851 protein-coding genes, 14 tRNA genes, 1 other RNA gene, 6 pseudogenes, 1 CRISPR repeat array and 4 riboswitches (2 of these 877 cut by a window edge) are annotated in these 917715 nt (G+C 67.6%); of the genes and pseudogenes, 473 read left to right on the top strand and 399 right to left on the bottom strand.

The features are described 5' to 3' along the window. From IGS68_RS16605 to IGS68_RS16540, 14 genes are all read left to right on the top strand, one after another. Positions 1-444 carry the 3' portion of an urease accessory protein UreD gene (locus IGS68_RS16605; protein ID WP_201071359.1) on the top strand. Its footprint begins 453 nt before the window's first position, so the window shows 444 of its 897 coding nt (coding positions 454-897); its start codon lies off the left edge, out of view; its stop codon occupies positions 442-444. Positions 445-491: 47 nt separating this feature from the next. Next, complete coding sequence (locus IGS68_RS16600) at positions 492-794, top strand: urease subunit gamma (protein WP_158045833.1); 303 nt, start codon at positions 492-494, stop codon at positions 792-794. Positions 795-805: 11 nt separating this feature from the next. Continuing rightward, on the top strand, positions 806-1111 hold the full coding sequence (locus IGS68_RS16595; RefSeq protein ID WP_201071357.1) for an urease subunit beta: 306 nt from the start codon (positions 806-808) through the stop codon (positions 1109-1111). Positions 1112-1161: 50 nt separating this feature from the next. Beyond that, positions 1162-2871, top strand: coding sequence for an urease subunit alpha (gene ureC / locus IGS68_RS16590; RefSeq protein ID WP_201071346.1), 1710 nt, complete (start codon positions 1162-1164; stop codon positions 2869-2871). 23 nt (positions 2872-2894) lie between these two features. Continuing rightward, positions 2895-3341 carry an urease accessory protein UreE gene (gene ureE, locus IGS68_RS16585; RefSeq protein WP_201071343.1) on the top strand — a complete coding sequence of 149 codons (447 nt, stop codon included), beginning with the start codon at positions 2895-2897 and terminating at the stop codon, positions 3339-3341. Then, positions 3331-4065 (top strand): urease accessory protein UreF, encoded by a 735-nt coding sequence (locus tag IGS68_RS16580; protein ID WP_247880926.1) that lies wholly within the window; start codon positions 3331-3333, stop codon positions 4063-4065. The genes ureE and IGS68_RS16580 overlap by 11 nt, the downstream gene beginning before the upstream one ends. A gap of 68 nt (positions 4066-4133) precedes the next feature. Then, positions 4134-4760, top strand: coding sequence for an urease accessory protein UreG (gene ureG / locus IGS68_RS16575; protein WP_371821913.1), 627 nt, complete (start codon positions 4134-4136; stop codon positions 4758-4760). An 86-nt stretch (positions 4761-4846) separates the two neighbouring features. Then, positions 4847-5227, top strand: coding sequence for a YgaP-like transmembrane domain (locus IGS68_RS16570; RefSeq protein ID WP_247880925.1), 381 nt, complete (start codon positions 4847-4849; stop codon positions 5225-5227). 303 nt (positions 5228-5530) lie between these two features. After that, positions 5531-6289, top strand: a complete 759-nt coding sequence (locus IGS68_RS16565) for an ABC transporter ATP-binding protein (RefSeq protein ID WP_201071335.1) — start codon at positions 5531-5533, stop codon at positions 6287-6289. Continuing rightward, positions 6282-7004, top strand: coding sequence for an ABC transporter ATP-binding protein (locus IGS68_RS16560; RefSeq protein WP_201071332.1), 723 nt, complete (start codon positions 6282-6284; stop codon positions 7002-7004). The genes IGS68_RS16565 and IGS68_RS16560 overlap by 8 nt, the downstream gene beginning before the upstream one ends. An 87-nt stretch (positions 7005-7091) precedes the next feature. Then, entirely contained in the window at positions 7092-8309 is a 1218-nt protein-coding gene (locus IGS68_RS16555; protein ID WP_201071329.1) for an ABC transporter substrate-binding protein, read from the top strand. A 38-nt stretch (positions 8310-8347) separates the two neighbouring features. Continuing rightward, positions 8348-9235: a branched-chain amino acid ABC transporter permease gene (locus IGS68_RS16550; protein WP_201071326.1), complete on the top strand. Its 888-nt coding sequence runs from the start codon at positions 8348-8350 to the stop codon at positions 9233-9235. A 3-nt stretch (positions 9236-9238) separates the two neighbouring features. Next, positions 9239-10234: a branched-chain amino acid ABC transporter permease gene (locus IGS68_RS16545; protein WP_201071323.1), complete on the top strand. Its 996-nt coding sequence runs from the start codon at positions 9239-9241 to the stop codon at positions 10232-10234. 386 nt (positions 10235-10620) lie between these two features. Continuing rightward, positions 10621-11292: a phasin family protein gene (locus tag IGS68_RS16540; protein WP_201071320.1), complete on the top strand. Its 672-nt coding sequence runs from the start codon at positions 10621-10623 to the stop codon at positions 11290-11292. Between the two features lie 78 nt (positions 11293-11370). On the opposite strand, the gene IGS68_RS16535 is transcribed toward IGS68_RS16540, so the two are convergent. Next, positions 11371-12213 carry a 23S rRNA (adenine(2030)-N(6))-methyltransferase RlmJ gene (locus IGS68_RS16535; RefSeq protein ID WP_201071317.1) on the bottom strand — a complete coding sequence of 281 codons (843 nt, stop codon included), beginning with the start codon at positions 12211-12213 and terminating at the stop codon, positions 11371-11373. Between the two features lie 78 nt (positions 12214-12291). Beyond that, the gene (locus tag IGS68_RS16530) at positions 12292-12906 is read right to left on the bottom strand and encodes a transglycosylase SLT domain-containing protein (protein WP_201071314.1); all 615 of its coding nucleotides are present in this window, start codon (positions 12904-12906) and stop codon (positions 12292-12294) included. 367 nt (positions 12907-13273) lie between these two features. On the opposite strand from IGS68_RS16530, the gene IGS68_RS16525 reads away from it, so the two are divergent. Beyond that, complete coding sequence (locus IGS68_RS16525) at positions 13274-14635, top strand: tetratricopeptide repeat protein (RefSeq protein WP_201071288.1); 1362 nt, start codon at positions 13274-13276, stop codon at positions 14633-14635. Here IGS68_RS16525 and IGS68_RS16520 read toward each other — a convergent pair. The 5 genes from IGS68_RS16520 to IGS68_RS16500 form a co-directional block, all read right to left on the bottom strand. Continuing rightward, entirely contained in the window at positions 14632-16110 is a 1479-nt protein-coding gene (locus IGS68_RS16520; RefSeq protein ID WP_201071285.1) for an alkaline phosphatase D family protein, read from the bottom strand. The two genes, IGS68_RS16525 and IGS68_RS16520, sit on opposite strands and share 4 nt — an antisense overlap. Positions 16111-16222: 112 nt before the next feature. After that, on the bottom strand, positions 16223-16456 hold the full coding sequence (locus IGS68_RS16515) for an anti-sigma factor family protein (RefSeq protein WP_201071281.1): 234 nt from the start codon (positions 16454-16456) through the stop codon (positions 16223-16225). A 330-nt stretch (positions 16457-16786) separates the two neighbouring features. Next, complete coding sequence (locus IGS68_RS16510; protein ID WP_201071278.1) at positions 16787-17260, bottom strand: sigma-70 family RNA polymerase sigma factor; 474 nt, start codon at positions 17258-17260, stop codon at positions 16787-16789. Positions 17261-17719: 459 nt separating this feature from the next. Then, positions 17720-19204, bottom strand: coding sequence for a RimK family protein (locus tag IGS68_RS16505; RefSeq protein ID WP_201071276.1), 1485 nt, complete (start codon positions 19202-19204; stop codon positions 17720-17722). Further along, entirely contained in the window at positions 19205-20344 is a 1140-nt protein-coding gene (locus tag IGS68_RS16500; protein WP_247880924.1) for a GNAT family N-acetyltransferase/peptidase C39 family protein, read from the bottom strand. 311 nt (positions 20345-20655) lie between these two features. Here IGS68_RS16500 and IGS68_RS16495 point away from each other — a divergent pair, with 311 nt between their 5' ends. The 3 genes from IGS68_RS16495 to IGS68_RS16485 all read left to right on the top strand — a co-directional run bounded on the left by IGS68_RS16495 (position 20656) and on the right by IGS68_RS16485 (position 26596). Next, complete coding sequence (locus IGS68_RS16495) at positions 20656-23133, top strand: glycogen/starch/alpha-glucan phosphorylase (protein ID WP_201071272.1); 2478 nt, start codon at positions 20656-20658, stop codon at positions 23131-23133. Positions 23134-23524: 391 nt separating this feature from the next. Next, positions 23525-24937 (top strand): DEAD/DEAH box helicase, encoded by a 1413-nt coding sequence (locus IGS68_RS16490; protein ID WP_201071270.1) that lies wholly within the window; start codon positions 23525-23527, stop codon positions 24935-24937. A gap of 45 nt (positions 24938-24982) precedes the next feature. Next, positions 24983-26596: a peptide chain release factor 3 gene (locus IGS68_RS16485; RefSeq protein ID WP_201071269.1), complete on the top strand. Its 1614-nt coding sequence runs from the start codon at positions 24983-24985 to the stop codon at positions 26594-26596. Positions 26597-26911: 315 nt separating this feature from the next. Here IGS68_RS16485 and ltrA read toward each other — a convergent pair whose 3' ends face one another. The 5 genes from ltrA to IGS68_RS16460 all read right to left on the bottom strand — a co-directional run bounded on the left by ltrA (position 26912) and on the right by IGS68_RS16460 (position 37207). Then, positions 26912-28159, bottom strand: coding sequence for a group II intron reverse transcriptase/maturase (gene ltrA, locus IGS68_RS16480; RefSeq protein WP_201071267.1), 1248 nt, complete (start codon positions 28157-28159; stop codon positions 26912-26914). Positions 28160-29058: 899 nt separating this feature from the next. Next, positions 29059-30216 (bottom strand): GGDEF domain-containing protein, encoded by a 1158-nt coding sequence (locus IGS68_RS16475; protein WP_247880923.1) that lies wholly within the window; start codon positions 30214-30216, stop codon positions 29059-29061. A gap of 119 nt (positions 30217-30335) precedes the next feature. Beyond that, positions 30336-31295, bottom strand: coding sequence for a transglutaminase family protein (locus IGS68_RS16470; protein WP_201071265.1), 960 nt, complete (start codon positions 31293-31295; stop codon positions 30336-30338). Then, the gene (locus IGS68_RS16465; protein ID WP_247880922.1) at positions 31273-33882 is read right to left on the bottom strand and encodes a circularly permuted type 2 ATP-grasp protein; all 2610 of its coding nucleotides are present in this window, start codon (positions 33880-33882) and stop codon (positions 31273-31275) included. The genes IGS68_RS16470 and IGS68_RS16465 overlap by 23 nt, the downstream gene beginning before the upstream one ends. After that, positions 33875-37207: a transglutaminase family protein gene (locus IGS68_RS16460; RefSeq protein WP_201071260.1), complete on the bottom strand. Its 3333-nt coding sequence runs from the start codon at positions 37205-37207 to the stop codon at positions 33875-33877. Before IGS68_RS16460 ends, IGS68_RS16465 begins: the two co-directional genes overlap by 8 nt. A 353-nt stretch (positions 37208-37560) precedes the next feature. Here IGS68_RS16460 and IGS68_RS16455 point away from each other — a divergent pair, with 353 nt between their 5' ends. The 3 genes from IGS68_RS16455 (at position 37561) to IGS68_RS16445 (ending at position 38880) form a co-directional block, all read left to right on the top strand. Beyond that, positions 37561-38052 carry a transposase gene (locus IGS68_RS16455; protein ID WP_201071257.1) on the top strand — a complete coding sequence of 164 codons (492 nt, stop codon included), beginning with the start codon at positions 37561-37563 and terminating at the stop codon, positions 38050-38052. Continuing rightward, complete coding sequence (locus tag IGS68_RS16450; RefSeq protein ID WP_201081402.1) at positions 38049-38504, top strand: IS1595 family transposase; 456 nt, start codon at positions 38049-38051, stop codon at positions 38502-38504. Before IGS68_RS16455 ends, IGS68_RS16450 begins: the two co-directional genes overlap by 4 nt. A 79-nt stretch (positions 38505-38583) precedes the next feature. Further along, positions 38584-38880: a hypothetical protein gene (locus tag IGS68_RS16445; RefSeq protein WP_201071255.1), complete on the top strand. Its 297-nt coding sequence runs from the start codon at positions 38584-38586 to the stop codon at positions 38878-38880. Positions 38881-39022: 142 nt separating this feature from the next. Here IGS68_RS16445 and IGS68_RS16440 read toward each other — a convergent pair whose 3' ends face one another. Next, the gene (locus IGS68_RS16440) at positions 39023-39322 is read right to left on the bottom strand and encodes a GIY-YIG nuclease family protein (RefSeq protein WP_247880921.1); all 300 of its coding nucleotides are present in this window, start codon (positions 39320-39322) and stop codon (positions 39023-39025) included. A gap of 186 nt (positions 39323-39508) precedes the next feature. Here IGS68_RS16440 and adh point away from each other — a divergent pair, with 186 nt between their 5' ends. From adh to IGS68_RS16425, 3 genes are all read left to right on the top strand, one after another. Further along, the gene (adh, locus tag IGS68_RS16435; protein WP_201071251.1) at positions 39509-41029 is read left to right on the top strand and encodes an aldehyde dehydrogenase; all 1521 of its coding nucleotides are present in this window, start codon (positions 39509-39511) and stop codon (positions 41027-41029) included. A 111-nt stretch (positions 41030-41140) separates the two neighbouring features. After that, positions 41141-41524, top strand: coding sequence for a DUF779 domain-containing protein (locus tag IGS68_RS16430; protein WP_201071248.1), 384 nt, complete (start codon positions 41141-41143; stop codon positions 41522-41524). A 123-nt stretch (positions 41525-41647) separates the two neighbouring features. Then, positions 41648-42697: a metal-dependent hydrolase gene (locus IGS68_RS16425; protein WP_201071246.1), complete on the top strand. Its 1050-nt coding sequence runs from the start codon at positions 41648-41650 to the stop codon at positions 42695-42697. 9 nt (positions 42698-42706) lie between these two features. Here IGS68_RS16425 and IGS68_RS16420 read toward each other — a convergent pair whose 3' ends face one another. The 3 genes from IGS68_RS16420 to hrpB form a co-directional block, all read right to left on the bottom strand. Further along, complete coding sequence (locus IGS68_RS16420) at positions 42707-43777, bottom strand: methyl-accepting chemotaxis protein (RefSeq protein ID WP_201071243.1); 1071 nt, start codon at positions 43775-43777, stop codon at positions 42707-42709. Between the two features lie 99 nt (positions 43778-43876). Further along, on the bottom strand, positions 43877-45061 hold the full coding sequence (locus IGS68_RS16415) for a BaiN/RdsA family NAD(P)/FAD-dependent oxidoreductase (protein ID WP_201071241.1): 1185 nt from the start codon (positions 45059-45061) through the stop codon (positions 43877-43879). A gap of 32 nt (positions 45062-45093) precedes the next feature. Continuing rightward, positions 45094-47616 (bottom strand): ATP-dependent helicase HrpB, encoded by a 2523-nt coding sequence (hrpB, locus tag IGS68_RS16410; protein WP_201071238.1) that lies wholly within the window; start codon positions 47614-47616, stop codon positions 45094-45096. A 368-nt stretch (positions 47617-47984) separates the two neighbouring features. On the opposite strand from hrpB, the gene IGS68_RS16405 reads away from it, so the two are divergent. Both IGS68_RS16405 and IGS68_RS16400 read left to right on the top strand, forming a co-directional pair. After that, positions 47985-48629 carry a putative metalloprotease CJM1_0395 family protein gene (locus IGS68_RS16405; RefSeq protein ID WP_247880919.1) on the top strand — a complete coding sequence of 215 codons (645 nt, stop codon included), beginning with the start codon at positions 47985-47987 and terminating at the stop codon, positions 48627-48629. A gap of 76 nt (positions 48630-48705) precedes the next feature. Next, the gene (locus IGS68_RS16400) at positions 48706-49941 is read left to right on the top strand and encodes an ArsB/NhaD family transporter (RefSeq protein WP_201071236.1); all 1236 of its coding nucleotides are present in this window, start codon (positions 48706-48708) and stop codon (positions 49939-49941) included. A gap of 570 nt (positions 49942-50511) precedes the next feature. Here IGS68_RS16400 and IGS68_RS16395 read toward each other — a convergent pair. Both IGS68_RS16395 and IGS68_RS16390 read right to left on the bottom strand, forming a co-directional pair. Next, positions 50512-51633 carry a CobW family GTP-binding protein gene (locus IGS68_RS16395; RefSeq protein ID WP_247880917.1) on the bottom strand — a complete coding sequence of 374 codons (1122 nt, stop codon included), beginning with the start codon at positions 51631-51633 and terminating at the stop codon, positions 50512-50514. Further along, positions 51630-52160, bottom strand: coding sequence for a Fur family transcriptional regulator (locus tag IGS68_RS16390; RefSeq protein ID WP_201081395.1), 531 nt, complete (start codon positions 52158-52160; stop codon positions 51630-51632). The genes IGS68_RS16395 and IGS68_RS16390 overlap by 4 nt, the downstream gene beginning before the upstream one ends. Positions 52161-52609: 449 nt before the next feature. Here IGS68_RS16390 and IGS68_RS16385 point away from each other — a divergent pair, with 449 nt between their 5' ends. After that, positions 52610-53302: a terminase small subunit gene (locus tag IGS68_RS16385; RefSeq protein ID WP_201071234.1), complete on the top strand. Its 693-nt coding sequence runs from the start codon at positions 52610-52612 to the stop codon at positions 53300-53302. Positions 53303-53385: 83 nt separating this feature from the next. Here IGS68_RS16385 and IGS68_RS16380 read toward each other — a convergent pair whose 3' ends face one another. Next, a complete protein-coding gene (locus IGS68_RS16380) occupies positions 53386-55401 on the bottom strand; it encodes a PhoX family protein (RefSeq protein ID WP_201071232.1) in 2016 nt (671 codons plus the stop codon). A 256-nt stretch (positions 55402-55657) separates the two neighbouring features. Between IGS68_RS16380 and IGS68_RS16375 the strand changes: the two genes are divergently transcribed. The 3 genes from IGS68_RS16375 (at position 55658) to IGS68_RS16365 (ending at position 59770) form a co-directional block, all read left to right on the top strand. After that, entirely contained in the window at positions 55658-56386 is a 729-nt protein-coding gene (locus tag IGS68_RS16375; protein WP_201071229.1) for an SDR family NAD(P)-dependent oxidoreductase, read from the top strand. Between the two features lie 234 nt (positions 56387-56620). Next, complete coding sequence (locus IGS68_RS16370) at positions 56621-57916, top strand: DEAD/DEAH box helicase (RefSeq protein ID WP_247880916.1); 1296 nt, start codon at positions 56621-56623, stop codon at positions 57914-57916. A gap of 96 nt (positions 57917-58012) precedes the next feature. Continuing rightward, complete coding sequence (locus IGS68_RS16365) at positions 58013-59770, top strand: potassium/proton antiporter (RefSeq protein WP_247880913.1); 1758 nt, start codon at positions 58013-58015, stop codon at positions 59768-59770. A 7-nt stretch (positions 59771-59777) separates the two neighbouring features. On the opposite strand, the gene IGS68_RS35585 is transcribed toward IGS68_RS16365, so the two are convergent. From IGS68_RS35585 to IGS68_RS16350, 3 genes are all read right to left on the bottom strand, one after another. Continuing rightward, positions 59778-60782, bottom strand: coding sequence for an SGNH/GDSL hydrolase family protein (locus tag IGS68_RS35585; protein WP_247880911.1), 1005 nt, complete (start codon positions 60780-60782; stop codon positions 59778-59780). A 148-nt stretch (positions 60783-60930) separates the two neighbouring features. Next, positions 60931-61563 carry a DedA family protein gene (locus IGS68_RS16355; RefSeq protein ID WP_201071223.1) on the bottom strand — a complete coding sequence of 211 codons (633 nt, stop codon included), beginning with the start codon at positions 61561-61563 and terminating at the stop codon, positions 60931-60933. A gap of 84 nt (positions 61564-61647) precedes the next feature. Then, entirely contained in the window at positions 61648-63534 is a 1887-nt protein-coding gene (locus IGS68_RS16350) for a potassium/proton antiporter (RefSeq protein ID WP_201071220.1), read from the bottom strand. Between the two features lie 409 nt (positions 63535-63943). Between IGS68_RS16350 and IGS68_RS16345 the strand changes: the two genes are divergently transcribed. Next, positions 63944-65068 (top strand): porin, encoded by a 1125-nt coding sequence (locus IGS68_RS16345; RefSeq protein WP_201071216.1) that lies wholly within the window; start codon positions 63944-63946, stop codon positions 65066-65068. 98 nt (positions 65069-65166) lie between these two features. On the opposite strand, the gene IGS68_RS16340 is transcribed toward IGS68_RS16345, so the two are convergent. Further along, positions 65167-65634 carry an RT0821/Lpp0805 family surface protein gene (locus tag IGS68_RS16340; RefSeq protein ID WP_201071213.1) on the bottom strand — a complete coding sequence of 156 codons (468 nt, stop codon included), beginning with the start codon at positions 65632-65634 and terminating at the stop codon, positions 65167-65169. A gap of 181 nt (positions 65635-65815) precedes the next feature. Between IGS68_RS16340 and IGS68_RS16335 the strand changes: the two genes are divergently transcribed. Beyond that, entirely contained in the window at positions 65816-66097 is a 282-nt protein-coding gene (locus IGS68_RS16335) for a hypothetical protein (protein ID WP_201071210.1), read from the top strand. Positions 66098-66112: 15 nt separating this feature from the next. Here the strand turns inward: IGS68_RS16335 and IGS68_RS16330 are convergent, their stop codons facing one another. The 3 genes from IGS68_RS16330 to IGS68_RS16320 all read right to left on the bottom strand — a co-directional run bounded on the left by IGS68_RS16330 (position 66113) and on the right by IGS68_RS16320 (position 69616). Further along, the gene (locus tag IGS68_RS16330) at positions 66113-67309 is read right to left on the bottom strand and encodes an acetate/propionate family kinase (protein ID WP_201071208.1); all 1197 of its coding nucleotides are present in this window, start codon (positions 67307-67309) and stop codon (positions 66113-66115) included. Continuing rightward, positions 67306-68727: a bifunctional enoyl-CoA hydratase/phosphate acetyltransferase gene (locus IGS68_RS16325; protein ID WP_201071206.1), complete on the bottom strand. Its 1422-nt coding sequence runs from the start codon at positions 68725-68727 to the stop codon at positions 67306-67308. The genes IGS68_RS16330 and IGS68_RS16325 overlap by 4 nt, the downstream gene beginning before the upstream one ends. A 253-nt stretch (positions 68728-68980) precedes the next feature. Then, the gene (locus IGS68_RS16320; RefSeq protein WP_201071204.1) at positions 68981-69616 is read right to left on the bottom strand and encodes a LuxR C-terminal-related transcriptional regulator; all 636 of its coding nucleotides are present in this window, start codon (positions 69614-69616) and stop codon (positions 68981-68983) included. 357 nt (positions 69617-69973) lie between these two features. On the opposite strand from IGS68_RS16320, the gene IGS68_RS16315 reads away from it, so the two are divergent. From IGS68_RS16315 to IGS68_RS16290, 6 genes are all read left to right on the top strand, one after another. After that, positions 69974-70723, top strand: a complete 750-nt coding sequence (locus tag IGS68_RS16315) for a substrate-binding periplasmic protein (protein WP_201071202.1) — start codon at positions 69974-69976, stop codon at positions 70721-70723. Between the two features lie 49 nt (positions 70724-70772). Next, the gene (locus IGS68_RS16310; RefSeq protein ID WP_201071200.1) at positions 70773-72362 is read left to right on the top strand and encodes a methyl-accepting chemotaxis protein; all 1590 of its coding nucleotides are present in this window, start codon (positions 70773-70775) and stop codon (positions 72360-72362) included. 132 nt (positions 72363-72494) lie between these two features. Continuing rightward, complete coding sequence (locus IGS68_RS16305; RefSeq protein WP_201071199.1) at positions 72495-73757, top strand: MFS transporter; 1263 nt, start codon at positions 72495-72497, stop codon at positions 73755-73757. Positions 73758-73993: 236 nt separating this feature from the next. Next, positions 73994-74491 carry a response regulator gene (locus tag IGS68_RS16300; RefSeq protein WP_201071196.1) on the top strand — a complete coding sequence of 166 codons (498 nt, stop codon included), beginning with the start codon at positions 73994-73996 and terminating at the stop codon, positions 74489-74491. An 83-nt stretch (positions 74492-74574) separates the two neighbouring features. Continuing rightward, positions 74575-77235, top strand: coding sequence for an ATP-binding protein (locus tag IGS68_RS16295; RefSeq protein WP_201071193.1), 2661 nt, complete (start codon positions 74575-74577; stop codon positions 77233-77235). Positions 77236-77409: 174 nt separating this feature from the next. After that, a complete protein-coding gene (locus IGS68_RS16290; RefSeq protein ID WP_201071190.1) occupies positions 77410-77811 on the top strand; it encodes a DUF2934 domain-containing protein in 402 nt (133 codons plus the stop codon). A 2-nt stretch (positions 77812-77813) separates the two neighbouring features. On the opposite strand, the gene IGS68_RS16285 is transcribed toward IGS68_RS16290, so the two are convergent. From IGS68_RS16285 to IGS68_RS16275, 3 genes are all read right to left on the bottom strand, one after another. After that, positions 77814-78029: a hypothetical protein gene (locus IGS68_RS16285; RefSeq protein ID WP_201071188.1), complete on the bottom strand. Its 216-nt coding sequence runs from the start codon at positions 78027-78029 to the stop codon at positions 77814-77816. Positions 78030-78170: 141 nt separating this feature from the next. Further along, positions 78171-79961, bottom strand: a complete 1791-nt coding sequence (locus IGS68_RS16280) for a monovalent cation:proton antiporter-2 (CPA2) family protein (RefSeq protein WP_201071185.1) — start codon at positions 79959-79961, stop codon at positions 78171-78173. 36 nt (positions 79962-79997) lie between these two features. Beyond that, positions 79998-80696, bottom strand: coding sequence for a Crp/Fnr family transcriptional regulator (locus IGS68_RS16275; RefSeq protein WP_247880910.1), 699 nt, complete (start codon positions 80694-80696; stop codon positions 79998-80000). 264 nt (positions 80697-80960) lie between these two features. Between IGS68_RS16275 and IGS68_RS16270 the strand changes: the two genes are divergently transcribed. After that, positions 80961-81713 carry a DUF502 domain-containing protein gene (locus IGS68_RS16270; protein WP_371821786.1) on the top strand — a complete coding sequence of 251 codons (753 nt, stop codon included), beginning with the start codon at positions 80961-80963 and terminating at the stop codon, positions 81711-81713. Between the two features lie 150 nt (positions 81714-81863). Beyond that, positions 81864-83735, top strand: coding sequence for a chloride channel protein (locus tag IGS68_RS16265; protein WP_201071178.1), 1872 nt, complete (start codon positions 81864-81866; stop codon positions 83733-83735). Positions 83736-83741: 6 nt separating this feature from the next. Here IGS68_RS16265 and recG read toward each other — a convergent pair whose 3' ends face one another. Beyond that, positions 83742-85823: an ATP-dependent DNA helicase RecG gene (gene recG, locus IGS68_RS16260; RefSeq protein WP_201071176.1), complete on the bottom strand. Its 2082-nt coding sequence runs from the start codon at positions 85821-85823 to the stop codon at positions 83742-83744. A gap of 114 nt (positions 85824-85937) precedes the next feature. Here recG and IGS68_RS16255 point away from each other — a divergent pair, with 114 nt between their 5' ends. Further along, a complete protein-coding gene (locus IGS68_RS16255) occupies positions 85938-86777 on the top strand; it encodes a GNAT family N-acetyltransferase (protein ID WP_247880908.1) in 840 nt (279 codons plus the stop codon). Positions 86778-86783: 6 nt separating this feature from the next. Here IGS68_RS16255 and IGS68_RS16250 read toward each other — a convergent pair whose 3' ends face one another. From IGS68_RS16250 to IGS68_RS16235, 4 genes are read right to left on the bottom strand one after another with little or no spacing between them, the layout of a single operon-like run. Beyond that, positions 86784-87641 carry an ABC transporter permease gene (locus tag IGS68_RS16250; protein ID WP_201071174.1) on the bottom strand — a complete coding sequence of 286 codons (858 nt, stop codon included), beginning with the start codon at positions 87639-87641 and terminating at the stop codon, positions 86784-86786. Between the two features lie 3 nt (positions 87642-87644). Next, complete coding sequence (locus tag IGS68_RS16245; protein ID WP_247880905.1) at positions 87645-88568, bottom strand: ABC transporter permease; 924 nt, start codon at positions 88566-88568, stop codon at positions 87645-87647. Further along, the gene (locus tag IGS68_RS16240; protein WP_201071172.1) at positions 88565-89875 is read right to left on the bottom strand and encodes an ABC transporter substrate-binding protein; all 1311 of its coding nucleotides are present in this window, start codon (positions 89873-89875) and stop codon (positions 88565-88567) included. Before IGS68_RS16240 ends, IGS68_RS16245 begins: the two co-directional genes overlap by 4 nt. Positions 89876-89930: 55 nt before the next feature. Next, positions 89931-90938, bottom strand: a complete 1008-nt coding sequence (locus tag IGS68_RS16235) for an ABC transporter ATP-binding protein (protein ID WP_201071170.1) — start codon at positions 90936-90938, stop codon at positions 89931-89933. 178 nt (positions 90939-91116) lie between these two features. On the opposite strand from IGS68_RS16235, the gene IGS68_RS16230 reads away from it, so the two are divergent. After that, positions 91117-91746 carry a phosphorylase family protein gene (locus IGS68_RS16230; protein ID WP_201071167.1) on the top strand — a complete coding sequence of 210 codons (630 nt, stop codon included), beginning with the start codon at positions 91117-91119 and terminating at the stop codon, positions 91744-91746. Positions 91747-91902: 156 nt separating this feature from the next. On the opposite strand, the gene IGS68_RS16225 is transcribed toward IGS68_RS16230, so the two are convergent. Both IGS68_RS16225 and IGS68_RS16220 read right to left on the bottom strand, forming a co-directional pair. Then, positions 91903-92685 (bottom strand): DUF3108 domain-containing protein, encoded by a 783-nt coding sequence (locus tag IGS68_RS16225; protein ID WP_201071164.1) that lies wholly within the window; start codon positions 92683-92685, stop codon positions 91903-91905. Positions 92686-92766: 81 nt separating this feature from the next. Further along, positions 92767-94932, bottom strand: a complete 2166-nt coding sequence (locus IGS68_RS16220; protein ID WP_201071161.1) for an RNA degradosome polyphosphate kinase — start codon at positions 94930-94932, stop codon at positions 92767-92769. Positions 94933-95133: 201 nt separating this feature from the next. On the opposite strand from IGS68_RS16220, the gene IGS68_RS16215 reads away from it, so the two are divergent. The 3 genes from IGS68_RS16215 (at position 95134) to IGS68_RS16205 (ending at position 98498) form a co-directional block, all read left to right on the top strand. After that, on the top strand, positions 95134-95607 hold the full coding sequence (locus IGS68_RS16215; protein ID WP_201071158.1) for a CreA family protein: 474 nt from the start codon (positions 95134-95136) through the stop codon (positions 95605-95607). Between the two features lie 73 nt (positions 95608-95680). Further along, a complete protein-coding gene (gene dusA / locus IGS68_RS16210; RefSeq protein WP_247881383.1) occupies positions 95681-96643 on the top strand; it encodes a tRNA dihydrouridine(20/20a) synthase DusA in 963 nt (320 codons plus the stop codon). A gap of 250 nt (positions 96644-96893) precedes the next feature. Next, on the top strand, positions 96894-98498 hold the full coding sequence (locus IGS68_RS16205) for a sigma-70 family RNA polymerase sigma factor (protein ID WP_201071151.1): 1605 nt from the start codon (positions 96894-96896) through the stop codon (positions 98496-98498). A gap of 81 nt (positions 98499-98579) precedes the next feature. Here IGS68_RS16205 and IGS68_RS16200 read toward each other — a convergent pair whose 3' ends face one another. The 9 genes from IGS68_RS16200 to tatA all read right to left on the bottom strand — a co-directional run bounded on the left by IGS68_RS16200 (position 98580) and on the right by tatA (position 107526). Next, complete coding sequence (locus IGS68_RS16200; protein WP_201071148.1) at positions 98580-99506, bottom strand: dihydrodipicolinate synthase family protein; 927 nt, start codon at positions 99504-99506, stop codon at positions 98580-98582. A gap of 48 nt (positions 99507-99554) precedes the next feature. Further along, positions 99555-99716 carry a hypothetical protein gene (locus tag IGS68_RS16195; RefSeq protein WP_201071146.1) on the bottom strand — a complete coding sequence of 54 codons (162 nt, stop codon included), beginning with the start codon at positions 99714-99716 and terminating at the stop codon, positions 99555-99557. A gap of 52 nt (positions 99717-99768) precedes the next feature. Next, positions 99769-100518 carry a ZIP family metal transporter gene (locus tag IGS68_RS16190; protein ID WP_247880904.1) on the bottom strand — a complete coding sequence of 250 codons (750 nt, stop codon included), beginning with the start codon at positions 100516-100518 and terminating at the stop codon, positions 99769-99771. A gap of 10 nt (positions 100519-100528) precedes the next feature. Beyond that, positions 100529-103309, bottom strand: a complete 2781-nt coding sequence (locus tag IGS68_RS16185) for a sensor histidine kinase (protein ID WP_201071144.1) — start codon at positions 103307-103309, stop codon at positions 100529-100531. Then, entirely contained in the window at positions 103309-103557 is a 249-nt protein-coding gene (locus tag IGS68_RS16180; RefSeq protein ID WP_201071142.1) for a hypothetical protein, read from the bottom strand. The genes IGS68_RS16185 and IGS68_RS16180 overlap by 1 nt, the downstream gene beginning before the upstream one ends. Next, positions 103554-105638, bottom strand: a complete 2085-nt coding sequence (locus IGS68_RS16175; protein ID WP_247880902.1) for a 3'-5' exonuclease — start codon at positions 105636-105638, stop codon at positions 103554-103556. Before IGS68_RS16175 ends, IGS68_RS16180 begins: the two co-directional genes overlap by 4 nt. A 42-nt stretch (positions 105639-105680) precedes the next feature. After that, a complete protein-coding gene (locus tag IGS68_RS16170; RefSeq protein WP_201071140.1) occupies positions 105681-106049 on the bottom strand; it encodes a response regulator transcription factor in 369 nt (122 codons plus the stop codon). 132 nt (positions 106050-106181) lie between these two features. Continuing rightward, positions 106182-107132 carry an SPOR domain-containing protein gene (locus tag IGS68_RS35995; protein ID WP_201071139.1) on the bottom strand — a complete coding sequence of 317 codons (951 nt, stop codon included), beginning with the start codon at positions 107130-107132 and terminating at the stop codon, positions 106182-106184. Positions 107133-107313: 181 nt separating this feature from the next. Beyond that, positions 107314-107526 carry a twin-arginine translocase TatA/TatE family subunit gene (tatA, locus tag IGS68_RS16160; protein ID WP_201071136.1) on the bottom strand — a complete coding sequence of 71 codons (213 nt, stop codon included), beginning with the start codon at positions 107524-107526 and terminating at the stop codon, positions 107314-107316. Between the two features lie 287 nt (positions 107527-107813). Between tatA and IGS68_RS16155 the strand changes: the two genes are divergently transcribed. Beyond that, complete coding sequence (locus tag IGS68_RS16155; protein WP_201071133.1) at positions 107814-109595, top strand: SLC13 family permease; 1782 nt, start codon at positions 107814-107816, stop codon at positions 109593-109595. Between the two features lie 14 nt (positions 109596-109609). Here the strand turns inward: IGS68_RS16155 and IGS68_RS16150 are convergent, their stop codons facing one another. From IGS68_RS16150 to glpD, 6 genes are all read right to left on the bottom strand, one after another. Continuing rightward, the gene (locus IGS68_RS16150; protein WP_201071130.1) at positions 109610-109789 is read right to left on the bottom strand and encodes a hypothetical protein; all 180 of its coding nucleotides are present in this window, start codon (positions 109787-109789) and stop codon (positions 109610-109612) included. Between the two features lie 150 nt (positions 109790-109939). After that, positions 109940-110719 carry an ATP-binding cassette domain-containing protein gene (locus IGS68_RS16145; protein ID WP_201071127.1) on the bottom strand — a complete coding sequence of 260 codons (780 nt, stop codon included), beginning with the start codon at positions 110717-110719 and terminating at the stop codon, positions 109940-109942. A gap of 13 nt (positions 110720-110732) precedes the next feature. Further along, positions 110733-111965 (bottom strand): sugar ABC transporter permease, encoded by a 1233-nt coding sequence (locus IGS68_RS16140; RefSeq protein WP_201071124.1) that lies wholly within the window; start codon positions 111963-111965, stop codon positions 110733-110735. An 88-nt stretch (positions 111966-112053) separates the two neighbouring features. After that, positions 112054-113100 carry a D-xylose ABC transporter substrate-binding protein gene (gene xylF / locus IGS68_RS16135; protein WP_247880900.1) on the bottom strand — a complete coding sequence of 349 codons (1047 nt, stop codon included), beginning with the start codon at positions 113098-113100 and terminating at the stop codon, positions 112054-112056. Positions 113101-113349: 249 nt separating this feature from the next. Continuing rightward, a complete protein-coding gene (locus IGS68_RS16130) occupies positions 113350-113874 on the bottom strand; it encodes a peptidylprolyl isomerase (protein ID WP_228435479.1) in 525 nt (174 codons plus the stop codon). 122 nt (positions 113875-113996) lie between these two features. Continuing rightward, positions 113997-115538: a glycerol-3-phosphate dehydrogenase gene (glpD, locus tag IGS68_RS16125; RefSeq protein WP_247880898.1), complete on the bottom strand. Its 1542-nt coding sequence runs from the start codon at positions 115536-115538 to the stop codon at positions 113997-113999. 157 nt (positions 115539-115695) lie between these two features. On the opposite strand from glpD, the gene IGS68_RS16120 reads away from it, so the two are divergent. The 5 genes from IGS68_RS16120 (at position 115696) to IGS68_RS16100 (ending at position 119952) form a co-directional block, all read left to right on the top strand. Continuing rightward, positions 115696-117552 (top strand): intermembrane phospholipid transport YdbH family protein, encoded by a 1857-nt coding sequence (locus IGS68_RS16120; protein ID WP_201071103.1) that lies wholly within the window; start codon positions 115696-115698, stop codon positions 117550-117552. Continuing rightward, positions 117549-117830, top strand: coding sequence for a YnbE family lipoprotein (locus tag IGS68_RS16115; protein WP_201071100.1), 282 nt, complete (start codon positions 117549-117551; stop codon positions 117828-117830). Before IGS68_RS16120 ends, IGS68_RS16115 begins: the two co-directional genes overlap by 4 nt. After that, positions 117830-118165, top strand: a complete 336-nt coding sequence (locus IGS68_RS16110; protein WP_201071097.1) for a YdbL family probable chaperone protein — start codon at positions 117830-117832, stop codon at positions 118163-118165. The genes IGS68_RS16115 and IGS68_RS16110 overlap by 1 nt, the downstream gene beginning before the upstream one ends. Positions 118166-118296: 131 nt before the next feature. Then, a complete protein-coding gene (locus tag IGS68_RS16105; RefSeq protein WP_201071094.1) occupies positions 118297-119136 on the top strand; it encodes a hypothetical protein in 840 nt (279 codons plus the stop codon). Positions 119137-119433: 297 nt separating this feature from the next. After that, positions 119434-119952 carry a gamma carbonic anhydrase family protein gene (locus IGS68_RS16100; RefSeq protein ID WP_201071091.1) on the top strand — a complete coding sequence of 173 codons (519 nt, stop codon included), beginning with the start codon at positions 119434-119436 and terminating at the stop codon, positions 119950-119952. A 63-nt stretch (positions 119953-120015) separates the two neighbouring features. Here IGS68_RS16100 and IGS68_RS16095 read toward each other — a convergent pair whose 3' ends face one another. Beyond that, the gene (locus IGS68_RS16095; RefSeq protein WP_201071089.1) at positions 120016-121830 is read right to left on the bottom strand and encodes a PHA/PHB synthase family protein; all 1815 of its coding nucleotides are present in this window, start codon (positions 121828-121830) and stop codon (positions 120016-120018) included. A gap of 261 nt (positions 121831-122091) precedes the next feature. On the opposite strand from IGS68_RS16095, the gene IGS68_RS16090 reads away from it, so the two are divergent. From IGS68_RS16090 to IGS68_RS16050, 9 genes are all read left to right on the top strand, one after another. Next, positions 122092-122544 (top strand): hypothetical protein, encoded by a 453-nt coding sequence (locus tag IGS68_RS16090; protein WP_201071087.1) that lies wholly within the window; start codon positions 122092-122094, stop codon positions 122542-122544. A 174-nt stretch (positions 122545-122718) separates the two neighbouring features. Beyond that, positions 122719-123969: an LL-diaminopimelate aminotransferase gene (locus IGS68_RS16085; RefSeq protein ID WP_201071085.1), complete on the top strand. Its 1251-nt coding sequence runs from the start codon at positions 122719-122721 to the stop codon at positions 123967-123969. Continuing rightward, positions 123966-125258, top strand: a complete 1293-nt coding sequence (locus IGS68_RS16080) for a homoserine dehydrogenase (RefSeq protein ID WP_201071083.1) — start codon at positions 123966-123968, stop codon at positions 125256-125258. Before IGS68_RS16085 ends, IGS68_RS16080 begins: the two co-directional genes overlap by 4 nt. A gap of 118 nt (positions 125259-125376) precedes the next feature. Further along, positions 125377-126345, top strand: coding sequence for a class II fructose-bisphosphatase (gene glpX / locus IGS68_RS16075; RefSeq protein WP_201081379.1), 969 nt, complete (start codon positions 125377-125379; stop codon positions 126343-126345). Then, positions 126342-128129 carry a single-stranded-DNA-specific exonuclease RecJ gene (gene recJ, locus IGS68_RS16070; protein ID WP_201071081.1) on the top strand — a complete coding sequence of 596 codons (1788 nt, stop codon included), beginning with the start codon at positions 126342-126344 and terminating at the stop codon, positions 128127-128129. The genes glpX and recJ overlap by 4 nt, the downstream gene beginning before the upstream one ends. 108 nt (positions 128130-128237) lie before the next feature. Continuing rightward, positions 128238-128313, top strand: a tRNA-Glu gene (locus tag IGS68_RS16065). Positions 128314-128555: 242 nt separating this feature from the next. Continuing rightward, positions 128556-128852 carry a nucleotidyltransferase family protein gene (locus IGS68_RS16060; protein ID WP_201071077.1) on the top strand — a complete coding sequence of 99 codons (297 nt, stop codon included), beginning with the start codon at positions 128556-128558 and terminating at the stop codon, positions 128850-128852. 40 nt (positions 128853-128892) lie between these two features. Next, complete coding sequence (locus tag IGS68_RS16055; protein ID WP_201071074.1) at positions 128893-129225, top strand: HepT-like ribonuclease domain-containing protein; 333 nt, start codon at positions 128893-128895, stop codon at positions 129223-129225. A gap of 315 nt (positions 129226-129540) precedes the next feature. Continuing rightward, positions 129541-130410, top strand: a complete 870-nt coding sequence (locus tag IGS68_RS16050) for a hypothetical protein (RefSeq protein WP_201071071.1) — start codon at positions 129541-129543, stop codon at positions 130408-130410. Between the two features lie 70 nt (positions 130411-130480). Here IGS68_RS16050 and gcvA read toward each other — a convergent pair whose 3' ends face one another. Then, positions 130481-131428, bottom strand: a complete 948-nt coding sequence (gene gcvA, locus IGS68_RS16045) for a transcriptional regulator GcvA (RefSeq protein ID WP_201071068.1) — start codon at positions 131426-131428, stop codon at positions 130481-130483. Positions 131429-131630: 202 nt separating this feature from the next. Between gcvA and IGS68_RS16040 the strand changes: the two genes are divergently transcribed. From IGS68_RS16040 to tkt (IGS68_RS16000), 9 genes are all read left to right on the top strand, one after another. Next, positions 131631-132380 carry an SDR family NAD(P)-dependent oxidoreductase gene (locus IGS68_RS16040; RefSeq protein WP_201071065.1) on the top strand — a complete coding sequence of 250 codons (750 nt, stop codon included), beginning with the start codon at positions 131631-131633 and terminating at the stop codon, positions 132378-132380. Between the two features lie 72 nt (positions 132381-132452). Continuing rightward, positions 132453-133298 (top strand): transketolase, encoded by an 846-nt coding sequence (locus tag IGS68_RS16035; RefSeq protein ID WP_201071063.1) that lies wholly within the window; start codon positions 132453-132455, stop codon positions 133296-133298. Next, positions 133295-134311 carry a transketolase family protein gene (locus IGS68_RS16030; RefSeq protein WP_247880895.1) on the top strand — a complete coding sequence of 339 codons (1017 nt, stop codon included), beginning with the start codon at positions 133295-133297 and terminating at the stop codon, positions 134309-134311. The genes IGS68_RS16035 and IGS68_RS16030 overlap by 4 nt, the downstream gene beginning before the upstream one ends. Before the next feature lie 72 nt (positions 134312-134383). Then, the gene (locus IGS68_RS16025; RefSeq protein WP_201071059.1) at positions 134384-135367 is read left to right on the top strand and encodes a TRAP transporter substrate-binding protein; all 984 of its coding nucleotides are present in this window, start codon (positions 134384-134386) and stop codon (positions 135365-135367) included. Next, positions 135367-135927: a TRAP transporter small permease gene (locus IGS68_RS16020; RefSeq protein WP_201071055.1), complete on the top strand. Its 561-nt coding sequence runs from the start codon at positions 135367-135369 to the stop codon at positions 135925-135927. Before IGS68_RS16025 ends, IGS68_RS16020 begins: the two co-directional genes overlap by 1 nt. Continuing rightward, complete coding sequence (locus IGS68_RS16015; RefSeq protein ID WP_201071052.1) at positions 135924-137183, top strand: TRAP transporter large permease; 1260 nt, start codon at positions 135924-135926, stop codon at positions 137181-137183. Before IGS68_RS16020 ends, IGS68_RS16015 begins: the two co-directional genes overlap by 4 nt. A 106-nt stretch (positions 137184-137289) precedes the next feature. Continuing rightward, a complete protein-coding gene (locus IGS68_RS16010) occupies positions 137290-138177 on the top strand; it encodes an NAD(P)-dependent oxidoreductase (RefSeq protein WP_201071050.1) in 888 nt (295 codons plus the stop codon). Between the two features lie 37 nt (positions 138178-138214). Beyond that, positions 138215-139174 carry a D-2-hydroxyacid dehydrogenase gene (locus IGS68_RS16005; RefSeq protein WP_201071048.1) on the top strand — a complete coding sequence of 320 codons (960 nt, stop codon included), beginning with the start codon at positions 138215-138217 and terminating at the stop codon, positions 139172-139174. A 19-nt stretch (positions 139175-139193) separates the two neighbouring features. Further along, entirely contained in the window at positions 139194-141173 is a 1980-nt protein-coding gene (gene tkt, locus IGS68_RS16000; protein ID WP_201071046.1) for a transketolase, read from the top strand. A gap of 63 nt (positions 141174-141236) precedes the next feature. On the opposite strand, the gene IGS68_RS15995 is transcribed toward tkt (IGS68_RS16000), so the two are convergent. After that, on the bottom strand, positions 141237-141644 hold the full coding sequence (locus tag IGS68_RS15995) for a hypothetical protein (RefSeq protein WP_201071044.1): 408 nt from the start codon (positions 141642-141644) through the stop codon (positions 141237-141239). A gap of 236 nt (positions 141645-141880) precedes the next feature. On the opposite strand from IGS68_RS15995, the gene IGS68_RS15990 reads away from it, so the two are divergent. The 8 genes from IGS68_RS15990 to IGS68_RS15955 all read left to right on the top strand — a co-directional run bounded on the left by IGS68_RS15990 (position 141881) and on the right by IGS68_RS15955 (position 147016). Beyond that, positions 141881-142396: a sigma-70 family RNA polymerase sigma factor gene (locus tag IGS68_RS15990; protein ID WP_201071042.1), complete on the top strand. Its 516-nt coding sequence runs from the start codon at positions 141881-141883 to the stop codon at positions 142394-142396. Then, positions 142393-143199, top strand: a complete 807-nt coding sequence (locus tag IGS68_RS15985) for an anti-sigma factor family protein (protein WP_201071040.1) — start codon at positions 142393-142395, stop codon at positions 143197-143199. The genes IGS68_RS15990 and IGS68_RS15985 overlap by 4 nt, the downstream gene beginning before the upstream one ends. Before the next feature lie 100 nt (positions 143200-143299). Beyond that, positions 143300-143797, top strand: a complete 498-nt coding sequence (locus IGS68_RS15980; RefSeq protein WP_201071037.1) for a hypothetical protein — start codon at positions 143300-143302, stop codon at positions 143795-143797. 144 nt (positions 143798-143941) lie between these two features. Further along, positions 143942-144331 carry a hypothetical protein gene (locus IGS68_RS15975; protein WP_201071034.1) on the top strand — a complete coding sequence of 130 codons (390 nt, stop codon included), beginning with the start codon at positions 143942-143944 and terminating at the stop codon, positions 144329-144331. 60 nt (positions 144332-144391) lie between these two features. Continuing rightward, positions 144392-144793: an SPW repeat protein gene (locus IGS68_RS15970; RefSeq protein ID WP_201071032.1), complete on the top strand. Its 402-nt coding sequence runs from the start codon at positions 144392-144394 to the stop codon at positions 144791-144793. Positions 144794-144899: 106 nt separating this feature from the next. Continuing rightward, positions 144900-145880 (top strand): DUF2333 family protein, encoded by a 981-nt coding sequence (locus IGS68_RS15965; protein ID WP_201071030.1) that lies wholly within the window; start codon positions 144900-144902, stop codon positions 145878-145880. Further along, the gene (locus IGS68_RS15960) at positions 145877-146560 is read left to right on the top strand and encodes a YqhA family protein (RefSeq protein WP_201071029.1); all 684 of its coding nucleotides are present in this window, start codon (positions 145877-145879) and stop codon (positions 146558-146560) included. The genes IGS68_RS15965 and IGS68_RS15960 overlap by 4 nt, the downstream gene beginning before the upstream one ends. 105 nt (positions 146561-146665) lie before the next feature. Then, complete coding sequence (locus IGS68_RS15955; RefSeq protein WP_201071027.1) at positions 146666-147016, top strand: ATPase inhibitor subunit zeta; 351 nt, start codon at positions 146666-146668, stop codon at positions 147014-147016. 55 nt (positions 147017-147071) lie between these two features. On the opposite strand, the gene IGS68_RS15950 is transcribed toward IGS68_RS15955, so the two are convergent. The 10 genes from IGS68_RS15950 to IGS68_RS15905 all read right to left on the bottom strand — a co-directional run bounded on the left by IGS68_RS15950 (position 147072) and on the right by IGS68_RS15905 (position 157963). Beyond that, positions 147072-148373, bottom strand: coding sequence for a M20 family metallopeptidase (locus IGS68_RS15950; protein ID WP_201071014.1), 1302 nt, complete (start codon positions 148371-148373; stop codon positions 147072-147074). A gap of 18 nt (positions 148374-148391) precedes the next feature. Then, positions 148392-149327 (bottom strand): DMT family transporter, encoded by a 936-nt coding sequence (locus IGS68_RS15945; RefSeq protein ID WP_201071000.1) that lies wholly within the window; start codon positions 149325-149327, stop codon positions 148392-148394. A 5-nt stretch (positions 149328-149332) separates the two neighbouring features. Continuing rightward, positions 149333-149656, bottom strand: a complete 324-nt coding sequence (locus IGS68_RS15940) for a cupin domain-containing protein (protein ID WP_201070998.1) — start codon at positions 149654-149656, stop codon at positions 149333-149335. Between the two features lie 16 nt (positions 149657-149672). Beyond that, positions 149673-150737, bottom strand: coding sequence for a histone deacetylase family protein (locus IGS68_RS15935; RefSeq protein WP_201070996.1), 1065 nt, complete (start codon positions 150735-150737; stop codon positions 149673-149675). Positions 150738-150799: 62 nt separating this feature from the next. Continuing rightward, positions 150800-151798, bottom strand: a complete 999-nt coding sequence (locus IGS68_RS15930) for a ketopantoate reductase family protein (protein ID WP_201070994.1) — start codon at positions 151796-151798, stop codon at positions 150800-150802. Further along, on the bottom strand, positions 151795-153486 hold the full coding sequence (locus tag IGS68_RS15925; RefSeq protein ID WP_371821785.1) for an ABC transporter ATP-binding protein: 1692 nt from the start codon (positions 153484-153486) through the stop codon (positions 151795-151797). The genes IGS68_RS15930 and IGS68_RS15925 overlap by 4 nt, the downstream gene beginning before the upstream one ends. After that, the gene (locus IGS68_RS15920) at positions 153483-154325 is read right to left on the bottom strand and encodes an ABC transporter permease (RefSeq protein ID WP_201070992.1); all 843 of its coding nucleotides are present in this window, start codon (positions 154323-154325) and stop codon (positions 153483-153485) included. Before IGS68_RS15920 ends, IGS68_RS15925 begins: the two co-directional genes overlap by 4 nt. A gap of 1 nt (position 154326) precedes the next feature. Further along, positions 154327-155304, bottom strand: a complete 978-nt coding sequence (locus IGS68_RS15915; RefSeq protein ID WP_201070990.1) for an ABC transporter permease — start codon at positions 155302-155304, stop codon at positions 154327-154329. A gap of 202 nt (positions 155305-155506) precedes the next feature. Then, positions 155507-157132 (bottom strand): ABC transporter substrate-binding protein, encoded by a 1626-nt coding sequence (locus tag IGS68_RS15910; protein ID WP_201070988.1) that lies wholly within the window; start codon positions 157130-157132, stop codon positions 155507-155509. A 78-nt stretch (positions 157133-157210) separates the two neighbouring features. Continuing rightward, positions 157211-157963: a class II aldolase/adducin family protein gene (locus IGS68_RS15905; protein WP_201070985.1), complete on the bottom strand. Its 753-nt coding sequence runs from the start codon at positions 157961-157963 to the stop codon at positions 157211-157213. Positions 157964-158224: 261 nt separating this feature from the next. On the opposite strand from IGS68_RS15905, the gene IGS68_RS15900 reads away from it, so the two are divergent. Then, entirely contained in the window at positions 158225-159184 is a 960-nt protein-coding gene (locus IGS68_RS15900) for a LysR family transcriptional regulator (protein WP_201070982.1), read from the top strand. 16 nt (positions 159185-159200) lie between these two features. Here IGS68_RS15900 and IGS68_RS15895 read toward each other — a convergent pair whose 3' ends face one another. The 15 genes from IGS68_RS15895 to IGS68_RS15825 all read right to left on the bottom strand — a co-directional run bounded on the left by IGS68_RS15895 (position 159201) and on the right by IGS68_RS15825 (position 174035). Further along, positions 159201-159536, bottom strand: a complete 336-nt coding sequence (locus IGS68_RS15895) for a c-type cytochrome (RefSeq protein WP_201070979.1) — start codon at positions 159534-159536, stop codon at positions 159201-159203. Between the two features lie 127 nt (positions 159537-159663). Next, positions 159664-160932 carry an amidase gene (locus IGS68_RS15890; protein ID WP_201070974.1) on the bottom strand — a complete coding sequence of 423 codons (1269 nt, stop codon included), beginning with the start codon at positions 160930-160932 and terminating at the stop codon, positions 159664-159666. A gap of 34 nt (positions 160933-160966) precedes the next feature. After that, complete coding sequence (locus tag IGS68_RS15885; RefSeq protein ID WP_201070971.1) at positions 160967-161932, bottom strand: ABC transporter substrate-binding protein; 966 nt, start codon at positions 161930-161932, stop codon at positions 160967-160969. A 49-nt stretch (positions 161933-161981) separates the two neighbouring features. Next, entirely contained in the window at positions 161982-162845 is an 864-nt protein-coding gene (locus IGS68_RS15880) for an ABC transporter permease (RefSeq protein WP_201070968.1), read from the bottom strand. A gap of 40 nt (positions 162846-162885) precedes the next feature. Continuing rightward, a complete protein-coding gene (locus tag IGS68_RS15875) occupies positions 162886-163659 on the bottom strand; it encodes an ABC transporter ATP-binding protein (RefSeq protein ID WP_201070965.1) in 774 nt (257 codons plus the stop codon). A gap of 322 nt (positions 163660-163981) precedes the next feature. Further along, the gene (locus IGS68_RS15870; protein WP_201070963.1) at positions 163982-164395 is read right to left on the bottom strand and encodes a DUF3830 family protein; all 414 of its coding nucleotides are present in this window, start codon (positions 164393-164395) and stop codon (positions 163982-163984) included. Between the two features lie 18 nt (positions 164396-164413). Next, on the bottom strand, positions 164414-165373 hold the full coding sequence (locus IGS68_RS15865; protein ID WP_201070960.1) for an acetamidase/formamidase family protein: 960 nt from the start codon (positions 165371-165373) through the stop codon (positions 164414-164416). Between the two features lie 4 nt (positions 165374-165377). Further along, the gene (atzD, locus tag IGS68_RS15860; protein ID WP_201070957.1) at positions 165378-166487 is read right to left on the bottom strand and encodes a cyanuric acid amidohydrolase; all 1110 of its coding nucleotides are present in this window, start codon (positions 166485-166487) and stop codon (positions 165378-165380) included. 32 nt (positions 166488-166519) lie between these two features. Continuing rightward, positions 166520-167965, bottom strand: coding sequence for an amidohydrolase family protein (locus IGS68_RS15855; RefSeq protein WP_201070953.1), 1446 nt, complete (start codon positions 167963-167965; stop codon positions 166520-166522). 8 nt (positions 167966-167973) lie between these two features. After that, a complete protein-coding gene (locus IGS68_RS15850) occupies positions 167974-169026 on the bottom strand; it encodes an ABC transporter substrate-binding protein (RefSeq protein ID WP_201070946.1) in 1053 nt (350 codons plus the stop codon). Positions 169027-169053: 27 nt separating this feature from the next. Further along, positions 169054-169827 carry an ABC transporter permease gene (locus IGS68_RS15845; protein WP_201070943.1) on the bottom strand — a complete coding sequence of 258 codons (774 nt, stop codon included), beginning with the start codon at positions 169825-169827 and terminating at the stop codon, positions 169054-169056. Beyond that, entirely contained in the window at positions 169824-170699 is an 876-nt protein-coding gene (locus IGS68_RS15840) for an ABC transporter ATP-binding protein (RefSeq protein ID WP_201070939.1), read from the bottom strand. The genes IGS68_RS15845 and IGS68_RS15840 overlap by 4 nt, the downstream gene beginning before the upstream one ends. 20 nt (positions 170700-170719) lie before the next feature. Next, positions 170720-172168, bottom strand: coding sequence for an allantoinase AllB (allB, locus tag IGS68_RS15835; protein ID WP_201070937.1), 1449 nt, complete (start codon positions 172166-172168; stop codon positions 170720-170722). Between the two features lie 17 nt (positions 172169-172185). Further along, positions 172186-172977 (bottom strand): SDR family NAD(P)-dependent oxidoreductase, encoded by a 792-nt coding sequence (locus IGS68_RS15830; protein ID WP_201070935.1) that lies wholly within the window; start codon positions 172975-172977, stop codon positions 172186-172188. 14 nt (positions 172978-172991) lie between these two features. Then, positions 172992-174035: an ABC transporter substrate-binding protein gene (locus IGS68_RS15825; RefSeq protein ID WP_201070932.1), complete on the bottom strand. Its 1044-nt coding sequence runs from the start codon at positions 174033-174035 to the stop codon at positions 172992-172994. Positions 174036-174188: 153 nt separating this feature from the next. Here IGS68_RS15825 and IGS68_RS15820 point away from each other — a divergent pair, with 153 nt between their 5' ends. Continuing rightward, the gene (locus tag IGS68_RS15820) at positions 174189-175097 is read left to right on the top strand and encodes a LysR family transcriptional regulator (RefSeq protein ID WP_201070930.1); all 909 of its coding nucleotides are present in this window, start codon (positions 174189-174191) and stop codon (positions 175095-175097) included. A 33-nt stretch (positions 175098-175130) separates the two neighbouring features. On the opposite strand, the gene IGS68_RS15815 is transcribed toward IGS68_RS15820, so the two are convergent. Continuing rightward, a complete protein-coding gene (locus IGS68_RS15815; protein ID WP_201070927.1) occupies positions 175131-176213 on the bottom strand; it encodes an alpha/beta fold hydrolase in 1083 nt (360 codons plus the stop codon). 346 nt (positions 176214-176559) lie between these two features. Next, the gene (katG, locus tag IGS68_RS15810) at positions 176560-178761 is read right to left on the bottom strand and encodes a catalase/peroxidase HPI (protein WP_201070924.1); all 2202 of its coding nucleotides are present in this window, start codon (positions 178759-178761) and stop codon (positions 176560-176562) included. A gap of 1007 nt (positions 178762-179768) precedes the next feature. On the opposite strand from katG, the gene IGS68_RS15805 reads away from it, so the two are divergent. Further along, positions 179769-180503, top strand: coding sequence for a hypothetical protein (locus tag IGS68_RS15805; RefSeq protein WP_201070921.1), 735 nt, complete (start codon positions 179769-179771; stop codon positions 180501-180503). A 486-nt stretch (positions 180504-180989) separates the two neighbouring features. On the opposite strand, the gene IGS68_RS15800 is transcribed toward IGS68_RS15805, so the two are convergent. Next, on the bottom strand, positions 180990-183200 hold the full coding sequence (locus tag IGS68_RS15800; protein ID WP_201070918.1) for a DEAD/DEAH box helicase: 2211 nt from the start codon (positions 183198-183200) through the stop codon (positions 180990-180992). A gap of 136 nt (positions 183201-183336) precedes the next feature. Here IGS68_RS15800 and tnpA (IGS68_RS15795) point away from each other — a divergent pair, with 136 nt between their 5' ends. Continuing rightward, positions 183337-183747 carry an IS66-like element accessory protein TnpA gene (gene tnpA / locus IGS68_RS15795; RefSeq protein WP_201070912.1) on the top strand — a complete coding sequence of 137 codons (411 nt, stop codon included), beginning with the start codon at positions 183337-183339 and terminating at the stop codon, positions 183745-183747. A 91-nt stretch (positions 183748-183838) separates the two neighbouring features. On the opposite strand, the gene IGS68_RS15790 is transcribed toward tnpA (IGS68_RS15795), so the two are convergent. Genes IGS68_RS15790 through tnpA (IGS68_RS15775) form a run of 4 tightly spaced genes read right to left on the bottom strand, consistent with a single transcriptional unit; the run spans position 183839 to position 186785 of the window. Further along, positions 183839-184408 (bottom strand): YecA/YgfB family protein, encoded by a 570-nt coding sequence (locus IGS68_RS15790; RefSeq protein ID WP_247880890.1) that lies wholly within the window; start codon positions 184406-184408, stop codon positions 183839-183841. Beyond that, a complete protein-coding gene (gene tnpC, locus IGS68_RS15785; RefSeq protein ID WP_201070909.1) occupies positions 184405-185973 on the bottom strand; it encodes an IS66 family transposase in 1569 nt (522 codons plus the stop codon). The genes IGS68_RS15790 and tnpC (IGS68_RS15785) overlap by 4 nt, the downstream gene beginning before the upstream one ends. 51 nt (positions 185974-186024) lie before the next feature. Continuing rightward, positions 186025-186378: an IS66 family insertion sequence element accessory protein TnpB gene (gene tnpB, locus IGS68_RS15780; protein WP_201070915.1), complete on the bottom strand. Its 354-nt coding sequence runs from the start codon at positions 186376-186378 to the stop codon at positions 186025-186027. After that, the gene (gene tnpA, locus IGS68_RS15775) at positions 186375-186785 is read right to left on the bottom strand and encodes an IS66-like element accessory protein TnpA (protein WP_201070912.1); all 411 of its coding nucleotides are present in this window, start codon (positions 186783-186785) and stop codon (positions 186375-186377) included. The genes tnpB (IGS68_RS15780) and tnpA (IGS68_RS15775) overlap by 4 nt, the downstream gene beginning before the upstream one ends. A 163-nt stretch (positions 186786-186948) precedes the next feature. Between tnpA (IGS68_RS15775) and tnpB (IGS68_RS15770) the strand changes: the two genes are divergently transcribed. Genes tnpB (IGS68_RS15770) through IGS68_RS15755 form a run of 4 tightly spaced genes read left to right on the top strand, consistent with a single transcriptional unit; the run spans position 186949 to position 189997 of the window. Next, the gene (tnpB, locus tag IGS68_RS15770; RefSeq protein WP_247880891.1) at positions 186949-187215 is read left to right on the top strand and encodes an IS66 family insertion sequence element accessory protein TnpB; all 267 of its coding nucleotides are present in this window, start codon (positions 186949-186951) and stop codon (positions 187213-187215) included. 51 nt (positions 187216-187266) lie between these two features. After that, positions 187267-188835, top strand: coding sequence for an IS66 family transposase (gene tnpC, locus IGS68_RS15765; RefSeq protein WP_201070909.1), 1569 nt, complete (start codon positions 187267-187269; stop codon positions 188833-188835). After that, positions 188832-189401, top strand: a complete 570-nt coding sequence (locus IGS68_RS15760; protein ID WP_247880890.1) for a YecA/YgfB family protein — start codon at positions 188832-188834, stop codon at positions 189399-189401. Before tnpC (IGS68_RS15765) ends, IGS68_RS15760 begins: the two co-directional genes overlap by 4 nt. Then, positions 189398-189997: a hypothetical protein gene (locus tag IGS68_RS15755; RefSeq protein WP_201070901.1), complete on the top strand. Its 600-nt coding sequence runs from the start codon at positions 189398-189400 to the stop codon at positions 189995-189997. The genes IGS68_RS15760 and IGS68_RS15755 overlap by 4 nt, the downstream gene beginning before the upstream one ends. 70 nt (positions 189998-190067) lie before the next feature. On the opposite strand, the gene IGS68_RS15750 is transcribed toward IGS68_RS15755, so the two are convergent. Both IGS68_RS15750 and IGS68_RS15745 read right to left on the bottom strand, forming a co-directional pair. Then, positions 190068-190781, bottom strand: coding sequence for a hypothetical protein (locus IGS68_RS15750; protein ID WP_201070898.1), 714 nt, complete (start codon positions 190779-190781; stop codon positions 190068-190070). 483 nt (positions 190782-191264) lie between these two features. Continuing rightward, the gene (locus tag IGS68_RS15745; protein WP_201070895.1) at positions 191265-192464 is read right to left on the bottom strand and encodes an IS256 family transposase; all 1200 of its coding nucleotides are present in this window, start codon (positions 192462-192464) and stop codon (positions 191265-191267) included. A 977-nt stretch (positions 192465-193441) separates the two neighbouring features. Between IGS68_RS15745 and IGS68_RS15740 the strand changes: the two genes are divergently transcribed. From IGS68_RS15740 to IGS68_RS15730, 3 genes are all read left to right on the top strand, one after another. Next, complete coding sequence (locus IGS68_RS15740; RefSeq protein ID WP_201070892.1) at positions 193442-195295, top strand: NERD domain-containing protein; 1854 nt, start codon at positions 193442-193444, stop codon at positions 195293-195295. Positions 195296-195346: 51 nt separating this feature from the next. Beyond that, positions 195347-196951 (top strand): ISL3 family transposase, encoded by a 1605-nt coding sequence (locus tag IGS68_RS15735; protein ID WP_201070890.1) that lies wholly within the window; start codon positions 195347-195349, stop codon positions 196949-196951. 235 nt (positions 196952-197186) lie between these two features. Beyond that, positions 197187-198254, top strand: a complete 1068-nt coding sequence (locus tag IGS68_RS15730; RefSeq protein ID WP_201070887.1) for a competence protein CoiA family protein — start codon at positions 197187-197189, stop codon at positions 198252-198254. Here IGS68_RS15730 and IGS68_RS15725 read toward each other — a convergent pair. Then, complete coding sequence (locus IGS68_RS15725) at positions 198251-198496, bottom strand: hypothetical protein (RefSeq protein ID WP_201070885.1); 246 nt, start codon at positions 198494-198496, stop codon at positions 198251-198253. The two genes, IGS68_RS15730 and IGS68_RS15725, sit on opposite strands and share 4 nt — an antisense overlap. Positions 198497-198880: 384 nt before the next feature. Here IGS68_RS15725 and IGS68_RS15720 point away from each other — a divergent pair, with 384 nt between their 5' ends. Next, positions 198881-200086 (top strand): hypothetical protein, encoded by a 1206-nt coding sequence (locus IGS68_RS15720; protein WP_201070882.1) that lies wholly within the window; start codon positions 198881-198883, stop codon positions 200084-200086. 25 nt (positions 200087-200111) lie between these two features. On the opposite strand, the gene IGS68_RS15715 is transcribed toward IGS68_RS15720, so the two are convergent. After that, positions 200112-200774 (bottom strand): recombinase family protein, encoded by a 663-nt coding sequence (locus IGS68_RS15715; RefSeq protein ID WP_201070879.1) that lies wholly within the window; start codon positions 200772-200774, stop codon positions 200112-200114. A 119-nt stretch (positions 200775-200893) separates the two neighbouring features. On the opposite strand from IGS68_RS15715, the gene IGS68_RS15710 reads away from it, so the two are divergent. Further along, positions 200894-202759, top strand: a complete 1866-nt coding sequence (locus IGS68_RS15710) for an inositol monophosphatase family protein (protein WP_201070875.1) — start codon at positions 200894-200896, stop codon at positions 202757-202759. A gap of 356 nt (positions 202760-203115) precedes the next feature. After that, on the top strand, positions 203116-204396 hold the full coding sequence (locus IGS68_RS15705; protein ID WP_201070872.1) for a superinfection immunity protein: 1281 nt from the start codon (positions 203116-203118) through the stop codon (positions 204394-204396). A gap of 69 nt (positions 204397-204465) precedes the next feature. Here the strand turns inward: IGS68_RS15705 and IGS68_RS15700 are convergent, their stop codons facing one another. Then, positions 204466-205113: an HNH endonuclease gene (locus tag IGS68_RS15700; protein ID WP_201070869.1), complete on the bottom strand. Its 648-nt coding sequence runs from the start codon at positions 205111-205113 to the stop codon at positions 204466-204468. Positions 205114-205150: 37 nt separating this feature from the next. After that, entirely contained in the window at positions 205151-206116 is a 966-nt protein-coding gene (locus IGS68_RS15695) for a complex I NDUFA9 subunit family protein (protein ID WP_201070852.1), read from the bottom strand. A 228-nt stretch (positions 206117-206344) separates the two neighbouring features. Between IGS68_RS15695 and IGS68_RS15690 the strand changes: the two genes are divergently transcribed. Together IGS68_RS15690 and IGS68_RS15685 are read left to right on the top strand one after the other, a co-directional pair. After that, the gene (locus IGS68_RS15690; protein ID WP_201070849.1) at positions 206345-206614 is read left to right on the top strand and encodes a BrnT family toxin; all 270 of its coding nucleotides are present in this window, start codon (positions 206345-206347) and stop codon (positions 206612-206614) included. Further along, complete coding sequence (locus tag IGS68_RS15685) at positions 206598-206837, top strand: BrnA antitoxin family protein (RefSeq protein ID WP_247880888.1); 240 nt, start codon at positions 206598-206600, stop codon at positions 206835-206837. The genes IGS68_RS15690 and IGS68_RS15685 overlap by 17 nt, the downstream gene beginning before the upstream one ends. A 125-nt stretch (positions 206838-206962) precedes the next feature. Here IGS68_RS15685 and IGS68_RS15680 read toward each other — a convergent pair whose 3' ends face one another. From IGS68_RS15680 to IGS68_RS15670, 3 genes are all read right to left on the bottom strand, one after another. After that, entirely contained in the window at positions 206963-208114 is a 1152-nt protein-coding gene (locus IGS68_RS15680; RefSeq protein ID WP_201070833.1) for a DJ-1/PfpI family protein, read from the bottom strand. 25 nt (positions 208115-208139) lie between these two features. Continuing rightward, entirely contained in the window at positions 208140-208562 is a 423-nt protein-coding gene (locus tag IGS68_RS15675; RefSeq protein WP_201070830.1) for a VOC family protein, read from the bottom strand. Between the two features lie 369 nt (positions 208563-208931). Next, the gene (locus IGS68_RS15670) at positions 208932-209273 is read right to left on the bottom strand and encodes a calcium-binding protein (protein ID WP_201070827.1); all 342 of its coding nucleotides are present in this window, start codon (positions 209271-209273) and stop codon (positions 208932-208934) included. Between the two features lie 126 nt (positions 209274-209399). On the opposite strand from IGS68_RS15670, the gene IGS68_RS15665 reads away from it, so the two are divergent. Then, positions 209400-209723, top strand: a complete 324-nt coding sequence (locus IGS68_RS15665) for a hypothetical protein (RefSeq protein ID WP_201070825.1) — start codon at positions 209400-209402, stop codon at positions 209721-209723. A 419-nt stretch (positions 209724-210142) separates the two neighbouring features. On the opposite strand, the gene IGS68_RS15660 is transcribed toward IGS68_RS15665, so the two are convergent. Continuing rightward, positions 210143-210499: a type II toxin-antitoxin system PemK/MazF family toxin gene (locus tag IGS68_RS15660; RefSeq protein WP_158044883.1), complete on the bottom strand. Its 357-nt coding sequence runs from the start codon at positions 210497-210499 to the stop codon at positions 210143-210145. A gap of 482 nt (positions 210500-210981) precedes the next feature. Next, positions 210982-211839, bottom strand: coding sequence for a non-homologous end-joining DNA ligase (ligD, locus tag IGS68_RS15655; protein WP_201070823.1), 858 nt, complete (start codon positions 211837-211839; stop codon positions 210982-210984). Between the two features lie 104 nt (positions 211840-211943). On the opposite strand from ligD, the gene IGS68_RS15650 reads away from it, so the two are divergent. Both IGS68_RS15650 and IGS68_RS15640 read left to right on the top strand, forming a co-directional pair. Further along, entirely contained in the window at positions 211944-212525 is a 582-nt protein-coding gene (locus IGS68_RS15650; RefSeq protein WP_201070821.1) for a Uma2 family endonuclease, read from the top strand. A gap of 378 nt (positions 212526-212903) precedes the next feature. Continuing rightward, a pseudogene (locus IGS68_RS15640) lies at positions 212904-213224 on the top strand (DDE-type integrase/transposase/recombinase); the annotation flags it as partial. 178 nt (positions 213225-213402) lie between these two features. On the opposite strand, the gene IGS68_RS15635 reads toward IGS68_RS15640, so the two are convergent. Continuing rightward, entirely contained in the window at positions 213403-215328 is a 1926-nt protein-coding gene (locus IGS68_RS15635) for a DUF7017 domain-containing protein (RefSeq protein ID WP_201070815.1), read from the bottom strand. Continuing rightward, positions 215328-218105, bottom strand: coding sequence for a DEAD/DEAH box helicase (locus IGS68_RS15630; RefSeq protein WP_201070812.1), 2778 nt, complete (start codon positions 218103-218105; stop codon positions 215328-215330). Before IGS68_RS15630 ends, IGS68_RS15635 begins: the two co-directional genes overlap by 1 nt. 327 nt (positions 218106-218432) lie before the next feature. Between IGS68_RS15630 and IGS68_RS35990 the strand changes: the two genes are divergently transcribed. Then, positions 218433-218615, top strand: coding sequence for an IS6 family transposase (locus tag IGS68_RS35990; protein ID WP_201070809.1), 183 nt, complete (start codon positions 218433-218435; stop codon positions 218613-218615). A 117-nt stretch (positions 218616-218732) separates the two neighbouring features. On the opposite strand, the pseudogene IGS68_RS36460 reads toward IGS68_RS35990, so the two are convergent. The 3 genes and pseudogenes from IGS68_RS36460 to mnmA all read right to left on the bottom strand — a co-directional run. Then, positions 218733-219147: pseudogene (locus IGS68_RS36460) on the bottom strand (ISAzo13 family transposase); the annotation flags it as partial. 232 nt (positions 219148-219379) lie between these two features. Next, positions 219380-219456 (bottom strand) — tRNA-Met (locus tag IGS68_RS15615). A 469-nt stretch (positions 219457-219925) separates the two neighbouring features. After that, positions 219926-221017, bottom strand: a complete 1092-nt coding sequence (gene mnmA, locus IGS68_RS15610) for a tRNA 2-thiouridine(34) synthase MnmA (RefSeq protein ID WP_247881381.1) — start codon at positions 221015-221017, stop codon at positions 219926-219928. A gap of 464 nt (positions 221018-221481) precedes the next feature. On the opposite strand from mnmA, the gene IGS68_RS15605 reads away from it, so the two are divergent. The 4 genes from IGS68_RS15605 (at position 221482) to IGS68_RS15590 (ending at position 226155) form a co-directional block, all read left to right on the top strand. After that, positions 221482-222984 (top strand): UbiA family prenyltransferase, encoded by a 1503-nt coding sequence (locus tag IGS68_RS15605; protein WP_201070801.1) that lies wholly within the window; start codon positions 221482-221484, stop codon positions 222982-222984. 61 nt (positions 222985-223045) lie between these two features. After that, positions 223046-224026 (top strand): lysylphosphatidylglycerol synthase transmembrane domain-containing protein, encoded by a 981-nt coding sequence (locus tag IGS68_RS15600; RefSeq protein ID WP_201070798.1) that lies wholly within the window; start codon positions 223046-223048, stop codon positions 224024-224026. Positions 224027-224038: 12 nt separating this feature from the next. Further along, positions 224039-225403 (top strand): FAD-binding oxidoreductase, encoded by a 1365-nt coding sequence (locus tag IGS68_RS15595; RefSeq protein ID WP_201070796.1) that lies wholly within the window; start codon positions 224039-224041, stop codon positions 225401-225403. Next, on the top strand, positions 225400-226155 hold the full coding sequence (locus tag IGS68_RS15590) for an SDR family NAD(P)-dependent oxidoreductase (protein WP_201070793.1): 756 nt from the start codon (positions 225400-225402) through the stop codon (positions 226153-226155). Before IGS68_RS15595 ends, IGS68_RS15590 begins: the two co-directional genes overlap by 4 nt. Positions 226156-226258: 103 nt before the next feature. Here IGS68_RS15590 and IGS68_RS15585 read toward each other — a convergent pair whose 3' ends face one another. Together IGS68_RS15585 and IGS68_RS15580 are read right to left on the bottom strand one after the other, a co-directional pair. Continuing rightward, entirely contained in the window at positions 226259-227086 is an 828-nt protein-coding gene (locus IGS68_RS15585; protein WP_201070790.1) for an FkbM family methyltransferase, read from the bottom strand. A gap of 7 nt (positions 227087-227093) precedes the next feature. Next, positions 227094-231860 (bottom strand): translocation/assembly module TamB domain-containing protein, encoded by a 4767-nt coding sequence (locus IGS68_RS15580; protein WP_201070787.1) that lies wholly within the window; start codon positions 231858-231860, stop codon positions 227094-227096. Between the two features lie 195 nt (positions 231861-232055). On the opposite strand from IGS68_RS15580, the gene IGS68_RS15575 reads away from it, so the two are divergent. Further along, the gene (locus tag IGS68_RS15575) at positions 232056-232919 is read left to right on the top strand and encodes an SGNH/GDSL hydrolase family protein (RefSeq protein ID WP_201070777.1); all 864 of its coding nucleotides are present in this window, start codon (positions 232056-232058) and stop codon (positions 232917-232919) included. Between the two features lie 6 nt (positions 232920-232925). Continuing rightward, positions 232926-234008 carry an AI-2E family transporter gene (locus IGS68_RS15570; protein ID WP_201070775.1) on the top strand — a complete coding sequence of 361 codons (1083 nt, stop codon included), beginning with the start codon at positions 232926-232928 and terminating at the stop codon, positions 234006-234008. A gap of 9 nt (positions 234009-234017) precedes the next feature. Here IGS68_RS15570 and IGS68_RS15565 read toward each other — a convergent pair whose 3' ends face one another. Further along, entirely contained in the window at positions 234018-234887 is an 870-nt protein-coding gene (locus tag IGS68_RS15565; protein ID WP_201070773.1) for an SH3 domain-containing protein, read from the bottom strand. Positions 234888-235030: 143 nt separating this feature from the next. On the opposite strand from IGS68_RS15565, the gene IGS68_RS15560 reads away from it, so the two are divergent. Then, positions 235031-236038: a S1C family serine protease gene (locus tag IGS68_RS15560; protein WP_201070769.1), complete on the top strand. Its 1008-nt coding sequence runs from the start codon at positions 235031-235033 to the stop codon at positions 236036-236038. Between the two features lie 25 nt (positions 236039-236063). Here the strand turns inward: IGS68_RS15560 and IGS68_RS15555 are convergent, their stop codons facing one another. Beyond that, complete coding sequence (locus tag IGS68_RS15555) at positions 236064-236648, bottom strand: hypothetical protein (protein ID WP_201070766.1); 585 nt, start codon at positions 236646-236648, stop codon at positions 236064-236066. Continuing rightward, on the bottom strand, positions 236645-236986 hold the full coding sequence (locus tag IGS68_RS15550; protein ID WP_206379339.1) for a hypothetical protein: 342 nt from the start codon (positions 236984-236986) through the stop codon (positions 236645-236647). The genes IGS68_RS15555 and IGS68_RS15550 overlap by 4 nt, the downstream gene beginning before the upstream one ends. 101 nt (positions 236987-237087) lie before the next feature. Between IGS68_RS15550 and IGS68_RS15545 the strand changes: the two genes are divergently transcribed. Then, entirely contained in the window at positions 237088-237912 is an 825-nt protein-coding gene (locus IGS68_RS15545; RefSeq protein WP_201070760.1) for an aldo/keto reductase, read from the top strand. 333 nt (positions 237913-238245) lie between these two features. Here the strand turns inward: IGS68_RS15545 and IGS68_RS15540 are convergent, their stop codons facing one another. Together IGS68_RS15540 and egtB are read right to left on the bottom strand one after the other, a co-directional pair. Next, positions 238246-238686 (bottom strand): nuclear transport factor 2 family protein, encoded by a 441-nt coding sequence (locus IGS68_RS15540; protein WP_201070757.1) that lies wholly within the window; start codon positions 238684-238686, stop codon positions 238246-238248. A gap of 47 nt (positions 238687-238733) precedes the next feature. Beyond that, positions 238734-240035, bottom strand: coding sequence for an ergothioneine biosynthesis protein EgtB (gene egtB, locus IGS68_RS15535; RefSeq protein WP_247880887.1), 1302 nt, complete (start codon positions 240033-240035; stop codon positions 238734-238736). A 327-nt stretch (positions 240036-240362) separates the two neighbouring features. On the opposite strand from egtB, the gene IGS68_RS15530 reads away from it, so the two are divergent. Then, positions 240363-240542 (top strand): hypothetical protein, encoded by a 180-nt coding sequence (locus IGS68_RS15530; RefSeq protein ID WP_201070754.1) that lies wholly within the window; start codon positions 240363-240365, stop codon positions 240540-240542. Positions 240543-240601: 59 nt separating this feature from the next. Here IGS68_RS15530 and IGS68_RS15525 read toward each other — a convergent pair whose 3' ends face one another. The 8 genes from IGS68_RS15525 to IGS68_RS15490 form a co-directional block, all read right to left on the bottom strand. Continuing rightward, positions 240602-241708 carry a ParA family protein gene (locus IGS68_RS15525; RefSeq protein WP_201070751.1) on the bottom strand — a complete coding sequence of 369 codons (1107 nt, stop codon included), beginning with the start codon at positions 241706-241708 and terminating at the stop codon, positions 240602-240604. Between the two features lie 138 nt (positions 241709-241846). Further along, positions 241847-242263 carry a hypothetical protein gene (locus IGS68_RS15520; protein WP_201070750.1) on the bottom strand — a complete coding sequence of 139 codons (417 nt, stop codon included), beginning with the start codon at positions 242261-242263 and terminating at the stop codon, positions 241847-241849. 18 nt (positions 242264-242281) lie between these two features. After that, positions 242282-243301, bottom strand: coding sequence for a hypothetical protein (locus IGS68_RS15515; RefSeq protein WP_201070747.1), 1020 nt, complete (start codon positions 243299-243301; stop codon positions 242282-242284). 1 nt (position 243302) lies between these two features. Next, complete coding sequence (locus IGS68_RS15510; protein WP_201070745.1) at positions 243303-243704, bottom strand: TerB family tellurite resistance protein; 402 nt, start codon at positions 243702-243704, stop codon at positions 243303-243305. A gap of 22 nt (positions 243705-243726) precedes the next feature. Next, positions 243727-244086, bottom strand: a complete 360-nt coding sequence (locus IGS68_RS15505; protein ID WP_201070743.1) for a YkgJ family cysteine cluster protein — start codon at positions 244084-244086, stop codon at positions 243727-243729. A 483-nt stretch (positions 244087-244569) separates the two neighbouring features. Continuing rightward, positions 244570-245373, bottom strand: a complete 804-nt coding sequence (locus IGS68_RS15500) for an ABC transporter permease (protein WP_201070741.1) — start codon at positions 245371-245373, stop codon at positions 244570-244572. Then, positions 245370-246107 (bottom strand): ABC transporter ATP-binding protein, encoded by a 738-nt coding sequence (locus tag IGS68_RS15495; RefSeq protein ID WP_201070740.1) that lies wholly within the window; start codon positions 246105-246107, stop codon positions 245370-245372. The genes IGS68_RS15500 and IGS68_RS15495 overlap by 4 nt, the downstream gene beginning before the upstream one ends. Before the next feature lie 54 nt (positions 246108-246161). Next, positions 246162-247133 (bottom strand): YVTN family beta-propeller repeat protein, encoded by a 972-nt coding sequence (locus IGS68_RS15490; protein WP_201070738.1) that lies wholly within the window; start codon positions 247131-247133, stop codon positions 246162-246164. Between the two features lie 244 nt (positions 247134-247377). Between IGS68_RS15490 and pedF the strand changes: the two genes are divergently transcribed. The 6 genes from pedF to IGS68_RS15460 all read left to right on the top strand — a co-directional run bounded on the left by pedF (position 247378) and on the right by IGS68_RS15460 (position 253382). Continuing rightward, positions 247378-247809 (top strand): cytochrome c-550 PedF, encoded by a 432-nt coding sequence (pedF, locus tag IGS68_RS15485; RefSeq protein WP_201070736.1) that lies wholly within the window; start codon positions 247378-247380, stop codon positions 247807-247809. An 8-nt stretch (positions 247810-247817) separates the two neighbouring features. Continuing rightward, positions 247818-248675: a substrate-binding periplasmic protein gene (locus IGS68_RS15480; protein WP_201070733.1), complete on the top strand. Its 858-nt coding sequence runs from the start codon at positions 247818-247820 to the stop codon at positions 248673-248675. Between the two features lie 75 nt (positions 248676-248750). Continuing rightward, positions 248751-249560 (top strand): quinoprotein dehydrogenase-associated SoxYZ-like carrier, encoded by an 810-nt coding sequence (locus IGS68_RS15475; RefSeq protein ID WP_247880885.1) that lies wholly within the window; start codon positions 248751-248753, stop codon positions 249558-249560. After that, positions 249557-250501 (top strand): quinoprotein relay system zinc metallohydrolase 1, encoded by a 945-nt coding sequence (locus IGS68_RS15470; protein WP_201070728.1) that lies wholly within the window; start codon positions 249557-249559, stop codon positions 250499-250501. The genes IGS68_RS15475 and IGS68_RS15470 overlap by 4 nt, the downstream gene beginning before the upstream one ends. 263 nt (positions 250502-250764) lie before the next feature. After that, positions 250765-252537: a methanol/ethanol family PQQ-dependent dehydrogenase gene (locus tag IGS68_RS15465; RefSeq protein WP_201070725.1), complete on the top strand. Its 1773-nt coding sequence runs from the start codon at positions 250765-250767 to the stop codon at positions 252535-252537. Positions 252538-252716: 179 nt separating this feature from the next. Continuing rightward, positions 252717-253382 (top strand): response regulator transcription factor, encoded by a 666-nt coding sequence (locus IGS68_RS15460; RefSeq protein WP_201070722.1) that lies wholly within the window; start codon positions 252717-252719, stop codon positions 253380-253382. 152 nt (positions 253383-253534) lie between these two features. Here IGS68_RS15460 and IGS68_RS15455 read toward each other — a convergent pair whose 3' ends face one another. From IGS68_RS15455 to IGS68_RS15445, 3 genes are all read right to left on the bottom strand, one after another. Beyond that, positions 253535-254245, bottom strand: coding sequence for a type IIL restriction-modification enzyme MmeI (locus tag IGS68_RS15455; protein ID WP_201070719.1), 711 nt, complete (start codon positions 254243-254245; stop codon positions 253535-253537). Positions 254246-254446: 201 nt separating this feature from the next. Continuing rightward, the gene (locus IGS68_RS15450) at positions 254447-255619 is read right to left on the bottom strand and encodes a hypothetical protein (RefSeq protein ID WP_201070716.1); all 1173 of its coding nucleotides are present in this window, start codon (positions 255617-255619) and stop codon (positions 254447-254449) included. Positions 255620-255680: 61 nt separating this feature from the next. After that, positions 255681-256613, bottom strand: a complete 933-nt coding sequence (locus tag IGS68_RS15445; protein WP_201070714.1) for a LysR family transcriptional regulator — start codon at positions 256611-256613, stop codon at positions 255681-255683. Positions 256614-256779: 166 nt separating this feature from the next. Here IGS68_RS15445 and IGS68_RS15440 point away from each other — a divergent pair, with 166 nt between their 5' ends. Continuing rightward, positions 256780-257232 (top strand): DoxX family protein, encoded by a 453-nt coding sequence (locus tag IGS68_RS15440; RefSeq protein ID WP_201070711.1) that lies wholly within the window; start codon positions 256780-256782, stop codon positions 257230-257232. A 90-nt stretch (positions 257233-257322) separates the two neighbouring features. Here IGS68_RS15440 and gap read toward each other — a convergent pair whose 3' ends face one another. After that, positions 257323-258330 carry a type I glyceraldehyde-3-phosphate dehydrogenase gene (gene gap, locus IGS68_RS15435; protein ID WP_201070708.1) on the bottom strand — a complete coding sequence of 336 codons (1008 nt, stop codon included), beginning with the start codon at positions 258328-258330 and terminating at the stop codon, positions 257323-257325. A gap of 45 nt (positions 258331-258375) precedes the next feature. Then, positions 258376-260391: a transketolase gene (gene tkt, locus IGS68_RS15430; RefSeq protein WP_201070697.1), complete on the bottom strand. Its 2016-nt coding sequence runs from the start codon at positions 260389-260391 to the stop codon at positions 258376-258378. A 270-nt stretch (positions 260392-260661) separates the two neighbouring features. On the opposite strand from tkt (IGS68_RS15430), the gene IGS68_RS15425 reads away from it, so the two are divergent. The 5 genes from IGS68_RS15425 to IGS68_RS15405 all read left to right on the top strand — a co-directional run bounded on the left by IGS68_RS15425 (position 260662) and on the right by IGS68_RS15405 (position 262866). After that, positions 260662-260886, top strand: a complete 225-nt coding sequence (locus tag IGS68_RS15425) for a hypothetical protein (protein WP_201070695.1) — start codon at positions 260662-260664, stop codon at positions 260884-260886. A gap of 6 nt (positions 260887-260892) precedes the next feature. Beyond that, complete coding sequence (locus IGS68_RS15420; RefSeq protein ID WP_201070691.1) at positions 260893-261249, top strand: cell division protein ZapA; 357 nt, start codon at positions 260893-260895, stop codon at positions 261247-261249. A 13-nt stretch (positions 261250-261262) separates the two neighbouring features. Further along, a non-coding RNA gene (gene ssrS / locus IGS68_RS15415) (6S RNA) lies at positions 261263-261423 on the top strand. Positions 261424-261444: 21 nt separating this feature from the next. Continuing rightward, positions 261445-262038 carry a 5-formyltetrahydrofolate cyclo-ligase gene (locus IGS68_RS15410; RefSeq protein ID WP_201070689.1) on the top strand — a complete coding sequence of 198 codons (594 nt, stop codon included), beginning with the start codon at positions 261445-261447 and terminating at the stop codon, positions 262036-262038. A gap of 12 nt (positions 262039-262050) precedes the next feature. Next, positions 262051-262866, top strand: a complete 816-nt coding sequence (locus tag IGS68_RS15405) for a TIGR00282 family metallophosphoesterase (RefSeq protein ID WP_201070688.1) — start codon at positions 262051-262053, stop codon at positions 262864-262866. Between the two features lie 87 nt (positions 262867-262953). On the opposite strand, the gene IGS68_RS15400 is transcribed toward IGS68_RS15405, so the two are convergent. Beyond that, positions 262954-263193 carry a BrnA antitoxin family protein gene (locus IGS68_RS15400; protein WP_247880883.1) on the bottom strand — a complete coding sequence of 80 codons (240 nt, stop codon included), beginning with the start codon at positions 263191-263193 and terminating at the stop codon, positions 262954-262956. Positions 263194-263212: 19 nt separating this feature from the next. Further along, positions 263213-263509, bottom strand: a complete 297-nt coding sequence (locus tag IGS68_RS15395; protein ID WP_201070676.1) for a BrnT family toxin — start codon at positions 263507-263509, stop codon at positions 263213-263215. A gap of 492 nt (positions 263510-264001) precedes the next feature. On the opposite strand from IGS68_RS15395, the gene IGS68_RS15390 reads away from it, so the two are divergent. From IGS68_RS15390 to thiD, 16 genes are all read left to right on the top strand, one after another. Further along, positions 264002-264751: a YebC/PmpR family DNA-binding transcriptional regulator gene (locus IGS68_RS15390; RefSeq protein ID WP_201070673.1), complete on the top strand. Its 750-nt coding sequence runs from the start codon at positions 264002-264004 to the stop codon at positions 264749-264751. Then, the gene (ruvC, locus tag IGS68_RS15385; RefSeq protein WP_201070670.1) at positions 264751-265293 is read left to right on the top strand and encodes a crossover junction endodeoxyribonuclease RuvC; all 543 of its coding nucleotides are present in this window, start codon (positions 264751-264753) and stop codon (positions 265291-265293) included. Before IGS68_RS15390 ends, ruvC begins: the two co-directional genes overlap by 1 nt. After that, a complete protein-coding gene (gene ruvA / locus IGS68_RS15380) occupies positions 265290-265901 on the top strand; it encodes a Holliday junction branch migration protein RuvA (RefSeq protein WP_201070667.1) in 612 nt (203 codons plus the stop codon). Before ruvC ends, ruvA begins: the two co-directional genes overlap by 4 nt. After that, entirely contained in the window at positions 265901-266959 is a 1059-nt protein-coding gene (ruvB, locus tag IGS68_RS15375) for a Holliday junction branch migration DNA helicase RuvB (protein ID WP_201081367.1), read from the top strand. Before ruvA ends, ruvB begins: the two co-directional genes overlap by 1 nt. Beyond that, the gene (ybgC, locus tag IGS68_RS15370) at positions 266952-267428 is read left to right on the top strand and encodes a tol-pal system-associated acyl-CoA thioesterase (protein WP_247880881.1); all 477 of its coding nucleotides are present in this window, start codon (positions 266952-266954) and stop codon (positions 267426-267428) included. Before ruvB ends, ybgC begins: the two co-directional genes overlap by 8 nt. Before the next feature lie 17 nt (positions 267429-267445). Continuing rightward, on the top strand, positions 267446-268165 hold the full coding sequence (gene tolQ / locus IGS68_RS15365; RefSeq protein ID WP_201070664.1) for a protein TolQ: 720 nt from the start codon (positions 267446-267448) through the stop codon (positions 268163-268165). Positions 268166-268168: 3 nt separating this feature from the next. Continuing rightward, complete coding sequence (locus IGS68_RS15360; protein ID WP_158044973.1) at positions 268169-268621, top strand: ExbD/TolR family protein; 453 nt, start codon at positions 268169-268171, stop codon at positions 268619-268621. 3 nt (positions 268622-268624) lie between these two features. Next, positions 268625-269812, top strand: a complete 1188-nt coding sequence (locus IGS68_RS15355) for a hypothetical protein (protein WP_201070661.1) — start codon at positions 268625-268627, stop codon at positions 269810-269812. Positions 269813-269932: 120 nt separating this feature from the next. Beyond that, positions 269933-271285: a Tol-Pal system beta propeller repeat protein TolB gene (gene tolB / locus IGS68_RS15350; RefSeq protein ID WP_201070658.1), complete on the top strand. Its 1353-nt coding sequence runs from the start codon at positions 269933-269935 to the stop codon at positions 271283-271285. A gap of 163 nt (positions 271286-271448) precedes the next feature. Beyond that, entirely contained in the window at positions 271449-271943 is a 495-nt protein-coding gene (gene pal / locus IGS68_RS15345) for a peptidoglycan-associated lipoprotein Pal (RefSeq protein ID WP_201070655.1), read from the top strand. Positions 271944-272280: 337 nt separating this feature from the next. Continuing rightward, entirely contained in the window at positions 272281-273165 is an 885-nt protein-coding gene (gene ybgF, locus IGS68_RS15340) for a tol-pal system protein YbgF (protein WP_201070652.1), read from the top strand. A 7-nt stretch (positions 273166-273172) separates the two neighbouring features. Further along, the gene (tilS, locus tag IGS68_RS15335; protein WP_201070638.1) at positions 273173-274483 is read left to right on the top strand and encodes a tRNA lysidine(34) synthetase TilS; all 1311 of its coding nucleotides are present in this window, start codon (positions 273173-273175) and stop codon (positions 274481-274483) included. Positions 274484-274600: 117 nt separating this feature from the next. Continuing rightward, entirely contained in the window at positions 274601-276535 is a 1935-nt protein-coding gene (gene ftsH / locus IGS68_RS15330; protein ID WP_201070630.1) for an ATP-dependent zinc metalloprotease FtsH, read from the top strand. A gap of 93 nt (positions 276536-276628) precedes the next feature. Then, positions 276629-277711, top strand: coding sequence for a dihydropteroate synthase (gene folP, locus IGS68_RS15325; RefSeq protein WP_247880878.1), 1083 nt, complete (start codon positions 276629-276631; stop codon positions 277709-277711). A 61-nt stretch (positions 277712-277772) separates the two neighbouring features. Beyond that, a complete protein-coding gene (gene glmM / locus IGS68_RS15320) occupies positions 277773-279146 on the top strand; it encodes a phosphoglucosamine mutase (protein WP_201070615.1) in 1374 nt (457 codons plus the stop codon). Beyond that, positions 279143-279943, top strand: coding sequence for a bifunctional hydroxymethylpyrimidine kinase/phosphomethylpyrimidine kinase (thiD, locus tag IGS68_RS15315; protein WP_201070611.1), 801 nt, complete (start codon positions 279143-279145; stop codon positions 279941-279943). Before glmM ends, thiD begins: the two co-directional genes overlap by 4 nt. Positions 279944-280267: 324 nt before the next feature. Here thiD and ehuR read toward each other — a convergent pair whose 3' ends face one another. Next, entirely contained in the window at positions 280268-281674 is a 1407-nt protein-coding gene (gene ehuR / locus IGS68_RS15310) for a MocR-like ectoine utilization transcription factor EhuR (RefSeq protein WP_201070610.1), read from the bottom strand. Positions 281675-281768: 94 nt separating this feature from the next. Between ehuR and IGS68_RS15305 the strand changes: the two genes are divergently transcribed. The 8 genes from IGS68_RS15305 (at position 281769) to serA (IGS68_RS15270) (ending at position 288933) form a co-directional block, all read left to right on the top strand. Next, positions 281769-282017, top strand: coding sequence for a DUF1127 domain-containing protein (locus tag IGS68_RS15305; RefSeq protein WP_247880876.1), 249 nt, complete (start codon positions 281769-281771; stop codon positions 282015-282017). Next, positions 282005-282451, top strand: a complete 447-nt coding sequence (locus tag IGS68_RS15300; RefSeq protein ID WP_247880875.1) for a GNAT family N-acetyltransferase — start codon at positions 282005-282007, stop codon at positions 282449-282451. Before IGS68_RS15305 ends, IGS68_RS15300 begins: the two co-directional genes overlap by 13 nt. Positions 282452-282470: 19 nt before the next feature. Then, a complete protein-coding gene (locus IGS68_RS15295) occupies positions 282471-283271 on the top strand; it encodes a PhzF family phenazine biosynthesis protein (protein WP_201070608.1) in 801 nt (266 codons plus the stop codon). Further along, positions 283268-283723, top strand: coding sequence for a GNAT family N-acetyltransferase (locus IGS68_RS15290; RefSeq protein WP_201070605.1), 456 nt, complete (start codon positions 283268-283270; stop codon positions 283721-283723). Before IGS68_RS15295 ends, IGS68_RS15290 begins: the two co-directional genes overlap by 4 nt. 53 nt (positions 283724-283776) lie before the next feature. After that, the gene (locus IGS68_RS15285) at positions 283777-284232 is read left to right on the top strand and encodes a MaoC family dehydratase (protein ID WP_371821779.1); all 456 of its coding nucleotides are present in this window, start codon (positions 283777-283779) and stop codon (positions 284230-284232) included. A 65-nt stretch (positions 284233-284297) separates the two neighbouring features. Beyond that, positions 284298-286019: a hypothetical protein gene (locus IGS68_RS15280; RefSeq protein WP_201070603.1), complete on the top strand. Its 1722-nt coding sequence runs from the start codon at positions 284298-284300 to the stop codon at positions 286017-286019. Positions 286020-286171: 152 nt separating this feature from the next. Beyond that, entirely contained in the window at positions 286172-287335 is a 1164-nt protein-coding gene (locus IGS68_RS15275) for a phosphoserine transaminase (protein WP_201070601.1), read from the top strand. Between the two features lie 20 nt (positions 287336-287355). Continuing rightward, positions 287356-288933, top strand: a complete 1578-nt coding sequence (serA, locus tag IGS68_RS15270) for a phosphoglycerate dehydrogenase (RefSeq protein ID WP_201070599.1) — start codon at positions 287356-287358, stop codon at positions 288931-288933. 74 nt (positions 288934-289007) lie between these two features. Here serA (IGS68_RS15270) and IGS68_RS15265 read toward each other — a convergent pair whose 3' ends face one another. Together IGS68_RS15265 and IGS68_RS15260 are read right to left on the bottom strand one after the other, a co-directional pair. Then, positions 289008-290135, bottom strand: coding sequence for a zinc-dependent alcohol dehydrogenase family protein (locus IGS68_RS15265; protein WP_201070596.1), 1128 nt, complete (start codon positions 290133-290135; stop codon positions 289008-289010). 71 nt (positions 290136-290206) lie between these two features. Further along, a complete protein-coding gene (locus IGS68_RS15260; protein WP_201070593.1) occupies positions 290207-291280 on the bottom strand; it encodes an alpha/beta hydrolase family protein in 1074 nt (357 codons plus the stop codon). A 356-nt stretch (positions 291281-291636) separates the two neighbouring features. Between IGS68_RS15260 and IGS68_RS15255 the strand changes: the two genes are divergently transcribed. Next, positions 291637-293856: an O-linked N-acetylglucosamine transferase, SPINDLY family protein gene (locus IGS68_RS15255; RefSeq protein WP_201070590.1), complete on the top strand. Its 2220-nt coding sequence runs from the start codon at positions 291637-291639 to the stop codon at positions 293854-293856. Here the strand turns inward: IGS68_RS15255 and IGS68_RS15250 are convergent. From IGS68_RS15250 to exbB, 3 genes are read right to left on the bottom strand one after another with little or no spacing between them, the layout of a single operon-like run. Next, complete coding sequence (locus IGS68_RS15250; protein ID WP_201070588.1) at positions 293848-294672, bottom strand: energy transducer TonB family protein; 825 nt, start codon at positions 294670-294672, stop codon at positions 293848-293850. The two genes, IGS68_RS15255 and IGS68_RS15250, sit on opposite strands and share 9 nt — an antisense overlap. Continuing rightward, the gene (gene exbD, locus IGS68_RS15245; RefSeq protein ID WP_201070586.1) at positions 294669-295115 is read right to left on the bottom strand and encodes a TonB system transport protein ExbD; all 447 of its coding nucleotides are present in this window, start codon (positions 295113-295115) and stop codon (positions 294669-294671) included. Before exbD ends, IGS68_RS15250 begins: the two co-directional genes overlap by 4 nt. Before the next feature lie 4 nt (positions 295116-295119). Then, positions 295120-296079, bottom strand: a complete 960-nt coding sequence (gene exbB / locus IGS68_RS15240; protein ID WP_247880874.1) for a tonB-system energizer ExbB — start codon at positions 296077-296079, stop codon at positions 295120-295122. 250 nt (positions 296080-296329) lie between these two features. On the opposite strand from exbB, the gene bfr (IGS68_RS15235) reads away from it, so the two are divergent. Both bfr (IGS68_RS15235) and IGS68_RS15230 read left to right on the top strand, forming a co-directional pair. After that, positions 296330-296806: a bacterioferritin gene (gene bfr, locus IGS68_RS15235; RefSeq protein WP_201070584.1), complete on the top strand. Its 477-nt coding sequence runs from the start codon at positions 296330-296332 to the stop codon at positions 296804-296806. Next, positions 296803-297042: a hypothetical protein gene (locus IGS68_RS15230; protein ID WP_201070575.1), complete on the top strand. Its 240-nt coding sequence runs from the start codon at positions 296803-296805 to the stop codon at positions 297040-297042. The genes bfr (IGS68_RS15235) and IGS68_RS15230 overlap by 4 nt, the downstream gene beginning before the upstream one ends. Before the next feature lie 143 nt (positions 297043-297185). Here IGS68_RS15230 and tnpC (IGS68_RS15225) read toward each other — a convergent pair whose 3' ends face one another. The 9 genes from tnpC (IGS68_RS15225) to IGS68_RS15185 all read right to left on the bottom strand — a co-directional run bounded on the left by tnpC (IGS68_RS15225) (position 297186) and on the right by IGS68_RS15185 (position 308795). Next, positions 297186-298544, bottom strand: coding sequence for an IS66 family transposase (gene tnpC / locus IGS68_RS15225; RefSeq protein WP_201070572.1), 1359 nt, complete (start codon positions 298542-298544; stop codon positions 297186-297188). Between the two features lie 178 nt (positions 298545-298722). After that, on the bottom strand, positions 298723-299349 hold the full coding sequence (gene eda / locus IGS68_RS15220) for a bifunctional 4-hydroxy-2-oxoglutarate aldolase/2-dehydro-3-deoxy-phosphogluconate aldolase (RefSeq protein WP_201070557.1): 627 nt from the start codon (positions 299347-299349) through the stop codon (positions 298723-298725). Between the two features lie 11 nt (positions 299350-299360). Then, positions 299361-301187, bottom strand: coding sequence for a phosphogluconate dehydratase (gene edd / locus IGS68_RS15215; protein ID WP_201070555.1), 1827 nt, complete (start codon positions 301185-301187; stop codon positions 299361-299363). 17 nt (positions 301188-301204) lie between these two features. Continuing rightward, positions 301205-302704, bottom strand: a complete 1500-nt coding sequence (gene zwf / locus IGS68_RS15210) for a glucose-6-phosphate dehydrogenase (protein WP_201070552.1) — start codon at positions 302702-302704, stop codon at positions 301205-301207. Between the two features lie 39 nt (positions 302705-302743). After that, complete coding sequence (locus tag IGS68_RS15205; protein ID WP_201070549.1) at positions 302744-303703, bottom strand: PfkB family carbohydrate kinase; 960 nt, start codon at positions 303701-303703, stop codon at positions 302744-302746. A 123-nt stretch (positions 303704-303826) separates the two neighbouring features. Next, positions 303827-304774: an ABC transporter substrate-binding protein gene (locus IGS68_RS15200; RefSeq protein WP_201070547.1), complete on the bottom strand. Its 948-nt coding sequence runs from the start codon at positions 304772-304774 to the stop codon at positions 303827-303829. 64 nt (positions 304775-304838) lie between these two features. Then, positions 304839-305855: an ABC transporter permease subunit gene (locus IGS68_RS15195; RefSeq protein WP_228435369.1), complete on the bottom strand. Its 1017-nt coding sequence runs from the start codon at positions 305853-305855 to the stop codon at positions 304839-304841. Positions 305856-305904: 49 nt separating this feature from the next. Beyond that, entirely contained in the window at positions 305905-307479 is a 1575-nt protein-coding gene (locus tag IGS68_RS15190; RefSeq protein ID WP_247880868.1) for a sugar ABC transporter ATP-binding protein, read from the bottom strand. 62 nt (positions 307480-307541) lie between these two features. Then, positions 307542-308795 (bottom strand): ROK family transcriptional regulator, encoded by a 1254-nt coding sequence (locus tag IGS68_RS15185; protein WP_201070545.1) that lies wholly within the window; start codon positions 308793-308795, stop codon positions 307542-307544. A 267-nt stretch (positions 308796-309062) separates the two neighbouring features. On the opposite strand from IGS68_RS15185, the gene IGS68_RS15180 reads away from it, so the two are divergent. The 4 genes from IGS68_RS15180 (at position 309063) to IGS68_RS15165 (ending at position 313677) form a co-directional block, all read left to right on the top strand. After that, positions 309063-311234 (top strand): DUF3141 domain-containing protein, encoded by a 2172-nt coding sequence (locus IGS68_RS15180; protein WP_201070543.1) that lies wholly within the window; start codon positions 309063-309065, stop codon positions 311232-311234. Between the two features lie 92 nt (positions 311235-311326). Then, complete coding sequence (locus tag IGS68_RS15175) at positions 311327-311842, top strand: c-type cytochrome (RefSeq protein ID WP_201070542.1); 516 nt, start codon at positions 311327-311329, stop codon at positions 311840-311842. A 2-nt stretch (positions 311843-311844) separates the two neighbouring features. Next, positions 311845-312717, top strand: coding sequence for a cytochrome c (locus tag IGS68_RS15170; protein ID WP_247880867.1), 873 nt, complete (start codon positions 311845-311847; stop codon positions 312715-312717). Between the two features lie 249 nt (positions 312718-312966). Beyond that, entirely contained in the window at positions 312967-313677 is a 711-nt protein-coding gene (locus tag IGS68_RS15165) for a metallophosphoesterase family protein (protein WP_201070541.1), read from the top strand. A 370-nt stretch (positions 313678-314047) separates the two neighbouring features. On the opposite strand, the gene IGS68_RS15160 is transcribed toward IGS68_RS15165, so the two are convergent. Beyond that, positions 314048-315310, bottom strand: a complete 1263-nt coding sequence (locus tag IGS68_RS15160) for an IS110 family RNA-guided transposase (protein WP_201070323.1) — start codon at positions 315308-315310, stop codon at positions 314048-314050. Between the two features lie 230 nt (positions 315311-315540). Here IGS68_RS15160 and IGS68_RS15155 point away from each other — a divergent pair, with 230 nt between their 5' ends. Both IGS68_RS15155 and IGS68_RS15150 read left to right on the top strand, forming a co-directional pair. Then, a complete protein-coding gene (locus tag IGS68_RS15155) occupies positions 315541-317601 on the top strand; it encodes a PAS-domain containing protein (protein WP_201070537.1) in 2061 nt (686 codons plus the stop codon). After that, on the top strand, positions 317598-319232 hold the full coding sequence (locus IGS68_RS15150) for a DUF3369 domain-containing protein (RefSeq protein ID WP_201070529.1): 1635 nt from the start codon (positions 317598-317600) through the stop codon (positions 319230-319232). The genes IGS68_RS15155 and IGS68_RS15150 overlap by 4 nt, the downstream gene beginning before the upstream one ends. Before the next feature lie 64 nt (positions 319233-319296). Here the strand turns inward: IGS68_RS15150 and IGS68_RS15145 are convergent, their stop codons facing one another. Next, the gene (locus tag IGS68_RS15145; protein WP_201070526.1) at positions 319297-320505 is read right to left on the bottom strand and encodes an EAL domain-containing protein; all 1209 of its coding nucleotides are present in this window, start codon (positions 320503-320505) and stop codon (positions 319297-319299) included. Between the two features lie 294 nt (positions 320506-320799). On the opposite strand from IGS68_RS15145, the gene IGS68_RS15140 reads away from it, so the two are divergent. From IGS68_RS15140 to IGS68_RS15100, 9 genes are all read left to right on the top strand, one after another. Further along, positions 320800-321024 carry a hypothetical protein gene (locus IGS68_RS15140; protein ID WP_201070515.1) on the top strand — a complete coding sequence of 75 codons (225 nt, stop codon included), beginning with the start codon at positions 320800-320802 and terminating at the stop codon, positions 321022-321024. A gap of 193 nt (positions 321025-321217) precedes the next feature. Next, positions 321218-322129 (top strand): hypothetical protein, encoded by a 912-nt coding sequence (locus IGS68_RS15135; RefSeq protein ID WP_201070513.1) that lies wholly within the window; start codon positions 321218-321220, stop codon positions 322127-322129. Positions 322130-322195: 66 nt separating this feature from the next. Beyond that, positions 322196-322314, top strand: a riboswitch (TPP riboswitch). Positions 322315-322384: 70 nt separating this feature from the next. Next, positions 322385-324190 (top strand): phosphomethylpyrimidine synthase ThiC, encoded by a 1806-nt coding sequence (thiC, locus tag IGS68_RS15130; protein WP_201070511.1) that lies wholly within the window; start codon positions 322385-322387, stop codon positions 324188-324190. A 75-nt stretch (positions 324191-324265) separates the two neighbouring features. Continuing rightward, positions 324266-325012 carry a terminase small subunit gene (locus tag IGS68_RS15125; RefSeq protein ID WP_201070509.1) on the top strand — a complete coding sequence of 249 codons (747 nt, stop codon included), beginning with the start codon at positions 324266-324268 and terminating at the stop codon, positions 325010-325012. A 68-nt stretch (positions 325013-325080) separates the two neighbouring features. Then, positions 325081-325308: riboswitch (cobalamin riboswitch) on the top strand. A gap of 39 nt (positions 325309-325347) precedes the next feature. Continuing rightward, positions 325348-325896 (top strand): bifunctional adenosylcobinamide kinase/adenosylcobinamide-phosphate guanylyltransferase, encoded by a 549-nt coding sequence (cobU, locus tag IGS68_RS15120; RefSeq protein ID WP_371821778.1) that lies wholly within the window; start codon positions 325348-325350, stop codon positions 325894-325896. Positions 325897-325905: 9 nt separating this feature from the next. Continuing rightward, positions 325906-326937 (top strand): cobalamin biosynthesis protein CobW, encoded by a 1032-nt coding sequence (cobW, locus tag IGS68_RS15115; RefSeq protein ID WP_201070507.1) that lies wholly within the window; start codon positions 325906-325908, stop codon positions 326935-326937. Positions 326938-326943: 6 nt separating this feature from the next. Next, positions 326944-330684 (top strand): cobaltochelatase subunit CobN, encoded by a 3741-nt coding sequence (gene cobN / locus IGS68_RS15110; RefSeq protein WP_201070504.1) that lies wholly within the window; start codon positions 326944-326946, stop codon positions 330682-330684. Continuing rightward, the gene (gene cobO / locus IGS68_RS15105) at positions 330681-331304 is read left to right on the top strand and encodes a cob(I)yrinic acid a,c-diamide adenosyltransferase (RefSeq protein WP_247880865.1); all 624 of its coding nucleotides are present in this window, start codon (positions 330681-330683) and stop codon (positions 331302-331304) included. The genes cobN and cobO overlap by 4 nt, the downstream gene beginning before the upstream one ends. A 2-nt stretch (positions 331305-331306) precedes the next feature. Further along, positions 331307-332770: a cobyric acid synthase gene (locus IGS68_RS15100; RefSeq protein WP_201070501.1), complete on the top strand. Its 1464-nt coding sequence runs from the start codon at positions 331307-331309 to the stop codon at positions 332768-332770. 31 nt (positions 332771-332801) lie between these two features. Here the strand turns inward: IGS68_RS15100 and cbiB are convergent, their stop codons facing one another. The 3 genes from cbiB to cobA are packed head-to-tail and all read right to left on the bottom strand — an operon-like array spanning position 332802 to position 335903. Further along, entirely contained in the window at positions 332802-333776 is a 975-nt protein-coding gene (gene cbiB / locus IGS68_RS15095; protein ID WP_201070499.1) for an adenosylcobinamide-phosphate synthase CbiB, read from the bottom strand. Continuing rightward, positions 333773-335074, bottom strand: coding sequence for a cobyrinate a,c-diamide synthase (locus tag IGS68_RS15090; protein ID WP_247880863.1), 1302 nt, complete (start codon positions 335072-335074; stop codon positions 333773-333775). The genes cbiB and IGS68_RS15090 overlap by 4 nt, the downstream gene beginning before the upstream one ends. Before the next feature lie 4 nt (positions 335075-335078). After that, positions 335079-335903 carry a uroporphyrinogen-III C-methyltransferase gene (gene cobA / locus IGS68_RS15085; RefSeq protein ID WP_201070496.1) on the bottom strand — a complete coding sequence of 275 codons (825 nt, stop codon included), beginning with the start codon at positions 335901-335903 and terminating at the stop codon, positions 335079-335081. Between the two features lie 35 nt (positions 335904-335938). Here cobA and IGS68_RS36320 point away from each other — a divergent pair, with 35 nt between their 5' ends. Next, complete coding sequence (locus IGS68_RS36320; RefSeq protein WP_371821777.1) at positions 335939-337807, top strand: cobalt-precorrin-5B (C(1))-methyltransferase; 1869 nt, start codon at positions 335939-335941, stop codon at positions 337805-337807. On the opposite strand, the gene cobM is transcribed toward IGS68_RS36320, so the two are convergent. Genes cobM through IGS68_RS15045 form a run of 6 tightly spaced genes read right to left on the bottom strand, consistent with a single transcriptional unit; the run spans position 337756 to position 344010 of the window. Next, on the bottom strand, positions 337756-338523 hold the full coding sequence (gene cobM, locus IGS68_RS15070) for a precorrin-4 C(11)-methyltransferase (protein ID WP_201070493.1): 768 nt from the start codon (positions 338521-338523) through the stop codon (positions 337756-337758). The genes IGS68_RS36320 and cobM overlap by 52 nt on opposite strands. Then, positions 338520-340322: a precorrin-3B C(17)-methyltransferase gene (gene cobJ / locus IGS68_RS15065; protein WP_201070490.1), complete on the bottom strand. Its 1803-nt coding sequence runs from the start codon at positions 340320-340322 to the stop codon at positions 338520-338522. Before cobJ ends, cobM begins: the two co-directional genes overlap by 4 nt. Then, on the bottom strand, positions 340319-341023 hold the full coding sequence (locus tag IGS68_RS15060; protein WP_201070475.1) for a precorrin-2 C(20)-methyltransferase: 705 nt from the start codon (positions 341021-341023) through the stop codon (positions 340319-340321). The genes cobJ and IGS68_RS15060 overlap by 4 nt, the downstream gene beginning before the upstream one ends. After that, a complete protein-coding gene (gene cbiE / locus IGS68_RS15055; RefSeq protein ID WP_201070472.1) occupies positions 341020-342225 on the bottom strand; it encodes a precorrin-6y C5,15-methyltransferase (decarboxylating) subunit CbiE in 1206 nt (401 codons plus the stop codon). Before cbiE ends, IGS68_RS15060 begins: the two co-directional genes overlap by 4 nt. Further along, complete coding sequence (locus IGS68_RS15050; RefSeq protein ID WP_201070469.1) at positions 342222-342848, bottom strand: precorrin-8X methylmutase; 627 nt, start codon at positions 342846-342848, stop codon at positions 342222-342224. Before IGS68_RS15050 ends, cbiE begins: the two co-directional genes overlap by 4 nt. A 7-nt stretch (positions 342849-342855) precedes the next feature. Next, positions 342856-344010 (bottom strand): sirohydrochlorin chelatase, encoded by a 1155-nt coding sequence (locus IGS68_RS15045; protein WP_247880861.1) that lies wholly within the window; start codon positions 344008-344010, stop codon positions 342856-342858. A 38-nt stretch (positions 344011-344048) separates the two neighbouring features. Continuing rightward, positions 344049-344279: riboswitch (cobalamin riboswitch) on the bottom strand. On the opposite strand from IGS68_RS15045, the gene cobD reads away from it, so the two are divergent. The 7 genes from cobD (at position 344263) to IGS68_RS15010 (ending at position 349147) form a co-directional block, all read left to right on the top strand. Further along, positions 344263-345330, top strand: coding sequence for a threonine-phosphate decarboxylase CobD (gene cobD, locus IGS68_RS15040; RefSeq protein WP_371821776.1), 1068 nt, complete (start codon positions 344263-344265; stop codon positions 345328-345330). Its footprint overlaps the riboswitch before it by 17 nt. A 20-nt stretch (positions 345331-345350) precedes the next feature. Then, positions 345351-345968 (top strand): 5,6-dimethylbenzimidazole synthase, encoded by a 618-nt coding sequence (gene bluB / locus IGS68_RS15035; protein ID WP_371821775.1) that lies wholly within the window; start codon positions 345351-345353, stop codon positions 345966-345968. A 63-nt stretch (positions 345969-346031) separates the two neighbouring features. Beyond that, a riboswitch (cobalamin riboswitch) is annotated at positions 346032-346255 on the top strand. A gap of 120 nt (positions 346256-346375) precedes the next feature. Continuing rightward, a complete protein-coding gene (locus tag IGS68_RS15030) occupies positions 346376-347047 on the top strand; it encodes an energy-coupling factor ABC transporter permease (RefSeq protein ID WP_201070439.1) in 672 nt (223 codons plus the stop codon). After that, positions 347044-347349, top strand: coding sequence for an energy-coupling factor ABC transporter substrate-binding protein (locus tag IGS68_RS15025; RefSeq protein WP_201070436.1), 306 nt, complete (start codon positions 347044-347046; stop codon positions 347347-347349). The genes IGS68_RS15030 and IGS68_RS15025 overlap by 4 nt, the downstream gene beginning before the upstream one ends. Beyond that, entirely contained in the window at positions 347336-348085 is a 750-nt protein-coding gene (cbiQ, locus tag IGS68_RS15020) for a cobalt ECF transporter T component CbiQ (RefSeq protein WP_201070433.1), read from the top strand. Before IGS68_RS15025 ends, cbiQ begins: the two co-directional genes overlap by 14 nt. Continuing rightward, on the top strand, positions 348085-348891 hold the full coding sequence (locus IGS68_RS15015; protein ID WP_247880860.1) for an energy-coupling factor ABC transporter ATP-binding protein: 807 nt from the start codon (positions 348085-348087) through the stop codon (positions 348889-348891). The genes cbiQ and IGS68_RS15015 overlap by 1 nt, the downstream gene beginning before the upstream one ends. 46 nt (positions 348892-348937) lie before the next feature. Beyond that, positions 348938-349147 carry a DNA gyrase inhibitor YacG gene (locus IGS68_RS15010; protein ID WP_201070404.1) on the top strand — a complete coding sequence of 70 codons (210 nt, stop codon included), beginning with the start codon at positions 348938-348940 and terminating at the stop codon, positions 349145-349147. A 168-nt stretch (positions 349148-349315) separates the two neighbouring features. Here the strand turns inward: IGS68_RS15010 and IGS68_RS15005 are convergent, their stop codons facing one another. Further along, the gene (locus IGS68_RS15005; RefSeq protein ID WP_201070394.1) at positions 349316-350491 is read right to left on the bottom strand and encodes an ROK family transcriptional regulator; all 1176 of its coding nucleotides are present in this window, start codon (positions 350489-350491) and stop codon (positions 349316-349318) included. Between the two features lie 268 nt (positions 350492-350759). On the opposite strand from IGS68_RS15005, the gene IGS68_RS15000 reads away from it, so the two are divergent. The 4 genes from IGS68_RS15000 to amaB are packed head-to-tail and all read left to right on the top strand — an operon-like array spanning position 350760 to position 355879. After that, positions 350760-351833, top strand: a complete 1074-nt coding sequence (locus IGS68_RS15000; protein WP_201070383.1) for a sugar phosphate isomerase/epimerase family protein — start codon at positions 350760-350762, stop codon at positions 351831-351833. Next, the gene (locus IGS68_RS14995; RefSeq protein WP_201070379.1) at positions 351830-353014 is read left to right on the top strand and encodes a Gfo/Idh/MocA family protein; all 1185 of its coding nucleotides are present in this window, start codon (positions 351830-351832) and stop codon (positions 353012-353014) included. Before IGS68_RS15000 ends, IGS68_RS14995 begins: the two co-directional genes overlap by 4 nt. A gap of 18 nt (positions 353015-353032) precedes the next feature. Next, on the top strand, positions 353033-354343 hold the full coding sequence (gene xylA / locus IGS68_RS14990; RefSeq protein WP_201070376.1) for a xylose isomerase: 1311 nt from the start codon (positions 353033-353035) through the stop codon (positions 354341-354343). 39 nt (positions 354344-354382) lie between these two features. Next, a complete protein-coding gene (gene amaB / locus IGS68_RS14985; protein ID WP_201070373.1) occupies positions 354383-355879 on the top strand; it encodes an L-piperidine-6-carboxylate dehydrogenase in 1497 nt (498 codons plus the stop codon). 23 nt (positions 355880-355902) lie between these two features. Here the strand turns inward: amaB and IGS68_RS14980 are convergent, their stop codons facing one another. The 10 genes from IGS68_RS14980 to IGS68_RS14935 form a co-directional block, all read right to left on the bottom strand. Further along, on the bottom strand, positions 355903-357066 hold the full coding sequence (locus tag IGS68_RS14980; protein WP_247880859.1) for a ribonuclease E/G: 1164 nt from the start codon (positions 357064-357066) through the stop codon (positions 355903-355905). Then, positions 357063-357677: a Maf family protein gene (locus IGS68_RS14975; RefSeq protein ID WP_201070367.1), complete on the bottom strand. Its 615-nt coding sequence runs from the start codon at positions 357675-357677 to the stop codon at positions 357063-357065. Before IGS68_RS14975 ends, IGS68_RS14980 begins: the two co-directional genes overlap by 4 nt. A 34-nt stretch (positions 357678-357711) precedes the next feature. Further along, entirely contained in the window at positions 357712-357930 is a 219-nt protein-coding gene (infA, locus tag IGS68_RS14970) for a translation initiation factor IF-1 (protein ID WP_037452069.1), read from the bottom strand. Between the two features lie 266 nt (positions 357931-358196). Continuing rightward, on the bottom strand, positions 358197-358976 hold the full coding sequence (locus IGS68_RS14965) for a succinate dehydrogenase iron-sulfur subunit (RefSeq protein WP_158045036.1): 780 nt from the start codon (positions 358974-358976) through the stop codon (positions 358197-358199). Between the two features lie 92 nt (positions 358977-359068). Continuing rightward, positions 359069-360859, bottom strand: a complete 1791-nt coding sequence (gene sdhA, locus IGS68_RS14960) for a succinate dehydrogenase flavoprotein subunit (protein WP_201070364.1) — start codon at positions 360857-360859, stop codon at positions 359069-359071. Between the two features lie 7 nt (positions 360860-360866). Further along, positions 360867-361268: a succinate dehydrogenase, hydrophobic membrane anchor protein gene (gene sdhD / locus IGS68_RS14955; RefSeq protein WP_201070361.1), complete on the bottom strand. Its 402-nt coding sequence runs from the start codon at positions 361266-361268 to the stop codon at positions 360867-360869. 9 nt (positions 361269-361277) lie between these two features. After that, on the bottom strand, positions 361278-361664 hold the full coding sequence (gene sdhC / locus IGS68_RS14950) for a succinate dehydrogenase, cytochrome b556 subunit (RefSeq protein WP_201070357.1): 387 nt from the start codon (positions 361662-361664) through the stop codon (positions 361278-361280). A 609-nt stretch (positions 361665-362273) separates the two neighbouring features. Continuing rightward, positions 362274-362465, bottom strand: a complete 192-nt coding sequence (locus tag IGS68_RS14945) for a hypothetical protein (RefSeq protein WP_201070354.1) — start codon at positions 362463-362465, stop codon at positions 362274-362276. A 285-nt stretch (positions 362466-362750) separates the two neighbouring features. Beyond that, the gene (locus IGS68_RS14940) at positions 362751-364307 is read right to left on the bottom strand and encodes a DHA2 family efflux MFS transporter permease subunit (protein WP_201070351.1); all 1557 of its coding nucleotides are present in this window, start codon (positions 364305-364307) and stop codon (positions 362751-362753) included. Then, positions 364307-365401 carry an HlyD family secretion protein gene (locus tag IGS68_RS14935; protein WP_371821773.1) on the bottom strand — a complete coding sequence of 365 codons (1095 nt, stop codon included), beginning with the start codon at positions 365399-365401 and terminating at the stop codon, positions 364307-364309. The genes IGS68_RS14940 and IGS68_RS14935 overlap by 1 nt, the downstream gene beginning before the upstream one ends. Positions 365402-365578: 177 nt before the next feature. Here IGS68_RS14935 and IGS68_RS14930 point away from each other — a divergent pair, with 177 nt between their 5' ends. Continuing rightward, positions 365579-366232 carry a TetR/AcrR family transcriptional regulator gene (locus IGS68_RS14930; RefSeq protein WP_201070348.1) on the top strand — a complete coding sequence of 218 codons (654 nt, stop codon included), beginning with the start codon at positions 365579-365581 and terminating at the stop codon, positions 366230-366232. A gap of 203 nt (positions 366233-366435) precedes the next feature. Continuing rightward, positions 366436-367593 (top strand): MFS transporter, encoded by a 1158-nt coding sequence (locus tag IGS68_RS14925; protein ID WP_247880858.1) that lies wholly within the window; start codon positions 366436-366438, stop codon positions 367591-367593. 137 nt (positions 367594-367730) lie between these two features. Here IGS68_RS14925 and IGS68_RS14920 read toward each other — a convergent pair whose 3' ends face one another. Beyond that, positions 367731-367898, bottom strand: a complete 168-nt coding sequence (locus IGS68_RS14920) for a YdcH family protein (RefSeq protein ID WP_158045044.1) — start codon at positions 367896-367898, stop codon at positions 367731-367733. Positions 367899-368210: 312 nt separating this feature from the next. Beyond that, positions 368211-368286 (bottom strand) — tRNA-Phe (locus IGS68_RS14915). 169 nt (positions 368287-368455) lie between these two features. Here IGS68_RS14915 and IGS68_RS14910 point away from each other — a divergent pair. Together IGS68_RS14910 and IGS68_RS14905 are read left to right on the top strand one after the other, a co-directional pair. Further along, positions 368456-368680 carry a hypothetical protein gene (locus IGS68_RS14910; RefSeq protein WP_201070343.1) on the top strand — a complete coding sequence of 75 codons (225 nt, stop codon included), beginning with the start codon at positions 368456-368458 and terminating at the stop codon, positions 368678-368680. Between the two features lie 131 nt (positions 368681-368811). Next, positions 368812-370011 carry an IS256 family transposase gene (locus IGS68_RS14905; RefSeq protein ID WP_201070340.1) on the top strand — a complete coding sequence of 400 codons (1200 nt, stop codon included), beginning with the start codon at positions 368812-368814 and terminating at the stop codon, positions 370009-370011. Between the two features lie 118 nt (positions 370012-370129). Here IGS68_RS14905 and IGS68_RS14900 read toward each other — a convergent pair whose 3' ends face one another. Continuing rightward, positions 370130-370291 (bottom strand): gluzincin family metallopeptidase, encoded by a 162-nt coding sequence (locus tag IGS68_RS14900; protein ID WP_201070338.1) that lies wholly within the window; start codon positions 370289-370291, stop codon positions 370130-370132. A 203-nt stretch (positions 370292-370494) separates the two neighbouring features. Between IGS68_RS14900 and IGS68_RS14895 the strand changes: the two genes are divergently transcribed. Continuing rightward, positions 370495-370962: a hypothetical protein gene (locus IGS68_RS14895; RefSeq protein WP_201070335.1), complete on the top strand. Its 468-nt coding sequence runs from the start codon at positions 370495-370497 to the stop codon at positions 370960-370962. A 5-nt stretch (positions 370963-370967) separates the two neighbouring features. Here IGS68_RS14895 and IGS68_RS14890 read toward each other — a convergent pair. Continuing rightward, positions 370968-371043: transfer RNA gene (locus IGS68_RS14890), tRNA-Phe, on the bottom strand. 284 nt (positions 371044-371327) lie between these two features. Here IGS68_RS14890 and IGS68_RS14885 point away from each other — a divergent pair. Then, a complete protein-coding gene (locus tag IGS68_RS14885; protein WP_201070332.1) occupies positions 371328-371510 on the top strand; it encodes a hypothetical protein in 183 nt (60 codons plus the stop codon). A gap of 66 nt (positions 371511-371576) precedes the next feature. On the opposite strand, the gene tldD is transcribed toward IGS68_RS14885, so the two are convergent. The 3 genes from tldD to IGS68_RS14870 all read right to left on the bottom strand — a co-directional run bounded on the left by tldD (position 371577) and on the right by IGS68_RS14870 (position 376319). After that, complete coding sequence (gene tldD / locus IGS68_RS14880; RefSeq protein WP_201070329.1) at positions 371577-373013, bottom strand: metalloprotease TldD; 1437 nt, start codon at positions 373011-373013, stop codon at positions 371577-371579. A gap of 135 nt (positions 373014-373148) precedes the next feature. Further along, on the bottom strand, positions 373149-374744 hold the full coding sequence (locus IGS68_RS14875; protein ID WP_201070326.1) for a lysine--tRNA ligase: 1596 nt from the start codon (positions 374742-374744) through the stop codon (positions 373149-373151). A 312-nt stretch (positions 374745-375056) separates the two neighbouring features. After that, positions 375057-376319, bottom strand: coding sequence for an IS110 family RNA-guided transposase (locus tag IGS68_RS14870; protein WP_201070323.1), 1263 nt, complete (start codon positions 376317-376319; stop codon positions 375057-375059). A 288-nt stretch (positions 376320-376607) separates the two neighbouring features. Between IGS68_RS14870 and IGS68_RS14865 the strand changes: the two genes are divergently transcribed. After that, complete coding sequence (locus tag IGS68_RS14865; RefSeq protein ID WP_371821772.1) at positions 376608-377315, top strand: ABC transporter permease; 708 nt, start codon at positions 376608-376610, stop codon at positions 377313-377315. A 209-nt stretch (positions 377316-377524) separates the two neighbouring features. Here IGS68_RS14865 and IGS68_RS14860 read toward each other — a convergent pair whose 3' ends face one another. From IGS68_RS14860 to IGS68_RS14850, 3 genes are all read right to left on the bottom strand, one after another. Continuing rightward, positions 377525-377809, bottom strand: a complete 285-nt coding sequence (locus tag IGS68_RS14860; RefSeq protein ID WP_201070318.1) for a hypothetical protein — start codon at positions 377807-377809, stop codon at positions 377525-377527. A gap of 125 nt (positions 377810-377934) precedes the next feature. Beyond that, positions 377935-379308: an ATP-binding protein gene (locus IGS68_RS14855; RefSeq protein WP_201070315.1), complete on the bottom strand. Its 1374-nt coding sequence runs from the start codon at positions 379306-379308 to the stop codon at positions 377935-377937. 1 nt (position 379309) lies between these two features. Beyond that, on the bottom strand, positions 379310-380044 hold the full coding sequence (locus tag IGS68_RS14850; protein WP_201070313.1) for a response regulator: 735 nt from the start codon (positions 380042-380044) through the stop codon (positions 379310-379312). A gap of 188 nt (positions 380045-380232) precedes the next feature. On the opposite strand from IGS68_RS14850, the gene IGS68_RS14845 reads away from it, so the two are divergent. From IGS68_RS14845 to IGS68_RS14830, 4 genes are all read left to right on the top strand, one after another. After that, positions 380233-380784 carry a Spy/CpxP family protein refolding chaperone gene (locus tag IGS68_RS14845; RefSeq protein WP_201070310.1) on the top strand — a complete coding sequence of 184 codons (552 nt, stop codon included), beginning with the start codon at positions 380233-380235 and terminating at the stop codon, positions 380782-380784. A gap of 101 nt (positions 380785-380885) precedes the next feature. Further along, positions 380886-381458 (top strand): septation protein A, encoded by a 573-nt coding sequence (locus tag IGS68_RS14840; RefSeq protein ID WP_201070307.1) that lies wholly within the window; start codon positions 380886-380888, stop codon positions 381456-381458. Beyond that, positions 381455-382387, top strand: a complete 933-nt coding sequence (locus IGS68_RS14835) for a heme-dependent oxidative N-demethylase family protein (RefSeq protein WP_247880856.1) — start codon at positions 381455-381457, stop codon at positions 382385-382387. Before IGS68_RS14840 ends, IGS68_RS14835 begins: the two co-directional genes overlap by 4 nt. A gap of 268 nt (positions 382388-382655) precedes the next feature. Continuing rightward, positions 382656-383738, top strand: coding sequence for a CAP domain-containing protein (locus IGS68_RS14830; protein WP_201070299.1), 1083 nt, complete (start codon positions 382656-382658; stop codon positions 383736-383738). A 95-nt stretch (positions 383739-383833) separates the two neighbouring features. Here the strand turns inward: IGS68_RS14830 and ahcY are convergent, their stop codons facing one another. After that, complete coding sequence (gene ahcY / locus IGS68_RS14825) at positions 383834-385138, bottom strand: adenosylhomocysteinase (RefSeq protein ID WP_201070296.1); 1305 nt, start codon at positions 385136-385138, stop codon at positions 383834-383836. A gap of 348 nt (positions 385139-385486) precedes the next feature. Between ahcY and IGS68_RS14820 the strand changes: the two genes are divergently transcribed. Further along, entirely contained in the window at positions 385487-385738 is a 252-nt protein-coding gene (locus IGS68_RS14820) for a hypothetical protein (protein WP_201070294.1), read from the top strand. Between the two features lie 21 nt (positions 385739-385759). Here IGS68_RS14820 and ptsP read toward each other — a convergent pair whose 3' ends face one another. The 6 genes from ptsP to IGS68_RS14790 all read right to left on the bottom strand — a co-directional run bounded on the left by ptsP (position 385760) and on the right by IGS68_RS14790 (position 390175). Continuing rightward, positions 385760-387589 carry a phosphoenolpyruvate--protein phosphotransferase gene (gene ptsP / locus IGS68_RS14815; RefSeq protein WP_201070292.1) on the bottom strand — a complete coding sequence of 610 codons (1830 nt, stop codon included), beginning with the start codon at positions 387587-387589 and terminating at the stop codon, positions 385760-385762. Then, on the bottom strand, positions 387579-387890 hold the full coding sequence (locus IGS68_RS14810) for an HPr family phosphocarrier protein (protein WP_201070288.1): 312 nt from the start codon (positions 387888-387890) through the stop codon (positions 387579-387581). The genes ptsP and IGS68_RS14810 overlap by 11 nt, the downstream gene beginning before the upstream one ends. 16 nt (positions 387891-387906) lie before the next feature. Next, positions 387907-388308, bottom strand: a complete 402-nt coding sequence (locus IGS68_RS14805; RefSeq protein ID WP_201070286.1) for a PTS sugar transporter subunit IIA — start codon at positions 388306-388308, stop codon at positions 387907-387909. A 50-nt stretch (positions 388309-388358) separates the two neighbouring features. Beyond that, a complete protein-coding gene (gene rapZ, locus IGS68_RS14800) occupies positions 388359-389312 on the bottom strand; it encodes an RNase adapter RapZ (RefSeq protein WP_201070284.1) in 954 nt (317 codons plus the stop codon). Continuing rightward, positions 389309-389752 carry an HPr kinase/phosphorylase gene (locus tag IGS68_RS14795; RefSeq protein WP_371821771.1) on the bottom strand — a complete coding sequence of 148 codons (444 nt, stop codon included), beginning with the start codon at positions 389750-389752 and terminating at the stop codon, positions 389309-389311. The genes rapZ and IGS68_RS14795 overlap by 4 nt, the downstream gene beginning before the upstream one ends. A 159-nt stretch (positions 389753-389911) precedes the next feature. Further along, positions 389912-390175 carry an usg protein gene (locus tag IGS68_RS14790; RefSeq protein ID WP_201070279.1) on the bottom strand — a complete coding sequence of 88 codons (264 nt, stop codon included), beginning with the start codon at positions 390173-390175 and terminating at the stop codon, positions 389912-389914. A gap of 334 nt (positions 390176-390509) precedes the next feature. Between IGS68_RS14790 and groES the strand changes: the two genes are divergently transcribed. The 4 genes from groES to IGS68_RS14770 all read left to right on the top strand — a co-directional run bounded on the left by groES (position 390510) and on the right by IGS68_RS14770 (position 394108). Beyond that, positions 390510-390827, top strand: coding sequence for a co-chaperone GroES (gene groES, locus IGS68_RS14785; protein ID WP_201070266.1), 318 nt, complete (start codon positions 390510-390512; stop codon positions 390825-390827). Positions 390828-390891: 64 nt separating this feature from the next. Next, the gene (groL, locus tag IGS68_RS14780; protein ID WP_201070263.1) at positions 390892-392529 is read left to right on the top strand and encodes a chaperonin GroEL; all 1638 of its coding nucleotides are present in this window, start codon (positions 390892-390894) and stop codon (positions 392527-392529) included. Positions 392530-392705: 176 nt separating this feature from the next. Next, the gene (gene epmA / locus IGS68_RS14775; RefSeq protein WP_201070260.1) at positions 392706-393752 is read left to right on the top strand and encodes an EF-P lysine aminoacylase EpmA; all 1047 of its coding nucleotides are present in this window, start codon (positions 392706-392708) and stop codon (positions 393750-393752) included. Positions 393753-393757: 5 nt separating this feature from the next. Continuing rightward, positions 393758-394108 (top strand): hypothetical protein, encoded by a 351-nt coding sequence (locus tag IGS68_RS14770; RefSeq protein WP_201070257.1) that lies wholly within the window; start codon positions 393758-393760, stop codon positions 394106-394108. Here the strand turns inward: IGS68_RS14770 and IGS68_RS14765 are convergent. Next, the gene (locus IGS68_RS14765; RefSeq protein ID WP_201070254.1) at positions 394056-394940 is read right to left on the bottom strand and encodes a DMT family transporter; all 885 of its coding nucleotides are present in this window, start codon (positions 394938-394940) and stop codon (positions 394056-394058) included. The genes IGS68_RS14770 and IGS68_RS14765 overlap by 53 nt on opposite strands. Positions 394941-395054: 114 nt before the next feature. Further along, on the bottom strand, positions 395055-396152 hold the full coding sequence (locus tag IGS68_RS14760; protein WP_201070251.1) for a DNA topoisomerase IB: 1098 nt from the start codon (positions 396150-396152) through the stop codon (positions 395055-395057). A 170-nt stretch (positions 396153-396322) separates the two neighbouring features. Between IGS68_RS14760 and glgX (IGS68_RS14755) the strand changes: the two genes are divergently transcribed. The 4 genes from glgX (IGS68_RS14755) to IGS68_RS14740 all read left to right on the top strand — a co-directional run bounded on the left by glgX (IGS68_RS14755) (position 396323) and on the right by IGS68_RS14740 (position 402230). Next, positions 396323-398689 (top strand): glycogen debranching protein GlgX, encoded by a 2367-nt coding sequence (gene glgX / locus IGS68_RS14755; RefSeq protein ID WP_201070248.1) that lies wholly within the window; start codon positions 396323-396325, stop codon positions 398687-398689. Further along, a complete protein-coding gene (locus tag IGS68_RS14750) occupies positions 398686-400101 on the top strand; it encodes a sensor histidine kinase (RefSeq protein WP_201070243.1) in 1416 nt (471 codons plus the stop codon). The genes glgX (IGS68_RS14755) and IGS68_RS14750 overlap by 4 nt, the downstream gene beginning before the upstream one ends. 67 nt (positions 400102-400168) lie before the next feature. Next, positions 400169-400660, top strand: a complete 492-nt coding sequence (locus tag IGS68_RS14745; RefSeq protein WP_201070241.1) for a hypothetical protein — start codon at positions 400169-400171, stop codon at positions 400658-400660. A gap of 115 nt (positions 400661-400775) precedes the next feature. After that, positions 400776-402230, top strand: coding sequence for a TrkH family potassium uptake protein (locus tag IGS68_RS14740; RefSeq protein ID WP_201070239.1), 1455 nt, complete (start codon positions 400776-400778; stop codon positions 402228-402230). A gap of 7 nt (positions 402231-402237) precedes the next feature. Here the strand turns inward: IGS68_RS14740 and IGS68_RS14735 are convergent, their stop codons facing one another. From IGS68_RS14735 to IGS68_RS14720, 5 genes are all read right to left on the bottom strand, one after another. Then, positions 402238-403596: a hypothetical protein gene (locus IGS68_RS14735; protein ID WP_201070237.1), complete on the bottom strand. Its 1359-nt coding sequence runs from the start codon at positions 403594-403596 to the stop codon at positions 402238-402240. Continuing rightward, positions 403593-404699, bottom strand: coding sequence for a hypothetical protein (locus IGS68_RS14730; protein ID WP_201070236.1), 1107 nt, complete (start codon positions 404697-404699; stop codon positions 403593-403595). Before IGS68_RS14730 ends, IGS68_RS14735 begins: the two co-directional genes overlap by 4 nt. A gap of 73 nt (positions 404700-404772) precedes the next feature. Next, positions 404773-405426, bottom strand: a complete 654-nt coding sequence (locus IGS68_RS35570; protein WP_247880854.1) for a glutamine amidotransferase-related protein — start codon at positions 405424-405426, stop codon at positions 404773-404775. 117 nt (positions 405427-405543) lie between these two features. Further along, positions 405544-407016 carry an anthranilate synthase component I gene (locus tag IGS68_RS14725; protein WP_247880852.1) on the bottom strand — a complete coding sequence of 491 codons (1473 nt, stop codon included), beginning with the start codon at positions 407014-407016 and terminating at the stop codon, positions 405544-405546. A 287-nt stretch (positions 407017-407303) separates the two neighbouring features. Next, the gene (locus IGS68_RS14720; RefSeq protein ID WP_201070234.1) at positions 407304-408788 is read right to left on the bottom strand and encodes a helix-turn-helix domain-containing protein; all 1485 of its coding nucleotides are present in this window, start codon (positions 408786-408788) and stop codon (positions 407304-407306) included. A 250-nt stretch (positions 408789-409038) separates the two neighbouring features. Between IGS68_RS14720 and IGS68_RS14715 the strand changes: the two genes are divergently transcribed. The 5 genes from IGS68_RS14715 (at position 409039) to IGS68_RS14695 (ending at position 415936) form a co-directional block, all read left to right on the top strand. Next, the gene (locus tag IGS68_RS14715) at positions 409039-410571 is read left to right on the top strand and encodes an acyl-CoA carboxylase subunit beta (RefSeq protein WP_201070232.1); all 1533 of its coding nucleotides are present in this window, start codon (positions 409039-409041) and stop codon (positions 410569-410571) included. 13 nt (positions 410572-410584) lie between these two features. After that, positions 410585-412570: an acetyl-CoA carboxylase biotin carboxylase subunit gene (locus IGS68_RS14710; protein ID WP_201070228.1), complete on the top strand. Its 1986-nt coding sequence runs from the start codon at positions 410585-410587 to the stop codon at positions 412568-412570. A 25-nt stretch (positions 412571-412595) separates the two neighbouring features. Continuing rightward, positions 412596-413186, top strand: coding sequence for a biotin transporter BioY (locus IGS68_RS14705; RefSeq protein ID WP_201070225.1), 591 nt, complete (start codon positions 412596-412598; stop codon positions 413184-413186). 141 nt (positions 413187-413327) lie between these two features. Continuing rightward, positions 413328-415463, top strand: a complete 2136-nt coding sequence (scpA, locus tag IGS68_RS14700; RefSeq protein WP_201070222.1) for a methylmalonyl-CoA mutase — start codon at positions 413328-413330, stop codon at positions 415461-415463. 113 nt (positions 415464-415576) lie between these two features. Beyond that, positions 415577-415936, top strand: coding sequence for a NifB/NifX family molybdenum-iron cluster-binding protein (locus tag IGS68_RS14695; RefSeq protein WP_201070208.1), 360 nt, complete (start codon positions 415577-415579; stop codon positions 415934-415936). Positions 415937-415946: 10 nt separating this feature from the next. Here IGS68_RS14695 and IGS68_RS14690 read toward each other — a convergent pair whose 3' ends face one another. Continuing rightward, entirely contained in the window at positions 415947-416744 is a 798-nt protein-coding gene (locus IGS68_RS14690) for a PhyR family response regulator anti-anti-sigma factor (protein ID WP_247880850.1), read from the bottom strand. A 406-nt stretch (positions 416745-417150) separates the two neighbouring features. Here IGS68_RS14690 and IGS68_RS14685 point away from each other — a divergent pair, with 406 nt between their 5' ends. After that, positions 417151-417813 carry a cytochrome b/b6 domain-containing protein gene (locus tag IGS68_RS14685; protein ID WP_201070202.1) on the top strand — a complete coding sequence of 221 codons (663 nt, stop codon included), beginning with the start codon at positions 417151-417153 and terminating at the stop codon, positions 417811-417813. A 51-nt stretch (positions 417814-417864) separates the two neighbouring features. Here the strand turns inward: IGS68_RS14685 and IGS68_RS14680 are convergent, their stop codons facing one another. Then, positions 417865-418080, bottom strand: coding sequence for a c-type cytochrome (locus IGS68_RS14680; protein ID WP_201070200.1), 216 nt, complete (start codon positions 418078-418080; stop codon positions 417865-417867). Positions 418081-418571: 491 nt separating this feature from the next. On the opposite strand from IGS68_RS14680, the gene IGS68_RS14675 reads away from it, so the two are divergent. The 6 genes from IGS68_RS14675 to IGS68_RS14650 all read left to right on the top strand — a co-directional run bounded on the left by IGS68_RS14675 (position 418572) and on the right by IGS68_RS14650 (position 425605). Further along, the gene (locus tag IGS68_RS14675; protein WP_201070198.1) at positions 418572-419750 is read left to right on the top strand and encodes a glycosyltransferase family 4 protein; all 1179 of its coding nucleotides are present in this window, start codon (positions 418572-418574) and stop codon (positions 419748-419750) included. A 231-nt stretch (positions 419751-419981) separates the two neighbouring features. After that, positions 419982-420224, top strand: coding sequence for a DUF4170 domain-containing protein (locus tag IGS68_RS14670; protein ID WP_201070195.1), 243 nt, complete (start codon positions 419982-419984; stop codon positions 420222-420224). A gap of 551 nt (positions 420225-420775) precedes the next feature. After that, a complete protein-coding gene (locus IGS68_RS14665; RefSeq protein WP_201070193.1) occupies positions 420776-421306 on the top strand; it encodes a hypothetical protein in 531 nt (176 codons plus the stop codon). 64 nt (positions 421307-421370) lie between these two features. Then, positions 421371-423056 (top strand): AMP-binding protein, encoded by a 1686-nt coding sequence (locus tag IGS68_RS14660; RefSeq protein WP_201070191.1) that lies wholly within the window; start codon positions 421371-421373, stop codon positions 423054-423056. Between the two features lie 147 nt (positions 423057-423203). Further along, a complete protein-coding gene (locus IGS68_RS14655; RefSeq protein ID WP_201070188.1) occupies positions 423204-424007 on the top strand; it encodes a response regulator in 804 nt (267 codons plus the stop codon). Further along, entirely contained in the window at positions 424004-425605 is a 1602-nt protein-coding gene (locus IGS68_RS14650; protein ID WP_201070185.1) for a response regulator, read from the top strand. Before IGS68_RS14655 ends, IGS68_RS14650 begins: the two co-directional genes overlap by 4 nt. 74 nt (positions 425606-425679) lie before the next feature. Here the strand turns inward: IGS68_RS14650 and IGS68_RS14645 are convergent, their stop codons facing one another. Next, on the bottom strand, positions 425680-426579 hold the full coding sequence (locus IGS68_RS14645; RefSeq protein ID WP_247880848.1) for a ChbG/HpnK family deacetylase: 900 nt from the start codon (positions 426577-426579) through the stop codon (positions 425680-425682). Between the two features lie 170 nt (positions 426580-426749). On the opposite strand from IGS68_RS14645, the gene IGS68_RS14640 reads away from it, so the two are divergent. Both IGS68_RS14640 and IGS68_RS14635 read left to right on the top strand, forming a co-directional pair. After that, the gene (locus IGS68_RS14640) at positions 426750-427679 is read left to right on the top strand and encodes an exopolyphosphatase (protein WP_201070182.1); all 930 of its coding nucleotides are present in this window, start codon (positions 426750-426752) and stop codon (positions 427677-427679) included. An 87-nt stretch (positions 427680-427766) separates the two neighbouring features. Further along, on the top strand, positions 427767-429158 hold the full coding sequence (locus IGS68_RS14635; RefSeq protein WP_201070180.1) for a sensor histidine kinase: 1392 nt from the start codon (positions 427767-427769) through the stop codon (positions 429156-429158). A 69-nt stretch (positions 429159-429227) separates the two neighbouring features. On the opposite strand, the gene IGS68_RS14630 is transcribed toward IGS68_RS14635, so the two are convergent. Beyond that, positions 429228-429887: a class I SAM-dependent methyltransferase gene (locus IGS68_RS14630; protein ID WP_201070177.1), complete on the bottom strand. Its 660-nt coding sequence runs from the start codon at positions 429885-429887 to the stop codon at positions 429228-429230. Positions 429888-430007: 120 nt separating this feature from the next. Next, positions 430008-430178: a hypothetical protein gene (locus IGS68_RS14625; RefSeq protein WP_201070174.1), complete on the bottom strand. Its 171-nt coding sequence runs from the start codon at positions 430176-430178 to the stop codon at positions 430008-430010. A gap of 171 nt (positions 430179-430349) precedes the next feature. On the opposite strand from IGS68_RS14625, the gene IGS68_RS14620 reads away from it, so the two are divergent. After that, positions 430350-430541, top strand: a complete 192-nt coding sequence (locus IGS68_RS14620) for a hypothetical protein (RefSeq protein WP_201070171.1) — start codon at positions 430350-430352, stop codon at positions 430539-430541. Positions 430542-430601: 60 nt separating this feature from the next. On the opposite strand, the gene IGS68_RS14615 is transcribed toward IGS68_RS14620, so the two are convergent. The 3 genes from IGS68_RS14615 to IGS68_RS14605 are packed head-to-tail and all read right to left on the bottom strand — an operon-like array spanning position 430602 to position 434295. Next, positions 430602-431624 (bottom strand): threonine ammonia-lyase, encoded by a 1023-nt coding sequence (locus IGS68_RS14615; protein WP_201070168.1) that lies wholly within the window; start codon positions 431622-431624, stop codon positions 430602-430604. A gap of 36 nt (positions 431625-431660) precedes the next feature. Further along, entirely contained in the window at positions 431661-432344 is a 684-nt protein-coding gene (locus IGS68_RS14610) for a haloacid dehalogenase type II (RefSeq protein WP_201070165.1), read from the bottom strand. 4 nt (positions 432345-432348) lie between these two features. Beyond that, on the bottom strand, positions 432349-434295 hold the full coding sequence (locus tag IGS68_RS14605) for a lytic transglycosylase domain-containing protein (protein WP_247880846.1): 1947 nt from the start codon (positions 434293-434295) through the stop codon (positions 432349-432351). Positions 434296-434394: 99 nt separating this feature from the next. Here IGS68_RS14605 and dapA point away from each other — a divergent pair, with 99 nt between their 5' ends. From dapA to IGS68_RS14590, 3 genes are all read left to right on the top strand, one after another. Further along, complete coding sequence (gene dapA / locus IGS68_RS14600) at positions 434395-435270, top strand: 4-hydroxy-tetrahydrodipicolinate synthase (RefSeq protein ID WP_201070159.1); 876 nt, start codon at positions 434395-434397, stop codon at positions 435268-435270. A 64-nt stretch (positions 435271-435334) separates the two neighbouring features. After that, entirely contained in the window at positions 435335-435823 is a 489-nt protein-coding gene (gene smpB / locus IGS68_RS14595; protein ID WP_201070157.1) for an SsrA-binding protein SmpB, read from the top strand. 58 nt (positions 435824-435881) lie between these two features. Continuing rightward, positions 435882-437051 carry a zinc-dependent alcohol dehydrogenase gene (locus tag IGS68_RS14590; RefSeq protein WP_201070149.1) on the top strand — a complete coding sequence of 390 codons (1170 nt, stop codon included), beginning with the start codon at positions 435882-435884 and terminating at the stop codon, positions 437049-437051. A 114-nt stretch (positions 437052-437165) separates the two neighbouring features. Here IGS68_RS14590 and IGS68_RS14585 read toward each other — a convergent pair whose 3' ends face one another. Further along, complete coding sequence (locus IGS68_RS14585) at positions 437166-437750, bottom strand: LabA-like NYN domain-containing protein (protein WP_158048089.1); 585 nt, start codon at positions 437748-437750, stop codon at positions 437166-437168. A 160-nt stretch (positions 437751-437910) separates the two neighbouring features. On the opposite strand from IGS68_RS14585, the gene folK reads away from it, so the two are divergent. The 9 genes from folK (at position 437911) to era (ending at position 445604) form a co-directional block, all read left to right on the top strand. Beyond that, positions 437911-438405 (top strand): 2-amino-4-hydroxy-6-hydroxymethyldihydropteridine diphosphokinase, encoded by a 495-nt coding sequence (folK, locus tag IGS68_RS14580; RefSeq protein ID WP_201070146.1) that lies wholly within the window; start codon positions 437911-437913, stop codon positions 438403-438405. A gap of 74 nt (positions 438406-438479) precedes the next feature. Further along, positions 438480-438944 (top strand): DNA-directed RNA polymerase subunit omega, encoded by a 465-nt coding sequence (gene rpoZ / locus IGS68_RS14575; protein ID WP_201070143.1) that lies wholly within the window; start codon positions 438480-438482, stop codon positions 438942-438944. A gap of 101 nt (positions 438945-439045) precedes the next feature. After that, positions 439046-441214 carry a RelA/SpoT family protein gene (locus IGS68_RS14570; RefSeq protein WP_201070140.1) on the top strand — a complete coding sequence of 723 codons (2169 nt, stop codon included), beginning with the start codon at positions 439046-439048 and terminating at the stop codon, positions 441212-441214. Positions 441215-441335: 121 nt separating this feature from the next. Beyond that, entirely contained in the window at positions 441336-441893 is a 558-nt protein-coding gene (locus IGS68_RS14565) for a DUF2062 domain-containing protein (protein ID WP_201070136.1), read from the top strand. After that, positions 441890-442648, top strand: a complete 759-nt coding sequence (locus IGS68_RS14560; RefSeq protein WP_201070133.1) for a pyridoxine 5'-phosphate synthase — start codon at positions 441890-441892, stop codon at positions 442646-442648. The genes IGS68_RS14565 and IGS68_RS14560 overlap by 4 nt, the downstream gene beginning before the upstream one ends. Positions 442649-442652: 4 nt before the next feature. Beyond that, complete coding sequence (gene acpS / locus IGS68_RS14555; protein WP_201070130.1) at positions 442653-443090, top strand: holo-ACP synthase; 438 nt, start codon at positions 442653-442655, stop codon at positions 443088-443090. 70 nt (positions 443091-443160) lie between these two features. Further along, positions 443161-443901, top strand: a complete 741-nt coding sequence (lepB, locus tag IGS68_RS14550; protein ID WP_247880844.1) for a signal peptidase I — start codon at positions 443161-443163, stop codon at positions 443899-443901. Positions 443902-443911: 10 nt separating this feature from the next. Next, positions 443912-444673 carry a ribonuclease III gene (gene rnc / locus IGS68_RS14545; protein ID WP_201070117.1) on the top strand — a complete coding sequence of 254 codons (762 nt, stop codon included), beginning with the start codon at positions 443912-443914 and terminating at the stop codon, positions 444671-444673. After that, positions 444666-445604: a GTPase Era gene (gene era / locus IGS68_RS14540; protein WP_201070115.1), complete on the top strand. Its 939-nt coding sequence runs from the start codon at positions 444666-444668 to the stop codon at positions 445602-445604. Before rnc ends, era begins: the two co-directional genes overlap by 8 nt. On the opposite strand, the gene IGS68_RS14535 is transcribed toward era, so the two are convergent. After that, the gene (locus tag IGS68_RS14535) at positions 445592-446443 is read right to left on the bottom strand and encodes an amidohydrolase family protein (protein ID WP_201070102.1); all 852 of its coding nucleotides are present in this window, start codon (positions 446441-446443) and stop codon (positions 445592-445594) included. The two genes, era and IGS68_RS14535, sit on opposite strands and share 13 nt — an antisense overlap. 313 nt (positions 446444-446756) lie before the next feature. Here IGS68_RS14535 and IGS68_RS14530 point away from each other — a divergent pair, with 313 nt between their 5' ends. Next, positions 446757-446978, top strand: a complete 222-nt coding sequence (locus tag IGS68_RS14530; protein ID WP_201070099.1) for a hypothetical protein — start codon at positions 446757-446759, stop codon at positions 446976-446978. 48 nt (positions 446979-447026) lie between these two features. Here the strand turns inward: IGS68_RS14530 and IGS68_RS14525 are convergent, their stop codons facing one another. Further along, positions 447027-447344, bottom strand: a complete 318-nt coding sequence (locus IGS68_RS14525; protein ID WP_201070096.1) for a hypothetical protein — start codon at positions 447342-447344, stop codon at positions 447027-447029. A 155-nt stretch (positions 447345-447499) separates the two neighbouring features. On the opposite strand from IGS68_RS14525, the gene IGS68_RS14520 reads away from it, so the two are divergent. Beyond that, positions 447500-448081 (top strand): TetR/AcrR family transcriptional regulator, encoded by a 582-nt coding sequence (locus IGS68_RS14520; protein WP_201070093.1) that lies wholly within the window; start codon positions 447500-447502, stop codon positions 448079-448081. Between the two features lie 67 nt (positions 448082-448148). Next, complete coding sequence (locus tag IGS68_RS14515; RefSeq protein WP_201070091.1) at positions 448149-449258, top strand: alkene reductase; 1110 nt, start codon at positions 448149-448151, stop codon at positions 449256-449258. 3 nt (positions 449259-449261) lie between these two features. Here IGS68_RS14515 and IGS68_RS14510 read toward each other — a convergent pair whose 3' ends face one another. The 4 genes from IGS68_RS14510 to IGS68_RS14495 all read right to left on the bottom strand — a co-directional run bounded on the left by IGS68_RS14510 (position 449262) and on the right by IGS68_RS14495 (position 451673). After that, a complete protein-coding gene (locus tag IGS68_RS14510) occupies positions 449262-449522 on the bottom strand; it encodes a hypothetical protein (RefSeq protein WP_201070089.1) in 261 nt (86 codons plus the stop codon). Between the two features lie 159 nt (positions 449523-449681). Next, complete coding sequence (locus IGS68_RS14505; protein ID WP_201070085.1) at positions 449682-450155, bottom strand: metal-dependent hydrolase; 474 nt, start codon at positions 450153-450155, stop codon at positions 449682-449684. Positions 450156-450368: 213 nt separating this feature from the next. Further along, on the bottom strand, positions 450369-450629 hold the full coding sequence (locus IGS68_RS14500; RefSeq protein WP_201070082.1) for a hypothetical protein: 261 nt from the start codon (positions 450627-450629) through the stop codon (positions 450369-450371). A gap of 117 nt (positions 450630-450746) precedes the next feature. Continuing rightward, entirely contained in the window at positions 450747-451673 is a 927-nt protein-coding gene (locus IGS68_RS14495) for an aldose 1-epimerase (protein ID WP_201070079.1), read from the bottom strand. Positions 451674-451766: 93 nt separating this feature from the next. Between IGS68_RS14495 and xylB the strand changes: the two genes are divergently transcribed. Both xylB and IGS68_RS14485 read left to right on the top strand, forming a co-directional pair. Next, entirely contained in the window at positions 451767-453287 is a 1521-nt protein-coding gene (gene xylB, locus IGS68_RS14490) for a xylulokinase (RefSeq protein ID WP_371821765.1), read from the top strand. Positions 453288-453355: 68 nt separating this feature from the next. After that, positions 453356-454177, top strand: a complete 822-nt coding sequence (locus IGS68_RS14485; protein WP_201070076.1) for a class II glutamine amidotransferase — start codon at positions 453356-453358, stop codon at positions 454175-454177. Between the two features lie 40 nt (positions 454178-454217). Here IGS68_RS14485 and IGS68_RS14480 read toward each other — a convergent pair whose 3' ends face one another. The 3 genes from IGS68_RS14480 to IGS68_RS14470 form a co-directional block, all read right to left on the bottom strand. Then, on the bottom strand, positions 454218-454379 hold the full coding sequence (locus tag IGS68_RS14480; protein ID WP_201070073.1) for a small membrane protein YohP: 162 nt from the start codon (positions 454377-454379) through the stop codon (positions 454218-454220). After that, entirely contained in the window at positions 454334-455266 is a 933-nt protein-coding gene (gene puuE, locus IGS68_RS14475; protein WP_201070071.1) for an allantoinase PuuE, read from the bottom strand. Before puuE ends, IGS68_RS14480 begins: the two co-directional genes overlap by 46 nt. Before the next feature lie 204 nt (positions 455267-455470). Beyond that, positions 455471-455677, bottom strand: coding sequence for a hypothetical protein (locus IGS68_RS14470; protein ID WP_201070069.1), 207 nt, complete (start codon positions 455675-455677; stop codon positions 455471-455473). 306 nt (positions 455678-455983) lie between these two features. Between IGS68_RS14470 and IGS68_RS14465 the strand changes: the two genes are divergently transcribed. Then, the gene (locus IGS68_RS14465; RefSeq protein WP_201070067.1) at positions 455984-456238 is read left to right on the top strand and encodes a hypothetical protein; all 255 of its coding nucleotides are present in this window, start codon (positions 455984-455986) and stop codon (positions 456236-456238) included. A 24-nt stretch (positions 456239-456262) separates the two neighbouring features. Here IGS68_RS14465 and IGS68_RS14460 read toward each other — a convergent pair whose 3' ends face one another. Next, complete coding sequence (locus tag IGS68_RS14460) at positions 456263-457444, bottom strand: ChaN family lipoprotein (protein ID WP_247880843.1); 1182 nt, start codon at positions 457442-457444, stop codon at positions 456263-456265. A gap of 76 nt (positions 457445-457520) precedes the next feature. Further along, positions 457521-458036 (bottom strand): PQQ-dependent catabolism-associated CXXCW motif protein, encoded by a 516-nt coding sequence (locus tag IGS68_RS14455; protein ID WP_201070063.1) that lies wholly within the window; start codon positions 458034-458036, stop codon positions 457521-457523. Between the two features lie 195 nt (positions 458037-458231). Between IGS68_RS14455 and IGS68_RS14450 the strand changes: the two genes are divergently transcribed. Together IGS68_RS14450 and IGS68_RS14445 are read left to right on the top strand one after the other, a co-directional pair. Further along, positions 458232-459053, top strand: coding sequence for an ABC transporter ATP-binding protein (locus IGS68_RS14450; protein ID WP_201070061.1), 822 nt, complete (start codon positions 458232-458234; stop codon positions 459051-459053). Positions 459054-459130: 77 nt separating this feature from the next. Further along, positions 459131-459883 carry an SDR family NAD(P)-dependent oxidoreductase gene (locus IGS68_RS14445; protein WP_201070058.1) on the top strand — a complete coding sequence of 251 codons (753 nt, stop codon included), beginning with the start codon at positions 459131-459133 and terminating at the stop codon, positions 459881-459883. A 57-nt stretch (positions 459884-459940) separates the two neighbouring features. On the opposite strand, the gene IGS68_RS14440 is transcribed toward IGS68_RS14445, so the two are convergent. Then, on the bottom strand, positions 459941-460177 hold the full coding sequence (locus IGS68_RS14440) for a hypothetical protein (RefSeq protein WP_201070055.1): 237 nt from the start codon (positions 460175-460177) through the stop codon (positions 459941-459943). Here IGS68_RS14440 and IGS68_RS35980 point away from each other — a divergent pair, their 5' ends adjacent. Further along, entirely contained in the window at positions 460178-460300 is a 123-nt protein-coding gene (locus IGS68_RS35980) for a hypothetical protein (RefSeq protein ID WP_256445671.1), read from the top strand. A 302-nt stretch (positions 460301-460602) separates the two neighbouring features. Next, a complete protein-coding gene (locus IGS68_RS14435; RefSeq protein ID WP_201070052.1) occupies positions 460603-463185 on the top strand; it encodes a hybrid sensor histidine kinase/response regulator in 2583 nt (860 codons plus the stop codon). A gap of 27 nt (positions 463186-463212) precedes the next feature. Here IGS68_RS14435 and IGS68_RS14430 read toward each other — a convergent pair whose 3' ends face one another. After that, positions 463213-464052 (bottom strand): universal stress protein, encoded by an 840-nt coding sequence (locus IGS68_RS14430; protein ID WP_201070048.1) that lies wholly within the window; start codon positions 464050-464052, stop codon positions 463213-463215. A 209-nt stretch (positions 464053-464261) separates the two neighbouring features. Between IGS68_RS14430 and IGS68_RS14425 the strand changes: the two genes are divergently transcribed. Beyond that, on the top strand, positions 464262-464720 hold the full coding sequence (locus IGS68_RS14425) for a ferritin-like domain-containing protein (RefSeq protein WP_201070044.1): 459 nt from the start codon (positions 464262-464264) through the stop codon (positions 464718-464720). Between the two features lie 75 nt (positions 464721-464795). Here the strand turns inward: IGS68_RS14425 and IGS68_RS14420 are convergent, their stop codons facing one another. Then, positions 464796-465008, bottom strand: a complete 213-nt coding sequence (locus IGS68_RS14420) for a hypothetical protein (RefSeq protein WP_201070042.1) — start codon at positions 465006-465008, stop codon at positions 464796-464798. A gap of 222 nt (positions 465009-465230) precedes the next feature. On the opposite strand from IGS68_RS14420, the gene IGS68_RS14415 reads away from it, so the two are divergent. The 4 genes from IGS68_RS14415 to glgB all read left to right on the top strand — a co-directional run bounded on the left by IGS68_RS14415 (position 465231) and on the right by glgB (position 473015). After that, a complete protein-coding gene (locus IGS68_RS14415) occupies positions 465231-465641 on the top strand; it encodes a LemA family protein (RefSeq protein ID WP_201070038.1) in 411 nt (136 codons plus the stop codon). Positions 465642-465863: 222 nt separating this feature from the next. Next, positions 465864-466940, top strand: coding sequence for an IS5 family transposase (locus tag IGS68_RS14410; protein ID WP_201081198.1), 1077 nt, complete (start codon positions 465864-465866; stop codon positions 466938-466940). Between the two features lie 484 nt (positions 466941-467424). Continuing rightward, complete coding sequence (gene treS / locus IGS68_RS14405; protein WP_201070035.1) at positions 467425-470739, top strand: maltose alpha-D-glucosyltransferase; 3315 nt, start codon at positions 467425-467427, stop codon at positions 470737-470739. Then, the gene (gene glgB, locus IGS68_RS14400; protein WP_201070032.1) at positions 470739-473015 is read left to right on the top strand and encodes a 1,4-alpha-glucan branching protein GlgB; all 2277 of its coding nucleotides are present in this window, start codon (positions 470739-470741) and stop codon (positions 473013-473015) included. The genes treS and glgB overlap by 1 nt, the downstream gene beginning before the upstream one ends. 144 nt (positions 473016-473159) lie before the next feature. Here the strand turns inward: glgB and IGS68_RS14395 are convergent, their stop codons facing one another. From IGS68_RS14395 to IGS68_RS14345, 11 genes are all read right to left on the bottom strand, one after another. Beyond that, positions 473160-473369 carry a hypothetical protein gene (locus tag IGS68_RS14395; protein WP_201070029.1) on the bottom strand — a complete coding sequence of 70 codons (210 nt, stop codon included), beginning with the start codon at positions 473367-473369 and terminating at the stop codon, positions 473160-473162. A 17-nt stretch (positions 473370-473386) separates the two neighbouring features. Continuing rightward, on the bottom strand, positions 473387-474220 hold the full coding sequence (locus IGS68_RS14390) for a DUF4351 domain-containing protein (protein ID WP_201070026.1): 834 nt from the start codon (positions 474218-474220) through the stop codon (positions 473387-473389). Between the two features lie 119 nt (positions 474221-474339). Next, complete coding sequence (locus IGS68_RS14385) at positions 474340-478533, bottom strand: DEAD/DEAH box helicase (protein ID WP_201070024.1); 4194 nt, start codon at positions 478531-478533, stop codon at positions 474340-474342. 138 nt (positions 478534-478671) lie between these two features. Further along, positions 478672-479148, bottom strand: a complete 477-nt coding sequence (gene bfr, locus IGS68_RS14380) for a bacterioferritin (protein WP_201070021.1) — start codon at positions 479146-479148, stop codon at positions 478672-478674. 170 nt (positions 479149-479318) lie between these two features. Continuing rightward, positions 479319-481502, bottom strand: a complete 2184-nt coding sequence (gene malQ / locus IGS68_RS14375; protein WP_201070018.1) for a 4-alpha-glucanotransferase — start codon at positions 481500-481502, stop codon at positions 479319-479321. 37 nt (positions 481503-481539) lie between these two features. Beyond that, positions 481540-483414: a malto-oligosyltrehalose trehalohydrolase gene (treZ, locus tag IGS68_RS14370; protein WP_247880842.1), complete on the bottom strand. Its 1875-nt coding sequence runs from the start codon at positions 483412-483414 to the stop codon at positions 481540-481542. An 85-nt stretch (positions 483415-483499) separates the two neighbouring features. Further along, complete coding sequence (locus IGS68_RS14365) at positions 483500-484528, bottom strand: response regulator transcription factor (RefSeq protein WP_201070015.1); 1029 nt, start codon at positions 484526-484528, stop codon at positions 483500-483502. 94 nt (positions 484529-484622) lie between these two features. Beyond that, positions 484623-486788: a glycogen debranching protein GlgX gene (gene glgX, locus IGS68_RS14360; RefSeq protein ID WP_201070011.1), complete on the bottom strand. Its 2166-nt coding sequence runs from the start codon at positions 486786-486788 to the stop codon at positions 484623-484625. Between the two features lie 180 nt (positions 486789-486968). Beyond that, positions 486969-487406 carry a hypothetical protein gene (locus tag IGS68_RS14355; RefSeq protein ID WP_201070007.1) on the bottom strand — a complete coding sequence of 146 codons (438 nt, stop codon included), beginning with the start codon at positions 487404-487406 and terminating at the stop codon, positions 486969-486971. A gap of 254 nt (positions 487407-487660) precedes the next feature. Beyond that, positions 487661-488281, bottom strand: coding sequence for a polyhydroxyalkanoate synthesis repressor PhaR (phaR, locus tag IGS68_RS14350; RefSeq protein WP_158045137.1), 621 nt, complete (start codon positions 488279-488281; stop codon positions 487661-487663). A gap of 202 nt (positions 488282-488483) precedes the next feature. Continuing rightward, positions 488484-488690: a hypothetical protein gene (locus IGS68_RS14345; RefSeq protein ID WP_201070004.1), complete on the bottom strand. Its 207-nt coding sequence runs from the start codon at positions 488688-488690 to the stop codon at positions 488484-488486. A 76-nt stretch (positions 488691-488766) separates the two neighbouring features. Between IGS68_RS14345 and IGS68_RS14340 the strand changes: the two genes are divergently transcribed. The 5 genes from IGS68_RS14340 to IGS68_RS14320 all read left to right on the top strand — a co-directional run bounded on the left by IGS68_RS14340 (position 488767) and on the right by IGS68_RS14320 (position 493144). Then, positions 488767-489948 (top strand): alpha/beta fold hydrolase, encoded by a 1182-nt coding sequence (locus IGS68_RS14340; RefSeq protein ID WP_247880840.1) that lies wholly within the window; start codon positions 488767-488769, stop codon positions 489946-489948. Positions 489949-490128: 180 nt separating this feature from the next. Further along, positions 490129-491304: an acetyl-CoA C-acetyltransferase gene (locus IGS68_RS14335; protein WP_201069999.1), complete on the top strand. Its 1176-nt coding sequence runs from the start codon at positions 490129-490131 to the stop codon at positions 491302-491304. Positions 491305-491484: 180 nt separating this feature from the next. After that, positions 491485-492207, top strand: coding sequence for an acetoacetyl-CoA reductase (phbB, locus tag IGS68_RS14330; protein ID WP_201069996.1), 723 nt, complete (start codon positions 491485-491487; stop codon positions 492205-492207). A 95-nt stretch (positions 492208-492302) separates the two neighbouring features. Then, positions 492303-492683: a carboxymuconolactone decarboxylase family protein gene (locus IGS68_RS14325; protein ID WP_247880838.1), complete on the top strand. Its 381-nt coding sequence runs from the start codon at positions 492303-492305 to the stop codon at positions 492681-492683. Continuing rightward, a complete protein-coding gene (locus IGS68_RS14320; protein WP_201069990.1) occupies positions 492680-493144 on the top strand; it encodes an NUDIX hydrolase in 465 nt (154 codons plus the stop codon). Before IGS68_RS14325 ends, IGS68_RS14320 begins: the two co-directional genes overlap by 4 nt. Before the next feature lie 59 nt (positions 493145-493203). Here IGS68_RS14320 and carA read toward each other — a convergent pair whose 3' ends face one another. After that, positions 493204-494397 (bottom strand): glutamine-hydrolyzing carbamoyl-phosphate synthase small subunit, encoded by a 1194-nt coding sequence (gene carA, locus IGS68_RS14315; RefSeq protein WP_201069987.1) that lies wholly within the window; start codon positions 494395-494397, stop codon positions 493204-493206. Between the two features lie 313 nt (positions 494398-494710). On the opposite strand from carA, the gene IGS68_RS14310 reads away from it, so the two are divergent. The 6 genes from IGS68_RS14310 (at position 494711) to IGS68_RS14285 (ending at position 500345) form a co-directional block, all read left to right on the top strand. Continuing rightward, entirely contained in the window at positions 494711-495166 is a 456-nt protein-coding gene (locus tag IGS68_RS14310; protein ID WP_201069984.1) for a GatB/YqeY domain-containing protein, read from the top strand. 169 nt (positions 495167-495335) lie between these two features. Continuing rightward, positions 495336-497198 (top strand): DNA primase, encoded by a 1863-nt coding sequence (dnaG, locus tag IGS68_RS14305; RefSeq protein WP_201069982.1) that lies wholly within the window; start codon positions 495336-495338, stop codon positions 497196-497198. A 129-nt stretch (positions 497199-497327) separates the two neighbouring features. Further along, positions 497328-499298 carry an RNA polymerase sigma factor RpoD gene (gene rpoD / locus IGS68_RS14300; protein WP_201069979.1) on the top strand — a complete coding sequence of 657 codons (1971 nt, stop codon included), beginning with the start codon at positions 497328-497330 and terminating at the stop codon, positions 499296-499298. A gap of 113 nt (positions 499299-499411) precedes the next feature. Next, positions 499412-499488, top strand: a tRNA-Ile gene (locus IGS68_RS14295). 104 nt (positions 499489-499592) lie between these two features. Beyond that, positions 499593-499862, top strand: coding sequence for a hypothetical protein (locus tag IGS68_RS14290; RefSeq protein ID WP_201069976.1), 270 nt, complete (start codon positions 499593-499595; stop codon positions 499860-499862). A gap of 66 nt (positions 499863-499928) precedes the next feature. Continuing rightward, positions 499929-500345, top strand: a complete 417-nt coding sequence (locus IGS68_RS14285; protein ID WP_201069974.1) for a SufE family protein — start codon at positions 499929-499931, stop codon at positions 500343-500345. 8 nt (positions 500346-500353) lie between these two features. On the opposite strand, the gene IGS68_RS14280 is transcribed toward IGS68_RS14285, so the two are convergent. Genes IGS68_RS14280 through gloB form a run of 3 tightly spaced genes read right to left on the bottom strand, consistent with a single transcriptional unit; the run spans position 500354 to position 502241 of the window. Continuing rightward, positions 500354-500812, bottom strand: a complete 459-nt coding sequence (locus IGS68_RS14280) for a cupin domain-containing protein (protein ID WP_201069971.1) — start codon at positions 500810-500812, stop codon at positions 500354-500356. 9 nt (positions 500813-500821) lie between these two features. After that, complete coding sequence (locus IGS68_RS14275; protein ID WP_201069968.1) at positions 500822-501433, bottom strand: glutathione S-transferase N-terminal domain-containing protein; 612 nt, start codon at positions 501431-501433, stop codon at positions 500822-500824. Positions 501434-501479: 46 nt separating this feature from the next. Beyond that, complete coding sequence (gene gloB / locus IGS68_RS14270; RefSeq protein WP_201069965.1) at positions 501480-502241, bottom strand: hydroxyacylglutathione hydrolase; 762 nt, start codon at positions 502239-502241, stop codon at positions 501480-501482. Positions 502242-502326: 85 nt separating this feature from the next. Between gloB and IGS68_RS14265 the strand changes: the two genes are divergently transcribed. Continuing rightward, positions 502327-503178, top strand: coding sequence for a class I SAM-dependent methyltransferase (locus tag IGS68_RS14265; protein WP_201069962.1), 852 nt, complete (start codon positions 502327-502329; stop codon positions 503176-503178). On the opposite strand, the gene uvrA is transcribed toward IGS68_RS14265, so the two are convergent. Then, positions 503136-505991, bottom strand: coding sequence for an excinuclease ABC subunit UvrA (uvrA, locus tag IGS68_RS14260; RefSeq protein WP_201069959.1), 2856 nt, complete (start codon positions 505989-505991; stop codon positions 503136-503138). The two genes, IGS68_RS14265 and uvrA, sit on opposite strands and share 43 nt — an antisense overlap. Before the next feature lie 236 nt (positions 505992-506227). On the opposite strand from uvrA, the gene IGS68_RS14255 reads away from it, so the two are divergent. From IGS68_RS14255 to IGS68_RS14240, 4 genes are all read left to right on the top strand, one after another. Next, complete coding sequence (locus tag IGS68_RS14255) at positions 506228-506695, top strand: single-stranded DNA-binding protein (protein ID WP_201069956.1); 468 nt, start codon at positions 506228-506230, stop codon at positions 506693-506695. A gap of 158 nt (positions 506696-506853) precedes the next feature. Then, on the top strand, positions 506854-508302 hold the full coding sequence (locus IGS68_RS14250; RefSeq protein ID WP_201069954.1) for a hypothetical protein: 1449 nt from the start codon (positions 506854-506856) through the stop codon (positions 508300-508302). A 113-nt stretch (positions 508303-508415) separates the two neighbouring features. Then, positions 508416-509393: an SDR family oxidoreductase gene (locus IGS68_RS14245; protein ID WP_201069952.1), complete on the top strand. Its 978-nt coding sequence runs from the start codon at positions 508416-508418 to the stop codon at positions 509391-509393. A 150-nt stretch (positions 509394-509543) separates the two neighbouring features. Continuing rightward, positions 509544-510356 (top strand): YsnF/AvaK domain-containing protein, encoded by an 813-nt coding sequence (locus IGS68_RS14240; RefSeq protein WP_201069950.1) that lies wholly within the window; start codon positions 509544-509546, stop codon positions 510354-510356. 30 nt (positions 510357-510386) lie between these two features. Here the strand turns inward: IGS68_RS14240 and IGS68_RS14235 are convergent, their stop codons facing one another. Beyond that, positions 510387-511721, bottom strand: a complete 1335-nt coding sequence (locus IGS68_RS14235) for a sensor histidine kinase (protein WP_201069948.1) — start codon at positions 511719-511721, stop codon at positions 510387-510389. A gap of 171 nt (positions 511722-511892) precedes the next feature. Then, the gene (locus tag IGS68_RS14230) at positions 511893-512570 is read right to left on the bottom strand and encodes a methyl-accepting chemotaxis protein (RefSeq protein ID WP_201069946.1); all 678 of its coding nucleotides are present in this window, start codon (positions 512568-512570) and stop codon (positions 511893-511895) included. 373 nt (positions 512571-512943) lie between these two features. Here IGS68_RS14230 and pstS point away from each other — a divergent pair, with 373 nt between their 5' ends. Genes pstS through pstB form a run of 4 tightly spaced genes read left to right on the top strand, consistent with a single transcriptional unit; the run spans position 512944 to position 516707 of the window. After that, a complete protein-coding gene (gene pstS / locus IGS68_RS14225) occupies positions 512944-514008 on the top strand; it encodes a phosphate ABC transporter substrate-binding protein PstS (protein WP_201069942.1) in 1065 nt (354 codons plus the stop codon). A gap of 28 nt (positions 514009-514036) precedes the next feature. Continuing rightward, positions 514037-515017 carry a phosphate ABC transporter permease subunit PstC gene (gene pstC / locus IGS68_RS14220; protein ID WP_201069939.1) on the top strand — a complete coding sequence of 327 codons (981 nt, stop codon included), beginning with the start codon at positions 514037-514039 and terminating at the stop codon, positions 515015-515017. A 5-nt stretch (positions 515018-515022) separates the two neighbouring features. After that, positions 515023-515865 carry a phosphate ABC transporter permease PstA gene (pstA, locus tag IGS68_RS14215; RefSeq protein WP_201069936.1) on the top strand — a complete coding sequence of 281 codons (843 nt, stop codon included), beginning with the start codon at positions 515023-515025 and terminating at the stop codon, positions 515863-515865. A gap of 2 nt (positions 515866-515867) precedes the next feature. Continuing rightward, positions 515868-516707, top strand: coding sequence for a phosphate ABC transporter ATP-binding protein PstB (gene pstB / locus IGS68_RS14210; protein WP_459559313.1), 840 nt, complete (start codon positions 515868-515870; stop codon positions 516705-516707). Positions 516708-516725: 18 nt separating this feature from the next. Here the strand turns inward: pstB and IGS68_RS14205 are convergent, their stop codons facing one another. After that, positions 516726-518645, bottom strand: a complete 1920-nt coding sequence (locus IGS68_RS14205; RefSeq protein WP_201069933.1) for a sigma-54-dependent Fis family transcriptional regulator — start codon at positions 518643-518645, stop codon at positions 516726-516728. 380 nt (positions 518646-519025) lie between these two features. Between IGS68_RS14205 and IGS68_RS14200 the strand changes: the two genes are divergently transcribed. From IGS68_RS14200 to IGS68_RS14185, 4 genes are all read left to right on the top strand, one after another. Continuing rightward, a complete protein-coding gene (locus IGS68_RS14200) occupies positions 519026-519625 on the top strand; it encodes a QcrA and Rieske domain-containing protein (protein WP_201069930.1) in 600 nt (199 codons plus the stop codon). Positions 519626-519667: 42 nt separating this feature from the next. Continuing rightward, complete coding sequence (locus IGS68_RS14195; protein ID WP_201069927.1) at positions 519668-521395, top strand: methanol/ethanol family PQQ-dependent dehydrogenase; 1728 nt, start codon at positions 519668-519670, stop codon at positions 521393-521395. A gap of 9 nt (positions 521396-521404) precedes the next feature. Then, a complete protein-coding gene (locus tag IGS68_RS14190; protein WP_201069924.1) occupies positions 521405-521689 on the top strand; it encodes a hypothetical protein in 285 nt (94 codons plus the stop codon). A gap of 110 nt (positions 521690-521799) precedes the next feature. Next, positions 521800-521970 carry a hypothetical protein gene (locus IGS68_RS14185; RefSeq protein WP_201069921.1) on the top strand — a complete coding sequence of 57 codons (171 nt, stop codon included), beginning with the start codon at positions 521800-521802 and terminating at the stop codon, positions 521968-521970. 122 nt (positions 521971-522092) lie between these two features. Here the strand turns inward: IGS68_RS14185 and IGS68_RS14180 are convergent, their stop codons facing one another. Together IGS68_RS14180 and IGS68_RS14175 are read right to left on the bottom strand one after the other, a co-directional pair. Next, a complete protein-coding gene (locus tag IGS68_RS14180) occupies positions 522093-522446 on the bottom strand; it encodes a hypothetical protein (RefSeq protein ID WP_201069918.1) in 354 nt (117 codons plus the stop codon). A gap of 315 nt (positions 522447-522761) precedes the next feature. Further along, positions 522762-523286, bottom strand: a complete 525-nt coding sequence (locus IGS68_RS14175) for a gamma carbonic anhydrase family protein (protein WP_201069915.1) — start codon at positions 523284-523286, stop codon at positions 522762-522764. Positions 523287-523357: 71 nt separating this feature from the next. On the opposite strand from IGS68_RS14175, the gene IGS68_RS14170 reads away from it, so the two are divergent. The 7 genes from IGS68_RS14170 (at position 523358) to IGS68_RS14140 (ending at position 530596) form a co-directional block, all read left to right on the top strand. Then, a complete protein-coding gene (locus tag IGS68_RS14170; protein ID WP_201069913.1) occupies positions 523358-523999 on the top strand; it encodes an ATP-dependent Clp protease proteolytic subunit in 642 nt (213 codons plus the stop codon). 84 nt (positions 524000-524083) lie between these two features. Continuing rightward, positions 524084-524341: a GlsB/YeaQ/YmgE family stress response membrane protein gene (locus IGS68_RS14165; RefSeq protein ID WP_201069911.1), complete on the top strand. Its 258-nt coding sequence runs from the start codon at positions 524084-524086 to the stop codon at positions 524339-524341. A gap of 301 nt (positions 524342-524642) precedes the next feature. Beyond that, on the top strand, positions 524643-525206 hold the full coding sequence (locus tag IGS68_RS14160; RefSeq protein ID WP_201069908.1) for a hypothetical protein: 564 nt from the start codon (positions 524643-524645) through the stop codon (positions 525204-525206). A gap of 170 nt (positions 525207-525376) precedes the next feature. Next, complete coding sequence (locus IGS68_RS14155; protein ID WP_201069905.1) at positions 525377-526342, top strand: thiamine pyrophosphate-dependent dehydrogenase E1 component subunit alpha; 966 nt, start codon at positions 525377-525379, stop codon at positions 526340-526342. Between the two features lie 13 nt (positions 526343-526355). After that, entirely contained in the window at positions 526356-527360 is a 1005-nt protein-coding gene (locus IGS68_RS14150) for an alpha-ketoacid dehydrogenase subunit beta (RefSeq protein ID WP_201069902.1), read from the top strand. Positions 527361-527434: 74 nt separating this feature from the next. After that, positions 527435-528565 carry an acetoin dehydrogenase dihydrolipoyllysine-residue acetyltransferase subunit gene (locus tag IGS68_RS14145; protein ID WP_201069899.1) on the top strand — a complete coding sequence of 377 codons (1131 nt, stop codon included), beginning with the start codon at positions 527435-527437 and terminating at the stop codon, positions 528563-528565. A gap of 87 nt (positions 528566-528652) precedes the next feature. Continuing rightward, positions 528653-530596, top strand: coding sequence for a sigma-54-dependent Fis family transcriptional regulator (locus IGS68_RS14140; RefSeq protein WP_201069896.1), 1944 nt, complete (start codon positions 528653-528655; stop codon positions 530594-530596). 26 nt (positions 530597-530622) lie between these two features. On the opposite strand, the gene IGS68_RS14135 is transcribed toward IGS68_RS14140, so the two are convergent. Further along, complete coding sequence (locus IGS68_RS14135) at positions 530623-532149, bottom strand: helicase HerA domain-containing protein (protein ID WP_201069893.1); 1527 nt, start codon at positions 532147-532149, stop codon at positions 530623-530625. A 234-nt stretch (positions 532150-532383) separates the two neighbouring features. Between IGS68_RS14135 and IGS68_RS14130 the strand changes: the two genes are divergently transcribed. Beyond that, a complete protein-coding gene (locus IGS68_RS14130) occupies positions 532384-533169 on the top strand; it encodes an Hpt domain-containing protein (protein WP_201069891.1) in 786 nt (261 codons plus the stop codon). A gap of 54 nt (positions 533170-533223) precedes the next feature. Next, on the top strand, positions 533224-534009 hold the full coding sequence (locus tag IGS68_RS14125) for an enoyl-CoA hydratase (RefSeq protein WP_201069888.1): 786 nt from the start codon (positions 533224-533226) through the stop codon (positions 534007-534009). Positions 534010-534033: 24 nt separating this feature from the next. On the opposite strand, the gene IGS68_RS14120 is transcribed toward IGS68_RS14125, so the two are convergent. From IGS68_RS14120 to mepA, 11 genes are all read right to left on the bottom strand, one after another. Then, a complete protein-coding gene (locus IGS68_RS14120) occupies positions 534034-535437 on the bottom strand; it encodes an ATP-binding protein (RefSeq protein ID WP_201069885.1) in 1404 nt (467 codons plus the stop codon). 108 nt (positions 535438-535545) lie between these two features. After that, entirely contained in the window at positions 535546-536733 is a 1188-nt protein-coding gene (locus IGS68_RS14115) for a DUF2336 domain-containing protein (RefSeq protein WP_201069882.1), read from the bottom strand. A 128-nt stretch (positions 536734-536861) separates the two neighbouring features. Further along, positions 536862-537686 (bottom strand): sulfite exporter TauE/SafE family protein, encoded by an 825-nt coding sequence (locus IGS68_RS14110; protein WP_247880835.1) that lies wholly within the window; start codon positions 537684-537686, stop codon positions 536862-536864. A gap of 72 nt (positions 537687-537758) precedes the next feature. After that, positions 537759-539552 carry a gamma-glutamyltransferase family protein gene (locus tag IGS68_RS14105; RefSeq protein WP_201069879.1) on the bottom strand — a complete coding sequence of 598 codons (1794 nt, stop codon included), beginning with the start codon at positions 539550-539552 and terminating at the stop codon, positions 537759-537761. Positions 539553-539580: 28 nt separating this feature from the next. Continuing rightward, the gene (locus tag IGS68_RS14100) at positions 539581-540462 is read right to left on the bottom strand and encodes an ABC transporter permease (protein ID WP_201069876.1); all 882 of its coding nucleotides are present in this window, start codon (positions 540460-540462) and stop codon (positions 539581-539583) included. Between the two features lie 14 nt (positions 540463-540476). Then, a complete protein-coding gene (locus tag IGS68_RS14095) occupies positions 540477-541418 on the bottom strand; it encodes an ABC transporter permease (protein WP_201069871.1) in 942 nt (313 codons plus the stop codon). A gap of 78 nt (positions 541419-541496) precedes the next feature. Further along, entirely contained in the window at positions 541497-543014 is a 1518-nt protein-coding gene (locus tag IGS68_RS14090) for an ABC transporter substrate-binding protein (protein WP_247880833.1), read from the bottom strand. A 41-nt stretch (positions 543015-543055) separates the two neighbouring features. Next, positions 543056-544156 carry an ABC transporter ATP-binding protein gene (locus IGS68_RS14085; protein WP_201069869.1) on the bottom strand — a complete coding sequence of 367 codons (1101 nt, stop codon included), beginning with the start codon at positions 544154-544156 and terminating at the stop codon, positions 543056-543058. A 30-nt stretch (positions 544157-544186) separates the two neighbouring features. Beyond that, a complete protein-coding gene (locus IGS68_RS14080) occupies positions 544187-545230 on the bottom strand; it encodes an ABC transporter ATP-binding protein (protein WP_201069866.1) in 1044 nt (347 codons plus the stop codon). Continuing rightward, the gene (locus IGS68_RS14075) at positions 545230-545904 is read right to left on the bottom strand and encodes a GntR family transcriptional regulator (protein ID WP_201069863.1); all 675 of its coding nucleotides are present in this window, start codon (positions 545902-545904) and stop codon (positions 545230-545232) included. The genes IGS68_RS14080 and IGS68_RS14075 overlap by 1 nt, the downstream gene beginning before the upstream one ends. Positions 545905-546034: 130 nt before the next feature. Next, positions 546035-546907: a penicillin-insensitive murein endopeptidase gene (gene mepA, locus IGS68_RS14070; RefSeq protein WP_201069861.1), complete on the bottom strand. Its 873-nt coding sequence runs from the start codon at positions 546905-546907 to the stop codon at positions 546035-546037. Between the two features lie 129 nt (positions 546908-547036). Between mepA and IGS68_RS14065 the strand changes: the two genes are divergently transcribed. From IGS68_RS14065 to IGS68_RS14050, 4 genes are all read left to right on the top strand, one after another. Then, positions 547037-547729 carry a dienelactone hydrolase family protein gene (locus IGS68_RS14065; RefSeq protein WP_201069859.1) on the top strand — a complete coding sequence of 231 codons (693 nt, stop codon included), beginning with the start codon at positions 547037-547039 and terminating at the stop codon, positions 547727-547729. 93 nt (positions 547730-547822) lie between these two features. Beyond that, positions 547823-548293, top strand: coding sequence for a peptide-methionine (S)-S-oxide reductase MsrA (gene msrA, locus IGS68_RS14060; protein ID WP_201069849.1), 471 nt, complete (start codon positions 547823-547825; stop codon positions 548291-548293). 10 nt (positions 548294-548303) lie between these two features. Beyond that, positions 548304-548882, top strand: coding sequence for an rRNA large subunit pseudouridine synthase E (locus IGS68_RS14055; protein WP_201069846.1), 579 nt, complete (start codon positions 548304-548306; stop codon positions 548880-548882). Between the two features lie 45 nt (positions 548883-548927). Then, positions 548928-549392: a peptidoglycan-binding domain-containing protein gene (locus IGS68_RS14050; protein WP_201069833.1), complete on the top strand. Its 465-nt coding sequence runs from the start codon at positions 548928-548930 to the stop codon at positions 549390-549392. A gap of 64 nt (positions 549393-549456) precedes the next feature. Here the strand turns inward: IGS68_RS14050 and IGS68_RS14045 are convergent, their stop codons facing one another. From IGS68_RS14045 to IGS68_RS14030, 4 genes are all read right to left on the bottom strand, one after another. Continuing rightward, on the bottom strand, positions 549457-550179 hold the full coding sequence (locus IGS68_RS14045) for a type 1 glutamine amidotransferase (RefSeq protein ID WP_201069831.1): 723 nt from the start codon (positions 550177-550179) through the stop codon (positions 549457-549459). Positions 550180-550191: 12 nt separating this feature from the next. Then, positions 550192-551658 carry a M81 family metallopeptidase gene (locus IGS68_RS14040; RefSeq protein WP_201069829.1) on the bottom strand — a complete coding sequence of 489 codons (1467 nt, stop codon included), beginning with the start codon at positions 551656-551658 and terminating at the stop codon, positions 550192-550194. Between the two features lie 40 nt (positions 551659-551698). Beyond that, positions 551699-552541 (bottom strand): NAD(P)-dependent oxidoreductase, encoded by an 843-nt coding sequence (locus IGS68_RS14035; protein WP_201069828.1) that lies wholly within the window; start codon positions 552539-552541, stop codon positions 551699-551701. 129 nt (positions 552542-552670) lie between these two features. Next, on the bottom strand, positions 552671-554485 hold the full coding sequence (locus IGS68_RS14030; protein ID WP_247881330.1) for an ABC transporter ATP-binding protein: 1815 nt from the start codon (positions 554483-554485) through the stop codon (positions 552671-552673). A 298-nt stretch (positions 554486-554783) separates the two neighbouring features. Between IGS68_RS14030 and IGS68_RS14025 the strand changes: the two genes are divergently transcribed. Further along, positions 554784-555761, top strand: a complete 978-nt coding sequence (locus tag IGS68_RS14025; protein WP_247881329.1) for a patatin-like phospholipase family protein — start codon at positions 554784-554786, stop codon at positions 555759-555761. A gap of 15 nt (positions 555762-555776) precedes the next feature. On the opposite strand, the gene IGS68_RS14020 is transcribed toward IGS68_RS14025, so the two are convergent. Continuing rightward, on the bottom strand, positions 555777-556256 hold the full coding sequence (locus IGS68_RS14020; RefSeq protein ID WP_247881328.1) for a hypothetical protein: 480 nt from the start codon (positions 556254-556256) through the stop codon (positions 555777-555779). Positions 556257-556431: 175 nt separating this feature from the next. On the opposite strand from IGS68_RS14020, the gene IGS68_RS14015 reads away from it, so the two are divergent. Further along, entirely contained in the window at positions 556432-557241 is an 810-nt protein-coding gene (locus tag IGS68_RS14015) for an MBL fold metallo-hydrolase (RefSeq protein ID WP_201080948.1), read from the top strand. 21 nt (positions 557242-557262) lie between these two features. On the opposite strand, the gene IGS68_RS14010 is transcribed toward IGS68_RS14015, so the two are convergent. From IGS68_RS14010 to IGS68_RS13990, 5 genes are all read right to left on the bottom strand, one after another. After that, entirely contained in the window at positions 557263-558234 is a 972-nt protein-coding gene (locus tag IGS68_RS14010) for a PRC-barrel domain-containing protein (protein WP_201080946.1), read from the bottom strand. Further along, the gene (locus IGS68_RS14005; RefSeq protein WP_201080944.1) at positions 558231-558626 is read right to left on the bottom strand and encodes a phage holin family protein; all 396 of its coding nucleotides are present in this window, start codon (positions 558624-558626) and stop codon (positions 558231-558233) included. Before IGS68_RS14005 ends, IGS68_RS14010 begins: the two co-directional genes overlap by 4 nt. A 106-nt stretch (positions 558627-558732) precedes the next feature. Then, positions 558733-559431 (bottom strand): thermonuclease family protein, encoded by a 699-nt coding sequence (locus tag IGS68_RS14000; RefSeq protein ID WP_201080942.1) that lies wholly within the window; start codon positions 559429-559431, stop codon positions 558733-558735. A 72-nt stretch (positions 559432-559503) separates the two neighbouring features. Beyond that, positions 559504-560292, bottom strand: coding sequence for an OmpA family protein (locus IGS68_RS13995; RefSeq protein ID WP_201080939.1), 789 nt, complete (start codon positions 560290-560292; stop codon positions 559504-559506). Between the two features lie 26 nt (positions 560293-560318). Continuing rightward, a complete protein-coding gene (locus IGS68_RS13990) occupies positions 560319-560708 on the bottom strand; it encodes a DUF4398 domain-containing protein (RefSeq protein ID WP_201080937.1) in 390 nt (129 codons plus the stop codon). A 319-nt stretch (positions 560709-561027) separates the two neighbouring features. Here IGS68_RS13990 and IGS68_RS13985 point away from each other — a divergent pair, with 319 nt between their 5' ends. Further along, positions 561028-561951, top strand: a complete 924-nt coding sequence (locus IGS68_RS13985) for an SMP-30/gluconolactonase/LRE family protein (RefSeq protein ID WP_371821896.1) — start codon at positions 561028-561030, stop codon at positions 561949-561951. 18 nt (positions 561952-561969) lie between these two features. On the opposite strand, the gene IGS68_RS13980 is transcribed toward IGS68_RS13985, so the two are convergent. The 11 genes from IGS68_RS13980 to IGS68_RS13930 all read right to left on the bottom strand — a co-directional run bounded on the left by IGS68_RS13980 (position 561970) and on the right by IGS68_RS13930 (position 571580). Beyond that, the gene (locus IGS68_RS13980) at positions 561970-562401 is read right to left on the bottom strand and encodes an ArsC/Spx/MgsR family protein (RefSeq protein WP_201080933.1); all 432 of its coding nucleotides are present in this window, start codon (positions 562399-562401) and stop codon (positions 561970-561972) included. 101 nt (positions 562402-562502) lie between these two features. Beyond that, a complete protein-coding gene (locus IGS68_RS13975) occupies positions 562503-563741 on the bottom strand; it encodes a Zn-dependent hydrolase (protein WP_201080931.1) in 1239 nt (412 codons plus the stop codon). A 48-nt stretch (positions 563742-563789) separates the two neighbouring features. Beyond that, on the bottom strand, positions 563790-564314 hold the full coding sequence (locus IGS68_RS13970) for an ankyrin repeat domain-containing protein (RefSeq protein WP_201080929.1): 525 nt from the start codon (positions 564312-564314) through the stop codon (positions 563790-563792). A 76-nt stretch (positions 564315-564390) separates the two neighbouring features. Beyond that, entirely contained in the window at positions 564391-566013 is a 1623-nt protein-coding gene (locus IGS68_RS13965) for an NTP transferase domain-containing protein (protein WP_201080927.1), read from the bottom strand. Between the two features lie 7 nt (positions 566014-566020). Next, positions 566021-566737 (bottom strand): XdhC family protein, encoded by a 717-nt coding sequence (locus IGS68_RS13960; RefSeq protein WP_201080925.1) that lies wholly within the window; start codon positions 566735-566737, stop codon positions 566021-566023. Next, the gene (locus IGS68_RS13955; protein ID WP_201080923.1) at positions 566734-567054 is read right to left on the bottom strand and encodes an XdhC family protein; all 321 of its coding nucleotides are present in this window, start codon (positions 567052-567054) and stop codon (positions 566734-566736) included. Before IGS68_RS13955 ends, IGS68_RS13960 begins: the two co-directional genes overlap by 4 nt. Beyond that, on the bottom strand, positions 567051-568310 hold the full coding sequence (locus tag IGS68_RS13950) for a vWA domain-containing protein (protein WP_201080921.1): 1260 nt from the start codon (positions 568308-568310) through the stop codon (positions 567051-567053). The genes IGS68_RS13955 and IGS68_RS13950 overlap by 4 nt, the downstream gene beginning before the upstream one ends. A 7-nt stretch (positions 568311-568317) precedes the next feature. Next, the gene (locus tag IGS68_RS13945; RefSeq protein WP_201080919.1) at positions 568318-569241 is read right to left on the bottom strand and encodes an AAA family ATPase; all 924 of its coding nucleotides are present in this window, start codon (positions 569239-569241) and stop codon (positions 568318-568320) included. 158 nt (positions 569242-569399) lie between these two features. Beyond that, positions 569400-570194, bottom strand: coding sequence for an FAD binding domain-containing protein (locus IGS68_RS13940; protein ID WP_201080917.1), 795 nt, complete (start codon positions 570192-570194; stop codon positions 569400-569402). 21 nt (positions 570195-570215) lie between these two features. Beyond that, a complete protein-coding gene (locus IGS68_RS13935) occupies positions 570216-570707 on the bottom strand; it encodes a (2Fe-2S)-binding protein (RefSeq protein WP_201080915.1) in 492 nt (163 codons plus the stop codon). A gap of 147 nt (positions 570708-570854) precedes the next feature. Beyond that, entirely contained in the window at positions 570855-571580 is a 726-nt protein-coding gene (locus IGS68_RS13930) for an SRPBCC family protein (RefSeq protein WP_201080913.1), read from the bottom strand. 165 nt (positions 571581-571745) lie between these two features. Here IGS68_RS13930 and IGS68_RS13925 point away from each other — a divergent pair, with 165 nt between their 5' ends. The 4 genes from IGS68_RS13925 to IGS68_RS13910 all read left to right on the top strand — a co-directional run bounded on the left by IGS68_RS13925 (position 571746) and on the right by IGS68_RS13910 (position 576882). Beyond that, the gene (locus IGS68_RS13925; protein ID WP_371821895.1) at positions 571746-572714 is read left to right on the top strand and encodes a TAXI family TRAP transporter solute-binding subunit; all 969 of its coding nucleotides are present in this window, start codon (positions 571746-571748) and stop codon (positions 572712-572714) included. An 89-nt stretch (positions 572715-572803) separates the two neighbouring features. Beyond that, positions 572804-574906: a TRAP transporter permease gene (locus tag IGS68_RS13920; RefSeq protein WP_201080911.1), complete on the top strand. Its 2103-nt coding sequence runs from the start codon at positions 572804-572806 to the stop codon at positions 574904-574906. 3 nt (positions 574907-574909) lie between these two features. Beyond that, positions 574910-575314, top strand: coding sequence for a DUF1850 domain-containing protein (locus tag IGS68_RS13915; RefSeq protein WP_201080909.1), 405 nt, complete (start codon positions 574910-574912; stop codon positions 575312-575314). Positions 575315-575412: 98 nt separating this feature from the next. Next, positions 575413-576882, top strand: a complete 1470-nt coding sequence (locus IGS68_RS13910; protein ID WP_247881327.1) for a sodium:proton antiporter — start codon at positions 575413-575415, stop codon at positions 576880-576882. A gap of 174 nt (positions 576883-577056) precedes the next feature. Here the strand turns inward: IGS68_RS13910 and IGS68_RS13905 are convergent, their stop codons facing one another. The 6 genes from IGS68_RS13905 to IGS68_RS13880 form a co-directional block, all read right to left on the bottom strand. After that, entirely contained in the window at positions 577057-577881 is an 825-nt protein-coding gene (locus tag IGS68_RS13905; RefSeq protein WP_201080905.1) for a universal stress protein, read from the bottom strand. Between the two features lie 77 nt (positions 577882-577958). After that, entirely contained in the window at positions 577959-578591 is a 633-nt protein-coding gene (plsY, locus tag IGS68_RS13900) for a glycerol-3-phosphate 1-O-acyltransferase PlsY (protein WP_201080903.1), read from the bottom strand. 28 nt (positions 578592-578619) lie between these two features. Further along, the gene (locus IGS68_RS13895; RefSeq protein WP_201080901.1) at positions 578620-579843 is read right to left on the bottom strand and encodes a dihydroorotase; all 1224 of its coding nucleotides are present in this window, start codon (positions 579841-579843) and stop codon (positions 578620-578622) included. Next, positions 579843-580547, bottom strand: coding sequence for an aspartate carbamoyltransferase (locus tag IGS68_RS13890; protein WP_201080899.1), 705 nt, complete (start codon positions 580545-580547; stop codon positions 579843-579845). The genes IGS68_RS13895 and IGS68_RS13890 overlap by 1 nt, the downstream gene beginning before the upstream one ends. 300 nt (positions 580548-580847) lie before the next feature. Continuing rightward, complete coding sequence (locus tag IGS68_RS13885) at positions 580848-581345, bottom strand: hypothetical protein (RefSeq protein WP_201080897.1); 498 nt, start codon at positions 581343-581345, stop codon at positions 580848-580850. Next, positions 581345-581713, bottom strand: a complete 369-nt coding sequence (locus IGS68_RS13880) for a DUF6152 family protein (protein WP_247881326.1) — start codon at positions 581711-581713, stop codon at positions 581345-581347. Before IGS68_RS13880 ends, IGS68_RS13885 begins: the two co-directional genes overlap by 1 nt. A gap of 244 nt (positions 581714-581957) precedes the next feature. Here IGS68_RS13880 and IGS68_RS13875 point away from each other — a divergent pair, with 244 nt between their 5' ends. Continuing rightward, positions 581958-582914 (top strand): hypothetical protein, encoded by a 957-nt coding sequence (locus IGS68_RS13875; protein WP_201080895.1) that lies wholly within the window; start codon positions 581958-581960, stop codon positions 582912-582914. A 47-nt stretch (positions 582915-582961) separates the two neighbouring features. Next, on the top strand, positions 582962-584335 hold the full coding sequence (locus IGS68_RS13870; RefSeq protein ID WP_201080893.1) for a transglycosylase SLT domain-containing protein: 1374 nt from the start codon (positions 582962-582964) through the stop codon (positions 584333-584335). On the opposite strand, the gene IGS68_RS13865 is transcribed toward IGS68_RS13870, so the two are convergent. Then, positions 584336-585574, bottom strand: a complete 1239-nt coding sequence (locus IGS68_RS13865) for a CaiB/BaiF CoA transferase family protein (protein WP_201080891.1) — start codon at positions 585572-585574, stop codon at positions 584336-584338. It lies immediately after the preceding gene. 64 nt (positions 585575-585638) lie between these two features. Then, positions 585639-586589 (bottom strand): transcriptional regulator GcvA, encoded by a 951-nt coding sequence (locus IGS68_RS13860; RefSeq protein ID WP_201080889.1) that lies wholly within the window; start codon positions 586587-586589, stop codon positions 585639-585641. 163 nt (positions 586590-586752) lie between these two features. Here IGS68_RS13860 and IGS68_RS13855 point away from each other — a divergent pair, with 163 nt between their 5' ends. Continuing rightward, on the top strand, positions 586753-586974 hold the full coding sequence (locus tag IGS68_RS13855) for a DUF1127 domain-containing protein (protein ID WP_201080887.1): 222 nt from the start codon (positions 586753-586755) through the stop codon (positions 586972-586974). Between the two features lie 27 nt (positions 586975-587001). Here the strand turns inward: IGS68_RS13855 and IGS68_RS13850 are convergent, their stop codons facing one another. From IGS68_RS13850 to ruvX, 3 genes are all read right to left on the bottom strand, one after another. Beyond that, positions 587002-587277: a LysR family transcriptional regulator gene (locus IGS68_RS13850; protein ID WP_201080885.1), complete on the bottom strand. Its 276-nt coding sequence runs from the start codon at positions 587275-587277 to the stop codon at positions 587002-587004. 106 nt (positions 587278-587383) lie between these two features. Continuing rightward, on the bottom strand, positions 587384-588307 hold the full coding sequence (locus IGS68_RS13845) for an AEC family transporter (RefSeq protein ID WP_201080883.1): 924 nt from the start codon (positions 588305-588307) through the stop codon (positions 587384-587386). Next, a complete protein-coding gene (gene ruvX / locus IGS68_RS13840; protein WP_201080881.1) occupies positions 588308-588883 on the bottom strand; it encodes a Holliday junction resolvase RuvX in 576 nt (191 codons plus the stop codon). A gap of 118 nt (positions 588884-589001) precedes the next feature. Here ruvX and gatC point away from each other — a divergent pair, with 118 nt between their 5' ends. The 6 genes from gatC (at position 589002) to IGS68_RS36315 (ending at position 594083) form a co-directional block, all read left to right on the top strand. Next, complete coding sequence (gene gatC / locus IGS68_RS13835) at positions 589002-589289, top strand: Asp-tRNA(Asn)/Glu-tRNA(Gln) amidotransferase subunit GatC (RefSeq protein ID WP_201080879.1); 288 nt, start codon at positions 589002-589004, stop codon at positions 589287-589289. Then, entirely contained in the window at positions 589289-590860 is a 1572-nt protein-coding gene (locus tag IGS68_RS13830; protein WP_201080877.1) for an amidase family protein, read from the top strand. The genes gatC and IGS68_RS13830 overlap by 1 nt, the downstream gene beginning before the upstream one ends. Positions 590861-590890: 30 nt before the next feature. Further along, the gene (gene gatB / locus IGS68_RS13825) at positions 590891-592363 is read left to right on the top strand and encodes an Asp-tRNA(Asn)/Glu-tRNA(Gln) amidotransferase subunit GatB (RefSeq protein ID WP_201080874.1); all 1473 of its coding nucleotides are present in this window, start codon (positions 590891-590893) and stop codon (positions 592361-592363) included. 82 nt (positions 592364-592445) lie between these two features. Beyond that, the gene (locus tag IGS68_RS13820; protein ID WP_201080872.1) at positions 592446-593612 is read left to right on the top strand and encodes a trans-sulfuration enzyme family protein; all 1167 of its coding nucleotides are present in this window, start codon (positions 592446-592448) and stop codon (positions 593610-593612) included. Positions 593613-593706: 94 nt separating this feature from the next. Continuing rightward, a tRNA-Ser gene (locus tag IGS68_RS13815) sits at positions 593707-593796 on the top strand. A 116-nt stretch (positions 593797-593912) separates the two neighbouring features. Further along, positions 593913-594083, top strand: a complete 171-nt coding sequence (locus IGS68_RS36315) for a hypothetical protein (RefSeq protein WP_201080870.1) — start codon at positions 593913-593915, stop codon at positions 594081-594083. 149 nt (positions 594084-594232) lie between these two features. On the opposite strand, the gene IGS68_RS13805 is transcribed toward IGS68_RS36315, so the two are convergent. After that, positions 594233-594853 carry a ferric reductase-like transmembrane domain-containing protein gene (locus IGS68_RS13805; RefSeq protein WP_201080868.1) on the bottom strand — a complete coding sequence of 207 codons (621 nt, stop codon included), beginning with the start codon at positions 594851-594853 and terminating at the stop codon, positions 594233-594235. Further along, positions 594850-595362 carry a peptidase associated/transthyretin-like domain-containing protein gene (locus IGS68_RS13800; protein WP_201080866.1) on the bottom strand — a complete coding sequence of 171 codons (513 nt, stop codon included), beginning with the start codon at positions 595360-595362 and terminating at the stop codon, positions 594850-594852. The genes IGS68_RS13805 and IGS68_RS13800 overlap by 4 nt, the downstream gene beginning before the upstream one ends. A gap of 145 nt (positions 595363-595507) precedes the next feature. Here IGS68_RS13800 and IGS68_RS35560 point away from each other — a divergent pair. Beyond that, positions 595508-595628 (top strand): annotated as a pseudogene (locus tag IGS68_RS35560) (IS6 family transposase); the annotation flags it as partial. A gap of 29 nt (positions 595629-595657) precedes the next feature. Here the strand turns inward: IGS68_RS35560 and IGS68_RS13795 are convergent. The 3 genes and pseudogenes from IGS68_RS13795 to IGS68_RS13790 all read right to left on the bottom strand — a co-directional run. Beyond that, positions 595658-596275 carry a prolyl oligopeptidase family serine peptidase gene (locus IGS68_RS13795; RefSeq protein ID WP_247881376.1) on the bottom strand — a complete coding sequence of 206 codons (618 nt, stop codon included), beginning with the start codon at positions 596273-596275 and terminating at the stop codon, positions 595658-595660. Beyond that, on the bottom strand, positions 596173-596754 hold the full coding sequence (locus IGS68_RS35555; RefSeq protein ID WP_247881325.1) for a hypothetical protein: 582 nt from the start codon (positions 596752-596754) through the stop codon (positions 596173-596175). Before IGS68_RS35555 ends, IGS68_RS13795 begins: the two co-directional genes overlap by 103 nt. Before the next feature lie 64 nt (positions 596755-596818). Beyond that, positions 596819-596953: pseudogene (locus IGS68_RS13790) on the bottom strand (transposase domain-containing protein); the annotation flags it as partial. A gap of 124 nt (positions 596954-597077) precedes the next feature. Between IGS68_RS13790 and IGS68_RS36310 the strand changes: the two are divergent. Continuing rightward, a pseudogene (locus IGS68_RS36310) lies at positions 597078-597623 on the top strand (hypothetical protein); the annotation flags it as partial. Here IGS68_RS36310 and IGS68_RS36305 read toward each other — a convergent pair. Both IGS68_RS36305 and IGS68_RS13775 read right to left on the bottom strand, forming a co-directional pair. After that, positions 597580-597879, bottom strand: a complete 300-nt coding sequence (locus IGS68_RS36305) for a transposase (protein ID WP_201080862.1) — start codon at positions 597877-597879, stop codon at positions 597580-597582. The pseudogene IGS68_RS36310 and the gene IGS68_RS36305 overlap by 44 nt on opposite strands. 213 nt (positions 597880-598092) lie before the next feature. Continuing rightward, positions 598093-598166: transfer RNA gene (locus tag IGS68_RS13775), tRNA-Gln, on the bottom strand. Between the two features lie 484 nt (positions 598167-598650). On the opposite strand from IGS68_RS13775, the gene IGS68_RS13770 reads away from it, so the two are divergent. The 3 genes from IGS68_RS13770 to IGS68_RS13760 all read left to right on the top strand — a co-directional run bounded on the left by IGS68_RS13770 (position 598651) and on the right by IGS68_RS13760 (position 601642). Next, positions 598651-599676 carry a Ppx/GppA phosphatase family protein gene (locus IGS68_RS13770; RefSeq protein WP_247881323.1) on the top strand — a complete coding sequence of 342 codons (1026 nt, stop codon included), beginning with the start codon at positions 598651-598653 and terminating at the stop codon, positions 599674-599676. Between the two features lie 71 nt (positions 599677-599747). Continuing rightward, the gene (locus IGS68_RS13765) at positions 599748-600488 is read left to right on the top strand and encodes an RlmE family RNA methyltransferase (RefSeq protein WP_201080858.1); all 741 of its coding nucleotides are present in this window, start codon (positions 599748-599750) and stop codon (positions 600486-600488) included. An 8-nt stretch (positions 600489-600496) separates the two neighbouring features. Continuing rightward, the gene (locus IGS68_RS13760; protein WP_305800089.1) at positions 600497-601642 is read left to right on the top strand and encodes a cysteine desulfurase family protein; all 1146 of its coding nucleotides are present in this window, start codon (positions 600497-600499) and stop codon (positions 601640-601642) included. On the opposite strand, the gene IGS68_RS13755 is transcribed toward IGS68_RS13760, so the two are convergent. Next, a complete protein-coding gene (locus tag IGS68_RS13755) occupies positions 601624-602547 on the bottom strand; it encodes a LysR family transcriptional regulator (protein ID WP_201080856.1) in 924 nt (307 codons plus the stop codon). The two genes, IGS68_RS13760 and IGS68_RS13755, sit on opposite strands and share 19 nt — an antisense overlap. Positions 602548-602719: 172 nt before the next feature. On the opposite strand from IGS68_RS13755, the gene IGS68_RS13750 reads away from it, so the two are divergent. From IGS68_RS13750 to cas6, 13 genes are all read left to right on the top strand, one after another. Further along, positions 602720-603916: a urate hydroxylase PuuD gene (locus tag IGS68_RS13750; RefSeq protein ID WP_201080854.1), complete on the top strand. Its 1197-nt coding sequence runs from the start codon at positions 602720-602722 to the stop codon at positions 603914-603916. Positions 603917-603961: 45 nt separating this feature from the next. After that, entirely contained in the window at positions 603962-605314 is a 1353-nt protein-coding gene (gene guaD / locus IGS68_RS13745) for a guanine deaminase (protein ID WP_412766136.1), read from the top strand. Positions 605315-605633: 319 nt separating this feature from the next. Further along, positions 605634-606121: a CRISPR direct-repeat array (repeat unit 37 nt; unit sequence CTTGCGACTACCGCCCCGCTGATGAGGGGATTGAAAC). 146 nt (positions 606122-606267) lie between these two features. Further along, the gene (locus IGS68_RS35975) at positions 606268-606399 is read left to right on the top strand and encodes a hypothetical protein (protein WP_256445767.1); all 132 of its coding nucleotides are present in this window, start codon (positions 606268-606270) and stop codon (positions 606397-606399) included. A gap of 157 nt (positions 606400-606556) precedes the next feature. Further along, positions 606557-608998 carry a type III-B CRISPR-associated protein Cas10/Cmr2 gene (gene cas10 / locus IGS68_RS13740; RefSeq protein ID WP_201080852.1) on the top strand — a complete coding sequence of 814 codons (2442 nt, stop codon included), beginning with the start codon at positions 606557-606559 and terminating at the stop codon, positions 608996-608998. Between the two features lie 9 nt (positions 608999-609007). Next, a complete protein-coding gene (gene cmr3, locus IGS68_RS13735) occupies positions 609008-610090 on the top strand; it encodes a type III-B CRISPR module-associated protein Cmr3 (RefSeq protein ID WP_201080851.1) in 1083 nt (360 codons plus the stop codon). Further along, a complete protein-coding gene (gene cmr4 / locus IGS68_RS13730; RefSeq protein WP_201080850.1) occupies positions 610083-610967 on the top strand; it encodes a type III-B CRISPR module RAMP protein Cmr4 in 885 nt (294 codons plus the stop codon). Before cmr3 ends, cmr4 begins: the two co-directional genes overlap by 8 nt. Beyond that, the gene (gene cmr5 / locus IGS68_RS13725; protein WP_201080849.1) at positions 610964-611482 is read left to right on the top strand and encodes a type III-B CRISPR module-associated protein Cmr5; all 519 of its coding nucleotides are present in this window, start codon (positions 610964-610966) and stop codon (positions 611480-611482) included. The genes cmr4 and cmr5 overlap by 4 nt, the downstream gene beginning before the upstream one ends. Further along, on the top strand, positions 611472-613541 hold the full coding sequence (gene cmr6, locus IGS68_RS13720) for a type III-B CRISPR module RAMP protein Cmr6 (protein ID WP_201080848.1): 2070 nt from the start codon (positions 611472-611474) through the stop codon (positions 613539-613541). Before cmr5 ends, cmr6 begins: the two co-directional genes overlap by 11 nt. Positions 613542-613586: 45 nt before the next feature. Next, positions 613587-614963, top strand: coding sequence for a TIGR02710 family CRISPR-associated CARF protein (locus tag IGS68_RS13715; RefSeq protein WP_201080846.1), 1377 nt, complete (start codon positions 613587-613589; stop codon positions 614961-614963). Beyond that, complete coding sequence (locus IGS68_RS35545) at positions 614960-615283, top strand: CRISPR-associated endonuclease Cas1 (protein ID WP_247881322.1); 324 nt, start codon at positions 614960-614962, stop codon at positions 615281-615283. Before IGS68_RS13715 ends, IGS68_RS35545 begins: the two co-directional genes overlap by 4 nt. Further along, positions 615222-616007: a CRISPR-associated endonuclease Cas1 gene (gene cas1, locus IGS68_RS13710; RefSeq protein WP_247881321.1), complete on the top strand. Its 786-nt coding sequence runs from the start codon at positions 615222-615224 to the stop codon at positions 616005-616007. Before IGS68_RS35545 ends, cas1 begins: the two co-directional genes overlap by 62 nt. A gap of 20 nt (positions 616008-616027) precedes the next feature. Beyond that, the gene (gene cas2, locus IGS68_RS13705; RefSeq protein WP_201080844.1) at positions 616028-616399 is read left to right on the top strand and encodes a CRISPR-associated endonuclease Cas2; all 372 of its coding nucleotides are present in this window, start codon (positions 616028-616030) and stop codon (positions 616397-616399) included. A 1783-nt stretch (positions 616400-618182) separates the two neighbouring features. Beyond that, positions 618183-619127 carry a CRISPR system precrRNA processing endoribonuclease RAMP protein Cas6 gene (gene cas6 / locus IGS68_RS13700; protein ID WP_201080842.1) on the top strand — a complete coding sequence of 315 codons (945 nt, stop codon included), beginning with the start codon at positions 618183-618185 and terminating at the stop codon, positions 619125-619127. Positions 619128-619153: 26 nt separating this feature from the next. Here the strand turns inward: cas6 and IGS68_RS13695 are convergent, their stop codons facing one another. The 5 genes from IGS68_RS13695 to IGS68_RS13675 form a co-directional block, all read right to left on the bottom strand. Continuing rightward, entirely contained in the window at positions 619154-619921 is a 768-nt protein-coding gene (locus IGS68_RS13695; protein ID WP_201080840.1) for an ATP-binding cassette domain-containing protein, read from the bottom strand. Further along, positions 619918-621849 carry a dipeptide/oligopeptide/nickel ABC transporter permease/ATP-binding protein gene (locus IGS68_RS13690; protein ID WP_201080838.1) on the bottom strand — a complete coding sequence of 644 codons (1932 nt, stop codon included), beginning with the start codon at positions 621847-621849 and terminating at the stop codon, positions 619918-619920. Before IGS68_RS13690 ends, IGS68_RS13695 begins: the two co-directional genes overlap by 4 nt. Then, positions 621846-622793, bottom strand: coding sequence for an ABC transporter permease (locus IGS68_RS13685; RefSeq protein WP_201080836.1), 948 nt, complete (start codon positions 622791-622793; stop codon positions 621846-621848). Before IGS68_RS13685 ends, IGS68_RS13690 begins: the two co-directional genes overlap by 4 nt. Positions 622794-622805: 12 nt before the next feature. Then, on the bottom strand, positions 622806-624395 hold the full coding sequence (locus tag IGS68_RS13680; RefSeq protein ID WP_201080833.1) for an ABC transporter substrate-binding protein: 1590 nt from the start codon (positions 624393-624395) through the stop codon (positions 622806-622808). Between the two features lie 82 nt (positions 624396-624477). Next, the gene (locus IGS68_RS13675; RefSeq protein WP_201080831.1) at positions 624478-625002 is read right to left on the bottom strand and encodes a Uma2 family endonuclease; all 525 of its coding nucleotides are present in this window, start codon (positions 625000-625002) and stop codon (positions 624478-624480) included. Between the two features lie 253 nt (positions 625003-625255). Between IGS68_RS13675 and IGS68_RS13670 the strand changes: the two genes are divergently transcribed. Together IGS68_RS13670 and IGS68_RS13665 are read left to right on the top strand one after the other, a co-directional pair. Further along, a complete protein-coding gene (locus IGS68_RS13670) occupies positions 625256-626377 on the top strand; it encodes a sulfotransferase family protein (protein ID WP_247881320.1) in 1122 nt (373 codons plus the stop codon). Continuing rightward, entirely contained in the window at positions 626374-627363 is a 990-nt protein-coding gene (locus tag IGS68_RS13665; protein WP_201080829.1) for a hypothetical protein, read from the top strand. Before IGS68_RS13670 ends, IGS68_RS13665 begins: the two co-directional genes overlap by 4 nt. Here IGS68_RS13665 and IGS68_RS13660 read toward each other — a convergent pair whose 3' ends face one another. Further along, entirely contained in the window at positions 627364-628335 is a 972-nt protein-coding gene (locus IGS68_RS13660; protein WP_201080827.1) for an NAD-dependent epimerase/dehydratase family protein, read from the bottom strand. 137 nt (positions 628336-628472) lie between these two features. On the opposite strand from IGS68_RS13660, the gene IGS68_RS13655 reads away from it, so the two are divergent. After that, a complete protein-coding gene (locus IGS68_RS13655; RefSeq protein ID WP_201080825.1) occupies positions 628473-628745 on the top strand; it encodes a DUF4160 domain-containing protein in 273 nt (90 codons plus the stop codon). Continuing rightward, positions 628742-629227 carry a DUF2442 domain-containing protein gene (locus tag IGS68_RS13650; protein ID WP_201080823.1) on the top strand — a complete coding sequence of 162 codons (486 nt, stop codon included), beginning with the start codon at positions 628742-628744 and terminating at the stop codon, positions 629225-629227. The genes IGS68_RS13655 and IGS68_RS13650 overlap by 4 nt, the downstream gene beginning before the upstream one ends. Before the next feature lie 17 nt (positions 629228-629244). Here IGS68_RS13650 and IGS68_RS13645 read toward each other — a convergent pair whose 3' ends face one another. The 3 genes from IGS68_RS13645 to IGS68_RS13635 all read right to left on the bottom strand — a co-directional run bounded on the left by IGS68_RS13645 (position 629245) and on the right by IGS68_RS13635 (position 634413). Beyond that, positions 629245-629844, bottom strand: a complete 600-nt coding sequence (locus IGS68_RS13645; RefSeq protein WP_201080821.1) for an ABC transporter substrate-binding protein — start codon at positions 629842-629844, stop codon at positions 629245-629247. Next, entirely contained in the window at positions 629841-632450 is a 2610-nt protein-coding gene (locus IGS68_RS13640; RefSeq protein ID WP_247881319.1) for an MMPL family transporter, read from the bottom strand. The genes IGS68_RS13645 and IGS68_RS13640 overlap by 4 nt, the downstream gene beginning before the upstream one ends. A gap of 124 nt (positions 632451-632574) precedes the next feature. Further along, positions 632575-634413, bottom strand: a complete 1839-nt coding sequence (locus IGS68_RS13635; protein ID WP_201080817.1) for a DEAD/DEAH box helicase — start codon at positions 634411-634413, stop codon at positions 632575-632577. Between the two features lie 181 nt (positions 634414-634594). Here IGS68_RS13635 and IGS68_RS13630 point away from each other — a divergent pair, with 181 nt between their 5' ends. Then, positions 634595-635971, top strand: a complete 1377-nt coding sequence (locus IGS68_RS13630; protein ID WP_201080815.1) for a cation:proton antiporter — start codon at positions 634595-634597, stop codon at positions 635969-635971. A gap of 45 nt (positions 635972-636016) precedes the next feature. On the opposite strand, the gene serA (IGS68_RS13625) is transcribed toward IGS68_RS13630, so the two are convergent. After that, entirely contained in the window at positions 636017-637261 is a 1245-nt protein-coding gene (serA, locus tag IGS68_RS13625; RefSeq protein WP_201080813.1) for a phosphoglycerate dehydrogenase, read from the bottom strand. Between the two features lie 218 nt (positions 637262-637479). Here serA (IGS68_RS13625) and IGS68_RS13620 point away from each other — a divergent pair, with 218 nt between their 5' ends. After that, positions 637480-637797 (top strand): hypothetical protein, encoded by a 318-nt coding sequence (locus IGS68_RS13620; protein WP_201080811.1) that lies wholly within the window; start codon positions 637480-637482, stop codon positions 637795-637797. Here IGS68_RS13620 and IGS68_RS13615 read toward each other — a convergent pair. The 3 genes from IGS68_RS13615 to IGS68_RS13605 all read right to left on the bottom strand — a co-directional run bounded on the left by IGS68_RS13615 (position 637784) and on the right by IGS68_RS13605 (position 641146). Next, entirely contained in the window at positions 637784-638005 is a 222-nt protein-coding gene (locus tag IGS68_RS13615) for an MHYT domain-containing protein (RefSeq protein ID WP_201080809.1), read from the bottom strand. The genes IGS68_RS13620 and IGS68_RS13615 overlap by 14 nt on opposite strands. Beyond that, positions 638005-640593: a methyl-accepting chemotaxis protein gene (locus tag IGS68_RS13610; protein ID WP_201080807.1), complete on the bottom strand. Its 2589-nt coding sequence runs from the start codon at positions 640591-640593 to the stop codon at positions 638005-638007. The genes IGS68_RS13615 and IGS68_RS13610 overlap by 1 nt, the downstream gene beginning before the upstream one ends. Before the next feature lie 151 nt (positions 640594-640744). Next, positions 640745-641146, bottom strand: coding sequence for a hypothetical protein (locus IGS68_RS13605; protein WP_201080805.1), 402 nt, complete (start codon positions 641144-641146; stop codon positions 640745-640747). 243 nt (positions 641147-641389) lie between these two features. On the opposite strand from IGS68_RS13605, the gene IGS68_RS13600 reads away from it, so the two are divergent. After that, positions 641390-642307 (top strand): polysaccharide deacetylase family protein, encoded by a 918-nt coding sequence (locus tag IGS68_RS13600; protein ID WP_201080803.1) that lies wholly within the window; start codon positions 641390-641392, stop codon positions 642305-642307. Between the two features lie 297 nt (positions 642308-642604). On the opposite strand, the gene hydA is transcribed toward IGS68_RS13600, so the two are convergent. From hydA to IGS68_RS13575, 5 genes are read right to left on the bottom strand one after another with little or no spacing between them, the layout of a single operon-like run. Further along, positions 642605-644038, bottom strand: coding sequence for a dihydropyrimidinase (hydA, locus tag IGS68_RS13595; protein WP_201080801.1), 1434 nt, complete (start codon positions 644036-644038; stop codon positions 642605-642607). A 17-nt stretch (positions 644039-644055) separates the two neighbouring features. Further along, positions 644056-645285 carry a cysteine desulfurase-like protein gene (locus IGS68_RS13590; protein ID WP_201080799.1) on the bottom strand — a complete coding sequence of 410 codons (1230 nt, stop codon included), beginning with the start codon at positions 645283-645285 and terminating at the stop codon, positions 644056-644058. Positions 645286-645300: 15 nt separating this feature from the next. Further along, complete coding sequence (locus IGS68_RS13585; RefSeq protein WP_201080797.1) at positions 645301-645816, bottom strand: ureidoglycolate lyase; 516 nt, start codon at positions 645814-645816, stop codon at positions 645301-645303. Then, positions 645813-646487, bottom strand: a complete 675-nt coding sequence (locus tag IGS68_RS13580; RefSeq protein ID WP_201080795.1) for an amino acid ABC transporter permease — start codon at positions 646485-646487, stop codon at positions 645813-645815. Before IGS68_RS13580 ends, IGS68_RS13585 begins: the two co-directional genes overlap by 4 nt. Before the next feature lie 10 nt (positions 646488-646497). Continuing rightward, positions 646498-647301, bottom strand: a complete 804-nt coding sequence (locus IGS68_RS13575) for an ABC transporter substrate-binding protein (RefSeq protein WP_201080793.1) — start codon at positions 647299-647301, stop codon at positions 646498-646500. Positions 647302-647462: 161 nt separating this feature from the next. Here IGS68_RS13575 and IGS68_RS13570 point away from each other — a divergent pair, with 161 nt between their 5' ends. The 5 genes from IGS68_RS13570 to mfd all read left to right on the top strand — a co-directional run bounded on the left by IGS68_RS13570 (position 647463) and on the right by mfd (position 655345). Beyond that, positions 647463-648167 carry a FadR/GntR family transcriptional regulator gene (locus IGS68_RS13570; protein ID WP_201080791.1) on the top strand — a complete coding sequence of 235 codons (705 nt, stop codon included), beginning with the start codon at positions 647463-647465 and terminating at the stop codon, positions 648165-648167. 142 nt (positions 648168-648309) lie between these two features. After that, positions 648310-649278, top strand: a complete 969-nt coding sequence (locus IGS68_RS13565; RefSeq protein ID WP_201080789.1) for a DctP family TRAP transporter solute-binding subunit — start codon at positions 648310-648312, stop codon at positions 649276-649278. A 120-nt stretch (positions 649279-649398) separates the two neighbouring features. Continuing rightward, positions 649399-651378 (top strand): methyl-accepting chemotaxis protein, encoded by a 1980-nt coding sequence (locus IGS68_RS13560; RefSeq protein WP_247881318.1) that lies wholly within the window; start codon positions 649399-649401, stop codon positions 651376-651378. 157 nt (positions 651379-651535) lie between these two features. Continuing rightward, positions 651536-651844 carry an FAD assembly factor SdhE gene (locus IGS68_RS13555; protein WP_201080787.1) on the top strand — a complete coding sequence of 103 codons (309 nt, stop codon included), beginning with the start codon at positions 651536-651538 and terminating at the stop codon, positions 651842-651844. 24 nt (positions 651845-651868) lie between these two features. Next, positions 651869-655345: a transcription-repair coupling factor gene (gene mfd, locus IGS68_RS13550; RefSeq protein ID WP_201080785.1), complete on the top strand. Its 3477-nt coding sequence runs from the start codon at positions 651869-651871 to the stop codon at positions 655343-655345. Positions 655346-655356: 11 nt separating this feature from the next. Here mfd and IGS68_RS13545 read toward each other — a convergent pair whose 3' ends face one another. Beyond that, positions 655357-656019, bottom strand: a complete 663-nt coding sequence (locus IGS68_RS13545) for a DsbA family oxidoreductase (RefSeq protein ID WP_201080783.1) — start codon at positions 656017-656019, stop codon at positions 655357-655359. Positions 656020-656192: 173 nt separating this feature from the next. Between IGS68_RS13545 and IGS68_RS13540 the strand changes: the two genes are divergently transcribed. Genes IGS68_RS13540 through IGS68_RS13530 form a run of 3 tightly spaced genes read left to right on the top strand, consistent with a single transcriptional unit; the run spans position 656193 to position 658738 of the window. After that, the gene (locus tag IGS68_RS13540; RefSeq protein WP_201080781.1) at positions 656193-656957 is read left to right on the top strand and encodes an SDR family NAD(P)-dependent oxidoreductase; all 765 of its coding nucleotides are present in this window, start codon (positions 656193-656195) and stop codon (positions 656955-656957) included. A 30-nt stretch (positions 656958-656987) separates the two neighbouring features. Beyond that, positions 656988-658184, top strand: coding sequence for an acyl-CoA dehydrogenase family protein (locus tag IGS68_RS13535; protein ID WP_201080779.1), 1197 nt, complete (start codon positions 656988-656990; stop codon positions 658182-658184). Positions 658185-658243: 59 nt separating this feature from the next. Further along, positions 658244-658738, top strand: a complete 495-nt coding sequence (locus IGS68_RS13530) for a hypothetical protein (RefSeq protein WP_201080777.1) — start codon at positions 658244-658246, stop codon at positions 658736-658738. A 24-nt stretch (positions 658739-658762) separates the two neighbouring features. Here IGS68_RS13530 and IGS68_RS13525 read toward each other — a convergent pair whose 3' ends face one another. Then, the gene (locus IGS68_RS13525; RefSeq protein WP_201080775.1) at positions 658763-659143 is read right to left on the bottom strand and encodes a hypothetical protein; all 381 of its coding nucleotides are present in this window, start codon (positions 659141-659143) and stop codon (positions 658763-658765) included. A gap of 11 nt (positions 659144-659154) precedes the next feature. Beyond that, positions 659155-659364, bottom strand: coding sequence for a hypothetical protein (locus IGS68_RS13520; protein ID WP_247881317.1), 210 nt, complete (start codon positions 659362-659364; stop codon positions 659155-659157). A gap of 136 nt (positions 659365-659500) precedes the next feature. Between IGS68_RS13520 and IGS68_RS13515 the strand changes: the two genes are divergently transcribed. Beyond that, positions 659501-659962 (top strand): YaiI/YqxD family protein, encoded by a 462-nt coding sequence (locus tag IGS68_RS13515; RefSeq protein WP_201080771.1) that lies wholly within the window; start codon positions 659501-659503, stop codon positions 659960-659962. 73 nt (positions 659963-660035) lie between these two features. Next, a tRNA-Asn gene (locus IGS68_RS13510) sits at positions 660036-660111 on the top strand. A gap of 83 nt (positions 660112-660194) precedes the next feature. Here IGS68_RS13510 and IGS68_RS13505 read toward each other — a convergent pair. The 5 genes from IGS68_RS13505 to IGS68_RS13485 form a co-directional block, all read right to left on the bottom strand. Then, complete coding sequence (locus tag IGS68_RS13505; protein WP_201080769.1) at positions 660195-661088, bottom strand: helix-turn-helix transcriptional regulator; 894 nt, start codon at positions 661086-661088, stop codon at positions 660195-660197. Positions 661089-661189: 101 nt separating this feature from the next. Beyond that, the gene (locus tag IGS68_RS13500; RefSeq protein WP_201080767.1) at positions 661190-662038 is read right to left on the bottom strand and encodes an ABC transporter substrate-binding protein; all 849 of its coding nucleotides are present in this window, start codon (positions 662036-662038) and stop codon (positions 661190-661192) included. Continuing rightward, a complete protein-coding gene (locus IGS68_RS13495; protein WP_201080765.1) occupies positions 662032-662757 on the bottom strand; it encodes an ATP-binding cassette domain-containing protein in 726 nt (241 codons plus the stop codon). Before IGS68_RS13495 ends, IGS68_RS13500 begins: the two co-directional genes overlap by 7 nt. A 513-nt stretch (positions 662758-663270) precedes the next feature. Continuing rightward, a complete protein-coding gene (gene glnA / locus IGS68_RS13490; protein ID WP_201080763.1) occupies positions 663271-664680 on the bottom strand; it encodes a type I glutamate--ammonia ligase in 1410 nt (469 codons plus the stop codon). A gap of 322 nt (positions 664681-665002) precedes the next feature. Then, positions 665003-665353 carry a P-II family nitrogen regulator gene (locus tag IGS68_RS13485; protein ID WP_201080761.1) on the bottom strand — a complete coding sequence of 117 codons (351 nt, stop codon included), beginning with the start codon at positions 665351-665353 and terminating at the stop codon, positions 665003-665005. Between the two features lie 282 nt (positions 665354-665635). On the opposite strand from IGS68_RS13485, the gene IGS68_RS13480 reads away from it, so the two are divergent. From IGS68_RS13480 to gloA, 55 genes are all read left to right on the top strand, one after another. Beyond that, positions 665636-665711 (top strand) — tRNA-His (locus IGS68_RS13480). Positions 665712-665861: 150 nt separating this feature from the next. Next, on the top strand, positions 665862-667328 hold the full coding sequence (locus IGS68_RS13475; RefSeq protein WP_201080759.1) for an NAD(P)H-hydrate dehydratase: 1467 nt from the start codon (positions 665862-665864) through the stop codon (positions 667326-667328). Positions 667329-667403: 75 nt separating this feature from the next. Beyond that, a complete protein-coding gene (locus IGS68_RS13470) occupies positions 667404-668876 on the top strand; it encodes a malonyl-CoA decarboxylase (protein WP_201080756.1) in 1473 nt (490 codons plus the stop codon). Positions 668877-668993: 117 nt separating this feature from the next. Next, positions 668994-669224: a hypothetical protein gene (locus IGS68_RS13465; RefSeq protein WP_201080754.1), complete on the top strand. Its 231-nt coding sequence runs from the start codon at positions 668994-668996 to the stop codon at positions 669222-669224. 160 nt (positions 669225-669384) lie between these two features. Further along, positions 669385-669469: transfer RNA gene (locus tag IGS68_RS13460), tRNA-Leu, on the top strand. Between the two features lie 76 nt (positions 669470-669545). After that, positions 669546-670889 (top strand): trigger factor, encoded by a 1344-nt coding sequence (gene tig, locus IGS68_RS13455; protein WP_201080753.1) that lies wholly within the window; start codon positions 669546-669548, stop codon positions 670887-670889. A 197-nt stretch (positions 670890-671086) separates the two neighbouring features. After that, entirely contained in the window at positions 671087-671722 is a 636-nt protein-coding gene (gene clpP / locus IGS68_RS13450) for an ATP-dependent Clp endopeptidase proteolytic subunit ClpP (RefSeq protein WP_201080751.1), read from the top strand. Positions 671723-671923: 201 nt separating this feature from the next. After that, the gene (gene clpX / locus IGS68_RS13445; RefSeq protein WP_201080750.1) at positions 671924-673189 is read left to right on the top strand and encodes an ATP-dependent Clp protease ATP-binding subunit ClpX; all 1266 of its coding nucleotides are present in this window, start codon (positions 671924-671926) and stop codon (positions 673187-673189) included. Positions 673190-673346: 157 nt separating this feature from the next. Next, entirely contained in the window at positions 673347-675755 is a 2409-nt protein-coding gene (lon, locus tag IGS68_RS13440) for an endopeptidase La (protein WP_201080748.1), read from the top strand. A 151-nt stretch (positions 675756-675906) separates the two neighbouring features. Next, a complete protein-coding gene (locus IGS68_RS13435; RefSeq protein WP_201080746.1) occupies positions 675907-676179 on the top strand; it encodes an HU family DNA-binding protein in 273 nt (90 codons plus the stop codon). Between the two features lie 157 nt (positions 676180-676336). After that, positions 676337-676411 (top strand) — tRNA-Val (locus tag IGS68_RS13430). A 222-nt stretch (positions 676412-676633) separates the two neighbouring features. Continuing rightward, positions 676634-676710 (top strand) — tRNA-Asp (locus IGS68_RS13425). Between the two features lie 226 nt (positions 676711-676936). After that, entirely contained in the window at positions 676937-677305 is a 369-nt protein-coding gene (locus IGS68_RS13420; protein WP_201080744.1) for an NADH-quinone oxidoreductase subunit A, read from the top strand. Beyond that, positions 677275-677913, top strand: a complete 639-nt coding sequence (locus IGS68_RS13415; protein WP_412766135.1) for a NuoB/complex I 20 kDa subunit family protein — start codon at positions 677275-677277, stop codon at positions 677911-677913. Before IGS68_RS13420 ends, IGS68_RS13415 begins: the two co-directional genes overlap by 31 nt. Positions 677914-677931: 18 nt before the next feature. Further along, positions 677932-678573: an NADH-quinone oxidoreductase subunit C gene (locus IGS68_RS13410; protein WP_201080742.1), complete on the top strand. Its 642-nt coding sequence runs from the start codon at positions 677932-677934 to the stop codon at positions 678571-678573. Beyond that, a complete protein-coding gene (locus tag IGS68_RS13405; protein WP_201080740.1) occupies positions 678573-679769 on the top strand; it encodes an NADH-quinone oxidoreductase subunit D in 1197 nt (398 codons plus the stop codon). Before IGS68_RS13410 ends, IGS68_RS13405 begins: the two co-directional genes overlap by 1 nt. Further along, positions 679766-680416 (top strand): NADH-quinone oxidoreductase subunit NuoE, encoded by a 651-nt coding sequence (gene nuoE / locus IGS68_RS13400; RefSeq protein WP_201080738.1) that lies wholly within the window; start codon positions 679766-679768, stop codon positions 680414-680416. Before IGS68_RS13405 ends, nuoE begins: the two co-directional genes overlap by 4 nt. 9 nt (positions 680417-680425) lie before the next feature. After that, complete coding sequence (gene nuoF / locus IGS68_RS13395; protein ID WP_201080736.1) at positions 680426-681715, top strand: NADH-quinone oxidoreductase subunit NuoF; 1290 nt, start codon at positions 680426-680428, stop codon at positions 681713-681715. A 33-nt stretch (positions 681716-681748) separates the two neighbouring features. Then, a complete protein-coding gene (gene nuoG / locus IGS68_RS13390) occupies positions 681749-683812 on the top strand; it encodes an NADH-quinone oxidoreductase subunit NuoG (protein WP_201080734.1) in 2064 nt (687 codons plus the stop codon). Then, entirely contained in the window at positions 683805-684812 is a 1008-nt protein-coding gene (gene nuoH, locus IGS68_RS13385) for an NADH-quinone oxidoreductase subunit NuoH (protein ID WP_201080732.1), read from the top strand. Before nuoG ends, nuoH begins: the two co-directional genes overlap by 8 nt. Positions 684813-684883: 71 nt before the next feature. Beyond that, positions 684884-685372: an NADH-quinone oxidoreductase subunit NuoI gene (gene nuoI / locus IGS68_RS13380; protein ID WP_201080730.1), complete on the top strand. Its 489-nt coding sequence runs from the start codon at positions 684884-684886 to the stop codon at positions 685370-685372. 137 nt (positions 685373-685509) lie between these two features. Next, a complete protein-coding gene (locus tag IGS68_RS13375) occupies positions 685510-686124 on the top strand; it encodes an NADH-quinone oxidoreductase subunit J (protein ID WP_201080728.1) in 615 nt (204 codons plus the stop codon). Next, positions 686125-686433: an NADH-quinone oxidoreductase subunit NuoK gene (gene nuoK / locus IGS68_RS13370; protein ID WP_201080726.1), complete on the top strand. Its 309-nt coding sequence runs from the start codon at positions 686125-686127 to the stop codon at positions 686431-686433. A 10-nt stretch (positions 686434-686443) separates the two neighbouring features. Then, complete coding sequence (nuoL, locus tag IGS68_RS13365; protein ID WP_201080725.1) at positions 686444-688369, top strand: NADH-quinone oxidoreductase subunit L; 1926 nt, start codon at positions 686444-686446, stop codon at positions 688367-688369. A gap of 21 nt (positions 688370-688390) precedes the next feature. Beyond that, positions 688391-689905, top strand: a complete 1515-nt coding sequence (locus tag IGS68_RS13360; protein WP_201080723.1) for an NADH-quinone oxidoreductase subunit M — start codon at positions 688391-688393, stop codon at positions 689903-689905. 18 nt (positions 689906-689923) lie between these two features. Further along, positions 689924-691381 (top strand): NADH-quinone oxidoreductase subunit NuoN, encoded by a 1458-nt coding sequence (gene nuoN, locus IGS68_RS13355; RefSeq protein ID WP_201080721.1) that lies wholly within the window; start codon positions 689924-689926, stop codon positions 691379-691381. Next, the gene (locus tag IGS68_RS13350; protein ID WP_201080719.1) at positions 691378-692187 is read left to right on the top strand and encodes a biotin--[acetyl-CoA-carboxylase] ligase; all 810 of its coding nucleotides are present in this window, start codon (positions 691378-691380) and stop codon (positions 692185-692187) included. The genes nuoN and IGS68_RS13350 overlap by 4 nt, the downstream gene beginning before the upstream one ends. Position 692188: 1 nt before the next feature. Then, the gene (locus tag IGS68_RS13345; RefSeq protein ID WP_201080717.1) at positions 692189-692974 is read left to right on the top strand and encodes a type III pantothenate kinase; all 786 of its coding nucleotides are present in this window, start codon (positions 692189-692191) and stop codon (positions 692972-692974) included. Then, positions 692971-694677 (top strand): ribonuclease J, encoded by a 1707-nt coding sequence (locus tag IGS68_RS13340; protein ID WP_201080715.1) that lies wholly within the window; start codon positions 692971-692973, stop codon positions 694675-694677. Before IGS68_RS13345 ends, IGS68_RS13340 begins: the two co-directional genes overlap by 4 nt. Before the next feature lie 70 nt (positions 694678-694747). After that, positions 694748-695152, top strand: coding sequence for a methylmalonyl-CoA epimerase (mce, locus tag IGS68_RS13335; RefSeq protein ID WP_201080713.1), 405 nt, complete (start codon positions 694748-694750; stop codon positions 695150-695152). 3 nt (positions 695153-695155) lie between these two features. Then, a complete protein-coding gene (locus IGS68_RS13330) occupies positions 695156-695389 on the top strand; it encodes a DUF1467 family protein (protein ID WP_201080711.1) in 234 nt (77 codons plus the stop codon). Between the two features lie 24 nt (positions 695390-695413). Then, complete coding sequence (locus IGS68_RS13325; RefSeq protein ID WP_201080709.1) at positions 695414-695983, top strand: DNA-3-methyladenine glycosylase I; 570 nt, start codon at positions 695414-695416, stop codon at positions 695981-695983. A 589-nt stretch (positions 695984-696572) separates the two neighbouring features. After that, complete coding sequence (locus IGS68_RS13320; protein WP_201080707.1) at positions 696573-697664, top strand: BMP family ABC transporter substrate-binding protein; 1092 nt, start codon at positions 696573-696575, stop codon at positions 697662-697664. A 149-nt stretch (positions 697665-697813) separates the two neighbouring features. Beyond that, entirely contained in the window at positions 697814-699127 is a 1314-nt protein-coding gene (proS, locus tag IGS68_RS13315; RefSeq protein WP_201080705.1) for a proline--tRNA ligase, read from the top strand. A gap of 43 nt (positions 699128-699170) precedes the next feature. Beyond that, positions 699171-700415: a lipoprotein-releasing ABC transporter permease subunit gene (locus IGS68_RS13310; RefSeq protein ID WP_201080703.1), complete on the top strand. Its 1245-nt coding sequence runs from the start codon at positions 699171-699173 to the stop codon at positions 700413-700415. Next, positions 700408-701121: an ABC transporter ATP-binding protein gene (locus IGS68_RS13305; protein ID WP_247881315.1), complete on the top strand. Its 714-nt coding sequence runs from the start codon at positions 700408-700410 to the stop codon at positions 701119-701121. Before IGS68_RS13310 ends, IGS68_RS13305 begins: the two co-directional genes overlap by 8 nt. Before the next feature lie 65 nt (positions 701122-701186). Then, entirely contained in the window at positions 701187-702044 is an 858-nt protein-coding gene (locus tag IGS68_RS13300) for a dienelactone hydrolase family protein (RefSeq protein WP_201080701.1), read from the top strand. Between the two features lie 92 nt (positions 702045-702136). Then, a complete protein-coding gene (locus IGS68_RS13295) occupies positions 702137-703093 on the top strand; it encodes a DUF5672 family protein (RefSeq protein ID WP_247881373.1) in 957 nt (318 codons plus the stop codon). A gap of 102 nt (positions 703094-703195) precedes the next feature. After that, positions 703196-706690: a DNA polymerase III subunit alpha gene (gene dnaE, locus IGS68_RS13290; RefSeq protein ID WP_201080697.1), complete on the top strand. Its 3495-nt coding sequence runs from the start codon at positions 703196-703198 to the stop codon at positions 706688-706690. A gap of 195 nt (positions 706691-706885) precedes the next feature. Continuing rightward, entirely contained in the window at positions 706886-707704 is an 819-nt protein-coding gene (gene rpsB / locus IGS68_RS13285; protein WP_201080695.1) for a 30S ribosomal protein S2, read from the top strand. 92 nt (positions 707705-707796) lie between these two features. Next, entirely contained in the window at positions 707797-708729 is a 933-nt protein-coding gene (tsf, locus tag IGS68_RS13280; protein ID WP_201080693.1) for a translation elongation factor Ts, read from the top strand. 89 nt (positions 708730-708818) lie between these two features. Continuing rightward, positions 708819-709544, top strand: coding sequence for a UMP kinase (pyrH, locus tag IGS68_RS13275; protein WP_201080691.1), 726 nt, complete (start codon positions 708819-708821; stop codon positions 709542-709544). 42 nt (positions 709545-709586) lie between these two features. Continuing rightward, on the top strand, positions 709587-710108 hold the full coding sequence (gene frr / locus IGS68_RS13270; protein WP_211104041.1) for a ribosome recycling factor: 522 nt from the start codon (positions 709587-709589) through the stop codon (positions 710106-710108). Between the two features lie 5 nt (positions 710109-710113). Then, positions 710114-710845 carry an isoprenyl transferase gene (locus IGS68_RS13265; protein ID WP_201080689.1) on the top strand — a complete coding sequence of 244 codons (732 nt, stop codon included), beginning with the start codon at positions 710114-710116 and terminating at the stop codon, positions 710843-710845. Beyond that, positions 710787-711647, top strand: a complete 861-nt coding sequence (locus tag IGS68_RS13260; protein WP_201080687.1) for a phosphatidate cytidylyltransferase — start codon at positions 710787-710789, stop codon at positions 711645-711647. The genes IGS68_RS13265 and IGS68_RS13260 overlap by 59 nt, the downstream gene beginning before the upstream one ends. Next, on the top strand, positions 711638-712837 hold the full coding sequence (locus tag IGS68_RS13255; RefSeq protein ID WP_201080685.1) for a 1-deoxy-D-xylulose-5-phosphate reductoisomerase: 1200 nt from the start codon (positions 711638-711640) through the stop codon (positions 712835-712837). The genes IGS68_RS13260 and IGS68_RS13255 overlap by 10 nt, the downstream gene beginning before the upstream one ends. A gap of 29 nt (positions 712838-712866) precedes the next feature. Then, a complete protein-coding gene (rseP, locus tag IGS68_RS13250; protein ID WP_201080683.1) occupies positions 712867-714000 on the top strand; it encodes an RIP metalloprotease RseP in 1134 nt (377 codons plus the stop codon). A 58-nt stretch (positions 714001-714058) separates the two neighbouring features. Further along, positions 714059-716350, top strand: coding sequence for an outer membrane protein assembly factor BamA (gene bamA / locus IGS68_RS13245; RefSeq protein ID WP_247881314.1), 2292 nt, complete (start codon positions 714059-714061; stop codon positions 716348-716350). A 2-nt stretch (positions 716351-716352) separates the two neighbouring features. Next, on the top strand, positions 716353-716928 hold the full coding sequence (locus IGS68_RS13240) for an OmpH/Skp family outer membrane protein (protein ID WP_201080681.1): 576 nt from the start codon (positions 716353-716355) through the stop codon (positions 716926-716928). Between the two features lie 62 nt (positions 716929-716990). Then, positions 716991-718028: a UDP-3-O-(3-hydroxymyristoyl)glucosamine N-acyltransferase gene (gene lpxD / locus IGS68_RS13235; protein WP_201080679.1), complete on the top strand. Its 1038-nt coding sequence runs from the start codon at positions 716991-716993 to the stop codon at positions 718026-718028. A 1-nt stretch (position 718029) separates the two neighbouring features. Further along, entirely contained in the window at positions 718030-718527 is a 498-nt protein-coding gene (gene fabZ, locus IGS68_RS13230) for a 3-hydroxyacyl-ACP dehydratase FabZ (protein WP_201080677.1), read from the top strand. Between the two features lie 13 nt (positions 718528-718540). Continuing rightward, positions 718541-719344 carry an acyl-ACP--UDP-N-acetylglucosamine O-acyltransferase gene (lpxA, locus tag IGS68_RS13225; RefSeq protein WP_201080675.1) on the top strand — a complete coding sequence of 268 codons (804 nt, stop codon included), beginning with the start codon at positions 718541-718543 and terminating at the stop codon, positions 719342-719344. Beyond that, positions 719334-720155, top strand: coding sequence for an LpxI family protein (locus IGS68_RS13220; RefSeq protein WP_201080673.1), 822 nt, complete (start codon positions 719334-719336; stop codon positions 720153-720155). Before lpxA ends, IGS68_RS13220 begins: the two co-directional genes overlap by 11 nt. A gap of 68 nt (positions 720156-720223) precedes the next feature. Then, positions 720224-721324: a lipid-A-disaccharide synthase gene (gene lpxB / locus IGS68_RS13215; protein WP_371821912.1), complete on the top strand. Its 1101-nt coding sequence runs from the start codon at positions 720224-720226 to the stop codon at positions 721322-721324. A 36-nt stretch (positions 721325-721360) separates the two neighbouring features. Continuing rightward, entirely contained in the window at positions 721361-721756 is a 396-nt protein-coding gene (gene gloA / locus IGS68_RS13210; RefSeq protein WP_201080669.1) for a lactoylglutathione lyase, read from the top strand. Between the two features lie 79 nt (positions 721757-721835). Here the strand turns inward: gloA and IGS68_RS13205 are convergent, their stop codons facing one another. The 3 genes from IGS68_RS13205 to gltX form a co-directional block, all read right to left on the bottom strand. Continuing rightward, on the bottom strand, positions 721836-721973 hold the full coding sequence (locus IGS68_RS13205; protein ID WP_201080667.1) for a hypothetical protein: 138 nt from the start codon (positions 721971-721973) through the stop codon (positions 721836-721838). Between the two features lie 76 nt (positions 721974-722049). Then, positions 722050-723348 carry a citrate synthase gene (gene gltA / locus IGS68_RS13200; RefSeq protein WP_201080665.1) on the bottom strand — a complete coding sequence of 433 codons (1299 nt, stop codon included), beginning with the start codon at positions 723346-723348 and terminating at the stop codon, positions 722050-722052. Positions 723349-723450: 102 nt separating this feature from the next. Continuing rightward, positions 723451-724857 carry a glutamate--tRNA ligase gene (gltX, locus tag IGS68_RS13195; RefSeq protein ID WP_201080663.1) on the bottom strand — a complete coding sequence of 469 codons (1407 nt, stop codon included), beginning with the start codon at positions 724855-724857 and terminating at the stop codon, positions 723451-723453. 85 nt (positions 724858-724942) lie between these two features. On the opposite strand from gltX, the gene IGS68_RS13190 reads away from it, so the two are divergent. The 4 genes from IGS68_RS13190 (at position 724943) to IGS68_RS13175 (ending at position 728994) form a co-directional block, all read left to right on the top strand. Next, the gene (locus IGS68_RS13190; RefSeq protein WP_201080661.1) at positions 724943-726967 is read left to right on the top strand and encodes a ComEC/Rec2 family competence protein; all 2025 of its coding nucleotides are present in this window, start codon (positions 724943-724945) and stop codon (positions 726965-726967) included. Positions 726968-727137: 170 nt separating this feature from the next. Next, a complete protein-coding gene (locus IGS68_RS13185) occupies positions 727138-727614 on the top strand; it encodes an RT0821/Lpp0805 family surface protein (protein WP_201080659.1) in 477 nt (158 codons plus the stop codon). 46 nt (positions 727615-727660) lie between these two features. After that, complete coding sequence (locus tag IGS68_RS13180) at positions 727661-728224, top strand: RT0821/Lpp0805 family surface protein (protein WP_247881313.1); 564 nt, start codon at positions 727661-727663, stop codon at positions 728222-728224. An 86-nt stretch (positions 728225-728310) separates the two neighbouring features. Then, positions 728311-728994: a response regulator transcription factor gene (locus IGS68_RS13175; protein WP_201080657.1), complete on the top strand. Its 684-nt coding sequence runs from the start codon at positions 728311-728313 to the stop codon at positions 728992-728994. 26 nt (positions 728995-729020) lie between these two features. On the opposite strand, the gene IGS68_RS13170 is transcribed toward IGS68_RS13175, so the two are convergent. Continuing rightward, positions 729021-732395: a PAS domain-containing hybrid sensor histidine kinase/response regulator gene (locus tag IGS68_RS13170; RefSeq protein WP_201080655.1), complete on the bottom strand. Its 3375-nt coding sequence runs from the start codon at positions 732393-732395 to the stop codon at positions 729021-729023. Between the two features lie 128 nt (positions 732396-732523). Here IGS68_RS13170 and IGS68_RS13165 point away from each other — a divergent pair, with 128 nt between their 5' ends. From IGS68_RS13165 to IGS68_RS13155, 3 genes are all read left to right on the top strand, one after another. After that, the gene (locus IGS68_RS13165; protein WP_201080653.1) at positions 732524-732829 is read left to right on the top strand and encodes a DUF485 domain-containing protein; all 306 of its coding nucleotides are present in this window, start codon (positions 732524-732526) and stop codon (positions 732827-732829) included. A gap of 2 nt (positions 732830-732831) precedes the next feature. After that, positions 732832-734547: a cation acetate symporter gene (locus tag IGS68_RS13160; RefSeq protein ID WP_412766139.1), complete on the top strand. Its 1716-nt coding sequence runs from the start codon at positions 732832-732834 to the stop codon at positions 734545-734547. 229 nt (positions 734548-734776) lie between these two features. Continuing rightward, the gene (locus IGS68_RS13155; RefSeq protein ID WP_201080649.1) at positions 734777-735193 is read left to right on the top strand and encodes a DUF2934 domain-containing protein; all 417 of its coding nucleotides are present in this window, start codon (positions 734777-734779) and stop codon (positions 735191-735193) included. A gap of 106 nt (positions 735194-735299) precedes the next feature. On the opposite strand, the gene IGS68_RS13150 is transcribed toward IGS68_RS13155, so the two are convergent. The 3 genes from IGS68_RS13150 to IGS68_RS13140 all read right to left on the bottom strand — a co-directional run bounded on the left by IGS68_RS13150 (position 735300) and on the right by IGS68_RS13140 (position 737266). Then, a complete protein-coding gene (locus IGS68_RS13150; protein WP_201080647.1) occupies positions 735300-735743 on the bottom strand; it encodes a DUF4383 domain-containing protein in 444 nt (147 codons plus the stop codon). Between the two features lie 113 nt (positions 735744-735856). Next, positions 735857-736465: an RpnC/YadD family protein gene (locus tag IGS68_RS13145; RefSeq protein WP_201080645.1), complete on the bottom strand. Its 609-nt coding sequence runs from the start codon at positions 736463-736465 to the stop codon at positions 735857-735859. A 117-nt stretch (positions 736466-736582) separates the two neighbouring features. Beyond that, on the bottom strand, positions 736583-737266 hold the full coding sequence (locus tag IGS68_RS13140) for a FadR/GntR family transcriptional regulator (RefSeq protein ID WP_201080643.1): 684 nt from the start codon (positions 737264-737266) through the stop codon (positions 736583-736585). Positions 737267-737459: 193 nt separating this feature from the next. On the opposite strand from IGS68_RS13140, the gene IGS68_RS13135 reads away from it, so the two are divergent. From IGS68_RS13135 to IGS68_RS13075, 13 genes are all read left to right on the top strand, one after another. Further along, positions 737460-738476 (top strand): ABC transporter substrate-binding protein, encoded by a 1017-nt coding sequence (locus tag IGS68_RS13135; protein ID WP_201080641.1) that lies wholly within the window; start codon positions 737460-737462, stop codon positions 738474-738476. Between the two features lie 31 nt (positions 738477-738507). Then, positions 738508-739335, top strand: a complete 828-nt coding sequence (locus tag IGS68_RS13130) for an ABC transporter permease (RefSeq protein WP_201080639.1) — start codon at positions 738508-738510, stop codon at positions 739333-739335. After that, positions 739335-740138: an ABC transporter ATP-binding protein gene (locus tag IGS68_RS13125; RefSeq protein ID WP_201080637.1), complete on the top strand. Its 804-nt coding sequence runs from the start codon at positions 739335-739337 to the stop codon at positions 740136-740138. The genes IGS68_RS13130 and IGS68_RS13125 overlap by 1 nt, the downstream gene beginning before the upstream one ends. Positions 740139-740160: 22 nt before the next feature. After that, on the top strand, positions 740161-740916 hold the full coding sequence (locus IGS68_RS13120) for an ABC transporter permease (RefSeq protein ID WP_201080635.1): 756 nt from the start codon (positions 740161-740163) through the stop codon (positions 740914-740916). After that, the gene (locus tag IGS68_RS13115) at positions 740913-741614 is read left to right on the top strand and encodes a fumarylacetoacetate hydrolase family protein (protein WP_201080633.1); all 702 of its coding nucleotides are present in this window, start codon (positions 740913-740915) and stop codon (positions 741612-741614) included. The genes IGS68_RS13120 and IGS68_RS13115 overlap by 4 nt, the downstream gene beginning before the upstream one ends. A 123-nt stretch (positions 741615-741737) precedes the next feature. Continuing rightward, positions 741738-742907 (top strand): aminotransferase, encoded by a 1170-nt coding sequence (locus tag IGS68_RS13110; protein WP_247881312.1) that lies wholly within the window; start codon positions 741738-741740, stop codon positions 742905-742907. Between the two features lie 8 nt (positions 742908-742915). Further along, positions 742916-743968, top strand: a complete 1053-nt coding sequence (gene speB, locus IGS68_RS13105) for an agmatinase (RefSeq protein ID WP_201080629.1) — start codon at positions 742916-742918, stop codon at positions 743966-743968. A gap of 45 nt (positions 743969-744013) precedes the next feature. After that, positions 744014-745105, top strand: coding sequence for an ABC transporter substrate-binding protein (locus IGS68_RS13100; protein ID WP_247881311.1), 1092 nt, complete (start codon positions 744014-744016; stop codon positions 745103-745105). Between the two features lie 22 nt (positions 745106-745127). Then, the gene (locus tag IGS68_RS13095; RefSeq protein ID WP_201080627.1) at positions 745128-746165 is read left to right on the top strand and encodes an ABC transporter ATP-binding protein; all 1038 of its coding nucleotides are present in this window, start codon (positions 745128-745130) and stop codon (positions 746163-746165) included. Continuing rightward, positions 746162-747016: an ABC transporter permease gene (locus tag IGS68_RS13090; RefSeq protein ID WP_247881310.1), complete on the top strand. Its 855-nt coding sequence runs from the start codon at positions 746162-746164 to the stop codon at positions 747014-747016. Before IGS68_RS13095 ends, IGS68_RS13090 begins: the two co-directional genes overlap by 4 nt. Next, positions 747013-747813 (top strand): ABC transporter permease, encoded by an 801-nt coding sequence (locus tag IGS68_RS13085; RefSeq protein ID WP_201080625.1) that lies wholly within the window; start codon positions 747013-747015, stop codon positions 747811-747813. The genes IGS68_RS13090 and IGS68_RS13085 overlap by 4 nt, the downstream gene beginning before the upstream one ends. After that, complete coding sequence (locus tag IGS68_RS13080) at positions 747810-748625, top strand: carbon-nitrogen hydrolase family protein (RefSeq protein ID WP_201080623.1); 816 nt, start codon at positions 747810-747812, stop codon at positions 748623-748625. Before IGS68_RS13085 ends, IGS68_RS13080 begins: the two co-directional genes overlap by 4 nt. Positions 748626-748640: 15 nt before the next feature. Continuing rightward, the gene (locus tag IGS68_RS13075) at positions 748641-749876 is read left to right on the top strand and encodes a PQQ-dependent sugar dehydrogenase (RefSeq protein WP_201080621.1); all 1236 of its coding nucleotides are present in this window, start codon (positions 748641-748643) and stop codon (positions 749874-749876) included. A gap of 156 nt (positions 749877-750032) precedes the next feature. On the opposite strand, the gene IGS68_RS13070 is transcribed toward IGS68_RS13075, so the two are convergent. After that, positions 750033-750530, bottom strand: coding sequence for a hypothetical protein (locus tag IGS68_RS13070; RefSeq protein ID WP_201080619.1), 498 nt, complete (start codon positions 750528-750530; stop codon positions 750033-750035). Between the two features lie 112 nt (positions 750531-750642). Between IGS68_RS13070 and IGS68_RS13065 the strand changes: the two genes are divergently transcribed. Beyond that, complete coding sequence (locus IGS68_RS13065) at positions 750643-751485, top strand: PfkB family carbohydrate kinase (RefSeq protein ID WP_201080617.1); 843 nt, start codon at positions 750643-750645, stop codon at positions 751483-751485. 2 nt (positions 751486-751487) lie between these two features. Here the strand turns inward: IGS68_RS13065 and IGS68_RS13060 are convergent, their stop codons facing one another. Both IGS68_RS13060 and IGS68_RS13055 read right to left on the bottom strand, forming a co-directional pair. Beyond that, positions 751488-753038: a Ppx/GppA phosphatase family protein gene (locus IGS68_RS13060; RefSeq protein WP_201080615.1), complete on the bottom strand. Its 1551-nt coding sequence runs from the start codon at positions 753036-753038 to the stop codon at positions 751488-751490. 125 nt (positions 753039-753163) lie between these two features. Further along, complete coding sequence (locus IGS68_RS13055) at positions 753164-753604, bottom strand: CBS domain-containing protein (RefSeq protein ID WP_201080614.1); 441 nt, start codon at positions 753602-753604, stop codon at positions 753164-753166. Positions 753605-754043: 439 nt separating this feature from the next. On the opposite strand from IGS68_RS13055, the gene IGS68_RS13050 reads away from it, so the two are divergent. After that, on the top strand, positions 754044-754514 hold the full coding sequence (locus IGS68_RS13050) for a GerW family sporulation protein (RefSeq protein ID WP_201080613.1): 471 nt from the start codon (positions 754044-754046) through the stop codon (positions 754512-754514). 9 nt (positions 754515-754523) lie between these two features. Here IGS68_RS13050 and IGS68_RS13045 read toward each other — a convergent pair whose 3' ends face one another. Both IGS68_RS13045 and IGS68_RS13040 read right to left on the bottom strand, forming a co-directional pair. Beyond that, positions 754524-755231 carry a glutathione binding-like protein gene (locus IGS68_RS13045; RefSeq protein WP_201080611.1) on the bottom strand — a complete coding sequence of 236 codons (708 nt, stop codon included), beginning with the start codon at positions 755229-755231 and terminating at the stop codon, positions 754524-754526. A gap of 117 nt (positions 755232-755348) precedes the next feature. Continuing rightward, the gene (locus tag IGS68_RS13040; RefSeq protein WP_201080609.1) at positions 755349-757586 is read right to left on the bottom strand and encodes a methyl-accepting chemotaxis protein; all 2238 of its coding nucleotides are present in this window, start codon (positions 757584-757586) and stop codon (positions 755349-755351) included. 341 nt (positions 757587-757927) lie between these two features. Between IGS68_RS13040 and IGS68_RS13035 the strand changes: the two genes are divergently transcribed. After that, positions 757928-758764 (top strand): aldo/keto reductase, encoded by an 837-nt coding sequence (locus IGS68_RS13035; RefSeq protein WP_201080607.1) that lies wholly within the window; start codon positions 757928-757930, stop codon positions 758762-758764. Between the two features lie 224 nt (positions 758765-758988). Then, entirely contained in the window at positions 758989-759639 is a 651-nt protein-coding gene (locus IGS68_RS13030) for a terminase small subunit (RefSeq protein WP_201080605.1), read from the top strand. 48 nt (positions 759640-759687) lie between these two features. Here the strand turns inward: IGS68_RS13030 and IGS68_RS13025 are convergent, their stop codons facing one another. Further along, the gene (locus IGS68_RS13025) at positions 759688-760440 is read right to left on the bottom strand and encodes a GNAT family N-acetyltransferase (protein WP_201080603.1); all 753 of its coding nucleotides are present in this window, start codon (positions 760438-760440) and stop codon (positions 759688-759690) included. A 124-nt stretch (positions 760441-760564) separates the two neighbouring features. Between IGS68_RS13025 and IGS68_RS13020 the strand changes: the two genes are divergently transcribed. After that, positions 760565-761416 carry a glucose 1-dehydrogenase gene (locus IGS68_RS13020; protein ID WP_201080601.1) on the top strand — a complete coding sequence of 284 codons (852 nt, stop codon included), beginning with the start codon at positions 760565-760567 and terminating at the stop codon, positions 761414-761416. A gap of 12 nt (positions 761417-761428) precedes the next feature. On the opposite strand, the gene IGS68_RS13015 is transcribed toward IGS68_RS13020, so the two are convergent. Both IGS68_RS13015 and IGS68_RS13010 read right to left on the bottom strand, forming a co-directional pair. Next, complete coding sequence (locus tag IGS68_RS13015; protein ID WP_247881309.1) at positions 761429-762733, bottom strand: Hsp70 family protein; 1305 nt, start codon at positions 762731-762733, stop codon at positions 761429-761431. A gap of 46 nt (positions 762734-762779) precedes the next feature. Further along, a complete protein-coding gene (locus IGS68_RS13010; protein WP_247881308.1) occupies positions 762780-763751 on the bottom strand; it encodes a phosphoribosylaminoimidazolesuccinocarboxamide synthase in 972 nt (323 codons plus the stop codon). Positions 763752-763895: 144 nt separating this feature from the next. Here IGS68_RS13010 and IGS68_RS13005 point away from each other — a divergent pair, with 144 nt between their 5' ends. From IGS68_RS13005 to IGS68_RS12995, 3 genes are read left to right on the top strand one after another with little or no spacing between them, the layout of a single operon-like run. Continuing rightward, complete coding sequence (locus tag IGS68_RS13005; RefSeq protein WP_201080597.1) at positions 763896-764381, top strand: YchJ family protein; 486 nt, start codon at positions 763896-763898, stop codon at positions 764379-764381. Beyond that, positions 764382-764621 carry a hypothetical protein gene (locus tag IGS68_RS13000; protein ID WP_201080595.1) on the top strand — a complete coding sequence of 80 codons (240 nt, stop codon included), beginning with the start codon at positions 764382-764384 and terminating at the stop codon, positions 764619-764621. Positions 764622-764638: 17 nt separating this feature from the next. Further along, positions 764639-765415, top strand: a complete 777-nt coding sequence (locus IGS68_RS12995; RefSeq protein WP_201080593.1) for a SapC family protein — start codon at positions 764639-764641, stop codon at positions 765413-765415. Positions 765416-765466: 51 nt separating this feature from the next. On the opposite strand, the gene IGS68_RS12990 is transcribed toward IGS68_RS12995, so the two are convergent. Beyond that, positions 765467-766240, bottom strand: a complete 774-nt coding sequence (locus tag IGS68_RS12990; RefSeq protein ID WP_201080591.1) for a ferredoxin--NADP reductase — start codon at positions 766238-766240, stop codon at positions 765467-765469. A 306-nt stretch (positions 766241-766546) separates the two neighbouring features. Between IGS68_RS12990 and IGS68_RS12985 the strand changes: the two genes are divergently transcribed. Continuing rightward, positions 766547-767713, top strand: a complete 1167-nt coding sequence (locus tag IGS68_RS12985; protein WP_247881307.1) for a GNAT family N-acetyltransferase — start codon at positions 766547-766549, stop codon at positions 767711-767713. A gap of 16 nt (positions 767714-767729) precedes the next feature. Here the strand turns inward: IGS68_RS12985 and IGS68_RS12980 are convergent, their stop codons facing one another. Genes IGS68_RS12980 through IGS68_RS12970 form a run of 3 tightly spaced genes read right to left on the bottom strand, consistent with a single transcriptional unit; the run spans position 767730 to position 770452 of the window. Beyond that, a complete protein-coding gene (locus IGS68_RS12980; RefSeq protein WP_201080588.1) occupies positions 767730-768530 on the bottom strand; it encodes a metallophosphoesterase family protein in 801 nt (266 codons plus the stop codon). After that, the gene (locus IGS68_RS12975) at positions 768527-769690 is read right to left on the bottom strand and encodes a carboxylate--amine ligase (RefSeq protein ID WP_201080587.1); all 1164 of its coding nucleotides are present in this window, start codon (positions 769688-769690) and stop codon (positions 768527-768529) included. The genes IGS68_RS12980 and IGS68_RS12975 overlap by 4 nt, the downstream gene beginning before the upstream one ends. Positions 769691-769720: 30 nt before the next feature. Next, on the bottom strand, positions 769721-770452 hold the full coding sequence (locus IGS68_RS12970) for a CPBP family intramembrane glutamic endopeptidase (RefSeq protein WP_201080586.1): 732 nt from the start codon (positions 770450-770452) through the stop codon (positions 769721-769723). 293 nt (positions 770453-770745) lie between these two features. On the opposite strand from IGS68_RS12970, the gene IGS68_RS12965 reads away from it, so the two are divergent. Continuing rightward, positions 770746-771978: an ArgE/DapE family deacylase gene (locus IGS68_RS12965; protein ID WP_201080585.1), complete on the top strand. Its 1233-nt coding sequence runs from the start codon at positions 770746-770748 to the stop codon at positions 771976-771978. Positions 771979-772406: 428 nt separating this feature from the next. Here the strand turns inward: IGS68_RS12965 and IGS68_RS12960 are convergent, their stop codons facing one another. Further along, entirely contained in the window at positions 772407-772577 is a 171-nt protein-coding gene (locus IGS68_RS12960; protein ID WP_201080584.1) for a hypothetical protein, read from the bottom strand. Between the two features lie 186 nt (positions 772578-772763). On the opposite strand from IGS68_RS12960, the gene IGS68_RS12955 reads away from it, so the two are divergent. Further along, positions 772764-773138: a response regulator gene (locus IGS68_RS12955; RefSeq protein ID WP_247881306.1), complete on the top strand. Its 375-nt coding sequence runs from the start codon at positions 772764-772766 to the stop codon at positions 773136-773138. A gap of 2 nt (positions 773139-773140) precedes the next feature. Here the strand turns inward: IGS68_RS12955 and IGS68_RS12950 are convergent, their stop codons facing one another. The 4 genes from IGS68_RS12950 to IGS68_RS12935 all read right to left on the bottom strand — a co-directional run bounded on the left by IGS68_RS12950 (position 773141) and on the right by IGS68_RS12935 (position 775921). Continuing rightward, positions 773141-773848, bottom strand: a complete 708-nt coding sequence (locus tag IGS68_RS12950) for an SDR family NAD(P)-dependent oxidoreductase (RefSeq protein WP_201080583.1) — start codon at positions 773846-773848, stop codon at positions 773141-773143. 28 nt (positions 773849-773876) lie between these two features. After that, a complete protein-coding gene (phhA, locus tag IGS68_RS12945; protein WP_201080582.1) occupies positions 773877-774755 on the bottom strand; it encodes a phenylalanine 4-monooxygenase in 879 nt (292 codons plus the stop codon). 169 nt (positions 774756-774924) lie between these two features. Continuing rightward, positions 774925-775335: a DUF5872 domain-containing protein gene (locus tag IGS68_RS12940; protein WP_201080581.1), complete on the bottom strand. Its 411-nt coding sequence runs from the start codon at positions 775333-775335 to the stop codon at positions 774925-774927. A 49-nt stretch (positions 775336-775384) separates the two neighbouring features. Then, the gene (locus IGS68_RS12935) at positions 775385-775921 is read right to left on the bottom strand and encodes a glycine cleavage system transcriptional repressor (RefSeq protein ID WP_201080580.1); all 537 of its coding nucleotides are present in this window, start codon (positions 775919-775921) and stop codon (positions 775385-775387) included. Positions 775922-776295: 374 nt separating this feature from the next. Here IGS68_RS12935 and IGS68_RS12930 point away from each other — a divergent pair, with 374 nt between their 5' ends. The 3 genes from IGS68_RS12930 (at position 776296) to IGS68_RS12920 (ending at position 777425) form a co-directional block, all read left to right on the top strand. After that, positions 776296-776535 carry a DUF1127 domain-containing protein gene (locus IGS68_RS12930; protein ID WP_201080579.1) on the top strand — a complete coding sequence of 80 codons (240 nt, stop codon included), beginning with the start codon at positions 776296-776298 and terminating at the stop codon, positions 776533-776535. 90 nt (positions 776536-776625) lie between these two features. Continuing rightward, positions 776626-776916, top strand: coding sequence for a hypothetical protein (locus IGS68_RS12925; protein WP_201080578.1), 291 nt, complete (start codon positions 776626-776628; stop codon positions 776914-776916). A 116-nt stretch (positions 776917-777032) separates the two neighbouring features. Continuing rightward, positions 777033-777425 (top strand): DUF1127 domain-containing protein, encoded by a 393-nt coding sequence (locus IGS68_RS12920; protein ID WP_201080577.1) that lies wholly within the window; start codon positions 777033-777035, stop codon positions 777423-777425. Positions 777426-777590: 165 nt separating this feature from the next. Here IGS68_RS12920 and IGS68_RS12915 read toward each other — a convergent pair whose 3' ends face one another. Beyond that, the gene (locus IGS68_RS12915) at positions 777591-777908 is read right to left on the bottom strand and encodes a hypothetical protein (protein ID WP_201080576.1); all 318 of its coding nucleotides are present in this window, start codon (positions 777906-777908) and stop codon (positions 777591-777593) included. A gap of 146 nt (positions 777909-778054) precedes the next feature. Between IGS68_RS12915 and IGS68_RS12910 the strand changes: the two genes are divergently transcribed. The 10 genes from IGS68_RS12910 to IGS68_RS12865 all read left to right on the top strand — a co-directional run bounded on the left by IGS68_RS12910 (position 778055) and on the right by IGS68_RS12865 (position 788927). After that, the gene (locus IGS68_RS12910) at positions 778055-778582 is read left to right on the top strand and encodes a sigma-70 family RNA polymerase sigma factor (protein WP_201080575.1); all 528 of its coding nucleotides are present in this window, start codon (positions 778055-778057) and stop codon (positions 778580-778582) included. Positions 778583-778585: 3 nt separating this feature from the next. Beyond that, on the top strand, positions 778586-779356 hold the full coding sequence (locus IGS68_RS12905; protein ID WP_201080573.1) for an anti-sigma factor family protein: 771 nt from the start codon (positions 778586-778588) through the stop codon (positions 779354-779356). 61 nt (positions 779357-779417) lie between these two features. Then, positions 779418-780155, top strand: a complete 738-nt coding sequence (locus IGS68_RS12900; protein WP_201080571.1) for a Bax inhibitor-1/YccA family protein — start codon at positions 779418-779420, stop codon at positions 780153-780155. Between the two features lie 64 nt (positions 780156-780219). After that, on the top strand, positions 780220-780816 hold the full coding sequence (locus IGS68_RS12895) for a DUF2076 domain-containing protein (protein ID WP_201080569.1): 597 nt from the start codon (positions 780220-780222) through the stop codon (positions 780814-780816). Positions 780817-780940: 124 nt separating this feature from the next. Then, entirely contained in the window at positions 780941-782338 is a 1398-nt protein-coding gene (locus IGS68_RS12890; RefSeq protein ID WP_201080567.1) for a histidine kinase, read from the top strand. Further along, complete coding sequence (locus IGS68_RS12885; RefSeq protein WP_247881305.1) at positions 782310-782960, top strand: response regulator; 651 nt, start codon at positions 782310-782312, stop codon at positions 782958-782960. Before IGS68_RS12890 ends, IGS68_RS12885 begins: the two co-directional genes overlap by 29 nt. Positions 782961-783136: 176 nt before the next feature. Then, entirely contained in the window at positions 783137-784120 is a 984-nt protein-coding gene (locus IGS68_RS12880; protein ID WP_201080565.1) for a PQQ-dependent catabolism-associated beta-propeller protein, read from the top strand. Between the two features lie 213 nt (positions 784121-784333). Next, positions 784334-785407: an efflux RND transporter periplasmic adaptor subunit gene (locus tag IGS68_RS12875; protein ID WP_201080563.1), complete on the top strand. Its 1074-nt coding sequence runs from the start codon at positions 784334-784336 to the stop codon at positions 785405-785407. Positions 785408-785411: 4 nt separating this feature from the next. Continuing rightward, positions 785412-788486 (top strand): efflux RND transporter permease subunit, encoded by a 3075-nt coding sequence (locus IGS68_RS12870; RefSeq protein ID WP_201080561.1) that lies wholly within the window; start codon positions 785412-785414, stop codon positions 788484-788486. Between the two features lie 111 nt (positions 788487-788597). Then, on the top strand, positions 788598-788927 hold the full coding sequence (locus tag IGS68_RS12865) for an antibiotic biosynthesis monooxygenase family protein (RefSeq protein WP_201080559.1): 330 nt from the start codon (positions 788598-788600) through the stop codon (positions 788925-788927). A gap of 130 nt (positions 788928-789057) precedes the next feature. Here the strand turns inward: IGS68_RS12865 and IGS68_RS12860 are convergent, their stop codons facing one another. The 3 genes from IGS68_RS12860 to IGS68_RS12850 all read right to left on the bottom strand — a co-directional run bounded on the left by IGS68_RS12860 (position 789058) and on the right by IGS68_RS12850 (position 790401). Continuing rightward, entirely contained in the window at positions 789058-789258 is a 201-nt protein-coding gene (locus IGS68_RS12860; RefSeq protein WP_371821894.1) for a YgaP family membrane protein, read from the bottom strand. Between the two features lie 83 nt (positions 789259-789341). Continuing rightward, positions 789342-790010, bottom strand: coding sequence for a Crp/Fnr family transcriptional regulator (locus tag IGS68_RS12855; protein ID WP_201080557.1), 669 nt, complete (start codon positions 790008-790010; stop codon positions 789342-789344). 31 nt (positions 790011-790041) lie between these two features. Further along, positions 790042-790401, bottom strand: coding sequence for a carboxymuconolactone decarboxylase family protein (locus IGS68_RS12850; protein WP_201080555.1), 360 nt, complete (start codon positions 790399-790401; stop codon positions 790042-790044). Between the two features lie 77 nt (positions 790402-790478). Here IGS68_RS12850 and IGS68_RS12845 point away from each other — a divergent pair, with 77 nt between their 5' ends. Beyond that, the gene (locus IGS68_RS12845; RefSeq protein ID WP_371821893.1) at positions 790479-790922 is read left to right on the top strand and encodes a YeeE/YedE family protein; all 444 of its coding nucleotides are present in this window, start codon (positions 790479-790481) and stop codon (positions 790920-790922) included. Between the two features lie 10 nt (positions 790923-790932). Beyond that, positions 790933-791361, top strand: a complete 429-nt coding sequence (locus tag IGS68_RS12840) for a DUF6691 family protein (RefSeq protein WP_247881304.1) — start codon at positions 790933-790935, stop codon at positions 791359-791361. 152 nt (positions 791362-791513) lie between these two features. Here IGS68_RS12840 and IGS68_RS12835 read toward each other — a convergent pair whose 3' ends face one another. From IGS68_RS12835 to IGS68_RS12820, 4 genes are all read right to left on the bottom strand, one after another. Beyond that, positions 791514-791681 carry a hypothetical protein gene (locus IGS68_RS12835; protein ID WP_201080550.1) on the bottom strand — a complete coding sequence of 56 codons (168 nt, stop codon included), beginning with the start codon at positions 791679-791681 and terminating at the stop codon, positions 791514-791516. Positions 791682-791759: 78 nt separating this feature from the next. Next, the gene (gene secD, locus IGS68_RS12830) at positions 791760-794294 is read right to left on the bottom strand and encodes a protein translocase subunit SecD (RefSeq protein ID WP_201080548.1); all 2535 of its coding nucleotides are present in this window, start codon (positions 794292-794294) and stop codon (positions 791760-791762) included. A gap of 72 nt (positions 794295-794366) precedes the next feature. Further along, entirely contained in the window at positions 794367-794702 is a 336-nt protein-coding gene (locus IGS68_RS12825; RefSeq protein WP_201080546.1) for a hypothetical protein, read from the bottom strand. Positions 794703-794859: 157 nt separating this feature from the next. Next, the gene (locus IGS68_RS12820) at positions 794860-798162 is read right to left on the bottom strand and encodes a DEAD/DEAH box helicase (protein WP_201080545.1); all 3303 of its coding nucleotides are present in this window, start codon (positions 798160-798162) and stop codon (positions 794860-794862) included. A 198-nt stretch (positions 798163-798360) separates the two neighbouring features. Between IGS68_RS12820 and IGS68_RS12815 the strand changes: the two genes are divergently transcribed. Beyond that, on the top strand, positions 798361-799827 hold the full coding sequence (locus tag IGS68_RS12815; protein ID WP_201080543.1) for an MATE family efflux transporter: 1467 nt from the start codon (positions 798361-798363) through the stop codon (positions 799825-799827). Positions 799828-799833: 6 nt separating this feature from the next. Here the strand turns inward: IGS68_RS12815 and IGS68_RS12810 are convergent, their stop codons facing one another. The 5 genes from IGS68_RS12810 to IGS68_RS12790 form a co-directional block, all read right to left on the bottom strand. Beyond that, positions 799834-801519 carry an adenylate/guanylate cyclase domain-containing protein gene (locus IGS68_RS12810; RefSeq protein ID WP_201080541.1) on the bottom strand — a complete coding sequence of 562 codons (1686 nt, stop codon included), beginning with the start codon at positions 801517-801519 and terminating at the stop codon, positions 799834-799836. A 118-nt stretch (positions 801520-801637) separates the two neighbouring features. Continuing rightward, on the bottom strand, positions 801638-802402 hold the full coding sequence (gene madM / locus IGS68_RS12805; RefSeq protein ID WP_201080538.1) for a malonate transporter subunit MadM: 765 nt from the start codon (positions 802400-802402) through the stop codon (positions 801638-801640). 6 nt (positions 802403-802408) lie between these two features. After that, complete coding sequence (gene madL / locus IGS68_RS12800; RefSeq protein ID WP_201080537.1) at positions 802409-802813, bottom strand: malonate transporter subunit MadL; 405 nt, start codon at positions 802811-802813, stop codon at positions 802409-802411. A 48-nt stretch (positions 802814-802861) separates the two neighbouring features. After that, positions 802862-804412 carry a malonate--CoA ligase gene (locus IGS68_RS12795; protein WP_201080535.1) on the bottom strand — a complete coding sequence of 517 codons (1551 nt, stop codon included), beginning with the start codon at positions 804410-804412 and terminating at the stop codon, positions 802862-802864. A 4-nt stretch (positions 804413-804416) separates the two neighbouring features. Beyond that, entirely contained in the window at positions 804417-805814 is a 1398-nt protein-coding gene (locus IGS68_RS12790) for a malonyl-CoA decarboxylase (protein ID WP_201080534.1), read from the bottom strand. Between the two features lie 150 nt (positions 805815-805964). On the opposite strand from IGS68_RS12790, the gene IGS68_RS12785 reads away from it, so the two are divergent. After that, the gene (locus IGS68_RS12785) at positions 805965-806651 is read left to right on the top strand and encodes a GntR family transcriptional regulator (RefSeq protein WP_247881303.1); all 687 of its coding nucleotides are present in this window, start codon (positions 805965-805967) and stop codon (positions 806649-806651) included. A 45-nt stretch (positions 806652-806696) separates the two neighbouring features. On the opposite strand, the gene IGS68_RS12780 is transcribed toward IGS68_RS12785, so the two are convergent. The 4 genes from IGS68_RS12780 to IGS68_RS12765 form a co-directional block, all read right to left on the bottom strand. Next, the gene (locus IGS68_RS12780) at positions 806697-807413 is read right to left on the bottom strand and encodes a terminase small subunit (RefSeq protein WP_201080532.1); all 717 of its coding nucleotides are present in this window, start codon (positions 807411-807413) and stop codon (positions 806697-806699) included. An 806-nt stretch (positions 807414-808219) separates the two neighbouring features. Then, positions 808220-809638: a homospermidine synthase gene (locus IGS68_RS12775; protein WP_201080530.1), complete on the bottom strand. Its 1419-nt coding sequence runs from the start codon at positions 809636-809638 to the stop codon at positions 808220-808222. Between the two features lie 94 nt (positions 809639-809732). After that, positions 809733-811055, bottom strand: coding sequence for a type III PLP-dependent enzyme (locus IGS68_RS12770; RefSeq protein WP_201080528.1), 1323 nt, complete (start codon positions 811053-811055; stop codon positions 809733-809735). 420 nt (positions 811056-811475) lie between these two features. Further along, complete coding sequence (locus tag IGS68_RS12765) at positions 811476-812222, bottom strand: class I SAM-dependent methyltransferase (protein WP_247881370.1); 747 nt, start codon at positions 812220-812222, stop codon at positions 811476-811478. A 230-nt stretch (positions 812223-812452) separates the two neighbouring features. On the opposite strand from IGS68_RS12765, the gene IGS68_RS12760 reads away from it, so the two are divergent. Continuing rightward, entirely contained in the window at positions 812453-812773 is a 321-nt protein-coding gene (locus tag IGS68_RS12760) for a cupin domain-containing protein (RefSeq protein WP_201080524.1), read from the top strand. Positions 812774-812908: 135 nt separating this feature from the next. On the opposite strand, the gene IGS68_RS12755 is transcribed toward IGS68_RS12760, so the two are convergent. The 10 genes from IGS68_RS12755 to IGS68_RS12710 all read right to left on the bottom strand — a co-directional run bounded on the left by IGS68_RS12755 (position 812909) and on the right by IGS68_RS12710 (position 819982). Beyond that, positions 812909-813094, bottom strand: coding sequence for a hypothetical protein (locus tag IGS68_RS12755; protein WP_201080522.1), 186 nt, complete (start codon positions 813092-813094; stop codon positions 812909-812911). Positions 813095-813164: 70 nt separating this feature from the next. After that, positions 813165-813779 carry a GNAT family N-acetyltransferase gene (locus tag IGS68_RS12750; protein WP_201080520.1) on the bottom strand — a complete coding sequence of 205 codons (615 nt, stop codon included), beginning with the start codon at positions 813777-813779 and terminating at the stop codon, positions 813165-813167. A 19-nt stretch (positions 813780-813798) separates the two neighbouring features. Beyond that, entirely contained in the window at positions 813799-814671 is an 873-nt protein-coding gene (gene sseA, locus IGS68_RS12745; RefSeq protein ID WP_201080518.1) for a 3-mercaptopyruvate sulfurtransferase, read from the bottom strand. Positions 814672-814710: 39 nt separating this feature from the next. Next, positions 814711-815415 carry an alanyl-tRNA editing protein gene (locus IGS68_RS12740; RefSeq protein ID WP_201080517.1) on the bottom strand — a complete coding sequence of 235 codons (705 nt, stop codon included), beginning with the start codon at positions 815413-815415 and terminating at the stop codon, positions 814711-814713. A 14-nt stretch (positions 815416-815429) separates the two neighbouring features. Next, positions 815430-816434 (bottom strand): cysteine synthase A, encoded by a 1005-nt coding sequence (locus IGS68_RS12735; protein ID WP_201080515.1) that lies wholly within the window; start codon positions 816432-816434, stop codon positions 815430-815432. A gap of 94 nt (positions 816435-816528) precedes the next feature. Next, on the bottom strand, positions 816529-817134 hold the full coding sequence (locus IGS68_RS12730; protein ID WP_201080513.1) for an NUDIX domain-containing protein: 606 nt from the start codon (positions 817132-817134) through the stop codon (positions 816529-816531). 130 nt (positions 817135-817264) lie between these two features. Beyond that, positions 817265-817762: a helix-turn-helix domain-containing protein gene (locus tag IGS68_RS12725; RefSeq protein ID WP_201080511.1), complete on the bottom strand. Its 498-nt coding sequence runs from the start codon at positions 817760-817762 to the stop codon at positions 817265-817267. Positions 817763-817980: 218 nt separating this feature from the next. Next, complete coding sequence (locus IGS68_RS12720) at positions 817981-819033, bottom strand: S1C family serine protease (RefSeq protein WP_201080509.1); 1053 nt, start codon at positions 819031-819033, stop codon at positions 817981-817983. A 196-nt stretch (positions 819034-819229) separates the two neighbouring features. Further along, a complete protein-coding gene (locus IGS68_RS12715) occupies positions 819230-819430 on the bottom strand; it encodes a hypothetical protein (RefSeq protein ID WP_201080507.1) in 201 nt (66 codons plus the stop codon). 478 nt (positions 819431-819908) lie between these two features. Continuing rightward, a tRNA-Cys gene (locus IGS68_RS12710) sits at positions 819909-819982 on the bottom strand. 260 nt (positions 819983-820242) lie between these two features. On the opposite strand from IGS68_RS12710, the gene IGS68_RS12705 reads away from it, so the two are divergent. From IGS68_RS12705 to IGS68_RS12680, 6 genes and pseudogenes are all read left to right on the top strand, one after another. Next, positions 820243-820899: a protein-L-isoaspartate O-methyltransferase family protein gene (locus IGS68_RS12705; protein WP_201080505.1), complete on the top strand. Its 657-nt coding sequence runs from the start codon at positions 820243-820245 to the stop codon at positions 820897-820899. Between the two features lie 60 nt (positions 820900-820959). Then, positions 820960-821292, top strand: coding sequence for a rhodanese-like domain-containing protein (locus tag IGS68_RS12700; RefSeq protein WP_201080503.1), 333 nt, complete (start codon positions 820960-820962; stop codon positions 821290-821292). Further along, a complete protein-coding gene (locus IGS68_RS12695; protein ID WP_201080501.1) occupies positions 821292-822674 on the top strand; it encodes a TolC family outer membrane protein in 1383 nt (460 codons plus the stop codon). The genes IGS68_RS12700 and IGS68_RS12695 overlap by 1 nt, the downstream gene beginning before the upstream one ends. A gap of 99 nt (positions 822675-822773) precedes the next feature. Further along, positions 822774-823433 carry a DUF2497 domain-containing protein gene (locus IGS68_RS12690; RefSeq protein ID WP_201080499.1) on the top strand — a complete coding sequence of 220 codons (660 nt, stop codon included), beginning with the start codon at positions 822774-822776 and terminating at the stop codon, positions 823431-823433. Positions 823434-823567: 134 nt separating this feature from the next. Next, positions 823568-826228, top strand: a complete 2661-nt coding sequence (locus IGS68_RS12685; protein WP_201081290.1) for a valine--tRNA ligase — start codon at positions 823568-823570, stop codon at positions 826226-826228. Between the two features lie 523 nt (positions 826229-826751). After that, a pseudogene (locus tag IGS68_RS12680) lies at positions 826752-827600 on the top strand (IS5 family transposase). Between the two features lie 51 nt (positions 827601-827651). Here the strand turns inward: IGS68_RS12680 and IGS68_RS12675 are convergent. Further along, complete coding sequence (locus IGS68_RS12675) at positions 827652-828209, bottom strand: hypothetical protein (protein ID WP_201080497.1); 558 nt, start codon at positions 828207-828209, stop codon at positions 827652-827654. A 967-nt stretch (positions 828210-829176) separates the two neighbouring features. On the opposite strand from IGS68_RS12675, the gene ilvD reads away from it, so the two are divergent. The 9 genes from ilvD to IGS68_RS12630 all read left to right on the top strand — a co-directional run bounded on the left by ilvD (position 829177) and on the right by IGS68_RS12630 (position 838957). Next, complete coding sequence (gene ilvD / locus IGS68_RS12670) at positions 829177-830916, top strand: dihydroxy-acid dehydratase (RefSeq protein ID WP_201080495.1); 1740 nt, start codon at positions 829177-829179, stop codon at positions 830914-830916. 34 nt (positions 830917-830950) lie between these two features. Further along, on the top strand, positions 830951-831745 hold the full coding sequence (locus IGS68_RS12665; RefSeq protein WP_201080493.1) for a YdcF family protein: 795 nt from the start codon (positions 830951-830953) through the stop codon (positions 831743-831745). A gap of 80 nt (positions 831746-831825) precedes the next feature. Next, positions 831826-832797, top strand: coding sequence for a septal ring lytic transglycosylase RlpA family protein (locus IGS68_RS12660; protein WP_201080491.1), 972 nt, complete (start codon positions 831826-831828; stop codon positions 832795-832797). Positions 832798-832876: 79 nt separating this feature from the next. Next, positions 832877-834046, top strand: coding sequence for a D-alanyl-D-alanine carboxypeptidase family protein (locus tag IGS68_RS12655; protein WP_247881302.1), 1170 nt, complete (start codon positions 832877-832879; stop codon positions 834044-834046). Between the two features lie 3 nt (positions 834047-834049). Further along, positions 834050-834679, top strand: coding sequence for a dTMP kinase (gene tmk, locus IGS68_RS12650; RefSeq protein WP_201080489.1), 630 nt, complete (start codon positions 834050-834052; stop codon positions 834677-834679). Next, the gene (locus IGS68_RS12645) at positions 834676-835761 is read left to right on the top strand and encodes a DNA polymerase III subunit delta' (protein WP_247881301.1); all 1086 of its coding nucleotides are present in this window, start codon (positions 834676-834678) and stop codon (positions 835759-835761) included. Before tmk ends, IGS68_RS12645 begins: the two co-directional genes overlap by 4 nt. 55 nt (positions 835762-835816) lie before the next feature. Continuing rightward, entirely contained in the window at positions 835817-837373 is a 1557-nt protein-coding gene (gene metG, locus IGS68_RS12640) for a methionine--tRNA ligase (protein WP_201080485.1), read from the top strand. A gap of 7 nt (positions 837374-837380) precedes the next feature. Further along, a complete protein-coding gene (locus tag IGS68_RS12635; RefSeq protein WP_201080483.1) occupies positions 837381-838187 on the top strand; it encodes a TatD family hydrolase in 807 nt (268 codons plus the stop codon). Further along, positions 838184-838957: an MBL fold metallo-hydrolase gene (locus IGS68_RS12630; protein WP_201080481.1), complete on the top strand. Its 774-nt coding sequence runs from the start codon at positions 838184-838186 to the stop codon at positions 838955-838957. The genes IGS68_RS12635 and IGS68_RS12630 overlap by 4 nt, the downstream gene beginning before the upstream one ends. 22 nt (positions 838958-838979) lie before the next feature. On the opposite strand, the gene IGS68_RS12625 is transcribed toward IGS68_RS12630, so the two are convergent. Genes IGS68_RS12625 through IGS68_RS12615 form a run of 3 tightly spaced genes read right to left on the bottom strand, consistent with a single transcriptional unit; the run spans position 838980 to position 841825 of the window. Then, positions 838980-840308, bottom strand: coding sequence for an NAD(P)H-dependent oxidoreductase (locus tag IGS68_RS12625; protein WP_201080479.1), 1329 nt, complete (start codon positions 840306-840308; stop codon positions 838980-838982). A gap of 7 nt (positions 840309-840315) precedes the next feature. Then, complete coding sequence (locus tag IGS68_RS12620) at positions 840316-841116, bottom strand: phytanoyl-CoA dioxygenase family protein (protein ID WP_201080477.1); 801 nt, start codon at positions 841114-841116, stop codon at positions 840316-840318. Between the two features lie 25 nt (positions 841117-841141). Beyond that, on the bottom strand, positions 841142-841825 hold the full coding sequence (locus tag IGS68_RS12615; RefSeq protein WP_201080474.1) for a GntR family transcriptional regulator: 684 nt from the start codon (positions 841823-841825) through the stop codon (positions 841142-841144). 241 nt (positions 841826-842066) lie between these two features. Between IGS68_RS12615 and dmeF the strand changes: the two genes are divergently transcribed. The 3 genes from dmeF to IGS68_RS12600 all read left to right on the top strand — a co-directional run bounded on the left by dmeF (position 842067) and on the right by IGS68_RS12600 (position 844685). Beyond that, complete coding sequence (gene dmeF / locus IGS68_RS12610; protein ID WP_201080473.1) at positions 842067-843014, top strand: CDF family Co(II)/Ni(II) efflux transporter DmeF; 948 nt, start codon at positions 842067-842069, stop codon at positions 843012-843014. Positions 843015-843106: 92 nt separating this feature from the next. Beyond that, the gene (gene mazG / locus IGS68_RS12605) at positions 843107-843901 is read left to right on the top strand and encodes a nucleoside triphosphate pyrophosphohydrolase (RefSeq protein ID WP_201080471.1); all 795 of its coding nucleotides are present in this window, start codon (positions 843107-843109) and stop codon (positions 843899-843901) included. Positions 843902-843905: 4 nt separating this feature from the next. Continuing rightward, the gene (locus IGS68_RS12600; protein WP_201080469.1) at positions 843906-844685 is read left to right on the top strand and encodes an SDR family NAD(P)-dependent oxidoreductase; all 780 of its coding nucleotides are present in this window, start codon (positions 843906-843908) and stop codon (positions 844683-844685) included. 10 nt (positions 844686-844695) lie between these two features. Here the strand turns inward: IGS68_RS12600 and IGS68_RS12595 are convergent, their stop codons facing one another. The 14 genes from IGS68_RS12595 to IGS68_RS12530 all read right to left on the bottom strand — a co-directional run bounded on the left by IGS68_RS12595 (position 844696) and on the right by IGS68_RS12530 (position 861147). After that, entirely contained in the window at positions 844696-845496 is an 801-nt protein-coding gene (locus tag IGS68_RS12595) for an inositol monophosphatase family protein (protein WP_201080467.1), read from the bottom strand. A gap of 438 nt (positions 845497-845934) precedes the next feature. Then, positions 845935-847587, bottom strand: coding sequence for a chaperonin GroEL (gene groL, locus IGS68_RS12590; protein ID WP_201080465.1), 1653 nt, complete (start codon positions 847585-847587; stop codon positions 845935-845937). Positions 847588-847624: 37 nt separating this feature from the next. Beyond that, complete coding sequence (locus tag IGS68_RS12585; RefSeq protein ID WP_201080463.1) at positions 847625-847912, bottom strand: co-chaperone GroES; 288 nt, start codon at positions 847910-847912, stop codon at positions 847625-847627. 251 nt (positions 847913-848163) lie between these two features. Next, positions 848164-849471 (bottom strand): GTPase HflX, encoded by a 1308-nt coding sequence (hflX, locus tag IGS68_RS12580; protein WP_371821911.1) that lies wholly within the window; start codon positions 849469-849471, stop codon positions 848164-848166. Between the two features lie 31 nt (positions 849472-849502). Then, positions 849503-849751, bottom strand: a complete 249-nt coding sequence (hfq, locus tag IGS68_RS12575; protein ID WP_158045550.1) for an RNA chaperone Hfq — start codon at positions 849749-849751, stop codon at positions 849503-849505. Between the two features lie 77 nt (positions 849752-849828). Next, positions 849829-850554 carry an HAD family hydrolase gene (locus tag IGS68_RS12570; RefSeq protein WP_201080461.1) on the bottom strand — a complete coding sequence of 242 codons (726 nt, stop codon included), beginning with the start codon at positions 850552-850554 and terminating at the stop codon, positions 849829-849831. Further along, positions 850551-851414: a D-amino-acid transaminase gene (locus IGS68_RS12565; RefSeq protein WP_201080459.1), complete on the bottom strand. Its 864-nt coding sequence runs from the start codon at positions 851412-851414 to the stop codon at positions 850551-850553. The genes IGS68_RS12570 and IGS68_RS12565 overlap by 4 nt, the downstream gene beginning before the upstream one ends. Before the next feature lie 55 nt (positions 851415-851469). After that, positions 851470-852846, bottom strand: a complete 1377-nt coding sequence (gene trkA, locus IGS68_RS12560; protein WP_201080457.1) for a Trk system potassium transporter TrkA — start codon at positions 852844-852846, stop codon at positions 851470-851472. 21 nt (positions 852847-852867) lie between these two features. Continuing rightward, entirely contained in the window at positions 852868-854274 is a 1407-nt protein-coding gene (gene ntrX, locus IGS68_RS12555; RefSeq protein ID WP_201080455.1) for a nitrogen assimilation response regulator NtrX, read from the bottom strand. Next, the gene (locus tag IGS68_RS12550; protein WP_201080453.1) at positions 854264-856537 is read right to left on the bottom strand and encodes a sensor histidine kinase NtrY-like; all 2274 of its coding nucleotides are present in this window, start codon (positions 856535-856537) and stop codon (positions 854264-854266) included. Before IGS68_RS12550 ends, ntrX begins: the two co-directional genes overlap by 11 nt. 72 nt (positions 856538-856609) lie before the next feature. Continuing rightward, on the bottom strand, positions 856610-858064 hold the full coding sequence (ntrC, locus tag IGS68_RS12545; RefSeq protein WP_201080451.1) for a nitrogen regulation protein NR(I): 1455 nt from the start codon (positions 858062-858064) through the stop codon (positions 856610-856612). Beyond that, complete coding sequence (locus IGS68_RS12540) at positions 858064-859194, bottom strand: two-component system sensor histidine kinase NtrB (RefSeq protein WP_201080449.1); 1131 nt, start codon at positions 859192-859194, stop codon at positions 858064-858066. Before IGS68_RS12540 ends, ntrC begins: the two co-directional genes overlap by 1 nt. After that, on the bottom strand, positions 859194-860180 hold the full coding sequence (gene dusB, locus IGS68_RS12535) for a tRNA dihydrouridine synthase DusB (RefSeq protein WP_201080447.1): 987 nt from the start codon (positions 860178-860180) through the stop codon (positions 859194-859196). The genes IGS68_RS12540 and dusB overlap by 1 nt, the downstream gene beginning before the upstream one ends. Before the next feature lie 151 nt (positions 860181-860331). Then, on the bottom strand, positions 860332-861147 hold the full coding sequence (locus IGS68_RS12530; RefSeq protein WP_201080445.1) for a cytochrome C assembly family protein: 816 nt from the start codon (positions 861145-861147) through the stop codon (positions 860332-860334). Between the two features lie 108 nt (positions 861148-861255). Here IGS68_RS12530 and IGS68_RS12525 point away from each other — a divergent pair, with 108 nt between their 5' ends. Together IGS68_RS12525 and IGS68_RS12520 are read left to right on the top strand one after the other, a co-directional pair. Continuing rightward, entirely contained in the window at positions 861256-862431 is a 1176-nt protein-coding gene (locus tag IGS68_RS12525; RefSeq protein ID WP_201080443.1) for a bifunctional 2-C-methyl-D-erythritol 4-phosphate cytidylyltransferase/2-C-methyl-D-erythritol 2,4-cyclodiphosphate synthase, read from the top strand. Between the two features lie 15 nt (positions 862432-862446). Beyond that, complete coding sequence (locus IGS68_RS12520) at positions 862447-862947, top strand: CinA family protein (protein WP_201080441.1); 501 nt, start codon at positions 862447-862449, stop codon at positions 862945-862947. Here IGS68_RS12520 and IGS68_RS12515 read toward each other — a convergent pair. From IGS68_RS12515 to tpiA, 12 genes are all read right to left on the bottom strand, one after another. Next, positions 862932-863609, bottom strand: coding sequence for a DNA/RNA non-specific endonuclease (locus IGS68_RS12515; protein WP_201080439.1), 678 nt, complete (start codon positions 863607-863609; stop codon positions 862932-862934). The genes IGS68_RS12520 and IGS68_RS12515 overlap by 16 nt on opposite strands. A gap of 18 nt (positions 863610-863627) precedes the next feature. Further along, positions 863628-864101, bottom strand: a complete 474-nt coding sequence (locus IGS68_RS12510) for a type II toxin-antitoxin system RatA family toxin (RefSeq protein ID WP_201080436.1) — start codon at positions 864099-864101, stop codon at positions 863628-863630. Between the two features lie 9 nt (positions 864102-864110). Next, positions 864111-865070: a lipoyl synthase gene (gene lipA / locus IGS68_RS12505; RefSeq protein WP_201080434.1), complete on the bottom strand. Its 960-nt coding sequence runs from the start codon at positions 865068-865070 to the stop codon at positions 864111-864113. A 135-nt stretch (positions 865071-865205) separates the two neighbouring features. Then, on the bottom strand, positions 865206-866609 hold the full coding sequence (gene lpdA, locus IGS68_RS12500; RefSeq protein ID WP_201080432.1) for a dihydrolipoyl dehydrogenase: 1404 nt from the start codon (positions 866607-866609) through the stop codon (positions 865206-865208). 15 nt (positions 866610-866624) lie between these two features. Continuing rightward, positions 866625-868019, bottom strand: a complete 1395-nt coding sequence (locus IGS68_RS12495) for a pyruvate dehydrogenase complex dihydrolipoamide acetyltransferase (RefSeq protein ID WP_201080430.1) — start codon at positions 868017-868019, stop codon at positions 866625-866627. Positions 868020-868077: 58 nt separating this feature from the next. Continuing rightward, positions 868078-869475: a pyruvate dehydrogenase complex E1 component subunit beta gene (locus IGS68_RS12490; protein ID WP_201080428.1), complete on the bottom strand. Its 1398-nt coding sequence runs from the start codon at positions 869473-869475 to the stop codon at positions 868078-868080. A 112-nt stretch (positions 869476-869587) separates the two neighbouring features. After that, positions 869588-870595: a pyruvate dehydrogenase (acetyl-transferring) E1 component subunit alpha gene (gene pdhA / locus IGS68_RS12485; RefSeq protein ID WP_201080426.1), complete on the bottom strand. Its 1008-nt coding sequence runs from the start codon at positions 870593-870595 to the stop codon at positions 869588-869590. A 193-nt stretch (positions 870596-870788) separates the two neighbouring features. Continuing rightward, positions 870789-871121, bottom strand: a complete 333-nt coding sequence (locus IGS68_RS12480; protein WP_247881300.1) for an FtsB family cell division protein — start codon at positions 871119-871121, stop codon at positions 870789-870791. A 111-nt stretch (positions 871122-871232) separates the two neighbouring features. Beyond that, the gene (gene eno / locus IGS68_RS12475) at positions 871233-872510 is read right to left on the bottom strand and encodes a phosphopyruvate hydratase (RefSeq protein ID WP_201080422.1); all 1278 of its coding nucleotides are present in this window, start codon (positions 872508-872510) and stop codon (positions 871233-871235) included. 117 nt (positions 872511-872627) lie between these two features. Beyond that, positions 872628-874256, bottom strand: coding sequence for a CTP synthase (locus IGS68_RS12470; RefSeq protein ID WP_201080420.1), 1629 nt, complete (start codon positions 874254-874256; stop codon positions 872628-872630). 108 nt (positions 874257-874364) lie between these two features. Continuing rightward, complete coding sequence (gene secG, locus IGS68_RS12465) at positions 874365-874706, bottom strand: preprotein translocase subunit SecG (RefSeq protein ID WP_201080418.1); 342 nt, start codon at positions 874704-874706, stop codon at positions 874365-874367. A gap of 121 nt (positions 874707-874827) precedes the next feature. Continuing rightward, complete coding sequence (tpiA, locus tag IGS68_RS12460) at positions 874828-875583, bottom strand: triose-phosphate isomerase (protein WP_201080416.1); 756 nt, start codon at positions 875581-875583, stop codon at positions 874828-874830. Between the two features lie 235 nt (positions 875584-875818). Between tpiA and IGS68_RS12455 the strand changes: the two genes are divergently transcribed. Both IGS68_RS12455 and trpE read left to right on the top strand, forming a co-directional pair. Further along, positions 875819-877699, top strand: coding sequence for a SurA N-terminal domain-containing protein (locus tag IGS68_RS12455; RefSeq protein ID WP_201080413.1), 1881 nt, complete (start codon positions 875819-875821; stop codon positions 877697-877699). A 6-nt stretch (positions 877700-877705) separates the two neighbouring features. After that, complete coding sequence (gene trpE / locus IGS68_RS12450) at positions 877706-879211, top strand: anthranilate synthase component I (RefSeq protein ID WP_201080411.1); 1506 nt, start codon at positions 877706-877708, stop codon at positions 879209-879211. A gap of 55 nt (positions 879212-879266) precedes the next feature. Here trpE and IGS68_RS12445 read toward each other — a convergent pair whose 3' ends face one another. The 3 genes from IGS68_RS12445 to cueR are packed head-to-tail and all read right to left on the bottom strand — an operon-like array spanning position 879267 to position 881088. Continuing rightward, a complete protein-coding gene (locus IGS68_RS12445; RefSeq protein WP_201080409.1) occupies positions 879267-879479 on the bottom strand; it encodes a heavy-metal-associated domain-containing protein in 213 nt (70 codons plus the stop codon). Between the two features lie 52 nt (positions 879480-879531). After that, entirely contained in the window at positions 879532-880674 is a 1143-nt protein-coding gene (locus tag IGS68_RS12440) for a divergent polysaccharide deacetylase family protein (protein ID WP_201080407.1), read from the bottom strand. A gap of 3 nt (positions 880675-880677) precedes the next feature. After that, positions 880678-881088: a Cu(I)-responsive transcriptional regulator gene (gene cueR, locus IGS68_RS12435; RefSeq protein ID WP_201080405.1), complete on the bottom strand. Its 411-nt coding sequence runs from the start codon at positions 881086-881088 to the stop codon at positions 880678-880680. Between the two features lie 254 nt (positions 881089-881342). On the opposite strand from cueR, the gene IGS68_RS12430 reads away from it, so the two are divergent. The 7 genes from IGS68_RS12430 (at position 881343) to IGS68_RS12400 (ending at position 887194) form a co-directional block, all read left to right on the top strand. Further along, complete coding sequence (locus IGS68_RS12430; RefSeq protein ID WP_201080402.1) at positions 881343-881936, top strand: anthranilate synthase component II; 594 nt, start codon at positions 881343-881345, stop codon at positions 881934-881936. Next, positions 881933-882970 (top strand): anthranilate phosphoribosyltransferase, encoded by a 1038-nt coding sequence (trpD, locus tag IGS68_RS12425; protein ID WP_201080400.1) that lies wholly within the window; start codon positions 881933-881935, stop codon positions 882968-882970. Before IGS68_RS12430 ends, trpD begins: the two co-directional genes overlap by 4 nt. Then, positions 882967-883770: an indole-3-glycerol phosphate synthase TrpC gene (trpC, locus tag IGS68_RS12420; RefSeq protein WP_201080398.1), complete on the top strand. Its 804-nt coding sequence runs from the start codon at positions 882967-882969 to the stop codon at positions 883768-883770. Before trpD ends, trpC begins: the two co-directional genes overlap by 4 nt. Next, complete coding sequence (gene moaC, locus IGS68_RS12415) at positions 883767-884249, top strand: cyclic pyranopterin monophosphate synthase MoaC (protein ID WP_201080396.1); 483 nt, start codon at positions 883767-883769, stop codon at positions 884247-884249. Before trpC ends, moaC begins: the two co-directional genes overlap by 4 nt. Further along, positions 884246-885460 (top strand): molybdopterin molybdotransferase MoeA, encoded by a 1215-nt coding sequence (locus IGS68_RS12410; protein ID WP_201080394.1) that lies wholly within the window; start codon positions 884246-884248, stop codon positions 885458-885460. Before moaC ends, IGS68_RS12410 begins: the two co-directional genes overlap by 4 nt. A 131-nt stretch (positions 885461-885591) precedes the next feature. Continuing rightward, positions 885592-886311, top strand: coding sequence for a transcriptional repressor LexA (gene lexA / locus IGS68_RS12405; RefSeq protein WP_201080392.1), 720 nt, complete (start codon positions 885592-885594; stop codon positions 886309-886311). Positions 886312-886453: 142 nt separating this feature from the next. Beyond that, positions 886454-887194: a class I SAM-dependent methyltransferase gene (locus tag IGS68_RS12400; protein WP_201080390.1), complete on the top strand. Its 741-nt coding sequence runs from the start codon at positions 886454-886456 to the stop codon at positions 887192-887194. Positions 887195-887234: 40 nt separating this feature from the next. On the opposite strand, the gene IGS68_RS12395 is transcribed toward IGS68_RS12400, so the two are convergent. The 4 genes from IGS68_RS12395 to IGS68_RS12380 form a co-directional block, all read right to left on the bottom strand. Continuing rightward, positions 887235-887310, bottom strand: a tRNA-Lys gene (locus tag IGS68_RS12395). An 88-nt stretch (positions 887311-887398) separates the two neighbouring features. Beyond that, a complete protein-coding gene (coaD, locus tag IGS68_RS12390; protein WP_201080388.1) occupies positions 887399-887938 on the bottom strand; it encodes a pantetheine-phosphate adenylyltransferase in 540 nt (179 codons plus the stop codon). A 72-nt stretch (positions 887939-888010) separates the two neighbouring features. Continuing rightward, positions 888011-890692: a DNA gyrase subunit A gene (gene gyrA, locus IGS68_RS12385; protein ID WP_247881369.1), complete on the bottom strand. Its 2682-nt coding sequence runs from the start codon at positions 890690-890692 to the stop codon at positions 888011-888013. Between the two features lie 263 nt (positions 890693-890955). Continuing rightward, positions 890956-892341, bottom strand: coding sequence for an MATE family efflux transporter (locus tag IGS68_RS12380; protein ID WP_247881299.1), 1386 nt, complete (start codon positions 892339-892341; stop codon positions 890956-890958). A 198-nt stretch (positions 892342-892539) separates the two neighbouring features. Here IGS68_RS12380 and IGS68_RS12375 point away from each other — a divergent pair, with 198 nt between their 5' ends. Together IGS68_RS12375 and IGS68_RS12370 are read left to right on the top strand one after the other, a co-directional pair. Beyond that, complete coding sequence (locus IGS68_RS12375; protein WP_247881298.1) at positions 892540-892698, top strand: entericidin A/B family lipoprotein; 159 nt, start codon at positions 892540-892542, stop codon at positions 892696-892698. A gap of 730 nt (positions 892699-893428) precedes the next feature. Next, positions 893429-893614, top strand: a complete 186-nt coding sequence (locus IGS68_RS12370) for a hypothetical protein (RefSeq protein ID WP_201080384.1) — start codon at positions 893429-893431, stop codon at positions 893612-893614. A gap of 81 nt (positions 893615-893695) precedes the next feature. Here the strand turns inward: IGS68_RS12370 and IGS68_RS36180 are convergent, their stop codons facing one another. Continuing rightward, complete coding sequence (locus tag IGS68_RS36180; RefSeq protein WP_158045509.1) at positions 893696-894067, bottom strand: methyl-accepting chemotaxis protein; 372 nt, start codon at positions 894065-894067, stop codon at positions 893696-893698. Between the two features lie 220 nt (positions 894068-894287). Between IGS68_RS36180 and IGS68_RS12360 the strand changes: the two genes are divergently transcribed. From IGS68_RS12360 to IGS68_RS12325, 8 genes are all read left to right on the top strand, one after another. Then, on the top strand, positions 894288-894920 hold the full coding sequence (locus tag IGS68_RS12360; protein ID WP_201080382.1) for a hypothetical protein: 633 nt from the start codon (positions 894288-894290) through the stop codon (positions 894918-894920). A 116-nt stretch (positions 894921-895036) separates the two neighbouring features. Further along, entirely contained in the window at positions 895037-896125 is a 1089-nt protein-coding gene (gene hisC, locus IGS68_RS12355; RefSeq protein WP_201080380.1) for a histidinol-phosphate transaminase, read from the top strand. A 148-nt stretch (positions 896126-896273) separates the two neighbouring features. Next, the gene (locus IGS68_RS12350) at positions 896274-897833 is read left to right on the top strand and encodes a DegQ family serine endoprotease (protein WP_201080379.1); all 1560 of its coding nucleotides are present in this window, start codon (positions 896274-896276) and stop codon (positions 897831-897833) included. A 104-nt stretch (positions 897834-897937) separates the two neighbouring features. Then, the gene (locus IGS68_RS12345) at positions 897938-898612 is read left to right on the top strand and encodes a winged helix-turn-helix domain-containing protein (protein ID WP_201080377.1); all 675 of its coding nucleotides are present in this window, start codon (positions 897938-897940) and stop codon (positions 898610-898612) included. Then, complete coding sequence (locus IGS68_RS12340; protein ID WP_247881297.1) at positions 898605-899993, top strand: sensor histidine kinase; 1389 nt, start codon at positions 898605-898607, stop codon at positions 899991-899993. Before IGS68_RS12345 ends, IGS68_RS12340 begins: the two co-directional genes overlap by 8 nt. 214 nt (positions 899994-900207) lie before the next feature. Then, positions 900208-900684, top strand: a complete 477-nt coding sequence (locus IGS68_RS12335; RefSeq protein ID WP_201080375.1) for a PAS domain-containing protein — start codon at positions 900208-900210, stop codon at positions 900682-900684. 141 nt (positions 900685-900825) lie between these two features. Further along, on the top strand, positions 900826-902760 hold the full coding sequence (locus tag IGS68_RS12330) for a DNA translocase FtsK (protein ID WP_201080373.1): 1935 nt from the start codon (positions 900826-900828) through the stop codon (positions 902758-902760). 238 nt (positions 902761-902998) lie between these two features. Next, entirely contained in the window at positions 902999-903163 is a 165-nt protein-coding gene (locus IGS68_RS12325) for a hypothetical protein (RefSeq protein ID WP_201080371.1), read from the top strand. A 27-nt stretch (positions 903164-903190) separates the two neighbouring features. Here the strand turns inward: IGS68_RS12325 and IGS68_RS12320 are convergent, their stop codons facing one another. Both IGS68_RS12320 and IGS68_RS12315 read right to left on the bottom strand, forming a co-directional pair. After that, on the bottom strand, positions 903191-903604 hold the full coding sequence (locus IGS68_RS12320; protein ID WP_201080369.1) for a response regulator: 414 nt from the start codon (positions 903602-903604) through the stop codon (positions 903191-903193). After that, positions 903594-903851, bottom strand: coding sequence for a hypothetical protein (locus IGS68_RS12315; RefSeq protein ID WP_201080367.1), 258 nt, complete (start codon positions 903849-903851; stop codon positions 903594-903596). Before IGS68_RS12315 ends, IGS68_RS12320 begins: the two co-directional genes overlap by 11 nt. Before the next feature lie 1188 nt (positions 903852-905039). Here IGS68_RS12315 and fusA point away from each other — a divergent pair. Both fusA and IGS68_RS12305 read left to right on the top strand, forming a co-directional pair. Continuing rightward, complete coding sequence (gene fusA / locus IGS68_RS12310) at positions 905040-907163, top strand: elongation factor G (RefSeq protein ID WP_201080365.1); 2124 nt, start codon at positions 905040-905042, stop codon at positions 907161-907163. A gap of 81 nt (positions 907164-907244) precedes the next feature. Then, a complete protein-coding gene (locus IGS68_RS12305; protein WP_247881296.1) occupies positions 907245-907514 on the top strand; it encodes a hypothetical protein in 270 nt (89 codons plus the stop codon). 11 nt (positions 907515-907525) lie between these two features. Here the strand turns inward: IGS68_RS12305 and IGS68_RS12300 are convergent, their stop codons facing one another. Continuing rightward, positions 907526-908845: a sigma-54 interaction domain-containing protein gene (locus IGS68_RS12300; RefSeq protein WP_201080363.1), complete on the bottom strand. Its 1320-nt coding sequence runs from the start codon at positions 908843-908845 to the stop codon at positions 907526-907528. A gap of 172 nt (positions 908846-909017) precedes the next feature. Between IGS68_RS12300 and IGS68_RS12295 the strand changes: the two genes are divergently transcribed. The 6 genes from IGS68_RS12295 to IGS68_RS12270 form a co-directional block, all read left to right on the top strand. After that, complete coding sequence (locus IGS68_RS12295) at positions 909018-910865, top strand: TolC family protein (protein ID WP_201080361.1); 1848 nt, start codon at positions 909018-909020, stop codon at positions 910863-910865. Next, on the top strand, positions 910862-912910 hold the full coding sequence (locus IGS68_RS12290) for a TolC family protein (protein WP_201080359.1): 2049 nt from the start codon (positions 910862-910864) through the stop codon (positions 912908-912910). The genes IGS68_RS12295 and IGS68_RS12290 overlap by 4 nt, the downstream gene beginning before the upstream one ends. Continuing rightward, entirely contained in the window at positions 912907-914862 is a 1956-nt protein-coding gene (locus IGS68_RS12285; RefSeq protein WP_201080357.1) for a TolC family protein, read from the top strand. The genes IGS68_RS12290 and IGS68_RS12285 overlap by 4 nt, the downstream gene beginning before the upstream one ends. Next, complete coding sequence (locus IGS68_RS12280) at positions 914859-915914, top strand: ATP-grasp domain-containing protein (RefSeq protein WP_201080355.1); 1056 nt, start codon at positions 914859-914861, stop codon at positions 915912-915914. The genes IGS68_RS12285 and IGS68_RS12280 overlap by 4 nt, the downstream gene beginning before the upstream one ends. Positions 915915-916085: 171 nt before the next feature. After that, on the top strand, positions 916086-917390 hold the full coding sequence (locus IGS68_RS12275) for an FHA domain-containing protein (RefSeq protein WP_201080353.1): 1305 nt from the start codon (positions 916086-916088) through the stop codon (positions 917388-917390). A gap of 19 nt (positions 917391-917409) precedes the next feature. Then, on the top strand, positions 917410-917715 hold the 5' end (the start) of the coding sequence (locus IGS68_RS12270; protein WP_201080351.1) for an adenylate/guanylate cyclase domain-containing protein. 591 nt of this gene lie beyond the right edge of the window; the window shows 306 of its 897 coding nt (coding positions 1-306); it begins with the start codon at positions 917410-917412; its stop codon lies off the right edge, out of view.

The raw sequence follows: 917715 nt of genomic DNA, 5'->3' as shown, positions 1-917715 counted from the left end.
CGCCTGATGGCCGGCGAGCTCCTGGTGTTCGGCCGGATCGCGAGCGGCGAACGGTTCACCCGCGGGCTCGCGCGCGACGCCTGGGAGGTCCGCCGCGACGGCAGGCTGGCCTGGGCCGACGCGCTGCACCTGGACGGCGACGTGCGGAACGCGCTGGACCACCCCGCCTGTTTCGGGGGAGCCGCCGCCTATGGCACGATCCTCTACGCGGCGCCCGATGCCGCACGCCATCTGGACGCGGCGCGCCGCTTGATCGACACTGTGGTATCCGGGGTGCCTCCCGGCGTCCTCGCCGCGGCGACCTGTCTGGACGGCATGCTGGTCATCCGCTGGCTCGGCGACCGGGCGCACCATGTGCGGCGCGCCTATGCCGGCTTCTGGGCCGGGTTCAGGGCCCACGCCGCCGGGCTGCCGGGGCGTCTGCCCCGCCTGTGGGACGTGTGAGGGGTGCTGCGCATGAGGCCTGGGACGATGCAAGTGGGGACGGAGCCATGAACCTTTCGCCGCGTGAGAAGGACAAACTGCTGGTCGCCATGGCGGCGATGGTGGCACGGCGCCGGCTGGAGCGGGGAGTCAAGCTGAACTACCCGGAGGCGATCGCCCTGATCACCGACTTCGTCGTCGAAGGGGCGCGCGACGGCCGAAGCGTCGCCGAGCTGATGCGCGACGGCGCCGAGGTGCTCACCCGCGACCAGGTGATGGAGGGGATCCCGGAGATGATCCACGAGATCCAGGTCGAGGCCACGTTCCCCGACGGCACCAAGCTCGTCACCGTCCACCTGCCGATCCGCTGAAGGAGGTTGCCATGATTCCCGGCGAACTGCTGGTCCGGCCCGGAGAGATCGACCTGAACGAGGGGCGGGAGACCGTCAGCCTGGACGTCGCCAACACGGGCGACCGTCCGATCCAGGTCGGGTCCCACTATCATTTCTACGAGACCAACGCGGCGCTGTCCTTCGACCGGGAGAAGGCGCGCGGCTTCCGGCTGGACATTCCCGCCGGCACAGCGGTCCGGTTCGAGCCCGGGCAGACCCGCACGGTCAACCTGGTCGCCTACGCCGGCAGCCGCGAGGTCCACGGCTTCACCGGCCGGATCAACGGCAAGCTCTAGCCTAGAAGTCCCTTCGTCAGATCTCCATCCATCCGGGGAAAGCGTCCGCCATGGCCTATCGCATCGACCGTTCCGACTATGCCGCCATGTTCGGCCCAACCACCGGCGACCGCCTCCGCCTCGCCGACACCGAATTGATCGTCGAGGTGGAGGCGGACCACACCATCTACGGCGAGGAGGTCAAGTTCGGCGGCGGCAAGGTGATCCGCGACGGCATGGGGCAGTCCCAGGTGACCCGCCAGGACGGGGCCGTCGATACCGTCATCACCAACGCGCTGATCATCGACCACTGGGGCATCGTCAAGGCCGACATCGGCATCCGGGACGGCCGGATCGCCGCCATTGGCAAGGCCGGGAACCCCGACGTGCAGCCCGGCGTCACGATCGTCGTCGGTCCCGGCACCGAGGTGATCGCGGGCGAGGGGAAGATCGTCACGGCCGGCGGCCTCGACGTGCATATCCACGCGATCTGCCCGCAGCAGGCGGAGGAAGCGCTCTACAGCGGCGTCACCACCCTGATGGGCGGCGGGACGGGGCCCGCGGCGGGGACTTCCGCCACCACCTGCACGCCGGGACCGTGGCACATCGCCCGCATGCTCCAGGCGGTCGAGGCCCTGCCGGTCAATTTCGGCCTGTTCGGCAAGGGCAACGCCAGCCAGCCGGCGGCGCTGGTCGAGCAGGTGAGAGCGGGGGTGTGCGCGTTGAAGTTGCATGAGGACTGGGGGACGACGCCCCAGGCCATCGACACCTGCCTGGCCGTCGCCGACGACATGGACGTCGCGGTCGCCATCCATACCGACACGCTGAACGAATCGGGCTTCGTCGAGGACACCATCGCGGCCTTCAAGGGGCGCAATATCCACGCCTTCCATACCGAGGGGGCCGGCGGCGGCCACGCGCCGGACATCATCAAGCTGTGCGGCCTGGGCAACGTGCTGCCCAGCTCGACCAACCCGACCCGGCCCTTCACGGTCAATACGGTGGACGAGCATCTCGACATGCTGATGGTCTGCCACCATCTCGACCCACGCATTCCGGAGGACGTCGCCTTCGCCGAGAGCCGCATCCGGCGCGAGACCATCGCCGCCGAGGACATCCTGCACGACCTCGGCGCCTTCTCCATGATCTCGTCCGACAGCCAGGCCATGGGGCGGGTCGGCGAGGTGATCATCCGGACATGGCAGACGGCGGACAAGATGAAGCGCCAGCGGGGCGCGCTGCCGGAGGAACGGGGCGACAACGACAATTTCAGGGTCAAGCGCTACATCGCCAAATACACCATCAACCCCGCCCTGACGCACGGGGTGGCCGACCATGTCGGCTCGGTCGCGGTGGGCAAGCTGGCCGATCTCGTGATCTGGTCGCCGGCCTTCTTCGGGGTCAAACCGGACATGATCCTGAAGTGCGGCATGATCGCGGGCGCGGTCATGGGCGATCCCAACGCCTCGATCCCGACGCCCCAGCCCGTCCATTACCGGCCCATGTTCGGGGCGATGGGCCGGGCGCTCACGGTCAGCTCGGTCACCTTCGTCAGCCAGGCCGGGCTGGAGAACGACCCCGCCGCCAGGCTCGGCCTGATGCGGCCGCTAGTGCCGGTCCGGGGCATCCGCTCCGTCGGGAAGAAGCAGATGGTCCACAACGACATGACCCCGGCGATCGAGGTCGATCCCGAGACCTACGAGGTCCGGGCCGACGGCCAACTCCTGACCTGCGAGCCCGCGGACGTGCTGCCGCTCGCCCAGCGCTACTTCCTGTTCTGAGATCCGCTTTTCCGAGACCCCGCATGCTCCGCCGCGCCACCCGAGTCCACCCCGCCGGCCACCGGCCCACCCATGCCGCCGCCGGTACCGTGACCCTCGCCTTCGACGACCGCTTCCGCCGCCGGATCCAGCTCAACGACGATTCGGGAGAGCCGTTCCTGCTCGACCTCGCGCGCGCCGTGGTGCTGAACGACGGCGACGCCCTGGAACTGGACGACGGCACCTGGATCGCGGTGCGCGCCGCCGACGAGGATCTGGCGGAGGTGACCTGCGCCACCCCCGAGACCCTGGCCCGCATCGCCTGGCACCTGGGCAACCGGCATCTTCCGGTGCAGATCGCCGGCGCCGCGGTCCGGCTCCGCTGGGACCATGTGATCGTCGAGATGCTGCAAGGGCTCGGCGCCGACGTGGTCCGGCTGCGCGCGGCCTTCACGCCGGAAGCCGGGGCTTATGCGCACCATGACCACTGAGGCCCCGGCCGCCGCACCCGGCACCGCCGGCCCGGTCGATCCCCGGCATCTGACGCGGCTGCTCGCCTGGATGTCGCCGGGCTTCCCGATCGGCGGCTATACCTACAGCCACGGGATCGAGTACGCGGTAGAGGCCGGACGGGTCCGGGACCGGGAGTCGCTGGTCTCCTGGATCGAGGCGATCCTGCTGCACGGCGCGGGTTGGACCGACGCGGTCCTGTTCGCGGCCGCCGCCCGCGCCGTGCGGCGGGACGACGAAGCGGCCCTGCGGTGGGCGGCGGAGCGGGCCGACGCCATGCGCGGCAGCAGCGAGCTGGCGCTGGAGAGCGCCGCCCAGGGGACCGCGTTCCTCTCGACGGTGGGGGCGACCTGGCCGCCCGTCGGGCTGGAGCGCTGGGCGGCGGTGCTCGCCGACACGGGCCGGCCGCCGGCCCACGCCGTCGCCGTGGCCGTCGTCACCGCCTGCGCCGGCATGGACCCCGGGGCGGCGCTCTGCGCTTTCCTGCACGGCTTCGCGGCGAACCTCGTCTCCGCCGGGGTGCGGCTGGTCCCGCTCGGCCAGACCGACGGGCAGCGCGCGATAGCGCGACTCGACCCGGTCCTGCACCGCGTCGCGTCCGATGCCCTGGCCGCCGATCCCGCCGACCTGGGATCCAGGGCGCCCCTGGTCGACTGGGCCGCCATGTCCCACGAAACGCAATATACGAGGTTGTTCCGCTCATGAGCCAAGCTGCCGAAACGGCACCCACCCAATCCGCCCCCACCCAACCGGTACCGTCCGAACCCGCCCCCATCGTCCGGTCACACACCGGCCCCCTGCGGGTCGGCATCGGCGGTCCGGTCGGCTCCGGCAAGACCGCGCTCGTCGATGCCCTGTGCAAGGGCATGCGCGACGCCTGGGACGTCGCCGCGATCACCAACGACATCTATACCCGCGAGGACGCCGAGTTCCTGACCCGGAGCGGCGCGCTGGACCCGTCCCGGATCCTGGGGGTGGAGACGGGCGGCTGCCCGCACACGGCGATCCGGGAGGATGCCTCGATCAACCTGGCCGCGGTCGACCAGCTGAACGCGCGGTTCCCCGACCTGGACCTGATCTTCGTCGAGTCGGGCGGCGACAACCTCGCCGCGACCTTCTCGCCGGAACTGGCCGACCTGACCATCTACGTGATCGACGTGTCTGCCGGTGACAAGATCCCGCGCAAGGGCGGCCCCGGCATTACCCGCTCGGACCTGCTGGTGATCAACAAGATCGACCTGGCGCCGCTGGTCGGCGCCAGCCTGGAGGTGATGGACCGCGACGCCCGCCGGATGCGCGGCGACCGGCCGTTCCTGTTCAGCAACCTGAAGAGCGGGCAGGGGCTGCCCGAGATCATCTCCTTCATCGTCCGCGCCGGGGGCCTTCCGCCGCCGGGCTGAAAGCCGCCCGGGCGGGGGCAAGGAACACTGCGGCCTGTCAACTTGTTTCTACATCGGTTATCTCGAACCGAAATGGAGAGGCAAGCGTGAACAAGGTCATCGACGATATCTATGAGAGGGTGGCCGGCGGGGAAGAGAACCTTTCCCAGGTCGAACGCTGGACCTCGATGCTCGGCGGCGTCGTGCTGGCTGCCGCCGGCCTGCGCCGGGGCGGCGTGCAGGGCGCCATCATGGGCGTGGCCGGCGGCCTGCTGGCCGCGCGCGGCATGAGCGGCCACTGTGCCATCAAGGCCATGATCGACGAACGTTCCGGCCACGACGAAGGCATGTATTCCGGGGACTTCCTGGAGTCGGAACGCCGCCGCTCCGACGACCGCCTGGACCGCCCCTGGAACCGGGTCGACGAGGCGGCCGACGAAAGCTTCCCGGCCAGCGACCCGCCGTCCTACACGCCGGGCCGGGCTTAACCCGCCCGGCGGCGCACCGGAATTCGACGCCTGATGCGCGCCGGCCCCGCGAGGGGCCGGCGCGCATCGTTTATGCAACCGGTATTACCAATGTGTCGCAGGAATATACTGCTTGTATTTCAAGCAGTTCCGGAATGGTCGAGTGTCCCGTAAACACTATGAAATTGCCATCCATGTGTGCTAAGTTGCATTCGCCTGCGTAGGGAACCGCGTGTTCCGTCGCGGGACAGCGTGTCGCGGACAGAACGATAACAGGGTCCCCCAGGGGACGACCGCGACGCACGGGCCAACCGGGGGAGGCGAATGCAGGGCGAGAACATACTTGAAACCCGGAACCTGACGAAGGAATTCAAGGGTTTCATCGCGGTGAAGGACGTCAATCTCCAGGTCCGCCGCGGCAGCATCCATGCCCTGATCGGCCCGAACGGGGCGGGCAAGACGACGGTCTTCAACCTGCTGACCAAGTTCCTGATCCCGAGCGGCGGCCAGATCCTGTTCAACGGCAACGACATCACCCGGGTCAAGCCGGCCGACATCGCCCGGCGCGGCCTCGTACGCTCGTTCCAGATCAGCGCCGTGTTCCCGCACCTGACCTGCCTGGAGAACGTACGGGTGGCGCTGCAGAAGCGCCTGCGCGGCGACAGCTTCGACTTCTGGCGCTCGGAGACGACGCTCCGGGCGCTGGACGGCCAGGCCGACGATCTGCTCGACCAGGTCAACCTGGCGGCCTACCGCGACATCCCGGCGGTCGAGCTGCCCTACGGGCGCAAGCGCGCGCTGGAGATCGCGACCACGCTGGCGCTCGAGCCGGAACTGATGCTGCTCGACGAGCCGATGGCCGGCATGGGGCACGAGGACATCGACCACACCGCGGCGCTGATCCGCAAGGTCTCGGCCGACCGCACCATCCTGATGGTCGAGCACAACCTGTCGGTCGTGTCGGACCTGTCGGACAAGATCACGGTGCTGCGCCGGGGCGAGATCCTGGCCGAGGGGCCCTACGCCGTGGTGTCGAAGGACCCGCAGGTGATGGAAGCGTACATGGGGACGGGACATGCCTGACGGGGCCGCGACGACGACGGGGATGCTGGAGATCCGGGATCTCCACGCCTTCTACGGCGAGAGCCACATCCTTCACGGGGTCAGCCTGGACGTGCGGCGGGGCGAGGTCGTGACGCTGCTGGGGCGCAACGGCGCCGGCAAGACGACGACGATGCGCTCGATCATGGGCATCGTGGGCCGGCGGACCGGCTCGATCCGGCTGAACGGGACGGAGCTGGTGGGTCTGGCGTCGAACCGGATCGCCCGGCTGGGCATCGGCTACGTTCCGGAGGAGCGGGGGATCTTCTCCAGCCTGAACGTGGAGGAGAACCTGATGCTGCCGCCGACGATCAAGGCGGGCGGGATGGAGGTGGAGGCGATCTACCGGCTGTTCCCGAACCTGAAGGAGCGGCGCAAGAGCCAGGGGACGCGGCTGTCCGGGGGCGAGCAGCAGATGCTGGCGATCGGGCGGATCCTGCGGACCGGGGCCGACCTGATCCTGCTGGACGAGCCGACCGAGGGCCTGGCGCCGGTGATCATCCAGCAGATCGGGCGGGTGGTGCGGGAGCTGAAGCGAAGCGGCTTCACGATCCTGCTGGTCGAGCAGAACTTCCGCTTCGCCGCCACCATCGCGGACCGCCACTACGTGATGGAGGAGGGGCATATCGTCGACATGATCCCGAACGACCAGCTCGAAGCCAACATGGACAAGCTGCACGAATATCTCGGCGTCTGATCCAGGCGCCGGAAAGCCGGGCAGTCAAGACCGGGCTCGCGCCCGGGCAACGACCAACAACAATGACGATGGATAGGGATGCTGAACATGCTCAAGAAACTTCTCGCCGGCACCGCCACGCTCGCCCTGGCGGTCGGCGCCGTGACCGGGGCCGCCAATGCCCAGATCTCCGGAGACACCGTCAAGATCGGCGTCCTGACCGACAAGTCGAGCCTCTATGCCGACGTCTCGGGTGAGGGTTCCGTCGTCGCCGCCCAGCTGGCGGTGGAGGAATTCGGCGGCAAGGCGGCCGGCAAGCCCGTGCAGATCATCTCGGCCGACCACCAGAACAAGGCCGACATCTCGTCCAACATCGCCCGGCAGTGGTTCGACACCGAGGGCGTCGACGCCATCGCCGACCTGGTCACCTCCTCGACGGCGCTCGCCGTGCAGGAGGTCGCCCGCGACAAGGGAAAGGTGACCCTGATCTCCGGTGCCGCGACCTCGCGCCTGACCGGCGACGCCTGCTCGCCGACCGGTTTCCACTGGGCCTACGACACCTACGCGCTCGCGGTCGGCACCGGACGCGCGATGGTCCAGGAGGGCGGCAAGACCTGGTTCTTCCTGACCGCCGACTACGCCTTCGGCCACTCGCTGGAAGCCGACGTGACCCGGGAGGTCAAGGCGCTGGGCGGCGAGGTCAAGGGCAGCGTCCGCCATCCGCTGAACAACTCCGACTTCTCGTCCTTCCTGCTGCAGGCCCAGGGATCGGGCGCCCAGGTCATCGGCCTCGCCAATGCCGGCACCGACACCACCAACTCGATCAAGCAGGCGGCCGAGTTCGGCATCACCAGCTCGGGCCAGTCGCTCGCCGGCCTGCTGCTGTTCATCTCCGACGTGGATTCCCTCGGGCTCCAGATCGCCCAGGGCCTGTCGCTGACCACCGGCTTCTACTGGGACATGGATGACGAGACCCGCGCCTGGTCGGCCAAGTACGAGCAGAAGACCGGCAAGAAGCCGACCATGGTCCAGGCCGGCGTCTATTCCTCGGTCCTGCACTATCTGCGCGCCGTCGATGCCGCCGGGACCGACGAAGGCCTGAAGGTCGCGAACAAGATGAAGGAACTGCCGGTCAAGGACATGTTCGCCAAGAACGGCAAGATCCTGGCCAACGGCCGCATGGCCCACGACATGTACCTGGCGCGCGTGAAGCAGCCGTCGCAGTCGAAGGGGCGCTGGGACTATTACGACATCCTGCGCACGATCCCGGCCGACGAGGCTTACCAGAAGGCGGAGCTGAGCGGCTGCCCCTTCACCAAGAAGTGAGTCGCGGTCGATCCGAACGATAGGGAGGAACCGACGATATGATGGAGCTGCTGGGGATTCCGCCCCAGGTCCTGTTCGGTCAGCTCCTGCTGGGGCTGATCAACGGGTCCTTCTACGCCCTGCTGAGCCTGGGTCTGGCCGTCATCTTCGGCATGCTCAACGTGATCAACTTCGCGCACGGCGCCCAGTACATGCTGGGCGCCTTCGCGGCGTGGATGCTGCTGAAGTTCGCCGGGATCAACTACTGGGTGGCGCTGGTGCTGGCCCCGCTGCTGGTCGGGCTGCTCGGCGTCGTGCTCGAGAAGCTGATGCTCAGCCGGCTCTACAAGCTCGACCACCTCTACGGCCTGCTGCTCACCTTCGGCCTGGCCCTGATCATCGAGGGCATGTTCCGCCACTGGTACGGCGTCTCCGGACAGCCCTACCCGATCCCCCAGGCGCTCGCCGGCGGCTACAACCTCGGCTTCATGTTCCTGCCGACATACCGCGGCTGGGTCGTCGCCGTCTCGCTGGTGGTCTGCTTCGGCACCTGGTTCATGATCGAGCGCACGAGGCTGGGCGCCTACCTGCGCGCCGCCACCGAGAACCCGGTGCTGGTCCAGGCCTTCGGCATCAACGTCCCGGTCATGATCACCGCCACCTACGGCTTCGGCGTGGCGCTGGCCGGCCTGGCCGGCGTGCTCGCGGCGCCGATCTACCAGGTCAACCCGCTGATGGGATCGCACCTGATCATCGTCGTCTTCGCGGTCGTCGTGATCGGCGGCATGGGCTCGATCCTGGGCGCCGTGCTGACCGGCTTCATGCTCGGCATCCTGGAGGGCTTCACCAAGGTGTTCTACCCCGAGGCTTCCAACATCGTGATCTTCGTCGTGATGGCCGTGGTGCTGCTGATCAAGCCGGCCGGTCTGTTCGGACGGGAGAAGTAAGCCATGGCGACCCATTCCCATACCGCCCCCTCCCAGGCCGACGCCCTGCCGGCCGGCGCGCAGGCCCGCCGGGGCTCGCCCGCGCTGAAGTGGGCGGCGCTGGCGGCGCTGCTGCTGGTGGCGCTGGCCGCCCCCTTCCAGCTCTACCCGGTGTTCCTGGCCAAGGCGCTGTGCTTCGCGCTGTTCGCCTGCGCCTTCAACCTGCTGATCGGCTATGTCGGGCTGCTGTCGTTCGGCCACGCCGCGTTCTTCGGCGCGGCCGCCTACGTGACCGCCCACGCGGTCAAGGTCTGGGGCCTGACGCCGGAACTCGGCATCCTGCTCGGCGTCGCGGTGGCGGCGCTGCTCGGGCTGGCGTTCGGCTACCTGGCGATCCGGCGGCAGGGGATCTACTTCGCGATGGTGACGCTGGCGCTGTCGCAGATGGTGTTCTTCCTGGCGCTGCAGCTGCCGTTCACCGGCGGCGAGGACGGCATTCAGGCGGTGCCGCGGGGCCACCTGTTCGGGCTGGTCGACCTGGGCGACAACCTGACCATGTACTACTTCGTGCTGGCGGTGTTCGTGGCCGGGTTCCTGCTGATCTACCGCACCATCCACTCGCCGTTCGGCCAGGTGCTGAAGGCGATCCGGGAGAACGAGCCGCGGGCGGTGTCGCTGGGCTACAAGGTGGAGCAGTACAAGCTGGCGGCGTTCGTGATGTCGGCGGCGCTGGCGGGCCTCGCCGGCGGGACCAAGGCGATCGTGTTCCAGCTCGCCTCGCTGACCGACATCACCTGGCAGATGTCGGGCGAGGTGGTGCTGATGACGCTGCTCGGCGGCCTGGGCACCATCTTCGGCCCCGTCGTCGGCGCCTTCCTGGTGGTCACCCTGCAGAACTACCTGGCCGGAACCCAGCTCCCCGTCACCGTGGTCACCGGCGTCATCTTCGTCGTCTGCGTCCTCCTCTTCCGCCGCGGCATCGTCGGCGAGATCGCAGCACGCCTCAAGCCCAGGGGCTGAGGCTTTCCCCGTCGCGACCGAAGGCGGCGGCTCCGGCCGCCGTCTTCCTTTTTTTTGTGTAATCGCTTTTTGTGTAATCGCGGACCTGCCGTGCGCCACGGCGAAACGGCAGCAAGACCCGGCGGCTCTCCGAGCCGAACGGGCAGCCTCGACCTCTACCGAAAGTGCAGTTGTACCGTACGGAAGAGACCACCAGATGTTTGTGTGCACCGCAACTAAGATAAATATTAAATGTCTAGTTTGCCTATATGACGGAATTTTCATGCAAAGTTACTTTGCTGCACCCGCGATATCGTGATATAGCAGCGCAACAATCACAGTTAATAAACCGTTAACGTCCCGTCCGGCTTCGGCTCGGACGCGAAGCGATACCTGAGGAGTAGACGATGGCGACCGAAAAGGACACCACCACCACTCGCACCGCCAAGGACGCAGGTGAGGAAACGGTGAAGACCACCCGCGCCGCCGCCGCGGAGGCCGCGGACACCGGCAAGAAGGCTTCCCGCGAAGCCGCCGATACTGCGGAGAAGGGCGCTGAAGTCGCTCAGAAGACCGCCGAGCAGGGTGCCGAGACCGTCAAGCGCGGCATGGAAGCCGGCAGCGACGTCGCCGGAAAGGCCGCCCAGACGGTCTCCCGCGTCGCGGAGGACACCGCCGGTGCCGCCCGCCAGATGACCGAGCAGTCGAGCCAGCAGTTCGGCCGCGTCTTCAGCATGCAGGCCAAGGCTTCGGAAGAAGTCACCAAGCGGACCCAGCAGAACCTGGAAGTCATGATGCAGGCCAGCTCGGTCCTCGCCGATGGCTTCCAGTCCGTGATGCGCGAGTGGGTCAACTACACCCAGAGCGCGATGCAGCGCAACATCGACGGCGTGAACTCGATCATGCGCGCCCGCTCCGTGCAGGATCTGCTCGCCGCCCAGAGCGATCTCGTCAATGCCGAGGTCGAACTCCTGCTGAACAGCAGCGTCAAGATTTCCGAGGTGACCGCCCGCGTCGCCAACGACGCCGCCCAGCGGATCAACGGCCAGGTCAAGCAGCAGGCCCGCAAGACCGCCTGATCCGGTCCACAAGCCAGGTCCGGTAAACGCCGCGGCTCCGAAAGGGGCCGCGGCGTTTTCGTCATCCGGGGATCGGCGTCACTCCGGCACCAGCCACTCGACCCTGGCGCCGCCGGCCTCCGCGCCCAGGGCGCCGTGAAGGGCCGGGAGCACCGTCCTCAGCGCACTGTCCAGCTGCCACGGAGGATTGACGACGATCATGCCGCAGCCGTTCAGCCGCTTGTGGGTATCCTCTTCGTGGACGGTCAGTTCCGCGACAAGGATCTTCCGGATCCCCGTCCGTTCGAGCGAGTCCTGGAAACGCCAGACGGCCGGCCGCTCCTTGATCGGATACCACAGGGCGAAGATCCCCGTCGGCCACCGCCCGTGGCCGAGCGCCAGCGCCGCGACCATCCGCTCGAACTCGTCCGGCGTCTCGAAAGGCGGGTCGATCAGAACCATGCCGCGCCGCTCCCTCAGCGGCAGGTGAGCCTTCAGGGCATGGTAGCCGTCCATGTGCTGGACGGAGGTGTTCCGGTCGCGCGCGAATTCCTGCCGCAGGGTCTCGACGTCCTCGGGATGCAATTCGGCCAGGAGCAGGCGGTCGGACGGCCGCATCAGCATGCGCGCCAGCCGCGGAGAGCCGGGATACCAGCGCAGCGGCCCGCCGGCGCCGTTGAGGTCGCGTATCGCGTCCAGGTAGGGCGCCAGCTCCTCCGGAAGCCCGTCGGCGGCTGCCATGATCCGGGATATCCCGCCGAGATGCTCGCCGGTCCGGGCCGCTTGGGGCGAGGCGAGATCGTAGCGGCCGATGCCGGCATGGGTGTCCAGCACGCCGTAGGGCGTCTGCTTGAATCCGAGCCGGCTCAGGATCATGGCGACAACGGCATGCTTCATGACGTCGGTGAAGCTGCCGGCGTGATAGATGTGGCGGTAGTTCATGGCCGGATCATGTAGCGCCTCGACCGGCGCCGGACCAGCCCCGCTTTGGGGTTCCGGCTCAGGACCGGCGCTTGCCGGTCACCCCTCGGCCGCGACCTGGGCGCGGCGGAAGGCCCTGCGGGTATCCGGAGCGATGGCCGGGTCGCCCTGGCGGGCGCAGCGGGCTCCGTCCAGCAGGGCCGCGCTGTTCAGGTCCAGGCTTTCCAGGTGCTGGTGGATCTTGCAGGTATAGTCCCGCTGCTGGGAGCGGCTGCCGCCGTTGTAGCGGGCCACCGCGACGCTCCAGCTGCCGGAATCGGCGCGAAGGCGCTTCAGGTAGCGGGCGGCGTACCAGACGTTCGCCGACGGGTCGAGGATGCGTTCGACCGGGCGGAAGTTGGCCCGGTGATGCTGGACGGAGAGCTGCATGCAGCCGACGGTCGCGTTCGGCCGGATGCGCCCCTGGCTGTCGAGCAGATGGCTCCGGGCCTCGTCCGCCGTGTCCGAATAGATCGCCTTGCCGTTGATGTTCATGGCATAGGGCTGCGGCCTGCCGTCCTGGCCGCTCTCCACCAGCGCGATCGCCAGCAGGAGGCCGCGGGGGATGCCGAGTTCCTGCTCGGCTTCGAGGACATGCTCGGTGCAGCTTGCGGCTTGCGCTGTTCCGACGGGGGTGAAGCCAAGTCCGGCCGCCATCAAGGCGAATAGACCCATGCACCGGATGCTCGTTAGCCGGCCAAGTGCCCGCATTGCTCTGATCCCCCTTGTCGCACCAGCTTGCGCGCTGGCACCGTGCGCACGCACGGATTTGACCACCGGCCGCCGATACCGGTACGGCGACCGCCTCCTCGCTTGAGTTCCAGATGCCACACCCGGCATCCGCAAGAATGTTTTCCAGATATTCTTCCGACCGTCAACTCCTATGTAACTCCAACCCGTTACACGGGAGAAACCGATCAGCCACGATCGAAGACGATGTCGGTCAAAATAGAGGTATCGAAAAACCAATATTGACCCATCGGGCGTCGTCTGCCATATCCCTTCGGATATATGGCGGCAGCCTTTCACGGGTCCCTCAATCTTGACAGATCAGCTTCTCCGGCCGGCCGGTGACGATACGGCCGACCTTGCCAATCCTGCGAACCCTTTGAATCCCGCCGAATTCTTCCTCGTCTCGGGCTATGCCCTGCGCGACGCCGGCGACGACGCCGCCGCCGAGGCGGCGTTCCGGCAGGCCGTCGCGGCCGATCCCGCATGCGGCGAAGCCTCGGGCGCCCTGGCACAACTTCTCGCTGACGACGCGCGCTGGGACGAGGCCGCCGAGGCTTTCCGCGTCGCCTTGTCGCAGGAGCCGGGGCGGATAGATTGGCGGACCGGTCTGTCGGATGCGCTGGTCCGGCGCGGCCATGCCGCGGAAGCCATCGCCCTGTGGCAGGACCTGCTGGAGCGCCGGCCGGACAGCGCCTCCGGGCACCGCGCCCTGGCCCGCCTCCGGATCGGCGCGGGGCAGCCGCTGGAGGCGATCGAGCATTTCCGGGAGGCGCTCTTCCTGGATGCCGGGGACGCCGGGACGGCGGTCGAGCTGGCGGACGCCCTGGTGGCGTCCGGCGACCCGCTCGCCGCGGTCGAGACCCTGCAACCGATCCTGCGCCGGCGGCCCGACCATGCGGCCGGTCAGTCCGTGCTGGGCCGCGCCTGGCTGGACCTGGGCGAGCGCGCCAAGGCGCTGGCGGCGCTCCGGGCCTGCCTCGACGCCGATCCCGCCGATCCCCACGGCGCCGAACTCCTGATCGCCCGGATCGAGGGCGATACGACCGAGACCATGTCGCAGGCCTATGTCCGCGCCCTGTTCGACCGCTACGCGGAGCGATTCGACGAGGACCTGACCATCCGCCTGAAGTACCAGGCGCCCCAAACCCTTCGGGCGGCCGTCGACCAGGTGCTCGGGGCGGGTGCCGCCGATCTCCACGTGCTGGACGTCGGTTGCGGCACGGGGCTTGCCGGCGTCGCCTTCAGGCCGCTGGCCGCCCGGCTCCACGGGTCCGACCTGGCGCCCCGCATGGTGAAGAAGGCCGGGAGCCGGGGCGTCTACGACGGCCTGGAAGTCGGCGAGATGACCGCGGTGATGGCGCGGGACTCGGGGAACTGGGATCTCGTCGTCGCGGCCGACGTGCTCGTCTATGTGGGCGGCTTGGCCGAGGTGATGGCAGCCGCCGCCCTGGCCTTGAAGCCCGGCGGCCTGTTCTGCGCGACGACGGAGCGGTGCGACGGCGACGGCTTCGCGCTCGGCCCGTCGCGCCGCTTCACCCACAGCCCGGCCTATGTCCGCCGCATGGCCGCCGAGGCGGGTCTGGAGATCGTCGTGCTGGAGGAGGCGGTGCCCCGCTGGGAAAGGGGACAGCCGGTGCCCGGCCTGGTCCTGGTCGCCCGGCGGGCGGCCTAGACGACCCGTATCAGCGGTTCCCGCTCGCCCTCGACCTGCCAGTGCGCGTTCAGGCGGCCCTCCTCGTCGAAATGGAGGGCCAGCCAGTTCCGCGCCCGGATGTAGCGGCGGCCGGTCTCGGGAAAGGGCACCATCTCCAGCGTCGTGCCGTCTGCGATCGTCTCCGTCCCGCGGCTCAGGCGTTCCAGGACGTTCGCGTACATCCTGGAGGGCGCCGGGTGGACGATCCCGGAGGAGGTCAGCTGCCACAGGTCGAAGCCGGGGCCGTGGATCACCCCGCAGGCGCCCAGGTGGATCTCGCCGGAGACCACGGTGATCCGCATGCCCCGCTCGCGGGCGGCGGTCCCCAGCAGGCGGACGAGACGGATATATTCCTCCTCGTGGACATAGCTGCGCCACTGGTCGCGCAGGTCGTCCTCCATCGAGGCCTGCGCCGGCAGGAAGTTGATCAGCTTCTCCAGCGCGTGCAGGTTGGCGAAGACCATCGGCACGCTCGACAGCAGGAGCAGGTGTCGGCACCCGTCGAACCGGTCGAGCCAGCCGGGCAGGGCCTCCCAGGTGGCCTCGGACATCACGCGCCCCTGGGTCCGCTCGGTGCGCAGGTCCGGGGCGAAGATCCCCAGGTCGCCGATGCGGAAGCCCTGGGTGAAGGTGCCCAGTTCGCCGCCCCACACGCAATCCGGCGGGTCGTCAGGCGCGCAGCCGACCTGGAACAGGGCGAAGCTTCGGCGCGCGACCCCATAGACCCCCTGGAACACCGGGCAGGTCCGCCGGTCGTCGGGATGGGAGCCCCAGCCGTCGAAGATGTCGTGGTCGTCCCACATCATGACGGACGGAACGGTGGACAGAAGGGTCGCCGCCTCGGCTTGGCTCCACTGGCGGCAATAGAGGTCGAAGTAGAAGTTTTCGGCCTCCTCCGACATCGCGGGCGTGAACGGGGCCGACAGCTGCTCCCGCGAGGGCAGTGAACTCCACTGCCGCAGGGAGGGGCAATCGTCCCAGACCGCGTCGGCATAGAGCTGGTCGCCGCCGTGCAGGAGCAGGTGGAAGGGGCGGGCGCGGTGCTGGGCGTTCAGGTGGCCCCAGCGCGCGTTGCGCGGCAGGTCCTGCTGGCTGAACACCGATTCGTCCTCGGTCCCGTTGCAGGCGGTATAGGCGATCCGCGGCCTGCCGGACAGGCCGGGCACCGTCATGTACCAGCGGTCGCCGCCGCGGAAGCCGTACCCGGCGCGGGTGTCGTCCGCGGCGCGCGGGACCGCGAATTCCCACCGCCAGACATGGTGCCGGCCCTGCGACGCGACATGGCGGGGCGGCACCGGAAGCATCACGCCGTCGACCGCCATGTCCGGGGGTTCGGCCGCCCCGGTCAGGACGAAAAGGGCGGAAACCCGCCAGCGGTCGCCCTGCACGCCCCGGAAATGCAGGACGGGACCGATCAGTTCGCGGCGTTCTTTCTTCTTCGGCGGCAACGGCATTCAAAGGCGCCCGATCTTCCTGGATGTTCGACCGAGGAATATGAACGCCCCGCCCGGATGCGGGTTCCGCTTGTACCACGAAGATGTGAGGCCGGCAGCCCGAACCTGCGCCTCAGGTCCCTTCCGACCTGCGCCGGCGGAGAATGTCCAGCATCCGCTCGGGAACCGGTTCGTTGAGGACGCCGTCATAGATCCGGTGAAGCTCCTGAACATGCTGGCGATACTGCTGGAGCAGGGCGGCGGCTTCGATGTCGGTCTTGATCACCAACTCCACCTCCCGTTTCTCCTCGTCGCTCAGCGCGCCATCAAGATAGGCATTGATGTCGCTCATGGTCAGTCGCTTCATTGGTGTACATCCCGGCGCTACTAGGGGCGGTTCACCCCGCAACGGGAACAAACCGAAGCAGGCGGTCTCCTGATGGACATGAGCACTCCTGAGGCCGTCAAGCAGTTCCATGCCATTTACGCTAAACCACCGGGTATCCGCAATGGTGTTCGCGGACCGCGACCTCCCGGTATGCATGAAAAAGCGGGTTGACCGGCTACAATCGTGGCGTCGGGTCCTAAACAAAGTTCCCCCTCTCCTTGTTCCGGCGGGAGGTGCCCGGCGGCTTCGCCCCGACCACCTCCCTTCGGGCGTACGGCAGGAGCCGTGGAGCGTCCGGGCAGTCTCCCGTCAGGCGGCCATCAGGGTGTTCAGGCGCTCTCGCGCGCGGCACAGGCGCGACCGGATCGTGCCGATGGAGACGTTCAGCTTCTCCGCCGCTTCCTGGTAGGGGCGGCCTTCGATGGCGACCAGCCGCACGACCTTGCGCTGGCAGGGGGTCAGGCTGTCGAAGGCCTTGTCGACGTCGCGGAACACGAGGCGGGAGAGCTGGGCGGGCTCGACCGACATGGCGTGGTCCCACAGCTCGACCTTGGTGACGTGCTTGTCGCGCTGCAGGTTGTTGAAGTGGAGGTTCTTCAGCATGGTCGTCAGCCATGCCTGCATGTTGGTGCCGGGTTCGAAGCGATGGGACCGCGACAGGGCACGCGCCAGGCAGTCCTGGGTGAGATCTTCGGCGCTCGAAGCGTCGCGGGTCAGCTTACAGGCATAGCGCTGCAGGTTGGGAATGCAGTTGACTAGTTCCATGTCGAACGAGTAAGCCATAGTACGCTCCAATGGTCTCTGTTCTGGGAGGGCGGTCCCGGGTTAGGTGCTGCGCCCTCGAACGGTCGGGAGTGGGTGTGGTCCTTGGCGGTCCGGACTGGCAGGTCCTGGAACGCCCGGTGCCTCACCGGGTCTTGGTCGGCGGAGGTGAACTTGTCCCGCATCGCGGGCAAAGCTTCGCCCTGGAGTGCCGGTGGCAGCCGGCCCTCCCCGGATCCGGCGCCGATGTCGGCGCCTTGTCGGACCCGGTCCCTATGGTTCACTTCATGAGCGGTCCATGCTGGTCACGGTCGGCTTGTCGATCCCTCGTCGCTGCGGAGCGTGCCCGGTGGCTCCAGTTCCTGGCGCCGGCCCGGTTGCTCCGGTGTTGGTGCGATTTCAACGTGGACCGTTTGCGAATGTTCCAATCGGGCGAGCCAAAGAAATTCGCGGGAGAAGTGCAAATAAGCGGTATATCGATCAGCCGCGCCCAGCTTCACCGTTTGTCCGACCATCCAAACGTCTTATGAACTCGCGAACGACAATTTTATACAATTCATCTTTTAATCTAAGATCCTCCACGCCCGTATCAATGTTCGGATTGTCATTGATCTCGATGACGAAGATGCCGCGGTCATTCTGCTTCAGATCTACTCCGTAGAGGCCATTACCGATCAGGCCTGCGGCCTTTACCGCGATCTCCACGACGGCCTTCGGCGCCTCCTCCACCAGCATGGTCTTGAAAGAGCCCTGCTCGAACCGTCCGTCGCTGTTGTGCTTGACGATCTGCCAGTGCTTCTTCGCCATCAGGTACTGGCAGACGAAGATCGGCTGCCGGTTCAGCACGCCGACCCGCCAGTCGAACTCCGTGTACATGAACTCCTGGGCGAGGATGACGTCGGACTCCTCGAAGAGGGCGGCGGCGGTCGCCTCCAGCTCTCCCCGGTTCTGCACCTTGAAGACCCCGCGCGAGAACGAGCCGTCCGGGATCTTCAGGACGATGGGGTAGGGGATGTCCTGCTCGATCGTCGCGACCTTCGCCTTGTCGAGGATGACGGTCTTCGGCGCCGGCACCTTGTTCGCCCGGAGCAGTTCGGCCAGGTAGACCTTGTTGGTGCATCTCAGGATCGAGTTGGGGTCGTCGATCACCGCCATGCCTTCCTTCTCCGCCTTCTTGGCGAAGCGGTAGGTGTGGTCGTCCAGCGACGTGGTCTCGCGGATGAAAAGCGCGTCGTACTCCGCGAGCCGCAGATAGTCCTTCTTCTCGATCGGCTCGATGGCGATGCCCAGCGCCTCCCCGGCCCTGATGAACTTCTGCAGCGTCTTGGCGCTGCTGGGCGGCAGCTCGTCCTTGGGATTGTGCAGCATCGCCATGGTGTAGCGGGGCGGCGCCTTCTCGGTCGGCTCGCGCCAGGTCGCCTTGGTATAGGCGTCGAGCGAGGCGCGGAAATGGTCCTCCTGGTCGGGCCTCAGGTCGTCGAGCGACAGGGGCTGGAGGGAATGGATGTGCCAGTCGTCCTTCAGGCGGACCTGGATCTTCAGCATGGGGCACCGGAACACGTCGAAGGCGCGCCGGGTCACGTCCTGGAACCGGCGGTCGTCGGCGCTGCCGAAGAAGCTGTAGAGCGTGAACGACGCCTCGGGCGGCTGGGCCATGCGCTTCAGGCGCCTGCGCAGCAGCTCCTCCAGTTCGGGCAGGGCATAGCGGTAGATGCTCTTCTGGCTGAGGTCCAGGATCGTCTTGACCGACGGGATGATCTTCTGCGTGCGCGCCTCGGCGAGCAGCGAGCAATAATAGCCGGCGCCCAGGTAGCTGTAGGCCCGGCTGAGGTTGACGATCTTGGGATTGCGGGTCCGGACCGCGTCCGGCCGGGCGATGTAGTCCTTGGTGGTGATGATCTCGAGATCGGTGCGGTCGAACTTGAAGTCGGAGGACCTGTCGACGATGATCAGATGGGACGACATTCAGCGTTGATCCTGGCGGGTTTGACCCCGCCCGGGTCCTTGCCGGCGGGATCGGAGGACGACCATGGCCTTGAGCTGGGCCTTGCCGTAGCGGGCCATGCGCTCGAAGTCCTTCTTGAGGATGGGCATGTTGACGCGATCCGTGTCGCTGGTGTGCTTGGCTGTTTCGACCAGGGGGTCGTGGACGTAGAAGAACCGCTCGTCGCATCCCGCGACAACGACCCAGTGGGGAAACTTCTCGTGGTAGATCCGGTAGGAGCTGATCAGCACCACCGGGATTGCTCCCGACGCCACGAGCTCGGTCAGCTCGCCGGCGCCGAAGCTGCGGTAGCCGACCGCGATGTCGGTTTCCGCGATGTCCTTCTGCATGTCCTCCTGGACGAGCCGGAGCACCTCCTTCTTTTCCTCGCTGCGCACGCTGTCCAGGAACAGCGCGCGGTCGTCGTTGAGGACCAGTTCCACGTCGAAGCCGCGCCGCCAGGCGGACAGGGCCAGCCCGTAGGGACCGCACCCGCCATGGCCCGATGTCATGAAGATGGTGGTGGATTCCCGCCAGATCCGCAGTTCCAGCGCCCTGTTCAGGTCGAGCGCGGGATCGAGCGCCTTCATCGCCATCATCAGGGCCGACGGGCCACAGGTGAAATCCAAAGTTTGTTCATAATAGGGCACCCGGATGCCGCGCGGCCCGGCTGCGTTGGTCAGCCGCTTTTCCAGCCGCAGCGCCTCCATGTGGTCGGCGTAATAATCCCGGTAGATGCCGAATTCCCGGTAACCGGCACGGCGGTAAAGCCCGATCGCCGCCTCGTTGTCGCGCCGCACCTCCAGCCTGAGATAGACGCATTCATGCTCCTTGGCCTCGCGCTCGGCCTCCGCCAGCAACCTCTGGGCTACCCCCTGCCGCCTGAAATCCGGATCGACCGCGAACGAGTAGAGCCGCGCCAGGGAAGTGCCGGCATTGAACAGCAGGAGCACGTAGCCCGCGATGCTGCGCGGCTGCGGCGGACCCTCCCCGGCGGTGCCGGCCCCGGGGGGCGCCGCATGGGTCTCGACCAGGCACACGGCGTTACCGCGCTTGAGGAGGTAATTGAAGTTGCGTCGGGTGAGGCGGTCCGACTCGAACGAGCGGTTCTCGACCTCCAAAAGCGCCGGGATATCCGAAACGGTAGCGCGTCTGATCGTATTTGCCGGCGCACTCTGGTGGATTAGTTTTGTATGCGTGGTATGGTCCAGCATCTTGCCCTACGGGATAGGCGCCGGCACGGCCGGTGACATCACATCCTACTCTCTTCACGATACCAGGGAAGATGTTGCGAATTGAACCGGGCGCCGAGATCCGGACAGCAACGCTTAGGAAGTCTTAACTAAAAAAGCGGTACACGGTTAATCATTCGCGTGGCACGAGGGGACGCGCGATCCGATTCATGAAGTTTGCAGCAGAAAGTCGCGTATCCATGGACGCTCGCTACAATCCGCGAAACCTGGAACACAGGGGCCTTGATACAGAAGCCTTCAAGAGGTCCTTCCTCGAAGGCCTGGTTTACACGGTCGGCAAGGACAGCCGTTCGGCCACTCGCCGTGACTGGTTCACCACGTCGGCGTTCGCGGTGAGGGATCGCCTTGTCGATCGCTGGATGGAGACCACGCGCAACTATTATCAGGCCGATGCCAAGCGGGTCTATTATCTCTCCCTGGAGTTCCTGATCGGCCGCCTGATGACCAACAGCCTCGCCAACCTGGGCGTGATGCAGGCGGTCGGCGAGGCGCTGGACGGCCTGGGCATGCGGCTGGACGACATCGTCGACGTCGAGCCGGACGCGGCCCTGGGCAACGGCGGCCTGGGCCGCCTCGCCGCCTGCTTCCTGGACAGCATGGCGACCCTGGGCCTGCCGGGCTACGGCTACGGCATCCGGTACGAGTTCGGCCTGTTCGAGCAGCGGTTCGAGCATGGCTGGCAGGTCGAGCACCCGGAACACTGGCTGCAGTTCGGCAATCCGTGGGAGTTCCCGCGTCCGGAAGTGCTCTATCCCGTGCAGTTCTACGGCCGGGTCGAGGAAACCCGCGACAGCATGGGCGAGCGGGCCTACAAGTGGGTCGATACCGAGCGCGTCCTGGCGATGGCGTTCGACACCCCCGTGGTCGGCTACGGCGGCAGGACCATCAACACGCTCCGCCTGTGGTCGGCGCGGGCGACCAGCGACTTCCATTTCGGCCACTTCAACGACGGCGATTACATGAAGGCCGTCGAGCAGAAGATCCTGTCCGAGAACCTGAGCCGGGTGCTGTATCCGAACGACGCGACCGATGCCGGACGCGAGCTTCGCTTCAAGCAGGAATATTTCTTCACGTCCGCCTCGCTCCAGGACATCCTGCGCCGCTACACCCAGCACCACAGCGGCTTCGACGACCTGCCCGGCAAGGCGGCGATCCAGATCAACGACACGCACCCGGCCATCGGCATCGCGGAGCTGATGCGCCTGCTGGTCGACAAGCACGCGCTCAACTGGGACCATGCCTGGGACATCACCCAGCGCACCTTCTCCTACACGAACCACACCCTGCTGCCGGAAGCCCTCGAAGCCTGGCCGGTCCGGCTGATCGAGCGGGTCCTGCCCCGGCACATGCAGATCATCTACGAGATCAACGGCCGCTTCCTGCAGAAGGTGCAGGCGCGCAAGTCCGTGGACAGCGGGACGCTGGCCCGGGTGTCGCTGATCGACGAGAACGGCGACCGCCGCGTCCGCATGGGCAACCTGGCCTTCATCGGCAGCCACAAGGTCAACGGCGTCGCCGGCCTCCATACGGAGCTGATGAAGCAGACCGTGTTCGCCGACCTCCACCGGGAGTTTCCCGACCGGATCAACAACAAGACCAACGGCATCACGCCGCGCCGCTGGCTGCACCAGTCCAACCGGCCGCTGTCCGACCTGATCACCAGCCGGATCGGCAGCGGCTGGATCCGGAACCTGGAGGAGCTGGAGGCCCTGAAGCCCCGGGCCGAGGACGAGGTGTTCCGCGAGGAGTTCCGCCGGGCGAAGCGCCAGAACAAGAAGCGCCTCGCCGCGCTGATCGGGCGGGAGCTGAACGTCGAGGTCTCGGTCGACAGCATGTTCGACGTGCAGGTCAAGCGCATCCACGAATACAAGCGCCAGCTCCTGAACGTGCTCCAGACGATCGCGCTGTACAACGACATGCGCGACAGCCAGACGGTCAACTGGGTGCCGGTGACCAAGATCTTCGCCGGCAAGGCGGCTCCGTCCTATCATATGGCGAAGCTGGTGCTGAAGCTGATCAACGACGTCGCCAAGGTGGTCAACCAGGATCCCGCCGTCCGCGGCCTGCTGAAGATCGCCCTGCTGCCGAACTACAACGTCACCCTGGCGGAGGTGATCATGCCGGCGGCCGACCTGTCGGAGCAGATCTCCACCGCCGGAATGGAGGCGTCGGGCACCGGCAACATGAAGCTGGCGCTGAACGGCGCGCTGACCATCGGCACGCTGGACGGCGCCAACGTCGAGATCCGCGAGGCCGTCGGGCCGGAAAACATCTTCATCTTCGGCCTGAACGCCGAGGAGGCCGGCTCGCTCCGCCACGGCAACTACAATCCGCGCGAGGTGATCGCGGCCAACCCGCCGCTGAAGCGGGCCCTGGACATGATCGCCAGCGGCGTCTTCTCGCCCGACGATCCGCACCGGTACCGCCCGCTGATCCAGTCCCTGACCGACGGCGGCGACCCGTTCCTGGTGACGGCCGACTTCCAGGCCTACCGGGAAGCCCACGAGGCCGCCACCGATCTGTACCGCAACCCCGACCAGTGGACCCGCAAGGCGGTCATCAACACCGCGTCCATGGGCTGGTTCTCCAGCGACCGGACCATCGGCGAGTACGCCCGGGACATCTGGAACGCGGTCCCGGTCCTGCCGGAGGAGTAATCCCCGGACGAGCATCGGCGGCGGAGGGGCGTCGGACCGCCCCTCCGCCTGCCAGCTTGCCGCAGGCGCACATATCATCGAAATCGCCTCTGGTAATTTCCGGGAAAGGTGCTATCTACAGCCCTGTTGAGTGGCTTGGGCCCCCGACGGTCGGCATGGTGCCGTATCCGCATTTCGGCCCCTCGTGCCTTGCGGATATTGTATTGCTGGACCTTCGGACGCGACTATCGCCCGATCGCCCCGCTCGCTCATTTTCCGAAAGCAGCCGCTCGTTACGCGCGACGCCCCCTGGCTCGAAAGGCCGCCGGGAGCGCCGCCTTGTCTTGTCCCACGGTGTCGGCCCATGGCCCTCGCCGCACGGACTCACGTACCGAGGATTACGTTTTTGACTATGACTTTCGCTGAACTCGACCTCCACCCGACCATTCTTCAAGCCGTCGAGGCTTCCGGCTACAACGAGCCGACTCCGATCCAGGAAAAGGCTATTCCGTTGGCGCTGGCCGGTCGGGATCTGGTCGCTTCGGCCAACACCGGAACCGGCAAGACCGCCGCCTTCGTTCTTCCGGCCCTTCAGAAGCTGAAGACTCCCCGTCCGGCCGGCAGCTTCGGACCCCGCGTCCTGGTGCTGTCGCCGACCCGCGAGCTGGCGACCCAGATCCTGGACGCCGTTCGCAAATACTCCAAGTTCGACCGCGTGCAGACCGGCGTGATCCTGGGCGGCATGCCCTACCGCGAGCAGCTCCGCATGCTGGAGCGGCGCGTGGACCTGATCGTCGCCACCCCGGGCCGTCTGATCGACCACCTGGAGCGGGGCCGCGTCAACCTGTCGGCGCTGGAACTGCTGGTGCTGGACGAGGCCGACCGCATGCTCGACATGGGCTTCATCGAGCCGGTCGAGCAGATCGCCGCCGCCTGCCCGGCGGGCCGCCAGACGCTGATGTTCACCGCGACCTGCGACGGTCCGATGGAACGGCTCGCCGCCCGTCTGCTGAAGAACCCGGAGCGGATCGACATCGCGGGCCGCAACGTGAGCCACGACACCATCGACCAGCGCCTGCTGCGGGCCGATGACCTGGGCCACAAGCACCGCCTGCTCGACCACCTCGTGTCCACCGACGAGGCCGGCAAGACGATCGTCTTCGCCGCGACCAAGCGCGATGCCGACCGCCTGGCCGACGAGCTGTGCGCCAAGGGCCATGCCGCCGGCGCCCTGCACGGCGACATGAAGCAGCACCAGCGCAACCGCACGATCGACGACCTGCGCCGGGGCCGTATCCGCCTGCTGATCGCCACCGACGTGGCGGCCCGCGGCATCGACATCTCCGACATCACGCAGGTCATCAACTTCGACCTGCCGAAGATCGCGGAGGATTACGTCCACCGCATCGGCCGTACCGGCCGGGCCGGGGCCTCCGGAACCGCCTACTCGTTCTTCACCCGGAGCGACTGGAAGCAGGTCAAGGCGATCGAGCACTTCATCGGCAAGCCGCTCGCCAACCACGTGATCCCGGGCCTGGAGCCGACCGAGCGTCCGCGTGGCGCCAATCCCGGCGGCTACAACAAGCGGCCGTACCGCGGCGGCGGCCAGGGCGCACCCGGTGGCCGCGGCGGCTTCGGCGGGCAGCGTCGGCCGGACGGCGAGCGGAGCGACCGGGGCCATGGCCATGGCGACCGGCCCCACGCCGAGCATCGCCATGCCGGCGGCGACCGTCCGCACGGCGAGCGCGGCGGCTACAATCCGGTCCGCCGCGACCGCGACCATTCGGCCGGGGGCGGCCGTCGCGGATACTCGTCGGCCAGCTAAGGCCGACGGGATCTCCGGGGTACGAAACGCCAAGGGAGGCAGCTCATGGATGACCTGCAGGATGCCGTCTCCCGGCGCCGGACGTTCGCGATCATCGCGCACCCCGACGCCGGCAAGACGACCCTGACCGAGAAGCTTCTGCTGTTCGGTGGTGCGATCCAGCTCGCCGGCGCCGTCAAGGCGCGCGGCGAGCAGCGTCGCGCCCGGTCCGATTGGATGAAGGTGGAGCGCGAGCGCGGGATCTCCGTGACCGCGTCCGTCATGAACTTCGACTATGACGACCGGACCTTCAACCTGGTGGACACGCCGGGCCACGAAGACTTCTCCGAAGACACCTACCGCACGCTGACCGCCGTCGACAGCGCCGTCATGGTGATCGATGCCGCCAAGGGCATCGAGAGCCAGACGCGCAAGCTGTTCGAAGTCTGCCGTCTGCGCGACGTGCCGATCATCACCTTCGTCAACAAGATGGACCGCGAGGCCCGTGATCCGTTCGAGCTGATCAGCGAGATCGAGGAGACGCTGGCGATCGACGTCACGCCGGCCAGTTGGCCGATCGGGTCCGGCCGGGACTTCCTCGGCTGCTACGACCTGCTCCGCGACCAGCTGATCCTGATGGACAAGCGCCAGGGCGACGTGGCCAGCCAGGGCATCAAGTGCGAAGGGCTGGACGACCCGAAGTTGGACGAGCTTCTGCCGGCCCATGCCGTCGCGACCCTCCGCGAGGAGGTCGAGATGGCGCGCGGCCTGTGCCCGGAATTCGACTTGGACTCCTACCGCGCCGGCCATCTGACGCCGGTATTCTTCGGCAGCGCCATCAATAATTTCGGCGTGCAGGAGCTGCTGAGGGGGCTGGGCGAGTTGGCGCCGCCGCCGCGCCCGCAGCCGGCCGACGGCCGCAAGGTCGAACCGATCGAGCCGAAGGTGACGGGGTTCGTGTTCAAGGTCCAGGCCAACATGGACCCCAACCACCGCGACCGCATCGCCTTCTTCCGGCTGTGCTCCGGCCATTTCCGGCGGGGCGTCAAGCTGAAGCACATGCGCTCCGGCAAGCAGCTCGCCGTCAACAACGCGGTGCTGTTCCTGGCGCGCGACCGGGAGCTGGCGGAGGACGCTTGGCCGGGCGACATCATCGGCATCCCGAACCACGGGTCGCTCCGGATCGGCGACACGCTGACCGAGGGCGAGGAGCTGCGGTTCACCGGCGTGCCGAGCTTCGCGCCGGAACTGCTGCAGCGGGTCCGCCTGGACGATCCGATGCGGGTCAAGCACCTGCGGAAGGCGCTGGAGCATTTCGCGGAGGAGGGGGCGAGCCAGGTGTTCAAGCCCCTGCTCGGCTCGGACTGGCTGGTCGGCGTGGTCGGGCAGCTCCAGTTCGAGGTGCTGGCCGCCCGGATCGAAGCCGAGTACGGCATTTCCGCCCGGTTCGAATCGGCTTCGGTCGATGCCGCCCGGTGGATCGAGTGCGAGGACCCGGTGGAGATGAAGCGCTTCGTCGACTCCAACCGCGCCAACCTCGCGGAAGATCATGATGGCGCGCTGGTCTTCCTCTCGCGCAATTCCTGGCACATGAACCGCACCCAAGAGGACTTCCCCAAGGTGCAGTTCCTGAAGACCCGCGAGCAGAACCGCATCGTCCAGCAGGCCGCCGCGCAGTGACGTCGGCGGCAGTCGCACGCAGAAGGCCACAGATACTCATCCGCAAGTATCCGTGTCCATCTGCGTTCATCTGCGGATAATAATTTCTCCTATGATCTGGGCATCTCCCGCCACGGAGCCCCGGTGAGACCTGCGAGACGATGGCCGGATCAAGTCCACGGCTGTCCGGCACGGTACTTGCTAATCAACCATTGGGAACGTTACTAACAAACGTTTTCTCCTTCAGTTCGATAGGGGTAGGGAAGGTTTTGCCTCCCCTCCCTCCGAACCGTGCGGGCGGTTTTCCCGCACACGGCTCTCCAGTCGTGGCTTTCCTCATCGGGAGTGTCTCGCTTGCCTGAGGGCTGTCGAGAGGGTGAACAGTCCCCTGGTCGCGAAGTAGGCATTGGTCCATTGCCGATGGTCTGCATAGCTTTTCCCGAAGCCTGGGCGTCGGGATTGCTTGCGCAGCATCGCCCTCAGGCGTCTGCGGATGAACTTGTCCAGTTGCGTGAAGAGGCGGGCTCGAGCATGTTTGAAGTAGCCGAACCACCCCCGCAGCACCGGATTGAGATCCGCGATGACGTGATCCAGGCTGACGCCCCGGCTGCGGCCGGTGCGGGCCCGGATCTTGTCCTTGAACGCCTTCAGGCTCTTGTCCCGCACGTATCGGCGTCCCGCCTCGAAGCGGTAGCCGAGGAAGTCGAAGCCCTGGCCGGGTTGCCGGCAGTCTCCGACGTGCGTCTTGTCGGGATGGAGCGTCAGGCCGTTGTCGGCCACCCAGGCTTGCACCCGGGCCAGGGCCGCGCGGGCCTGCGCCTCGTCCCGGCACAGGACGACGAAGTCGTCCGCGTAGCGGATCATGCGGTAGCCTTCGGCTTCCATCAGCTCGTCCAGCGGGTGCAGGTACAAGTTGCTCAGGATCGGTGAGATCACCGCCCCTTGCGGAGCTCCCGCGACCGGTGTCCATCGTGCCGTTTCCGTCATGATGTCCTGCTGGAGGAAGCTGTCGATCAACTCCAGGACGCGCCCGTCGCTGATCAGGTCGCCGAGCCGGGCCATGAGGTCCCGGCGCGGGATCGTGTCGAAGTACCGTTCCAGGTCGGCGTCCACCACCCAGGCGTATCCGTCCTTGAGCGCCCGGTCGACCGCGCGCAAGGCATCCTTGCAGCCGCGGCCGGGGCGGAAGCCGTAGCTGCCGTCCCGGAACCGGGCTTCGAGGATGGGCTCGATCGTCAGCTTGAGAGCCGTCTGGACGATCCGGTCCTTGACCGTGGGGATGCCCAGGGGGCGGGTTTTGCCGTCCCCCTTCGGGATCTCCACGCGCCGGACCGGGCTTGGCCGGTAGCTGCCGCTGTTCAGGTCCTCGTGCAATTCCCGCAGGTACCGATCCGCCTGGAGCGTGAACCGGGCGATGCTCTGCCCGTCCACGCCCGCCGCCCCCTTGTTACGCGCGACACGCCGCCACGCGCACTCCAGGGTCGCCGGCCGGATCGCTTTGTCGATCAGGCTGTACCATTTGCCTCCTTTGACGCCGTTGCCCAGCGCCGACACCATGGGGCCGGTCCAGATCGACGCTTCCACCCAGCTCCAATCCCGAGCCTGGGCTTCCGTCCCTTGTTTAGCCGTTACCGGCACTCCCGGAACTGTTCCTTGCGTCATCCCCGTCCTTCCCCGTTCCACTTCCTGCCTCCCTTCCCTCGGGCCGGTTTTGCTATCCGTCCCTCTCCGGCGCCGGCGACCGCCCTCCGGCGGTCCCGCGCCATCGCGGTAATATGAAGGCTCTGACTCCTGCCGCCGTCACCCGCGCCGGCAGGTCTCTCCGCTTACTCCGCCTTGCCGTCCCGACATTCCGCCCCCACCCACGTGGTGGTCCCGCCGGTCGCTTTCCCAGTCACCTCAGCGCCGACGGTCGGTTCCAGGCTTCGCCATGAATGAGCAGGCTCGCCGAGCCACCCCGCCGAAACGGGTTCGTCATCCTACGGACCGCCGGTTCGCCTCAGGTTGCTCCCCACCCCGCTTCGCGGCGACGCAGTTACCTTCGGCTTCGAAGTCGTGACCTCCTTCGGTGCGGACTTGCACCACACTGACAAAACGTCCTCACGGACGCACTCATCCGCGGGCGTGACCCGCGGATCTCAAGGCACGGAGGCGCCGATGCTTCTCGTAAAAGATGGCCGGATCAAGTCCGGCCATGACGAAAATGGAGTAACTTTACCTGAGACTAACCTTTTCGCAGCGCAAGCAATCGTCGTGCCGGACAGCCGTGGATCAAGTCCGGCCATGACGAAAATGGAATAATTCTACCTGAGACTAACCCTTTCGCAGTGCAGGCAATCACCGTGCCGGACAGCCGTGGATCAAGTCCGGCCATGACGAAAAAGCGTTGTTTCCGACTGCTGCCGGCACCCTTTGAGGAAACGGCCCGAGCCGGATCTGTGCCCATCGCCGTCATCTGTGGCAAAAACAGCCCGCACCACGGTTCAGGCCGGCTCCAACTCCTCGCGGGTGACCGGGGCGGCTTCCTCCCCGGTACAGATGCAGTCCTTGCCGGCCTGCTTGGCCACATACATGCGGTGGTCGGCGATCTCCACCAGCCGGGTCGAGCTTTCCGGCGCCTCCGCGATGGCCTCGGCGATGCCGATGCTGGCGGTCTGCGGCTTGCCGTCGGGCCGTACCCCCAGCCCGTCGGCGCGCAGGCGCCGGATCGCCGTCAGCGCGCCCGGCGTGTCGGTGTCGGGCATGACGATCAGGAATTCCTCCCCGCCCCAGCGGATGACCAGGTCGCCCTGGCGCAGCCCCTTCAGCAGGGACTGGGCCGCATCGCGCAGCACGCGGTCGCCCTCCTCGTGGCCGAAGCGGTCGTTCACCTTCTTGAAATCGTCCAGGTCGACGAAGACCAGGGACAGCGGGCGCTTGTTCCGCCGGGCGTTGCCGAACTGAAGGTTCAGCATCTCCTCCCCGATCCGCCGGGCATAGGCGCCGGTCAGCTTGTCGTGGGAGGACTGGTTGACCAGCGCCATCAGGAAATGGAGCTGGCTCATCGCCGCCAGCGTCGCGACGGAGGACAGCAGCAGCAGGAGCCACATGGCCCCGAGATAGGAGTTGAACGGGAAGATCGCCGACCCGTAGACGCCGGCGGTCAAATGGGCCAGCAGCAGCGGCGTCGCGAACACGATCCCTTCCAGCGCCGTGATGGGAAAGACGCTGAGGCCGGCGCACATCACGAAGGGCAGGAAGGCGTAGCCGGCGGCTATCGCGGCCGCGGGACTGTCGGGATCGAACTGGTTGACCATCGGATGCGACGCGATGAAGAAGAGCGTCGGCACCGACAGGAGCCATGCCAGCGCGGCCCAGGCCTGCTTCATCCCCTCGCCGCCGCGGTAGTAAAGCGCCAGCGCACCGAAGGCAATGCTCGCCGCGATCCTCAGCGCCGCCAGATATCCCCATTCGGGCCAGGCGAACAGGTACATGTCGATGGCGATCCAGAGCGGCGTCAGGATCGAGAAGACGCCGGCGACGATCCGGGCCCGGGAAACGATCAGGGCGGCCCGCCGCCGCTGTATCACCGGCGAGTGACCCCTGGGCTGGATCAGGTCATGGACCTGCGCCAGCGAGAGATCGCCGTCGATGTTCGCCAACGTTTTGTCAGCTACACGAATCAATATGTTTGAAAGCGTTTGTTTCACGCCTTTTCCCGCAAGGCTTTAATCTATTTTGCGGGAATATACTAAAATGAGTCCTACATTGGTAGGGTTTTTCAATCCAGGAGAGGCTCGACGTCCACCTGGACGCTCAAGGTATGGCCCCAGCCGCCCAGGATTACGCCCCTGACGGGACTGACGTCGTCATAGTCCCGGCCCCAGGCGAGGGTGATGTAGTCGGCGTCCACCGGCTTGTCGTTGGTCGGGTCGAGGTCAACCCAGCCGGTTTCCGTCCCGCACCAGACGGAGAACCAGGCGTGCGACATGTCGGCACCGACCATCCGGGGACGGCCCGGCGGCGGGTGGGTTCGCAGATAGCCGCTGACATACCGGGCCGGAAGACCGAGCGACCTCAGGCAGCCGACTCCGAGATGGGCGAAGTCCTGGCAGACGCCGCGGCGATGGGCGAGCACGTCCGCCAGCGGCGTCGCGACCGTCGTCGCGGTCGAATCGAAGGTGAAATCGTCATGGATGCGGTGCATCAGGTCGAGCACCGCTTCCACCGTGGGTCGGCCCGGCGGGAAGGACGGCTCCGCATAGGCCGCCAGATCGGGCGACGCCTTCACCATCACGCTGTCGAACAGGAACTCGTTGGCCCCGATCGCATCGGCCGACCGGGGGGTCCGGGCCGTGTCCCGGACGTCCTCCCAGGGCGGGGCGGAGCCGGCTTCCAGCGGTTCGGGCGGCGTGACCTCCAGCTCGACGACCGACTCGATCGTCAGCGACCGGTGGGGCTCCTGGACCGCGAAATACTCCGCCGGGTTGCCGAAATAATCCAGCCAAGCCTCCCGCACCGCGGGTTCGGGCGTGATCGTCAGGGCGACCGACGAGCAGGCCTGGCGCGGGTTGTCCCGTGGACCGAGATGGACGACGTGCTGGGAGACCGAGACCCCGTCGCCGTACTCGTAACTGGTCGTGTGCCGGGTGCGGTAGCGCACCGGCCGGGCGGCGGCGTCCTCGCGCGCGTCGGTGTCTTCCGGCGCGGCGGCGCTATCAGGCGGGGCGGGAGAAGGCATGGCTGAAATAGGCGTGGGCCAGCAGGTTGGAGATTTCCGGCAGCCTGTCGGCCAGGCTGTTCAGGGCGTTGCGCAGCGCGAAGCGGTCGCGGATGATTTCCGGCTCGCGCAGGATCTCGCGGGTGTCCTCGATCAGGCGGATCGCGGCCGTGATCGGGCTCTGGTTGACCCGCAGATTGGCCACCGGCGGGCGCGGCAGGGCCGCCAGGTGCCGCGCCAGGTGCGAGAGCTGGTAGGCCAGCGCCCGCGGGTTCGTCTCGTCGCACAGCAGCAGGTACAGGACCGGCGTCCGCTGGGCGGTCGTGTAATAGCGTTCCCGGTAGGTCATGAAGCTCTCGCCGAGCTCCAGCAGGACCTCCAGCACCGCCGGGTCGTCGCCGGCGGCGTCGCAGATCCGGGTGCCGCGCATCAGCGCCAGGCTGTTGATCCCGCGCTCCAGCCGCCTCCCGATGTCCAGGAACCGCCAGCCCGGGCCGCGCGTCATGCTTTCCTGCTCCAGTCCGGCGAGCGCCGCGAGCGTGGTGATCAGGTCGTCCAGACGCAGCAGCATCGCCGTGTCGATCCGCGACCGGGCCGACGCCGGCTCGCTCTGGCGGTCCAGTTGGGAAATCACGCGCCACATGTCGAGCGACAGCCGGTCGCGCACGCCGGCGGCGGTACGGTGGAGCCGCTGGATGTTGGCGCGCAGGCTGTTGGGATGCCCGCCATCGAACACAGCCCCCTGGAGCGCCTGGCGCAGGCCGCGCCCGGTGCCGCTTTCCGCCATGTCGGCCAAATCGCGGGGCACCATGCCGGTCCAGTCCATCAGCCGCATCAACGGCACCAGCTCGTCGCCGACGCCGGGACGGGTGCCGTCGGACAGGCGCGTGTAGACCCCGCGCAGGATGCGCAGCGTGCTTTCCGACCGCTCGGCGTAGCGGCCCAGCCAGAACAGCCCGTCGGCGACGCGCGACGGCAGGTCGCCGCTCTGGGGCTTGACGTCCACGTCGCGCGCGGCGACGGTCCGGGGTTCGGTGCCGCGAACCTCCGCCGGGACGCCCTGGGGCCGGGGCGGGGCAGGGCGCCCTTCCGCCGGGCCGCGGGACATCACCCAGGTATCCTTGCTGCCGCCGCCGCGCTGCATCGACACGATCAGCCGGCCGGCGGTCGCCGACATGCGGGTCAGCCCGCCGGGCATCACCGTGTAGCCGCCCTCGGGCTTGGCCGCGAGATAAACCCGCATCACCAGCGGGCGGGGCTGCAGGGCGCCGTCGATCCAGGTCGGCACCGTGGAAAGCCCGAGCTGCTCCTGGCCGATGAAGTCGGCCGGCCGGGCGCGCAGCCGGGCGATCAGGTCCTGGCGTTCCTGCCGGAAGAGGGACGAGCCGAACACAGGCTCGGAGCCGAGATGCGCGAAGGCCGGCTTGATCACCAGGCGATCGAGATGCTCGACCACGTAGGTCCGCTCCTCCTCCTGGCCGCACCACCACATGGCGACGCCGGGGATCTTCAGCTCCTCGCCCAGCAGGTGGCGGCACAGCATCGGCAGGAACGGCTTGAACGACAGCGACTCGATCAGCCCGGTGCCCAGGGCGTTGGCGACCGTCACGGTCCCGGCGCGGACCGCCTGGACCAGGCCGGCGACGCCCAGCGAACTGTCCGCGCGCAGTTCCAGCGGATCGCAATAGTCGTCGTCCAGCCGGCGCAGGATCACGTCCACCGGCTCCAGGCCGCTCAGGGTCTTCAGGAACACCTGGCGGTCGCGCACCGTCAGGTCGCCGCCCTCGACCAGCGTGATGCCCAGGTGGCGGGCGAGGTAGGCGTGCTCGAAATAGGTCTCGTTGTAGGGGCCGGGCGTCAGCAGGACGATGCGCGGGTCGCGGGTCGGTCGGGGGGCCAGCCGGACCAGCATCTCGCGGAGCGCCGTGAAGAAGGGACCCAGCGTGCGGACGTTGCAATCCTTGAAGGCGTCGGTCAGGACCCGGCTGACCACCGCCCGGTTCTCCAGCGCGTAGCCGGCGCCGCTCGGGGTCTGGGTCCGGTCGCCCAGCACCCACCAGCGGCCGTCGGGCGCCCTTGCCAGGTCGGCGGCGTAGAGGTGCAGGAACACCCCGCCGGTCGGTACGGCGCCGTGGCAGGCCCGCTGGAACCCGCGGTCGGAATAGAGCAGCGCCGCGGGCAGGCGGCCCGATCGGATCAGGTCCTGCGGGCCGTACAGGTCGGCCAGCATGGCGTTGAGCAGGGTCGCGCGCTGGATCAGCCCGGCTTCGATCGCGTCCCATTCCTCCGCCGGGATCAGCAGCGGGATCATGTCGAGCGGCCAGGGCCGCTCCATGCCCTGGGGATCGCCATAGATATTATAGGTGACGCCGTTCTGGTGGAGCAGGCGGCGCGCCGCCTCCCACCGCTCGGCCATCAGCGACGGGTCGAGCGCGCCCAGCGCCCCCATGAAGCGCTGCCAGTGCGGGCGCAGCCGTCCGCCCCCGGTGACCATCTCGTCATAGACCGGGCCGGTGCCGTATTGGAGCGCGTGCGCGTCGCCGAACAGGGAACCCTGCTCGGCGACGGCGCGGCGGCCTTCTTGTTCCAGTGCTTCGGTGTCAGCCAAGGCGCAGGTCGAGGGTCAAAGGAAACTCCAGGTTTCGCCTTTCCGGCGGCGTCTCCATAGGACCCGGAGTGTGACCGAACGGGAAGAAGCGGGCAAGCCGCCGTCCTTCGGCCTCGTGGGCGTTAACCGGGAAAGTCTCGTGATTCCGCCCTCCCGGATGGGCCACGTGGTACGAGCAGCCGCCCACCGATCGGCCCGACCAGGTGTCCAGGATGTCGAACACCAGCGGGCTGTGGACCGGGATGGTCGGGTGCAGGCAGGACGGCGGCTGCCAGGCCCGGTACCGCACGCCGGCGACGAATTCCCCCTCGACTCCCGTGGGATGGAGCGGAACCCGGCGGCCGTTGCAGACCACGGCGTGGCGCGACCCGACCATGCCGCTGACCTTGACCTGCACGCGCTCGACCGAGCTGTCCACATATCTTACGGTGCCGCCGCCGCCGGGCTCCTCACCCAGGACGTGCCACGGCTCCAGCGCCTGCCGGATCTCCATCAGCAGGCCGCGATGCGCCACTTCGCCGCACAGCGCGAACCGGAAGTTAACGTGCGGCGCGAACCATTCGTCCTGGAACGCGTAGCCGTGGTCGCGCATGTCGGCCAGCACGTCCGAAAGGTCCTGCTGGATGAAGTGGGGCAGCATGAACTTGTCGGCCAGTTCGGTGCCCCAGCGCACCAGCCGGTTCTTGTACGGCGTCTTCCAGAAGCGGGCGATCATGGCGCGCATCAGGAGCTGCTGGGTCAGGCTCATCTGCGCATGCGGCGGCATCTCGAAGGCGCGGAATTCCACCAGCCCCAGCCGGCCGCTGCTGCTGTCCGGCGAGTAGAGCTTGTCGATGCAGAACTCCGCCCGGTGCGTGTTGCCCTGCATGTCGGTCAGCAGGTGGCGCAGCACCCGGTCGATCAGCCAGGGCGGGCACCAGCCGCCGGCCGCCGCCTGGTCGATCTGGTTGAACGCGATCTCCAGCTCGTACAGCGAGTCGTTCCGCGCCTCGTCGATCCGCGGCGCCTGGCTGGTCGGGCCGATGAACAGGCCGGAGAAGACGTAGGACAGGGACGGGTGGTTCTGCCAGTAGGTGATCAGGCTGCGCAGCAGGTCGGGCCGGCGCAGGAAAGGGCTGTCCGCCGGCGTGGCCCCGCCGACCACCACGTGGTTGCCGCCGCCGGTGCCGACATGCCGGCCGTCCAGCATGAACTTCTCGGTCCCCAGCCGGGCCTGCCGCGCCTCCTCGTAGAGGGCGAAGTTGTTGCGGACCAACTCGTCCCAGGAATGGGACGGGTGGATGTTGACCTCGATCACGCCCGGGTCCGGGGTTACCGCCATGCTGTTGAGCCGGGGGTCGCGGGGCGGCTGGTAGCCTTCCAGGATCACCGGCATGTTCAGCTCGACCGCCGTGGCCTCGATCTCGGCGACCAGGGCCAGGTAGTCCTCCAGCATGCCCATGGGCGGCATGAACAGGTAGAGCTTGCCGTCGCGCGCCTCGCAGCAGAGCGCGGTCCGGACCACCCACCAGGCCGACTTGCCGGCCTCGGGAATCTCGGTCCGGACCTCGGCCATGGCCTGGTAGGCCTGGCGGCGCAGGGCCTCCGGCTTTGGCGGCTCCGCCGTGCGCTGGCGCAGCGGAACCGCGTGGGGGGCGAGCGGCGCGCGGGCGTCGAACGGGTCCTGCTCCCACGAGAAGGGATAGTCGCGCATGTCCACCCAGGGCAGGGAGCCCAGGGGCAGGCGGTAGCCGATGGCGCTGTCGCCCGGCGCCAGCAGCAGGCGTTCCTGGCGAAGCGGCCAGGTGCTGGACAGCCAGACCGGGCCCTTCTGGTCCATGCGGCGGTTGATCGGCAGGGCGAACCCGACCGGCTCGTTCAGCCCGCGCTGGAACACCTTGGCCAGCCTCGCGCGCTCCTCCTTGTCCTCCAGCTTGCTGTCGAGCGGATCGACGTTGACCGGGAGCTGCTGTTCCTTCCGCAGGTAGTGCCAGGGGTCCTCGTAGGCGGCGAGCACCAGGCTCGGCTCGATCCCCAGCCTCTTGGCGAGCGTCACCAGGAACAGGCCGGCCTCCTCCGTGCCGAAACCGTAGTCCACGGTCTCCTTCGCCAGCAGGTCGGTGTTGGCCCACAGCGCGTCGCCGTCGCGCCGCCAATAGATGCTGAGCGCCCAGCGCGGCAGGCTTTCGCCCGGATACCACTTGCCCTGGCCGTAGTGGACCAGGCCGCCGGGCGCGAAGCGGCGCATCAGGCGGTCCAGCAGGTTGGCGGCGTATTGCCGCTTGGTCGGTCCGACCGCCGAGGTGTTCCACTCCGCCCCCTCCATGTCGTCGATCGACACGAAGGTCGGCTCGCCGCCCATGGTCAGCCGGACGTCGCCGTCGTCCAGCTCCTGGTCGATCCGGTGGCCCAGCGCCTCGATGGCGCCCCACTGGGTCTCGGTATAGGGCTTGGTGACCCGCGGCGCCTCGTAGATGCGGGTGATGGACATCTCGTGGCCGAACTCGACCTCGCACTCGTCCACCGCGCCGGTGATGGGGGCGGCGCTGGACGCGTCGGGGGTGCAGGCCAGCGGGATATGGCCTTCGCCGGCCAGCAGGCCGGAGGTCGGGTCGAGCCCGATCCAGCCGGCTCCGGGCAGGTAGACCTCGGTCCAGGCATGGAGGTCGGTGAAATCCACCTCGGTGCCGCTCGGCCCGTCCAGCGCCTTCTGGTCGGCGGTCAGCTGGATCAGGTAGCCGGACACGAAGCGGGCGGCAAGCCCCAGGTTGCGCAGGATCTGGACCATCAGCCAGGCGCTGTCGCGGCACGACCCGGTGCCCAGCGTCAGCGTCTCCTCCGGCGTCTGGATGCCGGGTTCCAGCCGGATGACGTAGCCGATCTCCTGCTGGAGCCGCTGGTTCAGCGCCACCACGAAGTTGACCGACTGCATCGGCTCGCGCGGGACCGAGGCCAGCCACGCCGCGAGCTTCGGGCCGACCTTCTCCGTCTCCATGTAGGGGCGCAGCTCGCGCTGCAGCCACGGCTCGTACTCCAGCGGCCACTGCTCGGCGCCGGGCTCCAGGAAGAAGTCGAACGGGTTGATCACCGAGATCTCGGCGACCAGGTCGACCTCGATCGACAGGATGTCGGTCTTTTCCGGAAAGACGAAGCGGGCCAGATAGTTGGACTGCGGATCCTGCTGCCAATTGAGGAAGTGCTGCTTGGGCTCGACCTTCAAGGAATAGCTGAGGATCGGCGTGCGGCAGTGGGGGGCGGGCCGGAGCCTGACGATCTGCGGCCCAAGCGACACCATCCTGTCATAGCGGTAGAAGGTCTTGTGATTGAGTGCGACGTGGATCGCCATGAACTCGCCTCGAATTCTTGGTGCAGGGCGCACCGACTGCGACGCAGGGGGGGAACCGTCCGCCGGTCCGGCGTTCCGGGATCGGGATTTCAGCCCGGCATCATATCCCGCATCGCGGCATGGCGGTACCCGCCAGAATCACTGGGATGAGGAAAAGCGCCCCGCTTGCCGAGCGTCGCGGATCGGTCCATTTATAGCGACAGAATGTCGCAGCAATGAGGGGAGGGGAGACGCTCGACGGTCCGGAAAAGATCAAGGCTCTTCCTGGATTCCAGGGTGGTGGCGGTCCGGTCGTGATGGGATACGCGGAGATTGGTTGAGGAGAGACCTTTCCATCGATCCCGGTGCTTGTCATGTCCTTGTCATCCCTGGTGACCCTCTCGTCGCTGATCGACGACGCGAAATGCTACGAGCTGGTGCGCCAGCATCGGTGGCCCGAGGGTGTCCGCTGCCCGCACTGTGACAGCGCCTCGGTGACTCGCCACGGCCATGACGACACGCAGCGGCATCGGCAGCGCTACCGGTGCAAGCAGTGCCAGAGCCGCTTCGATGATCTAACCGGCACCGTTCTGGCCGGACGTCACCAGCCGCTTCGGGTCTGGCTGCTGTGCCTTTACTTCCTGGGGCTCAACCTGTCGAACCGGCAGATCGCCCACGAACTGGATCTGAACGAGGACGATGTCCAGGTCATGGCCGAACAGGTGCGCTCCGGCCTCGTGGCCAAGATGCCGGCCGTGAGGCTGGAGGGCACGGTCGAGGCCGATGAGGTTTATGTCGTCGCCGGGCACAAGGGCAATCCGGCCGCCGTCGCCAAAAAAACCGGTCTGGGCGGCGCCGTCGCCTGAAAGGCGCACCCGGTCGAGGCACGCTGGAGAAGGAGAAGCCACCGATCCTGGGCCTGATCCAGCGGGGCGGTGAGGTGGTCCTTCACATGCTGGCCAACGTTCAGCAGACAACCATCCGCCCGATCATCGAAGGTGTGGTCGCCCCGGGTTCATGCATCCACACGGACGAATATTCGATCTATGCCCGCCTGACGGCCTGGGGCTACGAGCACAGGACGGTCTGCCATGGCCGCGGCGAATACGCCCGCGACGAGGATGGTGACGGCTTCTGTGAAGTTCACGTCAATACCCTGGAAGGGTTCTGGTCGTTGCTACGCTCCTGGCTACGCCCGCACCGCGGCATCTCGCAGAAGAAGCTACCTGCCTACCTGGGCTTCTTTCAATTCGTCCACAATACCCGCCAGCGCGGCAAAGCCCTGCTCGGCGCCCTCGTTGCCGCCCTGGTCGCATGATCAAACCGCCACCACCCCGCAATCCAGGAAGAGCCAAGATCAAAAAGCAAACGAAGGCATCTTTGGGAGGAAGCCTCTGATGGGAATCGTCATCCAGCTTGGCCAGGACAACGGGATACCCGAACTGGCCGAACGCGTCGCCGGCGCCTGCCGGAACCGCCTGCTCGAACGGAAAACCGCCGCCGTCTCCTTCAACCACATCAGCGAACAGCTCGGCGTCGACCCGCGCCTGGTACCCAGGGCCGTCGCCTGGCTCCAGCGGAACGGCCGGGCTGAAGTTCGCGACTTCAGCATGCGCACCCGCCCGCACGTGACGGTGCCGGGGGTCTGCCGGATCGACGACGTCGATTGCTGCCCTCCGGCGGAGAGGACGTGAGGGCACCATTCCAGGAGATCGTGGACTCCAATTCGTCATGGGCGGGCTCGACCCGCGCATCCACGCGCGAACTGCCGGGATGAAGCGCGCGCGTGGATGGCCGGATCAAGTCCGGCCATGATGAATAAGGAAGTATAGGCAATCACATATTCAGCCGATCATACAAGTCATCCCATTCCGGATTGTCTTTCAGAATCAAAAGAACCTTCCAAGCTCTTGACCAATGCTTGATGTTCTTCTCCCGCTGCACGGCACGCAGGATTTCATCATGCCGTTCCACCCAGACCAGGCGGTTCAAACCGTACCGCATCGTGAAGCCATCATAGGCTCCTTCCCGATGCTCGTGCACGCGCCGCGCCAGATTGGTCGTAACACCGACATAGAGCGTCCCGTTGGGGCGGTTGGTCATAATGTAGACCCATGCACCCGCCTCCATCGGCATGTTTCAAGCTCCTGACCTTGTTCGCCCATGTGCGTATGCACCTTGGAGGGCCGACGACAAACCCCGCTCCCGCCCTCGGGACAATCTGCCGCAGTGCGTCTAAGGTATCATATACAGGTCCCCCGGTCCTCAGGCATTCATGGTGTCACGTCCAGGATAACCAGCCGTGGTCATAAGGGGGAAACGATGATTCACCAAGCTCTCGACAAGTTCAGCCAGAAGATCGCCATTCGACCAAAGTATGATAACTTCATCGGCGGCCAGTGGGTCGCTCCGGTGAAGGGCCAGTACTTCAGCAACATCACCCCGATCACCGGCAAGCCGGTCGGCGAGATCGCCCGCTCCACCGCCGAGGACATCGAGCTGGCGCTGGATGCCGCCCACAAGGCCAAGGACAAGTGGGGCCTGACTTCCCCGGCCGAGCGCGCGAAGATCCTCAACCGCATCGCCGACCGCATGGAAGAGAACCTGGACCTGCTGGCCCTGGTCGAGACCATCGACAACGGCAAGCCGATCCGCGAGACGACCCATGCCGACCTGCCGCTGGCGGTCGACCATTTCCGCTATTTCGCCGCCTGCATCCGCGCCCAGGAAGGCTCGGCCTGCGAGTTGGACAGCACCACGGTCGCCTATCACTTCCACGAGCCGCTGGGCGTCGTCGGCCAGATCATCCCCTGGAACTTCCCGCTGCTGATGGCCGTGTGGAAGCTGGCTCCCGCGCTCGCCGCCGGCAACTGCATCGTGCTGAAGCCGGCCGAGCAGACCCCGATGGCCATCATGGTCCTGATGGAGCTGATCGCCGACCTGCTGCCCGAGGGCGTGCTGAACGTGGTCAACGGCTTCGGCGTCGAGGCCGGCAAGCCGCTGGCCCAGAACAAGCGGATCTCGAAGATCGCCTTCACCGGCGAGACGACGACCGGCCGCCTGATCATGCAGTACGCGTCCGAGAACATCATCCCGGTCACGCTGGAGCTGGGCGGCAAGTCGCCGAACATCTTCTTCTCCGACGTCATGGCCGAGGACGACGACTTCTTCGACAAGGCGCTCGAAGGCTTCGCGATGTTCTCCTTGAACCAGGGCGAGGTCTGCACCTGCCCGAGCCGCGTCCTGGTCCAGGAGAGCATCTACGACCGCTTCATGGAGAAGGCCATCGCCCGCGTCGGCCAAGTCAAGCAGGGCAACCCGCTCGACAGCTCGACCATGATCGGCGCCCAGGCGTCCAACGACCAGCTCCACAAGATCCTGTCCTACATCGAGATCGGCAAGGCCGAGGGCGCCAAGGTCCTGACCGGCGGCAGCCGCGCCGTCCTCGAGGGCGAGCTGGCCGAGGGCTACTACGTCCAGCCGACCGTGCTGGAAGGCAACAACAAGATGCGCGTCTTCCAGGAGGAGATCTTCGGGCCGGTCGTGTCCGTGACCTCCTTCAAGACCGAGGAAGAAGCCCTCGCCATCGCCAACGACAGCCTGTACGGGCTGGGCGCCGGCGTGTGGAGCCGCGACGGCAACCGCGCCTACCGCATGGGCCGCGGCATCCAGGCCGGCCGCGTCTGGACCAACTGCTACCACATGTACCCCGCCCACGCGGCGTTCGGCGGCTACAAGCAGTCGGGCATCGGTCGCGAGACCCACAAGATGATGCTCGACCACTACCAGCAGACCAAGAACCTGCTGGTCAGCTACAGCCCCAAGGCGCTGGGCTTCTTCTGATCGCGTGACATCTCCGGGAATTGTCCTCGCTGAACTGGATCCCCTCTCCTCCACACGGAGGAGAGGGGCTTTTCGTCGTGGCATATCGGGAAGACAGGGGAGAGGAACGACATGGTAGAACGCGTCACCGTCACGCCGGCCGCCGCCGCCGTGATCGAGAAGCTTAAGGCGATCCACGGCGACCTGGCATTCCACCAGTCCGGCGGCTGCTGCGACGGCAGCGCGCCCATGTGCTTCGCGGCCGGCGAGTTTCGCACCGGCGCGCAGGACGTGCGCCTGGGCGAGATCGTGGGCTGCCAGTTCTTCATCGGCGCCGCGCAGTTCGAATACTGGTCGCACACCCAGCTGATCATCGACGTGGTGCCGGGCAGGGGCGCCGGCTTCTCCCTGGAGGCTCCGGAGGGCGTGCGCTTCCTGACCCGCAGCCGGGTCTTCACCGACGAGGAGACCGCGGAGCTGGAGGCGGCCGGGCCGCCGCCGCGCGGAAACGCCTGACGCTTGATCCGTCCCGTCCCCGGGGGTAAGGCGATTGCCTCGGCGTCCCGCCGGTGCATCTATCTTTCTCGTGCCGCCCGCCAAGGGCCGGCAGGAGCTTCAGGAAAGGCCCTCGGGAAGGACATGGACAGCATTACGCAGAGCCTGCTCGGCGCCGTGGTCGCGCAGGCCGGATTTCGACGGACCCTCGGCCGGCAGGCCATGGTGGCGGGGGCCTTGCTGGGCGCCGTTCCCGACCTGGACGTGGTCGCCGGCTATTTCGGCCCCTACGCGAACTGGGTCCACCACCGGGGCATCACCCACTCCATCTTCTTCGGTCCGGTGGTCGGGCCGTTCTTCGGGTGGGCGATCTGGCGCTTCCACCGGTGGCGCGCGTCGCGGCGCGGCGAGCCCGACCGTCCCGACGCGCCGGAGATGCTGAGGGCCTGGATCTGGCTCGCGGTCCTGGTCCTGTTCACCCACCCGATCATCGACCTTTTCACCAGCTACGGCACCCAGCTTCTGGCGCCCATCTCCCGCCACCGCTTCGCGATCGACGCGCTGCCGATCATCGACCCGGTCTACAGCCTGGCCCTGATCGCCGCTCTCGTCGTCGGCACCGTGGCGAAGCGCCGGCCGGGCGCCGCGGTCGGATCGGCGGCCGCCGCCCTGCTGTTCATCTACGGCTATTCGCTGATGGGTTGGGCGATCAACGACTCCGTCCGGTCCACCGCCCGGGAAGAGCTGCGCCAGGCGGGCCAGCCGGTCGGCGAGGTGCTGGCCTACCCGCAGATGTTCCAGCCCTGGTTCCGCCGGGTCGTCGCCGAGACCCCGGAGTCGATCATGGTGGGATACCGTTCGGTCTTCGGCGACCGGCCGATCGAGTGGCAGACCTATCCGCTCCGGGCCGATCCGCTGATCGATCGGGTCGCGGCCACGCCGGAGGCGGCGATCTTCACCTGGTTCGCCATGGACAAGGTTTTCTGGCAGGTCTCGGAAACCCCCGACGGCGCGGTGGTCGAGGCGCTCGATTACCGCTACGGCATGTGGGGCGGCGACGCCGTCGGATTCTGGGGCATCCGCGCGCGGGTGGACCGCGACGGGCATCTGCTCGGACCGCCCGTCAGGTTCCAGCGGGAGCGGAGCGCGTCCGGGAGCCTGCTGCGGGATTACTGGCGGGTGATCTGGGGATAGGCGTTTCGTTCAGAACAGCTCGACGCCCTGGTCGTCCGCCGGAATCCCGGAATCCAGGGCGCCGAACCCGTCCAGGCCGCTACCTCCCAGAAGCAGCCGGCGCAGATCCTGCTCCCGCGCCGATCCCGGAACCGCGGACGGCAGCAGGGTCGCCAGCCAGCCGCCCCGGTCGGGGATCTCCAGCAGGGCCGGGTGCGCTGCTCGGGTCAGCGAATCGAGCTCCGCCAGGCCGGCCTTGATGGCCACCATCCCGTCGATCACGTGGTCCAGCCGCTGCTTCGCCAGGTCCTGGAACTGGAGCTTCACCACGATCTGGCCGATGTTCCGGCTCATGTCGGCGGAGGCCGTGACGGCATCGCCCAGGACCGAGGTGAAATGGTCCGCCTGGACGATCAGGCCGGACATGGCGAGGTCGATGCGCTCCTTGGCGAGCAGCTGGGGCGACAGGTCGGTCTCGGCGATGGTCCGCAGGATGTCGTAGCCGCGCGCGACCCCGCGCGAGACGGCGCCGACGGTCTGGCGCATCCGCTCGGCCAGGGCGGCGGTCCCGGCGGACAGCTCGCGCACTTCTCCCGCCACCACGTGGAAGGTCTTGCCGGCGGCTCCGGCGCGCGCCGCCTCGATGCTGGCGTTCAGCGCCAGGAAGCTGGTCTGCTGGTTGATCTCCTCGATCTCGCCGATGAACCTGCCGACCACATCCACATCCTGGACCACGTCGTCCAGCAGATACACCATGCGCATCGCCTGCATGGACAGCGAGACGATGTTGTTCACCATCTCGACCAGGATCTGCTGCATCAGCATCATGACCTGCTCGATCGGGACGCGCTCGCCCTCCAGCTCGACGATGTTGGCGTTCGCGATGATCTCCTGCACCCGCTTGCCCTGCTCGTCCGCCGAGGCGGCGAGGTCGCGGAAACCGCTGCTGATGTCCAGCGTGCTCTGTTCGACGATCCGGCTGGTCTCCTGCACCTCCAGCCCCAGCGCATCAAGGCATCGGGACTGGAAGGCGCAGAAGGCCCTCCAGTCGGCGAGCAGGCCGGTCGCGGGCGCAAGGGCCGGAGAGGACGCGTTTTCCATGCTGGCCAGCCACCCCTCCGCGATGAATTCCAAGGCATTCGGCCCAAATCCCGCGCAGCCTAGCGGTTGGTGGTGAACGAAGGGTAACCGTACATCCCGTCAAGCGAATTGCCCGGCGCAGTAGCCGGACGACCACGCCCACTGGAAATTGTAGCCGCCGAGCCAGCCGGTCACGTCCACCACCTCGCCTATGAAGAAGAGGCCCGGCACCCTCCGCGCTTCCAGGGTCTTGGACGAAAGCTCCGAGGTATCGACCCCGCCCAGCGTCACCTCGGCGGTCCGGTAGCCCTCGGTTCCGGCCGGCGTGATCCGCCAGTGCCTCAGGTCCTCGGCGAGGCCGGACCACTCGCGCTCCCGCACCTGTCCCGCCGGCCGGCCGTCCAGCCCGGCGGGCGTCACCCGGTGGGCGAGGCGGCGGGGCAGCACCTCCGACAGCACCGTCTTCACCTCCGCCTTGGGCCGCTCGGCGGCGAGCCGCTTCAGGTGCTCCGCCGCGTCCAGGCCCGGCAGCATGTCGATCTCGACCGTGTCGCCGTCGCGCCAGTAGGACGAGATCTGGAGGATGGCCGGCCCGCTGATGCCGCGATGGGTGAACAGGATCGCCTCGTCGAAGGCGGTGCCCCCGCAGCGCACCGACGCCTCGCACGACACGCCGGCAAGGTCCTTGAAGTTGCGCGGGTCGGCCTCGGCGAAGGTGAAGGGGACCAGGCCGGCGCGGGTCGGCAGAACCTTCAGCCCGAACTGCTCGGCGATCCGGTAGCCGAACCCGGTGGCCCCCATCTTGGGGATCGACAGCCCGCCGGTCGCGATCACCAGGCTCTCCGATTCGAACGGCCCGCGCGAGGTCTCGACCCGGAACAGGCCGTCCCGGGCGATCCGCGTGACCGGTGTCTCCAGCGCCAGCCGGACGCCCGCCTCGTCGCATTCGCGCAGCAGCATGCCGACGATGTCCCGCGCGCTGTCGTCGCAGAACAGCTGGCCCAGCTTCTTCTCGTGGTAGGCGATGCCGTGCCGCCGGACCAGGGCGATGAAATCGTGCTGGGTATAGCGCTTCAGCGCCGAGATCGCGAAATGCCGGTTGGCCGAGACGAACCGGTCCGGCGCCGTGTGCAGGTTGGTGAAGTTGCACCGCCCGCCGCCGGAGATCAGGATCTTCTTGCCGGCCTTCTCGGCGTGGTCGATCAGCAGCACGCTCCGGCCCCGGCGCCCGGCGGACATGGCGCACATCAGCCCTGCGGCGCCGGCGCCGATCACGATGGCGTCGAAACGGGTGGCTTGGCTCATGCTCGGCTCATGGGAAATCGGGAACTCTCCGTTCAGGTTCCGCGCCGCTTGGCGCGGCTGGTCGGTTCGGCCTGGAGGGGATCGTCGGGCCAGTAATGCTTGGGATACTGGCCCTTCAGGTCGGCCTTCACGTGGCGGTAGGTGTTGGCCCAGAAGCTGGCGAGATCGCTGGTCACCTGCATCGGCCGGCGGGCCGGCGACAGCAGGTGCAGGACCAGGGGCACCCGGCCGCGGGCCAGCGCCGGGGTCTCCGCCAGGCCGAACATCTCCTGGAGCCGCACCGCCAGCACCGGCACGTCGCCTCTGGTATAGTCCAGCGGTATATGGGAGCCGCTGGGCACCGTGACATGGGTCGGCGCCGCCTCGTCCAGCTCGCGCTGCCGGTGCCAGGACAGCAGCGATCGCAGCGCCGCCGACAGGTCCAGCCGCTTCAGGTGGGCGCGGCGGGTCAGGCCGGTCAGGAACGGCGCCAGCCAGTCCTCCAGCGTGTCGATCAGCGCCGCGTCGGACAGGTCCGGCCAGTCGCCGTCCGGCCCCTCGACCCGCCGCAGGAACTCGACCCGCGCGCGGAAATTCTCCAGCTCTCGGGTCCAGGGCAGGACGGCGAGTCCAAGCTCCCGGATGCCCTGGCACAGGGCGGCGGCGGTCCGGGCGCCTCCCGGGTCGGGCAGGGGCTCGTCCTTCAGGACCAGCTCGCCCAGCCGGCGCTGGCGCCGGGCGAGCACCGCCTCCTCCCTGCCGTCCCAGGCGACGAACTCCACCGTCTCGATGGTGTCGGCGAAGTCCTCTTCCAGCTCGGCCAGGGTCATGGGGGCGGCCAGGAAGATGCGGGCCTCCCGCTTGGCGCCGTCCAGGTCGGCGACCGCCAGGAATTCCTCGGCGGCCAGGGGCTCCTGCTTCAGGAAATAGGCGCCGCGCCCGTTGCTCAGCCGGTACTGGCCGTCGCTCCCCGGCCGCCGCTGGCCGATCCGGTCGGGATAGGCCAGCGCCAGCACCCGGCCGGTGTCGGCCACGTCGCCGCCGCCCGGCCCGATGCCCAGCTGGCGCTGCCACTGGCGGGCCTGCCGCGCCACCTGCTTCACCGTCCAGCCGCTCCGGTCGGAAGAGCGCAGCAGCTCGACCCGGCGGCGCAGGTCGCCGTCGCGCGGCTCGCCGGTTCCCCCGGCCGACGGTCCGGCCAGGATGTCGCGCTCCCCCAGCAGGGCCGCGATCTCGCAGGCCAGCGCGCCGCAGCCCAGCCGGTCGCCGGCCAGCACCATGTGGGCGAGCCGGGGATGCATGCCGAGCGACGCCATCCGCCGGCCGTGCGGCGTGATCCTGTCCCCGGCGTCGAGCGCGCCGAGGCGGCGCAGCAGGTCGCGGGCCTGGGCGAGCGCCGGCGCCGGCGGCGGGTCCAGCCACCGCAGTTCGGCGGGATCGACCACGCCCCACTGGGCCAGTTCCAGCGCCAGCGGCGCCAGGTCGGCGGCCAGCATCTCGGGCGCGGTGTGGGGTTGCAGCGCGCGGTGCTGCCCCTCCGGCCACAGCCGGTAGCAGACTCCGGGCTCCAGGCGCCCGGCACGGCCCCGGCGCTGGTCGGCCGAGGCCTGGCTGACCTTGACCGTGTCCAGCCGGGTCATGCCGCTGCCCGGATCGAAGCGGGAGACCCGCATCAGGCCGCTGTCCACGACCACGCGGATTCCCTCGATGGTCAGGCTGGTCTCGGCGATGGAGGTCGCCAGCACGACCTTGCGCCGGCCCGGCGGCGTCGGCCCGATCGCCTGGTCCTGCTGCTCCTGGGGCAGGTCGCCGTACAGCGGGGCGATCAGGATGCCCGGCCCCGGCAGGGCGTCGCGAAGCTGCCGCTCGACCCGCCGGATCTCGGCGACGCCGGGCAGGAAGACCAGGATGTTGCCCGGCTCCTCGTCCAGCGCGCGGAGCACCGCCGCCGCGACGGCGTCCTCGATCCGGCGCGCCCTGGACGGGTCGACATGGCGGGTTTCGACGGGGAAGGCGCGGCCCTCGCTGGTGACGACGGGGGCGCCCCCCAGCAGGCCGGCGACCGCGGCGCCGTCCAGCGTCGCCGACATGACCAGCAGCCGCAGGTCGTCGCGCAGCACGGACCGGGTCTGGAGGCACAGCGCCAGGCCCAGGTCGGCGTCCAGGCTGCGCTCGTGGAATTCGTCGAACAGGACGGCGCCGACGCCTTCCAGCGCGGGGTCCTGCTGGAGTTGCCGGATCAGCACGCCCTCGGTCACCACCTCGATCCGGGTCCGCGGGCCGACCTTGCTGTCCATCCGCACCCGGTAGCCGACGGTTTCGCCGACCGCCTCGCCGAGCATCCCGGCCATGCGGCGGGCCGCCGCACGGGCGGCAAGGCGCCGCGGCTCCAGCATGACCAGCCTGCCTCCCGCCAGCCAATCCTCGTCGAGCAGCGCCAGCGGAACGCGCGTGGTCTTGCCCGCGCCCGGCGGTGCCTGGAGCACGGCATGGCGGGAGTCCGCCAGGACCCTGCGGATCTCCGGCAGGACGGGGTCGATCGGCAGCGCCGGGAAAACTGTTTCGGGATTGGACAAGGCGCTGTGTTCGTCGGGTTTCGGAAAGGGTGGCGGGCTCTATAGCACGGGTTTGGCCGCGGTGCTCGGCCATCGGTCGGCCGGTGCCTCCGGTATGAAGTGGGATCGTCCGCCGCAGGGTTGCAGGGGTCCGGCTTTACGGAAAATTAGCGCCGCCGGCGCATGCTGCCCTCCTGTGATCCTTCAACCCTGGACTTCCCCGACGAGGGTCCATGATCACGAGCGCCGCATCCTCTCCGCGGGCGTCGTCCGCTTCGACGGTTTGGCTGAGGCCGATCCGGTCGATGCCGTGCGGCTGCGCGGATGCCTGCGCCCACGTCCTGAAGAGCGGTACCTCCTCAAGCGTCTCTCCGTCGTCGTCATCCGGCGTGAACGGTCAATCGAAGGACGGCGAGAAGCGCGACGCCTCCGGCCTGACCGAGGCCGAGCGGGACCAGGTCAAGGAGCTGAAGAAGCGCGATACCGAGGTGCGCAACCACGAGCGCGCCCATCAGGCTGCCGGCGGCCAGTATGCCGGTTCTCCTTCCTACACCTATCAGACCGGCCCGGACGGCAGGCGCTACGCGATCGGCGGAGAAGTGTCGATCGACATCAGCCCGGAACGTGACCCCGCGGCCACCATCGCCAAGATGGAGCGGGTCAGGAGCGCCGCGACCGCGCCGGCCGAACCCTCGCCCCAGGATTACAAGGTGGCGGCGGCGGCCGACAAGGCGCGCATGGAGGCCCAGCGCGAACTGAACGCCCAGAGTTTGGAAAAGCTGCGGGGCGGCGGCGAGGCGGAGGAGGGCCGATCCCCCGACGGGGAGGCGCGATCCTCCGGCGATGGCCGGGTTCAGGCGGGACCGGCGGAACCGGGACGCGAGCGGAACGAGCGGCAGGACGGACAGCAGGCCGGACAGCAGGATGATTTCCCGGAGTGGAACGGCGGCCTCGTGGCCTCCGCCGCCCGCGCGTATCGCGACGCATCCGCCCTGGGATGGGCGGCCGGCGGCCTAGTCGGGATCAGCGCATGACGCCTGTGACTTGGCACCCCTTCGGGTGTTAAGGGAGTTCCGCTACCCGCCTCACACCGACCCGGACCTCCCGCACGTGACCCTGTTCGTTCTTGCCGTTTTCACCGTCACTTACGCGGGCATGGCGTTGGGGCGGTTCCCCGGCCTGCGGATCGACCGCACCGGCATCGCTCTGGTGGCCGCCATCCTGATGCTCGCGGGCGGGGCGCTGGACAGCGGCCAGGTCGCGGGGGCGGTCGATTTCCCGACGCTGTTCATCCTGTTCGGACTGATGATCCTGTCGGCGCAATTCGCGTCCGCCGGCTTCTACGACTGGTGCGCGCTTCGCATCGCGCGGGCCGGCCGGTCGCCCCAGGCCCTCCTGGCGGTCACCGTGGCGGTCGGCGGCGGGCTGTCGGCCGTGCTGGCGAACGACGTGGTGGTGTTCGCCATGACCCCGATGCTGTGCGCGGGGCTGAGGGGGCGGGGCCTCGATCCGCGCCCCTACCTGATCGCCCTGGCCGGCGCCGCCAACGCGGGCTCGGCCGCCACCCTGATCGGCAACCCGCAGAACATCGTGATTGGGCAGGTCGGCGGGCTGGACTTCTGGCGGTTCCTGGCGGCCTGCGGCGTGCCGGCGCTGGTCGCGCTGGCCTGCGTGTTCGTTACCGTGTCCCTGGTCTGGCGCGGGCGCCTGACCGATCCGGGCAAAGCCGCCTTCGCCGACCTGCCGGAACCGGACCTCGACCGCTGGCAGTTGGGCAAGGCGCTCGCCGCGACCGCCGCGCTGATGGTCATGTTCGCGACGCCGATCCCGCACGAGGTCGGCGTCCTGCTGATCGCCGGAATGCTGCTGATCAGCCGCAGCCTGGAGAGCCGGCGCATGGTCGGCATGGTGGACTGGCCGCTGCTGGTCCTGTTCGCCTGCCTGTTCGCGATCAACTCCGCCCTGGAGCGCACCGGCCTGCCGGCCGAGGCCGTGGCCGCGCTGACGTCGGCCGGGCTGCTGCCGGACCGCCTGGCCGTGCTCGCCCCCCTGTCCGTCGTCGCCAGCAACACCATCGGCAACGTGCCCGCGGTGGTCCTGCTGCTGGCGGTCTGGCCCCAGCCGCCGGAAGGTGCCATGTACGGCCTGGCCCTGCTGTCCACCCTGGCGGGGAACCTGCTGATCCTGGGCAGCCTCGCCAACATCATCGTGGTCGAGCGGGCGCGCGCCGCGGGGGTGCGGCTGGGTTTTCTGGAGCATGCCCGGTGCGGCATACCTATGACCGCATTTTCACTCGGCTTTGCGTGTGTGTGGTTGTGGGCAACAGGACTGATGCCGTTGAAGTGAACGGAATGTTCCGTAAAACTCCGGAAACTTATATTGTGCACCTGCGAGATGAAGATGAACCGATCGGTCCAGAAGTGTTGAGGTGGCCGGGCGGATTTTCACCGATTACTTAAATTGCCATCTACCCGGACGACTTAATGCTGACACGACAGCGAATTTTTCAACAAAACCCTTTCGACGTTGAGGGAATTGCGCTATGGTCACTCCAATGATGCGGGAACAAGAAAAGCAATAAACGAACCTGCACGACAAAGGCACGCTGAGGGAGGGCGTTGCCGAAACAAAGAACGATCCTGCCCGGTTCAAGGGCGGGACGGCTAGGTTGAGGAAAGCACTGCACCGGTTCCGCTCCCGTTTGAGCGAGCGGCTGAGGTTGGCGTCGAGCCGGCTTTGGATACCAACTTGGCCACACCGGGGGCGCCGCCCCCGTCATGAGAAGGTTCCGTGGCGCAAGGCGCTGGAACAGGCCAGGTGCCAAGAAAAATACGAGGGTTAGAACGATCTGACGGCGGGCTCATGGCCCGCCGTTTTCTCTTTGTGCGCGCCTTTCCGGGGGCGGCACCCATGCCGTCACTCCGATGCGTCGCGATAGGCCTCGAACATGGCTTCTATCGTCTCGCGGCTGACATCGCGGGTGATGAAGACGATTCGCGAGCGGTGGTCGTCGGATGGCCAAGCCTCCAGGCGTACGGGCGGATGGAACACGTGCTGAACACCGTGGACGACGACGGGCGTGTCGGACTCCCGCACGTTCAGGATGCCTTTGATGCGCAGCAGGTCGGGACCGCGCAGCGTGATCAGTGTCTCGATCCAGGTGGCGAACCCTTCCCAGGCCAGCGGCTCCTCGACCGTCATGCAGAAGGCGCTGATATGGTCGTCATGCCGGTTCCGGTCGTGGCCGTGATGATCGTGCCCGTGGCCGTGATGATCGTGATCCCCGTGCCCATGATCCCCATGCCCATGATCCCCGTGCCCATGATCCCCATGCCCGTGGTCGTCGCCATAGGCCTCGGCCCGCAGCCAGCGCTCCACGTCCGGGCTCTTGGTCGTCGGGTTGTAGAGTCCGGCGTCGAACAGCCCGGCCGGGTCGATCTCGCCCTGGACGGCGCGCATCAGGGGAGCCGCCGGGTTCAGCCCGGCCAGCCGCCGTTCCAGGCCGGCCAGCGCCTCGGGGGCGGCGATGTCGGTCTTGGTCAGCACGATGCGGTCGGCGACGGCCGCCTGCTTGACGCTCTCCTGGTGGCGGTCCAACTGGTCGGCGCCGTTGACGGCATCCACCGTGGTGATCACGCCGTCCAGGCGGAAGCGCGCCGCGATCAGCGGGTCATTCATCAGGGTGTGGAGCACCGGCGCGGGATCGGCGAGGCCGGTGGTCTCGATCACGACGCGGTCGAATTCGGGGATCTCGCCGCGCACCCGCTTCAGGAACAGGTCGCGCATGGTGTCGATCAGGTCGCCGCGCACGGTGCAGCATAGGCAGCCGCTGTTCAGCAGCACCGTGTTCTCCGAGCTTTCGGCGACCAGCAGATGGTCCAGCCCGATCTCGCCGAATTCGTTGATGATCACCGCCGTGTTCGCCATGCCGGGATGGCGGACCAGGCGGGAGAGCAGCGTCGTCTTGCCGCTGCCCAGGAAGCCGGTGAGGACGGAGACGGGCAGGCGGGTCGGGTTGGCGGCGAGGACAGTGGTCACGTTTCGGCTTTCTGAGGGGATGACGTCAGTGAATTCTGGCAGGCGGGGCAGAGCCCGCGCACCTCGACCGTCGGCCGGTCGATCTGGAAACCTCGGGACCGGGCGCTTTCGGCGATGGCGGCGCTGACGCCCTGGTCGTTCAGTTCGATCGCGTTGCCGCAGTCCCTGCAGACCAGGAACTGGCCGGCATGCGCATGGTCCGGGTCGGGACAGCCGATATAGGCGTTCAGGCTCTCCAGCCGGTGGACCAGCCCGTGCTCGACCAGGAAATCGAGCGCGCGGTAGACGGTCAGCGGCGCCACCCGGCGGCCGTCCACCTGCATGTCCTCCAGGATCGCGTAGGCGCCCCGGGGACGGTGGCCGCTCCAGACCAGTTCCAGGACCTGGCGCCGGATGGGGGTGAGCCTGGCCCCGCGCGACGCGCACAGCGCCTCCGCGCGCGCCAGGGCGCCGGATACGCAGTGCTTGTGGTCGTGCGCGGCCAAAGGCAGGGCCGAGGGCCGGGCCGGAGGTGTGGTGATCGCCATGGCGGCTCCCGGAAGATCGTCGGTCGGCATGTTATCATATAACGATCCGGGGCCGGAAGTTAATGGGCCGGCCGAGACGGGCCGCCATGCCGCATGTCCCTGGCGCAAACCCGACTGCGGCTCTCCGCCGATGGCGATCCCCCGGTGATCATCTATCCGTGGTGGTCTCGTGTAGGTCGGCCTCGGCCGAAGGCCGGCTTGCAGCGCCTCGCACCCTTCACTGATTATGACGATCCCGACGAACCTCCAGGCACCGCCGCCGGGAGCAGCGATTGCGGCACCGGGCTCCGCATGTACTGGTTTTCGCCCGCCACCTCAGCGGAGCCACGCGGAGGGGCGGCGTCCCGCCGCCCGCGGTGCGCGGGACGCGCACCCTCCACATCTTGCATCTAACGCGAATTCGCACTAATGTTCATGTATTGTTCCCATCCGGCCAAGGCGCCCCAGCCATGCTCGACCATCAGCCCCCGACACGAGCCGCCTCCGCCCCGCCCGTGATCGTGCTGACGCCCCGCCAGGAAGCCTTCTGCCAAGCCGTGGCCGGCGGCGTCGGCAGGGCGGAGGCGGCGCGGCGGGCGGGCTACTCGCCCAAGGGCGCGAAGCAGCGCGGGGCCGTCCTGATGAGCCAGCCGGAGATCCAGGTCCGCGTGGCCCAGCTCCGCGCCGGCCGGCTTGCCAGCCACCAAGCGGACCTGGAGGAGGCGGCCGCCCTGGTCCGGACGATCATGGAGGAGGCCCTGGAGCGCAAGAGCCTCGGGCTGAGCCTGCGCGCGGTCGAGCTGTGGCTGAAGCTGCGCGGCGTGGTCCAGGACAAGCGCATCCCGCACCACTTCCTCGGCGACAAGCCCCACCCCGACGCCGACCTGGAAAACCTGAACTGCGACCCGGACGACGAACCCGCCCCGACCGCTCCGGCGAAGCCTGCGGCCCGGCACCCCGCGACGCGGAATAGTGACCTTTCGGCCCTCCGGACAGTGACCTCTCCCGTCAAGCCCGCTCCCGCCAAGCCGGTCCCTGCGCGGAATAGTGACCTTTCGGCCCCGCCGATAGTGACCTCCCCGGCGACCGCCGCCCTGTTCGGCTCCACCTCCCTGTCCGCGCCGGTGCCGCCCTTCCGGGTGCCGGCCGCCGCCGGACGGTGAGACCGCGGACGGCCGGGGCCGGGGGACGCGGACGAAAACGGGCGGCCGAAGCCGCCCGTTTCCGCATTGCTCATGAGAACCGTTCAGACGCCGATGACGCCGCCGTCCTCCTTGGTGACGACCACCACCGACGGGCGGGGCGGCATGCCGTCCTTGAAGTCGGGCCAGCGGGTCGCCGGATCCTCGAAGCTGGACGCCTTGCCGAATTCCGGCCAGTCCTTGGTGTTGTCGGTCGCCGGGTGCTGCACCGCCAGGAACAGGGTCTTGTCGTCCGGCGTGAACACCGGGCCGCACATCTCGGCGCCGACCGGCACGCGGAAGAACAGCTTGCTGGTGCCGCGCAAGTCGCCCTCGGTCTCCATCGCCCAGACGCCGTCGGTCGTCTTGGTGCCCTTGTAGCTGTTGCCGTCGGTGGCGACCCACAGCCGGCCCTGGTTGTCCACCGCGCAGTTGTCCGGCATGCCGAACCAGCCGTCGGGGGAGGTCGCGGGGTTGAAGGTGGCGCCGACCGCCGCCACGCTGGGGTCGCCGCACTTCACCAGGATGTCCCAGGCGAAGGTGGTCGAGGCGTGGTCGCCGTCGGTCGGGGTCATCTCCACGATGTGGCCGAAGGCGTTCTCGGCGCGGGGATTGGCGGAATTGACCTGGTCCGCCTTGCGCCGGGTGTTGTTGGTCAGCATCACGTAGACCTTGCCGGTCACCTTGTTGGGCTCGACGTCCTCCGGCCGGTCCATCTTGGTGGCGCCGAGGACGTCGCCGGCCTTGCGCGCCTGGATGACCACGTCGGCCTGGCTGTTGAAGCCGTTCTCCGCGGTCAGCTTGCCCTGGCCGTGGACCAGCGGCAGCCACTCGCCCTTGCCGTCCTCGCCGTACTTGGCGACGTACAGGGTGCCCTTGTCGAGCAGGTCCATGTTCGCGGCGCGGTCGTTCGGGTTGAACTTGCCCTCGGTCACGAACTTGTAGACATAGTCGAACCGCTCGTCGTCGCCCATGTAGAAGACGACCCGGCCGTCCTTGTTGACCACGCTCTCCGCGCCCTCGTGCTTGAAACGGCCCAGCGCCGTGCGCTTCTTCGGCACCGAGGTCGGGTCGAGCGGATCGATCTCCACCATCCAGCCGAACCGGTTGGCCTCGTTCGGCTCCTTCGACACGTCGAAGCGGTCGTGGTAGGCGGCCCAGTTGTACCAGTTGCCCGGCACGCCGAGCCGCTTGTAGTTCTCCGCCTCCGGATGGCTGTCGGCCAGCTCGCCGCCGAAGTTGCCGTTGAAGTTCTCTTCCGCCGACACGTAGGTGCCCCAGGGCGTGATGCCGCCGGCGCAGTTGTTGATCATGCCGATCACGCTGGTGCCGGTCGGGTCGGCCTTGGTCTTCATGCGGTCATGGCCGGCGGCCGGGCCGGTGATCCGCATCACCGTGTCGGACGCGGTGATCCGGCGGTTGTATTTGCTGTCGGCCACCACGGCCCATTTGCCGTCGGTCTTCCTGACCTCGATCACGGTGCCGCCGTGGGCCGCCATCTCGATCTCGGCCAGTTCCTTGGTCATGGCCGTGAACTTGGCCTCCTGCTGCTCCACGCCGACGCCGGGGAACATGACTTCCTCGTCCGTGTATTCGTGGTTGATGCAGAGCAGGCCGTGGTCCGGATTGTTCGAGCCGTAGGGCAGGCCGATATAGCCGACATAGTCGTTGTTGTAGCCGAACTGCATCTTCTGCGCGGCCGCGGTCTGCTTCATCGGGTCGAAGGCCGGAGCGCCGGGCAGCACGGGGTCGCCCCAGCGGATCAGGATATCGGCCTTGTAGCCCTTGGCGACATGGTGGGTGCGGTCGACGCCGCGGCTCACCTCGTCGAAGCTGAAGCTGGCCTTGCTGCCGTTGCCGGCGGCGGCCTTGGCCTTCTCGGCCGTGGCGAGCGCCAGCGGGCCGAAGGTGGCGGTGATGGCGGCGACGGCGAGCGAGCCGCGCAGCATGTCGCGGCGGCCGAAGCGCTTGGCGATGATGTCACCGAGGGTCGGTCCCTCGGAGGGATTGCGGCCGATGTCCTCGGACGCCTCGAAGGCTTCCGCCTTGCACGAAAACTGGGAAATGTCGCGGCTGTCCATGGTTCTCTCCCACCTGCTCCGATCCGTGATCCGCCCCGTATTCCGGGGTGTGTTGCCGCGGACCATAGACCGGCGCCATGACACTTCGGTGACCGTTCCATGACCCGATCATTAAATCAAAATCCGAATTATCCCTTTGAAAAACCGGGAAATCATCCATCGGGACCGCGCCCGGCGGTGGACTGCGCCGCGCCTCACGCTAGTTCAGTCACACGTGTTGACGGATACGATCAAACAGCGTTGAGGCTCGGTACCAATGGCAGCACCCATCATCATCTTCGGCGCCAACGGCGGCATCGGCGAGGCCCTGGCGCGGCGGCTCGCGGCCGGCGGCGCGGAACTGTTCCTGACCGGCCGCTCGGCCGACAAGGTCGGCGCGCTGGCGGACGAGCTGAAGGCCCGCCACGCCCGATGCGACGTGCTCGATCCCGCCCAGGTCGAGGCCGCGGTGGCGGAAGCGGACCAGGGCGAGGGTATCGCCGGCATCGCCTACTGCGTCGGCTCGATCGACATCAGGCCGCTCAAGGCGACGAAGCATGACGATTTCATCCAGACCTACAAGCTCAACGTGCTGGGCGCGGTGGACGCGGTCCGCGCGGCCGAGAAGGGACTGAAGGCGGCCAAGGGGGCGGTGGTGCTGTTCTCCACCGTCGCCGTCCAGCAGGGCTTCGCCAACCACACGCTGATCGCGACCGCCAAAGGCGCGGTCGAGGGGCTGGGCCGCTCCCTGGCGGCGGAACTGGCGCCCCACGTCAGGGTCAACGTGGTGGCGCCGAGCCTGACGCGCACCCCGCTCGCCCATGGCCTGACCTCGAACGAGCAGATGACCCAGAGCATCGCCGGGCTGCATGCGCTGGGCCGCATCGGCGAGCCGGACGACATCGCCGCCACGGCGGCCTTCCTGCTCGGCAAGGACAGCGGCTGGATCACCGGGCAGGTATTCGGCGTGGACGGCGGGCGGAGCAGCCTGCGCACCAAGGGCTGAGGACAGGATGGGGCGCGGCTCGGACCGTGCCCCGGGAGCCTCCGGTCACGCGGGGCTTGACTTCGCACTTGCGAAAGAGCAACTATCGTAATCGAACAAACGTACCGTCCGATCGCGCGAAGCGGCCTTGCCGCTGCATCGGGTGGGCCAGCATCAGCACAAAGGGCGACCCGGCAGCGCGCGGGGCAGGCCCCGAAAGATCCCTTCATAGTGACGTCTTTCAGCGAACTCGGCTTGAGCGAGCCGATCCTGCGCGCCATCAGCGCCGAGAACTACAGCACCCCCACTCCGATCCAGGCGCAGGCCGTGCCGCACCTGATCCAGGGCCGCGACCTGCTGGGCGTCGCCCAGACCGGCACCGGCAAGACCGCGGCCTTCGCGCTGCCGATCCTCCATCGCCTGTCGGAGAACCGCACCCGGCCCCAGCCGCAGGGCGCCCGCGCCCTGGTGCTGACGCCGACCCGCGAGCTGGCCATCCAGATCGGCGAGAGCTTCGCGACCTACGGCCGCCACCTGCCGCTCACCCGCACCGTCATCTTCGGCGGCGTCGGCCAGAACCCGCAGGTCCAGAACATGTCGCGCGGCATCGACATCCTGGTCGCCACGCCGGGCCGCCTGCTCGACCTGATCGGGCAAGGCTTCATCAAGCTCGACCGGCTCGAGGTGTTCGTTCTGGACGAGGCCGACCGCATGCTCGACATGGGCTTCATCCATGACGTCCGACGCGTGCTGAAGGTCCTGCCGGCCAAGCGCCATTCGCTGTTCTTCTCCGCCACCATGCCGCCGGAGATCGCCAAGCTGGCCGACAAGATCCTGACCGACCCGATCCGGGTCGAGGTGACGCCGGTCTCCAGCACCGCGGAGCGGATCGAGCAGCACGTCATGTTCGTCGAGAAGGCGGACAAGCGGCCCCTGCTGGGCGAAGTGCTCAAGCGGCCCGACATCGGGCGCGCCCTGGTCTTCACCCGGACCAAGCACGGCGCCAACCGGGTCGTCGAGCAGCTCGGCCAGATCGCGGTCCGGGCCGAGGCGATCCACGGCAACAAGTCGCAGACCGCGCGCCAGCGGGCGCTGGAGAATTTTCGCTCCGGCGAGATCCGGGTGCTGGTCGCCACCGACATCGCCGCCCGCGGCATCGATATCGACGGCATCACCCACGTGATCAACTACGACCTGCCGAACGTCCCTGAAAGCTACGTCCACCGCATCGGCCGGACGGCCCGGGCGGGGACCAGCGGCATCGCCATCTCGTTCTGCGACAGCGAGGAGCGGGCCTACCTCAAGGACATCGAGAAGCTGATCAAGGTCCGCATCCCGGTGGTCGAGGATCATCCCTGGCATTCCCTCGGCGGCGTCGTCCAGGCCGATCCCGACGCGCGGCCCCCGCTCCAGGACCGGCGCCCGCAGCGCCACGGCAGGCCTCCCCAGGGCCGGCAGGACCAGCCGCGCCAGGGACAGGCCCGTCCGGCCCAGCCCCAGCAGGGCAGGCCGCCCCAGGGCAACCCGTCTCGCCGTCGGTCCGGGCGCTGATCTCCCCGCGGGGGCTACATACCAGCTGTTGAATAACAGGCGTCGAAATCCCATATCTTGTGCATTCCCGTCCAAGATGTGTGAGGATTTCGACGCATGATCGACTTGATGAGTCTGGCTATTCTGGTTGGGGCCGGCCTCATAGCGATCAGTGTCCTCACCAGCTTGATCTCTTTCCGCGTCGGGGCGCCGCTTCTTCTGGTGTTCCTCGGCGTCGGGCTGCTTGCCGGCGAGGACGGCATCGGCGGCATCGACTTCGACAACGCGGGGCTCGCCTATTTCGTCGGCTCCATCGCGCTGGCGATCATCCTGTTCGACAGCGGGTTCGAGACCCGCTGGCAGACCGTCAAGGCGGCGGCTTGGCCGTCCCTGACGCTCGCCACGGTCGGCGTCGTGCTGACCACCGGGCTGGTAGGCGGGGTCGCGCATTTCGCCTTCGGCATGCCGCCGCTGGAAAGCCTGCTGATCGGCGCGATCGTCAGCTCGACCGACGCGGCGGCGGTCTTCTTCCTGCTGAGGGTCGGCGGCATCAACATCCGCGAGCGGGTGCGGTCCGTCCTGGAGATCGAGTCCGGCAGCAACGATCCCATGGCGATCTTCCTGACCATTACGCTGGTCGAGCTGATCGTCGGCGGAGTCTCGGCCGACGGCATGTCATGGGACCTCGCCCGCTCCTTCGTCCTGCAGATGGGCGTCGGCGTCCTGGGCGGCCTCGCCGGCGGGTGGCTGATCGTCCAGGCGGTCAACCGGATAGATCTCGAGCAGGGCCTCTACCCGATCATCGTCGTCAGCTTGGCCCTGTGCCTGTTCGGCGGCGTGTCGATGCTGGGCGGCAGCGGCTTCCTCGCCGTCTACGTCGCCGGTATGTTCGCCGGGAACAGCCGGCTCAACGGGGCTCGGTCGCTGCGGCGTTTCCAGAGCGGCCTGACCTGGTTGTGCCAGATCACCATGTTCCTGATGCTGGGGCTTCTCGCCACGCCGTCGGAATTCCTCGACATCGCGCCGCAGGCGATCGCGCTGGCCCTGTTCCTGACCCTGGTCGGGCGTCCCCTGGCGATCTGGCTGTGCCTGATGCCGTTCGGGTTCACCCGGAGCGAGACCGCCTTCATCGCCTGGGTCGGGCTGCGCGGCGCCGTCTCGATCCTGCTGGCGATCCTGCCGCTGATCGCCGGGTTCCCGGACGGGCAGATCTTCTTCAACACCGCCTTCATCATCGTCCTGGTCTCGCTCCTGGTCCAGGGATGGACGATCAAGCCGATGGCGCGCCGGCTCGGCCTCATCGTGCCGCCGCGCATCGGCCCGGTGGACAGGGTGGAGCTGGAACTGCCGGGCGGCGCCAGCCACGAGCTGGTGGCCTACCGGACGGTGGCGGGCAGCCCGGTGACGCTGGGCGAGCGGATCCCCCGCTGGGCCCGCCCGTCGCTGATCGTCCGCAACGGCCAGTCCATGCGCCTGCACAAGGCCGGCCGGGTCGAGACGGGCGACCTCGTGCTGATCTTCACCTCGCCCGACCGGCTTCCGCTGCTGGACCGGCTGTTCGCCAGCCCGACGGAGCTGAAGGTCAAGGACCGGGAATTCTACGGCGACTTCACCCTCGCGCCGGACGCGGCCATCGGCAAGCTCGCGGAGACCTACGGGTTCGCGCCACCGCCGCAGGATGCCGGACTGACCGTGTGCGACGTCCTCAAGCGGGAGTTCAAGGGACGGGTCGAGACGGGGGACCGCCTCGCCTACGGTCCCCTCGAACTGATCGTCCGCGCCGCCGCGGACGACAAGATCGACGAGATCGGACTGGCGCTGGAGCCGTCGCGGTCCGGCCGGCCGGGGTTGTTCCGCCGCTCCGGCCGGGCCTGAGCGGCCTTCAGGCCCGGCGGCGGCGCAGCAGGCCCAGGCCCAGCAGGCCGCCGGCGAGCAGCACGAGCGTCGCCGGCTCGGGCACCTCGGTCGGGTCGCCGCCGGAACCGCCCACGTCCCAGTCGGACAGGGCGGCCAGGGCATAGTTCCCGAGGATGCGGTGCGCGGCGGCGCTGGGATGCACGCTGTCCCAGAACAGGTACTGGTCGGGATCGGCGCACACGGTCCCGGGCTGGCCGATCGCGCCGCTGAAGCACGGCGTCGTCACGTCGGTCAGCCCATACCCTGCCGGGTTGGAAGCGACGTCGTTGAACAGGCTGCGGACGTCCAGCGAAACCAGCTCGACCGGAAAGCTCGCTTCGATGTCGGCCAGGACCGACGTCAGCGCGGCGTTGAACGCGGCCGACAGGGTGGTGGCCCGCTCCTGTATCGCGGGGCCGCCCGCGATCGACTCCGGCGTCATGGCGAGATCGCTGAGGTTGGGCACCATGATGTAGCGGGCGCCCGCCAGGGCGAGGTTCGTCAAGGACTGGCCGACATTGGCGGTGGCAGCGGCCGCCAGCGTCTCGGCCGGAAGGGTGCCGGCCAGCTCGTTCCGGACGTCGTTGCCGCCGCCATAGACGATGTATAGGGCGTCCGGGTCCGCGCCGGTCGGCGGGAGCCGCGACAGGAAGCCCAGAGTCTGCAGGGTCACGCCGGGTATCGGAACCCCTGCGACCGACGCGGTCCCGCCGGTCGTGGCGCCGCCGACGGCATAGTTGTTCCCGCCCAGGAGCGACGGCCGCGACTCGGTGCCGTAGGCGGCGGCGACGATGTCGGTCCAGACGGGGCCGTTCGAGAACCGCCCCGGCGCATAGGGCGGCGAGATCGGCAGCAGGCCGAGGGTCGCGGCGGTGACGTTGCCGGTGTCGCTCAGGCTGTCGCCGAACGTGTAGACCGACCTTGCCGGAGCCGCCCCGGCCGGACCGGCGCTCGCCAGGATGCCGGCCGAGACGCCGATCCCCACGAGCATCGCCAAGCCCCTCGGCGCCGACGGCGAGTGAGCGAACCACCAAAGCATTGTCGCCTCCAGCGAAGTTCTGCAACTTTTGGTAAAGAGCTTTTCGGCGTGCTTGTAAACGAACGGGGAAACCGGTGCAATGGCGCGTTCGGTCGGCCCATCACTCCCCGGGCTGGCTCGCCTCCTCGCCTTTCCGCCGCCCGTTCCATTGGCGGTAGAATCGATAGGCGAACAGGAGGACGAGGCCGGCGATGACGGCGGTGCTGATGGGGCTGATATAGGCTTCCACCGCCTGCCACTGGCCGCGCAGGATATAGCCGCAGGCCGCGAGCGCGCCGGTCCAGGCCACGGTCCCGATCGTGGAATAGAGCAGGAAGGGGATCATGGGCATGCCGCTGATGCCCGCGGGAACGGATATCAGGGTCCGCACGCCGGGAACGAGGCGTCCGATCAGGACCGCCACCCCTCCGTGGCGCTCGAACCATCCCGTCGCACGGTCGATGTCCTCCGGCGACACCGTGATCCAGCGCCCGTACCGCTCCGCGAAGTGGCGCATCCGCTTGGCGCCGTATTTCTTGCCGGCATAGTACCAGGGCAGGGCGCCGGCGACCGAACCGACGACGCCTGCCACGATGACCCCGACCAGCGACAGGGGCCCCTCGGCCGCGGTGAAACCGGCGAGCGGCATCACGACTTCCGACGGGATCGGCGGAAAGATGTTCTCCAGGAACATCAGGAACGCGATGCCGGCATAGCCGAGCGAATTCATCAGACCGGTGATCCAGTCAATCATGTCAATCCAACCTTCAGCCTTCGTCGACCTTGCATCACGAGGTCGCAGTAAGAACCGCGAACCGCTTGATCCGTTGCAGGCCGTTCATCCGCGGTCGCCGCCGCTTCGCTTCAACGCGCGTCGCGCGCGCCGCTCCGCCCTGCGGGCCTGCCGCCGCTGGCGGCGCTGCCACAGGCGGAAATAGAAGCGGCTCCTGGCGGCCTCAAGGGCGTGGAGCAGGTCCCCCGGCCGGGGAATCACGGGAATGCGAGGGCCGGCGGTCGGAGTCGCCGGTTCGAGCGCGAGCCCCACGGTGAGCAGCCTGCCCTCGTCCATGTCCCGGGCGATCAACTCGACCGAGCCCATGCGCAGCCGGTCGCCGACCTCGACCGAGTCGCGGAACTCCTGCCGGAACAGGTCGGCCAGGGTCAGCTTGGCGTTGCGCACGGAGAGGGGCAGGCCGTAAAGCTCCGCCAGGGCTCCCACCGTGATGTCGGCCTTCAGGCTCAGGTCGCCGAAGAACTGCCGGTCGTCCTCCGCCAGCTCGCGCGTCTCGCCGAACAGCCGGTCGAGCAGGGCCACGCGCGACGGCGCGGTGAACAGATAGACCAGGTCGCCGGCCTGGAGGTGGCGGACGGTATGGACCGTCTGGACCTGACCGTCCCGGATGATCAGCGATGGCCGCGCCCAGCGGGGCAGGCGGTGCCCGGTCACCACCGGGCTGTGCTCGCGGATCGTATAGGCGACCAGTTCGTAGTCGGCCTGTCCGGGCAGTTCCAGCTCCACCCTGTCGACCGGCCCGATTCGCGGCGGCACGATCAGTTTCAGCCAATGCGCGAGCGGCCTGATCGTCCAGCCTTGGACCAGCAGCGACATCAGCACGATCAGGAAGGCGATGTTGAAGTAGGTCTGGCCGTCGGGCAGCCCGAACAGCGTCGGCACGATGGCGAGCAGGATCGACACCGCGCCGCGCAGCCCGACCCAGGCGATGAAGGTGGTCTCGTTGGCGGTGAAGCGGAACGGCGCCAGGCACAGCCAGACCGCCAGCGGCCGGGCGACCAGGATCAGCACCAGCGCCAGCAGCGCGGCGGGCGCCAGCAGTTCCGGAAACTGCGACGGCGTCGCCAGCAGGCCCAGCATGACGAACATCACGATCTGGCTCAGCCAGGTCAGGCCGTTGTGGAACCGGCGCAGGCTCTGCGCGCCGCGCAGCTTGGCGTTTCCGGCGATCAGCCCCGCGACATAGACCGCCAGGAAGCCGCTTCCCCCGAGGGTTCCGGCGACCGCGAAGATGAACAGAGCGAGGGACAGGGACACGACCGGGTACAGTCCCTGCTCCAGGCGGATGCGATTGATCGCCAGGATCAGCAGCCATCCGCCGGCAAGGCCGAACAGGACGCCGCCGCCGATCTGGGTGGCGAACATCAGGAGCAGGTCCCAAGGCGATTCGGCCCCGCCGGCCGCGATGAGTTCGACGAGGGCGATGGTCAGGAAGATCGACATGGGATCGTTGGTCCCCGATTCGATCTCCAGGGTGGACCGGACACGGTCGCGGAGCGTGATCCCGCCGACCCTCAACAGGAAGAAGACCGCCGCCGCGTCGGTCGAGCTGACGATCGCGCCGACCAGCAACGCCTCCTGCCAGGGAAGCCCCAGGGCGTAACGGGCCGCGGTTCCGACAAGGGCCGTGGTCGCGACGACTCCCGCCGTCGCCAGCGTCAGCGCCGGCCAGGCCGCCGCCCTGTAGCTGGAGAAGCGCGTGTCGAATCCGCTTTCGAACAGGATGATCGCCAGCGCCACGCTGCCGATCAGGAAGGCGGCAGGCGTATTGTCGAAATCGATGCCGCCGATCCCGTCCTCCCCCGCGGCGAGACCGACGCCAAGGAAGATCAGGAGCAGCGGGGCGCCGATGCGGAAGGAAATCAGGCTCGTGAAGATGCTGACCAGCAGGAGGGCCGCGGCGACGAGAATGATTAGGTTGATCGATTCCATGGAAATATCCCGGCGCGACTTCAGATTGTGGCTGGACTGCCCTTGGGCGACGCTTGGTGAAGCAGGGCGGCATTTCCGGATGTACGGTCCAGGTTAGACTTTCACCTTTGGCTACGCATGCGCACGGCGCCAGCATCCCCTTTGATACACCGGAGCCGACCAGGACAAAAACAGGTTCCATGCGCCTTCAGCAGCCACAATAGATCCGAAGTCACAAATCAAAAGTATTAGTAATAGGCGGTATGGGTGATGTTACTGATCCAACACATATGTGCCCAAAGCTCACACTGTGAAGCAGAAAGGACTTCAGCTGGATCAGCATTGAGGTATCTATACGGCCAAGACGACAGCGGGGACGACAAGATCGTGGCTGCGTCGGTTGAATGAATACTCGATAGGGGTAGCTTAAATGAAAAAGATCCTTTTGGGGACCACCGCGATCGCCGCCGCCGCTCTGTATGCGCAGGCTGCACAGGCGCAGATCACCGTGTCCTTGGGCGGTTACACCGAGTTCTTCGGCGCCTACTACGATGACGACGTTCCGGGCCGCACCAGCCGTGAATTCCAGCTCGAGACCGAGATCGTCGTGCGCGCCGACGGCAAGGCCGACAATGGCCTGCTCTACGGTGCCAAGGTCGAGCTGCAGAACTCCTCGGGTGCCAACGCCGGCATCGTGACGGACGAGGCCTCGGTCTACCTCGGCGGCACCTGGGGCCGTATCGAGTTGGGTGACTTCGACGGCGCCGCCGACACGCTCGCCATCTACGCCCCGCTGATCGGCATCGAGCAGCTCGACGGCGACGCCTACGACTTCCTGGACGTCAGCTCCGGCGGCCTCCGCTTCGGCGCCCAGCCCTTCTTCGGCACCATCAAGGCTCCGGACTCGGGTGACTCGACCAAGGTCATGTACCTGACCCCGCGGTTCGCCGGCGTGCAGGCCGGTGTCAGCTATGCCACCCAGAACGGCAACGAGGGCCAGTCGGTCGTCGGTCTGAAGGCCAACACCGCTTCCTATAAGGACTTCTGGGAGTTCGGCGCCAACTACACCGGCAACTTCGCGGGCTTCTCGGTCGCCGTCGGCGCCACCGCCACCACCGGCAGCGGCGAAGATGCCGCCGCTATCACGCTGGAAGACTTCTTCGCTTGGCAGGCCGGTGCGCAGGTCGGCTACGCCGGCTTCAAGTTCGGCGGCGGCTATGTCGATGGTGACGATTTCGGCGCTGCCTCCGGCACCACCGCGGGCGATGCCAAGGCATGGCACCTGGGTGCCAGCTACACCGCCGGTCCGTTCGCCGTCGGCATCAGCTACGCCGACGCCGAGGGCGCGAAGGGCGGCTTCACCACCTACACGCCGGACTACAAGACCTACGGCGGCGGTGTTGCCTACACCCTGGCTCCGGGCTTCATCGTCCAGGCCGACCTGATGTTCGTCGATGAGGACGTCCGCGCCGCGACCCCGACGGGTGTCGCCGCCGGCCCCACGGTCAGCAACGAAGGCTACGTCGCGGTGCTGAGCACCCGCCTGAACTTCTGATCGAAGTGCGGACCCGGGCAACCGGGTCCGATCGGACAGGGAAAGGGGCAGCGGATCATCCGCTGCCCTTTTCTTGTTTTCGGAGCAGCCTGTCTGACTCAGCTCACGATCCGCCACGACCCGTCGGGTTGCTGGCAGGCCGTCCCGTTGGCCCGCTCGGCGCGCCCGCCGATATAGACGGTATGCTGGTATTCGCGGCAGGTCTGGCCGGCCTGGTCCTGATAGGTCCGGGTCGGTTCGATGGTGCCGCGGCGGTCGCTGTCGGCACTGGACCACTGGATCGGTTCGTTCCGGGTGATCGCGGTCTCCTCGGCCTGGATCGCGGTCTGGCGGTCGTTGCCCTGGAGATGGCGGCTCAACTGCTGCCCGGCCAGGGCTCCGGCGAGCGTGCCGACCGCGGTCGCCGCCAGCTGTCCGGTGCCCCCGCCGATCTGGGAGCCGAGCAGCGCGCCGCCGGCCGCGCCGCCCAGGGTACCCACGGTATCGCCGGTATTCATGCCTTCGCAGGCACCTAGACCGAGCGACAGGGTGGCGAATGCGGCGATGGTCGCTTTGCGGTAGGTCATGGGGTCCTCCTATCTGACGGGCGTTCTGGCCCGTGCAACGGCGACGCCCTCCGAAGGTTCCGGACCCGATGACGCATCCTCGGCCGGTAATCCCGTGCCGCGGAATGGATACGGCGCGTTCCTGTTGTTGCGTCATGCCGGCCGCCGCGGCGGCCGGCCAAATCGTGACAGGAGAAACAGCATGACACGCATGGCCATCGCCGCATTGGGCCTCGCCCTATTCACCGCCACCGCTTGCCAGAACCTGGCCGGCCAGGGGAGCAACACCCAGCCGGACGGCCGGTCCACCACGTCGGGCGGCGCGGCGCTGGGACCCCAGGGCGGCAGCGGGCCCGCAACCGGCATCCCCCGGACCGGCAACACCGACGCCGGAGCGCCCCGCACCGGCAGCAGCGATACCGACGCGGCCACCGGCGACATGATCCGGCCGGGGCCGATCCCCGGCGAGAACATGCTGAACTAGGGCCGTTCGGCGTCCTCAGGCGACGGCCTGCTCCAGCGCTTCGAGCACGTGCAGGCCGATCATGGTCTCCTCGCTGGTCCGCACGACCAGCACCCTGGCCGCCGAATCGGCGGTGGAGATCACCTGGGCATTGCCCTCGTTGGCATCGGCATCAAGGGAAATGCCGAGCCATTCCATGCCCTCGCACACCCGCCGCCGGACCATCGCCGAGTTCTCGCCGATGCCGGCGGTGAACACCAGGGCGTCGAGCCCGCCGATCGAGGCCGCCAGGGCGCCGAGCTGACGGCGTATGGCGTGGACGAAGTAGTCGATCGCCCGGGCCGCTCTCGGATCCTCGCTGCGCTCCAGGTCGCGCATGTCTGGGCTGATGCCGGACAGGCCCTTCAGCCCCGACTCGTGGTAGAGCAGGCGAGTGACTTCCGGCACAGTCATGCCGGCCGTGCCGATCAGATGGAGCAGCACGCCGGGATCGATCTGGCCGCTGCGGGTTCCCATCGCCAGGCCGTCGAGCGCCGTGAACCCCATGGTGCTCTCCACGCTCCTGCCGCCGCGGATCGCGCACATGCTGGCGCCGTTGCCGAGGTGGGCCACGACGATCCGGCCCGAGGCGACGTCCGGGGCGACCTCCGTCAGGCGGCGCGCGACATACTCGTAGGAGAGGCCGTGGAAGCCGTAGCGCCGGATTCCCTGGTCGAAATATTTCAGGGGGATCGCGAACGCCTCGGCGGCGAAGTCGTGGCCGCGGTGGAAGGAGGTATCGAAGCACGCGACCTGGAGGACGCCGGGATAGCGGGCCTCGACCGCGTCGATCGGGGCCAAGTTGTGCGGCTGGTGCAGGGGAGCCAGCGGCACCAGTTCCCGGAGCTTCGCCCGGACGCCGGGGGTGATGACCACGGGACCGGAGAAGTCGGGGCCGCCGTGGACCACCCGGTGACCGACGGCAAGCACCCGGGCATCGCCGAGGAACCCGTCGAGCCATTCGCTGATCACGTGCAGCGCCGCGTCATGGTCCGTCGGGCCGGAGCCGTCCTCCCAGCGGGTCTCGGCCAGCACCGTGCCGTCCGCGTCCTTCGCGACGAAATGGACATGCGTGCCGATGCCTTCGATCTGGCCGACCGCCAGCATGCGGACGGAACCCGGGCCGGCCGGCGCCTCCACCGAGAACTTGATGCTGCTCGATCCGGCGTTCAGGACGAGGATGGAGTCGATCATTGCTGCCCTCCCTGCATGCCGCCGAGGTCGAGGATGGCCTTGCCGGTCCTGGCGTAAGCCTGATGGAGCTGCGCCAGCGCGCAGGAGGCGAGGCGGGACTTCTCGTCGTCGGCCCGGCTGGTCAGGATGATCGGCACGCGGGCGCCGAGCACCAGCCCCGCCGCATCGGCATGCGCGATGAAGGTGAGTTCCTTGGCCAGCATGTTGCCGGCTTCCAGGTTGGGAACGATCAGCACGTCGGCGCGCCCGGCTACGAGCGACGCGATGCCCTTGGTCCGGGCGGCTTCCAGATCGACCGCGTTGTCCATCGCGAGCGGGCCGTCGACGATGCCGCCCTTGATCTGTCCGCGCTCGGCCATCTTGGACAGGATGGCCGCGTCGAGCGTCGACGGGATCTTGGGGGTGACGGTCTCGACCGCGGACAGGATGCCGACGCGGGGCTGGCTGATGCCGAGCGCCAGGGCCATGTTGATCGCGTTCTGCACGATGTCGACCTTGGTCTCCAGGCTCGGCAAGATGTTGATCGCGGCGTCGCTGACCAGCAGCAGATGGTCCATGCCGGGCACGTCCATGACGAACACGTGGCTGATCCGGTGGGCCGTCCTCAAGCCGGTGCCGGACTTGGTGACCTCGTGCAGCAGCTCGTCGGAATGGAGGTTGCCCTTCATGATCGCGCCGGCCTTGCCCTGGTGGACCAGTTCGACCGCGTGGGCCGCCGCGGCCTCCGACTGCGGGATCTCGACGATGGGGAATCGGGAGATGTCGCCGCCCATCTCCTGCGCGACGGCCCGGATCCGGTCGGCCGGCCCGATCAGGATCGGCTCGATCAGCCGGGCATCGGCCGCCAGCAGCACGCCGCCCAGGGAACTCCGGTCGGTCGGGAACACGACCGCCGTCTCCAGCGGCGGGAGCGCCTCGCAGGCGCTGATCATCCGGGTGAACTTCTCGTGCCGCTCGATCATCAGCTTGGGCAGGTCCGCGTCGGGCGTGTCGATGTGCTCGGTCGGGGCGAGGACGTCGGCGACGCCCTCGGCGACCAGGACGCCGCCCTGGTTGACCAGCTTGCAGTCGAGGATCACGATGCCGGGTTCGCGCTTCTCGGTCACCGTGACGGTGATCGAGAGCTCGTCGCCGACATGCACCCGCTCGTGGAAGGAAAGCGTCTGACCCCGGTAGCGCGTCCCGGCGCCCGGCAGGGAGTTGCCGAGCACGGCCGAGATCTGGGATCCGACCCACATGCTGGGGGCGATCGTGTCGGGATCGACGATGCCGTTCCGGTCCTTGTCTCGCGGAAGCGTCAGCGGATTGAGGTTGCCGGAAGCATGAGCGAAGACCACCAGATCGTTCGCCGTGCAGATCCTGCGGATCGTCGCCGTGTCGCCGACTGAGATCTCGTTGAAAGTCCGGTTTCTTGCCATGGGTTCCCTGGAATCACGTCGGCTGCCGAAGCAGCCGTGAGTTGAGGCGGCCGAACCCGGGGTCGGGGCGATGGCGCCGCGCCGTTGGCGGACCCCGTTCGGCGGGCTTCAACCTAGGACCTTACCATGACGAGATCATTAGCGTTCCCGGACTTTTCTTCGCGGTGCGGCAAAACGCCGTCGGACCGGAAGGGACCGCCCCGGGGCGGGTGGCTCTCCTTCCGAACCGTGTTTCCGGCACCCGCTCGCCCGATCAGGCGCTGAGCGCCCGCGGCCGGTCGAGGCCCTGGTGGATCGCCCACAGCGCGGCCTGGGTCCTGTTCGCGGCCTTGATCTTGCGCAGCAGCTGCTTGACCGACGCCTTGACCACCATCTCGCTGAGCGACAGGTGGTCGGCGATCATCCGGTTGCTGTCGCCGTTGACCAGGCGGCGCAGGATCTCGGCTTCGCGGACGGTCAGTCCGCGGGGCGCCGCCGGCTTGGGGGCCGGGATCCTGAAGGCGCTCAATCCGGCCGGAAGCAGGGTGTGCCCGTCCATCACGCGGTCGAGTGCCGCGGTCAGTTCGCCGGGATCATGATCCTTGGTGAGGTAACCGTCGGCATGCGCCTCGACGGCCTGCCGCAGGCGGTCCGTCTGGAGATTGGAGGTCAGCATCACGAGGCGGGCGTCCGGTATGGCGGCACGCAGGGCCGGGATGGACTGGGCCTTGTCCGAACCGGGATCGAGGACGATCAGCCGAGGTGCCGGCCTGACCTCCGAGAGCCGCGATGCCAGCGCCTCCTCGACGGTCGCATGCTCGGCAACCACCTGATAACGCGAGCCTTCGAGCAGGCGCACCAGGCCCTGGCGGAACAGGCGGTGCGGGTCGATCAGCAGGGTCGGGGTCATGGGTATACTCCATCGCGGGAACCTGACCCAAAAAGACCATGCGAGCCGAACGCACACAGTGAAGTAGTTCACAAACGGTAAAGAAATTTTCTTTTTTCGGCTTGATAATCCAGTTGCGAACGCGCCGGGCACCGGATGCGACATTTTGATCGCCGATGCCGCGCCCGGACTCGCGTCGGAGCATCTGTGGCATGGTTGGAACGCAGACGCATTCAAGGTGGAAAAGCCATCGAAAACTACTCTTGCCGAGGGTCGCCGATTCAGGATATGCAACGATATGTATAGAATTTGAATCTAACTATTTAAATTTCGAACGAACTGCGGACCCGTTTCAAATTCCTGCGCCGAGGAGACAGCATGCATAGGTATATCGCCGGATCGGGGTCGTGGCCGATGCTGGCCGTGGCGTTCCTCCTCCTGCTGGCCGGCGCGGGGTGGGCATTCCCGGCGCAGGCTGGACCCTTGAAGGTCGTCTACGTGGAACTGCCTCCCTACACCTATACCGATCCCGACGGCACGCCCAAAGGAAGCCTGATCGAACTGACGCGAAAGGTCGCGGCCGACGCCGGGGTGGAGTTCACCGCGGAGTCCGTTCCGGCGCGGCGCCTGTTCCAGGGGATCGCCGCGGGTGAATACGACATGTTCATCGGCATAAAGACTCCGGAGGCGTTCCAGGGCACGACGGTCGCGAGCAGGTCGGTGATCGCCAGGATCGATCTCCATGCGTGGTCGTTCGGCGCGGTGCCGGAGATCAGGGCCAAGGAGGATCTGGCCGGCAAGCAGGTGATCGTGCTGACCGGCTATTCCTACGGCGGCTGGCGCAGCTATTTCGAGGATCCCGCGAACGGCATCCAGATGGTTGAGGCGAGGGCTCCCGAGCAGGCCCTCCAGCTGCTGGTCGCCGGGCGGGCGCCCATCCTGCTGCAGTACGAGCTTCCGATGGAACGGGCGCTGGGCGGCAAGCGTCCGCCCGACCTCAGGTCGAGCCTCATCTCCAGCCTGGACTGCCATTTCGTCGTGTCGCTGAAACGTCCGGACGCCGCCGAACTGGTCGGCAGGCTGGACGCCGGATTCGAGAAGCTCAAGGCGGCCGGCGCCTTGCCCTGACGCCGGACCCATAAGCCTCCTTTCCCTCGAACCACTGTCGAAGCGGAACATGCCCGATCCAAACGCTACACCGGAAGCCGCCGGAATCACCGGCCGGTTCGGTATCCGCCAGAAGGCGCTGATCCTGATCGGCGCGACCATGCTGCTGTCCGGCGCCCTGTCCATCGGCGTCACGCTCCACCGGTCCGGGCAGGCGGCCTATTCCGACCTGGGAACCCGTGCCGACATCATCGCGGCGCTCCAGGCCCGGTCCGCGGCCATCCCCCTGTTCGACCTCGACTTCGAACAGGTGGCGGAACTGGTCAAGGCGGCGGCAGGGGACCCCGACTACCTCGCCAGCTTCGTGCGCGATCCCAAGGGGAAGGTCGTCGCCGCCGTCGGCGACCTGGAGGCGACGGAGGGCTTCATCGAGGTCGTCCGGGAAATCCGAGGCGGTGCCGGCGGGCAATCCGCCAGGATCGGCGAATACGTGCTGCGGCTGAAGACGGCGCGGACCGACGCGCATCTGCGTTCGCAGGCGATGGTCCAGATCGGCGGTGGCGTCGCGGCGCTGTTGGTCGTCATGGCCATCCTCTACGCCATCATCGCCTCCTTCAGCGGTCCGCTGGAGAAGCTGACACGGTTGGTCGGGCGGCTGGCCTGCGGAGACCACGGAGTCACGGTTCCCGATACCGGCCGCGGCGACGAGATCGGCGCCATGGCGCGCGCGGTCGACGTGCTGAAGGCCAAGGCGCTGGAGAGGGAACGGCTGGAAGCCGAGAAGATCGAGTCCCGGGCGGCGGAAGCGGCGCGGGCCGGGCGCCTGACCGATCTGGCCGCGGCGTTCGACAGCAGCGTCGAACTGGTCATCGTGGAAGTGTCCGGGACCGCCGGGCAGATGAAGGCCGGAGCCGAGGGGGTGCTCGACGGCGCGCTTGCCGTCGACCGGCGGAACAGCACGGTCGCCGCCGCGGCCGGGCGGGCATCCCGGAGCGTGTCCATCGCCAGCGGCGCAGCGGAGGAACTGACCACGTCCATCCAGGTCATCGCCGAAAGCGTCGGCCAGTCGGTGCTGGTTTCCGGCCAAGCCATCGGCAAGGCGGACGAGACCCGGCGGACCGTCGAGTCGCTGGCGGAGGCCGCTCACAAGATCGGCGAGGTGACCGACCTCATCAACCAGATCGCCGGACAGACCAACCTGCTGGCGCTGAACGCGACGATCGAGGCCGCCCGGGCGGGGGAGGCGGGCAAGGGGTTCGCCATCGTCGCGTCGGAGGTCAAGAACCTGGCCAGCCAGACCGCCAAGGCGACTGAGGAGATCGCCGGCCAGATCCGGGCGATCCAGGCGGTGACGCATGAAACCGTCTCCGCCATGCAGCAGATTTCCGCCGCCATCACGGACCTGAACGACCGTTCCGGCCAGATTTCCGCCGCTATCAGCGAGCAGCTCGGCGCCACGACCGAGATCGCGATCCAGATCAGCGGAGCGGCGGAGGGGGCGGAGACGGTGGCCCTGACCATCCAGGAGGCTGCCGGCGCCTCCCATGAGGTTTCCACCGCCGCGCGGGAGACGGTGCAGCTCGCGGCGAAGCTGCAAGAGCGGTTCAGCGCGCTCCGCACCGAAGTCCGCCAGTTCCTGGACTCCGTGAAGGCGGCCTGACTTAAAGGCAGCCGGCGCCGGGGCGGAGGAGCCTTTCGTCGGTGCCGGCTGTTGGATCATCGGCCGGCGCCTTCCGGCGGCGCCGGCGGTCGTTCCCCGATCCAGGCCCGTCATCCAGGAGCATCGCGCCCTTTGCCCCCGTCAGTTCCCGCCGCCGGTTTCGGCGGCATCCTCCGAGCCCTGCGCAATCCCAACTACGGCCTCTACACCGCCGGCAACGCGGTGTCCCTGATCGGGACTTGGATGCAACGCATAGCGGTGGGCTGGCTGGCTTGGCAACTGACCGGTTCGGGCGCTTGGCTCGGAGCCATCGCGTTCGCCGACCTGTTCCCGACGGTGTTGGTCGGCCCCTTCGCCGGGGCGGTGGCCGACCGTTGGGATCGCCTGCGAGTCACGAAGGTCAGCCAAGCGCTGGCCATGCTCCAGGCGATCACCCTCTTCGTGCTGACCTGGTTCGACCTGATGACCATCGAACTGCTGTTCGCCCTGACCGTGGCGCTCGGCGTCATCGCCGGCTTCAACCAGCCGGCCCGGCTGGCGCTGATTCCCAGCCTGGTGCGGCGACAGGATCTGTCGGCGGCGGTCGCGATCAATTCCATCATCTTCAATTCGGCCCGGTTCGTCGGTCCTGCGGTCGCCGGCTTGATGATCGTGACCGGGGGAGTGGCGGCCGCTTTCGCCGTCAACGCCCTCAGCTTCGTGTTCTTCCTGGTGGCTCTGGCGCGCATCCGCCTGCCGGCCGAACCTCCGGCACCGCCGCGGGCGCGAAGTTCGCTGTTCCGCGACGTGGGGGACGGGATCCGCTACACCGCCTCCCATCAGGGGATCGCGCCGATGATGATCCTGCTGATCGTGGTCTGCCTGTGCGTCCGCCCGGTCGTGGAACTGCTGCCGGGTTTCGCGGCGGCCGTCTTCGCGTCGGGAGCGGGCGGGCTCGCCGTGCTCACCTCGACCATCGGCGCCGGCGCGGTGCTGGGCGGACTTTGGCTGGCTCGGCGGACCGAGCCCGGCGGGCTGACCGGCATCGCGCTGGGCAACACGCTGGTGCTGTCGCTCGCCCTGCTGGCCTTCGTCGCGACGGACCGGTGGTGGGTGGCGATACCGGCGCTCGGCATCCTGGGAGCCTGCATGGTCGTCACGGGCGTCGGAACCCAGACGCTTCTCCAGCTGTCGGTGGCCGCCGAGATGAGGGGCAGGGTCCTGAGCCTTTACGGAGTCATTTTTCGCGGCGGTCCGGCGCTTGGCGCCCTGGCGGTCGGGGTGGCGTCGGAGCGGTTCGGGCTTCGTATCCCGCTCGCGGCGAGCGCGGGAGTCGCGGTATTGGCATGGATCTGGACATGGTCCGGACGCGCACGGATCATCCGGGCGCTGGAGCCGGAAAGCCATGCCGAATGACGCTCAACCTGGTGGAAAGTTGTGGGTCAAAGGTAACTTTCATTTGCTTTCATTGAAACAAACGTTGCGGCATTCAATACGATAGTCCTGCCGATAATGTTCTTCGACCTCGCGTCTGTCAGTCTTTGGACGGCAGAAAAACATCATGAATTATTTAGGTAACTTGCTGATATAGGCCGTAAGGCGTGCTATGGTGCCTCGAAGTATGACAAACGGCCGAAAAGGCGGAGCCGGACGTGGAGAGACGACATTCAGACGCATCCGCGCCGGAAGGGTGGGGCGGTTCGCCGGGCGATTTTGAGGCCGCGGGTTTTCGGACCAATGTTCTGGTCCTGGACGACGATGCCGCGGTCTGCCAAGCCTTCGCCTTCACGCTGGAAGACCTGGGATGCTCGGTCCTGGCGGTCACCGGCATCCGTGAGGCGTTCTCCCTGATCGCCAGCCGAGGGTTCGTTCCGGATCTCATCATCGCCGACCAGGGCCTGGAGGACGGAATGACCGGGCTCGAGGCCGTCCGTCTGCTTCGGACCCGCTTCGGCAAGCTGATCCCCGCCTGCATCGTCACGGGCGATGTCCTGGCAGACGCCCTGCGAGACGTCTCGGCCGAGGATATCGGCTGCCTCGCCAAGCCGATCGGCTCCGCGGAACTGCAGGCCCTCGTCGCTCCCGGAGCCATGGCGTCCTGCCCGGGCATGCGCACGGAGCTTGAATTTCGACCGGCATGGCAACGATGAAGTAGCCGGTTCCCGCGAATTCGTGTCATATCCCTGACTGTTCCGGTCTCGCGAGACCGTTTCACTGCGGTGGATGCGGCCGAATGCCGGTGGGTACCGAAAAGCTGTGGGGAGTCCTGCGCGGTCTTCGATTGCGCCTGATGCTGCTGGTCTGCTGCGGCGTCCTTCCCTTGTCCCTCCTTGTCCTTCACCTCCTCGAACAGCAGCGCCAGCAGATCCTGACCGCCGCGCGCGACGACGTGATGACCTTGGCACGCGAAGCGGGCATGCTGCAGGGCGAGGTTCTCGACCAGGTGCGGGGGCTGCTCCAGGTGCTCACGGCGATTCCGGCCCTGCGGGAATTCGAGGAGGGGACCTGCAGCACGATGCTGGACGAGATCGTCCGGCACCAGCCCAGGCTGACGTCGCTCTGGATCGCGCGGCCCGACGGCAGCGTGCCGTGCAGCCACCATCCGGCGGGCCTCGCCCTCAACATGGCCGAGCGCGCCTATTTCCAGGATGCCGTGTCGGAGGGCAGGTTCATCGTCAGCGATTACCTGATCGGCCGGGTCAGCGGGCGGCCGGTCCTCGGCACCGCCTTGCCGTTCCGCAGGCCGGACGGGCCGATCGCGGGCGTCGCGCTGGCCGGCGTCAATATCGGCTGGCTTCACAGGCTGGCGGAACAGGTCGTCAACGCGAAGCACATAAGCCTGGTCCTGGTCGACGGAAAAGGCACCTTGCTGGCCCACGGCTCGGCCGCCGCACCGTCCGACCCGCCGGTCGGCTCGAAGGTCGCGGACCACCCGCTGATCGCCGCCATGCTGGGGAGCCCGGAGGGCACCATCGAGACCACCGATCTCTCCGGCGTGAGCCGCCTGTTCGCCCATGTGGCGCTTCCCGGAACGGATGCCAGGCTGGCGGTGGGCATCGAGCGCGATGCCGTCCTGGCCCAGATCGACCGGCAGCGCACCATCAGCCTCGTCACCCTTTTCCTGGTGGCGGCGGCCTCCCTGACCGCCGCCGCCCTGGCCGGGGAGGTGCTGGTGCTGCGCTGGCTCAACCGCCTGCGGGAGGCGGCGGCACGCCTGGGCCGGGGCGACCCGTCGGTCCGGGCGCCGCTGCCTCCCGGCGTCGAACTTCGGGAACTGGCCGGCGCCTTCAACGACATGGCCGACAGCCTGGAGCAGCGCGAGCAGAGCCGCAGCGAGTCCGAGGCGCGGTTCCGCGACATGGCCGAAGTGTCGAGCGACTGGTTCTGGGAGACCGGGATCGACAACCGCTTCACCTATATCTCGAAGGGCATCAACCTGACCGGGGCCGGGCAGGATCTTTTCGTCGGCGCGCTGAGGGAGGAGCTGGCGGCGCAGCCGGCCGACGAGGCCGACCGCGAGACCTGGGACCGCTACAGGGAGGACCTCCGGGCCCGCCGCCCTTTCCGCGATTTCACCTACCGGATCATCATGCCAGGCGGATCGGTCCGGCACCTGTCGACCAGCGGCAAGCCCGTGTTCGACCGGACGGGCCGGTTCACCGGTTATCGCGGCGTCGGACGGGACGTGACCCGGGAGGTCGAGGCGGAACAGGCCGTGAGGAAGGCGCGGGAAGCGGCCGAAGCGGCGAACCAGGCCAAGTCGCAGTTCCTCGCGATCATGAGCCACGAGCTCCGCACGCCCATGACCGGCGTGCTCGGAACGATCGACCTGCTTTCCGACACGGATCTGTCCACCGAGCAGGCCCAGTGGCTGGCCATCATGCGGACATCCGCCGAGACGCTGATGACCGTGCTGAACGATATCCTGGACTTCTCGAAGATCGAGGCGGGCCAGCTCCAGTTCGAGCAGGTCGCATTCCGGCTCGGCGCGGTGACCCGCGAAGTCACCGGCCTGTATGCCCGGCTGGCGGCCGACAAGGGGCTGTCCTTCACGGTCCGCCAGGACGGACTGCGGACCGACGAGGTGCGCGGCGACCCGGTGCGGCTGCGCCAGGTCCTGTTCAACCTCGTCGGCAACGCCGTCAAGTTCACCGACCGCGGTCGCATCGAGATCCGGGTCTCGGAGGTGCCGTCCGACTCCGCCGGCCTGATCGTCAGGTTCGAGGTGGAGGACACCGGGATCGGCCTCAGCGACGAGGAGCGCGGCCATCTTTTCAAGGCGTTCTCGCAGGCCGACGCGACCACGACCCGCCGATTCGGGGGGACCGGGCTCGGCCTTGCGATCTGCAAGCGGCTGGTCGAGGCCATGGGCGGGGACATCGGGGTCGAGAGCGTGCCCGGCGTGGGGTCGACCTTCTGGTTCACCGTCGTCCTGGGACGCTCCGCCGTGCCCGCCCCGGCTCCCCGGCCGGATGGGGGTGTGCCGGCTTCCGCCCCCAGGCGCGTGCTGCTCGCCGAGGACGACGATCTCAACCGCCTGCTGATCGCGACCATGATCCGGCGCATGGGGCATGAGGTCCGGACAGCCGAGGACGGCGCGCGGGCCGTGGACGAGGCGGCGGCAGGCGGCTACGACGTCGCCATCCTGGACCTTCAGATGCCGGTGCTGACCGGGCTGGAGGCAGCCCGGCGGATCCGGGCGATGCAGGGGCAAGCAGCCGGCCTGCCGCTGGTGGCGCTCACCGCCGACGCCATGCCCGAACGGCAAGCGGAGCTTCAGGAGGCCGGCTTCAACCGGTGCCTGACCAAACCGGTCGACCTTCGCCAGCTCGCCGAGGCGATCGGGGGCCTTACCCAGTCGGCCGACGATCTGCCGACATCGGCGGTTCGCTGAACGATCGGGATCGCGGAGCGGGATCGAGGGAACAGGAGGGGACGCCGACCGTTAGGCTCGGACGATCCGGTGGCCATGGTGGAAAGCCCGTGACGATGGTGCTCAGCTTTCCTGTGCGGTGCCGTGACTGCCTTGATATGATTGCCGGAAACCGGCAAAGGGAGATCTAGGGGAATGAGCCTGTTCGACGAAGTTGAGAATCGGGTGAGACAACGCGCCTACGAGATCTGGCAGCGCGAGGGATGCCCGGAGGGACGGGAGGCGGACCACTGGGCGCTGGCCAAGGAAGAAATCGCGATCGAGGACAACCAGTCCCAGACGCTGGCCCCCAATCCGTCGCAGGGCGGCGACGATACCGTCGTCCATCCCGAGCCCGTCGAACCTCTGCTGGCAGCGGAAAGCCTGGAGGAGGATATCGGCGGTCCGACCAACCAGTCGGACGAGCAGCCCCTTCCCAAGCGCACCCGCACCCGCCGTACGGCCGCCGCAGGTGATGCCGAACCGGCCCCGGCACCGTCGGAAACAGCCGGAGCGGCCAAGACGACCCGGACGCGGAAGGCCAAATCCAAGGAATAGGATCAGGCCGCGTCGCTTACCGCGATCAGGCCGCCCAGCGCGCCGTAAGCCTTGCGATCGGCGCGCATCAATTCCAGCAGTTCGCGCAGGCTCTCCTGCGCGAAAGCGCAGTTCTGCCGGTCCAGTTCGGCGCGGGTCAATTCGATGAAGCTGTCGAGCAGACGGGCATGCACCCGGCAGGCGGAGCGGAGTTCGGAAGCGATGATCGGGGTGCGCATGTCGACTAGCCCTTCGGCTCATGTTGAACGTGGCTCCATTACGCTTTTTTCCGGTTAATGACTGGTAAAAGACTGGTCCTCACAATCGATTTCAGACGAACTACCTCTTTCGAGAAAAAAAGCGTTCGCACATCGCGCTACTCAGCCGTTCTCCCGGCCTTGGAAATGTCTGTGCTCTCCTTGCGGCGTTTTTTCATCCTTTGATGGCGCGGAGCTCTGCCGATCCGCTTGGGTGGGAATCAGGTTGGTCAGCTTGGCGTAAGCTTCCCCCCGGAATTCCTCCAGCTGTTCCGCGACTTCCCCGGGCGACCGGCCGAGCGAGCGGAGCAGCAGGCCGCCCAGGCGGAGACTGCCCTCCACCATCTCCGGGACGACGTGATTCGCGCCGGCGTCGCGCAGAAGCCTCTGGTGCTCATGGTCCCGCGCCCGGGCGTGGATGTCGAGCAAGGGGCTGAGCCGCCGGATCGCCTCCACCGCCCGCTCGGCCGCGTGGGGCTGGTCGAGCGTCACCACGGCCGCGCGGGCGCGGTTGACGCCGGCGGCCTTCAGGACCTCGGCCCGGCTCGCGTCGCCGTAGTAGATCGGAAGGCCGCGCGCCCGGCCCTCCGCGACCCTCGACGGCTCCAGGTCGAACGCCATGTAAGGCAGGCGCTGCGCCTCCAGCAGCCGGGCGATGGTCTGGCCGACCCGGCCGAATCCGGCGATGATCACATGGCCCTTGAAGTCGCGGGCGTCCTTCTCCAGCCGGTGGAGTTCGGCCGGTCCGACCCGCGGCGACAGCAGCGAGCCGATCCATCGGCCCGCCACCATCAGGAACGGCGTCAGCGCCATGGTCAGCGCCACGACCGCCAGCATGAGCTGGCCGACCTGCCCCCCCAGCACGCCCAGCCCCATCGCGAGGCTGAACAGGACGAAGGCGAATTCGCCGCCCTGGCCCAGGCTGAGCCCGACCTGGGCCGACACCGCCGTGGGAAAGCCGAAGGCCCGGCACAGCATGGTCAGCACGACCGCCTTGCCCAGCACCAATGCCGCGACCAGCGACAGCACCAGCGGCGCTTCCCGGACGACCAGCCCCAGGTCGATCGTCATGCCGACGGTCATGAAGAACAGGGCGAGCAGGATTCCCCGGAACGGCTCGATGTCGCCCTCCACCTGGTGCCGGTATTCGGTCTCGGCGATCAGCAGGCCGGCCAGGAAGGCGCCCAGCGCCATCGACAGGCCGGCGACCTCGGTCAGGTAGCTGACGCTCAGCACGACCAGCAGCGTCACCCCGGTGAACAGTTCCGGCGACTTCGCCGCGGCGACCGCGCGCAGCGCCGGCCGCAGGATCAGCCGCCCGACGACCAGGATGACGAGCAGCGCCGCGACCGCCTTCAGCGCGGCCATGCCGAGCGCGCCGGCGAGGCGGGTCCCGCCGCCGGCCAGCAACGGCACCAGGGTCAGCAGCGGGACCACCGCCAAGTCCTGGAGCAGCAGGATCGCGAAGGACACCCGGCCGTGCCGGGTCGGCAGCTCGCCGCGCTCCACCAGGATCTGCAGCACGATCGCGGTGGACGAGAGCGCCAGGCCCCCGGCCAGGATCGCTGCCGCTTCACGCGGCTGGCCCAGCCAGCGGGCGGCGAAATAGAACAAGGCCGCGGTGACGACGACCTGGAGCGTGCCCAGCCCGAAGACATGGAAGCGGATCGCCTTGAGCCGCTCGATCGACAGTTCGAGCCCGATCGTGAACAGCAGGAACACGACTCCGAAATTGGCCAGGACGGTCATCCCGGAAACGTCGGAGACGATCGCGAGCCCGGCCGGGCCGATCAGCATTCCTGCCACGAGATATCCCAGCACCGGGCTTGAGCGCAGCCGCTGGAAGATCGGCACCACCAGGATGGCGGCGGCCAGGACGACGAGGACGTCTTGAAGATCTTGGGTGGCGTGCATTCGCGGCTCGACAACAGGGGCATTTCGGAGGACGGGTCACTCGCCCCGGACTTCCTCCACCATATCGACCAGCCGCGAATAATCCTTAACGACCAGCGCATGGCTGCGTCGCTCGACGATCCCGCTCCGGGCAAGGTCGCTGAGCACGCGGGCGACCGTCTCCCGGGTCGTGCTGACCCGGCTCGCGATGTCGCCATGGACGGGAATCGGGGAGATCTCCGCGGTGTTGTCGGGCTTGAGCCCGGGCTTGGCCAGGCGGACCAGTTCCGCATGGACCCGGTTGTTGGCCCCGAGCGTGCTGAGATCCATGATCCGGCCGGTCGCGTTGCGGATGACCGAGGCCATCCGCTGCATCAGCATCAGCGCCACCTTGGGATGGGTCGTGACGATCTCCTGGAACAGGCGGGGCGGGACGAAGGCGATCAGCGTGTCGGTCAGCGCCACCACCGTGGCGGACCGCGGCTCGCCGTCCAGGGCCGAGAGTTCGCCCATGTAGCCTCCGGCGGACACGTCGTCGAAGCTGATCTCCCGGCCGGACATGGAGAACATCACGACGCGCACCCGGCCCTCGACGACCAGGCAGGCGTCCCGGGTCTCGCTGAGATGGTCGATGATCTGCTCGTCGGCCTTGTAGCGGCGCCAGCTGCACTGGCGGACGATGGCGGCGCGTTCTTCCGGCGTCAGGGACGCCAGCAGATCGATCCGGTCAAGCGAGGCGGCCTGCACTTCCGACACGGTTGGATACTCCAGCAAGCAAGGGGCGCCATGGAACGGCAGGGGCGGACGAGGAGGGCGAAGGCTGAGGGGAGGATAGCCCACGACAGTTTCGCCCGCGACCCCCTGAAACTTGCCGGTCGATCCAGAATCGTCCCGCACCGGCGAAATGACCTGTTGTACGCTTCCGATCAGCACCGATCTCATGAGTCACGGCAATCGAGGCATTGTGCCGCCGTCGGCTTCGGCCCATCATCAACCAGCGTGTCAGCCCAGGTTCCGCCCGTGCTCCCCCAAGAAGATCCCGACCAGTCCGCGTCCTCCCCCGCCACCCCGGTCAAGGGCGGCAAGCCCCTGCGCATCGGCCTGATGGGCCGGCTCCGGGCCTATTTCCTGGCGGGCATCCTGGTGACCGCGCCGGTCGCCATCACGCTCTATCTCGCCTGGGCGGTGATCAACCTGATCGACACCGCGGTGTCGCAACTCCTGCCGGCGCAGTACAATCCCGAGAATTACCTGCCGTTCAGCGTCCCCGGCCTGGGCGTGGTGATCGTGATCGTGGCCCTCACGCTGACCGGCGCCCTGACCGCCGGCGTCATCGGGAGGCTGGTGGTTCGCGCGGGCGAGGCGGTGCTGGCCCGCATGCCGGTGGTGCGCAGCGTCTACGGCGCCACCAAGCAGATCCTGGAGACCGTGCTGGCCAACCAGTCCTCGGCCTTCCGGGAAGTCGTCCTGGTCGAATATCCGAGGCGCGGGATCTGGACCCTGGGCTTCATCACAGGCCATACCCAGGGCGAGGTCCAGGACCTCACGGTGGACGACGTGGTGAACGTCTTCATCCCGACCACGCCGAACCCGACCTCGGGGTTCCTGCTGTTCGTCCCCCGCTCCGACCTGCACGTGCTGGAGATGACCGTGGAGGAGGGGATCAAGATGGTCGTCTCCGGCGGGATCGTCACGCCGCCGGACCGCCGTCCGGCCGCCGCCCGGCGCGCGACCGTGGAGGAGCGGTCCAGGGCGCCGGAGACCGTGGAGTAGGCGGGGAGCCCGGTCGGACGGCGACGGGCGAGCGCGGACGGCATCCCGCGATCTCCCTCGGTGCCGCTTGGGGGCTTTGGGTGTTAACGCTGGTGACGTCCCCATTCCGGTTCGGCCGGGCAATCAGACCGAGTGCCGTGTTCCCCTCCCATGTCCGAAGCCACACGCTACACGTCCGGCGCCCAGGCGAAGGGTAACGACGCCAAGTCCGAGTCGCCGTCCGGGCAGGCCGACCAATCCCGGCTGGGCCGCCGCCTGAGCCTTTCGATTCCGACGCGGAAGCTGCGCAACAGCGAGCTCGTCCTGATCCTGGTCAGCGGCCTGCTGGGCGGCGTGGTCGGATTCGGGGTCATGCTTCTCCACGACTTCGTCGAATTCCTGCACCATCTGGTCTTCGACCTCGCGGAAGGGCGTTACCTGAGCGAGGGCGTCGGCATCGCCCCCGCCACCATGCTGGTGGTCCCCACCCTCGGCGGACTGCTGGTCGGGACCCTGATGTTCTTCGTCCGCCGCTGGCGCCCCGGCGAGATCGTCGACCCGATCGAGGCGAACGCCCTGTTCGGCGGCAAGATGTCCCTGATCGACAGCTTCCGGCTGACCGTCTCGACGCTGATCTCGAACGGTTGCGGCGCGTCGGTCGGGATGGAGGCCGCCTATACCCAGACCGGCGCCGGGCTCTCCTCGACCGTGGGCCAGGTGATGCGGCTGCGCCGCGGCGACCTGCGCGTCCTGACCGGCTGCGGTGCCGCCGCGGCGATCGCCGCGGCCTTCAACGCTCCCCTGGCCGGCGCCTTCTACGCCTTCGAGCTGGTGATCGGCAGCTATACCCTGGCGGCGCTCGCCCCGGTCGCGGTCGCCGCCGTGACCGCGACGCTGGTCGCGCGGATGACGATCGGGGTGGCGCCGATCTTCACGGTCGATGCCCCCCTGATCGGCGTCGGCGCCATCGACTACGCCGCCTTCGCGCTGGTCGGGTTCGCCTCCGGCTGGCTCGGCATCCTGACCATGCAGGCGGTCACCCTGTCCGAACGGCTGTTCCGGCGGATGTCGCCCCAGATCTGGGCTCGCCCCGCGATCGGCGGGTTCTGCGTCGGCCTGATCGCGATGGCGGTTCCCCAGGTGCTGGGCAGCGGCCACGGCGCCCTGCAGATGAGCCTGGACGGGCAGCTCGCCCTGCCGGTGCTGCTGGCGCTGCTGTCCGCGAAGATCCTGGCGTCGGCCATCTCCCTCGGGTCGGGGTTCCGCGGCGGGCTGTTCAGCTCGTCGCTGTTCCTCGGCAGCCTGTTCGGCGGCATCCTGGCCGAGCTGGCGCTGGGGCTCTATCCCGAGCTTTCGGTCAGCCAGACGGCCTTCATGCTGGTCGGCATGGGATCGGTCGCCGCGGCGATCATCGGGGCGCCGATCACCATGGTGATGCTGGTGCTGGAGATCACCGCCGATTTCCCGGCGACGCTGGGCGTGCTGACCGGCGTGGTGGTATCGAGCGTGGTGGTCCGCAAGGCCTTCGGCTACTCCTTCGCGACCTGGCGCTTCCACCTGCGCGGCGTGCCGATCCGGGGTGCCCACGATGTCGGCTGGATCGAGGACCTCACCGTCGGCCGGCTGATGCGGCGCGACCAGAAGATCGTCGCCGAGGACATGAGGATCGCGGCTTTGCGCCGTATCTACCCGCTGGGCAGCGTCAAGCAGGTCTTCGTCGTCGACGAGTCGGGCCAGTACATGGGGCTGGTCGACATGGCTGCGGTCCACAACCCCGACCTGGACGAGAAGGCCGACGAGGTCCAGGTCTCCGGGCTGGCCCGGAATGTCCGCTATTTCCTGCTGCCCCGGACCAACGTCCGGACCGCCCTGAAGCATTTCAGCGAAGCGGAGGAGGAGACCCTTCCCGTCCTGGACGGGCCGAGCAGCCGCAAGATCGTCGGCTACCTGACCGAGGCCTATGCGCTGCGCCGCTATAACCAGGAACTGGAGAAGCAGCGCAGCGACGAGCTGGGCATGAAGAACCTGTACGGCGCGGACTGACCGCTCCTACCCCGACCGCAGATACTTCACCGCCTGGTCCCGTTCGAACAGGTAGAGCAGCACACGCAACGCCTTGCCGCGCTCGGTCTGCAGCTCCGGGTCCCTCTCCAGGATCAGCCGGGCGTCGTCGCGGGCGACCGCCAGCAGGTCGCCGTGGACGGCGAGGTCGGCCATGCGGAATTCCGGCAGGCCGCTCTGGCGGGTGCCCAGCACCTCGCCGGCGCCGCGCAGGCGCAGGTCCTCCTCGGCGATCAGGAAGCCGTCCTCGGTCTCCTTCATGATCGAGAGCCGGGCCTTTGAGGTCTGGCTGAGGGGATTGTCGTAGAGCAGCAGGCAGGTCGAGGCGGCGGTGCCCCGGCCGATCCGGCCGCGGAGCTGGTGGAGCTGGGCGAGGCCGAACCGCTCGGCATGCTCGATCACCATGACCGAGGCCTCGGGCACGTTGACCCCGACCTCGATCACCGTCGTCGCCACCAGCACGTCCAGGTCGCCGCCCGCGAAGGCGGCCATGACCGCGTCCTTTTCCGTCGGCTTCATCTTGCCGTGGACCAGCCCGACCCGCTCGCCGATCTCCGCGCGCAGCAGCGCATGGCGGTCGGTTGCGGCGGCGAGGTCGACCAGCTCCGACTCCTCCACCAGCGGGCAGACCCAGTAGACCCGGGCGCCCTCGGCGATCTTGCGGCGGACGCCGGCGATGACCTCCTCCAGCCGGTCGATCGGGATCGTGATGGTGGTGACCGGCTTGCGGCCGGGCGGCTTCTCGGTCAGGCGCGACACGTCCATGTCGCCATAGGCGGTCAGGGTCAGGGTCCGCGGGATCGGCGTCGCGGTCATCACCAGGACGTCGACGCCCCGGCCCTTGGACGAGAGCTGGAGCCGCTGGTGGACGCCGAACCGGTGCTGCTCGTCGATCACCGCGACGGCGAGGTCGCGGAACGCGACGTCCTCCTGGAACAGGGCGTGGGTGCCGACGATGATGTCGATCTCTCCGGTGGCCAGCCGCTCGTAGATGGCCGCCCGCGCCTTGCCCTTGTCGCGCCCGGTCAGCACGCCGAGCCGCACCCCGGCGGCTTCCGCCAGGGGACCCAGCGTCTCGAAATGCTGGCGGGCCAGGATCTCCGTCGGGGCCATCAGCGCCGCCTGGGCGCCGGCCTCCACCGCGTTGAGCATGGCGAGCAGCGCCACGACCGTCTTGCCGCTGCCGACGTCGCCCTGGAGCAGGCGCAGCATGCGCCGGTCCGCCTGCATGTCGGCGTAGATCTCCTCCAACGCCCCGGCCTGGGCGCCGGTCAGGGCGAAGGGCAGGGCGGCGACCACCCTGGCCCGCAGGCGGCCGTCGCCCTTGACCGAGCGTCCCGACAGCTTGCGCTGGTGCTGGCGGATCAGGGCGAGCGCCAGCTGGTTCGACAGCAGCTCGTCGAAGGCCAGCCGGCAGCGCGGCGGCGCCAGGCCGGACAGGTCCGATTCGTCCTGCGGGTTGTGGACCGTGGCGAGGGCGGCGCGCCAGGACGGCCAGCCGCGCCGGGCCAGCCAGGCGGGGTCCTGCCATTCCGGCAGTTCCCTGGCGGCGGCCAGGGCCGAGGCCATGGCCTTGCGCAGCACCTTGGAGGCGAGGCCGGCGGTCATGGGGTAGACCGGCTCGACCGCCTCGAACTCCCCCTTGGCGTCCGCCGGGACGATATGGTCCGGGTGCGCCATCTGGGGCATGCCGTTGAACCACTCGACCTTGCCGCTGACGACGATCTGCTGCCCGATCGGGAGCTGCTTCAGCAGCCACTCGCCGCGGGCGTGGAAGAACACCAGGTCGATCTCCCCGCTGTCGTCGCGGCAGCGGACCTTGTAGGGGTGCCGCGGGTTCAGCGGGGCGGAATGGTGCTCCACCCGGACCGTCAGGGTCGCGATGGCGTTGTCGGGGGCGTTCGCCACGTCGGGCGCGAAGCGCCGGTCGATGATGCCGGTCGGCAGATGCCACAGCAGGTCCGCCACATGGGGGCCTACCAGCTTCTCGGTCAGCTTGCCGAGCTTCGGCCCGAGCCCCTTCAGCGTCGTGACGGGAGCGAACAGGGGGAACAGGATGTCTGGCCGCAAGGAGCGCCCTCGTTACGCGGGATGGGATGGCGGACTTAGCCGCAGCCGCCCCGTTGTCGCAAGTTCCGCGTCGTGCTTCAATCCCGACCGACGGAACGGGACGGGAGCGCTGGCGTGACGGTCAGGACGATGAGCCGGGGCGAGGTGGATCAGGTGATCGAGTGGGCGGCCGAGGAGGGCTGGAACCCCGGGCTGGGCGACGCGGTGCCGTTCCATGCCGCCGACCCGACCGGTTTCCTGGTCGCGGAGGCTGGCGACGGCCGGCCGGCCGCGGCCGTCTCGGTCGTGCGCTATGGCGAGGATCTGGGCTTCCTCGGGCTCTATATCGCGCGGCCGGAATACAGGGGGCGGGGCCTGGGCATGGCGGCCTGGCGGGTCGGCATGGCGTATCTGGCCGGCCGGACGGTCGGCCTGGACGGCGTCGTGGCCCAGCAGGACAATTACCGGAAATCGGGCTTCGTCCTGGCGCACCGCAACGTGCGCTACCAGGGGACCGTGCCGGCGGTCGAGCCGCCGGACGGGCTCGCCGACCTTGCCGCGGTGCCGTTCGACCGGCTGCTGGGCTATGACCGGCCGCTGTTCGGCGCGCCGCGCGCGGCCTTCCTGTCGGCCTGGATCGGCATGCCCGGCGTCGTCGGCCTGGCCGCCGGGGGAATCACCGGGAACCTAAGCGGCTATGCCGTCGCGAGGCCCTGCCGGGTCGGCTGGAAGATCGGGCCGCTGTTCGCCGATGACGCTGAAACGGCGGACAAGCTGTTCCGCGGGCTGTGCGCCAGGATCCCCGGGGGCGAGCCGGTGATCCTGGACGTGCCGGAGCCGAATAGCACCGCCGTCGCGCTGGCCGGGCGGCACGGCCTCTCCCCGGTGTTCGAGACCGCCCGCATGTATGCCGGCCGGCCGCTCGACCTGGACCTCGGCCGGATCTTCGGCATCACGACGTTCGAGCTGGGGTGACCGGGCTCAAACCCCGGCGCCGGCATCGGACCCCTGCCGCGCCCGGCGGCGCTGGACCAGCAGGACGGCCCCCAACGCTGCCAGGATCACCAGGAAGGACAGGGCGGTCGTCAGGGTGCCCAGCGCGTACAGCACCGGGGTCGTGACGTTGGTGGTCATGCCGTAGATCTCCAGCGGCAGCGTGTTGAAGCTGCCGGCCGTCATCAGGGTCCGGGCGAACTCGTCATAGGACAGGGTGAAGCCGAACAGCGCGATCCCGATGACGCTGGGGGCGATGATCGGCAGCACCACGAACCGGATCGTCTGCCAGGGCGTGGCGCCCAGGTCGCGGGCAGCTTCCTCATACGCTCGGTTGAAGCGGTTGAAGATCGCGAACATGATCAGCAGGCCGAAGGGCAGGGTCCAGGTCAGGTGGGCGCCCAGCGCCGAGCTGTACCAGTTCGGCTCGAACCCGACGATGTTGAACATCAGCCCGATGCCCAGGCTGACCAGGATCGACGGCACGATCAGGCTGGCCACCGCGACGTAGAAGACCACGCCCGAGCCTCGGAAGCGGTGGCGGAAGCCCAGCCCGGCGGCGACCGAGAACAGGACGGTCACCACCATGACGATCAGCCCCAGGCTGAGCGAGCGGGTCAGCGCCCCGCCGAAGTCCCCGACCGCCTGCTGCTCGAACAGATTGTGGAACCAGTGCGTCGAGACCCCGTTCATCGGGAAGGTGAGACCGCCGTTCGGTCCCTGGAACGACAGGATCACGATGGTCGCGATCGGGCCGTAGAGGAACAGTACGAACAGCCCGAAGAAGGCGGCCAGCAGGTAGAAGCCGAGCGGGCGGGGCTCCCGTCCGCGCCGTGGTTTCGCCATGGCTCACAGCTCCTTTCGGATATCGACGACCCGCAGCATCAGCGCCACCATCATCAGGACGACCAGCAGCAGCACGACCGCGTTGGCCGCCGCTGCGGGGTATTGCAGCAGGGAGATCTGGTTCGCCATCATCAGGCCGACCGAGGCGCTCTGGCCGCCGCTCATCAGGCGCACCGTGATGAAGTCGCCCATGACGAGGGTGACGACGAAGATCGAGCCGATCGCGATCCCCGGCTTGCTCAGGGGGATGATGACGTTGGTCAGCACTTGCCAGCCGGTGGCGCCGGCATCGACCGCCGCCTCGACCAGGGCCTTGTCGATCCGCATCATGGAGTTGAAGATCGGCACGACCATGAACAGCACGTAGAGATGCACGAAGGCCAGCACCACGGAGAAGTCCGAGAACAGCAGGAACTCCAGCGGCTGGTCGATCACGCCCATGGCGAGCAGGGTGGAGTTGAGCAGCCCGTTGCGGCCGAGGAACGGGATCCACGAGATCATGCGGATGATGTTCGATGTCCAGAACGGGATCGTGCAGATCATGAACAGGGTGATCTGCCAGGTCAGCGACCGGACATGGAAGGCCAGGAAATAGGCGACGGTGAAGCCGATGCCCAAGGTCAGCGCCCAGGTCAGCGCCGCGTATTTCAGCGTGTTCAGGTAGATCTGCCAGGTGACCGGCGAGGTCAGCAGCTCCTCGTAATTGAGCAGCATGAAGTCGGGAATCACACGGATCGAATCGTAGTCCCAGAAGCTGACGACGACGATGGTGGCGATCGGGACGAGGAGGAACACGGCGAAGGTGAGCGTGAGCGGCGCCACCTGGAGGTAGGGGGCGACCGCCGCAGCCAGACGTGTCCGGTCGAGGCGCTTCGACGTCGCCCCCTCCCGGCGCTGGGCCGGGAGGGTTTGGGTCTGGCCGGTCATGCGGCGATGAACTCGTTCCACTTGCGGAGCATGTAGCGGTCCTCGTCCATGACGGCGTTCCAGCACGCCACGGCGCCCATGCGGTCGTAGAACGAGCCGCCGTCGCGGACCGCGCCCGCCTTCTCCATCACCTTGCCCTCCGGGCTGAGGATGTCGGTCGCGGCCGGCTTGCCTTCCATCCAGAAGGCCCATTCCTCGGCGCTCATGTGCTCCTTGGCGGTGTCGAGCACGGCGCTGTAGTAGCCCTGGCGGTTCAGGTAGGCGCCGACCCAGCCGGACAGGTACCAGTTGATGTATTCATAGGCCGCTTCCAGCTCCAGGCCGCTGACATGCTTCGCGATGCCCAGGCCGCCGCCCCAGGCGCGGTAGCCTTCCTTGAGCGGCTGGTAGGTGCAGGGGATTCCCTTGGCGCGGACCGCGGCGACCGCGGGTGACCACATGGACTGGATCACGACCTCGCCCGAGGCCATCAGGTTGACGCTCTCGTCGAAGGTCTTCCAGAAGGCGCGGAACTGGCCGGCCTTCTTGGCCTCGATCAGCAGGGCGACGGTCTTGTCGATCTCCGCCTTGGTCATGTTGCCCTTGTCGCCGTACTTCATCTCGCCCATGGACTCGGCGACCATGGCGGCGTCCATGATGCCGATCGACGGGATGTTGAGGATCGACGCCTTGCCCTTGAACGCGGGGTCGAGCAGGTCCTTCCACTGGGTGATCGGCTTGCCGACCAGGTCGGGGCGGATGCCCAGCGTGTCGGCGTTGTAGATGGTCGGGATCAGCGTCATCCACTGGGTCTGCGACGCGGCGAACTTGGTCGAGTCCTTGCCTTCGACGAAGCCCACGGTGTGCGGCGCCGTGCCCTGCGCGATGCTGGACTCCGGGGTCAGCTTGCCCGTGATGAAGAGCGGGACGATCTTGTCGAAGTTCTTGATCTTGCCGACGTCCATCGGCTGCATGACGCCGGCCGGGAAGACCTTCTTGCAGATCCAGTACTCGATGTCGGCGATGTCGTAGGACCTGGGCTGGGTGACCGCGCGCTGGGAGACCGCGTCGCTGTCCAGCGCCGTCATCTGGAGGGTGAAGCCCAGGTCCTGCTTCACCTTCTCGGCGACCGCGTTGAGGTTGGACACGCCGGTGCCGAACTGGCGCAGCGTCACGTTCTTGATGTTCTGCGCCCAGATCGTCGGGAAACCGGTGATGGCGCCGCTGCCGACGGCCAGGCCGGCCGCCGCGGCGGTCCCCTTCAGCGCCTGCCGGCGGGTGATACCGGCGGAAACCGGCTTCGGCGAATCGGTGGTGTCTCTGCTCATCTTTGAAGCCTCTCGGTTTTCTTGTTTGTCGGTTGTGGGGGCCGGCCGCTCGGGATCAGGCGGCGAGCGGGTGCATGTCTTCCTCGGCCCAGACGGCGGTGACCCTGTCGCCGGCGTTGAACGGGGCCGCGAAGAAGGCCTGTTCGGTGACGGTCACGGCGAACTCCTCGACGCCCGGGGATGCCAGGCGCAGATGGACCATCGGTCCCTGGTACTCGACCAGCCGGACCGTGCCGGTGAAGCTGTTGGGGCCTGCGGCCGCCCGGTCGGGAAGGATGCGGATCTTGTCGGTGCGGACCGCGAACTGCCGGCCGGCGGCTCCGTCGAGGGACGACAGGACATTGTGCCCGCCGATGAACCGGGCGACGAAGGCGTCGCGCGGCCGGTTGAACACCTCGCGCGGGGAGCCGGCCTGGGCGATGCGCCCGTTGTTCATCACCACGACGAGGTCGGCGAGCGCCAGCGCCTCCTCCTGCCCGTGGGTGACGTGGATGAAGCTGATGCCCAGCTCGCGCTGGAGGCGCTTCAACTCCTCCCGCATCTTGACCCGCAGGAAGGGGTCGAGCGCCGACAGCGGCTCGTCCAGCAGAAGCGCGCTCGGGTTGGTGATCAGCGCCCGGGCCAGGGCGACCCGCTGCTGCTGCCCGCCGGAAAGCTGGGCGGGCAGGCGCTCGGCGTACTTGTCCATCTGGACGAGGCCGAGCAGGTCCATGGCCTTGGCCCGGCGCTCGGGCTTCGAAACCCCCTTCAGCTTGAGGCTGAAGGCGACGTTGTCGACGCAGGTGAGGTGCGGGAACAGCGCGTAGCTCTGGAACATCATCGCCGTGCCGCGGCGGGCGGGCGGCAGGTCGTTGATATGAGTGTCGCCAAGCAGTATGTCGCCGTCGGAGACCGACTCATGTCCCGCGATCATCCGGAGCGTCGAAGTCTTGCCGCAGCCGCTGGGGCCCAGAAGGCAGCAATAGGTTCCCGCCGGAATGCGCAGGTCGATCGAGTCGACCGCCGTTACCGGCCCATACATCTTGGTGACCGCAGCGAGTTCGATATCCGCCGGTCCGGCCATTCGCCTCTACTCCACCCTGTCTCTTTGACTTGCCGATCATCAGCAGGCCACTCTTCAGCAATTTGAATGCCAGGGAGGCCTGATGGATGGAAAGAGAGGCGGGAGGCTCCGGTACGACGGCATCATGATCAAATTCTATTCAGATAGGAATTTTTTGCATGCATTTTAGGCAATCGCGGTGACGTGGGGTATCGTCGTCGGCATGGAGGCGGAGGCCCGAATCGCCCGACGGTCCGGCTTGAGGGTCGCGTTGCCCGGCGGGGCCGCTCGGTTGCTCGCCGACGGGGCCGGCGGACTGGTCAGTTTCGGCATCGCCGGCGGCCTGACGCCCGGCCTCGCCGCCGGAACGCTGGTGATCGCGTCCGAGGTGGTCCTGGAGGATGGCGGCCGGCTTCCGGCCGGCCTGCTGCCGGGTTACGCGGTGCCGGAAGGTGCCCTGCGGGCGCCGGTCGCCGGTGCGGTCGCGATCGTGCCGGGCGCGGCCGCGAAGCGGGACCTCCATCGGCGCACCGGCGCCGTCGCGGTCGATCTGGAGAGCGGGGGGGTGGCGCGGCTCTGCGCCGATGCCGGCGTGCCTTTCGCGGTGATCCGGGCTATCGCCGACCCGGCGGAGCGGGAACTGCCTCCCGCTGCGCTGGTCGGCTTGGGACCGGGCGGGCGGGTGGCGCTCGGCGCCGTCCTCGCGAGCGTCGCGGCCCGGCCCGGCCAGATCCCGGCCCTTGTCCGGGTGGCGCTGGATACAAGGCGGGCGCTCCGAGCCCTGGCCGGCGTGGATCTGCGTTACTTCGCTCAGCAATTCGAAATTTAAGAAATGAATACGGGTATCATGGAATACAAAGAATTCAATCCCGTAGTGCAACTGTATTGTGGCGAGGTGTTCGCGGCGGCGGGAAACCGGTTTCCCTTATCCGTGGCGAAACCAGTTCCACGCAGGTCGGGTCGTATGTTTGCTTCTCGCGACGGGTTACCCGCTGCGCGCTGAAACCAGGTTCATCACGACATCGATCCACTCCAACCCCACTTGGATCTTGACCGGGACCCGGGGTTCGCCGGGCAAGGGGCTGGCGAACCAGGCCGTCGCCGTTCGGTCCACGCCGTACTGGAAGAATTCACCCTCTTCGCGGTCGCGTTCGAAGCCTGCCACGGGATGGATGCGGATGGTGCATTTCTCGGCGGCTCCCTGGTGCATGTTGCGCGACGACTTCTGAAGCGTATCAGGGCCTTGGTAAGTCACGGTGACGTCGTAGCGGCGCCGGCCGTCGAAGACCGGGAAGGTGCCGGTGCAGCCGGTCTTGCCGCCCGCGGCGATGATCCCGACCGCGGCGCTGACCGGGTCGAGGGTGTTGGGCCGGAACTCCGGCGCCACAGCCCCGGCCGCCAGTTCGGACTGGGGCGGCTCTGCCGTCACGGACACGTTGCCGGCACCGTCATAGTCCAGGGCGAGCGTGCGGTGGCGCTTGCGCTGCTTCCGGTCGGAGCGGAACTGCTCGGGTTCGACGCGGGTGCCGGCCTCCACCCGGCCGTCGGCGGAGGCCTGATAGGACCAGCGGGACAGCAGGTCGACCAGCCGGCCGCCCTTCGCTTCGACGCCGGCCGAGTAGCGGCCGTCCGCGATGTCGAGGGTCATCGCTCCGCTGACGAGGAACAGGCCCCCGGCATAGACGTCATAGTCCAGCTTCATGGCCTCCGCCTGGAGTGGAAGTGCCCACAGGGCGACGGCGGCGGCGCAGGTGCGGAACAGTGCCATGGTTGCTTCCCCGGATCTGGAGCGTGCGGATGATGGTTAACCGCATTCTCCAGCTCCGAGTGGCGACACCGTGGCGGAAAATCAGCTCCGGCTGCCGCTCCGGGCGCTGCCCCGGCCGGACAGGCTGGGATTCTGCATGAAATAGGTATGGGCGTTCGGGGCGCCCGGCTCCGCCTCCATGCGGGTGAAGGCGCCGTCCGGTCCCATCAGCCAACTCTGCGCCCGGTCGCGCAGGTTGGTGCCCATGATCTGCTCGACGATCTGCTCGTGGACCGTGGCGTTCTCGATCGGGACCAGGGTCTCGATCCGGCGGTCCAGGTTGCGCGGCATCCAGTCGGCCGAGGAGATGTAGACCTTCGCCTTGGCGGAGGGGAGGCCATGGCCGTCGCCGAAGCACATGATGCGGCTGTGCTCCAGGAAGCGGCCCACGATGCTCTTGACCCGGATGTTCTCCGACAGCCCGGGCACGCCGGGGCGCAGGCAGCAGATGCCGCGGATGATCATGTCGATCTGCACTCCGGCCCGGGACGCCTCGTACAGCTTGTCGATGATGTCGGGATCGACGAGGGAGTTGAGCTTGATCCAGATCGCCGCCTTGCGGCCCGCGCGGGCATGGGCGATCTCCCTGTCGATCATTTCGACCAGCCGGCTGCGCAGGGTCAGCGGCGCGATCGCCAGCTTTTCCAGGTGCTGGGGTTTTGCATATCCCGTCATGTAATTGAACATGACCGAGGCGTCATGGCAGAGGGCCGGGTCGCAGGTGAAGAACGACAGGTCGGTGTAGACCTTGGCGGTGATCGGGTGGTAGTTGCCGGTGCCGAAATGGACGTAGCTGTGAAGCCCGTCGGTCTCGCGCCGCATCACCAGCGACACCTTGGCGTGGGTCTTCAGGTCGACGAAGCCGTAGACCACATGGACGCCGGCGCGCTCCAGGTCGCGCGCCCACTGGATGTTCGCCTCCTCGTCGAAGCGGGCCTTCAGCTCGACCATGGCGGTGACCGACTTGCCGGCCTCCGCCGCCTCGATCAGGGCCGCCACGATGGGCGAGTTCTTGCTGGTCCGGTACAGCGTCTGCTTGATCGCCACCACCGCCGGGTCGCGCGCCGCCTGAAGCAGGAACTGCACCACCACGTCGAAGCTCTCGTAGGGATGGTGGACCAGGATGTCCTTGTGCCGGATCGCGGCGAAGCAGTTGCCGCCGAAATCGCGGATCCGCTCGGGGAACCGGGCGGTGAAGGGTGGGAACAGCAGGTCGCTCCGCTCGTCCAGGATGAGCTGCTTGACGTCGCCCAGCGCGATCAGCCCCTTCTGGACGAAAACGTCGCCGGGAGAGACCCGCAGCTCGCCGACCAGGAATTCGCGCAGGTCGAGCGTCGTCTCCGCCTCGACGGCCAGGCTGATCACCTTGCCGCGCCGGCGGCGCTTCAGGGCGCTCTCGAAGGTGCGGACCAGGTCCTCCGATTCCTCGTCGATATCGATCTCGCTGTCGCGCAGCACGCGGAACAGGCCGTGCCCGGTCAGCTTGAGCGGCGGCGGGAAAAGGCGGTCGAGGAACATCAGCACCAGGTCTTCCAGCAGCAGGAAACGGGTGCCGGAGCCGGGCAGGCGGACGAAACGCTCCAGCTGGGTGGGCAGCGGGATCAGCGCGTCGAGCGGTTCGGTCTTCTCCGGGTCCTTGAGCTGGAGGACGAGGGCCACGCCCCGGTTGGCGATGAACGGGAACGGGTGGGCCGGATCGACGGCGATGGGGGTCAGTACGGGGAAGATCTCGCGCAGGAAGCGGGCTTCCGCCCAGGTCCGGTCCTCCTCGGACAGGTCCTTCGGGGCCAAGACCCAGATGCCGGCCTCGCGCAGCTCCTCCAGCAGGGCGTTGGCGCAGTCCTGCTGCTGGTCGTTCAGCTGGACGATGGCCTGGTTGATCAGGGCCAGCTGCTGTTCCGGCAGCAGGTTGTCGGGCGTGAGCGCCTTCACCCCGGCGCGCTCCTGGGCCTTCAGCGCCGCGACCCGGACCATGATGAACTCATCCAGGTTGCTGGCCGAGATCGACAGGAAGCGCAGCCGCTCCAGCAGCGGGTGGTTGGTGTTGTGGGCCTCCCCCAGCACCCTGTCATTGAAGGAGAGCCAGGACAGCTCGCGATTGATGAAGCGGTCGGGCGGCAGCTCCAGCGGTTCGACCTGCGGCGACTGCTCGGGCCTGTTCTGGCGCGCCGCCTTCTGCTGGCTGGTCGCTTCCACGGTCGTGTCCATCTCGTTCCCCCCAAGAACTGTTCGTCAGCCGTGCCGGTCAAGAGCGGCGCAACATGCGGCAACATTCAAGGCTGCCGCATATAACATTTGTTAACATTTCATGTCGATCGTCGTCCTGTGTCATATCGCCCCGCCGGGTCCTTGACTTCGGCGATCGTTCCGCGTGTCTGTTGGCGCGGATATCCAAGACGGAGAACAGACATGAGCCGGTACGGTTACGCCGGGGCGCTGGTCGGGGCGATGGTGGGTCTGGCTTCGGCGGTCCCGGCCGGGGCGGAGGAGGTGGGCTGCGTCACCACGGCCTGGAAACTGCTCGGGGCCAACCACAGGGTCTGCGTCGAGGCGTTCGACGATCCGAAGGTCCCGGGCGTCGCCTGCCATCTGAGCCAGGCGAGGACGGGCGGGGTCTCGGGCAGCCTGGGGCTGGCGGAGGACCCCTCGCGATTCTCCATCGCCTGCCGGCAGATAGGTCCGATCACCGTGCCCGACCGGCTGCGCGACAACGAGGAGGTCTTCACCGCCGACACCTCGATCCTGTTCAAGGAGACCCGAGTGGTGCGCATGTTCGACCGCAAGCGCAACACCCTGGTTTATCTGAGCTACAGCACCAAGATGGTGGACGGATCGCCGATGAACGCCGTCTCGACCGTGCCGATCATGCCGTGGCGGGACTAGAAGGGGGCCGAGCGCCCGATGACTGACGAGACCTGACGTGACCACACAGAGACATCCCATCTCCGTCGCCCCCATGATGGACTGGACGGACCGGCACTGCCGGTACTTCCTGCGCCAGATCAGCCGGCACGCGCTGCTCTATACCGAGATGGTGACGACCGGGGCGATCCTGCACGGCCCGCGCGAGCGGCTGCTGGCCTTCCATCCGGACGAGCATCCGGTGGCGCTGCAGCTGGGCGGCAGCGACCCGCAGGCCCTGGCGGAGTGCGCGCGCATCGCGGAAGCCTTCGGCTACGACGAGGTCAACCTGAATGTCGGCTGCCCGAGCGACCGGGTGCAGTCCGGACGCTTCGGCGCCTGCCTGATGGCGGAACCCGGCCTCGTCGCGGAGTTGGTCGGCGCGATGCGTTCCGCGGTGTCGATTCCCGTGACGGTCAAGTCGCGGATCGCCATCGACGAGATGGAGGAATGGCCGACGCTGGACGGCTTCGTCGCGACCGTGCGCGCCGCCGGCTGCTCCCGCTTCATCGTCCATGCCCGCAAGGCTTGGCTGAAGGGGCTGAGCCCCCAGGAGAACCGCGACATCCCGCCGCTGCGCTACGATCTGGTCCACCGGCTCAAGCAGGAGAACCCGGACCTGGACATCACGATCAACGGCGGCATCCTGGACCTGGACACGGCGGCCCGGCACCTTCAGGTCGTGGACGGGGTCATGCTGGGCCGGGCCGCCTACAAGAATCCCTACGTGCTGGCGGAGGTCGACCGCCGGTTCCATGGAGCGTCCGAACCGGCTCCGACTCGGGAGGACGCGGTGCGCCGGATGCTGCCCTACATCGAGGCTCGGAGGGTCGAGGGCGTGCCCCTGAATGCCGTCACCCGACACATGACAGGTCTGTTCCAGGGGCAACGCGGCGGCCGGGCGTGGCGGCGGCATTTGAGCGACTTTGCCCACAAGAACGGCGCGGGGCCTGAGGTTGTCGAGGCTGCGCTGGCCCGGATCGATCCCCCGAAGGGATTTTCCCAGGCCGCCGAATAAAGGGGCGCGACAAAACGGCCTGTACTGTGTTGTCTGGAATTCGCGGTTTAGCCCTTGACAAACTGCCCGTAAAGACCGAAATGGCCGGCCGTTCACCGATCGGAAATAGCTGTGTCAGATTTTGGTAACGTGAGCGGTGCCGCGAGACGAAGGCGGTGCCGTGACAATGGTTTCCGAACCGAGTGAATTTCTATTCCTCCGCCTCGGCAGGGGTCGGCGGGACTGAGTTGGAAATCCGAGGACAATCGTTATGACCGCCCTTGAAATCACGGCGCAACCTGTCGCCGACGCCGATCGCGCCACTGCGGTGCGCAACGAAACCGCGGGGGCCCGCGGCAACATCGCCTTCGCCGAGCATTCGACCGACCCGGTCCGGCTGTACCTGCGTGACGTGGCGCAGCACCCGCTGCTGACGCGTGAGCAGGAGGTTACGCTCGCCCAGCGCATGGAGGCCGCCCGCTCCGCGATCGACGACGTGATCGCGGCGAGCCCCTTCACGTGCACCCGCCTCATGCAGAGCCTCCAGGGCCTGCGCGACGGTTCCGTCAACGTCGGCACCGTCGTGGACCTGGAGCGCTTCGCCCGCATGGGGGCCGAGGCCGAGAGCGAGGATGCGGCTCTGGACGACGACCTCGCCGAGGTCGCCGACGCGGATTCGGAAGTAGCGGAGGCCGTGGCGGTTCCGGCCCTGTCCGCTGCCGAACTGGCCGCGTCGGTGGTCGAGGCGCTGGAGCGGATCGAGGCGGTCCAACGGACCGACGCCGCGGCTGCCGCCGCGCTGATCCGCGAGCTGCCGCTGTCCATCGACCTGCGGACCGAGCTGATCAACGCCATGCGCGACGTCAACCGGCGCATCGTCGGCATCGACGGCCGCCTGGCGCGCGTCGTGATGGCCGCGGGCGTCAAGCGCGAGGTGTTCCTGGAAGCCTATCTCGGCTCCGAGGACGAGCAGGACTGGCTGGCGAAGCGGGCTGCCAAGGGCGGTGCCTGGGCGAAGCTGGCCGACCGCAAGGGCCAGGAGGTCGACGCCCTGTTCGCCGAGCTGGCCGAGATCGGCCAGACCGTCGGGCTGCCGATTGGCCAGTTCCGCGAGCTGTCCGCCCGTCTGCAGCGGTCGCAGAACGACCAGATCCGCACCAAGGAGTCCTTCGCCAAGGCCAACCTCCGGTTGGTCGCGGCCCTGGCCCGCAAGCACCTGAACCGCGGCCTGCCGTTCCTGGACCTGGTCCAGGAGGGCAACATCGGCCTGATGACCGCGATCGAGAAGTTCGATTGGCGGCGCGGCTACAAGTTCTCGACCTATGCCACCTGGTGGATCCGGCAGTCGATGACCCGTGCGCTGGCCGACCAGGGCCGCACGATCCGCATGCCGGCCCATGCCTGCGAGGCGCTGACCAAGATCCGTCGCTGCGCGGTCCAGCTCCGCCTGCGCCGGGGCATCGAGCCGACCAACGAGGACATCGCGACCGCGCTGGCGATGCCGGTCGAGAAGGTCGCCGAGCTGCTTCGCATGGCGGCCGACGCGGTCAGCCTGGACGCTCCGGTCGGCGATGACGACGACGGCGCCCGGCTGGGCGATTTCCTGGAGGACAGCGCCACCACCGGCGCGTTCGACGCGATCGCCGCCGGTTCGCTGCGCGAGAAGCTGTCGGAGATCCTGGACGACCTCACCCCGCGCGAAGCCGACATCATCCGCCGCCGCTTCGGCCTTGCCGGAACCGAGGAGACGCTGGAGGACATCGGCCGCGACTACAACGTCACCCGCGAGCGCATCCGCCAGGTCGAGGCGAAGGCGCTGCAGCGGCTCGGCCGGGCCAAGCACGCCCGCGTGCTGAAGACCTTCCTGGAAGGCTGAGGCCGGTCCCGGGATTTCGGGCAGACGAAAGCGCCGGCGGGAGAGCGATCTCCCGCCGGCGCTTGTCATTCGGCTTCCCGGTCAGCCGCCCAGCTTGGCTTCCAGCCGCGCCATCAGGCTGTCCAGCTCCTTGTGATCGTCGGCGTTCAGCTTGGGACCGGGCGCGCGGACGGCGGCCGAGGCCAGGACGCCGCGCCGGCGCAGGATCTCCTTGCGGATCGCGAGGCCGATGCCGGCCTGCTGCTCGTGGCGGACGATCGGCAGGTAGGTGTCGAACAGGTCCTCCGCCCCGTCGGCGTCGCCCGCGAAGAAGCGCCGGCAGACCTGGACCAGCATCTCCGGATAGGCGAAGCCGGTCATGGCGCCGTCGGCACCGCGCCTGAGCTCCTGGGGCAGGTGCAGCCCGCCGTTGCCGACCAGGATGCTGATGCGGCGCCCGCCGGTGTCGGGCCAGGTGCGGATCTGGCCCAGCTTGCGCAGTCCCGGCGCGTCCTCGTGCTTCAGCATCACGATCTGGGGATGGTCGTCGAAGATCCGCCGCAGGGTCGCGACCGACACGGGGACCTGGGTCACCTGCGGATAGTCCTGGAACACCACCGGCACCTCGGGGCCGAGGATGCGCAGGGTCTCCGCGAAATAGTTGACCACCTGCTCCTCGGTCTTCAGGCCGGACATGGGAGCGATCATGACTCCGGCTGCGCCGGCATCCATGGCGGAGTGGGCGAACGCCGCGAGGTTGTTGGTGCCCGGATTGCTGACTCCCACGATCACCGGGATCCGGCCGGCGATCCGGTCGAATACGCGCCGCATGAAGCCCTGCTGCTCGTCCGGGGTCAGCTTCGGCGCCTCGCCCATGATGCCGAGGATCGTCATGCCGTCGACGCCGCACTCCAGGTAGAAGTCCACCATCCGGTCGGTGCTGGCAAGGTCCAGCCTGCCGTCGTCCTCGAACGGGGTGGCGGCGATGATGTACACGCCGTTCGCCCGTTCATTCAGCTTTTCGCCCATTCCTTTTCCTCCCTGCGCCTGCGGATCGGCGAACCGGCGTCCAGCTTATCACCGGTCCGCGGGCTTTTCGCCGCCTTCGCCGGTCCAGTCGTCGGTGATCATGGATTGGGCCTCGCTGATCTGGTCCACTTCCTCCTTGGACGGCGGGCGCGGGATGCGGGGGCTCTTGGGGCTGGTCGCGGTCTCGTTCGGTCGGCGCTCGTCGGCCATGGTGATCCTCCTTTGGGGGTTCACCATGGCTAACAGGACAGGGGGCCGATGATCACCCGAGGGAGACGTCCAGGTACAGCATGATGACGAAGCCCAGCATCAGGCCGACGCTCGCCGCCTTCTCCAGCCCGGCCCGGTGGGTTTCCGGGATGATCTCGTTGCTGACGACGAAGATCATGGCGCCGGCCGCGAAGGCGAGGCCCCAGGGCAGCAGGGGAGCGGCCAGGGAGACGGCGAGAAGTCCCACGAGGGCGCCCAGCGGCTCGACGAGCCCGGTCGCCAGGGCGATGGCGACGGCCTTGCCCCGCTGGTAGCCGATGCTGTGGAGCGCCACGGCCACCGCCAGCCCTTCCGGCATGTTCTGCAGGCCGATCCCGAACGCGAGGGGAAAACCGGTCGCGGTGCTGCCGGTGCCGAACCCGACGCCGACGGCCAGCCCCTCGGGGATGTTGTGCAGGGTGATGGCGATCACGAACAGCCAGATGCGCCGGAAGGCATCGGTCTCCGGCCCCTGGCGGCCCTTGACGAAGTGCTCGTGCGGGGTGAGCAGGTCGAGCGCCCAGAGGCAGGTGGCGCCGAGCAGGATCCCGGCGCCGACCACGGCCGGGCCAGCCCCGGTCTCCAGTGCCGGCAGGATCAGCGAGAAGAACGAAGCCGCCAGCATCACGCCGGCGGCGAACCCCAGGAGCCCGTTCTGGAGCCGGCTGGAGACCTTGCGCAGGAACAGCAGGGGCACGGCCCCGAGGCCGGTGGCGGACCCGGCGGCGAGGCTGGCAAGAAACCCGATGAGAATTATGGACACGCCTTTTCCGTCAATCGTCGGCTGCGGTCGCCACCGTCTCGGCGCCCGGGGGAGAAGTGGTTGATGAAGCGCTCTGGTAAGGGATAAGGAAGGTGAAGGTTGCACCTTCGCCCGGCGCGGTTTCCAACCAGATGCGACCCCCCAGATGTTCGACGATGCGTTTGCAGATGGCAAGGCCCAGGCCGGTGCCCTGCGGCTTGTCGGTCATGGTGTTGCCGACCTGACGGAACTTGTCGAAGACGATCCCCGCGTCGCCGGGCGCGATCCCCGGCCCGTTGTCGGCGACGGAGACGCGCACCCCCTCCGCGGCCGGCTCGACGCTGACCACGACCCGGCCGGTTCCGGACGGGGTGAACTTGGCGGCGTTGGACAGCAGGTTCATGGCGACTTGCGTCAGGCGGTCGTGGTCTCCCCGGACCGGCGGCACGTCGGCCGGAATGCGCTGCTCCAGCACCACGTCCTTGTCCTTGAACACCTGGGCGGTGGTGGCCGCCGTGTCGCGCATGATCGCGGCCAGATCGACCGGGCCGATCGTCCAGTCGATCTCGCCGGCCTCGATCTTGGCCATGTCGAGCACCTGGTTGATCAGCCGGGTCAGCCGTTCGCTCTCCCGGATGATCACGCCCAGGAACTCCCGCGACTGGTCGCGGTCGATGTCGGGATTATCGTGCAGGATCTCGGCGAAGGCGCGGACGGAGGTCAGCGGCGTCCGCAGCTCGTGCGTGACGGTGGACAGGAAGTCGTCCTTGAGCCGGTCCAACTCCAGCAGCTTCTCGTTGGCGGCCCGGAGCGCCGCGGAGGTGCGTTCCAGCTCGGCCGACTTCTGCTCGAGCTGCCGGCTGTATTCCAGCACTTGGCTGGTCTCGTCCAGCATGCGCAGCAACTCGGCCATGGTGACTTCGCCGCCCTTGACCGCGGAGGCCAGGGCCACGCGGGCGGACGCCGCGCCGACCGCGCCGGCCATCAGCCGCTCCCCGAACCGGACCAGTTCGGCGGTCGCCTGCCGGTCGCGGCGCAGGTCGATGTTGCGGCCCCGGGCGAAGCCGGCGAAGGCCTGCTCGGCGCGTTGCGGCCCGAGGAACCGCCCGACCAGGGCGATCAGGTCGCCGATCGTGGTGCTGCCCCTCCAGGTGCCGCCCTCGATCGAGCGGTCGGTCTGGCGGAACACGTCGACGAAGGCGTGGGCCTGGACCCGTTCCCCGACGCTGGGCCGGTCGAACAGCGACACGCCGACATAGAGCCCCAGGTTGGCCAGCATGCTCCAGAACAGCGCGTGCGACAGGGGGTCCAGCCCCTCCAGGCCGAGCAGCGCGTAGGGTCGCAGCAGGGCGATGCCGGCGGGGCCATCGGTCAGGAAGCCAGGGTCCAGCCAGCCCGACCGCGCGAAGGAGGGCAGCAGCAGCGTGTAGGTCCAGGCGGCGATGCCGGCGATCAGCCCGGCGATGGCGCCGCGGCGGGTAGCCCGGCTCCAGAAGATGCCGCCGATCAGCGCCGGGGCGAACTGGGCGACGGCGGTGAAGGAGATCAGCCCGATGGCCCCCAGCGCGTAGGCGCTGCCGGCGAACCGGAAATAGGCGTATCCCAGCAGCAGGATCGTCAGGATGGCGACCCGCCGGATCGCCAGCAGCAGGCGCGTCAGGTCCGGATGGCGGTCAAGCTTCAGGAGGCGCAGGTTGAGCAGCGCCGGGATGACGAGGTCGTTGGACACCATGGTGCTCAGCGCCACCGTCTCGACGATGATCATGCCGGTGGCCGCCGACAGGCCGCCCAGGAAGGCGAACAGGGCCAGGGCGCGCCAGCCTTCCGACAGCGGCACGGCCAGGACGAACATGTCGGGATCGACCGTGCCGCCGGGGAACAGCATCAGGCCGGCGACCGCTACCGGCAGCACGAACAGGTTGATCAGCAGCAGGTAGAGCGGGAACAGCCAGACCGCGCGGCGCAGGTGCGACTCCCGCATGTTCTCCACCACCGTGACCTGGAACTGCCGCGGCAGGCAGATGATCGCCGCCATGGAGAGCAGCGTGACCGTGATCCAGCTGCCGTCCGCCAGGGCCGGATCCACGGTCAGCAGGCGGGCGGTCCTGGGGTCGGCGGCGGCCCGGTCGAACAGGTCGGCGAAGCCGTCATGCAGGCCCCACACGACCATGATGCCGACCGCCAGGAAGGAGAGCAGCTTGACCACGCTCTCGAACGCCACCGCCGCCACCATGCCCTGGTGGTGCTCTGTCGCGTCGATGCTGCGGGTGCCGAACACGATGGCGAAGGCGGCCATCAGCAGGGCCACGTAGAACGCCTTGTCCGCGAGCAGCGCCGCCTGCGGCCCCGTCCCGAATCCCGACGGATCGGTTCCGGCCAGCACGTCGAAGCTGACCGACACCGCCTTGAGCTGGAGGGCTATGTAGGGCGTGATCCCGACGATCGCGACGGCGGCGACCAGCCCGCCGAGCAGATGGCTCTTGCCGTAGCGGGACGCGATGAAGTCGGCGATCGAGGTGCTGCGCTGCTTTCGCGCGATCCGCAGGATCTTGGCGACCAGGAGATATCCCAGCACCATGACCAGCGTCGGCCCGAGATAGACCGGCAGGAACCCGATGCCGAGCGTCGCCGCCCGCCCGACGCTGCCGTAGAAGGTCCAGGTGGTGCAGAAGACGCCGAGGGACAGGGCATACACATAGGGGGTCGCGATGACGCTGCGGCCCCGGTCGGCCCGGCGGTCGGCCGCCCAGGCGATGGCGAACAGCAGGAACAGGTAGGAGAAGGAGGCGACGGCGATTGCCCAGGCCGGCATCACCGGTCGTCCTCGGCGCGCTGCCGGCGCTCCATCGCCAAGCCGAGCAGGATGATCACCGCGGCCCAGGCGCCGAAGATGTAGACCAGCAGAGCCGGCCACCCGAACAGGGTGCCCGGAGCGCCGAAAGCCTTCAGAAGCGGCGGGTTGAACAGCACCAGGGCCAGCAGGAACAGCGCGACGAGGCGTTCACGCGAGGGAGATCCCGGAGATCCCCCAGGCGGCGCCCTGTCGCGCCGGGCGGTCAAAACGCCCGCTCCCGGGCATGCAGTTCGACCAGCATGTTGGCGCTGCGGATCGCGTCATCCAGCGTGATGACGTTCTGCTCCCGCAGCATGTCGACGAACCGCAGGAAGATCGCCGCGGTCAGCAGGCTGTCGCCCAGCGCGGTGTGGCGGTCGACCACCTGGATGCCCAGCCGCCTGGCGATCCCGTCCAGCGTATGGTCGGCGTCCGGCCCCTGGAGCTGGCGCGACAGCAGCATGGTGTCGAGCACCGGATGGTCGAACCGAACTCCGCTGACCTTCTCCTTCATCTTGAGGAACTTGAGGTCGAAGGCGGCGTTGTGCGCGACCAGCACGGCGCCCGACACGAACAGGTGGAACTGCGGCAGCACGACCGAGGCCTTCGGCTTGCCGCGCACCATGTCGTCGGTGACGCCGTGGAACTGGATCGTCTCCGGCGGGATCGACCGGCCGGGATCGACCAGCTGGCTGAAGGTCTCGCCGGTCAGGATGCGCCCGTTGACGATCCGGACCCCGGCGATCTGGATGATCTCGTCGCCGTCCGACGGGCGCAGGCCGGTCGTTTCGGTATCGAAAACGACGAAGGTAAGCTTGTCGAGCGGCGTCCGGCCCAGTTCGGCCGTGGCGATCGGCTGGTGCAGCAGGGAGAAGTCGAAGAATTCCGGCCGGGCGGAGGGCGGCGCCCGGTCGGCATGGCCGTGGAGCTGCTCCGTCGGCGGCAGCGGCACCCGCATGCGCGCCTGTCCCGGCCGGGGCGCGTCGCACCACAACTCGCTCCGGTGATGCTGCAGGACGTCGGTGACGGTCAGGCCGCCCAGGGCGTCGGGCAGGGCCTGCTCCATCCAGCCGTCCACGACGGAGGAGGCGACCGGCGTGCCGCTCCACGAGATGTCGACGAAGACCCACGAGCCCCCGGTTTCCGCCGACAGGTCGAAGTTCCGGGCGCCTGTGACTTCGCCCAGCCGCCCCACCAGATGGTCCAGCAGCACGACGAGGCTGTAGCTGTCGCCGTGCAGCCACTGCGGCAGGCCGGTCAAGGTGATGGCCGGTCCGCCGGCGGCGGCGACCCGGGCGATGACCAGGTTGATCAGGTTGCCGGAGTGGATGTCGCTCATCGGCCAGGCGCCGGTGATGATGCTGCGGTAATCGGCGGTGACGCTCTCCAGGCGGCCGGACAGGGCCGCGCATTCCTCCAGGATCACCTGCTCGAAGGCCCTGCGCGAATCGCGGTCCAGGTCGGGGTTGTCGGACAGGGTCTCGGCCGCGGCCAGCAGGTTGGCGACCGGCGGCCGGAACCCTTCCGTCGCGGCCCGGAGCACCGCGTCGCGCTTGCCGAGCGCCGCCAGTTCGGCCGTGACGTCGTCGAAGGTGACCACATAGCCGGTTATGACGTCCTCCTCCTGGAGGATCAGGCTCATGCGTCCCTGGAGCAGGTAGCGCCCGTCGGTGGTGGCGGCGACGAACTCGGCCGTGACGCCCATCGCGTGGGTATGGTGACGCCCGTCCTTTACGCGCAGGGTCAGCCGCTCCAGCGTGTGGAGGACCGGCGCCCGGGTCACCACCTGGAGCAGGTTGCGGCCGAGCCCCAGGTCGGCGGTCAGATGGAGCAGCGTCAGCGCCGCCTGGTTGTAGAGAAGGATCTGGTGCTGCTGGTTGCAGACCAGGACGCCCTCGTGCAGGTCGCGCAGCAGGGTGGACAGCCGGCTCTTCTGTTCCTGAACGACGGCGGTGGAGGAGGCGACCGCCTCGTCGATGTCGGAGCGGGCGGCGGCCAGCTTCTCGCCCAGCTCGTTGATCGCCTGGGGCAGGGGGGAAAGTGCCGCGTACCGCTCCGGCGGGACCCGGGCCGCCACGGTGCCGTGGCCGACCACGCGGGCCTCCCCGGCCAGCGCCACCAGGGACCGCAGGATGCTTCCGTCGACGATCCGCCACAGGGCGAACACGGCGGCCACGGCGACCGCGGCCCCGCCGAGGGCCTGGGTCGCCAGCGGATTGCCGGCCCCGTCGCCGTCGGCGAGCGTTGCCGGCAGCAGGATCATCAGGACGGCGGCGACCGCACCGACCGACGCGAACAGGAGGGCCATTCTGCGGCGTCCGTCCATGGATTGCAGGCTCCCGTGCCGATGTCAGGCGGCGAGGTGCTTGCGCACCGTTTCGACCAGGTCGCGGGTGGAGAAGGGCTTGGTGACGTAGTCGGTCGCCCCGAGCGCCATGCCCTTCTGCCGTTCCACGTCGCGGCTCTTGGCGGTCAGCATGATCACGGGCAGCCGCTGCCAGTCGGGGTTGGCCCGTATGGTCTGGCAGACGTCGAAGCCGTCGCGCTTGGGCATCATGGCGTCGAGCAGGATCAGGTCCGGGACCGATTGCTCCAGCGCCTGGATGACCTCCTCGCCGTTCTTGGCGAGGCGGACCTCGAAGCCGGCTTTCTGAAGCAGGAATTTGAGCGAGAGCAGGATGCTCGGCTCGTCGTCGGCGATCAGGATGGATTGGCTCATGGACGGCATTTCCTCCGGCGCCCAACCCCGCGGCCGGGGTCGTATTATTATTAGTTATGGTCAACACCAGTGGAGCCCAATGTACCCAGAGGGCTTCCATCCGATCAACAGCGACTATAAGGAAATTGTGATTCAGCGGACGCGGATGACATTACCGCGAAGATTTGCCGCACTCCGGAGTTCGGTGGAGGCGTCGGCGGCTTCCTTCTCGGTGCCGTAGCGGCCGACCCGGACCACCTTCCAGGTCTTGCCCGCGCCGTTGGTCCAGTCCGAGACGAAGGCGTCCCAGCCCTTCCCCGAAAGCTCGCGCGCGAGGCTGGCGGCGTTGGCCGGGTCCTGGAAGCTGCCGACCTGGACCGTGTAGTAGCGGTTGGGGACGGGTTCCGGCGGCCGTTCCCGCGCGGACCGCTCGGGCACCGGCAGGGGCGGAGGCACCACGGGCGCGGGAGCGGCGTCGCGCGGCCTCGACACCAGGTCGCTGAGCGCCGCGAGCGCCGGATCGATGGCCGGCCCGGCGGGAGCTTCCGATTTCTCCGGCGGCGTTCCGGTCACCGCCTCGGGCGGCGGCCCGGGCGCCGGCACCGGCTCCGCCACCGGGGGAGGCGGCGGCGTCTCCACCGCGGCCGCCTCGGCGGGAGGCGGCTCCGCGGGAGGCGGCTCAAGGGGCGGCGGCGGCGCTTCCGGAACTGCTTCAGCCGTCATCGCGGCTGGCGGGGGCGGCTCGGGCGCCTGCGGCTCCGGCGCGCTTTCGGCGGGCGGCGGGGGAGCGTGCGCGGCTTCCTGGGCGGCCGGCGGCGGCGCGTCCTGCGCCGGTTCCGGTGCCTGTTCCGTGACCATCGGCGCCGGCGGCGGCATCGGCGGAAGGATGGACGTGGGCGGCGGGTCGGCGGCGACCTGCGGGGGAGGGCTCGCCGGCGGGGAGGGTGGAGAAACGGGAACGGCGGGCCTGGGCGGCTCTGCCGAAGGCTCGACGGTCACGGTGGTGGTGCGCGGCGGCGGCGCAAGCATCACCGTGCTGACCCAGGCTCCTGCCGCGAAGGTCAGCACCAGCCCCACGGCCATGGCGGTGGATTTGAAGTTCATCGAGCGCTATCCGGCCCGGGCGCGTCGCACCGTCCGGGCAAACTCCGTCCATTATCCTGTGCTTCGGTCGAATAGGCGCCCAGAGGTCTTAATACCCCGTAAATCAAAATGCGGAGGACCCACCGCACGGGCCGCGCGGTGGGTCCTCCACGGTCCGGAACGATCCTGCGGGGCGTCCCGGTCAGGTGCGCGAGACGGTATCGCGGGGCAACTCGGCCGGCCGGCCGGCGGGGGCCGCCTGGACTTCCGGGGCTTCGTCTTCCCGAAGGCCGCTCCGGAACTGCTTCATGCCGCGGGCGATGTCGCCCATCGCCTGGGGAATCCGCTTGGTGCCGAACAGCAGCATGACGGCTGCCAGGACGACGATCCAATGGAAGAGGCTGAAGGAACCCATAGTCTTGTCTCCAGTGAGGCCCCGCCGTGCCGGCAGTTCCCGGTTGAACGGCTTGCCGCTGATCGCTAGCCGCGCTTGAAGGATAGGGGGCGGGCCATCCGCTTGCAACCCGTCCGCCGTCCCCAAGCATGATCCGATGTTCAGTATAGATGCTCCGGTCGCGACATGACAGCATTAGCTTTATAAGCTTTATTTGCGGCTTGTCGGGCGCGACGGCTGGTGATAGCGAAGCGTGCGCCATTGAAGTCCGCATTCCGCGGCCGGCCCCGCGCCATATCCGGAGTCCGATGTCCGCCCTCGATTTCCAGACCATCGTGGTCTTCACGCTGCTGGTCGGCGTATTCGTCGCATTCGTCCGCGAGTGGGTGCCGCCGGACATCGTGGCCCTGTCTACGGCGGCCATCCTGCTCCTGACCGGCGTCCTGGATACCGGCGAGGTGCTGTCCGTCTTCAGCAACAGCGCCGTCGCGACGGTGGCCGCGATGTTCGTTCTGAGCGCCGCGCTGGAGCGGACCGGCGTCGTGGAGGCGATGGGCAACGCCGCCATGCGGGTGGTGAGGCGCGACAGGATGCTGGCCTTCCTGATCCTGGTCGGGCTGGCCGTGGTCACGTCGGCCTTCATCAACAACACGCCCGTGGTGGTGATCCTGACGCCGGTCGCGGTGCGGCTCTGCCTCCATCTCGGGATGGCGCCCAGCAAGCTGCTGATCCCGCTGTCCTTCGCCGCGATCTTCGGCGGCACATGCACCCTGATCGGGACATCGACCAACCTGCTGGTGGACGGCGTCGCCCAGCGCATGGGCATGGAAGCCTTCGGCATCTTCGAGATCACCGGGTTCGGCGTGATCATGGCCCTGATCGGCATCACCTACCTGGCGCTGGTCGGGTACCGCCTGCTGCCGGAGCGGGAGACCACGGGCGAATTGCTGTCGAACCAGCCGCAGCGGCAATACCTGACCGAGGTGGTGGTTCCGCCGGGCAGCCCGGTCACGGGCATGACCCTCAAGGAGGCCAAGCTCGTCAACCTCGCCAGCGCGCGGGTCATCGACGTGGTGCGGCAGGACGAGTCGCTGCGCCGGGAACTGGATACCGTCGTGCTGCGTGCGGGCGACCGCATCCTGATGAAGAGCGGGATGGAAGGCGTGATGGGCCTGCGGGAGCATGCCGGCTTCGCCTTCGATCCGCAGGTCGACCTTCAGGAGATGTCCACCCGGAGCACCCGCGTCGTCGAAGGCATCATCGGTCCGCGATCGGGCTTCGTCGATCACAGGTTGGCCGAGTTCAACCTGCGGCGGCGGTACGGGCTTTACATGATTGCCGTACACCGGCAGGGCATCAATCTTCGGGAGAAGTTCGAGGAGGTCCGCCTCGAGGTCGGCGACATGGTGATCCTGGAAGGTCCGGAGGAGGGGGTCCGGCGGCTGGTCGACTCGGGCGACCTCATCAACCTGACGGAGCCGGTCCATAACCCGATGCGCCGTGCCAAGGCGCCGATCGCGATCGGCGCGGTCCTGGCCGTGGTGGTCCTGGCAGCCCTGGATATCATGCCGATCGCCGGGCTCGCGCTGATCGCGGCGGTGGGCGTCGTGCTGACCGGCTGCCTCGACCGCGACGAGGCCTATCGATCGATCGAATGGCGGATCCTGTTCCTGATCCTGGGCATGCTGACCCTCGGAGCCGCCATGGAGAAGACCGGGGCGGTCGAGCTGGTGGCGGGAGCCGTGGTCGACGCGGTCGGCCGCAACGAGCCGCTGATCATGCTGTCGCTGGTCTATCTCCTGGCGTCCGCCCTGACGGAGATCGTCAGCAACAATGCCGTGGCCGTGCTGCTGACGCCGATCGCCATCGGCATCGCGCAGCAGCTCGGCGTCGATCCCAGGCCCTTCGTGGTCGCCGTGATGTTCGGCGCCTCGGCGAGCTTCGCGACGCCGATCGGCTACCAGACGAACACGTTCGTCTATGGCGCGGGGGGATACAAGTACATGGACTTCGTCAAGGTCGGGCTGCCGCTCAACCTTCTGTTCTGGATCGTCGCGACCTTCCTGATCCCGCTGTTCTGGCCGTTCTGACCCGTGGGGCCGGCTCAGTCGGCGAAGCGCGGCATCTTGGACCCGCACAGCAGGTCGTCGAGCCGGTAGGCCATGTCCATCGCCATCTGGAAGGTGGGCTTGTCGAAACTCGGCTGCGGTCCGGCCTCGTAGCAGAGGAGACGCGCGTTCCGGATGGCGGAGTTGATGCTGGCGGGCTGCAGGTGGTGGTTCATGGCACATACCCCGGTCGGTGGCGGCGGTCCGGCAGGGTTCCGGACCGCCTGATTATTCTGTACACAGGATATTGTCGGCCATTGGAAAGTAATAGCAAAAAGCTTTTGACGATACGTCAAGGGATCCCTTGACGATCCGAATCCGCGGTCTCAGTGCATGCCTTCCAGTTCCTGAGCCGTCTGCTGGCCGGGAAGCTTGCCCAGGATGATCATGCCGAGGACCTCGTCCTTGGTGACGTCGGAGGTGTGGCAGGTGCCGACCAGCTTGCCGTTCTTCATGACGCTGACCCGGTCCGAGAGGTCGAAGACATCGTGCAGATCGTGGCTGATCAGGAAGATGCCGATGCCTTCCTTCTTCAGCTGCTTGATCAGTTCCGCCACCTGCTGGGTCTCCTGCGGTCCCAGCGCCGCCGTCGGCTCGTCCATGATCAGGATCTTGGCGTTGAAGTGCAGGGCGCGGGCGATCGCCACCGACTGGCGCTGGCCGCCGGACAGGTTCTTCACCGGCTCTTTGATCTTGCGGAAGTTGGGGTTGAGCCTGCCCATCACGTCGCGGGTCGCGCGCTCCATGGCGTCGTCGTCCAGCGTTCCCCAGGGGGTCATCAGCTCCCGCCCCAGGAACAGGTTGCCGGGAGCGTCGATATTGTCGGCCAGCGCCAGCGTCTGGTAGATCGTCTCGATGCCGAGCGCCTTGGCGTCGCGCGGGCTGCGGATCTCAACCGGCTGGCCGTTGATCAGGATCTGGCCGGAGTTCGCCTGGTAGGCGCCGGACAGGATCTTGATCAGGGTCGACTTGCCGGCGCCGTTGTGGCCCAGCAGCCCGACCACCTCGCCGGGATAGAGGTCCACGGTCACGCCGTCGACCGCCTTGATGCCGCCGAACTGGATGGAGATGTCGCGCATTTCCACCAGCGGAACGGTTCCTGTCATCTCTCGGGCCCTCCTAGCGGCGGCGTTTCTGGTAGACGGTGTCGAGCCAGACGGCGACGATCAGCACCAGGCCGATCACGACCGGCTGCATCGGCGTCGCGATGTCCAGCAGGATCATTCCGCTCTGCAGGCTCTGCATGATCAGGGCGCCCAGGATCGCGCCGGCGATGGTGCCGACGCCGCCGGCCAGCGACGTCCCGCCGATCACCGCCGCGGCGATGACGGACAGCTCCAGCAGCGACCCGGTGGAGTTGAGGCCGGCGTTCAGCCGCGCGGTCTGGATCGCGCCGGCGATGGCGGCCAGCACGCCCATCAGCACGAAGATCATCACCGTGACCTTGCGCACGTTGATGCCGCCCAGTTCGGCGGCCTCCGGATTGCCGCCGATGGCGAAGACGTAGCGGCCGAACTTGGTGACCTTGGTCAGCGCCGACATGGCGACCGCCACGACGATCAGGATCAGCACGGGGATCGGGATGCCCTGCGGCACCTGGGTGCGCGGCCGATAGTAGGAGTTCATGACCATGACGAACGCCACGATCAGGCCGATGGAGACCGCGAGGATCAGCGCCTCGGCCCAGAGCGGGCGGACCGGGAAGTTGAACCGGTTGCGCCGCTGGCGCGTGCGGACCGTCTTGAACAGGACGGCGGCGATGAACAACCCGCCGACCACCCAGCTCCAGAAGGCGCCGATCGAGCCGTCCAGACCGCCGCCCAGGAGCTGGAAGGTCGGGTCCATGGGCGCGACGGTCCGGCCCTCCGTGATCCACCAGGCGAGGCCGCGGAAGATCAGCAGCCCGCCCAGCGTGACGATGAAGGCGGGGACGGCCCGGTAGGCCACCCACCAGCCCTGGAAGGCGCCGATCAGGGCGCCCATGGCGAGGCCGGCGACCAGGGAAACCACCCAGGCCCAGGAGGTACCGATCGGCAGCACCTCGACCTGAAGGACGGCCATGACCATGCCGACGAAGCCCAGGACGGAGCCCACCGACAGGTCGATGTGGCGGGCGACGATCACCAGGACCATGCCGGTCGCCATGATGCCGACGACGCTGGTCTGGACCGACAGGTTCCACAGGTTGCGCGCCGTCAGGAAGATGCCGCCCGTCATGATGTCGAGCCCGACCCAGATCACCGCCAGGGCCGCCGCCATGGCCAGCAGCCTGGTGTCGATCTCCAGGGCGGCGATCAGGTTGCGGGCGCCCTGCGGTCGCGCCGTGCCGGGCGTTTCAACGACAGTCGTCATTGTCAGGTACCCTCATGCGAAAATCGCGGACCGCCGGATGAAGCCCGGCGGCCCGCGATCGCCGTTCAACGATTCGGGAGGCGACGGCTCACATGCAGGCCTTGGGAGCGTTGGCCTTGTCGACACCCTGGCAGGCCACGGCCTTGGTCACCCAGCCGGCATCGATCACCAGGTTGAGGTTCTCCTGGGTGATCGGGATCGGGGTCAGGAAGATCGCGTCCAGCTCGACGCCCTTGGCGCCCTGGTTCCACTTGGTGGCACCCTTGATCTGCGACGCCTCGGTGCCCTTGGCCAGTTCGACGGCGATATCGGCCGCGGTCTTGCCGAGCTCGCGCGAGTCCTTCCAGACGCTGACGGTCTGCAGGCCGCGGGCCACCCGGTTCAGCGCCGCCTGGTCGGCGTCCTGGCCGGACACGGGGATGCCCTGCAGTCCCTGGGCGGAGAGCGCCGCGATGGCGCCGCCGGCCGTTCCGTCGTTGGAGGCGACGACCGCGTCCACCTTGTTGTTGTTGGCGGTCAGGATCTGCTCCATGTTCCGCTGCGCGTTCTCGGGCAGCCAGCCGTCGGTGTACTGCTCGCCCACGACCTTGATGTCGCCCTTGTCGATCGACGGCTTCAGCACCTCGACCTGCCCCGCATGCAGGAAGTCGGCGTTGGGATCGGCGGCGCTGCCCTTGATGAAGACGTAGTTGCCCTGCGGCTTGACCTTCAGGATCTCGCGGGCCTGGATGCGGCCGACCTCCTTGTTGTCGAAGGTCAGGTAGAACACGCCGGGCGCCTCGATCAGGCGGTCATATCCCAGCACGGGGATGCCCTCGGCGGTCGCCTTTGAAATCGCCGGCATGATGGCGTTGTTGTCCTGGGCCAGCACGATCAGCGCGGTGGCCCCGCGGGTGATCAGGCTCTCGACGTCCGAGAGCTGCTTGGACGGCGAGCTCTGCGCGTCGGCGCTGATGTAGTCGGCGCCCAGTTCGGCCAGGCGGGCCTTGATGGCGGCCTCGTCGGTCTTCCAGCGTTCCTCCTGGAAGTTGGACCAGCTCACCCCGACGACGACCTTCTGCGCCCAGGCCCCGGTCGATGCCGTCATGACGAGCACCGCGCCCACGCCCATCAGCGCATGCTTGATGGCATTCATTGAGTTCCGCCTCCCCCATGGGTTCATTCTTGTTGGCCCGGCATTACCGTGGCGATCTTTCCAAACCTGCTCGAGACAACGCCCGGGCCACCGGACGGTGCGGCATTGTCGCTCCGCTACATACTGCCGCGGTCCAACGATGCCATGGCGCACAGGCCAAATCAATCGGCCTCGCCGGGCACCGGCGGCGCCGGCGAAACGTGGCGGCCGACGCCCTCTCCCGCGGCCGGGAGAGGGCTGGGCCGGCGCCTACTGGGCGTCCGCGGCGACCTGCATCTTGACGATGCGGTCGGGATCGGTCACCGCGCCGTTGCGCATGGACGATCCCTTCTTGATGTTGTCGACGAACTCCATGCCCTCGACCACCTGGCCCCAGACCGTGTACTGCCGGTCCAGGTGCGGCGACGGCGCGAACATGATGTAGAACTGGCTGTCGCCGCTGTTCGGATCCTGGGCCCGGGCCATGGAGACGGTGCCGCGGACATGCTTGTAGTTGGAGAATTCGGCCTTCAGCTTCTGGCCGGACCCGCCGGTGCCGTCGCCCCGGGGGTCGCCGGTCTGGGCCATGAAGCCGTCGATCACGCGATGGAACACGAGGCCGTCGTAGAAGCCTTGGCGGGTCAGTTCCTTGATCCGCGCGACGTGGTTGGGAGCCAGATCGGGCTTCAGCTCGATCACGACTCGGCCATCCTTCAGGTCGAGGTAGAGGGTGTTTTCAGGATCCAAGGCAAAAGCCTCCCCACTCCAGAGAAAGGCGCCCATCAGGGTCGCCATGATTAGGGTCTTCAACCAGCGCATCGTTGCTTCCACAGTGCAGGTCGGTGACGCGGGGACCATAGTGGAAGCGGTGGCGGGAAGAAAGCCGTGCCTCGCGAACACCCGATCGGGGGCGGCCGTCAGCTCGCCTGCGCCAGGGATTTGGACCCGCCGAGCCGTTGGGCGAGCCAGTCGGCGAGGCGTTCGGCGCCTTCGGCCGGGACATGGAGGCCCAGCTTGGTCCGGCGCCACAGGATGTCGTCGGCGGTGCGCGCCCATTCCCGCTCGACCAGCCAGGCGGCCTCGCGCTCGTACAGGCCGCCGCCGAAATCGGCGCCCATGTCCTGGAGCGAGGCGGCAGCGCCGACGATCTCCTCGGCCATGGTGCCGTAGAGCCGGCAGAGCCGCTGCGCCACCGCGGCGGGCAGCCAGGGACGCCGGGCCTTGAAGGCGGCGGCGAAGGGGTCGAACCGCGCGTCCGGCATGTCGCCGCCGGGCAGCGGGGCCGTCGCGGTCCAGGACGGCGCCAGGCCAGGGATGAAGCCCGCCAGCTTGTCCATGGCATGCTCGGCCAGCCGCCGGTACGTGGTGATCTTGCCGCCGTAGATCGACAGCAGCGGCGCTTCGCCCGCATCGCCCGACAGGTCGAAGACGTAGTCGCGCGTGACGGTGGACGGGTTCGCGGCGCTGTCGTCGTCATAGAGCGGGCGGACGCCGGAATAGCTCCGGACGACGTCCTGCGGCCCGATCTCCGTCCGGAAATAGCGGTTCACCGCAGCGCACAGGTAGGCGGTCTCCTCCGGATCGATCCGGACGTCCGAGGCGTCACCCTGGAACGGGATGTCGGTGGTGCCGATCAGCGTGAAGCGGTGCTCGTAGGGAATCGCGAAGATCACCCTGCGGTCGGTGTTCTGGAGGATGTAGGCGTGGTCGCCCTCGTACAGGCGGGGAACCACGATGTGGCTGCCCTTGACCAGCCGCATGTGGGCGCTGCCCTTCTGGCCGGCGATCCCGTGCAGGAAGCGCTCGACCCAGGGGCCGGCGGCGTTGACCAGGATCCGCGCGGTGACCACCCGCTCGGCGCCGGTCGCCAGGTCCTTCAGCCGCGCGGTCCAGCGGTCGCCCTCGCGCCGCGCCTCGACGCAGCGGGTGCGCGGCAGGATCTCCGCGCCGCGCGCGCGGGCATCCATGGCGTTGAGCACGACCAGACGGCTGTCCTCGACCCAGCAGTCGGAATAGGCGAACCCGCGGGCCAGCTCCGGCTTCAGCGGCGCGCCCTCCGCCCGGTCGGTCCGGAAATCCAGGCTCCTGGTGCCCGGCAGGCTGCGCCGTCCCCCGATATGGTCGTAGAGGAACAGGCCCAGCCTGATCATCCAGGCCGGGCGGAGCAGCCGGTTGTGCGGCAGCACGAACCGCATCGGCCAGATGATGTGGGGGGCGATCCGCAGGAGCACCTCGCGTTCCGCCAGGGCCTCGCGGACCAGGCGGAACTCGTACTGTTCGAGATAGCGCAGTCCGCCATGGATCAGCTTGCTGCTGGAGGAGGAGGTGGCGCTGGCGAGGTCGGCCTGTTCGCACAGGATCACGGAAAGTCCGCGACCGGCCGCGTCGCGCGCGATGCCCGCGCCGTTGATGCCGCCGCCGATCACCAGAAGATCCACCGCCGTATCCTGCCGATCCATCTCCATCCTCCGAAAAGCCCCTCGGTATGTTCGAAAACGAACATAATGCCCGTTTTGTATTTTCGCAAACGAACATTCCCGAATGTCCTTTTTCTGCCACGACGGAGTGCTAGCTTCCGTGGGCGAAACATATCGTCGAGCGGGAGGTAGGGACGCGATGGCGCGTCGCTGGACATGGATTTTTCCGGCCCTGGTCGCCGTGGTCGGGGCCGGGCTGCTGGGCCTGCCGTCCCTGGTCGAATGGCAGGGCGAGCGGATGCTCCGCGACTCCGGCTGGCCGGACGCTCGGGTCGACGTCGTGCGGATGGACCTGTCCGGCACCGACATCGATGTCTGGAACGACGCGGCGCGGGAGCGGCGGATCGGCCGGATCGAGCTGGCCTATTCCTTCGCCGCGGGGATCGGCGGCCGGCTGGACTTGGATATGCCGCTTTCCGGGCTGATGCCGGACGGGGTCGAGGTGAAGGATGCGGCCTTGCGTACCGCCGGGACGATCCGGTCGGAGGACGGGCGGTGGAGCTATGTCCCCGACGGATGCGTCACGCTGACCGCCTCCGGGGCCGCCGCCGGACCGGTGAGGGTGAGCGAACCGAAGTCGCTGTGCCTGGAGGCGGTGCCCGGCAAGGGCTTCCTCGACTATAGCCTGGCCGAAGGCACGGTGCTGGCGTTCGCGGTCAGGCCCGCGCCGCTCAGGCTGACCGTGCAGGGGGTGCCGGTGGCCGGACGATCCCCCGCCATGGTGGTCGATGCGGCCCTGGCGGCGACCGGGGCTCCCACGGGCATCGACGTCGCATGGCGGCAGGGGACGATCTCGCTTCCCCGGCAGGGCGTCGTCGGCGAGGGCCTGTCCGGCAAGGCGAGTTTCGATCCCGCGAAGGGACGGCCCCTCACGGCGGATTACGCCATCGCGACGATCCGCCATGACCGCCCGAAGCCGCTGGTGGCGCCGCTTCGGGCGAAGGGCCATGCGGAGGGGGATCCCTTGGCGACGGTACGCTTCGATGCGCGGCTGGCGGATGCCGGCGGCGCGGTCGCCATCGCCATCTCGGGCGAGCAGGACATGGCCGCCGGGGCGGGGTCGGCCGAGGTGAGGATCCCGCCCGTCCGGTTCGCGCCCGATGGGCCGGGACTCACCGGCCTGTTCCCCCTCCTGGGCGATTGGGTCGAGACCGCCAGCGGCACCTTCGGTATGGACGGCCGGTTCGCCTGGGGGGAGGGGAGCGGCAAGGGAAGCGCATCGATCCTGATCGAGGACGCGGCGGTCGGGGCCGGCGGCGTCACGGCGCAGGGTATCAACGCGGTCCTGACGGCGGACAGCCTGGCCCCGATTCGCCTCCCGCCGGGGCAGATCCTGTCGGTCGCCCTGATGGATGTCGGCCTGCCCCTGACGAACGCCGTGGTGGATTTCGGAGGCGCGGCGGACAGGCTTTCGGTCGCCCGGGCCCAATGGCAGTGGGCCGGCGGGATCGTGAGGGCGCTTCCGTTCGATCTCGGGCCCGGGGATTTCAAGCCGGGAGGCGAGGAGCGGACGATCGAGCTGGAAGCGACGGGAATCGACCTTCAGAGGCTTCTCTCGGTCGCGGCGGTCGAGGGGCTGTCGGCCACGGGCACCCTGGGCGGACGCCTCCCTGTTCGGATCGGCCCGGACTCCGTCACCGTCGCGGACGGCAAGCTGGAGACCATGGGCCCCGGCACCCTCCGTTACGATCCGGAGGCGCCCCCGTCCTTCCTGAAGGGCGATCCCGGCAGCAGCACCGACATGCTGCTCCAGGCGCTGACCGACTTCCGGTACGAATCGATCGAACTGGCGGTGAACGGGACGGCGGGCGGCGAGATGGCGATCGGTTTCGCGATCCGCGGGTCCAATCCCGATTTCTATGATGGATATCCGGTGGCGCTTAATCTTAATGTCGACGGCGCGCTCGACACGATCCTGCGGCGCGGCATCACAACCTATCGGATCCCGGAAGCGGTACGCGACCGGATCCAGGAATTCCAGGCCCAGGACAAATGACGCACATCCCGATCGCGCGCCGGCGCCTGCTTCTCGGAACGGCGCTGGCCGGCCTCGCCCCGGTGCTGGCGGCATGCAGCCCGACGGTCAAGGTCGAGGCTCCCGACAAGCCGATCGAGATCAACCTGAACATCCGTATCGAACAGGAAGTCCGGATCAGGGTCGAGCGCGACCTGGAGCAGGTATTCGCCGACGATCCCGAACTCTTCGGATTGCCGTCCGGCAGCGCGCCGCGGAGCGGCGGACAGGGTGCCGGCAGAAAGGGGAGCGGTACGTAATGAGACGCTTGTTGATCGTGGCCGCGCTGGCCCTGGGGACCGGGGCCGCGGTTCCGGCGGTGGCGCAGGCTCCCCTGGACCAGGCCAAGCAGGCGGGACTGGTCGGCGAACGGCCCGACGGGCTGGTAGGCTTCGTCGCCGGAACCGTTCCCGCCGACATCCGCGCCCTGGTGGACCGGATCAATGCCCAGCGGCTCGACCGGTACGCCCAGGTGGCCCGGACCAACGGGGCGTCGGTCGAGAGCGTGCAGGCTGTGGCCGGCCGCCAGCTGATCGAGCGGACGCCCGCCGGACAGTACGTCATGACGCCGTCGGGCGACTGGCGGCGCAAATAGGCGCATGGCGCCGCGGTTGTTTTCCTACCCTGCGGCATGTTCCTGTGCTACGATTTCGGGGTATGTGAGCTTCCGCCCCCTGGATAGCCTTCCGCCGGCGGAGGAGAGGGCTCCAGAAAGGAGTTGCATCCATGGTGACGATATCCAGCTTCCTGTCCGCCTACCCGACGACGGGGGCGACCAGCACCGCCAGGACAGCGGCCACGACCAACGCTTCGGCTGCGACCACGGTGGCTTCGGAGAAGGCGTCGCCGACGACCCGGTCCAGCGGTGCCGCGGGGGCCGTCAAGCTGGAGTTCGACCAGGCCAAGCCGCGTACCGCCGACAGCTTGCGTGACCAGTTGCGGACCAAGCTGAACGACGTGCTGGGCGGGATCTACAAGGACAAGGACCAGCGCGCCCAGGCGACGGAGGAGTCGCTGAAGTCCCTGTCGTCCCAGATCGACAAGGCGGCATCCTCCAAGGATGTGAAGGGCGTCGAGATCCGTGTCGGCTCGGTCAATACCAATTACGGACTCTCTTCGAGCGTGCGTTCGATCGGCATCGAGGTCGGGCTCGTGCGGGACAAGAAGGTCTCGTCGTCCGACACGACCGTGCTCGACTACCAGGGGAAGACGGTCGGGCTGTCGGCGAAGGAGGTCGCTTCCGGACTGGTCAACGGCGCCTATTCGACCACGGGCCAGCTGCCGGCCGACGCGTCGAGCGCCGGGTCGGCCGCCCTGGAAAAGGCCCGGACCGCGCTGTCCAAGGTGCAGCAGACGTCGGATGCCCTGAAGGCCTTCCGCAATGGCGACAGCGGTCCGCTGGACGAGCTGAGGGCGCAGATGCAGGGCGGCAAGTCCTCCGTCTCGACGGCGAGCCAGTCGGCCCCCTCCGATCCCACGGCGGCGCTGATGAGCAGGGATCCGAAGGTCCGCCAGCAGATGCTGTCCCAGATGATGGCGAACCATTACGGCCAGTTCGTCCGCTGACCGGCAGACCGGTGATCCTTCATCCAGGGCTTGGTTATTCCCGGCGGGACGGCTAGAGCTGTACCCGATCAGGTCGGTCCGCTGCGGTCCCCGTAGCCGGCCGCTCCACTCGCCGCACCGTGTTGCGCCATGGGCGCACCCTACGGCTCGATGCAGGGCGGAGATGATGCGGGCCGGCGATCGTAGGTTGCGCCCCTGGCGCAACGCATCGGATCAGCTATCCAGGCGGCTCAACCTGATCGGGGACCGCTCTAAGTGTCGCCGTTTCGACGGACGACCGCGACTGGGGAAGAGACCATGACCGCCTTGATCATGCCGCACCATGGCAAGTCACCTGCCATCCACGAGAGTGCCTTCATCGCGGATACCGCGGTGGTGATCGGCGACGTCGAGATCGGCGAGGAGTCCGGGATCTGGTTCGGCTGCGTGGTCCGGGGCGACGTCAATGTCGTCCGGATCGGTGCGCGCACCAACATCCAGGACGGCGTGGTGATCCATGTCGCCTCAAGGGGGCAGGGGACCTATATCGGCGACGACATCACCATCGGCCACATGGCCCTGCTGCATGCCTGCACCCTGGAGAGCGGCTGCTTCGTCGGCATGAGGGCCTGCCTGATGGACGGCTCCTACGTGGAGACCGGCGGCATGGTGGCCGCCGGCGCCTTGCTCACTCCCGGCAAGCGGGTCCGCAAGGGGGAGCTCTGGGCGGGAACGCCCGCGCGCTTCATGCGCGAGGTCACGGCGGAGGAGACCGCCTTCTTCCCGCGGTCGGCCCGTCAGTATGTCGACCTGGCGGCCAGCTACCGGCGGCCGTGACCGCCCCAGCGACATCCGGGACGCTGCGGGGCGCATGCTGCGCCCGCGCCGCCCGGCTTCTCCTCAGGTGATCCTGACCGCGACGTAGGAACCGGGGGCATCCTCGATCGCCGGCAGTCCGCCCGCGCCGGGAACCCGCGCCGCCACCTTGCCGCCGCCATGCTTCGACAGCCAACGCTGCCATTCCGGCCACCAGGAACCCGGGTTCTGCTTGGCGGTCGCCAGCCAGTCGTCCGGGGCCTTGGGCAGCTTGGCGTTGGTCCAGTAGCAGTATTTCTCCGCGGCGGGCGGGTTGACCACGCCGGCGATGTGGCCCGAGGCCGACAGGACGAACTTGATCGGGCCGGAGAAGGTCTGCGTCCCGGCATAGGTCGATTTCCACGGCGCGATGTGGTCCTCGCGGGTGGACAGCATGAAGACGGGCGTCTTGATCTTCCGCAGGTCGATCGGCTCGCCCTTGAGGCTGATGCCGCCCGGCTGGATCAGCAGGTTCTTCTGGTACATGTTGCGCAGGTAGAAGCTGTGCATCCGAGCCGGCATGCGGGTGGAATCGGAGTTCCAGTACAGCAGGTCGAACGGGAACGGGTCCTTGCCCAGCAGGTAGTTGTTGACCACGAAGGACCAGATCAGGTCGTTGGCGCGCAGCATGTTGAAGCTGGTCGCCATGGTGCTGCCGTCCAGGTAGCCCTTCTCGTTCATCTTCTCCTCGAGCATCTGGAGCTGCTCTTCGTCGATGAAGACGGACAGCTCGCCGGCCTCGGAGAAGTCGGTCATGGTCGTGAAGAAGGTCGCGCTGGTGATCCGCTCGTCGCCCTTCGCCGCCATGTAGGCCAGCGTGGAGGCGAGCAGGGTGCCGCCCAGGCAATATCCTATGGCGTTGACTTCCGCCTCGCCGGTCGCGAGCTGGATTTGGTCGAGCGCGGCCAGCGGCCCCTCGACCATGTAGTCCTCGAAGCTCTTGGCGGCCAGCTCCTCGTCGGGGTTGACCCAGGACACCATGAAGACGGTGATCCCCTGGTCGACCGCCCACTTGATGAACGAGTTTTTCGCGCGCAGGTCGAGGATGTAGTACTTGTTGATCCACGGCGGCACGATCAGCAGCGGACGGCGCAGCACCTGCTCCGTCGTCGGGCTGTACTGGATCAGCTGCATCAGGTCGTTCTGGTAGACGACCTTGCCCGGGGTCGAGGCGATGTTCCTGCCGACCTGGAAGGCGTCGTAGTCGGTCATCCGGATGCTGAGCTGGCCCTTGCCGCGCTCCAGGTCGTCCAGCAGGTGCTCCAGGCCCTTGACCAGGTTCTCGCCGCCGGACTCCATGGTCGCGCGCAGCACCTCCGGGTTGGTCATGACGAAGTTGCTGGGCGCCATCGCGTCGACGAACTGGCGCGTGTAGAAATCGACCTTCATGGCCGTCTTGTCGTCCAGCCCGTCGACGCCGCGGACGCTCGACTGCATGAAACGGGCGGTCAGCAGGTAGGACTGCTTGATGAAGTCGAACAGCGTGTTCTCGTCCCAGGCGCTGTCCTTGAACCGGCGGTCGTCCTTGGCCGGCAGGATCACCGGGTCGGCTTCCTGGCCCAGGAAACGCTGGGTGGTGCGCTGCCACAGGGTCATGTAGTCCTGCCACAGCGACATCTGGGCCTGCATCAGCTTGACCGGGTCGGCCATCATCCGCGTGGTCATCTCGATGAAGGCATGGCCGATGTTCAGCGGATCGGTCGACGGGGCATGGTTCCCGTCATGGACCTGCCGGGCCAGGAACTCGGATACCAGATGCTGGCTGTGCTCGGCGATCCGGGCCATCGCCCGGCTCAGTTCGACGGGATCGGGGAACTTCACGTCGGAGCCTTGCGTTTCGGCTCCATGCGTTTCGGCCATGTTCTTCGGTCCTCTGCGACTCTAAAATGATCTTGCGTTCGGCCGCTGCTGTCTGTGGAAATGCCGAACGCGGAATGCCGGGCTTGATGGAACGCGCACTTTGATACAACATCGGCGTAATTTTTTCAGCGCCGTGATACTGCGGCGTATGATTCCGGCGCATTCCGCCCGCGCCCAAACGACGCACGGGGGAACTCGGGAACCTCCGCCATGGGAGACTATGACGGCAATGGGTGACAGAAAATATAAAATGGCGACGAAATGACCGGCCCAATCCCGAACCAGCATCAGCATTCCCGCCCGCGCCGGCCGGCCGCCTGGCGTCTCATGGCCGCCGCGGCCCTGCTGGCCGGCACGGCCGGGTGCGCCAACAGCCCCGTGCTCGACCTGCTGGGCGGCGGCGCCGGCCTGCCGCCCGAGGGGGCGGAGCAGGGGCTGATCCGGCGCGCCACCGACGAGGACAAGACCTGGCCCAACCTCGCCAGCGTGCCGCCCCGGCCGACCGCGTTCAGCAAGCCGGCGGAGCGGCAGGCCCTGCTTGACAGGCTGAAGGTCGAGAGGGGCGAGGACCTGGCCTCCGGCGCCGACCTGGAGGCCCGGGCGCCGGTCGCCCCGGCGCGGCAGGCGCCGCCGACGCTTCCCCAGATGGGCGGCGACGTTCCGCCGCCGGTCAGCGCCATCCAGATCCCGCAGGCCCCGCCCGCGGCCCCCTGAGCCTCCTTCCCCCAAGGCTATCTTTTGGAGTGACGCCGCCGCCGAAAAATCTCGATTCCGGAGCGTCGGGGCGGTACATACTGGCTCCCCGCTCCGGTCCGGCCGAAATGCCGCGGCCGGATGGGGCGGCGCGCTTTTTTCAGGCGCCCGTATCTCCAGGTTTTCGGGGCACCCATGACGGATAGCGAATTCCACCGGATCAAGAGATTACCGCCGTATGTGTTCGCGGAAGTGAACGCCATGAAGGCGCGAGCCCGGGCCGCAGGCGAGGACATCATCGATTTCGGCATGGGCAATCCGGATCTGCCGACCCCGCCGCACATCGTGGAAAAGCTGATCGAGGCGGTGCAGGACCCGAAGACCCACCGCTATTCCAACTCGCGGGGCATCCCCGGCCTGCGGCGGGCGATCTGCTCCTACTACAAGAAGCGCTTCAACGTGACGCTCGACCCGGAGAGCGAGGCGATCGTCACGATCGGATCGAAGGAGGGGCTGGCCAACCTGGCGCAGGCGATCACCAGCCCGGGCGACATCATGCTGGTGCCCAATCCCAGCTACCCGATCCATCCCTTCGGCTTCATCCTGGCCGGCGCCGCGATCCGGCACCTGCCGATCGGGCAGGGCTACAGCTTCATGGAGTCGCTGGAGCGCGCGGTGAAGCACAGCGTGCCCAAGCCGCTGGCGGTCGTGCTGAACTACCCGTCCAACCCCACGGCGGAGGTGGTCGACCTCGACTTCTACCGGCCGATCGTCGAGTTCTGCCTGAAGCACGGCATCTACATCCTGTCCGACCTGGCCTATTCCGAGATCTATTTCGACGACGTGCCGCCGCCGTCGATCCTGGAGATCCCGGAAGCGCGCGAGATCGCGGTCGAGTTCACGTCGATGAGCAAGACCTATTCAATGCCCGGCTGGCGCATCGGCTTCGCGACCGGCAACAAGAAGCTGATCACGGCACTGGCACGCATCAAGTCCTACCTGGACTACGGCGCCTTCACCCCGATCCAGGTGGCGGCCGCCGCCGCGCTCAACGGCCCGCAGGACTGCGTCGCCGAGGCTCGGGCGATCTACAAGGCGCGCCGCGACGTCCTGATCGAGGGGCTGGCCGCGGCGGGATGGCAGGTGCCCAGCCCGCCGGCCAGCATGTTCGCCTGGGCGCCCATCCCGGCCCAGTTCGCCCATCTCGGCAGCCTGGAGTTCAGCAAGCTGCTGCTCCAGGAGGCTAAGGTCGCGGTGGCGCCCGGCATCGGCTTCGGCGAGTACGGCGACGGCCATGTCCGCCTGGCGCTGGTCGAGAACCAGCATCGGATCCGGCAGGCCTGCCGCAACATCCGGCTGTTCTTCCAGGAGGCGGGCATCGCGCCGCAGGGTACCGTCCGCCGAACCCCGGTTCCCGCCGGCGCCAAGCAGCGGGCCGCGTCGTGACGGCCCCGCTGAAGATCGGGGTCGCCGGCCTGGGCACCGTCGGCGGCGGCGTCCTGAAGCTGCTGGACCAGCATGCCGACCTGCTGGCCGGGCGGAGCGGCCGGCGGATGATCGTCACCGCGGTCAGCGCGCGGACCCGCGGCCGCGACCGCGGCGTGGATCTCAGCGGCGCCCGCTGGTACGAGGACGCGACAGCGCTGGCGGCCGACCCCGACGTCGACGTCGTGGTCGAGCTGATCGGCGGGTCCGAGGGCATCGCCCGCGAACTGTGCGAGACCGCGCTGTCCCGCGGCAAGCATGTCGTAACCGCCAACAAGGCGCTGCTGGCGGTCCACGGCACCGGCCTCGCCCGGCTGGCCGAGGAGCACGGCGCCGTCCTGGCCTTCGAGGCGGCGGTGGCCGGCGGCATCCCGGTGATCAAGGGCCTGCGCGAGGGGCTGGCGGCCAACGGGATCAAGGAAGTCCACGGCATCCTGAACGGCACCTGCAACTACATCCTGACCGAGATGCGGGAGACCGGGCGCGAGTTCGGCGACGTCCTCGCCGAGGCGCAGAAGCTGGGATACGCCGAGGCGGACCCCAGCTTCGACATCGACGGCGTGGACGCCGCCCACAAGCTGGCGATCCTGACCTCCGTCGCGTTCGGCTGCGCGGTGGACTTCGGGTCCGTCCATATCGAAGGCATCCGGCACATCTCCGCGCTGGACATCGACTATGCCCGGGAACTGGGATACCGGATCAAGCTGCTGGGCATCGCCCGGCGCTACAACGGCAATGTCGAGCAGCGGGTCCATCCGGCCATGGTGCCGATCGATTCGCCGATCGCGTCGGTCGACGGGGTGTTCAACGCCGTGGTCGCCGACGGCGACTTCGTCGAGAAGGTCACCTTCGTCGGCCGCGGCGCCGGGGCCGGACCGACCGCGTCCGCCGTGGTCGCCGACCTCGTGGACGTCGCGCGGGGCAGGATCTCCCCGGCGTTCGGCGTCCCGTCCGGACGGCTTGAAAGCGTCCGCGCCGCCCCTCCCGAGGAACGCCGAGGAGCGTACTACCTGCGCCTCATGGTGGTCGACCGCCCCGGCGTGATAGCAGAGGTGGCGGCGGCGCTGCGCGACGAGAATGTTTCCATGGAATCGTTCCTGCAGCGCGGCCGTGCGCCGGGCGAAGCGGTTCCCGTCGTGTTGACTACCCACGATACCGACGAGGCGTCCATGCAGCGGGCGCTGGAGTCGCTGTCGCGGTTGGAAGCGGTGCTGGAAGCGCCGCGGATGATTCGCATCGAGCAGTTCTGAGTCACGTCCGACGGGTCGGAGGCCCGGAAAACAGGGCTCCGGCGGAAATTCAATCGGTTGAGGAAATTGGGGAAGAACCCCAGGGGGAAAAACGATGGTAGAGCAAGCAGCGCGTCAGATGGACCGCAACCTGGCCCTCGAGGTCGTACGCGTCACCGAGGCGGCCGCCCTGTCGGCATCGCTGCTGATCGGCCGCGGCGACGAGAAGCTGGCCGACCAGGCGGCCGTGGACGCGATGCGCCAGGCGCTGAACAGCCTGGCGATCGACGGCACCGTCGTGATCGGCGAGGGCGAGCGGGACGAGGCGCCGATGCTCTATATCGGCGAGAAGGTCGGCACCGGCGGCCCCAAGGTCGATATCGCCCTCGACCCGCTGGAAGGCACCACCATCACCGCGACCGGCGGCCCGAACGCGCTGGCCGTGGTCGCCATGGCGGAGGAGGGCGGCTTCCTGAACGCGCCCGACGTCTACATGGACAAGATCGCGGTCGGCGGCAACCTGCCCGAGAACGTCGTGGACCTGGACGAGACGGTCGCCAACAACCTGAAGAACCTGGCGAAGGCCAAGGGGGCCGAGGTCTCCGAGCTGCTGGTCTGCATCCTGGACCGGCCGCGCCACTCGGAGCTGATCGCCAAGGTCCGCGAGGCCGGCGCCCGGATCATGCTGATCTCCGACGGCGACGTTTCCGGCGTGATCGCGACCTCCCAGCCGGAGAGCGGCGTGGACATGTACATGGGCAGCGGCGGCGCGCCGGAAGGTGTCCTGGCGGCGGCGGCCCTGCGCTGCATCGGCGGCCAGTTCCAGGGCCGCCTGCTGTTCCGCAACGACGACGAAAAGGCCCGGGCGGCGCGCTGGGGCGTCACCGACCTGACCCGCAAGTACGAGCTGAACGATCTCGCCAGCGGCAACGTGATGTTCGCCGCCACCGGCGTCACGACCGGCACCATGCTGCGGGGCGTGCGCCGCTTCGCCGGCGGGGCCGTGACCCACTCGATCGTCATGCGCTCGAAGAGCGGCACCGTCCGGATCGTCGAGGCGCACCACAATTTCCGCCGCAAGACCGGGTTCGGTCCCTCGGATAAGTGAGTTCGCAACAGGCCTTCCTGAACGTATCCCGCTCGCTGGGCGGTCGGCGCTGGGTCGCCCGGCCGTCCGACGAGCGGACCGCCCTGGCGCTCGCCCAGAGCCACGGCCTGCCGGAACTGGTCGGCCGCGTGCTCTCGGCGCGCGGCGTCGACCTGCCGACGGCGGACAATTTCCTGTCGCCGACGCTCAAGGCGATGCTGCCCGACCCCAGCGACCTGAAGGACATGGACGCAGCGGCCGACCGGATCGCGCGGGCGATCCGGTCCGGCGAACGGGTGGCGGTGTTCGGCGACTATGACGTGGACGGCGCCACCTCCTCGGCCCTGCTGCGCCGTTTCTTCCGGGCGGCCGGGGCGGAGCTGTCCGTCTATATTCCGGACCGGATCTCCGAAGGCTACGGCCCCAACGCGCCGGCCCTGCTCCGGCTGAAGGACTCGGGCGTCAGCCTGGTTGTCACGGTCGATTGCGGCGTGACCGCCTTCGATCCGCTGGCCGCCGCCGCCGGGGCCGGGCTCGACGTCGTCGTGGTCGACCACCACGCCGCGGAGCCGCGCCTGCCCCGGGCGGTCGCGGTGGTGAACCCCAACCGGGTGGACGAGGACTCGCCGCACAAGACCCTGGCCGCGGTCGGCGTCACCTTCCTGCTGGTCGTGGCGGTCAACCGCGTGCTGCGGGATGCCGGCTGGTGGTCGAACGGCCGGAAGCAGCCGGACCTGATGGGCTGGCTCGACATCGTGGCCCTGGGCACGGTGTGCGACGTGGTCCCGCTGGTCGGCCTCAACCGCGCCCTTGTCAGCCAGGGGCTCAGGGTGATGGCGCGGCGGGCCAATCCGGGCATCACGGCGCTGTCCGACCTGTGCAAGCTGGCGGAGAAGCCGGACGCCTGGCACGCCGGCTATATCCTGGGGCCGCGGGTGAACGCCGGCGGCCGGGTGGGCGCGTCCGACCTGGGCGCCCGGCTGCTCTCGACCGACGATCCGGCCGAGGCCGCTGAGCTGGCGCGCATCCTCGACCAGCACAACACCGAGCGCCGCGCGATCGAGGCCACCGTGGTCGAGGAAGCCATGGTCCAGGTCGAGGCGGCGCTGGAGGACCTGGGCGGCCTGGTCTTCGCGGTCGGCGAGGGCTGGCACCCCGGGGTGATCGGCATCGTCGCCGCCCGCCTGAAGGAGCGGTACAACCGGGCGGCCTGCGTCGTGGCGCTGGACAAGGGCATTGGCAAGGCGTCCGGCCGGTCGGTCCGCGGGGTCGACCTGGGGGCGGCGGTGATCGCCGCGCGCCATGCCGGCCTGCTGATCGCCGGCGGCGGCCACCGGATGGCGGCCGGTTTCACCGCGGCGGCCGAGCGGCTTCCGGAGCTGAAGCGATTCCTGTCCGACCGCATCGCCGCCCAGCAGGAGGGCGGACCGCTCGCCCCGACGCTGGAACTCGACGGCGTGCTGTCGGTGGGAGGGGCCACGCCCGACCTGGTCGGCACGCTCGCCAAGTTGGGTCCCTTCGGCACCGGCAATTCCGAGCCCCGCTTCGCGCTGGCCGACGCCCGGATCGCCCATGCCAGCGTGGTCGGCGAGAACCATGTCCGCTGCATCCTGACCGGCGGAGGGGGAGAGCGCCTGAAGGCCATCGCGTTCCGCGCGCTCGACAGCGACCTTGGCAAGGGCCTGCTGAAGAGCGGCGGCGCGCCGCTGCATGTCGCCGGCCACCTGCGCCCCGACAACTGGCAGGGCCGCAACGAGGTCCAGCTGATGATCGAGGACGCGGCCCCGGTCTGGGGAGGGAACTGAACCCTTGCCGGGGCGGAGATATTTCCCGCAGAAACTTCGCCGCCCCAGCAAAAACCGCCTTGATTTACCCCCGTCGCCCGGCTATCCATCCACTCACTTCAGCGCCTCGTCCCCTTCGTCTAGAGGCCTAGGACACCGCCCTTTCACGGCGGCGACACGGGTTCGAATCCCGTAGGGGACGCCAACCATTCCAAGGGGTTGGCGATCGTACGGCGGAAGCATTCCACAAACTTCCCGCGAAGCGCGCTCGGCGGGTGAAGCCCGTGACGTAGCCACCCCGACACCTCTCCGGGGCAGGGGCGTCCCCCGGCGGCAGTCGCCCGGCCACTGGCAAGTCGGCGCAAGTCCGGGCGGGACCGGATCGGCGGCAGGGGCTAGTATCGGCCGCCGGTTGGATTTTCCCCGCAGACCGCCTATACTCGCGGCATGGATCGGGAACAAGTCATCGCCACGCTGCGCGCCCATGAGCCGGAACTCCGCCACCGGGGTATCCGCCATGCCGCCCTGTTCGGCTCGGTCGTGCGCGGCGAAGCCAAACCGTCCAGCGACATCGACCTCCTGATCGACCTCGACCCCGAAGCACCGATCGGCGTCTTCGAGTATGTCGAGTTGACCGACTTCATCGGGGGCCTGTTCCCCGTCCGGGTCGACGTCGCCAACCGCGCAAAGCTCAAGCCGCACGTTCGGCCTTGGGCTGAGCGCGAGGCGCTCTATGCCTTCTGACCGAACCCGCCAAGCCCTCCTGGACATCCTCGAAAATGGCATGCTGGCACGCTCCTTCGTGGCCGGGATGGAGTTCGACGCCTTTGCCGACGACCGGCGCACCTTCTACGCCGTCACCCGTTGCTTGGAAATCATCTCTGAAGCCAGCCGCCGCCTGGAAGAGCCGCTGCGTGCCCGCCATCCGGAATTGCCCTGGCGGGCCATCATGGGCAGTGGAAACGTCTACCGGCACGAATATGACAACGTGGCTGAATCCTTTGTCTGGCGCACCGTCCGGGACAGTCTTCCGGGACTACTGGCCGTCGTCGATCGGGAACTCAACCAGCGCACGGACCCCGACGGCGCCGCTTCCGGACGACCGCCTCCGGAGTGATTCCTCTGCCTGCCTGCCCAGGGTTGGCGCCGGCCTCCCGAGCGCGCCGTGATCTTCAAGTCTTCAAGGACTGGCAGGTTGCAGGACACCCTATGGGTCAATGCTCACCCTGCCGTGGCTGAACGGCCGTACGATGACCCGAAGATAGAATATTCCTGGACTGCACTTCCGTTACACTGATCGAAACGACAGTGTTCATGGAGTCGGCCATGCGCTTGTTTTCTCTTTGCGTCCTCACAGTTCTGGCCATGGCTATTGCGTCTGACAGCGCGCATGCCTGCCCGAAGGGCTATCGGCCCTGCGGGAACTATTGCTGTGGCCAGTGACGGGGCCGGTGCCGCCATGGGGATGACGCGATCGACCCTGCTGAAGCTGGTCGCGGCCGTTATCGCCATCGGCGTCCCGACGGTCGGGTTCTTCGTCGCTTCGGCGCAGAACCGGCCGGCCAACGCGATGCGGGAGTCCATCCAGGAACTTGGCTTCTACCCCGTCGTTCCGCCGACGACGCTGGTGGGGCCCGGCTCGGTCTATCATGTCACTCGGGACGGCCGCTTCTACAGGACCATCTGCCGGGCGGATGAGACCGACGTCGGCAAAGTGCTCGTCCGATCTCCCAGCGAGGAAACCATCGCCCACGAGCTCCAGCAAGGCGAATACAAGGCAGGTGGGCAGGTCGCCGATTTCCTGAACGCCAGGCTGGGCCGGAACATCGTCGAGACGGTCACTTACAGGTTGTCCGACGTGGCCATGCTGGAGATCCCGCTTGACAAGAACGAGGAGATCTTCGTCAAGCTGACGGCCGAGCCCGGCTGCAAGGCCTGGGTGGACCGGCTGCTCGACGAGAAGGAATTCGTCTGCCAGGGGCAGTCGGTCCTGATAGCGAGCGTCCAATACAGCCTGAAGACCCGCGCCGGAGGCGATATCCGGACCGAGGTCAGCGCGCCCGAAATGTCGGAGATGACGTCGAAGCTGGCGGAGGCGGTCATCGAGACGCCGAAGGCCCTGGTGAACGCGGATCTGCGGATCGAGGGAGGCAAGATCGTCTCCGGTTCCGGATTGAGCTACGGCGTCAAGGTAAACCCCGTCTGCGCGACCCGTCCCGACGACTGGTACCCGCGGCGCATTCCGTGGTCGCTCTATGGGCGGGCGAAGAATTTCGTCTTCATAGACCTGCTGGGGGGATAGCCGCCGGCGTGTTCCACGGGTGGCGTTCCACGCCTGGACGGCGCCGGTTCTGCCGGACGCCGCCGTTCGGTCATGACGGTGGGGCGGGCGCGCACATCCCGTCCGCCATGAACCGGTCCGCCCACTTCCGGCTTTCCGCGAGCTCGGCGAAGAGCCATTCCCGGAAGCTCTTGACCTTCGGCAGGTCCGTCTTGGAGCGCAGGGTCACGAAACCGTGCCCCTGGAACGTCATGACGTCGCCGGCGAAGGGAACGACCAGCTTGCCGGTCCGCAGTTCCTGCTCGGCCAGCAACAGGCTGTCCAGGCAGACGCCCAGCCCGTCCACGGCGGCGCTGATCGCCATGAAGGAGCGGTCGAACCGGGGACCCCGCTCCAGGTCGAGACGCACCTTGCGGTGGCGCCGCGCCCAGTCGCGCCAACCGAGTATCGTGATCTCGGAATGGATCAGCGTGTGGTGGGCAAGGTCGGCCGGCTTGCGGATCGGCTTGATCCCGCCGGCCAGCGACGGGGAGCACATCGGCACGATCAGGTCGTCCGGGAAGGGGACCATCACGGTGCCCGCGGCGGGCGGACCGGGATTGTAGCGGATTTCCACGTCCACGGCGCCCTGGCCCAGGTCGATGACCTCCACGGAGGCGTGAAGGCGGATATCGATCCCGGGATGATGCTCCCCGAACTGCGTCAATCTCCTCATGAGCCACTGGGACGCGAAGCTCGGCGTCGAATGGACGGTCAGGACGGCGCTCATGCCGGCGACCTCGGCGTGGCGCGTGGCGGCATCGATGCGGGCGAAGGCGGCGATGACCTCGGTCGCGAGATGCCGGCCCGCATCCGTCAGGACCACCGCGCGATGGACCCGGTGGAACAGGGAGATTCCAAGCTGCTCCTCCAGGAGCTTAACCTGATGGCTTACCGCGGAAGGCGTGACGGCCAATTCCTCCGCTGCGGCCGCGAAGGAGCCGAGCCGGGCGGCGGCCTCAAACGCTTGAATGGACTTGATGGACAGCCTGTTTCGCATCGCCGCATTCAGATGAATTGAATTCAACAATAGGCATTATTATTCATTTGAGCAGCTAATCTCAAGAATTTAGATTCGGATCAACGGCCGGGCACGCAATCCAAGAGACTTTTCCAGTGTCCTTGAAAGCGATCCCAGGCGCTGCGCCGATCGGAACGCGCGAAGCGGCCGCCGGATACAACGGTCATCAAAAGGAGGGGAAATGCTGCTGTCCAACAAGGTCTGCGTCATCACGGGGGCGGCCTCCAAGCGCGGCATCGGGCGGGCGATCGCCAAGCTGTTCGCCCTGCATGGCGGACGCTCGATCATTCTCGATCTCGACGCGGCACAGGCCTCGGCCGCCGCGTCCGAACTGGGGGAGGCCCATCGCGGCATCGCCTGCGACGTGACCGACAAGGACGCCTGCATCGCCGCGCTGGACCGGGTGGTCGGCGATTTCGGCCGGGTAGACGTCCTGGTCAACAATGCCGGCATCACCCAGCCGCTGAAGTTCATGGACATCGCACCCGGCAATTACGACGCGGTGCTCGACGTCAGTCTCCGCGGCACGCTCTACATGAGCCAGGCCGCGATCCCGCACATGCGCAAGCAGCGCTCAGGCTCCATCGTCTGCATGTCGTCGGTTTCCGCCCAGCGCGGCGGCGGCATCTTCGGCGGACCGCACTACAGCGCCGCCAAGGCCGGGGTCCTCGGCCTCGCCAAGGCCATGGCCCGCGAACTGGGTCCGGACGGCATCCGGGTCAACTCGATCGCGCCCGGCCTGATCCAGACCGACATCACCGGCGGCAAGCTGACCGACGACCTGAAGGCCGAGATCCTGAAGGGCATCCCGCTCAACCGCCTCGGCGACGCGGAGGACGTGGCCCGGGCCTGCCTGTTCCTGGCCTCGGAGCTGTCCTCCTACGTCACCGGCGCCACCATCGACGTCAACGGCGGCATGCTGATCCACTGACGCGCGGGGCCGTGCCCGCACGGCCGCCGTCCCCCGACGCCGCCCCCGACGTCGACGACGCTGGAGAGAACCATGCAGACCAATCCACTGGGACACAACGTGGACCTGGCCGAACGCGCCTACCGCATCCGCCGCAACGCGCTGCTGATGGGCGAGGTCCAGGGCCAGGGCTATATCGGCCAGGCGCTCGACATCGCCGACGTGCTGGCCGTCTCCTACTTCCACGCCATGCGCTATCGCCCGGAAGATCCCCACTGGGAGGAGCGCGACCGCTTCCTGCTGTCGAACGGCCACTACGCCATCGCGCTCTACGCCGCCCTGATCGAGGCCGGGATCATCCCCGAGGAGGAGCTGGAGACCTACGGCAGCGACGGCAGCCGGCTGCCCATGTCGGGCATGGCTTCCTATACGCCGGGCATGGAGATGTCCGGCGGCTCGCTCGGGCTGGGGCTGTCGATCGCCGTCGGCATGGGCCTGGGCCTCAAGCGCAAGCAATCGTCCTCCCGCGTCTATACCCTGTTCTCCGACGGCGAGCTGGACGAAGGGTCGGTCTGGGAAGCCATCATGTCGGCCGCCCATTGGAAGCTCGACAACCTGATCGGGATCATCGACGTCAACAACCAGCAGGCCGACGGCCCGTCCACCCAGGTGATGGCGTTCGAGCCGCTGGTCGAGAAGCTGGAGGCCTTCGGCTGGTTCGTCCGGCGGGTGGACGGCAACGACATGGATGCCGTGGTCGCCGCCTTCGACGCCGCCCGCGACCATCCCGAGCCCAAGCCCCGCATGATCGTCTGCGACACCCGCATGGGCCGGGGCGTCCCGTTCCTGGAGGCTCGCGAGAAGAACCACTTCATCCGCGTCGACGAGCACGAATGGCAATTGGCCCTCGAGGCCCTCGAAGCCGGGAGGAACGCATGACACCCGCCACCGACACCAATACCGGCGCCGGTCCCAAGGTGCGCCTGAAGACCTCCGCCATGATCGCCTCGATCGCCGCCGAGGGCCAGCGCACCAAGCCGGCGCCCTTCGGCAACGCCCTGGCCGAGCTGGCCAAGGACCGGCCGGAGATCGTCGGCATGACCGCGGACCTCGGCAAGTACACCGACCTGCACGTCTTCGCGAAGGCCTGTCCGGACCGGTATTACCAGATGGGCATGGCCGAGCAGCTGCTGATGGGAGCCGCGGCCGGCATGGCGCACGAGGGCTTCGTGCCTTTCGCCACGACCTACGCGGTGTTCGCCTCGCGCCGCGCCTATGATTTCATCCACCAGACGATCGCCGAGGAGAACCTCAACGTCAAGCTGGCCTGCGCCCTGCCGGGACTGACCTCCGGCTACGGGCCGAGCCACCAGGCGGCGGAGGACTTGGCGCTGTTCCGCGCCATGCCCAACATGACCGTGATCGATCCCTGCGACGCGCTCGACATCGAGCAGGCCGTGCCGGCGATCGCATCCCACCAGGGACCGGTCTATATGCGGCTGCTGCGCGGCCACGTGCCGCTGGTGCTGGACGAGTACGACTACCGCTTCGAGCTGGGCAAGGCGAAGCTGCTGCGCGACGGCGCCGACGTGCTGGTGATCTCCTCCGGCATCCTGACGATGCGCGCCCTGGAAGTCGCCAGGACGCTGGAGGCCGACAGGATCGGGGTCGCGGTGCTGCACGTGCCGACGATCAAGCCCCTGGATACCGAGACGATCCTGCGCGAGGCCTCGCGCTCCGGGCGCATGGTGGTGGTGGCCGAGAACCACACCGTGATCGGTGGCCTGGGCGAGGCGACGGCCGGCGTGCTGCTCCGCTCCGGCGTGACTCCCAAGTTCCGCCAGATCGGCCTTCCGGACGAGTTCCTGCTCGCCGGGGCTCTGCCTACGCTGCACGACCGCTACGGCATCTCCGCCGAGGCCATGGCGCGCAGCATCAAGGGCTGGCTATAAGCCCCGCCCCCGGGCTCCCTGCGGCGGCCATCGGAGGGATTTCGGCCCAGCGATAAACAAACGGAGGAAACCATGAAGAAGATGCTCGTCACCCTGGCCGTGGGCGCCACGCTCATGGCATCGCCCGCCTGGGCGCAGCAGGTCCTGCGCCTTGCCCACAACGCGGCACCCGGCAACCCCAAGGCCGAGGCGTCGCTGAAGTTCGCCGAGCTGGTGGCGCAGAAGACCGAGGGGCGCGTCAAGGTGGAGGTCGGCGGCAGCGCCCAATACGGCGACGACGTCGAGGCACTGACCAGCATGCGCCTCGGCACCCTGGCCTTCAGCGCCAATTCCCAGGGCTCGACGTCGGGCGTCGTCCCGCAGTTCGCGGTGCTCGGCCTGCCTTTCCTGTTCCAGGAGCTGCCGCAGGCCTGGAAGGTGCTGGACGGCCCGGTCGGCGAGCAGCTGGGCGAATACTCCGGGCAGAAAGGCCTCGTCCTGCTGGCGCTCTGGGACAACGGCATCCGGCAAGTCAGCAACAACGTGCGGCCGATCCAGAAGCCGGAGGATCTCGCCGGCATCAAGGTCCGCACCCCGCCGGATCCGATCACCGTCGACATCTTCCAGGCTCTCGGTGCCAATCCGACGCCGCTGCCGTTCTCCGAGCTTTACATCGCGCTCCAGCAGGGCGTCGTGGACGGGCAGGAGAACCCGCTGATGAACATCTACTCCTCGAAGCTGCACGAGGTGCAGAAGTTCATTTCCCTGACCGGCCACAAGTACGAATCGACGCCCCTGTTCGCCAGCGCCGTCGTCTTCAACACCCTTCCGAAGGCCGACCAGCAGGCGGTGCGCGACGCCGCGGCCGAGGCCGGCAAGCTGAACCGCGAGCTGTCGCGGAAGGCGGACAGCGAACTGCGCGCCAAGATGGAAGAGGCGGGCGTCAAGTTCAATGAGGTGGATACGGCGCCCTTCGCCGCCAAGGTCCAGCCGGTCTACGACAAGTGGGAGAAGCAGTTCCCGGACCTGGTCGCGCTGGTCCGGAAGGAAGCCGCCTCGGCCGAGGCGGGGCAGTGATGGACATCCCGCGCGAGCGGTCGGCGACGGCGGCGGGAATTCCCGCCGCCGTCATCGCGGTGGCGGATCGGGCGATCGCCCTTGCCGCCACGATCGTCGCCATCGTGGCCCTGGTGGCCCTTTTCCTCGCGCTGGGGGCCGAGGTCGTCGTGCGCTACTTCACGACCCAGGGGCTGGGGTGGCCGTCCGAAATGCCCAACCTCCTGTTCCCGTGGCTGGTGATGGGCGGGATCGTGCTCGCCGCGCAGCGCGGATCCCACGTGGCCGTCAGCCTCGTGCTGGACATGCTCGGGCGGGCTTCGGCAAGGGTCCTGCTGCTGGGAATGCAGGTCGTGGTGGCCGTTACCTTCTTCTACCTGGCCTACATAGGGCTGGCGGTCATCGAGATCACCGGGAGCGAGGTCTATCCCGTGACCGGCGTCTCCGCGCGCTGGGCCTACCTGTCGCTCATCGCGGGCTTCGTCGGCATCGGCCTGACCGCGGTGACCACCTTCGCCCGCCTCCTCTATGCCGAGGATCCGCGCTCCGTGCGGGCCGACCATCCGGAGGACCACGCATGACCGTCGTCATGGTCTCCGTCTTCGCAGTTCTGCTGCTGCTGGCGTTTCCCGTCGGATACGCGCTCGTCATCAGTTCGGGTGCCGCCGTCCTGACCATGGGCGCCGTGCCGACCGTGATCGCGGTCGTGAAGCTGTTCCAGCCGACCCAGAGCTTCCCGCTCCTGGCGATTCCGTTCTTCATCCTGGCCGGCGCCCTCATGATGAGCGGCACCCTGGGCCGGAAGCTCGTGCGGTTCGCGGCCTCGCTCGTCGGGCGCTTCCACGGCGGGCTGACCCAGGTGACCGTCGTCGGGTCCACCATCTTCGGCGGGGTCTCGGGCTCGGCGGTCGCCGAGGCCTCGGCCCTGGGATCCATGCTGATCCCATGGCAGAAGCGGGAGGGCTATCCGCCCGCCTTCGCCGCCGCCACGACCGCGTCCTCCGCCGTGATCGCGGGGCTGATCCCGCCTTCCATCCCGCTGATCCTCTACGCCGCGGTGTCCAACGCCTCCATCGCCTCCCTGTTCCTGGCCGGCATCCTCCCGGGGCTGATGCTGGGCGCGGGAATGATGCTGGTCTGCTATTTCAGCGGCCGGCTGCGCGGCTTCCCGCTGCTCGCCGACACGGGCACGCTGCGCGACATCCTCAACGCCGCGGTCACCGCCCTGCCGGCCCTGCTGATGCCGGCCTTCATCGTGCTCCTCCTGCGCCTGGGCATCGCCACGCCGACCGAGGTCAGCGTCATCGCCGTGGCCTATGCGCTGCTGGTAAGCGCCCTGATCTACCGGGACCTGACGGTCGAGCGCGTCTGGTCGGCCCTGGTCGGGACGGTGGTGACCACGGGCGTTGTCATGTTGGTCATCGCCGCGTCCAACCTGGTCGGCTACGTCCTGATCACCGAGGCCATTCCCAACGCGATCACCGAATATGCCCGGAACGCCCTGGGGGAACCCTGGCTGATCATCCTGGCCATGAACCTGGTCATGCTGGTCGTCGGCATGTTCCTGGACCTGCCGGCTGCGATCCTGCTGCTCGGCCCGACCTTCATCGCGGTGGGCCAGGCGATCGGGATCGACCCGATCCAGCTCGGCGTCATGATGGTCGTGAACCTCAGCATCGGCCTGTTCACGCCGCCGATCGGGACCACGCTGTTCATCGCGGCCGCCATCGCCCGCCAGCCCATCGGCGCCATCGTGAAGGAACTGGCACCCTTCTACCTCGTCGCGATCACGGTCCTGGCACTCGTATCCTACGTGCCCGCCTTTACCCTGTACTGAGGGCCGGCGGCAGGGCGCCGAAGGTTCCGGAAACCGGCCGAGGTCCGGGACCCTCCGGCTCGCGGCGGCTTGCCGGTCATAAGAAACCCGATAGGGAGGAAGAGACATGACGACGATCGGATTCATCGGCCTCGGTTCCATGGGGCTGCCGATGGCCCGCAACCTGCTCGTGAAGGGCTTCCGCGTTCGGGGCTTCGACCTGCGGGCCGAGTCCCTGGCCGCGCTCGGGGATGCCGGAGGAGCGGGCGCCGGCACGGCCGCCGAGGCGGCGCGCGGGGCCGACGCCCTGCTGCTGATGGTGGTGAACGCGGCCCAGGCGGAGGCCGTGCTGTTCGCGGACGGGGCGCTGGACGCGCTTCCGCCGGAGGCCATCGTCGTCCTGATGGCGACCTGCCCGCCGGGCGAGGTCGAGACCCTGGCCGCCCGGGTGGAAGCCGCCGGCCGTCGGTTCGTCGACGCCCCCGTGTCGGGCGGCGTCGTCGGCGCCATCGGGGCCACGCTCACCATCATGGCGGCGGCCCGGCGGCCGACCTTCGATGCGATCCGCCCGGTCCTGCAGGCCCTGGGCGACAAGGTCTACCATGTCGGCGAACGGCCGGGGCAGGGGGCGACCGTCAAGACGGTCAACCAGCTGCTCTGCGGCGTGCATATCGCCGTCTTGGCCGAGGCGTTCGCGCTCGCCGCGAAGATGGGCGTCGATCTCGGCATCCTGCTGGAGATCATGGCCGGATCCTCGGCCTCGAGCTGGATGCTGAAGGACCGCGGTCCGCGCATGCTGGTGGCCGAACCTCCGGTCACGAGCGCCGTGGACATCTTCGTCAAGGACCTGGGCATCGTGCTCGCGGCGGGCCGCGACGCCAAGGCGGCGCTGCCCATCGCCGCCGTCGCCCATCAGATGTTCCTCGCCGCCTCCGGGCGGGGGGAGGGAGCCGACGACGACAGCCAGGTCATCCGCACCTACCACGCCATGAACGGGACCGGCCTTCCGCGGTAAGGCCCCGCGCGCGATCGACGGCAAGAAGGAATACCAGATGTCCGAACATATCGTCTTTCTCGACCACGATACCCTCGGCCCCGAGGTGTCCATGCGCCGGCCGGGATTTCCCCATACCTGGGAGGTACACGGCAGGACCGCGCCCGACGAGGTGGCGGAGCGGGCGGTCAAGGCGACCATCCTGATCGTGAACAAGGTTCCCCTGCGCGAAGCGGTGCTGGATCGGCTTCCGAACCTGCGCTTCGTCGCGGTGGCGGCGACCGGCACCGACAACGTGGATGTCGCCGCCTGCCGGCGGCGCGGCATCCCGGTGTCGAACGTCCGCGCCTATGCGGTCCATACCGTGCCGGAGCACACCTTCGCCCTGATCCTGGCGCTCCGCCGCTCGCTGATGGCGTACCGTGACGCCGTCGCGGCCGGCGCCTGGCAGCGGGCGGCGCAGTTCACCCTGCTCGACCATCCGATCCGCGACCTGAACGGCGCCACCCTCGGCATCGTCGGCGAAGGCGCCATCGGGCAGGCGGTCGCGCAGATCGGCCGCGCCTTCGGCATGCGGGTGCTCTTCTCCGCCCACAAGGGCCGCAGCGACATGGGGCCGCTCTATACCCCGTTCGAGGAGGTGATCGAGCGCAGCGACGTGCTGACGCTCCATTGTCCCCTGACGCCGGAAACGCGCGGCCTGATCGGCGAGGCCGAGTTCGCCCGGATGCGGCGGCGCCCCATCCTGGTGAACACCGCCCGCGGCGGCCTGATCGACGAGCAGGCGCTGGTGTCCGCCCTGGAGCGCGGATCGATCGCCGGGGCCGGCATCGATGCCGTGTCGGCCGAGCCGCCGCCGCCGGACCATCCCTTCATGCGGCTGGTGAACCGGCCCGACTTTATCCTCACGCCCCACGTCGGCTGGGCCAGCCGCGAGGCCCGGCAGCAAGTGGCCGACCAGGTCACGGCTTGCATCGAGGCCTTCGTCGCCGGACAGCCCCGGAACGTCGTCACGTAATCACAAGGATCCATCGACCATGTCCAGCGTCGACCTGAAGACCATGGCCAACGCGATCCGCTTCCTGTCCATGGATGCGATAGAGCGCGCCGGGGAGGGCCATCCGGGCACCCCCCTGGGGGCGGCCGACATCACGACCGCCCTGTTCACGCGGCATCTCAAGTTCGACGCGGGCGATCCCCTGTGGTTCGACCGCGACCGGTTCGTCCAGTCGAACGGCCACGGCTCGATGCTGATCTATTCGCTGCTGCATCTGGCCGGCTACGAGAAGCTGGGCATCGAGGAGATCAAGCGCTTCCGGGTCCTGGGCTCCCACTGCGCCGGGCATCCCGAGATCGACCAGGCCTGCGGGATCGAAGTCACGACCGGCCTGCTCGGCCAGGGAATCGCCAACGCGGCCGGAATGGCGGTGGCCGAGGCGTTCCTCAACCGGTGGCTCGGGCCGGAGATCGTCGACCACTACACCTACGCGCTGGTCGGCGACGGATGCCTGGAGGAAGGCCTGGGGCAGGAGGTCATCTCGCTGGCCGGGCATCTGCGGCTCGGCAAGCTGGTCTTCCTCTGGGACGACAACCTGATCACCGACGACGGCGACATCCGGCTGGCCCTGTCGGACGACATGCCGGGCCGGTTCCGCGCCAGCAACTGGCATGTGCAGGAGGTGGACGGGCATGATCCGCAGGCGGTCGCCCTCGCGATCGACCGGGCGAAGCGGGACCCGCGCCCGTCGATGATCGCCTGCCGGACCGCGATCGGACGCGGCATCCCCCGCGTCGAGGGCCTGCGGATCGCCCACAGCGGGCGCCTGTCCGCCGACGATACCGAGGCCGCGCGCCGGCACCTGGACTGGCCCGCGGCCCCGTTCGAGATCCCCGCCGGCATCCTCGGGGCGTGGCGCGAGGCGGGGCGGCGCGGCGAGCCGGAGCGCCGGGCTTGGCAGGAGCGGGTCGCCGCCCTGGGCCCGGAGAAGCGCCGTACCTTCGACCGCCTCCGGGAGGGACGCCTGCCGGACGGCTGGGATGCAGCACTCCGGGCCTTCAAGCGCCGCGCCGCCGAAAGCGGCCACGCCGACCACGGCTACAAGATCTCCGGCGATCTTTCGGACATGCTGGCCGAGGCCGTTCCGGAGATGCTGTCCGGCGCGCCGGACCTGGAGGGCGCCACCCTGCACAAGCGCGGCCTCGCGGCCTTCACCGCCGACGACCGGGGCGGGCGCTACGTCCATTACGGCGTGCGCGAGCATGCGATGGGTTCGATGCTGAACGGCATGGCGGCGCACGGGGGCGTCGTGCCGACCGGCGTCACCTATCTGGTGTTCTCCGACTACATGAGACCGTCCGTCCGGATGGCGGCGCTGATGGGCCTGCCGGTCAAGTTCGTCTTCACCCACGACTCCATCGGCATCGGCACCAACGGCCCGACCCACCAGCCCGTCGAGTTCCTGGCCGCCTTCCGGGCGATGCCCAACCTGCTGGTGCTCCGTCCGGCCGACGCCGTCGAAGCCGCGGAGTGCTGGGAGATCGCGATGACGCATCGCTCCGGCCCCGTGGCGCTGGTCTTCTCCCGCCAGCCGCTGGAACCGGCGCGCCGCCGCCATGACGAGGAGAACCTGGCGGGCCGCGGCGCCTATGTGCTCGCCGAGGCCGAGGGCGGCCCGCGCCGTGCCACCATCCTCGCCACCGGGTCCGAGGTGGCCGTCGCCCTGGAGGCCCGCCGGATGCTCCAGGCCGAGAAGATCCCGGCCGCCGTGGTCTCCATGCCCTGTTGGGAGCTTTTCGAGCAGCAGGACGCGGATTACCGCAGCCGGGTCATGGACCGCGCCGCCGTGCGGGTCGCCGTCGAGGCGGCCGTGCGCCAGGGATGGGAGCGCTACATCGGCGAGGACGGCGGTTTCGTGGGGATGGACGGCTTCGGCGCCTCGGGCTCCGTGCCGGACCTGTACGCCCGTTTCGGCATCACGCCGGAGCGCGTGGCCGCGGAGGTCCGGAAGCGCCTGTGAACCGGGGAACCGGACGACCGCCCCGGCACCGGGGCGGTCGTCGGCGACCGTGACCGGAACCCGTCACGCCGCTTCCAGGACCCGCTCCCGGGGAAGCGTCGTCAGGGTGGCCATGTCGGGACGTCCCTCGACGGGGCCGGCGCCGATGGGGCCGGCGCCGGAATGCGGCACCCAGGCCGCGAGCGGGAGAGGTGCGTCGTACCATTCGGCGGCCGCATTGTTGTGGACGATGCGATAGACGTCCTCGAGCAGGCGGTCGCGCCGGCATCCGATCATCTCGAGCTGCCGGCTCGACAGCCGATTGAGAGCCGCGTGGATCTGATCGATGTCCCGGTCAAACCGCCACTCGCGATAGCGCTCGACCGTGGCTTCCTTCACCCTGCGCCACCAGGTGTCGGTGTTCACCGTGGTCCGCCCTCCGGAGGTCGGGGCGGCGGAGGGTTCAGGGCGAAGATCGATCGTGAGAGACATGGGATTCTCCTTCATGCTCGGTCAGGAACGAGCGGAAAACGCGCCAGTCCGGATTTTCATGCATGGGTACGAAAAAGGTGGAGCCGAGATCGCGAGGCCGGTGAGAGCCCGTTTCCGGCATGCCCCGGCGCGCCGGCCGGAGGTACCCACTTTGCGCATCCGCCAAGGCCCGGCCGGCAGGGATGAAGGTTGATTTCCAGGCGTTCTCCCCGCGAATTCGATCAAGGAGGCCGCACATGGCGCGTCAGTCGACCTTAGAGACGCTTCACGAGCATGTCGTCAGCCTGCGCCGTTTCGCCTTGGTGTTGACGCGGAACCGCGACGATGCGGAAGACCTCGTGCAGGAAACGCTGACGCGGGCCATCGCCGGCATCGACAGCTACCAATCGGGCACCGACCTGCGGGCCTGGCTGTTCCGCATCATGAACAACGCCCACATCAGCGCGGCCCGCAAAAGGCAGGTGCGGGACTCCGCCGCGGCCACCCTGGCGGACCCGGTGGCGGAGGCGACGCAGTCGCTGCGGGTCGAGGTCCGGCAGGTCCTCGCCGCGCTGGACGAACTGCCGGATTCGCAACGGGAGGCGATCCTGCTGATGGCGCTCGAAGACATGAAGTACAAGGATGCCGCCGAAATCCTCAACGTGCCGCTGGGAACCTTCATGTCCCGCATCGCGCGCGGACGGGAAGCGCTGCGCCGTGCCATGGAGGGTGCAAAAAGCGTGAGGCTCCGGATAGTTGGAGGCTGCCAATGAAGCCCGCGATCAATGATTTCGACTTGAACGCCTATGTCGACGGCCAGCTCTCGCCGGAGCAGGAGGCCCATGTCGAGGCGATTCTCGCGGGCGACCCCGTGGACAGGGCGCACCTCGAGGCCGTGGTCGAGCAGAAGCGCCTGCTGCGCGCCGGGCTCGCCGCCATCCCGGCCGGCGAGAGCCCGTTCCGGACGCTCCAGCTCGAGCGCCAGCTCGCCGCCAAGCTCGCGCACCGCGAACGCCCCGCCGCGGGCGATTGGCTGCGCCGGGCGGCGGCGGCGGTCCTGTTCGTCGCCTCCGGCTGGGGAGGACACATGCTCTATGCCGAGGTTTCCCGACCGATGCCGGAATATGTCGCCGAGGCGGCCGGCGCGCACCTCGTCTTCGCCGACAAGCCGATCCGTCCGGCCGACATCGATCCGACCCATCCGGTCCAGATGGCCTCCTGGCTGTCGGACGAGCTCGGTCAGACGGTCACGATCCCGTCCCTGAAGGCGCTGAGCATCGACTTCGTCGCCGGGCGCCTGCTCGGCACCAAGGAGGGACCGCTCGCCCATCTCGTCTACGAGGACCAGGTCGGGCACCGCGTGACCCTGACCATCGCTCCCCACCGGTACCAGGGCAATACCGGGCTGAAGCTGGGGCAGCGCGACGACATGACCCTGGGCTACTGGAGCGACACGACGCTGAGCTACGCGGTCGTCGCGAAGACGAGCGACGCGCAGATCGCGGCGATCGCCTCCGAGATAACGGAGGCCAACCGGAACGGGCGGACGGCGGGCGGACCCGCTCCGGTGGACTGACGGCGGCCGGCGCCGGGGGAGGAACGGGGCGGCTCGGCGGGCTGCCCTCCTTTGCGTGGGATCGAGGCAGAACATGGGACGCTTACCGAAGATCGGGTCCATGACCCTGTCCCGTCGCGGGCTCGCCGCGGGGATCCTGGCGATATCCGCCGCTTTCGCGGCCGGCTACTGGATCGGGGAGCGGCGATCCGTCGAGCGCACGCGCGTGGTCGCGACATCCTGCGGCGTGGCACCGGCCGAGCCGCCGTTCTACCTGCCGCTGCGCGCGCTTCAGGAGCAGGCGTCCCATGTCCCGCTGCTGGTCGGCCCGATCGCCATACCCGGGGCGGGGACGGGCGTTCTTCTCCGCTTCGATCCATCCCTGGGCGGCTCGATCGACACGGTGATGAAGCTCGGCGACGTGCTCCACCTGCCGAAATTCCTGGACACGGGGTCCGCAGGACCGTTCTTCCGGCGGAACGTTCCCGTCCCGCCGCAGGAGATCCGGCTGACCTGCCGCGACGGGGCGCTGACGGCCGTCCATTATCGCCTGGACACCATGTCGGCCACTTTCTCGGTGGTCAGGCAGGACGACATGACCCTGGGACGGCGATCCTGACCGGCAAAACGGCCGAAAAGATAGTTGCCGCCAACGAAGTAATGATCCCCTAAACATCGTGAAAAACGTCCCGCCTGCATACGGATGAAGGAGCCGATCTCCGCGTTCTTGCCAGTGAAAGCCAAATGAACGTGGGAGGTGATCATGTCGATCACGATGAATTCGGCACTTCTGGCGGACGGAACCGGGGATCTCGGAAAATTCAATTCCGACATTGATCGCCCCTACAGTCCCGTCTCCATCGGAACGATCCCGGCGAAACTGCGCGCGGGGGTGCGCCGTCGAGGCGCCGACCTGCTCCGGCGCGGCGGTTTCGCGCCCATGGCGGAGGCGCTGATCCGCCGTCCCCTGCTGGCGCAGTGTCTCGCCGTGCCGTCCGCCGGTTGCCTGACGCTAGGATTCTGGGCCGGCGGACTGCCGGGGATGGTCGTCGGGATCTATTTCATCGGCCTCGGCCTGATCCTCGGGCGGGACGGGTTCGCCGGCTTGGCCGGGGACGGCGGAGACGACCGGCCGGCCCCGCGGCTCCATTGATTTGTCCCTTTGCCGGACAGGGGAGAAGCTGCTCCCCGCTCAACCTTTCGGGAGGTCACAATGATACGGAATCAAATCGGCGGTTCGTTCTTCGCCGCCCGTTCCCCGCATGATGTCCTGGCGCTGATCGCGGGTATCGTCCTTTTCTTCGCCCCCCTGGTGGCCCAATTCGGCGAGGCCGGCGTGGCCAACTGGACCGCGCATATCGTCGGCGCCGTCGTCATCGCCGTATCGGCGAAAATGCTGCTGACCCCGGCGGACTGGAGCAAGTGGGCCTATATCGTGCTCGGCTTGGCCATCTTCCTGGCTCCCTGGGTGCTCGGCTTCTCCACGGTGGCCGCGGCTTCCTGGACGCATGTCATCGTCGGTCTGGCGGTCGGGGCGGTCGGCATCCGGCGCCTCTTCGGGCAGCGGGACGCCGAAACTCCGGGCCAGATCGGGCCTGACGCGCGCTCGACCTGATGCCGTCGCGGGACGGGCCGCCGGCCCGTCCCGCGCGTCCGGCATCCCGGTCACTCGGCCGGCCGCTTGGCCGGTCGCTTGGCCGGTCCCCTGGCGGAGATACCGAATGGTCCTGTTCAATGAAACGATGCGCCTGACCCAGCGCGACCGGATCGCCGGTCCGGCGACCTCCTGGCAGCAGAGAACGGTGCGGATCCTGGTCGTTCTCACGGTGCTGCTCACCGCCTATCTGGTGATCGGCAATTTCGCCTCGCACCGGATCGACGACGACATCTACTTCGTCCCGCCCAATCCCGTCGCCGGCGGGAGCTACACCGTCAACATGGCGGCGGCCCTGATCGAGCGCGAGGTCGTGACGCACCAATGGCAGCCCAACGATCCCTGGTTCATGCCGGACGGGCTGCTCGACAACACGCCCAACTTCCAGCAGGGCATCATCAGCGCGGTCGGGCGCCTGTCGTTCGAACTGCTCGACCAGCTCGGCCGTGTGCGCGGATCGTCCCAGGCGGACCCCGACCTGGAGCGCGCCGCCGGGCTCCTTCAGTTCCCCGGCGATATCTGGATCATCGACTTCAGCAAGTCGCTGATGCCGACGATCCCCAGCGAGGACCAGTACCGCGCGGCCCTGCGCGCCCTGGTGTCCTACAACACGCGCCTGGCCCAGGGGCAAGCGGTGTTCGACCGGCGGGCCGACAGCCTCGCGGCCACGGTCCAGCGAGTCGCCGCCGACCTGGGATCGCGGTCGGCCCTGATCGACGCGCACCTGGAGCATTCGAGCGGCTTCATCCTCAACCGCAGCGCCGACGACCTGTTCTACCAGAACAAGGGGAGGCTCTACGCCTATTACCTGCTGCTGCGGGAGATCGGCCGCGATTTCGAGCGGGTCATCCAGGAACGGAACCTCCAGACCGTCTGGGCGCAGACCATGGAAAGCCTGCGCCAAGCCGCCGTCCTGCAGCCGACCGTGGTGCTCGACGCCTCCACCGACAGCGCGCTGTTCGCGAGCCATCTCGCCAGCCAGGGCTTCTATCTTCTCCGTGCCCTGGTCCAGCTCAACGAAGTCACCAAGGTCCTGGGGGTACGATGACGGTTCCGCACCTGACCTCGACGCTCGAGGCGCCCCGCCAGATAGGCGCGCTGCCCGAGCCCCTGCCGGTGCCGGCGGATTATCCCCACGCCGCTCCGGCTCCCTGCGAGCGGGGCGCCGCGGCCAACGGTTTCGACCGGATCGTCGGACGGCTGATCCTGGTCAGCCGCTACCTCCTGGTCATCTTCTACCTGGGCCTGGTGGTCGCGCTGGGCGTCTACGCCATCGTCTACGCCCGGCTGATCTACGCCATGGCCCAGGATTACGACGAGATGTCCGGCGTGGAGGCGCTCGCCATCATCCTGTCGCTGATCGACTTCGCCCTGGTGGCCAGCCTGGTCGTCATGGTGATCATCAGCAACTACGAGAATTTCGTCGGTCCCATCGTGTCCCACCGCAGCATGACGGTGTCCTGGCTGGCGCGCCTCGACCCCGGGTCCCTCAAGATCAAGATCGGTTCGACCATCATCACGATCTCGTCGATCTACCTTCTCAAGATCATGATCGACGTCGAGCAGTACCGGAGCGAGGTGCTGGTGTGGAAGCTGGCGATCTTCTTCTCCTTCATCCTGGCCGCCCTCGCCCTCGTGTGGATCGACCGGATCGGCGCGGTCTACCGCGACGCCTCCGGCCGGAACCGCATCCTTCCGGAACAGCGGACGCCCGCCGGCCCCGCGTGAGCGGCGGCGCCGGACGCCAGGGATGAAGACACCCCGTCCCGCGTTCTTCCAGGAGCCCCGACGGGTTCCGCGCAAACCATCAGCCACCTTGAGAGGAGTTTTGGCATGTATCCGTCGACCGAGAGACAGAACGGCATCGAGGCGCAGTTCTCGCTGGGTCAGCAGCTCCTGTTCCGGGCGCAGGTCCGCCGGGCGAGGCGGCTTGCCGCCTGGGCCGCCGGAAAGCGGAGGCTCACGCCCTCCCAGGCTTCCGAATACGCCGATGTCCTGGTGGGCCTGCAGATGGAGCCTCGGGGGAACCGGCTGATCGTGGACCGGGTGTACCTGGACTTGGTCCGCGACGGCCTCGACATGCCGCGGGCCCTGGTCGAGCGCGAGGCGGAACATCTCCTGACCCTCGCCGAAGCCGAGATCGGCGAAGCCGGCGCGCCGGCGCCCCGCCACGCCCTCGCCTGACTCCGATCCGGCTCCCGGGACCTCTGCCCCGGGAGCCTTTCGCGGACCGGTCCGCTCACCGGCGCTCCAGCCCGCACCAGCCCGCCATGAACAGGGCGAGGACGCGCGTCACGTCGCGCAGGCTGTCGAGCGACACGGATTCATCGATGCCGTGGATGCCGGCGGCCTCGGGACCGTAGCAGGTGGCCGGCGTGTCTCCGTAAAGATTGAAGAAACGGGCGTCGGTGGTGCAGGTCGCCGCCAGGTCGGCCGGCTCGCCGCCGCGCACCGTCCGGTGGCTGTCGGCCAGCAGGCGCATCATCGGGTGTCCCCGGTCGATCACGCAGCCTTCGGCCTGGAAGCCCCGCCACTCGACCTCGACCCGCAGCCCGCCGAGCTCGCGTCGCGCCTCATCCACGGTTTCCAGGATGGCTTCCCGCACCTCGGCCGTGGTCATGCCGGGATGGAAGCCGATCCTGACGTCCATCGTGCAGCGCGACGGAACCGACGACGTCCACTCCCCGCCCTCGATCCTTCCCAGGTTGAAATTGACCGGGTGGCGGTGGCCGGCATAGGCCGGATGGCGGTGCGCGGGCTCGTTCCAGCGCTCCTCCAGCCGGCGCAGCCGGTCCATCAGGGCGAAGGCGCTCTCGATGGCGTTGCTCCCCGCCGAGGTGTCCAGCACATGCGCCGGCTTGCCCGTCACCGTCAGGCGCACCCACATCACGCCCAGCTGCGCCGTCATGAGGGTATGGTCGAAGGGCTCGGGGATGACCGCCGCGTCTGCCCGGTAGCCCCGGTGAAGGCAGGCGAGCGCGCCGTTGCCGGTGCATTCCTCCTCCACCACGGACTGGAGATAGACCGGCGCCGCCGGGGCGAAGCCCAGGTCGCGGAGCGCCCGGAAGGCGGTGGTATAGGCGGCGATGCCGGCCTTCATGTCGCCGGAGCCGCGCCCGTAGAGCCGGCCGCCGCGCACCGCGGGCTCGTAAGGGGGGCTGCTCCACAGCTCTCCCGGCCCCTCGGGAACCACGTCGATATGGCCGTTCAGGATGAGCGAGCGCCCGGTCGCCTCGCGCGGCCGATGGATCCCCACCACGTTCTCGCGCCCGTCGTACGACGCGACCGACGGGGAGTAGCCGGGCAGGGCGCGGATCGCGTCCTCGTCTATGGCGAAGCGGTCCACTTCCAGCCCCAGGTCGGCGAACGCCGACGCCATGACCACCTGGGCGCCCTGCTCGTTGCCGAGCGTGGACGGTTCCCGCACCAGGGCGGACAGCAGCGCCACGTTGGCGTCCTGGAGCGCGTCCACCGCGTCGATGACGGCCTGCCGCAGCCCGCCGTCCGGCAGGCCGTTCTCGGATACCGTACCTTTGTCCATTGGTTTCCTCCTTTTTCTTCAGTCGCTCCGGCGCCGCCGCACCATGACGCAGGCCACGGCGGAGACCACCAGGGCGAGCGCGGCCAGCACGCGCGCCGTCAGCGGATCGCCGAGCACCAGGATGGAGCCGGCGACACCCACGACCGGGATCAGCAGGGTGGCGATGGTCGACTGGGCCACCGTCAGCCGCCTGACGATGACGAACCACAGGATCTGCGCGATGCAGATGGAGAAGACGAGGTGATAGCCCAGGGCCAGCCAGGTCGGCAGGTGCCAGGAGGCCGGCCCCGGCGCGGACTCCAGGACGGCCGCCAGGACGATCACCGGCACGGCCGACAGGGTGTACTGCCAGCCGGTCACGACTGCCGCATGGCTCCGCCAAATGCCGCGCCGCTTCATCAGCACCGTCCCCAAGGCCCAGGATACGGCCGCCGCGACGACCAGGAACGGCCCCGAGAGATCGCCGGCGCCGCCCCGCAGGGCTTCCGGCCCGAGCAGCACCAGCAGCCCGCCCAGCCCGAGCGCCAGGCCGACGACCTGCCGCCCGCCCGGCCGCTCGCCCAGCAGGGGGATCGCCAGCAGGGCCGCCCAGACCGGCATGGTGAAGGCGATGATGGCGGCCCGCGAGGTCGGCATCATCAGCTGGGCGAAGGCCGTGCAGAGATTGAAGGCGAGGATGTTGAGCAGCCCGGTCGCCGCCAGCCACGGGATTTCCGCCGCCGGTACCTTCAGCGGCAATCCCCTGGCGCCGGCCCAGGCCAGCAGCGCCAGCGCCCCGGTGGTGAAGCCGATGGCGCGCAGCGTGATGGGCGGCAACTCGAACAGCACCGTCTTCACGGCCGGCCAGTTGCCGCCCCAGAACAGCCCGATCGCCAGGATCAGCGCGACCTTCGCGACGGTCCCCCGGGTCTCCCGGGCGGTGCCGGCGGCAGGCGCGGCGGCGTGCAGGCCCATGGAGGCTACGACCGGGCCGAGGCGGGCTCCAGGAACTCGATCTCCACGAAGACGAGGTCGCCGTCGCCGTCGTTGATCACGTTGTGCGACACGCCGGCGGAGCGGAAATAGCTCCGGCCGGGCTCCAGTTCGGCATGGTTCACCGTGCCGTCCGGCATCTCCAGCCGCATGCGGCTGCGGGTGACGGGGACGATCACGTAGTCGTACTCATGGATATGTGCGCCCGTCTCGGCACCCGGCGCGAAGCGCCATTCGGTGACGCGGGTGCGCCCGTTCTCGATGTGCTGGTGCGGCGTCGCCTTGGGGCGGGAAGCATTGCTGTCGGTCATGGCGTCGTTTCCTTTGTCACGGGGCGGAAGGGAGGCGGTGGACGGCTTCGAAGCCGTCCAAGAAACTCGACAGGTTCGCGGCGAGGTGGTCGACCGCGTAGCCGCCCTCCTGGATCAGCACCGTCGGCAGGCTCGCCCCGGCGATGATGCGGCCCAGCCGGCCGAAGCCGGGCGTGGTGACGCCGAAGGCGGCGAGGGGATCGTCCTTGAAGGTGTCGAAGCCCAGGGACAGCACCAGCAGCGACGGGGCGAACCGCCCGATGGCGGCGAGGCCGTCCCGCACCGCGGCGAGGAACGCCTCCTCCGACGTGCCGAGCGGCAGGGGCAGGTTGAGGGTGAAGCCTTCCCCGCGGCCGGTCCCGCGCTCGTGCGCATGGCCGGCCATGAAGGGGTAGAACTCCATCGGGTCGGCGTGGACGGACACGAAGAACACGTCGTCGCGCTCCCGGAAGATTGCCTGGGTGCCGTTGCCGTGGTGGACGTCCACGTCGAACACCGCCGCGCGCGGCGGCAGGCCGCGCGCCGCCAGCAGCCCAAGCGCCTCCTGCGCCGCGAGGGCGGCATGGTTCAGGTAGCAGAAGCCGCCCGCCATGTCGCGGCCGGCATGGTGCCCCGGCGGGCGGCAGAGCGCATAAGCCGAGGGGGCCCCGCCCGTCGCGACGGCCCGTGCCGCCGCCACGGCGCAGTCGGAGGCAGCCCGGGTGGCGGCCCAGGTCCCCTCGGCGATCGGGCAGGCCGTGTCGCTCATGTGGAAGCCCGCCTGGCCGACCACGCCGGAGGGGTACGAGAGCATGTCCGGCCCGCGATGGACGTTGGGGATCACCGCCGGCGAGGCGTCGGGCAGGGCCGCCCAGCGGGCGTGGGCGGTTTCCAGGAAGGCCAGGTACTCCGGCGAATGCACGGCGGCCCGGGGAGCCGCACCCGCGTCCGGGGCGATCTCGACCCGGTCGCCGCGCCGGCCGAGCGCGTCGAGCACGGCCTGGACGCGCTCCGGCTTCTCGGGCACCGGCCTGGGCTGGCCGCGCACCAGGAACTGCGGCGGCCGGTGCAGCAGGGTGTCGGGATGATGGAAGCAGCGCATCGGGGTCTCCGTCGGTTTGGTGGCGCTGTCGCGCGATCAGGGAAGCATTCCGTCATGCCCACTCAGGCCGCCAGGCCGGCCGGCCCGCCGCCGCGCTGGCGTGCCCTCATCTCCACCAGGGCCGCGACCGTCTCCACGGTGGGGGTCGGCACCCCGGCCAGCGCTCCCAGTTCCGCCACGGCGCGGACGATCGCCTCGATCTCCAGCCGCCGGCCGGCCTCCATGTCCTGGAGCATGCTGGTCCTGAAGTCGCCGACCGCGGCGGCCGCGGCGATCCGCGCCTCGATGTCGGCGGCGGACCGGACGCCCAGGCGCTCGGCCACGGCGCGGGCCTCCTCCATCAGCGTCCTGGCGACCGTTCGGGTCCCGGGATCGACGCACAGCGCCCCCATGGTGGCGCCGGTCAGGGCGCTCAGAGGGTTGAAGGCGAGGTTTCCCCACAGTTTGGTCCAGATGTCGGAGCGGATGTCGAGGCTGCCGCGGGCCTGGAAGCCGGCGAGGCTGAACAGCTCGACGACTCCCTCCACCGCCGCCGTCCTGCGGCCGAGCGGGTCGCCGAAGACGAAGCGCTGGTCATCCACATGCCGGATGCGGCCCGCTCCGTCGCCCTCGACCGAGACCCAGGCGACGGACCCGACCAGCCGGTCCGCCGGGATCGCCCGCCACAGCGTGCCGTCCGGATCCACGGACTTCAGCCGGTAGGAACCCAGCGGCTCCGGCTGGCCGAGCGGGTACCACCAGGGAATGCCGTTGACCATGGGCACCACGGCGGTCTCCGGCCCGGAGAGGCTGGCCAGCATGTCCAGAGCGCCGCCCAGCGCGTGCGCCTTCACGCACAGGAAGACCGCATCCTGCCGCCCGGCCGACAGGGCGTCGTCGGTAACCCGGATCGGCACGCGGGAGACGCGCCCCAGCGGCGTCGCCAGGGTGATCCCGTCCCGGCCGATCGCCTCGGCGGCCCTGGGGCGGGCGACCAGGGTCACCTCGGCCGGCGTCGTGGTCAGGCGGGCGGCCAGCAGGCAGCCGATGGATCCCGCCCCGACGATCGCGATCCTCCTCATGCCACCGCTCCCCGGCCGGCGGTGCCGGAGGCGCCGTGCCGGTTCCGGAGATTTTCCGGGATCTCCCATGCCTTGCCGGGAATCGCGTCGAGCAGGGTCCGGGTATAGGCGTGCCGCGGGTTCTGGAAGACCTCGCGCGCGCTGTTCAGCTCGACCACGCGGCCCCGCTGCATGACCGCGATGGTGTCGCAGACCTGGGCCGCGATCCGCAGGTCGTGGGTGATGAACAGCATGGCGAGGCCCAGCCGGTGGCGGATGTCGTCGAGCAGGTCGAGCACCTGCCGCTGCACCGACACGTCCAGGGCGGAGACCGGCTCGTCCGCGATGATCAGCTTCGGCTCCAGCGCCAGCGCGCGGGCGATGGAGATGCGCTGGCGCTGCCCGCCGGAGAACTCGTGCGGATAGCGCTCCGCGGCGCTCTCCGGCAGTCCCACCAGCCGGAGCAGTTCCCTGGCCCTGGCCGCCGCCTTGGCCTTCGGTTCGCCGAACGCCACCGGCCCCTGGGCGATGATGTCCGCCACCTTGTGCCGCGGGTTGAGCGACGCGTAGGGGTCCTGGAAGATCATCTGGATGTCCTTGCGGACCGGCCGGAACTGTTTCCGGCTCAGGCCCGCCAGGTCCCGGCCCTGGAACAGGATGCGCCCGCCGTCGGCCTTGTGCAGCCCGACGATGCAGCGGCCAAGCGTCGACTTGCCGGACCCGCTCTCGCCGACCACGCCCAGCGTCTCGCCGGGGTGGATGGTCAGGCTGATGTCGTCGCCGGCCACCAGGTCGCGGCCCTTGCGGAACAGGCCGCCGCCGATATGGAAGACCTTCCGGACCTTCTCCGCCGTCAGCAGCGCCTCGCCCCGCTTGGTGAAGTCTTCGCGGTGCTCGATATAGTGCGGGACGGCGGCGATCAGCTCGCAGGTATAGGGGTGCCGGGGGCGGTTCAGCACCTGCTCGGCCGGACCGATCTCGACGCACTTGCCATGCTGCATCACCGCGACCGTGGTCGCGATCTCGGCGACGACGCCGAAATCATGGGTGATGAACATGACGCCCATCCGGCGCTCGGCCTGCACCTTGCGGATCAGGTCCAGGATCTGCCGCTGCGTCGTCACGTCGAGCGCGGTCGTGGGCTCGTCCGCGATCAGCAGGTCGGGCTCCAGCGCCAGGGCCATGGCGATCATGACCCGCTGCCTCTGGCCGCCCGACAGGCGGAACGGGTAGCTGCGCCGCAGCCGGTCCGGGTCGGGCAGGCCGACATCCTCCAGTAGTTCCAGGACGCGGGCGCGCCGGGCCGCTCTGTCCATGGCGGAGTGGGCCTTCAGGCTCTCCTCGATCTGGTCGCCGACCGTCATCAGCGGGTTGAGCGCCGTCATCGGCTCCTGGAAGATCATCGCGATGCGGCCGCCGCGCAGCGACCGCTGCTCGGCGTCGCTCATGGCCAGGATGTCGCGGCCGAGATAGTCGGCCCGGCCGGCCGCCACCCTGACATGCGGCTTCGGGAGCAGGCCCATGATCGCGTGGGCGGTCATCGACTTGCCGGAGCCGGACTCGCCGACCACGCACAGGATCTCGTTCCTGCGGATCCGGAGGCTGACATCCTCGACCGCGTGGGGGCGTTCCGCCCCCCGGGGCAGGGCGACGGTCAGGTCGCGGACGTCCAGCAGGACGTCGCCGGTTTCGCCGGGCGTCATGGTCATGCCCTTCCCTTCCTGGCCAGTTTCGGGTTGAGGGCGTCGTTCAGCCCCTCGCCGACGAGGTTCAGCGCCAGCACGGTCAGCAGGATCGCGACGCCGGGGAAGAAGCTCATCCACCAGGCCTGGCGGATCACGGTCCGCGCGGCGCCGATCATGTAGCCCCAGCTCATCACGTTGGGGTCGCCCAGGCCCAGGAAGCTCAGCGAGCTCTCCAGCAGGATCGCCGTCGCCACGGTCAGCGAGGCCGCGACGATGATCGGCGACAGGCTGTTGGGCAGGATCTGGCGCAGGATGATGGTGCCGGTGCCCTGGCCGGTGGTGACGGCCGCCTGCACGAACTCCCGCGAGCGCAGCGCCATGAACTCGCCCCGCGCCAGCCGGGCCAGCGGCGGCCAGCTCACGATCGCGATGGCGATCGTGATGTTGGTGATGGTCGGCGTGAAGATCGCGACCAGGACCACCGCCAGCACGAAGTTGGGGATGGTCTGGAACAGCTCCGTGAAGCGCATGATCGCGTCGTCGATGGCCCCGCCGTGGTACCCGGCCGTGGCGCCCAGGGTGACGCCGATCAGCAGCGCCACCGCGGTGGAGGCGATGCCGATCAGCAGCGACACCCGCGCGCCGTGGACGATGCCCGAGGCGATGTCGCGCCCCAGCGTGTCGGAGCCGAGCAGCGCGTCCTCCGACAGGGGCGGCTGGAACGGGATCGCGACCATGTCCCACGGGCTGTCCGGATAGAGCAGGTTGGCGAAGACGGCGCACAGCACGACCAGCGCCAGGATCGCCAGGCCGACGACCGCGCCGCGGTTGCGGGCGAAGGCCTTCCAGAAGTCACGGCTCATGTCAGGCCACCTCGATGCGGGGATCGACGAGCGAGTAGACCAGGTCGGTGATGATGTTGAAGACGATCACCATCACCGAGGTCACGAAGAAGATGCCGAGCAGGACCTGGTAGTCCCGCTGCAGGACGGCGTCGAAGGCCAGCCGGCCGATGCCGGGCCAGGCGAACACCGTCTCGACCAGGATAGAGCCGCCGATCAGCTGGCCGGCCTGGATTCCGGCGAAGGTGATGACCGGCAGGATGGCGTTCCGCAGCACGTGCCTGAAGACGATGCGGGTCTCGGTCAGCCCCTTGGCGCGGGCGGTCTTGACGAAGTCCATGTCGCGCACCTCCAGGATCGAGGCGCGGGTCAGCCGGGCATAGACCGCCATGTAGAACAGCCCCAGCGTCACGACCGGCAGGATCAGGTGCGTCCCGATGTCGGCGGCGCGGTCCCATCCCTCGTAGCCGGCCCCGACGGTCTCGTAGCCGAAGGCGGGCAGCCAGCCGAGCTGCACCGAGAAAAGCAGGATCAGCATCAGGCCGACCCAGTAGATCGGCGTCGCGTAGCTCAGCAGCGCCAGCACGGTGATGGCGCTGTCCGACCAGCGGCCGACATTCATCGCCGCCAGGGTGCCGAGCAGGATCCCGGCCGCCAGCGCCAGGACGAAGGCGCAGCCGGTCAGGATCAGGGTCGGCGGCAGCCGGTCGGCGATCAGGTCCCACACCGGCCGCTGCTGCCGGTAGGAGAAACCCAGGTCGCCGGTCGCCACGTCGGCAAGGTAGATCCCGAGCTGTTCGTACAGCGGCCGGTCCAGGCCGAACTGCTCGCGAAGCTGCTCGACATATTGCTGGTCGGCGGCCCCGGCCTCGCCGGCCATGACCATGGCCGGGTCGCCGGGTGCCGCGCGCACCAGCAGGAAATTGATCACCACGATGGCGAACAGGATGAAGACGGACTTGATCAGCCGCCTTCCCAGGAACGATGCGATGGCGGCCATTGCCGTTCAGCCCTTTCGCTGGGAGTCTGGGTGGTCCGGCACGATGATTTCGAGCGGTTCGCCGTAGGTCGGCCTTCGCCCGCCGGGCGAACGCCGACACCCCGCATCGACGCTCCGGCCGAAGTGTCGGCGTCGGCCTTCGGCCGAGGCCGACCTACGACGAACCGACCGGTACCGGTTTCTAAGAAGTCGGCGCCGCCCGTTACTTCTTCTCGACCCAGGTATCGGCGAAGTTCTCGGACGTGCCGATCGCGGTGGTCACCGCGTTGTGGACCCGCTTGTTGACGAAGGTCGGGAACTCCATCTCCAGCAACCAGATCACCGGCATGTCGCCGACCAGGATCTTCTGGGCCTCGCTCAGCTGCGCGCCGCGCTGCCCGGCATCGTTCTCGACCGCGGCCTTGGCGAACAGCTCGTCGACCTTGGGATTGGAATAGCCCATGGTGTTGGAGAACATCACGCCCTTGCGGATATTGTCGGAGATGTAGGTCCGAGCCACGCCCAGCGACGGATCTCCGTACTGGTAGACGAAGTTGTTGGTCGTCTGGTAGTCCCAGTTGGAGACCTTCTGGACCCAGCCGGCCACGTCGGTGCTCTCCAGGTTGACCTTGACGCCGATCTTGCCCCAGGACTGCTTGATGTACTCGCCCAGGCGCGCCCAGGTCTCGCCGTAGGGCATGGGGGTCAGGGTGATCTCGGCCCGCACGCCGCTGCCATTGGGCTCCAGGCCCATCTCGTCCAGCAGCTCCTCGGCCTTGTCGGTATCGTACTCGTACTCGGGGACGTCCGGTTCATGGAACGGGGTGACCGAATTGACCGGGCCGGTCGCGACGCGCCCCAGGCCGAACCAGATCCGGTCGCGGATGAACTCGCGGTTCAGCCCGTGGGCCAGGGCCTGCCGGAACCGCTTGTCTTCCAGCGGCGCGCTCCGGGTATTGATCTCGATCCAGGACAGCGGGGCGACGAACTCGTAGCCCTTGGTCGTCATGGTGAGGTGCGGCAGCTCCTTCAGGCGCGGCACGTCGAACGGCTCGACGTCGTTGTACTGGCTGATGTCGACCTGGCCGCTCTCCAGCGCCAGCGCGCGGCTGGCGGCGTCGGGGATCACCCGGAAATAGATCCCGTCCAGGTACGGCTTGCCGTCGAGGTAATAGTCCCCGTTCCTGACCAGGTGGATATGGCTTCCCTTGACCCACTGCTGGAACTTGAACGGCCCGGTGCCGATCGGGGTCGAGTTCTTCGGGTTCTGCTTGTAGTCGGTGCCGTCATAGATGTGGGCCGGCATCATCGGGGCAGAGGAGACCTCGAACGCCTTCATGAAGGCCGGGAAGGGCTGCTTCAGCTTGAAGGTGACGGTGTGGTCGTCGGGCGCCGTGACGCTCTCGACATGGCTGAAATTGGCGCGGGCGCGGGGATGGACCTCGGGCAGGAACTTGGCGGTGGTGAACACCACGTCCTTGGCCGTGAACGGCGTGCCGTCGTGCCATTTCGCGTTCGGGCGCAGCTTGAAGGTGTAGGTCAGGCCGTCGGGCGAGACCTCCCAGCTTTCCGCCAGTCCCGGCATGGGGTTCAGGTCGTGGTCGTAACGCAGCAACCCTTCATAGATCTTGCCGGCGACCGTCTGGGTCGGGCCCTGCTGGTTCAGGCCGAGGACCAGGATCGGGGGTTCGGGCTGGACGATGACGTTCAGCGTCCCGCCCTTCTGCACCTGTTCCTGGGCCAGGGCCGGCCCCGCGGTGGTCGCGACCAGCGCCGCGGGAGCGAGGAGCGCCGCCGCGACGGCGCCCGAGGCTGTGAGGCGGCGCAGATACGCCAGTCGGTTGCTCATGTCGTTCTCCGGTTCCCTGTTCATGGTTTTTCCGCCGGGAGCTTCATGTCCCGGTCTTTCCGGCCCGTGCCCCGCGCGTCAGGCCCGGTAGCCGTCGCCGCTTTTGCCATCGACCCAGCGCAGCAGGGGACCCCATTCGAGGACGCCGGCGCGGGGATAGGCCTTCTCGTACTGCCGGGCGGTGTGCTCGCAGACCTCCGGCGACGGCGTCACCAGCGGCCGGCCGCCGGACAGCGCCGCGATCTGGGTCCGGCAGCTCTGCTCCAGGTAATACATCAACACCGCCGCCTCCGGCACGTCACGGCCGACCGTCAGCAGGCCGTGGTTGCGCAGGATCATGGAATGGTGGTTCCCCAGGTCGCGGGCCAGCCGCTCGCGCTCGGCATGATCCAGCGCGATGCCCTCGTAGTCGTGATAGGCGATGCGGCCGTACCAGCGGAGCGAATGCTGGGTGATCGGCAGCAGCCCGTCCGCCTGCGCGCTGACCGCCATGCCGGCATGGGTGTGCAGGTGGATCGCGCACCCGACGTCCGGCCTCGCCATGTGCAGGGCCGAGTGGATGGTGAAGCCGGCCGGGTTGGCCTCGCCCTCGCAGTCCTCGGCCAGGTTCCCGTCGCCGTCCACCTTGATCAGGTTGGACGCGGTGACCTCGTGGAACATCAGGCCATAGGGGTTGATCAGGAAGCGGCCTTCCTGGTCGGGCACGCGCGCCGACATGTGGGTGTAGATCAGGTCGGTCATGCCGAGCAGGTGAAACAGTCGATAGGCTGCCGCGAGATCGACGCGGGTCTTCCACTCCGCGGGCGACACCTTGTCCTGTTTCGAGGCCATGAGGAACTCCTGTGCGGTGGACGGAAGGGCCGGGGCGACGGTTCGGCGTAGCGACCATTACGGAGAGGAAAGGCGCCGCCCGGCAAATTGTCAATTCTCATCGCGCCCATAAACCAGGATTATGGGCCGGAGCCGTATCGATGCCGCCGGACGGCCGGCATCGGGCGGATCGGCCGTGATTCCGCCGCCACGGCCCGGCGGCTTCCTTAGCCGGACTTATGGCACGCACGCTCAGGGCACGCAGGGGAGGATCCGCAACGCATGGCGCAGCAGCGCGAACTGGACAAGCTCGGCAACCAGCTCGACTGGAACCTCCTGCGGACCTTCATGGTGATCGTGCAGGAGGGCAGCATAACGGCTGCCGCGAACCGCCTGTTCCTGACCCAGCCCGCGGTGAGCCTGGCGCTGAAGAGGCTGGAGGCGCGCCTGGGGCGGGAGATGATCGAGCGCGGACAGGGCCGTTTCCGCGTCACCGAGGCGGGCGAGACGATCTACCGGGAGGTCGTGGACATCTACGGCACGATCAGCCGCTTCGGCATCCTGGTGCGGGAGATCCACGAGGAGATTTCCGGCCATGTCAGGATCTTCATGACCAGCCGCATCCAGACGGTGCTGTTCGACCGCGTGCTGACGGAGTTCCACGCCCGCTACCCGAAGGTCACGTTCCGCATCGACGTCATCCCCTCGACCGACATCCATATCGCGTTGCAGCAGAAGATCGGCACGCTGGGCATCTGCCTGATGCGGGAGCCCATCCCGGGATTGCGGAGCGAGGTGCTGATCCATCAGACCTATCACCTGTATTGCGGGCGCGGCCATCGGTTCTACGGCACCGAGGGCCTCGACGTCGCCGACCTGCGGAAGGAGGATTTCGTGTCCTTCACCACCGACCAGATCGACGGCACCCTGTCGCCGCTGGCGGTGTTCCGCGCGCGGGAGGGTTTCGGCGGCCGGATCGTCGGCGCCTCGGCTAACCTGGAGGAGGTGCGGCGCATGATCGTCTGCGGCCTCGGCCTCGGCCCGCTGCCGGAGCATACCGCCGCCCGCGACGTCGCCGACGGCGAGCTGTGGGAACTGCCGCCCTACGAAGGGGTGGCCCCGGTGGACGTCCACCTGATCTGGAACCCGCAGTCGAAGTTCAACCGGGCGGAGATCGCGTTCCGCGAGATGCTCCTCGCCGAGATCCGGGACCTGCCGGTCGACCGGCGCCTGCCGACCTGAAAAGGCCGCCGCCGGCTCAGCGCGCCAGGGTTTCGAGATAGGCCGCGACGTCGGCGATCTCGGCATCCGTCAGGGAGAGGTTCGGCATCGGCGGATGCGGGTCGGCCAGCCACCGCCTCACGCGGGCGGTGCCGGGCTCACCCTCGCCGGAGGGCATGCCCCTGGCGATCCGCTCCAGGCTCGGGACCGCGTCGGTCCCGGCTCCGGAGACGACATGGCAGGACGAGCACCATCGCTCGGCCAGGCGTTTCCCGGCGGCGGGATCTCCGCTCCGCGCCTGGCTTCCGGCGGTGACGAGGACGGCTGCCGCCAAGCCCGGCAGCAACGCGGCCTTCCAGGAAAATCCTGCCATCGGGTACCCTCCATGAAGGTCGCGGACGGCGCTGCCGCACGTCCGCCTCCCATGGGCCGATGACCGCACGCCGCGGCTCCGGCCGCATTAACCTGGATCAGGAAACCTGCCGGACTTCCGCCGGACCTCAGGATGCCAAGGCGCGCTCGGCGAAGGCGGCGACGGCCATGAGCCGGGCATCCCGCCGCCAGGGCGCCACCAGCTGGATGCCGAGCGGCATGCCGTTCGGCCCCTTGGCGCAGGGCAGGGTGATCGCCGGGGCGCCGATGAAGGTCCAGGGCGCGCAGAGCGCCGGGTCGCCGGTATCGTCCAGGCCCTTCGGGGCTTCGCCCGTGGCGGGAACGGTCAGGACGGCGTCGAACCCGTCGAAATGGGAGGCCATGCCGTGCCGGAGGCTCTTCTGCCGTCCCAGGGCCCCGGCATAGGTCTCCGCGTCGATGCCCCGCCCATCGGAGACCAGGGCCTGGAGATGACGGCTGGTCCGATCCGGAAAGCGCTCGACGCGGTCCCGGAAGATGTGCCGGGCCTCCACCCTCAGCACGGTCATGATGTCCTCCAGGGTCCTGCCGTACGCGCCGTCCAGCTTGATCGTCTCGACGATGGCACCGGCCGCCGCCAGCGCCGCGGCGGCCCGGTCGCGGGCGGCCCGCTGGTCGGGACCGACACGATCCCATGCCGGCGGATCGATCACCGCGATGCGCGCCGCCGGCAGGGCGGAAGCGTCCCCATCCAGGCCGTCGGGAACCATGCCGTGGGGGTCGGACGGGTCCGCCGCCGCGAAATGCGCGAGGGCATAGGCGGCGTCCGCGACCGACGGGGTGAACAGTCCGACATGGTCCAGCGACCAGGCCAGGGGATGCACGCCGGTGCGCGGGATCGCGCCGAAGCTCGGCTTGAAACCCACCACGCCGCAGAAGGCGGCCGGCCGGACAACCGATCCGATGGTCTGGGTGCCGATCGCCAGCGGGACGATGCCCGCCGCGACCGCCGCCGCCGACCCGCTGGACGAGCCGCCCGGCGTACGGGACCCGTCGTGCGGATTGACGGTTGGGCCAGGGTTGCGCCACGCGAACTCCGTCGTGACCGTCTTGCCGATCACGGTGCCGCCGAGACGCCGGATCCGCTCGACGATCCAGGCATCGGCCGGGGGCCGGAAACCGGGATCGATGCGCGAGCCGTAGCCGGTCGGCATGTCGGCGGTGTCGATGATGTCCTTGACCGCGACAGGTACCCCGGCCAGCGGGCCGCCGCCGGCCTGCGGCAACACCTCGCGCGGCAGGTATGCGAAGGCGTGGAGCCGGCCGTCGAGGCGGACCGCATCCGCCAGCGCCGCAGGCACCGCGTCGCCGGCGGCACCGCCCGCGATCCGTCGGAGGGTGGAGGGAAATGCCGTCATGGTCCTGCTCCCGGATGAGGGGTCATGCCGCGGCTCATTGGGAAAGCGCCTTGGTGATGAACTGCTTGTCCACGAACTGCTCGAACTCCGGCTGCGATCCCAGGTTCCCCAGCGCGATCTGCACGCCGAGGCTGGTGTTCATCCCGTCCTCGGTGATGTCCACGCTCGGGGCGTAGACGCCTTCCTCGACCATCCGCTCGACCGCCGCGGCGACGACCTGGGGATCGAGGTTGGGGAACTGGCCCCGGGCGATCCGAGCCGCCTCCTGCGGGTCCCGCTGGATCATCGCCAATGCCTTCTGCAGGCCGTTCACGAAGGCCTGAGCCTTGCCGGCATCGACGTTGCTGCGCGCCATGATGGTGGAGAAGGCATAGGCGCCGTATTCCTTCGGGAAGGAATGGACCACCTTCTTGCCCTGGGCCACCGCCTGGTCGACGCCCGGCTCGTACATCACGGCCAGCGGCGCCTGGCCGCCGATGAAGGGCGCCGGCTCGGCGCCGATCTGGACCTGGGTCATGCGGACGGATTCCTGGGAAACGCCGCTTTCCTTCAGGAGCTTGAGGAACAGGGAGGTGCTGGTGGTCGGCATCATCCCGGCGACCACGGTCTGGTCGGCGAAGCTCTCGGGTCCCTTGTAGTCGAAATCCGCGTCGGCCAGGATCCAGACGGCGGCACCGTTGACCACGTTGGCGATGGTCTTGACCGGAGCGCCCTTCTCGAAGGCGATGGCCGTCCATTCCGGCCCGTGCAGCGAGAAATCAGCGCTGCCGGCGATCACCGAATTGAGCGCGGTCGGCCCCGAGCCTGCCGTCTCCTTGGTGACGTTCAGACCTTCCTCGGCGAAGAAGCCTTTTTCCATCCCGACATAGAGGGGCAGGTAGAGGAGCGACTGGAACGCCTGCGAGATGGTGACGTCCGTCTTGGCGCCGCCCTGCGCCAGCGCCGGGGTGGTGAACGAAAGCAGGGCGGCGGATGCCAGGGCTGCGACGAGTTTCTTCATGTCCAACTCCGGATGCTTGAAAGGTCGGGTAGGGGACGGGGGCCGGAGGTCAGGCCGCGACCTGCCGGGAGGTCTGCTCCTGCTTCCAGGGCAGGACGCGCCGTTCGATGAAGTTGACGAGGTGGTAGAGGGCGAAGCCCAGGATCATCAGCGAGAAGAGCCCAACCCAGACCGTGTTGAGGTCGTAGAGGTTGGACGCGGTGAAGACGAGGTGCCCCAGCCCGTGCTGGGAGGAAATGAATTCGCCGACCACCGCGCCGACCAGCGCGAAGCCGATATTGATCCGGAAGGTCGCGATGACGGCCGGAAGCGACGACGGGATCACCGCCTTGTAGAAGATCCGGTGCTTGTCGGCGCCCATGGAGGCCAGCAGCCGCTGAAGGTCCTTGTCCGAATCCCGCGCCGCCTGATAGGCGGTGATCAGTGCGACGATCGCGGTCATCGCGATGACCAGCGCGATCTTCGCGGAATAGCCGGTGCCGAACCACAGGATGATCAGGGGCGCCAGCGCGATCTTCGGCACGCTGTTGAGCGCGATCACGAAGGGTTCGACGATGCGCGCGACATTCTCCGAGTACCACAGGGACAGGCCGAGCGTCGTGCCCACGAGCGTCCCGATGGCGAAGCCGACGATGGCTTCCAGCGCGGTGTAGCCGGCATCGACGAACAGCGACCCGTCGGCGATGAAACGGCCGAAATTGGCGAAGATCCCGGACGGCTGCCCGACCAGGAAGCCGGAGATCGTGCCGGTCCTGACGCCGATCTCCCAGGCGGCGAAGAAGGCCGCCACCGCCAGCACCTGGATGCCCGCCCGGGCCAGCCCGCCGCCGGCCTCCCCCGGGGAAAAACGCGACCGGGCCCGGCCCGGCAGGGCTTTGGCCGAAGCCTGGATGCGTGAAGCGGTCATTGTCATGATGGGATCCTCAGCGTGTCGGGCCTCGGCGGGTCTGGCCTCAGCGGGTCTGGATGTCGAGTTCGCTGCACAGCAGGTTGAAATACTGGGAGAAGTGCGGGTCGCTCCGCGATTCCACGGGCGAATGGCTGGCGATGTCGATGTCGTGGACCGCCTTCACCCGCGACGGCCGCCCGCTCAGCACGACCACGCGCTTCGACAGCGCCACGGCCTCGTCCACGTCATGGGTGATCAGGATGACCGTCTTGCCGGACTTCTCCACGGCATCGACCAGCACGCCTTCCAGGTGGAGGCGGGTCTGGTAGTCGAGCGCCGAGAAGGGCTCGTCCAGCAGCAGGATGTCGGGGTCCATGACCAGCGTCCTGATCAGCGCGACCCGCTGGCGCTGCCCGCCGGACAGGGTGCTGGGATAGGCGTTCTCGAATCCGGCGAGGCCGAAGGCGGCGAGGTATTCGCGTGCCCGCTCCTGGGCGACGCGCGGGTCGACGTCGCGCATCTCCAGCCCCAGCAGGGCATTCTGGAGCACGGTGCGCCAGGGAAACAGCAGGTCCTTCTGCATCATGTAGCCGATATGGCCGCGCAGGCCGGCGACCACCTCGCCCCGGAAGCGCATGGTGCCGGCATCCGGCTCCAGCAGGCCGGCGATCATGTTGAAGATCGTGGTCTTGCCGCAGCCCGACGGCCCGATGATGCTGACGAAGTCCCGTTCATGGATCTTGAACGTCAGGTCGTTGACGACCGGTACCGTGCCCGTCCGGGTCCGGAATGACTTCGCGATGCCGGTCAGCTCCAGTTGCGTTTCTCTGTCCTGCATGATCGTCCCTCACGATGAGTCATAGACGATCTGCAGCAAAACGCATGCCAAGGCGTGTCATTCATGGATCTGATCAGGACGAAATACGAGTTCGGTTGCGATCCGACGTGTTATTATCAGTTGCGTGATCGAACAATATGGAAGCTATATTTCATGCAATTTGCCGGATCGCGTGCAGGGGATCCGAGGACTGGAACGGGAACTGACCGATCCGGCGTCTTCTGTCCAACATCGCGGCATGTGGTGCGGAAACTGGGCGCCGGATGTGCAGCGACCCCGGCCCGGCCCCCGCGGCCTTGCCGCCGCGGAGCCGGGCTTCACGTCACGCCGCCTCGAACCTGATCTTCTGGGCGCCCTGCCACAGGGCGAGACGGCCGACCTCGGGCAGGTTCTCCAGTCCCGAGGTCAGGGTGATGAAGTGGTTGCCGGCCAGCTGACCCATCTTGCTGGCGAAATGCACGCCGCCATAGGCCAGCAGGATCTCGGTCTCGCTGATCCCGCCGGGATACAGGATGATCTGTCCCGGCGCCGGGTAGCTGGTATGGTTCTCGTAGCCCACGCCGAAATCGTAGTCGCCGAGCGGGATCCAGACGCCCTCGCCGCTCCAGCGGACATGGACGACCTGGGAGTCGAACGGCAGGCGTTCGATGAAGGCGGCGCAGGTCTTCGGCGCCGCCTGGAGTTCCAGCCGCGCGTCGAAGACCATCTCGTTGATGGTGACCTTAAGCTTTTCCATGATCTCTCTTCCTCCCCGTCAGGGGGTTTGTTTCGTTCCGAGCGCCCAGCGTCCCAGCATGGCATGGATGCCCTTGCGCCGGTTCACCAATTGCGTGACGCGCAGGTCGGCGGCAAGGCTGCACAGCCGATAGGCGTCCTCCTCCGACAGCGAGGTGCGTTCGGTGATCAGCCCGATCATCTCGATCAGCGCCATGCGCGCGGCCTCGTCCAGGTCCTCGTCGAAGCCCATGGCGATGAGGTGGCCCGGCGTTTCCGCCCGGGGAAACGACAATCCCGCCCGCTTGACCAGATCGATGCGGAAGGTTCCGGTCAGGCCGGTCTCCACCGCCGTCAGGCAGACCTCCCCGTCGCCCTGGGCGGCGTGGCCGTCCCCGGCGGAGAACAGCGCGCCCTCCGTCCAGACCGGCAGGTACAGGACCGATCCTGCCGTCAGCTCCTTGTTGTCGATGTTGCCGCCGAAGGCGCCGGGAACGATCGAGGTGAGCCGCCCCAGGTGTGGCGGCGGCGCGGTGCCCATCACGCCGAAGAAGGGGCGGGCCGGGATCTCCAGCCCCCAGGGCGTCAGCACCGTCCCGGCGGCCCGGTCGATCGGCAGGTGGATCCGCCGGTGATCGGGGAACCGGTCGGGCAGGGTTCCGGCGCCCGGCCGGATCAGGTTGAAGCCCCAGTCCTCGCGCAGCGCCACGTCCAGGACCTCGATCCGGAGCGCGTCGCCCGGTTCGGCCCCCCGGACGGCGACCGGGCCGGTCATGATGTGCGGCCCCAGGTCCGGCGCGACGGCGTCATGGATGCGCCGGTGCTCGGGCCGGACCGTCATGCCGGAGCCGGCCGGCGGCAGGTCGTCCCGGCCGCCGCTCACGGTATGGATGACGACGGTGTCGCCGCCGGCGATCTCGGCGACCGGTGCCAGCGCCGCGTCGAAATGGCCCCAGTGGACCGTTCCGGGTTCGGGGAGGAGTTCGATCCGGTCGGCCATCGGCTCAGCCCCGCTCCGCGATGATCGCGACCGGTCCGCCGCCGTCCGGTCCCTGGTGCTCGGCCCCGCCGGAGACGAACAGGTCCGTCATGCCGACCGTCCCGGCCAGCACGCCGGCGACGAAGGCGCGGGCGTGCCGGGTCGCCGAGATGTCGCTGTCGTCCAGCATCGTGTGCCGCAGTCCCCGGACGTTGCCGGTCCGCGACGCCTCCGCCTTGGCGAGCACGGCCCTGACCCGCGCCCTTGCCGGCGCATCGAGCTGCCCGCTCGCACCGAGGCCCAGCCGCGCCAGCGCCGCGCGCACCGGTCCGATGTCGGCGGCGTCCCGCATCACCCCATGGTCGATGGCGAGCGGGCCGGTCCAGTCCGGGCTCATGCCGAGCACCAGGATCTCGTGGCCCATCAGCTCGATCCCCGCGGAGGTGCTGGCCCGCCCGGACCACAGGCCCATGTCCGTGCCGATGGCATCGTCGGGGATCTCCCCGATCGCCAGTTCGCCCAGCGCCGCGGCGACGCCCAGGGCGCTGGCGCCGCGCGACAGTCCCATGGACTTGAGGGTGTCGCGCGTGGCGGTGGCGCTGCCCCGGGCCTCGGCCTCGGCGACGCGGGCGGCCGTCAGCAGCGGGCATTTTATCTGCACGAAATGCACCTCGGCCGGATCGGCGATGCCCGCCCGCTCCATGGCGTCGGCAACTCCCCGGGCGACCATCTCCACCTGGGCGCGGCGGCCCAGATGCTCGGGCGGCAGGTCGGGGGTGATGGCGCTTCCCATGGCGAGCGCCGGGCCGTGCGCCGGCTCATCCGACTCCCGGCGCTCGAACACGATCCAGTGGGGGGAAAGCGCGCCCTCGGTCCCGCCGGACATGACCAGGCAGACGCGCCCGGCCGCCTCCCGCCCTACATGCCCCTGGAGGAACAGCTTGAGGCTCTGGGTCGCGAAGCCCCGGCTGAAGTCGTTGACGCAGCCGTTGCCTTCCGTCTTGCCCAGGATCGCGACGATCCCGGCCGGGTCCAGGTCGCCCGCCCGGACCAGCCGTTCCAGCCCGGCGACGTCGTCGGGGCCGGTCGTCGCGACGCGGTGGACCGCGACGCCGGGGCGAATTCCTGATGCCATGATGTCTCCTGGTCTTTCGTTGGTCATGCGGCTCAGCAGCAGGGTGCCGCCCCGAAATGACGATGCAGCGCGCGGCCCAGTTCCGGCAGCGCGGCCCGCAGGGCGTCGTTCCCGCGGATGCCGTGGCGCAGCCGGTCCAGCAGCTCGGCCTGGACGGCGTCGTGGTCGATTCCGGTGACCTTGCCCCGCCGCACGATCGTCCGTCCCGCCACGATCACCTCGGCGACATGGCCGGCGCCGGCCCGGGCGAACAGCAGGTCGCGCGGCGACAGGTCCGGCACCAGCCGGTCGGAATCCAGCTTCCCGGCGTCGAGCAGCAGCAGGTCGGCGGGCGCCCCCGGTTCGATGGCGCCGCCCTCGTCCCGCCCGGTCACCGCGGCGCGCCCGTTGGCCAGGGCGATCCGCAGCATCGCCGTCTCGTCGATCGCCGTGTCGAAACCCCAGCCGCGGTGCAGCGCGTTGGCGAGGCGCATCTCGCCCAGCGCGTCGTCGTCCTCGTCCAGCGTCAGCCCGTCCAGTCCCAAGGCGACCTTGCAGCCGCGCGCGACCATCTCGGCCACCGGCGCGATGCCCGACCGGATGCCCAGGTTGGAGCCCGTGTTGACCGCGATCGTGGCGCCTGATTCGGCGATCAGGTCCAGCTCCTCCGGCCGCGCCCAGGTGCAGTGGGCCAGGGTCAGGCGCGGCGACAGAAGTCCGATCCCCTTCAGGAAGGAGATCATTCCCTCGGGAAAGTTCCGGTCCGCCCAGTCCCGCTGGTAGCGCGTCTCCAGGCAGTGCATATGGACCCGCCGTCCGGTCCGGGCGGAGGCCTCGGCGACGGCGCGCAGCAGCCCGGGCGTGCACCACTGGACGCCGGTCGGCCCATACTGCACGTCCACCATGTCGCCGGCCGCGGCGCCGGCCACCTCCTCGACCAGGCGGATCTGGTCCTCCACGGACATCGGGGCGGTGCCGGTCCGCCGGGCGACCTCGCGGCGGGCGTCCTCCGGCAGCAGGGCCAGCACCTCCTCCGACGGGCCGTAGACCAGCGGGTTGCGGTCCTTCATCGCCACCGCGAAGCCGATCCGCACCCCGATGTCGGCGGCGGCGCGGGCGACCTCGGCGGCTTCCCGGGGCAGGGGGGTCAGCCCCTGCACCCGCGTATGGTGGACCATGACGGCTCCGGCCCCGCCCAGGGCGCTGCGGCCCAGCGAAGCGGCGGCGGCCAGATAGGGGTCCACCGCCGGCAGCAGCGCCAGGTACTGGAGCCAGAGTTCCAGCGGCTTGCCCGCCGCCCCGAAGGAACTGGACCGCACCGGCCGGCCATGGTCGTGGGCGTTGACCGGCACCGGCAGGGCGAAGAGCGGGTCGGCCTCCCCGTCGATCCCCGCGACGCCGGCGATCCGGCCGCCGTCCAGCGAGAGGCGGCACGGCCCCCGCAGGTCGTAGTCCCCGCCCTCGAGCAGGCCGATGCAGGCGATGGATCTTTCCGTCATGCCGGGCCTCAATTCCCCGCGCCGACGACGAGACGCCGGTCCCGCGGCGGCAGGAACGACCGGTCGAACACCTGCGACGGCTCGGGCTTTGCCGGCAGGTCGTAGGCCGCGGCCATCACGTCGATGGACCGCTCCAGCCGGGCGTCGTCCACGTCGCCCAGCCCGATCTCCCGCGTTTCCGGCGTGATCATCAACCGGTCGAAGGCGAACCGCAGCCGGCGTCCCTCGCTGCCGGCATCGACCAGCGGCTCGACCGCGGTCAGCGCCTTCACGCCCATGTCCGGGTCGGCCATCACGTCCTGCACCGCCCGGTTGATCGCGCGGACCAGCCCCTTCACCGCCTCCGGCTTGTCGCGGGCGAGGTCCCGGGACACCATGACGCCGTTCGAATAGAGATCCAGCCCGTGGTCCGCATAGTCCAGCCACCGGAAATCCCCGTCGGGGTCCTGTCCCTGCTGGATCAGGTTGACGTAGCTGGTCACGTTGAAGACCAGCGAGGCGTCCACCTCGCCGCGGATCAGCATCTGCTCCTGCAGGTTCGGCTGCATGTTCAGCACCTCGACCGACGGCACGGCGACGCCGTTCCGCGCCAGCAGCGCCGGAAGCAGCCGGGTCGCGGCACTGCCGGCCGGGCCGCCGACCTTGCGGCCGGCAAGGTCCTTCATGTCCTCGACCCCGCTGTCCTTCGGGGTCAGCACCGCGAAGGGCGGGCGGTTGTAGAGCTGGTAGACCATCACCGGCGCCTCGTCCGGCCTCTGCGCCGCCTGCTGGATCACGGCGTTGACGTCGCCGAACCCGGCGTCGTAGGCGCCGGACATGATGCGGGTGACCGTGGCGGCGGACCCTTCGCCCTGGTCGATCGTGACATCAAGCCCCTCGTCGCGGAAATAGCCCCTGTCACGGGCGACGAAGTACCAGGCGTGGATGCCCTGGTACTTCCAGTCCAGCGTGAAGCGGATCGGCGTCGGCTGCTGGGCCTGGGCCGGAGCGGCCTGGTGCGAAAGGACCAGGGCGAGCCCGAGTCCGGCCGTCAGGGCGGCCCGGCGGGAGATGTCGATCATGCTGTTCTCCGATGCTGTGCGCGGGCCTCAGCCCATCGCGAATTCGGTCTTGCGGTTGGCCCAGCCGGTGACGCGGCGCTCGATCAGCGAGAAGACGACGTAGAGCGCGATGCCCAGCCCGGCCAGGATGAAGAGCCCGGCGAAGACCAGCGGGACGTTGAAGTTGGACGAGGCGATCAGCATCATGTTGCCGATTCCCCGATTGGACGCGACCGTCTCGGCGATCACCGTGCCGACGAAGGACAGGGTCACCGCGACCTTGAGGGAGGCGAAAAGGTAGGGCATGGCGCGCGGCAGGCCGACGTTCAGCAGGATGTCGCGCTTGGTCGCCTTCATGGTGCGCAGCACGTCCTCCAGCTCCGGCTCGGTGGTCGCCAGCCCCGTCGCCATGTTCACCACCACCGGGAAGACCGAGATGATCATCGACGTGAGCACCGCCGGCACCGTCCCGGCGCCGAACCACAGCACGAAGATCGGCACCACCGCCACCTTGGGGATGGACGAGAAGCCCACCAGCAGGGGGAACGCCACGTTGTAGGCCAGCCTGGACGAGCCGATCAGCATCCCGATCAGCACCCCGGCGGAGACGCCGAGCGCGAACCCGACCAGCGTGGTGTAGAGCGTCTGCACCGCGTGCGGCATCAGGGCGGGCCAGCGCTCCACCAGCACCAGGACGATCTGGGACGGGCGGGGCAGGACGTATTCGCTGATGCCGAACAGCAGGCAGGCGACCTCCCACACGACGAAGACGCCCGCGATCAGGGCGGCGGACGCGATCTTCTCCCGGTCCAGGCCGTTCATGGCGTACCTCCGGCCGCGGTGCGGGCCTCGACGATCAGGGTCCGCAGCTTGTGGGTCAGGTTGGTGAATCCGGGCTGGTAGGTCGTGTCCAGCGTGCGGGGGCGGGCGAATCCCACCGGCTCGTCCACCAGGATCCGCCCGGGCCGGGCGCTCATCACCACGATGCGGTTGGCCAGGAAGGCGCTCTCCCGCAGGTCGTGGGTGACCAGGAGCACGGTCGGCTTGCCGTCGATCCACAGGGTCTGGAGGATGTCCCAAAGCTCCTCCCGGGTGAACTGGTCCAGCGCGCCGAACGGCTCGTCCAGCAGCAGCAGGTTGGGCTCGTGGATCAGCGCCCGGCACAGCGAGGCGCGCTGCTGCATGCCGCCGGAAAGCTGCCAGGGATACTTGCCGCCGAAGCCGCCCAGGCCGACCTTGGCGAGCAGGGCCTCGGCCCGGTCGCGGTACTCGCCGTGCCGCTTGCGCTTCCACTCCGCCCGGAAGGGCTGCACGATCTTGAGCGGCAACATGACGTTGTCGCGGATGCTCAGCCAGGGCAGCAGGGTCGGGTTCTGGAAGGCCATGCCGATCCGCACGTCCTGCGCCCCGACCTCCCGCCCGGCCACGAAGACGTGGCCGCCGGACGCCTTCAGCAGGTCGCCGACCAGCTTCAGGATCGTGCTCTTGCCGCAGCCCGACGGCCCGACCAGGGCGATGAAGTCGCCCTCCTCGGCCTGGAGCGAGATCTCGGCCAGGGCCTGGGTGGCGCTCGGTCCCTTGCCGTAGGAGACGGTGACCCGTTCCAGCTCGATGAACAGCCTGCGCGGGGGCCGCGGGTCCGGTTCCGGCACCGTCGGCACCGGAACCAGCGCGGGTGATTTCGCCGTTTTCATGGGTGTCCTCGGATCCGTCTTCACTCGGCCGCCCGGGCCGGCGGAAGGGTGCGGGTGATCGCCGCGGTGGTTTCCTCGACGTGGCGGGGCTGCGGCTCGGGCATGGACTGGATGCGGCCGACCGACAGGCCCCATCCGACGGAATCCTCGACCAGCCGGCGGTCGCGCATGACGAAGCGGCCGCGCACCAGGGTGTGCACCGGCGCCCCCACGGTCTCGAACCCCTCGAACGGCGTGATCCTGCCGCGGGAATGCAGCGCCTCGGCCCGGATCGTCTCGCGCCGGGCCATGTCCACCAGCGCCAGGTCGGCATCGGCGCCGGGGACGATCGCGCCCTTGCGGGGATGTAGGCCGAACGCCTTCGCCGGCGCCGTCGAGGACAGCCGGACATAATCGCTCAGCGACAGCCGGCCGGCGTTCACCTGGGTCAGCATCAGCGCCATCTGGGTCTCGACGCCGGGGAAGCCGCAATCGGCCGTCCAGATGTCGTCGCGCACCTTCTCCGCGGGGTCGTGCGGCGCGTGGTCGGTCGCGATCATGTCGATCGTGCCGTCGCGCAGGCCCTCCCACAGGGCCCGCTGGTGGTGCTGTTCGCGGACCGGCGGGTTGACCCGGATGATCGAGCCCAGGTCCCCATAGGCCCGCTCGTCGAACAGCAGGTAGTGCGGGCAGGTCTCGCCGGTGATGTCCACCCCGCGCGCCTTCGCCTCCCGCAGCGGCCTCAGCTCGTCGCCGGAGGAGATGTGCAGGACATGGATGCGGGCGCCGGTCCATTCCGCCAGGATCGCGGCGCGCGACACCGCCTCGGTCGCGACCACGGCGGGGCGCGACGCCAGGTGGGCCAGCGGGTCGCGCCGGCCGGCGGCCATCAGCTTCCGCTGGCGCCACGCCATAATGGAGGCGGTCTCGGCGTGGAGCGAGATGCGCAGCCCGTGCCGCGCGATGATCTCGAAGCCTTCCAGCATGGCCCCGGTGGAGGGCGAGGGCAGGTTGCCGAACGTATTGCCCATGAAGCACTTGAACGCGGCGACGCCGCCCGCGACCAGGCCGTCGAGCTGGTCCAGGTTGTCCTCGGCCAGCAGGCCGTACAGGCCGTAGTCCACGTGCGCCTTCGCCGCCGCCCGCTGCTTGATCCCCAGCGCCTCGACGGTGCCGGTCGGCGGGTCGGTGTTGGGCATCTCGAAGACGGTGGTGACCCCGCCCATGGCCGCCGCGGCGGTGCCGGTCCGCCAGTCCTCCTTGTGGGTGTAGCCCGGTTCGCGGAAATGGACGTGGGCGTCGATCGCGCCGGGCAGCAGGTGCAGGCCGGTCGCGTCGAAGGTCTCCCGCGCGGCCGGCATGGACTCGTCGGCGCCGACAGCCAGGATGCGGCCGTCCTTGACGGCGACGGCGCCCCTGAAGCCGGCCTGCTCGGTGACGATGGTGCCGCCCGTGATGACGAGGTCGGCGAGGGTCTTCGCGGTTTCCATGATCCTGTCGTCCTGTGTCAGAGGGAGGCCCAGCCGCCGTCGACCGGCAAATCGACGCCGGTGATCTGGCGGGCCGCGTCGCTGGCGAGGAAGAGGCACGCCTTGGCCACGTCCTCGCCGGTGGAGACCCGGCGCAGCGCGTAGTCGGCGGCGTGCCGCTCGGCCGCCTCCTCCTCGGTGATGCCCAGCCGCCGGGCCATCTCCGGCACGACCTTGCCGCGGAAGCGCGGCCCCTCGACCATGCCGGGCGCCACGCAGTTGACGTTGACGTTGTAGGGGCCGGCCTCCAGGGCGAAGGACTTGGTGATGCCGCGCAGGCCCCACTTGGACGCCGAATAGGCCATCCGGCCGGCCCGGCCGCGCATCCCGAACGTGCCGCCCACGTTGACGACCTTGCCGTAGCGCTGGTCGATGAAGGTCGGCATGACGGCGCTCATGGTGTTGAAGCAGCCCGCCATGTTCAGCTCGACGATCTCGTCGAACTCCTCGCGGGTGGTCTCCCAGCCGGTCTTGCCGACCGGGCCGGAGCCGCCCGCCACGTTGACCAGAACGTCGATCCGGCCGAACGCCGCGAGCGTCCGCTCGGCCGCCCCGGCGCAGTGCGCCCCGTCGGTGATGTCGCAGGGGATCACGATCGCCTCCGCGCCCAGCGCCCGGACCTTGGCGGCGACCGGCTCGATCGCGTCGAGGTCGCGCCCGACCAGCGCCAGCCGGCAGCCCTCGGCGGCGAAGGCCAGGGTGACGGCCTCGCCCATTCCTTTCGCGGGGCCGGTGATCATCACGACCCGCGATTTCAGACCCAGTTCCATGGTTCTTCTTCTGGTTATTGCTTGATGACGGAGGTCGGCCGCTCGGACAGCGGCGGCAGATAGGCGTCGGTGAAGACCGCGGACGGATCCGGGGTGTTCTCCAGCCCGTTCGCCTCGACCACCATGTCGATGGCGCGCTTCAGGCGTTCGTCGTCCACGTCGCCCAGGCCGATCGCGGCGATCTCGGGATGGTTCATCTCCATCCGCAGGGTGGCGACGGTCCGCTCGATCTCGACCTTCTCGTTCAGCAGCGGCTCGCGCTTCATCACGGCCGCGACCGAGCCGGCGGGGTCGGCGATCATGTCCTTGGCCGCGCGGTTGATCGCCCGGACCAGGCCCTTCACCGCGTCCCCGTTCCGGTCCAGGAACGGCTTGGACACGACGACCGCGTTGGAATACAGGTCCATCCCGTAATCGCCGTAATTGATGAAGCGGAAATCCTTGTCCGGGTCCATGCCGGCGCTCTTGGCGCTGAAGGCGATGGTGTTGACGTAGCCGAAGACCCCGTCCACCTGCCCGCGCTGGAGCATCTGTTCCCGCAGGTTCGCCTGCATGTTCGTGACGGTGACCTTGCCGGCGTCGATGCCGGCGACCTGGGCGAAGGCGGGAAACAGCTTCAGCGCCCCGTCGTTGGCGGGGCCGCCGATGGTCCTGCCTTCCAGGTCCGCGGGCGTCCGGATCGGGCCGTCGGCCTTGACCGCGATCGTAAAGGGCGGCGTGTTGTACATCATGAAGACGGCGACCGGCGCCTCGTCGGGCGACCTGGCCGCCAGGGTGATCAGCGCGTTCACGTCGCCGAACCCGGCGTCGTAGGCTCCCGTCGCCACCTTGGTGACGGAGGCGGCCGAGCCCTCGCCCTGGTCGATGGTGACGTCCAGCCCCTCCGCCTTGAAGTATCCCTTGTCCTCGGCGATGAAGAACAGCGCCTGCGGTCCCTGGTATTTCCAGTTGAGAACCATCTTGACCGGTGTCTGGGCGGATGCCGCGCCGGCCAGGCCGACCGCCCCGACCAGGGCGCCCGCCAGAACCGCGGGCCATTGGCTGATGACGCTGCGCATGTGGCCTGTTCCTCCTATGGGGTGGGAAGGGGAGAATGCCCGTCGTCCGGACGCAGACGACGCTATGCGCGATCCGATGGCGCCTCAAACGCCGTTTTCCTGTTAGGGTGTAGACGAAAAGTCTACACAGCGGGGTATGCCGGTATGAGGCACATGCGGATCTGGCGCTACGTGGACGAGGCGGCGAAGTACGGCTCGCTGCGCAAGGCCGCCGAACAGCTCAACGTGACGCCGTCGGCGCTCCAGCGCCGCATCCAGGACGTGGAGGAGGATCTGGGCGCCGCCATCTTCGAGCGCTCGGCCCACGGGATCCGGCTGACCGCCGCGGGGGAGAGCTTCATCCGCTGGGTGCGCACCCAGTCGGCCGACCTGGAGCGGGTCCGCTCGCATATCGAGGACCTGTCCGGCATGAGGCGCGGCCATGTCCGGATCGCGTGCAGCCAGGCGCTGGTGAACGACTTCCTGCCCCGCCAGATCTCGGAATTCCGGGAGCGGTTCCCGCTGGTCAGCTTCCAGATCTCGGTGGTGGACCAGGCATCGGCGATCCGCATGCTGCGGGAATACGAGACGGACCTCGCGATCATCTTCAGCCCGCGCCGGACGCCGGAATTCCAGCCGCTGATGACCCTGGGCCAGCGGGTGGTCGCGATCGTCGCCGCCGGCCATCCGCTGGCCGCCAGGAAGGTCGTGCGCCTGCGCGACTGCGCGCGGTATCCGATCGCCCTGCCGGACGGCAGCTTCGGCACCCGCGCCATCCTGGACGACCTGCTGGCCGTCAGCTCCGCCAAGCTGCCGGTGGAGCTGGAGTCCAACTCGTTCGAGATGCTGCGCAACCTGGCGCGGTCCGGCAGCGTGGTGACTTTCCAGATCGAAATCGGCGCCCCGGTGCCGGAAACGGATCCCGGCCTCGTGGCGCTTCCCCTGAGCGACGTGGAAATGGCCCACGGCCCGCTGGTGTTGGGCCAGCAGCGGGGCCGCACCCTGCCGGTCGCGACCGCCAAGTTCGCCGAGCAGCTTGCGCGCCGGCTCGACGACGCCCGGATGAAGCCGCAGCCGGCCTGAGGCTTCCCGACACCCCGGGACAGCGGTGCCGCGTCAGTCGGGGCTCGACCCCCGCCGCGGCACCGATTCCAGGAACTCCCGCAGTTCCGCAGCATAGAACCGGGCCATGGCCGTCGTGCCGTGGCCGCGCGTCTCGTCGCTGGCCGGGATCAGGAACAGGCGGCCGTTCCTGACATGCTTCATCGCCGCTTCCGTTACGCCGGTTTCCGGCGGGTTGCGCTCGTCATCGGCCGCGTTGATGAAGAGCAGGGGCGCCGTGATCCGGTCCAGGAGCGGCGTAGGGTTGTATTCTCCCGAGGACTCCCACGCATAGATGAAGTCGTTGGCATCGGCGTTGAACTGCACCGCCAGCCGCTCCTCGACCATCCTGTCCGCCATCTCGCGCGTCGGGGCCAGCTTCTGGTAAGCCAGGGTGCCGCCGCTGGTGGCCGTGGCGTAGAACACGTTGGCCAGCCTCATCGCCTTCGGCTGCTCGGCGTAGTCGCCATCGTTATAGCCGGGGTCCTGGCGGATCATCTCGATCATCAGCCGCCGCAGCATCCAGTTGCGGGCCGCCATCTCGGTCGGCTGGGACGCCATGGGCACCAGCGCGTCCATATAGTCGGGATACTTGCCGCCCCAGATCCAGGTATGCATGCCGCCCATGGAGTTGCCCATGATCACGCGGACATGCTCCAGGCCGAGTCCCTCGGTGAGCAGCCGATGCTGCCCTTCGACCATGTCCTCGGAACTGTATTTCGGGAACTTCGCTCTCAGGCCATCGGACGGCTTCGTGGATTTGCCGTGGCCGATCGCGTCCGGCAGGATGATGAAATACTTCTTCGCGTCCAGCGGCTGGCCCTCTCCGAACAGTTCGCCGGCGAAGGCGGGCGTCAGCATGCCGGCGCCCGACCCTCCGGTTCCGTGAAGCACCACGACGGGCTCGCCGGAGGGTTCGCCGACCGTCCGGTAGTGCAGGCGCACCTCCGGCAGGACCTCGCCGGTATGGAACTTGAAGTCCTTCGCGACGAACGTGGCCTCCTTCGCCGCCGGATAGTCCGCTGCGCCGGCCGCGAAGGAGACGAACGACAGGGCCGCGCCTGCCGCGGCGTAGATCAGCGATCTGAAGACCTTCATGGCGACCTCCCCTTTTCTTGTTCAAGTTCTTCCCATGTGCAGGACCGGCCTGTGATCGCTCCGCCTGCATACGCGCATCATCACCTTGCGCGTGCATGGACACAAGCGACCTCGACGTTCGGTCACGATGGCCGGGATCCTGCGCCGGGGAGGGCAGGAAGAGCTTGAGGGGAGGCAGGGAAACATGCGGATCCGGTAACCCTGCACGACGATCCTGATCGGTTCGCCGTAGGTCGGCCTCGGCCGAAGGACGACGCCGACCCATCGAAAGGAGCCGCCCGTTCGGCACCGTCTCCCGGGAACCGGCGCGTCGTGCCGGTTCCCGGGAGATCCGAACCCTGAGCCGTCAGGACTTGCCGAGATCGAAGCGGTCCAGCTCCATCACCTTGGTCCAAGCCGCGACGAAGTCCCTGGCGAAACGCTCCTGCGCGTCGCCCGCCCCATAGACCTCGGCGATGGCGCGCAGTTCGGAATTGGCGCCGAAGGCGAGATCGACCCGGGTGGCGGTCCACTTCGCCTCGCCCGTGGCGCGGTCCCGCCCCTCGAACAGCATCTCATCCTCGGACAGGGGCTTCCACACCGTTCCCATGTCGAGCAGGTTGACGAAGAAGTCGGTGGTCAGAGCGCCCGGCCGCGACGTGAAGACCCCGTGCTTCGCATCGCCATGGTTGGCCCCCAGCACGCGCAGGCCGCCGATCAGCACCGTCATTTCCGGCGCGGTCAGCGTCATCAGCTGCGCCTTGTCCACCATCATCTCCTCGGGCGAGACCGGGACCTCGCGCTTGAGGTAGTTCCGGAAGCCGTCGGCGACCGGCTCCATCACCGAGAAGGAATGGACATCCGTCTGCTCCTGCGTCGCGTCGGTGCGGCCGGGGGTGAACGGAACCTCCACCGCGACGCCGCCTTCCTTCGCGGCCTGCTCGACCGCGGCCGAGCCGCCGAGCACGATCAGGTCGGCCAGCGAGACCTTCTTGCCGCCCGGGGCCGAGGCGTCGAACTCCGCCTTGATGCCTTCCAGCACGCCGAGCACCCTGGCAAGCTGCGCCGGCTCGTTGGCCTCCCAGTCCTTCTGCGGGCCGAGGCGGATGCGCGCCCCGTTGGCACCGCCGCGCCGGTCCGACCCGCGGAAGGTGTTGGCCGACGCCCAGGCGGTCCGGACCAGTTCCGCGGTCGAAAGGCCGGAAGCGAGGATCCTCGCCTTCAGCCCGGCGATGTCCTGCGCATCGACCAGCGGGTGATCGACGGCCGGCACCGGATCCTGCCAGATCAGGTCCTCGTCCGGAACCTCCGGGCCGAGATAGCGGACGCGCGGTCCCATGTCCCGGTGGGTGAGCTTGAACCAGGCGCGGGCGAAGGCGTCGGCGAACTCCGCCGGATTCGCATGGAACCGCCGGGAGATCGGCTCGTAGATCGGGTCCATGCGCATGGCCATGTCGGCGGTGGTCATCATCAGCCGGACCCGCTTGCCCGACCCGTCCACCTCCGGCGCGTGGTCCTTCTCCTCCAGTTCCTTCGCCGCCCACTGCCAGGCGCCGGCGGGGCTTTTCACCAGCTCCCACTCGTAGCCGAACAGGACGTCGAAATAGCCGTTGTCCCACGTCGTCGGGTTCGGGGTCCACGGTCCCTCGATGCCGCTGGTGATCGTATGGACGCCCTTGCCGCTCTCGAAGGTGCTCTGCCAGCCCAGCCCCGCCATCTCGATCGAGGCGCCCTCGGGCTCGCGGCCGACAAGGCCGGGATCGCCCGCGCCGTGGGCCTTGCCGAAGGTGTGGCCGCCGGCGACCAGGGCCACCGTCTCCTCGTCGTTCATCGCCATCCGGGCGAAGGTCTCGCGGATGTCGCGGCCGGAGGCGACCGGGTCGGGCTCGCCGTTCGGGCCCTGCGGGTTGACGTAGATCAGGCCCATCTGCACCGCGGCCAGCCGGTTCTCCAGCACCCGGTCGCCGGTGTAGCGCATGTCGCCCAGCCACTCGGCCTCGGGACCCCACCAGATGTCCTCGCCCGGCTCCCAGGTGTCCGCGCGGCCGCCGCCGAAGCCGAAGGTCTTGAAGCCCATGGATTCCAGCGCGCAGTTGCCGGCGAGGATCATCAGGTCGGCCCAGGAGATCCGGCTGCCGTACTTCTGCTTGATCGGCCAGAGCAGCCGCCGCGCCTTGTCCAGGTTGCCGTTGTCCGGCCAGCTGTTCAGCGGGGCGAAGCGCTGCCCGCCGGACGAGGCGCCGCCGCGCCCGTCATAGGTGCGGTAGGTCCCGGCGCTGTGCCACGCCATGCGGATGAACAGCGGACCGTAGTGGCCGTAATCCGCGGGCCACCAGTCCTGGCTGTCGGTCATCAGGGCGTAAAGATCCCGCTTCAGCGCCTGAAGGTCCAATTTCTTGAACTCCTCGACGTAGTCGAACCCTTTCCCCATGGGATCGCTGAGGGAAGAGTGCTGGCGCAGGATCCGCAGATTGAGCTGATTGGGCCACCAATCCCGGTTCGACCGGAACACTGTGGGCGTGCGCTTCTGGCTTCCGCCCGTGAAGGGGCAGGCGATATCGTCCGGCATGCTTGAACCTCCCTTTGCTACCTCGTTTAGCACATGCTTCTTGCCCGGTGCCGTTGTGCGGCATTCTCGATTGACAGAACCGGCAGCCGGCAGCCTGGAATGACGATGAAAGCGGTGGCATGCCGTCCCGGGTAGCCCGAACCGGCCCCCGTGGCGGGGCATCCCCGGCATATCCGCTTCAGTGTATTCCCGCTCGGACCTCCAGCCACCTTCGTACAATGAACTGAAAATGCTGCCGAACGACGATTCATTCAAGCCTGTCGGAAGCCGAGCCGGGCGACAGCCGCAAAATAAGGTTGCGATGAAGGGGGGCAGAGGAAATGTGGTCGGAGTGATCAGCCCAACGTTGAGGCGTGGCTTGGGGTCCTGGAAGCATGTAGGACCGGACAGCCTGGAGATGCCTGAGCGTAACGAGTGCCATGGCAAGGACAGGAGCGCCTATAAGGAGCGCCGGCAACTGATCGAGGCATCTTCCCGTTGAGGCGCGCGCATAATCCCCGAGCGCACCACACTCGACGTGCGTTGTATTCCCGGCGGCGAGGGAGAGTGCCGCCGGGAGCTTCGAAGGCGAGCCCTTGAGGAGGACTCGAACTCACGCGCTACCGGCGGTCCCGTCGGGACCGGTCAGCAACGCCATGAGTTACCGTTCGATGGCGGTTTTCTCCTCCAACGGCGCCGATCGTACCCGCGCAGTGATCGGTCAGGTGGACGGCGTGCCAATGGCCGCCATCCACGACGCTCTTCTCGTTCCATTCTGTGTCGCCTGATCAAGACCCGCTGCCAATCATTGAAGCCGTCTTCAATCAGTTCAACGGCCCACCCGCACGCACGGGGAAGGCCCGGCTTTGGAACGCCCGGTTGGAATTCCGGAACACATGAAGATAGACGTACTTCCGCGGCCGCTTCTAAACCTTGTCCTGTGCTAGAGATGGTCCGGTCACGATACACCGTTCTTTCCTGAACCGTTGGAATCATCGTTCAGATACTCTCAATCGGAGGAGGACAAGGTGTTTTTCATGCAAGACCACCATGGCTTTTCGCCGTCCCATCACGCGCCCGGCCATCGTTACCGTTCGTGGGACGGTCGTGATGATTGCCAGTACCGGGATCATCACGACGGGCGCGGGCCGAAGTTCCACCATGACAAGGTCGAAATCGGCCATGTGTCGGGTAGGGCCACCGCCGACTGGTGGGAATGGGTGCTGTCCTATCCGGAGGCCGAGAACCCGCAACTCGATACCACGGGCGAGTTGGCGGATCTCGGCGATTTCGGCCGCACCTTCTTCGTCGCCGGCACCTTCAGCGGCGATGTCGAGCGAAGCTTCTCCGTGGATTACGGCCAGACGCTGGTCATTCCCTTGATCAACGTCGTGAGCTTCGCGACAGAACCGGACGATACCGCGGCCTCCCTGCGCGAGGATGCCGCCGAATTCATCGACGCGGTCGAGGATCTGACGCTGATCATCGACGGCAAGGTCTATTCCGACGAGAAGCTGTTCGATTTCCGGACGAAATCGACTGTTTTCGATGCCATCGTGCCCGAAGGCGGCGTCCTTCCCGCAGGCACTTACGATCCCGTGGTGTCCGACGGCTACTGGATCAAGGTGAAGGGGCTATCGCCCGGAGAGAACACGATAGAGTTCGGCGGCTCGCTGACCGACGACGAAGGCAACACCTTCGAAGTCAACATCACCGATAACGTCACGGTCGTCGCGGACAGGCACTGGTCGGACTGGTCGTGACGAACGATCCGGTTGAACAGGCCGTGGCGACAGGCTCTTCCTGAACCGCGAACAGGCGCCTCATAAGCAGAAAACCAGCCGATCCATGGGATCGGCTGGTTTTTCAAATGGTAGCGGAGGAGGGATTTGAACCCCCGACACAAGGATTATGATGATGCGTGTGTTACTAATAGTTTCTGTGACTTAGGGCCATTTTTCTGGGAATTTCCTGGAATCTCAGCATGTCTCATTTAATGCTACTTCGGAGCAATCCGTCAATTGGGTGTGTCGCCTGATTATTAGACGCGTATTGGGCCGCGTTGTCATTTGAAGCTGAATAACCTGCACCGGCGGTCTGAAGATCCCCGAGGGAGGATCGCGCCGTTGACACGACCACGGCGGGGGGGCTCGGTCGCTCTGCTTGGCGGTCACCTTGAGCGGCAGATCCTTCGTTTAGCCTGACCATAACGTCAAGCTCTCGAGGCCGGATCATCGGACCCGACGGACTTAGCCGGACCGTAAGTCGGCCATACCGATCAACACCGCGGCGTTCGGATGCTTAAAGCGGTTGGACTCCGCTGCAAGCATTTCGTCGGCTACAGAGCGAATCTTCTCCATCGTGGCTTTGCGCTGTTCGGGCGGGGTGTTGGGCCATGCCTGCGATGCTTGGTGAGCGTTAAGCCATTCGCTGAAGTAGGATGGATAGGGCTGTGCCTTGCCATCCACATCAACATGTACCGGCAAGAATGTCTCGCTCGTAACCTTACCCTGGTCGTTCTGCCAACGAAGGCGAAATGCTCCGAGAACGCCTGCTTCGGGGCCGGCGGCACATGCATAGCGGCCATCAAACTCCTGTGACTTGGCAAACGCAATCAGATGTTTGAAGAACTCGGACTCGAAATCGAGAAGGAACGCGCCGCGCGCGCGTTCCGTCCGCAAGCGACGGTACGCGGTAACCTGCAGGCGTTCACGATTGCCGAACTCCGGGAACTGCCCGACAAGTGTGGAAGGCAGACGGATGTCCAGGACGCGCCCACCGTGTTGGCGACCCTCAATCCTGATGTCGAGATAAGGCGCCAATCCTTCGACCAACTGCTGAACGTGTTCGGCGCCCAACCCAAAAGTGCCCTGGAGTGCATTGGGATCGTAACGTGACGCATTGCTGAGGATCTCGGATTGCAGCTTCTGGGCGGCGCGCGCCCGCTCCAGGGCGCGGTTGATCTGTTCCTTGGTGTGCCCAAGATCGAAATCCTTCGCGTGTTCCAGGATCTCCGTGAGGTCGATCTGCTCAAGCAGCTCGCCGAGGATTTCCGTATGCAGGCGGTCATGGAACTCACCCCCGACCGGGGCCATGTCCGATACGATCTGCTCGACCCTCTGATACATCAAGGACAGCGCCGAGTTGTCGAAAGTGTCTTCGGCATGCAGGTTGAAGACGACCACCCGGTTTTCCTGGCCGTAGCGGTAAAGGCGGCCGATGCGCTGGACCAGGCGACTTGGATTCCAGGGCAGATCGTAGTTCACCATGACATGGCAGGCGCGGTGCAGGTTGATGCCCTCGCCGCCGGCCTCGGTCGAGATCAAGAAGGGCACCGTCTCGTTGAAGGCATCAATGGCCTCCAACTTGTCATCCAGGCTCATGCTGCCATTGATGAGGAGCGGGGCGGGTAGGTGGGGATAGCGTCTGGCGATCTGCTCCTGTAAGTAGGCCTGTGTCGCCCGGTACTCCGTGAACACCAGGAGCTTCTTGCCTTCCCGTATCAGCGGATCCACCACTTCCGTAAGGAACTTTTCCAGTTTGCTATCGGCTTGCCGCACTTGGCGTGCAAGGGTGATAAGCTGATCGATCAAGGCTGACTCGTCGTCGAAGAACTCCTCTACGCCGCCGACGAACAGCAATTCCAGGCTATCTTGATCGTCACCACCTTCGACCACGTCATCCAAACTCCAATCCCGCTCTTCGTGAAGCTTGCGTTCTGCGATCCGGCCAAGCAGGCGTTGTTTGCGGCGCTCCAGCGCCGCACCGATGGCCGCAATGCTGGACGACGCCAGCTTTCGGTAAGTGGTCATCACGAAGCCGATGGCCCGACCAATGTTCCCCCGACCTTCACCGGCGCTGTACCCCTGCTTAAGGTATGAGCTGAGCCGGTCGTTGAACCTTTCCATCTCACGGGAAAGCGGGATCGGAACGCGGTGGCTCTGCTGTCCACGGAAAATGAATTGGCCGTCGCTGTTTGTGACCTCGGATTTCCGGTTACGGAGGATCAGGTCCGCGACGATTTCCTTGTTCATCTCAAGCATGGCGAGCTGTTCGCTCAGGTCCGGTCGGATGAGTTCCAGCAGCGAGATGAAGCGGTCCTGCTTGCCTTGGTGCGGTGTCGCGGTGAGCAGGATGAGCGCATCTGTCTTCTTGCGCAGTGTTTCGGCAAGCCGGTAGCGCTCCGCGCGTTCGCCGGATGCGGTCTTCGTCAGCTTATGTGCCTCATCGAAGATGATGATGTCCCAGCTGCCTGCCGCCCGAAGCTTTTCCAGGTGATCGTCGCGCTTCAGCAGGTCGATCGAACCGACGACATGGTCGTAGCGTTTCCAATCCTCAAGGTCGTTGATGAAGAAGTCGCGCCCGTAGATGGCATAGTCCTGATCGAACTTCCGCCGCATCTCCTCCTTCCATTGGCGAGTCAGTCCGGCCGGCGTCACGATCAGGACCCGCCGTGCCATCCCGCGACGTTTCGTAAGCGATGCGAGTGCACCCTTCTTCCCGGAACCGGGTCTGTGAGCGAGATTACGCGCGGGTTCACGGAGCACGGAGGGGGCGATGGAGGATGGCGTCAGGCTTCATCCCAGGCTTGAAGCCATGGATGAAGACGGGCCGTATCGGCGGGTCGAGGTGATCACGGGACGGTGTCAACGGCGCGTGTGGACGGCACAGGAGAAGGCGCGCATCGTGGCGGAGAGCGCGGTGCCGGGCGCCAACATCTCCGAGGTCGCGCGGCGGAACGGGGTGAACCGCGGCCTGCTCACGGTCTGGCGCCGGGAGGCAGGTGCGGTCCCGGAAGCGACCCCGGCGCAGACGCCGCTGTTCGTTCCGGTCACGGTGGTCGAGGAGCCTGCGCCCGCTCCTCCGCGGGACCGGCGTCAAGCATCCCGGGAGACGGCGCCGGGCCGGATCGAGATGGATCTGCGCAGCGGGCGGCTGGTGTTCCACGGCGCCGTCGATCCCGGCCTCGCCGCGGCGGTCGTCGCGGCCGCCCGAGGGCGGGGATGATCACGCCGCGTCCCGGCCTCAAGGTCGTGCTCGCCACGCAGCCGATCGATTGTAAGCGATGCGAGCGGACCCTTGGCCTTTGGCTGCGTGATCACCGCATGGATCGGTTGCGGCGGGCCTTGAAGTGTTCGCGCAACTCCAGGATGGCCTTGGCTACGGCCGGGACGTCGGCCTCGGCGATGGCCGCCGTGCCGAACAGCACGGGGCCCAGGGCCTGGAACGGAGCATGTTCCGGTTTGCCCGGGTTGGTCACGCTCTTCCAGGCGCGCGGCGCCAGCCGGGTGGCCACCAGGAACCCGAGGGACCAGAAGATCGGGTCCAGCCCTCCTGCGTGGTGCGGCGCCAGATGCGGCCGGTACAGGCCGGGGAACTGCGCCATCGTCTCCGACAGGCGGTTATGGTGGTCCGCCACGGCCTGGACGGCCCGGTGCTCCCGGCTGCTCTCCGCGGCGAGCAGGGCGTGGTCGCCCAGCAGGTCGCCGAGCCAGATCCGCGGATCGAGGAACTTCGGCCCGATCAGCACGGCGGTCAGGTAGCCGTCGAGGCCGTCCAGCCGCGACACCGGCGCCGCCCGGCCCCGCTGGTACGCTTCGAGCTCCTCCGCGTCCTGCATCGCCCTGGGCGCCGCCGGTCCGGTCTGCGCAGCGGGCTCGGCCGTCATGCCGCCCGGACCGTCCCGGCATCGGCGCCCCGCTCGGCTTTCCATGCCCACGGCAGCAGGCGGTCGAGATCGTTGGCCTTCACGGCACCCGACACGATGCGCTCCAGCACGTCGGCCAGGTAGGAGAACGGGTCGAGGCCGTTCAGCCTGGCGCTGTTGATCAGCGAGGCGAGGATCGCCCAGTCCCGGCCGCCCGCCGCGGAGCCGGCGAACAGGGCGTTCTTGCGGCCCAACCCGATCGGGCGCATCAGTCTCTCCACGGTGTTGGTATCCACCTCGATGCGGCCGTCCTCGAGGAAGGCGACCAGCCCGTCCCAGTGACCCAGGGTGTAGGAGATCGCCTTGGCCAGGCTCGACTGGCCGGAGATCTCCGCCCGCACCGCCATCAGCCGGACCTTCAGAGCTTCCAGGATCGGCCGGGACCGGTCCTGCCGGACCCGCAGGCGGGTCTCCGCCGTCGTGCCGCGGATGCGTGCCTCGATGGCGTAGACCTCACCGAGGCGCCCGATCACTTCCCGCGCCACCTCCGACCGGGTCGTCCTGAACACCGCCACGAACTTGCGGCGGGCATGGCTCAGGCAGAAGACGAGCCGGATCGTCGCCCGCCTCCGGCGGCGGACAAGCGCCTTGTAGGCCACATAGCCGTCCACCTGGAGAAGCCCGTCGAAGCCCGCCAGCTGGTCCTGGATCGCCGCCGTGTCCCGCCCCTCGGCGAACACGTAGCCGACCGCCGGTCGGGCCGGTCCCTGCCAGGGGCGGTCGTCCACCGCCTGGGCCCACAGCTGGCAGATCCTGGTGCGGCCCCGTCCGGGATCCAACCGGGGCAACGGCGTCTCGTCGCAGAACACCCGCTCCTGGGATCGGATGTAGAGCAGCAGCCGCTCGTACAGCGGCTTCAGCCACCACGCCGCCCGGCGAACCCAGAACACCAGCGTCGTCCGGTCCAGCGCGATGCCCTGGCCGGCGAACATCCGGGACTGCCGGTACAGCGGCAGGTGCCAGGCGAACTTCGCCACCACCACGTGGGCGACCAGCGCGGTGGTGGCCATGCCGCCGTCCACCACGCGCGGCCTGGCGGCGGCCTGGACCAGGGTGCCGCGGCAGCATCGGCAGGCATACTTCGGCCGGATGGTGCGCAGGACGCGCACAAGGGCCGGGATCACGTCCAGCGCCTCGGCGACGTCCTCGCCGATCCGGTGCATCGGCCCGGCGCAGCACGGGCACGCGGTGCTCTCCGGCTCGATAGTCGTCTCGACCCGCGGCAGATGCCGGGGCAGAGCTCCGACATTCCGGTTCGCCGGACGGCGCGGGTGCCGCCCCGGCTTCCCGGACGTGCGGTCCGCGTTGTCGTTGGCGGCCGGAGCCGCCTCGACGGCGAGGTCGCCGAGATCGAGGACGCCCTGCTCCGGGTCGATCATCGCGGCCCTCTCCGACTTCGCCCCGAAGATCATCGCCTTCAGGGTCTTCACCTGCGCCTGCAGATCCGCGTTCCTGGCCTCCAGATCACGGATGATCCGGACCAGTTCGGCGGGGTCTGCGGGGAGCGGGTCGGGAGGCTCGGCCATGCCCCGGAGCATACCGCAAAAGCCGGCAGCATCCCAGACGGATCAACGCCTTCAGCCCATCCACCGGGGCGTCTTCACGGGTGGCGGCGCGGCCGCGCGCCACTCCAGTCCGTCGAGCAGCAGCGCGAACTGGACCGCGCTCAGCCGGACCGCGCCGTCCCGGACCGGCGGCCAGGGGAATCCGCCGTCCTCCAGCCACTTCGTTGCGAGGATCAATCCGCTACCGTCCCAAACCAGGAGCTTGAGCCGGTCCTTGCGCTTGGAGCGGAAGACGAAGACGTCACCGCAGTAGGGATCCGCCTTCAGCGCCTCGGCCACCAGGGCGACCAGGCCGTGGACCCCTTTGCGGAAATCGATCGGCTGCGTGGCGAGCACGACCTTGAGGCCGGGACGCGGCGTGATCATCCCCGCCCTCGGGCGGCCGCGACGACCGCCGCGGCGAGGCCGGGATCGACGGCGCCGTGGAACACCAGCCGCCCGCTGCGCAGATCCATCTCGATCCGGCCCGGCGCCGTCTCCCGGGATGCTTGACGCCGGTCCCGCGGAGGAGCGGGCGCAGGCTCCTCGACCACCGTGACCGGAACGAACAGCGGCGTCTGCGCCGGGGTCGCTTCCGGGACCGCACCTGCCTCCCGGCGCCAGACCGTGAGCAGGCCGCGGTTCACCCCGTTCCGCCGCGCGACCTCGGAGATGTTGGCGCCCGGCACCGCGCTCTCCGCCACGATGCGCGCCTTCTCCTGTGCCGTCCACACGCGCCGTTGACACCGTCCCGTGATCACCTCGACCCGCCGATACGGCCCGTCTTCATCCATGGCTTCAAGCCTGGGATGAAGCCTGACGCCATCCTCCATCGCCCCCTCCGTGCTCCGTGAACCCGCGCGTAATCTCGCTCACAGACCCGGTTCCGGGAAGAAGGGTGCACTCGCATCGCTTACGATCGATTTCCGCAAAGGGGTCCACGGCCTGGTCGCCCTGGTGGCCGAGGCGCTGAAGGCGGATCCCTACTGCGGTGACGTCTTCGTCTTCCGCTCCAAGCGCAAGGACCGGCTCAAGCTCCTGGTTTGGGACGGTAGCGGATTGATCCTCGCAACGAAGTGGCTGGAGGACGGCGGATTCCCCTGGCCGCCGGTCCGGGACGGCGCGGTCCGGCTGAGCGCGGTCCAGTTCGCGCTGCTGCTCGACGGACTGGAGTGGCGCGCGGCCGCGCCGCCACCCGTGAAGACGCCCCGGTGGATGGGCTGAAGGCGTTGATCCGTCTGGGATGCTGCCGGCTTTTGCGGTATGCTCCGGGGCATGGCCGAGCCTCCCGACCCGCTCCCCGCAGACCCCGCCGAACTGGTCCGGATCATCCGTGATCTGGAGGCCAGGAACGCGGATCTGCAGGCGCAGGTGAAGACCCTGAAGGCGATGATCTTCGGGGCGAAGTCGGAGAGGGCCGCGATGATCGACCCGGAGCAGGGCGTCCTCGATCTCGGCGACCTCGCCGTCGAGGCGGCTCCGGCCGCCAACGACAACGCGGACCGCACGTCCGGGAAGCCGGGGCGGCACCCGCGCCGTCCGGCGAACCGGAATGTCGGCGCTCTGCCCCGGCATCTGCCGCGGGTCGAGACGACTATCGAGCCGGAGAGCACCGCGTGCCCGTGCTGCGCCGGGCCGATGCACCGGATCGGCGAGGACGTCGCCGAGGCGCTGGACGTGATCCCGGCCCTTGTGCGCGTCCTGCGCACCATCCGGCCGAAGTATGCCTGCCGATGCTGCCGCGGCACCCTGGTCCAGGCCGCCGCCAGGCCGCGCGTGGTGGACGGCGGCATGGCCACCACCGCGCTGGTCGCCCACGTGGTGGTGGCGAAGTTCGCCTGGCACCTGCCGCTGTACCGGCAGTCCCGGATGTTCGCCGGCCAGGGCATCGCGCTGGACCGGACGACGCTGGTGTTCTGGGTTCGCCGGGCGGCGTGGTGGCTGAAGCCGCTGTACGAGCGGCTGCTGCTCTACATCCGATCCCAGGAGCGGGTGTTCTGCGACGAGACGCCGTTGCCCCGGTTGGATCCCGGACGGGGCCGCACCAGGATCTGCCAGCTGTGGGCCCAGGCGGTGGACGACCGCCCCTGGCAGGGACCGGCCCGACCGGCGGTCGGCTACGTGTTCGCCGAGGGGCGGGACACGGCGGCGATCCAGGACCAGCTGGCGGGCTTCGACGGGCTTCTCCAGGTGGACGGCTATGTGGCCTACAAGGCGCTTGTCCGCCGCCGGAGGCGGGCGACGATCCGGCTCGTCTTCTGCCTGAGCCATGCCCGCCGCAAGTTCGTGGCGGTGTTCAGGACGACCCGGTCGGAGGTGGCGCGGGAAGTGATCGGGCGCCTCGGTGAGGTCTACGCCATCGAGGCACGCATCCGCGGCACGACGGCGGAGACCCGCCTGCGGGTCCGGCAGGACCGGTCCCGGCCGATCCTGGAAGCTCTGAAGGTCCGGCTGATGGCGGTGCGGGCGGAGATCTCCGGCCAGTCGAGCCTGGCCAAGGCGATCTCCTACACCCTGGGTCACTGGGACGGGCTGGTCGCCTTCCTCGAGGACGGCCGCATCGAGGTGGATACCAACACCGTGGAGAGACTGATGCGCCCGATCGGGTTGGGCCGCAAGAACGCCCTGTTCGCCGGCTCCGCGGCGGGCGGCCGGGACTGGGCGATCCTCGCCTCGCTGATCAACAGCGCCAGGCTGAACGGCCTCGACCCGTTCTCCTACCTGGCCGACGTGCTGGAGCGCATCGTGTCGGGTGCCGTGAAGGCCAACGATCTCGACCGCCTGCTGCCGTGGGCATGGAAAGCCGAGCGGGGCGCCGATGCCGGGACGGTCCGGGCGGCATGACGGCCGAGCCCGCTGCGCAGACCGGACCGGCGGCGCCCAGGGCGATGCAGGACGCGGAGGAGCTCGAAGCGTACCAGCGGGGCCGGGCGGCGCCGGTGTCGCGGCTGGACGGCCTCGACGGCTACCTGACCGCCGTGCTGATCGGGCCGAAGTTCCTCGATCCGCGGATCTGGCTCGGCGACCTGCTGGGCGACCACGCCCTGCTCGCCGCGGAGAGCAGCCGGGAGCACCGGGCCGTCCAGGCCGTGGCGGACCACCATAACCGCCTGTCGGAGACGATGGCGCAGTTCCCCGGCCTGTACCGGCCGCATCTGGCGCCGCACCACGCAGGAGGGCTGGACCCGATCTTCTGGTCCCTCGGGTTCCTGGTGGCCACCCGGCTGGCGCCGCGCGCCTGGAAGAGCGTGACCAACCCGGGCAAACCGGAACATGCTCCGTTCCAGGCCCTGGGCCCCGTGCTGTTCGGCACGGCGGCCATCGCCGAGGCCGACGTCCCGGCCGTAGCCAAGGCCATCCTGGAGTTGCGCGAACACTTCAAGGCCCGCCGCAACCGATCCATGCGGTGATCACGCAGCCAAAGGCCAAGGGTCCGCTCGCATCGCTTACGACGTTTCAGCGCAGCGAGCAGCAACCCGACCTCGATCGTCTTGCCAAGACCGACATCGTCGGCGATCAGCCAGTTCATGATCCCGGACGAAATGATGCGATGGACCAAATGTATCTGATGGGGCAGCGGATCGACGTCGAGCCGGTCCAAGGCGCCGGTCAGGTCGTTCCAGCTTTCCAGGGCATGGGCCAGGATACGCAGACGGAAACGTTCGGCATGGTCCGAAGCCCCCGTCTCGGCCCGGACGTAACGCATCCCCACGTCCTTGATGCGCACCAGATTTTCATATGGGAGCCAGTGCGAGCCGCCCGTTTCATGCAACTGGACCAAGCACTGCTCTCGGTGCCCCAACGATCGTGTGGCCTGGATGGTCCCGGCACCCAGCGGGAAACGGGTTGCGGACGCAGGAACATCCTGGACCTCCCAACCCACTTGAAGACCGCATGCCACCCCCGATACCGGCAACCAATCGTGCGTTCCGTTCAGCCAATCAATCTTGACCTGCCATCCGTCTTCCATTTCCCTTCGGTCCGCTACCCTGCCGATGGGTTTTGAGCTGCCCTTGGGCCGCACCCAGCATCCGGTTACAGGAATGAGAAGGTCGGGCTGCATGATGACACCAATTTCAGACAGGAAGTTCGATACGGCTGCGGAGCCACAGCCCGTCCGCGAGCCGGTCGGCCTCATCATCGCGGGCTGCGCTGTCAGCCCGATGGCGGACATAGTCGATGAAGCGGAGATAGCTGTAGGTCTCGATGTCCGCCACCGGGTCGCGGAAACGGCTCCGGGCGGGCGGGTCCAAGTGGACCCATTGCTCGCGCAATTCGTCCACATAGGCGATGGGATCGTCGTCAAGCCTGACCGAGCAGACCGCGCGAGCATCACGCCAGGATAGGAGCCATTGGCCGTTCCTCAGTTCCTGGAACTGCTGCGCTCCGGAGAAGTCCAGCGGGTCCCAGTCGATTGCCGATACTGTTCTGCTATAGATGCTTCCAAAGGACCGCCTCATCCACCATTCCGGGCGGCGGCGCCATTCCCGCTTCAGGGCGACCATATCCCGAAGGAGTGGGGCGTCGAAGCGCCCGTCGATGGCCATTCGCTCCAGCGCCTCGAAGCTCCTGAAACTTGGAAAGCTGAAGAAGACGGCGATTAGCCAGTTGAGATAGGCTTCGCGCTCCTTCCGGGTCGGCAACCAGAGATGCCGCAGGATGCGATCGGCTTTGAGGGCCGCCTGGATTTCGGGGTATTCGGCAAAGGCTGCCAGGGGCGGGTCGGAGAGGGGTTTCTCCCAGATCTCCTGCCTCGCCTGTGCGTCGAACTCTGGCAGGTCGAGGTCCAACGGCAGGTCAGATGCCGCATCCGGGACATCCGCTCCGTGGGCAGGCTCCGCAATGCTCCATCCATGGTCGAACGACCATTCCTCAGTCCCGGCATCCGGGACCTCGGCTGGTGTCGGAGGTGTCGCCTCAACAGGTGCCCATTCGTCTCTGGCCGGATCGATGAGGATGCAGGCGGGGCCGAGGGTGGTGTCAGATGACGCCGGCTTAGCCGTCGATGGAAACCCTAATGGCAGCATTGTCTGCCGAAGCGCCGCTGGTAGGCTGGGCGGTGCTTCCAGGGCGAATACAAGCTGCATCGGTGCAGGCGGGATTGCCGCATCGGTTGGAGGTGGAGTCGGAGCAGCGAGAACGGAAGCTGTGACTAATGCAGGCTTCGGCGTCGGATCCCAAGGATCATCGGCCACCGATGGATCGTGTCCCCAGACGTGGTGTAGGATTGGCGTCACCAATCATCCTGGTTCCCAGCAGTCTGGCCGGGTTGCTCATGCCCCTGCGGCGGGCAGCATGATGGGGCTATCATCGCCGAGTGGAGCGATAGTTTCCAGTGTCATGTAGCGGGCGCGCTGGACGGCCCATTCATCGTTCTGCTCCAGGAGAATAGCGCCGATGAGGCGAGTAATGGCGTCCTCGTTCGGAAAGATGCCGACAACGTCGGTCCGGCGCTTGATCTCGCCATTCAGGCGCTCGATCGGGTTTGTCGAGTGTATCTTGACCCGATGTTCCTTTGGGAACGTCATGTAGGCCAGCACGTCGGTTTCCGCCTCGTCCAGGAGGGCTGCCAGCTTGGGAACTTTGGCGCGGATCTGATCGGCGACTTGGCGCCACTGGACTTTGGCGGCCTCGGCGGTGTCCTGGGCGAAGGCGGTGGCGATGAACGCGGCGAAGAGGCGCTTGCCCTGCTTGCCAGCATGCGCCATGGCGTTGCGCATAAAATGCACCCGGCAGCGCTGCCATGTCGCCTGGAACACGCGCTGGACAGCGGCCTTGATGCCTTCATGGGCGTCGGAAATCACCAGCTTGACGCCGGCGAGACCGCGACGCTTGAGCTTGCGCAGGAATTCGAGCCAGAAGGTCTCGGCCTCCGATGCGCCGATGTCCATGCCCAGCACCTCGCGCCGGCCATCGGTGTTGACCGCCACCGCGACGGTCACGGCGACAGACACGATGCGTCCCTGCTGGCGCACCTTGACGTAGGTCGCATCGATCCAGAGGTAAGGCCAGTCGCCTTCGATCGGACGGTTCAGGAACGTCTTGACCCGGTCGTCGATCTCTTCGCACAGGCGGCTGACCTGGCTCTTGGAGATGCCGCTCGTGCCCATGGCTTTGACCAGATCGTCCACCCCGCGGGTCGAAACGCCCTGGATGTAGGCCTCCTGGATCACCGCCGTCAGCGCCTTCTCGGCCATCCGGCGCGGCTCCAGAAATCCTGGAAAATAGCTGCCCTTGCGCAGCTTGGGGATGCGCAGTTCCACCGTGCCGGCTCTGGTTTCCCAGTCGCGATCCCGGTAGCCATTGCGCTGTGCGAGGCGGTCAGCCGAGCGCTCACCGTGACCGGCGCCGGTCACCGCCTGAACCTCCATCTCCATCAGCCGCTGGGCGGCAAAGCCGATCATCTCACGCAGCACATCCGCATCTGTGCCCTTTTCAAGCATCGAGCGAAGCGTCATCATCTCGTCGGTCATCGTGGTCACCTTGGATCAGGTATGTGTTGTGGTGACCAGACTTTACCCGAGAACCACGATGACCGCCCGTTCCGGGGCAGGCCCTCCGGTCGGCTACGCCTCCCTGCGGGCCTGCCCCGGAACGGGCGCTCCTACACCACGCCTGGGGACTTGATCCACCGATGCCGGACGATCAGTTTCCGCATCCCCTTGCCGCCAATGCTGATCCGGCTTGGCGAAGCCCCTTCGCAGCATCCGGGTAAGTCGAGACAGCACCATCGCTTTGCCGGGTTCCTCAGACGGAGGCGCCGCCTACTTGCGCCATATCGGACAGCAGCGGAAAAGTGGTCCTTGTCGAAACGATTTCGTCCAGCAGCAACGACATCGAGGGACCTTTCCTGCTCCCGACACACAAGAGAAAGCCTACCTCATTCGCATTAAGCTCTATGTCGTATACCGCTAATGAGTAACGCTGCAATATGAATTTTGATTTTTTTGGATGCAGGTGACAGGTGGCTGCACGCATACCTGTATATGCCTACTCATATCAAGGGTTTAAGGGCTTCCAACTGTGATGGCGGATCGGACCGCCGCAATCGTCAATGCGGCCGAAATAATGTTGGCAGCACTGGAAGTGCTTCGTCGGCGCGGAGCGAACGATTTCTAGGCTGGGCGTATGGTGAGGTGCGAGCACTGCTAGAGCGAATCGAGCAATTGGAGTCTATTCGGGGTCGCGCGGCACGAGACCGTGACCACGAAACCTGGGGGCAACCGTCTGTGAAGTTAATTGCACGGGCTTGCCCAAGCGCAATCAAGTGGAAACCGGTCCACCCGGGATCCCGAGAGGCGCAAGCTTGCACCAGTTCAAGCATCCGAAGATGAAGCTGGATGAGGCTCGCTGCTAGGGACGACATCTTGATCATCGCGTGCGCGGATAAGACCGGACATCATCCCGGATCGAAAGTCATGTCTCGGAAGCTTTCAACAGGAGCAGCCACATGGCGATGACCGCGCCGCGCTGGAGGGCGATCACCGATTCCGCCTGGCAGTGGGAACAGGATGCCCTCGAGTTCCTCAAGCAGCACCTGCCGGATCATGACCCCTGGCGGGTCTGGTCGAACTTCGAGTTCATCGACGACGAGGGCAAGGTCAACGAGGTCGATGCGCTCGTGCTGTCTCCTCGAGGTTTCTTCCTTGTCGAAATCAAGAGCCGGCCGGGCTCCGTCGAAGGCGACGCCCACTCCTGGACCTGGACGACCGACGCGCGCCGGCTTTCCTACGACAATCCGCTGATCCTGACGAACCGCAAGGCAAAGCGCCTGGCCTCCCTGCTGAAGCGCCAGCCGTCCGTCGCCAAGGCACGCATCCGCGTGCCGTTCCTGGAGCACGTCGTCTTTCTCTCTGCTCCCCGGATCGAGCCCCGGCTGGATGCCGCGACCGCGACGCGCGTGTTCCGCATGGGCCGTCCCGGAGGGCCGCAGGACCAGGGGATCGTCTCGGTCCTGTCCGGCGGCTTGCCGAGCGCCAATTATATGGCGTCCATCGATGCCCCCGTCGCGCGGGTCATCAGCCGGGCCATGGAGGAAGCGGGGGTTCGCCCGGCGCTCGGCCAGCGCCGGATCGGCGATTACGAACTCGGCAAGATCCTCGACGAAGGCGATGGCTGGCAGGATTGGGACGGCGTTCACGTCAGCGCCAAGGTGCATCGACGAATCCGGGTCTATCCCTTCACCACCTCATCGTCGGATGAAGCCCGCAAGTCGCTGGGACGGCTCGCCGCCCGCGAATTCCAGGTTTTGGAAGGGATCGACCATCCCGGTATCCTGAAGGTACGCGACTTCAAGGAAAGCGAACGCGGCCCGGCGCTGGTGTTCGATCACGATCCCAAGGCCAAGCGCCTCGACTTCCTGCTGCGCGAACATCTCGACCTGATGGGCGTCGAACTGCGGCTCCAGTTCGTGCGGCAGCTGGCGGAGACGCTGAAATACGCCCATGGCAAACGCCTCTACCATCGCGCACTGTCGCCGCAGAGCATCCTGGTGCGAGACCCCGATCAGGCCTATCCGAACCTCCAAATCATGAACTGGCAGTCTGCCGCCCGCGACGCCTCAACCGGCGGAACGTCGCTCGGCACCAGGGGCACCGAACACCTGGAGGATTACGTCGAGGATCTGGCCAAGGTCTATATCGCTCCGGAAGCACTGCATGGCGGTGTCGAGACCGGCGCGCACCATGACGTGTTCTCGCTGGGCGCCATAGCCTTCCACCTGTTCGCCGGACAGCCGCCGGCCGCGTCCCCGCTGGATCTGGTGACCAAGCTGCGCACCGACGGCGGCCTGCGCATCTCCGACATGATCGACGGGGCCATGCAGAGCCTTGTCGATCTGATCCGCCTCAGCACGCATCCGGTTGTTTCCAACCGGATCGGCACGATGGAGGAGTTCCTGGACTATCTCGGCGAGGCCGAAACGGAAATGCGGCTCGGCACGCCCGAAGTCACCGTCGATCCGGCCGTGGCGAAGCCCGGAGACCGCATCGACGGGGGCTTTACCGTCGTGCGCCGGCTTGGCCGGGGCGCCTCCGCCGACGCCCTGTTGGTCCGCGCCGACGATGACCCGAAGGAAGAGGAACTGGTGCTCAAGGTGGCGCTGGACCCCGCCAACAACGACCGGCTCCAGGCCGAAGGGGCGGTGCTGGACAAGCTCCATCATCAGAATATCGTGAAGGCGCGGCGTACGCTGCCGGTGGCAGGGCGGACGGCGGTCCTGATGGAGCACGTCAACGGGTGTAAAGGGCGGATGAAGCTTGGTCCATCCGCATTCCCGGTGCAGGGCGAGTGCGCCAGAGGGTGAGGATAACCATATGAGGGGAAACGCTTTTCCCCCGAGAGTGCCGTCTTCTCCGTGTCCAGTTCGTTGCTGTCCCTGCTGCCCGCCGGTCTCGCGGTTGAGCGGGTCGTCGTCCGCCCTGATCGTGTTGTCGTCGCCGTTCGTGCTCGCGCCGCCACGGCGTCCTGTCCCTTGTGCCGGCGCCACTCGCGTCGCGTCCACAGCCGCTACATCCGGCATCTTGGGGATCTCCCCTGGCAGGGGAGGATCGGCCATCTCGAGCTTCAGGTCCGTCGCTTTCGCTGCTCCGCCCCAAGATGCCCGCGCCGGATCTTCGCCGAGCGCCTGCCGGAGGTGGCCCTGCCGAGGGTTCGGCGGACCGTCCGCCTCGCCGAGGCGCAACGCCGCATCGCCCTACATGCCGGAGGCGAGTCGGGCGCCCGCCTAGCGGACCGCCTCGCCATGCCGGTCAGCGGCGACACCCTGCTGCGCCTGATCCGGGCGGCTCCCCTCCCGGTGGCACCGACCCCGCGCGTCGTCGGCATCGATGATTGGGCTTGGCGGCGTGGCCGGCGCTACGGCACCCTCATCGTCGATCTGGAGCGCAGCCGCCCCATCGACCTGCTGCCCGATCGCGACGGAGAAACAGTTGCCGCCTGGCTGAAGGCACACCCCGGCGTGGAGATCGTTGCCCGAGACCGGGCCGGTGCCTATGCCGACGGCGCCCGGACCGGAGCTCCGGACGCGGTCCAGGTGGCTGACCGTTGGCATCTTCTGCGCAATCTCGGCGACGCCCTGGCCGGCGTTCTCGACCGGCATCACCGGGCCATCCGCACTGCGACCAAGGCAGCCACGGCGGTGACGACGGTTCCGGTTCCCAACGCTCCGCCGGAGCCCCGGCCTCTGCCCCGCAGCCAGCAGCGCACGCTGGACAAGCGGGCGGCGCGGCAGGCCCGTTTCGAGGAAGTCGCAGCACTGCACGCCCGCGGCTGGTCGCAGAGTGCTATCTCCCGCAGCACTGGCCTGGACCGCGCCACGATCCGGACATGGTTGCGGGCGGGCCGGCCTCCGTCGTGGAGCAAACCGGCTTATGGGAGCACAATCGACCGCCATGCCGAGTACCTGCGGCAACGCTGGGCCGAGGGCTGCACCAACACCGCCCGGCTGTGGCGGGAAATCCGCGACCGGGGCTATTCGGGCCGACCCAAGACCGTGCAGGAATGGGTTCGGCGCCGGCTGCGGGGCACCGGTGCCGGGCCTGCCGACCTGGAGTCGTCTACGACCGCCTGGAAGGCGCCCTCCGGCCGGCGCGCGGCGTGGCTGGTGGTGGCCGATGCCAACGAGATCGACGAGACCGCAGGGAAGTTCGTCGAGGCCCTGCTCGCCGGATCGCCGGACTTGGCCGTGGTGATCGCGCTGGCGCGGGAGTTTCGCGCGATGGTCCGAGAGAGGCGGGCCGACGGATTGGATCCGTGGCTCGCGGCAGCGCAGGGAACGGCGCTGACCGGGTTTGCCGGCGGCTTGAAACGGGACTTGGCGGCGGTCCGGGCCGGGTTGTCGCTGTCGTGGAGCAGCGGCCCGGTGGAAGGTCAGGTCAGTCGACTCAAGACGATCAAGCGTACCATGTGCGGGCGGGCCGGCTTCGACCTGCTGCGCTATCGGGTTCTGGAGGCCGCATGACATCGGAGAAAATATGACGTGGAAATGCACTTGCCGCTTGTGCACCGGGAATGCGGATGGACCAGTATTCACCCGGCACTTACACGGCGTGATCGAGGAGATCGATCTCTGGAGGGAGACCAGCTTGGGCGCCGACTTCCCTGAGAGCGAGCGTTGAACCGGCCCTGCGCCGGACCTTGCCGACCGCGTTTCGCCGGGACGTGCCGGAATCCTTGGCCTGCCCATTGCCATGCCATTGCTTGCCCATGCAGTTGACGGGGCTGTCTACCAAGCCTGGGCGATGTCGCCCGCCGCCTGGGAGGACCTGAAGGCCGACTACCGGGAGCGGAGCCTGACCGCCCCTTGCTGCGGGGCGCCGGTCGTTCCCGTCCGTTCGCCGACCAGCTGGCAGTTCTTCCGCCACAGGCCGAACACCGGTTGCGACCTCCGCGAGAGCGTCGCTCACATCGTCTGCAAGTCGATCATGGCGCGCGCGGCCGCCCGCCTGGGCCTGGAGGTCGCCACCGAGGCCCGCGCGGACGACGGCACCTGGGTGGCCGACGTGCTCGTGCGGCATCCGAGCTGGACGGTGGCCCTGGAGGCCCAGCTTTCCCGCATCCCACTGGCCGCCATCGAGGAGCGCCAGGAGCGCTACCGGGAAGCCGGCATCCGGGGTGCCTGGCTGGTCGGGTACGACATCGCCCGACTCGAAGCCCGGCGGGACCTCCCGCTCTTCCGTCTGGAGGTGAAGCGGACCGGGCGCTTCGAACCGGCGGTGATCGGCCCCGCGACGGATGGCACGCCAGCACGAACCTACCTGGGGCCGTTCGCTGAGGCACTGCTGACCGGGCGGGTCCGGTTCGAGGGGCCGCCGCCCCAGGCAAGCATGCCTTCGGTGGCGACGGTGCCGTCGGTGTGCTGGAAGTGCCGCCGCGACATCGACTTGGCCGTGGCGCTGGTCAACGTCCCGGCGCACGCCATGTTCGCTCCACACGGTGTCCTGCCGGCGCGCGACCTCGGCAAGCTGCCGGGGATCCTCGCGGCTTACCGGGACGCCATCCCGGCGCTGCACGGAGCGTGCGGGTCGCTCACCCCGCTGCGGCGTCCGCCGCCCGCCCGGTTGGCCCTCGGCATGCGTGCGCACTGCCCCTGGTGTGACGTACCCATCTCGCTGCAGGGGCTTCCCGAGACGTCGCTGAGGCCCGGCCGATGGCTACGCTGCTGGACGCTCGCCGGTGAGGCTTGGACGCCGCCCGAGCCGCGGGCATCACGCTGGACTTGGAGCGGATCGGCGGACTTGGGCGGACATCGCCGCGCAATCTAACCCTGATCCAGGCGTTTCGGCTTGCCCGGCAGTATCGGGATCAGCTCGCTGACCGTGGGATTGATATGCACGCTGCGCTGGATCACGGTGTACGGCGCTACGGCGACCATAAAGCCCGGCAGGGAATGGATGATCTCGTCTCCCTCTATGCACTTGGCGCCGCCGACAGGAGTCATGGGCAGGATGGGCAGGACGCCTTTCAGCGAGGACCGGCCGCTGATCCGTAGCCCCATGCCAGGCATGTCGACACGGTCCCGATAGCAGTTACCGTCGTTACCGCGCAGCCTTGAACGGGCTGGCCCAGCCAGGGGCCTCGTCAGTGGCGACAGCACGGCTCCGGTTTCGGCTCCCCGATTCCTTGTGCAATCAACTTCACGGCCGATTTCGGTAAGTGCAGCGGCTTGTGAAGTTAATTGCACGGGAGGGATTACTGGCATGGAGCATGGACCTCGTGATCTTTGCCGCTGGCCAGCAAATGTGGTCGAGTACCGCACGTCAGGCGCTGGCCTCAACCTCGTTTCTACTTCGTATACTGTGGCCGTCTGCGGTGAGCTTAACGGATGGTTGAAGGAAATTGTGGTAGCGGTTCATCTTCGGAGTTTAGTCGGTATAGGGACATGACAAAGATGAACCGAGCCTTGGGAAGCCCGGTCCTGGTATCGGGCGAATGCGCCGCGGTGCTGGAGCGTGTGACGCTGCAGCCCGGCAAGGGCGAGGGATACTCGGAAGCTTGGCTGCAACGCCTGATCCACAACTACCCCGCCTGCCTGCCTATCGACGACATCGAGCCAGGGTTCGGAATGCCCGTGGCCGTCTGTATGGAGCTGCCGACCGCGCACGGCCCGATCGACAACGTGCTGCTGACGCCCGAGGGCAACATCGTCCTTGTCGAGGCGAAGCTCTGGCGCAACCCGCAGGCAAGGCGCGAGGTGGTGGCCCAGGCCCTGGACTACGCCAGCTGCCTCTTCTCGATGGACTACGAGGCGCTGGAAGCTGCGGCGCTGAAGGGTGTCTTCACCGGTCCGGACAAGCCGAGTCGCCTGTATGACCTGATGCCCGGCGATGCCCTGGACGAGGCCGCCTTCATTGATGCGGTGAACGCCAACCTGCGTCGCGGGCGCATTCTGATCATTGTTGCCGGCGACGGCATCCGGACAGAGGTCGAGCGCCTGGCGGACAGCTTGCAATCGCATGCGGGATTCCACTTTACGCTCGCGCTGGTCGAACTCGCGGTGTTCGGCGCGGGCGGGCCGGACAGCCTCCTCGTCCTTCCCCGGACGGTCGCGAAAACCGTCATGATCGAGCGCGGCGTCGTACGGGTCGACGATCGCCGTACGACCGTCGTGACCAGCATGCCGTCACCGTCCGCAGCGCCCACGGCGGCAAAGCCGCTGCCCGGTACGATCTCCAGCGAGCAGTTCTTCGAGGAGATCGCCAAGCGCAACCCTGAAGTGCCGGCCCATCTGCAACGTTTCCTCAACGATCTATTGCCGCTCGGCATCGCGCCGGAGTTCCGGCGCTCGCTGATCCTGCGCTGGACGTCGCCGGCCGGCAGCACGGTGAATCTCGGCTACATCAAGACGAACGGCGAGCTCTGGACCGACCTGACCAGCCACAAGGCACCAAAGGCGCTGGCGCACCGTTACGTGCAGGAGCTTGCCGACGCACTCGGGTTCGAAGTCGACACCCAGTCTTCGACCGGTGCCTGCTTCGTGGCCAAGAACGGCAAGCCGCCGCGGATCGACGCCATTCTGGACAAGCTCGACGCTTGGCAGGCAGTGATCGAGAACTTCGTGACGGCGCTTCGCAGCGAAACCGCACAGGACAGCTGACGGCCCTGAAAGGCACGGCGGTCGCTCATGTCTCGATCTTCGTGGCGCGCAGGAACTGCTTGACGTTGTCGGCCGTCCAGGAACGGCCGTTCCTGGTCCGGACACTCTCGGCGTTGAGTTGCTCGGCGATTACGCGGTAGCGCCCCGGTCCTTCGCCGGCTTCCTCCGCAATCCGGAGAACTGTTGCGGCGAGAGCCGCGCGGCGTGTCGCCGCGTCCCCGCCTTGGGAAGCTGCGTCGCGATGTTGACGGAAGTGTTCGACAGGGTCGAACTCGACTCCGTCGATCGTCATCGGGTCAGGCGTCAGGCCAAGGCAGGACACTGGAGCTTCCTGCATCAGCCGCGCCAGGAACGGGTGCTGGCGCCAGCCGGCCGCATAGGCGAAGTCCACGTGCAGCAGCTGCGCCTTGCCGCCCGCGCAGGCGCGCAGTGCCCGCGCCACTGTGGATCGCACGTGCTCCGTCCCGCGGTCGGGCCGGACCTCCATGTACACGATCTCGTCGATAAGGCGGCTCCGGCACTCCCCCACATGGCGGCGGACCCGCTCCCGCTGATAGCGGATCGTTTGGCTGACCCGCGCGGCGGCCTCGACATCCTTAGGCAGGTCGACGAACCCCAGCGCGGGCATCGGCAGGGTCCAGTAGAAGCCGACGAAGTCGCACCACTCCGGCCATATGTCCTCGCTCATGCCATCCTCTCCCACGCTCGATCCGCCCATAACGCCGCGCCGGTAAAAAATCCGATGACGCGATTTTTTCCGATCCGCCGGCCATATTCTTCCAGCCGATCGTACACAGGAGGATCGCCATGAAACCGCAGAAATGCAACCATCCGGACGCCGCCCTGCTGGCTGGCGCGTTGGAGGCCGCCGTCGCGGTCGCGAAGGAGGCCGGCGATCGGCTGCGCCATGAGTTCCACCGCCCTGATGGCCCGCGCGGCCGGGGCGGGCACGCGCCGATCGACCACGAGGTGGAGGTTCTCCTGAAGGACCGGCTGCTGGCCCGCTTCCCCTGTGATTGGTTGGGCGAAGAAACCGGCCGACATGCGGCGAATCCCGAACTCTGCTGGGTGGTCGATCCGCACGATGGGACCGCCGCCTTCCTGGAAAGACAGCGCGGTTCGAGTGTGTCCATCGCCCTGCTGCGCGATGGTGTCCCGGTGCTCGGTGTGGTCCATGCCTTCGGTTATCCTGACGATGCTGGCGATTTGATCGCCTGGGCTGAAGGCTGCGGCCCCGTCCGGCGCAACGGCGTTCCGGTGACCGCCGATCTGCACGGGCGCCGGCTCGCAGCCACCGAGGTGGTCGCCGTGTCCCACGCCGCCGCGGACCGGCCGGTGGCGAACGCGCTCGCCGTTGCGCCGGCCCGTTTCCTGGCTATCCCCAGCATCGCCTACCGGCTGGCGCTCGCGGCTGTCGGCGAGAATATAGCGGCGGTTTCGATCAACAACCCGGCGGCCTGGGACCTCGCGGCGGGACACGCGCTCCTGCGGGGCAACGGGGGCGTTCTGCTCGACGGTCGGGGCGAGCCGGTCCTGTACAATGTCAAACGGCCCTGCGGTGTCCGCGCCTGCTTCGGCGGATCGCGGGAGGCTGCAGCCGAACTGGCCGGCCGCCATTGGGATGCGGTCTTCACGGAGTTTCGCTCTGAAGCCCGGCCCGGCAATCCGTACCGGCGGGTGGCCGACCCGCTGCTCCTCAACCGCGCGCAGGGTTGCCTGCTGGGTCAGGTGGCGGGGGACGCGCTGGGCGCGCTCGCCGAGTTCCGTTCCGCCGCCGAGATCGCCCGTCTCCATCCCGAGGGTCTGCGGGACCTTGCCGACGGCGGTCCCTGGAACATCGTCGCCGGCCAGCCGACCGACGACTCCGAACTGGCCCTGGCGCTTGCGCGCAGCCTGGTGGGGGAAGGTGGCTTCAAGGCCGAGCGGGTTCTGGGTGCCTACGTTCGGTGGTATTGCTCACCACCCTTCGACATCGGCGGCACCACCGCGGCCGCCCTCGGCGCGGCGGCGCGTGGAGTCGCGGGCGAGCGTGTCGCGGCGGCGCGACGTGCGGCGCGGGTGGAGAGCCAGGCGAACGGCTCGCTGATGCGCGTGAGCCCGATCGGCGTGTTCATGGCCGGCGATCCCGCGCGTGCCGCCATGCTGGCGGCGGAGGACAGCACCCTCACCCATCCGCACCCGGTCTGCGTCGCCGCATGCTCGGCCTACGCCGCGGCGATCTCCGTCGGCGTGGCGGGGGGCAGTCGGGGACAGATGCTGGCGGCAGCCAGGGACCACGCGGGGCAGGGTGCCGGGGCCGACGCCGTGCGGGAACGCCTGCGCCAGGGAGAGATCGCCCGGCCGTTGGACTATCAGCACCACCAGGGCTGGGTACTGACCGCGCTCCAGAATGCCGTTTACCAGCTCGCCGCTGGGCGCGGTGTCGAGGAGGCGGTGATCGACACGGTCATGCGGGGCGGCGATACCGATACGAATGGGGCCATCGCTGGTGCGCTTGTCGGCACTGCCGAGGGACGGGACGGCATCCCGGCGCGCTGGCGGCGTCTCGTCCTGACCTGCCGACCGCTGCGGGATACCGGTGCGCGCCAACCACGGCCGATGGAGTACTGGCCTGACGACCTGCTCGATCTCGCCGAGGCGCTGCTGACTGCCGCAGCAGACTCTCGGCGGTGATCTGCCGCACGATCACGCAAGCGCGGAACTGGTTCACAAACACGGCGGGCCGATCAGGTTTGACTGCCCGCCCTCGCGACCAATTCTCTCACGGGTTCACCAACCCGCCCTCCGGTCCAAATCCAGCTCCAACTCTGACAACCCGCCTTAAACAGTCAATTAACACACCACCTTTAGACTTTAATACGAGTTGCCGAATCCGCATTCAGCGGCGGCGTTGTGCGGGACTGCAATGATGAGCAGATCAGCGTTGACGCGACCCAAGTTCTGCCATTTCGGCCATCACAAACCTATTGTTTTGTATACCTCTCGATTTGGCACCGCTCTCTTCGGAATGCTTTCAACAGGATTTCAAGATGAGGCAACAACTTTTCGCAGAATATCGGCCCGGAACTCTGAGCTCACAAGGTCCGTCTTACTTCCTACTCACGATCCTGTTGATTTCTGCTCTCCTAGTTTTAATCGGTTTCACAGGAATAAAGATCACGGAGTTTCTCCAAGATCCAAAATTACTTCAGAGTGGCGCTAATACTCCATATGGCGGATTGTGGCAGCAAGTACTCCTATTCGTTGCTTGGCTCAACGAGAGCCATACACATCCAAACTACAGTGACCTGCTTCTATTATTCACTCTGGGACTGGCGTATCTTCTTCCCGCCGTTGTCGCCGATGTTCGACGGCACACGGATCGCAAATTCATCATCGCGCTCAATGTCTTTCTCGGATGGACAGGATTCGGATGGTTGGCCGCATTCGTCTGGAGCCTGCTGCCCCGCCGCGGACTACGATCCCTAGGCAAGGAGCTGGTGACCAGTACCGAACCCTTCATGCGATCAGGATCAGAGCGGCTTGGCAAGGAGCTTCGGCCGCTGGTCCGGGAAGTCACGACAAAACTGGACGCTGCCACCGGCGGACGCCTACGTGCATATGAACCACCATTGGAGGGGGTCGCCTCCCTGATTGAACGGATTGCCCTTCGTCGAAACGCCGAAGGCCATATCGAATTGAGGCTAAGAGTTCTGTTGCCAATCGGGACGCAGATTAAGGTTTCCGTATCGCCCGAGGCCGCGCCGGATGAGTTCACCTACACGGCACGTATCAGCATCGGCAATGAGCTGTGGATCGCCGGCATTTCTCGTCATGGCCGTCCTTGGCCTGAGGGAGTCTATAGAATCGTCATCCGCGCTGATTTTGAACACGGAGTCCAGGATGACCACGTGGTTGCGGCCACTGGGGAGAATGGCGTGAAGCTGCCGCATTCGGCGACACAGCCGGCGGATCCGGAGTTTCCGCACCATGCTCGAGTCCTCCATGAGGAGTTGAAACTGACCTTCCCACCTGTCGACCAAGCAACGAAGGCGATCGAGGCCGTCAAGCTCGCCAAGTTGCACGTGCAATCCAAAGGCGACTCATCCAGATATGTCGAGGAGATTGTCAGACTCCGCTTCCAGTCTGTCGCTGACGACGCATTGATCGACGAGCCATGGCGGGCGGAGCGTTCAGGTGACAGGGTCTGGACAGTGCGGCTGCATTATGCGAAGCAAGGCAAAACCGTCGTCGCCGAATGGTCCTATGAAGAAGAGGGCTCAGGGGTCAAATACCTGAATCCGAACGCCAAGGCACTTAGCTTCGGATAGGAAAGCGCAGTTCGGCACCGCATAGATCTTCGGCACTTGCAACGACTCGATGTGGGTAGCATGCCGCCTTCAGGATCGGTCGTACCCTTCGGGAAAGAGGTGGCCTGGCACGCTGGCCAAGTCACAGACCAGTCCGAACCGGTGCTCGATGGCTGCGGCATAGGCGATCAGCCCGGCGTCATCGACATAGCCTTGGTCAATGGAGACGGTCGCATCGAAATGGCGCAGGTATGCGCGGTGGAATTCCTGGAAAGACGGGTGGAGAGCGCCATAGGAGGCCCGCAGGCGGTTCTTCACCTCGGCCAACCGGAACCGGGTCACGGTCGCAACCGTGCACCGGTTGGCCTTGCGCACGTTGCACTCGGCGCATAAAACCCGGAGGTTCCCCGGGGCTCCGGCACCGCCCAGGCTGCGGGGCACGATGTGATCGGCGGTGGGGGAGGTCGGCCCGCGGTCGCCAAAGCCCATCAGAGCCAGTCCGGACAGGCCCTGCCGCCCGGTCCTGAACTCCAGGAAGTGGTGGCCCTGGAGGCCGCATTCGGCACACCGTGTTCCCTTCAGGCGGAAGGCCCGGAGCGGCTGGGTCGCCTGCGCCGTCCGACCGCTGGGGAGTGCGAATGACGGGCGGGGCACGCCTTTCGGGCAAGGATCGACCAGGGCCAGGATCGCGGCAAGATCCGAGTGGCAGGCGATCTGTCGGCGCAAGGCAATGCTCATCAATGGAGCCTTCGATAGGTAGGCCGGACGGAGCCGGTTAAATGGGTTGGTTCCTGGCCATGTCCAGCGTCGCTACGATAACCTCCACCGCCGTCGGCGTGACGGAAAGCTCAGGCAGGCCGGGCAGATCGGCAGAGGCGACGTTGTCGTGCTTCATGAGCGCAATCTGATTCCGCGTCAGTGGCGTGCCCGGCAGGAACTCGGCGATGCCAGCCAGAGCCATCCATACGGCAAACGGCATCGGAACCGTTCGGACACGAGTACCCATCTCACTGGCGATGGATTGCAGAAGCTCCTGATAGGTGTAGACGCGCGGACCGCCCAATTCGTAGCAGGGGCGATCCGCGCCATCGGAGCGGTCCAGCACGCGCGCGATCGCTTCGGCGACATCGGTCACATAGACGGGTTGAAGCCGGGTCTGGCCACGGCCGAACATCGGATAGACCGGCAGGGTCCGGACGAGCTTCACCAGGCGCGTCAGAAAGGCATCATCCGGTCCGAACATGACAGCCGGCCGGATGAGCGTCGCCGCCCCGAAAGCCTCGGTCACCGCCAGCTCGCCCCGCCCGCGCGCCCGAATATAGGGTGCAGTGGACCCCGGATCGGCTCCGATGCCGGACACATGCACCAGCCGCTCCACACCGGCTTCGCGCGCATGTCTGGCAAGGCGCGCGGCTCCCTCGACGTGCACCGCGTCGAAGCTTTCCCGGCCGTGCTCGACGTAGAGGCTGACCGCATTGACGGCACCAAAGGCTCCGGCAAGTGCTGCCGCCACTGCCCATTTATCATGCACATCGGCCGCCACCGCCAGCGGCGCCGGCTCATTCGACCGAAACACCGCCTGAACCCTCTCCGGATGGCGCGCGGCCACCCGCACCCCAAACCCGCGCCTGAGGAGATGCCGCACGATCCGGCGTCCAAGGAAGCCGGTCCCACCGAACACGGTAACCAGTCTTTGATGCTGAAAGGCGCTCCCTTCAGAGCCTGCAGCCGGGATCATCATGTGGGGTCCGCCATATGAGCTTCCTCGACAGGATGATCTACTGAAAACTCAGCACGGACAACGGTTCCGCCCGCCCCCGTATCGCCTGGGGAGCAGGTGGGGAAAAACCGGCCAGCGGGTCCCCTCCGCCCTGTTGCGCCGTGAGCCGCGCCAGCCGCATGTACATCGCCTTACTGTAGCTACAAAAACTGCTTGCCCGCCTGTGTTTTCGTATTTACATTAACCGGGATGAACACCTGGGACGACAACAAGCGCGCAGCCAACCTTGCCAAGCATGGCGTGGACTTCGCTGCCGTCGAGGGGTTCGACTGGGAAACCGCGCTGACCGCCGTGGATGATCGCCGGGACTATGGCGAAGACCGCTTCATCACCATCGGCTACATCGGCCTCCGCCTGCATGTGATGGTGTGGACGCCGCGCGGCGACGATACGCGCATCATCGGATTGAGGAAAGCCAATGACCGAGAGGAACGCCGCTACCATGCCGCCCAAGCCTGACCACATCAGCCAGGAGGATTGGGACGCCGTTGATGTGCCGGAGCTGACTGACGAGTGGTTCGCCAGGGCGCGGCGCGGCGGTCGCCCGAAGGCGGCGGCGCCCAAGGAATTGACGACGCTTCGCCTCGACCCCGATGTGCTGGCTCACTTCCGCGCGACAGGCCCGGGTTGGCAGACCAGGATCAACGAAGCGTTGCGCAAGGCGGCCGGCCTGCGTCCATGACCATTCCCCGTGCCGGGTACGACGCGATCACCGGACGGCCCAAGGACCTTTCGGATCCTAAGCTTCGAACGTCAAAGTAGACGCGGTTTTAAGCGCTTATCATTATTGCGCTTGGCGTGGCATCTTCATTGCGCTGCCCTTTGTCTCGGGTATTCGAGCTGCATGGCGACGAAGTCGGCTGTACGCATTCCGTAGCGGGCCGCGATTCCGCGAAGGGCCTGGTCCAATGCTTGTGCTGGTTGCTGATCCCCGATCAACGGAAGCAGCTGCTCCGCGGGCCAGTTCGTGGCAACCTGATCGGGGATGATGCGGATGCCGTTGCGGGTCTGCAGCGCACCGGCCGTGCCGGCGAACGTCACCGCGCGTGACCGATAGGTCCGCGACCAGGCGTCCGCGACGAGGGCAAGCGACACTTCGTCGACGCCGGGAGCAAGTTCCATGGCGAGCTGCTCGTGGTTCAAGAAGGCAAGCCGGTTGCCGATCGCCGTCAACGCGAACGGGCGCGTGAACTGGAACGCACCGCTGTCGTGACGCGCGTCCCAGTGCATGACGCCGATGTCCCGACCGACTGCCTGGGCCTTGTCCCGGCCCGCGATGGCCTCGATCAGGGTGAGCGACATCGGCATGGACGCGGTGATCCCGGTCGTCGTCGCAACGCCTTGGTCGATTACCAGCCGCCGGTCCGCGACATAGTGGATCGCGGGATGCTTGCGGCGCAGTTCCTCGAGATAATACCAGTGGGTCGTCGCCCGCTTGCCGTCGAGGAGCCCGGCATTGCCGACGACCTTGGCTCCGGCGCAGACGCCGATGATGATCGCACCCTTGGTCGCCTGACTCCTGATCCATTGCAGGACCGCCCGGTCGTCGTCGCGGCGCATGGCGGGGACGATGACATAGTCGGCGCCTTCCGGATGCCGCGCATCGAAGTCCGCGATTGTCGCCTGCGGCTCGACCTTGAGCGCGGGATAAAGCGTCACCGGCCCCGGCTCCGTTGCCAGCGCCACGACATCGGCAACGTCGGCGCGCCGAAGGATGCCATAGGGCATGAGATAGTCGGTGGTTTCGCTGCCGCCATTGGCGCCGACGATCGCGATCAGCGGGCGCCGGCGCTTCGGCGGCTTCAGAGCCGCCATCGTGGCGTCGGCCTCTTCCTGCGCGATCGGCGGCGCGGCTCCGACGGCCGGCGCTGGAGGCAGCGAGAGAATCCAAGTCCCGCCGATCGTCACGAGAAGTGTGACGACGCCCAAACCGCTCCACAAGACAAGCCGCTTATCCATGGTGATCAGCGAACTCCCGCAAAGCTTAGTCGCCGGGAATGAGGCCGGGGTTGAAGGCTATCTCCCACAGGTGCTGATCAGGATCCTGGAAGTAACCTGCATAGCCGCCCCAGAACGTCCTGCGCGCCGGCTTCACGATCCGGGCACCGGCCTGTTCGGCCCTCCGCATGACCTCATCGACCTCGTCTTCGCTGGATACGTTGTGCCCGATCGAGAACTCCGTCGGGTTCGGGTGGGATGTCGCGAGACCTGTGTCGTGGGCAAGGCTGTCCCGAGGCCAGACGGCGAGCTTGAGGCCGGCTTGGAGGTCAAAGAAGGCCACGGCGCCGTGCTCGTACTGTTCTCCCATTATTCCCTTCGTCGGAAAGCCGAGCCCATCGCGGTAGAAGCGCACCGACCTCTCAAGGTCATCCACGCCGATCGTCAACATGGTAATGCGAGGCTGCATGTTGGTCCTCCTGTGGCAAGCGACATTCCGACGTCCGGCAGCGGACGATCATGTGGAATCCAGATCACATGCTTTACCCCCAGCCTAACGCCGTTACGTTCTGTCCGGAATGACGCAGATCGGGCGATTACTGCCACGCGCTGTGCAATCGCCGTCGTGATCTTCCCCGGGGTCCATCTGTTGGAAGCGGCCGGGCCCACAACGGCGTTCAAGATTGCGGAGCGAATCTGCCCCGGGAGCTACGATCTGGCGCTGCTGGCGCCCGGCGGCGGCAAGTGGAGAGCTCGTCGCGGCTCAGGGGTTCGGCTGCTTCCGCGATCGCCAGCTGTCGACTGCTGGATCCGCTCATACCTCGTCCTCGTCAGGCGACTACTGGTGGCGCGCCCAGAGCCGGTAGGCGGCAATCCATTCCGCGCCCTCCGGAGGCGGTGCCGGCAAGGGCAGATCACTCAGGGAGATGTGCTGTCGCTCGCCATCACGTTCGCAAACGGCGGCAATGCCGAGGCCATCGTCCTCCTGTTCGACAGCGATCACGGTGACGTCCACGCCAAGGATCCGTGTCCTGAAGGGTAGGTCCAGTTCCTCCTCGATTTTCGTGAACATCCCCACAGCCTGCTCGTGTTCGTTGTAGCAGTCGATAATTGCCTCCTCGATCAATTTCTCAAGGTATTCGCGGTCATAGCTGCCCTTGCCGGACTGCCGCTTTGTCATTTCCTATCCTCCGCATACCGCCTTCAGGCCAGGGCGTATCCTTCGGGAAAGAGATGGTCGGGCACGCTGGCAGGCGCTCCATACCACGAAGCGGCTGAAGTCCGGATATCGCATGGATCAGCCTTGATGATGAGCATCTACGCGGCCCGTTATCGCCAGGCTGCTCGAGCGCTCGCCCGGGCCTATCTGCCGCTTGATGGCTCGGACATTCCGTTCCCGGATCATCCGCCGCCATCGCACTCACAGGCGCTCGTGCTCCGTCACTGGCGGCAGGCGCCCCGCGGCAACCTCCAGGAAATGCCGCTGAGCGTCGGTTTCGGGCAACCGCCAACCCTCGACCAGATCGAGATAAAATCGCCGGTATCGGTGCAGCAGGTCCTGTTCGCGTCGGGTCAGGGATGGCATGCCATCAAGCTCCACAAGACGACCATGAGCCCAAACGTAGCGTAACGCTGTCCCGAGCACGAGCCCGACACTTGGCCCGGCATCCGTTCGCGCGGGAACTTGCCCTTTATATCCCGCGCCGCTCGCCACCGGGATCGATGGCCGCTTGTCGCCAGAAGCGGACATCCGGTGCCGATGAGCGACCTGTCCGGAGTCCTCCGTTTAGCGGACAAGGTCCTGATCAGCCGTTCCTAACCCATAGACGAAGCTCAACGGATGGCCATCAGCAACCGCTTCGCGCCCTATTAGGTCATTCCGAAACCGGATCCGCGTTCATCTTGCCTGCGGCTGACTGCCCTGCTTCTGCTATAAGGGGGTAGAAGATACAAAGCGAGACAGGCCAGGCGATGAAACTTCCAACAAGGACGAAACAGCGGTCTTATGTAGCAACAGCCACCAAGGCGGGGTTGGTTGCGGCACATTCCCTAGCCGCCGTCAATGCCGATCGACAAGGCGATTCGCCGCCGGATCTCGGCCAGTTGAGCGTCGGTGATCCTGGATGTGGTTGTCTGTATCCGCTGCTTTGACGTTGCGGTGACATGGTGGGCGATGGCCCAGGAAGCCTTGGGGCACCCATTCTCCGGCGTCGGGGCGATGGGTACGGACAGGGACGGCATAGCCAGTTTTGGATCGTCGGTAAGCGGCACGAGGATGGCATTCGGATAAGCTGGGTCGAACAGGTCGCTGTCCTCCACCACAATGGCAGGCCGTCTCTTGTTCGCCTCCTTGGGAAGCGCATCCCGCCAGTCCACGATCACGATGTCGCCCGCCGTCACGTTCATTGCCTTCCGCCCTCAGCTGTCGGCGTGCCCCAGTCAGCATAGAAAGCCTGCGCCTCGGGCGATGAGGCCACATACTCCGCCACGCTCCGGCTTTCCGCCCGGATCCTTTCCTTGCGTATCTTCCTGGCCTCTCTTTCAGCCATCTCGCGGAGATAGGTGGATAGGCCGATGCCCCGCTCCCTGGCGGCGGCCTCAAGCACCTCCTGGGCGTCATCGTCCAGGCGCACAGATACGGGAGAGCCCATCTTCAACCTCCAAAATGCCTTCGCTGGCAGCATCCAGGAATGTATGACGGTTTAGTGCTACGGACAAGTAATCTCGCGTGTCTCGTAGCTTCACGAGATCGACGCGCAGTCGTGGTGGCGGTTGCTACATAAGACCGCATTATCCGGCGGTGTGCTCCATGGAATCTTGCATTCTTGCGCCTATTCCATGAGATGCTTTGTGGCTCCCAAACAGGGACCTGCCACCGAGTGTCCGTATCATCCCGGCAGCCTTTGCCGCACCTCGAAGAAGCCCTTCCACGGATCGCCGGCCGGTAAGTCGGCCATGCCGTAGCGGGGCGCAGCGGCGGCGTCGCCCAGCGTCTCCCAGGCCAGTGGCATCGCCACCGGCGCGCCGGGCCGCGCGCGGGTCGAGTAGGCGGCTACCGCGGTGGCGCCGCGGCTGTTGCGCAGGTGGTCCAGGAAGATGCGGCCGCTCCTTGCCTCCTTCTGCGGGTTGGTCGTGTAACGCTCGGGCCACTCCGCCGCAAGCCGCGCCGCCACGTCGCGCGCGAACGCCTTGGCCGCTTCCCAACCGGCATGCGGCTCGACCGGGACCACCACGTGCAGGCCCTTGCCGCCGGTCGCCTTGACGAAGCCGCGCAGGCCCAGATCCTCCAAGGCCGCATGGATTGCCCTTGCACCCTCCACCACGTGCGCCCACGGCACGCCCTCGTCCGGGTCAAGGTCGAAGACGATGCGGTCCGGGCGCTCCAGGTCGTCGGTGGTGGCTCCCCACGGGTGCAACTCCAGCACGCCCGCTTGGACCAGCGCCGCCAAGCCGCTCATGTCGTCCACCGCCAGCCATTCGTCGTCGCCGTCGCGGACCCTGCGAACGGCCTGGTGCAGCCCGGTCCACGGGTGTTTTTGGACAAAGCAGGCGCCGTCGTTGCCGGACGGGCAGCGCACCAGCGTCAGCGGTCGGTTAACCACATGCGACAGAACGCGGTCGGCGATGTCGGCATAGTACTCCGCCAAGGTGCGCTTGGAGACGCCCTGGTGCGGCCAGAGCACCCGGTCGGGATGGGTGAGCGTGATCCCGGCGATCTCGACGGTTTCGGCGGTGGCTTTGGGCATGGCGCGTCTCCTGCTGTTACAGTGGAAACGCCGCACCGCGACGATTGGTGCTGAATCGGCATCAATATCGGAGGGCTCAGGGCGAAGGCCGTCGGTGTACTATCATGCAGCATCTCAATATGGGGGCGGTGATGGAAAACCCGCGGCGGCAGAGGATGGGGCGGGACGAGTTCCGGCAATGGGCGGAACAGCAGGAGGGTGCGCGCTACGAGCGCGTGGACGGTGAGCCGGTCGCCATGGCGCCCGAGCGCGCCATCCATGCTCGCATCAAGGCCCGCGTCTGGCAGGCCCTCGACCGCACTCTCCGGGACCATGGCGGCGACTGCGAGGCTTTGCCCGACGGCATGACGGTCGAGATCGACGCGGACACCGACTACGAGCCCGACGCCGTCGTCAACTGCGGCCCGCCGATCCCGGACGATGCGGTTGCCGCCACCAATCCCGTGATCGTCGTCGAGGTGCTTTCCCCCGGCACCAAGGGCGTCGACACGGGAGCCAAGCTCGACGGCTACTTCCGTGTCCCCGGCATCGTCCACTACCTCATCGTGCTGACGGCCAGGCGTGGCGTGATCCACCACCGGCGTGCCCACGACGGCGGCATCGACACCCGCATCCTCTCGAGCGGAAAGATCGAACTGGACCCGCCCGGCATCGCCATCGACATCGACGAGATCTACGGACGCTGAAGCGGGCTGAGCCTCCAGTCCGGCAGATCGGCAACCATGGGCTGAGGCCGTCGCGGCCGTAGGCTGGGTCTCACTCGGATCTGCCTGTGAAGTTAATTGCACGGCCGCTCCAGCGCGCCGTGTTTTTCGCTGCAGGACCTGACAGAGCCCCAGGGGCACGGAACCGGCCAGGATATCGGGGAACAGCTGGCCGATACGGGTCCGGAGAGCCCCGGGATGCGCGCGCCGAGCCTGCCGATCGCCCTTCGTCTCCCCGCCAACCCCTTGCCAGCACGGGTGAATCCGCGCCCGGCAACGGTCCCGTTTTTCTGGAAATCGTGCTGGAAACCCACAGAGACGCCCTGCTAACCCATTGTTCTCAAGATCGCTGGCCAGACCCATTATCTCTGGCGCGCCGTGGACCAACACGGTGTCGTGCTCGACGTGCTGATCTAGAGCCGGCGCAACACCAAGGCGGCCAAGCGCCTGTTGCGCAAGCTGCTGAAGAAGCAGCGCCGGACGCCGCGTGTCATGGTCACGGACAAGCTGAAATCATACGCAGCAGCCAAGCGCGAGATCATGCCCGGCGTCGAGCACCGTCAGCACAAGGGGCTTAACAACCGGGCGGAGAACTCCCACCAGCCAACCCGACTGCGAGAACGACAGATGAAGCGGTTCAAGTCGGCCCGACACGCCCAGCGCTTCCTTTCCACTCTCGATTAGATCAACAACCTCTTCTTCCTGCTCTGCCACCGTATGACCGCAACCGACTACCGTGCCGATCGGGACCGCGTCTTCCAGGCGTGGCACGCCGTCTGCGGCATCATGCTCGCCGCATAGCCCGCACCAGTCCCGTTGGCCGTCAAGCTCGTCCAGCTTTCAACTCCCGCCCAACAAGTTAACGATGCCGGTTCACCTCACCGACCAAGATCGCTTTCCACCCCCAGTTGCCCTTCCTCTTATCAAAGCTCTGGACGGCAACTCCAGTCACGACATCCTCGTCATTGATATCACTGGTCCTTACGAGATCAGGCGGAATGAAGATGTTGTCGTCAGTGAAGCCCAGGCCATTCCTTACTTTGACCATACTCTGAAAGGACCGGCAGACCTGAGCGCCAGGCGTTTTGCTCGTCGCTTCGGCCGTCAGGGCGCGCACGCCTCCTCCCTTGCGAGACTGGAACGTGGCCAGCTTGAAGGAGACGAATGCGCCGACAGCGGCTATCCCCTTGTAGTGGGCGAGAGGGAAGGTTCCCTGGGCTTCCCGGCCGGCCGTGAAGTGCATCAAGCCCTTGCTGGGGTTGACGTGGTCGATGATTCCCACCGTTTCAGGGAAGATGTCAAAGGGCGCACCGTCCGGACGGTCGGAGACCGCATGGAGAATGAGGCGTCGCTCGCCCTCAGGGTCGTAGTCGGCCTTCACCCGGATGGGCTGGCCAATCCGCGGCGACTTCAGCTTCAGCCTGTTTTCCGGGATAGACACTTCGGCGGGAAGAAAGGGGGTTTTGAGATAAAGCTTCCGCCTCGGCTTCCCGTCCTGTCCTTCGACGGTGAATGTTTCTCCTACGCAGGCGTCGATCCAAGGGAGGTCAGAGAACAGGAGGTCGTCGGCTGCGGTCGCGAAGCGCGCATAGAAGCCGACCTTAGGGGGCGTGGCATCGATGGCCGCATACCAGTCCATGGCGGTCATGTCCTGCACGTCGACAGGCACACGATGGCCGGAGCGCTTCTTGTGCTCGAGGATCCGTTCGATCTCCCCCTTTGCCTCGGCCGCATGCCCGGCGTCCAGGAACTCGCGCGCGAGCTTCAGGCGAAGCGGACTCACGAAGTTGTCATCCTGCGAGCAGGTCAGAGACTTGCAGTAGCAGGCCAGGCGTGTCCCAGGATCGGCCTGAAGATCTCCGAGAAGCTCCCATGCCCAATACTCCTGGGATTTGGTCTTGGTGAAGGAGAGCGCAAGGTTCCGGGCCTCATCCTGGCGTCCAAGCGCCCGGAGGAGCTTCACTTTGTTCAGCTCCAGCCAGTGGTTGTCCGGGAAGCGCGCCATCATGCGGTCGACGAAGAGCAGCATGTAGTCGAGATCGGCACGGTTGCCGGTCTCGGCGGCTTCCTTTGCGGCCTTCATGACCACCTTCTCGGCGAGCGCGGGGATGCTCTTCCCGTCCTTCGCGGCGAAACGCTCTAAGTCCTCCTGCCGGAGATGCTCGAGCCCCCAGAGACGGGCGAAAGGCAACATCTTGAGATGGTCGCCTGAGGCGAGGCGCGAGGCCATGTACAGCATGCAGCTGTGAAGCTGCGAGGGACGTTCGACTTCGAGTCCCATATAGGCGTTGAGATGGCGCCGAGCCTCGCCCACGACGGCCGGCGGCAACTCCTCTGGGAGCTTCTTCCCCAAAAGGTCCTTTGTCGCTTTGTAGAGATCCCAGCCATAGTTCGTCGAGATCTCGGGGCCAAGCAGCTTGCGGCGGGCAAGATCGGCGTAAATCTTGATCGCATCGCGGAGGCGCCCAGCTTTGCTGTGCTCCTGCGCCTGGGCGATCTCGTCCGCCCCTTCCTCGAGGAGCGAGAGCGCACGGCCACGCTCCTTGGTGAGGATCTCATCGTTCTCGGGCAGCTCCAGCGCCCGCAGCTGACGGGCATAATCCTCGGCCGCTTCGCTGGAGCCCTTCCGGGCGTTCGCCTTCAGAAGGTCGATGAGACACCAGGCATAGGCTCGAACGTCCCAGGCATCTCGGTCGGGCGACGTTATGCGCTCCCGCGCCATCTCGTAGGCGGCGTCGATCTGGCGGTCCCGGCGGAGCTTGAAGACCTCGCTCGACGAGCTCATCAGCCTTTCCTGACAGGCAGCAGGTCGATCACCTCAGAAAGGAGCGCACGCGGCGCCCGCGATGGGTTGACCGGCTTGCATGTACTGAAGGTGCCCCTTCCGTTGTAATAGATATCGACGACCACCGCGTCGGAGCCGCGGGCGAAGGTGTACCGCTGGCACCATGGCAACTCGGCCACGTCCGCGATCTGGATCCCCCGCTCCTTGGCCCGCGAAAGGAGCCATTCGTGGAATGTGCCGAGGAACTCCTGGCTGGGGACATAGATCACATCGTTCGACGAGGACGCTCGATTGGCGGGTGTCAGGATGCGGTCCGACAGGGCACCCAGGCACTGATTCAGCTCGCCGCTCAGCGCGTTGACCTGGGTCGGCATGATCCTCCCGATCTTTCCCTTGCCGTTGTAGGCAATGTTCACTCGGGCGGATTCACCGTCACGGCGGAAGAAATACGCTTCCTGATACTGATTATGGACGATGTCCTCGATTTCGATGTTGGTCCCTTCAAGGGCGGCCTGCACATGCCCCAGGATGGCGAAGAGGACCCCATTCTGCTCGGTAAGGCCGAAGCGCTCCGGTGGGGCGTCGGGGCTGCCAATTGAGTCCTCCGGTGACACGGAGATCGTCTCCGCCGACGAGCAGGACGTGGCGAAAGGAGGCATGCCTATTACCTTGATGTCCGCGCCCACCTCCCGATGCGGGGGCTTGACCATGTAAAGACGACCCTTCGCTCGTGTCATCGCTGTGTAGAGCCATCGAAAGTAGTCGGATGAGAGTTCGTTTTGGCCGCGCGGGCAGACGACGAAGACGTGCTCCCATTCGCCGCCCTGGGCCTTGTGGCAGGTGACTGCGTAGCCGAACTTGACCCGCAAGGCATTGAAATACGGGTCAGCCCGAAGGACTTCTTGGAAGTGATTGCGGTCCTTCCTCAAATGCTCGTGCCGCATGCAGAAGTCGATATAGAGGGCCTTTTGCTCGTCGGACCCGATGTTCGGGTTGCTGTCGTAGAGCACGTTCTCGAGGATCTTCGTTTGGATGAACTGCGCGCGTCCGTCCGTGTCCCGGACACCCAGCAAGGCCCCCCGGAAGGAAATGGTCACCTCGACGGTCTCCACGGCCTTGGTGTCGGGGTTCTTTCGTCGGATGGATATGCGGCGGGTTTCCACCCGTTCGTCCACCTCCTTAGCCAGGATGAAGTCGCCATTCGCGATGAAGAGGCCACTGACGGTGATGTTCGCAACCACCATCAGCTTGTCGCCAGGAACGATCTCCGACTTTCCCGGAAAGAAATGCTCGCGGATCATGCGGTTGTAGCCAGCGGCTTCCGCGTTCGAGCGGGCCACGATGATGGCCTTGTCGTTGATCGCGTGATTGCAGGCCTCGAGGTAGCGGGAGAGGACCCGATCACCCTCGACCTTCTCGATGTCGGGCACGCTGAAGTCGAAGGTCAGCTTGCAGAATTTTCCGCTCTTCAGGCTGTCGCGAAGCGGCATGACGTTTCGAAGAACGCCGCTGTCCGCCTTCTGCCGGACGACGTCCTCAAGTTCGTAGCTGCGGCAGCTTACGCCGTAGGTTTTGTGGAGGTAGTCGGCATCGAGCGCTGGGGAGAATGACATATCAACTGGGGGCAGCTGCGCCGTATCCCCGATCAGAATGATCTTTTTGTCGTGGTCGTTGTGATCGAGCCGGACGAAGTTGAAGAAATCCTTCAGAAGATATCCGGATCCCGAGCGGAAGAACTCGCTCTCCTGGTAGGCGTCCGAGATGAGCGACGCCTCATCGACCATATAGACGGCGTTCGCCGCGTCGTCGTTGGTCGCGATCTGGGCGTAGTTCTTGAAGGTTTCTGACCCTTTAAGACCCTCGTCGGTATATTCGATTAGTTCCTTGAAGTTATAAATTGTGCGATGGAGCGTCCCGGCTTGGTACCCAGTCTTCCCCTCGATCACTCGCGCGGCGCGTCCCGTGGGAGCACAGAGGCGGAACATACGCCCTTGGGCCGAAAGGTAGTCGGCCAGACCTCTGATGATAAAGGTCTTTCCGGTACCCGCATGGCCCTTGAGCAGAAAAACCTCCGCCTGGGGGGCTGCGAAAAATCGCTCGAGTTCCTCGACTGCCTCCTCTTGGCTCTTCGAGAGGGTCGCACCGGCGAATGCTTCCCTCAGGCTGATAGGGGTCCTGAGCTCCCTCGTGGTGGGATCGACAGCATTGAACGCCTTGTCGGAGGCCTCCCTCTCCTGTCGGCTGTCATCTTGGGACAGGCGCGCAGGTTTGGCGGCGGGGTCGGACGCCTCCTCTCTCCCACCGCCGGTTTCGGCGAGCGCCTCCTCGACGGTCTCGCGGGACGCGCCGGCGGGCCGCGCCCCAGGATCGGGGAGGCGAAACGGCCCCGAGGCATACAACTCTTCGGGTGCGATGAGGCGACAGAACCACTGGGCCAGAGCCCACGCATCCGCGAGAAGGCCTGCCGCCTGCGCCGCCGAGACCGTGCCGCCATGGGCCGCCTTGTTCCCAAGAAGCCTGAGAGTGTGAAGCTTCCCGAGAAGTCGCTCATTCAGAAGGCGGTTGTCTTCGAGGAATCGCAGGCGATCGATCTGCCGGCCGTTCGTGAGTTCTGGCAAGCTTTTCAATTGGAAAAAAGCGGAGATAAGAAGTTCCCCAAAGCACCGAAGGCGGATGGCTGTCACATCCGCATCGACATGGAGTGCGAATTCGGCTTGAACGGCACGCTTATGCAATTCCGGCCAGCGGGTTTGCAGGAACCCAAAACTACTCGTCAAAGCCGAATATCCCCAGTGTAGTCATTCTCGTCCGCAATGCGGATTTCTGACAGGGTTTACATAACGCGAGTGCATGGAACCTTAACAACGGGAAAATAGATCTACGCTGACAGGTTGTTAAGCGGTAATTGTGTCACAGGGGCAAAGTTCGGGCACTGAGCGAGGCGCTGGAGTTTACCCACGACCGATTTGATCCCGATTCGCTCTAGGCATGTCGAACTTGGAAAAGCTGTCCCTGTCTGGCCTGTTGCGTGGCGACTGAACGGCACCGTCAATTTGGCGGCGGGTTGGATCGCGCAATCGGTGCGAGTCGGTCAGGAGGTGGCCATGACGACCTCGACCAAGCCCCCCTACGTCGGCCACCGCTTTTCTCCGAAGCTGATCAGCCACGTGGTCTGGCTATACTTCAGATTTCTACTGAGCCTTCGTATGGTGAAGGAGATGCTGACCTTCCGGGGCATCGTGGTCAGCCACGAGACGATCCGGCAATGGGGCCTCAAATTCGGCTAGGCGTTCGCCAACATCATCCGCCGGCGGCTGTCCTGGCCGGATGATACGTGGCATATGGATGAGGTTGTTCTCAAGATCGCCGGCCAGACCCATTATCTCTGGCGCACCGTGGATCTTCGCCGACGCCCGATGGTCTTGGCCCCGCAAGGCCACTGCCAGCTTCTCCAAGCTCTTCAATACCCACAGCAGTGGGCGCTCCGGGCAGTTCAGCGTCATCGGCGCGACCAACTCCAGCAGAGCGCGCTCCAGCGTTGCATCTGTCTCCGTCAGCCGCTTGCGCCCGCCCGGTCAGCGCGGGCGTGGCCCAGACGGCGGCACCCCGTCGGCGATCTCCTTGAGCCCGTGCCAGATCGTGCTGGGGGGCGATCCCGGTAGCCCGTGCCACGGCGGCGATGCCACCATAGCCAAGCGCCTAGGCTTGTGTGGCGGCAAACAAACGGCGCCTCCGCTGGTCAAGGCTGGGACGCAGAAGGGCGTATCGGTAGCGTGGAAATAGACGGCCGAGACGGGTCCGGAGAGCCCCGGGATGCACCCGCCGAGCCTCCCCATCGCCCTGCATCTCCCCGCCAACCTCTTGCCAGGACAGGTGATTCCGCGCGCCAGCAACGGTCATTTTTTCTGGAAATCGTTCTGGAAACCCACAGAGACGCCCTCGTAACCCATTGATTCTGCTTGGGACGGAATGAGACGGCGGGAGACGGCGCCGGGCCGGGTTCCAGGCACGAAAAAGCCCGCCAAGCTTTTGACTTAGCAGGCTTTTTTGATGGTAGCGGAGGAGGGATTTGAACCCCCGACACAAGGATTATGATTCCTCTGCTCTGACCAACTGAGCTACTCCGCCGCAGGCCCGGTTCGTCGCCGGGAGGCCGTCATATAGTTCGCCGAAGCGGGCACTGTCAAGCGCTTCGCGGCGTTTTTTGCAGCCCCCGATACCCGGCGCGGAAGCCGCATTCTCACAGGAAAACTTTCTTAACCGGCGGCCGCTATGATGCTCCGCCGCATGGTACGGATCTTTGACAATCGCATAGGGAAACCAGCCCGGCCGGTCGGCGGGGCAGGGTCGCCCGAACGGCTCCGACGCCACGGATGATGACATCCGAGGTCGCCGGACCATGGCACGGCTGCCGTGCTCCAAGCGCGCCGAACCCCACGTTTGCTGACGTTTGCTGACATGCTCCAGGGGGCGGCGCGGCGACTCCGGGCCAAGCCGCCCCAAGCGCCTCATCACGTCTGCGTACATTTGCTGACATACCTCGGGGGGCATCGCGCCTCCCCACCCGCCAAACCCCGGCCGTCGCTCAAGCCGCGGCTCAGGCCGCCGCCAGCCCGTCTTCCGCCCGGGTGATCCAGCCGCCGCCCAGCACCCGGTCGCCCTGGTAGAACACGCAGGCCTGCCCCGGCGCCACGCCGAACTGCGGCTCGTCCAGCACGACCTCCACGGCCCCGGCCTCCGTCGCCGGGAACACCGTCGCCGCCGCAGCCGGCTGCGCCGACCGCAGCTTCACCTGCACCCGCGTCCCGCCGGCGTCCGGCGTACCGCCGGCGCCCAGCCAATTGACCTCGCGCACCTGCACGCGCTCGCGCCCCAGCGCCGCGCGCGGCCCGACCACCACCCGGTGCCGGGCGGGGTCCAGCCGGACGACATAGAGCGGGTCGCCGCCGTCGCCCTTCTGGCCGCCGATACCCAGTCCCTTCCGCTGGCCGATCGTGTAGTGGATGATCCCCTCGTGCCGGCCCATCACGCGGCCGTCCACATGCACGATGTCGCCGGGCTCGATGGCGCCCGGCCGCAGCTTCTGGACCACCTCGGCATAGGAGCCGGTCGGCACGAAGCAGATGTCCTGGCTGTCCAGCTTGTCCGCCACCACCAGCCCGAACCGCTCGGCCAGCGCCCGCACCTCCGGCTTGTGCATGCCGCCCAGCGGAAAGCGCAGGAAGTCCAGCTGCTCGCGGGTCGTGGCGAACAGGAAATAGCTCTGGTCGCGGGCCGGGTCGATCGCGCGGTGAAGCTCGGCGCCGTCAGCGCCCATCGCCCGGCGCACGTAATGGCCGGTCGCCAGCGCCTCGGCCCCCAGGTCGCGGGCGGTGTCCAGCAGGTCGCGGAACTTGACCCGCTGGTTGCAGCGCACGCAGGGGATCGGCGTCTCGCCGCGCAGGTAGCTGTCGGCGAAATCGTCCATCACCGACTGCGAGAAGCGGTTCTCATAGTCCAGCACATAGTGCGGGATGCCGATCCGGTCGGCGACCTGGCGGGCGTCGTAGATGTCCTGGCCGGCGCAGCAGGCGCCCTTCCGGCCCACGGCCATGCCGTGGTCGTAGAGCTGGAGCGTGATCCCGACCACGTCGTACCCCTCCTCGCGCAGCAGGGCGGCGGTGACCGAGGAGTCGACGCCTCCCGACATGGCGACGACCACGCGGGTGTCCGCCGGCGCCTTGGCGAAGCCGAGCGAGTTGAGGCCAGAGGAACCCACGGCGGCGCGGCCCGCCGCGGCGGAGTTCGAGGGGTACTTCAGGGGCGAGTCCATGCCCGGCAATATAGGCGACCGCCGCTGCGCCGCAACAGGAGTCGGCACCGACAGGGTCGGCGTCAAGCCTCCATTCGGGCAGCAGCTTGGTTAATACAAAGGATTGGAGGAATAACACTCCGGAAATATCGTTCATGCGCACAGAGAAAAGGTGCATTTCGCTCCCATGGCGGTGGCACATTTCGTGCCCTGGCGGTATTCACCCTAGGTGACCAAGGTCCGAAACTGTCGAGGCTGGAGCGAATATTTAAGGCGAATGCCATTGAATCCGCTGCATGCCATCGACCCGGCAACTCGAGGTCCCGGCATTACGGACCCGTTGATGATGGATTGAGCAGACCATGGCCAGCATGGACGCGATAGACCGCTCCGAACCCGACCACTCTCAACCGTCCTCATCCAGGAACCCGGCCTCGTCGGCGCGCACCCGGCCGGTGCCGCTGTGCGTGGACATGGACGGCACGCTGCTCAACACCGACAGCCTGATCGAATGCGTCTTTGCCCTGATCAAGGACTGGCGCGCGCTGTTCGCCATGGTCGGCTGGCTCCTGAAAGGCAAGGCGCATCTCAAGCAGCAGCTGGCGCTCCATGCCCGGCTCGACCCGGCGCTGCTGCCCTACAACACCGGGCTGCTCACCTGGCTGCACGGGCAGAAGCGGCTCGGCCGGCGGCTGATCCTGGCGACCGCGGCGGACCACGTCATCGCCGACGCGGTCGCCCGCCACCTCAGGATCTTCGACGAGGTCATCGCCTCCGACGGGGTCAACAACCTGCGCGGAACGGCCAAGGCTGAAGCGATCGACCGGCACCTCGGCGGCCAGCCTTACGCCTATGCCGGCAACGACTTCTCCGACCTGGAGATCTGGCGGCACGCCGACTCCGCCGTCCTGGTCAACGCTCCCAAGAGCGTGTGCAAAGCGGCGGCGGAAGTCACCCAGATCGAAGCCCATGTCGACGACCGCGCCCCCTGGACGCGCGCGCTGCTCAAGGCGCTGCGGCCCCATCAATGGGTCAAGAACATCCTGGTCTTCGTGCCGATCGTCACGGCCAGCGCGCTGTTCGACCTCGCGGCCTGGGGCGACGCGCTGCTGATGTTCGTGGCCTTCTGCTGCACCGCCTCGGCCATCTACATGATCAACGACCTGACCGACCTGGCGGCCGACCGGCAGCACCACCGCAAGCGCAACCGGCCCTTCGCCAGCGGCGCGCTGCCGCTCTACCACGGCCCGATCGTGGCGCCGGGGCTGCTGCTGCTCGGCGGGGCTCTGGCCGCCCTGGCCGGGGCCTTCGGCGTCGTCGTGCTGTACGCCGTCTGCTCGATCCTCTACTCGTTCAAGCTGAAGAGCATGGCGCTGGTCGACCTGTTCATGCTGGCCGCCCTCTACACCATCCGGCTGTTCGGCGGCGGCGAGGCGTCGGGCTATCCGGTCTCGCTCTGGCTGCTGGGCTTCTCCAGCTTCGTCTTCCTCAGCCTCGCCATCGTCAAGCGCGTCGCCGAGTTGATGGCCCTGCCGCCCGAGAACAAGGGCAAGCCGGCCGGCCGCGGCTACCGGGCGGGCGATCTGGACATCCTGCGCCTGATGGGCGTCGCCTCGTCCTTCACCTCGTGCCTGGTGCTCGCCCTCTACGTCCAATCCGACCTGGCGCTCGGCCTCAACGCGCTGGACGCGCTCTACTGGGCGATCGTTCCGCTGATGCTGTTCTGGCAGTGCCGCCTCTGGCTCGCCACCTCGCGCGGCAAGATGCACGACGACCCCATCGTGTTCGCCGCCAAGGACCCCGTGTCCTGGGTCGTCTGCGGCGCGGTCTTCGCCATCGTCGCCATCGCCCACCTTCCCGTATAGAGGTACCGTGACCCCAAACCGGATCCCCAGCCAGACTGGCGCGCCTACCGGATCCCGCTCCATGATGCGGCGGGCGGAGTACGGCGCCGTCATCACCGCCGTCGTCTTCGTCGCGGCCATGACCGCCGCCGGCATCTGGTTCGGCCTGGACGAGGTCTGGCACCGCATGTGGGCGCTCAGCCCCGCCGTCCTGGCCGGCCTGCTGCTTCTGTCCCTGGTCAACTATGCCCTGCGGGCGTGGCGCTGGCACCTGTTCGGCCTTCATCTCGGCATCGACGTTCCGGCGGGACGTACCGGGCTCTACTACGTCGCCGGGTTCGCCATGACCACCACTCCCGGCAAGGTGGGGGAGGCGCTGCGCCTCTGGTTCCTGGAGCGCTGCCACGGCTACCGCTACGAGCGGACCGCCCCGCTGCTGATCGGCGACCGCATGGGCGACGCCGTCGCGATCACCCTGCTGTGCCTCACCGGGCTGTCGGCCTTCGGGGCCGCCTATGGCGTCGGCACCCTGGTGGCGACCGCGGCGCTGGTGGGCGGGTTGCTGATGCTGCTGCGGCCCGAGGTGCCGCTGCGCGGGGTGCTGCTGGCCTACGGCCTGGTGGGCCGCTGGCCGCGCCTGTTCGGCGGCGCCCGCACCGTCGTGCGCAAGACCTCGCGCCTGCTCGACCCGCGCGTCTTCGCCCTGACCTCGGCCATGGGCGTGGTCGGCTGGCTGTGCGAGGCCTATGCGCTGCATTGGCTGCTGGTCGACATGGGAGCCCATGTCACGCTCCAGCAATCCATCTTCGTGTTCGCCTTCGCGATGCTGGTCGGCGCCGTCTCCATGCTGCCCGGCGGGCTGGGCGGCACCGAGGCGACCATGTTCGGCCTGCTGACCCTGCTCGGCGTTCCCGCCGACACGGCCCTGGCGGCGACCTTGATCATCCGGCTGACCACGCTATGGTTCGCCGTCGGGCTGGGGTTCGTGGCCTTGCCGGCGGCGCTCCGCCTGGCCCGGCAGCCCGCGGCGGAGCGTCTGGCGACCGCCGACGGAATCAGGTGAGTTCTTGATATCATGACTTGGAAGACGATGACCCTGACCGGCTGGGGCCGCACCCGCCGGGCCGAAGTCGCCGCCTGCCGGCCGGAGCGCGCTCCCGCCGCGGTGCGGATGCTTCAGGGCCGGTTCGACCGCGGCATCCTGGCCTACGGGCTGGGCCGGAGCTACGGCGACGCCCCCCTGAACGACGGCGGCAATGTCCTGATGACCGAGCGGCTGAACCGCATGGTCTCGTTCGACCCGGACGACGGCACCCTGGTGTGCGAGGCCGGCGTCACCTTCGACGACCTGCTCGCCGCCTTCCTGCCCCGGGGCTTCATGCCGCCGACCTCGCCGGGAACATCCTTCGCCACCGTCGGCGGCGCCGTCGCCAACGACGTCCACGGCAAGAACCACGACCGGGTCGGCAGCTTCGGCGACCATGTGCTGTGGCTCGACCTGGTGCTGCCCTCCGGCGAGCAGGTTCGCGTCTCCCCGACCGAGCGGCCCGACCTGTTCGCCGCCACCATCGGCGGCGTCGGGCTGACCGGCGTGATCCTCCATGCCTGTTTCCGCCTGCGCCGGGTCGCCTCCGCCTCGGTCGAGGTGCGGGAGCGGCGGATGCCCGACCTGGACGGCTTCATGGCCGGGCTGGCCGAGGCGCGGGAGACTGCCGGCTACAGCGTCGGCTGGATCGACGGCATGGCGCGCGGCGCCGCGATGGGCCGCGGCATCCTGGAAACGGCGGAGACCGCGTCCGCCGATCCGGCCGGCGCCGCGGCGAAGGCGCCGAGGAAGCGGGCCGTGCCGGTGGACCTGCCCGGCTTCGCGCTCAACCCGTTCAGCATCAACCTGTTCAACCAAGCCTATTACCGGCGCGTCCCCGCCGCAGGGCGGACCCGCACCCTGCCGGTGCGGCAGTTCCTCTATCCGCTCGACGCCATCCACGACTGGAACCGGATCTACGGCAAGCGCGGCTTCTACCAGTTCCAGAACGTGGTTCCCGACGCGGAGGCGCCGGCCGCCCTGCGCAAGCTGCTGGAGGCGATCTCCGACGCCCGGGCCGGCTCCTTCCTCGCGGTGCTCAAGACCCTGGGCGGCGAGGGCAGGGGGCACCTGTCGTTCCCGATGCGGGGCTATACCCTGGCGCTCGACTTCCCCCGGCGCGACGGCGTGGAAGACCTTCTGGCCCGGCTCGCCGCGATTACCCTGGACCATGGCGGCCGCGTCTATCTGGCCAAGGACGCCGTGCTCGACCCCGCCGGCTTCGCCCGCATGTATCCCCGACTGGGAGAGTTCCGCCAAGTGCTCGACAGCATCGATCCCGACCGGCGGATCCAGTCCGACCTGTCCCGCCGCCTGGAGATCCGGGGCCTGGATATCCGGGGAGACGCGGCATGAGCGCCCCGACCTGGCTGGTGCTCGGCGCCTCCTCCTCGATCGCCCGCGCCTTCGCGCTGGAGGCGGCGGCCCAGGGCTGCAACGTGATCCTGGCCGGGCGCGACCGCGACGATCTCGACCGCGGCGCCTCGGACGTCCGCATCCGCCACAATGTCGCCGTCGCGGTGGTTGACTTCGACGCGGAAGTGGTAGATACCCATGATGCATTCGTGGGAGAAGTGACCGGATTGTCCACGGGCTTCGGCACCGGTCCGTTGAACGTCTTCCTGGCCTTCGGCTTGATGCCGGACCAGTCCGCCATCGACGCCGACCCGGACCAGGCCCAGCGCACTATCATGGCGACATATGCCGGCGCGGTGTCGGTCCTCCACCGCCTGACGCCGATCCTGGAGAAGCAGGGCACCGGCCACGTGGTGGCGCTCGGTTCGGTGGCCGGCGACCGCGGGCGGATCAAGAACTACGTCTACGGCTCCGCGAAGGCCGGGCTCCATGCCTACCTGCAAGGTTTGCGCAACCGCCTGTTCCGCTCCGGCGTGACGGTCACCACCGTCAAGCCGGGCTTCATCGATACCACCATGACCTGGGGCATGCCGGGGCTGTTCCTGGTCGCCTCGCCGCAGGCCTGCGCCCGCGCCTGCCTGCGCTACGCCGCCAAGGGGGCGGAGGTCCGCTACTTCCCGGCCTTCTGGTGGATCATCATGACGATCATCCGCTCGATCCCGGAACCGATCTTCAAGCGCCTGAGCATCTAGCACCGTCTTGCGCCATGGGCGCGACCGACCCTTCGATGCAGGGCGGAGGTGATGCGGGCCGACGATCGAAGGTTGCGCCCATGGCGCAACGCGGAGCGCCGCCCTATGGCCCGACCCGCTCCGGCGCCCCGGGATCGCGGGTCGCCAGCACGTTCAGGCACTCGTCGAAACCGGCGGCACCGTCCCGCAGGGTGCCGTCGGGACCCATGACATGGCAGGCGAAGCCGTGCCGGCGCAGCCGCTCCAGGATCTCGGCGGCGCCGTAGCCGTACCGGGCGGAGTTCTCGTCGAACAGCTCGATGTAGACATTCCTTGAAACGGACAGCACCCGTGCCGCGCCGTCCAGCACGAATTTCTCGAACCCTTCGACATCGATCTTCAACAGGTCGATCCGCTCCAGCCCGCCCAGCAGGGTGTCCAGCGTGGTCAACTCGACCGCCACCCCGTCGCCGCCCGCAGACACGAAGTTCATGTCGTCGGCCCGCCGCTGCGAGATCCGGATCGTCCCCGGCTCCGCCCCGACCGCCACGTTGTGGACGGTCACCTGGTCGAAGCCGTTCAGCCGCATGTTCTCCCGCAGAAAGCCCGCGATGGTCGGGTTCGCCTCAATCGCGTGGACGGTGCCGCCGGGGCCGACCCGCGCCGCGGCGGCCGCCGCCAGCGTCCCGACATTGGCGCCGACATCCACGTATGTCGCCCCGGGGCCGAGCAGCCGGGTGACGATCCGCTCGTCCGCCGCCCGCGCTTCCGGGTCGATCCAGTAGGCGCAGGAGACCGAGGACGGGAAGAATCGCAGCCGGTAGCCGTCCTTCGGGATGGTGAAGTGGCGGCACAGGCCGGTCTGCCACAGCAGCCGTCCCGTCAGGTTGCGGACCGGCCGGTCGCCCCGGATCAGGTCGGCCAGCCGGCCGGCATAGCGGGAAAGCGCCATGTCGGGCTCAGTACTCCCACTCGTACAGCACGCCGACCCCGGCGCCGGAGGTCGTGCCCACGTCGGTGCGAACCTTCAGGTTGTTGGTCACGTCGATCTCCACTACCACGCGGCTACCCGCTTCGCCGACCCGCTGTTCCGCCCCGACATAGACGTCGCGGGAGACGTAGCGGCCCGCGGCGACGCCGGCTCCCTCCAGCCCTTCGCCCCCTTCGCCGCTCAGCAGCTCCAGCCGGTCCACGCCGAGCGTGCTCCGCAGGTTGTCCAGGATGCCCGGGCCGCCGCCCACACCGGCCAGCTGGCCGACGCTCTGGGCGAGCTGGACCGCCTCGATGGCGCTCAGGTCGCTGAACGGCTTGTTGAACAGTACGCGGGCGATCACCTCGTCCTGCGGCAACTCGGGAGTCGAGGTCAGCTCGATCCTCGGGTTGGAGGCCCGGCCGGTCACCGCGACCACCGCCGTGATGTCGGCGGTCTGGGCCTGCGCCGCCACGTCCAGCACCGGATCGGTGCTGCCGTCGCCGACGAAGTCGATGTTCGCCTGCTGGAACTCGAACCGCTTGGTCAGCAGGTCGAGCGTCCCGTTCACCAGCCGCAGTCCGCCGCCGACGATCGGCTCCGCCGCGGTCCCGGTGACCTGGACGTCCGAGGACAGCTCGACGTTCAGCCCGCGCCCGCGCACGAAGATCTGGTTCTGCGCCTCCACCGTCAGGTCCAGGCGGAGTTGGAACGGCGATGGGGCTTGCTCCGCCGGCCCCGACGCCGCGGTATCGGCGGCACCCGGGCGGTTGATCTCCTCGACCTGGATCTCGACCACGCTGGGGGGAAGCTGCTCCGGCACCTGGATCTCGGCGCGCTCGATCCGCACCGGCCCCTGGAGCAGCGGGTTGTCCAGCGGTCCGGTCAGGCTCAGCAGCGTGTCGAGCCTGACCGTCGCCAGGTCGATCTGGACGAGCTGGGCGTTGCTGGCGCCCACCCGGACGTCGAAGGCGCGCGGATCGGCCGGATCGACATTGACCGAGCCGGACGCCTCGACGATGCCGTTGTTGGGCGTCCTGCCGTTGAACTGGTCGATGGTCAGCCGGGTGCCGTCGCCGCGCAGCCGCATCACGATGTCGCGGATGACGGTGCCGGCCGCCTGGTTCTCGTAGCGGCCGTCGTTGAGCGTCGCCAGGCCGCCCAGCTGCGGGTTGTCCAGCGACCCGCCCAGGTCGAGGTTCACGTCGAGCCGCCCCTGCGCCCGGTCGCCGGTGGTGGCGAGCAGGTCGTTGAAGGTGGCCAACTCCACGTTGCCGCGCAGCGCCCCGGAGACCGGCGCGTTCATCGGCACCTCGACGGTCAGCGGCTCCTGCCGCAGCACCAGCGGCAGCTCCGCCGCCAGCCTCATGTCGATGCCGTCGCGCTGCCGGGTCACGGCAGTGCCGTCGAGCGCCAGCCGGCCGTTCCGCCAGCGTCCCGTGGTCGAGATGTCGATGCCGCTCAGCCCGGCGGCCTCGCCGCCCGCGACGGTCAGGTTGCTGACCCTCAGGTCCAGGTCGGCGCGGGGGTCGGCGGTGGTTCCGGCGAAGCTGGCATTGCCGTTGAGCTGTCCGTCCAGCCCCAGGCCGGGGGCGGCCAGTTCCGCCAGGGCCAGCGGCACGCGGGTCAGGGTCGCCGAGCCTTCGATCGCGTTCCGCACCAGCCCGGCGTCGAGCGCGATGCGTCCCTCGTTGCTGGCGAGCAGCAGGTCGCGGACCTCGTAGCGGTCCGGACCGATCGTCGCGGTGGCCGGATTGACCAGCCGGAACGGCTGTCCGCCGTAGGTGCCGTCCAGCCGCTCCAGCCGGAGCCGCTGGAGATTGCCTTCCTGGCTGAAGCCGCCCGCCAGCGCCACGCGGGCAGGTTGGGCCGGCTCGCCGGCCTGGCCGCTGGTCCGTGCCTGGAACTCCGCCTGGGCCGGCGTGCCGGAGGCCGAGGCGGTCAGGGTCGCGAGGTCGGCGCCCCCGGTCGCGATGCCGGACCCGTCCAGCCTGGCGTCGAACCGGAGGGCGCCCAGCGCGTCGTCCACGTCGGCGTTCAGGGTGATCCGGTCGGCGGCCAGCAGCGTCCCTTCGGGGCCGGCGACCAGGATGTTCCGGCCCTGGACCGCGGCGGTGGCCGACTGCCGTCCCTGGGGATCGTCCAGCCTGACCTCGATCCTGCCGCTGCCGCCCAGCGTCTGGCCGGCCAGGGCGGAGAAGACGCCGAGGTCGCGCATATCCCCGGCCAGCCGACCCGATGCCGTCATGCGGTCGAGCGCCACCCGGATCGCCCCGGCTATGCGGTTCCGCTCCGCCCCCAGCGAGATGTCGGACAGGTCCAGCCGCTGGCCCTCCAGAGCGAAGCCGGTGCGGGCGTCCAGCGGCTGCCCGTCCACGATGGCCGATGCGACCAGGGTGCCGCGCGGGGCGCCGGGCACGCGGGTCGCCCTCAGCTCCAGGTCAGCCGTCGGCACGTTGCGGCCGGCCAGTACGAGGTCGCGGCCGTCCAGGTCGGCGCGCACCTCCAGCGAGTCGAGCGGCCCTGCGGCGGTCCCCTCCAGGGAGGTCGAACCGGCGATGTCGGTCGCCAGCGGCTCCTTCAGGACGGCGAGGCGCGGCAGGTCGGCCCGCCACCGGGCGTCCAGACGGTTCTCCCGCAGCGTCGCGGCGGCGGTCAGCGCCACGTGCCGGCCGTCGATCTTAAGCCTCGGCATATCCACCGAGCCGTCGGTCCCGACCGTCACCAGCCCGGACAGATCGACCCTGTCGCCGGCCAGAGCATCGGCGGCCGGCGTCCCGGTGTCCAGGCCGGTGACGCCGCCCGTAAGGTCGGCGCGCACCAGCGTCTCCCGGTTGCCGCCGCTCAGGTCGGCCCGGATCTGCGCGGCGCCGGCGAGCGGCGTCCCGGCCACCGCGGACAGGCGGGACAGCTCGGGCAGGGTCAGGTCGACGTTCCCGGCGATGTCCTGGCCGAACTCGCGCACGGTCGCGGTGCCGGTCAGGCTGCCCACCGGCGCGTCCAGGGCCAGCTCGGTCACCTCGACCGTCCGGGCGGCATCCTGGCTGCTGGCGGCGAGCCGCAGGGTCACGGCGTCCCCCGCCAGATCTCGCAGCATCGGCTCCAGGGCCGGATCGGTGCTGTTCAGTCCGCGCAGGTCGGCTGTCGCCTCGCCGCGCAGGACCTGCCCGCCTTGTTCGAGGGCGAGGTCGGTCCGCACGCTGGCGGCGCCTGCGACCGGCAGGTCGGGCAGGCGGGCGAGGTCCGGGACGTCCAGAACCACCTGCGCGCCGACGGCCTCGCCCCAGCGCTCGACCAGCGCGGTGGCGCTGGCGGTGCCGGCCGAGGTGTTGGCGCGAAGGTCGGCGACGCGGATCTCGCCCGAGCCGGGCGTCACGACGGCATTGCCCTCGATCGTCACCTCCCGGCCGGCGACCTGGGCGATCCGGGGATCGGCCGGCGACCTGGGGTTGGTCAGGGTTCCGTTCAGCGTGACGTCGATCGTGGATCCGGGCTGGTCGAGCGGAGCGGAGGGCACCGCCCGGACCTGCAGCACCGCCCGGTCCAGCGCCGCCTGGGCGGCATCGACGGCCTCGGCCGTCAGGTCGGCCGTGAGGGTGGGCGCCGCGACCGGTCCCTCGGCGGTCCCGGCCAGCCGGACCGACTGCCAGGCGACATCCGGCACCAGCGTCCGGAGCGCCGAGTCCGCCCCGGCCTCCAGGGCGTAGTCGAAGTCCAGTTCCTGCGGGTCGAACCGGTAGGTGCCGGACAACTCGGCCGTCCCGGCCGCCAGCGTGACCCGGGCCGGGGAGAGGGTCACCCGGCTGTTGGGATCGATCACGGCCTCGGCCGAGAACCCGACCGTCTCGCCGACCAGAACGGCGGCCTGGGGATCGAGCAGGCGGGCGAAGGCCGTGTCGCCGCGGATCGACATCCCGTAACCCCGGACGCCGTCCGCCACGTCGACGCCGCGGATCGTCGCGTCGGCGCCGATCCGGGCGATGTCGCCGGCGGCGCCGTCCAGCCGGCCATCCCAGCCGGACAGGGGGCCGGAGCCCCGCAGGGCGAGGTTGACCGGCGGGAGTCCCGGCATGTCGGCGGTCCGGGCGATCATCCCGCCCTCCGGCTCCTCCACCGTCAGGTTCAGGTCCAGAAGGTCGGTCTCGGGCGCGTAGTTGACCGCCAGCCTGCCGCTGCCCGGCCTGTCCAGGCGCTCTATGTTGAGGTCGGCGCCGAGTCCGGCGTCACCCCGGCCGAGCCGGGCGCTGCCGCTGATGCCCAGCGTCGCCGCTTCGCCGCCGAGCACGGGGGCGCCCAGGCGCAATTCGTTGACCGCGAGATGGCGCAGGTCCAGGCCGACCGGTAGGTCGGGGATCTGCGGCAGGGAGAAGGGCTCGTCGCTGGGCGGCTCGTCCGGCTGCCCCGCCGGCAGCCGGTCCACGTCCATCCGGGTGATGTCCAGGCCCGATATCCGGAACTCCCGGCGGAACAGGGCGCCCGCGGCCCAGTCCAGGTCCGCCTGCTCCACCCTCAGCCAGACGCCCTCGTCGTCGGCGATGGCCAGGTCGTAAAGGGTCACGTCCAGGCTCCAGCTGGAACTGACCCGGCCGATCGTCACGGTCCGGCCGGGGCCGCTCAGCAGGTTCTGGATCTGGCGTGTGATCCAGCCCGGATCCTGCTGCCCGGACTCCTCCTGGGCGGTGACGGCGATCGGCGCGCTCGCGAACAACCCCACCATCAGCAGCGCGGCACCCCACCGACGAACCAGACCTTCCATGAATTCCCGCCTTGCCATAGCTCCGGATCCCAGGGCGAAACACCCCAGGGGAACAGATGTGCCTTCCAAGATGCCGCGGACAAGGTCCGCCGGATGATCCGAACGCGTGCCCCGGATCCCGAAAGGGGCCGGAAACAAAGCCGCCGCTGCACGTTTACGGGGTCGGAGAACGGTATCAGGTCCTTGGGATAAAGCATGACACGTCCGTTCCGCATCCTCACCATGGTAATGACGATCAGCATGTGCGCAGGCTTCGCATCAGCCTCCATCGCGGCGGAGCCGCGGGCCTATGACGGCATCGTCGTGTTCGGCGACAGCCTTTCCGACACCGGCAACGCGGCCGGCGCGCGGTTCAGCAACGGACCCGTCTGGGTCGAGCACCTCGCGCGGCATTTCAGCCTTCCGGTCGAGCCGGCGATCTCCGGCGGGACCAACTACGCGGTCGGCGGCGCGCGGGCCCACGATCCGGCCAGCCCTTACAATCTGCGCGTCCAGGCCGACCGGTACCTGGCCGAGGAGCCGGACCGGCGGTCCGTCGGTCGGACCCTGTTCATCGTCTACGGCGGCGCCAACGACCTCCTGGCCGCCGTGTCGGGCCAGGACCCCGTCCTCCTGGCGACGAACGCGGTCCGTGTACTCGGCGGCATCGCCGACGACCTCGCCTCCGCCGGGGCCGGCACCATCCTGATGCCGAACCTGCCGGACCTCGCGAAGGTCCCGGCCGTGCGGCAGTTCGGCCCGACGGTCGGCCGGATCGCCAGCCGGGTGACGGAGGGGTTCAACCTGGCGCTGGACGAGCTGCTGGCCGGCGTCGAGGCGCGCCACGGCATGCGGATCGTCCGCCTGGACGTCCACGGCCTGGTCGAGCGGGTCTTCCAGGACCCGCGGCTCCTTGGAGAGCCGGGCGTCAACCTGACCGATCCCTGCGCCGGGGGTGGCCGGATCTGTTCCGACCCGGACCGGCACATCTTCTGGGACCAGGTCCATCCGACCGCCTTCGGCCATGCCCGGCTCGCCGGCGCGGCGCTCGACGTGCTGGCCGGGAATGGGGTCCGGTGACCTGACATGGAAAAGGTCGTCATCGCCGAGGAACCGGCGTCGCGCATCCCCAACTGGCTGCGGATCGTCATCTGGGGGCTGGTGATCGCGCTCGGCATCGGGCTGATCGCCGTCCTGGGACGGACGCTGGTTCCCTTCGTGGTCGGCGCCGGCCTCGCCTTCACGTTCGACCCGCTGGCCGGCTGGCTCGGCCGGAAAGGCGTCCGGCGCGGCTGGGCCGCCTTGCTGGTGACTCTGCTGACCTTCGGCATCCTTGCCGGAATCCTGGCGCTGCTCCTGCCGGTGCTGGTGGAGCAGGCGCGCGATCTGGCGGATGGCCTCCCGGACCTGCTGAACCGCGTCCGCGCCATGCTGACCGGCGCCGCCGCCCAGGTGCCGGGGGCGGAGGTGTTGAACGATACCGACCTGCTGCGCCGGATCGCCCAGCGGACGGCGGAATGGGTGCAGCAGTCGGCCGGCGACCTTCTGGGCTTCGCCGCCACCCTGTTCGACATAGCGCTCCTGCTGGTCCTGACCCCGGTCGTGACCTTCTACCTGCTGCGCGACTGGAACCCGGTGGTGCGCCAGATCAGGAGACTGGTTCCGCGCGGGTCCCGGAAGGTCGTGTTCGACCTGGTCGGGGAGATGACCGACCGGCTCGCCGGGTTCCTGCGCGGCATGGCGCTGAGCGCCGTGATCCAGGCGGTGATCCACTCTGTCGGGCTCTACCTGGTCGGGCTGAACTTCGCGATCCTGATCGGTGTGCTGACCGGGCTGCTGGTGTTCGTCCCGGTGGTCGGCAACCTCGTGATGTTCATCGCCGCGGTCACCGTGGCACTGGTCCAGTTCGACGGCTGGCTGGAGCCTCTGCTGGTCGTTCTGATCTATGCCGCAAGCAACGTGCTGGAGACCAGCGTGCTGGAACCCGTGCTTGTCGGCAACCGGACCAACCTCCACCCGGTCTGGGTGATCTTCGCGCTGCTGGTCGGCGGCAGCCTGTTCGGCCTGGTCGGCGCGCTGCTGGCGCTCCCCGCGGCCACGGTGATCGCCGTGCTGATCCGCTACGCGGTCGACCGCTACACCCACAGCAGGCCCTACGAGGAGTTCTGAACGCAGGCGTCAGAACGACTCCACCTCGACGATCCAGCAGTCCAGCATGCGCTGGGCCAGCGCCACGCAGACATTGTTGACGCCGGTCCGGTCCAGGGGCCCGAACGCCAGCGCGAACGCCATGCCGTCCCTCCCGATCTCGGGATAGACGAAATGCGCGTAGGGGGCGTATTGGGGGCCGGCGGCGGCGACGAAGCCGGTCCAGCCGTTCTCCGCCTCCACGGGGGTCAGGAACTCGCCGACGCGCGCCGCGTAGAAGGTCCGGGGCGGACCGCTGCCCGCGAAGTCGTAGTCGTGGACGCCGATGATCGGCAGCAGCCGGTCGGGGGGCAGGGTGATGCTGGCGATCGTGTCCGACGTCATGCGCGCCTTGCCGCCCTGCAGGTCGAGCAGGCCCAGGACGGCGCCGCGCTCCAGCTTCGTCTCGCGCTTCTTGCCGTCCTTGATCTCCGTGCCCGAGGCATCGCCCGCCAGCACGTGGGTGCCGCGCAGGGTGCCGTCGGGGAAGGTCCAGCGCTGCCGCCCGACCACGGCGGCCCGGCTCGCCACCGTGCGCGCGATGAAGATGCTGTCGAGGCTGTCGCTCGGCACGTAGCCCACGTCCCGGCCGCCCAGGCCGATCTGGGTCCAGGCGGTTCGCCGCGGAGTGCCGAACGCCGCGACGGTCTTGCCCCGGGGCAGCATCATCACGACGCGGCTCGCCTCGTCCGGCGAAACCCGGACCTCCACGTCGCGGTTCAGGATCGTCTCGCCGACCTGGGGGGCGCCGAGATTGGGTCCTCCCTGCGCACGGGCGGGGATCGTCGCGCAGAGCAGGAGGGCCGAAACCAGGGCCGGCAGAAGAAGCCGGGCGATCGGCGGCTTAGGCAGAATCTGCATCGCCATCCCCCCGGCATCGGGCAAGTCCTGCCGCGACGTTTCGCCCGAATTTCATAAAAGGCCTTGGACTCCGCCGCTGGCACGGCGCTTGCCATTCAGGGCCGAGACCTTGATCCACAGAGACCGCCCCGTCGGAGACCGCCATGCGCGCAACGCTGAACACCCGAATGATCGTCGCCTCCCTAGCCGCGGTGCTCGGCTGGAGCAGTCCCGCCCAGGCTTCGGCCTGCGCGCCGGGCGGCACGGAGCCGGACCCCGTCGCCCTGTTCGAGGCGGTGGCGCCGGCCGTGGTGACCATCGAGTCCTCCGGCGGCGGCGCGAAGACGGTCGGCACCGGGTTCCTGTGGGACCGCGCCGGCCATGTGGTGACCAACGAACACGTGATCCGACCCGGCCGGCAGCTGACCGTCAGGTTCGCCGACGGCCGTACCGTCCGGCCGGCCATGATCGCGGTCGCCGCCGATCTGGACATCGCGGTCCTGCAGGTGGATGCCGCCGCCGCTCCGGCCTGGGTGGCCCGCGGCAATTCCCGGTCGCTCAAGGTCGGGCAGGGTGTCTTCGCCATCGGCAATCCGTACGGGATCGGCGTCAGCCTGAGCCGCGGCATCATCAGCGGCCTCGACCGGCCGGTCGAGCTTGGCGCCGGCAAGCGGATCGACAAGGCGATCCAGACCGACGCCAGCCTGGACCCCGGCAATTCCGGCGGCCCGCTGCTCGATTCCCGCGGCTGCCTGATCGGCATGGCGACGGCCGTGGTCGCGGCGCCCGCCGGCCTGTCGCGTGTCGGCTTCGCGGTTCCCGTCGATCTGCTGGAGCGGACGCTCGCCGGCCTGATCGGCGATGCCGGCAGGGTCGCGGACAAGGTCGATGGAAAGGGGGAGAATCCCGGCACCCGGAACGCGCTGGGCATCATGGCCGAGGATGCCGCGCCGGGGGTGCGGGTCGTCAGCGTGGCGCCGGGGTCGCGCGCCGCCGCCCTGGGCGCCAAGCCGGGCGATGTCATCACCCATGCCGGTGATCGGCCGGTCGCCGGCGTCGCCGACCTGACCGCCCGGTTGAAGCACCAGGGGCCGGACGGCATGCGCCTGACCTTCCAGCGGGGCAAGACCTCGCGCACGGTCGAGGTCTTGCTGACTTCGGCCGGTTCGTGACCGGGCAGGGCGGCCGGCCTGGCGGTCACGGGGCGGCCTCCCGCAGGACGACGGTCGGGAGCCGGACGGTGAAGACGATCGGTTCGGTTCCAGCAAGCTCTTCCAGCGTCGGTTCCGGTGCGCTCCCAGGTGTCACGGGCGCGTCCTCGGGACCGAAGACGGTGATGGGGACCACGGCGGTATAGCCGTCGCGGGCCGAAGCCGGGGGAGCCGCCGCGAGGGGAGGCGGAGGGGGAGCCGGAGGTGCCGCCGCCGGCACTGCCGCCGTCATCGTCACCGTCCCGCCCGGCTTGCGCCGAGGCGCCGGCGGCCAGAAGATCGGCGGCTGGTAGGGCGTGACCTTCGCGACGGCGGGAAGCATCGCGGCCGCAGGCGCCGCTGAGTCTCCCAGCAGGTCCGGGGGCGGCAGCGGCTTCGGCGGCAATGGGGGAACCGATGCGGTCAGCCGCCCTTTCCCCGGCGCCGGGATCGAGTAGCGTGCCGGAGTGATGCCCGACGCGACGGAGCCGGAACCGGGCGGCGCCGGCTGCTGGGCGGACACGGCCTGGACGCTTCCCAGCAGCAGGACGGCCGCCACCCGCGCGGCGGCAGGAAACCGGGGCAGGCTCATTCGGCTGCCGGGGATTTCGGCAGGTCCGCGGGGAGCAGGCGCGGCGCGTGGGTCACCGGGTCGATCACGACCCGCAGGATGCCGTCCTCGCCGATCTGCGTCTGCACCGGCCTGCCGGTCGCCGGGTCGAAGGGGCCGTCCGTGTTGCCGGTCCTGGGGTCGGTGCGGAAATTGACGGCGATGCTGTCGGGCGGCCGGCCACCGGCGCGGAGCGTCTCGCAGCCGGCCAACAGCACCAGCGACAGCGACGCGGCGAGCGCTCTCCCGCCGGCCACCTGGGACGAGCGTCCCGAGCCGCCGCCTGCGGACCGTTTGCCAGGAGCCTTGTGCGAAACCAACGAGTCCATCCAGTCGATATGATACCCCTGCCGCCGGGTCGGCCTGGCGGAACCATGATGTCCGGCAGTGGTTTGCTTTCCGTTACTCGAAGGGAATGAAGATGGAATACGTGAACCTCAAGGGGGCGCGGGTGCCCGCGCTCGGCCTCGGAACCTGGCAGCTGTCGGGCGCGCAGTGCGCCGAGGTGGTCCGGGCCGGTCTCGCGATGGGATATCGCCATGTCGATACCGCGCAGGCCTACGGCAACGAGGAGCAGGTCGGCGAGGCGCTGGCCGACTCGGGCATCCCTCGCGACGATATCTTCCTGACCACGAAGGTCTGGTACGAGCGCATCGGCGACGGCGAACTCCAGCGCTCGGTCGACGAAAGCCTAAGGAAGCTGCGGACCGACCATGTCGACCTGCTGCTGATCCACTGGCCCAACCCCAAGTTCCCCCTCGGCGAGAGCCTTCAGGCGCTGTCGGACGTCAAGGCCGCGGGCAAGGCGCGCAACATCGGCGTCAGCAATTTCCCGACCGCCCTGCTCAAGGACGCGGTCGAGCGGCACAAGGCCGACCTGCTGTGCAATCAGGTCGAGTATCATCCCTTCCTGTCGCAGCGGCCGGTGCTGGAGTTCGCCCGCTCCCACGACATGATGGTGACGGCCTACAGCCCGATCGCCCGCGGCGAGGCGGCGACCCATCCCGTCCTGACCCGGATCGGGGAGAAGCACGGCAAGTCGGCCGTCCAGGTAACGCTGCGCTGGCTGATCGACCAGAGCAACGTCGCGGCGCTCCCCAAGGCCAGCGGCGAGAAGCACCTGAGGAGCAACTTCGAGATCTTCGACTTCCGGCTGGACGCCGACGATCGGGCCGAGATCGACTCGCTGCGGGGCGACCGCCGGCTGGTCAATCCCGGCTGGGCGCCGGCCTGGGACGCCGCCTGACTTAGTGGTCCCGCACAGAGTTTCTGGTGACGTTCGGCGGAGCGGAGTGCGGTAGGGCGGCCTTCGCCCGTCAGGGCGAACGCCGACACCCTGCATCGACCCTCCAAGGCCGACCTACGATAAATCGATCAAGAACGCTTTGCCGGGCCGCTAGAGCGGTTCCCGATAAGGTTGGGCCGCTCAGGTCCACTCTTCGCACTGTGTTGCGCCATGGGCGCAACCTACTGGTTCGATGCAGGGCGGAGATGATGCGGGCCGACGGTCGTAGTTGCGCCCATGGCGCAACGCATCGGATCGGCTGTCCCGGGCGGGTCGACCTGATCGAGTACCGCCCTAATGGAAGACGGTCCGGGGCGGCGGTTCCTGCTGTTCCAGACGGACGGCGATGGGGCTCGCCTGGTGATGCACCATCCGCCAGGTGCCGCCCTCGTTCACGAAGATGTTGGTCGCGGCCAGGACGCCGACTTCCAGAACCTCTTCGCAGATGACGATGGCGGTATCGCCGTAGATGAAGGCATGGTCATTCCGGCTGAAGGCCTTCGGCGTCGCGGGGTTCCTCATGATGTCCCGCAGGCTCGTCAGGACCAGCGTGCGATCCACCAGCGGCGCCCAGCCGGGATGGATGCACAGGACCGGCGCGTCCTGTGCCCAAAGCATCTCCATCGCGGCGAAGTCGCGGCTGGAGAAGGCATGGTAGAAGGCGCGGTTGGCGGCTAGCGCGTCGTCCAGGGTCGGACCGGCCGCCGCTGTGGTGATAGTCGGACGAGGGGCCATGGCGGTCGCTTCCGGTAGGAGGAGTGTCGACCGCGAGCCTACCCCATTCAGATGTCTTCGGCGAGTCTGAAGCCGGAGAACTGCCACCGCGCCGAGGGCGGGAAGAAGTTGCGGTACGTCGCCCTGACATGGTCGGACGGCGTGACGCAGGAGCCGCCGCGCAGCACCATCTGGTTGCACATGAACTTGCCATTGTATTCGCCGACCGCGCCCGGCGGCGCCTTGAAGCCGGGATAGGGCGAATAGGGGCTGGCTGTCCATTCCCAAACATCGCCGAACATCTGCCAAGGGCCCATCCCGGCGCAGGGCGACGCCGTCGGGTGAAGCGTCCCGCACTCCACCAGGTTGCCGTCGACCTGCTGCGTCCGGCCGAACAGCTCCCACTCCGCTTCGGTCGGCAGCCGCTTGCCGGCCCAGGCGGCATAGGCCGCGGCCTCGTAGAAGCTGACATGGCAGACGGGATCGGAATCCACCAGCGGGCGAAGCCCGGCCAGCGTGAAGACATGCCAGTCGCCGTGCTGCTTCTGCCAGTACAGCGGCGCCCGCCATTGCTGCGACTCGACCTCGTTCCAGCCGTCGGACAGCCAGTATTTCGGCTTGTCGTAGCCGCCGGCCTCGATGAATTCCCGGTACTCGCCGCAGGTCACCGGCCGTCCGGCGAAGCGGAAGGGCTGGACGTAGGTGTGGTGCCTCGGCGTCTCGTTGTCGAAGCAGAAGCCCGTGCCGTCGGGGTCGCAGCCGATCTGGACGAGACCGCCGGCATGCTCGAACCATTTCTGGGGCGCCGTGGTCGCGGCCGGCTGGTTCTGGGCGGACTGGTATGCCGGAAGCAGCGGATTGGACCAGAAAACGTGCTTGATGTCGGTCAGGATCAGTTCCTGGTGCTGCTGCTCGTGGTTGAAGCCCAGCGTCAGGATCTTCGACAGTTCGTCCAGCGTGTCGTCCGGAACCTGGCGGATCAGCCGGACGCAGGCGGCGTTGACATGGTCGCGGTAACGCTGGACCTCGTCCCAGCTCGGCCGCGACAGCATGCCGCGGTGTGGGCGCGGATGGCGGCTGCCGAGATTATTGTAGTAGGAATTGAAAAGGTAGCCGAACCGTTCGTCGAAAGCCGTGTAGCCCTGGGCGTACCGATTCAGCAGGAAGACCTCGAAGAACCACGTGGTGTGGGCGAGATGCCATTTGGTCGGGCTGACATCGGGCATCGACTGGATGATCTGGTCCTCGGGGGTCAGCGGGGCGGCCAGCCCCACCGTACGGCCGCGAACCCGCATGAACCGGCGGACCAGCCGTTCGCGCACGCTCGGGGCGGCTGCGAGTTCGATGACGTCCTGCATGGCCTCGATCATCTTCTTTTTCCTCCGGCGCATCAGCATGTTCGCCATCAAGTAATCTGATGGCGTGCATGAATTTGGGAGATGGAACACCTCTTCCGGGGATTGGGTCAGCATCTCCGACGGGGCTATGCCGAAGGAGTACCTGCCGAGGTGTCCGTTTCCAGGAGAAGGCATATGCCTTGCGGTATCGTGCTACCCGCCGACTGCACGTAAAGGTTAGGCGTTCATGAACGGCGTCATTCATACGCCGCGATGCTGCGTTGCAGCAAACAGGGATGGTGCGAGCCCCGAGAATGCTTAGATTCGAAACGTCTGAACCGAGCTTTGGGACTTCGCATCATGGTCATCCTCTCTCTTTGCGGTGACAAGTACAATCGCCCCAGCGAAAAGCTGGAGGATCTCACCCCGCTGGATCGCGCCTGGAAGCGCGTGGTGGCGCGCATCAGGCACATCGGCAAACACCGCGGCGAGGCGCCCGTTGTTTCCGCGCCTCCGCGGACGGCCCGCACCGCAGCCTGATCCGGCTGCCCGTCCGGCCCGTGCCGGATGAAGCGAGCCCGATGAAGAGGGCCGGACGTTCAGTCGCCGGCCCCGGCGGTCTGGAACATGGCAAGGGTTTCCGGCCCGAGCCATGTCGCGAGCGACCCGCCGCAGACCATTCCGGCCACGAAGATCGCCGCCGCCAGCGCCAGTTGCCGGACACGCCCGCCCCTCCGATCGCCGCCGGTCGCATCGATGTCCGCGCCGTCCGCCGCCGGCTTCTCCGGATCGCCACTCCCCGCATCACCCTCGCCATCAGGCGCCAGGGTGGTGAACTCCGGCTTCGCCAGGGTTTCGGTGATCGTCCGGGTCATGTCGTCGAACGAGAACTCGGCGTCCGGCAAACGGCGGTGGCGGTGAATCCGGCCCAGCAACTCGGCGGTCAGGAAGATATAGTCCTGGGTCGAGTGGGTGCCGCGATTGAACAGGGTGGAGGGCGCCCGCTTGACCTCCGCCTTCAGGATTTCCGGATCGAAGCGGATGCGGTTTCGGTACAGCAGGCCGGAGAACTGGCTGCCCAGGTCCTTCAGCGTCTGCTGGTCGCGGCGGGTCCCCTCGAACAACGATACCAGGATCCCGTTGACCACGAGGCCGGGACTGAGGCCGCCGCGCAGCGCGTTCACCGTTTCCACCGTCCGCTGGACGCCCTGGATCGAGAAGGCTCCCGACGTGGTCGGGATCAGCACGCTGTCCGCCGCGATAAGCGCGCTGAGCGACAGCAGGCCCATGGCCGGCGGACAGTCGATCACGACGAAATCGAACCGGTCCTCCGAAAAGGTCAGGTAGCGCTTCAGCCCATGGTTGGGCCTGACCCGATCGTCCAGCCCGGTTTCCAGCAGGGTCAGCGCCCGGGTGGACGGGATGATCCACAGGTTCTGCACCACGGTCTCGTGCAGCGCGTCCTCGATCACCGCCTGCTTTCGGATGACGTCCACCAGGTTCGGCGATGCGCCGGTGCGCGACAGGACGGTGGTGCTGCTCTGCTGCGGGTCGATGTCGACCAGCAGGCAACGATATCCCGCCGCGGCCAGGCACACGGAAAGGTTAAGCGAAACCGTGGTCTTACCCACGCCGCCCTTGTGGTTGTAGATGGCGATCGTATGGGTCGGCGAGGTTCGCGGCGAGACGTTCGGGCTCGATGTCATCAACAGGGTTCCGGAAGGGCGCCTTCAGGCAACACGGGCGGCTGCGGTTTCGTACCGAAGGTTTAACCCGTGCCGCCGGATTGGGCAACATCCCGCCGAACGATTTACCCATAAAGTCACGGCATGATGCCGTGACCGTCAGTTTCCGCCGAGCACGAAGGTAAAGGAGTTGTCCTTCATACGCTGGTCCAGCGTCAGCATGTCGCCCAGCGGAGAGGTCTTGACGGTTTCGACGATGCTGCTGAGGATCGGCCCGACGAGGTCGGGATCCTTGGAATCCAGTGCCTTGTCGAGTCCCTTGAACAAACCGTCCAGCGCTTTGCCCTGGGTCTCGAACTGCCCCTTGAGGTAGGTGACCAAGACATCGCGATCCGCGCAGATCTTGGCGATCGCAGCATCACGTTGTGCCGCGATCAATTCCCGCTTCGTCGTTTCCTGCTCCCTGACGATCATCCACTCCTTGTATGCGTCGATCAGCCTCTCGGCCGCCGCCGCAAGTTTGGTGGGATCGGCAGCCTTGATGAGGCTGCCAGCTTCTGCTTTCGGTTTGGACATGCTGTTCCGACCCTATCTTCAAGCGCTGCCGGCCGGAACGGAAGCGATCAAACCGTTGGCATCACGCATGGCTTGGGCGCTGGCGGCCGTCAATTCGCCGAGTTCGTTGGTGATATCCACTTCTATGACCTGATAAAGCGCTCCTCCGAGCGCAAGGACGGTCTTGTAAAGTGCCTGCTCGTGATCGGCCAAGTCGCCATAGTTGACTTTTTCTTGGCCTCGGGCATCCAGCATGGCTTCCGCTCCCTGAAGCAATGGTTTGGTCCGGGCTTCGAGGCATCGGATCGTCTTGCCGATCTGGGCGGAGCGCGCGTCGATCGCTCGGGTCTTGAAAATGGCCGTTTTCATCTTCTCCACCATCACGTCGACCTCGGCGGCATAGGCCGTGGCTTCGGTCAGGCCCTTCTCCGCCTTTATGGCCGCGGCTATGCCCATGATCGCCAAAGCCGGGCCGGCCACCAATCCTCCTAAAAGCGCCGTGCCTCCGGCCATGCCGGCGCCGCCTGCCGATATCGCGCCGCCGCCAAGCCAGGCAAGTGCCGCATTGGTAGCGGCAGCACCGCTCAGGGCGCCTATCGCAGTGCCGGTAGATGCGGTACCGATCGTGAAGGCCAGCCCTGCGGCGCCGAAACCCGCCAGCGCACCGGTGGTCAGCCCGCCCGCCGCCGCGGTCAGGATGTCCTGCGCCTTGAAGGCGATGTCCTTCATATCCTGGACGGTCTCCGGAGTGACCGTAATGCCCGGGACGATCGCCATTTTCATCTGGTCTTTGCCGACATGCACCCGGTCCGCCACGGCGACGACCCGCTTCAAGGTGCCGGAACTCGCCGCCAGCTTCGCGCGGCCCAGCTTCGCAAGGGCTTCGTTGGTTTGATCGCCGGCCCGCTGAAGCCGTTCTTGCGCCTCTTCCAGGCGTGTCTTGGCCTTACCGGCGATATCCTTGGCTTTGCTCATATCGGTCGCGGCGCTTGCGACACCGACCAGCCCGACGCCGCCGACTAGGACGGCCGCGCCCGCCAGGATCAGGGGAATCGGCATCTCAGGCACCCTCCATCATCATCACCTTGGCCTCACTGGCCAGGGCAAGCTGGCGCATGACCCACTCGCGCTGAGCCAGCAACTCATCGTCCGTGAAGCCGAATTCCGCGCCGATGCGCGACAGCAGGATTTCTTCCTCCGCATGAACCTCCCCGTCGGAATAGGCCAGCCCTGCCAGTTCCAGCATGACGGCGACCCGCGAACGGCGGCTGTCGATCACGCTCGCAGCCGTCCTGATGTCCATCTCAGGAACTTCGGCAAGTTCCGGGAGGCCCATCTCGGCGCGCATCGCGGACAGCATTGTCTCTTCCTGGGGGGCGAGGTGGTAGTCGGCTTGGATGACCGCATCGGCAAGGGCCAGGAAGGCGGTTTTCTCCAGATCGTCCAAAGCGGAAAGGAACACGTCTGTCGTCCCGTCTCGTTGTTCATGGTTCAGGAAATGGAAGGCTCGCCGAAGCATCGGATTGCAGCGCAAGGCAGGCGGCGTGGGTGGCCGCGTGGTAATCGGATCTCGTCATGTGTGCGGCGAAAAGGGCCTCGTACATCTGGTCGATCCGGCATAAGTCCGGACGACTTTCATAAATCGTGCAGAGATTGGAGGATTCGGAGAAATGCCGGCAGATGCCGTCTCCACGATCAAGCTCACGGTATAGAGCATGTCGTTGAAGCTGCCGACAGCAGTGTCCGCAAGACGAGCAGGCAAAGTGCGGATTCGGGACATGGATTTTATCAGTATGATTTTCTGCCAACTCATAAGAAACATCATAGATCACGACGTCTGCCATGTGGATGTGGCCAAGTTCCAACCCCAGGAAAGCAGGAAAACGTCATTTATCCCCGCTTCGGCGTTGCGGCTGATTCCCTGCCGTCAGGATGGAAGCATAACCTCATATTCCGTCGGCAGCAATCAATGAGAGGTGTCGCGGAAGAGTAATGCAATCTAATGAGTACAGTCGTGTTCAGAATCATCTATCTGAATCACGCTGAAATGACCGAACCCGCGCTGCCGATTGAGGCGACGACAGTTCCCATGCCGAAGCGTCCCGCCAATACTTCCGGCTGTCGAGAACGACTCAGCCTTCGGATAGGTCAATGGGGGCGGACTGGTATGACACGGCATGGTAACGGCGACGCGTGTGCCGGATGAATCGGAACATTGGTCAGTGCTCCATCTCTCACGGCGTCCAATATCGTTCCACCCGTAGGGTATCGATATTCCCGGCGAAGCGTCCGGCCCCTTTTCGGGCGGGCCGGACGCTTGAGGACTCTCAATCCGCCTGTGCCTTCCGCGGCATGAAGCCGCGGGCCGGGTTGTAGCCGTAGATGGCGGCGGCCAGGAACACCGCCAGGGCCAGGACGGTCCAACCCAGGGACACCCAGTTGATCTGCACGTAGAGGGCGAACCGGATCAGTTCGACCGCGTGGGTGAACGGGTTGGCGGCGCAGATCTGGTAGAGCAGCACGCTGGATTCCTGCATCTTCCACAGCGGATAGAGCGCCGAGGACAGGAAGAAGGTCGGGAAGATCACGAAGTTCATGACTCCCGCGAAGTTCTCCAGCTGCTTGATGGTGGAGGACAGCAGCATGCCGACGGCGCCCAGCATCAGTCCGCTGACGACCAGGGCCGGCAGCGCCGTCAGGTAGCCCAGGGGCGGCAGCACGATGTCGAAGGCGGCGGCGATCGCCAGGAAGGCATAGACCTGGAGGATCGAGACGGCGGTTCCGGCCAGCAGCTTGGCCGTCAGCAGGAACCAGCGGGGCAGGGGGCTGACCAGCAGCGTCCGCATGCTGCCCATCTCCCGGTCGTAGACCATGGACAGCGAGCTCTGCATCCCGTTGAACAGCTGGATCATGCCGACCAAGCCCGGGACGATGTAGGTCTCGTAGGTGATGTAGGTCTCGTAGGGTGGGATGATCGAGAGGCCCAGCGCCGCCCTGAAGCCCGCCGCGAACACCAGCAGCCAGACCAGCGGGCGGACCAGCGCCGCCAGGAAGCGTTCGCGCTGGTGCAGGAACCGCAGCACCTCGCGGGTCACGATGCCGTTGAGGGCGCGCCAGTAATGAAGGTTCATGCGGCCACCTGGTTGATCAGCCGGTGGAAGGTCTGGGTCAGGTTGGTCGAGGCGTTGGTCCGGTTGACCTCGCTGACGGTGCCGTCGGCGAGGATGCGGCCCCTGTGGATCACGACGACCCGGTCGTCGGCATGGACCTCGTCGATCAGGTGCGTCGCCCACAGCACCGCCATGCCCTGGGTCCGGCACAGGTCGTGGACATGCTCGACGATGCCGCGGCGGGCCGGGACGTCCAGCCCCACGGTCGGCTCGTCCAGCACCAGCAGGTCCGGCCGGTGGAGCAGCGCGCGCGCCAGCTCCACCCGGCGCCGATGGCCGCCGTTCAACTGGCGAACCTTCTCGCCCTCCCGCTCGCCCATGTCCAGCCGCTCCAGCGCATCATCGATCCGGCCGGCGGCATCGCGTCGCCCGATGCCGTGCAGGGCCGCGAAATAGTGCAGGTTCTGGCGGACGGTCAGGTCGAGGTCGAGCGTGGGCTGCTGGAACACGACGCCCATCCGGGCCAGCGCACGGGTCGGCTGGTCACGCAGCGCGATCCCGCAGACGCGGATGGATCCGCGGGGCGCCTCGAACAGCCGGGTGATCAGCGAGAACAGCGTCGTCTTGCCCGCGCCGTTTGGCCCCAGCAGGGCGGTGAACTCGCCCTCGTTCACACGGAAGGATACGTCGTCCAGGGCGAAGCCTCGGCCATAGCCGTAGCTGAGCCCCTCGATCTCCAATGCGGGTGCGGTCATCTATCCCTTGCGTTTCCTCCGGGCCCGGGTCCGGGGCCCACATCCCCTTATATACTATTCCTTGATCGCCACGCCCCAAGGATAACGGCCGACCGGGATCGACTTCACCACGCTCATCGACTCCACATCGATCACCGACACGTCGTTGCTGACCCCGTTCGACGTGAAGAGCCGCTTCTGGTCCGGGGTGAACTCCAGGTGCCAGACTCGGCGGCCGACCAGCAGGTATTTCTCCACCTCGAAGGTCCTGGCATCGACCACCGCGACGTGGTTGGCCGGACCCAGCGCCACGAAGGCGTAGCGTCCATCGTCGGTCAGCTTGACCCCGACCGGCTGGATGTTGTCCTTGGCGATGCCCTTGATCGCGAACTGGATGGTATGCTCGACCTTGCGGGTCGCCGTGTCGATCACCGCCAACGTTCCGCCGATCTCGGCCGAGACCCACAGCTTGGACCCGTCCTTGGAGAATTCCGCGTGGCGCGGCCGCGCGTCGACCAGCGTATTGTCGACCAAGGTCCGCTTGGCCGTATCGATCCAGTGAACCATGTTGGTCGTCTCGGACGTGTTGACGGCCCAGGCGCCGTCGGGGCTGACCGCCATCCCCTCCGGCTCCACGCCGACATCGATCTGGTAGGCGACCTTCCGTTGCGGAATATCCACGACCGTCACGACGTTGTCGTCCTCGTTGGCGACGAACAGGTGGGTGCCGTCGGGATGCAGCGCGAACTGCTCCGGGTCCTCGCCCGAGGGGAGATTGTGCAGGATCTTTCCGGTCGCGACGTCGAGCACCTGGACGGTGTCGTCGTCGCTGGCGCAGATGTAGAGCAGGCTGCCGTCGGCGTTCAGGGTGATCCCGCGCGGGCGCTTGCCGACCTTGATGGTCTTGGTCACCTGGAGGGTCCGGGCGTCGATCACGCTCAGCGTGTTGTCCTTCTCGTTCGAAACGAAAACTGTCTGTCCGAGCGCCGGCCCGGCCAGGACCGACGTCACGACCGCCGCCGCCGCCGCAACCCTCACGATCTTCATCGCACCGTTCTCCCTAGACGTCATGTTCGCGGCCAAGGTATCGGCATGGGCGGGGTGCGGCGCATTAGACTTTGGAACCATGCCGGGTCGGCCCAGTACTTCGGGCAAAAAACCTTGTCCCGTCTATACTTGCGTAATCTCATCATCCGCCGGCTGCTACCATAGTCCAATTAGTGCCCAAGCCGGTCCTGGATATGATCCATCGCAACGAAGCGATCACCGCTGTTTGCGAAAGGACCTGATAATGAACGCTCGGTTCGCCCGGCTCTCCGCCGCCGCCCTCCTGCTGGGCGGTCTTGCCGCCGCCCCGACGGCCGCCTTCGCCCATGGCGACGTCACTCCCCAGGCGGTGGACATCAGCGGGCTGGAGCCCCTGGGCAAGGAATGGCGGGACAGCAATCCCTACCGGGGCAACGAGCGGGCCATCGAGATCGGCAAGTCGGCGTTCAACCAGAACTGCGCCCGCTGCCATGGCCTGGGCGCCGTCTCCGGCGGCATCGCGCCGGACCTCCGCTTCCTGGAGCCCGGCGACAGCGGCGACGAGTGGTACAAGGAGCGGGTGGTCAACGGCGCGATCCGCAACGGCGTGACCTATATGCCCAAGTTCGACGAGGCCCTGGGGCAGGAAGCGCTCTGGACGATCCGCGCCTGGCTCGAAACCGTCGCCGAACAGTGAGCGTGTCCATGGCAGGAACGATCGCTTCCTGGTGCCGCGCCGTCGCCGCCGCGGTCGTCCTTACGGCGGCGACGGCGGTCTCGGCCGCGGCCGTGCCGCTCGACGACGTGGTGGCGCGCGGGGTGGTCCGGATCGCCGTCTACCGTGATTTCCCGCCTTTCTCCTACCGCGAGGACGGTGTCCTCAAGGGTGCCGACGTCGACCTGGGCAAGGCGATCGGCGAGAAGCTGGGGCTGCGGGTCGACTTCATGGAACTGACCGCGGACGAGACCATGGACGACGATCTGCGCAACGCCGTCTGGAAAGGGCCGATCCTGGGCGGCGGCGTCGCCGACATCATGATGCATGTGCCGGTCAACCGGACCTTCGCGCAGCGCAACGATCTGGTGGTCATCTTCGGGGCGTACCAGCGGGAGACCTACGCCGTCGCCCGCGATCCGGCGCGCGTTTCCGAGACCGCGGGGTTTCCCGTGTTCCAGACCGAGAAGGTCGGGGTCGAGCTGGATACCGTCCCCGACTTCTATCTCAGCGGCGCCTTCGGGGGCCGGCTCGCCGCCAACGTGGTCCACTATACCAATGTCGGGCAGGCGGTCGCGGGCCTGCGCGCGGGTGCCGTGGCGGCGGTTTTCGCCCCGCTGAGCGAACTGGAGGGAGCGCTGGGACCCGATCGGGCCAAATTCCCGATCGGATCGATGCCGGCGCCGAACCTGACGCCGGCGGAATGGCCGATCGGCCTGGCGGTGAAGCACGATGCCCGCGACCTGGGCTACCGGGTCGGGGACATCGTGACCGAGCTTCTCGAAAGTGGTAAGGTGACGGAAATCTACGGGAATCACGGGCTGACGCACAATCGGCCTGCCCAATAGGATCCCAATGGGATCGAGGACCCGAAGCGGACGCTCCCACGAAGCATGGGGGCGCATAGGATGGGGAGAGCGCGCGTGCTGAAGACCCTTGGCGCAGTTTTGGCCGCGGTGGTGCTGGCGACCTCGGCTGCGAGCGCCGTCGCCACCGAACCCGATCCTCTCCGCTCCGTGATGTGGGACGACATGCATGCCGTCATCCTGGGCGGCGGACCGGTCCGGTTCGACGGGCGGGTCCGGGTCTCCGCCCCCGCGAGCGCCGAGGACGCGCTGAACGTGCCGGTGTCGGTCGATGCGACGGCCCTGGGCGCGGTGGAGGAGATAGTCGTCTTCGCCGACATGAACCCGATCCCGCGGATCCTCAACTATCGCCCGGTCGCGGCTCGGCCGACCATCGCGCTACGCCTCAAGCTTCAGCAGGCGACTCCGATCCGGGCGGCGGCGCGGACGCCCGACGGCGTCTGGCACGTGGGCGGGGTGTTCGTCGACGCGGCGGGCGGCGGCTGCACGTCCCCGGCGCTGGCCCATGGCGATCCGACCTGGGAGCGGCATCTGGGGGAGGTGCAGGCCCGCGCCTGGACCTCCCCCGAATCCGGTTTCACCCGCCTTCGCCTGCGGGTGCGCCATCCGATGGACACGGGCCTGGCGCCGGGCATCCCCGCCTTCTACCTGGAGGATCTGGCGATCCGGGACGCCGACGGGCGCGAGTTGGCGCGGATCGACAGCTTCGAGCCCGTGTCGGAGAACCCGGTCTTCACCGTCGAGGTGACGCCCTCGCCCGGAAGCCGGTCTCTCGGCATCGGCGGCCGCGACAACAACGGCACGGAGATCGAGGCCGAGGTTCCCCTGCCGTGGCGGCAGAGCGCGCTGGACCCCGTCCGGCGATGAGAGGCACGCTCAAGGGGGCGGTCGGGCTGCTATGCCTGATCCTGATGCCGGCGGGCGCCGTCCAGGCCGCCGGGCGGACCTATGGCCTGGAGGCGCGCCGGATCGCCGCCGACACCTATGTGTTCGAGGGGCAAGCCGAGCATTTCACCGCCGAGAACGGCGGGAACATCCTCAATTCCGGCTTCATCGTCACCGACGACGGCGTGATCGTCATCCAGACCGGACCGAGCCGCCGATATGGCGAGGAGATGAGGGCCGCGATCGGCCGGGTGACGCCGCGGCCGATCGCGAAGGTGTTCGTCAGCAACCTTCATCCCGACTATTTCCTCGGCTCCCAGGCCTTCGCCGACGTGCCGGTCGCCGCCCTTCCGGGCACCATCGACGGCATCCGCAGCGAAGGCCCGGCGGTCACCGAGAACATGTACAGGCTGATCGGCGACTGGATGCGGGGAACCGAGGTGGTCGTCCCGACCGAACCCGTGCTGGGCGCCACCGTCGTCTATGGCGGGCATCGACTTCGCCTGATGCCGCTGGACGGGCACACCGCGGCCGACCTCGCGCTGTTCGACGAAACCACCGGCGTCCTCTTCGCGGGCGGGCTCGTGTTCTCCGACCGGACGCCGACCACGCCGCACGCCGACATCGCGCGGTGGCTTCGGGCGCTCGACGAACTGGAGGCGCTGGACATCGCCGTGCTGGTGCCCAACCACGGCACCGTCCGGTCCGACGAAGCAGCGATAGGCCAGACCCGGGATTACCTGACCTGGCTCGACGCGACCCTGCGCGGGGCGGCGGAGACCGGCCTGGACATGAACGAAGTCATGGCGATCGAAATACCGGCGCGATTCGCCGTCCTCAACGTCCTTCGGGAGGAATTCACGCGCTCGGTGGCGCACCTATACCCAAAAATAGAACAATCTGTATTGCCGCGCGTGAACTAAAGAGGGTCCGATTCGGCTCAACCCGCTTCCTCACGGGCGCGGGATGATTTGCGTTTCCTTGATTTTGCATCTCCATACCTATTGTACTTTTTGCCAATTGCTTGGGTCCGGCATGAGGTTAAGCTCCCCGACCAAGGACAAACAGGCCTGCGGGCCCGGGAAGATTTGGCAAGGCCGGGGCTTGGCTGTCGGGGCGGGATTGCTCCGGCGGCCGCCCGGCGACCCGGCGCCGGCGTCGTGTGCTCTTGAGGGAGGCTGACTTTATGAAGCGAATTAAGACGTCTTATGCCGTGGCGGGCGCCGTCGCCGGCGGGCTCGCCTTCGGTCTGGCGACGGGTGCCGCGCAGGCCGCCGGCCCGACCAACGACGACATCCTGAAGGATGCCCAGACGCCCGGCGACGTGCTGACCTATGGCATGGGCCACCAGGGCCAGCGCCACAGCCCGCTGAAGGCGCTGAACACCGACACGGTCAAGAAGCTGACTCCGGTCTGGGCCTTCTCGTTCGGCGGCGAGAAGCAGCGCGGCCAGGAGTCGCAGCCGATCGTCCATGACGGCACGATCTACGTGACCGGTTCCTACTCCCGCCTGTTCGCGCTGGACGCGCGCACCGGAGAGAAGAAGTGGCAGTACGAGGCGCGCCTGCCGGAAGGCATCATGCCGTGCTGCGACGTGGTCAACCGCGGCGCCGCCATCCTGGGCGACAAGGTCTATTTCGGCACGCTCGACGCCCGCCTGGTCGCCCTCAACAAGGACACCGGCAAGGTCGTCTGGAACAAGAAGGTCGCCGACTACCAGGCCGGCTACTCGATGACCGCGGCGCCGCTGATCGTCGACGGCAAGATCATCACCGGCAATTCCGGCGGCGAATTCGGCGTGCTGGGCGCGGTCGAGGCCCGTGACGCCGAGACCGGCGAGGTGATCTGGACCCGGCCGACCATCGAGGGGAACATGGGGACCCTCAACGGCAAGGAAAGCACCATGACCGGCGTACGGAACGCCACATGGACCGGCGACCTTTGGCAGACCGGCGGCGGCGCCACCTGGCTGGGCGGCACCTACGACCCCGAGACCAAGCAGCTCTTCTTCGGTACCGGCAACCCGGCGCCCTGGAACTCGCACCTGCGCCCGGGCGACAACCTCTACACCTCGTCCACCCTGGCGATCAACCCGGACAACGGCGAGATCAAGTGGCACTTCCAGACCACGCCGCATGACGGCTGGGACTTCGACGGCGTCAACGAGTTCATCTCGTTCGACCTCAAGAAGGACGGCAAGATCATCAAGGCCGGCGCCAAGGCGGACCGCAACGGCTTCTTCTTCGTGATCGACCGGACGAACGGCAAGCTGCTGAGCGCCACGCCGTTCGTCACCCAGACCTCCTGGGCGAAGGGCTTCGACCTCAACACCGGCCGCCCGATCTATGTGGAGGAGAACCGTCCGCCGAACCCGATGGACGGCGGCGGCGCCGCGGCCGGGCAGGGCAAGCCGATCTTCGCGGCCCCGAGCTTCCTGGGCGGCAAGAACTGGATGCCGATGGCCTACAGCCCGGAGACCGACCTGTTCTACGTCCCGGCCAACGAGTGGGGCATGGACATCTGGAACGAGCCGATCACCTACAAGAAGGGTGCTGCCTATCTGGGCGCCGGCTTCACCATCAAGCCGCTGTTCGACGACTATATCGGCGCGCTCCGCGCGGTCGACCCGAAGACCGGCAAGATCGTGTGGGAATACAAGAACCCCGCTCCGCTGTGGGGCGGCGTCCTGACCACCGCCGGCAACCTGGTCTTCACCGGCACGCCGGAGGGCTTCCTGAAGGCCTTCGACGCCAAGACCGGCGCCGAGCTGTGGAAGTTCAACACCGGCTCGGGCATCGTCGGCAGCCCGGTCACCTGGGAGATGGACGGCGAGCAGTATGTTTCCGTCGTGTCCGGCTGGGGCGGCGCCGTCCCGCTGTGGGGCGGCGAGGTCGCCAAGAAGGTCAAGGACATCAACCAGGGCGGCATGCTCTGGGTGTTCAAGCTGCCGAAGGCCTGAGGCCGGTGCCGAAGCTTCGGGACGCCTGATTGGATGGCTTCGGGGGGCCGGTGCGAACCGGCCCCCTTTTTCCGCTGAGGAACCGCGCTTTTGTGACGAGTTCCATCTTGCATCGTGCCGTAACCCGAAGCACACTCGGTTATCAGGAAACGCCGCTACAACGAGCGCAACAAGCAGCCATGTGCAAGGTTCTGATCGCGGACGATCATCCGCTGTTTCGAGACGCCCTCAAGACTGCGCTCTCGCTATCGGTCGAGGGCAGCCTCCCCACGGAAGCCTCAAACCTAGAGGAAGCCATCGAGGCGATCCGCACGCAGGGCGATTTCGACTTGGCGCTGCTCGACCTGTCCATGCCGGGGGTGAACGGCTTCAGCGGCCTGCTGGCACTCCGCGCCCAGTTCCCGGCCCTGCCGGTCGTGATCGTCTCCGCGCACGAGGACGCCAAGCTGGTCTATCAGGCGATCGATTACGGCGCCGTCGGATTCATCCCCAAATCGACCCCGCGCGAGGAGATGGCGGAAGCCCTTCGCACCGTCATCAAGGGCAACGTCTATGTTCCCCCGCATATCCAGCGCGAGCAGCGTACGACGGAGTGCAACGGCCGGGACGACGATGCGGAGATCGCCCGCCGGATCGCGACCCTCACCGCCCAGCAACTCCGCGTGCTGGAAATGCTCGGCACCGGCAAGCTGAACAAGGAGATCGCGTTTGAGCTGAACATCGCCGAGACGACGGTCAAGGCCCATGTCTCCGCGATCCTCCAGAAGCTGAAGGTCTACAGCCGCACCCAGGCGGTGGTCTTCGCCTCCAAGCTCCATTTCGACAGTTTCCAGGGCGCTCGGTAATCAGCTTCCGGAACGGGTCACAGATTTACTTGTCCACAGATCAACGCAGATGGACACAGATAATTATTTGAGCTCTTCCTTATCTGTGTCCATCTGCGTTGATCTGTGAATGATGTAATTACTTCGTACCCAGTGATCAATGCTCTGGCCCGTCAGAACCCCTGTGCGGGAACGACAGCCGTGATATGCCGGGGCGCCGCCATCCGGTCCGCGGCGCGCCGGGGCGGCACCATCCTGCTCCGGGAAGGGTCCAGGTCGAAGGGCGCCGTCCAGACCTTGGCGAGGCGGTTGCGGATCTCCGCCCGGGTGAGGTCGTCGAGCAGGATGCGGTGGCTTCCTGCGTCCGGGAAATGGTCGTAGCGCAGGCCGGTTCCGCTGAAGTCGGCGAACAGCTCGATCGAATGCCCGACATCGACGACGATGACGAAGGGTGGCGGGCCTTCCCGGGCGGGCAGGGCGCGGGCGTAGGCCAGCGCCTGGAGCCGGGCGTCGTTCATCGTGCGCTCCCAGTGCTTGCCGCCGCGGACCGCCGTGCCGCGCCGGGTCTTCAGCGACAAGGTCTTCTGGTCGCTGCCCTGTTTCGCCTCCAGCACGAAGCAGCCGCGCTTGTAGAGGTCGATCCTTCCCGTGCTGACCGCGCCGTAGGCACGTGGATACGCCACTTTCCGTTCGAACACATAAAGGTTGTAGCGGTCGTCGTCCCGCGTGGGGTCGGGCCTGGGAACCCCGATCAGATCGCACAGTTCCGACAGGAACAGCTGACAGTTCGCGCGCTCTCCCGCGCCGGATTCCTTCCATCGGCTGATGAAGGCTGGAATAGGGTCGGCGATCACCGCGGATGCGAACTTCATGAGGGAACCCATGGTGGATGTTCCCGCCAAAATACATTCGTACTCACACGAAGGCAATTTTATGCATTCGGGTGCGACAGTATTGTTTGATTAGAAAGAAATTTAAGTTTACCCCAATACTTATCCTGAAACAGAAAATTTAACAGCCATGACAGGATTGTGAACAAGGGTTGAAGAAATTAGCCCAGTATTCGGTCGTCGAGCGGTGCGGGCTTACCGGTCGATATGGACTCCGATGCGGACGAGATTTCGGGTCCAGCCGGTCTTGCATCCATCCATGGTGATTCGGGTCATGTAGATATAGGCGTCGTCGTCCGTGTCCTCGAAGTTCCGCGACGGGCTGTCGGGATCGACCAGCGACGGATAGACCACCGGCCGGGTGTCGCATCCCTTGTTCAGGGTGACCGGGGTCGGAAACAGCAGCCGGGGCGGCGACCATGCCAGCAGGTCGGGGCTGGTGCTGTAGAAGACGCCGTCGACGGTTGCGCCGTCCGTTCCCGTGGGCTGACGGTGGGTGAACAGGCCGATATAGAGGCCGGAGGGGCGGTGCAGGCTGAGGCTGGTGACCAGGCGCGTCAAGCCGGGAACCGGCGTGCATGTCGCCGGCGGGCCGGCCGGGTTCGGTTCTTCCCGGTAGGGGTCGATGAAGCGGACGCTGAAACCGTGGCCGTCCCAGGCCCGCCAGGATGCCGGGTCGTCCAAACGGTCTGTCCGCATCAGGCAGATGCCGAAGGCCTGCGCGCCCTGCGGGGCGGCGCTCATCATCGTGTAGAAATGGTCGCCTCGCCGGATGATGTTGGCCGGGTTGAACAGGCCGCTGCGCTTCCCGCGGGCCGGATCGTACCGGTATGGCACGCCCGCGACCAGCCGACGGCCCCTGGGCGCCTTGAAGGTCCGGCCGCCGTCGGTCGATACCGCATAGGTGATGGTGTTGTACCAGCACTCCATGTAGCCTCCGGAGGGGCAGAGGGCCGGGCGGCGGTGGCCGTGGAACTCGTTGTGGACCAATGCATGGACGGTCCTGCCGTCGAGGGTGTAGGTGCTGGTGATCCAGCCCCGGTCGTCGAAGGCCGAGGGATCGTCATCCCTGCCACCCTCGTACAGGATGTCGCAGGAGTGCCGGAGATGGTCGAGGTCGGGACCGGCCATGCCCCGGTTGGTCCAATGGCTGGCGATCAGGCGGACGGTGCCGTCATGGGCTCTGAAGACGCTGGCCGGAACGTCGGGCACGTCGAACTTCTCGCAGGCGTCGCGGGCATGGTCGAAGACGATCTCCGGCGCCGCTCCCGGCGGGATGGTCAGGGTCAAGGCGGAGGCTCCCGGTGCCCCGAGCATCGGCAGCAGCAGTGCCGCCAGCAGGCGGATCGGTGCGCGGATCTTCGGCATCTGTTATCTCCGGTTGCTGTCAGTTCGGCCGCCTTGAACCGGGGATGTTAGATGTCGATGGTTAACGGGAAGCTGACGCCTCATCAAGGCCGACATCCCAAGGAGGGACTCCGCGGAAATGCCCGGCCAGGAAATCGACGAAGCTCCTGACCTTGGGCGACAGGTTGCGGGCATGGGGATAGACCGCGTAGGCGCTGGGCTGCGGCAGGGCGTGATCCGGCAGCACCGTCACCAGCCTGCCGTCGCGGAGCGCGTCCCCGACGATGAAGGTGGGCTGGCGCACGATGCCTTGCCCGGCGACGGCCGCGGCCACCAGCGCATCGCCGTTGTTGGCCGACAGGCTGCCGGACACGCGGATCGTGGTCTCGACCCCGTCGGGACCGATCAGCGTCCAGTCGAGCGGCGTGGGGGAATAGGTGTAGAGCAGGCAATTGTGCCCGGCGAGTTCGGGCGGCGTGCGCGGCGTTCCATTCCGGCTCAGATAGTCCGGGGAGGCGCAGAGAACGATCCGGATCGGGGCAAGACGCCGGGCGATGAGGCTGGAGTCGGTCAGGCGGGCGATCCTGATCGCCACATCGTAGCCTTCCTCCACCAGGTCCACCTGCCGGTCGTTGAGCACGAGGTCGATACGGACCTGCGGGTGCCGCTCGCAATAGGCGGCCAGGGCGGAGGCGAGGTGGGTGCTGCCGAAGCTCATGGGCCCGTTGACCCGGAGGGTGCCCCGCGGCTCCGCCTGCAACTCGCTGGCGACCCGCTCGGCCTCGCTCAGCTGGTCCAGTATGCTCGCGCATTTCTCGAAGAAGGCCAGCCCGGCCTCGGTCAGGCTCTGCTTGCGGGTCGTGCGGTTGAGCAGGCGGACCCCCAGCCGGTCCTCCAGTTGGTGGATATGCCGGCCGACCATCGCCCGGGACAGGCCGAGATCCTCCGACGCCGCGGCTTGGCTGCCCAACTCGACGGTGCGGACGAAGGCGGCGAGGGCGGTGATCCGATCCATGGGGCGGCACTCCGGATTGTATACTCGTCGTAGCTTATTTATGCCGGAACGAGCGGATTAACCTCCAGGGGTTCTCAATGCACAGTTCTGTCCATCAGGGGCCGGACAATCCGCCCCTTCACCAAAGCGGTCCGCGAGGCGGGCCGCAGATCGGGATGGACGGACAATGAACGCTTCTCACTCGACCCAGTCGCAGGCCGATTACGCCGCGCTCGTGCTGCGCGTCAGCCTCGGCATCCTCTTCCTCGCCCACGCCGGGCTGAAGATCTTCACCTTCACGATCCCGGGCACCGTGCAGTTCTTCGAGACCATCGGCTACCCCGGCTTCTTCGCCTACCTGGTCATCCTGGGCGAACTGGGCGGCGGCCTCGCCCTGATCCTGGGCGCCTGGACCCGGATGGTCGCCATCGCCCTGCTGCCGATCATGATCGGCGCCACCCTCCAGCACCTGCCGAACGGCTGGATGTTCGGCAGCACCGGCGGCGGCTGGGAGTTCCCCGCGTTCTGGACGGTGACCCTGGTCGTCCAGGCCCTGCTCGGCGCCGGCGCCCATGCGCTGAAGCCTGAGAAGCTTCTCGGCCTCGGCGGCGCCGGACGTACCGCGCAGGCTGCCCGCTGACCTCGGCGGCGTCCCCAACGAAAAGTGCCCGGGAGCATCGGCCGATGCTCCCGGGCACTGTCTTTCACGTCAGGACTTCGGCCGGGCTGCTCAGCCGGCCTTCGACATGGCGACGGCGGTGTCGGCCATGCGGTTGGAGAAGCCCCACTCGTTGTCGTACCAGGTCAGGATACGGACGAAGTTGCCGTCGATCACCTTGACCTCCTTCAGGGCGAAGATCGAGGAGTGCGGGTCGTGGTTGAAGTCGGTCGACACCAGCTCCTCGTCATAGGCGCCCAGGATGCCCTTGAGCGGGCCGGCCGCGGCGTCGGAGATGGCCTTCTGGATCTCCTCCGGGCTGGTCGCCCGCTTGGCGATGAACTTGAAGTCCACGACCGAGACGTTGGGGGTCGGCACGCGGATGGCGGTGCCGTCCAGCTTGCCCTTCAGTTCCGGCAGCACCTTGCCGACGGCCTTCGCGGCGCCGGTGGAGGTCGGGATCATGTTCAGCGCGGCGGCGCGGGCACGGTGCAGGTCCTTGTGCATCGTGTCCACGATGCGCTGGTCGCCCGTGTAGCTGTGGATCGTGGTCATGAAGCCCTTCTCGATGCCGACCAGATTGTTCAGCACGAAGGCGACCGGGGCGAGGCAGTTGGTCGTGCACGAGGCGTTCGACACGATCTTGTGCTCGGCCGTCAGCTTGTCGTGGTTGACGCCGTAGACGACCGTCAGGTCCTCGTCCGTCGCCGGGGCGGAGATCAGGACCTTCTTGGCGCCGGCGGTCAGGTGCTTGGCGGCATCGTCGCGCTTGGTGAAGATGCCAGAGCATTCCAGCGCGATCTCGACGCCCATGTCGCCCCAGGGGAGCTGGGCCGGGTCGCGGACCTGGACGACCTTGATCTCGTGACCGTTGACGACCAGCACGCCCTCGCGGGCCTCCACGGTGCCCGGGAACCGGCCGTGGACGCTGTCGTACTTCAGCAGGTGCGCGTTGGTATGCACGTCGGCGAGGTCGTTGATCGCGACGACCTCCACGTCGGTGCGGCCGGATTCGTAGATCGCGCGCAGCACCAGACGGCCGATACGCCCGAATCCGTTGATCGCAACCTTAACAGCCATCGATTCCTCCTATCCCAATACGTTCGCGGGCTTTGACGCGCCCGTTTACAACTTGGCCTTGGCGGCCGTCACCACGGCATCGGCGGTAATGCCGAAATGCTTGTAGAGATCCTGGTAGGGCGCCGATTCGCCAAAGCTCTTCATGCCGACGAAGGTCCCCTTGCGGCCGATATAGCGATCCCAGCCCTGGCGGACCTGGGCCTCGACGGCGATGCGGACCGTGTTCTCGCCGATCACCTCGTCCTGGTAGGCCTCGTCCTGCTCCTCGAACAGCTCCATGCTGGGCATGGAGACCACGGCCGTGCCGATGCCCTCGGCCTGGAGCGTGGCCCGGGCCTGAAGGGCGATCTCCACCTCCGACCCGGTGGCGAAGATCGTGACCTTCCGCTCGCCGTCGGCCGGGGCCAGGATATAGGCTCCCTTGGCGGACAGGTTCTCGGTCGTGTGCTCGGTCCGGACCGTCGGCAGGTTCTGGCGGGTCAGCGCCATCAGCGACGGGCGGTGGACGCTCTTCATCGCGATCGCCCAGCACTCCGCCGTCTCGACCGCGTCGGCCGGACGGAAGACCAGCAGGTTGGGGATGGTGCGCAGCGCCGGGACATGCTCGACCGGCTGGTGGGTCGGGCCGTCCTCGCCCAGGCCGATGCTGTCATGGGTCATGATGAAGATCGTGCGGGACTTCATCAGGGCGGCGAGGCGGATCGCCGGGCGGCAATAGTCGCTGAAGGTCAGGAAGGTGCCGCCGTAGGGAATGATGCCGCCGTGCAGCGCCATGCCGTTCATCGCCGCCGCCATGCCGTGCTCGCGCACGCCGAAATGGACGTAGCGGCCGTGGAAGTCGCCGCGCTGGACGGCGCCGGTGTTCTTGACGCGGGTGTTGTTGCTGGGCGTCAGGTCGGCGGAGCCGCCGATCAGCTCGGGCACCGCCGGGACCAGGACGTCCAGCACGTTGCCCGAGGCGACGCGGGTCGCCAGTTTCGGCTGCTCGGCCGAGACCTTGCTCTTGAAGCCGTCGATCACCGCGTCGAAATCGGCCGGCAGCTCGCCGGAGACGGCGTGGGTGAAGCTCCTGCGCAGGCTTTCGTCGGCGCCGTCCAGGCGGGCCTGCCAGCTCTCCCGCTCTGCCACGCCGCGCTGGCCGAAGCCGCGCCAGACCTGGGTGATCTCTTCCGGGATGATGAAGTGCTCGTGGGTCCAGGCCAGCTTCTCGCGCGCCGCCTTGATCTCGTCGGCGCCCAGCGGGGAGCCGTGGCAATGGTGGGTGCCGCCCTTGGTCGGCGCGCCGTAGCCGATGATGGTCTTGCAGGCGATCAGCGAGGGAGCGTCGGTGGTCCGGGCGTACTCGATCGCCGTGGTGATCTGCTGCGGATTGTGGCCGTCGATCTCGCGCACGTCCCAGCCATAGGCGCGGAAGCGATTCAGCGTGTCGTCGGTGAAGCTGAGGCTGGTCGGGCCGTCGATCGAGATCTGGTTGTCGTCCCACAGGACGATCAGCTTGGACAGGCCCAGGTGGCCCGCGAAGGACGCCGCCTCGTGGCTGATGCCTTCCATCAGGTCGCCGTCGCTGGCGATCACGTAGGTGTAGTGGTCGACCAGGTCGTCGCCGAACCGCGCGTTCAGGATCCGCTCGGCCAGCGCCATGCCGACCGCGGTGGAGATGCCCTGGCCGAGCGGGCCGGTGGTCGTCTCGATGCCGCCGGACTGGAGCACCTCCGGGTGGCCGGGGGTCTTGCTGTGGAGCTGGCGGAACCGCTTCAGCTCGTCGATCGTCATCTCCTCGTAGCCGGTGAGATGGAGCAGGCTGTACAGCAGCATCGAGCCGTGGCCGGCCGACAGCACGAAGCGGTCGCGGTCGGGCCACTGCGGCGCCTTTGGATCGAACTTGAGGAACTTGCCGAACAGCACCGTCGCCACGTCGGCCATGCCCATCGGCATTCCGGGGTGGCCGGACTTCGCGGCCTCGACCGCGTCCATGGCGAGTACGCGAATCGCGTTCGCCAACTGCTCGTGCGGAACGCCGGCAGGGCTTGCGGGGGTCGCGGAGGTGGGCGGCGTCGGCATGGTGACGGGTTTCCTGGCTAGAGTCTGAACGCGCCGCCCCCGGTCGGCTCCCCCGGGTCAGAATGGGGGGCGGCAACCGGGGGTGCGCGCGGCGTTGCGACAAGGCTTCAAAATTCTGAAACGCGGGCACCATGCCGCCGCCGGTTGCCCACGTCAACACGCGAGATGCCCGGATGTGGCGTCTGCGAAGCGTGGTTGACGGCGGCGCGGGCGCGCCTCTAAGGTCGGGGCCGACTGGTTTCACTTCTGCGCAGGATCGGCTTCGCCCCGATGGACCGACTCAAAGCCGCCTTGGAAAGCCTCGACATGGCGATCGACCAGCTCGACGCGGCCCTGGACCGCCGGGAAGGCCGCCGCATCGCCGAGCGCGACGAACTGGCGCGTGCCCTGGAAGCCGCAAGGGCGGCGGAGGCGGAGGCCAAGGGCGTGGCGGACACCGTCTCGGCGCGCCTGGATACGGCGATAGGCCGGCTGCAGACCGTTTTGGAGGATTAGGAGCGGATGCCGCGTGTCGACGTTACGCTGAACGGGCGCAGTTATCTGATCGGCTGCGAGGACGGGCAGGAGGCCCGGCTGCGCCAGCTCGCCAATTATCTGGACGGCCAGCTGCGCGCCATCGCCGGCCGCGCGCCGACCGCCGGCGAGGCGCAGGCCCTGGCCATGGGGGCCCTGCTGGTGACCGACCAGCTGTTCGACCTGAAGGCGGAGTACGACGCCCTGGCCGCCGACGTCCGCAACGGCGCCGCGCCGGGCGAAGCCAACGGAACCTCTCAGGCGGAGGAGGACGTGATGGTCGCCGCCGTCGATCATCTGGCAAAACGCATCGGGGATATTGCAGCCAAGCTCGATCGTGCCTAGGTTAAGGATCGGAAGGTTGCTGCGCGGTTCGTCAGGCTGCTTTATCCCTGGGGCCGATAACCTATTACTCTCGGGAGCTGTCCCTGCCGAAACCGTGGTTTCGGTACACGGCGCCCACCTGCTTAGGCAGGCCGCAGAGGATAGCAATCACGCCAACGGCCAAGCGGCTCCTTCCACTCTTCCTTTTTCGCGCCGATGACCGACCCAGCCGACCTTCGCGACCTGAAGAACGCGACACGGGCGTCGGCCAAGGCGCTGCGCGCCGAAGCGGCCGCTGCCGCCGGCGCCGAGGCCTCCGAGGCGGTGAGCCGCCGGGTCGCCGGGCTGCTGGCCGGAATGCCCAGGCCGGCCGTGGTCGCCGGCTACTGGCCGATCGGCAGCGAGTTCGACGTCAGGCCGGTCCTGTCCCGTCTCGATCTCGACGGCTTCACCTGCGCCCTGCCGGTCGTGGCGGCGCGCGGCGAGCCGCTGCTGTTCCGACGCTGGACGCCGCAGGTCCCGATGGAGCGCACCGGGCTCGGCATCCTGGCCCCCGCCGCCGGGGAACCGGAGGTCGAGCCGGACGCGCTGCTGGTGCCGCTGCTGGCGTTCGACAGGGCCGGTTTCCGGCTGGGCTACGGCGCGGGCTTCTACGACCGCACGCTGGAGCGGCTGCGGCGGATCAAGCCGGTGACGGCGATCGGCATAGGCTTCGCGGCGCAGGAGGTCGAAACCGTTCCCCGCGATCGGTACGACGAGCCGCTTGACTGGATCGTGACGGAGACGTCGGCGCTCCGAATTTCAGATTAGATTGATGGTGACATGAGACTCCTGTTCCTGGGCGACGTGGTCGGACGCAGCGGCCGCGAGGCGGCGTTGAAGCGCATTCCCGAACTGCGCGCCGCGCTGAAGGTCGATTTCCTGGTGCTGAATGGCGAGAACGCGGCCGGCGGCTTCGGGATCACCGACAAGATCGCCCGGGAGTTCTTCGAGGCCGGCGTCGACTGCATCACCACCGGGAACCATGTCTGGGACCAGAAGGAACTGATCGGGTCGATCGACCGCGAGCCGCGCATCCTGCGCCCGCTCAACTATCCCGATGGCACGCCGGGCCGCGGCGCCTCGATCTTCCAACTCCAGGGCGGGCGCAAGGTCCTCGTCATGAACGTCATGGCGCGGCTGTTCATGGACGCCCTGGACGATCCCTTCGCGGCGGTCGAGAAGGTGCTCCGCCAGCACAGGCTGGGCGGCGGCATCACCGCCGCCGTGCTGGACTTCCACGGCGAGGCGACCAGCGAGAAGATGGCCATGGGCCACTATCTGGACGGCCGCGTCTCCCTCGTCGTCGGCACCCACTCCCACATCCCGACCGCCGACCTCCAGATCCTGAACGGCGGGACCGCCTTCCAGTCGGACGCCGGCATGTGCGGCGACTATGACAGCGTGATCGGGATGAAGAAGGAAGTCTCGGTCGCCCGCTTCGTCCGCAAGCTGCCGACGGAGAAGATGACCCCCGCAGAGAACGAGGCCACCGTCTGCGGCGTCTTCGTGGAAACCGACGACCGGACGGGGCTGACCGTCCGGGCGGAGGCGGTAAGGGTCGGACCGAGGCTGGCGAACCATCTGCCGAGTATCTAGCAGTACATCTCACGCTATAGTTGGCGGTTGATTGGCAATGCTCCTTGCCTCACGCACTACGTCAAGCATCGGAAAGGTCCTCCTGGACTACTTCCGAGCTTTTCGCAGTTCGTGTTGCATATACGAGCGCAACACTGCGTTGATCTTGGTCTGGTATCTCTCGCTGTTCGTTCGGAAAAAATCTAGAACATCTTTATCCAAACGGATGCTTATGGCCGCCTTGCTCGAAGGTTCGATGATCTCTGCCGCATCAAACCATTGTTGATCAAGCACGGGCGCGGCGTCGGGGTCGCTTCGTATGGCGACCTCGACGTCAGCGTCGGTCAATTCATCAAACCTGGACCAGTCAGCTTTCCTGGTCGGGGTTGAGCCCAGCGAGCGTCGTACTGTACGCTCTCCGTTCATCCTTCCTCGCCTTTCTTGCGGAAATTAAGCGGCGAATGCCACTACGCCATGTATATACAATTGCAAGTACGTGGTTGTCTACCATGCCAATGGCAATATATCGTTTTTCGCCATATTTGCGTCGACTATCCTCTTTCTCGATCATATGACCAGCAAAAGCTGCAATCACATGATCGAAGTAAAGGCCATGTTTCTCGAAGTTCTTGTTGTTCTTTTCATCACACCACTCAAACTCCATTCGCAATTTTCCTTCCGTTGTCGGCAATCTGGTGCCATCAGGGAAATGACAAGACCTTGAAAGTCTAGGATGGTGAGTTGCAGCATCATTTAATCCTTTCGCGAAGATATTTTCGTGCTGTCAGTTAGGGCGGTTCAGCATCCACTCTGTTTGCTGTGCCCGGACAAGACAGTTGTATATACAGGAGTGGCGCTGCGTCAATGTCTTTTGAGTTAACCCGACTGGATTTTTATGACTCCAAAACTTTAAAGTGTATATTTAGTTAATTGTTCAACTTAATTTCGAGGCATGTGACCTGAGCCAAAACGAATGAGCAACACCGCAATGTCGCCATATTAAGCTATCATGTTCTCATTGACGGTTATCTGTGCCGGCGTCCCGCCCTTCGCTGCCGTTCTGTCGCGTGCGGCCCTGCGCCGGGTGTGGTAGACAGCTGCCATAATCATCCCTATCGACACTCAGAAAAGCCTCTCGAAGGGCAGGTTCAAGCGCATGGCAGGTCATTCACAGTTCAAGAACATCATGCACCGCAAGGGCGCGCAGGACGTCAAGCGCGCCAAGATGTTCAACAAGCTCGCCCGGGAAATCAGCGTCGCGGCCAAGTCGGGCCTCCCGGACCCCGCCGCCAACCCGCGGCTGCGCGCCGCGATCATCGCGGCCCGGACGCAGAACATGCCGAAGGACCGGATCGACAGGGCGATCAAGAGCGGCAGCCCGGGCGGCGACGACGCCAACTACGAAGAGGTCCGGTACGAGGGCTACGGTCCCGGCGGCATCGCGCTGATCGTCGAGGCGCTGACCGACAACCGCAACCGCACCGCCGCCGAGGTCCGTTCGGCCTTCACCAAGCACGGCGGGTCGCTGGGCGAGACCGGGTCGGTCGCCTTCATGTTCAGCCGCATCGGCCTGATCGTCTACCCGGCCAAGGCTGCCGGGGCCGAGGCCATGTTCGAGGCGGCGCTGGAAGCCGGGGCCGAGAACGTGGACTCCACCGACGACGTCCACGAGATCACGACCTCGATGGAGGACATGTCCGCCGTGCGCGACGCGCTGGAGGAGAAGTTCGGTCCGGCGGAGAGCGCCGCCCTGACCTGGAAGCCGGTCAACACGGTGGCCCCCGACGAGGATACCGCCGCCAGCCTGCTGAAGCTGATCGACGTGCTGGACGACAACGACGACGTCCAGACCGTGTCGGGCAACTTCGACATCCCCAACGAGCTGCTGGAGCGGCTGACCGCCTGATGCGAGCACCGGGACCGTTCAGGCTGGTCGGGCTCGATCCCGGCCTGCGGCACACCGGCTGGGGCATCATCGATGTCTGCGGCAACCGGATGACCCATGTCGCCAACGGCGCCATCCATTCCGACGGCGACCTCAGCCTCGCCGAGCGGCTGGTGCAGCTCCACGACGGCCTCAGCGCCGTGATCGAGCGCTGGAAGCCCGACGAGGCGGCGGTCGAGGAGACCTTCGTCAACAAGAACCCGGCGTCCACGCTCAAGCTCGGCATGGCGCGCGGCGTCGTGCTGCTGGTCCCCGCCAAGGCCGGGCTGCCGGTGGCGGAGTACCCGACGAACCTCGTCAAGAAGTCGGTGGTCGGCGCCGGGCATGCGGACAAGAACCAGGTTCAGGTGATGGTCGGGATGATCCTTCCGGGCGTCGAGATGAAGTCGGCCGACGCCGCCGACGCGCTGGCCGTGGCGATCTGCCACGCCCACCACGCGGCCACGCGCAACGTGATCGCGGGCGCCCTGGCGATCCCGGGGGTGCGGGGAGGCCGGGCATGATCGCCAAGCTGTCCGGCCTGCTCGACAGCGTCGGGACCGACCACTGCATCGTCGACTGCGGCGGCGTCGGCTACCTCGTCTACTGCTCGGCGCGCACGCTCCGGCGCATCGGCGATACCGGGGCGGCCGTGTCGCTCCGCACCGAGATGCAGGTGCGCGAGGATGCCATGACCCTGTTCGGCTTCATCGACGCGGCGGAGCGCGACTGGTTCCGGCGCCTGACCACCGTGCAGGGCGTCGGGTCGCGGGTGGCCCTGGCGCTGCTGTCCGTGCTGGAGCCGGACAAGCTTGGGCAGGCGATCGCGGCGCAGGACCGCACCGCGCTGGCCCAGGCCGACGGCGTCGGCCCCAAGCTGGCCAACCGCCTGATCAGCGAGCTGAAGGACAAGGTCGCCGACCTGCAGTTCGGCGCCGGTCCGGCGACGGCCGCGTCCGGCGGCGCGCCGGCCGGGGCGGGGGTCACCGGCGACGCGGTGTCGGCGCTGGTCAACCTTGGCTACCGGCGGGCCGAGGCCTTCGCGGCGGTCGCCCAGGCCGCCCAGAAGGCCGGCCCCGACGCCAAGGTGGAACAGTTGATCATGATGGGACTGAAGGAGCTTAGCGCGTGATGGCGGCAGCCGAGCAGGATCGCATGGTGCAGCCCGAGCCCATGCAGGGAGAGCAGGCGGACAGCACGATCCGGCCCTTGTCCCTGTCGGAGTTCGTCGGGCAGCGGCAGGTGCGCGAGAACCTGGCGATCTTCATCCAGGCGGCGCGCGGCAGGAGCGAGGCGCTGGACCATGTCCTGTTCTTCGGGCCGCCCGGCCTGGGCAAGACCACGCTGGCCCAGATCGTCAGCCGGGAGCTGGGCGTGGGGTTCCGCTCCACGTCGGGGCCGGTGATCGCCCGGGCGGGGGACCTGGCGGCGCTGCTGACCAACCTGCAGCCGCACGACGTGCTGTTCATCGACGAGATCCACCGGCTGGCCCCGGCGGTCGAGGAGATCCTCTACCCGGCGATGGAGGATTTCCAGCTCGACCTGATCATCGGCGAGGGACCGGCCGCCCGCTCGATCAAGATCGACCTGCCGCCCTTCACGCTGATCGGCGCCACGACCCGGTCCGGCCTGATCACCCGGCCGCTGCGCGAGCGCTTCGGCATCCCGCTGCGGCTTCAGTTCTACGAGCCGGACGAGCTGGAGCTGATCGTCAGCCGGGCCGCCCGCGTGCTCGGGCTGGAGCTGACCCCCGACGGCGCCGCCGAGATCGCGCTGAGGTCCCGCGGCACGCCCCGCGTCGCCGGGCGCCTGCTGCGCCGGGTGCGGGACTTCGCGGCGGTCGCGGGCGACGGGGCGGTCGATGCCGCCGCCGCCGACGCGGCGCTGAACCGGCTGGAAGTGGACCGGCTGGGGCTGGACGGCATGGACCGGCGCTATCTCGGCTGCATCGCCGGCAATTACGCGGGCGGCCCCGTGGGCGTCGAGACCCTGGCCGCCGCCCTGGGCGAGCAGCGCGACGTGCTGGAGGAGGTGGTCGAGCCCTACCTGATCCAGCAGGGCATGCTCCAGCGGACGCCGCGCGGCCGCATGCTGACCGACGGCGGGTTCCGCTACCTCGGCCTCAGCGTCCCGCAGATCCCGGCGCGCCAGCTCGACCTTCTGGTGCCGGAGGGAGACCCCGATGAGTGAAGTCTTCGGCGGCGGCATGGACGGCGCGGTACACCGGCTGCCGGTCCGCGTCTATTACGAGGACACGGACGCCGGCGGCCTCGTGTTCCACGCCAACTACCTGCGCTACGCCGAGCGCGGGCGCACCGAGATGCTGCGGGCGCTGGGAAGCCGTCATGCGGAGATCGCGGGCGACACGGGTGTGGCCTTTGCGGTACGCAGGTGCGAGATCGACTTCCGGGCCCCGGCGCGGCTCGACGACCTGCTTGAAGTCGAAACGCGAATCATCGATATCCGCGGCGCCTCCCTGGAGTTCGAGCAGACCGTCCTCATGGCTGGCGTGCCCGGGCGCAGGGTCCTTGTTCGTATTTTGTTAACCGTGTTCTGCATCAATCCGCTGGGCCGGCCCGTGCGGTTGCCGGAGCCGGTCCGGGCCACGCTGGACGCGCTACGGACCCGCGGCGAGACCGATCAAGGCCCAAACAGCTAAAGGCGAGACCGAGTACCATGGATCCTTCTGTCATCACTTCCGGCGCGGCGGCGGCGTCCCACGACCTCTCCGTCTGGGGGCTGTTCATGGCCGCCGACGTGGTGGTCAAAGCCGTCATGCTCATGCTGTTCGCCGCCTCGGTCTGGTGCTGGGCGATCATCTTCGAGAAGATCGTCAGGCTGCGCCGGCTGAACGCCCAGGCGGCCGACTTCGAGGAGAGCTTCTGGTCCGGCGGATCGCTGGAGAAGCTTTACGAGGACGTGGGCAAGCAGCCGGGCGACCCGATGGCCGCGACCTTCGCCGCCGGCATGCGCGAGTGGCGCCACGCCAGCGAGCGGTCGCTGAACGCGTCGGGCATCAAGGCCGGGCTGCAGCAGCGGGTCGAGCGCGTGATGTCGGTGACCATCGGCCGCGAGATGGCGCGGGCCGAGCGCTACATGTCGTTCCTGGCGACCGTCGGCTCCACCGCGCCCTTCATCGGCCTGTTCGGCACGGTGTGGGGCATCATGAACAGCTTCACCTCGATCGCGGCCTCCAACAACACCAGCCTGGCCGTCGTGGCGCCGGGCATCGCCGAGGCGCTGTTCGCCACCGCCCTGGGGCTCGTCGCCGCCATTCCCGCGGTGGTCGCCTACAACAAATTTTCGACAGATTTGGGGCGCTACGCTGAACGCCTGGAGGCGTTCTCCAGCGAGTTCAGCTCCATCCTCTCGCGCTATCTGGAAGAACGGGCCTGATCCATGGGAGCCCAGCTCGCCGGGAAATCCGAGGGCCGCGGCCGACGCCGCGCCTACAAGCAGCTCGCCGAGATCAACGTGACGCCGTTCGTCGACGTCATGCTCGTGCTGCTGATCGTCTTCATGGTCTCGGCGCCGCTGATGACCGTCGGCGTGCCGGTCGACCTGCCCAAGACGGCGGCGCCGGCCCTGCCGACCGACAGCAAGCCGCTGTTCATCACGGTGGACACGCAGAACCGCATCTATGTGCAGGAGACGGCGGTGGAGCTGGACAACCTCGTCCCGCTGCTGCGCGCGATCACCGAGAACAATCCGGAGGCCCGCGTCCTGGTGCGCGGCGACAACAGGATCGCCTACGGCACCATGCTCCAGGTTATGGGCACCATCAGCGCCGGAGGCTTCACCAAGGTCGGTCTGGTCGCCGAGCTGCCGCAACCCAAAGCCGCGGCGCGCTAGATCATGCGCAATGGCATCATCTTCTCGGTGGTGGTCCACGTGGCGGTCATCGCGATCGCCGTGATGGGCCTGCCAATGATGCAGAAGCCTATCGAGATTCCGGAATCGATTCCGATCGACATCGTCGATGTCGGCGAACTGACCAATACCCGCATCGACGAGTCGCCGCCGGCGCCGCCCCGGCCGCCCCAGGCGAAGCCCGAGCCGGCCCCGCAGCCGCCCCAGCCGCCGCAGCAGCAGCTCGCCCAGGCGCCGCCGCCGGAACCCGTGCCGGTACCGCCGCGCCCGCCCGAGCCGCCGAAGGTGGCCGAGCCGCCGCCGGCCCCGCGCGAGCCGGCGCCGCCCCAGCGGCAGCCCGAGCCTCCGCCGCCGCCCCGGCCGGTCCCGCCGCCGCCGGCTCCCGCCCCGCCGCCGCCCAAGGCGCCGGAGCCCGAACCCGCGCCGAAGCCGGAGCCGGCCCCCAAGCCGGAACCGAAGAGGCCCGAACCGCCCAAGCCGGAACCTCCGAAGCAGGAGCCTCCGAAACCCGAGCCCCCCAGGCCCGAGCCGCCGAAGCAGGAACCGAAGAAGCCGGAACCGCCGAAGCCGGAACCGCCGAAGCCGGAGCCTCCCAAGGAGGTCAAGAAGCCCGAGCCGCCGAAGCAGGAGGCGAAGAAGCCCGAGCCCGCCAAGCCCGAGGCGCCGAAGAAGGCCGAGCCGGAGAAGAAGCAGCCCGAGGCCAAGCAGGATTTCGCGAGCGTCCTGAAGAACCTCCAGAACCTCAAGCCGGAGCCGTCGAACGCGCCGGCCCAGCCGCAGCGGCAGCAGCCGGCTCCGTCGCAGTCCGCGCCGTCGCAGCAGCAGGCCGCCAGCAACGCGCCGAAGCTCTCCGACCGCCTGACGGCGAGCCAGGAAGACGCGGTGCGCCGGACGGTCGAGGCGTGCTGGAACGTGGACCCCGGCCTGGCCGGCATCCACGAGATCACGGTCGAGATCCGCCTGGAGATCGGCCGCGACGGGCAGGTCATGCGGGCCGAGGTGGTGGACAAGGGACGCATGGCGCGCGACCGCGCGTTCCGGGCCGTCGCCGAATCGGCCCAGCGCGCCGTGATGAACCCGCGCTGCCGCACGCTGCCCCTCCCGCCCGACGGCTACGACTTCTGGAAGGACGCCGTCTTCGTCTTCAGCCCGCGCGACATGCTCCGGGGATAGCGGACCGTTGGGCACCTTGATTATGACACGATCAAGGTGCCCAGTCGGCGCACCTGCCGAGTGCTCCAGGGGACGCCCGTTCCCGCAAGAACAACGATCATAGTAAGGCATGACCCGATCATGATTGCATTCCCGTACCATCTGGTCCTGCTTGCCCGCCGCCTGGCGCTGGCCGTCCTGGTCATCACGCTGGCCGGAGCCGCGGGCGCCCGGGCCGAACTGCGCCTCGACATCACGCGCGGCAAGGTCGAGCCGATGCCGGTCGCGATTTCGACCTTCCATGGCCAGGCCGGTACCGAAGTCCAGGTCGGCCGAGACATCGCCCAGGTGGTGTCGGCCAACCTGGAGCGGTCCGGCCTGTTCCGGCCGATCGATCCCAAGGCGCTGATCCAGGATCCGGCCTCGCTGCACAACCAGCCGCGGTTCGCCGACCTCAAGGTGATCAATGCCCAGGCGCTGGTCAGCGGGACGGTCCAGGGCCAGCCGGACGGCCGCCTGCGGGTCGAGTTCCGGCTGTGGGACGTGCTGGCCGAGCAGCAGATGACCGGTCTGGCCTATTTCACCGTGCCGGAGAACTGGCGCCGGGTCGCCCACATCATCTCCGACGCGATCTACAAGCGGATCACGGGCGAGGAGGGCTATTTCGATACCCGCATCGTCTACATCTCCGAGACGGGGCCGGCCGACAAGCGGATCAAGCGCCTGGCCATCATGGACCAGGACGGCGAAAACCACCGCTTCCTGACCGACGGCAGGACCCTGGTGCTGACCCCGCGCTTCTCGCCCAGCGCGCCGGAAATCACCTATCTTTCCTATTTCAACAACAAGCCCCGGGTCTACCTCTTCAACATCGACTCCGGCCGTCAGGAGGTCCTGGGCGACTTCCCCGGCATGACGTTCGCGCCGCGCTTCTCGCCGGACGGCAACAAGGTGATCATGAGCCTGGCGACCTCGGGCAACTCCGACATCTATTCCATGGATCTGCGGACCCGCCGGGTCGACCAGCTGACCAACAGCCCGGCGATCGACACCTCGCCCTCCTACTCGCCCGACGGCCAGCGGATCGTCTTCGAGTCGGACCGCGGGGGCACCCAGCAGCTCTACGTGATGGACGCGAACGGCGGAAATGCCCAGCGGATCACCTTCGGCCAGGGCCGCTACGCGAGCCCGGTGTGGTCGCCGCGCGGGGACCTGATCGCCTTCACCAAGATCGCCAACGGGCGGTTCCATATCGGGGTGATTCGGCCCGACGGCACCGGCGAACGCCTGCTGAACGAGGCTTTCCACGTCGAAGGGCCGACCTGGGCCCCGAATGGACGCGTTCTGATGTTCTTCCGCGAACGTCCGAGCGGGGAGGGGAATCGCAGCAGGACCGCGCGTTTGTACAGCGTCGACTTGACCGGCTTCAATGAACGCGAGGTCGTCACGCCGCTCGATGCTTCGGATCCCGCTTGGTCACCCTTGATTCCTTAGCGGTAACCATTTATTTTCGCGCTGCACGATCGACGCTAAGGTTAGACAGTCGGGAGATCGAAAACTTTCGGTAGACTGGGTTCGATGGACTGGGCGGAGATTAGCGTCGGCCCGTTCGCTCTTCCGTGTTTGGTATCGTGTGTCGCTGTAGGGGGTTTTTCAGATGCGTTTGAAGGTTCTGAGCCTGTTGGCTGCGGTAGTGCTGGTCGCCGCGTGCGAATCCACGCCGCAAGACGCCGGCTCGGCCGGTGCCGGTGGTGGGGCTACCGCCGGCGCGGCTCCGGTCCGGACTGGTCCGGCTCCGGGCACCCAGGAGGACCTGGTCGTCAATGTCGGCGACCGTGTGTTCTTCGGTTATGACAAGTTCGACCTGACGCCGGAGGCCCGGGCAACCCTGGACCGTCAGGCTGCTTGGCTGAACCAGTATCCGCGCGTCACCGTGACCGTCGAAGGTCACGCCGACGAGCGCGGCACCCGCGAGTACAACATCGCGTTGGGCGAGCGTCGCGCCAACTCGGTGCGCAACTACCTGCTGGCGCGTGGCGTCGATGCGAACCGCATCGCCACCACCAGCTACGGCAAGGAGCGTCCGGCCGTCCTCGGTTCCAACGAGGCCGCCTGGGCGCAGAACCGCCGCGGCGTGACCACCGTCAACTAAGCGGACGGCGGATCATTGCGGCAGCGGATGCAAGCCCGCTGACGAATGGGGCGCCACACCAAGCGGTTCCTGAGCGGGCCGCCGGGTGTGGCGCCTTATTTTTGCCTCCGGCTTCAGGTAAGGCGCGGAAATCCGTCCCGCATGCGACGGGAGGGCGCCGCCCTGGCCGGCCGGCAGCGCAACAGGCACTTTCGACGCAGCGGCTGGGACGGCCGGGTCCGATCAGGTTCAGGAAACAATGATGGCGGTAGAGGCGATGGTTCGAGCGACAGGTACATGGTTGACCGAAGGGTGCGGCGGAGTTGCGCCGCTTGCCGGCGCCAGGCCGGCCGGTTTCATGCTGACCGGCCTCATGCTGACGGGCCTGATGCTATGGTCCGGGCCGGCGGCCGCGCAGGCCGATGTCAACATCCAGAACCGGCTGAACCGGCTGGAGAACGAGATCCAGACCCTCAACAGGCAGGTCTACCGCGGCGGCACGGCCCCGGCCGGATCGTCCGCGGCGCCCGCACCTGGAGGGGCAGGCGTCCCGCCCAGCCTGGCGGCCGACTTCGAGGTCCGGCTGTCGCGCCTGGAGAGCGAATTGCAGACCCTGACCGGCAAGTACGAGGAAGCCACGTTCGGCATCACCCAGGCGCGGGAGCGGCTGGACAAGCTGGCGTCCGACCTCGACTACCGGCTGAGCGAGATCGAGAGCAAGCTGAACGCCGAGCCTGCCGAGCCCCAGGCCGCCGCCCCGGCCGCGAAGGCGCAGGGCCAGACGGCCGCGGCGCCGCCGAAGCCGGCCCCGCAGCAGCCCCAGCAGCAGGTCACCGCAGCGGCGCGCCTGCCGGCCGGCTCCGCGCAGGACCAGTACAACTACGCCTTCGGCCTGCTCCGCGCCGCCGACTACGCCAATGCCGAGGCGGCCCTCGGCCAGTTCGTCAAGAACCACCCCGACAGCCCGCTGACCGGCAACGCCCAGTACTGGCTGGCGGAGACCTACTATGTCCGCGGCAAGTACGGCGACGCCGCCGTGGCGTTCGCCGAGGGATACCAGAAGTACCCCAAGGGCTCGAAGGCCGCCGACAACCTCCTGAAGCTGGGCATGTCCCTGGGGCAGCTGAACCAGAAGAAGGAGGCCTGCGTCACCTTCCAGCAGCTCAACTCGGAATTCCCCGACGCTCCCGCGACGATCAAGCGTCGCGCCGACCAGGAACGAGGCCGGCTGAACTGCTCCTGAGCCCGGGATGACCCGGAATCTCGCCGGCGACTTCTTCGACCTGATGGACCGCCTGGGACCGTTCGAGCCGCAGCCCCGAGTCGCGGTCGGAGTGTCCGGCGGACCCGACAGTCTGGCGCTCTGCATCCTGATGAAGGCCTGGACGGACCGGGTCGGCGGGATTTTGCTGGCCCTGACGGTCGATCACGGCCTGCGACATGATGCCGCAGCCGAGGCCGCGCAGGTCGGGGGCTGGCTCGCCGCCCGGGGCATCGACCATGACGTGCTCCGGTGGGAAGGGCCGAAACCGGCCGCCGGCATCCAGGCGGCCGCGCGGGCGGCCCGCCATCGCCTTCTCGCGGACCGCTGCCGCTCCGAAGGCATCCTGCACCTGGCCTTGGCGCACCATCTGGAGGATCAGGCAGAAACCGTCCTCCTCCGCTTCGCCAAGGGAAGCGGCCCGGACGGGCTGGCCGGCATGTCGCCGCTGCGCGAGGCCGGGTCCGTGCGGATCCTGCGCCCGTTGCTCGGCCTGTCGCGGTCGCGCCTGAGGGACCTCCTGGAAGCGGCGGGCCAGCCCTGGATCGACGACCCCTCCAACCGGTCCGCCGCCTTTGCCCGGGCGCGGCTGCGCACCATGGCCGACCTGCTCGCCGGGGAGGGCTGGACAGCGGCCCGGGCTGCGGATACGGCGCGGCGCGCCGGACGGTCCCGGGCGGCGCTGGAGGCCGCGACGGCGCGGCTGCTCGCGGAGGCGGCCGAGGTCTGGCCGGAGGGGTGCGTCCTCCTGCGCCCCGATCCGGTCCGGGCGGCTCCGGACGATCTCGCCCTGCGGGCGCTGGGCCGCTGCCTCGCCTCGGTCGGCGGCGCCCGCTACCAGCCCCGCCGCGACGCGGTCGAGCGGTTCCTCCGGTCCCTTTCCGACGGCGCGCCGCCGCGCGGGGCGACCCTGGGCGGGTGCCGGATCATGCCCCGCGGCGACGGCAGGCTGCTGGTGGCGCGGGAGGCACGGGCCGCGGACGAGCGCATCGTCACCGGAGGCGGGGCTGCCCTGCGCTGGGACGGGCGCTTCCTGGTGACGGTGCCGTCCGGCGCTGCCGGCACCGTGGCGGCCCTCGGCCGCCGGACGTGCGCGCTGCCGAAGCACCTGGAAAGACTTCCCGCGGTTGTGCGCGAGACCTTGCCCGTCCTGGTGCGCGAGGACGGTGGCGTCGGCTTCCCGCGTTTCGATTTCGCGAACGAATTCAATATCCAGGATGAATCGGGAACCGGGACGGCGATCGGAGTTGTATTCGCCCCTCCGGAACCTGTGAGCGCATCCGCATTCGTAGTTGTTTAAAACGGGTGCGGCATTATCTAATCTGATGGACTTCCCATGTATCGGGATCAAGTGTCGAGGGCTGGCGCCCGGCGTGCAATGAAAGGCGCCGAGGTTGTCCGACGAAAGGCGTGAACCGTGAACAATTTCGGTAAAAACCTGGCTCTCTGGATCATCATCGGGCTGCTTTTGGTGGCCCTGTTCAATCTGTTCCAGAGTTCCTCCACCCGTAGTCCGCAGGCGAGCGTGCCGTTCAGCGACTTCCTGAACGAGGTCGAACGGGGCCAGGTCGCGGATGTGACGATCAAGGGCAACCAGATCAGCGGCCACTTCAGCGATGGCCGCTCGTTCAGCACCTATTCCCCGCCCGATGCCAATGTGGTCGATCGTCTGGCCGATCGGGGCGTCCGGATCAGCGCCATGCCCGACGACAGCAACGTGCCGTCGCTGTTCAGCGTGCTGCTGTCCTGGTTCCCGATGCTGCTGCTGATCGGCGTGTGGATCTTCTTCATGCGCCAGATGCAGTCCGGCGGCGGCAAGGCCATGGGCTTCGGCAAGAGCCGGGCGCGCCTGCTGACCGAGAAGGTCGGCCGGGTGACGTTCGACGACGTCGCCGGCATCGACGAGGCCAAGCAGGAGCTGGAGGAGATCGTCGAGTTCCTGAAGGACCCGCAGAAGTTCCAGCGTCTGGGCGGCAAGATCCCCAAGGGCGTGCTGCTGGTCGGTCCTCCGGGTACCGGCAAGACCCTGACGGCGCGCGCCGTCGCGGGCGAGGCGAACGTGCCCTTCTTCACCATCTCCGGGTCCGACTTCGTCGAGATGTTCGTCGGCGTCGGCGCCAGCCGCGTCCGCGACATGTTCGAGCAGGGCAAGAAGAACGCCCCCTGCATCATCTTCATCGACGAGATCGACGCGGTCGGCCGCCATCGCGGCGCCGGCCTGGGCGGCGGCAACGACGAGCGCGAGCAGACCCTCAACCAGTTGCTGGTCGAGATGGACGGCTTCGAGGCGAACGAGGGTGTGATCCTGATCGCCGCGACCAACCGTCCCGACGTGCTCGACCCCGCGCTGCTGCGTCCCGGCCGCTTCGACCGCCAGGTCGTCGTGCCGAACCCGGACGTGCTGGGCCGCGAGAAGATCCTGAAGGTCCACATGCGCAAGGTTCCGCTGGCGCCCGACGTGGACGCCCGGATCATCGCCCGCGGCACACCCGGCTTCTCCGGCGCCGACCTCGCCAACCTTGTCAACGAGGCGGCCCTGCTGGCGGCCCGCGCCGGCAAGCGCGTCGTCGGCATGGCCGAGTTCGAGAACGCCAAGGACAAGGTCATGATGGGCGCCGAGCGCCGCTCCATGGTCATGACCGAGGACGAGAAGAAGCTGACCGCCTACCACGAGGGCGGCCATGCCATCGTCGCGATCCACATGAAGGACAGCGACCCGGTCCACAAGGCGACCATCATTCCCCGCGGCCGCGCGCTCGGCATGGTGATGCGCCTGCCGGAAGGCGACCGGATCTCGCTGAGCCGCGCCAAGCTGGAGGCCGACCTGGCCGTCGCGATGGGCGGCCGCGTGGCCGAGGAGCTGATCTTCGGCATCGACCGGGTCACGACCGGCGCCTCGTCCGACATCAAGATGGCGACCGACATCTCCCGCCGGATGGTCACCGAGTGGGGCATGAGCGAGAAGCTGGGGCCGCTGCTGTACGGCGAGCCGAGCCAGGAGGTCTTCCTGGGCCACTCGGTCACCCAGCACAAGAACATGTCCGACGCGACTGCGGCGGAGGTCGACGCGGAGGTCCGCCGGATCGTCGACACCGCCTACGCGACGGCGCGGCGCATCCTGACCGACAACCTCGACCAGCTCCATACGCTGGGCAAGGGCCTGCTCGAGTACGAGACCCTGTCGGGCGAGGAGATCAATGCCCTGCTGCGCGGCGACCCGATCGTCCGCACCGACAAGCAGGACACGCCGCCGCCGCCCAAGCAGCCGACCCCGGGTCGCCGGGCCTCGGTCCCGACCAGCGGCAGCAAGGACTCCGGCGGTCTCGAGCCGGAACCCCAGCCGGGCACGTAAGCTCGGGGACGTGAAGGCTGATATTTGGTGGACATGATGGCTCCCATGGGAATGGAGCCGGCAACGAGCCCCGGGTCACTCCGGGGCTTTTGCTTGTCGGCGGAACGGTCCGGCGCTTGCCTGTATCTTCGGCCGCTGGGCATCCTCGGACACGACGCGGCGGGACGGGCGGTCGAGGCCGGCACGGCGCTTCCCCTGGCGGGAGGGCCGCTCGCCTTCGGCATGGTCGAGGCGATCGCCAGGACGAACGGCAAGGGGACGGCCGATGTCCGGCGTGCGGTCGGCCCGGTCGGTGACTTGGCCGGCTGGGCCGCCGCCGCGGACCTCCTCGACGCGCTGTGCCGTTCCCGGGCACCGTTCGCGGGACTGATGCTCGACCGGCCCGCCGTCATGGGCATCGTCAACGTCACCCCCGACAGCTTCAGCGACGGCGGCGACTTCCTGGACCATGACCGCGCCGTCGCCCAGGGCACGGCGCTTCTGGAGGCCGGGGCCGACATCCTGGACATCGGCGGCGAGTCGACCAGGCCGGGGGCCGATCCGGTCCCGGCGGAGGAGGAGATCCGGCGGGTGGTTCCGGTCATCCGGCACTTCGCCGGGCACGGTGCGGTCGTCTCGATCGACACCCGCCACGCCGCGGTCATGGCGGCGGCGTTGGAGGCGGGAGCGGCGATCATCAACGACGTCACGGCGCTGACCGGCGACCCCCACAGCCTCGGCGTCGCCGCCAGGTCGGGGGTTCCGGTCGTCCTGATGCATATGCGCGGCGAGCCCCGGACCATGCAGCAGGCGCCGGAGTACGCCGACGCGCCGACCGACGTGTACGCCTACCTCGCCGAACGGGTCGCGGCTTGCCTGGAAGCGGGCATGCCCGCCGGCGATCTCTGCGTCGACCCAGGCATCGGCTTCGGCAAGACGGTCGAGCACAATCTCCAGATCCTGCGCCACGCCGCGCTGTACCATGGGCTGGGCGTGCCGCTGCTGATCGGGCTGTCCCGCAAGCGCTTCATCGCGTCGCTCAGCCGCGGCGAGGCGCCGAAGGACCGGATGGCCGGCTCGCTGGCCGGGGCGCTGGCGGCCTTCGACCAGGGCGCCCAGATCCTCCGCGTCCACGACGTCGCCGAGACCTGCCAGGCCCGCGCGCTCTGGGCGGGGCTGCACCTTCGGGGGAAATGAGGCCCGGGCCTTGGCTGTTGCCGGACTTTCCGGTTAAGTACGGCATGACTGTTCGAGAGGAATGATGACGCGAAAACTCTTCGGCACCGACGGCATCCGCGGCACCGCCAACATCGAGCCGATGACCGCGGAAACCGCCCTCAAGGTCGCCATGGCGACGGCGGTCCAGTTCCATCGGGGCGATCACCGGCATCTGGCGGTGATCGGCAAGGACACCCGCCTGTCCGGCTACATGCTGGAGCCGGCCCTGACGGCCGGGCTGATCGCCATGGGCATGGACGTCGTGCTGGTCGGGCCGATGCCGACGCCGGCGGTAGCGATGCTGACCCGCAGCCTGCGCGCCGACCTCGGCATCATGATCTCGGCCTCCCACAACCCGTTCCAGGACAACGGCATCAAGCTGTTCGGCCCCGACGGCTACAAGCTGTCCGACGAGGTCGAGGCGGAGATCGAGGGCCGGCTGGCCGATCCCCTGGGCTCGTCGCTGGTCAAGCCGGCGGCGCTGGGCCGGGCGAGCCGGCTGGAGGACGCGAGCGGCCGCTACATCGAGTTCGTCAAGAACACCTTCCCGCGCGGGCTTCGGCTGGACGGGCTGAAGATCGTGGTCGATTGCGCCCACGGCGCCGCCTACAAGGTGGCGCCCAAGGTCCTGTGGGAACTCGGCGCGGAAGTCGTCTCGGTCGGGGTCAAGCCCGACGGCATCAACATCAACCGCCAATGCGGCGCCACCGCCCCCCAGATGCTCCAGAGCGAGGTGGTCGCCAACGGGGCCGACCTGGGCATCGCGCTGGACGGCGACGCCGACCGGCTGATCCTGGTGGACGAGAAGGGGCGTCAGATCGACGGCGACCAGGTGATGGGTCTGGTCGGGAAGTCCTGGTGCGAGTCGGGCAAGCTCAAGGGCAACGGCGTGGTCGCCACGGTGATGTCCAACCTGGGCCTGGAACGTTCGCTGAAGGGGCTCGGCCTGGATCTCGTGCGCACCCCGGTCGGCGACCGCTACGTGGTCGAGCACATGCGCGAGCACGGCTTCAATGTCGGCGGCGAGCAGTCCGGCCATATCGTGCTGAGCGACTACGGCACGACCGGCGACGGGCTGGTCGCGGCTCTCCAGGTCCTGGCCGTGATCCAGGAGAGCGGCCGGCGCGTCAGCGACGTCTGCCGGGTGTTCGAGCCGGTGCCCCAGCTCCTGAAGAACGTCCGGTTCGAGGGGGACGCGGCACCGCTGGAGGACGGGCAGGTGAAGGCGGCGATCCGGGACGGCGAGGCCCGGCTGAGCGGCTCGGGCCGGTTGCTGATCCGTAAGTCCGGGACCGAGCCGGTCATCCGCGTCATGGCCGAAGGCGACGATGAAGCCTTGGTGAATGCCGTCGTCGGGGATATCGTTCAGCGGATCCAGGAAGCGGCGGTGCGGCAACAGGAAGCGGCGGAATGAGGGGAAGGGTCTTGATCGTCGCCGGCTCCGACAGCGGAGGCGGCGCCGGTATCCAGGGCGACATCAAGACGGTGACGGCGCTGACCGGCTATGCCGCGACCGCCATCACCGCGCTGACGGCGCAGAACACCCTGGGCGTTTTCGGCATCCATCCGGTGCCGGTGGAGTTCATCGCCCAGCAGATGCGGCTGGTCCTGGAGGATATCGGGGCCGACGCGATCAAGACGGGCATGCTCCACAGCGGGGAGGTGATCGAGACGGTCGCCGACGTGCTGGACGAGCTCGGCGGCGACATACCGCTGGTGGTCGATCCGGTGATGGTCGCGAAGGGCGGGACCATGCTGCTCGACCCCGACGCCAGCCACGCGCTTCAGCGCCGTCTTCTGCCCCGCGCCGACGTGATCACGCCCAACATCCCGGAAGCCCAGGTGCTGAGCGGCCTGGAGATCCTGGACCTGGACGACATGCGCCACGCGGCCACCCTGATGCTCAGCTACGGCCCCAAGGCCGTGCTCCTGAAGGGCGGCCACATGGAAGGCGAGACGGTCACCGACCTGCTGCTGACCAACGACGGGGAGGAGGTCTTCACCTCCCGCCGGATCGATACCCCGCATACCCACGGCACCGGCTGTACGCTGGCCTCCGCGATCGCGACCGGCCTCGCCCAGCGGCTGACCCTGCCGGAGGCGGTCGCCCGCGCCCGGAACTACGTTGACCAGGCGATCCGGCAGGCCCCCGGCTACGGCGCCGGGCACGGCCCGCTCAATCACGCCTGGACCGTCGCCGACGGGTTCTAATGCTGTCGGCATCCGTGGATGATTGGACCTATTCGGTCTTCGTGGCCGGCCGTTCCACTCGGCGCACTATGTTGCGCCATGGGCGCAACCTACGGCTCGATGCAGGGCGGAGGTGATGCGGACCGGCGATCGTAGGTTGCGCCCATGGCGCAACGCAACGGATCAGCTGCCCCAGGGCGGATCGACCTGATCGCGCGCAGCTCGAGTGGTGCTGCACAGAGGTTCTGACGAGTCCTGTGGAGCGTTGACGCAGGGTGTTGGCCTTCTGCCGAGGCTGACCTCGACTCTACCGGACGGTCGCGGACGGGCCATGGCAAAGGCCCGTCAAACCATCGAAACCGTCGCCCCGGCCGGGCTGCACAGCAGGTCGGCGATGACCTCCAGCCCGTGGCGCACGTCCTCGCGGCGGGCCGGCATGGACAGGCCGACGCGGACCGCGTGCGGGGCGGCGCCCCGGCCGACCATGAAGACGTCGGCGCCGGTCAGGATGATGCCCCGGCTGCGGGTCTCCGCCACGAAGTCCTCCCGCCGCCAGGGATCGGGAAGCTTCAGCCAGAGATGCTGCCCGACGGAAGGCACCGCGACGGCCGGGCCGTCGCGCAGGATCTCCGCCGCCAGGGCGTGGCGCGCGCGGCATTCCCGGCACTGGGTCTCGGCGAAACGGTCGGCGCTGCCGTCCTCGATCCAGCGGGTCGCCAGCTCGCCCATCAGGGGCGGCACCGCGTAGTTCAGCGCGCGCATCGTGGCCTCCAGGCGCGGCATCAGCCGGGGCGGCGCCACCAGGTAGCCGATCCGGAGGCCCGGCGCGATGCTCTTGGACAGGCTGCTGATGTGCAGCGTGATGTCGGGCGCCAGGACCTGGATCGGCGGAGGCCCGTCCGGCACCAGGAAGCCGAAGACGTCGTCCTCCACGATGGTGACGTCGTATTTCCGCGCGATCTCGATGATCCGCCGCCGCCGCTCCGTCGGCATGATAGCCGTCGTCGGGTTGTGCAGGGTCGGCACGGTGTAGAGCGCCTTGGGTGCCGACTGCCGGCAGGCCGCTTCGAACGCGTCGGGCAGCAGCCCGTCGTCGTCCATGGAAAGCCCGTCAAGCCGCAGGCCGAGGGTGGCCGTGAGCGCCTTCATGCCGAAATAGGTCAGCCGCTCCGTCAGGATCAGGTCGCCCGGCCGTGTGATCGTGGTGAAGGCGATGGCCATGCCGTTCTGCGCGCCGCTGGTGACCAGCACGGTCTCCGGCCCGGCCGAGATCCGGTGACGGGTCAGCCACCGCGACCCAGCCTCGCGGTGGGCGGGCAGCCCGCCATGGGGCGGGTAGTTGAGCATATCTGCGAACCCGGCCGGATCCTTCATGCCGGACAGCAGGGCGGCCAGGGCTTCCGCCACCCCGGCGGCGCTGGGCGTGCAGAGCGACAGGTCGACCACCGCCGGCGTGTCGCCCGGCGGTGGCGGCAGTTGCGGCCACTCGTCCCCGGCGCTCCGCACGGTGCCCGCCTTCACGTAGGTGCCCCGCCCGACCTCTCCCCCGATCAGGCCCCGCCGCTCCGCCTCGGCGTAGGCGCGCGTGATCGTGCCGACCGTGACCTTGAGGTGGTAGGCCAGGTCGCGGTGAGTGGGAAGGCGCTCGCCGACGGCAAGCCGGCCGGCGGCGATGTCCGCGGCCAGCGCGTCGGCGATGGCCCGGTAGCGGGGCCCTGGGTAGCTGTCGAGATCCGGGAGCCAAGTTGTCATGGTGACAATGTATTCATTGACCCTCATCCGAAGCAAGCAATAATCGCATTGTCTCGAATGTATCGAGGCAGAACGCCAGAGGATGGAGGATTGTATGCATACAATTAACGCCGCCACACCTCCCCGTCCGGGGATGCCGGCACCGGCCGCAACGTCTCTCCGCGCCGCCGCCCGATCGGTCCTGGCCGTCCTGCCCACCGTCTTCGAGATCCTGATGACCTGGCACGAGAAAGCTCGCCAGAGACGGCAACTCCTTGCGCTCAGCGACGACATGCTGAAGGATATCGGCATCAGCCGGGCCGACGCGAATTACGAGGGGAGCAAGCCGTTTTGGCGCACCTGAAGCCGTTCACCGACAGGAGCGGTGCCGAGATCCGGTTCCGGTGCGAACCGGATCTCACCCCCGCCGAGTTCATCGACGTCCTGCGCCGCTCCGGCCTGGCCGAGCGCCGCCCGGTCGACCAGCCCGAGCGGATCTCCCGGATGCTGGAGAAGGCCGACCTGATCGTCACCGCGCGCGATGGTGACAATCTCGTCGGTGTTGCCCGGTCGGTCACCGATTTCAGCTATTGCTGCTATCTGTCCGACTTGGCGGTGGACCGGAGATGGCAGGGGCGGGGCATCGGCCGGGCATTGATGGTCCGGACGCGGACCGCGGCGGGTGGCGACACCGTGCGCTGCATCCTGCTGTCGGCCCCCGCGGCGATCGAATTCTACGAAAAGGTGGGGCTGGAACGGCATCCCGACTGTTTCGACTTCACCAACCTGCACGATTGAGACCCGAACGAGAGACGCTATGAGCCAACGGATTTATCAGGTCGATGCCTTCACCGACACGGTCTTCGCCGGCAATCCGGCGGCGGTGATGCCGCTGGACATCTGGCTGCCGGACGCCACGCTGCAGGACCTCGCGGCGGAGAACAATCTGGCCGAAACGGCCTTCTTCGTCCCGGAGGGGCAGGAGGGATATCGGCTGCGCTGGTTCACGCCGACCACCGAGGTCGACCTGTGCGGCCACGCCACCCTGGCTTCCGCCTATGTCATCATGTCGATCCTGCGTCCCGGCACGGAGCGGGTCGAGTTCGCCACCCAGGTCGCCGGCAACCTGACGGTGACCCGACGCGGCGACCTCTACACGCTCGATTTCCCGGCCCGCCCGCCCGAGCGGACGGCGGAGGATCGGGACGCCGTCCGCGCGGATCTCGCCGCGGCGCTCGGCGGTCCGGCTCCGTCCGACCTGCTGACCGGCCGCGACCACATGGTCGTCTACGACGACGCGGCGTCCATCGCGTCCCTCAAGCCGGACATGGGGGCGCTGTCCCGGCTGGACCGGGGCGTGCTGGTGACGGCGCCGGGCAGCGACGTCGATTTCGTGTCGCGCTTCTTCGCCCCGCATCACGGCATCCCGGAGGATCCCGTCACCGGTTCGACCCATTGCACGCTGGTGCCCTACTGGGCCGAACGGCTGGGCAAGACCGAACTGTCCGCGCGCCAGCTCTCCGCCCGGGGGGGACAATTGTGGTGCGAACTGCGCGGCGATCGGGTGATGATCTCCGGCAAGGCCATTCTCTACATGGAAGGCACCGTCTACCTGTGACCGAGATCCGGATCGCCGAAGCGGCCGGGGAGGACGACCTACGCGCCGTGCGCGGCCTCCTCCTGGACTACGGCAGGGCGATGGATTTCGCCATCTGCTTCACGGGATACGAGCGCGAGGTCGCCGCACTTCCCGGTCTGTGGATGCTTGCTTGGCAGGACGGGGAGCCGGTCGGCGTGGTCGGCCTCTCCGCACCGGCCGAGGCGGGCGGCGACTGCGAGATGCGTCGGCTCTATGTCCGCGACGACTGGCGCGGGACCGGGCTGGGGCGCCGCCTGTGCGAGGCGGCTCTGGATGAAGCGCGCCGGCGCGGCTATACCGGTATGCATCTGGAGACGCTGCCGTCCATGGCCGCCGCCTTGGGGCTCTACCGGTCGCTGGGCTTCGAGCCCGTTCCGCCCGGGCCTGCCGGGGCCTCGGACGGCATCATCCATCTGACCAAGAGGCTGTGACCGCGGCCCGCCAAGCAAGCCAGCCATGGGGAGAGGCAAAGCGCATGAAGTCGATGTTCTTCGAGGATTTTCGGGTCGGCGACCGGTTCGGGACGGCGGGTGTCACCCTGACGGAGGCGCAGATCATCGATTTCGCGCTGATGTACGACCCGCAGCCCTTCCATGTGGATGCCGTGGCCGCCGCCAACGGACCCTTCGGCGGCCTGATCGCCAGCGGCTTCCAGACCCTGGCGCTGACCTTCCGCCTGCTGCGCGATACCGGCATCATCCACGACAGCAGCATGGGCGGTAGCGGCGGTGACCAGCTCCGCTGGCTGCGCCCGGTCCGGCCCGGCGATACGCTGAAGGTAGTTGTCGAAGTAACTGAAGTTCAGCCCTCCCGCAGCCGCGACGACCGGGGGCGAGTTCGCCTTCAATACAATACTTATAATCAGCGGGACGAATCAGTACTTAGCATTCTACTGGATCACATAATTGCCCGCAGGACTCCCGAAACGATCTCCGTCTAAGTTCTATTCTTTATCTGCCCGGATAGTGTATATATGACTTCCTCAGAAGTGGGGGTGGCGTTCGCATGCCTGACCGCACGTCCGTCGAAGTCAGTATCGAATACGAGATGCACATGCTCCAGGACGGGGCATGGCAGCCTGCGGTCGAATCTCCGTCCGCCGCGACGCTGCTGAAGGCGGCGGAGAAAGTGCTGGCCTTGCGGGGGCTGGACGGTGTCCGGGTGGTTCGCGCCACCCGCTTCGGCGGTTTCGACCATTCCGACCGCACGATCCTGCTGAAATGGGTGGCACCCGGCCGGACCGATCCCGATCCCGCCGGCCTGCCGACGCTGGGTGCCCGCACGCCCTGCCGCACCCGCCGGGATTTCCACCGGGAGCAGGCCAGAGACGACATCCGGGTCCTGCTCGCCCGGTTCCTGGAGCCGCGCCGGATGACTCCGCTGGAACTGATCCATTCCGTCAGGCACACCACGGAGCTGGCCTCCGGCAAGGGCATGGTGGAGGGGGCGATCCAGCGCGCCGCGATGGCCCAGGTCCAGGGCGCCAAGGATGCGTCCAAGGCCGGCAAGGCGCGCTACATCGAACTGATCGATGCGGTCCACAAGGCGATCGAGGCGCTGCACGCCGACGACCGCAAGCATTCCATACCGCAGATCGAGGCTGGCAAGTTCCTCGCCGTGGTCTGGGAGATCGAGAGCCGGTTTCCGGATGCCGAGGAATTCTCCTACCACTGCCTGCGCGCCCTGACCCGCTACCTGATGGGGGCGGGCAGCTGGGGGGAGAAGCTGTCGCGGCTGGTCCTGCTGGTCCAGCCCGGCCTTGAGATCCGGCACTACAGGCTGCTCGACATGCTCGCGGCGGAGATCCTCGACGCGCCGCCGAGCCTGCGCGAGCTGCGCGGCGGGCGCCTGCGGCCGGACCAGACGGTGATCCTGCTGGCCGAACTGCATGCCGGCACCTTCTCTTACCCCGAGGGAGGTCCGCTGGTCGGCCTCGCCCGGCTCAACACCCTGATGAAGGCGAACCTGCTGCCCCGGTGCCGCACGGTGCTGCGCCGCCGGCTGCTGGCCGAACTCTCCGGCCGGTCGGCGTTGCGGCCCGACGAAGGTCTGTTCCAGGAGATCGAGGCGGTCGGCGCGCTCGGCCGCTGGCTGTCAGAGGTCAACCCCGGGCTCGGCGCCGACGAGGAGATCCGGGCGACCCTCGAGCAGCGGATCGGCTCCGTCCTCACCGAGGCGCGGGTCGCCACCGAACTGGAGGGGCTGCGCACCCGGTCGGAACGGATCGACCGGCTCAGCCGCCTGATCCGCATGGTTCCCGGCGAGCGGGACAAAACAAGGCTGCGCCGCCACCTCGCCGGACTGATGGAGACCGAGCCGCTGCTCCGCGAGACGGCCGGGGGCCGCAGGAGCGTGGTCGAGACGGTGGAGGCGCTGGTCGATCTCCAGTCCTCGATCCGTCTGGCCGGCCTGGCCGACGATGCGGCAGGGCCGGTCCTGGACGAACTGGACGGCGCCGTGTTCGAGGCGCTCCGCAACGGCGTGATGGGCGTGAAGAAGCCGCTGGCGGAACGGATCGCCATGCTGCTGAAGGTCTGCGGACAGGTCAGCTTCCCCGAGGGCCGCGCCCGCACCTTCGTCGCCGAGACGCTGGAGCGCGCCATGAAGAGCCCCGACTTCCAGACGACCTGGGCCAAGCGCTTCGGCAGCGAGGCGGAGCGCAAGCAGGGCATGGCCAAGCTTCAGTCGGCGCTCTGGTCGGTCGGGTTCCCCGGCGCCGCCGCGTGATGTTGTTGATCGGCCGGCTAATTATCTTGTTCCGCCATGCCGTGGGCGCGGAACGGAATTGCGCGGTTGATTTGGGAAAAGGCGATAACTAGTATCCGCGCCGGGCCACGACCCCCCAACGGGTTGCAACTATTCTGCAAGGAATAGCCTCCATGAAGCCGACTGCGCGGCCAAAGAACACCCATTTCTCCTCCGGTCCCTGTGCGAAGCGTCCTGGCTGGACGCTGGAGGCGCTCTCCGACGCGCTGCTCGGCCGGTCCCACCGTTCCAAGCCCGGCAAGGCCAAGCTGGCCGAGGTGATCGAGCTCAGCCGGTCGATCCTCGGCATTCCCGCCGACTACCGCATCGGCATCGTTCCGGCCTCCGACACCGGCGCCGTCGAGATGGCGATGTGGTCGCTGCTGGGCGCCCGGTCGGTCGATATGCTGGCGTGGGAAAGCTTCGGCAAGGACTGGGTGACCGACGTGGTCAAGCAGCTGAAGCTGGCCGACACCCGGACGCTCCAGGCCGACTACGGCTCGCTGCCCGACCTCTCCCAGGTGGATTTCGGCCGCGACGTGGTGTTCACCTGGAACGGCACCACCTCGGGCGTGCGCGTGCCCGACGGCGACTGGATCCCGGCCGGCCGCGACGGCCTGACCCTCTGCGACGCGACCTCGGCCGCCTTCGCGATGGACCTGCCCTGGGACAAGCTGGACGTGGTCACCTGGTCCTGGCAGAAGGTGCTGGGCGGGGAGGCGCAGCACGGCATGCTGGTGCTCAGCCCGCGCGCCGTGGCCCGGCTGGAGAGCTACAAGCCGTCTTGGCCGATGCCCAAGATCTTCCGCATGACCAAGGACGGCAAGCTCAACGAGGGCATCTTCAAGGGCGAGACGATCAACACGCCGTCCATGCTGGCGGTGGAGGACGCGATCGACGGCCTGAAATGGGCGCAGTCGGTCGGCGGCCTTCCCGGCCTGATCGAGCGTTCCGAAGGCAATCTCCGGACGCTGGCCGACTGGGTCGCCCGCACCCCCTGGATCGATTTCCTGGCGGTCGAGCCGTCGATCCGATCCTGCACCTCGATCTGCCTGAAGATCGTCGATCCGGAGATCACCGCGCTGGACTCCGCCGCCCAGGCCGACGTCGCCAAGAAGGTCGCGGCCCTGCTGGAGAAGGAGGGCGTGGCCCTCGACGCCGCCTCCTACCGGGACGCGCCTCCCGGCCTGCGGATCTGGGGCGGCGCCACCATCGACCGGAGCGACATCGAAGCCCTGATCCCCTGGATCGAGTGGGCCTTCGAGACCGTCAAGTCGGAAACCGTCAAGGCCGGCTGACCCGGAAGGAAGGTACTGGAATGCCCAAGGTCCTCATTTCGGACAGCCTGAGCCCGCGCGCGGTCGAGATCTTCCGCGAGCGCGGCGTCGAGGTGGACGTCAAGACCGGCCTCAAGCCCGACGAGCTGAAGGAGATCATCGGCGGCTACGACGGCCTCGCGATCCGCTCCGCCACCAAGGTGACGAAGGACATCCTGTCCGCCGCGTCCAGCCTGAAGGTGGTCGGTCGGGCCGGCATCGGCGTGGACAACGTGGACATCCCGGCCGCGACCGCCCGCGGCGTGGTCGTGATGAATACGCCGTTCGGCAACTCCATCACCACGGCCGAGCACGCCATCGCCATGATGTTCGCGCTGGCCCGGGAGATCCCGGCCGCCAACGCCTCGACCCACGCCGGCAAGTGGGAGAAGAACCGCTTCATGGGCGTCGAGCTGACGGCCAAGGTGCTGGGCGTGGTCGGCTGCGGCAATATCGGCTCGATCGTCGCCGACCGGGCGCTGGGGCTGAAGATGCGCGTCGTGGCCTACGACCCGTTCCTCAGCCACGAGCGGGCGGTCGACCTGGGCGTGGAGAAGGTGGAACTGGACGAGTTGCTGGCCCGCGCCGACTTCATCACCCTGCACACGCCGCTGACCGACGGCACCCGCAACCTGCTCAACGCCGAGTCGCTGGCGAAGTGCCGGAAAGGCGTCCGCATCATCAACTGCGCGCGCGGTGGCCTGATCATCGAGGCGGACCTGAAGGCGGCGATCGAGAGCGGTCACGTAGCGGGCGCCGCCCTCGACGTGTTCGCGGCCGAGCCGGCCAAGGAGAACCCGCTGTTCGGCATGGAGCAGGTGATCTGCACGCCGCACCTGGGCGCCAGCACCACCGAGGCGCAGGAGAACGTGGCGCTCCAGGTGGCGGAGCAGATGGCGGACTATCTCGTCTCCGGCGCCGTGGTCAACGCGCTCAACATGCCGTCCGTCTCGGCGGAGGATGCGCCGAAGCTGCGGCCCTACATGCAGCTGGCCGAACAGCTCGGCAGCTTCGCCGGCCAGATCACCGAGAGCGGCCTGAAGGGCGTCACGGTGGAGTACGAGGGGCACGTCGCCGAGTTGAACACCCGGCCGCTGACCGCCCTCGTCCTGATGGGCCTGCTGAAGCCGCTGCTGGACAGCGTCAACATGGTCAACGCCCCGGTGATCGCGCGCGAGCGCGACATCGAGATCGCGGAGACCAAGCGCGAACGGGCCAGCGACTACCAGACCCTGATGCGCGTGATCGTCCATACCGAGCAGCGCAGCCGGTCCCTGACCGGCACCCTGTTCGGCGGCGAGAAGCCCCGGATCGTCGGCATCGAGGAAGTGCCGATCGAGGCCGAGGTGTCCAGCCACATGCTGTTCATCCGCAACGAGGACAAGCCCGGCTTCATCGGCCATCTCGGCACCACGCTGGGCTCGGCCGGCGTCAACGTCGCGACCTTCCACCTGGGCCGGACCGCCCCGGGGGAGAACGCGATCGCCCTGGTGTCGGTCGACCAGCAGATCAGCGACGAGCTTCTTCACAGGATCGGCACCCTGCCGAGCGTCGTCCGGGCCAAGGCGCTGAGTTTCTGACGGAAAGCGAACAGGGCGGAGGGTGCGCGTCCCGCGCACCGATGGGCGGCGGCACGCGCACCCTCCGCACCCGTTCAGAACATCACGAGCTGGCGCACGGCGGTGCCGTCCGCCAGCTTGTCGAATGCCTCGTTGATCTCGTCTAGCCGGATCCGCTCGCTCATCAGGGCGTCCACCGGCAGCTTGCCCTTCTTGAACATCCGGATGTAGCGGGGAATGTCGCGCTTGGGCACGCCGCCGCCCAGGTAGCTTCCCTTCAGCGTCCGCTCCTCCGCGACCAGCGAGACCGCCGGGATCGACATCATCTTGGCGGGGTTGGCGAGGCCGGAGGATACCGTCGTGCCGCCGCGCCGGGTGATCCGATAGGCCATCTCCAGCGCCGGGGCCGAGCCCGCCATCTCGAAGGCGTAATCCACCCCGCCGCCGGTCGCCTGTTTGATCCGGGTCTCCACGTCGGGCGTCCCGGCGTTGAAGACGTCGGTCGCCCCCAGCTGCCGCGCCAGGTCCAGCTTGCGGTCGATCATGTCGATGGCGACGACCCGGTCGGCCCCGGCCATGATGCAGCCCAGCATGGCGTTCAGCCCGACGCCGCCCAGACCGATCACCGCCACGCTGGCGCCGGCGAAGACCTTGGCCGTGTTGACCACCGCGCCGACGCCGGTCAGCACGGCGCAGCCGAACAGCGCCGCCTCGTCGAACGGGATGGTGTCGTCGATCTTCACGGCGGACCGGGCGGAGACCACGGCGAATTCCGCGAAGGCCGAGACACCCACATGATGGTGGATCGGCTGGCCCTGCGGACCGGTGATCCGCATGCCGCCGCCCAGCAGCGTGCCGGCACCGTTGGCCGCGGCACCGGGCTCGCACAGGGCCGGCCGACCCTCGGAGCAGGGGCCGCACAGCCCGCAGCTCGGCACGAAGACCAGCGCGACGTGGTCGCCCGGCCGGAACTCCTCGACCCCGTCGCCGATCTGCTCGACGATGCCGGCCGCCTCGTGCCCCAGCGCCATGGGCATCGGCCGGGGCCGGTCGCCGTTGATGACGGAAAGGTCGGAATGGCACAGGCCGGCGGCCTTGATCCGGACCAGCATCTCGCCGCGGCCGGGAGGTGCCAGCTCGACCTCCTCGATATGCAGCGGCCTGCTGTCCGCATACGGCCTGGGAAGCCCGATCTCGTGCAGTACGGCGGCCTTGGCCCTCATCGCTTCCCCCTCGGCTATTGGTCTCCTTACCTCATGAATAGCGCATTCCGCCGGCCGCACGGGCGGAAAATTCAGGGCATCCGGCGCAGCACCGTGTCGAGGGTGGCGCTGCCGTCCCGGGCCTGCCAGGACCCGGCCAGGGCCCCGTCGGGGCGCAGCCGGAAGCGGAGCTGGTTCAGCGCGGGTTCGTCGAACACCAGCTCGCCGCCCGCGAAGGAACCCTCGCGGCGCGACGATTCCGCCCGCTCCTGCGCCATCAGGCCGGAGCCCAGCAGGTAGCTGGCAACGACGCGGTCGCCCTCGACCTGCTCGATGTTCAGCATCACCTCGCGGCCGTTCCGGTAGAATCCATACCAGGAGCCGGCCAAGCCGGCCGCGACCGACGGCTTCACCGACGCCAGAGTCGATCCGAACCGCGGGGCGCCGCCGGCGCTTCCCAGGTCGGCGCTCGGCCGGCGTCCCCAGGACGTCTCGCAATCGGCCTCGTCGGCCGGCGTGCGGATCAGCCCCGCGACGAAGCGGCCGATGCAGCCGGCGAACCGGCGGGCGAACAGCCCGCTCGCGGCGGCGGAATGGCCGATCAGGTCGGCCGGCTGGTCGATGATCAGGTCCCGGACGGGCCGGTTTCCCCGGATCGCCCGCGTCATGTCCCCGCGTCCGCCGGGGTCGTAGCCGTCGCCGTGGAAGAAGACCGTCATCAGCGGCGTCGTCCCGACCTGCCGCAGCAGACGGTAAAGCTCGGTCGCGTTTGCCCGCCACGTCCCGAACGAATCGGTGAAGCTGCCGTAGGCGGCCGGGGCGGTGGCGATCACCGCGTCGGCGACGCCGTCCTCGGCGACCGCCGCCAGGGCGGCGAAGGCGCCGAAGCTCTGGCCGGCGAGCCCGATTCGCGCATAGCCCTGGGCGCGCAGGTCGCGGGCGGCCTTGGCCAGCCGGGCTCCCGTTCCGTCCAGGCTGTCGGCCTGGCGCAGCCGGTTCAGCCTGAAGGTGTCCCAGCCCTGTTCGGCCAGGGCGCGGATGTAGGGCGGCGTCGGCGCGCGCGAATCCTCGTCGTGAAGCGACAGGCCATGGGCCCAGACGATGGCACCCGCGGCCCGTTCAGGCCCCAGCGGAGCCTGCTCCGGAACGGCCGGCTCCACCCACATGGCCGGCTTTGCCGCCGGTGACGCGGCAGCGGCGGGCGCGGGCGCGGGCAGCAAGACCGCAAGCCCGATCGCCAGTCCCGTCAAAACGCCCGTCGAAGCCCGCCCCAGCCGGTCCCGAACCCGTTCCATCGCCGCAACCCGATTCCCATGGTTAATGCTCCGCTCCAGGGTCGGGCAGGCCTGGTGAAAAAACGGTTAGCACCGCAATCGTTCAGCCGCACGAAGCGTCGGCGGGCGTCCCGACGGTTTGTCCCGCCGGTTTGTCCCGCCGGTTTGTGTTGTCCCGCAACCGGACGGGGCGCTAGGGTCGCTCCCCAAGGCTCAGCCTCTTACCCGCTTCGTCCCCGGATGGCATCATGTCCGAACCTGCCGCGACAGATGAAGACGCCCGGTCCCTGATGGCCGCCGGGCGCCCGGCGGAGGCCGCCGCGCTCTACCGCCGCGCCATCGCCGAGCGTCCGGACGACTTCACGCTCTACAACAACATCGCGGCGGCGCTCCGGCGGACGGGCGACCGGTCCGGGGCGCTGGCAGCGCTGGAGCAGGCCTGCCGCCTGTTGCCGGGGCATCCGACGGTGGCGCTCAACCGGGCGGCGCTCCTGGCGGACCTGCGCCGCCCCGCGGAAGCCCGCGACGTGATCGCCCCCGTCGTCGCCTCGCGCCCCGGCGATGCCGACGCGGCGCTGGTGCTCGCCGGCGCCCTGGCGGACCTGGGCGACTTCCCGTCCGCCATCGCCACGTACCGGAGTGCGCTTGCGCATTCCCCCGACCACGCCGGCCTCGGCCTGAACCTGGGCAACCTGCTGAAGCGGACCGGCGACAGGGCGGGGGCGGCGGACTGCTACGGCGCGGTGCTTCGCCGGTGGCCGGACCATACCGGTACGATGCTGGCGGCATCCGCGCTGCTTCGGGAGGAAGGGGCGGCCGAGGATGCCGCCGGCCTCTGCCGCGCCGCCCTGACCCTGGACCCCGAGCTGACGGAGGCGCATCTGCTGCTCGGCAACGGGGAGCTTGCCGCCGGCCGTGCCGCCGCGGCCGCCTCCCGCTACCGGAGCGCCCTCTCGATCGACCCGGCCCACGGCGGAGCCCATCTCACGCTCGGCGCGGCGCTCCAGCAATTGGCCCGGCACGGCGAGGCCCGGAAATGCTTCGACCGCGCCCTGGCGATCGACCGTTCCGACGCATCCGCCCGGTTCCGCCGCTGCTTCGCCGAACTGCCGATCATCTACCGGGACATGGACGAAGTCGACCGCGCACGGGAGGCCTATGCCACCCGCCTGGCTCAGCTGACGGACCATTACGCCGCCGCCCCGGTGGCCGAACGGGCGGCTGCCGCGGCGGCGGTGGGCGAAAGCCAGCCCTTCTACCTGGCCTACCAGGGCCGCTGCGACCTGACCCTCCAGGCCCTCTACGGCGACCTCGTCTCCGGCCTGATGGCCTCGGGCTATCCGGAATTCTCCCGGCCGCTGACGCCCCGGGTCAGGAACGGCGGGCCTCTCAGGGTCGGGTTCGTCGCCGGCCATATCGGCAGGCATTCCGCCGTGAACGTGTCTCTGCGCGGCTGGGCGGACGCGTTCGATCCCGAACGGGTCGCCCTGTTCTGCTATCACACCGGTCCGGCGTCCGACGACGAGACGACCCGGTTCGAGTCGCTCTCGCAGGCGTTCCGCCGGGGGATGGGCGGGGTCCGCTCCTGGGCCGAGGCGATCCGGCGCGACGACCTGGACGCACTGGTCTTCGGCGACGTCGGCATGGACCCGATGGCCGCACGGCTGGCGGCGCTCCGCCTGGCTCCCGTCCAGGCCATGTCCACCGGCCATCCCGTGACGACCGGCCTGCCGACCATGGACCTGTATCTCAGCTCCGCCCTGATGGAGCCGCCGGGGGCGCAGGCCCACTACCGCGAGACGCTCGTACCCCTGCCGAACCTGGGCTACGCATACCGCCCGCTCGACCCGCCGGCGGTGCCGCTCAGCCGCGCCGACCTGGGATTGCCGGAGGACTCGCCGGTCTTCTGGTGCTGCCAGTCCCTCTTCAAGTACCTGCCGTGCGACGACGACCTGTTTGTCCGGATCGCGGCGCGCCTGCCGGACGCGCTGTTCCTCTTCATCGACTACATGCCGGCGCCGCGCGTGGCGCTCACCTTCCGCCGGCGCCTCGCGGCCGCCTTCGCGCGGGCCGGGCTCGATGCCGGCCGCCACTGCCGCTTCCTGCCCCAGATGGACCATGCCCGCTTCCACGCCGTGGCAGGGCTGACCGACATCTTCCTCGACAATCCCTCCTGGTCCGGACACAACACGACGCTGGAGGCCCTGACCCACGGCCTGCCCATCGTCACGCTGCCCGGCGGGCTCATGCGCCAGCGCCATTCCGCCGGCATCCTGGAGATGACCGGCATCCGGGAGACGATCGCCCCGTGCCGTGACGGCTATGTCGAGATCGCGGTCCGCCTGGGACGCGACCGCCGCCACCGCGCCGATCTCCGCCAGGCCCTGCGCCGCGCCGCTCCCGGGGCGTTCCACGACTCCAGCGCCGTGCGGGCGCTGGAGTCGGTGCTGGAACGGGGTTCAGCGTAGCGCGAACTGCACCGGGACGACCAGTTCCAGGGAGGTCCGGTCCAGATCGGCCGGGATCTTCGGCAGGGGCTGGGCGCGCCGGATCATCTCCAGCACCTCCTCGTCCAGGGCGTCGTAGCCGGAGCTTTTCTCCAGCCGGTACGACAGCACGGTACCCTCGGCGTCCATGGTGAACCGCAGCAGCGCCGTCCCCTGCTGGCGCATCCGCTGGGAGGACTGCGGATAGCGCTTGTGCCGGTTCAGATGCTGGAGCAGCCGCTGCTGGAAGCTCGGCATGACCGAGGACTGCGCCACGGCCCGCGGCCTCGCCGGTGCCGGTTCGGCTTCCGCGACCGGGGCGGGAGCGGGCGGCGGAGGTGCTGGGGCCGGCGGCGCCGGCTCGGGCGGGCGCGGCTGCTCGACCGGCCTGGGGCGCGGCGGCGGCGGCTTCTGCCGGGGCGGCTTGGGCGGCGTGATTTCCGGCAATGCCACTTCCGGCTCGACCTGGGGCGGCGGTTCCTCCTCGGGGGGCGGCTCCGGCGGCGGAGGCTCCGGGATCGGCTCCGGCTCCGGCGGGGGCGGCTCGGGGGGAGGGGGCTCCGGCGGGGGCGGCTCCGGTGGAGGCGGTTCCGGTGGGGGCGGGGGCGGCTCGGGCGCCGGCTGCTCGACGGCGGGTTCCGGCGGGGGCGGTTCGGGCGGCAGGTCGATCAGGATGGGACCGGCGACCTCCGCCGGGGGAGGAGGGGTGTCCAGGGCGAGCACGCTGGCCAATATGCCGGCGTGGACCGCCAGCACGAAGCCGGCGCTCAGGCCCCAGCGCAGGACATCGGAACTCATGGTCGGGCGGCGGCAGGATCGGTCGGGGCCATGCCTTCGAGGCCGACGAGCGCGATCTTGAGGTATCCGGCGGCGCGCAGGTCGTTCATGACGGACATCAGGTCGCCATAGTCCACCGTCCGGTCGGCCCGCAGGAAGATTCGCTGCTCGCGGTCGCTGCCGGTCGCCCGATCCAGCGCCGGGGCCAGCGGCGCGCCGCCCAGCGCCTCGTCCCCGATGACCAGGGACAGGTCGGCCTGGACCGTAAGATAGAGCGGCTTGTCGGGCTTGGGCTGCGGCTTGGCGGTGGAGGAGGGCAGGTCCACCGGGACATCGACCGTCGCCAGCGGCGCCGCGACCATGAAGATGATCAGCAGGACGAGGATAACGTCGATGAACGGCGTGACGTTGATCTCGTGGGTTTCGTCCAGGTCGTCGTCGCCCTGGTCCAGCTTGGCTGCCATGGTGCTACTCCGCCGCCTTGCGCAGGGAAACCATCGCACGGTCCACGTCACGCGACGCGAGGCGCTGGAGTTCCGCCGCCGCATCCATCAGCAGGGCCTTGTAGCCGGCGATGCCGCGGGCGAAGGCGTTATAGATCACGACCGCCGGGATGGCGGCGACCAGCCCCATGGCGGTGGCGAGCAATGCCTCGGCGATGCCCGGCGCCACGACGGCCAGGTTGGTCGTCTGCGCCTCCGAAATACCGATGAAGCTGTTCATGATGCCCCAGACCGTGCCGAACAGCCCGACGAACGGGGCCGTCGATCCGATGGTGGCGAGGATGCCGGTGCCCTTCGTCATGCGCCGGCTGGACGAGGCGACCAGGCGCTCCAGACGCGACGCGATCCGGTCCCGCAGCCCTCCCTTGTCCATCCCGGCGAACCACAGGTCGTGCTCCGCGACCGCGGCCCTGACGAAGCCGTGGACCGGGCCGTAGGCCGGGCGGCTGTGCTCGGCGGCCTCGGCCAGCGAACGCGCCGACCCGATCGCGCCGAGCGCCCGGGCGACCCGCCGCTTGGCGGCGCCCAGCTCGATCGCCTTGGCGACCAGCACGGTCCAGGTCAGCACCGATGCGAGCGCAAGCCCGACCATGACCGATTTCACGACGATGTCGGCCGCCATGAACATGCCCCACGGCGACAGGTCGTGGGCTGCGGGAAGCGGCGCGGCTTCTTCCATCCCGACGGGCTCCCCCGCGGCGGGGTCGGTCTCGGCGGGCTCCAAGGGAGCGGGTTCCGCCGTATCTTCAGCCGCGACGGGGGGCGGGGTGTCCGGGACTTCCTGTGTCGGCTGCCCTTGCACCGGCTGTTCCTGTGCCGCCGGCGGCGCCTCCGAACTCGGGACCTGACCCAGCGCGGCCGTGGAAAGGCACATCAGCGATACGATCGTGAGGGTCAGCCAGCGTAAGGCGCGGGGTCTCGTCATGCTTCGTTCCCCGAATGGGGTCCCGGAAAGTTGTGTTGGTGATTCATCCATAGGCGACACCGCCCAGGCATGCAAATGATTTTGCGAGTCATTTGCATGCCTAATAATGGTGTGGCCGGGCGGACGGTGCGATCGGCGCAAGCGCACAATCTGAGCCGGCGGACTGAAACCATATCGACAAGTAGGGGTTGGAACCCGATGATGGGCGTGACGATTCCGTTACCGGCCCGCATGGGGAAAGAGACTGTAGATGAAGGGCGATCCCGCCGCTATTCGCCACCTGAACAAGATCCTGACGGGCAAGCTGACCGCGGTGAACCAGTATTTCCTGCACGCCCGCATGCTCAAGGACTGGGGCCTGGAGCGCCTGGCGGACCACAGCTACCAGGAATCCATCTCCAAGATGAAGCATGCCGACCGGCTGATCGAGCGCATCCTGTTCCTGGAAGGCATGCCCAATCTCCAGGACCTCAACAAGATCAAGACCGGGAACGATGTGCCCGAGATGGTCGAGCTGGAGATGGAAACCGAGCAAAACGGGCGGGAATCCCTGCTGGAAGCGATCGAGCTCACCGAGCAGATCCGGGATTTCATCACCCGCGAGCTCTTCACCGACATCCTCACCGATACCGAGGAGCACATCGACTGGCTGACCCACCAGCTCCGCCTGATCGACGGCGTTGGCCGGGAGAACTACAAGCAGGAGCAGATGTTCAAGGGGTCGTGACGCTCGACAGAGAGCGGGACAAAGCTCAAGATCAGGGTGGACTTGAACTTACCAGCGGGACCGTCACGTCTCATCCCGACCCTGACTATCCAAAGAGTGACCTCGCGCAAAGTATCCATGCGATCGTGCAGGAAGCCGTAGGGGAAATCAATCGCATGTATGCAGAGTTGCGGCAGCATATCCTGCAAGCGGCTGAGCGTGCGCAAATAGAAGAAAAGTGCTCGAACGATCCATGATCGGGCGGTAGGGCGCGCAGCGCAACTGTATTGTGGCGAGGTGTTCGCGGCGGCGGGAAACCGGGGTCAGACCACCATTTCGCACAAAGCCTTCCGAATGCCCATCTTCGTAATTGCTCACGGGGTTGGCGGATCGTGAGCCGTCAGGCGACGGCGAAGGTTCCGCCAATGAGGTCGCGGATGGCGGTCCAGGCGGATTGACCTTGCCGGCGGGCCGTTCCGATCACGGAGCGATAGCCTGCGTGGATGTCCGGTCCCCAGTCGGATCGGAAGCCGTTGGTGACCTTGCGGAAGACCACGGACGGGCGGATTTCCTGCTCGCTGCCGTTGTTGGTCGGCGGCACGCGGCGGTCGGCGAGGAAGACGAAGAACTTGCCCCGCCAGGCCTTGACCAGGCGCTGCAGCTCGCGTCCGGCCGGATGGGCGGCGGGGACGCCGACCAGGGCATCGAGGTCCCGCTCGGCTTTGGCGGCGTAGGCGGCCAGCGTACTGTCCTTCAGGCCCGGTCTTCGTTTGCCGACGCGGATGGCCCAGCGTAGATGATCGCGGATCTTCGGCGCGACCACGGTGTCGCCGCAGTCGATGGCGTACTGCACGTCCCTGAGAACGTGGGCCAGGCAGACTTGGTGGACCCGTCCCAGTTCCTGCTGCCCGGCGTAGCGGTCGGAGATCCACACTTCGGGCCTATGCCCGCCCAGGATCCCGGCGGGCACCGCCCGGCCCCGGCCCGGCGCGATGGTGTGCAGCACGGCTTGCCCGGAATGGAATACCCACTGCCAGTGGGTCACGCCGTTGACCCGCGTCGTGGTCTCGTCCGAGGCGATCACCGGGGCGCCCAGGAGTTTGGCCTTGATCGCCGCGCAGGCCGTGTCGAACGCCACCCCCATGCGGCGCAACGCATTGGCGATGGCCCCCTCGGAGATCGTCAGTCCGAACAACTCCTCCAGCATCCGCGACAGCCGCTCGAAGCCGACATGATGGCTGTGGTGCAGATAGGCCAGCAGCGCCCGGATGCCCGGCCCGAAAGGGGTGCCCGGCGGCATGGCGGCGGGCGGGGCGGCCCGGTAGCGCCGCCCGCAATCGCCGCACCGGCCGCCGAACAGCTCGACCCGCGTCACCACCGGGCGGATCACCGGAAGGTCGATGTGGTCGTAGCGGTGCCGGCACCGCTGGGCGGCCTCGGGCACCGCCGTCCCGCAATGCGGACAGCACTCGGCTAGGCGGCGCTCGGTCCGGTCCGGATCGTCGGCCAGCGGGCGCGACACTCCGGGCCGCGACGGCCGCGGCTTGCGCCGGCGCTTGGCGTCCGCCTTGCGCGACGCACCGCCAGGGCCGTCCTGCGACGGCGGAATGTGCGAATTGGCCGACGTCTTCCGCGGCTTCCCGACCAGCGCTTCCAGTTCGGCGACCCGCGCCGCCAGACGCTCGATCAGTGCCGCCTGCTCGACCAGCAGGGCGTCCTTCTCAGCCTCACTCAGGCGATAGCGCGGCGGTTTCTCCATCCCGAAGTGGACTCATATTCTAGGCCGCAGCGCAACCCTTTTCGCCAACCCCGTGAGCAATTACCCATCTTCCGGCGAAATGGTGGTCTGACCCCGGTTTCCCTTACAATCTTAGAGCATCGGCCTTACAAACGCTGCTTCGGTTGGGCCATCCGCTCACACTTTCCCTGTGGCATCGTTACTTCCGCAACGCCGCCGCGGCGCGGGCCAGTTCCTCGATCCTGCCCCAGTCGCGCGCCTTGACCGCATCCGCCGGTGCCACCCAGGAGCCGCCGACGCAGGCGACGTTCGGCAGGGCCAGGTAGTCGGGCGCGTTCTCCAGCGTGACGCCTCCGGTCGGGCAGAAGCGCACGGCGGGCAGGGGGGCCGCCAGGGCCGCCAGCATCTTGACGCCGCCGGCGGGTCCCGCCGGGAAGAACTTCATGTGCGTGAAGTTGGCGCCCATCAGCGTCATGACCTCCGAAGCGGTCGCCGCACCCGGCAGGAACGGAACCTCCGACTCGGTCGCGGCCCGGACCAGGTCCGGCGTGCAGCCCGGGCTGACGATGAAGCGCGCGCCGGCATCGACCGCCGCCTCATAATGCTTCGGGGTCAGGATCGTGCCGGCGCCGACGGTGGCCTCGGGGACCTCCGCGGCGATGGCCCTGATCGCGTCGGGCGAGGCCGCCGTGCGCAGGGTCACCTCGATCGCGGGCAGGCCGCCCTTCGCCAGGGCGCGGGCGAGCGGGACCGCGGTCTCCACGTCGTCGATGGTCAGTACGGGGACGACGGGGCCGAGCGCCAGGATGGCGGAGATCGTCTGCATAACTCAGTTCCTCATGCTGCGGTAGTGAAGACCGACGCGCCGTCCTCGGCGCCGCCGACCAGGGCGCGGAAAGCGCCGAACAGGTCGCGGCCGGTGCCGAAGCGGTTGCCGGTCAGGTCGGGCGACGCGGGTTCGCGGGCCGCGAACTCCTCTGCGTCCAACAGGACTTCGAGGATACCGTTCTCCGCGTCGAGCCGCACCCTGTCGCCGTCGCGGATCCGGGCGATCATGCCGCCCGACGCCGCTTCCGGGGTGACATGGATCGCGGCCGGCACCTTGCCCGACGCGCCCGACATCCGGCCGTCGGTCACCAGCGCCACCTTGAAGCCCAGGTCCTGGAGCACGCCCAGGGGCGGGGTCAGCTTGTGCAGCTCCGGCATCCCGTTGGCCTTGGGACCCTGGAAGGTCACGACGGCGACGAAGTCGCGGTGGAGCTCGCCGCGCTTGAAGGCGGCCTGGAGCTCGGCCTGGTCTGTGAAGACGCGTGCGGGGGCTTCGACGAAGCGGTGCTCGGGCTTCACGGCCGACGTCTTGATCACCGCGCGGCCGAAATTGCCGTCCAGCACCTTGATGCCGCCGTCCTTGGCGAACGGCGCCTCCACGGTGCCGAGAACCTTGCCGTCCAGCGACACGGCGGTTCCCGGCCGCCAGGCCAGCTTCTCGCCTTCCAGCGTCGGCTCCTCGGCGTAGCGGCGCATGCCGCCGTCGCCGGCGACGGTCCGCACCTCCTCGTGCAGCAGGCCGGCGTCCAGCAGCTCGCGGATCACGAAGGCCATGCCGCCGGCGGCATGGAAATGGTTCACGTCGGCGTTGCCGTTGGGATAGACCTTGGCGAGCAGGGGCACGACGCCGGACAGGTCGGCGAAATCCTCCCAGGTGAGTTTGATGCCGGCCGCGTGGGCCATGGCGATCAGGTGGATCGTGTGGTTGGTCGAGCCGCCCGTGGCGAGCAGCCCGATCACGCCGTTCACCACCGCCCGCTCGTCCACCACCTCGCCGGCCGGGGTGTACTGGTTGCCCAGCGCGGTGATCTCCAGCACCCGCTTGCCGGCTGCGGCGGTCAGGGCGTCGCGCAGCGGCGTGCCGGGATTGACGAAGGCGGCGCCGGGCAGGTGGAGGCCCATGATCTCCATCAGCATCTGGTTGCTGTTGGCCGTGCCGTAGAAGGTGCAGGTGCCGGGGCCGTGGTAGGACTTGGACTCCGCGTCCAGCAGGGCGTCGCGGCCGACCTTCCCCTCGGCGTAGAGCTGGCGGATACGCGACTTCTCGGCGTTGGGCAGGCCCGAGGTCATGGGGCCGGCCGGCACCATGATGGTCGGCAGGTGGCCGAAAGACAGGGCTCCGATCACCAGGCCCGGCACGATCTTGTCGCAGACGCCCAGCATCAGCGCGCCGTCGAACATGTCGTGGGACAGGGCCACCGCGGTCGCCATGGCGATCACGTCGCGGCTGAACAGGGACAGCTCCATCCCGGCGTTGCCCTGGGTCACCCCGTCGCACATGGCCGGCACCCCTCCGGCGAACTGGGCGACGCCGCCGTTCTCGTGGACCGCGCGCTTGATGATGGCGGGGAATGTCTCCAGCGGCTGGTGCGCCGACAGCATGTCGTTGTAGGCGGAGACGATGGCGATGTCCGGCTTGGCCGTCTCCGCCAGGTCCTGCTTCTCGGACGGGGCGCAGGCGGCGAAGCCGTGCGCCAGGTTGCTGCACGACAGCCGCGACCGGGTCGGCCCCTTGTCGGCCGCGGCTCGGATCCGGGCGAGATAGGCCGCCCGCCGGTCGGCGCTGCGCTCGATCAGGCGGTCGGTGACGCGGGCGATGGTCTGGTTCAGCTCCATCTCGTCTCTCCTTCGGCTCAGCCGGCGGTCATGGCGTCATCGTGCCAGGTCCGGCCGTCGCGTTCGATCAGGGCAACGGACTGGGAGGGACCCCAGGTGCCCGCGATGTAGGGCTTGACGGTATCCCCGCGCGCGGCCCAGGCATCCAGGATGCTTTCGGTCCAGCGCCAGGCCGCCTCCACCTCGTCGCGGCGCATGAACAGCGTCGGGTTGCCCCGGACCACGTCCATCAGCAGCCGCTCGTAGGCGTCGGGGAACCGGCTCTTGAACGTCTCGGCGAAGCTCAGGTTCAGCGACGCCTCGCGCAGGCGCATGCCGCCGGGGCCGGGGTCCTTGGCCATCAGGTTCAGCCGGATGCTCTCGTCCGGCTGAAGCCGGACGACCAGCAGGTTCGGCGTGATCTCCCCGGCACCCCGCGGGAAGATCGAGTGCGGCACTTGGCGGAACTGGATGACGATCTCCGATACCTTGGCCGGCATGCGCTTGCCGGTGCGCAGGTAGAACGGTACGCCCGACCAGCGCCAGTTCTCGATCTCGACCTTCAGGGCCACGAAGGTCTCCGTGTTGCTGGGCTTGCCGCCGGACGAGGCGCCGGCCTCCTCGGCATAGGAACCGACCGCCGCCCCGTTGACCGCGCCGGCGCGATACTGGCCGCGCACCGTGCAGGCCGCGATGTTCTCGACCCCGATGGGCTTGAGCGACCGGAGCACCTTGATCTTCTCGTCGCGCACGGCCTCCTGGTCGAGCGAGACCGGCGGCTCCATGCCCACCAGGCAGAGCAGCTGCATCAGGTGGTTCTGCACCATGTCGCGGAGCGCGCCCGAATTGTCGTAGTAGCCGCCGCGCCCCTCGACGCCGACGGTCTCGGCCACGGTGATCTGGACGTGGTCCACATGGCCCGCGTCCCAAACCGGCTCGAACAGGGAATTGGCGAAGCGCAGCGCCAGCAGGTTCTGGACCGTCTCCTTGCCCAGATAATGGTCGATCCGGTAGATCTGCTCCTCGGCGAAGACGCTTCCCACCTCGTCGTTGATCCGCTTCGCGGATTCCAGGTCGCGGCCGATCGGCTTCTCCAGCACGACGCGGGATTTCTCGGTGACCAGGCCGAAGGCCTGGAGCCGTTCGGATATCGGGCCGAAAAGCTCCGGCGAGGTCGCCAGGTAGAAGACCCGGACGACGTCGTCCCGCCCGCTCAGGTGTGTCTGGAGCTCGTCCCACCCATGGGTCGAGGTCGCGTCGGCGGCGACATAGTCCAGCCGCGCGCCGAACCGCTCCCAAGTCGCCTCGTCGAACTCGTCCACATGCAGGTGGCGCCGCAGGGCTTCCTCGGCCTTGGCCTTGTATTCGGCCAGGTCGAGCTGGCTGCGGGAGATCGCCATGACCCGGCTTTCCGCGGTGATCTGGCCGGCCTTGTCGCGCAGGTAGAGGGCTGGCAGGAGCTTTCGGAGCGCCAGGTCGCCGGTCCCGCCGAACACGAGGTAATCGAAGGTTTCGACCGGAGCCGTGTGTGCAGTCATCCTTCAGCCTCCTTGCTTGTCAATCCTGATGGACGGGGGTTAGCCGGCCGGATCCTTGCCGACCAGCGCCGTCACGTCCGCCCGGTGCGGCAGCCCGGGGATCCCGCCTCGCTGCGTCGTCGCCAGGGCACCCGCGGCGTTCGCGAAAAGGCACATGGCATGGAGCAGGTCCGATGTCAGGGGTGCGTTCGGATGTTCGAGCAATCCGGTCAGAAGGCCGGCCATGAAAGCATCGCCCGCTCCGGTGGTGTCCACGGGATCGACCTTGAAGCTGGAAACCTTGCCCGCGACCTCCCGCGTCACGAAGGTACAGCCATGGCGGCCGTGCGTCACCACCATCAGGGCCGTCCCGGCGTGCATCAGGCTGCGGGCCCCCTCGACCGGGTCCGTCGCCCCGGTCAGGAAGTCCAGCTCGTCGTCGCTCAGCTTGACGATGGTCGCCCGCTCGATGCCCTCGCGGATGGCTTCCCGGGCACTGTCCGCGGTCGGCCACAGGTCGAGCCGCAGGTTGGCGTCGAACGACACGTGCAGCCCTTGGCCCCGAGCGGCGTCGACCGCCTGGAGGGTGGCGGTGCAGGATGCCTCCGGGATCAGCCCGATCGAGCCGAAATGGACCAGCTTCGCCTTGGCGATCGCGGAGAAATCGACGTCCTCGGGGCAGAAGCCGGCGCTGGGGTCGCCGTAGAACAGGAATTCGCGCTCGGCGTCCTCCGCCAGGGACACGAAGGCCAGCGGCGTGCGGGTCCGGCGCGAGCGGCGCATCAGGCTGACGTCGACGCCGGAGTCCTCCAGGGTCTTGATCAGGAAGCGGCCGAAGCCGTCCTCGCTGGCCCGTCCCATCAGCGCGCTGCTGGTTCCCAGCCGGGAGAGGCCCACCGCGACGTTGGCGGGGGCGCCGCCGGGAGCCTTCTGGAACGCGGTGGCCGTCAGCAGATCGGTGCCCGTGGTGACGGGGACGAAATCGATCAACAGCTCGCCCATGCAGATCGCGTCTGCCATGTGGACCTCTTCGACTGGACGTTGACGATGAAGAAACTGATCGTGAGGAAAAAGCCCCGCGCCGCACGAGGAGGATGGCGGACGGCGCGGGGAGAGTTTCGCGGCAAGCCCTTGGCTGCCCGCTTACTTCGACGTCCAGCCCTTGTACTGGCCGACATTCTCGCGGGTGATCAGCTCCGCCGGGATCAGCGTGGTGGCCTGGGCCGGCTGCTTGCCCTGAAGGATCTCGTTGCCGACCTCGACCGCCTTCTGGGCCATCGCGTAGGGGTCCTGGGCCGAAGACGCCTGAATCAGGCTGCCTTCCTGCTTCAGGGCACCCTCGATGTCCGGCGCGCCGTCGACCGAGGTGATGATCAGGTCGGTGCGGTTGAGCTGCTTGGCCGCCAGGTCGGCGCCGATCGCCTGGGGGTCGTTGATCGCGAAGACCGCGTCGATGTCGGGGAAGGCGGTCAGCAGGCCGATCATGATCTCAAGCCCGCCCTCGCGGGAGCCCTTGCCGTTCTGGTTGTCCGACAGGATCTTGATGTCGGGCGACTTGCCCAGGGCTTCCTTGCAGCCGTTGACCCGGTCGATGACGGCTGAGACCGGCGGGCCGTTCATGATCACCACGTTGCCCTTGCCCTCCAGCTTCTGCGCGATGTACTCGCAGGCCTTCACGCCGGCCTCGATGTTGTCGGTGGTGACTGTGGCGGCGGCACCCTTGGCGCTGACGTCCACCGCGACCGCGACGATGCCGGCCGCCTTCAGGCGGACCATGGCCGGCTCGATCGCGACCGGGTCGGCGGCGTTGACCAGGACCATGTCGACGCCCGACGCGATGAAGTTGTCGATCTGGGTCGATTGCTTGTTCAGGTCGTAGTCGGACGAGACGACCGTCACGTTGGTGTCCGGGCCGCCGATTTCCTTGGCCTTCGCCTCGGCGCCCTTGGCGATCTGGACGAAGAACGGGTTGCCCAGGCTGCCGACGGTGATGCCTACCGACTTCAGTTCGGCGGCCGAGGCCGGCGCCGCGGCGGCGGCGGTCAGGGCGAACAGGGCGGTGGCGGCGAGCAGGGATGACTTCTTGATCATGGTGTTTCCTCCGGTTCGGGAACTGTGTGGTTGCGGTTGGGCGTGACTGGGGCTCAGGCGGGTGTCAGGTGCGGGCGCTCCCCTTGTTGCGGTACCGGTCCAGCGCGACCGCGCCGACGATGACCAGTCCCTTGATGATGAGCTGCCAGACTTCGCTGACATTCATCAGGATCAGGCCGTTGGACAGCACCGCGATGATCAGCGCGCCCACCAGGGTGCCGAAGATCGAGCCGATGCCGCCGACGAAGCTCGTGCCGCCCAGGATGACCGCGGCGATGGCGTCCAGTTCGTAGCCCATGCCGAGCTGCGCGCCGTTGGCCGACAGGGTGCGGGCGGCGGACATGACGCCGGCGAGGCCCGCCAGCATGCCCGACATGGCATAGACGAAGAGCAGCACCGCCCAGACCTTGATGCCCGACAGCCGGGCCGCGTCCGGGTTGCCGCCGACGCCGTAGATCCAGACGCCCAGCACGGTGCGGCGCAGGATGAACCAGCTGATCGCGACCACCGCCAGGGCGATGACGACCATCCAGGGCACGCCGAACAGCTGGCTGTTGCCGATCCAGGCGAAGGGCAGGTTGGCGTTGAACACGGTGGTGTCGTTGGCCGCCAGCCGGGACAGGCCGCGGACCGCGGTCATCGCGCCCAGCGTCACGATGAAGGCGGGCAGGCGGAAGAAGGCGATCAGGCAGCCGTTGACCGCGCCCAGCGACAGGCCGACCAGCAGCGCCAGCGGGATCGCCAGGTCGGGCATGCCGGTCAGCGTCATGGAGACGGCGGTGACGGCGGACACCGCCAGCACCGCGCCGACCGCCAGGTCGATGCCGCCGGTCAGGATGACGAAGGTCAGGCCGGTCGCCAGCACGATGTTGATCGACGCCTGCTGCATGACGATCGAGATGTTCCGGGCGTTCAGGAACTTGCCCGTGGCGAACTCGAACCCGATGCAGATCAGGATCAGCACCGGCAGCATGCCGACGACCTGGATGATGGTGTGCAGGTTCTGCTTGCGGGCTGCCGCCGCGGCCGACTTCTGCTCGGCGATCTGGGTGTCGGCGCCCATCGTCTTCATCGAACACATGGGAAGACTTCCTCCTGGGTTTTTCTAGGCCGGCGTTCTGCCGGTGCGCTCAGAGCTGGACGCCGGTGGCCAGCGCCATGATGGCTTCCTGGGTGACGGGAGGGCCGTCGGCGCCGCCGACCTGCCCCTCGATATGTCCTTCGCGCATCACCAGGATCCGGTCGCAGATGCCCATGATCTCCGGCAGTTCGCTGGAGATCACCAGGACCGCGACGCCGCTCTGGGCGAGCTGGTCGATGATGCGGTAGATCTCGGCCTTGGCGCCGATGTCGACGCCGCGCGTGGGCTCGTCGAGGATCATCACGCGCGGCTTGGATTCCAGCCAGCGCGACAGCAGGACCTTCTGCTGGTTGCCGCCGGACAGGGTGCCGACGCCGACCGCCGCGCTGGCGACGCGGATCTTGAGCTCGGCGATGGAACTTTTCGCCCGGTCCACCGCCTTGCGGCGGTTGAGCACCCCGCCGCCGAAGGCGTCGCGGCCGATCACGCTGAAATTGATGTTGTCCTTGACCGACATGTCCAGGAACAGGCCCTGGTGCTTGCGGTCCTCGGTCAGGTAGGTCAGGCCGGCGTCGATGGCGTCCTTCGGAGTCCGGATGTTCACCTCCTTGCCGTCGATCCTGACGATGCCGGCGGTCCTGGGATCGGCGCCGTAGATCAGCCGGGCCAGCTCTGTCCGGCCGGATCCCACCAGCCCCGCCAGGCCCAGCACCTCTCCGGCGTAGAGCGTGAAGCTGGCGGGATGGACTCGCCTGCCGCCGTCGGTGATCCCTTCCACCGCCAGCATCGGCTGGCCCCGGGCGCGGCCGGCCTTGGCGACGTGGTCGTGCTTGTAGAAGCTGCTCAGGTCGCGGCCGACCATCATCTTGACCAGCTTGTCGGCGGAGATGTCGTCCTTCTCCAGCGTGCCGACATAGCTCCCGTCGCGCAGTACCGACACCCGGTCGGACAGCTCGTAGACCTCGGCCATGCGGTGGCTGATATAGATGATCGCCAACCCGTCGTCGCGCAGCTGGCGCATCAGGGCGAACAGCCGGTCGGTCTCGCGCGACGACAGGGTGGTCGTCGGCTCGTCCATCACCAGGATCTTGGACTTGGAATGGAGCGCGCGGGCGATCTCGACCAGCTGGCGCTCGGCAATCGACAGGGTCGCCACGACCGTCTCGGGGCCGAAGGTGGCGCCCAGCCGCTTCAGCACGTCGCGGCAGCTCTCCTTCATGCCGCGCCGGTCGATCAGGCCGCGCCTGGACGGCTCGCGGCCGAAGAAGATGTTCTCCGCGACGTTCAGGTTCGGCAGCAGGCTGAGCTCCTGATAGATGATCGCGATTCCGTGCTCGCGCGCCACATGCGGGTTGCTGATGTCGATCGCCTGGCCGTCGATCAGGATCTGGCCGCCGGGGTCGGCCTGGTAGGCGCCGGACAGCACCTTCATCAGGGTGCTCTTGCCCGCGCCGTTCTCGCCCATCAGGGACAGGATCTCGCCGCCCCAGGCCTTCAGGGCCACGTTGCTCAGCGCCTTGGTGCCGGGAAAGGTCTTGGAGATGCCGCGCATCTCCAAGGTCGGCGGACGCGTATCCTGTGTCTGCGCGCCCTGTGCATGCGGGCCAAGCGCGGTCGCACCCATGGTTCCCTCCGGTGAAGTCACGGTCGCCGTTGTTCCGGTCCCTCGACGGGGACGGGACCGGCCTATTGGTTGACGAGGATTTCCCTGCTCGGGCTGAAGTTCAGGTGCAGCGGCAGGATCGCGGCACCCAGGGCGGAAGCCTCCCGCCCGATCATCCCCAGCAGCAGCCGGGGCGGCTTGCGGGCTTCCGGCGTCGCCGCGTCCAGCAGCGGGACCAGCCGTTCCAGCAGGTCCTCCTTGATCGACTTCGGCAGGTCGCCGTCCAGGACGATCGCCTCCACGTCCAGGAGCCGGGCCGCCGAGAGCAGCGGGACCACCAGGGCGTCGGCGCAGTCCTCCAGCCATTCCCCGACCAGCCCGGGATGGCGGGTGAACGCCTCCTCGACCTCGCTCCGGCTGGAGATCGCGACGCCGTTGCCGCGCAGATGGCGGATCAGCGAATTGATCGAGGCGCGGGTCAGCAGGATGTCGTGGCTGCGCACCGGGTCCGGCGCGGTCGCGAGGCGGGAGCGCCCGACCGGCATCAGGCCGATGTCGCCGCCGTACCCGGTCGCCCCCCGGTAGTATTCGCCGTTCAGCACGATGCCGCCGCCGACCGCCGCGCCGACGAAGACATGGACGAAGCTGTCCAGTTCGCGCCCCCGGCCGCGGAACATCTCGGCGACCGCCGCCGCCGTGCCGTCGTTTTCCCGGAAGACCGGCAACCCGGTCTCGGCGGCGACGCGCGCCGAGATATCGACCTCGTTCCAGACCCGGTAGGCTTCGGACGCGATGTCCAGCTCCCGCCGCCAGCTTCCCATGTCGTAGGGGGTCGCGATGCCGATGCCGGCCATCCGGGCGGACGCGCCCTGCGGAACGCCCTTGCGCAGCGCCGCGATGTCGTGCAGCGCCAGGCCGACCGCCTCGTCCGGCATCGGGAAATCCAGCTCGTGGTGCCGCCGGTCCAGCACGTGGCCGCGGAAATCGACCAGCAGCGTATCGATCGACCGGCGGCCGAACTTGACGCCGATGGCATAGGCCCCGTCGGGATCGAGGGAGAGCAGGGTGGCCGGCTGGCCCCGGCCGCCGGAACGCTTGCCCTCGCTGCGGATCAGCTTGCGCTCCTCCAGCTCCTTGACGATCACGCCGGCGGTATTGTTGGTCAGGCTGACATAGCGGGACAGGTCGGCCTTGGAGGCCTGGCCCAGGCGGCGCAGCGCGTTCAGGATCACGCGCTCGTTGAACAGGCGGATATTGACCGAGTTGCTGCCCTGGCCGGTCGCGGGGTTGCCGTTCGACGGCGTACCCTGAAGGGTCGAATTCGACGCGCTGGTCACCACAACCGTCCTCCCCGAATGCCGCGCTTGAGCGCTTAACCTTGAGTTAACTTTTGCATGCTCCCTCTGGCCTGTCAATAAATAATTCAGTCTGAATTAATCGAAATGGCACCGGTGCGATCCGCTCGGGGGCGGTTCCGTCACGGGGTACGCCCCTTGACTCCTGCGAAGCGACAAGGCTAACAAACCATTAACGTTCCATCCTCCCTCAAAGTAGTCTCGGCCGGACGGCCCCAGGCCGTGCCGGCCGCCGCCAGGAGCGAGCCGATGACGATCTTCACCGAGCTTTACAGGAACTGGGCCGAATACGTGACCGACAGCGCGCAGCGCTCGGTCCTGTTCTGGGACGTCCTGCGCAAGCGCGGCAACATCGCGGTCGAGCATTTCGAACAGGGCAAGCCGCCGCTGCTGGCTTTCGAGCACGAGACGGTGCTGGACGGCAGGACCCTGGACCGGCCGGCCAACTACGCCCTGCTCCGCATCCTGCCCAGGCCGGGGCAGCGGATCGACCCGGCGAAGCGCCCGTTCATCATCGTCGATCCCCGGGCGGGCCACGGGCCGGGCATCGGCGGCTTCAAGGAGGACAGCCAGGTCGGATTCGCGCTCCGCTTCGGCCATCCCTGCTATTTCGTCACCTTCTTCCCGGAACCGGAGCCGGGCCAGACGCTGGAGGACGTGGCGCGGGCCGAGGCCCTGTTCGTCGAGACGGTCCGTGACCTGCATCCCGACAGCGACAAGCCCTGCATCTACGGCAACTGCCAGGCCGGCTGGGCCGTCGCCATCCTGAGCGCCGCCCGGCCGGAGATCATGGGGCCGATCATCCTCGCCGGGGCGCCGCTGTCCTACTGGGCGGGCGTCGAGGGATCGAACCCGATGCGCTACACCGGCGGGCTGACCGGCGGATCCTGGGCGGCGCTGCTCGCCAGCGACCTGGGCAACGGCCGCTTCGACGGCGCAAACCTGGTCCGGAACTTCGAGAGCCTGAACCCGGCGAACACCTACTGGACCAAGTACTACAACCTCTATTCCAGGATCGATACCGAGGAGGAGCGGTTCCTGGAGTTCGAGCGCTGGTGGGGCGGCATCTTCCTGATGAACCAGGAGGAGATCCTCGCCATCGTCAACGGCCTGTTCATCGGCAACAAGCTGGCGCGGGGCGAGATCGTCACGTCCGAGGGCGGCAAGACGATCGACCTGCGCAACATCCGCTCGCCCATCGTGATCTTCGCCTCGTGGGGCGACAACATCACGCCGCCCCAGCAGGCCCTGAACTGGATCGCCGACGTCTACGACAGCGCGGAGGAGATCCGCACGAACGAGCAGGTCATCGTCTATACCCTGCACGAGGACATCGGCCATCTCGGCATCTTCGTGTCGGCCAGGGTCGCGCAGAAGCAAACCTCCGAGTTCATCGGCGGCCTGGACTTCATCGACATCCTGCCGCCCGGCCTTTACGAGCTGATCATCGACGACAAGCGGCCGGACCTGCCCAACGCCGACCTGATCCCGGACCGCTACGTCATGCGGTTCGAACCGCGCGAGATCGAAGACATCCTCGAGCTGGACGACACGCGGGAAGACGAGCTGCGGTTCGAGACCGTCGCCCGCGTCTCCCAGGTCAACGAGGGCCTGTACGAGACTTTCGCCCGCCCCTGGATCACTCCCTTCGTAAACGAGGCGACGGCCCGCTGGCTGCGGCTGATGCATCCGGCGCGACTCGAACGCCTGATGGCCTCGGACTTCAATCCCTTCATGAGGCCGCTGGAGCCCCTGGCCGAGGCGATCCGGCGGGACCGGCGGCCGGCCGCTCCCGGCAATCCCTTCGCGGAGGCGGAGCGGCGGATGTCGGACGGCATCGTCCAGGCGCTGGAGGAGTACCGGAAGGCCCGCGACATCGGCTACGAGCGGATGTTCAAGGCGATCTACGGGGCGCCCCTGGTCGAGGCGGCCGTCGGCCTGCGCGCCGAGGGCGCGCGGCATGTCCGCCGCCGGGGCGACGCCGAGCTGCGCGCCGAGCTGGCCAAGGCCCGGATGGCATTGCTGGCGACCCGGATAGAGGAGGGCGGTCGGCTGGAGGCGCTGATGCGCTCCCTGCTTTATGTCTTCCGCGAGGACCGCCGCATGGTGGACGAACGCACCTTCCGGATGATGGAGCGGATCCGCGACGAGCGGCCGGAAGCCGGGAAGGTGAGCGTCGCCCAGGTGAAGGACTGCGTTCGCGTCCAGGCCGCCATCCTCCAGATCGACGAGGAGCGCGCGATTCGCGCCCTTCCCGGCCTCGTTCCCGACAGCGAGGGCCGCGAGCGCGTCCTGGACGCCGTCCGGCGCATCTCCGGGGCCCAGGGCGCCCTGTCCGCCAAGGCGCAGGCGCGCCTCGACCGAGTCCAGGCGGCGCTTGGGCTCCAGGAGCGGAAAACCGGACGGGCGGCCAACGCCTGACGGCGCTCCCAAAGGGTTAATCCCTCTGGCTCGGGGTGGAGAGCCGGCGTTTCGAGTCTACTTCCCTGGTCATCAGCGGAAGGAGAGTTGCGTTGAGCAAGATCAGTCAGAGACAAGGCATCGTCCGAAATGCCGTGATCTGCGTCGCTTCGGCAGGAATCCTCGTCGCCGCCATCGGCCAGGTCGGTGCCCAATCCCAGCGGCCGGTGTCCGCCGACCCGGCCGCCGTGGTCAAGGAGCGTGAATCGGCCATGAAATCCATGGGCGACGCGATGAAGAAGATCTCCGCCTACGTCAAGAACGAGGGCGGCACGGTCGAGGGGGTACGCGAGGGCGCCGCCGCGATCCGGCAGGCTTCTCAGAAGATCGCCCCCAGCCTGTTCCCCGCAGACACCGGCATCGGACGGATCGAGGGCAGCGAGGCCAAGCCCGAGATCTGGCAGCAGTGGCCGAAGTTCGAGCAGGCCGCCGCCCGGCTGGTGACCGCCGGCGACGAGTTGTCGTCCGCCGCCGAGGGGGGCGACCGCGCGGCGATCGCCCGGCAGTTCGCACAGGTCGGGCAATCCTGCGGCGGCTGCCACGACGACTTCCGCCAGAAGAAAAACTGAGCGTGGCTTCCTGGCTTCTACGCCTGGGCGTGCCGCTGGCCCTCGTGGCCGGCGGCGCCGCCCCCTCGATGGCCCAGACGGCCGGGGACGATCCGGTCAAGCGCGGCGAGTACATCTTCAACGCCGCCGGCTGCCTGGGCTGCCACACCGAATCCAAGGAAGCCCCCCGGCTGGCCGGCGGGCGGGCCCTGAAGACCCCGTTCGGCACCTTCTACGGGCCGAACATAACCCCCGACCCGGAGACCGGGATCGGCGGCTGGACCGACGAGGATTTCGTCCGCGCGCTGCGCGAGGGCCGCTCGCCGGACGGCACGGCCTATTTCCCGGTTTTTCCCTATACCTCGTTCACCCACCTGACCGACCAGGACCTGCACGACCTCAAGGCCTACCTGGATGCCCAGCCGGCCGTCTCGAAGCCGAACCGGCCCCACGACGTTTCGCCTCCCTTCGGCTGGCGTTTCCTGCTGCCGGCCTGGCAGGCCCTCTTCCTGGACCGCGGCGGCCTGCCGCCCGAAGCCGGCCGCGATGCGCGATGGGAGCGCGGGCGCTATCTCGTCCAGGCGGCGGGGCACTGCGGCGAATGCCATAGCCCGCGCAACTTCATGGGCGCCGTCGACCACGGCCGGATGCTCGCCGGCACGGCCGACGGTCCGGAAGGCAAGCCGGTGCCGAACATCACGTCCGATCCCGAGAACGGCATCGGCAAATGGTCGCCCGGAGAGATCGCCTTCCTGCTGGAGATCGGCATGATGCCCGACGGCGACTTCGTCGGCGGCGGCATGAACGAGGTGGTGGAGAACAGTACCTCCAAGCTGACCGCCGAGGACCGGGAAGCCATCGCGGCCTACCTGCTGACCGTTCCGCCGGGCGGGTGACCGGGGCCGGGCCTTCCTCGGGAAGGGCCGGCGCGCATCGAGGCGAAATACCCAACTTTTCGGGTTTCGTGAGAAAGCGGAGCACTTTACACTAATAACGAAGCTGTGGATGCGCCGAAGCGGCCTTTCCGGTCGCGGGCCCGGAGCCTTCACCAGGAAGCGGGGCCGGATCGGGCGCAGAGGTCCGTGGGGAGGAGGATAGATGCGCGTACCCGACCTGCGCCGACAGGCCGCTCGACGGGGTACGCCATGACGATCCTGTTCTGTGGCGATCCCCACGGCAGCTTCTCGCAGATCATCCGGGCCGTAGCCGTCAAGCGCCCGAAGGCGGTGGTGATCGTCGGCGACCATGATCTGGAGCAGCCGCTGGAAGAGGTGCTGGCTCCGGTCGTGGCGGCGGGGGTTCCGGTCTGGTGGATCCCCGGCAACCACGACGGCGACCGGGTCCACTGGTACAGCAATCTCTTCGACAGCGGTCTGGCGGACTTCAACCTGCATGGGCAGGTGGTCGAACTGGCCCCCGGCCTTCGCGTCGCCGGCCTGGGAGGCGTGTTCCGCGGGCGCATCTGGCATCCGTCGGAAGGCGACGGGACGCCGCGCTACCCAAGCCGCGACTCCTACCTGGATTCCCTGCCGGCGGGCCACCGCTGGAGGGGCGGGCTTCCCCTGGCGCAACGGGTGTCGATCTGGTGGGAGGATTACCAGAAGCTCAAGGCCCAGCGCGCCGACGTGCTGGTGTGCCATGAAGCGCCCAGCAGCCACAGGCACGGGTTCGCCGTGCTGGACGAGCTCGCCCGCTCGATGGGCGCCCGGACGATCATCCATGGCCACCACCACATCGGCTACCAGGTCACGCTTCCGGCGGGATTGCGCGTCGTCGGGATAGCGCGCGCCGGATTGTGGCGGCTCGCCGTGCCGGCCAGGGTTGCCCGCACCCGCCATGACGCGACACATTGTTAGAATACGAAGCTTCCGCGCGTTGATGTCGCAGCCCCGATCTGAAAACTTTTCCTAACCGAATTTTCCTTATCGTGACGCGAGCAACCGCCGCTTCGTGAACGATAATGATAAATGCTTCGCTGCTCCTTCTCGGCGCGGCCGCTGTCTTCGGGGGGGGACTCCCCACCGCTTGTCAATGATCCGAGTAGTGTCTGGGGGTGCCCCTTACGTCCGATGATTATGGTTCCCGACGGCCCGACACGCGTCAAGCCTGACCCTGCGGGTCACCGCCGATGGCGGCACGGGCTTGACTCGTGCCGTTCCGCCGGAAGCGCCGCCTCCATCGGATGTAAGGGACAGTATCACCTCCGCCCAGTTTCAGAGGCTTGCTTCAGGCGGCTTGGCGTGTCCGCCCGGCGCGTTGCGGGTCGTACAAGCCGCGGCCACGCAACATGGCGCAAGCGGTTTCCAGCAGCCGGTCGCCGACCGTGCGCAACGCCCGGCCATGACTGTGGCCGGCTTTGCGCAGGGCTTGATAGCGCACCTTGCAGGTGGCGTCGCATTGGACCGCGACACGGCTCCAATGATAGACTGCGTCGCGCAGACGCTGGCAACAGGCCTGACGCATCAGCACGATGCAACTCTTGCCACTACGCCGGGTCACCGGCGCCACGCCGGCCAGCGCCCGCAGGGCTTGATGGTCACCCGCCTTCAGGGGCTCGCCGGCCTCGACCAGCAGAGTGGCGCAGACGATCCTCCCAACCCCCGGCAAGGAGCGCAGGATCGTCACGTCGCTCTGCTGTGGCGGCTGCCCCGGCACCGCCTCCGGTTCCTCTGGAGAGGCCGCCAACTCGGTCAGGATCTGGTCGACCCGCCGCTCGGCCGCCGAGATCTGGCGGTTGACGAGGCGCAGCCGGTCGCGCAAAGCGCCGACATGGGCGCTCGCCGCCTCGACCGTGCCGGACGCCACCGTCAGCGCCGGACGACGCAGGCGTCGCACCACTTCGGCGGCGTCGAGCCGGCGAATCCGATGCTTCCTCAGCAGCTTGGCGATCGTGCTCTCGCGCACCCGGCGCGCCTTGGCCGGCGTTGGCGCCAGCGCCCAAAGATCCAGCAACCATGCCGCCGACAGATCGTCGGATAGGTCCAGAATCTGCGGGTAATAGCGCCAGAGCTGCTCGCGCATCCGATTGGTCAGGCGAACGCGCTCGTGCTTACACTCCTCGGTCATGCGCAGCCGTTCGCGCAGTTCGATCATTCTGGGCTCATCCCGCCTCAGGCGCCGGAAGCAGCGGGTATCGGTGCGCAGGCTGTCGCCCAACACCCGGGCATCGCGCCGGTCGTCCTTGGCTCCGGAAACTGAAAATCGGTCCCGGAAGCGGTCGAGTTGCTTGGGATTGATGGCGTGCACCGCGAAGCCGCGTTCCATCAGGCTCTCCACGACCGGACCGTGGGGCAGTTCGATGCCAATGCCGATGCGTTCCGGAGCGGCGCCCGTGGTCTCGATCAGCCAAGCCGCCAGACCGGCCAGTTCCTCGCCACTGTGGCGCACCGCGCGCTCCCCGCGTACCACGCCACGATCATCGACCAGGCAGACCTGATGAACCTCGCTCGCCCAGTCGATGCCGACATACCAGTCGAACATCTCACTCATTCAAGGGCTCCCATCCAAATGGGCCGCCGCAGCCTGGATCCACCCCTGTACTGGCGCTCGCTTGGCGCTGACTCCCCACTGGGCCTCAGCCGCGGCCTGCCGCCGGGGCACGCGTCCCCCCCAGGTGTTCGTGACACAGGGGGCAAAAGGTTGCTCCCGGCGGATCGGCCCGATCAGTCAACGGCGCTATGATACCGCTGACCATTCGACCCGTGAAGGGTACAGGATGGTTGGCCGGACGCCGGCGCCGACCGGGCCGGCTCCCGCCGCCCGGCCTCTCTCCCGCCGACCTGACCGGCGGAACATCCTCGCCCGCACCGTCCGCCCCGCACGGCGATGGCGGCGCGGACGATCCCACCCGGGCCGGCCAGCAGCTAATCCTCGACGCCATACCGTTCCCGGTCGCCGTCCTGCGCCGCTGCGACGAGGTCGTCCTCTACGTCAATACGCCGCTGGCCCGGATCGCCAACCAGGACGCCGCGTCCATGATGGGCCGCCGCTCCACGGTGAAGTACGCCAAGCGGGTCGACTACGAGGACGTCCAGGCAGCCCTGGAGCAGGCCGGCCGGATCGACGAGCGCGAAGTGAGGCTGCGCAATGCCGACGGCCGGATCTTCTGGGTCACCCTGTCGGCCGTCCTGATCCCCTACCATGGCGAGGACGCCTTCCTCGTGGGGTTCACCGACATCACGGCGCGGAAACAGGCGGAGGACGTCCAGCGCGAGCTGATCGACGCGGTACCCGTGCCGCTGGTCCTCGCCAGGACTTCGGACGCGAAGATCCTCCAGATCAACCGGCGGGCCTCCGAGCTGTTCGGGATCGCCTCCGACCTGGCCGTCGGGCGGTATGCCACGGATTTCTACGTGGTCGAGGAGGAGCGGCGGCGCCTGGGCGTCCTGCTGCGCCAGGACGGTCAGGTGGACGAATTCGAGGTGCAACTGGCCGACAGCATGAAGCGGCCTTTCTGGGCGCTGCTTTCCGCGCGGCTGTTCGACCACAAGGGCGAACAGGCCAGCCTGACCGCGGTCAACGTGATCAACGAGCGCAAGCGCATCGAGCAGGAACTGGCGGTCGAGCGGGCCATGCTGAAGGCCACGCTGGAGAACATGGACCAGGCCATGCTGATCACCGACCGCGACCTCCGGGTGATCGGCTGGAACCGGCGCTGCGTCGATCTTCTGGGGCTGCCCGCCGAATTCCTGGAGAGCGGCCCGACCAAGGACGAGATCGCCGGCTATCTCGCGGACCAGGGCGACTTCGACACCCTGCCCGAGTCGGAGATCGGACTGTTCCGCGGCGACCAGCGGGCGCTGCTCGAAAGCCGGCCGATCTACGAGCGGCGGCGCCCCAACGGGACCGTGGTGGAGGCGCGCAGCAACCGCCTGCCGGGCGGCGGTTTCGTGTGCAGCTACACCGACATCACCAAGCGCAAGGCCGCCGAGGACGAGCTGCGCGCCTCGAAGGAGGCGGCGGAGCTGGCCTATTCCAGCCTTCAGCAGGCCAAGAACAGCCTGATCCAGGCGGAGAAGATGGCGGCGCTCGGCTCCCTGGTGGCCGGGGTGGCGCACGAGATCAACACGCCGATCGGCACGGCCCTGACCGCGGCGTCCCACCTGGGCGAGCGGACGGCGGAGTTCCGCGCCCAGTTCCAGGGCGGCAAGCTTAAGAAGTCCGAAGCCGAGCGCTACCTGGAAACCGCGGTCGAGACCTCCGCGATCATGGTGGCCACCATCGGCCGCGCGGCCGAGCTGATCCAGAGCTTCAAGCAGGTGGCGGTTGACCAGTCCACCGACATCCGGCGCCGCTTCAACCTGTCGGCCTACATCGCCGAGATCCTGCTCAGCCTGAAGCCGCGCCTGAAGCAGGCCCAGCACGCCGTCGTGGTGGACTGCCCGCACGACCTTGAAATCGACAGTTATCCGGGTGCATTATCGCAAGTGCTGACCAACTTCATGATGAACTCCCTCCTCCATGGCTTCTCTGAAGGGCAGATCGGAAAGATCACCATCTCCGCCCAGTTGCGCGACAGCGCCACCGTGGTGATACGATATGCCGACACCGGCCGGGGCATCCCGGAAAAGAACCTGGCGCGCATCTTCGAACCCTTCTTCACCACCAGGCGGGGAACGGGCGGGACCGGACTGGGACTGCATATCGTTTACAACATCGTGACCCAGAGCCTGGGCGGCACCATCGACGTGATGAGCGAAGTGGGCCAGGGCGCCGCCTTCATCCTCGCCATTCCCAGGACCGCTCCGGGTCAAGTGGAGCTTTGGATCGACGAGCGATGACAGCCATCGACGGAGACATCGGCGAGGACGACGACCTGCTGTTCGCCGAGGAGACGGACGGCGAGGGCGACGAGGCCTCCGCCCCGCCGGGTGACGACCCGACGGCGAACCGGCGCAGGACCAAGCCCTGGAAGGTGATGATCGTCGACGACGACCGGGAGGTGCACGCGATCACCAAGGTCGTCCTCAGCGACTTCGTCTTCGACGAGCGGCCGCTCGAGTTCATCAGCGCCTTCAGCGCGTCGGAAGCCTGCCACCTGATCCTGGAGCATCCCGACACCGCGGTCGTGCTGCTCGACGTGGTGATGGAGACCGACGACGCCGGCCTGCGCTGCGTCGAATTCATCCGGCGCACGGCGGGGAACGAGCAGGTCAGGGTCATCCTGCGCACGGGCCAGCCGGGACAGGCGCCAGAGCGGCAGGTGATCGTCAACTACGACATCAACGACTACAAGTCCAAGAGCGAGCTGACCTCCCAGAAATTGTTCACGGCGGTGGTCGCCGCCCTGCGGTCTTACCAGCACATCGTCAGCATCGACATGAGCCGGCGCGGGCTGGAAAAGATCATCGACGGATCGGCCTCCCTGTTCGAGCACCGTTCCATGAGCCAGTTCGTCGAGGGGGTCCTGCTCCAGCTCCGCTCGCTGATCCACGGGGCGACCGGATCGCTGCTCTGCACCGTGTGCCAGGACGGCGATGCCGCGCCGGTCGGCGCGCTCCGGGTGCTCGCCAGCTCCGAAATGCTCGGCGTGGAGTCCGGGCAGCCGCTCGAACGGATCCTGTCGGCCGATGCCATCTCCGACATCCGGCGCTCCCTGGACGAGGGGCGGAACATCTATTGCGCCGACCACAGCGTGATCGTGTTCCGCTCGCGCAACCATTCCACCAGCGTCGTCTACCTGGAGGGGCATCCGCCCCTGGGCGACCTGGACCGCAACCTGCTGGAGATCTTCTGCGGCAAGGTCGCCATCGCCTTCGACAACGTCTATCTCTACGAACAGGTGCTCAACGCCCAGAAGGCGACGGTCTATGCGCTGGGCAAGCTGGCCGAGTTCAAGGACGAGATCACCGGCCACCATGTCCGCCGGATCGAACGGCTCACCGGCCTGATCGCGGCGGAGCTGAAGGCGCGCGGCGCCTTCCCGGGCGAGATCGACGACCGTTTCGTCGACCAGATCGGCCTCGCCAGCATCCTGCACGACGTCGGCAAGGTCGGCCTGCCAGACAGCATCCTGAACAAGCCGGCCCGGCTGACGGAGGAGGAGATGGCCGTGATCCGCCAACACCCCACCATCGGCGGAAACGTCCTGCGCGAGGTCGCGAAGATGGTTCCGGGCCGCAGCTATCTGAGCCTCGGCGCCGAGGTGGCGGAAACCCACCATGAGAAATACGACGGTACCGGCTATCCCGCCGGCCTGAAGGGCGAGGCGATCCCGGTCGGCGGCCGGATCACCGCCGTCGCCGACGTCTACGACGCCCTGATGCACAAGCGCCCCTACAAGGAGGCCTGGACCCTCCAGGACACCATCGACCATCTCAAGTCCCAGAGCGGGACCCACTTCGACCCGCTGGTGGTCGACGCCTTCCTGACGATCCTGGACCGCGGCCTGGACGAGGAGGGGATAGGCTGACCGCGGGACCTACGGGTGGGGGCGGCGTCCAGAGGTCCCCATGAAGCTGCCACGGCGGTGCCGGTTACTCTCGGGAAGCGATGGGTCGATCGAGCATCCCGCCCATGACGTCCGCCGGGACCGGCCGGCTGTAATGATAGCCCTGGCCGAACGTGCATCCCAGTTCCCGGAGCGGCCGGATCAGGTCGGCCGTCTCGACGCCTTCCGCCACCACCTCCATGCCCATGCGGCGGGCCAGAGTGATGATGGTTTCGACGATATGATGGGTGCGTCCCACTTCGCCCAGCGCCCGGACGAACGACTGGTCGATTTTGAGCACGTCGAACGGGAACTTGTGCAGGTAGGAAAGGCTGGAGTAGCCGGTCCCGAAATCGTCGAGCGCCAGGGTCACGCCGAGGTCCTTGATCCTGCACATGACTTCGTAGGCCTGGTGGGGATCGTGGACCAGCGCCGTCTCGGTCAGCTCGACCTTCAGACGGTCGGCGGGGAAGCCGGTCATCGCCAATCGCTCCGCCAGGCCGGTCACCACGTCCATGTCCGTGAAATGCTGCGACGACAGGTTGACGCTCAGGAAGGGCAGGGGACGGTCGCCGGCCGTCCGGCGCAGCAGCGCGCAGGCATCCGCCATGATGGCCAGGTCGATCTGCCGGATCAGGCCGCTCTTCTCGCCCAGATCGATGAACTCGCAGGGCGGCACCAGGCCGCGGTCGGGATGGCGCCACCGGGCAAGGGCCTCGAACCCGGCGAGTTCGCCGCCCGCGATCGTCACGATCGGCTGGAAGAACGGCTCGAACTCCCCGGCGCCGAGGCCGCGTTCCAGGTCGTGTTCGCGGTGAATCCAGTTCAGCGCCGATTCGCCGCGCTCGGTGCCGCCGGTGGGCGCCGACACCACCAGATGGTTCGCCGTCCCCCGGTCGCGGCCCGGCAGGTCGTTGAGAAGCCCGCTCTGCGCCTGCCTGAACCGGCTGATCAGGCTGCCGAGCAATTGCCCGACGACCGGCTCCACCTCCTGGATGCGCCGCTTCAGCTGATCCCGCCGGATGATCAGCACCTCGGTCTCCTCCGTCGCCCGGGCCGCGGCCGACCGGACGCTGTCGTCCAGCACCGCCATCTCGCCGAAGATCTCGCCCCGGCCGAGGGTCGCCAGCGTGATGTGGGTCCGGTCCCGGGTCGCGCAGATCTCGACCTGTCCCCGTTCCACGATGTAGGCGCAGTCGGCGGGCTGTCCCTCGAAGAAGATCGTTGCACCTGGTCGAAACGTCTTGCGGATCAAGGGAGGGTCTCCACGATGGGTCGCCGGCTGCCGGAACGGAATAAAGCAATTTCAGGAAAATACGGCTTAATCCGAATTCTGTAAAGATGGGCCGAACCGGTCAAATAATCTGGCGACGGAGTCTTATCGTTCGTAAGGCAAACGGAGTTTTCCGTTCGTAACGGGGCGGGACAGCTGCTCCAAGCCTTGGATTTTTCTTGCGTGATATACATATCGGTGCCGTCACTCGAAGTAAGCGCATAGGTTTGTTGGTTAACTTTGTAATGGGTTGTAACCTCCACAAGGGAGCTGGCGATGGCCGCAATCGAAAGCCTGAAGGCGATTCTCGACAAGACCTACGAAGGCATGACGCCCAAGCAGCTGATGTCGCAATCTCCTGCCGCCCTGGCGGGCGTGACCGAAAGCGACGCGCTCAAGCTCAAGGAAGCCTTCGGTATCGACACGATCGAAGAGCTGGCGACGTGCAAATACTTCCTGTGGGCGCAGGCGCTCCACGTCCTCGCGAAGACCGAGAAATAGGACCTCGTCCCGCCGCGATCCGGAGGAGGCCGCGGCGGGGCCTTCGTCACCCGTCTCCATCCCCCGGGCAGCGATTCCGGCAGTCGTTCCCGGCGTTTCGGATCGATGATGCGGACGCGGAAGAAAAAGGTGGAGTTTTGCCTATCGAAAGTTTTACCTCTCCTGGCCGCACATCCCCGTAGGAAGCCAGGACATGCCGACCACAGCCAGGAAGCTCTATACTCCCGCCCGGTTGCCTTCGATCCCGCCGGGAGTGGCACCGCCGTTCCATCAGGCGGCGCTGTCCAGCTGCGTGGTCCATCACCTCGTCGATCCCGCCAGGGTAGTCGATCTCTTCGAAGGGAGCGGGCTGCGGCCAGCCATTTTCGGCGACCGCGCCTCGGTCAGCTTCGGCTTCCATGTCCATGCCGCCTTCCGATCCGCCGGGCTGAACCTGCCGCCCGAACACTGGTCGCCGTCGGCGGCCGGGATCGTCCAGGAGTTGGAACTGAGCATGGTAGCCTTTCCGGAAGGCCGCGGGGGCGAGGTTCCCGACGTTACCATCGACCAGTGGCTGATGGGCGACGATCAGACCAAGCTGCTGGGAAACCACCGCCTGTTCGTGCCGTGCGACGATCCGGCAGCCGTCGCGGTCGGCAGGGACCTGTTCGGCGACCCGACGTTCCTGACCGGCTTCCTGGTCAACCTGCCATCGCCCGATCCTGTCCGCGACGGCACGGCCGCGACTGCCGAGACGGAGTGGATGCAGACCTGGGGCTTCAGGGTCGGCGATCCCGACGAGCCCGACCACTTCATCTTCACCGCCCTGGTCGATACCACCGGCCTGACCCCGATCCCCGGCACGATCTCCCCGGTCACCCGGTACGGCGTTTCCGCGGCCGGCCCGGTCGGCTGCCGCTGGAGCGTCGCCCGGCCCTTCGACACCTACTTCATCGCCGATGCCGGACCGACGGATCGCGTGCGGCTGACCTACGGCGCGAGTTCCCATCCGATGGGCATCGTCATGCGGGACCTGCTGGAAGGAGCCCAGGCCTACGCGGTCCAGACATTCCAGTCCGACCCGGTCGCGGTCCGCAGCCGGCCTTACCTCCTGACGCCGCGCTGAGGATATCGGGATCGGGCGTGACGGCGACTCACGGCTTGACAAGCGGCGGCGATGCACTGAGGATCGGCGTATTCCCAGGGGAGCCCCGATAGGGGGCTGAGATTCCGTCGGCCTAGCGGCAACGCGGAGACCCTTTGAACCTGATCCGGGTCGTGCCGGCGTAGGAAGGGGAGAGGGCGAGGACTCCGCGCCCGGTCTCATCATATCCATCGCTGCATTCCGGATCTCCGCTCGCAATCGAAGCAGGAGATCACGATGCCGAAAGACAGCAATCCCACCGTCACCGTTTCCACCGGGCCGCTGCCCGCGTCGCGCAAGGTCCATGTTCCGGGCGCGCTGTACCCGGACCTGCGGGTGGCGCTGCGGGAGATCGACCTGGAGCCGGGCAGCGGGGAGCCGCCGGTCCGGGTCTATGACAGCTCCGGCCCCTACAGCGATCCGGCTGCTGAAATCGACATCGCCCGCGGCCTGCCCGCGCTGCGCGCCGGCTGGATCGCGGCCCGCGGCGATACCGAGGCCTATGACGGCCGGCCGGTCAAGCCGGAGGACAACGGCCTGCGCCAGGGCCAGCGCGCCAACCTGGAGGAGTTCTCCGGCCCCGCCCGCAGGCCGCTACGCGCACGGGCCGGCGCCGCCGTGACACAGATGGCCTATGCGCGGCGCGGCATCGTCACGCCGGAGATGGAGTATGTCGCGATCCGGGAGAACCTCGGCCGGCAGGCGGCGCTCGATGCCGTGCCGGACGGCCGGTCCTTCGGCGCCGCGATCCCCGACCATGTCACCCCCGAGTTCGTGCGCGACGAGGTGGCGAGGGGCAGGGCGATCATCCCGGCCAACATCAATCACCCCGAGATCGAACCGATGATCATCGGCCGCAGTTTCCTGGTCAAGATCAACGCCAACATCGGCAATTCCGCCGTCGCCTCCTCCGTGGGAGAGGAGGTCGAGAAGATGGTCTGGGCGACCCGCTGGGGAGCCGACACCGTGATGGACCTCTCGACCGGCGCCAACATCCACACCACCCGCGAGTGGATCATCCGCAACTCCGCCGTGCCGATCGGCACCGTCCCGATCTACCAGGCCCTGGAGAAGGTCGGCGGCCGGGCCGAGGAACTGACCTGGGACATCTACCGCGACACGCTGATCGAGCAGGCGGAGCAGGGCGTGGATTACTTCACCATCCATGCCGGGGTCCGGCTCGCCCACATCCCCCTGACCGCGCGCCGGGTGACCGGCATCGTCTCGCGCGGCGGCTCGATCCTCGCCAAGTGGTGCCTGGCGCACCACCGGGAGAACTTCCTCTATACCCGGTTCGACGAGATCTGCGAGATCATGCGGGCCTACGACATCAGCTTCTCGCTGGGCGACGGGCTGCGGCCGGGCTCCATCGCCGACGCCAACGACGCGGCGCAGTTCGCCGAGCTGGAGACGCTGGGCGAACTGACCCAGGTCGCCTGGAAGCACGACGTGCAGGTCATGGTGGAGGGGCCGGGCCATGTGCCGATGCACAGGATCAAGGAGAACATGGACCGGCAGCTCGACGTCTGCCGCGAAGCGCCCTTCTACACGCTCGGCCCGCTGACCACCGACATCGCGCCCGGCTACGACCACATCACCAGCGGCATCGGCGCCGCCATGATCGGCTGGTTCGGCACGGCGATGCTGTGCTACGTGACTCCGAAGGAGCATCTGGGGCTGCCCGACCGCGACGACGTCAAGGTCGGGGTCGTCACCTACAAGATCGCGGCCCACGCCGCCGACCTTGCCAAGGGGCATCCGGCGGCCAGGCTGAGGGACGACGCGCTCAGCCGCGCCCGGTTCGACTTCCGCTGGCGCGACCAGTTCCACCTGTCGCTCGATCCCGAGACGGCGGAGCGGTTCCATGACCAGACCCTGCCGGCCGAAGGCGCCAAGTCGGCTCACTTCTGCTCCATGTGCGGCCCGAAATTCTGCTCGATGAAGATCACGCAGGAGGTGAGGGAATACGCCGCCTCCGGCATGGCCGGGATGTCGGCGAGCTTCCGCGCCGGCGGCTCGGAGATCTACCGTCCGGTCGACTGACGGGAATGTTGCGCGGGATCTTCTATCGGTATAAATTCCTTATTCTGTGAACCTCGTTCCTAAAGGAGTTGTGCCATGCAGTCCCCGTCCCGCGCAGCGTCCGCCTCCCCGGCGGCAGGGTCCGTCCGGCCCGATCCCGCCCCCTCGATCGTCCTGACCTTGCGCCAGGAGGCGTTCTGCGCCGCGATGGTCCTGGGGGTCGGGGGTGCTGAGGCGGCCCGCCGGGCCGGCTACTCGCCCAACGGCGCCAAGCAGCGCGCCGCCCTGCTGATGCGCCAGCCGGAAATCCGCGTGCGCATCGACCAGATACGGACGGCCCGCAATGCCCATCGCCAACTCCGCCTGGACGACGCGGTCGCCGTGGTCACGGAGATCCTCGACGGTGCCCTGAAGGCGAACAGCTTCGGCCTCGCGTTCAAGGCGGTGGAATTCCGCCTGAAGCTGGAGGGCATCATCCAGGACAAGCGGATCGCCCACCATTATCACCTCGACGTCGTCCATCCCGACGCCGACCTGGAACGGCTGGACTGCGATCCGGAAGAGGAACTTGATCATATCCGCTTCCCCGCTCCCGAATCCGCCCCACGATCCGCCCCACGATCCGCCCCACGATCCGCGCCGACATCCGCGCCGGTCGCCGCTCCCGCGCCCGCGCCGCCGGTTCAGCCAGTCGAGGCGATGACCAAGGATGACCTTAGGGGCAAGCGGAGGATGACCCGGCGCTTCGACGACCTCCCGTCGGCCACCGCCCTCTCGTCCATACCCGGCCTGATCCCAGGCCCCAGGCCCCGGGGCTTCGACCCCGGGCTTACCGCTGCCTGAGCGGCCGGAGACCGCGCTTTCGCCCCGTGCCCGAGAGGGAGCATTGACAGGGCCGGGCCCTGCCGCCGATAGTGCGCCCGCTCGATGGTGCCGGGCGGCGTGACGCCGACTGGCCGCCAAGAGGGAATCCGGTGGGGGCGCGTCAGGCCGCCCGAGTCCGGAGCTGCCCCCGCAACTGTAAGCGGCGAGCGGGTGTCGTCCATCTGAAGCCACTGGTGCCCTCGGGCATCCGGGAAGGCGCTGGCGCCCGCATGGACCCGCGAAGCCAGGAGACCTGCCGTCGAGCGCCGTCGTTTCAATCACGGCCGGGCGGGGTGCACCGGCGGAGGTGGGGCATGATGTCGATTCCAGAAGACCCCTCGGGAGCGCCGCCCGGCGTGACCCTCGTCCTAGGCGGCGCCCGGTCGGGCAAGAGCCGCTTCGCCGAAGCCATGGCCGAACGGGCGCCGCGCCCGGTCTATCTCGCGACCGGCAGGGCGTGGGACACCGAGATGGCGAGCCGCATCGACGAGCACCGCGACAGGCGCGGCCCGCGCTGGACCACCGTCGAGGAACCGCTCGACCTCGCCGGCACCCTGCCGGGCCTCGCGTCGCCCGACGCGGTCGTGCTGGTCGATTGCCTGACCCTGTGGGTCACCAACCTGATGCTGGAGGAGCGCGACGTCGCGCACGAGACCCGAGGCCTCGTCGAATGCCTGCCGGCCCTGACCGGCCCCGTGGTGTTCGTCTCCAACGAGGTCGGGCTCGGCATCGTGCCGGACAACGCCATGGCACGCGCTTTCCGTGACCATGCCGGCCGCCTCCACCAGGAGGTGGCGGCGGTGGCCGACAGCGTCTATCTCCTGGTCGCGGGGCTGCCCGTGACCGTCAAAAGCAACCGTTAGGAACCTTCCTTGAGCACCAAGATCCCCGCGACGGTCGTCACCGGCTTCCTCGGCGCCGGCAAGACCAGCCTGGTCCGCCACCTGATCGAGAACGCCCGCGGCCGCCGGCTGGCCCTGATCATCAACGAGTTCGGCGACCTCGGCGTCGACCGCGAGCTCCTGGCCGGCTGCGGCGTGGAGAACTGCCGGGAGGAGGACATCGTCGAGCTGACCAACGGCTGCATCTGCTGCACCGTCGCCGACGATTTCCTGCCGACCATCGAGAAGCTGCTGAACCAGCCGCAGCCGCCCGACCATATCGTCATCGAAACGTCCGGCCTGGCGCTGCCCAAGCCGCTGGTCAAGGCGTTCGCCTGGCCGGAGATCCGCACCCGCGTGACGGTGGACGGCGTGATCGCCGTGATCGATGCCGAGGCCGTCGCCGCCGGCCGTTTCGCCAGCGATCCCGATGCCGTGCAGGCCGCGCGCGAGGCGGACGACTCCCTCGACCATGAAAGCCCGCTGGAGGAGCTGTTCGAGGAGCAGGTCCAGTGCGCCGACATGGTCGTCCTGAACAAGGCCGACCGGGTCGATGCCGCCACGCTGGAGGCGGTGACGGCCACCGTCGCCAGGCACCTCCGCCCCGCGGTCAAGACGGTGGTGTCGGTCCAGGGCGGCATCGATCCGCTGGTCCTGCTGGGAATCGGCGCCGCGGCGGAGGACGACCTGGACAGCCGGCCGTCCCACCACGAGATGGAGGGCGAGGACCACGACCACGACGATTTCGACAGCTTCGTGATCGGGCTCGGCGCCGTGCGGACTCCGGAAGAGGTCGAGGCACGCATCCTGTCCGCCGTCGCCGCCCACGACATCCTGCGGATAAAGGGCTTCCTGGATGTGGCCGGCAAGCCGATGCGCCATGTGGTGCAGGGCGTCGGCGACCGCATCCAGCGTTATTACGACCGGCGCTGGAAGCCGGAGGAGGAGCGCCGGAGCGAGCTGGTGGTGATCGGCCAGCGCGGGCTCGACCGGGCGGCGGTCGAATCCATCCTGCGCGGCTGAGCCGCCATGCATCTGCTGGCCGCCCAGCCCGGAACCGTCTCCGACGGCAGCGAGGCTGTCGATCTCGGCCAGACCCCGGGCGACATCGTCTTCCTGTCGGCCGCTGACACCGAACTCGCCTGCCTGGCATCGGCCCATGACAGGCTCGGGGCCGGCTTCCCGAGCCTTCGCCTCGCCAGCCTGCTCCAGCTCGGCCACAACCTCTCGGTCGACCTCCATGTGGATCGGGTGGTGTCCCGGGCGAAGCTGGTGGTGGTCCGCCTGCTGGGGGGAGAGCGCTACTGGCCCTACGGGATCGAGCAGGTGGCGGACGCCTGCCGGCGCGGCGGCATCGCGCTGGCGGTATTGCCCGGCGACGACCAGCCCGACCCGGATTTGGCCCGTTTCTCGACCCTGCCGGGCGACGCGGTCCACCGGCTGTGGCAGTACTGCGTCCAGGGCGGCGTCGAGAACGCCGCCGGGTTGCTGCGCTACGCGGCGTCGCTGATCGGCCGCGGCGGCGACGACTGGCGGGAGCCGGTGCCGCTGATGCGGGCCGGGATCTACTGGCCGGGCCGCGACCGGCCGGGGCTCGACGACCTGAGCCGGGCCTGGACGCCGGGCGCTCCCGTCGCGGCCGTCCTGTTCTACCGCGCGCTGGAGCAGGCGGCCAACACGGCCGTCATCGACGCGCTGATAGACGCCCTGCGCGAGGCGGGGATCAACGCCCTGCCGATCGCGACCACCAGCCTCAAGGAGAAGGTCGCGGCAGGCATCGTCGCCGACCTGCTGGCGCGGGCCGGACCCGACGTGATCCTCAACGCGACCTCCTTCGCCGTGTCCCAGCCGGGAGCGGCGCGGTCGGCGACTCCGTTCGACGGCTCGGACTGCCCGGTCTTTCAGGTGGTGTTCTCCGGCGGATCGGAAGCGGCGTGGCGTGGCGGCACGACGGGCCTGTCCGCCCGCGACATCGCCATGAACGTGGCCCTGCCGGAGGTGGACGGGCGCCTGATCACCCGCGCCGTCAGCTTCAAGGCGGAGGCCCGGCGCCACGAGGCGACCCAGAGCTGGGTGCTGTCCTACCGGCCGGTCGCCGACCGCGTCGCGTTCGTGGCTTCCCTGGCGGCCTCCTGGGCGCGGCTGCGCCGGACTCCGCCGGCAGAGCGCCGCGTCGCGGTCGTCATGGCGAATTACCCGAACCGCGACGGCCGCCTCGCCAACGGCGTCGGCCTCGACACGCCGGCGGGCGTCGCGCGCTCGCTCCGGACCCTGGCCGAGGCGGGTTACGCGGTCTCCGGGGCGCCGCCGGATTCCGCCGCGCTGATGGAGCGGATCGGCGCCGGCGTGACCAACGACCTGACGGCGCTGGACCGGCGCGCGGTCTCCGAGACGCTGCCCCTTGATGCCTACCGTACGTTCTTCGCGAGCCTGCCCGAAGCCGTGCGTACCGCGGTCACCGGACGCTGGGGCGCGGCGGAGGGGGACCCGTACGTGCGGGACGGGCGGTTCCTGCTGCCCGCGGTCCGGTTCGGCAACGTCGCCGTCGCGATCCAGCCGGCGCGGGGATACCAGATCGACCCGTCCAAGACCTACCACGACCCCGACCTGGTCCCGCCGCATGCCTACCTGGCCTTCTACGCCTGGGTCCGCCGGGAGTTCGACGCCCACGCCGTCGTGCATTTCGGCAAGCACGGCAATCTGGAATGGCTGCCCGGCAAGTCGCTGGCCCTGTCGGAGGCGTGCTTCCCGGAGGTGGCGCTGGGACCCGTCCCCCACCTTTATCCCTTTATCGTCAACGATCCCGGCGAGGGAACCCAGGCCAAGCGCCGGGCCGCCGCCGTCATCATCGACCACCTGACCCCGCCGCTGACCCGGGCGGAGAGCTACGGCCCGCTCCGCGAGCTGGAAATGCTGGTGGACGAGTATTACGAGGCGGCGGGCGTCGATCCGCGCCGCATCGCCGTCCTGCGCGAGCGCATCCTTGAACTCAGCGCCGCGACCGGCCTGGACGTGGATTGCGGCGTCGGCCGGGACGACGAGCCGCAGGAAGCCCTGGCGAAGCTCGACAGCCACCTGTGCGAGCTGAAGGAACTCCAGATCCGCGACGGCTTGCATGTCTTCGGGGAGTCTCCCGAGGGAGGATTGCTGACCGACCTGCTGGTGGCGCTGACCCGGCTGCCCCGCGGCAAGGGGGAGGGGCGGGACGCCTCCCTGATCCGGGCGCTGGCGGCGGACCTGGAGCTTGCTTTCGATCCGCTGGACTGCGCCATGGCCGAGCCCTGGACGGGTCCGCGCCCGGCCGCCCTCGACACCGGCGGCGTCTGGCGCAGCCACGGAGACACCGTCGAGCGGCTGGAGGAACTGGCCCGGCGGCTGGTCGCCGGCGATGCCGTTGCGGAGCCGGAATGGACCCGCGCCGGCGTCGTCCTGGATTACATCCTGTCGGACCTTAGGCCGACCGTCGCCGCCTGCGGCGCCGCCGAGCTGGAAGGGCTGCTGCGGGGGCTGGACGGCCGTTTCGTGGAGCCCGGCCCGTCCGGCGCCCCGACCCGGGGCCGGCCGGAGGTCCTGCCGACCGGGCGAAACTTCTACTCCGTCGATACCCGCGCCGTGCCCACGCCCGCCGCCTGGCACCTGGGCTGGAAATCCGCCTCCCGCGTGGTGGACCGCTACCTTCAGGAGAACGGCGACTATCCCCGCACCATGGCGCTGTCGGCCTGGGGCACCGCCAACATGCGGACCGGCGGCGACGACATCGCCCAGGCGCTGGCCCTGATGGGTGCCCGGCCGACCTGGGACACCGGCACGGGCCGGGTGACAGGGTTCGAGATCATGCCGGCCGGCGTGCTGGACCGGCCGCGCGTGGACGTGACGCTCCGGGTCTCCGGCTTCTTCCGCGACGCCTTCCCGGCGCAGATGGATCTGGTGGACAGCGCGGCCCGGGCCATCGCCGACCTGGACGAGCCCGACGACGTGAACCCCCTGGCGGCCCGCGTCCGCGCCGACGCCGCGGCGCTGGCGGAGGCCGGCGTCGATCCCGCCGCGGCCCGGCGCCGGGCCGGCCACCGGGTGTTCGGCTCCAAGCCGGGGGCCTACGGCGCCGGCCTCCAGGCCCTCATCGACGAGCGCGGCTGGGAGACCGAGAAGGACCTCGCCGAGGCCTATCTCGCCTGGGGCGGCTACGCCTATGGCGGCGGGGTGGACGGGGCGCCGGAGCGGGCCCTGTTCGAAACCCGGCTCGGCTTCGTCCAGGCCGTCCTGCACAACCAGGACAACCGGGAGCACGATCTGCTGGACAGCGACGACTATTACCAGTTCGAGGGCGGAATGAGCGTCGCCGTGCGGACCCTGTCGGGCAAGGCGCCGACCGTCTACCACAACGACCACTCCCGCCCGGAAAGCCCCCGTGTCCGCACCCTGGAGGAGGAGATCGCCCGCGTCGTCCGCGGCCGGGTGGTCAATCCGAAATGGATCGCCGGGGTCATGCGCCACGGCTACAAGGGGGCCTTCGAGCTGGCCGCCACCGTCGATTACCTCTTCGCCTTCGCCGCGACGGCGCGGTGCGTCCGGGACCACCATTTCGACGCGGTGTTCGACGCCTATGTTGCCGACGCCCAGGTCCGCGACTTCATGGCCGGGGCCAACCCCGCCGCGCTCCGCGAGATGGCGGAACGGCTGGCCGAGGCCCAGGATCGCGGGCTGTGGCGCCCGAAGTCCAATGCCGCTTACGATACGCTGAAGAATTTGAGCCGGGGAGAGACGCCATGAAGACCGAAGGCATGACCGAGGAGGAGATCAACGCTCGGCACGCGGAGAAGATGGCCAAGAAGAAGGCCGCCCGCGACCGCATGATCGCGACCAAGACCCTGGAGAAGGGCCTGCTGATCGTCCACACCGGCAAGGGCAAGGGCAAGTCCACCGCGGCGCTCGGCATGGTGATGCGGGGGATCGGCCACGGCTTCAAGGTCGGCATCGTGCAGTTCGTCAAGGGCAAGTGGGAGACCGGGGAGCGGGTCGTGCTGGAGCGCTTCTCCGACCAGGTCACCATCAACACCATGGGCGAGGGCTTCACCTGGGAGACCCAGGACCGCCAGCGCGACATCGCCGCCGCCCGCGCCGCGTGGGACCAGGCGGTCAGCCTGATCCGCAACCCCGACTACAAGATGGTGCTGCTCGACGAACTCAACATCGTGCTGCGCTACGACTACCTGCCGCTGGAGGAAGTCCTCGAGGTGCTCCGCTCCAAGCCGGAGGACACCCACGTGATCGTGACCGGCCGCAACGCCAAGGACGAGCTGCTGGAGATCGCCGACCTCGTGACCGAGATGACCATGGTCAAGCACCCGTTCCGCGACGGCGTGAAGGCCCAGGCGGGAATCGAGTTTTGACCATGCCTCGCCCACCGCGCGCGATCATGTTCATGGGCACCGGCTCCGACGTCGGCAAGTCCATGATCGTCGCCGGGCTGTGCCGCGCCTTCACGAACCGGGGCCTCCGGGTCCGGCCGTTCAAGCCGCAGAACATGTCCAACAACGCGGCGGTCACGGCGGACGGCGGCGAGATCGGCCGCGCCCAGGCGCTCCAGGCGCGTGCCTGCCGGGTGGCTCCGGTCACCGACATGAATCCGGTGCTGCTCAAGCCCCAGACCGACATCGGCGCCCAGGTGGTGGTGCAGGGCCGCGTGATCGGCGCCATGAAGGCGCGCGAGTACCAGGCCCGCAAGGGCGAGCTGATGCCCGCCGTGCTGGAAAGCTTCCACCGCCTGGGCCGGGACGCCGACCTGATCCTGGTGGAGGGCGCGGGAAGCGCTTCGGAAGTCAACCTGCGCGCCGGCGACATCGCCAACATGGGCTTCGCCGAGACCGCCGACCTGCCCGTCGTCCTGATCGGCGACATCGAGCGCGGCGGCGTGATCGCAAGCATCGTCGGCACCTGCGCTGTCCTGCCGCCGGCCGACAGGGCGCGGCTCAAGGCTTTCCTGATCAACAAGTTCCGCGGCGACACCAGCCTGTTCGACGACGGCTTGCGGCTCATCCGGGAGCATACCGGCCTGTCCAGCCTAGGCGTGGTCCCCTGGTTCGCCGAGGCCGACCGGCTGCCGCCGGAGGACGCGCTGGCCCTGTCCTCGCGGCGGACGACCGAAGGCCGCGCGATCCGGATCGCCGTGCCGCAACTCTCCCGGATCGCCAATTTCGACGACCTCGATCCCTTGCGCGCGGAACCCGACGTCACGGTCGAGATGATCCCCCAGGGCCGGCCGCTGCCGGGCGACGCCGACCTCATGATCCTGCCGGGGACCAAGGCGACCATCCCCGACCTGGAATTCCTCCGCGCCCAGGGCTGGCACATCGACCTCGCCGCCCATGTCCGCCGGGGCGGGCACGTGCTCGGGATCTGCGGCGGCTTCCAGATGCTGGGCCGCCGCCTGGACGACCCGGCGGGCACCGAAGGCGCTCCCGGCGCCGTGGACGGCCTCGGTCTTCTCGATCTCGAAACGATCCTGGACGGCCCCAAGACCCTGGTCGAGGTCGCCGGCCGGCACCTCGCCAGCGGGGCGGAACTGCGCGGCTACGAGATGCATATCGGCCGGACCACAGGCCCCGCCCTGGATCACCCGATGCTCGACCTTTCCGGCCGCCCCGAGGGCGCCGTCTCACCGAACGGCCGCATCGGCGGCTGTTACGTCCATGGAATGTTTTCGGCCGACGGCTTCCGCCACGCCTTCCTCTCCGCCATCCGCGACCGCGCCGCGACCGGCCTGAACTACGAGGACACGGTCGAAGCCACCCTGGACGCGCTGGCCCGGCATCTGGAAACCCACCTGGACCTGGACGGGTTGTTCGCGGTTTCGTAGGTCGGCCTTTGCCCGAAGGGCGAACGCCGACCTACAAAAGGAACGCCAGCGTCGCGATCAGCCCGGCCTGGATGCCGCACGCCGATGCCATGATGCGGAGCGCCCGGCGGATATCGTCGGAGGTCGCCTCCCGCCGGCCACCTTCGCCCATCCAGGCATCGTCCACCACGACGGCCCCGTAGCGCCTCGGCCCCGCCAGCGCGAGTCCCAGCGCGCCGGCCATGGCGGCTTCCTGCCAGCCGGCGTTGGGCGACTTGTGCTTGCCGGCGTCGCGCAGCATGGTCTTCCAGGCCGCGTGGGCGCGCCGCAGCCGCTTGCCCCGCAGGGCGACGGCGCTGCCCAGGATGATGAACAGGCCGGCCAGCCGCGCCGGCATCAGGTTCACCAGATCGTCCAGCCGCGCTGCCGCCCAGCCGAAGGCTTGATGGCGCGGGGTCCGATGGCCGATCATGCTGTCCGCCGTGTTGATCGCCTTGTAGGCCACCAGTCCGGGAAACCCCAGCACCGCGAACCAGAACACCGGCGCCACGATCCCGTCGGAGAAGTTCTCCGAGCAGGACTCGATGGCGGCGCGGCAGACGCCGTGCTCGTCCAGGCTCTCCGGGTCGCGCCCGACGATCATGGACACCGCCCGTCGCCCTCCCGCCAGCCCCTCGCTCTCCAGCGCCGATGCCACCACCGCCACATGGGTGTAGAGGCTCCGCTGGGCGATCAGCGTGCTCGCCAGGAGGGCTTCCAGGACCCAGCCGAACGGCATGGCCTCGAAAGCCAGGCTGGCGAGCCAGGCCGGGCCGGCGGTCACGGCCAGCAGCCCCAGCACCGCCACGACGCCCGCGAGCCGCCGCGCCGCCGGCCTCCAGCCATCGCGGTTCAGCATCCGGTCCAGCAGGCCGACCAGCCTTCCGAACAGGACGACGGGATGGGGCAGGCGGGCATAGATCCAGGCCGGCTCGCCGAACGCCGCGTCGATCGCCAGGGCCAGAAGGAGGACGGCGTCCTGGTTCATTCCCCGGCGTCCACCACATGGAGGAACGATCCCATCACCGTGCCGCGCCGAGTGCCCATGCCGCCCAGGTCGGCGCCGTTCGCGTCGCGGACCCGGAACAACGGAGTATCGGCTTCCTCAGCCGTGATGCTGGCATAGTGGAACTCGTGGCCGCGCAGCATCGTGCCGCCGGGGCCGAACGGCGTCGCCGAGACCGCCACCGCCTCGCGATAGCCCAGGTGCAGCCGGCGCTTGGCGAAGGACGTCTCAATCGGCAGCAGCCCGGCCATGGCGTGTCGGACGCCGTCGCCGTCCTCCAGCACCCTGCCCAGCACCATGTAGCCGCCGCACTCGCCATAGACCACGGCCCCGCGCTCCGCGGCCGCCCTGGTGCCGTCCAGGAACCGCGCGGCCCCGGCGAGCCGCCGGGCATGAAGTTCCGGATAGCCCCCGGGCAGGAAGACCGCGTCGGCCCGACCGTCCGGCGCCTCGTCCGCCAGGGGGGAGAACGGCACCAGCTCGGCGCCCTGAGCGGTCCAGGACGCCAGCAGGTGCGGGTAGGCGAAGACGAAGGCTTCGTCGCGGGCCACGGCGATGCGCTGCCCGGGCGGCGGCAGCATCGTGTCCCCTGCCTCCGCGGGAAACTCGGCCGGTCGGGCCAGCCGGCGCAGGGCCGCGGTATCCACATGCCGGGCCACGGCATCCGCCGCCCGGTCCAGGAAGGCGTCCAGCCCCGCATGCTCCCCGGCGGGCACCAGTCCCAGGTGGCGGTCCGGCAGCTCCAGCGCCTCCAGCCTCGGCAGGGCGCCCAGTACCGGGATGCCGAGCGGCTCCAGGGCGGCCCGCAGCAGGGCCCCGTGCCGAGGGCTGCCGACCCGGTTCAGGATCACCCCGGAGACCGTCACGTCCCGCCGGAAGCTGGCGAAGCCATGGACCAGCGCCGCGACCGACTGCGCCTGGGACTTGGCGTCCACCACCAGCACGACCGGCCATCCCGCGAGCACCGCAAGGTCCGCGGTCGAGCCGGACCCGTCCGCTGCCCCGTCGAACAGGCCCATGACCCCCTCGATCACCAGCAGTTCCGCGTCGGCCTCGGCCAGCCGGGCCAGCGTGCCCGGGCGCATCGCCCAGGGGTCCAGGTTGAGGCAGGGCCTGCCGCTGGCCGCCGCGTGGAACAGGGGGTCGATGTAGTCCGGTCCGACCTTCCGCGATTCCACCTGCAATCCCGACCGGCTGAAATGCCTCAGCAGCGCCAGGACCGTGACGGTCTTGCCGCTGCCCGAGGCGGGAGCCGCCAGCACGAGCCCCGGTGCCGCCACGGCCTCAGCCAGCCACGCCGCTGGTGGTCAGCACGCGGCCGGACAGGGCGCCCAGCCAGTCCAGCGCCGGCCGGAGCAGCACCACGTCTCCGACCACCACCATGGCCGGCGGCTCGATGCCGTGCTCCGCCACGTCCGATGCCGCGCGCTCCAGGGTCGTCTCCAGCACGTGCTGGTTCGGCAGGGTCGCGTTGGTCACGATCGCGACCGCCTGGTTGCGCGGGCGCCCGGCCTCCATGAAGCGGTCGGCGATGAGGGCGAGGTGCTTCAGCGCCATGTACATGATGATCACCGGCGAGCCGCGCGCCACGGCGGTCCAGTCGATCGTGTCCGGCACCAGCCCCGACGCGCTGTGCCCGGTCATGAAGGTCACGGCGTGGTTCCGGTCGCGGTGGGTCACGGGGATGCCGGCATAGGCCAGGCCGCCGATCCCGGCGGTGATGCCGGGGATCACGCGGAACGGCACCTTGTGCTCGACCAGCATCAGCGCCTCCTCGCCGCCGCGCCCGAACACGAAGGGATCGCCGCCCTTCAGGCGCAGGACGCGCAGTCCCTGACGGGCCAGTTCCACCAGCCGCCGGGAGATGTCGGGCTGCTTGGGCGACGGCCGGCCGCCGCGCTTGCCGGCGAACTCCAGCCGGCTTTCCGGCCGGGCCATACCCAGGATGTCAGGCCCGACCAGCGCGTCATAGACGATCACGTCGGCATGGCGCAGCGCGTGCCAGGCATGGAGGGTGAGCAGTCCGGGATCTCCCGGGCCGGCGCCCGCGAGCCAGACCCAGCCGGGTTCGAACTCGGGGAAGGGGAGGGGTGGGGATGAGGGGATCATTGCCGCCACTTTACACCGCGTCTATAAGCCACGCCATGACCGACAAACCGGAAGACGTCCCCGATCGTCCCCTGCGCCGCGGCTGGACGACCGGAGCCTGCGCCACCGCCGCAACCCGCGCGGCCTACGCGGCGCTGCTCACCGGAGAGTTCCCGGACCCCGTGACGATCCGCCTGCCGGGCGGGGAGACCCCCGCCTTCGCCCTGGCGTGGGAGGCGCGCGGCCCGGACCGCTGCGCCGCCGGCGTGGTCAAGGACGCCGGCGACGATCCCGACGTGACCCACGGCGCCCTGGTGATCGCGACCGTCGGCCGCGGCGCTCCGGGAACCGGCGTCACGTTCCGGGCCGGCGAGGGCGTCGGGACCGTCACCAAGGAGGGCCTGCCGATCCCGCCCGGCGAGCCGGCGATCAACCCCGTTCCCCGCCGCATGATGTCGGAGGCCGTGGCCGAACTGGCGGCTGCCCACGGCGACGCGGGCGACGTGGTGATCGAGGTCTCGATCCCGGGCGGCGCCGAGATCGCGCTCAAGACCTGGAACCCCCGCCTGGGTATCGTCGGCGGGCTGTCGATCCTGGGGACCACCGGAATCGTGGTGCCGTTCTCCTGCTCGGCCTGGATCCACTCCATCCATCGGGGCATCGACGTGGCGCGGGCCAACGGGATCGGCCATGTCGCGGGCTCGACCGGATCCACCTCCGAGCAGGCGGTCCAGCGGCTCCATGGGCTGTCCGACCTGGCGCTGCTCGACATGGGAGATTTCGCCGGGGGAATGCTGAAGTATCTGCGCCGCCATCCCGTGCCGCGCTTGACGATCGCGGGCGGTTTCGGTAAATTGTCTAAAATGGCCCAGGGTTTCCTGGACCTTCACTCGGGCCGCAGCCAAGTCGATTTCAACTGGCTTGCCGACCGAATGGCCGAGCTGGGCGCCTCGCCCGACGAGATCGAACGCACCCGACATTCCAATACCGCGAACCAGGTGCTGACCCATGCGGTCGCCGCCGGCCTTCCGCTTGCCGACCTCGTCGCGGCCCGCGCGCGGGCGGTGGCGCTCGACACGCTGAGAGACTGCGGCACCGACGTGGAAGTGCTCGTGTTCGATCGCAAGGGCGGACTGGAAGGGCGTGCCGGCTTCGTCTCGACCGATCCCGGCAAGGTGCTGATCCTCGGCGGCACGACGGAGGCGGCGGAACTGGCCCGCAGCCTGGAGGGCATGGCGGTGGTCACTTCCCTGGCCGGCCGCACCCGCGCCCCGGCCGCCCTGCCGGGAGAAGTCCGCGTCGGCGGCTTCGGCGGGGTCGAGGGCTTGGCGACCTATCTGAGGGACAATGCCATCGCAGCCGTCATCGACGCCACGCACCCCTTCGCCGCCACGATCTCCCGACATGCGGAGGAGGCCTGCCGGCGGACCGGCGTGCCCCGGCTGGCTCTGGTGCGGCCGGGATGGGTGGCCGGACCCGGTGACCGCTGGATCGAGGTGGACGACATGGAAGCCGCCGTGGCGGCGGTGCCGAACGGCGCCCGCGCGTTCCTGACCGTCGGCCGCCAGGAACTCGGCCCCTTCGCGTCGCGCGCCGACGCCTGGTTCCTGGCGCGCGTCATCGACCCGCTGGAGCAGCCGGCGCCCAACATCGCGCTGGTGGCCGGGCGCGGTCCCTTCGACCTGGATGCCGAACGGGCCTTGCTGGCGGACCACCGCATCACCGTCGTGGTCGCGAAGAACAGCGGCGGCGGCGCCAGCCGGCCGAAGCTGGCCGCTGCAAGGGAACTGGGAATCCCGGTCATCCTGGTGCGCCGTCCCGCGCCGCCGGCCGGACCCCGCGCCGCCACCGCGGAGGAAGCGCTGGAGTGGCTTCACCGGACCTTGCGCTCGGGCCGCAGCACATGGACGTGCTCCGGGTCGTAGAGCGCGCTGTCGCGGAAATCCTCCGCCGCCAGCACGCGGCCGACGATCACCAGCGCGGTGCGGGTGATCTTCGCCTCGCGCACCTTCTCCCGGATGTCGGCCAGCGTGCCGCGGATCACCTGCTCGTCGGGCCAGGTCGCCCGGTAGACCACCGCGACCGGGCAGTCGACGCCGTAGTGGGGCGACAGCTCCTCGACGATCCTGGTCATGTTGCGGATCGACAGATGGATCGCCAGCGTTCCGCCCGACCGGCCCAGGACTTCGAGCGTCTCGGCATTGGGCATCGGCGACGACTTCATGGCCGTGCGGGTCAGGATGACGGTCTGCGAGACCTCCGGCAGCGTCAGCTCGGTCCGCAACAGGGCGGCGGCGGCGGCGTAGGCCGGCACGCCCGGGGTGATGTCGTACGGGATGCCCAGCGCGTTCAGGCGGCGGATCTGCTCGCCGATCGCACCGTAGAGGGAGGGATCGCCGGAATGGACCCGCGCCACGTCCTTGCCGTCGGCATGGGCGGCCTCGATCTCGGCCAGGATATCGTCCAGCGTCAGCGGGGCGGTGTCCACCACCCGGGCGCCCTCCGGCGCATAAGCCACCACCTCGGGGGGTACCAGCGACCCGGCATAGAGACAGACCGGGCAGCGGGCGATCAGGTCGCGCCCGCGGATCGTGATCAGGTCGGGGGCGCCGGGACCCGCGCCGATGAAGTGAACCGTCATGAGGATCGTTCGTCCGGATGCTTCGCGGCGTAGCCGCGGGGTGTATAGACCCAGGTGCCGCCGTCGCCGCGCGGCAGCGCACGGGTCTCGCTGGAGCCGATCAGCACCAGGGTCAGCATGTCCACGTCGGCCACGTCCAGGGCCGCCAGGGTCGTCACGGCGATGGCTTCCCCCGGACGCCCCAGGTTGCGGGCCAGGATCACCGGCGTGGCGGCGGGACGGTGCTCCAGCAGGACCGCCTTCATGGCCGGAAGCTGCTCCGTGCGCCGGCGCGACACCGGGTTGTAGACGGCGATCACGAAATCGCCCTCGGCGGCGGCGCGGATCCGCCGCTCGATCACCGGCCAGGGAGTCAGCAGGTCGGACAGGGAGATGGTGCAGAAGTCGTGACCGAGGGGAGCGCCGGCCCGGGCCGCGGCGGCCTGGAGCGCCGAGATGCCGGGCGTGACGGCGATGTCGAGCCGCGCCCAGTCGGCCCGCTCCTCGCGCTCGACCAGTTCGAACACCAGCGTCGCCATGGCATAGATGCCGGCATCGCCGCTGGAGACCAGCGCCACGTCGCGGCCCTCCGCCGCCAAGTCGAGGGCGACGCGCACCCGCGTCTCCTCGGCCCCCAGCTCATAACCGTGCCGCCGCTTGCCGGCCGCCAGTTCGCCGAGGAGATCCAGGTAAAGATGATATCCCACGAGGTCGGTGGCGCTCGCCAGCCAGCTGTCCGCCTCCGGCGTGCGCCAGCCGTCGCTGCCCGGTCCGATGCCGACGACCGAGAGCCGTCCGCGGCGTCGCCCGATGGCGTCGGCATGGAGCGGCGCCGGCGCCAGCCCGACGGCGCAGGTCGCCCGCGCCGACTTCCGCTTGGGCACCAGCAGCGTTCCGCCCGATGCCGCCAGCGCAGCCCCTTCGGCGACCCCATGGCAGCCGACCTCGCGGAACACCAGGTCGGACGGGTTGGCGAGGTGCTGCGCCTCCTCCTCCAGCCGCGCGGCGTCGAAGAAGCGGACCGGCACGCCCAGGTCGGCCGCGGCGGCATGGATCGCCGGCTCGTCCATCTTGACGTCGATCGAGCAAAGCGCCGCCACGGCCCCTTTGGCCAGGCCGGCGGATGCCAGGGTCTCGCGCACCAGCGCCGTAACCTCCTCCGCCGAAGCGCCGCGCTCGCACCCGACGCCGACCGCCAGCACGGGAGGATGATAGACGAGGCAGGTTTCGGAGCCGGCCTCGGCCCGCTCGGTGATGCGCAGCGTCAGGGTGCCGTCGGCCGAGAAGGGCAGGCGGGTGCCGGTCAGCCAGGGCGCCGTGCCCTCCAGCCTGACTCGTGCTCCGGCCATCAGGGCGGCAGTGAAGGGCTTGGCGTCCTCCGGGTTGGCGAGATGCCAGCCGGTCGGCGGCTCGTCCAGCGCCACGCCGAAATTCAGGTCGCCGGCGGTCGTGATGGCCGGCTCGATGCCCAGCGCCGCCGCCAGCCGGCGCGCCATGTCGTTGGCGCCGTGATGGCCGCCCAGCAGCGGGACGACCGCGCTGCCGTCCTCGGCCAGGGCCAGGACGGGAGGTTCGGCGCGCTTGTCCGACAGGACCGGACCCAGCGCGCGGATCAGGATGCCGGCGGCGAACACGCCGATGATCGGCGTGCCGGCCGAGAACAGCGCCCGCAGATGGTCGAGCGTGGCGGAAAAATCCTTGTCCGCCCCGGCGACCCGGTGGGCGAGCCCGTGGATCTCGGCGCCGGGCAGGACGGTCCGGGCGCCGGACGCGACCTCCAACCCGGATTGCGACAGGACGACGAAGACAGGTGCGCTCATGCCCAGGCCTCACCCCGGCGGTGGACCAGCACCATCGAGAAATAGGGAACGGAATCGGCGTCCACCTGGTCCAGCGGCAGCAGCCGCTGGTTCGCCATGGTGGCGCGCTCCACGTAACGCGACCGGCTGTCAAGGCCCAGCTCTTCCAGCACGTCCCTCACCTTCGCGAAATGCCGCCCCAGCTTCATGATCGCGGCGGCGTCGGTCTGGGCCAGCCGCTCGCGCAGCTGGTCGGCCGGAAGCGGCGCCGGGACCACGGTCAGCACGTCGTTCCGGGCTGCCAGCGGCGCCCCCAGGGCGGCGGCGCACGCGGTCAGGGAGGACACGCCCGGCACCACCTGCACCGGGAAACGCTCCGCCATGCGGCCGAACAGGTACATGAACGAGCCGTAGAAGAAGGGATCGCCCTCGCACAGGACCGCGACGTCGCGTCCCGCCGCCAGGTGGTCGCCCAGTTCCGCCGCCGCGCGGTCATAGACCTCCTGCGCCGGGAAGCGCTCGACCAGCATGGGCATGCGGATCGCCACTTCGGTCTGCCCGCCGGGCAGATGGCCGGCGACGATGGCGCGGGCCAGGCTGTCGCCATGCTCCGGTGCCGGATATGCGACGACGGTGGAGGACCGCAGCAGGCGCAAGGCCTTCAGGGTAATCAGCTCCGGGTCGCCCGGCCCGACACCCAGGCCGTAGAGGGTTCCGCTCATGTCTTGATCAGCGCCAGTTGGGTGACCGGCATCACGGGACGCCAGCCGGAAAACGGGCCGACGGGTTCGGCCCTGGAAATCGCGATTCGGGTCAGGCTGCCGCCCAGCCGGGCATAGGCCCCGGTCAGCACCGCTTCGCCTTGGATGGTGACGGCGTTGGCGACCAGCCGGCCGCCGGGGGGCAGCGCTTCCCAGCAGGTCTCGAATAATCCTGGCGCCGTGATGCCGCCGCCGATGAAGACCGCGTCCGGCGCCGACAGACCGGCCAGGGCCGCCGGCGCCTTGCCCTCGACGATGGCGAGACGGGGACAGCCCAACGCCTCGGCGTTCGCCGCGATCAGGGCCAGGCGGTCGCCGCGGGGCTCGATCGCGACGGCGCGGCAGGCGGGATGATGGCGCATCCATTCCAGGGCGATGGAGCCGCAGCCGGCCCCCACGTCCCACAGGAGCTGTCCGGGAACCGGTGCCAGCGCCGCCAGCGTCGCCGCCCGGACCTCCCTTTTGGTCAGTTGGCCGTCATGGCGGAACGCCTCGTCCGGCAATCCCGGCGTCCGCGGCAGCAGCGGCGCTCCGGGCTCGGCGACGCATTCGACCGCGACCGTGTTCAGGTCGGCGTAGAGGTCCGGCTCGCGCCACTCGCGGCACCGCTCCCGCGGCCCGCCCAGGTGCTCCAGCACGGTGATCCGGCTGCCGCCATAGCCGCGCTGCCGCAGCAGGCCGGCGATCACTCCCGGCGTCGCGCCGTTCTCGGACAGGATCAGCAGGCGGGCGCCGGGGTGGACATAGGCATGGAGCAAGGCCGCCGGACGGCCGTGGAGCGACAGGGTTTCGACCTCCGCCCGGGGCCAGCCCATCCGGGCGCAGGCCAGGGCGAAGGCACCCGGCGCCGGGACGACGATCGTCTCGCCGGCGGGTATCCGGCGCGCCAGTGTAGCGCCGATGCCGTGGTCCATGGGGTCGCCGCTCGCCAGCACGCAGACCCTGCGCCCGCGCAGACCCATCAACCGCTCGACTCCCTCGTTGAACGGGGAGGGCCAGGCCAGCCGCTCGCGCCCGTCGTCGGGGACCATGGCGAGGTGACGCTCGCCGCCCATCAGCATCTCGGCGGCATCGATCAGCCGGCGGCCGGCCGGAGACACGCCGTCCAAGCCGTCCTCGCCGATGCCGACGACGGACAGCCACGCTCCGGCGGAGCCTGTCATGCCGAAGCTCCGATCGCGAGCGCATTGACCGCGGCCGACGCCATGGCGCTGCCGCCGCGCCGGCCGCGGACGGTGGCGAAGGGAACGCCGCGCGGGTCGGCGGCCAGCTCGGCCTTGGACTCGGCGGCGCCGACGAAACCCACGGGGAACCCAAGGATCACCGCCGGGCGGGGAGCTCCGGCGTCCAGCAATTCCAGCAACCGGAACAGGGCGGTCGGGGCATTGCCGATCGCGACGATCGCCCCTTGCAGATGGGGCAGCCAGAGATCCAGGGCGGCGGCCGAGCGGGTGGTGCCCAGCCCCGCGGCCAGCGCCGGCACCGCAGGTTCGGCCAGGGTACACAGCACCGGGTTACCGGCCGGCAGGCGCGACGCCATGATGCCGGAAGCGACCATGCGGGCGTCGGTCAGGACGGCGGCCCCCGCGGCCAGCGCCGTCCGACCGGCAGACATGACGTCGGGGCTCCAGGCGAGGTCGCGGACCAGATCGACCATGCCGCAGGCATGGATCAGGCGGGTCGCCAGCTCCGCCACGTCGGGCGGCAGGCCGGACAGATCCGCCTCCTCCGCGATGGTCGCGAAGGAGCGGCGGTAGATCTCCGCCGGGTCACGCAGATAGTCCATCACCGGATCAGTCGCGAGCCTGCTTCGTCATGCTCCTCGGCCCCAGCGGATGGTCGGCATGGGGGTAGGGATGATGATGGTGCCCGGCGCCGCCGTGGTCGTGGGAATGGCCGTGACCATGCGCGTGATCATGTCCGTGGGAGTGCCCGTAGTCATGGGCATGGCCATGGGCGTGGTGATGGTCCCCGTGGTCATGATGGTGATGCCCGTGGGAATGCCCATGATCGTGGCCGTGCGCCTCGCCGGTGCCGATGCCTTCCACGTGATGGTGGTGGCTTTCCTGGCGCAGGCCGACCTCCGCCTCGAAGCCCAGGACCTGCTCCCGGTACTTGCACATCTGGCAGTTCATGTTGCCGGTTCCCTCGAGGATCTCGGTGACGCGGTCCGAGAAGGTCTCCAGCACCATCGGATGGTCGTTGAGATAGCCGGCCTTGATGAACTCGATGTTGGGGTGGCGCGCCGCCACGGCGTCGGCGTAATCGTAGATCCGCCGGACCAGGATGCCGGTGAACAGGAAATACGGGAACACCACGATGCGCCGGTAGCCCAGCTTCGCTGCGTGCTCCAGCCCCGGCTCGACCAGCGGGAAGGTGACGCCGGAATAGGACGTCTCGGCCCAGCCGAAGCCCATCCCCTCCCACAGCATGCGGGTCACTTTCGCCACGTTGGAGTTGGCGTCCGGATCGGAGGAGCCCCGGCCGACCACCATCAGGAGCGTCTCGTGGCGCGGCACGTCGCCGCCGGCCAGGGCCAGCGCCTCGGCCACCCGGTCGCCGGCGGCCCGCAGCATCTTCAGGTCGATGCCCAGCTCTCGGCCGTAATGGATGGTCATGCCCTCGTTCTGCGCCTGGTAGGCGTTCAGCACCGAGGGAATGTCGTTCTTGGCGTGGCCGGCGGCGAACAGCATGCCGGGGATCGCCAGCACCTTCGTCACGCCCTTGGCGCGCAGCTTGTCCAGGCCGTCGCGGATGATCGGCTTGGCGAATTCCAGGTAGCCGTACTCCACCGCGTCGAACGGCAGCCTGGCGCGGAGCTGGCCGGCCACGACGGCGAACTCCTGCACGGCGCCGGTGTCCCGGCTGCCGTGGCCGCACAGCATGACGCCGAGCTTTTCGGACGAAGCCTGTGTCGGCTCCTGGGAGGGTTTGGCGATCGCGTTCATCGTTCCTCTCTCACCGGTGCACCCCGCCCGGTCCCTTGTTGTTGCGAGCGACACCGGCAGGTCTCCTGGCTCGCAGGTCGCCGTCGGGGCCGTTGCCTTCCCGGCCCGCGATCTGGGCCAGTGGCGTGAAACCGGAACCGACTCACTGCTCACAGTTGCGGGGGCAGCCACGGATTTGGCATACGGCTTTACAGCCCGGCCGCACCGTGTTCCCTTTTCACCTCGCGCCCGAACGGGGACGCAAAGGAACCAATGTCCATGGGTCAGCAGTCTTACGGTCCCCCCGCATCAGCGTCAATCCACAATGCGCCGGTTCCGGAACGGGTCCGAGACCATGGCGGCGGCCTCGCCCGGGCCGAGGCCCGATTCGGCCGCCCAAAGGAGAGGTGGCTTGACCTGTCCACCGGCATCAATCCCTGGCCTATCCGGGTGCCCGCGCCGAGTCCGGATGCCTGGACCCGCCTGCCCGATCGGGACGCGCTCGACGGGCTGCTCGCCGCCGCAGGCCGATACTTCGGCGCGGAACCCGCCGCCGTCGTGGCGGCGCCGGGATCTCAGGCGCTGATCCAGGCGGTGCCCCGGCTGATGCCGCGGGGCCGGGCGGCGATCCTGGGCTTCACCTATGCCGAGCACGCCCGCTGCTGGAGCCTCGCCGGCCACGACGTCGCGGTGTGCGAAACGCTCGACGAGGCCGCCGACGCCGCCTGCGTCATAGTGACCAACCCCAACAACCCGGACGGCCGGCAGGTGGATCCGGACCGGCTCCTGGCGCTTTCCGAACGGCAGGCCGCGCGGGGCGGGTTGCTCGTGGTGGACGAGGCCTTCGCCGACGTGGCGCCGACGATCAGCGTCGCCTCGGCCGCCGGCCGGCCGGGGCTCTGCGTCCTCCGATCCTTCGGCAAGTTCTTCGGGCTCGCCGGGCTTCGCCTCGGCTTCGCGCTCGGCCCTCCCGGCCTGGTGTCGGCGCTGGAGGATCACCTGGGACCCTGGGCGGTGGCCGGACCGGCGCTGGAGGTCGGCGCCACGGCGCTGACCGACAGTGACTGGATCGGGGAGACCCGAAGCCGCCTCGCCGCGGCCGCGCGCGACCTCGACGGCCTGCTCGGAGCCCACGGGCTGGAAAACGTTGGCGGGACCGATCTCTACCGCCTGACCCGCACCGCCCATGCCGCCGCGCTGTTCGAGCATCTTGGCCGGGCCGGGATCCTGGTCCGCCCGTTCGAGCCGCGGCCGGACTGGCTGAGGTTCGGCCTGCCGCCCGATGCCGCAGGGGTGGCGCGCTTGCGCGACGCCCTCGGCTCGTTCATCTTCCCGGCATGAGGAAAGTCCCGACTTTCGATGTGGGTTTTCAGGAGCGGCTGGAAGACCTGTTCCGCTGGCGCCGCGACGTGCGCCGTTTCCGGACCGATCCCATCGACGAGGCCCTGATCGAGCGGCTGGTCCAGGTCGCGGCGCTGGCGCCGTCGGTCGGCTACAGCAGGCCGTGGCGATTCGTCCGCGTCGACGATCCGGGGCGCCGTGCCGTGGTTCGCAACGCTTTCGAACGCTGCAACGCCGAGGCGCTGGGCGGTTACACGGGCGAGCGCGCCCAGCTCTACGCGACGCTGAAATTGGCCGGCCTGAACGATGCGCCGGTGCAGATCGCCGTCTTCAACTACGACGAGACCACGCGCGGCCACGGCCTCGGCCGGCGCACCATGCCGGAGATGCTGCGCTACTCGACGGTCACCGCCGTCTATACCTTCTGGCTGGCGGCGCGGGCGCACGGCATCGGCACGGGCTGGGTGTCGATCCTCGATCCGGAAATCGTCCGGCAGGCGCTCGACGTGCCGGCCACCTGGTCCCTGGTGGCCTATCTCTGCGTCGGCCTGCCGGTCGAGGAGCACATCGATCCCGAGCTGGAGCGGGCAGGGTGGGAAGCCCGGGACGAGGCGGCATCGGTCCTGCTGCGGCGCTGACTCCGCCGGGCGGGGGGCGGCGGGTGAGACACGGAAGCTTGACGGGCGGACGCTTTGCCCTCTAGCTTCATCTCCGGTGACAGGTTCCCCCGAGCGAGAGTCGAGGGGGATTAATAGGGAACACGGTGCGGCGGACCCCCCAGGGGACCTAATCCGTGGCTGCCCCCGCAACTGTAAGCAGCGAGTCTGCGCCGGCATCAAGCCACTGGTCCCTGACGGGCCGGGAAGGCATCGGCGTCCGACCGGGACCTGCGAGCCAGGAGACCTGCCGTCACCGGAAGAGCCGTATGTCCGGGCGGGGTGCACCGGGAGGAAGGCCAGCCAGGTCGGTGGCATCCTTGTCACCGTGCTCAGTGGGCGCTTCATCCATGCACCTCCTTTTGTCGAAAAAGGGGGTTAAGAGTTCAATGCATATCATGGAAGGCTACTTGCCGCCTCTCCATGCCGCGGCCTGGATGGTGGCCGCAGCACCCTTCGTCGTCGCCGGCGTCCGCCGGATCAGGCGCGTGGTCGATGACCATCCCGAAACCAGGCTTCTGCTCGCCACCTCCGGCGCCTTCGCCTTCGTGCTGTCGGCGCTGAAGATCCCGTCGGTTACGGGAAGCTGCTCGCACCCGACCGGCGTCGGCCTGGGCGCCGTCCTGTTCGGGCCGAACGCGATGGCGGTGCTGGGCACCATCGTCCTGTTGTTCCAGGCGCTGCTGCTGGCCCATGGCGGGCTGACCACGCTTGGCGCCAACGTCTTCTCCATGGCCGTCGTCGGTCCCTGGGTCGCCTACGGAGTGTGGCGCCTGGCCGCCGGGCTGGGCAGGAGTCTCGCGGTATTCCTGGCGGCGGCGCTGGGCAACTTGGCGACCTATTGCACGACTTCGGTCCAGCTGGCGCTGGCCTTCCCGGACCCGGCGACCGGCTTCGGCGGATCGCTGGTCAAGTTCCTGTCGATCTTCGCGGTGACTCAGGTGCCGCTCGCGGTGGTGGAGGGGATCCTGACCGTCGTGGTCGTCAATCTGCTGGTGCAGTACAGCCGGGACGAGCTGTCGGCGCTGGCGTTCGGAACCAAGGCGCTGGGGGCGAAATGAGGGGTCGCAACGCAAGTCTTCTCCTGGCCGCGGCCGCCATCGTGGTCCTGCCGCTGGTGCTCGTCGGCAATGCTGAGTTCTCCGGCGCCGACGGGCAGGCGCAGGACCTGATCGACCAAGCCGGGTACCAACCCTGGTTCGAGCCCCTGTGGGAGCCGCCCAGCGGCGAGATCGAGAGCCTGCTGTTCTCGCTGCAGGCGGCGCTCGGCGCGGGGCTGCTCGGCTACTATGTCGGCCTTCGGCGGGGACGCCGCGAAGGCCGGCAGGAAGATCGCCGGACGGAGCTCCATGCTGGCGATTGACCGCCACGCCTGGACCAACCGCTGGCACGACCTGCATCCGCTGGAAAAGCTGCTGCCCGCGCTCGGCATGCTGCTGGTGACCCTGGTCCTGCCGCCCTGGCCCACGGCACCGCTGTCGATCGCGGCCATGCTGGCCCTCACGATCCTGGGCGCGGGCGTGCCGGCGGGAGCCGTTCTCGGCACGCTCGCGGTTCCGCTGGGATTCCTGCTGACCGGCGCGCCGGTGCTGGCGCTGGCGGTCGATCTTTCGGACGGCCTTCATGTCGGGCTGGCGCCCGGCGGGCCGGAGGCGGCGGCCGCGGTGACGCTGCGGTCGCTGGCGGCGACTTCCTGCCTCGTCTTCCTGATCCTGACCACACCGGTCGCCGACCTGATGCCGCTGCTGGGACGCCTGGGCGTGCCCCGGCTGGTCCGGGACCTGATCCTGCTGACTTACCGGCTGATCTTCGTCTTCCTGGACTGCGCCGCCACCGGCCGGCAGGCCCAGGCCGGGCGCCTCGGTTACGACGGCCCGCGGCGCAGCCTGCGCTCGGCCGGGTGGCTGGCGGGAAGCCTGTTCCAACGCTCCCTCGCGCGCGGGCGGCGGCTGGAGATCGGCATGGCGGCGCGCGGCCTCGGTGGCGACCTGCCGCAACCCGCCGACGCACGCAAGCCTTCGGCGCGGCGCCTGTCGGCGGGGGCGGCGCTGCCGCTCGGCATCGCGGCGGCGTCGCTCCTGGCGCAGGGCGGCAGTTGATGCTGGAGGTACAAGCGCTCCGTTACGATTATGCCGGCGGCATCGAGGCGCTTCGGGGCCTCGACCTCATTGTCGGGCGGGGGCGCAAGCTGGCCCTGCTGGGGCCGAACGGCTGCGGCAAGACGACCCTGTTCCTGCACCTGAACGGCACCTTGAAGCCGCGCGGCGGGCGCGTGCTGGTCTGCGGATCGCCGGCGGGATACGATCGCCGGTCGCTCCGTGACTGGCGCAGCCGGGTGGCCCTCGTGCTCCAGGACCCGGACGACCAGATCTTCGCCGCGACTGTGGCCCGCGACGTCGCCTTCGGTCCGCTCAACCTGGGCCTGCCGGAAGCGGAAGTGCGCCGGCGGGTGGACGGTGCCCTGGCCGACCTGGGCATCGGGGATCTGGCGGACCGCCCGACCCATATGCTCAGCTTCGGCCAGAAGCGGCGCGTCGCCATCGCCGGCGCGCTGGCGATGGAGCCGGAAGTGCTTCTGCTGGACGAGCCGACCGCCGGCCTGGATGCCGACGGGGTGGCTCGCCTGATGGGCGTCCTGGACGGCCTTGCCGCGAAGGGGATGACGCTGGTGCTCTCGACCCATGACGTGGACCTGGCCTATGCCTGGGCCGACGACATCGCGATCCTGTTCGAGGGCACGACGCTGCTCCAGGGGCAGGCGCCCGACGTGCTGGGGGATGGCCAGGCACTCTCCCGGGCGCGGCTGCGACCGCCCCTGCTGCTGGAATTGGCGAGGGCGCTGGACTGGCCGGAGCCCTGGCCGCGGACACGGGAAGCCCTGCTGGGACGGCAGGCCGGCGCGTGATCTGGCCGTCTTGGAATCTCCGGCGGGCATAACAACTTCTCACCCCATGAGCGAGATTTCCCAAAAGCCGCGCCGGCTCCCGGCCTGCCCGATCTGCGGGCGGCCAGCCGATCCACAGTACAAACCGTTCTGCACCCCCCGATGCGCCGACGTGGACCTGAACCGTTGGTTGGGCGGGGTCTATCGGGTCGAGGCCAACGATCCGGAAGCGGAGATCGAGACCGATCTCGACGCCGGCTCCGAGAGGCTTCACTGAGAGGTCGGCGGCGGTCACGGCAATAAGCCGCGTTCCCCATAACGTAACTCGAATGCAGTTTGACCGTACCGGAGGTTCGCTACGCGGCAGGCTGCGCTTCCGCTGGTTGCCGAGGCCGAACTGATCGTGCCGGCCACTCTTCCAGTGATGGCCGTGTGACTCCCGGCCTCAGCTTCGCGCCATCGAGAGACGGGGAGGGGCCAGGAAGCCGTCGAGGGCCAGGGCGATGCCGCCCATCGGGACGGCATCCTCCCCCAGCGGCGAGATGCGCACGCTGACGCCCGCCGCCGCCGGGCCGAGTGCGTGATCGGAGAGCGCCCGCTCCAGGCTGGGTACGATATGGGCACCGACGACCGCGAGGTTGCCGCCCAGCACGATCAAGCCCGGATTGAGGATGTTCACGATGTTGGACAGGGCGAATCCCAGGAGGTGACCGGCTTCTTGCAGCAATGCTTGGACTTCGGGCTGGCCGGCCGCCGCCATGTCGGCCACGGCGCGAATATCGGCGGCATCGATGCCCCGTTCCCTGAGGGTGCGCAGGATCGCGGCTTCCGACACATAGGTCTCCAGGCAGCCGCGCCGGCCGCAGCCGCATTGCCGCCCCTCGGGCGAGGCCTTGGTGTGCCCGATCTCCCCGGCGAAGCCGCCCGAGCCCCGGTAGACCCGGCCACCCAGCACCAGGGCCCCGCCGACGCCGGAGTCGCCGGTGAGGTAGACGTAATCGTCCGTCTTGCGGCACAGCCCGAACAGCCGTTCGGCCATGGCGGCGGCCTTGGTGTCGTTGTCGACGGCGACCGGACAGTCGAAGATCTCCTCCAGCATGGCGCGGATCGGTACGTCCCGCCAACCGAGGTTTGGAGCCAGCACAAGGTTGCCGTCACGGTCCATCAGCCCCGGTATGCCGACGCCCAGGGCCCGGACCGACGACCAGGACTCGCCGATCTCGGCGATCTTCCGGTCGACCGCCTCGCGCAGGGTCACCAGCGCCGCCTTCATGTCCAGGCTCCCGGGAAGCTGGCAATGGCCGAGCACTTCCCCGGTGAGAGTGGTCGTCACGACCCGGATCGTGGCCGGTTCCAGCCGGATGCCGACCAGCACGCCGGCACTGCGCGGGATCGACAGCGCGGTCTCGGGCCGGCCGACCCGGCGCGCCTTGCTCTGTTCCGACCGCTCGACCAGCCGAAGGTCCTGCAGCTGGCCGACGACCGTCGAGACCGTCGCCTTGTCCAGGCCGGTAAGTTTTCCGAGATCCCGCTGCGAGCTTTCCGGATGCTCCCGCAAGGCGTGAAAGACGCGCGCCAGGTTGATCTGACGAATCAGTGCCGAGTTGACCCGGGCTGACACGGCGATGTTCTCCTCGCCTGCTTGACCATGCCTAAACTCTAGGCTACGCTGATTTTTGTTCGATGGTCTATCTAATTTGAGACCGAGCGCAAACAAGTCGCCGCCCCATCGGACGGGAGGGAGAAACGCCAGTGCCGCGCCTAGCCCCGCGCCAGCGGAGCGATCCCCGTAACGTTCCCTCCCCGCGTCCGTTGCCGATTCAACGGCACGGCGCCAAGCGGCTACGCTTCGCGGACAGTCCGCTCCATTCCCGGGAGGACCCGACCAGATGAAGACGATCAAGGGACCGGCAATCTTTCTCGCACAGTTCGCGGGAGACTCCGAACCGTTCAACTCGCTCGAGGGCATCGCCGGCTGGGCGGCGCAGCATGGCTTCAAAGGCGTCCAGATCCCGTCGTGGGACGCCCGCCTGTTTGACCTCGCCAAGGCTGCCGAGAGCAAGGCCTACTGCGACGAGGTCAAGGGCATCCTGAACGAGGCGGGCGTCGAGTTGACCGAGCTTTCGACCCACCTCCAGGGCCAGCTGGTCGCCGTCCATCCCGCCTACGACCTGGCGTTCGACGGCTTCGCGGCCCCTGAGGTGCGCGGCAACCCCGCGGCGCGCCAGCAGTGGGCGGTCGAGCAGCTCCGGCTGGCGGCCAAGGCCTCCGGCAACCTGGGACTGACGGCGCACGCGACGTTTTCCGGCGCGCTCGCCTGGCCCTACCTCTATCCCTGGCCGCAGCGGCCGCCGGGGCTTGTCGAGACGGCCTTCGATGAGTTGGCGAAGCGCTGGCTGCCGATCCTCAACGAATTCGACCGGGCAGGCGTCGATCTCTGCTACGAGATCCATCCGGGCGAGGACCTGCACGACGGCGTGACATACGAGATGTTCCTGGAGCGTGTCGGCGGCCATCCCCGCTGCAACATCCTGTACGACCCGAGCCATTTCGTGCTCCAGCAGCTCGATTATCTCGGCTACATCGACGTCTACCACGAGCGGATCCGGATGTTCCACGCCAAGGACGCGGAGTTCAATCCGTCGCCGCGTCAGGGTGTCTATGGCGGTTTCCAGCCCTGGATCGACCGGGCGGGGCGATTCCGGTCGCTGGGGGACGGGCAGGTCGATTTCACCGGGATCTTTTCCAAGCTGACCCGGTACGGGTTCGACGGCTGGGCCGTGCTGGAGTGGGAATGCTGCATGAAGCACCCGGAGCAGGGAGCCGCCGAGGGTGCGGCCTTCATCGAGGCGCACATCATCGAAGTGACCGAGCGGGCTTTCGACGACTTCGCCGAGGCCGGCACCGACGATGCCGCCAACCGCCGCATGCTCGGCCTCGATCGCGCGGGAGGACAGCCATGACGATCGAAGGCAGGCAGGGCGGAGCGTCGAAGCGACGGCTTCGGCTCGGCATGGTGGGCGGCGGGCGCGGCGCCTTCATCGGCGCGGTCCACCGCATCGCCGCGCGCCTGGACGACCGGTGGGAACTGGTCGCGGGCGCCCTTTCCAGCGATCCCCAGCGGGCGCGGGACAGCGCCGCCGACCTCCACATCGCGGCCGACCGCGCCTATTCCGACTTTTGCGAGATGGCACGGGCCGAGGCGTGGCGCCCCGACGGCATCGACGCCGTCGCGATAGTGACCCCCAATCATCTTCATCATCCAGCCGCCCGCGCCTTCCTGGACGCCGGCATCCATGTCATCTGCGACAAACCGATGACCGCGACCGTGGCCCAGGCCGAGGATCTGGCGGCGGCGGTCGAGGCGAGCGGACGGCTGTTCGCGCTGACCCACAACTACACCGGCTACCCGATGGTCCGGCATGCCCGCGCCCTGTTGGCCGAAGGCGGGCTCGGCACCCTCCGGGTCGTGCAGGTGGAGTATCCGCAGGACTGGCTGACCGTCTCGCTGGAAGCGACCGGCCAGAAGCAGGCCGCTTGGCGGACCGACCCGGTTCAGAGCGGCGGAGGAGGGTGCATCGGCGATATCGGCACCCATGCCTTCAACTTGGCGGAGTTCGTCACCGGCCTGCACTGCACCCAGATCGCCGCCGACCTGTCGAGCTTCGTGGAGGGACGGCGGGTGGACGACAACGTCAACATGCTGCTGCGCTTCAGCAGCGGGGCCCGGGGCATGCTGTGGTCGAGCCAGGTGGCGCCCGGCCACGAGAACGGGTTGCGCCTTCGGGTCTTCGGCGACAAGGCCGGGCTGGAATGGCACCAGGAGCAGCCCAACCACCTGCGCGTCACGCGGTTCGGCGAGCCGCCGCGGCTGGTCACCCGCAACGGCCCGGGGTCCGGCCCGGCGGCGGCGCATGCCAGCCGGATTCCCGCCGGCCATCCCGAGGGCTACCTGGAGGGCTTCGCGCAGATCTACAGCGACATCGCCGAACAGGTCGCGGCACGGATCGAAGGCCGCGAGCCCGACTCGGCCTCGCTGCTGGTGCCGACCGTCGCCGACGGCGTCCGCGGGGTCCGGTTCATCTCCGCCGCCGTGGATTCCAGCCGCAACAACGCGGCCTGGACAGCCCTTTCCACCCACTGATCCGCCGGAGTCTTCGCCATGACCGCGCCCTTTTTCGACAAAATCGGCCGCATTCCCTTCAAGGGACCCGAGTCCGACGATCCCCTGGCGTTCCGAAACTACGAACCCGACCGCATGGTGCTGGGGAAGCGGATGGAGGACCATCTGCGGGTCGCGGTCTGCTGGTGGCACACCTTCTGCTGGCCCGGCGTGGACATGTTCGGAGCCGGGACCTTCGATCGTCCCTGGCAGGCGGCGGACACGATGGAGAACGCCGAACTGAAGCTCCATGCCGCGTTCGAATTCTTCGAGAAGCTGGGCGTGCCGTTCTTCTGCTTCCATGACGCCGACGTGGCACCGCTGGGGGAGACCATCTCGGAGGGTGACGCCAACCTCGCCCGGATCGAGGAGCTGATGCGGGACGGCATCGACCGCACCGGCGTCAGGCTGCTGTGGGGGACCGCCAACCTGTTCTCGCACCGGCGCTACATGGCCGGCGGGGCGACCAACCCCGACCCGGAGGTCTTCGCCTTCGCCGCGGCGCAGGTCGCGCGGGTGCTGGAGATGACGCACCGCCTGGGCGGCGAGAACTACGTGCTGTGGGGTGGCCGGGAAGGGTACGACACCCTGCTCAACACCGACATGAAGCGGGAACTGGACCAACTCGGCCGGTTCATGTCGCTGGTGGTCGAGCACAAGCACCGCATCGGTTTCAAGGGCACGATCCTGATCGAACCGAAGCCCATGGAACCGACCAAGCACCAGTACGACCACGACGCCGCCACGGTCCACGCCTTCCTGCGGAAATACGGGCTGGAGAACGAGATCAAGCTGAACCTGGAGGTGAACCACGCGACGCTTGCCGGCCACTCCTTCGAGCACGAAGTCGCCTACGCCATCGCCAACGACCTGATGGGCAGCTTCGACATCAACCGCGGCGACCCGCAGAACGGCTGGGACACCGACCAGTTCCCCAACGACGACCGGGAGGCGGCGCTGGCCCTGTACCATGTGCTGTCGGCCGGCGGGCTGACCACGGGCGGGTTCAACTTCGACGCCAAGGTGCGGCGGCAGTCCATCGATGCGGAGGACCTGTTCATCGCCCATATCGGCGGGATGGACACGCTGGCGCGCGGATTGCTGATGGCGGAGCGGATGATCGGGGACGGCAAGCTGGCCTCCCACGTGGCCGACCGCTACGCCGGCTGGAACGAGGGGCTGGGCGCCGACATCCTGGACGGCCGGGTCGGGCTGGGCGACCTCGCCAAGCTGGCCCGCGACCGGAACCTTAAGCCGGAACCGCGCTCCGGCCGGCAGGAGTATCTGGAGAACCTGGTTAACAGGTATTAGGGTGGCGTCCAAACCTACGGTCAACGAGGAGCCGACACCATGAACCTGCGGGATATCGCAGCCGCCCTGAACCTGGACGCGGAGCTGCTTCAGGGTGGCACCCGCATCGTCCGCAGCCCGATCGACGGTACCGAGATCGGCCGGCTGGAGGACGACACAGCCGAGACGGCGGACGCCAAGATCGCCGCCGCGGCGGAAGCCTTCAAGGCGTGGCGGCTGGTGCCCGCTCCTCGTCGCGGCGAGTTGGTCCGCCTGCTGGGCGAGGAGCTGCGCGCCCACAAGGAGGCGCTGGGCAGCTTGGTGACCCTGGAGTGCGGCAAGTCGATCCAGGAAGGCTATGGCGAAGTGCAGGAGATGATCGACATCTGCGACTTCGCGGTCGGCCTGTCCCGTCAGCTCTACGGGCTGACCATCGCCTCGGAGCGTCTGGGCCACCGGATGAGCGAGACCTGGCATCCGCTGGGTGCCGTCGGCGTGATATCCGCCTTCAACTTCCCGGTCGCGGTCTGGTCGTGGAACTTCGCGTTGGCCATCGTCTGCGGCGATCCGGTGGTCTGGAAGCCGTCGGAAAAGACCCCGATCACGGCGCTCGCCTGCCAGGCCCTGTTCGAGCGCGCGGTGGCGCGGTTCGGCGACGCTCCCGCCGGGTTGTCCTCGGTGCTGGTCGGGGGCCGGGAGATCGGCGAGCGTCTGGTGGACGATCCCCGGATCGCGCTGGTCAGCGCGACCGGCAGCACGCGCATGGGCCGCGAGGTCGGACCCCGTCTCGCCCAGCGCTTCGCCCGCTCGATCCTGGAGCTCGGCGGCAACAACGCCATGATCGTGACGCCATCGGCCGACCTGGAACTGGCGGTCCGCGCCATCCTGTTCGCCGCGGTCGGCACGGCGGGGCAGCGCTGCACCAGCCTGCGCCGCCTGATCGTCCATTCCGACGTCTACGACACGCTGGTTCCGCGGCTCCGGCAGGCCTATGCCGGGATTCCCATCGGGAACCCGCTGGACAAGTCGAAGCTGGTCGGCCCCCTGATCGACCGCGACTCGTTCGAGGGCATGGCCCACGCGCTTGAAAACGCGGCCGCCGAAGGCGGCAGCGTGACCGGCGGCCGGCGCGTGCTGGCCGAGGAGTTCCCGGGCGCCTTCTATGTCGAGCCGGCGCTGGTCGAGATGCCGGGGCAGACCGACACGGTGCGCCACGAGACCTTCGCCCCGATCCTCTATATCCTGCGCTACAACGGCTTGGACGAGGCGATCGCCATCCAGAACGACGTGCCGCAGGGACTGTCGTCCTGCATCTTCACGACCGACCTGCGCGAGGCCGAGCGGTTCCTGTCCGCCGGCGGCAGCGACTGCGGGATCGCCAATGTCAATATCGGCCCCAGCGGCGCCGAGATCGGCGGCGCCTTCGGCGGCGAGAAGGAAACCGGAGGCGGGCGCGAGTCTGGATCGGACGCCTGGAAGGCCTATATGCGCCGGCAGACCGCGACGGTGAACTATTCCGACGCGCTGCCGCTGGCGCAGGGCATCGTGTTCGGCTGACGGCCAGGCCCGGGAAGCCGCGCTTATCGGCCGGTCAGGTCGGCGAGCGGCGGCCCTCGGCGGGCGCGGGTGAGTTCGACCAGACCCAGCTTCGACATGCCGTAGACATTGACGCTGGCGGGGTCGTCGGCGGTGGCCCGGGTAAGACCGTCGAGGACCCGTTCCGCATCGGCGCGCGACGCCATGTTGATGAAATCCACGATGACGATGCCGCCCACGTTGCGCAGGCGCAGCTGCCGGGCGATTTCCGCTACGGCGTCGAGGTTGGTGGCCAGGGCGTTGGGGCGCTCGCCGCCGTTGACGTCGATCACGGTCAGCGCCTCGGTCCGGTCGATCACCAGGCTGCCGCCGCCGGGCAGCGGGACCTGCCGTTCGGTCAGGCGGATCAACTCGCCCTCGAGATCGTAGCGGTCGAACAGGGCGTCTGGCTCGGTCCGGATCAGCGGGGCCATGTCGGGCGCCCAGGCAGCCAGTTCGTCGCGCAGCGACGGTTCGGAGACGGTGATCCCCGCGACCGGTCGGCCGCCGTTCTCGATCACCGCCCGGATCGCCGCCGACGGGCCTTGCCTGAGCGTGGCCGGAGGCGTTGCCGACCCTTGGCGCTCGACGGCGCGCCATGCCACGGCCAAGCCTTCTGCTTCGGCGGCGAGGGTTTCCGATGCTGCGCCGAGGGCGCTGCCGCGGACGATCCAGCCGCCGCCCAGGCCGCCGGTGATCTCGGAAACCAACTGCGAGAGCTGGCCCCGCGCGTCGCCCTGCGCCAAGCGGCGGGAGATGGAGATGCCCGGCTTGAAGGGGGTCATCACCAGGAAGCGGCCGGGCAGGGTCACGTCCATGGTCAGCGAAGGCCCCTTGCCGCCGCCGGGTTCCGCCTTGACTTGCACCAGCACGGGCTGGCCGGTCCGCAGGGCGGTTCCGGCCCGCGCCGCCTTGCGGCTCGTGGGGGCCGCCGTGCGCAGGTCGGCGTTGTTCAGAAGGCCGGCAACGCCGCCGATATCCACGAAGGCGCCGTTCAGGGCGGTGACGATCCGGTCCACCCGGCCCAGGACGATCTCTCCCAGACGGCTCGGGCGGTCGGCGCTGTCGATGTGGAGATCGGTCAGCCGTCCGTTCTCGACCACCGCGGCCCGCAGGAGAGGTCCGGCGCGGTCGATCAGGATCTCGACGCCCCGGGACGGGCCGGTCACGTGGGAACGGGGCTGGACGAGGCGGGAACGAAGCCCACGCCGCGCAGCATGTTGGAAACCTCGAACAGCGGCAGTCCGACGACATTGCTGTAGGAGCCGCCGATCCATCGGACCAGCGCCGCGGCCCGTCCCTGGATGGCGTAGCCGCCCGCCTTGCCCTGCCACTCGCTGGACGCGATGTAGTCTTCGGTCTCCTCCAGGCTCAGCACCTTGAAGGTGACGGCGGTCTGGACGACCCGGTCGAGGGTGCGCCCGTCGGGCAGCACCAGCGTGACGCCGCCATAGACGCGGTGCCGGCGGCCCGAAAGCAGATTCAGGCAGGCGCGGGCCTGCTGCTCGGTTTCGGCCTTGGGAAGGATGCGGCGGCCGCAGGCCACGACCGTATCCGCCGCGAGCACGAAACTGCCGGCATGGCGCGGCGCCACCGCGGCAGCCTTCTCGGCAGCGAGCCTTGCGGCATGCTGGGCGGGAAGCTCGTCGCGGAGCGGGGTTTCGTCGAGGTCTGCTGGGTCGATGCCGGCCGGATCGATTCCGATCTGGCGCAGCAGGTCTAGACGCCGGGGCGAGGCAGAAGCGAGCACCAGCGTGTTGTTTGCCGGCGGAACCTTCATGACATCAGGGTCACGGTCTGTCCAACGCGGCAGGTTACTTGAAGCGGAATGTGATGCGGCCCTTGCTGAGGTCGTACGGGGTCATTTCCACATTCACCCTGTCGCCCGCGAGCACGCGGATGCGGTTCTTGCGCATCTTGCCCGAGGTGTGCGCCAGCACTTCGTGGTCGTTGTCCAGCTTGACCCGGAACATGGCGTTCGGGAGCAGTTCCATGACGGTGCCGGAGAATTCGATCAGATCTTCTTTTGCCATAAGTCCTTTGGTCCGTTCAGCAGATTCCGCGGAGATAAGTGATCGCCGGAACCACGCGGGTCAAGCGCTTTCCCGGCGCGGGCGCACAATAGGCCGATGCGCGCGAAAACGATACTGCCCATTCGACAAAAACCCGACACGAAGCGACATCCTGCGGAAGCCCCCGGAAGAGGGCCTTAAAGATGACAGCGCCAGCGCCGTCTCCGCCCGTTTGCGGAGACGGCGCTGGCGCCGCTGGACGCCGTGCCGGGATGAAGCTTCCGGCTTTACTGCCGTTCGACCATCAGCTTCTTGATTTCCGCGATCGCCTTGGCGGGGTTCAGGCCCTTGGGGCAGGTGCGGGTGCAGTTCATGATGGTGTGGCAGCGGTACAGGCGGAACGGATCCTCGAGCTGGTCGAGCCGCTCGCCCGTCATCTCATCGCGGCTGTCCGCGATCCAGCGATAGGCCTGGAGCAGGACGGCCGGGCCGAGATAGCGGTCGCCGTTCCACCAGTAGCTGGGGCAGCTCGTGGTGCAGCAGAAGCACAGGATGCACTCGTAGAGGCCGTTCAGCTTCTCGCGCTCTTCCGGGCTCTGCAGCCGCTCGCGGTCCGGAGGAGTGGCCGACTGGGTCTGGAGCCAGGGCTTGATCGAGGTGTACTGCGCGTACACCTGGCTCAAGTCGGGAACCAGGTCCTTGACCACCTTCATGTGCGGTAGCGGATAGATCGCGACGTCGCCCTTGACTTCCTCAATCGGCTTCAGGCACGCGAGCGTGTTGACGCCGTCGATGTTCATGGAGCACGAGCCGCAGATGCCCTCGCGGCAGGACCGCCGGAAGGCGACCGTTCCGTCGATGTCGTTCTTGATGTGGATAAGGGCGTCCAGCACCATCGGTCCGCACTTGTCGAGATCGATCTCGAACTCGTCCAGGTGCGGATTCTGGCCGTCCTCGGGGTTCCACCGGTAGATCTTGAAGTTCTTGGCGCGCTTGGCGCCCTTGGCGTTCGAGACCCTCTTGCCCGGCGTGATCCGCGAATTGCGGGGTAGCGCGAACTCAACCATCGTATCAAATCCTCGAATACCTTGCCCGCCGCCAGCCGCGGCCCGGAGCCGGGACGGCCGTTGCCGCCCCGGCCTTGTTTTGGCCCGTCAGGTCAGTACACGCGCGCTTTCGGCGGGAACACCTGGACTTCGTTGGTCAGCGTATAGAGATGGACGGGACGGAACTCGAAAGTCGTCTTGCCGCTCTCGTCGATGCTGACGACGGTGTGCTTCATCCAGTTTTCGTCGTCGCGGTCCGGGTAGTCTTCCCGGGCATGAGCCCCGCGGCTTTCCGTGCGGTTCGCGGCCGAGTTCATCGTCACGACCGCCTGATACATAAGATTGTCAAGCTCAAGGGCTTCTACAAGGTCCGAGTTCCACACCATCGTGCGGTCGGTGATGCTGACGTGCGGACGCTTGGCCCAGGCCGCCTGCATCAGTTGCACCCCTTCCTCCAGCACCTCCCCGGTGCGGAAGACGGCGCAGTTGTTCTGCATGTTCCGCTGCATCTCGGCACGCAGGTCGGCCGTCCGGATCTCGCCCTTGGCGTGGCGCAGGCGATCGAAACGCTCCAGCGCCAGGTCGGCGCTGCCCGCCGGGAGCGAACGATGGGACGCGCCCTTCTCAATGATCTCCGACGCGCGGATGGCGGCGGCCCGGCCGAATACGACCAGATCGAGCAGCGAGTTGGAACCCAGCCGATTGGCGCCGTGGACCGACACGCAGGCGGCTTCGCCGATCGCCATCAGACCCGGAACCACCTGGTCGGGGTTCTCCGGCGTCGGCCGGACCACTTCGCAGCGGTAGTTGGTCGGGATGCCGCCCATGTTGTAGTGGACGGTCGGCAGCACCGGGATCGGCTCCTTGGCGACGTCGACGTCGGCGAAGATCTTCGCGGTCTCGGCGATGCCGGGCAGCCGCTCATGGATCACCGCCGGGTCCAGGTGTTCCAGGTGCAGGTGGATGTGGTCCTTGTTCGCCCCGACGCCGCGGCCCTCGCGGATCTCGATCGTCATCGAGCGGCTCACCACGTCGCGGGACGCCAGGTCCTTGGCCGACGGGGCATAACGCTCCATGAAGCGCTCGCCCGACGAGTTGGTCAGGTAGCCGCCCTCGCCGCGTACGCCCTCGGTGATCAGGCAGCCGGCGCCGTAGATGCCGGTCGGGTGGAACTGCACGAACTCCATGTCCTGGAGCGGCAGCCCGGCCCGCAGCACCATGGCGTTGCCGTCGCCGGTGGAGGTGTGCGCCGAGGTGCAGGAGAAGTAGGCGCGGCCGTAGCCGCCGGTCGCCAGCACCACCATGTGGGCGCGGAAGCGGTGGATCGTGCCGTCGTCCAGGTTCCAGGCCATGACGCCGCGGCAGACGCCGTCCTCGTCCATGATCAGGTCGAGCGCGAAATACTCGATGAAGAACTCGGCTTCGTGCTTCAGCGACTGCTGGTACAGGGTGTGAAGGATCGCGTGGCCGGTGCGGTCGGCGGCGGCGCAGGTGCGGTAGGCCCGGCCCTCGCCGAACTTGGTGGTCATGCCGCCGAAGGCGCGCTGGTAGATCTTTCCCTCGGCCGTGCGCGAGAAGGGCACGCCGTAGTGTTCCAGCTCGATGATCGCGGGGATCGCCTCGCGGCACATGTACTCGATGGCGTCCTGGTCGCCCAGCCAGTCCGACCCCTTGACGGTGTCGTACATGTGCCAGCGCCAGTCGTCCTCACCCATGTTGCCCAGCGCCGCGCTGATGCCGCCCTGGGCCGCGACCGTGTGGCTGCGCGTCGGGAACACCTTGGTGATGCAGGCGGTCTTCAGGCCCTTTTCCGCCATGCCGAAGGTGGCCCGCAGGCCGGCCCCGCCGGCTCCCACGACGACGACGTCGTAGGTGTGGTCGATAATCTGATAGGCGCTCGCCATCGCTGCCTCAGCCTCCGAATGCAATCTTGAGAACGGCGAAGATGCCGGCCACCGCCAGGACGAAGCACAGGAACTTCGCCGCGGTGATCGCCACGACCTTCACCCATTCGTTATGAACATAGTCTTCCAGGACCACCTGGATACCGGAGGCTGTGTGGTGAAACGTCACACCGACGAACAGGATCATCATGATCGCGGAGAAGGGCGAGCGGAGCCACTGCACGGCGGCGGCATGGCCGTCGCCGATGATGCTCAGCACCCCGAAGACGAACCACAGGGTCAAAGGAATCAGGGCGATCGACGTCAGCCGCGACATCATCCAGTGGTGCGAGCCAGCCTTGGCCGAACCGAGGCCGCGGACGCGGCCGAGCTGGGTGCGCAGGCCGGGATTGGAGCTTGTGTTAGCCATCTGTCTTCCTCACCACGCGATCAGGGCGGCGACCCAGGTCAGGATCGTGAGGCCGGCGGAGGCCCCGACGACGATCCAGCCACCGAGATAGACCTGGGGAAGCTCCAGGCCGTAGCCGGTGTCCCAGACCAGATGCCGGATGCCGGCGCAGAAATGGAACCACATCGCGAAGGTCCAGGCGAAAAGCAGCAGCAGGCCGAAGAACGATCCCATGAACCCGGCTGCGCGCGCGTAGCTCTCCGGTCCCGCGGCGGCGGCGAGCAGCCACCAGACCAGCAGGAACGTGCCCACAGTCAGCCCGATGCCGGTTACGCGGTGCGATATGGAAAGGACGGACGTGATCTGTGGTCGGTAAATTTGCAGATGGGGTGAAAGCGGCCGACTGCCGTTCGACATATCTGACATCCTCGCTTGGGCTGCCGCAACTTGACGCGCGCGGCTGTGCGAAAACCCGGATTCTTATTTTGCGTGCTTGATTTACGCCGCCGGTCCCACCGAGTCAACGGCACCCGCCCGCTTCGACCGCACTGCGGCATCGCGGTGCAGCATGATGCGTGCATCCGATGATTGTCCAGCCGGACTTCGCGGAGACGGGCACCAAACGGCAGGGATGTGAGCCGTTGCGGTTGTGAAGTATCCGAACAGGGCGGAGGCAGTCCTGTGCAGCCAACGCCTCACTGACGGGTGTTCGTTTCTTTCCACGATGCGGGAAGAACTCGACCCAGTTCAGGGCTTGATCGGCAGATCATGCCGATTCCATTGACCGGGACTGGAACACCTCGAAAGATTATGCAGGCTATTATATCAGTGTGGCGAAATTATGGGCATTGTTGCCGATGAAACTGCAGCCGGGCGGAGAGAGCCGCGACCATTTGTGCCAGCGGCGGATTTTTTTTTGCCGGCCGCAGTGCGGAATGCCCGCTGCACCGCGTCAGGTCCGACGCCGTCCATCGCGTGCCGAGCCGGGCCGGGTGGTCCTGCGGCGCCGCCTGACTTACGATCCTATTACGAGCGAGCGCGGAATCGCTTGCCGTTGGTCAGGATATCATTGTTGAAGCCTTCCGCGACGCGGTCGTCTCCGCCGGAGGCAAGACAGAGCGTGATGTTGATCGAGGCAAGGATGGCCTGGTCGATCTGGTCGGGATCCTGCACATAGCGCTTGATCGCCTGGAGCGCGCGGGTCACGGACTGTGCCATAACACTTCATCTCCGAAAGAATGCCGGTGCCCGATGGCGTGTCCATCGGACCGCTGCCGACATCCTGGCCCTGAACAGGTCGTCTGCCTGTGAAGTAGACCACGGCGGGCCGTGAATAGTCGCACGGCTTACCTGCGTTTCTGCTTCGGCGAATATCGGCTTGTTGCTGCTGACTTATAGCGTTAAGGAAATTAACTATAAGTGAACGGCGTGAGTGGCCGGCATACTACCACTTTCGCGTGGCTTGTCTTGCGGCGGAATGAAGCATGCAGCGTCGGCGCAGCCTCAGTGCCCGCCCTCAACGGCGGCGCGCGGCTTGCGGACCAGCGGCATGAACAGGAACGCGGCGGCGAAGACGCAGGCCATCAGCAGCAGGCAGTCGCTGAAGGTCAGGACCATCGCCTCCCGCTCGACCAGGCCGTGGATGATCTTCAGCGCGGCCCGGTCCGGATCGCCCGCGATGACGCCGGACAGCCGGCCGGACAGGCCGTCCAGCATGTCCTGCACGCCCGGCCGGGCGGTGGTCACGTTGTCCGACAGTCGGGACATGTGGAGGGCGAAACGGTCGATCAGCACCGTGTTGATCGCGGCCAGCCCGATCGCCCCGCCCAGGTTCCGCATGAGGTTGTAGAGGCCGCTCGCGTTCTTGAGCTGTTCGGGCGGCAGGGTGCCGAGCGCCAGCGTGTTGATCGGGATGAAGCACATCATCAGGGAGAAGCCGCGGACCGCCTGCGGCACGAACAGCTCCCAGAAATCCGACTCGGCGGTGAGGATGGAGTTGAGATAGACGCCGAAGCCGAACATCCCGAGGCCCAGCGCCAGCATCAGCCGCAGGTCCATCTTCCTGGACAGTATGCCGGCTACCGGCGCCGACATGAACTGGAACATGCCGGTGACGAACATGACCATGCCGATCTGCAGGCTGTTCAGGCCGCGGATACGGTCCAGGAACAGCGGCATGATGTAGACGGCGCCATAGAGCCCGACGCCGATGACGAAGCTGAAGAGGCAGCCGATCGCGAAGTTGCGGTCCTTGAACGCGCGCAGGCCGACGATCGGATTGTGATAGGTGAGGACGCGGCGGAAGAACAGCACGGCGCTGACGGCGCACACGGCCGCCGCCGTCGCGATCGCGTGATCCTCGAACCAGTCGTTGCGCGGGCCTTCCTCGACCACGAATTCAAGCGTTCCGAGGAACAGCGCCATGAACACGAGGCCCGGGAAGTCGAAGCCCTTGAGCACGCCCAGGTCCGGCTTGTCGACATCGACGAAGCTCCACACCAGGGCGGACACGACCAGGCCGGGCCCGACATTGATCAGGAACAGCCAGTGCCAGGACAGGCTTTGAGTCAGGTAGCCTCCGAGGGTCGGCCCTAGGGTCGGCGCCATCGTCGCCACCAGGCCGATCATGACCGACACGCCGGCGCGCCGGTCCGCCGGGAACAGCGAGAAGCTGGTGGCGAACACGGTCGGGATCATTGCGCCGCCGAGGAAACCCTGCAAAGCCCGGAAGAGGATCAGTGATTCGATGTTCCAGGCGAAGGCGCAGGCGATGCTCATGGTGGTGAAGCCGATCGCCGAGACGACGAACAGCCAGCGGGTCGACATGACGCGCGCCAGGATGCCGGACAGCGGGATCATGATGACCTCCGCGATCAGGTAGGAGGTCTGTACCCAGCTGATCTCGTCGGCGCTCGCCGAGACACCGGCCTGGATCTCCGCGAGGCTGCTCGACACGATCTGGATGTCCAGGATCGCCATGAACATGCCCACGACCATGGCGAAGAAGCCGATCCAGTCCTTCGCCGTGACGTGCCGGGCTCCAGCCGCTCCGGCCGCCATTACTTGCGTCCCGTCTCGGCCGCGGCGGCGGTTCCGAAGATACCGCCGGCCGACAGCGGCCCAGTCCCCTCGTCGCGGGTGTCGACCGAGACCTCCACCGAAAGACCGGGACGGAGCAGGCCCGACAGCGGGTTGTCGGACGGGACGGCGATGCGGACGGGAATGCGCTGGACGACCTTGGTGAAGTTGCCGGTCGCGTTCTCCGGCGGCAGCAGGCTGAACTGGGCACCGCTGGCGGGCGCGAAGCTGTCGACGGTGCCGCGCAGCATCCGTCCGGGGAAGGCATCCACCGACAGGTCGACCGGCTGGCCGCGCCGCATGCCGGCGAGTTGGGTCTCCTTGAAGTTGGCGACGACATAGACGTCGGGCAGGGGCACGACGGCGAGAAGAGCGGAACCGGCCTTGACGTACTGGCCCAGCTGGACGCCCTTGTTGCCGATCACGCCGGCGACAGGCGCGCGGATCACCGTGTGGCCCAGGTTGTCCCGCGCCAGGTCGAGGTTGGCCTTGGCCTGCCTGAGCTTCGCCTCAGCCTCCTTGCGCGACGCCTGGAGCACGCCGAGCTGGTCGTGCTCCGCAGCCAAGCCTGCGGCGGCCTTGTTCACCGCCGCTTCGGCCTTGCGGAGGTCGGCTTCCGCCGTGTCGTACCGCTGGCGGCTGACAGTGTCGCCGCTGACCAAGCTTTTCACCCTGTCGTAATCCTGCCGGGCGCGGTGCAGGTCGGCCTCCGCGCCCGCGATCGTCGCTTGGCTCTGCACGATCATGGAATGCTCGAGGATGATGCGGCTGTCGATGCTGCCGATGGCGGCCTGCGCTGCTTCAACCGCCGCGTCGGCTTGCGCTTCCTGTGCCCGGTACTCGGAATCGTCGATCACGGCCAGGATGTCGCCGGCCGACACCTCCTGGTTCTCGATGACGCGGATGTCGGCGACGTAGCCGGCGATCTTCGGACTGACGATCGAGATGTCGCTGTGCACATAAGCATTGTCGGTCGATTCCAGGAAACGCCCGACCGTCCACCACTGCCAGCCGAAATAGCCGCCGGCCGCCAGCACCAGGAGAGCCGCCACGACCAGAACCGACCTGCGCATCATCCGTAACCTCTCAAAGTGCGCCGTTCCCCGGAGCCGCGGGGCTCGGCCCGGCGCTGTGGAACTGAACGGTTCAGTTCACCTACTCTTCCGGAAAGGTGAGCAGATCGATAAGGCTTGTCAAGGCGAAACTGAACCGTTTAGTTTAGTGCCTTGACCAATCCCATGGGAGACGATGCCATGCCTATGACGCCTGCCGATGGCCGCCCCCCCGAAGCCCGACAAGGGCAGAAGGCCGCGCAGATCATGTCCGCGGCCAAGACGCTGTTCACGAGCCAGGGGTTCGGCGCGACGAGCATGGATGCGATCGCTCGGGTGGCGAACGTTTCCAAGGCTACCCTTTACGCGCACTTCTCCGGCAAGGAGGAACTGTTCGCCGCGATCGTCAGTCATGAGTGCCGGACGCAGCAGAGCCTGCTGTGGGCGCCCGGCGTGGAGGAGAAGGCGGTCGACGATGCCCTCCGCGAGATCGGCCGCAACTTCCTGGACCTGCTCCTGTCGGCGCCGGCCGTCGCCATCTTCCGCGTCGTCGTGGCGGAGTCCACGAGGTTTCCCGATCTCGGCCGGATCTTCTTCAACTCCGGCCCCAACCAGATGAGGCAGAGCCTCGGTTCCTATCTGGCCAAAACGGCGGCGCGTGGTCGACTTGACATCGCGGATCCCTGGCGCGCAGCGGAGCATTTCATCGGGATGCTTCAGACCCCCGTGCATTTCAGCGTGCTGTTCGGCGTGAAGGATCATTTCGCTCGGGATGAAGTCGACCGGATCGTTTCGGATGCCGTGGAGGCGTTTCTCCGAGCCTATTTGCCATGCGATCGATCGGCTAAGTCGTGACATAAGTGGTACAATCTTCGAGGAAGCGCTGACTTCAAAGCGCTTCATTCGTTGTCGTGCAGGTATCCAGTGATCTTGTCGCAACGGCCACTTCGGCTATCCCGACAAGCCGGGCGATTCGACGCTCATCGTTTCGGTTTTCCGGCCTCTCATTATTTAGCTAAATTTGCCAAAGCGGAGTGGGTATGGCCCAGGAACTCGCCATGGCGGACCGCTCGCGACCGGCCCAGGCCCGCATCGCGGTCGCTGTGATCTTCTTCGTCAACGGCGTCGCCCTGTCGAGCTGGGTTCCCCACATCCCGACCGTCCAGCAGAAGCTCGGCTTGAGTACCGGAACGCTGGGGCTCGCGCTGCTGGGAATTGCCGGCGGGGCCGTCGTGTCCATGCCGATTGCCGGGTGGCTGATCGCGCGGCATGGCAGCCGGGTCGTCACGCTGACCGCGGCGTTCCTCTACTGCCTCACGACGCCGCCGCTGCTGCTGGCCTCCAGTCTTCCGGCCCTGGTCCTGGCCTTGATCCTGTTCGGGGTGTTCAACGGCGCGATGGACGTCGCGATGAACGCTCACGGGGTGGCGGTCGAGCGCAACATCGGGCGGCCCGTCATGTCGTCGCTCCACGCGCTGTTCAGCATCGGTGGGCTGGTCGGGGCGGGAAGCGCGGTGGTCCTGCTGCCGCTCGGACTGACCCCGGCAGCCCATGTGACTGCAACGGCGGCCGGCGGCCTCATCCTGGTGCTCGGCTCCGCGCGATTCCTGCTGCCTCACGGGGTCGATATCAGCACGGGCGGGGGACCGCGTTTCGTGCTCCCGCGCGGACGGCTGCTGGTGCTCGGCGCCATGGGTTTCTTCATCCTGATGCTTGAAGGCGCCATGTCGGACTGGACGGCGGTCTATCTCAAGCTCGACCTCGGTACCGACGCCGCCTTCGCCGGGGCGGGTTACGCCGTCTTCTCCGCCGCCATGGCGGTCGGAAGGCTGACCGGCGACCGCATGGTTGCCAGCTTCGGTCCGGTGGCGATGGTTCGGTGGGGATCGCTGCTGGCAGCGGCCGGCCTGGGCGGAGCGCTCTTGCTGCACCATCCCGTGGCCGCAGTCCTGGGCTTCGGCCTCGTCGGGCTGGGCCTCGCCAACATCGTGCCGATCCTGTTCAGCGCGGCGGGCCGGACGCCGGGAATGGCGCCGGGTTCCGCCATAGCCGCAGTGACGACGGCCGGCTATTTCGGGTTCCTGGCGGGACCGCCGCTGGTCGGCTTCGTCGCCGAAGGGCTGGGGCTGCCGGGCTCCCTTGGAATCCTGGCGGCTGCGGTCGGATTGATAGCGTTTCGGTCGGGAGTATTGGGGCCGCGCACGGGAGCGGCGTGATCCTGAGGGAACGTGAAGGAGCGTAAAACCTGCCGTGACGAATTAAGCGGTCGAATGGCGGCAAAATGCCCTGCGGCGGACCGGCGCCTGGCGCTCGCCGGGCGACCGCAGGGCAGAAGAAAAGCCTGTGCTTCTCCTCAGTGGCGGGAAAGCCGCGCCAATTCGTCCTTCACCCTGAGTTTATCAAACTTAAGTTTTTTGATGTCGATGTCTTCGGAGCCCGGCTGCTTCTGGAGGGCCTCTATCTGTCGGTCGAGGGAGGCATGGCGGTCGCGTAGAGCCTGAATGTGATTCTCGTTCACCATGTGACGTGCTCCATGTCTTTCAGACTATAACATGAGAAGCATACACACTCTCAAAGGGATTGCCAGCCTCTTCGTATATGAAAATGAAAGATTTCAGAGCTTGTGCGCAACAATGAACCAGTTAATACGCATACCAGAATAATTTTCCTTAAGATTGCAAACGAATGTCCGATCAGCGTTTGTTTGACGGACTTTGAAGCCGAGCGAAAGGGCAGGGAGGTTTCGGTACGCGCCACATGGGGGCATGCACGGCTCAACCGCGCGCGTCTTCCGCATGGGGATCGAGGTATCACTGTCAGGGTGCATGGAAGATGGTGCCCAGGGACGGATTTGAACCGCCGACACGGGGATTTTCAGTCCCCTGCTCTACCAACTGAGCTACCTGGGCGCCGCCATGATCCGCATCGGCCAAGGACGCCGTGCTGCGGTGGGGCAGGGAGGTGCTTATAGAAAAGAACGCCGGGGCTGTCCAGGGGGGAAGTTGCCGGAAGCGCTTGTTAGCGTGATCCGGGTACACGACATTGAGGAACGACTTTCCCATACGGAGCCTGTCAGACATGGCCGAACCCGCCGCGGCGAAGCGCGTCCGTCGATATCGCGCAGCCCAGAGGGACCATCGCGGTATGGTCCGGGTGGGCCTCCAGGTTCCCAAATCGGATCTGGCCGATATCAAGGCGGCGGCCAAGCAAGCGCGTGATCGTCATGCCCGGGCGTGTCTGGCGAAACGCGAACTGGAGTTCGTGCTTTCGACGCTCAAGATCAAGTCCCCAGGCGTGGTGTAGGAGCGCCCGTTCCGGGGCAGGCCCGCAGGGAGGCGTAGCCGACCGGAGGGCCTGCCCCGGAACGGGCGGTCATCGTGGTTCTCGGGTAAAGTCTGGTCACCACAACACATACCTGATCCAAGGTGACCACGATGACCGACGAGATGATGACGCTTCGCTCGATGCTTGAAAAGGGCACTGATGCGGATGTGCTGCGGGAGATGATCGGCTTTGCCGCCCAGCGGCTGATGGAGATGGAGGTTCAGGCGGTGACCGGCGCCGGTCACGGTGAGCGCTCGGCTGACCGCCTCGCACAGCGCAATGGCTACCGGGATCGCGACTGGGAAACCAGAGCCGGCACGGTGGAACTGCGCATCCCCAAGCTGCGCAAGGGCAGCTATTTTCCAGGATTTCTGGAGCCGCGCCGGATGGCCGAGAAGGCGCTGACGGCGGTGATCCAGGAGGCCTACATCCAGGGCGTTTCGACCCGCGGGGTGGACGATCTGGTCAAAGCCATGGGCACGAGCGGCATCTCCAAGAGCCAGGTCAGCCGCCTGTGCGAAGAGATCGACGACCGGGTCAAGACGTTCCTGAACCGTCCGATCGAAGGCGACTGGCCTTACCTCTGGATCGATGCGACCTACGTCAAGGTGCGCCAGCAGGGACGCATCGTGTCTGTCGCCGTGACCGTCGCGGTGGCGGTCAACACCGATGGCCGGCGCGAGGTGCTGGGCATGGACATCGGCGCATCGGAGGCCGAGACCTTCTGGCTCGAATTCCTGCGCAAGCTCAAGCGTCGCGGTCTCGCCGGCGTCAAGCTGGTGATTTCCGACACCCATGAAGGCATCAAGGCCGCTGTCCAGCGCGTGTTCCAGGCGACATGGCAGCGCTGCCGGGTGCATTTTATGCGCAACGCCATGGCGCATGCTGGCAAGCAGGGCAAGCGCCTCTTCGCCGCGTTCATCGCGACCGCCTTCGCCCAGGACACCGCCGAGGCCGCCAAAGTCCAGTGGCGCCAAGTCGCCGATCAGATCCGCGCCAAAGTTCCCAAGCTGGCAGCCCTCCTGGACGAGGCGGAAACCGACGTGCTGGCCTACATGACGTTCCCAAAGGAACATCGGGTCAAGATACACTCGACAAACCCGATCGAGCGCCTGAATGGCGAGATCAAGCGCCGGACCGACGTTGTCGGCATCTTTCCGAACGAGGACGCCATTACTCGCCTCATCGGCGCTATTCTCCTGGAGCAGAACGATGAATGGGCCGTCCAGCGCGCCCGCTACATGACACTGGAAACTATCGCTCCACTCGGCGATGATAGCCCCATCATGCTGCCCGCCGCAGGGGCATGAGCAACCCGGCCAGACTGCTGGGAACCAGGATGATTGGTGACGCCAATCCTACACCACGTCTGGGGACACGATCACGCTCAACGCGCCGCGCCCTCGCCATCTGGATGCCCCGGGACTGTTACATTGCCTCAGCACTTCGCATCCCGACCCAGCCTGGTTTCCCCATATCGAAGCCTTTTTCGACGAGGTTTCGATCGAAGCCATCCATGATCTCGTGCTTGCCAATGTCGTCGATTTCGAGCAGCTCTATCGCGCGTCTCGCACCTGGAGAGTAACGCATGGACGAAACCTTCCCTGGATCAAGGAAATGGCCGACCTCAGCCTGGCAAGACCTGCTGACTTCGACGATCCGACTCTTTGATACTCTGCCCGTGATTCCTGAGTGAAGTTTTTGGTGGAGGAACGTCACTGGCAGTCCATTATGGCCACCGCTACAGTTACGACATCAACGCCTTCGTCGGCAGTGCCGACATCATTCGGGACTTGTCGCCCAATCGCAATCCTGCCACCAAACAGCTTCTTGATGGCCGCAAGTTCGAGTACCCAGGAAACTATCTCAAGCTGGTTCTGGACCGCGGTGAAATCGACTTCATCATCAGCGGTAGCCGCACGGATCGGGCTATCGAGTCATGGGAATTCCGCGGCAGGATCTTGAACATCGATACGCCATGGGAAACGGCCGTGAAGAAGATGCTTTACAGGCCATCCACCTTCAAGGTCCGTGATGTGTTCGACTTGGCTGCCGTGGTGGAACGGCATCCGGATGAACTGCGGGCCGGGCTCAGTGAGATAGAGGATCGATTGACGCGCCTGACGGACCGGATCGACCGTCTCCGTCCAGCCTACGAAGTGCTTGCCGAAAGCGACATTCACCCCACCGAAACGGGACGCAAGTACATGACGAGCGCTGCGATCGAGAGCGTCTTCGAATTCCTGCGGGATTGTCGGTAGGGAGGTGGTGCCCAGGGACGGATTTGAACCGCCGACACGGGGATTTTCAGTCCCCTGCTCTACCAACTGAGCTACCTGGGCATCCTGTCCGGCGTGGCCTGAAGCGTCGCCGTCGGGGCGTGCTTGTAGGAAAAATTCCGGAGCCTGTCCAGCACCGGATTTCATTTTCATGCAGATTTCGTGAACCGGCCGTTCGCCCGTCCGGCTGACGGGAAGGGAGTAGCCGTCCGCGTCCCCGGTTCCCGCTTCGCGCCGTCGATGCGGCAGCGCAGCATGCTACTCTGTGAGAACATGCCGCACCGCGCCATGAGCGCGTGACGGTATGATGACAGGCAACCAGTATCCGGCCCGAAGGGGGTGACGTCATGAAGATCGTTGCACGCGAAAAAAGCAGCTTCCGCATCACCTGTCCGAACGGCCATGACTTCACCGCTCCGCGTCACAGCATCTCGGTGGAGTGCCCGACCTGCGGGGCCACCGGGAGCACTCGGGAACTGGTGGACAGAATGATCAAGAACGCGGAACCGCCGCAGGCGACAGCGGCCTGAGGGGCGATGTCCCCGCCGCCGCACCGCGTCCCTTGCGGGAGCGATGCGGCCGGCGAGGTTTCGGGATCAGGCGGCCGCGGTGCCGCCGACCGTAAGGCCGTCGATCCGCAGGGTGGGCTGGCCGACGCCGACGGGCACGCCCTGGCCTTCCTTGCCGCAGGTGCCGATCCCCGGATCCAGCGCCATGTCGTTGCCGATCATGCTGACCTTGGTCAGCGCGTCGGCGCCGTTGCCGATCAGGGTGGCGCCCTTCACGGCGGGGCCGACCTTGCCGTCCTCGATCAGGTAGGCTTCCGAGGCGGAGAAGACGAACTTGCCCGAGGTGATGTCCACCTGACCGCCGCCGAAGTTCACGGCGTAGAGCCCCTTCTTGACCGAGCGGATGATCTCCTCCGGCGTCCTGTCGCCGGACCGCATCACCGTATTGGTCATCCGGGGCATCGGGTGATGGCCGAAGCTCTGGCGGCGGCCGTTGCCGGTCGGCTTGACGCCCATCAGGCGGGCGTTCATGCGGTCCTGCATGAAACCTACCAGGATGCCGTCCTCGATCAGGGTGGTGGACTGGCTCGGCGTGCCCTCGTCATCGACCGTGAGCGACCCGCGCCGCCCCTCGATGGTGCCGTCGTCGACGACGGTCACGCCCGGAGCCGCGATCCGCTGGCCCAGCAGGCCGGCGAACGCCGAAGTCTTCTTGCGGTTGAAGTCGCCTTCCAGGCCATGGCCGATCGCCTCGTGCAGCAGGATGCCGGGCCAGCCGTTGCCGAGCACGACCGTCATCTCGCCAGCCGGCGCCGCGATCGAGCCCAGGTTGACCAGGGCCTGCCGGAGCGCCTCGTCAACCTGGCCCTGCCATGCGGCAGGATCCAGATAGGCTTCGTAGCTGGTCCGGCCGCCGGCCCCGTGGCCGCCGCTCTCCATGCGGTCGCCGTCGGCGACCACGACCGAGATGTTCAGGCGGACCAGCGGGCGGACGTCGGAGACGCGCAGCCCGTCGGCCCGGATGATCTGGACCGCCTGCCACTCGCCGCCGATCGAGGCCGAAACTTGCCGGACCCGCGGGTCACGGCCGCGCGCATAGGCGTCGATGTCCGACAGCAGCTTGACCTTGGTCTCGAAATCGACCAGGGCGAGCGGGTTGATCGCCTCGTAGAGAGCCCGGTTGGTGCCGGTCGGCGGCTCGGCCATGGTACCGCTGTGGCCGGCATGGACCGCCTTGACGGTCTCGGCCGCGCGGCGGATGGCGTCTTCCGACAGGGTGGAGGCATGGGCGTAGCCGGTCGACTCGCCGGAGATCGCGCGGAGGCCGAAACCTTGGCTGGTGTCGAAGCTGGCGCTCTTCAGCTTGCCGTCGTCCCAGGCCAGGCTTTCGGACTGGCTGTATTCCAGGAAGAGTTCGCCGTCGTCGGCACCCGCCAATGCTTCCGACACGATCGATTCGGTGCGTGACCGGTCGAGCCCGGCGCGGTTGAAGAAGATGTCGTCGGTTACGGCGAGGGTGCTCATACAAGACTCCGGAACGGGGGGATGCCGTGGCAACAGGCCCATCATAAGGGTAGAATACTTATGTGGGCCAGCCCCCGCGGATGTGAAGGGCCGACCGAGACCCGCCCTTCACCCCGTCCTCGACCCCAGGGACCGTCAGTCCGCGGGCTGGGGCTCGATCCGCCGCTCCAGCGCCTGGGCGATCAGGTCGCGCGTGTTGCCGATGCCGTACAACTCGATGAAGCTGCCCATGCGCGGACCCGTGGTCTGCCCCAGCAGAACCTCGTAGAGCGCCTGGAACCAGCTCTTCAGGTCGGCGAAGCCGTGGCGCTTGCCGATTTCGTAGACCTGGAACTGGATCTCTTCCGCCTTGGCGCCTTCCGGCAGCCGGCCCAGTTCGTCCAGCAGTTCCTGCATCGCGGCGCGCTCCTGGTCGGTCGGCGCGCGGTACCGCTTGGTCGGCTTGACGAAATCCTGGTAGTAGTTGACGGCGTACTGCACCAGCCGGTCCAGGAACGGCGCGCTCTCGGGGTTTGCCTCGGGCGCGTAGCGGGTGATGAAGCCCCACATCACGTCCTTGCTCTCCGCGTTGGCGACGCCGGCCAGGTTCAGCAGGATGTTGTAGCTCAGGTCGCTGCGCGCTTCCGGCGGGTGGCCGCCATGGATGTGCCACGCCGGGTTCTCCAGCTTGCGCGCCGGCTCCTCCTGCGGGAACTTGGAGACGAAGGCCAGGTACTCGTCCACCGCCCGGGGGATCACGTCGAAATAGAGGCGCTTCGCGACGCGGGGCTTCTGGAACATGTAAAGCGACAGGCTTTCCGGCGGGGCGTAGCGCAGCCACTCCTCGACCGACAGGCCGTTGCCCTTGGACTTGGAGATCTTCTGGCCCTTGTCGTCCAGGAACAATTCGTAATTGAAGCCCTCCGGAGGCTGGCTGCCCAGGATGCGGCAGATCTTCCCGGCCAGCTCGACCGACGGGATGAGGTCCTTGCCGGACATCTCGTAGTCGACGCCCAGCGCGTGCCAGCGCATGCCCCAGTCAGGCTTCCATTGCAGCTTGCAATGACCGCCGGTGACCGGGGATTCCTTCTTCCTGCCGTCTTCGTCCTCGAACACGATGGTGCCGGCATCGACGTCATGCTCCAGGATCGGCACCTGGAGAACGCGGCCCGTGGTCGGGGAGACCGGCAGGAACGGGCTGTAGGTCGCAGCGCGCTCCTCGCGCAGCGACGGCAGCATCACCTTCATGACGGCGTCGTAGTTGCGCAGCACCGTCAGCAGCGCGTCGTCGAACCGGCCCGAACCGTACCAGTCCGTCGCGGACTGGAACTCGTACTCGAACCCGAAGCTGTCGAGGAAACCCCGCAGCATGGCGTTGTTATGGTGGCCGAAGCTCTCGAACTTGCCGAACGGATCGGGCACCTTGGTCAGCGGCTTGCCCAGGTGCTCGCGCACCATCTCCTGGTTCGGGATGTTGTCCGGGACCTTGCGCAGCCCGTCCATGTCGTCGGAAAAGGCGAACAGGCGGGTCGGCATGTCGGGCGCCATGAGCTGGAATGCGCGGCGCACCATGGTGGTGCGCGCAACCTCGCCGAAGGTGCCGATATGGGGCAGGCCCGACGGCCCGTAGCCGGTCTCGAACAGGACATAGCCTTTGGCCGGCGTCTTTCCCTTGCAGCGCGCGATCAGCTTGCGCGCTTCTTCGAAGGGCCACGCCTTGGCCTGCAATGCCAGTTCCTGTTCGCCAGACATCGTACTTCACCGTTCGGGATGTAGTTTGGGAGCGGCGACCCTAGGGAACTTGGGCGCGCCGGTCAATCGCCACGCGGGCCGCCCGGTCGGGCGGGGGGGACTCCCCACCGCTTGTCAATGATCCGAGTAGTGTCTGGGGGTGCCCCTTACGTCCGATGATTATGGTTCCCGACGGCCCGACACGCGTCAAGCCTGACCCTGCGGGTCACCGCCGATGGCGGCACGGGCTTGACTCGTGCCGTTCCGCCGGAAGCGCCGCCTCCATCGGATGTAAGGGACAGTATCACCTCCGCCCAGTTTCAGAGGCTTGCTTCAGGCGGCTTGGCGTGTCCGCCCGGCGCGTTGCGGGTCGTACAAGCCGCGGCCACGCAACATGGCGCAAGCGGTTTCCAGCAGCCGGTCGCCGACCGTGCGCAACGCCCGGCCATGACTGTGGCCGGCTTTGCGCAGGGCTTGATAGCGCACCTTGCAGGTGGCGTCGCATTGGACCGCGACACGGCTCCAATGATAGACTGCGTCGCGCAGACGCTGGCAACAGGCCTGACGCATCAGCACGATGCAACTCTTGCCACTACGCCGGGTCACCGGCGCCACGCCGGCCAGCGCCCGCAGGGCTTGATGGTCACCCGCCTTCAGGGGCTCGCCGGCCTCGACCAGCAGAGTGGCGCAGACGATCCTCCCAACCCCCGGCAAGGAGCGCAGGATCGTCACGTCGCTCTGCTGTGGCGGCTGCCCCGGCACCGCCTCCGGTTCCTCTGGAGAGGCCGCCAACTCGGTCAGGATCTGGTCGACCCGCCGCTCGGCCGCCGAGATCTGGCGGTTGACGAGGCGCAGCCGGTCGCGCAAAGCGCCGACATGGGCGCTCGCCGCCTCGACCGTGCCGGACGCCACCGTCAGCGCCGGACGACGCAGGCGTCGCACCACTTCGGCGGCGTCGAGCCGGCGAATCCGATGCTTCCTCAGCAGCTTGGCGATCGTGCTCTCGCGCACCCGGCGCGCCTTGGCCGGCGTTGGCGCCAGCGCCCAAAGATCCAGCAACCATGCCGCCGACAGATCGTCGGATAGGTCCAGAATCTGCGGGTAATAGCGCCAGAGCTGCTCGCGCATCCGATTGGTCAGGCGAACGCGCTCGTGCTTACACTCCTCGGTCATGCGCAGCCGTTCGCGCAGTTCGATCATTCTGGGCTCATCCCGCCTCAGGCGCCGGAAGCAGCGGGTATCGGTGCGCAGGCTGTCGCCCAACACCCGGGCATCGCGCCGGTCGTCCTTGGCTCCGGAAACTGAAAATCGGTCCCGGAAGCGGTCGAGTTGCTTGGGATTGATGGCGTGCACCGCGAAGCCGCGTTCCATCAGGCTCTCCACGACCGGACCGTGGGGCAGTTCGATGCCAATGCCGATGCGTTCCGGAGCGGCGCCCGTGGTCTCGATCAGCCAAGCCGCCAGACCGGCCAGTTCCTCGCCACTGTGGCGCACCGCGCGCTCCCCGCGTACCACGCCACGATCATCGACCAGGCAGACCTGATGAACCTCGCTCGCCCAGTCGATGCCGACATACCAGTCGAACATCTCACTCATTCAAGGGCTCCCATCCAAATGGGCCGCCGCAGCCTGGATCCACCCCTGTACTGGCGCTCGCTTGGCGCTGACTCCCCACTGGGCCTCAGCCGCGGCCTGCCGCCGGGGCACGCGTCCCCCCCAGGTGTTCGTGACACAGGGGGCAAAAGGTTGCTCCCGGCGGATCGGCCCGATCAGTCAACGGCGCTATGATACCGCTGACCATTCGACCCGTGAAGGGTACAGGGAGTTGTCGCGGGCCGGGGAGGCGGCTACCATGCCGTCCCGCCGGCAACCCCCAAGGCTATCATGATGCAGGACGTGATCGACGCCTTCGCCGCCGCCGCAGGCCTCATCCTGGGCTTCGACGACCGGCTGGCCCAGATCGTGCTGCTGTCGCTCCGCGTCACCCTGACGGCCGTGGGGATCGCCATGGTCATCGGCCTGCCGCTGGGCGCGATGCTCGGCATCGCCCGCTTTCCAGGCCGGGGTCTCGTCATCGTCCTGTTCAATGCCCTGATGGGGCTCCCGCCCGTGGTGGCCGGGCTGCTGGTATACCTGATGCTCTCGCGCTCCGGCCCGCTCGGTGGGCTGGGCCTGCTGTTCACGCCCGCCGCCATGGTCATCGCGCAGACGGTCCTGGTGACCCCCATCGTCATCTCGATCACCCGGCAAGTGGTCGAAGACATGTGGGGCGAGTACGAGGAGCAGTTGCGCTCCCTCGGTTCGACGCGCCGGCGTGCGATCCCGACGCTGCTGTGGGACGCGCGCTTCAGCCTGATGACGGGCGTGCTCGCCGGCTTCGGCCGGGCCAGCGCCGAGGTCGGCGCCGTGCTGATCGTCGGCGGCAACATTGCCGGCGTCACCCGCACCATGACCACCGCGATCACGCTGGAGACCGGACGCGGCGACCTGGCCCTGGCCCTGGGGCTCGGTATCCTGCTGCTGGCGCTGACCCTGACGATCAACGCCGCCGCCTATGCCATAGGCCAGGTGGCGCGGCGGTCCGCCGGCTAGAGCGGAACCCGATCTGGTTGAGCCGCTCCGGTCCTCGCAGCCGGCCGTTCCACTCGCCGCACCGCGTTGCGCCATGGGCGCAACCTACGGCTCGATGCAGGTCGGAGGCGATGCGGGCCGACGATCGTAGGTTGCGCCCATGGCGCAACGCATTGGATCAGCTGTCTCGGGCGGATCGACCTGATCGGGCACGGCTCTAATCGGCGGCGTCAGTCGTCGTAGCGGCGCCATTTCTTCTTCTTGCCGTGGTGGTGATGGTGATGGACCTCCCGCCCGCCGTCGGGCGTGGTCAGCGCACCCAGAAGGGCGCCGCCGGCACCGCCGACCAGGGCGCCGCCGAGGGGATCATAGCCGAACAGGTATCCTCCCGCGGCACCCGCGCCCGCCCCCAGCGCACCGCCCGTGGCGGCGCGGCGCTCGGCATGGTTAAGCGTGCAGGCCGACACCAGGATGCAGCCGGCCAGAAGGGAAACGGTACCCAACCTCATCGTCATGGAAGAGCCTCATGGATCAACTGGATCCAGCCTGCCGCAGCGTGGGCGCATGCCCTGTGACCAGCATCACCTCGCCCGAAAGAAAGCGGTAGCGCCGCTTCCGGGCTGCGTCGGCGCCGGAGGGATTACGCCTCGGCCAGCAGCAGGAGGGCGCTCAGGCCGCCACCGGGCCGGTTGCGGAGCGTGACGTCGCCGCCATGGGCCCGGGCGATCGTCCGCGCGACGGAAAGGCCCAGTCCCGTGCCGCCGGTATCGCGGCTGCGCGACCGTTCCAGCCGGTAGAAGGGGGCGAAGACCTTCTCCTGCTCCCCCTCCGGGATGCCCGGCCCGTCGTCGTCTATGCGGATCGCGACGTGCCCGTCCTCCCGGCCGTCCAACAGCGCCACCCGGGCGCAGCCCCCATATTTGAGGGCATTGTCGATCAGGTTGCCGATCGCGCGTCGCAGCGCCACTGGGCGGCAGGCGATTGTCTTGTGCTCCGGCCCCGAATACTCGACCGTGTTTCCGGCATCCCCGAGGTCGTCGACAAGGCTCTGGAGCAGCGCCGCGAGGTCGATCGGAACACGCGGCTCCTTCCGGGCGTCGTCGCGGGCGAACGCTAGGGTGGAAGCGATCATCGCCTCCATCTCCTCCAGGTCCGCCAGCATCTTCCGCTGCTGCTCCGGGTCCTCGACGAACTCGGCGCGCAGCCTCAGCCGGGTCAGCGGCGTGCGCAGGTCGTGGCTGATCGCGGCCAGCATCTGGGTCCGGTCCTCGACGAACCGGTGCAGGCGCGTCTGCATCTGGTTGAAGGCGCGGGTCGCCTGCCGCAGCTCGCGCGGCCCGGCCTCGGGCAGCAGCGGCGCCTCGCCGTCGACGCCCAGCCGCTGGGCCGCCTCGGCGAACCGCTTCAGCGGCGCGCTCAGCCGGCGTCCGGCCCACAGGGACAGGCCGAAGATGACCAGCCCGACGAGCCCCATCCACAGCCCGAAGCGGATCAGCCGGAACGGGCCGTCCCGGTCGGGGTCGGACCGGAACACCAGCCAGGTGCCGTCCGACAGGGGAAGCGCCATCTGCATCACGTTGCCGAACAGCCGCGCCTCGATCGGCGCCAGGGGGCCCGGGCTGGGCGGTCCGTTCCGCACCTCGATCAGGATTTCCCGGGTCGGGTCCTCCAGCGCGCTGCGCAGCCTCCGGCGAAACCCGTCCAGGGGAAAGCCGACCTGGTTCCGGCGGATTTCCGGCGCCTTGGGCCGCCACTCCACCTCGAGGCCGGGCGCGTCCACCGCACGCACCACCCGCGGCCGGAACTGGGGAGGGGTCTCGTCGGCCAGCCGGACGATCGCCGCCACCCGCTCGACCATCTCCCGCGGGCCATGGCGCGGATGGCCTTCGCCGCGGTCGGTCACATACACCAGCGCGCTGACCGCCTGGGTCAGCGCCAGCGCCATCAGCACCGTCAGGCCGAGCCGGACCGCGATCCCCGCCGGAAGGAACCGCCGCTTGAACCGCTCCCACATGTCAGGCCTTCGCGACGGCCGGGGTGAAGATGTAGCCACCGCTACGCACCGTCTTGATCAGGGTGGGCTCCTTCGGGTCCGGCTCGATCTTGCGGCGGAGCCGGCTGACCTGGACGTCGACGCTGCGGTCGAACGGCATGGCGGTGCGCCCGCGCGCGAGGTCGAGCAGCTGGTCGCGGTTAAGCACCCGCTGGGGATGTTCGGCGAAGGCGACCAGCAGGTCGAACTCGCCGGCGCTGAGCTGGACCAGCACGTCGTCGGGCGACCAAAGCTCCCGCTTCGCGACGTCGAGCCGCCAGCCTTCGAAGGTCAGGCCGCGACCGCCGGGTTCCGCCGAGGGTCCGACCGGAAGCCCGGTGGAGCGTCGCAGCACCGCCTTGGCGCGGGCCAGCAGTTCGCGCGGATTGAAGGGCTTGGCCAGATAGTCGTCGGCTCCCATCTCCAGGCCGACGATCCGGTCCGTCTCCTCGCCCATGGCGGTCAGCATGATGATGGGGATGGCGCCCGCCGGCCCGGGCTGGGCGCGCAGGCGACGGCACAGTGCCAGCCCGTCCTCGCCGGGCATCATGAGGTCGAGGACGATCAGGTCGATCCGGGAGGTCTCCAGCACCTGCATCATCTCCGCACCGTCGCGGGCGCTCGACACGCGGTAACCGTGCCTGGTGAGGAACTGGGAGATCAGGGTGCGGATTTCCCGGTCGTCGTCGACCACGAGGAGGTGGGGCTGCTTGTCCATGGCCGGCATCTTCGTTCAGGGCTGGTCGAAGGGGTAAGGTAATTGTTGTAACGGATCGTTACAGCGGCCCCGCCGGTTACACAGCGTTACCAAATGCCCCTGCCGGAGACATCAAACGGCAAAGGTCGAGCCCCATCTTCAGGTCATCGAAGCGGCGATCCGCTTCGCAGGACGAATGGAGATACAAGATGAAGCGTACCGTTTTGGCAACCGCCGTGCTCGGCACCATGCTCGCGGCAGCCGTCCCGGTCTTCGCCCAGGGCGGTCCCGAAGGCGGTCCCGGCGGCCCGGGCCCGCGCTTCGAGCGGATGTGCGAGAACCTGGACGCCCGCGTCGCCGGCATGCTGGCCTTCGCGGAGACCCGCCTGAAGATCACCGACGCCCAGCGCGCGGCCTGGGACAACTTCGCCCAGGCGGTCAAGAACAGCGAAGGACCGATGAAGCAGCGCTGCGAGAACCCCGAGGCCTTCACCCGCCCCGCGACCCTGCCGGAACGCGCCCAGCGCATGGAGGAGATGATGACGGCCCGGCTTGAGCAGGTCCGCCAGATCCGCCCCGCGCTCGACCAGCTCTACGCCGGCTTCTCCGACGAGCAGAAGAAGACCGCCGACGAGATGATGGAGCGCATGATGCGCCACGGGCCGGGCGGCTTCGGCGAATTCGGCCACGGTCCGCGTCACCGGCATGGACACGGACATGACCATGGTGACGGTCCGCGCGGCGAACGGGGCCGGATGTAACGGAGGAGGACGCCCGGCGCGCTTGAGTGCGCCGGGCGTCGATCGCCGCCGGCACGCTGTTTTCTCTTTGAGAGCCGACGCGCCGCCGCTATGTAGGAAACGTGAACCAACTGACCAGACTTCTGATCGAAGCGGGGCCGCTTGCGGTCTTCTTCGTGACCAATTCCAAGGCCGGCATCATGGTCGGCACGGGCGCCTTCATGGCGGCCACGGCCGTGGCCGTGCTGCTGTCCTGGCATCTCGAGCGCAAGCTGCCGATCATGCCCCTGGTCGGCTGCTTCTTCGTGCTGCTGTTCGGCGGCCTGACCCTATGGCTCGACGATGACCTGTTCATCAAGCTGAAGCCCACGGTGGTCAACCTTCTGTTCGCGACTGTGCTGTTCACCAGCCTGGCGCTCCGCCGCAACGTCATGAAACCGCTGCTCGGGACGGTGCTGAACCTGAGCGAGGAGGGCTGGCGCATCCTGACGGTCCGCTGGGCCTGTTTCTTCGTCGTGCTGGCCGTGCTCAACGAAGTGGTGTGGCGAACCATGACGACCGATGCCTGGGTCAATTTCAAGGTGTTCGGGATCCTGCCGCTCACCCTGGTGTTCAGCGGGCTTCAGATGCCGGTGATCATGAAGCACCAGATCCCCGACGAGGCCGCCTCCAAGGAGCCCGCGCGCGCCGAATGACCGCGGAAAGCGTTCCCGACTACCTGCCGTTCGCCGAGGGGCCGTTCCGCATGGCGATGGGCCTGATGGCCCTGAAGCCGGCGGACTGGATCGAGATCGACGGCAACTATGCCTCGGAGATCGCCCTGCGCGACCGTCTCCTGGCCGAGCGGCGCGACGACGTCCTGGCGATGCGGCCGGAGGCGGCCGAGGCCTGCCGCGAGGTTCTGGACCAGCTGGCCGGATTCCTGCCGGAGAGGTTTCCCGAACATTTCCGGCGAACCGGCCCGGAACTGCTGAACCACGTCACCGGCGACCGCTGGCCGGTCGAGGGCGAGGTGGCCGATCCGCTGGAGATCGCCGGACGCTTGGTCCAGGAGGATCTCTGCATCCTACAGGAAGTGGACGGCGAACTCCGCCTGACCGCGGGTGTCCTGTGCTTCCCGAACCGCTGGAGGCTTGCCGACAAGCTGGGCCTGCCCATGGTAGGCATCCATGCTCCGGTACCGGCCTATGCCGAGCGCCTGGGCAGGCCGGTCGACCGTTTCCTCGGGCTGCTGACGCCGGACCGTCCGGTCTGGCGGCTGAACTGGTCGCTGACGGATGATTCGACGCTGTTCCAGCCGGTGGGGCACGGCCGGCGCGACACAGACCCGAGTATCACCGCGGAGAATGCCGGGGCACGCGTCTTCCTGCGCGTCGAGCGGCAGACTTTGCGGCGGCTGCCGCGGACCGGCGCCGTCCTCTTCACGATCAGGACCCATCAGCGTCCGATAGGCGCTCTTGCCGACCGACCGCTGGAAGCGGCCCGGTTGGCCTCCGCGGTCCGCGCCTTGCCTGACGATACCGCCCGCTACAAAAGCATCACGCCGTTCCGGTCGGCTCTGCTGGCCTGTCTGGATCGTATGACCGGCGCGTCCGCTGGTGGCTCGGCACAGCGGCTTCGATAGATTTATCGTAGGTCGGTCGCGGCCGAAGGCCGACGCCGACAGCGTGTCCGGAGCGTTAAAGCAGGGTCTCGGCGCTCCGCTCCGACGAACGTCATAAGAAACACTGCGCAGATCTGTAGTAATAATCAGCAAGATAGATCGTAAGCCGGCCCGGCAGTGCGCTGGCCGGGGAAATTGGGTCCGGACAGTGGCTCATAATTGTAACGGTACTTTCCATATTCGCCGGTCTATTTGTCCCCCTCAGAGGATGTTTATTTGAGGTGACGAGATGACCGAGCCAACCGCGCTCGATCAATACCTGATCGAATTGATCAACCGGGCACGACTGGATCCGACCGCGGAAGCCGCGCGCCTGGGCATCGACATCAACCAGGGTCTTTCCGAAGGACAGATCAGCACGGCGCCTAAGCAGCCGCTCACCTTCGATCCGGAGTTGACCGAAGCGGCGCGCGGGCACGCGGAGTGGATGCTGGAGAAGGACGTGTTCTCGCACACGGGCGTCGATGGCAGCAGTCCCGGCATGCGCATGGCGGACGCCGGCTACGAGTTCACCGGCAACTGGCGTTGGGGCGAGAATATTTCATGGCGGGGCACCATCGGACAGGCCGAGGATCCGGTCGAGTCGGTGGGCCGGCAGAACGATGCGCTGTTCCTGAGCCCCGGTCATCGCGAGAACATCCTTCAGGATGATTTCCGCGAGATCGGCACCGCCACCATCACCGGTGAGTTCCAGGGCTACGACACCCTGATGGTCGCCGAGAACTTCGGAAAGACCGGCGACGACCTGTTCCTGACTGGCGTCGCCTATGACGACCTGGACGGCAACGATTTCTACACCCCGGGAGAGGGAAGGGGCGGGATCAATGTCAGCGCGACGCTGATGGGATCGGCCGAGCCGATAACCCTGACGGATCTCACCGGCACGGCCGGCGGCTACGAGATCGCGGCCCAGCCCGGAACCTATGCGGTGACGTTCTCGGGAGGCGGGCTGGCGTCTCCCGTGGTTCAGACCGTGGAGATCGGGAGCGAGAACGTGAAGCTCGACCTGATCGATCCGGATACCGCGGTGCCCGTCCCGGGCAGCGAGGTGGCCGGGGCGTCCGGCATGGACTCGCTGGCCTCGCTGATCGACTATGTGGTGACCGAGACCCGGGGCCTCGACTTCACCGCCCTGGCCGACCATGTCCAAACCGGCGAGCCCTTGCCGGATGCCTGGGTGGACACGCTGCGGGACGGCATTGAGGTCCTGCGGACGGTCGATGTCGATGCGATCGCCGACGAGTTGTCGGGCTATGTCGACCTAGCCGGCCTGCAAGATCTCCAGGCCGTCGACGGCGGGCAGTGGATCTGACCGGCGGCAGTGCCGCGCAACGGGTGCCATGAGCACTCCGTAGCCGTCATGAACCCAAAGGGCCGGCCCGGAATTCCGGGCCGGCCCTGACCGTATCAGTACCGGTAGTGGTCGGGCTTGTACGGGCCGGCGGCCGGGACGCCGATATAGGCCGACTGCTTCTCGGTCAGCTCGGTCAGCTTCACGCCGATCTTGCCGAGGTGCAGGCGGGCGACCTTTTCGTCCAGGTGCTTGGGCAGCACATACACCTTGCGCTCGTACTTGGCGTGGTTCTGCCACAGCTCGAGTTGCGCCAGCACCTGGTTGGTGAAGCTGGCGGACATCACGAAGCTGGGGTGGCCGGTGGCGCAGCCGAGATTGACCAGCCGGCCCTTGGCCAGGACGATCAGCCGCTTGCCGTCCGGGAACACCACCTCGTCCACCTGCGGCTTCACCTCTTCCCAGGTGTAGTTGCGCAAGGAGTCGATCTGGATCTCGCTGTCGAAGTGGCCGATGTTGCAGACGATCGCCCGGTCCTTCATCTGGCGCATGTGATCCTGTGTGATCACGTCCACGTTGCCCGTCGCCGTCACGAAGATGTCGCCCACCGGGGCGGCGTCGTCCATGGTGGTGACCTGATAGCCTTCCATGGCGGCCTGGAGCGCGTTGATCGGATCGATCTCGGTGACCAGGACGCGGGCGCCCTGGCTGCGCAGCGAGGCGGCCGAGCCCTTGCCCACGTCGCCGTAGCCGCAGACCACCGCAACCTTGCCTGCCATCATCACGTCGGTGGCGCGCTTGATGCCGTCCACCAGGCTCTCGCGGCAGCCATACAGGTTGTCGAACTTCGACTTGGTGACGCTGTCATTGACGTTGATCGCGGGCACCTTCAGCGTGCCGGCCTTGACCATGTCGTACAGGCGGTGGACCCCGGTGGTCGTCTCTTCCGACAGCCCGCGGACGTCGTCCAGCATCTCCGGATACTTCTCGTGCATGATCTGGGTGACGTCGCCGCCATCGTCCAGGATCATGTTCGGCGTCCAGCCGTCGGGACCGCGCAGGGTCTGTTCGATGCACCACCAGAACTCCTCCTCCGTCTCGCCCTTCCAGGCGAACACGGGGATGCCGGCGGCGGCGATGGCGGCCGCGGCCTGGTCCTGGGTCGAGAAGATGTTGCACGACGACCAGCGGACGGTCGCGCCCAGGTGGGTCAGCGTCTCGATCAGGACGGCGGTCTGGATCGTCATGTGCAGGCAGCCGACGATCCGCGCGCCCTTGAGCGGCTTGGAATTCCCGAATTCCTCGCGCAGAGCCATCAGGCCGGGCATCTCGGTCTCGGCGATCGCGATTTCCTTGCGGCCCCAGCCGGCGAGCTCGATGTCCTTGACCTTGTAATCAGTGAAACCACTGGCGACGGCCATCTGGAAAACTCCTTGCGGTAACTGCGGTACGGGTGACTGCGCAGGGTTTATCAAGAGCCGCCCTTGCGGGCAAGCATAAAGATATCTTTATGTCTGCAACAATGTGGGGCAAGGGTGCGCCGTACAAAGTTGCGGCGGCCTGCCGCATGTGAAGGATTCAGGGCGGCGCGGGTGCCGTTTCGATAGCGGATCGAAGTGCATGAAGAAATTTCTGGACCGGCAAGCCGAAAGGAATATAACCAACGGCTAATCTTCGCAGTTGCGGGATCGTTGAGGGCGGCCGAATCGCCTTGATCGCCGCATCTCGATCCAGCGATGATTCCCGTGGCCTATGTGGGAGCCGATGCCATGAAGCAGCCGAAACACCAGCCGGAAAAGCCGGTCGCTCCGGCTCGCACGATAGGGACGGCCCTGCAAGTCCTGCTGGGAATCGCTTTCCTGGCCGACTTGGTCTTCCTGGCGACCGTTGGGCTTCATTTGTCCGACGGAGTCGAGGCCACCGGCCTCATCCTGGCCGCCGGGTGCGCGCTCCTGCTGCTGACGGCGTTGGTCGGCGTTACCCGGAGGATCGGCGCGTCCAGGACGGCGGAGCAGGGGTGACCCTGTTCCGCGCCCCGCCGGTCATGCCAGCGCGTTGAAATCGTCGAGCAGGATCGCGATCCGGCCCGCGTCGCTCTGCTCCATGATGACGCGCGCCCGGCGGGTCGCCTCTACAAGGTCAAGCGCCCGGATCCGGCGTTTCACCGCGAGCAGCGATCCGGGCGACATCGAGAGTTCCCGGATGCCGAAGCCCAGGAGCAATGCGGCATAGCGCGGATCGCCCGCGATTTCGCCGCACACGCTGACGGGAATGCGCGCCCGCAGCGCCGCTTCGGTCGAGAACTGGATCAGGCGCAGCACCGCCGGGTGGAGCGGATCGTAGAGGTGGGCCACCTGCTCGTCGCCGCGGTCGATCGCCAAGGTGTATTGGGTCAGGTCGTTGGTCCCGATCGCAAAGAAGTCGCAGGTCGTCGCCAGCGCGTCGGCCGACAGGGCGGCGCCCGGGATCTCGATCATCACGCCGAGCGGCGGCAGCGGATCGGCGATGCGCACGCCGCGCCGCTTCAGCCGGTTGGCGACGCGGATCAGGATCTCGCGGACCTTCCGCACCTCCGAGACGGTGCAGATCATCGGCAGCAGGATGCGGATCGGGCCGTGGGCGCCCGCCCGCAGCATCGCCGCGAGCTGGGTCTCCAGCAGCTTCGGCTCGCGCAGGGACAGCCGGATGGCACGCAGCCCCAGCGCCGGGTTGGCGCAGTCCGCGAAGTGGCCGCCCAGCGAGGTCGCCAGCTTCTCTCCCCCGACGTCCAGGGTGCGTGCGGTCACGGTGCGGCCCTGCATGCCCTCGACGATGCCCTTCAGGCTCTCGTACTGCTCCTCCTCGTCGGGCAGGTCGTCCCGGTTCATGTAGAGGAACTCGGTCCGCAGCAGGCCGACGCCGGCGGCGCCGCAGTCCATCGCGCCCTCGACGTCGCGCGGCATCTCGATGTTCGCGTTCAGCACGATCGACGTGCCGTCGCGGGTCACCGCCGGCAGGTCGCGCAGGCGCTTCAACGCCTCCCGTTCGCGGGCCAGGTCCTGCTGGCGCGACTGGAAGCCGTTCAGGGTCGCCGAACCCGGATTGACGAAGACCCGGCCGGAGATGCCGTCCACCACCACCCGGTCGCCGGTGCGCACCCCATGCATCAGTCCCGCGACGCCCAGCACCGCGGGCAGCCCCAGCGACCGCGCCATGATCGCCGTGTGGCCTTCGGCGCCGCCCAGGACTGTGGCGAAGCCGCCGATCCGGCGCGGGTCCATCAGGGCGGTGTCGGCGGGAGTCAGTTCCTCCGCGATGATGATGCTGCCTTCGGGCACCTGGGAGAACGCCTGGAACTTGCGCTGCATCAGCACCCGGATCAGCCGGGCGCCCACTTCGCGCACGTCGGCGATGCGCGCCGAGATATAGGTGTCGTTCATCTCCGCGAAGCTGTGCGCCAAGGCGGCGATCTCCGCCTGGACGGCCCCTTCAGCGTTGATCCGGTCCTGCAGTATCCGGCGCTCCACGCCGCGCGTCAGCCGGGAATTGGACAGCATGGCCAGATGGGCGTCGAGCAGGAACCCCACATCCTCCGCCGCCGACTCCGGCAGGAGCGACGCCTTCTCCTTCAGCTTGCGGATCTGCCGGCAAGCCTTGCCCGTGGCTTCTACGAATCGAGCCCGCTCCGCCTCGACCTGGTCCTCGGCGATCTGGTACTCGGGCACCTGGAGCGTTCCGCTGTCGACCACGTAGGCGGGGCCGACGGCGATGCCGGAGGAGACGCCCAGTCCGCGCAGCATGCGTTCGGGCGACGCATGCCCGACGGGGGAGGTTCCGGGGATCCTGTTGTCCGGCGGCTCCGGCGGCTTGGAGGAGTTCCTGTCAGTCTTCATCGAACTTGCGCCCGATCAGGTCCACCAGCGCCGTGACCGCCGGTTCCGCCTGGTTCCCATAGGCGCGCAGGGTGACGGTGCAGCCCTGGCTGGCCGCAAGCATCATCAGGCCCATGATCGACTGGCCGGACACGATCATGTCGTTCCGTTCGACCTCGACTTCCGCGTCGTACAGGGCCGCCAGCTTGACGAACTTGGCCGCCGCCCGCGCATGCAGGCCGCGCTGGTTGCAGATGGTTACGGTGTCGCAGGCGTCCGGGGCCTTGCCGCCGGAGGCATTCTCAGTGCCGGATGCCGACATTTTCCAGTCCTTGGGCTCAATTATCGGACAGCAGCGTCGATGCGACGTTGATGTATTTCTGTCCGGCGTCGCGGGCGGCGAGCACCGCATCCGCCAGCTTCTCGGAACGCCGGACGCTGGCGAGCTTGATCAGCATGGGCAGGTTGACCCCGGCGATGACCTCGACCTTGGCCTTGTCCATCACGCTGATGGCGAGGTTGCTGGGTGTGCCGCCGAACATGTCCGTCAGCAGGACGACGCCGCTGCCGTCGTCCACCTCCGCGACGCTGTTCAGGATGTCGAGCCGGCGCTGCTCCATGTCGTCATCGGGACCGATGCAGACCGCGGCGACCTGCTCCTGCTCTCCCACGACGTGCTCGAGTGCCGCGATGAATTCGGTCGCGAGACGCCCGTGCGTTACAAGAACCATTCCGATCATCGAACTTCCTTCTATCCAACCGATCTGAGCGCCGGCTTGTCATTTCAGCGTCATCCCTGCCGGGTGCCGCTCCGTTCAAGGTCGCGATGGGTAAGCCCTACCTTGTAACCCTGGCCGCCGAGCCATTCGGCCAGTGACTTCGCCACGAAGACCGACCGATGCCGGCCGCCGGTGCAGCCGATCGCGATCGTCAGGTAGCTCTTTCCTTCCTGGTTGTAGCGCGGCAGGAGCGGCTGCAACAGGTCGGTCAGATGCCTGAAGAAGGCTTCGAAGTCGGGATCCTCCGCCACCCTCGCGGCGACCGGTGCGTCCAGTCCGGTCAGGGGCCGCAGGCGCGGATCGTAATGGGGATTGGTTAAGAATCGTACATCGAAGACCAGGTCGGCTTCGCGCGGAACGCCCTGCCGGAACGAGAACGACGTGACGAAAACATGGAGAGTCGGCTCGGCGCTCAGCTTGAAGTGTCCGGCCAGGATGCGGCGCAGGTCATGGATCGACAGCAGGGACGTGTCGATCGTGACGTCCGCCCGCTCCTTCAGCGGGGCAAGCAGGGTCCGTTCGCGGAGGATGCCGTCGGCTACCGGGCGGTCCACGGCGAGCGGATGACGCCGCCGCGTCTCGGTGTAGCGTCGCTGCAGGATCTCGTCGGCGCATTCCAGGAAGATCAGCCGCACCGCCAGGTCCGGGCGCGCGGCCAGAGCCTCGATCCGCGCCATCAGCGCGTCGGAACTGAAGTGCCGCGTTCGGGCATCGACCGTGATGGCCACGGGCCGGGACAGCAGGTCGCCCTGTTCGACAAGCGCGTCGACCATGTTCATCGGCAGATTGTCCACCGCCTCGTAGCCGAGATCCTCGAGGCATTTCAGCGCGGTGGAGAGGCCGGCCCCCGACATGCCGGTGACGATGGCGACGGTGCGGGGCCTTGTCGCGTCCGGGGAGGGGGCCCGGGCCGGATCTTGGGAGAGATCGCCGGCGATCCCTCCCTCGGGAACTGGAGTCGTCATGGGAGGTCCGGCACAGGCTCGAGGGCGCCCGCCCTGAGGCGTGCCGCGGCGAGCCTCACCTTGGCCGGCGTCGAGGCGTGAAAGGGAGCGAGGGTGACACGGCGAATCGGACGGTCGAGCAGCAGGCAGGTCTCGACTTCCGGCAGGCGCTCGATCCGGTCGTCGGCCGCGAGGTCGACGACGAGCCCGACCGGGGAAGCGCGAACGGCGTCGACCGGCAGGATGCCGATGCCCCGGACTTCCAGCAGCCCGGCAAGCGGTTTCGGAGCCCGGGCCATCACGCGGCCCGCCGCATCCAGGGTCAGCTCGATCTGGTCATCGGCGACCAGGCGCGCACCGCCGTCGATCAGGCGCAGTGCCAGATCGGACTTGCCGCTGCCGGAGGGCCCCCGCAACAGGACGCCTAGACCCGACAGCGCGACGCACGTGCCGTAGATCATTAACATGGTCTGGGGAGGTTGCTGTGCCCGCGTCCCGCTGTCAATGCTCAGCCGCCGAGATAAATAGCTCTTTCGGGACTTGCGACGCGATTTCGGTCCTGCCGGCGCGTCCCGGATCGGCCGCCGCGCCGATGGCCGGCGCGGCGGCGCGTCGGGTGCTCAGTGCAGCTTCAACTCCCCATCGACGAAGCGGCATTCGCTCGGCGTGATGATGGAGTTGGACGCGACCTTCACGGAGTGCAGCTTGCCATCCAGTTCGCGTTCCCAGAAGGTCAGGAACTTGCGCAGCACGGGGTAGCGGGGGGCTAGGTCCAGGTCCTGCCAGATGTAGCTCTGCAGGAGCCCGGGATGGTCCGGCATGTGGTACAGGATCTCGGCGACGGTCAGGCGATAGTCACGCAGCTGAAGACTCAAACTTGCCATGCAGATCTCCTCCGTGGTTGCGACCGGTGGAACTCCCGACATCTTGATCTTCGTCCGAGTGTGCCGTTGGGCAATTTGCCTGACAAGCAAAATCATCCTTTCTAATCAGTAAGTTAGCAGCCGATCACCAGGGCTGCTGCCAGCCTGTGCGGCGGCGTTGAAAAAATCCGCAAAAACCCTCTTGAAACGGATTCCGGCTTCAATTAGCTAGTTGGCACTTCTCGGGCGAGAGTGCTAACAGCGTGTGCCGCGCACGCTCGGCCGGGGTCCATTGATCCCATGTTTTGTGGGCCGGCCAGACCGGCCCGGTTCTGGATTTGGAGGAGATTCCGCGATGAAGTTCCGTCCTCTGCATGACCGCGTGGTGGTTCGCCGGGTGGAGCAGGAAAGCAAGACCGCCGGCGGCATCATCATCCCGGACACGGCCAAGGAGAAGCCGCAGGAAGGCGAAGTGATCGCCGTCGGTCCCGGAGCCCGCGACGAGTCCGGCAAGGTCCATGCACTCGACGTCAAGGCCGGCGACCGCGTGCTGTTCGGCAAGTGGTCCGGCACCGAGGTCAAGATCGACGGCGTCGACTACCTGATCATGAAGGAATCGGACCTGCTGGGCGTGCTCGACGGGACGCCTGCCGCCGCCGCCAAGGCCGCCTGACCGGCGCCGTCCGATCCGGACCTGAAGTTTCCAGCCTCAACATTTCCAATCAGGGTTTACGAACATGGCTGCCAAGGAAGTCAAGTTCAGCATCGACGCGCGCAACAAGATGCTGCGCGGCGTCGACATTCTGGCCGATGCCGTCAAGGTGACGCTGGGCCCGAAGGGCCGCAACGTGGTGCTGGAGAAGAGCTTCGGCGCACCGCGCATCACCAAGGACGGCGTGACGGTCGCCAAGGACATCGAGCTGTCCGACAAGTTCGAGAACATGGGCGCGCAGATGGTGCGCGAGGTCGCCAGCAAGACCAACGACCTGGCGGGCGACGGCACCACCACCGCGACCGTGCTGGCGCAGGCGATCGTGCGCGAGGGCGTGAAGTCGGTCGCGGCCGGCATGAACCCGATGGACCTGAAGCGCGGCATCGACCTGGCGGTGGAAGCCGTGGTCAACGCCGTCAAGTCCTCCTCCAAGAAGATCAACACCAACGCGGAGATCGCCCAGGTCGGCACGATCTCGGCCAACGGCGAACGCGAGATCGGCGAGATGATCGCCCGCGCCATGGAGAAGGTCGGCAACGAGGGCGTCATCACCGTCGAGGAGGCGAAGTCGCTGGAGACCGAGCTGGAAGTGGTCGAGGGCATGCAGTTCGACCGCGGCTATCTCAGCCCCTACTTCGTCACCAACGCGGACAAGATGCAGGCGGAGCTGGAGAACCCCTTCATTCTCCTGCACGAGAAGAAGCTCTCCGGCCTCCAGGCCCTTCTGCCGGTCCTCGAGGCCGTCGTCCAGAGCAGCCGTCCGCTGGTGATCGTCGCCGAGGACGTCGAGGGCGAGGCGCTGGCCACCCTGGTGGTCAACAAGCTGCGCGGCGGCCTGAAGATCGCCGCGGTCAAGGCCCCGGGCTTCGGTGACCGCCGCAAGGCGATGCTGGAGGACATGGCCATCCTGACCGGCGGCCAGGTCATCAGCGAAGACCTCGGCATCAAGCTGGAGAACGTGACGATCGACATGCTGGGTACCGCCAAGCGCGTCGTCATCACCAAGGAGAACACCACGATCGTCGACGGCGCCGGGTCGAAGGACGACATCAACGCCCGCTGCACCCAGATCCGCCAGCAGATCGAGGAGACCACCAGCGACTACGACCGCGAGAAGCTGCAGGAGCGGCTGGCCAAGCTGGCCGGCGGCGTCGCGGTGATCCGCGTCGGCGGCGCCACCGAGGTCGAGGTGAAGGAGCGCAAGGACCGCGTCGACGACGCGATGCACGCGACCCGCGCCGCGGTCGAGGAAGGCATCGTCGCCGGCGGCGGCGTGGCCCTGCTCTACGCCACCAAGGCGCTCGACGCGATCAAGCCGGCCAACGACGACCAGCGGGTCGGCGTCGAGATCATCCGCCGCGCCTTGCAGGCTCCGGCGCGCCAGATCGCGGTGAACGCCGGCGTCGACGGCTCGATCGTGGTCGGCAAGCTGATCGAGCAGACCGACACCAGCTTCGGCTACGACGCCCAGACCAACCAGTACGGCGACATGTTCCAGTTCGGCGTGATCGACCCGACCAAGGTCGTCCGCACCGCGCTGCAGGACGCCGCTTCGGTCGCCGGCCTGCTGATCACCACCGAGGCGATGGTGGCCGACAAGCCGGAGAAGAAGGCTCCCCCGGCCGGCATGCCCGGCGGCGGCATGGGCGACATGGACTTCTGATCCGGTCGATCAATATAATCGTATCGATGCAATCGCCTTGGGCGGCCCGCTTGGGCCGCCCTTTTTCATGGCGGCCCCCGGCGGCTCCGGACCGCCGACCCGGCGAATCCCTCTGTCGCTCCCCCATATCCGAGGCTATCTGAGTCATCGGTGGCCGAGAATGGAAGAGCACTGCGATGGAATGGTGGCATCCCGACAGTTTCGCCCGGCGGCGTCCGTTCCTGGAAGGCAGGGCGCTTATCGCCTCCAGGCTGCGGACCTGGTTCGAAGGGCAAGGCTTCATCGAAGTCGAAACTCCGGCCCTCCAGGTGTCGCCGGGCCTGGAGCCCCACCTGATCGCGTTCTCGACCGAGCTTGTCGGCCCCAACCCGGACGACCGGCGCACCCTCTATCTGCACACCAGTCCCGAATTCGCCATGAAGAAGCTGCTGGTGGCGGGAGTGCCCAAGCTGTTCCAGCTTGCCAAGGTGTTCCGCAACGGCGAGCGGTCGGGAACGCACAGCCCGGAATTCACCATGCTGGAGTGGTACAGGGCAGGGGCCGGCTACCGCGACCTGATGGAGGACTGCACCGCCCTTGTCCGCGCGGCGGCCCGCACCGGAGGGCGCGAGGGATTCGAGTGGCGTGGGCGGGACTGCGATCCGTTCGCCCCGTGGGAGGTGCTGACCGTCGCCGACGCCTTCGACCGCCACGCCGGCATCGACCTGCTCGCGACCGCGCCCGATCCGCAGGCACCCGACACGGAAATGCTGGCCCGCGAGGCGGAACGCATCGGGATTTCCGCCCATCCCGGGGACAGCTGGGAGGACATCTTCTTCCGTATCTCCCTTGACCTGATCGAACCGAACCTCGGCATGGAACGGCCGACCTTCCTGACGGACTATCCGGTTTCCATGGCGGCGCTGTCCCGGCCCAGGCCCGATGATCCGCGCGTCGCAGAGCGGTTCGAGCTCTATGCCTGCGGCCTGGAACTGGCGAACGCCTTCGGGGAACTGACCGATGCCGCTGTCCAGCGAGCCCGGTTCGAGGCAGACATGGACCTCAAGGAGCGGCTCTACGGCACCCGCTATCCGATCGACCCGGACTTCATGGCGGCGCTGGAGTTCGGCATGCCGGAGAGCGCGGGAATTGCCCTGGGGTTCGACCGGTTGGTCCTGCTATGCACCGGGGCGGAGGAGATCGCCGACGTCCTCTGGGCGCCGGTGGCCGGTTTCGAAAGGTGACGCGATTGACCCTATTTCCTCTGAAGAAGATCCCGCTGCAACTCCTGCTGTCCGTGGGGCTGCTGCTGACGGCCTCCTGCGCCAGCCTGGAGCCGAACCCGCTGCTCGGGCGCTGGACCCTGTCGTCGCCGATGGCTCCCGGCCTGGTCCTGGGAACCTACGAATTCCGGCGGTCCAGCATGACCGCCTTCGGGGTGACCCAGCGGGTGGAGTATTCGGTCGAGGGCAACGACGTGCTGGTCCTGCCCGAAGCGCTCGGGATCGGGCTGGAGATCACCGTGGTGGACGAGGATACCGCCCGGCTCAACGATCCGGTGACCGGCGGCCTTGTGACGCTGCGCCGGCTTCGGAGCTGAGGTCCGGCGCCGCGGCGAGCTGCTGTTCCCGATGGAAGACGAACAGGCCGCTGGCGACGATCAGGGCCGCCCCCGCCGCGATCCACAGGTCGGGAACGTCGCCCCAGATGATCCAGCCCAGCGCCAGCGCCCAGACCAGAGAAGTGTACTGGTAAGGAACCACCACCGCAGCGGGGCTTATCTTCAGCGAACGGTTGACCAGGGCATGGGCGGCCAGCGCCACCAGGCCCAGGACGCCGAGCAGGCCCAGGTGCGGCCATGTCGGCGGCGTCCAGTAGAACGGCATGGCGACGGCGCCCGCCGCCCCGACACCCAGCGTCTGGAACACCAGCAGCGTCAGCCCGCCGGTTCCCCGCAGCGAGCGCGTCGAAATCAGCATCAGGGCGAAGGTGAAGCTGCCGCCCAGCGCGGCCAGCGCGCCGAAGCCCAGGATGTCGCCGGTCGGCCTCAGCACCATGAGCACCCCGGCGAATCCCACGGCGATCGCGCACCAGCGCCGGGCGCCGACCTTCTCGCCCAGCAGCGGCACGGACAGGGCCGTCACGAACAGCGGCGCCGCCATGTAGATCGTCATCACGTCGGCGAGCGGCAGCACCCGGACCGACAGGTAGAACAGCGCGACCTCGGCGATCATCAGCACGACCCGGACAAGATGGGCGATCGGCTTGTCCGTCCGCATCACCCGGACCGGGCCGGCGCGGAGGATCAGCGGGGCCAGGATCAGGAGCGACGCGGCGCTTCGGACGGCGAGGATCATCGGCACCGGATAGATCTCCACCAGCCACTTGCCCATCGCGTCGTTCAGCGTGAACAGCGACATCCCCAAAACCATGCAGAGGATTCCCAGCCGGTTGTCCGGCCGGTCCTCGGGGGAAGCGAAGGCGGTCGATGAACCGGCCGTGGGAGCGGCGCGCGGGGCGGTAGAGGACAAGCAGGAAACTCCGGATCAGGCGGCTTCGCGCTCGAGGCGGCGATGGAGAAAGGCCAGCACGGCCGCTTCCTCCGGCTTGAGGGCGTCGAGGCCGGAGCGAAGGTCGTCTTCTACCTGATCCTTCAACTGGGTGACCAGATCCCCTTCGAGATAGCAGTCGAGCACCTGGGGATGGATGTAGCATTTCCGGCAGATCGCCGGCGTGTTGCCGAGCCGGGCGGAAACCCGTTCGATGGCGGCGCGCAGGTTCCGCTTGGCGGCGGCCTTCGTGTCGAAGCTTTCGAACTCGGCCAGCGCCAGCGCCGCCAGCACGGTGCCGGCCCAGGTCCGGAAATCCTTGGCGGAGAAATCCTTCCCGCTGATCTCCCTCAGATAGTCGTTCACGTCCTGCGAGGTGACACCGTGCCGGGTGCCGTCGTCGTCGAGATACTGGAACAGGTGCTGGCCCGGCACGTCCTGGCAGGACTTTACGATGCGGGCGATCCGGCGGTCCTTGACCTGCAGGTTCCAGACCTTGCCGCTCTTGCCCTTGAACTCGAACCGCAGCTTGCCGCCGTCCACCTCCACGTGGCGGTCCAGCAGGGTAGTCAGGCCGAAGCTCTTGTTCTCCTTCGAATATGTCGCGTTGCCGACCCGGATCAGGGTGTTTTCCAGCAGGTGGACGACGGTCGCCAATACCTTCTCGCGCGGCAGTCCGCGCTTGCCCATATCGGCCGCTATGCGCTCCCGGATCGCGGGAAGCGCCCGGCCGAACTCCAGCATGCGCTCGTACTTGGTGCTGTCGCGCACTTCCCGCCATCGGGGATGGTAGCGGTACTGCTTGCGGCCCCGGTCGTCGCGGCCGGTCGCCTGGATATGTCCGTTAGGGTCGGGGCAGATCCAGACGTCCGTATAGGCGGGCGGGATCGCCAGCGACTTGATCCGGTCCAGGTCCGCCTTGTCCTTCAGGGCGCCGCCGTCGGGCTTCCGGTAGCTGAACCCCTTGCCCGACTTCCGCCGCCGGATACCCGGTTCCTCGTCCGAGACATAGACCAGCCCGGCCTGTTCGGCGGCGGCGGGCGGGTCGACGATAGTGCCTTCTTCTTCGTTCACGCGGATCGCGCCGTCCTGCATTCTGACTTCCTTGGCCTCGGTTACTTCGGCTGGGACTCAATGCAATAACGCTTTGAGAAGAAAATCAGCGCAGCCGACTTGTCGGGCGGGACCTTGCGGGCACTTCGGTTGTTCTCTCGTCACGAAATGTCGAACCTGAGATTTCTCAATCTTTCCATCGAGGCCGATCCGTGAGCAGAACGCCGCCTGTCGTCAATACCGTCCGCCGGTCACGCATCCAGGAAGGTCTTCCCTTTCCTCTGGGTGCGACCTGGGACGGGCTGGGTGTGAATTTTGCCCTGTTTTCCGCTCACGCCACCAAGGTCGAGCTATGCCTGTTCGACAAGGACGGCAAGCGGGAGCTGGAGCGTATCGAACTGCCGGAATACACGGACGAGGTCTGGCATGGCTACCTGCCCGACGCCCGGCCGGGTACCGTCTACGGCTACCGCGTCCATGGCCCCTATGAGCCGGCCGCCGGGCACCGCTTCAACCCGAACAAGCTTCTGCTCGACCCCTATGCCAAGGCCCTGGTCGGCCATATGCGCTGGTCCGACGCCCATTTCGGATACCGCATCGGCTCGCCGCGCGACGACCTGTCGTTCGACCGGCGCGACAGTGCGCCGGGCATGCCGAAATGCCGCGTGGTCGATCCCGCCTTCACCTGGGGCCATACCCAGGCGCCGCGGATTCCGTGGGAAAGGACGATCTTCTACGAGACCCATGTGGGCGGCTACACGATGCGCCACCCCGCGGTGCCGCCTCAGCTCCAGGGGACCTATGCCGGCCTGGCCCACCAGGACGTCGTCGATTACATCCGCAGCATCGGCATCACGTCGATCGAGCTCCTGCCGGTCCATGCCTTCCTGGACGACCGGCACCTGCTCGAACGCGGCCTGCGGAACTACTGGGGCTACAACACGATCGGCTTCTTCGCGCCGGAGCCCCGCTATTCGGCTTCGGGAACGATCGGCGAGTTCAAGGAGATGGTCGCCCGTTTCCACGACGCGGGCATCGAGGTGATCCTGGACGTCGTCTACAACCATACCGCCGAGGGCAACGAGCGCGGCCCGACGCTGTCATTCAAGGGCATCGACAACGCCTCGTATTACCGCCTCGCGCCGGACCCGCGTTACTACATCAACGACACCGGGACGGGGAACACGCTGAACGTGTCCCATCCGCGGGTGCTTCAGATGGTGACCGACAGCCTGCGCTACTGGGCGACCGAGATGCGGGTGGACGGGTTCCGCTTCGATCTGGCGACCATCCTGGGGCGCGAGCCGCACGGCTTCGACCAGGGCGGTGGATTCCTGGATGCCTGCCGCCAGGATCCGATCCTCTCGCGCGTCAAGCTGATCGCCGAGCCATGGGACATCGGCCCCGGCGGTTACCAGGTCGGCGGCTTCCCGCCGGGCTGGGCGGAGTGGAACGACCGGTACCGCGATACCGTCCGCAGCTACTGGAAAGGCGACGAGGGCAAGCTCCCGGAATTGGCATCGCGCCTGACCGGTTCCAGCGACTTTTTCGAAAAGCGCGGCCGGCGCCCTTGGGCGAGCGTCAACTTCATCACCGCCCATGACGGCTTCACCCTGAACGACCTCGTCTCCTACAACGAGAAGCACAACGAGGCCAACGGGGAGAACAACAACGACGGCCACTCCAACAACCACAGCTGGAACCACGGCGTCGAGGGGCCGACCGACGATCCCGAGATCAGGACGCTGCGGGAGCGGCAGAAGCGCAACATGCTGGCCACGCTGCTGTTCTCGCAGGGCACGCCGATGATCCTGGCCGGCGACGAGTTCGGCAATACCCAGGGCGGAAACAACAACGTCTACTGCCAGAACAGCGAGATCGGCTGGATCAACTGGGACAAGATCGACGAGCAGGACCAGGATCTGATCGAGTTCGTCCGGGAGGTGGTGGCACTCCGCCAGTCCCATCCGCTGCTGGGCCTGCCGAAATTCCTGCACGGCCACCAGGACAAAGAGCTGGGTTTCAAGGACATCACCTGGATCACGCCGGCCGGCGAGGAGAAAAGCTCGGAGCAGTGGCAGGACCCGCTGGCCCGGTGCGTCGGCATGCTGCTCGACGGACGGGTCGCCCGCGGGCTCCAGCAGCAGGCCAAGGGCAATTCCGGCGACATCCTGATGCTGGTGATCAACTCATACCACGAGGATCTGCCGTTCAAGATGCCCGCCGTGCCGGGAGTGGTCGGCTGGCAGTCCCTGCTCGACACGGCCCATCCCGGCAAGAAGCCGTCCCTGCTCGACACCGGCGGCGAGATCACTGCGGCCGGGCGCAGCCTCGTCCTGCTGACGGCGCTCCATGACGGGGCGGTCTGGACCAGCGCCGAGTCCGCCCGCGAGCGGCTGGCAATGCCCGAGGTCGATCCGATCCCCGAACCGCTGGAGGACGATGTCCCCCTCGACGCGCCGACGGCGGCCGAACTGGCGGCGATCGATCCGGCCGACCATGGACAGCCGGCCGAGGAGGCCTCGCCGGAAGAAGCCGAGGCTCAGCAAGCCGAACCGAGCGAGACACCGGTAAAATGAGCGACGTGCTGGGGCCTGACGAGGAGCGGTTCCGCGCTCTCGCCGACAGCGCTCCGGTCCTGATCTGGATGTCCGAGACCGCCGGGCGCGGCCTCTATTTCAACCGCGCCTGGCTGGACTTCACCGGCCGCCCGCTGGAGCGGGAGGTCGGCGAAGGCTGGCTGGAGATCCTGCATCCCGACGACAAAGGCCAGCTGGATGCGGCGTTCGAGGCTTTCCAAGCCCGGCGCCCGTTCCAGATCCAGTTCCGCCTGCGCCGCAAGGACGGCGTCTGGCGCTGGATGTTGAATACCGGCAAGCCGCGCTTCACGCCGGAAGGGGTTTTTGCCGGCTATACAGGCAGTTGCGTGGACATCACCGAACGGTTCGAGGCGGAGGAGGAAGCGCGCCGCCAGCTCCGGCTGATGCGGACGATCACCGACAACGCCGCCGAGGCGCTGTTCCTGATGGATGCGCAGCGCCGGATTTCGTTCGTTAACCCGGCGGCCGAGCGCATGTTCGGCTGGCCGGCGGAGGAATTGGCGGGCAAGGACCTGCACGACGCCTTGCATTACAAGTACCCGGACGGCCGGCCGTTTCCCATCGAGGAGTGTCCGCTCAACGGGATCCTCTCTACCCGCAGCACGCTCCGCGAACACGAGGACGTCTTCTTCCGGCGCGACGGCTCCAGGGTGGACGTGCTGTGCTCCGTGGCGCCCATCCTGAGCGGCGACGGGGTCGACGGCGCGGTTCTCGTCGTCCACGACATCACCGAGCAGAAACGGGTCGAGGCCGGCATCCTGCAGGCCAACCAGGAACTGGTCGCGGCGTTGAACGAGCGCGAGGTGCTGCTGAAGGAGGTTCACCACCGGGTAAAGAACAACCTTCAGGTCGTGGTCAGCCTGTTGCGGCTGCAGGCGAGCCGCCTGCGCGACGAGACCGGGGTCGATGCCCTGCGCGAAAGCCTGAACCGGGTTTCGGCGATGAGCACGATCCACGAGCTGCTCTACCGTTCGACGACGCTGGCCGACATCGATTTCGCCGAGGTGCTGCGGACGTTGACCGCCAACCTTCACGACGCTTATGGATTGTCCGAGGATCGGGTGGTCAGCGTGGTCGAGGCGGCCGAGCCCGTGCCGGTCAGCATGGATGCCGCGGTGCCCCTGGCGCTGATCGCCAACGAGCTGATCTCCAACGCCTTCAAGCATGCGTTTCCCGGTGGCGCCACCGGGGAGGTCAGGGTCGGCCTGGCGCGGCAGGGCGATACCGCGGTGTTGCGCGTGGCCGACACGGGGCCCGGCTTCACGCCGCCGCCGCGGCGGTCCAGCCTCGGCATCATGCTGGTCGATCGCCTCGTCCGGCAGATCTCGGGCCGGCTCGACCTGGAACCGCCGCCGGGAACACGTTATCGTCTGACGTTCTCCCTGGAATGACTTCAAGGTGTCGCGAACCGGCGGATCGTCCTGTCGGGCCGGTGTTCCGGCGGGGAAGGGGGAAATCATGACCGATGGCGAATGGCCGCCGCGATCCGGCGGCGGCGCTTGGCAGTTCGAAACCGTAGCCGGATCGGGCGGGGAACGACGCGACTTCCGGATCACGCTCGGGCTGCGGGAGGGGTGGAGCCGGTCCGGCAGGATCTACGACATCGAGCAGGCGGTGAGGGTCGCCCACGATTGGATGAAGCGTCGCGCCGATGCGGGGCAGCCGTTCCTGTCCGGCATGTTCACCCGCGGCGAGGTGGTCTATGCCTGGCCGGGGGCCGGCGGCGCCGGCAGCAAGGGCGCCGCCGGCAGCGATCGGGAACCGGTGGCGATCTTCACCGGCGAGGCCCTTCCGCTCTACAGCGGCGATCTGGACGACGAGTCGATCTGCGCCCTGCTCAACGACTTGGCCTCGGAAATGGGGCGGGTGCTCGGGCAGGAGGATCTCCACCTCGCCTACAAGGACCGTGCCTGGGTGCTGCGCCGTGTCCGCGACCCAGGCCGAGGGTAGCGATTGGCTGCGAGCGACAAAGTGCGGCATCCGAAGCGGCCTTTACAAGGAACCGGGAGCGTGGTGGATTGGCGCCACGTGACAGGCATGCGGATCGGCAGGAGAATCGAAATTGATGGCCGCGCTTGACGTTCGGCCCGTCTTCTACGTGATCGGCAGCCTCATCACCATCTTGGCAGTCGCCATGCTGGCCCCGATGCTGGTCGACCTCGCCGCCGGAAGCTCGGACTGGAAAGTATTCGGCACCGCCTCGGCCTTGACGCTGTTCTTCGGCGTCCTGCTGCTGCTGACCAACTGGACGCCGACCATAACGCTGAACCTCAGGCAGACCTTCCTCCTGACGACCTTGAGCTGGGTGATCGTCTGCCTGTTCTCGGCGCTCCCCTTCATGTTCTCGGTCATCAACCTGAGTGCGACCGACGCCTATTTCGAGGCCATGTCCGGCCTGACGACCACCGGGTCCACGGTGATCGCCGGGCTGGACACCCTGCCGCCCGGATTGCTGCTGTGGCGGGCGCTGACCCAGTGGCTGGGCGGCATCGGCATCGTCGCCATGGGTATCGCGATCCTGCCGTTCCTGCGGGTCGGCGGCATGCAGCTGTTCCGCTCCGAGTCGTCGGATAGGTCCGACAAGGTGGTGGCGCGGGCCTCCGACCTGGCGATCTGGCTTGGCTGGGTCTACCTGGCACTGACGGTCATGACCACCGTGGCCCTGCGGTTCAGCGGCATGACGCTGTTCGACGCGGTGACCCACGCTATGACGGCGGTCTCGACCGGCGGATTCTCCACCCGCGACCCGTCGATCACCGCCTGGGAGAGCGACGCGATCGAATGGGTGCTGGTCGTTGCCATGCTCGCCGGCGGAATGCCCTTCGTCCGCTTCCTCAGCTTCGCCAAGGGGGACCCCGGCGCGATCTGGCGCGACACCCAGGTGCGCTGGTACATCGGGTTTCTGGCTGTGGTCTCGATCGCGTTGGGGACGTGGCTCTCCCTGCGGGAGGACCTGAGCTGGTACGACGGTGTCCGGCTCGCGATGTTCAACGTCGTTTCGGTGGTGACCACGACGGGCTTCGCGTCGGCCGACTACAACAGTTGGGGACCTCTCGCGATCGCGGCGTTCCTGGTGCTCACCTTGGTCGGCGGCTGCACCGGCTCGACCGCCGGCGGCATCAAGATCTTCCGGTTCGAGATCCTGTTCCTGGTGTTGAAGAAACAGCTCATCCGGCTCTACAGCCCGCATCGCGTGATGCCGATGACCTACAATGAGAAGTTGGTCGATAACGACATCATGCTGTCGGTAATGAGCTTCGGCTTCATGTTCATGGCGTTTCTGCTGGTTTTCACCATCGCGCTGGGTGCCGCCGGGCTCGACCTCGTGACCGCCCTGTCCGGCGCCGCCACGGCGCTGGCCAATGTCGGTCCGGGCCTGGGTCCGATCATCGGACCGGTCGGCAACTTCGCTCCGCTGCCGGACAGCGCCAAGTGGATCCTGACCGCCGGAATGCTGCTGGGACGGCTGGAGTTCTTCACCGTGATCGTCCTGATGAACCCCAACTTCTGGCGCGGATGAACCGCCGCTAAGGTGCCGCCATCGCCTTCCGGCCGAGCCCCTCCAGGGCCCGCGAGCCACGCGTCAGCAGCAAGTCGGCGCGGCTGGAGCCGCCCACCAGCTCGATCATCCGGATGGCCCCGAACAGGCGCGATCCCGCCACCATTGCCTCGGCGTGGCGGGTACCGCCTGATTCCAGCTCCTGGATCAGCAAGCCGGCGCTGCGCTCCAACTCCTCCTCGATCATCTTCAGCGTGCTTTCGACCATGCCGCCCAGCCCCAGGGGAGCGGCGATTCGGGTGCAGCGGCGGAGCGCCCGGGCATGGTCCTCGGCCTGCTGGAGCCGATCCATCGACAGTTCCCCTTCGAGGGCGGCCGGCAGGATCCGGCCCGGCGCGGCGTCTATGACGCCGGACTGGATCAATCCCCTCACGGCGCCGCGCACCGTCTGCAAGCGGCTGGCGACCGAATCGTCGTAAGCCGAGTCGAGGGCGCTGCCGGCCGAGATCAGGCCGTCGATCAAGCTTTCGGCCAGGGTTACCGCATCGCCCGGCCGCGTCGACAAGGTCGCGTCGCCCGTCAGGTGATGGGACCGTTCCTCCAGGTTCCTGACCACCATCGATCCGAGCCGGGCTATGATCAGCGGCTTCTGCGCCCGGGCATGCCTGCCGAAATCCATGTCCTCCAGGCGCTGGAGCAGGGAAGCCGGGTTGGCGAGCCGGCCGGCGACCACCAGCAGGACCTGGAGCGGTCGTCCCGGATCGCCCCTGGCGACCATCTGGATCTGGTGCTCGATCACCGCGATGTCGGTGGCCGACAGATAGGTGATCGGCTTCTCCGGCAGCAGGGGCTTCAACTCCTCGATCGCCTCGGCGCAATCGAGGAAAGGCATCACCGACTCGACGTCGCGGCGCAGGGTTGTCGCGGGTATGTCGCCGGCCGGGGGTTCGGGCAGGTCGAGGCGGCGTTTCAGCACCTCCGCGGCGGCGCGCCACAATTGCCGGCCGATGGCCTGATGCCCCGCGGCATCGTCCGGATCGGTCGCGGCGCTGTTGTGCTGCAGCAGGTTCAGCAATTTCGGATCGATGCCGTTTTCCACGATCCGCCAGATCGGGATGATCGCCCGCCGCTGGACGCCGCCGATGCTCCCGACCCGCCCGCCGCCGTCCAGCACGTCCTCGAAAGGCAGGCACATCAGGCGGGTCAGGCTAGGGCGCCGCTGGGGCCGGACCTGGGTGAGGCGCGGGCGGATCGTGGCCAGCGTGTCCTCGACCTCGGGCCGCTCCCGGACCTGCTCCAGCAGCTTCACGATTTCCCGGAACTTCGCGGCGGGCACGTCGAGCAGCCGCTTCTCCAGATCCTTCAGGTCGGTCTTCTGGCTTGTCATGCCGCCTTCGCCTTGACCCGCTCGATGCGCTGGATCATGTCCAGGTCCCGTTCCCCGGTTCGCCAGTCCTCGTAGGGGCGGACCGTCCGGCGCTGGGTCCGCGCCACCTTGGCCTTCTCGGCATGCATGTCGGTCGTCGCCTCCCGCGTCGGGACCAGCGGCAGGACGCGGAAGATGTCCTCCATCGCCTCGCACTGCTCCTGCCGTTCCTTGTCTTCGGCTTCGGCCCAGCAGGCCACCACGTAGTCCCATCCGTCGAGCAGCCAGGCCAGCCGGATCGACAGGTTGCGGATGTGCGGCATCTCCTTGTGCCAGTTGGACAGCAGGGGTTCGATGTCCCTCAGCTTCTCGTTGAAGGCACCGAGCACTTCGCGGCCGAGATCGATGGTCAGGCCCGCGACGTCGGCGCAGAACCGGGCGACCGGGGCGCTCTCCTCGGGCGCGGTCCGTGACCATTCCGCCATCTTGTCCCGGCAGCCCGAAAGGTCGGCGACGCGGCGGCGAAGCCGCCCCGGCTTCGGCGCCCGTTCCAGGCCGATCGGGCAGATCGCGTCGCTCAACTCCTCGACCCGGGCGAAAAGCTCGGTCGGCGTCAGCTTCAGGCTTGCCGCCGCCCGCGCCATCAGGGCCCGTGCCAGAAGCTGGCCCTGGTCGGTATCCAGGCCGGCGGTCAGGATGTCGGCGCTGTCCAGCCCGACCGCTTCCAGGATGCCGACGATCAGCATGTAGTTCGCGAGGGTGCGGTGATTCTCGTCCTCCCGAAGGGCGGCATCGGCAGCCGCCGCGGCCGGAGGGCCGGCGAGGCCGGTCCGCGCCACCCGCAGCGACGCCGTGCGCACCTCGTTCGGCGAACAGACCGGCTCCCTGACGATCAGGCGGTGCAGGCAGCGGTCATGCACCGTCATCGACACCATTTCCGGCACCGCCTTCCAGGGAATCACATAGATGCCCTTTCCGGCGGAAAAGCTCGGCACGAGGATTTCCAGCCGGTCCCGATCGTCCTTCCTGATCCTGGTCTGGGACAGCATCGGGGTGGTGAAGGACACCGCCGTGCCCCGCTCCTCGAAAGTCGACGGGGCGAATTGTACCGCCTGCCTGCTCACGTCGTAGATCCTGCCTGGACCGATCCTCGGGGTATCGAACGTGGGGCGGGGACGATCCCGCCGCCGCGGTCCGTCAAATTGTACAGGCCATCCTTTCCCCTAGTCCAGAAGGTGTATGCCTATCGGTCGAGTTTTTGTCCTTGTGTCGTCCGTCCGCGTACAGGCACCGGACCACCGCGCCGATCAGGCGGAGGCCCACGTCGCCCTCGACCGAGAGGATGGACTCCGGGTGGAACTGTACGGCGGCCAGGGGCAGCTGCCGGTGCTCGACCGCCATCGCGATGCCATCCTCGCTGACGGCCGTCACCTCAAGATCCTTGGGGAGAGCGTCCGGTTCGGCGAACAGCGAATGATAGCGCCCGACGCCGAACTCAGCCGGCAGTCCGGCGAACAGCCGCCCGCCCGTCACCCGCACGCGCGACGGCTTGCCGTGCATCGGCTGATCCAGCACGCCGAGCCTCCCGCCGAAATGCTCCACCATGCCCTGCAGGCCCAGGCAAACGCCGAACACCGGTATGCCGAGATCCATGGCCGCGCCGATGCTCGCCGAGACGTCGAAGTCAGCCGGCCTGCCCGGACCGGGCGACAGCACCAGCAGGTCGGGACGAAAGGCCGACATGCCGGCCCGTGCGGCATCGGCGCGCAGGGTCGTCACCTCGGCGCCGGTCTGCCGGAAGTAGTTCCCCAAGGTATGGACGAAGCTGTCCTCGTGGTCCACGAGCAGCACCCGCTTTCCGGCACCCGGCCGCGCCGCAGGGGCGCTCGCGGGCGCTCCGTTCCCGGCCGGCCGCCGGATGGCGTCGAACAGGGCCGAGCCCTTCAGCCGGCATTCGGCGTCCTCGGCCTAAGGATCGCTGTCGAACAGCAGCGTGGCGCCGACCCTGACCTCGGCGATCCCGCGGTGGAGCCGGATCGTTCGCAGCGTCAGCCCGGTGTTCATGCCGCCATCGAAGGTCAGGCAGCCGATCGCGCCCCCGTACCACCGGCGGGGAGACTTCTCGTTGTCCTCGACGAACTGCATGGCCCGCCGCTTCGGTGCGCCGGTCACCGTGACCGCCCAGGCATGGCTGAGAAAGCCGTCGAGCGCGTCGAACCCTTCGCGCAAGGTCCCCTCGACATGGTCCACGGTATGGATCAGCCTGGAATAGAGCTCGACCTGCCGACGGCCGATCACCCGCACGGTACCGGGCTCGCAGATCCGCGACTTGTCATTGCGGTCCACGTCGGTGCACATGGTCAGTTCGGCGGCATCCTTGGCGGAGTTCAGCAGGGTCAGGATCTGCGCGGCGTCGGCGATCGGATCGGCGCCCCGGGCGATGGTGCCGGAGATGGGGCAGGTCTCGATCCGCCGTCCCTCGACGCGAACATACATTTCCGGCGACGCCGCCACCAGGAACTCGCCGTCCCCCAGGTTGACGAGCGCCCCGTAGGGCGACGGGTTGGCCCGGCGCAGCCGGCGGAACAGGGTCGCCGGACCGTTGGGGCAGGGTTCCGAAAAGACTTGGCTCAGCACGGCTTCGAACAGGTCGCCCCGTCTGAAGGCTCCGCGCGCCCGCTCCACCGCGGCTGCATATTCATCCGGCCCGTGGTCGCATTCCGGCCGCTCGACGGCACCGTCCGGCGGCGAGGCGTCATAGGGGGACGGGGCGGTCGTCCGGGCCAACCCGTGGGTCCGCTCCCCCGCCGCCGCGAACTCGTAATGGTGGATCGTCGCCGTGGCCGTGACGTGGTCCACCACCAGCACCTCGTCGGGCAGGTACAGCACCATGTCGCGCTGGCCGCCGGCCCGCTCCAGCCGGCGCCGGATCGGCTCGAACTGGAACGCCAGGTCGTACCCGAAGGCGCCGTACAGGCCCAGCCTGTGGTCATCCGGCGATTCGAACAGGCGTGAGACCGCCCGCAGCACCGAGAAGACGGAGGGCTGGCGGCTGCGTTCCTCCTCCTGAAACCCCGGCGCCGCTTCCCGCACGCGGCACAGGATCAGGCCGGGGGCCGTTTCCAGCCGCTCCAGGGCCGGCAGGTCAGCCAGGGCGTCGGCCATGGCACGGAGCAGCACCCGGCCGCGCGGGTTCAGCGCGTCGATCCGGACGGTGCGGTCGCGGGCGGTCAGCATCACCGGCGGATCGACGAAACCCAGGTCCCAGCGCGTATAGCGGCCGGGATAGTCGAAGCCGGACGACAGCAGCACGCCGCGACGGCGCTCCAGCGCGTCGACCACGGGCTCGGCGGCGCCTTCATAGGGTTGCGGAATCAGCCGGCGCTCGACTTGTATGCCGCCGCGCGTGCGGTAGGTGAGGGTCTTCGGGGGCTCGGTCATGGTCGTGGCTTCCATTCTGGTCTCGGGCTGTCAGGCGCCGCGACGGAGACCGAACGGAACTTCCACGTCCTCTCGCTGAAAAGACGAAGGCCGCCCGGAACCCGTGGCGGCCTCGATGTCGATCACGAAGATCGTCAATGCAGGAGGGTTGGCCGCCCGGTTACACGGGCCACCACCAACGCTGCGCTGCTGTGACGACTAAGCTGTTCATGACGGCGACGGTGACATGCCGTCCGGGTACGGTCAAGCGCCATTCCGACGCTGCCGCCGACCGACGAACCGGCAGGTCACCCCACGCCTTCGACCGCCGCTCCCGTGACCGCTGCGGCCTCGTCCTCTCCCGCCTGGGTGAACAGGTACGGGACGAAGCTGCGGTGGTGCTCGTTCACCGTCAGGTGGCTTCCGATCGGCGGGAAGGCGCGCTGCTGGCAGTCCTCACGCTCGCAGATCCGGCAGCTCACCCCGATCGGCACGGCGGCGTCGGCATTGCTGATGTCCAGCCCGGCGGAATAGACGACTTCCGACGCGTAGGCGGCCTCGCAGCCCAGGCCGATGGCGAACTGGCGGCTCGGCTTGAGGTAGGCGCCGGCCCGCTTGGTCACGCTGCGTGCGACGCAGATATAGGCGACGTTGTCCGGCATCCGGGCGAGTTGGACCAGGATCTTGCCCGGCTGGGCGAAGGCCTCGTGGACGTTCCACAGCGGGCAGGCGCCGCCGAACCGCGCGAAATGGAATCGGGTGGCGCTGTGCCGCTTGGTGATGTTGCCGGCCATGTCCACCCGGACGAAATAGAACGGCACGCCGCGGGCTCCCGGCCGCTGGAGGGTGCTGAGGCGGTGGCAGACCTGCTCGAAGCTGACCGCGAAGCGGCTCTGCAACTGCTCGATATCGTGCCGGACCGCCCTGGCCTGGGCAGCGAAGGCGCGGTAGGGCATCACGAGCGCGCCGGCGAAGTAATTCGCCAGCCCGACGCGGCAGATCGACTTGGCGTCCTCCGTGGTGAAGTTCGCCTCCGCGACCAGCCTCTCGATCGTCTCGCTCTGGCCGAGCAGCGCGATCTGGTGCGCCAGATGGAAGGCCCGGCTCGGCCCGCTCAGCAGAGCCGACAGGAACAGGGTGCCGCTCGCCGCGTCATACCGCCGCATCGCCGTCTCGCCGTCATGGTCCGCGACGATCCTGATCCGCACGTCGTGGCGGGCCTTCAGGTGGTTCATCAGGTCGGTCTGCATGTCGGCCGGGCGGAAGCCCTGCTGCTCCGACAGCTTCTCCGCGGCCTCGTCCAGCGGGCCTACGTAGTTGTTGGAATAGTGGAAATAGTCCCGCACCTCCTCGTACGGGAACTGCGGCCCGGCCAGCGCCTGCCCGCGCTCGTGGCTCGACAGCGTCTCGGCCAGCGACTGGACCCGTTCCTGGAGCTTCTGGTAGGCTTGGTGCAGGACAAGCGAGCGCCGCGCCAGTTCGGGGGACGCCGCGGCGGCGTTGCGCAGTTCCGACATCCCGATCGGCCCGCCGGAGAACAGCGGGTCGGCCAGGGCCTCCCGCAGGTCGGAGACCAGCCGGGCCTCCTCGTCCTCCACGAAGGTCGCGAGGTCGATCTCGAAGATGGTCCCGATTCGCAGCAGCACGGGCAGCGTCAAGGGGCGCTGGTTGTTCTCTATCTGGTTCAGATAGCTCGGCGACAATTCCAGCAGTTTCGCAAGTGCCGCCTGCGTCAATCCGCGCTGTTCGCGCAGCCGGCGCAGCTTGTAGCCGAGAAAAAGCTTCTTTTGCATACTAATCTATGCCGAAAATTCGCAAACTTCGCAGTCTTATCATCCCTTTCGGCGAAGCTTTTTGCAAGTTCGCTCTTTTGTTACGGGACAATCATTGCAACCCTGCCAAGGATGCAAATAAGGTGCGCTGCTGCTCTCGGGTGCCGAAGGCGGGGCTCAGGCGCATGGGTTGCGGCGGCGTGGAGCGCGGTTGCGCGACGCACCGGCACGGGACGCGCGGGCGTGGATTGAACGGGGGAAACGACGGATCATGCAGGAAGTCCTTGCAAAGCTCGAACAGATGCGCGCCGCGGCGCGGGCCGGCGGCGGAGAACGGCGTGTCGAAGGCCAGCATGCCAAGGGCAAGCTGACCGCCCGCGAACGGATCGACCTGCTGCTCGACGAGGGCTCGTTCGAGGAATGGGACATGTTTGTCGAGCACCGCTGCGCCGACTTCGGCATGCAGGAGCAGAAGGTGCCGGGCGATGGCGTCGTCACCGGCCACGGCACCGTCAACGGGCGGCTGGTCTTCGTGTTCTCGCAGGATTTCACCGTGTTCGGCGGCTCGCTGTCGGAAGCCCATGCCGAGAAGATCTGCAAGGTGATGGACCAGGCGCTCAAGGTCGGCGCCCCCGTGATCGGGCTGAACGACAGCGGCGGCGCCCGCATCCAGGAGGGCGTCGCCTCGCTCGGCGGCTATGCCGAGGTGTTCCAGCGCAACGTCATGGCCTCGGGCGTCGTGCCGCAGATCTCCCTGATCATGGGCCCGTGCGCCGGCGGCGCCGTGTACTCCCCGGCCATGACCGACTTCATCTTCATGGTGAAGGACAGCTCCTACATGTTCGTGACCGGGCCGGACGTGGTGAAGACAGTCACCCACGAGGTCGTCACGGCGGAGGAGCTGGGCGGCGCCATGACGCACACGGGCAAGTCGGGCGTCGCCGACCTGGCGTTCGAGAACGACGTCGAGGCGCTGCTCCAGACCCGCCGCTTCATCGACTTCCTGCCGCTGTCCAACCGCGAGAAGCCGCCCGTCCGGGTGACGGCCGACCCCGGCAACCGCGACGACTTCTCGCTGGACACCCTGGTCCCGGCCAATCCGAACAAGCCCTACGACATGAAGGAGCTGATCCTGAAGGTCGTGGACGAGGGCGACTTCTTCGAGATCCAGCCCGACTACGCCAAGAACATCCTCACCGGCTTCGGCCGCATCAACGGGGGCACGGTCGGCGTGGTCGCCAACCAGCCGATGGTGCTGGCCGGCTGCCTGGACATCCAGTCCGCGATCAAGGCGGCCCGCTTCGTCCGCTTCTGCGACGCCTTCAACATCCCGATCGTGACATTCGTCGACGTTCCGGGCTTCCTGCCGGGTACCGCCCAGGAGTACAACGGCATCATCAAGCACGGTGCCAAGCTGCTGTTCGCCTATGCCGAGGCGACGGTGCCCAAGGTCACCGTGATCACCCGCAAGGCCTATGGCGGCGCCTACGACGTCATGGCGTCCAAGCACCTGCGCGGCGACGTCAACTATGCCTGGCCGACCGCCGAGATCGCGGTGATGGGGCCGAAGGGCGCGGTGGAGATCATTTTCCGCTCCGACATCGGCGACCCGGAGAAGATCGAGCAGCGGACCGAGGAATACCGCCAGAAGTTCGCCACCCCGTTCGTCGCCGGCAGCCGCGGCTACGTCGACGACGTGATCATGCCGCACGGAACCCGGCGCCGCGTCTCCAAGGCTCTCGCCATGCTGAAGAACAAGCAGCTCGAGAATCCCTGGAAGAAGCACGACAACCTCCCGCTCTGAAGGCGCGACCACCATGTTCTCCAAGATCCTTATCGCCAACCGTGGTGAGATCGCCTGCCGCGTCATCAAGACCGCGCGGCGCATGGGCATCAAGACCGTCGCCGTCTATTCCGAGGCGGACGCCGCGGCGCTGCATGTCGAGATGGCGGACGAGAAGGTCCTGATCGGACCGGCGCCGTCCGCCCAGAGCTACCTGGTCGCCGACCGCATCATCGAGGCGTGCAAGCGCACCGGCGCCCAGGCCGTCCATCCCGGCTACGGCTTCCTGTCGGAGAAGGCGGAGTTCTGCGAGGCGCTGAAGGCCAACGGCATCACCTTCATCGGTCCCGACGTCCGCGCCATCGCGGCGATGGGCGACAAGATCGAGTCGAAGAAGCTGGCCCACGCCGCCGGCGTCAGCACCGTCCCCGGCTACCTGGGCGTCATCCCGGACGAGGACGACGCCGTCCGCATCGCCAAGGACATCGGCTATCCGGTGATGATCAAGGCCTCGGCCGGCGGCGGCGGCAAGGGCATGCGCGTCGCCTGGAACGACGACCAGGCGCGGGAGGGCTTTCGCTCCGCCCGGAACGAGGCGCGCTCCAGCTTCGCCGACGACCGCGTCTTCGTCGAGAAATACATCGAGCAGCCGCGCCACATCGAGATCCAGGTCCTGGGCGACGCCTTCGGCAATACCCTGTACCTGGGCGAGCGCGAGTGCTCGATCCAGCGCCGCCACCAGAAGGTCATCGAGGAGGCGCCGAGCCCCTTCATCGACCCCGAGACCCGCAAGGCGATGGGCGAGCAGGCGGTGGCCCTGGCCAAGGCCGTGGAATACAAGTCGGCCGGCACGGTCGAGTTCATCGTCGACGCCAACCGGAACTTCTACTTCCTGGAGATGAACACCCGGCTCCAGGTCGAGCATCCGGTGACCGAGCTGGTGGTAGGATTGGACCTCGTCGAGCAGATGATCCGAGTCGCCGCCGGCGAGAAGCTGAAGCTCCAGCAGAGCGACATCACGCTGAACGGCTGGTCGATCGAGGCCCGCGTCTACGCCGAGGACCCGACCCGCGGTTTCCTGCCCTCCACCGGCCGCCTGACCCGCTACGTCCCGCCGGCGGAGGATGCGCACACCCGCGTCGACACCGGCGTCTATGACGGCGGCGAGATCAGCATGTTCTACGATCCGATGATCGCCAAGCTGATCAGCCGGGGCGCCGATCGCAACAGCGCGATCCACCATATGCGCGAAGCGCTGGACAAGTTCCAGATCCGCGGCGTGGCCCACAACATCAGCTTCCTGTCGGCGCTGATGAACCATTCGCGGTTCGTCGAGGGCCGGCTGACCACCAACTTCATCGCCGAGGAGTTCCCCGACGGGTTCCACGGCCTGTCGCTCGACACCGACACGAACGAGCGGCTGATGGCGGTCGCCGCCTCCGTCCAGCGCAAGGTGGAGGAGCGGGCCGCCACCATCAGCGGCCAGCTGCCGGGGGCCCGTCACAAGGTGGCGCGGGACTGGGTGGTGCGGACCGAGCGGACGAACCATCCCTGCACGATCGACTCGGTCGACGACGGCTACGACGTGGTCTTGGGCGGCAAGCGCTTCGAGGTCCGCTCGGACTGGGAAATCGGCCAGCCGCTGTGGAACGGCACGGTCAACTACCGGCCCCTGTCGATCCAGCTCGACCGGACCGGCACCGGTTACCGGCTGATCCATGCCGGGGCGGAGATGAAGGCCCAGGTGCTGAGTCCCCGGGCCGCGCAGCTCGCCGACCTGATGCCGGTCAAGCTGCCGCCCGACATGTCCAAGTTCCTGCTGTCGCCCATGCCTGGCCTGCTCGCCCGCGTCGCGGTCGAAGTGGGGCAGGAGGTCAAGGCCGGCCAGGAGCTGGCGGTGGTAGAGGCCATGAAGATGGAGAACCTGCTGCGCGCCGAGCAGGACGGCAAGGTGGCGAAGATCCATGCGGCTCCGGGCAGCAGCCTGGCCGTGGACCAGATCATCATCGAGTTCGCCTGAACGCGCTCCCCCGAAGGACAGTGACATGAAGTCGTTTTCTCCGACCCACCCGACGCTGCTCGATACCCTGGCGCCCGGCGGAAGCCTGATCCGCGCCGCTGGGTTCGCCCTCGCCGGCAGCCTGCTGCTGGCCCTCTCGGCCAAGGCCCAGGTGCCGTTCTGGCCGGTCCCGATGACGATGCAGAGCCTTGTCATCATGATGCTCGGCATGGCCTATGGCAGCCGGCTCGCCATGGCGACGGTCCTGCTGTACCTGGCCGAGGGCATGGCCGGCCTGCCCGTGTTCGCCGGCACGGGCGCCGGGTTCGCCTACATGACCGGACCGACCGCCGGCTACCTGGTCGGCTTCGTCATGGCCGCCGGCCTGATCGGCTGGCTGGCCGAGCGCGGCTGGGACCGCAGCCCGGTCAAGGCGGTGGCCGCCATGTCGATCGGGCATGCCCTGCTGTTCATCCCCGGCGTCGCCTGGCTCGCCGTGCTGTTCGGGATGGACAAGGCCGTTGCCGTCGGCCTGACCCCCTTCGTCGCCGCGACGCTTCTGAAGACCGCCCTGGGTGCCGCGCTGATGCACGCCGCCTGGACGGTGGTCGCCCGCCGGTCGCAGAGCCGGGGCTGATCGGGCGGGGAGACGCCCCCGCCGGGGCGTGTCCCTGATCGCTGCGGCACGTGACCGCATGGCCCGCTCCCTGTTCTGATACGATACCGTTTCGAAGACACCGTCGAACAAGACGCTTAGCCCGCCCCGGAGGATTGTCCCATGGTCGATTTCCCCAAGAAGAGGCTGGCCGACTGGACCGCGCTCGCCACCAAGGACACCGGCGGCGCCTCGCCCGACACGCTGGTCTGGGATACCCCGGAAGGCATTCCGGTCAAGCCGCTCTATACCGCCGACGACCTCGCCGGGCTGGAGCTGGAGACCCTGCCGGGCTTCGCGCCGTACACGCGCGGGCCACGCGCGACCATGTATTCCCACCGGCCCTGGACGATCCGCCAGTATGCCGGCTTCTCCACCGCGGAAGAGAGCAACAAGTTCTACAAGCAGAACCTCGCGGCCGGACAGATGGGGCTGTCCGTCGCCTTCGACCTGGCGACCCACCGGGGCTATGACAGCGACCATCCGCGCGTGGTCGGCGACGTCGGCAAGGCCGGCGTCGCGATCGACAGCGTCGAGGACATGAAGATCCTGTTCGCCGACATCCCGCTGGACAAGATGACGGTCTCCATGACCATGAACGGCGCGGTGCTGCCGGTCCTGGCGGGCTACATCGTCGCGGCGGAGGAGCAGGGCGTCAGCCAGGACAAGCTGGCCGGGACCATCCAGAACGACATCCTCAAGGAGTTCATGGTCCGCAACACCTACATCTACCCGCCCGCGCCCAGCATGCGGATCGTCGCCGACATCATCGAGTACACGGCGCTCAACATGCCGCGGTTCAACTCGATCTCGATCAGCGGCTACCACATGCAGGAGGCCGGGGCGACCGCGGTGCAGGAACTGGCCTTCACCCTGGCCGACGGGCTGGAATATGTGCGCGCCGCCAAGTCCAAGGGGCTGAAGGTCGACCAGTTCGCGCCCCGCCTGTCGTTCTTCTTCGCCATCGGCATGAACTTCTTCATGGAGATCGCGAAGCTGCGGGCCGCCCGCCTGCTGTGGGCGCGGCTGATGCAGAAGAATTTCGAGCCCAAGGACGCCCGTTCCCTGGCGCTGCGCACCCATTGCCAGACTTCCGGCGTGTCGCTGACCGAGCAGGATCCCTACAACAACATCATCCGCACCACAGTGGAAGCCATGGCCGCCGTGCTGGGCGGGACCCAGTCGCTGCACACCAACGCTTACGACGAGGCCCTGGGCCTGCCGACCCCGTTCTCCGCCCGCATCGCGCGCAACACGCAGCTGATCATCGCGGAGGAGACCGGCATTCCCCACGTCGTCGATCCGCTCGGCGGTTCATATTATATCGAGGCGCTGACAAATTCGCTGGCGACCCACGCCCAGGCCCTGATCGACGAGGTCGAGGGGCTGGGCGGCATGACCCGCGCCGTCGAGAGCGGCATGCCCAAGCTGAAGATCGAGGAGGCCGCCGCCAAGCGCCAGGCGCGCATCGACCGGGCGGAGGAAGTGGTCGTCGGGGTCAACAAGTACCGAGTCGCCAATCCCGAAAAGGTCGACGTGCTGGACATCGACAACACCGTGGTCCGCGAACAGCAGGTCGCCCGGCTCCAGCAGATCCGGGCCAGCCGCGACGAGGCGGCGTGGCGGGCCTCGCTCGACGCGCTGACCCAGGCGGCTAAGGACGGCAGCGGCAACCTGCTCGACCTCGCTGTCAAGGCCACCCGGGCGCGGGCGACCGTGGGAGAGATCTCCGACGCGCTCGAATCCGTCTTTACCCGGCACCGGGCGGTGATCCGCTCGGTCAGCGGCGTCTATGGAGCCGCCTACGAGGGTGACGAAGGCTTCGCCACCATCCAGCAGGAGGTCAAGGCGTTCGCCGAGGAGGAGGGACGGCGTCCCCGCATGCTGGTGGTCAAGATGGGCCAGGACGGACACGACCGCGGCGCCAAGGTGATCGCCACGGCCTTCGCCGACATCGGCTTCGACGTCGATGTCGGGCCGCTGTTCCAGACCCCGGACGAGGCTGCCCGGCAGGCGGTGGAGAACGACGTGCACGTGATCGGCGTGTCCAGCCAGGCCGCCGGCCACAAGACGCTCGTCCCGGCGCTGGTCGAGGAGCTGAAGAAGGCAGGGTCGGACGACATCATCGTGGTTTGCGGCGGCGTCATCCCGCCGCAGGATTATGATTTCCTGTTGAAGTCGGGCGTCGCCGCGATCTACGGCCCAGGGACCAACATCCCGAAAGCGGCCCACGAGATTCTCGGAATGATCCGGCAGTAAGCCGGTTCCTGCGACAAATCGACATGCAGGCCGGCGGTTGCGGCACTTCAATGATGCCCGGCCGCAGGCCGTCGCATGTTCGGGAGCAATCCTCGTATCAGGAGTTCCCGAGCATGCGTTTCGCCCTGACAAGCCTCGATCTGGAGACCGTCACTCCCCACGCCGGCCGGTGCCGGAGCTTCCTCGTCTACGAGGCCGAGGCGGGAACGGAGCCGGTCAAGGTCAAGGAGCTGTTCCTGGCGGAAGACCAGATCTTCCACGTGTTCGAAGGCGAAGGTGCGCACCCGCTCGACGAGGTCACCGTCGTCATCACGGGGAATGCCCGGGAGAAGTTCATCCGAAAATGCGCGAGCAGGGGTATCCAGGCCGTCCTGACGTCGGAGACGGATCCGGTCGCCGCGGTGAAAGGGTACTTCGCAGGCACGTTGCCCGCCCCGGCGCCGCTGCCGGAACGGTGCGATCACGATCACTGACGGAGTGAAGCTATCCGACCGATCGGCCGGCCAGGGTCGGCTTGGCGTCGCCAGGGCGCGGCGTGAACACCGCCTGGGTGATCGCCCGCTCGATCTGCTCGCGGGTGAAGGGCTTCTTGATGACGGGTCCCAGGTAGTCGAGGCCCCGCTGCTTGAGTTCCTCGGCGAAGGCCGTGACGAAGATGATCGGCAGCGCCCGCGATTCCCGCAGGGCCTGGGCCGTGGTGATGCCGCTCCCGCCATGCGCCAGACGCAGGTCCATCAGCGCCAGGCTGGGCTGGTTCGCAGCGGCGGTCGCCAGCGCCTCTTCCATCGTTGCAGCCGTGCCGCAGACCTTATGGCCCATGGCCAGGACGGTCTCGGTCAGGTCGTAGGCGATGATCGCGTCGTCCTCGACGATCAGGATGTTCGCGACCAGCTGCTCGCGCATGGCGTTCTGGGCCCTGCCGAGAGCCTCCCGCACCTGCTCTACCGGCACTCCGATCACTTCCGCCGCCTGCGTCGTCGGCAACTCTTCCAGGCTGACCAGCAGGAAGACGCGGCGCTCGATTTCCGGAAGGCTGCTCAGCGCCGCCTCGATCGGGTGCCCGGGCTCCGGCGCCCCGGACGATGCGGGTTCGGTATCGAAAAGACTGTTGAGCAGTGCGTACAGCCGGCGCCGCGTCACCGTTTCCTCGTCGCCTTCCAGGTGATAGCGCTCGGGGTCGGCCAGCGCGGCTTCCACCGCGCGCGTAACCAGATCGTCGCCGCGCGACGTGGAGCCGGTGAGCGCGCGCCCGTAGCGTCGCATGTACGGCAACTGAGCCATCAGTCTCCGGGCTTGCGCTTCCATATATCCTCCGCAGGTCCCCTTCCGTTCCTTGAAGGGATGATGTCTGTTTATCCCGCGCGCGGAACGAATTCAAGCCGACTGCGCAAGTGTAGTCCTCGGCCTCATTTTTGAGCGGACATAAAGAGTAGTGCGGCAAACGATGCTGTCTGCTGCGCGAAAGGCTAAGTCTTTCGGGATAGTGTCTGCCGCTGCATTGCCGATAGGGGCAATTGGCCGCTGCTGTTCTTCCTACACGGGATTCCGAACGGCCCTATAATCGCACTGATAACATACCGATCGGCCAATGCCACCGGCGGCCGGCGATCGACCGCGCCGCATCATCAACGGACCCACCGTACCATGCCAGGGAGTCATCATGAAGAAGTATGATAGGAGGGGTCCCGTGCGGTCCGTGACCGTCTGGGACCTGCCGGTGCGGCTGTTCCATTGGCTTCTGGTGGCGGCGGTCGGCGCCTCCTGGGCAAGCGGCGAACTCGGCTGGATGCGTGTTCATTTCCTCAGCGGCTATTTCATACTGTCGTTGTTGCTGTTCCGTCTGGCCTGGGGCTTCATCGGCAGCAGATCCGCCCGGTTCAGCGATTTCCTGAAGGGGCTGGCGGCGGCCCTCGAGCATCTGCGCGAGCTGCGGTCGTCCGGCACGCACCCCCGCCCTGTTCTCGGACACAACCCCTTGGGCGGATGGATGGTCGCGGCGCTTCTCCTGGTCCTCGCGGTACAGGCGGGAAGCGGCCTTTTCACCAGCGACGACATCCTGGTCGACGGGCCGCTGGTCGCCCATGCCGGAAGTGCCGTGGTGAAGCTGCTCAGCACGGTCCACCGTCTGGCATTCGACCTGATCCTGGCGATGGTGGCGGTGCATGTCGCGGTCATCGCGGGCTACCTGCTTCTTCGCAGGGAAAATCTCGTCCGGCCGATGCTGACGGGTCGAAAGATCGTCCCGGATAGCATCACCGTGGATCCGCCCGGTCAAGCGGGGCTGCTGCCGGCCGCCCTGATCGCCGCCCTGGCCGTGGCACTGGTCGCGACGCTGGTGATGGTCGCCTGACCGGCCGGCGCTGGAGAAAGCCTTCCGGCGCCGGCCGGTCGGGACGAGGGGCTATTCCGCCCGGTAGGCGTCGTGGCAAGCCTTGCAGGTGCCGCCGACCGCACCGAATTGCTTCTGAACCGCCGCCTTGTCTCCGGATGCGACCACCTGGACGAGCTTGGCGCTTTCGGTCTCGAACGCCTGGGCCTTGGCGGTGAAATCGGCGAGGCTGCTCCAGATCGCCGGCTTGGCCTTCGTGTCGCCTTTGTCGGACCCGGCCGGGAACAAGCCCGGGCACCTGCTTGGCGAAGGAGGCGAGGGACTGCGCCGGGGCGGTGGCGCCTCCCAGGTCTGCGCCATCCTCCAGGATCTTCTTGATGGCTCCCATCGCCTTCTTGTTGCCGTCGAAACCTTCCTTGCGGACCTTCACCGGATCGTCGCCGGCGTGGACGCCGGCGGACAGGATACCGGTCCCGACCAGGAGCGCGCCGGCGATGGCCGCAACGGCGGCGATGCTGCTCTTCCGCATGATCTATATACCTCGCGATAGGGGAGACTTTTTTTCCGCGCGGAGAGTCGAAGGACGCGGATCGGTTGTCAAGGCGATGCCCGAGAACTGCCGATGCGAGCAGCGTGACGATGGCTCGAAAGTGTTCGTTCCAATCCCGGAACCATGCCCCTCAGCGGTGGGTTATCCCATCGCGATGCAGGATCTGTTGCTTCTCACTCCCCACATTCCGCACCCGGAGCAATCCGGTGCCTCGCCACGCGCCTGGCGTATGCTGCGGTATCTTTCGGGACGCTATCGGGTCCATCTCGGCTGCTTCGCGGACGACTCGATCGATCGGCGGCAGGAGGGCTTCGTCCGGCAGTTCTGCAACAGCGTCTTCTTTGCCCGCGGATGCACCCCGGCGGCCAAGGGGCCGGGGCCGGCGGGCCTGTTCGGGTTCAACCGACCCTTGCGGCCGGGCAGGGATGCCGGGCTGTCGATCTGGGTAGAGCGGATCTGGAGCGAGCGCCGGCCGACCCGCGTCCTGGCGCTCTGTGCCGCCATGGCGCCATATGCCCTGATGCGTCCGGATCTGCCGGCGCGGCGTGTCCTCGACCGCTCGGATATCGACGGCAATCCCTGGGGAGGGGAGTCGGCGACGGAGCAGTGGCGGCCCGCCCAGGGGATCTGGCGCTGGCTCCGGACCCGGGAATTGCGCGCGATGCTGCTGCTGGACCAGCACCGGCTTGCCTCCTGGGATGCCAGCCTTCTGAACTCGGCACCCGCGGTCGCCAAGCTCCAACGGCTGTTGCCGGAGGTCGCAGGCCGTATCCATCATGTTCCCGACGGCATCGACACCGTCCGCTTCTCGCCCAACGATGGCCGCCACCCGCCGCCGCTGCCGTTCGGCGGCCGCTCGATCCTGATGGCCGGCGCGCTGGATGGGCCGGCCGACGTCGATGCCGCGAGGTGGTTCGCCGTCGAGGTGCTTCCCCGCATCCGCGCCGCGGCGCCCGACTGCCGGCTGATCCTGGCTACCCGGGATCTCGGCATCGGGTTTCCGCCGCCCACGGCCTGCCCCGGCGTCACCCTTGCGACCGGGGTCCGCGACATGCGCCCCTGGCTTGCCCATGCCGCCGTCGTGGTCGCCCCCTTCAGCCTGCCCAATCCCCGTCCGGTGCTGGAAGCCATGGCGATGGGAAGGCCGGTCGTGGCGACGCCGGGCGCGCTCGGCGCCTTCCGTGAACAGGTCGAGCAGGACCTCTGGCTTGCCGCGGAGCCGGCGGACATCGCCCAGGCCGTGCTTGCCGCCCTGTATCCGCCGCTGGGGACGGCGGTCGGGCGCGCCGCCCGCGCGCGGGTCCAGGCATACCATTCCTGGGAAGCGGGGCTGGCGCGGCTGGACGCGGTCCTCGAAGGGCGTGCCTTGCCGTGCGTCGAGCGGGCTCGTCCAATGACCATGGGATGAAGCGGCCGCAGCCCACTCCCGGCGAACGCGCAGCTTCAGCGGCATCTCGCCGCAGCTCCATCGGATGGCCGCCGCGGAATTCGTATAGCTCGGGCATCACGGGTTAAGCCATGCTATAGCGCGGTCAGCGGGCGGTCATCGGGCGCCATGGCGGCTCTGCCGGCGGATTCGCGACCGTCGGCGGGCCACTGGACCGGATCGCCCTCCCGATCTGAGTAAAGGAGGCTCTCGGTGCCCAACAAGCAACTGCTTCACCTGGTTTTCGGCGGACAGCTGGTCAGCCCGGACTCGACCGAGTTCGTCGATCCGAACAAGCTTCACATCGTCGGCATCTTTCCGAACTATGCCGAGGCCTACAAGGCTTGGCGCGGTGCCGCCGCAGCCACCATCGATGACGCCCACATGCGCTATTTCATCGTCCACATGCACCGGTTCCTGGATCCCGCGACCGATGGGGACGGGCACGGCCACTGACCCGCGGTTCGGGCGCAGCTCCGACGGCAAGCCTGCAAGGGATGCCGGGAGGGGCGGTGTCGTTAACCAAACCGCAAGAGATTGTGGAATAAGGTTAACGAGCCCTAGCTGAGGGTGAGGCAAGTGTTCCCGACCTGGGGTGCGGCTGTCAGGAATCTGGCGACGCACCCTTTCTTTTCCTGCAGGACACCGAGTCTGCTGGCGATCTGCAAGACGAGCGGGCCGAACTGTCCTTCATCCTGAAACCGTTCGAGGCTGAAGAATTCTTCGGAACTTGGCAGGCAAAAGGCGTGTTCCCAGTGCAATGGTGTGATTCCTCCCTGAACCGCCAGCCACTGCGAAGCCGCCACGCGGGTCCTATGCCCGCGGGCGGCTTTTTTCGTCGCTCCTCTGTCATTCCGGTTAGCAAATCTCACCGGTTTGCCGATGGTTTCTGGTAGTGTGCGTGGGATATCATTGGGATCGAACCGGGTTTAGTGCCGCTGCGTACTTGTCAAGGTTGACGTATCTTCGGGCTTTTACAGTATTTCTTTGTCGAGCCGGATTCGCCTATGTCTGAAGAAGAAATCGACGCCCAGATTCTCCAGGGCATTCCGGAACACGAGCTTCACGACTTCGTGGCATGGCGCGACCGCGTCCGCGACGCCAACATCTCCGGCAAGACCCTGCTTGCCACCGATTATCTGAACCATTTCAACGAGATCGTCATGCTGATCGAAATGGTTCCGGATATGCCCGACATGGTCGAGGACTGCCGGGCCTGGCATCCCAAGTCCTATCAGCAGCACTTCAGGGACAGCGGCTTCTCCGAAAAGGAACTTGCGATAGAGGCTTACGACCATGTCCCGAACAAGTTCCGCTCTCCGTTCGAGGCGACGATCGCGCAGATGGACGCGGTGATCCTGTTCACGCTCGACCGAATGGAGGCGGCCATCGCCGCCGAAGACTCGGACCGGCTGCGTTTCGATTGCTCCACTTCCGTCGAAATGCTTCACAAGATCATGCAAGTGGCGAACGGCATCATCCACGGCACCACCCACGTGATGCAGCAGACGGAAATCGACGACTACATGGGCAGATAGCCAGCGGCAACCGGCGCTCCGGGGTCCGGTTGCCGGTCGCCTTCCCGGCATGGTACGACCAATCATGTCCCTGACCAGCGGTAGCGGCGATTTCCCCATTCCCGATGCCGGACGCGGCGAGGCCGGCCGGTTCGATGCGTTCGCGCGCGACCGTCTGCCGCCGCGGAGCCAGTGGCCGGAGCTGCTCTTCGACCAGCCGCGGTACCGCTTCGAGGGGCCGCTCAACATCGCCGTCGAGCTGGTCGACCGCCATGTGCGCGAGGGGCGTGGTTTCCGGCCGTGCCTGATCGAAGCTGAATCGGGACGGGTGACCACCTATGCCGAACTGGCTGACCGGATCGATCGGATCGCCTCCGTGCTTACCGGCGGCTTCGGCCTCGTTGCCGGTAACCGCGTCCTGCTGCGCGCTCCGAACTCGCCGATGCTGGTGGCCTGCTGGCTGGCGGTCGCCAAGGCCGGCGGAGTCGTCGTTCCGACGATGCCGCTGTTGCGCAGCCGCGAACTCGGCGTGATCTGCGCCAAGGCCGAAGCCCGGCTGGCGCTGTGCGACGACCAGCTGCTGCCGGAGCTGACCGCCCTGGATGCTGTGGCGACCGCCCGGTTGATGGTGCTGCCGTTCGGCGAGTTGACGGAACGGATGGCGGAGCAACCGCCCGGATTCGAGGCTTGCGCGACCGACGCCGACGATGTCTGCCTGATCGCATTCACGTCCGGAACCACCGGGAGCCCCAAGGCCGCCGTCCATTTCCAGCGAGACCTGATGGCCGTCACGGAAGGGCTGCCGCGCGAGATCCTGAATGCCGGACCCGATGACGTGTTCTGCGTCGGGTCGTCCCTGGCCTTCACCTACGGGCTCGGTGCGGCGGTCCTGTTTCCGCTGAGGCTCGGCGCCGCCAGCGTCCTGGTCGAGACGGCGACGCCCGAGGCGCTGCTCGACGCGGTCGCCGACCATGACGTCTCCCTGGTCTTCTCGGTTCCGACCGGCTATCGAGCCATGGCCGACTTGGCGCGCGGACGGGCATTCCCCACCCTGCGCGCCTGTGTATCGGCTGCCGAGGCGCTGCCCCGCCGGACCTTCGATGCCTGGTTCGAGGCGACCGGCCGGCCGATCATCGATACCATCGGCTCCACCGAGATGCTGCATACCTTCATGGCAAATCCGCCCGATGCGCTACGCCCCGGCGCCACGGGCAAGCCCCTGCCGGGATATCGCGCCATGATCGTGGACGAGGCGTTCCGCCCGCTGCCGGCCGGACGGGTAGGGCGCCTGGCGATCCGTGGCCCGGTGGGCTGCCGCTACCTGGACGATCCCCGCCAAGCCGAATACGTGCAGCATGGCTGGAACCTGCCGGGAGACGCCTTCCTGGTCGATGGCGACGGCTATTTCTGGTATCGGGGCCGCACCGACGACATCATCGTTTCCTCCGGATACAACATTTCCGGCGTCGAGGTCGAGGAGGTGCTGCTGGAGCATCCCGCCGTGCGCGAGTGCGCGGTGGTCGCTTCTCCCGACGACCGGCGAGGCACCGTTCCCAAGGCTTTCGTCGTTCCGTCCGACGGCCTGCGGGGCGATCCCGAACTGGCAGCGGAACTCCAGGCCTTCGTGAGAAGATTTCTCGCCCGCTACAAATACCCGCGCGCGGTCGAGTTCATGACCGCCCTGCCGCGAACTGAAACGGGCAAGATCCAGCGTTTCAAGCTGCGTGACCTGGAACTGGAGCGTGCAGCCGAGAGAACCTGCCTTCTATAGGTTCGTTTCATTATCATTACGTGTCCACGGATTGGTAACTTCCCGTCAAGAATGATTGGGTAGGGTGCATGCTGAGCGATGCCGCAGTGTCGGTTTTGGGGTGTCGCGCGCCAGTTCCATGAGTCGCCCCGAGCCCATTGCGCACCTATGCCCATCGTCGTCGTCGTGGACGATCGCCGCATCAATTTGAAGATCCTTTCAAAGCTGGCCGGATCGCTGGCCGCTGACATCATCGTCCACGCCTTTGCCGATCCGGTGGAGGCACTGGACTGGACCGCATCCAACTGTCCGGACCTTTGCATCACCGATTTCAAGATGCCGGTCCTGGACGGTGCCGCCTTCATCCGCCGTTTCCGGGCCCAGCCGGATCGAACCTATGTGCCGGTCGTCGTCGTCACCGCCTTCGACGACGCCCGGCTGCGCCGCCAGGCGTTGGAAGCGGGGGCGGACGATTTTCTGCTCGGCCCGGTCGATCCGCTGGAATTCCGCGCCAGGGTACGGACCCTGCTGACGCTGAGACGCCAGCACCTGCTGCTTCGAGGCCAGGGAGTGCGCGCAACCGTGGCTCGTTGTCGCGACCTTGTCGAAGTGCTGGACACGGTGCCGGCCATGGTCTCCGCTACTGGACCGGATGGAAGATACCAGTACGTCAACCGCACCTATGCGGCGGCGCTGGGAGTTACGGCGGAACGGGCTGTCGGACGGTCCCCTGCGGATCTGCTGCCGCGCGACGGCGGGGCGCGTGCCATGGCGCTGGATCGGCGGGTGGCCGCCCGAGGCGAACCGATGACGCCGTTCGAGGAGGAGGTCGAGATGCCCGACGGCGTGTGCCGCACCCTGGTTACGCTCAAGACACCCGTGCGTGACCGGGCCGGCACCATCGTGCGGATCGTCACCGTGTCGATGGACGTGACCGCCTGTGCCCGCACGGGCGATGGAGACAAGGCATGACCGGGCAGATCCCGGACCAGACCATCGACCCCGATGGCGAACTCGACCTGCCTGCGCCTCCTCCGGGCCGGGTCCGGGGCCTGGTGATTTCCTTCGGCTCCGCCGCGCTGGGATTGTCCGCGGCACTGGCGTTCCACGCCCTTTCCGGCGTCGAGTCCCTGCTGATGCCGGTCCTGGCGGTCGCATTGCTGGCAGCGGGACCGGTGGGGACGGGATGGATCGCATGGCGGCGCGCCCTGCGCGATGCGTGGCGGGAGGTCATGTTCCGATGCGTCGACGAGGTCGTCCTGGCGATCCTGCGCATCCTGGGACTCACCGTCATGATGCTCTACGCCGCCGGCGTCATGGCGCTTTCGCCTCTTCCGGAGGTCGAGCGGCTGGAAGCCGCGATGCTGATCCTCCAGGCCGGTTCGCTCGGTGGCTGGATCATCCTGATCGATCTGCTTCGGCGCAGGCAGGCCTGCCGCAGGCGTCGCATCTGCGCCGCCTGCGCCGACCTAGTCTGCGTGACCGCGCTGCTGTGCCTGGGCGGTCCGCCGATGCAGGTCTGGATGTTCTGCTATCTGGGGATAGCGCTCGCCAGCGGTCTCGGCGACGGCAGGGCCGGCCCGATGCTCGCGTCGGCCGGCGGCGTCGCCGGCCTGTCCGTTGTGGCGGCTTTCACCGGCGTGCTGTCCGAGACGCCGTTCCTGATCGTCGGAGTCGCGGTGGGGCTGTTGCTGCTCCCTGCCCAGTCGGCCTTCCTTGCCGGCTCATTCCTCGGCCGGACAATCGGCCCCCCGAGAAGGCGGTTCAGGATCCTCCTCGCCGAGAACAGCCGATTCGGCCTGCGGAGCCTTCGCCGACTGCTCGAACGTGCCGGGCATACCCTGCTGATCGCCGAGGACGGAAACACGGCGCTCGACCTGCTGCACAAGGGCGGCCTCGACGTGATGCTGCTCGACCTCCAACTGCGCGACCCCAATGCCCTCGACCTCGTCCGCATGTACCGCTTCATGCGGTCGGAGGATGCGCATCTGCCGATCGTAGGGCTGGTCCCCGGGCTGACCGATCCGGCCCGCAAGCGCTGCATCGCAGCCGGAATGAACGAGGTGCTTCCGGTACCCGTCGAGGAATTCCGGCTGCTCGAAGCGGTCGATCGTCTCGGCGCGGCATCGCTGAGCGCCCGTGAGGCCGTGGAGACCGGCGTGGTCGCGTCGATCTCGGCGCATCCCCGGTTCTCCACCGTCGCGGAGCCATGCATCGACGAGGATGCGCTGGACGCGCTCCAGTCGCTGGACCCCGACAATGGTTTTCTGGAGGACGTCATCTCCGTTTTCCTCACCGATGGTGCCGAACTGATCGATGCGATGGTCAAGGCATTGAACGACGGGGACGTGGTCAGCTTCCGGGAGCACGCCGACTCTCTGGGCAGCAGTTCCACCCACATAGGGGCGATCCGCCTGGTCAAGCTTCTGGCCCGATGTCGCGACATGCCGACGCGCGGATTTCGGGAAGAAGGCAATCAGAAAATGCTGCAGATCCAGGATGAATTCAGGCGCGTCCGTACCGCATTGCAGAGCCATGTCTGGACCCTGCATCACAGCAACTTCAACTGAACGGCGTTCCTTTGTACCAGAAGACTTGTACCAGAAGACCCGTTGATGCCATTGCCGCCGAATCCAAGCGGGTCCTACTCCCGGAACCTGCTCAGACGCAGGTTCCGCTTGCTGAGTAGAGCTGGCAATCCGTGCCCGCCCAGCCACTCGTACTCGACCCGGCGCTGCTCGACCACCGGATCGACCGCTCTCAAGGCATCATCGGGAATGCCGGGGTGACACATCACCAGCGCGATGCCTGCCCGGGGTGCCGGCAAATCCTCGACGAAGCGGTCCATCATCGTACCGAAAGGTACGGGTCTGGAGAAATCATAGACCCCCCGAAAGCTTTCGTTGGTGGCGATCGTATGCTTGTGCGCAAGTTTCCGCAAGCGTCCAGACAACATTGAAACGAAAAAGGTTTTCGGAATCGCGATTCCTCGCGTCGTGATAGCCGAAGCGCTGTCGTGGCACGATCGTAAGTATGGTTCGCGTGCCGAATGCTTCCCCCCTTTCAGCCTTCCGGTCACGGCCCGGACCACGGCCTCCCGAATTGTGGGGAACTGATGGACGTGCTGATGGCCGTCGATGAAGGCTGGCGACCGACCCAACGCGGACTCGAAGGCGTCGATCTGGCGGTTCAGTTCGGCATCCACCTCGCCGGCATCCAGGCGGCCGCCGTAGGCCAGCCGCATCAGCGCGCCGAGAGAGGGCAGCCGGCCCCCGGGAGCGGTGCGGGGCATGGCGCCGATCGGCCGCTGGTCCGTCAGGGTCAGGTGCAGCCCCACGTCCACCTGGTCGACATAGGGGGTCAGCCAAGTCGCGTGGTCCTTCCAGAAAGGGGTCACGGTCATGCAGCCGGTAGCCGAAAGCCTGCCGCGGTCGATCAGGTCGCGGATGGCAGAACTGACCCCCGGGGACAAGCCGTAATCGTCGGCACAAAGCACGAAGGGCACTGGGGGCCGCGTCAGGGACTTGGGGGAAATGGCGGTCACGGTGTCGGCTGATCCGTACGGAGGGTAAGGCCACGCGGCCAGCGATAGAAGCAAAGCCGCCCGGGGATTGCAACGCGGTCGGGGAGAGGGCTGGACCGGCTGCGCCTTGACCGCGCCGGCGGAAGTGATAATAAGGGGTAACTCCACGGGATTTGACGGGTGGGTGCAGCATGGACGGACGGAAGTTCCGGTTGGTCACCAGAAGCGACTTCGATGGTCTCGTCTGCGCCGTCCTGCTTCGGGAACTGGGCATGATCGAGGACATCAAGTTCGTCCATCCCAAGGACATGCAGGACGGGGTGATCTCCATCGGTCCCCTGGACATCACGACCAATCTTCCATACGTGCCCGGCGTCCACCTGGCTTTCGACCACCATCTCAGCGAGACCAGGCGCGTCGGCCAGCATCCCAACCATGTCATCGACCCCAAGGCGCCCTCGGCAGCCCGTGTGGTCTACGATCACTACGGCGGGGCAGGGAGGTTCACCGGGATCTCCGAGGAGATGATGACGGCGGTCGACCAAGCTGACTCGGCCGATTACGGGATCGACGATATCCTGCGCCCGACCGGCTGGACATTGCTGAACTTCCTGATGGACCCGAGGACGGGACTCGGGCGATTCCGGGATTTCCGGATCTCCAACTACCAGCTCATGATGGAGCTGATCGACCGTTGCCGGGATCACGACATCGACGGCATCCTGGCGCTGCCCGACGTCGCCGAGCGGGTCGAACTCTACTTTGCCCAGGAGGAGCTTTTCAGGCAGCAGGTCGCCCGCATCGCGGCGGTTCACCAGGATCTCGTCGTCCTGGACCTGCGGGCGGAGGAGACCATCCATGCCGGGAACCGCTTCATGGTCTACGCGCTCTACCCCGATTGCCGCATCTCCATGCATGTGCTGTGGGGCGTGAAGCAGCAGAACACCGTTTTCGCGGTGGGCAAGTCGATCCTCGACCGCACGTCGCCGGTCGCCGTCGGCCCGCTCATGCTCGAGTACGGCGGCGGCGATCATGCGGCGGCCGGAACCTGCCAAGTGACCAACGACCGCGCGGAAATCGTCAAAAGGGAACTGATAGAACGACTTTCTACCTTTAAATGAAACAAATTTCCAACACTTAGCAATTTATCAACCTGTCGGGCGCAGGCTCGGCAGGTCCCATTGTGAAGCTTGAAGGACGGCACTTCGATGGAGACGGTTCCTGTCGGCCCTCTTGGATGTACCGTCCGTCGCGCAGCGCTCCAGGGAATCCTGATCCTCTGCGTCTCCATCGGAGCGACCCTCGGCTTGGCGGCCCTGGGCGTGCTCGAGGCCTTCGCTGCCCCGCTCATCACCATCCTGATCGCGTCCTTGACGGCGGCTCTGGCGATGCAGTTCCGGCTGCGGCGGCAGCTGAGCCGGGCAGCGGCGCCAGCGGCAGCGGCAGCGGCTCCGGAACCGGGCCTGCCGGCCGATGATATCCATGCCTCCATCGTCGCGGCCATGCCGGAGCTGATCCTGATCAGCCGCAACGGGCGGGTGGACTACATCAACGGCAGCGGACTCCGCATGGTGGGCGCGGCATCGGCCGATATACTCCTCGCCCGCCCGGTGCTGGATCTCGTCGACGGCGTCACGTCGCGGGAGATCCGGGATCGTATCGAAGCCGCGCTTCTCGTCGGGGAGCAGGTCGCCCCCTGCGAGATATGGCTCGCCCGTTTCGACGGCGCCCCGGTGTGCGTCGAGGCATGCGGCGTGCCGATGGGCGTTCAGCCGGATCCCCTGGTCCTGCTGATCGCCCGGGACATCTCCGACCAGCGCCGGGCCGAGGCGGCCTTGCGCCAGGCAAAGGAGCAGGCGGAACTCGCGAACCGTACCAGAAGCCAGTTCCTGGCGAACATGAGCCACGAACTGCGCACGCCCCTGAACGCGATCATCGGATTTTCCGAGATCATCGCCGACGAGGCTTTCGGCCCGGCCGGACAGCCGCTCTATACCGAGTATGCCCGCGATATCCGCGACGGGGGGTGTCATCTCCTGAGGGTGATCAACGACATCCTGGACTATTCCAAGGTCGAGGAGGGGAAGATGGAACTGTACGAGGACATCGGCGATGTCGCCGAGATCCTCGCGGCGTCCATCAGGGTCGTGATCGGGCGCGCGGAGAGCGCCGACGTCCGGATCACGCTGGAGATCCAGGAGAACCTGCCCCACGTCCTGGTGGACGCCATGAAACTGAAGCAGGTCCTGTTGAACCTGCTGTCCAACGCGGTCAAGTTCACGGCGCGGGGAGGCTGCATCACCGTCTCCGCCGCCGCGGCGTCCGATGGCGGACTGGACATTGCCGTCGCCGATACGGGGATCGGGATGACGAAAGCCGAAATCGACATGGCGCTGGAGCCGTTCACCCAGGTCGAATCCGACCTGAGCCGGAGATACGAGGGGACTGGGCTGGGCCTTCCGATCACCAACTCGCTGGTCGAACTGCATGGCGGACGCCTGCTCATCGCGAGCACGCCCGGTGTCGGCACGCGCGTGACGGTCCACCTGCCGGTTTCCAGGATTCTCCGGCAGGCGGCTCCGTCCCTGGCCGAGCGATGACCCTGCACTTTCCGGGAGATCGGCACGATCGTCCCGAAAGCAGAAGCCGACAAGCGAATGCCGCAGGCGTTACCCGCGCCGCAGGGCCGCGATCTCCCGCTGGGACACGTCTCCGCCCTGCTTCCCTTCCGGGCTCAGGACCAGCAACTTCACGACGTCGCCCATGACGAAGTCGTTCCTCACCGGGGCCAGCCGGGCTTCAGGAAGATAAGATTCGTATTGCGCGGTGTAGCGCGCGGCGAAGGCGAAATTCAGCCAGGGCGAGACGACGCGCATCATCAGGCGGACCGGCGCCTTCTTCGACATCGTGTAGTCCAGGATGCGGATCGTTCCGGTCGGCTTGCAGATGCGGCGCATCTCGCGCAGCACCGGGAGTTGGAGCTCCTCCGGCAGGACGCAGAACACGAACGTCGCCGCTATGACGTCGAAATGGTCGTCGGGAAATCTGGTCCTGGTCAGATCCATCTCCAGGAATTCGGCGCTGATGCCTTCCTTTGCGGCACGCTTCCTGGCCCTGACCAGCATGCCGGGACTGTTGTCCACTCCGATGACCCGGGCGTTCCTGGGATAGAAGGGAATGTTGCATCCCGTACCGGCACCGGCATCCAGTATCAGCCCGTCGGCATCGCGGAATACATCATTGCGCAGCCGCCGCTTCCAGGAAACTTCGTAGGCTTTGTCCAGCACGTCGTAAAGAGGAGCAATCCGCTCGTACTTTTCGTAACTCACCGCCCATCACCCTTCGCTGGAGATCATCTCAACGCATCGGGTGCGGATACTCGGTGCTGGAACATAAGGCAAATGAACCTTTTAATACGTCCGGTCCCGTAAAAGTACCGGAGGCCCGTCTCAGCTTTTCCCCCCGAGGATCAGGACATAGCGTCCGTCGCGCGTCATGGGTGGTAGTCGGCAGGCGTTCTTCCGCTGCTGGTCCTCGTGGCGCATGGCCATGACCTCCTCAAGCTTTCGCAGCGGCCGCAGCAGATAGGGGCTGACATTCGTGCTCTTGGTATCGTCCATGACGCAAATCGCCTGCCGGAAAACCGTTCTGGTTCGAAGAATATGGACGTTCACCCGGCAGGACGGGAGAGCGATTACGTCTGTGAGCATACGTACTGACGGTTTAGCCATCCGGGAAATGGATCGGAATCGCTCTCTCATCCGTTGGTGCTCCCGGATGGAGGAAAATAAATGAAAATCATCGAACGCCGGCCCGGCGGCTATCTGGTTGACTGCGGTTGCGCTCACGGGGACCCGTTCGTTCAGCGTCGTCCGGCGCTGGCGACCGAATGCCCCAAATGCGGCAAGACCGGAATGATGGCCGAACTGGTGACGACCTGGGTCATCGCGAACGACCGCGAGCGGGTCGAAGCCGCGGACTGATCTCCCGGACCGGAACCGCGCCGGGGGGGGCGGGAGACCGGTGGTCCCCGCCCTGCATCCTCAACCGGCGGCGCCATCTGCGGCAGCCAGGGCCCTTCCATAGACGAGCGGGTCGACATTGCCGCCGGAGCACACGACCGCGACCGTCTTGCCCGACGTGGGTACCCTGCCGGCCAGTACCGCCGCCAGAGCCACCGCGCCCCCCGGTTCGACGACCAGCTTGAAATGATCCCGCGCCACCGCCATCGCGCGGCAGACCTCGTCATCGGTGACGGCGGTCCCTCCCGCCAGATGCGCCGCATTGACCGCGAAGGTCAACTCTCCCGGCTGTGCGGCCAGAAGCGCATCGCAGAACGACGCGGCGCCGGGTTCGTTGGAGAGACGCCTGCCGGCGGCGAGCGACCGGCGCGTATCGTCGAAACCCTCGGGCTCGACGGCATGAACCGTGGCTTCGGGCAGCTTTCCGGCCAGGGCCAGCGCGATTCCGCTGATCATTCCGCCGCCTCCGCAGGGCGCCAGCACCATGTCGGGCCGTGCGCCTGCGCCTGCCGCCTGGTCGGTCAACTCCAGGCCGATCGTTCCCTGGCCGGCCATGACTTGGGGATCGTCATACGGCCGTACCAGCGTGGCGCCCGTCTCCGCCGAGATACGCGCACCGATCGCTTCCCTGTCCTCGGTCCAGCGGTCGTATAGAACGACCTTGGCACCCCAGGCCCGCGTATTGGCGACCTTGATCGCGGGCGCGTCCGACGGCATAACGATGGTCGCCCCGATCCCGAGCAGCCTGGCCGCAGCGGCCACGCCCTGGGCATGGTTGCCGGAAGAGAATGCCACCACTCCGCGCGGGCGTTCCGATTCCGGGATCAGGCTGATGCGATTGAAGGCGCCCCGGAACTTGAAACTGCCGGTGCGCTGAAGCACCTCGGCCTTGACCAGCAGCCTGCATCCCAAGGCATCGTTCAGAAGCGGAGATTCCAGCAGCGGCGTGACGACGGCGTGCCCGGCCAGCCGCTCGGCGGCGGCAACGATGTCGGAGTAGCCGGGCAGGGGACCGACATCGGGGGGCGGGGAGGCGGAAGACATAGGCGAACCCTTGGTGACGGAAGACGGCGGGACCGTTCAGGCATCCCCGCGCGCGACAAGCTCGGGCAGGGAATCCAGGCTGCGCAGCACGACCTTGGGGGATCCGGGAAGCCGGTCGCTCGTGTGGCCGAGCCGGTTCAGCCATACCGTCCGAAAGCCGAAATGCGCGGCTCCGGCGACATCCCACCCGTTCGACGACACGAAGCAGATCCGCTCGCGATTCAGGCCGAGCCTGTCGCAGGCGAGCTGATAGACCGACGCGTGCGGCTTGTAAATGCCGACCTCCTCGACCGAGAGGACGGCATCCAGGTCATCCGCGATCCCGGCGCTCGCGACACCTGAGGTCAGCATGCCGGGCGTTCCGTTCGACAGGATGGCGGTCGTCAACCCGGCCCGCCTCAGTTCCGCCAGGACCGGCGCCACGTCCGGATAGCAGTCGAGCGACAGGTACCGCTCCATCAGCCGGTGCTTCAGCCCTTCGCCCCGGAGTCCGGCGGCATCGAGCGCGTAATCCAGTGCATCGGCGGTGACCTGCCAGAAGTCCCGATGCTCTCCCATCAGGCTCAGCAGCCAAGTGTATTCGAGTTGCCGGGTACGCCAGACGGCGCCGACCTGGTCGGCCTTGTCTCCCAACTCCCCCGCCAAGCGTCCGGTCGCCGACCGGACGTCCAGGAGGGTACCGTAGGCGTCGAAGACGCAGGCCGAAATGCCGGTCAGCATGGCTTCACCGTCTCAGATCCTCCTCCAGCAGCAACTTCGCCGTGCCGCCGTTCATGCGGGCGCGATAGACATGGAGAGCTTCCATCACCCGCTGGACATAGTTGCGCGTCTCGTAGATCGGAATCAACTCGATCCAGTCGACCGCGTCCACGCCTTCCGCCCGCGGATCGCCGTTGGCGCGAAGCCATTCGCGCACCCGGCCGGGCCCGGCGTTGTAACCCGCTATGGCAAGGATGTAGGAGCCGTTGAAGCGGTCCAGCAACTCCCTCATGTAGGCGCTGCCCAGGGCGATGTTGTATTCCGGGTCTGCCGTCAGCCGTCCGTTGGTGTGCTCCATGCCCAACTGGTTCGCCACCTGCTTGGCGGTCGCGGGCATCAGCTGCATCAGTCCCCGGGCGCCCGCCGAGCTGATGGCATTCTGGTTGAACGTGCTCTCCTGCCGGATCAGGGAATGGACCAGCGCGGGTTCCAGCCAGCCGAGCTGCGGCATGCCGACGACGGGATAACCCGCGTCCGCCAGCGTTATGTCGTCCTGCACCGCCTGCTTGGCGACGGCCACCGCCAAGTCGGCACGGCCGAGATCGCGCGCCAGCCCGGCGGCCAGGGTGTACTCTTCCGCCGTCCTGGCGTTCGACCCCATCCGGCGGACGAAGATCCCCTCGCGGTCGGCGACCGGATCGATCCGGTTCAGCATCCTGGCCAGTCTCGGCAATTCCCGTCGCCCGAACGCCGCGACCGCCTCCGCGGAAGGCCGCGCCTCCGCCGGCAGGACGCCCGCGGACGGCGCGCGAAGGCGCTGCTGGGCAAGCTGACCGTAGAAGGTCGTGACGTGCTGGGCCGCCGAGCCGTACCATCCGCGCGCCGCGTCCGGCTGCCTCATCGCCTCGGCGGCGCGCCCGGCCCAGTAGGCGCCCCGCGCCCGGCTGATCGGCGCGCTGACGCTAGCGTACAGCCGCTCGAAATGCTTCAGCGCCTGCTGCGGTCTGTCGAGGAAGCGCAGCGCCAGCCACCCCGACAGGAATTCGGCTTCCGCCAGAGGAAGCCCGTCCGCCTGCCCGTGGCTGGAGGCGATGCGGTAGGCCTCGGCGTAGGCGCCGCGCTCGATCGACCTACGGGCCAGGATGTGCATCTCGGTCCACCACGCCGCCGGCCGCCCCAGTTCGGCCGGCTTGTTCATCAGAATCTCCAACGCGCCGGCATCCAGGTCCTTCCGCCGCCGCCAGCGTGCGCGCTCGTAGAGGAGCCCGGGATCGTTGCGCAGGCTGGGCGGCACCTTGTTGATCAGGGCGTCGACATTGCCCCGCTTCATGCCGGCCAGGTGGAACCGGGCTTCGGCAAGGGCCTGATACCCGCTGCCCACCAGGGGGAGCATGCGGCGGGCGGCCGACTCCTCGTTGTCCCACATCAGCCGGTCGAACCGGGCCAGATGGTCCCGGGGGCGCAGCAGGTCGCCGAAACGCGAGCGGAAATCCTGTTCCTCGGTCAGGCCGAAGCCGCCGGCCACCCAGCGCTCCCGAACCAGTTCGGCGGCCTGCGCGGTCTTGCCGTCGTTCAGCAGCACCGTGGCATACCGCAAGGTTCCGCCGCCGGTCAGCGGAGGATAGGCCTCGAACCAGGCCTTCACGTCGGCGGCCGGCATCCAGAGCGGCATCGCCATTTCGGCGTTCCTGCGCAGGGCGTTCAGGTTCGGCCATTCCGGGTTGCCGCGGACGAAGGCGGCGATGGAATCGAAGCTCGCATCGGTTCCCGGCCGCGCCATGTCGAGCCACTGGATGGCCTTTGCCGGCAGCGGCTCCCCGGCCTGGGAGGCCAGGGCCTTCGCCTCGTCCCAGCGGCCGCTCTCCGCGGCCCTGAAGGCGGTGCGGTAGAGGGCCAGGTCGCGTTCGCCCAATTCGGCGGCCGCCGCTCCGGGCGTCCAGGCGCCGCACGCGACGGACAAGGCCAGCGCCAAGCCGAGTACCATCGCATGGGCGGGGCGGGCGCACTTGCCGTACCAGTCCGCTGCGGCTAATGTGCCTGCCTTGTTTCTTGTGCCGGTACGGAGGTCGGTATGTTTTCGGGGTCCATCGTCGCGCTCTTGACGCCTTTCAAGAACGGGAAAGTCGACGAGAAAGCCTTCCAGTCCTTCGTCGATTGGCAGATTGGCCAGGGCACCAACGGGCTGGTTCCGGTCGGGACGACCGGGGAGTCCCCGACCCTCAGCCATGAGGAGCACATGCGCGTCGTCGAGCTGTGCATCGAGGCGGCCGCCGGCCGGGTGCCGGTCATCGCCGGCGCCGGCTCCAACTCGACCGCGGAGGCGATCGCCTTCACGCGCCACGCCAAGAAGGCGGGCGCGGAGGCCGTGCTTACCGTCACGCCCTATTACAACAAGCCCACGCAGGAAGGTCTGTATCAGCATTACAAGGCGATCCACGATGCTGTAGAAATTCCGATCATCATTTACAACATACCGGGTCGCAGCGTGATCGACATGACGGTTGCCACTATGGCACGTCTCGCGAAGCTTCCCAATATCGTCGGGGTCAAGGATGCCACGGCCGACTTGACCAGACCGTTAAGAACCCGCGTCGAAATCGGACCTGAATTCTGCCAGCTCAGCGGCGAGGATGCCACTGTCGTCGGTTACCTGGCCCAGGGGGGGCATGGGTGCATCTCGGTGACCGCCAACGTCGCTCCCGCCCAGTGCAGCCAGCTTCATGCCGCCTGGGCAGCGAACGACAGGCCGACCGTCGAGCGGCTGCGCGACCAGCTGATGCCGCTCCACCACGCCCTGTTCCTGGAGACCAGCCCCGCGCCGGTCAAGTACGCGGCCAGCCTGCTCGGCCTCTGCTCCGAGGAGGTCAGGCTGCCGGTGGTCCCGGTGACGGACGCGACCCGGACCGCGGTGCGTGAGGCGATGGTGAAGGCGGGCGTGCTCAACTGAGCATGCCCGGCGGCACGCCATAAGACAACCTGCGTGGCAGGAAGAAGAAAGTAGAGGAATAACCATGGCTCAGCCGGGGCCCGTCTCGGGCCGGATCGCGGCTCAGAACCGCCGTGCCCGGTTCGATTACTTCATCGACGAAACGCTAGAGGCGGGGATCATGCTGGTCGGCACGGAGGTGAAATCCCTCCGGGCCGGCAAAGCCAGCATCAACGAATCCTATGCGGGCGAGCAGAACGGCGCCTTGTATCTGGTCAACGCCTACATTCCGGAGTACCAGCTCGCCGGCCAGTATTATCAGCACGAGACCAAGAGGCCGCGCAAGCTGCTGGTCCACAAGCGGGAGATGAACCGCCTGATGGGCGCCATCAAGCGCGAGGGCGTCACGATCGTCCCGCTGTCGATCTATTTCAACGCGCGCGGCATCGCCAAGGTCGAGCTTGGGGTCGCGCGCGGCAAGAAGAAGGTGGACAAACGCGCCTCGGAGAAGGAGCGCGACTGGCAGAGGGACAAGGCCCGCGTGATGCGCAGCAAGGGGAAGGACGTGGATTAAGGAACCATACCAGCCCAACCCGGTTGGAGCCTCCGACGGAAAGACAAAGGAGACTCCGATGCGCGCACTGGTCTGGCATGGCAAGGAAGATGTCCGGGTCGATACCGTTCCCGATCCCAAGATCCTGAATCCCAGGGATGCGGTGGTCAAGATCACGTCGACGGCGATCTGCGGCTCGGATCTGCACCTGTACGGCGGCTACATCCCCTCGCTGAAATCCGGCGACATCCTGGGCCACGAGTTCATGGGCGAAGTGGTCGAGGTCGGCAAGGAGCCGGGACGGCTGAAGGTGGGCGACCGTGTCGTCATTCCGTTCACCATCGCCTGCGGGCACTGCTATTTCTGCGACCACGACCTCTGGTCGCTGTGCGACAACTCCAACCCCAATGCGGAGATGACGGCGAAGGTCATGGGGCAGTCGCCGTCGGGGCTGTTCGGCTATACCCACCTGTTCGGCGGCTATGCCGGCGGGCAGGCCGAGTATGTCCGCGTGCCCTACGCCGACGTCGGCCCTTACAAGGTCCCCGACGGTTTCAGCGACGACCAGGTCCTGTTCCTGACCGACATCTTCCCGACCGGCTACATGGCGGCCGAGAACGCCGACATCGAGCCCGGCGACACGGTCGCGGTTTGGGGATGCGGACCGGTCGCGCAGTTCGCGATCCGCAGCGCCTATCTCCTCGGGGCGGAGCGCGTGATCGCGATCGACCGCGTGCCGGAGCGACTCGCCATGGCGCGCGATGGCCGGGCGATCACGATCAACTTCGACGAGGAGGACGTTCACGACCGGCTGATGGAACTGACCGGCGGGCGCGGTCCGGACAGTTGCATCGACGCGGTCGGTATGGAGGCCCACGGAGGCGGAAGCGTCGACGCGATCTACGACCGGGTCAAGTTCGCCGCCTTCATGACCACCGACCGGGCCCATGCGCTGCGCCAGGCGATCATGGCGTGCCGCAAGGGCGGTACGGTGTCGCTGGCGGGCGTGTATGGCGGCGTGGTCGACAAGATCCCCATGGGGGCCGCCTTCAACAAGTCGCTGAAATTCAAGATGGGGCAGACCCACGTCCACAGGTACTTGCCGCGCCTGATGAAGCACATCCAGGACGGTGACCTGGATCCCAGCTTCGTGATCACCCACAAGCTGCCGTTGGATCAGGCGCCCGAAGGTTACCGGATCTTCCGGGAGAAGAAGGACAATTGCATCAAGGTGGTCCTGAAGCCCTGAGCGCCGTCGGCGATTCCGGCTGAAGGATGACTCGCCGGCAGAACGAAAAGCCGGACCGGGAAATCATCCCGGTCCGGCTTTCTGTTCCTGCGGCATCGGAAGACCGGCAGGGGGTCAGGCGGTTTCGTACAGGTTGCTGTGCGGATCGTTCGACGGCGGATCGCGATGCTGGTGGACGCGGGCGATCGACGGCGACAGATCCTGGAGTTCGATGAAGTTGTCCGCCTGCCGGCGCAGTTCGTCGGCGACCATGGGCGGCTGGCTGCGAACCGTGCTGATCACCGAGACCCGCACCCCTTTCCGCTGCACCGCATCGACCAGCCGCCGGAAATCGCCGTCGCCGGAAAACAGCAGGATATGGTCGACATGCTCGGCCATCTCCATCACGTCGATGGCCAGTTCGATGTCCATGTTCCCCTTGATCTTGCGGCGGCCGGACGCGTCCGTGAATTCCTTTGTGGGCTTTGTTACCATGGTGTAACCATTGTAATCGAGCCAGTCCACCAGCGGCCGGATCGGGGAGTATTCCTGATCCTCGACCAGCGCTGTATAGTAAAAGGCTCGGACAAGGCGACCTTTCGATGCGAACAGATCAAGGAGGCGTTTGTAATCGATATCGAAGCCGAGCGCTCTCGCTGCAGCATATAAATTTGCACCGTCTATGAACATTGCGATGCGTTCTTCTTGATAGAAAATCATCTGATTACCTTTTGGACTATAATGGTTGTCACGCATCGGCCAATTTCTTATCCCGCTTCGCTCACCAAGCAGGAGGGTCTTTAATGCCGCATTGGCCACGATGTAGAGATAGGGCAATGCTTCCAAGCAGACAAGAGGTTCCCTGGAGGTCCCGAGAAAAGTGATTTTCATCGCATTAGGATCAAACCTTTCCAGTGATGTCTATGGCTCGCCCCAAGACATATGCGAAGCTGCGATAGATGCGCTGCAAGACCGCGGAATCTCTGTGGTCGCTCGCTCCCGCTGGTTCAGGACGGCACCAGTTCCAGTGTCGGATCAACCCTGGTTTGTTAACGGAGTCGCCGCGGTATCTACAGGGCTGAACCCTGCCGGCCTCTTGTCAGTACTGCATGAAGTCGAGGCGGAATTCGGGCGGACCCGCACCCTTCGCAACGAAGCTCGGATCCTCGACCTGGACCTGATCGCGTATGACGAGCTTGTAACAGACGGCGCGACGCCTCCGACGCTCCCGCATCCGCGGATGCACGAGCGGGCCTTCGTCCTGCTCCCGCTCTCCGACATCGCGCCGGACTGGAGGCATCCCGCCACGGGAGCCGCCCTGCCGGACCTGATCGCGGCGCTTTCCGCGGGCCAGCGAGCCGAACCGAAGGCATGACAAGTGTCGCGCTTGCTTCGGTCATGTCCAAACCGTATATAGAAAAGCTTGGCATATTGTTGGAGTTTGCCCTTATGGCACGCGTAACCGTTGAAGACTGCGTCATCAAGATTCCAAATCGTTTCGAGCTGGTCATGATGGCCGCCCAGCGGGCGCGGGACGTCGCCACGGGTGCTCCGCTGTCGATCGACCGCGACAACGACAAGAATCCGGTCGTGGCGCTGCGCGAGATCGCCGATGAGACCATCGGCTTGGACGAGTTGCGCAACGCGCTGATCCGCGGCCACCAGAAGGTGGTCGAGGCCGACGAGCCCGAGGACGACATCGTCGAGCTGATGGCCGGCGAGCAGGCTTGGGCCCAGCAGATGACCGTGGGTGATGACGACCTGGGCGGCGACGACCTGGGCGCCGACGGCGACGTCGAGGAGGGCGACGACGTCCTTGCCGACATGGAGCAGGAGCCGGGCATCGACATCGACAGCGAGGAAGGCCAGCTGGTCGACCGCGACGTCGACGATGTCGGCAAGGCCTACGAGTAAGGGGGCCGGCCGGGACTTCGGGTGTCGGATCGCTGGAGGATCGGCGTACGAGTGTGCGAGATCGAATTCATGACGCCGTCGTTTGCCGCGGGTGAGGGGCGATGATCCGGCAGTACGAACTTGTCGAGCGCGTCAAGGCGTATGATCCGGGCGCGGATGAGGACGCCCTCAACCGCGCTTACGTCTTCTCGATGCGTGCCCATGGTTCGCAGACGCGGGCCAATGGCGACCCCTACTTCTCCCACCCGTTGGAAGTCGCCGGCATCCTCACCCAGATGAAGCTGGACAGCGCTTCGATCGTGACGGCCCTGCTGCACGACACGGTCGAGGACACCGTAGCGACTCTCGAGGACGTGCAGCGCCTGTTCGGGGCCGACATCGCCCGGCTCGTCGACGGCGTCACCAAGCTGTCGCGCATCGAGCTTCAGAACATCGAGACCCAGACCGACCAGGCCAAGCAGGCGGAGAACTTCCGCAAGCTGGTCCTGGCCATGTCGGAGGACATCCGCGTCCTGCTGGTCAAGCTGGCCGACCGGGTCCACAACATGCGGACGCTGTCGTACCTGCGCGACCCGGAGAAGCGGAAGCGGATCGCCCGCGAGACGCTGGAGATCTACGCGCCGCTGGCCGAGCGAATCGGCATCCACAAGATGAAGGACGAGCTGGAAGACCTCTCCTTCGCCGAGCTGAATCCGGACGCCCGGGACAGCATCCTCGCCCGTCTGGCTTTCCTGCGCACGTCGGAGGGCGGGCTGGTCGGCCGCGTCCTGGACGAATTGCGCCAGACCCTCGCCGAGCACGGTTTGCCCGACGCGATGGTTACCGGGCGGGAAAAGACGGCCTACTCGATCTGGCGCAAGATGCAGCGCAAGAACGTGGCCTTCGAGCAGCTCTCCGACATCATGGCGTTCCGCGTCATGGTCGACTCGGTCGAGCAGTGCTATCAGGCGCTGGGCGTCATCCATGCCCGCTACCCGGTCGTGCCGGGCCGCTTCAAGGATTACATCTCGACTCCCAAGCCCAACGGCTATCGCAGCATCCACACGTCGGTGATCGGGCCGGAGCGGCAGCGGATCGAGGTGCAGATCCGCACCACCGACATGCACGAAGTGGCGGAACTGGGCGTCGCAGCACATTGGGCCTACAAGCAGAACCATCAGCGCACCGAGGGGCGCCAGTATCGCTGGCTGCGCGAGCTGCTCGACATCCTGGAGCATGCCCAGAAGCCCGAGGAATTCCTGGAGCACACCAAGCTGGAACTGTTCCAGGACCAGGTGTTCTGCTTCACCCCCAAGGGCGACCTGATCGCGCTGCCGCGCGGTGCCACCCCGGTCGACTTCGCCTATGCGGTCCACAGCCAGATCGGCGATACCTGCGTCGGCGCCAAGGTCAACGGGCGGATGCTGCCGCTGCGGAGCCAGCTCCAGAACGGCGACCAGGTGGAGATCTTCACCTCCAAGGCCCAGACGCCGTCGCCCACATGGGAGCGCTTCGTCGTCACGGGCAAGGCGAGGGCGCGGATCCGCCGGTTCATCCGGACCCAGCAGCGCTCGCAGTACATCGATCTCGGCAAGGCCCTGCTCCAGAAGCTGTTCCGGCAGGAGGGCTACGAGTTCTCCGACAAGGCGGTGGAAGGCGTCGTGAAGATCTTCCAGGCGTCCTCCGTGGACGACCTGTTCGCCAGCGTCGGCGCCGGGCTCCAGTCGGCGCGCGAGGTCTTCAACGCGGTCTTCCCCGGCCACAAGCCGGCGTCGGAACGGGACGACAAGGTCGTTCCGATCAGCCGGTCCACCCGGCACAAGCACAAGAAGGACATCCCGCTCCCGATCCGCGGCCTGATACCGGGCATGGCGGTCCACTACGCGGGATGCTGCCACCCGCTGCCGGGCGACCGCATCGTCGGAATCGTGACAACCGGCAAGGGCGTCACGATCCATACGATAGACTGCGAGACGCTGGAAAGCTTCAGCGACACGCCGGAACGCTGGATCGATGTCGGCTGGGACAGCGGCGGAGAGGCGGCCGAGGAGCATGTCGGCCGCATCAATGTCATCATCGCGAACGAGGCGGGCAGCCTGGGAACCCTGTCCACCGTGATCGGCAAGAACGGCGGCAACATCACCAACCTGAAGATCACCAGCCGGAACACGGACTTCTTCGAGATGCTGATCGACATCGACGTCAAGGACGTCAAGCATCTGACCAACATCATCGCGGCTCTCCGGGCAACTCCGGTTATCAATTCGGTCGATCGGGCACGCGGACGGTGACTGAACGCGGCCCCGGCTCCATATAGGACGGGGACGGCGGCGGATACGAGCCTTCGGCGCTGTATCAGCCGTCCCCCGTTGCAACCCCGTCCTGTTCAGACAGACTGATCCGTTCCCTATCATGTTCCGCCGCCGAACCAAGCACGCCTTCCATCATCGAATCCGCGACCTGTTCTGGCCGCGCGCGGGATGGCGTCGTTCCTCGGCCTACGTGGTTCACCGGATCGGCCGGCTTCCGGGAACGCCCTATTCGATCGCGGCAGGCTTCGCGTGCGGAGCCGCCGTCTCCTTCACGCCTTTCATCGGCCTCCACTTCCTGCTCGCGGCAGGCCTCGCCCTGATCCTGCGCGGCAACCTGCTGGCGTCGGCGATCGGGACCGTCGTCGGAAATCCCTGGACTTTTCCCGGCATCTGGTTGGCGACGTACCGTCTTGGGGCTATGGTGTCGGGACAATCGCACGAAGGGGAAGTGGCGGCCCGGCACCTGACCCTGACGATGATCCTCGACCATCCGGGACAGGTGTTCCTGCCCATGGTCATCGGCGGCACGCTGCTGGGGATCGTCGCCTGGTTCCTGTTCTTCCTCCCCGTGCGCGCCGCGGTATCGGCCTATCATGCCCGGCGTGTCCTGCGGCGGACGAAAAAGGCGCGGCACCGCAAGCTGGAGCTTGAAGTATGATACGCACCCTGCGCCTCGGCGTGAACATCGACCATGTCGCGACGATCCGAAATGCCCGGGGCGGCAGGCACCCGGATCCCGTTCGCGCCGCCCGCGCCGCGGCGCAGGCCGGAGCCGACGGCATCACCGCCCACCTGCGCGAGGACCGGCGCCATATCACGGACGACGACGTAGAGCGGCTGGTCGCGGAGAGCGAGCTTCCCCTGAACCTGGAGATGGCGGCGACCGCGGAGATGGTCGCCATCGCCCTGCGCCACCGGCCGCATGCCGCCTGCATCGTTCCCGAGCGGCGGGAGGAGCGGACGACCGAGGGCGGGCTGGACGCAGCCGGCAACCGGGACGCGCTCGCCCCGATGGTCCGCGACCTGGGTGCCGCAGGCATCCGGGTGTCCCTGTTCGTCAATCCCGATCCGATCCAGCTGGATGCCGCCGCGGAACTGGGCGCTCCGGTGGTCGAGCTCCACACGGGATCCTATTGCGACGCCGAGGCGGACGATGTCCGCGACCACGAGCTGGAGCGCATCCGGACCGCCGCCGCCCATGCGGAGAGGATCGGCCTGGAGTGCCATGCGGGCCATGGCCTCGCCTTCGACACCGTCGGCCGGGTCGCGGCCATTCCGACCATCGTGGAGTTGAACATCGGGCATTTCCTGATCGGCGAAGCGGTTTTCGGCGGGCTGGACGGGACCATCCGGCGGATGCGCGCCTTGATGGACCGGGCGCGGTCCGGCACCGACGACCGGCGCGGTGCCTGACGCCATGATCCTCGGCATCGGCAACGATCTGATCGATATCAGGCGCATCGAGCGCACCCTGGAGCGCTACGGCGAGCGGTTCCTGGACCGCGTCTTCACAGAGGTGGAGCGGCGCAAGTCGGACCGGCGCAACCAGCGCGCCGCCAGCTACGCCAAGCGGTTCGCCGCCAAGGAGGCCTGCGCGAAGGCGCTTGGCACCGGGCTGAACCGCGGCGTCTACTGGCGCGACATGGGCGTGGTGAACCTGCCGGGCGGGCAGCCGACCATGCGCCTGACCGGAGGCGCCCTGGAGCGCCTGAAGCAGATCACGCCGCCGGGCATGTCACCCGTGATACATCTCACCTTGACCGACGACCTCCCTTTGGCGCAAGCCATCGTCATCATATCAGCCGTGCCCGCCGGTGAAGCCGTCCAGGACGGTTCCTCCACCCCTCAAACCTGACCGCCACGGAGCAGCCGCCCCCGGGTGGCGTCACGCCATGACAGAATTGACGAGAAAGCAGACAGAATCGATGCAGAAGAACAAGAGCGGCGGCATCGGCGAGACCATAAAGACGGTCGTCTACGCCGTCGTGATCGCGTTCGGCGTCCGGACCTTCGCCTATGAACCGTTCAACATCCCGTCAGGATCGATGATCCCGACGCTTCTGGTGGGCGATTACCTGTTCGTCTCGAAATTCTCCTACGGCTACAGCAAGTACACGGTCGCCTTCGGCGCGCCGCTGTTCGACGGCCGCTTGCTCTACACCAAGCCTGAGCGCGGCGACGTCGCCGTCTTCAAGCTGCCGCGGGACAACAAGACCGATTACATCAAGCGCATCGTGGGGCTCCCCGGCGACCGGATCCAGATGATCAACGGGGTGCTGCACATAAATGGGGAAGCGGTCAAGCGCGACCGCGTAGAGGACTTCGTCACGACCGACCAGTTCGGCCGACAGATCCGAGTCGCCCAGTACATGGAGACGCTGCCGAACGGCCGTCAGCACCGCATCATCGAAGAGAGCGACAACGCCTCGCTCGACAATACGCCGGTGTACGCGGTTCCGGAGAACCATTTCTTCGCCATGGGTGACAACCGCGACAACTCGCTCGACAGCCGGGTCGGCGCGATGGTCGGGTTCGTCCCGGTCGAGAACCTCGTCGGACGGGCCGAGTTCCTGTTCTTCTCGATCGACGAGGATGCCCGCTTCTGGGAATTCTGGAAATGGCCGTGGGCTGTGCGATTCGGCCGGATCTTCGACGGCGTGAACTGAGGGGGACGGCATGTCCGCCATCGGCACCGAGCAACAGAACGGCCATCCCGGTCCAGCCGACCTGGCCGAACTCGCGGATGCCCTCGGGCACCGGTTCAGGCAGCCAGACCTTCTGGTCGATGCGGTGACCCATCCCAGCGTCAGCGGGATGGAACGCCTGGGCAGGCGGCCGGGCAGGGTGGCCGTCCCGGGGCTGGCTTACGAGCGCCTGGAATTCCTGGGCGACCGGGTCCTTGGCTTGGTCATCGCCAACTGGCTGCTGGAGCGATTCCCAGGCGAGCGCGAGGGCGCGCTGGCCCGCCGCCTGGCCAGCCTCGTCCGTTGGGAGACCCTGAGCCAGGTAGCGGCCCAGCTCGACCTTGGCCGCTACCTGCGGCTCTCGACCGGCGAAGCGGAGTCCGGTGGCCGGACCAACGGGACGATCCTGGCGGATTGCTGCGAGGCGGTGATCGGCGCGCTCTACCTGGACGGCGGCCTTCCCGTCGCGGAGACCTTCATCCGCAGCCGATGGGCCGACCAGATCGACCGGGCGGCATCGCCGCCGCAGGACGTCAAGACGGCGCTCCAGGAATGGGCGCAGGGGCGCGGCAAGCCCTTGCCCGTGTATGAAACCATGGGCCAGACCGGCCCGGACCATAGCCCGCAGTTCGAGGTCAGGGTGCATCTGCAGGGCTTCGAGCCCGTCGTCGCCCAGGGCAATTCGAAGCGGGCGGCAGAGAAAGCCGCGGCAAGCGAGATGCTTCGCCGCGTCGGAGCACCGATCAATGAGTGACGAGACCGTTGAGCAAGCGCAGGACTTTGTGCCCGAACATCCGCGCTGCGGCTTCGTGGCCCTGGTGGGAGCGCCCAATGCCGGCAAATCCACCCTGCTGAACACCATGATCGGCGCCAAGGTGTCGATCGTCTCGCCGCGGGTCCAGACCACCCGGACCCGGGTGCTGGGTATCGCGACCGAGGGCGATTCGCAGGTGATCTTCGTGGACACGCCCGGCATCTTCGCGCCCAGGAAGCGACTGGAGCGCGCCATGGTCGCCGCCGCCTGGCAGGGAGCCAGCGACGCCGATCTGGTGGTGCAGCTGGTCGACGCCGCGCGGAAGTCGATCGACGGCGATACGCGGGCCATCATCGCCAGGCTCAAGGACTCCGGCCGCCAAGCCATACTGGCGCTGAACAAGATCGACCTGATCAAGCGGGACAAGCTGCTGGCGCTTTCCGCGGAGTTGAACGCCGAAGGCATCTACACCGACACCTTCATGATCTCCGCGGAGACCGGAAACGGTGTCGACGACCTGCGCAGGCATCTGGCGTCCCGCATGCCCGAAGGTCCGTGGCACTTCCCGTCCGACCAGCTCTCCGACATCCCGATGCGCCTGCTGGCGGCCGAGATCGTCCGGGAGAAGCTGTTCCTCCAGCTTTATCAGGAACTGCCCTACTCGGCGACGGTCGAGCCTGAAGGATGGGAGGAGTTCGACGACGGCAGCGTCAAGATCTCCATGGTCGTCTTCACCGAACGGGACAGCCAGAAGGCGATCATCCTCGGCAAGGGCGGCCAGCGGATCAAGCAGATCGGCGCCGCCGCGCGCGTTGAATTGGAGGAGATGCTGGAGCGCCGGGTCCACCTGTTCCTGCACGTCAAGGTGCGGGAGGAATGGACCAACGATCCCGAGCGCTACCGCGACTGGAACCTGGATTACAACGCGTAGAATTCGGCGGCGTTTTCCCTCATCAGGCGGCGCCGGTCCGCGCTGGAGCAGAACTGGGTCGCCCAGAGCACGGTCTCGATCCAGCGCGGATAGTCGGTGGCCAGGGTGCTGACGGGCCAGTCCCCGCCGAACATCACCCGGCGGAAGCCGAAGCATTCGATCACGTGGTCGATATAGGGCCGCAGGTCCTCGCGGTTCCACGACGCGTGGTCCGCCTCGGTCGCCATGCCGGACAGCTTGCACCAGACGTTCGGCAGTTCGGCCATGGCCTGGAGGTCGGCCTGCCATGGATCGATCAGTCCGGCCCGGATGCCCGGCTTGCCCGCATGGTCCAGGACGAATCGGACGTCGGGGCAACGCCTGACAAGGTCGACCGCCGCTGCCAACTGTCCATGGTAGACGCAGATGTCGAAGCTGAAGCCGTACCGGGGCAGCAGCCGGACGCCCTCGATGAAATCCGGCCTCAGGCAGAATTCCGGGTCGGGCTCGGATTGGATCAACCGGCGGACACCCCGCACCAGGGAACGCTCGGCAAGCCTTTCCAGATGAGGTTCGACGGCACTTCCGAGTTCGAGGGGCGCCGACGCGACGATGGCGCCGATGCGCGGATCGGTCTGCGCCAGCCCGGTTACCCAATCCGCCTCGGCAAGCCGGTCCGCGGGAGCGGCGTCGACCTCGACGAAGACCATCCGATCCACCGGGATGGGACCGCAGGCGTCGGTGAAATCGGCGGGCAGGTGGGGACGGTTCAACGCCGGAATGCCGGCCATCCAGGGATAGCTCAGGACGGCGGGGTCATAGAGATGCACATGGCTGTCGATGATCGGAAACACGCCCATGATGCATCTGCCTCCCCCGGATTGCCGCAGATCCTAGTCGATCTTCGCTGTCAGGGCCAGGGTTTAGCGGGCAGAAGAACGCTGGCTCGTATCGAAAGAGGTAACCACATAGCCAAGTGATGCTGGAAAGTTCAAGAATTCGGCCGAACGGATTAGCGGAATCTACATTATCATATGCGGTATAAAAGGGGGTAATCCCTAAACCAAACCCGGTCGTTAAGCGATATTTACTTGTCGTTAAGATTCCGAAGTCAGTATTGCCTCGTGGACAGCAAGGCGCCACTTCGACAAACCTCTCACGAAAGAGCCGATCATGACCGACGTTCGCCGCTACACTGATCTTCGCCTCGCTCAATCCAGCCGCGTCCATGCCCGCCTGATCGAGCGCTTCATCGAGGTCACGGAGTCCGAACTGGCCGGTCAGTCCGATCCCTTCGTCCGCGAGAGCCTTCTGGACCTCCTGTCGACCATGCGCGATGATCGCCGCTGCTACGGCATGATCGGGGGCGTCATGGCCGTCAGCGAGGCTGCCTGAAACTTGAAACGGTTTCCGTGGCGCCGATGAAGCGGTGGCGGGAAGCCCTCAGGTGCCTGTCTCGCTTTCCGCAGCGGCGGCGAGTGCCATCAGCGGCACGAGCAAGCCAAGGCTGACCAGCCGCAGCCATCCCGCGGCAACGCCGACCGGGGGCAGATAGCTGACTGCGGCAAGTACTGCCATGGCGACGAACAGCAAGGGCGACAACCGCCAATACAGCCTATGCCAGCGCGACCGGCCAAGCGGCAGGAAAAGGGCTTGGCGCAAGGACCGTTCCGGGTCCAGGGTCGCCTTCAGCAGCAGTATGAAGAGACATATCGCGACCGCGCTCGCGACGTGGGTGCCGTTCAGGTCGTAATCTCCCATGGCCTCCTCGCAGCATCACCGTGTGCCTGGACTGTGAGGCGGAACCGGACTTACGGGCAAACGAGCATTTTTCATGACCCGCATAGATCCTTCTCATGCGGAGCGGGCATCATTTTTTTCTGGACTGCATGGTCCGGAACGCCCATGTATCGGTCATGGGCAGACCGCGCGAATTCAATGCCGATGAAGCTCTGGACCGTGCGCTGCACGTGTTCTGGACCAAGGGGTATGCCGGCACCTCGATGACAGACCTGCTGGAGGCGATGGGCCTCAGCAAGAGCAGCTTCTACGAGTTTTTCGGTAGCAAGCACGATGCCTTCATGACGGCGCTGCGCCGTTACGGCGACCGCGAGGCTGCCCGCCTGGACGCCTGCGTCGGGTCAAGCGGATGTGTCCGCCGCCTTATCGAGGTCCAGCTTAGAAGCGTGATCGAACGGCCCGCGGCTGGAGGGGACCGGCGCGGGTGCCTGACGGTGAATTGCGCCGTCGAACTTGCGCCGCACGATCCCATCATCGAAACGGCCATCGCTGCCCATCTGGACCGGATGGAGGAGCTTTACCACCGCCTGATCGCCCGCGGACAGGCGGACGGAGGCATATCGGCCCGTCACGATCCCCGCACGCTGGCGCGATACCTCGTCAATTCCCTCTGCGGCCTTCAGGTCATGGCGAAAGCCGGCCGTGATCCCCAAGCCCTGGAGGACGTCGTCTCGACCACCCTCGAAGCCCTGGACTGACGCGATCCACGGTCAGCCCATTCTGCGCAAATTCTGGACCGTTCGGTCCATAACATGAGGAAGAACCATGAGCGAGAGCGATCTTTTCCAGCCCGTCAAGGTGGGGCCCTACACCCTGGCGAACCGTATCGTCATGGCCCCGCTGACCCGGAGCCGCGCCAACAAGGAGGATGCGCCCTTCGGCCTGCATGCTGAATATTATGGTCAACGGGCCACCGCCGGCCTGATCATCAGCGAGGCGACTCAGATCTCCCGCCAGGGCAAAGGCTATGCCTATACGCCCGGGATCCACAGCGAGGCGCAGGTCGCGGGCTGGAAGCAGGTGACCGACGCCGTGCATGCCAAGGGCGGCAGGATCTTCCTCCAGATGTGGCATGTCGGGCGTATCTCCCACCCCTCCCTGCAGGAGAACGGTGCCCTTCCCGTCGCTCCGAGCGCGATCAAGCCGGAAGGCAAGGCATTCACGGAAGACGGCTTCGTTCCCTTCGTCACCCCGCGGGCCCTTGGCCTGGACGAGATCCCCGGCATCGTCGAGCAGTACCGGACCGCGGCCGGGAATGCCAAGCGCGCCGGATTCGACGGCGTCGAGATCCATGCCGCGAACGGCTACCTGATCGACCAGTTCCTGCGCGACGGCACGAACAAGCGGACAGATGCCTATGGCGGATCGATCGAGAACCGGGCGCGGCTGATGCTCGAGGTGACCGAAGCCGTCGTCGGCGTCTGGGGCGGCGACCGGGTCGGCATCCGCCTGTCGCCGATCAGCCCGGCCAACGACATCTCGGACAGCGACCCGGATCCGGTGTTCACCTATGCGGTCGAACAGTTGAACCGCTTCGGCCTCGCCTACCTGCATCTGGTGGAAGGTGCCACCGGCGCCAGCCGCGAGGTTTCCGGCGCGGTGGACCTGCGCAAGCTGCGGCGGATCTTCAACGGTCTCTACGTCGCGAACAACCTGATCGACCGGGATACGGCGATCGGGCTTCGCGAAACCGGCGAGGCCGATCTGGTCGCCTTCGGCCGGCCGTTCATCGCCAACCCCGATCTGGTCGAGCGCCTGCGCATCAACGCCCCGCTGAACGAGCCGGACCGGGACACGTTCTACGGCGGCGGGGCGGAAGGCTATACGGATTATCCCTTCCTGAGCGACGCCGAACGTCAGGCGGCGGCGGACTGAGCGTCAGGCCGCCTCGTCCAGGGCGACAGCCTGCTCGGCGTCTTCGCCGGGCAGGCTGTCCCTCAGGCCGATCCGGTAGTAGGACAGCCGTTCGCGCTGAAGCGTTTCGACATAATCGATCAGGCTGTCACGGAGAAATCCAGGCTCGCAGGCCTCCGCCCGGCTCAGCACCGTACCGATGTAATCATCGAGTAACATGATATGTACAAGTGCGGCGCGCATGGCGGTGCTGTCGTTGACGGTCTGCAGAGACTGGTCGGGCATTGAGTTCTCCCTAAGTGTTTTATGGTTGTCGGTCGGGCTTTATAGCAGGCATATGAGCTTCTTCCGACCCGGCACAAAGACTTCTATCCAGCTTCGTCTTTTTGTCATGCGGGCTACTGCAGTCGGCTTTGCTGCATCACACAATCTACGTTCGGATTTTCAACCGCAACTGCCCAGTGCCCGGGCAAAAAGCCACCCGGCGACGATCGTCACCAGCGCCTGCTCGGCGAAGGATCCGGTCCTGATCAGGGGAAACGCGAAGGTCCGCCGGAGCGGCCAAGCCAGACACAATCCGGCGGGCGTGATCAGGTCGGCTGCAAGATGGCTGGCATAGCCGATCACGAAGGGCAGGGTGTGGTGCCACTGCTGCCCGTCCCAGCGTAGCACGGCGATGCATCCGGCTACCGCAACGACCGAGTGGGTCAGGCCGCGGTGCCCGAACAGTTTCGACAGCGGAACCGAAATGAACTTCAAACGCCGTCCGACCCATGACTTCGGATGGTCGATGTCGGGACTCAGCGAACCGGCAACGGCCAGCCCGAGCGCCACCGGGTCGAACAGGGGCAGGCTCATGCCGTGGGCAAGGTAAAGCCACGAGGCGGAGCCGATCAGGGCATGGGATCCCGCCATCATGGCGTTACCCCGTTCCAGCCCTGCGGAGCCGCCCGACTACCCTGAGAAGACATCTGAACCGCACACGATAAAATATTGATTCAGTTCAGAGTCTATCGCATTTATCCACAGAACTAAAGCCGAACATCATGGCTTTTCGGTGTTCTTGGACTCAACTCGCCGGAAATGCCTCGGATCGATCGTGCCGCTTTCGCCGCGCAGAGGCGGAACGTGTCATGACAGGAACGGGAACAGTCCCATCATCGCGGCGACGACGCTGTCGTAGCAGCTGAGACTGGGGCTGAACATCACCGCCATAGCCTCGCCGCTTCTCCCGTCCATCAGCAGTTCCAACGCCGACATTCCGGCATCCCACAGTCCGGAACAGCCGGAAGAGACGGTGTTCGCCGCCGCGCCCGCGTCGCTGGCGAATTTCTCGACCGACTTCTCCAGCGTTTCGGCAGCCCTTCCGACGGACTCGGTAGTGTCGCTCATGGTCACCCTCCAGGTGCATCGTGCAGATGAAAGGTCCGACATCGCGAGGCGCGCAGGCGCCCGCCAGAGGGGCCCGGACCCCGATCAATGCCAGAGATGGGGGTGCCGACTCCCCGATCAATACCCGGAGGATCGATCGGCCGGTTCGACTGCGAACGTGACGGAGCCGCCGAAACTGGCGCCCGGCGCCAACTCCGCGAAGCCGGTGCCGCGCTCGCCGGCGGCGGCCCGGTTGACGGCGTCGGTCATGTGGCTCACCGGTTCGAAGCAGAAGTAATCCTGGTTGTGCGGCACGTAGACGACGGCATGCCGGAACGGCGGGGTCGCCTCGATCCGGAGGCTCGCTCCCGAACCCGGCCACTCGATCCGCGCGCGGCCGTTCCAGCCCGTGAAGTTGTTGTCGAGCACCACCTCGTCCAATGTGATCCCGCAGGGGAAATCCCAGGCGAGCGGCAGCGGCACCCGTTCGGTCGGGATATGGCCCTCGTCCCCGAGCCAGACTCCGTCGAGGTCTGCGGTCAGGCGGGTGCCGATCGGCTTCGGAAAGTAGGGATGGAGCCCGAGCCCGGCCGGCATCGGAAGATCGCCCGTATTCAGCAGTTCCATCGTCAGGGTCAGGCGGTCGTCGGCGAGCTCGAACCGCTGGGTCGCCTTGTAGGCATAGGGCCAGGTGCCGGCGGCGTAGTCGAATGTCAGCATCGCCGCGCTGTCGCCGTGGCCGGAAACCGTCCAGGGCGCCTGCCAGCCGTGCCCGTGGATCACATCGGCGATGAACGGCGCGTTTGGTGGCAGGTTCACCGCCCGGCCCCGGAAGACGAAATGGCTGCCGGCGATCCTGTTGGAGAAGGGGACGAGCGGATGGCAGGACAGGTCGGCCGCCTCGCAGCGGTCGATGGCGCCGGGCTGGGCCGGCCGCATCAGGTGGAGCGGCGGCAGGTCGTCCCTGTGCAGCATCAGCCGGGTGATCGATCCTCCGCACTCCGGGCTGATCGCGCATTCCAGCGGGCCGTGGCGGAGGACGATCGTGCTTCCCGGTTCTGCCATGGCTGCCTCTCGGCTGACGTTGCGCCGTTGTGGTGAATGGCGGATATGGCATAGCCTACCGGCAAATGAAAGGCGCGCCAGGGGATTGGCTCCATGCAATGGCCCGGCGGCTCCATGGACGGGCAGGGAGGCGGACTCGTGTTTCTTGGGATCGATCTGGGCACCTCGGGAGTGAAGGCGGTCCTGGTGGACGTCGAACAGCGGGTCGTCGCCCAGGCGGTGGCACCGCTCATCGTTTCGCGCCCGCATCCCCTGTGGTCGGAGCAGGATCCGGAAAGCTGGTGGCGTGCCACCAACTCGGTCGCGGCGGAACTGCGCCGAGGCCATCCCGCGGAGATGGCCCAGGTGACCGGCATCGGTCTGTCCGGCCAGATGCACGGTGCCACCCTGCTGGATGGCCGGGACCGAGTCCTGCGGCCCGCCATCCTGTGGAACGATGGCCGAAGCGGTGCCGAGTGCGCCGAACTGACGCGCAGGATGCCATCGCTTCCGGAGATCGCCGGCAACCTGGCCATGCCGGGCTTCACCGCGCCGAAGCTGCTGTGGGTCGCCAGGCATGAGCCCGAGATTTTCCGCGACGTCGCCAAGGTGCTGCTGCCCAAGGACTATGTCCGGCTGCGCATGACCGGTCGTTACGCATCCGATATGTCCGATTCTGCCGGGACCCTTTGGCTCGACGTGGCCCGGCGCCGCTGGTCGCCGGAGCTGCTGGCGGCGACCGACCTGGACGAGGGCGAAATGCCGGAGCTGTTCGAGGGGTCGGAACCGACCGGCCTTCTGCTTCCGGAGGTGGCCTCCGCCTGGGGCCTGGGCGATTCGGTCGAGGTGGCCGGCGGCGCCGGCGACAACGCCGCCGGGGCCGCCGGTGTCGGCGTGCTGAAACCCGGATCGGCCTTCCTGTCGCTCGGCACGTCGGGCGTCCTGTTCGTCGCGAACGCCGGATTCGCGCCCAACCCAGCGCGCGGAGTCCATGCGTTCTGCCACTGCTTTCCGGGCCTGTGGCACCAGATGTCGGTGATCCTCAGCGCGGCGAGCTGCCTCGCCTGGGTGACCCGCCTTACCGGCGCCCCCAGTGAAGCCCAGCTTCTGGCGGAGGTCGAGGCCGCCGACCGCGACACCGGACGACTGCTGTTCCTGCCGTACCTGTCGGGGGAGCGTACGCCCCACAACGATCCCGATGCCAAGGGCGTGTTCTTCGGGCTGACACACGATCACGGCCGCGCCGACCTCGCCCGCGCCGTGCTGGAGGGCGTGGCCTACGCCTTCGCCGATGGGCAGGACGTGCTGGCCGAGGCCGGAACGGAGATCGGCACCGTGTCGGTCATCGGCGGCGGCGCGCGGAGCCGGCTGTGGGGGCGTATCCTGGCCGACGTGCTGGGCCGCCCCCTGACCTACCACAAGGGCGGAGAGGTGGGGCCGGCCTTCGGCGCCGCCAGGCTGGCCCGGCTGTCGGTCACCGGCGAGGACACGGCGGCGGTCTGCGCCGCGCCCGAAACCGACTTCGTGATCGAGCCGGACCGCGCCGCGACCGAGCGGCATGCGTCCAAATTGACACTGTACCGGGATATCTACCGCGGACTCTCGGGTTTGTTCAGGGGCGGGGCATCGACATAATTCTGCCATGGGGTTAACCTTACCTCTTCCGGTCGACCCCACGATCCGAACACCTTCGCGGAGCTAGCATGTGCCGTTGGCTGGCCTATCAAGGCCGTCCGATCCCGATCGATACCCTCCTGTTCAAACCTGCCAATTCCCTGATCCACCAGTCGCTTTCGGCCCAGCGCGGCCATGTCCCGACCAACGGCGACGGTTTCGGCCTGGGCTGGTACGGGCATCTTCGGAAGCCCGGACTGTACCGGGATACGATGCCGGCGTGGAACGACCTCAATCTTCGTTCGGTGTCCGAACAGATCCAGTCGGGGCTGTTCTTCGCCCATGTCCGGGCGTCCACCGGGACGTCCACGGCCCGGGTCAACTGCCATCCGTTCCGCTACGACCGGTGGCTGTTCATGCACAACGGGCAGATCGGCGGCTGGCCGGTCGTCCGGCGCGCGGTCGAGAACCTGATCGCCGACGACCTTTATGCGTTCCGCGAAGGCAGTACCGACAGTGAAGTGATCTTCTACCTGCTGCTGACCAACGGCGTCGCGGAAGATGTCCATGCGGCCTTCGCGCGGACATGCCGCCAGATCGGGGAGGCCATGGCCGCCTACGGCATCATCGAGCCGCTCCGGCTGACCGCCTGCCTGACCGACGGCGAGCGGCTGTACGCACTGCGCCATTCCAGCGACCGGGCCTCGCCGACCTTGTTCTATGCGCTGGGGGGAGGCATCAGCGTCGACCAGGGCTGCTGTCGTTTCGAGAGCAGCCAGGGTGATGTCCTCGTCCTGTCGGAGCCGCTGGACGCCATCGAGGCGGTCTGGCACGAGGTTCCGGAAGGCCATATGCTGACGACGTCGGGGGGCAGGGTCGAACTGCACCCATTCGATCCGACATTGCGATGAGGCCGGTAGCCGGCGCTCGCCGCGAGCGCCGGCAGGATCGTCAGAAGATCAGCGCCAGCAGCCCGATCAGGACCAGGAGTCCGATCAGGAAGATGATGCCGATCGCGCCGCCCAGGAATTTCAGCATCGTGGCTTGTCTCCTTGTGTCGGCGGCGCTCAGCCGTTGCGCGGCCGGGGACGGTACGGGTGCTGCTCGCGCCAATGGTTCGCGATATCGATCCGGCGGCAGATCCAGACGCGGTCGTGGCTCTGGATATAATCCAGGAAACGCGCCAGGGCGGCGGCGCGGCCGGGACGTCCGACGAGGCGGCAATGCAGTCCGACGGACATCATCTTCGGCGTCTTGGCGCCCTCGGCATAAAGGACGTCGAAGCTGTCCTTGAGATAGCTGAAGAACTGGTCGCCGGAATTGAACCCCTGGGACGTGGCGAACCGCATGTCGTTGGCGTCCAGCGTATAGGGAACGATCAGCTGCGGCTTGCCATGGCTGTCGTCCCAATAGGGCAGGTCGTCGGCATAGCTGTCGGCATCGTAGACGAAGCCGCCTTCCTCGACCACCAGCCGCCTCGTGTTGGGGCTGCAGCGGCCGAGATACCAGCCCAGCGGCCGGCTTCCGGTCAGCTCCGTCTGTATCTCGATCGCGCGCCGCATATGGTCGCGTTCGACATCCTCGCTGATGTACTGGTAATCGATCCAGCGCCAGCCGTGGGTTGCGATCTCATGCCCCGCCTCCGTCATGGCGGCGACCGCCTCGGGGTTGCGTGCCATCGCCATGGCGACGCCGAATACCGTCAAGGGCAGGCGCCGCTCGCCGAAGATCCGCATCAGCCGCCAGAAGCCGGCACGGCTGCCATACTCGTAGATCGATTCCATGTTGATGTGCCGGACGCCTTGGAGAGCCTGGGCGCCCACGATTTCCGACAGGAACGCTTCCGACGCGGCATCGCCGTGCAGGATGTTGTTCTCGCCGCCTTCTTCATAGTTCATGACGAACTGGACGGCGATGCGGGCGCGGTTGGGCCACTGTGCATCCGGCACCTGGGCGCCATAGCCGATCATGTCGCGCGGATAGCCATTTTCGGTGGACATGCTTCCTTCTCCCAATACACGACCCGGTCATCGCCATGGAGCATGGCCCTGGGCACGACATCACATCGAGGACGGGACATTAGTTCGATGTCGTCGGTTGTTCAACGTACGCCGTGGCCGATCCACCGCCGGCGCATGTCCGGCCGCTGGATGGGAGCCGCTGGATGGGTCGGTTGGATCGGGAGATGAGGTACCGGCGAAGGATCAGGTGCCGGAGCGGCTTTCCAGCGGGTCCGTCACGATCTCTCCAGACATGTCATGTGCGGACCCGCCGGAGCGCCTGGCTTCCGCCATCGCCCTGACCTGCCGCGCCTCTTCTACGACACGCCGCGACCGTTCGAAGGCTGCCTTGGCCCGCTCCATCAATGCCGCCAGACGCGGGCTTAAAGCTCCGCGATCCATATCCGTCATCAGTCCTCTCCTTATGCGACGGGAATAGGGGGACAGTCACCTGGCCAAGTCTGTACGGTAGTGGACGCAACTTGGGAAAATCCGCGGAAAATTCAATCTCTTCCATGCACCCGCCCAATGTACGAAACCGAACAGACAGAACTGTATTCTCCATGTCTGCTGCATCCTGGATGTTGATCCGCATGGAGTTCGCGGCGCGGTTTCCACTCGAATGCCTTGCCTGGACATTCCCGGGCGACGGATTGCACTGGTGTTTACGGAGCCGAGCTGTCGAAGCGACGTGTCGTCGGATATGAGAGAGCGACAATGATTACCAACGAATTCTTCGTAACGACCAGGGTCGGCAAATGGTACGTGGATAATGGGACGGAATCCCACGGTCCCTACCTGAGCCAGCGGGACGCCGTGGCCGATGCGATCGACGCGGCGAAGTCGGTGTCCGGCCGCAAGAAGCCGGCTGCCGTCCTGTTGAAGCTGCCCGGCTCCAACGCGGAGGTCGTCTGGAGCTCGCGGGAAGAGCTGCGCGAAGCCAACGCCGCCAAGTCGGCCGTGGAGGCGTGATCCCGGGAGATTCGCGCCTGGACTTCAGGAAACCGGAAACTTGGCGACGATCTCCCTGGTGGCTCCGTCCCGTCGCACGCTGAGCGGCAGCCATGTTCCCGGCGCCTGACGGTTGACGATGTCGATGAACTTGCCGACTTCGCTGGTCTTCGTGCCGGCGGCGGCCAGGATGATGTCGCCAGCCCTGAGCCCGGCGGTCTCGGCCACGCTGTTTCCGACCACCGATTCGATGCGCAGGCCTTCCTCCTGGGGAGCGAGGCTAACCCCCAGCCGCGGGCGCCAGGATCCCTGTTCCTCCTGATCGTCGGAGACGCCGAATACCGCGTCGGCAAGGCCGGCCTCGAGTTCCGAGCAGGGAATGCCCGCGCTCCAGGGCAACAGGACCATGCTGTTCCCGATGCCGAGGTCGGAGAGTTGGTGCGGGATGCCGTGGCGACCCTCCAAGTGGCCCGCGCCGACGATGCCGACCACCGTCGCGCCCGTGCGGCGATGGGCGTCGGCGATCGCCTCCGCCATGGCGCGGTCCCAAAGGAGTTGTGCCTCCTGGAAGCGGCGGAAGGACGGATCCTCCCTCACGTCGCCCGTTCCGGGTTGGCGTCCATGGGCCGAGTAGATTTCCGCCAGCTTCTCGGTGTAGGCGGAGGGCGCCGGGGCCGGATCGCCGACCCCCTCGCGCCCGGACGGCGGGATGTTGTTCCAGCCTTCCCGTCCCACGCGCGCCGTCAGCGCGCGGTCGACGTTCAGCGCGACGACCGGGATCCGGTGCATCCGGGCGAACTGGAGGATGGGCATGTACAGCGCGCTGTCATAACCCCACACGGTGCGCCAGTCGCTCTCGGAAAGGAACTCCTCCTCCGTCGTCCGGCCGGCGCTCCATCGATCCAGAGCCGGCTGGACCCTGCGCGGGAACATCTCCATCCCGATCACCAGTTCCGGCCGATGGGCGTGCAAACCGGCCAGCGTGTGCAGTTGCCATCGATGATGCTCCGCGCTGTCGTGCCGCTCGCCCAGCAGCACCACGGGCGTCGCGGATGCCCGGCGGAACAGTTCGGGCACGGCGATCGCGTCGCCGGCCGCCTTGTCCGCCGGTTCCATCCAGACCCCTTGGGGAACACAGGCGGACGGGTTTCCGGCGGCTTCCGCCGATCCGTCCCGCCACGCCATGCATCCGGAAAGAAGGACGGCGACGGCCATCAGTTTTCGCACGAGCGTCGTTCCTTTCGGGCTGGGCTTCGCGTACGCAGAATCCGACATTTAGGTCCGGCTGATCCGCTGACCATGGTCAACCTGCGTCCAGGGGCACCGGATCGACGATTTCGGTCGGCAGTTCGAACTGTTGCCACACGTCGATGCCGTCGCGGAACCAGTATACCCGCGTGTACCCCCAGGATAGCGCCCGCTTCGCGGCGTTCCACGACATCCAGCAGTCGGTCACGCAATAGAACAGCAGGCCGGCCGCCTTGTCGCCCGCGGTCAGCCGGTCGAGATTGCGGCGGAAGTAATCTTCGACGACGGGATCAGGCCGGCCCTCCCCGACTTCGGGAAGCCAGGTGCTGCCGGCGATCGCGACATGGGGCTTCGCGACCAGCCATTTGCCCGAAAGGCCGGGTGAAGCCGCCCTGGGAACCTTCATGACGTCGATGAACAGCACTGTCCCGGCCTTGTGAAGCGCCTCGGCCTCTTCCAGGGAGACGGTCGCGGCGCCGGGGACATGGGACGGGACGGGAGCCCGGTATCGATCCAGGCGATAGCCGTCCGGCGGCGGGACGTCCGACCCGGGCCGCGTGTCCGCCGCCATTCCGGGGGCCGTTGCCGCCACAAGACAGCTCAGCAGCGCTATCATCGACGCGAGGGCGCACCCGGTCCGGCATGTCCGTTTCATGCATGCAGGCAATCACGGGGCGGGACGGTCGCGCCAGTGCCACGATAGTGCTATAGGCGGCGAGGCGACAGAAGGCTAAGGTTCAAGCTTGGTTTCGTCTGGTACGGTTGGATGTCGATTACCTTCGCCCGGACTTCCCGCCCTGATGCTCTGTCCGGCTCGGCGCAGGAGGCATTGCCTGACCTGCTGGTCGAGATCGACAGCAAGAGGTTTCCGGCGGTCGGCGACGCCCCCGCCCACGAGGCGGTGCGCGGGTTCCGGCTGGCGGCGCGCCGCGGCGAATTCGTGGCGATGGTCGGTCCGTCCGGCTGCGGCAAGACGACCACGCTGAACATCGTCGCCGGCCTCGACCGCGACTTCAGCGGCCGGGTGAGGTTGCCCACGGCGGCCGGCCGGGACCGCCCGATCCTCGGCTATGTTTTCCAGAACCCCCGCCTGCTGCCGTGGCGCACCGTCCATCAAAATCTGGAACTGGTGCTTGGTCCGGACCGCGATCCGGGGGCCGAGGCGAGGATCGCGGCCTTGCTCGATGCCATGGACCTGACCCGCGTACGGGACCAGTATCCCGGCCGACTGTCGGTCGGCATGGCCAGACGGGCGGCGCTGGCCCGCGCCTTCGTCGTCCAGCCGGATCTGCTGCTGATGGACGAGCCCTTCGTGTCGCTGGACGAACTGACGGCACAGCGGTTGCGGCTGTTGCTGCTTGACGTGTGGAGCGCCCGGCCGACGACGGTCCTGTTCGTCACCCACAATCTGCGCGAGGCGATCCAGTTGGCGGACCGGCTCGTGCTGCTCTCGGCTCCTCCCACGCGGGTGCTTGCCGACCTGCCCATCGAGCTGCCGCGCGCCGACCGGGGAGACGAGGCCGTCGTCGAAGCCTATCGCGCCGAACTGCTGGGGCGTGGCGGACCGGCATTCCAGTTGCTGGGATAGAAGATGCACGTGGACCCGGGCGGCGCGGTCGCTTGGCCGGCTTTGCAGCGCTCAAGGCGATGCTGTAATGTGAGACCATGCCAGAAACGCCAGCATCCGAGAAACCGACCGTCATCCTGACCGGCGCCAGCCGGGGGATCGGCCACGCCACCGTGCAACGATTCAGCGACGAGGGGTGGCGCGTGATCACCTGCTCGAGGGAGACGATCCCGGAGGACTGCAAGGCTGATCCCAACTGGACCCACCATATAGCCGCCGACCTGGGTGACCCGGACAGCCGCGCCGAGTTCGTGAAGGAAGCGAACCGGGTGCTGGGCGGCGGACCGCTTCATGCGCTGGTCAACAATGCCGGGGTATCGCCCAAGACGCCGATCAAGGAACGTCTCGGCTGCCTGAACGGCGACCTGAACGCCTGGCGCTCCGTGTTCGAGCTGAACTTCTTCGCGCCGCTCGTCCTGGCCCGCGGCTTCGCCGCCTCGCTCGCCAAGGGCAAGGGCGCGATCGTCAACATCACCTCGATCGCCGGCCATGCGGTCCATCCCTTCGCGGGCTCGGCCTACAGTACGTCGAAGGCGGCGCTGTCCGGGTTGACCCGGGAAATGGCCGTGGAGTTCGCCGACCTCGGCGTGCGGGTCAATGCGGTTGCGCCAGGAGAGATCGAGACCGCGATGCTGTCGCCGGAGACCGACATCCTGATCCCCCGCATTCCGCTGCACCGGCTTGGACAGCCGGCGGACGTCGCATCGGCGGTCTTCTATCTCAGCTCGCCCGCCTCCAGCTATGTGACCGGAACGGAGATCTTCGTTACCGGCGGGCAGCATTTGTACTGACGCATGCGCGTCTTCCCAACAAGTTTGACGGTAGCGTCACGAAGCCGTCATGATTGGTTAACAAAGAAATCCGACGACTGTGGCCGCGGCGTTTGTCACGGAGAACAACTCAAGAAATTCGTCGGACGTTACTGTCGGCCAGGACACGTCGCCCCGGTGGCTGGGGGCGGGGTTCGGCATGACCTTCTTCAGGTTCCTGATCCGCGACAACCCGATGATGCCTGCGTCGGCAGTCGCTTTCCTTGCCGCCAGCGTCGTCTTCGGCAACCCGGCGCTCCTGAACGGGTTGGACATGTGGAGTCCGATCTCGTTCTGTATGTCATGGAGGACGGCCGCAAGTTCGTCGGCATCGTCCTGTGGTTCACCTGGATGCTGAAGACCGCGGCCGATTCGATCGAAAACCCGGCGGGGAGTTGACCGCGGGTTCGGACGGGACCGGAACGCCCGCCCAGGTCCCTTGAACTCCCCGCATCATGCTCGGTCCCGTACCGGTATTGCGCATCGCCGGCGATGGCCCTGCGGACGGAGGCCGGCCGGCGATCGGGATCGATGGCGGTTCGACGGTTTGCACCGGCCAGCCATGAGCCAGGCTTGCGTCAAAATCAGCCATGACGTCTCCGGATGATTATGATCCGTTCCTTCGGAAGAGATGCGATGGTATTATCACTAAGGTAGCATTTCAGTCGAAACGGAGTAGCTGAATTTTGATCCGGCGACGCATGGACCTGCTGATCCTGATGATGGCGGCGTTCTTCGCGCTGAGCTTGGTGGGTATGCGGGCGGTCTGGCTGTGGTCGGAGTACGACCGCGAACTCGCAAGGGCCGAGTCTGCGAGCCGCGATCTTGCTCGCATGACCGAGGAATATATCGACAGGGTTTTCGAGGCCAGCGACCTGATCGCGCTGGAGGTCGTCCGTTACGTCCGGCAGAAGGGCGGCGTCGAGCAAATCCGCCACCGGCTGGAACCTCACCGTTACCTGGCCGACTTGGCGCGCCGGATCATCGGACTGCAGATCTTCGTGGTCGACCGCAACGGAGTACCCGCGTTGCTGACGACGCAGTTCCCGGCGCCGTCGGGCGATTTCACCGACCGCGCCTGGCTGAAGGACCATTTGGCCGGAGCGGACCGCCATATCGGAGAGGCTCTGATCGGCCGATTCTCCGGGGAAATCCTGTTCACCTACTCCCGGGCGATTCGTGACAGCGAAGGGTCTCTCGACGGGATCGCCCAGATCTCGATGCGTCCGACCTTCTTCGAGCAGGTTCCGCTGACCAGCGACCTGGGGGCGGGCGTCCAGTTGATGGTCTGGAACCTCGATGGCGGAGTCATTGCCCGCACCGGCATGGCGCCCCAGGAGATCGGCCGCAACTACAGGGACCATTCGGCCTTCTGGTCGCTTCTCGCCGGGCGTTCCGGTACCTTCCGCGTGCAGTCACCGTTCGACGGGGGAGAGCGGATCTTCTCCTTCCGGCGCCATGCTTCCTGGCCGGTGATCGTCAGCGCCAGCGTGCCGGTCTCCAGCGCGCTGATTCCTTTCCGCGAGAGCCTCCACCAGAGCGTCTGGCAGGTCGCGCTTCTCCTGTGCGGGCTGGCCGCGCTGACGGCGGTATCGTTGCGCATGAGCCGGCGCGAGGCCATCCTGCGCGAGGAACTCGCGGTCTCCAACGATACCCTCGTCCGGTCGGGACGCCAACTGGAAGGGCAGGTCGAGGAGCGCACCCGCGAGCTCGGCGTGGCGAACGACAGGATGCGGGAGGAGGAAAGGCGTTTCCGCGGCATTTTCAACTCCATGTTCCAGTACATAACCCTGCTCCGGCCCGACGGGACGGTCCTGGAGATAAACCGGGCGGCGCTGGATTTCGGCGGCCTGAGCCAGGCTGACGTGATCGGCATGCCGTTCTGGGAAACACCGTGGTGGCGTCCGGACGCCGATGCCGTGGACAAGCTGCGCCAGGCGATCACCCGGGCGGCAGGCGGCGAGTTCGTGCGCTACGAGGCCGAGATCACCGGCGTGGACGATCGTCGGGTCCTGATCGACTTCTCGCTGAAGGGTGTCGCCGACGAACATGGCAGGACCGTCCTGCTGGTGGCTGAGGGGCGCGACATCTCCGACCTGAAGGCGGCGCAGGCGAAGCTCCATGAAGCCCAGAAGCTCGAGCTGCTGGGCCAACTGACCGGTGGAGTTGCCCACGACTTCAACAATCTGCTGATGGTCATCCTCAGCAACCTGGACCTTCTCCGGAAACGCCTGCCCGACGACGACCGCCTGCGGCAGTTCGCCGACAGCGCGATCCAGGCGGCGGAGCGCGGCACCACCCTGACCCAGCGGCTGCTGGCTTTCGCCCGCCGACAGGACCTGCGGCCCGAGGTGGTCGATCTGCGCGACCTCGTGGGAGGCATGAGGGACTTGGTGGAGCGGTCGGTCGGGGTCGGCATCCGAACGGTGTTCGACCTGCCCGACGGCCTGCCGAACGTCCGGGTCGATGCCAACCAGCTCGAACTGGCGTTGCTCAACCTCGTGCTGAACGCGAAGGACGCGATGCGCGAGGGTGGTGTCCTGACCATTTCGCTGCGTCACCAGGCGGCCGACCGCGACGACTCCAGCCAGCCGCGCGCCGGCTTCGTCTGCCTGACTGTAGCCGACAATGGCTGCGGCATGGACGACAGGACGTCCAGGTCATGCATCGAACCGTTCTTCACCACGAAGGAACCGGGCAAGGGATCCGGCCTGGGGCTGTCCATGGTCCATGGCCTGGCGGTGCAGTCGGGCGGTTGGCTGCGCATCCTGACCCAGATCGGCATGGGAACCCGGATCTCGATCGGGCTGCCGGCGGCGGGAACGGTCATGCCGATCAAGCCGCTGCTGTCCGATGCGCGGGAGGAGGCATCGGCTCCTCCGTCGTGCCGCGTCCTCCTGGTGGAGGACGACGTGCTGGTCGGCATGGGCGCCGAGGCGGTGCTACAGGATATGGGCCATTCGGTCACGTTGGCCCATGACGGCAATCACGCGCTGGAGATCCTGGACAGCGCCGGACCTTTCGACCTGATCATCACCGATTACGCGATGCCTGGCATGACCGGGCTGGACTTGATCGAGACGCTGCGGAGCCGGTACCCCGACCTGCCCATCGTCCTGGCTTCCGGCTATGCCGACCTGCCGAACGGGGCGATCCCGGCAGGCGTGGCGCGGCTGTGCAAGCCCTACCGGCCGCCGGACCTCGTCGCCGTACTGGCCGACCTTCTCGGTCCCGGCGGCCCGTCGAACGTCATCCGCTTCCAGCGAGACCCGCGCGCCCAGTGAGCGCGCCCCTCCGGGAGTCCCCCGCCGTCAGTGGGCGAGCAGGACCGGCATGTTGGCCATGGCCAGGATATGGCTGGTGGCGCCGCCGAAGATCATCTGGCGCAGGCGGCTCTGGGTGTAGGCGCCCTTGATGAGGAGATCGATCTCCAGCGCCTTGGCATGCTCCAGGATCGTCTCGCCCACGCCGCGGTTCTGCGGAACGTGCATCGCCTGGGCGGGAATGCCGGCGCGCGTCAGGTACCGCGCCGCTTCGTCGGCGCTGGGACCGGCGACCAGTCCGCCCTCCACCGACAGCACGAACACGCGCTCCGCCTGCTCCAGGAAGCTGCGGGCCAGCCCGACCGTGCGCGCCGTCTCCGTGCTCGCGTTCCAGGCGATCATCACGTTGTGGCCGAGGCGGCGCGGGGCCGTCGGCGGCGCCACCAGGACCGCCCGGCCGCCGTCGAACAGCGCCGCCTCCAGGGTGCTCATGCGGGGCGGGGTGGCCCCCCGGGACGGCTGGCCCAGCACCGTCACGTCGAACAGCCGCGCATGCTGACCGATGAAGTCGTCGCCCGGCGGAGCTTCGACCCGGAAGGTCGCCCAGGGTTGGCCGGTGCCGGCGCCACCGTCCAGCGGTATGTCGTTGCGGTTCAGGAACTGCTCGAATTCCAACCGGGAGCGCTGGATGCTTTCCCAGTCCTCCTTCCTGAAATCCTCGACGACGTAGGGCGCGCCCATGCCGGTGGCCGCGATGATCCCGGCGAAATCGGGACGGACATGCAGACCTTCCATGTGGCTGCCGAAGCGACGTGCCACCAGCAGGGCCGTCTCCAGCACCGACTCCAGCAGTTCGCTTTCCTCGACCGGAATGAGAATGCTCTTCATGTGCCTGAACCCCCTAGATGCCTTCGTGATCACCGACCGGTTTCACCGGTGACAATCATCCGCCGAGCCAAGGCGCCGTGCAACCATCTTGCAGGCTAGGTCAAATCGTCACGCGGTGCCGTCCGGATGGGTTCAAGGCGAGACAGCGGGCAGCCCCGGTCCTACTGTGGGCGTGATCCGTTTTTCCCACTCTCCACACTGGTTTGATCATGAACGATGTAGCAGAATTTCTCGCCTATGCGATCAAGCTGGAGGAGGATGCCGCGGCGCGGTTCTCCGATCTGGCCGAATCGATGAAGACCTACGGCAACAGGGAGGTGGCCGAGTTTTTCGGCAAGATGGCGCATTTCTCGCGGCTTCACCTGGCCGAAGCCCGCAAACGCGCCGGATTCCACAAACTGCCGGACATGAAGCCGGAGGATTTCGTCTGGCCGGGCGACGAGAGTCCGGAGGCGACCTCCATGGAAGGCTCGCACTACCTGATGAACGCCGAATATGCTCTGGCGCTGGCATTGGACAGCGAGGAGCGCGGATACGCTTTCTACCAGAACGTCGCCACCACCACGAAGGACCCCGAAATCCGCATGATGGCGGAGGAGTTCGCGGAGGAGGAGGCGGAGCATGTCGCCGAGCTGAAGAAGTGGGTGACGCGGTTCAAGGCCGCCTGATCGGTTCCGCTACGCCCGGCAGCCTTCCCGCGTGAGCGGAACGGCTGCCGGGCGTAGCCTTGGCGGCAGCCGGCTTCAGGCTTTCAGGGCGGCGTAGTCGATCTCGTACACCTTCTCCTGCGGCTTGTAGCTCTTGAAAGCCGAGATGACGTCGTCGATCGTGACGTCGGCGGGCACGTTCAGGATTTCATAAATAACGGAAGAACCGCTGGTCGGGCCGACATCGGCACTGCGATGGGCCTTGGACACCAGTCCTTCGCCCGCGACCTTGATCATGTATGATGCCATTATTCAGCGCTCCTGAAGCTTTGCATGTCGAAATTGGACCAGAGCTTTGGTCATGGGGATCTCGGCCCTGCCTGGACCTTATCGAAGACTAGCAGCCCTTCGGGTACCGCACCGCGCGACAAGTTGCCCTTGGAATGGCGGACCTGAAAATTTCGCTACAATTTATGCCTTTTTGCTACACGCGATGGTATGATCCCGGGGCAGGGGGATACCGATATGGATATGGCGTTGATCGTAGGGGCGCTTTGTGTGCTTTACATCGCGGCGATCTACAATCGCCTTCAGCACCTGCTGCACGTCGTGCAGGAAAGGACCGCGAACGTGGAGGTCGGGGCGCTCCGACGCAACACTCTGCTGGAGAAGCTGGCCGACGGCATCGGGCGTACGCCGGAGCATCACCAGCTCATGATCCAGCTCGCGGGCGTGGAGCAGGATCTTCTGGCTCGCCGGGAGAGCTGCAATGCCGATATCCGGGCTTACAACGCCTATCGCGCACAGATCCCCCAGATCCTCCTGAGCCGCATCGCCGGTTTCCGCCGGATCGACTTCCTGGTTCCGGACCGCACCCTTTCCTCCGGACATCCGCGCACCGAGGACGGGGCGTCGGCCACCGTCACGCCGATAAGGCGCTAGAGCGGTCCCCGATCAGGTTGAACCGCTTCGGTTCACGCAGCCTGCCGTTCCACTCGCCGCGATGCGCATTGTTAGGCCATGGGCCCGACGCATCGGTTCGGCTGTCCCGGGGCGGATCGATCTGACCGGGCACGGCTCTAGCAGGCTGCGGAAAAAGGGCTGTGCACGGCCTGCCGGTCGTGATTCTCTACGGTGGTGGAGACTGCGGCCGGCGAGGGGACGATGCGGGGATTGGACGAACGCAGCGAGGGTCTGTTCAGCTACCTGAGCTGTGAAGCGCGGGTTCCGGCGAGCCATCCGTTGCGGCCGATCCGGGCCATCGTGGACGAGGCGCTGGAGGTGATGTCGCCGGCCTTCGAGGGGCTGTACTCCAGGATTGGGCGACCATCGATCCCGCCGGAGAAGCTGCTGCGGGCGCTGCTGCTGCAGGCCTTCTACTCGGTGCGCTCGGAGCGTCAGCTGATGGAACAGCTCGATTACAACCTGCTGTTCCGCTGGTTCGTCGGCCTGTCGATGGACGCGCCGGTGTGGGACGTGACGGTGTTCACCAAGAACCGTGAACGGCTGCTGGCCGGCGATGTGGCGGCCAAGTTCCTGGCCACCGTGCTGGATCAGCCGCGGGTCAAAACGCTGCTGTCGGACGAGCATTTCTCGGTGGACGGCACGCTGATTGAAGCGTGGGCCTCGGTGAAGAGCTTCCGGCCCAAGGACGGCAGCGGCGAGCCGCCGGGGCCGGGACGCAACGGCGAACGCGACTTCCATGGCGAGAAGCGCTCCAACGAGACCCACGCCTCGACTACCGATCCCGAGGCGCGGCTGTACCGCAAGGGCAACGGGCAGCCGGCGAAGCTGGCCTTCATGGGCCATGCGCTGATGGAGAACCGCCACGCCCTGGTGGTGGATGTCCGGCTGACGGCGGCCACCGGCTTGGCCGAGCGCGAGGCGGCGGTGGCCATGGTCGAGGCCATTCCGGGCCGCCACCGCATCACGGTCGGGGCCGACAAGGCCTACGACACCAGGGATTTCGTGGCGAACATGCGCGAGTTGGGCGCGGCCCCGCACGTCGCCCAGAACACGAACAACCGACGCTCGGCGATCGACGGCCGGACCACCCGCCACCCCGGCTACGCCGTCAGCCTGCGTATCCGCAAGCGGATCGAAGAGGTGTTCGGCTGGATCAAGGGAGCCGGCTTGCGCAAAACGCGTCATCGCGGCACGGCCCGTGTCGGTTGGATGTTCACGCTGACCGCCGCGGCCTACAACCTGATCCGCCTGCCCAAGCTGCTGGCTGCGGCATAACCACGCCCGGAGTTCGCCTGAACGGCGGCGCCGGGAGCCCCGGATCGAGGCAAACCGCTCCATCTCGTCCAAAACGGGCGTCCTAAGCGCCCTCTTCAAGCCTCAGCGGAGGCAAGAGCGCTGCGAAGGCCCGTTTTTCCGCGTCCTGCTAGTCTGGATTTCGGAACAGGCATCCTGAGCATTCCCTGGTTTCCTCCATTCGGCGAAGGCGGGCCTTACGGTGACGCGACCTGGTCGGACGCGGCTCCGGTCCAGGCGAAAGCCCAGAGAGTTTTGATCGAAGAGGGCCGGCAGCAAGGGCCGGTCAGCCGCGGAACCGCAAAAACTGGAGGGCGCCTGTGCTTTCCAGCGTTCTCGCGTGTTACCCTGATCAGTCGCACGCTCATCCAGCACCGGCGGCCCGCGCCGAGGCGCCGTGAGCGGCCAAGATCCGCCAAGCCCATAGCCAACGGGCGCCCACGTCCTTGCAACAGCCCGAGATACCATGATCGATCGGAACGACCGCCTCTGGTACAAGGATGCCGTCATCTACCAACTCCACGTGAAGGCCTTCTTCGACGCCGATAACGACGGCATCGGCGACTTCGCGGGGTTGTCCCAGAAACTGGACTATCTTCAGGAACTCGGTGTCACGGCACTGTGGTTGTTGCCCTTCTATCCCTCGCCGCTGCGCGACGACGGATACGACATCGCCGACTACCGCAACGTCAATCCGTCCTACGGATTCATGCGGGATTTCCGGCAGTTCGTGCGCGAGTGCCACAACCGCGGCATGCGCGTGATCACCGAGCTGGTCATCAACCACACGTCCGACCAGCATCCCTGGTTCCAGCGCGCCCGCACCGCCAAGCCGGGCTCCAACCACCGAAACTTCTATGTCTGGAGCGATTCCGACCAGAAGTATCAGGGTACCCGGATCATCTTCCTGGATACCGAGAAGTCCAACTGGACCTGGGACCCGGTCGCCAAGGCCTATTTCTGGCACCGCTTCTACTCGCACCAGCCGGACCTGAACTTCGACAATCCGGCCGTGATGCGCGAGGTGCTGAGCGTGCTGCGCTTCTGGCTCGACTTGGGCGTGGACGGGCTCCGGCTCGACGCCGTGCCCTACCTGATCGAGCGCGAGGGCACGAACAACGAGAACCTCTCGGAAACCCACGACGTCCTGAAGCAGATCCGTTCCGCCGTGGACGAAGGCTACCAGGACCGCATGCTGTTGGCCGAAGCCAACCAGTGGCCGGAAGACGTGCTGCCCTATTTCGGCGACCTGTCCAAGGGCGGCGACGAATGCCACATGGCGTTCCACTTCCCGTTGATGCCGCGCATGTACATGGCGATCGCCCAGGAAGATCGGCATCCCGTCACCGACATCATGCGCCAGACGCCGGAGATCCCGGAGACCTGCCAGTGGGCCGTCTTCCTGCGCAACCATGACGAGTTGACGCTGGAGATGGTCACCGACAAGGAGCGGGACTATCTCTGGAACTTCTACGCCAAGGATCGGCGGATGCGGATCAACCTGGGCATCCGCCGCCGCCTGGCTCCGCTGATGGACAACGACCGACGGAAGATCGAGCTGCTGAACAGCCTGCTGTTCTCCATGCCCGGCACGCCGGTGGTCTATTACGGCGACGAGATCGGGATGGGCGACAACGTCTATCTGGGCGACCGCGACGGCGTCCGCACGCCGATGCAGTGGTCGCCGGACCGCAACGGCGGCTTCTCCCGGTCGGACCCGGCGCGTCTCTACCTGCCGGCCGTCGCCGACCCGATCTACGGCTTCGACGCCGTCAACGTCGAGGCGCAGGAGCGGAGCCCGTCCTCCCTGCTGAACTGGATGAAGCGGCTGATCGCGGTGCGCCAGCAGCAGAAGGCGTTCGGCCGCGGCACGCTGCGCTTCCTCTATCCCGGCAACCGCAAGGTCCTGGCCTACCTGCGCGAGCACGAGGGGGAGGTGATCCTGTGCGTCGCCAACCTGTCGCGTTCGGCCCAGGCGGTCGAGCTTGATCTGGCGCGCCACAAGAATTGCGTTCCGGTCGAGCTGATCGGCCGAAGCACCTTCCCGCCGATCGGCGACCTTCCGTACCTGCTGACGCTTCCCGCCTACGGCTTCTACTGGTTCGGCCTGACCGACACCGCCGAGCAGCCGGCCTGGCACGAGCAGCTTCCCGAGGTCATGCCGGAATTCGTCACGCTGGTGATCACCGACGGCTGGCGTAACCCGGCGGGCCGCGCCGCGACGGAGCTGGCCCGCGACGTGCTGCCGACCTACCTGCCCAAGCAGCGTTGGTTCGGCGCCAAGGACGAGGTGATCAACGAGACCCGCGTCCGCACGATCGCGGAGCTTTCGGGACGGGGCGAGAACTTCATGCTCGGCGTCATCGACGTCGTGCTGTCCGGGGTGGAAGAACCGCATCCGTATTTCCTGCCGCTCGCCGTCACCTGGGAGGAGAGCGCGGCGACGCCCGCTTCGCCCCTGCTGCCCTACACGCTGGCGCGTGCCCGGCGCGGTCCGCGGCTGGGCGGCCTGTACGACGCCATGCAGTCCGACCGTTTCCTGCTGGCCGCGGTCGACGCGATCAAGCGCAACGACCAGGTCAAGGCGAACTCCGGAACGATCCAGTTCCAGCCGACACAGCGCATGGCGGACCTGGAGCTTCCCGAGGAGTTGGAAATCCGCCGGCTCGGCGTCGAGCAGAGCAACACTTCCGTCCTGGTCGCCGACCTGATGGTGGTCAAGTCCTACCGCAAGCTGGTCCGCGGCGTGCATCCCGAGCTGGAGATCGGCCGCTTCCTGACCGAGGTCGCCGATTACCGCAACACGCCGCCGCTGCTTGGGTCGGCCTTCCATGTGGAGGAGGACGGTACGTCGACCGCCCTGATGATCGTGCAGGGCTTCGTGCGAAACCAGGGCGACGGCTGGAGCTACACCGTCGACCAGCTGGTGCGGTACCTGGACGAAATCCGGCTGGGCGCCCCCGCCACCGAGGAGTCGGACCAGTCCGCCGCCGAGAACCTGGAATTCTACATGGCCCTGGCCGGTACGCTGGGGCAACGGACGGCGGAACTCCATCGGGCGCTGGCGGTCGAGAGCGGCGATCCCGCCTTCGAGCCCGAGCCGGTCACCGACGGCGATGTCACCCGCTGGATCGAGGAGGCCAGGGCGCAGGCCGAACGCGCCTTCGGCAGCCTGGAGCAGGCCCGGTCGCGGCTGACCGGCGACGAACTTGCGGAAGCCGAGTCGCTGCTGGAACGCCGTCAGGAGTGCCTCGACCTGATCGGTTCGCTCGTCGCGGGCGGTGTCACCAGCTTCAAGACGCGTTACCATGGAGACTATCACCTGGGTCAGGTGTTGAAGGCGCAGAATGACTGGTACGTGATCGACTTCGAGGGCGAGCCGGCCAAGACGCTCGACCAGCGCCGGGCCAAGCACGCGCCGCTCCGCGACGTGGCCGGCATGCTCCGGTCGTTCAACTATGCCGCCTGGGCCGCGGTGAAGCGGGTCCAGGAGATGCAGGCCGATGCCGGGTCGAAGGTGCTCGGCACCGCGCTGGAATGGGAGCAGCAGGCGTCCAGGGCGTTCCTGACCGCCTATCACGACGGGATTATGGGATGCCCCAGCTATCCCGCCGACGAGGACGTTGCAAAACGCCTGCTCGACCTGTTCACGTTGGAGAAGGCGCTTTACGAAGTCGCCTACGAGGCCGCCAATCGGCCGACATGGCTGGGCATCCCGATCAAAGGGGTGGCCGGCATACTCGATGCACATGCCGCCAGCTCACAGCCTGGGGAGGTTTGATGACCGCCTACACCAAGAACCCGACCAGCCAGCCCGCCGCCGAACTCTCCGGCGGGTCGGGCGCGAAAAGCGCCGAAACCCTGCGGCAGGAGATCGAGGCCGTCGTCCGGGCCGACCACGGCGACCCGTTCGGCATCCTGGGCATGCACACCGACGGGCCGGACGGAGTCGTCACGGTCCGCACCTTCATCCCCGAAGCGCGGCGGATCCTGCTGATCGACGCCGACAGCGGGCACCCGGTGGCGGATCTGGAGAAGGTCCATTCCGACGGCTTCTGGGCCGTCACGCTTGACGATCGCAAGAACCGCTTCCGGTACCGGTTCCGCATCGACTTCGCGACGCATACCGGAGAGTTCGAGGACGCCTACAGCTTCCCGCCCGTCCTGGGCCAGCTCGACGTCCACCTGCTGGCGGAAGGCACCCATCTGCGCAGCTTCGAGCGGCTGGGCGCGCATCCGCACGAGATGGAAGGCGTCGCGGGAACGGCGTTCGCGGTCTGGGCACCCAATGCCCGGCGGGTCTCCGTCATCGGCGACTTCTGCAATTGGGACGGGCGCCGGCTTCCCATGCGCAAACGCCACGAATGCGGCGTGTGGGAGCTGTTCGTTCCCCATGTCGCCAAGGGCGACCGCTACAAGTACGAGATCAAGGGACCGGGCGGCAACCTGATGCCGCTCAAGGCCGATCCTTACGCCTTCCGGGCCGAAATGCCGCCGCATACCGCCTCGGTCGTGCAGGGGCTGAACGACCATGACTGGGCTGACCAGGACTGGCTGCGCGACAGGGCCCGGACCGACTGGCGGGGCAAGCCGGTGTCGATCTACGAGTGCCATCTCAGCTCGTGGAAGCGTCCGGACGGCGACGGCGGAATGCGTTACCTGACCTATGACGAACTGGCGGACGACCTCGTCTCCTACGTCAAGGAGATGGGCTACACCCACATCGAGCTGCTGCCGATAACCGAATTCCCGTTCGACGGGTCCTGGGGATACCAGCCGATCGGCATGTATGCGCCGACCAGCCGGCACGGCGATCCGGTCGCCTTCTCGCGCTTCGTCGAGCGCTGCCACAGGGAAGGGATCGGCCTGCTGCTGGACTGGGTGCCGGGCCATTTCCCGACGGACCCCCACGGTCTCGGCATGTTCGACGGGACGCACCTGTACGAGCATGCCGATCCGCGTCAGGGCTTCCACCAGGACTGGAACACGCTGATCTACAATTTCGGCCGGCGCGAGGTATCGAGCTTCCTGCTGGGCAGCGCGCTGTACTGGATGGACCAGTTCCATTTCGACGGCATCCGTGTCGATGCGGTGGCGTCGATGCTGTATCTCGATTACAGCCGGCAGGCCGACCAGTGGGTGCCGAACCAGTACGGCGGCAACGAGAACCTGGAAGCGGTCGCCTTCCTGAAGCGGATGAACGAGCTGGTCTACGCCAACCATCCCGGCGCCATGACCGTGGCCGAGGAGTCGACCTCGTGGCCGGGCGTGTCGCGGCCGGTCTATCTGGGCGGGCTCGGCTTCGGCTTCAAATGGAACATGGGCTGGATGCACGACACGCTTCGGTTCATGTCGAAGGACCCGATCCATCGCCGCTACCATCACCATGACCTGACCTTCGGCCTGCTTTACGCTTTCAGCGAGAACTTCGTGCTGCCTCTGAGCCATGACGAGGTGGTGCACGGCAAGGGCTCCCTGCTGAACAAGATGCCGGGGGACCGGTGGCAGAAGTTCGCCAACCTGAGGGCCTATTACGGCTTCATGTGGACCCATCCGGGCAAGAAGCTGCTGTTCATGGGCGGCGAGTTCGGCCAGGAGCGGGAGTGGAACCATAACCAGGGATTGGACTGGTTCCTGCTCGACGATCCGTTCCACAGAGGCGTCCAGTCGCTGATCCGCGATCTCAACCATCTCTACCGCGACACGGCGGCGCTTCACGAGTTGGACAACGAAGCCCCCGGCTTCGAATGGATCGAGGCGAACGACAGCGATAACAGCGTCCTGGCCTTCCTGCGCTACGGCAAGGACAGGGAGCGGCCGATCGTGTCGGTCAGCAACTTCACGCCGCTTCCCCGGCACGGTTACAGGGTCGGCGTACCGCTGCCCGGCTTCTACCGCGAACGGCTGAACACGGACGCGGGTGTCTACGGCGGCAGCGACGTCGGCAACGGCGGCGGCGTCGAGGCGGAGGAAGTTCCCCACCACGGCCGGCCCTATTCGGTCTGCCTCACGGTACCGCCGCTAGGCACGCTGGTGCTGGAACGGCAGATGTCCTGACGGAGGAAGGGGGCGGACGGATGTCCGCCCCCGATAGCCGGTCGCGGTACGGATTGTCCATCAAGGACGAGACCCGATGTCAAAGCCGGCATTCGTGTCCGCGAAGGCGCTCGCCATGGTGCATCCGTATGGTCGAGGCGCCTGTCAGGGCGTGCCACTCGTCCGGCGGTCGATAACGAATACGGCCGAGGAGGCATCGAAACCCCGACGGCCCAATTCGTCCAGCAACTCTCCGAGCATGTCGCGTATGCACGCCGCGTGATCGTCGCCGATCGCCGCGCCGTCCGGGTCGGTCACGCGCACCGTTTCGGATCCGTCCTCGAAACGGGCGACATAACATCCAGGGCTGGACATGACCTGATCCGGGCGGGTCAGTGCTGGGAGGGGGAAAGGATCGACTCGAGCTCGGCAGCGTCAAGGGTGGAGGCATCGCACACCGCATCCATCCAGCGGTCGAGTTCCTCGGCGGAGCCGCCGCGCACGCGGTCAAGCATCTCCGGCGGCACCTGCCCGAGACGGCGCTCGATCTGCCGGAGCAGGGAGCCGGCCTTGCCCTTGGCCTCTCCCATGGCCGCGATTTCCCGAAGATAGGGATGTTCATCGACGTTGATCTGGACTGCCATGGATCTCAGTTCCTCCTTCACGACCGGCACCGCCCTGCGCAGTTGGGCAAGGATCAAGAGTTTGGCCGCCGCATCGTCGCGAGCCCGACGGTCGAGCCGCACGATGCGGGCCAGGATGTTCCGGACGCGCATCCTAATATCGTCGTTTCCGCACAGGATTGCCAGCACCGCATCCTCGGGGGCCGGGCTGTCGAGCAGCGGCCTGGAGTCGAGGTCGCCGATGTAACGGACATGGTAGGCGAAGTTCAGGTTGGGGTGCGCGATACTGGCCGGCTTGTCCCTGCCGCGTTCGCCCAGGTGCAGGACGAGCTGAGTCACCGGAGCGCCGTCGTTCAGTTCCGAGATCGGACCGTAGTATTCGAGCATGCGCCAGTCCAGGCGCGCGTCCGGGCCGGCCTGCAATTCCAGGTGAAAGATGCTGCCGTTCATCAATCGGGCCACCATGTCGGGGCGCCGCCGGCGCACCGACGAGAACTCGGCGGATAGGAAACATCGGACCGGTGCGCCCGCCAGCATGCCCAGCAGGGCTGGGGCGCCGGCCCATACCAGGTCTTTCACCGTCGCGTCGTAATCGTTCGCCATCCCGCAGCTCCTGCACGCCCGGGTATTCCGGGGCGACGCGAGCTGTCGCGCTTTTCGGCGTTCGGGTCGATGCGGTGCGGTGACGCGGAACCTTCCCTCGGATATCGCTCGGCGCGGGATCAGCCGCTCAGCAGGTTCATCAACTCCTCGTCGGTGAGCTTGGCGCTGGCCTCGCTGCCGTCCAGCAATTCGGCCGCCATTTCCCGCTTGTCCTGGTGCAGCCCCAGGATTCCCTGCTCGATCGTCCCGGCGACGGCGAGGCGATAGACGGTGACGGGGCGCTGCTGGCCGATCCGGTGGGCGCGGCCGGAAGCCTGGTCCTCGACGGCGGGGTTCCACCAGGGGTCGAGGTGGATGACGTAATCCGCGGCGGTCAGGTTCAGCCCGGTGCCGCCTGCCTTGAGGCTGATCAGGAACAGGTCTCCCGCGCCGGCCTGGAAGGCATTGACCCTTCTCTCCCGCTCGCGCTGCGGCGTCTGGCCATCCAGGTACTGGTGGGCGATCCCGCGCTCCTCCAGGGCTCTCCGGACGATCTCCAGGAATCCGACATACTGGCTGAAGACCAGCGCCTTGTGCCGGTTACGCAGCAATTCGTCCACCAATTCGAGGAACAGCGACAGCTTGGCACCTTCCATCCCGGTCGCGTCGGAAGCCGCGAGGGAGGGGTGGCAGCAGGCGCGCCGCAGTCGGGTGATCTCGGCGAGGATATGGATCTTGCGCTGGGCGGAGGCGTCGTCGGGTAGATTCTCGATGCGCTCGATCGCCCGGCGCCGCAGCGCTTCGTAAAGGGCCCGTTCGTCGTCGTCGAGATCGACCAGGATCGTCTGTTCGGTACGCGGCGGCAGTTCGGTCAGGACCGCCGACTTGGTGCGGCGCAGGATGAAGGGACCGACCAGGGCCTTCAGGGCCTGCTTGGCCGCCCGGTCGCCGCGCTCGATCGGCAGGACGAAGCGCTTCCGGAAGCTCTCCAGCGAGCCCAGCAGACCCGGATTGATGAAGTGGAACAGACTCCACAGCTCTTCGAGGTAATTTTCCACCGGAGTGCCGGTCAAGGCCAGCCGGAAGTCGGCCTGGAGCCTCATGCTGGCCTGGGCCCGCTTTGTCGCCGCGTTCTTGATCGCCTGCGCCTCGTCCAGGATGGCGATCCTCCAGGGCGTGTCCGACAGAAGCGCCGCTTCCTGGTTGAGCAGGCCATAGCTGGTGACCAGCACGTCGAAGGGACCCAGTGATTTGACCAGGGCGGTGCGGTCGCCGGCATCGGAGAATTGGCGGACGGAAAGGGACGGCGCGAATCGCTCGATCTCGGCGGCCCAGTTGTGGCAGACCGAGGTCGGGGCGACCACGAGGGCGGCGCCTTGGGGCGCGTGTTCCAGCATCACGGCGATGGCCTGGACGGTCTTGCCCAGCCCCATGTCGTCGGCCAAGCAGGCTCCGGCACCCCAGTGGGCCAGCCGCGACAGCCAGCGGAAGCCTTCGACCTGATAGTCGCGCAGGTCGGCCTGGAGCGTCGAGGGGACCTTCGGGGCGTGGTGGCCCGCCTCCCGGATCCGTTCGAGTTGCTCGCGCCATTGCTTGTCGGAGTCCAGCTTCCCGGCATCCTCAAGCGCCTCCGCGACGGCGAAGGCCGCCATCCGGTGCACCTTGCGGCCCCGTCCGTCGCCTTCCGAAAGCGCACCCAGGCGATCCAGGCGGCGGCGCAACTCCTCCGTCAGCGCCAGGAAACGGCCGTCGTCGAGCTGGATGAAACGGCCCTGGGTCCGGGCGGCCCGGTCCAGCAACTCCCGCAGGTCCATCACCAGGTTTTCGTCGATGCGGACTTCGCCGCTGACCTGGAACCAGTCGCGCGATGCCCGCAGCTTGACCGACATGCCGGCGCTGGCAGCCGCGGCGGTGACCTGGAGCCGGCCGCCTTCGGGCCACTCCAGCGAGGCCGATCCGGGGTAGGCCTGGACCTCCGACAGGAATTGAAGGCTGTCATGGAGGTCCGGCAGCTCCCATTCCATCTCGCCCACGGCGCGCTGGTCGAGGCTGGGGCAGGCGGCCAGCAAGGCCGCGAGTTCCGCCGTCTCCCGCTCCAGGTCGCGATTGGCGCGCTGGGTCTTCCCGTCGACCAGCGACAGCACCGACTTGCCGGCGTGCCCCGGCAGGTAGTGCGGACCGGCGTCTCCGAACGGCAGGACGAAGGCGGACACCCGAAGGCCGCGATCGACCGGGACCAGGCGGAGGACGGGCTTCGGATCGCCTTCGATCGCCGGCACTTCCACGGCGTCGATCTCCGAGCGGATCGGCAGCGCCCCGCCGATCGACCGCCTGACGAGGTTCACGACGCGGTCCCGTCCGTCGCGGGGGACGGTCATGCCGTCCGGTCCGAGAAGCGTCCCGACCTTCACCACGTCCGCCGAGACGTCGATCACCCTGTAGCGATCGGGAGTCTCCTGCTCCAGGAGGGCCGTGGGCTGTTCGGAGAAGTGGGAAAGCGCGATGCGATACCCGCCCCGTACCTCGCAGACGACCAGTTCGACCGGATAGCGGATGAGTTCGAGCTGCCGGCTCCTGTCGTCCGCGCGGAACACCCGGGGGTGTCCGACCAGGGCGAGAAGCGTCTTGTAGGGATCCGGGCCGTAGCTTTCCGTCGTGGGCTGATAATAATAGTTCAGCTCGTGAGTACGCCGAAGCGTCGAGACCACCCGCCGGTCGTGGTCATCCATCTCGAGCGGCGGCTCGTTCTTGCCGACGCGGCGGAAAGACAGCGTGCGTCCTGCATTCCAGCCGTCCCTCACCTTAGCGGTCTGCTCGACCACCTCGATCGTCCCGATATCGGGCTCCAGAAGCCAGATCAGGCGCTTCGACCGCTTCCGGGCTGTCTCCGCAACCGGCTTGTCAGGCGGCGCCAGCAATGTTTCAAGATGGTCGAGCGCGCGTTCCCATGGGTCGTTCACCTCGATCAGGTCGACCAGGCGGATGATCGGCTGGCGGTCGGGCCGTTCCAGGTACTCCCTGTAGGGTTCGGGATCGCCAGCCAGCTTCTCCAGCAGCGAAGCGTAGATCTCCGCCACCAGCGGCAAGGTGTCCCGATTGCTCTCGAACAGCGACTTGAGCTCCGCCGTTCGGCCACGGAGCGGCAAGGGGTCGAGCAGGAATTGGGCAAGCGGTTCGAGGGCCCGGGCCAGCGGAGCATCGTATTTGGCGGCAGTGTTCTTCAGGACGCTTCCGGCCGCATCGTCCTTTCCCTGCACGATCAGAGCCATCGCCCAGGCCGCAGCGACGCCGCCCTGGGTCGAGCCGGGCCAGGTATCGCGCCCGGCATCCTCCACCCAGCCGAGCAATTCCGGGATCAGCGCCGGATTTCCTTCCCGCAGGATGCACAGCATCGCCAGCAGGCCCTCTATGTCGGGCAGGAAGATCTTTCGCCTGCGGGTGGATTTGCGGAACAGCTTCAACCCCTCGCGGAATTTCGCCAGCGCTTCCGTGTTCCGTCCGCAGAGGAAATCGGCCATCGCCGAGATCAGATGCCGGTAGGCGGCCACCATCACGGCATGGTCGCTCGCCCTTTCCCCCTCGATCTCCTGCGTCCCGGGGCGCAATTCTTCCCCGATCCGACTCGCTCCGGCAGGGTCGCCCCTGAGGATCGCATAACGCGCGAGCGAAATGCGGGTGCCGGGATTCACGCTCACCGCTGCGAGCCGGTCCAGTTGCGCCCGCAGATCATCGAAATCCGGGGGGCGGTGTCCGGTGCGGAGAAGCACGTTGAGCTTCGCCGCCAGCACGGCTTCCAGGATGACGGGTGCCCGGCTGGACACCCAGTCCGGGCGCAGGCTGACATGGCCGAAGAAACCCGCCAGGAGGGCCAGGGTGCCGGGCGTGTCCTCCACCAGCCTTCCGGTCATGGCATCGGCATAGTTCCCGTAGACCACGAAACGCAGTTCCCGGGTCCGATGCGCCTGATAATGGATGTATCCGGTGGGACGGCTGGTCCGCTCCACCGCTTCGATATAGAGGTCATGCTGCGGATCCGCGAAAGCGGCGATGTTCATGTCATGGCAGAACTGGTTTCTCTCCTGGTTCAAACCCAGCCACAGGCCGCTGCCCTTGATCTGTGCCACGACCTCGCCGACCAAGCCCGCCCCGAGCGTCTTCCCGCCGGGCAGCGGAATTCGGACCGCCGAGGCCGCCTTGTAAAGCGTGTTGTTCCCCGCCTCGGCGCCTGCGACGATCTTCAGGTGGGCCACGACCTTTGCGGCAGGCGACAGGTCGTCATAAAGGCGACGCAGTTCCTCGGGCGGGGGAGCTTCCGCGGTCTCGGCCTGGGGCATGAGGGGTCTGTGCTGCATCGGGCAACGCTAGCGATTGCGGACCGGCGTATCAACAATCACGCAGGAGCGGGAAGGCAAAACGGCGGCCCCGAATGGGACCGCCGCCGGATCTGGCACGAAGGGATGTGGAAGGAGCCCTCAGCTCGCTTCGAACATCTGCTCCTGCTGGTAGTTCTGGGCGCCGACGCGCTGGATCAGGTCGAGCTGGGTTTCCAGCCAGTCGATGTGCTCCTCGGTCTCGTCGAGGATCTTGACGAAAATCTCGCGGGTCTGGAAGTCGCGGACCTCTTCGCAGTAGGCGATCGCCTCCTGGAGGCAGGCGCGGTTGTGGCTCTCGACGCCGAGGTCGCACGTGAACATCTCCGGCACGTCTTCGCCGATCTTCAGCTTGTGCAGGTCCTGAAGGTTCGGCAGGCCTTCAAGGAACAGGATCCGCTCGATGATGTAATCGGCATGATTCATTTCGCCGATGGATTCGTCGTAGACATACTTGGCGAGCCGCAGAAGGCCCCAGTTCTTCAGCATGCGCGCGTGCAAGAAGTACTGGTTGATCGCCGTCAACTCGTTCGTCAGAATGGTATTCAGATGACGGATTACTTTGGGATCACCCTTCATTTTCTTCTCCGTGCAAGCGCTGTGGACCAGCCCCTCGATCGCACCCGGGTGGGATGCATAAACCTCGCGTTCTGTTAAATATACGAACCGGCCCGAAATAAAACCTGAAAGTTATTCTCAAGGCCGGTTTTCTTGCATCGATAACCATTCTCACCATGACGACCCCTAGGTCAGCCGCGGCCATGCTCGCGATCGATCGCCTGGACGATGGCCCGGGCGATCGGCGATTCGGGGATGGTCCCGATCGCGACCGGAAGTTTGCGCTGCCAGTTCGGGTGCTGGTGGACGGTTCCGGGCAGGTTCGGCTGGTCGATTTCGCCGACCATGTCCTCGACCTGGACCATCAGGATGCGGCCGGGCGTGCGCGCCAGATAACCGTGGATGGCTCCGGCCAGTTCGGCCGTCAGCGTCTCGGAGCCGGTCTCCTGCGGGACCACGCCGGACCAGCGCATGGAGGACAGCAGGCGCTCCCGATCTGTCCTGCGCTCCGCCAGTTCGGAGTCGAGCGCGCCGGGTTCGGAATACTGCCCCAGCTCGGCCCGGATCCGGATGTCGTGGCCGTTCCACCAGCCCTTCAGGGTGGGCAGATCGTGGGTGGTGACGGATACCAGGGAGTCGCGCGGGTAATGCTCGGGCGCGATGAAGCCCTTGTCGGGGCCGCGCTCGAAATAGAGCACCCGGTAAGACAGGATCCCGGCCTTCTGCATGGCCGGGCGGAAGCCTTCCGGGACGGTGCCGAGGTCCTCTCCGATCACCAGGCAGCGGTTCCGTCGCGATTCCAGCGCGATGATGCGCACGAGATCGCGCATGGGATAGGCTACGTAGGCGCCGCCCTCGTGGTCCGGCCGCGACGGGATCCAGAACAGGTGCTGGAGCGCCATCACATGGTCGATTCGGATCGCGCCGGCGTGACGCATGTTGGCACGCAGCGACTGGATGAAGGTTTCGTACGCGGTCTCGACCAAGCCGAGCGGCGACAGCGGCGCCAGTCCCCAGTTCTGCCCGTCGGGGCTGAACATGTCGGGCGGCGAGCCGACATTCGCACCCTGGACGATGACGTCCTGCGCGGACCATGCCGCGGCCCCTCCGGGATGGTTGGCGACCGCGAGGTCGCGGTAGAAACCGATCGGCATGCCGGCGCGATGGGCCCGGTGCGCCGCATCGGCGAGCTGGTCGTCGGCGACGAATTGAAGCCACTGGAAGAACTCGACCCGATCGGCATTCTCCTCCGCGAACCGTTCGACCGCCTCGCTCCGGGGGTCGCGATAGGCTTCGGGCCAGTCCTGCCACGCCCACTTGCCTTCACCCTTGAAGAAATGCTCGTGCAGCGCGTCGAAGACGGATTGCCGGACCAGCGGCTCGTCCATTTCACGCTGGAACAGGAGGAAGGCGTCGCGGCGCGGCCCCGTCGACTCCCGGGCGCTTTTGAAGACCAGGTCGAGAACCGGCATCTTGAGGTCGGCGACCGCCCCGTAATTGACCAGCGGCGCTTCGCGGGCGGCCTGGAGCTGCGCCTGGAAGTCGGCGCTTTCGATCAAGCTCCGGGCTTCAGGACTCTCCGCCAGTTCGGGCAGCCCGGCGACATCGATGAACAGGGTGTTCAGGAAGCCCCGGTTGCTCGGCGAATAGGGACTGTTGTGGTTGGGATCGGCGGGAAACAGGGCATGCAGCGGGTTCAGGCCCAGCACCCCGGCCCCCATGGCGGCGGCTTGCTCCGCCGCGGACCCGGCATCGGCATAGTCGCCGATGCCCCAGTTCGCCGCGGATCGAAGGGCGTAGAGCTGCACGCCCATGCCCCAGGACCAGCCGTCGCCGCCCGCCAATTCGTCGGGCGACAGGCAGCTTTCGGGGGCCACGATCACGCAGGCAGCTCCCTCGTGGACGACGCTGTCGGCCACGTTCAGCTGGATCGCCAGCCGGTGGTAGCCTTGGGGCAGGGCTTCGGGTAGGGTCAGGCGGTGCCGGGTATAGCGGACGTCGTCGAACGTCTCCTCGCCGATCGCCGGCAGGCCGGACAGGGGCTGCTCGCCCCAATGCACGTCGCCGAACTCCTCCGACAAGGTCCAGGTGATCCCGGCGGGACCGGTGCGGTCGGGCACGGTGAAATCGATCTCCACCGCGTCCGATTCGCCGAGGACGAAGACCGGCCGCAGCATGCGCCGCCAGTCGCGCTCCCGCAGCCGGAAAAGGCTGTCGGCAGCCTCCTCCGGCGTGCCGGCCGGGAAGCCCATCGCCTGGACCAGGTCCCGCTTGGTGGCGGGGCCGATCTCGCGCCGGTTTCCCCAGATGTCGTGATAGAACGGCTCGACACCCAAAAGCCCGGCCAGCCGGTCCAGATCGGCTCCATCCTTCATGCTCTGCTTTCCCCTCTTGATCCCACCGGTTTCCGCGTCAGACCGTGCCGGACGGTTCGGTGATGTACCAGGCGACGGTCCAGGGACCGAGACGCCCGGATTTCAGGTCGCCGCCCGCCGGCTGTCCGCCTTGGGATCGGCCGGTCTCGAACAGCGGGTCGACAGCGGGCACTTCGATGCCTTCCACAGCCTCGTCGCCCAGGTTAGCAATCAATGTCAGACGTCCGCCATCCTTGAAAGGCCAATGGGCTTCGATCGCGCTCCCGCCGCGGACCTTCGCGACGCTGTCGGACCCGAGGCCGGCCAATCGCGGAACCAGAAGGCGCGACCTGATGTCGATCAGGGTCCGGTACCAGTCCAGCCATTCGGCATGGCCGGACGCCGTCGCCGCGTCCCAGTCGAGCTTCGATCCCTTGAAGGTGCTTTCGGCGTTGGGGTCGGGGATCTTCTTGCGCGCTTCCGGGTCGGAGAACTCGGCGAAGCCGGCGAACTCCTTGCGCCGCCCCTCGCGCACCGCATCGGCCAACTCCCCATGGAAATCGGTGAAGAAGTTGAACGGACGGTCGCTGGCCCATTCCTCGCCCATGAACAGCATAGGGATCTGCGGCGTCAGCAGGAACACCGCCGTGATCGCCTTCAGCCGCTCGGCCGGGATCAGCGCGGACAACCGCTCGCCCATGGCGCGGTTGCCGACCTGGTCATGGTTCTGGAGGAAGCTGACGAAGGCTTGCGGCGGCAGGTGACCGCTGGCTTCGCCGCGGATCTTGCCGTCCTGGTGGGGGGAGGGGTCGCCCTGGTAGACGAACCCGTCCGCCAACGACCGGGCCAGCTTGCCGTGCGAGTCGTCGGCGAAGTCCTCGTAATAGCCGGCACGTTCGCCGGTCACCAGGGCATGGGCGGTATTGTGGAAATCGTCGTTCCATTGCGCGGTGAAGTGGGGCGGCAGGCCGGCGTCGTCGCGGCCCAGCCGGTGCGCCTGGTTCGCCTCGTTCTCGAGCACGAGGTGGACATGCCGGCCGGGACTGCCCGACTCGATCCTGCCGCGGACCGTCTCCGCCAACTCGGTCAGGATGTGCGGCTTGCTGTCGTCGATGATCGCGTGGACGGCGTCGAAGCGCAGCCCGTCGAACCGGTATTCATCGAGCCAATAGAGCGCATTGTTGATGAAGTAGTCGCGGACCGGACGCGCGTCCTTGCCGTCGAAATTGATCGCCGCGCCCCAGGGGGTGTGGTGGCGCTCGGTGAAGAACGACTTGGCGTAGGTGCTGAGATAATTCCCCTCCGGCCCGAAGTGGTTGTAGACCACGTCCAGGAAGACCATCAGCTCGCGCTCGTGCGCCTCGTCGATCAGCCGCTTCAGGGCGTCGGGCGCGCCGTAGGCATCGTCGGGCGCATAGGGCAGCACGCCGTCATAGCCCCAGCCGCGCCGACCGGCGAAGTCGGCCAGCGGCAGGAACTCGATCGCCGTGACGCCGAGCTTCGCCAGATGGTCGAGCTTGCGGCGGACGCCGTCGTAGGTCCCCTCATCGGTGAAGCAGCCGATATGCAGTTCGTAGAGGATCGTCTCCTCCCACGGCCGGCCGCGCCAGGAGGTGTTGCGCCACTCGTAGGCGTTGGGATCGACCACCTGGCTCGGACCGTTGACGTCTTCCGGCTGGAAGCGGGAGGCGGGATCGGGAACGCACAGTCCGTCGGGCAGCCGGTACTGGTATCGGGTTCCGGCCGGGGCACGGTCGGTCACGGTTTCGAACCAGCCGTCCTCCCGCGCCGTCATCGGCAGGGGAGAGTCCGTCCGGCCGTCGAGGACAAGGCCGATCTCGGCATGTGAGGGCGCCCAGAGGCGGAAACGGGTGGTTCCGTCCTGGCGGAGTTCGGCGCCGAAAGGCATGGAGTGGGCAAAGCGGGCGGACATCGGGGAGCCATCCTGGGATTGGACTGATGAGACACCGCTTAGAACATCCACACATGGCGGATGATCCCGCCCATTCCCGGAAAGCTCAAAGAAAGCCGCCCGTCCTGGCCAGCCCTCCCTGGGCGAAGCCTTTGGCCCCTTCGGCCGCCTTGGCCTCCGCCAACGCAGTGAGGCGGCTACGGTAAAGGGCAGCCGCGGCGCCGACCTCGCGCGCCAGGGAATCCGCGGGGCGATCGGGGCTTAGCGCCGCCATGATCTCCAGGGCCGAAGGCTTGAGCCGGTCCAGTCCCGGCGGAACCATGCCGGAGAGGGTCTGGGCGTGCGCGACCTCGACCGCGGCGATCAGGGCTTTCGCCTGGTCGGCCGCCGCGGCGCGGCTGCCGGTCGCCTGGACGGGCAGGCGATGGATCAGGTCGTCCAGTACCGGCACCACCCGCGTGAGATGCTCCACGGCGATCCGCTCGGCAGGCTCGCCCGACAGTCCCGGCAGCGCGAACTCGATCAGGAAGGCCGCCTGGAACGCCTGCCGCAACAGTTTCTGCTCGTTCACTTCGGCCGATGCCCGTTCGATCAGCTCGTGCGGATTGGTCCTGCCGAAGGCGTTGGTCGCCTTCAGGCGCAACGTATTCGGAACCTCGATCAGGGGGATCTGGCTGCCTTCGCGCGGGGACTTCCGCCGGTCCGGGCCGATGAAGTCGCTGGTGACCACGAAGTTCCGCGGACCCTCGACCAGAGCGGTGATGCGCTCGTGGAGTTGCTTGGGGGCCAGCGGTTTGACCAGCAGCGCGTCGCCGCCGCAATTGGTCACCCGGGCGAGCAGCGGCTTCGTCGGGTTGAAAGCGGTCACGATGATCGCCAGGAACGGATTGGCGCCGAGCAGGCTGTGTCGGATCGCATGAACGACCTTGAAGGTTTCGCTGTCGGTGCCGGTCGCGTCGGCGACAAGGAGGTCGGGATTGCCGGTCCCGAACGCTTTCCGAACGTCCTCCATGTGGCCGAACGCCTGCACGCGGCTGATCCGCAGATGTCCCAGGGCATCGCGCATCAGGCGGCGGACATTGCCCTCGGGTTCGAACAGGATGCACTCGACCTGGCTAAGATCGTACTCTGGCATGGGCGATGATCGGTCGGCAGAGGGGCGGCAGAGGGGCGGCGTAGGGACGGGACCGGCGCGGGCGCGCCGGACAGCCCAGTATCGCCGCCAATCCCTAACGCGCCGCTAAATCGAGACCATCTGTATCGACCAGCACGAACAGGTGGGCCGATCGGCCGTACACCTCGAAGGTCTCGCCCGCCGGAAGGTCCTCGCGGTCGGACTGGCCCGTGGCCTCGACCGTGTCCAGCAGGCAGCGCCAAGCTGTTCCGCCCGGCACCTTCGGCAGGATGAACGGCACCGTGTCGTGGAAGGCGTTCAGGATGATCAGCAGCCGGTCGTCTGTCGCCGCATTGCCGTCGTGCGTCATGTAGTCGCCGGCCTCTCCGTTGAGCAGAAGGCCGATGCAGCGGGCATGCCTGTCGCTCCACTGGGCACTGGTCTTTTCGGTGCCCTGGGGCGTGATCCAGGTGATGTCCTTGACCTCGTCGGCGGATGTCTTCGTGCCGTGAAGGAAGACGCCGCGGCGCAGGACCGGGTGCTGCCTCCGCAGGTCGAGCAGTCGCCTGGTGAAATCGGCGAGGGCGCGCCCATCGGCGCTGACGCCCTGCCAGTCTACCCAGGAGACCTCGTTGTCCTGGCAGTAGGCGTTGTTGTTGCCGCCCTGGCTCCGGCCGATCTCGTCGCCGGCCAGCAGCATCGGCGTGCCCTGCGAGAGCAGCAGCGTGGTCAGGAAATTGCGGCGCTGGCGTTCCCTAAGGTCGGCGATCTTGGGGTCGGTCGTGGGTCCCTCGACGCCGTGGTTCCAACTGTGGTTCCCGGAGTGGCCGTCCCGGTTGCCTTCGCCATTGGCTTCGTTGTGCTTGTGATTGTAGGAGACAAGGTCGTTGAGCGTGAAGCCGTCGTGGGCGGTCACGAAGTTGATGCTGGCCCAGGGGCGGCGCCCATGCCGTTCGAACAGGTCGCTCGATCCCGTCAGCCGGCCGGCCAGCTCCGGCAGCATGCCCTCGTCGCCGCGCCAGTAGCGCCGGACGGTGTCGCGGTACCGGTCGTTCCACTCCGCCCAGCCCGGGGGAAAGCCGCCGACCTGGTAGCCGCCCGGACCGATGTCCCACGGCTCGGCGATCAGCTTGACCCCGGACAGCACCGGATCCTGGCGCACCGCGTCGAGGAAGCCGGAGCCGGGGTCGTAGCCGTGGGGCTCGCGCGCCAGCGTCGTGGCCAGGTCGAAGCGGAAGCCGTCCACATGCATCTCCGACACCCAGTAGCGCAGGCTGTCCATCACCATCTGGAGCACCCGGGGATGGGTGATCGCCAACGTGTTGCCGGTGCCGGTGTCGTCGATATAGAAGCGCCTGTCCCCCGGCATCAGCCGGTAGTAGCTGGCGTTGTCGATCCCGCGAAAGCTCAGCGTCGGGCCCATGTGGTTGCCCTCGCCGGTGTGGTTGTAGACCACGTCCAGGATCACTTCGATCCCGGCCTCGTGCAGCCGTGCAACCATGGTCTTGAATTCGGACAGGACGCCGGTCGTCATGAACCGCGGTTCCGGCGCGAAAAAGCCGATCGTGTTGTAGCCCCAGTAGTTTCGGAGGCCGCGCTCGACCAGGTGGCGGTCGTCGCAGAATGCCTGGACCGGCAGCAGCTCGATCGAGGTGATTCCGAGCGAGCGCAGCTTGTCTATGACCGACTGGGTGCTGAGCCCGGCGAAAGTGCCGCGGAGCTGGGGTCCGACGTCGGGGTTGCGCATGGTGAAGCCGCGGACATGGGCTTCGTAGATGACCGTGTCGCTCCAGGGCACGCGCGGCGCACGGTCGTTGCCCCAGGTGAAGGCGCGGTCGACCACCCGGCACTTGGGCATGCCGCGCGCATTGTCGCGGCGGTCGAAAGACAGGTCCTCTCGGGTCGAGCCGACCCGGTAGCCGAAATGGGCGTCGGACCAGCGAAGCGCCCCGAAAAGGGCCTTGGCGTAGGGATCCAGCAGCAGCTTGTTGGGATTGAACCGGTGGCCGGCGGACGGCTCGTACGGGCCGTGGACCCGATAGCCGTACAGTGTTCCCGGCCGGGCTTCGGGCAGGTAGCCGTGCCACACCTGGTCGGTGTATTCGGGCAGGGGCACCCGATCGATCTCGCGCGTTCCGGTCTTGTCGAACAGGCACAGCTCGACCTTGGTCGCGTTGGCCGAGAACAGCGCGAAATTCACGCCGAAGCCGTCCCAGGTGGCGCCCAGCGGATAGGACCGCCCGGGCCATACCACGGTTCGCGCGGAGCCCGTCGTCTTCATATGCGTTCACCGCTCAAAACGGAAAGGGGATTGGTAGGTGTGAAACCGACGGTCACTTGGCTGCCGCGATCTGTGGCGATACGGGATGGACGCTGCTCCAAAAACGCAAGTATGTGAAATCCCGGTGCCGTGCAAGCGCTTCATGACGGGCGGCGGAAACCCTGGCGGGCACCGTTGCCGTCAGGGCATACCGTAGCGCAATCGCGGGGCGGCGGTCTCGCTCGCGCGTTCATAGGCACTGATCGCCTGCCGCCACGGCTCGATGTAGAGGCCCGTCTTCAGGACTTCCTGCGCCAGCACCTGGGCCACGAAGGGGGCGCTTCCCGGTGCCGCCCAACCGCGCCTGCTCTCCAGCGGGGGCAGGGGCGGGGCGGCGATGCCGGGCCGGTGCGGCGACTCCGCCCCGTTCCCCCGCAGGACGGGGTCGGCTTGGTCATGGGCGGTCCCGGCGGTGGCCGTCCCGGTTTCGCGTTCCTCCGCCCGCTTCGGGCGGCGGCGGTTCTCACGCTCGACCGTATCCGCCCGGGCGGGCAGGGCGCGGGCGGGTGTCACCGGCACCAGACTGCGGGAGTCGGGCAGGGGCTGGAATGGGGAGCGTGAAACCGGGCCGACGGCCATTCCCGTGGCGAACCTTCTGGTGGCTGGATTTCCGGGGATTCAACAGCAGTTTCGATCCCGGGACCTTAAGGAATTCCGAATCCCCGTGACGACAGCGGATTAGCCCCCGCGGGCGGCGCTCAGGGCGCGCGCGTCGCCGCGGGGCGGGCGCCTGGGCACCGACCCGCCGGACCCGGGCCGCCGGCGGTTACGCCCGGGGCGACCGGCTTCCGTCACGCCAACTCCGATCCTAGGCTTCCCGTCACCCGGTCCCGTCACTCGGCCTTGGACTTGGTAATCGTGACGAGCTGTTTCTGAAGCTCCTCGAGCTGCTTCTGCAGGTCGTCCAGCGTCTTCTCGCTCTCGGCCCGGGCCCGCTGGGCCGCCTGGTCGAACTGCTCGGCCGCGGCCTTGCCCTGCTCGGTCTGCGGACCGAACGGAGTGAACATCCGCATCGCCCGTTCGAACATCGCCAGGTTCTGCTTGCCCACTTCCTCGAACGTGGTGCCGAACGGGAAGATCCCGCCGATCGTGTTCGAGAAGTAGTCGCGCATCTGCTCCTGGTTCCGGGCGAACGACTGCATGCTGTATTCGAGGTAACGGGGCACGACCCACTGCATGTTGTCGCCGTAGAAGCTGATCAGCTGGCGGAGGAAGCTGATGGGCAGAAGGTTCTGACCCTTGCTTTCCTCTTCCACGATGATCTGCGTCAGCACGGAACGGGTGATGTCCTCGCCCGTCTTCGCGTCATAGACGACAAAGTCCATCCCGTCCTTGACCATCTGGCAGAGATGGTCCAACGTGACGTAGCTGCTCGTTGCAGTGTTGTACAGCCTGCGGTTGGCGTACTTTTTGATCGTGATCGGGGCAACTTTCGCGTCGTCTTTTTCGGCCATTTCGTATGCTTTCACGCGGTGGCATTGCGCTTAAATCCCTCAAGACATTAGGAGTACGCGAAGAAAGCTCCCTTAAGCAAGCTTTCTGCCGCGCCGTCGTCCGCAATTGGGCGGCGACCTGTTCGGGCCGCGACATACCGTACAATGGCGGCGCCCTGTTCAAATGCGGTAGTTCACTATTATATTCGCCGCCATGGCCAACTCATCGGATCAGGAACCGCCCTCCCTGGAAAGCCTCGCGCGCCGCTACCTGGACCTCTGGCAGGACCAGTGGTCGGCGCTGGCGGTCGATCCCGAGGTCGCGGAGAATTTCGCCCGCCTCTTCCAGATCCTGGGGCAGGGAGCCGCCGCCATGGCTCCCTTCTCGGCATTCGCAGCGCGCGGCAGCAGTCAACATCAGCAGTTCCATGACCCATTCGCCCCCTTCACGGCCGGCCGACCCATGGCGGATACCCCGACAGGGGCCGCGTCCGCTCGCGCTCCACATGGCGGCGACCCTGACCACGCTGCTGAGCTCGCCCGCCGGATTGCCGTTCTTGAGGAGCGGCTCGATTCCCTGGAAGGGGAGCCTTCGGGACCGCGCCGAGGATCTCCGGGGGGAACTCGCCGGCGTCGATCCTGAAGCCTTCGCGCGGGCTGTCGACCGTGAGATGCGGTGGCGCTTCGACGCGCTGCTGACCGGGGTGGAGCGATACCGGAACCATCCTTATCGCCGCGACTTGGCCGACCCGCCGGCGGTCTGGCGCGAAGGGCCGGCCCGGCTGCTCGATTACGGGGCGGATGACGCCGCGGACGGGAACGGGGTGCCCGTCCTGTTCGTGCCGTCGCTGATCAACCGGCACTACATACTCGACCTGTCCGGGGAATGCTCCCTGATGCGCTGGCTGGTGCGTCGCGGCATCCGTCCGCTCCTGCTCGACTGGGGGCGTCCCGGCCCGGCGGAACGCCGCTTCACCATGACCGACTTCGTGGCCGGCCGGCTGGAGCGGGCGCTGAACGCCGTGCTGGACCTGTTCCCCGCCCGGCCGGCCGTCGTCGGATACTGCATGGGCGGACTGCTGGCGACGGCGCTCGCCCAGCGGCGCCCCCGCGACATCGCCGCCCTCGCCCTGCTGGCGACGCCCTGGGATTTCCACGGCGACAATCCCGCCGCGGCGAAGCGTACGGCCGCCGCGCTGGCTCCCTACGAGCCGGTACTCGACGCCTGGGGCGAACTGCCGGTGGACGCGATCCAGGCCCTGTTCGCCATGCAGGATCCGCTGCAGGTCGCGCGCAAGTTCACGCGGTTCGCGCGTATGCCGCCGGAGGGCGCCGCCGCCCGCGGGTTCGTGGCTCTGGAGGACTGGCTGAACGACGGCGTGGCGCTGCCGGCCTCCGTCGCGCGGGACTGCCTGACCGGCTGGTACGGCCGCAACGATACGGCGGAGGGGCGCTGGACCATCGCCGGCGAAAGCGTCGATCCCCGTCGTCTCAGGCCGCCGGCGCTGGTCATGATCCCCGAGAAGGACCGCATCGTCCCGCCGTGCTCGGCGCGGGCGCTGGCCCTTGCGATCCCGGGCGCCGCCATCCACAATCCCCATCTGGGACATGTCGGCATGATCGTCAGTGCAGGGGCACAGACTTTGGTATGGGAGCCACTTGCCGAATGGCTTTGCAACCGAAGGTGAATGCTCCGATAATTAGGAGACTAGGTTTCTCTTTCCGAATGCGCGACTTAGTGGCGCGGGCAAAAGTGTTGGGCGGGCATGAACCCGCGGTGTCTTGCGCCGAAAAATTGCCGGGGCTAGTTTAAGCCGTGCTAAAGGCAGGCCCATAAAAAAATTGCCATCAGCTAAGGAGCGTTCCCCATGACCGAAGTCGTTATCGCCAGCGCCGCGCGCACGCCGATCGGTGCGTTCAACGGCTCGCTGAGCTCGGTACCCGCCCATACCCTGGGCGAAGTGGCGATCCGCGAGGCGCTGAAGCGCGCGGGCGTCGATGCGGGCGAAGTGTCGGAGGTCGTGCTGGGGCAGGTCCTGACCGCCGGTACCGGCCAGAACCCGGCCCGCCAGGCCGCGATCGCCGCCGGTGTCCCGGTGGAGAAGACCGCCTACGCGATCAACCAGCTCTGCGGTTCCGGCCTGCGCACCGTGGCGCTCGGCTACCAGGCGATCAAGCTGGGCGACGCCGACATCGTCGTCGCCGGCGGCCAGGAGAGCATGAGCCTCGCCCCGCACTGCATGCATCTGCGCAACGGCACCAAGATGGGTGACACGCAGATGATCGATACCATGATCAAGGACGGCCTGTGGGACGCCTTCAACGGCTACCACATGGGCACCACGGCCGAGAACGTCGCCCAGAAGTGGCAGATCACCCGCGAGCAGCAGGACGAGTTCGCCACCGCCTCCCAGAACAAGGCCGAGGCGGCGATGAAGGCCGGCAAGTTCAAGGACGAGATCGTCCCGGTCACCATCAAGACCCGCAAGGGCGACACCGTGGTCGATACCGACGAGTTCCCGAAGGCCGGCGTCACGGTCGATGCCCTGGGCAAGCTGCGCCCGGCCTTCTCCAAGGACGGTTCGGTCACCGCGGGAAACGCTTCGGGCATCAATGACGGCGCCGCGGCCCTGGTGCTGATGGGTGCCGACGCCGCCGCCAAGCGCGGCATCACGCCGCTGGCCCGCATCGTGTCCTGGGCGACCGCCGGCGTCGATCCCGCGATCATGGGTTCCGGCCCGATCCCCGCCAGCCGCCTGGCCCTGCAGCGCGCCGGCTGGAGCGTCGACGACCTGGACCTGATCGAGGCGAACGAGGCCTTCGCCGCGCAGGCCTGCGCGGTCAACAAGGATCTCGGCTGGGACAAGTCCAAGGTCAACGTCAACGGCGGCGCCATCGCGCTCGGCCACCCGATCGGCGCGTCCGGCGCCCGCGTCCTGGTCACCCTGCTGCACGAGATGCAGAAGCGCGACGCCAAGAAGGGGCTCGCCACCCTGTGCATCGGCGGCGGCATGGGCATCGCGCTCACCGTCGCCCGCGACTAAGCGGTCCGGCTCCTGTTGGGCGCGCTGCCGTCGGCATCGGGCCGGACCTGTCCGGTTTGACGCACGTCAACGCGCTGAGCAGGAACGACTGCTGATACTGTCAGGACGGAGCCGCACGTCGCGGCGGCTCCGTCTTCGACCACCTCGTCAAATCATCATCGCTTTCTGGGGGAGGAACAAATGGCACGAGTTGCAGTTGTTACGGGCGGCACGCGCGGCATCGGCGAGGCCATTTCGGTCGGGCTGAAGGATGCCGGCTACACAGTCGCGGCCATCTACGCCGGCAACGACGAGAAGGCCCGCGAGTTCTCCGAGCGGACCGGCATCGCGGTCTTCAAATGGGACGTCGGCAACTTCGAAGCCTGCAAGGAAGGACTCGCGAAGGTCGCGGCGGAACTGGGCCCGGTCGACATCGTCGTCAACAATGCCGGCATCACCCGCGACGGCGTCTTGCACCGCATGACCTACGAGCAGTGGAACGACGTCATCCAGACGAACCTGACCTCCTGCTTCAACATGTGCCGCAACGTGATCGACGGCATGCGCGAGCGGGGCTTCGGCCGCATCGTCAATATCGGCTCGATCAACGGCCAGGCCGGCCAGTACGGCCAGGTGAACTACGCCGCGGCCAAGTCCGGCATCCACGGCTTCACCAAGGCCCTCGCCCAGGAGGGTGCGGCCAAGGGCATCACCGTCAATGCGATCGCGCCGGGCTACATCGACACCGACATGGTGCGTGCCGTTCCCCCGAACGTGCTTGAGAAGATCGTCGCCAAGGTGCCGGTCGGCCGGCTCGGCAAGGCTTCGGAGATCGCCCGCGGCGTGCTGTTCCTGGTGGCCGACGAAGGCGGTTTCATCACCGGATCGACCCTGTCGATCAACGGCGGACAGCACATGTATTGATCCTTCGCCTCCCTGAGGGTGTTAGGATCGACGGGGCGTCCCAGCGGGACGCCCCGCAGTCGTTTTCGAGGGCATCATTTCCGATGGGAGGGCAGATGGTCGAGTACGAGGACGCCAGTCCCGAAGTTCGCGCCGTCTATGACGACATCATGGCGACCCGCAAGACGGACCTGATCAACAATTTCTGGAAGGTCCTGGCCAATCATCCGCCGACGCTGAGGCGCACCTGGGAAAGCATCAAGGAGGTCATGGCGCCCGGCGCGCTGGATCCGCTGACCAAGGAAATGGTCTATCTGGCGGTCAGCGCCACCAACAACTGCAAATACTGCATCGCCTCCCACACGGCGGCGGCCCGCAAGGCCGGCATGACCGACGAGATGCTCGGCGAGTTGCTGGCGGTGGTCGGGATGGCGAACGAGACCAACCGGCTCGCCAATGGCTATCGTGTCCAGGTGGACGAGCGGTTCAAGTCGTGACTTCGCCCCGTCGGACATATTCGGACCGGGAATATCCGGACCGCCCGTGGGTCGGCGTCGGCGTGGTCGTCTGGCAGGGCGAGCGGGTGCTCCTGATCCGCAGGGGCCGCGCCCCCCGGCTCGGCCAATGGGGATTGCCGGGCGGTGCGCAATCGGTCGGCGAGACCCTGTTCGAGGCGGCGGCTCGGGAGGTGCTGGAAGAGACCGGCCTTGCGGTCGAGCCGCAGGCGGTCGTGACGGCGCTGGATTCGATCAGCCGCGATCCCGAAGGCGAGGTCCAGTTCCACTACACGCTGGTCGAGGTGCTGGCCGAGTGTCCGGAGGGCGATCCGGTCGCGGCCGACGACGCGATGGATGCGCGGTGGGCGACGCCGGATCAGGTCGCGGAACTGGTCGAGTGGGGGGAGACGACCCGGGTGATCGAGCTATCCCGGGCGTTCCGGCGCGGGATCGTCGGGTAGGGTTGGCAGGCCGCGGAATGGATGGGCACCTTCGTCCGTCCGTTCCGCGGCGAGGCCGGTCAGCCCTGCTTGTCGATCAGGTCCACGAAACGGTGGAACAGATAGTGGCTGTCCTCCGGGCCGGGCGAGGCTTCGGGATGGTACTGGACCGAGAAGATCGGCTTGCCCTTGACCTTCAGCCCCTCGTTGGTGCCGTCGAACAGGCTGACATGGGTCACCTCCACGTCCGCGGGAAGGCTGTCCGGCTTGACCACGAAGCCGTGGTTCTGGCTGGTGATCTCGACCCTTCCGGTCTCCAGGTCCTTGACCGGGTGGTTGGCGCCGCGGTGGCCGCGGGGCATCTTCTCGGTCTCGGCGCCAAGGGCCAGCGCCATCAACTGGTGACCCAGGCAGATGCCGAACATCGGCACGCCGGTATCGATCAGGCCGCGGATCGTCGGCACGGCATAGGTCCCGGTGGCGGCCGGGTCGCCCGGGCCGTTGGACAGGAAGACGCCGTCCGGCTTGTGGCGCATCACGTCCTCGACCGTGGCGGTCGCAGGCACCACCGTCACCTTGGCGCCGGTCCCGGCGAGGCAGCGCAGGATGTTGCGCTTGGCGCCGTAGTCGATCGCGACCACGTGGTGGCGCGGGTTCTCCTGCGTCGCGTAACCCTGGCCGAGCTTCCACATCCCCTCGTTCCAGGAATAGGTCTGGCGGCAGGAAACGTCCTTGGCGAGGTCCATGCCTTCCAGGCCCGGCCATTGCCGCGCCTGGGCGACCAGTGCCTCCAGGTCGAACCGGCCGTCCGGGGCGTGGGCGATCACGCCGGTCGGCGCGCCGCCGTCGCGGATGCGCCGGGTCAGCCGCCGGGTGTCGACGCCCGAGATGCCGATCAGGTCGAAGCTCTTCAGCCAGTCGTCCAGGTGGCGGGTAGCCCGCCAGTTCGATGGCTCGGTGACGTCGGCGCGAAGCACCAGGCCGCGGGCCGCCGGGGTGACCGTCTCGATATCCTCGCCGTTGGCGCCCGTGTTGCCGATATGGGGGAAGGTGAAGGTGATGATCTGCCCGGCATAGCTGGGATCGGTCAGGATTTCCTGGTAGCCGGTCATCGACGTGTTGAAGCAGACCTCACCGACCGATGCGCCCACCGCACCCAGCCCGCGCCCCCACAGCACCGTTCCATCGGCCAGGACGAGGACGGCGGTGGCGCCGTCCGGACGCGACGCTTCGGCGGCGCTCGGCGCCGGGGCGGCGGAAATGTTTTCGGACATCGGTGACAGACCCCATATTGACCGCCCCTGCGGGCGCATTACCTGATGCGGCTCGGACTTCGGCCGCTCCCGCCCCGATTTGGTCGGCAGGAGGGCACGCGTCAACCCGCGGCCGGATCCGAACCTTTGCCCGGAGCCGATCGCGGTTGGAACCGACGGCGTGCGATTAGACCATGGCGGGCGCCCGGTCAATAGGATGCGGTGTCCTTGCGGCGCCGACGGGGCGGGCGGCGGGCATGCCGCGGCGCCGCTGGCGGACCGGGCCGACATTCGCTATCATTCTGTAAAATTTGCTTCACGAGGACTCCACACGATGTTCCGCAGCCGGCTCAACGAGGCCTTGAAAGAGGCGATGCGGTCCAAGAACCAGCGCGCCGTCTCGACGCTGCGCCTGATCCTGGCGGCTCTCAAGGACCGTGACATCGCCGCGCGGGGGCGCGGGGTCACCGACGGGATCGACGAGGACGAGATCCTGTCCATGCTCCAGACCATGATCAAGCAGCGCCGCGAAGCCATCGCCCTGTACGAGCAGGGCGGCAGGCTCGAACTGGCCGAGCAGGAGCGGGAGGAGATCGGGGTCATCGAGACTTTCCTGCCCAAGCAGTTCAGCGAGGACGAGATCCGCGGCGCGGTCGATACCGTGATCAAGGATATCGGCGCGACCGGCATCAAGGACATGGGGCGGACCATGGCCGAGCTGCGCACCCGCTACGCCGGCCAGATGGATTTCGGCAAGGCCAGCGGCTTCGTGAAGGCGTCGCTGGTCTGACGACATTTTCCCGATCCATTTCCTTTATGGCCTGTTAACCAATCATGACTTACCGTTCCGGGGATGCCGGCCCTCGGCAACCGGTCGGCGCGGACCCTTTCCCCGCAATCCCGGAGCGGACCTCGCCATGATCCGGCTATCCAAGTATCGAAGGTGATGCGCAGGCGCCATGGCGTTTCCTCCCCAATTCCTTGAAGAGCTGAGGGCGCGTCTGCCGCTCTCCGACGTGGTCGGGAAACGGATGCGTCTGATCCGGGCGGGTCGGGAATTCAAGGCGCCGTGCCCGTTCCACAACGAGAAGACGCCCAGCTTCTACGTCAACGACCAGAAGGGCTTCTTCCACTGCTTCGGTTGCGGCGCCCACGGCGACATCATCGGGTTCGCGATGCGCCACGACAACCTGGCCTTCCCCGAAGCGGTCGAGCAGCTGGCCTCGGAGGCCGGGTTGCAGGTGCCCCAGGCCACTCCGGAGGATCGGCAACGCTTCGAGCGGCAGAAATCGCTCCATGACCTGGTGGAGGCGACCTGCCGCTGGTTCGAGAAGCAGCTTGTCGGCCCCGGCGGCCATGCCGCGTTCGACTACCTGAAGAGCCGGGGTCTGGACGAGGAGACGATGGTCCGCTTCCGTCTCGGCTTCGCCCCGGCCGACGGCAACGCCCTGCGCGTCCATCTGGCGCGGGAGGGCTTCAAGGAGGAGGATATGCTGGAAGCCGGCGTCGTCAGGGCGTCGGACTATGGCGGCGGCGCCTTCTCCTTCTTCCGCAACCGCGTGATGTTCCCGGTCACCGACCGGCGCGGCCGGGTCGTAGCCTTCGGCGGCCGCATCATGGAAGGCGACGGACCCAAATACATCAACTCCGCCGACAACCCGCTCTTCCACAAGGGCCGGCTGCTCTACAACATGAGCCGCGCCCGGCAGGCGGCGGCCGACGGCCAGCCGATCATCGTGGTCGAAGGCTACATGGACGTCATCGCCCTGGTCCGCGCCGGCTTCGACGGAGCCGTGGCGCCGCTCGGTACGGCCCTGACCGAAACCCAGATCCTGGAACTGTGGAAGCTGGCACCTCCGGGGCGCCGGGTTCCGGTGCTCTGCTTCGACGGAGATCCCGCCGGCCAGCGCGCCGCCCACCGCGCGGTCGAGCGGGTGTTGCCCCACCTGCTGCCGGACCATTCGGTCCGCGTGGCCTTCATGGTCGGCGGCGACGATCCTGACAGCCTGCTGAGGAAGGAAGGGCCGAAGGCCATGCAGCAGGTGCTGGACGGCGCCATGCCGCTGGCCGACGTCCTGTGGCGGATGGAGGAGGAGGGCAGGGTGCTCGATACGCCCGAAGCGCGCGCCGGTCTCCAGGCCGCCCTGGACGAGCGGGTCGGCATGATCGCCGACCGTACCGTGCAGGCGCTCTACCGCGATGAAATGCGCCGACGCTTCTTCGAGAAGTTCCGCGCCCGACCGGCGTTCCAGCCGGGCCAGCGCTTCGCCGGCGGCGGGGGCGGGTTCAAGGGTCGCGGCTTCCGGGCACCGCGCACGACCGATCCGCCGCCCGATTACCAGCGCAGCCGGCCCAGGCCCGCTCGGGAAGGCCGGGAGCGTGTCTTGCTGGCAACACTGCTGAACCACCCCGAACTGTTCGAGGAAGTCGGTGAATCAATAGGTAGCGTGGAGTTGTCGCAGCCCGCGCTGGACCTGCTCCGTCAGGCCGTCGTGTCGGTGCTCAGCGAAAATACCGGGCTTGACGCTGCCGGATTGGGTAGCCACTTGACTGAAATGGGTTTCTCCGACCTGGAAGATGCCATAGGTCCGGCTTCCTTCCTGTATGCCTTTGCCAGGCCCGATGCGACACTGGAGCAGGCCCGGCGAGGCTGGTATGACGTATGGGGGCAGACATATACCGATCATATCAAGTCCGAGCGCCGGGAGGCGACGCAATCCTTCGCCCGCGACATGAATGCCGATAACTGGTCTCGGGTCCGGGCGCTGCTCGAAGCCGAAGCCGGCGCGGCCGAGTTAGACGACCCCGACCTTGAATACTGAGGTCGCCTATGGCAGATGGAGCAGGAGCTTGGGTCAGGCCAAAAAAAGTCAGTCCTGTGTGTGCGGGTGGCGCGGGGCACCGTGGGCCTTGCGTCACGCACGTGTTTTCTAGGCGGGGGCATCATTCGAATGGCCACGAAAGCGACGAACGGCGCGGAAGTGACGGAAAATCGTGAAGAATCAGGCGATGGCCCGCTGATGGACGGCATGGTGCAAGCGGTCAAGAAGATGATCGCCCGCGGCCGGGAGCGCGGGTACGTCACCTATGACGAGATGAACGCCGCTCTTCCGCCCGACCAGTCCTCGTCGGAGCAGATCGAGGACACGATGGCCATGCTCTCGGAGATGGGCATCAACGTCATCGAGAGCGAGGAACAGGACGACAATCAGAACGCCGCCGCCGATGCCGACGGCGAGGCACGGGTCGCCGGGAACCTGGACGACGACGACATCGGCCGCACCGACGACCCCGTGCGCATGTACCTGCGCGAGATGGGATCGGTCGAGCTGCTGTCCCGCGAGGGCGAGATCGCCATCGCCAAGCGGATCGAGGCCGGCCGCGAGCAGATGATCGGCGCCATCTGCGAATCCCCGCTGACGATCCGCGCGATCATCGAATGGCATGACGCCCTCAACGAGGGCAAGATGCTTCTTCGGGACATCATCGACCTGGACGCCACCTATGGCGGCGGCCCCGATGCCGAGGGCATTCCCGTTCCCACCGACGGCGAGGGGGCGCCCGCGCAGGAAGCCGGCGCCGAGGGCGAGGAGTCCGAGGAAGCCCCGATAGGTGCCGAAGGCGAGGGTGAGGGCGAAGGGGAAGGCGAGGAGAACAACCTCTCCCTGTCGGCCATGGAAGCCGCGCTGAAGCCCCAGGTGCTGGAGACCTTCGAGAAGATCGCCGCGACCTACGAGAGGCTGCACAAGATCCAGGAAGCGCGGCTGGCTGCCATCCAGCGCGGAGAGGACCTGGGCAAGAACGACAAGAAGTACGATCGCCTGCGCGCCGAGCTGATCGAGCTGATGAACACCGTGCGTCTCAACAACGCGCGGATCGAACAGCTGGTCGAGCAGCTCTACGGCCTCAACCGTCGCCTCAACGGCATGGAAGGCCGCCTGCTGCGCATGGCCACGGACTGCAAGGTCAAGCGCGAGGACTTCCTGCATCACTATCAGGGCCACGAGCTGGATCCCAACTGGACGGAGAAGATCAAGGGGCTTTCCGGCAAGGCCTGGCCGCGCTTCCTGGAGAAGCATTCGGTCGAGATCGTACGGGTGCGCGAGCAGATCTCGGTCCTGTCGGACGAGTCCGGCCTGCCGATCCAGGAGTTCCGCCGCATCGTCTCCACCGTCCAGAAGGGCGAGAAGGAGGCGAGCCGCGCCAAGAAGGAAATGGTCGAGGCCAACCTGCGGCTGGTGATCTCGATCGCCAAGAAGTACACGAACCGCGGCCTTCAGTTCCTGGACCTGATCCAGGAGGGCAACATCGGCCTGATGAAGGCGGTGGACAAGTTCGAGTACCGCCGCGGCTACAAGTTCTCGACTTACGCGACATGGTGGATCCGGCAGGCGATAACCCGCTCCATCGCCGACCAGGCCCGGACGATCCGCATCCCCGTGCACATGATCGAGACGATCAACAAGCTGGTGCGGACCTCCCGCCAGATGCTGCACGAGATCGGCCGAGAGCCCACGCCCGAAGAACTGGCGGAACGTCTGCTGATGCCGCTGGAGAAGGTCCGCAAGGTCCTGAAGATCGCCAAGGAGCCGATCTCCCTCGAAACGCCGATCGGCGACGAGGAGGATTCGCATCTCGGCGATTTCATCGAGGACAAGAACGCGGTCCTGCCGCTGGACGCCGCGATCCAGGCCAACCTGCGCGAGACCACCACCCGCGTGCTGGCCAGCCTGACCCCGCGGGAGGAGCGCGTGTTGCGCATGCGCTTCGGCATCGGCATGAACACCGACCACACCCTGGAAGAGGTCGGCCAGCAGTTCTCCGTCACCCGCGAACGCATCCGGCAGATCGAGGCGAAGGCGTTGCGCAAGCTGAAGCACCCGAGCCGGTCGCGCAAGCTGCGCAGCTTCCTGGATACCTGAGCCGGCCGGCGGAACGGGAGGCCCGACGTCTCCGGACGATCGAGCCTCCCTCATCGGCAAACATCGGGGTTGCTTTAGGTCGCTTTCGGCGGCACATTCTCGTGCCTCGCGTCGGGCGTGTAGCTCAACTGGTTAGAGCTGGCCGCTCATAACGGTCTGGTTATCGGTTCAAGTCCGGTCACGCCCACCATCCCCCCGCCGCCGCGCCAAGGTGCGAAACCATGGTGCAAAGGCTTGCAAAACTTCAGTTTCGGCCGCACCTTGAATCCATGTGCTGAAGCACGCGGAGGGAGAATGGCGGATACCATCGATCTATCCTCGTTCCGACAGGCGCGCGAAGCCGCGCCGCTGGCGCGGGCCACGAACTCGTTCCTCGCCTTGGCGACCCAGACGAACCACGCCGGCCTGGACACAAAGCTGTTGCTCCAGGCCATGACCATCGCGCTCGCCAAGCTGGTCGTCGAAGTCACCGAGCAGGAAGATGCCGAAAGGGTCGCCCGGCAGATCGGCGACAGCCTTCCGGCACTGGTCGAACACCTCGTCAGGACCGACCCGCCCCATTGAACAGGAGCGGGCTTGCGCCTGGGCCGGCGGGCTGATACGGACCGGTGACCGCCACCAGGAGCCGCCATGACGATCGATGAGTTGATCGAGAACTTCGAGTTGTTCGACGAGTGGGAGGACCGGTACCGCTACGTCATCGATCTGGGGCGCGGCCTGCCGCCGCTGGAAGACCGCTACCATACCGACGCCTTCAAGGTGGAAGGCTGCATGAGTCAGGTCTGGCTGGTGCCTCTGCCGTCCGAGGAACGCCGCATGCGTTTCGCCGCCGATAGCGACAGCGCGATCGTGAAAGGTTTGGCGGCGGTCCTGCTGACCGCCTACTCCGACCGCACGCCGGAGCAGATCCTGGACACCGATCTGGAAGCCATCTTCGCCCGGATCGGCCTGGACCAGCATCTCAGCCCCAATCGGCGCAACGGCTTCTTCTCGATGGTGGAGACCATCAAGGCTTCCGCCAAAGCCCGGATCGCCGCCCGGGACTGACGCACCCGTCAGCCTTTGCCGCCGGCCCGGGGCACCGGGCGCCAGTCCGGCGGAGCCAGCTCGAACCCCGCGAACTCGAACGCCGGCGCCACGGTGCAGCCGACCAGCGTCCAGGCTCCGAGCGAAACCGCGGTCTGCCAGGCACCGGCGGGGACGACGGCCTGGGGGCGCTGCCCCTGGGCGAGCGCCGGTCCCAGATGCATCGCCTCGGCGTCGTGGCCGTTCGGCGAGATCGTGAGGGCCAGCGGCCCACCGGCGTACCAGTGCCAGATTTCCACCGCATCGACCCGGTGCCATGCGGAAAATTCGTCCGCCTGCAGCAGGAAATAGATCACGGTGCAGGCGCCGCGCGAACCGTCCGCCGGCCTGTCTCGGAACGTCTCGACATAATGCCCGCCCTCGGGATGCGGCTGCATCCCGAGAAGACGGATGATCTCCGCGGCGGAGAGATCGCCGATCGGCGGCACCGCGCGCCCTCAGGCCGCCGGAGGCTTGGTGGCCGCGAAGCTGTCGCGGGCGCTTGCCCCGTCGAACCAGGCGCTGAGGGCCGGCCGGCCCTGCCGCCAATCCTCGTGACCGAATCGGAAATCCAGGTATCCGAGCGCCGCGAGCACGGCCAGGGTCCCGATATCGGCCCGGGAGCCGAGTTGGCCGGCCTCCTTCTCCAGCAGGTCGAGGGAGCGGGCGACGGCCCGGCGCTGCCGCTCCATCCAGTCGGTCGAGCGGATCTGCTCCGGCCGATTGCCTTCGAGTCGCCGCAGGATGGCGGCGTCGCAGATGCCGTCGGCCAGCGCCTGGAACCGCAGGGCCGCCCAGCGCTCCTTGCCCGGCGGCGGGAACAGCCGCCCTTCGCCGCCGGAAGCCAGGCTGTCCAGGTATTCGCAGATGACCGGGCTGTCGAACAATGCGGTGCCGTCCTCGACGACCAGGGCCGGAACCTTGCCGAGCGGATTGTCGTCGGGAAGGTCTGTCTCCGGGCTCCAGGCGTCGGTCTTTTCGAGTTCGACCCGGTCCGCGAGGCCCAGTTCATGGATCACCATCATGACCTTGCGCACATAGGGCGAGGTCGCGCTGTAGCGCAGCTTCATGTCGAGTCCTTCCTGGATTGTCTTCTTCGTTGGAACGCGGCGGATGTCAGAAACTATCCTTGCGGCGGCGAATCTCGGCGAAGACCTCGGCCGGATCGGCGCCCGCGAGGCCGAGTTCGGATGCGAGGCCGGAATCGTCGGCACGCAGGAACGGGTTGGTCGCCCGCTCGACGCCCAGAGTCGTCGGTATGGTCGGCTTGCCGGCATCGCGCAGCACGGCGATGTCTGCGGCCCGCTCCTTGAGGGCTGGATTGTCCGGATCGATGCTGACCGCGAAGCGGGCGTTGGACAGCGTGTATTCGTGGCCGCAATAAACCCGCGTGTCCGCCGGCAGGCCGCGCAGCTTCAGGAGGGAGTTCCACATCTGCGCCGGAGTGCCTTCGAACAGCCGGCCGCATCCCAGCGCGAACAGCGTGTCGCCGCTGAACAGGGCCGAAGCGTCGGGGAACCAGAAGGCAACATGGCCGCTGGTATGGCCCGGCGTCTCGAAGACGCGGACCTCGTGGGAGCCGAAATGGTAAGTATCCTCGTCGGCGACGACCACGTCGAGTTCGGGGATCCGTCCGCGATCGGCGGCGGGCCCGATGATGGTACAGCCGAAGCGCTGCTTCAAGACGCCGTTCCCGCCGATATGGTCGGCGTGATGATGGGTGTTGAAGATGTGCGTCGGACGCCAACCTGTTCTATCCAATGCTGCGAGCACCGGTCCGGGCTCGCCGGGATCGACGATGCCGACGGCATCGCTCTGGGGATCCTTGAAAAGGTAGACGTAGTTGTCGCTGAGCGCTGGGATGATCTGGATATCCATGACGAAGAGGTTACCCCATGGCCGTGGGTCAGGCAAAGCCCCGGGCATGACCCCGGCTGTTGTTTCGTGTTAGACTCCGGTCACAATGTATACCGACGCCATTGATCTGCGCGAGTTTTACGAGAGCAGCCTGGGACAGGTAGCCCGGCGGATGATCCGCCGGCGCGTCCGCGAGCTGTGGCCGGACGTCCGCGGCCAGGTGGTCCTGGGCGTTGGCTATGCCGCCCCGTACCTGCGCCCCTTCCGGGACGAGGCGGAGCGCACCATAGCCCTGATGCCGGCGTCGCAGGGCGTCGTCTATTGGCCGGCCGAGGGCCCGGGGCTGTCCGCGCTCGCCGACGAGGCGGAACTGCCGCTGCCGGACATGTCGGTCGACCGGGTGCTGCTGGTCCACGGCCTGGAATGCACCGAACAACTCCGCCCCATGATGCGCGAGATCTGGCGCGTCATGGCCGGGGGCGGCCGGCTGCTGGTGGTGGCGCCGAATCGACGCGGCATCTGGGCGCGGATCGACCGGACGCCGTTCGGCCACGGCAGCCCCTATTCGCCGTCCCAGCTGAAGCATGTCCTTCGGGAGAACATGTTCGTCCCGGAACGCTCGGCCCGCGCCCTGTTCATCCCGCCGATCCGCTCCCGCTTCCTGCTCGGGTCGGCCCCGGCCTGGGAGGAGATCGGAGAGCGCTGGTTCAAGGCCTTCGCCGGCGTCTATCTGCTGGAAGCCAGCAAGCAGATCTATGCCGGCGTGTCGCGCAAGGTGGTGCGCCCCAAGAAGCGCCGCCTGATGGTGCCTATTCCCTCGGGCGCCGGTATGCCGGGCGCCGCCGGCGCCGCCCATGTCGAGCATGTGGACGGCGTGCCGGCGGCGGCTTGCGAGGAGGTTGGCGAAGCGGCCGACTACGCCGACTTCCGTGACTTGCCGACCGGCGCCGGCAGGTAGGGCGCCAGGTATCGGCCGGTGTAGCTGCGCTCCTCCCGCACGACCTTCTCGGGCGGGCCCTCGGCGACGATGTCGCCGCCGCCGGTGCCGCCCTCCGGGCCGAGGTCGATGATCCAGTCCGCGGTCTTGATGACTTCCAAGTTGTGCTCGATCACCACGACGGTGTTGCCTTGGTCGACCAAGGCGTGAAGCACTTCCAGGAGCTTCCGCACGTCCTCGAAATGCAGGCCGGTGGTCGGTTCGTCCAGGATGTAGAGGGTGCGGCCGGTCGCGCGGCGGCTCAGTTCCTTGGCCAGCTTGACCCGCTGGGCCTCGCCGCCGGACAGCGTGGTCGCCGCCTGCCCGACATGGATGTAGCCAAGGCCGACCCGTTCCAGGGTCTGCATCTTGTCGCGGATCGACGGCACCGCCTTGAAGAACTCGGCGCCTTCCTCGACCGTCATGTCCAGCACGTCGGCGATGCTCTTGTCGCGGTACAGGATCTCCAGCGTCTCGCGGTTGTAACGCTTGCCGTGGCAGACATCGCAGGTGACATAGACGTCGGGCAGGAAGTGCATCTCGATCTTCAGCACGCCGTCGCCCTGGCAGGCCTCGCACCGGCCGCCCTTGACGTTGAACGAGAACCGGCCGGGGCCGTAGCCGCGGGCCTTCGCCTCCGGCAGCCCGGCGAACCAGTCGCGGATCGGCGTGAAGGCGCCGGTATATGTCGCCGGGTTGGACCGCGGCGTCCGCCCGATCGGCGACTGGTCGATGTCGATCACCTTGTCCAGGTGCTCGATGCCGTTGATCGCATCATGTTCAGCCGGATGTTCCCGCGCGCCGTTCAGCTTGCGCGCGAGCGACTTGTAGAGTGTCTCGATCACCAGCGTGCTCTTGCCGCCGCCCGACACGCCGGTGACGCAGGTGAAGGTGCCGAGCGGGATCTTCGTGGAAATATCGCGGAGGTTGTTCGACCGTGCGCCGACGACTTCCAGGAACTGGCCCTTGTGGCCCTTGCGCCGCTGGGCCGGCACCGGGACCGCCTTGCGGCCGGTCAGGTAGTCGGCGGTGATGCTGTCGGGGTTCTGCATCACCTCCTCGGGTGTGCCTGCGGCGATCACCTGGCCGCCATGGACGCCAGCGGCCGGCCCCATGTCCACGAGGTAGTCGGCGGCCCGGATCGCGTCCTCGTCGTGCTCGACCACGATCACGGTGTTGCCGATGTCGCGGAGCCGGCGCAGGGTCTCCAGCAGCCGGTCGTTGTCGCGCTGGTGCAGCCCGATCGACGGCTCGTCCAGCACGTACAGGACGCCCGTCAGTCCCGAGCCGATCTGGGAGGCGAGCCGGATCCGCTGGCTCTCGCCGCCGGACAGCGAGCCCGAGTTGCGGCTGAGCGTCAGATAGTCGAGTCCGACATTGTTGAGGAAGCCCAGCCGCTCGTTGATCTCCTTCAGGATCCGGTAGGCGATCTCCTGGTCCTTGGGGCGGAGGTGCTGGTTCAGTTCGCCGAACCATTCGCCGGCCTTCAGGATCGACATCTCGGCGACCTGGCTGATGTGCAGGCCGCGGATCTTGACGGCCAGCGCCTCCGGCTTCAGGCGGGCGCCCTTGCAGGCCTCGCACGGCTGGCTGGACTGGTACTTGCCCAGCTCCTCCTTGACCCAGGCGCTTTCCGTCTCCCGCCAGCGCCGCTCCAGGTTGTTGACGATCCCCTCGAACGCCTTGTTGGTCTCGTAGCTGCGCAGCCCGTCGTCATAGCGCATGGTCACCGGCTTGCCGCCGGAGCCGTAGAGGATGGCCTGCCGGACGTCCTCGGGCAGGTCCTTCCAGGGCTTGGCGGTCGAGACCTTGTAGTGGCGCGCCAAGCTTTCCAGCGTCTGGGCGTAGTACTGCGAGGTCGAGTTGGCCCAGGGCGCGATGGCGCCCTTGTCGAGGGACAGTTCGTCGTTCGGCACGACCATCAGCGGGTCGAAATACAGTTTCTCGCCCAACCCGTCGCACGACGGGCAGGCGCCGAACGGGTTGTTGAACGAGAACAGCCGCGGCTCGATCTCCGGGATGGTGAAGCCGCTCTCGGGACAGGCGAACTTGGCGGAGAAGGTGGTCCGCTCGCCGCCGTCCGCGTTCTCCGCGAAGGCGAGGCCGTCGGCCAGGCCCAGGGCCTGTTCCAGCGAGTCGGCGATCCGGTTGCCCAGCCCCTCGCGCACGACGATCCGGTCGACGACCACCTCGATGTCGTGCTTCAGCTTCTTGTTGAGGGCAGGAGCCTCGTCGATCTCGTACAGCTCCCCGTCGATCTTCACGCGCTGGTAGCCGCGCTTGGACAGGTCCTGGAGTTCCTTGCGGTACTCGCCCTTGCGCCCGCGCACGATCGGGGCCAGCAGCAGCAGGCGCGTCCCCTCCGGCATGTCCATGATCCGGTCGACCATCTGGCTGACCGTCTGGCTTTCGATCGGCAGGCCGGTCGCGGGCGAGTAGGGGACCCCGACTCGGGCGAACAGCAGCCGCATATAGTCGTAGATCTCGGTCACGGTGCCGACGGTGGAGCGCGGGTTCCGCGACGTGGTCTTCTGCTCGATCGAGATCGCGGGCGACAGCCCCTCGATCGAGTCCACGTCCGGCTTCTGCATCAACTCCAGGAACTGGCGCGCGTAGGCCGACAGGCTTTCGACATAACGTCGCTGCCCCTCGGCGTAGATGGTGTCGAACGCCAGCGAGGATTTGCCGGACCCGCTCAGGCCGGTGATCACCACCAGCTTGTCGCGCGGCAGATCCACGTCGATGTTCTTCAAATTATGTTCCCGCGCGCCGCGGACCGTGATAGATTTGTTCATGAGATGTTCTTACCAGGAAGACCGGTCGAGGGGAAGCGACAAACCACAGACATATGTGCGATGCGGGAGCGAATTGCGACTCCCGGCTCGGCAGATCTGAGGTGCGAATCCCGGGACGCGGATCGGGCGGCCGGGGGCGGAACGGGAGAGACGAGGCCGGCCGTTGCGTTCCGGACCTCTCCCGCCTACGGTATGGACATCACCGCGCCACCGGCGGATCAGGAGTTAGAGAGACCATGAACGTATGGACATTCAGCGGCCGCGTCGGCGCCGATGCGGAATTGAGGACCACCCAGAGCGGCGAGAAGGTGCTGAGCTTCCGGGTGGCCAACGACGTCGGGTTCGGCGACCGCAAGACGACCCAGTGGGTCGACTGCTCCATGTGGGGCAGGCGTGCCGAATCGGTCGCCAACTATGTAAAGAAGGGCGACAAGGTCGTGGTCAGCGGCGAACTGAAGCTGGAGGAGTTCCAGCGCCGCGACGGCACCCCCGGCTCCAAGCTTTCCGTCCGCGTCGCCGAGATGGACCTCGGCAGCAAGCAGGGTGAAGGCGGCGGAGGCGGCTACGAGGGTGGCGGCGGCTACGGCGGAGGTGGCGGCGGCGGCGGTTATGGCGGCGGCGACCGGGGCGGCTCGGGCGGCGGCAGCCGTGGCGGCAGCAAGCCGGCTTTCGACCAGGATCTGGACGACGAGATCCCGTTCTAAGCCGCCGACCATAGGCTGAACGACGCGAGCCGTTTTTTTTTGGGGCTCCCCCGCCTGGGCGGGGGAGCTCTTTCCATTGGTTCCGGGTTGACCAACCGGCGGGGCTGTGGCTGTTTCGCCCCGGACTTCACCGCACGGAACCAGGATCGGCCGGGAGTTTGCGACCTTATCTGTTCATCCCGGCCCTCGGGCTGGTTCTGGCGGCTTTCGCCCTCAATGCGGCAAGCGTCTTCCCGAACGGCTTCGTGGAAGACGACGGCTATTTCTACAGCAGGATCGCCTACAACATCGGTGTCCACGGCCTCTCCAGTTTCGACGGGGTGTCGGTCACCAGCGGCTATCATCTGCTCTGGGGATGGCTGCTCGCGGCGATCAGCTGGACAGTCGGCCTCGTCACGCCCTTGATCGCGGTCCATCTGTTCGCCCATCTCGCGGCTTTCTACAGCCTGATCCTGCTGGCGAGCTGGGAAGCCGCGCGGCGGCCGGTCGCGGCGGTCGCGGTCGCGGCCCTGCTGCTGACCTCCAGCGCATTGATGGAAACGGGACTGCTGGCACTGCTCCTGGCGATCCTTTTCAGATCCTTCCTAGCCGAGGATGACGAGCGGGCTCCGGTCCCGATTCCGATGGTCCTGCCGGCCGGTCTCGTCCCGCTCGTCCGGATCGACGCCGCCGTCATCATGGCGGTCCTGGTCCTGTACCTGCTGATCCGCCGACGGCGGGCCGGCATCGTCCTGGCCTTGGCGGTCGCGACCGGCTGCGTCGCTCAGTTCGCATTGATGAAGGGGATATTCGGCGAGTTCTATTCGGTGTCCTCGTTCCTGAAGGTCAGCGCGGATACCCATGACACCGGCCTGATCGCCCATATCAGGGACAATATCTTCGCGTCGTCCGGGCAGCTGGCACGCTTCGGCTGCTTGGCCCTGTTGCTCGCCTGCTGCCTGGTCACCATCACCGGGGCGGAGACCCGCGAACAGATGATGCGGCGCACGGCCGTGGTGGCTTCGGTCCTGGCTTTCTTCATGCCATTGCTCGTCCTCGTCGATGTCCGAAGCTGGTACTTCGTCGTCCCGTTCCTCGGCCTTGTCGTGGTGGCCTGCCAGCCGTTCCGGACCGGCCGGGAGCGTTCCGGGACATCCTGGGACCTCGCGCTGGGACTGGCGGCGCTCTTCCTGGCGCTCAACCTTGCCGGCCGCGTCCAGTATTATGCCGGTTTCCGCGCAGACCAGCTCGCCAGCGCCGAACTGATCCGAGCCATCCATCTTTCAGTCCCCGCCGCCGCCCGGATATACCAGATCGACGGCAGCGGGTTCGTCGGCTATTTCGCCGACCGGACCCTGATAAACGGCGACGGCCTGGTGAACAGCTACGACTACGCCCGGCGGCTGCGGTCCGGTTCCCTGGGTGGATACCTGGAAGAAATGGATGTCTGCTACCTCGTGACCAACGTGGCCGAGCCGCCGGTCGATCCGGGTGCGGCGGTCATCGGGATCGGCGGTCTGGTCGTCAGGCGCGGCGAGGTGGACCACGTCTATTCCCGGCCGGACCGGAACGTGAATCCCTATGCGAGGTTCAACCTGTATCGTCTCCGGCGCGCCGATTGCCTGTGATATTCAAGATCGGAACCAAGCCATAAGGAGCCCTGTTGTCGGCCCATGCTGCATTGCAGCGCACGCTGTTGCGATGCTTTCCTGGCAACCGATAACATCGAAGGGTTTTTCCAATGCCTTCACATCCCGACTTTCCCGTCGTCGTGATCACGGGAGCTTCGAGCGGTATTGGACGCGCGACGGCCCATGCCTTCGCCCGACAGGGTGCGACGGTGGTACTGGCCGCGCGGCGCGCGGAAATGCTGCGCGAGGTGGAGCGCGAATGCCTCGACCTGGGGGGAAGTGCCCTGGCTGTGCCGACCGACACGACCGATGAGGACCAGGTCGAGAGACTGGCTTCGAGGGCGCTGGAGCATTTCGGCCGGATCGACGTCTGGTTCAACAATGCCGGGGTCGGGGTCTTCGGCAGGTTCGAGGATATCCCGTCCGACGTCTGGCGCCGGGTGATCGAGACGAACCTGTTCGGCTATGTCCATGGCGCCAAGGCGGCGATGCGCCAGTTCCGCGCCCAAGGCCACGGCGTGCTGATCAACAATGCCTCGATCGTCGGCCGGCTGGCGAAGCCCGACTCGACGGCCTACGCCACCAGCAAGTTCGCGGTCAGGGGCTTCTCCGAAGCCTTGAGGCAGGAAGTGCTTGATCAGCACGATATCCACATCTGCACGATCCTGCCATCGGTGATCGACACGCCTTTCTTCCACCACGCCGCCAACTTCAGCCATCATCGCGTGCGCGCCGCTCCGCCGGTCTATACGCCGGAAAAGGTGGCGCGGACCGTGGTCGGGCTGGTCGAGCATCCGCGCGCCGAAGTGATCATCGGCGGGATCGGCAAGGTCGCCGCTATCCAGAAGCGGCTCGCTCCGTCCCTGATGACCCGGATCAACGGCCGGGCGCTGAACTATGGCTTCCTCGCGGACGAGCCGAGCGACGAGACGACCGGAACGCTGTTCGAACCCATGCGGGACGGGCAGGGCGTCCATGGCGGCTGGCGGAAGGGCTACAACAACGGCGGCGTTCCGTTGGCCGCCCTGACACTGCTGGCGCTGCCGATCGGGCTCGCCTTCCTGCTTCGCGGCCGGCGGGCCTACTGACCGCCCGCTCCGCGACATCAAATCAAGCAATCTTGCCGTGTGTTAGAGACGATCTGGCGATTGCATCTGTTGACGGTCCATCGATGCCTCGGCCCGGTGACGGATCGGGGCACGGCAGGACTTCAATGAACCATAAAGAGGACGCCGAACATGGCTCGCTACACCATCGTGACGATGTTCCGGGATCGGGACGTCATTGGCACCGTGCAGCAGGAACTGCGCAATTCGGGCGTGGACCTGCATGATGGCCAGATGCTCGACCGCGACCAGGGTGACGTCGAGAGCGAACTGGTTCGCCGCCGCGTCGACGGTGGCGATATCCGCCATTACATGCGCGGCGTGGAAAAGGGCTATCCGCTTCTGGTAGGGACCGTGGACGAGGCGGACCTTCAGCGCGCCGTGGACATCCTGGACAACCACGGTCCGGTGGACATGCGTGACGGCGCCGGTCTGGGCGCCGGTGACGCCGACACGGTGACGGACCGGACGGCATTCGCCTCCGGCGGCCAGACCTCCGATACCGGGCTTTCGGCCGCCGCGAGCGGCCTGCGGGACGTGAACGAGTCCGCCGACATCGACCGCCGGACCGGCACCGCCGAGCAGGAAGAGGTGATCCCGATCGCCGAGGAGGAACTCCGGATCGGCAAGCGGGCGGTGGAGCGCGGCGGCGTCCGGGTCCGCAGCTACGTGGTCGAGACCCCGGTGGAGGAGTCCGTGCGGCTCCGCGACGAGACCGTCCATGTGGATCGACGCGCGGTGGATCCGAACCGACAGGCGACCGACGCCGACTTCCAGGAGCGCGTCGTCGAGCTTCGGGAGACCGACGAGGAAGCGGTCGTCAGCAAGCAGACCCAGGTCACCGGGGAAGTGGTCGTCCGCAAGGATGTCGAGGAGCGGGAAAAGACCATCTCGGACACGGTTCGCCGCACCGAGGTCGACATAGACAAGGGGCCTGTCCGCTAAGGCACGGGTTCGTCCAACGGCGCGAACGACTTATGGCGGAGGCTTGGGCACCTCCGCCATATCCATGGGGACAGTGATCGCGAACATCGATCCATGATCGGGCCGGGAGCAGACGGACACCGGGTGATCGAGCAGGGCCGCGGTCCGCCGGACGATCGAGAGGCCCAGGCCGACCCCTCGGAAGTCCGCCTGCTCCATCTGGTCGATGCGCCGGAATTCCTCGAAGATGTCCTCCAGCCGGTCGGCGGGAATGCCGATGCCGGTGTCCCAGACCTCGATGCGGATATGCCCGCCGCGGCGGCGGCAGGCCAGAAGGATCCTTCCCTCGGCCGTGTAGCGTACCGCGTTCGCCAGCAGGTTGGCGATGATCTGGTGCAGCAGCACCGGGTCGCTGAGGATCGCCCCGTCGCACCGGCGGACCGTGAGTGTCAGGCCGCGGTTGCCGGCGAGCGGGCGGAACTCGTCGCCCAACCGCTCGAGCAGTTCGTCCAGGGCGAAGGAGGCGGGACGGGCCTGGACCGCCCCGCTCTCCAGCCTCGACAGGTCCAGGAGGCCCGCCAGCATCCGCTCGCCGGACTGGTGGGCCTTCATCAGGTTGCGCACCAGCTCATGATCGGGCGTTCCGGCGAACCTCTTGTCGAGCAGGTCGATGAACAGCCGCATCGCCTGGAAGGGCTGCCCCATGTCGTGGCTTGCGGCGGCCAGGAACCGTGTCTTGGCCTGATTGGCGCGGTCGGCCTCGTCGCGGGCTATGCGGAGGTCGGCGGTGCGCTGTTCTACCTGGCGCTCCAGGGTGCCGAGAACGGACGAAAGCTCGTCGGCGAGATGGACCTTGTCGAGCCTGAGCAGCAGCATCTCGCGGATCCACCGGTTCAGCTTCCACGCGGCGGTCCACAGGCCGCATGTGAATACCAGCCCGAGCGCCGCCATGCCGAGATTGACGTTGCTGCCTTCCACAGCCAGGCGGACGACCAGGGGCAGCATGCACGGCAGCAGGAACGCCGTCACCACCGGCATCAGCGGCGAGAGGGTCGCGACCGCGCCGGCGGCCATACCGCCCAGCACGAAGGCGACGAACATCCGGTAGATCAGCGGCTCGGGCATGAGCAAGACCAGGCCGAACCCCCAGATGAAGCCGGACACGCCGGACGCGAGGGCGAGCCTGGGAACCATCCGGTCGGGTTCGAGGCGCACCGCCGCGTCGCGCCCCAGCCAGTTCAGTTGCGCGAAACGGAGGCCGGTCAGGCCGATCAGCAGGCCTGCCCACAGGATGGCATGGCCCGGCCTCACCGCCGGTGAGAGGACCAGTACGACCAGAACGGGGTTGGCCAGGTTCGCGAACAGGACAAGGGGAAGTTGCTTCACGACCAGCGAGACCTGCTCTCGTCGGACATCGAAAGGCTGGCCATTCCGGTCCGTGCCCCCACTGGCCTTGCCCATCGCGCCGCTGCCCCGTTCGTGACATCGGCTTTGATCATACAATGCCGAATAATCGCGGTGATCTCTTTTTTGACAGACTTCCTTCGCCGCGATCCGTCACGGCGGTGACGGCTCGGTCGCGGCGGCGGGGGCGATACGCCGGCCGGTCCAGTCGGCGAGACGGACGACCTTGCTCCTGTCCGAAACGATGCCGTCCACCATGTCCTGCATGTCGGAAACGACGGTGTCGACCTCGTCCATGGTTGCCGATACGCTGGCCGACAGGTCGTTGATCTCCCGTATGTGATTGCCGATCTCGACCATGGAGTGCCGGGTCTCGCCGGCGATGCTCCGGGCCGCCGAGGCCGCGGGGGCGAAACCCTTGCCGGACTGGGCATGGCGTGCGGTTTGGATCATGCTGTCGAGAGCAAGGAGATTGGTTCGCGCCGCGATGTCCTGCGTGGCCTGCGTCGCCTTCGCGATCCGGCCCAGGCTGCTGTTCAGGGCGCCGAGCGTATTCCGGACCCGCTCCCGCAGATCGTCGAAGCGCTCCCGGAACGGCACTGCCGGAGCATCGGGGGCCGGCGGACAGGGCTGTCGTCGGCGAACGATCCAGATGACGGCGGCGCCCAGGCATGCGACCGCGGTGGTACCGCCGAGCGATGCCGCGATCGCCGCACCATGGGGCATTCCGGCCAGGACGAGGACGCCGCCGAGGGTCGACGCTGCCACGCTCCAGACCGCCAGGACCAGCAGGTTCCGCCAGGGCACCCCGTGAGCGCCTTCCCTGCGCATCGACACCCTCCGTTCTCCGGCATGGTGCCGGCCGCACATGCCGGAGAGTGTAGCGCATATTCTTTCTTAAGGGTTAATCATGAAGGGAAGAGTAGCGCCAGTGGGCTATGGCGGTCATCGGTCGATCTGCTAGGTTCGCGCCGGCCGGTATCGAGATCACGGGCAGGGCTGGTCATTCGCCGTAATCGTCCATGCCGGAATAGATGCGGTTCCGGCCTATAGCAGTTTCGCATCCACGCAGTTTGGGTGTTCTAAATAAATATAAAATACCATATGAAGTTTTGGTTAACACTGCTTTGGGGTGGTCGGTTATTGCTCGAAATTTGTTATGAACCCGAATGCCTATGACCTTCATGATGAGCGAGAGGATTTGATGAGCATCATCAGCAAGACCGTCATCCGCAGCGCAATAGCCGGGCTTGCCGGCATCGTGCTTGGGTCTTCGGCATATGCGCAGAATATCTCCGGCGCCGGCGCCACCTTCCCGTTTCCGGTCTATTCCCGCTGGGCGCAGGCCTATCAGCAGGAGACCGGTACCAGCATCAACTATCAGGCGATCGGCTCGGGCGGCGGCATCCGCCAGATCAGGGAGCGGACCGTAACCTTCGGCGCCTCCGACAGTCCGCTGAAGCCTGAGGAGCTCGAGCAGGCCGGCTTGGTCCAGTTCCCGATGATCATGGGCGGCGTGGTTCCGGTCGTGAACATTCCGGGCGTTCAGCCCGGCCAGCTCAAGCTCGACGGGCCGACCCTCGCCAATATCTATCTGGGCGAGATCACGAGCTGGGACGACGATGCCATCAAGGCGCTCAATCCCGACCTTCAGCTTCCCAGCCTGGCGATCGCCCCGGTCTACCGCTCCGACGGGTCGGGCACCAACTTCCTGTTCACCAACTACCTGAACCAGGTCAGCGACGACTTCAAGCAGCAGGTGGGCAGCGCCACGTCGGTCCAGTGGCCGACCGGGCTCGGCGCCCGCGGCAACGAAGGCGTGGCGGCCCAGACCGGGCAGACCCGCGGCGCAATCGGTTATGTGGAATACGCTTACGCCAAGCAGAACAACATGACCAACGCGCTCCTGCAGAGCCAGAGCGGCGAATGGGTCGAGCCGAGCAGCCAGAGCTTCCAGGCCGCTGCCGCGTCCGCCGACTGGAGTTCCAGCCCGGGCTACTACGTCATCCTGACCAACCAGCCAGGCCCCCAGAGCTGGCCGATCACCGGCGCCAGCTTCATCCTGATGCACCGTCAGCCGCAGGACCCCGCCGCTGCCCGGTCGGCTCTCCAGTTCTTCGACTGGGCCTATGTCAACGGCAAGCAGATGGCGGACGAGCTGGACTATGTTCCGATGCCCGACAACGTCGTCCAGATGGTCGAGCAGACCTGGACCGAGGACTTCGCCCAGGTGAACGGCGAGCCCCTGTGGACCGGCGGCAAGCGGTAACGAGAACGCCGACCTGGACGCGAAAAAGATGACCGACACCGCCATCAGGGCCCAGGGCCGCATCCTCAGCGGCAGCCAGGCCAAACGCCAGAGCATTCTGGACAAGGCATTCAAGTCCGCCACGGCGTTCTTCGCCCTGCTTGTCCTGGTGATCCTAGGCGGCGTTTTCGTCTCCCTGGTGCAGGGCGCCCTTCCGGCGCTCGGCGCCTTCGGGTTCGGATTCGCCACCACGGAGGTCTGGAACCCCGTCACCGAACGCTTCGGCGCGCTGGCTCCGATCTACGGAACGCTGATGACAGCCCTGATCGCCATGGCGGTCGGCATCCCCATCAGCTTCGGCATCGCCGTGTTCCTCACCGAACTGGCGCCGCCGTGGCTGAAGCGTCCGGTCGGCATCGCGATCGAGCTGCTGGCCGGCATTCCCAGCATCATCTACGGCATCTGGGGGCTGTTCGTCTTTGCTCCAGTCTTCCAACAGACCCTCCAGCCGTTCCTGATCGGCACCATCGGCCAGGTCCCGGTGATCGGCAACCTGTTCTCCGGCCCACCCTTCGGGATCGGCATCTTCACCGCCGGGCTGATCCTCGGGATCATGGTGCTGCCGTTCATCACCTCGATCATGCGCGACGTGTTCGAGACCGTGCCTCCCATGGTCAAGGAGTCCGCCTACGGCCTGGGCGCCACCACCTGGGAGGTGGTCTGGAAGGTCGTCCTGCCCTATACCCGCGTCGGCGTGGTCGGCGGCGTCATGCTGGGCCTGGGCCGGGCGCTCGGCGAGACGATGGCCGTGACCTTCGTGGTCGGCAACGCCCATCGCATCGGCAATTCGCTGATGGCGCCGGGCACGACGATTTCCGCCGCGATAGCCAACGAGTTCAACGAGGCGGTCGGCGAACTCTACATCTCGTCGCTGATCGCCCTGGGCCTGATCCTCTTCTTCATCACCTTCACCGTGCTGGCGCTGGCCAAGATCATGCTGCTGCGCATGCAGAAGCGGGCGGGAGGCTGACCGACATGAACATCTATGCACGGCGCCAACTCACCAACCGGGTGGCGCTCGGCCTGTCGATGGCCGCGGCGGCCTTCGGCATCTTCTGGCTGGTCGCGATCCTCTGGACGCTGTTCTACAACGGGCTGACCGCGCTGGCGCCCAGCATCTTCACGCTCAGCACGCCGCCCCCCGGAGTCCCAGGCGGCCTGATCAACGCGATCTACGGCAGCGTCGTGATGACCCTGCTGGCGACCCTGATCGGCACGCCGGTCGGGATCCTGGCCGGCACCTATCTGGCGGAGTACTCCCGCGGCAACCTGCTCGGGCAGGTCATCCGATTCATCAACGACATCCTGCTGAGCGCGCCGTCGATCATCATCGGCCTCTTCATCTACGGCGTCATGGTCGCCCCCATGGGCCATTTCTCGGCCTGGGCGGGCGCCGTCGCCCTGTCGGTCATCGTGATACCGGTCGTGGTCCGCACGACCGAGGACATGCTGAACCTGGTGCCCGCCAGCCTGCGGGAGGCCGCGGCGGCGCTTGGGGCCCCGCAATGGAAGGTGATCGTGATGATCGCCTACCGCGCCGCGCGGAACGGCATGATCACCGGCGTGCTGCTGGCGGTCGCGCGGATCAGCGGCGAGACGGCGCCGCTGCTGTTCACGTCGCTCAGCAACCAGTTCTGGAGCACCGACATGAACGCGCCGATGGCGAACCTCCCGGTCGTCATCTTCCGCTTCGCCCTCAGCCCTTACGAGGACTGGCAGCAGTTGGCCTGGGCAGGCGCCCTGCTGATCACCGTCACGATCCTCATCATCAACATCACCGCCCGCGTGCTCGCGGGACTCGGATCGAAGGGACGCTGACCATGCAAGAAGCCCGCTTCACCGCCACGGCCGGGCGCCAGGTGCCGGTCGAGTCCATGCCGGCCGGCGTGGCGTCGGACGGCAAGATGGCCGAGAAGATCTCCGTCAGGAACCTCAGCTTCTTCTACGGGGACTACGAGGCGCTCAAGAACATATCCCTTCCCCTGTACGATCGGAAGGTCACGGCGTTCATCGGCCCGTCCGGCTGCGGCAAGTCAACTTTGCTGCGCATCCTCAACCGGATCTACGACCTGTACCCGAAGCAGCGGGCGGTCGGGGAGGTGCTGCTGGACGGCGAGAACATCCTGGGACCGGGCATCGACCTGAACCTGCTGCGGGCGAAGATCGGCATGGTTTTCCAGAAGCCGACGCCGTTCCCGCTCAGCATCTACGACAACATCGCCTTCGGCATCCGGCTCTACGAGAAGCTGCCGCGCGACGAGATGGACGGCCGGGTCGAGCAGGCGCTGCGCCGGGCGGCCTTGTGGACCGAAGTGAAGGACAAGCTGAACCAGAGCGGCCTGAGCCTGTCGGGCGGCCAGCAGCAGCGCCTGTGCATCGCCCGCGCCGTCGCGGTCAATCCGTCGGTGCTCCTTATGGACGAGCCCGCCTCGGCGCTGGACCCGATCTCGACGTCCAAGATCGAGGAACTGATCGACGAGCTGAAGGCCGACTACTGCATCTGCATCGTCACCCACAACATGCAGCAGGCGGCGCGCGCGTCCGACTTTACGGCCTTCATGTATCTGGGCGAACTGATCGAGTACGGTGTGACCGAGGACCTGTTCACCGCCCCCAAGCAGAAGCGCACCGAGGAGTACGTGACCGGCCGGTTCGGTTGATCGGCCGGAGCCGGCGCCTCAGAGCTGGTTCGGCGGCACGACGCCGAACTTGGCCATGCGCCGATAGAGCGTCATCCGGCTGACGTTGAGGCTTCGGGCGGCATCGGCCACGCACCATTTGTGGCTGCGCAGGATCGCCTGGAGCCTTTCCGCTTCCGGGCAGGCCGCCGGGCAGGCGGGGGAGGTCGCGCCGGCGAAGCGCGGCATTGCGAGGGGCAGGTCGTCGCACCGGATCAGCCCGTCCTCGCAGCCTATCACCGCCGCGCGCACGACCGTCCGGAGCTGGCGGATGTTGCCCGGCCAGTCGTGGTCCAGCAGCAGGGACCGGGCCTCCGGCGTCAGGCGGGGCGTGGCGGCCAGACCCGCGGTCTCCAGTTCCAGGGCTCGGTCGATCAGCTCCGCCTTGTCGGTTCGGTCCCGGAGGGGCGGGAGGGTGATGCGCAGTCCGTTCAGCCGGTAGAAAAGGTCGGCCCGGAAGGCGCCGGAGGCGACCAGGGCCTCCAGGTCGTGATGGCTTGCGCAGATCACGTGGAGGTCCAGCGGAATCGCCCGGTCCCCTCCCAGCGGGATCACCTCCCGCTCCGCCAGGACGCGCAGCAGGCGCGTCTGGGCGGCGAGCGGCATGTCGCCGATCTCGTCCAGGAACAGGGTGCCGCCGTCGGCCTGGAGCAGCTTGCCGCGCATGCCGTCCCGCCGCGCCCCGGTGAAGGCGCCCTCGGCGTAGCCGAACAGCTCGCTCTCGATCAGGCTTTCCGGCAGTGCCGCGCAGTTGATCCCGACGAACGGCCGGGCGGCGCGGGCGCTGGCATCATGGATCGCGCGGGCGAACGCCTCCTTACCGGTGCCGGTCTCGCCGCCCATCAGGATCGGCAGGTCGCAGTCTACGAAGCGGCGGATGCGGCGGACATGGGCCTGCATCTGGGGGTCGCCTCCGGCCAGTTCGTCGAGCGGCAAGTGCCGGGTCGGGCGTGCCGGGGCCGAAGACCTGGCGGGAGCGCGGCGCGACGGCAGCCGCTGTGCCGCCAGGGGCGGCCGGAGGCTGATCGCCCAGCGCCGCTCCGTGCCCGACTGGCGGACCAGGGCGGTCCCCGCAGCCAGCCGGTCCAGCGACGTCTCGAGCACGGCGTCGAGCCGGACGCCGATCAGGTCCCTTCCGGCGAACAGCTTGCGCGCGCCGCCGTTGATGCCGACGACGGTGCCCGCAGGATCGACCGCGATCATGGCGTCCGTCTCGATCCCCGCCATTTCCGGCGAGCGGGCGAGGGCGAGCACGCAGTTCTCCCGCGTCCGGGCCAGGAACCAGGTGTCCTCGATCTGGCGCGCGGCGGACATGACGAAGCCGTGAACCAGCGACTGGAACTGTCCGCCCGCCGGCGCGGTCAGCGACGAGACGTCGAGGGCGGCCAGGAGTTCCCCGACCGGACCCAGGATCGGTGCCACGGAGCAGGTCAGCCCGGTGTGCCGGACCGCGAAATGGTCGAAGCGGTGGACCAGGACCGGCTGGCCTGACGCGAGGCAGGTGCCGACCCCGTTGGTGCCTTCGCAATCCTCCGCCCAGACGGCGCCGCGTTCCAGCCCGGCCCGTGCCATGCGTCCCTCGATCGGCAGGCTGCCGAACCGCTCGATCGTGACGCCGTCCCGATCCGCCAGCAGGACGACGTAGCCGGACGCCGCGAGTTGGGCATGGAGGCCGAGCAGGCTTTCCCGGGCGAAGCCCAGGAACTCCCCGACCGGCTCGACATGGTCGCGCAACTCGGGCGGGGTCAGGACATTGGGGGCGTTGACGGTGGCCGGGTCGAGCCGGTGCTTCAGCACGCAGCGCTTCCAGGAATCGGCGATGATGCCGTGGGGCGGCGGGCTGGTCGGCGCGGGGGCTCCGTCAACCCAAGCCATGATGCGGTCGATATGGTCGCTCGCGGTTGATCCGGGCGCGATCATCTTCCCCCCAATCCGTGACGCCGGTTTTCCGGCATTCTCGTCTTCGGGTCAGGCTACCTCAATAAATAAACTGGGGCTAGAGCACGAACGGAGTTTGGAGGCAATGCTCGTAAAAGTCCATTCTTCCGCACTGCAATATAAGACGTCTCTACTTGTGACGAATGCTATGTGACACGTGTAACGGTATGAGACGCCGAGCCCGCCTGGAACCTTGAGTTTTCCCGCCGGACATGATTGGCACGCCCATTGCTGATCCATTCCACGCATCAATCGATGTGACGGTCCGACGTCTCCTCCTCACGGTGCGGTGCAACCTGCGCCGCACCGATTTCCCGGATGAGGGCCGACCGCCCGAAAAAAGATACAGGGGAAACTGCCACGTGGATCATCAGGAGCCTGAAGTCGACACCGAGCGCCGGACCATCCTGAAGGCGGCGCTGTGCGCCGGAGTGGCGCTCCACCTGGCGCCGATTGGCGGATCGACGGACGCCATGGCCCAGGGGGACCCGCGCAAATCGAGGCCCCAGCCGGGAGACCGCCTGGTCTTCGCCTCAGGCGACCGCAAGGGCGAGCCGATCGGCGACAAGGACATCCAGCAGGGCCGGCAGCAGGTCATGGCCTATGGCCAGGACCCCGGGTCGGAGACGGTCCGCGACGGCTCCCGGCTCAACAAGGTGATGCTGATCCGGCTGGATCCCGCCGACCTGGACGAGGAGACACGGAAGCACGCCGCCGACGGCATCGTCGCCTTCTCCGCCGTCTGCAGCCATGCCGGCTGCGACGTCTCCGGCTGGCACGGGGAAGAGAAGATCCTTGAGTGCCCCTGCCACCATTCCAAGTTCGACCCGCGCGCCGGCGGCAAGGTGGTCGGCGGCCCCGCACCCCGCCGCCTGGCGCTGCTGCCGCTGGAGAACGGTCCCGAGGGGCTGGTCGTGGCGGCGGCTTTCATCGGCAAGGTGGGCGCCGCGACGTCGGCCTGAGGACAAGCGACGCCAAAGAAAAACAACCGCTGGGAGGAAAGCATGGACAAGAGGATGTTGGCGAGAGGCATCGCCGCGGTGGCGTTGATGGCGGCCCCGGTGACGGCGCCGGCCGCAGGGCCGCTGGACAGTTACGCCCCGGTCACCCAGGAGCGGCTGGAGAAGCCGGAGGATGCCAACTGGCTGCAGTACCGCCGGACCTACGACAGCTGGGGCTACAGCCCGCTCTCGCAGGTGAACGCCGGCAACGTCAAGGACATGGTGCCGGTCTGGAGCTTCTCGACCGGGGTGAACGAGGGCCACCAGTCGCCGCCGGTGGTCAACAACGGCGTGATGTTCATCACCACGCCCCAGGCGCAGGTGATCGCGCTGGACGCCAAGACCGGCGACCTGCTGTGGCGCTACAAGCGCGAACTGCCGGAGGACCTGACCCAGCTCCACCCGACCAACCGGGGCGTGGCGCTGCTGGGCGACAAGGTCTATGTCGGCACCGTGGACGCCTTCATCGTGGCGCTGGACGCCAAGACCGGCAAGGTGGTGTGGGAGCAGCCGGTCGAGGACTACCAGGCGGGCTACTACATCACCATGGCGCCGCTTGCCGCCAAGGGGAAGGTGATGGTCGGCATGTCCGGCGGCGAGTTCGGCATCCGGGGCTTCCTGGCGGCCTATGACGCGGAGACGGGCGAGCCCGCCTGGAAGACCAGTACCATCCCGGGACCGGGCGAGCCGGGACACGAGACATGGGCCGGCGAGACCTGGAAGACCGGCGGCGCCCCGGTCTGGATCACCGGCAGCTACGACCCGGCCACCGGCCTGTCCTATTGGGGGACCGGCAACGCGGCGCCCTGGATGGCCGACCAGCGGGCGGGCGACAACAAGTGGGCGAACTCCGTCGTCGCGATCGACGTGGAGACCGGCAAGATGAAGTCGGCGCACCAGTACCACTGGAACGAGGCGTGGGACTGGGACGAGGTGGCGGCCCCGATCCTGGTGGACGTCCAGCGCGATGGCCGGACCTACAAGAGCCTCGTCCATGCCGGCCGCAACGGATACCTCTGGACGCTGGAGCGGTCGGGGGACGAGATCAAGTTCATCGACGCCAAGCCCTTCGTCCGTCAGAACGTGTTCAAGAGCCTCGATCCCAAGACGGGGCGGCCGACCTATGACGAGACCAAGGTCCCGGGCACCGGCAAGCGGGCGGATTTCTGCCCGTCGCTGTGGGGCGGCAAGGACTGGCCGCCGGTCGCCTACAACCCGCAGACCCGGCTGATGTACATCCCGGCCAACGAGAACCTGTGCGGTTACCTGGAAGGCAGGCAGACCGAGTACGAGCCCGGCCAGCTCTATATCGGCGTCGCCATCTCCGACATCGGCATGACCGTCCATCCCGGAGCCGACCATATCGGCGAACTCCAGGCCTGGAACCTGGACACCGGGGAGAAGGTCTGGACCCAGAAGTTCGAGAAGTCCCAGAACTGGGGGCCGGTGCTGACGACCGGCGGCGGCCTGGTCTTCATGGGCGGCACCAACGACCGATACTTCCGGGCGTTCGACGCCAAGACCGGCGACAAGCTGTGGGAGACGCGGACCAACTCCGGCGTGACGGGCGTACCGGTATCCTACGAGGTGGACGGGGTCCAGTACGTCGCCGTCCAGTCCGGCTGGGGCGTCGATGCCCAGCGCAAGCAGGAGAAGCTGGCCCAGCTCGGCTACGCGACGCTGGACGTTCCCCAGGGCGGCGTCGTCTGGGTCTATGCGCTCCGCAAGTAGATCCGGAAGATGCTTCGGCTCAGATCGGTGCCGGGAGATCCGCCGTCGCGCTGGTCGGCCGAGATCGTGGCGGGCTGCGGGGAATTCCGCAGCCTGCTGCTCGGGACAGGGCGGGACCGCCGGTACATCATCGACTTCTGCGTCGTCGCGGACCGGCCGATGTTGTTGATCAGCCTGACGGACGGGACGCCGGAGGCCGCGGTCTATATCGATGCCGGCCGCGTGATCCTGGAGGACCGGTGCCGTCAGGCGGCGGTGGTGGAGGGCGGCTTGCTGCGGGCGGAAGGCGAATAGGGGTGCTTCGCCGCTTCGGAGGGGGCCTGTCCCGCAACAAGCGGCTTGACGTGGGCTGCGGATGTGCCAACCTTCGTGGCATCTGCAAACAACGGAAAGGAGGTGATCCAATGTCTCATGGAGCGAAGCCGGTCATTGCCGCGCTGTTCGGCATCTGGGCTCTTCTGACGGCTGGGGTCGCCAGTGCCTGCCCTTCGCACACGACCCACTCCGCTCAGGCTCCGGCCAGCGACTCCGTCGCCGACCAGGGCAAGAAAGTGCAGAGCGAGACACGCGGCTGACGACAGGCTGCACCATGGTAAGGAGCGGGCCGCCCCACGCCGGGGCGGCCCGTTTTCTTTATGGACCGCCCGCGTGCGTCGGGACCGTTTCTCCCCGACCTTCGTAAGGTGGAACTCCGACCTCAAGGCGGCGGTTCGCCCGCATCCGGGCTTCGGCCCGACACCAGCCTGATGACGGCGTTCCCGGCGCTCTTCATGGCGGACACGACCGGCCAGAAGCACCAGGCTTGCAGGAGGGTCGCGGCGGCACCGGTCAGGGCCGCGAGGATCATTCCGATGGTGGTGACGCCGGCCATTTCGCCCAGGGCGCCGTCCGAGATCCCGATGGCGGCGGCGAGCGCCAGGTAGCGGGGATAGCGGCTGAGGCACAGGGCCAGGACGAAGATGGCGGCCGCGGTCAAGGGGCTGGCCGCCGAGACGGCGAAGACGCCGATCAGCTCGATCAAGGGTGCCAGAGCGTCACGGTGGTCCATCATCCGTACCTCCCGGAACGGCATGATAAACCCTTGCGGGGCGGTGCTGGAAGAGGGTGGGGCGCCGTCGGCTCCGGAAGAGCGGCGGCGCCCCTTACTTTCGGATCACCAGGCCAGCAGGGTGAACGGCCGGACATGGGCCTGGGCCATGATCGGCAGCCCGACCAGGACCGCCGGCGCCGGGCCGAGGAAGGACACGCAGCGCAGGATGTCCCCTCGGTGCCCGTGCCGGCGGGGCGCTGTCCAACGGGCCGCACAGTCGGCTGAGCTCGTGCGGCGCAAACAGATCCGCAGGCACGGGCTTTCGGAAGCCCGGATTCAGTTGTCTGCCACCAGTTGTTGCTTGAACCTCTGCCAGTTTGCGACGTAGCGATCGGCGCCCTTGCGCATCTCGGCGATCTGCTCCTCGGTGAGTTGCCGAATCACCTTGCCGGGAGAACCGACCACCATCGAATTGTCAGGGATCTCCTTGCCTTCGGTGACGAGGCTGTTGGCTCCGATCAGGCAGTTCCTGCCGATCTTCGCGCCGTTCAGGACGATGCTGCCGATCCCGACCAGGGAACCGTCGCCGATCGTGCAGCCGTGCAGCATGACCATATGGCCGATCGTGACGTCCGAGCCGATGTCCATCGGGAAGCCGGGATCGGTGTGCAGCACGCAGCCGTCCTGGATGTTGGAGTTCTCGCCGATCGTGATCGGCTCGTTGTCGCCGCGGATCACCGCGTTCCACCAGACGCTGGCGTTGCGCTTCATGATCACGTTGCCGATGACGGTGGCGTTGGGCGCGATCCACCAGGCATCGCCTTCGGTCTGAACCCGGACATCCCCCAAAGCGTACTTCATGGTCTGGTCTCCCTTGCTGAGGCTGGCTATCCATTGACCCCTACGGCCTGGGAAAACAAGGTTCAGTCGGCATGATTGCAAATTTGGGCGGGTGGGGCGTGATGATGCGGGCGGCGGTCGTCCTGGCGGCCGCCGCGGGCATCGCCCTGTCGGACCATCTGGCCGACGCGGTCGGGGACGTGACCGATGCGGCGGTGGGCGCGAGGCACACCGACCTGTTCGTTTCCGGCGGGCTTACCCATCGCGCGGGCCGTGAGATCGTCGCCTTCATCGAGGCGCACCGCGGGGAGCCTGTCCGTTTGGTGCTGGACAGCCCAGGCGGCTACGCCGGTGCCGCCGATCGAGTGCGCGAAGCGGTGCGGGAGCATGGCGCGGTCGGGACGGTGGTCGCCGGCTATACCCAGTGCGCCTCGGCCTGCACCGCCATCTTCGCGGCGGGACGCAGCCGGGCGGCCGGCGAGAACGCCCGGTTCGTCTTCCACGCTCCCCGCTTGGCGATCGGACCGGTCTCCATGCCCGACCCGTTCGGCGGAGACCCGGCCCGGTATGCCGTGCCGGAAGACCCGGGCGGCCGCATCGGCGCGGCGCTCCAGGCTTTCCTGGAACGCGGGGATGCCATGGATGACGGAGAGGCTGGGGCGTCCGCCCTTGATCTGGCCCGGATCGTGCCGGGCTGGATCACCGAACTGCTGCCGTCCGACGCGGCGATCTGACCGGATTCTTCGGAAGGCACGTGTCTGCGTTGAACGGGTTTCGCTTGTGTTTGTTGAACCTGTGATCAATTCACAGGGGGAAAAATGTCGATCATCGCTTGGATCATTCTGGGACTCATCGCAGGCTGGATCGCCAGCAAGATCATGCACGGCTCCGGGTCCGGCCTCGTCACCAACCTGGTTCTCGGCATCGTCGGAGCCTTCGTCGGCGGCATCCTGTTCAGCGCGGTAGGCGGGACCGGGGTCACGGGCTTCAACATCTGGAGCCTGATCGTCGCCGTGGTCGGGGCCGTCGTCGTGCTCTGGATCTATAACGCCGTCGCGGGCCGGCGCAGGGTCTGAGGGGCAACGGAGGCGATCGGACCGCAGGCCGGGTCCTGTCCGAAAGGCGGGACCCGGCGCTCCCGGATGGCAACCTCGACTCCGATATACAACCTTTAGTTATAAGCCGTTGCGGCGTTCTGTCAGAATGCTTCCGGCGTATCGATGTTGCGTAGCAGCAAAAGATATCGCACGATGGAGGCAATGCAATTCTGCTGGAGCGGATCAAGCGATGGTTGCCACCAAGAATCCTCCAAGGCGGACCGGCAGTCAGACTGCCAGATCCGATGCCAAGCCTGCCACCCCGGCCCGGAAGACCGCCGTGCGATCCCGCGCGAAAAGTGCTGCGAACGCGCCCGACGTGGTGACGGACCCGGTGGAAACCGCTTCGCACACCGCGGCCGAGCCCGAAGCGGCGGTCGCCGAAGCCGCTCCGGTAGTGGAAGCGGCACCGGTCGAACCGGCTCCCGAGGCCGCCCCTCCCGCGACCGAGGCTGACGTTCCGGAACCCGGGACCGCCGCTTCCGAGGCCGAGGCGACGGCGGCGATGGCCAAGGAACTGGGCGTGAACCAGGACGTTGACAGGCTGGCGAGCCTCGCCGAGCAGGTCGTCCACGAAGCCGAGGCGATGGCAGGAGATGCCGCGCACAATTTCCAGGCCGCGATGAAGGCGGCGACCTCCGGCGGGGGCGTGGTGCCGACGCTCGGCGGCGTCAACGCCTATCTGCGCCAGTCGATGGAGATCAACGCCCGGTTCATGGAGGAGTTCTCCAAGGTGCGGTCGCCGGTTGATCTCGTGGCGCTCCAGATGCAGTTCCTGGAGGAGCACCGAGCCGCCATGCTGGACTTCGCCCGCCAATGGGTGCCGAAGACGCTCGACTCCTGAAACGTGCCTGCGACACCTGTCGCAAGCCTGTAGCAACAGGCGTCGCACCGGCGCCTGGGTTCCAGCCGAAAGCCCTTTCCGGCCAATAACTTGGCCCTATGGCACGGCGGTTGCTCTTCCCTCGCCATGGACCCGGTTCACAAGGGTCCGCACCCGAGGGAGGAGCAGACATGCAGCTCAATCGCGAAGAGCTACTCCAGAGCTATCGCAAGATGTGCACGATCCGCGAGTTCGAGGAGCGTGTGCATACCGAGTTTTCCGAAGGCGGCATCCCCGGCTTCGTCCATCTCTATGCCGGCGAGGAGGCTTCCGCCGTCGGCGTGTGCATGCACCTGGACGACCGCGACAACATCGCCAGCACTCACCGCGGCCACGGCCACTGCATCGCCAAGGGCTGCGACGTCGTCGCCATGATGAAGGAGATCTTCGGCCGGGGCGACGGGCTGTGCGGCGGCAAGGGCGGCTCCATGCATATCGCCGACCTGTCGCGCGGCATGATGGGCGCCAACGGCATCGTCGGCGGCGGCCCGCCGCTGGTCTGCGGCGCGGCCCTGACCGCGAAGACCCTGAAGACCGGCGGCGTCGCCGTGGCCTTCGTCGGCGACGGCGCGTCCAACCAGGGCACCACGCTGGAAAGCTACAACCTCGCCAAGGTCTGGAACCTGCCGGTCATCTTCGTGGTGGAGGACAACGGCTATGCCGAGGCGACCGCCAGCGTCTGGTCGGTGGCCGGCAGCCAGTCGAAGCGGGCGGCCGCTTTCGACATTCCCTCCTACGAACTGGATGGCAACGACTTCTTCGCGATCCACCAAGCCGCCGGCGAGGCGATCGGCCGGGCAAGGGACGGCGGCGGACCCAGCCTGCTGCATGTCAGGCTGACCCGCTATTACGGCCATTTCGAGGGCGACGCCATGACCTACCGCGCGCCCGGCGAGGTCGAGACGGCGCGGCGCGAGCGCGACCCGCTGAGGATCTTCCGCAAGCGCGTGACCGAGGCCGGGCTGCTGGAACCGACGCAGCTCGACGAGATCGAGGGCGAGGTGAAGTCCCTGATCGACCGGTCCGTGATGGAATCCAAGGCGGCCCCGCCGCCGGCGGCGGACCGGCTGCTGACCGACGTCTACGTCTCGTATTGAGGAGGCTGCCATCATGTCGAAGAAGTCATACCGCCAGGCCATCAACGAGGCGCTTGCCCAGGAGATGCGGCGCGACCCGACCGTCATCGTGATGGGAGAGGACAACGTGGGCGGCATGGGCGCTCCCGGCGAGGACGATGCCTGGGGCGGCGTGCTGGGCGTGACCAAGGGGCTGATGCCGGAGTTCGGACGCGACCGGGTGCTGGACACCCCGATCACCGAGAGCGCCTTCATCGGCGCCGCCGTGGGCGCCGCCGCGACCGGGCTGCGACCGGTGGCCGAGCTGATGTTCGTGGATTTCATGGGCGTCTGCTTCGACCAGATCTTCAACCAGGCGGCCAAGTTCCGCTACATGTTCGGCGGCAAGGCGGTCACGCCGGTCGTGATCCGGACCATGTACGGGGCCGGGTTCCGCGCCGCCAGCCAGCACAGCCAATGCCTTTATCCCGTCTTCACCCACATTCCGGGGCTGAAGGTCGTGGTGCCGTCTTCGGCCTACGAGGCGAAGGGGCTGCTGATCCAGTCGATCCGCGACAATGATCCGGTGATCTTCCTGGAGCACAAGGTCATGTACGACGAGATCGAGGAGGTGCCCGACGAGCCCTACACGATCCCGTTCGGCGAGGCGAACCTGACCCGCGAGGGAGACGACGTCACGATCGTCGCATTCGGCCGCATGGTCGGCTTCGCCAACAAGGCCGCCGACCTGCTGGAGAAGGAGGGCATCGCCTGCACGGTGATCGACCCGCGCACGACCTCCCCATTGGACGAGGACACCATCATCGAGGCGGTCGAGGATACCGGCCGCCTGGTGGTGGTGGACGAGGCCAGCCCGCGCTGCGGGATGGCGGCCGACGTCTCGGCGCTGGTCGCCCAGAACGCCTTCAAGGCGCTGAAGGCGCCGATCCGCATGGTGACCCCGCCGCACGTGCCGGTGCCCTTCGCGCCGGAACTGGAGGATGCCTACATCCCGTCGCCGGACCGGATCGCGGAGGCCGTCCGCCACGTCATGGCGTGACCGGAAGGTATGGAGCCGGCCGGCGGGATTCCGCGCCGGCCGGCGGTGTTTGCCTGCAATGAGGACTTCAGTCGATGACAAACGAGATCAAGGCCCTGGCCATGCCCAAATGGGGCCTGGCGATGACCGAGGGTGCCGTCACGGCGTGGCTGGCCGAGGAAGGCGCCACCGTCGGGGAGGGGGACGAGATCCTGGAGATCGAGACGACCAAGATCACCAACGTCTATGAATCCCCGATCGCCGGCACCCTGCGCCGCCGTACCGTCGAGGCCGGGCAGACGGTTCCGGTCGGAGCCCTGCTGGGGGTGGTCGCCGACCCGGCTGTGCCCGACGCCGACATCGATGCCTTCGTCGCGCGCTTCCAGGAGGAGTTCGCGGTGGAGGCCGCGGAAGCCGGCGAGGCGTCGGGGCCGGAGCCGCGGTTCGTCGAGGCCGGCGGGCGGCGGCTGCGGTACCTGATGATGGGCGAAGGTGCGGACGGGGCGGCGCCCCTGGTGCTGATCCACGGGTTCGGCGGCGACCTGAACAATTGGCAGTTCAACCAGCCGGCGCTGGCGGAGGACCGTCCCGTCTATGCGCTGGACCTGCCGGGGCACGGCGGGTCGGAGAAGAGCGGGGGCCGGGGCGGCGTGCCGGAACTGGCGGGCGTGGTGCGGGACTTCCTGAACGCGCTCGGCATCCAGCGGACGCACTTGGCCGGGCATTCCATGGGCGGCGCCGTGGCGCTGCACCTGGCGGCGGAGGAGCCTTCGCGGGTCGCCTCGGTCACCCTGGTCTGCTCCGCCGGCCTCGGCGAGGAGGTCAACCTGGACTATATCGAGGGCTTCATCGCCGCCGAGCGGCGAAAGGAGATGAAGTCGGTCCTCGAGATGCTGTTCGCCGACCCGTCGCTGGTCAGCCGCGACATGGTCGAGGAACTGCTGAAGTACAAGCGGCTGGACGGGGTCGGTGGCGCGCTCCGGTCGATCGCCGACGCGGCCTTCGCGGGCGGACGGCAGGCCCATGTCCTGGCCGGCAGGCTGGGGCAGGTGACGGCGCCGGTCCAGGCGGTGTGGGGAGCCGTGGACCGGATCATCCCGGCCCGGCACGCCGAGGCGGTCGGCGAGGCCCGGCGCCATGTCCTCGACGGGGCCGGTCACATGGTCCACATGGAGAAGGCCGGGGAGTTCAACCGGCTGATGTCCGACTTTATGACCACGGCGTAGCGGAGTCTGCCGATTCCGCTGGCGGCGGGCCGGTGCTACACTCGATTGATAACGGCGATCCAACGTCGGCATGATGGGAGGAAGGCAATGGTCCGTCTCCATGCGCCAGAGCGGGAGCACGTCGATCTCATACTGTCCAGCGTCACGGGAGCGGCGGCGGGTGCGAAGGTCGAGCCGCCCGACCTGATCCGGCGGTCCTGGGCGCGCTGCCTCAACAATCACCAGCTCGATCCGGCCCGGCCGGGGCGCCCGGTCGTCCTGACCCAGTCGGAGCTGGGCGGGTTCCGCGAGCCGATGGAGGAATTCATCGGCATCGCCACCGCCGAGCTGCGCCGCCTCTACGCGCAGGTCGCCGGGTCCGACTATGTCGTCATGCTGACCGATGCGAACGGCATCGCGGTCGATTACCTGGGCCATGCCAGCTTCGAGCAGGAGCTGAAGCAGGCCGGCCTCTATCTCGGCTCCATCTGGTCGGAGGCGCAGGAGGGCACCAACGGCGTCGGGACCTGCATCGCCACGCGCGAGCCGCTGACCGTCCACCGGCAGGAGCATTTCCGCACCCGGCACACCAGTCTCACCTGCACCGTGGCGCCGATCTTCGACCCCTCGGGCCAGATGCTGGGCGTGCTGGACGTCTCCAACATGACCGCCCCCGCGGACCGGCGCAGCCAGATGCTGGCGCTGGAACTGGTCAAGCGGTCCGCCCGGCTGATGGAGGACGGGTATTTCCTGGCGCGGTCGCGGCGGCACTGGGTGGTCGGACTCAGCGCCGGCCGCGAGCTGGCGGACCTGGTGATCGACGGGCTGCTGGCGGTGGACGGCGGGGGCACCATCCTGGGCGCCAACCAGACGGCGTTGCGGGCGGACTTCACGGGGGATGCCGAGCCGCTGCTGGGCAGGAGCGTCTACGAGTTGTTCGGCATCACCATGGAGGCGCTGATCGGGCGCCAGCGCACCGGCATTCCCCAGCCGCTGCGCTGTCTGGCGACCGGCGCCACCTGGTACGCGACGCTGCGCCCGCCGACCGGCCGCCTCCTGCGGGGATCGCCGGTGGGCGAGCGGCCGCGGCAGCAGGCTCCGGCCGGTCCGTCCAGGGGACGGGATCCGGGACCGCTCGACCTGGACCGGTTGGCCGGCAACGATCCGGGTATGGCGGGCAACGTCCAGCGCATCCGGCGGGTGCTGGACAAGGGGATCGGCATCATGATCCTTGGCGAGACCGGCACCGGAAAGGAGGCGGTCGCCCGGGCGATCCACCAGGCGAGCGCCCGCGCCGCCCGGCCGTTCGTCGGGATCAACTGCGCCGCGATCCCGGAAAGCCTGATCGAGAGCGAGCTGTTCGGCTATGTGGAGGGCGCCTTCACCGGCGCGCGGCGCGGCGGCGTGCGCGGCAAGGTCCAGCTGGCGGACGGCGGCACGCTGTTCCTGGACGAGATCGGCGACATGCCGCTTGGGGCTCAGACCCGGCTGCTGCGGGTGCTGGCCGAGCGGGAGATCCTGCCGCTGGGCCATGACCGGCCGATCTCGGTGGATCTCAGCGTCATCTGCGCGACCCACCAGGATCTGGAGCGGCTGGTCGCCGACGGGCGGTTCCGGGAGGACCTGTATTACAGGCTGAACGGGCTGTCGCTGACACTTCGGTCGCTGCGCGAGCGGTCCGACAAGGCCGACCTGATCCGCGCGCTGGCGGCGCCGGCCCGCATCGATCCGCCGGCGCTGTCGGCCCTGCTGGCCTGCCGGTGGCCGGGCAATATCCGCCAGCTCCAGAACGTGATGCGGGTGGCCTCCGCCCTGTCGGAGGGCGGGGTGATCCGGCTTGACGACCTTCCCGCGGAGGTGACCAGGCCCGCGGCGGCACCGACGCCGCCGGACCCGCTGCCGTCCGGCGAGGCCGGTATCCTGCTGTCGGTGCTGCGCCGGCACCAGTGGTGCGTGACCCGCGCCGCCGACGAGCTGCATATCAGCCGCTCGACCCTGCACCGGAAGATCAATCGCTACGGACTGGTCTCCCCGGCGCGGCTCGAGGGGTAGGGACCGGTGCGGAGGGGCGGCGTCCCTTATGCCACGTCGAACAGGCCGCCCTGCGGAGCCGCCGCGTCGTCGGAAGCGTTGGGGTCGCCGGGCGCGGTTTCCCAGCCCAGGCCGGGCAGGGCGATGATGCGGTTGCCGGCGCCGTCGTTCCGGCTGACCACGAAGCCGCGCTGGTCCATGTAGGTCAGCAGGCGGCGGGCGCGGCCGGGCGACCGGCTGCCGACCGCGCGGGCCAGTTCGGCGTCGGACGGGCAGGGGGCGCGCTCGATCGCGGCGCGGGCGATCAGCAGGAAGACGCCCTGGATGTCTTCCGGCAGGTCGGCGGCTATGGCGGACGCCTGCTCCCACTCGGGACCGTCGGCGGTCTGCTCGCCGACGCCGGCCCGGGCGGCGGACAGGCGCCGCTTGAAGGCGGCGAGGTCCAGGGGTGCGCCGGGGACCTTGTGGATCCGGCAGCGGACCAGGAAGTCCTGGTACAGCACCGCGACCGAGCGGAAGGCCGCTTCCGGGTCGGCCAGGATCTTGCGCAGGATGTCGTCCAGAACAGGCTCGCGGTCGATCTCCGGCCCCTGCTCCTCCGCCTCCTCGGGCGGCGGCGTCAGGACGGGCCGCGACTGGGCGAGCTGGAACAGGATGTCCATGTTGGGGGCGGCAGCCGGGGCCGGCCGGCGGGTGACCGGGCGGGGTGGCGGCTCGGGCTCCCCGGGCTGGAGGATCAGGTCCCGGGCATCCTCCGGCGCGGTCGAGGGCAGCGGCGTCAGCTTGGGGCTGCCGGTCCTTCCGGTGGTCTCGACCGTGCCGATCCGGAGCGGCAGCGGGCGCCGGGACAGGGCCGGCCCCAGGGCTATGAAATGGCCCCGCTCCAGGTCGCGGAACATCTCGGCCTGCCGGCGCTCCATGCCGAGCAGGTCGGCGGCGCGGGCCATGTCGATGTCCAGGAAGGTGCGGCCCATCAGGAAGTTGGAGGCTTCCGCCGCGACGTTCTTGGCAAGCTTCGCCAGCCGCTGGGTCGCGATGACTCCGGCCAGCCCGCGCTTGCGACCGCGGCACATCAGGTTGGTCATGGCGCCCAGCGACACCTTGCGCGCCTCGTCCGCGACTTCGCCGGCGGCGGCGGGGGCGAACATCTGGGCCTCGTCCACCACGACCAGCATCGGGTACCAGAAATCCCGGTCGGCATCGAACAGCCCGCCCAGGAACGCCGCGGCGTGGCGCATCTGAAGCTCGACGTCGAGACCTTCCAGGTTGACCACGACCGACACGCGATGCTCGCGCACCCGCGCCGCGATCCGCTGGAGCTGCCCTTCGGAATGGGCCGAGGCGTCGACCACCACATGGCCGAACCGCTCGGCCAGGGTCACGAAATCCCCTTCGGGGTCGAGGATCGCCTGCTGGACCCAGGCGGCGCTCTGTTCGACCAGGCGGCGCAGGAGGTGCGACTTGCCGGACCCGGAGTTGCCCTGGACCAGCAGCCTGGTCGCCAGCAGTTCCTCCAGATTCAGCGTCGCCGGCGAGCCTCCCTGCGTCGAACCCATGTCGATGCTGACATTCATTAAACCCGAACCTCTCCGCTACGCTGCGTCACCCGCCAGCCCTCCTATAGCGTAGAATCCCGCCGGCGCAAAACGGTGCGCGGCTTTCGGGGGCGCAAGTAAATTCGTAAACAAACTTAAAGCATGATCGGAGCCAAGGCCGCCGGTGCGGCATTTTAATACGTCTCCAGGATGCCGCTGCCTTCGGAAAGGCAGCGCTGTATAGTGTAGGGATATTGTTCTTCGGGGCCAACGATGGCGAGCGACCATACCATTGATGCTGATCTGGTTGCTGAACTACTGCCCTTCTTTATCGACGACGTCATCGAAAGGTTGGGCACCGTCGAGGAGATGGTGGTCCGTTTCTCCAGGGAGACGGAGGTAAAGCCGGACTCGTTCGAACTGTTGCGGCATGTCCACAGCATCAAGGGTGCCGCCGCCAGCTTCGGCTTTCCTACCATCGCACTGATCGCCCACCACCTCGAAGACTACATCATCGCGACCGGCAATTTCCGGGAGTCGGCGGTCGAGGGCATCCTGGAGCATGTCCAGGCGATCGCGCGCATCGTCGAGTCCCGGCGCGATCCCGGGAGCGATGAGGGACGGCGGGTCCTGAAGTCGCTGCCGGACTTCCATCCCTCGCCGGCGCTGCGCCGCACGGCCGCCCAGAAGACCGTCCTGTTCATCGGCCCGCGCAACATCCAGCTCCGCCTGATGGAACCGGAGATCAGGGCGACCGGCTTCCGCCTGGTGGCGCTGTCCAATTCGTTCCAGGGCATCGAAAGCGCCATCCGGACCCGTCCCGACCTGATCCTGATCAGCAACATCATCGATATCCTGGACGGCGTCGACGTCGCCCGCATGATCCGCGTCTGCGAGATGACCCAGTCGATCCCCCTGATCGTGGTCGCTTCCAAGCTGGACGCCGAACCGGTCGGCGCCCGGTTGAGGCGCCAGGGCGGCGGCATCCTGGTGGTCCGCAAGGGGGAGGATTTCGCGGCCGATTTCGCCAAGGCCCTCGTGGCGCTCGACGTGGTCTGACTGTAAGTTCGTCCCGACCAGACCGGCTTACAGACCGCATTCCAGGGGAAACGCATGACCGACCGCTTGATCGTCGAACGGCAGGGACCGATCGGCTGGATCACCTTTTCGAATCCGGAACGCCACAACGCCCTGAAGGTCGAGATGTGGCAGGCCCTGCCGGACGCGCTGGCCCGGTTCGAGGCCGACGACGAGGTCAAGGTGATCGTGCTGCGCGGTGCGGGCGAGAAGGCCTTCATCTCCGGCGCCGACATCTCCGAGTTCGAGGAGATGCGCTCCTCGGAAGAGGCCGTGCTGGCTTACGAGGATCTGGCCGAGGGGGCGATGCGGGCGCTCCAGACGGTGGCGAAGCCGACCATCGCCATGATCCGGGGCTATTGCATCGGCGGCGGCCTGGGGGTGGCGATCAGCTGCGATCTCCGCATCGCGGCGGAAGGCTCGACCTTCTCCATTCCGGCCGGGCGGCTGGGGCTGGGCTACCGGTTCAGCGGGGTCAAGCGCCTGCACGACCTGGTCGGCCCGGCCTTCGCGAAGGAGATCTTCTTCACCGCCCGGCGCTTTCCGGCGGAGGAGGCGATGCGGATCGGCCTGATCAACCGGATGGTTCCGGCCGGGGAGTTGGACGGCGTCATTGCGGAGACCTGCGCCACCATCGCCGACAATGCGCCGCTCACCGTGCGCTCGGTCAAGCTGATGGTCGAGGAACTGGGAAAGCCCGAGGGGGAGCCCGACCACGGGATGTGCGAGCGGCTGGTGCGCGGCTGCTTCGCCAGCGAGGACTATGTCGAGGGCAGGCGCGCCTTCATGGAGAAGCGCAAGCCGGTGTTCCGCGGCCGGTAGAAGCCGCGGTACGCCGCCCGGCCGTTACGGCTGGGCAAGGCTGCCGAGGCAGCGGCCGAGGCTCCTCAGGTCGGACATGAACCCCTGGGCGAAGCCGGACAGGGACGCGTCGGGAGCCGCGCGGCCACCCGCCCCTTCGGCGCAGACGTCGCGGGGGGAGGCGGGTTCCTGGGCGACCTGCCGGCGCGGAGCCGGTTCGGACGGCTGGGGCTGCGGCGCCAGCCGGACGGGGGGCGCCACGACGGGGCGCTCGTCGATGGGGGCCGGCGCTGCGGACACCGCAGGCCGTTGCGGCGCCTGCTGCTGGGATGCCGCGCTCCGGGGCTGCGAGGGCTGCTGCGGATTCCGATCGGCCGGCTGCTCCCATTCGGGCGGAAGCGCGACCGCCGCGGGCGGCGGCGCGGGCTCGGCCGGCAGCCTTTCGGGTTCCGGCAACTGGATCGCCCGCGCCGCCGGCGGAGACGGCAGCCCGGCGGTCAGAGCCGATCGTCCGTCGCCGTCGAGCAGCTCGGCCGTGGTGCGGGGAGCCGCCGGCCACAGGGCGTTGGTCACGAAACCGGCGCCGAACGCCAGCAGGACCAGCAGCCCGGCGAAAGCCCACCGCAATCCCCGCCGGCCGGTACGCGCCGGTTCGGGGTCGGATTCGAGCAGATGCAGCGGGACGGGCCGGGAAGCGGGCCGCGCGGCAGCTTCCTCCGTCACCGGCCGGCTGCGGCGCCGCAGCTCGGCCGGGCGCGATGCCATAGCTGGCGGGGCCGCATTCCTGACCCGCGGCCGGGGCTCCGCGGGCGAAGCGGGCCGGGCGGCTGCGGGAGCGGGCGGCGGGATATCGGGAGGGGCTTCCGGGACGGGATCGGGCTCTGGCGCGGCCTGCCCGATGCTCCAGCGGGCGCTCGCGACCTGGCGGGCGGCACCCGCCAGGGCCGGCCGGTCGAACAGCCGGTCCAGCGCCGGGCTTCCGGTCAGCAGGACCTGCATGTAGAGGCCGTCGTCGGTGTCGCTCCCGGACAGTTCGAACAGGTCGGCTATCGTGCCGGCATCGAGCAGATGGGCATCGAGGACGACCAGCAGGCCGGAACCGGCGGCTTCGAGCCCGCGCTCCAGCGCGAGGGCCAGCCGTTCCAGGTCGTCGGAACCCCCGGCTCCCAGGTCGGCGGATACCTGTACGAGCAGGTCCTCCACGGTGGCGCCGCGGCGGGCGGTCGCCACCAGTCCCAGTCCGCAGGACGAGTCCATGTGGCCGGCCATGCGGCGCCCCAGGGTCCTGCCGGCATCCGGATGACCGTCGGACAGGACCATGACGCGCCGGCCCGCCATCACCGCCATCAGGACGGCATTGAACGCCGCTTCCCGTTCCTTGAGCGGATCGGGAGCGGGTTCCGGAGTCGGGGCGACGTTCTGGGGAATGATTCGTATGCCGCTCGTCATCGCTCGCTCGCCAGGGAGCGCTTCGGGTCGTGGGCTCGTCATCCGGCTTTATTACCCACCCGTCCGCCCGAACGGAATGACAAGGCCGTATTACCGCTATGGATCGGGTTAGCGGATGCCGGGCGACGGAAGGTTGAGCCGGTCGCGCGCCTCTGCGACGGAGCGGTCGCCCCGCAGGTCGAAGACCTGGAGGATCAGGTCGCTGACGTCGCGTTCCTCCGTGTCGGCGCACTCGGCGAAGACGCGGGCCAGCACCTCGATCTGGAAATCGCGGCGCCGGCTGGCCAGCATCGTCCGCGGCCAGCGCCGCGCGACGCCCAGGGCGATGCGGAACGGCTCCATCAGCCAGGCCTTCATGCCGGCTTGGTCGAACGCGGCCCTCAGTCCCGCGGGACGCTCGTCCATCACCATGACGGCAGCGGCCTCGCGCGTGACGCCGCAGCGGACGGCCATCCCGGTGATGAAGGCTTCCAGGTCGCCGGCGCACAACATGCGGAACAGCAGGTCGGTGGTCAGCTGGCGCTGCCAGTGCATCTGCTCAAGGAAACCCCGGAGATGCGCGCCGTCGGCCAGCATGGGCCGGATCATCATCATCATGGCTGCTTCCCGGCCGCGGGTGATGCAACGCTCGAGCACCATGTCGGGAATCTTGTGGCGCTTGGCGAGATCGCGCATCACGGCGGCCGAGACCCGGCCCAGAAGCTTCCAGGCGACGGGCGCCGGCAGCATCGGATGCTGGGCGACCATCGTCGCCACCGACTGGTGGTCGCCGTGCCGGTCCACGATGCGGCCGAACCCCTCCGGCGCGATCTCGGCGCCCGAATTGGCCAGTAGGCACGACACGACCGCCACGTCGCCGGCGTCGATCAGGGCGTCGGAGACCACGGTGGAGACGCGCGGGCGTCCGGCGATCGCCTCCATCTTCCGCTGGTCGCCCTTGCCGATCAGGGTGGTCAGGAACGCGTCCTCGAAACCGGCATGGTGGCTCAGCACCGGCGCCGCCACTTCCGCCACGTCCTCCGCCAGGCGGATCGCCAGGGATTCCGGCAGGCGGTCGTTGTTGCGGAACTGCCAGGCGACCGCTTGACGGACGGCGATCTCGGCATCCCGGGCGAAGTGCATCAGGATCTCGGTCGCCATCTCGGCGGCCGATCCGGAAAGCCCGCCCTGGCGGATATGTTCGGCCACCTTGCCGGCGGTATCGATGCGGTTGGCGACCGAGGGCTGATCCATCAGACGCGCGACGTCGGCCAACGACAGGTTGGTGGGCGGCGTGGAGGGCATGGCTGAATGCACGGTCGGTCCTTCGTCTGCTACTTTGGCGTCGAACCATAAGGATGACGATCCATAGTTGACGAAGGGTTGTCCGAGCGGGCACGGGTCTGTGACAAATATGGGTCCCGGGCTGCGCGCCCGAGGCCGACTTAAGTCAGCAGGTCGATGAACATCCGGGCCGACGTGATGCCCAGGAACAGGGCGAAGACGGCGCGGAGCGCGCGGGTCGGGATGGCGTGGGCCAGCCGGGCGCCCCAGGGAGCCGCGAGCATGGTGGCGGGGGCGAGGATCGCGAAGGCGACGAGGTTGACGTTGCCGAGCGAGAAGGGCGGCAGTTCCTCGTTCCCCCAGCCGCCGATGATCGCGCCGATCGTGCCGGGGAAGGCGATGATCAGGCCAATCGCGGAGGCGGTGCCGACGGCCCGGCGGATCGGGTAGCTGCATAGCACCAGGGTGGGCACCGTCAGGGTGCCGCCGCCGATCCCCATCATGGTGGAGATCAGGCCGATCAGGGTCCCGATACCGAAGCGGGGAATGCCGCCGGGCAGGTGGTCGGACAGCCGCAGGCTCTCCGGCGCGAAGGCCATGTGGAGCGCGACCACCGCGGCCGTCACGGCGAACACCGCGATCAGGACCTCGCCTTCGACCAGCCCGATCAGCACGGCGCCGATCAAGACGCCGAACGCGATCGCGGGTCCCCAGCTCTTCAGCAGGGCGACGTCGACGGCGTCCTTCCGGAGGTGGGCGCGCATCGACATGATGGATGTCGGGATGATGGTGGAGAGCGACGTGCCGACCGCCAGCTGCATCGCCACGTCGCTGTCGATGTCGAGCAGGTCCAGAAGATGGTAGAGCACGGGAACGATGATGATGCCGCCGCCGACGCCCAGCAGGCCGGCTAGGATCCCGCCGAACAGCCCGACGCCCAGCAGGACGGCAGCCATGACGGCGAGTTGGGTAAGCTCCGGGGTCACTTCGAGTCCATTACGGTGGGGCCTTCCTTGGAAGGGCTCCCTCCTCCCCGGAAGGAGGGAGCCCCCTTTGTCCTAACGCCCGATCGCGTAGGCCTGCATCAGGCGCGGCGTCGCCGCGGCCTTGATGATGCCTTGCTCCCGGGATGCCGCGCACAAACGGCCGATCGACCATTCGGGCATTACTTCCACGTTATGCCCGCGCCGCAGCAATTCCTCAATGGTCGAGGCGGGTAGATTCGCCTCCACCGAAAGGCTGCCCGGCCGGCTTGCGCGCGGATAGAAGGAGCCGGGGAAATGATCGGTGTGGAACAGCGGCTGGTCGATCGTCTCCTGCAGGTTCAGCCCGTAATGGACATGGCGCAGGAAGAAGATCGGCTGCCACTGGTCCTGCTGGTCGCCGCCCGGCGTGCCGAACGCCAGGTAGGGCTTTCCGTCCCGCAGCGCCATGGACGGGGTCAGCGTCGTGCGCGGGCGCTTGCCCGGCGCCAGGCTGGACGGCAGGCCTTCCTCCAGCCAGAACATCTGCGCCCGGCTGGTCAGGGCGAAACCCAGCTCCGGGATGATCGGGGAGCTTTGCAGCCAGCCGCCGCTGGGCGTCGCGGAGACCATGTTGCCCCAGCGGTCGATCACGTCGATATGGCAGGTGTCGCCCCGCCGCTCACCGCGCTGCTCGGACAGGTGCGCCATGGTCGGCTCGCCCGCGCCGGCGCCGCTGTCGCTCCCGGCATGGCCGGCGACGCTGGGAACCGCCCGGTCCGCCTGCGCCTCGAAGCCGGGGATCCGGCCCGGCCGCAGCTCCAGCGAGGCGGTGTCGCCGACCAGCTTGCGGCGTTCGTCGTTGTAGGCGTCGGACAGCAGGGTCTCGACCGGCACCTTGACGAAGTCCGGATCGCCGTAATAGGCCTCCCGGTCCGCGAAGGCGAGCTTCATGCACTCGATCACGGTATGGATGAAGTCGGGGCCGTTCGGGTCCATGCTGTCGAGGTCGAAGCCCTTGAGCAGCGCGATCTGCTGGAGGAAGACGGGACCCTGGCCCCAGGGACCGGTCTTGCAGACGGTGTAGTTGCGGTACTCGTAGGTCAGCGGGTCCTCGTAGGTCGCCTTCCAGCCGGCCATGTCCTGGCCGCTCAGCAACCCGCGGTGGCGACGACCGGAGACGTCCATCACCTCGTTCGTCCGGCAGAAGCGGTCGATCGCCTCGGCCACGAAGCCTTTGTAGAACTGGTCGCGGGCTGCCTGGATCCGGGATTCGCGGGTCGGGCCCTGCGCCTCGCGCACCAGCCGCTTGTATGTGGCGGCCAGGCGTTCGTTGCGGAACAGGGCGCCCGGCTTCGGCACCTCGCCGTTCGGCAGCCAGGTCGCGGCGGAAGTCGGCCAGTCCTCCCGGAACATGGCGCTGACCGTCTCGATGGACTGGGAGACGCGGGCCAGCATGGGATGCCCGGTCTCGGCATAGTAGATCGCCGGCTCCAGCACGTCGGCCAGCTCCATGGTGCCGTGGTCGCGCAGCATGGTCAGCCAGGCGTCGAACGCGCCGGGAACCACGGCGGCGAGCAGGCCGGTGCCGGGGATCAGCGACAGGCCCTGATCGCGATAGGCCTGGATCGTCGCGGCGCCCGGCGCGGTGCCCTGGCCGCAGATCACGCGGACCCGGTCCTCCGACGCGTTGTAGATCAGGATCGGCACCTCGCCGGCGGGCCCGTTCAGGTGCGGCTCGACGATCTGGAGGACGAAGCCGGTGGCCACGGCGGCGTCGAAGGCGTTGCCGCCCTTCTCCAGCACCGCCATGCCGGCGGCCGAGGCCAGCCAGTGGGTCGAGGTGACGGCGCCGAAGGTGCCGAGGATTTCCGGACGGGTGGTGAACATTATGAGCGATTCCCTCTGGTTTTCTCGTTCAGCGGCTGTCGCGCGGGTCCAGCGCGTCGCGCAGCCCGTCTCCCAGGATGTTGAAGCCGAAGACCACGACGAAGATCGCGAGGCCCGGCCAGATCGCCATCCAGGGTGCCTGGGTGATGAAGTTCTTGGCGGTGTTGAGCATGCTTCCCCAGCTCGGGTCGGGCGGCTGCTGGCCGAGGCCGAGGAAGGACAGGCTGGCTTCCGCGATGATCGCGGTGGCGATGGTCAGGGTGGACTGGACCAGCAGCGGCGGGAAGATGTTGGGCAGGATGTACCGGCCGATGATCCGCAGGTCGGAACAGCCGACCGCCCGGGCGCCCTGGACATAGTCCTCGGTCTTGACCGACAGCACCTGCCCGCGCGCCAGCCTGGCGAAGATCGGGGCGGCGGAGATGCCGATCGCGATCATGGCGTTGGTCAGGCTGGGTCCGAGGAAGGCCGCCAGCGCGATCGCCAGGATCAGGAACGGGCAGGCCAGCACCGCCTCCGTCACGCGGGAGATCACGGCGTCCAGCCAGCCGCCGTAATAGCCCGAGACGACGCCCAGCGGCACGCCGATCGCCAGGGCGATGACGACCGAGATGATGCCGGCCGAGAGCGAGGCCCGGCTGCCGTGGATCAGGCGGGACATCACGTCCCGGCCGACATCGTCGGTGCCCATCCAGTGGGCCGCGCTGGGCGCCTTGCGGACGGTCAGCCAGCTCGACACGTTGGGTTCGTAGGGGGCGATCAGCGGGGCCGCGATCGCCATCAGGACGAACAGCAGCACGATCAGGCCGCCGGCCAGCGCCGCCGGGTTGCGGCCCAGCTTGCGCCAGACGCGGGACCGGGACCTGGGCCGCGAGGGTGCCGCGGTCGCGACCGCGTTTGTGATGCTCATGGCGGTGCCCTCCCTCAGGCGCGGAGCCGCGGGTTCAGCAGGAAGTAAAGCATGTCGGCCAGCAGGTTCATCAGGATGAAGGCGGTGCCGGTGAACAGGACGACGCCCTGAACGACCGCGTAGTCCCGGTTGAACACCGCGTCCACGATCAGCTTGCCGAATCCGGGGATGGTGAAGATCTGCTCGGTCAGCACGGCGCCCGACAGCAGCTCGCCGAGTTGCAGCGTGCCCAGCGTGACGACGGGGATCAGCGCGTTGCGGAGCGCGTGGCGCAGCACCACGATCCGTTCCGAAAGTCCCTTGGCCCGGGCGGTGCGGACATAGTCGGCACGGAGCGACGAGAGCATCGCGCTGCGGGTGTGCCGCATCATGATCGCGGCGATGCCGGTGCCGAGCACGAAGGCCGGCATGATCATGGTCTGGATGTTGCGGAGCGGATCGTCCAGCGGGTTGGCGTAGCCCGATGCCGGCAGCAGGCCCCACTGCACCGAAACCAGCATGATCAGCATGATGCCGAGCCAGAAATTGGGGATGGAGATGCCGGACAGGGCCACCACGTTGGCGCCCATGTCCCAGGCGGTCCCCTTGCGGACGGCCGACACGATGCCGGCCGGGATGCCGATCGCCAGCGCGATGATCATCGCCATCACGGCGAGCTGGATGGTGACCGGCAGCTTGCTGAGGATCAGTTCGGTCACCGGCATGCGGCTGCGGATCGACTCGCCCATGTCGCCGGACAGGACGCCGGTAAGCCAGTACCAGTACTGGACCGGCACGGGTTCGTTCAGGTGGTACCGCTCGCGGATCGCCTCCAGCACCTCCGGGCTGCGCTCCTCCCCGGCGATGGCGAGCGCCGGGTCGCCGGGCAGGAGGAGCTGGAGCGAGAAGACGAGCATCGAGATCAGCAGCAGGGTCGGGATGCTGACGGCGAGGCGCCGCGCCATGTAAGCCAGCAAGGGACGTTCCTTTGCGTATCCTCGTCCCCGCCCCCCGGGTGGGGAGGCGGGGGAACATGGTCCAGGGGTGTCGCGGGGTTACTTCTTGAGCGAGACGCCTTCCAGGCGGATCATGCCGTCCGGGTGGGGCTTGAAGCCTTCCAGGGCGGCGGTCATGGCCCAGAACCAGTTCTGGTGGTACATGTAGATGCGCTGCCGGTCGGCCAGGTAGAGCTCCGCCGCCTTGGCGTACTCCGCCTTGCGCGCTTCGGCGTCGGTCGTGGTCCGCGCCGCGTTGAGGTGTTCGTCGACCTTCGGATTGCAGTACTTGCCGTCGTTCAGGCCGCCCTTGCACGAGACGAAGATGTGGATGTTGCCGTCGGGGTCGGCCCGGCCGCTCCAGCCGATCAGGAACGCCTCGAAGTCGCCGCGGGTCTGGCGGTCCAGGCCGGTCGCGAACTCGGTCGCGTTGACCGACACGTCGAACCCGGCTTCGCCGGCCAGCGCCTGGATCACCTCGGCGACGCGCAGGCTGTCCGGGGCGTTGGGTGTCATCAGCTCGACCTTGACCCTGCCGTGGCCTGCCTCCTCCAGCAGCTTCTTCGCCCGCTCCACGTCGCGTTCCGGAACCGGCACGCTCTTGGCATAGTACGGGTTGGTGGGAGCCACGGGCTGGTTGCCGACGGTGTGCTCGCCCTCGAAACCGACCTGGTTGACGATGGTGCGGTCGATCGCCAGCTCGAACGCCTCGCGCACCTTCGGGTCCTTGCCGAGCGGCTGCTCGGCGCGGGGGCCGTTTCCGACGTTCAGCGTGATTCCCTGGTAGCCGAGGCTCGTCGCCTGCTCCAGCCTGAGCGAGCTGTCGCCGCGCACGGTCGGCAGGTCCGCCGGCGCCGTCCGCTCGATGATGTCCAGCCCGCCGGACTGCAGGTTCGCGAGCCGGACCGTGGTGTCGGGGATCGGCAGGTAGCTCACCCGCTCCAGCGGATAGGCCGAGGCGTTCCAGTGCTGCGGGAACTTCTCCAGCACGATCCGGTCCTGGGCGACGCGCTCGACGAACTTGTAGGGGCCGGAGCAGACGGGGGCGCGGCTGAAATTCTCGCCGGCCTCGCGGGCCGCCTTGGGCGAGATCATCATGCCGGCGCGGTCGGACAGGGCCGCCAGCAGCGGCGCGAACGGCTCCGACAGGTTCAGGCGGACGGTGTAGGGATCGACCACGTCCACCGAGGTGACCGCCGCGATCTCGCTGCGCCGGGTCGAGCCGGGCAGGGTGAGCGAGCGCTCGATGTTGAACTTCACCGCCTCGGCGTTGAACGGCTCGCCGTCATGGAAGGTGACGCCCTGGCGCAGCTTCAGGGTCAGCGCCTTGTTGTCGGGCGACCAGGACCACTCCGTCGCGAGCTGGGGCACGAAATCCAGGTCGGGGCCGAGGTCCACCAGCTTGTCGCACAGGCTGGTGAAGACGATGCGTCCGACGAAGGACCGGGCCAGATCGGGATCGAGCAGGTCCGGGTCTTCCTGGAGGCCGACGCGCAGGGTCTGCGCGCCCGCTCCGGAGGCGGTGAGGGCGATGAAGCCCGCGGCCAGCAGGCCGGCTTGCCAGTTCTTCATGGTCATTGGTTTCGAAGCTCCCTGTTTTTCCTTGGTGTGCCGGGGCCTCACAGGGCCGGCGCGTCTTCCTGGAGCGCCCTGCGCTCCATGTAGAGGGCGCGGCGCCTGGCGTAGGCCTCGCTGATCGGGCGGGCCGCGGCGGCGGCGGGCCGGGGCAGGGCGTCGATTTCCCGCCAGAAATGGCAGGCGACGCCGTGGTCGTCGTCGTTGGCACCCATCACCGGCTCCTCGGTCCGGCAACGGTCCCGGACGTAGGGGCAGCGGGTGTGGAAGCGGCAGCCGCTGGGGGGATTGAGCGGGCTCGGCACGTCGCCTTCCAGCAATTGCCGGTCCGGCCGGGCCTCGGGATCGGGCAGCGGCACCGCCGACATCAGCGCCCGCGTATAGGGATGGCGTGGCGAGGAGAAGAGGGCCTGCGTGTCCGCCAATTCCACCATCTTGCCCAGATACATCACGCCGACCCGGTCGGACATGTGCCGGACCACGGCGAGGTCGTGGGAGATGATCACCAGCGTCAGCCCGAGCCGCTGCTTCAGGTCCTCCAGCAGGTTGATCACCTGCGCCTGGACGGACACGTCCAGGGCCGAGACCGGCTCGTCGCCGATCACCAGCTCCGGGCCGGCGGCCAGGGCGCGGGCGATGCCGATCCGTTGGCGCTGGCCGCCGCTGAACTCGTGCGGGTAGCGGTCGGCGTGCCGGGCGGTCAAGCCGACCAGTTCGAGCAGTTCGATCATCCGCTCGCGCCGCTGGGCGCGGGTGCCGAGCTTGTGGACCTGCATCGGCTCGGTCAGGATCTCCGCGACGGTCATGCGCGGGTTGAGCGACGCGAAGGGGTCCTGGAAGATCATCTGCATGCGGGCGCGGAGCGGGCGCATGCTGCGTTCCGGGATCGCCGCGATGTCCTGGCCATGGAAGCGGACGGTGCCGCCGGTCGGGTCGATCAGGCGCAGGACCAGCCGGGCCAGGGTGGACTTGCCGCAGCCGCTCTCGCCGACGATCGCCAGGGTCTCGCCCTTGCGGACGGTGAAGCTGACGCCGTCCACAGCCTTGACGGAGCGGCCGCTTCCGGGCAGCAGCGACTTGGAGGTCGCGAAGTGTTTGGTCAGGTTCTCGATCTCGAGAATGTTCTCGGCGGGTGCCGTCTGCATGGCGGTCTCCCTTCTCAAGTCTCGGGCGGCTCAGGCGGCGCGCTCTTCCAGCGGGGCTCTCCAGCAGGCGACGGCATGGCCGGGGGCAAGGTCGGCCAGCGGCGGCTCCTCGGTCCGGCATTTGTCCACCGCGAAGGGGCAGCGAGTGCTGAAGCGGCAGCCCTGCGGCATGTCGGCCGGGGCCGGCACCGAGCCGCGGATGGTCGGCAGCCGCCCGATGTCGGCATCCAGGCGGGGGATCGAGCTGAGAAGGCCCAGCGTGTAGGGGTGCTGGGGATCGGCGAACAGGTCGGCGACCGATGCCTGCTCGACGATCCGGCCGGCATACATCACCGCCACGTCGTCGCCGACCTCCGCCACCACGCCCAGGTCGTGGGTGATCAGGAGGACCGCGGTGCCCGTCTCGTCCTGGAGGGTGCGGATCAGGTCCAGGATCTGGGCCTGGATCGTGACGTCGAGCGCGGTGGTCGGCTCGTCCGCGATCAGAAGCCGGGGATCGTTGGCGAGCGCCATGGCGATCATCACCCGCTGGCGCATGCCGCCCGAGAGCTGGTGCGGATAGTCCTTCATGCGCTGCTCGGCCGCCGGGATGCGCACCCGCTTCAGCATTTCGACCGCGTGCCGCTCGGCTTCGGCCCGGCCGACGGGGCGGTGGCGCCGGATCCCCTCGACGATCTGGTCGCCGATGGTGAAGACCGGGTTGAGCGAGGTCATCGGCTCCTGGAAGATCATCGCCATCCGGTCGCCGCGCCGCTCGTTCAGCTCATGGCGGTTCAGCTTGAGCAGGTCGGTGCCGTCCAGCAGGATCTCGCCCCGGCCGACGACCGCGGTCGGGGCGAGGAGGCCCATGATGGACAGGGCGGTGACGCTCTTGCCGCAGCCGGACTCGCCGACCAGGCACAGGGTCCGTCCGCTCCGCGCCGTGAAGGACACGCCGTCCAGCACGTTGAAGCTGCCGTCGTCGGTGCGGAAGCCCACCTGGAGATCGCGAACCTCGGCGACCGGCGTTCCGGCGGCCTGCGCCGGGGCGGCCGGTGTATCGGCCAGTATGGTTTCGGCTCCTTGAAGAGCCATCAGCCCTCCTCCCCGGCCAGGCCGGATTCCAGAACGGTGTTGATGTGATGGGTGATCGCCGTCACCGCGGTCTCGGGATCGCGGGTCCGCAGTGCCTCGACCACGTCCCAGTGGCGCCGGGCGGAGATCAACAGCGGGCGGGTGCGGCCCGGTTCGGCCAGCGTCAGCCGATGCAGGTGGAGCAGGCAGCGGCTGAGGATCGCGTCGAGCGCCGGCATCCCGGCCCGGGCGAAGATCGCGAGGTGGAACTCGCAATCCAGTTCGGTCAGGGCATACTCGTCGCCGGCCTCGGCCACCCGTTCCATGTCTTCGACCACCCTGGACAGGCGCATGAGGAGGCTTTCGTCGGCCAGCGGTGCGGCCCGGCGGATGCCCTGCGTCTCCAAATGAAGGCGAAGGAACTGCATCTCCCGAGCCTCGGGCGGCCCGGTGACGGAAACCGTCGTCCCGCGGTAGCCGCTGCGGACCACGAGCCCGTCCTCCCGCAGGCGCATCAGCGCTTCGCGGACCGTGCCCTGGCTGCATCCGTATTCCCGGGCGACGGTTATCTCCAGCATGGGATCGCCGGGTTTCAGCCCGCCCTTGACGATCTGCCTTCGCAGGTCGTCATAGAGCACGCTGCCCTTGCGTGCCTTGCTGAACTGGACCGTTCCCGCCTCGCCGAGCCGCGCCATGCCGTCACCGTGAGTATCATTATCGATAACGATAATACGCAGATGGCGGAAACTTGCGCAAGCAGATTGTTAACGGAAACTTAATGATGAAGAATAGTGCGGTCTGCCAATGATTTGAACAGCGGCCTGCCTAACGGGGCGGCATCGCGAGCACGCCGGTGCAGGCGGCCGGCACCGGTGCGGGAGCCGGCCGGGACGGCGCGGCCCGGGGTTTGGCCGGCGCCTTGGCCGGCGGCGTCAGTCTGGCCAGCCAGTCCGCCAGTTCGGCTCCGCAGCCGTCCCCTTCGGGCGGCGCATCCTGGGAGACGCAGTCGGGCTGGTCGGCGGGGCAGTTCAGCCTGACATGGAAATGGGCGTCGTGCCCGTGCCACGGGCGGACCAGCCGAAGCCAGGACCGGTCGCTCCAGGGGCGCTCGCACAGCGCCTGCTTGATGGCGGGATTGACGAAGATGCGGGCGACCCGGGGATCCATCGCCGCGAACCGGACGAGGTCGGCCTGCTTGGCCGTGAAGCGCCGGGGATCGACCCGCCTCGCCGCGAAATCGACCATGCTGGGCAGGTCGAGGTTCTCGCGTCCGGAGCGGGGCAGGGGCGGCAGGTCGAGACGGAACCAGATATCGGCATCCAGGCCGATCTCGTGGCTGGCGTGGCCGAACGCCATCGGCCCGCCGCGCGGCTGGGACATGTCCCCGATCAAGGCTATGCCCAGCCCCGCTCCGGCGACGCGGCGCCCGAGGTTGAGCAGGTAGTCGACGGTTTCGGGATGGCCGAAATAGCGGTTCCGCGACAGGCGGACGACTTGGTGCCCCGGTCCCTCGGGCGGCAGGGAGCGGGCGCCGGCGATACACCCGTTCGTGTATGAACCGAAGATCCTGGGCGGTCCGGGCGCGGGCGCCGCGACCTTGCCCCAATCTCCCGATTTGCTTGGCTGGGCCTCGGCGGTAAGCCCCGAGCAGAGGGTGATTCCGACGGCAAGCAGGAGAGCCGAAAGCCTGGGCGTCATGGGGAGATCATCTTAAGGTTGGCTATGGCGTTCGGGAGTCTCCCCACGCGTCACCCAGGCGTGTAGCATCGTTTCTTTAATACACGGTTTCCCGATTCAATGAGGGCCGTAGACGCAGGGAGTAGTCGAATGCCGGACATAATGATCGACGTGCATGACCAGCAGATGCCGGCTTACCTGGCCGAGCCCGACAGCCGGCGCGCCGGCGGGGTCGTCCTGATACACGAGATTTTCGGGCTCAACCGATCGATGCGCGAGACGGCCGACCGGTTCGCGAAAGCCGGGTTCCTGACCGTCTGCCCCGACCTGACCTGGCGGCAGGGCAACCTGCCGGAGCTGGAGCCGGGAACCGACCAGGCGCTCGAGGAGGGCAGGCGCCGGATGGCCGAGCTGACCGACGAGCAGATGCTGGACGATGTCAGGGCCGCGGTACTCCACCTGCGGGAGATGGACCCCTGCAACGAGCGGGTCGCGACAGTGGGCTACTGCATGGGCGGGCGCATCGCCTACCTCATGGCATGCCGCGGTGATACGCAGGCCAACGTCGCCTATTACGGCACCCGGATCGAGAAGCACCTCGGCGAGGCGGTGAAGCTGACCCGCCCGTTCATGATGCACCTGGGCGCGGACGATCCCTTCATCCCGCCCGAAACGCGCAAGCGCCTGGTGGAGCGCCTGTGCCCCGTTGCGGGGGTCGCCATTCATACCTATCCTGGCGTCGGCCACGGCTTCGCCCGGCCCGGCACCGCCGGGGCGGCGGCGGAAGCGGGCAAGCTGGCGGACCAGCGCACCTTCGATTTCCTGGGCCTGTACCTGCGCTGATCGGGCCGGAGCACTGGACGGACGCGTCGGGCGCCTCAACATACTCGCAAACGGCTCCTGCCGAGCGGGGCGTAATCCGACTGGAGGCGGATCATGGAGAAAGCGACTTTCGGTGCCGGTTGCTTCTGGGGGGTGGAGGCGGCGTTCCGCCATGTGGACGGGGTGACCGACACGACCGTAGGCTATCTCGGCGGGACCCGGGACAACCCGACCTATGACGACGTCTGCACCGACCAGACCGGCCATGCGGAGGTCGTCCAGGTCGAGTACGAACCGGCGCGCGTATCCTATGCGCAGCTCCTGGACGTATTCTGGCAGATCCACGATCCGACCACCCTGAACTGCCAGGGGCCGGACGTCGGTACCCAGTACCGCTCCGCCATCTTCACCCATTCGCCGGAGCAGGAGGCGGAGGCCCGGGCATCGAAGGAGCGTGCCCAGGCTTCCGGCCGGTTCGTCCGGCCGATCGTGACGGAGATCACCCCGGCCTCCACCTTCTGGCGGGCGGAGGAGTATCACCAGCGCTACCTGGAACGCCGCGGCATGGCTTCCTGCCACATATGAGGGCTTGCCCGTGAGGCCGGGACGGCGGGGCAGGCTCATCCTGTTCAACAAGCCCTACGACGTGCTCTCGCAGTTCACCGACCGGGAGCAGGGTCGGGCGACCCTGGCCGACTACATCGGGATCCCCGGCGTCTACGTCGCGGGCCGCCTGGACCGCGACAGCGAGGGGCTGCTGGTCCTGACCGACGACGGCGCCCTGAACACGCGGATCGCCGATCCGCGCCACAAGCGGCCCAAGACCTACTGGGCCCAGGTCGAAGGCGTTCCGGACGAGGCGGCGCTCGAGGCGCTTCGCCGCGGCGTGACGCTGAAGGACGGGCCGACGCTGCCGGCCGGCGCGCGGCTGATCGGCGAGCCGGCGGACGTCTGGCCGCGCGACCCGCCGATCCGCTATCGCGCGAGCATCCCGACCTCCTGGATCGAGTTGACGCTCCGCGAGGGGCGCAACCGGCAGGTCCGCCGGATGACCGCGGCGGTCGGGTTTCCGACCCTTCGCCTGATCCGGCGCGCGGTGGGCGACTGGTCCGTCGAGGGTCTGGCTCCCGGCGAATGGCGTGAGATTTCCGTCACCTCCAGGCAGGGAAGCTGATAAAATCACCGGCAAATCCACACCACCGGCGGCCGGGGTATCTCCATGGCGATCGATCTTGCCCAGTTCAGGCTTCCGGAAGCCGTGAACATGCCGCGCATCGGAGCCACCCCCATCGTCGTGATCGGGTTGCTGTCGGCGTCGCTGTTCGGACTTTTCTATCTCGCGGCCCTGAACAATCCCGGCATCGTCCGCCCGCCCAAACCGGTCGCCGCCGCGCCGGAACGGCCGGTCGCTCAGCCGGTGCGCGAGGCGGCGACGCCCGTTCCCAGCGTCCCGGCACCCCCGGCGGCGCCGGCGCCGGAGCGTCCGAGGCCGGCGACCCGGGCGGAGCTGCGGGAGATCCAGACGCTGCTGAAGGCCGCCGGCTACGATCCCGGCCCGGCCGACGGGCTGATGGGGCCGAAGACCCACGGGGCGATCGCGGCGTTCAGGCGTGACCACGGGATCGCGGCCGGAGCGGAGCCTGATTCCGTCCTGCTGGAGGCGGTGCGGGCGGCACGGCGATAGATCACCGGAGGAGGGTGCGTTTCCCGCGTACCTTGGGCGGTGGGACGCCGCCCCTCCGCATGAACTATCGATCCGCCCGACGGGCCGCCAGATCGAGCCAGTTGCGCGCCAGTTCGCGGGCGAAGGCGGCGGCTTCCGGCAGATGCTCGGCCAGACCTGCTTCCATCTCCCGGGCGACCGCGTCGTAATCCTCGTCCGGGCCGGCTTCGGTGCGGAACATGGCGACCCAGTCGCGGACGATCTCCGGCGTGACTTCCGGGTGGAACTGGAGGCCGTACTGGGTATCGCCCAGCCGGAAAGCCTGGTTGGCGCAGTCCGGTCCGGTCGCCAGCAGGACGGCGCCGGGTGGCAGGTCGAAGGTGTCGTAGTGCCACTGCATGATGTGGCGCACAGGTCCCAGCGAACCCAGCACCGGGTCCTCGGCGCCGGCCTCGGTCCGGTGGACCGGGCAGAAGCCGCGTTCCACCTGGACATGCTTGTAGACCCGCTCGCCATGCGCCCGGGCCAGGAGTTGGGCGCCCAGGCAGACGCCCAGCAGCGGCCGGTCCGCCTCAGCGAAGCGGCGCATCAGGTCCATCAGGTCCGGCAGGTAGGGATTGGCCTGGTCGTCGCCTGCGAACTGCGGGCCGCCGAGCACCAGGGCGCCGTCGAATCCGTCGATACCGGCTGGCAGGGCTTCACCGTCCGGCGGGGTGACTGTGACGAGGTCGGCGCCGAATTCCGACAGGTATTCGCCGAGCAGTCCGGCGGGCGCGCGCCGGCTGTTCTGGACTACGAGGATACGCACGATGGCAGGGCTTCACATCTTGTCGAGTGGAAAGATCGGACGGCGGACCCGCTCGAAACGGAGCCGGCCATAGTCCGAGGTGGTCACGCCCTCGCCGGCGCATTCCACGATGTGCCGGGCGATGGGCTGGAAGCCCGCACGATAATGGATCCGCGACTTCAGCATGATGTATTTCTTCGCCGCCGGGTCGATGCCGAGGCTGAGCAGGCAGCCCAGGTCCCAAGGCTCGTGGTGGCGCTCGATCAGCACGATCTCGACCGCGCCGGTGTCGAGCACGACCGTGCGCCCCATGCCGACGCGCACTCCCGTGTACATCGGCCCCCGGATCGTGTACTCGCCGTCGGTGATGACCCGGACGGTGCCGGTGACGGTGAGCGGCTTCCCTTCCAAGCCTATGGCAGGCATCGGCAGCCTGCCGCCGATGTCGATCGTGACGCGCGTGCCGACCCCGGCCTCGACCAGCCGCGCGACCGAGGCCGGGTCGTGGATGGCGAAGGCGACGACGTCCTTCAAGCCCTGCCGCATGATCTCCGCAAGCACGGCGGTCACGTCCTGGGTGCCGCCCGATCCGCAATTGTCGGAATGGTCGAGCAGGAGCACCGGCCCGTCGGCGAGGGCGGCGGCCCGCGCGACCGAGCGGGCCAGCGGCTCGGCGTGGTAGACGAACTCCTCCCGGCGGCGCCAGGCTTCGTCCAGCAGGCCGTCTCGGATCGTCTGTGCGCCGGCCGGATCGCCCTCGGTCACCGTGACCACGCTGATCCCGGCGTCGCGGATATCCGCATGGGGGAAGCCGCCGAACACGCTGACCGCGAGGGCGCCGGCCTGTTCCAGGCGCCGTGCCTCCTGCACGAGGTCGCGCATGGGAGCCTCTGCCGTGCCCATGCGCATCACGTGCGGCAGCATCGGCCGGTTGCCCCAGGCCATGGCCGGCCGGCAAGTTCCCTTCAGGGCACCCAGCGCGATGCGTCCGACGCGATCCCCGGTCTCGTACATGTCGACGTGGGGATAGGTCTTGAACCCGGCGATGGCGGTCGCGTTGGATACGATCTTCTCGGAAAGATTGCCATGAAGGTCGAGCGCCACGCCGATCGGCACGTGGGGAGCGGCGGCGCGGACGCGGGCCAGAAGCTCGCCCTCGCCGTCCTCGAAGCTGCGGGTCACCATGGCGCCGTGCAGGTCGAGAAGCACGCAGTCGCAACCCCGGGAGACCTCCTCCAGGATCGAGTCGGTCAGCCGGGCATAGGCGTCGTCGCTGACCGGCCCGCTGGGCCAGGCCTCCGCGGCGACGGGGGTCGCGATGTCGGCGCCCTCCGCCTCGGCGAGGTCGATGAAGGCGCCCATCGGGGTGGCGGTCTTGCGGTAGGCGCGGAACGCGTCCGCTCCCCAGGCCGGCCCGCCGTTGCCGAACCGTTCCAGCGGCGTGGGCACGGGAGAAAAGGTGTTCGTTTCGTGCTTCAGCAGCGCGATGACGACACGCATCGGCCTCCCTCCCGTCTTATGGTTACCGCCCCGGCGGCGCTCAGGCTTCCTCGCGCCGCTCCAGTGTGGTCCGAACCTTGTGGGCGATCAAGGCGCCGATCCGCGCGTCGGCCGCGTTGCGGGTGTCGAGCTCGGGTTCGGAATCGCCCTCTTCCAGGTCGAGCAGCGCGCCTGCCAGGCGGCCGGACCGGACCGCGCCGATGACGGCGCCGTTGTCGACCAGGCCCGGATGGGAGGCGTTGATCAGGACGGCGCCCGGGCGCATCTCGGTGATGGTTTCCCAGTCGATCAGCTCGCGGGTCTCGTCCGTCAGTCGGAGATGCAGGCTGACCGCGTCGCAGGTTTCGAGCAGGTGGAGCAGGCCTGAGGGATGGACGCCGAGGTCGGCCCACAGCGGGCTCTCCCGATCGACCAGCGGGTCGTAGGCCCACACGGTCAGCCCCAGGGCGCGGGCACGGCCGGCGATCTCCCGGGCGGCGGGATTGAACCCGACGAGGCCCAGGGTGCGGTCGCCGTTGCCGGGCATCCAGCCGGAGCGGCCGAGCAGGCGCACCAGCCCGGCGACGACCCGGTCGGCCGGCGTCTGCTCCGCCCCGGCCTCGTAGGCGTGGATCTCTATCCCACGGGCGCGGCAGGCTTCCAGGTCGACCTGCTCCGCGCAGGCGCCCAGGCAACCGATCACCCGCAGGCGGGGAGCCGCGGCGAGCAGATCCGCGTCGATGATGGTGCGGTCGCGCACGATGAGCGCCCGGGCATCGGCCACGGCTCCGCTCAGGGCGGCGCCGTCGCGCGCCAGGGCATGGTCGTATCGGACTTCGAAGCTGCGCCCCAGGTCATGGACCGCGGCTTCGTGCATGGGCTCGGAAATGACGATATCTGGCACGGCGACCTACCGTGTTGGAGAATGGATCATGGCGGGGAAGCGTATGCGGGAGGTCTTGCTCTCATCGCATCGCTGTAAGATTAACGGATGGGGCACCCGGCGCAATCCCCGGGGACGAAAAAATTATCGTCAGCCGATTTCCGCCCCGACGGCTTTCTCCGCTCCACCGGAGGCCATTCCGCTCTGCAGGCCCCACAGCCGGGCATAGATCCCGTTCCGCCGAAGCAACTCGGAATGGGTCCCGGTTTCGGCGACCCGGCCCTCGTCGATGACGTAGATCCGGTCGGCATCGACGATCGTGGACAGCCGGTGCGCGACCACGAGCGTCGACCGGCCCTCCTGCAAGGCCTTGAGGGCGCCCTGGACGGCGCGCTCGGACTCGGTGTCGAGGGCCGATGTCGCCTCGTCCAGCAGCAGGATCGGAGCGTTCCGCAGCATCGCGCGAGCGATCGAGATCCGCTGGCGCTGGCCGCCCGAGAGCTTGACGCCGAACTCGCCGACCAAGGTGTCGTAGCCGTCCGGCAGGCGCAGGATGAAGTCGTGGGCTGCGGCGGCCTTGGCGGCGGCGAGGACTTCCTCGTCCGTGGCGCCGATCCGGCCATAGGCGATGTTGGCCCGGATCGTGTCGTCGAACAGCGCCACCTCCTGGCTCACCAGGGCGATATGGCTGCGCAGGCTCTCCAAGGTCACGTCGCGAACATCGACCCCGCCGATCCGGACCGCGCCGCCCGCGACGTCGTAGAACCGCGGGATCAGGTTCAGCAGCGTCGACTTGCCGGCCCCCGACGGGCCGACCAGCGCCACCGTCTGACCGTCCGGCACGTCGAGCGTGATCCCGTGCAGCGCCTGCTTCTCCTCGTCGCCGTATGAGAAACGCACGGCCTCGAACCGGATGTCGTGCCGGGTCACGTCGAGCGTACGGGCGCCCGCCCGGTCGACGATCGCGGGCGCCGTGTCGAGCAGGGCGAAGACCCGGTCGGCCGCGGCGAGGCCGCCCTGGAGCTGGCCGTTCAGCTTCGCCATGCGCTTCATCGGCTCGTAGGCCAGCAGGAACGCGGTGATGAAGGAGAACAGGGCGCCGGCGGTGCGTTCCCCGTTGATCACCTGGTAGCCGCCGTAGACGATCACCGTGACGATCGCAAGGCCGCTCAGGACCTCCGTCACCGGGCCGGACATGGCCGAGACCCTGAAGCCCTTGTGGACCAGTTCGTACAGGTTCTCGATGATTCCGCCGACCCGCTTTTGCTCGTACGTCTCCATCCCGTACGCCTTGACGTGGCGGGCACCCTGGAGCGTCTGGTTCAGGATGGTCGAGAAGTGGCCCAGCTCCGCCTGGGTGTTGGCGGAGACCTTGCGCAGCCGCTTGCCGATTCGCGCCACGAAATAGGCCGCCAGTGGGAAGGCGATGAAGGCGCCGGTCGCCAGCACCCAATCCTGGTGGAACATCACCGCTATCAGGATCACCAGGGTCAGCACGCTCTTGCCCAGCCCGGTCAGACATTCCGCGACGGCGAGGCGCATCAGCCCGACATCGTTGACCATGCGCGAGATCAGCTGTCCGGCCGACGTGCCGTGGAAGAACGACAGATCGGAACGCAGCAGGTGGGCATACATGTCGCCCTGCACGTCGGCCACGATCCGCTGGCCGATTTTGTTCATCTGGACGCTGTGGAAGTAGGTCGATATCCCCCGCAACCCGAAGGCGATAAGCACACCGGCCGCGACCGGAAACAGCATATCCTGGTTGCGGTTCTGGAACACCTCGTCGATGATCGGTTCCATCAGCTTGGCCATGGCGCCAGTGGTCCCCGCCGCCACGGCCATCCATATCAGCGCTTGCGCCAGGATCCAGCGGTAGGGCTTCAGGTAGGTCAGCACCAGCCGCTTCAGCAACGGCCAGGTGGCCGTGTGGCGGGTCGTCGGCTTGTCGAAGTTTCTGGTCACGGATGAGGATGGATTGGTTTTCATGAGGCGTAAATCAGGGCGCGGCGGCTCGCCCGTCGAATTCGGCGAACCCTTTCGGGTCGGTCAGAACTTGACCGATCCGAAGGCATTTGGCCAGCGGTGACTTGTCCCATGGGGGACTGTCGGCCCCGGCGGGAGGTCGCCACGGGAAAATAGATAGGGTGGATGGTGCCGCAGCCACAGGGTAGCGGCATCTATATCCTTTGACCAAGCATTAACTATGACCGTGTAGCCTCGCTGCATGGTGGTCTTTTCAAAGCATCAGCCAGGTGCTCGCATGCCAGACGAAACCAGCCTGATCCGCACCCGCCCCCGCATCGGCCTGGCGCTCGGTGCCGGCGTGGCGCGCGGGTGGGCGCATATAGGCGTCCTTCGCGGCCTCAAGCGCCTCGGCATCGAGCCGGACATCGTCACCGGAACCTCGGTCGGGGCCCTGGTCGGCGGCTCTTTCCTCGCCGGCCATCTCGACACGCTGGAGGAATGGGCGCGCAATCTCAGCCGCATGAAGATCGTCAGCTACCTGGACCTGCGGGTGCGCAGCGGCGGCCTGATCGGCGGCGGCCGCCTGATGGCGGAGATGAAGAAGCATATGGGCGACCAGCAGATAGAGGATTTGCCGATCCCTTTCGCCGCCATCGCGACCGACCTGGTCACCGGCCACGAGGTATGGCTGAGGACGGGCGGGCTCGCGGAAGCGCTGCGCGCGTCCTTCTCGCTGCCGGGCGTCTTTCCGCCGATCTGCATCGACCAGCGCTGGCTGGTGGACGGCGCCCTGGTCGACCCCGTTCCGGTGGCGGCCTGCCGGGCGCTGGGCGCCGAGATGGTGATCGCGGTCAACCTCAATGCCGACATCCTGGGCAAGGCCCGCAAGCCCGGCGCCAGCATCGCGACGGCGGCGGGCTTCGACCTGCTCCAGGCCTTGGAGGAGACCCAGCAGGCGCCCGAGACGCCGCCGCCGTCCCGCCTGGACGCCCTGACCCGGCGCGTCTTTAGCCGCGACTACGAGGGGCCGAGCCTGTTCGGCGTAATGGTGTCCTCTCTGGGGATCATCACCGACAGGATCGGGCGCGCGCGCCTCGCGACCGATCCGCCCGACGTCCAGATCGCTCCGCGGCTCGGCCATGTCGGGCTGCTGGAGTTCGACCGGGCGTCCGACGCGATCGAGGAGGGCGCCGCCGCGACCGAGCGGGCCGTCCCCGACCTTGCCGACGCGATCCGGGTGTTCAGTGCCAACCTGCGGGATACCGCGCGCTGACCGGCACGGTCGGCGTCAGCGAGGCGGCAGGGTGCCGCCCGGCACGAGATCCAGGCAGTTCTCCACGATCCGGTAGCACTGCCCGAGCGAGGCCGACGCGCCGGCCGAGCCGGTATAGGAGAGTTGCTCGACCACGCCGTTCCGCACCGTGAAGGTCGCGTCGCAGCTGTTGGAATAGCCGCCGCCCCCGCCGAACAGCGGGATGCCGATGCCGAAGCCGACCCCGGAGCCGCCGCTGCCGCCGGCCACGCCGAACGACGTGCTCGGACCGCCGCCGCTGTATTCCCGGCTGGTGTAGGTCATGAACTCCGTATTGTCGACCTGGGCGGAGCGTTGCGGCACCCCGGCGCAGGACAGCAGGGTTTCCTTCGGCATGCCGACCAGCGTCTGCCGCGCGTCCGCGGCCCTGTCCGCGTTCGGGTTCGCGCAGGATGCCAGCGCCACCGCGGCGGCACCCAGCACCAGCATGGTCCCGGTCGATTTCGATCCCCTCACCTCACGCTCCTTCCTGTGTCCCGGTCCGATGTCCCGGCCCGATGTTGTTGCTGGGAAAACAGTGCGGAAGGCACTGTAGTTCACCCGATGAGGCTTGATCGAGGGCGCTTCCGCTTCAAGCTTGATGGGACTTGCCCAAACCCAGGGGGCCGGACCAATCGGGGAGGTCGCTTCGATGCCGTTCCAGACCACGATCCGCCGCGCGATCGCGGCCATCTTCGCGTTCCTCGCCGGCTTGGCCGGCCCTTCGGTCGCGATGGCCATGTGCCAGCCGGTGGCATCCGGCCCCGACCCGCTGCTCCACCACGCGGCGTTGCGGCAGGCGGCTGCGCCGGCCGCGGGATCGCTGCGGCTGACCTTTCTCGGTCACGCCAGTTTCCTGATCGAGAGCCCGGAAGACGTGTCGGCGGTGACCGACTACAACGGCTATCTGCGGCCGGACCGGCTGCCTGATATCGTGACGATGAACAACGCGCACTCGACCCACTACACCGACCGTCCGGACCCGGGAATCCTGCACGTGCTGCGCGGCTGGGGCGAACAGGGCGACATGGCGGTGCATGACGTGACCCTGCGCGACATGCGGGTACGGAACGTTCCGACCAACCTGAGGGACTACGGCGGGACGCGGGTGAGCGGAAACTCGATCTTCGTGTTCGAGGCGGGCGGCCTGTGCGTCGCCCATCTGGGCCACCTGCACCACACCCTGACCGACATGCATCTGGCGGAACTGGGAGTGATCGACGTGCTGCTGGTGCCGGTGGACGGGTCCTACACCATGGCGCAGGACTATATGGCCGAGGTGATCGCGCAGATCCAGCCGTCCTTGGTGATTCCGATGCACTACTTCAACGCCTCGACCCTCGCGGGATTCCTCCAGCGGATGGACGGCACCTATCAGGTCCGGACGTCGGACAGCGCCACGGTCACCCTGTCCCGCCAGACGCTGCCCTATCGCCAGATCCTCGTCCTGCCCGGCCATTGAGGAGCGCCGAACCGCGGGCGCTCAGCGGACGAATTGCATCTCGATGCGGCTGGTCCAGGCGGGGTCGGCCATGTCGGGCCATTGGTTCTTGTCGAAGCCCTGCATCTGCTTCAGCCGCTCCGGATCGACGTCCAGGATGAAGCGCTTCTCGGTCTCGTTCAGTCTCAGCACGCGCCAGGGAACGGCGAACAGCTTCTCCCCGAAGCCCAGTGTGCCGCCGAACGCCAGGACCGCGTAGACGACCCGTCCGTCGGCCAAGTCCACCATGGTGGCCTCGATCGTTCCCACCTCCTGGCCAGCCCGGTTGCGCACGGTGTCGCCGGCCAGGTTTCCGGCCGACATCACGCGCCTGTGCAGCACGTCGCCGTCGCGTCCCATCCAGAAGCCGTGGACGCGCTGACCCCATGACAAGTCGGCCATGTCGGGCCAGGCGTCCTTGTCGAAGCCTGGAGCCTCGCGCAGGCGCGACCGGTCGATGTCGATCCAGACCTGCCGCCGCCGCTCGTCGATGCGCAACGCCTGCCAGGGCAGGGCGAAAAGCTTGCCGCCCAGTCCCATGATGCCGCCGAACGACAGCACGGCATAGGCGACGCGTCCGGTGGGGACGTCGATCATGACATCCTCGATCCGTCCCAGCCCCTGGTTCTCCAGGTTGCGGACCTCGTCGCCGATCAGCGATTGCGCGGACAGCACGGCCCGGCGGCGCCATCCCTTGGCATCGGCGACGAAACGGTCGGGCTGGGGCGTGGTCGAGGCGACGGAAACCGCCAGCCAGGCGATCCCGAGGGCGATCAGCCCGGCCGGCAGCGGGTTGTCCCGGATCGCGTCGGCGAGCCGGTGACCGCCCCGGGAACGCAGCGTTCCCGTGACATCCTCCAGCCACTCGCTCGGCTTGAACTTGCGTTCCAGTTGGGAGATCGCCCGGGCCAGGTTGGCCTGCGTCTCCCCGATCTCGCGCTGGATCTCGTCCGGTGAGCGGCCGTAGCCGGTCATGGCGTGCGGCCCCGCACCAGGCTGGCATCGCTTTTCAGCGTTTCCAGCGTACGCTCCGGGGTCAGGTTCAGCTTCTTCATGTTGCTGATGCCCTTGAGCAGCATGACGACGCCGACCAGCAGCACGACGCCGCCGACGATCAGGGCGGCCAGCCACGGGTCGACGACCTTCGACAGGCCCCAGGTCCCCGACAGCATCAGGAAAAGGATGCCGATGAACAGAACGGCGCCGCCGACCGCCAGGGACACGGCGCCGCGTGTGATCTGCCCGGCCTTCTCTCCGGCCTCGACGCGGGCAAGCTCGATCTCGCGCTTGACCAGCAATGTCGCCTCTTGCCGAAGATTGGCGAAAAGGCCGCTCAAGGGCATGTCGACGGTCCTGTTTTCCTGCATCTTCCACTCCCGTACCATATGCGCGCACTCCGACGCCCAAGGCGCCGCCCAGCATGTCGCAAACCATTCAAAGGCGCTCGAGTTCCCCGAGATCGAGGCGCCCGGGTCAGGATGCCGGTCGTTCGAAACCCGCGGCGCGGGCTTCCTCGTCGGTGCAGAACAGCCGGCCCCCGGCTTCCGGATCTGGCGTCACCTTGTCGTAGACGCCATCGGTCGGCACCAGGTAGATCCTGCGGCCGGACTGCTCGACCGCGGCCTTGACGGGGCAGGGCACCGGCGACTTCCGCTCCGCCTCGAGCCGGTCTCCCTGGCGCCAGCGGACCGACGGGACGAAATCGCCCCGCCAGATCCCGAGCTTGCTGTCCTTTGCCACGCGCTGCGCCTCCAGATAGGCCGGGGGCGCTCCCGGCCGGGCGACGGCGAAGCCCTGCTGGACCAGCAGGAGGCCGAGGTTCCCGGCACCGCCCATGCATTCCACGCCATCGCCGTCAGCCCGGCGCGTGCAGGAAACGGGCATGATCCCGATCATCTTCCGGAGCGCGAAGCTTGCTTCCAGCCCGCAGGCATACAGCGCCCCGTTGTTCAGGCAGCGCTGACCCAGTTCCGGCGCGTCGATACCCGCCAGCTCGTGGACTTCGGAACCCATCTGCACGGTATCGCCGTCGATCACCCGGGTCGGGATCTTGCCTTCGGAAGCTTGCCGGGCGGCCGACGGGGCGTGCCCGGCCACGACGCCGATGGTCAGGAGCGTCAGCAGGACGATCCCGAGCGGCCGCGCGCCCGCTCTGCTTCGTGATGGAATCATGGGCCTTGGCCCTCCGCCGCCTGTCCGCGTACCATCCCCTGGCCAACGGCACGGGCGGCGGATGGTTCCCGATCAGGCCCGCGGCGGGATGGACCCTGCCTCGTCGGAGATGGTGATCTCGACGCGCCGGTTCTGCTGCCGGCCCCCGGACGTGTTGTTGCTGGCGACCGGAAGCGCCGGTCCGAGGCCCCGCGTGACGATCCGCCGGGGATCGATGCCCTGGGAGACCAGCCCTCGGCGCACGGACTCGGCACGGTCCTCGGACAGCTCCTGGTTCAGCTCGACGCTGCCGGTGCTGTCGGTGAAGCCGGTGACTTCGACGGTCCGTTCCGGATTCTGGCGCATGAAGGCCGCGAGGTCGGTGATGGTGCGCTGCGCTCCCGAACGAAGATCGGCCTTGCCGACCTCGAACAGGACGTCGCCCAGCGTCAGGACCATGCCGCGCTCGGTCTGCTTGGCCTGGAGTTCGGCCAGCTGGCGCTGAAGGCTCTGGACCTGTCCGGAGCGGGCGTTGAGCAGGACCTGGTCGCGGCTCTGGTTGGCCTGCTCGATCTGCTGCTGCGCCGCCTTCAGCTCGGCGGTCTGGGACGCGATCTCGGCCCGCCGCTCGGCCAGATAGGCCTCGTGGTCGACCACGTCGACATCCTCGCCGGCGGCCTGGGCTTCCTGGGCCTCGCGCAGGGCCTGCTCGGCGCGCTGGAGCTCGAGGGCGGCCGTGTTGACCACCTGCGGATTGTTGCGGGCCGACTGGTAGGCGGCGTTCGCCTGGCTGACGCTGGCCGTCTCGGTCGGAGCGTTGGCGCAGGCGGCCAGGAGCGCGCAGGCGGAGGCGCCCAGCGCCAGGCGGCGGATAACCGTCATGTGATTTCCCATAGGTCGCGTCTCCCTCAACTGGTCGGCCGTGCGTTCAGCTCACGCCGCAGCGTGTCGATGCTGGCCTGGACCGCGGCGACCGCTTCCTTGGTGGTCTGGGTGCGGGAGCGGAGTTCGGCGAGGCGGGCATCGACCTCGGCCTGCTCGGCGAGGCGCCGGGCCTCCTCGTTGTTCTCGGCCTGCATCTCGCGCCGGGCGGCTTCCAGCTTCTCGCGCGCCGTGTTGAGTTCGACGGGCGCGTACTGGACCGCGCCGGCGATTTCGGCATCCCGGATGATGTTGTCCGACAGCGTCACTTGCTCGGTGGGCGCAGGGATATCGTTGGCGCAAGCGGCCAATGCCAGGGCAGCAGCGGCCACGAGGCACAGCCTGCCCAATCCCCGCACTTCGGACGTTATTGGCATGACATCACACTCTCGTCGGCAGTTGAAGGTCGCGGGTCGTGCCCGCGTTGCCGTACAACCCTCAAGGATGCGAGTGGTTCCCCCGCAAGGCCGGGGAGAATTCGAACGGGTATAGGCTGACTGAACATATCGCCAGGAACCCGGGGGGATGCGATCCTCCCGAGGTCAACCAGAGAATGCAGCCCGTAAATCGGCTGCCGACACGGGGGGAAACACCATGAATATCGGTAGGAGAGCGATTCTGAAAGCCGGCGCTGCCTCGGCGGCGGCCCTCGCGGCGAGTCCGGTCCTTGCCCGCGACTGGGGGGATCCGCAACCGGTGCGGTATCCCGACCCGGCGGTCGAGGTCGTGGACCCGAGCTTCGCCAAGTACCGGATCGGCAACGCCAACGTCGAGCGCTTGGCCACGGGGCTTCGCTGGGCGGAGGGGCCGGTCTATTTCCGCGACGGCGGGTACCTGGTGTGGAGCGACATCCCCAACAACCGGCTGATGCGATGGACGGAGGAGTCCGGAGCGGTCAGCGTTTTCCGCCAGGTGTCCAACTACACCAACGGCAACACGCGCGACCGCCAGGGCCGGCTTATCAGCTGCGAGCACGGTGCCCGGCGGGTCACGCGGACGGAATACGACGGGACCATCACGGTGCTGATCGACCGGTTCGAGGGGAAGAGGCTCAACGCCCCGAACGACGCCGTGGTCCATTCCGACGGCGGCATCTGGTTCACCGATCCCGGCTACGGCATCTTGGGCGATTACGAGGGCGGCAAGGCCGAATTCGAACTGCCGACCAACGTCTATCGCCTGGACCCCTCCACGGGACGGGCGACCGTGGTGGCGAGCGACTTCCGGCGGCCGAACGGCCTGTGCTTCTCACCCGACCAATCGAAGCTCTACATCGCCGACACGGGGGAGGACGGACCGAAGCAGATCCGCGTCTTCGACGTGGCGGAAGGCGCGCGCCTGACCAACGGGCGGGTCTTCGCCGACATGGGTGACGGTGCCGCGGACGGGATGCGCACGGACATTGACGGAAACCTGTGGGCTTCGGCCGGCTGGGCCGGGGAAGGGTATGACGGTGTCCATGTCTTCAATCCCCAGGGCACGCTGATCGGCAAGATCCACCTGCCGGAGATCTGCTCCAACGTCTGCTTCGGCGGACCCCGGAAGAATCGGCTGTTCATGACCGGCAGCACGTCGCTCTACGCGGTGTACGTCAACACGCGCGGCGCCCAGGATCCCTGAGCGCCGACCCGGCCTGCGTCAGTGGTGATGGTGCCCGTGGCCGTGGTCGCAGCGGCCCTGGGCATGCTTCTCCTCGCAGGAGAGGCCGTCGGAGACGGGAACCAGGCTGATCCAGGCGTTCAGCGCGGTCGGGTCGTAGCCGGACTCGCGCCGGTCTCCCACCTGGATCAGCGGACGGCGGATCAACTCGGGGTCCTTGATCAGGGCGTCGAGCGCCGCCGCTTCGTCCAGGTCGGCCGGCACGATCTCCTTGCTGCGGATCGCCGGGGCGAAGCGGTTGAACCATTCCTCGACCGGGCGGTCGTTGAAATAGGGCCGCAGCGTCTCCGGGGTCCAGGGCTCGGACAGCAGGTCCCGGGCGACGACGGTGTGGCCGGCCGCCTCCAGCTGGGTCTTCTGCTTGGCGTTGGCGGGGCAATCGGGCTTGGCATAGAACAGGACTTCGGCCATGGGGGGCTCTCCGGTCGGATGTGCGGGGTGCGGCCGGCATTGTGCACCGCCGCATCCCGCGCCGCCCCTCGGACCATGCGTCGCACCCAGCTCTCAAGCCGTCAGGCGTTGGCCAGGGCGACCAGCGTTTCGGCCAGGACCCGGGTGCCGTCGGCCAAGTCCGACGGTTTGGCGTTCTCCGCCTCGTTGTGGCTGATGCCGCCCTCGCAGGGAACGAACAGCATGCCGCTGGGGCAGACGTCCTGGAGGAACTTGGCGTCGTGCAGCGCGCCCGACGAAAGGTCCAGCGTCCGGACGCCCAGACGCTCCGCGGCGCCGCGCATCGCCGCGACCACGGTCGGATCGAACTCCGTCGGCAGGCTGTGGAAGGTCTCCTCGATGGTCACCGCGCAGGGGCCGGCGTGGGCCCGGCAGACCGCGTCCACCTGGTCGCCGAGACGCTTCAGGGTCGATGCCTCGGGATGACGGAAATCGATCGTGAAGAAGACCCGGCCGGGGATGGTGTTGGGCGAGCCGGGCTGGACCTCGAACCGGCCGACCGTGAAGCGGACTCGGTCCTCCTCGTCGAGCATCAGCCGCTCCAGCGCCGAGACCATGGCGACGGCCGCCACCAGCGCATCCCTGCGGTTGCGCCGGGGAGTGGTTCCGGCATGGGCCTCGTCGCCGAGCACCTCGACCGCGAACCAGCGCGAACCTTGGATGCCCGTGACGATGCCGACCGGGATGCCGGCCTCCTCCAGCCGCGGACCCTGTTCGATGTGGCACTCCAGGTACGCCGCCACCGGGAAGCCCAGGGGACGCATCGCCATGCCGCGCTCGCTCGACAGCACGGCGGCCAGGGCGTCGCGCGCCGAGATGCCGTCGCGATCGACTGCCGCCAGGATCCGGTCGAGCGGTATCGCCCCGGTGAACGCCGACGATCCGGAGCAGCCGGGCTGGAAGCGCGAGCCTTCCTCGTTGGTCCAGGACACCACCTCGATCGGCCGCTTCGTGACGATACCCGCCTCGTGGATCGCCTGAAGCGCCTCGAACGCCGCCAGCACGCCGAAGGCGCCGTCGAACTTGCCGCCGGTCGGCTGGGTGTCGAGGTGGGAACCGCTCATCACGGGGGCCAGCGAGTCGTCGGCGCCGGGGCGGCGGACGAAAAGGTTGCCGATCGGATCGGTCGCGACGGAGAAGCCCAGGTCCTCCGCCCACCGGGCCAGGAGGCTGCGCGACTGGGCGTCGCCGGGCGAGAGGGCCGGGCGGTTGACGCCGCCGCCCGGCAGGGCGCCGATCTTCGCCATAGCCATGTGGCGTTTCCAGAGGCGGGCTTCGTCGATGTAGGGAATGCTGGTCATGGGTCGGGCCTGGGCGCGAGGAGGATCGGAAGATGTGGGATGTCCGGTCTAGCCACGCGCGGCGGCGCGGGCAAGCTGTCCGGGCGTGTCGGGTGCGTTCATGGCCTCGGCGGCGGCCTGGGCGGTGTGGCCGCCGGCATCGACCCGGTCGATCGTGGCGCCGCGTTCCAGCAGCAGGTCGACGATCTCGGTCCGGTTGAACATGGCCGCGGTCATCAGTGCCGTCCTGCCGGTGTCGCCGCAGCCGTCCACGTCGGCGCCTGCATCCAGCAGCATGCGCACGATCCCGGTGTCGCCCTTGAAGGCGGCGGCGGCCAGGGGGGTCTGCCCGCGGTCGTTCGCCATCTCCATGTCGGCGCCGTGGTCCAGGAGTTCCCTGACCGTATCGGCGTGGCCGTGATAGGCGGCGATCATCAGCAGGCTGTCGCCCTTCTCGTTGCGCAGGTTCGGCGGCAGGCCGCGGACCAGATACTCGTGCAGTTCCGCCGCCTGGCCCGCCCTGACCGTCTGGAAGACCTGAAGAAGGAAGGCGAGGGTCTCCTCGTCCATCCGCGGGGGCTGCTGGTTCTGCATGTGGGTTCTCCCTGGTCTGCCTGTCCCGGATGGAACGCCCGGAGGCGGGTTTCCGCCCCATCGGCCTTCGGGATCTTCAAGAATTCAGGGCTTGGAGCGCTTCCGGCGTGTCGATGTCCAGGAGGACGCCGTCGCCGTCCACGGCGACCTCGCAGACCTGGTTGGCGTGCAGGCCGATCAGGTGCCTGGCGCCCACGTCGCCCGCGAGGTCCCGCATCTCGGCGAAGAAGCGGCGGTCCCACAGCACGGGGTTGCCGCGCTTGCCGGCGACGGTCGGAACGCAGATGGCGCGGCCCTCCTGCGGGCTGTAGGCGGCGATCAGGCGGTTCAGCGTCTCCGGTCCGACGCGAGGCATGTCGCCCAGGCAGACCAGCACGCCGTCCACGTCGCCGGGCAGGGCCGCGATCCCGGCGCGGAGCGAGGTGCTGAGCCCCTCGGCGTAGTGGGGATTGTGGACGAAGCGGATCTCGTGGCCGGCCAGGGCCGCGCGGACCGCCTCCGGATCGTGGCCCGTGACGACCGTGACGGGACCGGCACGCGACGCGGTGACGGCCTCCAGCACGTGGGCCACCATCGGCTTGCCGTCGACCTCGGCGATCATCTTGTTCAGCGCGCCCATCCGGCGCGACTGGCCGGCGGCCAGGATCAAGGCCGCGATGCGCGGCGCGCGGGGAGCCTGCGGCTCTGCCGCGGGCGTGGAGGCCCGGGGGAGCGGGCGGGTCGGGATCTCCGTCAGCAGGCCGCCGGCTCCCATCGTCATGATGTCCCGCCGGGTCACCGGGATGCCCGCGGCCAGCCGCTGGAGCACCCAATCGAAACCGTTGAGTTTCGGGGAACGGGCGCAGCCGGGAAGGCCCAGGACGGGGATGCCGCCGGCGCGCGCCAGAAGCAGCAGGTTGCCCGGGTCCACCGGCATGCCGAAATGCTCGACCTCGCCGCCGGCCCGCTCGATGCCGGCGGGAAGGACGTCCCGCCGGTCGGTGATGGCGGACGCGCCGGCGATCAGCAGCAGGTCGATGCCGGAGGATACGGCCTCGGCGACGGCGCCGGCCACCGCCGCTTCGTCATGGCCGACGCGGATGTCGCCCGCCAGTTCGGAGCCAATCGCGGCCAGCCGGTCGCGGGTGACGCCGACCGTCTTGTCCAGGATCGATTCCTTCATGCCGGCGAGCCGGGTCTGGACCAAGGCGGCGCGCAGGGGACGGAACGCGGCGACGCGGATCAGCGGCCCGCCGTGGGCGGCGATCTCTTCGGCCCGGGAGACGACGTCCTCGGGAGCGGCGAAGGGGATGATCTTGATGGTCGCGACCATCCCGGCCGCCTCGACCGGCGCCGACGCGGGAAGGGTCGCGACGGTGACCGACTCGTCCAGGAGGTTCAGCCGGTCAAGCCGGTCCACGTCCACGACGCAGAGTCCGGGCGCCGTGGCGAACAGGTTGACCCGGCCGGTGAAGGCCGCTGCCACGTCCAGGCCGGGGCCGGCCGCGGCGCGGGCGACGCGCGAGGCGGCGACGTCCTCGCCCACGTCGCCGTCCTCCAGCCGGGCGGACGTCACCAGCCCGATGCCGGCCCGTTCCAGGGCGGCGGCGTCCTCTGCGGTGAGGAGCCGCCCCTTCTTGAAGGCGATGCCGTCTGCCCGGACGGAATGCACCAGGATGGCGCCGACCGCGTCGGCGGGGGAGACCTGACCGAAGCGCATGGCCCGGTCAGGCCGCCGCCGCGGCGGAGGACGGTTCCCGGCGCAGCACCTGGGTGATCTGGGCCATGATCGCCAGGGCGATCTCGGCCGGCGTGACCGCGTCGATCGCAAGTCCCACGGGGGCGTGGATGCGGGCGATCTCGGCTTCGGTGAAGCCGGCCTCGCGCAGCCGGTCCACCCGCTTGCCGTGGGTCTTCCGGCTGCCCAGGGAGCCGACATAGAAGGCCGGGGAGCGGAGCGCCACGTGCAGGGCGGGATCGTCGAGCTTGGGATCGTGGGTCAGGGTCACGATGGCGGTGCGTCCGTCGATCGCGAGCTGGTTGAGCGCGTCGTCGGGCCATTCGCCGTTCATGGCGATGCCGGGGAAACGCGCGTCCGTCGCGAAGGCCCGGCGCGGGTCGACCACGACCACGTCGTATCCCGCCAGCGAGGCCATGGGGGCCAGTGCCTGGGCGATGTGGACGGCGCCGATGACGATGACCCGGAGGGGCGGATTGAACGAGTGGATGAACAGGCGGGCGTCCCCGATCTCCACGATGCCGCTGCGGTCCTCGCGGAGGAAACGGCGCACTTCGGCCAGCTCCTCCCGGTCGAGGCCGAAGCCGCCGTGGGTGACGTCGTCGTGGACCAGCGTCTGGAGGCCGGAGGCCAAGTCCGTGACCAGGGCCACCGGGCATTTCTCGGCGCGCGCCCTGACCAGGCGCTGAAGGATCTCGGTCTTCATTCCACCGCCTCGACATAGACCTGGACCTTGCCGCCGCAGGCGAGGCCGACTTCCCAGGCCTGCTCGTCGGCGACGCCGAAGCTGAGCATGCGCGGCTCGCCGTCCTGCATGGTCCGCATGGCCTCGTGGACGACGGCTCCCTCGATGCAGCCGCCCGACACGGAGCCCTGCATGGCGCCGGTCTCGTCCACCACCAGCTGGCTGCCGACCGGCCGGGGCGAGGAGCCCCAGGTGGAGACCACGGTCGCGAGCGCGACGCGCTTGCCCTCCGCCCGCAGCGCCGCCGCGATCTCGGGAATGTTGTTCTCATACGTCATGCTGAAGCCACCTCCGCTAGCCATCGCGCCATGCCGCCGTGGCGCCGGGGTCCGACATGGTCGAGCACCTTCGCCAGATCCGCCAGGCTTGCCAGGTTGTGGACCGGTCGGAAATCGTCGACGTGGGGCATGATGGCCCTGATGCCACTGGATTTCGGCTCGAATCCCTCGTAGCGCAAGAGGGGGTTCAGCCAGATGAGACGGCGGCAGCTCTTATGAAGCCGCTCGATCTCCTCGCCCAGCCCTTCGGCCGCGTCGCGGTCCAGCCCGTCGGTGATCAGGATGACGACCGCGCCCTGGCCCAGGACCCGGCGCGACCAGACCCGGTTGAACTCGTGCAGGCTCCGCCCGATGCGGGTGCCGCCCGACCAGTCCTGCACCGCGCCGGAGACCTTCTCCAAGGACACGTCGATGTCCTTGTAGCGCAGGTACCGCGTCACGTTGGTCAGCCGGGTGCCGAACAGGAAGGTGTGGACCCGGTCGCGGTCGTTGGTCACGGCATGCAGGAAATGGAGCAGCATGCGGGAGTAGCGGCTCATGGAGCCGGAGATGTCGCACAGGACGACCAGCGGCGGGTGGCGTTCCCGGCGCCGCTTGGTCGCGAGGTCGATCACGTCGCCGCCGGAGCGGAGCGTCTGCCGCAGGGTCGCCCGAAGGTCGGCGCGGCGGCCGAGGTGGCTGAGCTGGAAACGCCGGGTCGGGACGGTCATGATCGGCAGCGTCATGCGCTTGATGACCGATTTCGCCATGGCGATCTCGGCCGCCGACATCTTCTCGAAATCCATGGTCTGGATCAGCTCGCGGTCGGACCAGGTCAGCGAGGCGTCGATCTCGATCTCCTGGTCCTGCTCGCCGCCGTCACCCTCTCCGGGCTTCGGCCTGTTGGTCTGCAGCGCCTCGGCGAGCCGGCGCGACATTTCAGGCCCTTCCTGCTTCAGGTCCGCCTTAAGGGTGGGCAGGAGCAGCGCCATCATGCGCTTCAGGATGTCGGGATTGCGCCAGAAGACGTGGAACGCCTGGTCGAACAGCTCGCGCTGGTCGCGCCGGTTGACGAAGACGGCGTGCAGCGTCCAGTAGAAGTCGCGGCGGTTGCCGATGCCGACGGCTTCCACCGCCTCCAGCGCCTGGAGCACCTTGCCCGGGCCGATGGGCAGCCCGGCCGCGCGCAGGCAGCGGGCGAAATGCATGATGTTGGCGGACAGGCGTCCGCCGTCGATCTGGATATCGGGCCGGTTGTCGCTCGTGTCCTCGACCATGGCGGCCTCAGGCCGGATGGGCGGCGGACAGCTCGGCCTTGACCTGGTTCAGGATGCGGTTCGCCTCGCTGCCCTGGATCTTGGCGATGTCGTCCTGGTACTTCAGCAGGGTGCCCAGCGTGTCGTTGATCGTATCCGGATCCAGTTCGAGCCGGTCGAGCTGGGTCAGGGCCTGCGCCCAGTCCAGGGTCTCGGCGACGCCGGGCAGCTTGAACAGGTCCATGCCGCGCAGGCGCTGCACGAATCCCACGACCTGGCGGGACAGGTGCTCGGGCACGTTCGGCGCCTTCACCCGCAGGATGTCCAGCTCGCGCGCCGCGTCCGGATAATCGACCCAGTGGTAGAAGCAGCGGCGCTTCAGCGCGTCGTGGATCTCGCGCGTGCGGTTGGAGGTGATGATGACGGTCGGCGGCTGCTCCGCCTTGATCGTGCCGATCTCCGGGATGGTGATCTGGAAGTCGGACAACACTTCGAGGAGGTACGCTTCGAAAGGCTCGTCGGTGCGATCCAGCTCGTCGATCAGCAGGACGGGCGGGCCGTCGGCCCCGGTCTCCAGCGCCTGGAGCAGGGGGCGCTTGATCAGGAACTCGGGGGAGAAGATGTCGCCGCCAAGGCTCTCGCGGCTCTTCTCGCCGGTCGCCTCGGCGAGCCGGATCTCGATCATCTGGCGGGCGTAGTTCCACTCGTAGACCGCGGAGGCGACGTCAAGGCCCTCGTAGCATTGCAGCCGGACCAGCCGGCGGCCGAGCGTGGCGCTCAGAACCTTGGCGATCTCGGTCTTGCCGGTGCCGGCCTCCCCTTCGAGGAACAGCGGGCGGTTCAGCTTGAGGGCGAGATAGAGGGCCGTAGCCAGCGACCGCTCGGCGACGTAATCGCCACGCTGAAGCAGCTCCAGTGTTTCATCGACGGAGGCGGGCAGGGGATTTGTCATGATCTCGGTGATTTCAATGGAATGTCGGGTCCGGCGGACGTCCGGAGATCACGGAAGAACACGGATCCTGCCGGCAGGAGTTCCGCACGAAAATCCGTGCTCATCCGTGCCTATCCGTGTTCATCCGCGATCCTTTCCGCTTTGCATCGCGTCGATGTTCAGGCGCAGGCGGCGACCGCCCTCTTGGCCATGACCTTGACCAGGCTGGCCCGGTACTCGGCGCTGGCATGGATGTCGGCGTTGAGGCCGTCGGCATCCACTGTCAAAGCGCCCAGCGCCGCCGGGTCCAGGCCGCCGGCCAGGGCCTGCTCGGCCTCGGTCCAGCGATACACCGACGGGGCGGCGCCGGTCACCGCCACCCGGACGCTGCCGCCGGTCTCGGCGACGAACACGCCGACCGTGGCGTAGCGGCTGGCCGGGTTGGGGAACTTGACGTAGGCCGCCTTGCCCGGCTTCGGGAAGGCCACCGCCGTCACGATCTCGTTCGGCTCCAGCGCGGTCTCGAACATGCCGGTGAAGAAGTCCTCCGCCGCGAGGGTCCGCGTCGTGGTGCGGACCGTGGCGCCCAGCCCGACCAGGGCCGCGGGATAGTCGGCCGACGGGTCGTTGTTGCAGATCGACCCGCCCAGGGTGCCGCGGTTGCGCACCTGGGCGTCGCCGATCCCCTCCGCCAGCTTGGCCAGGGCCGGGATCAGGCGCTGGACCACGGCGCTGGCAGCGACCTCGGCGTGCGGCGTGGTGGCCCCGATCACCAGCGTGTCGCCATCCTCGCAGATGCCGCGCAGCTCGGCCACTGCGCCCAGGTCGACCACGTCGCTCGGCTGGGCCAGCCGCTGCTTCAGCGTCGGGATCAGCGTCTGGCCGCCGGCCAGGATCTTGGCGTCCTCGTTGCCGGAAGCCAGCCGGGCCGCGTCGGCCAGGGTCGCCGGGCGGTGATACTCGAATGCGTACATGGCTCTGTTCCTTCCCGCCGCTTACTCGGCGGCCTTGGGCACGTCGGCGCGCATCGCCTCCGCCCCCGCCAGCACGGCCTTGACGATGTTGTGGTACCCGGTGCAGCGGCAGATGTTGCCCTCCAGCCCCTCGCGGACGGTCTTCTCGTCCAGCCGGCCGTGGGTCTGCGCCAGGTCCACGGCGCTCATCACCATGCCGGGCGTGCAGAAGCCGCACTGCAGGCCGTGGTGCTCGCGGAACGCCGCCTGCATCGGGTGCAGCGTGCCGTCGGCCGCCGCCAGGCCCTCGATCGAGGTGACCGTGGTCCCTTCGGCCTGGACCGCCAGCATGGTGCAGCTCTTGACCGACTTTCCGTCCACATGGACGACGCAGGCGCCGCACTGGCTGGTGTCGCAGCCGACATGGGTGCCGGTCAGCCCGAGATGGTCGCGCAGAAGCTGCACCAGCAGCGTGCGTCCCTCGACCTCGCGCGATACGGACTTGCCGTTAACCTGCAAGGAAACGGTTGGCATGAGTCTCTCCCCCTTGTTGGCCGACCCGACGATAGCTCCGTCTGCCGGGCGGCAGCTTGTTCCACTGCCTTGTTCCACCGGCAACAATTCCGCATGACAGGCTATGAGAGGGGCATGGGCAGGTCAAGCGATCCCGGCGGCGGGCGATCAGGTGAAGGCCCAGAGAAGGGCGCCGACCAGGATGATGACCAGCGGAATCCAGATCATCGGCTGCAGGCCGCGGCTCTGCTCGACCGTGGCGAGTGCCGGAGCTTCGGTCCGGGCGGGTGCCGGCGGCGGGACGGCTGCCGTCTCGCTGCTCAGGGCGGCGGCCGGCTGCACCATCGTGTCCTCGACCGCGGGGGAAGCGGAGGCCGCAGGGGACTCCACGGCGGGGGAGGCTTCGGCCCTGGACGCGTCGATCACCGCCGGTTCCGCGGCCGGCGCGTCCGCCGGGCGGCCGACGACTTCGGTGAACTTGGCGAAGAAGTCGTCGGCCATCTTGCGCGCCGTGCCGTCGATCAGCCGGGAGCCGATCTGGGCCAGCTTGCCGCCGACCTGGGCATGGGCGGTGTATGTCAGCACCGTGTCGGCACCGGCGTCGGCGAGGTTGACCTGGGCCCCGCCCTTGCCGAAGCCGGCGGCCCCGCCGCTGCCCTCGCCGGTGATGGTGTAGCCGTTGGGCGGATCGATGTCGCTGAGCGTCACCTTTCCCGCGAACTTCGCCTTCACCGGGCCGACCTTGGCGGTCACCTTGGCGGTCATCTCGGTGTCGGACTGCTTCTGGATCTCCTCGCAGCCGGGGATGCACTGCTTCAGGATCTCGGGATCGTTGAGCGCTTCCCATACCCGCGAACGGGGTGCGGAGATTCTGTATTCTCCGGTCATGTCCATGATGTCGTTCCTCGCGTCGCGCCAAAAGCTGGGCCGAGGGACGGTAATCCGCAGGTGGGCGGCGGACAAGCACCGTTGCGTGTTGTTGTTCTATGTGGCAAATCGCCCCTGCGGCGATTACCCTCGCAATTGCGCATGAGAAAAATCCATAAGTCCGGGAGGTTGATGATGAAGAGGATGCTCCTTGCCGCCGCGACGGCAGCATTCATGGCGGTCGGCGTGGCCGCACCGGGAACGGGCGGAGCGAGAGCCGCCGAGTTCGTCAACGTCCTGACGGGGGGCACCAGCGGCGTCTATTACCCGCTCGGCGTGGCGCTCTCGAAGATCTATGCCGACAACATCGCCGACGCCCGCACGTCCGTCCAATCGACCAAGGCGTCGGTCGAGAACCTCAACCTGCTCCAGCAGGGCAGGGGCGAGGTGGGCTTCTCGCTCGGTGATTCCGTCGCCGCGGCGTGGGAAGGCGACGAGGAGGCCGGCTTCAAGAGCAAGCTCTCCAAGATCCGCGGCATGGCCGCCATATATCCGAACTACATCCAGATCGTCGCCCGCGGCGACAGCGGGATCAAGACGCTGCAGGACCTGAAGGGAAAGCGGGTCTCGGTCGGGGCGCCGCGCTCCGGCACCGAGCTGAACGCCCGGGCCATCTTCAAGGCCGCCGGGATGACGTACGAGGACTTCGGCAAGGTCGAGTACCTGCCTTTCGCCGAGTCGGTCGAGTTGGTCAAGAACCGCCAGATCGACGCCACTCTCCAGTCTGCCGGCCTCGGCGTCGCCTCGATCCGCGACTTGGCGGCGACCAATCCGATCACCATCGTGCCGATCCCGGCCGACGTCGTCGCCGGCGTGGGCAACCCTGTCTACGTGGCGGAGACCATCCCGGCCGGCACCTATGACGGCCAGACCGAGCCCGTCCCGACGGCCGCCGTGGTCAACTTCCTGGTGACCCATACCGGCGTCAGCGACGACCTCGTCTACCAGATGACCAAGTCGATGTACGAGAACCTGGGCGCGCTGGCCTCGTCCCACGCGACGGCCAAGGACATCAAGGCGGAGGAGGGCGTCAAGGGCATGCCGATCCCGCTGCATGCCGGTGCCGAGAAGTACTTCCGCGAAGCCGGCATCCTGAAGTGACGATGCCGAAACCGACCGCCGTTCCCGGGCCTGCCCCGGGGACGGCGTCCGTCCCGCTCCTTCCCGACGCCTTCCGGAGGTAAAGCCGCATGGCGGCCAATACCGAAGCCGAGATCCTTCAGCCCGGCCGCGGTCCGGCGGAGACTTCCAGTCCGCTGCATGCCGGGCCGACCGACCGGTCTACGTCCACCGGCAAGGTGATCTTCGCCATCGCGGTGGTCTTCTCCCTGTTCCAGGTCTACACCGCATCCTACACGCCGCTGTCCAGCCTCGTGGTGCGGTCGCTGCACGTCGGCTTCCTGCTGCTGCTGACCTTCGCCCTGTGCGCCTCGCTCCGGCGGGGACGCGGCGGCGCGTTCTGGAGCGACTGGGCGATCGGCGTCCTGGGTTTCGCCATCGGGCTCTACCACTGGTATTTCGAGAACGACCTGCTGCTGCGGGCCGGCGATCCCAGCACGACGGACATCGTCATCGGGTTCATCGGCATCGCGCTGGTGTTCGAGGCGGCGCGGCGCATCATGGGCATCGCCCTGCCGATCGTCTGCGGCCTCTTCCTGGCGTACGCGCTGTTCGGCGAGTACCTGCCGGCCCCGCTGGACCATCGCGGATACGGCTTCGACCAGGTGATCGACCAGATGTTCCTCGGCACCGAGGGCATCTACGGCACGCCGATCTTCGTCTCCTCCACCTACATCTTCCTGTTCATCCTGTTCGGCAGCTTCCTGGAACGCGCCGGGATGATCAGCCTGTTCACCGACGTCGCCATGGGGACCGTGGGCCACCAGCGCGGCGGGCCCGCGAAGGTGGCCGTGGTGTCGTCGGCGCTGATGGGGACGATCAACGGCTCCGGCGTCGCCAACGTGGTGACGACGGGACAGTTCACCATTCCGCTGATGAAGCGTTTCGGCTATCGCCCGGCCTTCGCCGGCGCGGTCGAGGCGACGGCCAGCATGGGCGGCCAGATCATGCCGCCGGTCATGGGCGCCGTCGCCTTCATCATGGCCGAGACGATCAACGTGCCCTACGTGGAGATCGTCAAGGCGGCGATCATCCCGGCGATCCTCTATTTCGCGACCGTGCTCTGGATGGTCCACCTGGAGGCCGGGCGCCTGAGCCTGATGGGGTTGCCGAAGGAGGAATGCCCGAGCCCCCTGGCGGCGATCCGCGAGAAATGGTACCTGGTGCTGCCGCTGGCGGTCCTGGTGTACCTGCTGTTCTCGGGATATACGCCGCTGTTCGCGGGCACCGTGGGGCTGGGGCTGACGGCCCTGATCATCCTGGGAACGTCGGTCGCGTCGCTGCTGGGACCGCTGGCGCTTCGCGTGGTGTTCTGGATCGTGCTCGGATTCGCGGCATCCGCCTTCTTCCAGTACGGCATCACGGCGGTCTACCTGCTGATCCTGGCGCTGATCGCGGTGAACGTGGTTACCCGCGGCGGGCGTGAAACCCTGAAGCTTTCCGTCGAGAGCCTGGCCGAAGGTGCCCGCAACGCGCTGAGCGTCGGCGTCGCCTGCGCGCTGGTCGGCGTGATCATCGGCACCATGACCCTGACAGGGCTGGGGTCGAACTTCGTCCGCGTGATCGTGTCGGTGGGCGAGGGCAGCCTGTTCCTCAGCCTCGTGCTGACCATGCTGACCTGCCTGGTGCTGGGCATGGGCATACCGACCATCCCCAACTACATCATCACCAGCTCGCTGGTGGGACCGGCGCTGCTCGACCTGGGGGTGCCGCTGATCGTCAGCCACATGTTCGTGTTCTATTTCGGCATCATGGCCGACCTGACCCCGCCGGTGGCGCTGGCGGCCTTCGCCGCCGCCCCGATCGCGCGGGCCGGCGGTTTGCAGATCGGCCTGCAATGCATGCGGATCGCCATCGCCGGCTTCGTCGTGCCGTTCATGGCGGTCTATGCGCCGGCCCTGATGCTCCAGACCGACGATCCGATCGCCACCGTCTACATCGTCGTCAAGGCGCTGATCTCGATAGGGCTGTGGGGAGCCGCGTCGATCGGCTATCTGCGGGCCAGGCTGAACGTGCTGGAACGGATCTGGGCGACGGCGGCTGCTTTCCTGCTGGTGGTGGCCCTGCCGATCACCGACGAGCTCGGGCTTGCCCTGTCCGCCGCCTTCGTCGCGTTCCACTGGTGGCGGACGCGCAAGGCCGCGGAAGGGCGGCGGGTTGACCGGACCGTCTGATCGATGCCGGCTCCCGTGACCGCCCTGTGCATCGCCCTGGCCGGCGCCTCGGCCGCGGGCGCGCCGCTGGCGCGCCTTCCGGTCGAAGCCTTCTCCCTGGGATGGACCCACTCGGTCGAGAGGATCGAGTGGCGGGAGGACTGGCGGATCTCGGACGGGCGCCTCCTCATTGAGGAGGCGCGCGTGCGCGGCAGCGGCGCCGGGATGGAGGTGCCGGAGGGTGCGAAGCTGGTCGACGGCTCCTGGGTCTATCGGCCCGGAGTTCCGCCGCTCGATCGCCTCGACCTCGCCAATTCCGGCTTCACCGCCGACTACCGAATCTGTTCCGCGGAAGGCTGCCGCGACCTGGCCGTCATAACCGGGGTCGCGGACCGGCCCCTGACGCTTTTCGCCTGCCCGGCCGGATAAGGGCAGGCTTTCAGCTTGGCTTGTCCCTTATCCGGCGGCATACTCCGCCGCCTTACCGAGTGGCTTGTCGAAAATTGCCGAGATTCATGGAACGCGACGTGACAGCACCCCTCCGCCGCATCGTGGGTGCGCCCGGCGCCCTCGTTGCGCTGATCATCTCCTGCCTCGTGCTCACCTTCCCCGGGCTCCTGGCGGCGGCCGAGGCGGTGGGGGAGCATGGCGGCGCCCCCCATCTGGAAGGAGCCGCGCTCGGGCTGATCTGGGTCCTGCCGTTCGCGGGGATCCTGCTCTCCATCGCGCTGTTCCCGCTGCTGGCGCCGAACATCTGGCACCATCATTTCGGCAAGATATCGGCCTTCTGGGCACTGTCCTTCCTGGTCCCGTTCGCCCTGACATATGGATTTGACCTCGCCCTTTACGAGGTCCTTCATACCGTCCTGCTGGAATACGTCCCGTTCATCGTGCTGCTGCTGGCCCTGTTCACCGTGGCCGGCGGGGTCCGGGTGACCGGAAGCCTGACCGGCACGCCGTTGGTCAACACCGGCATACTGTTTCTCGGCACCGTGATCGCGAGCTGGATGGGCACGACCGGGGCCGCCATGCTGCTGATCCGCCCGCTGCTGAAGGCCAACGACGGGCGGCGCCACAAGGTGCACGTGGTCGTCTTCTTCATCTTCCTGGTCGCCAACATCGGCGGATCGCTGACGCCCCTGGGCGACCCGCCGCTGTTCCTGGGCTTCCTGAAGGGCGTCGATTTCTTCTGGACGACGCGGCACATGCTGCTGCCCATGGCGCTGGTCTCCGCGGTGCTGCTGGCGATCTTCTTCGCCATGGACAGCTTCCTCTACACCAGGGAACCGCCCCGGAAGGAGAAGCCCCGGGACGCCGAGAAGCTGGGGATCGAGGGCGGGATCAACATCCTGCTGCTGGGCGGCGTGGTCGCCGCGGTGCTGCTCAGCGGCGTGTGGAAGCCGGGCATCGGCTTCGAGGTATATCATGTGCATGTGGATATCCAGAACGTCGCGCGGGACGTCCTGCTGGTCGGCATCGCGCTGCTCTCGCTCAGGCTCACCAGCAACGAGAGCCGGCGGCTCAACGCCTTCAGCTGGTTCCCGATCCTGGAGGTCGCCAAGCTGTTCGCCGGCATCTTCCTGACCATCATCCCGGCCATCGCGATCCTGCGCGCCGGAACCGACGGCGCGCTCAGCGGGATCGTCTCGGCCGTCACCACGCCGGACGGGCAGCCGATCAACTACATGTATTTCTGGGCGACCGGCATCCTGTCGAGCTTCCTGGACAATGCGCCGACATACCTGGTGTTCTTCAACACGGCCGGCGGCGACCCGATGCACCTGATGCACGACGTTCCGAACACGCTGCTGGCGATCTCGGCCGGCGCGGTGTTCATGGGCGCAAACACCTATATCGGCAACGCGCCCAACTTCATGGTCAAGGCGATCGCGGAGGAGCGCGGGGTCAACATGCCCAGCTTCTTCGGCTACATCGCCTGGTCCGGGTTGATCCTGATCCCGCTGTTCCTGCTGACGACGGTGGTGTTCTTCCTGTAGGGGGCGTGGGATAAATCGCCGAGCTGGCCGGAACCGGGATAGCGGGGTCAGACCACCATTTCCCACCAACTCTCCAGAATTTCAATCATCAGGGGAAATGGTGGTCTGACCCCGCTATCCCTCGCCGGCGCCAACCGTCGTTTTTCACGCTTGATCAGTGCCCTCTTCCCGCCGTCAGTGGGACATCAGGACGGGCAGGTCCATGTGGCCCAGTATGTGCCGGGTGACGCCGCCGATGATCAGCTCTCGCAGGCGGGAATGGCCGTAGGCGCCCATCACCAAAGCGTCGCAGTCCAGTTCCTGCGCGACCTGAAGGATGATCTCGCCGACGCTCGCGTCGTTGTCGTTGATGTTGTTGCGCAAGCCGACATTGACGCCGTGCTTGACCAGGTATTCGCAGATCTCCTGGCCTGACGGGTCCGGCTTGCCAGGCCGCTCGATGGTCAGGACGGTCACGGCCTCGGCATCGGACAGGAAGGGGATCGCGTCGCGAACGGCGCGTCCCGCCTCGCGCGTGTTCTTCCAGGCGATCAGCGTGTGCTTGCCGGAAGTCGGCACCCGCCGCTCCCACGGCAGGATGATCGTCGGACAGACGGCCTGCATCGGAAGCTGGTCGGGGATCTGGAGCCGGACGCGGTCCTCCAGGTTCGCGGGGTGCGACTGGCTGACCACGGCAAGATCGACGAACGGGGTCCGCCGGGCCAGCAGGGCCACGTGGTCGCCCTCCTCGACCCGGAAGGAGTAGGTCACGTCGGCGCAATGGTTCCGGACCTCGTGCTCGATCTCCTCCGCCTTCTCGTGGGCGATGGCCGTCGCCTCGGCGAGGTAGGCGTAGGATGCGCCCCGGCCGGTGATCCCGGCCGGCATCGTGACCGGAGTCGCGATGTACAGGATCTCCAGATAAGCATCGAAGCGCTTGGCCAGCTCGATCCCGCGGTGCAGGCGGTCGGCGTGCTGCTCGTCGTTGGCCATGTGAAGCAGGATGGATTTGATCGGCATGGCTGGACGCTTCTCCCCGGAGTCGTTTGCGACGGTAACGATAGCGCCCCGTGCCGCGAGGTGGCAACGTTCGCTTGTCAGGATGCGGATTCCGCCTTCTTCTTCGACCCGATCCTGGGCTCCTCGCCCTTGAGCAGGCGGCGGATGTTGGCATGATGGCGGATATAGACCAGCACCGCGATGAAGGCGCAGAGCTGTCCGACCTGCGGTCCCGCGAAGTACCAGCCGGTCAGCGGGCTGATGCCCAGCGCCACCAGCGCGGACAGGGACGAGTAGCGGAGCGCGAAGGCGACCAGCAGCCAGGTCAGGCAGGCGATAACCCCGACCGGCCAGGAGACCGCCAGCAGCACGCCGAGGGCGGTCGCCACGCCCTTGCCGCCGTTGAAGCCGAGCCACACCGGAAAAGTGTGCCCGAGCATCGATCCGGCTCCCGCCAGCACGGCGGCGTCGGGACCGAACCGGCTGGCGACCAGCACGGCGAAGGCGCCCTTGCCGCTGTCCAGGACCAGGGTCAGGGCGGCGAGCGGCTTGTTGCCGGTGCGCAGGACGTTGGTGGCGCCAATATTGCCGGAGCCGATCTTCCGGATGTCGCCATAGCCGGCAATCCGGGACAGCACCAGGCCGAACGGGATCGACCCCAGGAGATATCCCGCGACGGCGGCGGCGAGCAGGTAGGGCCAGGAGAAACCCCAGCTTATCGGATCGGGCATGCTGCTGAATTCCGGTGGATCGAGGGGATCATGCGTCCAGGTTGAAGACGGTGGCGCCGCCGACGACGGTGCGGGTGGCGCGGCCGGTGACGGGACGGCGGTCGAACGGCGAATTGCGGGAACGGCTTCGGAAGCGGGCGACGTCGACCCGCCACAGCCGGTCGGGATCGAAGACGGTGAGGTCGGCGGCGCGCCCCTGGGCGAGCCGGCCGAGCGGCAGGCCCAGCAGGTCGGCCGGATTGCAGGTCAGGGCGGCCAGGGCCCGCGACAGCGGCAGCTTGCCGTTATGGACCAGTTCCAGCACCAGCGGCAGCAGGGTTTCCAGGCCGACGATGCCGCAGGCGGCGTCCGCGAAGGGGACGTCCTTGCGGTCGGCCGGCTGGGGCCTGTGGTCGCTGACGACGGCATCGATCGTGCCGTCCGCGAGGCCTTCCACGATGGCGCGGCGGTCCATTTCCCCACGGAGCGGCGGCGACAGCTTGGCGGCGGTCCGGTAGCCGATCACGTCGGTTTCGGTCAGGGCGAAATAGGCCGGCGCCGTGTCGCAGGTGACCGGCAGGCCGCGGCGCTTGGCGTCGCGGATCACCTCCACCGCCGCCCCGGTCGAGACATGGGCGGCGTGGTAGCGGGTCCCCGTCAGCTCGACCAGACGCAGGTCGCGTTCGATCAGGATGACCTCGGCCTGGGCCGGGATGCCGGGCAGGCCCATGCGGGTCGCCACCTCGCCGGCATTCATCTGCCCGCCATCCGCGAGGCTGGGTTCCTCCGGGTGCTGGACGACCGGGCGCCCCAGGGCGCCCGCATAGCGCAGCACGCGCAGCATGACGGCCGCGTCGGCGATCGCGGCTTCCCCGTCCGTGAAGGCCAGGGCGCCGGACCGGGCGGCAAGCGCCATCTCGGCAAGGCCGCGCGCGCCGTCGGAGGCGCGGCCATAGCGATAGACCCGGACGGGCGATGCTGTTTCATCCGCACCCGGCGGCAGGCATACCATGGCGGTGACGCCGCCGGCGGCGGCCGCCTCGGGGGTCGCCTCTTCCCGGCCGCCGGCTGTCACCCGCATGTCGATCAGGCCCGGCGCCAGGCACTGGCCGCCGAGATCGGTCACCCCGATCCCATCCGGCACGCCGTCGGCGAACAGGCCGGGGCCGAAGTCCGCGATCGTCCCGCCCTCGGTCAGCAAGGTTCCCATGGCATCGAGGCCGGTGGCCGGGTCCAGCAGCCTTGCGTTCCGGTACGCCATGCGCGGTGCCATCACGCGACCTCGCGGGTGACATGGTCGAGGCAGGCGGCGATCACGGAGGCGAGGGTCGCCTGATCGGCTTCGATCAGGGAGCTCCCGGCATCGACACCGAAGGTCTCGTCGAATTCCCGCTGCGACGGAACGAGGGTCCCGAGCGAGCGCCGGACGTCGAGCGGGTAGCGGACCACCGCGTCGGCCCCGCGCAGACCCTCGGCCGGGACGTGGTGGACTTCCGCGCCCAGCCGGTCGATGTCCGGCGGCAGCAGGGTCGGCGGTGCGACCACGCGGACGAAGGCGCCCAGCGCGTTCAGCATGTGGATCGAGGAGAATGCCGCGCCATGGTGCAGGATATCGCCCGCGAGCGCCACCACCCGGCCCCGCAGGTCGCCGAAGCGGCGGCGCATCGCCACGGCGTCTGCCAGCGCCCCGATGGGATCCTCGTGGCCGCCGTCGCCCGCGTTGACGATCGGGCAGGGAGCGCGATTCGCGACCCACGCGGCGCCGCCGGGCCGTGAATCCCGCACGAGCGCCGCCGCGCAGTCAGAGGCATCCTCGGAAGGCTCGGCACCGAGGCGAAGCACCGCCGTCTCGAATGCCGCCCGGAGGGTCGCAGCGTCCGCCGGAAGCAGGCCGCCGACGCGGCGCCCGGCGAGCGGCCGATCCGTCGGCGGATCGTCGGCACGGTCGAGCAGGATTGACAGTTCCGCGGCCGACATGCCTTGCAGAGCCAGCAGATGACGGGGGCGACCGGGAACGCGCGGCGGGATGGTCATGATGGGGCGGGACTATAAGGACGCGGTTCCCGCCCTGCAATCACCTAGAGAGTTCCCGATCAGGTTGAACCGCTCCGGTCCTTGCAGCCGGCCGTTCCACTCGCCCCATCGTGTTGCGCCATGGGCGCAACCTACGGCTCGATGCAGGCCGAAGCTGATGCGGACCGGCGATCGTAGGTTGCGTCCGTGGCGCAACGCATCGGATCAGCTGTCTCGGGCGGATTGACCTGATCAGGTACAGTTCTAGAAATAGGCGATCAGCCGCCCCAGGGTCGCGGTGCTCGCCCAGACGCCGGCCGACACGAAGGCGCCCGCGACGGCAAGGCCGGGTGCCCGGACTTCAGCGTTCCAAGTCTCCACCCTGCGCCAGGGTATCAGGTGAAAAGCCACGATGTTGGCGAGGCCCAAGCCGATCAGGCCCAGCTTGTAGACGAAGACAGGGTTGTTCCAGACGGCCGTGGCGTCGGCGGTGAACAGCAGAAAGCCGGTCACGATCGCCACCGCGAACCCGCCTGCGGCGATCGGCAGCAGAAGCCGCCCCAGCGCCGCCACGGGCAGCGACCGCGCCATGCCCATGATCCGCAGGTCGAAGGCGAAGATGCTGCCGACCATGGCGACGACCGCCAGCACATGCAGGACATTGGCGGCGGGATAGAGCCAGAGGGCCTGCCGGAGCGCCTCGCCCAGCGCGGAATGCTCCAGCGCGAGTGCCCAACCAGGCCCGGTGCCGGCATGCTCCATCAGCGCAGCTCGACCGACTTGCCGTCGACCCGGATCCGCTCCGCCCGCAGTTCGGTCGGGTCGCTCCTGTGGATATAGCCGTCGAGGCTGACCGTCTGTCCCTGGCGCAAGGTCCCGTCCGGCAGCCCCCGGGTGGTCATGCGGGACGGCGGTGCCAGCACGATGAACCAGGTCTTGCCCTGGGATTCGAGTTGGATCGAAGCGTGGGGATTGGCGAACGACACGGACTGGACGGTGCCGTCCAGGGTCGTCGGCGCCGTGCTGTCGTAGCTGCCCCAGCCATGGTGCGCCATGGCGGTCGGCGTAACGGCCAGGGTGCCCAGGACCGCCGCGGCGGCCAGCGTCTTGCGTGAGTTCGGAAGGATCATCGGGAGCTCCCGGTGCAGGACTGTCGATGCGCTTGATATAGGGCTCGACAGCGGACGGGAGCGACTTTTTCGGCATTTCCAGCAGACTCTCGAATACCACTTTCGATAATATATTCATCAGAGGGAAAAGCAGTATAGAGAATCTTACTGCCTTTAATTACTCTAGAACATTGTGAGGCGTTTCACTGAATCCAGTGTTTCTCTTATGCTTTGGTTCGCTCCTCGAAACAGAGGAGGCGATGACATGCGCAACATGACCGTGAGGCTCAAGGGGCTTTCGTTGCTGATGCTGGCCCTGGCGCCCCCCGCCGTGATCCTGGGCGGCGTGGTGTTCGCCGGCAAGCTGGTATTCGATGCCGGGCAGGCGACGCGTGAAAGGATCGAGACAGTCGTCGAGACCGTGAACACAGAGATCGTGCCGAGGCTTGAAGCGATCGGCCGGACCTATGGCGGGATGGCCGATACCCTTGACCGGCTGAACGGTCAGATCGACGGGGTTTTCGTGAAGCTGGGAAGCATCCAGGATCTGCGGATCGACGCGGGGCAGTTGGGCTATGCCGGCGCCCGCCAGATCCAGGTACCGTCCCGCACGGTATCGTTCGGATCAGGCTTCGCCAAGATAGACGTGGAAACGGGAAAGCTGCTCAACGAGACGCTTCCGGCCATCCGCATCCCCGACCGGCCCGTCACCATCCCGATCGGTCCGTTGCGCGAAGCCTTCGCCCCGCTGGGTCCGGGCGGCCCGATCGGCCGTGCCGTCCAGGCGGCGCAAGGCGAGATCGGCAAGGCGGTCGGCGAGGTGAAGAAGCTCGCCGAACCTGTGGGCACCCTGGTCGATACGGCGGCCGGCTGGTTCGGCCCGCTCCGGCAGACCCTGGCCACGCTGGGGTTCGTGATCACGGCGATGATGTCCGCCGTGGTCCTGCTCATCGCGCTTTATGTCGGCGCCGGACTATGGCTGGCGGTACGCCGCCGCGCCGAGGCTGCGGCCGCCTATCGGACCGGCGGCGAGTTGGGCTACGTCCTGTATGTCCACCGCACATTGATCCTAGACGGATTCGCCCAGCTCCGCGGGCGCGACCCGTCGGTCCGGACCTCGACCGCCGACCTGAACGGGATCGTCGAGCAGCTCCGTGCCGAGGTGGCGGACCTGCGCGCGGAACTGGGCCGCACCCGGATGAGCGCCTGCGCGGCGGAGTGAGGGAGAACGCCGCCCCGCGGGGCGGCCATCCGACGGAGGAAACGACGATGTCCAGGAACCATGGTCCCGACCAGGCCGCGCGCCGTGCGGCACCCGTCGCCGCGGCCTGCATGGCGGCGGTCCTTCTCACCGGCTGCGTCACCAGCCTCGTCGGCGGCGAAGGTGAGTCCGCGAAGCCGCACGTCGCCGTCGGAGCCCGGGCGCTTCCCGTGGCCCGGGTCGCCTATCCCATCACCGCCACGGCGCCGCCGGTGTTCCTGGGGCCCGCGGCGGCGGAACGGCAGGCCATGACCATGCTGGCGAAGGCGGTCGGCGAGACGCACAAGGAGATGTGGGAGAAATGCGCCTCCTTCTGGGGCCATGAGAACGCTCTCCTTCCGTCGCGCAAGGAATGGGTCTTCTATGACGACGGCTGGCTGAGCCGAGGCGTCTCGGACTTCGAGCACGGGGAGTTCCTGGCGCAGGTCCTGGTCGAGCCGGAGGGCGATCCGGAATCGGGCGAGGCGGCGGGAATCGAGCGCCTCCGCAAGGTCGTGGACATGGCCCTGACCGACACTCCGGCCGACCTGCCGGGACGCGACCGCGTCATGAAGGAGGCGATGGGCAGGATGGAGGAGCAGGGCATGCCCCTGCCTCCGGACTGGGCGGAGGCCGGCACGGCGCCGGTCGGCGCGCAGGCGGTGCTGGCCGGCATTCTTCCGGCCGACACCGCCGGGCGCCTGTCGTCCGCAACGGTGACGAGGACCGTGGTCGTCGGCGAGGACGGCCGGGAGCGCACCATGCTGAGCTATCGGGTTCCTTTCACGGAAGGGGCCTACGCGAAGCTGGCCGAGCGGTACGCCGAGGCGGTCTTCCGGGAAGCCGGCGAATTCGCCATGCCACCTTCGCTGATCCTCGCGGTGATGGAGACGGAAAGCGCCTTCAATCCGCGCGCCCGCTCCCACATCCCGGCCTTCGGCCTGATGCAGCTGGTGCCGACCAGCGGCGGACTGGACGCCCACCGGTTCGTCAACGGCGAGTCGGCTCCCATGCTGATCCCCGAGTCGCTTTATGACGTCGACACCAACGTCAGGCTCGGCACCGCCTACCTGAAGCTGCTCGACACCCGTTACCTGAGGGACGTCGATCATCCGGAAAGCCGTCTCTACGCAGCCATCGCCGCCTACAACACGGGCGCTGGCAACGTGGCCCGGGCTTTCAACGGCACGACGAACATCGGCCGGGCCGCTCCCCTGATCAACCGGCTCCCGCCGGAGGAGGTGTTCGACCATCTGAGCGAGCAACTGCCCTTCGAGGAGACCCGGCGCTATCTCGTGAAGGTGACCGAGGCCCGCCGGCGCTATCTTGACTGGGACCGGGCCGCCGCGGATGCGCAGCTTGCGGCCCGGACCGTCGAGGACACCGATGCGGAGACGCGGTGATCAGACGATGCCGGCTTCCCTCAGGCGCCGGATCTCGGCCTCGTCCAGCCCGAGCCAGTCGCCGAACACCTCGCCGGTGTGCTGGCCCAGCGTCGGCGGGGCGTGGCGGTAGTCGACCGGCGTGTCGGAGAACCGCATCGGGCTGGCGAGCAGGTGGATCGGTTCGGGCGTCAGCGGATGGGGCAGGGTGATCTCCATGCCCCGTTCCCTGACCTGCGGGTCGTCGAACACTTGGTCGATCCGGTTGATCGGGCTGCACGGCACGCCCAGGGGCTCCAGGCCCTTCAGCCAGTGGTCCCGCGGCATGGACGAGATCAGCTGGCGCAGGACCGGTATCAGGTCGTGCCGGTTGCGCACGCGAAGCTCGTTCGTGGCGAAGCGCGGGTCGGTCGCCAATTCCGGCCGGCCGGCGAACTGGCAGAACCGGGCATACTGCCCGTCGTTGCCGACGCCCAGGATGATGTAGCCGTCGGAGGCCGGGAAGGCTTCGTAGGGAACGATCGTCGGGTGCGCGTTGCCCATGCGCGGAGGCGCCTCGCCGCTGGTCAGGTAATACTGGCCGGCATAGGACAGCCAGGCGACCTGGGTGTCCAGCAGCGCCATGTCGACATGCTGGCCCTTGCCGGTCCGGGTGCGGTGGTGCAGGGCCGCCAGGATCGCGACGAGGCCGTACATCCCGGTCATCAGGTCGGCGATGCCGACGCCCAGCTTCTGCGGGTCGCCGTCCGGCTCCCCGGTCACGCTCATGATCCCGCCCATGGCCTGGACCAGGAAATCATAGCCCGCCCGAGGGGCGTAGGGGCCGGTCTGCCCGAAGCCGGTGACCGAGCAGTAGATCAGCCCGGGGAACTCGTCCTTGAGCTGGTCGTAGCCGAGATTGTAGCGGCTCAGCGTCCCGACCTTGTAGTTCTCCAGCAGGATGTCGCTTCGGGCGATCATCCGGCGGGCCAGGGCCTGCCCCTCCGGCTTGGTGAAGTCCAGGGTGATCGACCGCTTGTTCCGGTTGGCCGACAGGTAGTAGGCGCTCTCGGTCGTGTCATTGCCGTCCGCGTCGCGCACATAGGGAGGGCCCCATTTCCGGGTGTCGTCGCCCTGGCCCGGCCGCTCCACCTTGACCACGTCGGCGCCGAGGTCGCCCAGCACCTGGGTGGCGCTGGGACCCGCCAGGACGCGGCTCATGTCGAAGACCTTCAGCCCGGCGAGCGGGCCGGAAGGGGCGGGGCGGGCGGTCGATATCATGGACGGTGCATCCGGAAGCGGAAAGGGAAACCCTGGGACAGGCGAGCGGCGGGTCGCCGTCCGGTTATAGGGACTGGCCGGCGGCGTTGACAAGCGCGGCCGCCGCGCCCGCGCGTTCCTCCGCCTTCCTGTACTCGCGGGCCTCGCCGCACACCCATTCATAGAAGGCCGCCACCTTGGGCCGGTCGAAGTAGCGGGGAGGCGCCACGAAGTAATAGGCCAGCTCGGTCGGCAGAGTGATGCCGAACGGTGCCACCAGCCGGCCGGCGTCCAAATCGTCGGCCGCCAGCACCCGGCGCGCCAGCGCGATGCCGTGGCCGGCCACCGCCGCCTGGAGCACCAATGCCGAATCCGTGAAGCGGGGGCCGCGCGCCGCGTCCACGCCGCGCACTCCGGCCGACTGGAGCCACATGGTCCAGCCGATCAGGAAGTCGTCGTGCAGCAGGGTGAACCCGGCCAGGTCTTCCGGCGTGCGCAGGCGTTTGGGGCCTTCGAGCAGGGCGGGCGAGCAAACCGGGAAGATGTCCTCGGTCAGCAGCTTCTCCGCCCGCACCCCTTCCCAGCCGCCGCGCCCGAACCGGATCGCCGCGTCCACGTCCTGCTGGGTGAAGTCGACCATCTGCGGAGTCGTGGACAGCAGGACGTCCAGATGGGGATGCTGCTCCTGGAAACGCGGCAGCCGCGGGACGAGCCACTTGGCGGCGAAGGAGGCGATGGTGCTGATGGTGAGCGAGCCTCCGCCGTCGGCGGCCCTGAGCTTGGCGGTCGCGTCGGCGATCTGGTCCAGCGCTTCGCGCAGCGGCGGCAGGTAGCCCTGGCCGGCCTCGGTCAGCACCAGTGCCCGGTTCAGCCGCCGGAACAGCGGCACGCCCAGCACGTCCTCCAGCCCCTTGATCTGGTGGCTGATGGCGGCCTGCGTCACGTTCAGTTCCTCCGCCGCGCGGGTGAAGCTGAGATGGCGCGCGGCGGCCTCGAAGGCGCGGATGGCGTTCAGCGGTGGCAGGCGGCGGCCCATGGTCCGGTTCGGTGATTAGTTTTGCTAATCCACTTTATGAGAAAGCGTCGTTTGCGCGCAAGAACCGGGTCGCGCAAATATCGGCGCATCACGATGATGTTTCTCGATGATGACCGCCGGAGCCGGAGCCGCTTCGGCCCGCTTTCGCATAAGGAGAGCCAAGATGACCGTCGGCATTCGGAAGTCCGCTCCGCTCGGTGCGGACATAAGCCTGAAAAGCTTCAATCGCCTCCTGGTGACTGTCTTCGATACCGTGCTGGAATGGCAGGACCGGGCACGGCAGCGCCACCGCCTCGGCGAGATGGACGATCACCTTCTGCGCGATATCGGCCTGTCCCGCGCCGATCTGGAACAGGAAGTGGTCAAGCCGTTCTGGCGGCCCTGACGGTCGTCCGGCGGACGACGGTCGGGCTCAGTCGCGGTCGGCCCGTTCGCCCATGAGATCGCCGGTCACCGAGGCGATCTCGTCCAGCGCGCTGGTCAGGCGCGGCAGGTAGCGGCGCCCGTCGTCGGTCAGCTCCAGGCCCCGGGCGAAGCGGCGGAACAGGACGACTCCAAGCCAGCTTTCGAGCATCTTGACATGGTGGCTGATCGCCGCCGGGGTCACTTTCAATTCCTGCGCCGCGCCCGTGAAGCTGCCATGACGTCCCGCCGCCTCGAACGCCCGTACGGCGCTGAGCGGTGGCAAATGCCGGCTCTGATGCGTTTCGAAGTCCAACCTCTGTACCACCCCCGATCCATTCCGCTCCGAATGATGCGTTCAGCGTTGAAACAGTCCGGGAGGGACTGAGGTTTCATCCGAACAGCAGCAATGCGAGCGGAATGGACGGCAGGGCCAGCACCGTCTGGAGGGTGATCGTTCCGGCCATCAGGCGGGCGTCGCCGCCCATCTGCCGTGCCAGCACATAGGCCGACGCGGCGGCCGGCAGGCTGTTGAACAGCACGGCCACCGTCAGGGTCAGGCCGTGGACGCCGAAGACGGCGCCGTACAGCGCCGTCAGCCCCGGCACGACCAGCAGTTTCGTCAGCGACGACTGGAGCACGGCCCCTCCGGCGGAACGCGCCGCCGCGAGGTCCAGGCCGGCGCCGACCGCCAGCAGCCCGAGCGGCAGGGCGGCGTCGCCCAGGATCTGGAAGACGGGGCCGATCAGGGGCGGCCGGCCGACGCCGCTGAGGTTGAGCGCCGCTCCGGCCGCCACGCCGATGATGATCGGGTTGCGCAGGATTCCCAGGGCGACCGCTCGGATCGAGCTGCCGTTCCCGGAGCCGTAGCGGGACAGGACGATCACGCACAGCACGTTCACCAGCGGCACGACCGTCGCCAAACCGATCGCGAACAGCGTCACGCCGGGCTTGCCGAACAGCGCCGCGGCGGCCGCCAGCCCGACGAAGGTGTTCGGCCTGACCGATCCCTGGAAGACGGAGGTGAAGGCGGGGCCGTCGGGATTGAGGTGCCTGCGCAGCAGAAGCAGCAGCAGGGTCGCGGTGAGGATCGCCGAGACCAGCGCCAGTCCCATGGGGACCACCGCGAGGTCGCCCAGGCTGGCCTTGGAAAGGTTGTCGAGCAGCAGGAGCGGGAAGAAGATGTAATAGGTGAGCTTCTCGACCGGCACCCAGGCTTCGTCCGGGACGAAGCGGCGCCGGCGCAGCACGTATCCCAGCAGGATCAGGAGGAAGATCGGCGTGAGGGCGGTGAAGACGATGAAGAGCTGGGACATTCAGGAATTGCCGTCTTCGATCCCTTCATCCCCGCCGCTTTCCCGGTCGAAGCGTTCCTGTTCGAGCCGTTCCTCCTCGGCCAGCCGCGCCGCCGCGCGCATCCCCGCGAGCGCGTCCAGGGCGCCCTGGAGGATGTAGGCGGCGGCCATCTTGTCCACGACCTCGGCGCGGCGCTTCCGGGTCATGTCGGCGTCGATCATCATGCGCTGGACCGCGCTGGTGGACAGCCGCTCGTCCCAGAACGCGATCTCCTGCTCGCCGCCCAGGATGTCCCTGTGCTCCAGCATGCTGGCGCCGAACTGCCGGGCGCGCTCGGCCGAGGGCCCCTCGCTGCCGTCCATGTTGACCGGCAGCCCGATCACGACGGCGCCGACCTCCCGGTCCTTGATGATGCGGGCCAGCTCGCGCGCGTCCACCGTGAACTTGGTGCGCTTGATCGTGCCGATCGGCGACGCGACGGAGAATCCGGGGTCGGAGATCGCCATGCCGATGGTCTTTGTGCCCAGGTCGAGCCCCAGCAGCCGCCTGCCGCGGGGTATGACGTCGAGAAGGTCCGTGAGCTTGCGGATCGCCATATCGGGTGTTACTTTCGGCACACAGTCATAAAGGCACACTGCCGGAAAATTTCCATTTCTGCCGTCGGCCGGGGCAGTGCTCCGGCACGAGGCGTTCGCGGACGGAGAGACTTACCCCATGTCGCTCGATAAGGCCACCGTGGCGAAGATCGCCCACTTGGCCCGCATCAAGGTGCCCGAGGCCGACCAGGACCACCTGGCCGGCGAACTCAGCAACATCCTGAACTTCGTCGAGCAATTGAACGAGGTCGATACCGTCGGCGTGCAACCGATGACCAGCGTGGCACCCCACAAGCTGCGCCGCCGCCCCGACGCCGTCACCGACGGCGGCATCCGCGACGCCGTGCTGCTCAACGCCCCGGACAGTGCCGAGGGCTTCTTCGTCGTGCCGAAGGTTGTCGAGTGATGACGGATCTGACAAAGCTGACCATGACCGAAGCCCTGGCCGGGATGGCCAAGGGCGAGTTCACCAGCGTCGAGCTGACCGAGGCGCATGTCCGCGCCGTCGAGGCGTCGCGCCCCCTGAACGCCTTCATCACCGAGACTCCGGACCAGGCGATCGCCATGGCCGAGCGGGCCGACGCCCGGCGCGCCAAGGGCGAGGCCGGCCCGATGAACGGCCTGCCGATCGCGGTCAAGGACCTGTTCTGCACGGAAGGTTTCCAGACCACCGCCGGCAGCCATATCCTGGAAGGCTTCAAGCCGCCCTATGAATCCACCGTCACCGCCAACCTGTGGCGGGACGGAGCGGTGATGCTGGGCAAGGTCAACCTGGACGAGTTCGCCATGGGCTCGTCCAACGTGACCAGCCATTTCGGCCCCGTCGTCAGCCCCTGGAGCCAGGGCACCCTGGTGCAGCGCGACTTGGCGGAGGAGGGCGGCTTCCTGTCAGAGCTGACCGCCGCCGTGCGCCAGCCGCGCCCGGTGCAGGAATGGCAGTGGACCCGCAAGCTGGTGCCCGGCGGATCGTCGGGCGGTTCGGCCGCCGCGGTGGCGGCGCGCTGCGCCATGGCCGCGACCGGGACCGACACCGGCGGCTCGATCCGCCAGCCGGCCTCGTTCGTCGGCATCGTCGGCATCAAGCCGACCTACGGCCGCTGCTCGCGCTGGGGCATCGTCGCCTTCGCGTCGTCGCTCGACCAGGCCGGCCCGATGACCCGCACGGTCGAGGACGCGGCGCTGATGCTGGGCTCCATGTGCGGGTTCGATCCCAGGGACTCGACCAGCGTGGACATGCCGGTGCCGGACTTCCGCGCGGCGCTGACCGGCGACATCCGCGGCCTCAAGGTGGGCATCCCCAAGGAATACCGGGTCGACGGCATGCCCGCCGAGATCGAGAAGCTGTGGCAGCAGGGCATCGACTGGCTGAAGGCGGCCGGCGCCGAGCCGGTCGAGATCAGCCTGCCGCACACCAAGTACGCGCTGGCCACATATTACATCGTGGCGCCGGCCGAGTGCTCGTCCAACCTGGCGCGTTACGACGGCGTCCGCTTCGGGCTGCGGGTCGAGGGCAAGGACCTGAAGGACATGTACGAGAACACCCGCGCCGAGGGTTTTGGGGCGGAGGTCAAGCGCCGCATCATGATCGGCACCTACGTGCTGTCGGCGGGATACTACGACGCCTATTACCGCAAGGCGCAGCAGGTCCGGACCCGGATCGCGCAGGACTTCGAGCAGGCCTACGAGCGGTGCGACGTGATCCTGACGCCGACGGCGCCCAGCACCGCGTTCGCCATCGGCGAGAAGATGGACGACCCGATCGCCATGTACCTGAACGACGTGTTCACGGTGCCGGCGTCGCTGGCGGGGCTGCCCGGTATCTCGGTGCCGGCGGGCCTGGCATCGGACGGCTTGCCGCTGGGCCTGCAGATCCTCGGCCGCCCGTTCGACGAGGCGACCGTGCTGCGGGTGGCCGGCGTGCTGGAGAACGCCGCCGGCTTCGACGCCCTGCCGCCCTTCGTCGCCGCCCGCGGCTGACGCCGACCCTGATCCTGAGGAAGTTGTGTAATGACCAGTGTGATCAACGGGACTAATCTGATCAAGGGCGAGACCGGCGACTGGGAAGTGGTGATCGGGCTGGAAGTCCATGCCCAGGTCATTTCGAACGCGAAACTGTTCTCGGGAGCCTCGACCCTTTTCGGTGCCGAACCGAATACGCAGGTGAGCTTCGTCGATGCCGCGTTCCCCGGCATGCTGCCCGTCATCAACGAGCACTGCGTCGAGCAGGCGGTCCGCACGGGCCTCGGCCTGAAAGCGCAGATCAACCTGTTCTCGGTGTTCGACCGCAAGAACTACTTCTACGCCGACTTGCCCTCGGGCTACCAGATCAGCCAGTTCCAGCAGCCGATCGTCGGCAAGGGCGAGATCGTGCTGGACATGCCGGACGGGACCAGCCGCACCGTCGGCGTCACCCGCCTCCACCTGGAGATGGACGCCGGCAAGAGCGTCCACGACCTGCATCCGAGCCGGACCTATGTCGACCTCAACCGGTCCGGCGTGGCGCTGATGGAGATCGTCTCGGAGCCGGACATGCGCACCTCGGAGGAGGCCGCGGCCTATGTCCGGAAGCTGCGGGCGATCCTGCGCTATCTCGGCACCTGCGACGGCAACATGGAGGAAGGCTCCATGCGCTGCGACGTCAACGTGTCGGTGCGGCGTCCGGGCGAGCCCTACGGCACGAGGACCGAGACGAAGAACGTCAACTCGATCCGCTACGTCCAGATGGCGATCGACTACGAGGTTCAGCGCCAGATCGAGGTGATCGAGGGCGGCGGGACGATCGTTCAGGAGACGCGGCTGTGGGACACGACCAAGTTCGTGACCCGGTCGATGCGCAGCAAGGAGGAGGCGCACGACTACCGCTACTTCCCCGATCCCGACCTGCTGCCGCTGGAGCTGGAGCAGTCATGGGTGGACGCGATCAAGGCGACCCTCCCGGAACTGCCCGACGACAAGAAGGCCCGCTTCATCAGCGACTACAAGCTGTCGAACTATGATGCCGGCGTGCTGGTCGCGGAACGGGCGAGCGCCGACTTCTACGAGACCGTCGCCAAGGGGCGCGATCCGAAGCTGTCCGCCAACTGGACCATGGGCGAGCTGTTCGGCGCACTGAACAAGCAGGGCAAGGGGATCGAGCAGTCGCCGGTCTCCGCCGAGAACCTGGGCGGCCTGATCGACCTGATCTCCGACGACACGATCAGCGGCCGCATCGCCAAGGATGTGTTCGCCGAGATGGTCGCGACCGGCAAGCCGGCGGCCGTGATCGTCGAGGAGAAGGGCCTGCGGCAGGTGACCGACACGGGCGCCATCGACAGCGCGATCGACGGCGTCCTGGCGGCCAACCCGGACAAGGTCGCCGAGTACAAGGGCGGCAAGGAGAAGCTGTTCGGCTTCTTCGTCGGCCAAGTCATGAAGCAGACCCAGGGCAAGGCGAACCCGGCCATGGTCAACGAGATCCTGACCAGGAAACTGAACGGCTGACGCGGCACGACGGAATGCCGGGCCTCCGGGCCCGGCATTCCGCTTTTTCCCTATACCCAGAGAAAACCAGGAGTTCCCCGCGATGGCCGGCAAGCCCGACAGCCTGAACCCCGAAACCCTTGCCGCCAACGCCCTGGGCTGGATCGACCCGAACACCGGCGCGATCGTGCCGCCGATCCATCCCAGCACCACCTATCTGCGGGACCCCGACAACAGCTACGACACCCACGGGCGCGTCTACAGCCGTGCCGACAACCCGACTTACGACCAGGTCGAGGCGCTGCTGAACCGGCTGGAAGGCGGGCAGGGGGCTCTGGTCTTCTCCTCCGGCATGGCGGCGGCGACGGCGCTGTTCATGGCCCTGAAGCCGGGTGACCATGTGGTGGCGCCCAGCGTGATGTACTGGTCGCTCCGCAACTGGCTGATCGACTTCGCCAAGCCTTGGGGGCTGGACGTCGAGTTCGTGCCGAGCGCCGACATGGACGCCCTGGCGCAAACCGTCCGGCCGGGCAGGACGGCGCTGGTCTGGATCGAATCGCCAAGCAACCCGATGTGGGACGTGACCGACATCCAGGCGGCGTCGGACATCGCCCACGCCGCCGGGGCGCGGCTGGCCGTGGACAGCACTTCGGCCAGCCCGGTGATCACCCGCCCGCTGGCGTTCGGCGCCGACTATGTGATGCATGCCGGCACCAAGTACCTGAACGGGCACAGCGACGTGATCGCCGGCGCGCTGGTCACCGCCGCCGCCGACGACCATTGGAACCGGATCAAGGGTGTCCGCAAGGGCCTGGGCGCCGTGCTCGGCCCGTTCGAGAGCTGGCTGCTGCTGCGCGGCATGCGAACCCTGTATCCGCGCGTGCGCACCGCGTCGGCCAACGCGCTGGACATCGCGCGGTACTTCGAGGGGCATCCCGGCGTCTCGGAGGTGCTGTATCCGGGCCTCCAGAGCCACCCCCAGCACGACATCGCCCGCCGCCAGATGACCGACGGGTTCGGCGGCATGCTGTCGATCCGCATGAGCGGCGGTGCCGCCGCCGCGGTCGCGGTCGCCGCCAGCACCGAGGTCTTCACCCGCGCCACGTCGCTGGGCGGGGTCGAGAGCCTGATCGAGCACCGCGCCAGCATCGAGGGGGCTGACACGCCGGTTCCGAACGACCTGCTGCGCCTGTCGGTCGGCATCGAGGATGCCGAGGACCTGATCCGCGACCTGATCCAGGCGATCGAGAAGAGCCGTCCGGCGGCCTGAGGCGCCACGGTGAGGCGGCGGTAAAAAGGTAATGACGCGCGCACGATAGGGGCTTGCCGAACAAAGCCCCGCTCGCTATACAGAGCGCCGCGCCGGATAGGTGGCCGAGAGGCTGAAGGCACAGCTTTGCTAAAGCTGCGTGGGGGAAACCTCACCGTGGGTTCGAATCCCACCCTATCCGCCACTTTCCCCGCACCGGGAAACCCAGGCAGTCCGCGGCCTGCGGGTGCCGTCTCACCAGGGCATGCGTACCACGGATGTGGCCCATCCGTCAGCCCGGTCGATCGGGGGGAGCCGAGCGTGGATGTGCCGTCTCACATACCGGTGAACTTCCGCATCGTGCTTTCTCCGATTTCATGCGGCGTCCAGAACCCGATGGCGCAACAGGTCGAAGCCGGCCCAACCGCACATGGTAAGCTCGATCGTTTCGAGCGGGCGGATCTGACCTTCCGCCGGGCCGCTGCTCAATGACGGAGGCAGTCCGGCCCTGACCGGCGCCAAGTCTCGTTTCAGGCCACCGACAAACCTGGCGCGGTTCAGACTCGTCATGGCCGCGCTACAACCGGCTTGCACCGTTCAGGAAACCCAGCCCGTCCGCAACTTGATGATGCCGTGCCCGCTCAAGCCTTTCTGCGCGCCGGCAGGAGTTGGGACCGCGTATCGAAGATTGCCTTGACGACAGCCGCTACCACCAGGGCGCAAAGAACAGATTTCGACATCATCCCCATGGTCCCCTCGATCAATAGAGCGTGGATTACGCTGCCAAGGACGACGACCATCGCTAGGGTCGTGTGGATCAGACGCCAAACCTTCTGCCTGACGCGCAACCGCCGCCGCAGCGCGGCCAGGAGCGCGGCGGCGAACACCGCCCACATCGCGATCACGCCCCAGGCGGAGAAAGGCGTCGGCGAGCGGAAGAGGAGGGCGTCGATGACGTCCGGCGGGCTCGTCAGCCACAGGCCCGCGACATGGATGCCGACCGCCGCCGTGAGCCCGCTCCCGATCCAGGCATGCGCTCGGCGCCCGTGTCCCGCACGCAGCCCCGGCAGGTATCCCGCCGCCAGTAATGGCTGCAGGAGGAGAAGCGCGAGTGCCACCACCCCCGCGAGGCCGGCCACGATGTAGACCGGCTGGCGCCATGCGAGCAGCGGACTCGTCACCGCCACTGCGATCGGCACGACCAGGGCGGCCGCGAGGACAGTCCAGATCAGGATCGCGCGAAAGGACGGCAAACGGGTCACGCCGGCCGCAGGACGAAGTGCGCGCTCAGGCTCGTCTCACGTGCGCTGCGCATCACCGGGCGCAGAAAGACGGTCTCGAACCGCTTGCCGTCGAATTCCGCGTCATAGGCGAGATGTCCGTGGGGCTGGCCGAAGGCCGGTACGATCTGCGGCATTTCCATCCGGAACACGCCGTCGGCATCTGTCAGCGTGGCCCCATGGCTTTCCGGGTCGCGCTCATGCCCCTCGGTCGTATGCGCCCAGACCTGGATCCGCACGCCCTCGAGTGGGGCACCGTCGCCTGCACGCCGCACCGTACCCGTCATCAAGAAACCGCCGCGGCCGATGCGCTCCACGACGGGAGCACCGGGCAGGTAGTTGTTGGCGCCGCCCTGCATCGTCGGCGTCGGCGCGAGGCCCTGCGCCCGGGCAGGCGCGAAAAGGCCCGAGACGCCAGTCGCAAGCATCACTCCAGCGGCGGATGTCCCGGCCATGAGCAAGGTCCGGCGCGTCTGCGGGGCGGAGTTCATTCCGATGTCTCCTCTCGTCATGGATGGCGCGTACGCCTCCTCGTCCAAAAACCTTATGTAGGTGAACCAGGCGCAGGGTGAAGCAGGCGTCGGGCATTTCACGGCAATGGCGGCGTTCCGCCAGTGACGAGGATAGCCTGCCGGTATGCAGCCGATCTCGCACGCCCGCCACCGGTTCCCGCCTCGCCATCCAGCACGCCGTGTGGCTCTATCTTCGGTTCATGCTGAATTGCCGGGACGTCGAGGATCTGCTGGCCGAGCGCGGGACCGATGCACTGGGCGGCACCGATCAAGCTCATGACGAGGGAGCGTCGGGGCTGTTGACCGTCAGCCCGGTCCACTTCACGGCGAAGGCCCACATGTCGGCGATCTCCGCGATGGCCTTGTCGGTCGGCTTGCAGGCGCCGTGCCCAGTCTTCGTATCGACACGCAGGATGCGCGGGCGAGGACCAAGGTCGGCGGCCTGCAGGGCGGCGACGTATTTGTACGAGTGGCCCGGCACGACGCGATCGTCGGTATCGGCGGTGGTGACGAGGATGGCGGGGTAGCTCACGCCCGAGCCGACATTGTGGAGCGGCGAATAGGAGAGGAGGTTTCGGAAGTCCGCCTCCGCATCCGGGCTGCCGAACTCCTGCGTCCAGAGCCGGCCTCCGGTGAAGCGGTCGAAGCGCAGCATGTCCATGACCCCGACGCCGGGAAGGGCAGCCGCGAACAGTTCCGACCGCTGGTTGACGACGGCACCCACCAGCAGGCCGCCATTGGATTCGCCATGGATGGCGAGACCGTCCGCCGCGGTGATCCTCTCGGCCTTCAGAAACTCCGCCGCGGCGATGAAATCGTCGAAGCCGTTCTGTTTGGCGTGTCCCCGCCCGCCGTCATGCCAGGTCCTGCCATACTCGCCATCGCCCCGGATGTTGGCGACGGCATAGACACCGCCCTGTTCGACCCAGGCCATCGCGGCCGGCGAATAGAATGGAACCATCGGAATCCGAAGCCGCCATTGGCGGTCAGCATGGTCGGCGCAGGTCCGGTCACGTCGCTGCGGAGCACGACGAAGACCGGCACCCGCGTGCCGTCCCTGGACGCATGGAAGCGCTGTTCCACGATGATGCGGTCGAGGTCGGTCGCGACCTCAGGCGCCGCCCAGACCGTGCTCGTATTGGTTTGGACATCGTAGCGGTAGATGCTGGTCGGTGCATCCTGGCTGGTGAAGACGAAGAAGGTCTCGTCATCGCCGGGGCGGCCGTGAAAGGCTCCGGCGCTGCCGATCCCGGGAAGCTCGACCGCGCCGTCCGGCGTGCCGTCGAGCTTGAAGCGCTCGACCCCGGTCTTCGCATCGACCATGTAGGAGAGGATCAAGCGGTCGCCGACCAGACCGGCAAGGCGGAGCACGGCGTCCCGTCTTCCGCGACGAGGTCGGTGAGGAGTAACCATCCGTCGAGCACCGCCGCCCGGCTGCCTTTCTGGGCTCCTGGGCGGCCTTCCAGTTCCACGGCAGCAGCTCATGGAGCCGGGTTTGGGGGATGTCGGCGATCCGGGCCAGGACATCGGCGAGCCACGTCCGGGGATCGACGCCGTTTATCTTGGCGGTCTATGCTGAACGCCCAACTATGCTGAAGCAAGCAGCGCGAGCCGCAGTCGGCAGGAAGTTGAGGATTGTGAGTTCGACATAGTCCGATCGTCCCTTCCTGTTCGTCAGCAAGGAGGGGACGAAGATGACAACCAGCACATACTTCAGCAGGGAGGCCAACTTACAACGCCTGCACGAAGGGCCTCCGGGCATCTACATTGACCGATACGCATCCCGCTTGGTCCAGGAAGGATATCGCCGCCCGACCGCATGGCGGTGTCTGCGCCTCGTCGCTGACTTCAGCCGCTGGCTGGAACACCGGCAAATTGGCATCCGCGACGTCGATGAACAGGCCGCCGCGCAATACCTGACCGATCGTGCCGGACTCCGGCGTCCGCAAACGGGCGACCGGCCCACGTTGGGGAAGCTGCTGGCGGTCCTGCGCCAGGCCGATGCCATTGCGCCCTGGGAACCGATCGAGCGGAGCGCACGCGAACGGATCTTCGAGGACTTTGCCGGGCATCTCGCTCGCGAGCGCGGGCTTGACCACGCCACGATCGTCCGTCACTGGCCGGCTGTCCGGATGTTCCTCGAGGAGGCGGGGATTGAGGCGATCAGCGATTTCGCCAAGCTGGACCAGGCGGCCGTCATCGGCTTCGTTGAGCGCCATGCCCGGGACCACAGCCCGGGCACCGCCAAGAGCCTGTGCTGGGCGCTCCGCGCCTTCCTGCGGTACCTGTGGCGGGAAGGTCGGCCGGGCCGGGCGCCAACTGCAGCGCTTGGCGCCAGCGATACAGCAGGCTCTCGTATACGCCGAGGCGCCGGGCCGCGTCCTTCACCACCACGCCGGGCCGGAAGGCCTCATTCACCAACCGGGCCTTCTCCGCCGGCGTGTAGCTCCGCCTCCGCTCCGATCCCGTGAGAACCTCATCACTCTGGTAAGCCATGACGTTTACAGCTCGTTTGCGTCCGCGCGAAGGCGCGTGGCGCAAACCTTAACCCCGTCTCGCCGGCTGGCAAGGCGGCGCTCGGCGGAGGCTTACCTATGGTCCGCTCCGTGGCCCGGAGCGTCTTCGGCGGCACACCCGGACGGCACAGCACGGAAAACGGTGCTTACGCCGCCTGAAAGTACCGAAAAATCAAAGCTTTGGGAGAGAAGTTGGTTGGGGGACTAGGATTCGAACCTAGGCTGGCGGAGTCAGAGTCCGCTGTCCTACCACTAGACGATCCCCCAACAAGCCCAGGTGCGGCGCGTTTCGTTTCGGCGTCGTCCCGTGCTCGGGTGCCGGTGTATAGCAAAGCGGTTCGGCGTGCGAAAGCCCTTTTTCCAACTTTTTTCGCACCTGTCGCCGATCAGGAAGATTGTCTTCACCGCCGCCATGCTATGGGGATTGCGCGTCTCGGCGCCGGATCTTTTCATCGTGAACGGCAGACAGCGGCAAGCCCCATGGTGATAAATGCGTATGTCCGTCGGGGGAGGGGGCGTCATCATGCGCCGCGCGGCGGTTGCCTGGAACCACGTCGCGGACGCAGGAATCCGGCACCGGATGCGTCCCGATGTTGACGGATGATGACATTCCCCGGGAGACCGCCGAAAGGCGTCCTTTCATCGCGGGGGAGGATTGGGCTACCATGATCAATCCGGGCGTTCGGCCCGGATCGGCCATGTTCAGCCATGGCCCGCCATGGGGGCGTCCGCGGAGACGGTTGGGGGCAGCGTGAACATCGAGTTGGGCATCGATCGGCAGGGGACGGCGGCGGGCATGCGCCCGGCTTCGTACGCGCGGCCGGTTTTCGCCGCGCTCGATCTCGGCACCAACAATTGCCGATTGCTGGTGGCGAAGCCGCTGGTCGGCGGCGGGTTCCGCGTGATCGACGCGTTCTCGCGCATCGTCCGCCTGGGCGAGGGCGTCAGCCGGACCCGCATGCTGTCCGAGGCCGCGATGGAGCGCTCGCTGGCGGCGCTCCGCATCTGCGCCGCCAAGCTGGAGCGGCGCGGCGTCACGGCGGTACGGGCGGTCGCGACCGAGGCGTGCCGCCGGGCCGAGAACTGCGACGACTTCATCGACCTGGTGGAGCGCGAGACCGGCATCCCGCTCGACATCATCTCGACCCACGAGGAGGCGCGGCTGGCGCTCGCCGGTTGCGCGCCGCTGCTGGACCCCGCCGTGCGCAACGCCCTGGTGTTCGACATCGGCGGGGGCTCGACCGAGCTGATGTGGCTGGAACTGGGCAGCGGCGGACGGCCTCGCATGATCGACCAGATCTCGGTGCCCCAGGGAGTCGTCGGCCTCACCGAGTCCTACGGCGGCGACCGGGTGTCGGCCTCCACCTACGTGACCATGGTGGACGAGATCGCGGAGGCGCTGGCGGCGTTCGAGGCGCGGAACGGCATCCGGCGCGCGGTCGAGCGCGGCGAGGTCCAAATGCTCGGCACCTCCGGCACCGTCACCACGCTGGCCGGCATCCATCTCGGGCTCCAGCGCTACGAGCGGTCGGTGGTCGACGGCAGCTATCTCCAGATCGACCACGCGCGGGCGGTCAGCCGCCGGCTGCTGGAACTGGATTTCGCCGGCCGCGCCGCCTATCCCTGCATCGGGCGGGAGCGCGCCGACCTCGTCGTGGCCGGCTGCGCCGTGCTGGAGGCGATCTGCGACACCTGGCCGGTCACCCGCCTGCGGATCGCCGACCGGGGCCTGCGCGAAGGCATCCTGGTCGACCTGATCGCCGCCAACGGGTCCTGAGCGGCCTTGCGCCGGGCTCGGGGGTGAAATTTGCCGCGTGAAACCGGCTTGCGTTTCCTATATCAGGCACCATGACCAGCAAATCCTCCGGACCGAACACGCCCAGCGGCCGCAATTTCGGCGTGCGGGTGAAGACCGCCAAGAAACGCTCGCTGTCGTCCACCCTGTGGCTTCAGCGCCAGCTCAACGATCCCTATGTCGCGGAAGCGCAGAAGCGCGGCTACCGCAGCCGCGCCGCGTTCAAGCTGCTCCAGCTCGACGACAAGTTCCGCATGCTGGCGCCGGGCAAGCGGGTGGTGGACCTGGGCGCCGCGCCCGGCGGCTGGACCCAGGTCGCGGTGGAACGGGTGAAGCCGCAGAACGGCAAGGGCAAGGTCGTCGGCCTGGACATACTGGAGATGGAGCCGGTCGAGGGCGCCATAACCTTCCAATGCGACTTCAACGACGACGACGCGCCCGACCGGCTGAAGGACGCGCTGGACGGGCCGGCCGACATCGTGCTCAGCGACATGGCGGCGCCGACCACCGGCCATCCCCAGACCGACCACATCCGGATCATGGCCCTGGCGGAGCTGGCCTATGATTTCGCCGCCCAGGTTCTGGCGCCCGGCGGCGCCTTCGTCGCCAAGGTGTTCCAGGGCGGCACCGAGCGGGAGCTGCTGGACCGGCTGAAGCGGGACTTCTCGTCGGTCAAGCATGCCAAGCCGCCGGCCAGCCGGGCGGATTCGGCGGAGACCTACGTGGTGGCGACCGGCTTCCGCGGCGCCTCGGCCGACCATCTCAAGGATCCGGGAGCCGACGGGAGCGAATAGGGTATTCCTTGGACCGGACGATCTATCTGGACCACATGGCGTCCACGCCGCTCGACCCCGCGGTGCTGGACGAGATGCTGCCCTGGCTGGCGGCGGGCGCCGCCGGCAATCCCCACTCGGCCGGCCACCGCGCCGGCTGGCGCGCGGCCGAGGCGATCGAGCGGGCGCGGGGCGAGGTCGCGGCCCTGATCGGCGCGCGGCCCGGCGAGATCCTGTTCACCTCGGGCGCCACCGAGGCGAACGGGCTGGCGCTGCTGGGCGCGGTGCCGGAAGGGTGGCCGGTCGCGGCATCCGCCGTCGAGCATCCCAGCGTGCTGGCCTGCGTCGCGGAGCTGGCGCGGCGGGGGCACCCGGCCCGGCTGCTGCCGGTGGACGGCGCGGGCCGGGCCGATCCCGGGGCGCTGGACGGGCTGGGGCCGGCGCTGGTCTCCGTCATGGCGGCAAACAACGAGGTCGGGACGGTCCAGCCGATCGGCGAGCTGGCGCGGCGCTGCCGCGAGGCCGGCGGGCTGTTCCATACCGACGCGGTCCAGCGGCTCGGCACCGGAAAGATCGACGTCGCGGCGCTGGGCATCGACCTGCTGAGCCTGTCCGGGCACAAGCTGCACGGGCCGATGGGGATCGGTGCGCTGTTCGTGCGGCAGGGAGTGGCGCTCCGGCCGCTGCTGTTCGGCGGCGGGCAGCAGGGCGGGCGCCGGCCGGGAACCCTGCCGACCGCCCTGTGCGTCGGGCTGGGTGCCGCGTGCCGGATCGCTCGGGAACGGCGGGAGGCCGACGCGCTGCGGCTGGCGGGGCTGCGCGAGCGGCTGTTCGGGGCGCTGGCGGCGGGCCTGCCGGGGCTTCGGCGGAACGGTCCCGAAGGGGACGGCGGGCTGCCGGGCTGCCTGCACGTCACCGTTCCCGGGGCGGACGCGGCGGACCGGCTGCTCGACCTGCCCGAACTGGCGCTGTCCACCGGCTCGGCCTGCGGCAGCGGCGAGGGCGGGCCGTCCCACGTGCTGCTCGCCCTGGGCCGCTCCGCGGAGGAGGCGTTCGGCAGCATCCGGATCGGGCTGGGCCGCTTCACGACGGAGGACGAGGTGGATCGGGCCGCGGCGCTGCTGGTCGAGGCGTTCGGCGGCCCGCGGGGCGGATCTCAGGCCCGGGGGGCGTAGTCCAGCACGTCGGCCAGCGCCGCCCGGGTCTCGGTCACGACGAAGTCGGCGAAGGCCCGGGCCTTGGCCGGAAGCAGGGTGCGGTGCGGATAGAGCACGGCGAGGACGGCCGGTTCCGGCGGAAAATCCGGCAGGACGACGCGGAGCGCGCCGCTGCGGAGATGTTCGGCCACCTCCCATACCGGCTTCATGGCGATGCCTTGGCCGTCCAGCAGCCAGTCCGTCAGCACCTCGCCATAGTCGGCGTCGAAGCTGCCGGACACCGCGACCTTGGCGGGTCCGTCCGCCGTGTTCAGGCTCCACTGGTACTGCTGGGAGCCTGGAAAGCGCAGCAACAGGCAGTTGTGGCCGGTCAGGTCCTCCGGCCGCTCCGGCTCGCCGGCGGCGTCGAGATAGGCCGGGGCGGCGCACAGCACGCGGGGGCAGTCCGCGATCTTGCGCACGACGAAGGCGCTGTCGCGCAGCACCGCCATGCGGATCGCCACGTCCACCGCCTCGTGCAGCAGATCGATCAGGTGGTCGGACAGCCTCAGGCGGACATCGACCAGGGGAAAGGCCTCGCGGAACCGGGGGATCATCGGCCCCAGCACGCGGCGGCCGAACCCCAGCGGCGCGGTCACCCTCAGGCTGCCCGACGGCACGCCGGTCGCGGAGGCCAGGTTGGTCTCGGCCCGTTCGACCGCGTCCAGAACCTCCAGGCAGTCGCGGTAGAAGATGTGGCCGTGCTCGGTCGGCTGGAGCTGGCGGGTGGTCCGGTTGAGCAGGCGCACGCCCAGATGCTGCTCCAGCTGCTGGATGCGGTGGCTGACCACCGCCGGCGACATGCGGAGGCTGCGGCCGGCGGCCGACAGGTTGCCCATGTCCACGACCCGAACGAAGGTCCGCATGTTCTCGAGCAGTGACACGCCCGCTACCCTTTCCTGTCCGGAGCCGCCGCGGCGGCGCGCCCGATCTTTCCGATTTCTTTGAAGGTCCTGCCGCACGGCCCCGCTTCCCGGCCGGCGCGAACGCGTTTACCGTTCATGCCGCACCGCATCCAACGGCAAGGGGGCGGGCGGGGAACAGCGGAGAGGCGAGATGGACGCGATCGTTTGGGAATGGGTGAATTTCATGCTGCGGTGGCTCCATGTCATCACGGCGATAGCGTGGATCGGATCGTCCTTCTACTTCGTGCATCTCGACGCCAGCCTGCGCCGGCGCGAGGGTCTGCCCAAGGGCACCCACGGCGAGGCGTGGCAGATCCACGGCGGCGGCTTCTACCACATGGTCAAGTATAACGTCGCCCCGGCGCAAATGCCCGACGAACTCACCTGGTTCAAATGGGAGGCCTATGCGACCTGGATCAGCGGGTTCTTCCTGCTGGTCGTGCTGTATTACCGCGGCGCCGACCTGTTCCTGACCGACCAGACCGTGATGGAGCTGTCCCAGTGGCAGGCGATCGCGATCAGCGCCGGCTCGCTGGTCCTCGGCTGGGTCGTCTACGACCGGCTGTGCAAGTCGCCGGTCGGCCGCAACGACACGGCGCTGATCCTGACCGGTTTCGCCCTGCTGGTGCTGGCGGCCTGGGGCTTCTCGGAAGTGTTCAGCGGGCGGGGCGCCATGCTCCAGGTCGGCGCGTTGATCGGCACCATGATGGCGGCCAACGTCGCGCACACCATCATCCCCAACCAGAAGAAGGTCGTCGCCGACCTGCTGGCCGGGCGCTCGCCCGACCCGGCCCTGGGCAAGGAGGCCAAGCAGCGCTCCATGCACAACAACTACCTGACGCTGCCGGTGCTTTTCCTGATGGTCAGCAACCACTATCCGCTGGCCTTCGGGACCGGCCATGTCCCGGAGATCGTCGCCCTGGTGCTGGTGGTCGGCGCCACGATCCGCCACTTCTTCAACAGCCGCCACGCCGGAAAGCCGACGCCGTGGTGGACCTGGGGCGTCGCGGTCGCGGGTGTCGCGGGCATCATCTGGCTGAGCGCGCTGGGCCCCAACGCCGACGCGGTGGCCGCCACCGGCAATGGGGCCGAGCCGGTCGAGTTCGCCCAGGCCGAGGAGGTGATCCTGACCCGCTGCAGCATGTGCCATGCCGAGATGCCCGCGTGGGAGGGCCTGCCCGCGCCGCCGCGCGGCGTCCGGCTGGACACGCCGGAGGAGATCCAACGCCACGCCGGGCAGATCCGCCTGCAAGCCGTGTTGTCCGACGCCATGCCGCCGGGCAACATCACCATGATCACGCCGGAGGAACGGCGCGTGCTGGCGGCCTGGACCAACCGCGCGAATTAGGATATAGGATTATTGTCTTTGAGGGATGGCGAAAGGATGAGGGACATGGCAGGATCGGCGCCGGAGCCGAAGGCGATCCGCGGTCGGCTGCTGAGCTTCACCGCCGAGCCGTCCGGGCCGGGCGACACGGCGAGCTACCGCCTGATCGACGACGGGCTGGTGGTGGTTCGGGACGGCAGGATCGCGGAAGTCGGCGAGGCCCGGTCGCTGCTGCCCGGCCTGCCGCCGGGAACGCCGGTGGACCATCACCCGCACGGGCTGATCGTGCCCGGGCTGATCGACACCCACATCCATTTCCCCCAGACCCAGGTGATCGCGTCCTACGGCGCGCAGCTCCTGGAATGGCTGAACAAATACACCTTCGTCGAGGAGCAGCGCTTCGCCGACCCCGATCACGCGGCCCGCAACGCCAGCTTCTTCCTGGACGAGCTGCTGCGCAACGGCACGACCACGGCGGTGGTCTACGCGACCGTGCATCCGGGTTCGGTCGAAGCCCTGTTCGCGGAGTCGGAGCGGCGCGGGACCGCCATGATCGCCGGCAAGGTGATGATGGACCGCAACGCGCCGCCGGGCCTGCGCGACACGGCGCAATCGGGCTATGACGAGAGCCGGGCGCTGATCGGGCGCTGGCACGGCCGGGGCCGGCAGCTCTACGCCGTGACCCCACGCTTCGCGATCACCTCGACCGAGGCGCAGCTGGAGGCGGCGGGGGCGCTGAACCGGGAATTCTCCGGCGTCTACATGCAGACCCACCTGTCCGAGAACCTGAAGGAGATCGAGACGGTGCGCGGCCTGTTCCCGGATGCCCGCCACTATACCGACGTCTATGATCGTTACGGGCTGCTGGGCGAGCGCTCGCTGTTCGGCCACTGCATCCATCTGGAGGACGACGAGGTCCGCCGTCTGTCGGAGAGCCGGTCGGTCGCGGTGTTCTGCCCGACCTCCAACCTGTTCATCGGCAGCGGGCTGTTCGACCTGGAGCGGCTGGCGCGCGGCCGGGACCCGGTGCGGGTGTCGGTCGCCACCGACGTCGGCGGCGGCACCAGCTATTCCATGCTGCGCACGGCGGCGGAGGGCTACAAGGTGCTCCAGCTCGGCGGGCAGAACCTGCCGGCGCTGTCGGCCTTCCACATGATGACGCGCGGGAACGCCCTCAGCCTGGGGCTGGGCGGCACCATCGGCACGATCGAACCCGGCTGCTTCGCCGATCTCGCGGTGCTGGACGCGCGGGCCACGCCCGCCATGGCGCACCGGATGGAGACGGTGGACGGCGACCTGGAGGAGGAGCTGTTCGTCCTGATGACTCTTGGCGACGACCGTGCGGTCGCCGCGACCTATGTCCAGGGGCGGCGGGCGTGGGACCGGGACGGGGGAATGGGGATGGTGGGGGCGGTCTGAGCGGGGCGGGGCGTCTGGGGCCGGGGGAGCGTCTTCGGGGCGGTGGCGGATCTACCCGGCCGTGACGGTGGAAAAACCTGTTCACCTGACCTACCCGATCCGGTAAGCTGCGACGCCGCGCTGACGGCGGGAACCGTTGACGTAACCTCGGGGAAGGTCGTTTTCCCAGGGAGGTTACGATCGGGGTCGGATCTTTGATTCTGTTGATATTTTGCCCTGACCAAGCTGCCCAAGGCTTGCCGATGGCCTGCCGATGAGTGGAGGTTACGATTCCATGGGGGATAAGCCGTTGAGGCAGCATCGGTTTCGGACCCCCGCCCTTGCGACTACCGCCCCGCTGATGAGGGGATTGAAACACTCGGGTCATAAGTTGATCGATGGTGATTGGCCCACTTGCGACTACCGCCCCGCTGATGAGGGGATTGAAACACGATGATGTCCTCGCCAACAAGGCGGACGATCCACGGGCTTGCGACTACCGCCCCGCTGATGAGGGGATTGAAACGTGAACCAGGGGGTGTGGATGCGCTTATCGTGCCGCATCCTTGCGACTACCGCCCCGCTGATGAGGGGATTGAAACCGGACGACTGGGGACAGCGTGACGATGCGGCCGGCGAACCTTGCGACTACCGCCCCGCTGATGAGGGGATTGAAACCCGGTTTTCGTTTCCCATCCCGCCCGTCTAACCCTTCTTGCGACTACCGCCCCGCTGATGAGGGGATTGAAACCGGCCCGGTTAGAGCCTGATCAGGATTTCAACCATGATCCCTTGCGACTACCGCCCCGTTGATGAGGGGATTGGAAACCACCTGCGCAAATCTGCGCATCCGATCAATACAGCAAGATCTTGCGACTACCGCCCCGCCCAATGGGGGGAGCGAAACAGGGAGCATTTGACCGTCTCGTCCGACGCAGCCGGGACTTGCGTGATGATGCCGATGGAAGTCGGCCATGGCGCTCCGGATGGAGACGGTGGCCGGCGACCTGAACGAGGAACTGCTCGTTCTGATGCCCCAGCGGGGCGACCGCACGGTGGCTGCGACTTACGTCCAAAGGCGGCGGGCGTGGGATCGGGTCGGGTGATGGCGCCGCTGGCCCGAGTGCATCGGGCCGCTGGCTTTCGCCAGTGATCCGCCCACAAACCATCGCTCCATATCGTAATATATTTTAAACAATTGCATACTACTAAGGACATAATTGATCTCTGATTCTCATCAATTAATTCAACATCGAGGTAATAATGGGTCGGCATCACGCCTTGGGATCGTGGCTGACCGCGCTGGGCCGTTCCGGCAGGGCGGATGTCGGCACCGGGGATGCTGGGGATCACTTCCACCTGCACCCGTTCGGGGGCGCCCGGCGCCGGCATCCCGACCCGGCTTCGGCCGGGAGGCTGATCGCCGAGGAAGCCGACAGGATTCGAACGGCGGTCGGCCGCTCATCCGATGGCGCGGCCGGCGGGAAGGACATGTTCCTCTCGCTCTGGCGGCACCTTCCCGAGGCCGTCGCAGCCGCCGGCAACCCCGATGTTCTCTGGGTCGCCGCCGACGATACCTATCCTACCCATACCGTCTGGCAGGAAGCGGATCTCGCTGCCCGCCGCGCCGCCATGGAGGCGGGCGGGGAACATTCGGCGCTGCTGTCGGTCGTGCTCGGCCCGGTGCAATCCATGATCGCCGCCGCGCGCTCGCTCCGCGACCTCTGGACCGGAAGCACGCTGCTGTCATGGTTGGCTTTCCGCGCGATGGAGCCGGTCCTCGTCCGCCATGGACCGACGGCCCTGATCTTTCCGGTCCTGCGGGGCAATCCGCTGATGGATCGGTGGCTCGGTGTTCCCGAAGCGGCGGGCGCGGCGATGGTGGCCGGGTTGCCGCATCGGTTCCTCGCCTCGATACCGTGGGGCGGCGACGGGGCCGAGGCGGTTGAGCTCGCCCGCGAATGCGAGGCTGCCGCCCGCGCGGCATTGCGGGAAATGGCGGATCTCGTACGCCAAGTCATCGATGCCAAGATCGGCGGCGACTTTCCTGGCTGGGACCGGAGGTGGGATCGCCAGATCGACGCCATGCTCGATATCCGGGCCGTCGTCGTGCCCGACACGGCGGACGACGACCGCTTGGCCCGATTGCTCGGCGCTGCCGGGCAGCAGGATCTATGGCCCGGCCGGCAGGCGATCCGGCAGCTTCTCGCCGCCCTCCCGGAAGAAGCGTGCAAGTCCCTGCGGGAGGGAGAAGCAAGTGCCTGGCAAGCCCGGGTGGAACTGGTTGGGCGCGTCCTGGAAGCCGCCCGGAGTGTTCGCCCCGTACAGGCCGGCGGCGGCGAAGAGGCGGCCGGAAGCCGGCATCCGGCGAAATGCACGCTGCTCGGCACATGGGAACGGATGGGACCGGACGACCGCGACGGTAACGAAGCTTTCTGGAGAGCGGTGGCGGAGAAGGTGCGAATCGATGGCGTCCGCCTTCGCCGAGGCGAGCGTTTCTGCGCGCCGTCGCTGGTCAAGCGCTTCGTCATGCCGGCCGGGCTGGCCCGGCGGCTGGGAATAGACCGGCCGAGCATGCGCTTTCCCGATACCGCGACGGTCGCGGCTCGGGAATGGCTGGGCCGGACGGAACTGCCTTGGCAGGACGGGTCCGCGGGGTGGTCCGGCCAATGGCTGCACCGCCGTCGTCCGGTGGCCGACCCTGGCGACGGCGACGACGACGATCTGGTCCCGCCAGCGATATGGCAGCAGATCAAGGCCGAGCGGGATCGGCCGGACAATCCCGTGCCGACCTATTACGCGGTCGTCCTGATGGACGGCGATAACATGGGCGATTGGCTGTCCGGCCGCAAGGCGCCGGCCTTGGGAGAGATCCTGCCCGCGTTCCTGTGCGACGGGCTGGACGACGAGGCGAGGAAGGCGCTGGAGATCCGGAGCCCCGTCGGCCCCCAATGGCAGGCGGCCCTGTCGGAGGCGCTGGCGGGTTTTTCCGGGCACATCGCGCCGCATGTCGTGAAGGATGAAGCGGGCACGCTCGTCTATGCCGGCGGCGACGACGTGCTCGCGTTCCTTCCGGCGCGCCGCGCGCTCGCCTGCGCCAAGCGCCTGCGGGATGCGTTCGGAGGGGCGCTGACCGACGGCAATGCCGCCCGGCACGAGGGATGGTTCCGCCTTCCCGACGATCGTTGCGACCGCTTGACCCTGGGGCCGCGCGCCAGTCTCTCCGCCGGGATCGTCCTGGCGCACCACAAGGAGGATCTGCGGGCCGTGCTGGCAGCCGCCCGTCAAGCCGAGAAGGCGGCCAAGTCCGCCGGACGGAACCGGCTGGCGCTGACCGTGCTCCGGCGCTCCGGCGAACGCGCCCAGGCCGTGGCGCGCTGGGCCGACGCCGGCTGGATCGGCGAACTGGTCGATGCGTTCGTCGGAGGTGCCTCCGATCGTTGGGCCTACCGGCTCCGCCGGCTGGAGAGCACCCTTTCCCCGCTGCCGCCCGAAGCCGTCGAAGCCGAGATCCGACGGCAGGTCGATCGGTCGGATACCGATACCCGCAGGCTGCTCGGGAACGGTGATGCGGAGGGGGCGGGGCGCCGGATCGCCGGCCACTATGCCGCCTACCGGGAAGGTCCGCACCGCCCCGGCGCCTTCCGCGATTTCGTGCTGCTGTGCCAGAGCGCCGGCTTCATCGCTCGCGGCCGGGATGCCTGAGGGTTTGCCATGACCGAAACCACCCTGACGCTCTACCTGACGCCGCTGGACCTTCTCTTTTTCCGCGACGGCCGGTCGTTCGACGCGGGCGCACGCCTCGAATCCGGGCTCCCTATGCCGCAGACGCTGGCCGGCGCCTTGCGCTCCCACCTGCTGGCCCGGCTCGGCTGCGACTTCCGACGTCTGACGCGGAGTGTCCAGGCAGGGCAGGGATTCGCCGACGCCCTGGCGGCGCAGGGCGGAACGCTGGCCTGCGCCGCTTCGATGGCCTTGCGCGGACCCTGGCTGGCGCTGGACGGACAGCCGGTCGTGCCCACGCCTTCGACCCTGCATCGTGAGAAAGGGGGACAGGAAATCTTCCGGCTCGATCCCCTGGACGGCGACCTGCCGGGCTGGACGACCGCGCCGGGTCCGCGATTGCACCCGCTCTGGATGCGGACACGGACCCGCACCGAACCTGCGGGCGGTTTCGTCACGTTGGACGGCCTGCGCGCCTATCTCGATGGCGGGGTTCCGGGCGGCGAACACTTCGTCAAGCCTTCGGATCTCTTCCAGGTCGAGACCCGCTCGGGCATCGCTGTCTCGGGAGGGAGCAACACGGCCGCCGAGGGGATGATCTTCACCAACGGCTTCCTCCGACTGGAGGAAGGTGTCGGATTCATCGCCGAAGTCGCGGGCCTGACCCCCGCCGCCGCCGAGTTGCTGAGGGAAATGCACCTGCTGCGATGGGGCGGAGAAGGGCGGCATGTCGCCTGCGAGGTATCCTCACAGCCGATCGGTTGGCCCTCCGGCCCGGTGGCGGCGGCCGGAGGACCGCTGGCCGTGCTCACCACTCCGGCCTTCCTGGCCGGCGGCTGGCACGGGCGCGACTGGAAACCCCTGGCCGCGTCGGTCGGGCCGGCGCCGGCGGTCTCCGGCTGGGACTTGGCGCTCGATGGGCCGAAGGCGACCCGATTCCTGGCGCCTGCCGGCAGCGTCTACTTCTTCCGGCGGGGAGAGGACGGCGCGCTCGGCTCGCCCAGCCTGCACGACGGAGAAGACGGGGGACTTGGATATGGGTGTTTCGTGACCGGGGGATGGAATTATGCCTGAGGGATCGCTTCTGTTTCTACATGCCCTGTCCGGATTGCATCCCGGCTCGGGCGCGGCGCTCGACGCCATAGACCTGCCGGTGCAGCGCGAGCGTCATACCGATTGGCCGGTGATCCCCGGTTCGTCCCTCAAGGGTGTGCTGCGCGCCGCCACCAGGCCGGCCGAGGAACCTCGGCAGGATTGGTATTCCGTCTTCGGTCCGGAAACGGCCGAAGCCGACAAGCATGGCGGCGCCCTCGCCCTGACCGACGCGCGCCTTCTAGCCTTTCCGGTCCGGTCGATCAAGGGTGTGTTCGCCTGGGTGACGTGCCCGGCGGTGCTGCATCGCTTCCGGCGCGACGCGGCGCTGGCCGGGTGCGCGGCGGAACTGCCCGGCGTTCCGACGGTCGCCGACCACACCGTCCTGTGCGCGGCCGGCAACCTGACGGTGGACGGCGAGACGGCGATCCTGGAGGAGTTCGACTTCCGGCGCGCCGGCGATCCGGGGGACTGGGCGGCGGCGCTGGCGGCGCGCGTCACCGATGACGCTGCGGTGCGGGAACGGATGCGCGGCTATCTGGCGATCCTGTCGGACGATGATTTCACACATTTTGCCCGCTACGCCACCGAGGTCACCGCCCGCATCGGGTTGGACGCCGAGACGAAGACGGTCAGGAGAGGGGCGCTGTTCTACCAGGAGGTCCTGCCGACCGAGACCCTGTTCTATGCCCTGGCCCTGGCCGAGGGCAGCCGGAACGAGAAACTGCGGATGACCGCCGCGGAGGTGATGGCCTGGCTTGCCGGCCGCTCCCCTCGGATCGTGCAGATCGACGGAGACGAGACCATCGGTCGGGGACTGTGCGCCTTGCGCCTGCAAGGGCGGGAGGTCCGGGCATGAAGCCGACCAACAAGGGCCGTGACGCCCGGAACCCGTCCCAGGCGCCGCCGGCCGGACGGCAGGAGCCTCCGCGACGCAAATCCCTGGAACAGTCCCTGGACCAGCGCCGGGCCGCCCATGCCTGGAACGCCGTGCAGGAAATGGGCAAGAGCCCGGATGCCAAGGCGGCCGGAGATTTCGCCGGCCACGCGAAGAAGCTGCCCATGCGGATCCGTGCCGCCGGGCTGGGCCAAGCGTTGGCCTTCGTCGCGGCCAAGGCGAAGGCTCGCGACGCGAAGAACGCCAAGCCCGGCTTGGTCGCGTTGCTGGAGACGCTGAACTGCTGGGTGCTTGACCAACGCGAGCTTCGCACGACCAGCGCGGGTGACGATCCCCATGCGCTGATCCAGGAGATCACATCGCGGGACTCCGCCTTCCTCAAGCGGGCGACGGCGGAGACCATGTCGTATCTCCTGTGGCTGAACCGCTTCGCCGAGGCGGAGGGGCTGCGCGGGAGCGACGAAGATGCCGCCTGAACTCGGCTCCGGCCCCTTCGTCTCTCTCGGCCTGCCGGCCCTCCTGTCCAGGATCCCGGCGGCGCGTTGCCATCCCGGCCTGCAACTGGACAAGTTCAGCGCCGGCGGCACCCAGAAGGAGAACCAGAGGCCCGTTCTCGACCTTGTCTGCGAGGCTGACGGCGACCCGGCGCTCCTGGCGACCCTGCGCGGCCGGCGCCGGGCGATGATGTTGGCGGATCTCGGAGCCGTCATCACCGAGGTCCGCACCGCCGGGCCGCTGACCCTGCACCTGTCGCGCGCCTCGGCGCTGGAGAACGCGGGGATCTGCCTGCACCCGCTCTACGGCTTCGTCCATCTGCCGGGCAGCGGCTTGAAAGGCATGGCCCGGGCCTGGGCGGAAACCGTCTGGATGCCGTCCCAAGGGGATGCCAAGGCGGCCCAGGCGAGGATCGACCAGGTCTTCGGCACCGGTCCGCGCAAGGCCGGCCGCCGGCTTGCCGAAGAACCCGAAGCCGAAGGGCAGGCCGAAGTCGAGGCTTCCGTCGACGGGTCCGGCGCGGTCGGCTCGGTGGTGTTCCATGACGCATGGCCGACCGTCTGGCCCAAGCTGGTCCGCGACATCGTCACCAACCATCATGACGGCTACTACCAGGGCAAGGAACCGCCCGGCGACTGGTTCGAACCCAAGCCCGTCTCCTTCCTGTCGGTCCCGTCGGGCGAGACCTTCGAGATCGCGGTATCGCCTCGTGCCGCCGGCGACGCCGTCCTGGCGGAGCAGGCGATGCAATGGCTGCTGGCGGCCCTGTGCCATCGGGGCGCCGGTGCCAAGACCAACGCGGGTTATGGTGCCTTCCGGCCGGTCCGGGGCGCCGTGCCGGCGGCGCCAGAGGCGGCGGGAATCTCCCGCAGCTTCACCCTCACCCTCGTGGCGCCTGGCTTCTTCGCCGGTGCCGCTCAAGGGCAAGCGGACTGCGAGCTGAGGCCGGCCTCCCTGCGCGGCTTGCTGCGCTGGTGGTGGCGCACCCTCTTCGCCGGCCATCTTCCGCTGGCGGACCTGAAGGAGTTGGAAGCGCTGATCTGGGGCGATACCCGGCGCGCCGGCGCGGTGCGGCTGACGGTGGAGCCGACCGGGCAGCCCGCGGCGTCCATCCCCTATGACAAGAAGCGCTCCTCCACGGGCCTGACCAAGCCGAAGGACAACAAGACGGTCCAAGGTCTCTGGTACGCATCCTACGGCATGGACGAGCCCACCGGCAAGCCGCGTCAGCGTTACCAGTCGCCGCCCGGGAATGCCTGGATGGTCACGCTGACTGCACGGCCCACCGGCAAGCTCGGCCCGGCGCCGGCGGATGCCCTGGACCATGCCCAGGCGGCGCTGTGGCTGCTCGCCCGGTATGGCGGAGTCGGTGCCAAGTCCAGGAAAGGCTTCGGCGGCTTCGCCGACATCGCGGTTCCCGGCATTGGGTCCGTCGCCGACTGTCTCGCCCTTGTCCGCCGGAGCGGAGCAGGTGAACCCCGGCCGGTGGACGCCCCCGACCTGCACGAGGCATCCGCCGCCGGCCTGATCGCCGAATGGCGGCTGGCGAAATCGGACCGATGGGAAACGGTCATCGACCGCGCCGGCACCGTGCTTCAGCAACTCGCCAAGGACCAGGTGCCTAAGCAGAAGCGCATCGCGCTCGGCCTGCCGCGAAACCGTATCCCATTCGCAACCAGGCTGAAAAGGCACGCGGCACCCTATCACCTGCACTTCGGCCGCACGGTCGATGGTGTACCGGTACTGCGGTTCATCGGCTTCCCCGCCGAGCGGCTGCCGGACCGCCGGAACAGCACGGCGATGCTGAAGGAATTCCTGGCTCGCCTGGACCGGGAATTCGGCGAGGCGTCGGGCAGCGGGCCGGGCAATGCAGGGCCGCGGCGCCCCGCCGGGCCGGCGGCGGCCGAATTCCCGCGCCGGGCTCTGCTGGACGGCGAGCCCGTGACGGTGCTCGGCCGCGTCGGCAATGACTACCGTATCCGGTTCTCGGACGGCGACACGGATTTCAAGCCCGTGTCCCGAGTGAAGCTCGTCGACTGACGGGCGATCGCGTGATCAACCTCAAGATTCCGAAAGCCCCATCCCATGGACCATCGCGTGATCTTCATGAGCATCGGCACGGGCAATCCCGCCAAGCTGGAGGAGACGCTGTACACCCCGCTCGGCATGTCGCTGACGACCGACGCCTGGCACGCCGCCGTCCTGCTGCCGTCGCTGGAGACGCGGGTGCACGCGGAGGAACTGGCGCGGCGTTACCCCGACGTTCCGATCCGCATCGCGCCGCTCCCGGCGGCCCGGCAGGAGGACAACCCCGACGCCTGCTTCGACCACTTCGACAGGGAGATCGCCGCCGTGCTGGGCGCCGGCATCCCCGCCGACCGCTGCGTCGCCGACATCACGCGCGGCACCAAGGCGATGAGCGCCGCCCTGGCGATGGCGGCGGTCCGCCACGAGATCCCGGTCCTGCGCTACATCACGGGGGAGCGGGACAAGGCGAACCAGGGCAACATCCGCGCCGGCACCGAGGACGTGGTGAACGCCCGGACGCTCCACGTCACCGCCCGGCGCAAGCTGGACGCGGCACTCAGGCTGTTCCGGAACGGCAGCTTCGCCGGGGTGGCGACGCTGATCGAAGACCCGGCCGCCTCCCCGGACGCGGTGCCCGAGGGAATGCGGCCGTGGTTCGCCGGCATCCTGGCGCTGGCCGGGTTTTACGGAGCCTGGGACCGCCTGGATTTCGGCACCGCCGCCGCCCGCGCTCCGGCCGCCGGGTCGGCCGTCCTGCCGCCGGGATGGGAAGGCTTCGACGTCGATGAGGAAGCCGCCGGATGGCTCCGCTCCCTGGCCGCCGTCGAAAAGGCACGAGAGAAGGAACTGCGGGACGGGGACATGCCGGCTTTCGCGCGGCATGTCGGTCGCCTGACCGCCGAACTGATCGCCAACGGCCGCCGGCGCATCGCCCAGGAGCAGTTCGAGGACGCCTCCCTTCGCGTCTACCGCTGCACCGAACTGCTCGGCCAGGCGCACCTGTTCGCCCGCGGCCACGATACCGAATTCATGGACCCGGAGGATCCGGAAGTCGCCAAGTTCGCGAAAAAGAAAAAGGGTATGAATGCGATCACGGAGAGCAGGCGCAAGCCCGAGGACGGAGCCGCACGACACCTTTCGTTCGCGCGTGAGGCGGCTGTATTGTTCCTGCGTCACTTGAAAGTGCCGGCCGGCGAGATGTTGCATGTTTTCGGCAACGAGGAGAGCGTCAAGGCGCGCAACACCAGCCTTCTGATCCACGGCTTCCAGGCGACCGGCCCGCGCGACGCCGCAATCCTGGCGGGTCATTTCGACAAGCTGGAAGCCTTCCTCCGCGACACGTTCCCCGACGAGGCGCCGGGCTGGATGGCAATGGCGTCCCGGGTGCCTTACCAATCCCGGGAACCCAGGGTCGGGGAGACGGCGGCGCCGTGACCGTCCTGTATGTCACGCAGCCGGGCTCGGTCGTCCGCTTCGAGGGCGGCACGCTGACCGTCTGGGCGGAGGAGGAGCCCGACCAGGACGATGCACCGCGGCGCCGGCGCAAGCTGGCCGCGATCGAGCCGCACCGGCTGGAGGCGGTGGTATTGCTGGGCACCACCCATATGACCGCCAACGCCATGCGCCTGTGCGCCGCCAACCGGGTCGCGGTGGCGCTGCTCGACTCCGGGGGCAACCTCGCCGCCCGCCCGGGTGGTTCCTCCCGAGTCCCGCACCGCCGACCTCCGCCTGCACCAGTATCGGGTCCACCATGACCCGGTCGAGCGGCTTGTCCGGGCCAGGGCCGCGGTGGCGGCGAAGCTGGCCAACGCCTCCCAGGTGCTCCGGGGCGCCCGGTCCAACTACGCTTCGGACGAACTGACCGCCGCCATGCAGGCGCTGGCCGACAGCGAGTCGAAAGTCGCCGACTGCGTCGATGCCGGCCAGTTGCTGGGCATCGAGGGCACCGGCGCCCGGCATTATTTCGGCGGGCTGTCCTCCGCTTTCCGGGCGGACATCCGGTTCGCCGCCCGGGCCAGGAGACCGCCGCCGGACCCCGCCAACTCGCTCCTCTCGTTCGGCTACGTGCTGCTGTCCAACCGCATCGCCGGCCTGCTGGAAGCCCGGGGCGCCGATCCCTGCCTCGGCTTCTTCCACGAACTGCGGCCCGGCCGGCCGTCGCTGGCGCTGGATCTGCTGGAGGAACTGCGTCACCCGGTGGTCGATCGGCTGGTGCTGCGCCTGTGCAACCTGCGCAAGGTCCGCCCCGATCATTTCGAGGAAGACCCCGAACGGCCCGGCGGCGTCAAGCTGACGGTCGAAGGGCGCCGCCTGTTCCTGGAGGAGTGGGAGACCCATCTCGCCCGGCCGCTGCGCGAGGTCGGCGTCGGCGCCGACCAGCGGCTCGACGTGCATCGTCTGGTCCAGCGGCAGGTGGACCGGATGGTCGCCGACCTGCGCGGCGGCGAAACCTATCGCCCCTACCGCTTCGGCGGGTAGCCGGGAGCGGGGACGGCGCGATGCTGTGGAACGAGCCGGACGACGAATACTGGGAAGACCCCTGGGACGAGGCTCTCGGCTTCGACATCCCGCTCAGAGGAAAACAGCCGGTGAGCCGCTATATCGTCTGTTACGACATCATCCATGACCGCCGCCGGGCCCGGGTCGCCGAATGCCTGGAAGGCTGGGGCGTCCGGGTCCAGAAGAGCGTCTTCGAAGTGGTGCTGGAGAAACAGCATCTCGCCGTGATGATCCGTCAGCTCGGCCGATTGATGGACGCCAAGCACGACAGCGTCAACATCTACCCGGTCTGCGCCTCCTGCGACAGCCGCCGGGTGGACCTGGGTGCCACGGTGGAAAAACCGGTTCACCAAACCTACCTCATCCTGTAGGGTAACGGAGATCGGTCGGCGGGCGGCCCGGACGTAACCTCCGGACAAGCCGTTTTTCCGCCGAGGTTACGATCGTGGCTGGATCTTTGAATCTGTTGATATTTTCGGTTCATGGCCTGGCCGCTCAGGCTCGCTCACGGCCGGCGGTGAAGGAGGTTACGATTTTCTGCGTGGTAAACGCCTGATCTGCAAAGAGTTTCGAGGGGTCTCTCTCGCGACTACCGCCCCGCTGATGAGGGGATTGAAACGGCAGGGACCGACTCCGCGGGCATATCGCCAACCATGGCCTCGCGACTACCGCCCCGCTGATGGGGGGATTGAAACGAGGCGCTTCAGCGGCGATGGCGCCGACCGAGGCGTCTCGCGACTACCGCCCCGCTGATGAGGGGATTGAAACCAGAGCGAGGCACGCGGCACATGGCTTCTCGCACGGCGTTCTCGCGACTACCGCCCCGCTGATGAGGGGATTGAAACGGCAACTTTTCGCCCGTTTCCGGATCCTGATAGGCCTCGCGACTACCGCCCCGCTGATGAGGGGATTGAAACGGTTGACCACCGCACCGACGAGGCGATAGCCGACCTGCACCTCGCGACTACCGCCCCGCTGATGAGGGGATTGAAACGGGCCGCCGCTTCGTCGTTGAAGGGGGCGTAGGACACCTCGCGACTACCGCCCCGCTGATGAGGGGATTGAAACGGATGGGCGCCCAATCGGCCCTAGACAGCAGCGGGGTACTCGCGACTACCGCCCCGCTGATGAGGGGATTGAAACGGTGGCGACAGCTTCCGGCGAAGGGATGATCGGGCGGGGACCTCGCGACTACCGCCCCCGCTGATGAGGGGATTGAAACATGGGCGCCGCCGGGGCAGGGACCGATTCGGCCGGCATGCCTCGCGACTACCGCCCCGCTGATGAGGGGATTGAAACGACCGCGCGAGGATCGCCGCCCGTGGTGATCGGGGTCAGGCTCGCGACTACCGCCCCGCTGATGAGGGGATTGAAACCCGCGCCAGGCCCGTATGCAGGCGCGCGGCGCGGACGCAGGCCTCGCGACTACCGCCCCGCTGATGAGGGGATTGAAACCTCGGCCTTGAGGCGGAACAGGGTACGCTCCAGCTCCCTCGCGACTACCGCCCCGCTGATGAGGGGATTGAAACCAGGACATCGGCGGGGAGGTGGTTTCGGTGTCGGTATACTCGCGACTACCGCCCCGCTGATGAGGGGATTGAAACCCGTGATCAGGCTGATGACGATGGCCTTCTCGTTGCCGTGCAGCTCGCGACTACCGCCCCGCTGTTGAACGGATTGGACGGTCTCCAGGTACCTTCAATGCAGATCCACGACCTTTTCCGTCGCGGCGGATATAACTTCTTCGCGGGTGAAGCTTCCTTATCGCTCTTTTGCTGGTTGGGAGGGTGCGCGTCCCGCGCACCTCGAGCGGCGGGACGCCGCCCCTCCACGCAAGGCAGTGCTCGGCCCACCGGTGGTTTCATGGCAAGTCCCGTACAAGAAACCGCGGATTGACGTTGACACATGATGGCGCGCCCTCCGCCGGATCGGGGCATGCCGCTCGCACGATGACGGCCATCGTCGCCACGGCACGGCACGGGAGGAATGATCCTTTCGGACCGGGCCGGGCCGGGCCGGCTGCGGCGGAGTGTCATGGGCGGTGCCCCCGCGCCGCGAAGACGGTTGCGGGATCGCGCTTTCGTGATAGTGATCGGGACGGTCAAGGCTGGGAAGCCGTCTCCGCCTGTCCGGATCGATCTTTGATGACATTCGATGACATTCTTCGACGGATCGGGTGCCCTGGACGGTGACGGCGGGCTGGATCGCCTGACGCCGCTTCTTTTCGAAACGATGGGCGGGGTCACGGTGCGGCCGTGGCGGCTGTCGCTGACCACCCTGGGGGTGCGGGCGAGCGTTCCGATGCTTCGGGGTGTCTGGGGGGCCGCGTTGCGCGATGCCGACCCCGGCCTTTACGAACAGGTGTTCGTGGGGGCAGCCGAACACCGGGGGCCGGAGGCGGTGCGGCTGCCGCGCTACGTCCTGCGCGCCGCCCCGCCCGATCCGGACGACGCGCCGGCGCTGGATTTCATCACCATCGGGCTGGAGGCGGCCCAGGACGCTGCGCTGCTCGCCGCCTGGGCCGTGGCCCTGCGCCGCGGGCTGGGTCCGGACCGGGTTCCTTGCGACCTGAAGGCGGCGACCCTGCTGAGTCCCAACGGACGGCTGCGCGCCGGCGCGGAGGAGGGCGCGGAGGCCAACTCCGAGCCCGGCTGGTCGCTCGACCAGGCCCGCTGGCCGCTCGCGGGCGATCCGCCGGTGACGCCCTGCCGGCTGGTCTTCGACGCTCCCCTGCGCATCCTGCGGCAGGGGCGGCTGGTGACCGCTCCGACGCTGACCGACATCGTCCTCTCGGCCTCGCGGCGGCTGGCGGCGTTCCTGCCGCCGTCGCTGGCCGGCCGCGCCTCCGGACTGGCCGAGGCCGCCCGGGCCGTGGCCTCGGTCACGCCCCAGCGGCCGTGGCAGGGCGCGCGAACCGACCTCGTCCGCTGGTCCTCCAGCCAGCAGGCGGAGGTGGAGATGCGCGGGGTCAGCGGCTCGCTGGCGCTGCCGCGGGGGCCGGGGTCCCTGTGGCCGCTGCTGCTGGCGGGCACCTGGCTGCACCTGGGCAAAGGGACGGTCTTCGGCCTCGGGCAGCCGGCCGTGGAGCCGCTGGACTGACCGGATCGCCGGGGCGGCGGGGGGCGTCAGAACTTCGGCACGCTCGCCAGCAGGGTGCGGGTATAGGGATGTTTCGGGGCGGCGAACAGGGTGCGGCGCGGGGCCTGCTCGACGATGCGGCCCTGGCGCATCACGGCGACGGTGTCGCTCAGGGATTCGACGACGGCGAGGTCGTGGCTGATGAAGAGGTAGGCGAGGCCCAGGTCCGCCTTCAGCCGGTTCAGCAGGTTCAGGATCTGCGCCTGGATCGACACGTCCAGGGCGGAGACCGGCTCGTCCAGCACGATCAGGCGGGGATCGGCGGCCAGCGCCCGGGCGATGCCGATGCGCTGGGCCTGCCCGCCGGAGAGCTCGTGGGGATGGCGGTCCAGGAATTCGGGCCGCAGGTTGACCAGGTCCATCAGTTCCTCGACGCGGCGGCGCCGGTCGGGTTTGGGCATGCCCAGCAGGTGGATCAGCGGCGCTTCCAGGATGGCGGCGACGGTCTTGCGCGGGTTGAGCGCCCCGGACGGGTCCTGGAAGACGAACTGGACCTTGCGGTGCAGCTCCCGGGAGCGGCGCCGGCCGACCTCGGCGCCGTCGATCAGGACGGTGCCGGAGGTCGGTTCCTCCAGGCCGACCAGCAGGCGGGCCAGGGTCGATTTGCCGGACCCGGATTCGCCGACGACGCCCAGCGTCTCGCCCGGGCGGACGCCCAGGCTGACGCCGTCCACCGCCTGGATCCGCGGCTTGCGGGACCAGCCGCCGCCGAAGCTCTTGTGCAGGTCGCGGGCTTCGAGCAGGGGGGCGGTCATGCCTCGCGCGCCCTGATGCAGCGCGACGCCCTGCCGGGGGCGAGGGGGTCGAGCTCGACGTCGGCGGCCCGGCAGCGGTCGATGACCCGGTCGCACCGGTCGGCGAAATGGCAGCCGCGGGGCAGTCGGTTGACCGCCGGGGGCAGTCCCGGGATGGCGTCCAGCGCGCGCTCCGGCCGGCCCAGGACCGGCACGCAGGACAGCAGCCGGCGGGTATAGGGGTGGCGCGGGTCGCGCAGCACCTCGGCGACCGGTCCGGTTTCCACGACGCGGCCGGCATACATCACCATCACCCGGTCGCAGAGGTCCGACACCACGCCGAAGTCGTGGGTAATGAACAGCAGGGCGGTGTCGCGCTCGCGGCGCAGGTCGCGCAGCAGGTCCAGCACCTCCGCCTGGATCGTCACGTCGAGCGCCGTGGTCGGCTCGTCCGCGATGATGATGTCGGGATCGTTGGCCAGCGCCATGGCGATGCCGATGCGCTGGCGCTGCCCGCCCGACAGCTCGTGCGGGTACGAGGCGGCCCGCCCGGCGGCGTCGGGGATGCGGACCCGGTCCATCAGCTCGATGGCGCGGGCCATGGCGTCGGCCCGGCCCTTGCCCTGGTGGCGCCGGATCGTCTCGGCGATCTGCTCGCCCACGGTCATCAGCGGGTTCAGGGTGCCCAACGGGTCCTGGAAGATGCAGGCGATCCGGTTGCCGCGCAGCTCCTGGAGTTCGGAGAGGGGCAGGCACAGCAGGTCCCGGCCGCGGTAGCGGATATGGCCCTTGACGATGCGCCCCGGCGGCGTCGGGACCAGCCCGAGGATCGAGAGGGCGGTGACCGACTTGCCCGATCCGGACTCGCCCACGATGCCGAGGCATTCGCCGGGGGCGAGGTCGAAGCTGACGTCGTCGGCCGCCTTGTAGCGCTCCCCGCCCAGGAGGAAATGGGTGCTGAGATTGCGCACGCTCAGCAGCGCCGCGGGATCGGGCGGGTCGCCGGCGAGGGAGCCCGCGTCCGGGGCGACCTCGGTCGCGGCGCCGGGGCGGACCAGCCCGCCGGAGCGGAGGCGGGGGTCGAGCAAGTCGCGGATGCCGTCGCCCACCAGGTTGATGCCGATCACCAGCAGCAGGATCACCAGCCCGGGGATCAGCGCCACGTGGGGGGCCACCAGCACGAGGCTGCGCGCCTCCCCCAGCATGGAGCCCAGGTCCGCCTGCGGCGGCTGCGCGCCGAGGCCGAGGAAGCTCAGGCCGGCGGTTTCCAGGATCATCCAGCCGAGCGTGGTGGACAGGGTGATGACGATGACCGGCAGGAGGTTCGGCAGGATTTCGCCGGTCAGGATGGAGAGATCGCCCTGGCCGCCGAGGCGCGCCGCGTCCACGTAGTCCCGGCGGACGAGGCCCAGGGTGACTCCCCGCACCGATCGGGCGAAGAACGGGACATTGACGATCGAGATCGCGAACAGGGCGTTGAGCAGGCCGGGACCCAGCGCCGCGACGATGGCCAGCGCCAGCAGCAGGTAGGGGAAGGCCATCAGCATGTCGATCGCCCGCATCAGCACCGTGTCCACCCAGCGGCCGTAGAAGCCGGCGACGATGCCGATCAGCGAGCCGACCAGGGCGGCGGCCAGGGCCGCGGCCGCCCCGACCGCGAGGCTGACGCGGGTGCCCCAGACGATGCGGGACAGCATGTCCCGGCCGAGCTGGTCCGCGCCCAGCAGGTGGCCGGGGGTGAAGGGGGCGGCCAGCCGCGCCGGCAGGTCGGTGGCGTTGGGGTCGGGCAGGGGCAGGATCGGCGCCGCGACGGCGGTCAGCACGATCGCCGCCAGGATCGCGAGCCCCAGCACGGCCAGGTGGTTCCGCCGCAGCCGCGCCCACCAGCCGGGCCGCTGCGAGGGGCGGGGGGCGGTCTCCGCGACGGCGGGAGCTTCGGCCGCGGTCATGTGCCGATCCTCGGGTCGAGCATGTGCTGCACCAGGTCGGCCGCCAGGTTGATCAGGACGTAGCAGGCGGCGACGACCAGGACGCCGCCCTGGACCAGCAGGATGTCGCGGGTCGAGATCGCGGTGACCAGCATCCTGCCGATGCCGGGCCACTGGAACACCGTCTCGATATAGACGGCGCCGCCCAGCACGAAGCCGGTCTGGATGCCGATGACCGGCACGATGTTGACCAGGGCGTTGCGCAGCGCGTGCTTATAGGTTATCATTCCTTCATCAAGGCCCTTGGCGCGCGCGGTGCGGACGAAGTCCTGGCGCAGCACCTCCAGCATGGTGGACCGGGTCAGGCGCGCGATCACGCCGGTCGCGACCACCGCCAGCGTGATCGCGGGCAGCGCCAAGTGGTGGAGCAGGTCGGCCAGGTCGCCGCCGCCATAGATCGCGTACATGCCGCTGACCGGAAACCAGCCGAGCTGGACCGAGAACACCAGCACCAGGATCAGGCCGAGCCAGAAGGACGGGGTGGACAGGCCCACCAGCACCAGCAGTGTAAGGATTTTGTCCTGCCAGCCATATTGCCGGACGGCGGAGACCACGCCAGCCGCGAGGCCCAGGACGGTGCACAGGACGAGCGACGCTCCGGCGAGCAGCAGCGTCGGGCCGAGCCGGTCGGCGATCTCGTCCAGGACCGGGCGGTTGAGGCTGTAGGACCGGCCGAAGTCGCCCTGCAGCAGGTTGCCCAGCCAGATTCCGTACTGCTCGACCAGGGAGCGGTCGAGCCCCAGTTCCTGGCGGAGGCCGGCTACGTTCTCCGGCGTGGCGAAGCTTCCCAGGATGGCGAGCGCCGGGTCGCCGGGGATCAGCGCCATGATCAGGAACACGATCACCGAGATCCCGAACAGGACCGGCACGATCATCGCCAGCCGGCGAAGCGCGTAGGACAGCATCGGCACGGCTCCCTAGCCGCCGGACTTGGAGACGTGGGCGAGGTCGAGCAGGAACGACGGCTGGAGCTCGAACCCCTTGACGCGGTCCGTGGCGACCCCGTTCTGCTTCCAGTTCGCGACGAAGGCCCAGGGGGCGTCCTCCCGCACGATGCGCTGGATCCGCTTGTAGAGGTCGGCCCGTTCGTTCCGGTCGGTCGATCGCCGGGCCTCGACCAGCAGGCGGTCCACCTCCGGGTTGGAATAGTAGCCGGAATTGAACCCGCCGCTCTCGGGTAGCGCCTCCGTCCGCAGGGTCAGGAAGGGCAGGGTGTCCGGGTCGTTGGTCATCCAGGCCATCTGGGCCATGTCGGCCCGGCCGGCGAGGCCCTGGTTGACCAGTCCCAGATAGGTGTTCCACTCGTAGGTCTGGATATTCACCTTCAGGCCCACCTTGGCGAGGTCGGCCTGGATCGCCGTCGCCATGGGGATCGGCGCCAGCATGCCGGAGCCGCCCTCCGCGACCAGGAAGGTCAGCTCGGCATTCTCGGCCCCGGCCTCGCGCAGGAGCTGGCGGGCGCGGTCGGGATCGTGGGGATAGGGTTCCAGGGTGTCGTCGTGGGCCCACTCGAAGGCGGCGGGCACGATGCCGTCGGCGACAGTCGCGGTGCCCTGGAGCACCTGGTCGACCAGCGCCTGCTTGTCGATCGCAAGGTTGACCGCCTGCCGGGCACGCGGGTCCTTGAAGGGACCTTCCCGGGTGTTGAGGATCAGGAACCAGAGATGCGGGCCGGCCTGCTCGTACAGGGTGAAGCCGCCCGCCTTCCGGAGCAGGTCCACGGCGTCGGGCGGAACCTCGACCATCAGGTCCAGGCCGCCGGCGAGCAGTTCGGTCAGCCGGGTGTTGGCGTCGGTCAGCGGGCGGAAGATAACGGCCTGGAGCGTCGGCGCGCCGTCCCAGTAGTCGGCGTTGCGCTCCAGCACCACCTTGGCGTTGCTCTCCCACTGGGCGAACCGGTAGGCGCCGGTCCCGACGGGCTGGCGGCCGAACTCCTTGCCGGCGGCGCGGACCGCGGCGGGGGAGACCAGCAGGCCGGTCGGGTAGGCCAGGTTGGACAGCAGCGGGGCGTAGGGTTCCTTCAGGTGGAACCGGACGGTCAGCGGATCGACCGCCTCGGTCCGTTCCACCGCGCTGAAGAAGAAGGCCAGCGGGAACGGGCCGGTGTCGTGCTGTGGGTGCCTGTCGTCGAGCATGCGGTCGAAGTTGAACTTGACCGCCTCGGCGTCGAACGGCGTCCCGTCGTGGAAGGCGACGCCGTCGCGCAGATGGAAGGTGTAGGTCCTGCCGTCCTCCGAAACCTTCCACGAGCGGGCCAGCGCCGGCTCGACCTCCAGGGTGCCGCTCCGGAACCGCACCAGCCCGTCATACAGGTTCATCAGGATGCGGAAATCGTTGGTCGCGGTCACGGCGTGCGGGTCCAGCGACTTCGGTTCGGCGATCTGGCCGACGACCAGGACTTCGTCGGGGATCTGGGACGCCGCGGGGTTGCGGATCGCTTCCGCCGTCAGCAGGAAGGCCGCCAGGGCCATGCCGATGGCTGCCGCCACCCAAGTCTTGCCTGCCATTCCGGACCTCCCCGATATCCAGCCGTCCTTTCGGGAACGACTGGAGGTGGCTGTTGTTCCGGGCGGCGGAACTCTCGGGAGGTCAGGTCAGGCCGGCGTAGATCGCCTTCAGGTCCACCGAGCAGCCCAGCGAAGGCAGCCCGACCAGCCCGTGCCCCTCGAAGCGGAGGCTGGTCCAGGAGCCGGAAAAGCGCCGGTGGACCTCGACCAGCTTGTCCGAGCAGGAGGCGGCGAAATAGGCCTGGAGCGACGGGACCTTGAGATAGGCGTCCCGCCGGGCGCGCCAGCGCAGCTCGCTCGGGTCCCCCTCGTCCACGTCGACGGCCAGGATCGGTGCGGCCGGCCGGCTGCGCCCGAGCGAGCAATGCCCCTGGACGACCACCACGTCGGGCCACATTTCCTCGCCCGCCGGGCCGTGGATGACGACGCCGCCGCTCAGCACATGGAAATCCTGGCGGATCGGGCAGGCCCGATGGATGGCGACCAGCAGGTTCGCCGACACGGCCGCATGGGACAGCCGGCCGCCGTCGTCGCCCTGGCCGGTGTCGAAGTGAAGGGCGCCGCTCCCCTGCATGGCGGAGCGGCTGGGAATGAGGCTTCCCGGCATGGTACAAGAATCCGTTGCTGTACGTGGAATCCGCGACCGCGGACCGTGCCGCCCGCGCATCGTGTCGACGGTGCTTTCCGGGGGCGGCAGGGGACAAGTAAACTGGCACGTATCGAACGGGATGACAATGATCCTTTAGACTTCTATCAACCACGAATGATTTGATAAAACTGTATCGATACATCCGTATGCTTGGACAGGCGGGTCCTGTTCTTCGCCCGTATGCAGCGATCGGGAAGACCGGGATGGCAGCGTGACGACTCGCAGGCGCAGTTTGATGGAGCATCCGCTGTGCGGCGCCGATCTCCGCACCCTTTCCACCGTCCTGGCGCGCAACGGTCCCGTTCCGGTGGCATATCTGCCGCAGGCGGTGGCGGCCTTCGGCTCGGCCCTGGGGCGGCTGCCGTTCACGGCGGCGGAGCGGGCCTGGACGGCCTGGCGGCTCCGCCGGGAACCGGACCTCCCGCCGCCGCTGTTCATCCTGGGCCACTGGCGGAGCGGCACCACCCACCTCTACAACGTCATGAGCCGGTCGCCCCGGTTCGGCTTCGTGCCGCCGCTGGCGGTGGGGCTGCCCTGGGACGTGCTGACCCTCGGCCGGCTGCTGCGGCCGTGGCTGGAGCAGGCGCTGCCGGAGAGCCGCTACATCGACAATGTCGCGGTCAACCCGGACAGTCCCCAGGAGGACGAGATCGGGCTCGCCAACATGATCCCGCTGTCGTTCTACCACGGGATCTATTTTCCAAGCCGGTTCGACGAGAACCACGCCGCCGGGGTCTTCCTCGACGGCTGCGGCGAGGAGGATATCCGGCGCTGGCGGGACGCCTTCGTCTATTTCCTGCGCAAGGTGGCGCTCCAGCAGGGGCGCGACCGGCTGCTGGTCAAGAACCCGGTCCACACGGCGCGGGTGGACCTGCTGCGGGCGATCTGGCCCGACGCGAAGTTCATCCACATCCACCGCGACCCGCACGAGGTCTTCGTCTCCACCGTCGGCTTCTATCGCAAGCTGCTGGCGCAGTTCGCCCTGCAGCCCTACGATCATGTGGATGTCGAGCGCGTCGTGCTGGAAACCTATCCGCGGATGATGTCCGCCCTGATCGAGCAGACCCGCGACCTGCCGTCCGACCGCTTCGTCGAGGTCGCTTTCGACCGGTTCGAGCGGGATCCGCTGGGCGAGGTCGCACGGATCTACCGGACGCTCGACCTGCCCGGGTTCGAGGAGGCGAGGCCGCGGTTCGAGGCGTACCTGCGCACCGTGAAGGGCTATTCGAAGAACAGCTACCGGCAGGACGAGGCTGTCCGGCAGCGGGTCCGGCAGGCCTGGGCTCCCTACGTGGAGCGCTTCGGGCGGGAGGCGGCGGAATCCGCCGGGTGAGGCTGGCGGCCCTGGCGCTGGTGCTGACGCTGGCGGCGGGGCCGGCGCGGGGGGCGACCTGCGGACCGGTGACCCTGGTTGACGAGGCGACCGGGCGGGTGGTGGTCGGGGCGGAGGACATCGCCCTGGATGCCGGGAGCGGCCGGGCCGTGATATCCGCCCATGACCGGCTTTCCGGGAACGACCCGGGGGGCGGGCTGTACGAGCTGGGCCTGGAACGGCTCGAACCGGGTGAGGTGCGGGTGCGCGACCTGGCGGACGGGGCTGTCCGGCGACCCCACGGGATCGACCTTTACGAGGGGAAGACCCTGTTCGTGGTGGACCGGGGCGACGGGGCGGCCGGCTCCACGGCGGTCCGGATCATCGGGCTGTCCGACGGGGAGAGGCGCCGCGTGGAAAGCGCGCTGCTGTGCCGGGCCAACGACGTGGCGGCCCTGGACGGGGAGCGGTTCCTGTTCACCGCAGATCATGGGACCTGCGGGAGCCTCGGCGTCGCGGCCGAGAACGTCCTGGGGCTGGAGCGGGGCTTCGTCGGGTATTTCGACGGCGGGGCGGTCCGGGCGGTCGTTTCCGGCCTGGATTTCCCCAACGGCATCACGGTCGATCGGCGGCGGGGCGACGTCGTGGTGGCCGCGACGCGGGGTCGGGAGTTGCTGGTCTATGGGCTGGCGGATCTGATGGAGGGCAAGCCGGCCCGCCGCAGGATCCCGCTCGACGGTGCGCCGGACAATCTCAGCCTTTCCGCGGATGGCGAGTTGCTGGTGGCGCTGCATCCGGCCCTGTGGCGTCTGGCGCTCCATCGCTATGGGCTGCCGGGAGGAGAGCGGGCGCCGTCGCGGATCGAGGTGCTGGACCCGGAAGGCGGCGCGCGGCGGATCTTCGAGGATGACGGCACGCGCCTGTCGGCGGCGACGGTGGCGGTGAGGTGGCGGGACAGGCTGCTGATCGGGTCCGTGCTGGGCGAACACCTGCTTCTGTGCCGCTGATCAGGCGGGATCGCGCAGCGTGTCGGCGAGGGTCTCGGCCAGCGGGCGCGGCGTGAAACCCAGGTCGCGGCGGGCCTTCGACGTATCCAGCTCGACCCCGGCCAGCGCCAGCCGCACGCCCGTCAAGGGAGCCTGGGGAGGACGGTGGGTCACATGGTCGGCCAGCCATTCCGACGCATGGGCGGCGGCGAGGGCGAGCCGGCCGGGGATCGCGCGGCTCCTCCCCGAGTACCCGGTCAGCGACGCCACCCGGTCGATCAGGTCGGCCATGGCGACGGTCTCGCCGCCCAGGATGTAGCGTTCGCCGATGCGCCCGTGCTCGGCCGCGAGGATGTGGCCCAGGGCGGCGTCCCGCGCATCGACCAGGTTCAGCCGGCAGGGCAGGTGGAGCGGCATGGCGCCGGCTGCGAGCATGCGGAGCATCCGCGTCGGCGGCGTGCCGTTGGGATCGCCGGGGCCGACCAGGGCGGTGGGATTGACCACGACGACCGGCAGCCCGCCGCGGGCCGCCTCCAGGGCCGCCCGTTCCGCCAGGAACTTCGACCGGCAATAGGGGCCGGCCATGTCGTCGAGGCCGGTGCGGGTGTTCTCATCGACCATCCGCGGGCCTTTGGCGGGCCACGGGATCAGGACGGCTTCGGTCGAACAGTGGACGATGCGGTCCAGATTCCGGCGCGCGGTCTGCTCCAGCACGATCTCCGTGCCGACGCGGTTGACCTGATCGAACCCGGACTTGTCCCGCAGCCAGAGATGGGGGATGCCGGCCAGATGGTAGAGGCGATCCATGCCGTCGAGGGCCTGGGCCACTGCCGAAGCGTCCGTGACCGACCCGATGACGGCATCGACGCCGGGGGGCAGGGAAGCGGACCCGGCGGTATCGAGCACGCGGACGCGCTCGCCCCGGGCCAGCAGAGCGGCGACCAGATGCCGGCCCAGGAAGCCGCATCCGCCGGTGACCAGCGAGGCGGTCATGCCGGCAGGTCGAGGAAGTTGATGCCCGTCATTCCGTCTGCTTCCCGTTGGCTGAAGGCGTGCCGGTGGTTCATCCAGCTTTAACAAACCTGGGCCGATCATCGACCCCGTTATTGATTCGGGCCGATGTCCGGCCGATGTTTTGGATGCTGCCGATGAGAATGGGGCAGGTCGGGAATGTCGTCGTACGCGTCTACCCGGATGACATTCGAAAGCACAAGCGGCCTCATTTCCATGCGGTCGGACCAGACGATAACATCGTCGTCGGATTGCCGTTGCTGGACATCATCGAGGGCAGCATCGCGCCAAGAGACAAGGACCGTGTCTTAAGCTGGGCGGCGGAGAATCTGGAACGCCTGATCAATACCTGGAACAGAGAAGATCCGACGATACCGGTGAAGATGCCATGAATACACTACGCAGGATCGACAAGATATCCGCCTCGGCACCTTATCTGCTTCATGTCACTTGGCGGGACGGCAGGGATGATGTTGTAGACATGACCGGTGTGGTGAACGGTCTTGAGATATTCGCTTCACTGAGGGATCCCGCGCTATTCGCGACGGTGAAGGTCGTAGACTGGGGCAGCGGGATCGAGTGGCAGAACGGTCTGGACTACTCGTCCGATTCCTTGGCTCATCTCGCCGAGGAACAGCGAGATATGGCCGGACCCGAGTTAAGGGAGTGGCAGGAAGAGATGGGCTTGTCGATCCAGGAAACAGCCGATCTCTTCGGTGTCGCGCCGAGCACGGTGAAGGAGTATCGAAAAGCCGGCAGGCTGCCGATCGCGTGGCAGATCGCGTGCCGCGCGATGCGAAAGGACCGGGAAACGTTCCTTGCACACTATCGGCCGCGCTTGGCCGGTCGGCCAAGGAAGCTGCCGGCGGGCTGAAACCTGCGCCGTCCCGCTCACCCCGTCACACCGTCCGCATAGGCGTCGAACTCCCGAATCAGGGCGGGGATGCCGCCGGAGCGCAGGGTGGCGGCGAAGTCCGAGCGCTGGACCGCCAGCTGGCTGACGCTGCCGTTCAGCAGGACGTCCACGATGCCCCAGCCGTCTCCCATCCGGCGCACGACATAGGTCAGGACGACGGGACTGCCCCGCGGACGCAGCAGGCGGGTTTCCACCAGGGTGGTGTTGCGCGGGCCGCTCCGCTCGCCGGCGATCTCGATGGTCTCGCCGGAGTAGCCGTCGAAGCGGCTGACATACTGGGCGGCGTTGCGGCGGACGAAGGCGTCGAGCAGGGCGCGGCGCTCGGCCTCCAGCGCCCGGTCGTAGCCCGGAACGGCGACGCGGAGCGACGTTTCCAAGTCGAAGCTCCCGCGGACGACGGGTTCGAAGTCGCCCAGGCGCGCCGCGGCCGGAGTTCCGGATTCGGCCGCGCGCATGAGCGCGAGGATCCCGTCGTTGAGCCGGGCGACCGGGTCGGCCGGCTGGTCGGCCCGGGCCGTCCCGGCGAGCGAGAGAATAAGGAGGACCAGCGCGGTACGGGCCAGGGAGGCGATCATCGTCTCATCCGTTCCAGTTGGATCATCAGGGCCGGCAGCAGGATCAGCGCGCAGACGACGGTGGCGAGGATGGCGACAGCCAGCAGGATGCCCATGCTCGACAGGCCGTGGTGGCGTGATACGGCGAGCGTGGCGAAGGCGGTGCTGGTGGTCAGCGCGGTCAGCAGGACTGCCCTGGGCGTGCTGGTGACCAGAAGATCCACGCCGAACCGGCGGCCGGGCGCCCGCTCGCCCAGAAGATCCTGCCCGCGCATGACCATATGGATGCTGCTGGACACGCCCAACCCGAACAGCAGCGGGATCACGATGATGTTGGCGAAATTGAACGGCATCCCCAGCAGGACCGAGGCCGCGAGGGTATAGACCGACGCGACGATCAGCGGCGCCAGGATCAGCGCGATCCCCGTGGCGCTGCGCTGGACCACGATCAGCAGCAGCACGATCAAGGCGAGCGTCACCGCGACCGCCTGGCCGAAGGAAGCCAGGATGATCCGGCTGGCCTCCGTGACCGTCACGGGAGCGCCGACGGCGGTCGGTTCGGCCGCCAGGATCGGCCCGGCGAATTCCGCCATGGCCCTGCTGTCGGAGATGTCCCGGTCGGGCAGGACCTCGATCCGCGCCCGCCCGTCGTCGGCGATCCAGCGGCGCGCCAGCGATGGCGGCAGGTCCTCCAGCGTGGCGGGCCGCTCGACCTCCAGCCCTAGGGCGAGCCGGTCGATGAGGACTGGCAGGCTGCCGGTCAGGGCACGGTCCAGGGCAGCCGCCGTCTCCGCTCCCGCCGGCAAACGCGCGACCGCTTCGGCGAAGCGGCGGACCTCGGGCAGGTCCTCGTACCGGGCGAGGATCGCCTGCAGGCGCTCCAGCGCGCCGACGGGATCCCCGGGCGGAGGAGCGGCAGCGGCCGAGAGGCTGGGCGCGAGGATCAGGGCGAGGTCGCCGATGGCCGCCAGCTTCTCGTCCTGCCCGGGCGGAACGTAGCTGGAGGCGGTCCGGACCTGGCCGACGCCGGGCAGGCCGCGCAGCCGTTCGGCGGCGGCGTCGGCGGACGCGAGGTCGCCTGCCAGGATATTGACGCCATACGGGGAGGTGTCGGGGGAGTTCGCCAGATCGCGGTAGGTCCGCACCGCCTCGGTCGTTTCGTCCTGGAGGTTCAGCGGGTTGGCATCCAGCCGGGCCTGCGGCAGCAGAGCGGCGGCGATCAGGAAGGCCAGGCCGCCGGCGATCAGGATCGCCTGGCTGTTGCGGTCGATCCAGTCGGCGAAGGCGACGTTCTCGCGGGTCTCCGCCCGGGTGCCCGGTCCGGGGCGCAGCAGCGTCAGCAGCGCGGGCAGCACCGTGACGCTGGAGAACAGCGCGACTCCCATGCCCAGGCCCGAGATGATGCCGAACTCGGCGAGGCCCCTGTAATCGGTCGGCACGAACGAGACGAACCCGATGGCGGCGCAGAGCGCGCTGAGCGTCAGCGCGGGACCGACCGCGACGGTGGCGCGCTCGGCGGCGAGCCGCGCCGGCCTGCCGCCCGGGCCGGCAGCGACCAGTTCCTCCTGGTAGCGCAAGCCGAGATGCCCGCCGAAATCGTCGCCCAGGCCGAAGAACATCACGGCGAAGGTCACCGAGATCAGGTTGAGCTGTCCGACCGTCAGGGCCGCGAGCCCCGAGGTCCAGAGCAGGCCGATCACCAGCGTCACGAGGATGGCGATAATCATCCGGGCCGACCGGATCCCGACGATCAGCACCAGCGAGACCAGGACGAAGGACAGCACACTGGCCATCGTGGCGCCGGCCGCGACCGTGTCCAGTTCGGTCTGGCGCAGAGCCACCGTTCCCGTCACCCGCGCGGTGACGCCCTGGCCGTCCTCCTCCCGCCCGAGATCCGCGATGGCGGCGCGCACCGCGTCCAGGGCCGGACGGCCGCGGGCCAGGGAAGCGTCGTCCACCACCGGCCGGACGAGCACGAAGCGCCGGTCGCCGAGCCTGTCCAGTCCGGCGCCGGCGACCAGCCCGGTCCACGACAGGCGGGCCGGCTGCCCTTGGCCGACCTGTTCCGCGGCGGACGCCATGGAGTCCAGCAGACCGCCCAGTTCGGCCGGCGTGCCTTCGCCGGCGTGCCCGAGGACAAGATCCAGCATGCCGGCGATTCCGCCCAGAGACGGATCGGCGCTCAGCAGGCCGAGGGCGGCCTGGGCGCCGGCCAAGCGGGTGACCAGATCCTGGAGTGCCTCGGGTTCCAGGAACAGCAGGCCGTAGCGGTCGAAATAGGGATCGGCGGACGGCACCTCGACCCCGTGCAGGACATCCGTCCGCCGCCGCAGGAGATCCGCCAAGCGAAGCGCCGCGGCATCCGCCCGCTCCGGCCCGTCGGCATCGACCACCACGACGATCTGGTCGTCGATGAAGGGAAAGGCCTTTCGATAGGTTTCGGTATGCTGCCGGAACGGAACCTCCGGGGAGATCATGTCCGTCGTGCTGGTATTGATGCCCAGATGGGTGGATGCGTACCAGCCGGCCGCCCCCGCGAGCAGAAGGGAGAGCAGGACGGTGGCCACCGGCCAGCGGCAGACCAGTCCTACCCAGCGTTCCAGCACATGCCGGCCGAAGGTCTGCAATCGTCCTGCTCGCACGAGCTCGCTCCAGACAGGGAAAAGGCGGGGCCGGGGTCACGACGCGAAGATGACGCTCATGGGAGCTTAAACAACCCGATGCGGCGGAGTGCCCCGGAGATGCGTGGGATCAGAACTTATGGGGACCGAGGCGGATCGTGCCACTCCGCCGGGAGGAGGACCAGCGGTACTGCGGGTCGTTGTCGATCAGGGCCGAATGGTCGCTCAGCCGGTTGCGCTCCAGCCAGCCCACCGCCGCCTCCAGTTCGGCCAGGGTCATCTCGGCGCGACTTTTCCCCAGGACCCGCTTGAGGATCGCGTTGTAGGCATGATAGCCGGAGTTGCGGCGGATCAGGTGCGCGTCCTCGTCCTCGATCACCTGGGCGGCGACCATCTGCCCGATGCGCTGGCGAAGCCGGTGCTCGGCGATCGACGGCGGTTCGAGCAGCGGCAGGCCGGGCTGGACCTGGAGGCCATCCGCCGGCGTCGGAGGGGCGGGCGAGCCGAAATCGGGGCCGGGCGCCACGGTGTCGAACCGAAGCGCGGTCGCGTTGGAGTGCAGCGGCGTGATCGCGGGGGCGCGTTCGCGGTCGATGCCGTCGAGCGGCAGGGCGTGCTGGGCGCGGCGCTTCGGCACCCGCGCCTTGGTGCCCTGTTCCGTCTCGATCTGGTGGCGGAAGCTGCGGAACATCGGATCGTCGGGGTGGTAGACCAGGGCGGACTGGCCGTCATAGTCGCCGGCATGGGGATCGACCCGCGTCGCGCGGGCGATCATCTGCTCCAGCCAGGGCCGCGACCGGATGTGGGTCAGGCAGGCGATGTGGGTGATCTCGGGGCAGTCCATGCCCTCGTACGCCATCGAGACCGTCACCAGGATGGCCGGAAAAGGGCGCATGCGGAACTCCGCGATGGCTTCCTGGGAGTCCGCGACGTCGCTCATGGCGGCGCGCACCATGATCTCCCGCAGGTCCTGCGGGAATCGGGATCGCAGGCTCTCGACATAGCGCCACGCGGTAGCCTGGTCGGGGGCGACGACCAGCAGCTTGCCGAGCCCCCGGACGTCGTCGCCCGGCCTGGCGCCCATGGCTTTCCGGCGGGCCGCGCGATGGTCGCGGCAGGCCCGGTAGGCGACCCGCAGCAGGGCATCCGCGAATTCCGTCCGCAGGACCGTGAAGAGCGCGTCGTGGGCCAGTTCCCCGGACTGGGACAGGGATTCGACCGTGCGCTGCTGGGACAGCGGGTCGCGCCATTCCGCATCGCCGTCCAGGGCGCCGAACGTGACCGGCAGGACGGCGCGTTCGGCCAGGGCCTGCCGGCGGCTGTACCCGACGATCGCCCAGCTTTCCGCGTTGAAGTCGATCTCGCGCGTCCGGCGGGCTCCCTGGGGCTGTTTGTACGGCAACCAGAGGATCGCCTTGCCGTCCGTCCTCTGCAATGTGCCGGACATTAGCAGCCGCACCGCGGACAGTTCCAGCAGTGGCAGGATGCTGTGGCTCCAGGCTGTCTCGTCGGCGGCGTTGGTCAGGTTGTCGAGGTCCGAGAGGGCCGGCAGATGGTGAAGCTCGTCGATCGCCAGCAGGTACCGATGCCGCTGGAACTCGGCCAGATGGAGTTCGGGCGCCGCCGCGACCGCCTGGTATGTCGTGACGTAACCCTGCAGGCCGCGGCAGGGGTCGGGAGAATTCTCGGCAGCCCGCACGGTCAGGCTGTGGCCGAGAGCCGTACGCCATACCGGATCGATGAACGCCTCCTCCGCCTGGAGCCGGAGGCTGTCGCGCGGGACGATCCAGCAGACCCGGTCGGCGACGCCCGCCTCGATCAGCCGGGCCGCCGCGATGACCGGCAGCAGGCTCTTCCCGCCGCCCGGGGTGACGGCCGCGAGGATGTCGCGCACGTCGGTCTGCCGTCCGGCGATGGCGCGGACAATGTTGCTGACCATCTCCTGATGACGGCGGAAGGGCCGGGTCATGCGCTTCGGACTGGCTCCCGGAAGGCGAAGGCAGGCTGCAACATACCATGAACATACTATTATTCAAGGTTGCGGTACACCACCTGTTGTAGGTAGTTGGCAAGGAGTACGGGATTGTGCGGCACATGCCGGTATTCCACCTGTTGAAGGTGGTACGTCACACCAAGTGTGCAAAAGGTTCATGGATCCCTACATCACCCTGCTGACCGGCCTCGGGCTCGTCATCCTCGGCATTGCCTGGCTGCCGATGCTGCTTCGGGACCTGCCCCTGTCGCTGCCGATCTTCTGCGTGCTGCTCGGGCTGGGGCTCTTCATCACTCCCGGCGTCGGGTCGGACCCGGATTTCATCATCCAGTCCGGCTTCATCGAGCGGATCACCGAATTGGTGGTGATCATCGCCCTGCTCGGCGCCGGGCTGAAGCTGGACAGGCCCGTCGGCTGGAAACGGTGGCGGACGACCTGGCTGCTGCTCGCCGTCACCATGCCGCTGTCGATCGCGGGCATCGCGCTGATCGGGGTCTGGACCCTGGGCCTCTCCCTGCCGGCGGCCATCCTCCTGGGGGCGGTGCTCGCCCCGACCGATCCGGTGCTGGCATCCGACATCCAGGTCGGTCCGCCGAGGTCCGGCGGCGAGGACGAGGTGCGCTTCAGCCTGACGTCCGAGGCGGGGCTGAACGACGGGCTGGCCTTTCCCTTCACGCATCTGGCGCTCGCCATGGCCGCCGCCTCCGCCGCGGGCAGCGTTGCCCCCGGCTGGTGGACGGTGGAATGGTTCCTGGACGCGGTCCTGTGGAAGCTGGCGGTCGGCGTGGCGGTCGGATGGGCGGTCGGACGGTTCCTGGGGTTCCTGGTGTTCCGGCTGCCGGACCAGGCGCGGATCGCCGACACGCGGGAAGGGCTGGCCGCGCTGGGGATCACGCTGGTGTCGTACGGTGTGACCGAACTGGTTCACGGCTACGGGTTCCTGGCGGTGTTCGTCGCCGCCACGACGCTTCGCCATACCGAACGGTCCCACGACTACAACGAGGCGTTGCACACCTTCTCAGAGCAGATCGAGAAGCTGCTGATGATGGTCGTGCTGGTCCTGTTCGGCGGGGCCATCGCGGGAGGGCTGCTCAGCTCCCTGACCTGGAACGCCGCGCTTGCCGGGCTGGCCTTCCTGTTCGTGATCCGGCCCGTGGCGGGCATGATCGGCCTTGCCGGAACACGCCTGCCCTGGTCCGAGCGCACCGTCATCGGACTCTTCGGCATCCGGGGCATCGGGTCGTTCTACTATCTCGCCTACGCGGTGAACCATACCGAACTCGCCGAACAGCATCTGCTGTGGTCGGTGACCGGGTTCGTCGTCGCCGTGTCGATCCTCGTCCACGGCATTTCCGTGACACCGGTCATGAACCGCCTGGAAGCCCGCTGGCGCCGGCGCGAACCCCGCAGCGTCGGGAACGGGGCCGACCCCGACGGAGTCTCGATCCGGAGCCCGATGTACGAACTGGAGAACGACGGCGGCGGAAAGGGGGAGGACCGGCAGCCGGAAAAGGAGCGGGTGCTCGACGACTGACCGGTCCGCCCGGCGCGACCGCCGGACGCGCGCCGGGCGAAGGGGTCAGCGCCGCCGGTCGTAGAGCACGCGGCTGCGCAGCGTCCCGTCGATGGCGCGCATGTCGGCAAGGATTTCCTGGTCGTTCACCTCGCCGTCGACGTCGAACACGACATAGCCGATGGAAGGGTCGGTCTGGAGATACTGGGCCGCCATGTTGAGGCCGCGCGACGCGAAGACCTCGTTCAGCTTCCGCAGCACGCCCGGAACGTTGGCGTGGATATGCAGGAAGCGGACGCCGCCCTCGCGGACGGGCAGCTGGACCTCGGGGAAATTCACGGCGCCCATGGTCGAGCCGTTGTCCGAGTACTCGATCAGCTTGCGTGCCACCTCGTTCCCGATGTTGGCCTGCGCCTCCATCGTCGATCCGCCGATATGCGGGGTCAGGATCACGTTGGGCAGGCCGCGGAGCGGGCTGGCGAACTCGTCGGCGTCGCTCGCCGGCTCGACCGGGAAGACGTCGATCGCGGCGCCGCGCAGGTGGCCCGACTTCAGCGCTGCGGCCAGCGCGTCGATGTCGATGATGCTGCCCCGTGCCGCGTTGATCAGGTAGGCGCCCTTCTTCATGGCCCGGATCTGCTCCGGCCCGATCATGTCGCGGGTCTGGGCGGTATCGGGCACGTGCAGGCTGACCACGTCGGAGAGGGTCAGCAACTCGTCGAGGGTGCGGCACTGCTGAGCATTGCCCAGGGCCAGCTTCTTCTGGATGTCGAAGAAGCGGACCCGCATGCCGAGCGCCTCGGCGATGACCGAGAGCTGCGTGCCGATATGGCCGTAGCCGACGATGCCCAGCACCTTGCCGCGGATCTCGTAGCTGTCCTTGGCCGACTTGACCCAGCCGCCCTCGTGGACGATCCGCGACTTGTCCCAGATGCCGCGCATCAGCATGATGATCTCGCCCATCACCAGTTCGGCGACGCTGCGGGTGTTGCTGTGCGGGGCATTGAACACGGGTATGCCGAGCTGCCGGGCGGTATTGAGATCCACCTGGTTGGTGCCGATGCAGAAGCAGCCGATCGCCATCAGCTTGTCGGCCTGGCGCAGCACAGTCTCCGTCAGTTGCGAGCGCGACCGGATCCCGACCATGTGGACGCCGGACAGGCGCTCGATCAGGTCGCCCTCGTCCAGCGCCTTGGGAAGCCGGGTCACGTTGGCATAGCCATGCTCCGCCAGATCGGCGACGGCATTCTCGTGGATCCCTTCCAGCAGCAGGATCGAGATCTTTTCCTTGGGGAACGACAGTCGGGACATTTCAGTTTCCACGCGATGGACCGGGTCGAGGCGGAAGGGTTGCGCCACGGGCGGGTCATTCTGCTTATTTCGGGCGTCGAATCAAACGGTGGTTGGCTGCTGCGACTCCTGGGCATGACAGGAGGGCGACTTGCGCCGGCGGGAAAGGATTTGTTGAGGGATCGGGCCGATACTTCGGGGATGGTGGGCATCCCGCGGCACCTGATGTCGAGAACGACATGATCAAGATAGAGATAACCCTCAGCACGGCCAAGTTGAACGCGGATCGGCACCCGGACGACCAGCTCGATCCCCTGGACTACGCTCAGAAGCTCGCCGTCCATCTGCAGCCCCGGCTCGAGCACTTGGTGGTGAAGACGACAGCTTTCGGCCGCGACCACAACATCGATATCGTCTTGCCGGAAAAGGCGGCGAACCACCTGGACATGACCGATATCCTGGCGCGCCGCATCGCGGAAGCGGTGCGGACCTTCCACGCGACGGCGCCGGACCACGTGCTGCGGCTGCCGAAGCGCCGCTTCTTCAGCGTCGGATAGGGCCGGCTCGGCAGCCGACCGCCGCCGGGGCGACGATCCGCTCCGCCGGGAAGCGGCAGGATACCCGGGTTCCCGCACCATGGATCGCCGCCATGCCGGCGAAATGCATGGCGGCCACGGCGGTGCCCGTGATCGCGACGACGATCGACAGCGGCGTGAGCTTCAGGTCGTATCCGATCTGAACGTCCCGACACTCCGTGAGCGGCATCAGATTGACCTGATAGAGGCGATGAATTCATTGACGGTACGTTCCATTTCCGTCGCCTCGCCGCCCAGCCGTTCGGCGGCCCGCTGCAGCTCGCGGGCGACCGTCTCCGTCTCGCGGGCGTGGTCGCTGACCATCGCGATGTCGCTGCCGATGCGGTCGACGCTGCCGGAGACGTTCTGGGTGGTCTGGGCGATCTCGCGCGTGGCGCTGCGCTGCTGCTCGACGGCGCCGGCGACAGACCCGGTCGCCACGTCCATCTGTTCGATGATCGAGGAGATGCCCCGGATCGCTTCGGTCGCGTTGAGGGTTTCGTGGCGGATGCCGTCGATCCTGGCGGAAATCTCCTCCGTCGCGCGGGCCGCCTGGGAAGCCAGGTTCTTCACTTCGTTGGCGACGACGGCGAAGCCCTTGCCGGCCTCGCCGGCGCGCGCCGCCTCGATCGTGGCGTTGAGCGCCAGGAGGTTGGTCTGCTCGGAGATGTCGCGGATCAGCAGCACCACGTCGCCGACTCCCTGGGCGACCCTGACCAGGCTCTCCAGGTCGGCGCGAACCCGGTCCGCCTCGGTCACGCTGCGGCGGGCGAGACCCGCGGTGGACAGCATGTTCTCGGCGATGCCCGCGATGGACGCGGCCATCTCCTCCGTCGCCGACGCGACGGCTCCCAGGTTGCGCCCCGTCATGCCGGCCTCGTCCGCCACCGTCTCGGACCGCTTCATCGCCTGTTCGGCGACCTCCAGGAGCAGGCGGGCGTCGTCGAGCTGCTGGCGCGACGCGGTGGAGACCTGCTGCGCCAGCGGCAGCAGACGGCTTTCGCAAGTCTGGGCAATGTCGCCCAGCACCTGGCGCCGTTCGGATTCGGCCTGCATGCGGGCGCTTTCGGCCCTGGCCTCGGCCTCGATCCTCCGGCGGGCATTGTCCTTGAAGGAGACAAGAGAGTCGGCCATCTGGCCCAGCTCGCCCTTCTCGCCCTGATTGGGGATCTCCGTCTCCAGCATGCCGTGGGCGATCGCGTCCATCGCCCCGCTCATCCGCGAGATGCCGCCCGAGACATGGCGGCCGAGGATCAGGGCGAAGGCGAGGGCGGCGGCGATGGCGATCGCCAGGGTCGCCACGATGATCGCGACGGAGTTCCGCTTGCCTTCCTCGGCCGCCGCTAATCCGGTCTCCGACAGGGATCGCGACTGGCTCGACGCCTCTACGGCGGCGGCGTTCATGTCGCGCGCCAAGCGCACCGCGCCGGCCTGGAGGTCGATCTGGGACACGAAGCTCTGTTCGAGGGGGAGCAGCAGGTTGCGCATCCTGGCGATCAGGTCGCTGTCGCCGGTCAGCCGGGCGATCTCGTCGAGATACCCTGCGACCCGCGCGAGGGTTCCCGCGATCTCTTCCCGCAGCACCTCCCGCTTGCCGGAAGAAAGGTCGGACAGGGAGAGGGCTATCTGAAGCGCCGCGGTCCGGATCTGCCGGCCGCGGTCGGCGGCGTTCATGGCATTGGCGAACGAGGAACGGGCCTGCACCGCCCGCGTCTCGGCCGCGGTCCGGATGCCGACATAACGCTCCTTGGTCGTTTCCATGGTCGAGGCGATGCCCCGCGATTGGGCTTCGTCGATCGCCGAGAGCTGGAGCAGTTCGGCGCGGGCGACCGCCATCTGGCGGGTCAGGTCGATCACCTGAAGCGCCAGGGTCTTCATCTCGTCGAGTTCCGGATGGGTGATCACCGGCACCGCCGCGCCGTCGTCGATCTCCCCGGTGGCGCGGGCGCGCCAAGCCCAGGCGGTCAGGTCGCCCGCCTCCGCCCGGATCGACGGTTCCGTGTCTGCGGGCAGGCCGCCATGGATGTCGTCCATCTCCTTCAGCAGGCGGAAGATCACCTCCCGGTAGCTCTCGTAACCGGCATAGGCCGCCGAGGTCTCTCCGATCGAGATCGCGTAGGCCTCGATGATCGAGAAGGCGGGGCCGGCATCCTCCGGCGGCATGGCGGACGTCCGTTCGGCGGCGAGGCTCAGCGCTTCCAGCGCGGGCGTGATCTCGCTGCTGTCGGGATGGTTGAGGAAGGCCATCTCGGCGAGCTGGGCCTCGATCACGCCGTCGCGGATCGTCAGGACGAGGTCGGCCATGGTGCTCGCCTGCCGGGCCGCCGTCTCCGCCTCGTCCAGGTCGTTCCCGGCCGCCCGGGCGAGCTTGACCTGCGCGGTGACGATCTGGTCGGACAGCATCCCGAGCTGCTGGACGGACCGTCCGATCGCGGCGTCGCCCTGGAGCAGCTTCTCCTGTATGTCGACAAAGGCGCGGAACGCCTGGGCGTACCGGTCGGCCGCCGCCTGCTCGTCCATCATCCCGCCCCGGGCGAACTGGTCGATGATGGAGGCCAGCCGCCGCTTCGCTTCGTCCGAAGCCGACAGGTCGCCGCGCAGGGCGCTCCATTCCAGCGCCCTGACCTCTCCCATAGCGAGGGAAAGCCGGGTCGCCGACGTGCCGTGCTCGACCGAGTCGGCGTAGCGGTAAAGACCGAGCAATCCCACCACGCCGACCACGGCGACGAGGCCGATGACCGTGAAGTACCCCGCGGCGATGGCGGTCTTGAGCTTCATGATGTCCCTGCGAGGTGGAGGCCCTGGGTGGTCGGTTCCGCCGGACCGGCACCGCACCACCCAGGCCCGCACCGCGATGTTACGCCCGAAGTGGTAACCAGCAGGCTAAAAGGCAGATGAGGATCCGGCCTCTTCGGCCATGAGGCCGCGGTCAGCGGATCGGCTTCTTCCCGATGGCCTCCAGCGCGACCCGTAGCGTGCCGATGCCGGAGTCATAGTCCCAGGCATTGCACGCCTTGTTGCCGTCGCCGCGCATCGTCCGGGCGCCGGCCTTCGCGGCGTCGTCTATCTTGGCGGCGGCCACGCCGTCGTCGAACTGGCTGATCAGCACCTGGCAGGTCACGGCCTTGGCGATCTCCGCCTTCTTGGGCTCGGGCTCGGGTGCCGGCTCCGCGACGGGAACCGGTTCCGCGGCCGGGGCGGCATCGCCGGCCTGGGCGAAGGCGGGCAGGCTGCCGGCGGCTACGGCCGTGGCCGCAAGGGCCGCGACGAGAAGCGATGCGAACCTTGCCGGAATGCCTTCGACCGCGGGAATACGGATGGATTTCTTCATGGCGAACCCTCCTGTTGCCGTTTTGTCATGAGAGAAACCGATTGTGGTATTGACTGTCAATCCGCGCGATCGGTGGAAGGAACGCCTGAGCTAACGCGTCACAGGGGCGCCGTTTTGCCCGCCTGCGGCAGGCGAACCCGGTGGGCTAACCTTGGCGCGCCATAGAGGAGGTCCCATGGACGGAAAACGGCAACCGAAGCATCACGACGTCCCGGAGATCGACCGCATCGCGAGGCTGCGACCTTGACCAGAGACACGGGAGCCACCGGCCGGAAGCCGCCCGCGGGACATGGCCGCTACGGCTACTCGCCGATCCGGGGCCGGAAACCCTATGACTGGCCGGGAGGTAAGCGCCTGGCGGTCTATGTCGGGCTCAACCTGGAGCATTTCGCGTTCGGTGAGGGGATGGGGGCCGAACTGTGCCCCGGCGGTCCGCCGCCGGACGTGCTGAACTATGCCTGGCGCGACTACGGGAACCGGGTCGGGGCGTGGCGGATGCTGGACCTGTTCGACCGGCTGGGCTGGCCGGCCTCGGTCCTGGTCAACGGCGCGCTCTATGGCTACTGCCCGGAACTGGTCGCCGCCTTCCGCGAACGCGGCGACGAGATCGTGGGCCATGGCTGGACCAACGCGGAGCGGCAGGGCACCCTGGACGAAGCCGCCGAGGCGGCCCTGATCGCGGACAGCACGCAAACCATCGCCCGGCACGAGGGCAGGGCGCCCACGGGCTGGCTGGGACCCTGGATTTCCGAGAGCCGCGTCACGCCGGACCTGCTGGCCGAGCAGGGCTACCGCTATCTGCTGGACTGGTGCATGGACGACCAGCCGGTCTGGATGAGCACCCGGTCCGGCCGGCTGCTGGCGGTCCCCTATCCCCAGGAACTGAACGACATCCCGGCGATCGTCGGGCGCCGCATGGGCGCGCCGGAGTTCGCCGACATGATCGTGGACCAGTTCGACGAGATGCTGGAGCAGTCGGAACAGGGGCCGCTGGTGATGGGCATCGCCCTGCACGCCTATCTGGTCGGCCAGCCCTACAGGCTGCGCCACCTGCGCCGGGCACTGTCACACATCGAGGCGCACCGCGACCGCATCTGGCTGACCACGGCCGGCGCCATCGCGGAGCACTGCCGCGGCCTGCCGGAGGGGGTGGTCCCGTGACGGCTGTTCCAGCCTGAATCAGGCGGGCAGGTTGTAGCGCAACTGTATTGTGGCGAGGTGTTCGCGGCGGCGGGAAACCGGGGTCAGACCACCATTTCGCACCAAGCCTTCCGAATGTCTATCTTCCGGCGAAATGGTGGTCTGACCCCGGTTTCCCTTATCCGTGGCGAAACCAGTTCCACGTTGGGTCGGGTAGAGCGAAGCGGCACCCGACGCAGTTTGGCGAGTTGATGTCGGTGCCGCTTCGCTCTGCCCGACCTACGTGGCGTGGCACTTCTCCTGCGTCCTGCCTTGGGATCAGCCGGGCAGCCATGTCTTGCCGCGGGGCTTGGCGAAGGGCGACAGGTCGCGCTTCAGGAAGGTGCCGTGGCCGGGTTGGCCGACCACGGCCCCGTCCTCCACGACGATGCCGCCGCGCACGATCACGGTGGTCGGCCAGCCGGTGATCTCCATGCCTTCGTAAGGGGTGTAGTCGGCCCCGTGGTGAAGGTTCTCCTGGCGGATCGGGCGGCGGAGCTCGGGATCCCAGATCGCGATGTCGGCGTCGGCTCCGACCGAGATCGTCCCCTTGCGTCCCGCCAGCCCGTACATCCGGGCGTGGTTGGTGGAAGTGAGGGCCACGAACTGCTGGAGGTCGATCTTTCCCTTCACCACGCCTTCGGAGAACAGGATGGGCAGCCGGGTCTCGACGCCGGGGATGCCGTTGGGCACCCAGCGGAAGGCCGTCCGCTCGCCCTTGCGCTTCTTGCCGGCGGGGCTGTCGTAGCGGAACGGGCAATGGTCGGAGGAGTAGGTCGTGAAGGTGCCGTTGGCCAGCCCCTGCCAGCAGGCGTCCTGGCTCTCCGGATCGCGGGGCGGCGGGCTGCAGACATATTTCGCCCCTTCCATGTTGAGGCCGCGCAGGTCCTCCGCGGTCAGCACGAGATACTGGGGGCAGGTCTCGCCGTAGATCTTCAGGCCGCGCGACTGGGCCCAGCGGATCTGCTCGACCGCGTCGCCGGACGAGACGTGGACGATCATGATCGGCACGTCGACCAGCTCGGCGAAGGTGATGGCCCGGTGGGTCGCCTCGCGCTCGACCGGGGCCGGTCGGGAGGTGCCGTGGAAGTAGGGCTCGGTATGGCCGGCCCGCTCCAGCCGCTCGGTCATGTAGCGGATCGCGTCGTAGTTCTCCGCATGGACCATCACCAGCGCGCCCTCGCGCCGGGCGACGTCGAACACCTCCAGCATCTCGCGGTCGTTCAGCTTCAGGTCGTCATAGGTCATGAAGACCTTGAAGGAGGTGTAGCCGTCGTTGACCAGGGCCGGCAGGTCCTGGCCCAGCGTCTGCTCGTTGGGATCGGAGACGATCAGGTGGAAGCCGTAGTCGATCAGGCACTTGCCCTCGGCGCGGGCGTGATAGTCGGACACGGCGGCCCGCAGGCTCTGGCCCTTGTGCTGAAGCGCGAAGGGAATGACCGTCGTGTTGCCGCCGGCCGCGGCGGAGCGGGTGCCGCTGAGGAAGTCGTCCGCCATCACCGTCTCGTCGCCGGAGGGCTGGTCGATATGGACATGGCTGTCGATCCCGCCCGGCAGCACGAGACGCCCGCCGGCGTCGATCTCCCGGCTGCCGGTGGGCAGGCGGTCGGCCAGAGCCGCGATCCGCCCGTCCCGGATGCCGACGTCGCAGCGCGAGGTTTCGGAAGCGGTGACCACCGTGCCCCCGCGGATCACCAGGTCGAAGCTGTCCATGGCGCGTTCCTTTCCGCTCACAGGAGTCCGTCGAGGGCTTCGACCAGCCGGTCGACCTCGTCCACGGTATTGTAGTGGACCATCGAGACCCGGACGACGCCCTTGGCCGGCGTCAGTCCGAGCCGGTCGATCAGGCGGCGGGCGTAGAAGTCGCCGAACCGGATGCCGATGCGGCTGCGATCGACGCCGGTGACGATCTCGTCCGACTGCCGGCCGCGGGCCACGAAGCTGATGGTCGGAACACGCAGAGCCCGGTCCGCCTTGGCGTGGCCGATGATGCCGATGTCGCTGCGGCCGCGCAGGTAGGAGAGCAGGCGTTCGGCCAGCGCCTCCTCCTGCGCGGCGATCGCGTCGAAGGCGGCCAGGATCTGGCCGCGCCGATCGGTCCGGGCGCCGGTCCTGCCGCCCAGCTCCGCCAGGTAGTCGGCGATGGCGGTGCAGCCGACCGACAGCTCGTAGTTCACGTTGCCCTGCTGGAGCTTGTAGGGCACGACCTCGCGGCCGATGAAGAAATGGTTCAGGCTGGGCAGCGCCAGCAGCTGGTCGTACTTGCCGTATAGCACCGCGTGGTGAGGGCCGTAGACCTTGTAGAAGCTGAAGACGTAGAAATCGACGTCCCAGGCCGTCACCTCGACAGCCCGGTGCGGCGCCAGCGCCACCGCGTCCACCACCACGCGGGCGCCGCGCTCGTGGACGAAGCGGGTGATCTCGGCGACCGGGTTGATGGTGCCGAGGATGTTGGAGGCATGGGTGAAGCAGACCAGCCGGGTGCGTGGGGTCATCAGCGCGTCGAGGTCGCCCAGGTCCAGTTCAAGCGTCTCCGGGTTGACCGCCCAGACCTTTATGACGGCGCCCCGGTCCTTGAGCTTCAGCCAGGGGCCGATATTGGCCTCGTGGTCGGTGTCGGTGACGACGATCTCGTCGCCCGGTTCGATTCCCTCGGCCAGCGCAGCGGCCAGGGTATACATCAGCGCCGTCGTTGACGGCCCCATCACCACCTCTTCCGGCCGCGAGGCGCCGATCAGCTCGGCGATCACGGCGTGGGCGTCGCGGACCCGCGCGCCGGACCGCTGCGACACGTCGTAGCTGGCCCCGAGCTGGACGTTGCTGGTCAGCAGATAGTCGGAAATCCGGTCCGCGACCCCGCGCAGCGTCTGCGAGCCGCCGGCATTGTCGAAGAACACCCAGTCGCCGGCCAGGGCCGGGAACTGGGAACGGACGAAATCGAGATCGAGGGCGGGCAGCATGCCTCTACACTCCTGTCAGGACGCCTGCCCGACCGCGATGGGCTCGGGCAGGTCGAAGAATTCACAATCGGCGGAGGCGTCGAAGGCCCGGCCCATCACCATGACGAAGTCGGCCGGCCGGTCGAGCGCCACGAGCGGGCAGTGCCAGACGCCGGGACGGTAGTTGATCGACTGGTTCCCGGCGGCGAGGAAGGCTTCGGCCCGTTCGGGGACGGGCAGTCCGTCCGCGTCGGAGGGCACCGCGACCACGAGGTAGCGCGCCGCGTTCATCGGCACGAAGAGCTGGCTGCTCAGGGGATGGCGCTCCAGCAGGGGGACCCGGTGGGGCAGGTCCGAGGCGTCGATGCGGTAGACGGCGATGGTCGGCGCCGTGTCGCCCATGCTGCGTTCCAGCCGGCCGACGCCGTCGAACCGGTCGGCGCGCCCGTCGTTCACCCGGCTGACGGTGCCCAGGCCGGCCTGGATCACCTCGCCGAACGGAGCGAATGCGGCGGGATCCAGCGGGCGGGCGGCGATCGGGATGCCGCTCACCGGCTTTTCCCGATGGCGAAACGCTTCTCCAGCGTGCCGACGATCCGCACCAAGGGCAGCAGCAGCAGGAGATAGATCACGGCGGCACCGATCAGCGGCGTGGGGTTCGCGGCCAGGGCCTGCGCCTGGGTCGCCTGCTTCAGCAGGTCCGGCATGGCGACGACCGAGGCCAGGGCGGTGTCCTTCATAACGTTGATGCAGTTGTTGGTGATCGGCGGAATGACCAGCCGGAACGCCTGGGGCAGCACGACGTACCACATCATGCCCCAGTATTTGAGCCCGAGCGCCTGGCTCGCCTCGAACTGGCCGCGCGGCACCGCCTGGATGCCGGCGCGGAAGATCTCCGCCGCGTAGGCGCAGCTGACCAGCGACAGGGCCGACGTGGCCGCCGCGAAGGGCGACAGGCGCAGCCCGACGAAGGGCAGGGCGTAGTAGATCACCACCAGCAGGACGAGGATCGGGATCGCGCGGAACAGGTCTATATAGGCGACCGCCAGGACCGCCAGCGGCCTCGGCCCGTACATCCGGAGCAGGGCCATGAACAGGCCGGCGACGAGGCCGATCACGATGCTGGTGACGCCCAGGCTGATCGTGGTGCCCAGCCCGAGCAGCAGCAGGGGGAGCGAGCTTTGCAGCACGCTCCAGTTAAAGAAGGTATCGACAATGTCCATGCGTCAGGGTTCAGGACTTGGGCTTGGGCATGTCCATGACTTCGGCGGTGCTGGTGCCCGCTTCCGGCTTGGCGCCGAACCATTTCTCGTGCAGGGCCGCGACCGTGCCGTCCTTCTTCATGGCGGTGATCTGCTCGTTCACCTGGGCCGCCAGGGGGCTGTCCTTGGCGAACATGATCGAGTAGCGCTCGCCCGTCTGGATGCGCTGGGCCACCTTGAACTGCGGCTTGTCCTTGGTGAAGTAGAGCAGGGCGGGGATGTCGCTGACATAGCCGTCGAGCCGGCCGGCGGCGAGGTCGAGCATGGCGGGCTGAAGCCCCTCGAAGCGGCGGATGTCGCCGAAACCGTACTGGGCCTGGTTCTGGGTCGCCCACATGTCGCCGGTGGAGCCGGTATCGACGCCGATCGCCTTGCCCTTGAGGTCCTCGACCTTGGCTATGCCGCTCTTGGACAGGACGGTCAGCGACTGGTCGCTGTCATAGTAGGGCTGGGCGAAGCTGACCGATTCCAGCCGCTTCTCGGTGATCGTGATGGACGAGATCGCCATGTCGATCCGCGCGGACTGCACGGCGGAGAACAGGCCGTTGAACGGGATGTTGACGATCTCGACCGACTTGCCCAGGCGCTTGGCGATCTCTTCGACCAGGTCGATCTCGAACCCGACATTCTTGCCGGTGGCGTCCTGGAACTCCCACGGGACGTTGCCGATGTTGGCGCCGACCGTCAGGTCGGCGGCCATTGCGTTGCCGGTCATGGCAGTCGCGGCGGTGGCGATGGCGGCCACCAGGGCCGTCTTCAGGAAGGTCCTGCGCATCTCGTCTCCTCACATCAATACTTGACGATGGCTATCCCCGGGGCCGGCCCGCCCGTCGTCGTTCGTCGCAACTGGTCTGACCGGCCAGACCAGTGGATTGGACCCGCTTTTCCGGTTAGGGTCAAGCAGACAAAAGGATGCGCGGGAGCGGGAGCCTGGAGATGAACAAGGTCGGCGGCAGGATGCTGGTGCCCCAATCGGCGGTCCAGAGGATCCAGGCGATGATCCTGGAGGGACCGCTGGCGCCGGGAGAGCGCCTGCCGGCCCAGCGCGAACTGGCCGAACAGCTCGGCATCAGCCGGGCGTCGCTGCGCGAGGCTCTTTCGGTGCTGGAAACCCTGGGTCTCGTCCGGGTGGAAGTCGGGCGGGGCGTCTTCGTCGTCGAGCCCGGCGGTGGTCCCGCGGGCAGGATTCCGGAGCCGAGATGGCGGTTCGCCGACCGTTACTCCCAGCATGAGGTCTACGAGACCCGGCTGACGCTGGAGCCGCGCGCCGCCGGGTTGGCCGCCGTGAAATCAGCCGCCGGGCCGCTGGCGGAGATCGGACGGTCGGTGGACGGGATGCGCCGCGCGGTGGAGTCCGGCGACCTGATCGCGGTCGCGGAGTGCGACAGCGTCTTTCATCGGACCATCGTGGAGTGCAGCGGCAACCGCATGTTCGTGGAGTTGTTCCGCACGGTGAACGGCGTCATGGACGAGATCCAGCGCCTGCCCTTCATCCATCACGACCGGATCTGGGAGACCGTCCACGAGCACGAGGCGATCCTGGCAGCCCTCGGCGATCGCGACGCGGCGGCGGCATCCTCGGCCATGGCGCGCCACATCACGGCCGCCGCAGGGCGCATCGGCGTAATCCTGGAAGGCTGAAACGGTACGCAGGCCCATACCAATTTCATATGGAAGCCAGCATTTTTATTCCATTTGTATGTATTCTTTGGATTACCCAAGAAGAGTTATTATACAGGCATCAGGTAATCAGGGGTCTTTAGTCATGTTCGGAAATATTCGGGTGGCCGCGTTGGCCGCCAGCGCTCTTCTATTGTTCAGCGTCGACGGTGCCCAGGCACAGCAAGCCCGTACGCTCAAGCTGGGGCATATCCTGGGCTCGGATTCCCAGCTGGGGGCCGGGGCGGCCGCCTTTGCCGACGAGGTCGCCAAGCGCACCTCCGGCCGGTACAAGATCGAACTCTATCCCAACGCGGCCCTGGGCGGAGAGGTCGAGGCGATCAAGGCGGTGCAGCTCGGCACGATCGAGCTGACCTTCGTGACCGGCGCTCCCATGCTGAACTTCGTCCCCGACGTGGGCGTCTTCGGCATCCCGTTCCTGTTCCGCGACGCCGGGCATGCCCATCGGGTGTTCGACGGCGACATCGGACAGGAATACCTGGAGAAGTTCCGCGCGCAGGACATGGTGGCGCTCGCTTGGGGCGAGAACGGGATGCGTCACATCACCAATGCCAAGCGCGCGATCTCCGCCCCGGAGGACGTCAAGGGCTTGAAGCTCCGGGTGCCGCAGAGCGAGGTGATGGTCGCCGGCTTCAAGGCGCTGGGCGCCGACGTCGCTCCGCTCCCCTTCCCGGAACTGTACAACGCGCTGCAGAGCGGCCAGTTCGACGGGCAGGAGAACCCGATCGCGACCATCCTGTCGGCCAAGTTCGCCCAGGTGCAGAAGCACCTGACCCTGTCGGCCCACAGCTATGACCCTGCCGCCTTCCTGATGAGCATCGACACGTTCGAGGACATGTCGGACGAGGACAAGGCCGCTTTCGTCGAGGCCGCGAAGGCCGGCGGTAAGGCGTCGCGCAAGGCGGCGGCCGATGCCCAGGCCAACGGCGTCAAGACCCTTCGCGAGCAGGGTCTCCAGGTCGTGACCGAGATCGACCGGGCGGCCTTCGCCAAGGCCGTGGCACCGGCGATGCCCGACCTCGAGAGGAAGTTCGGCGCGGCCCAGGTCGAGCGGATCAGGAACGTCCAGTGAGTCCGGCATCCGCGCGGACGGGGGTGGCCGCGCGGATCCGTAACAGGGGCCGGCGATGACCGCCGGGATTGGGGAGTTTGCATGTCAGCCTGGCCAAGACTTTCTAACATTCCGATAGCGTTGCGGATTTCGGGCGGATTCGCCCTTCTGCTCGTGCTGCTGGGAACCTTGTCGTTCTTCGCCGACCGGAACGCGGCGGAGACGACCGCCGGCATCGCCCGGCTGCGGTCGGTCAGCGACGCGGCCACCGTCTCGGGCTTGCTGTCGATCGACATGGAAGGGGCCCGTGGGGCCCTGACGCAATATGCGCTGACGGAAACCGACGGAGACCTGTCGGCCGCGAACCAGGCGCTGGAGGTACTGGGCTCCGCCATCGCGACGCTCGACGCCGCGGCGCTGGACGCGGACGCGGCCCTGGTCGGTCGCATCGTCAAGGCGGCGGAAGCCCATGACGCCGCGGCCCGGCAGAGCGTCGCCGCGGTGTCGGAACGGCGCATCGGCGTCTCGGCCCTGGTCAAGGCTTCCACCGGCCTGGGCACCACCACGTCCGCGATCGTCGGCACGGCGGTGCGGGACGGCAAGGCCGAGGTCACGGACCTGGCGGCGAAACTGGCCGAGGCGGGGCAGGCGAGCGCCCTGGCGGCGACGCGCTATGTCTCGTCGCGCAACCCCGCCGACGCCGGGATCGCGATCAAGGAGGCCGAGCGGTTCTCCGAGACCCTGGCAGGGTTGGCGGCGGCGACGACCGACAGCCGCCGGCTCCAGCGGTTCGCCGCCGCCCTGCCGGCGATCCTGGACGAATATCGCAAGGCGCTCGACGGCGTCGTCTCGGCGACGGACCGGTTCGCGGCGGCGGGTGCCGAGCGGATCCGCGCCGCCGAGGCCCTGGGGACCGCCATCGGGCAGCTGCGCCAGGCCAGCACGGACAGCCAGAACAGCACCTTCTCCGACATGACGGGTGCTGCGGAGCAGGCGCGGGCGCTGGGGCTGGCCGTGGCGGGAGGCGCGCTGCTGATCGGGGTCGTGATGGCTTTCCTGATCGCCCGCAGCATCACCCGGCCGATCCGGTCGCTAAGTTCGATCATGCAGCGACTGGCGGGTAACGATCTCTCCGTCCAGGTCGATTTCACCCGGCGGCGCGACGAGATCGGCGGGATGGCGCGGGCGGTCGAGACCTTCAAGGCCAACGGCCTGGAGGTGAAGCGGCTGCAGGCGGAGCAGGAGGAGATCAAGCGCCGGAGCGAAGCGGAGCGCAAGGCCGACCTGATGAGGCTGGCCGACGGGTTCGAGGCGAACGTCAAGGGCGTGGTCGACGCGGTGTCGTCCGCAGCGACCGAGATGGAGCGCAGCGCCGGGGCCATGTCGCGGACGGCGGAGTCGGCTTCGCACCAGGCGGTGATCGTCGCCGCGGCCTCCGAGCAGGCGACCACCAACGTCAACACGGTCGCGGGGGCCGCGGAGGAACTGTCCGCCTCGATCCAGGAGATCAGCCGGCAGATGTCCACCTCGCTGAGGATCACCGCCCAGGCGGTCCAGGACGCCGAGCGGACCGACGCCCTGATGCGCGGCCTGACCGACGCGGCCCGGGAGATCGGGCAGGTGATCGAGCTGATCAACTCCATCGCCGGGCAGACCAACCTGCTGGCCCTGAACGCCACCATCGAGGCGGCGCGGGCCGGGGAGGCCGGCAAGGGCTTCACGGTGGTGGCCAGCGAGGTCAAGGCGCTGGCGTCCCAGACCGAGCGCGCGACTGGGGAGATCCAGGCCAAGGTGCTGGAGATCCAGCAGGCGACCGGGAACGCGGCGGGGGCCATCCAGGGGATCGCGCGGACGATCGGCCGGATCAACGAGATCTCCTCCAGCGTGGCGGCCGCCGTGGAACAGCAGAACGCGGCCACCGGCGACATATCCCGCAACGTCCAGCAGGCTGCCGCCGGGACGCAGCAGGTGTCCGGCAACATCGTCGGAGTCTCCCAGGCTTCGAGCGAGACCGGGGCGGCCGCGGGGCAGGTGCTCGATGCGGCGGGAAGCCTCGCCCTGGAGGCGGAGCGGCTGCGCGGCGAGGTCGCCCGCTTCCTCGCGGACGTCCGCTGCGCCTGACGGCGGAGCGCCTGGAAACGTCGAACCGCGGCGGGGGCGCCGGCACGGGCTGCCGGCGCCTTTCGTCCTGCCGGCCGGGGACATGCCGATAGGCCGCTGACAGAACGGGTGGCGGGGGCTATATCGGTGGGCCAGCGCCATTGAGAGTGAGCCCATCATGACCAGCTCCGCCGAACGACCCGACACCACCAAGCCAGCAGAGACGATCGAGGTGCGGCGCAAGCGGCTGACCTTCCGGAGCTGGCACCGGGGGACCCGCGAGGCTGACATCCTGCTGGGCCGTTTCGCCGACCGGCACCTGCCCGCATTCGATGCTGCGCAGCTGGACCGGTACGAGCACCTCTTGGAACTGAGCGATCCCGATCTTTATAACTGGATGTCCGCGCGCGAGCCGGTTCCGCCGGAGCACGACAACGACGTGATGCGGCTGCTGATCGCGTTCAATTTCAAGACGACCGTCGCTTGACCCTCCTGGTTCGATAACAGACCCTTGATAAAGATCAAATTAGACCCCGGCCAACCGTCCCGCCTGCTGATCGCCGGTGCGCCGGAAGGGCAGGACGCCCGAGTCCTCGCCGACATCGCGAAGCGCCGCGGCCCCTCCGGGCTGCTGCACGTGGCGCTGGACGACCAGCGGATGGCCCGCCTGGCCGAGGCGGTTGGTTTCTTCGCGCCCGAAATCGAGCTCGTGCAGATCCCGGCCTGGGACTGCCTGCCCTACGACCGCGTGTCGCCCAACGTCGATATCGTCAGCCGCCGGGTCGAGGGGCTGACCCGCCTGATCGAGCCCGGCAAGGGGCGGCCGAGGCTTGTCCTGACCACGGTCAACGCGCTGCTGCAGAAGGTGCCGCCGCGCGGGACGTTCGCCCATGCCACCTTCCGCGCCGGCGTCGGCGACCGCATCGACCTGGACAAGCTGCAAGCCTATCTGGCCCACAACGGCTATACCCGCGCGCAGACCGTGCGCGAGCCCGGCGAGTTCGCGATCCGCGGCGGCATCGTGGACCTGTTCCCGCCCGGCACCGAGGAGCCGTTGCGGCTCGACCTGTTCGGCGACGAGCTGGAGGGGGTTCGCGCCTTCGACCCGATGAGCCAGCGGACCACCGAGAAGCGCGACGGCATCGCCCTGAAGCCGATGTCGGAGGTCTTCCTGGACGAGCAGTCGATCGCCCGGTTCCGCTCGGGCTATCGCGAGCTGTTCGGCGCCGTGCTGGACGAGGACCCGCTGTACGAGGCGGTCAGCGCCGGCCGCAAGCATGGCGGCATGGAGCACTGGCTGCCGCTGTTCCATTCCGGCATGGAAACGATCCTGGACTATGTGCATGACGCGGTCGTGACGCTCGATCCGCAGGCGGAAGAGGCGCGGGATTCCCGGCTTGCGCAGATCGCCGACTTCTATCATGCGCGCAAGACGCTGCAGGCGGTGGAGAAGAAGGCTAACAATCCCGTCTACAAGCCGCTGCCGCCGGAGATGCTGTACCTGGACGAGGACGGCTGGAACGCGCTGCTGGGCGCGCGGGCGGTCGGCCAGCTGATGCCCTTCGCGCTGGCCGAGGGCCAGGCGGGGGTGGATGCCGGCGGACGGCGCGGCCGGGACTTCGCCGACGCCCGGGCCAAGCCCGACGTCAACGTGTTCGACGCGCTGAAGGCGCACATCGAGGAGCTCCAGAAGCACGACCGGCGCTGCGTCGTCGCCGGCTACAGCCAGGGTGCCCGGGACCGGCTGCTGACCGTTCTGCGCGACCACGGCATCGAGCGGGTCGAGGTCTGCGAGAGCTGGGAGGGGGCGAGGCGGCTCGACCGGCGCACCACCGCGCTGATCGTGCTGGGGATCGAGACCGGCTTCGCCGCGCCCGACGTGGCGGTGATCACCGAGCAGGACATCCTGGGCGACCGGCTGGCCCGGCCGACCAAGAAACGCCGCCGGTCCGCCAACTTCATCGCCGAGCTGTCGAGCCTGAGCGAGGGCGATCTGGTCGTCCACGTCGATCACGGGATAGGGCGCTATGACGGGCTGGAGACGCTCCAGGTGACCGGCGCGCCGCACGATTGCCTGCGGCTGATCTACGAGGGCGGCGACAAGCTCTATCTCCCGGTCGAGAACATCGAGCTGCTGTCGCGCTACGGGTCGGAGGACAGCGCCCAGCTCGACAAGCTGGGGGGCGTCGGCTGGCAGGGCCGCAAGGCCCGGGTCAAGAAGCGCCTGAAGGACATGGCGGAGGCGCTGCTGAAGATCGCGGCCGAGCGCGAGCTTCGCCGGGGCACGCCCGTTTCGGCACCGGACGGGATCTATGCCGAATTCGCGGCGCGGTTCCCCTATCCCGAGACGGAGGACCAGCTCCGCGCGATCGAAGAGGTGCTGGAGGACCTGCAGTCCGGCCGCCCGATGGACAGGCTGGTGTGCGGCGACGTGGGCTTCGGCAAGACCGAGGTGGCATTGCGTGCCGCCTTCATCGCCGCCCTGTCCGGCATGCAGGTCGCCGTCGTGGTGCCGACCACGCTGCTGGCGCGCCAGCACTCGCGCACCTTCGAGAAGCGGTTCGCCGGCTTGCCGGTCCGGATCGGCCAGCTCTCCCGCCTGGTGTCGGCGAAGGAACAGAAGCTGGTCAAGGAAGGTCTCGCCGCCGGAACGATCGACATCGTGATCGGGACCCACGCGCTGCTGTCCAAGACCGTGCAGTTCAAGGACCTGGGCATGGTGATCGTGGACGAGGAGCAGCATTTCGGCGTGAAGCAGAAGGAGCGGCTGAAGCAGCTCCGCGCCGACGTCCATGTGCTGACCCTGACCGCGACCCCGATCCCGCGGACGCTCCAGATGGCCCTAGCCGGCGTGCGCGAGCTGAGCCTGATCGCGACGCCGCCGGTGGACCGGCTGGCGGTGCGGACCTTCGTGCTGCCCTACGATCCGGTGGTGATCCGGGAGGCGATCCTGCGCGAGCACTACCGCGGCGGCCAGACCTATTACGTCTGCCCGCGGCTGGAGGACCTTCCGCGGGTCTACGAGCGGCTTCAGGAACTGGTGCCTGAGGTCAAGGTCGTGATGGCCCACGGCCAGATGGCGGCGACCCAGCTGGAGGAGGTCATGACGGCCTTCGACGACGGGCAGTTCAACGTGCTGCTGGCGACCAACATCGTCGAATCGGGCCTGGACGTGCCGAACGCCAACACGATGATCATCCACCGTTCCGACCTGTTCGGGCTGGCCCAGCTCTACCAGCTGCGCGGCCGGATCGGCCGGTCCAAGGTCCGGGGCTACGCCTACCTGACCTATGCGCCCCGGACCGTGCTGTCCGCCACCGCGACCCAGCGGCTGCACGTGATCGAGACCCTGGACAGCCTGGGCGCCGGATTCCAGCTGGCCAGCCACGACATGGACATCCGGGGCGCCGGCAACCTGCTGGGCGAGGAGCAGTCGGGACATATCAAGGAGGTCGGCGTCGAGCTGTACCAGCATATGCTGGAGGAGGCGGTCGCGACCGCCCGCAGCGGCGCCGGGACGTCGGCGGATGCCGAGGACACCTGGACCCCGACGATCAACCTGGGCATGCCGGTCCTGATCCCCGAGGCGTACATCGCGGACCTGAACGTACGGCTGGGTCTGTACCGCCGGATTTCGGAACTGGTGGACCGGAGCGAGATCGACAGCTTCGCGGCGGAACTGATCGACCGCTTCGGGCCGCTGCCGCCCGAGGTGGAGAACCTGCTGAACGTCATGACGATCAAGCAGCTCTGCCGCACCGCCGGGGTCGAGCGGGTCGATGCCGGGCCGAAGGGCGCCGTGCTGTCGTTCCACAAGAACAGCTTCGCCCGGCCGGACCAGCTCGTGATCTTCATCGGCAAGCAGGCCGCGACCATGAAGCTGCGGCCGGACCACAAGCTGGTCTATACCCGCACGTGGGACGACACGGCGACGCGGGTGAAGGGCGTGCAGCGGCTGATGCAGGACCTTGCCAAGCTGGCGGCCTGACCGCCGCGCGCCTATGCGCGGGGGGTGACCTGCTGGGCCACCGGCTCGACCTCCTCCGCCGCGAGGTCGAGCAGCGGCATGAAGGCGGTCGGCTCCTGGGCGCCGGCGAGCGCATAGCGCCGGTTGAAGATGAAGCAGGGCACGGCCTGTATGCCCAGTTGCCGGGCGACCGATTCCGTCGCCCTGATCGCCGCCACGTCCAGGTTGCTGGCGAGGTAATCGCGGGTCAGGTCCGGGTCGAGGCCGGCCTGCGCCGCCTTGGACAGCAGGACGTCGCGGTCGCCGATGTCCAGGCTCTCGATGAAGTAGGCGTCGAACAGGAGGTCGGTCATGACGTCGGCCAGCCCCGACCGGCCGGCCAGCCGGACCAGCCGGTGCGCGGCGAGCGTGTTGGGCGTCCGCCGGATGCGGTCCAGCCGGATCGGGATGCCGTCCTTGGCCGCGGTCTCCTCGATCACGCCGTAGACCTGCCGGGCCCGCTCGATGCCGCCGAACTTCGCGGCGAGGTAGGCCACGCGGTCGATCCCGGCCGGCGCCATGTCCGGGTTGAGCTCGTAGGGCTGCCAGCGGCGTTCCAGCGGCAGCCTGGGCCGCTCGGCGAGCGCGAGTTCCAGCCGGCGCTTGCCGATGTAGCACCACGGACAGATCAGGTCGGAATATATCTCCACTATCATGGCGCTGATTATAGTCTCTTGAGCGTTCCGATTGCGAGGGTGCTTGACCTTTCGGAGTTCAGGTCCAACCATCCGCCTGGGGACCGAGGGAGCCTCCGCCAGTAGAACAAACGAAATGCCCGGCCGTGCTCCCGGCACCGGCGGCATTTGAAAAGAAATCGGCAGCAGGAACCATGAGCACGACAGACCTTTCCGGCCATATAGCCTTCGTCACCGGCGCGTCCGGCGGGCTTGGGCGGCATTTCGCGATCACGCTGGCCCGGGCCGGCGCCAAGGTGGCCCTGGCGGCGCGGCGTCCGGACGCCTTGAAGGCCGTCGCCCAGGAAATCGAGGGTTTCGACGGGCGGGCGATCGCCGTGCCGCTGGACGTCACCGACGCGGCGTCGGTGCGCGCCGCCGTCGAGGCGGCCGAGACCGAGCTGGGGCCGATCACCGTGCTGGTCAACAATTCCGGCGTGACCGAGACGGTGGCGGCGCTCGACCAGGACGAGGCGTCCTGGGACCGGGTGCTCGACACCAACCTGAAGGGCGCCTGGCTGGTCGCGACCGAGGTGGCGCGGCACATGGTGCGGCTCGGGCATGGCGGCAGCATCATCAACATCGCGTCGATCCTCGGGCTGCGCCAGGGCGGGCAGGTCACCGCCTACGCGACCTCCAAGGCGGCGCTCGTCCAGTTGACCAAGCAGCTGGCCCTGGAGCTGGCTCGCTATCAGATCCGCGTCAACGCGCTGGCGCCCGGCTATATCGAGACCGACATCAACCGCGAGTTCTTCGGTACCGATGCGGGCAAGGCCCTGATCCGGCGGATCCCGCAGCGGCGGCTGGGCCAGGCGGCGGACCTGGACGGGCCGCTGCTGCTGCTGGCGTCCGACGGCAGCCGTTACATGACCGGCAGCGTGCTGGCGGTCGATGGCGGCCATCTGGTCGGGTCGCTCTAGGAAATTCAGCAACTGTTCTGGTGAACCTCCATGGATTTCACGCTTTCACCCGAAGTCGAGGATTACCGGCTCCGCGTCCGCGACTTCGTCGCCCGGCGCATCCTGCCGATCGAGACCGATCCGGCGAACTACGACGAGCACGAGAACATCGCCGACGCTCCCCTGGCCAGCCTCCGCGCCCAGGCGAAGGAGGCCGGGCTGTGGGCGCCGCAGATGCCCAAGTCGCGGGGCGGCGTGGGGCTCGGCGTCGTCGGCATGGCGGCCCTGTACGAGGAGATGGGCCGGTCGATCTTCGGCCCGGTCGCGTTCAACGCCGCCGCTCCCGACGACGGCAACATGATCGTGCTGGAGAAGGTCGCGACCGAGGCCCAGAAGGAGCGCTGGCTGCAGCCGATCGTCGACGGCAAGGTCCGTTCCGCCTTCGCGATGACCGAGCCCATGCCTGGCGCCGGCTCCGATCCTTCGGCGATGAGGACGCGGGCCGAATGGCGGGGCGACCGCTGGGTCGTCAACGGCCACAAATGGTACATCACGGGGGCCGGGGTCGCCCGGCACTTCATCCTGATCGCGCGGACCTCCGACGACTCCCGGAAGGGGCTCAGCGCCTTCCTGTTCGATGCCGACCAGCCCGGCTGGGAGATCGTCCGCCGCATCCCGATCATGGGACCGGAGGAGCATGGCGGCCATTGCGAGCTGCGCTTCGACGGGCTGGAGATCGCGCCCGAGAACGTGTTGATGAACATCGGCGACGGGTTGAAGCTGACCCAGATCCGCCTCGGCACCGCGCGCCTGACCCACTGCATGCGATGGCTCGGCATGGCGAAGCGCGCGACCGAGATCGCCGCGGCCTATGTCCGGGAGCGCGACAGCTTCGGCTCCAAGCTGCACCAGCACGAGGGCGTGCAGTGGCTGATGGGCGAGGCGGCCATGGCGATCGAGGTCGGGCGTCTCCTGACCATGCGGGCGGCGTGGAAGCTCGACCAGGGCGATTTCGCCCGGAAGGAGGTTTCCATGGCGAAGATCCAGGTCAGCGAAACCCTGCACAAGGCGGTGGACACGGCGATCCAGCTGTGCGGGGCGAGGGGCTATTCCAAGGACACGCCGCTGGAGTGGATGTACCGCTATGCCCGGCAGGCCCGGCTGGTGGACGGGGCGTCGGAGGTCCACAAGATGGTGCTCAGCCGGTTCTACATGGACGAAGGCCTGGATTTCTGGGGGTGGCGGTGACGCTTTGTTAACCGCGTCGCGAAAGACTGGCGCTGGGAGTTCCGTTCCGGTGGCGAGCCATGTCCGACAGCTACACCAATGCCAAGATCCGGGAGGCCCTGGTCGCCTCGCAGGGTAGCCGCGCCCGCGCCCAGGACATCCTCCTGGGCTGGGCCCAGGCCGACGACCGGCTGCTGCGCGGGCTGGTCACGCCGTACCTGAAGGGAATCGTGACCGGAACGGTCGAGCGGGTCACGCGGCCGGGTTCCGGCGCGACGGCCGTGTCCGCGCCGGCGCCGACGGTCCAGAGTCCCGCGGTCCCGAAGCCCCTGCTCCAGAAGCCTGCCGGCCGGCCGTCGCCGCCGCGCCAGCTGTCGCCGGAAGCGCTGGACAAGGCCTTGTCCATGATGGGGCAGGGCATGCCGCCGCGCCCGGCCGCCGCGACGCCTCCCCGGTCGGCCGGCGCGCTGAAGCTGGGGACGACCAACCCGGTTCCGCCGACCAAGGCCGGCGCCAAGCACCAGCAGACCATGCGGGCGCTGGCCGCGCTCTACGCGCGCAAGCACCAGACCTGAGGCATCCGCCCTGGCCTGATCCGATTATTTTTCGGGCTTCTGCTCCGCCTTGCGGGGCCAGGCGGGACTGATCCCTACCAGGGTTTCCTTGTTGCCGTAAGGCTCCGGCCTGGTATGGCACTCGACCTGGGCGAGGGTCCGGTAGCAGTAGAGTTCGGGCTCGACCCGGGTGACCACCTCGGGATAGGGGCGGCAGTAATGGCGGGTCCGCTCGTAGTTCACCAGGCTGCAATCCTCGTCCATGACGTAGGACGCGGCATGGTCGGTGATCGTCTTGCCGGTATTCACCAGCAGGACGGCGGAAGCGCCGGTGGTGGCCACGCCGACCGGGCCTTCGAGAAGGGAGCAGCCGGCGAGCACGCCGACGGCGAGAAGTGCCGCGACACGCGGAACTGCGTCGGTCATGCGGTATCCCCTCATCGCAGCAGGACGCATTGGTGTACCCGGCATTGGACGAGGACGAAGGCGTCCTTGGACTTCCCGCCGGTGCAGGACACCTTGTAAACCGTTTCTCCCGCTCCGCCGACGATCTGTCGCAACGGCTCGATCTTGCCCGGCTTGCAGTTGGCGGCAAGCGCCACGGAGCGCGCCTCGGCCTGGCTCGCCCGGGCGGGGAGGGCGGACAAGAGCATCGCCGCGGCCCCGGCAAGGACCGTCGCAAAACCCAGGACCGGCAACCGGCCCGACCGTCTTCCCGTCGCGTATCGCATACCATGTGATAGAACGGGGCCGGTTAAGCATTCGAAAAGAAGGGTCGGGACGTTGCTCCACATCTATGTCGATGCCGATGCCTGTCCGGTGAAGGACGAGGTCTATCGGGTTGCCGAACGGTACCGGCTCAAGGTCACGCTGGTGGCGAACAGCCCTTTCCGGGTCCCGTTCGACGAGCGGATCAGGCTGGTGGTCGTCAGCGGCTCCTTCGATGCCGCGGACGACTGGATCGCCGAGAATTGCGGCGAGGGCGACATCGTCGTCACCGCGGACATCCCGCTGGCGTCCCGCTGCCTGAAGAACGGCGCCCGGGTGATCGGTTCGACCGGCAAGCCCTTCACCGACGCCACCATCGGGCAGGCGCTGGCCGGACGCGAGCTGAGCCAGCATCTCCGCGAGAGCGGGCTGATCACCGGCGGGCCGGCGCCGCTCGGAAAGCAGGACCGCTCGCGCTTCCTCCAGCAGCTCGACCAGGACATCCAGGCGATCCGGAGAAGCGCCGGGATCAGATGAAACCGAGCGGTCGTTTTTCCGTGAATTTCCCCTTGCGGACGCGAAATCCCGCTGCTAGAAACCATCTCACTGATCCCGGTTAGCTCAGTTGGTAGAGCAGTGGACTGTTAATCCGCCTGTCGCTGGTTCGAGTCCAGCACCGGGAGCCAAATCAAGAAGGTCTTCCTTCCGCAACGCCGCAGCATCCGCTGCGGCGTTGTTTCGTTTCCAGCCGTCGAAATAGGAAGCTCCGTCAAGGAGCGTTGTACCAGACCTTGCCGAAGGTCGAGATATCGTAGCCCAGAAGGTCCCGGGACTTGGCGATCGCCTCCTCCGTCCGGGCGAAGGCAAGCAACGCCTGCATTTCGGGTTCGAAATAATCCCGGCGGCGCATCACGAGGTCGTAACGTTCGCGATGAAGCGGCACGAAATCCAGACGGAGTTGCCGTGCCACGGCACGGACCGCCACGCCGGTGTCGGCACGGCCGTCGAGGATCGCGAGACCGACTTCCAGTTCGCTGCGTGCGGGATGTTCGGCGACCGCGAGGTCGCTCCAGCCGATGCCGGCGCTTTCCAGCAGATGATCCATCAGGACGCGGGCGCCGGAGGCCGGGGGGCGCGCCGCGATGCGCGGCCCCTTCGTCGCGAGATCCTCGATGCGGGACAGGCCGAGCGGATTGCCGGAGGCGAGCACAAGGCCTTGCTCCCGCCATGCCCACTCGATCGCCACCACATCGAGGTCGCCGAGTTCGCTCCGGATCGCGGGCACATTGTAGCCGCCGCCGTCCGGCGAGAGGATATGGATGCCGCAGGCGGCGGCCTGACCGCCCGCCAGCCTTTCCAGACCATCCAGGCTCCCCCCGGTCAGCAGGGCCAGCCCGCAGCCCGACGTCGAGACGCACCATTCGAGGAAAGGATCATGGCTTCCGGCGATCACGCGGGGGGCGGCCGTGGCTGCGGGGGCGTGGCGTTCGGCGGCGGACGGCTCGGCCAGCTTCAGCCACTGGTCGATCTGGGCCTTGGGGAAAAGCCACTTGCCGCCGACGCGGGTGCAGGGGATGGCGGCCTGCCGGACCAAATCATAGATCTTGCGTTCCTTGATCCGGAGATAGGCAGCCACTTCCTGGGTGTTCATCAGGTCGGACATTCCCGGACCTCTTCTGCATCGGGCCAGCGGTCTTGGACGCGGTCGCGCCGTTCGCCACTATATCCGCCGCACCGGCCAATGCCAGGAGCGTCCCATCGCCGTCAGCTTCCCGCCTTGTCGGCATTGGGAAAGAAAAGCTGCTCGCCGTCGATCCTATGGCCGGTTATGGCGTCCTGCCCCTCGGCCGAAACGAGCCAATCGACGAAGCTCGCGCCGTCCTCGACCTTCACATGCGGATGCTTCTCCGGATTGACCAGCATGACGCCGTACTGGTTGAACAGGCGCTTGTCCCCTTCGAGCAGGATGGTCAGGTTCCCCCGGTTCTTGAAACTCAGCCAGGTTCCGCGGTCGGCCAGGGTATAGGCGTCCATGGCGGCGCTGGTGTTCAACGTCGGCCCCATGCCCGATCCCGTCGACCGATACCAGCCGGTCGATGCCGAGGCGGTATCCACCCCGGCCGCCTGCCAAAGCCGCTGTTCGGCCTTGTGGGTCCCGCTATCGTCACCGCGCGAGGCGAACGGGACCTCCGCGGCCGCGATCTTCTTCAGGGCCGACGAGACGTCCTTCGTTCCCTTGATTCCGGCCGGGTCGGACGCGGGACCGACGACCACGAAATCGTTGTACATCACATCATGACGCTTCCTGGCGAAGCCGTCGGCGACGAACTTCTCCTCGGCCTTCGTGTCATGCACGAAGAGAACGTCCGCGTCGCCCCTGCGGCCCGTCTCCAGCGCCTGGCCGGTTCCCTGGGCCACGACTCGGACGTCGATGCCGGTCTGGCCCTTGAAGAGCGGCAGGATACGGGCGAACAGGCCGGACTGCTCGGTCGAGGTGGTGGATGCGACCGTGATGAAGCGGTCCTGCGCCGCGGCGGGGAGAGCCGAGGCCGTCCACAGGCCGGCGGCCAGAAGGGCGCCGAACAGGCGCCGCCGCGTCAGGATGGTCAGCATAGGAGGTCTCCTCTCAGGAAGGCTGCGGCTTCCCGGGTCCGCGGTTGGTCGAAGAAGGCCGGGGCCGACGTCTGCTCGATCAGCCGGCCGCGGTCGAGGAAGATGATTTCCTGCGCGATGCGGCGCGCCTGCCCGAGGTCGTGGGTGGTCATGACGATCTTGATGCCGTCGCGCACGAATTCCCCGATCATGGATTCGACGGCCCGGGTCGCCGTGGGGTCGAGGTTGGCGGTCGGCTCGTCGAGGAACAGCACCTCGGGCTTCAGCGCCCAGGCGCGCGCCAAGGCGAGTCGCTGCTGCTCGCCGCCCGACAGGACGCGAGCCGGCCGGTCCGCCAGCGCGCCCAATCCGAAGCGGTCGAGTGCCGCGCGGGCGGCTTCGCGGCGGGCCTTGTACCCGAGTCCCGAGAGGGCAAGCGCGTGGACGAGGTTCCCGAATGCCGACCGGCGCAGCATCACCGGCCGCTGGAACACCATGGCGTCCCGCCTGCGCCCGGGCGCCGCGCCGGGACCGAGCCAATCCACGGTGCCGGCGGTCGGGCGAATCAGGCCGTGGCAGAGGCGCAACGTCAGGCTCTTGCCGGCACCGTTGGGACCGAGCACCGCGGTGGGACCGCGCCCGTCCAGCACCAGGTCCAGCCCGGGGATCAGCGTCGTTCCCCCGACCGCATAACGGACGCCCTTCAGGCGAAGCGGCAGGCTGGTCGGTAGATCACGCATGGGACTTCCCGGGATCGGCGGGTGGAGGGCGGCCGTCCCCGAACTTTCGCCGCACTATGCAAGAACATGCATAAACCTGCAGGATTTACCGGGAAAGCGCAAGCCTGCGGATGGCTGCGCTCTGTGGAGAATACCATTCAGGCCGGCAATCATCTGGAACGCGGGACGGTCGAACAGCGGGTTGGATGCCGATTCTTTAAGCAGGCCGTGTACCGAGAGGAGTCCCCGATCAGGTTGGACCGCTTCGTTTCACGCAGCCTGCCGTTCCACCCGCCTCACTGTGTTGCGCCATGGGCGCAACCTACGGCTCGATGCAGGGCGGAGGTGATGCGGGCCGAAGATCGTAGGTTGCGCCCATGGCGCAACGCGTCGGATCGGCTGTCTCGGACGGAGCGACCTGATCGGGTACAACCCTAAGGGTCTACCGGCTCCATACCGGCAAAAAAAGAGCGGGGCAGCGGATGAACCGCTGCCCCGCCTTTCGGTCGGTAGCTGAGCTTCGGACCGGGCCGATCAGACCGAGTAGTACATCTTGTACTCGATCGGGTGCGGCGAGGTCTCGAAGGCCATCTGCTCTTCGCGCTTCAGCTCGATATAGGCCGCGATCATGTCCGGGGCGAAGACGTCGCCCTTGGTCAGGAACTCGTGGTCGGCTTCCAGGCTGTCGAGCGCCTGACGGAGCGAACCGCACACGGTCGGGACCGAGGCCAGCTCTTCCGGAGGCAGGTCGTACAGGTTCTTGTCCATCGCGTCGCCGGGATGGATCTTGTTCTGGATACCGTCCAGACCGGCCATCAGCATGGCGGCGAAGGCCAGGTACGGGTTGGCCGACGGATCGGGGAACCGGACCTCGACGCGCTTGCCCTTCGGGCTCGCGACGTAGGGGATGCGGCAGGACGCCGAGCGGTTGCGGGCCGAGTAGGCCAGCAGCACCGGAGCCTCGTAGCCCGGAACCAGACGCTTGTAGCTGTTGGTCGACGGGTTGGTGAAGGCGTTCAGCGCGCGGGCGTGCTTGATGATGCCGCCGATGTAGTACAGCGCTAGGTCGGACAGGTCGGCGTAGCCCGAGCCGGCGAAGATCGGCTGGCCATCCTTCCAGATCGACTGGTGGCAGTGCATGCCCGAGCCGTTGTCGCCGTAGACCGGCTTCGGCATGAACGTCGCGGTCTTGCCGTAGGCCGCGGCGACGTTATGCACGACATACTTGAACTGCTGCATGTTGTCGGCGGTCTTGACCAGCGTGTCGAACTTGATGCCGAGCTCGTGCTGGGAAGCGGCCACCTCGTGGTGGTGCTTCTCGATCTCGACGCCCATCTCGCCCAGGACGGTCAGCATCTCGGCGCGCAGGTCCTGCCCCGAGTCGATCGGCGGAACCGGGAAGTAGCCGCCCTTGACGGCCGGGCGGTGGCCCAGGTTGCCCTCGGGGAGTTCCTTGCCGGTGATGTACGGGCCTTCCTCGCTGTCGATCTTGTAGAAGCACTGGTTCATCGAGACTTCGTAGCGGACGTCGTCGAACACGAAGAACTCGGCTTCCGGACCGAAATAGGCGGTGTCGCCGATGCCGGCCGCTTCCATGTGCGCCTGGGCCGCCTTGGCGATCGAGCGCGGGTCGCGGTTGTAGGGCTGGCCGCTGGAGGGCTCGTACACGTCGCAGAAGATGTTCAGCATCGGCTGGGCCGCGAACGGGTCCATCACCGCGGTCGCCGCGTCCGGCATCAGGGTCATGTCGGACTCGTTGATCGCCTTCCAGCCCGCTATCGATGAACCGTCGAACATGATGCCGTCGGTGAAGGCTTCTTCGTTCATCGTGGAGACGTGCTGCGCGGTGTGCTGCAGCTTGCCGCGCGGGTCGGTGAAGCGAAGGTCGACGTACTTGACGTCGTGTTCCTTGATCAGGTCGAAGACCTTGCTGATGTCAGACATGCCTCGGGATCCGTTTCTATGGTTGACGCTGGCTCGCTCCCGCCGAGGAGGACGGGGAGAAACCGATTTTGGTGACGCGCGCGGGCGTTGTTATGTCACGACCTTTCCGGACGCACAATCCACAGCTTATCCGTCAGCGGAATTGCGGCGACGTGGCTGTCCGGCCGGCTTTGCCCGCGATGTCGATGGAGCCGGACGCGCGGCCGGGATCGGCCGGCGCCAAGGTCTTATCCGGGATCGGCCGCGGCGGCTTTCCGCGCTGCGCGCGAATCGCCGTGGGCCGTCCGAATGGGGTGGAGCGGTCGGGGACGGTCGATGCGCGTCAGACGGCGTCGCTTCCCTTCTCGCCGGTTCGAATCCGGACGACTTCCTCGACCGGAGTCACGAAGATCTTGCCGTCGCCGATGCGGCCGGTGTGGGCAGCCGTCTGGATGGCCTCGATGGCGCGGTCGACCAGACTGTCGTCCATCACCACCTCGATCTTCACCTTCGGCAGGAAGTCCACGACGTATTCCGCGCCACGGTACAATTCCGTATGACCCTTCTGCCGCCCGAAGCCCTTGGCCTCGGTGACGGTAATGCCCTTGATGCCGACCTCGTGAAGGGCTTCCTTCACTTCGTCGAGCTTGAACGGCTTAATGATGGCTTCGATTTTTTTCATGATGCTGATCAACGACTCCCCGTGGATGGCGGCGCGCCACCGAGCGGTGCTCATCATCCCGTAAAGCACGGGGCATGCCAACGCCCGATTGCCTTGCCGGAACACGCGGGACGGCCTTTCCGCAGCAGCGCCTGCCGCCGCAGCCGGCACGGATCTGATGAACCGGTGTGCATATTGCCTAAACAGTGTGCAGCTTGACATGTCACGCCGCCGCGTGGCGCTTCGGCCGCCGGAGGTCGATTTCGTCCCTTGACGGGGCTCCGGCGATTTGGCATAGACACGGCCCCAACGGTGGCGGCGGTAGCTCAGTTGGTAGAGCCCTCGGTTGTGGTCCGAGTGGTCGTGGGTTCGAGTCCCATCCGTCGCCCCATCCCGTCCCGGGAAATTCACTTCAGGTCCAGGCGAAGTCGGCGCATCCTGCGGCCCCCCTTGGGGAGTGCGGGCTGTTATGCTGCGCCCCACGCCGTTCTGCCGGCATGCGGCCGGCCGACATGGCCGAGTTCGAACCGGGAGTTCTCCGATGGCAGCACAGAACGCTTTGCTGACGGTCGCCGAGATGTATCGTGCGGACGCGCTCACGATCGAGGGCGGCGTCTCCGGCGAAACCCTGATGGAGGCGGCCGGGGCCGCCGTCGCCCGGGCCGTCGCGGCCCGCCGGCCGCCCGGCACCGTGGCCGTGCTCTGCGGGCCCGGCAACAACGGCGGCGACGGTTTCGTGGTCGCCCGCCTGCTTGCGGGGCAGGGATGGTCGGTGCGGGTCGGGCTGCTCGGCAGCCGCGAGGCGCTGCGGGGCGACGCCGCCGTCATGGCGGGCCGCTGGAACGGGACGGTGGCGCCCCTCGCGCCAGAATTGCTCGACGGGGCCGATGTCGCGGTGGACGCCCTGTTCGGGGCCGGCCTGTCCAAGCCGCTGGAGGGCATGGCGCGGGCCATGGTCGAGGACCTCGCCGCCCGCGCCATTCCGACGGTGGCGGTGGACGTCCCCAGCGGCGTCCACGGCGATACGGGCGCCGTGCTCGGCGCCGCGGCGCCGGCTTCCGTGACGGTCACCTTTTTCCGGAAGAAGCCCGGGCATCTGCTGTTGCCCGGTCGCGTCCTGTGCGGCGACCTGGTGGTGGCCGACATCGGAATTCCCGACCGGGTGCTGGACCGGATCGCGCCGAGGCTCGCCGAGAACGGGCCGGCATCCTGGCTTTCGGGATTTCCCTGGCCGAGGCTCGACGGCCACAAGTTCGACCGGGGCCACGCCGTTGTGTTCGGGGGCACCCGGATGACCGGTGCCGCCCGCCTGGCTGCCCGGGCGGCGCGGCGAGTCGGCGCGGGACTGGTCAGCATCGCCTGCGATCCGCCGGCCTTCCCGATCTATGCCGCATCCGACCCCGGCACCATCGTGTCGCCGCTCGACGACTCGGGGAGTTTCGATGACCTGATGGCCGATCCGCGCCGCAACGCCGTGCTGATCGGACCGGGAGCGGGAACCGGGCCGGCGACCTGCGGCCATGTGCTGGGCGCGCTCCGGGCCGGCAAGGCGATGGTTGTCGACGCGGACGGCCTGACCGCCTTCGCAGACCATTCGACCGACCTGTACCGCGCCCTCAGCGACCGCTGCCTGCTGACGCCCCATGCCGGGGAGTTCAAGCGCCTGTTCGGGATCGAGGGAGACAAACTGTCGCAGGCTCGGCGGGCGGCGGCCCGGGCGGGTGCCGTGGTGCTGCTGAAGGGCGCCGATACCGTGATCTCCGCGCCCGACGACCGGGCCGTGATCAACGTCAACGCGCCGCCCGAGCTGGCGACGGCCGGGGCCGGTGACGTGCTGGCCGGGCTGGCCGTCGGCCTGATGGCGCAGGGTATGCCGGCCTTCGCCGCGGGCGCCGCGGCGGCCTGGCTGCACGGGGAGGCGGCCCGTGCCGTCGGTCCCGGACTGATCGCGGAGGATCTTTCTGAGGCGCTCCCCGCGGTGCTGCGGCGCCTGCGCGGGGACTCGTGAAGCTTCCGTGAAGGATGGCCGCGGCGGCGGCTTTGCCCTTGATCGGCCGGCCGCGATTCCACCAAGATCGCGGACATGACCCAGCTCCCGGCACCCCTCGAAGAGCAGCCGTCCCCCTCGCTGTTCGACCGTACCCTTGAGAACCTGCGCTCCGCCTGGCGCGACATCGCGGCCTTCTCGCGCGAGGCGGTCGGCGCGATGCCGCGTCCCCACCTGCCGCGCGAGGATGCGGACCGGCTCCGCGTCCAGATGCAGGCCTGCCTGGCGGGGCGGGGCGGGGAGGTCTCGGCGCGCGCCCGGGCGGCCGAACTGGGGCGTACCTATCTGAGCCTCGACTCGACGGGGCGGCGGAATTTCCTGACGATCCTGTCGCGCGACTTCGACGTGGACCGGGCCACGGTCGACCAGGCGGTGGACGCTTTCCACAAGGCGCCGGACCCCGTGCTGCGCGGCAAGGCGGAGCGGAAGCTCCGCGAGGCCCTCGAGCCGGGACGGATGCGGCTGCTGACCCAGTTCAACGGTCTGCCCGAGGGGGTGAAGTTCCTCGTGGACATGCGTGCCCAGCTCCTGGAGTGGGCGGCGGACGACCCGCTGATGGCCGCCCTGGAGGCCGACCTCAAGACGCTGCTGAAGAACTGGTTCGACGTCGGATTCCTGGAATTGCGGCGAATCACCTGGGACAGCCCGGCCGCGCTGCTGGAGAAGCTGATCGCCTACGAGGCGGTGCACGCCATCCGGGGATGGCAGGACCTGAAGGACCGTCTCGACTCGGACCGCCGCTGCTTCGCCTTCTTCCACCCCCGGATGCCCGACGAGCCGCTGATCTTCGTCGAGGTCGCGCTGGTCAGCGGCATGTCGGACAATGTCCAGACGCTTCTGGACGAGGCGGCGCCGGTCCAGGACCCTCAGGCGGCGGATACCGCGATCTTCTACTCGATCTCCAACGCCCAGAAGGGGCTGGCTGGGATCAGCTTCGGCAACTTCCTGATCAAGCGGGTCGTCGACAGCCTGACCGCCGAGTTCCCCAAGCTGAAGTATTTCGCGACCCTGTCGCCGATCCCCGGCTTCCGGCGCTGGCTCGATGGCGAAATGACCGCTGCGGAGGCGAGCGACGACGGCGATATCCTGACCACGTCGGAACGGGCCCGGATCGCCGACCTCTTCACGGATGCCGGGATCCTGCCCCCGGAGACGGCCGCCGGCCTTGCCGCGGTGCTGGACCGTCCCGGATGGCACCGCGACGAAGCGATCGTCAAGGTGGTGAAGCCGATCCTCATGCGGTTGTGCGCCACCTACCTGATAGAGGCCAAGGCTGGAAAGCGGGCCCGGGACCCGGTCGCCCATTTCCACCTGTCGAACGGCGCCCGCATGGAGCGGCTCAACTGGCTCGGCGACACGTCGGAGAACGGGCTTCGCCAATCCGCCGGCATGATGATCAACTACCGCTACAAGCTGGCCGATATCGAGTCCAACCATGAAGCATACACGGGCGATGGGAACATCAATGTTTCCTCATATGTCCGCGCGCACCTCAAGAGTACCGGATAATGCCAATAAAATTGTCTAAAATGTTTTGCATGCTGCTTTAACTCTTCATAAAGAGGGCGCCTCTAGTCTTTGATCTGCTGACATTAACCAAGCTAGAGCGGGACGGAACCCATGTTCTTGAGACGGCGGAAGGCTCCGGTAGACGTTATCGAAGGTTCGGTTTTCCGGCGGACCACGCCCGGCAAGATAGTCGAGACCGCGCGCGTGCTGGCGGTCTCCAAGGACAGCGTCGGAATTCCCCATGTCCGTTTCAGCGTGCATTACGAGCGCGTCGATACGGCGGACGAGTTGCGGACCCTGGCCCTCAGCTCCTTTTCCGAACTGTTCAGCGAGCGTGTGCTCGCCTGACCCCCGCCGGCGCGTCCGGGGCGGCGCGGCGCCGGCCACGCCCCGGTTCGAGCCCCTTTCGTTCGTGCGGAAATCTTAGCCTGTTTGTCCCGAAATCGGTGTGCTATAGAGGCAAACCCGGCGGGCGGGTGTCCATTTCCGCCTGCGCGGGGCTGCCTGTGCGGGCGTGGCGGAATTGGTAGACGCGCCGGATTTAGGTTCCGGTGACGCAAGTCGTGGGGGTTCGAGTCCCTTCGCCCGCACCATCAGGCCAGCCGTACCCGAGGTTCTCAAGCCGCGACCGGCGAGCACCGGTCGCCAACGAAACAGGCTTCCAGTCCAATGCAGATTACCGAGACGAGCGCCGACGGCCTCAAGCGTGAATACAAGGTCGTCATTCCCGCCCAGGAGATCGAGACGAAGGTCAACAGCCGGCTCCAGGAGCTGGGCAAGACGCTTCGGATACCGGGCTTCCGCCCGGGCAAGGTCCCGATGCCCATCGTGAAGCAGCGCTATGCTCAGTCGGTCATGGGCGAAGTCCTGGAAGCGGCGGTCAATGACAGCTCGCAGCAGGCGATCGACGAGCGCGGCCTGCGTCCGGCGCTCCAGCCGAAGATCCAGGTGACCTCGTTCTCGGAAGGCGGGAACCTGGAATACGACATGGCGGTGGAACTGCTGCCGGACATCGAGCCGGTGGATTTCTCCACGATCGAGCTGGAGCGGGTCGTCGCCGAGGTGGACGACAAGCAGGTCGACGAGACGCTGGAGCGGCTGTCCAAGAGCAGCCGCGATTCGCAGCCCGTGACCGAGGAGCGTCCGGCCCGCAACGGCGACATCCTGGTGATCGACTTCGCCGGCACCGTCGACGGCGAGGCGAAGCCGGGCATGGACGCCAAGGATCACCGGCTGGAGCTCGGCTCCAACAGCTTCGTCGGGACCTTCGAGGAGCAGCTCGTCGGTTCGAAGCCGGGCGATCACCGCACCGTGACCGTGACCTTCCCCGAGAACTACGCCGCGGCCGAGCTCCAGGGCAAGGAAGCCGTGTTCGAGGTGGACGTCAAGGAGATCCGGGAGCCCGCGCCGGCCGTGATCGACGACGAGTTCGCGAAGAAGTTCGGCGCCGACGACCTGGCCGCCCTGAAGCAGATGATCAAGGACCGCATCGGCCAGGACTACGCCGGCATCTCGCGGTCCAAGGTCAAGCGCACCCTGCTCGACAAGCTGGCGGACACCCACAGCTTCGAGGTTCCGGCCGGCATGGTCGAGATCGAGTTCGAGACGATCTGGAAGCGGCTCCAGGAAGAGCTGAAGCGGGGCGGCCCCGACGCCGAGGAGGCCGGGAAGAGCGAGGACGAGCTGAAGGCGGAGTACCGGGGGATCGCGGAACGCCGCGTCCGGCTCGGCCTGCTCCTTTCCGAAGTCGGCCGCCGCAACAATATCCAGGTGACCCAGGACGAGCTGAACCGGGCCCTCATCACCGAGGCCCAGCGCTACCCGGGGCAGGAGCGCGAGGTGTTCGAGTTCTTCCGCAGCAATCCGCGGGCGATCGACAACCTTCGCGCGCCGCTGTTCGAGGACAAGGTCATCGACTTCATCCTCGAACTCGCTAAGGTGAACGAGAAGACCGTCTCGGTCGAGGAACTGGTGCGCGATCCGGACGAGTCCGAGGATACCGCCGCGGCCTGATCGGGCTCTCGGCGGACCGCGCCCGGCGAATCGGGTCCGGTGCGATCGGGTTCGGGCGACCGGACCCGCGGGACGGGATCGATGGGACGGACGGTCCGGCGGCACCAGCCGGCGGGCCGTCATCAGGGATCAAAGCCCTGGCTGCGGGTCCGAGACCTCGGGCAGCGCGAGGCAGGGAAACGGGAGAGTCGAAAAGAATGAACGATTTCGAGCCGCGGATGAACGCTCTGGTCCCGATGGTCATCGAACAGACCAATCGCGGCGAGCGCGCGTTCGACATCTATTCGCGCCTCTTGAAGGAGCGCATCATCTTCCTGATCGGTCCGGTCAACGACGGCGTTGCCAGCCTGATCTGCGCGCAGCTCCTGTTCCTTGAGTCGGAGAACCCGACCAAGGACATCTCCTTCTACATCAATTCGCCGGGCGGGTACGTGACCTCCGGCTTGGCGATCTACGACACCATGCAATACATCCGGCCGCCGGTCTCGACCGTCTGCATCGGCCAGGCCGCCAGCATGGGCTCGCTCCTGCTGACCGCGGGCGCGCCCGGCAAGCGGTTCTCCCTGCCGAACAGCCGGATCATGGTCCACCAGCCCTCCGGCGGTGCCCAGGGCCAGGCGGCCGACATCGAGATCCAGGCCCAGGAGATCCTGAAGCTGCGGTCCCGGCTGAACGACATCTATGCCAAGCACAGCGGCCAGACCCTGGACGTGATCGAGGCGGCGATGGAGCGCGACAAGTTCATGTCGCCCGAGGAGGCCAAGAGTTTCGGCCTGATCGACGAGGTGGTGACGAGCCGTCCGGCGGGCGTGGGCGACACGCCGGCGACTTGATCGCACCAACTAGATATTGATCGCCGCGTATTGCGTGTTGTTGAATAGGATTGTTCCAGTGCGGCAAGGTCAACGATAGGTCTTGCCGCCGGGTTTTCCCGGGACACCCTGTTTCTGAAAGGCGTTTGGAACGGTTGTTCGACCAAGCTGTACCAACGGGTCGCCGGACCGAACGCCACTCGGTGCTGTGACGGAGCCCATATGACCAAGTCCACCGGCGGCGATTCGAAGAATACCCTCTACTGCTCCTTCTGCGGGAAGAGCCAGCATGAGGTGCGCAAGCTGATTGCCGGCCCGACGGTGTTCATCTGCGATGAATGCGTCGAACTATGCATGGACATCATCCGCGAAGAGAACAAGACGACGCTGGTGAAGTCCCGCGACGGGGTGCCGACTCCGCGGGACATACATGCCGTGCTGGACGACTACGTGATCGGCCAGGATCACGCCAAGAGGGTTCTGTCGGTCGCGGTCCACAACCACTACAAGCGGCTGGCCCACGGCACCAAGCACAACGACGTCGAACTGGCGAAATCCAACATCCTCCTGATCGGTCCGACCGGGTGCGGCAAGACACTGCTGGCCCAGACGCTGGCCCGGATCATCGACGTCCCGTTCACCATGGCCGACGCCACGACCCTGACCGAAGCGGGATATGTCGGCGAGGACGTGGAGAACATCATCCTGAAGCTGCTGCAGGCCGCCGACTACAATGTCGAGCGGGCGCAGCGCGGCATCGTCTATATCGACGAGGTCGACAAGATCAGCCGCAAGTCCGACAACCCGTCGATCACCCGCGACGTCTCGGGCGAGGGCGTGCAGCAGGCACTGCTGAAGATCATGGAAGGGACGGTCGCGTCCGTGCCGCCCCAGGGCGGCCGGAAGCATCCCCAGCAGGAATTCCTGCAGGTCGACACGACCAACATCCTGTTCATCTGCGGCGGCGCCTTCGCCGGGCTCGAGAAGATCATCGCCCAGCGCGGCCGCGGCACCTCGATCGGCTTCGGGGCGGACGTCCGGGGACCGGACGAGCGCCAGACCGGTGCGATCCTGCGCGACGTCGAGCCGGAGGACCTGCTGAAGTTCGGCCTGATCCCCGAGTTCGTCGGCCGGCTGCCGGTGGTCGCCACCCTGTCCGACCTGGACGAGGCGGCGCTGATGGAGATCCTGACCAAGCCGAAGAACGCCCTGGTGAAGCAGTACCAGCGGCTTTTCGAGATGGAGGATGTCCGGCTGGAGTTCGCCGACGAGGCGCTGAAAGGCATCGCCAACAAGGCCATCGCGCGCAAGACCGGCGCCCGCGGGCTGCGCTCGATCATGGAAGGCATCCTGCTGGATCCCATGTTCGAGCTGCCCGGGCTCCAGGGCGTGGAGGAGATCATGATCAACAAGGAAGTCGTCGAGGGACGGTCCAAGCCTCTCTACATCTATTCCGACAGGCGCGGCGACCTGGCGCCCGGAGCGTGAGTTCCCATGCCGCTCCTGCGGGGTGTCAAGACCTTGAAGGGGCGGCCCGTCTGGACCACGTTAGGATCAGGCCGCCACCTGTCCTTACGCCCACAAGGGGTGAGACTCCTTTCAGGCCCATATCGGGCTGACGGCCTTCACACGAGAGGCGCACCATATGTTTGAAATCCCCCGTGGAGCTTTGTACCCGGTCCTGCCGCTGAGGGACATCGTCGTCTTTCCGCACATGATCGTGCCGCTGTTCGTAGGGCGCGAAAAGTCCGTGCGGGCGCTCGAAGACGTGATGAAGGACGACAAGCAGATCCTGCTGGTCACCCAGAAGAACGCGGCGCAGGACGATCCTTCCCCGGCGGACATCTACTCCGTCGGTACGGTCGGTACGGTGCTCCAGCTGCTGAAGCTCCCGGACGGCACCGTCAAGGTGCTGGTCGAGGGCGGCCAGCGGGCGTCGATAACCAAATTCTCCGAGAATGAAGATTTCTTCCAGGCCCACGCCGAACTGATCGACGAGAAGGCCGGCGAGGCCCAGGAGCTCGAAGCCCTTTCCCGCGCCGTCGTCTCGCAGTTCGAGCAGTATATCAAGCTCAACAAGAAGATCCCGCCCGAGGTCCTGGTCTCGATCAACCAGATCGACGAAGCCGGCAAGCTGGCCGATACGGTCGCTTCGCACCTCGCGCTCAAGATTCCCGAGAAGCAGCAGCTGCTGGAGACCGCCACCGTCGGCGAGCGGCTGGAGCGGGTCTATGCCTTCATGGAAGGCGAGATCGGCGTCCTCCAGGTCGAGAAGCGCATCCGGAACCGCGTCAAGCGGCAGATGGAGAAGACTCAGCGCGAGTACTACCTGAACGAACAGCTCAAGGCCATCCAGAAGGAACTGGGCGAGTCGGAGGACGGCCGCGACGAGGTCGCGGAACTGGAAGACCGGATCAACAAGACCCGTCTGTCCAAGGACGCGCGCGAGAAGGCGCTGGCCGAGCTGAAGAAGCTGCGCTCAATGAGCCCGATGTCGGCCGAGGCGACCGTCGTCCGCAACTACCTGGACTGGATCGTCAGCATCCCCTGGAAGAAGCGCACGAAGATCAAGCGCGACATCAAGCTGGCCGAGAACGTGCTGAACGCCGACCATTTCGGACTGGAGAAGGTCAAGGAGCGCATCCTCGAGTACCTCGCCGTCCAGCAGCGCATGACCAAGGTCAAGGGTCCGATCCTGTGCTTGGTCGGCCCGCCCGGAGTCGGCAAGACCTCGCTCGGCAAGTCGATCGCCAAGGCCACCGGCCGCAACTTCGTCCGCATGTCGCTGGGCGGCGTCCGTGACGAGGCCGAGGTCCGCGGCCACCGCAGGACTTATATCGGCTCGATGCCCGGCAAGGTCATCCAGGGCATGAAGAAGGCGAAGTCGTCCAACCCGCTGTTCCTGCTGGACGAGGTCGACAAGCTCGGCTCCGACTGGCGCGGCGATCCGTCGTCGGCCCTGCTCGAGGTGCTCGACCCGGAGCAGAACGGCACCTTCGCCGACCATTACCTGGAGGTCGATTATGACCTGTCGGACGTCATGTTCGTCTGCACGGCCAACACGCTGCGCATGCCGCAGCCGCTGCTGGACCGCATGGAGATCATCCGCGTCGCCGGCTACACCGAGGACGAGAAGGTCGAGATCGCCAAGCGTCACCTGCTGGAGAAGCAGCTCAAGTCGCACGGCCTGAAAAAGGGCGAGTTCACCGTATCCGACGACGCCCTGCGCGACCTGATCCGCTACTACACCCGGGAGGCCGGCGTCCGCAGCCTGGAGCGCGAGATCGCCAACCTTGCCCGGAAGGCGATCAAGGAGATCCTGATGAAGGGTCTCGACAAGGTCCAGGTCAACCGCCGCAACCTCGACAAGTATGCCGGCGTGCGCAAGTTCCGCTACGGCGAGGCGGAACTGGAGGATCTGGTCGGCGTCACCACGGGCCTGGCCTGGACCGAGGTGGGCGGCGAACTGCTGTCGATCGAGGCGGTCATGCTGCCCGGCAAGGGCAAGGTGACGACCACCGGCAAGCTCGGCGACGTGATGAAGGAGTCGGTCCAGGCGGCCGAAAGCTACGTCAAGTCGCGGGCCGCCGTGTTCGGCATCCGGCCCGACCTGTTCGGCAAGAAGGACATCCACGTCCACGTCCCGGAGGGGGCGACTCCGAAGGACGGTCCGTCCGCCGGAGTTGCGATGGTCACCTCGATCGTGTCGGTGCTGACCGGCATTCCTGTCCGCAAGGATGTCGCCATGACCGGCGAGATCACCCTGCGCGGCCGGGTCCTGCCGATCGGCGGGCTGAAGGAGAAGCTTCTGGCGGCGCTGCGCGGCGGCCTCAAGACCGTCCTGATTCCCAAGGACAACGAGAAGGACCTCGCGGAGATCCCCGACAACGTCAAGAAGGGGCTGCGAATCATCCCGGTGTCCATGGGCGACGAGGTGCTCCAGCATGCCTTGACCCAGCCGCTCGTGCCCATCGAGTGGAGCGAACCGTCGGAGGAGGCCCAGGTAACCCCTCCGGGTGGTGATGCCGACCGCGAAGAAGTAATTCGGCATTGAGATCGGCCGCGGAAACCGCCTAAATTCCCTGCGCCGCCGCGGCTCCCCGACCATGGGGGGCCGCGGCGGACCCAGCAGACATTTTCCGCGCGAGGGTTGAGCCGGGGGGTTCAATACTTTGTTCAGGCGGTTTTCAACGGGGGGCTCACCAGTGAACAAGAATGATCTCGTCGCGATCGTGGCGGACGCGGCCAGCCTGTCCAAGGCCGACGCGACCAAGGCGGTCGACGCCGTTTTCGAGGGCATCATCAGCACTCTCAGGAAGGGCGAGGAAGTGCGACTCGTCGGCTTCGGCACCTTCGCCGTTTCCGAGCGCGCGGCATCGGAGGGGCGTAACCCGCGGACCGGCGAGAAGATCGACATTCCGGCTTCCAAGCAGCCGAAGTTCAAGCCCGGCAAGACCCTGAAGGACGCCTTGAATTGAGGCGTTCCATAGGGACGGCCTGACGGCGGACACCGCCGACGGCATTAGTCTTGAGCGGCATGAGCCCGCGACCGCATCGCCGGTCGCGGGCTTGTGCGTTCCGGCTTCAGTTGCTAGAACGACCTCACCCGGTGCGGCGACCGCCGGCCGGGCGGAAGGGCGATTAGCTCAGCGGTAGAGCGTCTCGTTTACACCGAGAGGGTCGGCGGTTCGAACCCGTCATCGCCCACCATTCCAAACTTTCTCCCTTGTCCTCATCCGGCCATGCATCGACCTCGGGTCCCCATCCGGGGTGCGGTCTAATGGCGCACCCGATCCGACCGGCGACCGCAAGGGAAGGGGAGCGGATTGCAGACCAACCCGTCTGGCAACCTTTCTGAACGCGGATGTCGGATTGATGTCGTTCAGCCATTGACAGCGGCAAGGCCGTGTCGTACTTACCGCCCACCACGACGCGGGTGTAGCTCAGTTGGTTAGAGCGCCGGCCTGTCACGCCGGAGGCCGCGGGTTCAAGTCCCGTCACTCGCGCCATTTTCCCTAAAAAATCTAAGCAGTATCAATCGTTCAGCGAAAGCTGCGACGCGTTTTGCGCGTGCGGAAATTCGCCTAATTGTCTTTCCTTGGACTCCCTTTCAGCCTATATTCGCCCCTGCCCGACGGGTCGGGTAACCAATTGAAAAGCTGCCAAGCTGGCTCCGAGTCGGCCCCTATGCGCCGGGCTCGCCACGCTGAAAGGCAGTCCACTGCGAGGAGCGTTATGGCCAATCCTCTGGTCGTCGAATATCTGCCCATCCTGATCTTCCTTGGGATTGCGGTGGTCATCGCAGGTGCCGCCGTCGCAGCATCCTTCCTGGTCGCGTCCCAGAAGCCGGACAGCGAGAAGGTCTCAGCGTACGAATGCGGTTTCGAGCCTTTCGATGACGCCCGCAGCAAATTCGATGTGCGGTTCTATCTCGTCGCCATCCTGTTCATCATCTTCGATCTGGAAGTTGCGTTTTTGTTCCCATGGGCCATATCACTTGGTGACATCGGAATGTTCGGTTTCTGGTCGATGGTCGTGTTCCTTGGCGTACTGACCATCGGCTTCATCTATGAATGGAAGAAAGGAGCGCTGGAATGGGAGTGACTTCCAACCAGCCGTCCGCCGGCCAGACCCTCCTGGGCCAGCCCGGGCCCGGGCAGCCGTCCCAGGGACTGATCCTGCCGGGCCGGGGAGCGCCGCTGGCACCGGGCGCCGACCAGGACGCCTATCTCAAGACCGTCACGGACGAACTGCAGGACAAGGGCTTCATCGTCGCCAAGTTCGACGCCCTGCTCGACTGGGCGCGCACCGGCTCCCTGTGGCCCATGACCTTCGGTCTCGCCTGCTGCGCCGTGGAGATGATCCACGCCTACATGAGCCGCTACGACCTCGACCGGTTCGGCGTCATCCCGCGCCCGAGCCCGCGTCAGAGCGACGTCATGATCGTTGCCGGCACCCTGTGCAACAAGATGGCGCCGGCGCTGCGCAAGGTCTACGACCAGATGGCGGAGCCCCGGTGGGTCATCTCCATGGGATCGTGCGCCAACGGCGGCGGCTATTACCACTACTCCTACTCGGTGGTGCGCGGCTGCGACCGGATCGTTCCGGTCGATATCTACGTTCCCGGTTGCCCGCCGACTGCGGAAGCCCTGGTCTACGGGATTCTGCAACTCCAGAAGAAGATCAAGCGCGGCAATCGCATCGCGCGTTAATAAAGGCAGTCCCGGATCATGAGCGACCAAGCGCTTCAGGAACTGAGCGATCACCTCCAGGCGCGCCTGGCGGACGTCATATTGTCCGCCGGCATCGAACTGGGCGAACTGATCATCACGGTGCAACGCCAGTCGATCGTGCGCGTCATGACGTTCCTGCGCGACGACACCAGCTGCCAGTTCAAGCAGCTGATCGACCTGTGCGGGGCGGATTACCCCTCGCGCGAAGAGCGCTTCGAGGTGGTCTACAATCTGCTCAGCCTGAAGCACAATCTCCGCATCCGGGTGAAGGTGGCCACCGACGAAGACACGCCCGTCCCGTCCATCTCGGAAGTGTTCAGCGCGGCCCCGTGGTTCGAGCGCGAGGCCTGGGACCTGTACGGCATCTTCTTCTCGGATCACCCCGACCTGAGGAGGATCCTCACGGACTACGGGTTCGAGGGGCACCCCCTGCGCAAGGACTTTCCGCTGACCGGCTACGTCGAGCTGCGCTATGACGACGAGCAGAAGCGGGTCGTCTACGAGCCGGTCAAGCTGACCCAGGATTTCCGATCCTTCGATTTCCTCAGCCCGTGGGAGGGCATGACCAACGTCATGCTGCCGGGCGACGAGAAGGCTGAGGCGCCCACCGGCGCTGCCCAGCCGGGGAGCAACAAGTAATGGCGACCGCGACCACCACCGCCGAGTCGAAGATCAAGCCGTTCACCATGAATTTCGGGCCGCAGCACCCTGCGGCCCACGGGGTGCTGCGCCTCGTGCTGGAGATGGACGGCGAGGTCGTCGAGCGTGCCGATCCCCATATCGGGCTGCTTCACCGCGGTACGGAGAAGCTGATCGAGTACAAGACCTATCTCCAGGCGACGCCCTATTTCGACCGCCTCGACTATGTCTCGCCCATGTGCCAGGAGCACGCCTTCGCCCTCGGCGTCGAGAAACTGCTTCGGATCGCGCCGCCGCCGCGCGCCCAGTATATCCGGGTGATGTTCAGCGAGATCACCCGGATCCTGAACCACCTGCTCAACATCACCACCTACGCGCTCGACGTCGGTGCCATCACGCCGTCGCTCTGGGGCTTCGAAGAGCGCGAGAAGCTGATGGAGTTCTATGAGCGGGTGAGCGGCGCCCGGCTGCACGCCAACTATTTCCGTCCCGGCGGAGTCGCCTTCGACCTGCCGGCCGGCCTGGCCGAGGACATCTGGGAATATACCGAACGCTTCCCGAAGTTCATGGACGACCTGGAAGGCCTGCTGTCGGAGAACCGCATCTTCAAGCAGCGGACCGTCGACATCGGCATCGTCAGCGAGCAGGAGGCGTTGGACTGGGGCTTCACCGGCCCGATGCTGCGCGCCTCCAACGTCGCCTGGGACCTCCGGAAGGCGCAGCCCTATGACGTCTATGACCAGATGGAGTTCGACGTTCCGGTCGGCCTGACAGGAGACTGCTACGCCCGTTATCTCGTCCGCATGGAGGAGATGCGCGAATCGAACAAGATCATGCGCCAGTGCCTCGAGAAACTGCCGGATGGCCCGGTGAAGGTGCAGGACCACAAGATCGCTCCGCCGCGCCGCGGCGAAATGAAGCGGTCGATGGAAGCCCTCATCCATCACTTCAAGCTCTATACCGAGGGCTACCACGTGCCCGCCGGCGAGACCTACACCGCGGTCGAGGCGCCCAAGGGAGAGTTCGGAGTCTATCTGGTGTCCGACGGAACCAACAAGCCGTACCGTTGCAAGATCCGCGCGCCGGGCTTCGCCCACCTCCAGGGTCTCGACTTCATGTCGAAGGGCCACATGCTGGCGGATACAGTGGCGATCATCGGGTCCATGGATGTCGTGTTCGGAGAAATCGATCGATGAGCGCAAACGGAACGGCGCCCGCGGGGCCGCAGGATTTCGCCTTCACGGCGGAGAACCTGGAACGCGCCAAGCACATCATCGCGAAGTATCCACCGGGCAGGCAGGCCAGCGCGGTGATGCCGCTGCTCGATCTGGCGCAGCGCCAGAACGACAACTGGCTGCCGCGCGCCGCCATGGACTATATCGCCGACATGCTGACCATGCCGCGCATCCGGGTGTACGAGGTCGCCACCTTCTACACCATGTACAACCTGAAGCCGGTCGGTAAGCACTTCGTGCAGGTCTGCACCACCACGCCGTGCTGGCTGCGGGGGTCCGATGACGTCGTGAAGGCGTGCGAGCGCAAGCTTGGCATCGGGCTGGGCGAGACCACGCCGGACGGCCAGTTCACGGTGATCGAGGTCGAGTGCCTGGGCGCCTGCGTGAATGCGCCGATGGTCCAGATCAACGACGATTACTACGAGGATCTGGACGCCGCCAGCACGGAAGCCCTGCTGGACGCCCTGAAGCGCGGCGAACGGCCCGTGCCGGGGCCGGTTTCCGGCCGTCAGACCTCCAGCCCGGCCGGAGGACCGACGACGCTGAAGGGCAGGGTGCCGCAGGCGCCGTCGGCGACGGCCGCCGATTCCACCCACGGCGATGACTGAGGGGTCGTGATGCTTCGGGACGAAGACCGCATTTTCACCAATCTCTACGGCTTCGAGGATTTCGGGCTGGACGCCGCGCGTGGCCGGGGTGATTGGGACAACACCAGGGACCTGATCCTGAAGGGCAGGGAATGGATCATCAACGAGACCAAGGAGTCCGGGCTGCGCGGACGCGGCGGCGCCGGCTTCTCCACGGGTCTCAAATGGTCGTTCATGCCCAAGCAGACCGGCGACCGGCCGCATTACCTGGTGATCAACGCCGACGAGGGCGAGCCGGGTACGTGCAAGGACCGCGATATCATGCGCCACGATCCGCACAAGCTGATCGAGGGCTGCCTGATCGCCAGTTTCGCCATCGGTGCCAACGCCTGCTACATCTATATCCGGGGTGAGTTCTACAACGAGGGCTCGAACCTCCAGCGCGCGATCGACGAGGCCTACGCGGCCGGCCTGATCGGCAAGAATGCCTGCGGCTCGGGATGGGATTTCGACCTCTACCTTCACCGCGGCGCCGGCGCCTATATCTGCGGCGAAGAGACCGCGCTGATCGAGAGCCTGGAAGGCAAGAAGGGCCAGCCCCGCAACAAGCCGCCTTTCCCGGCCCAAGCTGGCCTCTATTCCTGCCCGACGACGGTCAACAACGTCGAGAGCATCGCCGTGGTCCCGACGATCCTGCGCCGGGGCGCCGCGTGGTTCGCCGGCCTCGGCCGTCCGAAGAACACCGGGACCAAGGTGTTCTGCATTTCCGGCCACGTGAACAAGCCGTGCAACGTGGAAGAGGAGATGGGGATCCCGCTGAAGGAGCTGATCGAGAAGCATGCCGGCGGCGTCCGCGGCGGCTGGGACAACCTGCTTGCCATCATTCCCGGCGGCTCGTCGGTTCCGGTCCTGCCCCGGTCGATCTGCGACACCGTCCTGATGGATTTCGACAGCCTGCGCGAGGTCCGGTCGGGTCTCGGCACCGCCGGCATCATCGTCATGGACAAGTCCACCGACATCGTCAAGGCGATCGCCCGCCTGTCCAAGTTCTACATGCACGAGAGCTGCGGCCAGTGCACGCCGTGCCGCGAGGGCACCGGCTGGCTGTGGCGCGTGATGGAGCGCATGGCGCAGGGCAGGGCGCGCATCGACGAGATCGACATGCTGTTCGACGTCACCAAGGAAATCGAGGGGCATACCATCTGCGCCCTGGGTGACGCGGCGGCTTGGCCCGTGCAGGGCCTGATCCGGCACTTCCGCCCCGAAATGGAACGGCGAATCCTCCAGTATACCGGCGCCCAGCGCGCCGCGGCGGAATGACCCGGCAGCCGAACGTAGCGACGAGACATCACTATGCCCAAACTAACGATTGACGGGATCGAGGTCGAGGTCGAGCCGGGTACTTCCGTGCTGCAGGCCTGCGAGCAGATCGGCATTGAAATCCCGCGCTTCTGCTATCACGAACGGCTGTCGGTGCCGGCGAACTGCCGCATGTGCCTGGTCGAGATGGAGAAGGCTCCGAAGCCGGTCGCGTCCTGCGCCATGCCGTGCGGCGAGGGGATGGTCATCAAGACCAATACCGAGCTCGTCCACAAGGCCCGCAAGGGCGTGATGGAGTTCCTGCTGATCAACCATCCGCTGGACTGCCCGATCTGCGACCAGGGCGGCGAGTGCGATCTGCAGGACCAGGCGATGGGCTACGGGTTCGACCGCTCGCGGTTCCAGGAGAACAAGCGGGCGGTCAAGGACAAGTACCTGGGGCCGCTGATCAAGACGATCATGACGCGGTGCATCCACTGTACCCGCTGCATCCGCTTCGCGGACGAGATCGCCGGGGTGCCCGAACTGGGCGCCACCGGCCGCGGCGAGCACATGGAGGTCGGCACCTACATCGAGCAGGCCATCTCGTCGGAGCTGTCCGGCAACCTGATCGACGTCTGCCCGGTCGGCGCGCTGACCTCCAAGCCCTATGCCTTCACCACCCGTCCCTGGGAACTGCGCAAGACCGAAACCATCGACGTGATGGACGCGGTCGGCAGCAACACCCGGGTCGATACCCGCGGTCCCGAGGTGATGCGGCTGACCCCGCGGCTGAACGAGGACGTCAACGAGGAGTGGCTGGCCGACAAGAGCCGCTTCCACTATGACGGCCTGAAGCGCCAGCGCCTGGACCGGCCCTATGTCCGCCGTGACGGCAAGCTGCAGCCTGCCACCTGGGCCGAGGCATTCGCCGCCATCGCCGAGCGCGTGAAGGGCGTTCCGGGCGAGCGGATCGCCGCCCTGGCGGGCGACCTGTGCGATGCCGAGTCCATGATCGCCCTGAAGGATCTGGTCGAGGGGCTCGGTTCGGCGAACCTGGACTGCCGCCAGGACGGTGCTGCGTTCGACACGTCGGCGCGCGCGGGCTACCTGTTCAACACCACGATCGCCGGCATAGAGAAGGCCGACGCGATCCTGCTGGTCGGCACTTTCCCGCGCTGGGAAGCGCCGATGGTCAACGCGCGGATCCGCAAGCGCTACCTGATGGGCGGCCTGAAGGTGGGCGTGGTCGGCGAGCAGCGCGACCTGACCTATCCCTACGCCTACCTGGGCGCCGGTCCGCAGACGCTCCAGGAGATCGCCGAGGGCCGGCACGAGTTCTGCGACGTGCTGAAGAACGCCAAGCGGCCGATGCTGATCCTCGGCACCGGGCCGCTGCGGCGGGCCGACGGTCCGGCGATCCAGGCGCTCGCCCGGCAGGCGGCCGAAGCCAACAACATGATCCAGGACGGCTGGAACGGCTTCAACGTGCTGCACACCGCGGCGGCGCGTGTCGGCGGGCTGGAACTGGGCTTCCTGCCGGGGCAGGGCGGCAAGGGCACCGCGGACATCCTGGAAGCGGCCACGGCCGGCCAGATCGACGTCGTCTACCTGCTGGGCGCCGACGAGATCGACACGGCCAAGCTGGGCAAGGCCTTCGTGATCTACCAGGGTCATCACGGCGACCGGGGTGCCCATCGCGCCGACGTCATCCTGCCCGGTGCCGCCTATACCGAAAAGAACGGCCTGTACGTCAACACCGAGGGCCGGGTCCAGATGGCGCGCATGGCGGTCTTCCCGCTCGGCGAGGCCCGGGAGGACTGGAAGATCCTGCGCGCGCTGGGTGATCAGCTCGGCGTCCGGCTGCCGTATGACAGCCTGGCCCAGGTCCGCAAGCGGCTTGCCGAGACCAGCCCGACCTTCCGGACCATCGAGGGGCTGACGGTCGCCGAATGGGGTCCGTTCGGCCGGCCGGGTCCGGTCGACTCGGCGCCGTTCCGCTGCCCGATCGACAACTACTACATGACCGACCCGATCAGCCGCGCCTCGGCCACGATGGCGAAATGCACCGAGACCTTCGTGCTGGCTGGCAGCGAGAGGACCGGCACCCATGGCTGAACTTTGGACCGGCTATGCCTGGCCGACGATCATCATCGTCCTCCAGATCGTCGCCATCATCATCCCCCTGCTGCTCGGCGTCGCCTACCTGACCTATGCCGAGCGCAAGGTCCTGGCGGCCATGCAGCTGCGCCAGGGACCGAACCTGGTCGGTCCTTTCGGTCTGTTCCAGCCCCTCGCCGACGGGCTCAAGCTGTTCGGCAAGGAAACCGTCATCCCGGCGGGTGCCAACCGCGTGGTGTTCGTCTTCGCGCCGATGCTGACCTTCCTGCTCAGCCTGATCGCCTGGGCGGTGATCCCGTTCGACACCGGAATGGTGCTGGCGAACATCAATGTCGGCGTGCTGTACCTGTTCGCGATCTCGTCGCTGGGCGTCTACGGCATCATCATGGCCGGATGGGCATCGAATTCGAAATACGCCTTCCTGGGCGGCCTCCGCTCGGCCGCCCAGATGGTGTCCTACGAGGTGTCGATCGGCTTCGTGATCATCACCGTGCTGCTCTGCGTCGGCTCGCTGAACCTGACCGACGTGGTCATGGCGCAGAAGACGGTGTGGTTCGCGATCCCGTTGCTGCCGATGTTCGTCGTGTTCTTCATCTCGGCCCTGGCCGAGACGAACCGCGCGCCGTTCGACCTGCCGGAAGGCGAGTCGGAGCTGGTCGGCGGTTACAACGTCGAATATTCGGCGATGACCTTCGCCCTGTTCTTCCTGGGCGAATACGCGAACATGATCCTCATGAGCGCGATGACGTCGATCCTGTTCCTGGGCGGCTGGCTTCCTCCACTGGACATCCCGCCGCTCAACTGGATCCCGGGACCCATCTGGTTCGCGCTCAAGATCGCGTTCGTCCTGTTCGTCTTCCTCTGGGTCCGCGCCACCGTCCCGCGCTACCGCTACGACCAGCTGATGCGGCTGGGCTGGAAGGTGTTTCTGCCCTTCTCGCTGTTCTGGGTGATCCTGACCGCAGGCGTGCTCGTCGCCTTCGACTGGTTGCCCTAACCCTTGCATGATCTCATGCGCGCCCGCGGACGGTCCGCCGTCCAGGCGCGCATGACAGGAGAACTGAAGACATGGCATTCCTGGATCGCACTGCGCGGGGCTTTTTCCTGACGGAATTGCTGTCCGGACTGGGCCTGACTTTCAGCTACATGTTCCGGCCGCGGGTGACCCTGAACTATCCCTTCGAGAAGGGACCGATCAGCCCGCGGTTCCGGGGCGAGCACGCGTTGCGCCGCTATCCCAACGGGGAAGAGCGCTGCATCGCCTGCAAGCTGTGCGAAGCCGTCTGTCCGGCCCTGGCCATCACGATCGAGGCCGAGCCGCGCGACGACGGCAGCCGCCGTACGACCCGCTACGACATCGACATGACGAAATGCATCTATTGCGGCCTGTGCCAGGAGGCCTGCCCGGTGGACGCCATCGTCGAGGGACCGAACTTCGAGTTTTCCACGGAGACTCGTGAAGAGCTTTTCTACAATAAGGAAAGACTGCTCCAGAACGGCGACCGCTGGGAGGCCCAGCTCGCCGCGAACATTGCGGTCGACGCTCCCTATCGCTAAAACCCCAACCCGTACGGGGTCTCCGCCGCGTCCGCGGCGAGGCTCCGGACGGTCCGCAAGACACTGCAAGAACCCGACAAAGGGACTCCGGAAGTGAGCACAGACACCTTCCCTCATCACAAGAGGCGGGGAACGCCATGATCGTGCAGAGCCTGGCTTTCTACCTTTTCGCCGCGATCCTGGTGGCATCGGCCGTCATGGTCATCGCGGCCCGCAACCCGGTGCACTCGGTGCTCTTCCTGATCCTCGCCTTCTTCAACGCCGCGGGGCTGTTCGTGCTGATCGGCGCGGAGTTCGTGGCGATGATCCTGGTGATCGTCTATGTCGGCGCCGTCGCAGTGCTCTTCCTGTTCGTGGTCATGATGCTGGACATCAATTTCCGCGAGATGCGGTCGGGGGCGCTCCAGTACCTGCCGATCGGCATCACGGTAGGCCTCATCCTGCTGGTCGAGCTGGCGCTGGTGCTGGGAACCTGGGTGATCGTGCCGGACCTGGCGGCCGTCTCCGCGGCGCCGATCCCGGATCCCGACCAGATCACCAACACCCACGCCCTGGGCCTGCTGATCTACACCCATTACGTCTATCTGTTCCAGGCGGCCGGCCTGATCCTGCTGATCGCGATGATCGGCGCCATCGTGCTGACGCTGCGGCAGCGCGAAGGCGTGCGCCGTCAGAACATCAGCACCCAGGTGAGCCGCCGCCGCGAAGAAGTGGTCGCGATCCGCAAGGTCCCGACCCGGGGAGGTGTCTGAATGGAAATCGGTCTCGCCCACTACCTCACCGTCGCGTCGATCGTTTTCACGCTGGGCGTTTTCGGGATCTTCCTGAACCGCAAGAACGTGATCATCATCCTGATGTCGGTCGAGTTGATCCTCCTGGCCGTCAACATCAATCTGGTGTCGTTCTCGGTCTTCCTCAATGACCTGGTCGGTCAGGTCTTCGCGATGTTCATCCTGACCGTCGCGGCGGCCGAAGCCGCGATCGGCCTCGCCATCCTGGTCGTCTACTTCCGCAACCGCGGCACCATCGCGGTGGACGACATCAACATGATGAAGGGCTGAGGCGGCGATCATGGAAGTAGCAGCAATTTTCCTGCCGCTCCTGGCGGCTTTCATCGCGGGCTTCTTCGGGCGCTTCATCGGCGACCGGGGATCCCAGATCGTCACCTCGGGTGCCGTCTGCGTCTCGGCCCTCATCTCCATCTGGCTGTTCGTCGACGTCGCGCTGAACGGCAACGCCCGCACCGTCGAGCTGATGACCTGGATCGACAGCGGCACCTTCGAGGTCTCGTGGGCGCTCAAGTTCGACACGCTGACCGCGGTCATGCTGATCGTCGTGAACGTCGTGTCGTCGATGGTCCATGTCTACTCGATCGGGTACATGAGCCACGACCACCACAAGCCTCGGTTCATGGCCTATCTCAGCCTGTTCACCTTCTTCATGCTGATGCTGGTGACGGCCGACAACTTCGTCCAGATGTATTTCGGCTGGGAAGGTGTGGGTCTGGCGTCGTACCTGCTGATCAACTTCTGGTATGAGAAGCCCAGCGCCAATGCGGCGTCCATGAAGGCGTTCATCGTCAACCGGGTCGGCGACTTCGGTTTCGCCCTCGGCATCATGGCGATCTTCTTCCTGTTCGGCTCGGTCCATTTCGACACCGTGTTCGCCGCGGCGCCGCAGATGGCCGGCCACTCCATCAACTTCCTGGGCTTCGACCTCGACGCGCTGACCGTCGCCTGCCTGCTGCTCTTCATGGGCGCCATGGGCAAGTCGGCGCAGCTCGGCCTGCACACCTGGCTGCCGGACGCGATGGAGGGGCCGACGCCGGTGTCGGCGCTGATCCACGCCGCGACGATGGTCACCGCCGGTGTCTTCATGGTCGCCCGCCTGTCGCCGATCTTCGAATACGCCCCGATCGCCCTGAACTTCATCGCGATCATCGGCGCCTCGACCGCCTTCGTCGCCGCGACGATCGGACTGACCCAGTTCGACATCAAGCGGGTCATCGCCTACTCGACCATGAGCCAGCTCGGCTACATGTTCTTCGCGCTCGGCGTCTCCGCCTACAGCGCGGCGATGTTCCACCTGATGACCCACGCCTTCTTCAAGGCCCTGCTGTTCCTGGGCGCCGGTTCGGTGATCCATGCCATGTCCGACGAGCAGGACATGCGCAAGATGGGCGGCATCTGGCGCCTGATCCCGGTGACCTACGCGATGATGTGGATCGGCAGCCTGGCGCTGGCCGGCATCCCGTTCTTCGCCGGCTACTACTCCAAGGACATCATCCTGGAGGCAGCCTACGCCGCCCATTCCGGCGTGGGCACCTATGCCTTCTGGCTCGGCATCGCCGCGGCGCTCATGACGGCGTTCTACTCCTGGCGCCTGATCATCATGACCTTCCACGGCAAGCCGCAGGCCAACGACCGGGTCATGGCCCATGTCCACGAAAGCCCGCTGATCATGACGATCCCCCTGGGGGTCCTGGCGATCGGCGCGCTGTTCTCGGGCATCGTGGCCTATGGCTGGTTCGTCGGCGACGGCCGGGCCGATTTCTGGGGCGACGCGATCTTCGTCCTGCACGAGAACGATACGGTCGAAGCCGCGCACCACGTGCCGGGCTGGGTCCCGCTGGCGCCGTTCGTGGTCGGCCTGATCGGCATCGGACTGGCCTACCTGTTCTACATGTTCATGCCGCACCTGCCGTCCCTGGTCGCCTCGAAGCTGGGGGCCGTCTATCGGTTCGTCTATCGCAAGTGGATGTTCGACGAGCTTTACGACAGGCTGTTCGTCCAGCCGGCCAAGTTCCTGGGCTATGGCCTGTGGAAGTCCGGTGACGGCGCCATCATCGACGGCGTCGGTCCCGACGGCGTCGCCGCCGCCACCCGCGACGTCGCACTCCGCGCCGCCCGCCTGCAGTCCGGCTATGTCTATCACTACGCGTTCGCGATGGTGATCGGCGTGGTGCTGCTGGTCGGCTGGTTCTACTTCTTCGGTTGATACGGCGAGGCAAGACTGATCATGGCTGGCTGGCCCATCCTGTCGCTGACGACATTCCTGCCGCTCGTCGGTGCCGCGTTCATCCTGCTGATCCGCGGTGAACCCGATGTTGTGGCACGCAACGCCCGTAACGTGGCGTTGTGGACCTCGCTGATCACCTTCGTGCTTTCGGTGTTCATCTGGTTGAACTTCGACAGTTCCTCCGCCGCGTTCCAGATGGTGGAACGGGTCGAGTGGATCCCGGCGTTCAACGTCTACTACCACATGGGCGTGGACGGCATTTCCGTGCTGTTCGTCCTGCTCTCCACCTTCCTGACGCCGCTCTGCATCCTGTCGAGTTGGGAGTCGGTGAAGACCCGCGTCAAGGAATACATGATCGCCTTCCTGGTCCTCGAGACCCTGATGGTCGGCATGTTCTGCGCGCTGGATTTCGTCCTCTTCTACATGTTCTTCGAAGGCGTGCTGATCCCGATGTTCCTGATCATCGGGGTCTGGGGCGGCGCCCGGCGCGTCTACGCGGCGTTCAAGTTCTTCCTCTACACGCTGCTCGGCTCGGTGCTGATGCTGCTGGCGATCCTGGCCATGTATTTCGTGGCCGGCACGACCGACCTGCCGACGCTGATGCAGACCGACTTCCCGCGCAGCATGCAGATCTGGCTGTGGCTGGCGCTGTTCGCCTCCTTCGCGGTGAAGGTGCCGATGTGGCCGGTCCACACCTGGCTGCCGGACGCCCACGTGGAGGCGCCGACCGCCGGTTCCGTCATCCTGGCCGGCGTGCTGCTGAAGATGGGCGGCTACGGCTTCCTGCGCTTCTCGATCCCCATCCTGCCCGAGGCGACCGAGTACTTCACCCCGCTGATCTATACCCTCAGCGTGGTGGCGATCATCTACACCTCCCTGGTCGCGCTGGCGCAGGAGGACATGAAGAAGCTGATCGCCTATTCGTCGATCGCCCACATGGGCTTCGTCACGATCGGCATGTTCACCATGACCCAGCAGGGCGTGGAAGGCTCGCTGTTCCAGATGCTCAGCCACGGCATCGTGTCCGGCGCGCTGTTCCTCTGCGTCGGCGTGGTCTACGACCGGCTGCACACCCGCGAGATCGCGCGCTACGGCGGGCTGGTCCACAACATGCCGAAATACGCCGTGGTCTTCATGATCATGATGCTGGCGTCGGTCGGCCTGCCCGGCACCAGCGGCTTCGTCGGCGAGTTCCTCATCCTCATCGGCGCGTTCCAGGACAACACCTGGGTGGCGTTCCTGGCGACCATCGGCATCATCCTCGGAGCCGCCTACATGCTGTGGCTCTACCGCCGCATCATTTTCGGCAAGATCACCCGTGACGACGTGAAGGGCATGCTGGACCTCAATCCGCGTGAGATCGCCATCTTCGTGCCCCTGGTCGTGCTGGTGCTGTGGATGGGGATCTATCCCTCCAGCTTCCTGAACGTCATGTCGGTGTCGGTCGAGGCGCTGATCACGAACTACCAAACCGCTCTGGCCGACGGTGCCGGTACCGCCGTCGCGGTACGATAAGGCGGGGGAACAAGCAAAATGACCGAATTTCCCGATCTGATGCCGGCCCTGCCGGAGATCTTCATGGCCGTTTCGGCCATGGCCCTGCTGATGCTGGGCGTCTTCCGGGGCGACGGCAGCACTCGGCTGATCTGCTACCTGACCGTCGGCGTCCTGCTGGTCGCCGCGGTGATGGTGCTTTCCGGCCCGGGCACCCGTGAGATCACCTTCAGCAACCTCTTCATCATGGACAGCTTCGGCGGCTTCATGAAGGTGCTGGTGCTGATCGGCTCCACCCTGTCCGTGCTCGTCTCGATCAACTATATCGAGCGCGAGCAGATGAAGCGGATCGAGTTCCCGGTGCTGATGCTGCTCGCCACGGTCGGCATGCTGATGATGGTGTCGGCCAACGACCTCATCTCGCTCTATGTCGGCCTCGAGCTGCAGAGCTTGGCGCTCTATGTCATCGCGGCTTTCCGACGCGATTTCGCCAAGTCGAGCGAGGCGGGGCTGAAGTACTTCGTGCTCGGCGCGCTGTCGTCGGGCATGCTGCTGTACGGTGCCTCGCTGGTCTACGGCTTCGCCGGCACGACCAACTTCACCACCCTGGCCCAGCTCTTCGCGACCCAAGCCCAGCAGACCGGGCATGCCTCGATCGGCCTGATCGTCGGGCTGACCTTCGTGGCCGCTGGCCTCGCCTTCAAGATCTCGGCGGTGCCGTTCCACATGTGGACGCCGGACGTGTATGAGGGGGCGCCGACCCCGGTGACGGCCTTCTTCGCCGTCGCTCCCAAGGTCGCCGCCATCGCCCTGTTCGTCCGCCTGCTGATCGAGCCGTTCGGCGCGATGGTCGACCAATGGCGCCAGATCATCTATTTCACCGCGCTGGCCTCCATGGTGCTGGGATCGTTCGCCGCGATCGGCCAGACCAACATCAAGCGCCTGATGGCCTACAGCTCGATCGGCCATATCGGGTTCGCCCTGGTCGGCCTTGCCGCCGGGACGGAACTGGGCGTCCGCGGCGTGATGTTCTACATGGCGATCTACATCTTCATGAACATCGGCACCTTCGGCGTCATCCTGTGCATGCGCCAGAACGGCCGGATGGTCGAGGAGATCACCGATCTGGCGGGCCTGTCGAAGACTCACCCCATGCTGGCCCTGGCCATGCTGATCTTCATGTTCTCCATGGCCGGCATTCCGCCGGCGGCGGGTTTCTTCGCCAAGCTGTTCGTCTTCCAGGCGGCCATCCAGGCGCACCTCTATTCCCTGGCGGTGCTCGGCGTGCTGGCCAGCGTGGTGGGTGCCTTCTATTACCTGCGGATCATCAAGGTCATGTATTTCGACGAACCGGTCGAGCCGCTCGACCGGAATATCAGCAGCGAGATGACCCTGGTGATCGCCGGGACGAGCCTGTTCACGCTGCTGTTCTTCTTCTTCCCGGCTCCCTTGCTCGACGGCGCAGCCGCAGCCGCGGCCTCGCTCTTCGCTGGATGAGCGGGCCGGTTCCAGGGAACCGGGTCCTGCCCGGGCTGCCGTCGGCCTACACCCTCGTAGCCTACGACAGCCTGGGGAGCACCAATGACGAGGCCAAGCGGCTGGCCCGCGACGAGGGTGCCGTCCACGGCACCCTCGTCTGGGCTCTTCGGCAGACCGAGGGCCGGGGGCGCCGGGGCAGGGCCTGGGACTCCCCGGAGGGCAACCTTTATGTCAGCCTGATCCTCCGTCCGGGCTGCCGGCCGGCCTCCGCGGCCCAGCTGTCGTTCGTGACGGCCGGTGCGCTGGCCGACGCGCTCCAGCCGCTGCTCCCCGAAGCCGTCTGCCAGTGCAAATGGCCGAACGACCTTCTTCTGGACGACCGGAAGGCTGCGGGCATCCTGCTCGAATCCGAAACGGACGAGGCCGGGGACATCGACTGGCTGGTCGTGGGCGTCGGCATCAATGTCCAGCATTACCCGCCCGAGTCCGAGTTTCCCGCGACCTCCCTCCGCAACGAGGGCAGCCGGCTCGACGAGCCCGGGCCGGTCCTGGTGCGTTTCGCCCAGTCTTTTTCCACTTGGTACGACGCGTGGAAGGCCGAAGGCTTCGGGCCGATCCGGGAAGGCTGGCTTCAGCTCGCCCGCGGGATCGGCGGTCCGATCACCGTCAGGCTGGCGGACCGCACGCTGAACGGGGTATTCGCGGATCTCGACGCGGACGGCGCCCTGCTGCTCGACCTGGACGGCGGGGAGCGCCGCCGGATCACGGCCGGGGATGTGTTTTTCCCGGGGCTTTCTTCGCCCGGTTCAGGCGGAGGGACCTGACATGCTGCTTGCGATCGATGCCGGCAACACGAACGTGGTGTTCGCCATTTTCGACGGCGATCGCAAGCAGGGGCAGTGGCGGATCGCGACCGACAGCAGGCGCACTGCCGACGAGTACGCGGTGTGGCTGACCAGCCTCATGGCGATGAAAGGCCTGAAACGCGAGGACGTGGACGCCGCGATCCTCGGCAGCGTCGTCCCCGCCGCGACCTTCAACCTGCAGCGGCTGTGCCGCGACCATTTCGGCGTCGAGCCCATGCGGATCGGCGAGCCGGGAGTGCGCCTGGGCATAGAGATCCGGATCGACAACCCGCGCGAGGCGGGAGCCGACCGGCTGCTCAACGCCATCGCGGCGGTCGCGACATATCCCGCTCCCCTGGTCGTGGTCGATATCGGAACCGGGACCACCTTCGACATCGTGGACGCGGAGGGCGGATTCTGCGGCGGCGTCATCGCGCCGGGACCCAGCCTTGCGCTCGATGCGCTTCACCGGGTCGCGGCCCAGCTTCCCAAGGTCGATATCGTGCGTCCGCCGACGGTGATCGGCAAGGGCACGGTCGGGGCGATGCAGTCCGGCATGTTCTGGGGCTATCTCAGCATGATCGAGGGGCTGCTGACCCGTATCCAGGCCGAGCTGTCGCCGACCGGCGATCCGCCGGTGACCGTGATCGTCACGGGGGGGCTGGGCACGCAGTTCGCGGAAGCTACCTCGATGATCCATCACATCGACAATGAATTGACCCTGCGCGGTCTCCTGCTGGTCCACCAACGCAACATGGCTTCATGACATCATCCCCAGATCCCCGATCCATCGGGTCCAGCCCCCTCGATCCCGATTGGCCCGGATCGGACGCGATCTACTTCCTGCCGCTGGGCGGGTCCGGCGAGATCGGCATGAACCTCAATCTGTACGGTCATGCCGGGAAATGGCTGATGGTGGATCTGGGGATCTCGTTCGGCGACGAGACGATGCCGGGCGTCGACGTGATCATGCCCGACCCGACCTTCATCCGGGACCGCCGGGACGACCTCGTCGGCATCGTCCTGACCCACGCCCACGAGGATCACCTGGGGGCGGTCCAGTACCTGTGGCCGGAGCTCCGCTGCCCCGTCTATGCGACCCCCTTCACCGCGTCGGTGCTGCGGGCCAAGCTGCTGGAGCGGAACCTTGCCGGCAAGGTGGAGATCGTCGAGGTGCCGCTCTCGGGACGGTTCTCCGCCGGGCCGTTCGAGGTCGAGCTGATCACCGTCACCCATTCCGTGCCCGAGCCCAACGCCCTCGTGCTGCGCACGCCGCTCGGCGCCGTGCTGCATACCGGTGACTGGAAGCTGGATCCCGACCCCGTCGTCGGCGCCCCGACCGACGAGGCGGCCCTGATGCGCCTGGGCGGCGAGGGCGTGCTGGCGATGGTGTGCGACAGCACCAATGCCATGGTTCCGGGAACCTCCGGTTCGGAAGCGGCGGTGCGCGACAGCCTGATCAAGCTGTTCGGCCGGCTCAAGAACCGCATCGCGATCAGCTGCTTCGCGACCAACGTCGCACGGCTGGAGAGCATCGCGGCGGCGGCCGCGGCGAGCGACCGGAACGTCGCGCTGGTCGGGCGTTCCCTGTGGCGCATCAACGAGGCGGCCCGGGCCAACGGCTACCTGAAGGACGTGCCGCCTTTCCTCAGCGAGCGCGATGCCGGCTTCCTGCCGCGCGAGAAGACCGTGCTGGTCTGTACCGGAAGCCAGGGCGAGCCCCGGTCCGCCCTTTCCCGTATCGCCGCGGACGATCATCCGGAGATCGTGCTCGAACGCGGCGATGCCGTCATCTTCTCGTCGCGCGAGATCCCCGGGAACGAGCGGGCGATCGGCCGGGTGCAGAACATGCTGGTCGGGCAGGGGGTGGAGGTCATCACCGCCGACACCGAGTTCGTCCATGTGTCCGGCCATCCCGCCCAGGACGAACTGGTCCGCCTGTACCAGTGGGTGCGCCCGAAGCTGGCGGTCCCGATCCATGGCGAGATCCGCCACCAGACAGAACATGCCCGGCTGGCGCGCGCCTGTCAGGTGCCCGACACGATCATTCCGGAGAACGGCTCGATCATCCGGCTGGCGCCCGGCCCGGCCGAAGTGGTCGGGCAGGTCCAGCATGGGCGGCTGGCCCTGGACGGCAAGCGGATCGTGCCGCTGGACGCCGGGGTCATGCGGGGCCGGCACCGCATGATGTACAACGGTGCCGCGGTCGCCACCCTGGTCATGGACTCCGAAGGCGAGCTGGCCACCCAGCCGCAGGTCGCCGTCATGGGCCTGCTCGAGGGACCGGAAGCCGCGGAGATCCTGACGGAAGTCGGAGTCGCGGTGCGAAAGGCCGTCGAAGAGCTCTCCCGTCAGGCCCGGCTGGACGACGAGGCCGTGCGCCAGGCGACCCGCATCGCGGTCCGCCGGAGCCTCAACGCGAGCCAGGGCAAAAAGCCGCTCACCGAAGTCCACCTGGTTCGGCTATAGGGATGGGCGGCGGGCCGCCCGACCCGGCACCGCCATCGATGGACCAAGTCAGAAAGACCAAGGGGGAACCATGATCGGCAAGCTCAACCACGTGGCTATCGTCGTGCCCGACCTGGAAAAGGCCACGGCCCTTTACCGCGACACGCTCGGCGCCACCGTCTCGGCTGCGGTCGACCAGCCGGCCCACGGGGTGACGGTGGTGTTCGTCGAACTGCCCAACACCAAGATCGAACTGCTGTATCCCCTGGGCGATGCCAGCCCGATCGCCAAGTTCCTGGCCGGCAATCCATCGGGCGGAATCCACCATGTCTGCTACGAGGTGCCCGACATCCTGGCGGCCCGCGACAAGCTGAAGGCAGACGGAGCCCGAGTGCTGGGCGACGGCGAGCCCAAGATCGGCGCCCACGACAAGCCGGTCCTGTTCCTCCACCCCAAGGACTTCCTGGGCACCCTGGTCGAACTGGAACAGGCCTGATCGATGGGTTGGGTAACCGGCATCGCCGTCTATTTCGTGGTCTGGTGGACAGTCCTCTTCGCCGTGCTTCCCTGGGGCTCCCACGCGCCGGAGGAGCCGGAGCCCGGCATGGCCGCAGGGGCTCCCGCCAAGCCCCGCATCGGCCTGAAGTTCCTGGTCACCACCGGAGTCGCGGCGGTCGTCTGGCTGATCATCTACTTCATCGTCACGTCCGGGCTGATCTCGTTCCGGACGTGACCTCAGCGGAGGTCCTGACGCGCCATGGGCTTGTCCTATTGCGAAGCAGCACCCGGGCATCCGTGGCACGGGCCTTACCATGACGGCGAGTACGGGTTTCCGTCCGCAGACGAGCGGGTCCTGTTCGAGCGGCTGGTCCTGGAGATCAACCAGGCCGGACTTTCCTGGCTGACCATCCTGAAGAAGCGCGCGGCCTTCGCCGCCGCTTTCGAGAATTACGACATCGACCGGATCGCCGCCTATGGCGAGGAAGACCGGACTCGGCTGCTGGGCGACGCCGGCATCATCCGCAACCGGCTGAAGATCGATGCCGTGATCGAGAACGCGCGCCGGGTCCAGGCACTCCGTGCCTCCCACGGCGGTTTCGCCGGATGGCTGGACGGCCACCATCCGCTGGACAAGGCGGGATGGGTAAAGCTGTTCAAGACGCAGTTCCGCTTCACCGGCGGGGAGATCGTGAACGAGTTCCTGATGAGTCTCGGCTATCTGCCCGGTGCCCATGATCCAGCCTGCCCGGTGCATCGGCACCTGGAATCGCTCGATCCCCCCTGGATTCGGGCGGAGCGGAGCGGGTTTACCGGCTATCGAGCTTAAAATTTGGGCAAACCGTTGGGCGAAACACGCTCAGTTGCTTAGTGGATAAGCAAAAGAGCAAGAAAATGAGCAAAAGAAAAGGCAAGCTCCATTTTGTGGCTTGCCTTGCTCAGTGCCTCGGACAATAATTTTTATCGCTGAGAGGGTTTATCCCTCTTACCGACGCCTGGTGGCGATTCCTCCCTAACTTCAGGCCGCGCTGCGGTGACAGCGCGGCCCTTTTCTTATTGTGGGCGAAACCTTACGCCATGCTTGCGCCATCGTCACCTGTTTTCTGCCCAATCCATGGCTCTTTGCCGCGGTACTGATCATGTCGCGGTTCGGCCGGGCATGCGGTGCGGAACGGGCAAAACGGTTGTGGCCGATACCGTCGAATTGGTACAAAGGCATCCGGTCACACGCGGCTTTCAGGGCAGGGCGTCTCGCGTCATGGGCAACGGCATACCTGCCTCGAAATGCGCAAGGTCTTTCAGAATAATCCAGGGTTCCAAGCCATCCCCGCGGGCCTTCATCCTGCATGGGGCTGCCCGTGGGCGGCTTGCCGCCTGTCCCGTCACTTGAACCAACTCTCTCGGAGGGAACAAGAAACATGCTCAACAGACGCCAGTTCGGTCTTTCGGTGGCCGGGACCGCCGCAGCCCTCAGTGTCGGTCCGACGGTCGGTCGCGCGCTTGCCGCCGACAAGCTGAAGGTCGGCTTCGTCTATGTCGGCCCGGTTTCGGACCACGGCTACAGCTATCAGCACGACGTGGGCCGCCGGCACATCGCCGAGCATTTCGGCGACCGGATCGAGACCACCTATGTGGAGAACGTGGCCGAGGGGCCCGACACCGAGCGGGTGATCAACCAGCTGGCCGCCGGCGGCGCCGGCCTGATCTTCACGACGTCGTTCGGGTTCATGAACCCGACGCTGAAGGTCGCGCAGCGTTTCCCCAAGGTGAAGTTCGAGCACGCGACCGGGTACAAGCGCGCCGCCAACGTGGCCACTTACTCCGGCCGTTTCTACGAGGGCCGTACCGTCTGCGGGCTGCTCGCCGGCAAGATGACCAAGTCCAACATCATCGGCTATATCGGGTCCTTCCCCATCCCCGAGGTGGTCAGCGGCATCAACGCCTTCACCCTGGCGCTGCGCAGCGTCAATCCCCAGGCGCAGGTGCGGGTGGTCTGGGTGAACAGCTGGTACGACCCGGGCAAGGAGGCGGCCGCCGCCAAGGCGCTGATCGACCAGGGCGCCGATATCCTGGCCCAGCACACCGACAGCCCGGCCCCGATCCAGGAAGCCGAGGCCCGCGGCATCCACGCCTTCGGCCAGTCGTCGGACATGAGCCGGTTCGGCCCGAAGGCCCACCTGACCTCCATCGTGGACGACTGGAATCCCTACTACCAGCAGCGGGTCCAGGCCGTCCTGGACGGCACCTGGAAGTCGGAAGACTACTGGGGCGGCCTCGCCACCGGGACGGTCTTCCTGCCGCCGTTCAACGACGCGGTCCCGGACGACGTGAAGGCGCTGGGGAACAAGGCGATCGAGGACATCAAGTCGGGTGCCCTGCATCCGTTCACCGGCCCGATCAAGGACCAGTCCGGCAAGGTCGTGATCGCCGAGGGCAAGACCGCCACCGACCAGGAGATCCTGTCGATGGCCTACTACGTGGAAGGCGTCCAGGGCACCCTGCCCAAGTAACCTGCCCAGGTAAGCGCTGCCTGCCGGGGGCGTGCGACGCGCCCCCGGCATGGACTTGCCGCCATGGACTTGTCCGGCGCTATTCCCTACAGTCCGCTCCGATCGGACTGGCCATGGGCCGGTCGTCCCCGAGCCCCGTGAGAAGTCGAATGCGGTTGTCCGCCTATTTCCTGCCCACCCTGAAGGAAAACCCCAACGAGGCGCAGATCGTCTCGCACCGGCTCATGCTGCGCGCCGGCATGATCCGGCAGACCAGCGCCGGCATCTATGCCTGGCTGCCGCTGGGGTTCCGCGTGCTGAAGAAGATCGAGCAGATCGTGCGCGAGGAGCAGGACGCCGCGGGCGCGCAGGAATTGCTGATGCCGACGATCCAGCCGGCGGAGCTGTGGAAGGAAAGCGGCCGGTACGACGATTACGGCAAGGAGATGCTGCGCATCCGTGACCGGCACGAGCGCGAGATGCTGTTCGGCCCGACCAACGAGGAGATGATCACCGACATCTTCCGGTCGGCGGTCAAGAGCTACCGCGACCTGCCGCGGAACCTCTATCATATCCAGTGGAAGTTCCGGGACGAGATCCGCCCCCGATTCGGCGTGATGCGGGGGCGCGAGTTCCTGATGAAGGACGCCTACTCCTTCGACCTGGATCAGGCCGGCGCCCGCCGTTCTTACCAGAAGATGTTCCTGGCCTATCTGCGGACCTTCGCTCGGCTCGGCATGAAGGCGATCCCGATGCAGGCGGACACCGGCCCGATCGGCGGCGATCTCAGCCACGAGTTCATCATCCTGGCGGAAACCGGCGAGAGCGGTGTCTTCTGCGACAAGGAGTGGCTGGACCTGAATGTCCTGTCCAGAGCACCCGGATTCGACGACGACCTCGCGCCGTTCTTCGAGAAATACACCAGCATCTACGCCGCCACCGACGAGAAGCACGATCCCGCCACCTCGCCCCTTCCGCCGGAGGAGCTGGTGAACGCCCGCGGGATCGAGGTCGGCCACATCTTCTATTTCGGCACCAAGTACTCGGCCCCGCTGGGCGCCGTGGTCGCCGGGCCGAACGGCGAGCAGGTCACCCTGGAGATGGGGTCGTACGGCATCGGCGTGTCGCGGCTGGTCGGCGCGATCATCGAGGCGAGCCATGACGAGGCCGGCATCATCTGGCCGGACAGCGTGGCGCCCTTCAAGGTCGGCCTGATCAACCTGAAGACCGGCGACGCCGAGTGCGACCGCGTCTGCGACGAGCTGTACCGCGACCTCAACGCCGCAGGCGTCGAGGTGATCTACGACGACCGCAACGAGCGGGCCGGCGGCAAGTTCGCCGACATGGACCTGATCGGCATCCCGTGGCAGCTGACCGTCGGTCCGCGGGGGCTGAAGAGCGGCGTCGTCGAGCTGAAGCGCCGGGCCACCGGCGAGCGCGAGGAACTGTCGCGCGACGCCGCCCTGGCCAAGCTGACCGCTTGAGACCGGCACGCACCGCCCATCAGTCCAAGAAGGCCTTGCAGGCATGATCTTCGGCGCTTTCGAACGCATGGTCGCGATGCGGTACCTCCGCGCGCGGCGGCAGGAAGGCTTCATCTCGGTGATCGCGGCGTTCTCGCTGCTGGGCATCGGGCTCGGCGTCGCGACGCTGATCATCGTGATGGCCGTCATGAACGGCTTCCGGTCGGAACTGCTGGGCCGGGTGCTCGGCCTGAACGGCCACATGAACGTCTACGCGATCCAGGGCCCGCTGCCCGACTACCAGCCGCTCGCCGACCGGCTGCGGCAGGTGCCCGGCGTCACCTCGGTGACGCCGACCGTCGAGGCGCAGGCCCTGGTCACCGTCAGGGGCGTGTCGTCCGGCGCCATCGTCCGAGGGATCGCGCCGGAGGATTTCCGGGTCCGGCCGACCGTCTCCAACCATATCGTGCGGGGGTCGCTCGACCGATTCGAGGACGAGAACGTGGCGATCGGCATCCGGATGGCGCAGCGGCTGGGGCTCGCCGTCGGCGACCAGCTCACGCTGATCAGCCCGCAGGGGAACACCAGCGCCTTCGGGACGGTGCCGCGCATGCGGGCCTACACGATCGGCGCGATCTTCGACGTCGGCATGTTCGAGTACGACAACAACTTCATCTTCATGCCGCTGCCGGCCGCGCAGGTCTTCTTCCGGGTGCCCGACGCGGTGACGACGCTGGAGCTGATGGTCGAGCAGCCCCGGCTGATCTGGCAGTACCGCGGGCCGGTGCAGGAGGTGCTGGGCGGTCGGGCGCGCCTGGTGGACTGGCAGCAGTCCAACGCCAGCTTCTTCAACGCCCTTCAGGTCGAGCGGAACGTCATGTTCCTGATCCTGACGCTGATCATCCTGGTCGCCGCGTTCAACATCATCTCCAGCATGATCATGCTGGTGAAGGACAAGGGCAGGGACATCGCGATCCTCCGCACCATGGGGGCGACCCGGGGCATGATCCTGCGCATCTTCTTCCTGGCCGGCGCCAGCATCGGGGTGATCGGCACGGTCTTCGGCCTCGTCCTGGGCGTCGCCTTCGCCGACAACATCGAGTCGATCCGGCAGGTGCTGCAGAACCTGCTGGGCACCGAGCTGTTCTCGGCCGAGATCTATTTCCTGACGCAGCTCCCGGCGGAGATCGACTGGTCCGAGGTGGCCCGGGTGGTCCTGATGGCGCTCGGGCTGTCCTTCGGCGCCACCATCTATCCGGCGTGGCGGGCGGCCAAGCTCGATCCGGTCGAGGCGCTCCGCTATGAATGAGACGACGAACGGGCGGGCCGAGCCCATGATCCGGCCCATGATCCAGATCGACGGGGTCGTCCGGACCTTCAGGCAGGCGGGCCAGCCGCTAGAGGTGCTGCGCGGCGCGTCCCTCCAGGTCGCCGGCGGCGAGCTGGTGGCCCTGGTCGGGCCGTCGGGCGCGGGCAAGTCGACGCTCCTGCACATCGCCGGCCTGCTGGAGCAGGCCGACGGCGGCGAGATCCGCATCGCGGGAAAGCTGGCCAACACCTTGTCCGACGCAGACCGGACCTCCCTGCGCCGCCAGTCCATCGGTTTCGTCTACCAGTTCCACCATCTGCTGCCGGAGTTCAGCGCGCTGGAGAACATCGTGCTGCCGCAGATGATCTCCGGCATCTCGAAATCCGTGGCGCGGAAGCGCGCCATGGAACTGCTGGACCTGGTCGGCCTGGGCGCGCGGGCCGGCCACCGGCCGGCGCGCCTGTCCGGCGGCGAGCAGCAGCGGGTCGCGATCGCGCGGGCCCTGGCCAACCGCCCGAAACTGCTGATCGCGGACGAGCCGACCGGCAACCTGGACCACAAGACTGCCGAGGACGTGTTCGCGATGCTGGCGAACCTGGTCCGGGGCGGCGATTTCGGAGCATTGGTCGCGACCCACAACCTCGACCTGGCGGCCCGCATGGACCGGGTGCTCGAGCTGAGGGACGGCGTGCTGGTCCAGCACTGAGCTATGGCTTACCCTCTGGCCGGGGCGCACGGCGATGCCCCGGACCACGACAGCAGGGTTGCGCCATGGACCGCAGGATCATCGAGCTCTACGACGAGTATACCCACGCCCCGCTGGACCGGCGGGTCTTCATCAGCCGCCTGACCGCCCTGGCGGGCAGCGCCGCAGCGGCGGCGGCCCTGCTCCCCCTGTTGGAGAGCGACTATGCCCTGGCGCAGGTCGTGCCGGCGACCGACTCGCGGCTGGAAACCTCGCGCATCACCTGGCCGGGCGCGTCGGGCGAGCTGAAGGGCTATCTGGCGAAGCCCCAGGGAGCCGGCAAGCTGCCGGCGGTGATCGTGATCCACGAGAACCGCGGCCTCAACCCCCACATCGAGGACGTCGTCCGCCGCGTCGCGCTGGAAGGTTTCCTGGCACTGGGCCCGGACATGCTGAGCCCGCTCGGCGGAACGCCGGCCGACGAGGATCGGGCCCGCACGATGATCGGCCAGCTCGACGGCAGGCAGACCCTGGACGATCTGGTCAGGACCGTCGGAGTCCTTCAGAACCACCCCGGGTCGACCGGCAAGGTGGGGGCCATGGGTTTCTGCTGGGGCGGCGGCATGGCCGGCCTGCTGGCGACGGCATCGCCGGATCTCGACGCTTCGGTGGTCTATTACGGCCGTACTCCGCCGCTGGAGGCGGTGCCGAACATCCGGGCGAAGCTCCTGCTGAACTATGCCGGACTGGACGACCGCATCAACGAGAGCGTTCCCGCCTTCGAGGCGGCGCTGAAGGAGGCCGGCGTCGACCATACCCTCCACATGTACGAGGGCGCCAACCACGCCTTCAACAACGACACGGCTCCGGCGCGCTACGATGCGGCGGCCGCACGACTGGCCTGGACCAGGACCGTCGAGTTCCTGAAATCCAGCCTCGCCTGAACTGCCTTTCCGGCTCGGTCGAAAGGCTTAACTCTTGAACGCTATTCTCCGGCTCGCGGTGACAGATCCGCAGCGAGTCGGAAGTGGACCATATGGGCAAAGGGTCTTCGAGCAAAACCGTCAAACGGGACCTCTCCGTCGCATATGGCTTCGTCGACCCGCCCGATCCGTGGCCGTCGACCGGGAGCGGCGATCTCGCCGTCGTCGTTCCGCTGGCCGTCGCCGCGCTCACCGAGGACGAGCGCCTGTCGCTCGACCGTTTGCGGCGGAACGCTTCCGGAATCCCAAGATATCTTGTCGTTCCCGACGGGCTGGAGTTGAAGTTCGACCACGCAGACTTCTCCGTCGTCCGGGTGCCGGCGATCGCCATGGCGGGCATCGCCGCCTATAACCGGATGATGATAACGCCGTGGTTCTATCGGCTGTTCGCGGGATATCGATACATCCTGTTGTATCAACTGGACTGTCTGCTGCTTGGCAATTCGGTCGGCCGGTGGTGCGAGCGCGATTGGAGCTATGTCGGAGCGCCCTGGTTTGGCAACAGAGGTCCGGACGATCTCAAGTCGGTCGGCAATGGCGGCTTCTCGCTTCGCCGGATCGACCATATGCTGGCGGTGCTCGGAAGCGACCGCTTCGCTCCGCAATTCCGATTCGCGCAGCAGCGGCGTCACTTCTCCGGCTGGAAGCACCTGAAGGTCCTGGCGAACGGCTTGATCCGGGCGTGGTGCAACGGCGGCGGCTCCCTTGCGTCCCGATTCGCAGCCAGCTTCGAGCGGCCGGAGGACGAGTTCTGGAGCCAGTACGCGCCTTTCTTCATGGCCGGTTATAGCTTGCCGACCCCGCGCGAGGCGCTTGGTTTCGCGTTCGAGGACCGACCGCGCATCGCCTTCGACCTGACCGCCGGGCGGTTGCCATTGGGCTGTCATGCGTGGTCGCGGATGGATCGGCATTTCTGGCTGGAACGGCTCGCCGACCTTGAACAGCCGGCCAGAACGACCGGTGCCGCCGGGGAAATCGATGCTTGCGAGCGGGAGCCGGCGCTGTCATGAGACGCTCATAAGGGCGTCAAGCGAAACTTGCGCATGACGTTCGGTGCCGGTCTTGGCATGTTTGGCCACTTCGCTCAGCCCGACGCCCGAGTACAGCACCCGATGCCGATAGCCGACTTCGTCCACCTGCGCGTCCACTCCGCCTATTCGCTCTCCGAAGGGGCGATCAAGATCAAGGAGTTGGTCAAGATCTGCCAAAAGCAGGAGATGCCGGCGGTCGCGGTCACCGACACCGGCAACTTGTTCGGGGCGCTGGAATTTTCCCTGGCTGCCATGGACGCCGGCGTGCAGCCGATCCTGGGATGCCAGCTCGGTATCCGGCGCATGGGGCCGGCCGCGAACGGCGGCGGCAAGCCGGTGGGGAAGGGCGTGAACATGCCCGACCAGCTCGCGCTCCTGGTCCAGTCCGAGACCGGCTATCAAAATCTGACGAAGCTGATCAGCAAGGCCTTCATGGAGGGGGATCCGACCTCGGCGCCCCAGATCGCCCTGCAGGATCTCGAAGGCTTCACCGACGGTCTGATCGCCCTGACCGGCGGACCGTCCGGATCGGTCGGACGCCTGTTCGCCGAGGGGCACAAGCCCGCCGCGCGCGACGTCGCGGAGCAGCTGCGCCGCCTGTTCCCCGGCCGGCTCTATGTCGAGCTGATGCGCCACGGGCTGGAGGTCGAGGACCGCATCGAGCCGGATCTGGTCGACCTGGCCTATGACCTGGACGTGCCGCTGGTGGCGACCAACGACTGCTTCTTCTCGACCGAGGACATGTACGAGGCCCACGACGCGCTGCTCTGCATCGCCGAGGGCTCCTACGTGGTGGAGGCGGAGAGGCGGCGCCTGACGCCGGAGCACCGCTTCAAGACGGCCGCCGAGATGCGCGAGCTGTTCGCCGACCTGCCGGAGGCCGTGGACAACACCCTGGTCATCGCGCGGCGCTGCAGCTATCTGCTGAAGCCGATCAAGCCGATCCTGCCGGCCTTCCAGGCTGCGGCCGAGGGCGGCAGGACCGAGCCGGAGGAACTGCGCCACCAGGCCCACGAGGGTCTGACGATGCGGCTGGAGAAGCAGGTCTTCACGTCCGAAATGACGGCGGAACAACGCGCGGAGACCGAGAAGACCTATCGCGAAAGGCTCGACTTCGAGCTGAACGTGATCGAGAACATGAAGTTTCCCGGCTACTTCCTGATCGTCTCCGACTTCATCAAGTGGGCGAAGCGCCACGAGATCCCGGTCGGTCCGGGCCGCGGCTCGGGCGCCGGCTCGGTCGTGGCGTGGTCGCTGACCATCACCGACCTGGACCCCCTGCGCTTCGGCCTGCTGTTCGAGCGGTTCCTGAACCCCGAGCGCGTGTCGATGCCCGACTTCGACATCGACTTCTGCCAGGACCGCCGGGACGAGGTGATCCGCTACGTGCAGGGCTATTACGGCCACGACCGGGTCGCCCAGATCATCACCTTCGGTAAGCTCCAGGCGCGCGCCGTGCTGCGCGACGTCGGCCGGGTGCTCCAGATGCCTTACGGGCAAGTCGACAAGATCTGCAAGCTGGTGCCCAACAATCCGGCCAATCCCGTGACCCTGGGACAGGCGATCGAGGGCGAGCCGATGCTTCAGCAGGCCCGCGATTCGGACGAGACGGTCAGGCGCCTGATCGAGATCGCGCTCCGCCTGGAGGGGCTGTTCCGCCACGCCTCGACCCACGCGGCCGGCGTGGTGATCGGCGACCGTCCGCTGGACCAGCTGGTGCCGCTCTACCGCGACCCGCGCTCGGACATGCCGGTCACCCAGTTCAACATGAAGTATGTCGAGCAGGCGGGGCTGGTGAAGTTCGACTTCCTCGGCCTGAAGACCCTGACCGTGCTCCAGCGCGCGGTGGAGCTGATCACCGAGCGCGGCGACGTCATCGACCTGTCCAACCTGCCGCTCGACGACGTCAGGACATACGAGATGATGTCGCGCGGCGAGACGACCGGCGTGTTCCAGCTTGAAAGCTCGGGCATGCGCGACGTGCTGCGCCGCCTCAAGCCGAACCGGTTCGACGACATCATCGCGCTGGTCTCCCTCTACCGTCCCGGCCCGATGGACAACATCCCGACCTACATCGCGGTGAAGAACGGGGAGAAAGAGCCGGACTACATGCATCCCTGGCTGGAGCCGATCCTGAAGGACACCTTCGGGATCATGATCTACCAGGAACAGGTCATGCAGATCGCCCAGGTGCTGTCCGGCTACTCGCTCGGCGGCGCCGACCTGCTGCGCCGCGCCATGGGCAAGAAGATCCAGGCCGAGATGGACGCCCAGCGCAAGCTGTTCATCGACGGTGCCGTCGGCAAGGGCGTCGACGGGGAGCAGGCGGGCCTGATCTTCGACCAGGTGAACAAGTTCGCCGGCTACGGCTTCAACAAGTCCCACGCCGCCGCCTATGCGCTGGTCGCCTACCAGACCGCCTATCTGAAGGCCAATTACCCGGTGGAGTTCCTGGCGGCGTCGATGACGCTCGACCTGGGCAATACCGACAAGCTGAACACCTTCCGGCAGGAACTGGTCCGCCTCAAGATCCGCCTGCTGACCCCCGACATCAACAAGTCGAACCCCGTCTTCCGGGTGGAACTGCTGCCCGACGGCGAGCGGGCGATCCGCTACGCCCTTGCCGCCGTCAAGGGCGTCGGCATGCCCGCCATGGAGGCGGTGGTGAGCCAGAGGAACGAGGGTGGCCGCTATACGGACCTGTTCGACCTCGCCCGCCGGCTGGACACCAAGGTGATCAACAAGCGCCAGCTGGAGAACCTGACCTGCGCCGGCGCCTTCGACAGCCTGAACGGCAACCGCCGGCAGGTCCATGGCGGCATCGAGACGCTGATCCGCTATGCCCAGGCCGCGGCGGCCGAACGGGAGAGCGGGCAGTCCAGCCTTTTCGGCGGAGGGGGCGGAGTGACTCTGAAGGTGCCCGACCTGCCGAAAGTCGCGGACTGGGACCAGCTCGACCGGCTGGCGCACGAATTCAACGCGATCGGCTTCTACCTGTCGGCCCATCCGCTCGACGGCTTCGCCAAGCCGCTGTCGCGCCTGCGGGTGGTGAACTCCGCCGACCTGCTCAAGAAGGCGACCGGCGGTGGCTCGACCCGGTTCCCCATGGCGGGCGTGGTGATCAACCGGCAGGAACGGGTCGCCAAGAGCGGCAACCGCTTCGCCTTCGTGAGCCTGTCGGACTCCACGGGCGTCTACGAGGTGACCCTGTTCTCGGAACTGCTGGCGACCTCGCGCGAGTTGCTGGAGCCGGGCAAGAGCGTCGTCCTGATGGTCGACGTGCAGGTCATGGGCGAGGACATGCGGCTGACCTGCCATGACGTGAAGCCGTTGGAGGACGAGGTCGCCCGGGCCGCCGAGGGGTTGCAGATCATCCTCAGCCAGCCGGAAGCGGCCCCCCATCTCCGCAACATCCTGGACCAGATCGGACGGGGCCGCGGCAAGATATCGATCCTGGTCGATGTCGGCGGCATGCGGGAGGCCGAGATCGCGCTGCCGGGAGCCTATGCGGTCTCGGCGAAGGGCAGGGCCGCGATCAAGGCGATTCCCGGCGTGGCGGACGTGCTCGATCTTTAGGCGTTCCGCCCGGGCATGCCCCGCCCGATGCATGCGGATATGGTTGCCAAACGCGGGACGCCGGGCTATCTATCGCCCGTCGCAAAACCTCACGCGGGCTTGCGGTCCATCGGCCCACAGGCCGGCGGCCCGCTCCGGTGTTCACGTGTCGTGAACCACGCCCGCGGCGGAGCAACCGGAAAAGGACTGTTTTCCATGCCGATGCCTTCATTCACCATGCGCCAGCTCCTGGAAGCCGGCGTCCACTTCGGCCACCATACCCGCCGCTGGAACCCGAAGATGCAGCCGTACATTTTCGGCGTGCGCAACGGCGTCCATATCATCGACCTCGAGCAGACCGTCCCGATGCTGCACCGCGCCATGACCGCGGTCCGCGACGTGGTGGCGGGCGGCGGGCGCGTCCTGTTCGTCGGCACCAAGCGCCAGGCTCAGGAGAAGGTCGCCGACTCCGCTTCGCGCTGCGGCCAGTACTATGTCAACCACCGCTGGCTCGGCGGCATGCTGACGAACTGGAAGACCATCTCCCAGTCGATCAAGCGCCTCCGCGAGATGGAAGAGCGCCTTCAGGACACCAACATCGGCCTGACCAAGAAAGAGACCCTCCAGCTCACCCGCGAGCGTGACAAGCTGGAGCGGGCGCTCGGCGGCATCAAGGAGATGGGCGGCCTGCCGGACATCCTGTTCATCATCGACACCAACAAGGAGTCGATCGCGGTCCAGGAAGCCAACAAGCTCGGCATCCCGGTCGTCGCGGTGATCGACAGCAACTCCGATCCCGACGGCGTCGCCTTCCCGATCCCGGGCAACGACGACGCGCTGCGCGCGATCGACACCTACTGCGAGCTGGTTTCCGGCGCGGTGCTTGACGGTCTGCAGGCCGAGATGATCGCGTCCGGCATCGATGTCGGCGAGCAGGCCGAAGGCGTCGAGGAAGATCTTCCGGCCGACGAGGACGTCGTCGTCGCCGAGGCTGCCGACGGCGAAGCCGCGGTTTCGGAAGGCGCCCAGGCCTGATCCGTCAGATCGGGCAACCGGGCGCTTGGGTGCGTCCGGTTGCCCTTATTTGTATGTGCTGACCAGACAGATCATTCAGGAAGAGGTCCAAGATGGCCGAAATCACAGCCTCGCTCGTCAAGGAACTGCGCGAAAAGACCGGCGCCGGCATGATGGACTGCAAGAAGGCGCTGACCGAGACGTCGGGCGACCTTGAAGGTGCCGTCGACTGGCTGCGCAAGAAGGGCCTCGCCGCCGCCGCCAAGAAGGCCGGCCGGGTCGCCGCCGAGGGTCTGGTCGCCGTCGCGACGGCCGACACCGTCGGCGCCGCGGTCGAGGTCAACTCCGAGACCGACTTCGTCGCCCGCAACGACCGGTTCCAGGCATTCGCCAACCAGGTGGCGCAGCTGGCGCTCCAGGGCGACGGCACGATCGAGTCGCTGCAGCAGCAGGCTTTTCCCGGCACCGACCGCAACGTCGCCGACGAGGTCACCAACATGGTGGCCACGATCGGCGAGAACATGAACCTGCGCCGCGTCTCGCGCATCGCCGTCGAGCAGGGCGCCGTCGCCAGCTACGTCCACAACGCGCTGGCTCCGAACCTGGGCAAGATCGGCGTGCTGGTCGGCCTGGAGTCCACCGGCGACCGCGCCCGCCTGCTGGAACTCGGAAAGCAGATCGCGATGCACATCGCCGCCGCCCGTCCGGAAGCGGTGAACATCGAGGACGTGGACGCCAGCTCCCTGGAGCGCGAGCGGAGCGTCCTGGCCGACCAGGCCCGCGCCAGCGGCAAGCCGGAAGACATCATCGCCAAGATGGTCGAGGGCCGGCTCCGCAAGTACTATGAGGAAGTGGTCCTCCTGGAGCAGGTCTACGTCATCGACGGCGAGAACAAGGTCCGCAAGGTCGTCGAGGCGGTCGCCAAGGAAATCGGTGCCCCGATCAAGGTCGTGGGCTTCACCCGGTTCGTCCTGGGCGAGGGCATCGAGAAGGAGCAGTCCGACTTCGCCGCCGAGGTCGCCGCCCAGGCGAACGTCGGCCGCTGAGGCTCCCGGCGGCCGTCCCGCGGGGCGACCGCCGGCTCGAACGAGCGCTGGCTTGGGGATTACCTTTGATGACTGCGATGGAGGGGGCTATGCCCACCAACGCCCGGTATGGTCGCGTCCTGCTGAAGATTTCCGGCGAGGCGCTGATGGGCAATCGGGAATACGGGCTTGACCCCGAAATCGTCGACCGCGTCGCCGACGAGGTGAAGTCGGTCGTCGGCATGGGCGTCGAGGTCTGCCTGGTGATCGGCGGCGGCAACATCTTCCGCGGCGTCTCGGGCGCCGCGACGGGGATGGAGCGGGCGACGGCCGACTACATGGGCATGCTCGCGACGGTGATCAACGCGCTCGCGATGCAGAGCGCGCTGGAGCGCAGGGGCGTCCAGACCCGCGTGCAGTCAGCCATTCCGATGGCCAGCGTCTGCGAACCCTATATCCGGCGGCGCGCCGTGCGCCACATGGAGAAGGGGCGGGTCGTGATCTTCGGTGCCGGAACGGGTAACCCGTTCTTCACCACGGATACCGCGGCGGCGCTGCGGGCGTCGGAAATGGGCTGTGACGCGCTCCTGAAGGGCACCAAGGTGGACGGCGTCTACTCCGCCGATCCCAACAAGGATCCGGCGGCTCAGCGCTTCGAGACGTTGACCCACCTTGAGGTTCTGGCGAAGGATCTCCAGGTGATGGACGCGTCGGCCATTTCGCTGGCGCGCGAGAATAAAATTCCCATCCTAGTGTTCTCGATCCATACGGCCGGTGCCTTCGCCGAAGTCATGGCGGGGCGCGGCAAGTTCACGATCATCACGGAAGAGGGCTGAACTACCGTGGCCGACCCTGATATTGACTCGCTCAGCCGCCGCATGGACGGCGCCCTGGAGTCGCTGCGCAAGGAATTCGGCGGGCTGCGCACTGGCCGCGCCTCCGCCAGCTTGCTGGAACCGATCACCGTCGAGGCCTACGGCCAGCAGATGCCGCTCAATCAGGTCGGGACCATCAGCGTGCCCGAGGCGCGCCTGATCACGGTGCAGGTCTGGGACCGCGGCATGGTCAAGGCCGTCGAGAAGGCGATCCGTGACGGCGGTCTGGGGCTGAACCCCCAGACCGACGGCCAGAACGTCCGCGTGCCGATCCCGGACCTCAACCAGGAACGCCGGGCCGAACTGTCCAAGGTCGCTTCCCGTTACGCCGAACAGGCCCGCGTCGCCGTGCGCAACGTGCGCCGCGACGGCATGGACATGCTGAAGCGCATGGAAAAGGGCGGCGACATCAGCCAGGATGAACACAAAACCTGGGCCGACGAGGTCCAGTCCATGACCGACGCTCATATCAAGAAGATCGACGAAGCGCTCGCGGCCAAGGAAAAAGAGATCATGCAGGTCTGACCTCGATGCAGGGGACTTTGACCACGACGGGCATCTTGCCGCAGCATGTAGCGATCATCATGGACGGTAACGGCCGATGGGCGAAAGCCCGCGGCCTGCCGCGGACCGCAGGCCATCGCAAGGGCATCGAAGCCGTTCGGCGGACGGTGGAGGCTGCCCGCGAATTGGGCATCCCTTACCTCACCATGTTCGGGTTCTCGTCGGAGAACTGGCGGAGGCCGGAGGGCGAGGTCTTCGACCTCATGCAGCTTCTCCGGTTCTACCTGCGCAGCGAGATCGCCGAACTCCACAAGAACGGCGTCCGGCTGAGGGTGATCGGCGACCGCTCCCGCCTGTCCGGCGACATCGTCACCATGATCGAGAACGCGGAGGAGCTGACCCGCGGGAACCGCGCGCTCAATCTGACCATCGCGCTGAGCTACGGCTCCCGGCAGGAGATCGCGGGGGCCGCGCGGCAGATGGTCAGGGATGCGCTGGAAGGGCGGCTCCATCCCGAGGACGTGACCGAGGAGGCCTTCTCGGGCCGCCTGCTGACCCGCGAGATTCCCGATCCCGACCTTTTGCTGCGCACCAGCGGCGAGCAGCGGATCAGCAATTTCCTGCTGTGGCAATTGGCCTATACCGAGCTGGTCTTCGTCGATACGCTGTGGCCCGATTTCACGAAGCGCGATCTGGAAGATGCAATCCGAGAATTCAACCAGCGCGACAGGCGCTACGGCGCAGTCGGGACTCGGTAGAACGGGAAACCTGCGCACCAGGATCCTTTCCGCTCTGGTTCTCGGACCCGTCGTTCTTCTGGCTGTCTATCTCGGCGGCTGGGTCTTCGAAGTGGTGATCCTGACCTTCGCCGTCCTGGCGGTCGCGGAGTGGACCCGGCTGGTCGAGCCGGACCGCTCCCGGTGGATCGCTTCGCTGCCGGTGGCGGCGGTGGCGGCGATCCTCATCGCGGACTTCATCATGGGGGCGGCTGTGTCGCTCCTGCTGGCCGCGATCCTTACGGTGGCGCTGCTCGGCTATGCCTGGCTTTCGCATTCCGACCACCGGTGGCTCTTCTCCTTCGGCGTTCCCTACATCGTCTTCGGCAGCGTCTCCCTGATCTGGGTGCGGGGTCACCCGGAGGACGGACTGGGATTGCTCATCTACCTGCTGTTCTGCATCTGGGCGACCGACATCGGCGCCTACGCCGCCGGCAAGAGCATCGGCGGACCGAAGCTGGCTCCCCGCATCAGCCCCAAGAAGACCTGGGCCGGGCTTTTCGGCGGCATGCTGAGCGCCGCGGTGTTCGGGGGCGGCGTCGCGGTGGCGTTCGATGCCGAACTGCCCTGGCTGGCGGCCTTGCTGGCGATGGTGCTCGCCGTGGTCGGCCAGATCGGCGACCTGTTCGAGTCGGGTATCAAGCGCCGGTTCGACGTCAAGGACAGCGGGCGTCTCATTCCCGGACACGGCGGTCTGCTGGACCGCGTGGACGGACTTATCGTCGCAGCGCCGGTGTTCGCGCTGTTCCACGCGACTTTGGGGAAAGCTCTCGCATGGTGGTAGCAGGCGCGCGTATGTCGGAGCCGACCGGATCTCCCCGGCGCGTCACGATCCTCGGATCGACCGGTTCGGTCGGCCGCAACACGGTGGACCTGATCTCCCGGGATCCGGAAGCCTACGCGGTCGAGGCGCTGACCGCCGGGCGCAACGTCGCGCATCTGGTCGAGCAGGCCAGGGCGTTGCGGCCGGCGCTGGTGGTGATCGCCGATCCGGCGGGCTACCAGCCGCTGCGCGACGCGCTGGCCGGGAGCGGGATCGAGGTCGCCGCCGGGCCGGAGGCGGTGGTCGAGGCCGCCCGGCGGCCAGCCGACTGGGTGATGGCCGCTATCGTGGGTGCCGCCGGGCTGGAACCCACGCTGGCCGCCGCCCGGCGCGGCGCCGTCGTCGCCTTCGCCAACAAGGAATGCCTGGTCTGTGCCGGGCCCCTGATGATGGACGTGGTGCGGGACTGCGGTGCCACGCTGCTGCCGGTCGACAGCGAGCATAACGCGATCTACCAGGTGTTCGACTTCGAGCGGCGCGAGTCGATCCGGCGCCTGCTGCTGACCGCTTCGGGCGGGCCTTTCCGCCGGTCCTCCAGGGCGCAGATGGCCGAAGCGGGGCCGGAGCAGGCATGCGCCCATCCGACCTGGCAGATGGGCGCCAAGATCTCGGTCGACAGCGCCACCATGATGAACAAGGGCCTGGAGATCATCGAGGCGCACTTCCTGTTCGCCATGCCCGAGGAGCGCATCGACGTGGTGGTTCATCCGCAGTCGGTGATCCACAGCATGGTCGAGTATGTCGACGGCTCGGTGCTTGCCCAGCTGGGAACGCCCGACATGCGGACTCCCATCGCGTTCGCGCTGGGCTGGCCGAAGCGGATCCCCACGCCGGCCGCCCCGCTGGACCTGATCAGGGCCGGTACGCTGACCTTCGAGGCGCCGGACCCCCAGAAGTTCCCCGCCTTGCGCCTCGCCCGCCACGCCTTGCAAAGCGGCGGAGGCGCTCCTACAATTTTGAACGCGGCGAACGAAGTGGCCGTCCAGGGATTCCTGGAAAGGCGCATCGGCTTCCTGGATATCGAGCGCGTGGTCGAGCAGTCGCTGGAGCGGTTGCCACATTCGCGCCTTGATCATCTGGACGATGTGCGCCACATCGACGCGGAAGCTCGCCGTCGGGCGAGTGAAATCTTGGCCCGCTGCAGCGAATAGAACCTGAGCCGCGGGCGGCGGGAGAACCAATGGAATTCCTCACCGGTCTGTGGACCTACGTCATCCCTTTCCTGGTCGTCCTGACCGTGCTCGTGTTCGTTCACGAACTCGGGCACTACTGGGTCGCCCGCCGCAACGGCGTGCGCATCGAGACCTTCTCGATCGGGTTCGGTCCGGAGCTGTTCGGCCGCACGGATCGCGCGGGCACCCGGTGGAAATTCAGCGCGATCCCGCTGGGCGGCTACGTCAAGATGTTCGGCGACGCCGATGCGGCCAGCACGCCCAGCGGCGCGGTCCGGACCATGACCCCGCAGGAGCGCGAGGTTTCCTTCTTCCACAAGCGCCTTGGCCAGCGCGCCGCGATCGTGGCGGCCGGCCCGATCGCCAACTTCCTGTTCGCCATCATCGGCTTGGCGCTGCTGTTCTCGCTCTACGGCCAGCCCTACACGCCTCCGGATATCGGCACGGTGCAGGAGCAGAGCGCCGCCGCCCGCGCGGGGATCCTGCCGGGCGACGTCATCGTGGAGATCGACGGCCAGCCGATCGAGCGTTTCGAGGAGGTCCAGCAGATCGTCCGGTTCAACCAGGGAACCCCCCTGGCGTTGGTGGTCGAGCGCGACGGCAGCCGGGTGCCCCTGACGGTCACGCCCGAGATCACCCAGATCACGGACCGGATGGGCAATACCCATTCCATCGGCCTGCTGGGGATCGGCCGGGCCGGCATGGAGTACCGCAGGCACGATCCCCTGACGGCCATCTGGCAGGCCGGCCGGGAAACCGTAAACTTGACCGTGGGCACCCTGGGCGCCGTCGGTCAGATGATCTCCGGCTCGCGCGGGACCGAGGAGCTGGGCGGCCCGCTGCGCATCGCGCAGATGTCCGGCGAGGTGGCCCAGAGCGGCGTCGTGGCGCTGGTCTGGTTCATGGCGATCCTCTCGGTCAATCTCGGCCTCATCAACCTTTTTCCCATCCCGATGTTGGACGGGGGCCACTTGTTGTTCTATGCCGTCGAGGCGATCCGTGGTAAGCCGCTCGGCGACAGGGCTCAGGAGTATGGCTTTCGGATTGGTTTGGCCCTGGTGCTCACCTTGATGGTCTTCGCGACCTGGAACGATCTGGTGCACCTGCGTGTGGTCGACTTCTTCCGTGGCCTGATTTCCTGACGGGATAGGAAGTTATTGGGGGTTTCAGTTGGGGCTGAACAGGTTTTTGGCAGCCTGCGTGCTGGCTGCGTGCACGACGACGGCTACGTCGACCATCGCACTGGCCCAGGGACTGCCGACCGCGGTGGCGCAGGCCAATTTTTCCGGCGGCACCATTTCGGACATCCGGGTGGAAGGCACCCAGCGAATCGAGCCGACGACGGTACGTTCGTATCTGGTGGTCAGGCCCGGAGACCCTTTCAGCCCGTCGCGGATCGATGATTCGCTGAAGGCCCTGTTCGCCACCGGCCTGTTCGCGGACGTGACCCTGCGGCGCGATGGCAACACCCTCGTGGTCAATGTGGTCGAGAACCCGATCATCAATCGGATCGCGTTCGAGGGTAACCAGCGCATCGAGGACGCCGACCTGGAGCGCGAAGTCCAGCTTCGCCCCCGCGTCGTCTACACGCGGACGCGCGTCCAGAACGATGTCCAGCGCCTGCTCGAGATCTATCGGCGCAGCGGGCGCTTCGCCGCGACGGTCGAGCCGAAGGTGATCCAGTTGGACCAGAACCGCGTCGACCTGGTTTTCGAGATCGACGAGGGGGCCCGCACCGGCATTCGCCGGATCAACTTCATCGGCAACGAGATGTTCAGCGACAGCCGGCTACGGGAGGAGATCCAGACCCGTGAGTCGCGCTGGTACCGGTTCCTGACCACCGACGACACCTACGATCCCGACCGCCTGACCTTCGACCGCGACCGGCTGCGCCGCTTCTACCTGTCGCGCGGCTATGCGGATTTCCGGGTCGTCTCGGCGGTCGCCGAGCTGACGCCCGATCGCGACGGCTTCTTCATCACCTTCACGGTGGAGGAAGGCGAGCGCTACAAGTTCGGCAGGGTCGGGCTGGAAACCGAACTGCGCGACCTCGACGCCGAAAGCCTGCGCAACCGGCTGACCACCGAGGAAGGCGACTGGTACAACGCCGAGGAGGTCGAGACCTCGATCGCCAACCTGACCAACGCCGTCGGCGATCTGCAATATGCCTTCGTGGACATCCAGCCGCGGATCGTCCGCAACCGCGAGAGCCGGACGATCGACGTCGTCTACGAGATCGGCGAAGGCCCGCGCGTCTTCGTCGACCGGATCGACATCACCGGCAACGTCCGGACCTTGGACCGGGTGATCCGGCGCGAGATGCTGCTGGTCGAAGGCGATCCGTTCAACACGTCGAAGCTGAGGCGGTCGGAGCGCCGCATCCGCGACCTCGGGTTCTTCGAGCGGGTCAGCATCTCGACCGCGGAGGGCGTCCAGCCCGACCGGTCCGTCATCCAGGTCGACGTCCAGGAACAGTCCACCGGCGAGATCGAGATCGGCGCCGGCTTCTCCACGATCGACGGCCCGCTCGCCAATTTCGGCATCCGGGAGCGGAACCTGCTCGGCCGCGGCCAGGACCTGCGGTTCGCCGCGACCGTTTCGGGGCGGACGCAGGAGTTCGACCTCAGCTTCACCGAGCCCTATTTCCTGGAGCGCGACCTCGCGGCGGGCATCGACCTGTTCCGCATCACCCGCGACAACCAGGATGAAAGCTCCTACGACGAGGCCAATACCGGCATCGGCTTCAGGCTGGGTTATCCGCTGACCGAGCGCCTGCGCCAGCGGCTGAACTACACCCTGCAGCAGACGGAGATCGAGAACGTCGCGGCCGACGCCTCGCGCTTCATCCGGGAGCAGCAGGGAAGCCGCATCGTCTCGCTGGTCGGTCAGGAACTGCTGTACGACGCGCGCGACAGCCGGATCAACCCGACCGACGGCTACTTCATCCGCCTCAACAACGAGGTCGCGGGCCTGGGCGGCGACGCGCAGTTCTCGCGCAACCGGCTGGGTGCCGGCGTCTATTTCCCGGTGACCGAAGGAACGGTCCTCAGCTTCCTGGGCGAGGTCGGGTTCATCGTCGGCATCGGCGAGGACGTGGCGATTTCCGATCGCTTCTTCATTGGCGGCGACAGCCTGCGCGGCTTCGCTCCGGCCGGCATCGGCCCGCGCGAACTGGTCAGCGACGACAGCCTCGGCGGCAACCGGTTCGCCCGCGGCAGCGTCGAACTGGCCTTCCCGATCGGATTGCCGGACGAGTTCGGCGTGACCGGCCATACATTCAGCGACTTCGGCACCTTGGGCGATGTCGACGCGACGGCTCAGAACGCGAACGAACGCCTGGTCGATGACGACGCGATCCGGCTTTCGGTCGGCGCCGGCATTTCCTGGCGGTCGCCCCTCGGCCCCATCCGCGTCGATCTGGCCTTCCCGATCCTGAAGGAGGACTATGACAAGAGAGAGGAGTTCCGCTTCAGCTTCGGCACCAGGTTCTAGCCATGAAGCGTGATGCGGGCCCCATCAGGAGGCTTCTGATCGCCGCCGGCCTCGGCCTGGCCATCGCGGCCGGCCAGCCGGGCGGGGCGGCCGCCCAGCAGCTGCCAGCGACGGCGGTTGCCGTGGTCGATGTCCAGCAGATCATGCAAGTGTCGGCCGCGGCGCAAAGCATCCAGAAGCAGCTCGACGCCCAGCGCCAGACGTACCAGAAGGAAATCTCGAAGCAGGAGGAGAACCTGCGCGCGGCGGAACAGGAACTGGGCCGCCAGCGCTCCAACCTGGCCCCGGAGGCTTTCGAGCAGAAGCGGCGGGAATTCGAACAGCAGGTCGCCGACGTCCAGCGGTCGGTGCAGAACCGGAAACGCGTCCTCGATCAGGCGTTCAACGAGTCCATGAAGAAACTCCACGAGACGATGCTGGAGGTGGTCGCCGAGGTCGCCGGCGAGCAGAAGGCCAGCCTTGTGCTCGCCAAGCAGCAGGTCGTGATCGCCGAGAAGTCGCTTGACCTGACCGGCTCGGTGCTCGACCGTCTTAACAAGAAGCTGCCGTCGGTGGCGGTCACCGTACCCAAGAGTTGACTTGACCCACCGCCCGGATTTGGGAAAAAGCAGCCGATCGGAACCCAACGAAGAACGGAGCCATGCCGGACCCTCGCTTTTTTACCGCCGCAGGCCCCTTCACCCTCGAACGGCTGGCGGGCATCGCCGGCGCTGAACTGGCGACCGGGGCGGATCCCGCCGCCGAGTTCGCCGACGTCGCGCCGCTGGATACCGCCGGCCCCGGGGACGTCAGCTTCCTGGACAACAAGAAGTATGTCGGGACCTTCGAGGCGAGCCGGGCCGGTGCCTGCATCGTCCATCCCGACCTGGCGTCGAGGGCTCCGCCCGGCATGGCGCTGCTGGTGACGCCGAAGCCGTACCTGGGCTATGCCCTGGTCGCGCAGGCCTTCTATCCGGTGCCGGCGCCGAAGCCCGGAATCTCGCCCCGGGCCGTCGTCGATCCGACCGCCGAGATCGGGGAGGGGACGGAGATCGGTCCGGGCGCGGTCATCGGCGCCGGGGTGCGCATCGGCGCGCGCTGCCGGATCGCGCCGAACGCCGTGGTCGGCGACCGGGTGGAGGTCGGCGACGACACCACCATCGGAGCCTGCGCGTCGCTGAGCCATTGCCTCGTCGGGAGCCGGGTCACCATCTATCCAGGCGCCCGGATCGGCACCGACGGCTTCGGCTTCGCGATGGATCCCGCGGGTTATGTCCGGGTTCCGCAGCTTGGCCGGGTCATCGTCGAGGACGACGTGGAGATCGGGACCAATTCCACCATCGACCGGGGAGCGGGGCCCGATACGGTGATCGGCCGCGGGTCGATGATTGATAATCTGGTCCAGATCGGGCACAACGTGGCCATGGGGCCGGGGTGCGTGATCGTCGCGCAATCCGGAATCTCGGGCAGCACGCAGCTTGGTCATCACGTGGTCCTGGCGGCCCAGGCCGGTCTGGCCGGACACCTGAAGATCGGTGCCGGCGCGCGCATCGCCGCGAAGGCCGGCGTGATGCGTGACATTCCACCCGGTGCCGAGGTTGGAGGAGTCCCGTCGGTTCCCATGAAGCAATGGTTGCGTCAGGTCGCGGTGCTGGCGAACCTGACCCGCGGGAAATCTACCCGCCTCAAGGAAGAATGACATGGAAGTAACCTCCGCCAATCAGGCGACCGACCACCCGGACAGCGAAGAGCAGAGCGGCATCGACATCGACGTCCTGCGGGTCATGGAGATGATTCCGCACCGCTATCCCATGCTGATGATCGACCGCGTCACCAACGTCGTGGCAAATGTCAGCGCCGTGGGGGTCAAGAACGTCACGATCAACGAGCATTTCTTCCAGGGCCATTTCCCGCAGCGGCCGGTGATGCCGGGCGTCCTGATCGTCGAGGCGATGGCGCAGACCGCCGGGGTGCTGGTGGTGCATACGCTCGGAGCGGACGCCGAGGGCAAGCTCGTCTATTTCATGTCGATCGACGACGCGCGCTTCCGCAAGCCGGTCACCCCGGGCGACACCGTCTACATCCATGTGACCAAGCTGCAGCACCGCCGCAACGTCTGGAAGTTCAAGGGCGAGGCCAAGGTGAACGGCGTCCTCTGTTCGGAGGCGACCTTCGCCGCGATGATCCTGGATGAGTGAGCGACCCCCTGCCATGACCCAGAGCATCCATCCATCGGCGATTGTCGATCCGGCGGCCCGTATCGGTTCGTCCGTGGTGATCGGCCCCTTCTGCGTGGTCGGTGCCGACGTCGTGCTGGAGGATGGTGTCCGCCTGCATTCCCATGTGGTCGTCGAAGGTCGGACGAGGGTCGGCCCCGGCACCCAGATCTTCCCTTTCGCTTCGATCGGGCACGCTCCCCAGGACCTGAAGTTCCACGGCGAACCGTCGGAACTGATCATCGGCGCGAACAACCGCATCCGCGAGCATGTCACCATGAATCCCGGTACCGAAGGCGGCGGGATGGTGACCCGGGTCGGAGACAACTGCCTGTTCATGATGGCGTCCCATGTCGCCCATGACTGCATCATCGGCAACAACGTGATCCTGGCGAACAACGCCACCCTGGGCGGTCACGTCACGGTCGGCGACCACGCGATCCTGGGAGGCCTGTCGGCGGTCCACCAGTTCGTCCGGATCGGCGCCCATGCCATGATCGGCGGCATGTCCGGCGTCGAGCAGGACGTCATTCCGTTCGGGCTCGTGATGGGCGAGCGCGCGCGGCTGAACGGTCTCAACCTTGTCGGCCTGCAGCGCCGCGGCTTCGGCAAGGACGATATCCGCGCGCTGAGGGCCGCCTACAAGCTGCTGTTCGCCACCGAGAAGACGCTGGCCGAGCGGGTCGAGCAGGTCGGCGCCGAGTTCGGCGAACAGCCCGCCGTCGGGGATATCCTGTCCTTCATCCGCGCCGAGGCCTCGCGCCCGATCTGCCAGCCCCGCGCGGAGAATGCCTCCTAAGCTCGGCATCATCGCCGGGGGCGGCGACCTGCCGCTCCGGCTGGTCGAGGCCTGCCGTTCCGCCGGGCGCGAGGTCTTCGTGCTGGGGTTGGAGGGGCATGCCGACCCTGAGGGCGGAAAGCTGCCGGTCGACCGCTGGTCGCGGCTCGGCGCCGCGGGTGCCATGCTCGACGCCCTGCGCGAGGCGGGCGTCCGCGACATCGTCCTTGCCGGCCGGGTGCGCCGGCCCAGCCTGGCCGAGCTTAAGCCGGACTGGCGCGCGGCCCGCCTGTTCGCCCGCATCGGCGCCCGCGCCCTGGGCGACGACGGCCTCCTGCGGGCCGTGACCAGCGAATTGGAAGGCGAGGGTTTCCGGGTCGTGGCGACGCAGGACGTCTTCCGCGACCTGCTGACGCCAGCCGGGAACCTGGGGGCGTTCGCTCCGGACGCGCAGGCGGAGGTCGATATCGCCCGCGGGGTCGAAGTCATCCGCGCGCTGGGCCACCTGGATGTCGGGCAGGCGGTGATCGTGCAGCAGGGGATCGTCCTGGGTGTCGAGGCGATCGAGGGCACGGACGCCCTGATCGACCGCTGCGGGAGCCTGCGCCGCGAAGGACCCGGCGGGGTGCTCGTCAAGATGAGCAAGCCCGGGCAGGATACCCGCTTCGACCTTCCCACCGTCGGGGCCGTCACCGTCGAGCGCTGTGCCGCCGCGGGATTGCGCGGGATCGCCGTCGAAGCCGGAAAGAGCATCATGCTGGATCGCGAAACCATGGCCGGAGCGGCCGACGCCCGGGGCCTGTTCATCGTCGGCCTGGAAGTGCCGCAGTGACGGGAGAGGGACCTCTGATCTTCCTGATCGCCGGGGAGCCTTCGGGCGATCTCCTGGGCGCGCGACTGATGGCCGCCCTGAAGCGCCGTGCCGGAGGTCCCGTCCGGTTCGCCGGCATCGGCGGGGAGCGCATGATCGCCGAAGGGCTCGACACGCTGTTCCCCCTCCATGAACTGTCGCTGATGGGCATCGCGGAACTGGTGCCGAAGCTGCCCAACCTGATCCGGCGGCTGGCCCAGACCGCGGCGGAGATCCGCCGCCTCCGGCCGGACGTGGTCGTCACGATCGATGCGCCCGACTTCTGCTTTCGCATCGCGAAGCGGCTCAAGGGGCAGGGGATCCCGTTCGTGCATTACGTGGCTCCGAGCGTATGGGCGTGGCGGCCCGGGCGGGCGCGGAAAGTCGCCCGGGTGCTGGACCATCTGCTGGCGCTGCTTCCTTTCGAGCCGCCCTATTTCGAGCGGGAGGGCCTGCCCTGCACCTTCGTGGGGCATCCCATCGTCGAGGGAGGGGCCGCGTCGGGCGACGGCGCCCGGTTCCGCGCCGCCCACGGCATCGCGACGGCGGACCGGCTGCTGACGGTGCTGCCGGGCAGCCGGCGGAGCGAGATCAGCCGACTCCTGCCGGATTTCCGGGAGACGATCAGGCTCCTGGCGCCGCGCTATCCGGGTCTGGTGATTGCCGTCCCGACTGTTCCGCATGTGCGCGACAGCGTCGCCTCGGAGATATCCTCCTGGCCGGTACGGACGATCCTCGTCGAGGGGGACCAGGGCAAATACGATGCCTTCGCGGCATCGGAGGCGGCCTTGGCGGCTTCAGGCACGGTGGCGCTGGAACTGGCGCTGGCTCGCCTGCCGGCGGTGATCGCCTACCGCATGCATCCCGTCACGATCGGCCTGTACCGCCGCTTCATCCGCGTCAAGTACGCGAACCTCGTCAACATCATGCTGGATCGCATGCTGGTCCCGGAACTGCTGCAGGAGAACTGCACCCCGGAGAAGCTCGATGCCGCCGTCACGAAGCTGCTGGACGATCCGGAGGCTCGTCGGGAACAGCGGGAGGGGGTCGCCGAGGTGGCGCGGTGGCTGGGGCTTGGCGGGCCGCCGCCGAGCGAACGGGCCGCCGACGTGGTTCTCGCGGTCGTGAAGGGGCGGAAGGGGGCGGTATAACGTTAATTGGAAGGTCAGAAAAAAGGAGGGACACCTATGGCCAAGTTCCGCATGCTGCACACGATGCTCCGGGTCTACGACCTGGACAAGTCGATCGATTTCTACACCCGCCTGCTCGGCATGAAGCTGCTGCGCCGCAACGACTACGAGGGCGGCCGGTTCACCCTGGCTTTCGTCGGCTACGGCGAGGAGTCCGACCATACGGTCCTGGAACTCACCCACAACTGGGACCAGAAGGAACCCTATGATCTCGGCAGCGCCTACGGCCATATCGCGATCGGGGTGCCGGACATCTATGCCACCTGCAAGGAGCTGGAGGCGGAAGGGGTGAAGATCCCGCGCCCGCCCGGCCCGATGAAGCACGGCACGACGGTCATCGCCTTTATCGAGGACCCGGACGGCTACAAGGTCGAGCTGATCGAGCGGAGCTGACAGGAAAAAGGCGCCCTTTCCCGCACGGGGAGGGGCGCCCTTTCGCCGGTCCTTCCGGACAGGACGGATCGCCGGCCGATCACTGCCGCAGCAGGTACCAGAGCATACCGCCGACCGCGGCGATCAGCAGGACCAGCTTGACCAGGCGGATCAGCCGGAGGCGCATCGGCGCACGGTTGTCGTTCGCCGGCGTACCGAGATGCCGCGTTCCCCGCATCGTCGCGATCGCGACAGGGGGCTTCCGGGCGGATCCATCGGAACCGCCCGAGCCGAAATGAGGCGTGGTTCGCCGGTTAGCCACGCTCGTTCAGCGGAACGAACTGCCGGTGCGTCGCACCGGTATAGAGCTGACGCGGGCGGCCGATCTTCTGCCCCGGATCCTCGATCATTTCCTTCCACTGGGCGATCCAGCCGACGGTGCGGGCGACCGCGAACAGCACGGTGAACATGCTGGTGGGGAAGCCCATGGCCTTCAGGATGATGCCCGAATAGAAGTCGACGTTCGGGTAGAGCTTCTTCTCGATGAAGTAATCGTCCTCGAGCGCGATGCGCTCCAGTTCCATCGCGATGTCCAGCAGCGGATCGTTCTTGATGCCGAGCTCGCCGAGCACCTCGTGGCAGGTCTTGCGCATGACCTGCGCGCGGGGGTCGAAGTTCTTGTAGACCCGGTGGCCGAAGCCCATCAGGCGGAAGCTGTCGTTCTTGTCCTTGGCGCGCTTGATGAACTCGGGGATCCGGTCCTTGTCGCCGATCTCCTGCAGCATCTTCAGCACGGCCTCGTTGGCGCCGCCATGGGCGGGACCCCACAGGGACGCGATGCCGGCGGCGATGCAGGCGAACGGGTTGGCGCCCGACGAGCCGGCAAGGCGGACGGTCGAGGTCGAGGCGTTCTGCTCGTGGTCGGCGTGCAGGATGAAGATCCGGTCCATCGCCTTGGCCAGGATCGGGTTCACCTTGAACGTCTCGCAGGGCACGCCGAAGGTCATGTACAGGAAGTTCTCGGCATAGCTGAGATCGTTCCGCGGGTACATGAAGGGCTGTCCGACCGAGTACTTGTAGGCCATGGCCGCCATGGTCGGCAGCTTGGCGATCAGCCGGTGGGAGGCGATCATCCGCTGGTGCGGATCCTCGATGTCGGTGCTGTCGTGATAGAAGGACGACAGGGCGCCGGTCACGCCGCACAGGACCGCCATCGGGTGGGCGTCGCGGCGGAAGCCCCGCAGGAAGTAGTTGATCTGCTCATGGACCATCGTGTGGTAGGTGATGGTCTTGTCGAAGGTGGCGAGCTGGTCGGGCGAGGGCAGCTCGCCGTGGAGCAGCAGATAGCAGACTTCCAGGAAATTGCAGTTTTCGGCCAGATCCTCGATGGCATAGCCGCGGTGCAGCAGAATACCCTCATCGCCGTCGATGTAGGTGATCTTGGATTCGCAACTGCCGGTCGAGGTAAAGCCCGGATCGTAGGTGAAATATCCGGTTTCGGCATAAAGCTTGCGAATATCGATCACTTCCGGACCGGTCGTGCCTTCAAGTACCGGAAAGTTATAGGATTTCCCGGTGCTGTTATCAGTCAGCGTAACCGTTTTCTGGCTCATCTCGGCACTTCCTTGTGATTGCGGCCTCGGATTTCCCCGGACCGTCTCATATCAGGAGAGAATAATGCTGCAAAGCGGTCTTGGCAACGCAGCGCGTCGGCCCTAGCGCGGCTGCGCAACATCAGCAATGCGCGCGAGGGTTTCGGTTTTCCCTAATAACTCTGCAACCTCGAAAATGGGTGGAGAAATTGTCGAGCCCGACAACGCCGCCCTGAGCGGCTGCGCCACCTTGCCCAGCTTCAGACCCCGGTTCTCCGCGAATTCCCTTACTTTCGTCTCTATGTCGGTCGAATTCCAAGCGTCGAATGGCCGCAGCTCGTCCGCCAGATCGGCGAGCAGGGCGGCTCCGTCCCCGGCCACCAGGTCGGCCGCCTTTCCCGTCACCTCGATCGGCCTTGCTGCAACGTAGAATTGTGCAGACTCGGCGAGCTCGACAAGCGTCTTGGCCCGCTGCTTCAGGCCCGGCATGGCCCGCGTCAACAGGTCGCGTCCCGAAGGTCCGATCGTCCTGCCGAGCCTGGTCTCGATGATCGGCGTGATCAGCCCGGTCAGGCGGCCGTCATCGGCCAGCCGCATGTAGTGGGCGTTCAGGTTGTCCAGCTTGGCGAAGTCGAACCGGGACGGCGACCGCCCGATCCCGCCGAGGTCGAACCACTCGATCGCCTGCTCCGTCGAGATGATCTCGTCGTCGCCATGCCCCCAGCCGAGACGGAGCAGGTAGTTGCGTACCGCCTCGGGCAGGTAACCCATGTCCCTGTAGGCGTCAACACCCAGGGCACCGTGGCGTTTCGACAGTTTCGCGCCGTCGGCCCCATGAATGAGAGGGATATGCGCGAATTCGGGCAGGTCCCATCCCATGGCACGGTAGATCTGCACCTGACGGAAGGTGTTGGTCAGGTGGTCGTCGCCGCGGATCACATGGGTCACGTTCATGTCGTGGTCGTCCACCACGACCGACAGCATGTAGGTCGGCGTGCCGTCGGCCCGCAGCAGGACCATGTCGTCGAGCTGCGCGTTCTGCACCCGCACCTCGCCCTGGACATGGTCCTGGACGACGGTCTCGCCCTCCTGCGGCGCCTTCAGCCGGACCACCGGGGCGACCCCGGCGGGAGCTTCGGACGGGTCGCGGTCGCGCCAGCGGCCGTCGTATCGCATCGGCTGGCCCGCCGCCTTCTGTGCCGCGCGCATGGCTTCCAGCTCTTCCTGGCTGGCATAGCAGCGGTACGCGTGACCGGATTCCAGCATCCGATGGGCCACCTCGGCATGCCGGTCCCGCCGCTCGAACTGGGAGACGGCTTCGCCGTCCCAGTCGAGTTCCAGCCATTTCAGTCCGTCGAGGATCGCCTCGACCGCCGCGTCCGTGGAGCGGGCGCGATCGGTATCCTCGATGCGCAACAGGAAGGTGCCGCCGTGGTGGCGGGCGAACAGCCAATTGAAGAGGGCCGTACGCGCCCCGCCGATATGGAGAAACCCGGTGGGCGAGGGCGCAAAACGCGTGACGACGGACATCGTAACCGCAATTCCGATCTGCACTGACAAAATGGTAACGGCTGACATAGCACATAGGTGCCCGACATGCACCCCAACCGGCGGGATGATGGTAAGGCTTGCTCTGCATGCGCTCGCCGGCTGCCTCGCGGCGGAGCGGGACCGCTGGATCCTCTGGGTGCCGGTCGGCATCGGGATCGGCGTCGCCGGCTATTTCGCGCTGCCCGCCGAGCCTCCGGGATGGACCGGCCCGACCGCCGCGCTGCTCCTCGTCGCTGCGGCGGTCCTGGCGCGGCGCCGGGTGGCGGCGCCTCTCGCCTGCCTGGCGCTCCTGACGGTGGCGTTGGGCTTCGCAGCCGCCCAGATCCGGACGGCGTCGGTGGCGGCACCGATCCTGGCGCGGGAAATCGGCCCTGTGCCCCTGACCGGCCGGGTGATCGCCACCGACCGGCTGGAGAAGGGCGGCCGGATCCTGCTGGGCGACCTGTCGATCCCGCGGGTGGAGCCCGACGCGACGCCCCGCCTGGTCCGCGTGCGGCTGCGCGATGCCGCCCAGTTGCCGGCGCCGGGCGAGCGGGTTCGGATCCCTGCCGTGGTCGGCCCGCCCGGAGTCCCGGTGGCCCCCGGAGCCTACGACTTCGCCAGGACGGCCTTCTTCGCCGGAATCGGCGGGGTCGGATACGCGGTCGGGCGCGTGGAACGGGTGGAGCCGGTGCCGACCGGGCGCTGGGCCGACCTGATGGCCCGGTCCGAGCGCGTGCGCCTCGCCATGGCCCTGCGGATCGACGAGGCGGTGGGCGGCGCGGAAGGCGGGGTGATCGCGGCCCTGATGACCGGCCAGCAGACCGCCATTCCCGAGCAGGTGATGGAGGATTTCCGCGGGTCCGGCCTTGCCCACCTGCTCTCGATCTCCGGCCTTCACGTCGGGTTGGTCGCCGGCCTCGTGTTCTTCGCGGTCCGAGCCCTCCTGGCGCTGGTCGAGTCGGTGGCGCTGAACCGGCCGATCAAGAAGATCGCCGCCGTCGCCGCCATGGCGGCCGCCTTCTGCTACATGCTGGTGGTCGGCTCGCCGGTCCCTACCGAGCGCTCGGTGCTGATGACGGGGCTCGCGCTGGCCGCCATCCTGATGGACCGCAACCCGTTCAGCATGCGCCTGATCGCCTTCGCGGCGACGGTCCTCGTATTGAAGGAGCCGGAAAGCCTGCTCGGCGCCAGCTTCCAGATGTCCTTCGGCGCCGTCGTGGCCCTGATCGCGGCCTACGAGGTGATCAGCCCCCGGTGGACCCGGATGCGACGGGAGACGGGGCCGGTCGGGCGGGCGGCGCTCCACCTCGCCGGCATCGCGCTGACGTCGGTGATCGCGAGCCTCGCCACCACGCCCTTCTCGATGTTCCATTTCCAGCAGGTGCAGTACTACGGCGTGCTCGCCAACATGGTCGCCGTGCCGGTCACCTCGTTCTGGGTGATGCCGCTCTGCCTCGTCGTCTACCTGGCGATGCCGTTCGGCCTCGAACAGCTGCCGCTGACGGGCATGGGCTGGGGCGTCACGGTGATCATCGAGACCGCGCGGGTCACCGCCGATCTGCCGGGAGCGTCCCAACTGGTCGCGGCCATGCCCGGATTCGCCCTTCCCGTCATGGCTTGCGGCGGCTTGTGGCTGTCCATCTGGCGGCAATGGTGGCGCCTGCTGGGAATTCCACCTATTGTTGCCGGTCTCCTGACGCTGGCGCTGGACGACCGGCCCGACATCATGGTGGACGAGGCCGGCAAGCTGATGGCGGTCCGCGATGCGTCCGGCGCGCTCTCCCTGTCGTCGCGCAACGCCGGCCGTTTCGCCGCCGAGGTCTGGCTTCGCCGCGACGGGGCGCTCCAGGCCGGCGTCTGGCCGCGGCAGGGTACCGGCGCCGGCGGCATGCTGACCTGCGACGGGTTCGGCTGCCTCTATCGCTCGAAAGGCCACACCGTGGCGCTGGCAAGGTCCCGGCAGGTGCTGGCGGAGGACTGCGCGGTGGCCGACATCGTGATTTCCGCCGATCCGGCGCCGCGCGGCTGCGCCGCCGGATTGGTGATCGACCTCTGGAGACTGCGTCGCGACGGGCCCACGCGATCCGGCTGGAATCGGGGGCCGTGAAGGTCGATACGGTGGCCGCCCATCGCGGACGGCGCCCCTGGACGGGCGCCGTCGGAGTACCGCAAGAAGGCCGCGCGCGGTAGCGGTACGGCGAACTACCCCTTTCGGGCGCTGGCTTGATGGAGCCTTTCGGGTGTTTACACCTCTGACACGATGTTCAGAGGTGATTAATGCGTAAGCTCGTCCTTTCCATCTTCCTGTCCGGATCCCTGCTGGCCACCGCCGGCTGCGCGGACGGGATCGGCACGAAGCAGGGCGTGGGTACCCTGGGCGGTGCGGCGGCCGGCGGCTTGGCCGGGGCGCAGTTCGGCAAGGGCAGGGGACAGCTGGCGATGACCGCGGGCGGCGTCCTCCTCGGGGCGCTGCTCGGCGGCGAAGTCGGAAGGTCGCTCGACCGGGCCGACCAGGCCTATGCGACCCAGGCGGCCGACCGGGCCTATAGCGCGCCCGTCGGCGAGACCATCCGCTGGCAGAACCCGGAGAGCGGCAACTACGGGACGGTGACCCCGATCCGCGAAGGCCGAAACACGCAGACGGGGCAGTATTGCCGCGAGTTCAACCAGACGATCTATGTCGGCGGACGGGCGGAGCAGGCGACCGGCCGTGCCTGCCAGCAGCAGGACGGCACCTGGCAGATCGTCTCCTGACGCTGCCGGGCACCCGGGAGCGGAGAACCGCCGGGAAGGAGACCCCATGAGAAATCCGATCGCGGCGATCACCGTCATGGCGCTGGTCGCCGGATGCACGCCCTACGCCGGCGTCGGCTACGGCACCGGCTACAACGGCTTCAACGTCGGAACCGGGGTCAGTCTCTCCCCCGGTCTCCTGTCCGGCGGCGCCCTCGGGCTCGGCTCGGGAACCAAGCAGACCTTCGGGACGCTGGGCGGCGCGGCGCTGGGCGGCTTCGCCGGGTCCCGCATCGGCGGCGGGACGGGCAGGCTCGCGGCGGTCGGCGCGGGCACGCTGCTGGGGGCCTTCGTCGGCTCCGGCATCGGCGGATCGCTGGACCGGGCCGACGAGGCCTATGCCCGCCAGGCGGCGGCGCACGCCTATTCGGCGCCGGTCGGGATGCCGGTCCAGTGGAGCAATCCCCAGACCGGCAACATGGGAGCCATCCGGACCACGCGGGACGGCTGGTCGACCTCGGGCGCCTATTGCCGGGAGTTCCAGCAGCAGGTCGTGGTCGGCGGCAGGGCGCAGTCGGCCTTCGGTCAGGCCTGCCAGCAGCCGGACGGGACCTGGAGAATCGTCGGCTGATGCGGATATAGCCGTATGCTTTCGTTGTGGCGGCCGGCCCGAAACCCGATAATCGGTTTCCGGGAGCGAAACGCGAAAGAGCCGACATGCCGGCATATCGTATACTCATAGCCGACGACCACCCGCTGATGCGGGCGGCTCTCCGGCACGCCGTCGCCCAGTCCCTGCCGGACGCAGCCCTGATCGAGGCCGGGAACTTCGACCAGGTGATGGATATCGTCGGCAGCCGCCGGGACGCCATCGACCTGATCCTGCTCGACTTGCACATGCCGGGCATGAACGGCTTCATCGGCCTGTTCCTCCTGCGCGGCGAGCATCCGGCGATTCCGGTGATCGTCGTCTCCGCGCTGGAGGACGGGATGACGATCCAGCGCTCGCTGGAATACGGCGCCTCGGGCTTCGTTCCGAAATCGGCGCCGATCGAGACGATCTCCGAGGCGCTGCACGCCGTCCTGGAAGGCGGCGACTGGTTTCCCGCGATCGAGGGGGAAGCCCCGCCCGATCCGGTTCCCGACTCGGACTTCGCGGAACGCATCGCCTCCCTGACGCCGCAGCAGCTCCGCGTCCTCTCGGGGATCACGGCGGGCAAGCTGAACAAGCAGATCGCCTTCGAGCTCGCCGTATCCGAGGCGACCGTGAAGGCCCACGTGACCGTCATCCTGCGAAAGCTGGGCCTGCACAGCCGCACGCAGGTGATCATCGCCGCCGGGCGCCTCGTGGTCGAGGCTCCCCGCGACGAGCCCGTGGCCGGGCGGATCTCGCCGGCCTGACGGTATCGCCGACCCGACACGGCGGACTATTCCGCGGCTTGGCGGGCGCGTGCGACCAGCTGCGCCACGAGGGCCCGCAACGCGCCGGGGCGGAGCGGTTTGCGGGCCAGCGCGATGCCCCGGGCGGCGGCCTCTTCCTGGACCGCGTGACCATGGTCGGCGGTGATCAGGGCGGCCGGGACGGACGTTCCGAGGTGCCTTTCCAGCTCTTCCAGCGCATCGAGGCCGGTCGAGCCGAAATCGAGGTGGTAGTCGGTCAGGATGGCGTCGGGAATCCGCCCGTCCAGCGCCGCCAGCGCGCTCCGGGCGTCGGCGGCGGTCACCACGCGGCAGCCCCAGCCCTCCAGGAGGGTCGCCATGCCGCGCGACACGGCGGGGTCGTTGTCGATGCACAGGACCAGCGCCGCGCCGAAATCCCGGCTGGGCCGCCGGGAAGGCTGGCGCCGCAGGATCACGGCGGCGGCGGCATAGGGCACGTCGATCGCGAAGCAGCTTCCGCGGCCGCGCTCGGACCGGACCGTCACCTTGTGGCCCAGGATGCCGGCCAGGCGCTCGACGATGCTCAAGCCCAGCCCCAGCCCCTTGCCGCGTTCCGCCGGGACGTCGTCGAGCTGCCGGAACTCCACGAAGATGTCGTTCAGCTTGTCGTCGGGAATGCCGACGCCCGTGTCCCACACCTCGATCCGCAATCCGCCGCGCTTTCGACGGCAGCCGAGCAGGACCCGGCCGGACCCGGTATAGCGGATCGCGTTCGCCAGGAAGTTCTGCAGGATACGGCGGAGAAGGGCGGGATCGCTGCTCACCGCCGCGGTCGAGGCGACCATGCGGAGACCCAGCCCGTGCCGCGCGGCGAGCACGGTGAACTCGTCGCGGAGCGGGCCCAGCACGTCGTCGATGCGGAAATCGACCGTCTTGGCGGTCACGACGCCGGAATCCAGTTTGGAAACGTCCAGCAATTCGCCGAGCAGTTCCTCGACCGACCGCAGGGACGCGTCGACCTGGCCGATCAGCGGGTCGGCGTCCCGCTCGGCCAGGGCCGAAAGGAACAGGCGAGCCGCGTGGAGAGGCTGCATCAGGTCGTGGCCGGCGGCGGCCAGGAAGCGGGTCTTGCTCCGGTTGGCCCGCTCGGCCTCGGCCTTGGCCGCGGCAAGGTCGGAGGTGCGCTCCTCGATCCGCCGCTCCAGCCCCTCGTTCGCCTCCCGCAGGGCGGCGGCCGTCCGGTGGCGCTCGGTCACGTCGGTGCAGGTCATCACGAAGCCGCCGTCCGGCATCGGATCCGCCGCCACCTCCAGGACGGTGCCGTCGGGCTGCCGCCGCTCGAACCGTCCGGAGCGCACGAGCCCGCTTCCCATGATCTCGGACAGCGGCATGTCGGCTTTCAGCAGACCCTCGGGCAACCCGTTCAAGGCGACGAACCGCCGGTTCCAGGTCATCACCCTGTCGTCGCGATCGACGACGCAGACGCCCTGGTGGATGTTCTCCAGCGTCGCGCGCAGCAGGTCATGCTTGGCCAGGATCGCCTGGGAGGCCTCGTCCAGCATCGACCGCGCGTCGAGCGGCGACAGACGGCCGCCCTTCAGCATGCCGGCTACGACGATGCGGGCGGAGGCCGATCCCAGGGCCCCCGCCAGCAGGTTCTCGGTGAGCCGGACCGCTTCGGCATCGGCCTTGTCGAGCCATCCGGGCCGCCCGGCGAAGACGGCGTCGGCCCTCTCGCTGCCGACATAGCGGGCCGCCAGGGCATGAAGGTCGGCCACGCGGGTCATGCCCCGGACCGCACCGGACCTGCCGTCGGATCGCATCGCGACGAACCGCTCGGCCTGCTGCTTCTCGACGTCGCGCTGCGGAACCACGAGCGACAGGGCGACGTAGCAGGTCAGGTTCAGCCCGAGGCTCCACAGGACGGAATGGGTCAGCGGATCGGGGCCGGGCATGCCCAGCAGGGCGCGGGGATTCAGCCAGCCGACGCCCAGCGGTCCTTCCACCAGCAACGCGGCGTCCATCCAGCCGGCATCCGCCAGGGAGGGCAGCAGGGCGGTATAGGCCCAGACCGAAAAACCCGCGGCGATGCCGCCGATGGCCCCGGCGCGGTTGCCGCGCCGCCAGACCAAACCGCCGAACAGGGCCGGGGCGAACTGGGCCACGGCGGCGAACGAGACGAGACCGATGGTGGTCAGCGGGTACGCGGCGCCGATCAGCCGGTGGAAACCATACGCGAGCGCCAGGATGCCGACCACGGCGGACCGCCGGATGAGCAGCAGCATGCGCGCCGGATCGTCGCGCCACGCGGCGGTGCCCGGCCGCAGCCGGAGCAGGGCCGGGACCACGACGTCGTTGCAGACCATGGTGCTGAGCGTCACCGCGGCGACGATGATCATTCCGGTTCCGGCCGACAGTCCGCCGACGAAGGCGATCAGGGCGACGGCCGGCCAGCCCTCGGACATCGGGATCGACACCATGAAGGTGTCGGCGGAGACAGTGCCGTCCGGGAACAGCAGGACGCCGGCCAGCGCCACCGGCATCACGAACAGGTTGATCACCACGAGATAGAGCGGGAACAGCCTGGAGGCCGCCTTCACGTCGTCGACATGGACATTCTCCACCACCGCCACGTGGAACTGCCGCGGCAGGCACAGGATCGCGAAGGCGGAAAGCAGCGTCATGGTCCACCAGCTCCAGCGCCCCAGGTCCGGCACGAGCATCCCGCGCAGGTCGGGATGGGCCGAGACCCTCTCCCAAAGGGTGCCGGGGCCGCCCATGATCGCGAAGGTGACCACCCCGCCGACGATCAGGAAAGCCGCCAGCTTCACCACCGATTCGAAGGCGACCGCCAGCACGAGGCCGCGATGGTGTTCGTTGGCGTGGATGTGCCGGACGCCGAACAGGATCGAGAACACCGCCATCGCCGCGGTCACCAGCATCACGGTGTCGGTCGAGATCAGGCGGTCGCCGGCCTCGGCCCCGGTCAGGGCCTCGAAGCTGATCGTGATGGCCTTCAGCTGGAGCGCCAGATAGGGCATCACGCCGACCACCGCCGTGACGGTGACCAGCGCCGCCACGGTCTGGCTCTTGCCGTAGCGCGCCGCCAGGAAGTCGGAGATCGAGACGACGTTCTCCGCCTTGGCGATTCGGACCATCCGCGCAAGCACCCGGGAACCGAGGCCCAGCATCAGTATCGGGCCGAGATATATCGGCAGGAAATCGAAGCCGCTGACGCTGGCCCGTCCTACCGACCCGTAGAAGGTCCATGACGTGCAATAGACCGCCAGGCTCAGGGAGTAGAGGATCGGCGCCCTGGATGCGCCCCGGCCGGCCGAGGACCAGCGATCGCCCTGCCAGGCGACGGCGAACAAGACGCAAAGCGTCCCGAGCGACACGAGCGCAACGATCCAGGTCTCCATGACCCCCAACCCGCAAAATAATTTCGCCCCCTAGACCAAGGTCGGGGCTCCCAACGACGGGGCTCTAGTATTAAAGCTTGTTCACGATGAGGGCGGCCACGAAAAACAGCCTTCCGAGGAGACCCCGAATGCGACAAGAATTGACGCGCAAGATCAGAAACAACCCCAAATTCGCTGAACTAACCCAAAAGCGCACAAAGTTTGGTTGGCAACTGTCCATCCTGATGCTGGCGCTTTACTACGGCTTCATCCTGATCGTTGCTTTCTTCCCTTCGCTGCTCGGCGTTCCGGTCTACGGCGTGATCACGCTGGGCATTCCCTTCGGCATCGTGATCATCCTCTCGGCGTTCCTGCTGACCGGCATCTATGTGCGCCGCGCCAACAGCGAGTTCGACGAGCTGAACCGGCAGATCATCGAGGAGAGCAGGCAATGAGAATGACTCCGCGGGGAAGCGCGGCCTCGGGCGCCCTGGCGGCCCTTGGCGTCGCCTCCATCCTGACCGCTGCCGGCCCGGCCTTCGCCGCCGACGCGATCAGCGGCGCCGTCCAGCAGCAGGCGACCAACTGGACCGCCATCGTCATGTTCCTGGCCTTCGTGGCGGGAACGCTGGGGATCACCTACTGGGCCGCGTCCAAGACCAAGTCGGCCAAGGACTTCTACGCCGCCGGCGGCGGCATCACCGGTTTCCAGAACGGCCTGGCGATCGCCGGCGACTACATGTCGGCCGCCTCGTTCCTGGGCATCTCGGCGCTGGTCTACACCTCGGGCTTCGACGGGCTGATCTACTCGATCGGCTTCCTGGTCGGCTGGCCGATCATCCTGTTCCTGATCGCGGAGCAGCTGCGCAACCTCGGCAAGTACACCTTCGCCGACGTCGCCTCCTACCGCCTGCGGCAGACCCCCATCCGCACCCTCGCGGCCTCCGGCTCCCTGGTCGTCGTGGCGCTCTACCTGATCGCCCAGATGGTCGGCGCCGGCAAGCTCATCCAGCTCCTGTTCGGCTTGCAGTATGCCTATGCGGTCGTCCTGGTCGGCGTGCTGATGATCATGTACGTCACCTTCGGCGGCATGCTCGCCACCACCTGGGTGCAGATCATCAAGGCGGTCCTGCTGCTGTCCGGCGCCTCCTTCATGGCGATCATGGTGCTCGTCAACTACAACTTCAACGTCGGGGCGCTGTTCCAGGCGGCCGTGGACATCCATCCGAAGCATGTTTCGATCATGCAGCCCGGCACTCTCGTGAGCGATCCGATCTCGGCGATCTCGCTGGGCATCGCGCTGATGTTCGGCACCGCAGGATTGCCGCACATCCTGATGCGCTTCTTCACCGTCGCCGACGCCAAGGAAGCCCGCAAGTCGGTCTTCTACGCCACCGGCTTCATCGGCTACTTCTATATCCTGACCTTCATCATCGGCTTCGGCGCCATCGTCCTGCTGATGAACAATCCGGAATTCTTCCGGCCCGGTCCCGACGGTACGGTCAACCCGATCACCAACATGATCGGCGGCACCAACATGGCGGCCGTCCATCTCGCCCGCGCCGTCGGCGGCGACCTGTTCCTCGGCTTCATCTCGGCCGTCGCCTTCGCCACCATCCTGGCGGTGGTGTCGGGCCTGACCCTGGCCGGCGCGTCCGCCGTGTCGCACGATCTCTACGCCTCCGTGTTCCGCCGCGGCCGGGTGAACGAGCAGCAGGAGATCCGGGTTTCCAAGATCGCGACCGTCTGCCTCGGCGTCCTGGCGATCATCCTGGGCATCGCCTTCGAGCAGCAGAACATCGCCTTCATGGTGGGCCTCGCCTTCGCGATCGCCGCCTCGGCCAACTTCCCGATCATCTTCCTGTCGATGTTCTGGAGCAAGCTGACCACCCGCGGCGCCCTGATCGGCGGCTTCATGGGGCTGATCAGCGCCACCGTGATGGTCATCCTGGGGCCGACCGTCTGGGAAAGCGTGCTCGCCCACCCCAAGGGCAGCGCTCCCTTCCCCTACGACAACCCGGCGATCTTCTCGGTCACCCTGGCGTTCTTCGGATCCTGGCTGTTCTCGGTGCTGGACAAGAGCCAGAACGCGGCCGACGAGGAGCGGGCGTTCGAAGCCCAGTACATCCGCTCCCAGACCGGCATCGGCGCGGAAGGGGCATCGGCCCACTGAGCTTCAACCGGCGGGCCTTGGGAGGGCGTTCGACAGGCCCTTCCGACCGACCAACCGCGACGCCCCGGGAAGATATCTTCCCGGGGCGTTTTCCTTGTGCCACCCTCGTGACGCTGAGACACCGGTAAGCCTTTGAAACCGTCGATTTTCCTTTCCAGGAACATCGTGAGGTGGCATGTGTTTTGGGCCAAAACAACCTGATCCGAAACAAGCAGACGAGGAGGATTTCATGTCGCCTGAACAGGAAGACCGGATCAAGCAGCGGGCTTACGAGATCTGGGAGCGCGAAGGGCGCCCGGACGGGCGCGGCGACGTGCACTGGCACATGGCCGTGCAGGAAATCAGGGCCGAGGATGGCTGGGTCGACGATGCCGCCGATCCTGCCGCCCCGACCGACGATCTCGGCCGTCAACTGGGATCCGCGGAAGCGGCCCTATCGACCGACGGCTCCGCCGCGGAGGAGGCGCCGCCGGCCGAGGCACCGCCGGCCCGCAAGCCCCGTGCCCGGAAGGCCGCGGCGCCCAAGGCCGAGGAGGCGCCGCCGCCAGAGCCGAAGGCGAAGGGCAGGAAGGCAGCCCTGCCCAAGACCGCGTCGGACGCGCCCAAGGGCGCTTCGGAGAAGCCGAAACGTTCGGCGAAGGCCTGACGCGGCCGCCGCATCGCCGCTTGCCCCGGTCGCAGCGATGCCGCCCGGTCGTTCCGGACGGCATCATACGGCTTTTTCCTCCAGGTCCGCCTCCTGGAGCCGGACCTCAGATCCGGTGCGTGGTCGTCGTCGTGGTGTTGTGGCCCACCTCGGTGTCCTTCGCGGCGAACCCGAAGTAAGCGGCGGCGATGGCGATGACGGCATGCAGCCACACGTCGTGGCCATAAAGCGGGATCAGGCCGAAGGTCGTGTTCAGCCCCGGGATGAGGCCCATGACCGCCAGGACGGCATAGATCACCGCCACGGCCCGGGAATAGCTGCGCGCGCCGGCATAGCTCCGGTAGGCGGCGATACCCCAGATGCCGAAGGCGATATGGACGACGTTGTGAAGGATATTGACCGGGAACAGGCCGAACAGGCGACCGAAGTTCTCGGTCACTTCCACGTCGGCAGTGTGTTCAGGCATGTGCATCAGCCCGGGAACGAAGCCGGCGACGCCGATCAGAAGGAATACGATTCCCAAGACGAGTGAGAAGTAGCGTGTGCTCATGGCTGGATTTCCCCAAAGGTTGCACTGGACGTGTCTCGCCGCCCAACAGTGCGAAATCCTCAGGGTTCCCAAAATCCTTCGCGTCTCGAGTCGTGGCGGACCCGTCGGATTTGTCAGTCTTTCCGCGGGTTCAGAACCTGTTCCAGGGAGGCCGCCTCCATGGCCCGTCGAACCATCAGGGTGATGGAACCGGGATCCAGACGTGATACGTGACTCCGAACTTCGCTCGGAACCGGGCCGAAGCGGTATTCGAGCATCTCAAGCAACGGTTCCGTCTTGCCTTCCGCGCGCCCATCGGCTTTGCCGTCCGCGTAGAGTCGTTGCGCCATCGTCGCCACTTCGTCGCGCTCCGCTTTCGACAAGGGGGCCGTAAGCATGTCCAGGGTTGGCCGATCCAGATCGGTATAGACATTGATCATGTAGATAAAAAGCTGGACGATCCTGTCGTCGCGATAGACCTCGTCGGTGGCCAAGGCAAGCAGCCGGCGTCGAAAGTCCCCTCCGGTCAGCGCGATCCAGCGCAGGAACTTGGACAGCACGGCGGATGTCGGGCGCCCGCGGCCGTCATGTTCGATCAGGACCAGGACAAGCGCGCTGCCGCCGCTTCGCAAGCCTATGCGGTAGAAAAGCAGCACAGGGGAGTCGGGTGACATGAGGTCCACGATCTCGGGCGGCAGTCGCTCGCGCAGGAAGATCCCGGCGATGGCCGGGCGACCAAGCAAAGTCGTTTCGGTATGATCGTGGTGGGAACTGCCGCCTGTCGTACGGCTCTTCTGGACTGCATCGGCATGTCCCGCAAGGCGGTCCAGGTGCGTCCGGTTGTCGCCCGGGGGTTCCTGCTACTGGTGCTGGTTCAAAAGCTTGCGCTCCACCGTCTGGAGGTGGCGGCGCATCGCCTGGGCGGCCTGCTCCATGTCCCGATCCGCGATGGCGGCCACGATCGCCTCGTGCTCCGCGAAGCTGTGGTGCTGGGGATCGGGCTGAGTCCTGTTGGCGCGGAGGCGTCCCCAGGCCACCGCGCGCCGGACGGCGTTGAGCGTGTCGAAGATGGTCAGCAGGAGCGTGTTCCGCGTGGCCTCGGCGATCGACCGGTGAAGGCGGTTGTCCCAGCTCTCGTACTGGCGCCAGGTGGTCGCCGTCCGTGACCGCGCCATGCAGGTCCGCATTTCCGCGATGTCCGCCGCCGTCGCGTTGAGCGCCGCCATCCGCGCGATCTCCGGCTCGATGAGCAGCCGCGTCTGCATGACCTCGGCCGGATTGGTCCTGCTGGTCGTGACGGAAAGGTCGGCCAGGCTCTCCGTCGGCCGGCTGCCGATGAAGGTGCCCTTGCCGACATGGCGCCACAACTGACCTTCCGCCTCCAGGGTCGCCAGGGCCTTGCGCAGCTCGCCGCGGCTGACTCCGAGCTGCCGGCAGAGTTCCCGTTCGGGCGGCAGGCGGCTGTCCACCGTCAGCGGCGCCTGCGCCAGGAATGCCCGGAGCTGGGTCAGCGTGCCTTGCGGATCGACACCGTTGGTCGTCATGAAGCCTCAACCAATTTCGTGATTGGTCAGTCATGATCTTCAAACCAAACTCAGAAATCAAGCCATATCGCTTGACTCGATCTTAAACCAAGCTTTACCATTCATTCATTGGTTAAGAATGGTCGGGATCAACCCGGCCCGCGGGTACAGCCCGCAGATATCCGGTGACTGGCGAACCTATAGGGAGGAAGCCATGGCTCTGTTAAATCGGAACGTCCTGTCCAAATCAGTGGCTCGCGCCGGCGCGGCGCTCGTCGTGGCCATCGGCCTGTCGGCGATACCGATCGGCGCCGAAGCGGCCGGAAAGATCCGCATCGCCTTCGGCGACATCGCTTCGGTCGAGGCGCTTGGCTTCCTGACCGCGATCGAGCGGGCCAAGGAGCGCGGCGTCGATATCGACATCACCTACCTGAAATCCGAGGACATCGCCGCGCAGGCGGTGGTCGGCGGTCAGGCGGACATCGGCGTCGGCACGCCCTATGCGCTTCTCCAGAAAGTCCGCGCGCCGATCCGGATCTTCTACCAGATGAGCACGCTGCGCTTCTATCCCGTGGTCAACACGGAGTTCTACCAGGACTGGAAGGATCTGGATGGCCAGGAGATCGCGGTCCATTCCCGCGGGTCCGGCACCGAGGCGATCATGAACCTGCTGGCCAAGAAGAACGACATCCGCTACGGCCAGGTCAGCTACGTCCCGGGCTCGGAGGTTCGCACCGGGGCGCTCCTCCAGGGCAACGTCAGGGCGACCATCGTCGATTCAGCCGGCTGGCGCCTGCTCCAGGCGCAGGCTCCCGGCAAGTTCAAGGTGCTGCCGGTGGAGGGCATAGACGCCAGCGACGAGGCGCTCTACGCCAACACCAACTTCCTGGAACGCGAGCGGGACTCGGTAAACATCCTGACCGAGGAACTGCTGAACACCTTCCGGGAAATCAACGCCGAGCCCGCCGTCGTCACCGAGTTCCGCCAGAAATACAACCTGCTCCCCGACCTTCCGGCCGAAGTCGCCGCCGACATGGAACCCTATTACAAGGATGCGGCGGATGTCGGCCTGTTCCCGGCCAACGGCGGCGGGGAAGACGCGGCCCGGGACGATTTCGAGTTCTACAGCGTGGCGGGCCAGCTCCAGGGCGATCCGGCGAGCCTGAAGGTGGCGGATTTCTGGACGTTGGAGCCCTTGTCCCAGGCGCTCCAGAAGGTCGGCCGGCGCTGACGCCGGCCGACGCCGCAAACAAGGACCCGTCATGTCCCAGCTTCTCGTCCACAAGGCCGGTCCCCCGATCGGTCCCGCTCCCGCCTTCGTCCGCTGGGCCGCCACGCGCGACCATACCTTGTTGTGGCGGCTGCTCTCCCTGGCGCTGTTCTGCGGCGTCTGGGAGGTGGCGGGACAGATCCCGGTCAACTATGCGCTGCCGCCGTTCTCCCAGACCTTCATGGCCTTCGTCGGGATGGTCCTGGACGGCAGCCTGATTTCCGCCTACGCCACCACGTTGCAGCCGCTGGTCATCGGCATCGTAATCTCCGCCGTCATCGGCGTCGGCATCGGCATCCTGATGGGGCTGAAGCCGATGGCCGAGTGGCTGGCGGCACCGGTCTTCATCGTGATGCAGGCGGCTCCCATGGCGGCGCTGATCCCCCTGATCACCTTCGTCTACGGCATCGGCATGACGTCCAAGGTGCTGTCGGTCTGCGTGCTGGCCCTGCCGGTGATCGTGCTCAACTGCTACAAGGCGGTCCGCAACGTCAATCCGTCGCTGGTCGCCATGTGCCGCTCCTTCCAGGGAACCCGCTGGCAGCAGGTCGCGAAGATCGTCATTCCCGACGCCAGCCCGCTGATCTTCGCGGGTCTCCGGCTGGGCATCTCCGCCGGCTTCATCGGCATCGTGCTGGCCGAGCTCCTGATCACGCCGACCGGCATCGGCGACCTGATCACCTATCACCGCTCGGTCGCCAACTATGCCGAGATGTACGCGACCATCACCTCCATCATCGTTTTCTCCGCGGTCACGGTCGGGTGCTTGCAGCGCCTCGAAGTGTCGCTGTTCCGTCCCGAGAAGAGGGAGATCGCCTGATGCCGGCCGCCATGCCCCGCATCCACGAAATGCCCGCTCCGGCCAAGGCCGACAACATCGTCGAGGTCCGCGGCCTGTCGAAGTTCTACGGCACCTTCGAGGCGCTGAAGGAGATCGACCTGGACTTTCCCCGCGGCGAACTGATCTCGCTGCTCGGACCCAGCGGCTGCGGCAAGACCACCCTGCTGAAGATGATCGCCGGCCTGATCGAGCCGTCGAAAGGCGAGGTCCTGGTCAAGGGACGCCCGGTCACGGGGCCGGGGCCGGAGCGCGCCTTCGTCTTCCAGGACTTCGCGCTGATGCCCTGGGCGACCGTCATCCGCAACGTCGCCTTCGGGCTGGAGCTCCGGGGGATGCCGAAGGCCCAGCGCCACGAGATCGCCCGGCGCTACATCGCCGAGGTCGGTCTTGCCGGTTTCGAGGAGCGCTACCCGCACGAACTGTCCGGCGGCATGCGCCAGCGGGTGGGGCTGGCCCGCGCGCTGTCCGTGGACGCCGACGTGCTTCTGATGGACGAGCCGTTCTCGGCCGTGGACGAGCAGACCCGCCGCAAGTTCCAGGAGGACCTGCTGAGCCTGCGCCGGGTGCAGCGCAAGACCTTCATCTTCGTGACCCACAGCATCGAGGAGGCCGTCTATGTCTCCGACCGGATCGTCCTGCTGTCGCGCGGTCCCGGCCGGGTGTCGCGGATCATCAGGCCCGACATCCCGCGCGACGGCACCCCCGACGAGATCCGCCGGGACAGGCGCTACCTGGATACCATCGAGGATATCTGGGACGGCCTGAAGCGGTTCGTCGAGTGAGCGGGGAAGGGGGAAGACGGCCATGACCCTGTTCGGCTACCGCGTGCCCATGATGTCCTCGCTGCTGGTCTGGTGCCTGCTGTGGGAACTGGTCGGCCGCCTGGACCTGATGTTCCTGATCCCGCCTTTCACGGCGGTCCTGGCGGCCATGGTGGAGCTGGTGCAGTCGCCGCAGTTCCAGTCGGCCACGGCCGTGACGCTGCGCAGCTTCGTTCTCGGCATGGTTCTGGCGATCGTGGTCGGCGTGGCGCTGGGCGTCCTGATGGGCCGGTTCCGCGCCGCCGACCGGCTCCTCGGCATGTGGGTGAACCTGTTCGTCAGCGCTCCGCTGTCGGCGCTGGTGCCGATCCTGATGATCCTGTTCGGCCTGGGCGACGCCACCATCGTCGCGACGGTGTTCCTGTTCGCGGTCTGGATCATCGCGCTGGACACCCAGGCCGGAGTGAAGCACATCTCCGGCTCTCTCGTGGAGATGAGCCGGTCTTTCGGCGCCCGGCGACGGGACGTGTATCTGAAGATCCTGCTGTGGGCGGCCTTGCCGGAGATTCTCGCCGGCATCCGCCTGGGCATGATCCGCGGCGTGAAGGGGGTGGTGATCGGACAGCTTCTCGTCTCGATCATCGGTTATGGTGAGCTGTTCGAACTGTACTCCCGCAACTTCCTGATGGAGCGGTTCTGGGCGCTGACCATCCTCGTCTTCGCTTTCGCCATCCTGGTGTCCGAACTGGTCGGCGCCATCGAAAAACGCATCGAATACTACGCTGGAGTCCGTCAATGAGTGCAAACAGCAACGGCCGCTGGGCCTTCGAGCCCGCTGCCATCCCCAGCCTGCCGATCCGCGGCTCCGACGCGCGCTTTCCGGTCCATCGCATCTACTGCATCGGCCGCAACTTCGCCGCCCACGCGATCGAGATGGGCCACGATCCCAACCGCGAGCCGCCGTTCTTCTTCCAGAAGAACCCGGACAACCTGGTCACCGACGGCAAGTTCCCGTACCCGGACCGGTCCGAGGACGTGCATTTCGAGATCGAGATGGTGGTGGCGCTGTCCAAGGGCGGCAAGAACATCCCGATCGACCGGGCGCTCGACCATGTCTTCGGCTACGGCGTCGGGCTCGACATGACCCGGCGCGACCTCCAGGGCGAGGCCAAGAAGCTCGGCCGCCCGTGGGAGATCGGCAAGGCGTTCGAGGCATCCGCCCCGTGCAGCGAGATCATCCCGGTCACGGAGATCGGCCACCCGACCCAGGGTCGCGTCTGGATGAAGTGCGACGGCGAGCAGCGGCAGGAAGGCGACCTCAACCAGATGATCTGGAAGGTGCCGGAGATGATCAGCTACCTGTCCGACTACTTCACCCTGGCCGCCGGCGACGTCATCTTCACCGGGACTCCGGCCGGCGTGGGCGGCGTGAAGCGCGGCAACGTGCTGGTCGGCGGCGTCGACGGGGTCACCGAGCTGAACGTCACCGTGGTCTGAGCCTTCCGGCCCGAACCGCCGAAAGGGAGCATCGTCCGCCGACGATGCTCCCTGGATTTCGATTTTTCGACGCTGTATCAGGGTATGGCCGGCCGCAACCAAGCCCGCGCCTGGAGTTCCCTCGTGATACGCGTCAATCCTCTCCTGCACGACACCGCCAGTCCGCCGATCCCGGAAGCCCAGGGCTGGGCGAGGCGCTACGGCGGCGGCCGGGGTCCGCTGGTGGACCTGGCGCAGGCCGTTCCCGGATACCCTCCGCACCCCGGCATCCTGGAAGCCCTGGCGAGCGCGGCATCCTCGCCGCTGCTGGCCGGCTACGGCGCGATCCTGGGGGACCAGGATCTGCGGACCGCCTATGCCCGGCATGTGGCCGGCATCTTCGGGGTTCCGATCCGGCCCGCCGAGGTCGCGGTCACGGCGGGCTGCAACCAGGCCTTCTTCGCCGCGGTCCTGGCCCTGGCGAAGGCCGGTGATGCCGTCATCCTGCCCAGCCCCTGGTACTTCAATCACAAGATGACGCTGGACATGCTCGGCATCGAAGCCCGGGCGGTGCCGGCCTCGGCGGAGGACGGGTTCGTGCCGGACCCCGGCCGGATATCCGAGGCCATCGACGGGCGCGTCCGGGCCGTCGTCCTGATCAGCCCCAACAATCCGACGGGCGCCGTCTATCCTCCGGAAACCCTGCGCGCCATCCATCGCATCTGCCGCGACCGGGGCGTGGCGCTGCTCCTGGACGAGACTTACCGGGACTTCCTGGCCGACGCCGGGACGCGGCCCCACGACCTGTTCGGGCAGCCGGGCTGGCAGGATACGCTGGTCGAACTCTACAGCTTCTCGAAGTCCTTCTGCATCCCCGGCCACCGGCTCGGCGCCGTCGTCGCCGGCGAGGCTTTCCTCGCCGAGTTCGCCAAGGTGATGGACTGCATCCAGATCTGCGCGCCGCGGATCGGCCAGCATGCGCTGGCGGCCACGCTGGACCCCATGGCCGCTTGGCGGGAGGAGAACCGGCGGGAAATCATCGGCCGGGCCCAGGCCTTCCGGTCGGCGGCGGCACGGTTTGACGGCTGGCGGCTTGACGCCATCGGCGCCTATTTCGCCTTTCTCCGGCATCCGTTCGACGCGCCTGCCGCCGTGGTCGCCGAGCGGCTCGCGGAGGAGCGCGGCGTCCTGTGCCTGCCCGGCAGCTATTTCGGTCCGGGCAACGAAAGCCATCTTCGCATCGCCTTCGCCAACGCGGATCGGGCGGCCATCGAGGGGCTGCCCGACCGGTTCCAGAACCTGACGATAGGGTAGGAAGAGACATGGATAGGGAAGAACTGGAGCGCCTGCGCGCGAAATACGGCCAGCTTCACGGCGGCGAGGTGTTCGACCCCACCTTTCGCAAGGTCGCGGACACCATTTTCTCGAAGAGCGGCACGCGGCTCGCCCCCTATGCCGGCATGCCGACCTTCCTGACCGCGCCGCACCGGCCGATCGACCCGCAGGCCCCCGACTTCGGCGACCTTCAGGTGGCGATGCTCGGCGTTCCGATGGACCTGGGCGTGACCAATCGGAATGGTTCGCGCTTCGGCCCCCGGGCGCTGCGGACCATCGAGCGGATCGGTCCCTACAACCATGTTCTCCACACCGCCCCGGTGTCGGAGCTGCGGGTGGCCGACATCGGCGACGTGCCGTTCCGCAGCCGCTTCAGCCTCGACTCCTCCCACGAGGATATCGAGGCCCACGTGGCGAAGATCGTGGCGGCAGGCGTCGCCCCCCTGTCGGTCGGCGGCGACCATTCCATCTCGCTGCCCATCCTGAAGGCGCTGGGCAAGGACCGGCCGGTCGGCATGATCCATATCGACGCCCATTGCGATACCAGCGGCGGGTTCGACCAGACCAAGTTCCACCATGGCGGGCCGTTCCGCCAGGCGGTGCTGGAAGGCGTCCTGGACCCGAAGCGGGTGATCCAGATCGGCATCCGCGGCTCGGCCGAGTACCTGTGGGAATTCTCCTACGACAGCGGCATGACCGTGATCCACGCCGAGGAGATCGCCGGCCTGGGCATGCCGGCGGTGATCGAGCGGGCCCGCAAGGTGGCCGGCGGCGGGCCGACCTATGTCTCCTTCGATATCGACAGCCTCGACCCGGCCTTCGCGCCCGGAACCGGAACCCCGGAAGTGGGCGGCCTGACCACGCGCGAGGCGCTGGAGCTGCTGCGCGGCCTGAAGGGCCTGGACATCGTCGGCGGCGACGTGGTCGAGGTCGCTCCGCAATACGACCCCACGACCAACACGGCGCAGGCGGGCGCCCAGATGCTGTTCGAGATCCTCAGCCTGATGGTCTACAGCCCGTCGATCGGCGCCAAGGAATAAACCACGAAGCAAGAAACCGAACGAACAGAACAGGAAGGTGAAGCGATGACCGAGATGACCAAGTCCGGGATCACCCGGCGCACCGTGCTGGCCGGCGCCGCGGCGGGCGCGGCCCTGCTGGCGATGCCGTCGATCCTGCGGGCGGCCGACCGCTCGCTGAAGGTCGGCGTCTATGGCGGGTACTTCCAGGAATCCTTCGACGAGCACATCTTCCCCGACTTCACCAGCGCCACCGGCATCGAGGTGGAGTCCATCTCCGAGCCGACCGGGGAGGCCTGGCTGGTGCAGCTCTCCCAGGCCGCCCGGGCGGGCCAGGCCCCGGCCGACGTGTCGATGATGTCGCAGGTGGCCATGCTGAAAGGGCAGGCGATCGATCTCTGGGCTCCGCTCGACCCGGCCAGGATCCCCAACCTGGGCAACCTGCTGCCGCAGTTCGTCAACAAGTATCCCGACGGCCGGATCGCGGGCGTCGGCGCCGTCGCCTGGTACATCACGCTGGTGACAAATACCGATGTCTATTCGGAGGCGCCGGATTCCTGGGCCGCCCTGTGGGACCCCGCCAACCGGGACCGCCTGGGCCTGCTGGCGTTGGTCTCCAACTCCTTCCTGCTCGAGGTGACCGCCAAGACCTTCTTCGGCGGCCCGGCCAAGCTCGACACCGAGGAAGGCATCCTGGAGGTCATGGACAAGCTGGCCGAGGTCAAGCCGAACGTCCGGCTGTGGTACCGGGACGAGGCGCAGTTCGAGCAGGCGCTCAAGTCGGGCGAGATCCCCATGGGCCAGTATTACCATGACGTGACGGGGCTCGCCGCCGCCGACGGCAACCCCGTCCGCTCCACCTTCCCCAAGGAGGGCGGCATCCTGGATTCCGGCTCCTGGGCGGTGTCCGCCGCTTCCAGGAAAACCGCGGAGGCGCACGAGTTCATCAACTACATGAGCCAGCCGCAGATCCAGGCCAAGCTGTCGCGCAACGTCGGCACCGCCCCGACCGTGGCCCGCAGCATGACCGACCTGACGGACCAGGAGTTCGCGGCGGTCTCCAGCGAGATCGAGCCGATCATTCCGCGCTACGACCTGTACCAGACCAAGTCCGACTGGCTGAACCAGAAATGGACCGAGCTGATCGTCGCCGGCTGACTTGACCCGGAGGAGGCTATCCATGTCCGGCCTGGTACTGGAGGGCATATCGAAGCGGTTCGGCGGCGTCGCAGCCGTGGACCATGTCGACCTCGCCGTTCCGAACGGAACCTTCGTCTGCATGCTGGGGCCGTCCGGCTGCGGCAAGACGACCCTGCTGCGGACCATCGCCGGGCTGGAGGAGCCGACCTCCGGCCGGATCCTGATCGACGGCAAGGACATGACCCGGGTGCCGGCGCACCGGCGCGACTTCGGCATGGTGTTCCAGTCGCTGGCCCTGTTCCCGCACCTGAATGTCGGCGAGAACGTCGCCTATCCCCTGCGGATCCGCGGCGTCGGCCGGGCCGAGCAGGCGAAGCGGGCGGAGGAGCTGCTGGCCCTGGTGGACCTGGGCGGCTATGCGGGCCGGCCGGTGTCGCAGCTTTCCGGAGGACAGCGCCAGCGCGTCGCCATCGCCCGGGCCCTGGCGCTGTCGCCCAAGCTGTTCCTGCTCGACGAGCCGCTGTCCGCGCTCGACGCCAAGCTGCGCGAGGCGATGCAGGTGGAGCTTCGCAAGCTCCAGCAGCGCCTCGGCGTCACGACGATCGTGGTGACCCACGACCAGCGGGAGGCGATGACCATGGCCGACCTGGTCGTCGTGATGGGGCAGGGGCGCATCCAGCAGGCGGCGTCGCCGGTCGAGATCTATCGCCGGCCGGTCAACAGCTTCGTCGCCGACTTCATCGGCTCCACCAACCTGATCGCCGTCCGGTCGGGAGGCGGGCAGGGCGTCGAGGCTCCCGGCGGCACGATCCCCGGCGTGAGCCTGGCGCCCGGACAGACGCAGGCGACCCTGTCGGTCCGGCCGGAGGACATCCACCTCGTCCCGGCCGGCGAGGCTCCGCTGACCGGCAGGATCAGCTTCATCCGGGACCTGGGCGCCAGCATCGAGACCTTCGTCGATGCGGATGGCACCCAGATCGTGGCGGTCGCCTCCCCGCGCGAGCGGGCGCATTTCCGGGTCGGCGACACCGTAGGATTGAGGCTCGATCCCGAGGCCTGCCGGGTGCTCGCGTCGTGAGGGCGGATGCTCCGAAGCGGGCGGCGGACTATGCCCCGCTGGCCTTCCCCGCCCTGATGCTGACCGTCTTCTTCGTGGTGCCTTTCGGCATCATGGTGATGGTCAGCTTCTTCCAGCGCCAGCCCGGCGGCTTCTACACGCCGGACTTCGTGTTCAGCAGCTACGAACGCTTCCTCACCGCCTTCTTCGGCGGCGTGCTGGGGTTCTCCCTAGGGCTGGCGGCGCTGGTGGCCGTGATCTGCGTGGCGGTCGGGTTTCCCTTCGCCTACGAATTGGCCCGGACCCGCCGCCGGGTCCAGGTCGCCTGGCTGGTGGCGCTGCTCGCCGTGCTGTCCCTGTCGGAGGTGATCATCGGCTTCGCCTGGTCCACGCTGCTGTCGCGGACCGCGGGGATCTCCAACCTGCTGGTCTGGCTCGGCCTCATGGAAAAGCCGGCGGCGCTGACGCCCAATTTCGGCGCCGTCCTGACCGGCATGGTCTACCAGGCGTTCCCCTATACCGTGCTGGTCCTCTACCCGGCGATGGCGCGCCTCGACCCGACGCTGATGGAAGCCTCGCGGACCCTGGGAGCGCACCCGCTCCGCGCGTTCCTGACCGTCGTGGTCCCGGCGCTGCGGAACACGATCCTGGCGACCTTCATCATGGTCTTCGTCTTCGCGCTCGGCTCCTACCTGCTGCCCCAGCTCCTGGGCCGTCCGCAGCACTGGACCCTGTCGGTGCTGATCACGGACCAGGCGATCTATCAGTCGAACCTGCCGTTCGCCGCCGCCATGGCGGTGTTCCTGGTGCTGGTGACGCTGTCGCTGGTGGGGCTGGCCCTGCTGGTCGGCCGGAAGGAGAGTGCTGCATGAGCGGCAAGCTGTTCCGGCGCGTCCTCTTCACCCTGGTGGCCCTGTTCCTGGCGGCGCCGCTGATCGTCATCGCCGGGGTGTCCGTCAATGCGCAGAGATCGCTGGTCTTCCCGCCGGCGGGTCTCTCCGCCCGCTGGTACGGCGAGATCTTCACCGACGCCGCCTGGCGGGGAGCCCTAACGGCCTCGGTGACCGTCGCAGCGCTCTCCGCGGCGCTGGCGGTGGCGATCGCCTTCCCGCTCTCCTGGTTCCTGTGGCGGCGCCACGCTCCCTGGGCGCGCGTGTTCCAGATGCTCGGCACGGCGCCCTTCATCCTGCCGCCGGTCATCACCGCCCTGGGCTTCCTGACGTTCTGGACGACGGTCGGGGCCTACGGGCAACCCTGGACGGTGGTGGTGGCCCACGGCATCTTCTTCGTGACCCTGCCGCTGGTCACCCTGTCCCTGGGGTTCGCCTCGATCGACCGGGCTCTGGTCGAGGCGGCGGCGACCATGGGGGCCGACGACCGGACCATCCTGCGGACGATCGTGCTGCCCCTGATCCGGCCCTACATCGTGTCGGGCTTCGCCTTCGCCTTCGTTCTGTCGCTCAACGAATACATCGTCGCCTACATGACCGTAGGCTTCACGCTGGAGACGCTGCCGATCAAGATCTTCAACTCGCTGCGCTACGGCTACACCCCGACCATGGCGGCGGTCGCCATCCTGTTCGTCGCGGTGGCGGCCCTCGTCTTCGGCCTGATCGCCCGCTTCGGCGACCTGCCGAAACTGCTCGGCGCCTGGAGTTCGCGGGATTGACGAAAGCACCCTTGCGCCTCGCCCTGCTCCAGATGGAAGCGGTCGCGGGCGATGTCGCCGCCAACCTGGACCGCATCGCCGCCGCCGCCGAGGAAGCCGCGGCGGCAGGGGCCGGCTGCCTGCTCGCACCCGAACTGGCGCTGACGGGCTACGGCGCCGGCGCCGCCATCCGGGACATGGCCGAGTCCGCCGACGGCGCGCAGGTCGCGGCCCTGGGCGCGATCGCGGCGCGCACCGGGATCGCACTGGCCTGCGGCTTCGCGGAGGCGGCGGATGGAGCCGTCTACAACAGCGCCGCCGCGGTTCTCCCCGACGGCACCCGGCACGTCTATCGCAAGCTGCACCTGTACGGCGACTACGAGAAGGGCCTGTTCCGTCCCGGCGCCGCCGCTCCGGCGGTGTTCCCGCTGGGCGGCCTGAAGGCCGGCCTCCTGATCTGCTACGACGTCGAGTTCCCGGAAACGGTGCGCCACCTGGCGTCATCGGAAGCCGACCTGATCCTGGTGCCGACGGCCCTGCCGGCCAGCGAGCACGCCGGTTTCATCGCGCGGTCGATCATCCCGGTACGGGCCTTCGAGAACCAGGTCTTCGTCGCCTACGCCAACCATGCCGGCCGCGACGCCGCGTTCTTCTATGCCGGCCTGTCCGGCATCGCGGCGCCGGACGGTTCCGATCTCGCCCGCGCGTCGGCCACGGGCACCCGTCTGTTGATCGCCGACCTTGACCCCTCCGCTTTCGGTGCCGCCCGCGCGGCCAACCCGTACCTGATCGACCGCCGAATGCGTTTCATCAGCGGACCCAACCAGACCTGAAGAGGAACGCCTCCCATGACCGCGACCCCGTTTCCGGAACCGGCCGTGCCCCCTCTGCCGGAGCCGTACCAGACTCCCTCGGCGCTCAACTTCTCCACCGTGGTCGGCTGGCCCGAGGGGCGGAAGCCGGCCGCTCCCGACGGCTTCGAGGTGACGCTTTATGCCGACGGGCTGGATTATCCGCGCTGGTTCCATCTGCTGCCCAACGGCGACGTCCTGGTATCGGAAGCCCGGACCCAGCTGAAACCGGACCATGACCCGAACTCGCCGGCGGTGCAGGGCGACAAGCGGTCCCGCGCGCTCGGGCAGAGCGCCAACCGCATCACCCTGCTGCGCGACGCCGACGGCGACGGCTTTCCGGAGATCCGCGAGACCTTCCTGGAGGGGCTGAGGCAGCCTTTCGGGATGGCGCTGCTGGGCGACACGCTCTACGTCGCCAATACCGACGGCGTGCTGGCCTTTCCCTACCGGGAGGGGCAGACCCGCATCGAGGCCGAGGGCCGCAAGATCCTCGACCTGCCGGCCGGCGGCTACAACAACCACTGGACCCGAAACATCCGCGTCGGTCCCGGCGGGAAGAAGCTCTACGTGACCGTCGGCTCCGCCAGCAACGTGGCCGAGTACGGCATCGAGGAGGAGCATCGCCGCGCCGCGATCCTGGAGATCGATCCCGACGGCAGCGGCGAACGCATCTTCGCGAGCGGCCTGCGCAACCCCGTCGGCCTGGATTGGGAGCCGGAGACCGGCGTGATGTGGACGGCGGTCAACGAGCGGGACGAGTTGGGCGACGAGTTGGTGCCCGATTACATGACAAGCGTCCAGGACGGCGGCTTCTACGGCTGGCCCTATTCCTATTTCGGCAAGATCGAGGATCCGCGGCTGCGCGGGCAGCGGCCCGATCTGGTGGCGAGGTCGATCGTGCCCGACATGGCGCTCGGCTCCCACACAGCGTCGCTGGGCCTGGCCTTCTATCGCGGAACCGCCTTCCCCGAGCGCTACCGCGGCGGCGCCTTCATCGGTCAGCACGGCTCCTGGAACCGGTCCGAGCTGTCGGGCTACAAGGTGCTGTTCGTCCCCTTCGCCGACGGCCGCCCGAGCGGCCCGGGCGAGGATTTCCTGACCGGCTTCGTGGCCGAGCGGTCCAGGAGCGAAGTGTACGGCCGGCCCTGCGGCATCGCGGAGCTGCCCGACGGGTCGCTGCTGGTGGCCGACGATGCCGCCGACAGGATCTGGCGCGTCGCAGCGGTCTAGAATGATCGAATGTTGCGCACCGTAGGTTGCGCCATTGGCGCAACCTACGGCTCGATCCAGGGCGGAGGTGATGCGGACCAATAATCGTAGGTTGCGCCCATGGCGCAACGCATCGGATCGGCCGTCTCGGGCGGATCGACCAGATCGGGTTCAGCTCTAGGCCGAGCCCGCGTCGCGGCTTCCGGACTCGACGGCGAAGTCGAGCTGGAGGCTGACCAGGTCGATCCCGCGCTCGTCCGGCTCGCTCTCGGCCAGCAGGAAGGGCCCGTAGTCCGCCCGCTCCGTGCGGGCGATCAGCACCACTCCCGCCGGGAGCACGATGACCTGCCACAGCACGTCCTCGTGCTCCCGGCTGGCGGTCACGGGATCGATGCCGCTGGCGCCATGGGCGGCCATGCGGGAGAAGGCGACCATTCCCGCGGCGTCGCGCATGGCCGGCCGGTAGGAGGGGTGCCGCGACAGGGCGGCATCGCCCATCCGGGGCGGCAGGTCCAGCGTCGCGATGATCCTCGGGCCGAACGGGGTGTCCCGCAGGCAGCCGTCGATCAGCACGGCCGGCGCGCCGAGATCGCGCATTATGGAGCGGCAATGGGCCAGCAGGGGACGCCATAGGGGCGGCGGATTGGAGACCAGGATCGGGATGCATCGAGCCATGGTTTGAAAGGTAAGGAGCGGGCAGGCGAAAATCGAGAGTTGTTGACCGCGGGTCCGCGAGCCGCCAAACATCGCACTCCCGCTCCATTCCGGTCCCTGTACGCTCCGCACCATGGCCCGCATCCAGATCGTCGCCCGAATAAACCTCGACATCGTGGTCCGGCTGGACGGCGCCGTCGCCGGCGGCGCTCAGCTGAAGGGTCAGTTCGACCAGGGCCGCCTGGGCGGCGGCGGATCGAACACCGGCGTGGCGCTCGCCTATGCCGGGCACGACGTGGCGCTGTTCGCCGATGTCGGCAGGGATGCCGGCGGAGCGTCGATGCTTGCGGAACTCTCCGCCCTGGGCATCGATGTGTCGCGCGTGCGGCGCCTCGCCGGACCGACGCCGCCGGTTCTCGTCCTGCTGGACCCGGACGGCGAACGGACGATCATCCGCGGCCGTCCCTCCGTGGTCCTGCCTCCGGTCCTGCCCGATCCCGCGGAACCGGCGGACGCCCTCTACGTCAAGGCCCACGGGCCGGAGGTTGCGGACCTGCTCCGTGCCCGCCTGGAAACCTGCCTGGTGGTCAGCCACGCGCCACCCGCCGGAACGACCGGCTGGCCGGCGCACGTGGTCGTCGACTCCGCCGCCCACATGACCGGTGAGGCGCTGGCCGACCCCTATGCGGCGGCCCGGCGCTTCGCCGGGGAGGGGCTGCGCTGGATGGTGGCGACCGACGGCCCCAGGGGAGCCACGGCCTTCGGTCCTTCCGGTCCGGTCCATGTTCCGGCCGAGCCGGCCACCGTCGTGGACAGCACGGGCGCCGGCGACGTCTTCACCGCCGGGCTGATCCACGGCCTGTTGAGCGGTGCGCCGATCCGCGACGCCCTGTCGATCGGAGCCCGCTGGGCCGCCCTGGCGGTCACGTCGCCGACATCGGTGCCGCCGCCGTCGCTCCGCGACCTGACGGCCTGACCTCAGGCCCCGGCGAACTCGGTCTTGGGCACGCCCAGGATCTTCGCCAGCTGCTTCATCCTCATCTGCACGGCATCGCTGTCGGGGACGTCCTCGCTGCCTTCCGCGACTTCCAGGCGAACGGCGTCGGCGGTGATCCGCAGCCGCGCCATGTCCAGGATGCCCGGCACGCTGCCGGAGAAGCGATGGCCGAGTTGCATCGCGCGGCCGAGGATCTGGGCGCGGCGTTGCACGGCCGGCGTCAGCAGCGACAGCGCGGGCTGAAGGCAGGCATCGTCCGGTTTGCCGCCGTAACGGGCATGCAGGGTCGCCGCGATGAAGACCCGCTCGGTGTGCGTCAAGCCGATGAACGGGAAATGCACGACCCGCGCGAAGCATTGGTGTGCCTTGACGTCGGCATGGTCCGCCCAGGCCATGTCGGAAAGTGCGCAGGCCGCGAGCCTGAGGCGGCGTTCCCCAGCCGTTTCGTCGGGGAACAGGGATTCCGTCCAGCGTACCAGCGCCGGCGCGAAGGCCGGGACCCGCGCGATCGGGAGGCCGAAGGCCTGTGCGCCCTCTATCAGCGGGTCGCGTCGCCGGAGGGTTGGGGAGAGCCGCGAATAGAGCCATCCCTCACGCAGGCCCAGCGCGGAGAAGACGACCCGCTCCGGGCGCAGGTTCTTCAGCAGCCTGTCCATCACCAGCGCCGCAGCCGGAAGCGTCTTCGCCCGCCTTCCGGGCACGCCGGGAAGCGCCGAGATCTTGTCCGGCGTCATCTTCCAGACCGACTTCGCGAAGCTTCTCAGGTCGTTCGCATCCACGTCGTAGCCGTGCGCGACCTTCAGGGGAGCGTTCACCGCTTCCATGTGGGCGCGGGCCAGGGCGCGCCAGCCGCCCCCGACGGCGTAGAAGACCGGCTTGGTCAGCAGCGGCGGAAGCTGGCCCTTCATGACCTCGTCGATCTGCCGCTTGGCGCTTTCCGCCGAGTCCTCCAGCATCGCTTCGACCGGCAGGGCGCCCAGCGGCAGGCTGACCGAGCGCTCGCCGACGCGGTCTTCCAGTGCTTCGGCCACTTCGAGGCTGCCGCCGCCCATGTCGCCGACCAGCCCCTTCGGCCGGTAGAAGCCGGATATGACGCCGAGAGTGGCGAAATGCGCCTCCTCCGATCCCGACAGAAGGCGCAGGTCGCGACCCGTCCGCTCCCGGATAGCCTTGATCAGGCTTTCGCCGTTCGTGGCCCTGCGCACCGCCTCCGTCGCGATGATGTCGATCCGGGACGCCCCCATGGCCTCGGCGATGGCGCAGAAGCGGTGGGCCGCCTGCACCGTGCAGGCCATCGGCCCGGCGGCAAGCTCGCCCGTCTTGTCCAATCCCGAACCAAGGCCGCACAGGGACTTCTCGTTGAACCGGGGGAGGGGGGCCCGGCCGAGATCGTTGTAGACGACGAGACGGACGGAATTGGAGCCGATATCGATGACCGCGTAGTGGGTGTGGTCCGCGGCGAGGACTTCATCCGGATCAAGCTCCTGATGAAGGCCGGTCAGGTCGGCGCGCTGGCCGGTAGCGTCGAGCATCTGTCCCTCCGGTGGCGGGCTGGATCCATGCCCCCTTCAACTCCGGACCGGTCGCTTTGATCCCGCAGCCCGAAGATTATGTCAGGAAGACGTCATCCAGCCCGACCGGCTCCGACCTGCGCCGATCAGGCCTTGATCAGGTTCAGGTCCCGAAGCACCGCGACCTCGCTGGCCTGCTCGTCCAGGCGTGCCTTCACCGCGTCGCCGATCGAGACGACGCCGAGCAGTTCGCCGGCCGTGTCGCACACCGGGACATGGCGGTGACGGCGCAGCGTCATCATCCGCATCAGGTCCTTGACCGTCTCCGTCGGCAGGCAGGTCTTGACTTCCTTGGTCATCAGATCCTCGACCCGGAGGCCCAGCGCGGCGGCCCCACGATCCGCGATGGCGCGGACGATGTCGCGCTCCGACAGGATGCCGGCGAGCTTGCCGCGGCGGTCGCGCACGACGACGGCGCCGATGCGCTTCTCCGTCAGGAGCTTCGATGCCGACTCCAGCGTCTCCGAAGGCAGGATGGAGACGATGGTGCGGCCTTTTGCATTCAGGAGATCGGAAACGGTGGTCATATCTTCCCCATGTGGTTGGCGGCGCGGGTGAACTGACCGCTGCACCTGGAATTATTGGGCCCGGTGCATTCAGTGTCGCATCCTTCGCATTCACCGGAAATGCGAGGCAGTAACCTGGGCTAATCCGATATGCCGGCCGAAAATGGGGCACCCACTGGGGCCTGTCACGTGTTAACCCATTGGGTGATTCTATCATCGCGGCGAGATGGACGGCAATTAACTTCTCACAATGCCGGTTTCTTTTATAACTAAATTTCTACTCCAGGGGCGCGGCATGCCCTTGGTTCCTGACGGACGGGCCCCCACAGCGGCCGGGGCGTCTCAGCGCCAGCCCACCTGCCGGACAAGGTCGATCGAAATTGGCGCAGCTTATGGAAGAGACTCGCATCCGGGACGCGCGTGGTGATAATCATGCCCTGGCCGCCTATGGAGATCCGCGATGCTGACCAATCCCTTCATGCCCGATCCGATCCAGGACCTGATGGTCTCGACCCTGCAGGAATTCCAGAAGATCCTGGGAAAGGGCGTCGCGGGAACGCCGATCCAGGTGGGCGACACGACGCTGGTCCCGATCTATGTCACGACCTTCGGGGTCGGCGCGGGGGGAGGGTCGGTCTTCGGCGAGGCTTGCGGGGGCGGCGGAGGCGGGGGCGTGGTTCCCTGCGCGATCATCGTCGTCCGCCCGGACGGGGTGAGCATCCAGCATCTCGACTCCCAGTTCGTGACGTCGGCGGCCAAGGCCCATTCCGACGTCGCGAACGAGTTGAGCAACGCCTACCGTCGGGACAAGTCGGCGGCCCAGGGGGCTGCCGCGGTCAAGCCGGCGATGGAGCCCGCACCGGCGGCTGTCCCGGCGCACGCCCCGGCGGCGTCGGGATCCAAGGCGGTCGCCGTAGCCGCGCTGGACTGAACGGCGGCGCTACTTCGCCGTGCCCGTGCCCGTCGCCGCGGTCTGGCCGAACATGATCTTCTTGGCTTCCTCGGTCATGGTCGGCTGGCTGTTGATCTCGGCGGCGCGTTCATAGGCGCGGACGACGGCCGGCCGCTCCCGGATGGCCTCGAACCAGCGCTTGAGGTTCGGGAAGTCGTCCAGGTTCTGCTGCTGGCGCTCGTAGGGGACGATCCACGGATAGGATGCCATGTCGGCGATGGAGTAGTCGCCCGCGACGAACTGCCGGTCGGCCAGCCGCCGGTCCAGCACGCCATAGAGACGGTTGGTCTCCTTGACGTAGCGCTCCATGGCGTAGGGGATGCGTTCCGGCGCGTACTGGACGAAATGGTGGTTCTGGCCCGCCATCGGTCCGAGCCCGCCCATCTGCCACATCAGCCACTGCAGCACTTCGGCCCGGCCCCTCGGGTCCTGGGGCAGGAATTTCCCGGTCTTCTCGGCCAGATAGATCAGGATAGCCCCGGACTCGAAGACGGAGATCGGTTCCCCGCCGCCGGCCGGATCGTTGTCAACGATCGCGGGGATGCGGTTGTTCGGGGCGATCTTCAGGAATTCCGGCTTGAACTGCTCGCCGGCGCTGATGTTGACCGGGATGATCCGGTAAGGGAGACCGGTCTCCTCCAGGAACATCGTGACCTTGTGGCCGTTGGGAGTCGTCCAGTAATGCAGATCGATCATGTCGATGGCCTTCCGAAGCTGAGGTGCGGCGCCTGTTATGGACTGATCGTTCCATAACATGTCCCGCCGCCCCCGGCAACCATCGACGGGACATTCCGTTCCGGGGCCGGCCAGCCGTCAGGCGGCAAGCTCTTTCTCGAACAGGCGTTCCACCTGCGCCCTGGTCTCGGCGTCGAACCGGAACTGGATGCGGACCAGTCCGTCATGCTCCTCGACGAGGCGCCCGGCGATCCGATGCCCGGCGAAGACCAGCGTCAAAGCCGTGCCGATCGGCCAGCTGCCATCGACCCGAACCGCGGCACCGCCGCTGGAGATGTCGACCATCCGCCCGGTGATCGACTGGCTCCCCATGATGACCGTGATCGGGGCGTCGTGCGGCCGCCGCTCGTAGGTGCGTCGTTCTCCGGCGCTGGCCATGGCCGACAGGAACTGGTCGACCTCGCCGCGCAGCGTCTCCGCCTGGAGCGACAGTTCGGAAGCGGCCGACAGGAGCTCCGTCGCCGCGGCCCTGGTGAAGTCGGTCGTATCCTTGACCATGCCGATGCTGCCGGACGCATGCAGGCTCTTGTCCGCCGCCTCCTTGACGTTGCGGCTGATCTCCGACGTCGAGGCGTCCTGCTCCGTCACGGCGGCGGCGATCATGCCGGAGCTTTCGTCGATGGCGCCGATCGTCCTGGAAATCTCGCCGATGAGGCCGGCGACGCCGTTGGCCGAATCGACGACCGCGTTGACCCTGGCGGTCACTTCCTCGGTCGCCTTGGAAGTCTGGGTCGCGAGGTTCTTGACCTCGCCCGCGACGACGGCGAAGCCTTTGCCCGCCTCGCCGGCACGGGCCGCCTCGATCGTCGCGTTGAGGGCCAGGAGATTGGTCTGCGAGGCGATGTCCTGGATGAACTGGACGATCTGCGTGACGCCGGCCGCGACGCTCGTCAGTTCCCGGGTGGTTGATTCGGCGCGCCCGGCCTGTTCGACCGCAGCCCGCGTCGTCAGCGTCGTGCGTTCGACCTGCACGCCGATCTCGCTGCTGGCCCCGGCCAGCTCGTCCGCCGCGGCCGAGACGAGCTCGGCGTTGCGCGCCGCGGCATCCGCGTTTTCCGCCGCCTGCAAGGCCTGCTCCGACGCCCGCTCCGCTTCCGCGTTCAGGGATCCCGCCGTTGCCTGCAACTGGGTCGCGGCGGCGGCCACCGCCCGGAGCTGCCCTGAAATGGCCGCCTGGAAATCATGGGTCAGGGCTTCCAGGGCATCCTGGCGCCGCGCCCTGTTCGCCTGCTGCCGGGCCTGTTCCGCCTCCAGTTCCCGGTTCCGTCGCGCGGCGTCGCGGAAGACCGCGGTGGCGGAAGCCATGGCGCCGACCTCGTCGCTCCGCCCGATGCCGGGAATTGCACAATCCAGGTCGCCCTCGGCGAGACGTTGCATCGCCTGCGTAAGTCCGAGCAGCGGCGCCAGGACACCGCGCCGGACGACCAGGAGGACGGCGAGTGCCGCCCCGCCGAACAGCAGCGCCGTGATCAGCAGGGTCCAGAACTGGGAGGATCGGAAACCACCGATGCGGGCGTCCAGCAACCGTTCCAGGTCGGACGAAGCGGCTTGGTAGAAGCTGTTCCATTTCGCGACCAGGGCTTCCACCGCCGCCGGCTCCGGCGCACCGCGCTCGATCGAGGCCAGCAGGGCCGTCAAGTCGCCGATCAGGGCGCTTGCGGGCCCGTCGAGCGCAGCCTTGACCGATCCGTCCGCGCTGCCGCTGTAGGCCGAGGCGAGCGATGACCCGAGGCCGTCGGTCACCGTCTTCAGTCCGCCCAGCTCGACATAGAAGGCGACCCGTTCCTCCGGGTCCAGCGTGCCGTCGGCGAAGGTCAGGCGGGCCAGCGTCACCATGGCGACGATCCGGTCGAGCGCCTCGGGCAGCTTCACCAGCATGAGATCCATGACATAGAAGGAGTCGAGGTCCGGATCGAGGATCAGGTTGCTCTTGTCGCCGACACGGGCGGTCAGCGCCCTCAATGCCGCCCGCGCCTCGTCGAGGCCGTTCCCGCCCGCCGCCGAGGACCGCACCGCCGCCACCGCGGCGCGGGTCAGTTCCACGCTTTCCATCCCCTCGCCGAAGCTCCGTTCGGCCGCCTCCAGCGCCGCGATGCTGCCGTCGGCCGGCTTGCCGCCCCGGAGGCTTGCAAGTGCCAAGTCCTTGTGAACGGCTGCGACTTCTCGCAACTGAAAGGTCCCGGTAAGCTCCTTCTCGCTGAACCGGATCGTCGTGTTCTGGTTACCGACGAGTGCCGCCAGCACGAAACCCACAGGCGCCAGGAACAGCAGCGCAGCGATCGCCAGCCGTTGGGCGATCCCGAGGGAATGGGACATCAGTCTCTCCAACAACCGCAAGTTAGTTACTCGAGATGGTTACCACGAATGTTGGATAAGATGAAGATCCCGTGACATAAATTTCCTGCATAACCTGTTGGGATTATTCCGCAGGCCAATAGTAGGGGCGGGAAGCGAGTTGCCTCGACCAGTCCCATGAGGCGGCGCCATTTCATTGCTCATGAAGTTTCGCTTTGTTGCCGATCGACTGACGTATGCAAGATGCCGGCGAACGGCCGGGCAACCGCATCGGCTCTGTCCACGTTCGTTTTCCGGACAAGCGATGCGACGCCCGGCGCCATGACAATCCCGGCGCCATGACAATCAGCGAGGAGACCGACATGCCGATCCGATCCATTCCCCTGGCAGCCATGGATGTGCCCGGCCTGGGGCAGGGTACTTGGGGAATGGGCGAGGATCGGCGTCATCGTGACCGCGAGGTCCGTTCCCTCCGACTGGGCCTGGATCTCGGCATGACCCTGATCGACACGGCGGAGATGTACGGGGATGGCGGGGCAGAGGAAGTCGTCGGCGAGGCCCTTGACGGGCGCCGGGACGAGTGTTTCCTGGTCAGCAAGGTCTATCCGCACAATGCCGGGCGGCGCAGTGCCGTCGAGGCCTGCGAACGGAGCCTGAAGCGTCTCCGCACGGATCGCATGGACCTGTACCTGCTGCACTGGCGCGGCGGAGTTCCCCTGGCCGAAACGGTCGAGACCTTCGAGCGGTTGAAGGAGCAGGGCAAGATCCGCGCCTGGGGCGTCAGCAACCTGGACCCCGACGACATGGCCGAACTGATGGAGGTGCCGGGCGGCGATGCCTGCGCCACCAACCAGGTTCTCTACAATCTTACCCGGCGCGGCATCGAATGGGACCTGCTCCCCTGGTGCGTCGAGCGTTCCATCCCGGTCATGGCCTACAGCCCCATCGAGCAGGGACGGATGCCGGCCAAGGGCGCGTTGCGGACGATCGCGGAGCGCCTGGGCGCCAGCATGTTCCAGGTGGCGCTCGCCTGGGTGCTTCGGCACGAGGGCGTCATCGCCATTCCGAAGGCCAGCGATCCGGACCATGTGAAGGCCAACCGCGCCGCCGCCGACCTGGTCCTGGGCGACGAAGACATGGCGGCGCTCGATCGGGCGTTCCCGCCGCCGACCGGCCCCCGGTCGCTGGAAATGCTCTGATCCTGCCGCTCCTCCCGCCGCCGGGAGCAGCGACCTCCGCGCCGGCCGGAACGACGCCGGACACGCCATGTCGGGTTTCGCCCACTCCCTCAACGCGAGCCACGCGGAGGGGCGGCGTCCCGCCGCCCGCGGTGCGCGGGACGCGCACCCTCCACATCTTGCATCTAACGCGAATTCGCACTAATGTTCATGAATTGTTTCCACCCGGCCAAGGCGCCCCAGCCATGCTCGACCATCAGCCCCCGACACAAGCCGCCTCCGCCCCGCCCGTGATCGTGCTGACGCCCCGCCAGGAAGCCTTCTGCCAGGCCATGGCCTGCAACGTCGGCGCGGCGGAGGCGGCGCGCCGGGCGGGCTACTCGCCCAAGGGCGCCAAGCAGCGCGGCGCCGTCCTGATGGGCCAGCCGGAGATCCAGGTCCGCGTGGCCCAGCTCCGCGCCGACCGCAGCGCCGGCCATCAATCCGACCTGGAGGAGGCGGCAGTCCTGGTCCGGACGATCATGGAGGAGGCCCTGGAGCGCAAGAGCCTCGGGCTGAGCCTGCGCGCGGTCGAACTGTGGCTGAAGCTGCGCGGCGTGGTCCAGGACAAGCGCATCCCGCACCATTTCCTCGGCGACCGGCCGCACCCCGACGCCGACCTGGAGAGCCTGGACTGCGACCCGGACGACGAAGCCCCCGCGGCGAAGGTCCCCCCGGCTCCCGACTCGGCAGGTAAGCGGGGCAGGAGGCGAAATAGTGACCTTTCCGCCCTTCCGATAGTGACCTCGGCCGCTTCCGCCGGGCTTTTCGCCTCCACCGCGCTGTCTTCTCCGGCATCGCCCTTTCAGGCGGCCGTTCCGCTCCCCCCGATGCGCGGAGTTGGGGCCATGGCTTGACGCATCGGTTCGGATGCCCCGGGCGGACCGACCTGATCGGGCACGGCTCTAGATCCCGGCGGGCCGGATCCGGTAATGGTACCGGTAGGCTTCCCGAAAACCCGCCGATTCGTAAAGGTTGAGCGCCCGTTCGTTGGACGCGACGACCTGCAGATAGGCGCCGTCGGCATTCCGGGCACGACCCCACGCTAGAAGGGCTCCGACCATCCGGCGGGCGAGGCCGCGGCGCCGGAACTCGGGCACCGTCACGATGTCGAAGAGGCCGACCATGCCGCGCTCCGCCACCGCCAGCCCGTAGCCTGCCGCCCGCCCGCCATCGAAGACGGTGGCGAAGGCGGTCGGCAGCAGGATGGAGCCCAGCATCCGGTCGTGGATGTCCCGCATCGCCGCGCTGATCCCGTTCGCCGCGGCGAAACCCTCGCTCCAGGAGGGATCGGGAAATTCGGTGATCGCCACCTCCGGATCGGCAGGTATCCTGTCGCCCAGGGATGCCGTCATCACCAGCGTCTCGTCGATCCGCCGGTAGCCGACCCGATGGAGGATGTCGTCAGGCTCGTCGCCGGCCAGGGGCGACAGGCGGAAGATCACCGGCAGGCGCCGGCGGGGATACAGGTCCTCGGCCAGGCCCAGCGTGTCCCGGAAGAGGCCTGCGGGCTGCAGCGCGTTGACGGAATTGGCCCGCTTGGTCAATCCTTGGGAGAATCGGAACAGCCAGCCGTCACACTGGACGGAGGCGAGCGCCGGCCAGGCGTTGAAGGCGCGCTCCTCGATGCCGCGCACCGCGGCGATCCCGTCATCCATTCCCGTCTCCGTCCTCCGCCGTCCCTGGTGAGACTATCCTCGACATCCGGCCGGAGACAAAACGGTTCCGGCGAGCGTTATCCCCTCAACCAGCACCCGTCAGGACCGAAAGGTAGCCAATCACATGTCCGACAGTTCAGCGCCGGAAAGCCGTCCGGCCACCGCTCCCCGGCTCCGGAGCCGCCATGCCCTGATCACCGGAGCCTCCCGGGGCATCGGGAGCGCCGTCGCCGTCCGCTATGCCGAAGAGGGCGCGGTCGTGGCGATCAATTATTCCGGGTCGGAGGATGCGGCCAACGAGACGCTGCGGCAGGCACGGGATGCCTCCACCCGGGCGGGCTTCAGCGAGGCCGCCGGCCGGCACCGGACCATCCAGGCCGATGTCGGAGACGAGCGGGCTGCCCTGGCGATGGTGGACGACGTGCTGGCCGACTGGGGACGCCTCGACATCCTGGTGAACAACGCGGGCGTCCAGTCGGAAGCCGAGAGCCACGACTACACCATGGAAGAGTTCCACAGGATCCTGAACATCAACCTGACCGGCGCCCTGGTGTGCTCGCAGGCGGCCATCAGGCACTTCCTGTCCCGGCCGGGCGGCGGGACCATCGTGAACTGCTCCAGCGTCCACCAGATGATCCCGAAGCCGGGCTTCATCGCCTATTCGATCTCCAAGGGAGGACTGGGCAACATGACCCGTACCCTGGCGCTCGAATATGCCGACCGCGGCATCCGGGTCAACGCGGTGGCCCCGGGCGCCATCCTGACCGACATCAACAACGCCTGGCGCAACGACGAGGAGGCCCGCGACAACGTCGAATCCCACATTCCCATGGGCCGTGCCGGCACGCCGGAGGAGATGGCCTCGGTCTTCGCGTTCCTCGCCTCGGACGAGGCGTCCTACATCACGGGCCAGACCATCTACGCCTGCGGCGGCCTGACGCTGTTCGGCGATTTCAAGCAGAACTGGGCTTCCTGAACGGAAGCCTCCTCATCGGGCACCGTTGCGGGCGGCAAGCGCGAGGCCGCTCGCGACCGACGTCAGCTCGCCGCCGGTCCTCAGCTTTCCCTCGCCGAACCGGTCGGCGAACAGCCTGCGGATCACCGGGATGAACGATGATCCCCCGGTCAGGAACACCCGGTCCACCCCGGCCGCCCCGACGCCGGTACGCGTCATCAGGTCGTCGACGCAGGCCGCGATGGCCTCGGTCTCCGGCCTCACCCAGTCCTCGAACTCGTCGCGGCGGATCGGCGTCTCGATGACCGTGCCGGGGAGGGCGAACCGGAACAGGGTCCGGGGCTCCGCCGACAGCGCCACCTTGGCCTGCTCCACGGCGCGGTGCAGATGGAAGCCCAAGCCCTCCTCGATCACGGTGATAAGGGCGCGGACCCGCTCCGGCTCCTCCGCCGTGCGCAGGATGTCGGCCAGCATGCGCCGGGTCTGGCCGGTGTTCAGGAACGACAGCAGATGCCAGCGGCGCATGTATTCGAAGGGCCAGACCGGCATCGGCAGCATCTGCCCGTCCATCGCCCGGTAGCGCGTTCCCCTGCCCAGGTGCGGCGTCACGCAGTGCTCGACGATCCGGCTGTCGAAGCTGTCGCCGGCGATCCCGACGCCGCCGACGCCCAGGATATCGCCGGCGCGGTCTTCCCCGGCCTCCGCGCGGGCACGGGCTTTCGGCCCGACCCGCAGCAGGCAGAAGTCGCTCGTGCCGCCGCCGAAATCGGCGATCAGCACCGTCTCGTCGCGGTCGAGGCCGCTCTCGTAATGATAGGCCGCGGCGACCGGCTCCAGCTCGAACCGGATCTCGGTCATGCCGGCCCGGCCGAAGGCGTCGCGCAGGCGCTCCAGCGCCAGGGCCTCGGCGTCCTCGCCGGCCTCGCCGACGAAATGCGCGGGACGCCCGACCACGACGGCGGAGGGCAGCGGGCCGGCCGAGGCTTCGGCCTTCGCCTTCAGGTCCTTCAGGATCAGCGACACCAGCGGCTCGATGCCGAACTGCTTGCCCAGGATGCTGGTACCGGTGAAGTCCTTCGCGGCCAGGTAGGACTTCACCGACTGGACGAACCGGCCCTCGCCGTCGCTGTCCAGATAGGCTTCGATCGCCTCCGGTCCCGCCCGGTGGACCAGGGTCGATCCCAGCCGATCCTCATGCTTCTCGAAGAACAGGACAGAGCGGAAGGTGTCGAAGGTCCGGCCGGCGGCCGCCAGCGGCACCAGCCGCGACGGACCGGACGCCTCCGCCACGGCGACCGCGCTGTTGGTGGTGCCGAAATCGATGCCGACGTAGGTCAACGGTCAAACCCTGCGGTGACGGGGAGGAAGCCCGCCGGCGGACCGGTCAGAAATAGCGCGCGAGATTGGCGCGGATCCGCTCCAGGACCGGCGTCGGTTCATCGGGAATGGGGAAATCCCGCCCGGTGATCCGCTTGAAGACGTCGGTATAGAGGGCGGCCGCCTGGAGCACAACCTCGTCCGGGATGGCCGGGATCGGGTCCTTGTACGGATCGCAGCGCGCGGTCACCCAGGTGCGGACGAAGTCCTTGTCGAAGTTCTCCGGCCTCTCGCCCCCCGCGACCCGCCGTGCATAGCTCTCGCCGAACCAGTAGCGGCTGCTGTCGGGGGTGTGGATCTCGTCCGCCAGGATGATCCGGCCGTCGGCATCGAACCCGAACTCGTACTTGGTATCGACCAGGATCAATCCCTGCCGCGCCGCGATCTCGCGCCCGCGGTCGAACAGCGCCAGCGCCAGCGCCGATACCTCGTCCCACTGTGCCCGGGTCAGCAGCCCGCGCCCCGTGATCTCCGCCGGGGTCAGCGGTTCGTCGTGGCCGGCGTCGAACGCCTTGGTGGTGGGGGTGATGATGGTGTCCGGCAGCTTCTGGTGCTCGGTCATGCCGTCCGGCAGGCGGATGCCGTACATCTCGCGCTGCCCTGCCTTGTACATCGACCAGACCGACGTGCTGGTCGTGCCGGTGAGATAGTCGCGGACGACGATCTCGACGGGCATGATATCCAGCCGGCGGCAGACGACGACGTTCGGATCGGGGTAGTCGATCACGTGGTTGGGGCAGACGTCGGCCGTCCGCTCGAACCAGAAGCGGGCGATCTGGGTCAGCGCCTCGCCCTTGAACGGCACGGCCGTCAGGATGCGGTCGAACGCGCTGAGCCGGTCGGTGGCGATGATGATGCGCCGTCCGTCGGGCAGGTCGTAGTTGTCGCGGACCTTGCCCCGGTAATGGCCGGGCAGTTCGGGGATCGTCGCGTCGCGCAGCACGTTGCCGAGATGCGCTTGGGAAATCTTGTTGGTCACCACAGGGCCCCGGTCGGGAAATGAGGCGCGCATGATAGCCCGGCGGGTTCGTTGCGCCTACCGCGCCGTTTGCAGCCCTGTTGCCCGTGGCATCGAAGGATCGGTTCCGCTACACCAATGCCCCGAAACAGGGAGACCCGACTTATGACCGACTGCTACTGCAAATCAGGCCGCGCCTTCGAAGAGTGCTGCGGTCCCTACCTTGCCGGCACGGCCGCGGCGCCGACCGCGGAAGCCCTGATGCGCTCGCGCTATTCCGCCTTCGCGACGGCCGACGTCGATTACCTGGAGAATTCGCTGCTGCCGGAGACCCGAGGCGATTTCAGCCGGGCCGACACCGAGCAGTGGGCCAAGGGCAGCGAGTGGACCGGGCTGGAAGTGCGCTCGACGACCGATGGCGGTACGGGCGACTCAGAAGGGTTCGTCGAGTTCGTGGCCCACTTCACCATGCAGGGCAAGCCGCACGTGCACCACGAGACCGGCCGTTTCGCCAGGCGCGACGACCGCTGGTACTATGTCGACGGCATCATGGGGCCGCGACCCCGTGTCGCGCCGAAGATCGGGCGGAACGACCCGTGCCCCTGCGGCAGCGGCAAGAAATACAAGAAGTGCCATGGAGCGGCGGCCTAGATGTTCAGGCGGTACAAGGTCCACTTCTCGCAGCCGACGCCGGCGCGATCGCGCGGGCGCCAGGAACGCGACGTAAACGTGGAAATTCTTAAGGAGTTTCTGTCAGCCAATGGCCTCGTGGGGGAACTCGACCGGGTTCTCCCGTCTTCGGCCTTCGGTATCCTGGAAGTGAGTTGCACGCCGCTGCTTGCCGAGCGGCTGAGCGACATGCCGGAGGTCGAGGTCGTCCTGGAAGCCTGAGAACAGGAGCACCACGCGTGACCGACAGCAGCGCCGTCCAACATTCCGGCAGCCCCGAAACGGTAGCCGATCCGGCATCCAAACTGCCTCTTTTCTACCGCAGGCCCGTTCCTCTCGACCGGAACCGCCACGGAGCGGCCCGCCTGCGCGCGCCGTCGGATCTCGGCTTCGCGGCCGAGGCCAACAGCCTGCCCGTGATGATCGAGGAGTTCGCCCTGTCGGCGCGCGATTACCCGATCCTGTTCACCGACGGCCCCGTCTGCATGCCGATCGTCCTGCTGGGGCTGCGCGATCGGCAGAACCTGTTCCTGCGCGAGCAGGACGGCCGGCCGGCGTGGCGGGCGGACACCTATGTGCCCGCCTATGTCAGGCGCTATCCGCTGGTGCTGATGGAGACCGGGAAGGCCGGCGAGTTCACCGTCTGCATCGACGAGGCGGCGGAATTCCCGGACGGCCCGCCGGTCTTCGAGGCGGGCGGCGAGCTTTCGAAGGCAGGCCAGGAGGCCATGGAGTTCTGTCGGGCCTACCAGAACCAGATCGCCGACACCCGGCAGTTCGCCGAGGCTCTCAAGGGCCATGACCTGCTGGACCGCTATACGGCGGAAATCAAGCTGAACGGCGGGGAGGTGTTCAACCTGACCGGTTTCCTCGCGATCAATCCCGGCAAGTTCGATGCCCTGCCGGACGACGTGTACCTGGACTTCCGCCGGAAGGGCTGGATCGGCCTGATCCATCTCCAGATCGCGTCTTCGCTGAACTGGCAGCGGCTCATGGCGCTGGCGTCGGGATACTGACGGTCCCGGGATCGGACGGCCGGCTCAGACCGCCGTCCGACTTCCCGCAGGTCAGCGCTGGGCGAAAGCCTTCTCGATGACGAAGGTGCCCGGCTTGTTGTTCGCGCCCATCTCGAAACCGAGCTCTTCCATGTACTGGGTCAGCTCGGAGGTCATGTGCGGATTGCCGCAGATCATGACGCGGTCGCCGGCGGGATCCAACGGCGTCAGGCCGAGGTCCTTGTAAACCTTGCCGGAGCGCAGGAGGTCGGTGATGCGGCCCTCGTTGCGGAACGGCTCGCGGGTCACGGTCGGGTAGTAGACCAGCTTCTCGGTGGCCAGCTCGCCGATATATTCGTTCTCGCGAAGGGCATCCAACGCCGCCTCCCCGCATTCCAGCTCCGCCTTGTGCCGCACCGTATGGGTGAGGACGACCCGGTCGAACCGGTCGTAGACGGTCGGGTCCTTGGCGATCGACAGGAAGGGCGCCAGGCCGGTGCCGGTGGACAGCAGCCACAGCGTCTTGCCCGGCAGCAAGTTGTGCAGCAGCAGGGTCCCGGTGGCCTTGCGGTTGATCAGGATGGTGTCGCCCGGCTTGACGTGCTGCAGGCGGCTGGTCAGGGGGCCGTTGGGAACCTTGATCGACAGGAACTCCAACTGCTCCTCGTAGGGGGAGCTGACCACGCTGTAGGCGCGCAGCAGCGGACGCCCATCGACTTCGAGTCCCATCATGGCGAACTCGCCGCTGTCGAAGCGGAAGCCGGGATCGCGCGTGGTTTTCAGGCTGAACAGGCTGTCGGTCCAGTGGTGGACCTCAAGGACCGTCTCTCTCAGAATATTGGACATCGCGTCTTATCTGGCTGTCACCGGGTTAGCCGTCATATATGTACAAACGCAGCGCACCGCACAACAATATTTTCCGCGGCAGGGCGCCGCAGATGGTACCGGTATGACATGGCTGGTATGTAATTAGACCTCTGCAAGAGGCACGCGCTTGGCAAGATAGGCTCAGCAGCCGGGCGCGCCATGCCCGACAACAGTCGTACGTCCAATGAACGCCGGCTTCGCGGTCCCGCCGGGTTGTTATGCAACGTCGTTCCGCTCAGGGTGAAGCTGGAAGGCAGTTGCGCGATCAAGATGGATGGTGGTTCGTTGAGACACGACTTGGCGGTGGAAATCGACTTCCTGCCGGCCGGCCGCATGCCCGGTCTGGAAACCGCCTGGACGGATCTGGAGTCGCGGGCCGACGGCTCGTTCTTCCTGTCGTGGTACTGGATCGGTTGCTGGCTGGATCATCTGCCGGACTGGGCCAGGCCACACGTGCTCGTGGCGAGGCGCGCCGGGCAGGTGGTCGGCCTGGCGATCCTGTGCAGGCGCACGGTCTGGCGCTACGGCGTGGTCCGGACACCATCCTGGCTGCTCCACGAGACCGGCGACCGCGGAATAGACAACCTGACCATCGAGTACAACGGGATCCTCGCGGACCGGTCCTGCGCCGACGAGGTGACGTCGGCCTGCCTGCTCTGGATGGCGCGCAACCTTCCAGGATGCGACGAGCTGGTGCTGGCGGGGCTGGATCAGCGGACGGAGCGGTCCGTGCGCGCCCTGGCGGACCGGCTCGGATACCGGCTCCAGGTGCGGCGCGCGGACTCGGCCAAGTGGGTCGATCTCGACGCCGTGCGCGGGCAGGGCGGGAACTATCGCGCCGGCCTCGGCAAGAGCACCCGCGCGGGCGTCAACCGGGCCATCCGTCTGTACGAGGCGCGCGGCGGCGTCGATTTCCAGGCGGCCTCCGACGAGCGGCAGGCGCTGGCCTTCTTCGACGGGCTCGAAACCCTGCACCGCCGGGTATGGGCGGCGCGTGGGAAGACCGACGCCTTCAGCAATCCCGTGTTCCGCCCGTTCCATCGCGAACTGATCCGGCGCGGCATAGGCTCCGGCGTCGTGCGGCTGTGCCGCGCCGCGGCCGGCGGGACGGATTTCGGCTATCTCTACAATTTCGTCTGGCGCGGCACGGTGCTGAACTACCAGAGCGGGTTCGCCTACGAATCCGACAACAGGATGAAGCCAGGTCTCGTTAGCCATGTCCTCGCCGTGGAGGACGCCCTGGCCCGCGGCGAGGCCGCGTACGATTTCATGGCCGGGTCGTCGGGCCACAAGGCCCATCTGTCCAACGAACAGTCACCCATGACCTGGGTTTCCATCGGTCCCGACCGGCTGGCCCGGAAGGTCGAGGCCGGTCTCGCCCGGGTCGACGGGTCGCTCAGACAGTTGCGCCGTCGGCTGCTGAAGCCGAAGGCGGCGCCAAGCGGTTCATGACCGCTCCACCGAACCGCTACGCCCGGCCGCGTAGGGCGTGATAGACCCGGCGGATCGGTCCCCTCAGGGGCTCCGGCACCCGGGACAGGCGGGCGGCCAGGCCGGCCTTCCGGGTCTTCGCCATCGCTGCCCGGTAATCATAGGGAACGCGGCGCAGCTGGACGGTCCGGGCGGCGGGATCGATCAGCATGAAGCTGGCGCGACGGTCCGAAGTCCTCGGCTGGCCGACGGTCCCGGGGTTGACGAGGTAGTACGAACCGTCCCGGATGGCCACGCCGTCATCCTGGTGGGCAGTCATCGCACCGTCCCGCATCTCGAAGATCCCGATGCGGTGGGTGTGCCCGAAGGTGCAGATCCCGGCGCGGGACGGGTGTCTCTCGAGCGCCTCGAAGCTCAGCGCGCGCTTGTCGTCGGTGTCCAGCCGGACAAGTTCGCAGCCGGTTTCGGGATGAAGCGCACCATGGACGGCCACGATGCCGGGGCCGTCCTCCCCGGCCAGATCGAGCTTCAGGGGGAGGCGCCGCAGCCAGTCCACGTCGCCGGGGCCGAGCTGGGTCCTGGTCCACTCGACCGCCCGGGCGGCGAGCGGGTTGAAGCCTTCGGTCGTGATCTGCCCGGTCACCGCACGGTCGTGGTTCCCGGCGACGCAGACGGCGCCGGCCTCCCTCAGCAGGTCGATGCACCCGGCAGGATCGGCATTGTAGCCGACGATGTCGCCGAGGCAGAGGATACGCCCGACCCGCTCGGCCCGGATCGCATCGAGCGTCGCGTCGAGGGCTTCCAGGTTGGCATGGATGTCTGAGATGACCGCGATCATCGCCAGCGTGCCGGCAGTACGCGCGACACATGCTTTCGCAGGAACGGCATGGGATCCCTCAGGGTGATCGACTTGGCCTCGCACCGGATCATCCAGGCCCACCACTCCGCCATGGACACTCCGCTCTCCCGGGCCGCCAGCTTGTCCCGGGTGATGTTGCACCAGGAGGCGCCCGCCCGGGCGCGGGGCACCGGGGAACGGCGTAGGCCCAGCAGGTCGCCATAGACCAGGGCAGGGAGGTTGACACCGGCGACCGCCCCGACATAGTGCCACAGGTTGAAACGGGGATTGACCTCCAGCAGGTGCAGCGTGCCGTCCGGCGCGCGCTTGAAGTCGAACTTGGCGACCCCGGTCAGTGCCAGCTTGTCGACCATCTCCCGTCCCAGCGTCCTGACGTCGGCCTCGTCGGTTATGGTCAGGGCCGTGCTGTGCCCGAGGGCTTCGGGATAGGTCCTGATCTTGCGCCCGGTATACTCGCCGACCACGCTGCCGGCACCGTCGACATAGCAGTGGTAGCTCTCGATCCGGGTTTCCGGACCCGGGATCATCTCCTGGGCGAGCAGGTCCATTCCGCCGGCGATCAGGTCGGGCCACAGCGCCTGGAGTTCACCCGGGCTCTCGACCCGAAGCGCCTTGCCGGCGCCCCCGATGGCGCCCCACGCGACGTAGCGGGTCAGCGGCTTGACGATGATCGGGAAGCGCAGGTCGATGTCCGACGGACCCGTGTCCGGCGCTCCGACCGAAAAGTCGATCCGCCGGGTACGCGGAACCGGCAGCTGCAGGCGCTCCGCAAGCACCTGGAACCGGGCCTTGTCCACCAGATCCTCGACCAGTTCCGCCTCCGGCACGACGAACCTGAAGGACTTGGCCAGCCTGTCGCGGTGCCTCGACACCATCAGCAGCTGGGCATCCTGCTGATAGTAGAGGACGGGCGGTTCGGGCTGGCGGGATGCGAAATCGACCAGGAGGTCGATCAGTTCGGCGTGGCGGTTCTCGAAATCGTCCCAGAAGACGGCCTGCCGCGTGTAGCGCGAATGGAGGGCGGGGTCGCCGGGCTGCGTTACCAGGGCGCAGCCGATGCCGCCCATCCCCAGGGCGCGCACCATGTTCATGTCGCCCATCACGCAGGCCAGGGCCCGCTTGTCCTGTTTCTCACTCATGCAACTTCACTCATTCCGGAAAGGAGTCCCTCATGCATTGGCCGCGACGGCGAAGACGAGCAGGGTCGAGATCGCGTTGAAGCATCCGTGCAGCAGGATGCAGGGAAGCAGCGAACCGCTCCGCTCGTAGACCCAGGCTAGCACCAGGCCGACCAGGAACGTTCCGGGCAATAGGATCAGGCTTCCGTGCAACATGGCGAACACCATGGCGCTCACCAGGGCCGACAGAAGGGGGCCGGCATGGCGGCGGAGCCAGCCATAGAGTACCGCCCTCAGGGCAAGCTCCTCGGCGAAGGGAGCGAGCAGCGAGGTCGCCAGCAGAATGCCGACCATGGCGGTCCAGTCGCCCGGGTCGGGCATGATCAGGGCGATCTGCGGATTGTCGAACGGCTCACCCAAGGCCAGCGAAATGAGGACGTTGGTCAGGATGACCGCGACCTGGACCAGCAGGGCCAGGGGAACGACCCTGCGGTACCACCGTCCGCCGGGGGAGACGAATCCCAGTGCGTGCCGGGGCGTGCGCCGCCAGACGACCGCGATCAGCCAGATGATCGCCACCAGGGCCACGTTCTGGCCGATCAGGAACGAAATCACCAGGCCGCTGGTGATCTCCCGGGGGGTCAGGAACAGCCGGAGGGCCAGCAGCGCGCCTACGGCGAGAGCCACGATGATCACCAGGTCCGCCAGCCGCAAGGGCAGGTCGGCCCAGGGATGGCGGACCGGCGGATCGAAGCCGGGTCCCGTCGGTCCGGTCGCGGTCATGGGGCTGCCCGGTCCGGCAGGCCGGATATCGTCAATTGTTCCGCATCCTGCTGCGGGCTGGGTCCGCTACGGCTGTCGTCGTGGAAAATGTCGGCTCGGGCATTCGTCGCATCGCCTCGGCATGATGCCTGCCCAACGGTCGAACGGATTTCTTTGTTCCGGGCCGACCCGTCTCCCCATAGCTGCCAGTGGCAAAAAATCATTTTCATCATTCATAAATATTGAAAACATCATTTTAAAGCGTTACTTTCGCGGATCCCGAAGGCGAACGCCATGCGCAGAATGAGGACGCCATGACCCCCGACCAGCAGCAGACGATCCGAGACAGCATAGACCGCCGGCACAGGGCCCAGACCGAGTTTCTGGCCGAACTGGTCAAGGTGCCGTCGGACAATCCGCCGGGCGACTGCGTTGCCCACGCCGAGCGTGCCGCCGAATTGCTGGAGGGGATGGGCTTCGCCGTCGAGAGGCATGCCGTGCCCGAGGCGACGGTCAAGGCGAACGGCATGATCAGCGCCACGAACCTCGTGATCCGCCGGAAGTTCGGGCCGGGGCCGGTGGTGGCGTTGAATGCCCATGGCGACGTGGTGCCGCCGGGCGAAGGCTGGTCGACCGACCCCTATGGCGCCGAAGTCCGCGATGGCGTCATGTACGGGCGAGGGGTCGCCGTCTCGAAGTCGGACTTTGCGACCTACGCCTTCGCCTTGAAGGCCCTGGAGGAAAGCGGCCTGCCGCTGGGCGGCACCGTCGAGCTGCACCTGACCTATGACGAGGAGGCCGGGGGGCTGATCGGTCCTGGCTGGCTGCTGGAGCAGGGGATCAGCAAGCCGGATTTCGCGATCAGCGCCGGTTTCTCCTACAACGTCGTCGTCGCGCACAACGGTTGCCTGCACCTGGAAGTGCGGGTCGAAGGCAGGTCGGCCCATGCCGCCCGGCCGGATACCGGAGTGGATGCCCTGCGGGCCGCCAACCGCCTGCTGACCGCGCTCTATGCCCTCAACGACGATTTCGGGAGCATCAGCTCCGAGGTGGAGGGCATCGATCACCCGACCCTGGTGGTCGGGCTGATCAACGGCGGCATCAATACCAACGTCGTGCCCGACGTGGTGACGCTGCGGATAGACCGCCGCATGATCCCGGAGGAGAACCCGGAGCAGGTGGAAGCCGACATGCGCGCCTTCATCGAGACGACCTGTGCCGAAACGCCCGGCATCCGGGTCGCTATTCGCCGGATCCTCCTCGCCCGGCCGCTCACTCCGCTGCCGGGCCACGAGAAGCTGGCGGCGCTGATCCAGCGCCACGCGCGCGAGATCATCGGCGAGGAGATCCCTGCGAACGGCGTGCCGCTCTACACCGATGCCCGGCTGTACAGCGCGGCAGGCATTCCGACCGTGCTTTACGGCGCGGGACCGCGCTCACTGCTGGATGCCAACGGGCATCGGGCGGACGAGAAGCTGGTCCTGGAAGACCTGCGGAAGGCGACGCAGGTGATCGCCCTGACCCTGGCCGACCTGCTTGCCGCCTGACCCGGGCGGGCGGAGCCTCGCGCGGCTCCGCCCGCCATCGTCACTTCCGCCACAGCTTGGTCAGCCAAGGCCGCCGCGCGTCCTCCAGCTCGGCGCGCAGGCGCCTGAGCGTGGATTCCAGCCGTTCGACCTCGATCTGGTGGCGGTCGGCATCCGCCACCCTCTGATCGTTCGCTTCATCCAGGCGCTGGGTGAGGCTTCCGACCTCCTGGCGCAGGCGGTCGATCTCGGCCCGCAGCCGGTCGCGCTCGATGGTCTCTCCCGTCTGCTGGGCGATGGAAGTCGCGGCGATCGACGCGGCGGAACCGCCGGCCTTGGCTTTACGGATAGCTATGGTCGCCTCCCCTACCTGCGGATGCTGAACACCTCAACGTTCCGTTGGGTTCAACCTATCCCGCGCGGACTGCCCGCTTCAACATCCATCAGCGTCAGAGAAGCGGACCGTCGCGCTGGTACCTGTAATAGGCGGCGAGCCCGATCGGCACGGCCAACGCCAGCGCGCCTGCCACCGCCATTCCAAGTTCCGGCAACCACGGCGGAGCGCCGACACCGACCTCGCGGCGGGGACGCTCGATCAGGCGCAGGATGGAGTCAGCCACCTGTTCCGGCGGCTTCGCCGGGGAATAATCCGGCCTCCGGCTTCGCGGATTTAAGGACCGGAAGGTTACCGCGCGGTCGATCCCTGCCGGACCCCTGGCCGTTCCGGTGTTCCGGACCCATAATAGGAGGGTCCGTCGGTTCCGGCCCTTCCCGGTGTACCGGGTTCATGCATTCACGAGGCGCATTTGAGCAACAGCCAGTCCAACCCAACGCCGTCTATCCTGGTCGTCGAGGACGAACTTCTGGTCGCGATGGTGGTCGAGAACATCCTGGAGGACCTGGGAGCCGGTCTCGTCGGCCCGGCCACCTCGGTCGGGCAGGCGATCGAATTGGTCGAGGCCGGCGGCTTCGGCGGTGCGCTCCTAGACGTCAGCCTGGGAGGGGAACGGATCGATGCCGTCGCGGACGCCCTCGCCGACCGGGGGATCCCTTTCATCTTCACCACGGGCCATGGCGCCGATGCGCTGCCGGATGCCCACCGTGACCGCCCCATTCTCACCAAGCCGTTCAGCGACGAAGACCTCGCCGAGGCTTTGAGGCGGCACGTCCTCGACCGGTGACGTCAGCTCAATCCCGTGACCGGCACGGCGGCCCCGTGGACGGCCCGGGCGGCGTCGGACGCCAGGAACAGGATGACGGCGGCAAGATCGGCGGGAGCGACCCAGCGGGAAGGGTCTGCCTTAGGCATGTCCGCCCGGTTCTCGGGCGTGTCGATGATGGTGGGAAGGACGCAATTGACGTTGATGCCCCGCTCGCGAAGTTCAGCCGCCATCGCCTCGGTCAGCCGGATCACCGCGCCCTTGGCCGCGGAGTATGCGCCCATCCCGGCCGCTCCCTGAAGGGCCGCCCTGGCTCCCACATTGACGATCCTGCCGCCCCCTGCGGTCAGCATGTGCGGCACGACTGCTCCGGCGGTATGGATCAGCGAGCGCGCGTTGACATCCATCAGGAAGTCCCATGTGGCGTCGCCGGTTTCGTGGACCGGATCGCCCATGCGGAATCCGCCCGCGATGTTGCACAGGACGTCGATGCGGCCGAACCGGTCGACGACCTGCCGGACGGAGCCCTCGACGGCCTTCCGGTCCAGCAGGTCGACCGCGATGGTCATGCGGGTGTCGCTCGCATCCGAGAAGACCTTGTCGAGCATGCCCCGGTTATGGTCGAGCAGAGCCAGGCGGGCACCGCGCTCGGCGAAGGCGACGGCGACGGCCCGGCCCAGGTTTCCCGCTGCTCCCGTAATGACGACGGTGCGGTTCTCGAAGTCCATCATCGCCCCTCGCAATCCTCTGCTGCACGTATCAAGCCACCCGCCGCCGGCCCGCGTGGTAGATGCCGGTCCCCCTGTGCAGGAGTCCGTCGCCCGGATCGATCGTTCCAGGCTCCAGTTCCGGCAATGCCGCCACCCGCCGGTAGATCGGCCCGAAATCGATCTCGGCCAGGGCCAGCAGTTCGTCGAAGCTTTCGATTACGAAGTAGGTTTCCTGGAAATCGTCGATCCGGTAAAGCGTCCGCATGACTCGCTCCAGGTCGAATCGGATGCGGTTGGGCGAGGGATCTTCTAGCGCGAAGATGGTTTCGGTGTAGGACGAGGCGATCCCCGAGCCGTAGATCCGGAGCCCGTCCCCGCTCCCGATCAGGCCGAACTCCACGGTGTACCAGTAGACCCGTGCCAGATGGGCGAGAACGCCCAGGCTCCGAGCCCGCAGGCCGCCCTTGCCGTAGGCTTCCATGTAGTCGGCGAAAACCGGATGGACCAGCATCGGCACATGGCCGAAGACGTCGTGGAAGACGTCGGGTTCCTCCAGATAGTCGAGCTGGTCGGGCCTGCGGATGAACTGCCCGGCCGGGAAACGCCGGTTTGCCAGATGGTCGAAGAAGACCTCGTCGGGGACCAGCCCCGGAACCGCCACGACGCTCCAGCCGGTCCGCTTCTCCAGCACCTCGCTCAGGCGGCGGAAGTCGGGAATGCGGTCTCCATCCATCGCGAGGTCGCGCATGCCCTGGACGAACTCGTCGCAGGCCCTGCCGGGCAGCAGCTTGCTCTGGCGTTCATACAGGGTCTTCCAGACGGCGTGCTCCTCGGCGCTGTACGACTCCCATTCCTGGTCGATGGTCCAGTTCCCGCTGACCGGGGGCTTGGCATCACCGGCCGCCGCCCCGTGCTTCGTCGACTCCATCGTTTCCTCCCCTGTTCGACGGTGGATACAGGATAGTCCGATGTCCGGGTCCCTGGACGCCCGGCTCAGCCGAAAAAAGATCGGTCATGATCATATTGTGCCTGCCAAGGGCTATAGGCAGGGGGGAGCCGCCTGAAAGAGGTCGCGGAAGGATGGGGATGCGGGGGCGCTACTTCGCATCGCCTGTGCCGCGATGCTTCGCCGTCTTCCCGGCGACGTCGGGCGGCTGTCCGGAATACTGCCTGCCCTCGCGCGTGTCTGTGCGCTTCTTCGCGGTGGTGCGCCGGTACTCTTCCTGGCTCAAGGCGTCGCGCGCCTCCTTCGGGAGGTAGCGCTCCCCCGTCTCGGTGCTCTTGCCGCCCGACCGCGTTCCCCAGTCCTCCTCGGTCCACTGGCGAAGGCTGTTGTCCTTCTTCTTGCCGCCCTCGTAGCCGCCGCCGCGGCGCTTGTACTCCTGAACGGCGAACTGGGCCTTGCGGGCCGACCACTGGCCGGCGTGCCCGCCTTTCTCCCCGGCGGTCACCTCCTGCTTCACCTTTTCCCAAAGCTCGGGGTCGGTCCGTTTCGCAGTGCTCGCCATGCCTTCATCCCATCGTGATCGCACCGGCGCGATCGCGTGTCCCTCGGGATCACGCCTCCTCGACGCTGCAATCAAGTCTAAGGCTGCCGGCCGTGTTGGCCACTGCCGAAAGGCAGATTTCAGCCCGGGCCGGCGGAATGGCGACCGCGAACCGCGTGATGTAGCGGTCCCCGCCGGACCCTGGGACCGTCTGCGCCTCGAGCCGGACGATGTTCGCGCCGTACTCCCGGAAGACCTCCGCCAGACGGGCGATCAGCCCCAGCTGGTCGCCGCCGCTCAGTTCGATGACGTGGGTCACGAGCGTTTCCGGACCCGGCGTCGCCTCATACTCGTAGTCGGTCACCTCCACCCTGGCTTCCGCCAGTTCGGGAAGGGCGCTCAGCTCGCGTTCCAGTTCGGCGGTCCCGAGGTCGCCCGGAAGCTCGCAGACGGCGCTGAACTCTGCGCCCTGGCCCATCGCCGCGAAAGTCGTGTCCCGCAGGTTGATGCCGAGGTCGTAGAGGCGGCCGGCGATGGCGGAGACCAAGCCGACCCGGTCGGCTGCGAGTATCGAGACCAGCGCGAGCAGTGGCTTTGCTGAGGGCATCTGAAACTCCCGTTTGGTATTCTTCGTGTTTCTTCGGAATGAACCTATAGGTGCCCTGACGGTTGCGTCAAACGGCCGGATCGGAGCCTTCGCTCCAAGATCGGAGATGCTGCACCGCAGCATCGGCCGTATACTGGTTAACGCCCCGTTTTCACTGCGTCATTTGTTTCATCCCTCCTTTCAATGCTGCCATGCAGCATATGCGTTGGCGAGGGGGTCGGGGCAAACATACCTTACTAAGCATCGGGCCGACCAAGAGCCACGCCCAGCCGGGGAGGGAAAGCGCGCCACAGGGATGCGGCTTGCAATCTACTCCTGGCCATCGCGGGGCTCGATCGACCTCGCCGGCGCCAGTCAACGTCGGAGATCGAGTTATGAACCTCTTCAAGCATATCGGCCAGATCTGGAGCCAGTATCGCGCGTTCCGTTCCACCTATTCGGAACTGTCGCAGCTCTCCGATGCCGAGCTCAAGGACATGGGTCTCTATCGCGGCGACATCGTGCGGATCGCCTACGACGCGGCCGAATCCAGCCTGACGCCCGCCAAGCCTGCCAACAGGCAGGGTAGATCGAATGCCGCCGACACCTTCGGCGTGCTGCGGGAAAGCCACTGAGGCCTGGCGTCCGCAAGCCATATCCAAAAAGAGCAAGTTACGGAAATCCGGGAGAGAGGCGCCGTCCGCCCAGTGAAAAGGAACGGCACTATGTCGAGCATGAACGTCACTCAGCACACCCACGTCGGGTTCTTCCACGCTGCCCGCCGGATGCTGGCGAATACCGTCGCCGGATGGCTCCACCGGGCCGAAGCACGCCTGGAGCAGCGTCGCCTGCAGGCCGAACTGGACTCGCTCTCCCGCCGCGATCGCCAGGATATCGATGTCACCAGCGGCAATCTTTCCTGGGCTGCCGCCGCGCTGGAAGGCCGTCATGGCCTCCGTGTCCAGACCGGCGGCCTGAACAGCGTCGGGGCACTGCGGGGCAATATCGGCAACTGAAGGGCTGGAACGTCCGGCCGCCGAGTCGACCCGACCCGATCCGAAAAAGCATTCGAACCGAAGAGTCGAAGCAGGGAGAGAAGCGCTACCCGTACTGTTTTCCTTGGGAGCGACCTATGACCGCCTACACCACCAATTCCGACGAGATGATCCAGCCGACCATTTCCGGCTTTCTCGGCTCCAGTCCCGAAACCGCTAAGCGGCCCGAGGATCGAAGCATCTTCGCACGGGTTTCCTCGTTCCTGTACCGGTACTGGAGCGTTTACCAGACAAGGGCCCAGCTCGACCGCCTCAGCGACCGTGCCTTGAGCGACATCGGCATCGACCGTGACGGCATCCCGTCGGTCGTGCGCCGGCAGCATGGAGGCACCCTGGTACGCCACTCCGATCTCAACAAACTGCTCAACATGACCGACGAAGACCTGGCGGACATCGGCGTCTGCCGTGGCGATCTCGAAGACTTCCAGGCTGGCCGCATCAAGTATGTCCGCCGCCGGCTGGCCGCCTGAGGAGGCACGGCATGACCGGCTTCCCGGTGGGGACGGCCATCCTGCTGGCGGCCGTATTCGGCTTGGCGACCATGAATGTCGGCCTATGGCTCGGATGAGTCCCGGGAAGACCCGGAAAGGGGAGTGCCGCAACGCTGGCGCTCCCCTTTTTTCGTTGACGGGGCCTTACCGGCTCCTCGCCGCCCGCCGGCGGCGCCACTCCACCCAGCGGCGTTCCAGACGGATCATCGCGCTGCTGGTCGGGCGCTTCAGGACGGGAATGTCCTGGGCCAGCAGCAGCAGTCCCAGCGGCAGCATCCAAATCCCGAGGATCGGCAGAAAGCTGAAGAGGCCGCCGATCACCAGCAGCACTCCCACGGGAATCCTGACCCAGGTGGATCGGGGATCGCGGAGCCAGCGCAGGACGCGTGCGGCAGTCGCAGGCAGTTGCCGCTCCAGTCGCTCGAAACGGCGATCGAGCCTGCGGTCGTCGATCTGTGTCATGGTCTCAATCTAAGGTCCCGTATGGGATAATCAAAGGCTGTATCGTCGCCGGGAGCGGGGCGTTCGTCGCGAAAAGAAATTTTCCCGGAGGGTGGAAGCTCCGGGAATAAATCGGCCGGCCGCACGAATATGTGCGGAACGAGACGATGGCCATGCACCCGCTGCTCAAAGATCATATCCTGCCGCTCCGCCGATACGCGCTGGCGCTGACCGGCAATAGCGACCAGTCCGACGATCTGGTTCAGGAGACCCTTGCGCGCGCGATCGAGGGCGCCGGATCGTGGGACCCGCGCCGGGATCTGCGCAAGTGGCTGTTCGGCATCATGCACAATACGCATGCTTCCGCCGTCCGGCGGCGCATGCTCGAGGGCGAGGTCGCCGGCCAGATCGCGTCACTCGCGTCGGAGGCCGTCCCGGCCTCGCAGTTCACCCAGGTCCACTTCAGCGAGACGGTCGCGTCGCTGATGCGCCTGCCGGACGAACAGCGCGAGGTGATGGTCCTGATCGCCGTCGAAAACTTCAGTTACAAGGATGCGGCGGAGCTGCTGGACATCCCGGTCGGCACCGTGATGTCTAGGCTGGCCCGTGCCCGCGAAGCCCTGCGCGGCAGCTCGGCGACGTCTCCCTCCGACGCGCCGGCCGCGAACAGACCCGCCCTGCGCCTGGTGAGGTGAGCGATGACCGAACCGATCTCCGAATTCGACCTGATGGCGTATGTCGACGACCAGCTCGACGCCGGGCGCCGCATCGAGGTCGAGGAGTACCTGTCGCGGCATCCCCAACTCGCCGCGCAGGTCATGGACGACCTGTTCCGACGTGATGAATTGCGGCTGGCCCTGACCGAGGCCGCGACCGTCACCGGCGTGGACCAGGCGATCCTACCCGCCGAGCGGCTCGGCCGCCGCCTGTCCGTGCGCAAGGTACTCCATCGCAGCCGTCGCGCCATCGCCGCGTCCTTCCTGCTGGCCACGGGCTGGCTCGCCCATGCGACCTTCGGCGGCCTCGGCGCGGACCCCGCGTCGGCGGCTCACATCATGCCGGTCTATGCCGACGAGGCGGTGGAAGCCCACCGGACGATCCTATTGGAAGAGCGCAACGGCCTGTTCACCCGAACCGCCGCGGCACCGGAGCGGATCGCGGACCTCGCCACCGGAGCCAATCCGGCGATCCCGCTGCCGCACCTTCCCAAGACCTTCACGCCGGTCGCCTCGCACCTCGTCCCCTGGGACCACGGCAATGCGGTTCAGGTCCTGTTCCATGACCCCTCCGGGGAGTCGCTGACCCTCTTCGCCGTCGAGACCGACAGCTTCAGCATCGAGCAACCCTATGCAGAGGAGGTCGACGGCGTGACCATCGCCTATTGGCAGTCGGGTTGGTTCGCCTATGTGCTGGGCGGTTCAGTGGACCGGGACGACCTGCTGACGCTGGCCGTCCGGATCAGCCGGTGATTTCCGACCTGTGACCAAGCATCGATCAACCTGTTGAGACAACCAGGATCAGGGAGCAACCATGTTCAACCAGTATCCGAACCGGCAGCCGCCCAACCAGCCGGGCGCGTTCGGCCGTGCCGTCGATCAGGGCGCCTTCGACGAGGGCCTGCGCAAGCATATGCTGCGGGTGTACAATTTCATGGTGCTCGGTCTGGCCATCACCGGCCTGATCGCCGCCTTCGTCGCGAGCACGCCGGCGCTCTACGTGCCGATCTTCACCACGCCGCTGAAATGGGTGGTGATGCTGGCGCCGCTCGCCTTCATCTTCGTGCTGTCCTGGCGTTTCGACCGGATGTCCTCGTCGGCGCTCCAGATGACTTTCTGGGCTTTCTGCGCCGTCATGGGCGTGTCGATGGCGTCGATCTTCCTGGTCTTCACCGGGGCCAGCGTCGCCCGCGTCTTCTTCATCACCTCGGCGATGTTCGCGGCGACCAGCCTGTGGGGCTACACGACCAAGACCGACCTGTCGAAGATGGGATCGTTCCTCATCATGGGCCTGATCGGCATCGTGATCGCCAGCATCGTCAACATCTTCCTGGGATCGAGCGCGCTGCAGTTCGCCATCTCGGTGATCGGCGTCGTGGTCTTCACCGGCCTGACCGCCTACGACACCCAGAACATCAAGGAGAGCTACGCCGAGCATTACGGCCACGACACGAACACGAAGCTCGCCGTGATGGGCGCCCTCAGCCTCTACCTGAACTTCATCAACCTCTTCCAGATGCTGCTCCAGCTCACCGGGCAGCGCGAGGAGTAACCGGGCGGAACCCGATCCTTCGCCCCAACGCCACACGACATAGAACAATCACAGCGGGACAACCATGGACCACAACGAACGCCAGATCATCGAGGAACTCTTCGGCAAGCTGCGCCAGGCGGAGGCCCAGTCCGGCCCGCGCGACGCTCAGGCGGAGGGTTTCATCCGTGAACAGGTGACCCGGCAGCCGGCGGCCCCCTACCTGATGGCGCAAGCGATCGTCATCCAGGAGCAGGCACTGGCCGCTTCCCAGGCCCGCATCCAGCAGTTGGAGCAGGAACTGCAGTCGCGCCCCGTGTCGGGCGGCGGGGGGCTGTTCGGCAGCCTGTTCGGCGGCGGTTCCCAGCAGCGCCAGCCCGCGCCGCCGTCCAACTCGCCCTGGGGTAACCAGCGGCAGGCGGCCCCTCCCGGTGACCCGCGCGTGGCGGCCTATGCCAATCCGCAAACCCAGCAGCGCCAGGGCGGCGGCTTCATGGCGGGCGCCATGCAAACGGCCATGGGCGTCGCTGGCGGTATGCTGATCGGCAACGCTCTCGGCAGCATGTTCTCGTCGGGCGAAGCCATGGCCGAGGACGCGGTCGGCGCGGTCGAGGATCAGGTCCCGGAGGATCTCCCGGCCGACGACGGCGGCGATTTCTTCGGGGGCGATGAGGAGTTCTGACGCTTCCTCCCTCGTGAAGGCTGAGGCAATCTGATCTCCGGGGGCGCGGACATCCTGTCCGCGCCCCCGGACCGTATTGCGGGCAGGCTCCCGCAGGCGGTCCGGTGCTCCAGGAGATGCCGACGTGTCGTTCAAGTTCCGCTTCGTGCTGCTGTTCTCCTCCGTGCTTGCCTTGGCGGTGCTGGTGGCCGGCGTCGCAGTCGTGGTCAACGCCAGGACAGCGGTCGAAACGGAGGTGGAAGCCAGCATGGAACTGGCGACGACGCTGGTGATCCGGACATTGGCGGGGGCTCCCGATCCCAGGTCGGCGGCGGACGCCATCAGCTCCGCACTGGCGATGCTTCCGCTCAGGCATGTCCGTATCGCGATCGCCGCAGACGGTGCCGCGACCGCCCTGCCGGCGCTGGTGACGACCCGTGTTCCGGATTGGTTCTACCGGCTGATCGGTCCGGACCATCGGCAGCAGGAGATCAGGATGCGCCTGTCGAACGGGGCGCCCGCGCGCGTCCTCGTCGTGGCCGCGCCGGAGGACGAGATCGCGGAGGTCTGGTCGGACCTGTCCAACCTGGCGCTGATCCTGGCGGCGGTCTCGGTCGCGGCGATAATCCTCTCCTGGATCGCCATAGACAGGGCGCTGCGGCCACTCACGCAGCTGTCCGGCGCCCTGGAGCGGCTGGGCCGCCACGAGTACCAGGTTCGTCTCGAGCCGATCCGAGTCCACGAACTCCGGCGCATCGGCGACACGATCAATACCCTGGCGCAGGAACTCCGCCGGGCGGAGGACCGAAATCGGGAACTCGGCCGCAAGCTGATCGAGGTCCAGGAGGCGGAGCGGCGTCAGATCGCGGGCGAGATCCACGACGAACTGGGACCCTGCCTGTTCGGCATCCGGGTCGAGACCCGGTCGCTGGCGCAGGTCGCGCGGACGCTGCCCGACGGCGCCGGCCGCGCCGTCACCGAGCGGTGCGACGCCGTGCTCGACCTCGCCGATACGGTTCAGCGCATGAGCCGGCGTCTGCTCGACCGGCTGCGGCCCATGGCGCTGGAGCATCTGCCGCTCTCGTCAGTGCTCGCGGAAACGGTCAAGCGCTGGAAGGTCAACGAGCCGGGCATCGATTGGCGCCTCCGCCTGCCCGAAGATGTCGCCCGCACGATCGACCGGCTTGACGACACCGCGTCGGTGACCCTCTATCGTGTCGTCCAGGAGAGCCTGATGAACGCGGCCCGACACGCCGGCGCCACGCGGGTGGAGGTAGAGCTCCGTTGCGCGCCGGAAACGGACGCCGGTGCCGCGGTCGGGTTCAGCGTTCAGGACGATGGCCGGGGGATCGCTTCGGACGGCCGCGCGGGTATCGGCATCCATGCCATGTCCGACCAGGTGAGGGCGCTGGGCGGTTCCATCGCCATCCTGTCGCCACCCGGGGGTGGCGTAACGGTCCAGGGAAGGATCCCGTTCGTCCCGGGCTGCGACCCGGCGTCAGAGGAGAAAGAGGATGACGGCACCGCCCGCCGGAATGCCTGACAGACTGCTGCTGGTGGACGATCATCCCGTGGTCCGGACCGGCTGCCGCCGGCTTCTGGCGTCCGCCGGTCCCTACGAGATCATGGAAGCCGATACCGGAAGCCGGGCGCTGGAACTCTGCGAGAGCGAGCCGCCCGACGCCGTCGTCCTCGACCTGGGCTTGCCGGACATCGGCGGCCTGGAGCTCTTGGACCGGTTGCGCCGGGCCGTTCCCGATATCCGCGTCCTGGTTTTCAGCATGCATGACGACCCCGTCTTCGCGGCGCGCGCGCTGGAGGCGGGGGCCCGCGGCTACGTCACCAAGAACGATGCGCCGGAGGAACTCGTCGCCGCGGTCGAGACGGTGCTGGCCGGCGGCATCTATCTGAGCCGCGACATGGCGCGCGAAGTCGCCGTGATGAGTTTCGCACCGAACCGTAGCCCATTGCAGGGATTGACTGCCCGGGAGCTCCGCGTCCTGGCGGAGCTGGGGCAGGGGAATGCCATAGCCGAAATCGCCGACCGCCTGGGTGTCAGCTACAAGACGGTGAGCAATACCTGCACGACCATAAAGACCAAGCTGGGCGCCCGCAGCATACGCGAGCTGATTCGCATCGCCGTCGAACATCGCGTATCGCCCTGACCCGTCCCGAAAACGAGAATCGGGAAGATTCGGCAATTACATCCGGGAAAACTCGGAATGCTGGAGCATATATAATATGAATATAGATTGTTGGAATGAAAACATGTTGCGTAGTCTCGCATACTTTAAGAGAATATGCCCGGAAAAGAAGAGCGATAAACATGAGGAAACGTCACATGGTGGTTCCCATTGACACACTGAAGAGTATTGTGCTGGGCAGCGTCCTGGCGATCGCCTCATCCTTGCCGGCCATGGCCGATACGATCTACGTCTCCAACGAAAAGGATAACACCATTTCGGTCGTGGACGGCGATACGCTGACTGTCACGGAAACGATCCGCGTCGGTCGTCGGCCGCGGGGGATCACCTTCAACCACGACATGACGCAGCTCTACGTCTGTATCGGTGACGAGAACCGGATAGACGTGATCGACCTGTCCACCAACAAGGTGGTCAGCCGGCTGCCGTCGGGCCCGGATCCGGAGTTGTTCGTCCATCACCCGACCGAGAACGTGCTGTACGTCGCGAACGAGGACGACAACATGGTCTCCGTCGTGGATACGAAGGAGCGCAAGATCCTGGCCGAGATCCAGGTCGGCGTCGAGCCGGAGGGGATGGGTATCAGCCCGGACGGCAAGCTGCTGGTCAATACGTCCGAAACCACCAACATGGCCCATTTCATAGACACCTCCACGAAGGAGATCGTCGCGAACGTGCTGGTCGACAGCCGTCCCCGCGTGGCCGAGTTCACCTCCGACGGCAAGCATGTGTGGGTGTCCGCCGAGATCGGCGGTACCGTCAGCGTGATCGACTCCGCGACCCGTCAGCCGGTCAAGAAGATCGAGTTCGCCGTCAGCGGCGTGTCGAAGGAGGCCATCCAGCCCGTCGGCATCCAGATCACGAAGGACATGAAGCGTGCCTTCGTCGCCTTGGGGCCCAGCAACCGCGTGGCCGAAGTCGATCCCGCGACCTACGAGGTGCGAAAGTACCATCTGGTCGGCCAGCGCGTCTGGAACCTCGCGCTGTCGCCCGACGAAAAGCGTCTCTATTCCACCAACGGCGTCAGCAGCGACATCAGCGTCATCGATGTCGAGAACAGCAGGGTCATAAAGTCGATCCCGGTCGGCCGCGCACCCTGGGGGGTGGTCGTGAAGCCCTAGCCGCCGCCCGGTAACCTCCAGCAACCGCAACTTTCCGCCCCGGACCGTCGCCAGACTGTCCGGGTACTTTTTTGCGTCCCGGTAACAGTTTGTTACATCAGGGTGCTTGCCAGACATACTCCAGTAATCAACGTTTCGTCTAATGGTGCCGCTGCTCGCGACGGGAACGGCGTCGAGCCCATTCGACTGTTGATGACAGAGGTTGATCCTTCGATGAAGATGGCTGGTCTCGCGGCCGTCGCGCTTGCCGTCATCGTGGCGGTGGTCGGCGCCGGCTATTGGCATTCCAACGGCGCTCGCGCCCAGGGGCAGGCGCAGGAATGGCGTCCGGCACCGGCCCCCGCCGTGGAGGCAGCACCGGTCAAGGTCGACCGGGTTACGACCGTGATCGAGGCGGTCGGCACCCTGGAGCCGGCGGAGTTCGTTTCCCTGGCGCCCGAGATCGAGGGAACCCTGGCGGAAATCCTGTTCCGCGAGGGTACGCCCGTCGAGGCCGGCCGGGTACTGGCCCGCCTCGACGATTCGATCCTCAAGGCGGAACTGGCCAAGGCCCGCGCCGAACTGGTCCTGGCGGAGGCGAACTTCGAACGGGCCGACACGCTGCTGCGGCAGCGCTCGGGCACCCAACGCACGCGCGACGAGGCTTTCGCCGCTCTTCAGTCGGCCAGGGCCACGGTGCAGCTGGCCCAGACCCAACTGGACAAGACGGTGCTCCGGGCGCCGTTCGACGGGATTCTCGGCCTCCGCACGGTGAGCAAGGGAGAGTTCGTGAGCCGCGGCGATACCCTGGTCACGCTTCAGTCGATCGACCCGCTCAAGGTCGACTTCCGGGTGCCGGAAACGCTTCTGTCCAGCATCCGGGTCGGGCAAAGGATCAGCTTGCGGACCGACGCGCTGCCCGGCCGCTCCTTCGAGGGGGAGATCTACGCGCTCGACCCTCAGCTCGACGTGAACGGGCGGGCCCTGAAGATCCGGGCGGAGGTGGAGAACTCCGGCCAGGTGCTTCGGCCCGGGCTGTTCGCCCGCGTCGGCATCGCCGCATCCAGCCGGGACAACGCCATCCTGATTCCCGAGTCTGCGGTCGTGCCGGAAGGGAACGGCCGCTACGTCTTCAGGATCGTGGACGGCAAGGCGGCCTGGGCCGAGGTCAAGCTGGGTCAGCGCCGGGCCGGCGAGGTCGAGATCGTCGAGGGGCTGTCGCCGGGCGACGTGGTGGTGACCGTGGGGCAGCAGCGGGTCCGTCCAGGCGCCGCGGTCGAGGTGGTGAACCGCGCGTCGGGCGTCTGAAGCCATGCGGATTTCCGACATCTGCATCCGCCGTCCGGTCTTCGCGACGGTGATGAGCCTGATCCTGATCCTGCTCGGCGTGGTCAGCTACGACCGGCTGAGCGTGCGGGAATATCCCAACATCGACGAACCGGTCGTATCTGTCAACACGACCTACCTCGGCGCCTCGGCCGAGATCATCGAGACCCAGGTCACCCAGGTGCTCGAGGGCTCCATCGCCGGCATCGAGGGCATCGACGTGCTGTCCTCCGTCAGCAGGCCGGAGAGCAGCCGGATCACCGTGCGGTTCCGTCAGAACATCGATCCTGACGTCGCCGCGAGCGACGTGCGCGACCGGGTCGGCCGCGTCCGCGGCCGCCTGCCGGACGAGATCGACGAGCCGATCATCTCCAAGGTGGAGGCCGACGCCCAGCCGATCATCGTGATGCCGTTCACCAGCGACCGCCTGTCGGGACTGGAGATCACCGACCATATCGACCGTTTCATCGTCGATCGGTTCAAGAACCTGCCCGGCGTCGCCGACGTCCAGATCCTGGGCGAACGCCGCTACGCCATGCGCCTGTGGATCGATCGCGCCCGGCTGGCCGGTTACGACCTGACGGTCCAGGACGTGGAGGCGGCACTCCGAGGCCAGAACATTGAGGTTCCGGCCGGCCGGGTCGAGAGCACCGACAGGGAGTTCACCGTGCTGTCGCGCACGGGCCTCGTGGAGCCGGAGCAGTTCGGCGGCATCGTGGTCAAGCTGGCCGACGGCTTTCCGGTCCGCGTGCGCGACGTCGCGAGGGTGGAACTGGGCGCGGCCGACGAGCGCCGGGTCAGCCGATCCAACGGCCGGAATTCGATCGCGATCGGCATCATCAAGCAGGCCACGGCCAATCCGCTCGACGTTTCGGAGGCGGTGAAGAAGACCCTGCCCCTGGTTCTGGAAGACCTGCCGGAAGGCATGCGGGGCGAGATCGTCAACGACAGCGCGGTCTTCATCGATCGCTCGATCCGGGCCGTGTTCCACACGATCCTGGAAGCCGTCGTGCTGGTCGTGCTGGTGATCCTGTTCTTCCTGCGGACCGCGAGGGCCACGATCATCCCCGTCGTCACCATCCCGGTGTCGCTGATCACCACCTTCGCCCTGATGTACGCGGCCGGCTTCACGATCAACACGCTGACCCTGTTGGCTATGGTTCTGGCGATCGGTCTCGTCGTGGACGACGCGATCGTCGTGCTGGAGAACGTCTACCGCCACATCGAGATGGGCAAGAAGCCGAGGCAGGCGGCCCTGGTCGGCACGCGGGAGATCGGCTTCGCCGTAGTCGCCATGACCCTGACCTTGGCCGCCGTCTACGCCCCGGTCGCCTTCGCGCCGGGCCGCACCGGGCGGCTGTTCCTGGAGTTCGCGTTGACCCTGGCCGGCGCCGTCCTGGTATCCGGATTCGTGGCGCTGACCCTGACACCGATGATGTGTTCCAAGCTGCTGAAAGGGCACGAGAGCCACGGGCGGTTCTACAACGCGCTGGAGCGGTTCTTCGTGGGGCTCGGCAAGGGATACGACCGGCTGCTCCGGTCCAGCCTGCGGGCACGGCCGCTCGTCGTGCTGCTGGCGCTGGGCGTCGCGGGAGGAAGCGTCGTGCTGTTCCTGTCCCTGAAGTCGGAAACCGCGCCGGTCGAGGACCGGGGCGTGATCCAGGGCCTGGGCGTGGCTCCCGAAGGTTCCACCATCGACTTCAATGCCCGCTACGGCCGGGAACTCGAACAGGTCTATGCCGGGATCCCCGAGATCCAGAGCTACATCGTGATTTCCGGCGTGCCGGAAGTGACCCGCACCCTGTCGTTCGCCCGCCTGACGGACTGGGACGAGCGCGAGCGCAGGCAGCAGGACATCGTGGCCGAGCTTCAACCGAAGCTGTCCAGGATCGCCGGCATCAACGTGTTCGCGCTCAACCCGCCGTCGCTCGGGCAGCGCGGGGGCAGCAAGCCGGTGGAGTTCGTGATCCAGACATCCGGCACCTATGCCGAACTGGATGGCTATGTCAGCCGCATGCTCGACAGGATCGCGGAATATCCCGGCCTGATCAACGTCGACAGCGATCTGAAGCTGAACAAGCCGCAGCTCGACGTCGTGGTCAACCGGGACAAGATCGCCGATGCCGGAATCCAGGTCGACGTGGTCTCCCGGACGCTGGAAAGCCTTCTGGGTGGCCGTCAGGTCACCCGGTTCGAACGCAACGGCGAGCAGTACGACGTCTATGTCCAACTCGGCGAGGCCGACCGCGCCACGCCGGGCAACCTCGGCCAGATCTATATCCGGGGCGGAGACGGCGCGATGATCCAGCTCTCCAACCTGGTCGAGGTGAGGGAGGTGGTCGCGCCGAAGGAGCTCAACCGCTTCAACCAGCTCCGCTCCGCCACGATCAGCGCCAGCCCGGCTCCGGGCGTGTCGCTCGGCGAGGCGCTGGCCTTCATGGAGCAGGCGGCGGAGGAGGTGCTGCCGCAGGGCGTCCAGGTAGATTATGCCGGCCAGAGCCGCGAGTTCCGCGATGCCGGCTCAAGCCTCCTGTTCGTCTTCGTGCTGGCCCTGGGCTTCATCTACCTGGTTCTGGCGGCCCAGTTCGAGAGCTTCGTCGATCCCTTCGTGATCATGCTGACGGTCCCCCTGTCGATGACCGGCGCGCTGCTGGCGCTGTACCTGAGCGGCGGAACGCTGAACGTCTACAGTCAGATCGGCCTCGTGACCCTGGTCGGGCTGATCACCAAGCATGGCATCCTGATCGTCGAGTTCGCCAACCAGCTCCAGGATGAAGGGAGGGAGAAGCTGGACGCCGTGATCGAGGCCGCCGTGCTTCGCCTGCGTCCGATCCTGATGACCACGGGCGCCATGGTGCTGGGCGCCCTGCCTCTCGCCTTGGCGACCGGTGCGGGAGCCGAGAGCCGGCAGCAGATCGGCTGGGTGATCGTCGGCGGCATGTCGCTCGGCACGCTGCTGACCCTGTTCGTCGTGCCCACCATGTATACCCTCATGACGGTCAAGCGCAGCCAGGTGGCGGAGGACGATCCGGAGGCCGCGCAACCCGCACCGGCGGAGTGAGCGGTAACACGCTCATTGCCTCTTGCCAGAAGGCCCGCCGGTGCGACATGTCTGGGATCGAACGAGCCGCGGCGGGGACCGCCGTGGGGCATGGGCAGGAGGAGCAGCGGAATGTTCATCGCGATGAACCGCTTCAAGGTGGTACCCGGCGCGGAAGCCGATTTCGAGGCGGTCTGGCTGAATCGGGAGAGCCACCTGCACAAGGTTCCCGGATTCGTCGAGTTCCATATGCTGCGCGGTCCGCAGCGCGACGATCACCGGCTCTACAGCTCCCACACCGTCTGGCAGTCGGAGGAGCACTTCCTGGGCTGGACCCGGTCGGAAGCCTTCCGCGACGCCCACAAGGGAGCCGGCGGAAACAAGCCGCTGTACCTGGGCCATCCCGAGTTCGAGGGCTTCGAAGTCATCCAGACCGTGGCCAGTCCCTCCGCCGGGGAATAGCGCCTTGGCCGGAGCCGGACTGTCGGAGTTCTTCACCCTGTTCCCGATGCGCCGGGTTCCGACGCGTTCCTGGACGCGATCGGACGGGCAGCTGCGCCGGATCGCTCCGGCGTAGCTGCCCGTCCGCCTGTCAGCTGTGCTTCAGCGGGCAGGTGCGGATGCCCAGTAGGGTGTAGGCCGGGCAGAAGCCGATGAAGGCGGTCAGCAGCGGGACCAGACCGATCCAACCCCATGGGGTCTGGGGACCCACGAAGACCAGCGAGATCAGCAAGAGGCCGGCGACGACCCGCAGGGCGCGGTCGATCATTCCCATATTCTTCGGCAGCGACATGGCACGTTTCCTTTCCAACTTGGGCCGTGTCGCCAGCATCGCGCGGCGTGCCGCTTGGCTCAGTGACTAAGTCACACTGGGCCTCAGCCGGGGGCCGCCGTGGCAAGATACCGCAGGCCGCCGGGGTCCAGCACCTCCAGCCGACCGCGACCCAGCCCGACCAGCCCCCGGTGCTCGAAGTCCTTGAGTTGCCTGCTGACGACCTCGCGGGCGGTGCCGAGCTCGGTCGCCAGGGCTTGGTGGGTGAGGGGAATCACGCCGCCTCCGGGCGCATGCTTGACCAGTGCCTCTGCCAGCCGGCACTCGATCCTGCCGAACGCCACCTCGCTGACCAGCTTCATCAGGTCAGTCAGCCTGGCCCCGAAGCTCCTGAACACGAAGTCACGGAAAACGCCGGATCGGGTGATCAGCATATCGAACGCAGCCTTGGGCAGCGCCACCGCCGACACTGCCGTTTCGGTCACGCCTTCCGCGCTGTAGCACTCACTCCCGATCAGGCAGGACGTGGTCAGGATACAGGTCGATCCTGGACCGACCCGGTACAGCACGATTTCGCGTCCCAGTTCGGACAGCAGGTGGACTCGCACCGAGCCTTCCAGGACGATCAGGAAGTTGGCGCAGAGATCGCCGGGGCGGAACAGCACCGTCCCGGCTTTCAGGGTGACCAGTTCCGCCTGCCGGGCAAGGATGTCGCGGGCCGCGTCGTCCAGGTGCCGCAAGGCGGGAAGCGATCCCAGGCAGTCGATCGCCATGCTCATTTCCGATGGGGACTCCCGGTTCCGGTCACCCGTTGCGGGCCTTGACGTCGCGGAACTCGTCATAGGCTTCCAGCGCCTGGGCAGCATACATCACGCTGGGGCCCGCGCCCATGTAGACGGCCATGCCCATCGTCTCCAGGACTTCCTGTCGTGTGGCTCCCTGCTTCACGGCGGCTTCGGCGTGGAAGGCCACGCAGCCGTCGCACCGGGTGGCGACCGCGATCGCGAGCGCGATCAGCTCCTTCGTCTTTGTATCCAGCGCGTCGGCCTTCAGGGCAGCTTGCGCCAGAGCCGAAAAGCTCTGCATCACCGCGGGAGCGCCGCCGCGCAGTTCCTTGATGGCGGCCGACAGGTCGATCGTGGTGTTCGTCCAGCTTCCGGACATGGGGGATCCCTCGGATGTGGAAAAGAATGCAGTTGCGACGCTAGGACCGCCGCCTTATATAAGTCAATGCTAATTTAATGGGTGAGGCACTCGGAATGGACGGGTTCACGCCGTATTCATCGGCAGCGGGCGGTGCGATGATCGGCGCCGCAGCTGCCCTGCTGTGGTATGGAGCCGGGCGCATCATGGGCGTCAGCGGTATCGTCGGCGGGCTGGCGACTGCGCGGGGCAGCGATATCGGCTGGCGGCTCTGTTTCCTGGCGGGGCTGCTGGCAGCGCCCCTGCTGCTCTCGACGGTGGCCGGGATCGACCGCCCTCCGTCCCTTCAGGCCGCTCCTATGCTATTGATCGCCGCAGGATTGCTGGTCGGCTACGGCACCAGGCTGGGCAGCGGCTGCACCAGCGGCCATGGCGTCTGCGGGCTTGCTCGGCTTTCCCCGCGTTCGCTCATGGCGACCGGTCTGTTCATGGCGAGCGGCGCAGCGGTCGTGTTCGTCGCCCGCCACCTGATGGGGGCGTGAAACCATGCCCATGATGATCGTGGCACTGGTGGCCGGCCTGCTCTTCGGTTCCGGACTGGTCGTTTCCGGGATGATCGATCCGGCGAAGGTGCTTGCCTTCCTGGACATTGCCGGCAACTGGGATCCAAGCCTTGCGTTCGTGATGGCTGCCGCCATTCCGGTTGCGATGATCGGCTTCAGGGCGTCGCGCAGTCGCAGCGAGCCGGTCTGCGGCGGCAGGTTCGCCGCACCGACGAAGTCCGGTCCGGATGGCCGGCTGGCCCTCGGCGCCGTGCTGTTCGGCGCCGGCTGGGGACTTGTCGGCTATTGCCCCGGTCCGGCGCTGGCGGCACTTTCCTACGGCGATCCGGCCACTTGGCTGTTCGTCGCGGCCATGGTGGCCGGCATGGCCGTGCGCGGCCTGCCGGTGCCGGGCAGGGCCACGCGGTCCAAGGCCTGACGATGTCTAACGCCACGTAGGTGATGATCACCGGGCCGATCCAGCGATACCTGTGCAGGACATGGGCGATCATGGTCGCCGCGGCACCCGCTTCCCATGCCTCGCCCGGCGCCTCCCGGAACACTATCCTGTAGAAGCCCGTGCGAGACGCCTCAGTCGTCGGTCCCATTCTTGTCCGGGACCTCGTTGTCCGCGTCGCGCAGGACCTCCGCCGTTTCGCGCTGGTTGCGCTCGATGCCGGAAGGAGGCGTCCGGAGGCCGGAGTCCGGCCTTGGGACAGCCGCCCCGGAGGTATCGTCTTTCGTCTTGTCACCGTTCATGTCTGTATCCCGCCCGCTGTGACCGGCACCATGCCGGTGGAACCGGTGAAACAGGCGAGCGGGAACAAGGCTCCAGGATCAAGGCATGCTGGGAGTTCCTCCGACGACCTCGGGAGTGGTTTCGGTGGTGCCCCGGCGAAGCCGGTGCTCACCCAGATACAGCAGGATCGGCGCCGCGATGAAGATCGACGACGACGTCGCCAGCACCACGCCGAACAGCAGCACGAGGGCGAACTCCTGGAGCGCCTCGCCTCCGAACAGGGCCAGCGGCAGTGTCGCCAGGAAGAGCGCGACCGAGGTGCCGATGGTCCGGCTCAATGTTTCATTGATGCTTCGGTCGATGAGTTCGCCCAGCGGCATCTTGCGGTAGAGCCGCAGGTTCTCCCGGACGCGGTCATAGACGACGACCTTGTCGTTGATCGAGTAGCCCATGATGGTCAGGATCGCCGCGATGGCGGTCAGGTTGAACTGCATGCCGGTCAAGGCGAAGAAGCCGATGGTCTTCGTCACGTCGAGCAGCATGGTGACGACGGCGCCGACGCCGAACTGCCATTCGAAACGGAACCAGATATAGATCAGCATCGCGACGGCGGCCAAGCCGAGCGCCAGCATGCCCTGCTGGAACAGTTCGCCGCTGACCGACGCCCCCACGGATTCGACGCGCCGGATGGTGGTGCCCGGGAACTCCGAGGTGAGCTTGTCCTGGACCGCCCTGACCGCCTGCTGCTGGGCCGCCTCGTTGCCGGGCTGCCGCTCGAAGCGGATCAGCACGTCGGTGGGTTGGCCGAACTGCTGGAGCTGAACGGGTCCCAGGTTGAGTTGGGCGAGGCTCTCTCGGAGTTCCGGGAAGTCGGCGGGCTGCTCCGTCCGGACCTCGATCACGATGCCCCCCGCGAAGTCGACGCCGTAGTTCAGTCCGGGCTTGAAGAACAGGCCGATCGAGGCGAGGCTCAGCAGCACGGACAGGATGAGCCCCATCCGCTTGCCCCGCATGAACGGGATCTTCGTATCGTCCGGCGCCAGCCGGAACCGGGTGGAGATCGGAAGCACCTTGGGCCGGTTCCGCTTCAGCCAAGTGACCATCAGCAGGCGCGTCACGACGGTCGCGGTGAACATCGACGTGATGATGCCCAGGCTGATCGTGACGGCGAAGCCGCGGATCGTCCCGGTGCCGACCGCATAAAGCAGCACCATCTTGATCAGCGTCGTCAGGTTGCTGTCCGTGATGGTCGCGAAGGCGCGGGAGAAGCCCGTCTCCATCGCCGCGAAGGCCGATCGGCCCCGCCTGGTTTCCTCCCGGATGCGCTCGTTGATCAGGATATTGGCATCGACGGACATGCCCAGCGTCAGCAGGATGCCGGCGATGCCCGGAAGCGTCAGCGTCGCCTGGAGAAGGGACAGCGCCGCCACGGTCAGGAACAGGTTGAAGATCAGGGCGACGTTGGCGAACACCCCGAACAGGCCGTAGGACATCACCATATAGCCGACGACCAGCACGAAGCCGACGAGACAGGCGATGATGCCGGCGCGGATCGAGTCGGCGCCCAAGTCGGGTCCGATCGTCCGTTCCTCGATGATCGTCAAGGGAGCCGGCAGCGCGCCGGCACGCAGCAGCACGGCGAGGTCGTTGGCCCCCTGCGTGGTGAAGTTGCCGCTGATCTGGCCGCGCCCGCCGGTGATCGGTTCGCGGATCACGGGTGCGCTGATCACCTTGCCGTCGAGCACGATCGCGAACGGGTGCCCCACGTTCTGCCTGGTGATGTCGCCGAAACGGCGGGCGCCCGGACCGTCGAACTCGAAATTGACCACCCAGCTCCCGCTGCGCTGGTCGTTGCCCGGGCGGGCATCGAGCAGGCTGGCACCATCCACCTCGACCTTGCGGCGCACCAGGTACTGCTGTCCGCGCGATGCCGGATCCACCGAGGGAAGCCACTGGGTGCCGGCCGGGGCAGGGGTGCCCGGCCTGACGGTCTGGTCGCCCAGCAGGTGGAAGGTCATCTTGGCGGTCTGGCCGAGCAGGCGCTTCACCCGGTCCGGGTCGGTCACGCCCGGCAGTTGGACAAGGATGCGGTTGCTCCCCTGGCGGGCGATCACGGGTTCGTTGACGCCGGTTTCGTCGATCCGTCGGCGGACGATCTCGATCGACTGCTCGACGGCCCGTGCCGACCGGTCGGCGACAGCGGCGTCGGTGAAGTCCAGGCGGACACGCCCTCCTTCGGAGGAGAAGGTGAAATCCCGCTGCGCGGCACCCAGTCCGGTTCCCAGCAGGTCGGCGAGCGCGTTGCGCGCCGCCTCGACCTGCCCGGCGTCGGGCAGGGTGAAAGTGACGGACCGGTCACGTACCGCCAGGTCGGCGTAACGGATATCGGCGGTGCGCAGCGCCGTCCGGGCGCTGTCGAGCGCGCTTTCCAGGCGCTCGCGCACCACGGTGTCCATGTCGACTTCGAGCAGCAGGTAGGAGCCGCCCTGGAGATCGAGACCCAGGTTGACGCGTTGCTGCGCCATCCATCCCGGGAGAACACCCGCGGGGATGAAGTTGGGCAGCGTGAAGAGGACACCCAGCGCACAGATGGCCGAGATGATCCAGATCTTCGTCTTGGAGAAATGAAGCACGGATGACAACTTTCTCACGCCGGCAGTCGGCATGATCCAGGCATTGCAGCGATGGTGGAGTCTTGAAGGCTGTCAGCCGGCGACGGGGGGACCCGTGGGAACGCGTGGACTCGACCGCCCGACGCCCGGTGCCGGGATCGGGTCGGATGGGCGCACCGGGGCCTGGCCAAGGACCCCGGCCGCCATGAAGGCGATCGTCACCAGGATGGCGAAGACCGGTTCCGGCATCGGCGGGTCGCGCAGGGCCGTCCGGGATGCCTCTACGAAGATCTGCCGGGGCAGGTGGAATTTTTCACCGGCACCGGTATCGCCGCTGCCGGAACCGGCGGCTCCGTCGAACGGCGCGGAACTCCTCGCGGCGGCGATACCGGGCGTGGACGCGTAACCCGTCCAGCAGAAGGCCGACAACAGGCAGAACACCAGTGCCAGAGCGACGGCTCTGACACCTTGGCCTGACGGAAATCGGCGTTCTCGGATCCCGGTCATCGAACTGAAGGCTGGAGGAGATCGGCGCAAGCTACACGTGCGCCGGAATGTCGGCCAGGATTATCTTGGTCAAGCCCGATCATTCCTCCTCGTCGGCCTCCCCGAAGAGGTAGTCGATGTCGCCGGTGCCGAGGGTGCTGAAGAGGGCGGTGCCCTCGATCGTCGCCGCGGCAAGGTTGTCCTTCCGGCGCTGGAGTTCGAGGATCCGCTCCTCCACCGTGTCGGCGGCGATCAGCTTGTAGACGAAGACCGGTTTGTCCTGCCCGATCCGGTGGGCCCGGTCGGTGGCCTGGTTCTCGGCCGCCGGGTTCCACCAGGGATCGTAATGGATGACGGTGTCGGCGGCGGTCAGGTTCAGGCCGCGCCCGCCGGCCTTCAGGCTGATCAGGAACACCGGCACTTCGCCGCGCTGGAACCGTTCGACCGGCTCGTTGCGATCGCGGGTCGCCCCGGTAAGTTCGACGAAGGCGATGCCGGCCTTGCGCAGTTCCGGCTTGATCAGTTCCAGCATCGATGTGAACTGCGAGAAGATCAGGATGCGGCGTCCTTCCGGCACCATCTCGCCGACCATCTCGATCAGGCTGTTCAGCTTGGCGCTTTCCCCCACGGCCGCCGCCGCCGGGATCTTCACCAGCCGGGGATCGCAGCAGACCTGCCGGAGCTTCAGCAGCGCGTCGATCACCGTGATGGCGTTGGCGGACAGGCCGCTGTTGGCGATCGCCGTCCGGACCTTCTCATGGACCGAAAGGCGGATCGTCTCGTAGAGGTCGCGCTGCTCCTGGTCCAGTTCGATATGCCGGATCACCTCGGTCTTGGGCGGCAGTTCCTTCGCCACCTCGGACTTGGTGCGGCGCAGCAGGAAGGGCCGGGTTCGGCGCAGCAGCAGGCCGGCGCGGGTCGCATCGCCCCGCTTCTCGATCGGCGTCCGGAACCGCTTCTGGAAATCCTTCCGGTCGCCGAGCAGCCCGGGCATCAGGAAGGCGAACTGGGCCCACAGCTCGCCCAGGTTGTTCTCCACCGGCGTGCCGGAAAGGCACAGCCTGTGCTTCGCCTTGAGGGCGCAGACGGCCCGGGTCGAACGGGAATCCGGGTTCTTGATCGCCTGCGCCTCGTCCAGCACGACCATGTGCCACGAGCAATCCGTCATCTGGTCCGTGTCGCGGGCGACCACGCCGTAGGTGGTGATCACGATCTGGGCCGAGGCGATCTCGGACCGGCGCTCGTGCCGGTCGAGGCCGTGAAGCACCAGGGTGCGGAGGTGCGGCGTGAAGCGCTTCGCCTCGTTGACCCAGTTCGGCACCAGGCTGGTCGGGACCACCACCAGGCAAGGATCCTCCAGCCGGCCGCTCTCATGCTCCAGGGCGATGTGGGCCAGGGTCTGCGCGGTCTTGCCCAGGCCCATGTCGTCGGCCAGGATGCCGGCCACCTGGTTGGCCGCGAGGCGCTGCAGCCAGGCGAGGCCGGTGCGCTGGTAGTCCCGCAGGTCGCCTCGGAAGCTGGCCGGCGCCGCCACTTCCGGGAGGGTCTCGCCCTCGTTCAGCTTGCGGAGGAAAGCCTCGATCTGGGCGCTCTCGTCAGGCCGGCGGGATACCAGGTCGTCGATGTCGACCAGCAGGTCCGCCTCGCCGATCGGTACCTGCAGCTTCTCCTCGAACCGCCGACCGGTCTCCAGCATGGCTTCAAGCACGCTGAAGAGCCGCTTGATCCTGTCGGCCGGAACGGCCAGCACGCTGCCGTCCTCCAGCATGACGTGGGCCTGGCCGTCGATCACCCGCATCGCGGCCATGCCGCCCCGGTCGATCAGCCGGGCGAGGATGGGCAGCAGGGAACGGCGCTGCCCCTCGATCTCGACGCCGACCTCCATGTCGAACCAGCCTTCGCCGGCGTCGCGCACGGTGATGGCGACGTCGCCGGCGGACTCGACCAGGCGGGTGCCGAAGTCGGAGCCGATATGGATGGTCCAGCCCTCGGCTTCCAACGCCGGCACCTGGGTGGTGAAGAACGCCCGCCACGCGGCGTCGGGGTCCTTGCCGGTCATGCGGTGGACCCGCGTGCCCCGGTCGTCCAGCGATCCCTTCGGAGGATCGATCCGAAGCTGGGCGAACCCGATCCGGGCGAGCCGCGCCATGGCCTCCTGCTCGGCGGCCTTGTCGCGGCGCGCGAAGACGGGAGACCCGTCGGAAGTCTCGATCCGGGCGAACTGGCGCTGATCGTCGGCCTCGATCTCCGCCGGCTGGCCGGGATCGCCGTAATCGAACGACAGTCGCAGGATGTCGATCATGCCTTCGCCGGCCGACACCACGCGGCCGAGGCGGGCCGTGATCCTGGGGCTGCGCTCGACGATGACGGCGGGGTCGGAGCGCGCGGGGCGGGGTGGGACGTCGGCAGGCACCATCCGCGGCGCCGGGGTTCGCTGGGCGGACCGGCGGGTCACGATGCGGGGCTTTTGGGGCTCCGGCTTCGCCGACGGCATCGGGGCCGATGCCTTCGGCATGGTGACGATCTGGAGATCGACCGGGCAGATCTGCCCGGCGCCGGGGTCGACGCACCAGTGGCCCAGGCCCTTGATCAGGGCTCCCCCCTCCGGCAGGCCGGTCGGCCTCACCGTCCCGGTGCGCGGGTCGCGGAAGGCGCGCACCACGCGCTTGGGGCCGGCGACCAGGGAGGCGCCGCTGTGCCACCGCACCCGCCCGGTCGCGAGAAGGCAGCGGAGCAGCTTGTCGACCCCATCGGCCCTGCCCTTGGGCACCGGGGTGCGAACCAGCGCTCCCGCCCCCAGGAGGCGGGCGACCGTCCGGTCGGGCCCGGCCTGCTCGATCCCGGCGGCGTGGTCGACGACCTGGCGCGGAGTGGCGGGCCGTTCGGGCGTGCCGCCGACGGTCAGGGTGGCGGTCACGTAGAGGGCGTTCTCGCCCTGGCCCGGTTCCAGCGTCCAGTAGGCCAGCGGTATCCCGCCGGGAGTACCGGTCGGGGGAGCGGCGGGAGCGGGCTCCGGCGCCGGCGGCACCTTGGGAGCGGGTCCCCGGTCCAGGAAGGACGACTGGACCGGCCGCCGCCACTCCGGCCTGCTGTCGAGCGCCAGGAGCGCCGCGGCCGCCATGTGAGCGCAGGATGAGCGTCCGCAGGTGCAGGTCCGTTCCAGGCTGACGCGCTGGTTGCGATGCGACGGCACCACCATCACCGTATGGGTCCGGCCCAGGTCCGTCACCGTCGCGGCGATGTGCTCCCGGGCAGGCAGTAGCCGCGCAGCGCCGGCGAGCAGGAGCCCGCGGGCACGCTGAAGGGTTTTCTGGTCGAAGACGCGGGATACGTCCTCTTCGGCAAAGGGAACCGGGGCGCCGGCAGGCGATGAAGCCCGCGCAGTGTGGTTGACCAGTGGCATGAATCTTTTTGCTGGATGTTACGGAGGCGTCGGATCTCAAGAGAGGGCGAAGGACGGAGCATACCTATTTTTGGCCGCCATTACCACACACCTCTGTCTCGGCATATCAGCAGAGACCGATCACGACAGGTTACGCGAAACGGTATAGCTTGCTTTTCCGGCATATTGCCGATCTTTGCACAACGAAGGACAGGATCCATGGCCGCCGCTTCCGGCAAAGGTCAGGCCCAGGCGGCCAAGTTCACGTCGGGATCGCCGCTGCGCCACGTCGTGGTGATGACGACCACCGGCTCCGTCGGCCTGATGGCGGTCTTCGCGGTCGATCTGGCGAACCTGTTCTACATCTCCATGCTTGGGGTCCGGGAACTGGCCGCCGCGGTCGGATTTGCCGGGACGATCCTGTTCTTCCAGATCTCGCTGTGCATCGGCCTGACCATCGGCACCGGCGCGATCGTCGCCCGGGCGATCGGCTCCGGCGACCGGGAGGAGGCCCGCCGGCTCGCCGGCTCCAGCCTCGTCGTGATGCTGGCCGTGACCCTGGCGGTCGGCATCCTGACGGTCCCGTTCCTCGACCCGATCCTGTCGGCCCTCGGAGCCCAGGGGGAGACCAAGCGGTTCGCCGAAACCTACCTGACGATCGTCTCGCCGACCATGCCGCTGCTCGGCGTCGGCATGTGCTGCTCGGCGCTGCTTCGGGCCGTCGGGGATGCCCGGCGATCCATGAACGTGACCCTGTTCGCCGGCCTGGCGACGGCCGTGCTGGACCCGATCCTGATCTTCGGTTTCGACCTCGACCTGATGGGGGCCGCGATCGCGGCGCTGCTGTCCCGCTGCGTCCTGGTCGCGATCGGATGGCACGGCGCATCGACGGTCCACGGGCTGGTGGGGCGCCCTTCGATGGCGGCGCTCCCGCGGGATGCCCGGGCGCTGTTCCGGGTCGCGGGTCCTGCGATCCTGACCAATGTCGCCACCCCCGTCGCCTCGGCTTACGTGACCTTTTCCATGGCGAGGTTCGGCGACGCGGCGGTCGCCGGGCTGGCGATCGTCGACCGGGTCGTGCCGGTCGCGTTCGGCGTGATCTTCGCCCTGAGCGGCGCGGTCGGGCCGATCTTCGCCCAGAACCTGGGCGCGCGGATCTTCGGGCGCATCCGCGAGACCCTGCGGGCCAGCCTGACCGTGATGCTGACCTATGTCGCGGCGGTCTGGCTCATCCTGTTCCTGGGCCAGGACCTGCTCGTCCAGGTCTTCTCGGTCGAGGGCGTGGCGGCCGACATCGTGCGTCTGTTCTGCACGCTGACCGCCGGCGGGTTCCTGTTCATCGGCTGCCTGTTCGTCGCCAACGCGGCCTTCAACAACCTGGGCTTCCCGCTGCTGTCCACCGGCTTCAATTGGGGCCGGGCCACCCTGGGCACGATCCCCTTCGTCACCCTGGGCGCCTGGGCGGGAGGCGCCCAGGGCATCGTGATCGGCCAGGCGGCGGGCGCCCTCGTCTTCGGTCTGGCCGCCGTGGTCGTCGCCTTCCGGGTGGTCGGCCGGCTGAGGGACGACCGGCTCGGACCCGAGCCGGCGCCCGAATGGCCCGAGGCGCCGGCCCAGCCCGTCTCGTCGGGCAAGGCGGCGCTCGCGACCCTCGCCGCACCCCGTCCGGCCGCGGGCGAGGACTGACCGGCGTCAGACGACGGGCAACGCCCCCAACGCGCCGGCCGAGCGGATCAGCCGCACCTCCAGAGCCGCCTTCCGGCCGCGGACCGGGACGAACTGCAGGGGGTGCCGACCCAGATCGATGCCGGCCCGTGCCTCGACCTCGCGGCTGACAACCAGTTCGACCTCGTTGTCCTTGGCGATCTGTTCCAGCCGGGAGGTGGTATTGACCGGGTCGCCGATCGCGGTGAAGGACCGGGCGCGGCCATAGCCCATCTCGCCCAGGATCACCGTTCCTGCGTGGATGCCGATGGCGACGCGCAACGGGTTGGGCAGGTCGTGCTCCAGGTCGCGGTTGAGGCGGTCGATGCGCTCGGCGATGGCGCGGGCCGTCACGAGCGCGTCGTTCGCCGCCCTGACCGGATCGTCGCTGATGCCGAACAGCGCCATCATGCCGTCGCCGATGAACTTGTCGATATGGCCGTTGTTGCTTTCCACCGCCTGCCCGACCGCCTCGAAATAGCGGTTCAGGACGAAGACGACGTCGTAGGGCAGCCGCGCCTCCGACAGGCTGGTGAAGCCGCGGAGGTCGGCGAACAGGATCACGATCTCCCGCTCCTGGCCCTCCAGGTGGGTGGAAGGCCGGAGAGCCAGCTCGGGAGTCGAGGCCGGCGGCATCAGCGGACGCACCGTCAGGCTGTGCTTGGGCCTGACCATGCAGGCGAGGCGGACGTCGGCCGCCGCGCCGATCCGGGTCAGCACCCGCTGTTCGACCGAGGATGGCGCCGGCAGCCTGTCGCGGCCCAGTCCGACGCTGACGCGGCAGGTCGAGCAGCGACCCCGCCCGCCGCAGACGGAAGCGTGCGGAACGCCGTAGGCCCGGCTCATCTCCAGGATGCTGGCGCCGGGAAGGAGCGTCACGGTGGGACCGTCGGCATAACTCAAGGTCATGGTGCCGAACCGGGACGACAGCAGGTTGCGGACGCCCCGGGCGAACAAGGTAGCCGCTATCAGACCCGCGAAGCCGTAGCGGAAGAACAGGGCCGTCTTTCCGACGAAGGCGGTCGAGGTCGGCCCGGGAACCTGCGCCGCCTTGAGGATCTCGGCGACAGCTGCGCCGTCCGCCGTCTCGACCAGCAGCGCCCGTCCCGACACGACGAAGCCCAGCAGCGCCAGGGTCGGGACCAGCACCGCCAGGGTGAAGAGCCCGGGCGCCACCGATCGGTACCAGGGCCGCAGCCGCAGCCAGAAATGCAGCCCGACGCAGCCATGGACCCAGGAGATGATCATCACCGTGCTTTGCAGGATGCCCAGGTGGGGCGCCAGCCGCCAGTAGGTCAGCTGGACCAGGGCGTAGCTGGGCTGCACGCCGTAGAGTTCGGCGACCGCCCGCGTGCCCAGCACGTGCTCGATCAGCAGGAACGGGATGGCGAGCCCGAGCAGAAGCTGCATGAACTGCCAGGCCGGCATCCGCATCACCCGCCGGTCGTAGAGCGACCACAGCGCGTGGACGGAATGGACGACCGCCGCCGCCAGGATGACGATCCAGCCCCCGGCGAACTGCCAGGAGAGCAGGAAGCGCCAGCGGTCCATCGCCTCGAGCGAGACGAGACCCAGCGAATGGTTCAGCATGTGCATCAGCACATAGGCGAACAGCACGAGTCCCGAGATCGTACGCAGTTGCTGGAAGCGGCGGCTTCCGGAGAGAATTGGCATCGGGAACTTCGGGCTGGTCGTTGGTGCGGCGCAGTTGCTTACCGAAAGTGGTCCCGGATCGCGCTTTGACCAGAGGCACGATCCGGGGCATCGGTGTCAAGCCCACTTTGCTCCGGCGTCAGCCGACCAGGGCGCGCGTCGCGATGAACAGCACCGACGGCGCCATCAGGCATCCCAGCCCGGTGTAGAAGGTCGCCGTCATGGCGCCGTAGGGAACCAGCTTCGGATCGGTCGCGGCGAGGCCGCCGGCGACGCCGCTGGTGGTGCCCATCAGCCCGCCGAACACCATCGCCGAACGGGGATTGTCCAGGCCGATGCTCTTCGCGACGAAAGGAGTTCCGATCATCACCAGGATCGACTTGATCAGGCCCGCGGCGATGCTGAGCGCCATCACGTCGGAACTGGCGCCGAGCGCGGCACCCGTCACGGGTCCCACGATGTAGGTCACGGCTCCCGCCCCGATGGTCGCCATGCTGACCGCGTCGGAATAGCCGAAGGCCATGGCGACCGCGGCGCCTACCACGAAGGAGACGATGATCCCGGCGAACAGCGCCACGACGCCGCTGACGCCGGCCTTCCGGATCTCGCCGAAGCTGACGCCGAAGGCGGTCGCGATGATCGCGAAGTCGCGCAGCATGGCGCCTCCCATCAGGCCGATGCCGGCCAGCAGGGGCACGTCGGCGATCCCCTTGTTCCCGCCGGTCATGATGCCGCCGAAATAGGCCGCGATCAGTCCGAGGATGATGGCGACGGCTGATCCGTGCAGCCAGCCCCGGGTCAGCTTGGCCGAAAGCCAGTAGGAGATCCAGATGGTGGCGCCGACCACCGCGAAGGCGGTGACGAGGCCGTTCTTGACGAGGATGTCGCCCAGGGTCTCAAGCATGGCCGATCATTCCCCACCCTTGATCGCCACGGGCTCGGCCCGTTCGGCCTCCTCGCGCGGCTGGCCGATCCGGGTGATCACCGGGACCAGCGCGAAGCTGACGACCACCGCCAGGCTGCCGGCCAGAACCGCCGCCGGACCGCCCTTCAGGGCGGCGACCACGTTCTGCTGGGCCGCCATGGCGACGACGATGGGGATGTAGATGGCGCTCCAGAAGCCGATGCCCTGCTGGCACCACTGGTCCAGCCGGAAATCCTTCTTCAGGTGGTCGGTCACCAGGATGAGCAGGAGCATCGCGATGCCGACGCCGCCGACATTGGCCTGGACGCCGATCGCCATGCCGAGAAGTTCGCCGATGACCATGCCCACGAGCATGCAGATCGACAGGAGTGCGACTCCGTAGATGACCATTTGAACGTTTCCTCGGATTTGTTCGCGGTTTTCGCTTCGAAGCCAGGATCAGCCCGTCTTGGCGCGGGCGTAGAGATCCTTGTTGGCGTCGCGCAGCAGGTTCTTCTGCACCTTGCCCATGGTGTTGCGGGGCAGCTCGTCGACGAAGAGGACCCGCTTCGGCTGCTTGTACTTGGCGAGCCGGCCCTCGAGGGCCTGCAGGATCCCGCGCTCGTCGATGTCCGCGCCCGGCTTGCGGACGACCAGGGCCGTCACTCCCTCGCCGAAATCGGGATGGGAAACGCCGATCACGGCGCTTTCGACCACGCCCGGCAGCGCGTCGATCTCGACCTCGACCTCCTTGGGATAGACGTTGTAGCCGCCCGTGATGACGAGGTCCTTGCCGCGGCCGACGATATGGACGTAGCCGCTCCCGTCGATCTTGCCCAGGTCGCCGGTGATGAAGAACCCGTCCGGCCGGAACTCGGCCGCCGTCTTCTCCGGCATGCGCCAGTAGCCCTTGAAGACGTTGGGCCCCTTGACCTCGATCATGCCGATCTCGCCGCCGGGCAGGGGCCGGCCGCTGTCGGGATCCGTCACGCGGATGGCGATGCCGGGCAGGGCGGGTCCGACCGTCCCGGCGATCCGCTCGCCGTCATAGGGATTGGAGGTGTTCATGTTGGTTTCGGTCATGCCGTACCGCTCCAGGATGCGGTGGCCGGTCCGCTCGGCCCAGGCGTCGTGCGTCTCGGCCAGCAGCGGGGCCGAGCCGGAGACGAACAGGCGCATGTGGGAGACGGCGTCGCGGGTCAGTCCCGGATGCTGGAGCAGGCGCACATAGAAGGTCGGAACGCCCATCATGACCGTCGCGCGCGGCATCAGCCGGAGCATCGTATCGGCGTCGAACCGCGACACGAAGATCAGCGAGGAGCCGGCCATCAGGGTGACGTTTGTGGCGACGAACAGGCCGTGGGTGTGGAAGATCGGAAGCGCGTGGAGCAGCACGTCGTCCGGCGAGAACCGCCAGGACCGGGCGAGGGTCAGCGCGTTCGATGCCAGGTTGTCGTGGCTGAGCATCGCGCCCTTGGAGCGGCCGGTCGTCCCCGAGGTATAGAGGATCGCCGCGAGATCGTCGGGGCCGCGCTCCACGTCGGTGAAGCCGGTCCCGCACGCGGCGGCACCGTCCATCAGCGAACCGGTCCCGTCAATGCCCAGCGTCTCGACCGCGGCCACGCCCTTGGACCGGGCAAGCGGCTCCAGGGCCTCCCTGGCGGAAGGGGCGCAGACGACCACGCGCGGCTCCGCGTCGCCCAGGAAGTAATCCAGCTCGGCCAGGGTATAGGCGGTGTTGAGCGGCAGATAGACGGCGCCGGCGCGCAGGCAGGCGAGATAAAGGACGATGGCTTCCGCGCTCTTTTCCAGCTGGACCGCGACGCGGTCGCCGGGCTGGACGCCGCGTTGGATCAGCAGGTTCGCCATGCGGGAGGACAGCGCCACCGCGTCGCCGTACGTCATCACCCGGGAGGAGCTTCCGGGCTTTTCGGCGGCGGGCGTCTCGATGAAGGTCCGGTCATCGGCCGGCATGCGGTCGCGCATCAGCGCGAACAGATGGTTTGGCATCGCTCTAACCTTTACCTGCGGGAACTTTCGTTTGGGCCTTGCCGGCCTGCTTCTGCGGTTGCGTGTCGGCGCGCAGCAGCTTGCGGACCGAACTGGAGGCGACGACCTCGCCCTGGGCCGCGAACCGCTCGTGGTTGGTCTCGATATCGTCGAGCTTGTACAGGTAGTTGACCATCAGCCCGTGGGCCTGGCGAAGGCCGCGCTCCGACAGGTCGCCCAGGAAGTTCAGACGCTCCAGCCGGGCACCGTTGCCCAGGTGGAACTTGGCGACCGGATCGACCGGCTTGCCCGACGGCGACTTGGCCTTGAGCAGATAGCAGGCGGCGGCCGGGGTCAGCACTGCCTGGACCTTTTCGCGGACGGCGGGATCGGTGTGCCAGCCCGGGCGGTCGAGCGCCTCCAGCGCGGATCTGTCATCGGGTGTCAGCATCGTCGAAGCCCCATCCGCCCGTTCGCGCGCCAGCCAGCCGGCGAAACCCGGGACCGGGGACAGGGTGACGAAGGTCGTCAGGCCGGGCAGCTCCCGCTTCAGGTCCTCGACCACCTGCTTGATCAGGAAGTTGCCGAAGGAGACCCCGCGGAGCCCTTCCTGGCAGTTCGAGATCGAATAGAAGACCGCGGTGGTCGCCTCGTCAGCCGGGATCGGCTGGCGATCCTCGGCCAGCAGGGTGCCGATGGCCGACGGAATGTCCTTGGACAGCGCTACCTGCACGAAGATCAGCGGCTCGTCGACCAGCTGCGGATGGAAGAAGCCGAAGCAGCGGCGGTCGGTCGGCTCCAGCCGGCGGCGCAGGTCGTTCCAATCCCGGATCGTATGGACCGCCTCGTAGCGGATGATCTTTTCCAGGATATTGGCCGGCGTCGTCCAGTCGATCCGGCGCAGCACCAGGAAGCCCCTGTTGAACCAGGACGAGAACAGGTGGACGAAGTCGGCGTCCAGGGCGGCCAGATCGGGATGGCTGCCGAGATGGCGGGTCAGCTCCTCCCGGATGCGGACCAGCGCCTCCGTCCCGCACGGCGCCAGGTTCAGGCGGCGGATCACCTCCTGCCGCCGTGGCTCCGCCGCCTTGTGCAGGGCCAGGATGGCCTTGGCGTCACCCGAGGCATGATAGCCCTCGATCGCCCGCTCCAGCCTCGCCTTGTCGGGGCCGAACCGTTCCGCCAGCAGGATCAGGAAGGCGCGGCGCGCGTCTGAGTCCAGCTTCCGCCAATGGGCCAGGATCTCCCCGGCCAGCGCCACGCCGGATGCCTCGCCCCGCCCGCTGAGCAGCGCCTCGCACAGGGTGGCAAGGTCGGAGGGCGATACGGGGCCGCCGGTGGAGCCGCTGCGGCCGAGCAGCGACCGGCCACGATCCGCGATCGAAACCATCAGGTCGCCGAGGAAGGAAGTGCTGGTGTTCATGAAGCGGGCCTCATCAGCTTTGCTGGCAGTCGCATGGTTCTTCCTCCATACAGGGGTCTTGTATGCGATCGGCGCCGGTGTGCATTATGAAGCGCGATCCTGTAGACAAAGTCAACAGGTCTTGTATACAAGAATGAGGTTCATGTGGACATGACTGGGCGGGACCTGGACGAACCACGGCTCAAGCTGAGGGACCGGATCGAGAACGAAATTCTGACCGGTGCCATGCCGCCGGGGTACCGGCTGGATGAAATGACCCTGGCCGCGCGGTTCGGCGTCTCGCGCACTCCGGTCCGCGAGGCCCTGTTCCAACTGGCGTCGGCCGGCCTGATCGAGATCCGGCCCCGCCGGGGCGCGGTCGTCACGGAGGTCGGGCCGGAGCGTCTGGTCCAGATGTTCGAAGTGATGGCGGGCCTGGAAGGCATGGCCGGGCGGCTCGCCGCGCGGCGCCAGACCGACGCCGACCGTCGGAACCTGACGGAAACCCACGAGGCGTGCCGGCGCGCGGCGGAGACCGCCGATGCCGATGCCTACTACTATGAGAACGAGCGGTTCCATCACGCGATCTACGCGGCGAGCCACAACGCCTTCCTGATCGAGCAGTGCGCGGCCCTTCACCGCCGCCTGAAGCCATACCGGCGCATCCAGCTCCAGGTCATGAACAGGGTCGCGAATTCGCTCGCGGAACACGAGGCCGTGGTGGACGCCATCTTGAAGATGGACGGCGATCGGGCGGAGCGCCTGCTTCGGGACCACATCATGATCCAGGGCGACCGGTTCTCCGACCTGATGGCATCCTTGGCCGAGCGGAACCCGGAGCGGTCGAGGGGCGGCTAGTCCGCACAGCGCTTGCGACCCGTGGCCGCGGGGAGCGGACCCGGGTCAGGCAGCGAGGCCGCCTTCCACCTCAGCGATGCGCGCGGCAAGTTCGGTCCAGGACAGGCCGGCGATCTCGTCGGGCAGGTCGTCCAGCAGGTCGGCCGGGAGATCCCGCAGGAATTCGGGCGGGAGACCGGCCGCGAAGGCCTCGATCAAGCCCGCGGGCAGTCCGGCGGCAGAAGTCGGGGCCGGGTTGGGGTCACTCTCTGAAACCGGCGGAAGGTCATCCTTGGTCACTGTCCCGGGCTCGGGCTCGGCCTCGGAGGCCGGAGCGGCGGGCTCAGGGGCCGCCGGGACGCTGTCCAGCCACTCCATGGGGTCGGGAGCCATTTCCTGGACGTCGGCATCGGGCGACCAGCCTTCGCCGTGGAAATGGTGGGGGAGGCGACGATCCTGGACGACGCCGAGCAGCTTGAGCTGGAACTCCACGGCGCGCATGGCGATTCCAGGCTTCTTCGCCGCCACGGCGTCGGCGATGATCGTCTCCATCACCTCCGCGGCGCGGTCGAGGCGGGATTGGTGGAAAGCCCGCCGCTCGGCGCGGAGCGCGTCGATGCGGACGCGGATCTCCTGCCGGCCCAGCAGGAAGTGGCCGCGCTGCTTCGCTCCCCGCGGCGAGTAGCCGGCCCGCCGGGCCGCCTCCGCGGCGGACGCGCCGGCGGCGATCTTCTCGCAGAAGAGTTCCTGTCGGATGGCGAGCGGGGGCGAGGGGGCGATCATGGCGGCACGCTTTCGCTAGCGGTTTAGGATAAAGGAATTTTATCCTTTATTTCGCCGCCAGGTCAAGCTTGTTTTCCCAAGTATCAAAGGTCCCGATTTTCCGCACCATGTTGGGCCCTGGGTTCAACCTTTGATCGGTGGACCATTGTAGGTTGGATCCATGGCCCGACAACGGGCCAGAATTTACCGGGGCCCTCCGGCTCCGCTCCCATAATGGACAAGTCGAAGGCACGGCTGTCCGGCACGGTTGTTGCCAACTCGATAAGAGGATGCTTTTCCAGTAGAGCATTCCTCCCTTCATCGTCATGACCGGGCTTGACCCACGGCTGTCCGGTAGGGTACTTGCTAATCAACCATTGAGAACGTTACTAACGATCGTTTTCTCCGTCAGTTCGTCATCCGCGGGCTTGACCTGCGGATCTCAAGGTACGGAGGCTCCGATGCTTCCCGTGAAAGATGGCCGGATCAAGTCCGGCCATGACGAAAATGGAGTACTTTTACCTGTGACTAACCCTTTCGCATCGCAAGCAATCGCTGTGCCGGACAGCCGTGGATCAAGTCCGGCCATGGCGAAAATGGAGTAATTTTACCTGAGACTAGCCCTTTCGTAGATAAGGCAATCGCCGTGCCGGATAGCCGTGGATCAAGTCCGGCCATTACGAAAAGGGGGGCGTTTTTGTCCACAGCGCGGCCTTTCGAGCGAAAGGCAATACCGTGCCCGACAGCCTTGAGACGGAGACAGGTGTCGGAGTTCGCCCTGCGGGCGAACTCCGATCTACCGTGGCTAAGGATTGCCTTCCTCCCGGTCAGACCACGCGGAAGTTCTTGAACTGCCAGGGGTCCGTCGTATCCACGTCCTCCGGGAACAGGACGCCGCGGTTGTAGAGCGGGGTCCAGTCGCTGTAGGCGCCGGTCAGCTTGCCCAGGTAGGGGGCGGCGATCTCCAGCACGCGGTTGTGGTTCATCTCCTCCGGCTCGACGATGCCGGCCCGGGGGTTCTCGATCGCCCAGATCACGCCGGCCAGGGCGGCGGCGGTCACCTGGAGGCTGGTCGCGTTGTTGTGCGGGCACAGCTCTCTGGCTTCCTTGATCGAGAGCTGGGACCCGAACCAGTACGCGCCTTTCTTGTGACCCATCAGCAGCACGCCCAGTTCGTCGATGCCGCCGATGATCTCGTCCATCATCAGGCGCTTTTCCGGTTGAAGGGCCCAGGTCTTTCCGGCGAACTCGTGCAGCGACAGGATCGCGTCGTCGCACGGGTGGTAGGCATAGTGGACGGTAGGCCGGTAGCGGACGGAGGTGCGGTCCCAGACGGTCAGGTAGTCGGCGATCGAGATCGCCTCGCTGTGGGTGATCAGGAAGCCGTGGAACGGACCTTCCTTCGGCGTCCAGGTCCTCACCCGGGTGCCGGCACCGGGACGCATCAGGTAGATCGCGGCGTCGCAGCCGAACTCATGGCGCCGGCCGTCGGACGGAAGGCCCTTCTCATGGGTGCCCCAGCCCAGCTCGGCCGGTTGGGCGCCCTCGCCGACGAAGCCGTCGATCGACCATGTGTTGACGAACTCCCCGCGCTTCTTGGGGACGCTGGCCACCTGGGTGTCGCGTTCTGCCACATGGATGGCCTTGATCCCCAGCGTCTGCGCCAGTTCGGCCCAGCCGTTGCGGGTCCGGGGTTCCTTGACTTCCAGGCCGGTGTCGCGGGCGATGTTGAGCAGCGCCTGCTTCATGAAATGCGAGACCAGTCCCGGATTGGCGCCATGGGTGATCACCGCGGTCGGACCGTTGGCGAAGCCGCCCTTGTGCTGGAGCACCGATTCGCGCAGCGCATAGTTCGAGCGCAACGAGGGCGACAGGCTGGTGTCGGTGTAGCCACCGGCCCAGGGCTCGATGCAGGTGTCGAGATAGAGGGCGCCCCGGGTATGGCAGAACTTGATCAGCGACAAGCTGGACACGTCGACCGACAGGTTCAGGATGAAGTCGCCCTCGCCGACCATGGGGTCGAGCACGGTCCGGAAGTTGTCGCGGGTCAGCGCCACGCGGTGGAACTTGACGCCGTATTCCTCCGCCTCGGCGTTGCCGCGGTCCTCGGCCGTCACGATCGAGATCTGCTCGGGCTTCATGTCGATGTGGCGCAGCAGGAGAGGCAAGATGCCCTGGCCGATGCTGCCGAATCCGACGATGACGATGCGGCCGGCAAACTTGACGATGGGGTTGGTCGTGGTCATGGCATTTTCCGAACAGGCTGGAGGTGGCTGACGAATGTCGGGGCCCCGCTGGGTGGATGGGTTGACGGGTCAGAGAGTAGAGGACAGGCTGCGTTCAGGCAGCCTGTTCCGTGATGTAGCCGACCGAAATCGCAGCTTGGCCGCTCCGATCGGACAGATCCGCATGTTCATCGGCCAGATCCAGGTAACCCGGAGTTTCCAGGAGGGGCCGATCGGTCACGTCGACGAGGCGAGCATTGTCGAATCCGTTGAACGCGGTCCGCAGGCAGGAACCGTAGGCGCCGAGCTGGCCCAGCTCGATCCAGTCGCCGGTCCGGATATCGGCCGGCAGCATGAAGGGGCCGGCCATGTAGTCGGCGCTGTCGCAGGTCGGGCCATAGAAGGCGAACGCCTCCTCCGCCGCGTCCGAGGCCACGGCGTCGGGCCGGATCATGCGCGCCGGGAAGCGGAACGCCGGGACGCCGGCATCGGACAGGCTCCCGTAGACGCCGTCGTTGATGAACAGCTCGTTGCCGCGCCGCCTGATCACCTGGACCAGCAGCGAGACGCCGGGGGCGACCAGGGCGCGGCCGGGCTCGCACCACAGGCGGGTGCGCTTCGGCAGGCCCAGGCGCGCGAAGCCGCGCGCGACGGCTTCCATGAAGTCGTCGAGCGGAGGCGGCGTGACGCCGGGATAGCTGACCGGGAAGCCGCCGCCCACGTCCATCACGTCGATCTCGACGCCGGCCCGCGCGATCACCGTGCCCGCCAGTTCGAGCGCCCGCTCGTAGGCGGCGGGATCCAGGCACTGCGACCCGACATGGAAGCAGATGCCGACCTTGCGGCCGACGGCACGGGCGCTGCGCAGCAGCCTGGCAGCCTCGTCCGGAGCGGCCCCGAACTTGCCGGACAGGTCGTAAACGGCCGACCCCTTCGGCAGGCCGAGGCGGATGAACAGCCCCAGGTCGTCGGCACTGTCGGTCTGCTCGACCAGCTTCTCCAGTTCCTCGGCGCTGTCGAGCGAGAAGTCGCGTACGCCGAAGTCGAAATAGGCTTGTCGGATGGCGTCCGGCGACTTGACCGGGTGCATGTAGTGGATCTCGGCGTTCGGGAACATCTGGCGGACCAGACGGACCTCGCCCGGAGAGGCGGCATCGAAATGGCGCACGCCTCCCTCGTAGAGCGCGCGCAGCACGGCGGGCTCCGGATTGCACTTCACGGCGTACAGCACGTCGCCGGGGAACGCGGAGACGAAGCGGGCGGCGGTCGCCGACAGGACGGCGGGACGAAGGCAATGGACCGGATCGGACGGGCGCAGCGTCTCGACCAGATTGTCGACGCAGGTGACCGGGCGGCGGACCGACGGCGCACCGCGGCGGTTGAGCGTGGTGCCTCGGCGCAGCGGCGAGACGGCGGAACGGTAGCGGACTTGAGCCATGACGCATCCTCTCGTGGGCCGCGGCCGCGCCGGCAGACCCATGAAGACAAAACGACCCCAACGGCTTGAAAGCCGCGGGAATGGACGAATTGAGCGGGGATGTGGGTGGCAAATCGGGCGACGCTCCGGCACCGCTCGAACATGCGGTGTGCGGATTTTCTCAGCGCCGGCGGATTTGCCCGCTACCTTACGGTACTAAAGCCTTCTGGCCGAAATCTAACATACTTACCTCCCTCTCGGGATCGGCCCACGGATGACCGATTCTGCCAAAAAGGACGCGGTACGTCGTTACATAACCTCAAAGGGCCAGCGGCACGTGCGGGTGCGTCAACGACCGTTGAGATACTCTTTCTGTGCGCAGATGCAAGAGTATTTTTGTTACAGATCCGGATTTTTAGCCGGGGAGTCAGGAAAGCCCGGCTACAGCAGTGCCAGAGCCAGATAGTCGCCGAGATGACGCCAGACGCAGCCGACTTCGCGGAACCCGACCTGGCGCAGGGCGGCCAGATGGAACTCCATGGTCATCTCCTGCTTGCGCGGAAGATTGGAGAATCGGCGGTGGCGTTCGGCCACGGCAGCCTGCAGCGCGGGCTCGGCCGCGACGGCTTCCCACCAGCCGACCCAGTCGTGGGCTCCATCCGCCTTCGCCGCCGCCCGGTTCGCCTTGATCGACGCCGCCGTCATGCGCCTGAGGGTCGGTTGGGTCTGATCGTAGGAGCAGATGTCGCCGTTGACGAAGACGCCGCCGGGCGCCAGCACCTGCGTGAGATCCTGGTAGACGCGCATCAGGTTCGGAGCGCCCAGCCAGTGCAGGGCGGTGGTGCTGACGACGGCGTCGAACTGCCGGCCCTCCAAATAGTCGACCCAATCCTGCCGGCGCATGTCCAGTTCGATCCAGCTCCGGTCGGGGCTTTCGGTGTGGACGGCGCGGGCGAGGGTGAGGAGGACGGGATCATAGTCGAGGCCGACGACCTCCGCGCCGGGCAAGCGTTCCGCGAGGCGGTCGCCCAGGCTGCCCGGACCGCATCCGAGGTCCAGGATGACGGGGGCGACGAGGCCGGCGGCGGTCAGGGCGTCCGCGATGATCTCGAACCGGATCTCCCGGTGACCGACATAGCCTTCCTGCTGCCGGTCCCATTCCTTGATCCAGCGGGACGCCTTTTCCACGGTCAAGTTTCGCATCCGGGTCGCCGTCAACGCCTGATCCATACACGACATCCTATTCCTGGGCTGCACGCCTGGTCCATGATCGTACGAACGTAAGCGATCCGTCCGACGATAAAACCACTTGTGACATAAAGTCTTCACGAATGCCGGGGCGGTGACGAAGCAATTGGGTATGACCCTAATGGTGCAACGCAGCAATCGTTCGAGCTATCGGAAGGATAATTTCGTTCATGATCAACGTGTTGAAAGAAATTCCTGACGCGAAAACTGAAGAGATTTCCACTGCTTTGCTGTCGGCGCGGTCCGTGCGGATCGAGCGCATCGTATCCCACGGACAGGCGTCACCGCCGGGCTTCTGGTATGATCAGGAAGAGGCCGAATGGGTGCTTGTGCTCACCGGATCCGCCATCCTGGAGATCGAGGGCGAGGCGGAAACCAGGCCGCTGGGACCTGGCGATCACGTCAACATTCCGCCCCGCCGGCGTCATCGCGTCGCCTGGACGGATCCCGACCAGCCCACCGTGTGGCTGGCCGTGTTCCATGCCGGCTAGCGGCGTTGCACGACGGTTCTGACATGCCCCGTGGAGCGGAGTGCAGGCCGGCCTCGCCCGGCAGGGCCAAGGCCGGCACCTTGCGTCAAGGCTCCGGCCACGCTGTGGGCGATCGAAGCCGTCGTGCTGCGGCCGTCACCGTCCGCCGACTTCCTTTTCCAGGTCGGAGATCCGTTTCGCCATCGCGGTGCGGATGCCGGGCGCGACGGTGGGCTTGAGGGCGGCGAACTGCTCGCGGAGCTGCTTCAGCAGCACGACTTTCTGGTCGCGGCTGCGCTTGATGGCGACGTTGTCCGAGTGTTGGCCTTCGAAGGCGCGCATGACTGTTTCGTCCGTTGCTGTCTGGGGTGCTCGTATCCGGACGGGACCATAAGGGTCAGTACTTGGGAATTCAAGCAGTTACGATCGGGTGTTGAGGTGCCGCGTCAAGTCGGATCAGGCCTGTCACGCGGGGGTCGTCGGCGATGCGGACTTCCTGGCGGACCGGCACGAACCCGGCGCGCTGGTATAGGCGCAGGGCCTTGGGGTGGTCCAGCGTGCAGGTATTGACGGTCAGCTTCCGCGCCCCTCCCGTCCAGGCCGCGTCGATCGCGCAACCCAGCAGGAAGGGGCCGAGCCTCATGCCCACGAATTCCGGGATCATGCCGAAATACCGCAGATCCACGATGCCGTCCCTGCCGCGCCGGTCCAGTTCCGCGAAGCCGGCCGGAACGCCGCCGACATACAGCACCGTGATCTCGACCTTGGGATCATGGATGACCGCGGACAGCGCGTCGTCGTCCAGCTTGCGCCGGTCGACCCAGAGCCAGGGCTCCCCGACCGTGTTGTAGAGATACCGATAGAAGGAGACCGTCGGCCGCTCGGCCCGAAGCAGCGCCAGCTTCTCGACCGGCGGGCGAAGCTTCGGCGCGTTGGGCGGGCTGGTCATCTCCAGGAAGGTAATGACCACACGGAGCTTGCCCGGAGGCAGACCCGGCACGACGCGAAGATCGGGTGGGGTCGGCATCAGGCCTCCTTCACCGCTATCAGGAACTTGCCTTCGAAGGCCCGGTCTCTACCGGCAGGTCCTCGCGCCGGCCCCATTCCGCCCAGGAGCCGTCGTAGACGGCGACGTCCTCCTTGCCCAGGAGATAGAGCCCCAGAGCCGCGACGCAGGCGGTGATGCCGCTGCCGCAGCTGGTGACCACCGGGCGCTTCATGTCGATCCCGGCCTTATCGACGAGCGACCGGAGCTCTTCCGCCGGCTTGAAGGTGCGGTCCCCGGCGTTCAGCAGGTCGGCGAACGGCAGGTTGAGGCTGCCCGGGATGTGCCCGGCCCTGCGGCCCGGCCAGAAATCGGGCTCGGCCCCGGTGAACCGGCCGGCGGCCCGTGCGTCCACGATCTGTTCCCGGCCGTTGCCGACCGTGTCCAGGATCTGCCCGGCGTCGCGGACCAGGAAGGTGTTGAGGCGGGCGGTGAAATGGCGCTCGCGCGGCATCGGCGGGAGATCCTCCAGGGGCCGCCCCTCGGCGATCCATTTCGGCAGGCCGCCGTCCAGCACCGCCACGTCGCGGTGGCCGAACACGCGGAACATCCACCAGACGCGCGCGGCGCTCATCAGACCGTGGGTGTCGTAGACGACGATGCGGACGCCGTCGCCCAGGCCGAGCTTGCGGACCCGCGAGGTGAACTTCTCCGGCGCCGGCAGCATGTGCGGCAGATCGCCGGAGGTGTCGGCGATCTCGTCGATGTCGAAGAAGACCGCTTCCGGGATGTGGCGCTCGTTGTATTCGGCGCGGGCGTCGCGGTCGGCACCCGGCAGGAAGTAGGTCGCATCGACCACCCGGACATCGGGAGCGCTCAGATGCTGGGCGAGCCAGTCGGTGCTGACCAGCGCGTCGGGCTTGGAATAAGGCATCGTTTCCCCTCGAAAGATCGGTGCGGCTTCAGCCGGCCGTCATGTTGCGAGCGCGACGACCACGCGCCGGTTCTGTTTGCCCTTGTTCTCGATCTTGACGACCTCGACCCGGCCGATCTCGCCGGTGCGGGCGACATGGGTGCCGCCGCAGGGCTGAAGGTCCACGCCGTCGATCTCGACCAGCCGGACCTTGCCGGTGCCGGTCGGCGGCTTGACCGACATGGTGCGGACCAGGTCGGGGTTCGCCTCCAGCTCGGCATCGTCGATCCAGCGATACCGGACGGCATGGTCGCCGTCGACCAGCCGGTTCAGCGCCGCCGTCAGTTCGTCCTTGTCCAGGCTGCCGGACGGGACGTTGAAGTCCAGCCGGCTCCTGTCCGCCCCGATCTGGCCGCCGGTCACGGCTCCCGGCACCACCGCGCACAGCAGGTGCAGGCAGGTGTGCATCCGCATATGGGCGAATCGGCGGTTCCAGTCGAGCTCGACCACGACCGGAGCGCCCGGCTCCGGTGCCGCGGCACCCGGCTCGAGCACGTGGATCACCGTATCGGGGCCGTCGCCCTTGATCGTGTCGGCGATCCGGAGCTCGGCCCCGTCATGGCGGAGCACGCCGGTGTCGCCGGGCTGGCCGCCGCCGGTCGGATAGCAGACGGTCCGGTCCAGGACGACGCCGCGGGCGTCGCACGACACGACGGTGGCGTCGCAGCGGGCCGCGTAGGAGTCGTGGCGGAAGATCGTTTCCATGCGCTGCTGAGTCCTCAATCGTCCAGCCAGGCCGGCACAGGCAGGTTCTTCTGCCGGAGAAAGGCGGGATTGAACAGCTTGGACTGGTAGCGCGTCCCGAAGTCGCACAGGATCGTCACGACGGTATGGCCCGGCCCCAGGTCCCGCGCGACCTTCATGGCAGCGGCGACGTTGATCCCGCTGGAGCCGCCGAGGCACAGGCCCTCGTCCTTCAGCAGCTCGAACAGCAGGGGCAGGGCTTCCTCGTCGGTCACGCGGTGCCAGCCGTCGATCGGCGCGCCTTCCAGATTGCGGGTGATGCGGCCCTGGCCGATCCCCTCCGTGATCGAGTTCCCCTCGGCCTTCAGCTCGCCGTGGGCGTAGTGGCCGTAGAGCGCGGAGCCCATGGGATCGGCCAGCACGATGCGGACGTCCGGGTTCTTCTCCTTCAGCGCCATGCCGACCCCCGCCAGGGTGCCGCCGGTGCCGACCGCGCAGGTGAAGGCGTCCACCCGGCCGTCGGTCTGGCGCCAGATCTCCTGGCCGGTGGTCGCCCTGTGGCCCTCGCGGTTGGCGACGTTGTCGAACTGGTTGGCCCAGATCGCGCCGTTCGGCTCGGACGCGGCCAGCTCGTTCGCCAGCGTCTCGGAGTAGCGGACATAGTTGCCGGGGTCCTTGTAGGGCAGGGCCGGGACGAGCCTCAGGTCGGCGCCGACCAGGCGAAGCATGTCCTTCTTCTCCTGGCTCTGGGTTTCCGGCATGACGATGACGGTGCGGTAACCCAGGGCGTTGCCGACCAGGGCCAGCCCGATCCCGGTATTGCCGGCGGTGCCCTCGACGATGACCCCGCCGGGCTTGAGGGCGCCCCGGCGCTCCGCGTCCCGGACGATCGCGATGGCGGCGCGGTCCTTGACGGAGCCGCCGGGATTGAGGAACTCGGCCTTGCCCAGGATGTCGCAGCCGGTGGCCTTGGAGGGGCCTTCCAGCCGGATCAGGGGCGTATCGCCGATGCTTCCGATGAATCCTTCGCGTACGTCCACGGTGAGCGCTCTTCCCTCTGGCCTGTCGGATGGCTGACAGACTAGCTTTCGCCCGTCACCGGATCAAGCGGGCGGGCTCAGGCCCGCTCCAGCCTCAGGCCCTCTCGCTCCTCAGGGCGTCGCGGTGCCTGGCCAGCCAGTTCAGGGCGATGATGCTTGCGGCATTGTCGATCCTGCCGTCGTCGACCCGCCGGATCGCCTCGGCGGAAGGGACGACATGGACGCGGATGTCCTCGTGCTCGTCGGGCAGACCGTGGAGTCCGCCGGCACCGGAGGCGTCCACAAGGCCCAGGAAAACCGTCACGACCTCCGTGCTGCCGCCGATGCTGGCCATGAACTCGCCGATCCGCGCGAGCTCGCCGTCGATCCGGCAGCCGGTTTCCTCGAACGCCTCGCGCCGGGCGACGTCGGCAAGCTCCTCGCCTGGCTTGACCACTCCCGCGGGGACTTCGAAGCTCCAGGCGGATCGCCCGGCCAGGCGCGCCGGCAGGCGGAACTGCTCCACCATCACGACGGCATCGGCCTTCGGGTCGTAGAGCAGGGCCGCGACCGAGTTGCCTCGCTCGAAGATCTCCCGCGAGAGCTCCTCGGTCCAGGTTCCGTCGAACTTCCGGTGGCGGAGCCGGTAGCGGTCCATCCGGAAGAAGCCGTCATGCAGGGTTTCCTTGGCGAGGATCTCGATATCCTGCTCGTCGTTCATGGTGTCGCTCGATCGCATCGGAAAAAAGGCCACGGACAAATGCGGCAACAGGAAATCTCTTATCCCATGCCGCCGCCGGGTGCGAGGACCCCGCCGGACAACCCCGATGCGTCGAACGCCACCCCGCCCGCTACACCTCTTCGGGAACGCTTTCGGGTCTGGCCTCCCCTCCCTCCTGCCCGCGGCGGCCCCGGTTGATCACGGCGCTCTCGCTCACGGTGCGCAGGAAGTCGAGCGCCCGCCGGCGCACGTCCACGTCCGTGATGCTGTAATAGGCCCGCACGAGTTCCGTGGTCTCGCGGCTGAGCAGTATGTCGGAGCCCAGGGGCGATTCGCCGAGCGCGCGGGAGCCGCCGGAAAGTCGCGTCGACATCACGGCCGCGGTCTCGTCCGGCATGTCGTCGAAGAAGTAGGCCACCGGAACGTCCAGGACCCTGGACATGTCGTAGAGCCGGCTGGCGCCGACCCGGTTGGCGCCCCGCTCGTACTTCTGGATCTGCTGGAAGGTCAGCCCGAGGGCGTCCCCCAGCTTTTCCTGGCTGATTCCCAACAGCAATCGGCGCAGGCGGAGCCTGGCGCCCACGTGCGCGTCGATCTCGTTGGCGACATTCTTCGGCTTGCGCATCATTCTCCACGCCCGTCTGCGGCTGCATATCGGATGCCAGGCGTGAAAACATCCGCGCCTCGGACGATCCGACAAAGCAAGCGCGGGCGGATCGCCTCCCCCAAGGAGGCACCGCCGCGCCAGCCGGGGCATGCTATATCCAAATAAATATAAATACCACTAGAAGGCGATAGATCCTTCCGGATAACGCCGCCTATACGAGAAGATATGATGACAGGGTCTCAGAACGTAGGGTTGAGCCGGAGATGGCGGAGACGGTCGATCGACCGGACCGACACCGTCTCGACCCGGCCCGCCCGCTGGATACCGAGCGGGACGCTGACGCCGGCTTCGCCCAAAGCCCAGATCTTCCGATAGAGATCCGCAAGCCGGCTGACCGGCTGGCCGCCGACGGCGACGATCGCGTCGTCCGGCCGCAGGCCGGCCGCCGCCGCAGGGCTGCCGGGCGTGACGCGCTGGATCACGAGCCGGTCTCCGGCCTGCTGGGTGGTGACGCCGAGCCAGGGGCGCGGCGACTCGGCGGAGCGGCCGAGCGCCAGCAGGTCGCCGAGGATGGGGCGGAGCACGTCGACCGGGATGAACATGTTGCCGGGAGCGGCCAGCGGCGGCGCCGCGTCATGCACGAACAGGGAGCCGACGCCCATCAGCTCGCCCCGGGGGGAGACCAGCGCCGCTCCCCCGAACTCGGCGATGGCCGGCGAGGTGAAGATCGCCTCGTCCAGCAGGTATTCCCAGTATCCGGCGAATTCCCGCTTGCTGACGACCAGCGTCGCGTGGACCGCGTCGGGGCCGCCATGGGCGAGGGCCAGCATCGGGTCGCCGACCTTGGCCTCCCCGGAGCGGCCGAGCCGCATCGGCGCGGCACGGAACCCGTACTGCCCCCTGAGCAGGCCGAAGCCGCTGACATGGTCATAGGCCACGATCTCCGCCGGGTGGACCTTGCCTTCCGCGGTCCGGACCTCGACGGCGCTGGCTTCCATGATCAGGTAGCCGATGGTGACGATGAGGCCGCTGCCGTCGATCACGATGCCGCTGCCCAGCCGTTCCGTGCCGAGGCTGTCGGCGGAGCGGGCGTCGGATGGGACCGTCGCCTTGATCCCGACGACCGACTGCATCATCGCGGCCACGTCGGGGGCCTCGACCTGCTGGGCGGCGGCGGGAACCGGCCCCGCGACCCGGGGGACTGCCCACGGGACCGCGGCCAGCGCGGCGATCAGTCCAAGCCGGCCCAGGCGGGCCAGCGGTCGGTCCAGCAGCCGGATAGGCGAAAGCATCGCAAGCCTCCCTCGCATCCGCGCGGTCGCCGCGCGGCTTTCCATTCACATGTGCGGGAAAGGAGGCTTCATCAAGCGCCTGCCCGGGGGAGCGGCCGGACAAAAAAATGGCGGGGGCAGGCAGCGCGGTATCGCCTGCCCCCGCTTCAGTCGCGCCAGCGAAGGAGAGGTGCGAAGGGGATGAAGGGCCCGCGGCTCAGCGCGGCAAGGGCACCAGGATCATCGGCCGGGTGTTCTCCGGCAGCGAAGCGCCCGGAACGGCCAGGAGGTCGGACGGGCCCTGCCACGCCGTGAAGGCGATCCCGCCGGCCACCGCGACGGTCAGCGCCAATCCGGCCAAAGCCGCCACGGCGTAGTTGCGGGTGAACGATGCTGTCTGTCCTGCCGCGATATGCATGGTCCGCTCCTCGTACTGACTGGCAGGCCTGCCTCAAATCCCCCGATCCTCCAGGGCTCCGCTCGGGCCGACCCGCTCTCCGGCCGGAGCGCCGGACCACACCGGGCCGTCGCTCCAGGCCATTAATTCGCTTTCGAAAAATATGATGCACGAATCCTGCGGGCCTCTGCCAGTCCTTCAAAGAGGTCCGCCTGAATAGTTTGGCAGGTGTAGTAAAAATGCGTCAGCAATATCGACCCATTCCATAGTCGGGTAAACAAAGACCGGCGCTTCGAAGAATTTCGTCTTTGTTGAAAACAAAGTAAAATCGAATTGGGTATATGGTTTTTCAGCGGGGGAGGGGAGGGGAGGGCGGGGGAGGGCTTGCTTCTCCGGTGAAGAAGGCGAAGGCCGGGCGCCAGGACGCAAGCTCAGCCGCCGGCCGTGGCTACGGCCGCGCCGCCTCGACTTGGGCCATGCATCTGAAATCTTGAGGGGATGGAGGCACGGCCGGGAATCGAACCCGGATATACGGATTTGCAGTCCGCTGCATCACCACTCTGCCACCGCGCCAGGTGCCGGGGCCGGCCCTTGATCGCGCCGGCTCCGGAGAGGTGTTCTGATATAGCCGGCCCGGAACCGCCGGTCAAGCGGCGGTCGGCGTGCCTGTGCGCCCGCCGATGAGGCATACATGCGACAGGCCGCCTGCGTCGTCGGACGCTTCGATGGCTCTCCGTTGTGTTCGAACGCATTGACGGATATAAGGCGATACAGCGCCGCTCCGCCGCGGAAGACCGGCGCGCCGGATGAAACAAGATCAGAAAACGGTTGCCATGCCCGATTATTCCGCAGCCCGCTACAACATGGTCGAAGGGCAGGTCCGCCCCAACAAAGTAACCGACCGCGCGCTGGTCGACGCGATGTCGAACATTCCCCGCGAGCTGTTCGTGCCCAAGGCGTCGCGCGGCTTCGCCTATGTGGACGAGGACATTCCGGTCGCCAAGGGCCGGTACCTGATCGAGCCCATGGTGATCGCCCGCCTCCTGCAGGAAGCGCGGATCAAGCCGACGGACATCGTGCTCGACATCGGCTGCGGCACCGGATACGCCAGCGCCCTCCTGTCGCGCATGGCGGCGACCGTGGTGGCGCTCGAGGAAAACGCCGAGCTGGCGGCGCGCGCCGAGGAGACGCTGCGCGAGCTGGGCGTCGACAACGTCGTCCTGGTCCAGGGGCCGCTGACCGAAGGCTACGCCAAGCAGGCGCCCTACGACGCGATCCTGATCCACGGCGCCGTGTCCGAGGTGCCGAAGGCGATCCTGGAGCAGCTGGCCGACGGCGGCCGGCTGGTGACCGTGGTGGCGCCGGACGCGCGGATGGGGCAGGCCCGACTGTTCCAGCGCACCGGCGAGGTCGAGACCGGCCGCATCCTGTTCGATGCCGCCACGCCCCTGCTTCCGGGCTTCGAGCCCAAGCCGGTCTTCCAGTTCTGACGACCTGCCGCGAAGTCCGGCGGATGCGGACCCGGGGCATCAAGTGACCAGGAGCGAGTGATGACCGACACAGTGCCGCTGCAGATAGATGTCGATGCTCTTCAGCGTCTGCGCCAGTCGGGCGCGGACCTTGCCCTGGTGGACGTGCGGGAACCGTGGGAGTTCGAACTCTGCGCGATCGAGGGGAGCACCAGCATCCCCCTGGGCACGCTGGCCCGGCGGGCCGGAGAGCTGCCGAAGGATCGTCAGGTGGTTCTCGTGTGCCATCACGGCGGGCGGAGCGCCCAGGCGACCGCCTGGCTGCGTCACAACGGATTCGACAAGGCGACCAACCTGATGGGCGGCGTGGATGCCTGGGCTCGCCGAATCGATCCGACGATGAAGGTGTATTGATGAGACGGATTTCACGGCGGGCCGGCACCGCCCTCGGTGCTTCCCTGGGCGGAGTGCTGCTGGCCCTGGTGGCGAGCCAACCGGCCTCGGCACAGAGCCTCGAGGAAGCGCTGGCGAACGCCTATGCGACCAATCCGACGATCGACTCGCAGCGTGCCCAGCTGCGCGCGACCGACGAACTGGTGCCGCAGGCGCTTTCGGGATACCGGCCGTCGGTGGAAGCCAACGCGGACGCCGGCTACAGCCGCCAGCGACTCCGCGCGGCCGGCACCACCCGCGACAGCAACCTTCAGCAGCGCGGCGTGGACCTCAGCGTCGTGCAGCCGCTCTATACCGGCGGCAGGACGGCGGCGAGCACCAAGCGCGCCGAAGCGCTGGTCCAGGCCCAACGGGCGGACCTGCTGTCCACCGAGCAGTCGGTCCTGCTCGACGCCGCCACCGCCTACCTCGACGTGGTGCGCGACCAAGCCGTGGTGGACCTGAACATCAACAACGAGCAGGTGCTGCGGCGGCAGCTCGACGCGTCGCAGGACAGGTTCAATGTCGGCGAGATCACCCGGACCGACGTCAGCCAGGCGGAGTCGCGGCTGGCCCGCGCGGTCTCCGACCGCATCCAGGCGGAGGGGCTGCTGAGCGCCAGCCGCGCCGTCTATGCCCGCCTGATCGGAGCGCCTCCCGGCCGGCTGACGGCGCCGCGCCTCCGCTTCGACCTGCCGGCGACCCGCGAGGAGACGATCTCGCTGGCCGAGAGCAACAATCCCGGGATCGTCGCGGCGGAATACTCGGAGACGGCGGCCCGGAACGCCGTGGACCAGGTCCGGGGCGAGATGCTGCCATCGGCCAACCTGCGCGGCACCGTGTCGCGCGTCTACGAGCCGAGCAGCCAGGCCGACCGGTCCGACGGCGCCTCCGTCACCGCCTCCGTCACGATCCCGCTGTACCAGGCCGGCTCGACCGCGGCGCGGGTCCGCGAGGCCCGCCAGACCGCCAGCCAGCGGCGCATCCAGATCGAGGAGGCGCGCCGCCAGGTGGTGGAGAACGCCATCCGTGCCTGGGAGGGGCTGACCACCGCCCGCGCCACGATCCAGTCGCGCCAATCCCAGGTCCGGGCGTCCGAGATCGCCCTGGAAGGCGTGCGCCAGGAAGCCCTGGTCGGATCGCGCACGACCCTGGACACGCTGGACTCCGAGCAGGAGCTGCTGGACGCGCGCGTCGAGCTGGTGCGGGCGCAGCGCGACGAGACCGTGGCCGCCTTCGCCGTGCTGGAATCCACCGGGCAGCTCACCGCCCGGCAGCTCGGGCTCCAGGTCAACTACTACGACCACGAGAAGCACTACAAGCAGGTTCGCGACAAATGGTGGGGAACCGACATCGATGAGTGACCTTTCGGCTCTCGCCAGACCGGTTGAACGACTTGGTGGTAATTTAACCTGTCGTGACATAGGCTCCGGGTTCCGGATCAGGCTCCTGGGGTTGCGCTGATGAGTGATACCAAGTCCCAGCAAGAACCATCGATGGAGGAAATCCTAGCCTCCATCCGACGAATCATATCCGAAGACACCGAGCCCGCGGAGCCGAGCAAGCCTGAACCGGCCCCGCCGCCTCCCGCTCCCGCGCCGGCTCCCGTCTCGGCCTATGTCGCTCCGCCTCCGCCGCCTCCTCCCGAGGAGCCGATGGACGAGGATGTGCTGGAACTCACCCAGATGGTGCAGGACGACGGTTCCGTCGTCGACGTCGAGGACCCGCAGGACGATCCCTGGGCACGGGCGATGGATCCGGAACCGGAGCCCGAACCGGAAGAGCCCGAGCCGCCGCTGTCCCTCGACACGCTGGACGACCTGTTCGACAAGCCGGCGCCGCGCCGCCAGCCGGTTTCCAGCTATGACGACGACGATCTGGTGTCGGCGCCGACGGCGGCCGCGACCAGCGCCGCCTTCGCCCAGCTCGCCAGCAGCATCGGCGGCAACCGCTTCTCCGGCGGCATGCAGGCCTATGGCGGCGGTCCGACGGTCGAGGACATCCTGAAGGACGTCATGCGTCCGCTGCTGCGCGACTGGCTGGACCAGAACCTGCCGCCGATGGTCGAGCGGATGGTCCAGCGCGAGATCGAGAAGATGGTACGCCGCGCCCAGGGCGGCTGACGAGCGATCCAGCCGAAAGCCTTGGGCGGTAGAACTGATCGGGGCGGGCCGTGCTGAAGGCAGGGTCCGCCAAATCCATTTCCGCGGTCCAGGACGCCCAGATCCCCGGACCCGAAGAGTTGAAAGATTCAGCGATGCTGGACAAGACCTATCGCCCCGCCGACGTCGAAGCGAAGCATTACGAGGCGTGGGAGACGTCGGGCGCCTTCGCCGCCCATGCCGAGTCGAACGCCCGGCCCTATACGATCATGATGCCGCCGCCGAACGTGACCGGCAGCTTGCACATGGGGCACGCGCTCACCTTCACCCTCCAGGACATCCTGATCCGGTATCACCGCATGCGCGGCGACGACGCCCTGTGGCAGCCGGGCACCGACCATGCCGGCATCGCGACCCAGATGGTGGTCGAGCGGAATCTGGCCGCGGAGGGCAAGACCCGTCACGACCTGGGCCGTGCCGCCTTCATCGACAAGGTCTGGCAGTGGAAGGCCGAATCGGGCGGCACGATCACGCGCCAGCTCCGCCGGCTGGGCGCCTCGCCCGACTGGGAGCGGGAGCGCTTCACCATGGACGAGGGCCTGTCGGAGGCGGTCGCCAAGGTGTTCGTCACGCTGCACAGGCAGAAGCTCATCTACCGGGACAAGCGGCTGGTCAACTGGGACCCGAAGCTGCACACCGCGATCTCCGACCTGGAAGTTGAGTCGCGCGAGGTCAAGGGGCACCTCTGGCATTTCAAGTACCCGCTCGAGAACCAGCCCGACCGCTTCATCACCGTCGCGACCACCCGGCCGGAAACCATGCTGGGCGACACCGCCATCGCGGTGCATCCCGAGGACGAGCGCTACCGCGACCTGATCGGCGGCTTCGCGGTGCTGCCGCTGGTCGGGCGGCGCATCAGGATCGTCGGCGACGAGTATGCCGACCCGGAGACCGGCAGCGGCGCCGTCAAGATCACGCCCGCGCACGACTTCAACGACTTCGAGGTCGGCCGGCGCCACGGCCTGGAGATGATCAACGTCTTGGACCGGGACGCCCGGATCATCGACGACGCGATCATCCCCGAAGCCTATCGCGGCCTGGACCGGTACGAGGCGCGCAAGCGGATCGTCGCCGACCTGGAAGAGCAGGGCCTCGTCGAGAAGATCGAGCCGCACACCCACATGCTGCCCCACGGCGACCGGTCCGGCATGGTGATCGAGCCGTGGCTGACCGACCAGTGGTACTGCGACGCGGTCACCCTGGCCCAGCCCGCGATCAAGGCGGTCGAGGAGGGCAGGACGGTGTTCGTTCCCAAGCAGTGGGAGAACACCTATTTCGAATGGATGCGCAACATCCAGCCCTGGTGCATCAGCCGCCAGATCTGGTGGGGCCATCAGATCCCTGCCTGGTACGGCCCGGACGGGGCCGTCTTCGTCGAGGAGACCGAGGAGGCGGCCAGGGCGGCGGCAGCGGCCCACTACGGCGCGGAGACCGAGCTGACGCGCGACCCGGACGTGCTGGACACCTGGTTCTCGTCGGCGCTGTGGCCGTTCTCGACCTTGGGTTGGCCAAATCAGACCAAGGAACTGGAACGTTACTACCCGGGCGACGTGCTGGTCACCGGGTTCGACATCATCTTCTTCTGGGTCGCCCGGATGATGATGATGGGGCTCCATTTCATGGGGGACGTGCCGTTCCGCCACGTCTACATCCACGCCCTGGTGCGCGACGAGCGCGGGCAGAAGATGTCTAAGTCCAAGGGTAACGTCATCGACCCGCTGAACTTGATCGACGAATACGGCTGCGACGCCCTGCGCTTCACGCTGGCGGCCATGGCGGCCCAGGGGCGCGACATCAAGCTGGCGGTGGGCCGGGTGGAGGGGTACCGCAACTTCGCGACCAAGCTGTGGAACGCCGCGCGCTATTGCCAGATGAACGAGTGCCTGCCGCAGCCGGGCTTCGATCCCGGCTCCGCCGGCCAGACGGTGAACCGCTGGATCGTCGGCGAGGTGGCGAAGACGTCCGCCCGTGCGGCGGAGGCGATCGAGGCCTATCGCTTCAACGACGCGGCCAACGCGCTGTACCAGTTCACCTGGGGCACCTTCTGCGACTGGTACCTGGAGTTCACCAAGCCGATCCTCAACGGCGACGACGCGGCGGCCAAGGCCGAGACGCGGGCGACGACCGCCTGGGTGCTCGACGAGATCCTTCACCTGCTGCATCCCTTCATGCCCTTCATCACGGAGGAGCTCTGGGAGCAGATCGGCTCCGACCGGGCGTCCGGCCTGATCCGGGCCGCCTGGCCGGAGTTCGGCCCGGAGATGGAGAATGCTGCCGCCCAGGCCGAGATGGACTGGGTGGTCCGCCTGGTTTCGGCGATCCGGACCGTCAGGAACGAGATGAACGTGCCGGCGGGCGCCCAGATCCCCCTGCTGCTCAAGGATGCCTCGGCGGAGACGGTCCGGCGGCTGGATACCCACCGCGACATCATCCTGCGCATGGCCCGGCTGTCCTCCGCCGAGACGACCGGCGATCCGGCGCCCAAGGGTGCCGTCCAGGCGGTGCTGGACGAAGCCACGGTGGTTCTGCCCCTGGCCGGCGTGATCGACATCGACCAGGAGAAGGCCCGCCTGACGAAGGAGATCGACAAGCTCTCCGGCGAGGTCGCGAAGATCGACCAGAAGCTGAACAACGCCAACTTCGTCTCCCGCGCGCCCGAGGAAGTGATCGAGGAGCAGCGGGACCGGCGTGCCGCGGCGGAGTCGGCGAAGCAGAAACTGGCCGAGGCGCTTGCCCGGCTGACTTCGGCGGAGTAGCGCATCCATGGGATTGAAGCCGCTGACATACGGCTTCCATCCTGGCAAGCGACAGATAGCTGATCGGGCCGCCGCCCATCCGCTCCTGTTCCGAAATCTCTGCGCACCGGTACGGACTTCATCGGCCGCCAGAGCCGATGAAGTCCGTTGTGCGACCGCCTTGCCTGACGCCTAACATTTCATCTAGAACAAAACAGGACCATAAATCGGATGTCTTTTCCACGCTGGGAAAGCTGGCGCCGCTGCGTTCTCATGCCCTCAGGTAGATGTATACATCGCTCGCCCTTGTTGAAATGTCTTCTTCAATCGAAGTTCTTAGAGAATAGGAATATTTACCGGTAGGTGGTTTTTTCGAAGTTGGGGCGTCTGATAATTTCCGAACAGGTCGAAGCTGTCGGTTCTTGTGCCCCAAACTTAGGGAGTTTATTTACATTTCACTTTATTCTAAGTATCTGTCCGGAAAAAGGTTAATCACTGGAATCGTTTATGATTCTCTTGCTGGGTAGCAAGATCGGGAGCGGTTGTGTGGACCAAGGATAATCGCAAGCATTATGACAGGAAGCGACTGTGGTATCTGAGCGACATGACGGATGCCGAATGGACGCTGATCGAACCGCTGATCCCGCCGGAGAAGCGTCAAGGTCGTCACCGCGGGGTCAGCGTCCGGGAAGTCGTGAACGCCATCTTCTACGTGCTGTCCACGGACTGCCAGTGGCGTGCGCTGCCCAAGGATTTCCCACCGCGCAGCACGGTGCATGAATATTTCAAGCTGTGGCCATGGGACGGCACGCTGGAGCGGACCCACTTCAACCTGTTCGTCCAGGTCCGGGAACTCGCGGGAATAGCTTGACCGCAACGCGGTCAAGGCCCCACCGCCGCCCTCATCGACAGCCAAAGCGTCAAGAGCTCGGAACGCGGCGGGGCTGAATTTGATCCAATCGGCTAAGATGCGGGCAAGAAGGTCAAGGGCATCAAGCGCCATGTCGTGGTTGACACCTTGGGCATGTTGCTGGCCGATCGGATCCATCCCGCCGATGTCCAAGACCGCGACGGGGCGCTCCCGGTTCTGGCCGACGCCCGCCGCCTCTTTCCCTTCGTCGAGAGGATCTTTGCCGACGGTGGCTACCAGGGCGCGGCGACGGCCGCCGCTGTCGCCCGGATCGGCGCCTGGGACCTGGAAATCGTCAAGCGCTCCGACACCGCCAAAGGGTTCGTCGTCTTACTCAAGCGATGCATCGTTGAACGAACGCAGTCATGGATCGGCCGATGCCGGCGGCTGTCCAGGCATGTCGAGAACCCGGCCAGATCGGCACTCGCATTCCTCCGACTGGCCATGATGCATCCCATCGCTCGGCTTCAGTTCCAGCAATAATCATACCGGACAGACTTCAAGCATGTCTTGCCACTGGCGGCTCGCCCGGCTTTAGACAAGAATCCGGGTGTCTACGATATTCATACGGTTGTTCCCCGTCGTTGCGTGCGCAACTTCTCTCCCTCCCTGCTTCAGGATCAGATTGGTCGAACCGGGCCCGGATGATGGCAGGTCACTGAAGACTAGGCGATTCGAGAATGTGCGGTTCGATGGAACCACGACTGTATGGTAGGTCCGGGCGGCGATGACGCGATCGCTTCCATCCTTGATCTCGACGATCAATTCCCCGCGGAACTCATCCGGACGTTTGTTCTCGATCGTGAGATTGACTGTGTTGGACAGATGCGTCTGGATCCAGGGCGGCAAGTCGGGATACTTGGTCACCTGTTCATCGAAGTGATGCATGAATTTCTGGACCTTCTCCTTAACATAGATGCCTGCGGCTTGAACCAAGACATCGTAAGCAATCTTGGTGGCAACCGGAATAGCCGCGCCAATCGCAACCTGTGGATTGCAGGCGGAAAGCAGCGCAATCGAGGATACCGACATTGGCACACCTGAAATGGCCAAACCCTTCAGTAATTCTCTTCTGTTTATCATCTCCGCCACCTCATCTTTCAGTCGTCAATGAAAAGCGCAGACCGTACCGTTCCCGTTTTTATCAATCGTACACCCTGCATTGGCTAAAGAATTATAGAGGTTATCAATCCATGAATTGAGCGTTCAGTTGACGAGCTGTTGATGATCATTGTTCTGCTGGACGAGATTGTTTATGCTCTGAATACGCTCCGACATGTACCGTAGCTTCTCGTCATTTACTTGGGCATTTTGCTGGACCAGACTGTTTATGCTCTCAATGCGGTCCAAGATAAACTGTAGATTTTCGTCACCTAGTTGAGTGTTTTGATTGGTTCTGTCGTGTAGGTTCTCCTATTGCTGTTCTTGTTGAAGCTTCAGCTCTCGCAGTTGGCTCGCAAGGCTAGTCTGCGTTTGAGCCTGTTCCAGCCGAAGCTGGTTCAATTGCCTGTGAAGGTCCTGAATGTTCACATGTTGCATAGCCACTTGGTTTTGCATGCTGTCCATACCCGAAGATGAACAAGAGCTCACCCCCGCCGCAGCAACACAAACAAGCAGCACAGCAAACGATTTGGAATTGAACATTTCGATATCTGATGTGATTTTTAGACCGAGTGTTTGGATTATACGTCTTCAAAAGGTGGGAGTCTATAAAATTAAAACTATAAGGAGGGGCTCGTCATCCCGTGCTCACGTCTTCATGGCTTGAGCAACTCCCAGTTCCACAGCGGATCCGTGCTGTGGGAACGGGACAGGATGGTCCGGGAAGGCAAGACTCCGCGAAAGACGGCGTGCTGAAGGTCGACCATTCTGGTTCTTTGCATCCCAGGCGCATCTCAGGGGTTCTGCCCAGCGGTTCCCGTCGGCGCAGACGGGCGGAGCGCGCCGGCTCATTGAATTACTGTGCAGAACCGCTAGGCTTTGCCGACTCGCGGCGCTATGTTCCGGCGCAATAAGAGCAGCCCTCCGCGGGCCAAATGGCAACAAGAGGTAATCGGTCATGCCCTACGGCGACAACAAACCCACCACCTGGGACAAATCGAACCTGCCGAGCCGGCATGTGTCCGTCGGGCCGGAGCGGGCGCCGCATCGCTCCTATTACTACGCCATGGGGATGACGGAGGAGGAGATCGCGCAGCCCTTCATCGGCGTCGCGACCTGCTGGAACGAGGCGGCTCCCTGCAACATCGCGCTGAACCGGCAGGCCCAGGCGGTCAAGATCGGCGTCAAGGCGGGGGCGGGCACCCCGCGCGAATTCACCACCATCACCGTCACCGACGGCATCGCGATGGGCCATGCCGGCATGAAGTCGTCGCTGGTCAGCCGCGAGGTCATCGCGGATTCCGTCGAGGTGACCATGCGCGGCCACTGCTACGACGGCCTGGTCGGGCTGGCCGGCTGCGACAAGTCGCTGCCCGGCATGATGATGGCCATGGTGCGCCTGAACGTGCCCAGCGTCTTCATGTATGGCGGCTCGATCCTGCCGGGCAAGTACAAGGGCAAGGACGTCACCGTGCAGGACGTGTTCGAAGCGGTCGGCGCTCATTCCGCCGGCCGGATGAGCGACAGCGACCTGCACGAACTGGAATGCGTCGCCTGCCCGTCGGCGGGTTCCTGCGGCGGCCAGTTCACCGCCAACACGATGGCCTGCGTGTCCGAGGCGATGGGCCTGGCGATCCCGGGTTCGGCCGGCGCCCCGGCGCCCTACGAAAGCCGCGACGCCTATGCCGAGGCGTCGGGGCGCGCCGTCATGGAGCTGATCAAGCGCAACATCCGCCCGCGGGACATCGTGACCCGCAAGGCGCTGGAGAACGCCTGCGTCGTCGTTGCCGCCTCGGGCGGATCGACCAATGCCGGCCTGCACCTGCCGGCCATCGCGCACGAGTGCGGCATCGAGTTCGACCTGCAAGACGTCGCCGAGGTGTTCAAGCGCACCCCCTACATCGCCGACCTGAAGCCGGGCGGGCGGTACGTCGCCAAGGACCTGTTCGAGATCGGCGGCGTGCCGGTACTGATGAAGGCACTGCTCGACGGCGGATACCTGCACGGCGACTGCATGACGGTGACCGGCAAGACGATCGCCGAGAACCTCGCCGACGTGGTGTTCCCGACCGACCAGGACGTCATCCGTCCGACCAGCGATCCGATCACCCCGACCGGCGGCGTCGTGGGCCTGCGCGGCAATCTGGCGCCCGGCGGTGCGATCGTGAAGGTGGCCGGCATGAAGAAGCTCCAGTTCAGCGGCCCGGCCCGCGTGTTCGACTGCGAGGAGGACGCCTTCGCCGCCGTCGAGCGCCGCGAGTACCAGGAGGGCGAGGTCATCGTCATCCGCTACGAGGGACCGCGCGGCGGACCCGGCATGCGCGAGATGCTGTCGACCACCTCGGCCATCTACGGCCAGGGCATGGGCGACAAGGTGGCCCTGATCACCGACGGCCGATTCTCCGGCGCCACGCGAGGCTTCTGCATCGGCCATGTCGGGCCGGAGGCGGCGGTCGGCGGCCCGATCGGCCTGCTGAACAACGGCGACATCGTCTCGATCGACGCCGAGGCCGGAACCATCACGGTCGAGCTGTCGGACGAGGAGATGGCGGAGCGTCGCAAGGCATGGACTCCGCGTCGCCACGACTTCCAGTCCGGTACGCTGTGGAAGTATGCGCAGCTCGTCGGCGACGCCGAGAAGGGTGCGGTCACGCATCCGGGCGGTGCGGCCGAGACCCATTGCTACGCCGACATCTGACGGCACTGCAGGGATTCCGGATCGGCTTCGACCCATGTCCTTCGTCCTGTCGAAGCTGGGCTGGGCGCTCGTAAAGCCCGGCAACGTCCTGGCGATGATGCTGGTCCTCGGGCAGCTTTTCCAGGCGGGCGGCCGGTCCGGGCTGAAGAGGGCGGGGTGGTGGCTGACGACCGCGGGCATCTTCGCCGTGGTCCTCATCACGCTGCTGCCGATCGGGCAGCTGACCCTCCGGCCCCTGGAGGAGCGGTTCCCGCAACCGGCCCTGCCGGAGGCGGTGGACGGAATCATCCTGCTCGGGGGTTCCGTCCATACCGAGATGACCGCCGACCGGGGACAGCCGGTCCTGAACGGTGCCGCCGAGCGGATCACCGAGTTCGTCAAGCTCGCCCGCCGCTACCCCGACGCCCGGCTGGTCTTCACCGGCGGCTCCGGCTTCGTCTTCGCCGGCGACCTGCGGGAAACCGACGTGATCGCCGAGGTGCTGGACGGGCTGGGCTTCGACATTTCCCGGATCCTGTTCGAACGCGAGTCGCGCAACACCTTCGAGAACGCGGTCTTCACCAAGGCGCTGCTGGGCCCCGCTTCCGGCGGGACCTGGCTCATCATCACGTCCGCCGCCCACATGCCGCGGTCGGTCGGCATCTTCCGCAAGGCGGGCTGGCCGGTCCTGGCCTACCCGGTCGATTACCGCAGCGCCGGCGCGCTGATGTGGGCACCGGACCTCCTGGCCGGCCTGGATGCGCTGAACGAAGCCATGCGCGAATGGATCGGGCTGGTCGCCTACAGGATCATGGGAAGGACCGACAGCCTGTTTCCCGGACCCACCTGATTACTCGAATCGATTAACCATTTTTGTTGGAGCTTTGCCTTAGATGGGGTAGGTTCGCCCCACCTATCGAGGAAGTCAGGATGGCCGGGAAAGCTGTGGCCAGCAATTCGGTGAATGCTCTTCTGGTGGTCACCGCCATCATCGCCCTGTCGGCATGCTCGACCCAGACGACGCCGTCCAAAGTGGCCGGCCAGGGCGGCACGCGGTCGGCGATGGGCGGCTACAAGGTCGGGGAGCCATACCAGATCAAGGGGGTCTGGTACTACCCCAAGGAAGATTTCGGCTACGACGAGACCGGGATCGCGTCGTGGTACGGTCCGGGCTTCCATGCCGAGACCACGGCGAACGGCGAGCGGTTCGACCAGAACGAGCTGACCGGCGCGCACAAGACGTTGCCGATGCCGAGCCTCGTGCGGGTGACGAACCTGGAGAACGGCCGGTCCATCATCGTCCGCATCAATGACCGGGGTCCCTTCGTGCCGGGCCGCATCGTCGACCTGTCGCGGCGAGGCGCCCAGCTGCTCGGATTCGAGGCGCAGGGCAGCGCGAAGGTTCGTGTATCGATCCTGCCCGACGAGAGCAGGGCGGTCGCCGCCGCCGCGCGGGCAGGGCAGGCGGGCGTCGACATCGCGCAGGTGTCCCCGGACGGAGCTCCCGTACCGGTCGCGGCACCGCGGGCGGTCGTTCAGGTCGAAGGAGCGCAGGCCCCGATCCAGATCGCGGAGCGGCGGCCGTTCGATCCGGCGCAGACGCTTCCGGGTGCCACGGTGGACGGCAGGTTCATGCCGGCTCCGGTCGTAGCCGAGCTTCCGGTGCACTCGAAGGGCAGGATCTACGTGCAGGCCGGGGCCTTCACGGTGTATGAAAACGCCAACAGGCTGCGGGCGCGGTTGTCGGGCCTGGGGGCTTCCCGGATCGACCCGGCGATGGTCGGCGACACCCAGTATTTCCGGGTTCGTGTCGGTCCGCTCCCGACCGTCGAGGCGGCGGACCAGGTGCTGGGGCAGGTGATCGAGGCCGGCAGCAACGGCGCACGGGTCGTCGTCGACTAGAGGCGGTGAGGGGGGCTTCCGCGAGGATCCACCCCCGGCAGCGCGCGGCTGGTATCCATGCCGCGCAGGTATTTGTAAAATGAGGGTAGCAAGAGAGATGTCCGTCGCCCATCCGCGCAAACCGATCGCCTGGATCGCAGGGATCATCGTTTCCTGCATCGCGAGCGTCTCGTCGGCTGCGTCGATCGACACCATCGCGAAGCAGGCGATCCTGATCGACATGTCGACGGGGACAACCCTGTTCGAGAAGAACGCCCACCAGCGCATGCCGACATCGTCGATGAGCAAGATCATGACCATGTACATGGTCTTCGATCGGCTCAGGTCGGGGCGCCTGTCGCTGGACGACACGCTTCCGGTCAGCGAGCGGGCTTGGCGCATGCAGGGCTCGAAGATGTTCACCGAGCTGAACGCGCAGATCCGGGTCGAGGACCTCATCAAGGGCGTGATCATCCAGTCCGGCAACGATGCCTCGGTAGTCCTGGCGGAAGGGCTGTCCGGCTCGGAGGAGCGATTCGCGGAGGAAATGACGCGGCGCGCCCGGGAGATCGGCCTGAACGAGAGCAATTTCAGGAACTCCACCGGCTGGCCGGACGAGAACCATTATTCGACCGCCTCCGACCTCGCGCTGCTGGCCCAGCATCTGATCAAGGACTACCCGGAATACTATCACTACTACTCGCAGACCGAGTTCACCTATCACGGCATCAAGCAGGGCAACCGCAACCCACTGTTGTACCGCAACATGGACGTGGACGGGCTGAAGACCGGCCATACCGAGACTGCGGGCTACGGCCTGACGGCGTCGGCGGAACGCAACGGCCGGCGGCTCGTGCTGGTGGTCAACGGGCTGCCCAGCATGCAGGCCCGTGCGGACGAGTCGGCCCGCCTGCTGGAATGGGGGTTCCGGGAATTCGAGTCCTACGCCCTGTTCAAGAAGGGCGAGCCGGTCGATCAGGCCGCCGTCTGGCTGGGCGATGCCGACACCGTCCCGCTGGTGGTCGAGGAGGACCTGCGGGTCACCATGAACCGGGACGAGCGCCGCAACCTCAAGGTCTCGGTCGTGCTGGAGGAGCCGGTGCCGGCGCCGGTCGCCCAGGGCACGCCGCTGGGCAAGGTGGTCATGGAGGCGCCGGGCTTCAGCAGGAAGGAAGTGCCGCTGGTGGCGGGCCAGAGCGTCGATCGGCTCGGGTTCGTCGGCCGCATCGGCGCCGCGGCGATGCACCTGATTTCGGGCGGAGGCAGCTGACCGGTGACGCGCGGCCGATTCATCACGTTCGAAGGCGGCGAGGGCGCCGGCAAGAGTACCCAGCTCAAGCTGCTGGCGGCGGCGCTGGCGGGGCAGGGCAGGGATGTCCTGCCGACCCGCGAGCCCGGCGGCGCCACGGGGGCCGAGGAGATCCGCAAGCTGCTGGTCTCCGGAGAGCCGGGCCGATGGGACGGGGTGACCGAAGCCCTGCTCCACTTCGCCGCGCGCCGTGACCACCTGACGCGGACGGTCTGGCCGGCGCTGGACGCCGGCCGCTGGGTCGTTTCCGACCGCTTCGCCGATAGCACCATGGCCTATCAGGGCTATGGCCACGGGCTGGGGCGGGAACCGATCGAGCGGCTTTATGGCGTGACCGTCGGCGATTTCGCTCCCGACCTGACGCTGATCCTCGACATCCCGCCAGGCACCGGGGTCGCGCGCGCGCACTCCCGGCGGGACGGCGAGGACCGCTACGAGCGCATGGACCTGGGCTTCCACGAGCGGCTCCGCGAGGGTTTCCTGGACATAGCATCCCGCGAACCCGGCCGTTGCGTCGTGATCGATGCTTGCGGGACGGTCGAGCAGGTGCATGCCGCCGTCCTGGACGCCGTCACGCAGCGGTGCCCGTCGTGAGCACCGAGATCCCGCACCCTCGCCATAATCCGGAGCTTCTGGCCCATGACCAGGCGGAGCGGATCCTGCTCGACGCCTGGAACTCGGGCCGGATGCCGCATGCTTGGCTGATCGGCGGCGTGCCGGGCATCGGCAAGGCGACCCTGGCGTTCCGGTTCGCCCGGTTCCTGCTGTCCCAGGGCGAGGAAGCGGGCGGGCTGTTCGGCGATCCGCCGCCCGCGACCAGCCTGCGGATCGGTCCCGAACACCCGATTTTCACGCGCGTCGCGTCCGGGGGGCATGCCGACCTGCTGACCATCGAACGGCCCTTCGACGACAAGAAGGGCCGGCTGAAGATGGATATCCCGGTCGACCAGGTCCGCCGCATAGCGCCGTTCCTGCGCCTGACCGCCGCGGAAGGCGGATGGCGGGTGGTCGTGCTGGACGGGGCGGAACGGCTGAACATGAACGGTCAGAACGCGATCCTGAAGATCCTGGAGGAGCCGCCGGCCCGGACCGTGCTGCTGGTGGTGACGGAGAATCCCGGCGGCCTGCTCCCGACCATCCGGTCGCGGTGCCGGAAGCTTCTGCTGAATCCGCTGCCCGAGGAGGTCGTCGCGGGCCTGCTGGCCCGGATGCGGCCGGATCTCGCCGACGCCGACCGGGCGGCGCTGGCCCGGCTGGCAGAAGGCAGCATCGGCCGGGCGCTCGATCTCGCGGAGGCGGGAGGGCTGGCGCTGTATCGCGACCTGATGGGCCTGCTGGGCACGCTGCCGCGGCTCGACGTGGTCGCGGCCCACGGGCTGGGGGACAAGCTGGCGCGCAAGGGGGCGGATACCGCCTATTATGCCGTGACCGACCTGCTGGTCTGGTGGCTCGCCCGCTTCGCCCGTTCGCTTGCCCGCGGCGCGATCCCGCCCGAGGTGGTCCCCGGAGAGGCAGCCCTGATGCAGCGCCTCGCGCGGGATCGCGGCCTTGATCGGTGGGTGGAGGTATGGGAAAAGGTCAACCGCCTTTTCGCACGGGCCGAGAGCGCCAATCTCGATCGCAAACAGGTCGTCCTGAACGCCTTGCTGACGGTGGAGGCCGCCGCTTCGGCCTGACGATGCAGGGCGGCACCGGAATTCAAGAAGTCACGCCGCGCAGGAGAGCCGAGAAATGGCCGGGCCACAGCCCTTTTACATCACGACGCCGATCTATTACGTCAACGACGTGCCCCATATCGGCCACGCCTATACCACGCTGGCGTGCGATGTCCTGGCCCGGTTCATGCGGCTGGACGGCCGCGACGTGAAGTTCCTGACCGGCACCGACGAGCACGGGCAGAAGGTCGAGAAGTCGGCCCAGGTGGCCGGCGTCGATCCCCAGGCCTTCACCGACCGGGTGTCGCAGAACTTCCGCGACCTCGTCGGCGCCATGAACTATTCCAACGACGATTTCATCCGCACGACCGAGCCGCGCCATATCGAGGCCTGCCAAGCCTTGTGGCGGACGCTGGCCGACAAGGGCGAGATCTACCTGGGTTCCTACGCCGGCTGGTATGCCGTCCGGGACGAGGCGTTCTACGGCGAGGACGAGCTGACCACCACGCCGACCGGCAAGAAGCTCGCGCCCAGCGGGGCGGAGTGCGAGTGGGTCGAGGAGCCCAGCTACTTCTTCCGCCTGTCGGCCTGGCAGGACCGGCTGCTGAAGTTCTACGACGAGAATCCCGACTTCATCCTGCCGCCGGGCAAGCGCAACGAGGTCATGGCTTTCGTCAAGTCGGGCCTGCGCGACCTTTCGGTCAGCCGGACCACCTTCAACTGGGGCGTTCCGGTGCCGGGCGACGAGCAGCACATCATGTATGTCTGGCTCGACGCGCTGACCAACTACATCACGGCGCTGGGCTATCCCGACACGGCGCCGGGCACGCCCTACGCCAAGTACTGGCCGGCCGACCTGCACATGGTCGGCAAGGACATCCTGCGCTTCCACGCGGTCTATTGGCCAGCCTTCCTGATGGCGGCCGGCCTGGAGCCGCCCAAGCGCGTGTTCGCCCATGGCTGGTGGACCATCGAAGGCCAGAAGATGTCCAAGTCCCTGGGCAACGTGATCGCGCCCGAGACGCTGGTCTCGACCTACGGGCTCGACCCGACCCGCTATTTCCTGCTGCGCGAGGTGCCGTTCGGCAACGACGGGGATTTCTCGCACCGGGCGATGGTCAACCGGCTGAACGGCGACCTGGCGAACGACTACGGAAACCTCGTCCAGCGCGTCCTGTCCATGATCCAGAAGAACTGCGGGGCCAAGGTGCCGGACGCCGGCGCCTTCGGCGAGGCCGACGGCAAGCTCCTGGGTGCGGCCGGGGCCTTGCTCGACACCCTCCGGCGGGAGCTGTCGGTGCAGGCCTTCCACAAGGCGATCGAGGCGATCTGGGCCGTCATCGGCGACGCCAACCGCTATGTGGACGAGCAGGCGCCCTGGGCATTGCGCAAGACCGATCCGGCGCGTATGGGAACGGTCCTTTATGTGTTGGCCGAGACGATCCGCCGGCTGGCGATCCTGACCCAGCCGCTGATGCCCGACGCGTCGGCGAAGATTCTGGACCAGCTCGCCGTTCCGGCCGGCGAGCGCGGGTTCGACAGGCTCGCCGAAGGGCAGGCGCTGGCGTCGGGAACCCCGCTGCCCCGTCCCGAGGGCGTGTTCCCGCGGTTCGTCGAGGAAGCTGGAAGCTGAGAGTAAGATGCTGATCGACAGTCATTGCCATCTGGATTTTCCGGACTTCGCGGAGGAACGGGACGAGGTGATCGCGCGGGCCAGGCGGGCAGGCGTTGCCCGCATGGTCACGATCTCGACCCGGATCAGCCGGTTCGACCAGATCCGGGAGATCGCGGAGGCCTATGACGAGGTCTACTGCACCGTCGGCGTCCACCCGCACCAGGCGGCCGAGGAACAGGCCGTCACCTCGGTGGAAAGACTGGTCGAGCTGTCTCGGCATCCCAAGGTGGTCGGGATCGGCGAGAGCGGCCTCGACTATTTCTACGACAACAGCCCGCGCGACATCCAGCAGGCGGGATTCCGCATGCACGCGCAGGCCTGCCGCGAGACCGACCTTCCCATCGTGGTCCATACCAGGGATGCCGACGCGGACACCGCCCGGATCCTGAAGGAGGAAGGGGCGGGGCAGGGGCTGCGCGGCGTCCTGCACTGCTTCAGCTCGGGCCGTGACTTGGCCGAGCAGGCCCTGGATTTCGGATTCTACATCTCGCTGTCGGGCATCGTGACCTTCAAGCGGTCGGAGGAACTTCGCGACATCGTCCGCTCGGTGCCGCTCGACCGTATCCTGGTCGAAACCGATGCGCCGTTCCTGGCGCCGATTCCGAAGCGCGGCAAGCGGAACGAACCCGCCTTCGTGGCCCATACCGCTGCCGCCGTCGCCGAGGTCAAGGGCGTCAGTCCGGAAGAGCTCGCGGCGCGGACGACCCGGAATTTCCTGAGGTTGTTCAGCAGAATGCCGGCACCGGCCGTTGGGACGACGCCGGCATCATGAGGATCACGATACTCGGTTCGGGAGGCTCCGGAGGGGTGCCGCTGATCGGGGGCGACTGGGGGGCTTGCGACCCGGCCAACCCGAAGAACCGGCGCAGCCGCCCGTCGATCCTGGTCGAGGACCGGGGCGGGCGTGTGCTGGTCGACAGCAGCCCCGACCTGCGCGAACAGTTGATCGCCAACCGGACGACATGGCTGAGCGGCGTGATCTTCACCCACGGTCATGCCGACCATACCCATGGGCTGGACGACCTTCGGGGAATCAACCACGCAATGAACGCGCCCCTGGACGTCTATGCGGACCGGGGTACCCTGGACGACCTGATGCACCGGTTCGGATACTGCTTCACGCCGATCAAACCGGGGGGACTCTATTACAAACCGGCGCTGGTCGCCCACGAGATCACCGGCCCGTTCAGCGTCGGCGGGATCGAGATCCTGCCGTTCGAGCAGGACCATGGCTGGATGAAGACGCTGGGCTTCCGGTTCGGCCGGTTCGGCTATTCGACCGATGTGGTCCGGATGGAGGATGCGGCCTTCGAGGCGCTGAAGGGCATCGACACCTGGGTGGTCGACTGCGTGCGCGTGGCGCCGGCCCATCCCGTCCATGCCCACCTGGAGCTGACGCTTCAATGGATCGACCGGCTCCGCCCGCGCCGGGCCTACCTGACCCACATGAACCAGAGCATGGACTACGATACGGTTCTGGCGATGCTCCCTCCGGGAGTCGAGCCGGCCTATGACGGCCTGGTGATCGACATCCCGGATTGAGCCGGCGCCGCCCGGACCTCCGTCACTCGGCGGCGGCGCTCGTCTCGTTCACCGCGAACCGCCGTTCCATGTCGCGGCGGACCCGGACGGCCTCGGTGTCGGGTATGCTGATATCCGCCCAGGTGACGATCCGGCCGGCCGGAACGTCCTTCAACAGCTTGACCTTGTGCGCGAGCCCGATCGGCAGCGCCCCCTCGGCAAGGCTCCGCTCGGCAGGGACCAGCTTGCCCCAGACGGTGTAGCCGCCCTCGCCGTCGAGCATTTCCCCCGCCTTGAGCGGCCGCTTGGCGACGGCCGCCACGTCGCCGCGGAAACCGCGGGTCTGGCCTGTAGGCTCGCCGCGGAGGGCGGCCGAGAGCACCGAAATGCCGAGTTCCAGCCCGATCAGATGATACGGCTTGTACATGGCGGCATAGCTGCCGGTGTCGTCCGTCTTCAGCCCGTACTGCTTGAAGCAGGCCCGGGCGTAGTCGTTCGGGGCCTTCAGGACCACGTAGACGCCCCAGCGGAGATCCCGGAAGACCGGCCTGCCGTCCCGCTCCAGGGAGGAGACGGTCTCGACCATGCCCTCGCGCTCCAGCACGCCGCCGACCGAAGCGGGACGCAGGACGTGGGGCAGGTCGTCCACGCCGCAGGGCGGGAAGAGCAGGCCGTCGGACGGCACGGCGAGATCGCAGGCGTTCGAGATGGCCGCCATTTCCAGGGCCGACTTGGTCCCGTCCAGGAAGGAGTTGAACATCTGGGCGTTCATGCCGGCCTTGCGCGCCTCCTCCGGCGTCAGGCCGTAATGGGTCCAGACATCGTCCGGCGTCACGGCATGGAACAGCGGCAGATACTTGGTGCCCTTGCCGGCCGCGACCACCTGGAACCCGCAGGAGCGGCCCCAGTCCACCATCTCGGCGGTGAGCGCGGGCTGGTCGCCGTAGGCCATGGAATAGACCACGCCCTTGGCGCGGGCCTCCTCGGCCAGCAGGGCACCGGCGAGCACGTCCGCCTCGACGTTCACCATGACGATGTGCTTGCCGGCCGAGATGGCGGCGCGGGCGTGGGCGATGCCCGCCGCCGGCGCACCGGTCGCCTCGACGACGACCTCGACCGCGTCATGGCCGCACGCGTCGGCACCGGAGGTGACGAACTCCGTCCGGGCGATTCGGGCTTCGTCCCAGCCGACCTGCCGGCACGCGGCGCGGGCCCGTTCCGGGTCGAGGTCGGCGATGACGGCGACCTCCAGGCCCGGCGTCGTCGGAACCTGTGACAGGAACATGGAGCCGAACTTGCCGGCGCCGATCAGGCCGACCCGGACCGGCCTGCCGGCGGCGACCCGCGCCTGGAGCAGATGATGCAGGTTCATCGGGCGCTTACTCCGCGGCCAGTCGGCCGGACCGGGCATAGGCGGTCAGGGCGTCGTCGGCGACCGTCTCGATCGGCGTGAAGTCCTGATGGGCGATCCATTCCGGCCGGGTCGGCTTGCGGATGTGGTTGGAGACCGCGCACAGGGTCAGATAGACGATCTTGCGAGGGTAGGGGGTGATATTGCCCGCCGAACCATGGACAAGGTTGCCATGGAACATCAGGACAGAGCCGGGCTTGCCGGTCGGTGCCACGATGCCGCCTTCCTCCACCAGCTTGGCGACGGAGTCATGGTCCAGCGTCCAGAGCGGATAGGAGGTGGTCTGCTTGTCGTGGCCGGCCGGTAGCGTGCCTTGGGTGTGGCTGCGCGGGATCAGCATCAGGGGGCCGTTGATCGGCATGACCTCGTCGATGAACACCGAGATGTTCATGGCGCGGGGCTCGGGCATGCCGTCGTCGCGCGCCCAGGTTCCATAATCCTGGTGCCACTGCCAGACTTCGCCGTCGAACGCCGCCTTGGCGTTGATCTTGTACTGGTGCATGTAGAGCTTCTCGCCGAAGAACTGCTCCACCGGCTCGATCAGGCGGGGATGGGCGCCGAGGATGCGGAAGGCCTCGTTGTAGGTATGCGCGGCGAAGGCGGTGCGCGGCGCGCCGCTCTTCTCGCGCCAGACCTCCGGCCGGTCGGAACGATAGATCTGTTCGGCCTCGCGGCGCAGGACCTCGACCTCCTCGGGCGTGAAGGCTTCCGGCAGGAAGATGTAGCCCTGTTCGGCGAATTCGGCGAGCTGTTCCGGGGTCAGTTTCATGGATCGTTTCCTCCTATGTCGTGGTTCAGGCGGCCTGGTTGATGGCCGCCAGCCTTTGGGACGTCTCGGTGCCGGCGCGGTTGGTGTGCTTGAGCGCCGCGGCTTCGGCATTGGCGGCATCGCCGGCCAGGATGAATCCGGCGATGACGGCATGTTCGTTCCAGACCTTCGGACGGTGCCCGGGATCGTTCAGGACGACGCCCATGGATCGCTTGAGATGCGGCCATTGGGGCGCCACCGTTTCCTCGATCGCCGTGTTTCCCGACAGGCGGTAGATCGCGGTATGGAACTCTACGTCGGCCTGGATGAAGACGGCGGCAGACCTGTCGGGGTCCAGCGACGCGCCGCGCTGAAGCGCGTCTTCCAGTTCGCGGCGTGCCGAGGGACCGGCGGTGCCGGCCGCGATCCGCTGGGCGGCCAGCCGGGCGGCGAGGGCGTCGAGCGACGTCCTGACCTGGTAGAGGTCCAGGATGCGGGCGGAGTCCAGCGGCGCCACCGTCAGCCCGCGCTTGCCGCTTTCCACGAGCAGGCCCTGGCGCTTGAGGAGCTGGAGTGCGTGGCTGACCGGCTGGCGGGAGACGCCGAGCCGCTCGGCAAGTTCCTCCTGGCGGATGCGGCTGCCGGCCGGCAAACTGCCGTCGGCGATCGCCTTGCCGAGGGATTCGTAAACCTGGTCGATCAGAACCGGCTGGGAGGATATCGGCTTCATGAGTCCGTCGCTCGGGTATCTAGTTTCAGAATTCAGAATTCCGAATACGTTGAAGTTAGGCGATATGAGGGTGATCGTCAACCCGCATACCGTTGTATACAAGTCATTATTTCCATAATATAAATTATCGCGTTCATGCTGGGGCGTGGGGAGGGACCTTCCGGGTGACCGCGGAAGCCGTTTTCCCGTACGGTGCCAATGACCCTTCCCGCCTGTTCATGGTTCCAGGAGGATCTCCGGAATGCACAGTGAATCCCTTCATCGTTGGCAGCATGACCACAGCTTCGGTCAGGACCGCGCGGCGGCCGGCGAACGGCGCACGATGCTGGTGGTCCTGATCACGGCCGTGACCATGGTGATCGAGATCGGCGCCGGCCTTTGGACCGGGTCGATGGCGCTGCTCGCCGACGGGGTCCATATGGCTTCGCATGTGCTGGCGCTGGGCATCACGGTCTTCGCGTATGTCTATGCGCGCCGGCATGCCCATGATGCCCGCTTCAGCTTCGGGACCGGCAAGGTCAATGCCTTGGCCGGCTTCACCGGTGCGCTGCTGCTGGCCGTGGTGGCGCTGGGAATGGCGTGGGAAAGCGCCGGCCGCCTGCTCGCCCCCGGGGAAATCGCGTTCGACGAGGCGATCATGGTCGCGGTCCTCGGGCTGGTCGTGAACGCGGCGAGCGTCGTGATCCTCGGCGGCCACCGGCATGACCATGACCATGACCATGACCATCATCATCATCATGGTCGTCACGGTCAGGGGCATCACCCCGAGGACCATAACCTGCGTTCGGCCTACCTTCATGTCCTTGCCGATGCCCTCACTTCGGGACTGGCGATCCTGGCGCTGCTCGGGGCGAAGTATCTCGACGCGGGCTGGCTTGATCCGGTGATGGGTATCGTCGGCGCCGTGCTGGTCGCCAACTGGTCGCGCGGGCTTCTGCGCAGCACGACCGGCGTCCTGCTGGACCATCAGGCACCCGAATCGGTGCGCCGACAGCTGCGCGGCATTCTGGAGCGCGGCGGCGGGGACCGGATCGCCGACCTGCATGTCTGGGCGGTCGGACCGGGCGTCCATGCGGCGATCGTCAGCATCGTGACGCATGATCCGCATCCGCCGGAATATTACCGGGATCTGGTTCCCGACGACCTCGGCATCAGGCATCTCAGCGTGGAAGTCAATCGCTGCACATGAGGCGTCTGCCGGAAAACCGTCCCCTGCCCGCTTGCTCCATCCATCCCCTGGGTTAAAGTCTGGCTTCTCTTTCCGCGACGGATCGGATCCGCATGTCCCGAAACATCGACCGCCTGCTTGACATCATGGCCCGGCTGCGCGACCGCGACGGCGGCTGCCCGTGGGACCTGGAGCAGACCTTCCGAACCATTGCGCCCCACACGATCGAGGAAGCCTACGAGGTCGCCGACGCGATCGAGCAGGACGACATGCCGGCGCTGAAGGACGAATTGGGCGACCTGCTGTTCCAGGTGGTCTTCTATGCCCAGATGGCACGGGAGGCCGGCCAGTTCGATTTCGAGGCGATCGCGGGGGCCATCTCGGACAAGATGATCCGGCGGCATCCCCATGTCTTCGGCGACGTGACGGTGGAGAGCGCCGATGCCATGGTCGTCCGATGGGAGGACCAGAAGGCGGCCGAGCGTGAGGCCAAGGCCGCCGCCGAAGGCAGGATTCCCAGCGTGCTGGACGGCGTGATCGGCGGGTTGCCGGCGCTGACCCGGTCGATCAAGCTCCAGAAGCGGGCGGCTCGCGTCGGTTTCGACTGGGCGGAAACGGCGGACATCCTGGACAAGATCGAGGAGGAGATCGGCGAGCTCCGGGAGGAGTTGGGGGAGGCCGACCCTGCCCGGCTGCAAGATGAAATGGGCGACCTGCTGTTCGCCGTCACGAACCTGGCGCGGCGGCTGGACATCGATCCCGAGACGGCCCTGCGCGGCACGAATGCCAAGTTCGACCGCCGGTTCCGCCGGATCGAGGCTTGGCTGGCCGAATCCGGCCGGAACCCCGCGCAGTCGGACCTGGCTGAAATGGAAGCGCTCTGGGTGCGCGCCAAGAACGAGGAGTGAGACGATGACCTATGCCAACAATGCCCCGCACAAGCCCGGCCTGGTGCTGATTACCGGCGCCACCGGCGGGTTCGGCGGCGCATTCGCGCGCCGATTCGCCGCGATCGGGTCGAGGCTGGTGCTGGCCGGGCGCCGGGCTGACCGGCTCAAGGCGCTCCGCGACGAGCTGAAGACGGAGGTCCATACCGTCGAGGTGGACGTGCGCGACCGCGCGGCCATCGAGCAGGCCTTCGGCTCCCTGCCCGCCGGTTTCAATGAGGTCGAGACGCTGATCAACAATGCCGGCTTGGCGCTGGGCGCCGATCCCGCCCACAAGGCCGATCCGGACGACTGGGAGACCATGATCGACACCAACGACAAAGGTCTGGTTTTCTGCACCCGCGCGCTGCTGCCGGGCATGATCGAGCGCGGGCGCGGCCATGTGGTGAACATCGGGTCGACCGCGGGCAACTATCCCTACCCCGGCGGCAATGTCTACTGCGCCTCCAAGGCTTTCGTGAAGCAATTCTCGCTCGCCCTGCGGGCTGACTTGCAGGGCACGGGCGTGCGGGTCACGAACGTGGAGCCGGGCATGGTCGAGACCGACTTCTCCCTGGTGCGATTCAAGGGAGATGCCGAGAAGGCGGGCAAGGTCTATGCGGACACGACGCCGCTGACCGCCGACGACGTGGCCGAGGCGGTCTTCTGGGCCGCGACGCTGCCGCCCCATTTCAATGTCAACCGCCTGGAGATCATGCCGACCACCCAGGCTTTCGGGCCTCTGGCGATCCACCGCTCGAAGTGACGCTTCGGGGTCAGTCCTGGAAGAGGAGGTCGCGCAGTTCCGTCCAGCTCCGGCGATCGGGGGCCAGCAGGAGGCCCCCGGTCTGCTCGGTCGGGGCATAGGGGCTGCCGTCGAGCCGGGCATGGTAACCGCCCGCCTCGGCATGCATCAGGGTCCCGGCGGCATGGTCCCACGGCATGATGCGGCGGTAGAGGGAGAAATGGGTCTCGCCGCTGGTCAGGCTCAGATATTCGTGGGCCGCGCAGCGGAGCGAGAAGGTGTGGGCGAACCGGTGGCGGCGATCCTCCAGCCGTTCCCGAACCGACGGGTCGAAATAGCGCGACGACAGCACGCCGGTCATGTCGGCCGGCGGCGCCTTTTCGGCGGTGCGGAGCCGGGTGGAGTCCAGCCAGGCGCCCTCGCCTTTCACGGCGACGGCCATGCGCCGGCCGAGCGGATCGTGAATCCAGCCGGCCAGCGTCTCGCCTCCGCCGGCCAATGCCACGATCACGCCGAACTGGGGCTTGCCGGAAGCGAAGTTGGACGTTCCGTCCACCGGATCGATGATCCAGACCGGCTCCTCGTTGAAGATCCGCCGAAGCACCGCTGGGTCTGCGGCGGCGGCCTCTTCGCCGATCACCGCCGAGCCGGGAAGCAGATCACGAAGGCGGCGGGCCAGTTCCCGTTCGCTCGACTCGTCGGCGATGGTGACAAGGTCGCCGGGGCCTTTCTCACGGATGTCGGAAGTCGCCAATCGGCGGAAACGCGGCAGGATCTCGGCTTCGGCCACCTCACGGATGATGGTCGAAACGCGGTCGGTATCTGGCAGCATACAGGGAAAATCCAGGTCAGCTCTGCGGAGTGCTTCTAACGGATATATTGGAAGCCGTCACGATTTTGCAAAACCCGATTGCCGACGCCGGAATTCTCCTGCCCTGCCACTGGACCGGACCCGCCTTCAGCTTTCGGGCAACAGGTTCAGCACCGCGTTGACCAGCAGAAACATCACGATCAGGGAAAGTGCCGTACGCATCAACATGTCGTTCCTCCGCTTCGGTCTTTGTCGGCAGACCCGTCGCACGGGCTTCTAGGCGCCGTTGCACGGAGCCATAGAGGCAATCCGGACGGCACTTCGCCATAAGACCTTCGGATAAGACGGGTTGTCTGATCCCGACGGCGGCGGGACGCTAGAACGGAAAAAGGGCCGCAGCGCGAAGCTGCGGCCCCTTCCCTACTCCACTTCCAGCCGGAGCGGCCGGACGACCGGTGCTTAGAAGCCCATGTCGCCCATGCCGCCCATGCCACCCATGCCGCCCGGCGGCATGGCCGGGCCGCCCTTGGGCTCCGGCTTGTCGGCGATCATCGCCTCGGTGGTGATCAGCAGGCCGGCGACCGAAGCGGCATCCTGCAGGGCGGTACGCACGACCTTGGTCGGGTCGATGATGCCGGCCTTGAACATGTCGCCGAAGACGCCGTTCTGGGCATCGTAGCCGTAGGACGGGTCGGTCGACTCGAGCAGCTTGCCGACCACCACGGCGCCGTCGGCACCGGCGTTGTCGGCGATCTGACGGGCCGGAGCCTTCAGGGCACGACGGATGATCTCGACGCCGACGCGCTGGTCGTCGTTCGAGGTCTGGACGCTGTCCAGGGACTTGAGGGCGTACAGCAGGGCCGCACCGCCGCCCGACACGACACCCTCCTCGACCGCGGCGCGGGTCGCGTGCATCGCGTCGTCGACGCGGTCCTTGCGCTCCTTCACCTCGACCTCGGTGGCGCCGCCGACGCGGATCACCGCGACGCCGCCGGCCAGCTTGGCCAGCCGCTCCTGCAGCTTCTCACGGTCGTAGTCGCTGGTGGTCTCGTCGATCTGGCGACGGATCTGGGTGCAGCGGGCCTCGATGTCGGAGCCGGCGCCGGCGCCGTCGACGATCGTGGTCTCTTCCTTGGTGATCAGGACCCGCTTGGCGGTGCCGAGCATGTCCAGGCTCACGTTCTCGAGCTTGATGCCGAGGTCTTCGCTGACGACCTGGCCGCCGGTCAGGATGGCCATGTCCTCCAGCATCGCCTTGCGGCGGTCACCGAAGCCCGGGGCCTTGACGGCAGCGACCTTCAGGCCGCCGCGCAGCTTGTTGACCACCAGGGTGGCCAGGACCTCGCCCTCGACGTCCTCGGCGACGATCAGCAGCGGACGGCCGCTCTGGACGACGGCCTCGAGGACCGGCAGCATGGCCTGCAGGCCGGAGAGCTTCTTCTCGTGCAGGAGAATGAAGGGATTCTCCAGCTCGGTCGTCATCTTCTCGGCGTTGGTGACGAAGTAGGGGCTGAGATAGCCGCGGTCGAACTGCATGCCCTCGACCACTTCCAGCTCGGTCTCCAGCGACTTCGCCTCCTCGACGGTGATGACGCCCTCGTTGCCGACCTTCTCCATGGCGCGGGCGATCATCTCGCCGATCTCGCGCTCGCCGTTGGCCGAGATCGTGCCGACCTGGGCGATCTCCGCGTTGGTGTTGATCTTCTTCGAGGAGGACTTGACGGCGTTGACCACGGCTTCCACCGCCAGGTCGATGCCGCGCTTCAGGTCCATCGGGTTCATGCCGGCCGCGACCGACTTCACGCCCTCGCGCACGATCGCCTGCGCCAGCACGGTCGCGGTGGTGGTGCCGTCGCCCGCCAGGTCGTTGGTCTTGCTGGCGACCTCGCGCACCATCTGCGCGCCCATGTTCTCGAACTTGTCGGACAGCTCGATGTCCTTGGCGACCGTCACGCCGTCCTTAGTGATGCGCGGTGCGCCGAAGCTCTTCTCCAGCACCACGTTGCGGCCCTTCGGGCCCAGCGTCACCTTGACGGCGTCAGCCAGAATGTCGACGCCGCGCAGCATGCGGGTGCGAGCGTCGACCGAAAACTTAACTTCCTTGGCAGCCATGCCCTGGATCTCCTATATGGCGGTTGACGCGGGGTTCTTACTCGAGGACGCCCATCAGGTCGGACTCACGCATGATCAGAAGCGTGTCGCCCTCGATCTTGACCTCGGTACCGGACCACTTGCCGTACAGCACCTTGTCGCCCGCCTTGACGTCGAGCGCGGTGACCTTGCCGTCCTCGCCGCGGGCACCGGGACCGACGGCGACGACTTCGCCCTGCATCGGCTTTTCCTTGGCGGTGTCCGGAATGATGATGCCGCCGGCAGTCTTGTTCTCCTGCTCGGTCGGCTTCACGACGACGCGATCATGCAAAGGCCTGAACTTCATGGGATCTCTCCGAGATGTCTGTCGCCGGCCTTGGTGCCGGCTGTGGTGTCAGCGCTGGGTGTTAGCACTCAAGGCCAGGGAGTGCCAGCCGTATAACGGCAGATCTCCCTGCCGTCAAGCATTTCACCCCGGCAAATGGGGCCTTGCCCGATTTACACCAGGGGTGGCGGCCGATTTTCCCGGAGGCAAAATAAGGGCCGGCACCCCGGAGGGCGCCGGCCCCGAGCGTGCGGCACGCGGGTGGATCCGCGTCAGGTGGCGGGATGGTAGTCGTAGCGCCGTTCGAAACGGGCGAGGTCGGCCGGGTCGAGGGCGATCTGGAGATGGGCGAAGGAGTCGTCGTCCCGCCGTTCCAGCACGTCGCCCCGCTGGTAGAGCCAAGCCAGCGCCGCGCCGTCGTCGATCCGAACCGCGAGATCGACCGTCTGCCGGTCCATCGTCATGTGGCGGTCGAGCAGCCCGAACAGTCCGGGCAGGCCCTCGCCGGTCAAGGCCGAGACCGCCTGCATGTGGTCGTTCCGCGCCGCCTGGGCGAGCAGGGCGTCCCGGGTGGCGGCGTCGAGCAGGTCGATCTTGTTCAGCACCTCGACGACGCGGCCGTCCTGGGACGGGTCGATGTCGAGGTCGCGCAGCACCGCCTCGACGTCAGCCTTCTGGGCCTCCGTGTCGGGATGGGCGATGTCCCGAACATGAAGGACGATGCCGGCCGCCTGGACCTCCTCCAGGGTCGCCCGGAAGGCAGCCACGAGGTGGGTCGGCAGGTCGGAGATGAAGCCCACCGTGTCGGACAGGATCACCTTGCGGCCGGTCGGCAGCTCGATTCCGCGCATGGTCGGGTCGAGCGTCGCGAACAGCAGGTTCTTGGCGAACACGTCGGCACCGGCCATCCGGTTGAACAGCGACGACTTGCCGGCGTTGGTATAGCCGACCAGGGCCACCACCGGATAGGGTACCCTGTCCCGCGCCTTGCGGTGCAGGTCCCGGGTCCGCCGGACCTCGTCCAGTTCCCGCTTCAGCTTGATGATCCGGTCGCCGATCAGGCGGCGGTCGATCTCGAGCTGGCTTTCGCCGGGGCCGCCGAGGAAGCCGAAGCCGCCGCGCTGGCGCTCCAGGTGGGTCCAGGACCGGACAAGCCGCGAGCGCTGGTAGCTGAGGGCCGCGAGCTCCACCTGCAACTGGCCTTCCCGGGTCCTTGCCCGGGCGCCGAAGATCTCCAGGATCAGGCCGGTGCGGTCTATGACCTTGGCATGGAGCCCGCGTTCCAGGTTGCGCTGCTGGACGGGCGACAGGGCGTGGTCCATCACGACCAGGTCGATGGGTTCCCCCCTCTCCTCGGCGTCACGGATCAGGCCGGCGAAATGCTCCACCGTGCCTGACCCGAGCAGGGTCGACGGCTGAGGCCGGTTGACCTTGACGGCTTCGGCGTATGCTACGTCCAATTCGATCGCGGCGGCCAGTCCGACGGCTTCGTCCAGGCGCGCCTCCGGGCTGCGCATGCCGTCGTCGATCTTGGCCTCGCGCAGGATCGGATGGATCACGAGGGCGCGGCCGGTGCCCATGGCGGACCGGCCGGTGCCCTGATCGGGTGCGTTAGGTACCTTCACCTTCCTTGGGCGGCTCGAAAAGTTGAATAGGATGGGCAGGCATCACGGTCGAGATTGCGTGCTTGTAGACCAGTTGGCTATGCGCATCGCGTCGCAACAGGACGGAGAAGTTGTCGAACCACGTTATGATGCCTTGGAGTTTGACACCGTTCACCAGGAACACGGTGACCGGGGTCTTGTTCTTTCGGACGTGGTTTAAGAAAACGTCCTGAACATTTTGACTTTTTTCGGACATATGCAATCGCCCCGTTGTGATGGTTCTTGGGGCCCCATCCCAGAGCCCGGATAACATTCCATAACCCTTTTGTTGGGCTATTTTCGTTGTTCGACTGGAGTCTCCAGCGATATGGGGGCGCCAAGGCGCCGCACCAAGTCGGATACTATATCGCAAGTGTCAAACCGGTGCGCAGGCGGAAAATTCCCGAAATCGTCCGGACCGTTCCCGATCAGCATCGGGACGCATCTCCCGGCATGGGCGCACTGCATATCCACGTCTGCATCGCCGATGAACCAGACGTCGGGACCGGCAATCAACCCGCCGGGCTCAAGGGCCATGTGGATAGGATCAACCGCAGGTTTATCTTGTGGCGCATCTCCCGCTCCGACGAGCTTGCCGAAGTAGCGGTCCCAACCGAGTTGGGCCGACTCGGCCCGCAGGAAGCGGCCGGTCTTGTTGCTGACCACCCCGAGATAGACGCCCTGCCCGGCCAGCGCCGACAGCAGCCCCTCGGCACCCGGGAGCGGCTTCAGGTAATCGAGATGGTGGCGGCCGAAATGGTCGTAGAAGATGTCTCGCGCATCGGTCCAGCGGTCGCCGAACAGGCGGGGGAAGCTGTCGCGCAGGCTCTGCCGGACGCGGAGGCGGGTCTCTTCCAGGCTCCAGGGCGGCAGTCCGTGGGCGACCAGGGCGGCGTTCAGCGCGGCATGGATGCAGCCCCAGTTGTCCACCAGGGTATTGTCCCAATCGAACAGGACCGCGCGCGGCAGCCGCGTCGGGTCGCCGTCGCCAAGGGGTGCGCCCCCGAGATCCGCCGTCACGACGCGCCCGCCGTCCGGGCATATTCCAGGTAGGCCTGCCTCAGGCGCTCTCCCAGGGAACCCGGCTTGCCGTTGCCGACGGTGCGGTCGTCGATCCGCGTGACCGGCATCACGAAGGTGCTGGCGCTGGAAACGAAAGCTTCCCGCGCCCGGTAGGCTTCCTCCAGCGAGAAGGCGCGTTCCTCGAACGGGATGCCGGCTTCCCTGGCCAGCCGGATGATCGACAGGCGGGTCACGCCGTTCAGGATCAGGTTGTCGGCATGGCGGGTCACCAGGGTGCCGTCCTCGGTCACGATCCAGGCGTTGCTGGAGCAGCCCTCGGTCACATCGCCGTCCGGGTCGAGCTGCCACGCCTCGAACGCGCCTGCCTCCACCGCCTGCTGCTTGCCCAGCACCTGCGGCAGCAGCGCCACCGACTTGATGTCCCGGCGCAGCCAGCGGATGTCGGGAATCGAGATCACCTTGACCCCGTTCTCCAGCTGTTCCGGAGTCGCGAAGGCGGTCGCCCGCTTCGTCGTCATGACGAGGCTGCTGCGGGAGTGCTTCGGAAACTTGAAGTCGCGCGGGGCGACGCCGCGCGTGATCTGGAGGTAGATCGTCCCCTGGGTCACGTGGTTGCGGGCGATCAGCCGGCGCATCAGCAGCTTGAGCACGTGGGGAGCCACCGGCCACGCGATCCGCAGTTCGTTCAGCGACCGTGCCAGGCGATCCAGGTGCCCCTGCTCGTCGGCGAGCCTGCCGCCGATGATCGTGACGACTTCGTAGACACCGTCGGCGAACTGGAATCCGCGGTCCTCGACATGGACCATCGCCTCGCCATGGGGAACGAACCGGCCGTTGACATATGCGTATCGAGCCATGCTTTCCGCTTCTTTGGATGAGCTTTTCGGGATCGTGGAACGGGACGACGGAGGATCAGAAGAACTCGAGCCGAACCGCGAACATCTTCTCGACCTTCTTCACCTGCCCGACCGCGGCCAGGATGATGACCCGGTCGTGCGGCTTGATCACCGTGGAGGGCCTGGGAATGATCACCTCCTCGCCCCGCACGATGGCGCCGACGATCACGCCGGTCGGCAGCTTGATCTCCCGCAGGGGCGTGTTGATCAGGCTGGAAGTCTCCAGCGCCTCCGCCTCGATCACCTCGGCGAAGCCTTCGCGCAGGCTGTGGACCGCGCGGATCCGGCCGCGCCGGACATGCTGTAGGATGGTCGAGACCGTGATGGTGCGCGGGCTGACCACGGCGTCGATGCCGAGCGTGGTGACCAGCGGCGAATAGGTCGTCTTGTTGATCAGGGTGATGGCGCGCTGGCAGCCGTAGCGCTTGGCGAGCAGCGAGGCGAGGATGTTGCCCTCGTCGTCGTTCGTCACGGCGACCACCGTCTCGGCCGCCCGGACGTTGGCTTCCTCCAGGATCTCCGGATCGAGCCCGTCGCCGTGAAGCACCATGGTCCGGTTCAGCCGCTGGGCGATGTACTGGGCCCGGCCGCGGTCCACCTCGACGATCCGCGCGCTGACCTGCGGGTGCTTCGCCTCCAGCTCCTCGGCGAGGCACAGGCCGATGTTGCCGCCGCCCAGGATGATGATCCGGCGGGCCTCGGTCTCCTCGTGGCCGAAGGCCGCCATGGCCCGTCCCAGGTGCCGCGTGTCGGCGACGAAATAGACCTCGTCGCCCGGCAGCATCTGGTCGTCGCCGCCGGGGATGATCGGCTTGTCGTTGCGGACGATCGCCACGACCTCGAGGTTCAGGTCGGGGAACAGGCCGGTGAGCTGGCGCAGCGGCGTGTGCAGGATCGGGCAATTGTCGGTGCAGATGACGCCGATGACGCGGACCTTGCCGTCGGCCAGCGGGATCATGTCGAACGCGCCCGGCACCTGGAGCCGGCGGGCGACAGCCCGGGCCACCTCGATCTCGGGCGAGATGATCACGTCGATCGGCATATGCTCGCGCGAGAACAGGTCCGCCCAGATCGGCGCCAGGTAGCTCTGGTTCCGGACGCGGGCGATCTTTGTCGGCACGTTGAACAGCGAGTGCGCCACCTGGCAGGCCACCATGTTGACCTCGTCCGCCAGGGTGACCGCGATGATCATGTCGGCGTCGGCGGCGCCCGCCTGCTCCAGCACGTTCGGGTGGGAGGCGAATCCGACCATGGCCTGGACGTCCAGCGTGTCGCTGATCTTCTGGATCAGCTCCGGGGACTGGTCGATCACGGTGACGTCGTTGTTCTCGGTCGCGAGATAGCGGGCGATGTTGGAGCCGACCTGGCCGGCGCCGCAGACGATGACCTTCATGGACCGGTGACCTTCATGAGCTCAATCCCCGGCCAGCTTGTGGGGAGGCTTGTCGTTGCCGTGCACGCCCAAGGATTTCAGCTTGCGGTGCAAGGCGGAACGCTCCATTCCCACGAACGCGGCCGTGCGGGATATGTTGCCACCGAACCGGGTCACCTGGGCAAGCAGATACTCGCGCTCGAACACTTCGCGGGCCTCGCGCAGCGGCAGGCCCATGATCTCGCCGCCCTTGTCCCACTTCAGGACCGTCGGGGTGATGGCGCCGATCTCGGGCGGCAGCATGTCGGCGCGGATCGGCTCGCGCGGGTCGCCGGTCGACATGATCAGCAGCCAATCCACCACGTTGCGCAACTGGCGCACGTTGCCCGGCCAGTCATAGGCCTGGAGCGCCGCCATCGCGTCCTCGCCGTAGTCGCGGGCCGGCAGGCCCGCCGTCTCGGACGAGCGGATCATGAAGTGGCGGGCCAGCAGGGGGATGTCCTCGCGGCGCTCGGTCAGCGGCGGAACCCGGATCGGCACGACGCTGAGGCGGTAGAACAGGTCCTGCCGGAACCGGCCGGCCTCGATCTCCGACGGAAGGTCGCGGTTGCTCGACGCGATCACCCGGACATCGACCTCGACCCTCGCGCTGCCGCCGACCCGCTCGAAGGTCTGCTCCTGGAGCACGCGGACGATCTTTCCCTGGGTCTCCAGCGGCATGTCCGCCACCTCGTCCAGCAGCAGGGTGCCGCCATGGGCCTGCTCGAAAGTGCCGACCTTGCGGGGCAGGCCATCCTGGCCGTGCTCGGTGCCGAACAGCTCGACCTCCAGCCGGTCGGGCCGCATGGTCGCGCAGTTCAGCCCGACGAAGGGGCCGTCGGCCCGGCGGGAGCGGGCATGGAGCAGGCGGGCGACGACCTCCTTGCCGGACCCGGCCGGCCCGGTGATCAGGACGCGGCTGCCGGTCGGGGCCACCTTGTCGATCGAGTGCCTGACATGGTTGATCGCCGACGACTTGCCGATCAGCTCGATCTGGCCGCCGGTCCGGAGCTTCAGTTCCTCGTTCTCGCGCCTGAGCCGGGCGGCTTCGATCGCGCGCTCGACCAGGACCAGCAGGCGGTCGGCCTTGAACGGCTTCTCGATGAAGTCGTAGGCGCCCTGCTTGATCGCGGACACGGCGGTCTCGATCGTCCCGTGGCCGCTGATCATGATGACCGGCAGGTTCGGATGCTCGCGCTTGAGCTCGGCGAGAATCTGGATGCCGTCGAGCCGGCTCCCCTGGAGCCAGATGTCGAGGATCACCAAGCTCGGCCTTCGGGCACCGACCGCGGCGATGGCCTGGTCGGCGTCGCCGGCTTGCCGGGTCTTCATGCCTTCGTCTTCAAGGATACCCGCAATCAGCATGCGGATGTCCGCTTCGTCATCGACGATCAGAATGTCATGCGCCATAGCGACTCTGTTTCTGCTGCGTTTCTTCGGCGGCCACGGCCGGCGCGGCGATTTCGGTCTTGGGGATCACGAGGCGGACCTGCGCGCCCGGGCCGGAAGCCCTGTCTTCGAGCACCAGTTCGCCGCCATGGTCCTCCATGATCTTCTTGACGATGGCGAGCCCCAGCCCGGTGCCCTTGGCCCGCGTGGTGACGTAGGGCTCGGTCAGCCTGTCGCGTTCCTCGTGCGGCAATCCCTTGCCGTTGTCGGCGATCACGATCGACACGCGGTCGTCGTGGACCTCGAGGCCGAGATCCACCTGCCCGGGCGGCAGCGTCCCGATGTCGGGAGCGGAGCGGCCGTCGATCGCGTCCACCGCGTTCTGGAGCAGGTTGGTCAGGGCCTGGGAAATCTGCCGGCCGTCGCACGGCACGGTGAGCGGCCCCGGCGGAAGGTCGGCCGTGAACTTGATGGCGGGATGTGCGCTGGATTGGAGGAACACGGCTTGGCGACACAGTTCGTTGATGTTCTGTGGCTTCATCACCGGGCTCGGCATCCGCGCGAAGGCGGAGAACTCGTCAACCATCCGGCCGATATCGTCCACTTGGCGTACGATGGTATCGGTACACATCTGGAACGTCTCGGGGTCGCTGGTGATTTCCTTGAGGTATTTTCGGCGCAATCGCTCGGCCGAGAGCTGGATCGGGGTCAGCGGGTTCTTGATCTCGTGCGCGATGCGACGCGCCACGTCGGCCCAGGCAGCCTTGCGTTGCGCCGAGAGCAGCTCGGTGACGTCGTCGAACGTCACGACGAAGCCGCGGATGTCGCTTCCGACCGACTCGGCGGCGACCCGGACCAGCAGGGTCCGCGTGGTCCCGGCGCGGCGGAGCTGGACCTGGGCTTCCATCAGCTTGGCCGGGCGGCGACGGATCATGCCCATCAGCTCGCCCATCTCCGGCGCCACGTCGACCAGCTTGCGGCCGATCAGGATCTCCGGGTCGTCGACGCCCAGCAGATGGGCGCCCGACAGGTTGGGCAGGTTGATGCGGCCCTCGTGGTCGAGGCCGACGACGCCGGCCGAGACGCCGGCCAGCACGGTCTCCGTGAAGCGGCGGCGCAGGTCGAGCTGGCGGTTCGCCTCGATCAGCTCCCGCCGCTGGCTCTCCAGCTGGCTGGTCATGCGGTTGAAGGCGCGCGACAGCGTGCCCAGCTCGTCCTCCGGCAGCAGCTCGGGCACACGTGCGCCCATGTCCCCTGCCCGCACCCGCTCGGCGGCGCCGATCAGGGAGCCGATCGGCGCCACCAGCGCCGTCGCGAAATTGAGGCCGATCCAGACCGCGGCCAGCAGCAGCAGCAGCGCCACCACGACGAAGATCAGCGTCACCGTGATCTGAAGGCTGGAGCGCTTGCCCTCCAGCTCGGCATAGGCGCTGGCGGCCTCCTGGGCCGACTCCATGTGGCTCAACACCCGCGGCTCGACCAGCCGGCCGACGAACAGGAAGGTATCCACGAAGCGGTCGAGCCGTACCAGCGCCCTGACCCGGTCGTCGGTGTCGGTCACCATCAGGACGACCTCGCCCTGCCGGGCGCGCTCCAGGGCACTTTCGGGAATCGGCTCGAACTCCAGGGTGAAGGACAGGCCGGAACGCGCCAGCATCCGGCCGCTGCCGTCGAACACGATCGCCTCGGTCAAGGCCCGCAGCGCGGCCTGGGTCGCGACCACCTGGGCGAACCGGCCGGGGTCGGTCAGCAGGCGCGCAGCCTCCCGGTTGAGGTCGTTGGCCATGGCCAGAGCGTCGGCCCGGATCACCTGCTGGTGTTCGTGCAGGTAGGCCTGGGCGACGGCGCGCGACTCGTTGATCGCGGTGCGCACCCGCTCGCTGAACCAGGACTGGACGCCGACATAGAAGAAGATGGCGGAAAAGGCCGCGACGATGATCGCCGGCATGACCGCCAGCAGGCTGAAGGTCGCGACCACCCGGACATGCAGGCGCGACCCGGCGAGGCCTCGGCGCCGCTCGATCCACAGGCCGACGATGCGCCGCGCGATGATGGCGCCGAGCAGCAGCAGCAGCGCCAGGTCGAGCGTCAGCAGCAGGCTGACCGTGTTCGGGTCGTTCCCGAACGGCGGCGTCGCGGTCAGCGCCGCGTAGGTCGCGAAGCCGGCGCCGATGGCGGCTACGGCCAGCGCGACGGCGAGCTTGCCGGCCAGCCCGACGCGGCTGGCCCAGATCAGGAACTGACTCCAGAAGGATTGCGGCATACCCGCGGGTTCGCTGGTCATCTGTCTCGTCGCACCGGGCTCGCCCTGAACCCGTCCTGTGACCAGGATGTCACGAGACCGATGCAGGGTGTGTTATTTTAGCCCACGGATGACCTGAATATCCAGTTCGCGAATCTTCTTTCTGAGGGTGTTCCGATTAAGTCCCAACATCTGTGCAGCCTTGATCTGGTTGCCGCGCGTCGCGGACAGGCTGAGCGAGATCAGCGGGCGCTCGATTTCCCGAAGGACGCGGTCGTAGAGGCCCGCCGCCGGGATGCCGTCCTTGTGGGCCGCGAAATAATCTTTCAGGTGCCGTTCAACCGCCGAGCTGAGGCCCTCGTTCTGGTGCTCCTCGACCTGGGGCGTGGCCGGCGCGGCGTCGGCCAGCTCTGACTCGATCACGTCGATGCCGATGACTTCCTGGCTGTAGAGCGCCGCGAGGCGTCTCACCAGGTTCTCCAGCTCGCGCACATTGCCGGGCCAGCGGTAGCGCTTCAACCGGTCCATAGCCGGGCCGTCGATGCTCTTGATCGGCAGCCCCTGGGCGGAGGTCAGGGTCAGGAAGTGGCGGACCAGCGACGGGATGTCCTCGCTCCGTTCCCGGAGCGGAGGCAGGCGGATCGGCACGACGTTGAGCCGGTAGAACAGATCCTCGCGGAACAGGCCCTGGCGGATCAGCGTGCGCAGGTCGCGGTGGGTCGCCGCGATGATCCGGACGTCGGTCTTGATCGGCGTGCGGCCGCCTACCGTCGTGTATTCCCCCTCCTGCAGGACGCGGAGCAGCCGGGTCTGGGCTTCCAGCGGCATGTCGCCGATCTCGTCCAGGAACAGGGTGCCGCCCTGGGCCTGCTCGAACCGGCCGGTGGAACGGGTGGTGGCGCCGGTGAAGGCGCCCTTCTCGTGGCCGAACAGCTCCGACTCGATCAGCTCGCGCGGGATCGCGGCCATGTTGATCGCGACGAAGGGGCCGCTGCGGCGCTTGCCGTACTCATGGAGCGCGCGGGCGACCAGCTCCTTGCCGGTGCCGGACTCGCCGGTGATCATCACCGTCAGGTCGGTGCCCATCAGCCGGGCCAGCACCCGGTAGATCTCCTGCATCGCCGCCGAGCGGCCGATCAGGGGGAGCTGCTCCTCGGTCTCGGCATCGTCGAGGACGCTGTTGCCGTTGAGGGCGAGCGGCTGCGGCGCGCTGAGCGCGCGCTCCACCACGCTGACCAGTTCCTTCAGGTCGAACGGCTTGGGCAGGTACTCGAAGGCGCCCCGCTCGGCCGCCTTGACCGCGGTCATCAGCGTGTTCTGCGCGCTCATCACGATGACGCGCAGCTCGGGACGGATCTTCTTTATGCGCGGGATCAGGTCGAGCCCGTTCTCGTCCGGCATCACCACGTCGGTGATGACGAGGTCGCCCTGCCCGTCAGCGACCCAACGCCACAGGGTCGACGCGTTCCCCGTGGTCCGCACGTCATGGCCCAGCCGGATCAGGGCCTGGTTCAGCACAGTGCGGATCGCGCGGTCGTCATCGGCGACCAGGATCGTCGATGACGGCATTACGACGGCTCCAGAGACTGTTCGAAATCGGCATACATGGGTAGCGATACCTTGAATACGGTTCGGCGCGGCAGCGTCTCGAAATCGATGACTCCGCCATGGTCGCCAATCAGTTTCGCAACCAATGCAAGACCCAGGCCGGTTCCGTTCCGCTTGGTCGTGACGAACGGATCGAACAGATGCGACCGGAGATCCTCCGGTATGCCGTTGCCATTGTCCTGCACGCTGATCAGCAACGGCAGGTGGACGCGGCTGTCGGTGCCGGGAACCGCCAGCCGGACGCCGTGCTGGTAGGCCGTGCTCAGGATGATCTCGCCGCCCTGTTCGGGAACAGCTTCTGCCGCATTTTTAATCAGGTTGAGGAAAACCTGGATCAGCTGGTCGCGGTTGCCATACACGTCCGGCAGGGACGGGTCGTAGCGTTCGGTGAAGCGGACCGTCCGGGCGAAGCCGCTCTGGGCCACCTTGCGGACATGCTCCAGCACGCTGTGGATGTTGACCGCCGTCCGCTCCGGCGGCCGCTTGTCGGAGAACACCTCCATCCGGTCGACCAGCGCCACGATGCGATCGGACTCGTCGCAGATCAGCCGGGTCAGCTCCCGGTCGGGTTCGGACGCGTTCTGTTCCAGCAGCTGCGCGGCGCCGCGGATGCCGGACAGCGGGTTCTTGACCTCGTGGGCCAGCATCGCGGCCATGGCGGTGACCGAGCGGGCGGCGTTCCGGTGGGTAAGCTGGTTGTCGATCTTGCGGGTGATCGACTTCTCATGGAGCGACATCACCACGCAATCCGCCGGCTCGCCCAGCGGGGCCACGCGGACCGTGACCAGGTGGATGCCGATCCGGGGGGTGTCGAGGGTCACGCCGTATTCCGACATGCTGGCGCCGCCGGCCAATGCCTGCTCGATCAGGAAGAAGACCGGGCTGTCCGACGGCAGCAGGTCGGTCAGCGGCTGCCCGATCAGGGCCGCGGCGCCGCATTCGAAGAACTCCTGGGCTTCCAGGTTGACGTACCGGATCTCGTTCCTGTGGCCGATCACCAGCACCGGGTCGGGCAGGGCGTTGAGGATGCCGGAGGGGTCTATCTCCTGCCGCATCGCCTTCCGCCGCAGGGGGGTTACCGCGCGCGCCATCAAGCTGCCATCCGTTCGATCTCGGGGGAGTAGAAGGACCGGATCATGCCGAGCACGACGGCCGGATCGGAGACGCGATTGACCTCGGCGCGGAACTCGGCCGAGCCGGGCAAACCCTTGCTGTACCAGGAAACATGCTTGCGGGCGATCTTGACGCCGGCGTCGGTGCCGTAATGTTCCAGCATGGCCTCGTAATGTTCGATAAGGGTGGCGAGCTGGTCTTCGAGCCGCGGATCGGGCAGGCGCTCGCCGGTGCGCAGGTAATGGATGACCTGCCCGATGAACCAGGGGCGGCCATAGGTCCCCCGGCCGATCATGACTCCGTCCGCGCCGGACTCCGCCAGGCAGCGGGTCACGTCCTCGAAGGCGGTCATGTCGCCGTTGGCGATGACCGGGATCGAGACCGCCTCCTTCACCGCGCGGATCGCCTTCCAGTCGGCGGTGCCGGTGTAGAACTGGCACCGAGTGCGCCCATGGACCGTGACCATGCGGATGCCGCATTCTTGTGCAATCCGCGCCAGATTGGGGGCGTTGCGGTTCGCGTCGTCCCAGCCCAGCCGCATCTTCAGCGTGACCGGAACGTTCACCGCCTTGACCGTCGCCTCCAGGATGCGGGCGGCATGGACCTCGTCCCGCATCAGGGACGATCCGGCGTGCCCGTTGACGATCTTCTTGACCGGGCAGCCGAAATTGATGTCGATCAGCGCGGCGCCCCGATCCTGGTTCAGCCTGGCCGCTTCCGCCATGACCGCGGGCTCGCATCCGGCGAGCTGCACGGCCATGGGAAACTCTTCGGCGCAGTTGGTCGCCATCTTCATGGTCTGGCGCGACGCGCGGATCATCGCCTGGCTCGCGATCATTTCCGACACGACGAGGCCGGCGCCGGCTCGCTTGACCAGCCGGCGGAACGGCATGTCCGATACGCCCGACATGGGGGCCAGGATGACGGGGTCGTCGATCCTGATGGATCCGATGTTGATGCCCATGTTTTGGGCAATTCCCTGTAATGCTGTCATTTTGTGCAGGCTAGCACGCATCCGGAAAATATCGCAAGCGCGAAGAATGCCGATGAAACCATCACTGGGTGGACGGCCGGGCGAGATCCGGCCCGCCGGACGCCTGCTGGTCCTCAATAGCTCAGGAGATTAAAATATCCGTGACGAACTTGACGCCGGGATAGCCCAAAGTGAGCAGCAGAAAAGCAAGAAGTACAAAGCGGGCGGCCCGCCTGCCCCGTACGCCGGTCGCCGCATGGGCGATCAGCAGCCCGCCGATGACCACGAAGGTGGCGACGGAAAGGACTGTCTTGTGGTCGACTCGGAACAGGACGCCCTGCTCGAAGTACAGGACGGACATGCCGGTCGCGAGGCCGAGGCCGAGCACGATCTCGGATGCCACCAGCAGCCGCCCCTGGAGCTGCTCGCTGTCGGCCATGGGGGGCAGCATGCGGGTCAGCGGGGTCGGGCGCTTCGCTTTCAGCGCCCGCTCCTGCAGGAAGGCCGCCAGGGCCGAGACCGCGGCCAGGGTCAGGAGGGCATAGGTCGTGACGGAAACCCCGATATGCAGGTCGACCCAGACGGTCGGGGCGGAGGCGCTCAGCGTCGGGTCCGGCGCCTCGGTGGCGGCGGTCGCGAACAGTCCGACCAGCAACAGGTAGGGCAGCAGCAGCGGCATCAGCCGCCAGCCGGAGCGGGTGGTCAGGCACAGCCCGGAGTACAGCACCATGCAGGCGGCGATGCTGACCCACAGGGTCGTGGACAGTCCCGTGCGCCATGTCCCGTCGAGCTGGATCACGGACCAGGCGAGCGGACCCGCGACGGCCACGAACAGCACCGCCCAGAACACGGCGTCCGGTCCCCTGCCCTGCCGGAATCCGTCGCGAACATAGGCCAGCAGCGAGGCCGGCATCAGGGCCAGCAGGGCGGTGAGGCTGAACATGACGTTCTGGAACATGCTTTCCCGTTCTATTCCGGTCCGGATGGCCGCTTGGCTGCGGCTGCGCGACAGGCTAGGCTCGGCGCCCGAAACTTCCAAGGTGCTTCGAAGGATGCGGACCCGATCATGACCTCATGCGTGGCGCTGATCGTCGCCGCCGGCAGCGGAGAACGCTTCGGCGGCGACCGCCCCAAACAATACCAGGATCTGGGCGGCCGTGCCGTGCTGCACCATACGGTCGGCGCGTTTCTTCGCCATGCCTACGTCGATGCCGTCCAGGTGGTGATCCAACCCGGCCACCGCGAGCTTTATGATGCCGCAATCGCCGGCCTCGACCTGCCCGAACCCGTGGCGGGAGGCGCGACCCGCCAGGAATCGGTCCGTCTCGGGCTGGAACGGCTGGCTGCGCGCGACCCGGTGCCCGACTTCGTGCTGATCCACGATGCCGCCCGGCCGCTGGTGAGCGGGGCCACGGTCCAGGCGGTCCGGGACAGGCTGGACGAGGTTCCCGCCGCGATCGCCGCCGTTCCCGTGACGGACACGCTGAAACGCGGCACCGGCGGCCTGGTCAGCGGCACGGTGGAGCGTGCCGGCCTGTGGCGCGCCCAGACGCCGCAGGGGTTCCGCTTCGGCGAGATCCTGCGGGCGCATCGGGAACTGGCCGGCGCCGAACTGACCGACGACGCGGCGGTGGCGGAGCGGGCGGGTCTGGACGTGGCCCTGGTGGAAGGCAATGTGGAAAACCTCAAGGTGACCAATCGCGATGATCTGGCGCAGGCCGCCATGCTGATGAACGCCTCCATACCCTCCCCGCCGCAGGACGTGCGGATCGGGATGGGCTACGACGTCCACCGGTTCTCGGCCGGCGACCATGTGGTGCTGTGCGGGATCAAGGTACCCCACGAGGCGCGGCTGGAAGGCCACTCCGATGCCGACGTGGGGCTGCACGCCCTGACCGACGCGATCCTGGGCGCGCTGGCCGCAGGAGACATCGGCAGCCATTTCCCGCCCAGCGACCCGCAATGGCGCGGCGCCGACAGCGCCCTGTTCCTGCGCCACGCGGTCGGCATGGTCCGCGAGCGCGGGGGCGTGATCGCCCACGCCGACGTGACCCTGATCTGCGAGCGCCCGAAGATCGGCCCGCACCGGGAGGCGATGGTCGCCCGCATGGCCGAGCTTCTGGAAATCGCGCCCGACCGGGTCAGCGTCAAGGCGACCACGACCGAGCGGCTGGGCTTCACCGGCCGGGGCGAAGGGATCGCGGCCCAGGCGGTGGCCACCATCTGCCTGCCGGGGACCTGAGAAGGAGAAGCGCCGATGTTTTCCGACGACGTCCTGGAACGCGCCCGAGCCGTCCTGGCCGCCTACGACGCGGCGGGGCTGAAGCTGGCGACGGCGGAGTCCTGCACCGGCGGCCTGATCGCCGCCGCCCTCACGGAGATCGCCGGCTCCTCCAGCGTGGTGGAGCGGGGCTTCGTGACCTATTCCAACGAGGCGAAGACGGAACTGCTGGGCGTGCCGTCCGACCTGATCGGCCGCGTCGGCGCCGTCAGCCCAGAGGTGGCGGAGGCGATGGCGGCCGGCGCGGTCGCCCATTCCCGGGCCGATGCGGCGGTCGCCGTCACCGGCATCGCCGGGCCGGGAGGATCCACCCCGGGCAAGCCGGTCGGCTTGGTCTATTTCGGGGTCGCTAGGCGCGGCGGCGCGCTCCGCCACGAGCGCCGAATCTTCGAGGGCGACCGGTCGGCGGTGCGGCGGGCGGCGGTGATGGTCGCGCTGGATCTGGCGGCGGGGGCGGCGTCTCAGGGCGACAGGTAAAGGTCCCTGACGCTGGACAGGGCGATCCGCAGGCCGGGATCGCCCTTTTCGAGCACATCGAAGGGCACGTAGGCGCCGAAGTCCAAACCGGTATCCTCGGAAAGGCCGGCGATGCTCACCTGCGAATCCTCGAAGTCGCCGAAGATGAAGCGGCGCCGCCGGGCCGGAAGCAGGCGGGCCTGGGACCGCTTGTAGCCTATCGCGGTAAGCTGGCGGGTGGCGGCGTTGGTGAAGACGACGACCTTCCAGAACTCCAGGGGGATCGGGACGTCGTAGTAGACGGGATCGTCCTCCTGAAACACCGGCCCCGTGATGACCGAGATCCGGATGTTCTCCCGATCGGTGTTGTCGAGGATATGGTCCTCCAGGCCGAGCCAGATGCCGCCGTTGAACGACTGCCGCTGGGGGCAGGCGTTGGTGGCGTGGAAGGTGTCGGCGTCGGCTTGCCTGGCGGTCTTCTTGTCGCCCCAGTTCGGGTCTTCCCGGCGGGTCATGTGCCCGCGGCTGAAGAAGCCTTCCTTGTCGTTGCCGTAGACGCCGTCGAGGATCTGGAATTCCCGCCCGATGCGGGGATCGAACCGCCAGACGTTGGTGCGCTTGACGGTGCGGTCGGACCTGGCGCCGTCGATGTTGACGGCGCTGAACACAATGCTCTTTGGCATTCCAGGACTTGCGACCGCTCAGGCCGGCGTCGAGGTCGTGGTGCCGGCCGTGGTCGTCCCGTCGCCGTAAAGCTGCCGCGCCCGGCTCTCGAACGCCGCGACCATGCGGCGGACGGCTTCGTTGAACAGCACCCCGATGATCTTCTGGAGCATCTTCGAGCGGAACTCGAAATCGACGTAGAAGTCGATCAGGCAGCCGCCGTCTTCCGTGGGCAGGAAGATCCAGTGGTTGTTCAAGTAGCTGAAGGGGCCTTCGGTGTAGGAGACGTCGATCCGGTCGGGCGGGCTCAGCGTCACCCGGGACGTGAATCGCTCCCGGATCATCTTGAAGCCGATGATCAGGTCGGCGTAGATCACGTCCCCTTCGCGCTTGCGGATCCGCGCCGCCAGGCACCAGGGGAGGAACTCCGGATAACGCTCGATGTCGGCCACGAGGTCGTACATCTGCTCAGGCTTGTACGGCAGTACCCGCTTCTCTGCGTGTGTCGGCATCAGGTTTCCTTAGGAGGCGGCGGCCGCGGCAAGCTTGGCGTCGCGCGCGTCGCGCATCCGTCGGAAATCGTCGCCCGCATGGTAGGACGAGCGGGTCAGCGGCGAACTGGAAACCATCAGGAAGCCCTTGCCGCGCGCGATCGCCGCGTAGCTGGCGAACTCGTCCGGCGTGACGAATCGGTCCACCGCGGCATGCTTGGGCGTGGGCTGGAGATACTGGCCGATGGTCAGGAAATCCACGTCGGCCGCCCGGAGGTCGTCCATCACCTGCAACACCTCTTCCTTGGTCTCGCCAAGCCCGACCATGATGCCGGACTTCGTGAAGATGCCGGGTTCCAGCTCCTTCACACGGGACAACAGGTTGAGGGACGTAAAGTAACGGGCGCCGGGACGGATCGTCGGATAGAGGCGGGGCACGGTTTCCAGGTTGTGGTTGAACACGTCCGGCCGGGCCCTCGCGACATGCTCCACGGCCCCCTTCTTGCGCATGAAGTCGGGCGTCAGGATCTCGATCGTGGTGCCGGGTGCCGTCTCGCGGATGCGCAGGATCGTGCGGGCGAAATGGTCCGCGCCGCCATCGTCCAGGTCGTCGCGGTCGACGGAGGTGATGACCACGTGCTCCAGCCCCAGCGAACCGACCGCCTCGGCGACGTTGTCGGGCTCGTGCGGGTCCAGCAGGTCCGGGCGTCCGGTCGCCACGTTGCAGAAGGCGCAGGCGCGGGTGCAGACGGCGCCCAGGATCATGAAGGTCGCGTGCTTCTTCTTCCAGCACTCGCCGATGTTCGGGCAGGCCGCCTCTTCGCAGACGGTGTTCAGCTTCAGGCCGCGCATCAGGCGCCGCGTCTCGGCATATTCGGCGGAAACGGGTGCCTTGACCCTGATCCAATCCGGTTTGCGCTGCACCGGGTTGTCCGGCCGGTGGGCCTTTTCCGGATGGCGGACGCGGTCGATCGGGGGGGATGCGGTCATGATTTCTTCAAGCTCCATATGCCTGTGCCAGAAGTGTAACGCGCCGGCACGGACATCAAGGTGCAAATTGACCCAACTCCTTCGAAAGGAGGCGCCGTGCCGGGGACGCGGGGAGCCCGGCACGGCGACGGGCCGTCAGTAGTGGATCGCCCTGCCATAGGCCGCGAGGACGGACTCGTGCATCATCTCCGACAGGGTCGGGTGCGGGAAGATGGTGTGCATCAATTCGGCTTCGGTCGTCTCCATGGTCTTGGCGATGCCGTAGCCCTGGATCAACTCGGTCACCTCGGCGCCGATCATGTGGGCGCCCAGCAACTCGCCCGTCTTGGCGTCGAACACCGTCTTGACCATGCCCTCCGGCTCGCCGAGGGCGATCGCCTTGCCGTTGCCGATGAACGGGAAGCGGCCGACCTTGACCTCGTAGCCCGCAGCCTTCGCCTTCGCCTCGCTGAGGCCGACGCTGGCCACCTGCGGGTGCGAGTAGGTGCAGCCCGGGATGTTGCGGACGTCGATCGGGTGGGCCTCCTTGATCCCGGCGATGTGCTCGACGCAGATCACGCCCTCGTGGCTCGCCTTGTGGGCCAGCCAGGGAGCGCCGACCACGTCGCCGATCGCGTAGAGGCCGGGCTCGTCGGTCTCCAGCCACTCGTTCACCAGGATGTGCGACTTCTCCGTTTTCACCTTGGTGTTCTCGAGGCCGATGTTCTCGACGTTGCCGACGATCCCGACCGCCAGGATGACCCGGTCCACCGTGATGGTCTCGGTCTTGCCGTTGGCCTCGATGGTGGTCGTGACGCTGTCGGCGCCCTTCTGGAACTCACCGACCTTGGCGCCGGTGTAGATCTTCATGCCCTGCTTCTCGAACGACTTGCGGGCCATGGCGCTGATCTCCTCGTCCTCCGCGGGGAGGATGCGGTCGACCATCTCGGCCACGGTGACCTTGGCGCCCATGTTCAGGTAGAAGCTCGCGAACTCGATGCCGATCGCGCCGGAGCCGATCACCAGGATCGACTTGGGCATGGTGTCGGGGACCATCGCGTGGCGATAGGTCCAGACCAGCTTGCCGTCGGCCTTCATGTTCGGGAACTCGCGGGCCCGGGCGCCGGTCGCGATGATGATGTGCTTGGCCTGGAACTCGCCGACGGTGGTGGTGCCGTCCTTCTCGACCTTGATCCTGCCCTTGCCGAGCAGGGTGGCATGGCCGTCGATGACGGTGACCTTGTTCTTCTTCAGCAGGTGCTTGACGCCGCCGGAGAGCTGGGAGGCGACGCCGCGCGACCGCTTGACCACCTTCTGGAGGTCGAAGCTGACCTCCTTGGCGGAGAAGCCATAGTCGTCCAGGTGGTGCAGAAGGTGCGATACCTCGGCCGAGCGCAGCAGCGCCTTGGTCGGGATGCAGCCCCAGTTCAGGCAGATGCCGCCCAGGTGCTCGCGCTCGACGACGGCGGTCTTCATGCCGAGCTGGGCCGCCCGGATGGCGGCGACATAGCCGCCGGGTCCGCCGCCGATGACGATGAGGTCGAATTGAGTATCAGCCACAGGCTTGTTCTCCCCTTAGAGCAGCATCGACAGCGGATCTTCGATCAGCTTCTTGAAGGCGGCCAGGAACTCGGCGCCGACCGCGCCGTCCACCACGCGGTGGTCGACCGACAGCGTGCAGCTCATCATGGTCGCGACGGCCAGCGCCCCGTCCTTGACGATCGGCCGCTGCTCGCCGGCGCCGACCGCCAGAATGCAGCCCTGCGGCGGGTTGATGATCGCGCCGAACTCGCGGATGCCGAACATGCCCAGGTTGGAGATCGAGAAGGTCCCGCCCTGGAACTCCTCCGGCTTCAGCTTGCCGTCGCGGGCGCGCTTCGCCATGTCCTTCATGGAGTTCGAGATCTCGACCAAGCCCTTGGTCTCGGCCGCCTTGATGATCGGCGTGATCAGGCCGGTCGGGGTCGCGACCGCGACCGAGATGTCGGCGTTCTCGTACTGGAGGATCGCGTCGTCGGTCCAGGCCGAGTTGGCGGCCGGCACCTTCTTCAGCGCGAGCGCCGAGGCCCGGATGACGAAGTCGTTGACCGACAGCTTGTACTCGTCCGACCGGCCGTTCAGCTCGGCCCGCGTCTTCAGGAGCTGGTCGATCTGGAGGTCGATCGTGAGGTAGAAGTGCGGGACGGTCTGCTTTGCCTCGGTCAGGCGGCGCGAGATGACCTTGCGCATGCCCGAGTTCGGGATCTCGCGGAACTTCATCCCCAGCTTGGTCGAGAAGTCGCGGGCATCGACGCCGGCGGGCTTCTGCGCGGACTGGACCGCCGCGGGAGACTGGCTGGCCGCCTGCCCCGCCGCGTCGGACGGAGCCGGCTTGGGCGCCTCGGTCTTGGGAGCCTCAGCCGCGGCGGGCTTGGCGCCCTTCTTGGCGGTGCCGCCCGAGATCGCGGCCTCGACGTCGTGCTTGACGATCCGGCCGTTGGGGCCGCTGCCGCGGATCTGCGTCAGGTCCAGGCCGGACTGCTCGGCCATGCGCTTGGCGAGCGGGCTGGCGAAGATACGGGCGCCGTCGGGGGCGCCGCCATGGGCCGGGGCGGACTGCGGGGCGGGCGCGGCGTCGGCCTTGGGGGCGGCATCGGCCTTGGGGGCCGCGGAAGCGCCACCGTCGGCGGGCTTGTCCGCCGGCTTCGGGGCGGGCTTGCCGCCGCCGTCCAGGGCGGAGGCGTCCTCGCCCTCTTCCAGCAGCAGGGCGATCACCTGATTGACGGCGACGCCCTGGGTGCCTTCGGGGACCACAATCTTGCCAAGCGTGCCTTCATCGACCGCTTCGACTTCCATCGTGGCCTTGTCGGTCTCGATCTCGGCGATCACGTCGCCGGACTCGACCTTGTCGCCTTCCTTCTTGAGCCATTTCGCGAGGTTGCCCTCGGTCATCGTCGGCGACAGCGCCGGCATGGTGATTTCAATCGGCATCTAGTGTCCCCCCGAGGACGCGCCGGGAGCGGTGCCGGCGCGCCGTCTTGTTGTCGCGTCAGCTCCGGTACAGAACGGCCTTGGCAGCCTTTTCGATGTCCTCGGGCTGCGGCAGGGCGAGCTTCTCCAGGTTGGCGGCGTACGGCATCGGCACGTCCACGCCGTGGACCCGGTAGACCGGGGCATCCAGATAGTCGAACGCCTGCTCCATCATAAGGGCGGACATCTCGGCGCCGATGCCGGCGAAGGGCCAGCCTTCCTCGACCGAGACCAGGCGGTTGGTCTTCTTGACGCTGTTGACGATCGTCTCGGTGTCGAGCGGCCGGATCGTGCGGAGATTGATCACCTCGGCCTCGATGCCCTGCTCCGCCAGGCGCTCCGCGGCGGCCAGCGCATGGCCGACCATGAAGGAGAAGGCGGTGATCGTCACGTCCTTGCCGGCCCGCAGGATCTTGGCGCGCCCGATCGGGATGGTGAATTCGGGGTCCTCCGGCACGTCGAAGCTGTGGCCGTACAGGATCTCGTGCTCGAGGAACACGACCGGGTTGGGGTCGCGGATCGCGGACTTCAGCAGGCCCTTGGCATCGGACGCGGAATAGGGCGCCACCACCTTGAGGCCCGGCACGTGGGCGTACCAGCTGGAATATTCCTGCGAGTGCTGTGCGGCGACCCGCGAGGCGGCACCGTTCGGCCCGCGGAACACGATCGGGCAGCCCATCTGGCCGCCGGACATGTAGAGCGTCTTGGCGGCGGAGTTGATGATGTGGTCGATCGCCTGCATGGCGAAGTTGAACGTCATGAACTCGACGATCGGCTTCAGGCCGTGGAAGGCGGCGCCGACGCCGAGGCCCGCGAAGCCGTGCTCGGTGATCGGGGTGTCGATCACGCGGCGGTCGCCGAACTCCGCCAGCAGGCCCTGGGTCACCTTGTAGGCGCCCTGGTACTCCGCGACTTCCTCGCCCATGACGAAGACCTTGTCGTCACGGCGCATCTCCTCCGCCATGGCGTCGCGCAGCGCCTCGCGGACGGTCAGCTTGACGGTCTTCTCGAAATACTTGTCCTCGTCGCTGGCGGGCGGGGCGGCCTTCTCGCCGGCCGGGGGGGAGACCGGCAGGGTCGGCTTGGTCTCTTCCTCGCCCTTGACCTTCTGGAGGGCGACGGACTGCGGCGTATCGTCGGAGACCTCCGGCGTCTCCAGCTTGCTGGCGTCCTCGTCCTCGCCCATCAGCAATGCTATCGGGGTGTTGACGGCGACGCCCTCGGTCCCCTCGGCGATCAGGATCTTGCCCAGCTTCCCTTCCTCGACCGCCTCGACCTCCATGGTCGCCTTGTCGGTCTCGATCTCCGCCAGGACGTCGCCCGACTTGACGTCGTCGCCTTCCTGCTTGACCCATTTGGCCAGCTTGCCTTCCGTCATGGTCGGCGACAGCGCCGGCATCAGAATTTCAATCGGCATTGCAGTTCCTCCGGCACCGGTTCCGCGCTCCGCCTTCTCCGGGCGGCAGCGCGAGGGGCGACGCCGGCATGGCGGCGGCGCCCCGGGGTGGCCTCAAGCTGATGTTGCGGCTTTAAGCGTCGACCAGGACGTCGGTCCAAAGCTCCGCGGGGTCGGGTTCCGGACTCTGCGTCGCGAACTCCGCGGCCTCGGCCACGATGTTCTTGATATCCCGGTCGATCGCCTTGAGCGCATCCTCGTCCGCCGAGCCGTTCTCCAGCAGCAGCTTCTTGAGGTTGTCGATCGGGTCCATCTCCGTCCGCATCTTGGTGACTTCTTCCTTGGTGCGGTACTTGGCGGGGTCCGACATGGAGTGGCCGCGGTAGCGGTAGGTCTTCATCTCCAGGATGACCGGCCCGTTGCCCTCGCGCGCGTGGGCGGCCGCTTCCTCGGACGCTTCCCGGACGGCGAGCACGTTCATGCCGTCGACCACATGCCCCGGGATGCCGTAGGCGCTGCCGCGCTCGCACAGCTCGCCGGCGGACGCGCGGTGCTGCGACGTGCCCATGGCGTACTTGTTGTTCTCGATCACGTAGACGATCGGAAGCTTCCAGAGGGCCGCCATGTTGAAGCTCTCGTAGACCTGCCCCTGGTTGATGGCGCCGTCACCCAGATAGGTGACGTTGATGTTGCCGTCCTGGGAGTACCTGTGCCCGAAGGCGAGGCCGGTGCCGATCGGCACCTGGGCGCCGACGATGCCGTGGCCGCCGAAGAACTTCTTCTCGCGGCTGAACATGTGCATCGAGCCGCCCTTGCCCTTCGAGTAGCCGCCGCGGCGTCCGGTCAATTCGGCCATGACGCCCTTCGGGTCCATGTCCGTGGCGAGCATATGGCCGTGGTCGCGATAGCTGGTGATGATGCTGTCGCCGGGGATCAGGACGTTCTGCATGCCCACGACCACCGCCTCCTGGCCGATATACAGGTGGCAGAAGCCACCGATCAGGCCCATGCCGTACATCTGCCCGGCCTTCTCCTCGAAGCGGCGGATGAGCAGCATCTCGCGGTAGTACTTGAGCAGTTCCTCGGGTGAATATTGAGGGGTTTCGTCAGCCTGCGGCTTGCGACGTCTGGACGTAGCCAAGTGCTCCTCCCGATGTTAGGCGGGAGGGGTCCGTCCCTTCCCGCCCAGGCTCTTGCTTGGGATAGAACTAACGCCGTACCGCTCACAGCGCAACTGCATTTCTCGCAATACCTTGTAATCTAACGTGAATTTGGCCTTAACCTGGATTCAGTTAAGCTCATGGCAATGCAATGCTTTTTCAGCGCCTCGGTGATCAGGGCTGACCGGCGGTTACCGGCGGCGCAACGCTGCTACGCGGTACGAGAATGATAACGTCGTCCGGGTGGCTGTAGTTCAGTACCGCCCGGGCGCGTTCATCCAACATGTCCGGATCGAGATGATCACGCCGCAGCAGGGACGCGCGCTTCTCCAGCTCGATGCGCTGCTCGCTGACCTGGGCCAGGGTGGCCTGGGCCTGCTGGATCTCGCTCTGGAGATGGGAAAGCGCGATCAACCCGCGGTCGCCCTGGACCGCGTGATACGCGAAATAGCCGACGATGGCGGCACCGATCGCGGGGCCGATCGTCTGACGCAGGGCGCGGCCCATGGCGTCTTTTACATGATCTATTGCAGTCATGACGCGATGGAATCACGAAGATTTCCATCGCGTCAAATGAAAACTATCGATTGGGCAACAGGTGCCGCAAATGTTGCAGCGTTACCCGCGGATGACGCTCTTTCCCGCGAACCGCGCCGAACTGCCGAGCTGTTCCTCGATCCGGATCAGCTGGTTGTATTTGGCCAGCCGGTCCGACCGGGACAGGGATCCGGTCTTGATCTGCCCGCAGTTGGTAGCCACCGCCAGGTCGGCGATGGTGGCGTCCTCGGTCTCGCCCGACCGGTGGGACATGACGGCGGTGTAGGAGGCCTTGTGGGCGATCTCCACCGCGTGGAGCGTCTCCGACAGGCTGCCGATCTGGTTGACCTTCACCAGGATGGAGTTGCCCACGCCCCTGGCGATGCCGTCCGTCAGGCGGGTCGGGTTGGTCACGAACAGGTCGTCGCCGACCAGCTGGACCTTGCCGCCGATCGCCGCCGTCAGCGCCGCCCAGCCGTCCCAGTCGTCCTCGGCCATGCCGTCCTCGATCGAGATGATCGGGTAGCGGCCGATCAGGTCGGTCCAGTAGGAGACCATGGCCTCGGCGTCGAGCACCTTGCCCTCGCCCGCCAAGTCGTACTTGCCGTCCTTGAAGAACTCGGTCGAGGCAGCGTCGAGGGCCAGCATGATGTCCTCGCCGGGCTTGTAGCCGGCGGCCTCGATCGCCTTCATCACGAAGCCCAGCGCGTCGTCGGTCGAGGCGAGGTTGGGGGCGAAGCCGCCCTCGTCGCCGACATTGGTGTTGTGGCCGGCGTCCTTCAGCTTCTTCTTCAGGGACTGGAAGACCTCGGCGCCCATGCGGATCGCGTCGGCGCAGCTCTCCGCCGCGACCGGCATGATCATGAATTCCTGGATGTCGATCGGGTTGTCCGCGTGGGCGCCGCCGTTGATGATGTTCATCATCGGGACCGGCAGCATGTTGGCGAAGGCGCCGCCGACATAGCGGTAGAGCGGCAGGTCGGCCTCCTGCGCGGCGGCCTTGGCGACCGCCAGGCTGACGCCCAGGATCGCGTTGGCCCCGATCCTGCCCTTGTTGGGCGTGCCGTCCAGGTCGAGCATCAGCGCGTCCACGGCACCCTGCTCGCTGGCCTCCATGCCCGCCAGCGCGTCGAAGATCTCGCCGTTGACGGCATCGACCGCCTTCAGCACGCCCTTGCCGCCATAGCGGCCCTTGTCGCCGTCGCGCAGCTCGACCGCCTCGTGGGCGCCGGTCGAGGCTCCCGACGGGACGGCGGCCCGGCCGAAGGCGCCGGATTCCAGGGTGACGTCGACCTCGACGGTCGGATTGCCGCGGCTGTCGAGAATCTCGCGCGCGTGGATGTCGGTGATGACGGACATGATTAACCCCGAGGTGGCTTTATGGCGTTGTCGGGGCGAAGTCATAAAGGCCGCGGGGCGGGTTATCAAGGCGGCAGGCGGCACGTCCTCCGCGGTCGCGCCGCCTCTGCCGCCGGATCAGACCAGCCGGCTCTGCTCGATCGCGGCGCGGATGAAATCGGTGAACAGGGGGTGCGGGCTCAGCGGCTTGGACTTCAGCTCGGGATGGAACTGCACGCCGACGAACCAGGGGTGGCCCGGCAGCTCGACGATCTCCGGCAGGGTGCCGTCGGGCGAAAGGCCCGAGAAGAGCAGGCCCGCCGATTCCAGCTGGCCGCGGAAATTGATGTTGACCTCGTAGCGGTGGCGGTGCCGCTCGCTGATCGTCTCCGACTCATAGATCTCCCGGATCTTCGATCCCTCGACCAATCGGCAGGGATAGGCTCCCAGCCGCATGGTGCCGCCCAGGTCGTCGCCGCCGGTCCGGAACTCGGTCTGGTTGCCGCGCTGCCATTCGGTCATCAGGCCGACCACCGGGACGACGTCGCGGCCGAACTCGGTCGAGCCGGCGTTCGGCACGTCCGCCATGTGCCGCGCCGCCTCGATAACGGCCATCTGCATGCCGAAGCAGATGCCGAAATAGGGCACCTTGTGCTCCCGGGCGAACTGGACCGCCCGGATCTTGCCCTCCGAGCCGCGCTCGCCGAAGCCGCCGGGCACCAGGATGCCGTGGACATGCTCCAGATGCTGGACCGCGTCGTCGGACTCGAAGATCTCGGCGTCGATCCAGTCCAGCCTGACCCGGACATTGTTGGCGATGCCGCCGTGGATCAGCGCCTCGGCGAGCGACTTGTAGCTGTCGAGAAGGCTGGTGTACTTGCCGACCACCGCGATGGTCACCTCGCCCTCGGGCTGGCGGACGGTCTGGACGATCCGGCGCCAGCGGCTGAGGTCCGGCTCGCCGTCGTGGGGCAGGCCGAAATAGCTCAGCACCTGAACGTCGAAGCCCTGCTCGTGGTAGCTGATCGGAACCGCGTAGATCGTGTCCACGTCGAGGGCCGCGATCACCCGCTCCTGCCGGATGTTGCAGAACAGGCCGATCTTGCGGCGCTCGCTCTCCGGGATCGGCCGGTCGGCGCGGCACAGCAGGATGGTCGGCTGGATGCCGACGCTCAGGAGTTCCTTCACCGAGTGTTGGGTCGGCTTGGTCTTCAACTCGCCGGCCGACGGGATGTAGGGCAGCAGCGTCAGGTGGATGAACAGCGCGCGGTCGGTGCCGACCTCGTTGCCGAACTGACGGATCGCCTCCAGGAAGGGCGTGCTCTCGATATCGCCGACGGTGCCGCCTATCTCGCACAGGACGAAATCCTCGTCCGTGATGTCGGCCCGGATGAACTCCTTGATCGCGTCGGTCACGTGCGGGATGACCTGGACCGTGGCGCCCAGATAGTCTCCGCGCCGCTCGCGCTGGATCACGGTGGAGTAGATCCGCCCGGTGGTGACGTTGTCGCTCCGGCGCGCCGAGACGCCGGTGAAGCGCTCGTAATGGCCGAGATCCAGGTCGGTTTCCGCCCCGTCGTCGGTGACGTAGACCTCGCCGTGCTGGTACGGGCTCATGGTGCCCGGATCGACGTTGAGGTAGGGGTCGAGCTTGCGCAGGCGGACCTTGAAGCCGCGCGCCTGGAGCAGCGCGCCGAGGGCCGCCGAGGCGAGGCCTTTGCCGAGCGAGGAGACGACGCCGCCGGTAATGAAAATGTACCGAGTCATGGTGCCTTGCCGATCCGGGAGTGAACACTGTGCCTGAAATGAGAGAGGCGGCCGATCAGCCGCCTCCCGACCACTTGATGCCCGGCCCTGCTTCCGGGCCCCTGCCGCCTACTGGGAGACGGGCGCCGACGGTGCGGCGGGAGGTGCCGGCGGGGCATCCGCCGGGGGAGCCGACTGCTGGGGAGCCGGCGGCATCGAATCGATGATCGAGCGCGGGCTGGAATGGCTGCCCGCCATAACCGCCAGGACAAGGCTCGTCAGCATGAAGCAGCCCGCCAGGATGGCGGTGGTGCGGGTCAGCAGGTTCGCCGTGCCGCGGGCCGACATCATGCCGCCGCCCCCGCCGCCGCCGCCGATGCCCAGGCCGCCGCCTTCCGATTTCTGCACCAGCACCACGCCGATCAGCGAGATCGCGATCAGCAGGTGCACGACCAGAACCACTGCTTCCATGGTTCGGAAACCTTCTCTGAAAAGAAAACCATTCTCAAAAACCGATAAGCGCGCCAGCCGCCCCTTTCGGTTGGGCTTGGCGCGCCTCCGGCCGATATTTACTAACTCGCCGGCGGTTTCGCTAGCGGCAAGTTTCCGCGATGGCCCAAAAATCGTCGGCCACCAGGCTGGCGCCGCCGACCAGGGCGCCGTCCACGTCCTCCACCGCCATCAGCTCGGCGGCGTTGGACGGCTTCACCGAACCGCCGTACAGGATGCGCACCGCGTCCGGGTCGCCGGCCCGGCCGGCAAGGGTGCCGCGGATGTGGGCGTGCACCTCGGCCACGTCGGCGGCGGTCGCGGTCTTGCCCGTGCCGATGGCCCAGACCGGCTCGTAGGCGATGACCGTGTTCGCGGCGTCGGCGCCGGCCGGCAGCGATCCCGCCACCTGGGAGGCGACCACATCCAGCGCCTGTCCCGCTTCGCGCTGCTCCAGCGTCTCGCCGACGCAGACGATGGCGACCAGCCCGGCGGCATGGGCCGCCGCCGCCTTGGCCGCGACCAGGGCGTCGTCCTCGCCGTGGTTCTGCCGCCGCTCGGAGTGCCCGACGATGACGAAGCGCGCACCCGCGTCCACCAGCATGGCGGCGCTGATGTCGCCGGTATGGGCGCCCGATTCCTTCGGATGGCAGTCCTGGCCGCCGACCGCGAGCGGCGTCCCGGCGACGGTGCCGGCGACGGGATGGACGAGGGTGGCCGGCGGGCAGACCAGCATGTCGAAACCGACCGTTCCGGCCGAGGCCAGCCGGCGGGCCAGGTCGGTCGCCAGTTCCAGCCCGGCGGCGTGGAGGCCGTTCATCTTCCAGTTTCCGGCGATCAGCTTGCGACGTGCGGGCATGGGCTCTCCATCTCGTCATGGGTTGCAGCGAAGGTGGGACGCTGTCTAGCAAGCGCGGGCGCGCAATTCCACACCGGCGCGCATCCGGCGGCGGTCGCGGCGGGAGGTTGCCCCGGGAAATCCCCTGTTGCCGCTATGGGGACCGGCACCTATGATGCCGCGCCATCGCGGCGGCGCCGTCGCAACGTAGTTATAATTGCCGGTCCGACCGGCCCCGCTTTCAAGACGTTGGATCATGCTTCAAGCCCTGCGCAGCACCGTCGGTTCATGGGTCGTCAAGATCCTGTTCGCCCTCCTGATCCTCAGCTTCGCGGTATGGGGCATCGGCGACATCTTCCGCGGCCGGACCGACACCACCGTCGCCGAGGTCGGGGACGTCAAGATCTCGACCCAGGAATTGGACAACGCCTTCCGCCAGGAGCTGAACAGGCTGCGCCAGATGCTGGGCGGCCAGATCGACGCCGAGCAGGCCCGCCAACTGGGCCTGGTCGACCAGACGCTGGAACAGCTCGTCCAGCGCACCCTGCTGAGCCAGGCGGCCGACGAGGCCGGGCTGCGGGTCAGCGACCAGCTCGTGCTGAACGAACTGCGCGAGGAGCCGGCCTTCCGCAACCAGCTCGGCCAGTTCGATCCCGACCAGTTCCGCCGCGTCCTGGCCGCCAACCAGCTGACCGAGGAAGGCTATGTCCAGATCCTGCGGGCGGAGATCAAGCGGACCCAGCTGGTCGGCGCGGTTGCCGCGGGCGCCCAGGCCCCGGCACCGCTGGTGGAGGACCTGTTCCGCCGGCAGGCCGAGCGTCGGGTCGCCGAGACGATCCTGGTGCCCAACGCCGCCATGGGCAATGTCGGCGCGCCCGACGATGCCGCCCTGTCCGCCTTCCATCAGGAGAAGGCGGTCCGTTTCACCGCGCCGGAGTTCCGCAAGCTGACTGTCGCCCTGCTGACGGCGGACGACGTCGCCGGCGAGATCGCCGTTTCCGAGGAGGACCTGCGGGCCGCCTACGATGCCCGGGCCGCCGAGTTCCAGACGCCCGAGCGCCGTACGGTCGACCAGGTCCTGGTGCAGGACGAAGAGACCGCGCGCACTATCGAGACCTCGCTCGGCCAGGGGCAGACCCTGGAGACGGCGGCGGCGAGCGGCGGCGCGGAGGTGCTGACGCTCAACGGCCTCGCCCGCGAGGATCTGCTGGGCGAACTGGCCGAACCGGTGTTCGCCCTTCAGGAAGGGGAGGTCAGCGCGCCGATCCAGAGCCCGCTCGGCTGGCATGTCATGCGGGTCAAGGATGTCGAGCCGGGCAGCGTGCAGACCTTCGAGCAGGTGCGGGACGCCCTCCTGGCCGAGCTGAAGCGCGACCGCGCGGTGGATCAGGTCTACGAACTGGCCAACAAGGTCGAGGACGAGCTGGCCGGCGGCGCCAGCATCGAGGACACGGCCCAGCGGCTGGGCCTGCGCGTCACCCAGGTCGAGGCGATCGACGCGACCGGCCGGCGGCCGGACGGCGGCGCGGTGGAGGGACTGCCCGGCGCCCAGCAGATCGCCCAGACGGCTTTCGCGCTTCAGCAGGGCGCGACCGGCAATCTGACCGAAATCCAGGGCGGCGACTACTTCGTCACCCGGGTCGATGCCGTCACCCCGGCGGCGCTCCGCCCGCTCGACGCCATCCGCGACGAGGTGGTCGCCGCCTGGCAAGCCGAGCAGCGCTCCAAGCTGGCGGCCCAGCGTGCCGAGGAGATGGCGGAGCGGCTGAGGGCCGGCACGCCGGCCGCCGAGGCGGCATCCCTGGTGCCGGGCGCCGTCGAGGGCGTGACGCCTCCCCTGACCCGGGCCGGCCGCGAGTCCGGCGGCCTGCCGCCCGCTTCCGTCCAGCAGCTGTTCGAGATGTCGCAGGGGGAAGTCGCGGTGACGCCGACCCAGGACGGGCAGCTGGTCATCCGCCTGCGCGACATCCAGCAGGCCGATCCGGCCGCATCGGAACCCCAGGTGGCGCAGCTCCGCCAGGGCGTCCAGCAGGCGGTCGCGGGCGACCTGCTGGCCCAGTTCACCGACGCGCTGCGCCAGAGCCGTGCGGTGTCGATCCACCAATCCACCGTCGACTCCCTGTTCCAACGGAACTGACCCGCCATGAAGGCCCTGCCCGCCCGTCCCGGCTTTGTCGAAACCTACGGGGCCGGCCGGCCCCAGGTCGTCTGGACCACCCTGGTCAGCGACCTCGAGACCCCGGTTTCGGCCATGATCAAGCTGGCCGACGGCCAGAAGAACTGCTTCCTTCTGGAATCGGTCACCGGCGGCGAGGTACGCGGCCGCTATTCGTTCATCGGGCTGAAGCCGGACCTGATCTGGCGGTGCCGACGCGACAAGGTGGAGATCAACCGGCGGGCCCGGTTCGACGCCCAGGCGTTCGAACCGACCGACGAGCCGCCGCTCCAGGCATTGCGCGGGTTGCTGGCCGAGAGCCGGATCGACCTGCCGGCCGAGTTGCCTCCCATGGCGGCCGGGCTGTTCGGCTATCTGGGCTACGACATGGTCCGGCTGATCGAGCGGCTGCCCGACGACAACCCGGACATGCTCGGCATCCCGGACGCGATCCTGATGCGGCCGACCATCATCGCGGTGTTCGACGGGATCCAGAACCAGATCACCCTGGTCACGCCGGTCTGGCCGGCTGCCGGCCTGGATGCCGAGGCCGCCTACGACCTCGCCCTGGAGCGTCTGGGCGACGCCATCTCGGACCTGGAGCGCAACCTGCCCTACCGGCGCGAGGCGACGGCGGTGACGCGGGCCTTGCCGGAGCCGGTGTCGAACACCACGCGCGAGGAATACCACGCGATCGTCGAGCGGGCGAAGGAGTACATCCGGGCCGGCGACGTGTTCCAGGTCGTGCCCTCGCACCGGTTCAGCGTCCCGTTCGAGCTGCCGCCCTTCAGCCTCTACCGGGCGCTACGGCGGCTGAACCCGTCGCCGTTCCTGCTGTACCTGGATTTCGAGGATCTCAGCATCGTCGGCTCCAGCCCCGAGATCCTGGTGCGGCTGCGCGACGGCAAGGTGACGATTCGCCCGATCGCCGGCACCCGCAAGCGCGGCGCCACGCCGGAGGAGGACAAGGCCCTGGCCGCCGACCTGCTGTCCGATCCCAAGGAGCTGTCGGAGCACCTGATGCTGCTCGACCTGGGCCGCAACGATGTCGGGCGCGTGGCCGAAATCGGTTCCGTCACGGTGACGGAACGGATGGTGATCGAGTATTACTCCCACGTCATGCACATCGTTTCGAACGTGGAAGGAACGATCGACCCGAAATACGACGCCCTGGACGCGCTGTTCGCCGGCTTCCCCGCCGGCACGGTATCCGGTGCGCCCAAGGTGCGGGCGATGGAGATCATCGACGAGCTGGAGAAGGCCCGCCGCGGGGTCTATGGCGGCTGCGTCGGCTATTTCGGCGCGAACGGCGCCATGGACACCTGCATCGCGCTTCGGACCGCCGTGCTGAAGGACGGCGTGATGCATGTCCAGGCCGGCGGCGGCGTGGTCGCCGACAGCGATCCGGAATCCGAGTACCAGGAAACGGTGAACAAGTCCCGCGCGCTGATCCGGGCGGCGGAAGAGGCCGTACGGTTCGCCTCGTCCCGGTGACGCGGCCCGGTGACGCGGCCCGGCACGAGCCGGGCCGCAAGGGCGTTCGCGGCGGTCAGGCCGCCGCCGCCACGCCGTCGAAATCGAATCCGGCGCCTTCGACCGCGTCCTTGACGGCGTCCGCCGACAGGCTGCCGTCCACCGCGACGGTGCCGGCCGCCAGGTCGACCTCGACTTTCGCCTGCCCATCCTTGGCGGTGATCGCATTGGTGACCGAACGGGCGCAGCCGCCGCAGGTCATGCCGGATACCTTGTACTTCGTGCTCATGGTTCTCTCCTCGGTGCTTCTGGTCGGTTCTGGTTGATGCGCGGATACCGCTTCAGCCGTTTGGCTGGCGGTGCTTGAGGACGGTGCTGACGGGCACCAGCGCGAAGCCGCGCGCCGCGACGGCCGGCAGCCATTGCGCCAGGGCGTCGACGGTCGCGTCGTGCGGGTGCCCGATGGCGACCGCGTAGCCCTGCCGCCTGGCCACGGCCTCGACCTTGGCGAGGCTCGCCCGCACCGCCGCGGGGCTCATGTCGTGGTCAAGGAAGACGTCCCGGCCGACGGTCGGCACCTGCAGCTCGCGGGCGACGCTGGAGGCGACGCTGCGCGTCGTGGTGCGGCTGTCCAGGAACATCAGCCCGCGCCGGTGAAGCTCCGACAGGACGGTGCGCATGCCCGGCCGGTCCTCGGTGAACCGGCTGCCCATGTGGTTGTTGACGCCGATATACCCGTCGAACGCCTTCAGACCCTGGTCGAGCCGCCGCAGCAGTTCCCCGCTGCCGGCGCTCACCGTCATGGCGCCCGGCCCGGGATCGATGTCGCCGCCCTGGGGCTCCATCGGGATATGGACCATCAGCTCGTGCCCGGCCGCGCGGGCCGCCCGGGTTTGCCGGGGCAGATCGTTGGCGTAGGGCAGCCAGGCCAGGGTCAGCGGCCCCGGCAGCCCTACGACGCGGGCGCTCCTTTTGCGGTCGAGCCCCATGTCGTCGATCACGATCGCGATCATCGGACCCGAATGGGGCGCCGTGAACGGCAGGGCGTTCTTGAGCCATGCGGGCGCACCGGGAGTCACCTGGGCGGGCGGCACGGCGGGTGCCAGGGGCGGCGGCAGCACGGCGGCCAGGATGGCCGGCGCCGGAACCGGCTTGGCAGCCGGGGCCGGCTGTGGTGGCTCCGGCGGAACGGCTTCGGCGGGCGCGGAGAGCCGGGGCGGCTCGACCGGCGGCGTCTCGATCCGGGGAGCGGTCGGACGCACCGGCGCGGGGCGGACGGTCGCGACCTGCGCCGGGGGGCGCTCCGGCTCGTGGCGGTACACGAAGCCGAATATCGCGCCGGCGCCGAACGTGGCGGCGATCGCCGCGCCGGCCAGGGCCACCGGCCTGATGCGGCCGCCCAGCGCCCTCAGCGCGAGTCCCCTGGGCAGGGATCTCGGCCGGGCGCGCCGCGGTTTCGACGGTTTGGACTTGGAAGATGCCATGGGTCAGGCGCAATGCTCCGCCGACGTGGGGGTCGCCAGCGATTCGAGGATGGGACAGTCCGGTCGGTCGTCGCCATGGCAGCGATCCACCAGCGTGAGCAGCGATTCGCGGATGCTGCGAAGCTCGGCGATCTTCGCGTCGATCTCCGCGATGTGGCCGCGCGCGAGCGCCTTCACGTCGGCGCTGGCCCGGCTGCGGTCGCGCCACAGGGCCAGCAGGCTGCCGACGTCCCGGACGGAGAACCCCAACGACCGGGCGTGCGACACGAAGCGCAGGGTCTGGACCTCCTCCTCCGTGTAGACGCGATAGCCGTTGGCGCTTCGGCCTGCCGACGAGATCAGGCCGATGCCCTCGTAATAGCGGATCGTCTTGGCCGGTACGCCCGACCGTTTCGAAGCCGTTCCGATGTTCATTGCCCAAGTTCCCCATTCGACAGCGCGTTACGATCGATCGTGATCGTTAACAGACCGTTACCCCATAGAGCTTGCCCATGCGTCCCGTCCCACATCCCGATATGGGGCTTCCAGTGGTGGGAAGGTCAAGACCCCGCCCCGTGAACCCCGCCCTATGATCCCTGCCGCGGCCCAAGCGGCGTGCTGGAAATCCGCGGGCGCGCCTTGTAGGGTAGCGGCTCACTGTTTCCCATTTGTTTGCCGCGGATTGCCGCATGCTGCTGCTGATCGACAACTATGACAGTTTCACCTACAACCTCGTCCATTTCCTCGGGGAACTGGGCGCCGAGATCATGGTGAAGCGCAATGACGCACTGACGGTGGCACAGGCGCTCGATCTGCGCCCCGACGGCATCGTGCTGTCTCCCGGTCCGTGCGACCCCGACAGGGCCGGCATCTGCCTGGACATGATCGCCGCCGCCGCCGAACGGCGCTTGCCGCTGCTGGGCGTCTGCCTGGGCCACCAGGCCATCGGGCAGGCGTTCGGCGGGCACGTGGTCCGGGCGCCGGCGCCGATGCACGGCAAGATCAGCATGATGAGCCATTCCGGCGAAAGCGTGCTGGCGGGATTGCCCTCCCCCTTTCCGGCGACCCGCTACCATTCCCTGATCGTCGAGCGCGAGACCCTGCCCGACTCGCTCAAGGCGACGGCGGAGAGCGAGGATGGCCTGATCATGGGCCTGATGCATCGCGAGCTGCCGATCCACGGCGTGCAGTTCCACCCGGAAAGCATCGCGTCCGAGAACGGGCACGCGCTGCTGGCCAACTTCGTCCGGATGACCGGCTCCCCGGCGGAGCGCGCGGCATGACCGCGGACATGTCGGACATGAAGGCGATCCTGGCCGGCGTCGCCGCGGGCCGGCGCCTGGGCGAGTCCGAGGCCGAGCTTGCCTTCGACATCATCATGTCGGGCAACGCGACGCCGGCCCAGATGGGCGGCTTCCTGATGGCGCTTCGGGTGCGCGGGGAGACGGTGGAGGAGATCACCGGCGCCGCCCGGACCATGCGGGCGAAGGCGGTGCCGATCAAGGCCCCTCCCGGCACGATCGACACCTGCGGCACGGGCGGCGACGCTTCCGGCACCTACAACATCTCGACCGCGACGGCCCTGGTGGTGGCGTCCTGCGGCGTTCCGGTGGCCAAGCACGGCAACCGCGCGGCCTCGAGCAAGTCCGGCGCCGCCGACGTGCTGACCGCCCTGGGCGTCGATATCGAGTGCGAGATGGCGCTGGTGCAGCGGGCGCTCGACGAGATCGGCATCTGCTTCCTGATGGCGCCGCGCCACCATACGGCCATGCGCAACGTGGCGGGAACGCGGGTCGAGCTGGGCACCCGGACGATCTTCAACCTGATGGGTCCGCTGTCGAACCCGGCGGGCGCCAAGCGGCAGCTTCTCGGCGTCTTCGCGAAGGAATGGCTGGAACCGATCGCCCAGGTCCTGGCCCGGCTGGGATCGGAAACCGCCTGGGTCGTCCATGGCTCCGACGGGTTGGACGAACTGACCACCACCGGCGCCTCCCACGTGGCGCAGCTGAAGGACGGCGTGGTCACCCGGTTCGACATCGAGCCGGCCCAGGCCGGACTCCTGCTGTCCAGTCCGTCCGACCTGAAGGGCGGCGACGCCGCGACGAACGCGGAGGCGTTGAACGCGGTCCTCGCCGGCGCGCATGGAGCCTATCGCGACATCGTGCTGCTGAATAGCGCGGCGGCCCTGCTGGTCGCCGGCAAGGCCCCGGACCTCTGCGGAGCCGTGGCCCTCGGCCGGGACGCCATCGACAGCGGCCGGGCACGCACCGTACTGGACCGCCTGATCGCCATCACCAACAGCGGAGGCTCGGCATGAGCGACGTTCTCACCCGCATCTGTGCCGACAAGCGCGCCCACGTGGCGGCGCGGCGTGCCGAGCGCAGCTTCGCCGAAATCGACCGCGCGGCGATGAAAGCCGGCCCGCCGCGGGGCTTCACGGCCTCCCTGCGCCGGAAGCTGGCCGGGGGCGACTATGGACTGATCGCAGAAATCAAGCGAGCATCGCCCAGCAAAGGTTTGATTCGACAGGATTTCAACCCCGCCGAGCTGGCCCATGCCTATCAGGCCGGCGGGGCCGCATGCTTGTCCGTCCTGACTGACATACCCTATTTCCAAGGCCAGGATTCGTTCCTGGTGGAGGCCCGGGCAGCTTGCGAATTACCCTGTCTTCGCAAGGACTTCATGCTGGATCCTTATCAGGTGGTTGAGGCCCGGGCGCTGGGTGCCGACTGTATCCTGCTCATCATGGCCGCCCTCGACGACACGACGGCCCGCGAGTTGGCCGAGGTGGCGGCGCGCTACGGCATGGACGTCCTGGTGGAGGTCCACAACGGCGAGGAACTCGACCGCGCTCTTCATCTTCCGTGTGAACTGATCGGTATCAACAACAGGAATCTCAAGACGTTGGCGGTCGATCTTGCCGTCACGGAGGAACTGGCGGCACGGGTTCCCGCGGACCGCCTGCTGGTCAGCGAGAGCGGTCTATACGGGCCGGACGACCTGGAGCGGATGGACAGGGCCGGCGCACGCTGCTTCCTGGTCGGCGAGAGCCTGATGCGCCAGTCCGATGTGACGGAGGCCACTCGGTCCCTGCTGACCCGCCGGGCCGCCGCATGACCGGCGGCTTCACCCATTTCGACGCCGAGGGACGCGCCGTGATGGTCGACGTCTCCGACAAGGACGAGACGGAACGGACGGCGACCGCCACCGGGTCGGTCTTCATGGCGGCGGAGACCCTGGCCCTGATCCTGTCCGGCGGGGTGAAGAAGGGCGACGTGCTGTCCGTCGCGCGGCTCGCCGGGATCATGGCGGCCAAGCGGACGCCCGACCTGATCCCGCTCTGTCATCCGCTGGCGCTGACCTCGGCCAAGGTCGACCTGACCTGCGATCCCGGCCGCAACGCGGTGGACATCACGGCGACCTGCAAGCTGAAGGGACGCACCGGCGTCGAGATGGAGGCCCTGACGGCCGTGTCCGTCGCGGCTCTCACCGTCTACGACATGTGCAAGGCGGTGGACCGCGCCATGACCATCGGCGACGTTCGGCTGGCCCACAAGGCGGGCGGGAAGAGCGGCGAGTACGGGACCCCTCGATGATCTCCGTCGCCGAGGCCCGGTCCCGCGTCCTCGCCGCCCTGTCGCCGCTGCCGGCCGAATTGGTCGGACTGACCGAGGCGCTTGGCCGCGTGACGGCGGAGGACGTGACCGCCCGGCTCACCCAGCCGCCGGTCTCCATGTCGGCGATGGACGGCTATGCGGTGCGCTGCGCCGACGTGGCGCAGGTCCCCGCGAAGCTGCGCCGCATCGGCGAGGCTCCGGCCGGGAACGCCTTCAAGGGGCATGTCGGACCGGGAGAGGCGGTCAGGATCTTCACGGGCGCGCCGATGCCCGACGGGGCCGACGCCGTCGTCATGCAGGAAGACACCGAGTCGGACGGCGCCACGGTCACCGTCCTCCGGACGGTCGGCCGCCACCGGCATGTCCGGCTGGCGGGGATCGACTTCCGGCGGGGCGAAGTCGGCATACCGGCCGGACGCATGCTCACGGCGCGGGACGTCGGACTCGCCGCGGCGATGAATTGGCCCTGGCTCCGCGTCCGCCGCCGCCCGCGGGTCGCGATCCTGGCGACGGGCGACGAGATCGTGCTCCCTGGGGAGCCCCTGGGGCCGGACCAGATCGTCAGTTCGAACGCCTTCGCCTTGGCCGGCCTGATCACGGCCTGCGGCGGCGTCCCGGTCAATCTGGGCGTCGCCCTGGATACGCCGGAGTCGCTGGCTCGACTCGTCACGGGTGCCGAACGGGCCGACATCCTGGTGACGTCCGGCGGGGCCTCGGCGGGCGAATACGATCTCGTGCGCGGCGTGCTGGGCGACCGCGGCATGGACCTGGATTTCTACAAGATCGCCATGCGGCCGGGCAAACCGCTGATGTTCGGCCGGCTGGGCGACGTGCCCGTCCTCGGGCTGCCCGGCAATCCGGTGTCGAGTCAGGTCTGCGCCGTCCTGTTCCTCAGGCCGGCGCTCCGCCGCCTGCTCGGGCTTCCGGCGGAGGAGGAAACGCGCCGCACGGCGGTGCTGGGGCGGCCCGTCAAGCAGAACGACCAGCGCGAAGATTATCTGCGGGCGTCGCTGAGTATCGGCCCGGACGGCGAACTGGTCGCCAACCCATTCGAATCGCAGGACAGTTCGCTGCTGACGGTGCTTGCCCGGGCCGACTGCCTGGTGGTGCGCCCGCCCTTCGCACCGGCCGCATCGGCCGGCGACACTGTCGAATTTCTTCCCCTGGGCGGCGGAGTCCTGAGTCTCTAGGTGACCGGATCTGCAGGACAAGGGTAAAATTGTTCAGCGAATGCTTGACGCCTTTCGCGAACCAAACTAGAACATAAACTGATGTTTTTGGTTTGTTCTGGACCGGTTGGTCCCGCGCGCAGGGGGCGTAGATGCTGACACGTAAACAATACGAGCTTCTGCTCTTCATCAACGACCGGCTGGGCGAAGGCGGGGTTTCGCCCTCGTTCGACGAGATGAAGGATGCCCTGGGATTGAAGTCGAAATCGGGTATCCACCGGCTCATCACCGGGCTGGAGGAGCGCGGCTTCATCCGCCGCCTGCCCCACCGCGCCCGCGCGCTCGAGGTGCTCCGGCTGCCGGAAGGGGCGGAAGCCGGGTCGGCCCGCCCGCAGCAGCGCGCGCCCGATCGCCCGAAGTTCCAGCCCAACGTGATCAAGGGCGACTTCACCGGCGCCCTGGCCGGGCGCGAGGCCAGCACCGAGGCCGAGGCGATCCAGCTTCCGCTCTACGGGCGGATCGCCGCCGGTACCCCGATCGAGGCGCTGCGCGACAACAGCGCGATGATCAACGTGCCGGCGACGATGCTGCCGCCCGGGGACCACTACGCGCTGGAAGTCGCGGGCGACAGCATGGTCGAGGCCGGCATCCTGGACGGCGACACGGTCATCATCAACCGGTGCGACATGGCCGACAGCGGCACGATCGTCGTGGCGCTGATCGACGAGCACGAGGTGACCTTGAAACGCCTTCGTCGCAAGGGCCAGACCGTGGCGCTAGAGCCGGCCAACCCCGCCTTCGAGACCCGCATCTTCGGCGCCGACCGGGTGCGCGTCCAGGGCCGCCTCGTGGGGCTGCTGCGGCGCTATTGAAGCCGAGTCGGCGATCGCCGCCGTGAGGGGCGGACCGGGGAGCTTCGCGAGGCTCCCCGGTCCGCCCTTTTCGTTTACGAATGCGCCGTAGTCTGGCCCGCGATACGCCCGTCCGGGCGGACGATGCTGGCTGGACCGCTTCATGGAAATCTCCCGACTTTTCCGGATCTATCAGGAGCATGTCGAGGACCAGATCGAAGGCTGGTTCTACAACCACGATATATTGCTGTTCTGGCTGATCGACTTCATCCAGAAGCAAGGCGGATTTAGCGGCGACACCTGCGAGCTTGGGATCTACAAGGGCAAGTCCGCGGTCGCGCTGGGCCTGCTGGCGCGCGCCGACGAGACCGTGTTCTGCTTCGACGCCTTCCATGAAGTTCCCCAAGCCGTGGCCGAAGCGAACATCCTTCGGTGCTGTCCGGAGCTCGGAAACAGGCTGGTCTGCGTCGCCACGGACCTCCGGCAACTGGAAGAACCTCCGGACATGGTCGGGCGAGGCAGCCTCCGCTTCCTCCACCTGGATGCCGTCCATGACCATCCCTCGGTCCTGAACGACCTGAACAACTTCGCGCCCCTGCTCACCGTCCAGGGCGTAATCGCCCTGGACGACTGCTTCGATCCGGAATGGCCGGGCGTTCCCACGGCCATGGCGGAATTCTGCCTGTCGCCGGAAGGCCGCCACATCCGCCCCTTCGCCGCCTCGCGAGCCAAGATGTACCTGTGCGCGCGCCACATGGTCCGGACGTACCAGCGTTGCATCGTCACGAGCGGGCTGATCAGCGACATGTCGCTGGAGCGTGTCCTGGACGGATCGGTGCTGCGCTGCTTCACCAACTGGCCGGTACCGGCCGGAGCGCTCCTGGCGCAGCTTGATGCGGGCTAACAAAAAGCCCCCGGAAACCATTGGTTTCCGGGGGCTTTTTTGGTGAGCGCGCTGGGGTTCGAACCCAGGACCTACTGATTAAAAGTCAGTTGCTCTACCGGCTGAGCTACACGCTCTCAGGGTCGGGGCGGAACATAGGGGCCGGGACACTTCCGGTCAACCCGCATTTACCCTGATCCGCCCCGAGGCGCCGGTGCGGGCGCGTCAGACCTTGAGAGTCTGCACGCGCTTGGCCGCGTCGCCTTCATCCTGGGCGAAGCGCGCGGTGAGCCGTTCGGCGACCCGGGGCGAGACGAAGTGCGTGATGTCGCCGCCGAGCCGGCCGATCTCCTTGACGAAGCGCGAGGATATGAACTGGTGGCGATCGGACGCCATCAGGAAGACGGTCTCGACCTTGGGGTTCAGGCGGGCATTCATGCCGGCCATCTGGAACTCGTACTCGAAGTCCGAAACCGCCCGCAGGCCGCGGATGATGACCGAGGCGTTCATGTCGACCGCGAACTTCATCAGCAGGCTGTCGAACGGCCTCACCTCGATCTTGGTGCCGTTCGGCTTCAGGGCGGCGACGTCCTCCTCGACCATCGCGACCCGCTCCTCCGTGGAGAAGAGCGGGCCTTTCCCCGCGTTGCGGGCGACGCCCACGATCAGGTGGTCCAAGACGCGGGAAGCGCGCTGGATGATGTCCATATGGCCGTTGGTGACCGGGTCGAATGTCCCGGGATAGACGCCGATCCGTTTGCTCATCTGCCGCTTCTTCCCTTCACGTCCGGGCGCCCTTCAACCTGCCGCCCCCTGCACCGATCGTTTCTCTGCCGATCACTCGGGCGACGCATCGTCGCCCCCGTTCACGGCGGTCTCCGCTTCCGCCTCCTCGGTCAGCCACGCGACCGAGACGACACGCTCTCCCTGCGCTACCCTGAACAGGGTAACGCCCTGGGTCTTGCGGCCCGCGATCCGGACGTCGTGGATCGGCATCCGGATCATCTGCCCTCCATCGGTCACCAACATGACCTGATGGTCATCCGTGACGGGGAAAGCGGCGACGACCGGACCATTGCGCTCGTTCATCTCGATATTCCAGATGCCCTGACCGCCCCGTCCGGTGACCCGGTACTCATAGGAGGAGGTGCGCTTGCCGAATCCGCGCTCGGAGACGGCGAGGATGAACTCCTCCTTGCGCCGCATCTCCTCGTAGCGCTCCGGCGACAGGGCGATGTTCGTCGAGACCTCCGCGTCGGGATCGGGCGCCTCGTCGCTCGACGCCTCCTCGCCGGCCGCCCGGCGCTCGGCGTTGGCCTGACGCAGATAGGCGGCGCGCTCGTCCGCGTCGGCATCGACATGGTTCAGCATCGACATGCCGATCACCTCGTCGCCGTCGGCCAGCCGGATGCCGCGGACACCCGTGGAGGTCCGGCCGCTGAAGATCCGGATGTCGTCGACCTGGAACCGGATGCACTTGCCGCCGCGCGTCGCCAGCAGCACGTCCTGATCCACGGTACCGGTCCGCACCGCGATCAGCCGCTCGCCCTCTTCCTCCAGCTTCATCGCGATCAGGCCGTTGGCACGGATGTTGGTGAAGTCCGACAGCTTGTTGCGGCGGACGTTGCCCTTGCTGGTGGCGAAGAAGACGCACAGGTCGCCCCAGGTCGCCTCGTCCTCCGGCATGGGCATGACGGTGGAGATCGTCTCGCCGTCGACCAGCGGCAGCAGGTTGATCAGCGCCTTGCCGCGCGCCTGCGGCGTGCCGAGCGGCAGGCGCCAGACCTTCAGCTTGTAGACCATGCCGCGCGAGGAGAAGAACAGCATGGGCGTGTGGGTGTTGGCGACGAACAGGTCGTGGACCGTATCCTCCGCCTTCATGCTCATGCCCGAGCGGCCCTTGCCGCCCCGCTTCTGCGCCCTGTAGGTCGAGACCGGGACCCGCTTGATGTAGCCGGAGTGGCTGACCGTGACGACCATGTCCTCGCGCTGGATCAGGTCCTCTATGTCGGATTCGAACTCCAGCTCCATCAGGGTGGTCCGGCGGGGAGTGCCGAACCGCTCCTTCATCTCCAGCAGTTCGGTCCGCAGGATCTCCAGCAGCAGCGTGCGGGACGCCAGGACCTCGAGATAGTACGCGATCCGGTCCGTGACCTCGCGCAGGTCGGCGCCGATCTTGTCCCGCTCCAGGCCGGTCAGGCGATTCAGCCGCAGTTCGAGGATAGCGCGGGCCTGGGCCTCCGACAGGCGGTAGGTGCCCTGCGGGCTGACCGCCCTGCCCGGCTCGTCGATCAGGGCGATCAGCGGCGCGACGTCGCCGGCCGGCCACTCGCGGGCCACCATCTCCTCGCGCGCGACGCCGGCATCGGGCGCCCGCCGGATCAGCGCTATCATCTCGTCCAGGTTTGCGACCGCGACCGCGAGGCCGACCAGGGTATGGGCCTTCTCCCGCGCCTTGCCCAGCTCGAACTCGGTCCGGCGGGTGATGACCTGCTCGCGGAAGGCGACGAAGGCGGAGATGATGTCCTTGAGGGTCATCGTCACCGGCCGGCCGCCGTTGAGCGCCAGCGCATTGACTCCGAACGAGGTTTGCAGCGGCGTGTAGCGGTAGAGCTGGTTCAGCACCACGTCGGCGACGGCGTCGCGCTTCAGTTCGATCACGACGCGCACGCCGTCGCGGTCCGACTCGTCGCGCAGGTCGGAGATCCCCTCGATCGTCTTGTCGTGGACGACCTCGGCGATCCGCTCCATCATGCGGGCCTTGTTGACCTGATAGGGCACCTCGTTGATCACGATGGCCCAGCGGTCCTTTCGGATCTCCTCGATCTCGGTCTTGCCGCGCATCACGATCGAGCCCCGGCCGGTGTGGTAGGCCTGCCGGATGCCGGTCTTGCCCATCACCTGGGCGCCGGTCGGGAAATCCGGGCCCGGCACATGCTCCATCAGCTCTTCGATGGTGACGTCGTTGTCGTCGATATAGGCGCAGCAGGCGTCGATGACCTCGCCCAGGTTATGGGGAGGAATGTTGGTCGCCATGCCGACCGCGATGCCGCCGGCGCCGTTGACCAGCAGGTTCGGGAAACGCGCGGGAAGGACGTCAGGTTCGGCCGAAGATTCGTCGTAGTTGGGGTGGAAGTCGACCGTATCCTTGTCGATGTCGTCGAGCAGGCTTTCCGCCGCCTTCGCGAGCCGCGCCTCGGTGTAGCGCATGGCCGCGGGCGGGTCGCCGTCCATCGATCCGAAATTTCCCTGCCCGTCGATCAGCGGCAGGCGCATCGAGAAGTCCTGGGCCATGCGGACCATGGCATCGTAGATCGCGCTGTCGCCGTGCGGGTGATACTTACCCATCACGTCGCCGACGATACGGGCGGACTTCTTGTAGGGCTTGTTGCTGTCGTAACCGCCTTCCTTCATCGCGAACAGGATTCGGCGATGCACCGGTTTCAGACCGTCGCGCACGTCGGGAAGCGCGCGGCTGACGATCACGCTCATGGCGTAATCGAGATAGCTGCGCCGCATCTCCTCTTCGATGGTGACCGGCGAAATGTCGGAAGGCGGAGGTGTGAGATTGGCGGTCAAAAATCGAACTCAGGTTCAGGTTAAACGATGACTGCAGGCAAGATCACCGGGCACCGCCCGGCGATTTGGACACCCGGCATATATAAGGTGGGTGTACCAGTTTTTGCAGACGCTAACAACGCGTTACACCTTGGCCGGAAGCCGGACGAACACCCTGCCGAGTCGGACCATAGCGCATCGGCCGTGCGCCGCATATCCCGCCGTCATGCCCGCGACAACAGGTGGAACCGGATCGACAGCACGCTCACCGAGAAGACGCTGGCGATCAGGATTCCCTCCAGCAGACCGGTGACGCCCCGGCCGGCCCACAGCGCCAGGGCGGCGCCCAGCGGGATCATGATGCCGTAGTAGGAGAAGAAATGCAGGACCGTCGGGATCCAGGCGTCGCTCTGGCCGCGCAGCGCGCTCGCCATGACCACCTGCCCGCCGTCCACGATCAGGATCAGCGCACTGAAGGCCACCAGCGGAACGGTCAGGGCCAACATTTCGGGATCGGCCGTGAAAAGGCCGCCTATGGTTCCGGGCAGCAGCGCGAACAACACCGCGAAAACGGCCAGGATCACGGTCGTGACGCCCAGCCCGGTCCATCCCGCCACCATGATCTCGCGCCGGTCGCGCCGGCCATAGGCGACTCCGACCCGCACGCCGGTGGCGGTGGCCAGCCCGACGGCGGTCATGAAGGACAGGGCGACCAGGTTCAGCAGGATCGTGTAGGCGCCCAGGTCGAGCGGCCCGACCATCCCGGCGAACAGGCCCAGGATGGAGAAGGCGCTGCTCTCGAGGGCCAAGCTGATCCCGGCGGCATAACCCAGCCGCCGCTGGTGCGCGGCACCGCTCCACCAGCGGGTGACAGTCCGGCGGATGCCGTAGCGGTCCCGGTCCGGCAGATACCAGACATAGGCCATCATCGACAGCGCCAGCATCCAGCGCACCCCGGTGGTCGCCCAGGCCGACCCCTCCGCGCCGAGCGCCGGGATGCCCCAGGCGCCCCAAACCAGGATCAGGTTGAGCGGCACGTTGAGGAGATTGGCGGCGATCATGGCGATCATGCCCGGCACCGGCCGCCTCAGCCCTTCCAGGAAGAAGGCCGACGTGGTGTAGAGCATGGCCGCGGGGATGCCGGCCGCCAGCACGAAGAACACGCCGGCGCCGCCCTTCGCCACGTCGGCGTCCTGCCCGGTCAGCCTGAAGAAGCTCTCGCCGCCCAGGCTGAGCAGGGCGGCGCCCATCCCGAGCAGGAAGGCGTAGGGCAAGGAACGCCGCCAGATCGGCCCGCATTCCTCCGGCTTCTCCGCTCCGACCGAGTGGGAGGTCAGGATCAGGGTGCCCAGCAGGAGCCCGATGCCGGCGGTCACCAGCATCTGTGCCGGCAGGGTGCCCAGCCCCAGATAGGCCAGTTCCTGGGAGCCGTAGCGGCCCACGATCAGGATGTCGACCGCCGACATGACCATCAGCCCGGCCCGTGCGACGATCACCGGCACCGCCAGCCTGAGCAACTCGGTGATGTGATGGCGCAGGGCGACCGGGCGGGTCCCGCCTTCGTGCTCCGTGGTGATTATGATCGAGTCTCCAGCCGAAGTGGTGCCCACAAAAGCGGCACCCTGCGGATCCTGTCAAGATTCCCGCGGACATGGCGGGGTTGCGGCTCCACTGCACGTCGCCGTCGCGGCATTGGCTCCGAAAGGCCTACCCGCTTGATCCATGACGACGCCGTTGCGCCGCATGGAACATCCGCCGAAACACGGTGTTCCCTTGTCGACTACCAATCAACTTCGGAGACGACGAAAATGACGAAGCTCAACCGTCCGGATCGCAAGGCCCGTCCGTTCATGATGGCTGCCGGCGCCCTGGCGTTGGTCACCCTGCTTGGAGCCTGCAACACGATCGAGGGTTTCGGGCGCGACACCGAGCGCGCCGGCGAAGCCGTCCAGGACAGCGCCAAGTAAGGGTCGCCTGAACAGGCTTCACGACGGAAATCCGTTGCGGGTCCGGGACTTTTCATGCGCCTGAAGGTTGATGAAAAGTACCCGGACACAGCAAGGAGATCAGGATGACGCGCTTCGAACTTACCGGCCCTCCGGGAGTGGATCCCGATCAGCCGAACACCCCGCCGGCGGAAGTGCCGCCCGAGGTCGAACCGACTCCGGAAATTCCCCCGATGCAGGACCCGCCGCCGGACGTTCAGCCGCCCACCAGGGCTTGAGCCCGGTTTTCCGCCATCGGGGACGGCACGGGAATGACGGAAAGGGGAGAGGAGCCGGCGGGAGCCGGGCCGCTCCCTTCCGTAGCCGCCGCAGGGGTCCCCGGCCCCGACATCAAGCCGTTGTCACGCGGCCTCGATAAGGCTCCCGGACGACGACGGTCGGCCTCGGCCGACATCGAACTTCGCGAAGGTTCCGATCGCTTCCACGAACATCGTGCCGACAGGCACGGTGCTTTACGTTCTGGCGCCCGAAGCTTGGCCGGTAATTCGCGACTTCCCGGTGATCCCAATGTCAGAAATGGAAAATACCGCGCCTGTTTAGGCCGCCTTTGGAACTATGTCTCGCCCGACAGGTTTATTGCCATATATCTAGTACCTGAGGGGTAGTTAGCGGCTCACTACCATTTACGATACTTTAGGCATTGGGGCGCCTAATGTGTCGAAGCATCATACTGGTCTGGCGAGGATTGACCGTGAAGCAGGCTGCCCTGTACCGCAAAGTAGAGCCTGAGACCCAACCCTATCCGGGAACGCTGGAAGGGACCGAGGACGCCGACTGGTCGCCCCGCCGCCGCGTGGCGACAATCCTCGCCGCAGCCCTCGCCTCGTGGGGGATCGTGATCGCCGCGGGGTACGGGCTGTACAGCCTGTTCTTCTGAACCCCGGCATCCGGGCTCCATCGATGACCGGCGGCCCCCTCCCGCGCCCATGAGCCGGAAAGGGGCCGCCGGCAGCGGCGATTAGACCGAGCTGATCGCCTTCTCGACGAGTTGGCCCAGATGCTGGGTCCGCTTCGTCAGGCTTTGCAGCACCGAGGAGATTTCCGCGGTCGCCGCGGCGGTCTGGCCGGACAGGTTCTTCACCTCGCCCGCCACGACCGCGAATCCCTTCCCGGCTTCGCCGGCACGGGCCGCCTCGATCGTCGCGTTGAGCGCCAGCAGGTTGGTCTGCTTGGCGATCGCGTCGATCTGCTGGGCGACGGTTCCGACCTTCTCGATCTCGCTGCGCAGACCTTCCAGTTCCCGGCTGATTTCCTGCAGGGAGGCGGACAGTTCCTGGCGGCTCAAGGTGCCGGCGTTATCAGAGGCGCTGAGTTCGTTGCCATAGGACATGAGAAGACACCTGGAGTTGAGTTATCGGGTCCGCGTGGCGGCACGCGGCGGCGGACCATCGCGCAGGATTAAAGCAGACTTTCCTAAATTTTCGTGAGTCCGCCCTGCGGCGATCCCCGTGCGACTTTTCGGCGGGTGACGGGACGCCACCGGATGCTATGGTGCGGTCCGCCGCCGGACTCCGGCGGCGGACCGCGAAAGGCTGACTCCAAGCAACATTATGATATTGACACCCATCGATACTTCCGACCTCCCCGCGGTCATCGACCGCTTCGAGCAGGGCTTGGCCGGCCGGCCGCTGGCGCTCGCGGCGTTCCGGCGGATCGCGTCCTCGATCCCGGCCGACGGGAGACTCGGGGACCCTGCGGAGCAGCGGGCCCAGGCCGTGACGCTGGCCGCATCCCTGGGGATCGAAACCCTGGACGAAGAGCCCGCAGAGGCTTTCAGCTGGGACGGGCAGCGGATCCGGACCCGGAGCGAGCCGTCGGTGGTGATCCATGAGATCGCCCATTGGCAGCTCTGCGCCCCGGAGCGGCGCCCGCTCTTCGACTTCGGCCTCGGCGCCGGGCCGGAGACCGGGCGTGTCGCCGAGGCCGACGCGGTCACGGCCTTGTCCGAGGAGGAGCGCCAGGACGAGGAGACGCTGACGTCGCTGCTGGGCATCCTGTGGGAGGCCGAGCTGGGGCAGCCCGCCATGCTGGCCTTCCTGGAGCAGAACTGGATGGAAGGCTACGACCGGCCGGCGACCCCGGCCCATTTCGACCGTATCCTGAACCGCCTGCATGCCGGCGGTTTCGTCGACGACCAGGCAAGGCCGCTCCCCGCCGCGCGCCGCTCCGGGCAGGTGCTTTGAAGTTCCCTGCGCCATCCGGTCACTGGAATGTTCCTTCGGTTTCGATTTGTATGATGATTTGAGGCCATGACTCCCGCCGTACGGGGCGGGAGCGCGAAGCAGGGAGACGGTTGCCGATGGAACGGCTGACACCGAGGGTGGGCATCGGCCAGATAGCCCCGCACAAGCCGATGATCCGCCTTCCGAACGGCGGGCGTCCCCTCATCGACCTGTCGCTCAGCCACAACGCCCTGGGACCGAGCCCCAGGTCGATCACCGCCTACCGGCAGGCCGCCCAGAACCTGCACCGCTACCCGGACGGCGAGCACACCGCCCTGCGCATGGCGATCGCCCGCCGCTACGACATCGAACCGGATCACGTCACCTGCTCCAACGGGTCGGACGAGATGATCCAGATCGTCACGGAGGCCTATGCCGGGCCGGGTGACGAGGTCCTGTTCCACCAGTACGGCTACCATGGGTTCATCAAGGCCGCCCGGATGACCGGCGCGACGCCCGTGATCGCCGCCGAGCGCGACCTCGCGGTGGACGTTGAGGCGCTTGCCGAACTGGCCGGCGACCGGACCAAGATCGTGTTCCTGGCCAATCCCAACAACCCGACCGGATCCTATGTCCCGGCGGAGCAGGTCCAGCGGCTGCGGGCGGAGCTGCCGGCGCACACCCTGCTTGTGCTCGACAGCGCCTACGCGGACTATGTCCGCCGCAACAACTACGATCCCGGCTTCGACCTGGTGAGCGACCACGACAACGTGCTGATGGTCCGAACCTTCTCCAAGCTCCACGGGCTGGCCGGCCTGCGGATCGGCTGGGCCTACGGGCCTCCGGCCATCATCGAGACGCTGGACCGGGTCAGGCCGCTCTACAATGTCGGGCTGCCCGCGCAGGCCGCCGCCGCCGCCGCGCTCGGCGACCTGGAGCACGAGGAGGCGACGCTCGCCCACAACGACTCCTGGAGCGCGTGGCTGTCGCACGAGCTGCGGGCGATCGGGGTCCGGGTCTATCCCAGCGTCTGCAATTTCATCCTGGTCCGGATCCCGCCGGACCCGACCATGAGCGTTCCGACCCTGTCCCAGCACCTGCTGGACCATGGCATCCTGGTGAAATCGCTGGGCCACTACGGCCTGCCGGACTGCATGAGGATCACGATCGGCACCGAGGAGGAGAACCACGCGCTGATGGACGCCCTGCGCGAGGTGCTGGACTGACCACGCGCCCGGCCTCCAGGGCGCCGCGCCGCCGAGTAACCTTTCGGCGATTTAATGTTGCGGCAAGGAGGCGGTAAGGCTCGACCCGCTAGAACGCCATCAATGCCGCCCCGCGGCGGCTTCCGATTCGTTCAGCCAGGAGCCTTGAATGGTCCCGCATCTTCCGGTTACCCGCTCCCCCGCCCGTCCCCTCTCCGCCGCCCCTGCCCTCGCGTCGCGTTTCCGCCGGGCGACCGCCGCCTTCCTTCTGGGCACGACGATCCTGTCCGGTGCCGCCGCCGTGGTTCCGAGCGCCGCCGCGGCCGCGCCGGTCACGGTGCCGGCCGTGTCGCAGGAACTGCCGGGCAGCTTCGCCGACCTTGTCGACCGGGTCATGCCCGCCGTGGTCAACGTCTCGACCGTACAGGGCGGCAACGCGGCTCCCGAGCAGCGCGGCATGCCGGGAATGCCGGAGTTCCCGCCCGGCTCGCCCTTCGAGGAGTTCTTCCGCCAGTTCCAGGAGCAGCAGCGGGGCGCCCGCCCCCGTGCCGAGCGCCAGCAGGCCCAGGGTTCCGGCTTCATCATCGACGCCGCCGGCTACGTGGTGACCAACAACCACGTGATCGATGGCGCCGACGAGATCAGCGTGACCCTGCATGACGGCTCCAGGCTGGACGCCAAGCTGGTCGGGCGCGATCCCAAGACCGACCTGGCGCTGCTGAAGGTCGATGCCGGCAAGCCGCTGGCCTACCTGGAGTTCGGCGACAGCGACACCGCGCGCGTCGGCGACTGGGTCATCGCGATCGGCAATCCGTTCGGGCTCGGCGGCACGGTGACCTCCGGCATCGTTTCCGCCCGCGGGCGCGATATCCAGGCCGGGCCGTACGACGACTTCCTGCAGCTCGACGCCTCGATCAACCGAGGCAATTCCGGCGGCCCGACCTTCGACGTCCACGGCCGCGTGATCGGAATCAACACGGCCATCTTCTCGCCCAACGGCGGCAGCGTCGGCATCGGCTTCGCGATCCCCTCGAACCTGGCCAAGGGCGTCATCGCCCAGCTGCGCGAGAACGGCACGGTCAGCCGCGGCTGGCTGGGCGTGCAGATCCAGCAGGTCACGCCGGAGATCGCCGACAGCCTCGGCCTTGGCCAGCCCAAGGGCGCGCTGGTCGCGGACGTGACGGCAAACAGCCCGGCCGCCAAGGCGAAGCTCGCCGCGGGGGACGTGATCCTGGCGCTGGACGGCCGGCCGGTCGACACCATCAAGGATCTGACCCGGATGGTGGCGGATAGCAAGACCGGCTCGACCGTGAAGCTCGACGTGCTGCGCCGGGGCAAGCGCGAGACCGTCTCCGTGACGCTGGACGCGATGCCGGACCAGCCCCAGGTCGCCGCCGCGACGCAGTCGCCGGACCGGCCGGGAGCGGCCCAGACCGACTCCGTCCTCGGCCTGACCTTGTCCTCGATCGACGCGTCCGGCCGGCGCCGCTTCGGCCTGTCCGAGGGTGTCGAGGGCGTGCTGGTGGTCGGGCTCGAGGATGCCGCCGACGGCGTGAACCTGCGGCCGGGCGACGTCATCACGGAGGTCGGCAACGAGCGGGTGGCCGCTCCCGCCCAGATCGCGGCGAAGGTCCAGGAGGCCAGGGAGGCGGGCCGCGGGGCGGTACTGCTGCGGGTCAACCGCCAGGGCACCGAGCAGTTCGTCGCCATTCCGATCAAGAAGGCGTGATCATGGGCAGGGGCTTCGGGGGAGCCTCCCCCGACGGCCGTCCCGCTCCCTCGGGACGGAGCGATCCTCCTGGCGAGCGGTCCTCGATCGGCTATGATGGAGGCATGAAGATACTGGTCATCGAGGACGACGCCCAAGCCGCCGCCTATATGGTCAAGGGCCTGAGGGAGAGCGGCCACGTGGTCGACCACTCGGCCGACGGCAAGGAGGGCCTGTTCATGGCGGGGTCCGAGACCTACGACGTGCTGATCGTCGACCGGCTGCTGCCGGGGCGCGACGGCCTGTCGCTGGTGGAGATCCTGCGCGGGGCCGGCACCGAGACGCCGGTCCTGTTCCTCAGCGCGCTGGGCAGCGTCGACGACCGGGTCCGAGGGCTGCGGGCCGGCGGCGACGACTACCTGACGAAGCCCTATGCCTTCTCAGAGCTGCTGGCCCGGGTCGAGGCCCTGGGCCGGCGCAAGTCGGCCGGGGCGGCGGCTACCACCCGGCTGCAGGTCGGCGACCTGGAGATGGACCTGCTGGCGCGGCGGGTCCGCCGGGGGGCCAGGCAGATCGACCTGCTCCCCCGGGAATTCCGGCTGCTGGAGTACCTGATGCGGCACGCCGGCAACGTCGTGACCCGGACCATGCTGCTGGAGAATGTCTGGGACTATCATTTCGACCCCCAGACGAACGTGATCGACGTGCACGTGGCGCGGCTGCGGCAGAAGATCGACCGCGACTTCCCGACACCGATGATCCACACCGTGCGCGGCGCCGGATATACGCTGCGTGCCTGACCTCGGCCTGCTCAGGACCACCACGTTCAGGGTGGCGCTGCTCTATCTGGGCCTGTTCATCGCCTCGGTGCTGGTGATCCTCGGGCTGATATACTGGTTCACCGCGGGATTCATCGAGCGCCAGACCGACGAGACCATCGCGGCGGAGATCGCGGGATTGCGCGAGCATTACCGGCAGCGGCGGCTGCCGGGCCTGATCGAGGTCGTCAACGCCCGCAGCGCCACGCCGCGGTCGAATACCCTCTACCTGGTGGCGTCGCCGACATACGCCCCCCTGGCCGGCAACCTTTCGGCGTGGCCCGACGCCGTCCCGGACCAGGACGGCTGGGTCGAGTTCGAGATCAAGGACGCGCCGCCGGCGCCGGAGGGCCGGCGCCACGACGCCCGGGCCGTGATGTTCACCCTGTCCGGCGGCTATCACCTCCTGGTCGGGCGCGACACCCGGGAGCGCAGCCATTTCCAGGAACGGGTGCTGATCTCGCTCGCCTGGGCGCTGCTCCTGACGATAGGCCTCGGTGCCGCCGGCGGCGTGCTGATCAGCCGCAACGTCATGCACCGCATCGACGCGATCAACCGGACGACCCGCCAGATCATGTCGGGAGCCCTGCAGGAGCGGATGGCGGTCCAGGGGAGCGGCGACGAGCTGGACCAGCTCGCCGGCAATCTCAACGCGATGCTCGACCAGATCGAGAAGCTCATGGTCGGCATGCGGCAGGTCTCCGACAGCGTCGCCCACGACCTGCGGACCCCGCTGACGCGGCTGCGGTCCCGCCTGGAGATGACCCTGGTCGAATGCTCCGGCGAGGACGAGTACCGGGCCGCGATCCAGGAGGCGATCGGCGAGGCGGACCGCCTGCTCGGCATCTTCTCCGCGCTGCTGAGCATCGCCGAGGCGGAGGCCGGGACCCTTCAGCGCAGCTTCCAGAAGGTCGCCCTGGCCGATATCGCCCGCCAGATCGCGGACCTCTACGAACCCGCGGCCGAGGAGGCCGGGCTCGCCTTCGTCAGCGACATCCGGGCCGAGCCGGTCGTGCTCGGCAACCAGCAGCTCCTCGCCCAGGCGGTCGCCAACCTGCTGGACAACGCCCTGAAATACTCCCCGCCCGGCGGGCGCGTCACGCTGGCGGTCGAAGGGCCGGACGGCGCGCGCGGCACCTGCATCTCGGTTTCCGACGGGGGGCCGGGGATCCCGGCCGACCAGCGGGAGACCGTCCTGCGCCGGTTCGTGCGCCTGGAGTCGAGCCGGAGTTCGCCGGGGAACGGGCTGGGGCTCAGCCTCGTCGATGCCGTGGCCCGGCTGCACGGCGCCCGGCTCGAAATGGACGACAACCGGCCGGGACTGATCGTTGCCATTGTGTTCCCCCGGATCGACGCGGGGTGACAAGTTTCAGAAACACCTTGCCAGCGACTCCGCCAGCCTGTTACCCGTAGGGCGACCGGGCAACCCCCCGCCCGTCGACGCATGCCCGCAAGGGTTCGGCCCGCCGGGTACGACCCCGATGGGCGGATTTCCCAGTCGGCTGTCGTCACGCGGGGCTCCGGCCGACTTCATGTTCCCGACCATCACCCGCTGACGTGGGGCAGCGCATATCGACATGACCGACGAAACCCTCGTCCTTCGCCATCCCAAGCTGCTCAGCCTGTACGCCTTCTGGCTGGAGCAATGCGCCGGGGCTCCTCTGCCGCTGGCATCGGCGCTGAACCCGATTGGACTGCGGCCCTGGCTGGGCAACCTGCTGATCATGGACGTGATCCGCAATTCGGACTTCGTCTATTCCTATTATGGCCAGTCCTTCTCGGACTCCTTCGGCGGGGATCGGGTCGGGCAGTCGATCGCGCGCCTGCCCGAGCCCCAGGGCGACATCCTGCGCGCGGAATACGACCGCGTCCGGACGGAGGTCCGACCGGTCGCCCGCGTCTATTCCGCCGACTTCGACGGCGTTCCCTCGACTTGGGAACGGCTCGTGCTCCCGCTGACCGAGGACGGCTCCACCGTGGGCAAGCTGCTCGTCGGCGCCTACAAGCTCGACCGGCCCCATCCCGTCGCCACGGGTGCTCCCAGGGCGTACTGAGGGCCGGCGGAAATTCGGCCGCTTGCGGGCCGAGTATTGACGAAGATTTACCATTGGGAGACGGAGCGGCGTTAGGATGCGGCACGGGGGACCGGCCGCCGGCGTTTCCCTATTCACTATTCCAGGTGTTTGGACCAGACCATGACTCAGCAGGAAAGCCGTCTGCCCATCGATGCGGCTAATTCCGACATTACGACCGCCCAGGAGTTCAACCTGAGCTGTGCCATGAACAGCCAGCCGTTCAGGCTCCTCCTGGACGAATGGTCCGACGGCGCGGTCGAATGGGTCTTGGAAATCAATCCGGGCCGACCGAACGCGACCATCGCCTATGGCACCGGGCAGCAGGAGGAGCTGTTCGCGGTCATCGCCGCCAATGCCTTCCTCGCCGGCGTCGAATGGGGCGAGGCGACCGCCAGGGCGCCCATGGTCGGCCAGGACGCCGACGGCGATGCCGACGGCTTCGGCATGGAAGGCGACGCGGCCGAGGACGGGGAGTTCTCCGAAGCCGCCCCCCGCGATCCGAACGCGCCCTACGAGCTGCCGCCGGTCGACCTGCTGCAGCCGGCCCCGCCGACCGACAAGGCGACCATGGACGAGACCTCGCTCGCCCACAACGCCCGCAACCTGGAAACGGTGCTCAAGAATTTCGGCGTGCGCGGCGAGATCATGGAGGTGCGGCCCGGTCCCGTCGTCACCTTGTACGAGCTGGAGCCGGCCCCCGGCCTGAAGTCGTCGCGCGTGATCAATCTGGCGGAGGACATAGCCCGGTCCATGCGGGCGCTGACCGTCCGCATCGCGGTGGTGCCCGGCCGCAGCGTGATCGGCATCGAGCTGCCCAACCCGACGCGGGAGAAGGTCTTCCTGCGCGAGATGCTGGACTGCGACGCCTATCAGCAGACCCCGGCCAAGCTGGCGCTGGTGCTGGGGAAGGACATCGGCGGCACGCCGATCGTGGTCGACCTGGCGCGCATGCCGCACCTGCTGATCGCCGGCACCACCGGGTCGGGAAAGTCCGTCTGCATCAATACCATGATCCTGTCGCTGCTCTACCGCCTGCCGCCGGAGAAGTGCAGGTTCATCATGGTTGATCCCAAGATGCTGGAGCTGTCGGTCTATGACGGCATCCCGCACCTGCTGGCCCCCGTGGTGACCGATCCGAAGAAGGCGATCGTCGCCCTGAAATGGGCCGTGCGCGAGATGGAGAGCCGCTACCGCGCCATGGCCAAGTTCGGCGTCCGCAACATCGAAGGGTACAACCAGCGCATCGCGGAGTTGCTGCAGACGGGCGAGCAGGTGTTCCGTCAGGTCCAGGTCGGCTACGACAAGGCCAAGCGCCAGCCGATCTTCGAGGAACAGCCGATGGAACTGAAGTCCCTGCCCTACATCGTGGTGGTGGTGGACGAGATGGCCGACCTGATGCTGGTGGCGGGCAAGGACATCGAGGCGGCGATCCAGCGTCTGGCGCAGATGGCGCGGGCCGCCGGCATCCACCTGATCATGGCGACCCAGCGGCCGTCGGTCGACGTGATCACCGGCACCATCAAGGCCAACTTCCCGACCCGCATCAGCTTCCAGGTCACCAGCAAGATCGACAGCCGCACCATCCTGGGCGAACAGGGCGCCGAGCAGCTGCTCGGCCAGGGCGACATGCTCTACATGGCCGGCGGCGGCCGCATCACCCGCGTCCACGGACCCTTCGTCACCGACGAGGAGGTGGAGGACGTCGTCCGTCACCTGAAGGAACAGGGCTCCCCCGACTATCTCCATTCCATCACGGAGGACGACGACAGCGCCGGCGACGACGAGGAGGCCCCCTCCCCCGCTCCGGAGGAAGGCGCCGCCCCGTTCACCGGCAGCGACGACGAGCTGTACGAGCATGCGGTCGCCCTTGTGACCCGCGAGCGCAAAGCCTCGGTCAGCTTCATCCAGCGCTGCCTGCAAATCGGCTACAACCGCTCGGCCCGGCTGGTGGACCGTATGGAGGCAGAAGGGATCGTCAGCTCGGCCAATCATGTGGGCAAGCGCGACGTGCTGGTGTCTTCACGCAGCGAAGCTTACGAGCGCGACGGCGCATGAGTTGGCTTTTTTGCGGTTGCGAAGAGGAATGCGGTAATACCAGTCGAAGCAAAGCAAAACAGCAGGGAATTTGTCTTGTACTCGCCAAGACTTCCTGTCAATTTATTGGTTCGCTACTCGAAAGATCACTCTCGTAAGCGCTGCGGACATGGAGTAGCATTTGGTTCATAAAGGTGCAAAGCGCCAGTAAGGCGAATGCGCTAGTCTACGAACTGCGCGCCCAAGGGGGAGAAACGTCATGACCGGCAATCCGCGTAAAGAACCCTCACTGAACGATCTGCTGAACGATCCGATCATCCAGCTCGTCATGCGCCGCGACGCGGTCGAACGGGAAACCATCGAGGCCATGATCGCCCGGCTCCGCCTGAGCCGGCGTGCCGCGGCCGAGCGCATGGCGGCCTGAGCGGCCCCGTCCAGGCGAGACGCCGCCTTACGGATCGGCCCGTACCATTCCAGCTTCCGTGAACAGCATCAGGCCGTCGGGCAGCTCGTCCGGCGGCTCGTTTGCCATGATCGATGCCGCGACCCGGATGCTGTGCAGGACGGCACCTGCCGCATAAGGCTTCGCCAGGAAGCCCAGGGCGGCGTCGGCGGCCAGCCTGGCCCTGTCCGGCTGTTCGGTGACGAACAGCGAAACCAGCCCGAAATGCTTCTTCATGCCCCGGGCCGCGGCGATGCCGCTTCCTCCCGGCCCGAGATCGATATCCATCAGGGTCAGGGCCGGGCGGTGCCGCTGCGCAAGGTCCATGGCCGCCTTCACGGTCGTGGCGTAGCCGACGACCTCGTGCCCGCCATCCTCCAGCGTCAGCCCCAGCTTCGCGGCCAGCAGACCATCATCTTCCACGATCAGGATCCGCATCCCGCTCCTCTTCGTTCACGTCGTTCCGCCGCATCGACATAGGCCCGCGGGTCTCGCCGACCAGTGGCCTGTCGGACGGCAGCGGGACGAGCACGAGGTCCACCTCCCGCACATAGGAGCGGATGGTGCCGTTGGCGAGCATGATGTCGTACTTGGGTTGCAGTTCGATGGTCCGCCCCACGATACGACCGACCTGATCTCCGTACCCGACCCTGGTTCCTAGCTTGAGCATCGCGTTCTCCCTGGCGCATGCCTGAATTCCAGTAGAACCCAAAGCAGTCGCATGGTGTGCGAATACGAAGCGGATGGACCGCTCAAAAAAGAGGTACGCTGCCGCAGGCCCGGGTCCCGCAGGCGCCATGGCCCGAAGGATCCGTTCGGAATCTCAAACGGCCTTGTGTTGAGTATTTTTAACGTCGGATGGAAGACCGGGTAAATGGCGTGCCCGGCGACGCGCTGCGAACTCGTCCGCGGCACGCACCCAAGCGCGGGGCCGGAAGCCGATATCGCCCGGCGGCCGCTTCGGCACTGAGAACAGGGAAAGTTCCCCAGCGATGCGATCATGATGAATTTTCATGATGCGGATGCTAACTGCGAACTTGCAGGTGATGGGCAATGCGATTCTGCAGATCCCGTATTTTTCCCGTGAGATGCATGAAGAGCGTCGGGCGGAACGGCAATAGGGGGATAGGAAGATAAGCTGAGAGCATCGGCGCAGGACAGAGATCGGATTATAGGTTTTTCTACACATTAACCTGTTCTTCATGGGTTGGTCACCGTTCTGCGGTTCATCCGGCGCTTCGCGCGTCCCGCGCCCGAGGCATGGAAAGTCAACCGATGGCGATATAGTTGGGAGTATCGAGTCGTGGCTTCCTGCTCCTAATGATCCGTGCCGCAGAGCCGCGCAATGGCTGCCCGCGCGGGCATGATTTCCCCAGTTCCTGTGGATAACCTTGTGGGAAAGTCACGGGAGAAGTGTGCGTCCTTCGCTCAGGACAGGGGTCTCGAAGCGTTGCCTATATTTTGGGCAATCGGGATAACTGCATGAAATCGTTTAGCATAGTCAACAGGAAAGACGCCTGACGGGACAACTTCGGACAGATTCCGCGGTTTCATGGCTGGTGTTGCGCCGCGCCGACACTATGTGGAAATTTTCCGGAACCGTCCTTCGGAGGGGAGAGACGAAATGTCGCACTTACCTTTTTGAGGTCACTGCCATATTTTCGGTACCAAATTTCCTGTATAGGACAGTGCAATGGCGGCGGGTCATCCGACCCGGCCGCCTGAGCGCGCAACTGCCGCCCCTGCCCGCTTCCCCGATGGAAGGTGGACGGTCGCGGTCGGCGAACTCCAACCCATAAAGCCGGGGTTATCCTCCGACGTCTCGGCGTCGGTCGAGACTGGCTCAGGAATAGTACTCATGGCACGCAGAACGCCACTCAAGGACATGCGCAACATCGGCATCATCGCCCACGTCGATGCCGGCAAGACCACCACGACGGAGCGCATCCTTTATTACACGGGCCGCAGCTACAAGATCGGTGAGGTGCACGACGGTGCCGCCACCACCGATTACATGGAGCAGGAGCAGAAGCGCGGCATCACCATCCAGAGCGCGGCCGTGACCGTGTTCTGGAAGGATCACCAGATCAACGTGATCGACACCCCGGGCCACGTCGACTTCACGATCGAGGTGAATCGTTCGCTGCGCGTGCTCGACGGTGCCGTGGTGGTGTTCGACGGCGTCGCCGGCGTCGAGCCGCAGTCGGAGACGAACTGGCGCCTCGCGGACAACTACAACGTCCCGCGCATGTGCTACGTCAACAAGATGGACCGTTCCGGCGCCAACTTCCGCCGCTGCGTCGACATGATCATCAACCGTCTGGGCGCCCGCCCGATGATCCTGTCGCTGCCGATCGGCTCGGAGGACAACTTCCGCGGCCTGATCGATCTCGTCACCATGAAGGCGCTCGTCTGGTTCTCGGACGAGAAGGACGCCCAGTGGGAAGAGTGGGAGATCACCGACGATCTCGCGGCCAAGCTGAAGATCGACGTCAAGGAAGACCTCGACATCCTCCGGGACATCCCGAAGTACCGCCAGGAACTGATCGACACCGCGCTCGAGCAGGACGACGCGGCCATGGAAGCCTACCTGGACAGCGGCGAGGACCCGTCGGTCGACGTCCTCCGCAAGTGCATCCGCAAGGGCACCGTCAGCAGCGCCTTTACCCCGGTCATCGCGGGTAGCTCGTTCAAGAACAAGGGCGTGCCGCAGATGCTGGACGCCGTGGTCTGGTACCTGCCCTCCCCGACCGACGTCGAGGCGATCAAGACCGTCAACGAGGAAGGCGAAGTCGTCGGCGAGCGTATCTGCTCGGACGACGAGCCGTTCTCCGCGCTGGCCTTCAAGGTGATCAACAACCAGTTCGGCGCGCTGACCTTCGCCCGCGTCTATTCCGGCGTGGCGGCCAAGGGCATGACCCTGCTGAACTCGACCCGCGGCAAGCGCGAGCGCATCGGCCGCATGGTCGAGGTCTACGCCAAGGATACCAACGCGATCGAGGAATGCCGCGCGGGCGACATCATCGCCTTCGTCTCGCTGGCCGAGACCGAGACCGGCGACACCCTGTGCGATCCGGCCAGCCCGGTCATCCTGGAGCGCATGAAGTTCCCCGACCCCGTCATCAGCGTGTCGGTCGAGCCGAAGGCCAAGGGCGACCAGGAGAAGCTGGGCACCGCGCTGGGCAAGATGGTCCGCGCCGACCCCTCGCTCCGCCTGGAGCTGGACAAGGAAACCGGGCAGACCATCCTGCGCGGCATGGGCGAGCTTCACCTGGAGATCACCATCGACCGCATCCGCACCGAGTTCGGCGTGGAAGCCGTCGTGGGCCGTCCGCAGGTGGCGTACCGTGAGACGATCACCAGCAAGATCGAACACGTCTACACCCACAAGAAGCAGACCGGCGGTTCGGGCCAGTTCGCCGAAGTCAAGGTCATCTTCGAGCCGAAGGAGCGCGGCGAGGGCTTCGAGTTCGTCGACGCGATCGTCGGCGGCGCCGTGCCCCGCGAGTACATCCCGGCGGTCGGCAGCGGCATCGAGGTCCAGAAGGAAGACGGCGTCCTGGCCGGTTTCCCGACCGTGGACTTCAAGGCGACCCTGGTGGACGGCAAGTACCACGACGTCGACTCCAGCGCGCTGGCGTTCGAGATCGCGGCCAAGGCCTGCTTCCGCGAGGCGATCCGCCGGGCCAACCCGGTCCTGCTCGAGCCGATCATGAAGGTCGAGGTCGTCACCCCCGAGAACCACCTGGGCGACGTGATCGGCGACCTGAACCGTCGCCGCGGCCTGATCCTGGGCCAGTTCGAGCGCGGCATGAACCTGGCGGTCGAAGCGCACGTCCCGCTGTCCGAGATGTTCGGCTTCATCGGCGACCTGCGCAGCATGACCTCCGGCCGTGCGACCTTCACGATGGAGTTCAGCCACTACGATCCGGTGCCGCGCAACGTTGCCGACGAGGTCATCGCCTCGAAGGCCGCCGCGTAAGGTCACGGACCGTCGCGAAGTCGGAAGGACGGCCCGGGAGGAAACTCCCGGGCCGCTTTCCTTTTCGGGGAGCCGTTTGCCGTGGAAGAGCTTTTCGCCGGCGGCCGGATCGTCGACGCCATCCTGGTGATGGTGGCGATCGAGGCGGCGGCGCTGTTCGCCTGGATGAGGCGCCGGGGGCGAGCCCGGCTGGCCTGGTCGCTCCTGCCCAACCTGGCGTCGGGCGCCTGCCTGATGCTGGCGCTCCGAGCGGCGCTGAGCGACGGATGGTGGGGCTGGGTCGCGCTCTGCCTCGCGGGGGCCCTGGCCGCCCATGTCGCGGACCTTGCCGGCCGGCTGCGGGATCGGTGAGTCCGGCCGGCTCAGCGCTGGCGGAACTCGTCGGGGCGGAGATGGTGCTTCTTGAGGAGCTGGTACAGGCGCGCGCGCGACAGGTCCAGGGCCGCGCAGACCGCCTTGATGTCGCCGCTGTGGCGCAGCAGCAGTTCGCTCAGATGGCTGCGCTCGGCCCGGTCGCGAACCACGCGGTGGTCGTCGTCGGGATGCGCCGGCGCCGGATCGATGTGCGCCCGGGTGTAGCGCTGGGGCAGGTCCGCCACGCGTACCGGACGGCCGTCGAAGATATGGGCGATGTACATGCCCAGGTTCCGCAGTTCCCGGATGTTGCCTGGATAATGATAGGTTTCCACCAGGAACCGCTTCAGTTCCGGATCCAGGGTCGGCACCGGGATGCCGTTGTCGGCGCAGACCTTTCGGATGAAATATTCCAGCAGCAGCTGGATCTCGTCCCGCCGCTCCCGCAGCGGCGGGATCAGCAGGTGGCAGATGTTCAGGCGGAAGAACAGGTCCTCGCGGAAGGTCCCGTTGCTGACCATCTGCTCCAGGTTCCGATTGGTCGCGGCGATGACCCGGACATCGACCTTGGTCACCTTGTCCGATCCGACCCTCTGGATCTCGCCGACATCCAGGGTGCGCAGCAGCTTGACCTGGGCGAGAGGCTCCAGTTCCCCGACCTCGTCCAGGAAGATCGTGCCGCCGTTGGCCTCCTCGAACCTGCCCTTGCGGTCCGCCGTGGCGCCGGTGAAGGCGCCCTTCGAGTGGCCGAAGAGTTCGGATTCGATCACGCCGCTGGGCAGCGCCCCGCAGTTGACGGCGACGAACTTGTCGCGCTTGCTGTTGAGATGGATGATCCGGGCGAACAGTTCCTTGCCGGACCCGGTCTCCCCCTCCAGCAGGACGGTAAGCTGGGACGGGGCTATGCGCGCGATGCGGTCCAGGTTGGCCGCGATCTGGTGGTTGGCGCCCAGGACTCCTTCCAGTTCCAGGTTCGCGCGGCCGCGGGACCCGACCGCCGGCCGCATCTGCTCGTTCAGGGCAGCCGGCGCGGGCAGCGACAGGGTACAGAGGTGGAGATAGGCTGCCCGCAGGGTGTTCAGCTCGCTCAGGAACTCATGCTGCTCGAAGTCGGCCAACCTTGAGTTGCCGAGGACCTTGAACTTCAGGGCTTCGATCCGGGCGATGCATTCGTTGATATGGTCGCTGCTGCTGTCGGCGAAAATCCCTGCGGAATAAGGACTTGGCTGACGGTAATCATCGTCCATGGCGCGCGGGTGCTTGTGGTTGGGCAGGTGGGGCGGCGCGATCGTCGACGGAACGGATCGGACCCGAAACGGCATGTGCATCGCGCCGCCTATCCCTCCGGTTCGGTAGATCTACCCGTAAACGCATCAATTTGTCTACCTACAAAGGCTTGCCGTTCGCCTCACGAAGTGTCATCAATCCGATCTGATCACATTGTGCTTGAGAAACCAGGCGCTGATGCAAGCTCTTGTTGGAAGAATCCGTGGAGCGAGTTTGATCAGGTTGCATCAGGCTCTTCCAGGCCTGTTTCTGGCCCTGCTGCCGTTCACCCTGGTCGCCCCCGCCCATGCGCAGGCCATGGAAGGCGGCGGGTTCGACCCCGTCGCCATGGTCCGGCTCGCCGCCTCGGGGTCGGCCACAGGCGTGCGGCGCCTGCTGGACAGCCTCGCACCGCGGGAGATCACCCTGGGGATCCTCGCCGATACCCTGCTGCGCGAGAATTTCGGCCTGCTGGCGGCGCGCGAGGCGATCGCTTCGGCGGGCACGCAGATCACCCAGAGGGAGGCCGCCTTCGACCTGAACCTCGTCACGTCGGTCAGCCTCAGCGTCAACAAGACGGCGGACCGGATCGAGACGATCGGCCGTCCCCGCACCGCCGAGACCGACTTGACCCGGGACGACGACGGCGACGGCATACCGGATTTCGTGCAGGGCAACACGGGAACCGTGGAGGAGGTCGACGGCGAGAAAGTCCCTTGCGTCTTCGAGGATGACAGGCTGATCAACGGCGGCGTCGGCCCGGGCTTGTGCGGCCAGGAGCCGGAATATTCGGAACGGGAGGAAGCTGCCAGCATCAAGGGACTCCCCGGCAAACGGCTGACCACCACGGTCGAGATGTCCAAGATGTTCACCTTCGGGGCCCAGGGCAGCCTGTCGTTGAGCTCCATCTACAACAGCAAGGCCGGCGCCCAGGCGCCGGCGCTGACCCGGCCGATCTCGGCGACCGACCCATTCGGCTGGGGCGAAAAGCTGTTCTGGACCAGCTCGGCGTCGCTCTCGGCGACCATGCCGCTCCCCTACACCAAGGGCTTCGGCAGGGTCGGATCACCGGAGAACTTCAGCCTGGAGGCCGCGCGCAGCGGCAGCCGCCGCGCCGTCTTCGCCGAGCAGGCGGCCCGCAACGCGACGCTGGCCGAAGCGCTCCAACTCTACTGGGACATGATCCGCAGCCTGCAGGACATCCGGATCCTGAACGAGCAGAAAAGCGTCCTGGACCAGCGGCGCGGCCGGGTCGAGCGGCTGATCGGCTCCGGGACGGTGACCAACTACGAACTGGGCCAGATCCAGCAGGAACTGGCCTCCTTCGCCCTGCGGGAGGAGGCAGCCTGGACCCAGTACCTTTTGCGCTCCAACTCCCTGCTCACCCTGATGTCGGCCGATCCCGACATGGTGCTGATCCCCGCCGACGCGGAGGCGCTGCTGGCGGAAACCGTGCCCGAGCCGCCGTCGGACGCCTACGACCGCGCGCTGATCGGCCATCCGGAGATCATGACGGCGCAAGAGGACCTGGAACTGGCCAAACTGTCTCTCGCGTTCCGCGACAACCAGGCGGCGCCGGACATCGATCTGGTGGTGACCGCCCAGCTGACGCAGAGTGATCTCTCCTTCGGGTTCGGCAATCCGGCCGATGCGTTGATGAACCTGACCAAGCCGGACAAGACCAACATCTTCATCGGCGTCCGATACCTGTATCCGCTTGGCAACCAGGCCGCCCGCGCCGCCCTGAGCCGCGCTCGGACGGACGAGCGCAACGCCTTCGACCGGGCGCGCCAGACCAGGCAGAAGATCGTCAATTCGGTCGATCGGGCGCTCGCCGACATCCGCGGGGCGCAGTCCCTGATGCTGGTCAGCAGGGGCGACATGGAACTGGCGGGCTTCGCCTACGAGCGGATCGTCGACGAGCGGGAGCGGGGGCTCGCGACGGAGTTCGAGGTGGTCAACCGCTACCAGGACGTCCTGGCCGCCCGCCTCAACGAGGCGAACGCCCGGGTGGAGATGCACAAGGCCCGGATCCGGCTGAGCGCCGCCCAGGGCACGCTCGAGGAGGAGCTGTCTCGATGAGCCTGCCCTCGGTCCCCGCCGCCGCGGCACTCCTGGCACTGGCGTTGTCGCCGGGACCCGCCGCGGCCCAGCAGCAGCCGGGCACGGAGCCTCCGGCCGGGATACCGGCCGGGCTCTTCACGAGCGATCCGGCGCGCATCGTCGACGAACGGGGCGGCAACGCCGTGGTCGCGGCGACCCGCACGGCCCTTGCCCGGACCGGAGTGCTGTTCGCTCCGGAGCAAACGCGGGAGCTGGCCCTGCGCGAAGCGGCGCTGACGGCTTTGCAGCGCAATCTCGACGTCAAGCGGATCGGGCTGAACAGATCAGTGGTCCAGCGTACCCTGGTCGAGGCGGAAGCGGTTTTCGACCCGGTCTTCATCCTGGCGGCGAACGCGTCCCTGTCGAACAGCTTCGAGCGGATCGAGCGCCCCATGCAGTGGAAGCCCGCCACGCAGGAATATGTCCGCGGTCAGCAGATCCCGACCGGCACCCGCACGGACGACATCTTCCTGTGCGGCACCATGGACGACATCCTGAGCCAGCCGCAGGAGCTCCAGACCAACTTCCTGCGCGGCCGGATGATCGCGCCCGACGCCAGCGGGCGATGCCATGTCCGGACACTGCCGTCCACCGCGCCCGTGGCCCTGGTCGCCTTCGACAAGGAACGGGTCGCCGGTTACTATCCGTTCCGCAAGGAGGCGAGCACCAGGAGCCCGAACGGCCAGACCGAGACCTATACCGGGACCGCCGGCGTTTCCCAGCGGTTGCCCTGGGGCGGCAACCTGGACCTCACCGTCGTCACGACCTACCGCGACGCCTATTACGTCAATAATCCCGACGATCCCTCGACCAGGGTCTACGGCTCCTACGGCCGCCCCTGGACCTCGCGCGCGACACTGTCGGGCAGCCATCCGATTCCCTACACGCGCAACTTCCGCGAGGGGGACGAGAACCGGCTGGCGATGGACACCGCCCGTCTCAATGTCGACGTCGCCGATTTCGCGGTGCGCGGCGTGGTCAACCAGACCCTGCTCAGCGTCGATACCCTGTACTGGACCCTGGTCGGCGCGATCCAGCGGCTCGACGCGGCGGCGGGTTCCGCCGCGCTGGCGGAGGAGAGCGCCGCGCGCGTGCAGCGCCGGATGGAGCTTGGGCTCGCCAGCGAGAGCAACCGCGGCCAGGTGGTCGCCCAGATGGAGCGGCTGCGCGCGGTCCAGCAGCAGCTCTTCGGCGATTATCTCGCCGCGTCCGAGTCCCTCCGCGAACTGCTGGACGAGCGGGACGACGCGCTGCTGCTGCCGATCGAGTACAGCGCCGCCCTGGACCAGCCGCCCGAAGTGCCGCCGGCATCCGGCGAAGGGGCCGGCAGGCTGGCGGCCCGGGTGCTGGACAGTCCCGACTACCTGAGATCGGAGACGGCGGTCCGGATCGCCCTCCGGGTGCGTGAGGCGCGGGACGCGCAGACCCGCCCGGACGTGACCGCCAGCGGATCCCTCCAGGTCAGCCAGAGCAACGCGGTCTTCGGCTATCCAAGCGTGACCGAGTCCCTGGGCAGCCTGATCAGCTACGACAGCGCGTCATTCAGCATCGGGGTCCTCTACCGCCGTCCGATCGGCAACCGCGCCGCCAAGGCGGCCCTGGCCGGGGCCGATCACGACGTCGCCCGGCAGACCCACCTGCTGAATCAGGTCGAGCGCCAGATCCGCGGCGACTACGAGACCGCCCGCATCCAGCTCGCCAGCGCCCGCCAGAGGATCGACGACACCGCGCGGCGCCTCGCGCTTGCCCGCGACCTGTACGACAGGGCGGCCCGGCTCGAAGCCGGCGGCGTCGTGACCATCTACGAGACGATCGAACGCCTCGGCACCCTGCTGGAGGCGCGCCTCGGCCACATCCAGGCGCGGATCGACGCCCGGATCGCGGAGAGCAGGATGCTGGCCAGCATCGGCGCCCTGGCCGAGCGGTACGGGGAGGGAGTGGCGCAGACCCGCGAGGATCGGGAACGCATCGCCCTGCTCCGCGGCACCGGCGCGCTCGCCGCCTTCGGGGAGCCGCCGCGATGACGCAGCACCGGATCCTGCTGCCGCTGGTGAATGCCGCCCTGATCCTCGCGCAAGCCGTTCCCGCGTCGGCGCAGTCTCCGGGTCCCGACCTGATCGCCCGCCACGGCGCCGCCGTGACCGAGCTGGTCAGGCGGCAGATCGCGGAGCAGCCCGGCGCCCGCGACCAGGAGCGGATCGCCCTGGTCGGCGACCTGCTCAAGCGCCGCCCCGACATCGCCGGCGCGCGGGCGGTGGAGCCGATCGACCGCAGGACCGCTGTGGCCGCCGGCCTCGGCAACAACCTGCGCCTCGCGATCGGCCTGACGACGCCGGAACGCGCGGCCGCTCTGTCGCGCGAGGCGGACGCCGTGTTCAACCCCGTGCTGGACCTGACGATCGGCTATGGCCGGGCCGACACCGAGCACCGCACGCGCATCGGCAAGGCGATCACCAAGGCGGTCAATGCCGACGGATTCAACATCAATTCGCCGTTCAAGAACCTGCCGCCGAGCGAGAACGAGGGACAGGCCCAGATCAAGGACATGAAGCTGCGGCCGATCAAGGGCGGCGAACTGATCGAACTGCCGATCGAGGCGACGCCGGGCCGGACGTTCGGCAGCCCCGAGGAGAGCCTGAACTACACGCTCCAGATCACACAGGAGCTTCCCTGGGGCGGCACCCTCTCGATCACCGACCGGACCGCCCAGCGCGAGGTCTATTACCGGGCCGGGTACTACTGGGAGGACGGGATGTGGAGCACCAACCTGTCCGGCAGCCTGAACATGCCCCTGCCCTTCACGAAGGATTTCGGGCCCGACAACAAGAAGAACGCGGCGTCGCGCAGCGCCGCCGCGGTGGCCGAGCGGGCGGACTGGGACCTTCAGGTGCTGCTCAACACGATCCTGCTGGAGATCGACACCGCCTATTTCGAAGCCGTCCGCCGCCTGGAAGCGCTGGAGACCACCGCCGCCAACCGGGACATGATCTTGCGGCAGCAGGAAAGGATGGACCGCCTCTATGCCCTGAACCAGACCACCCGGCTTCAGAAGGCCCAGATCGACGCGGAGGCGGCCAGGGCGCGGGTCCGGGTCGAACAGGCGCTCAGCGATTATGTCTCCGCGTCGCAGGCCCTGTCCCTGCTGATCGGCGATCCCTCGGTCATCGGCGCGGACGCCATCTATCTGCCGGTCGATTACGAGGACGACCTGGCGCAGGCCGTGCCGGTCGACCTGGAGACCGCCCTGCGCACCGCCCGGGAGAGCCGGCCCGACTTCAAGGTGGACGACATCAACCGGATCCTCCGCGAGATCAACGAGGCCCTGGCCCGCAACCAGGCCCGCCTGGATCTCCGGTTCGTGGCCAGCGTCACCGCCGGCCAGAACGGGACGTCCTACGGCTATGCCGACCCCCTCAAGAGCCACACCGGGATAGCGGCGCCGGACAGCCTCAACCAGAGCTACGGCCTGGGCCTGTCCTATCCCTGGGCGAACCGGTCCGCCGGGGCCGGCGCCGACATCGCGCGGCTCGGCACCCAGGACCAGGAATATGCGACGCAGTCCCTGCAGAACCGCGTCCGTCGCGAGATCGCCGAGCGGCTGGCGGCGGTCCAGGCGGCCCGCGCCCGGGTCAGGGCGGGCGCCGCAGAAGTCGACAATCTCGCGACCTCGGTCGCCAGCCTGGAGCGCCGGCAGGCGCTCACCGGCACGGTGTCGGAGGACGAGCTGATCCAGGCGACGCGCCGCCTGCTCTCCGCCCGGCTCGCCCTGACCGGGGCGCGGGTCGACGCCAAGCAGGCCGAGAGCGGACTGCTGTTCGCCCAGGGGACCATCGCGGGCGCGCTGGCGGAACAGACCGTCGCCAGCCAGTTCGACCGCAACCGCCTCTCGCTGCTGGCCGATGCCGGCCACCTCTCTTTCTTCAAACCCGCCGAGTCCCGTCCGGACCGGATCGCCAAACCGGAAGGAAAACCATGAAGATCGGCCTGATCGCGCCCGCGGCCTCCCCCCTCGGCCGCCGCCTCCATGCCGGGCTGTGCCGGCGCCTGGAAAGCGACGTGCCCTGGCTCGACGCCTCGATGCCGGAAGGAACCCGGATGAGCGTGGGCGAGGCCGGCATCCGCTGGGACGGGCATGAGCTCGACCGGTTCGACGCCCTGTTCGTCCATGGCTTCCGCTACGAGGACCCGGTGATCCCAGCCGCCGATCCCGCCATCGAGCCAGGCGCCGACTGGTCCCTGTGGCAGTCGGAGCACGTCCGGCGGCAGCAGCGATACAGCTTCCTCTACAGCCTGCTGTCCCGGCTCGAAGACATGCCGGTGCGCCTCTACAACGGCCCGGCCGGGCACCTCGGGGCCTTCCCGCGCCACCACCAGCTGGAACGCCTAGACCTCGGCGGGCTGGGGGTCGCCCGCGCGATCTGCACCAACGATCCCGGCATCGCACGGGACTTCGCCCGGTCCATCGCCGACCAGGGGCGTGCCGTCGTGTGGCGGACGGCGACCGGCAAGTGCGCCTGGCAACTGTTCCGCGACCGCCAGCGCGAACACCTGATCGGCGCCGACAAGCCGCCGGTCCTGCTGGCGCCGACCGTGGACGGGCCGCTGCGCCGCGCCTACGCGATCGACGGCCGGACCGTCCTGACGCTCGAATGGGCCATGCCGTCCGACGATGCGCTGGAGCGCCTGGAGGTCTTCGCTCCCGTCACGGGACCGCTGCCGGACGCCGAGAGCAGCGTGGCCGGGAGCGCGCTCGCCCTGTCGGGCCTGCGGTGGGGCAGCGTCCTTTACGTCGCCGGCCCCGACGGCCCCGTGATCTACGACGTGGACGCCGATCCGGCGGTGACGGACCTTCCGGGCGCGATGGGCGGATACCTGACCGGGTGCCTGGCCGCTACCCTCGCCGGGGAGCCGCACCCCACGGCCGACGGGCTCGCGGCGACCCCCCGGGACAGTCTCTTCCTGCGCCGCATGCTCCGCATCCAGTTCGACATCGAGCGGACCAAGCATGCGGCCGCACCTCCCGCATAAAGGTTAAATTCTGTTAATTATTACCGCCAGGGTTGCGTAAAATACCATGCTTCGGCATAGTGACCCTGCGGCTCCGCGCTGCGGCGCGACGGCCCCATGCCGTGGCGTCCTGCACATCACCTGGTCCGGACATCCCGTCGAGCGATGATCGATTCAAACCAAGACAGAACCATGCTGGTACGCGACCAGGGGCGCAGGGCCGGTGCCGTCGGCGCGGCGAACGCGCCTGCGGGCAATCCGGACGGAAAGCTCATCTGCCTGGATCCGTCGCAGATCGACGGCGCACCGGCCCAGGTCGTGGTACCGCTTCCCGGCGGAAAGACGGTGACGATAGGGCGGGGCGACGCCAGCTCGTTCGTCGTCGCGTCCCGCAAGCTCTCTCGCCAGCATGCCAAGCTGTTTCCCGGCGAGGGCACCTGGGGCATCGAGGACCTCAACAGCACCAACGGCGTCTATGTCAACGGCCACAAGGTCAATACGATCTGGCTGAAGCACAACGACGAGGTCAGGCTGGGCTCCCTGGCCTTCCGCTTCGAGCTGGACCGTCCTCCCGCCCAGGCGGTGGAGCGGGGGCGCCCCCTGCCCGCCCACCATGACGACGACCTGTCCGAGCGGACCATGATGGTCGGCAGCCTGGGCGCCGGAAAGGCCGTGCTCGACGCCGTCCGCAAGGTGGAAGCGCCCGTCAAGGTGAAGATCGACGAGGACGAGGACGGCGCCGGGGAAGAGCGGGAGCGCTCAAGCATCCGCGGCAGGCTGGTCCTGGGCGGCGTCGTGGGCATCCTGCTGGCCGGGCTGGGCATCGGCGCCGCCGTCTATTACCCGATCCACAAGAAGCAGCAGTTCATAGCGCAGACGATCGAGCATTCCGCAGCGGTCCGCAAGCGGGTGATCGATCGCGCGTCCCAGTATGCCGGCGGCAACCAGGCCGACTCGTTCGACCAGGACCTGAACGAACTGGCGGAGGCGATCGCCGACAGCGGCCGGCTCCTCTCCTCCGAGCAGAACGCGCCGCTGGCCGACCTGGCGGCACGCATGAAGTTCCTGTCCTTCGAACGGGAGTTCCTGCCGCTGCTCGCCAAGGGAGACTTGGCCAGCCTGCGCCGCCTGACCGAACGGCTCAACGCCGACCTGGAGACGACCGCCGGCCGGGTTCCCGCCAATGCCGAGCACGGCTCGACCGACGGAGTCGCGGTCGCCCGCGAACTGGTCAGGCTGGCCCGCATCCTGATCGACATGCGCGCCCTCTCGGCCGAATTCCCGCAGGTGTCGAAGCTCGCCCCGGCCCAGCCGCCGCGTGAACGCATCCAGGCATTGGATGCCCTGAAGCTCGATTTCACCCGGATCCGGCGGGAGACGAACAGGTACCTGTCGGTGGATTACGTGCTGTTCAACTCGGCGGTGAAGTCGGTCGAGGACCGTGACCTGCCGCTGCTCAACCAGTGGAAAGAGTTCCTGGGGTCCGGCCCGGGGTGACGAACGGGGTGGTGCGGTCTTGGCGGTCCAGTCCGACGAAACCATGGCGGTGATGTTCGCGGACGTCTGCGACAGCACCCGCCTGTACCAGGTCCTGGGGGATGCAGCCGCGCATGCCCTGACGGAGCGCTGCGTCGGCCAGATCATCGAGGCGACGGAACGCTATTCCGGAACCGTGGTCAAGACCATGGGAGACGGTGCGCTCAGCACCTTCCCGTCGGCCGACACCGCCTACTGCGCCGCCGCCCACATCCAGGAAGCGCTGCGGGGCACCGAGCCGAAGGTCAGGATCGGCTTCACCATCGGACCGGTGATCGTGACCCCG

Origin of the sequence: Skermanella sp. TT6 (assembly GCF_016653635.2) — a bacterium.
GTDB classification, from domain to species: Bacteria; Pseudomonadota; Alphaproteobacteria; order Azospirillales; family Azospirillaceae; genus Skermanella; species Skermanella cutis.
The sequence above is the reverse complement of the archived record's forward strand: the minus strand, read 5'-3'. Positions and strand labels throughout refer to the sequence as shown.

Coding starts and splice junctions, on each gene's coding strand:
- IGS68_RS16600 (WP_158045833.1), top strand. CDS start 492: ATGAACCTTTCGCCGCGTGAGAAGGACAAACTGCTGGTCGCCATGGCG.
- IGS68_RS16595 (WP_201071357.1), top strand. CDS start 806: ATGATTCCCGGCGAACTGCTGGTCCGGCCCGGAGAGATCGACCTGAAC.
- ureC (WP_201071346.1), top strand. CDS start 1,162: ATGGCCTATCGCATCGACCGTTCCGACTATGCCGCCATGTTCGGCCCA.
- ureE (WP_201071343.1), top strand. CDS start 2,895: ATGCTCCGCCGCGCCACCCGAGTCCACCCCGCCGGCCACCGGCCCACC.
- IGS68_RS16580 (WP_247880926.1), top strand. CDS start 3,331: ATGACCACTGAGGCCCCGGCCGCCGCACCCGGCACCGCCGGCCCGGTC.
- IGS68_RS16565 (WP_201071335.1), top strand. CDS start 5,531: ATGCAGGGCGAGAACATACTTGAAACCCGGAACCTGACGAAGGAATTC.
- IGS68_RS16560 (WP_201071332.1), top strand. CDS start 6,282: ATGCCTGACGGGGCCGCGACGACGACGGGGATGCTGGAGATCCGGGAT.
- IGS68_RS16555 (WP_201071329.1), top strand. CDS start 7,092: ATGCTCAAGAAACTTCTCGCCGGCACCGCCACGCTCGCCCTGGCGGTC.
- IGS68_RS16550 (WP_201071326.1), top strand. CDS start 8,348: ATGATGGAGCTGCTGGGGATTCCGCCCCAGGTCCTGTTCGGTCAGCTC.
- IGS68_RS16545 (WP_201071323.1), top strand. CDS start 9,239: ATGGCGACCCATTCCCATACCGCCCCCTCCCAGGCCGACGCCCTGCCG.
- IGS68_RS16540 (WP_201071320.1), top strand. CDS start 10,621: ATGGCGACCGAAAAGGACACCACCACCACTCGCACCGCCAAGGACGCA.
- IGS68_RS16535 (WP_201071317.1), bottom strand. CDS start 12,213: ATGAACTACCGCCACATCTATCACGCCGGCAGCTTCACCGACGTCATG.
- IGS68_RS16530 (WP_201071314.1), bottom strand. CDS start 12,906: ATGGGTCTATTCGCCTTGATGGCGGCCGGACTTGGCTTCACCCCCGTC.
- IGS68_RS16520 (WP_201071285.1), bottom strand. CDS start 16,110: ATGCCGTTGCCGCCGAAGAAGAAAGAACGCCGCGAACTGATCGGTCCC.
- IGS68_RS16515 (WP_201071281.1), bottom strand. CDS start 16,456: ATGAAGCGACTGACCATGAGCGACATCAATGCCTATCTTGATGGCGCG.
- IGS68_RS16510 (WP_201071278.1), bottom strand. CDS start 17,260: ATGGCTTACTCGTTCGACATGGAACTAGTCAACTGCATTCCCAACCTG.
- IGS68_RS16505 (WP_201071276.1), bottom strand. CDS start 19,204: ATGTCGTCCCATCTGATCATCGTCGACAGGTCCTCCGACTTCAAGTTC.
- IGS68_RS16495 (WP_201071272.1), top strand. CDS start 20,656: ATGGACGCTCGCTACAATCCGCGAAACCTGGAACACAGGGGCCTTGAT.
- IGS68_RS16490 (WP_201071270.1), top strand. CDS start 23,525: ATGACTTTCGCTGAACTCGACCTCCACCCGACCATTCTTCAAGCCGTC.
- IGS68_RS16485 (WP_201071269.1), top strand. CDS start 24,983: ATGGATGACCTGCAGGATGCCGTCTCCCGGCGCCGGACGTTCGCGATC.
- IGS68_RS16470 (WP_201071265.1), bottom strand. CDS start 31,295: ATGCCTTCTCCCGCCCCGCCTGATAGCGCCGCCGCGCCGGAAGACACC.
- IGS68_RS16460 (WP_201071260.1), bottom strand. CDS start 37,207: ATGGCGATCCACGTCGCACTCAATCACAAGACCTTCTACCGCTATGAC.
- IGS68_RS16455 (WP_201071257.1), top strand. CDS start 37,561: ATGTCCTTGTCATCCCTGGTGACCCTCTCGTCGCTGATCGACGACGCG.
- IGS68_RS16445 (WP_201071255.1), top strand. CDS start 38,584: ATGGGAATCGTCATCCAGCTTGGCCAGGACAACGGGATACCCGAACTG.
- IGS68_RS16440 (WP_247880921.1), bottom strand. CDS start 39,322: ATGCCGATGGAGGCGGGTGCATGGGTCTACATTATGACCAACCGCCCC.
- adh (WP_201071251.1), top strand. CDS start 39,509: ATGATTCACCAAGCTCTCGACAAGTTCAGCCAGAAGATCGCCATTCGA.
- IGS68_RS16430 (WP_201071248.1), top strand. CDS start 41,141: ATGGTAGAACGCGTCACCGTCACGCCGGCCGCCGCCGCCGTGATCGAG.
- IGS68_RS16425 (WP_201071246.1), top strand. CDS start 41,648: ATGGACAGCATTACGCAGAGCCTGCTCGGCGCCGTGGTCGCGCAGGCC.
- IGS68_RS16420 (WP_201071243.1), bottom strand. CDS start 43,777: ATGGAAAACGCGTCCTCTCCGGCCCTTGCGCCCGCGACCGGCCTGCTC.
- IGS68_RS16415 (WP_201071241.1), bottom strand. CDS start 45,061: ATGAGCCAAGCCACCCGTTTCGACGCCATCGTGATCGGCGCCGGCGCC.
- IGS68_RS16390 (WP_201081395.1), bottom strand. CDS start 52,160: ATGGCGATCACCACACCTCCGGCCCGGCCCTCGGCCCTGCCTTTGGCC.
- IGS68_RS16385 (WP_201071234.1), top strand. CDS start 52,610: ATGCTCGACCATCAGCCCCCGACACGAGCCGCCTCCGCCCCGCCCGTG.
- IGS68_RS16380 (WP_201071232.1), bottom strand. CDS start 55,401: ATGGACAGCCGCGACATTTCCCAGTTTTCGTGCAAGGCGGAAGCCTTC.
- IGS68_RS16375 (WP_201071229.1), top strand. CDS start 55,658: ATGGCAGCACCCATCATCATCTTCGGCGCCAACGGCGGCATCGGCGAG.
- IGS68_RS16365 (WP_247880913.1), top strand. CDS start 58,013: ATGATCGACTTGATGAGTCTGGCTATTCTGGTTGGGGCCGGCCTCATA.
- IGS68_RS35585 (WP_247880911.1), bottom strand. CDS start 60,782: ATGCTCGTGGGGATCGGCGTCTCGGCCGGCATCCTGGCGAGCGCCGGT.
- IGS68_RS16355 (WP_201071223.1), bottom strand. CDS start 61,563: ATGATTGACTGGATCACCGGTCTGATGAATTCGCTCGGCTATGCCGGC.
- IGS68_RS16350 (WP_201071220.1), bottom strand. CDS start 63,534: ATGGAATCGATCAACCTAATCATTCTCGTCGCCGCGGCCCTCCTGCTG.
- IGS68_RS16345 (WP_201071216.1), top strand. CDS start 63,944: ATGAAAAAGATCCTTTTGGGGACCACCGCGATCGCCGCCGCCGCTCTG.
- IGS68_RS16340 (WP_201071213.1), bottom strand. CDS start 65,634: ATGACCTACCGCAAAGCGACCATCGCCGCATTCGCCACCCTGTCGCTC.
- IGS68_RS16335 (WP_201071210.1), top strand. CDS start 65,816: ATGACACGCATGGCCATCGCCGCATTGGGCCTCGCCCTATTCACCGCC.
- IGS68_RS16330 (WP_201071208.1), bottom strand. CDS start 67,309: ATGATCGACTCCATCCTCGTCCTGAACGCCGGATCGAGCAGCATCAAG.
- IGS68_RS16325 (WP_201071206.1), bottom strand. CDS start 68,727: ATGGCAAGAAACCGGACTTTCAACGAGATCTCAGTCGGCGACACGGCG.
- IGS68_RS16320 (WP_201071204.1), bottom strand. CDS start 69,616: ATGACCCCGACCCTGCTGATCGACCCGCACCGCCTGTTCCGCCAGGGC.
- IGS68_RS16315 (WP_201071202.1), top strand. CDS start 69,974: ATGCATAGGTATATCGCCGGATCGGGGTCGTGGCCGATGCTGGCCGTG.
- IGS68_RS16310 (WP_201071200.1), top strand. CDS start 70,773: ATGCCCGATCCAAACGCTACACCGGAAGCCGCCGGAATCACCGGCCGG.
- IGS68_RS16295 (WP_201071193.1), top strand. CDS start 74,575: ATGCCGGTGGGTACCGAAAAGCTGTGGGGAGTCCTGCGCGGTCTTCGA.
- IGS68_RS16290 (WP_201071190.1), top strand. CDS start 77,410: ATGAGCCTGTTCGACGAAGTTGAGAATCGGGTGAGACAACGCGCCTAC.
- IGS68_RS16285 (WP_201071188.1), bottom strand. CDS start 78,029: ATGCGCACCCCGATCATCGCTTCCGAACTCCGCTCCGCCTGCCGGGTG.
- IGS68_RS16280 (WP_201071185.1), bottom strand. CDS start 79,961: ATGCACGCCACCCAAGATCTTCAAGACGTCCTCGTCGTCCTGGCCGCC.
- IGS68_RS16265 (WP_201071178.1), top strand. CDS start 81,864: ATGTCCGAAGCCACACGCTACACGTCCGGCGCCCAGGCGAAGGGTAAC.
- IGS68_RS16250 (WP_201071174.1), bottom strand. CDS start 87,641: ATGGCGAAACCACGGCGCGGACGGGAGCCCCGCCCGCTCGGCTTCTAC.
- IGS68_RS16245 (WP_247880905.1), bottom strand. CDS start 88,568: ATGACCGGCCAGACCCAAACCCTCCCGGCCCAGCGCCGGGAGGGGGCG.
- IGS68_RS16240 (WP_201071172.1), bottom strand. CDS start 89,875: ATGAGCAGAGACACCACCGATTCGCCGAAGCCGGTTTCCGCCGGTATC.
- IGS68_RS16235 (WP_201071170.1), bottom strand. CDS start 90,938: ATGGCCGGACCGGCGGATATCGAACTCGCTGCGGTCACCAAGATGTAT.
- IGS68_RS16225 (WP_201071164.1), bottom strand. CDS start 92,685: ATGGCACTGTTCCGCACCTGCGCCGCCGCCGTCGCCCTGTGGGCACTT.
- IGS68_RS16220 (WP_201071161.1), bottom strand. CDS start 94,932: ATGGACACGACCGTGGAAGCGACCAGCCAGCAGAAGGCGGCGCGCCAG.
- IGS68_RS16215 (WP_201071158.1), top strand. CDS start 95,134: ATGAGCCGGTACGGTTACGCCGGGGCGCTGGTCGGGGCGATGGTGGGT.
- dusA (WP_247881383.1), top strand. CDS start 95,681: ATGATGGACTGGACGGACCGGCACTGCCGGTACTTCCTGCGCCAGATC.
- IGS68_RS16205 (WP_201071151.1), top strand. CDS start 96,894: ATGACCGCCCTTGAAATCACGGCGCAACCTGTCGCCGACGCCGATCGC.
- IGS68_RS16200 (WP_201071148.1), bottom strand. CDS start 99,506: ATGGGCGAAAAGCTGAATGAACGGGCGAACGGCGTGTACATCATCGCC.
- IGS68_RS16195 (WP_201071146.1), bottom strand. CDS start 99,716: ATGGCCGACGAGCGCCGACCGAACGAGACCGCGACCAGCCCCAAGAGC.
- IGS68_RS16185 (WP_201071144.1), bottom strand. CDS start 103,309: ATGCCGGCCTGGGCAATCGCCGTCGCCTCCTTCTCCTACCTGTTCCTG.
- IGS68_RS16175 (WP_247880902.1), bottom strand. CDS start 105,638: ATGGCCCTCCTGTTCGCGTCGGTCGGTGCGGTCGCCGCCGTCCTGATG.
- IGS68_RS16170 (WP_201071140.1), bottom strand. CDS start 106,049: ATGAGCCAATCCATCCTGATCGCCGACGACGAGCCGAGCATCCTGCTC.
- IGS68_RS35995 (WP_201071139.1), bottom strand. CDS start 107,132: ATGAACTTCAAATCCACCGCCATGGCCGTGGGGCTGGTGCTGACCTTC.
- tatA (WP_201071136.1), bottom strand. CDS start 107,526: ATGGGTTCCTTCAGCCTCTTCCATTGGATCGTCGTCCTGGCAGCCGTC.
- IGS68_RS16155 (WP_201071133.1), top strand. CDS start 107,814: ATGTCCGCCCTCGATTTCCAGACCATCGTGGTCTTCACGCTGCTGGTC.
- IGS68_RS16150 (WP_201071130.1), bottom strand. CDS start 109,789: ATGAACCACCACCTGCAGCCCGCCAGCATCAACTCCGCCATCCGGAAC.
- IGS68_RS16145 (WP_201071127.1), bottom strand. CDS start 110,719: ATGACAGGAACCGTTCCGCTGGTGGAAATGCGCGACATCTCCATCCAG.
- IGS68_RS16140 (WP_201071124.1), bottom strand. CDS start 111,965: ATGACGACTGTCGTTGAAACGCCCGGCACGGCGCGACCGCAGGGCGCC.
- xylF (WP_247880900.1), bottom strand. CDS start 113,100: ATGAATGCCATCAAGCATGCGCTGATGGGCGTGGGCGCGGTGCTCGTC.
- IGS68_RS16130 (WP_228435479.1), bottom strand. CDS start 113,874: ATGGCGACCCTGATGGGCGCCTTTCTCTGGAGTGGGGAGGCTTTTGCC.
- glpD (WP_247880898.1), bottom strand. CDS start 115,538: ATGGATCGGCAGGATACGGCGGTGGATCTTCTGGTGATCGGCGGCGGC.
- IGS68_RS16120 (WP_201071103.1), top strand. CDS start 115,696: ATGGCGCGTCGCTGGACATGGATTTTTCCGGCCCTGGTCGCCGTGGTC.
- IGS68_RS16115 (WP_201071100.1), top strand. CDS start 117,549: ATGACGCACATCCCGATCGCGCGCCGGCGCCTGCTTCTCGGAACGGCG.
- IGS68_RS16110 (WP_201071097.1), top strand. CDS start 117,830: ATGAGACGCTTGTTGATCGTGGCCGCGCTGGCCCTGGGGACCGGGGCC.
- IGS68_RS16105 (WP_201071094.1), top strand. CDS start 118,297: ATGGTGACGATATCCAGCTTCCTGTCCGCCTACCCGACGACGGGGGCG.
- IGS68_RS16100 (WP_201071091.1), top strand. CDS start 119,434: ATGACCGCCTTGATCATGCCGCACCATGGCAAGTCACCTGCCATCCAC.
- IGS68_RS16095 (WP_201071089.1), bottom strand. CDS start 121,830: ATGGCCGAAACGCATGGAGCCGAAACGCAAGGCTCCGACGTGAAGTTC.
- IGS68_RS16090 (WP_201071087.1), top strand. CDS start 122,092: ATGACCGGCCCAATCCCGAACCAGCATCAGCATTCCCGCCCGCGCCGG.
- IGS68_RS16085 (WP_201071085.1), top strand. CDS start 122,719: ATGACGGATAGCGAATTCCACCGGATCAAGAGATTACCGCCGTATGTG.
- glpX (WP_201081379.1), top strand. CDS start 125,377: ATGGACCGCAACCTGGCCCTCGAGGTCGTACGCGTCACCGAGGCGGCC.
- IGS68_RS16060 (WP_201071077.1), top strand. CDS start 128,556: ATGGATCGGGAACAAGTCATCGCCACGCTGCGCGCCCATGAGCCGGAA.
- IGS68_RS16055 (WP_201071074.1), top strand. CDS start 128,893: ATGCTGGCACGCTCCTTCGTGGCCGGGATGGAGTTCGACGCCTTTGCC.
- gcvA (WP_201071068.1), bottom strand. CDS start 131,428: ATGCGAAACAGGCTGTCCATCAAGTCCATTCAAGCGTTTGAGGCCGCC.
- IGS68_RS16040 (WP_201071065.1), top strand. CDS start 131,631: ATGCTGCTGTCCAACAAGGTCTGCGTCATCACGGGGGCGGCCTCCAAG.
- IGS68_RS16035 (WP_201071063.1), top strand. CDS start 132,453: ATGCAGACCAATCCACTGGGACACAACGTGGACCTGGCCGAACGCGCC.
- IGS68_RS16030 (WP_247880895.1), top strand. CDS start 133,295: ATGACACCCGCCACCGACACCAATACCGGCGCCGGTCCCAAGGTGCGC.
- IGS68_RS16025 (WP_201071059.1), top strand. CDS start 134,384: ATGAAGAAGATGCTCGTCACCCTGGCCGTGGGCGCCACGCTCATGGCA.
- IGS68_RS16020 (WP_201071055.1), top strand. CDS start 135,367: ATGGACATCCCGCGCGAGCGGTCGGCGACGGCGGCGGGAATTCCCGCC.
- IGS68_RS16015 (WP_201071052.1), top strand. CDS start 135,924: ATGACCGTCGTCATGGTCTCCGTCTTCGCAGTTCTGCTGCTGCTGGCG.
- IGS68_RS16010 (WP_201071050.1), top strand. CDS start 137,290: ATGACGACGATCGGATTCATCGGCCTCGGTTCCATGGGGCTGCCGATG.
- IGS68_RS16005 (WP_201071048.1), top strand. CDS start 138,215: ATGTCCGAACATATCGTCTTTCTCGACCACGATACCCTCGGCCCCGAG.
- tkt (WP_201071046.1), top strand. CDS start 139,194: ATGTCCAGCGTCGACCTGAAGACCATGGCCAACGCGATCCGCTTCCTG.
- IGS68_RS15995 (WP_201071044.1), bottom strand. CDS start 141,644: ATGTCTCTCACGATCGATCTTCGCCCTGAACCCTCCGCCGCCCCGACC.
- IGS68_RS15990 (WP_201071042.1), top strand. CDS start 141,881: ATGGCGCGTCAGTCGACCTTAGAGACGCTTCACGAGCATGTCGTCAGC.
- IGS68_RS15985 (WP_201071040.1), top strand. CDS start 142,393: ATGAAGCCCGCGATCAATGATTTCGACTTGAACGCCTATGTCGACGGC.
- IGS68_RS15980 (WP_201071037.1), top strand. CDS start 143,300: ATGACCCTGTCCCGTCGCGGGCTCGCCGCGGGGATCCTGGCGATATCC.
- IGS68_RS15975 (WP_201071034.1), top strand. CDS start 143,942: ATGTCGATCACGATGAATTCGGCACTTCTGGCGGACGGAACCGGGGAT.
- IGS68_RS15970 (WP_201071032.1), top strand. CDS start 144,392: ATGATACGGAATCAAATCGGCGGTTCGTTCTTCGCCGCCCGTTCCCCG.
- IGS68_RS15965 (WP_201071030.1), top strand. CDS start 144,900: ATGGTCCTGTTCAATGAAACGATGCGCCTGACCCAGCGCGACCGGATC.
- IGS68_RS15960 (WP_201071029.1), top strand. CDS start 145,877: ATGACGGTTCCGCACCTGACCTCGACGCTCGAGGCGCCCCGCCAGATA.
- IGS68_RS15955 (WP_201071027.1), top strand. CDS start 146,666: ATGTATCCGTCGACCGAGAGACAGAACGGCATCGAGGCGCAGTTCTCG.
- IGS68_RS15950 (WP_201071014.1), bottom strand. CDS start 148,373: ATGGACAAAGGTACGGTATCCGAGAACGGCCTGCCGGACGGCGGGCTG.
- IGS68_RS15945 (WP_201071000.1), bottom strand. CDS start 149,327: ATGGGCCTGCACGCCGCCGCGCCTGCCGCCGGCACCGCCCGGGAGACC.
- IGS68_RS15940 (WP_201070998.1), bottom strand. CDS start 149,656: ATGACCGACAGCAATGCTTCCCGCCCCAAGGCGACGCCGCACCAGCAC.
- IGS68_RS15935 (WP_201070996.1), bottom strand. CDS start 150,737: ATGCGCTGCTTCCATCATCCCGACACCCTGCTGCACCGGCCGCCGCAG.
- IGS68_RS15930 (WP_201070994.1), bottom strand. CDS start 151,798: ATGAGGAGGATCGCGATCGTCGGGGCGGGATCCATCGGCTGCCTGCTG.
- IGS68_RS15925 (WP_371821785.1), bottom strand. CDS start 153,486: ATGACCATGACGCCCGGCGAAACCGGCGACGTCCTGCTGGACGTCCGC.
- IGS68_RS15920 (WP_201070992.1), bottom strand. CDS start 154,325: ATGAGCCGTGACTTCTGGAAGGCCTTCGCCCGCAACCGCGGCGCGGTC.
- IGS68_RS15915 (WP_201070990.1), bottom strand. CDS start 155,304: ATGGCCGCCATCGCATCGTTCCTGGGAAGGCGGCTGATCAAGTCCGTC.
- IGS68_RS15910 (WP_201070988.1), bottom strand. CDS start 157,132: ATGAGCAACCGACTGGCGTATCTGCGCCGCCTCACAGCCTCGGGCGCC.
- IGS68_RS15905 (WP_201070985.1), bottom strand. CDS start 157,963: ATGGCCTCGAAACAGGACAAGGTGTCGCCCGCGGAGTGGAAGACCCGC.
- IGS68_RS15900 (WP_201070982.1), top strand. CDS start 158,225: ATGGCGCAGCAGCGCGAACTGGACAAGCTCGGCAACCAGCTCGACTGG.
- IGS68_RS15895 (WP_201070979.1), bottom strand. CDS start 159,536: ATGGCAGGATTTTCCTGGAAGGCCGCGTTGCTGCCGGGCTTGGCGGCA.
- IGS68_RS15890 (WP_201070974.1), bottom strand. CDS start 160,932: ATGACGGCATTTCCCTCCACCCTCCGACGGATCGCGGGCGGTGCCGCC.
- IGS68_RS15885 (WP_201070971.1), bottom strand. CDS start 161,932: ATGAAGAAACTCGTCGCAGCCCTGGCATCCGCCGCCCTGCTTTCGTTC.
- IGS68_RS15880 (WP_201070968.1), bottom strand. CDS start 162,845: ATGACAATGACCGCTTCACGCATCCAGGCTTCGGCCAAAGCCCTGCCG.
- IGS68_RS15875 (WP_201070965.1), bottom strand. CDS start 163,659: ATGCAGGACAGAGAAACGCAACTGGAGCTGACCGGCATCGCGAAGTCA.
- IGS68_RS15870 (WP_201070963.1), bottom strand. CDS start 164,395: ATGGAAAAGCTTAAGGTCACCATCAACGAGATGGTCTTCGACGCGCGG.
- IGS68_RS15865 (WP_201070960.1), bottom strand. CDS start 165,373: ATGGCCGACCGGATCGAACTCCTCCCCGAACCCGGAACGGTCCACTGG.
- atzD (WP_201070957.1), bottom strand. CDS start 166,487: ATGGCATCAGGAATTCGCCCCGGCGTCGCGGTCCACCGCGTCGCGACG.
- IGS68_RS15855 (WP_201070953.1), bottom strand. CDS start 167,965: ATGACGGAAAGATCCATCGCCTGCATCGGCCTGCTCGAGGGCGGGGAC.
- IGS68_RS15850 (WP_201070946.1), bottom strand. CDS start 169,026: ATGATCGACATCTCCCGCCGGGCCGCCCTGACGGCCGGACTCGGGCTC.
- IGS68_RS15845 (WP_201070943.1), bottom strand. CDS start 169,827: ATGAACGGCCTGGACCGGGAGAAGATCGCGTCCGCCGCCCTGATCGCG.
- IGS68_RS15840 (WP_201070939.1), bottom strand. CDS start 170,699: ATGAAAACGGCGAAATCACCCGCGCTGGTTCCGGTGCCGACGGTGCCG.
- allB (WP_201070937.1), bottom strand. CDS start 172,168: ATGGAAACCGCGAAGACCCTCGCCGACCTCGTCATCACGGGCGGCACC.
- IGS68_RS15830 (WP_201070935.1), bottom strand. CDS start 172,977: ATGGAACTGGGTCTGAAATCGCGGGTCGTGATGATCACCGGCCCCGCG.
- IGS68_RS15825 (WP_201070932.1), bottom strand. CDS start 174,035: ATGCGCAGCGTCATCAGCCAATGGCCCGCGGTTCTGGCGGGCGCCCTG.
- IGS68_RS15820 (WP_201070930.1), top strand. CDS start 174,189: ATGCGGATCTGGCGCTACGTGGACGAGGCGGCGAAGTACGGCTCGCTG.
- IGS68_RS15815 (WP_201070927.1), bottom strand. CDS start 176,213: ATGAAGGTCTTCAGATCGCTGATCTACGCCGCGGCAGGCGCGGCCCTG.
- katG (WP_201070924.1), bottom strand. CDS start 178,761: ATGCCGGACGATATCGCCTGCCCCTTCACGGGCGGAAGCCAGAAGCGC.
- IGS68_RS15800 (WP_201070918.1), bottom strand. CDS start 183,200: ATGGCACGGCGGGTCCTGATCGTGACGCCGGCCGGACTGACTCGCCAA.
- tnpA (WP_201070912.1), top strand. CDS start 183,337: ATGGATGAAGACGGGCCGTATCGGCGGGTCGAGGTGATCACGGGACGG.
- IGS68_RS15790 (WP_247880890.1), bottom strand. CDS start 184,408: ATGACGGCCGAGCCCGCTGCGCAGACCGGACCGGCGGCGCCCAGGGCG.
- tnpC (WP_201070909.1), bottom strand. CDS start 185,973: ATGGCCGAGCCTCCCGACCCGCTCCCCGCAGACCCCGCCGAACTGGTC.
- tnpB (WP_201070915.1), bottom strand. CDS start 186,378: ATGATCACGCCGCGTCCCGGCCTCAAGGTCGTGCTCGCCACGCAGCCG.
- tnpA (WP_201070912.1), bottom strand. CDS start 186,785: ATGGATGAAGACGGGCCGTATCGGCGGGTCGAGGTGATCACGGGACGG.
- tnpC (WP_201070909.1), top strand. CDS start 187,267: ATGGCCGAGCCTCCCGACCCGCTCCCCGCAGACCCCGCCGAACTGGTC.
- IGS68_RS15760 (WP_247880890.1), top strand. CDS start 188,832: ATGACGGCCGAGCCCGCTGCGCAGACCGGACCGGCGGCGCCCAGGGCG.
- IGS68_RS15745 (WP_201070895.1), bottom strand. CDS start 192,464: ATGACCGACGAGATGATGACGCTTCGCTCGATGCTTGAAAAGGGCACA.
- IGS68_RS15740 (WP_201070892.1), top strand. CDS start 193,442: ATGGCGATGACCGCGCCGCGCTGGAGGGCGATCACCGATTCCGCCTGG.
- IGS68_RS15725 (WP_201070885.1), bottom strand. CDS start 198,496: ATGCCTGGCATGGGGCTACGGATCAGCGGCCGGTCCTCGCTGAAAGGC.
- IGS68_RS15720 (WP_201070882.1), top strand. CDS start 198,881: ATGAACCGAGCCTTGGGAAGCCCGGTCCTGGTATCGGGCGAATGCGCC.
- IGS68_RS15715 (WP_201070879.1), bottom strand. CDS start 200,774: ATGAGCGAGGACATATGGCCGGAGTGGTGCGACTTCGTCGGCTTCTAC.
- IGS68_RS15710 (WP_201070875.1), top strand. CDS start 200,894: ATGAAACCGCAGAAATGCAACCATCCGGACGCCGCCCTGCTGGCTGGC.
- IGS68_RS15705 (WP_201070872.1), top strand. CDS start 203,116: ATGAGGCAACAACTTTTCGCAGAATATCGGCCCGGAACTCTGAGCTCA.
- IGS68_RS15700 (WP_201070869.1), bottom strand. CDS start 205,113: ATGAGCATTGCCTTGCGCCGACAGATCGCCTGCCACTCGGATCTTGCC.
- IGS68_RS15695 (WP_201070852.1), bottom strand. CDS start 206,116: ATGATGATCCCGGCTGCAGGCTCTGAAGGGAGCGCCTTTCAGCATCAA.
- IGS68_RS15690 (WP_201070849.1), top strand. CDS start 206,345: ATGAACACCTGGGACGACAACAAGCGCGCAGCCAACCTTGCCAAGCAT.
- IGS68_RS15685 (WP_247880888.1), top strand. CDS start 206,598: ATGCCGCCCAAGCCTGACCACATCAGCCAGGAGGATTGGGACGCCGTT.
- IGS68_RS15680 (WP_201070833.1), bottom strand. CDS start 208,114: ATGGATAAGCGGCTTGTCTTGTGGAGCGGTTTGGGCGTCGTCACACTT.
- IGS68_RS15675 (WP_201070830.1), bottom strand. CDS start 208,562: ATGCAGCCTCGCATTACCATGTTGACGATCGGCGTGGATGACCTTGAG.
- IGS68_RS15670 (WP_201070827.1), bottom strand. CDS start 209,273: ATGACAAAGCGGCAGTCCGGCAAGGGCAGCTATGACCGCGAATACCTT.
- IGS68_RS15665 (WP_201070825.1), top strand. CDS start 209,400: ATGATGAGCATCTACGCGGCCCGTTATCGCCAGGCTGCTCGAGCGCTC.
- IGS68_RS15660 (WP_158044883.1), bottom strand. CDS start 210,499: ATGAACGTGACGGCGGGCGACATCGTGATCGTGGACTGGCGGGATGCG.
- ligD (WP_201070823.1), bottom strand. CDS start 211,839: ATGCCCAAAGCCACCGCCGAAACCGTCGAGATCGCCGGGATCACGCTC.
- IGS68_RS15650 (WP_201070821.1), top strand. CDS start 211,944: ATGCAGCATCTCAATATGGGGGCGGTGATGGAAAACCCGCGGCGGCAG.
- IGS68_RS15635 (WP_201070815.1), bottom strand. CDS start 215,328: ATGAGCTCGTCGAGCGAGGTCTTCAAGCTCCGCCGGGACCGCCAGATC.
- IGS68_RS35990 (WP_201070809.1), top strand. CDS start 218,433: ATGACGACCTCGACCAAGCCCCCCTACGTCGGCCACCGCTTTTCTCCG.
- mnmA (WP_247881381.1), bottom strand. CDS start 221,017: ATGTCGGGAGGCGTCGACTCCTCGGTCACCGCCGCCCTGCTGCGCGAG.
- IGS68_RS15605 (WP_201070801.1), top strand. CDS start 221,482: ATGGCCAGCATGGACGCGATAGACCGCTCCGAACCCGACCACTCTCAA.
- IGS68_RS15600 (WP_201070798.1), top strand. CDS start 223,046: ATGATGCGGCGGGCGGAGTACGGCGCCGTCATCACCGCCGTCGTCTTC.
- IGS68_RS15595 (WP_201070796.1), top strand. CDS start 224,039: ATGACTTGGAAGACGATGACCCTGACCGGCTGGGGCCGCACCCGCCGG.
- IGS68_RS15590 (WP_201070793.1), top strand. CDS start 225,400: ATGAGCGCCCCGACCTGGCTGGTGCTCGGCGCCTCCTCCTCGATCGCC.
- IGS68_RS15585 (WP_201070790.1), bottom strand. CDS start 227,086: ATGGCGCTTTCCCGCTATGCCGGCCGGCTGGCCGACCTGATCCGGGGC.
- IGS68_RS15580 (WP_201070787.1), bottom strand. CDS start 231,860: ATGGAAGGTCTGGTTCGTCGGTGGGGTGCCGCGCTGCTGATGGTGGGG.
- IGS68_RS15575 (WP_201070777.1), top strand. CDS start 232,056: ATGACACGTCCGTTCCGCATCCTCACCATGGTAATGACGATCAGCATG.
- IGS68_RS15570 (WP_201070775.1), top strand. CDS start 232,926: ATGGAAAAGGTCGTCATCGCCGAGGAACCGGCGTCGCGCATCCCCAAC.
- IGS68_RS15565 (WP_201070773.1), bottom strand. CDS start 234,887: ATGCAGATTCTGCCTAAGCCGCCGATCGCCCGGCTTCTTCTGCCGGCC.
- IGS68_RS15560 (WP_201070769.1), top strand. CDS start 235,031: ATGCGCGCAACGCTGAACACCCGAATGATCGTCGCCTCCCTAGCCGCG.
- IGS68_RS15555 (WP_201070766.1), bottom strand. CDS start 236,648: ATGAGCCTGCCCCGGTTTCCTGCCGCCGCGCGGGTGGCGGCCGTCCTG.
- IGS68_RS15545 (WP_201070760.1), top strand. CDS start 237,088: ATGGAATACGTGAACCTCAAGGGGGCGCGGGTGCCCGCGCTCGGCCTC.
- IGS68_RS15540 (WP_201070757.1), bottom strand. CDS start 238,686: ATGGCCCCTCGTCCGACTATCACCACAGCGGCGGCCGGTCCGACCCTG.
- egtB (WP_247880887.1), bottom strand. CDS start 240,035: ATGATCGAGGCCATGCAGGACGTCATCGAACTCGCAGCCGCCCCGAGC.
- IGS68_RS15530 (WP_201070754.1), top strand. CDS start 240,363: ATGGTCATCCTCTCTCTTTGCGGTGACAAGTACAATCGCCCCAGCGAA.
- IGS68_RS15525 (WP_201070751.1), bottom strand. CDS start 241,708: ATGACATCGAGCCCGAACGTCTCGCCGCGAACCTCGCCGACCCATACG.
- IGS68_RS15520 (WP_201070750.1), bottom strand. CDS start 242,263: ATGTCCAAACCGAAAGCAGAAGCTGGCAGCCTCATCAAGGCTGCCGAT.
- IGS68_RS15515 (WP_201070747.1), bottom strand. CDS start 243,301: ATGCCGATTCCCCTGATCCTGGCGGGCGCGGCCGTCCTAGTCGGCGGC.
- IGS68_RS15505 (WP_201070743.1), bottom strand. CDS start 244,086: ATGGCAGACGTCGTGATCTATGATGTTTCTTATGAGTTGGCAGAAAAT.
- IGS68_RS15500 (WP_201070741.1), bottom strand. CDS start 245,373: ATGAACCTTCATTACTGGCGCGCCCTCAACGGCATCGTGACCCGCGAG.
- IGS68_RS15495 (WP_201070740.1), bottom strand. CDS start 246,107: ATGACCGCACCCGCATTGGAGATCGAGGGGCTCAGCTACGGCTATGGC.
- IGS68_RS15490 (WP_201070738.1), bottom strand. CDS start 247,133: ATGAAGATCGTGAGGGTTGCGGCGGCGGCGGCGGTCGTGACGTCGGTC.
- pedF (WP_201070736.1), top strand. CDS start 247,378: ATGAACGCTCGGTTCGCCCGGCTCTCCGCCGCCGCCCTCCTGCTGGGC.
- IGS68_RS15480 (WP_201070733.1), top strand. CDS start 247,818: ATGGCAGGAACGATCGCTTCCTGGTGCCGCGCCGTCGCCGCCGCGGTC.
- IGS68_RS15470 (WP_201070728.1), top strand. CDS start 249,557: ATGAGAGGCACGCTCAAGGGGGCGGTCGGGCTGCTATGCCTGATCCTG.
- IGS68_RS15465 (WP_201070725.1), top strand. CDS start 250,765: ATGAAGCGAATTAAGACGTCTTATGCCGTGGCGGGCGCCGTCGCCGGC.
- IGS68_RS15460 (WP_201070722.1), top strand. CDS start 252,717: ATGTGCAAGGTTCTGATCGCGGACGATCATCCGCTGTTTCGAGACGCC.
- IGS68_RS15455 (WP_201070719.1), bottom strand. CDS start 254,245: ATGGGTTCCCTCATGAAGTTCGCATCCGCGGTGATCGCCGACCCTATT.
- IGS68_RS15450 (WP_201070716.1), bottom strand. CDS start 255,619: ATGCCGAAGATCCGCGCACCGATCCGCCTGCTGGCGGCACTGCTGCTG.
- IGS68_RS15445 (WP_201070714.1), bottom strand. CDS start 256,613: ATGGATCGGATCACCGCCCTCGCCGCCTTCGTCCGCACCGTCGAGTTG.
- IGS68_RS15440 (WP_201070711.1), top strand. CDS start 256,780: ATGAACGCTTCTCACTCGACCCAGTCGCAGGCCGATTACGCCGCGCTC.
- gap (WP_201070708.1), bottom strand. CDS start 258,330: ATGGCTGTTAAGGTTGCGATCAACGGATTCGGGCGTATCGGCCGTCTG.
- tkt (WP_201070697.1), bottom strand. CDS start 260,391: ATGCCGACGCCGCCCACCTCCGCGACCCCCGCAAGCCCTGCCGGCGTT.
- IGS68_RS15425 (WP_201070695.1), top strand. CDS start 260,662: ATGGACCGACTCAAAGCCGCCTTGGAAAGCCTCGACATGGCGATCGAC.
- IGS68_RS15420 (WP_201070691.1), top strand. CDS start 260,893: ATGCCGCGTGTCGACGTTACGCTGAACGGGCGCAGTTATCTGATCGGC.
- IGS68_RS15410 (WP_201070689.1), top strand. CDS start 261,445: ATGACCGACCCAGCCGACCTTCGCGACCTGAAGAACGCGACACGGGCG.
- IGS68_RS15405 (WP_201070688.1), top strand. CDS start 262,051: ATGAGACTCCTGTTCCTGGGCGACGTGGTCGGACGCAGCGGCCGCGAG.
- IGS68_RS15395 (WP_201070676.1), bottom strand. CDS start 263,509: ATGGAGTTTGAGTGGTGTGATGAAAAGAACAACAAGAACTTCGAGAAA.
- IGS68_RS15390 (WP_201070673.1), top strand. CDS start 264,002: ATGGCAGGTCATTCACAGTTCAAGAACATCATGCACCGCAAGGGCGCG.
- ruvC (WP_201070670.1), top strand. CDS start 264,751: ATGCGAGCACCGGGACCGTTCAGGCTGGTCGGGCTCGATCCCGGCCTG.
- ruvA (WP_201070667.1), top strand. CDS start 265,290: ATGATCGCCAAGCTGTCCGGCCTGCTCGACAGCGTCGGGACCGACCAC.
- ruvB (WP_201081367.1), top strand. CDS start 265,901: ATGGCGGCAGCCGAGCAGGATCGCATGGTGCAGCCCGAGCCCATGCAG.
- ybgC (WP_247880881.1), top strand. CDS start 266,952: ATGAGTGAAGTCTTCGGCGGCGGCATGGACGGCGCGGTACACCGGCTG.
- tolQ (WP_201070664.1), top strand. CDS start 267,446: ATGGATCCTTCTGTCATCACTTCCGGCGCGGCGGCGGCGTCCCACGAC.
- IGS68_RS15360 (WP_158044973.1), top strand. CDS start 268,169: ATGGGAGCCCAGCTCGCCGGGAAATCCGAGGGCCGCGGCCGACGCCGC.
- IGS68_RS15355 (WP_201070661.1), top strand. CDS start 268,625: ATGCGCAATGGCATCATCTTCTCGGTGGTGGTCCACGTGGCGGTCATC.
- tolB (WP_201070658.1), top strand. CDS start 269,933: ATGATTGCATTCCCGTACCATCTGGTCCTGCTTGCCCGCCGCCTGGCG.
- pal (WP_201070655.1), top strand. CDS start 271,449: ATGCGTTTGAAGGTTCTGAGCCTGTTGGCTGCGGTAGTGCTGGTCGCC.
- ybgF (WP_201070652.1), top strand. CDS start 272,281: ATGCTGACCGGCCTCATGCTGACGGGCCTGATGCTATGGTCCGGGCCG.
- tilS (WP_201070638.1), top strand. CDS start 273,173: ATGACCCGGAATCTCGCCGGCGACTTCTTCGACCTGATGGACCGCCTG.
- glmM (WP_201070615.1), top strand. CDS start 277,773: ATGATGACGCGAAAACTCTTCGGCACCGACGGCATCCGCGGCACCGCC.
- thiD (WP_201070611.1), top strand. CDS start 279,143: ATGAGGGGAAGGGTCTTGATCGTCGCCGGCTCCGACAGCGGAGGCGGC.
- ehuR (WP_201070610.1), bottom strand. CDS start 281,674: ATGACAACTTGGCTCCCGGATCTCGACAGCTACCCAGGGCCCCGCTAC.
- IGS68_RS15305 (WP_247880876.1), top strand. CDS start 281,769: ATGCATACAATTAACGCCGCCACACCTCCCCGTCCGGGGATGCCGGCA.
- IGS68_RS15295 (WP_201070608.1), top strand. CDS start 282,471: ATGAGCCAACGGATTTATCAGGTCGATGCCTTCACCGACACGGTCTTC.
- IGS68_RS15285 (WP_371821779.1), top strand. CDS start 283,777: ATGTTCTTCGAGGATTTTCGGGTCGGCGACCGGTTCGGGACGGCGGGT.
- IGS68_RS15280 (WP_201070603.1), top strand. CDS start 284,298: ATGCCTGACCGCACGTCCGTCGAAGTCAGTATCGAATACGAGATGCAC.
- IGS68_RS15275 (WP_201070601.1), top strand. CDS start 286,172: ATGAAGCCGACTGCGCGGCCAAAGAACACCCATTTCTCCTCCGGTCCC.
- serA (WP_201070599.1), top strand. CDS start 287,356: ATGCCCAAGGTCCTCATTTCGGACAGCCTGAGCCCGCGCGCGGTCGAG.
- IGS68_RS15265 (WP_201070596.1), bottom strand. CDS start 290,135: ATGAGGGCCAAGGCCGCCGTACTGCACGAGATCGGGCTTCCCAGGCCG.
- IGS68_RS15260 (WP_201070593.1), bottom strand. CDS start 291,280: ATGTGGGTGGAGCCGGCCGTTCCGGAGCAGGCTCCGCTGGGGCCTGAA.
- IGS68_RS15255 (WP_201070590.1), top strand. CDS start 291,637: ATGTCCGAACCTGCCGCGACAGATGAAGACGCCCGGTCCCTGATGGCC.
- IGS68_RS15250 (WP_201070588.1), bottom strand. CDS start 294,672: ATGAGTTCCGATGTCCTGCGCTGGGGCCTGAGCGCCGGCTTCGTGCTG.
- exbD (WP_201070586.1), bottom strand. CDS start 295,115: ATGGCAGCCAAGCTGGACCAGGGCGACGACGACCTGGACGAAACCCAC.
- exbB (WP_247880874.1), bottom strand. CDS start 296,079: ATGACGAGACCCCGCGCCTTACGCTGGCTGACCCTCACGATCGTATCG.
- bfr (WP_201070584.1), top strand. CDS start 296,330: ATGAAGGGCGATCCCGCCGCTATTCGCCACCTGAACAAGATCCTGACG.
- tnpC (WP_201070572.1), bottom strand. CDS start 298,544: ATGGAGAAACCGCCGCGCTATCGCCTGAGTGAGGCTGAGAAGGACGCC.
- eda (WP_201070557.1), bottom strand. CDS start 299,349: ATGCAGACGATCTCCGCCATCCTGGCGCTCGGCCCCGTCGTCCCCGTA.
- edd (WP_201070555.1), bottom strand. CDS start 301,187: ATGGAGCTGAACCAGACCATCGCCCGCGTCACCGACCGCCTGATCGAG.
- zwf (WP_201070552.1), bottom strand. CDS start 302,704: ATGACTGCACACACGGCTCCGGTCGAAACCTTCGATTACCTCGTGTTC.
- IGS68_RS15205 (WP_201070549.1), bottom strand. CDS start 303,703: ATGGCAGACGCGATCTGCATGGGCGAGCTGTTGATCGATTTCGTCCCC.
- IGS68_RS15200 (WP_201070547.1), bottom strand. CDS start 304,774: ATGATCAAGAAGTCATCCCTGCTCGCCGCCACCGCCCTGTTCGCCCTG.
- IGS68_RS15195 (WP_228435369.1), bottom strand. CDS start 305,855: ATGTGTTCGATGAAGACGATGGGCGCCGACACCCAGATCGCCGAGCAG.
- IGS68_RS15190 (WP_247880868.1), bottom strand. CDS start 307,479: ATGGGTGCGACCGCGCTTGGCCCGCATGCACAGGGCGCGCAGACACAG.
- IGS68_RS15180 (WP_201070543.1), top strand. CDS start 309,063: ATGACGATCTTCACCGAGCTTTACAGGAACTGGGCCGAATACGTGACC.
- IGS68_RS15165 (WP_201070541.1), top strand. CDS start 312,967: ATGACGATCCTGTTCTGTGGCGATCCCCACGGCAGCTTCTCGCAGATC.
- IGS68_RS15160 (WP_201070323.1), bottom strand. CDS start 315,310: ATGAGTGAGATGTTCGACTGGTATGTCGGCATCGACTGGGCGAGCGAG.
- IGS68_RS15150 (WP_201070529.1), top strand. CDS start 317,598: ATGACAGCCATCGACGGAGACATCGGCGAGGACGACGACCTGCTGTTC.
- IGS68_RS15140 (WP_201070515.1), top strand. CDS start 320,800: ATGGCCGCAATCGAAAGCCTGAAGGCGATTCTCGACAAGACCTACGAA.
- IGS68_RS15135 (WP_201070513.1), top strand. CDS start 321,218: ATGCCGACCACAGCCAGGAAGCTCTATACTCCCGCCCGGTTGCCTTCG.
- thiC (WP_201070511.1), top strand. CDS start 322,385: ATGCCGAAAGACAGCAATCCCACCGTCACCGTTTCCACCGGGCCGCTG.
- IGS68_RS15125 (WP_201070509.1), top strand. CDS start 324,266: ATGCAGTCCCCGTCCCGCGCAGCGTCCGCCTCCCCGGCGGCAGGGTCC.
- cobU (WP_371821778.1), top strand. CDS start 325,348: ATGATGTCGATTCCAGAAGACCCCTCGGGAGCGCCGCCCGGCGTGACC.
- cobN (WP_201070504.1), top strand. CDS start 326,944: ATGCATCTGCTGGCCGCCCAGCCCGGAACCGTCTCCGACGGCAGCGAG.
- cobO (WP_247880865.1), top strand. CDS start 330,681: ATGAAGACCGAAGGCATGACCGAGGAGGAGATCAACGCTCGGCACGCG.
- IGS68_RS15100 (WP_201070501.1), top strand. CDS start 331,307: ATGCCTCGCCCACCGCGCGCGATCATGTTCATGGGCACCGGCTCCGAC.
- cbiB (WP_201070499.1), bottom strand. CDS start 333,776: ATGAACCAGGACGCCGTCCTCCTTCTGGCCCTGGCGATCGACGCGGCG.
- cobA (WP_201070496.1), bottom strand. CDS start 335,903: ATGATCCCCTCATCCCCACCCCTCCCCTTCCCCGAGTTCGAACCCGGC.
- IGS68_RS36320 (WP_371821777.1), top strand. CDS start 335,939: ATGACCGACAAACCGGAAGACGTCCCCGATCGTCCCCTGCGCCGCGGC.
- cobM (WP_201070493.1), bottom strand. CDS start 338,523: ATGACGGTTCACTTCATCGGCGCGGGTCCCGGCGCCCCCGACCTGATC.
- cobJ (WP_201070490.1), bottom strand. CDS start 340,322: ATGAGCGCACCTGTCTTCGTCGTCCTGTCGCAATCCGGGTTGGAGGTC.
- IGS68_RS15060 (WP_201070475.1), bottom strand. CDS start 341,023: ATGAGCGGAACCCTCTACGGCCTGGGTGTCGGGCCGGGCGACCCGGAG.
- cbiE (WP_201070472.1), bottom strand. CDS start 342,225: ATGACAGGCTCCGCCGGAGCGTGGCTGTCCGTCGTCGGCATCGGCGAG.
- IGS68_RS15050 (WP_201070469.1), bottom strand. CDS start 342,848: ATGGACTATCTGCGTGACCCGGCGGAGATCTACCGCCGCTCCTTCGCG.
- IGS68_RS15045 (WP_247880861.1), bottom strand. CDS start 344,010: ATGAACGCGATCGCCAAACCCTCCCAGGAGCCGACACAGGCTTCGTCC.
- cobD (WP_371821776.1), top strand. CDS start 344,263: ATGTCCATGGGTCAGCAGTCTTACGGTCCCCCCGCATCAGCGTCAATC.
- IGS68_RS15030 (WP_201070439.1), top strand. CDS start 346,376: ATGCATATCATGGAAGGCTACTTGCCGCCTCTCCATGCCGCGGCCTGG.
- IGS68_RS15025 (WP_201070436.1), top strand. CDS start 347,044: ATGAGGGGTCGCAACGCAAGTCTTCTCCTGGCCGCGGCCGCCATCGTG.
- cbiQ (WP_201070433.1), top strand. CDS start 347,336: ATGCTGGCGATTGACCGCCACGCCTGGACCAACCGCTGGCACGACCTG.
- IGS68_RS15015 (WP_247880860.1), top strand. CDS start 348,085: ATGCTGGAGGTACAAGCGCTCCGTTACGATTATGCCGGCGGCATCGAG.
- IGS68_RS15010 (WP_201070404.1), top strand. CDS start 348,938: ATGAGCGAGATTTCCCAAAAGCCGCGCCGGCTCCCGGCCTGCCCGATC.
- IGS68_RS15000 (WP_201070383.1), top strand. CDS start 350,760: ATGAAGACGATCAAGGGACCGGCAATCTTTCTCGCACAGTTCGCGGGA.
- IGS68_RS14995 (WP_201070379.1), top strand. CDS start 351,830: ATGACGATCGAAGGCAGGCAGGGCGGAGCGTCGAAGCGACGGCTTCGG.
- xylA (WP_201070376.1), top strand. CDS start 353,033: ATGACCGCGCCCTTTTTCGACAAAATCGGCCGCATTCCCTTCAAGGGA.
- amaB (WP_201070373.1), top strand. CDS start 354,383: ATGAACCTGCGGGATATCGCAGCCGCCCTGAACCTGGACGCGGAGCTG.
- IGS68_RS14975 (WP_201070367.1), bottom strand. CDS start 357,677: ATGAAGGTTCCGCCGGCAAACAACACGCTGGTGCTCGCTTCTGCCTCG.
- infA (WP_037452069.1), bottom strand. CDS start 357,930: ATGGCAAAAGAAGATCTGATCGAATTCTCCGGCACCGTCATGGAACTG.
- IGS68_RS14965 (WP_158045036.1), bottom strand. CDS start 358,976: ATGGTTGAGTTCGCGCTACCCCGCAATTCGCGGATCACGCCGGGCAAG.
- sdhA (WP_201070364.1), bottom strand. CDS start 360,859: ATGGCGAGCGCCTATCAGATTATCGACCACACCTACGACGTCGTCGTC.
- sdhD (WP_201070361.1), bottom strand. CDS start 361,268: ATGGCTAACACAAGCTCCAATCCCGGCCTGCGCACCCAGCTCGGCCGC.
- sdhC (WP_201070357.1), bottom strand. CDS start 361,664: ATGTCGAACGGCAGTCGGCCGCTTTCACCCCATCTGCAAATTTACCGA.
- IGS68_RS14945 (WP_201070354.1), bottom strand. CDS start 362,465: ATGGCACAGTCCGTGACCCGCGCGCTCCAGGCGATCAAGCGCTATGTG.
- IGS68_RS14940 (WP_201070351.1), bottom strand. CDS start 364,307: ATGGCGGCCGGAGCGGCTGGAGCCCGGCACGTCACGGCGAAGGACTGG.
- IGS68_RS14935 (WP_371821773.1), bottom strand. CDS start 365,401: ATGATGCGCAGGTCGGTTCTGGTCGTGGCGGCTCTCCTGGTGCTGGCG.
- IGS68_RS14930 (WP_201070348.1), top strand. CDS start 365,579: ATGCCTATGACGCCTGCCGATGGCCGCCCCCCCGAAGCCCGACAAGGG.
- IGS68_RS14925 (WP_247880858.1), top strand. CDS start 366,436: ATGGCGGACCGCTCGCGACCGGCCCAGGCCCGCATCGCGGTCGCTGTG.
- IGS68_RS14920 (WP_158045044.1), bottom strand. CDS start 367,898: ATGGTGAACGAGAATCACATTCAGGCTCTACGCGACCGCCATGCCTCC.
- IGS68_RS14910 (WP_201070343.1), top strand. CDS start 368,456: ATGGCCGAACCCGCCGCGGCGAAGCGCGTCCGTCGATATCGCGCAGCC.
- IGS68_RS14905 (WP_201070340.1), top strand. CDS start 368,812: ATGACCGACGAGATGATGACGCTTCGCTCGATGCTTGAAAAGGGCACT.
- IGS68_RS14900 (WP_201070338.1), bottom strand. CDS start 370,291: ATGCGTTACTCTCCAGGTGCGAGACGCGCGATAGAGCTGCTCGAAATC.
- IGS68_RS14885 (WP_201070332.1), top strand. CDS start 371,328: ATGAAGATCGTTGCACGCGAAAAAAGCAGCTTCCGCATCACCTGTCCG.
- tldD (WP_201070329.1), bottom strand. CDS start 373,013: ATGAGCACCCTCGCCGTAACCGACGACATCTTCTTCAACCGCGCCGGG.
- IGS68_RS14875 (WP_201070326.1), bottom strand. CDS start 374,744: ATGTCTGGCGAACAGGAACTGGCATTGCAGGCCAAGGCGTGGCCCTTC.
- IGS68_RS14870 (WP_201070323.1), bottom strand. CDS start 376,319: ATGAGTGAGATGTTCGACTGGTATGTCGGCATCGACTGGGCGAGCGAG.
- IGS68_RS14865 (WP_371821772.1), top strand. CDS start 376,608: ATGATGCAGGACGTGATCGACGCCTTCGCCGCCGCCGCAGGCCTCATC.
- IGS68_RS14860 (WP_201070318.1), bottom strand. CDS start 377,809: ATGACGATGAGGTTGGGTACCGTTTCCCTTCTGGCCGGCTGCATCCTG.
- IGS68_RS14855 (WP_201070315.1), bottom strand. CDS start 379,308: ATGTGGGAGCGGTTCAAGCGGCGGTTCCTTCCGGCGGGGATCGCGGTC.
- IGS68_RS14850 (WP_201070313.1), bottom strand. CDS start 380,044: ATGGACAAGCAGCCCCACCTCCTCGTGGTCGACGACGACCGGGAAATC.
- IGS68_RS14845 (WP_201070310.1), top strand. CDS start 380,233: ATGAAGCGTACCGTTTTGGCAACCGCCGTGCTCGGCACCATGCTCGCG.
- IGS68_RS14835 (WP_247880856.1), top strand. CDS start 381,455: ATGACCGCGGAAAGCGTTCCCGACTACCTGCCGTTCGCCGAGGGGCCG.
- IGS68_RS14830 (WP_201070299.1), top strand. CDS start 382,656: ATGACCGAGCCAACCGCGCTCGATCAATACCTGATCGAATTGATCAAC.
- ahcY (WP_201070296.1), bottom strand. CDS start 385,138: ATGGCCGTCGCCAGTGGTTTCACTGATTACAAGGTCAAGGACATCGAG.
- IGS68_RS14820 (WP_201070294.1), top strand. CDS start 385,487: ATGAAGCAGCCGAAACACCAGCCGGAAAAGCCGGTCGCTCCGGCTCGC.
- ptsP (WP_201070292.1), bottom strand. CDS start 387,589: ATGAAGACTGACAGGAACTCCTCCAAGCCGCCGGAGCCGCCGGACAAC.
- IGS68_RS14810 (WP_201070288.1), bottom strand. CDS start 387,890: ATGTCGGCATCCGGCACTGAGAATGCCTCCGGCGGCAAGGCCCCGGAC.
- IGS68_RS14805 (WP_201070286.1), bottom strand. CDS start 388,308: ATGATCGGAATGGTTCTTGTAACGCACGGGCGTCTCGCGACCGAATTC.
- rapZ (WP_201070284.1), bottom strand. CDS start 389,312: ATGACGACTCCAGTTCCCGAGGGAGGGATCGCCGGCGATCTCTCCCAA.
- IGS68_RS14795 (WP_371821771.1), bottom strand. CDS start 389,752: ATGATCTACGGCACGTGCGTCGCGCTGTCGGGTCTAGGCGTCCTGTTG.
- IGS68_RS14790 (WP_201070279.1), bottom strand. CDS start 390,175: ATGGCAAGTTTGAGTCTTCAGCTGCGTGACTATCGCCTGACCGTCGCC.
- groES (WP_201070266.1), top strand. CDS start 390,510: ATGAAGTTCCGTCCTCTGCATGACCGCGTGGTGGTTCGCCGGGTGGAG.
- groL (WP_201070263.1), top strand. CDS start 390,892: ATGGCTGCCAAGGAAGTCAAGTTCAGCATCGACGCGCGCAACAAGATG.
- epmA (WP_201070260.1), top strand. CDS start 392,706: ATGGAATGGTGGCATCCCGACAGTTTCGCCCGGCGGCGTCCGTTCCTG.
- IGS68_RS14765 (WP_201070254.1), bottom strand. CDS start 394,940: ATGGTTTTGGGGATGTCGCTGTTCACGCTGAACGACGCGATGGGCAAG.
- IGS68_RS14760 (WP_201070251.1), bottom strand. CDS start 396,152: ATGCAGGACGGCGCGATCCGCGTGAACGAAGAAGAAGGCACTATCGTC.
- IGS68_RS14750 (WP_201070243.1), top strand. CDS start 398,686: ATGAGCGACGTGCTGGGGCCTGACGAGGAGCGGTTCCGCGCTCTCGCC.
- IGS68_RS14745 (WP_201070241.1), top strand. CDS start 400,169: ATGACCGATGGCGAATGGCCGCCGCGATCCGGCGGCGGCGCTTGGCAG.
- IGS68_RS14740 (WP_201070239.1), top strand. CDS start 400,776: ATGGCCGCGCTTGACGTTCGGCCCGTCTTCTACGTGATCGGCAGCCTC.
- IGS68_RS14735 (WP_201070237.1), bottom strand. CDS start 403,596: ATGACAAGCCAGAAGACCGACCTGAAGGATCTGGAGAAGCGGCTGCTC.
- IGS68_RS14725 (WP_247880852.1), bottom strand. CDS start 407,016: ATGACCGAGCCCCCGAAGACCCTCACCTACCGCACGCGCGGCGGCATA.
- IGS68_RS14720 (WP_201070234.1), bottom strand. CDS start 408,788: ATGCAAAAGAAGCTTTTTCTCGGCTACAAGCTGCGCCGGCTGCGCGAA.
- IGS68_RS14715 (WP_201070232.1), top strand. CDS start 409,039: ATGCAGGAAGTCCTTGCAAAGCTCGAACAGATGCGCGCCGCGGCGCGG.
- IGS68_RS14710 (WP_201070228.1), top strand. CDS start 410,585: ATGTTCTCCAAGATCCTTATCGCCAACCGTGGTGAGATCGCCTGCCGC.
- IGS68_RS14705 (WP_201070225.1), top strand. CDS start 412,596: ATGAAGTCGTTTTCTCCGACCCACCCGACGCTGCTCGATACCCTGGCG.
- scpA (WP_201070222.1), top strand. CDS start 413,328: ATGGTCGATTTCCCCAAGAAGAGGCTGGCCGACTGGACCGCGCTCGCC.
- IGS68_RS14695 (WP_201070208.1), top strand. CDS start 415,577: ATGCGTTTCGCCCTGACAAGCCTCGATCTGGAGACCGTCACTCCCCAC.
- IGS68_RS14690 (WP_247880850.1), bottom strand. CDS start 416,744: ATGGCTCAGTTGCCGTACATGCGACGCTACGGGCGCGCGCTCACCGGC.
- IGS68_RS14675 (WP_201070198.1), top strand. CDS start 418,572: ATGCTGCGGTATCTTTCGGGACGCTATCGGGTCCATCTCGGCTGCTTC.
- IGS68_RS14665 (WP_201070193.1), top strand. CDS start 420,776: ATGTCTGAAGAAGAAATCGACGCCCAGATTCTCCAGGGCATTCCGGAA.
- IGS68_RS14660 (WP_201070191.1), top strand. CDS start 421,371: ATGTCCCTGACCAGCGGTAGCGGCGATTTCCCCATTCCCGATGCCGGA.
- IGS68_RS14655 (WP_201070188.1), top strand. CDS start 423,204: ATGCCCATCGTCGTCGTCGTGGACGATCGCCGCATCAATTTGAAGATC.
- IGS68_RS14650 (WP_201070185.1), top strand. CDS start 424,004: ATGACCGGGCAGATCCCGGACCAGACCATCGACCCCGATGGCGAACTC.
- IGS68_RS14640 (WP_201070182.1), top strand. CDS start 426,750: ATGGACGGACGGAAGTTCCGGTTGGTCACCAGAAGCGACTTCGATGGT.
- IGS68_RS14635 (WP_201070180.1), top strand. CDS start 427,767: ATGGAGACGGTTCCTGTCGGCCCTCTTGGATGTACCGTCCGTCGCGCA.
- IGS68_RS14625 (WP_201070174.1), bottom strand. CDS start 430,178: ATGGACGATACCAAGAGCACGAATGTCAGCCCCTATCTGCTGCGGCCG.
- IGS68_RS14620 (WP_201070171.1), top strand. CDS start 430,350: ATGAAAATCATCGAACGCCGGCCCGGCGGCTATCTGGTTGACTGCGGT.
- IGS68_RS14615 (WP_201070168.1), bottom strand. CDS start 431,624: ATGTCTTCCGCCTCCCCGCCCCCCGATGTCGGTCCCCTGCCCGGCTAC.
- IGS68_RS14610 (WP_201070165.1), bottom strand. CDS start 432,344: ATGCTGACCGGCATTTCGGCCTGCGTCTTCGACGCCTACGGTACCCTC.
- dapA (WP_201070159.1), top strand. CDS start 434,395: ATGTTTTCGGGGTCCATCGTCGCGCTCTTGACGCCTTTCAAGAACGGG.
- smpB (WP_201070157.1), top strand. CDS start 435,335: ATGGCTCAGCCGGGGCCCGTCTCGGGCCGGATCGCGGCTCAGAACCGC.
- IGS68_RS14590 (WP_201070149.1), top strand. CDS start 435,882: ATGCGCGCACTGGTCTGGCATGGCAAGGAAGATGTCCGGGTCGATACC.
- IGS68_RS14585 (WP_158048089.1), bottom strand. CDS start 437,750: ATGATTTTCTATCAAGAAGAACGCATCGCAATGTTCATAGACGGTGCA.
- rpoZ (WP_201070143.1), top strand. CDS start 438,480: ATGGCACGCGTAACCGTTGAAGACTGCGTCATCAAGATTCCAAATCGT.
- IGS68_RS14570 (WP_201070140.1), top strand. CDS start 439,046: ATGATCCGGCAGTACGAACTTGTCGAGCGCGTCAAGGCGTATGATCCG.
- IGS68_RS14565 (WP_201070136.1), top strand. CDS start 441,336: ATGTTCCGCCGCCGAACCAAGCACGCCTTCCATCATCGAATCCGCGAC.
- IGS68_RS14560 (WP_201070133.1), top strand. CDS start 441,890: ATGATACGCACCCTGCGCCTCGGCGTGAACATCGACCATGTCGCGACG.
- acpS (WP_201070130.1), top strand. CDS start 442,653: ATGATCCTCGGCATCGGCAACGATCTGATCGATATCAGGCGCATCGAG.
- lepB (WP_247880844.1), top strand. CDS start 443,161: ATGCAGAAGAACAAGAGCGGCGGCATCGGCGAGACCATAAAGACGGTC.
- rnc (WP_201070117.1), top strand. CDS start 443,912: ATGTCCGCCATCGGCACCGAGCAACAGAACGGCCATCCCGGTCCAGCC.
- era (WP_201070115.1), top strand. CDS start 444,666: ATGAGTGACGAGACCGTTGAGCAAGCGCAGGACTTTGTGCCCGAACAT.
- IGS68_RS14535 (WP_201070102.1), bottom strand. CDS start 446,443: ATGGGCGTGTTTCCGATCATCGACAGCCATGTGCATCTCTATGACCCC.
- IGS68_RS14530 (WP_201070099.1), top strand. CDS start 446,757: ATGACCGACGTTCGCCGCTACACTGATCTTCGCCTCGCTCAATCCAGC.
- IGS68_RS14525 (WP_201070096.1), bottom strand. CDS start 447,344: ATGGGAGATTACGACCTGAACGGCACCCACGTCGCGAGCGCGGTCGCG.
- IGS68_RS14520 (WP_201070093.1), top strand. CDS start 447,500: ATGGGCAGACCGCGCGAATTCAATGCCGATGAAGCTCTGGACCGTGCG.
- IGS68_RS14515 (WP_201070091.1), top strand. CDS start 448,149: ATGAGCGAGAGCGATCTTTTCCAGCCCGTCAAGGTGGGGCCCTACACC.
- IGS68_RS14510 (WP_201070089.1), bottom strand. CDS start 449,522: ATGCCCGACCAGTCTCTGCAGACCGTCAACGACAGCACCGCCATGCGC.
- IGS68_RS14505 (WP_201070085.1), bottom strand. CDS start 450,155: ATGATGGCGGGATCCCATGCCCTGATCGGCTCCGCCTCGTGGCTTTAC.
- IGS68_RS14500 (WP_201070082.1), bottom strand. CDS start 450,629: ATGAGCGACACTACCGAGTCCGTCGGAAGGGCTGCCGAAACGCTGGAG.
- IGS68_RS14495 (WP_201070079.1), bottom strand. CDS start 451,673: ATGGCAGAACCGGGAAGCACGATCGTCCTCCGCCACGGCCCGCTGGAA.
- xylB (WP_371821765.1), top strand. CDS start 451,767: ATGCAATGGCCCGGCGGCTCCATGGACGGGCAGGGAGGCGGACTCGTG.
- IGS68_RS14485 (WP_201070076.1), top strand. CDS start 453,356: ATGTGCCGTTGGCTGGCCTATCAAGGCCGTCCGATCCCGATCGATACC.
- puuE (WP_201070071.1), bottom strand. CDS start 455,266: ATGTCCACCGAAAATGGCTATCCGCGCGACATGATCGGCTATGGCGCC.
- IGS68_RS14470 (WP_201070069.1), bottom strand. CDS start 455,677: ATGACGGATATGGATCGCGGAGCTTTAAGCCCGCGTCTGGCGGCATTG.
- IGS68_RS14465 (WP_201070067.1), top strand. CDS start 455,984: ATGATTACCAACGAATTCTTCGTAACGACCAGGGTCGGCAAATGGTAC.
- IGS68_RS14455 (WP_201070063.1), bottom strand. CDS start 458,036: ATGGCGGCGGACACGCGGCCCGGGTCGGACGTCCCGCCGCCGGACGGC.
- IGS68_RS14450 (WP_201070061.1), top strand. CDS start 458,232: ATGTCGATTACCTTCGCCCGGACTTCCCGCCCTGATGCTCTGTCCGGC.
- IGS68_RS14445 (WP_201070058.1), top strand. CDS start 459,131: ATGCCAGAAACGCCAGCATCCGAGAAACCGACCGTCATCCTGACCGGC.
- IGS68_RS14440 (WP_201070055.1), bottom strand. CDS start 460,177: ATGTCCAACCCGTTCAGGAGCGCCGGGTTGCCGAAGACGACGCTGGCG.
- IGS68_RS14435 (WP_201070052.1), top strand. CDS start 460,603: ATGGACCTGCTGATCCTGATGATGGCGGCGTTCTTCGCGCTGAGCTTG.
- IGS68_RS14430 (WP_201070048.1), bottom strand. CDS start 464,052: ATGAAGAGCATTCTCATTCCGGTCGAGGAAAGCGAACTGCTGGAGTCG.
- IGS68_RS14425 (WP_201070044.1), top strand. CDS start 464,262: ATGAACGATGTAGCAGAATTTCTCGCCTATGCGATCAAGCTGGAGGAG.
- IGS68_RS14420 (WP_201070042.1), bottom strand. CDS start 465,008: ATGGCATCATACATGATCAAGGTCGCGGGCGAAGGACTGGTGTCCAAG.
- IGS68_RS14415 (WP_201070038.1), top strand. CDS start 465,231: ATGGCGTTGATCGTAGGGGCGCTTTGTGTGCTTTACATCGCGGCGATC.
- IGS68_RS14410 (WP_201081198.1), top strand. CDS start 465,864: ATGCGGGGATTGGACGAACGCAGCGAGGGTCTGTTCAGCTACCTGAGC.
- treS (WP_201070035.1), top strand. CDS start 467,425: ATGATCGATCGGAACGACCGCCTCTGGTACAAGGATGCCGTCATCTAC.
- glgB (WP_201070032.1), top strand. CDS start 470,739: ATGACCGCCTACACCAAGAACCCGACCAGCCAGCCCGCCGCCGAACTC.
- IGS68_RS14395 (WP_201070029.1), bottom strand. CDS start 473,369: ATGTCCAGCCCTGGATGTTATGTCGCCCGTTTCGAGGACGGATCCGAA.
- IGS68_RS14390 (WP_201070026.1), bottom strand. CDS start 474,220: ATGGCGAACGATTACGACGCGACGGTGAAAGACCTGGTATGGGCCGGC.
- IGS68_RS14385 (WP_201070024.1), bottom strand. CDS start 478,533: ATGCCCCAGGCCGAGACCGCGGAAGCTCCCCCGCCCGAGGAACTGCGT.
- bfr (WP_201070021.1), bottom strand. CDS start 479,148: ATGAAGGGTGATCCCAAAGTAATCCGTCATCTGAATACCATTCTGACG.
- malQ (WP_201070018.1), bottom strand. CDS start 481,502: ATGAAGGATGGAGCCGATCTGGACCGGCTGGCCGGGCTTTTGGGTGTC.
- treZ (WP_247880842.1), bottom strand. CDS start 483,414: ATGTCCGCCCGCTTTGCCCACTCCATGCCTTTCGGCGCCGAACTCCGC.
- IGS68_RS14365 (WP_201070015.1), bottom strand. CDS start 484,528: ATGCCAGAGTACGATCTTAGCCAGGTCGAGTGCATCCTGTTCGAACCC.
- glgX (WP_201070011.1), bottom strand. CDS start 486,788: ATGAAGACGACGGGCTCCGCGCGAACCGTGGTATGGCCCGGGCGGTCC.
- IGS68_RS14355 (WP_201070007.1), bottom strand. CDS start 487,406: ATGGCCGTCGGCCCGGTTTCACGCTCCCCATTCCAGCCCCTGCCCGAC.
- phaR (WP_158045137.1), bottom strand. CDS start 488,281: ATGGCCGAAAAAGACGACGCGAAAGTTGCCCCGATCACGATCAAAAAG.
- IGS68_RS14345 (WP_201070004.1), bottom strand. CDS start 488,690: ATGGAACTGCTGATGTTGACTGCTGCCGCGCGCTGCGAATGCCGAGAA.
- IGS68_RS14340 (WP_247880840.1), top strand. CDS start 488,767: ATGGCGGCGACCCTGACCACGCTGCTGAGCTCGCCCGCCGGATTGCCG.
- IGS68_RS14335 (WP_201069999.1), top strand. CDS start 490,129: ATGACCGAAGTCGTTATCGCCAGCGCCGCGCGCACGCCGATCGGTGCG.
- phbB (WP_201069996.1), top strand. CDS start 491,485: ATGGCACGAGTTGCAGTTGTTACGGGCGGCACGCGCGGCATCGGCGAG.
- IGS68_RS14325 (WP_247880838.1), top strand. CDS start 492,303: ATGGTCGAGTACGAGGACGCCAGTCCCGAAGTTCGCGCCGTCTATGAC.
- carA (WP_201069987.1), bottom strand. CDS start 494,397: ATGTCCGAAAACATTTCCGCCGCCCCGGCGCCGAGCGCCGCCGAAGCG.
- IGS68_RS14310 (WP_201069984.1), top strand. CDS start 494,711: ATGTTCCGCAGCCGGCTCAACGAGGCCTTGAAAGAGGCGATGCGGTCC.
- dnaG (WP_201069982.1), top strand. CDS start 495,336: ATGGCGTTTCCTCCCCAATTCCTTGAAGAGCTGAGGGCGCGTCTGCCG.
- rpoD (WP_201069979.1), top strand. CDS start 497,328: ATGGCCACGAAAGCGACGAACGGCGCGGAAGTGACGGAAAATCGTGAA.
- IGS68_RS14290 (WP_201069976.1), top strand. CDS start 499,593: ATGGCGGATACCATCGATCTATCCTCGTTCCGACAGGCGCGCGAAGCC.
- IGS68_RS14285 (WP_201069974.1), top strand. CDS start 499,929: ATGACGATCGATGAGTTGATCGAGAACTTCGAGTTGTTCGACGAGTGG.
- IGS68_RS14275 (WP_201069968.1), bottom strand. CDS start 501,433: ATGAAGCTGCGCTACAGCGCGACCTCGCCCTATGTGCGCAAGGTCATG.
- gloB (WP_201069965.1), bottom strand. CDS start 502,241: ATGGATATCCAGATCATCCCAGCGCTCAGCGACAACTACGTCTACCTT.
- IGS68_RS14265 (WP_201069962.1), top strand. CDS start 502,327: ATGTATACCGACGCCATTGATCTGCGCGAGTTTTACGAGAGCAGCCTG.
- uvrA (WP_201069959.1), bottom strand. CDS start 505,991: ATGAACAAATCTATCACGGTCCGCGGCGCGCGGGAACATAATTTGAAG.
- IGS68_RS14255 (WP_201069956.1), top strand. CDS start 506,228: ATGAACGTATGGACATTCAGCGGCCGCGTCGGCGCCGATGCGGAATTG.
- IGS68_RS14245 (WP_201069952.1), top strand. CDS start 508,416: ATGCCTTCACATCCCGACTTTCCCGTCGTCGTGATCACGGGAGCTTCG.
- IGS68_RS14240 (WP_201069950.1), top strand. CDS start 509,544: ATGGCTCGCTACACCATCGTGACGATGTTCCGGGATCGGGACGTCATT.
- IGS68_RS14230 (WP_201069946.1), bottom strand. CDS start 512,570: ATGCGCAGGGAAGGCGCTCACGGGGTGCCCTGGCGGAACCTGCTGGTC.
- pstS (WP_201069942.1), top strand. CDS start 512,944: ATGAGCATCATCAGCAAGACCGTCATCCGCAGCGCAATAGCCGGGCTT.
- pstC (WP_201069939.1), top strand. CDS start 514,037: ATGACCGACACCGCCATCAGGGCCCAGGGCCGCATCCTCAGCGGCAGC.
- pstA (WP_201069936.1), top strand. CDS start 515,023: ATGAACATCTATGCACGGCGCCAACTCACCAACCGGGTGGCGCTCGGC.
- pstB (WP_459559313.1), top strand. CDS start 515,868: ATGCAAGAAGCCCGCTTCACCGCCACGGCCGGGCGCCAGGTGCCGGTC.
- IGS68_RS14205 (WP_201069933.1), bottom strand. CDS start 518,645: ATGATCGCGCCCGGATCAACCGCGAGCGACCATATCGACCGCATCATG.
- IGS68_RS14195 (WP_201069927.1), top strand. CDS start 519,668: ATGGACAAGAGGATGTTGGCGAGAGGCATCGCCGCGGTGGCGTTGATG.
- IGS68_RS14190 (WP_201069924.1), top strand. CDS start 521,405: ATGCTTCGGCTCAGATCGGTGCCGGGAGATCCGCCGTCGCGCTGGTCG.
- IGS68_RS14185 (WP_201069921.1), top strand. CDS start 521,800: ATGTCTCATGGAGCGAAGCCGGTCATTGCCGCGCTGTTCGGCATCTGG.
- IGS68_RS14180 (WP_201069918.1), bottom strand. CDS start 522,446: ATGATGGACCACCGTGACGCTCTGGCACCCTTGATCGAGCTGATCGGC.
- IGS68_RS14175 (WP_201069915.1), bottom strand. CDS start 523,286: ATGAAGTACGCTTTGGGGGATGTCCGGGTTCAGACCGAAGGCGATGCC.
- IGS68_RS14170 (WP_201069913.1), top strand. CDS start 523,358: ATGATTGCAAATTTGGGCGGGTGGGGCGTGATGATGCGGGCGGCGGTC.
- IGS68_RS14165 (WP_201069911.1), top strand. CDS start 524,084: ATGTCGATCATCGCTTGGATCATTCTGGGACTCATCGCAGGCTGGATC.
- IGS68_RS14155 (WP_201069905.1), top strand. CDS start 525,377: ATGCAGCTCAATCGCGAAGAGCTACTCCAGAGCTATCGCAAGATGTGC.
- IGS68_RS14150 (WP_201069902.1), top strand. CDS start 526,356: ATGTCGAAGAAGTCATACCGCCAGGCCATCAACGAGGCGCTTGCCCAG.
- IGS68_RS14145 (WP_201069899.1), top strand. CDS start 527,435: ATGACAAACGAGATCAAGGCCCTGGCCATGCCCAAATGGGGCCTGGCG.
- IGS68_RS14140 (WP_201069896.1), top strand. CDS start 528,653: ATGGTCCGTCTCCATGCGCCAGAGCGGGAGCACGTCGATCTCATACTG.
- IGS68_RS14135 (WP_201069893.1), bottom strand. CDS start 532,149: ATGAATGTCAGCATCGACATGGGTTCGACGCAGGGAGGCTCGCCGGCG.
- IGS68_RS14130 (WP_201069891.1), top strand. CDS start 532,384: ATGGCGAGCGACCATACCATTGATGCTGATCTGGTTGCTGAACTACTG.
- IGS68_RS14125 (WP_201069888.1), top strand. CDS start 533,224: ATGACCGACCGCTTGATCGTCGAACGGCAGGGACCGATCGGCTGGATC.
- IGS68_RS14120 (WP_201069885.1), bottom strand. CDS start 535,437: ATGACGAGCGGCATACGAATCATTCCCCAGAACGTCGCCCCGACTCCG.
- IGS68_RS14105 (WP_201069879.1), bottom strand. CDS start 539,552: ATGTTCACCACCCGTCCGGAAATCCTCGGCACCTTCGGCGCCGTCACC.
- IGS68_RS14100 (WP_201069876.1), bottom strand. CDS start 540,462: ATGAGCATCACAAACGCGGTCGCGACCGCGGCACCCTCGCGGCCCAGG.
- IGS68_RS14090 (WP_247880833.1), bottom strand. CDS start 543,014: ATGACCATGAAGAACTGGCAAGCCGGCCTGCTGGCCGCGGGCTTCATC.
- IGS68_RS14085 (WP_201069869.1), bottom strand. CDS start 544,156: ATGCAGACGGCACCCGCCGAGAACATTCTCGAGATCGAGAACCTGACC.
- IGS68_RS14080 (WP_201069866.1), bottom strand. CDS start 545,230: ATGGCTCTTCAAGGAGCCGAAACCATACTGGCCGATACACCGGCCGCC.
- IGS68_RS14075 (WP_201069863.1), bottom strand. CDS start 545,904: ATGGCGCGGCTCGGCGAGGCGGGAACGGTCCAGTTCAGCAAGGCACGC.
- mepA (WP_201069861.1), bottom strand. CDS start 546,907: ATGACGCCCAGGCTTTCGGCTCTCCTGCTTGCCGTCGGAATCACCCTC.
- IGS68_RS14065 (WP_201069859.1), top strand. CDS start 547,037: ATGCCGGACATAATGATCGACGTGCATGACCAGCAGATGCCGGCTTAC.
- msrA (WP_201069849.1), top strand. CDS start 547,823: ATGGAGAAAGCGACTTTCGGTGCCGGTTGCTTCTGGGGGGTGGAGGCG.
- IGS68_RS14050 (WP_201069833.1), top strand. CDS start 548,928: ATGGCGATCGATCTTGCCCAGTTCAGGCTTCCGGAAGCCGTGAACATG.
- IGS68_RS14040 (WP_201069829.1), bottom strand. CDS start 551,658: ATGCGTGTCGTCATCGCGCTGCTGAAGCACGAAACGAACACCTTTTCT.
- IGS68_RS14025 (WP_247881329.1), top strand. CDS start 554,784: ATGCCAGACGAAACCAGCCTGATCCGCACCCGCCCCCGCATCGGCCTG.
- IGS68_RS14015 (WP_201080948.1), top strand. CDS start 556,432: ATGCCGTTCCAGACCACGATCCGCCGCGCGATCGCGGCCATCTTCGCG.
- IGS68_RS14010 (WP_201080946.1), bottom strand. CDS start 558,234: ATGACCGGCTACGGCCGCTCACCGGACGAGATCCAGCGCGAGATCGGG.
- IGS68_RS14005 (WP_201080944.1), bottom strand. CDS start 558,626: ATGCAGGAAAACAGGACCGTCGACATGCCCTTGAGCGGCCTTTTCGCC.
- IGS68_RS14000 (WP_201080942.1), bottom strand. CDS start 559,431: ATGATTCCATCACGAAGCAGAGCGGGCGCGCGGCCGCTCGGGATCGTC.
- IGS68_RS13995 (WP_201080939.1), bottom strand. CDS start 560,292: ATGACGGTTATCCGCCGCCTGGCGCTGGGCGCCTCCGCCTGCGCGCTC.
- IGS68_RS13990 (WP_201080937.1), bottom strand. CDS start 560,708: ATGCCAATAACGTCCGAAGTGCGGGGATTGGGCAGGCTGTGCCTCGTG.
- IGS68_RS13980 (WP_201080933.1), bottom strand. CDS start 562,401: ATGGCCGAAGTCCTGTTCTATGCCAAGCCCGATTGCCCCGCCAACGCC.
- IGS68_RS13975 (WP_201080931.1), bottom strand. CDS start 563,741: ATGACCAGCATTCCCTACATCGACGAAGCCCGCCTCTGGAAACGCCAC.
- IGS68_RS13970 (WP_201080929.1), bottom strand. CDS start 564,314: ATGCAGAACCAGCAGCCCCCGCGGATGGACGAGGAGACCCTCGCCTTC.
- IGS68_RS13965 (WP_201080927.1), bottom strand. CDS start 566,013: ATGCGCTTCGGTCAGGTCTCCCCCGCCGACGCGGTCGGCGCCATCCTG.
- IGS68_RS13960 (WP_201080925.1), bottom strand. CDS start 566,737: ATGAAGACCGAGATCCTTCAGCGCCTGGTCAGGGCGCGCGCCGAGAAA.
- IGS68_RS13955 (WP_201080923.1), bottom strand. CDS start 567,054: ATGACGTATGAGAACAACATTCCCGAGATCGCGGCGGCGCTGCGGGCG.
- IGS68_RS13950 (WP_201080921.1), bottom strand. CDS start 568,310: ATGGTCGAGGACACGAGCGACAACCGGCCCGATATCCAGATCGACGGC.
- IGS68_RS13945 (WP_201080919.1), bottom strand. CDS start 569,241: ATGACAAATCCCCTGCCCGCCTCCGTCGATGAAACACTGGAGCTGCTT.
- IGS68_RS13940 (WP_201080917.1), bottom strand. CDS start 570,194: ATGTACGCATTCGAGTATCACCGCCCGGCGACCCTGGCCGACGCGGCC.
- IGS68_RS13935 (WP_201080915.1), bottom strand. CDS start 570,707: ATGCCAACCGTTTCCTTGCAGGTTAACGGCAAGTCCGTATCGCGCGAG.
- IGS68_RS13930 (WP_201080913.1), bottom strand. CDS start 571,580: ATGGACATGACCGGAGAATACAGAATCTCCGCACCCCGTTCGCGGGTA.
- IGS68_RS13925 (WP_371821895.1), top strand. CDS start 571,746: ATGATGAAGAGGATGCTCCTTGCCGCCGCGACGGCAGCATTCATGGCG.
- IGS68_RS13920 (WP_201080911.1), top strand. CDS start 572,804: ATGGCGGCCAATACCGAAGCCGAGATCCTTCAGCCCGGCCGCGGTCCG.
- IGS68_RS13915 (WP_201080909.1), top strand. CDS start 574,910: ATGCCGGCTCCCGTGACCGCCCTGTGCATCGCCCTGGCCGGCGCCTCG.
- IGS68_RS13905 (WP_201080905.1), bottom strand. CDS start 577,881: ATGCCGATCAAATCCATCCTGCTTCACATGGCCAACGACGAGCAGCAC.
- plsY (WP_201080903.1), bottom strand. CDS start 578,591: ATGCCCGATCCGATAAGCTGGGGTTTCTCCTGGCCCTACCTGCTCGCC.
- IGS68_RS13895 (WP_201080901.1), bottom strand. CDS start 579,843: ATGGCACCGCGCATGGCGTACCGGAACGCAAGGCTGCTGGACCCGGCC.
- IGS68_RS13890 (WP_201080899.1), bottom strand. CDS start 580,547: ATGTCGGCCGCGGAACTGTCAATCCTGCTCGACCGTGCCGACGATCCG.
- IGS68_RS13885 (WP_201080897.1), bottom strand. CDS start 581,345: ATGGAGCATGCCGGCACCGGGCCTGGTTGGGCACTCGCGCTGGAGCAT.
- IGS68_RS13880 (WP_247881326.1), bottom strand. CDS start 581,713: ATGATCCTTCCGAACTCACGCAAGACGCTGGCCGCCGCGGCGGTCCTG.
- IGS68_RS13875 (WP_201080895.1), top strand. CDS start 581,958: ATGCGCAACATGACCGTGAGGCTCAAGGGGCTTTCGTTGCTGATGCTG.
- IGS68_RS13870 (WP_201080893.1), top strand. CDS start 582,962: ATGTCCAGGAACCATGGTCCCGACCAGGCCGCGCGCCGTGCGGCACCC.
- IGS68_RS13865 (WP_201080891.1), bottom strand. CDS start 585,574: ATGATATCGACCGCCCGCCCCGCCCCTTCCGGCCCGCTCGCCGGGCTG.
- IGS68_RS13860 (WP_201080889.1), bottom strand. CDS start 586,589: ATGGGCCGCCGCCTGCCACCGCTGAACGCCATCCGCGCCTTCGAGGCC.
- IGS68_RS13855 (WP_201080887.1), top strand. CDS start 586,753: ATGACCGTCGGCATTCGGAAGTCCGCTCCGCTCGGTGCGGACATAAGC.
- IGS68_RS13845 (WP_201080883.1), bottom strand. CDS start 588,307: ATGTCCCAGCTCTTCATCGTCTTCACCGCCCTCACGCCGATCTTCCTC.
- ruvX (WP_201080881.1), bottom strand. CDS start 588,883: ATGGCGATCCGCAAGCTCACGGACCTTCTCGACGTCATACCCCGCGGC.
- gatC (WP_201080879.1), top strand. CDS start 589,002: ATGTCGCTCGATAAGGCCACCGTGGCGAAGATCGCCCACTTGGCCCGC.
- IGS68_RS13830 (WP_201080877.1), top strand. CDS start 589,289: ATGACGGATCTGACAAAGCTGACCATGACCGAAGCCCTGGCCGGGATG.
- gatB (WP_201080874.1), top strand. CDS start 590,891: ATGACCAGTGTGATCAACGGGACTAATCTGATCAAGGGCGAGACCGGC.
- IGS68_RS13820 (WP_201080872.1), top strand. CDS start 592,446: ATGGCCGGCAAGCCCGACAGCCTGAACCCCGAAACCCTTGCCGCCAAC.
- IGS68_RS13800 (WP_201080866.1), bottom strand. CDS start 595,362: ATGAACTCCGCCCCGCAGACGCGCCGGACCTTGCTCATGGCCGGGACA.
- IGS68_RS36305 (WP_201080862.1), bottom strand. CDS start 597,879: ATGGCTTACCAGAGTGATGAGGTTCTCACGGGATCGGAGCGGAGGCGG.
- IGS68_RS13765 (WP_201080858.1), top strand. CDS start 599,748: ATGACCAGCAAATCCTCCGGACCGAACACGCCCAGCGGCCGCAATTTC.
- IGS68_RS13750 (WP_201080854.1), top strand. CDS start 602,720: ATGGACGCGATCGTTTGGGAATGGGTGAATTTCATGCTGCGGTGGCTC.
- guaD (WP_412766136.1), top strand. CDS start 603,962: ATGGCAGGATCGGCGCCGGAGCCGAAGGCGATCCGCGGTCGGCTGCTG.
- IGS68_RS35975 (WP_256445767.1), top strand. CDS start 606,268: ATGGCGCTCCGGATGGAGACGGTGGCCGGCGACCTGAACGAGGAACTG.
- cas10 (WP_201080852.1), top strand. CDS start 606,557: ATGGGTCGGCATCACGCCTTGGGATCGTGGCTGACCGCGCTGGGCCGT.
- cmr3 (WP_201080851.1), top strand. CDS start 609,008: ATGACCGAAACCACCCTGACGCTCTACCTGACGCCGCTGGACCTTCTC.
- cmr4 (WP_201080850.1), top strand. CDS start 610,083: ATGCCTGAGGGATCGCTTCTGTTTCTACATGCCCTGTCCGGATTGCAT.
- cmr5 (WP_201080849.1), top strand. CDS start 610,964: ATGAAGCCGACCAACAAGGGCCGTGACGCCCGGAACCCGTCCCAGGCG.
- cmr6 (WP_201080848.1), top strand. CDS start 611,472: ATGCCGCCTGAACTCGGCTCCGGCCCCTTCGTCTCTCTCGGCCTGCCG.
- IGS68_RS13715 (WP_201080846.1), top strand. CDS start 613,587: ATGGACCATCGCGTGATCTTCATGAGCATCGGCACGGGCAATCCCGCC.
- cas2 (WP_201080844.1), top strand. CDS start 616,028: ATGCTGTGGAACGAGCCGGACGACGAATACTGGGAAGACCCCTGGGAC.
- cas6 (WP_201080842.1), top strand. CDS start 618,183: ATGACATTCTTCGACGGATCGGGTGCCCTGGACGGTGACGGCGGGCTG.
- IGS68_RS13695 (WP_201080840.1), bottom strand. CDS start 619,921: ATGACCGCCCCCCTGCTCGAAGCCCGCGACCTGCACAAGAGCTTCGGC.
- IGS68_RS13690 (WP_201080838.1), bottom strand. CDS start 621,849: ATGACCGCGGCCGAAGCTCCCGCCGTCGCGGAGACCGCCCCCCGCCCC.
- IGS68_RS13685 (WP_201080836.1), bottom strand. CDS start 622,793: ATGCTGTCCTACGCGCTTCGCCGGCTGGCGATGATCGTGCCGGTCCTG.
- IGS68_RS13680 (WP_201080833.1), bottom strand. CDS start 624,395: ATGGCAGGCAAGACTTGGGTGGCGGCAGCCATCGGCATGGCCCTGGCG.
- IGS68_RS13675 (WP_201080831.1), bottom strand. CDS start 625,002: ATGCCGGGAAGCCTCATTCCCAGCCGCTCCGCCATGCAGGGGAGCGGC.
- IGS68_RS13660 (WP_201080827.1), bottom strand. CDS start 628,335: ATGACCGCCTCGCTGGTCACCGGCGGATGCGGCTTCCTGGGCCGGCAT.
- IGS68_RS13655 (WP_201080825.1), top strand. CDS start 628,473: ATGTTTTGGATGCTGCCGATGAGAATGGGGCAGGTCGGGAATGTCGTC.
- IGS68_RS13650 (WP_201080823.1), top strand. CDS start 628,742: ATGAATACACTACGCAGGATCGACAAGATATCCGCCTCGGCACCTTAT.
- IGS68_RS13645 (WP_201080821.1), bottom strand. CDS start 629,844: ATGATCGCCTCCCTGGCCCGTACCGCGCTGGTCCTCCTTATTCTCTCG.
- IGS68_RS13635 (WP_201080817.1), bottom strand. CDS start 634,413: ATGACCCGGCCCTTCCGCCGTCATCAGGAGATGGTCAGCAACATTGTC.
- IGS68_RS13630 (WP_201080815.1), top strand. CDS start 634,595: ATGGATCCCTACATCACCCTGCTGACCGGCCTCGGGCTCGTCATCCTC.
- serA (WP_201080813.1), bottom strand. CDS start 637,261: ATGTCCCGACTGTCGTTCCCCAAGGAAAAGATCTCGATCCTGCTGCTG.
- IGS68_RS13620 (WP_201080811.1), top strand. CDS start 637,480: ATGATCAAGATAGAGATAACCCTCAGCACGGCCAAGTTGAACGCGGAT.
- IGS68_RS13615 (WP_201080809.1), bottom strand. CDS start 638,005: ATGCCGCTCACGGAGTGTCGGGACGTTCAGATCGGATACGACCTGAAG.
- IGS68_RS13610 (WP_201080807.1), bottom strand. CDS start 640,593: ATGAAGCTCAAGACCGCCATCGCCGCGGGGTACTTCACGGTCATCGGC.
- IGS68_RS13605 (WP_201080805.1), bottom strand. CDS start 641,146: ATGAAGAAATCCATCCGTATTCCCGCGGTCGAAGGCATTCCGGCAAGG.
- hydA (WP_201080801.1), bottom strand. CDS start 644,038: ATGGACAGCTTCGACCTGGTGATCCGCGGGGGCACGGTGGTCACCGCT.
- IGS68_RS13590 (WP_201080799.1), bottom strand. CDS start 645,285: ATGCTGCCCGCCCTCGATCTCGATTTCGTCCGTTCCCAGTTCCCGGCC.
- IGS68_RS13580 (WP_201080795.1), bottom strand. CDS start 646,487: ATGGACATTGTCGATACCTTCTTTAACTGGAGCGTGCTGCAAAGCTCG.
- IGS68_RS13575 (WP_201080793.1), bottom strand. CDS start 647,301: ATGCGCAGGACCTTCCTGAAGACGGCCCTGGTGGCCGCCATCGCCACC.
- IGS68_RS13570 (WP_201080791.1), top strand. CDS start 647,463: ATGAACAAGGTCGGCGGCAGGATGCTGGTGCCCCAATCGGCGGTCCAG.
- IGS68_RS13555 (WP_201080787.1), top strand. CDS start 651,536: ATGACCAGCTCCGCCGAACGACCCGACACCACCAAGCCAGCAGAGACG.
- IGS68_RS13545 (WP_201080783.1), bottom strand. CDS start 656,019: ATGATAGTGGAGATATATTCCGACCTGATCTGTCCGTGGTGCTACATC.
- IGS68_RS13540 (WP_201080781.1), top strand. CDS start 656,193: ATGAGCACGACAGACCTTTCCGGCCATATAGCCTTCGTCACCGGCGCG.
- IGS68_RS13535 (WP_201080779.1), top strand. CDS start 656,988: ATGGATTTCACGCTTTCACCCGAAGTCGAGGATTACCGGCTCCGCGTC.
- IGS68_RS13530 (WP_201080777.1), top strand. CDS start 658,244: ATGTCCGACAGCTACACCAATGCCAAGATCCGGGAGGCCCTGGTCGCC.
- IGS68_RS13525 (WP_201080775.1), bottom strand. CDS start 659,143: ATGACCGACGCAGTTCCGCGTGTCGCGGCACTTCTCGCCGTCGGCGTG.
- IGS68_RS13505 (WP_201080769.1), bottom strand. CDS start 661,088: ATGTCCGACCTGATGAACACCCAGGAAGTGGCTGCCTATCTCCGGATC.
- IGS68_RS13500 (WP_201080767.1), bottom strand. CDS start 662,038: ATGCTGACCATCCTGACGCGGCGGCGCCTGTTCGGCGCCCTTCTGGCC.
- IGS68_RS13495 (WP_201080765.1), bottom strand. CDS start 662,757: ATGCGTGATCTACCGACCAGCCTGCCGCTTCGCCTGAAGGGCGTCCGT.
- glnA (WP_201080763.1), bottom strand. CDS start 664,680: ATGTCTGACATCAGCAAGGTCTTCGACCTGATCAAGGAACACGACGTC.
- IGS68_RS13475 (WP_201080759.1), top strand. CDS start 665,862: ATGGCAGCACAGAACGCTTTGCTGACGGTCGCCGAGATGTATCGTGCG.
- IGS68_RS13470 (WP_201080756.1), top strand. CDS start 667,404: ATGACCCAGCTCCCGGCACCCCTCGAAGAGCAGCCGTCCCCCTCGCTG.
- tig (WP_201080753.1), top strand. CDS start 669,546: ATGCAGATTACCGAGACGAGCGCCGACGGCCTCAAGCGTGAATACAAG.
- clpP (WP_201080751.1), top strand. CDS start 671,087: ATGAACGATTTCGAGCCGCGGATGAACGCTCTGGTCCCGATGGTCATC.
- clpX (WP_201080750.1), top strand. CDS start 671,924: ATGACCAAGTCCACCGGCGGCGATTCGAAGAATACCCTCTACTGCTCC.
- lon (WP_201080748.1), top strand. CDS start 673,347: ATGTTTGAAATCCCCCGTGGAGCTTTGTACCCGGTCCTGCCGCTGAGG.
- IGS68_RS13420 (WP_201080744.1), top strand. CDS start 676,937: ATGGCCAATCCTCTGGTCGTCGAATATCTGCCCATCCTGATCTTCCTT.
- IGS68_RS13415 (WP_412766135.1), top strand. CDS start 677,275: ATGGAAGAAAGGAGCGCTGGAATGGGAGTGACTTCCAACCAGCCGTCC.
- IGS68_RS13410 (WP_201080742.1), top strand. CDS start 677,932: ATGAGCGACCAAGCGCTTCAGGAACTGAGCGATCACCTCCAGGCGCGC.
- IGS68_RS13405 (WP_201080740.1), top strand. CDS start 678,573: ATGGCGACCGCGACCACCACCGCCGAGTCGAAGATCAAGCCGTTCACC.
- nuoE (WP_201080738.1), top strand. CDS start 679,766: ATGAGCGCAAACGGAACGGCGCCCGCGGGGCCGCAGGATTTCGCCTTC.
- nuoF (WP_201080736.1), top strand. CDS start 680,426: ATGCTTCGGGACGAAGACCGCATTTTCACCAATCTCTACGGCTTCGAG.
- nuoG (WP_201080734.1), top strand. CDS start 681,749: ATGCCCAAACTAACGATTGACGGGATCGAGGTCGAGGTCGAGCCGGGT.
- nuoH (WP_201080732.1), top strand. CDS start 683,805: ATGGCTGAACTTTGGACCGGCTATGCCTGGCCGACGATCATCATCGTC.
- nuoI (WP_201080730.1), top strand. CDS start 684,884: ATGGCATTCCTGGATCGCACTGCGCGGGGCTTTTTCCTGACGGAATTG.
- IGS68_RS13375 (WP_201080728.1), top strand. CDS start 685,510: ATGATCGTGCAGAGCCTGGCTTTCTACCTTTTCGCCGCGATCCTGGTG.
- nuoK (WP_201080726.1), top strand. CDS start 686,125: ATGGAAATCGGTCTCGCCCACTACCTCACCGTCGCGTCGATCGTTTTC.
- nuoL (WP_201080725.1), top strand. CDS start 686,444: ATGGAAGTAGCAGCAATTTTCCTGCCGCTCCTGGCGGCTTTCATCGCG.
- IGS68_RS13360 (WP_201080723.1), top strand. CDS start 688,391: ATGGCTGGCTGGCCCATCCTGTCGCTGACGACATTCCTGCCGCTCGTC.
- nuoN (WP_201080721.1), top strand. CDS start 689,924: ATGACCGAATTTCCCGATCTGATGCCGGCCCTGCCGGAGATCTTCATG.
- IGS68_RS13350 (WP_201080719.1), top strand. CDS start 691,378: ATGAGCGGGCCGGTTCCAGGGAACCGGGTCCTGCCCGGGCTGCCGTCG.
- IGS68_RS13345 (WP_201080717.1), top strand. CDS start 692,189: ATGCTGCTTGCGATCGATGCCGGCAACACGAACGTGGTGTTCGCCATT.
- IGS68_RS13340 (WP_201080715.1), top strand. CDS start 692,971: ATGACATCATCCCCAGATCCCCGATCCATCGGGTCCAGCCCCCTCGAT.
- mce (WP_201080713.1), top strand. CDS start 694,748: ATGATCGGCAAGCTCAACCACGTGGCTATCGTCGTGCCCGACCTGGAA.
- IGS68_RS13330 (WP_201080711.1), top strand. CDS start 695,156: ATGGGTTGGGTAACCGGCATCGCCGTCTATTTCGTGGTCTGGTGGACA.
- IGS68_RS13325 (WP_201080709.1), top strand. CDS start 695,414: ATGGGCTTGTCCTATTGCGAAGCAGCACCCGGGCATCCGTGGCACGGG.
- IGS68_RS13320 (WP_201080707.1), top strand. CDS start 696,573: ATGCTCAACAGACGCCAGTTCGGTCTTTCGGTGGCCGGGACCGCCGCA.
- proS (WP_201080705.1), top strand. CDS start 697,814: ATGCGGTTGTCCGCCTATTTCCTGCCCACCCTGAAGGAAAACCCCAAC.
- IGS68_RS13310 (WP_201080703.1), top strand. CDS start 699,171: ATGATCTTCGGCGCTTTCGAACGCATGGTCGCGATGCGGTACCTCCGC.
- IGS68_RS13305 (WP_247881315.1), top strand. CDS start 700,408: ATGAATGAGACGACGAACGGGCGGGCCGAGCCCATGATCCGGCCCATG.
- IGS68_RS13300 (WP_201080701.1), top strand. CDS start 701,187: ATGGACCGCAGGATCATCGAGCTCTACGACGAGTATACCCACGCCCCG.
- IGS68_RS13295 (WP_247881373.1), top strand. CDS start 702,137: ATGGGCAAAGGGTCTTCGAGCAAAACCGTCAAACGGGACCTCTCCGTC.
- dnaE (WP_201080697.1), top strand. CDS start 703,196: ATGCCGATAGCCGACTTCGTCCACCTGCGCGTCCACTCCGCCTATTCG.
- rpsB (WP_201080695.1), top strand. CDS start 706,886: ATGCCGATGCCTTCATTCACCATGCGCCAGCTCCTGGAAGCCGGCGTC.
- tsf (WP_201080693.1), top strand. CDS start 707,797: ATGGCCGAAATCACAGCCTCGCTCGTCAAGGAACTGCGCGAAAAGACC.
- pyrH (WP_201080691.1), top strand. CDS start 708,819: ATGCCCACCAACGCCCGGTATGGTCGCGTCCTGCTGAAGATTTCCGGC.
- frr (WP_211104041.1), top strand. CDS start 709,587: ATGGACGGCGCCCTGGAGTCGCTGCGCAAGGAATTCGGCGGGCTGCGC.
- IGS68_RS13265 (WP_201080689.1), top strand. CDS start 710,114: ATGCAGGGGACTTTGACCACGACGGGCATCTTGCCGCAGCATGTAGCG.
- IGS68_RS13260 (WP_201080687.1), top strand. CDS start 710,787: ATGCAATCCGAGAATTCAACCAGCGCGACAGGCGCTACGGCGCAGTCG.
- IGS68_RS13255 (WP_201080685.1), top strand. CDS start 711,638: ATGGTGGTAGCAGGCGCGCGTATGTCGGAGCCGACCGGATCTCCCCGG.
- rseP (WP_201080683.1), top strand. CDS start 712,867: ATGGAATTCCTCACCGGTCTGTGGACCTACGTCATCCCTTTCCTGGTC.
- IGS68_RS13240 (WP_201080681.1), top strand. CDS start 716,353: ATGAAGCGTGATGCGGGCCCCATCAGGAGGCTTCTGATCGCCGCCGGC.
- lpxD (WP_201080679.1), top strand. CDS start 716,991: ATGCCGGACCCTCGCTTTTTTACCGCCGCAGGCCCCTTCACCCTCGAA.
- fabZ (WP_201080677.1), top strand. CDS start 718,030: ATGGAAGTAACCTCCGCCAATCAGGCGACCGACCACCCGGACAGCGAA.
- lpxA (WP_201080675.1), top strand. CDS start 718,541: ATGACCCAGAGCATCCATCCATCGGCGATTGTCGATCCGGCGGCCCGT.
- IGS68_RS13220 (WP_201080673.1), top strand. CDS start 719,334: ATGCCTCCTAAGCTCGGCATCATCGCCGGGGGCGGCGACCTGCCGCTC.
- lpxB (WP_371821912.1), top strand. CDS start 720,224: ATGGCCGCCCTGAAGCGCCGTGCCGGAGGTCCCGTCCGGTTCGCCGGC.
- gloA (WP_201080669.1), top strand. CDS start 721,361: ATGGCCAAGTTCCGCATGCTGCACACGATGCTCCGGGTCTACGACCTG.
- IGS68_RS13205 (WP_201080667.1), bottom strand. CDS start 721,973: ATGCGGGGAACGCGGCATCTCGGTACGCCGGCGAACGACAACCGTGCG.
- gltA (WP_201080665.1), bottom strand. CDS start 723,348: ATGAGCCAGAAAACGGTTACGCTGACTGATAACAGCACCGGGAAATCC.
- gltX (WP_201080663.1), bottom strand. CDS start 724,857: ATGTCCGTCGTCACGCGTTTTGCGCCCTCGCCCACCGGGTTTCTCCAT.
- IGS68_RS13190 (WP_201080661.1), top strand. CDS start 724,943: ATGATGGTAAGGCTTGCTCTGCATGCGCTCGCCGGCTGCCTCGCGGCG.
- IGS68_RS13185 (WP_201080659.1), top strand. CDS start 727,138: ATGCGTAAGCTCGTCCTTTCCATCTTCCTGTCCGGATCCCTGCTGGCC.
- IGS68_RS13180 (WP_247881313.1), top strand. CDS start 727,661: ATGAGAAATCCGATCGCGGCGATCACCGTCATGGCGCTGGTCGCCGGA.
- IGS68_RS13175 (WP_201080657.1), top strand. CDS start 728,311: ATGCCGGCATATCGTATACTCATAGCCGACGACCACCCGCTGATGCGG.
- IGS68_RS13170 (WP_201080655.1), bottom strand. CDS start 732,395: ATGGAGACCTGGATCGTTGCGCTCGTGTCGCTCGGGACGCTTTGCGTC.
- IGS68_RS13165 (WP_201080653.1), top strand. CDS start 732,524: ATGCGACAAGAATTGACGCGCAAGATCAGAAACAACCCCAAATTCGCT.
- IGS68_RS13160 (WP_412766139.1), top strand. CDS start 732,832: ATGACTCCGCGGGGAAGCGCGGCCTCGGGCGCCCTGGCGGCCCTTGGC.
- IGS68_RS13155 (WP_201080649.1), top strand. CDS start 734,777: ATGTCGCCTGAACAGGAAGACCGGATCAAGCAGCGGGCTTACGAGATC.
- IGS68_RS13150 (WP_201080647.1), bottom strand. CDS start 735,743: ATGAGCACACGCTACTTCTCACTCGTCTTGGGAATCGTATTCCTTCTG.
- IGS68_RS13140 (WP_201080643.1), bottom strand. CDS start 737,266: ATGACGACCAACGGTGTCGATCCGCAAGGCACGCTGACCCAGCTCCGG.
- IGS68_RS13135 (WP_201080641.1), top strand. CDS start 737,460: ATGGCTCTGTTAAATCGGAACGTCCTGTCCAAATCAGTGGCTCGCGCC.
- IGS68_RS13130 (WP_201080639.1), top strand. CDS start 738,508: ATGTCCCAGCTTCTCGTCCACAAGGCCGGTCCCCCGATCGGTCCCGCT.
- IGS68_RS13125 (WP_201080637.1), top strand. CDS start 739,335: ATGCCGGCCGCCATGCCCCGCATCCACGAAATGCCCGCTCCGGCCAAG.
- IGS68_RS13120 (WP_201080635.1), top strand. CDS start 740,161: ATGACCCTGTTCGGCTACCGCGTGCCCATGATGTCCTCGCTGCTGGTC.
- IGS68_RS13115 (WP_201080633.1), top strand. CDS start 740,913: ATGAGTGCAAACAGCAACGGCCGCTGGGCCTTCGAGCCCGCTGCCATC.
- speB (WP_201080629.1), top strand. CDS start 742,916: ATGGATAGGGAAGAACTGGAGCGCCTGCGCGCGAAATACGGCCAGCTT.
- IGS68_RS13100 (WP_247881311.1), top strand. CDS start 744,014: ATGACCGAGATGACCAAGTCCGGGATCACCCGGCGCACCGTGCTGGCC.
- IGS68_RS13095 (WP_201080627.1), top strand. CDS start 745,128: ATGTCCGGCCTGGTACTGGAGGGCATATCGAAGCGGTTCGGCGGCGTC.
- IGS68_RS13085 (WP_201080625.1), top strand. CDS start 747,013: ATGAGCGGCAAGCTGTTCCGGCGCGTCCTCTTCACCCTGGTGGCCCTG.
- IGS68_RS13075 (WP_201080621.1), top strand. CDS start 748,641: ATGACCGCGACCCCGTTTCCGGAACCGGCCGTGCCCCCTCTGCCGGAG.
- IGS68_RS13070 (WP_201080619.1), bottom strand. CDS start 750,530: ATGGCTCGATGCATCCCGATCCTGGTCTCCAATCCGCCGCCCCTATGG.
- IGS68_RS13065 (WP_201080617.1), top strand. CDS start 750,643: ATGGCCCGCATCCAGATCGTCGCCCGAATAAACCTCGACATCGTGGTC.
- IGS68_RS13060 (WP_201080615.1), bottom strand. CDS start 753,038: ATGCTCGACGCTACCGGCCAGCGCGCCGACCTGACCGGCCTTCATCAG.
- IGS68_RS13055 (WP_201080614.1), bottom strand. CDS start 753,604: ATGACCACCGTTTCCGATCTCCTGAATGCAAAAGGCCGCACCATCGTC.
- IGS68_RS13050 (WP_201080613.1), top strand. CDS start 754,044: ATGCTGACCAATCCCTTCATGCCCGATCCGATCCAGGACCTGATGGTC.
- IGS68_RS13045 (WP_201080611.1), bottom strand. CDS start 755,231: ATGATCGATCTGCATTACTGGACGACTCCCAACGGCCACAAGGTCACG.
- IGS68_RS13040 (WP_201080609.1), bottom strand. CDS start 757,586: ATGTCCCATTCCCTCGGGATCGCCCAACGGCTGGCGATCGCTGCGCTG.
- IGS68_RS13035 (WP_201080607.1), top strand. CDS start 757,928: ATGCCGATCCGATCCATTCCCCTGGCAGCCATGGATGTGCCCGGCCTG.
- IGS68_RS13030 (WP_201080605.1), top strand. CDS start 758,989: ATGCTCGACCATCAGCCCCCGACACAAGCCGCCTCCGCCCCGCCCGTG.
- IGS68_RS13025 (WP_201080603.1), bottom strand. CDS start 760,440: ATGGATGACGGGATCGCCGCGGTGCGCGGCATCGAGGAGCGCGCCTTC.
- IGS68_RS13020 (WP_201080601.1), top strand. CDS start 760,565: ATGTCCGACAGTTCAGCGCCGGAAAGCCGTCCGGCCACCGCTCCCCGG.
- IGS68_RS13005 (WP_201080597.1), top strand. CDS start 763,896: ATGACCGACTGCTACTGCAAATCAGGCCGCGCCTTCGAAGAGTGCTGC.
- IGS68_RS13000 (WP_201080595.1), top strand. CDS start 764,382: ATGTTCAGGCGGTACAAGGTCCACTTCTCGCAGCCGACGCCGGCGCGA.
- IGS68_RS12990 (WP_201080591.1), bottom strand. CDS start 766,240: ATGTCCAATATTCTGAGAGAGACGGTCCTTGAGGTCCACCACTGGACC.
- IGS68_RS12980 (WP_201080588.1), bottom strand. CDS start 768,530: ATGATCGCGGTCATCTCAGACATCCATGCCAACCTGGAAGCCCTCGAC.
- IGS68_RS12975 (WP_201080587.1), bottom strand. CDS start 769,690: ATGAGTGAGAAACAGGACAAGCGGGCCCTGGCCTGCGTGATGGGCGAC.
- IGS68_RS12970 (WP_201080586.1), bottom strand. CDS start 770,452: ATGACCGCGACCGGACCGACGGGACCCGGCTTCGATCCGCCGGTCCGC.
- IGS68_RS12965 (WP_201080585.1), top strand. CDS start 770,746: ATGACCCCCGACCAGCAGCAGACGATCCGAGACAGCATAGACCGCCGG.
- IGS68_RS12950 (WP_201080583.1), bottom strand. CDS start 773,848: ATGATGGACTTCGAGAACCGCACCGTCGTCATTACGGGAGCAGCGGGA.
- phhA (WP_201080582.1), bottom strand. CDS start 774,755: ATGGAGTCGACGAAGCACGGGGCGGCGGCCGGTGATGCCAAGCCCCCG.
- IGS68_RS12940 (WP_201080581.1), bottom strand. CDS start 775,335: ATGGCGAGCACTGCGAAACGGACCGACCCCGAGCTTTGGGAAAAGGTG.
- IGS68_RS12935 (WP_201080580.1), bottom strand. CDS start 775,921: ATGCCCTCAGCAAAGCCACTGCTCGCGCTGGTCTCGATACTCGCAGCC.
- IGS68_RS12930 (WP_201080579.1), top strand. CDS start 776,296: ATGAACCTCTTCAAGCATATCGGCCAGATCTGGAGCCAGTATCGCGCG.
- IGS68_RS12925 (WP_201080578.1), top strand. CDS start 776,626: ATGTCGAGCATGAACGTCACTCAGCACACCCACGTCGGGTTCTTCCAC.
- IGS68_RS12920 (WP_201080577.1), top strand. CDS start 777,033: ATGACCGCCTACACCACCAATTCCGACGAGATGATCCAGCCGACCATT.
- IGS68_RS12915 (WP_201080576.1), bottom strand. CDS start 777,908: ATGACACAGATCGACGACCGCAGGCTCGATCGCCGTTTCGAGCGACTG.
- IGS68_RS12910 (WP_201080575.1), top strand. CDS start 778,055: ATGGCCATGCACCCGCTGCTCAAAGATCATATCCTGCCGCTCCGCCGA.
- IGS68_RS12905 (WP_201080573.1), top strand. CDS start 778,586: ATGACCGAACCGATCTCCGAATTCGACCTGATGGCGTATGTCGACGAC.
- IGS68_RS12900 (WP_201080571.1), top strand. CDS start 779,418: ATGTTCAACCAGTATCCGAACCGGCAGCCGCCCAACCAGCCGGGCGCG.
- IGS68_RS12895 (WP_201080569.1), top strand. CDS start 780,220: ATGGACCACAACGAACGCCAGATCATCGAGGAACTCTTCGGCAAGCTG.
- IGS68_RS12885 (WP_247881305.1), top strand. CDS start 782,310: ATGACGGCACCGCCCGCCGGAATGCCTGACAGACTGCTGCTGGTGGAC.
- IGS68_RS12880 (WP_201080565.1), top strand. CDS start 783,137: ATGGTGGTTCCCATTGACACACTGAAGAGTATTGTGCTGGGCAGCGTC.
- IGS68_RS12875 (WP_201080563.1), top strand. CDS start 784,334: ATGAAGATGGCTGGTCTCGCGGCCGTCGCGCTTGCCGTCATCGTGGCG.
- IGS68_RS12870 (WP_201080561.1), top strand. CDS start 785,412: ATGCGGATTTCCGACATCTGCATCCGCCGTCCGGTCTTCGCGACGGTG.
- IGS68_RS12865 (WP_201080559.1), top strand. CDS start 788,598: ATGTTCATCGCGATGAACCGCTTCAAGGTGGTACCCGGCGCGGAAGCC.
- IGS68_RS12860 (WP_371821894.1), bottom strand. CDS start 789,258: ATGTCGCTGCCGAAGAATATGGGAATGATCGACCGCGCCCTGCGGGTC.
- IGS68_RS12855 (WP_201080557.1), bottom strand. CDS start 790,010: ATGGCGATCGACTGCCTGGGATCGCTTCCCGCCTTGCGGCACCTGGAC.
- IGS68_RS12850 (WP_201080555.1), bottom strand. CDS start 790,401: ATGTCCGGAAGCTGGACGAACACCACGATCGACCTGTCGGCCGCCATC.
- IGS68_RS12845 (WP_371821893.1), top strand. CDS start 790,479: ATGGGTGAGGCACTCGGAATGGACGGGTTCACGCCGTATTCATCGGCA.
- IGS68_RS12840 (WP_247881304.1), top strand. CDS start 790,933: ATGATGATCGTGGCACTGGTGGCCGGCCTGCTCTTCGGTTCCGGACTG.
- IGS68_RS12835 (WP_201080550.1), bottom strand. CDS start 791,681: ATGAACGGTGACAAGACGAAAGACGATACCTCCGGGGCGGCTGTCCCA.
- IGS68_RS12820 (WP_201080545.1), bottom strand. CDS start 798,162: ATGCCACTGGTCAACCACACTGCGCGGGCTTCATCGCCTGCCGGCGCC.
- IGS68_RS12815 (WP_201080543.1), top strand. CDS start 798,361: ATGGCCGCCGCTTCCGGCAAAGGTCAGGCCCAGGCGGCCAAGTTCACG.
- IGS68_RS12810 (WP_201080541.1), bottom strand. CDS start 801,519: ATGCCAATTCTCTCCGGAAGCCGCCGCTTCCAGCAACTGCGTACGATC.
- madM (WP_201080538.1), bottom strand. CDS start 802,402: ATGCTTGAGACCCTGGGCGACATCCTCGTCAAGAACGGCCTCGTCACC.
- madL (WP_201080537.1), bottom strand. CDS start 802,813: ATGGTCATCTACGGAGTCGCACTCCTGTCGATCTGCATGCTCGTGGGC.
- IGS68_RS12795 (WP_201080535.1), bottom strand. CDS start 804,412: ATGCCAAACCATCTGTTCGCGCTGATGCGCGACCGCATGCCGGCCGAT.
- IGS68_RS12790 (WP_201080534.1), bottom strand. CDS start 805,814: ATGAACACCAGCACTTCCTTCCTCGGCGACCTGATGGTTTCGATCGCG.
- IGS68_RS12785 (WP_247881303.1), top strand. CDS start 805,965: ATGACTGGGCGGGACCTGGACGAACCACGGCTCAAGCTGAGGGACCGG.
- IGS68_RS12780 (WP_201080532.1), bottom strand. CDS start 807,413: ATGATCGCCCCCTCGCCCCCGCTCGCCATCCGACAGGAACTCTTCTGC.
- IGS68_RS12775 (WP_201080530.1), bottom strand. CDS start 809,638: ATGACCACGACCAACCCCATCGTCAAGTTTGCCGGCCGCATCGTCATC.
- IGS68_RS12770 (WP_201080528.1), bottom strand. CDS start 811,055: ATGGCTCAAGTCCGCTACCGTTCCGCCGTCTCGCCGCTGCGCCGAGGC.
- IGS68_RS12760 (WP_201080524.1), top strand. CDS start 812,453: ATGATCAACGTGTTGAAAGAAATTCCTGACGCGAAAACTGAAGAGATT.
- IGS68_RS12755 (WP_201080522.1), bottom strand. CDS start 813,094: ATGCGCGCCTTCGAAGGCCAACACTCGGACAACGTCGCCATCAAGCGC.
- IGS68_RS12750 (WP_201080520.1), bottom strand. CDS start 813,779: ATGCCGACCCCACCCGATCTTCGCGTCGTGCCGGGTCTGCCTCCGGGC.
- sseA (WP_201080518.1), bottom strand. CDS start 814,671: ATGCCTTATTCCAAGCCCGACGCGCTGGTCAGCACCGACTGGCTCGCC.
- IGS68_RS12740 (WP_201080517.1), bottom strand. CDS start 815,415: ATGGAAACGATCTTCCGCCACGACTCCTACGCGGCCCGCTGCGACGCC.
- IGS68_RS12730 (WP_201080513.1), bottom strand. CDS start 817,134: ATGAACGACGAGCAGGATATCGAGATCCTCGCCAAGGAAACCCTGCAT.
- IGS68_RS12725 (WP_201080511.1), bottom strand. CDS start 817,762: ATGATGCGCAAGCCGAAGAATGTCGCCAACGAGATCGACGCGCACGTG.
- IGS68_RS12720 (WP_201080509.1), bottom strand. CDS start 819,033: ATGCTTTCGCCTATCCGGCTGCTGGACCGACCGCTGGCCCGCCTGGGC.
- IGS68_RS12715 (WP_201080507.1), bottom strand. CDS start 819,430: ATGCATATCGCGGCAGGACAGACAGCATCGTTCACCCGCAACTACGCC.
- IGS68_RS12705 (WP_201080505.1), top strand. CDS start 820,243: ATGCCCGATTATTCCGCAGCCCGCTACAACATGGTCGAAGGGCAGGTC.
- IGS68_RS12700 (WP_201080503.1), top strand. CDS start 820,960: ATGACCGACACAGTGCCGCTGCAGATAGATGTCGATGCTCTTCAGCGT.
- IGS68_RS12695 (WP_201080501.1), top strand. CDS start 821,292: ATGAGACGGATTTCACGGCGGGCCGGCACCGCCCTCGGTGCTTCCCTG.
- IGS68_RS12690 (WP_201080499.1), top strand. CDS start 822,774: ATGAGTGATACCAAGTCCCAGCAAGAACCATCGATGGAGGAAATCCTA.
- IGS68_RS12685 (WP_201081290.1), top strand. CDS start 823,568: ATGCTGGACAAGACCTATCGCCCCGCCGACGTCGAAGCGAAGCATTAC.
- ilvD (WP_201080495.1), top strand. CDS start 829,177: ATGCCCTACGGCGACAACAAACCCACCACCTGGGACAAATCGAACCTG.
- IGS68_RS12665 (WP_201080493.1), top strand. CDS start 830,951: ATGTCCTTCGTCCTGTCGAAGCTGGGCTGGGCGCTCGTAAAGCCCGGC.
- IGS68_RS12660 (WP_201080491.1), top strand. CDS start 831,826: ATGGCCGGGAAAGCTGTGGCCAGCAATTCGGTGAATGCTCTTCTGGTG.
- IGS68_RS12655 (WP_247881302.1), top strand. CDS start 832,877: ATGAGGGTAGCAAGAGAGATGTCCGTCGCCCATCCGCGCAAACCGATC.
- metG (WP_201080485.1), top strand. CDS start 835,817: ATGGCCGGGCCACAGCCCTTTTACATCACGACGCCGATCTATTACGTC.
- IGS68_RS12635 (WP_201080483.1), top strand. CDS start 837,381: ATGCTGATCGACAGTCATTGCCATCTGGATTTTCCGGACTTCGCGGAG.
- IGS68_RS12630 (WP_201080481.1), top strand. CDS start 838,184: ATGAGGATCACGATACTCGGTTCGGGAGGCTCCGGAGGGGTGCCGCTG.
- IGS68_RS12625 (WP_201080479.1), bottom strand. CDS start 840,308: ATGAACCTGCATCATCTGCTCCAGGCGCGGGTCGCCGCCGGCAGGCCG.
- IGS68_RS12620 (WP_201080477.1), bottom strand. CDS start 841,116: ATGAAACTGACCCCGGAACAGCTCGCCGAATTCGCCGAACAGGGCTAC.
- IGS68_RS12615 (WP_201080474.1), bottom strand. CDS start 841,825: ATGAAGCCGATATCCTCCCAGCCGGTTCTGATCGACCAGGTTTACGAA.
- dmeF (WP_201080473.1), top strand. CDS start 842,067: ATGCACAGTGAATCCCTTCATCGTTGGCAGCATGACCACAGCTTCGGT.
- mazG (WP_201080471.1), top strand. CDS start 843,107: ATGTCCCGAAACATCGACCGCCTGCTTGACATCATGGCCCGGCTGCGC.
- IGS68_RS12600 (WP_201080469.1), top strand. CDS start 843,906: ATGACCTATGCCAACAATGCCCCGCACAAGCCCGGCCTGGTGCTGATT.
- IGS68_RS12595 (WP_201080467.1), bottom strand. CDS start 845,496: ATGCTGCCAGATACCGACCGCGTTTCGACCATCATCCGTGAGGTGGCC.
- groL (WP_201080465.1), bottom strand. CDS start 847,587: ATGGCTGCCAAGGAAGTTAAGTTTTCGGTCGACGCTCGCACCCGCATG.
- IGS68_RS12585 (WP_201080463.1), bottom strand. CDS start 847,912: ATGAAGTTCAGGCCTTTGCATGATCGCGTCGTCGTGAAGCCGACCGAG.
- hflX (WP_371821911.1), bottom strand. CDS start 849,471: ATGGGCACCGGCCGCGCCCTCGTGATCCATCCGATCCTGCGCGAGGCC.
- hfq (WP_158045550.1), bottom strand. CDS start 849,751: ATGTCCGAAAAAAGTCAAAATGTTCAGGACGTTTTCTTAAACCACGTC.
- IGS68_RS12565 (WP_201080459.1), bottom strand. CDS start 851,414: ATGGCTCGATACGCATATGTCAACGGCCGGTTCGTTCCCCATGGCGAG.
- trkA (WP_201080457.1), bottom strand. CDS start 852,846: ATGAAGGTCATCGTCTGCGGCGCCGGCCAGGTCGGCTCCAACATCGCC.
- ntrX (WP_201080455.1), bottom strand. CDS start 854,274: ATGGCGCATGACATTCTGATCGTCGATGACGAAGCGGACATCCGCATG.
- IGS68_RS12550 (WP_201080453.1), bottom strand. CDS start 856,537: ATGACCAGCGAACCCGCGGGTATGCCGCAATCCTTCTGGAGTCAGTTC.
- ntrC (WP_201080451.1), bottom strand. CDS start 858,064: ATGCCGTCATCGACGATCCTGGTCGCCGATGACGACCGCGCGATCCGC.
- IGS68_RS12540 (WP_201080449.1), bottom strand. CDS start 859,194: ATGGCGCGCGCGGTAACCCCCCTGCGGCGGAAGGCGATGCGGCAGGAG.
- dusB (WP_201080447.1), bottom strand. CDS start 860,180: ATGGGCATCAACATCGGATCCATCAGGATCGACGACCCCGTCATCCTG.
- IGS68_RS12530 (WP_201080445.1), bottom strand. CDS start 861,147: ATGTTCCAGAACGTCATGTTCAGCCTCACCGCCCTGCTGGCCCTGATG.
- IGS68_RS12525 (WP_201080443.1), top strand. CDS start 861,256: ATGACCTCATGCGTGGCGCTGATCGTCGCCGCCGGCAGCGGAGAACGC.
- IGS68_RS12520 (WP_201080441.1), top strand. CDS start 862,447: ATGTTTTCCGACGACGTCCTGGAACGCGCCCGAGCCGTCCTGGCCGCC.
- IGS68_RS12515 (WP_201080439.1), bottom strand. CDS start 863,609: ATGCCAAAGAGCATTGTGTTCAGCGCCGTCAACATCGACGGCGCCAGG.
- IGS68_RS12510 (WP_201080436.1), bottom strand. CDS start 864,101: ATGCCGACACACGCAGAGAAGCGGGTACTGCCGTACAAGCCTGAGCAG.
- lipA (WP_201080434.1), bottom strand. CDS start 865,070: ATGACCGCATCCCCCCCGATCGACCGCGTCCGCCATCCGGAAAAGGCC.
- IGS68_RS12495 (WP_201080430.1), bottom strand. CDS start 868,019: ATGCCGATTGAAATCACCATGCCGGCGCTGTCGCCGACGATGACCGAG.
- IGS68_RS12490 (WP_201080428.1), bottom strand. CDS start 869,475: ATGCCGATTGAAATTCTGATGCCGGCGCTGTCGCCGACCATGACGGAA.
- IGS68_RS12480 (WP_247881300.1), bottom strand. CDS start 871,121: ATGGGCCGCGCCCTGCGTCAGACGATCGGCCCCGCGATCGGTGCCGCC.
- eno (WP_201080422.1), bottom strand. CDS start 872,510: ATGTCCGTCATCACCGACATCCACGCGCGCGAGATTCTCGACAGCCGC.
- IGS68_RS12470 (WP_201080420.1), bottom strand. CDS start 874,256: ATGACTCGGTACATTTTCATTACCGGCGGCGTCGTCTCCTCGCTCGGC.
- secG (WP_201080418.1), bottom strand. CDS start 874,706: ATGGAAGCAGTGGTTCTGGTCGTGCACCTGCTGATCGCGATCTCGCTG.
- tpiA (WP_201080416.1), bottom strand. CDS start 875,583: ATGCCCGCACGTCGCAAGCTGATCGCCGGAAACTGGAAGATGAACGGC.
- IGS68_RS12455 (WP_201080413.1), top strand. CDS start 875,819: ATGCTTCAAGCCCTGCGCAGCACCGTCGGTTCATGGGTCGTCAAGATC.
- trpE (WP_201080411.1), top strand. CDS start 877,706: ATGAAGGCCCTGCCCGCCCGTCCCGGCTTTGTCGAAACCTACGGGGCC.
- IGS68_RS12445 (WP_201080409.1), bottom strand. CDS start 879,479: ATGAGCACGAAGTACAAGGTATCCGGCATGACCTGCGGCGGCTGCGCC.
- IGS68_RS12440 (WP_201080407.1), bottom strand. CDS start 880,674: ATGGCATCTTCCAAGTCCAAACCGTCGAAACCGCGGCGCGCCCGGCCG.
- cueR (WP_201080405.1), bottom strand. CDS start 881,088: ATGAACATCGGAACGGCTTCGAAACGGTCGGGCGTACCGGCCAAGACG.
- IGS68_RS12430 (WP_201080402.1), top strand. CDS start 881,343: ATGCTGCTGCTGATCGACAACTATGACAGTTTCACCTACAACCTCGTC.
- trpD (WP_201080400.1), top strand. CDS start 881,933: ATGACCGCGGACATGTCGGACATGAAGGCGATCCTGGCCGGCGTCGCC.
- trpC (WP_201080398.1), top strand. CDS start 882,967: ATGAGCGACGTTCTCACCCGCATCTGTGCCGACAAGCGCGCCCACGTG.
- moaC (WP_201080396.1), top strand. CDS start 883,767: ATGACCGGCGGCTTCACCCATTTCGACGCCGAGGGACGCGCCGTGATG.
- IGS68_RS12410 (WP_201080394.1), top strand. CDS start 884,246: ATGATCTCCGTCGCCGAGGCCCGGTCCCGCGTCCTCGCCGCCCTGTCG.
- lexA (WP_201080392.1), top strand. CDS start 885,592: ATGCTGACACGTAAACAATACGAGCTTCTGCTCTTCATCAACGACCGG.
- IGS68_RS12400 (WP_201080390.1), top strand. CDS start 886,454: ATGGAAATCTCCCGACTTTTCCGGATCTATCAGGAGCATGTCGAGGAC.
- coaD (WP_201080388.1), bottom strand. CDS start 887,938: ATGAGCAAACGGATCGGCGTCTATCCCGGGACATTCGACCCGGTCACC.
- gyrA (WP_247881369.1), bottom strand. CDS start 890,692: ATGCGGCGCAGCTATCTCGATTACGCCATGAGCGTGATCGTCAGCCGC.
- IGS68_RS12375 (WP_247881298.1), top strand. CDS start 892,540: ATGACGAAGCTCAACCGTCCGGATCGCAAGGCCCGTCCGTTCATGATG.
- IGS68_RS36180 (WP_158045509.1), bottom strand. CDS start 894,067: ATGTCCTATGGCAACGAACTCAGCGCCTCTGATAACGCCGGCACCTTG.
- IGS68_RS12360 (WP_201080382.1), top strand. CDS start 894,288: ATGATATTGACACCCATCGATACTTCCGACCTCCCCGCGGTCATCGAC.
- hisC (WP_201080380.1), top strand. CDS start 895,037: ATGGAACGGCTGACACCGAGGGTGGGCATCGGCCAGATAGCCCCGCAC.
- IGS68_RS12350 (WP_201080379.1), top strand. CDS start 896,274: ATGGTCCCGCATCTTCCGGTTACCCGCTCCCCCGCCCGTCCCCTCTCC.
- IGS68_RS12345 (WP_201080377.1), top strand. CDS start 897,938: ATGAAGATACTGGTCATCGAGGACGACGCCCAAGCCGCCGCCTATATG.
- IGS68_RS12335 (WP_201080375.1), top strand. CDS start 900,208: ATGACCGACGAAACCCTCGTCCTTCGCCATCCCAAGCTGCTCAGCCTG.
- IGS68_RS12330 (WP_201080373.1), top strand. CDS start 900,826: ATGACTCAGCAGGAAAGCCGTCTGCCCATCGATGCGGCTAATTCCGAC.
- IGS68_RS12325 (WP_201080371.1), top strand. CDS start 902,999: ATGACCGGCAATCCGCGTAAAGAACCCTCACTGAACGATCTGCTGAAC.
- IGS68_RS12315 (WP_201080367.1), bottom strand. CDS start 903,851: ATGCTCAAGCTAGGAACCAGGGTCGGGTACGGAGATCAGGTCGGTCGT.
- fusA (WP_201080365.1), top strand. CDS start 905,040: ATGGCACGCAGAACGCCACTCAAGGACATGCGCAACATCGGCATCATC.
- IGS68_RS12300 (WP_201080363.1), bottom strand. CDS start 908,845: ATGCACATGCCGTTTCGGGTCCGATCCGTTCCGTCGACGATCGCGCCG.
- IGS68_RS12290 (WP_201080359.1), top strand. CDS start 910,862: ATGAGCCTGCCCTCGGTCCCCGCCGCCGCGGCACTCCTGGCACTGGCG.
- IGS68_RS12285 (WP_201080357.1), top strand. CDS start 912,907: ATGACGCAGCACCGGATCCTGCTGCCGCTGGTGAATGCCGCCCTGATC.
- IGS68_RS12280 (WP_201080355.1), top strand. CDS start 914,859: ATGAAGATCGGCCTGATCGCGCCCGCGGCCTCCCCCCTCGGCCGCCGC.
- IGS68_RS12275 (WP_201080353.1), top strand. CDS start 916,086: ATGCTGGTACGCGACCAGGGGCGCAGGGCCGGTGCCGTCGGCGCGGCG.